780 protein-coding genes, 14 tRNA genes, 2 other RNA genes, 70 pseudogenes and 5 riboswitches (2 of these 871 running past the window's edge) are annotated in these 922746 nt (G+C 71.6%); of the genes and pseudogenes, 438 read left to right on the top strand and 428 right to left on the bottom strand.

All coding sequences use genetic code 11. From position 1 onward, the window contains the following. On the bottom strand, positions 1 to 279 hold the beginning of the coding sequence (locus tag A8W25_RS11820; protein ID WP_067159506.1) for a nicotinate phosphoribosyltransferase. Its footprint begins 1050 nt before the window's first position; the window shows 279 of its 1329 coding nt (coding positions 1-279); it begins with the start codon at positions 277 to 279; the stop codon falls past the left edge of the window. Between the two features lie 173 nt (positions 280 to 452). Between A8W25_RS11820 and clpS the strand changes: the two genes are divergently transcribed. From clpS to rdgB, 10 genes are all read left to right on the top strand, one after another. Then, complete coding sequence (gene clpS / locus A8W25_RS11815; protein ID WP_067159503.1) at positions 453 to 758, top strand: ATP-dependent Clp protease adapter ClpS; 306 nt, start codon at positions 453 to 455, stop codon at positions 756 to 758. Further along, a complete protein-coding gene (locus A8W25_RS11810) occupies positions 758 to 1339 on the top strand; it encodes a DUF2017 domain-containing protein (RefSeq protein ID WP_067159500.1) in 582 nt (193 codons plus the stop codon). Before clpS ends, A8W25_RS11810 begins: the two co-directional genes overlap by 1 nt. A 342-nt stretch (positions 1340 to 1681) precedes the next feature. Next, the gene (locus A8W25_RS11805; protein WP_067159498.1) at positions 1682 to 3136 is read left to right on the top strand and encodes an amino acid permease; all 1455 of its coding nucleotides are present in this window, start codon (positions 1682 to 1684) and stop codon (positions 3134 to 3136) included. A 90-nt stretch (positions 3137 to 3226) separates the two neighbouring features. Next, a complete protein-coding gene (locus A8W25_RS11800; protein ID WP_067159495.1) occupies positions 3227 to 3649 on the top strand; it encodes a Mov34/MPN/PAD-1 family protein in 423 nt (140 codons plus the stop codon). Between the two features lie 123 nt (positions 3650 to 3772). Further along, positions 3773 to 3889: a putative leader peptide gene (locus A8W25_RS35565; RefSeq protein ID WP_324616203.1), complete on the top strand. Its 117-nt coding sequence runs from the start codon at positions 3773 to 3775 to the stop codon at positions 3887 to 3889. A 126-nt stretch (positions 3890 to 4015) separates the two neighbouring features. Next, a complete protein-coding gene (locus tag A8W25_RS11795; protein ID WP_067159492.1) occupies positions 4016 to 4303 on the top strand; it encodes a MoaD/ThiS family protein in 288 nt (95 codons plus the stop codon). A gap of 14 nt (positions 4304 to 4317) precedes the next feature. After that, positions 4318 to 5268 carry a PLP-dependent cysteine synthase family protein gene (locus A8W25_RS11790; RefSeq protein WP_067159489.1) on the top strand — a complete coding sequence of 317 codons (951 nt, stop codon included), beginning with the start codon at positions 4318 to 4320 and terminating at the stop codon, positions 5266 to 5268. 243 nt (positions 5269 to 5511) lie between these two features. Beyond that, a complete protein-coding gene (gene rph, locus A8W25_RS11785; protein WP_067159486.1) occupies positions 5512 to 6249 on the top strand; it encodes a ribonuclease PH in 738 nt (245 codons plus the stop codon). Positions 6250 to 6385: 136 nt separating this feature from the next. Further along, a complete protein-coding gene (locus tag A8W25_RS11780; protein WP_067159483.1) occupies positions 6386 to 6775 on the top strand; it encodes a hypothetical protein in 390 nt (129 codons plus the stop codon). Positions 6776 to 6803: 28 nt separating this feature from the next. Continuing rightward, positions 6804 to 7406 carry an RdgB/HAM1 family non-canonical purine NTP pyrophosphatase gene (gene rdgB, locus A8W25_RS11775; protein ID WP_067159481.1) on the top strand — a complete coding sequence of 201 codons (603 nt, stop codon included), beginning with the start codon at positions 6804 to 6806 and terminating at the stop codon, positions 7404 to 7406. A 53-nt stretch (positions 7407 to 7459) separates the two neighbouring features. Here rdgB and A8W25_RS11770 read toward each other — a convergent pair. The 4 genes from A8W25_RS11770 to bcp form a co-directional block, all read right to left on the bottom strand. After that, positions 7460 to 7534 (bottom strand) — tRNA-Leu (locus tag A8W25_RS11770). A gap of 7 nt (positions 7535 to 7541) precedes the next feature. After that, positions 7542 to 8483: an HNH endonuclease gene (locus tag A8W25_RS11765; RefSeq protein WP_067159478.1), complete on the bottom strand. Its 942-nt coding sequence runs from the start codon at positions 8481 to 8483 to the stop codon at positions 7542 to 7544. Further along, positions 8480 to 8647: an HNH endonuclease gene (locus tag A8W25_RS34840; RefSeq protein ID WP_234386404.1), complete on the bottom strand. Its 168-nt coding sequence runs from the start codon at positions 8645 to 8647 to the stop codon at positions 8480 to 8482. Before A8W25_RS34840 ends, A8W25_RS11765 begins: the two co-directional genes overlap by 4 nt. Before the next feature lie 600 nt (positions 8648 to 9247). After that, positions 9248 to 9715, bottom strand: a complete 468-nt coding sequence (bcp, locus tag A8W25_RS11760; RefSeq protein WP_067159475.1) for a thioredoxin-dependent thiol peroxidase — start codon at positions 9713 to 9715, stop codon at positions 9248 to 9250. Between the two features lie 143 nt (positions 9716 to 9858). Between bcp and A8W25_RS11755 the strand changes: the two genes are divergently transcribed. The 3 genes from A8W25_RS11755 to A8W25_RS11745 all read left to right on the top strand — a co-directional run bounded on the left by A8W25_RS11755 (position 9859) and on the right by A8W25_RS11745 (position 11082). Continuing rightward, positions 9859 to 10182: a DUF3618 domain-containing protein gene (locus A8W25_RS11755; protein ID WP_067159473.1), complete on the top strand. Its 324-nt coding sequence runs from the start codon at positions 9859 to 9861 to the stop codon at positions 10180 to 10182. Positions 10183 to 10253: 71 nt separating this feature from the next. Continuing rightward, positions 10254 to 10586: a GroES family chaperonin gene (locus A8W25_RS11750; protein ID WP_067159470.1), complete on the top strand. Its 333-nt coding sequence runs from the start codon at positions 10254 to 10256 to the stop codon at positions 10584 to 10586. A 61-nt stretch (positions 10587 to 10647) separates the two neighbouring features. Continuing rightward, positions 10648 to 10712, top strand: a riboswitch (guanidine-III (ykkC-III) riboswitch). A 49-nt stretch (positions 10713 to 10761) separates the two neighbouring features. Continuing rightward, entirely contained in the window at positions 10762 to 11082 is a 321-nt protein-coding gene (locus A8W25_RS11745; protein ID WP_067159467.1) for a DMT family transporter, read from the top strand. Between the two features lie 45 nt (positions 11083 to 11127). On the opposite strand, the gene A8W25_RS11740 is transcribed toward A8W25_RS11745, so the two are convergent. After that, positions 11128 to 13383: a transglycosylase domain-containing protein gene (locus A8W25_RS11740; RefSeq protein ID WP_079125973.1), complete on the bottom strand. Its 2256-nt coding sequence runs from the start codon at positions 13381 to 13383 to the stop codon at positions 11128 to 11130. A gap of 193 nt (positions 13384 to 13576) precedes the next feature. Here A8W25_RS11740 and A8W25_RS11735 point away from each other — a divergent pair, with 193 nt between their 5' ends. The 5 genes from A8W25_RS11735 to A8W25_RS11715 all read left to right on the top strand — a co-directional run bounded on the left by A8W25_RS11735 (position 13577) and on the right by A8W25_RS11715 (position 18404). Further along, positions 13577 to 14377, top strand: a complete 801-nt coding sequence (locus A8W25_RS11735; RefSeq protein WP_067161064.1) for an ABC transporter permease — start codon at positions 13577 to 13579, stop codon at positions 14375 to 14377. Beyond that, entirely contained in the window at positions 14370 to 15227 is an 858-nt protein-coding gene (locus A8W25_RS11730; RefSeq protein WP_067159464.1) for an ABC transporter permease, read from the top strand. Before A8W25_RS11735 ends, A8W25_RS11730 begins: the two co-directional genes overlap by 8 nt. A gap of 18 nt (positions 15228 to 15245) precedes the next feature. Continuing rightward, entirely contained in the window at positions 15246 to 16211 is a 966-nt protein-coding gene (locus A8W25_RS11725) for an ABC transporter ATP-binding protein (RefSeq protein WP_067159460.1), read from the top strand. A gap of 54 nt (positions 16212 to 16265) precedes the next feature. Then, the gene (locus A8W25_RS11720; protein ID WP_107470657.1) at positions 16266 to 16898 is read left to right on the top strand and encodes a DUF1707 SHOCT-like domain-containing protein; all 633 of its coding nucleotides are present in this window, start codon (positions 16266 to 16268) and stop codon (positions 16896 to 16898) included. Between the two features lie 111 nt (positions 16899 to 17009). Continuing rightward, entirely contained in the window at positions 17010 to 18404 is a 1395-nt protein-coding gene (locus A8W25_RS11715; protein ID WP_079125972.1) for a DUF445 domain-containing protein, read from the top strand. Positions 18405 to 18489: 85 nt separating this feature from the next. On the opposite strand, the gene A8W25_RS11710 is transcribed toward A8W25_RS11715, so the two are convergent. After that, positions 18490 to 19338, bottom strand: coding sequence for a dienelactone hydrolase family protein (locus A8W25_RS11710; protein ID WP_067159454.1), 849 nt, complete (start codon positions 19336 to 19338; stop codon positions 18490 to 18492). 109 nt (positions 19339 to 19447) lie between these two features. On the opposite strand from A8W25_RS11710, the gene A8W25_RS11705 reads away from it, so the two are divergent. Then, positions 19448 to 20419: a GlxA family transcriptional regulator gene (locus tag A8W25_RS11705; RefSeq protein WP_067159451.1), complete on the top strand. Its 972-nt coding sequence runs from the start codon at positions 19448 to 19450 to the stop codon at positions 20417 to 20419. A 16-nt stretch (positions 20420 to 20435) separates the two neighbouring features. On the opposite strand, the gene A8W25_RS11700 is transcribed toward A8W25_RS11705, so the two are convergent. The 5 genes from A8W25_RS11700 to A8W25_RS11680 form a co-directional block, all read right to left on the bottom strand. After that, positions 20436 to 21701 (bottom strand): MFS transporter, encoded by a 1266-nt coding sequence (locus tag A8W25_RS11700; protein ID WP_067159448.1) that lies wholly within the window; start codon positions 21699 to 21701, stop codon positions 20436 to 20438. A gap of 31 nt (positions 21702 to 21732) precedes the next feature. Beyond that, positions 21733 to 22326, bottom strand: a complete 594-nt coding sequence (locus tag A8W25_RS11695) for an ArsR/SmtB family transcription factor (RefSeq protein WP_067159445.1) — start codon at positions 22324 to 22326, stop codon at positions 21733 to 21735. 362 nt (positions 22327 to 22688) lie between these two features. After that, positions 22689 to 22991, bottom strand: a complete 303-nt coding sequence (locus tag A8W25_RS11690) for a hypothetical protein (protein ID WP_067159442.1) — start codon at positions 22989 to 22991, stop codon at positions 22689 to 22691. A 53-nt stretch (positions 22992 to 23044) separates the two neighbouring features. Further along, a complete protein-coding gene (locus A8W25_RS11685; protein ID WP_067159437.1) occupies positions 23045 to 23260 on the bottom strand; it encodes a DUF397 domain-containing protein in 216 nt (71 codons plus the stop codon). Further along, a complete protein-coding gene (locus tag A8W25_RS11680; protein ID WP_067159433.1) occupies positions 23257 to 24105 on the bottom strand; it encodes a helix-turn-helix domain-containing protein in 849 nt (282 codons plus the stop codon). Before A8W25_RS11680 ends, A8W25_RS11685 begins: the two co-directional genes overlap by 4 nt. Positions 24106 to 24221: 116 nt before the next feature. Between A8W25_RS11680 and A8W25_RS11675 the strand changes: the two genes are divergently transcribed. Continuing rightward, positions 24222 to 24914 carry an ATP-binding protein gene (locus A8W25_RS11675; protein WP_324616202.1) on the top strand — a complete coding sequence of 231 codons (693 nt, stop codon included), beginning with the start codon at positions 24222 to 24224 and terminating at the stop codon, positions 24912 to 24914. Positions 24915 to 24930: 16 nt separating this feature from the next. Here A8W25_RS11675 and A8W25_RS11670 read toward each other — a convergent pair whose 3' ends face one another. Further along, complete coding sequence (locus A8W25_RS11670; RefSeq protein WP_067159427.1) at positions 24931 to 28128, bottom strand: DUF3427 domain-containing protein; 3198 nt, start codon at positions 28126 to 28128, stop codon at positions 24931 to 24933. Positions 28129 to 28211: 83 nt separating this feature from the next. After that, entirely contained in the window at positions 28212 to 29228 is a 1017-nt protein-coding gene (locus A8W25_RS11665; protein ID WP_067159424.1) for an SEC-C domain-containing protein, read from the bottom strand. Positions 29229 to 29324: 96 nt separating this feature from the next. On the opposite strand from A8W25_RS11665, the pseudogene A8W25_RS33370 reads away from it, so the two are divergent. The 11 genes and pseudogenes from A8W25_RS33370 to A8W25_RS11615 all read left to right on the top strand — a co-directional run. Then, positions 29325 to 29447: pseudogene (locus A8W25_RS33370) on the top strand (haloacid dehalogenase); the annotation flags it as partial. After that, positions 29444 to 30496 (top strand): ABC transporter ATP-binding protein, encoded by a 1053-nt coding sequence (locus tag A8W25_RS11660; RefSeq protein ID WP_067159420.1) that lies wholly within the window; start codon positions 29444 to 29446, stop codon positions 30494 to 30496. The pseudogene A8W25_RS33370 and the gene A8W25_RS11660, both read left to right, overlap by 4 nt. A 34-nt stretch (positions 30497 to 30530) precedes the next feature. Continuing rightward, positions 30531 to 31073 (top strand): annotated as a pseudogene (locus A8W25_RS11655) (2-aminoethylphosphonate ABC transporter permease subunit); the annotation flags it as partial. Between the two features lie 47 nt (positions 31074 to 31120). Further along, positions 31121 to 32173: an ABC transporter ATP-binding protein gene (locus tag A8W25_RS11650; protein ID WP_067159420.1), complete on the top strand. Its 1053-nt coding sequence runs from the start codon at positions 31121 to 31123 to the stop codon at positions 32171 to 32173. 34 nt (positions 32174 to 32207) lie between these two features. Next, a complete protein-coding gene (locus A8W25_RS11645; protein ID WP_067161061.1) occupies positions 32208 to 33131 on the top strand; it encodes a 2-aminoethylphosphonate ABC transporter permease subunit in 924 nt (307 codons plus the stop codon). Further along, positions 33118 to 33915, top strand: a complete 798-nt coding sequence (locus A8W25_RS11640; protein ID WP_067159417.1) for an ABC transporter permease — start codon at positions 33118 to 33120, stop codon at positions 33913 to 33915. The genes A8W25_RS11645 and A8W25_RS11640 overlap by 14 nt, the downstream gene beginning before the upstream one ends. Before the next feature lie 17 nt (positions 33916 to 33932). Further along, the gene (locus tag A8W25_RS11635; RefSeq protein ID WP_067159414.1) at positions 33933 to 35003 is read left to right on the top strand and encodes a 2-aminoethylphosphonate ABC transporter substrate-binding protein; all 1071 of its coding nucleotides are present in this window, start codon (positions 33933 to 33935) and stop codon (positions 35001 to 35003) included. Positions 35004 to 35096: 93 nt separating this feature from the next. Further along, positions 35097 to 36611: an alkaline phosphatase family protein gene (locus A8W25_RS11630; protein WP_067159411.1), complete on the top strand. Its 1515-nt coding sequence runs from the start codon at positions 35097 to 35099 to the stop codon at positions 36609 to 36611. A gap of 115 nt (positions 36612 to 36726) precedes the next feature. Continuing rightward, positions 36727 to 37506: an HAD-IIA family hydrolase gene (locus A8W25_RS11625; RefSeq protein ID WP_067159408.1), complete on the top strand. Its 780-nt coding sequence runs from the start codon at positions 36727 to 36729 to the stop codon at positions 37504 to 37506. An 84-nt stretch (positions 37507 to 37590) separates the two neighbouring features. Next, positions 37591 to 38157, top strand: a complete 567-nt coding sequence (locus A8W25_RS11620; RefSeq protein WP_067159405.1) for a hypothetical protein — start codon at positions 37591 to 37593, stop codon at positions 38155 to 38157. Between the two features lie 100 nt (positions 38158 to 38257). Continuing rightward, positions 38258 to 38617: pseudogene (locus A8W25_RS11615) on the top strand (glycoside hydrolase family 6 protein); the annotation flags it as partial. 19 nt (positions 38618 to 38636) lie between these two features. Here the strand turns inward: A8W25_RS11615 and A8W25_RS11610 are convergent. The 4 genes and pseudogenes from A8W25_RS11610 to A8W25_RS11595 form a co-directional block, all read right to left on the bottom strand. Beyond that, positions 38637 to 40577, bottom strand: coding sequence for a kelch motif-containing protein (locus tag A8W25_RS11610; RefSeq protein WP_067159402.1), 1941 nt, complete (start codon positions 40575 to 40577; stop codon positions 38637 to 38639). Then, positions 40574 to 42686 (bottom strand): annotated as a pseudogene (locus A8W25_RS11605) (glycosyltransferase family 2 protein). Before A8W25_RS11605 ends, A8W25_RS11610 begins: the two are co-directional and overlap by 4 nt. A gap of 505 nt (positions 42687 to 43191) precedes the next feature. Continuing rightward, positions 43192 to 43265 (bottom strand) — tRNA-Lys (locus A8W25_RS11600). Between the two features lie 89 nt (positions 43266 to 43354). Continuing rightward, positions 43355 to 44569, bottom strand: a complete 1215-nt coding sequence (locus A8W25_RS11595) for a UDP-N-acetylglucosamine--N-acetylmuramyl-(pentapeptide) pyrophosphoryl-undecaprenol N-acetylglucosamine transferase (protein ID WP_079125970.1) — start codon at positions 44567 to 44569, stop codon at positions 43355 to 43357. 63 nt (positions 44570 to 44632) lie between these two features. Between A8W25_RS11595 and A8W25_RS11590 the strand changes: the two genes are divergently transcribed. Both A8W25_RS11590 and A8W25_RS11585 read left to right on the top strand, forming a co-directional pair. Continuing rightward, positions 44633 to 45340, top strand: coding sequence for a response regulator transcription factor (locus A8W25_RS11590; RefSeq protein WP_067159399.1), 708 nt, complete (start codon positions 44633 to 44635; stop codon positions 45338 to 45340). Then, a complete protein-coding gene (locus A8W25_RS11585; protein WP_067159396.1) occupies positions 45337 to 46713 on the top strand; it encodes a sensor histidine kinase in 1377 nt (458 codons plus the stop codon). Before A8W25_RS11590 ends, A8W25_RS11585 begins: the two co-directional genes overlap by 4 nt. Before the next feature lie 356 nt (positions 46714 to 47069). Here the strand turns inward: A8W25_RS11585 and ehuD are convergent, their stop codons facing one another. Genes ehuD through A8W25_RS11565 form a run of 4 tightly spaced genes read right to left on the bottom strand, consistent with a single transcriptional unit; the run spans position 47070 to position 50682 of the window. Next, positions 47070 to 47747: an ectoine/hydroxyectoine ABC transporter permease subunit EhuD gene (gene ehuD, locus A8W25_RS11580; RefSeq protein ID WP_267890373.1), complete on the bottom strand. Its 678-nt coding sequence runs from the start codon at positions 47745 to 47747 to the stop codon at positions 47070 to 47072. After that, a complete protein-coding gene (gene ehuC, locus A8W25_RS11575; RefSeq protein ID WP_067159393.1) occupies positions 47744 to 48403 on the bottom strand; it encodes an ectoine/hydroxyectoine ABC transporter permease subunit EhuC in 660 nt (219 codons plus the stop codon). The genes ehuD and ehuC overlap by 4 nt, the downstream gene beginning before the upstream one ends. Continuing rightward, positions 48400 to 49254 carry an ectoine/hydroxyectoine ABC transporter substrate-binding protein EhuB gene (ehuB, locus tag A8W25_RS11570; RefSeq protein WP_067161055.1) on the bottom strand — a complete coding sequence of 285 codons (855 nt, stop codon included), beginning with the start codon at positions 49252 to 49254 and terminating at the stop codon, positions 48400 to 48402. Before ehuB ends, ehuC begins: the two co-directional genes overlap by 4 nt. Positions 49255 to 49296: 42 nt before the next feature. After that, entirely contained in the window at positions 49297 to 50682 is a 1386-nt protein-coding gene (locus tag A8W25_RS11565) for an amidase (protein WP_067159389.1), read from the bottom strand. A 131-nt stretch (positions 50683 to 50813) separates the two neighbouring features. Between A8W25_RS11565 and A8W25_RS11560 the strand changes: the two genes are divergently transcribed. The 4 genes and pseudogenes from A8W25_RS11560 to A8W25_RS32210 all read left to right on the top strand — a co-directional run. Beyond that, on the top strand, positions 50814 to 51881 hold the full coding sequence (locus tag A8W25_RS11560; RefSeq protein ID WP_067159386.1) for an LLM class flavin-dependent oxidoreductase: 1068 nt from the start codon (positions 50814 to 50816) through the stop codon (positions 51879 to 51881). A 282-nt stretch (positions 51882 to 52163) separates the two neighbouring features. Next, positions 52164 to 53423, top strand: a pseudogene (locus A8W25_RS11555) (glycoside hydrolase family 18 protein); the annotation flags it as partial. Beyond that, entirely contained in the window at positions 53408 to 54088 is a 681-nt protein-coding gene (locus tag A8W25_RS11550) for a class F sortase (RefSeq protein ID WP_067161052.1), read from the top strand. The pseudogene A8W25_RS11555 and the gene A8W25_RS11550, both read left to right, overlap by 16 nt. Before the next feature lie 331 nt (positions 54089 to 54419). Continuing rightward, positions 54420 to 54980, top strand: a pseudogene (locus A8W25_RS32210) (glycoside hydrolase family 6 protein); the annotation flags it as partial. Between the two features lie 66 nt (positions 54981 to 55046). Here the strand turns inward: A8W25_RS32210 and A8W25_RS11545 are convergent. From A8W25_RS11545 to A8W25_RS11530, 4 genes and pseudogenes are all read right to left on the bottom strand, one after another. After that, positions 55047 to 55881: pseudogene (locus A8W25_RS11545) on the bottom strand (AAA domain-containing protein); the annotation flags it as partial. Beyond that, positions 55878 to 57464 carry a hypothetical protein gene (locus A8W25_RS11540; RefSeq protein WP_067159383.1) on the bottom strand — a complete coding sequence of 529 codons (1587 nt, stop codon included), beginning with the start codon at positions 57462 to 57464 and terminating at the stop codon, positions 55878 to 55880. The gene A8W25_RS11540 and the pseudogene A8W25_RS11545, both read right to left, overlap by 4 nt. Then, a complete protein-coding gene (locus tag A8W25_RS11535) occupies positions 57455 to 58630 on the bottom strand; it encodes a hypothetical protein (RefSeq protein WP_067159380.1) in 1176 nt (391 codons plus the stop codon). The genes A8W25_RS11540 and A8W25_RS11535 overlap by 10 nt, the downstream gene beginning before the upstream one ends. Then, on the bottom strand, positions 58551 to 59432 hold the full coding sequence (locus tag A8W25_RS11530) for a phosphatase PAP2 family protein (RefSeq protein WP_067159377.1): 882 nt from the start codon (positions 59430 to 59432) through the stop codon (positions 58551 to 58553). The genes A8W25_RS11535 and A8W25_RS11530 overlap by 80 nt, the downstream gene beginning before the upstream one ends. Positions 59433 to 59625: 193 nt before the next feature. Between A8W25_RS11530 and A8W25_RS11525 the strand changes: the two genes are divergently transcribed. Further along, on the top strand, positions 59626 to 60231 hold the full coding sequence (locus A8W25_RS11525) for a histidine phosphatase family protein (protein WP_067159374.1): 606 nt from the start codon (positions 59626 to 59628) through the stop codon (positions 60229 to 60231). A 28-nt stretch (positions 60232 to 60259) separates the two neighbouring features. On the opposite strand, the gene A8W25_RS11520 is transcribed toward A8W25_RS11525, so the two are convergent. After that, positions 60260 to 61708, bottom strand: coding sequence for a transcriptional regulator (locus tag A8W25_RS11520; protein WP_067159371.1), 1449 nt, complete (start codon positions 61706 to 61708; stop codon positions 60260 to 60262). Positions 61709 to 61938: 230 nt separating this feature from the next. Here A8W25_RS11520 and A8W25_RS11515 point away from each other — a divergent pair, with 230 nt between their 5' ends. Together A8W25_RS11515 and A8W25_RS11510 are read left to right on the top strand one after the other, a co-directional pair. Further along, positions 61939 to 62391: a hypothetical protein gene (locus A8W25_RS11515; RefSeq protein WP_079125967.1), complete on the top strand. Its 453-nt coding sequence runs from the start codon at positions 61939 to 61941 to the stop codon at positions 62389 to 62391. A 7-nt stretch (positions 62392 to 62398) separates the two neighbouring features. Further along, positions 62399 to 63313 (top strand): spermidine synthase, encoded by a 915-nt coding sequence (locus A8W25_RS11510; protein ID WP_067159369.1) that lies wholly within the window; start codon positions 62399 to 62401, stop codon positions 63311 to 63313. Positions 63314 to 63326: 13 nt separating this feature from the next. On the opposite strand, the gene A8W25_RS35695 is transcribed toward A8W25_RS11510, so the two are convergent. Further along, on the bottom strand, positions 63327 to 63869 hold the full coding sequence (locus A8W25_RS35695; RefSeq protein WP_079126040.1) for a hypothetical protein: 543 nt from the start codon (positions 63867 to 63869) through the stop codon (positions 63327 to 63329). Positions 63870 to 63979: 110 nt separating this feature from the next. Between A8W25_RS35695 and A8W25_RS11500 the strand changes: the two genes are divergently transcribed. Both A8W25_RS11500 and A8W25_RS11495 read left to right on the top strand, forming a co-directional pair. Beyond that, entirely contained in the window at positions 63980 to 64681 is a 702-nt protein-coding gene (locus A8W25_RS11500) for a response regulator transcription factor (RefSeq protein WP_079125966.1), read from the top strand. Continuing rightward, complete coding sequence (locus A8W25_RS11495) at positions 64678 to 66015, top strand: sensor histidine kinase (RefSeq protein WP_079125965.1); 1338 nt, start codon at positions 64678 to 64680, stop codon at positions 66013 to 66015. Before A8W25_RS11500 ends, A8W25_RS11495 begins: the two co-directional genes overlap by 4 nt. On the opposite strand, the pseudogene A8W25_RS34835 reads toward A8W25_RS11495, so the two are convergent. The 4 genes and pseudogenes from A8W25_RS34835 to A8W25_RS11475 all read right to left on the bottom strand — a co-directional run. Beyond that, positions 65948 to 67153: pseudogene (locus A8W25_RS34835) on the bottom strand (glycoside hydrolase family 1 protein); the annotation flags it as partial. The gene A8W25_RS11495 and the pseudogene A8W25_RS34835 overlap by 68 nt on opposite strands. A 59-nt stretch (positions 67154 to 67212) precedes the next feature. Beyond that, positions 67213 to 68115 carry a carbohydrate ABC transporter permease gene (locus A8W25_RS11485; RefSeq protein ID WP_067159359.1) on the bottom strand — a complete coding sequence of 301 codons (903 nt, stop codon included), beginning with the start codon at positions 68113 to 68115 and terminating at the stop codon, positions 67213 to 67215. After that, positions 68112 to 69170, bottom strand: coding sequence for a carbohydrate ABC transporter permease (locus tag A8W25_RS11480; RefSeq protein WP_067159357.1), 1059 nt, complete (start codon positions 69168 to 69170; stop codon positions 68112 to 68114). Before A8W25_RS11480 ends, A8W25_RS11485 begins: the two co-directional genes overlap by 4 nt. Positions 69171 to 69172: 2 nt before the next feature. Continuing rightward, positions 69173 to 70534: an extracellular solute-binding protein gene (locus A8W25_RS11475; RefSeq protein WP_067159354.1), complete on the bottom strand. Its 1362-nt coding sequence runs from the start codon at positions 70532 to 70534 to the stop codon at positions 69173 to 69175. A 236-nt stretch (positions 70535 to 70770) separates the two neighbouring features. Here A8W25_RS11475 and A8W25_RS11470 point away from each other — a divergent pair, with 236 nt between their 5' ends. Then, positions 70771 to 71811 carry a LacI family DNA-binding transcriptional regulator gene (locus A8W25_RS11470; RefSeq protein ID WP_067159351.1) on the top strand — a complete coding sequence of 347 codons (1041 nt, stop codon included), beginning with the start codon at positions 70771 to 70773 and terminating at the stop codon, positions 71809 to 71811. Between the two features lie 58 nt (positions 71812 to 71869). Then, positions 71870 to 71974 (top strand): annotated as a pseudogene (locus A8W25_RS33360) (transcriptional regulator); the annotation flags it as partial. 70 nt (positions 71975 to 72044) lie between these two features. Here A8W25_RS33360 and A8W25_RS11465 read toward each other — a convergent pair. The 4 genes from A8W25_RS11465 to A8W25_RS11450 all read right to left on the bottom strand — a co-directional run bounded on the left by A8W25_RS11465 (position 72045) and on the right by A8W25_RS11450 (position 74707). Beyond that, positions 72045 to 72117 (bottom strand) — tRNA-His (locus A8W25_RS11465). A 146-nt stretch (positions 72118 to 72263) separates the two neighbouring features. Beyond that, positions 72264 to 72866 (bottom strand): oligoribonuclease, encoded by a 603-nt coding sequence (gene orn / locus A8W25_RS11460; protein WP_067159348.1) that lies wholly within the window; start codon positions 72864 to 72866, stop codon positions 72264 to 72266. A 5-nt stretch (positions 72867 to 72871) separates the two neighbouring features. Further along, entirely contained in the window at positions 72872 to 74104 is a 1233-nt protein-coding gene (locus tag A8W25_RS11455) for a helix-turn-helix domain-containing protein (protein WP_067159345.1), read from the bottom strand. Between the two features lie 387 nt (positions 74105 to 74491). Next, entirely contained in the window at positions 74492 to 74707 is a 216-nt protein-coding gene (locus A8W25_RS11450; RefSeq protein WP_067159342.1) for a hypothetical protein, read from the bottom strand. Between the two features lie 496 nt (positions 74708 to 75203). On the opposite strand from A8W25_RS11450, the gene A8W25_RS11445 reads away from it, so the two are divergent. Both A8W25_RS11445 and A8W25_RS11440 read left to right on the top strand, forming a co-directional pair. After that, complete coding sequence (locus tag A8W25_RS11445) at positions 75204 to 75725, top strand: universal stress protein (RefSeq protein ID WP_067159339.1); 522 nt, start codon at positions 75204 to 75206, stop codon at positions 75723 to 75725. A gap of 224 nt (positions 75726 to 75949) precedes the next feature. Beyond that, positions 75950 to 76519 (top strand): GPR1/FUN34/YaaH family transporter, encoded by a 570-nt coding sequence (locus tag A8W25_RS11440; RefSeq protein ID WP_067159336.1) that lies wholly within the window; start codon positions 75950 to 75952, stop codon positions 76517 to 76519. Between the two features lie 139 nt (positions 76520 to 76658). On the opposite strand, the gene glmS is transcribed toward A8W25_RS11440, so the two are convergent. The 3 genes from glmS to A8W25_RS11425 form a co-directional block, all read right to left on the bottom strand. Beyond that, complete coding sequence (glmS, locus tag A8W25_RS11435; RefSeq protein ID WP_067159330.1) at positions 76659 to 78476, bottom strand: glutamine--fructose-6-phosphate transaminase (isomerizing); 1818 nt, start codon at positions 78474 to 78476, stop codon at positions 76659 to 76661. Between the two features lie 52 nt (positions 78477 to 78528). Then, complete coding sequence (locus tag A8W25_RS11430; protein ID WP_067159327.1) at positions 78529 to 78810, bottom strand: hypothetical protein; 282 nt, start codon at positions 78808 to 78810, stop codon at positions 78529 to 78531. A 110-nt stretch (positions 78811 to 78920) separates the two neighbouring features. Next, complete coding sequence (locus tag A8W25_RS11425; RefSeq protein WP_067159324.1) at positions 78921 to 79796, bottom strand: DUF4429 domain-containing protein; 876 nt, start codon at positions 79794 to 79796, stop codon at positions 78921 to 78923. Positions 79797 to 79939: 143 nt separating this feature from the next. Here A8W25_RS11425 and A8W25_RS33930 point away from each other — a divergent pair, with 143 nt between their 5' ends. Then, on the top strand, positions 79940 to 80110 hold the full coding sequence (locus A8W25_RS33930) for a hypothetical protein (RefSeq protein ID WP_158942483.1): 171 nt from the start codon (positions 79940 to 79942) through the stop codon (positions 80108 to 80110). Positions 80111 to 80193: 83 nt separating this feature from the next. On the opposite strand, the gene A8W25_RS11420 is transcribed toward A8W25_RS33930, so the two are convergent. From A8W25_RS11420 to A8W25_RS11405, 4 genes are read right to left on the bottom strand one after another with little or no spacing between them, the layout of a single operon-like run. Beyond that, positions 80194 to 81354, bottom strand: a complete 1161-nt coding sequence (locus A8W25_RS11420) for an acyl-CoA dehydrogenase family protein (protein ID WP_067159321.1) — start codon at positions 81352 to 81354, stop codon at positions 80194 to 80196. Positions 81355 to 81359: 5 nt separating this feature from the next. Next, positions 81360 to 82289, bottom strand: a complete 930-nt coding sequence (locus A8W25_RS11415; RefSeq protein WP_067161047.1) for a hydroxymethylglutaryl-CoA lyase — start codon at positions 82287 to 82289, stop codon at positions 81360 to 81362. A gap of 8 nt (positions 82290 to 82297) precedes the next feature. Then, positions 82298 to 84253 carry an acetyl-CoA carboxylase biotin carboxylase subunit gene (locus A8W25_RS11410; RefSeq protein ID WP_067159319.1) on the bottom strand — a complete coding sequence of 652 codons (1956 nt, stop codon included), beginning with the start codon at positions 84251 to 84253 and terminating at the stop codon, positions 82298 to 82300. Between the two features lie 14 nt (positions 84254 to 84267). After that, a complete protein-coding gene (locus A8W25_RS11405) occupies positions 84268 to 85899 on the bottom strand; it encodes a carboxyl transferase domain-containing protein (protein ID WP_067159316.1) in 1632 nt (543 codons plus the stop codon). Between the two features lie 110 nt (positions 85900 to 86009). Between A8W25_RS11405 and A8W25_RS11400 the strand changes: the two genes are divergently transcribed. Beyond that, on the top strand, positions 86010 to 86603 hold the full coding sequence (locus A8W25_RS11400; protein WP_067159315.1) for a TetR/AcrR family transcriptional regulator: 594 nt from the start codon (positions 86010 to 86012) through the stop codon (positions 86601 to 86603). 89 nt (positions 86604 to 86692) lie between these two features. Beyond that, positions 86693 to 87472 carry a phosphatase gene (locus tag A8W25_RS11395; protein WP_067159313.1) on the top strand — a complete coding sequence of 260 codons (780 nt, stop codon included), beginning with the start codon at positions 86693 to 86695 and terminating at the stop codon, positions 87470 to 87472. A 26-nt stretch (positions 87473 to 87498) separates the two neighbouring features. On the opposite strand, the gene A8W25_RS11390 is transcribed toward A8W25_RS11395, so the two are convergent. The 3 genes from A8W25_RS11390 to A8W25_RS11380 form a co-directional block, all read right to left on the bottom strand. Beyond that, positions 87499 to 88404: an acyl-CoA thioesterase gene (locus tag A8W25_RS11390; protein ID WP_067159310.1), complete on the bottom strand. Its 906-nt coding sequence runs from the start codon at positions 88402 to 88404 to the stop codon at positions 87499 to 87501. Then, positions 88401 to 89558, bottom strand: a complete 1158-nt coding sequence (locus tag A8W25_RS11385) for an acyl-CoA dehydrogenase family protein (RefSeq protein WP_067159307.1) — start codon at positions 89556 to 89558, stop codon at positions 88401 to 88403. Before A8W25_RS11385 ends, A8W25_RS11390 begins: the two co-directional genes overlap by 4 nt. 77 nt (positions 89559 to 89635) lie before the next feature. Further along, positions 89636 to 91105, bottom strand: coding sequence for a PucR family transcriptional regulator (locus tag A8W25_RS11380; protein WP_067159304.1), 1470 nt, complete (start codon positions 91103 to 91105; stop codon positions 89636 to 89638). A 156-nt stretch (positions 91106 to 91261) separates the two neighbouring features. On the opposite strand from A8W25_RS11380, the gene speB reads away from it, so the two are divergent. From speB to A8W25_RS11355, 5 genes are all read left to right on the top strand, one after another. Continuing rightward, positions 91262 to 92251 (top strand): agmatinase, encoded by a 990-nt coding sequence (gene speB / locus A8W25_RS11375; protein ID WP_067159301.1) that lies wholly within the window; start codon positions 91262 to 91264, stop codon positions 92249 to 92251. 73 nt (positions 92252 to 92324) lie between these two features. Further along, complete coding sequence (locus tag A8W25_RS11370; RefSeq protein ID WP_067159298.1) at positions 92325 to 94010, top strand: thiamine pyrophosphate-binding protein; 1686 nt, start codon at positions 92325 to 92327, stop codon at positions 94008 to 94010. Between the two features lie 175 nt (positions 94011 to 94185). Then, a complete protein-coding gene (locus A8W25_RS11365; RefSeq protein ID WP_420708434.1) occupies positions 94186 to 95178 on the top strand; it encodes a serine hydrolase in 993 nt (330 codons plus the stop codon). A gap of 7 nt (positions 95179 to 95185) precedes the next feature. Continuing rightward, entirely contained in the window at positions 95186 to 95578 is a 393-nt protein-coding gene (locus tag A8W25_RS11360; RefSeq protein WP_067159295.1) for a hypothetical protein, read from the top strand. Positions 95579 to 95706: 128 nt separating this feature from the next. After that, positions 95707 to 97149 (top strand): S28 family serine protease, encoded by a 1443-nt coding sequence (locus A8W25_RS11355; RefSeq protein WP_067159292.1) that lies wholly within the window; start codon positions 95707 to 95709, stop codon positions 97147 to 97149. 57 nt (positions 97150 to 97206) lie between these two features. Here A8W25_RS11355 and A8W25_RS11350 read toward each other — a convergent pair whose 3' ends face one another. The 4 genes from A8W25_RS11350 to A8W25_RS11335 all read right to left on the bottom strand — a co-directional run bounded on the left by A8W25_RS11350 (position 97207) and on the right by A8W25_RS11335 (position 102136). Then, positions 97207 to 97794, bottom strand: a complete 588-nt coding sequence (locus A8W25_RS11350) for a hypothetical protein (RefSeq protein ID WP_067159289.1) — start codon at positions 97792 to 97794, stop codon at positions 97207 to 97209. Between the two features lie 60 nt (positions 97795 to 97854). Next, on the bottom strand, positions 97855 to 99675 hold the full coding sequence (locus A8W25_RS11345) for a glycoside hydrolase family 3 protein (RefSeq protein ID WP_067159286.1): 1821 nt from the start codon (positions 99673 to 99675) through the stop codon (positions 97855 to 97857). A gap of 411 nt (positions 99676 to 100086) precedes the next feature. Continuing rightward, positions 100087 to 100893: an SDR family NAD(P)-dependent oxidoreductase gene (locus tag A8W25_RS11340; RefSeq protein WP_067159284.1), complete on the bottom strand. Its 807-nt coding sequence runs from the start codon at positions 100891 to 100893 to the stop codon at positions 100087 to 100089. 175 nt (positions 100894 to 101068) lie between these two features. Beyond that, a complete protein-coding gene (locus tag A8W25_RS11335) occupies positions 101069 to 102136 on the bottom strand; it encodes a LacI family DNA-binding transcriptional regulator (RefSeq protein WP_067159281.1) in 1068 nt (355 codons plus the stop codon). Positions 102137 to 102417: 281 nt separating this feature from the next. Between A8W25_RS11335 and A8W25_RS11330 the strand changes: the two genes are divergently transcribed. The 5 genes and pseudogenes from A8W25_RS11330 (at position 102418) to A8W25_RS11310 (ending at position 106874) form a co-directional block, all read left to right on the top strand. Further along, positions 102418 to 103554, top strand: a complete 1137-nt coding sequence (locus A8W25_RS11330) for a Gfo/Idh/MocA family protein (RefSeq protein WP_067159277.1) — start codon at positions 102418 to 102420, stop codon at positions 103552 to 103554. Further along, positions 103551 to 104705 (top strand): dihydrodipicolinate synthase family protein, encoded by a 1155-nt coding sequence (locus A8W25_RS11325; RefSeq protein ID WP_067159273.1) that lies wholly within the window; start codon positions 103551 to 103553, stop codon positions 104703 to 104705. The genes A8W25_RS11330 and A8W25_RS11325 overlap by 4 nt, the downstream gene beginning before the upstream one ends. Next, a complete protein-coding gene (locus tag A8W25_RS11320; RefSeq protein WP_067159270.1) occupies positions 104702 to 105556 on the top strand; it encodes a sugar phosphate isomerase/epimerase family protein in 855 nt (284 codons plus the stop codon). Before A8W25_RS11325 ends, A8W25_RS11320 begins: the two co-directional genes overlap by 4 nt. Positions 105557 to 105612: 56 nt before the next feature. After that, positions 105613 to 106101, top strand: a pseudogene (locus A8W25_RS11315) (GNAT family N-acetyltransferase); the annotation flags it as partial. A gap of 8 nt (positions 106102 to 106109) precedes the next feature. Continuing rightward, entirely contained in the window at positions 106110 to 106874 is a 765-nt protein-coding gene (locus A8W25_RS11310) for a sugar phosphate isomerase/epimerase family protein (protein ID WP_067161041.1), read from the top strand. A 266-nt stretch (positions 106875 to 107140) separates the two neighbouring features. Here A8W25_RS11310 and A8W25_RS11305 read toward each other — a convergent pair whose 3' ends face one another. Then, the gene (locus A8W25_RS11305) at positions 107141 to 107491 is read right to left on the bottom strand and encodes a hypothetical protein (protein WP_067159267.1); all 351 of its coding nucleotides are present in this window, start codon (positions 107489 to 107491) and stop codon (positions 107141 to 107143) included. Between the two features lie 118 nt (positions 107492 to 107609). Between A8W25_RS11305 and A8W25_RS11300 the strand changes: the two genes are divergently transcribed. After that, the gene (locus tag A8W25_RS11300) at positions 107610 to 109862 is read left to right on the top strand and encodes an ATP-dependent RecD-like DNA helicase (RefSeq protein WP_067159264.1); all 2253 of its coding nucleotides are present in this window, start codon (positions 107610 to 107612) and stop codon (positions 109860 to 109862) included. Positions 109863 to 110041: 179 nt separating this feature from the next. Next, on the top strand, positions 110042 to 111331 hold the full coding sequence (locus A8W25_RS11295; RefSeq protein WP_067159261.1) for a citrate synthase: 1290 nt from the start codon (positions 110042 to 110044) through the stop codon (positions 111329 to 111331). A 410-nt stretch (positions 111332 to 111741) separates the two neighbouring features. On the opposite strand, the gene A8W25_RS11290 is transcribed toward A8W25_RS11295, so the two are convergent. The 5 genes from A8W25_RS11290 to A8W25_RS11270 form a co-directional block, all read right to left on the bottom strand. Next, complete coding sequence (locus A8W25_RS11290; protein ID WP_079126039.1) at positions 111742 to 114000, bottom strand: heavy metal translocating P-type ATPase; 2259 nt, start codon at positions 113998 to 114000, stop codon at positions 111742 to 111744. A gap of 157 nt (positions 114001 to 114157) precedes the next feature. Then, positions 114158 to 114469, bottom strand: a complete 312-nt coding sequence (locus A8W25_RS11285) for a heavy-metal-associated domain-containing protein (protein WP_067159256.1) — start codon at positions 114467 to 114469, stop codon at positions 114158 to 114160. 133 nt (positions 114470 to 114602) lie between these two features. After that, positions 114603 to 114806: a helix-turn-helix transcriptional regulator gene (locus tag A8W25_RS11280; RefSeq protein ID WP_067159252.1), complete on the bottom strand. Its 204-nt coding sequence runs from the start codon at positions 114804 to 114806 to the stop codon at positions 114603 to 114605. Between the two features lie 314 nt (positions 114807 to 115120). Then, a complete protein-coding gene (locus tag A8W25_RS11275; protein ID WP_067159249.1) occupies positions 115121 to 116140 on the bottom strand; it encodes a Gfo/Idh/MocA family protein in 1020 nt (339 codons plus the stop codon). A gap of 4 nt (positions 116141 to 116144) precedes the next feature. Next, complete coding sequence (locus tag A8W25_RS11270) at positions 116145 to 117047, bottom strand: sugar phosphate isomerase/epimerase family protein (RefSeq protein ID WP_067159245.1); 903 nt, start codon at positions 117045 to 117047, stop codon at positions 116145 to 116147. Positions 117048 to 117187: 140 nt separating this feature from the next. On the opposite strand from A8W25_RS11270, the gene iolC reads away from it, so the two are divergent. From iolC to mmsA, 5 genes are read left to right on the top strand one after another with little or no spacing between them, the layout of a single operon-like run. Continuing rightward, the gene (gene iolC, locus A8W25_RS11265) at positions 117188 to 118144 is read left to right on the top strand and encodes a 5-dehydro-2-deoxygluconokinase (RefSeq protein WP_067159242.1); all 957 of its coding nucleotides are present in this window, start codon (positions 117188 to 117190) and stop codon (positions 118142 to 118144) included. 2 nt (positions 118145 to 118146) lie between these two features. Beyond that, positions 118147 to 119040 carry a Cgl0159 family (beta/alpha)8-fold protein gene (locus A8W25_RS11260; protein ID WP_067161038.1) on the top strand — a complete coding sequence of 298 codons (894 nt, stop codon included), beginning with the start codon at positions 118147 to 118149 and terminating at the stop codon, positions 119038 to 119040. Between the two features lie 9 nt (positions 119041 to 119049). Beyond that, positions 119050 to 119868 carry a 5-deoxy-glucuronate isomerase gene (gene iolB, locus A8W25_RS11255; protein ID WP_067159239.1) on the top strand — a complete coding sequence of 273 codons (819 nt, stop codon included), beginning with the start codon at positions 119050 to 119052 and terminating at the stop codon, positions 119866 to 119868. Continuing rightward, on the top strand, positions 119865 to 121745 hold the full coding sequence (iolD, locus tag A8W25_RS11250) for a 3D-(3,5/4)-trihydroxycyclohexane-1,2-dione acylhydrolase (decyclizing) (protein WP_067159235.1): 1881 nt from the start codon (positions 119865 to 119867) through the stop codon (positions 121743 to 121745). Before iolB ends, iolD begins: the two co-directional genes overlap by 4 nt. Before the next feature lie 14 nt (positions 121746 to 121759). After that, positions 121760 to 123262 (top strand): CoA-acylating methylmalonate-semialdehyde dehydrogenase, encoded by a 1503-nt coding sequence (gene mmsA, locus A8W25_RS11245; RefSeq protein WP_067159232.1) that lies wholly within the window; start codon positions 121760 to 121762, stop codon positions 123260 to 123262. Positions 123263 to 123282: 20 nt separating this feature from the next. On the opposite strand, the gene A8W25_RS11240 is transcribed toward mmsA, so the two are convergent. Next, complete coding sequence (locus tag A8W25_RS11240) at positions 123283 to 124008, bottom strand: glutamine amidotransferase-related protein (RefSeq protein ID WP_067159229.1); 726 nt, start codon at positions 124006 to 124008, stop codon at positions 123283 to 123285. 76 nt (positions 124009 to 124084) lie between these two features. Between A8W25_RS11240 and A8W25_RS11235 the strand changes: the two genes are divergently transcribed. The 5 genes from A8W25_RS11235 (at position 124085) to A8W25_RS11215 (ending at position 131220) form a co-directional block, all read left to right on the top strand. After that, positions 124085 to 124972 carry a LysR family transcriptional regulator gene (locus tag A8W25_RS11235; protein ID WP_067161034.1) on the top strand — a complete coding sequence of 296 codons (888 nt, stop codon included), beginning with the start codon at positions 124085 to 124087 and terminating at the stop codon, positions 124970 to 124972. 343 nt (positions 124973 to 125315) lie between these two features. Next, the gene (locus A8W25_RS11230) at positions 125316 to 126713 is read left to right on the top strand and encodes an APC family permease (protein WP_067159226.1); all 1398 of its coding nucleotides are present in this window, start codon (positions 125316 to 125318) and stop codon (positions 126711 to 126713) included. A gap of 82 nt (positions 126714 to 126795) precedes the next feature. Then, positions 126796 to 127590 carry a maleylpyruvate isomerase family mycothiol-dependent enzyme gene (locus A8W25_RS11225; RefSeq protein ID WP_067159223.1) on the top strand — a complete coding sequence of 265 codons (795 nt, stop codon included), beginning with the start codon at positions 126796 to 126798 and terminating at the stop codon, positions 127588 to 127590. Positions 127591 to 127714: 124 nt separating this feature from the next. Further along, entirely contained in the window at positions 127715 to 130336 is a 2622-nt protein-coding gene (locus A8W25_RS11220) for an alpha/beta fold hydrolase (protein ID WP_067159221.1), read from the top strand. Continuing rightward, the gene (locus A8W25_RS11215; RefSeq protein WP_067159218.1) at positions 130333 to 131220 is read left to right on the top strand and encodes an ABC transporter permease; all 888 of its coding nucleotides are present in this window, start codon (positions 130333 to 130335) and stop codon (positions 131218 to 131220) included. The genes A8W25_RS11220 and A8W25_RS11215 overlap by 4 nt, the downstream gene beginning before the upstream one ends. Before the next feature lie 103 nt (positions 131221 to 131323). On the opposite strand, the gene A8W25_RS11210 is transcribed toward A8W25_RS11215, so the two are convergent. The 9 genes from A8W25_RS11210 to A8W25_RS11170 all read right to left on the bottom strand — a co-directional run bounded on the left by A8W25_RS11210 (position 131324) and on the right by A8W25_RS11170 (position 139145). Further along, entirely contained in the window at positions 131324 to 132115 is a 792-nt protein-coding gene (locus A8W25_RS11210; RefSeq protein WP_067159215.1) for an alpha/beta fold hydrolase, read from the bottom strand. Between the two features lie 199 nt (positions 132116 to 132314). Next, positions 132315 to 133181, bottom strand: coding sequence for a class I SAM-dependent methyltransferase (locus A8W25_RS11205; protein ID WP_067159212.1), 867 nt, complete (start codon positions 133179 to 133181; stop codon positions 132315 to 132317). After that, positions 133175 to 133948: an alpha/beta fold hydrolase gene (locus A8W25_RS11200; RefSeq protein WP_067159208.1), complete on the bottom strand. Its 774-nt coding sequence runs from the start codon at positions 133946 to 133948 to the stop codon at positions 133175 to 133177. The genes A8W25_RS11205 and A8W25_RS11200 overlap by 7 nt, the downstream gene beginning before the upstream one ends. Next, positions 133945 to 134574 carry a LysR substrate-binding domain-containing protein gene (locus tag A8W25_RS11195; RefSeq protein ID WP_067159205.1) on the bottom strand — a complete coding sequence of 210 codons (630 nt, stop codon included), beginning with the start codon at positions 134572 to 134574 and terminating at the stop codon, positions 133945 to 133947. Before A8W25_RS11195 ends, A8W25_RS11200 begins: the two co-directional genes overlap by 4 nt. Continuing rightward, positions 134567 to 135328, bottom strand: a complete 762-nt coding sequence (locus A8W25_RS11190) for a DUF6182 family protein (protein ID WP_067159202.1) — start codon at positions 135326 to 135328, stop codon at positions 134567 to 134569. The genes A8W25_RS11195 and A8W25_RS11190 overlap by 8 nt, the downstream gene beginning before the upstream one ends. Then, a complete protein-coding gene (locus A8W25_RS11185; RefSeq protein WP_199831723.1) occupies positions 135325 to 136479 on the bottom strand; it encodes a hypothetical protein in 1155 nt (384 codons plus the stop codon). Before A8W25_RS11185 ends, A8W25_RS11190 begins: the two co-directional genes overlap by 4 nt. Beyond that, the gene (locus tag A8W25_RS11180) at positions 136476 to 137918 is read right to left on the bottom strand and encodes an NAD(P)/FAD-dependent oxidoreductase (protein ID WP_067161028.1); all 1443 of its coding nucleotides are present in this window, start codon (positions 137916 to 137918) and stop codon (positions 136476 to 136478) included. The genes A8W25_RS11185 and A8W25_RS11180 overlap by 4 nt, the downstream gene beginning before the upstream one ends. A 16-nt stretch (positions 137919 to 137934) precedes the next feature. Further along, the gene (locus tag A8W25_RS11175; protein ID WP_067159199.1) at positions 137935 to 138792 is read right to left on the bottom strand and encodes a class I SAM-dependent methyltransferase; all 858 of its coding nucleotides are present in this window, start codon (positions 138790 to 138792) and stop codon (positions 137935 to 137937) included. Positions 138793 to 138830: 38 nt separating this feature from the next. Then, the gene (locus A8W25_RS11170; protein WP_067159196.1) at positions 138831 to 139145 is read right to left on the bottom strand and encodes a hypothetical protein; all 315 of its coding nucleotides are present in this window, start codon (positions 139143 to 139145) and stop codon (positions 138831 to 138833) included. A gap of 67 nt (positions 139146 to 139212) precedes the next feature. Between A8W25_RS11170 and A8W25_RS11165 the strand changes: the two are divergent. Next, a pseudogene (locus tag A8W25_RS11165) lies at positions 139213 to 139539 on the top strand (HD domain-containing protein); the annotation flags it as partial. A gap of 185 nt (positions 139540 to 139724) precedes the next feature. Here A8W25_RS11165 and A8W25_RS11160 read toward each other — a convergent pair. Then, positions 139725 to 139800, bottom strand: a tRNA-Arg gene (locus tag A8W25_RS11160). A 343-nt stretch (positions 139801 to 140143) separates the two neighbouring features. On the opposite strand from A8W25_RS11160, the gene A8W25_RS11155 reads away from it, so the two are divergent. After that, the gene (locus A8W25_RS11155; protein WP_067159193.1) at positions 140144 to 141742 is read left to right on the top strand and encodes a dynamin family protein; all 1599 of its coding nucleotides are present in this window, start codon (positions 140144 to 140146) and stop codon (positions 141740 to 141742) included. Between the two features lie 702 nt (positions 141743 to 142444). Here A8W25_RS11155 and A8W25_RS11150 read toward each other — a convergent pair. From A8W25_RS11150 to A8W25_RS11135, 4 genes are all read right to left on the bottom strand, one after another. Next, positions 142445 to 143902, bottom strand: a complete 1458-nt coding sequence (locus A8W25_RS11150; RefSeq protein WP_067159190.1) for an SCO6880 family protein — start codon at positions 143900 to 143902, stop codon at positions 142445 to 142447. Between the two features lie 86 nt (positions 143903 to 143988). Continuing rightward, a complete protein-coding gene (locus tag A8W25_RS11145) occupies positions 143989 to 145317 on the bottom strand; it encodes an SCO6881 family protein (protein ID WP_067159187.1) in 1329 nt (442 codons plus the stop codon). Between the two features lie 43 nt (positions 145318 to 145360). Next, a complete protein-coding gene (locus A8W25_RS11140; protein WP_067159183.1) occupies positions 145361 to 146044 on the bottom strand; it encodes a hypothetical protein in 684 nt (227 codons plus the stop codon). Further along, positions 146044 to 146325, bottom strand: a complete 282-nt coding sequence (locus tag A8W25_RS11135; protein ID WP_234386403.1) for a DUF6112 family protein — start codon at positions 146323 to 146325, stop codon at positions 146044 to 146046. Before A8W25_RS11135 ends, A8W25_RS11140 begins: the two co-directional genes overlap by 1 nt. A gap of 380 nt (positions 146326 to 146705) precedes the next feature. On the opposite strand from A8W25_RS11135, the gene A8W25_RS11130 reads away from it, so the two are divergent. From A8W25_RS11130 to A8W25_RS11115, 4 genes and pseudogenes are all read left to right on the top strand, one after another. Continuing rightward, positions 146706 to 148142 carry an LAETG motif-containing sortase-dependent surface protein gene (locus A8W25_RS11130; protein ID WP_067159177.1) on the top strand — a complete coding sequence of 479 codons (1437 nt, stop codon included), beginning with the start codon at positions 146706 to 146708 and terminating at the stop codon, positions 148140 to 148142. A gap of 189 nt (positions 148143 to 148331) precedes the next feature. Next, positions 148332 to 149996: an energy-dependent translational throttle protein EttA gene (gene ettA, locus A8W25_RS11125; protein ID WP_079125961.1), complete on the top strand. Its 1665-nt coding sequence runs from the start codon at positions 148332 to 148334 to the stop codon at positions 149994 to 149996. Between the two features lie 5 nt (positions 149997 to 150001). Further along, positions 150002 to 150466 carry an acyl-CoA thioesterase gene (locus tag A8W25_RS11120; RefSeq protein WP_079125960.1) on the top strand — a complete coding sequence of 155 codons (465 nt, stop codon included), beginning with the start codon at positions 150002 to 150004 and terminating at the stop codon, positions 150464 to 150466. Beyond that, positions 150463 to 150747, top strand: a pseudogene (locus A8W25_RS11115) (hypothetical protein); the annotation flags it as partial. The gene A8W25_RS11120 and the pseudogene A8W25_RS11115, both read left to right, overlap by 4 nt. A 20-nt stretch (positions 150748 to 150767) precedes the next feature. Here A8W25_RS11115 and A8W25_RS34830 read toward each other — a convergent pair. Beyond that, positions 150768 to 150950 (bottom strand): annotated as a pseudogene (locus A8W25_RS34830) (hypothetical protein); the annotation flags it as partial. Between the two features lie 177 nt (positions 150951 to 151127). Beyond that, positions 151128 to 151532 carry a globin gene (locus A8W25_RS11110; RefSeq protein WP_067159171.1) on the bottom strand — a complete coding sequence of 135 codons (405 nt, stop codon included), beginning with the start codon at positions 151530 to 151532 and terminating at the stop codon, positions 151128 to 151130. Between the two features lie 85 nt (positions 151533 to 151617). Here A8W25_RS11110 and A8W25_RS11105 point away from each other — a divergent pair, with 85 nt between their 5' ends. After that, complete coding sequence (locus A8W25_RS11105; protein WP_067159168.1) at positions 151618 to 152595, top strand: methyltransferase domain-containing protein; 978 nt, start codon at positions 151618 to 151620, stop codon at positions 152593 to 152595. Here the strand turns inward: A8W25_RS11105 and A8W25_RS11100 are convergent. From A8W25_RS11100 to A8W25_RS11045, 12 genes and pseudogenes are all read right to left on the bottom strand, one after another. Next, positions 152592 to 153092: pseudogene (locus tag A8W25_RS11100) on the bottom strand (FHA domain-containing protein); the annotation flags it as partial. The gene A8W25_RS11105 and the pseudogene A8W25_RS11100 overlap by 4 nt on opposite strands. 240 nt (positions 153093 to 153332) lie before the next feature. Beyond that, complete coding sequence (locus A8W25_RS11095; protein WP_067159165.1) at positions 153333 to 154691, bottom strand: vWA domain-containing protein; 1359 nt, start codon at positions 154689 to 154691, stop codon at positions 153333 to 153335. A gap of 66 nt (positions 154692 to 154757) precedes the next feature. Beyond that, positions 154758 to 156062 carry a protein phosphatase 2C domain-containing protein gene (locus A8W25_RS11090; RefSeq protein WP_067161019.1) on the bottom strand — a complete coding sequence of 435 codons (1305 nt, stop codon included), beginning with the start codon at positions 156060 to 156062 and terminating at the stop codon, positions 154758 to 154760. A 4-nt stretch (positions 156063 to 156066) separates the two neighbouring features. Further along, a complete protein-coding gene (locus A8W25_RS11085) occupies positions 156067 to 158730 on the bottom strand; it encodes a serine/threonine-protein kinase (protein WP_079126038.1) in 2664 nt (887 codons plus the stop codon). Between the two features lie 50 nt (positions 158731 to 158780). Continuing rightward, on the bottom strand, positions 158781 to 160109 hold the full coding sequence (locus A8W25_RS11075; protein WP_067159156.1) for a hypothetical protein: 1329 nt from the start codon (positions 160107 to 160109) through the stop codon (positions 158781 to 158783). Positions 160110 to 160156: 47 nt separating this feature from the next. Beyond that, a pseudogene (locus A8W25_RS11070) lies at positions 160157 to 161077 on the bottom strand (glutamate ABC transporter substrate-binding protein); the annotation flags it as partial. Then, positions 161018 to 161522, bottom strand: a pseudogene (locus A8W25_RS32200) (BadF/BadG/BcrA/BcrD ATPase family protein); the annotation flags it as partial. The pseudogenes A8W25_RS11070 and A8W25_RS32200, both read right to left, overlap by 60 nt. Then, a complete protein-coding gene (locus A8W25_RS11065) occupies positions 161513 to 162778 on the bottom strand; it encodes a 6-phospho-beta-glucosidase (RefSeq protein WP_067159153.1) in 1266 nt (421 codons plus the stop codon). The pseudogene A8W25_RS32200 and the gene A8W25_RS11065, both read right to left, overlap by 10 nt. Before the next feature lie 4 nt (positions 162779 to 162782). Then, positions 162783 to 163664 carry a carbohydrate ABC transporter permease gene (locus A8W25_RS11060; RefSeq protein WP_067161017.1) on the bottom strand — a complete coding sequence of 294 codons (882 nt, stop codon included), beginning with the start codon at positions 163662 to 163664 and terminating at the stop codon, positions 162783 to 162785. A 13-nt stretch (positions 163665 to 163677) separates the two neighbouring features. Then, complete coding sequence (locus tag A8W25_RS11055) at positions 163678 to 164619, bottom strand: carbohydrate ABC transporter permease (RefSeq protein WP_067159150.1); 942 nt, start codon at positions 164617 to 164619, stop codon at positions 163678 to 163680. A 31-nt stretch (positions 164620 to 164650) separates the two neighbouring features. Beyond that, positions 164651 to 165997, bottom strand: a complete 1347-nt coding sequence (locus tag A8W25_RS11050; protein WP_067159147.1) for an ABC transporter substrate-binding protein — start codon at positions 165995 to 165997, stop codon at positions 164651 to 164653. An 89-nt stretch (positions 165998 to 166086) separates the two neighbouring features. Next, positions 166087 to 167115, bottom strand: a complete 1029-nt coding sequence (locus A8W25_RS11045) for an aspartate-semialdehyde dehydrogenase (protein WP_067159145.1) — start codon at positions 167113 to 167115, stop codon at positions 166087 to 166089. A gap of 267 nt (positions 167116 to 167382) precedes the next feature. Between A8W25_RS11045 and A8W25_RS11040 the strand changes: the two genes are divergently transcribed. Continuing rightward, positions 167383 to 168876, top strand: coding sequence for a M28 family metallopeptidase (locus A8W25_RS11040; RefSeq protein ID WP_067159142.1), 1494 nt, complete (start codon positions 167383 to 167385; stop codon positions 168874 to 168876). A gap of 75 nt (positions 168877 to 168951) precedes the next feature. Here A8W25_RS11040 and A8W25_RS11035 read toward each other — a convergent pair whose 3' ends face one another. The 3 genes and pseudogenes from A8W25_RS11035 to pepN form a co-directional block, all read right to left on the bottom strand. After that, complete coding sequence (locus A8W25_RS11035; protein ID WP_199831722.1) at positions 168952 to 172284, bottom strand: S8 family serine peptidase; 3333 nt, start codon at positions 172282 to 172284, stop codon at positions 168952 to 168954. Positions 172285 to 172441: 157 nt separating this feature from the next. Further along, positions 172442 to 172798 (bottom strand): annotated as a pseudogene (locus A8W25_RS11030) (CGNR zinc finger domain-containing protein); the annotation flags it as partial. Between the two features lie 187 nt (positions 172799 to 172985). Next, positions 172986 to 175565 (bottom strand): aminopeptidase N, encoded by a 2580-nt coding sequence (gene pepN, locus A8W25_RS11025; RefSeq protein WP_067159139.1) that lies wholly within the window; start codon positions 175563 to 175565, stop codon positions 172986 to 172988. 136 nt (positions 175566 to 175701) lie between these two features. Between pepN and A8W25_RS11020 the strand changes: the two genes are divergently transcribed. Next, on the top strand, positions 175702 to 176364 hold the full coding sequence (locus A8W25_RS11020; RefSeq protein ID WP_067159134.1) for a DsbA family oxidoreductase: 663 nt from the start codon (positions 175702 to 175704) through the stop codon (positions 176362 to 176364). A gap of 94 nt (positions 176365 to 176458) precedes the next feature. On the opposite strand, the gene A8W25_RS11015 is transcribed toward A8W25_RS11020, so the two are convergent. The 4 genes from A8W25_RS11015 to A8W25_RS11000 form a co-directional block, all read right to left on the bottom strand. Next, positions 176459 to 176995 (bottom strand): DUF4240 domain-containing protein, encoded by a 537-nt coding sequence (locus tag A8W25_RS11015; RefSeq protein ID WP_067159131.1) that lies wholly within the window; start codon positions 176993 to 176995, stop codon positions 176459 to 176461. A gap of 220 nt (positions 176996 to 177215) precedes the next feature. Beyond that, entirely contained in the window at positions 177216 to 177857 is a 642-nt protein-coding gene (locus tag A8W25_RS11010) for a superoxide dismutase (protein WP_067159128.1), read from the bottom strand. Between the two features lie 159 nt (positions 177858 to 178016). Beyond that, a complete protein-coding gene (locus A8W25_RS11005) occupies positions 178017 to 179420 on the bottom strand; it encodes an amino acid permease (RefSeq protein WP_067159125.1) in 1404 nt (467 codons plus the stop codon). Between the two features lie 182 nt (positions 179421 to 179602). Then, positions 179603 to 181042: an amino acid permease gene (locus A8W25_RS11000; RefSeq protein ID WP_067159122.1), complete on the bottom strand. Its 1440-nt coding sequence runs from the start codon at positions 181040 to 181042 to the stop codon at positions 179603 to 179605. A 280-nt stretch (positions 181043 to 181322) separates the two neighbouring features. Between A8W25_RS11000 and A8W25_RS10995 the strand changes: the two genes are divergently transcribed. From A8W25_RS10995 to A8W25_RS10985, 3 genes are all read left to right on the top strand, one after another. Continuing rightward, positions 181323 to 181925, top strand: a complete 603-nt coding sequence (locus tag A8W25_RS10995) for a biotin transporter BioY (protein ID WP_067159119.1) — start codon at positions 181323 to 181325, stop codon at positions 181923 to 181925. A 166-nt stretch (positions 181926 to 182091) separates the two neighbouring features. Continuing rightward, on the top strand, positions 182092 to 182919 hold the full coding sequence (locus A8W25_RS10990; protein ID WP_067159115.1) for a tetratricopeptide repeat protein: 828 nt from the start codon (positions 182092 to 182094) through the stop codon (positions 182917 to 182919). After that, complete coding sequence (locus A8W25_RS10985) at positions 182916 to 184448, top strand: nickel transporter (protein WP_067159112.1); 1533 nt, start codon at positions 182916 to 182918, stop codon at positions 184446 to 184448. Before A8W25_RS10990 ends, A8W25_RS10985 begins: the two co-directional genes overlap by 4 nt. A 75-nt stretch (positions 184449 to 184523) precedes the next feature. On the opposite strand, the gene A8W25_RS10980 is transcribed toward A8W25_RS10985, so the two are convergent. The 10 genes from A8W25_RS10980 to A8W25_RS10935 form a co-directional block, all read right to left on the bottom strand. Next, complete coding sequence (locus tag A8W25_RS10980; protein ID WP_067159109.1) at positions 184524 to 184961, bottom strand: hypothetical protein; 438 nt, start codon at positions 184959 to 184961, stop codon at positions 184524 to 184526. Between the two features lie 45 nt (positions 184962 to 185006). Then, complete coding sequence (locus tag A8W25_RS35430; RefSeq protein WP_079125956.1) at positions 185007 to 189284, bottom strand: polymorphic toxin-type HINT domain-containing protein; 4278 nt, start codon at positions 189282 to 189284, stop codon at positions 185007 to 185009. Positions 189285 to 189531: 247 nt separating this feature from the next. Beyond that, a complete protein-coding gene (locus A8W25_RS10970; protein WP_067159107.1) occupies positions 189532 to 190647 on the bottom strand; it encodes an ALF repeat-containing protein in 1116 nt (371 codons plus the stop codon). An 8-nt stretch (positions 190648 to 190655) separates the two neighbouring features. Then, positions 190656 to 191273 carry an RICIN domain-containing protein gene (locus A8W25_RS10965; RefSeq protein WP_067159104.1) on the bottom strand — a complete coding sequence of 206 codons (618 nt, stop codon included), beginning with the start codon at positions 191271 to 191273 and terminating at the stop codon, positions 190656 to 190658. Between the two features lie 71 nt (positions 191274 to 191344). Further along, a complete protein-coding gene (locus tag A8W25_RS10960; protein WP_067159101.1) occupies positions 191345 to 191902 on the bottom strand; it encodes an RICIN domain-containing protein in 558 nt (185 codons plus the stop codon). A gap of 53 nt (positions 191903 to 191955) precedes the next feature. Then, positions 191956 to 193533 carry an AbfB domain-containing protein gene (locus A8W25_RS10955; RefSeq protein ID WP_067159097.1) on the bottom strand — a complete coding sequence of 526 codons (1578 nt, stop codon included), beginning with the start codon at positions 193531 to 193533 and terminating at the stop codon, positions 191956 to 191958. A gap of 283 nt (positions 193534 to 193816) precedes the next feature. Further along, the gene (locus A8W25_RS10950; RefSeq protein ID WP_067161011.1) at positions 193817 to 194845 is read right to left on the bottom strand and encodes an alpha/beta hydrolase family protein; all 1029 of its coding nucleotides are present in this window, start codon (positions 194843 to 194845) and stop codon (positions 193817 to 193819) included. A gap of 462 nt (positions 194846 to 195307) precedes the next feature. Further along, positions 195308 to 195529: a helix-turn-helix domain-containing protein gene (locus A8W25_RS10945; protein WP_067159094.1), complete on the bottom strand. Its 222-nt coding sequence runs from the start codon at positions 195527 to 195529 to the stop codon at positions 195308 to 195310. Beyond that, on the bottom strand, positions 195529 to 196020 hold the full coding sequence (locus A8W25_RS10940; protein WP_067159091.1) for a DUF2975 domain-containing protein: 492 nt from the start codon (positions 196018 to 196020) through the stop codon (positions 195529 to 195531). Before A8W25_RS10940 ends, A8W25_RS10945 begins: the two co-directional genes overlap by 1 nt. A gap of 279 nt (positions 196021 to 196299) precedes the next feature. Then, a complete protein-coding gene (locus A8W25_RS10935; protein ID WP_079126037.1) occupies positions 196300 to 197511 on the bottom strand; it encodes a PucR family transcriptional regulator in 1212 nt (403 codons plus the stop codon). Between the two features lie 434 nt (positions 197512 to 197945). On the opposite strand from A8W25_RS10935, the gene A8W25_RS10930 reads away from it, so the two are divergent. Then, positions 197946 to 198737: a DUF4394 domain-containing protein gene (locus A8W25_RS10930; RefSeq protein ID WP_234386439.1), complete on the top strand. Its 792-nt coding sequence runs from the start codon at positions 197946 to 197948 to the stop codon at positions 198735 to 198737. Positions 198738 to 198852: 115 nt separating this feature from the next. On the opposite strand, the gene A8W25_RS10925 is transcribed toward A8W25_RS10930, so the two are convergent. Continuing rightward, positions 198853 to 199272, bottom strand: coding sequence for a YybH family protein (locus tag A8W25_RS10925; RefSeq protein ID WP_324616199.1), 420 nt, complete (start codon positions 199270 to 199272; stop codon positions 198853 to 198855). A gap of 120 nt (positions 199273 to 199392) precedes the next feature. Between A8W25_RS10925 and A8W25_RS33355 the strand changes: the two genes are divergently transcribed. Then, complete coding sequence (locus A8W25_RS33355; RefSeq protein WP_234386402.1) at positions 199393 to 199698, top strand: winged helix-turn-helix transcriptional regulator; 306 nt, start codon at positions 199393 to 199395, stop codon at positions 199696 to 199698. A 76-nt stretch (positions 199699 to 199774) separates the two neighbouring features. Here the strand turns inward: A8W25_RS33355 and A8W25_RS10915 are convergent, their stop codons facing one another. From A8W25_RS10915 to A8W25_RS10895, 5 genes are all read right to left on the bottom strand, one after another. Beyond that, a complete protein-coding gene (locus tag A8W25_RS10915) occupies positions 199775 to 200431 on the bottom strand; it encodes an HD domain-containing protein (RefSeq protein ID WP_067159080.1) in 657 nt (218 codons plus the stop codon). A 242-nt stretch (positions 200432 to 200673) separates the two neighbouring features. After that, a complete protein-coding gene (rox, locus tag A8W25_RS10910; protein ID WP_067159076.1) occupies positions 200674 to 202221 on the bottom strand; it encodes a rifampin monooxygenase in 1548 nt (515 codons plus the stop codon). A 276-nt stretch (positions 202222 to 202497) separates the two neighbouring features. Then, a complete protein-coding gene (locus A8W25_RS10905; protein WP_234386401.1) occupies positions 202498 to 202716 on the bottom strand; it encodes a hypothetical protein in 219 nt (72 codons plus the stop codon). A 175-nt stretch (positions 202717 to 202891) separates the two neighbouring features. Continuing rightward, positions 202892 to 203260 (bottom strand): hypothetical protein, encoded by a 369-nt coding sequence (locus A8W25_RS10900; RefSeq protein WP_067159071.1) that lies wholly within the window; start codon positions 203258 to 203260, stop codon positions 202892 to 202894. 191 nt (positions 203261 to 203451) lie between these two features. After that, positions 203452 to 204639, bottom strand: coding sequence for a low temperature requirement protein A (locus A8W25_RS10895; protein ID WP_067159066.1), 1188 nt, complete (start codon positions 204637 to 204639; stop codon positions 203452 to 203454). A gap of 310 nt (positions 204640 to 204949) precedes the next feature. Between A8W25_RS10895 and A8W25_RS10890 the strand changes: the two genes are divergently transcribed. Next, positions 204950 to 205423 carry a carboxymuconolactone decarboxylase family protein gene (locus A8W25_RS10890; RefSeq protein WP_067159063.1) on the top strand — a complete coding sequence of 158 codons (474 nt, stop codon included), beginning with the start codon at positions 204950 to 204952 and terminating at the stop codon, positions 205421 to 205423. Positions 205424 to 205536: 113 nt separating this feature from the next. Here the strand turns inward: A8W25_RS10890 and A8W25_RS35425 are convergent, their stop codons facing one another. Further along, positions 205537 to 205671, bottom strand: a complete 135-nt coding sequence (locus tag A8W25_RS35425) for a hypothetical protein (protein WP_267890371.1) — start codon at positions 205669 to 205671, stop codon at positions 205537 to 205539. Positions 205672 to 205717: 46 nt separating this feature from the next. Further along, positions 205718 to 205999, bottom strand: coding sequence for a hypothetical protein (locus A8W25_RS35690; RefSeq protein WP_420708433.1), 282 nt, complete (start codon positions 205997 to 205999; stop codon positions 205718 to 205720). On the opposite strand from A8W25_RS35690, the gene A8W25_RS10885 reads away from it, so the two are divergent. Beyond that, on the top strand, positions 205989 to 206906 hold the full coding sequence (locus tag A8W25_RS10885; protein ID WP_067159060.1) for an NAD(P)H-binding protein: 918 nt from the start codon (positions 205989 to 205991) through the stop codon (positions 206904 to 206906). The genes A8W25_RS35690 and A8W25_RS10885 overlap by 11 nt on opposite strands. Next, positions 206896 to 207066, top strand: a pseudogene (locus A8W25_RS10880) (darcynin family protein); the annotation flags it as partial. The gene A8W25_RS10885 and the pseudogene A8W25_RS10880, both read left to right, overlap by 11 nt. Positions 207067 to 207202: 136 nt before the next feature. Here A8W25_RS10880 and A8W25_RS10875 read toward each other — a convergent pair. The 3 genes from A8W25_RS10875 to A8W25_RS10865 form a co-directional block, all read right to left on the bottom strand. After that, positions 207203 to 207904 (bottom strand): 2-phosphosulfolactate phosphatase, encoded by a 702-nt coding sequence (locus A8W25_RS10875; protein ID WP_067161005.1) that lies wholly within the window; start codon positions 207902 to 207904, stop codon positions 207203 to 207205. Between the two features lie 340 nt (positions 207905 to 208244). Further along, complete coding sequence (locus tag A8W25_RS10870; RefSeq protein ID WP_067159058.1) at positions 208245 to 209561, bottom strand: phospholipase D-like domain-containing protein; 1317 nt, start codon at positions 209559 to 209561, stop codon at positions 208245 to 208247. Positions 209562 to 209627: 66 nt separating this feature from the next. Further along, entirely contained in the window at positions 209628 to 210575 is a 948-nt protein-coding gene (locus A8W25_RS10865) for a LysR family transcriptional regulator (protein ID WP_067159054.1), read from the bottom strand. 81 nt (positions 210576 to 210656) lie between these two features. Here A8W25_RS10865 and A8W25_RS10860 point away from each other — a divergent pair, with 81 nt between their 5' ends. The 10 genes from A8W25_RS10860 to A8W25_RS10815 all read left to right on the top strand — a co-directional run bounded on the left by A8W25_RS10860 (position 210657) and on the right by A8W25_RS10815 (position 220693). Beyond that, positions 210657 to 211580 (top strand): DMT family transporter, encoded by a 924-nt coding sequence (locus tag A8W25_RS10860; RefSeq protein WP_067159051.1) that lies wholly within the window; start codon positions 210657 to 210659, stop codon positions 211578 to 211580. Further along, positions 211550 to 212047: a YbaK/EbsC family protein gene (locus A8W25_RS10855; RefSeq protein WP_067159048.1), complete on the top strand. Its 498-nt coding sequence runs from the start codon at positions 211550 to 211552 to the stop codon at positions 212045 to 212047. Before A8W25_RS10860 ends, A8W25_RS10855 begins: the two co-directional genes overlap by 31 nt. Before the next feature lie 157 nt (positions 212048 to 212204). After that, positions 212205 to 212789, top strand: a complete 585-nt coding sequence (locus A8W25_RS10850) for a DinB family protein (protein WP_067159045.1) — start codon at positions 212205 to 212207, stop codon at positions 212787 to 212789. 346 nt (positions 212790 to 213135) lie between these two features. Beyond that, on the top strand, positions 213136 to 214707 hold the full coding sequence (locus A8W25_RS10845; RefSeq protein ID WP_420708432.1) for an alpha-L-arabinofuranosidase B: 1572 nt from the start codon (positions 213136 to 213138) through the stop codon (positions 214705 to 214707). Between the two features lie 239 nt (positions 214708 to 214946). Beyond that, entirely contained in the window at positions 214947 to 216032 is a 1086-nt protein-coding gene (locus tag A8W25_RS10840) for a PD40 domain-containing protein (RefSeq protein WP_079125954.1), read from the top strand. 116 nt (positions 216033 to 216148) lie between these two features. After that, entirely contained in the window at positions 216149 to 217510 is a 1362-nt protein-coding gene (locus A8W25_RS10835) for a VWA domain-containing protein (RefSeq protein ID WP_107470651.1), read from the top strand. A gap of 158 nt (positions 217511 to 217668) precedes the next feature. Beyond that, entirely contained in the window at positions 217669 to 218235 is a 567-nt protein-coding gene (locus tag A8W25_RS10830; protein ID WP_067159036.1) for a hypothetical protein, read from the top strand. A gap of 262 nt (positions 218236 to 218497) precedes the next feature. Next, positions 218498 to 219331, top strand: coding sequence for a PIG-L family deacetylase (locus A8W25_RS10825; RefSeq protein WP_067159033.1), 834 nt, complete (start codon positions 218498 to 218500; stop codon positions 219329 to 219331). Positions 219332 to 219476: 145 nt separating this feature from the next. Further along, entirely contained in the window at positions 219477 to 219809 is a 333-nt protein-coding gene (locus A8W25_RS10820; RefSeq protein ID WP_067159030.1) for a hypothetical protein, read from the top strand. 419 nt (positions 219810 to 220228) lie between these two features. Further along, complete coding sequence (locus tag A8W25_RS10815) at positions 220229 to 220693, top strand: hypothetical protein (protein WP_067159028.1); 465 nt, start codon at positions 220229 to 220231, stop codon at positions 220691 to 220693. On the opposite strand, the gene A8W25_RS10810 is transcribed toward A8W25_RS10815, so the two are convergent. Next, positions 220657 to 222156 carry an amino acid permease gene (locus A8W25_RS10810; protein ID WP_067159025.1) on the bottom strand — a complete coding sequence of 500 codons (1500 nt, stop codon included), beginning with the start codon at positions 222154 to 222156 and terminating at the stop codon, positions 220657 to 220659. The genes A8W25_RS10815 and A8W25_RS10810 overlap by 37 nt on opposite strands. A gap of 204 nt (positions 222157 to 222360) precedes the next feature. Between A8W25_RS10810 and A8W25_RS10805 the strand changes: the two genes are divergently transcribed. Continuing rightward, positions 222361 to 222849 carry a ribose-5-phosphate isomerase gene (locus A8W25_RS10805; RefSeq protein ID WP_067159022.1) on the top strand — a complete coding sequence of 163 codons (489 nt, stop codon included), beginning with the start codon at positions 222361 to 222363 and terminating at the stop codon, positions 222847 to 222849. Between the two features lie 9 nt (positions 222850 to 222858). Next, positions 222859 to 223665, top strand: coding sequence for an Fpg/Nei family DNA glycosylase (locus A8W25_RS10800; protein WP_067159020.1), 807 nt, complete (start codon positions 222859 to 222861; stop codon positions 223663 to 223665). 147 nt (positions 223666 to 223812) lie between these two features. Here the strand turns inward: A8W25_RS10800 and A8W25_RS10795 are convergent, their stop codons facing one another. Next, the gene (locus A8W25_RS10795; RefSeq protein WP_067159019.1) at positions 223813 to 225042 is read right to left on the bottom strand and encodes a GNAT family N-acetyltransferase; all 1230 of its coding nucleotides are present in this window, start codon (positions 225040 to 225042) and stop codon (positions 223813 to 223815) included. A gap of 107 nt (positions 225043 to 225149) precedes the next feature. Between A8W25_RS10795 and A8W25_RS10790 the strand changes: the two genes are divergently transcribed. Next, positions 225150 to 226295, top strand: a complete 1146-nt coding sequence (locus tag A8W25_RS10790; RefSeq protein WP_067159017.1) for a PP2C family protein-serine/threonine phosphatase — start codon at positions 225150 to 225152, stop codon at positions 226293 to 226295. On the opposite strand, the gene A8W25_RS10785 is transcribed toward A8W25_RS10790, so the two are convergent. Both A8W25_RS10785 and A8W25_RS10780 read right to left on the bottom strand, forming a co-directional pair. After that, positions 226279 to 226467, bottom strand: coding sequence for a DUF397 domain-containing protein (locus tag A8W25_RS10785; RefSeq protein WP_067159015.1), 189 nt, complete (start codon positions 226465 to 226467; stop codon positions 226279 to 226281). The genes A8W25_RS10790 and A8W25_RS10785 overlap by 17 nt on opposite strands. Next, positions 226439 to 227275 carry a helix-turn-helix domain-containing protein gene (locus A8W25_RS10780; RefSeq protein ID WP_067159013.1) on the bottom strand — a complete coding sequence of 279 codons (837 nt, stop codon included), beginning with the start codon at positions 227273 to 227275 and terminating at the stop codon, positions 226439 to 226441. Before A8W25_RS10780 ends, A8W25_RS10785 begins: the two co-directional genes overlap by 29 nt. A gap of 211 nt (positions 227276 to 227486) precedes the next feature. Between A8W25_RS10780 and A8W25_RS10775 the strand changes: the two genes are divergently transcribed. The 4 genes from A8W25_RS10775 (at position 227487) to A8W25_RS10760 (ending at position 231515) form a co-directional block, all read left to right on the top strand. Next, positions 227487 to 228302 carry an ABC transporter ATP-binding protein gene (locus A8W25_RS10775; RefSeq protein ID WP_067159011.1) on the top strand — a complete coding sequence of 272 codons (816 nt, stop codon included), beginning with the start codon at positions 227487 to 227489 and terminating at the stop codon, positions 228300 to 228302. Continuing rightward, complete coding sequence (locus A8W25_RS10770; RefSeq protein ID WP_067159010.1) at positions 228302 to 230728, top strand: ABC transporter permease; 2427 nt, start codon at positions 228302 to 228304, stop codon at positions 230726 to 230728. Before A8W25_RS10775 ends, A8W25_RS10770 begins: the two co-directional genes overlap by 1 nt. A 5-nt stretch (positions 230729 to 230733) precedes the next feature. Beyond that, positions 230734 to 231192 carry an HD domain-containing protein gene (locus A8W25_RS10765; RefSeq protein WP_067159007.1) on the top strand — a complete coding sequence of 153 codons (459 nt, stop codon included), beginning with the start codon at positions 230734 to 230736 and terminating at the stop codon, positions 231190 to 231192. Positions 231193 to 231320: 128 nt separating this feature from the next. Beyond that, a complete protein-coding gene (locus A8W25_RS10760; RefSeq protein WP_067159004.1) occupies positions 231321 to 231515 on the top strand; it encodes a hypothetical protein in 195 nt (64 codons plus the stop codon). A 262-nt stretch (positions 231516 to 231777) separates the two neighbouring features. Here the strand turns inward: A8W25_RS10760 and A8W25_RS10755 are convergent, their stop codons facing one another. Then, positions 231778 to 232104, bottom strand: a complete 327-nt coding sequence (locus A8W25_RS10755) for a terminase small subunit (protein ID WP_067159001.1) — start codon at positions 232102 to 232104, stop codon at positions 231778 to 231780. A 329-nt stretch (positions 232105 to 232433) separates the two neighbouring features. Between A8W25_RS10755 and A8W25_RS32195 the strand changes: the two genes are divergently transcribed. The 4 genes from A8W25_RS32195 to A8W25_RS10735 all read left to right on the top strand — a co-directional run bounded on the left by A8W25_RS32195 (position 232434) and on the right by A8W25_RS10735 (position 234540). Then, a complete protein-coding gene (locus A8W25_RS32195) occupies positions 232434 to 232640 on the top strand; it encodes a hypothetical protein (protein ID WP_079125952.1) in 207 nt (68 codons plus the stop codon). Continuing rightward, the gene (locus A8W25_RS10750; protein ID WP_067158999.1) at positions 232624 to 233148 is read left to right on the top strand and encodes a DUF6879 family protein; all 525 of its coding nucleotides are present in this window, start codon (positions 232624 to 232626) and stop codon (positions 233146 to 233148) included. The genes A8W25_RS32195 and A8W25_RS10750 overlap by 17 nt, the downstream gene beginning before the upstream one ends. Then, the gene (locus A8W25_RS10745; protein WP_067158996.1) at positions 233132 to 233968 is read left to right on the top strand and encodes a helix-turn-helix domain-containing protein; all 837 of its coding nucleotides are present in this window, start codon (positions 233132 to 233134) and stop codon (positions 233966 to 233968) included. The genes A8W25_RS10750 and A8W25_RS10745 overlap by 17 nt, the downstream gene beginning before the upstream one ends. A gap of 326 nt (positions 233969 to 234294) precedes the next feature. Continuing rightward, entirely contained in the window at positions 234295 to 234540 is a 246-nt protein-coding gene (locus tag A8W25_RS10735) for a hypothetical protein (RefSeq protein ID WP_067158984.1), read from the top strand. A gap of 365 nt (positions 234541 to 234905) precedes the next feature. Here A8W25_RS10735 and A8W25_RS10725 read toward each other — a convergent pair whose 3' ends face one another. The 6 genes from A8W25_RS10725 to A8W25_RS10700 all read right to left on the bottom strand — a co-directional run bounded on the left by A8W25_RS10725 (position 234906) and on the right by A8W25_RS10700 (position 239398). After that, positions 234906 to 235190 (bottom strand): hypothetical protein, encoded by a 285-nt coding sequence (locus A8W25_RS10725; protein WP_067158978.1) that lies wholly within the window; start codon positions 235188 to 235190, stop codon positions 234906 to 234908. Next, positions 235187 to 236233: an HNH endonuclease gene (locus A8W25_RS10720; protein WP_067158975.1), complete on the bottom strand. Its 1047-nt coding sequence runs from the start codon at positions 236231 to 236233 to the stop codon at positions 235187 to 235189. Before A8W25_RS10720 ends, A8W25_RS10725 begins: the two co-directional genes overlap by 4 nt. Then, entirely contained in the window at positions 236214 to 236558 is a 345-nt protein-coding gene (locus A8W25_RS10715) for an excisionase family DNA-binding protein (protein WP_067158972.1), read from the bottom strand. The genes A8W25_RS10720 and A8W25_RS10715 overlap by 20 nt, the downstream gene beginning before the upstream one ends. A gap of 139 nt (positions 236559 to 236697) precedes the next feature. After that, positions 236698 to 237396, bottom strand: a complete 699-nt coding sequence (locus A8W25_RS10710; RefSeq protein WP_067158969.1) for a hypothetical protein — start codon at positions 237394 to 237396, stop codon at positions 236698 to 236700. A 278-nt stretch (positions 237397 to 237674) separates the two neighbouring features. Further along, on the bottom strand, positions 237675 to 239084 hold the full coding sequence (locus A8W25_RS10705) for a tyrosine-type recombinase/integrase (protein WP_158942479.1): 1410 nt from the start codon (positions 239082 to 239084) through the stop codon (positions 237675 to 237677). 243 nt (positions 239085 to 239327) lie between these two features. Next, positions 239328 to 239398, bottom strand: a tRNA-Gly gene (locus tag A8W25_RS10700). Between the two features lie 152 nt (positions 239399 to 239550). Here A8W25_RS10700 and A8W25_RS10695 point away from each other — a divergent pair. The 5 genes from A8W25_RS10695 (at position 239551) to clpX (ending at position 244428) form a co-directional block, all read left to right on the top strand. Beyond that, positions 239551 to 239627 (top strand) — tRNA-Pro (locus tag A8W25_RS10695). A 245-nt stretch (positions 239628 to 239872) separates the two neighbouring features. After that, positions 239873 to 241270: a trigger factor gene (gene tig, locus A8W25_RS10690; protein WP_067158967.1), complete on the top strand. Its 1398-nt coding sequence runs from the start codon at positions 239873 to 239875 to the stop codon at positions 241268 to 241270. A gap of 333 nt (positions 241271 to 241603) precedes the next feature. Further along, the gene (locus tag A8W25_RS10685) at positions 241604 to 242221 is read left to right on the top strand and encodes an ATP-dependent Clp protease proteolytic subunit (protein ID WP_067158965.1); all 618 of its coding nucleotides are present in this window, start codon (positions 241604 to 241606) and stop codon (positions 242219 to 242221) included. Positions 242222 to 242301: 80 nt separating this feature from the next. Further along, a complete protein-coding gene (locus A8W25_RS10680) occupies positions 242302 to 242979 on the top strand; it encodes an ATP-dependent Clp protease proteolytic subunit (protein WP_067158963.1) in 678 nt (225 codons plus the stop codon). 156 nt (positions 242980 to 243135) lie between these two features. Continuing rightward, the gene (gene clpX, locus A8W25_RS10675; protein WP_067158960.1) at positions 243136 to 244428 is read left to right on the top strand and encodes an ATP-dependent Clp protease ATP-binding subunit ClpX; all 1293 of its coding nucleotides are present in this window, start codon (positions 243136 to 243138) and stop codon (positions 244426 to 244428) included. 368 nt (positions 244429 to 244796) lie between these two features. On the opposite strand, the gene A8W25_RS10670 is transcribed toward clpX, so the two are convergent. Then, positions 244797 to 245687, bottom strand: a complete 891-nt coding sequence (locus A8W25_RS10670; RefSeq protein ID WP_067158958.1) for a hypothetical protein — start codon at positions 245685 to 245687, stop codon at positions 244797 to 244799. 139 nt (positions 245688 to 245826) lie between these two features. Between A8W25_RS10670 and A8W25_RS10665 the strand changes: the two genes are divergently transcribed. Continuing rightward, complete coding sequence (locus tag A8W25_RS10665) at positions 245827 to 248451, top strand: valine--tRNA ligase (protein ID WP_067158956.1); 2625 nt, start codon at positions 245827 to 245829, stop codon at positions 248449 to 248451. A 162-nt stretch (positions 248452 to 248613) separates the two neighbouring features. Beyond that, entirely contained in the window at positions 248614 to 249717 is a 1104-nt protein-coding gene (locus A8W25_RS10660; RefSeq protein ID WP_234386400.1) for a sensor histidine kinase, read from the top strand. Positions 249718 to 250062: 345 nt separating this feature from the next. Here A8W25_RS10660 and A8W25_RS10655 read toward each other — a convergent pair whose 3' ends face one another. Then, the gene (locus A8W25_RS10655; protein ID WP_067158952.1) at positions 250063 to 251631 is read right to left on the bottom strand and encodes a CehA/McbA family metallohydrolase; all 1569 of its coding nucleotides are present in this window, start codon (positions 251629 to 251631) and stop codon (positions 250063 to 250065) included. Positions 251632 to 251844: 213 nt separating this feature from the next. Between A8W25_RS10655 and A8W25_RS10650 the strand changes: the two genes are divergently transcribed. Continuing rightward, entirely contained in the window at positions 251845 to 252687 is an 843-nt protein-coding gene (locus tag A8W25_RS10650) for an LLM class F420-dependent oxidoreductase (RefSeq protein WP_067158950.1), read from the top strand. Positions 252688 to 253171: 484 nt separating this feature from the next. Here the strand turns inward: A8W25_RS10650 and A8W25_RS10645 are convergent, their stop codons facing one another. Continuing rightward, positions 253172 to 253405 carry a glucose PTS transporter subunit EIIB gene (locus tag A8W25_RS10645; RefSeq protein WP_018517946.1) on the bottom strand — a complete coding sequence of 78 codons (234 nt, stop codon included), beginning with the start codon at positions 253403 to 253405 and terminating at the stop codon, positions 253172 to 253174. A gap of 267 nt (positions 253406 to 253672) precedes the next feature. On the opposite strand from A8W25_RS10645, the gene A8W25_RS10640 reads away from it, so the two are divergent. Then, positions 253673 to 254968, top strand: a complete 1296-nt coding sequence (locus A8W25_RS10640; RefSeq protein WP_067158948.1) for a PTS transporter subunit EIIC — start codon at positions 253673 to 253675, stop codon at positions 254966 to 254968. A 259-nt stretch (positions 254969 to 255227) separates the two neighbouring features. Beyond that, on the top strand, positions 255228 to 256490 hold the full coding sequence (locus A8W25_RS10635) for a PTS transporter subunit EIIC (protein ID WP_067158946.1): 1263 nt from the start codon (positions 255228 to 255230) through the stop codon (positions 256488 to 256490). A 72-nt stretch (positions 256491 to 256562) separates the two neighbouring features. Here the strand turns inward: A8W25_RS10635 and A8W25_RS10630 are convergent, their stop codons facing one another. After that, entirely contained in the window at positions 256563 to 257315 is a 753-nt protein-coding gene (locus A8W25_RS10630) for an MBL fold metallo-hydrolase (RefSeq protein ID WP_067158945.1), read from the bottom strand. A 452-nt stretch (positions 257316 to 257767) separates the two neighbouring features. On the opposite strand from A8W25_RS10630, the gene ndk reads away from it, so the two are divergent. The 12 genes from ndk (at position 257768) to obgE (ending at position 271578) form a co-directional block, all read left to right on the top strand. Beyond that, on the top strand, positions 257768 to 258181 hold the full coding sequence (gene ndk / locus A8W25_RS10625) for a nucleoside-diphosphate kinase (protein WP_067158938.1): 414 nt from the start codon (positions 257768 to 257770) through the stop codon (positions 258179 to 258181). Between the two features lie 280 nt (positions 258182 to 258461). Beyond that, positions 258462 to 259481: a rod shape-determining protein gene (locus tag A8W25_RS10620; protein ID WP_053727412.1), complete on the top strand. Its 1020-nt coding sequence runs from the start codon at positions 258462 to 258464 to the stop codon at positions 259479 to 259481. A gap of 138 nt (positions 259482 to 259619) precedes the next feature. Continuing rightward, the gene (mreC, locus tag A8W25_RS10615) at positions 259620 to 260702 is read left to right on the top strand and encodes a rod shape-determining protein MreC (protein WP_079125950.1); all 1083 of its coding nucleotides are present in this window, start codon (positions 259620 to 259622) and stop codon (positions 260700 to 260702) included. A 12-nt stretch (positions 260703 to 260714) separates the two neighbouring features. Then, positions 260715 to 261398, top strand: a complete 684-nt coding sequence (gene mreD, locus A8W25_RS10610; protein WP_067158937.1) for a rod shape-determining protein MreD — start codon at positions 260715 to 260717, stop codon at positions 261396 to 261398. Positions 261399 to 261414: 16 nt separating this feature from the next. Next, positions 261415 to 263616: a penicillin-binding protein 2 gene (mrdA, locus tag A8W25_RS10605; protein ID WP_067158936.1), complete on the top strand. Its 2202-nt coding sequence runs from the start codon at positions 261415 to 261417 to the stop codon at positions 263614 to 263616. Further along, entirely contained in the window at positions 263616 to 264806 is a 1191-nt protein-coding gene (gene rodA, locus A8W25_RS10600) for a rod shape-determining protein RodA (protein WP_067158932.1), read from the top strand. The genes mrdA and rodA overlap by 1 nt, the downstream gene beginning before the upstream one ends. Before the next feature lie 92 nt (positions 264807 to 264898). After that, the gene (locus A8W25_RS10595) at positions 264899 to 266215 is read left to right on the top strand and encodes a CYTH and CHAD domain-containing protein (protein ID WP_067158930.1); all 1317 of its coding nucleotides are present in this window, start codon (positions 264899 to 264901) and stop codon (positions 266213 to 266215) included. A gap of 86 nt (positions 266216 to 266301) precedes the next feature. Further along, entirely contained in the window at positions 266302 to 268230 is a 1929-nt protein-coding gene (locus tag A8W25_RS10590; protein WP_067158928.1) for a TIGR03960 family B12-binding radical SAM protein, read from the top strand. A gap of 74 nt (positions 268231 to 268304) precedes the next feature. Further along, positions 268305 to 269252 carry a hypothetical protein gene (locus A8W25_RS10585; protein ID WP_067158924.1) on the top strand — a complete coding sequence of 316 codons (948 nt, stop codon included), beginning with the start codon at positions 268305 to 268307 and terminating at the stop codon, positions 269250 to 269252. Between the two features lie 169 nt (positions 269253 to 269421). Then, positions 269422 to 269742, top strand: coding sequence for a 50S ribosomal protein L21 (rplU, locus tag A8W25_RS10580; protein ID WP_015033583.1), 321 nt, complete (start codon positions 269422 to 269424; stop codon positions 269740 to 269742). A gap of 14 nt (positions 269743 to 269756) precedes the next feature. After that, positions 269757 to 270011: a 50S ribosomal protein L27 gene (gene rpmA / locus A8W25_RS10575; RefSeq protein WP_049715810.1), complete on the top strand. Its 255-nt coding sequence runs from the start codon at positions 269757 to 269759 to the stop codon at positions 270009 to 270011. 127 nt (positions 270012 to 270138) lie between these two features. Beyond that, the gene (obgE, locus tag A8W25_RS10570) at positions 270139 to 271578 is read left to right on the top strand and encodes a GTPase ObgE (protein ID WP_067158923.1); all 1440 of its coding nucleotides are present in this window, start codon (positions 270139 to 270141) and stop codon (positions 271576 to 271578) included. A 145-nt stretch (positions 271579 to 271723) separates the two neighbouring features. Here the strand turns inward: obgE and asnB are convergent, their stop codons facing one another. The 10 genes from asnB to A8W25_RS10520 form a co-directional block, all read right to left on the bottom strand. Further along, the gene (gene asnB, locus A8W25_RS10565; protein WP_067158922.1) at positions 271724 to 273583 is read right to left on the bottom strand and encodes an asparagine synthase (glutamine-hydrolyzing); all 1860 of its coding nucleotides are present in this window, start codon (positions 273581 to 273583) and stop codon (positions 271724 to 271726) included. A gap of 19 nt (positions 273584 to 273602) precedes the next feature. Beyond that, positions 273603 to 274520 carry a tyrosinase family protein gene (locus tag A8W25_RS10560; protein ID WP_067158920.1) on the bottom strand — a complete coding sequence of 306 codons (918 nt, stop codon included), beginning with the start codon at positions 274518 to 274520 and terminating at the stop codon, positions 273603 to 273605. A gap of 25 nt (positions 274521 to 274545) precedes the next feature. Continuing rightward, entirely contained in the window at positions 274546 to 274926 is a 381-nt protein-coding gene (locus tag A8W25_RS10555) for a tyrosinase family oxidase copper chaperone (RefSeq protein WP_067158918.1), read from the bottom strand. Between the two features lie 95 nt (positions 274927 to 275021). After that, positions 275022 to 276128 carry a 3-amino-4-hydroxybenzoic acid synthase gene (gene griH, locus A8W25_RS10550; RefSeq protein WP_067158917.1) on the bottom strand — a complete coding sequence of 369 codons (1107 nt, stop codon included), beginning with the start codon at positions 276126 to 276128 and terminating at the stop codon, positions 275022 to 275024. 14 nt (positions 276129 to 276142) lie between these two features. Next, entirely contained in the window at positions 276143 to 276982 is an 840-nt protein-coding gene (locus A8W25_RS10545) for a 2-amino-3,7-dideoxy-D-threo-hept-6-ulosonate synthase (RefSeq protein ID WP_079125949.1), read from the bottom strand. An 18-nt stretch (positions 276983 to 277000) separates the two neighbouring features. Then, positions 277001 to 278407 (bottom strand): aspartate kinase, encoded by a 1407-nt coding sequence (locus A8W25_RS10540; RefSeq protein WP_079125948.1) that lies wholly within the window; start codon positions 278405 to 278407, stop codon positions 277001 to 277003. A 256-nt stretch (positions 278408 to 278663) separates the two neighbouring features. Then, entirely contained in the window at positions 278664 to 279560 is an 897-nt protein-coding gene (locus tag A8W25_RS10535; RefSeq protein ID WP_067158916.1) for an AfsR/SARP family transcriptional regulator, read from the bottom strand. A gap of 220 nt (positions 279561 to 279780) precedes the next feature. Then, positions 279781 to 280968: an MFS transporter gene (locus A8W25_RS10530; protein ID WP_158942475.1), complete on the bottom strand. Its 1188-nt coding sequence runs from the start codon at positions 280966 to 280968 to the stop codon at positions 279781 to 279783. 55 nt (positions 280969 to 281023) lie between these two features. After that, positions 281024 to 281665: an NADPH-dependent F420 reductase gene (locus tag A8W25_RS10525; protein ID WP_067158915.1), complete on the bottom strand. Its 642-nt coding sequence runs from the start codon at positions 281663 to 281665 to the stop codon at positions 281024 to 281026. Then, the gene (locus A8W25_RS10520) at positions 281662 to 283077 is read right to left on the bottom strand and encodes an FAD-binding oxidoreductase (protein ID WP_234386399.1); all 1416 of its coding nucleotides are present in this window, start codon (positions 283075 to 283077) and stop codon (positions 281662 to 281664) included. Before A8W25_RS10520 ends, A8W25_RS10525 begins: the two co-directional genes overlap by 4 nt. Positions 283078 to 283307: 230 nt before the next feature. On the opposite strand from A8W25_RS10520, the gene A8W25_RS10515 reads away from it, so the two are divergent. From A8W25_RS10515 to A8W25_RS10490, 6 genes are all read left to right on the top strand, one after another. After that, positions 283308 to 284435: a helix-turn-helix domain-containing protein gene (locus tag A8W25_RS10515; RefSeq protein ID WP_067158913.1), complete on the top strand. Its 1128-nt coding sequence runs from the start codon at positions 283308 to 283310 to the stop codon at positions 284433 to 284435. A gap of 84 nt (positions 284436 to 284519) precedes the next feature. After that, entirely contained in the window at positions 284520 to 285647 is a 1128-nt protein-coding gene (proB, locus tag A8W25_RS10510) for a glutamate 5-kinase (protein ID WP_199831720.1), read from the top strand. Positions 285648 to 285804: 157 nt separating this feature from the next. Continuing rightward, on the top strand, positions 285805 to 286290 hold the full coding sequence (locus A8W25_RS10505) for a hypothetical protein (protein WP_079125942.1): 486 nt from the start codon (positions 285805 to 285807) through the stop codon (positions 286288 to 286290). Between the two features lie 169 nt (positions 286291 to 286459). Continuing rightward, entirely contained in the window at positions 286460 to 287743 is a 1284-nt protein-coding gene (locus A8W25_RS10500; protein WP_067158910.1) for a glutamate-5-semialdehyde dehydrogenase, read from the top strand. Positions 287744 to 287851: 108 nt separating this feature from the next. Continuing rightward, positions 287852 to 288436, top strand: coding sequence for a hypothetical protein (locus tag A8W25_RS10495; RefSeq protein ID WP_067158905.1), 585 nt, complete (start codon positions 287852 to 287854; stop codon positions 288434 to 288436). Positions 288437 to 288604: 168 nt separating this feature from the next. Next, the gene (locus tag A8W25_RS10490) at positions 288605 to 289678 is read left to right on the top strand and encodes a hypothetical protein (protein ID WP_067158901.1); all 1074 of its coding nucleotides are present in this window, start codon (positions 288605 to 288607) and stop codon (positions 289676 to 289678) included. A 24-nt stretch (positions 289679 to 289702) separates the two neighbouring features. On the opposite strand, the gene A8W25_RS10485 is transcribed toward A8W25_RS10490, so the two are convergent. Continuing rightward, on the bottom strand, positions 289703 to 290875 hold the full coding sequence (locus tag A8W25_RS10485) for a M48 family metallopeptidase (protein ID WP_067158899.1): 1173 nt from the start codon (positions 290873 to 290875) through the stop codon (positions 289703 to 289705). 108 nt (positions 290876 to 290983) lie between these two features. Here A8W25_RS10485 and A8W25_RS10480 point away from each other — a divergent pair, with 108 nt between their 5' ends. From A8W25_RS10480 to A8W25_RS10455, 7 genes are all read left to right on the top strand, one after another. Next, positions 290984 to 291208, top strand: coding sequence for a hypothetical protein (locus A8W25_RS10480; RefSeq protein ID WP_067158897.1), 225 nt, complete (start codon positions 290984 to 290986; stop codon positions 291206 to 291208). 89 nt (positions 291209 to 291297) lie between these two features. Then, positions 291298 to 291462: a hypothetical protein gene (locus A8W25_RS34340; RefSeq protein ID WP_180357169.1), complete on the top strand. Its 165-nt coding sequence runs from the start codon at positions 291298 to 291300 to the stop codon at positions 291460 to 291462. A gap of 38 nt (positions 291463 to 291500) precedes the next feature. After that, positions 291501 to 292121 carry a nicotinate-nucleotide adenylyltransferase gene (nadD, locus tag A8W25_RS10475; RefSeq protein ID WP_067158895.1) on the top strand — a complete coding sequence of 207 codons (621 nt, stop codon included), beginning with the start codon at positions 291501 to 291503 and terminating at the stop codon, positions 292119 to 292121. A 14-nt stretch (positions 292122 to 292135) separates the two neighbouring features. Further along, a complete protein-coding gene (locus A8W25_RS10470; RefSeq protein WP_067158893.1) occupies positions 292136 to 293869 on the top strand; it encodes an LCP family protein in 1734 nt (577 codons plus the stop codon). 78 nt (positions 293870 to 293947) lie between these two features. Continuing rightward, on the top strand, positions 293948 to 294382 hold the full coding sequence (gene rsfS / locus A8W25_RS10465; protein ID WP_067158886.1) for a ribosome silencing factor: 435 nt from the start codon (positions 293948 to 293950) through the stop codon (positions 294380 to 294382). Then, a complete protein-coding gene (locus A8W25_RS10460; protein WP_067158885.1) occupies positions 294379 to 295038 on the top strand; it encodes a histidine phosphatase family protein in 660 nt (219 codons plus the stop codon). Before rsfS ends, A8W25_RS10460 begins: the two co-directional genes overlap by 4 nt. A gap of 139 nt (positions 295039 to 295177) precedes the next feature. After that, a tRNA-Ala gene (locus A8W25_RS10455) sits at positions 295178 to 295250 on the top strand. Positions 295251 to 295375: 125 nt separating this feature from the next. Here the strand turns inward: A8W25_RS10455 and A8W25_RS10450 are convergent. Then, complete coding sequence (locus tag A8W25_RS10450) at positions 295376 to 296245, bottom strand: helix-turn-helix transcriptional regulator (RefSeq protein ID WP_079125941.1); 870 nt, start codon at positions 296243 to 296245, stop codon at positions 295376 to 295378. 181 nt (positions 296246 to 296426) lie between these two features. Here A8W25_RS10450 and A8W25_RS10445 point away from each other — a divergent pair, with 181 nt between their 5' ends. From A8W25_RS10445 to A8W25_RS10440, 3 genes are all read left to right on the top strand, one after another. Next, entirely contained in the window at positions 296427 to 297788 is a 1362-nt protein-coding gene (locus A8W25_RS10445; protein ID WP_234386436.1) for an MFS transporter, read from the top strand. 72 nt (positions 297789 to 297860) lie between these two features. Next, the gene (locus A8W25_RS34335; RefSeq protein WP_199831718.1) at positions 297861 to 298022 is read left to right on the top strand and encodes a hypothetical protein; all 162 of its coding nucleotides are present in this window, start codon (positions 297861 to 297863) and stop codon (positions 298020 to 298022) included. Position 298023: 1 nt separating this feature from the next. After that, positions 298024 to 298257, top strand: coding sequence for a hypothetical protein (locus A8W25_RS10440; protein WP_067158879.1), 234 nt, complete (start codon positions 298024 to 298026; stop codon positions 298255 to 298257). On the opposite strand, the gene A8W25_RS10435 is transcribed toward A8W25_RS10440, so the two are convergent. Together A8W25_RS10435 and A8W25_RS34820 are read right to left on the bottom strand one after the other, a co-directional pair. Beyond that, entirely contained in the window at positions 298226 to 299212 is a 987-nt protein-coding gene (locus tag A8W25_RS10435; protein WP_079125940.1) for a glycosyltransferase 87 family protein, read from the bottom strand. The two genes, A8W25_RS10440 and A8W25_RS10435, sit on opposite strands and share 32 nt — an antisense overlap. Then, positions 299157 to 299834: pseudogene (locus A8W25_RS34820) on the bottom strand (hypothetical protein); the annotation flags it as partial. The pseudogene A8W25_RS34820 and the gene A8W25_RS10435, both read right to left, overlap by 56 nt. Positions 299835 to 300190: 356 nt before the next feature. On the opposite strand from A8W25_RS34820, the pseudogene leuS reads away from it, so the two are divergent. Together leuS and A8W25_RS10420 are read left to right on the top strand one after the other, a co-directional pair. Continuing rightward, positions 300191 to 303090 (top strand): annotated as a pseudogene (gene leuS, locus A8W25_RS10425) (leucine--tRNA ligase). Between the two features lie 128 nt (positions 303091 to 303218). Continuing rightward, complete coding sequence (locus A8W25_RS10420; RefSeq protein WP_234386398.1) at positions 303219 to 303899, top strand: hypothetical protein; 681 nt, start codon at positions 303219 to 303221, stop codon at positions 303897 to 303899. 88 nt (positions 303900 to 303987) lie between these two features. Here A8W25_RS10420 and rpsT read toward each other — a convergent pair whose 3' ends face one another. Further along, positions 303988 to 304257, bottom strand: a complete 270-nt coding sequence (rpsT, locus tag A8W25_RS10415; RefSeq protein WP_067158876.1) for a 30S ribosomal protein S20 — start codon at positions 304255 to 304257, stop codon at positions 303988 to 303990. A gap of 208 nt (positions 304258 to 304465) precedes the next feature. Here rpsT and lepA point away from each other — a divergent pair, with 208 nt between their 5' ends. Further along, positions 304466 to 306331: a translation elongation factor 4 gene (lepA, locus tag A8W25_RS10410; protein WP_067158875.1), complete on the top strand. Its 1866-nt coding sequence runs from the start codon at positions 304466 to 304468 to the stop codon at positions 306329 to 306331. A 191-nt stretch (positions 306332 to 306522) separates the two neighbouring features. Beyond that, entirely contained in the window at positions 306523 to 308409 is a 1887-nt protein-coding gene (locus tag A8W25_RS10405) for an AMP-dependent synthetase/ligase (protein ID WP_067158873.1), read from the top strand. 24 nt (positions 308410 to 308433) lie between these two features. Here A8W25_RS10405 and A8W25_RS10400 read toward each other — a convergent pair whose 3' ends face one another. Together A8W25_RS10400 and A8W25_RS10395 are read right to left on the bottom strand one after the other, a co-directional pair. After that, positions 308434 to 309015, bottom strand: a complete 582-nt coding sequence (locus A8W25_RS10400; RefSeq protein ID WP_067158872.1) for a response regulator — start codon at positions 309013 to 309015, stop codon at positions 308434 to 308436. Between the two features lie 9 nt (positions 309016 to 309024). After that, positions 309025 to 313098 (bottom strand): HAMP domain-containing protein, encoded by a 4074-nt coding sequence (locus A8W25_RS10395; RefSeq protein WP_067160990.1) that lies wholly within the window; start codon positions 313096 to 313098, stop codon positions 309025 to 309027. 179 nt (positions 313099 to 313277) lie between these two features. On the opposite strand from A8W25_RS10395, the pseudogene A8W25_RS10390 reads away from it, so the two are divergent. Next, a pseudogene (locus A8W25_RS10390) lies at positions 313278 to 314270 on the top strand (ATP-binding protein); the annotation flags it as partial. 5 nt (positions 314271 to 314275) lie between these two features. On the opposite strand, the pseudogene A8W25_RS32180 reads toward A8W25_RS10390, so the two are convergent. Further along, a pseudogene (locus A8W25_RS32180) lies at positions 314276 to 314911 on the bottom strand (DUF3097 family protein); the annotation flags it as partial. A gap of 47 nt (positions 314912 to 314958) precedes the next feature. Then, positions 314959 to 315681 (bottom strand): MBL fold metallo-hydrolase, encoded by a 723-nt coding sequence (locus tag A8W25_RS10380; protein ID WP_067158869.1) that lies wholly within the window; start codon positions 315679 to 315681, stop codon positions 314959 to 314961. Between the two features lie 178 nt (positions 315682 to 315859). Between A8W25_RS10380 and hrcA the strand changes: the two genes are divergently transcribed. The 17 genes and pseudogenes from hrcA (at position 315860) to A8W25_RS10295 (ending at position 333057) form a co-directional block, all read left to right on the top strand. Next, on the top strand, positions 315860 to 316876 hold the full coding sequence (hrcA, locus tag A8W25_RS10375) for a heat-inducible transcriptional repressor HrcA (RefSeq protein WP_067158868.1): 1017 nt from the start codon (positions 315860 to 315862) through the stop codon (positions 316874 to 316876). Next, positions 316877 to 318013, top strand: coding sequence for a molecular chaperone DnaJ (gene dnaJ / locus A8W25_RS10370; RefSeq protein ID WP_067158864.1), 1137 nt, complete (start codon positions 316877 to 316879; stop codon positions 318011 to 318013). A gap of 136 nt (positions 318014 to 318149) precedes the next feature. Next, complete coding sequence (locus A8W25_RS10365; protein WP_067158860.1) at positions 318150 to 319226, top strand: nitronate monooxygenase; 1077 nt, start codon at positions 318150 to 318152, stop codon at positions 319224 to 319226. Positions 319227 to 319236: 10 nt separating this feature from the next. Further along, on the top strand, positions 319237 to 319989 hold the full coding sequence (locus A8W25_RS10360) for a 16S rRNA (uracil(1498)-N(3))-methyltransferase (RefSeq protein WP_067158852.1): 753 nt from the start codon (positions 319237 to 319239) through the stop codon (positions 319987 to 319989). A 71-nt stretch (positions 319990 to 320060) separates the two neighbouring features. After that, on the top strand, positions 320061 to 320594 hold the full coding sequence (locus A8W25_RS10355) for a hypothetical protein (RefSeq protein WP_234386380.1): 534 nt from the start codon (positions 320061 to 320063) through the stop codon (positions 320592 to 320594). A gap of 105 nt (positions 320595 to 320699) precedes the next feature. Continuing rightward, the gene (locus tag A8W25_RS10350) at positions 320700 to 321059 is read left to right on the top strand and encodes a histidine triad nucleotide-binding protein (RefSeq protein WP_067158851.1); all 360 of its coding nucleotides are present in this window, start codon (positions 320700 to 320702) and stop codon (positions 321057 to 321059) included. A 23-nt stretch (positions 321060 to 321082) separates the two neighbouring features. Beyond that, positions 321083 to 321940, top strand: a pseudogene (locus tag A8W25_RS10345) (ribonuclease Z); the annotation flags it as partial. A gap of 96 nt (positions 321941 to 322036) precedes the next feature. Continuing rightward, a pseudogene (locus A8W25_RS10340) lies at positions 322037 to 322782 on the top strand (GntR family transcriptional regulator). Then, a complete protein-coding gene (locus A8W25_RS10335) occupies positions 322779 to 325193 on the top strand; it encodes a dolichyl-phosphate beta-glucosyltransferase (RefSeq protein WP_234386378.1) in 2415 nt (804 codons plus the stop codon). The pseudogene A8W25_RS10340 and the gene A8W25_RS10335 overlap by 4 nt, the downstream one beginning before the upstream one ends. Positions 325194 to 325366: 173 nt before the next feature. Then, on the top strand, positions 325367 to 326017 hold the full coding sequence (locus A8W25_RS10330) for a hypothetical protein (RefSeq protein WP_067158850.1): 651 nt from the start codon (positions 325367 to 325369) through the stop codon (positions 326015 to 326017). A 105-nt stretch (positions 326018 to 326122) separates the two neighbouring features. Further along, positions 326123 to 327088 carry a class I SAM-dependent methyltransferase gene (locus A8W25_RS10325; RefSeq protein ID WP_079125939.1) on the top strand — a complete coding sequence of 322 codons (966 nt, stop codon included), beginning with the start codon at positions 326123 to 326125 and terminating at the stop codon, positions 327086 to 327088. A 33-nt stretch (positions 327089 to 327121) separates the two neighbouring features. Further along, positions 327122 to 328471: a glucarate dehydratase family protein gene (locus A8W25_RS10320; protein ID WP_079125938.1), complete on the top strand. Its 1350-nt coding sequence runs from the start codon at positions 327122 to 327124 to the stop codon at positions 328469 to 328471. A gap of 98 nt (positions 328472 to 328569) precedes the next feature. Next, positions 328570 to 329697 (top strand): carbohydrate kinase family protein, encoded by a 1128-nt coding sequence (locus A8W25_RS10315; protein WP_067158845.1) that lies wholly within the window; start codon positions 328570 to 328572, stop codon positions 329695 to 329697. 197 nt (positions 329698 to 329894) lie between these two features. Then, positions 329895 to 330911: a PhoH family protein gene (locus A8W25_RS10310; RefSeq protein WP_079125937.1), complete on the top strand. Its 1017-nt coding sequence runs from the start codon at positions 329895 to 329897 to the stop codon at positions 330909 to 330911. A 12-nt stretch (positions 330912 to 330923) separates the two neighbouring features. Further along, complete coding sequence (ybeY, locus tag A8W25_RS10305; protein WP_067158830.1) at positions 330924 to 331421, top strand: rRNA maturation RNase YbeY; 498 nt, start codon at positions 330924 to 330926, stop codon at positions 331419 to 331421. Continuing rightward, positions 331418 to 332707: a hemolysin family protein gene (locus A8W25_RS10300; protein WP_067158829.1), complete on the top strand. Its 1290-nt coding sequence runs from the start codon at positions 331418 to 331420 to the stop codon at positions 332705 to 332707. Before ybeY ends, A8W25_RS10300 begins: the two co-directional genes overlap by 4 nt. After that, entirely contained in the window at positions 332704 to 333057 is a 354-nt protein-coding gene (locus tag A8W25_RS10295) for an MmcQ/YjbR family DNA-binding protein (RefSeq protein ID WP_067158828.1), read from the top strand. Before A8W25_RS10300 ends, A8W25_RS10295 begins: the two co-directional genes overlap by 4 nt. A 31-nt stretch (positions 333058 to 333088) precedes the next feature. Here the strand turns inward: A8W25_RS10295 and A8W25_RS10290 are convergent, their stop codons facing one another. From A8W25_RS10290 to A8W25_RS10275, 4 genes are all read right to left on the bottom strand, one after another. Further along, positions 333089 to 334504: an MFS transporter gene (locus tag A8W25_RS10290; protein WP_067160978.1), complete on the bottom strand. Its 1416-nt coding sequence runs from the start codon at positions 334502 to 334504 to the stop codon at positions 333089 to 333091. A gap of 189 nt (positions 334505 to 334693) precedes the next feature. After that, entirely contained in the window at positions 334694 to 335200 is a 507-nt protein-coding gene (locus A8W25_RS10285; RefSeq protein WP_420708431.1) for a hypothetical protein, read from the bottom strand. A 28-nt stretch (positions 335201 to 335228) separates the two neighbouring features. Beyond that, entirely contained in the window at positions 335229 to 335495 is a 267-nt protein-coding gene (locus A8W25_RS10280; protein ID WP_067158827.1) for a protealysin inhibitor emfourin, read from the bottom strand. A gap of 31 nt (positions 335496 to 335526) precedes the next feature. Further along, on the bottom strand, positions 335527 to 336588 hold the full coding sequence (locus A8W25_RS10275; RefSeq protein ID WP_067158825.1) for a M4 family metallopeptidase: 1062 nt from the start codon (positions 336586 to 336588) through the stop codon (positions 335527 to 335529). Between the two features lie 324 nt (positions 336589 to 336912). On the opposite strand from A8W25_RS10275, the gene leuA reads away from it, so the two are divergent. The 4 genes from leuA (at position 336913) to A8W25_RS10255 (ending at position 341213) form a co-directional block, all read left to right on the top strand. Beyond that, the gene (gene leuA / locus A8W25_RS10270) at positions 336913 to 338682 is read left to right on the top strand and encodes a 2-isopropylmalate synthase (protein ID WP_067158823.1); all 1770 of its coding nucleotides are present in this window, start codon (positions 336913 to 336915) and stop codon (positions 338680 to 338682) included. Positions 338683 to 338836: 154 nt separating this feature from the next. Further along, on the top strand, positions 338837 to 339556 hold the full coding sequence (locus A8W25_RS10265; RefSeq protein WP_067158821.1) for a TerB family tellurite resistance protein: 720 nt from the start codon (positions 338837 to 338839) through the stop codon (positions 339554 to 339556). A gap of 48 nt (positions 339557 to 339604) precedes the next feature. Continuing rightward, positions 339605 to 340354 (top strand): DNA repair protein RecO, encoded by a 750-nt coding sequence (gene recO, locus A8W25_RS10260; RefSeq protein ID WP_067158819.1) that lies wholly within the window; start codon positions 339605 to 339607, stop codon positions 340352 to 340354. Between the two features lie 16 nt (positions 340355 to 340370). Continuing rightward, positions 340371 to 341213: an isoprenyl transferase gene (locus A8W25_RS10255; RefSeq protein ID WP_067158817.1), complete on the top strand. Its 843-nt coding sequence runs from the start codon at positions 340371 to 340373 to the stop codon at positions 341211 to 341213. A 25-nt stretch (positions 341214 to 341238) separates the two neighbouring features. Here the strand turns inward: A8W25_RS10255 and A8W25_RS10250 are convergent, their stop codons facing one another. After that, positions 341239 to 341910: a ScbR family autoregulator-binding transcription factor gene (locus tag A8W25_RS10250; protein ID WP_067158815.1), complete on the bottom strand. Its 672-nt coding sequence runs from the start codon at positions 341908 to 341910 to the stop codon at positions 341239 to 341241. Here A8W25_RS10250 and A8W25_RS35550 point away from each other — a divergent pair. Continuing rightward, positions 341807 to 342454: pseudogene (locus A8W25_RS35550) on the top strand (AfsA-related hotdog domain-containing protein); the annotation flags it as partial. The gene A8W25_RS10250 and the pseudogene A8W25_RS35550 sit on opposite strands and share 104 nt — an antisense overlap. Before the next feature lie 78 nt (positions 342455 to 342532). Here A8W25_RS35550 and A8W25_RS35415 read toward each other — a convergent pair. The 5 genes and pseudogenes from A8W25_RS35415 to A8W25_RS10225 form a co-directional block, all read right to left on the bottom strand. Next, positions 342533 to 343084, bottom strand: a pseudogene (locus A8W25_RS35415) (ScbR family autoregulator-binding transcription factor); the annotation flags it as partial. Between the two features lie 415 nt (positions 343085 to 343499). Then, on the bottom strand, positions 343500 to 343919 hold the full coding sequence (locus A8W25_RS10240; RefSeq protein WP_067158811.1) for a Fur family transcriptional regulator: 420 nt from the start codon (positions 343917 to 343919) through the stop codon (positions 343500 to 343502). 59 nt (positions 343920 to 343978) lie between these two features. After that, positions 343979 to 344872, bottom strand: a complete 894-nt coding sequence (locus A8W25_RS10235; protein WP_067158809.1) for a metal ABC transporter permease — start codon at positions 344870 to 344872, stop codon at positions 343979 to 343981. A gap of 2 nt (positions 344873 to 344874) precedes the next feature. Then, on the bottom strand, positions 344875 to 345648 hold the full coding sequence (locus A8W25_RS10230) for a metal ABC transporter ATP-binding protein (protein WP_067158807.1): 774 nt from the start codon (positions 345646 to 345648) through the stop codon (positions 344875 to 344877). A 50-nt stretch (positions 345649 to 345698) separates the two neighbouring features. Next, positions 345699 to 346655: a metal ABC transporter substrate-binding protein gene (locus A8W25_RS10225; protein WP_067158805.1), complete on the bottom strand. Its 957-nt coding sequence runs from the start codon at positions 346653 to 346655 to the stop codon at positions 345699 to 345701. A 168-nt stretch (positions 346656 to 346823) separates the two neighbouring features. On the opposite strand from A8W25_RS10225, the gene A8W25_RS10220 reads away from it, so the two are divergent. Further along, positions 346824 to 348206 carry a glycine--tRNA ligase gene (locus A8W25_RS10220; protein WP_067158802.1) on the top strand — a complete coding sequence of 461 codons (1383 nt, stop codon included), beginning with the start codon at positions 346824 to 346826 and terminating at the stop codon, positions 348204 to 348206. A gap of 168 nt (positions 348207 to 348374) precedes the next feature. Here the strand turns inward: A8W25_RS10220 and A8W25_RS33340 are convergent, their stop codons facing one another. Then, a complete protein-coding gene (locus A8W25_RS33340) occupies positions 348375 to 349676 on the bottom strand; it encodes a serine/threonine-protein kinase (RefSeq protein ID WP_420708430.1) in 1302 nt (433 codons plus the stop codon). Positions 349677 to 349888: 212 nt separating this feature from the next. Then, complete coding sequence (locus A8W25_RS10210) at positions 349889 to 350191, bottom strand: putative quinol monooxygenase (protein WP_067158800.1); 303 nt, start codon at positions 350189 to 350191, stop codon at positions 349889 to 349891. 242 nt (positions 350192 to 350433) lie between these two features. Here A8W25_RS10210 and A8W25_RS10205 point away from each other — a divergent pair, with 242 nt between their 5' ends. Together A8W25_RS10205 and A8W25_RS10200 are read left to right on the top strand one after the other, a co-directional pair. Then, positions 350434 to 352971 (top strand): beta-L-arabinofuranosidase domain-containing protein, encoded by a 2538-nt coding sequence (locus tag A8W25_RS10205; RefSeq protein WP_067158793.1) that lies wholly within the window; start codon positions 350434 to 350436, stop codon positions 352969 to 352971. Between the two features lie 135 nt (positions 352972 to 353106). Beyond that, positions 353107 to 355158: a pectinesterase family protein gene (locus A8W25_RS10200; protein ID WP_067158786.1), complete on the top strand. Its 2052-nt coding sequence runs from the start codon at positions 353107 to 353109 to the stop codon at positions 355156 to 355158. Positions 355159 to 355228: 70 nt separating this feature from the next. On the opposite strand, the gene A8W25_RS10195 is transcribed toward A8W25_RS10200, so the two are convergent. From A8W25_RS10195 to A8W25_RS10185, 3 genes are all read right to left on the bottom strand, one after another. Beyond that, positions 355229 to 355951 carry a hypothetical protein gene (locus A8W25_RS10195; RefSeq protein ID WP_199831716.1) on the bottom strand — a complete coding sequence of 241 codons (723 nt, stop codon included), beginning with the start codon at positions 355949 to 355951 and terminating at the stop codon, positions 355229 to 355231. Beyond that, positions 355951 to 356475, bottom strand: coding sequence for a SigE family RNA polymerase sigma factor (locus A8W25_RS10190; RefSeq protein ID WP_067160975.1), 525 nt, complete (start codon positions 356473 to 356475; stop codon positions 355951 to 355953). The genes A8W25_RS10195 and A8W25_RS10190 overlap by 1 nt, the downstream gene beginning before the upstream one ends. A gap of 164 nt (positions 356476 to 356639) precedes the next feature. After that, positions 356640 to 357980, bottom strand: coding sequence for a pectate lyase family protein (locus A8W25_RS10185; protein ID WP_067158779.1), 1341 nt, complete (start codon positions 357978 to 357980; stop codon positions 356640 to 356642). A 456-nt stretch (positions 357981 to 358436) separates the two neighbouring features. Here A8W25_RS10185 and A8W25_RS10180 point away from each other — a divergent pair, with 456 nt between their 5' ends. Then, positions 358437 to 359426, top strand: coding sequence for a phospholipase (locus A8W25_RS10180; protein WP_234386376.1), 990 nt, complete (start codon positions 358437 to 358439; stop codon positions 359424 to 359426). Positions 359427 to 359492: 66 nt separating this feature from the next. On the opposite strand, the gene A8W25_RS10175 is transcribed toward A8W25_RS10180, so the two are convergent. Beyond that, on the bottom strand, positions 359493 to 361073 hold the full coding sequence (locus tag A8W25_RS10175) for an alpha/beta hydrolase (protein WP_067158776.1): 1581 nt from the start codon (positions 361071 to 361073) through the stop codon (positions 359493 to 359495). Between the two features lie 374 nt (positions 361074 to 361447). Between A8W25_RS10175 and A8W25_RS10170 the strand changes: the two genes are divergently transcribed. Next, positions 361448 to 361822, top strand: a complete 375-nt coding sequence (locus tag A8W25_RS10170; RefSeq protein ID WP_067158775.1) for a PadR family transcriptional regulator — start codon at positions 361448 to 361450, stop codon at positions 361820 to 361822. Further along, positions 361819 to 362907 (top strand): hypothetical protein, encoded by a 1089-nt coding sequence (locus A8W25_RS10165; RefSeq protein WP_067158774.1) that lies wholly within the window; start codon positions 361819 to 361821, stop codon positions 362905 to 362907. Before A8W25_RS10170 ends, A8W25_RS10165 begins: the two co-directional genes overlap by 4 nt. Positions 362908 to 363031: 124 nt before the next feature. Here A8W25_RS10165 and rph (A8W25_RS10160) read toward each other — a convergent pair whose 3' ends face one another. Further along, the gene (gene rph, locus A8W25_RS10160) at positions 363032 to 365629 is read right to left on the bottom strand and encodes a rifamycin-inactivating phosphotransferase (RefSeq protein WP_067158773.1); all 2598 of its coding nucleotides are present in this window, start codon (positions 365627 to 365629) and stop codon (positions 363032 to 363034) included. A 459-nt stretch (positions 365630 to 366088) separates the two neighbouring features. On the opposite strand from rph (A8W25_RS10160), the gene A8W25_RS10155 reads away from it, so the two are divergent. Then, positions 366089 to 366619, top strand: coding sequence for a phospholipase A2 (locus A8W25_RS10155; protein ID WP_079125935.1), 531 nt, complete (start codon positions 366089 to 366091; stop codon positions 366617 to 366619). A gap of 99 nt (positions 366620 to 366718) precedes the next feature. Here A8W25_RS10155 and A8W25_RS10150 read toward each other — a convergent pair whose 3' ends face one another. Continuing rightward, positions 366719 to 367144, bottom strand: a complete 426-nt coding sequence (locus A8W25_RS10150) for a DUF3592 domain-containing protein (protein WP_067158771.1) — start codon at positions 367142 to 367144, stop codon at positions 366719 to 366721. A 203-nt stretch (positions 367145 to 367347) separates the two neighbouring features. On the opposite strand from A8W25_RS10150, the gene A8W25_RS10145 reads away from it, so the two are divergent. Then, positions 367348 to 367989, top strand: coding sequence for a DUF6629 family protein (locus A8W25_RS10145; protein ID WP_067158770.1), 642 nt, complete (start codon positions 367348 to 367350; stop codon positions 367987 to 367989). On the opposite strand, the gene A8W25_RS10140 is transcribed toward A8W25_RS10145, so the two are convergent. Next, positions 367977 to 369176 (bottom strand): FAD-dependent monooxygenase, encoded by a 1200-nt coding sequence (locus tag A8W25_RS10140; protein ID WP_067158769.1) that lies wholly within the window; start codon positions 369174 to 369176, stop codon positions 367977 to 367979. The genes A8W25_RS10145 and A8W25_RS10140 overlap by 13 nt on opposite strands. Before the next feature lie 77 nt (positions 369177 to 369253). Here A8W25_RS10140 and A8W25_RS10135 point away from each other — a divergent pair, with 77 nt between their 5' ends. After that, the gene (locus A8W25_RS10135) at positions 369254 to 369841 is read left to right on the top strand and encodes a TetR/AcrR family transcriptional regulator (protein WP_067158763.1); all 588 of its coding nucleotides are present in this window, start codon (positions 369254 to 369256) and stop codon (positions 369839 to 369841) included. Between the two features lie 47 nt (positions 369842 to 369888). Here A8W25_RS10135 and A8W25_RS10130 read toward each other — a convergent pair whose 3' ends face one another. Then, entirely contained in the window at positions 369889 to 370425 is a 537-nt protein-coding gene (locus tag A8W25_RS10130) for a GNAT family N-acetyltransferase (RefSeq protein WP_067158762.1), read from the bottom strand. Positions 370426 to 370890: 465 nt separating this feature from the next. Here A8W25_RS10130 and A8W25_RS33920 point away from each other — a divergent pair, with 465 nt between their 5' ends. Beyond that, the gene (locus A8W25_RS33920; RefSeq protein WP_067158761.1) at positions 370891 to 371283 is read left to right on the top strand and encodes an RICIN domain-containing protein; all 393 of its coding nucleotides are present in this window, start codon (positions 370891 to 370893) and stop codon (positions 371281 to 371283) included. 86 nt (positions 371284 to 371369) lie between these two features. On the opposite strand, the gene A8W25_RS10120 is transcribed toward A8W25_RS33920, so the two are convergent. Further along, on the bottom strand, positions 371370 to 372989 hold the full coding sequence (locus A8W25_RS10120; RefSeq protein ID WP_420708428.1) for an amidase: 1620 nt from the start codon (positions 372987 to 372989) through the stop codon (positions 371370 to 371372). A 75-nt stretch (positions 372990 to 373064) separates the two neighbouring features. Next, positions 373065 to 374024: an alpha/beta hydrolase family protein gene (locus A8W25_RS10115; protein ID WP_067160972.1), complete on the bottom strand. Its 960-nt coding sequence runs from the start codon at positions 374022 to 374024 to the stop codon at positions 373065 to 373067. A 160-nt stretch (positions 374025 to 374184) separates the two neighbouring features. Here A8W25_RS10115 and A8W25_RS10110 point away from each other — a divergent pair, with 160 nt between their 5' ends. Beyond that, positions 374185 to 374799 (top strand): TetR/AcrR family transcriptional regulator, encoded by a 615-nt coding sequence (locus A8W25_RS10110; RefSeq protein WP_067160955.1) that lies wholly within the window; start codon positions 374185 to 374187, stop codon positions 374797 to 374799. Between the two features lie 3 nt (positions 374800 to 374802). On the opposite strand, the gene A8W25_RS10105 is transcribed toward A8W25_RS10110, so the two are convergent. From A8W25_RS10105 to A8W25_RS09990, 24 genes and pseudogenes are all read right to left on the bottom strand, one after another. Further along, entirely contained in the window at positions 374803 to 377004 is a 2202-nt protein-coding gene (locus A8W25_RS10105) for an MGH1-like glycoside hydrolase domain-containing protein (RefSeq protein WP_067158755.1), read from the bottom strand. A gap of 65 nt (positions 377005 to 377069) precedes the next feature. Continuing rightward, positions 377070 to 377615: a hypothetical protein gene (locus tag A8W25_RS10100; protein WP_067158754.1), complete on the bottom strand. Its 546-nt coding sequence runs from the start codon at positions 377613 to 377615 to the stop codon at positions 377070 to 377072. Between the two features lie 146 nt (positions 377616 to 377761). Further along, positions 377762 to 378532, bottom strand: coding sequence for an alpha/beta fold hydrolase (locus tag A8W25_RS10095; protein ID WP_107470649.1), 771 nt, complete (start codon positions 378530 to 378532; stop codon positions 377762 to 377764). 124 nt (positions 378533 to 378656) lie between these two features. Beyond that, positions 378657 to 379322, bottom strand: coding sequence for a hypothetical protein (locus A8W25_RS10090; protein WP_067158752.1), 666 nt, complete (start codon positions 379320 to 379322; stop codon positions 378657 to 378659). 157 nt (positions 379323 to 379479) lie between these two features. Beyond that, complete coding sequence (locus tag A8W25_RS33915) at positions 379480 to 379854, bottom strand: acyl carrier protein (RefSeq protein WP_067158751.1); 375 nt, start codon at positions 379852 to 379854, stop codon at positions 379480 to 379482. 176 nt (positions 379855 to 380030) lie between these two features. Continuing rightward, the gene (locus tag A8W25_RS10080; RefSeq protein ID WP_067158749.1) at positions 380031 to 383285 is read right to left on the bottom strand and encodes a non-ribosomal peptide synthetase; all 3255 of its coding nucleotides are present in this window, start codon (positions 383283 to 383285) and stop codon (positions 380031 to 380033) included. After that, positions 383282 to 384328 carry an alcohol dehydrogenase family protein gene (locus A8W25_RS10075; RefSeq protein WP_067158747.1) on the bottom strand — a complete coding sequence of 349 codons (1047 nt, stop codon included), beginning with the start codon at positions 384326 to 384328 and terminating at the stop codon, positions 383282 to 383284. The genes A8W25_RS10080 and A8W25_RS10075 overlap by 4 nt, the downstream gene beginning before the upstream one ends. After that, on the bottom strand, positions 384325 to 385677 hold the full coding sequence (locus A8W25_RS10070) for a condensation domain-containing protein (RefSeq protein ID WP_067158745.1): 1353 nt from the start codon (positions 385675 to 385677) through the stop codon (positions 384325 to 384327). Before A8W25_RS10070 ends, A8W25_RS10075 begins: the two co-directional genes overlap by 4 nt. Then, positions 385674 to 386489 (bottom strand): class I SAM-dependent methyltransferase, encoded by an 816-nt coding sequence (locus A8W25_RS10065; protein ID WP_067158743.1) that lies wholly within the window; start codon positions 386487 to 386489, stop codon positions 385674 to 385676. Before A8W25_RS10065 ends, A8W25_RS10070 begins: the two co-directional genes overlap by 4 nt. A 7-nt stretch (positions 386490 to 386496) precedes the next feature. After that, positions 386497 to 387360, bottom strand: coding sequence for an amidohydrolase family protein (locus A8W25_RS10060; protein ID WP_067158741.1), 864 nt, complete (start codon positions 387358 to 387360; stop codon positions 386497 to 386499). Next, positions 387357 to 389300, bottom strand: a complete 1944-nt coding sequence (locus A8W25_RS10055) for a beta-galactosidase trimerization domain-containing protein (RefSeq protein WP_067158740.1) — start codon at positions 389298 to 389300, stop codon at positions 387357 to 387359. Before A8W25_RS10055 ends, A8W25_RS10060 begins: the two co-directional genes overlap by 4 nt. Beyond that, positions 389282 to 390433: a DegT/DnrJ/EryC1/StrS family aminotransferase gene (locus tag A8W25_RS10050; protein WP_067158738.1), complete on the bottom strand. Its 1152-nt coding sequence runs from the start codon at positions 390431 to 390433 to the stop codon at positions 389282 to 389284. The genes A8W25_RS10055 and A8W25_RS10050 overlap by 19 nt, the downstream gene beginning before the upstream one ends. After that, complete coding sequence (locus tag A8W25_RS10045) at positions 390430 to 391194, bottom strand: nucleotidyltransferase family protein (RefSeq protein WP_067158737.1); 765 nt, start codon at positions 391192 to 391194, stop codon at positions 390430 to 390432. Before A8W25_RS10045 ends, A8W25_RS10050 begins: the two co-directional genes overlap by 4 nt. A gap of 14 nt (positions 391195 to 391208) precedes the next feature. Then, positions 391209 to 392264 carry a glycosyltransferase family 4 protein gene (locus tag A8W25_RS10040; RefSeq protein WP_234386433.1) on the bottom strand — a complete coding sequence of 352 codons (1056 nt, stop codon included), beginning with the start codon at positions 392262 to 392264 and terminating at the stop codon, positions 391209 to 391211. A 5-nt stretch (positions 392265 to 392269) separates the two neighbouring features. Continuing rightward, on the bottom strand, positions 392270 to 393262 hold the full coding sequence (locus A8W25_RS10035; RefSeq protein ID WP_067158735.1) for an NAD-dependent epimerase/dehydratase family protein: 993 nt from the start codon (positions 393260 to 393262) through the stop codon (positions 392270 to 392272). Beyond that, positions 393255 to 394568, bottom strand: a complete 1314-nt coding sequence (locus A8W25_RS10030; protein WP_067158734.1) for a nucleotide sugar dehydrogenase — start codon at positions 394566 to 394568, stop codon at positions 393255 to 393257. Before A8W25_RS10030 ends, A8W25_RS10035 begins: the two co-directional genes overlap by 8 nt. Before the next feature lie 47 nt (positions 394569 to 394615). Continuing rightward, positions 394616 to 395749, bottom strand: a complete 1134-nt coding sequence (locus A8W25_RS10025) for a hypothetical protein (protein ID WP_067158732.1) — start codon at positions 395747 to 395749, stop codon at positions 394616 to 394618. Between the two features lie 23 nt (positions 395750 to 395772). Then, positions 395773 to 396564 (bottom strand): creatininase family protein, encoded by a 792-nt coding sequence (locus A8W25_RS10020; protein ID WP_067158730.1) that lies wholly within the window; start codon positions 396562 to 396564, stop codon positions 395773 to 395775. Next, entirely contained in the window at positions 396527 to 397486 is a 960-nt protein-coding gene (locus tag A8W25_RS10015; RefSeq protein WP_067158728.1) for an alpha-hydroxy-acid oxidizing protein, read from the bottom strand. The genes A8W25_RS10020 and A8W25_RS10015 overlap by 38 nt, the downstream gene beginning before the upstream one ends. Then, complete coding sequence (locus A8W25_RS10010) at positions 397483 to 398031, bottom strand: nucleoside 2-deoxyribosyltransferase (RefSeq protein ID WP_067158725.1); 549 nt, start codon at positions 398029 to 398031, stop codon at positions 397483 to 397485. The genes A8W25_RS10015 and A8W25_RS10010 overlap by 4 nt, the downstream gene beginning before the upstream one ends. Next, entirely contained in the window at positions 398028 to 399434 is a 1407-nt protein-coding gene (locus A8W25_RS10005) for an aldehyde dehydrogenase family protein (RefSeq protein ID WP_234386369.1), read from the bottom strand. The genes A8W25_RS10010 and A8W25_RS10005 overlap by 4 nt, the downstream gene beginning before the upstream one ends. Before the next feature lie 132 nt (positions 399435 to 399566). Then, a complete protein-coding gene (locus tag A8W25_RS10000) occupies positions 399567 to 400091 on the bottom strand; it encodes a hypothetical protein (protein WP_067158723.1) in 525 nt (174 codons plus the stop codon). Positions 400092 to 400111: 20 nt separating this feature from the next. Then, a pseudogene (locus A8W25_RS35685) lies at positions 400112 to 400690 on the bottom strand (condensation domain-containing protein); the annotation flags it as partial. Beyond that, entirely contained in the window at positions 400662 to 401048 is a 387-nt protein-coding gene (locus tag A8W25_RS09990; RefSeq protein WP_067158714.1) for a hypothetical protein, read from the bottom strand. The pseudogene A8W25_RS35685 and the gene A8W25_RS09990, both read right to left, overlap by 29 nt. 177 nt (positions 401049 to 401225) lie before the next feature. On the opposite strand from A8W25_RS09990, the gene A8W25_RS09985 reads away from it, so the two are divergent. The 3 genes from A8W25_RS09985 to A8W25_RS09975 are packed head-to-tail and all read left to right on the top strand — an operon-like array spanning position 401226 to position 403953. After that, positions 401226 to 402473 carry a sensor histidine kinase gene (locus tag A8W25_RS09985; protein ID WP_067158711.1) on the top strand — a complete coding sequence of 416 codons (1248 nt, stop codon included), beginning with the start codon at positions 401226 to 401228 and terminating at the stop codon, positions 402471 to 402473. Further along, positions 402461 to 403114 (top strand): response regulator, encoded by a 654-nt coding sequence (locus tag A8W25_RS09980; RefSeq protein ID WP_234386367.1) that lies wholly within the window; start codon positions 402461 to 402463, stop codon positions 403112 to 403114. Before A8W25_RS09985 ends, A8W25_RS09980 begins: the two co-directional genes overlap by 13 nt. Continuing rightward, entirely contained in the window at positions 403111 to 403953 is an 843-nt protein-coding gene (locus tag A8W25_RS09975) for a DUF4097 family beta strand repeat-containing protein (protein ID WP_067158709.1), read from the top strand. Before A8W25_RS09980 ends, A8W25_RS09975 begins: the two co-directional genes overlap by 4 nt. A gap of 43 nt (positions 403954 to 403996) precedes the next feature. Here A8W25_RS09975 and A8W25_RS09970 read toward each other — a convergent pair whose 3' ends face one another. The 3 genes from A8W25_RS09970 to A8W25_RS09960 all read right to left on the bottom strand — a co-directional run bounded on the left by A8W25_RS09970 (position 403997) and on the right by A8W25_RS09960 (position 407182). Further along, positions 403997 to 404593 carry a TetR family transcriptional regulator gene (locus A8W25_RS09970; protein WP_067160949.1) on the bottom strand — a complete coding sequence of 199 codons (597 nt, stop codon included), beginning with the start codon at positions 404591 to 404593 and terminating at the stop codon, positions 403997 to 403999. A 52-nt stretch (positions 404594 to 404645) separates the two neighbouring features. Continuing rightward, positions 404646 to 405662 (bottom strand): aldo/keto reductase, encoded by a 1017-nt coding sequence (locus A8W25_RS09965; RefSeq protein WP_067158707.1) that lies wholly within the window; start codon positions 405660 to 405662, stop codon positions 404646 to 404648. A 122-nt stretch (positions 405663 to 405784) separates the two neighbouring features. Then, positions 405785 to 407182 (bottom strand): MFS transporter, encoded by a 1398-nt coding sequence (locus A8W25_RS09960; protein ID WP_067160946.1) that lies wholly within the window; start codon positions 407180 to 407182, stop codon positions 405785 to 405787. A 161-nt stretch (positions 407183 to 407343) separates the two neighbouring features. On the opposite strand from A8W25_RS09960, the gene A8W25_RS09955 reads away from it, so the two are divergent. Continuing rightward, complete coding sequence (locus tag A8W25_RS09955; RefSeq protein WP_067158705.1) at positions 407344 to 408219, top strand: helix-turn-helix transcriptional regulator; 876 nt, start codon at positions 407344 to 407346, stop codon at positions 408217 to 408219. Between the two features lie 21 nt (positions 408220 to 408240). Here A8W25_RS09955 and A8W25_RS09950 read toward each other — a convergent pair whose 3' ends face one another. Continuing rightward, entirely contained in the window at positions 408241 to 408450 is a 210-nt protein-coding gene (locus tag A8W25_RS09950) for a DUF397 domain-containing protein (RefSeq protein WP_067158703.1), read from the bottom strand. Then, positions 408447 to 409283 carry a helix-turn-helix domain-containing protein gene (locus A8W25_RS09945; protein ID WP_067158701.1) on the bottom strand — a complete coding sequence of 279 codons (837 nt, stop codon included), beginning with the start codon at positions 409281 to 409283 and terminating at the stop codon, positions 408447 to 408449. Before A8W25_RS09945 ends, A8W25_RS09950 begins: the two co-directional genes overlap by 4 nt. Before the next feature lie 104 nt (positions 409284 to 409387). On the opposite strand from A8W25_RS09945, the gene A8W25_RS09940 reads away from it, so the two are divergent. Then, positions 409388 to 409591 carry a hypothetical protein gene (locus A8W25_RS09940; RefSeq protein ID WP_067158699.1) on the top strand — a complete coding sequence of 68 codons (204 nt, stop codon included), beginning with the start codon at positions 409388 to 409390 and terminating at the stop codon, positions 409589 to 409591. Positions 409592 to 409641: 50 nt separating this feature from the next. Then, positions 409642 to 409824 carry a hypothetical protein gene (locus A8W25_RS09935; RefSeq protein ID WP_158942469.1) on the top strand — a complete coding sequence of 61 codons (183 nt, stop codon included), beginning with the start codon at positions 409642 to 409644 and terminating at the stop codon, positions 409822 to 409824. 78 nt (positions 409825 to 409902) lie between these two features. On the opposite strand, the gene A8W25_RS09930 is transcribed toward A8W25_RS09935, so the two are convergent. Next, the gene (locus tag A8W25_RS09930; protein ID WP_199831715.1) at positions 409903 to 411357 is read right to left on the bottom strand and encodes an MFS transporter; all 1455 of its coding nucleotides are present in this window, start codon (positions 411355 to 411357) and stop codon (positions 409903 to 409905) included. Between the two features lie 64 nt (positions 411358 to 411421). Here A8W25_RS09930 and dusB point away from each other — a divergent pair, with 64 nt between their 5' ends. From dusB to A8W25_RS09915, 3 genes are all read left to right on the top strand, one after another. Continuing rightward, on the top strand, positions 411422 to 412567 hold the full coding sequence (dusB, locus tag A8W25_RS09925) for a tRNA dihydrouridine synthase DusB (RefSeq protein WP_107470645.1): 1146 nt from the start codon (positions 411422 to 411424) through the stop codon (positions 412565 to 412567). A gap of 485 nt (positions 412568 to 413052) precedes the next feature. After that, on the top strand, positions 413053 to 415776 hold the full coding sequence (gene ppdK / locus A8W25_RS09920; protein WP_067158694.1) for a pyruvate, phosphate dikinase: 2724 nt from the start codon (positions 413053 to 413055) through the stop codon (positions 415774 to 415776). A 547-nt stretch (positions 415777 to 416323) separates the two neighbouring features. Continuing rightward, positions 416324 to 417334 carry an ArsR/SmtB family transcription factor gene (locus A8W25_RS09915; RefSeq protein WP_079125931.1) on the top strand — a complete coding sequence of 337 codons (1011 nt, stop codon included), beginning with the start codon at positions 416324 to 416326 and terminating at the stop codon, positions 417332 to 417334. 67 nt (positions 417335 to 417401) lie between these two features. Here the strand turns inward: A8W25_RS09915 and A8W25_RS09910 are convergent, their stop codons facing one another. From A8W25_RS09910 to A8W25_RS09885, 6 genes and pseudogenes are all read right to left on the bottom strand, one after another. After that, positions 417402 to 419243, bottom strand: coding sequence for an APC family permease (locus A8W25_RS09910; protein WP_067158693.1), 1842 nt, complete (start codon positions 419241 to 419243; stop codon positions 417402 to 417404). A 28-nt stretch (positions 419244 to 419271) separates the two neighbouring features. Further along, positions 419272 to 420030: pseudogene (locus A8W25_RS32160) on the bottom strand (oxidoreductase); the annotation flags it as partial. Positions 420031 to 420088: 58 nt separating this feature from the next. Then, positions 420089 to 420883 carry an SDR family NAD(P)-dependent oxidoreductase gene (locus A8W25_RS09900; RefSeq protein ID WP_067158689.1) on the bottom strand — a complete coding sequence of 265 codons (795 nt, stop codon included), beginning with the start codon at positions 420881 to 420883 and terminating at the stop codon, positions 420089 to 420091. Positions 420884 to 420970: 87 nt separating this feature from the next. Then, on the bottom strand, positions 420971 to 421555 hold the full coding sequence (locus A8W25_RS09895) for a TetR/AcrR family transcriptional regulator (RefSeq protein ID WP_067158687.1): 585 nt from the start codon (positions 421553 to 421555) through the stop codon (positions 420971 to 420973). Positions 421556 to 421624: 69 nt separating this feature from the next. Then, positions 421625 to 421957, bottom strand: a complete 333-nt coding sequence (gene nirD, locus A8W25_RS09890) for a nitrite reductase small subunit NirD (protein WP_067158685.1) — start codon at positions 421955 to 421957, stop codon at positions 421625 to 421627. Beyond that, positions 421954 to 423276, bottom strand: a pseudogene (locus tag A8W25_RS09885) ((2Fe-2S)-binding protein); the annotation flags it as partial. The pseudogene A8W25_RS09885 and the gene nirD, both read right to left, overlap by 4 nt. On the opposite strand from A8W25_RS09885, the gene A8W25_RS09880 reads away from it, so the two are divergent. The 7 genes from A8W25_RS09880 to A8W25_RS09850 all read left to right on the top strand — a co-directional run bounded on the left by A8W25_RS09880 (position 423273) and on the right by A8W25_RS09850 (position 432147). Next, positions 423273 to 424004, top strand: coding sequence for a sirohydrochlorin chelatase (locus A8W25_RS09880; RefSeq protein ID WP_067158683.1), 732 nt, complete (start codon positions 423273 to 423275; stop codon positions 424002 to 424004). The pseudogene A8W25_RS09885 and the gene A8W25_RS09880 sit on opposite strands and share 4 nt — an antisense overlap. A 47-nt stretch (positions 424005 to 424051) precedes the next feature. Beyond that, on the top strand, positions 424052 to 425353 hold the full coding sequence (locus A8W25_RS09875) for a deoxyguanosinetriphosphate triphosphohydrolase (RefSeq protein WP_067158681.1): 1302 nt from the start codon (positions 424052 to 424054) through the stop codon (positions 425351 to 425353). A gap of 145 nt (positions 425354 to 425498) precedes the next feature. Next, entirely contained in the window at positions 425499 to 426776 is a 1278-nt protein-coding gene (locus tag A8W25_RS09870; RefSeq protein WP_067158679.1) for an NAD(P)/FAD-dependent oxidoreductase, read from the top strand. 75 nt (positions 426777 to 426851) lie between these two features. Then, on the top strand, positions 426852 to 428744 hold the full coding sequence (gene dnaG, locus A8W25_RS09865) for a DNA primase (protein ID WP_067158676.1): 1893 nt from the start codon (positions 426852 to 426854) through the stop codon (positions 428742 to 428744). A gap of 186 nt (positions 428745 to 428930) precedes the next feature. Continuing rightward, entirely contained in the window at positions 428931 to 430163 is a 1233-nt protein-coding gene (locus A8W25_RS09860) for an RNA polymerase sigma factor (protein ID WP_067158674.1), read from the top strand. An 86-nt stretch (positions 430164 to 430249) separates the two neighbouring features. Continuing rightward, complete coding sequence (locus A8W25_RS09855) at positions 430250 to 430564, top strand: MFS transporter (RefSeq protein ID WP_067158672.1); 315 nt, start codon at positions 430250 to 430252, stop codon at positions 430562 to 430564. A gap of 146 nt (positions 430565 to 430710) precedes the next feature. After that, entirely contained in the window at positions 430711 to 432147 is a 1437-nt protein-coding gene (locus A8W25_RS09850; protein ID WP_067158670.1) for a PP2C family protein-serine/threonine phosphatase, read from the top strand. Between the two features lie 90 nt (positions 432148 to 432237). Here A8W25_RS09850 and A8W25_RS09845 read toward each other — a convergent pair. The 6 genes and pseudogenes from A8W25_RS09845 to A8W25_RS09820 all read right to left on the bottom strand — a co-directional run. Further along, positions 432238 to 432747, bottom strand: a pseudogene (locus A8W25_RS09845) (hypothetical protein); the annotation flags it as partial. Between the two features lie 79 nt (positions 432748 to 432826). Continuing rightward, positions 432827 to 433099 (bottom strand): annotated as a pseudogene (locus A8W25_RS09840) (ABC transporter ATP-binding protein); the annotation flags it as partial. An 81-nt stretch (positions 433100 to 433180) separates the two neighbouring features. Further along, positions 433181 to 435106, bottom strand: a complete 1926-nt coding sequence (locus A8W25_RS09835; RefSeq protein ID WP_067158665.1) for an ABC transporter ATP-binding protein — start codon at positions 435104 to 435106, stop codon at positions 433181 to 433183. Next, positions 435103 to 436836, bottom strand: a complete 1734-nt coding sequence (locus tag A8W25_RS09830; RefSeq protein WP_067158662.1) for an ABC transporter ATP-binding protein — start codon at positions 436834 to 436836, stop codon at positions 435103 to 435105. The genes A8W25_RS09835 and A8W25_RS09830 overlap by 4 nt, the downstream gene beginning before the upstream one ends. 121 nt (positions 436837 to 436957) lie before the next feature. Next, positions 436958 to 438386: pseudogene (locus A8W25_RS09825) on the bottom strand (FGGY family carbohydrate kinase). Positions 438387 to 438466: 80 nt separating this feature from the next. Beyond that, positions 438467 to 438778, bottom strand: coding sequence for a hypothetical protein (locus tag A8W25_RS09820; protein WP_067158660.1), 312 nt, complete (start codon positions 438776 to 438778; stop codon positions 438467 to 438469). 193 nt (positions 438779 to 438971) lie between these two features. On the opposite strand from A8W25_RS09820, the gene A8W25_RS09815 reads away from it, so the two are divergent. The 5 genes from A8W25_RS09815 to A8W25_RS09795 all read left to right on the top strand — a co-directional run bounded on the left by A8W25_RS09815 (position 438972) and on the right by A8W25_RS09795 (position 439516). Beyond that, positions 438972 to 439044 (top strand) — tRNA-Asn (locus tag A8W25_RS09815). 5 nt (positions 439045 to 439049) lie between these two features. Beyond that, positions 439050 to 439122, top strand: a tRNA-Asn gene (locus A8W25_RS09810). Positions 439123 to 439127: 5 nt separating this feature from the next. After that, positions 439128 to 439200 (top strand) — tRNA-Asn (locus A8W25_RS09805). A gap of 5 nt (positions 439201 to 439205) precedes the next feature. Further along, positions 439206 to 439278 (top strand) — tRNA-Asn (locus tag A8W25_RS09800). 164 nt (positions 439279 to 439442) lie between these two features. Beyond that, positions 439443 to 439516 (top strand) — tRNA-Ile (locus A8W25_RS09795). Positions 439517 to 440056: 540 nt separating this feature from the next. Here A8W25_RS09795 and A8W25_RS09790 read toward each other — a convergent pair. Further along, positions 440057 to 440479, bottom strand: coding sequence for a MarR family winged helix-turn-helix transcriptional regulator (locus A8W25_RS09790; protein ID WP_067158658.1), 423 nt, complete (start codon positions 440477 to 440479; stop codon positions 440057 to 440059). Between the two features lie 104 nt (positions 440480 to 440583). Between A8W25_RS09790 and A8W25_RS09785 the strand changes: the two genes are divergently transcribed. The 3 genes from A8W25_RS09785 to A8W25_RS09775 all read left to right on the top strand — a co-directional run bounded on the left by A8W25_RS09785 (position 440584) and on the right by A8W25_RS09775 (position 443077). Beyond that, positions 440584 to 441612: an NADP-dependent oxidoreductase gene (locus A8W25_RS09785; RefSeq protein WP_067158656.1), complete on the top strand. Its 1029-nt coding sequence runs from the start codon at positions 440584 to 440586 to the stop codon at positions 441610 to 441612. A gap of 124 nt (positions 441613 to 441736) precedes the next feature. Continuing rightward, positions 441737 to 442162, top strand: coding sequence for an organic hydroperoxide resistance protein (locus A8W25_RS09780; protein ID WP_067158654.1), 426 nt, complete (start codon positions 441737 to 441739; stop codon positions 442160 to 442162). Between the two features lie 114 nt (positions 442163 to 442276). Then, positions 442277 to 443077, top strand: coding sequence for an EI24 domain-containing protein (locus A8W25_RS09775; RefSeq protein WP_067158652.1), 801 nt, complete (start codon positions 442277 to 442279; stop codon positions 443075 to 443077). Here the strand turns inward: A8W25_RS09775 and A8W25_RS09770 are convergent. Further along, entirely contained in the window at positions 443055 to 444452 is a 1398-nt protein-coding gene (locus A8W25_RS09770) for a LysR substrate-binding domain-containing protein (protein ID WP_079125929.1), read from the bottom strand. The genes A8W25_RS09775 and A8W25_RS09770 overlap by 23 nt on opposite strands. A 102-nt stretch (positions 444453 to 444554) precedes the next feature. Beyond that, positions 444555 to 445481 carry an SGNH/GDSL hydrolase family protein gene (locus A8W25_RS09765; protein WP_067158650.1) on the bottom strand — a complete coding sequence of 309 codons (927 nt, stop codon included), beginning with the start codon at positions 445479 to 445481 and terminating at the stop codon, positions 444555 to 444557. A gap of 315 nt (positions 445482 to 445796) precedes the next feature. Between A8W25_RS09765 and A8W25_RS09760 the strand changes: the two are divergent. Then, a pseudogene (locus tag A8W25_RS09760) lies at positions 445797 to 446257 on the top strand (DUF3145 domain-containing protein). Between the two features lie 84 nt (positions 446258 to 446341). On the opposite strand, the gene fabF reads toward A8W25_RS09760, so the two are convergent. From fabF to A8W25_RS09735, 5 genes are all read right to left on the bottom strand, one after another. Next, a complete protein-coding gene (gene fabF / locus A8W25_RS09755) occupies positions 446342 to 447604 on the bottom strand; it encodes a beta-ketoacyl-ACP synthase II (RefSeq protein ID WP_067158648.1) in 1263 nt (420 codons plus the stop codon). Between the two features lie 94 nt (positions 447605 to 447698). After that, entirely contained in the window at positions 447699 to 447947 is a 249-nt protein-coding gene (locus A8W25_RS09750) for an acyl carrier protein (RefSeq protein ID WP_067158646.1), read from the bottom strand. A gap of 56 nt (positions 447948 to 448003) precedes the next feature. Continuing rightward, positions 448004 to 448999: a ketoacyl-ACP synthase III gene (locus A8W25_RS09745; protein ID WP_067158644.1), complete on the bottom strand. Its 996-nt coding sequence runs from the start codon at positions 448997 to 448999 to the stop codon at positions 448004 to 448006. A gap of 14 nt (positions 449000 to 449013) precedes the next feature. Next, positions 449014 to 449931, bottom strand: a complete 918-nt coding sequence (locus tag A8W25_RS09740; RefSeq protein WP_067158643.1) for an ACP S-malonyltransferase — start codon at positions 449929 to 449931, stop codon at positions 449014 to 449016. 89 nt (positions 449932 to 450020) lie between these two features. Beyond that, positions 450021 to 451217, bottom strand: a complete 1197-nt coding sequence (locus tag A8W25_RS09735; RefSeq protein ID WP_067158641.1) for a PucR family transcriptional regulator — start codon at positions 451215 to 451217, stop codon at positions 450021 to 450023. A 92-nt stretch (positions 451218 to 451309) separates the two neighbouring features. On the opposite strand from A8W25_RS09735, the gene A8W25_RS09730 reads away from it, so the two are divergent. Next, positions 451310 to 451969, top strand: a complete 660-nt coding sequence (locus A8W25_RS09730; RefSeq protein WP_199831713.1) for a pirin family protein — start codon at positions 451310 to 451312, stop codon at positions 451967 to 451969. A gap of 253 nt (positions 451970 to 452222) precedes the next feature. Here the strand turns inward: A8W25_RS09730 and A8W25_RS09725 are convergent, their stop codons facing one another. After that, complete coding sequence (locus A8W25_RS09725) at positions 452223 to 453035, bottom strand: serine hydrolase domain-containing protein (protein WP_067158639.1); 813 nt, start codon at positions 453033 to 453035, stop codon at positions 452223 to 452225. 86 nt (positions 453036 to 453121) lie between these two features. Between A8W25_RS09725 and A8W25_RS09720 the strand changes: the two genes are divergently transcribed. Continuing rightward, the gene (locus A8W25_RS09720; protein WP_067158637.1) at positions 453122 to 453604 is read left to right on the top strand and encodes a MerR family transcriptional regulator; all 483 of its coding nucleotides are present in this window, start codon (positions 453122 to 453124) and stop codon (positions 453602 to 453604) included. Positions 453605 to 453609: 5 nt separating this feature from the next. Here the strand turns inward: A8W25_RS09720 and A8W25_RS09715 are convergent. The 6 genes and pseudogenes from A8W25_RS09715 to A8W25_RS09690 form a co-directional block, all read right to left on the bottom strand. Further along, positions 453610 to 453873: pseudogene (locus A8W25_RS09715) on the bottom strand (acyltransferase); the annotation flags it as partial. Positions 453874 to 453881: 8 nt separating this feature from the next. Beyond that, positions 453882 to 454922, bottom strand: a complete 1041-nt coding sequence (locus tag A8W25_RS09710) for an alpha/beta hydrolase (protein ID WP_067158633.1) — start codon at positions 454920 to 454922, stop codon at positions 453882 to 453884. Positions 454923 to 455108: 186 nt separating this feature from the next. Beyond that, positions 455109 to 455786: a response regulator gene (locus tag A8W25_RS09705; RefSeq protein ID WP_067158632.1), complete on the bottom strand. Its 678-nt coding sequence runs from the start codon at positions 455784 to 455786 to the stop codon at positions 455109 to 455111. Further along, positions 455783 to 457057, bottom strand: coding sequence for a sensor histidine kinase (locus A8W25_RS09700; RefSeq protein ID WP_067158630.1), 1275 nt, complete (start codon positions 457055 to 457057; stop codon positions 455783 to 455785). The genes A8W25_RS09705 and A8W25_RS09700 overlap by 4 nt, the downstream gene beginning before the upstream one ends. A 56-nt stretch (positions 457058 to 457113) precedes the next feature. Beyond that, positions 457114 to 457974 (bottom strand): DUF4429 domain-containing protein, encoded by an 861-nt coding sequence (locus A8W25_RS09695; RefSeq protein WP_067158628.1) that lies wholly within the window; start codon positions 457972 to 457974, stop codon positions 457114 to 457116. A gap of 96 nt (positions 457975 to 458070) precedes the next feature. Continuing rightward, the gene (locus A8W25_RS09690; protein WP_067158626.1) at positions 458071 to 459282 is read right to left on the bottom strand and encodes an alpha/beta hydrolase; all 1212 of its coding nucleotides are present in this window, start codon (positions 459280 to 459282) and stop codon (positions 458071 to 458073) included. Positions 459283 to 459800: 518 nt separating this feature from the next. Here A8W25_RS09690 and A8W25_RS09680 point away from each other — a divergent pair. Next, the gene (locus A8W25_RS09680; RefSeq protein WP_079125928.1) at positions 459801 to 460253 is read left to right on the top strand and encodes a peptidase inhibitor family I36 protein; all 453 of its coding nucleotides are present in this window, start codon (positions 459801 to 459803) and stop codon (positions 460251 to 460253) included. A gap of 18 nt (positions 460254 to 460271) precedes the next feature. On the opposite strand, the gene A8W25_RS09675 is transcribed toward A8W25_RS09680, so the two are convergent. Beyond that, positions 460272 to 461042, bottom strand: coding sequence for a potassium channel family protein (locus A8W25_RS09675; RefSeq protein WP_067158622.1), 771 nt, complete (start codon positions 461040 to 461042; stop codon positions 460272 to 460274). A gap of 125 nt (positions 461043 to 461167) precedes the next feature. Further along, entirely contained in the window at positions 461168 to 463915 is a 2748-nt protein-coding gene (gene aceE / locus A8W25_RS09670) for a pyruvate dehydrogenase (acetyl-transferring), homodimeric type (protein ID WP_067158620.1), read from the bottom strand. Positions 463916 to 464306: 391 nt separating this feature from the next. On the opposite strand from aceE, the gene A8W25_RS09665 reads away from it, so the two are divergent. The 6 genes from A8W25_RS09665 (at position 464307) to A8W25_RS09640 (ending at position 468771) form a co-directional block, all read left to right on the top strand. Further along, positions 464307 to 464729, top strand: coding sequence for a DUF3052 domain-containing protein (locus tag A8W25_RS09665; protein ID WP_067158618.1), 423 nt, complete (start codon positions 464307 to 464309; stop codon positions 464727 to 464729). A gap of 120 nt (positions 464730 to 464849) precedes the next feature. Continuing rightward, entirely contained in the window at positions 464850 to 465308 is a 459-nt protein-coding gene (locus A8W25_RS09660) for a peroxiredoxin (RefSeq protein ID WP_067158615.1), read from the top strand. A gap of 122 nt (positions 465309 to 465430) precedes the next feature. Continuing rightward, entirely contained in the window at positions 465431 to 466006 is a 576-nt protein-coding gene (locus A8W25_RS09655) for a TerD family protein (RefSeq protein WP_067158613.1), read from the top strand. A 91-nt stretch (positions 466007 to 466097) separates the two neighbouring features. Then, positions 466098 to 466673 carry a TerD family protein gene (locus A8W25_RS09650; protein ID WP_067158611.1) on the top strand — a complete coding sequence of 192 codons (576 nt, stop codon included), beginning with the start codon at positions 466098 to 466100 and terminating at the stop codon, positions 466671 to 466673. A gap of 88 nt (positions 466674 to 466761) precedes the next feature. Beyond that, positions 466762 to 467907 (top strand): DUF475 domain-containing protein, encoded by a 1146-nt coding sequence (locus tag A8W25_RS09645; RefSeq protein WP_067158609.1) that lies wholly within the window; start codon positions 466762 to 466764, stop codon positions 467905 to 467907. 132 nt (positions 467908 to 468039) lie between these two features. Further along, on the top strand, positions 468040 to 468771 hold the full coding sequence (locus A8W25_RS09640; protein ID WP_067158607.1) for a TerD family protein: 732 nt from the start codon (positions 468040 to 468042) through the stop codon (positions 468769 to 468771). A gap of 52 nt (positions 468772 to 468823) precedes the next feature. Here A8W25_RS09640 and A8W25_RS09635 read toward each other — a convergent pair whose 3' ends face one another. Beyond that, entirely contained in the window at positions 468824 to 469732 is a 909-nt protein-coding gene (locus A8W25_RS09635) for a TerD family protein (RefSeq protein WP_067160932.1), read from the bottom strand. A gap of 240 nt (positions 469733 to 469972) precedes the next feature. Between A8W25_RS09635 and A8W25_RS09630 the strand changes: the two genes are divergently transcribed. The 5 genes and pseudogenes from A8W25_RS09630 (at position 469973) to A8W25_RS09615 (ending at position 474901) form a co-directional block, all read left to right on the top strand. Beyond that, positions 469973 to 471136 carry an HpcH/HpaI aldolase/citrate lyase family protein gene (locus A8W25_RS09630; protein ID WP_067158605.1) on the top strand — a complete coding sequence of 388 codons (1164 nt, stop codon included), beginning with the start codon at positions 469973 to 469975 and terminating at the stop codon, positions 471134 to 471136. A gap of 10 nt (positions 471137 to 471146) precedes the next feature. Beyond that, a pseudogene (locus A8W25_RS34800) lies at positions 471147 to 471749 on the top strand (phosphoribosyltransferase domain-containing protein); the annotation flags it as partial. 154 nt (positions 471750 to 471903) lie between these two features. Continuing rightward, positions 471904 to 473388, top strand: a complete 1485-nt coding sequence (locus A8W25_RS09625) for a cysteine protease StiP domain-containing protein (protein WP_234386365.1) — start codon at positions 471904 to 471906, stop codon at positions 473386 to 473388. Continuing rightward, positions 473385 to 474221, top strand: a complete 837-nt coding sequence (locus tag A8W25_RS09620; RefSeq protein WP_067158603.1) for an HAD family hydrolase — start codon at positions 473385 to 473387, stop codon at positions 474219 to 474221. Before A8W25_RS09625 ends, A8W25_RS09620 begins: the two co-directional genes overlap by 4 nt. 20 nt (positions 474222 to 474241) lie before the next feature. Further along, positions 474242 to 474901, top strand: coding sequence for an O-methyltransferase (locus tag A8W25_RS09615; protein ID WP_067158601.1), 660 nt, complete (start codon positions 474242 to 474244; stop codon positions 474899 to 474901). An 8-nt stretch (positions 474902 to 474909) separates the two neighbouring features. Here the strand turns inward: A8W25_RS09615 and A8W25_RS32155 are convergent, their stop codons facing one another. From A8W25_RS32155 to A8W25_RS09605, 3 genes are all read right to left on the bottom strand, one after another. Further along, positions 474910 to 475125, bottom strand: coding sequence for an FmdB family zinc ribbon protein (locus A8W25_RS32155; protein ID WP_079125927.1), 216 nt, complete (start codon positions 475123 to 475125; stop codon positions 474910 to 474912). 38 nt (positions 475126 to 475163) lie between these two features. Then, positions 475164 to 475721 (bottom strand): DUF4383 domain-containing protein, encoded by a 558-nt coding sequence (locus A8W25_RS09610; RefSeq protein ID WP_067158599.1) that lies wholly within the window; start codon positions 475719 to 475721, stop codon positions 475164 to 475166. A 79-nt stretch (positions 475722 to 475800) separates the two neighbouring features. Beyond that, positions 475801 to 477207 carry a hypothetical protein gene (locus tag A8W25_RS09605; protein ID WP_234386362.1) on the bottom strand — a complete coding sequence of 469 codons (1407 nt, stop codon included), beginning with the start codon at positions 477205 to 477207 and terminating at the stop codon, positions 475801 to 475803. A 178-nt stretch (positions 477208 to 477385) separates the two neighbouring features. Between A8W25_RS09605 and A8W25_RS09600 the strand changes: the two genes are divergently transcribed. Further along, positions 477386 to 477457, top strand: a tRNA-Val gene (locus A8W25_RS09600). A 121-nt stretch (positions 477458 to 477578) separates the two neighbouring features. Here the strand turns inward: A8W25_RS09600 and A8W25_RS09595 are convergent. Together A8W25_RS09595 and A8W25_RS32150 are read right to left on the bottom strand one after the other, a co-directional pair. Further along, positions 477579 to 478142, bottom strand: a complete 564-nt coding sequence (locus A8W25_RS09595) for a histidine phosphatase family protein (protein WP_067158597.1) — start codon at positions 478140 to 478142, stop codon at positions 477579 to 477581. Between the two features lie 68 nt (positions 478143 to 478210). After that, a riboswitch (cobalamin riboswitch) is annotated at positions 478211 to 478368 on the top strand. 39 nt (positions 478369 to 478407) lie between these two features. Next, positions 478408 to 478743, bottom strand: a pseudogene (locus tag A8W25_RS32150) (histidine phosphatase family protein); the annotation flags it as partial. Positions 478744 to 478826: 83 nt separating this feature from the next. After that, positions 478827 to 478984, top strand: a riboswitch (cobalamin riboswitch). A gap of 33 nt (positions 478985 to 479017) precedes the next feature. On the opposite strand from A8W25_RS32150, the gene A8W25_RS09590 reads away from it, so the two are divergent. After that, positions 479018 to 479242, top strand: a complete 225-nt coding sequence (locus A8W25_RS09590; RefSeq protein ID WP_067158594.1) for a CbtB domain-containing protein — start codon at positions 479018 to 479020, stop codon at positions 479240 to 479242. A gap of 17 nt (positions 479243 to 479259) precedes the next feature. After that, a complete protein-coding gene (locus A8W25_RS09585) occupies positions 479260 to 480042 on the top strand; it encodes a CbtA family protein (RefSeq protein ID WP_067158592.1) in 783 nt (260 codons plus the stop codon). A gap of 110 nt (positions 480043 to 480152) precedes the next feature. On the opposite strand, the gene A8W25_RS09580 is transcribed toward A8W25_RS09585, so the two are convergent. Together A8W25_RS09580 and A8W25_RS09575 are read right to left on the bottom strand one after the other, a co-directional pair. After that, positions 480153 to 480437 carry a hypothetical protein gene (locus A8W25_RS09580; RefSeq protein WP_067158590.1) on the bottom strand — a complete coding sequence of 95 codons (285 nt, stop codon included), beginning with the start codon at positions 480435 to 480437 and terminating at the stop codon, positions 480153 to 480155. 118 nt (positions 480438 to 480555) lie between these two features. Beyond that, positions 480556 to 480981 carry an RNA-binding S4 domain-containing protein gene (locus A8W25_RS09575; RefSeq protein WP_067158588.1) on the bottom strand — a complete coding sequence of 142 codons (426 nt, stop codon included), beginning with the start codon at positions 480979 to 480981 and terminating at the stop codon, positions 480556 to 480558. A 51-nt stretch (positions 480982 to 481032) separates the two neighbouring features. On the opposite strand from A8W25_RS09575, the gene A8W25_RS09570 reads away from it, so the two are divergent. Continuing rightward, positions 481033 to 481263: a DUF2277 domain-containing protein gene (locus A8W25_RS09570; protein WP_067158586.1), complete on the top strand. Its 231-nt coding sequence runs from the start codon at positions 481033 to 481035 to the stop codon at positions 481261 to 481263. A gap of 24 nt (positions 481264 to 481287) precedes the next feature. Here the strand turns inward: A8W25_RS09570 and A8W25_RS09565 are convergent, their stop codons facing one another. The 4 genes and pseudogenes from A8W25_RS09565 to A8W25_RS09550 form a co-directional block, all read right to left on the bottom strand. Continuing rightward, positions 481288 to 481929: a DedA family protein gene (locus tag A8W25_RS09565; RefSeq protein WP_067158584.1), complete on the bottom strand. Its 642-nt coding sequence runs from the start codon at positions 481927 to 481929 to the stop codon at positions 481288 to 481290. A gap of 271 nt (positions 481930 to 482200) precedes the next feature. Beyond that, on the bottom strand, positions 482201 to 482680 hold the full coding sequence (locus A8W25_RS09560) for a DoxX family protein (protein WP_067158582.1): 480 nt from the start codon (positions 482678 to 482680) through the stop codon (positions 482201 to 482203). A 247-nt stretch (positions 482681 to 482927) separates the two neighbouring features. After that, a complete protein-coding gene (locus A8W25_RS09555; protein WP_067158580.1) occupies positions 482928 to 484595 on the bottom strand; it encodes an alkaline phosphatase D family protein in 1668 nt (555 codons plus the stop codon). 78 nt (positions 484596 to 484673) lie between these two features. Continuing rightward, a pseudogene (locus A8W25_RS09550) lies at positions 484674 to 485216 on the bottom strand (HNH endonuclease family protein); the annotation flags it as partial. Between the two features lie 33 nt (positions 485217 to 485249). On the opposite strand from A8W25_RS09550, the gene A8W25_RS09545 reads away from it, so the two are divergent. Further along, positions 485250 to 485498: a hypothetical protein gene (locus A8W25_RS09545; RefSeq protein WP_067160927.1), complete on the top strand. Its 249-nt coding sequence runs from the start codon at positions 485250 to 485252 to the stop codon at positions 485496 to 485498. A 220-nt stretch (positions 485499 to 485718) separates the two neighbouring features. Here the strand turns inward: A8W25_RS09545 and A8W25_RS09540 are convergent, their stop codons facing one another. Next, positions 485719 to 486852: a DUF2330 domain-containing protein gene (locus A8W25_RS09540; RefSeq protein ID WP_199831711.1), complete on the bottom strand. Its 1134-nt coding sequence runs from the start codon at positions 486850 to 486852 to the stop codon at positions 485719 to 485721. Between the two features lie 348 nt (positions 486853 to 487200). Here A8W25_RS09540 and A8W25_RS09535 point away from each other — a divergent pair, with 348 nt between their 5' ends. Beyond that, positions 487201 to 489165 (top strand): bifunctional glycosyltransferase 87/phosphatase PAP2 family protein, encoded by a 1965-nt coding sequence (locus A8W25_RS09535; protein ID WP_067160921.1) that lies wholly within the window; start codon positions 487201 to 487203, stop codon positions 489163 to 489165. Here A8W25_RS09535 and A8W25_RS09530 read toward each other — a convergent pair. Next, a complete protein-coding gene (locus tag A8W25_RS09530; RefSeq protein WP_067160918.1) occupies positions 489144 to 489572 on the bottom strand; it encodes an ATP-binding protein in 429 nt (142 codons plus the stop codon). The genes A8W25_RS09535 and A8W25_RS09530 overlap by 22 nt on opposite strands. Positions 489573 to 489689: 117 nt before the next feature. Between A8W25_RS09530 and A8W25_RS09525 the strand changes: the two genes are divergently transcribed. Next, positions 489690 to 490538 (top strand): helix-turn-helix domain-containing protein, encoded by an 849-nt coding sequence (locus tag A8W25_RS09525; RefSeq protein WP_067158578.1) that lies wholly within the window; start codon positions 489690 to 489692, stop codon positions 490536 to 490538. Then, positions 490498 to 490764: a DUF397 domain-containing protein gene (locus tag A8W25_RS32145; protein ID WP_079125925.1), complete on the top strand. Its 267-nt coding sequence runs from the start codon at positions 490498 to 490500 to the stop codon at positions 490762 to 490764. Before A8W25_RS09525 ends, A8W25_RS32145 begins: the two co-directional genes overlap by 41 nt. Here A8W25_RS32145 and A8W25_RS09520 read toward each other — a convergent pair. Continuing rightward, positions 490754 to 491995, bottom strand: a complete 1242-nt coding sequence (locus A8W25_RS09520; RefSeq protein ID WP_067160915.1) for a cytochrome P450 — start codon at positions 491993 to 491995, stop codon at positions 490754 to 490756. The two genes, A8W25_RS32145 and A8W25_RS09520, sit on opposite strands and share 11 nt — an antisense overlap. Before the next feature lie 291 nt (positions 491996 to 492286). On the opposite strand from A8W25_RS09520, the pseudogene A8W25_RS09515 reads away from it, so the two are divergent. Next, a pseudogene (locus A8W25_RS09515) lies at positions 492287 to 493420 on the top strand (steroid 3-ketoacyl-CoA thiolase); the annotation flags it as partial. Positions 493421 to 493930: 510 nt separating this feature from the next. Here the strand turns inward: A8W25_RS09515 and A8W25_RS33320 are convergent. The 4 genes from A8W25_RS33320 to A8W25_RS09500 all read right to left on the bottom strand — a co-directional run bounded on the left by A8W25_RS33320 (position 493931) and on the right by A8W25_RS09500 (position 499055). Continuing rightward, the gene (locus A8W25_RS33320) at positions 493931 to 494068 is read right to left on the bottom strand and encodes a SapB/AmfS family lanthipeptide (RefSeq protein ID WP_107470643.1); all 138 of its coding nucleotides are present in this window, start codon (positions 494066 to 494068) and stop codon (positions 493931 to 493933) included. Between the two features lie 41 nt (positions 494069 to 494109). After that, positions 494110 to 496743 carry a class III lanthionine synthetase LanKC gene (gene lanKC / locus A8W25_RS09510; protein ID WP_067158567.1) on the bottom strand — a complete coding sequence of 878 codons (2634 nt, stop codon included), beginning with the start codon at positions 496741 to 496743 and terminating at the stop codon, positions 494110 to 494112. A gap of 573 nt (positions 496744 to 497316) precedes the next feature. Then, positions 497317 to 497550 (bottom strand): ferredoxin, encoded by a 234-nt coding sequence (locus tag A8W25_RS09505; protein WP_067158569.1) that lies wholly within the window; start codon positions 497548 to 497550, stop codon positions 497317 to 497319. Next, a complete protein-coding gene (locus tag A8W25_RS09500) occupies positions 497550 to 499055 on the bottom strand; it encodes an aldehyde dehydrogenase (protein WP_199831709.1) in 1506 nt (501 codons plus the stop codon). The genes A8W25_RS09505 and A8W25_RS09500 overlap by 1 nt, the downstream gene beginning before the upstream one ends. 182 nt (positions 499056 to 499237) lie before the next feature. Between A8W25_RS09500 and A8W25_RS09495 the strand changes: the two genes are divergently transcribed. After that, the gene (locus A8W25_RS09495) at positions 499238 to 500338 is read left to right on the top strand and encodes an MBL fold metallo-hydrolase (RefSeq protein ID WP_067158571.1); all 1101 of its coding nucleotides are present in this window, start codon (positions 499238 to 499240) and stop codon (positions 500336 to 500338) included. A 115-nt stretch (positions 500339 to 500453) separates the two neighbouring features. On the opposite strand, the gene A8W25_RS09490 is transcribed toward A8W25_RS09495, so the two are convergent. The 4 genes and pseudogenes from A8W25_RS09490 to A8W25_RS09475 form a co-directional block, all read right to left on the bottom strand. Then, positions 500454 to 500879, bottom strand: coding sequence for a transglycosylase SLT domain-containing protein (locus A8W25_RS09490; RefSeq protein ID WP_067158576.1), 426 nt, complete (start codon positions 500877 to 500879; stop codon positions 500454 to 500456). Positions 500880 to 501168: 289 nt separating this feature from the next. Then, the gene (locus A8W25_RS09485; RefSeq protein ID WP_067158574.1) at positions 501169 to 502026 is read right to left on the bottom strand and encodes an ECF transporter S component; all 858 of its coding nucleotides are present in this window, start codon (positions 502024 to 502026) and stop codon (positions 501169 to 501171) included. Beyond that, a pseudogene (locus A8W25_RS35545) lies at positions 502023 to 503139 on the bottom strand (ATP-binding cassette domain-containing protein); the annotation flags it as partial. The gene A8W25_RS09485 and the pseudogene A8W25_RS35545, both read right to left, overlap by 4 nt. Continuing rightward, the gene (locus tag A8W25_RS09475) at positions 503140 to 504240 is read right to left on the bottom strand and encodes an MBL fold metallo-hydrolase (RefSeq protein ID WP_067158571.1); all 1101 of its coding nucleotides are present in this window, start codon (positions 504238 to 504240) and stop codon (positions 503140 to 503142) included. It lies immediately after the preceding pseudogene. 182 nt (positions 504241 to 504422) lie between these two features. On the opposite strand from A8W25_RS09475, the gene A8W25_RS09470 reads away from it, so the two are divergent. From A8W25_RS09470 to A8W25_RS35540, 6 genes are all read left to right on the top strand, one after another. Beyond that, positions 504423 to 505928 carry an aldehyde dehydrogenase gene (locus tag A8W25_RS09470; protein ID WP_199831709.1) on the top strand — a complete coding sequence of 502 codons (1506 nt, stop codon included), beginning with the start codon at positions 504423 to 504425 and terminating at the stop codon, positions 505926 to 505928. Further along, positions 505928 to 506161, top strand: coding sequence for a ferredoxin (locus tag A8W25_RS09465; protein ID WP_067158569.1), 234 nt, complete (start codon positions 505928 to 505930; stop codon positions 506159 to 506161). The genes A8W25_RS09470 and A8W25_RS09465 overlap by 1 nt, the downstream gene beginning before the upstream one ends. A 636-nt stretch (positions 506162 to 506797) precedes the next feature. Then, positions 506798 to 509431 carry a class III lanthionine synthetase LanKC gene (gene lanKC / locus A8W25_RS09460; protein WP_067158567.1) on the top strand — a complete coding sequence of 878 codons (2634 nt, stop codon included), beginning with the start codon at positions 506798 to 506800 and terminating at the stop codon, positions 509429 to 509431. A gap of 41 nt (positions 509432 to 509472) precedes the next feature. Continuing rightward, positions 509473 to 509610: a SapB/AmfS family lanthipeptide gene (locus A8W25_RS33315; protein WP_107470643.1), complete on the top strand. Its 138-nt coding sequence runs from the start codon at positions 509473 to 509475 to the stop codon at positions 509608 to 509610. 127 nt (positions 509611 to 509737) lie between these two features. After that, positions 509738 to 511420: an ATP-binding cassette domain-containing protein gene (locus A8W25_RS09455; RefSeq protein WP_067160909.1), complete on the top strand. Its 1683-nt coding sequence runs from the start codon at positions 509738 to 509740 to the stop codon at positions 511418 to 511420. After that, a complete protein-coding gene (locus A8W25_RS35540) occupies positions 511402 to 513210 on the top strand; it encodes an ABC transporter ATP-binding protein (RefSeq protein WP_324616195.1) in 1809 nt (602 codons plus the stop codon). Before A8W25_RS09455 ends, A8W25_RS35540 begins: the two co-directional genes overlap by 19 nt. Here A8W25_RS35540 and A8W25_RS32140 read toward each other — a convergent pair. After that, positions 513136 to 513624 (bottom strand): annotated as a pseudogene (locus A8W25_RS32140) (LuxR C-terminal-related transcriptional regulator); the annotation flags it as partial. The gene A8W25_RS35540 and the pseudogene A8W25_RS32140 sit on opposite strands and share 75 nt — an antisense overlap. A gap of 224 nt (positions 513625 to 513848) precedes the next feature. Further along, entirely contained in the window at positions 513849 to 514472 is a 624-nt protein-coding gene (locus tag A8W25_RS09445) for a TetR family transcriptional regulator (protein ID WP_067158563.1), read from the bottom strand. 287 nt (positions 514473 to 514759) lie between these two features. Between A8W25_RS09445 and A8W25_RS09440 the strand changes: the two genes are divergently transcribed. The 4 genes from A8W25_RS09440 to A8W25_RS09425 all read left to right on the top strand — a co-directional run bounded on the left by A8W25_RS09440 (position 514760) and on the right by A8W25_RS09425 (position 518704). Beyond that, positions 514760 to 516070, top strand: a complete 1311-nt coding sequence (locus A8W25_RS09440) for a glycosyltransferase family 4 protein (protein ID WP_067158561.1) — start codon at positions 514760 to 514762, stop codon at positions 516068 to 516070. 91 nt (positions 516071 to 516161) lie between these two features. Further along, positions 516162 to 516914 (top strand): class I SAM-dependent methyltransferase, encoded by a 753-nt coding sequence (locus A8W25_RS09435; protein ID WP_067158560.1) that lies wholly within the window; start codon positions 516162 to 516164, stop codon positions 516912 to 516914. Further along, positions 516911 to 517984: a prenyltransferase gene (locus A8W25_RS09430; RefSeq protein ID WP_067158558.1), complete on the top strand. Its 1074-nt coding sequence runs from the start codon at positions 516911 to 516913 to the stop codon at positions 517982 to 517984. The genes A8W25_RS09435 and A8W25_RS09430 overlap by 4 nt, the downstream gene beginning before the upstream one ends. A 153-nt stretch (positions 517985 to 518137) precedes the next feature. Then, positions 518138 to 518704 (top strand): hypothetical protein, encoded by a 567-nt coding sequence (locus A8W25_RS09425; RefSeq protein WP_067158556.1) that lies wholly within the window; start codon positions 518138 to 518140, stop codon positions 518702 to 518704. On the opposite strand, the gene A8W25_RS09420 is transcribed toward A8W25_RS09425, so the two are convergent. The 4 genes from A8W25_RS09420 to A8W25_RS09405 all read right to left on the bottom strand — a co-directional run bounded on the left by A8W25_RS09420 (position 518691) and on the right by A8W25_RS09405 (position 522502). Beyond that, a complete protein-coding gene (locus A8W25_RS09420) occupies positions 518691 to 519713 on the bottom strand; it encodes an LLM class F420-dependent oxidoreductase (RefSeq protein WP_067158554.1) in 1023 nt (340 codons plus the stop codon). The two genes, A8W25_RS09425 and A8W25_RS09420, sit on opposite strands and share 14 nt — an antisense overlap. 96 nt (positions 519714 to 519809) lie before the next feature. After that, positions 519810 to 520634, bottom strand: a complete 825-nt coding sequence (locus A8W25_RS09415) for a DUF5336 domain-containing protein (protein WP_067158552.1) — start codon at positions 520632 to 520634, stop codon at positions 519810 to 519812. Between the two features lie 186 nt (positions 520635 to 520820). After that, on the bottom strand, positions 520821 to 521780 hold the full coding sequence (locus tag A8W25_RS09410; RefSeq protein WP_067158550.1) for an N-acetylmuramoyl-L-alanine amidase: 960 nt from the start codon (positions 521778 to 521780) through the stop codon (positions 520821 to 520823). A 74-nt stretch (positions 521781 to 521854) separates the two neighbouring features. Continuing rightward, positions 521855 to 522502 (bottom strand): class I SAM-dependent methyltransferase, encoded by a 648-nt coding sequence (locus A8W25_RS09405; RefSeq protein WP_067158548.1) that lies wholly within the window; start codon positions 522500 to 522502, stop codon positions 521855 to 521857. Between the two features lie 177 nt (positions 522503 to 522679). On the opposite strand from A8W25_RS09405, the gene A8W25_RS09400 reads away from it, so the two are divergent. Both A8W25_RS09400 and A8W25_RS09395 read left to right on the top strand, forming a co-directional pair. After that, positions 522680 to 524836: an acyl-CoA dehydrogenase gene (locus A8W25_RS09400; RefSeq protein WP_067158546.1), complete on the top strand. Its 2157-nt coding sequence runs from the start codon at positions 522680 to 522682 to the stop codon at positions 524834 to 524836. 49 nt (positions 524837 to 524885) lie between these two features. After that, positions 524886 to 526017: pseudogene (locus tag A8W25_RS09395) on the top strand (thiolase C-terminal domain-containing protein). Between the two features lie 90 nt (positions 526018 to 526107). On the opposite strand, the gene A8W25_RS33910 reads toward A8W25_RS09395, so the two are convergent. The 4 genes from A8W25_RS33910 to A8W25_RS09375 form a co-directional block, all read right to left on the bottom strand. After that, a complete protein-coding gene (locus tag A8W25_RS33910; RefSeq protein ID WP_324616194.1) occupies positions 526108 to 526311 on the bottom strand; it encodes a DUF732 domain-containing protein in 204 nt (67 codons plus the stop codon). 225 nt (positions 526312 to 526536) lie between these two features. Continuing rightward, positions 526537 to 526746 (bottom strand): DUF397 domain-containing protein, encoded by a 210-nt coding sequence (locus tag A8W25_RS09390; protein WP_067160906.1) that lies wholly within the window; start codon positions 526744 to 526746, stop codon positions 526537 to 526539. Between the two features lie 209 nt (positions 526747 to 526955). Beyond that, on the bottom strand, positions 526956 to 527270 hold the full coding sequence (locus A8W25_RS09385) for a hypothetical protein (protein WP_067158544.1): 315 nt from the start codon (positions 527268 to 527270) through the stop codon (positions 526956 to 526958). 196 nt (positions 527271 to 527466) lie between these two features. Further along, positions 527467 to 527685: a hypothetical protein gene (locus A8W25_RS09375; RefSeq protein WP_067158540.1), complete on the bottom strand. Its 219-nt coding sequence runs from the start codon at positions 527683 to 527685 to the stop codon at positions 527467 to 527469. Positions 527686 to 527829: 144 nt separating this feature from the next. On the opposite strand from A8W25_RS09375, the gene A8W25_RS09370 reads away from it, so the two are divergent. Then, entirely contained in the window at positions 527830 to 528945 is a 1116-nt protein-coding gene (locus tag A8W25_RS09370) for a helix-turn-helix domain-containing protein (protein ID WP_079125921.1), read from the top strand. 142 nt (positions 528946 to 529087) lie between these two features. Here A8W25_RS09370 and A8W25_RS34785 read toward each other — a convergent pair whose 3' ends face one another. Beyond that, entirely contained in the window at positions 529088 to 529378 is a 291-nt protein-coding gene (locus A8W25_RS34785) for an HNH endonuclease (protein ID WP_067158538.1), read from the bottom strand. Between the two features lie 240 nt (positions 529379 to 529618). On the opposite strand from A8W25_RS34785, the gene A8W25_RS09360 reads away from it, so the two are divergent. Further along, a complete protein-coding gene (locus A8W25_RS09360) occupies positions 529619 to 531046 on the top strand; it encodes an MFS transporter (RefSeq protein WP_067160899.1) in 1428 nt (475 codons plus the stop codon). Positions 531047 to 531135: 89 nt separating this feature from the next. Here the strand turns inward: A8W25_RS09360 and A8W25_RS09355 are convergent, their stop codons facing one another. Genes A8W25_RS09355 through A8W25_RS09340 form a run of 4 tightly spaced genes read right to left on the bottom strand, consistent with a single transcriptional unit; the run spans position 531136 to position 534718 of the window. Next, positions 531136 to 531741, bottom strand: coding sequence for a response regulator transcription factor (locus A8W25_RS09355; protein WP_067158536.1), 606 nt, complete (start codon positions 531739 to 531741; stop codon positions 531136 to 531138). A 24-nt stretch (positions 531742 to 531765) separates the two neighbouring features. Beyond that, positions 531766 to 533037, bottom strand: a complete 1272-nt coding sequence (locus A8W25_RS09350) for a sensor histidine kinase (RefSeq protein ID WP_234386345.1) — start codon at positions 533035 to 533037, stop codon at positions 531766 to 531768. After that, a complete protein-coding gene (locus A8W25_RS09345; protein WP_067158411.1) occupies positions 533034 to 533759 on the bottom strand; it encodes an ABC transporter permease in 726 nt (241 codons plus the stop codon). The genes A8W25_RS09350 and A8W25_RS09345 overlap by 4 nt, the downstream gene beginning before the upstream one ends. Beyond that, positions 533759 to 534718, bottom strand: a complete 960-nt coding sequence (locus tag A8W25_RS09340) for an ABC transporter ATP-binding protein (protein ID WP_067158409.1) — start codon at positions 534716 to 534718, stop codon at positions 533759 to 533761. The genes A8W25_RS09345 and A8W25_RS09340 overlap by 1 nt, the downstream gene beginning before the upstream one ends. 599 nt (positions 534719 to 535317) lie before the next feature. Between A8W25_RS09340 and A8W25_RS09335 the strand changes: the two genes are divergently transcribed. The 3 genes from A8W25_RS09335 to A8W25_RS09325 all read left to right on the top strand — a co-directional run bounded on the left by A8W25_RS09335 (position 535318) and on the right by A8W25_RS09325 (position 538305). Continuing rightward, on the top strand, positions 535318 to 536172 hold the full coding sequence (locus A8W25_RS09335; protein WP_067158407.1) for a MaoC/PaaZ C-terminal domain-containing protein: 855 nt from the start codon (positions 535318 to 535320) through the stop codon (positions 536170 to 536172). A gap of 38 nt (positions 536173 to 536210) precedes the next feature. Then, the gene (locus tag A8W25_RS09330) at positions 536211 to 537287 is read left to right on the top strand and encodes a Zn-dependent alcohol dehydrogenase (protein WP_067158406.1); all 1077 of its coding nucleotides are present in this window, start codon (positions 536211 to 536213) and stop codon (positions 537285 to 537287) included. Positions 537288 to 537363: 76 nt separating this feature from the next. Continuing rightward, a complete protein-coding gene (locus tag A8W25_RS09325; protein ID WP_067158404.1) occupies positions 537364 to 538305 on the top strand; it encodes a 3-oxoacyl-ACP reductase in 942 nt (313 codons plus the stop codon). 68 nt (positions 538306 to 538373) lie between these two features. Here the strand turns inward: A8W25_RS09325 and A8W25_RS34325 are convergent, their stop codons facing one another. After that, positions 538374 to 538535, bottom strand: a complete 162-nt coding sequence (locus A8W25_RS34325; RefSeq protein WP_199831703.1) for a hypothetical protein — start codon at positions 538533 to 538535, stop codon at positions 538374 to 538376. A 68-nt stretch (positions 538536 to 538603) separates the two neighbouring features. Then, positions 538604 to 538759, bottom strand: coding sequence for a hypothetical protein (locus A8W25_RS33905; RefSeq protein WP_158942465.1), 156 nt, complete (start codon positions 538757 to 538759; stop codon positions 538604 to 538606). A gap of 48 nt (positions 538760 to 538807) precedes the next feature. On the opposite strand from A8W25_RS33905, the gene A8W25_RS09320 reads away from it, so the two are divergent. The 3 genes and pseudogenes from A8W25_RS09320 to A8W25_RS09310 all read left to right on the top strand — a co-directional run bounded on the left by A8W25_RS09320 (position 538808) and on the right by A8W25_RS09310 (position 541647). Beyond that, positions 538808 to 539659 carry a Nif3-like dinuclear metal center hexameric protein gene (locus A8W25_RS09320; protein ID WP_067160894.1) on the top strand — a complete coding sequence of 284 codons (852 nt, stop codon included), beginning with the start codon at positions 538808 to 538810 and terminating at the stop codon, positions 539657 to 539659. After that, on the top strand, positions 539656 to 540399 hold the full coding sequence (locus A8W25_RS34320) for a zinc ribbon domain-containing protein (RefSeq protein ID WP_234386430.1): 744 nt from the start codon (positions 539656 to 539658) through the stop codon (positions 540397 to 540399). Before A8W25_RS09320 ends, A8W25_RS34320 begins: the two co-directional genes overlap by 4 nt. Continuing rightward, positions 540399 to 541647: pseudogene (locus tag A8W25_RS09310) on the top strand (bifunctional RNase H/acid phosphatase). The gene A8W25_RS34320 and the pseudogene A8W25_RS09310 overlap by 1 nt, the downstream one beginning before the upstream one ends. A gap of 63 nt (positions 541648 to 541710) precedes the next feature. Here the strand turns inward: A8W25_RS09310 and eda are convergent. From eda to A8W25_RS09270, 8 genes and pseudogenes are all read right to left on the bottom strand, one after another. Continuing rightward, entirely contained in the window at positions 541711 to 542325 is a 615-nt protein-coding gene (gene eda / locus A8W25_RS09305; protein WP_067158535.1) for a bifunctional 4-hydroxy-2-oxoglutarate aldolase/2-dehydro-3-deoxy-phosphogluconate aldolase, read from the bottom strand. Positions 542326 to 542416: 91 nt separating this feature from the next. Further along, positions 542417 to 543216, bottom strand: a pseudogene (yaaA, locus tag A8W25_RS09300) (peroxide stress protein YaaA). 73 nt (positions 543217 to 543289) lie between these two features. After that, on the bottom strand, positions 543290 to 544795 hold the full coding sequence (locus A8W25_RS09295) for an MFS transporter (RefSeq protein WP_067158533.1): 1506 nt from the start codon (positions 544793 to 544795) through the stop codon (positions 543290 to 543292). Between the two features lie 132 nt (positions 544796 to 544927). Continuing rightward, positions 544928 to 545410 (bottom strand): group II truncated hemoglobin, encoded by a 483-nt coding sequence (locus A8W25_RS09290; protein WP_067158531.1) that lies wholly within the window; start codon positions 545408 to 545410, stop codon positions 544928 to 544930. Beyond that, entirely contained in the window at positions 545407 to 545958 is a 552-nt protein-coding gene (locus tag A8W25_RS09285; protein ID WP_067158529.1) for a hypothetical protein, read from the bottom strand. Before A8W25_RS09285 ends, A8W25_RS09290 begins: the two co-directional genes overlap by 4 nt. Before the next feature lie 115 nt (positions 545959 to 546073). Further along, positions 546074 to 546147 (bottom strand) — tRNA-Lys (locus tag A8W25_RS09280). A gap of 73 nt (positions 546148 to 546220) precedes the next feature. Next, complete coding sequence (locus A8W25_RS09275) at positions 546221 to 546979, bottom strand: IclR family transcriptional regulator (protein ID WP_067158527.1); 759 nt, start codon at positions 546977 to 546979, stop codon at positions 546221 to 546223. A 177-nt stretch (positions 546980 to 547156) separates the two neighbouring features. Then, positions 547157 to 547882 carry an amino acid ABC transporter ATP-binding protein gene (locus A8W25_RS09270; protein ID WP_067158525.1) on the bottom strand — a complete coding sequence of 242 codons (726 nt, stop codon included), beginning with the start codon at positions 547880 to 547882 and terminating at the stop codon, positions 547157 to 547159. Positions 547883 to 547902: 20 nt separating this feature from the next. Between A8W25_RS09270 and A8W25_RS09265 the strand changes: the two are divergent. The 5 genes and pseudogenes from A8W25_RS09265 to A8W25_RS09245 all read left to right on the top strand — a co-directional run. Further along, positions 547903 to 548784 (top strand): annotated as a pseudogene (locus tag A8W25_RS09265) (GNAT family N-acetyltransferase); the annotation flags it as partial. A 160-nt stretch (positions 548785 to 548944) separates the two neighbouring features. Further along, entirely contained in the window at positions 548945 to 550201 is a 1257-nt protein-coding gene (locus A8W25_RS09260) for a glycosyltransferase (RefSeq protein WP_067160891.1), read from the top strand. A 98-nt stretch (positions 550202 to 550299) separates the two neighbouring features. Continuing rightward, positions 550300 to 551055, top strand: coding sequence for a polysaccharide deacetylase family protein (locus A8W25_RS09255; RefSeq protein ID WP_067160888.1), 756 nt, complete (start codon positions 550300 to 550302; stop codon positions 551053 to 551055). 240 nt (positions 551056 to 551295) lie between these two features. Continuing rightward, entirely contained in the window at positions 551296 to 553098 is a 1803-nt protein-coding gene (locus tag A8W25_RS09250) for a hypothetical protein (RefSeq protein WP_234386357.1), read from the top strand. A gap of 41 nt (positions 553099 to 553139) precedes the next feature. After that, a complete protein-coding gene (locus tag A8W25_RS09245; protein ID WP_067158521.1) occupies positions 553140 to 553535 on the top strand; it encodes a hypothetical protein in 396 nt (131 codons plus the stop codon). Between the two features lie 519 nt (positions 553536 to 554054). Here the strand turns inward: A8W25_RS09245 and A8W25_RS09240 are convergent. Both A8W25_RS09240 and A8W25_RS09235 read right to left on the bottom strand, forming a co-directional pair. Further along, entirely contained in the window at positions 554055 to 555044 is a 990-nt protein-coding gene (locus tag A8W25_RS09240; RefSeq protein WP_067158509.1) for a small ribosomal subunit Rsm22 family protein, read from the bottom strand. Positions 555045 to 555085: 41 nt separating this feature from the next. Further along, a complete protein-coding gene (locus tag A8W25_RS09235) occupies positions 555086 to 556378 on the bottom strand; it encodes a multidrug effflux MFS transporter (protein ID WP_067158511.1) in 1293 nt (430 codons plus the stop codon). A gap of 127 nt (positions 556379 to 556505) precedes the next feature. Between A8W25_RS09235 and A8W25_RS09230 the strand changes: the two genes are divergently transcribed. The 4 genes from A8W25_RS09230 (at position 556506) to A8W25_RS09215 (ending at position 560139) form a co-directional block, all read left to right on the top strand. Beyond that, positions 556506 to 557270, top strand: a complete 765-nt coding sequence (locus A8W25_RS09230; protein WP_067158513.1) for an SDR family oxidoreductase — start codon at positions 556506 to 556508, stop codon at positions 557268 to 557270. 510 nt (positions 557271 to 557780) lie between these two features. Beyond that, on the top strand, positions 557781 to 559214 hold the full coding sequence (locus tag A8W25_RS09225; protein WP_067158515.1) for an RNB domain-containing ribonuclease: 1434 nt from the start codon (positions 557781 to 557783) through the stop codon (positions 559212 to 559214). Between the two features lie 68 nt (positions 559215 to 559282). Next, positions 559283 to 559692, top strand: an RNA gene (gene rnpB / locus A8W25_RS09220) — RNase P RNA component class A. Between the two features lie 123 nt (positions 559693 to 559815). Beyond that, a complete protein-coding gene (locus A8W25_RS09215; protein WP_067158517.1) occupies positions 559816 to 560139 on the top strand; it encodes a hypothetical protein in 324 nt (107 codons plus the stop codon). Between the two features lie 7 nt (positions 560140 to 560146). Here A8W25_RS09215 and A8W25_RS09210 read toward each other — a convergent pair whose 3' ends face one another. Further along, on the bottom strand, positions 560147 to 561004 hold the full coding sequence (locus A8W25_RS09210; protein ID WP_067158519.1) for a PhzF family phenazine biosynthesis protein: 858 nt from the start codon (positions 561002 to 561004) through the stop codon (positions 560147 to 560149). A 680-nt stretch (positions 561005 to 561684) separates the two neighbouring features. Here A8W25_RS09210 and A8W25_RS09205 point away from each other — a divergent pair. Next, the gene (locus tag A8W25_RS09205) at positions 561685 to 562542 is read left to right on the top strand and encodes a PhzF family phenazine biosynthesis protein (protein ID WP_067158519.1); all 858 of its coding nucleotides are present in this window, start codon (positions 561685 to 561687) and stop codon (positions 562540 to 562542) included. 7 nt (positions 562543 to 562549) lie between these two features. Here the strand turns inward: A8W25_RS09205 and A8W25_RS09200 are convergent, their stop codons facing one another. The 4 genes from A8W25_RS09200 to A8W25_RS09185 all read right to left on the bottom strand — a co-directional run bounded on the left by A8W25_RS09200 (position 562550) and on the right by A8W25_RS09185 (position 566242). Continuing rightward, the gene (locus A8W25_RS09200; protein WP_067158517.1) at positions 562550 to 562873 is read right to left on the bottom strand and encodes a hypothetical protein; all 324 of its coding nucleotides are present in this window, start codon (positions 562871 to 562873) and stop codon (positions 562550 to 562552) included. A gap of 123 nt (positions 562874 to 562996) precedes the next feature. Next, positions 562997 to 563406: RNase P RNA component class A (gene rnpB / locus A8W25_RS09195), an RNA gene on the bottom strand. 68 nt (positions 563407 to 563474) lie between these two features. Then, positions 563475 to 564908 (bottom strand): RNB domain-containing ribonuclease, encoded by a 1434-nt coding sequence (locus A8W25_RS09190; protein ID WP_067158515.1) that lies wholly within the window; start codon positions 564906 to 564908, stop codon positions 563475 to 563477. 569 nt (positions 564909 to 565477) lie between these two features. After that, on the bottom strand, positions 565478 to 566242 hold the full coding sequence (locus tag A8W25_RS09185) for an SDR family oxidoreductase (RefSeq protein ID WP_067158513.1): 765 nt from the start codon (positions 566240 to 566242) through the stop codon (positions 565478 to 565480). A gap of 127 nt (positions 566243 to 566369) precedes the next feature. Here A8W25_RS09185 and A8W25_RS09180 point away from each other — a divergent pair, with 127 nt between their 5' ends. Beyond that, the gene (locus tag A8W25_RS09180) at positions 566370 to 567662 is read left to right on the top strand and encodes a multidrug effflux MFS transporter (RefSeq protein ID WP_067158511.1); all 1293 of its coding nucleotides are present in this window, start codon (positions 566370 to 566372) and stop codon (positions 567660 to 567662) included. 41 nt (positions 567663 to 567703) lie between these two features. Continuing rightward, positions 567704 to 568693: a small ribosomal subunit Rsm22 family protein gene (locus tag A8W25_RS09175; protein WP_067158509.1), complete on the top strand. Its 990-nt coding sequence runs from the start codon at positions 567704 to 567706 to the stop codon at positions 568691 to 568693. Between the two features lie 563 nt (positions 568694 to 569256). On the opposite strand, the gene ddaH (A8W25_RS09170) is transcribed toward A8W25_RS09175, so the two are convergent. Beyond that, the gene (gene ddaH / locus A8W25_RS09170; RefSeq protein ID WP_420708426.1) at positions 569257 to 570099 is read right to left on the bottom strand and encodes a dimethylargininase; all 843 of its coding nucleotides are present in this window, start codon (positions 570097 to 570099) and stop codon (positions 569257 to 569259) included. Positions 570100 to 570288: 189 nt separating this feature from the next. Between ddaH (A8W25_RS09170) and A8W25_RS09165 the strand changes: the two genes are divergently transcribed. Further along, positions 570289 to 570954 carry a TetR/AcrR family transcriptional regulator gene (locus tag A8W25_RS09165; protein WP_079125917.1) on the top strand — a complete coding sequence of 222 codons (666 nt, stop codon included), beginning with the start codon at positions 570289 to 570291 and terminating at the stop codon, positions 570952 to 570954. Between the two features lie 95 nt (positions 570955 to 571049). Beyond that, positions 571050 to 571784: a bifunctional DNA primase/polymerase gene (locus tag A8W25_RS09160; RefSeq protein ID WP_067158505.1), complete on the top strand. Its 735-nt coding sequence runs from the start codon at positions 571050 to 571052 to the stop codon at positions 571782 to 571784. Between the two features lie 115 nt (positions 571785 to 571899). On the opposite strand, the gene A8W25_RS09155 is transcribed toward A8W25_RS09160, so the two are convergent. From A8W25_RS09155 to ddaH (A8W25_RS09140), 4 genes and pseudogenes are all read right to left on the bottom strand, one after another. Continuing rightward, positions 571900 to 572874 carry a hypothetical protein gene (locus A8W25_RS09155; protein ID WP_107470642.1) on the bottom strand — a complete coding sequence of 325 codons (975 nt, stop codon included), beginning with the start codon at positions 572872 to 572874 and terminating at the stop codon, positions 571900 to 571902. Then, positions 572762 to 573757: an iron uptake transporter permease EfeU gene (gene efeU, locus A8W25_RS09150; protein WP_067158501.1), complete on the bottom strand. Its 996-nt coding sequence runs from the start codon at positions 573755 to 573757 to the stop codon at positions 572762 to 572764. Before efeU (A8W25_RS09150) ends, A8W25_RS09155 begins: the two co-directional genes overlap by 113 nt. Positions 573758 to 573782: 25 nt before the next feature. Beyond that, a pseudogene (efeB, locus tag A8W25_RS09145) lies at positions 573783 to 575000 on the bottom strand (iron uptake transporter deferrochelatase/peroxidase subunit); the annotation flags it as partial. A 289-nt stretch (positions 575001 to 575289) separates the two neighbouring features. Further along, a complete protein-coding gene (ddaH, locus tag A8W25_RS09140; protein ID WP_420708426.1) occupies positions 575290 to 576132 on the bottom strand; it encodes a dimethylargininase in 843 nt (280 codons plus the stop codon). A gap of 189 nt (positions 576133 to 576321) precedes the next feature. On the opposite strand from ddaH (A8W25_RS09140), the gene A8W25_RS09135 reads away from it, so the two are divergent. Continuing rightward, the gene (locus A8W25_RS09135) at positions 576322 to 576987 is read left to right on the top strand and encodes a TetR/AcrR family transcriptional regulator (protein WP_079125917.1); all 666 of its coding nucleotides are present in this window, start codon (positions 576322 to 576324) and stop codon (positions 576985 to 576987) included. A 95-nt stretch (positions 576988 to 577082) separates the two neighbouring features. After that, positions 577083 to 577817: a bifunctional DNA primase/polymerase gene (locus tag A8W25_RS09130; protein WP_067158505.1), complete on the top strand. Its 735-nt coding sequence runs from the start codon at positions 577083 to 577085 to the stop codon at positions 577815 to 577817. Positions 577818 to 577932: 115 nt separating this feature from the next. Here the strand turns inward: A8W25_RS09130 and A8W25_RS09125 are convergent, their stop codons facing one another. From A8W25_RS09125 to A8W25_RS34780, 6 genes and pseudogenes are all read right to left on the bottom strand, one after another. Continuing rightward, positions 577933 to 578907: a hypothetical protein gene (locus A8W25_RS09125; RefSeq protein WP_107470642.1), complete on the bottom strand. Its 975-nt coding sequence runs from the start codon at positions 578905 to 578907 to the stop codon at positions 577933 to 577935. Then, positions 578795 to 579790 carry an iron uptake transporter permease EfeU gene (efeU, locus tag A8W25_RS09120; RefSeq protein ID WP_067158501.1) on the bottom strand — a complete coding sequence of 332 codons (996 nt, stop codon included), beginning with the start codon at positions 579788 to 579790 and terminating at the stop codon, positions 578795 to 578797. Before efeU (A8W25_RS09120) ends, A8W25_RS09125 begins: the two co-directional genes overlap by 113 nt. A gap of 25 nt (positions 579791 to 579815) precedes the next feature. Further along, positions 579816 to 581117 (bottom strand): iron uptake transporter deferrochelatase/peroxidase subunit, encoded by a 1302-nt coding sequence (gene efeB, locus A8W25_RS09115; protein WP_067158499.1) that lies wholly within the window; start codon positions 581115 to 581117, stop codon positions 579816 to 579818. A gap of 34 nt (positions 581118 to 581151) precedes the next feature. Beyond that, complete coding sequence (gene efeO, locus A8W25_RS09110; protein ID WP_067158497.1) at positions 581152 to 582288, bottom strand: iron uptake system protein EfeO; 1137 nt, start codon at positions 582286 to 582288, stop codon at positions 581152 to 581154. Positions 582289 to 582454: 166 nt separating this feature from the next. Beyond that, positions 582455 to 583292 (bottom strand): annotated as a pseudogene (locus A8W25_RS09105) (heme ABC transporter ATP-binding protein); the annotation flags it as partial. After that, positions 583293 to 583514 (bottom strand): annotated as a pseudogene (locus A8W25_RS34780) (iron chelate uptake ABC transporter family permease subunit); the annotation flags it as partial. It abuts the pseudogene before it with no gap. On the opposite strand from A8W25_RS34780, the gene A8W25_RS09100 reads away from it, so the two are divergent. Both A8W25_RS09100 and A8W25_RS09095 read left to right on the top strand, forming a co-directional pair. Further along, positions 583416 to 584099 carry an HtaA domain-containing protein gene (locus A8W25_RS09100; protein WP_067158494.1) on the top strand — a complete coding sequence of 228 codons (684 nt, stop codon included), beginning with the start codon at positions 583416 to 583418 and terminating at the stop codon, positions 584097 to 584099. The pseudogene A8W25_RS34780 and the gene A8W25_RS09100 overlap by 99 nt on opposite strands. Before the next feature lie 8 nt (positions 584100 to 584107). Then, positions 584108 to 584791 (top strand): PhzF family phenazine biosynthesis protein, encoded by a 684-nt coding sequence (locus A8W25_RS09095; RefSeq protein ID WP_067158492.1) that lies wholly within the window; start codon positions 584108 to 584110, stop codon positions 584789 to 584791. Positions 584792 to 584903: 112 nt separating this feature from the next. Here the strand turns inward: A8W25_RS09095 and A8W25_RS09090 are convergent, their stop codons facing one another. Continuing rightward, complete coding sequence (locus tag A8W25_RS09090) at positions 584904 to 585554, bottom strand: heme oxygenase (biliverdin-producing) (protein ID WP_067158491.1); 651 nt, start codon at positions 585552 to 585554, stop codon at positions 584904 to 584906. A gap of 123 nt (positions 585555 to 585677) precedes the next feature. Further along, positions 585678 to 586535, bottom strand: a complete 858-nt coding sequence (gene map, locus A8W25_RS09085; protein ID WP_067158489.1) for a type I methionyl aminopeptidase — start codon at positions 586533 to 586535, stop codon at positions 585678 to 585680. Positions 586536 to 586612: 77 nt separating this feature from the next. Between map and A8W25_RS09080 the strand changes: the two genes are divergently transcribed. Together A8W25_RS09080 and A8W25_RS09075 are read left to right on the top strand one after the other, a co-directional pair. Beyond that, entirely contained in the window at positions 586613 to 586837 is a 225-nt protein-coding gene (locus tag A8W25_RS09080; RefSeq protein ID WP_067158487.1) for a hypothetical protein, read from the top strand. A 232-nt stretch (positions 586838 to 587069) separates the two neighbouring features. Continuing rightward, a pseudogene (locus A8W25_RS09075) lies at positions 587070 to 587858 on the top strand (NADase-type glycan-binding domain-containing protein); the annotation flags it as partial. 129 nt (positions 587859 to 587987) lie between these two features. Here the strand turns inward: A8W25_RS09075 and A8W25_RS09070 are convergent. The 5 genes from A8W25_RS09070 to A8W25_RS09050 all read right to left on the bottom strand — a co-directional run bounded on the left by A8W25_RS09070 (position 587988) and on the right by A8W25_RS09050 (position 591850). Further along, positions 587988 to 589211 carry an epoxide hydrolase family protein gene (locus A8W25_RS09070; RefSeq protein WP_067158483.1) on the bottom strand — a complete coding sequence of 408 codons (1224 nt, stop codon included), beginning with the start codon at positions 589209 to 589211 and terminating at the stop codon, positions 587988 to 587990. 98 nt (positions 589212 to 589309) lie between these two features. Beyond that, positions 589310 to 589888 carry a hypothetical protein gene (locus A8W25_RS09065; protein ID WP_199831707.1) on the bottom strand — a complete coding sequence of 193 codons (579 nt, stop codon included), beginning with the start codon at positions 589886 to 589888 and terminating at the stop codon, positions 589310 to 589312. A 187-nt stretch (positions 589889 to 590075) separates the two neighbouring features. Next, positions 590076 to 590324 (bottom strand): hypothetical protein, encoded by a 249-nt coding sequence (locus A8W25_RS09060; RefSeq protein ID WP_158942463.1) that lies wholly within the window; start codon positions 590322 to 590324, stop codon positions 590076 to 590078. Between the two features lie 8 nt (positions 590325 to 590332). Further along, positions 590333 to 590674, bottom strand: a complete 342-nt coding sequence (locus tag A8W25_RS09055) for a hypothetical protein (protein ID WP_067158479.1) — start codon at positions 590672 to 590674, stop codon at positions 590333 to 590335. Between the two features lie 387 nt (positions 590675 to 591061). Beyond that, positions 591062 to 591850, bottom strand: coding sequence for a VOC family protein (locus tag A8W25_RS09050; RefSeq protein WP_067158476.1), 789 nt, complete (start codon positions 591848 to 591850; stop codon positions 591062 to 591064). A gap of 201 nt (positions 591851 to 592051) precedes the next feature. On the opposite strand from A8W25_RS09050, the gene A8W25_RS09045 reads away from it, so the two are divergent. The 3 genes from A8W25_RS09045 to A8W25_RS09035 all read left to right on the top strand — a co-directional run bounded on the left by A8W25_RS09045 (position 592052) and on the right by A8W25_RS09035 (position 595841). After that, on the top strand, positions 592052 to 593380 hold the full coding sequence (locus tag A8W25_RS09045; RefSeq protein WP_234386352.1) for a serine hydrolase domain-containing protein: 1329 nt from the start codon (positions 592052 to 592054) through the stop codon (positions 593378 to 593380). A 74-nt stretch (positions 593381 to 593454) separates the two neighbouring features. Beyond that, entirely contained in the window at positions 593455 to 594105 is a 651-nt protein-coding gene (locus A8W25_RS09040; protein ID WP_067158473.1) for a CatB-related O-acetyltransferase, read from the top strand. Between the two features lie 443 nt (positions 594106 to 594548). Continuing rightward, on the top strand, positions 594549 to 595841 hold the full coding sequence (locus tag A8W25_RS09035) for a phosphatase PAP2 family protein (protein WP_067158471.1): 1293 nt from the start codon (positions 594549 to 594551) through the stop codon (positions 595839 to 595841). Between the two features lie 48 nt (positions 595842 to 595889). Here the strand turns inward: A8W25_RS09035 and A8W25_RS09030 are convergent, their stop codons facing one another. Together A8W25_RS09030 and A8W25_RS09025 are read right to left on the bottom strand one after the other, a co-directional pair. Continuing rightward, a complete protein-coding gene (locus A8W25_RS09030; protein WP_067158469.1) occupies positions 595890 to 597170 on the bottom strand; it encodes an MFS transporter in 1281 nt (426 codons plus the stop codon). Positions 597171 to 597326: 156 nt separating this feature from the next. Further along, positions 597327 to 598637, bottom strand: a complete 1311-nt coding sequence (locus A8W25_RS09025) for a tannase/feruloyl esterase family alpha/beta hydrolase (RefSeq protein WP_199831706.1) — start codon at positions 598635 to 598637, stop codon at positions 597327 to 597329. A 193-nt stretch (positions 598638 to 598830) separates the two neighbouring features. Here A8W25_RS09025 and A8W25_RS09020 point away from each other — a divergent pair, with 193 nt between their 5' ends. Both A8W25_RS09020 and A8W25_RS09015 read left to right on the top strand, forming a co-directional pair. Beyond that, the gene (locus A8W25_RS09020; protein WP_067158467.1) at positions 598831 to 599919 is read left to right on the top strand and encodes a sensor histidine kinase; all 1089 of its coding nucleotides are present in this window, start codon (positions 598831 to 598833) and stop codon (positions 599917 to 599919) included. Between the two features lie 44 nt (positions 599920 to 599963). Beyond that, the gene (locus A8W25_RS09015) at positions 599964 to 600614 is read left to right on the top strand and encodes a response regulator (protein ID WP_067160874.1); all 651 of its coding nucleotides are present in this window, start codon (positions 599964 to 599966) and stop codon (positions 600612 to 600614) included. Between the two features lie 68 nt (positions 600615 to 600682). Here the strand turns inward: A8W25_RS09015 and A8W25_RS09010 are convergent, their stop codons facing one another. Together A8W25_RS09010 and A8W25_RS32120 are read right to left on the bottom strand one after the other, a co-directional pair. Beyond that, positions 600683 to 601159: an IclR family transcriptional regulator domain-containing protein gene (locus A8W25_RS09010; RefSeq protein ID WP_067158465.1), complete on the bottom strand. Its 477-nt coding sequence runs from the start codon at positions 601157 to 601159 to the stop codon at positions 600683 to 600685. Between the two features lie 131 nt (positions 601160 to 601290). Next, a complete protein-coding gene (locus A8W25_RS32120) occupies positions 601291 to 602031 on the bottom strand; it encodes a helix-turn-helix domain-containing protein (protein WP_079126028.1) in 741 nt (246 codons plus the stop codon). A 6-nt stretch (positions 602032 to 602037) separates the two neighbouring features. Between A8W25_RS32120 and A8W25_RS09000 the strand changes: the two genes are divergently transcribed. Together A8W25_RS09000 and A8W25_RS34775 are read left to right on the top strand one after the other, a co-directional pair. Then, on the top strand, positions 602038 to 602409 hold the full coding sequence (locus tag A8W25_RS09000; RefSeq protein WP_067158463.1) for a hypothetical protein: 372 nt from the start codon (positions 602038 to 602040) through the stop codon (positions 602407 to 602409). 398 nt (positions 602410 to 602807) lie between these two features. Next, the gene (locus tag A8W25_RS34775) at positions 602808 to 603287 is read left to right on the top strand and encodes an FAD-dependent oxidoreductase (protein WP_234386348.1); all 480 of its coding nucleotides are present in this window, start codon (positions 602808 to 602810) and stop codon (positions 603285 to 603287) included. Positions 603288 to 603344: 57 nt separating this feature from the next. Here the strand turns inward: A8W25_RS34775 and A8W25_RS08990 are convergent, their stop codons facing one another. Then, positions 603345 to 605912 carry an ABC transporter permease gene (locus tag A8W25_RS08990; RefSeq protein ID WP_067158459.1) on the bottom strand — a complete coding sequence of 856 codons (2568 nt, stop codon included), beginning with the start codon at positions 605910 to 605912 and terminating at the stop codon, positions 603345 to 603347. 64 nt (positions 605913 to 605976) lie between these two features. Continuing rightward, positions 605977 to 606309: pseudogene (locus tag A8W25_RS08985) on the bottom strand (ATP-binding cassette domain-containing protein); the annotation flags it as partial. A 205-nt stretch (positions 606310 to 606514) separates the two neighbouring features. On the opposite strand from A8W25_RS08985, the gene npdG reads away from it, so the two are divergent. Continuing rightward, positions 606515 to 607228, top strand: a complete 714-nt coding sequence (gene npdG, locus A8W25_RS08980; RefSeq protein WP_067158457.1) for an NADPH-dependent F420 reductase — start codon at positions 606515 to 606517, stop codon at positions 607226 to 607228. A 66-nt stretch (positions 607229 to 607294) separates the two neighbouring features. Next, positions 607295 to 607486: a hypothetical protein gene (locus A8W25_RS08975; protein WP_067158455.1), complete on the top strand. Its 192-nt coding sequence runs from the start codon at positions 607295 to 607297 to the stop codon at positions 607484 to 607486. Here the strand turns inward: A8W25_RS08975 and A8W25_RS08970 are convergent. Continuing rightward, positions 607476 to 608276: a site-2 protease family protein gene (locus tag A8W25_RS08970; RefSeq protein ID WP_067158453.1), complete on the bottom strand. Its 801-nt coding sequence runs from the start codon at positions 608274 to 608276 to the stop codon at positions 607476 to 607478. The genes A8W25_RS08975 and A8W25_RS08970 overlap by 11 nt on opposite strands. Positions 608277 to 608443: 167 nt before the next feature. On the opposite strand from A8W25_RS08970, the gene A8W25_RS08965 reads away from it, so the two are divergent. Next, positions 608444 to 611782 (top strand): BTAD domain-containing putative transcriptional regulator, encoded by a 3339-nt coding sequence (locus A8W25_RS08965; protein WP_067158451.1) that lies wholly within the window; start codon positions 608444 to 608446, stop codon positions 611780 to 611782. Positions 611783 to 611795: 13 nt separating this feature from the next. On the opposite strand, the gene A8W25_RS08960 is transcribed toward A8W25_RS08965, so the two are convergent. The 3 genes from A8W25_RS08960 to panB all read right to left on the bottom strand — a co-directional run bounded on the left by A8W25_RS08960 (position 611796) and on the right by panB (position 614697). Further along, positions 611796 to 612647, bottom strand: coding sequence for an ABC transporter permease (locus A8W25_RS08960; RefSeq protein ID WP_067158449.1), 852 nt, complete (start codon positions 612645 to 612647; stop codon positions 611796 to 611798). Beyond that, entirely contained in the window at positions 612644 to 613669 is a 1026-nt protein-coding gene (locus A8W25_RS08955) for an ATP-binding cassette domain-containing protein (RefSeq protein ID WP_067158448.1), read from the bottom strand. Before A8W25_RS08955 ends, A8W25_RS08960 begins: the two co-directional genes overlap by 4 nt. A gap of 149 nt (positions 613670 to 613818) precedes the next feature. After that, entirely contained in the window at positions 613819 to 614697 is an 879-nt protein-coding gene (panB, locus tag A8W25_RS08950) for a 3-methyl-2-oxobutanoate hydroxymethyltransferase (protein ID WP_067158447.1), read from the bottom strand. A gap of 305 nt (positions 614698 to 615002) precedes the next feature. Between panB and A8W25_RS08945 the strand changes: the two genes are divergently transcribed. Beyond that, positions 615003 to 616025, top strand: coding sequence for an endonuclease/exonuclease/phosphatase family protein (locus tag A8W25_RS08945; protein WP_079125914.1), 1023 nt, complete (start codon positions 615003 to 615005; stop codon positions 616023 to 616025). A gap of 22 nt (positions 616026 to 616047) precedes the next feature. On the opposite strand, the gene A8W25_RS08940 is transcribed toward A8W25_RS08945, so the two are convergent. The 3 genes from A8W25_RS08940 to A8W25_RS08930 all read right to left on the bottom strand — a co-directional run bounded on the left by A8W25_RS08940 (position 616048) and on the right by A8W25_RS08930 (position 619974). Continuing rightward, the gene (locus A8W25_RS08940) at positions 616048 to 617796 is read right to left on the bottom strand and encodes an NAD+ synthase (protein ID WP_067158446.1); all 1749 of its coding nucleotides are present in this window, start codon (positions 617794 to 617796) and stop codon (positions 616048 to 616050) included. Between the two features lie 78 nt (positions 617797 to 617874). Next, positions 617875 to 619473, bottom strand: coding sequence for a multicopper oxidase family protein (locus tag A8W25_RS08935; RefSeq protein WP_067158445.1), 1599 nt, complete (start codon positions 619471 to 619473; stop codon positions 617875 to 617877). A 66-nt stretch (positions 619474 to 619539) separates the two neighbouring features. Further along, positions 619540 to 619974 carry a DUF6153 family protein gene (locus tag A8W25_RS08930; RefSeq protein WP_067158442.1) on the bottom strand — a complete coding sequence of 145 codons (435 nt, stop codon included), beginning with the start codon at positions 619972 to 619974 and terminating at the stop codon, positions 619540 to 619542. Positions 619975 to 620044: 70 nt separating this feature from the next. On the opposite strand from A8W25_RS08930, the gene A8W25_RS08925 reads away from it, so the two are divergent. Beyond that, positions 620045 to 620749 (top strand): DUF998 domain-containing protein, encoded by a 705-nt coding sequence (locus A8W25_RS08925; RefSeq protein ID WP_079125913.1) that lies wholly within the window; start codon positions 620045 to 620047, stop codon positions 620747 to 620749. Continuing rightward, positions 620746 to 621159, top strand: a pseudogene (locus A8W25_RS08920) (alpha/beta fold hydrolase); the annotation flags it as partial. The gene A8W25_RS08925 and the pseudogene A8W25_RS08920, both read left to right, overlap by 4 nt. Positions 621160 to 621204: 45 nt before the next feature. On the opposite strand, the gene A8W25_RS08915 reads toward A8W25_RS08920, so the two are convergent. Genes A8W25_RS08915 through A8W25_RS08905 form a run of 3 tightly spaced genes read right to left on the bottom strand, consistent with a single transcriptional unit; the run spans position 621205 to position 624389 of the window. Beyond that, entirely contained in the window at positions 621205 to 622071 is an 867-nt protein-coding gene (locus A8W25_RS08915; protein ID WP_067158440.1) for a sugar ABC transporter permease, read from the bottom strand. A 2-nt stretch (positions 622072 to 622073) separates the two neighbouring features. After that, a complete protein-coding gene (locus A8W25_RS08910) occupies positions 622074 to 623081 on the bottom strand; it encodes a carbohydrate ABC transporter permease (RefSeq protein ID WP_067158438.1) in 1008 nt (335 codons plus the stop codon). Positions 623082 to 623114: 33 nt separating this feature from the next. Beyond that, positions 623115 to 624389: an extracellular solute-binding protein gene (locus A8W25_RS08905; protein ID WP_067158436.1), complete on the bottom strand. Its 1275-nt coding sequence runs from the start codon at positions 624387 to 624389 to the stop codon at positions 623115 to 623117. 312 nt (positions 624390 to 624701) lie between these two features. Between A8W25_RS08905 and A8W25_RS08900 the strand changes: the two genes are divergently transcribed. The 7 genes from A8W25_RS08900 to A8W25_RS08870 all read left to right on the top strand — a co-directional run bounded on the left by A8W25_RS08900 (position 624702) and on the right by A8W25_RS08870 (position 635002). After that, positions 624702 to 626333: a glycoside hydrolase family 13 protein gene (locus tag A8W25_RS08900; protein ID WP_067158434.1), complete on the top strand. Its 1632-nt coding sequence runs from the start codon at positions 624702 to 624704 to the stop codon at positions 626331 to 626333. A gap of 25 nt (positions 626334 to 626358) precedes the next feature. Beyond that, on the top strand, positions 626359 to 627381 hold the full coding sequence (locus tag A8W25_RS08895; RefSeq protein ID WP_067160863.1) for a LacI family DNA-binding transcriptional regulator: 1023 nt from the start codon (positions 626359 to 626361) through the stop codon (positions 627379 to 627381). A 155-nt stretch (positions 627382 to 627536) separates the two neighbouring features. After that, positions 627537 to 628457, top strand: coding sequence for a phosphatase PAP2 family protein (locus A8W25_RS08890; RefSeq protein ID WP_067158431.1), 921 nt, complete (start codon positions 627537 to 627539; stop codon positions 628455 to 628457). A gap of 99 nt (positions 628458 to 628556) precedes the next feature. Continuing rightward, positions 628557 to 631547: a bifunctional [glutamine synthetase] adenylyltransferase/[glutamine synthetase]-adenylyl-L-tyrosine phosphorylase gene (locus A8W25_RS08885; protein WP_067158429.1), complete on the top strand. Its 2991-nt coding sequence runs from the start codon at positions 628557 to 628559 to the stop codon at positions 631545 to 631547. A gap of 266 nt (positions 631548 to 631813) precedes the next feature. Continuing rightward, positions 631814 to 632704, top strand: coding sequence for an alkaline phosphatase family protein (locus A8W25_RS08880; protein WP_067158427.1), 891 nt, complete (start codon positions 631814 to 631816; stop codon positions 632702 to 632704). 1 nt (position 632705) lies between these two features. Next, the gene (locus A8W25_RS08875) at positions 632706 to 633974 is read left to right on the top strand and encodes an MFS transporter (RefSeq protein ID WP_199831705.1); all 1269 of its coding nucleotides are present in this window, start codon (positions 632706 to 632708) and stop codon (positions 633972 to 633974) included. Between the two features lie 5 nt (positions 633975 to 633979). Further along, entirely contained in the window at positions 633980 to 635002 is a 1023-nt protein-coding gene (locus A8W25_RS08870; RefSeq protein ID WP_067160857.1) for a TolB family protein, read from the top strand. An 11-nt stretch (positions 635003 to 635013) separates the two neighbouring features. Here A8W25_RS08870 and A8W25_RS08865 read toward each other — a convergent pair whose 3' ends face one another. The 3 genes from A8W25_RS08865 to A8W25_RS08855 all read right to left on the bottom strand — a co-directional run bounded on the left by A8W25_RS08865 (position 635014) and on the right by A8W25_RS08855 (position 637306). Beyond that, positions 635014 to 635373, bottom strand: a complete 360-nt coding sequence (locus A8W25_RS08865; RefSeq protein ID WP_067158425.1) for a 5-carboxymethyl-2-hydroxymuconate Delta-isomerase — start codon at positions 635371 to 635373, stop codon at positions 635014 to 635016. Between the two features lie 112 nt (positions 635374 to 635485). Beyond that, entirely contained in the window at positions 635486 to 635830 is a 345-nt protein-coding gene (locus tag A8W25_RS08860) for a VOC family protein (RefSeq protein ID WP_067158423.1), read from the bottom strand. A gap of 114 nt (positions 635831 to 635944) precedes the next feature. Then, complete coding sequence (locus A8W25_RS08855) at positions 635945 to 637306, bottom strand: glutamine synthetase family protein (protein ID WP_067158421.1); 1362 nt, start codon at positions 637304 to 637306, stop codon at positions 635945 to 635947. Between the two features lie 289 nt (positions 637307 to 637595). Here A8W25_RS08855 and A8W25_RS08850 point away from each other — a divergent pair, with 289 nt between their 5' ends. From A8W25_RS08850 to A8W25_RS08830, 4 genes are all read left to right on the top strand, one after another. Further along, positions 637596 to 639569: an amino acid transporter gene (locus A8W25_RS08850; protein ID WP_067160853.1), complete on the top strand. Its 1974-nt coding sequence runs from the start codon at positions 637596 to 637598 to the stop codon at positions 639567 to 639569. Between the two features lie 569 nt (positions 639570 to 640138). Continuing rightward, positions 640139 to 640798, top strand: coding sequence for a DUF3105 domain-containing protein (locus A8W25_RS08840; protein WP_199831704.1), 660 nt, complete (start codon positions 640139 to 640141; stop codon positions 640796 to 640798). Further along, positions 640795 to 641427, top strand: coding sequence for a DUF305 domain-containing protein (locus A8W25_RS08835; RefSeq protein ID WP_067158419.1), 633 nt, complete (start codon positions 640795 to 640797; stop codon positions 641425 to 641427). Before A8W25_RS08840 ends, A8W25_RS08835 begins: the two co-directional genes overlap by 4 nt. Before the next feature lie 254 nt (positions 641428 to 641681). Continuing rightward, positions 641682 to 643592 (top strand): S53 family peptidase, encoded by a 1911-nt coding sequence (locus A8W25_RS08830; protein WP_067158417.1) that lies wholly within the window; start codon positions 641682 to 641684, stop codon positions 643590 to 643592. Positions 643593 to 643767: 175 nt separating this feature from the next. Here the strand turns inward: A8W25_RS08830 and A8W25_RS08825 are convergent, their stop codons facing one another. From A8W25_RS08825 to A8W25_RS08810, 4 genes are read right to left on the bottom strand one after another with little or no spacing between them, the layout of a single operon-like run. Continuing rightward, positions 643768 to 644409 (bottom strand): response regulator transcription factor, encoded by a 642-nt coding sequence (locus A8W25_RS08825; protein ID WP_067158414.1) that lies wholly within the window; start codon positions 644407 to 644409, stop codon positions 643768 to 643770. Positions 644410 to 644433: 24 nt separating this feature from the next. Continuing rightward, positions 644434 to 645705, bottom strand: a complete 1272-nt coding sequence (locus A8W25_RS08820; protein ID WP_234386345.1) for a sensor histidine kinase — start codon at positions 645703 to 645705, stop codon at positions 644434 to 644436. Next, positions 645702 to 646427 carry an ABC transporter permease gene (locus A8W25_RS08815; RefSeq protein ID WP_067158411.1) on the bottom strand — a complete coding sequence of 242 codons (726 nt, stop codon included), beginning with the start codon at positions 646425 to 646427 and terminating at the stop codon, positions 645702 to 645704. The genes A8W25_RS08820 and A8W25_RS08815 overlap by 4 nt, the downstream gene beginning before the upstream one ends. After that, on the bottom strand, positions 646427 to 647386 hold the full coding sequence (locus A8W25_RS08810; RefSeq protein ID WP_067158409.1) for an ABC transporter ATP-binding protein: 960 nt from the start codon (positions 647384 to 647386) through the stop codon (positions 646427 to 646429). Before A8W25_RS08810 ends, A8W25_RS08815 begins: the two co-directional genes overlap by 1 nt. A gap of 725 nt (positions 647387 to 648111) precedes the next feature. Here A8W25_RS08810 and A8W25_RS08805 point away from each other — a divergent pair. The 3 genes from A8W25_RS08805 to A8W25_RS08795 all read left to right on the top strand — a co-directional run bounded on the left by A8W25_RS08805 (position 648112) and on the right by A8W25_RS08795 (position 651099). After that, complete coding sequence (locus A8W25_RS08805; RefSeq protein ID WP_067158407.1) at positions 648112 to 648966, top strand: MaoC/PaaZ C-terminal domain-containing protein; 855 nt, start codon at positions 648112 to 648114, stop codon at positions 648964 to 648966. Positions 648967 to 649004: 38 nt separating this feature from the next. Beyond that, on the top strand, positions 649005 to 650081 hold the full coding sequence (locus A8W25_RS08800; RefSeq protein WP_067158406.1) for a Zn-dependent alcohol dehydrogenase: 1077 nt from the start codon (positions 649005 to 649007) through the stop codon (positions 650079 to 650081). Between the two features lie 76 nt (positions 650082 to 650157). After that, positions 650158 to 651099 carry a 3-oxoacyl-ACP reductase gene (locus A8W25_RS08795; RefSeq protein ID WP_067158404.1) on the top strand — a complete coding sequence of 314 codons (942 nt, stop codon included), beginning with the start codon at positions 650158 to 650160 and terminating at the stop codon, positions 651097 to 651099. Between the two features lie 68 nt (positions 651100 to 651167). Here the strand turns inward: A8W25_RS08795 and A8W25_RS34315 are convergent, their stop codons facing one another. Together A8W25_RS34315 and A8W25_RS34770 are read right to left on the bottom strand one after the other, a co-directional pair. Continuing rightward, entirely contained in the window at positions 651168 to 651329 is a 162-nt protein-coding gene (locus tag A8W25_RS34315; protein ID WP_199831703.1) for a hypothetical protein, read from the bottom strand. Between the two features lie 68 nt (positions 651330 to 651397). Then, the gene (locus A8W25_RS34770) at positions 651398 to 651598 is read right to left on the bottom strand and encodes a hypothetical protein (RefSeq protein ID WP_067158402.1); all 201 of its coding nucleotides are present in this window, start codon (positions 651596 to 651598) and stop codon (positions 651398 to 651400) included. A 1-nt stretch (position 651599) separates the two neighbouring features. On the opposite strand from A8W25_RS34770, the pseudogene A8W25_RS08785 reads away from it, so the two are divergent. From A8W25_RS08785 to A8W25_RS08770, 4 genes and pseudogenes are all read left to right on the top strand, one after another. Continuing rightward, positions 651600 to 653216: pseudogene (locus A8W25_RS08785) on the top strand (glycoside hydrolase family 13 protein); the annotation flags it as partial. Next, complete coding sequence (locus A8W25_RS08780; RefSeq protein WP_067158398.1) at positions 653201 to 654238, top strand: LacI family DNA-binding transcriptional regulator; 1038 nt, start codon at positions 653201 to 653203, stop codon at positions 654236 to 654238. The pseudogene A8W25_RS08785 and the gene A8W25_RS08780, both read left to right, overlap by 16 nt. 138 nt (positions 654239 to 654376) lie before the next feature. Continuing rightward, positions 654377 to 656419: an ATP-binding protein gene (locus A8W25_RS08775; protein WP_067160841.1), complete on the top strand. Its 2043-nt coding sequence runs from the start codon at positions 654377 to 654379 to the stop codon at positions 656417 to 656419. Positions 656420 to 656523: 104 nt separating this feature from the next. Beyond that, on the top strand, positions 656524 to 658119 hold the full coding sequence (locus A8W25_RS08770; protein WP_067158396.1) for a fused response regulator/phosphatase: 1596 nt from the start codon (positions 656524 to 656526) through the stop codon (positions 658117 to 658119). A 21-nt stretch (positions 658120 to 658140) separates the two neighbouring features. Here A8W25_RS08770 and A8W25_RS08765 read toward each other — a convergent pair whose 3' ends face one another. The 3 genes from A8W25_RS08765 to A8W25_RS08755 all read right to left on the bottom strand — a co-directional run bounded on the left by A8W25_RS08765 (position 658141) and on the right by A8W25_RS08755 (position 660467). Further along, complete coding sequence (locus tag A8W25_RS08765) at positions 658141 to 658656, bottom strand: GNAT family N-acetyltransferase (RefSeq protein WP_067160838.1); 516 nt, start codon at positions 658654 to 658656, stop codon at positions 658141 to 658143. A 166-nt stretch (positions 658657 to 658822) separates the two neighbouring features. Next, complete coding sequence (locus tag A8W25_RS08760; protein ID WP_067158394.1) at positions 658823 to 659521, bottom strand: TetR/AcrR family transcriptional regulator; 699 nt, start codon at positions 659519 to 659521, stop codon at positions 658823 to 658825. A 13-nt stretch (positions 659522 to 659534) separates the two neighbouring features. Next, a complete protein-coding gene (locus A8W25_RS08755) occupies positions 659535 to 660467 on the bottom strand; it encodes a PDR/VanB family oxidoreductase (protein ID WP_079125908.1) in 933 nt (310 codons plus the stop codon). A 35-nt stretch (positions 660468 to 660502) separates the two neighbouring features. On the opposite strand from A8W25_RS08755, the gene pulA reads away from it, so the two are divergent. Next, a complete protein-coding gene (gene pulA, locus A8W25_RS08750; protein ID WP_067160835.1) occupies positions 660503 to 665893 on the top strand; it encodes a pullulanase-type alpha-1,6-glucosidase in 5391 nt (1796 codons plus the stop codon). Positions 665894 to 665951: 58 nt separating this feature from the next. After that, entirely contained in the window at positions 665952 to 667829 is a 1878-nt protein-coding gene (locus A8W25_RS08745) for a cellulase family glycosylhydrolase (RefSeq protein ID WP_079126024.1), read from the top strand. On the opposite strand, the gene A8W25_RS08740 is transcribed toward A8W25_RS08745, so the two are convergent. Continuing rightward, positions 667816 to 668121 carry a MazG-like family protein gene (locus A8W25_RS08740; RefSeq protein ID WP_067158390.1) on the bottom strand — a complete coding sequence of 102 codons (306 nt, stop codon included), beginning with the start codon at positions 668119 to 668121 and terminating at the stop codon, positions 667816 to 667818. The genes A8W25_RS08745 and A8W25_RS08740 overlap by 14 nt on opposite strands. A gap of 144 nt (positions 668122 to 668265) precedes the next feature. Here A8W25_RS08740 and A8W25_RS08735 point away from each other — a divergent pair, with 144 nt between their 5' ends. Next, a complete protein-coding gene (locus A8W25_RS08735; protein ID WP_067158388.1) occupies positions 668266 to 669057 on the top strand; it encodes an MgtC/SapB family protein in 792 nt (263 codons plus the stop codon). A gap of 450 nt (positions 669058 to 669507) precedes the next feature. Here A8W25_RS08735 and A8W25_RS08730 read toward each other — a convergent pair. The 4 genes and pseudogenes from A8W25_RS08730 to A8W25_RS08715 form a co-directional block, all read right to left on the bottom strand. Beyond that, a pseudogene (locus A8W25_RS08730) lies at positions 669508 to 669651 on the bottom strand (oxidoreductase); the annotation flags it as partial. Between the two features lies 1 nt (position 669652). Next, positions 669653 to 670540 (bottom strand): metal-dependent hydrolase, encoded by an 888-nt coding sequence (locus A8W25_RS08725; protein ID WP_067158384.1) that lies wholly within the window; start codon positions 670538 to 670540, stop codon positions 669653 to 669655. 88 nt (positions 670541 to 670628) lie between these two features. Continuing rightward, positions 670629 to 672545, bottom strand: coding sequence for a hypothetical protein (locus tag A8W25_RS08720; RefSeq protein ID WP_420708425.1), 1917 nt, complete (start codon positions 672543 to 672545; stop codon positions 670629 to 670631). Positions 672546 to 672831: 286 nt separating this feature from the next. Continuing rightward, on the bottom strand, positions 672832 to 674154 hold the full coding sequence (locus A8W25_RS08715) for a diaminopimelate decarboxylase (RefSeq protein ID WP_067158380.1): 1323 nt from the start codon (positions 674152 to 674154) through the stop codon (positions 672832 to 672834). A gap of 114 nt (positions 674155 to 674268) precedes the next feature. Between A8W25_RS08715 and hutU the strand changes: the two genes are divergently transcribed. After that, a complete protein-coding gene (hutU, locus tag A8W25_RS08710; protein ID WP_067158377.1) occupies positions 674269 to 675930 on the top strand; it encodes a urocanate hydratase in 1662 nt (553 codons plus the stop codon). On the opposite strand, the pseudogene A8W25_RS08705 reads toward hutU, so the two are convergent. Further along, positions 675884 to 678346 (bottom strand): annotated as a pseudogene (locus tag A8W25_RS08705) (alpha-N-acetylglucosaminidase); the annotation flags it as partial. The gene hutU and the pseudogene A8W25_RS08705 sit on opposite strands and share 47 nt — an antisense overlap. Before the next feature lie 142 nt (positions 678347 to 678488). Between A8W25_RS08705 and A8W25_RS08700 the strand changes: the two are divergent. Continuing rightward, positions 678489 to 678884 carry a hypothetical protein gene (locus A8W25_RS08700; RefSeq protein WP_107470640.1) on the top strand — a complete coding sequence of 132 codons (396 nt, stop codon included), beginning with the start codon at positions 678489 to 678491 and terminating at the stop codon, positions 678882 to 678884. An 87-nt stretch (positions 678885 to 678971) separates the two neighbouring features. Here A8W25_RS08700 and A8W25_RS08695 read toward each other — a convergent pair whose 3' ends face one another. From A8W25_RS08695 to glnII, 6 genes and pseudogenes are all read right to left on the bottom strand, one after another. Beyond that, positions 678972 to 680495 carry a DUF1996 domain-containing protein gene (locus tag A8W25_RS08695; protein ID WP_067158375.1) on the bottom strand — a complete coding sequence of 508 codons (1524 nt, stop codon included), beginning with the start codon at positions 680493 to 680495 and terminating at the stop codon, positions 678972 to 678974. A 99-nt stretch (positions 680496 to 680594) separates the two neighbouring features. Next, positions 680595 to 681740, bottom strand: coding sequence for a methyltransferase (locus A8W25_RS08690; RefSeq protein WP_067158373.1), 1146 nt, complete (start codon positions 681738 to 681740; stop codon positions 680595 to 680597). 179 nt (positions 681741 to 681919) lie between these two features. Then, positions 681920 to 682501, bottom strand: a pseudogene (locus A8W25_RS33900) (LuxR C-terminal-related transcriptional regulator); the annotation flags it as partial. A 50-nt stretch (positions 682502 to 682551) separates the two neighbouring features. Then, a pseudogene (locus tag A8W25_RS08680) lies at positions 682552 to 683827 on the bottom strand (sensor histidine kinase). A gap of 217 nt (positions 683828 to 684044) precedes the next feature. Beyond that, positions 684045 to 684629: a winged helix-turn-helix domain-containing protein gene (locus A8W25_RS08675; RefSeq protein ID WP_067158369.1), complete on the bottom strand. Its 585-nt coding sequence runs from the start codon at positions 684627 to 684629 to the stop codon at positions 684045 to 684047. A gap of 361 nt (positions 684630 to 684990) precedes the next feature. Continuing rightward, the gene (glnII, locus tag A8W25_RS08670; RefSeq protein ID WP_067158368.1) at positions 684991 to 686028 is read right to left on the bottom strand and encodes a glutamine synthetase; all 1038 of its coding nucleotides are present in this window, start codon (positions 686026 to 686028) and stop codon (positions 684991 to 684993) included. Between the two features lie 207 nt (positions 686029 to 686235). Here glnII and A8W25_RS08665 point away from each other — a divergent pair, with 207 nt between their 5' ends. Next, positions 686236 to 687165 (top strand): Gfo/Idh/MocA family protein, encoded by a 930-nt coding sequence (locus A8W25_RS08665; RefSeq protein WP_067158366.1) that lies wholly within the window; start codon positions 686236 to 686238, stop codon positions 687163 to 687165. A gap of 9 nt (positions 687166 to 687174) precedes the next feature. On the opposite strand, the gene A8W25_RS08660 is transcribed toward A8W25_RS08665, so the two are convergent. After that, the gene (locus tag A8W25_RS08660) at positions 687175 to 687648 is read right to left on the bottom strand and encodes a hypothetical protein (RefSeq protein WP_067158364.1); all 474 of its coding nucleotides are present in this window, start codon (positions 687646 to 687648) and stop codon (positions 687175 to 687177) included. 203 nt (positions 687649 to 687851) lie between these two features. Between A8W25_RS08660 and A8W25_RS08655 the strand changes: the two genes are divergently transcribed. Beyond that, the gene (locus A8W25_RS08655; protein ID WP_079125906.1) at positions 687852 to 688376 is read left to right on the top strand and encodes a carboxymuconolactone decarboxylase family protein; all 525 of its coding nucleotides are present in this window, start codon (positions 687852 to 687854) and stop codon (positions 688374 to 688376) included. Between the two features lie 13 nt (positions 688377 to 688389). On the opposite strand, the gene A8W25_RS08650 is transcribed toward A8W25_RS08655, so the two are convergent. Further along, positions 688390 to 688749: an arsenate reductase family protein gene (locus tag A8W25_RS08650; RefSeq protein ID WP_067158362.1), complete on the bottom strand. Its 360-nt coding sequence runs from the start codon at positions 688747 to 688749 to the stop codon at positions 688390 to 688392. Positions 688750 to 688876: 127 nt separating this feature from the next. Here A8W25_RS08650 and A8W25_RS08645 point away from each other — a divergent pair, with 127 nt between their 5' ends. Beyond that, the gene (locus tag A8W25_RS08645; RefSeq protein WP_067158360.1) at positions 688877 to 689158 is read left to right on the top strand and encodes a hypothetical protein; all 282 of its coding nucleotides are present in this window, start codon (positions 688877 to 688879) and stop codon (positions 689156 to 689158) included. A 59-nt stretch (positions 689159 to 689217) separates the two neighbouring features. On the opposite strand, the gene A8W25_RS08640 is transcribed toward A8W25_RS08645, so the two are convergent. After that, positions 689218 to 690486, bottom strand: coding sequence for a phospholipase D-like domain-containing protein (locus A8W25_RS08640; RefSeq protein ID WP_067158358.1), 1269 nt, complete (start codon positions 690484 to 690486; stop codon positions 689218 to 689220). Between the two features lie 224 nt (positions 690487 to 690710). Continuing rightward, entirely contained in the window at positions 690711 to 692120 is a 1410-nt protein-coding gene (glnA, locus tag A8W25_RS08635) for a type I glutamate--ammonia ligase (RefSeq protein ID WP_067158356.1), read from the bottom strand. Positions 692121 to 692362: 242 nt separating this feature from the next. Here glnA and A8W25_RS08630 point away from each other — a divergent pair, with 242 nt between their 5' ends. Then, positions 692363 to 692830, top strand: a complete 468-nt coding sequence (locus A8W25_RS08630; RefSeq protein ID WP_079125904.1) for an RDD family protein — start codon at positions 692363 to 692365, stop codon at positions 692828 to 692830. Positions 692831 to 693054: 224 nt separating this feature from the next. Here A8W25_RS08630 and A8W25_RS08625 read toward each other — a convergent pair whose 3' ends face one another. The 4 genes from A8W25_RS08625 to lipB all read right to left on the bottom strand — a co-directional run bounded on the left by A8W25_RS08625 (position 693055) and on the right by lipB (position 696155). Next, positions 693055 to 693753 carry a DUF4191 domain-containing protein gene (locus tag A8W25_RS08625; protein WP_067158352.1) on the bottom strand — a complete coding sequence of 233 codons (699 nt, stop codon included), beginning with the start codon at positions 693751 to 693753 and terminating at the stop codon, positions 693055 to 693057. A gap of 19 nt (positions 693754 to 693772) precedes the next feature. Then, on the bottom strand, positions 693773 to 693976 hold the full coding sequence (locus A8W25_RS08620) for a hypothetical protein (protein ID WP_067158350.1): 204 nt from the start codon (positions 693974 to 693976) through the stop codon (positions 693773 to 693775). Positions 693977 to 694255: 279 nt separating this feature from the next. Next, the gene (gene lipA / locus A8W25_RS08615) at positions 694256 to 695230 is read right to left on the bottom strand and encodes a lipoyl synthase (RefSeq protein ID WP_067158348.1); all 975 of its coding nucleotides are present in this window, start codon (positions 695228 to 695230) and stop codon (positions 694256 to 694258) included. Positions 695231 to 695357: 127 nt separating this feature from the next. Beyond that, complete coding sequence (lipB, locus tag A8W25_RS08610) at positions 695358 to 696155, bottom strand: lipoyl(octanoyl) transferase LipB (protein WP_067158346.1); 798 nt, start codon at positions 696153 to 696155, stop codon at positions 695358 to 695360. 208 nt (positions 696156 to 696363) lie between these two features. Here lipB and A8W25_RS08605 point away from each other — a divergent pair. Further along, positions 696364 to 697830, top strand: a pseudogene (locus A8W25_RS08605) (regulator); the annotation flags it as partial. A gap of 19 nt (positions 697831 to 697849) precedes the next feature. On the opposite strand, the gene A8W25_RS08600 reads toward A8W25_RS08605, so the two are convergent. Next, on the bottom strand, positions 697850 to 698740 hold the full coding sequence (locus tag A8W25_RS08600) for a TIGR01777 family oxidoreductase (protein WP_067158344.1): 891 nt from the start codon (positions 698738 to 698740) through the stop codon (positions 697850 to 697852). Positions 698741 to 698826: 86 nt separating this feature from the next. Here A8W25_RS08600 and A8W25_RS08595 point away from each other — a divergent pair, with 86 nt between their 5' ends. Together A8W25_RS08595 and A8W25_RS08590 are read left to right on the top strand one after the other, a co-directional pair. Next, positions 698827 to 699321 (top strand): GNAT family N-acetyltransferase, encoded by a 495-nt coding sequence (locus tag A8W25_RS08595; RefSeq protein WP_067158342.1) that lies wholly within the window; start codon positions 698827 to 698829, stop codon positions 699319 to 699321. Between the two features lie 59 nt (positions 699322 to 699380). Then, positions 699381 to 700460 (top strand): PP2C family protein-serine/threonine phosphatase, encoded by a 1080-nt coding sequence (locus tag A8W25_RS08590; RefSeq protein WP_067158340.1) that lies wholly within the window; start codon positions 699381 to 699383, stop codon positions 700458 to 700460. A 58-nt stretch (positions 700461 to 700518) separates the two neighbouring features. Here A8W25_RS08590 and A8W25_RS08585 read toward each other — a convergent pair whose 3' ends face one another. The 6 genes and pseudogenes from A8W25_RS08585 to A8W25_RS08560 form a co-directional block, all read right to left on the bottom strand. Further along, positions 700519 to 701043 carry a DUF4240 domain-containing protein gene (locus A8W25_RS08585; protein WP_067158338.1) on the bottom strand — a complete coding sequence of 175 codons (525 nt, stop codon included), beginning with the start codon at positions 701041 to 701043 and terminating at the stop codon, positions 700519 to 700521. A gap of 98 nt (positions 701044 to 701141) precedes the next feature. Next, positions 701142 to 702152 carry a helix-turn-helix transcriptional regulator gene (locus tag A8W25_RS08580; protein WP_199831702.1) on the bottom strand — a complete coding sequence of 337 codons (1011 nt, stop codon included), beginning with the start codon at positions 702150 to 702152 and terminating at the stop codon, positions 701142 to 701144. A 141-nt stretch (positions 702153 to 702293) separates the two neighbouring features. After that, positions 702294 to 703553, bottom strand: a pseudogene (locus A8W25_RS08575) (transketolase-like TK C-terminal-containing protein); the annotation flags it as partial. Continuing rightward, positions 703537 to 703839, bottom strand: a pseudogene (locus A8W25_RS32105) (biotin/lipoyl-containing protein); the annotation flags it as partial. The pseudogenes A8W25_RS08575 and A8W25_RS32105, both read right to left, overlap by 17 nt. Positions 703840 to 703893: 54 nt before the next feature. Continuing rightward, entirely contained in the window at positions 703894 to 705282 is a 1389-nt protein-coding gene (lpdA, locus tag A8W25_RS08565) for a dihydrolipoyl dehydrogenase (RefSeq protein WP_067158334.1), read from the bottom strand. A 299-nt stretch (positions 705283 to 705581) separates the two neighbouring features. Further along, positions 705582 to 707102 (bottom strand): leucyl aminopeptidase, encoded by a 1521-nt coding sequence (locus A8W25_RS08560; protein WP_067158332.1) that lies wholly within the window; start codon positions 707100 to 707102, stop codon positions 705582 to 705584. Between the two features lie 318 nt (positions 707103 to 707420). Here A8W25_RS08560 and A8W25_RS08555 point away from each other — a divergent pair, with 318 nt between their 5' ends. Next, the gene (locus A8W25_RS08555; protein WP_067160821.1) at positions 707421 to 709433 is read left to right on the top strand and encodes a hypothetical protein; all 2013 of its coding nucleotides are present in this window, start codon (positions 707421 to 707423) and stop codon (positions 709431 to 709433) included. A 37-nt stretch (positions 709434 to 709470) separates the two neighbouring features. Then, positions 709471 to 711021, top strand: coding sequence for a GT4 family glycosyltransferase PelF (gene pelF / locus A8W25_RS08550; RefSeq protein ID WP_067158330.1), 1551 nt, complete (start codon positions 709471 to 709473; stop codon positions 711019 to 711021). 786 nt (positions 711022 to 711807) lie between these two features. On the opposite strand, the pseudogene A8W25_RS32095 reads toward pelF, so the two are convergent. Beyond that, positions 711808 to 712342 (bottom strand): annotated as a pseudogene (locus A8W25_RS32095) (adenosylcobinamide-GDP ribazoletransferase); the annotation flags it as partial. A 108-nt stretch (positions 712343 to 712450) separates the two neighbouring features. Between A8W25_RS32095 and A8W25_RS08540 the strand changes: the two are divergent. Beyond that, positions 712451 to 713209: a hypothetical protein gene (locus tag A8W25_RS08540; protein ID WP_067158329.1), complete on the top strand. Its 759-nt coding sequence runs from the start codon at positions 712451 to 712453 to the stop codon at positions 713207 to 713209. Here the strand turns inward: A8W25_RS08540 and A8W25_RS33895 are convergent. The 4 genes from A8W25_RS33895 to A8W25_RS08520 form a co-directional block, all read right to left on the bottom strand. Continuing rightward, positions 713158 to 713901: a hypothetical protein gene (locus A8W25_RS33895; protein WP_158942461.1), complete on the bottom strand. Its 744-nt coding sequence runs from the start codon at positions 713899 to 713901 to the stop codon at positions 713158 to 713160. The genes A8W25_RS08540 and A8W25_RS33895 overlap by 52 nt on opposite strands. Beyond that, the gene (locus A8W25_RS08530; RefSeq protein ID WP_067158328.1) at positions 713898 to 715664 is read right to left on the bottom strand and encodes a phosphatidylglycerol lysyltransferase domain-containing protein; all 1767 of its coding nucleotides are present in this window, start codon (positions 715662 to 715664) and stop codon (positions 713898 to 713900) included. Before A8W25_RS08530 ends, A8W25_RS33895 begins: the two co-directional genes overlap by 4 nt. 83 nt (positions 715665 to 715747) lie before the next feature. Then, positions 715748 to 716821: a nicotinate-nucleotide--dimethylbenzimidazole phosphoribosyltransferase gene (cobT, locus tag A8W25_RS08525; RefSeq protein WP_067158327.1), complete on the bottom strand. Its 1074-nt coding sequence runs from the start codon at positions 716819 to 716821 to the stop codon at positions 715748 to 715750. Positions 716822 to 716885: 64 nt separating this feature from the next. After that, on the bottom strand, positions 716886 to 718073 hold the full coding sequence (locus A8W25_RS08520; RefSeq protein WP_067158325.1) for a bifunctional adenosylcobinamide kinase/adenosylcobinamide-phosphate guanylyltransferase: 1188 nt from the start codon (positions 718071 to 718073) through the stop codon (positions 716886 to 716888). 79 nt (positions 718074 to 718152) lie between these two features. Here A8W25_RS08520 and A8W25_RS08515 point away from each other — a divergent pair, with 79 nt between their 5' ends. After that, on the top strand, positions 718153 to 718362 hold the full coding sequence (locus A8W25_RS08515; RefSeq protein ID WP_067158322.1) for a hypothetical protein: 210 nt from the start codon (positions 718153 to 718155) through the stop codon (positions 718360 to 718362). A 109-nt stretch (positions 718363 to 718471) separates the two neighbouring features. Here A8W25_RS08515 and A8W25_RS08510 read toward each other — a convergent pair whose 3' ends face one another. The 4 genes from A8W25_RS08510 to A8W25_RS08495 all read right to left on the bottom strand — a co-directional run bounded on the left by A8W25_RS08510 (position 718472) and on the right by A8W25_RS08495 (position 722954). After that, a complete protein-coding gene (locus A8W25_RS08510) occupies positions 718472 to 719572 on the bottom strand; it encodes a S1C family serine protease (protein WP_067158320.1) in 1101 nt (366 codons plus the stop codon). A gap of 104 nt (positions 719573 to 719676) precedes the next feature. Next, positions 719677 to 721413, bottom strand: a complete 1737-nt coding sequence (locus A8W25_RS08505; protein WP_067158318.1) for an ABC transporter ATP-binding protein — start codon at positions 721411 to 721413, stop codon at positions 719677 to 719679. Between the two features lie 150 nt (positions 721414 to 721563). Next, the gene (locus A8W25_RS08500) at positions 721564 to 722271 is read right to left on the bottom strand and encodes a class I SAM-dependent methyltransferase (RefSeq protein WP_067158317.1); all 708 of its coding nucleotides are present in this window, start codon (positions 722269 to 722271) and stop codon (positions 721564 to 721566) included. 86 nt (positions 722272 to 722357) lie between these two features. After that, positions 722358 to 722954 carry a DUF3043 domain-containing protein gene (locus A8W25_RS08495; RefSeq protein ID WP_067158314.1) on the bottom strand — a complete coding sequence of 199 codons (597 nt, stop codon included), beginning with the start codon at positions 722952 to 722954 and terminating at the stop codon, positions 722358 to 722360. A gap of 294 nt (positions 722955 to 723248) precedes the next feature. On the opposite strand from A8W25_RS08495, the gene A8W25_RS08490 reads away from it, so the two are divergent. The 4 genes from A8W25_RS08490 to A8W25_RS08475 all read left to right on the top strand — a co-directional run bounded on the left by A8W25_RS08490 (position 723249) and on the right by A8W25_RS08475 (position 726396). Beyond that, positions 723249 to 724040, top strand: a complete 792-nt coding sequence (locus A8W25_RS08490; protein ID WP_079125899.1) for a PspA/IM30 family protein — start codon at positions 723249 to 723251, stop codon at positions 724038 to 724040. 25 nt (positions 724041 to 724065) lie between these two features. Next, positions 724066 to 724344 (top strand): PspA-associated protein PspAA, encoded by a 279-nt coding sequence (pspAA, locus tag A8W25_RS08485; protein ID WP_067158312.1) that lies wholly within the window; start codon positions 724066 to 724068, stop codon positions 724342 to 724344. 82 nt (positions 724345 to 724426) lie between these two features. Further along, entirely contained in the window at positions 724427 to 725710 is a 1284-nt protein-coding gene (locus A8W25_RS08480) for a sensor histidine kinase (RefSeq protein WP_067158310.1), read from the top strand. Next, positions 725707 to 726396, top strand: coding sequence for a response regulator (locus A8W25_RS08475; protein WP_067158308.1), 690 nt, complete (start codon positions 725707 to 725709; stop codon positions 726394 to 726396). The genes A8W25_RS08480 and A8W25_RS08475 overlap by 4 nt, the downstream gene beginning before the upstream one ends. 61 nt (positions 726397 to 726457) lie before the next feature. Here the strand turns inward: A8W25_RS08475 and nadA are convergent, their stop codons facing one another. Continuing rightward, positions 726458 to 727645, bottom strand: coding sequence for a quinolinate synthase NadA (gene nadA / locus A8W25_RS08470; RefSeq protein WP_067158306.1), 1188 nt, complete (start codon positions 727643 to 727645; stop codon positions 726458 to 726460). 287 nt (positions 727646 to 727932) lie between these two features. On the opposite strand from nadA, the gene A8W25_RS08465 reads away from it, so the two are divergent. Further along, complete coding sequence (locus tag A8W25_RS08465; protein ID WP_067158304.1) at positions 727933 to 728289, top strand: HesB/IscA family protein; 357 nt, start codon at positions 727933 to 727935, stop codon at positions 728287 to 728289. Between the two features lie 80 nt (positions 728290 to 728369). Here A8W25_RS08465 and A8W25_RS08460 read toward each other — a convergent pair whose 3' ends face one another. Further along, positions 728370 to 729911 (bottom strand): hypothetical protein, encoded by a 1542-nt coding sequence (locus A8W25_RS08460; RefSeq protein WP_067158302.1) that lies wholly within the window; start codon positions 729909 to 729911, stop codon positions 728370 to 728372. A gap of 113 nt (positions 729912 to 730024) precedes the next feature. Then, on the bottom strand, positions 730025 to 730240 hold the full coding sequence (locus A8W25_RS08455) for a hypothetical protein (protein ID WP_234386342.1): 216 nt from the start codon (positions 730238 to 730240) through the stop codon (positions 730025 to 730027). A 131-nt stretch (positions 730241 to 730371) separates the two neighbouring features. On the opposite strand from A8W25_RS08455, the gene A8W25_RS08450 reads away from it, so the two are divergent. Beyond that, positions 730372 to 731346 carry a carbohydrate kinase family protein gene (locus tag A8W25_RS08450; protein WP_067158300.1) on the top strand — a complete coding sequence of 325 codons (975 nt, stop codon included), beginning with the start codon at positions 730372 to 730374 and terminating at the stop codon, positions 731344 to 731346. A 204-nt stretch (positions 731347 to 731550) separates the two neighbouring features. Here the strand turns inward: A8W25_RS08450 and A8W25_RS08445 are convergent. Next, a pseudogene (locus A8W25_RS08445) lies at positions 731551 to 732159 on the bottom strand (cysteine desulfurase family protein); the annotation flags it as partial. Positions 732160 to 732535: 376 nt separating this feature from the next. Between A8W25_RS08445 and coxB the strand changes: the two are divergent. The 4 genes from coxB to A8W25_RS08425 all read left to right on the top strand — a co-directional run bounded on the left by coxB (position 732536) and on the right by A8W25_RS08425 (position 737051). Then, positions 732536 to 733507 (top strand): cytochrome c oxidase subunit II, encoded by a 972-nt coding sequence (gene coxB, locus A8W25_RS08440; protein WP_067158298.1) that lies wholly within the window; start codon positions 732536 to 732538, stop codon positions 733505 to 733507. Continuing rightward, positions 733504 to 735240: a cytochrome c oxidase subunit I gene (ctaD, locus tag A8W25_RS08435; RefSeq protein ID WP_067158296.1), complete on the top strand. Its 1737-nt coding sequence runs from the start codon at positions 733504 to 733506 to the stop codon at positions 735238 to 735240. The genes coxB and ctaD overlap by 4 nt, the downstream gene beginning before the upstream one ends. Further along, a complete protein-coding gene (locus A8W25_RS08430) occupies positions 735237 to 735635 on the top strand; it encodes a cytochrome c oxidase subunit 4 (protein ID WP_067158294.1) in 399 nt (132 codons plus the stop codon). Before ctaD ends, A8W25_RS08430 begins: the two co-directional genes overlap by 4 nt. 162 nt (positions 735636 to 735797) lie before the next feature. Next, entirely contained in the window at positions 735798 to 737051 is a 1254-nt protein-coding gene (locus A8W25_RS08425) for a L,D-transpeptidase (protein WP_067158291.1), read from the top strand. 21 nt (positions 737052 to 737072) lie between these two features. On the opposite strand, the gene A8W25_RS08420 is transcribed toward A8W25_RS08425, so the two are convergent. Further along, positions 737073 to 737489, bottom strand: a complete 417-nt coding sequence (locus A8W25_RS08420) for a response regulator transcription factor (protein ID WP_067158289.1) — start codon at positions 737487 to 737489, stop codon at positions 737073 to 737075. Positions 737490 to 737667: 178 nt separating this feature from the next. Here A8W25_RS08420 and A8W25_RS08415 point away from each other — a divergent pair, with 178 nt between their 5' ends. The 6 genes from A8W25_RS08415 to A8W25_RS08390 all read left to right on the top strand — a co-directional run bounded on the left by A8W25_RS08415 (position 737668) and on the right by A8W25_RS08390 (position 744913). Further along, the gene (locus A8W25_RS08415; RefSeq protein ID WP_067158287.1) at positions 737668 to 738288 is read left to right on the top strand and encodes a cytochrome c oxidase subunit 3; all 621 of its coding nucleotides are present in this window, start codon (positions 737668 to 737670) and stop codon (positions 738286 to 738288) included. A 63-nt stretch (positions 738289 to 738351) separates the two neighbouring features. Next, positions 738352 to 739161 carry a c-type cytochrome gene (locus tag A8W25_RS08410; protein ID WP_067158285.1) on the top strand — a complete coding sequence of 270 codons (810 nt, stop codon included), beginning with the start codon at positions 738352 to 738354 and terminating at the stop codon, positions 739159 to 739161. Continuing rightward, positions 739158 to 740207 (top strand): ubiquinol-cytochrome c reductase iron-sulfur subunit, encoded by a 1050-nt coding sequence (locus A8W25_RS08405; RefSeq protein WP_067158283.1) that lies wholly within the window; start codon positions 739158 to 739160, stop codon positions 740205 to 740207. The genes A8W25_RS08410 and A8W25_RS08405 overlap by 4 nt, the downstream gene beginning before the upstream one ends. Next, positions 740204 to 741832: a cytochrome b gene (locus A8W25_RS08400; RefSeq protein WP_067158281.1), complete on the top strand. Its 1629-nt coding sequence runs from the start codon at positions 740204 to 740206 to the stop codon at positions 741830 to 741832. Before A8W25_RS08405 ends, A8W25_RS08400 begins: the two co-directional genes overlap by 4 nt. 136 nt (positions 741833 to 741968) lie before the next feature. After that, positions 741969 to 743033, top strand: a complete 1065-nt coding sequence (gene trpD, locus A8W25_RS08395; protein ID WP_067158279.1) for an anthranilate phosphoribosyltransferase — start codon at positions 741969 to 741971, stop codon at positions 743031 to 743033. 93 nt (positions 743034 to 743126) lie between these two features. Beyond that, a riboswitch (SAM riboswitch) is annotated at positions 743127 to 743244 on the top strand. Positions 743245 to 743473: 229 nt separating this feature from the next. Further along, positions 743474 to 744913 (top strand): aminotransferase class V-fold PLP-dependent enzyme, encoded by a 1440-nt coding sequence (locus A8W25_RS08390; protein ID WP_067158277.1) that lies wholly within the window; start codon positions 743474 to 743476, stop codon positions 744911 to 744913. Between the two features lie 297 nt (positions 744914 to 745210). Here the strand turns inward: A8W25_RS08390 and A8W25_RS08385 are convergent, their stop codons facing one another. Next, the gene (locus A8W25_RS08385) at positions 745211 to 745492 is read right to left on the bottom strand and encodes an Lrp/AsnC family transcriptional regulator (protein WP_067158275.1); all 282 of its coding nucleotides are present in this window, start codon (positions 745490 to 745492) and stop codon (positions 745211 to 745213) included. Next, positions 745489 to 746232, bottom strand: a complete 744-nt coding sequence (locus A8W25_RS08380; protein ID WP_067158273.1) for a rhomboid family intramembrane serine protease — start codon at positions 746230 to 746232, stop codon at positions 745489 to 745491. Before A8W25_RS08380 ends, A8W25_RS08385 begins: the two co-directional genes overlap by 4 nt. A 168-nt stretch (positions 746233 to 746400) precedes the next feature. On the opposite strand from A8W25_RS08380, the gene A8W25_RS08375 reads away from it, so the two are divergent. The 5 genes from A8W25_RS08375 (at position 746401) to A8W25_RS08355 (ending at position 751845) form a co-directional block, all read left to right on the top strand. Next, on the top strand, positions 746401 to 746646 hold the full coding sequence (locus tag A8W25_RS08375; protein ID WP_067158271.1) for a hypothetical protein: 246 nt from the start codon (positions 746401 to 746403) through the stop codon (positions 746644 to 746646). Between the two features lie 42 nt (positions 746647 to 746688). After that, positions 746689 to 748050, top strand: coding sequence for an NYN domain-containing protein (locus A8W25_RS08370; protein WP_067158269.1), 1362 nt, complete (start codon positions 746689 to 746691; stop codon positions 748048 to 748050). A 256-nt stretch (positions 748051 to 748306) separates the two neighbouring features. Continuing rightward, positions 748307 to 749332, top strand: coding sequence for a C40 family peptidase (locus tag A8W25_RS08365; RefSeq protein ID WP_067158267.1), 1026 nt, complete (start codon positions 748307 to 748309; stop codon positions 749330 to 749332). Positions 749333 to 749582: 250 nt separating this feature from the next. Continuing rightward, positions 749583 to 750599 (top strand): NlpC/P60 family protein, encoded by a 1017-nt coding sequence (locus tag A8W25_RS08360; protein ID WP_067158265.1) that lies wholly within the window; start codon positions 749583 to 749585, stop codon positions 750597 to 750599. A 16-nt stretch (positions 750600 to 750615) separates the two neighbouring features. Beyond that, positions 750616 to 751845, top strand: coding sequence for a hypothetical protein (locus A8W25_RS08355; protein WP_067158263.1), 1230 nt, complete (start codon positions 750616 to 750618; stop codon positions 751843 to 751845). Positions 751846 to 751878: 33 nt separating this feature from the next. Here A8W25_RS08355 and A8W25_RS08350 read toward each other — a convergent pair whose 3' ends face one another. Beyond that, positions 751879 to 752403 (bottom strand): PadR family transcriptional regulator, encoded by a 525-nt coding sequence (locus A8W25_RS08350; RefSeq protein ID WP_067158261.1) that lies wholly within the window; start codon positions 752401 to 752403, stop codon positions 751879 to 751881. A gap of 81 nt (positions 752404 to 752484) precedes the next feature. Between A8W25_RS08350 and A8W25_RS08345 the strand changes: the two genes are divergently transcribed. Further along, on the top strand, positions 752485 to 753819 hold the full coding sequence (locus A8W25_RS08345) for an MATE family efflux transporter (protein WP_067158259.1): 1335 nt from the start codon (positions 752485 to 752487) through the stop codon (positions 753817 to 753819). Here the strand turns inward: A8W25_RS08345 and A8W25_RS08340 are convergent. Next, positions 753777 to 755012, bottom strand: a complete 1236-nt coding sequence (locus A8W25_RS08340) for a glycosyltransferase 87 family protein (RefSeq protein ID WP_067158257.1) — start codon at positions 755010 to 755012, stop codon at positions 753777 to 753779. The two genes, A8W25_RS08345 and A8W25_RS08340, sit on opposite strands and share 43 nt — an antisense overlap. A 115-nt stretch (positions 755013 to 755127) precedes the next feature. On the opposite strand from A8W25_RS08340, the gene A8W25_RS08335 reads away from it, so the two are divergent. Together A8W25_RS08335 and A8W25_RS08330 are read left to right on the top strand one after the other, a co-directional pair. Continuing rightward, positions 755128 to 756270: a glycosyltransferase family 4 protein gene (locus A8W25_RS08335; protein WP_067158255.1), complete on the top strand. Its 1143-nt coding sequence runs from the start codon at positions 755128 to 755130 to the stop codon at positions 756268 to 756270. 471 nt (positions 756271 to 756741) lie between these two features. Further along, positions 756742 to 758361, top strand: coding sequence for a GMC oxidoreductase (locus A8W25_RS08330; RefSeq protein ID WP_067158253.1), 1620 nt, complete (start codon positions 756742 to 756744; stop codon positions 758359 to 758361). Between the two features lie 14 nt (positions 758362 to 758375). Here A8W25_RS08330 and A8W25_RS08325 read toward each other — a convergent pair whose 3' ends face one another. Further along, a complete protein-coding gene (locus A8W25_RS08325) occupies positions 758376 to 760172 on the bottom strand; it encodes an AMP-dependent synthetase/ligase (protein WP_067158251.1) in 1797 nt (598 codons plus the stop codon). Between the two features lie 270 nt (positions 760173 to 760442). Here A8W25_RS08325 and A8W25_RS08320 point away from each other — a divergent pair, with 270 nt between their 5' ends. From A8W25_RS08320 to A8W25_RS08295, 6 genes are all read left to right on the top strand, one after another. After that, on the top strand, positions 760443 to 761204 hold the full coding sequence (locus tag A8W25_RS08320) for a metallophosphoesterase family protein (RefSeq protein ID WP_079125896.1): 762 nt from the start codon (positions 760443 to 760445) through the stop codon (positions 761202 to 761204). A 93-nt stretch (positions 761205 to 761297) separates the two neighbouring features. Continuing rightward, on the top strand, positions 761298 to 761756 hold the full coding sequence (locus A8W25_RS08315) for an SRPBCC family protein (protein ID WP_067158247.1): 459 nt from the start codon (positions 761298 to 761300) through the stop codon (positions 761754 to 761756). A gap of 1 nt (position 761757) precedes the next feature. Next, a complete protein-coding gene (locus tag A8W25_RS08310; protein WP_067158245.1) occupies positions 761758 to 762942 on the top strand; it encodes an ArsA family ATPase in 1185 nt (394 codons plus the stop codon). A 66-nt stretch (positions 762943 to 763008) separates the two neighbouring features. Next, a complete protein-coding gene (locus A8W25_RS08305; protein WP_067158243.1) occupies positions 763009 to 763485 on the top strand; it encodes a DUF5304 family protein in 477 nt (158 codons plus the stop codon). Positions 763486 to 763551: 66 nt separating this feature from the next. Then, positions 763552 to 764493 (top strand): ROK family glucokinase, encoded by a 942-nt coding sequence (locus A8W25_RS08300; protein WP_067158241.1) that lies wholly within the window; start codon positions 763552 to 763554, stop codon positions 764491 to 764493. 86 nt (positions 764494 to 764579) lie between these two features. Then, positions 764580 to 765329, top strand: a complete 750-nt coding sequence (locus A8W25_RS08295) for an endonuclease/exonuclease/phosphatase family protein (RefSeq protein ID WP_067158239.1) — start codon at positions 764580 to 764582, stop codon at positions 765327 to 765329. A 44-nt stretch (positions 765330 to 765373) separates the two neighbouring features. On the opposite strand, the gene A8W25_RS08290 is transcribed toward A8W25_RS08295, so the two are convergent. Together A8W25_RS08290 and A8W25_RS08285 are read right to left on the bottom strand one after the other, a co-directional pair. Further along, entirely contained in the window at positions 765374 to 765928 is a 555-nt protein-coding gene (locus A8W25_RS08290; protein WP_067158237.1) for a hypothetical protein, read from the bottom strand. Continuing rightward, the gene (locus tag A8W25_RS08285) at positions 765921 to 766700 is read right to left on the bottom strand and encodes an alpha/beta hydrolase (protein ID WP_067158234.1); all 780 of its coding nucleotides are present in this window, start codon (positions 766698 to 766700) and stop codon (positions 765921 to 765923) included. The genes A8W25_RS08290 and A8W25_RS08285 overlap by 8 nt, the downstream gene beginning before the upstream one ends. 169 nt (positions 766701 to 766869) lie before the next feature. On the opposite strand from A8W25_RS08285, the pseudogene A8W25_RS08280 reads away from it, so the two are divergent. The 6 genes and pseudogenes from A8W25_RS08280 to A8W25_RS08255 all read left to right on the top strand — a co-directional run bounded on the left by A8W25_RS08280 (position 766870) and on the right by A8W25_RS08255 (position 772775). After that, a pseudogene (locus A8W25_RS08280) lies at positions 766870 to 767633 on the top strand (1-acyl-sn-glycerol-3-phosphate acyltransferase). Positions 767634 to 767681: 48 nt separating this feature from the next. Continuing rightward, positions 767682 to 768902: a MacS family sensor histidine kinase gene (gene macS / locus A8W25_RS08275; RefSeq protein WP_067158233.1), complete on the top strand. Its 1221-nt coding sequence runs from the start codon at positions 767682 to 767684 to the stop codon at positions 768900 to 768902. After that, positions 768899 to 769570 (top strand): response regulator, encoded by a 672-nt coding sequence (locus tag A8W25_RS08270; protein ID WP_067158232.1) that lies wholly within the window; start codon positions 768899 to 768901, stop codon positions 769568 to 769570. Before macS ends, A8W25_RS08270 begins: the two co-directional genes overlap by 4 nt. Positions 769571 to 769747: 177 nt before the next feature. Then, positions 769748 to 770776 carry a 6-phosphofructokinase gene (locus A8W25_RS08265; protein ID WP_067158227.1) on the top strand — a complete coding sequence of 343 codons (1029 nt, stop codon included), beginning with the start codon at positions 769748 to 769750 and terminating at the stop codon, positions 770774 to 770776. Positions 770777 to 771043: 267 nt separating this feature from the next. Next, on the top strand, positions 771044 to 772381 hold the full coding sequence (locus A8W25_RS08260; protein ID WP_067158224.1) for a class II 3-deoxy-7-phosphoheptulonate synthase: 1338 nt from the start codon (positions 771044 to 771046) through the stop codon (positions 772379 to 772381). 145 nt (positions 772382 to 772526) lie between these two features. Further along, on the top strand, positions 772527 to 772775 hold the full coding sequence (locus A8W25_RS08255) for a (2Fe-2S)-binding protein (RefSeq protein WP_067158222.1): 249 nt from the start codon (positions 772527 to 772529) through the stop codon (positions 772773 to 772775). A 12-nt stretch (positions 772776 to 772787) separates the two neighbouring features. On the opposite strand, the gene bfr (A8W25_RS08250) is transcribed toward A8W25_RS08255, so the two are convergent. Continuing rightward, positions 772788 to 773267: a bacterioferritin gene (bfr, locus tag A8W25_RS08250; RefSeq protein ID WP_067158220.1), complete on the bottom strand. Its 480-nt coding sequence runs from the start codon at positions 773265 to 773267 to the stop codon at positions 772788 to 772790. Between the two features lie 154 nt (positions 773268 to 773421). On the opposite strand from bfr (A8W25_RS08250), the gene A8W25_RS08245 reads away from it, so the two are divergent. Then, entirely contained in the window at positions 773422 to 774054 is a 633-nt protein-coding gene (locus A8W25_RS08245; protein WP_067158218.1) for a sulfite oxidase-like oxidoreductase, read from the top strand. A gap of 48 nt (positions 774055 to 774102) precedes the next feature. Here A8W25_RS08245 and A8W25_RS08240 read toward each other — a convergent pair whose 3' ends face one another. From A8W25_RS08240 to A8W25_RS08230, 3 genes are all read right to left on the bottom strand, one after another. Beyond that, positions 774103 to 774759, bottom strand: a complete 657-nt coding sequence (locus A8W25_RS08240; protein WP_067158216.1) for a DUF4396 domain-containing protein — start codon at positions 774757 to 774759, stop codon at positions 774103 to 774105. Positions 774760 to 774840: 81 nt separating this feature from the next. Next, positions 774841 to 775692, bottom strand: a complete 852-nt coding sequence (locus A8W25_RS08235) for a deoxyribonuclease IV (protein WP_067158214.1) — start codon at positions 775690 to 775692, stop codon at positions 774841 to 774843. A gap of 8 nt (positions 775693 to 775700) precedes the next feature. Continuing rightward, complete coding sequence (locus A8W25_RS08230) at positions 775701 to 776786, bottom strand: PASTA domain-containing protein (RefSeq protein WP_420708424.1); 1086 nt, start codon at positions 776784 to 776786, stop codon at positions 775701 to 775703. Between the two features lie 153 nt (positions 776787 to 776939). On the opposite strand from A8W25_RS08230, the gene A8W25_RS08225 reads away from it, so the two are divergent. Next, complete coding sequence (locus tag A8W25_RS08225; protein ID WP_067158224.1) at positions 776940 to 778277, top strand: class II 3-deoxy-7-phosphoheptulonate synthase; 1338 nt, start codon at positions 776940 to 776942, stop codon at positions 778275 to 778277. 145 nt (positions 778278 to 778422) lie between these two features. Continuing rightward, positions 778423 to 778671 (top strand): (2Fe-2S)-binding protein, encoded by a 249-nt coding sequence (locus tag A8W25_RS08220; protein ID WP_067158222.1) that lies wholly within the window; start codon positions 778423 to 778425, stop codon positions 778669 to 778671. Positions 778672 to 778683: 12 nt separating this feature from the next. Here the strand turns inward: A8W25_RS08220 and bfr (A8W25_RS08215) are convergent, their stop codons facing one another. Beyond that, complete coding sequence (gene bfr / locus A8W25_RS08215; protein ID WP_067158220.1) at positions 778684 to 779163, bottom strand: bacterioferritin; 480 nt, start codon at positions 779161 to 779163, stop codon at positions 778684 to 778686. Between the two features lie 154 nt (positions 779164 to 779317). On the opposite strand from bfr (A8W25_RS08215), the gene A8W25_RS08210 reads away from it, so the two are divergent. Further along, positions 779318 to 779950 carry a sulfite oxidase-like oxidoreductase gene (locus A8W25_RS08210; protein ID WP_067158218.1) on the top strand — a complete coding sequence of 211 codons (633 nt, stop codon included), beginning with the start codon at positions 779318 to 779320 and terminating at the stop codon, positions 779948 to 779950. A gap of 48 nt (positions 779951 to 779998) precedes the next feature. On the opposite strand, the gene A8W25_RS08205 is transcribed toward A8W25_RS08210, so the two are convergent. The 6 genes from A8W25_RS08205 to thiO form a co-directional block, all read right to left on the bottom strand. After that, the gene (locus A8W25_RS08205) at positions 779999 to 780655 is read right to left on the bottom strand and encodes a DUF4396 domain-containing protein (RefSeq protein ID WP_067158216.1); all 657 of its coding nucleotides are present in this window, start codon (positions 780653 to 780655) and stop codon (positions 779999 to 780001) included. Between the two features lie 81 nt (positions 780656 to 780736). Beyond that, entirely contained in the window at positions 780737 to 781588 is an 852-nt protein-coding gene (locus A8W25_RS08200; RefSeq protein WP_067158214.1) for a deoxyribonuclease IV, read from the bottom strand. Between the two features lie 8 nt (positions 781589 to 781596). After that, on the bottom strand, positions 781597 to 783573 hold the full coding sequence (pknB, locus tag A8W25_RS08195; RefSeq protein ID WP_199831701.1) for a Stk1 family PASTA domain-containing Ser/Thr kinase: 1977 nt from the start codon (positions 783571 to 783573) through the stop codon (positions 781597 to 781599). A 312-nt stretch (positions 783574 to 783885) separates the two neighbouring features. Then, on the bottom strand, positions 783886 to 784680 hold the full coding sequence (locus tag A8W25_RS08190) for a thiazole synthase (protein ID WP_067158210.1): 795 nt from the start codon (positions 784678 to 784680) through the stop codon (positions 783886 to 783888). Between the two features lie 3 nt (positions 784681 to 784683). After that, positions 784684 to 784899, bottom strand: a complete 216-nt coding sequence (gene thiS / locus A8W25_RS08185) for a sulfur carrier protein ThiS (RefSeq protein ID WP_067158206.1) — start codon at positions 784897 to 784899, stop codon at positions 784684 to 784686. After that, a complete protein-coding gene (gene thiO / locus A8W25_RS08180; protein WP_067158203.1) occupies positions 784896 to 786092 on the bottom strand; it encodes a glycine oxidase ThiO in 1197 nt (398 codons plus the stop codon). Before thiO ends, thiS begins: the two co-directional genes overlap by 4 nt. Continuing rightward, positions 786090 to 786203: riboswitch (TPP riboswitch) on the bottom strand. It overlaps the preceding gene by 3 nt. 140 nt (positions 786204 to 786343) lie before the next feature. On the opposite strand from thiO, the gene A8W25_RS08175 reads away from it, so the two are divergent. From A8W25_RS08175 to A8W25_RS08155, 5 genes are all read left to right on the top strand, one after another. Continuing rightward, a complete protein-coding gene (locus tag A8W25_RS08175) occupies positions 786344 to 787564 on the top strand; it encodes an NAD(P)/FAD-dependent oxidoreductase (RefSeq protein WP_420708423.1) in 1221 nt (406 codons plus the stop codon). Between the two features lie 43 nt (positions 787565 to 787607). Further along, a complete protein-coding gene (locus tag A8W25_RS08170) occupies positions 787608 to 787973 on the top strand; it encodes an Rv2175c family DNA-binding protein (RefSeq protein WP_067158197.1) in 366 nt (121 codons plus the stop codon). Positions 787974 to 788045: 72 nt separating this feature from the next. Continuing rightward, positions 788046 to 788702, top strand: a complete 657-nt coding sequence (gene thiE / locus A8W25_RS08165) for a thiamine phosphate synthase (RefSeq protein WP_067158194.1) — start codon at positions 788046 to 788048, stop codon at positions 788700 to 788702. Between the two features lie 96 nt (positions 788703 to 788798). Next, positions 788799 to 789716 (top strand): methylenetetrahydrofolate reductase [NAD(P)H], encoded by a 918-nt coding sequence (gene metF, locus A8W25_RS08160; protein WP_079125893.1) that lies wholly within the window; start codon positions 788799 to 788801, stop codon positions 789714 to 789716. 70 nt (positions 789717 to 789786) lie between these two features. After that, positions 789787 to 790662, top strand: coding sequence for a hypothetical protein (locus A8W25_RS08155; RefSeq protein ID WP_067158190.1), 876 nt, complete (start codon positions 789787 to 789789; stop codon positions 790660 to 790662). A 42-nt stretch (positions 790663 to 790704) separates the two neighbouring features. On the opposite strand, the gene A8W25_RS08150 is transcribed toward A8W25_RS08155, so the two are convergent. From A8W25_RS08150 to A8W25_RS08130, 5 genes are all read right to left on the bottom strand, one after another. Beyond that, positions 790705 to 792219 carry a phytoene desaturase family protein gene (locus A8W25_RS08150; protein ID WP_067158188.1) on the bottom strand — a complete coding sequence of 505 codons (1515 nt, stop codon included), beginning with the start codon at positions 792217 to 792219 and terminating at the stop codon, positions 790705 to 790707. A gap of 54 nt (positions 792220 to 792273) precedes the next feature. Further along, positions 792274 to 792891: a DUF4126 domain-containing protein gene (locus tag A8W25_RS08145; protein ID WP_067158185.1), complete on the bottom strand. Its 618-nt coding sequence runs from the start codon at positions 792889 to 792891 to the stop codon at positions 792274 to 792276. 342 nt (positions 792892 to 793233) lie between these two features. Then, a complete protein-coding gene (locus A8W25_RS08140; protein WP_067158182.1) occupies positions 793234 to 793839 on the bottom strand; it encodes a TetR/AcrR family transcriptional regulator in 606 nt (201 codons plus the stop codon). 28 nt (positions 793840 to 793867) lie between these two features. Further along, positions 793868 to 795952, bottom strand: coding sequence for a YhgE/Pip family protein (locus A8W25_RS08135; protein WP_067158179.1), 2085 nt, complete (start codon positions 795950 to 795952; stop codon positions 793868 to 793870). Continuing rightward, entirely contained in the window at positions 795924 to 796682 is a 759-nt protein-coding gene (locus A8W25_RS08130) for an ATP-binding cassette domain-containing protein (RefSeq protein ID WP_067158176.1), read from the bottom strand. The genes A8W25_RS08135 and A8W25_RS08130 overlap by 29 nt, the downstream gene beginning before the upstream one ends. 176 nt (positions 796683 to 796858) lie before the next feature. Here A8W25_RS08130 and A8W25_RS08125 point away from each other — a divergent pair, with 176 nt between their 5' ends. The 3 genes and pseudogenes from A8W25_RS08125 (at position 796859) to A8W25_RS08115 (ending at position 798562) form a co-directional block, all read left to right on the top strand. Next, the gene (locus A8W25_RS08125; protein ID WP_067158173.1) at positions 796859 to 797386 is read left to right on the top strand and encodes an SAV_6107 family HEPN domain-containing protein; all 528 of its coding nucleotides are present in this window, start codon (positions 796859 to 796861) and stop codon (positions 797384 to 797386) included. Between the two features lie 33 nt (positions 797387 to 797419). After that, positions 797420 to 797749 (top strand): annotated as a pseudogene (locus A8W25_RS08120) (SAM-dependent methyltransferase); the annotation flags it as partial. Positions 797750 to 798163: 414 nt separating this feature from the next. Beyond that, complete coding sequence (locus tag A8W25_RS08115) at positions 798164 to 798562, top strand: DUF3040 domain-containing protein (RefSeq protein ID WP_067158170.1); 399 nt, start codon at positions 798164 to 798166, stop codon at positions 798560 to 798562. Positions 798563 to 799096: 534 nt separating this feature from the next. Here A8W25_RS08115 and A8W25_RS08110 read toward each other — a convergent pair. From A8W25_RS08110 to A8W25_RS08095, 4 genes are all read right to left on the bottom strand, one after another. Next, positions 799097 to 801496, bottom strand: coding sequence for a transglutaminase TgpA family protein (locus A8W25_RS08110; protein ID WP_079126021.1), 2400 nt, complete (start codon positions 801494 to 801496; stop codon positions 799097 to 799099). After that, complete coding sequence (locus A8W25_RS08105; protein WP_067158164.1) at positions 801493 to 802902, bottom strand: DUF58 domain-containing protein; 1410 nt, start codon at positions 802900 to 802902, stop codon at positions 801493 to 801495. The genes A8W25_RS08110 and A8W25_RS08105 overlap by 4 nt, the downstream gene beginning before the upstream one ends. After that, positions 802902 to 803912, bottom strand: coding sequence for an AAA family ATPase (locus A8W25_RS08100; protein ID WP_067158161.1), 1011 nt, complete (start codon positions 803910 to 803912; stop codon positions 802902 to 802904). Before A8W25_RS08100 ends, A8W25_RS08105 begins: the two co-directional genes overlap by 1 nt. Before the next feature lie 330 nt (positions 803913 to 804242). Next, entirely contained in the window at positions 804243 to 804806 is a 564-nt protein-coding gene (locus A8W25_RS08095) for a beta-class carbonic anhydrase (RefSeq protein WP_420708455.1), read from the bottom strand. A 46-nt stretch (positions 804807 to 804852) separates the two neighbouring features. Here A8W25_RS08095 and A8W25_RS08090 point away from each other — a divergent pair, with 46 nt between their 5' ends. From A8W25_RS08090 to A8W25_RS08025, 14 genes are all read left to right on the top strand, one after another. Further along, a complete protein-coding gene (locus A8W25_RS08090; protein WP_067158158.1) occupies positions 804853 to 806625 on the top strand; it encodes a peptidoglycan D,D-transpeptidase FtsI family protein in 1773 nt (590 codons plus the stop codon). Positions 806626 to 806639: 14 nt separating this feature from the next. Beyond that, the gene (locus A8W25_RS08085; protein ID WP_067158155.1) at positions 806640 to 808325 is read left to right on the top strand and encodes a UDP-N-acetylmuramoyl-L-alanyl-D-glutamate--2,6-diaminopimelate ligase; all 1686 of its coding nucleotides are present in this window, start codon (positions 806640 to 806642) and stop codon (positions 808323 to 808325) included. Next, on the top strand, positions 808322 to 809728 hold the full coding sequence (locus A8W25_RS08080) for a UDP-N-acetylmuramoyl-tripeptide--D-alanyl-D-alanine ligase (RefSeq protein WP_067158152.1): 1407 nt from the start codon (positions 808322 to 808324) through the stop codon (positions 809726 to 809728). Before A8W25_RS08085 ends, A8W25_RS08080 begins: the two co-directional genes overlap by 4 nt. After that, entirely contained in the window at positions 809725 to 810795 is a 1071-nt protein-coding gene (gene mraY, locus A8W25_RS08075) for a phospho-N-acetylmuramoyl-pentapeptide-transferase (RefSeq protein ID WP_067158149.1), read from the top strand. The genes A8W25_RS08080 and mraY overlap by 4 nt, the downstream gene beginning before the upstream one ends. Further along, positions 810777 to 812207 carry a UDP-N-acetylmuramoyl-L-alanine--D-glutamate ligase gene (murD, locus tag A8W25_RS08070; RefSeq protein WP_067158146.1) on the top strand — a complete coding sequence of 477 codons (1431 nt, stop codon included), beginning with the start codon at positions 810777 to 810779 and terminating at the stop codon, positions 812205 to 812207. Before mraY ends, murD begins: the two co-directional genes overlap by 19 nt. Before the next feature lie 60 nt (positions 812208 to 812267). Continuing rightward, complete coding sequence (gene ftsW / locus A8W25_RS08065; RefSeq protein ID WP_067158143.1) at positions 812268 to 813617, top strand: putative lipid II flippase FtsW; 1350 nt, start codon at positions 812268 to 812270, stop codon at positions 813615 to 813617. Between the two features lie 6 nt (positions 813618 to 813623). Beyond that, entirely contained in the window at positions 813624 to 814709 is a 1086-nt protein-coding gene (murG, locus tag A8W25_RS08060) for an undecaprenyldiphospho-muramoylpentapeptide beta-N-acetylglucosaminyltransferase (RefSeq protein ID WP_067158140.1), read from the top strand. A 24-nt stretch (positions 814710 to 814733) separates the two neighbouring features. Continuing rightward, entirely contained in the window at positions 814734 to 815543 is an 810-nt protein-coding gene (locus A8W25_RS08055) for a cell division protein FtsQ/DivIB (protein WP_067158137.1), read from the top strand. A gap of 276 nt (positions 815544 to 815819) precedes the next feature. Then, entirely contained in the window at positions 815820 to 817013 is a 1194-nt protein-coding gene (ftsZ, locus tag A8W25_RS08050; protein WP_067158134.1) for a cell division protein FtsZ, read from the top strand. 17 nt (positions 817014 to 817030) lie between these two features. Then, positions 817031 to 817783, top strand: coding sequence for a peptidoglycan editing factor PgeF (gene pgeF, locus A8W25_RS08045; RefSeq protein WP_067158131.1), 753 nt, complete (start codon positions 817031 to 817033; stop codon positions 817781 to 817783). After that, positions 817780 to 818520, top strand: coding sequence for a YggS family pyridoxal phosphate-dependent enzyme (locus tag A8W25_RS08040; protein WP_067158128.1), 741 nt, complete (start codon positions 817780 to 817782; stop codon positions 818518 to 818520). Before pgeF ends, A8W25_RS08040 begins: the two co-directional genes overlap by 4 nt. 142 nt (positions 818521 to 818662) lie before the next feature. Then, entirely contained in the window at positions 818663 to 819280 is a 618-nt protein-coding gene (locus tag A8W25_RS08035) for a cell division protein SepF (protein ID WP_067158125.1), read from the top strand. A 71-nt stretch (positions 819281 to 819351) separates the two neighbouring features. Then, the gene (locus A8W25_RS08030; protein ID WP_067158122.1) at positions 819352 to 819642 is read left to right on the top strand and encodes a YggT family protein; all 291 of its coding nucleotides are present in this window, start codon (positions 819352 to 819354) and stop codon (positions 819640 to 819642) included. Positions 819643 to 819697: 55 nt separating this feature from the next. Next, positions 819698 to 821047, top strand: a complete 1350-nt coding sequence (locus A8W25_RS08025) for a DivIVA domain-containing protein (protein WP_067158119.1) — start codon at positions 819698 to 819700, stop codon at positions 821045 to 821047. A gap of 155 nt (positions 821048 to 821202) precedes the next feature. On the opposite strand, the pseudogene ileS reads toward A8W25_RS08025, so the two are convergent. Further along, positions 821203 to 824434, bottom strand: a pseudogene (gene ileS / locus A8W25_RS08020) (isoleucine--tRNA ligase). Between the two features lie 581 nt (positions 824435 to 825015). Between ileS and A8W25_RS08015 the strand changes: the two are divergent. From A8W25_RS08015 to A8W25_RS07995, 5 genes are all read left to right on the top strand, one after another. Continuing rightward, complete coding sequence (locus A8W25_RS08015; RefSeq protein WP_067158117.1) at positions 825016 to 825945, top strand: TraR/DksA family transcriptional regulator; 930 nt, start codon at positions 825016 to 825018, stop codon at positions 825943 to 825945. Positions 825946 to 826009: 64 nt separating this feature from the next. Continuing rightward, positions 826010 to 826576, top strand: coding sequence for a signal peptidase II (gene lspA, locus A8W25_RS08010; RefSeq protein ID WP_067158114.1), 567 nt, complete (start codon positions 826010 to 826012; stop codon positions 826574 to 826576). A gap of 52 nt (positions 826577 to 826628) precedes the next feature. Next, the gene (locus A8W25_RS08005; RefSeq protein WP_067158111.1) at positions 826629 to 827570 is read left to right on the top strand and encodes an RluA family pseudouridine synthase; all 942 of its coding nucleotides are present in this window, start codon (positions 826629 to 826631) and stop codon (positions 827568 to 827570) included. Then, a complete protein-coding gene (locus A8W25_RS08000; RefSeq protein ID WP_067158108.1) occupies positions 827567 to 828031 on the top strand; it encodes a GNAT family N-acetyltransferase in 465 nt (154 codons plus the stop codon). Before A8W25_RS08005 ends, A8W25_RS08000 begins: the two co-directional genes overlap by 4 nt. Before the next feature lie 214 nt (positions 828032 to 828245). After that, positions 828246 to 829832, top strand: a complete 1587-nt coding sequence (locus tag A8W25_RS07995) for a Na+/H+ antiporter (RefSeq protein ID WP_067158104.1) — start codon at positions 828246 to 828248, stop codon at positions 829830 to 829832. Positions 829833 to 830032: 200 nt separating this feature from the next. On the opposite strand, the pseudogene A8W25_RS07990 reads toward A8W25_RS07995, so the two are convergent. Further along, positions 830033 to 831104: pseudogene (locus A8W25_RS07990) on the bottom strand (mechanosensitive ion channel family protein). A gap of 30 nt (positions 831105 to 831134) precedes the next feature. Between A8W25_RS07990 and A8W25_RS07985 the strand changes: the two are divergent. After that, entirely contained in the window at positions 831135 to 831704 is a 570-nt protein-coding gene (locus A8W25_RS07985) for a dienelactone hydrolase family protein (RefSeq protein WP_067158102.1), read from the top strand. Positions 831705 to 831726: 22 nt separating this feature from the next. Here A8W25_RS07985 and A8W25_RS07980 read toward each other — a convergent pair whose 3' ends face one another. The 4 genes and pseudogenes from A8W25_RS07980 to A8W25_RS07965 all read right to left on the bottom strand — a co-directional run bounded on the left by A8W25_RS07980 (position 831727) and on the right by A8W25_RS07965 (position 836240). Next, a complete protein-coding gene (locus A8W25_RS07980; protein ID WP_067158099.1) occupies positions 831727 to 833376 on the bottom strand; it encodes an alkaline phosphatase D family protein in 1650 nt (549 codons plus the stop codon). A 128-nt stretch (positions 833377 to 833504) separates the two neighbouring features. Beyond that, positions 833505 to 834317: a thioredoxin domain-containing protein gene (locus tag A8W25_RS07975; RefSeq protein WP_067158096.1), complete on the bottom strand. Its 813-nt coding sequence runs from the start codon at positions 834315 to 834317 to the stop codon at positions 833505 to 833507. A gap of 119 nt (positions 834318 to 834436) precedes the next feature. Further along, positions 834437 to 834823, bottom strand: a pseudogene (locus A8W25_RS07970) (hypothetical protein); the annotation flags it as partial. A gap of 55 nt (positions 834824 to 834878) precedes the next feature. Continuing rightward, positions 834879 to 836240: a DUF2252 domain-containing protein gene (locus tag A8W25_RS07965; RefSeq protein WP_067158093.1), complete on the bottom strand. Its 1362-nt coding sequence runs from the start codon at positions 836238 to 836240 to the stop codon at positions 834879 to 834881. Between the two features lie 168 nt (positions 836241 to 836408). On the opposite strand from A8W25_RS07965, the gene dnaE reads away from it, so the two are divergent. After that, a complete protein-coding gene (gene dnaE / locus A8W25_RS07960) occupies positions 836409 to 839948 on the top strand; it encodes a DNA polymerase III subunit alpha (protein ID WP_067158090.1) in 3540 nt (1179 codons plus the stop codon). Between the two features lie 89 nt (positions 839949 to 840037). On the opposite strand, the gene A8W25_RS34310 is transcribed toward dnaE, so the two are convergent. Further along, positions 840038 to 840208, bottom strand: a complete 171-nt coding sequence (locus tag A8W25_RS34310) for a hypothetical protein (protein ID WP_199831700.1) — start codon at positions 840206 to 840208, stop codon at positions 840038 to 840040. A gap of 283 nt (positions 840209 to 840491) precedes the next feature. On the opposite strand from A8W25_RS34310, the gene A8W25_RS07955 reads away from it, so the two are divergent. From A8W25_RS07955 to A8W25_RS07940, 4 genes are all read left to right on the top strand, one after another. After that, a complete protein-coding gene (locus tag A8W25_RS07955; RefSeq protein ID WP_067158087.1) occupies positions 840492 to 841754 on the top strand; it encodes an NYN domain-containing protein in 1263 nt (420 codons plus the stop codon). Positions 841755 to 841869: 115 nt separating this feature from the next. Beyond that, positions 841870 to 842877, top strand: a complete 1008-nt coding sequence (locus A8W25_RS07950; RefSeq protein ID WP_079125891.1) for an ABC transporter ATP-binding protein — start codon at positions 841870 to 841872, stop codon at positions 842875 to 842877. A 23-nt stretch (positions 842878 to 842900) separates the two neighbouring features. Next, the gene (locus A8W25_RS07945; RefSeq protein ID WP_067160807.1) at positions 842901 to 843710 is read left to right on the top strand and encodes an ABC transporter permease; all 810 of its coding nucleotides are present in this window, start codon (positions 842901 to 842903) and stop codon (positions 843708 to 843710) included. Positions 843711 to 843744: 34 nt separating this feature from the next. Further along, positions 843745 to 844383, top strand: coding sequence for a hypothetical protein (locus tag A8W25_RS07940; protein WP_067158081.1), 639 nt, complete (start codon positions 843745 to 843747; stop codon positions 844381 to 844383). Between the two features lie 5 nt (positions 844384 to 844388). Here A8W25_RS07940 and ybaK read toward each other — a convergent pair. From ybaK to A8W25_RS07920, 4 genes and pseudogenes are all read right to left on the bottom strand, one after another. Next, positions 844389 to 844808, bottom strand: a pseudogene (ybaK, locus tag A8W25_RS32075) (Cys-tRNA(Pro) deacylase); the annotation flags it as partial. 26 nt (positions 844809 to 844834) lie between these two features. Next, positions 844835 to 845599, bottom strand: coding sequence for an LON peptidase substrate-binding domain-containing protein (locus A8W25_RS07930; RefSeq protein ID WP_067158075.1), 765 nt, complete (start codon positions 845597 to 845599; stop codon positions 844835 to 844837). Positions 845600 to 845604: 5 nt separating this feature from the next. Next, complete coding sequence (locus A8W25_RS07925) at positions 845605 to 846768, bottom strand: hypothetical protein (protein WP_234386327.1); 1164 nt, start codon at positions 846766 to 846768, stop codon at positions 845605 to 845607. A 96-nt stretch (positions 846769 to 846864) separates the two neighbouring features. Then, positions 846865 to 848466, bottom strand: coding sequence for an oxidoreductase (locus A8W25_RS07920; protein WP_067158069.1), 1602 nt, complete (start codon positions 848464 to 848466; stop codon positions 846865 to 846867). 169 nt (positions 848467 to 848635) lie between these two features. On the opposite strand from A8W25_RS07920, the gene hisD reads away from it, so the two are divergent. The 8 genes from hisD to hisF are packed head-to-tail and all read left to right on the top strand — an operon-like array spanning position 848636 to position 854403. Next, on the top strand, positions 848636 to 849967 hold the full coding sequence (gene hisD / locus A8W25_RS07915; RefSeq protein ID WP_067158066.1) for a histidinol dehydrogenase: 1332 nt from the start codon (positions 848636 to 848638) through the stop codon (positions 849965 to 849967). Beyond that, positions 849964 to 851085 carry a histidinol-phosphate transaminase gene (locus tag A8W25_RS07910; RefSeq protein WP_420708422.1) on the top strand — a complete coding sequence of 374 codons (1122 nt, stop codon included), beginning with the start codon at positions 849964 to 849966 and terminating at the stop codon, positions 851083 to 851085. The genes hisD and A8W25_RS07910 overlap by 4 nt, the downstream gene beginning before the upstream one ends. Beyond that, entirely contained in the window at positions 851082 to 851675 is a 594-nt protein-coding gene (hisB, locus tag A8W25_RS07905) for an imidazoleglycerol-phosphate dehydratase HisB (protein WP_067158063.1), read from the top strand. Before A8W25_RS07910 ends, hisB begins: the two co-directional genes overlap by 4 nt. Continuing rightward, the gene (locus tag A8W25_RS34305; protein ID WP_199831698.1) at positions 851672 to 851836 is read left to right on the top strand and encodes a hypothetical protein; all 165 of its coding nucleotides are present in this window, start codon (positions 851672 to 851674) and stop codon (positions 851834 to 851836) included. Before hisB ends, A8W25_RS34305 begins: the two co-directional genes overlap by 4 nt. After that, on the top strand, positions 851827 to 852483 hold the full coding sequence (gene hisH / locus A8W25_RS07900; RefSeq protein WP_067158060.1) for an imidazole glycerol phosphate synthase subunit HisH: 657 nt from the start codon (positions 851827 to 851829) through the stop codon (positions 852481 to 852483). The genes A8W25_RS34305 and hisH overlap by 10 nt, the downstream gene beginning before the upstream one ends. Then, positions 852483 to 853235, top strand: a complete 753-nt coding sequence (priA, locus tag A8W25_RS07895; RefSeq protein ID WP_067158057.1) for a bifunctional 1-(5-phosphoribosyl)-5-((5-phosphoribosylamino)methylideneamino)imidazole-4-carboxamide isomerase/phosphoribosylanthranilate isomerase PriA — start codon at positions 852483 to 852485, stop codon at positions 853233 to 853235. The genes hisH and priA overlap by 1 nt, the downstream gene beginning before the upstream one ends. After that, entirely contained in the window at positions 853232 to 853651 is a 420-nt protein-coding gene (locus A8W25_RS07890) for a RidA family protein (RefSeq protein WP_067158054.1), read from the top strand. Before priA ends, A8W25_RS07890 begins: the two co-directional genes overlap by 4 nt. After that, positions 853648 to 854403 carry an imidazole glycerol phosphate synthase subunit HisF gene (hisF, locus tag A8W25_RS07885; protein ID WP_067158052.1) on the top strand — a complete coding sequence of 252 codons (756 nt, stop codon included), beginning with the start codon at positions 853648 to 853650 and terminating at the stop codon, positions 854401 to 854403. Before A8W25_RS07890 ends, hisF begins: the two co-directional genes overlap by 4 nt. A 153-nt stretch (positions 854404 to 854556) precedes the next feature. Here the strand turns inward: hisF and A8W25_RS07880 are convergent, their stop codons facing one another. Next, entirely contained in the window at positions 854557 to 855159 is a 603-nt protein-coding gene (locus A8W25_RS07880; RefSeq protein WP_067158049.1) for a TetR/AcrR family transcriptional regulator, read from the bottom strand. 626 nt (positions 855160 to 855785) lie between these two features. Here A8W25_RS07880 and A8W25_RS07875 point away from each other — a divergent pair. The 4 genes from A8W25_RS07875 (at position 855786) to A8W25_RS07860 (ending at position 859170) form a co-directional block, all read left to right on the top strand. After that, the gene (locus tag A8W25_RS07875; RefSeq protein ID WP_158942457.1) at positions 855786 to 856175 is read left to right on the top strand and encodes a VOC family protein; all 390 of its coding nucleotides are present in this window, start codon (positions 855786 to 855788) and stop codon (positions 856173 to 856175) included. Positions 856176 to 856183: 8 nt separating this feature from the next. Continuing rightward, positions 856184 to 856564 (top strand): VOC family protein, encoded by a 381-nt coding sequence (locus A8W25_RS07870; protein ID WP_067158043.1) that lies wholly within the window; start codon positions 856184 to 856186, stop codon positions 856562 to 856564. A gap of 54 nt (positions 856565 to 856618) precedes the next feature. Then, positions 856619 to 857332: an NADPH-dependent F420 reductase gene (locus A8W25_RS07865; protein ID WP_067158040.1), complete on the top strand. Its 714-nt coding sequence runs from the start codon at positions 856619 to 856621 to the stop codon at positions 857330 to 857332. A gap of 815 nt (positions 857333 to 858147) precedes the next feature. Next, on the top strand, positions 858148 to 859170 hold the full coding sequence (locus A8W25_RS07860; protein ID WP_067158037.1) for an RICIN domain-containing protein: 1023 nt from the start codon (positions 858148 to 858150) through the stop codon (positions 859168 to 859170). A 1651-nt stretch (positions 859171 to 860821) separates the two neighbouring features. Here A8W25_RS07860 and A8W25_RS32065 read toward each other — a convergent pair. Further along, complete coding sequence (locus A8W25_RS32065; RefSeq protein ID WP_079125887.1) at positions 860822 to 861454, bottom strand: TIGR03085 family metal-binding protein; 633 nt, start codon at positions 861452 to 861454, stop codon at positions 860822 to 860824. 82 nt (positions 861455 to 861536) lie between these two features. On the opposite strand from A8W25_RS32065, the gene hisI reads away from it, so the two are divergent. The 11 genes from hisI to lgt all read left to right on the top strand — a co-directional run bounded on the left by hisI (position 861537) and on the right by lgt (position 870690). Next, positions 861537 to 861893 (top strand): phosphoribosyl-AMP cyclohydrolase, encoded by a 357-nt coding sequence (hisI, locus tag A8W25_RS07850; RefSeq protein WP_067158032.1) that lies wholly within the window; start codon positions 861537 to 861539, stop codon positions 861891 to 861893. A gap of 9 nt (positions 861894 to 861902) precedes the next feature. Then, the gene (locus A8W25_RS07845) at positions 861903 to 863387 is read left to right on the top strand and encodes an anthranilate synthase component I (RefSeq protein WP_067158029.1); all 1485 of its coding nucleotides are present in this window, start codon (positions 861903 to 861905) and stop codon (positions 863385 to 863387) included. Positions 863388 to 863619: 232 nt separating this feature from the next. Beyond that, positions 863620 to 864267 carry a TIGR02234 family membrane protein gene (locus A8W25_RS07840; RefSeq protein WP_067158026.1) on the top strand — a complete coding sequence of 216 codons (648 nt, stop codon included), beginning with the start codon at positions 863620 to 863622 and terminating at the stop codon, positions 864265 to 864267. 131 nt (positions 864268 to 864398) lie between these two features. After that, the gene (locus A8W25_RS07835) at positions 864399 to 864671 is read left to right on the top strand and encodes an HGxxPAAW family protein (protein ID WP_067160798.1); all 273 of its coding nucleotides are present in this window, start codon (positions 864399 to 864401) and stop codon (positions 864669 to 864671) included. Positions 864672 to 864750: 79 nt separating this feature from the next. Beyond that, a complete protein-coding gene (locus A8W25_RS07830) occupies positions 864751 to 865182 on the top strand; it encodes a DUF2752 domain-containing protein (RefSeq protein WP_067160801.1) in 432 nt (143 codons plus the stop codon). A gap of 148 nt (positions 865183 to 865330) precedes the next feature. Then, positions 865331 to 866140: an indole-3-glycerol phosphate synthase TrpC gene (gene trpC, locus A8W25_RS07825; RefSeq protein ID WP_079125885.1), complete on the top strand. Its 810-nt coding sequence runs from the start codon at positions 865331 to 865333 to the stop codon at positions 866138 to 866140. A gap of 7 nt (positions 866141 to 866147) precedes the next feature. Next, positions 866148 to 866294, top strand: a complete 147-nt coding sequence (gene trpM / locus A8W25_RS35680; RefSeq protein ID WP_420708421.1) for a tryptophan biosynthesis modulator TrpM — start codon at positions 866148 to 866150, stop codon at positions 866292 to 866294. Between the two features lie 163 nt (positions 866295 to 866457). Next, positions 866458 to 867711 carry a tryptophan synthase subunit beta gene (gene trpB / locus A8W25_RS07820; protein WP_067158020.1) on the top strand — a complete coding sequence of 418 codons (1254 nt, stop codon included), beginning with the start codon at positions 866458 to 866460 and terminating at the stop codon, positions 867709 to 867711. Further along, on the top strand, positions 867708 to 868523 hold the full coding sequence (trpA, locus tag A8W25_RS07815) for a tryptophan synthase subunit alpha (RefSeq protein ID WP_067158017.1): 816 nt from the start codon (positions 867708 to 867710) through the stop codon (positions 868521 to 868523). Before trpB ends, trpA begins: the two co-directional genes overlap by 4 nt. A 131-nt stretch (positions 868524 to 868654) precedes the next feature. Further along, positions 868655 to 869662 (top strand): DsbA family protein, encoded by a 1008-nt coding sequence (locus tag A8W25_RS07810; RefSeq protein ID WP_079125884.1) that lies wholly within the window; start codon positions 868655 to 868657, stop codon positions 869660 to 869662. A gap of 83 nt (positions 869663 to 869745) precedes the next feature. Beyond that, entirely contained in the window at positions 869746 to 870690 is a 945-nt protein-coding gene (lgt, locus tag A8W25_RS07805; RefSeq protein ID WP_067158014.1) for a prolipoprotein diacylglyceryl transferase, read from the top strand. A gap of 774 nt (positions 870691 to 871464) precedes the next feature. Here the strand turns inward: lgt and A8W25_RS07800 are convergent. After that, the gene (locus tag A8W25_RS07800) at positions 871465 to 872463 is read right to left on the bottom strand and encodes an ADP-ribosylglycohydrolase family protein (RefSeq protein WP_067158011.1); all 999 of its coding nucleotides are present in this window, start codon (positions 872461 to 872463) and stop codon (positions 871465 to 871467) included. Positions 872464 to 872713: 250 nt separating this feature from the next. On the opposite strand from A8W25_RS07800, the gene A8W25_RS07795 reads away from it, so the two are divergent. From A8W25_RS07795 to A8W25_RS07785, 3 genes are all read left to right on the top strand, one after another. Further along, positions 872714 to 873445 (top strand): VIT1/CCC1 transporter family protein, encoded by a 732-nt coding sequence (locus A8W25_RS07795; protein ID WP_067158008.1) that lies wholly within the window; start codon positions 872714 to 872716, stop codon positions 873443 to 873445. A 425-nt stretch (positions 873446 to 873870) separates the two neighbouring features. Next, positions 873871 to 878454: a glutamate synthase large subunit gene (gene gltB, locus A8W25_RS07790; protein WP_067158005.1), complete on the top strand. Its 4584-nt coding sequence runs from the start codon at positions 873871 to 873873 to the stop codon at positions 878452 to 878454. Then, positions 878447 to 879907: a glutamate synthase subunit beta gene (locus A8W25_RS07785; protein WP_067158002.1), complete on the top strand. Its 1461-nt coding sequence runs from the start codon at positions 878447 to 878449 to the stop codon at positions 879905 to 879907. The genes gltB and A8W25_RS07785 overlap by 8 nt, the downstream gene beginning before the upstream one ends. 132 nt (positions 879908 to 880039) lie before the next feature. On the opposite strand, the gene A8W25_RS07780 is transcribed toward A8W25_RS07785, so the two are convergent. The 3 genes from A8W25_RS07780 to A8W25_RS07770 all read right to left on the bottom strand — a co-directional run bounded on the left by A8W25_RS07780 (position 880040) and on the right by A8W25_RS07770 (position 883290). Continuing rightward, complete coding sequence (locus A8W25_RS07780) at positions 880040 to 880756, bottom strand: family 16 glycoside hydrolase (RefSeq protein WP_234386324.1); 717 nt, start codon at positions 880754 to 880756, stop codon at positions 880040 to 880042. After that, on the bottom strand, positions 880753 to 881943 hold the full coding sequence (gene wecB, locus A8W25_RS07775) for a non-hydrolyzing UDP-N-acetylglucosamine 2-epimerase (protein WP_067157999.1): 1191 nt from the start codon (positions 881941 to 881943) through the stop codon (positions 880753 to 880755). Before wecB ends, A8W25_RS07780 begins: the two co-directional genes overlap by 4 nt. A 105-nt stretch (positions 881944 to 882048) precedes the next feature. Continuing rightward, the gene (locus A8W25_RS07770) at positions 882049 to 883290 is read right to left on the bottom strand and encodes a glycosyltransferase family 2 protein (protein WP_067157996.1); all 1242 of its coding nucleotides are present in this window, start codon (positions 883288 to 883290) and stop codon (positions 882049 to 882051) included. A gap of 520 nt (positions 883291 to 883810) precedes the next feature. Here A8W25_RS07770 and A8W25_RS07765 point away from each other — a divergent pair. The 6 genes from A8W25_RS07765 to A8W25_RS07740 all read left to right on the top strand — a co-directional run bounded on the left by A8W25_RS07765 (position 883811) and on the right by A8W25_RS07740 (position 889550). Continuing rightward, entirely contained in the window at positions 883811 to 885622 is a 1812-nt protein-coding gene (locus tag A8W25_RS07765) for a DUF2334 domain-containing protein (protein ID WP_234386321.1), read from the top strand. Beyond that, entirely contained in the window at positions 885619 to 886701 is a 1083-nt protein-coding gene (locus A8W25_RS07760) for a glycoside hydrolase family 113 (RefSeq protein ID WP_199831697.1), read from the top strand. The genes A8W25_RS07765 and A8W25_RS07760 overlap by 4 nt, the downstream gene beginning before the upstream one ends. A 116-nt stretch (positions 886702 to 886817) precedes the next feature. Next, a complete protein-coding gene (locus A8W25_RS07755) occupies positions 886818 to 887036 on the top strand; it encodes a hypothetical protein (protein ID WP_067157989.1) in 219 nt (72 codons plus the stop codon). Continuing rightward, positions 887033 to 888151: a hypothetical protein gene (locus A8W25_RS07750; protein ID WP_234386319.1), complete on the top strand. Its 1119-nt coding sequence runs from the start codon at positions 887033 to 887035 to the stop codon at positions 888149 to 888151. Before A8W25_RS07755 ends, A8W25_RS07750 begins: the two co-directional genes overlap by 4 nt. An 81-nt stretch (positions 888152 to 888232) precedes the next feature. After that, positions 888233 to 888952: a VWA domain-containing protein gene (locus tag A8W25_RS07745; protein WP_067157986.1), complete on the top strand. Its 720-nt coding sequence runs from the start codon at positions 888233 to 888235 to the stop codon at positions 888950 to 888952. Positions 888953 to 889031: 79 nt separating this feature from the next. Then, positions 889032 to 889550, top strand: a complete 519-nt coding sequence (locus tag A8W25_RS07740) for a pyridoxamine 5'-phosphate oxidase family protein (RefSeq protein ID WP_067157983.1) — start codon at positions 889032 to 889034, stop codon at positions 889548 to 889550. Here the strand turns inward: A8W25_RS07740 and A8W25_RS07735 are convergent. Both A8W25_RS07735 and A8W25_RS07730 read right to left on the bottom strand, forming a co-directional pair. After that, a pseudogene (locus A8W25_RS07735) lies at positions 889547 to 890181 on the bottom strand (acyl-CoA dehydrogenase family protein). The gene A8W25_RS07740 and the pseudogene A8W25_RS07735 sit on opposite strands and share 4 nt — an antisense overlap. Further along, positions 890178 to 891326 carry an acyl-CoA dehydrogenase family protein gene (locus tag A8W25_RS07730; RefSeq protein ID WP_067157980.1) on the bottom strand — a complete coding sequence of 383 codons (1149 nt, stop codon included), beginning with the start codon at positions 891324 to 891326 and terminating at the stop codon, positions 890178 to 890180. The pseudogene A8W25_RS07735 and the gene A8W25_RS07730 overlap by 4 nt, the downstream one beginning before the upstream one ends. A gap of 78 nt (positions 891327 to 891404) precedes the next feature. Here A8W25_RS07730 and A8W25_RS07725 point away from each other — a divergent pair, with 78 nt between their 5' ends. From A8W25_RS07725 to A8W25_RS07685, 7 genes and pseudogenes are all read left to right on the top strand, one after another. Continuing rightward, positions 891405 to 892193, top strand: a complete 789-nt coding sequence (locus A8W25_RS07725) for an SDR family oxidoreductase (protein WP_067157977.1) — start codon at positions 891405 to 891407, stop codon at positions 892191 to 892193. A 25-nt stretch (positions 892194 to 892218) separates the two neighbouring features. After that, positions 892219 to 892830, top strand: a complete 612-nt coding sequence (locus A8W25_RS07720) for a TetR/AcrR family transcriptional regulator (protein ID WP_067157974.1) — start codon at positions 892219 to 892221, stop codon at positions 892828 to 892830. Positions 892831 to 892858: 28 nt separating this feature from the next. Next, complete coding sequence (locus A8W25_RS07715; RefSeq protein ID WP_067157971.1) at positions 892859 to 894016, top strand: acetyl-CoA C-acetyltransferase; 1158 nt, start codon at positions 892859 to 892861, stop codon at positions 894014 to 894016. A 188-nt stretch (positions 894017 to 894204) separates the two neighbouring features. After that, positions 894205 to 894408 carry a cold-shock protein gene (locus tag A8W25_RS07710; protein ID WP_053727847.1) on the top strand — a complete coding sequence of 68 codons (204 nt, stop codon included), beginning with the start codon at positions 894205 to 894207 and terminating at the stop codon, positions 894406 to 894408. A 104-nt stretch (positions 894409 to 894512) separates the two neighbouring features. Further along, positions 894513 to 895884 (top strand): annotated as a pseudogene (locus tag A8W25_RS32060) (DEAD/DEAH box helicase); the annotation flags it as partial. A 93-nt stretch (positions 895885 to 895977) separates the two neighbouring features. Then, entirely contained in the window at positions 895978 to 897363 is a 1386-nt protein-coding gene (locus tag A8W25_RS07690; protein ID WP_079125883.1) for an aminotransferase class V-fold PLP-dependent enzyme, read from the top strand. After that, positions 897360 to 898772, top strand: coding sequence for a lysine N(6)-hydroxylase/L-ornithine N(5)-oxygenase family protein (locus tag A8W25_RS07685; protein ID WP_067157958.1), 1413 nt, complete (start codon positions 897360 to 897362; stop codon positions 898770 to 898772). Before A8W25_RS07690 ends, A8W25_RS07685 begins: the two co-directional genes overlap by 4 nt. A gap of 21 nt (positions 898773 to 898793) precedes the next feature. On the opposite strand, the pseudogene A8W25_RS07680 reads toward A8W25_RS07685, so the two are convergent. Next, a pseudogene (locus A8W25_RS07680) lies at positions 898794 to 900673 on the bottom strand (bifunctional metallophosphatase/5'-nucleotidase). A gap of 186 nt (positions 900674 to 900859) precedes the next feature. After that, the gene (locus A8W25_RS07675) at positions 900860 to 902989 is read right to left on the bottom strand and encodes an NPCBM/NEW2 domain-containing protein (RefSeq protein WP_067157955.1); all 2130 of its coding nucleotides are present in this window, start codon (positions 902987 to 902989) and stop codon (positions 900860 to 900862) included. A 239-nt stretch (positions 902990 to 903228) separates the two neighbouring features. Here A8W25_RS07675 and pyk point away from each other — a divergent pair, with 239 nt between their 5' ends. The 3 genes from pyk to A8W25_RS07660 all read left to right on the top strand — a co-directional run bounded on the left by pyk (position 903229) and on the right by A8W25_RS07660 (position 906566). Further along, on the top strand, positions 903229 to 904665 hold the full coding sequence (gene pyk, locus A8W25_RS07670; RefSeq protein WP_067157952.1) for a pyruvate kinase: 1437 nt from the start codon (positions 903229 to 903231) through the stop codon (positions 904663 to 904665). Positions 904666 to 904850: 185 nt separating this feature from the next. Then, the gene (locus tag A8W25_RS07665) at positions 904851 to 905804 is read left to right on the top strand and encodes a DUF4331 family protein (protein WP_067157949.1); all 954 of its coding nucleotides are present in this window, start codon (positions 904851 to 904853) and stop codon (positions 905802 to 905804) included. A gap of 111 nt (positions 905805 to 905915) precedes the next feature. Continuing rightward, positions 905916 to 906566, top strand: a complete 651-nt coding sequence (locus A8W25_RS07660) for an ANTAR domain-containing response regulator (protein ID WP_067157946.1) — start codon at positions 905916 to 905918, stop codon at positions 906564 to 906566. Positions 906567 to 906643: 77 nt separating this feature from the next. Here A8W25_RS07660 and A8W25_RS07655 read toward each other — a convergent pair whose 3' ends face one another. The 8 genes from A8W25_RS07655 to A8W25_RS07620 form a co-directional block, all read right to left on the bottom strand. After that, a complete protein-coding gene (locus A8W25_RS07655; protein ID WP_067157942.1) occupies positions 906644 to 907360 on the bottom strand; it encodes an ABC transporter ATP-binding protein in 717 nt (238 codons plus the stop codon). Beyond that, positions 907357 to 908346, bottom strand: a complete 990-nt coding sequence (locus tag A8W25_RS07650; RefSeq protein ID WP_067157939.1) for an ABC transporter ATP-binding protein — start codon at positions 908344 to 908346, stop codon at positions 907357 to 907359. Before A8W25_RS07650 ends, A8W25_RS07655 begins: the two co-directional genes overlap by 4 nt. Before the next feature lie 5 nt (positions 908347 to 908351). Next, positions 908352 to 910136 (bottom strand): branched-chain amino acid ABC transporter permease, encoded by a 1785-nt coding sequence (locus A8W25_RS07645; RefSeq protein WP_067160782.1) that lies wholly within the window; start codon positions 910134 to 910136, stop codon positions 908352 to 908354. A gap of 5 nt (positions 910137 to 910141) precedes the next feature. Further along, the gene (locus A8W25_RS07640) at positions 910142 to 911074 is read right to left on the bottom strand and encodes a branched-chain amino acid ABC transporter permease (RefSeq protein WP_067157936.1); all 933 of its coding nucleotides are present in this window, start codon (positions 911072 to 911074) and stop codon (positions 910142 to 910144) included. Positions 911075 to 911223: 149 nt separating this feature from the next. Beyond that, positions 911224 to 912453: a branched-chain amino acid ABC transporter substrate-binding protein gene (locus tag A8W25_RS07635; RefSeq protein ID WP_199831696.1), complete on the bottom strand. Its 1230-nt coding sequence runs from the start codon at positions 912451 to 912453 to the stop codon at positions 911224 to 911226. Positions 912454 to 912942: 489 nt separating this feature from the next. Beyond that, on the bottom strand, positions 912943 to 913269 hold the full coding sequence (locus tag A8W25_RS07630) for a hypothetical protein (protein ID WP_067157930.1): 327 nt from the start codon (positions 913267 to 913269) through the stop codon (positions 912943 to 912945). A gap of 1 nt (position 913270) precedes the next feature. Next, complete coding sequence (locus A8W25_RS07625; RefSeq protein ID WP_067157927.1) at positions 913271 to 913738, bottom strand: PaaI family thioesterase; 468 nt, start codon at positions 913736 to 913738, stop codon at positions 913271 to 913273. 93 nt (positions 913739 to 913831) lie between these two features. Continuing rightward, a complete protein-coding gene (locus tag A8W25_RS07620) occupies positions 913832 to 916114 on the bottom strand; it encodes an FdhF/YdeP family oxidoreductase (protein ID WP_067157924.1) in 2283 nt (760 codons plus the stop codon). 132 nt (positions 916115 to 916246) lie between these two features. On the opposite strand from A8W25_RS07620, the gene polA reads away from it, so the two are divergent. Continuing rightward, positions 916247 to 918955 carry a DNA polymerase I gene (gene polA, locus A8W25_RS07615; protein ID WP_067157921.1) on the top strand — a complete coding sequence of 903 codons (2709 nt, stop codon included), beginning with the start codon at positions 916247 to 916249 and terminating at the stop codon, positions 918953 to 918955. A gap of 451 nt (positions 918956 to 919406) precedes the next feature. Here polA and A8W25_RS07610 read toward each other — a convergent pair. Beyond that, positions 919407 to 920975: pseudogene (locus tag A8W25_RS07610) on the bottom strand (helicase-related protein); the annotation flags it as partial. A gap of 97 nt (positions 920976 to 921072) precedes the next feature. Continuing rightward, entirely contained in the window at positions 921073 to 921891 is an 819-nt protein-coding gene (locus tag A8W25_RS07605) for a class I SAM-dependent methyltransferase (RefSeq protein ID WP_067157918.1), read from the bottom strand. Between the two features lie 374 nt (positions 921892 to 922265). Between A8W25_RS07605 and rpsA the strand changes: the two genes are divergently transcribed. Then, a protein-coding gene (gene rpsA, locus A8W25_RS07600; protein WP_067157914.1) for a 30S ribosomal protein S1 crosses the window boundary here: on the top strand, positions 922266 to 922746 show its 5' end (the start). The gene runs 1028 nt beyond the window's last position; 481 of the gene's 1509 nt are visible here — the first part of the coding sequence; the start codon lies at positions 922266 to 922268; the stop codon falls past the right edge of the window.

Raw genomic sequence — 922746 nt, 5'->3', positions numbered from 1 at the left:
CTCAAGGGTCGGCTCGTCGACGATGCCGCGCTCGCGCAGGAAGCCGAGGACGCCCGCGTCGAAGCGGAAGTTCTCCACGGCGTCCAGGACGCGGCCGGTGCCGCCCACCACGCCGTAGCGGCGCCCCTCCGGCAGCCGCCGGGTGAAGACCTCGAAGACCGACCGCCTCTCGGCCGTCCCGGCGCGCAGTGCCGCCTGGAGCATCGTCAGCTCGTACTGGTCCGTGAAGAGCGCGGTCGACGGCACGTCCACCGGCAGCCCAAGGTCCGCAGCGTTCACAACCGGTTACCTCACCTTTCCGTTCCGGCTGTCGACCGGGTCGGCCGGGGGTCCGGGGGGCAATCCCCCGGGAGTAGCAGCCATGGGGCGGATGTTACTCCTCTTTGCGTCAGAGTGACGATTTCGGGCCCCCGTTTGTGCGACTGCGGTCCCCGGGTGGCAGCATGGGGTAAGTGAGTGTGGCTCCTGTAGAGATCGAACGGCCCGAGTCGGCGGAAGAGACCTTCGCCGTCCCCGAACCCGATGTGCCGTGGGTGACGCTCGTCCACAACGACCCGGTCAACCTCATGAGCTACGTCCAGTACGTCTTCCAGAGCTACTTCGGCTACCCCAAGGACAAGGCCCGCAAGCTGATGCTCGACGTGCACCACAAGGGCCGGGCCGTGGTCTCCAGCGGCAGCCGCGAGGAGATGGAGCGCGACGTGCAGGCGATGCACGGGTACGGGCTGTGGGCCACGCTCACCCAGGACCGCGGCTGATGGCCGGCTACTTCGAGGCGCTGCCCGGCGGCGGCGCGGCCGTCGCGCTCGACGAGGTCGAGATCGCCATCCTGCGCTCCCTGTCCGTACAGCTCCTGGAGCTGATCGGCCCCGGCGACGAGCCGATGGAGGGGGAGGACCCGCTGGCCGCGCTCTTCGCCGAGGGCCCCAGCGAGCCGCCCGCCGACCCGGCGCTGGCCCGGCTCTTCCCCGACGCGTACGACAGCGGCGAGAGCGACGAACTGCGCGCCTCGGCCGCCGAGTTCCGCCGCTTCACCGAGAACGACCTGCGCACCCGCAAGCGCGAGGACGCGCTCGCGGTGGTGCGCACCCTCGACGCGCTCACCCCGCGCGGCGACGGCGGGGCGGTCCTCAAGCTGTCCGCCGACGACTCCCGGCGCTGGCTGGGCGCGCTCAACGACCTGCGGCTGACCATCGGGACCCGGCTGGAGGTCACGGACGAGGACGAGAGCGGCGAGCTCTACCGGCTGCCGGACGAGGACCCGCGCAAGCCGATGGTGATGGCCTACCTCTGGCTCGGCGGGCTCCAGGAGACGCTCGTCGAGACGCTGATGGCCTGATCGGTCGCCCAGATGGTGGCCGGAGGCGACTGTTTTCCTCCTGTTCGCTCAGCGGACGCTCAAATCCGCATAACGATCGGATTACCGCAACGGCATAGTTTGCCGATGCTTGCGTGCTTTGTCCGGTTCTCTTTGTGGCCTGCGCCACAGTCACCCCAGTGGATCACTCGTAAAGACGTGATAAATCTTCACGACCACCCGGGGACGCCACCCATGTCTCCCGGGGGCGCTTCGACCGGCTGACCGCCGGTGGCACTCCATCCACATCCGGGGGGATCAGGACCTGATCCGCGGCTTCGACGACCGAAGCGGGCGGGTCAGCATGGAGAAAGGCGCACCACCATGACCTCAGCGCAGGTCGACAAGCAGGACGACCGCTCCGGCAATGAGGCTGTGGGGACCGCCCACGGCGCAGCCGAGGGCGAGGGTTACCAGCGGGGCCTCGGCGCCCGCCAGATCCAGATGATCGCCATCGGCGGAGCCATCGGCACCGGGCTCTTCCTCGGCGCGGGCAAGGCCATCTCGAAGGCCGGCCCCAGCCTCATCCTGGCCTATGCCATCGCGGGCCTGGTCATCTTCTTCATCATGCGGGCGCTGGGCGAGCTGCTCATGTACCGCCCCGTCTCGGGCTCCTTCTCGGAGTACGCCCGTGAGTTCGTCGGCCCGTTCTGGGGCTTCGTGACCGGCTGGACGTACTGGCTCTTCTGGGTCGTCACCGGCATCACCGAGGTCACCGCGGCCGCCCAGTACATGGCCTTCTGGACGCACAACGACGTCCCGCAGTGGCTGTACGCGCTGGTGTTCACGCTCATCCTGTACGCCGTGAACCTCATCTCCGTGAAGCTCTTCGGTGAGCTGGAGTTCTGGTTCTCGATGGTCAAGGTGACGGCCATCGTCGGCATGATCCTGATCTGCGCCGGCATCCTCACCGTCGGCTTCTCGGACGCCGCGGACACCGCGACCGTCGCCAACCTCTGGAACGACGGCGGCTTCTTCCCCAAGGGCATCGGCGGCACGCTGATGACCCTGCAGATCGTGATGTTCGCCTTCCTCGCCGTCGAGCTGGTCGGTGTCACCGCGGGCGAGTCCAAGGACCCCGAGAAGACGCTCCCCAAGGCCATCAACACCGTGCCGTGGCGCATCGCCGTCTTCTACATCGGCGCCCTGATCATGATCCTCTCGGTCGTCCCGTGGCACGAGTTCCAGCCGGGTGTCAGCCCCTTCGTCGCGGCCTTCGAGAAGATGGGCCTCGGCGTCGGCGCCGCGGTCGTCAACTTCGTCGTCCTGACGGCGGCCCTGTCCTCCTGCAACTCGGGCATGTACTCCACCGGCCGTATGCTGCGCGACCTCGCGCTCAACGGCCAGGGCCCGAAGGTCTTCACCAAGCTGACCAAGAGCGGCACCCCGCTGATCGGCACGACGGTCTCGGCCGCGCTGATGCTGGTGGGCGTCTGGATCAACTACAAGGCGCCGGGCAAGGCCTTCGACTACGTCGTCTCCTTCGCCACCATCTCCGGCATGTGGGCCTGGATCATGATCCTGGTCTGCCAGATCCGCTACCGCGCCAAGGCCGACCGGGGCGAGCTGCCCCAGTCCACCTTCAAGGCCCCGGGCGCCCCGTTCACCAGCTGGTTCGCGCTGCTGTTCATCTTCATGGTCATCGTGATGATGGGCGTCGACAAGGACTCGCGGGTCTCCCTGTACTGCGCCCCGCTGTGGGGCCTGATCCTGGGCGTCTCGTACCTGGTCCTCAAGGCGCGCAACCCCGACAACAAGGCGTTCGCCAAGCGCTCGTAGTACGCGCCCCTCACCGGCCGCTTCTCAGCATGCGGGCCGTTCCGTACCACTCCTCGGTACGGGACGGCCCGTCTGCTTATCCTTGCGCTCATGCTGACCCTGACCCAGGCCCTGTACGACCAGATCGTCGCGCACGCCCGCGCCGACCACCCCGACGAGGCGTGCGGCGTGGTCGCCGGCCCGGCCGGCACCGGCCGCCCCGAGCGGTTCGTCCCCATGCTGAACGCGGCCCGCTCGCCCACGTTCTACGAGTTCGACTCGCAGGACCTGCTGAAGCTGTACCGCGAGATGGACGACCGGGACGAGGAGCCGGTGATCGTCTACCACTCGCACACGGCGACCGAGGCCTACCCCTCGCGCACCGACGTGACGTACGCGAACGAGCCCGGCGCCCACTACGTCCTGGTGTCCACGGCGGACACGGACGGCCTCGGGGACTTCCAGTTCCGCTCGTACCGGATCGTGGACGGTGTGATCGAGGAGGAAGAGGTCGAGGTCGTGCAGGCGTACTGAGCCGCCCGCAGGGGGCGCGCGGCGGGGCCCGTCCTCACCCCACCGCCCACATCCTGAGCGGAACCGGTCCGCCATCTGAGATCACACTCCGGGAAGCGGACCGGGAATCGATACGATGACCGCATGGTTCCCCACGACGTGAGCGAAGAGAAGCCCAGCAGCCCGCTGCTCGTGGCGCGCCTGCACGTCGACCTGTGCCGCCTGGCGAGCGCGATGTGTCCGCGCCCCACCGCCGTCTGACCCGCGGCCGCACGCGCACCACCACGTACGCACCTACCTCCGCACTCCCGGCAGCACCCGCGCCGGCGGCGGCCCCCGCCTCCCTCTCCAGACTTCCGACTCCGACTCCCGACAGGAGCCCACGCCATGGCCATCGAGGTCCGCATCCCGACCATCCTCCGCACCTACACCGACGGCGCGAAGGCGGTCGAAGGCAGTGGCGCGACCATCGACGAGCTCTTCAAGGACCTGGAGAGCCGTCACAACGGCATCCGCGAGCGCCTCGTCGACGAGACGGCCGGCGGCGAGCTGCGCCGCTTCGTGAACGTCTACCTCAACGACGAGGACGTCCGCTTCCTGGCGGGCATCTCCACCGAGCTGTCGGACGGCGACAGCGTGACGATCCTGCCGGCCGTGGCCGGCGGCATGGTCTGAGGCCGAACGCCGTCATGCGCTACGACTCCGCCCTTGCCGCGGTCGGCAACACACCGCTGGTCCGGCTGCCCCGGCTCTCGCCCTCGGACGACGTCCGCATCTGGGCGAAGCTGGAGGACCGCAACCCGACCGGCTCGGTCAAGGACCGCCCCGCGCTCCACATGATCGAACAGGCCGAGAAGGCGGGCCGGTTGACGCCCGGCTGCACCATCCTGGAGCCGACCAGCGGCAACACCGGCATCTCGCTGGCGATGGCGGCGAAGCTCAAGGGCTACCGCATCGTCTGCGTGATGCCCGAGAACACCTCCCAGGAGCGCCGCGACCTGCTGAAGATGTGGGGCGCGGAGATCGTCCCGTCCCCGGCGGCGGGCGGCTCCAACACGGCGGTACGGGTGGCCAAGGAGCTGGCGGCCGAGAACCCTTCGTGGGTGATGCTCTACCAGTACGGCAACCCGGACAACGCGGGTGCCCATTACGCGACGACGGGCCCGGAGATCCTGGCGGACCTCCCCTCCATCACCCACTTCGTGGCGGGTCTCGGTACGACGGGCACGCTGATGGGTGTGGGCCGCTACCTCCGCGAGCACGTCCCCGGCGTCCAGATCGTCGCGGCGGAGCCGCGCTACGACGACCTGGTCTACGGCCTGCGCAACCTGGACGAGGGCTTCGTCCCCGAGCTGTACGACGCGTCGGTCCTGACCAGCCGCTTCTCGGTCGGCTCGGCGGACGCGGTGACCCGCACCCGCGAACTCCTCAAGGAGGAGGGCATCTTCGCGGGCGTCTCCACCGGGGCCGCGCTGCACGCGGCGATCGGGGTGGGCAAGAAGGCCCTCAAGGCGGGCACCCCCGCGGACATCGTGTTCGTGGTGGCGGACGGCGGCTGGAAGTACCTGTCGACGGGCGTCTACACGGCGGAAACGACGGAAGAAGCGATCGAGACCCTCCAGGGCCAACTCTGGGCGTAGCCCGCTGTGGGCCGCGGCCCCGCCCGGGCGACCGCTTTCGCCCACGGGGCGCTCCGCTGGGGGGGCGGGTCTTTGCCCGCGGGTCGTCTGTGGCTGGTCGCGCAGTTCCCCGCGCCCCTAGGTGGCTGGGGGCGCGGGGAACTGCGCGAGCAACCCAGCACGGTCCGCGGACGCGCACGGGTTTGAGGGGGGGCCGGGGGGCATGCCCCCAGGAGCGAGACGCCCACGAGCTACGCTCGGGGCATGTCTCGTATCGACGGCCGCACCCCCGACCAGCTCCGCCCCGTCACCATCGAACGCGGATGGAGCAAGCACGCCGAGGGCTCCGTCCTCATCTCCTTCGGTGACACCAAAGTCTTCTGCACCGCCTCCGTCACCGAAGGCGTCCCCCGCTGGCGCAAGGGCAGCGGCGAGGGCTGGGTGACCGCGGAGTACTCGATGCTGCCGCGCTCCACCAACACCCGCGGCGATCGCGAGTCCGTACGCGGCAAGATCGGCGGCCGTACGCACGAGATCTCCCGCCTCATCGGCCGCTCGCTCCGCGCCGTCATCGACTACAAGGCCCTCGGCGAGAACACGATCGTCCTGGACTGCGACGTCCTCCAGGCCGACGGCGGCACCCGCACCGCCGCCATCACCGGCGCGTACGTCGCCCTCGCCGACGCCGTCAGCTGGGCCCAGACCAAGAAGCTGGTCAAGGCCAACCGCCAGCCGCTCACCGGCACCGTCGCCGCCGTCTCCGTGGGCATCGTCGACGGCGCCCCCCTCCTCGACCTCTGCTACGAGGAGGACGTGCGCGCCGAGACCGACATGAACGTCGTCTGCACCGGCGACGGCCGCTTCGTCGAGGTCCAGGGCACCGCCGAGGCCGAGCCGTTCGACCGCAAGGAGCTCAACGCGCTGCTCGACCTCGCCACCGGCGGCTGCGCCGACCTGGCCGCGCTCCAGGTAGAGGCGCTCGGCCGCACACTGGGCGAGTAGCCGAGTAGCCGAGTAGCCGAGTAGCCGAGCGGCAGAGTAAAGAGGCAACCAAGAGGGCCGCTCGCCGCGTCCCTATCGACACGGGCGTACGGGCCGAACCGTACGCCCGTCCGTACACCCCGGGGAGGACCCGTCCATGCGCCGAAGCCGCCGCCGCGCCCTCGCACTCGCCGCCGCCACCGCGGCCCTCGCCCTGCCCGCCGCCGTCGGGTGCAGCGCGGTCAGCAAGGCGCTGGACTGCGTCCAGACGGCCGACGCGATCGCCTCCAGCGTCGACGACCTGGGCCGCGCGGTGTCCAACGCCGCCGACAACCCGACGCAGGCGGACCAGGCCCTCAACGACATCGACAACAACCTGTCGTCCCTGAAGAACAAGACGGATAACGCCGACCTCTCCAAGGCGGTCGACAACCTCAACAGGGCGGTCGACAACGTCCGTTCGGCGATCAAGAACGGCGACAACACGCCGGACATCAGCCCCGTCAAGGACGCGGCGAAGGAAGTCGGCAAGGTCTGCACACCGTGACGCCGGGCGCGCCCCCGATACTGGGGGCATGACCCGCCTGATCCTCGCCACCCGCAACGCCGGCAAAATCACCGAACTCCGCGCGATCCTCGCGGACGCCGGGCTGCCCCACGAACTGGTCGGCGCCGACGCGTATCCGGAGATCCCCGACGTCAAGGAGACCGGCGTCACCTTCGCCGAGAACGCGCTCCTCAAGGCCCACGCCCTGGCCCGGGCCACGGGCCTGCCCGCCGTCGCCGACGACTCGGGCCTGTGCGTGGACGTACTGAACGGCGCCCCCGGCATCTTCTCCGCCCGCTGGTCCGGCACCCACGGCGACGACAAGGCCAACCTGGACCTGCTCCTGGCCCAGCTCGGCGACATCGCGGACGGACACCGCGCGGCCCACTTCGCCTGCGCGGCGGCCCTGGCCCTCCCCGACGGCACGGAACGGGTGGTCGAGGGCCGCCTCCTGGGCACCCTCCGCCACACCCCCGCAGGCACAGGCGGCTTCGGCTACGACCCGATCCTCCAGCCCGACGGCGAGACCCGCACATGCGCGGAGCTCACGGCCGACGAGAAGAACGCGATCAGCCACCGCGGCAAGGCGTTCCGGGCGCTGGTGCCGGTGGTGCGGGAGCTGCTGGGCTGAGGGGCTGTCGTATGCCAAAGGGCGGGACATCGATGTGTCACGCCCTTTGTGCGTGGGCCCGGTGGGACTCGAACCCACGACACACCGGACCTAAACCGGCGCCCTCTAGCCAGCTGGGGTACGGGCCCAACGCGCCTACTCTACTGGGCTGCGTGGAGCGCCCGTGCGGGGAGACCGGTTGGAGAAGGTGCTCGTCTGGCTGTGGCAGGACGGGCACAGGTACCTGAGGTTCTCGCGGCGGTTGTCCAGGCGGTCGCCACTGAGGTGATCGATCTCCAGGACAAGGCGCTGCCCCTGCCAGGTGTCGCCGATGCCGCATGCGGCGCACACGCGAGGAACCCCGAGCTCATCGAGGGCGCGCCTCAGAAGAGCGGTCTTGGTACGGCTGGAACCGGCTTCCCGGCGCACCAGGGTTTCCGCGGCCGAGAGGGCGCGCCTCAGAAGAGCGGTCTTGGTACGGCTGGAACCGGCTTCCCGGCGCACCAGGGTTTCCGCGGCCGACTTCCGGTACGGCGAGACCTCGCCGCGAAAGTGGCCCTGCCCGGTGAAGTGGTCGGTGGAGATGCCGTGCGCGTCCAGACTGTGTCTCAGACGAGCGCGGGCGGCGCCGTTGTCGTCGAGGCCGAGCGCTTTGAGTACGCCCGCCATGCTGGTGGACTCGGCTACGAGCGGCACGAGCGGCACGAGCGGTTCGCGGGGGATGACGCCCGCGCTGTATCTCCGCCCGCTGGTGAAGTGGGTGGTGTCGATGCCGAAACGGTCGAGTCGCTGCCTGATGAGGGAGTACGGACTGTCGCTGGGCGGATATCCCAGGTACTCGCACATCTCGCGGATGCTCTGCGAGTGGGCTGCCGCCTCTTCGAGCAGCTCGCGCGAGTAACTGCGCCGCTTCCTGGTCGGCAGCGGCTCGTCGACGAAGTGGGACACCTCGATCCCGTAGTGCTCCAGTCTGTGACGCAGATAGCGCAGTGGCCCGGCTCCGATCGGTGCGTCGAGTCGGCGCAGCATGTCCACGAGACTGGCCGAGTCGGCCGCGGTCCGGGCGAGGAGGTCGCGGGTGTACTTGGGAGTGTTCATGCCCGTGCCCTCCGCCGACGGCCGCGGTACGTGTCCGTCACGGCATGGCAGTTGGGGCACAGGAGCCGCAGGTTGCCTGGGCGGTTGTCCCACCAGTCCCCGTTGGCGTGGTCGACCTCGAGTCCGAGCGGCTTACCCTTCCACTCCGGCCCGGTCCCACACATCGCACACTGTTCAGCCGTCCCGTTCCTGAGCAACTCGCGGCGGAGCCGCTGTCCAGGAATCCTTCCGTCCTCGGGATCGCGCAGGCGGAGAGTGGCTCGCCGAGAGCCCCCTTCGCACGGCCTCGGCGGACCGGAGTGAAATGGGAGGTGTCGATACCCAGAGCCGCCACCCGGCGGCTGATGTGGGTCTGATTGCCCCCGACCTGGCTGATCCCCAGATGGCGCACGACGTCCTTGAAGCAGGTCGAGACGGCCACAGCGGCCCGTAGCCGCGCTTCGGTATGGCGGACCTGGTTGGTGGCCAGATGGGCGATGTCTATTCCGGCCTCCGCCATCTTCCGGCGGAGATACCGCCTGCTGCCCGGTGTCGCTACGCCCCCGCACCACCGCACCGCATCGTCGATGTGCCGCGTCTGGCGAGCCGCCTCCCCCAGTAGCTCGCGGGTGTACCTGGTCGTCATGAGCCCCCCTCTGCTCCGGCCACATGTTCGCAGCCCCGCACAGACCAACGACCCGCTAATCGGACAGTTACGCACGAAATGCGGAACGGCCCGCACCGCTTACCGCGCGGTGCGGGCCGTCGGGGGGCGTCGAGAGGGGCTAGATCCCCAGGTCCTTGATGATCTTCGCGACATGGCCCGTCGCCTTCACGTTGTACAGGGCGCGCTCGACCTTGCCCTCCTCGTCCACGATCACCGTGGAGCGGATGACGCCGGTCACCGTCTTGCCGTACAGCTTCTTCTCGCCGTACGCCCCGTACGCCTCCAGGACCTCCTTCGACGGGTCGCCTACGAGGGTGACCTTGAGGGACTCCTTGTCGCGGAACTTCGCCAGCTTCTCCGGCTTGTCGGGGGAGACGCCGATCACCTCGTACCCGGCGCCGGCCAGGAGCTCCAGGTTGTCCGTGAAGTCGCAGGCCTGCTTGGTGCAGCCGGGGGTGAGGGCGGCCGGGTAGAAGTACACGATGACCTTGCGGCCCTTGTGGTCCGCGAGCGAGACCTCGTTGCCGTCCGCGTCGGGCAGGGTGAAGGCGGGGGCGGTGTCGCCGGGGACGAGGCGCTCGCTCATGGGATCTTCCTCCGGAAGGGGCGGGGGTGTGGCGTACTCCAGCAGAGCCTAATGGGGGCCTGTGACAGTGCATCGGCGGCAGAGCTGACAGACTGTCGATGACGGATATCCCCATACCCGACCGAACAGACGGAGGCCGCGCAGTGTCGGAAGCCAGGACCCCTGCGCAGATCGAGGCGGACATCAGGAGCCGCCGGGATCAGCTCGCGGTGACGCTCGACGAGATCGGCGTGCGGCTGCACCCGTCGACGATCGTCGGTGACGCCAAGGCGAAGGTCGCCTCGGCCGTGGACCGGACGGCCGGCCGGGCCTTCGTCGCGGTGAACCGGACCGTCTCGGACGTGAAGGCCCAGTTCGTGAACGAGGAGGGCGCGCCCCGCGTCGAGCGCATCGTGCCGGTCGCGCTCCTCGCCGTCGGGCTCGTCGGGCTGCTCGCCATGTCGTCGGCCAGGAAGCGGCGCGACTGACCCTCCCGTGCGCCGCCCCTTTCCGTGGCCCTTCGGCATACGCCGGGGGCCAGGGCAGGTAGGTTCGGTCCGTGAGCGAGAACACCCACGACAAGTTGCCCATCCGGATGCTCCACGACCGCGTGCTGGTCCGGTCCGACACACCCGAGGGCGAACGGCGCTCCGGCGGCGGCATCCTGATCCCGGCGACCGCCGCCGTCGGCAAGCGGCTGGCCTGGGCGGAGGTGGTCGCGGTCGGGCAGAACGTCCGGACCGTCGAGCCGGGCGACCGGGTGCTGTACGACCCCGAGGACCGCGCCGAGGTCGAGGTGCGCGGTATCGCCTACGTACTGATGCGGGAGCGCGATCTGCACGCCGTCGCCTCGGAGCGGGTGTCCGAGGACTCGACCGGGCTGTATCTCTGACCCGGCCCGCAACGGCTGTGGAAAAGGGCTGGTGACGGCAGTCACCAGCCCTTTTCGCTGGCCTTTGCTATCTTTGAAGCACCCCGACGAGACGCGTCGTACCGGGTTACGACAAGACGACGCACCCCGCGCGTACGAGGCGTACGCGCGCGTACGTCTCTCGGAGGTGCCTGTCATGGCCTGGGTTCTGCTGCTCGTCGCCGGTCTGCTCGAAGTCGGCTGGTCGATCGGGATGAAGTACACCGACGGATTCACCCGGCTGGGGCCCAGTCTGCTCACCGGCGCCGGGATCGTCGCCTCGATGCTGCTGCTCTCGCAGGCCGCCAAGACCCTGCCCATCGGTACCGCCTACGGCGTCTGGGTGGGCATCGGCGCGGCCGGTGCGGCGGTGCTCGGCATGGTGGTGCTCGGTGAGCCCGCGACCGCCGCCCGGATCTTCTTCGTCTGTCTGCTGCTGGTGGCCGTGGTCGGGCTGAAGGCCACGTCCGGCCACTGAACGAGTCACCGAACGAGTCGCTGAAGGTGTCAACGCGTCAACGCGTCACTGCGGGCGCGGCTGGCGGCGCGGGCGGTTGGCGCCGCCGGCCGTCGTCCCGGTCGTCGTGCCGCCCGTGGTGGGGCCGCCGTCGGTGGTGTTGGGGTTGGGGGCCCGGGTCTCGACCGGCGGCGGCACGGAGGCGCCCTCCTGGAGCTGGAGGTCGAAGTCCTGCGGCTCGGTGCCCTTGAGCGCGCCCGCCGTGTACTGCGCCCACACCTGCGCGGGCGGCCCGCCGCCGTTCATCCGGGGCAGCCCAAGGGCCCCGTACAGCGGCTTCTGGGCGGCCGTGTCGGGGTCCTGGCCCATCACGGCGACCACGGTGGCCAGATCGGGCGTGTAGCCCGCGAACCAGGCCGCCTTGTCGTCCTCGGCCGTGCCGGTCTTGCCCGCGGCGGTACGGCCCGAGGCCTGCGCGGCCGTACCGGTGCCGCCCTCCACCACGCTCTGCAGGATCGAGGTGGTGGTGTCGGCGGCCTCGCGCGAGACGGTCTGCTTGTCGTCCCGCGCGGGCAGTTCCACCTTCTCGCCGTCCTTGGTGACGGACTCGACCATCGTGTACGTGCCGTGCTTGCCGTGGTTGGCGAGCGTCGCGTACGCCTCGGCCATGTCCAGGACGGAGGCGGTCGCGGTGCCGAGCGCGATGGACGGCCCGTTCGGCATGTCCGGCGTGCCGGCGGGGATGCCGAGGTCGACGGCGGTCTGCCGGACGTCCTTGGGGCCGACGTCCACGGCCATCTGCGCGTACACCGCGTTCACCGAGAGGTCGGTGGCGGACCGGACGGTGAGCGAGCCGTACGACTTGTCGTCCTCGTTCGAGGGGTTGTACGGCGTGCCCGACCAGCCTTGTACGAAGCGCTTGTTGGTGCCGTCGTAGATGGTGTTCGGGGTGATCGTGCGCCCGTCCTGCGTCGTGGAGCCGTTCTCGACGGCCGAGGTGAAGACGAACGGCTTGAAGGTCGAGCCGACCTGGTAGTCGCGCCGGGTCGCGTTGTTGACGTACTGCTTGGTGTAGTCGATGCCCCCGTACATCGCGAGCACCTTGCCGCTGTCCGGGTCGATGGAGGCGCCGCCGACGCGGACGTTGCGGTCCACCTTGCGGTCGGAGCTGACCTGGGACATCACCTTGTCGTCGACGGCGGCGACGAACGCGTCCTGCTTGGCCCGCTGGAGCGTCGTGGTGATCCGGTAGCCGCCCTTGGCCAGGGTGTTCTCGTCGATGATCTCGTTGCTGGTCAGATAGTCCCTGACGGCCTCGACCACATAGCCGCGCTGCCCGGCCATCCCGGACGCGGGCCGCACCTTGCCCGGCACCGGGAAGGTGGCGGCGGCCCGCTCGGCCGGCGTCAGCCACTTCTTCTTGACCATGCCGTCCATGACGTAGTTCCAGCGCGCCACGGCCTTCGCCTTGTTCTCCGGGTGCGCCACCACGTCGTACGCGCTGGGGGCGTTGAGCAGCGAGGCCAGATAGGCGCCCTCGGCGGTGGTGACCTTCTCGATGTCCTTGCCGTAGTAGGCCTGGGCGGCGGCCTGGATGCCGTAGGCGTTGCGGCCGAAGTAGCTGGTGTTGAGATAGCCCTCCAGGATGTCCGACTTGCTGACCTCGCGGTTCAGCTTGATCGCGATGAAGAACTCCTTCACCTTGCGGCTGATCGTCTGCTCCTGGCCCAGGTAGTAGTTCTTCACGTACTGCTGGGTGATCGTGGAGCCGGACTGCTTGCCCTTGCCGGTGAGGGTGTTCCAGGCGGCGCGGACCATCGCCTTGGGGTCGACCGCCCGTTCGGAGTAGAAGTCGCGGTCCTCGGCGGCGAGCACGGTGTGCTGGACGGTGAGGGGGATCTGGGCGAGCCGGACGTTCTCCCGGTTGATCTCGCCGTCCCGGGCGAGCTGGCCGCCGTCCGCGTACAGGAAGACGTTGGACTGGGCGGTGGCGGTGGCGTTGGCGGGCGGGATGTGGACGAGTGTGTAGCCGGCGATGAAGCCGCCGATGAGCAGCAGGGCGATGGCCAGGACGGTCCCGAGCACCCAGCGCCAGCTGGGCACGAACCGCCGCCAGCCGGTCCGCTTGGGCCGCTTCTTCCTGCCCTTGGCCGGGCCCTCGCCGCCGTCGGCCGTCTCGCCCGGGCCCTGCGCGTCGTCGTCCCGCGCGTCGCCGCCGGGCGCGTCGCCGCCGGGCGCGGCGGAGGAGTCCGGGCCGGTGGCGCTGAGGTCCCGAGGGGCCCAGCCCTGAGGGGGCCGGGGTGGCTGCTCGTCGTCGCTCATGTCTCTCTCGCCACTGCGCTGTATCGGGTGATTCGCGTTGTACGCCCATATTGCACGCCCGGCCGCGGAAAAGCCGTCGCGGTGGATCGCCGGGCCGCACTAGGGTCGGGCGCTTCGGTTCCCCGGCGGTGATGCCTCCGCGTGCGGTCGGGCATGGCCCCTTCATACACGGACCGGACGAGGAGGTGGCGTGGTGCGGCTCTACGCGGCGGTTGCCGCGGGTGGGTTCCGGCGCCATACGGCGTACCGGATCGCCACGGCGGCAGGGGTGTTCACCAACACCGTCTTCGGCGTGATCATGGCGTACACCTATATGGCCCTGTGGAACGTCCGCCCTAGTCTGGGTGGCTACGACCAGCCCCAGGCGCTGACCTATGTGTGGCTCGGCCAGGCCCTCATCATGACGGTCTCCATGATGGGCGGCGGCTTCGAGGACGAGCTCGTCGAACGCATCCGTACGGGTGACATCGCGATCGACCTGTACCGCCCCGCCGACCTCCAACTGTGGTGGCTGGCGGGCGACGTGGGACGGGCCGCCTTCCACTTCCTGGGGCGCGGTCTGGTGCCGCTGGCGTTCGGCGCGCTCGCCTTCGACCTGGCGCTGCCCGCCGACCCGCGGACCTGGCTGGCGTTCCTGCTCGCCGTCCTCCTCGGCGTCGTCGTCAGCTTCTCGATCCGCTATCTGGTGGCGCTCTCCGCGTTCTGGCTGCTCGACGGGGCGGGCGTGGCGCAGATGGCCTGGCTCGGGGGGATCTTCTTCTCCGGGATGCTGCTGCCCCTCAACGTCTTCCCCGGAGCGCTCGGCGAGGTGGCGCGCGCCCTGCCCTGGTCGGCGCTGCTCCAGATCCCGGCCGACGTCCTGCTGGGCCGCCACACGGGCTGGGGCCTGGCCCGGGCGTACGCGTTCCAGCTCGGCTGGGCGGCGCTGCTGCTCGCCGCAGGCCGTCTGCTCCAGGCGGCGGCGACACGGCGGGTGGTGGTGCAGGGTGGCTGAGGAAGCGCTCAGCGAGGGCCCGGCGCCCGCCGGGCGGCTGCGCGCCGCCGCCGAGGGCGTCCGCGCCTACCGTCTGATCGCCGGGATGTGGATCCGCTCCACCCTCGCCTACCGGGCGTCCTTCCTGATGACGGCGCTCGGCAACTTTGCGGCGACCGGGCTCGACTTCGTGGCGATCCTGCTGATGTTCTCGCACATCGACGCGCTGGGCGGCTACACCCTGCCCGAAGTGGCGTTCCTGTACGGCGCGTCGGGCGCCGCGTTCGGGCTCGCCGACCTGGTGATGGGGTCCATGGACCGGCTCGGCCGCCGGGTGCGCGACGGCACGCTGGACACGCTCCTGGTGCGCCCGGTGCCGGTGCTCGCCCAGGTCGCGGCGGACCGGTTCGCGCTGCGCCGCCTGGGCCGGATCACCCAGGGCCTGCTGGTCCTCGGCTATGCGCTGCTGAGTCTGGACATCCACTGGACGCCGCTGCGGGCGCTGCTGATCCCGGTGATGATCCTGAGCGGCGCCGCCGTCTTCGCCTCGGTGTTCGTGGCGGGCGGGGCGTTCCAGTTCCTCGCGCAGGACGCCTCCGAGGTGCAGAACTCCTTCACGTACGGCGGGAACCAGCTGCTCCAGTACCCGCCGACGATCTTCGCCAAGGACATGGTGCGCGGGGTGACCTTCGTGGTCCCGCTCGCCTTCGTGAACTGGCTGCCCGCGATGTACGTCCTCGGCCGGCCGTACCCGCTGGACCTGCCGGGATGGCTGGCGTTCACCCCGCCGCTGGTGGCGGTGGGCTGCTGCGCGCCGGCCGGGCTCGCGTGGCGGGCGGGCCTGCGGGCGTACCGGAGCACGGGAAGCTGACGGGAGAGGAGGACGACGATGAGCGAGGTGATCCGGCTCGACGGCGTGGAGAAGGTCTTCGAGGTGCGCCGCAAGAACGGGCGGCGGCTGCGGCGCGAGCGCGGACAGGTCAGGGCGGTCGACGGGATCACCTTCTCGGTGCCGCGCGGCGAGATGGTCGGCTACATCGGCCCGAACGGCGCCGGGAAGTCCACCACCATCAAGATGCTCACCGGCATCCTCACCCCCAGCGGCGGCCGGGTGCGGGTGGCGGGCCTGGACCCCTCGCGCGAGCGCACCCGCCTCGCCCGCCGCATCGGCGTGGTCTTCGGCCAGCGCACCACGCTCTGGTGGGACCTCCCGCTGTACGACTCGTACCGGCTGGCCCACCACATGTACCGCATCCCCGACGACCGCTTCCGCGAGAACCTGGCCCGCTGCGTCGAACTCCTCGATCTGGGCGAGCTGTTGGACGTGCCCGTACGCCAGCTCTCCCTCGGCCAGCGGATGCGCGGCGACATCGCGGCGGCCCTGCTGCACGACCCGGAGGTGCTCTACCTGGACGAGCCGACCATCGGCCTGGACGTGGTGAGCAAGGCGAAAGTCCGCACCTTCCTGCGGGAGTTGAACGCGGAGCGCGGCACCACGGTCCTCCTGACGACCCACGACCTGACCGACATCGAGCAGCTCTGCGAGCGCGTGATGGTGATCGACCACGGCCGTCTGGTGTACGACGGCGCGCTGGCCGGGCTGCACGAGGTCGGCGGCAGCGAGCGCACCCTGGTGGTCGACCTGGAGCGCGAGCTGGCGCCGATCGAGCTCGCGGACGCGCGCGTGGTGAAGGTCGAGGGGCCCCGGCAGTGGCTGGCGTTCCCGGCCTCGGCGTCGGCGGCGCCGCTGGTGGCGGCGATCGCCGCGCGGTATCCGCTGGTGGACCTGTCGGTGCGGGAGCCGGACATCGAGTCGGTGATCGCTCGGATGTACGCCGACCGGGGCCTTCATTAGGCTGGCGGTATGACGAGTGAACCTTCGGGGGCTTCGGGGGCGGGTCTCCCCGAGATGCGGGCATCGGACGCGGAACGCGAGCGAGTGGCGGAGGCGCTGCGCGATGCGGTGGCCGAGGGGCGGCTCGACATGGAGGAGTTCGAGGAGCGCCTGGAGGCGGCGTACAAGGCGCGTACGCACGGCGAGTTGGCCCCGCTGGTACGGGACCTGCCGGCGCCGGGGGTGCGTACACCGGCTCCCGCCGCTCCTGGAGCTTCCGGAGCTGTCGACTGGCCGTCCAGAATCGGCGGCACGGCGACCTCGCGGGGCGCCTTCGCCTTCTGGAGCGGGTTCGGCCGCAAGGGCACGTGGACGGTCGGCCGGAAGTTCACCGCGTTCGCGATGTGGGGCGGCGGCGAGATCGATCTGCGCGAGGCCCGCTTCGAGTCCGCCGAGACGGTGATCCGCTGCTTCACGGTCATGGGCGGTATGGGGGTGACGGTCCCGCCGGAGTTGACGGTGCGGGTCCGCGGCTTCGGCCTGATGGGCGGCTTCGGCGACCGGGCGACGGGGGAGGGCACTCCGGGCTCGCCGAGGGTGACGGTGACGGGATTCGCCCTGATGGGCGGCATCGGGGTGGAGCGCAAGCGGCGCAAGGCGGAGAAGCGGGCGGCGTCCGGGGAGGGCCCCCGGAAGGAACTGCGCTGAAGGCTTCCGCTTGCATACCGGGGCTGCGGGAACTCGACATGCGCCCCGGGAGTCCCTCATGTAGGGACAATTGCGTACGGGGTGGTGCGTGCGCGCGGACGGGCGGAGCCAATGGAACGTACTGAATCGGCCAAGGGGGCGGAGCCCGGGCACGCCGGACCGCCCGCGGCGGGCCCCACTGTGCTGACGTCCGCGTTCTCGTACACGGCGGCGGACGAGGAGAAGCGCCGCGGCGTGCGCCGTATGAAGGCGACGGCGACGGGCCTGCTGCTCCTGGTGGCGCTGGTCTTCGCCCTGGCGACCTGGGCGGACCGCTCCGGCGCGGGCTCCTGGGCGGCCTACGTCGCGGCGGCGGCGGAGGCGGGGATGGTGGGCGCGCTGGCGGACTGGTTCGCGGTGACGGCCCTGTTCCGCCACCCGCTGGGCGTCCCGATCCCGCACACGGCGATCATCCCGAACAAGAAGGACCAGCTGGGCGAGTCGCTGGGCACGTTCGTGGGGGAGAACTTCCTCTCCCCCCAGGTGGTGCGGACCCGGCTGGGCGCCCTGGGCATAGGCGCCCGGATGGGCACGTGGCTGGCGGAGCCGTCCCACGCGGACAGGGTGACGTCAGAACTGGCGACGGCGTTGCGCGGCGCGTTGACGGTCCTGCGGGACTCGGACGTCCAGGCGGTGGTCGGGGAGGCGATCACCCGCCGGGCGGACGCGGCGGAGATCGCGCCGGGCATCGGCAAGACCCTGGAGAAGGTGGTCGCGGACGGCGGTCACCGCCGGGTGGTGGACCTGGTGTGCGCGAGGGCGCACGACTGGCTGGTGCTGCACGGCGACTCGGTGATGGAGGCGGTCCAGGGCGGCGCCCCCGGCTGGACCCCCCGCTTCGTCGACAAGAAGGTCGGCGAGCGCGTCTACAAGGAACTGCTCCGCTTCGTCACCGAGATGCGGGACATGCCCGCGCACCCCGCGCGCGGGGCGCTGGACCGCTTCCTGGCGGACTTCGCGGCGGACCTCCAGTCCGACACGGAGACGCGCGCGAAGGTGGAGCGCCTGAAGTCGGACGTACTGGCCCGCCCCGAGGTCCAGGACGTCATCGCGTCCGCCTGGTCCTCGGTCCGCGCGATGATCATCGCGGCGGCGGAGGACGAACGCAGCGAGCTGCGTCTGCGGGCGAGGGCGTCCCTGCTGTCCCTGGGCGCCCGCCTCTCCACGGACACCCGCCTCCAGTCGAAGGTCGACGGCTGGGTCCAGGACGCGGCGGCGTACGTGGTCTCCACGTACCGCACGGAGATCACGTCCCTGATCACGGACACGGTCCGCTCCTGGGACGCGTCCGACACGTCGAGGAAGATCGAGGCCCACATCGGCCGCGACCTCCAGTTCATCCGGATCAACGGGACGGTGGTGGGGGCGCTGGCGGGGGTCAGCGAACAGCCACCGTCCACCCCCACCGACCCGTCCGGCACGGACCCCCGGGTGGTCAGGCGGGGCGCCGAGCCACCCGGCCGTTGAGCAGGCGGAGGTTCAAAGACAGGCTCCGAAAGCTGCCCGGCCCGGACCCACACCCCCGTGGCGCGTCCGGGCCGGGCGGTATCGGTCAGGGCGCCTGGCGGCTCGCCGTCTGTCCGGGGCGCCTCAGCCGGTCGGTCAGGAACGCGAGGATCTCGTCCCTGGCCGCCAGGGTGGGATGCCCGTCCTCGTCCACCAGGTGGGCGGTGACGACGCTGTGCGGGGAGGCGACCACCTCGTCGAAGAACGGCGGCGGATCGGTGCGGGCACTACTTCCCGCGAGAACACGGCCGTCGAAGGCGTCGCCGAGGAGCTTGCGGTACGCGGCGAACCGCCGGCCCGTGCACCAGCGGTCGTCGTCGAAGCGGTAGGCGAGCACCTTCAGTCCGTCGCGTACGACGCGGTCGCGGACCGCGCGCGCGTCCTCGTCGCCGATCTCCAGTGCGGCGGGATCATCGAGCGGCAGCGAGGGGTGGTTGACCACCGGCGCGATGACGGCCGGTTCGAGGGCCATGGTGAGGGCGAAGTTGCCGGTGAAGCACAGCCCGACCGCGCCGACGCCCGGACCGCCGCATTCCGCGTGGGCCCGGCGCGCGAGTCCGCGCAGCCAGGCGGTGACGGGGCTGGTACCTCCCCCGGCGAACGCACGGAACTCGGCGCTGACGCAGGCGCGGCGGACGACCTCGCGCCCCTCCTCGGCCGTGGGGTAGGCACCGTCGACCCCGAAGAGCGAGGGGACGTAGACGGTGAGGCCCGCCTCCCGTACCCACCGCGCGAACCGGAGGACGTCGGGGCTGATGCCGGGCATCTCCGGCATCAGCACGACGGCCGGCCCGGTGCCCGCGACGTACACCGTCTTCACTGTCCCGTCCACCTCCACGAGCCGGCGGGAGAAATCCGCGATCGCGTCGTCGCGACGTCGGTTGGCAGCGTTCATGGGGGACAGCCTGGTCTCGTACCGCCGCGCCCCATGAGGGGCCCGATCGCCATGTATGACGGTAATCTCGCCAGGGGCCGACGGCGTCGCGGTCGGCGGGGAGGCGAGTATGAGTGCGTTGCGCGTGGGTGTCCTGGCCTATCCGGGCTGTTTCGCGTCCGAGGTGTTCGGCGTCCCCGATCTGCTGACGATGGCCATGCACGTCGCCGGTCCGGACCACGCGGGATACGAGGTGTCGATCGTCTCGCCCCGCCGTCGCGTCGCCGCGTCGGGCGGTACGGCCCTGTCCGTCTCTCCCCTGCGCGAGGTCGACGTCCTCGTCGTGCCCGGCTTCGAGCTCGTGCCGGGCCACGACCTGGACGCCGGACTCGCCCTCCTCGCCCCGGAGATCGCGGCGATCCGCTCCCACACCGCCGCGGGCAACGCCGTGGTGTCGATCTGTGTCGGTGCGTTCCTGCTCGCCGAGGCGGGACTTCTCGACGGGCGCCGGGTGACGACGTCATGGCTCTTCGCGGACGAACTGGCCCGGCGCTGTCCGGACGCCGACGTCCGGTCCCGGCACATGGTCGTGACCGACGAGGGCGTGACGACGACGGCCGCCTTCAGTGCCATGTACGACTTCGCCCTGGAGCTGATCCGCCGGCACAGCGGGGCCGCCGTGGCACGGACGACCGCACGTGTCGCGCTCGTCGACGACGCGCGCTCGTCCCAGAGCCCCTATGTCGACGCGCGGCTGCTGCCCCGGCCCGGCGACGAGTTCTCCCACCGGGTCATGCGACGGCTCGACCAGACCCTCGCCGACCGGTACGACCTCACCGCGTTGTCGCAGACCTTCAACGTCAGCACCCGGACGCTGCTGCGGCGCTTCGGCGACGAGACCGGTCGCACTCCGCTGGAGTACCTGCAGTCGTCCCGCGTCCGGCGCGCCCGCCACCTCCTGGAGACCACCGACCGTACCGTCGCCGGTATCTCCACGGCGGTCGGCTACCAGGACTCCGCGACCTTCGCCGCCCTGTTCGCCAAACACACCGGACAGCGCCCCAGGGACTACCGCGCGTCCTTCCGGCGCGGCGTCGGCTGAACGAGCCGGGGGATCCCTACGCGGCCAGGCCCGCCCGCTGCCGGGGCAGTTCCGCACGCCGTACCGCGTCGGAGGCCAGGGCGATGACGACGCCCAGACCGGCGAAGGCGCCGCAGCCGACGAACACCGGGGCGGCGCCCCAGGCCCCGATGGCGGCACCGGCCAGCGGGTAGCTCAGGGGCGCGATCCCGACCATGGTGACCATGACGACGGAGGTGACCCGGCCGAGGTAGGCGGGGTCCGCCGCGGTCTGTATGAGCGCGTTGTCCAGACCGCCGAAGACACCCGCGCTCAGCCCGATCACCCCGGCCAGCACCACCGCGATCCACAGGCTCGGCACCAGCGCGATGGCTGCCGCACCCACACAGCCCACCAGGAGCGTTCCGGCCAGCATCAGACCGGCCCGGGGCAGCCAGCCGGCGACGGCGAGCAGGACGGCACCGACCGCCGCTCCCGCACCGAAGCCGCTGACGATCCAGCCGTAGCCGGAAGCCCCCCAGCCGCGCTCGGCGTTGAGCAGCACCATGCCGACGTTGAGGGTGGCGGTGAGACCCAGCTCGCACAGGGCGCCGACCGCGACGAGCGGCCCGATGAGGCGGTGGCGGCGGATGTAGCGCAGCCCGTCGAGCAGGTCCTCGCGCGCGGTGGCGACTTCGGCTTCGGCGCGCTCGCCGAGGGGCCGTGTCCGTACCGTCAGCAGGAGCGGCAGCGACAGCGCGAAGAGCAGGCCCGCGACCGTGAAGGCAGCCGCCACACCTCCGAGCCCCATGGCCAGCCCGGCGATCGGCGGACCCGCGATCTGGCTCAGGCGCATCGACAGCGAGCGCAGACCGGTGACCCGGGCCAGCTGCCCGGCGCCGGTGATCCGCGGCGGGAGGGCTCCGATCGCGGGGACGAACAGCGCGTCCACGGCGCCGAAGACGAGGGCCACCGCGACCAGGATCCACAGGGCCGGGGCGGACAGGGCGATACCGGCGGCCACCGCCAGGATGAGCACACAGCGCAGCGCGTCGCTGCCGAGGACGACCCGGCGGGGGTCGAGCCGGTCGGCCACCACACCTCCGCCGAGCATCAGGACCGCCCTCGGCAGCGCCCCGGCGGCCATGACGAGTCCGACCTCCGTGGGGCCCGAGGCGCTCTGCGCCGACCAGCCGAGGGCGACGAAGTACACGCTGTCGCCGATGAGGGAGGCGGTGTACGCGGCGAGCCAGCGCAGCACGTTGCCGTCGCGGTGGGCCGGCGTGGTGGCGCTTTCGGGCAGGGTGAAGTCCGCGGTGGTCAAGGAGGGCTCCGGTGGTCGGGCTGCGGCGGGGTCAGGGACGGAACGGGAAGCCGTAGAGGTGCACGGAGACGTGCTCACGGCCCTCGGTGTCGTCGGCCGTCCGGGATGCTTTGCCCCGGTCCCGCCAGCGCCGGGTCACCGCTTCCAACTCGTCGTTCATCTCGGCGAGTTCGGCCGGTGTCAGATCGAGCAGCCACTCGGAGCTGAAGGCGGCGTCGGTCCACTCCTTGCCCCAGGCGGCCGTCTGGTCGAGATACGTGCGGTACTGGGCGGCGCGGCCGTCGAAGATCCCACGGGTCACCGCGCCGACGGCGGCCGCCCCTTCGGGGGTATCCGTGAAGTCCGAGTCGCGAAAACCCCAGCCCTCCTCGGAGGCCACCTGCCACCACCGCTCCCGGCCGTCGGCGCCGCGGCCGCTCGCCTCGGCCACGAAGCCGTGCTCGGCCAGTTTGCGCAGGTGGTAGCTGACCAGCGAGGGCGCCTGGCCGGCCTGTTCGGCGAGCTGGGAGGCGGTCGCGGTGCCCGCGGCGTACAGCAGCCGGTACAGCTGCATCCGCAGGGGGTTCGTGAACGCCTTCAGCCGGGACAGGTCGGTGATCTGCTCGGGCTCGCGCTTCGGTCGCATGCGCCGAGCCTAGATAGGAAAGATAAATTGCGCAATAATTCTTTCAGATCTTGCGGACCCTCTCCGCCCGGTGCGGCTTGGGCTGCCGGGACGGCGCGGCTGAGCCCGCCGGGCGGGGGTCTCCCGGTGCGGTGCGGGACCCGGTGCGGGGACTGTCCCCTGCTGGGCGCGCGGCCGCAGTCCTGTCCCTGCTCTGCGTGGCCACGCGCCCAGCCGGTCCATCCTGCGGGGAGTCGCAGTGTGCACCATTACGTACGTACGAGTCGTCCGGGGCGTTCATCCGGTTCCCGGATACGCCAGGACATTTTTCCGGGCGGGCGTTGCGCGTGCTCCGGGGCCGGCCACGCCACGCTCCGGGCGGGCTAGCCGGCCTTGCGCGTGACGGCCCAGGAGGCCACAGCGACCCCACCGGCCACGGCGAACACGGACGGCCAGGCGCCGACCTTCTTGGCGAGCGGGTGCGACCCGGCGAACGCGGCGACGTACGCCGTGGTGAGCCCGACGGCCGCCTTGGTCCCGGCGGCCTGCTTCCACTCCCGCGCGGCCACGGCCCCGGCGGCGGCCAGCGCCACCCCACCGAGCGGCCGCTTCTTGGTCCACCGAGCGGTGGCATACCCACCCACGAGCCCACCCGCGGCGATAACTGCTGCCGGAACCTTGGCCATGTTGTGCCTCCTGCGCCTCTGTGGTCTGTCCACTCCGAGGCTAATGGGCGGCTTCAGGCTGCCCGCATCCGGTCCTGGCGGAGGGCGGTGACGAACGTGTCCCAGGCGGGGCCGGTGAAGGTGAGGCGGGGGCCGCGGGGGTGCTTGGAGTCGCGGACGGCAGTGCCGAGGGCGAGGAAGGCCGCCTCGACGCACTCACCGCCGGATCCGTTGCTGTAGCTGCTCTTGAACCATTCGCCCCTGCTGCACGTACGGGCCGTGGTGCTCATTGGGAGTGCTCCTCCATCACGCGCCTGATCAACGCCGTCGACTGCGAGGGGCTCGACGCGAGAGCCCGAAGGTTGTCGAAGGCCTTGGTGTACTGCCCTACATCATGCGGCGTCTCCAGATACGTGGCATCGGTCAGACCATCGCGGTAGACCAGATCGGGATCCTCCTGCTCGGGAAACCCGAGGATGGTGAAGGCGCCGGTCGCGGGGTAGGTGCCAGCAGTAAACGGCAATACTTGCAGTGTCACGTTGCCCAACTCGCTCACGACGAGCATCCGTTCGAGCTGATCTCGCATGAGCTTCCGATCGCCGATGACGTGACGCAGCACGCTCTCGTGCACGATGAACCAAGCGTCCGGTGCCGATGCCTTGGTGAGAAGGCTTTGTCGCTCCGTGCGGACCTTCACCGCTCGTTCGAAATCCGCCGCAGACATCTGGTTCGAGGCGAGATGCAACTCGGCTGTGTACTCCGGAGATTGCATCAGCCCCGGAATGAACTCGCACTGGTACTGGCGCAGGCTCGACGCGGCCTGTTCAAAGCCCACGTATCCGGCGAACCAACGCGGGACTCCGGTGCCGTGCGCCTGCCACCAGCCGCGCAACTTCGAATCTTTGGCAAGCGCCATTAGGAGCTCGCGTAGCTCGTCGCTGGTGCCGTAGTAGCGGCACAGGGCGTCGATGTCGGAGGGCTGAACGCGACCGCTCCCCGTCTCCAGCCGGTTGACCTTGGAGCCACTCCAGCTCAGCGCCTCTCCCACTTGGTTGCAGGTCAGCTGGCTGCCCTCACGCAGCTTCTTGAGCTCGATGGCCAGGCGGCGGCGACGAGCGGTGGGGGAATCTGCCACGTCAACTCCAGGTGCTGTAGCGGACGTTCAGTCTCTGTGGAAGGGGGGTGCGCTGCCAATCGCTCGATCGTGGGAATCCCTTCATGCAAATTGCATGAAGGGATAGGCGTACTGCCATGCTCGCACCATGGCCGATGCGGGATCGAGAGGGTGATGGCGTGGCCGGATGCAGGTTCAAGGTCCGCAGGAAGCCGTGGGATCTGCCGTTCTTAGCGGAGCCCGAGGAGGTGCGCGGGTTGCGGAACGTGATGCGGGTGCATCTCCGTATCTGGGGTCTGGCGCACGTGATCGACGCCGCTCAGCTGTGTGTGACTGAGCTGGTCACGAACGTCATCACGCATGTCGGGTGTGGGACGCCGGCGACCTTGGCGGTCTCCATGAATGGCGGCTCCCTGCGCCTCGAAGTGACCGACCCGGATGCACGAGCCCTGCCGACCCTTCTCTCAGCCACGGAAGGAGAGGAGTCGGGAAGAGGCATGGCACTTGTGGATGCGATGTCGACGCGTTGGGGTGTTGTCCTGCGCGCGGACTCCAAGGTGACGTGGTGCGAGCTCGCCACCGGGCTCCCATCGGCGGACGATCACGTCAGGGAGCCTGGAGTCGACACGGCGGAAGCACTGCTGTCGTTGTACTGCTGCCTGGACGATCACGCGGCCGGAAAAGATGCCAAGCCGTTCAGCGTGGCGGTCGCAGAGGAGGCCGCGACCCAGATCGTCGCGGACCTCCTCGACTGGTTGCGAGCACACGGATGCGACCCCAGCGTCACGCTGGACCAGGCCCTTGTGCGCTGCGAAGCCGAAGCATCGTGACCTCAGGGTTGCCGGGTCAGCTCGCAACAATGTGGGCGTACGTCCAGACGTCGGCTGGCAGCTCGTTGTGGAGGCGCCACGTTATGGCCATCGGCTTGCTTCCCTCATGTCTGACGTACGTTGCCGGACCCAGCAGCATCCACGGCTGGGACTTCCCGATGTCGTTGTCCTTGTAGCGGCGCATGAAGAGCATCACGTGGCTGCCCTGCGCGGCGTGGCGCTGATAGCGCCGACCTGTGGGCGAGTTGGCCGCCGTGGTGCTCTGCGACTCCCAGTGGAACTGCGTGGGGCTCAGGGCGAAGTCCTTGTAACGGATCGACGGAGAGAAGTCCTTCTCGTTCTTCTCCAGCGTGATCAGCAGGGCGTCCGTCTTGAGGGCGTCCACCCACGCGACGCCTTGCGCGAAGGAACCAGGCATCTGGCCGCCGAGTTGGGCGACGCCCAGGGCGGCCAGGATCTCCGAGCGGTTGTAGGCGCTGTGGATCTTCAGGGGGAGCTCGTGGTGGGGCCCTGTCAGGTCGAGCGGGAGGTGATCCGTACGGTCGTGGATGTGGGCCAGCACCTGGCGGAGCTCACTGCGCAGGGCGACCTGCTCGCGCAGCGAGTCGAAACCCTCCTGGTAGCTGGAGAATCCGCCCGCCTTGTCCCACAGGTTGAAGAAGAGCATGCGGGCATAGCCCTGGTGCGTGACGTCCAGATCGGCGTATGCGGGCGCGTCGTCTTCCAGGAGCCGGGTGTACGCCTCGACGCGCTCGCGGTCGTCTGCGTGCAGGAATGCGTGGACACGCTTGAGGAGTTGCTCTTCGCCGGGCGGCGCGTCTTCCGGGATGAGGTTCGCGTAGCGCAGTATCCGTGTCCAGGAGTTCGAGCCCTTGTAGAGCTCCTTGATCTCGCGGCGACTCTCGGTGAGATACGCCGAAAGACCCACCTCGGCGAAATCCTTCACCTCGGAGGCGAGTACCCGGATGCCCGCCTTGAGCTGCGTACGGACGTTGTCCAGGACGATGTCCTTGGCGACACCTTCGAGCATGATCTGGCAGCCGGACGGGAGCTGCGGGAAATCGCGCTCCAGATTGTCGACCAGACGGTTGCGCGACAGGCTCGTCAGGGCGCGGAATTGCTCCTCGAAGCGGAATTCGGCACGGTGCTCACCGATGAAGTCGAGGACGGTCAGGACCGGCTTGTTCGGGGTACGGCGCAGGCCGCGGCCCAGCTGCTGGAGGAAGACCGTCGCACTGTTTGTCGGCCGCAGGAGCAGCAGGGTGTCGACATCCGGGATGTCCAGACCTTCGTTGAAGAGGTCCACCGAGAAGATCACTTGAAGGGGGCCGTTGCGCAGGGAGGCGAGTGCTGAGTCCCGCTCGGAGGGAGGCGAGTCGCTGTCGAGGGATACGGCTTTGATGCCCGCCTTGCGGAAGAAGCTGGCCATGAAGCGAGCGTGCGCCTTGGTTACGCAGAATCCGAGCGCACGCATGGACTCTGGATGGGCGATCTTCTGCTGTATGGCCTTCACGACCAGTCGGGCGCGAGCATCGTTGCCGGTGTAGACGTCACCCAGCTCGGCAACGTCGTACGAGCCCTTCTGCCAGCTGAGAGCCTTGAGGTCGGTGCCGTCCGGGATGCCGAAGTAGTGGAACGGACACAGCAGATCGTTGTCCAGCGCCTCCCACAGGCGCATTTCGGCGGCGATGCGACCGTCGAAGAACTCGTCCTGGACGTTCCGCCCGTCCATACGCTCGGGTGTGGCCGTCAGGCCGAGTAGTTCCGCGGGTGCGAAGTGGTCGATCACCTGGCGGTAGGTGTTCGCCGTCGCATGGTGGAACTCGTCGATGACGATGATGTCGAAATGAGCTGGGTCCAGCAGCGACAGGCGCTGTTCTGTGAGGGACTGGACGCTGGCGAAGACGTGCTTCCATTCGTGCGGCTGCTCCCCGTTGTGAAGCAGCTCCCCGAAGGATGCGTCGTCCAGGACCTCGCGGTAGGTGCGCCGAGACTGCTTGAGGATCTCCTTGCGGTGCGCCACGAAGAGCAGCCGCAGATCCTTGCCTCTGGTGCGGAGGAGATCCCGGTAGTCCAGTGCGGCCATGACGGTCTTGCCGGTGCCGGTCGCGGCCACCAGCAGATTGCGATGGCGGTCGTGGACCTCCCGCTCGATGGTGAGCCGTTCCAGCATGTCCCGCTGATGTGCAAACGGGCGCACTTCGAGCCCGGAGAGGCTGATCCGCGTCTCACCGGAACTGGTGGTGCCGCCGGCCAGACCGAGCGCCTCGTCCAAGCGCTCGGCGTCTGCATCCGGGTCGTACGGCTCGAACGCGCTACTGCTCCAGTACGCGTCGAAGGTGGACTCGAACTTGTTGAGGACGTCACGAGTGGCGACTGAGGACAGCCGTACGTTCCACTCCAGGCCGTCGAGCAGCGCGGCCTTGGAGAGGTTGGAGCTGCCCACGTACGCGGTGTCGAAGCCGGTGTTGCGCCGGAACAGCCACGCCTTGGCGTGCAGCCGGGTGGAGCGGATCTCGTAGTTGATCCGGACCTCGGCGCCGAACTCCCGCACCAGCCGGTCGAGTGCCAGCCGGTCGGTGGCGCCCATGTAGGTCGTCGTGATGACCCGGATGGGCACACCGCGCTCCTTGGCTGCGCGCAGCGAGTCTTCCAGCACACGAAGCCCGTACCACTTCACGAAGGCACAGAGCAGGTCCACACGGTCCGCCGTAGCCAGCTCGGCGCGCAACTCGCTGCCGAGGCTGGGGTCTTCGGGTGCGTTGGTGAGGAGAGCCGTTTCGGAGAGCGGGGTGAGCGGGCGCATCGCGTACACACCCGGCGCCTCCTGCTCGGCGAGGGCCAGCAACTGGCGCGGGCCGTCGACGATGACGTCCTCGGGGTCCGGGCCCGGCTCCGCCGACGCTGCACCCCTGGGAGGGACGGCACTTGGCGGCGACGGAGCTTCGGTATCGGCGGCCAATGAAGAGAACGAGGCCATGATGTGGTTGGCGGCGGCCACCTGCTTGTCCTGCGGAAGCTCCCGCAACTTCCGCTGTACGGCCGCGGCGACGAACCGCGCGAGCACATGAGGCGAGGACTCCTGGCTGACCTCGGAGTCGACGACCTTCCACCCCGTGGCGGTGAGCCCGTCGATCTGCTCCTGCACCTGCTGCGTGATCAGCTTCTCGTACACGCCGGTGATCGGTTGAGTGAAATCCCCCGAGTCCGCCACGGCCTCTCCCTGGGTCGCTGGGTCATTCGATTCCGTTGCGACTCAGCTGTAACAAAGGCCACTGACATCCCCGACGGCGGCTGTCACGTAGCCCCATGGCACTCCGAATAAGCCACCCCCGACCCACACCAACAAGCCTCCCCCCGCCGAGGCGGCCAAGCCACAGCTCGCCCCCGGGCCGCCAGGGTCGTGGCGTACTGGGGGAGGAGGTCCGCGTTGGACGGGGAGGAGGATTCGGAGGCTGCGAAGGCCTCGTAGGACGGGACCGTGCCTGTGACGATGCCCAGGTTCGCCGTGCCCGTCGCCGACAGTTCGCGCAGGGACGCCTCGATGTCCAGGAGGTGGGCGTCGTGGGTGGGGTACTCCGTTGCCAAGGAGGGGTAGGCCGTGAGGAGTTCGTCCAGTTCGGGGGCCGGCCAGTGCAGGACCGCCACCGGGAACGGGCGGGAGAGGGCGGCGCGGTACGTGCCCAACTCCGTGCGCAGGCGCGCCAGTTCCGCCTTCAGTTCCGCCGGGTCGTCCGAGCCCAGGGACCACAGGCGCTTGGGGTCGTGGAGTTCGTCCAGGGTGATCTCGGCGCGGTGCAGGCGGTCCGCCAGCTCGTCCCAGGAGTCGTGGTCCAGGGCGAGCAGACGGCGTACGCGGTGGCGGGCCGTCAGCAGGGACTGGGTGGGGTACGGGATGTCCGCCGTCGGGTCGTCGGCGGGGAGCAGGAGCGTGAGCGCCGTCGTCAGGGTCGCGTGCGCCGCGTCCAGCTCGTCGTGCGTCTCCAGCGTCTCCGCCACGATCTCCCACGGGGCCGGGTCCCGGGGCGCCGAGCCGCGGATGCCCTCGATGATCGCCCGCGCCTCCGCCTCGTGCCCGTACTCCCAGAGGTTCGCCGCCTTGAAGGCCTTGATCAGGGCCGGGTGCTCGGGCTCGGCGGCCAGCAGACGGTCGTAGAGCGCCGTGGCCCGCTCGCGGTCGCCGGCCAGCTCCAGGTGGGCCGCGGCCTGCAGGAGCAGTGGTTCGTGGTCCTCGGGGTACTGCGCTGCGGTGCGCAGCAGACGCTCGGCTTCGGCGGTGTGATCGGTGTGATCGGCAGGCGTGTCGGGGCGCATGAGGGACACCGTACTGCTGTGCGGGGTCCAAGCGGAGGGGTGTTCCGGCCCTGGTGAGTTGACGGGGCAGCCCTTATGGTGCGCGCGTGCGGATACCGGGTCGCGGGGGTGCTGACCGGCGCCCACGGCAAGGACGCGCTGCGCGAGGCGGGCGCCACCGACGTGCTCGGCTCGGTGGCGGAGCTGCCGGACGTGCTGGCGCGGGCGGAAGCGTCGTGACCGGCATCCGCTTCGACGGGGTGAGCGTCGCGTACGGCGGCAACGTCGTCCTCGACTCGCTGGACCTCACGGTCGAGCCCGGCGAGGTCATGGCGCTGCTCGGCCCGTCCGGATCCGGCAAGACCACCGCGCTGCGGGCCGTCGCCGGGTTCGTGACGCCCGCCTCCGGGCGGGTGTTCATCGGCGGCCGGGACGTCACCGCGCTGCCGCCGCACCGGCGCGGGATCGGGATGGTCGTCCAGCAGTACGCCCTCTTCCCGCACCTGCGGGTCGCCGACAACGTCGCCTTCGGGCTGCGCGCCCAGAAGGCGCCCAGGGCCGAGATCCCCGGCCGGGTCGCCGAGGCGCTGGAGATGACCGGGATGGCGGCGTACGCGCGGCGCCATCCGCGCGAGCTCTCCGGCGGCCAGCAGCAGCGCGTCGCGATCGCGCGGGCGCTGGCCATCCGGCCGGGCGTGCTGCTCCTGGACGAGCCGCTCTCCGCGCTCGACGCCCAGCTGCGCTCCGGCATGCTCACCGAACTCGCCCGGCTGCACCGCGAGTTGCCGGAGGTCTCCATCCTCTACGTCACCCACGACCAGGTCGAGGCGCTGACCCTCGCGGACCGGATCGCGGTGATGGACCGGGCCCGGCTGCGGGACTGCGGCACCCCGCGGGACCTCTACCGGCGCCCGCGTACGGAGTTCACCGCGTCCTTCGTGGGCAACGCCAACCTGCTGCCCGTGCAGGTCGGTTCGGGGTACGTGTCCTTCGGCGGCACGAGCCTCGCGGTCGCCACGGACGAGGCCGCGGTGGGCGCGTCGGCCACGCTGTGCGTACGGCCGCACCTCGTCGGCCTCGGCGACGGCCCCAACGCCCTGCGCGGGCGGATCTCCGAGGTCCAGTGGCGCGGCTCGACGCACCGGCTGTACGTGGACGTGGCCGGCCACGCCGTCAAGGCGGACGTCCGCGAACTGCGCACCACCCCGGCCCTGGGCGACGAGGTCACGCTCCACTTCGCGTCCGAGGACGCGGTGCTGCTGGCGGCGGGGGTGACCGGTGGTGGCTGAGCTGCGGACCCCTTCAGGGGCGCGGGGCAGTGACATCAGCGGCTCCGCCGCGCGGGCGCGACCGGCCACCTACGGTCCGCAGCCGAACAGCCACCCGCCGGGCGGAGCACCCGGAGCGGAGACCGGGTCCGGACGGACACTCCCCACGTGGGCCTGGGCCCTTCCCCCGGTCCTCGCCCTCGCCCTGGTCTTCCTCTATCCCCTCGGCCTCGTCGTCAAGCAGTCGCTGACCCCCGACGGCGCCGACGGGATGTCCCTCGCCCCGTACACCGACGTCTTCGCGTCCCACGCGTTCCGCGACGCGCTCTGGACCACGGTGTGGCTGGCCGCCGGGTCGACCGTGGGCTGCCTGGTGCTGGGCTTCGTCCTCGCCCTGGTCATCGCCTTCGTACCGTTCCCCGGCGGGAAGGCCGTCGCCCGGTTCATCGATGTGTTCCTCTCCTTCCCGTCCTTCCTCATCACGCTCGCCCTGCTCTTCATCTACGGCACCGTCGGCATGGCCAACGGGCTGTGGACGGACGTCACCGGGGCGCACACGGGGCCGTTCCAGTTCCTCACCACGCCCACCGACGTGCTCGGCTCGGTGGCGGAGCTGCCGGACGTGCTGGCGCGGGCGGAAGCGTCGTGACCGGCATCCGCTTCGACGGGGTGAGCGTCGCGTACGGCGGCAACGTCGTCCTCGACTCGCTGGACCTCACGGTCGAGCCCGGCGAGGTCATGGCGCTGCTCGGCCCGTCCGGATCCGGCAAGACCACCGCGCTGCGGGCCGTCGCCGGGTTCGTGACGCCCGCCTCCGGGCGGGTGTTCATCGGCGGCCGGGACGTCACCGCGCTGCCGCCGCACCGGCGCGGGATCGGGATGGTCGTCCAGCAGTACGCCCTCTTCCCGCACCTGCGGGTCGCCGACAACGTCGCCTTCGGGCTGCGCGCCCAGAAGGCGCCCAGGGCCGAGATCCCCGGCCGGGTCGCCGAGGCGCTGGAGATGACCGGGATGGCGGCGTACGCGCGGCGCCATCCGCGCGAGCTCTCCGGCGGCCAGCAGCAGCGCGTCGCGATCGCGCGGGCGCTGGCCATCCGGCCGGGCGTGCTGCTCCTGGACGAGCCGCTCTCCGCGCTCGACGCCCAGCTGCGCTCCGGCATGCTCACCGAACTCGCCCGGCTGCACCGCGAGTTGCCGGAGGTCTCCATCCTCTACGTCACCCACGACCAGGTCGAGGCGCTGACCCTCGCGGACCGGATCGCGGTGATGGACCGGGCCCGGCTGCGGGACTGCGGCACCCCGCGGGACCTCTACCGGCGCCCGCGTACGGAGTTCACCGCGTCCTTCGTGGGCAACGCCAACCTGCTGCCCGTGCAGGTCGGTTCGGGGTACGTGTCCTTCGGCGGCACGAGCCTCGCGGTCGCCACGGACGAGGCCGCGGTGGGCGCGTCGGCCACGCTGTGCGTACGGCCGCACCTCGTCGGCCTCGGCGACGGCCCCAACGCCCTGCGCGGGCGGATCTCCGAGGTCCAGTGGCGCGGCTCGACGCACCGGCTGTACGTGGACGTGGCCGGCCACGCCGTCAAGGCGGACGTCCGCGAACTGCGCACCACCCCGGCCCTGGGCGACGAGGTCACGCTCCACTTCGCGTCCGAGGACGCGGTGCTGCTGGCGGCGGGGGTGACCGGTGGTGGCTGAGCTGCGGACCCCTTCAGGGGCGCGGGGCAGTGACATCAGCGGCTCCGCCGCGCGGGCGCGACCGGCCACCTACGGTCCGCAGCCGAACAGCCACCCGCCGGGCGGAGCACCCGGAGCGGAGACCGGGTCCGGACGGACACTCCCCACGTGGGCCTGGGCCCTTCCCCCGGTCCTCGCCCTCGCCCTGGTCTTCCTCTATCCCCTCGGCCTCGTCGTCAAGCAGTCGCTGACCCCCGACGGCGCCGACGGGATGTCCCTCGCCCCGTACACCGACGTCTTCGCGTCCCACGCGTTCCGCGACGCGCTCTGGACCACGGTGTGGCTGGCCGCCGGGTCGACCGTGGGCTGCCTGGTGCTGGGCTTCGTCCTCGCCCTGGTCATCGCCTTCGTACCGTTCCCCGGCGGGAAGGCCGTCGCCCGGTTCATCGATGTGTTCCTCTCCTTCCCGTCCTTCCTCATCACGCTCGCCCTGCTCTTCATCTACGGCACCGTCGGCATGGCCAACGGGCTGTGGACGGACGTCACCGGGGCGCACACGGGGCCGTTCCAGTTCCTCACCACGCCCTGGGGCGTCCTCCTCGCGGAGATCACGTACTTCACGCCCTTCGTGATGCGTCCGCTGCTCGCCGCGTTCTCCCAGCTCGACACCGCGCAGCTGGAGGTCGCCTCCTCGTTGGGCGCCCGGCCCGCCCGGATCGTGCGCCAGGTCGTGCTGCCCGAGGCGCTGCCCGCGCTCGCGGCCGGCGGGTCGCTCGTCCTGGTGATGTGCCTCAACGAATTCGGCATCGTGCTCTTCACCGGCGCGAAAGGGGTCACCACCCTCCCCATGCTCGTCTACAGCAAGGCGATCCTGGAGTCCGACTACCCGGCCGCCTGTGTCGTCGCCGTCGTCAACATCGCGATCTCCGTGGGCCTGTACGGCCTCTACCGGGTGGTGAGCCGACGTGCTGGTGCATAGCCGCGGCGGCCGCTGGGCCACCTGGACCGTCTTCTTCGTCCTCTTCCTGCCCCTGTTCGCCCTTCCGCTCCTCGTCGTGGTCGCCGCCTCCTTCGCGACCAACTGGTCCGGCGCCCTCCCGTCCGGCTTCACCACCGGCCACTACGACGCCGCCACCACCGGAGACTCCCTCCAGGCCCTCACCACCAGCCTGGTCACCGCGCTCACGGCCAGCGTGCTCGCCCTCACCGTGGGGGCCTGGGCCGCGCTCGCCGCCGCCTCGCTGGGCAGACGCGGCAAGCGGGCCATGGACGCGCTGTTCGTGCTGCCCGTCGCCGTCCCCTCGGTGGTCGTCGGACTCGCCGTGCTCGTCGCGTTCTCCAAGCCGCCGTTCCTGCTCAACGGGACGCGCTGGATCGTGATCCTCGCGCACACCGTTCTTGTCACGGCGTTCGCCTACCAGTCGGTTTCCGCCGCCATCCTGCGTCTGGACCCGATGTACGAGCAGGCCGCCGCGAGCCTGGGCGCCCGTCCCTCGTACGTGCTGTGGCGCGTCCGTCTGCCGCTGCTCCTGCCGTCCCTGAACGCGGCCGCCGGGCTCTGCTTCGCCCTGTCCATGGGCGAGTTGAGCGCCACGATGATGCTCTACCCGCCGGACTGGACACCCCTGCCGGTGCAGATCTTCGCCGCCACCGACCGCGGCTCGCTCTTCACCGGCGCGGCCGTCGCCGTGGTCCTCATGGGCACGACCCTGCTCGTGCTGCTCGCCGTCTCCCGTATCCGCACCAAAGCCAGCTTCAGATAACAGGAGTTCGAAACGTCATGCGCAGAAGCCTCCTCACCCCGCTCGCCGCCACCGCGGGCAGCCTCGCCCTCGCCGCCACCCTCTCCGCCTGCGGCGGCTCCTCCTCCGCCGACTCCAAGTCCGACGAGAAGGTCGTCACGGTCTACAGCGCCGACGGCCTGAAGGGCGAGAAGGGCGACGGCTGGTACGACAAGGTCTTCAAGGACTTCGAGGCGAAGACCGGCATCAAGGTCAAGTACGTCGAGGGCGGCTCGGGCGAGATGGTGCAGCGCGCCGTCCGCGAGAAGTCCAACACCCAGGCCGACGTGCTGGTCACGCTGCCGCCGTTCATCCAGCAGGCCGACACCAAGGGCCTGCTCCAGCCCTACACCCCGGCCGGCGCGGACAAGGTGGCGGACGCGCAGAAGAACGCCAAGGGCAAGTGGACGGCCGTCGTCAACAACTACTTCGGCTTCGTCTACAACAAGAAGGAGCTCAAGGCCGCCCCCAAGACGTGGGAGGAGCTCCTGGACGGCACGTACAAGAACAAGCTCCAGTACTCCACCCCGGGCGTCGCCGGAGACGGCACCGCCGTCGTCATCAAGGCGATGCACGACTTCGGCGGCAAGGAGGCCGCCATGGAGTACCTGAAGAAGCTCCAGGCCAACAACGTCGGCCCGTCCGCCTCCACCGGCAAGCTCGCCCCCAAGGTGGACAAGGGCGAACTCCTCGTCGCCAACGGCGATGTGCAGATGAACTACGCCCAGGCCAAGACCATGCCCCACCTCGGCATCTGGTTCCCCGCGACCGGCCCCGGCAAGCCCACCACCTTCGCGCTGCCCTACGCCGCCGGCCTCGTCGACAAGGCCCCGCACACCACCAACGGCAAGAAGCTGCTCGACTTCATGCTGACCGAGCAGGCACAGCAGCAGGTCAGCGCCATCGGCGGCGGCTTCGCGGCCCGTACCGACGTCAAGGCCACCGACCCCAACGCGACCGCCCTCGCCCAGCTGATGCAGGGCGTGGAGGTCTTCGAGCCGAACTGGCTCGACATCAGCACCAACCTGCCGTCGTACGTGGACGCCTGGAAGTCCGCCACCGGCAGCTGACCCGTCACCGCCGCTCGCCGCACCAACCCGACGCCCCTGCACCGCCAGGGGCGTCGGTCTGCCCGCGCCCCCTCTCCGTCCCCGGAGGACCACGTGACCACGTCAGGAATCTCCCGCCGCTCCCTGCTCGCCGGCGCCGCCGCCCTCGCGGCCGCCGCCGGGCCCCTCGCCTCCCTCGCCCGCGCCTCCCTCGCCCGCGCCGCGGCCCGCACCCCCAAGGTGCTGGTGATCGGCCTGGACGGCACCCTGCTCACCCGTGTCAAGGACGCCGACGCGCCCCGCCTCAAGTCCCTGATGGCGGGCGGCCTCACGGCCGCGAGCCCGCTGTACGCCAACCCCTTCGCGCCGACCATGTCCGGCCCCGGCTGGTCGACGATCATCACCGGTGTCTGGCCGGACAAGCACAACGTCAAGGACAACGCGTTCACCGGCCAGCGCTTCGCCCAGTACCCGGACTTCCTCACCCGCGTCGAGACGGCGAAGCCCTCGCTGTCCACGTACGCGGTCTCCTCGTGGGCGCCGATCACCGACACGATCTTCTCCTCGAAGGTCGACACCCGCGTCTCCACGCCGAGCGCCGAGTACGACACGGGCACCACCGACCGGGCCGTGGCGCGGCTGGGCAGCGCCCCCGGTCCCGACGCCGTGTTCGTCCAGCTCGACAACGTCGACCACGCCGGGCACACCTATGGCGCCGCCAGCCGGCAGTACCTCGACGCGATCCACGGTGTGGACACCCAGGTGGGCCGGCTGGTCGACGCGCTCGCCTCCCGGGCCACGTACGCCGACGAGGACTGGCTGGTGCTGGTGACCGCCGACCACGGGCACACCGACGCGGGCGGCCACGGTGGCTCCACCTGGCAGGAGCGCCAGACGTTCCTGATCGCCAACGGCGGTACCACCACACCCGGTTCGGTCCGCCACGACGTCCGGATGCCCGACGTCGCCGCCTCCGCGCTCGCCCACCTCGGCATCGCCGTCGACCCGGCGTGGGGCCTGGACGGCCGCCCGATCCAGCAGCCCTCGCCGGACGACTTCGACTCCCTGCGCCCCCGGCTCCAGACCCCGGTCGACGAGAGCGGCATCGGCGCCGGTGTCATCGGCTTCACCCACACCCCGCCCGCCGGCTGGTCCGTCGACAACTCCAGGATGGGCACCGGCGGGGTCACCGAGTGGCGCGGCTGGACGTTCACCACGGACGAGTTCTGGACCAAGGCCCAGCGCGACCAGCAGCGCGAGTCCAACGTCCGGGCCCGGAACGTCTTCGCGGTGGCCGACGGCGACGAGTGGCAGGACAAGGCCTTCACCGGCACCTTCGACTCCACCCTGGTCAGCCCCGCCTGGCCGGTGAGCGGCGGCGCCCCCGCCACGCTCTCGTACGTGACGCACTACGTCCAGGAGAGCCCGCAGAAGGGCGAGGTGCTCGTCTCCTACGACGGCGCGGCGCCGGTGACGGTGAAGACGTACACCTCGGACACCGTGGCCAAGGCGGAGTCGCTCACCCTGAACGTGCCCGCCGGGGCCACCACCGCCCAGGTGCGCTTCCGCTACACCGGCGGCAACAACTGGTACTGGGTGATCGACCAGGTGAAACTCGCCACTTCCTGACTAGGCTGGGCGGTGTCGGCACGGCACAGCGCGGTGCACCCCGGCACCGCCCAGTCCTCCCCCGGGCTCCCAAGGAGCGGGGGAGCCCATCGCACACCGCAGGAGAGTCCGCCCCATGGCCGAGCGCAAGCCGATCGAATCCTGGCTCACCGACATGGACGGGGTCCTCATCCACGAGGGCACGCCGATCCCGGGTGCGGACGCCTTCCTCACCGGACTCAAGGAGTCGGGCAAGCCCTTCCTGGTCCTCACCAACAACTCCATCTACACCCCCCGCGACCTCCAGGCCCGGCTGTCCCGCATGGGCCTGCACGTGCCGGTCGAGAACATCTGGACCTCCGCGCTCGCCACCGCCAAGTTCCTGGACGACCAGCGGCCCGGCGGCACGGCGTATGTGATCGGGGAGGCGGGGCTCACCACCGCGCTGCACGACATCGGCTACGTCCTGACCGACCACGAGCCGGACTACGTGGTCCTGGGCGAGACCCGGACGTACAGCTTCGAGGCGCTCACCAAGGCGATCCGCCTGATCAACGGCGGGGCGCGGTTCATCTGCACCAACCCGGACGAGACCGGGCCGTCCACCGAGGGCCCGCTGCCCGCGACCGGCGCGGTGGCCGCGCTGATCACCAAGGCGACCGGCAAGAAGCCGTACTTCGCGGGCAAGCCCAACCCGCTGATGATGCGGACCGGGCTGAACGCGATCGGGGCGCACTCGGAGACCAGCGCGATGATCGGCGACCGGATGGACACGGATGTCCTGGCGGGGCTCGAAGCCGGGATGCAGACGTTCCTGGTGCTCACGGGCCTGACCCGGCCGGAGGACGTGGAGAACTTCCCGTTCCGGCCCTCCAAGACCGTCGACTCGATCGCCGACCTGGTCAAGCTGATCTGACCGACCGCGACGCTGAGCCGTTCGGGCGCGTCCGGGATGCGGAACGGCCCGGGGCGCGTGAATCTTCGGTACAGGAGGTTCACGATGCGCTTTCGACAGGTCACGCTCTGTGCGGCCGTGGCGGCCGCCACCGCTCTGATGCCCGTGTCCGCCGCCACGGCGGAGTCCGATCCGCACGGCTCACTGACGGTGACGCCGTCCACGATCGCCCCGGGCGGTGAGGTGGACCTGCGGGTCAGCGTGTGCGGCGGCCGGCAGGCCGTCGGGACCTCGGAGGCCTTCGTCTCGCAGGCGCAGTTCGCGCCGGCGGCGGACGGGGGCCTCTTCGCGCACGCCCGGATCCGCTCGGACGCCCAGGCGCGCGGCTACGACATCTGGGTGAACTGCAAGGACAGCTCGGGCCAGGCCTCCGGCCGCGTCACCGTCGTGCACGGCGGTGACCACCACCCGGACGGCCACCACCCCGAGCACCACGCCACCCCGCACGCCCCCGTCCACGCGGGCGGCGGCGGTACCGCGCGGCTCGCGGACCAGCAGGCCACCGAACAGGGCCCGGGCACCCGGCACGCGGTGATCGGCCTGGCCCTGGCGGCCGTGGCGGCGGTCGCGGTGGCGGGCCGCAGCGCGCGGCGCCGGCGCCGCACCGACTGAGACGACCGGGGCGATGTCCTCCGAGCACACGTCCGGCACCGGGCGGCTGCTGACCGGGGTGGCGTGGGCGGTCCTGCTGCTCGGCCTGTGGCTGTGGGGCCGGGCGGGCGTGGAGGCGGCCGACGGCTTCGCCGTCAACGTCTCCAACTTCCAGACGACGGCGGCCAGCCGCGACTTCGGCCACCAGCTGTCCGCGAAGCTGTCGGGCAAGCACTTCGTCATCGACACGAGCCGCAACGGGAACGGCCCCTACACGGGCGGCGACCCCAAGGAGACCTGGTGCAACCCCCCCGGCCGCGCCCTGGGCGAGCGCCCGACGACGCGGACGGGGGACGCGGCGGTGGACGCGTACGTCTGGGTCAAGCGGCCCGGGGAATCGGACGGGGACTGCAAGGGGGGCCCGAAGGCGGGGGAGTGGTGGGCGGACTACGCGCTCGCCCTGTCGCGCAACACCCGGTAGCCCCCGCCGGAGGTGCCGGTTACGGCACCTCCACCCACACCCCCTTCGACGGCACTCCCTCCCCGTCCGTCACGAACAGCATGTACCACCCCGGCGGCACCAGGTTCCGGTTCTTGGGGACCGTGACCCGGACGCCGTCCGGCGTCTTCGCGACGTCCAGCGCGATCGACCGCTGGTCGATGTCCGTGACGTGCGTCGTCGCGCTCGGCCGGATCAGCCGGGCCGTCTTCACCGCCGCCGCGTCCTTCGACTTGAAGACCCCGCTCCCGCCCCGCGCGAGGGACTTGGGGCCCTCCCCGAGATCGGGCCGCTCGCCCTTGCCCTTGTACAGGTACGGCGGCGTGTAGATCTCGATCCGCTGCTCGAAGACACCCGGCTTCGTGTCGTCCTTGTCGGCGAAGAGCGAGTCCCCGCCGAAGGTCACGACGCGCCCGTCGGGCAGCAGGATCGAGCCCGAGTGGTAGTTGCGGCCGACCTCCGGATCCGCCACCCGCCGCATCGTGCCCGTCTTCGCGTCGTAGATCCGCGCCTGGTGGAGGTTGGAGCCGCCCCGGCCCCGGTAGTCCTTGGAGCCGCCGCTGATCAGCATGGTGTCGTCGGGCAGCACCGAGGTCTGCGGGTAGCGCGTGCCGTCCGAGAGCGAAGGGCCGTCCTTGAAGGACGGGTTGGGGTCCTTGAGGTCCACGATCCGGGTCCTCTTGGACGACTTGGCCGACTCGCCGACCCCGCCACCGCCGATCACCATGTACTTCTCGTCCTGCGCCGGCGGCATCAGCACCGTCCCGGACGTCTCCATCTCCAGCGGGTCGCTCAGCCCGGGGATCTTCGTGAACCTGTTGCTGCGGACGTCCCAGATGCCCGGGTCACGGCCGACGTTGTCCGGCCCGTACCCCGCGTTGGAGCCCGAGTAGAACAGCTTGCCGTTCTGCAGCAGGAACACCGCCGGATAGGTCGGGAACTGCATGACCCCCTTGGTGTACGTCCACTTCTTCGTCTTCGGGTCGTACACCTCGTTCTTGCCCGGCACCAGCTGCCCGATGTCGTCGAGCCCCGAGAGCGCGAGGACCTTGCCGTCGGCCAGCGTCGTCAGCGTCGGGTACCAGCGCGCCTCGTTCATCGGGTCGACGGTGATGTACCGCTCCGCCACCGGGTCGAACTCGTAGGCGTCCCTGATCCCCTGGAAGTCCTTCTTGTCCAGGGCGAGCTTCTGCGCGATGCCGTAGATGTTGCGGGTGTCGGAGCCCTTGAGGCCCTGGATGCGGTAGTTGTCCTCGGTGCCGGTCTCGTGCTCGGTGCCGGACTCCTCGGCCTCCACATAGATCCGCCCGAGCCCGGCCTCCGTGCGCAGGAACTTCCCGGTCTTCTTGTCGAAGACCTTCTTGGCGCGCTGGACGAGGACGGGGTCCTTGGAGACGAACGTCTTGGCGTTGGACTTGCCGGTGAACCGGGTGCCCGCGGGCAGCGTGACCGGCTTGTCCGGGTCCTCGTTGTGGACGATCATCAGGCCGCCGGCCTTGGTGACATCGCCCTGGAGCTTCTCGTACCGCTTGGTGCCGCCCGCGATCAGCAGCTTGCCGTCGGCCAGCTGGGTGTGGCCGGTGCAGAACAGGTCGTTGGGCGTGGGGACCTTCTTGAAGGTGTTCTTCTCCGGGTCCCACAGCACCGTGTCGAACTTCTTGGCGTCGAAGTTCTTGGAGTTGTTGCCGGAGCCCGCGACCAGCAGGACCTTGCCGGTGTGCAGCAGCGCCGCGTGGATCGTGTTGAGCCGGAACTCCTTGGGCATGGCGACCATGTCCCAGTGGCCGTTGTCCGCCTTGTACCCGGGCTGGTTGATCTTGTAGTCGTGGTACTGGTCCGAGGAGAACCGGTACAGCCAGGGCCCGTTGGCGCCCGCGAGCGCGAGGACCACCGCCGTACCGATCGCCCAGCGTCGGGTACGGCGGGTCGGACGGAATCTCATTGCTTACGTCCCCCAAGGGCGATCTGCACGGTCTGGTCGGCGGGCGGGTCGGTGCTCTCACCGGTCTGCGGGGCGCTGCTCTGCGGTGCGCCGCTCTGCGGGGTGCCCGCAGGCTGGGCGCCGCTCTGCTGGACGCCCGGCTGCGGCGCCCCGGGTGTCCACTGGGGGCGCTCCTGCTGGTGCGGGCCGGCCGGGGCGGACGGCGGTCCCGACCGCCTGCGCTTGCCCCGCTTCTTCTTCTCCGCCCGTACGGTCCACCGCCAGCCGATGATCGGCGCGGCCGTGATCAGCATGGCCAGGGTCGCCCAGGTGATCATCGCCGGGTGGCTTTGGCCGTTGAAGAACGAGGAGACGAGCGAGCCGCCGAACAGGGCGATGAAGAAGAGGTGGATGCGGAAGGTGCCGAAGAGGGTGTCCGGGCTGGACGAGTCGCCCTTGGGCGTCACCACGAAGGAGCTCTTGCGGCGCAGTACGGCGTCCATCAGCGAGCGGGCGTAGATGGGCGCGGAGAGCGCCGACATCACCATGCCGGCGATCCCGCCGGAGCCCTCCGGCTCGTGCGGCGAGACGTTGTGGCGCCGGTTCCAGATGTAGAGCCCGATCTGGAGGGCCGAGGCGTTGCCGTACAGCATCATCCAGATGACGGGGTCGATCTGCACACCCGAGGCGCCCAGGCCCAGGAACAGGGCGCAGCTGAGCGCCGCCAGGATCCAGTTGAGGGCCGACATCGGGTAGAAGATGATCATCATCGTGTAGTTGAAGAGCTTGCCGGTCGGCAGGGTGCCGAAGCCCTTCCAGTACTGCTTGAGGATCGTCTCGTACGTGCCTCTGGACCATCATCGTGTAGTTGAAGAGCTTGCCGGTCGGCAGGGTGCCGAAGCCCTTCCAGTACTGCTTGAGGATCGTCTCGTACGTGCCTCTGGACCAGCGCAGCTGCTGGGTGAAGAAGTCGGTCCAGGCGCTCGGGCCCTCGCCGACGGCCAGCACGTCCGGGGTGTAGACCGAGCGCCACTTCTCGCCCGTGGCCGGGTTGGTGGCGCGGTGCATCTCGAAGCCGGTCGCCATGTCCTCGGTGATCGAGTCGTACAGCCCGCCGATCTGCTTCAGCGCGCTGATGCGCACGGCGTTGCTGGTGCCGACGAACATGGGCGCGCCGTACCTGTTGCCGGCCCGCTGGATCAGCGCGTGGAAGAGGAACTGCTGGGACTCGGCGGCCTTGGTGACGAAGGTGTCGTAGTTGCCGTAGACCTGCGGGCCGATGACGAAGCCGACGTCCGGGTCGCGGAAGTAGCCGAGCATCCGCTCCAGGTAGTTGGGCAGCGGCACGTGGTCGGTGTCGACCGAGGCGAAGAAGTCGTAGTCGCCGCCGTGCGCCTCCAGCCAGGCGTTGTAGTTGCCGTGCTTGGTCTTGGCGCGGTGCGGGCCCTTGGCCTGGTTCCAGCGCGCGACGCCCTTGCGGGAGAAGTGGTGCACGCCCAGGCGCGCGCACACCTCCTTGACCGCCGGGTCGTCGCCCTCGTCGAGCAGCCAGACGTGCATCAGTCCGCGGTGGCGGATGCGGACCGCGGCCTCCAGGGTCTTGGTCACCATCTCCAGCGGCTCCTTGCCGGGCACGAAGGAGGTGAGGAAGGCGACCTTGGTGCCGGTCTCGGGCACCACGGGGATCGGGTCGCGGGCGACCAGCGTGGCGTGCGCGTTGGACAGCACGTTCATCGTCCGGAAGAGCTCGATCAGGCCGATCGAGACCAGCATGACGATGTCCAGGACCAGCAGGGACTGCGAGGCGTGGTCGCGCTTGGTCCAGTGCCCGGGCTGCATCAGCCAGGCGAACAGGCCGAGCGAGACCAGCGGGGCCGCGCCGAGCAGCAGGGCCGCGCGTATCCGGTGCGGCTCCTGCGAGAGGAGCGACCGGTAGCGCACGCGGTACGGCTTCGCCGGGTCCGGCTGGGTGAGCGGGCCGGCCAGTCTGCTGTAGTGCTCGTAGTCGTAGCGCGGCAGCGACTTCTTCAGCCGCTGCCGGGCTCCGGGCCGCAGATGCGGCGGGAGCCGGAGCTGAGTGGTCTGGGACGGGTCATCGTGGTGCCGGGCGCCGGTCGGCGTCGACGTCATGAGTCATCCCCCCGCACGCAAGGGTCAGGTTGCGTGTGTGTCGTTGTTCCGTCGTCCGCGTCGGTCCCCCTCGACCCCGCGGACGTACTGATGGTCGGTCAAGGGGCGGGCCGCTCCCCTTGATCCAGACATGGGAGGAGGCCGCTCCGGTTGCATGATGCCTTCATCGGCACCGATTCATGAACGGGGCCCCCACCCCGCCGTCCGGCCAACCGGTACATTCCCCTCCGAACCACCCGCACGACCTCCAACTGATGGAGCCGTACACCCCCTTGGAACCGATGGCCCCCCAGCCAGGTTTCTATGCCCGGCGGCTTGATCGCAAGGGTGAAACAAGCTGTTTACCGGTCATACGCGGGCTTTACGGGGCGCTTGTGCAGGGCGTGCGGATTTCGGGTGGAGCTCCCGTGGCAGTACCACGCGCTGAACGGCGCGGGAGGCGCTGGCGCACGCCCGGGAACGACCACAGCCCCCTCGTCGATGACGAGGGGGCTGTGGCTGTCTGTGCGCCGCCAGGGACTCGAACCCCGGACCCGCTGATTAAGAGTCAGCTGCTCTAACCAACTGAGCTAGCGGCGCCTGCTGACATCGAGAACTCTACCGGACTCGGGCGGGTGGTTCTGACCAGCGCCACGCGGTGAGATGTTCGTTTCATCCGTTTTGATCCGTCACAATGCGATATGGGCGGACGGTTGGAAAGCTGTGGCCCGTGCAGAAGCGCAGAAAAGATCTTCAACGACCACAAGATCGCCGAGAGCGGCAGGTGACGCCCATGACGGTGCCGGTGTTCGAGGAGTACGAGCCGGCGGGCGAGTGCGGCTGCGCCGGGTGCGTGGACCGGCGGCGGACGGCCGCCCTGTCGCCGCGCGCCGGGGGCCACCCGGCTCGATCAGCCCGGCCAGCCGGTCGGCGGTGGTCTCGGCGTCCGGGAGCAGCAGCCCCGCCCCGGCGTCCGTGAGCACCCGCGCGTTGTGCGTCTGGTGGTCGCCGGGCGCGTGCGGATACGGCACGAGGACCGCCGGCACGCCCGTGCTGGCCAGCTCCGCGACCGTCGCCGAACCGGCCCGGCACACCACCAGATCGGCGGCCGCGTACGCGAGGTCCATCCGGTCGAGGTACGGCACGGCCCGCGCGCCCCACAGCCCGGTGAGCCGCCGCCGGGTCTCCTCAAGGGCGGCCGGACCGGTCTTGATCAGCAGATGGACGTCGTCGCGCCCCTGCCAGCGCCGGGCGAGGCCGAGCGCCGCCTCGGTGAGCCGGGCCGCGCCCAGGCTGCCGCCGTTGACGAGCACCAGGCGCGCCCCGGGCGGCACGTCCAGCGCCCGCCGGGCCTCGGCCCGCAGCGAGGGCCGGTCGAGCCGGGCCAGCGCCGAGGCGATCGGCATCCCGGTGGTGAGGGCGTCGGCGCCGCCCGCGAGGTGCGCCCGGCTGCGGTCGAAGGCGACCGCGATGTTCCTGGTGAGCCGGGCCGCGAACTGGTTGGCCCGCCCCGGCACCGCGTTGGACTCGTGGATCAGGCTGGGCAGTCCGGCGAGTCTGGCGCCGACGATGACGGGCGCGCTGGGATAGCCGCCCATCCCGACGGCCACCTGGGCCCCCTGTGCCCGCAGGATCGCCCGGCACTGCGCTCCGGACTTCAGCAGCGCGGCCGGGAGCAGATAGCGGCGGGCGCCGAGCGCCGGGTCGAAGGGGATCATGTCGACGGTGTGCAGCCGGTATCCGGCGGCGGGTATCAGCTCGCCCTCCAGGCCCCGTTCCGTACCGACGAACGAGATCACCGCGTCCGGGACGGCCCGGCGCAGCGCTTCGGCGAGCGCGAGCCCTGGATAGATATGGCCGCCGGTGCCGCCCGCACCGATCACGACAGAGAGTGGTGTGCGCATGCCCCGAAGGTTCGCGGGGTGGCTTAAGAGGCTTCTAAGAGCGGCGTTTGGCACTCTTTGCCCATGAGCAGCAGCGCACACGCCCGGCCCCCGGCCCGCATCCTCGTCGTCGACGACGAGCCGGAGGTGCGGGCCGCCGTGGAGGACGGCCTCACCGTCGAGGGGTACGAGGTACGGGGCGCCGCCGACGGGCTGGCGGCGCTCGCGGACATCGCGACCTGGCAGCCGGACGCGGTGGTCCTGGATGTGATGATGCCGGTCCTGGACGGTCTGGCCGTCTGCCGCCGGCTGCGGGCGCTGGGCGACCGCACCCCCGTCCTGGTCCTGACCGCGCTCGACTCGGTGAGCGAGCGCGTCGACGGCCTGGAGGCGGGCGCCGACGACTATCTCGTCAAGCCGTTCGCGCTGGACGAACTCATCGCGCGCGTACGGGCCTTGCTGCGCCGGGCCGCGCCCGAGGAGCCGGACCCGGAGCGGCTGGTCTTCGCGGACCTGGTCCTCGACCCCGTCACCAGGACCGGCCACCGCGCCGGACGCCCGCTGGAGTTCAGCCGCACCGAGGCCGCCCTGCTCGAACTGCTCATGCGCCACCCCGGCCAGGTCCTGCCGCGCGAGATGATCCTGGAACTCGTCTGGGGCCGCGACTTCGGTCCCGACTCCAACTCGCTCGCGGTGTACGTGGGTTATCTGCGCCGCAAACTGGAGGCGGCCGGCGAGCCCCGGCTCGTCCACACCGTCCACGGCATCGGCTACCGGCTGGACACCCCGTGAGCGCGCGCCGCCGTCTGGGCGCGCGCTGGCGGCGCCACCGCCCGCTGCGCACCCGGCTCGCGCTGGCCGCGTCGGCGGCGGTGGCGCTGGTCGCGCTCGGCGTCTGCACGGCCGCGTTCTTCGTGATCCGCTACGAGCTGTTCCACCAGCTCAACCTGAACCTCACCCAGTCGGCGACGCTCGCCGCCCAGCAGAACCGGGGCGAGGCACCCGGCGTACTCAACGGCGAGTGCCGCTTCCTGTCCGCCCCGGCCTGCGCCCAGATCGTCCCGGCCGACCGGGCGAAGGACCCCGCGCGCCCCTATCTGCTGCCGGTGCCGCCCCAGGCCCGCGAGGTCGCGGCCGGGAAGCGCCGCCCGTACTTCACCAACATCACGCTCTCCGGCCACCCGGCCCGGATGCTCACCACCACGCTGCCGCACGGCGAGGCGCTCCAGGTCGCCCTGCGCGCGGACACGGTGGAGGAGGGCGTACGGCAGGCGGCCCGGCTGCTCGTCGGAGTCGGCGCGGCCGGGGTGCTGCTGGCCGCCGGGCTCGGCTACTGGGTCTCGCGCACCGGCCTCGCCCCGGTCGCCCGGCTCACCGCGACCGCCGAGCACATCGCGGCGACCCGGGACCCCAGCCACCGCATCGAGCTGCCGCCGGGCCCGTCCGGCAAGGAGGACGAGGTGACCCGGCTCGCCGCGTCCTTCAACACGATGCTGGGTGAGCTGGAGCAGTCGGTGACCGCGCAGCGCCGGCTGGTCGCGGACGCCTCCCACGAGCTGCGCACCCCGCTGACCGCGCTGCGCACCAACGCCGAACTGCTGGCCCGCGCCGACCGCCTCACCGAGGCCCAGCGCACCCGCGCGTCCTCGGCGCTCGGCCGTCAGATCCGGGAGGTGACGGTGATGGTGAACGACCTGATCGACCTGGCCAGGGACGAGGAGCCCACCCCGCTCCTGGAGGAGGTGCGGCTGGCGCCCCTGGTCGCCCACACCGTGGACACGGCACGCGCGCACTGGCCCGCGACGCCGTTCCACCTCGATCTGGCGGACGCCTCCGCGACCCTTCCCGGCGTCCCGGCCCGTCTCGCCCGTCTGCTGTCCAACCTCCTGGACAACGCGGCCAAGTTCAGTCCGCCGGGCGCGCCGGTCGAAGTGACCCTGTCCGGGGGCGGGTTGACGGTACGGGACCACGGACCCGGCATCGCGGAGGAGGACCTCCCCTACGTCTTCGACCGCTTCTACCGCGCGGACCGCGCCCGCGCGCTGCCCGGCTCGGGCCTGGGCCTGGCGATGGCCCGCCAGATCGCCCGGGCCCACGGGGCGGACCTGTCGGTCCGGAATGCTCCGGGCGGGGGTGCGGAGTTCGGGGTGACGTGGTCCCCGTAACCCCACGCCCCCTTTTCGGCCCGGACTTTGCCCGCGGGCCGGTGGTGGGTTGCTCGCGCAGTTCCCCGCGCCCCTGAAAACCCTCGTTCGCCTGCGGACCGTGCCGGGTTGCTCGCGCAGTTCCCCGCGCCCCTGAAAGCCTGGGGCTGAGCCGGCTTCTCAGGCCGCCGCCAACCCCCTGAGGGGCGCGGGGAACTGCGCGACCAGCCACCCACCGGCCCGCAGACGAAGACCGGGCCAAACAAGCCCCCACCGGCCCGCAGGTGAAGTCCGGGCACAAAACGCGCGCGCTAGAACCCCGCCGGCTCCGTGTAGATGCCCCACTCGTCGCGCAGCACCCCGGCTTGGGGGAGAGGTCAGCGGGCAAGGCGGCGCTCCAGGGCTCGTACGAGAAGGGAAGCCGGATAGGCGATGAGGATGAAGGCGATGCCGACCACGGTCAGCGGCTCGGTGTACTGGAAGGTCGACGCGCCCTCCAGACGCGACTGCTGGAGGAGTTCGAGGACGCTGATCCCGGCGAGCAGCGGGGTGTCCTTGAGCATCGAGATGACGTAGTTGCCGAGCGCGGGAACGATCCGGCGGACCGCCTGCGGCAGGATCACCGCCAGCCAGGTCCGGTGCACGGGCAGGCTGAGCGCGGTGGCCGCCTCCCACTGCCCCTTGGGCACGGCGTCGATGCCGGCCCGGTAGACCTGTGCGGTGTACGTCGAGTAGTGCAGCCCGATGGCGAGGACGCCGGTGGTCAGGGCGGAGAACTTCACACCCCACTCGGGCAGCACGAAGAACAGGAAGAACAGCTGCACCAGGAGCGGTGTGGTGCGGATGAACTCGGTGACGGCGGTCACCGGCCACCGCACCAGCCGCGACGGCGCGCGCAGCCCGAGCGCCCACACCAGGCCCAGCGAGAACGAGATGAGCGAGCCGAGCGCCAGGACCTGGAGGGTGACGAGCACCCCGTCCCAGAAGCGCGGCATGAAGTCCCAGACGGCGGACCAGTCCCAGGAGGACTGTGCCGCCCCAGCCGAGTACGTCACTTGACCGTCACCCCCAGATTGGCCTTGGTGCGGCGCTCCAGCGCCTTCATGCCCCGGGTGATCCCGAAGGCGAGGACGAAGTAGACGACGAGGGTGACGCTGTAGATCTGGGCGCTGTCCTGGGTGGCGAGCCGGACCAGGTACGCGGCGAACGACACGTCGCCGACCCCGAGCAGCGAGACGAGCGCGGTGCCCTTGAGCAGCTCGACCAGCAGGTTGCAGAACGGCGGGATCATCTCCGGCACCGCCTGCGGCAGCAGCACCAGCCGCATCCGCTGCCACGGTGTGAGGCTGAGCGCTATGCCCGCCTCGCGCTGGGCGGGTGCGACGGCGTTCAGCGCGCCCCGGACGATCTCCGCGCCGTACGCCCCGTAGGAGAGGCCGAGCGCGAGGACGGCCGCCCACATCGGCACCAGCTGCCAGCCCACCAGCGGCGGCAGCACGAAGAACAGCCAGAACATCAGGACGAGCGCGGAGGTGCCCCGGAAGACCTCGGTGTAGAAGCCGGCCAGGAACCGGACGAACCGGGAGCGGTGCGTCCGGGCCATGCCGATGCCGAAGGCGACTGCGGCGGCCAGCGCCGCGCTGTACACGGTCAGCTGGATCGTGATCCAGATTCCCGGCAGCACCCAGTGCTGCCACAGGCCCGCCGTCATCGGCACAGCTCCTTGGCGGTGAGGGTGGTCATCTCGGCCCGGGTGAAGCCGAACGGCCGCAGGATCCGGAAGAGTTCACCGCTGGCGCGCATCTCGCGCAGCTCGGTGTTGAACGCGTCGCGCAGGGTGGTGTCGGTGGGCCGGAAGGCGAAGCCGCCGCCGTCGACCTTCTTCTTGCCGTCGACCACGGCGGCGAACGGCTCGGTGGCCTCGGCGCGGCTGCTCTTGCGGACCACGGCGCGGCTGGTGAGCGCGGTCCCGGCGAACACGTCGACGCGGCCGGACTCCACCGCGTTCAGCCCGGCCACCTGGTCCTGGAGGATGACGATGTCCTTCTCCGGGACCCCGGCGGCCACCGCGTACTGGATCTCCGCGTAGCCGGTCCCGGTGGCGAAGCGGGCGCGGGTGCGCACCACGTCCTCGTAGCTGTGCAGCTTCTTGGGGTTGCCCTTGCGCACGATGAACGCGTCGAGCATCTGGTACTCGGGGTCGGCGAAGAGGACCTGTGCGCAGCGCTCCTTGTTGATGTACATCCCGGCCGAGACGACGTCGAACTGCTGGGAGTTGAGGCCGGGGATGAGGGAGGAGAAGTCGGTGGCCACGGGCTGGACGCGGTCGATGCCAAGCCGCTTGAAGATCACTTTGGCGAGTTCCGGCGCCTCTCCGGTGAACCGGCCGTCCTCGTCGACATAGCCGTACGGGACCTCTCCGGCGATCCCCAGCCGTACCGTGCCCTGCGATCTGAGGCGCCCGAGCGCGTCGCCGGAGGGCACCCGGGAGCAGCCGGCGGCGGCGAGGGCCGCGCCGACGCCTCCGGCCAGAAACGTTCGTCGTGCAGTTGCTCGAACCATGGCGGCGCCGCTACCCGCGATCGACGCCACCATGCATCGGGGTCAGCCCTCCAGCGCGTGCGCCGCTCTGAGCACCAGGTCGTCGCGGTGGCGCGCGGCCACCAGCTGGAGGCCGATCGGCAGCCCCGCGCGGTCCGCGCCGACCGGGACCGTGAGCGCCGGCTGGCAGGTCAGGTTGAAGGGGTACGTGAACGGGGTCCAGCCCGTCCAGCGGCGCAGCCCCGACCGCTCGGGGACCTCCGCGCCCGCCTCGAACGCGGTGATCGGCAGGGTGGGCGTGACCAGCAGGTCGTAGGTGCGGTGGAAGCGGGCCATCCGGTGGCCGAGCTCCGCCCGGACGTCGAGCGCGGCCAGATGGTCGAGCGCCGTGTACCGGGCGCCCTGCTCGGCGATCTCCCGCAGCCCGGGCTCCAGGGCCGCCCGCCGCTCGGACGGGAGGCGGGTCACCACCCGTGCCGCGCCCGTGAACCACAGGGTGTGGAAGGCGGCCACCGGGTCCGCGAAGTCCGGGTCGGCCTCCTCGACGTACGCGCCGAGCCCGGCGAGCCGGGTCACCCCCGCCCGTACCGCCGCCGCGACCTCGGGGCGCACGGCCACCTGGCCGCCGAAGGACGGCGAGTAGGCGATCCGCAGGCCCTTCACGCCTTCGGCGAGGCCGGGCGAGACGGGCTCGGCGCGCTCGTTCGCCGACCAGTCGCGCCAGTCCGCGCCGCTGATCACGTCGAGCAGCAGCGCCGTGTCGGCCGCGTCCCGGGCCAGCGGCCCGATGTGCGCGAGCGAACCGAACGGGCTGGGCGGGAACAGCGGCACCCGCCCGTACGTGGGCTTGAGCCCGACCACCCCGCAGAACGAGGCGGGGATGCGTACCGAGCCGCCGCCGTCGGTCCCGAGGGAGAGCGGCGCCGCCCCGGCCGCGACCGCCGCCGCGCTGCCGCCGCTGGAGCCGCCCGCCGTGCGCGCGGGGTCGTGCGGGTTGCGGGTGATCCCCGAGAGCGCCGAGTCGGTGACCGCCTTCCACCCGAACTCGGGCATCGTGGTCTTCCCCACGAACACCGCCCCGTGCTCGCGCAGCCGGGCCACGGCGGGCGCGTCCACGTCCCAGGGCCCCGGTCCGGCCGGGAGGGTGGAGCCGCGCAGGGTCGGGCCGCCGGCCACCGGGAGCGCGTCCTTGACGGACACCGGCACCCCGTCGAGCAGCCCCAGCGGCTCCCCGGCCCGCCACCGGGCGGTGGACTCCTCGGCCCGGGCCAGCGCCGCCTCGGCGTCGACCCGGACGAACGCGTTGATCCGGGGCTGCACGGCGGCGGTCCGCTCCAGTACGGCCCGGACCGCCTCGACGGGGGAGAAGTCGCCCTTGCCGTATCCGGCCAGGAGTTGATGGGCAGTCAGATCGGCGAGTGAGGTAAGGCCTGTCGTCGGATCGGTCATGCCCGGGTTCGTACCCCCGTTTGCTGATCGACAGCGTCCGGGGCGGGTGACCGACGGCCGGGGAATAAAACGGAGACACCCTCCTGTTAGTTCCGTCCGTACCCGTACGGCACGACTGGAGGAGCGGACCGGTGGACGTGGACGACATTCGAGGGACGGCGTTCGGCAGTGCGCCCGTGCCCCTGTCCGTACTGGACCTGGTGACGGTCGGCAGCGGCTACACCGCGACCAGGGCGCTGCGCACCAGCGTGGAGATCGCCCGGCTCGCCGAGCGGCGCGGCTTCACCCGCCACTGGGTCGCCGAGCACCACTCCATGCCCGGCGTCGCCTCCTCGTCCCCGGCCGTGATCCTCGCCCACCTCGCCGCCCACACCGAGCGCATCCGGCTCGGCTCCGGCGGCGTCATGCTGCCCAACCACGCGCCGCTGGTGATCGCGGAGCAGTTCGGCACCCTGGAGGCGCTGGCCCCGGGGCGCGTCGACCTGGGCCTGGGGCGCGCGCCCGGCACCGACGGCGCCACGGCGGCGGCCCTGCGCCGCACCGACCATCTGAACGAGGGCGCCGACGAATTCCCGCAGCAGCTGGCCGAGTTGACCAGGTTCCTCGACGACGACTTCCCCGACGGGCACCCCTACGCCCGGATCCACGCCGTGCCGGGACCCGTCCAGGGCCCCGCCGCCCGGCCGCCGATCTGGCTGCTCGGCTCCTCCGGCTTCAGCGCCCGCCTCGCCGGGGTCCTGGGCCTGCCGTTCGCCTTCGCGCACCACTTCTCGGCCGCGAACACCGTGCCCGCGCTCGACCTCTACCGCGAGTCGTTCCGGCCGTCGGCGGTGCTGGACGCGCCGTACGCGCTGATCGGCGTCTCGGCGCTGGCCGCCGACAGCGAGGAGGAGGCGCGCCGCCAGACGCTCACCAACGCCCTGTCGATGGTGCGGCTGCGCACCGGGCGCCCGGGTCTGGTGCCGACCCCGGAGGAGGCGGCCGCGTACTCCTTCAGCCCGATGGAGCGGGAGTTCGTCGACGGCTGGCTCGCCAACGTGGTCTCCGGGACCGCCGAGGAGGTGCGCGACGGGCTCGACGCGCTGCAGAAGCGGACCGGCGCGGACGAGCTGATGCTGACCGCGAACGCGCACGGACCGGAGGTGCGGGTGCGCTCCTACGAGCTGATCGCGGACGTGTACGGGGCACCCGCGGGATGATCGATTCCGCATCCACCGGGTGATCACCGGCCGGTAAATCCTGGAATTCGCGGGGCCGGTGGTCCAACCCGTTCACCGCCCCGCCCAAGATCCATAAGGCACCCTTAAACCGCTCGTCACCGATGGTGGCGAGCGGTTCGTTCATTCGGTCCACCTCCCTGACAAGCGGTTTCGCGCTCAAATTGGTCTAGTCCTCAATTTGGTTCAGACCATTGACGCGGCCCCGGCGTGATCGCTATCACTGCTCCAACCGCCGTTCCGCTCACCCCCCGGAGGCCGACCGTGCCCGTCCGCAGACCTCTAGCCGCAGCCCTCACGACCGCGACGCTCGCCGCCGGCGCGCTGGCCGCCTTCGCGGGCCTCGGCCCGGCGGGCGCCGCATCCGCCGCCGACGCCCAGAACGTCGCCGCCTCCACCGGGGGCGTGAAGATCGCGTACTACGACCAGTGGAGCGTGTACGGGAACGCCTTCTACCCCAAGCACCTCGACACCCGGGGCATCGCGGGCAAGCTGGACGTCATCAACTACTCGTTCGGCAACATCCACCCCACCGACCTCACCTGTTTCGAGGCCAACAAGGCGGCGGGCGACGACAACAACGCCGGCGCGGGTGACGGCGCGGGCGACTCCTACGCCGACTACCAGAAGTCCTTCAGCGCGGCGGACAGCGTCAGCGGTGTGGCCGACAAGTGGGACCAGCCGATCGTCGGCGTCTTCAACCAGTTCAAGCAGCTCAAGGCCAAGTACCCCAAGCTGAAGATCAACATCTCGATCGGCGGCTGGAGCTACTCCAAGTACTTCTCGGACGCGGCCAAGACGGACGCCGGCCGCAAGAAGCTGGTGGCGTCCTGCGTCAAGCAGTACATCCAGGGCGACCTGCCGGTCGACGGCGGCTTCGGCGGTGCCGGTTCGGCCGCCGGGATCTTCGACGGCATCGACATCGACTGGGAGTACCCCGGCTCGCCCGACGGCCATCTCGGCAACCACTACGCGGCCGAGGACAAGCAGAACTTCACGCTGCTGCTCGCCGAGTTCCGCAAGCAGCTCGACGAGTACGGGGCCGCGCACGGCGGCAAGAAGTACCTGCTGACGGCGGCGATGCCGGCGGGCCAGGACAAGATCAAGAACATCGAGACCGACAAGGTCGGGCAGTACCTCGACTACGCCAACGTCGGGGCCGCGCACGGCGGCAAGAAGTACCTGCTGACGGCGGCGATGCCGGCGGGCCAGGACAAGATCAAGAACATCGAGACCGACAAGGTCGGGCAGTACCTCGACTACGCCAACGTCATGACGTACGACATGCACGGCGGCTGGGACGGCGACGGGCCGACCTACCACCAGTCGCCGCTGTACTCGGGCGCGAACGACCCGACCGACGTCATCAAGCCCGGCACCCAGAAGTACTCGATCGCCAACGCGGTCGACTCCTGGCTGGACGGGAACGCGGCGTACGGCATCGCGGGCGGCTTCCCGGCGAACAAGCTGACGCTGGGGTACGAGTTCTACTACCGCGGCTGGAAGGGCTGTCCTCCGAGCACACGTCCGGCACCGGGCGGCTGCTGACCGGGGTGGCGTGGGCGGTCCTGCTGCTCGGCCTGTGGCTGTGGGGCCGCGAGGCCACCGACGGCCCGGGCAGCAGCTCGGCGCCCACCACCGGTGACGTGGCGGCCGTGGGGCGCCCGCTGGGCGTACCCCTGCCGCCCGCGCACGCCCCGGTGGCGGCGGCGCCGCCGCAACGTGTCGAGATCCCTTCCATAGGGGTGACCGCTCCCGTCGTGCCGCGCGGCCTCGACACCTCGGGCGCGGTCGATCCGCCGCCGTACGACCGGCCGGGCACGGTCGGCTGGTTCGGCGCCGGGGTCCAGCCCGGCGGGCCCGGCGCGGCGCTGCTCGTCGGCCATGTCGACACCGAGCGCAAGCCCGCCGTCTTCTACGGCCTGAGCGCCACCCGCCCCGGCCAGAAGGTCCGGGTGACCAGGACCGACGGGTCGGTCGCCGAGTTCACCATCGACGACGTGCAGGTCTTCGGGCGGGACCGGTTCGACGCGCACAAGGTGTACGGGGCGCGCCGGACGGGGCGCGCGGAGCTGCGGCTGATCACCTGCGGGGGCACCTACGACCGCAAGGCCCGTACGTATACGGCGAACGTGGTGGTGTCGGCCTATCTGACGGACGTACGCGCGGCGGCGGCACCCAGGTCCTGAGCGCGCACGGCGGCGTTCCTCCGTACCCGGCCCGGCCGACGGCCCGCTCCCCCCGGAGCCGCCGGCCGGGCTGGTCCTCGACCGTGGGCGCACGGGCTGCGGGAGAAGCCCGGCACCTCCACGGGAGGCTCGGTGGGACCGGCGTCCAACTGTGGCCGGGACTGGGGCCGATGCGACCACTGTAGAACCGGTGTGCGCTTTCGGCCTAGGGCCGGATAACGCCAAGTCGCCTTCCGTGCGCGCTCGGTGGGCACGGGCTCGTGGGGGTGCTCGCCGGTGTGCCACGATGGATCGGGGGAAGCGTCCGGGAAAGTACGTTTGAGGGGGTCGGATGTTCCGGAGTGGTGCGCGGACGGGTGCGGTCGGGGTGGCGGCGGCGGTGGGTACGGCGCTGTTGCTGACGTCCTGCTCGTCCTCCTCGGACGGCGACAGGAAGCCCGAGGTGGCGCAGCAGCCGAAGGGGACCGATCCGTTCTGGGTCAATCCGGACGGCAACGCCACGCGCCAGGCGGCGAAGTACCGCAAGAGCGGTGACGACGCGAAGGCGGCGCTGATCGGGAAGATCGCGGAGCAGCCGGTCGGGGAGTGGATCGGCCCCGAGAACCCGGAGTCGGAGGCGAAGGGCTTCACCGAGGCGGCGGCGAAGGCGGACCGTACGGCGCTGCTGGTGCTCTACAACATCCCGCACCGCGACTGCGGCCAGTTCTCCAAGGGCGGCGCGGCGGACGGGGACGCGTACCGGGCGTGGGTGGACCAGGTGGCCAAGGGGATCGGGGACCGGGGCGCCACGGTCGTCCTGGAGCCGGACGCGGTGCTGCACCTGGTCGACGGCTGTACTCCCGCGCAGTTCGCGGAGGAGCGCTACGACCTGCTGAAGAAGGCGGTCGAGCGGCTGAAGCGGCAGCCCGGCGTGAAGGTGTACGTGGACGCGGGCAACGCGGGCTGGCAGCGGCCGGACGCGCGGCCGGCAGCTCAAGCAGGGCCCAGCCCGCCTCGGCCGCCTCGTCCAGCGCCCGGTCCGGCGCCGAGCCGTCGGACGGCACGCCGAAGGAGAGCCGCCGGTCGCCGTGGTCCGTACCGCTGCGGAACGGTGTGTACGGGTAGAACGCGTCGGAGACCAGCGGCGCCGCCGACGCCGGAAGGCGCCAGGAGACGGGCAGCCGGTGCTGCGGCAGCTCGGGGTTGTGGGCCAGCAGCGTCGTCACCGCGCTCGCCGACGGGTCGTAGGAGAGCCCCGCCCACTGCTCGGACTCGGCGATCGCGAACGGGTCCAGCTGGCCCGGGTCGCCCACGAACAGCGCCCGCTCGAACAGCCCGGCCACGGCGAGCAGCGCGTCCGAGCGCATCTGGTACGCCTCGTCGACGATCGCGTGCGCCCACGGCTCGACGTCCTTGACGTGCGCCCACTTCGCGGCCGTCGAAATCACCACGTCCAGGCCCGCCAGATCACCGGCCTTCGACGACTTGCGTACCTGGGCGAGGTCGTCCAGGGCCTTGTCGTACGGGTCGGCGTCGCTGCTGTGCAGCCGGCCCACCGGCAGCTCCGGCTCCTTCTCGGCCAGCCGCAGGACCAGGTCGTCGACCTGGGCGTTGGTCTGCGCCACCACCATCAACGGGCGCCCGGCGGCGGCCAGTTCCAGCGCCGCGCGCACCACGAGCGTCGACTTCCCGGCGCCCGGCGGCGAGTCCACGACGACGCCCCGCGCCTCGGAGTGCAGCGTGTGACGAAGGATCTTCCCGGTGGCCTCGGCGGCCGCCGCGCCCGGGTCGAAGCCGCGCTCGCCAGGGGTCACAGCACGTCCTCCGAGGTGAGCGGGTCGGGATGGTCGGCGGCCGTGCCCGGCGGGCCGCCGTGGGTCCACGGGGTGGCTTCCGGGTCCGGCAGCTTCGGGCCGCCGCGCTGGTCGTGCTCGAAGAGCGTCCAGCACACCCGGTCGCCCTTCTCCGGCACCGAGCCGGGCGCCGGGTCCTTGCCGCGGCCCATCTTGTCGAGCAGCCGCAGCACGAGCGAGCCGTCCGCCTCGTACCCCACGAACTGGGCCGACTGGGGTTTGCCGTCCAGCGAGCGGAACACCTTCGCCCGCTCGGCCAGGTGCGGGGCGTCGTCGGTGCGGACGGTGAGCAGCGGGCGCGGGCTCGGCCGCTTCGACTCCGAGAAGGCCATCACCACATCGACGACCTCGCCCGCGAACGCCTCTCCGGCGAGCCGCCGCCCGGCCATCACCAGCGGGTCGTCCAGCGCCTCCTGTGCCTCCAGCTGCGCCTGCGCGCTCTCGCGGGAGGCGAGCTTGGCCGCCGCCGTCACCGCGTCGTCGCGGCGCGGCTGCGGCGGCTCACCGGCCCGCACCCGGTCGCGGTGGGCCGTGAACGACCAGCGGTCCCGGGTCCAGCGGTCCACCGCGCGCGGCGCCGCGGGCAGCTCCCGCAGCAGGTCGAGGGAGCGCCACACCGCCTCCCAGGTGGGCCGCAGCTGGCCGCCGACCAGCCGGCGGATCTCCTGCTCGGCCCGGGTCAGCTCGGCCAGGCGCGCGTCGGCCGCCTCGCCGTCCTGCGCCGCGTACAGCGACTGGCGGGCGCGGTCGTAGCGGTCGATCGCCGGGGCGAGCAGCTTGTTGTCGAAGGCCGGGTCCGTGGCGGGACCGGCCGGGGGGCACAGCAGCTGTCCGTCCCGGTCCCGGGCGAGCTCGGCCCGCAGGGCCGCCTCGGCGCCCGTGGCGCCCTCGGGCGGGTCGATCCAGGCGAGCAGCGCCCCCAGGTGCTGGTCCTCCAGGCTGGACTGGCCGGTCGCCCAGTGCCTGCCGAGCAGGTCGGTGGCGGCGAGCAGCAGCGCGGAGCCGGGGACGCGGGCACGCTCCCCGTAGTGCGTCAGCCAGCGGCCGAGCAGCGGGACGCGCGGCGGCGCGGGGTGCGGGGTGTCCGGGTCCTGCTCGGCGGTCCGGCGAAAGCGCATGGACCGGCCGAGGAGCCGTACGAACTCGATGGCGGCCCGGCCCGGCACCACGATCTGCGGGGCGTCGGCGCACAGCTCGACCTCGACCTTGACCTTCTTGCCGGACTCCGGGTCGGTCTCGCTGCGCTCGGCCGCCTCCACGTCGTCCGCGTACGCCTCCAGATGCGGCAGTACGGCGTCGGCCAGCTCGGCGAGGAAGGCGAACCGCAGCTCGCGGTCGCGCGGCTGCGGCACGACGAGCAGGCGCGGCGCCTCGCGGTCGGTGCCGACGAGCGCCCCGAGCGGCGCCCCGGCCTCTCCGGAGGTGGTCAGCGGGACGAGGACGAGCGGGCGCTCCGACAGGTGGCGGTGGCGCACGGTGGCCAGCGGCGCGGCGCGCCCGGCCTCGACGGCCTCAAGGCGGGCCAGGGTGGTGATCAGCGACATACGGCGCCTCCCGCGGCCGCGCCTTCCAGCGCCTGCGCCCGCAGGACGGCGGCCCTGCGCAGTGCGGCCACCGCCGGGTCGGCCGCATCGCCGGCGCGCCCGCGCGCGGCGTCGAGGACCGCGCCGACGCTGGTCAGACCGCCCAGCTCGGCCCGCAGGCCCCGGCCGAGCGCTGTCACCGCGTCCATGGAGCGGGCCCGGTCGCGGCAGTGGAAGGCCAGCTCGCAGGCGGCCAGGCACTCCGGTGCGTACGTCGCCGGGACCGACTCGACCGTGTCGGTCAGCTCGGGGGCCGACCGGTCGAGCGCGAAGCTGGCGCCCGGTAGCAGGGCGTCGGCGATCTCCTCGATCCGGGTGAGCCGGGCCAGCTGGCGCCGGGTCACCGACAGCTGCTTGCGCACGTCGACGAGGGAGGCGGTCGGCAGGTTGGAGAAGTCCTTGGGACAGACGAGGAGCACGGAGTGCGCTACGCGGTCGGCGGGGCCGGGGGCGCCGCCCATCAGCCCCGCCACCCGCTCCAGGGCCAGGACGTACACCGCCGCCTGGCGGGCCGCGGCGCCCACCTTCGACGGGTCGGCCGCCGCGTCGATCATCGGGAAGGACTTGATCTCGACGACCGTCCACCGGCCGTCGGGGGCGACCACCACCGCGTCCGGCTCCAGATAGGCGGGGGAGCCCGCCACCTCCAGGGCCAGCATCGGGTGGTCCAGGAGCGTCCAGCCGCCGGACGCCGTGGCCTCCCGCAGGGCGAGCGCGGTGCGGGCGGCGCGGCCTTCGGGACCGGCCGCGGCCAGGTCGGGGACGGCCGCGTCCTCGGGCGCCTCGCCGCCGGTGTGCTCGTGCAGCAGGCGCAGCAGTTCCGTACCGCCGTCGGACTTCACCCGGGCCTCGAAGGTGTTGCCGCGGGCGATGGCGAACTGGGACTGGCCGAACGCCGCCGACGAGGAGCCCAGCGCCTCGGCCAGCGCGCCCTTGTCGACGCCCGCCCCGTCGAGCAGCGCGCGTCGGCGGCAGCCCGGGTTGGCGGCCAGGGCCGCCAGCGCCCGCGCGTCCAGCGGGCGCGGGACGGCCGTGGGTCCGCGCAGCTCAGCGAGCCGCTGACGGATGGCTGCCGTCCGCTCCCGCGGTGGAGTCGTCGGACGTGCGCTGCCCTGGGATTCGCTCACCCGTGGAAGTCTTCCATCCGGCACTGACAATCGGGGCCCGTGCGCCGAACGAGCCGGGTGCGACGCGGGCGCGCACCGCGTTCGCGAGCCGCATCGCGGGCCGCGAGAGCAGCAGGCCCAGGCCCATCACGGCCGCGCCGGCGACCGCGTCGAGGAGATAGTGGTTGGCGGTGCCCATCACCACGAACGTGATGGTCAGCGGGTACAGCACGCCCAGCACACGGGTCAGGCGGCTGCCGCCGAACCGCCACAGCATCACACCGCACCACAGCGCCCAGCCCACGTGCAGGCTCGGCATCGCGGCGTACTGGTTGGTCATTCCGCCCATGCCGCGCGGCGCGCTGGCTTCGCCGCCCCACCAGCCGTACGAGCTGTACTGCGCCATCGTGTCGACGAACCCGTAGGAGGAGTCGAGCAGGCGCGGCGGGCAGGTCGGCAGCAGCGAGAAGCCGATCAGGCCCATCAGGGTGGAGAGCATCAGCCAGGTGCGGGCCGCGCGGTACTGCACCGGGCGGCGGCGGAACAGCCACACCAGGATCGCGGGCGTCACCAGGTAGTGCAGTGACGCGTAGGCGAAGTCGGCGGGTATGCCGAGCGACGGGGTGCGGGTGAAGAGCCGGTTGAGCGGGTGCTCCGCGTTGATGTGCAGGTACTTCTCTATGCGCAGGATCGCCAGGCCGTGATCCACTGCCTGCGACTCGCTGCCGCTCACCAGGAGGCGGCCCGCCGAATAGGCGGCATAGACGATGGCGATGAGCGGCAGCTCGGTCCACCAGCGGGGCCGAGGCGCGGGGTGCTGCATCTCCGGACCCTCTCCATCTTCTCTTCAGGGCCCCGTCGGGCCCCGTTCAGGTGTTCAACCGTACGGTGGTCGTGAGGGCGCTTGTGCACCCACCCCCGAAGGACGCGGGAGAGGGCTTCGAGGGTGCGCGATGATGGAGGTGAACCTCCGCCGAACCCTCGGCATTCTGCACGCGCCCCGGGAGTGACCTGATATGCCAGCCGCCGAACCGCGCATCCTGCTCGCCCGGCACGGGCAGACCGAGTGGTCGCTCGCCGGCAAGCACACCGGCCGTACCGACATCCCGCTCCTCGAAGAGGGCCGCCGGGGGGCGAAGCTGCTCGGCGAGCGGCTGCACCGGGCGCCGTGGGACGGGCTCGCGGACGTCGAGGTCCGCACGAGTCCGCTGCTGCGCGCGCGTGAGACGTGCGACCTGGCGGGGTTCGGCGAGCGGGCGACCGACTGGGACGCGCTGATGGAGTTCGACTACGGGGCGTACGAGGGGCTCACCCCGCCCCAGATCAAGGCGGGCCGGCCCGACTGGTTCATCTGGCGCGACGGGGTCGAGGGCGGCGAGACGCTGGCCCAGGTCTCGGACCGGGCGGACGAGGTCGTCGAGTGGGCGCGCTCGGCCGGGCGGGACGTGCTGGTCTTCGCGCACGGGCACATCCTGCGGTCGATCGCGGCACGCTGGCTCGGCGAGCCGATCGGCTTCGCGGCCCGCATCAAGCTCGACCCGACGTCGCTGTCGGTACTGGGCTGGGCGTACGGGGCGCCGGCGGTCGAGCGGTGGAACGACACGGGCCACCTGGAGGTGTGACCTCCGCTCGCCGGGGCTCCGGCGAGGTCTACACCGTCGCCCTCCGGTCCAAGAACGTCGCCACCTCCGGGCACGTCGCGTGGGGGGCCAGGATGCGGGCCGTGTCGGCCAGCATGGCCTGGATTCGGGTGGACTGGACCTCGGGGAGGAGGTCGAGGACCTGGTGGCCGGCCGCCGCCGACTCCGTGGGGGCGCCCGCTCGGGCCAGGTCGTCGGCCAGTTCCGCGCGGTAGAGGGCCAGGTTGCGGGCGAAGTGCGGGTCCTGGAGGCAGGCCGCGCGGTGGGCGTGGCGGGAGGCGCGGGGCCAGTCGCCGAGAGCCGACCAGCACTGCGCCTCCAGCATCTCCAGCTCGGCCTCGACGAAGAAGGTCATCCACTCCGGGTCCCGCTCGGCCGGGCCGCGCCCGAACAGCGCGTGCGCCCGGGCCAGCGACTGCTCGCACGCCCCCCGGTCCCCGAGCCCGGCCCAGCCGCCCGCCTCCCGCAGGCTGAGCAGGGAGAGGAGCCGCGGGGAGCCGAGGCGGCGGGCAGCGCGGCCGCCCGCCTGTGCGGCGCGCAGCGCCTCGCGCGGCCGCCCCGCGTCCCTGGCCAGGAACGACATATTGCAGAAAGCATGCGCCTCAAGGGCCGGGTCGCCCGCGAGACGGGCCGTCGCGAGCGCCTCCGCGTAGTGCGAGCGGGCCTCCTCGTAGTGGCCCGAGTCATGGGCGAGCCAGCCCACCGAGATGGCGAGCTCACCCGCGCCGGCGTGCAGCCGGTCGGCCGTGGAGCGGCGCGCGATGCCCGCGTCGAGCAGCGCGTACGCGGTGCGCAGCGGCTGGGCGGCCCTGCGGTACAGCCCGTTCGCGCCGTGCCGGTCATCGAGCAGCCGGATCCGCCGCACCGCCTCCTCGACCGCGCCCACCTCGGCCTCGCCGACCCGCCGTACCGGCTGGCGTACGCAGTCGTGGGGCGCGGCCGCCGCGTACTCGGGGAGCAGCCCCAGGGAGACGGCCGCCAGGGTGGCGGAGCCGCCGGTCATGAATGCGCGACGCAGCACGTCGCTCTCCTCGTCGTTACGTTCAATCTCGTGGTCGGTGGTGCTGGTGCCGCGGTGGTGTTCCGGGTGCTCCGGATGCGTCGCGTACGCAGGGGGCGCACCACACCCCGCACGCGCCCCCCGGCCCCGTACAGCCTCACGGGACGAGAACCCCATGTCCGCCAGCGTCAAACCCGGGAACATGTGCCGGAAGACGCGCTCGTACGCGTAGTTGGGGCAGCGGATCTCGCCGGCCTCCACGCGTCCGACGTACCGCGCGTCGCAGGCCACCTGCTCGCCGATCTCGCGCGCCGCCCTGCGGACCGCCGCCGCGAACTCGCCGGGCGAGCGCTGCCCCCGAAGCTCCCGGAACGCGGTGTTGGGGCCCTTGGCGGGACCGCGCTCGGGGGTCCGTGCGGCAAAGTTCGCTCCGGCACTGGGATCCGTTGACGTCGCCATGGCTCAGCAGCTCTCTTTGGCGGGGTGGTGCGGAGGAAGAACGTACCGGCAACATCGGCTCCGACAACCGAAGTTTGGCTACAAAAGGGATATCTCACCCGCGATCTGCTATGAACTGCCATCCTTTGCGGCGGCGTACCGCCGTAGCCGTTGACAGGGACCCGCGTTGAACCATGCGGATACCGCCAACCCGTGAAAACCACGTGGGGGTTGCCTTGTTGGAGGCCGGCATGGACATCAATGGCACCGGGACGACCACGACGACAGCGCGGCACCGGCCCACCCGGGACGTCAGCGGACCGCCGGGCGGCGAAGAGCCCTGCGACCTCGTCACCGTGCCCGCGCGCCAGGGCCTGGAGGCGGTGGACATCCTGCGCCGCGCCGTCGCCCCGGCGGCCGTGGGCCCGGTGCTGCACGACGGCGCCTGCGACACCCTGGGCTTCCTGGTGCCGCCCGGCACCGCCGCCGCCTGGGACGTGCCGGGCAGCGCCTGCACCGAGACCAGCGGGCGCGGCCTGCGCATCCCGGGGCTGCCCGCCGAGCCGCCGGTCTCCGGCGGCGGCTGGCTGCTGCCGCCGGACGCGGTGGCGGTCACCGACCCCGCCGTGCTGCGCGTCGCGCTCGGCGAGGCGGCCCGGCTCATCGAGGCCGCGGACGGCATCACCGAGGCAGGCGGCCGATAATGGTCGGATGGCGGCACGAAGCGGTACGAAGAACACGGCGAAGGGCGGGGCGAAGGCCGCGCCGGGCGGGCGGCGCGGCCGCCCGGCCGCCCCGCAGGCCCTCGTGGAGCCGGTCGACGGCGGTCTCGCCGAGCTGATACCGGACCGGGACCGCCCGCACGGCTGGACCCTGCTGCTCGACGGCGCCCCCCAGTCCCATGTCGACCTGGACGCGCCGGAGCGGCTCACCTTCGAGTACCAGCGCCGCCTCGGCCACGTCATCGACCTCGCCGCCGAGCCGGGCCGCCCCCTCCAGGTGCTGCACCTGGGCGGCGGCGCCCTCACCCTCGCCCGGTACACGGCCGCCACCCGCCCCCGCTCCACCCAGCAGGTCGTCGAGGTCGACGCGGCCCTGGTGAGCCTGGTCCGCCGTGAGCTGCCGCTCGATCCGCAGGCCCGGATACGGGTGCGCGCCCTGGACGCGCGCGAAGGGCTCGCCAAGCTCCCGGACGCCTGGGCCGACCTGGTAGTCGCCGACGTCTTCAGCGGCGCCCGCACCCCCGCCCATCTGACCAGCACCGAGTTCCTGGGCGAGGTGCGCCGGGTGCTGCGGCCGGGCGGGATCTACGCGGCCAACCTCGCCGACGGGCCGCCGCTGGCGCATCTGCGCGGCCAGATAGCCACCGCCGCCGAGCTCTTCCCGGAGCTGGCGCTCGCCGCCGACCCGACCGTGTGGCGCGGCAAGCGGTTCGGCAACGCGGTGCTGCTCGCCTCGGACGTGCCGCTGCCGGTGGCCGAGTTCACCCGCCGCATCGCGGGCGACCCGCACCCCGGGCGCGTCGAACACGGCCGTGCGCTGGCCGACTTCACGGGCGGGGCGGCCCCGGTGACGGACGCGACCGCCAAGCCGTCCCCCGTACCGCCACCTGCGGTGTTCCGGTAGGCGGACCGGCCGGTCAGCCCCGGTCGTCCAGCTCCACGGTGGGCGCGTGGTCGTACCAGGTGCAGAAGACCGACACCTCGCGCGTGCCCTTGCTGAAGGTGACCCGGATCCAGGTCGGCTGCTTCCACACCTGCATCTGCCAGCCGGTGTCCGGCGTCGCCGTCACCAGCTCGGCCGACGCGCTGCCGATGTCGAAGACGACCCGGCCGCCGGCGACGTTGTAGCCCTTCACGTTCCCCGAGGAGCGGGCGGAAGGGGAGGTGGACGGCCCGGTGGGGGAGTGGCTCCCGGACGGCTTCCCGTCCACCGGCTTCGAGGGCGTACGGGACGGGCCTGCCGGTCCGGACGGCGACGGCGAGTCCTTCGGCCGCCGTGTCGAGGAGGCTAGCGGCCGCACCGCGCCCTGGGTGGTGTGCCCGTCGCCGGTGAGCGGCACCGCGCGCGGAGGGTCGTACGCCGTCCCGGCCATCACCGTGTGGACGCCCCACCAGGAGAGCGTGACCGCGGCCCCGGTGGCCAGCGACCAGGCGCAGACGTGAACGATTCCTCGGTGCATCGGGGTCATATCGGGGGCCATACTGCCCCACGCGCCCCACACGTGTCCTCTCCCGCCCGGTCCCGTCCCAGCCGGGACCGGTGTACTCCGGATGGCGTACGGTGCCGCCCATGGCAAGTGTGCTCGTGGTCGAGGACGACCAGTTCGTTCGCTCCGCCCTCATCCGCCACCTCACCGAGGCCTCCCACACGGTACGGAGCGTCGGCACGGCCCTAGAGGCGCTGCGCGAGGTGGCCCATTTCCGCTTCGACGTGGTCGTCCTCGACCTCGGACTGCCCGATCTCGACGGGGCCGAGGCGCTGAAGATGCTGCGCGGCATCACCGACGTACCGGTGATCATCGCTACCGCGCGGGACGACGAGACGGAGATCGTCCGGCTGCTCAACGACGGCGCCGACGACTATCTGGTCAAGCCGTTCTCGGTGGAGCACCTCTCCGCCCGGATGACGGCCGTGCTGCGCCGGGCGCGGGCCGCCGGGGCCGAGCCGCCGCCGACGCTGATCCGGGTCGGCGGGCTCTCCATCGATCCGCTGCGGCGCCAGGCCGAACTCGACGGGCTGCGGCTCGATCTGACCCGCCGCGAGTTCGATCTGCTGGCGTTCCTCGCCGGGCGGCCCGGTGTGGTCGTGCCGCGCAAGGAGCTGCTGGCCGAGGTGTGGCAGCAGTCCTACGGCGACGACCAGACCATCGACGTCCATCTGTCCTGGCTGCGCCGCAAGCTCGGCGAGACGGCCGCGCAGCCGCGCTATCTGCACACCCTGCGCGGAGTGGGCGTGAAGCTGGAGCCGCCGAGGGCGGAGACCGGCCGATGAGATGGGCGCTGGTGAAGGTCGCGGTCGCCGTCACCCTGATGGTGGTGCTCGCCTTCGCCGTACCCCTGGGCCTGGTCATCAAGGAGATGGCGCGCGACCGCGCCTTCTCCAACGCCGAGCGCCAGGCCGCCGCGATCGGCCCGACCCTGTCGATCACCACCGACCGCGACGCCCTGGAGCGGGCCCTCGCCTCCACCCAGGCGGGCGCGGCGGGCCGGATGGCCGTGCACATCCCGGCGGCGCCGGGCGGCACACCCGTCGAGATAGGTCACCGACGGGCCCCGCGGAAGGACCTGGACGCGACGCGGAAGGTGGTCCGCGCGTACATCTCCGGTGTCCCCGGCGGCTCCACGCTCCTCCAGCCGACCGCGCTGAGCTCCGGCGAGATCGCGATCGTCGAGGTGTACGTGCCCGAGGCCGAGGTCACCAACGGCGTGGCCACGGCGTGGCTGGTCCTCGCGGGCGTGGGCATCGCCCTGGTCATCGGCTCGGTGGCGGTCGCGGACCGCCTGGGCGTACGGATGGTCCGCCCCGCCCAGCGGCTGGCCGGGGCGGCGCACGACCTGGGCGAGGGGAAGCTGGGGGCGCGGGTGCCGGAGGAGGGTCCGGCGGAACTGCGCTCGGCGGCGGTGGCGTTCAACTCGATGGCCGACCAGGTGGTCCAGCTCCTGGCGAACGAGCGCGAACTGGCGGCGGACCTCTCCCACCGCCTCCGTACCCCTCTCACCGTGCTGCGCCTCAACGCCGCCTCCCTGGGCGACGGACCGGCCGCCGAGCAGACGCGGGCGGCCGTCGAGCAGCTGGAGCGCGAGGTCGACACGATCATCCGTACGGCGCGGGAGGCCAAGCCGCAGACCCAGCCGGCCGGGGCGGGCGCCGGGTGCGACGCGTCCGAGGTCATCCGGGAGCGGATGGGGTTCTGGTCGGCGCTGGCGGAGGACGAGGGCCGGGAGGTACGGCTCGCGGGCGTCGACCGCCCGGTCCGCATCCCGGTCGCCCGGCCCGAACTGGCCGCCGCGCTCGACGCGATGCTCGGGAACGTCTTCCGGCACACGCCGGAGGGGACGGCGTTCGCGGTGGACGTCCACAACGGGGAGGACGCGGTGATCGTCCTCGTCTCGGACGCGGGGCCCGGGATCGCCGATCCGCGGGCGGCGCTGGCCCGGGGGTCCAGCGGTGGGGGCTCTACGGGGCTCGGGCTGGACCATCCGCCCCGTCCCGCATCGCCCGCCGCACCGCCGCGAGGTGGCCGTGCAGATAGCGGATGCGGTCCGGGTCGTGCACCGAGCCGTCGGGGGCGGGCTTGTCGTCGTACGCCGCCCCGTTCTCCGTGATCATCAGCGGTACGCCGGGCGCCTCCCGGGTGTAGCGCATCAGCAGGTCGTACATGCCGGTCGGGTCGATCGACCAGTCCATCGCGGTCAGCTCGCCCGGCGGCTGGTGGAAGACGACGGAACCGGCGCCGGGCCACGGCGAGTGCGCGCTCTGGCCGTGGCCGTCGGGGCGGGGAACTCGCAGGTCAGGGCCGTCGCCGGGGCGATTGTCAGTGGCGGCGGATACAACTGAGGGTGCGTAGTAGTTGATGCCCAGCAGATCGAGGGGGTGCTTGGTGGTGCTCAGATCGCCGTCGTGGACGAACGACCAGTCGGTGAGCCGCGCGGTGTCCCGCAGCAGGTCGTCGTCGTACGCACCCCTGAACAGCGGCCCCGTGAACACCCGGTTGGCGAGCGCGTCGATCCGCCGCCGCGCGTCCAGGTCGGCGGGCGACTGGCTGTGGGCCCTGACCGCGCTCGGATTGAGACTGATCGCCAGCCTGGCGGCCTTCGGGAGCGTGGCGCGCAGGGTCTGGGCGGCCAGCCCATGGCCCAGGTTGAGGTGGTGCGCGGCCCGCAGCGCGGCCACCGGATCGGTGCGGCCGGGCGCGTGGACGCCCGATCCGTATCCCAGAAAGGCACTGCACCAGGGCTCGTTGAGGGTGGTCCACATATCCACCCGGTCGCCGAGGGCCTCGGCGACGAGCCCCGCGTAGTCCGCGAACCGGTGGGCGGTGTCCCGCTCGGGCCAGCCGCCCGCGGACTCCAACTCCTGTGGCAGATCCCAGTGGTAGAGCGTGAGGGAGGGCCGGATGCCCTGCTCCAGGAGCCCGTCCACCAGCGCCCGGTAGAAGTCGAGCCCGCGCTGTACGGCGGGGCCGCGCCCGGTCGGCTGCACCCGCGACCAGGACACCGAGAAGCGGTACGCGTTGAGGTTCAGGTCCGCCATCAGCCGGACGTCGTCCCGCCAGCGGTGGTAGTGGTCGACGGCGATGTCCCCGCTGTCCCCGCCGGACACCTTCCCCGGCGTACGGCAGAAGGTGTCCCAGATGGACGGCGTACGGCCGCCCTCGGCGACCGCGCCCTCGATCTGGTACGCGGAGGTGGCGGCGCCCCAGAGGAAGTCGGGCGGGAAGGTCTCGGCTGCGGAGTCGGACATGGAGGCGCTCCCATCGTGACGGTACGGAAGGAGGTTGCTGTCGGGCGCGTGATCGCTGGTCACCCCTTCACCGCGCCCTGCATGATCCCGCCCACGATCTGCCGCCCGAACAGCACGAACACCAGCAGCAGGGGGAGGGTGCCGAGCAGGGCGCCGGCCATGATGACCGACTGGTCGGGGATGTACCCGCGGCCGAGTCCGGTGAGCGCCACCTGGACCGTGGGGCTGCCGTTCTGGGTCAGCGCGATGATCGGCCAGAAGAAGTCGTTCCAGGCCATCACGAACGTCAGCATGCCCAGGACGGCCATCGCGGGCCGGGCGGCCGGGAAGACCACGTGCCACACCACCCGCCAGCTGCTGGCGCCGTCGACCCGGGCGGCCTCGATCAGCTCGGTGGGCAGCGCCTCGACGAGGAACTGCCGCATGAAGAACACCCCGAAGGCGCTGACCAGGGTCGGCAGGATGACCGCCTGGAGCTGGTCGGTCCAGGACAGCTCGGCCACCATCATGTAGAGCGGGACGACGCTGAGCTGCGGCGGGATCATCATCGTGCCGATCACGAGCAGCAGCAGCACGTTCTTGAAGCGGAACCGCAGCTTGGCGAAGGCGAACCCGGCGAGCGTGGAGAAGAACACCGTGCCGAGCGCGATCGAGCCCGCCACGATCGTGGTGTTCAGCAGGGCCGTGCCCATGTTGGCGTCGGTCCAGGCGATCTTCAGGTTCTTGAAGAGGTTCCCGCCGAACCAGAAGGGCGGGGGAGTCTGGGCGAGGCGCTCGTTGTTGCGGGAGGCGGCGATCGCCGTCCACACCAGCGGGAAGAGCGAGCCGGCGGTGAAGAGGATCAGGATCGTGTACGTCAGACGTCCGCCGTGCAGTTGGCGCCCGGCGCGGTGGACGGACCGACGGGAGGAGCGGGCGGCGCCGCGCTCCGGGACGGCCGGGGCCGTCGTCTTGGCGTTCATGTCGTCTCCTTGCGCAGGGCGCGTGAGACCAGCCAGTTCACCGCGCCGATCAGCAGCAGGATCAGGAACATCGCCCAGGCGATCGCGGAGGCCCGGCCGAGATGGAGGTTCACCCAGCCCTGTTCGTACAGATACAGCCCGAGCGTCTGGAACTGGTGGTCGGAGCCGCCGGTGGCCCCGGCGCCGCCGTTGAAGAGCAGCGGCTCGCCGAACAGCTGGGTCGCGCCGATCGTCGACACGACACAGGTGAACAGGATCGTCGGCCGCAGCGAGGGCACGGTGACGTGCCGGAACTGCTGCCAGCGCGAGGCCCCGTCGAGCGCGGCGGACTCGTACAGATCGGGTGGGATGGCCTGCATCGCGGCGAGATAGATCAGCGCGTTGTAGCCGGTCCAGCGCCACACCACGATGGTGGAGACGGCGAACTGCGAGGTCCAGGTGCCGTTCTGCCAGTCGACCGGGCCCCAGCCGAGCTGCCCGAGCGCCCAGTTGACCATGCCGTAGTCGCGCCCGAAGAGGAGCACGAAGACCAGGGTCGCGGCGGCCACGCTGGTGGCGTACGGGGTGAGGACCGCGACCCGGAAGAACATCGAGCCGCGCAGCTTGTAGTTGAGCAGATGCGCGATGCCGAGGGCGATCAGGAGCTGGGGGACGGTGGAGATGAGGCCGATGGTGAAGGTGTTGCGCAGCGCGTTCCAGAAGAACTCGTCCGAGAGCAGCCGGGAGAAGTTGCGCAGCCCGACCCAGTGCATCTCGTTCGGCGCGGTCAGCTCGACCTGGTGCAGCGAGGCCCAGCCCGTGTAGAGGAGCGGGAAGAGCCCGAACGCGGCGAAGAAGAGGAAGAAGGGCGCGACGAAGGCGTACGGGCTCCAGCGCACATCACGCCGGTAGCGCCGGCTGCGGCGCTCCCGCCGCCGCGCCTCGGCGGGGTCGACCGGGCCGACGGCGCCGGCAACGCGGTCCCCGCCCGGGGCGGCCGAGCCCGGGGGGGCCGTGGCCACCACGGCCGGGCCGCCGCCCCCGCCCGGCTCCGCCGCCCCCGTATCGCTCGCCATCCTCACTGGTCCAGCGCGTTGTCGATGGCCTTCACCGCGGCTTCCCAGCCCGCCTGCGGGGACCGGCCCTTCTGGTCGACCTGGAGCATGCCGACGTCGGCGAGGTTCTGCGCGATGATCAGGTCCTTGGGCCCGAGGGCCTGCACCGGGGTGCCCTCGGCGGCCTTGGCGAAGATCTGCCCGATGGGAGCGCCGCCGAAGTAGTCGTGGCGGGCGTTCGCGACGGTGGGCAGGGCGTACGCGGCCTTGGCGCTGGGGAAGCTGCCGCGCTTCTCGAAGAGCGTGGCCTGCTGGGCCGGGGCGGTGAGCCAGGCCGCGAGCTCGGCGGCCTGGGCACGGTGCTTGCCCGCCGACGGGACGACCAGGAACGATCCGCCCCAGTTGGACGGCTTGGGCGCGGCCGCCACATCCCACTTGCCCTTGCCCGCTTCGCCCGCCTTGTCCTGGATGTAGCCGAGCATCCAGGCGGGGCAGGAGACGGTGGCGAAGGTGCCGTTGGCGAAGCCCTGGTCCCAGCTGGGCTGGAACTGCTGCAACTTGGCGGTGAGTCCATGGGTGGCGAACGAGGCCGCCGTGTCCCAGGCCTCCTTCACGGCCGGGTTCGACTTGTAGACGACCTTCCCGTCCGCGTCGTAGTAGCGGGTGGTGCCGCTGCCGGTGATGGCGTTCAGGACGCCGGACGCGGAGTCGACGAAGGCCGCTCCCTTGGGGGCCTTGGCCTTGTAGCGGTCACCGGCGGCCAGGTACTTCTGCCAGTCGCCCGCCCACAGTTTGCCCACGGCCTCCCGGTCGGTGGGCAGCCCGGCCGCGGCGAACAGGTCCTTGCGGTAGCAGATGCCCTGCGGCCCGATGTCGGTGCCGAGGCCGACGGTCTTGGCGTCCTTGGTGGTGGCCTGCCCCCACTTCCAGGGCAGGAAGGCGTCCTTGGAGACGCCTTTCGCCTTGCCGAGGTCCTCCAGGTGGGCCGCCTGGGTGGCGGTGACCTCGGCGATGTTGTTGATCTCGACGGCCTGGATGTCGGCGAGCCCGCTGCCGGAGCCGAGGTGGGTGAGCAGCTGCGGGTAGTAGTTCTCGTTCCGCTCGATCGAGGTCTGCTTGATCTCGATGTCCGGGTGGAGCTTCATATACGCGTCGTAGAGCCCGGCCTCCTTCAGGCCGAAGGCGCCGAAGACGCCGACCGTGAGTGTCGTCTTCGCCCCGCCGCCCCCGCTGCCGCCGGAGGAGGAGCCGGAGCCCGGCGAGGAGTCCTTGCTGTCGCCGTCGTCGGCGCAGCCCGCGAGCAGCCCGGCGCCGAGCACGGAGACGACGGCGAGGGCCGCGAGCCGCCGGGGCGCGCGTGTTCGTGTACGCGTTCTTGTACGCATGGTGATCCTCCAACTGGCTTGCCGTGCAGGATGATTGACGGTCAGTCGTGCAGTGGGGGAAGGTGCGGAAGGTGTACGGGTACGTGGGGGTGGGAGCGCTCCCAGTCGTGATGTGTTGAAGGGTGGCGACTGTCCGGGAGGGTGTCAAGGGAGCGGGCAAAGGGAGTCCGCCGACGAGGTCCTGCTGTTAGTTTTCACCCGAGTTCCACGATGTGCGGCGAGACGGGGAGGCAGCCATGAAAGCAGCTCGCACGGTCCGGGGCCGCGGGGCCGGGCGGCCCACCCTTGAAGAGGTGGCGGCGCGGGCCGGGGTCGGCCGGGGCACGGTGTCGCGGGTGATCAACGGCTCGCCCCGGGTCAGCGACCGTACGCGCGCGGCCGTCGAGGCGGCCGTGGCCGAGCTCGGCTACGTCCCCAACCGGGCGGCCCGGGCCCTGGCCGCCAACCGTACGGACGCGATCGCCCTGGTCGTCCCCGAGACGGAGACGCGCTTCTTCGCGGAGCCGTACTTCTCGGAGGTCGTCAGGGGGGTGGGCCAGGCGCTCGCGGAGACGGAGATGCAGCTCCTGCTGACCCTGGTGGGCAGCGACCGGGAGCGCCGCCGGCTCGCCCAGTATCTGACCGGCCACCGGGTCGACGGCGTCCTGCTGGTGGGCGTCCACGCCGACGATCCGCTGCCCGAGCTCCTGGAGCAGCTGGACATGCCGGTGGTGATCAGCGGCCCGCGCTCGGAGGAGGAGCCGCTGGCGTCGGTGGACTCGGACAACTTCGCGGGGGCGCGGGCGGCCGTGGCACACCTGGTGGCGCGCGGCCGCCGCTCGATAGCCACGATCACCGGCCCCCTGGACGTGTACGGCGCCCGCCGCCGCCTGGACGGCTACCGCGCGGCCCTCGCCGAGGCCGGGCTGCCCGCCGCCCCGCACCTGATATCCCCGGCGGACTTCACGGAGGAGGGCGGCCGCCGGGCGATGACGGACCTGCTGGACCGGGCCCCCGAGGTGGACGCGGTCTTCGCGGCCTCGGATGTGATGGCGTCGGGCGCCCGCCAGGTACTGCGCGAACGCGGCCGCCGGGTCCCCGAGGACGTCTCCCTGATCGGCTTCGACGACTCGGCGATCGCCCGCCACATGGACCCCCCACTCACCAGCGTGCGCCAGCCGATCGAGGAGATGGGCCGAGCGATGGCCCAACTCCTCCTGGCCCAGATGGCGGAGCCCGAGCCGTCCCGCCCGCGCCTGGTCCTGCCCACGGAACTGGTGGTGCGGTCGTCGACGTGAGCCACGGGGCTCACTGGCGTACGCATCCGGGCTCACCGGCCGGATGCCGGGCGCGCCAGAGATCGCCCTCTACCTGAAGGCCTTCGAGCACCTGCGCACCATGGCCGTCTACGGCGCGGACGCCCGCGCCCTCGTCCTCGGGGCCGTCGAAGCCCTGGGCTGACCCGGGGAACACGGACCCCGGGAACGAAGAAGGCCCGGTCCGCTTTCGCGGACCGGGCCTTCCCGATCAGGGTGAGTAACGGGACTCGAACCCGCGACATCCTGGACCACAACCAGGTGCTCTACCAGCTGAGCTATACCCACCATGCGTGGCCGGACTGTTGTGGTCTGGGAAAGTCCCTGGGGGCTTTCCTTACCGGCCGAGAAAAAGTGTACAGGGTCCGGGAGGGTGCTCGCGCACATGTTTCGCGGCACCCTCCCGGGGTGGCCCCGAGGTGCCCCCGAAGGGGTTACTCCGCAGGCAGGACGTGCTTCGCCGCGATCGTCTTCGCCGTGTCCGAGTCCGGGCCCGGCTGGGCGACGAAGATCGCCTCGCGGTAGTAGCGGAGCTCCGCGATGGATTCGCGGATGTCCGCCAGCGCGCGGTGGTTGCCGTTCTTGTCGGGGCTGTTGAAGTACGCCCTCGGGTACCAGCGGCGGGCGAGCTCCTTCACCGAGGAGACGTCCACGATCCGGTAGTGGAGGTACTCCTCCAGCGTCGACATGTCACGGAGCAGGAAGCCGCGGTCGGTACCGACCGAGTTTCCGCACAGCGGGGCCTTCCTCGGCTCCTTCACATGCTCGCGGACGTACGCCAGGACCTGCGCCTCGGCGTCGGCCAGCGTGGTGCCGCCGGCCAGCTCGTCGAGGAGCCCGGAGGCGGTGTGCATGTCGCGCACCACCTCCGGCATGGTCTCCAGCGCGGCGTCCGGGGGACGGATCACGATGTCCACCCCTTCACCGAGCACGTTCAGCTCCGAGTCGGTGACCAGTGCGGCCACCTCGATAAGTGCGTCGTCCGCCAGCGAGAGCCCGGTCATCTCGCAGTCGATCCACACCATGCGGTCGTTCATGTGTCTCAGCCTACGGGGCCGCTCCGCTGCCCCGGCAGACTCGGACGCATGTAACCGGTGGCGTACATCTCGGCGACGGACTTCCCCGGATGGTCAGGCGGCGCCGTGTGGGTGATCGCCGCCGGACCGACCAGCGCGCTGGCCGCCGTGCGCCGCGACTGCGGCATGGCCTGCGGCGGCACCGTCTCCAGGGTCGGCGGACCCCCGGACGGCTCCGCCTGCGGCCGGCGCGCCCGGTACGCCGCCCGGTAGGACGCCGGGGACGAGCCGAGCTGGCGGCGGAAGTGCCCGCGCAGCGCGACCGGTGAGCGGAAGCCGCAGCGGCCCGCGACCTCGTCGACCGAGTAGTCCGACGTCTCCAGGAGACGCTGGGCCTGGAGCACCCGCTGGGTGATCAGCCACTGGAGCGGGGCCGATCCGGTCAGCGAGCGGAACCGCCGGTCGAACGTACGGCGTGACATGTACGCGCGAGCGGCGAGGGTCTCCACGTCGAACTGCTCGTGGAGGTGCTCCAGCGCCCAGGACACGACCTCGGCCAGCGGGTCGGACCCGATCTCTTCAGGTAAAGACCTGTCGAGATAGCGCTCCTGACCGCCGCTGCGCCGCGGCGGGACGACGAGCCGGCGCGCGAGGGCTCCGGCGGCGTCGCTGCCGTGGTCGGTCCGCACGATGTGCAGACAGAGATCGATTCCGGCCGCCGTGCCCGCCGACGTGAGGACGTCCCCGTCGTCGACGAACAGCTCCCTCGGGTCCACATGGACCGACGGATAGCGCTTGGCGAGCGTGGGCGCGTACATCCAGTGCGTGGTCGCCGGGCGGCCGTCGAGCAGCCCGGCGGCGGCGAGGACGAACGCCCCGGTGCAGAGGCCCACGATGCGGGCCCCTTCTTCGTGCGCTCGGCGCAGTGCGTCGAGCGCGGCCGCCGGTGGCGGCGAGGTGATGGACCGCCAGGCGGGCACCACCACGGTGCCGGCCCGGTTGATGGCCTCCAGCCCATAGGGCGCGGTCAGTTCGAGCCCGCCTGTGGTCCGCAGGGGGCCTTCCTCTCCGGCACAGACCAGCAGGCGGTAGCGGGGCACGCCCGCGTCCTGCCTGTCGATCCCGAACACGGAGAGCGGAATGGAGCTCTCGAAGATGGGGCCGCCACTGAACAGCAGTACGGCTACGACTTCCCGGCGTCGACGGCCGGCGAGCTTCCTTGTGGCCTCCGGTGATGCGGCAGCGGAGTCCTGGCTCATTTTGCTAAGCCCCCCTCGGTGTTCGCGGCTCCCCGTTCTTGTCGGGCTTGTCGCTCCTGCACTTTTCCCCTTGGTTTTGCACGAGTCCCCCAGCCTTCGATACGCATGATCGAATCTACTGCGTTCTGTGGCGTCGGCGTGACAAGTCCGGTACTCAGCGCTATGTCGACTTGGCAACTTGGCGCGAAGCATTCGATCACGAAGGGTTTCACTCAAGGCGCCCGTAGGGAAGTGGGCGACGCATGCATGGCCCGTACCCGTATGGCCAAAGCCGCCACGCCTGCCCGTTTTCCGCTGGTGGCAAGGGGGTTGGCAGGCCATTTCGGGCAGGGGTGAGGGGGGAGGGGAAGTTGGCTGAAAACATACGGGTCCGTGTGTGCGAACGCGTCAGTCCAACGGCGAACTTTCGCCGTTCGCCCCACCGTCCCGGTGCCGTCCGGACCCCGGGCGCGCGGCCGCCCGCTCGGACTGGCGCAGCAGCAGCCGGCAGACCGCGGTGACGGCCGCGAGCCCGACCGCCGAGCCGGTCGCCCCGGCGAACGAGGAACCGTAGACGACGAGCACCACCGGGACCAGGACGCAGCTGAACGCCGCCCAGCGCACGACGTCGCCCGCACAGTCACCCGTTCCCGCTGCGGGCTTTCGTACGCCGTGCGCGCCCCCCTCCGGGCGCCCCCGGTCACGCGGCGGCCCTGCGGCGGGCGCCGGCGCGCCGGGCCCTCGGGGGGCGGGCACGGGCAGGGGCTCCCTGAGGGGTGTCGAAACAGCGTCGCGGCGGCCGCGGGTCTAACGGGCGGGCACCGGTTCCGGTCACTGCGCGTACACAGCCGGGCCACAGCCGAAGCACAGCCGGGACGTCACCGAAGTGGATCGAACGTGCACAGAATGTTGAAGAACAGACCTCTGTACCGGCCATCAGCCATTGCCATCCGAGGCGGGCTCGTGCATGCTCCGGGGAACGCCGTGCAGCATCGGCGGCTCTGGGCAGGAGAGGAGTGTCGCCGTACCCTTGGGGGTATGGGCTTGGGAAGATGATTCCCGGACACAGCTCCGCCGCCAACTGTCGCCCTCCCATGAGGATCCAAACGCCGAGACACCCATGGCCGGTCAAGAATTCCCCGAACCCGCGGACCGCAAGCAGGTCGCCGACCCGACGTCGGACCTCCAGGCGGCAGAAGAACCACGTCTCTCCTGTGACCCCGCCTTCCGTCATGGAGTGGTGGTCGGCTTCGACGGCTCCACGTCCAGCGAGCGCGCCTTGGCGTACGCCATCGGCATGGCCAGACGGTCCGGTTCCGGTCTGATCATCGTGCATGTCGCCAACCGGCTGCCCACCACCGTGTGGGCGGGCTGCGAGCCGCCGGTCTTCGTGGACGTGCCGGACCACCGTACGGAAGTGCTCGGACTGGAGCTCGCCTGCGCGGACTACCTCGCCGAGGTCTCCTGGATCCTGGTCGAGCGCGGTGGGGACATCTGCCACGAACTGGAAGAAGTCGGGCGGGAGTACGCGGCGGACGCGATCGTCGTCGGCTCCACGCACGGCATCGTCGGCCGGATCTTCGGCTCGGTGGCCGGACGTCTGGCCCGGCGCGCCCAGCGCCCCGTGGTGGTCATCCCGTAAAGCCTCAGGACCCCGTGGAGCCGCCGATCCCGTCAGGGCTCCGGCGCCCTTCCGTAACCCGGCCGTGTCCGTTTGTTGTCCCAGCTGAGACGCTGTCAACTCCCTTTGTTCCAGGGCGAATCTACCCTCCGGTAGGTGGTGGATTGTGCCCTTGTGAAGGGTACATAAGGGTCGCTGGGAAGCAGCACGACCTGCAGCACAACTGCACATGAAGGGAGCCCGTCGTGGACCACGAAGCCCCTGCGGGAAGCGTCACTTCCACTCTCGGCCACCTCGCACTCGGACTCACCCTGCTCGCCTTCGGCCTCGGTACCACCAAGGTCGTCGACGGTGTCACCGTGGCCGACGCCGTGTCGATCGCGACCTATGTCGGCGGCATCGGCCTCTTCGTCCTGGGCATCGTCGCGTTCCGTGACCAGGACGCCTTCACCGGCACCGCGTTCGCGGGCCTGGGCGCCTTCTGGTTCACCTGGGCGAGCGGCGCGGACGACAAGTTCTCCACCAACGCGGCAGGCCTGTTCCTGCTCCTGTTCGGGCTCCTCGCGCTGAGCCTGGCGGCGGGCTCGGCGGGCTACGGACCGATCCGGCAGGGCTCGTACGCGCTGCTGTTCGTCTCTCTGGTGCTCCTCGCGATCGCCGACTTCGCCACCAACGACGGCCTCGCCAAGGCCGGCGGCTGGGTGGCGGCGGTCGCGGGCGCCGTGTCCTGGTACGGGGCGACGGCGGGCCTGGCCAACTGGCCGACGGCGATTCCGCGACGCGCTGCCGGCCGGGGGGTGACGGCCGCCGGCTAGGCAGCCGCACGCCGGTGCAATGGGCGGCACCGGCAGGCAAGGGAGCGGCCCCGCACGCCAGGTGGCGCGTGCGGGGCCGCTTCTGTGTCTACGGCTTCTGCCGTAGGAGCGGTACGGAACCAGCCGTACCGGTCCTGGACTACTCGACCGTGACGGACTTCGCCAGGTTGCGCGGCTTGTCGATGTCGCGGCCCATGGCCAGCGCCGTGTGGTACGCGAAGAGCTGGAGCGGGATGCCCATCAGGATCGGGTCCAGCTCGTTCTCGTTCTTCGGGACGACGATGGTGTGGTCGGCCTTCTCCTGCTCGCGGTGGGCCACGGCGAGGATGCGGCCGCTGCGGGCCTTGATCTCCTCCAGGGCCGCGCGGTTCTTCTCCAGGAGATCGTCGTCGGGGACGATCGCGACCGTCGGCAGCGCGGGCTCGATGAGCGCCAGCGGGCCGTGCTTGAGCTCGGAGGCCGGGTAGGCCTCGGCGTGGATGTAGGAGATCTCCTTGAGCTTCAGGGAGGCCTCCAGGGCGACCGGGTAGCCGCGCACCCGCCCGATGAACATCATCGACTGGGCGCCCGCGTACTCCTTGGCCAGCTTCTCGATCTCCGGCTCCATGGCCAGGATCTCCTCGATCTGGCCGGGCAGCTTCCGCAGGCCCTCGATGATCCGCTTGCCGTCGGCCACCGACAGGTCGCGGATGCGGCCCAGGTGCAGCGCGAGCAGCGCGAAGGCGACCACGGTGTTGGTGAAGCACTTGGTGGAGACGACGCAGACCTCGGGGCCGGCGTGCACATAGGTACCGCCGTCGGCCTCGCGGGCGATCGCCGAGCCGACGACGTTCACCACGCCGAGGACGCGGGCGCCCTTGCGCTTGAGCTCCTGGACGGCGGCGAGCACGTCGTAGGTCTCACCGGACTGCGAGACCGCGATGTACAGCGTGTCGGGGTCCACGACCGGGTTGCGGTAGCGGAACTCGGAGGCCGGCTCGGCGTCCGCGGGGATACGGGCGAGCTCCTCGATGAGACCGGCGCCGATCATGCCGGCGTGGTACGAGGTGCCGCAGCCGAGGATCTTGATCCGGCGCACACCGCGGGCCTCGCGGGCGTCCAGGTTGAGGCCGCCGAGGTGGACGGTGGAGAACCGGTCGTCGATGCGGCCGCGCAGCACGCGGTCCACGGCGTCGGCCTGCTCCGACATCTCCTTGTGCATGTACGTCTCGTGGCCGCCCATGTCGTAGGAGGCGGCCTCCCACTCGACGGTCTCGGGGGTGGCGTTGGTGAGCGTGCCCGAGGTCGTGTACGTACGGAAGTCGTCGGCCTTCAGGGTGGCCATCTCGCCGTCGTTGAGGGTGACGACCTGGCGGGTGTGGGCGATCAGCGCGGCGACGTCGGAGGCGACGAGCATCTCCTTCTCGCCGATGCCGAGGATGACCGGGGAGCCGTTGCGGGCGACCACGATGCGGTCGGCGAAGTCGGCGTGCATCACGGCGATGCCGTAGGTGCCCTCGATGACCTTGAGCGCCTCGCGGACCTTCTCCTCCAGGGAGTCGGCCTGGGAGCGGGCGATCAGGTGGGTGATGACCTCGGTGTCGGTCTCGGAGGCGAAGACGACGCCCTCGGCCTCCAGCTTGACGCGCAGCTCGGCGGCGTTGTCGACGATGCCGTTGTGGACGACGGCGACCTTGTTCTCGGGGTCGAGGTGCGGGTGCGAGTTCACGTCGCTGGGGGCGCCGTGGGTGGCCCAGCGGGTGTGCGCGATGCCGGTGGTGCCGGTGAAGCGCTTGGGGACACGGGCCTCCAGGTCGCGGACGCGGCCCTTGGCCTTGACCATCTTCAGCGCGCCCGACTTGGGGCTGTTGATGACCACACCCGCGGAGTCGTAACCCCGGTACTCCAGCCGCTGCAGACCTTCGAGCAGCAGGGGAGCGACATCACGCTTACCGATATAACCGACGATTCCGCACATAGAGTCTTGACCCCTCCATCGACGTACAGGTTCAACAAGTTCAGGCGTGTGCTCAGCCGTAGACGATGCGGCGCAGCTGCCGGAGCGAGAGCTCCGGTGGCGCCACGGCGCGGTGCGGCAGCTCGGCCGCGATCCGCTCGAAGATCTCCGCGTTCACCAGACCACCGGACTGCAGTTCACGGTGGCGGCGGCGGACGAATTCCTCGTACGTCTCGTCGAAGTACGCCAGCACATCGAGCACCACCCGGGCCGCCTCACCGCGCTGGAGCGCGGTGCTGCGCACCAGATGGTCGATGAGGTCGTCGTGGGACGACGGACTGCGGCGTTCGAGCACCCGTCGATATTGCGGGGAATCCCGCCCTCACGCAAGAATCCTGCCCGATATCGGGCAGGATTCTCATGATCATACGCATCCTGGTACAGACCAGACCGCTGCGGGAGCGCTTACAGCCGCTTCAGTACGGCCTGCTTGGCGAAGGTGAACTCCTCCTCCGTGAGGATGCCGGACTGGTGCAGCTCACCGAGCTCGCGCAGCCGCCGCAGCAGGGCGTCGGGGTCGTCGCCGGCCACGGGTGCCGGGCCGAGCGCCTTGGGCTCCGCCGCGGCCACGGGCTCCGGCGCGTGCGGATGCGGCATCCGCACCACCACGGCCGAGGCGAGCAGCGCCATCAGCGGGTCCTTCTTGAAGCCGTTGAGCTCCACGGCGTGCGGATCGCGCCCGGCGGGCAGCCGGGGCGCGTTCGGCGAGCTCACAAAGCGCAGATGGCCGTCCTCCAGGCCGCGCGCGGGCAGCCACTCCACCGCGTGCAGATCCTCCAGGGCGATACTGGCCGGGCCGCTGCCCGTCTTCACCTCGTCGGTGTGCCAGGTCCACTCCAGGCGGACCACGCGCCCGTCGAAGCTGGCCGTGCCGTCGCCCGCGCCCACGGTCAGCGGCAGCGAGGGCCCCGGCAGCAGATAGCGGTCGACCGGCCCGGTGGGCACCGAGTCGAGCAGCAGGGCGTTGCGGACCTCGTCCACGAAGTACTCGGCTATCGCGGCGGCCTTCGTCTCCACGGTCAGGGTGTACGGGTCGGAGGCGTCGTCCAGCTTGCCGCCGGTGACCTGGAGCAGCGGGTCGGCGCCGTCGCGCAGCCTCAGGCGCAGCCGCCCGGCCTTGCGCCCCGGCTCGTACGCCACCCCGGCCAGTGCCACCAGTGGCACCGCGACCTCGCCGAGGGTGCGGCGCAGCAGGCTGACGCCCTTGTCGCTGCCGGGCACGATGCGTACGCCGTCCCCGTCGAAGGTCCAGGTCCCGTCCTTCTGGATGATTTCCGCCATGAGGGGATTCTTCCATCAGGCCTGCGGGGAGCGGCCGTTGACTACTGGTCTACACCTTGACCGCCGCTGGGGCGGGCGGTTGTGATGGTTCCCGTTCGGTTGCTCGCGTCCCCTCCTCGTGTCCCCCTCGAAGGGAACCGCTTGTGAGACAGCACAGAACGATGGCCGGTCTGCTGGGCGCCCTGCTGCTGATGGCGGCGGGCATCTCCTCGGCCGGGACCCCCACCGCCTCGGCCGCGCCGCACCCCGGAGGAGCCGGACTCCCCAGGGGCGCGGGGAACGGCGCGAGCAACCACCCACCGGCCCGCAGATGAACGCCGGTTCTTCAGGGGTGCGGGGAACTGCGCGGCCGGCCCCCACTCACCCGCGGGCGAACTCCGGGCCAAAAAGGGGGCGGTCAGGCCGGGAGGCCCAGTTCTCGGGCGATCAGCATGCGCTGCACCTCGCTCGTGCCCTCGCCGATCTCCAGGATCTTGGAGTCGCGCCACATACGGGCGACCGGGTACTCGTTCATGAAGCCGTAGCCGCCATGGATCTGCGTGGCGTCACGCGCGTTGTCGACGGCTACCGTCGACGAGTACAGCTTCGCCAGCGCCGCCTCCTTCTTGAAGGACTCGCCCCGCACCAGCCGCGAGGCCGCGTCGCGCCAGCCCACCCGGGCCATGTGCGCCCGCATCTCCATGTCGGCGATCTTGAACTGGATCGCCTGGTTGTCGCCGATGGGGCGGCCGAACGCGTGGCGCTCGTGCGCGTACTTCACCGACTCGTCGACGCAGCCCTGGGCAAGCCCCGTGGCCAGCGCGGAGATGGCGACGCGGCCCTCGTCGAGGATGCGCAGGAACTGGGCGTACCCCCGGCCCTCCTCGCCCAGGAGGTTGGCGACCGGGACGCGGACGTCCTGGAAGGACAGCTCGCGGGTGTCCGACGCGTTCCACCCCACCTTCGAGTACGGCGCGGCCACCGTGAAGCCCGGCGTGCCGGACGGGACGATGATCGAGGAGATCAGCGGGCGGCCGTCGGGCTTGCGGCCGGTCACGGCCGTGACCGTCACCAGGCCCGTGATGTCCGTACCCGAGTTGGTGATGAAGCACTTGGTGCCGTTGATGACCCACTCGTCGCCGTCGCGCACCGCCGTCGTCCGCGTGCCGCCCGCGTCCGAGCCGCAGTCCGGCTCGGTCAGACCGAACGCACCGAGGAGCTCGCCGGAGCAGAGCTTCGGCAGCCACTCCCGCTTCTGCTCCTCCGTACCGAAGCGGAACACCGGCATCGCGCCGAGCGAGACCCCCGCCTCCAGGGTGATGGCGACCGACGAGTCGACCCGCGCCAGCTCCTCCAGGGCGATGCCCAGGGCGAGGTAGTCGCCGCCCATGCCCCCGTACTCCTCGGGGAAGGGCAGCCCGAACAGGCCCATACGGCCCATCTCGCGGACGATCTCGTACGGGAACTCATGGCGCTCGTAGAAGTCGCCGATCTTGGGGGCGACGACGTCGTGCGCGAACTCCTCGACCGTACGGCGGAGTTCTTCGTGCTCGTCTGAGAGCCGGTGGTCAAGGGACATGGGGGTCACTCCTTGTGGGAGTCGGGGGAGAGGGCGCGGACGGTACGGGACGGGCTCGGCCGTCCCAGCTGCTCGGCCATCCACACGCTGGTGGCGGTGAGCTTGCCGAGGTCGACCCCGGTGTCGATACCGAGGCCCTGGAGCATCCACACGAGGTCTTCGGTGGCGAGGTTTCCGGTGGCGGACTTGGCGTACGGACAGCCGCCCAGGCCGCCCGCCGAGGCGTCGACCGTGCGCACGCCGTGCTGGAGCGCGGCGAGGGTGTTGGCGAGCGCCTGGCCGTAGGTGTCGTGGAAGTGCACCCCGATCGTGGAGGTCGGCACGCCCTCCTCGTTCAGGGCCGCGAGCAGGCTCTGGACATGGGCCGGGGTCGCGACCCCGATCGTGTCCCCGAGGCTCAGCTCGTCGCAGCCCAGGTCCCGCAGGGACTTGGCCACCTCGACGACCTGGTGGACGGGGACGGCTCCCTCCCACGGGTCGCCGAAGCACATCGACAGATAGCCCCGGACGTGGGCGTTCTGCTCCTTGGCGCGGGCCACGACCGGTGCGAACATCGCCAGCGACTCGTCCACCGTGCGGTTCAGATTGGCCTTGGCGAACGACTCCGTGGCGCTGGCGAAGACCGCGATCCGGTCGGCGCCGAGCGCGAGCGCCCGGTCCAGACCCCGCTCGTTGGGCACCAGGACCGGCAGCGCCACTCCCCCGACATCGCCCAGCAGGGGGAACAGCTGCTCGGCGTCGGCCAGTTGGGGCACCCACTTGGGGTGCACGAAGCTGGTCGCCTCGATCGTGGTCAGGCCCGCGTCCGCGAGGCGGCGGATGAACTCGGCCTTGACCTCGGTGGGGACGACGGCCTTCTCGTTCTGGAGGCCGTCGCGGGCCCCGACCTCGTGGATCCGCACCGAGGCGGGCAGGTCCGGCGCCGGTACGACCATGGGCAGCGTCACTGGTCCTCCTCCTTCGGGGTCACCACGGCCAGGACCTGGTCCATGGCCACGGTCGAGCCGGGGGAGACGTCCAGCTCGGTGACGGTGCCGGCGTGCGGGGCGGAGATGACGTGCTCCATCTTCATCGCCTCGACCACCAGCAGGCTCTGGCCTGCCTCCACCTCGTCGCCGACGGCCACCTTGACGACGGTGACGGTGCCGGGCATCGGGGCGGCCAGGGTGTCCGCGCCGCCGCGCGCGGCGCCGGTGAGGCTCGCCGCTACGGGGTCGTGGTCGAGCACGTGCCAGCTGTCGCCGTCCCGCCCGAGCCAGGTCCCCTCCGGGGAGGGGGCGGTGGTGAAGGTGTGGGTGAGGCCGTCGAGCTCCACGGAGACCTGGCCGGGGGTGACCCGGCCGGCGGCCGTGCCGCGCACCGTGTGGGTAACGGGTTCGAGTCCCGGGATGCGGAACGGGAAGGCGATGGGCGCCGGTTCGCCGCCCATGCGCCAGCCGCTCGGCACCGCGAACGGGTCCAGCCACGCGCCCGTGGCGGGGGGACGCAGCCCCTCCTGCCGCACCAGCGCCGCCGCCGCGTACACCTCGTCCGGGACCCCGTCCGGCACCAGCGCGTCGGCCTCGCGCTCGACGAGGCCGGTGTCGAGGTCGCCCGCGACCACGGCCGGATGGGCCAGCAGCCGCCGCAGGAACCCGGCGTTGGTGGGCACGCCCAGGGTGACCGTGTCGGCCAGGGCGCCGCGCAGCCGGCGCAGCGCGGTCGCGCGGTCCGGTCCGTACGCGATGACCTTGGAGAGCATCGGGTCGTAGAGGCTGCCGACCTCGGTGCCCTCGCTCAGGCCCGAGTCGGTGCGCACCCCGTCGCCCTGCGGCTCGCGCAGCGCCAGGACCGTACCTCCCGAGGGGAGGAAGCCCCGCGAGGGGTCCTCCGCGCAGATGCGCGCCTCGACCGCGTGGCCGGTGAGGGTGATGTCGTCCTGTCCGTACGGCAGTTCCTCGCCCGCCGCCACCCGCACCTGCCACTCCACCAGGTCCAGGCCGGTGATGAGCTCGGTGACGGGGTGCTCGACCTGGAGGCGGGTGTTCATCTCCATGAAGTAGTACGAGGACGGGTCGTTGCCCGGGACGATGAACTCCACCGTGCCTGCGCCCGCGTAGCCGCAGGAGCGGGCCGCCTGGACCGCCGCCTCGCCCATCGCGGCCCGGGTCCCCTCGTCGAGCAGGACCGAGGGGGCCTCCTCGATGATCTTCTGGTGGCGGCGCTGGAGGGAGCACTCGCGCTCGCCCAGGTGCACCACGTTGCCGTGGCCGTCGGCGAGGACCTGGATCTCGATGTGGCGGGGGCGGTCGATCCACCGCTCCACCAGCAGCGTGTCGTCGCCGAAGGAGGCGCGGGCCTCGCGGCGGGCGGCCGCGATCTCGTCGGCGAGCGCCGCCTCCTCGCGGACCAGCCGCATGCCCTTGCCGCCGCCGCCCGCGCTGGGCTTCAGCAGCACCGGCATCCCGATCTCGCGGGCCGCGTCGGCCAGTTGGCCGTCGGTGAGGCCGCTGCCCGAGGAGCCGGGCACGACCGGGACACCGGCCGCCTTCACGGTCTCCTTGGCGCGGATCTTGTCGCCCATCAGGGAGATCGCGTCCGCCGGGGGCCCGATGAAGACCAGGCCCGCCTCGGCGCACGCGCGCGCGAAGGCCGCGTTCTCGGCGAGGAAGCCGTAGCCCGGGTGGACGGCCTGGGCGCCGCTCCTGGCGGCCGCCTCCAGGAGCCGGTCGATGGAGAGGTAGCTCTCGGACGCCGCCGCCGGACCGATCCGCACGGCCGTGTCGGCCTCGCGCACATGCCGGGCGTCCGCGTCCGCGTCGCTGAACACCGCGACCGAGCGCACTCCGAGGGCGCGCAGGGTACGGATGACGCGGACGGCGATCTCGCCCCGGTTGGCGACGAGGACTGTGTCGAACATCGTCATGGTCCGTCTCACATCCGGAAGACGCCGAAGCCGGGCGCCGAGTAGTCCCGCTGGGGGAGGGGGGCGTTGGCACAGGCCGTCAGGGCGAGCCCGAGGACCTGGCGGGTCTCCATCGGGTCGATCACCCCGTCGTCCCACAGCCGGGCCGACGCGTAGTAGGCGTTGCCCTGCTGTTCGTACTGGGCGCGGATGGGGTCCTTGAAGGACTCCTCGTCCTCGGCGGGCCAGGACTCGCCGCGCCCCTCCAGCTGGTCGCGCTTGACGGTGGCGAGCACCGAGGCGGCCTGCTCGCCGCCCATCACCGAGATCTTGGCGTTGGGCCACATCCACAGGAAGCGCGGCGAGTACGCCCGGCCGCACATCGAGTAGTTTCCCGCCCCGTACGATCCGCCGACCACGACCGTCAGCTTGGGGACGCGGGTGCAGGCCACGGCGGTGACCATCTTGGCGCCGTGCTTGGCGATGCCGCCCGCCTCGTAGTCCCGTCCGACCATGAAGCCCGAGATGTTCTGGAGGAACACCAGCGGGATGCCGCGCTGGTCGCACAGCTCGATGAAGTGGGCGCCCTTCTGGGCGGATTCGGAGAACAGGATGCCGTTGTTGGCGACGATGCCGACCGGGTGGCCGTGGATCCGGGCGAAGCCGGTGACCAGCGTCTGCCCGAACTCGGCCTTGAACTCCTGGAAGCGGGAGCCGTCGACCACGCGCGCGATGACCTCGCGGACGTCGTACGGCGTGCGGGAGTCGACCGGGACCGCCCCGTACAACCCGAACGGGTCGGCCTTGGGCTCCTCCACGGGCTCCACGCTCCACGGGAGCTCGCCGCGCGCGGGGAGGGTGGCCACGATGTTGCGCACGATCCGCAGCGCGTGCGCGTCGTCCTCGGCGAGGTGGTCGGTGACGCCCGAGGTGCGCGAGTGGACCTCGCCGCCGCCGAGCTCCTCGGCGGTGACGACCTCGCCGGTCGCGGCCTTCACCAGCGGGGGACCGCCGAGGAAGATCGTGCCCTGGTTGCGGACGATCACGGCCTCGTCGCTCATCGCGGGGACATACGCCCCGCCGGCCGTGCAGGAGCCGAGGACCGCCGCGATCTGCGGGATCCCGGCGCCCGACATCCGGGCCTGGTTGTAGAAGATCCGCCCGAAGTGGTCGCGGTCGGGGAAGACCTCGTCCTGCATCGGAAGGAAGGCGCCGCCCGAGTCGACCAGGTACAGGCACGGCAGCCGGTTCTCCAGCGCCACCTCCTGGGCGCGCAGGTGCTTCTTCACCGTCATCGGGTAGTACGTGCCGCCCTTGACCGTGGCGTCGTTGGCCACGATCACGCACTCGCGGCCGCTGACCCGCCCGATCCCGGCGATCACCCCGGCGGCGGGGGCCTGGCCCCCGTACATCCCGTCGGCCGCGAGCGGCGCGAGCTCCAGGAAGGGCGAGCCGGGGTCGAGCAGCGTGTCGACCCGGTCGCGCGGCAGCAGCTTGCCGCGCGCGACATGGCGCTCGCGGGCCCGCTCGCCGCCGCCGAGGCGGGCCGCGGCCAGTCTGGCGCGCAGCTCCTCGCCGAGGGCGCGGTGCGCCTCCTCGTTGGCCCGCCACGCCTCGGACGCGGGATCCGCCGCGCTCCCAAGGACCGGTGCCTGCTGCATCGTGTCGAGCCCCCTTGCCCGTACGAAGTCTTCCGGCCGGATGTTAATGACCGTTAACTCATTTCCTCCAGGTTAACGAGCGCTAACCGCGTTGTCTAGAATGAATTCCCATGAGCACCCGGACCGATGCCCCCACCCGACGCGAGCAGATCCTGCGCGAGGCCGCGCGCCTCTTCGCCGAGCGCGGCTTCCACGGAGTGGGCGTCGACGAGATAGGCGCGGCCGTGGGCATCAGCGGCCCCGGCCTCTACCGGCACTTCGCGGGCAAGGACGCGATGCTGGCGGAGCTGCTGGTGGGGATCAGCGGGCGGCTGTACGACGGCGGCCGCAAGCGGGTCGCCGAGGCGGACGGGGGCCCGGAGGCGGTCCTCGGCTCGCTCATCGACGGCCACATCGACTTCGCCCTCGACGACCGGGCGCTCATCACGCTCCACGACCGGGAGCTGGACCGGCTGCGCGACAGCGACCGCAAGCTGGTGCGCCAGCTCCAGCGGCAGTACGTGGAGCTGTGGGTCGCGGTCGTCCGCGAGCTGTACCCGCACGGCTCCGAGGCCGAGGTCCGGGCCGCCGTCCACGCGGTCTTCGGCCTGCTCAACTCGACGCCGCACCTGGGCTCGTACGGGGCGGGGCTGCCGGGGCGCACCGCCACCGAGGCGCTGCTGCGGCGCCTGGCGCACGGCGCGTTCGCGGCGCTCGCGGGCTGAGCGCCCCCGGCCGCCCACGCGCGCGTGGGTGCGCGTCCACTGCGCGGACCACGGCGCCCGCCGCCGCGCACCGGGGCAGAATGGGGCGCATGCCGATACCCAGCCGTGCCGCTCTCGTCGACCACCTCGTCCGCACCCGTATCGCCGGAGACGTCGCCACACCCCGCGACAACAACCTCTCCCACTACCGCAAGCTCGCCAACGGCGACCGCCACTACTGGCTGGGCCTGGAGCTGGGCGACCGCTGGACCGACGAGCAGGACGTGCTCGCCGTGATGGCCGAGCGCTGCGGGGTCGTCGACGACCCCGGGCACCGTTCGGGCCAGGACACCATCGACCCCGAGCTGACCGTCGACGCACTGGAGCGGATGGCGGCGCGGCTGCGGAAGGCCGTCGCGGGGAAGCAGCGGGTGCTGTTCGCGACGGGCCATCCGGGCGCGCTCATCGATGTGCACAGCCGGACCGCCGCGGCGCTGCGGGCCGCCGGGTGCGAGATCGTGCGGATCCCGGACGGGGTGCTGGCCGACGAGGGCTGTGTGGTGCAGTTCGCGGACGTCTCGCTCTACGAGCGCGGCGCGTCCCTGTGGCACACCCACTCGCCCGCGCCGATGGCCGCGATCCTGGACGCGCTGGAGCGGGAGGGGCGGGCGCTGCCGGATCTGGTCGTCGCGGATCACGGCTGGGCCGGGTGTGCGGCCCAGCGCGGGATCGACGCGGTCGGGTACGCCGACTGCAATGACCCCGCGCTGTTCCTCGCGGAGGCGGAGGGGACGCTTCAGGTCGCTGTGCCCCTCGACGACCATGTGGTGGACCCGCGCTACTACGAGCCCATGACCGAGTACCTGCTGGGTGCGGCCGAGTTGGTCTGAGGCCGTCCCTGAATCTGAGGCCGTCCCTAAAGGGGCCGCGGGACCCTGACCACGCCCTCCTGGATCACCGTCACCGCCAGGTGGCCGTCCTGGGTGTAGATGCGGGCCTGGCCGAGGCCCCGGCCCGCGGAGGCCGACGGGGACTCCTGGTCGTACAGGAGCCATTCGTCGGCCCGGAACGGGCGGTGGAACCACATCGCGTGGTCCAGGGACGCGCCCACCACGTCCCCGACCGCCCAGCCGCCCCGGCCGTGCGCGAGCAGCACCGAGTCCAGCAGCGTCATGTCGGAGACATAGGTGGCGAGCACGATGTGCAGCAGCGGGTCGTCCGCGAGCTTGCCGTTCGTACGGAACCAGACCTGCGAGCGCGGCTCGCGCGGGGTGCCGGCGCTGGCCCACGGCGGCGCGTCGGCATAGCGCAGGTCGACGGCCGCGCGGGCCTCGATCAGGCGCTCGGCGACGTCCGCCGGAAGGTGGCGCGGCAGCATCTCGGCCGCCGTCGGCAGCGACTCCGGGTCCGGCGCGGGCGGCATGTCCGCCTGGTGCTCAAGCCCCTCCTCGTACGTCTGGAAGGACGCGGAGAGGTGGAAGATCGGCTGGCCGTGCTGGACCGCGACGACCCTGCGGGTGGTGAAGGAGCGGCCGTCGCGGATGCGGTCGACCATGTAGACGATCGGCGCGCCCGGGTCCCCCGCACGCAGGAAGTACGCGTGCAGGGAGTGTGCCGTTGGGGTCTCCCCTGCTCGAGCGGAGCCGAGAGCTTGGGGAAGGTCCGCGGGGACGGTGCGGCCCGCGGCGACCAGCGCCTGGGCCGCCACCTGTCCGCCGAAGACGCGCGGGACGAGCGCCGAGCGGGAGCGGCCCCGGAAGTAGTCCCGCTCGATCTGCTCCAGGTCGAGCAGATCGAGCAGGGCATCCAGAGCCTCGGTCACAGACCCATGTCCTTGGCGATGATCGTCTTCATGATCTCGCTGGTGCCGCCGTAGATCCGGTTGACGCGGTTGTCGGCGTACAGACGGGCGATCGGGTACTCGTTCATGAAGCCGTAACCACCGTGCAGCTGGAGGCACTTGTCGATGACGCGGTGGGCGACCTCGGTGCAGAACAGCTTGGCGGAGGCGGCCTCGGCCGGGGTCAGCTCGCCCGCGTCCAGGGCCTCCAGGGCGCGGTCGGCGACCGCCTCGGCGGCGTCCACCTCGGCCTGGCAGGCGGCCAGCTCGAACTTGGTGTTCTGGAAGTGCGAGACCGGCTTGCCGAAGACGGTGCGCTCCTGGACGTACTCCTTGGCGAACCGGACGGCGGCCTTGGCCTGCGCGTAGGCGCCGAAGGCGATGCCCCAGCGCTCGGAGGCGAGGTTGTGGCCGAGGTAGTAGAAGCCCTTGTTCTCCTCGCCGAGGAGGTCCTCGACCGGGACCTTCACGTCGACGAACGCCAGCTCGGCGGTGTCGGAGGTCTTCAGGCCGAGCTTGTCGAGCTTGCGGCCGATGGAGTAGCCCTCGGACTTGGTGTCCACGGCGAACAGCGAGATGCCGTGGCGGCGGTCCTCGGCGGTGGGCGCGGCGGTGCGGGCGCAGACGATCACCTTGTCGGCGTGGACGCCGCCGGTGATGAAGGTCTTGGCGCCGTTGAGGACGTAGTGCGTGCCGTCCTCGGAGAGCTTCGCGGTGGTCTTCATGCCCGCGAGGTCGGACCCGGTGCCCGGCTCGGTCATCGCGAGCGCCCACATCTCCTCGCCGGAGACGAACTTCGGCAGGAAGCGCTTCTTCTGCTCGTCGGAGGCGAGCATCTTGATGTACGGCAGGCCGAGCAGCACGTGCACACCGGAGCCGCCGAACTGCACGCCCGCGCGGGCCGTCTCCTCGTACATGACGGCTTCGAACTTGTACGACTCGATGCCGGCGCCGCCGAACTCCTCGTCGACGCGGATGCCGAAGACGCCCAGCTCGGCGAGCTTGTAGTAGAAGTCGCGCGGCGCCTGGCCGGCGGCGAACCACTCGTCGTAGACGGGGACGACCTCGGCCTCGATGAAGGCCCGGATGGTCTCCCGGAACGCCTCGTGGTCCTCGTTGAATACGGTGCGGCGCACGGACGCTCTCCTTCTGACGGTGGCGGCGGCTTGGCTAAGCGCTTGCTCAGAGATTGAAATACGAAGTTACCCGGCGGTCACTCGCACTGTCCAGAGTGAGCCTCAGCACTTCCCGGCGCACTCCGGAGCGCGAGCCACAGCTCGGTGCGGACGTCCATGTCGTCCAGGTCCGCGTCCAGCAGCGCCGCGCAGCGGGCCAGGCGCTGGCGGACGGTGTTGCGGTGCACGCCCAGGGCCACCGCCGTGCGGTCCCAGCTGCCGTGCAGCGAGAGCCAGGTGCGCAGGGTCGTGAGCAGCGGCTCGGCGAGCGGGGCGAGCAGGTCGCGGGCGTACGCGGCGGCCTCCGCCGGGTCCACCAGCGCGGCGTAGCCGCCGGTGCGGTGGCGCACCAGCGGCGAGCGGGTGGCCTCGGCCCGGCGCAGGGCCCGGGCCGCCTGGGCGTCGGCGGCGGCCAGCTCCCCGGCCCCGACGGGCGCGCTCGCCCCCAGCGTCCAGCCGGGGCGCGGGCCCACCTCCTGCCCGCCCGGGACGAGCACGCGCGCGTGGCCGTCGCCCGCCTCTACCAGCGGGCTGCCGAGGTCGGGCGGCGCGCCCTCGCCGCGCGCGTGGACGACGGTCCACGGCGCCTCGCCGAGCAGCGGCGCGACCTCGGCCGGGGCCGCTCCCAGCAGCAGCCGCACCAGGGCGGCCGACCGGGCCGTCTGGCCCGCGCCCGGCCGTTCGGCGGTGAGCAGCGACAGCAGCACGGAGGCGGCCCCGGCGATGGTGTGGTCGCCGCCCTCGCGCCGCTCGGTGACGGTCCCGAGCGCGAGGCCCCGCGCCCCGGCCAGGGCGTACGCGGCGAGCTGCGCGCCGCCCGAGGTGTCGCTCGCGGACGTGGGGGGAGCGGCCGGGGCTCCGGGCCGCGCCGGCTCGGGGCCGGCCCCCGGGGAGACGACCGCCGCCAGATGCCGCAGGGCCGCCCGCGCCCGCTCGGACGGCTCGGGGCCCGCCGAGCGCACCACCGCCCCCTCCGGGTCGAGCAGCGCCGCCCAGCCGCCCAGGCGTGTCGCCAGCTGGTGCAGCACCGCCGGAACGGGGTCGGGGTGGGCGGCGGCCGAGGCGAGGGCCTGTTGGGCCCGGGAGACCCGGCGCAGCTCGTGGTGGCGGGCCTCGGTCAGCAGGCCCCACACCGCGCGGGCGATCGCCGTGAACGTGGTCGGCGGCGGCACCTCCACCAGCGGCAGCCCGTGCCGCTCGCAGGCGGCGACCAGCCCGGCCGGGACGGTGTCGTACACCGGCGCGAGCCCGAAGCCCAGCGCGGCCGCCCCGGCCTCGGCGACCCGTGCCGCGTACCGCCCGGGGTCGGTGAGCTGCACGCCCGCCGTCAGCAGCAGCTCGCCGCCGAGCAGATACGGATACGGGTCGGCCATCTCCGAGGCGTGCACCCCGTGCACGGCGGCCTCCGGCGGCCCGGCGATGTGCCGCAGGCCCAGGTCCGCGCGGGCAAGGAGGGCGGAGAGCGGGACGGGAGTGGTGGGCGGGGCCGCCGCGGGCTCGGCAGGCATGGGCACTCCGTACATCAGAGGGGCCGTAAGTGGAGGAAACGTACACTTCAGTATCGCTGGACGGCCACCTAGGGTGGCGAGCGTGGGCCGCACCGGCCCGGAGGAACCACGGGCCGTCGGGCCCGTACGCAGGCCGATCACGAAGGGCACTCCGACATGAGCAGCAACGAAACGCCGCGCGGTCCGATCGACTCGTCCCGCATCCCGCGGTACGCCGGCCCCGCGACCTTCGCCCGGCTGCCCCGCCTCGACGAGGTCGGCACCGCCGATGTCGCCGTGGTCGGTGTGCCCTTCGACAGCGGTGTCTCCTACCGCCCGGGCGCCCGCTTCGGCGGCAACGCCATCCGCGAGGCCTCCCGGCTGCTGCGCCCGTACAACCCGGCACAGGACGCCTCGCCGTTCGCGCTCGCCCAGGTCGCCGACGCCGGTGACATCGCGGCCAACCCGTTCAACATCAACGAGGCCGTGGACACCATCGAGGCCGCCGCCGACGACCTGCTCGGCACCGGCGCCCGGCTGATGACGCTCGGCGGCGACCACACCATCGCGCTGCCGCTGCTGCGCTCGGTCGCCAAGAAGCACGGCCCGGTCGCGCTGCTCCACTTCGACGCGCACCTGGACACCTGGGACACCTACTTCGGCGCCGAGTACACCCACGGCACCCCGTTCCGCCGCGCGGTCGAGGAGGGCATCCTCGACACCGAGGCGCTCTCCCACGTCGGCACCCGCGGCCCGCTCTACGGCAAGCAGGACCTGACCGACGACGAGAAGATGGGCTTCGGCATCGTCACCTCGGCCGACGTCTACCGCCGCGGCGCCGACGAGGTCGCCGACCAGCTGCGCCAGCGCATCGGCGACCGCCCGCTGTACATCTCGATCGACATCGACTGCCTCGACCCGGCGCACGCCCCCGGCACCGGCACCCCGGAGGCGGGCGGCATGACCTCCCGCGAGCTCCTGGAGATCCTGCGCGGCCTGGCCTCCTGCAACCTGGTCTCGGCCGACGTCGTCGAGGTCGCCCCGGCGTACGATCACGCCGAGATCACCTCGGTCGCGGCCTCGCACACCGCGTACGAGCTGACCACGATCATGAGCCGCCAGATCGCCGCGAGCCGCGCCGAAGGCACGGGGCAGACCGGGAAGTGACCTTCACCTGCCGCCGGGCGGCTGACGTTTCGGCTGCCCGGCGGCAGGCCCGGCTCCGGGGAGAGGACGCGAAGTGACCCACGACCACCACGACTTGGTGCTTCGACCCACGCCACGCCAGACGCAGGCGGCCCTCGATCCGCCGCCCGGCCGCATCGGCGGCGACCTCGTCGTCGAGACCCTCCAGGGACTCGGCGCCACCACCGTCTTCGGGTTGCCCGGCCAGCACGCGCTCGGCGTCTTCGACGCCCTGCGCCGCTCCGACCTGACCTTCGTCGGGCTGCGGATGGAGAACAACGCGGGCTTCGCCGCCGACGCCTACGGGCGGATCACCGGCGAGGCGGCCCCGCTGCTGCTCTCCACCGGGCCCGGCGCGCTCACCTCGCTGGCCGCCCTCCAGGAGGCGGCCGCCGCCTCCGCCCCGGTCGTGGCCATCTCCTCCCAGGTCCCGGTGGCGGGTCTGGGCGGCGGCCGGCAGGGCCATCTGCACGAGCTGCGCGACCAGGCGGCGTCCTTCCGCGACGTCGTGAAGTCGGTGCACCCCGCTCGTACCCAGTCCCAGATCCCGTCGGCGATCGCCGCCGCCTGGGAGTCCGCGCTGACCGTCCCGCACGGCCCGGTCTGGGTGGAGATCCCCGAGGACGTGCTCCGCGCCGAGACCGTGATCCCGCAGGTCACGGGCGTGGACGCGACCCCGCACGAGCTCGCGCCGCGCCCCGAGCTGACCGCCCTCGCGGCCCACTGGCTGGAGAACGCCGCCCGTCCCGTGATCATCGCGGGCGGCGGTGTCGTACGGTCCGACGCCTCCGGCAAGCTCCGGCAGCTCGCCGAGCGCCTGAACGCCCCCGTCGTCACCACCTTCGGCGGCAAGGGCGCCTTCCCCTGGAACCATCCGCTCTCCCTCCAGTCCTGGCTGGAGGACCGGCACATGACCGACTTCCTGGAGGACGCCGACGTCCTCCTCGTCGTCGGGTCGGGCCTGGGTGAGCTGTCCTCGAACTACCACACCTTCTTCCCCGGCGGCCGGGTGATCCAGATCGAGGCCGACCTCGGCAAGCTGGAGTCCAACCACACCGCCCTCGGCATCCACGCCGACGCCCGGCTCGCCCTCCAGGCCCTTCTGGAGACCGTCGGCGAGCGCCAGGACCCGTACGCCCCGGCCCGGGTGCAGATGGTCCTCGCCGAGGTCCAGGCCCGCCTCGCCGGCCAGGACCTGGACCTTGAGCAGTCGCTCCTGGCCTCGATCCGCTCGGCGCTGCCGCCCCGCTCCCCGTCCTTCTGGGACATGACGGTCCTCGGTTACTGGGCCTGGTCGGCCTTCGACGCCGGGCACCCCAACACCATGCACTCCGCCCAGGGCGCCGGCGGCCTCGGCTACGCCTTCCCGGCCGCCCTCGGCGCGGCCGTCGCCGAGCCCGGCACCCCCGTCCTCGCCGTCTCCGGCGACGGCGGCGCCATGTACTCGATCGCCGAACTCGCCACCGCCCGCCAGCACGATCTGGACGTCACCTGGCTGATCGTGGACGACGGCGGCTACGGCATCCTGCGCGAGTACATGACCGACGCCTTCGGCCGCGCCACCGGCACCGAGCTGGCCCGGCCCGACTTCACCGCCCTTGCCGAGTCCTTCGGCGTACCGGCCGCCCGCACCACCCCGGAGAGCCTCGCCGCCGACCTCGCCAAGGCCCTGGCCACCCCCGGCCCCTCGGTGCTGGTGCTGCCGGCCGTGCTGAAGATGTTCGCCCCGACTCATCTGTGATGCCCGTATCTGGCCCGTAACCGTCCGGTATCGGTCGGTAGGTGTCCGCCAGTGACAGAGCTGTGACAGAGTTCAACGATTTCGAGGCACAACTTTCCCGTCCTCGACGAGTCATCTCAGGTGGGCGCGCCACGGTGGTGCGCCCACCTCACGACTTACAGGGGACGGGGACGCTTTGCCCAGACAACTCCGCACAGCCCGGATATCCCGCCGCGCCCGCCGCGGCGCGCTCTCCGTGGCGGTCGCCGCGGGCGTGCTCGCGCCGGTGGCCGCGGGTGCGGCGCCGGCCGCCGCCGCGACGACGGTGAGCTGCACCTCCGCCAAGGCCGGTCTCGCGGCCAAGCTGTCCAAGGACATCACCTCCGCGCTCAGCGGCCGTTCGTCGCTGACGGCCGTGGCGCTGTACGACCGCTCCACCGGCACCAAGTGCGAGCTGCGGGCGACCGACACCTTCGACTCCGCGAGCGTGGTCAAGGCCACCGTGCTCGCGACGCTGCTGTGGGACGCGGGCAAGCAGCACCGCTCGCTCACCTCCAACGAGCGCGCCCTGGCCACCAGGATGATCACCGAGTCGCACAACGAGTCGACGTCGGCGCTGTGGAAGCAGCTCGGCACCTCCAAGGTGTCCGGCTTCCTCAAGGCCGCCGGGATGACCCAGACGACGCCGGGCGCCGACGGCTACTGGGGCCTGACCCGCATCACCGCCCGCGACCAGGCCAAGCTGCTCGCGCTGCTGACCTCCCGCAACTCGGTGCTCAGCGACGACGCCCGCGAGTACGAGCTGGGCCTGATGAACCGCGTCATCGCCAGCCAGCGCTGGGGCACGCCCGCGGGCGTCCAGGGCGGTACGACCGTGCACGTCAAGAACGGCTGGCTGCCGCGCGCCACGCACGGCTGGCGGGTGCACAGCATCGGCGCCTTCACGGACGGCGGCCACGACTACGCCCTGGCCGTCCTCACCGAGGACAACAGCTCGATGGACCAGGGCGTCAACACCATCGAGGCCGTCGCCCGCGCGGTCCACGCGAACCTCGGCCGCCCGGCCGAGGGCGGCAAGCCCTGGCACCCGCCGAAGTGGCAGCGGCCGACGGTGGCCAGCGAGGCCATCCCGCCGGTGCCCGAGGCCCCCGCGGGACGCGACCTCGTCTCGGTGGTCCCGAGCCGCTGACGCGTCCGTGTCCCGCACCGCGAACCCGCCGCAGGTCGGACCGGGTCTGGCCGTCCTTGTGGCGACGGCTGCCCTGGCCGTGCTCGGGCCGGGCGCGGGAAGCGCCGACGCGGCGGCCTCGTGCGGCGGACGGCAGGTCAAGACGGTCCGGTTCGCCACCGGCGAGCTGCGCGTCTACAAGACGCACGGCTACGCGTGCGCGGTCGCGATCGCCAAGTCGCCCGGTGCCCGGCGCCAGATGTCGGTGACCATCCAGGCACGCGGCGGCGGCCCGGTCTCGGACAGCGGCCGGTTCACCCGGCAGGCGGGCCCGGTCTCGGTGCACGCGATCAACCGCTGTGTACGGGCCTCGGGCTCGGTGGCGGGCAGCGGCGGCTCGACGGGCTGGATCCTGTGCTGAGACGGCCCTGAACAAAGGATGACAACGCTGCCATAGTGCCCGGTGATTCAACTGGGTCTGGTCGCACAGGTGTTGCCCCCGCTAGGTTCACGACGATCGCGTCACGTCGTGACCCCAGGGGAGAGTGCATGCGCAAGACGCTCAGATGGCTTCTTTCGCTCGTCGTGCTGATAGGCACGGTGAGCGTGGCGGGAGCCGCGGCAGGGGCGGCCACCGCCGCCGAGCCGGACCTCGCCGTGCCGGACCTCGCTGTGCCGGACATCAAGGACCGCATCCTGGCGATACCCGGGGTGAGTCTCATCGAGGAGAAGCCGTACCCCGGCTACCGGTACTTCGTCCTCAACTTCACCCAGCCCGTGGACCACCACAACCCGGCCGCCGGCACCTTCAAGCAGCGGATCACCCTGCTGCACAAGGACACCGCCCGCCCCACCGTCATGTACACCAGCGGCTACAACGTCTCGACCAACCCGAGCCGCAGTGAGCCGACCCAGATCGTGGACGGCAACCAGGTCTCGGTCGAGTACCGCTACTTCACCCCGTCCCGGCCCGCCCCGGCGGACTGGGGCAAGCTGGACATCTGGCAGGCGGCCAGCGACCAGCACGCCATCTTCGAGGCCCTGAAGCCGGTGTACGGCAAGAACTGGCTGACGACCGGCGGCTCGAAGGGCGGGATGACGGCGACGTACTACAAGCGCTTCTACCCCAAGGACATGGACGGCGTGGTGGCCTATGTCGCCCCCAACGACGTCGTCAACAACGAGGACTCGGCGTACGACCGCTTCTTCAAGAACGTCGGCACCAAGGAGTGCCGCGACAAGCTGGAGGCGGTGCAGCGCGAGGCGCTGGTGCGCCGCAAGCCGCTGGAGCTCAAGTACGCGGAGTACGCGAAGGCCAACGGCTACACCTTCATCACGACCGGCTCGCTCGACAAGGCGTACGAGGCGGTCGTCCTCGACTATGTGTGGGGGTTCTGGCAGTACAGCCTGCTGGCGGACTGCGCCACCATCCCGGCGGACGCGCCGCACGCCACCGACCAGGCGATCTGGGACTCGGTCGACACGATCTCCGGCTTCTCCTTCTACACGGACCAGGGCCTGGAGCCGTACACGCCGTACTACTACCAGGCCGGCACCCAGCTCGGCTCGCCCACCATCGGGCAGCCCTGGCTCGGCGACCTGAGCCGCTACGGCTACCAGCCGCCGCGCCACTTCGTCCCGCGCTCCATCCCGATGCGCTTCCAGCCCATGGCGATGGTGAACGTGGACACCTGGGTGCGCCACCACGCCCAGAACATGCTGTACGTGTACGGCCAGAACGACCCGTGGGGCGCGGAGCGCTTCCGCCTGGGCTCCGGGGCGCGTGACTCGTACGTGTACACGGTCGCGGGCGGCAACCACGGCTCGAAGGTCGCGGGCCTCGCCGCCCAGGAGAAGGCGACGGCGACGTCGGCGATCCTGCGCTGGGCGGGCCTGCCCGCGACGACCGCGTCCAAGGCCAAGCCGCTGGCGGCCTTCGACGCCCGCCTCGACCGCCAGTCCATCGAGCGCGAGCCGACGCTGCGGCCGTAGGAGCGGCCGGATGTTCGTCCGCGGGCCGGTGGGTGGTCGCTCGCGGACGAACACGATTCACAGCCGCCGCGCGCACCCGACCCCCGCCGAACCCCCCGGCAGCTGCACATACAGCGCCGTGGAGGCGGGGCAGTCCAGCCGGTACGGCACCGCGGAAGTGACCCGGTACTCAGGGGGGTTGGGGCCCGACCCGTCGCACGGCGTCTCCTTCACCTGGTCCGCCCCTGCGTGGTACACGCAGTCGCCCACCACCGTGAAGGGGCCGCCGCCCATCCCCGGGTCGCCGGGGTGCGGCGCCTCCAGGTTGCGCATACAGGCGTAGCCGGAGGCGCCCTCGCCCCCGATGTACAGCACGAAGTCCGTGGTCAGCGGGCAGCCCGCCGCCCCGGCCGCCCTGGTCCCCGCCCGGCGCACCGAGACCCGGGCCACCGCCCGCTCACTGGTGCAGGGCACCTCGCTGAACGCCTGGCCGCGCGCCGCGCAGTCCCCGGCCCCGAGGAAGGTGGCGCCGTAGGACGGAGTGGCGGGCGAGGCCGGGGGAGCCTGGGCGGCCGGTGCCCGCTGGCAGCCGGTCAGAAGCAGCGTCCCGGCCCAGAACGCGGCCGAAACGGCCCGAACCAGTCTTGTGGCACCGTACTCGTACATGTCCGACCCCCCGCTCCAGCGTGACCGCTCACGCGGAGAACACGCCAGAGGGCCCGGGGGTTATCTCCGGTACGACAGCCCGTACCCGATCGGATACAGCACCCGGGCCGGATCGTCCTCGCGCATCACCGCCACCGGCAGCCGCCCGGCCGGTTCGGCCCGGCCCGCCAGGACCCGTACCGCCGCCCGCAGTTCGACGTCCGTCCAGGAGTAGGTGGCGAGCGAGGCCGTGTACCCGCCGAGGTGGGCGATGTCGTACGGGTTGCGGATCGCGAGGTGCACCACCGGCACACCGGTCGCGCCGAGCGCCGCCACCAGCCGGGCCTGCGCCCCGCCCGCCCCCGCGTTGTACGTGCCCACGACCACGGCGTCCCTGTCGCGCGCCGCCGCCACCGCCGCGTCGATCTGCGCCTGCGAGGGCAGGGTGCCGGTCGACAGCGCGGTCGCGGTGAAGCCGAGTTCGGTCAGGGCCTTGGCCAGGACGGTCGTCGGGGGCCCGGTCGTCCCGGAGGGCGAGGCCGGGTCCGCGCCCACCACCAGCACCTCGCGATGGCGCCGCCGCGACAGCGGGAGCAGGGAGCCCGTGTTGACGAGCAGCGTCGTCGTCCGCTCGGCCACCGCGTCGGCGGCGGCGAGGTGCGGCCGGGTGCCGACCACCCGGTCCACCTCGGCGTCCGAGACGTACGGATGGCTGAACAGACCCCGTCGCTCCTTGAGTTCGAGCACCCGCAGGATCGACGCGTCGAGCCGGGCCTCGCTGAGCTCGCCGCTGGTGACCGCCGCCATCACCCCGTTCCACGCCACCGCCAGGTCCGGCGGGTTGAGCAACTGGTCGGCCCCGGCCTTCAGGGCGAGCACCGGCACCCGGTCGTCGCCGTACTTGTCCCGGACGCCCTGCATGCCCAGCGAGTCGGTGACGATCACTCCCCGGTAGCCGAGCTCCTCGCGCAGGATCCCGGTGAGGATCGGGTGCGAGAGGGTCGCCGGGTCGTTGCTTGCGTCGAGCGCCGGGAACTGGATGTGCGCGGTCATGACCGAGTCGATTCCGGCGGCGACGGCGGCCCGGAACGGCGGCGCGTCCAGCTCCTCCCACTGCTGCCGGGTGTGGGTGATCACCGGGATGCCGGTGTGGCTGTCGACCGTGGTGTCGCCGTGCCCGGGGAAGTGCTTGGCGGTCGCCGCGACCCCCGCCTCCTGGTAGCCGTGCACCTCGGCCGCCACCAGCCGGGCGACCGCCGTCGGGTCGGCGCCGAAGGAGCGCACCCCGATGACGGGGTTGGCCGGGTTGACGTTCACATCGGCGTCGGGGGAGTAGTTCTGCCGGATCCCCAGTGCGCGCAGCTCGGCCCCGGCGACGCGGCCGAGCGTCCGGGCATCGCGCACCGACGCTCCGGCGCCGATCGCCATGGCGCCGGGGAAGAGGGTGGCGGGGCGGCCGACCCGGCACACGATGCCGTGCTCCTGGTCGGTGGCGATCAGCAGCGGTACGGGAGTGGGCTGGGACAGGCCCGCGCGCTGGATGCCGTTGGAGAGGGCGGCGATCTGGTGCGGGTCGCGGGTGTTGTGCGCCCAGGTGAAGTAGATGATCCCGCCGACGTGGTACTTCGCGATGAGCTCGGCGGCGCTGCGCACACCCATCTCGCTCATGTTGGCGTCGATGTCGGCCTGGTCGGGCGCGGTGGCGGAGTGTCCGTACACCCGCATCACGAAGAGCTGGCCGACCTTCTCGGCCAGGGACATCCGGGAGACGATCCGGCGCAGCCGGCCGTCGGGGGCGCGCGTCGCCTCGGCGTACGCGGGGAGCGCGGGGCCGACGGCGGCCGCGGCGGCCGTCGCGGCGGCGGTGGCGAGGAGGGTGCGTCTGGAGGTGCGGTGCGACACGGGCACTCCATCCCTAGGTCTGGAAGAAACTTCCAAACCGAACGGATAACCGGAAAGTTATTGCCGGTCAAGGGGGCGCGCACCGCCCGGTGCGGAATCCGGGCCGGAACCGGGCAAGGGGCCGCCACCGGCGCAGTCGGAGGGGGGCGCGCCGGTGGCGGCTGTGCTGCCGGCCGCAGGCGGTTGGAGAGGGGTGGTCGGCCGTTCGCAGCCAGCAGCGAGGACCGACACCGCTCTGCGGAGACTCACCGGCAGTACGGCACTTGGACGGAGCCCGTCACCGAGGGGTTCCCGGCCCCGGCCCGTTCCGGGAAACAGGTACGCGACCGGCCGCCGGGGGCGGGTGGTTCGGGTGGGCCGGGGCGGACGGGCCGGCGGCGCCCGGGACCGCGCCCGCCCCGTCCACAGGGGTCACACCGCCTTCAGATACCCCCCGTCCACCACGAAGTCCGCCCCCGTCGTGCTGCCCGACCTCGGGGAGGCCAGCAGGACCACCGCGTCGGCTATCTCCTGCGGGGTCACCAGACGGCCCGTGGAGACGTTCATCATCTGGGGGGCCAGGGTGTCCATCACCGTGTCGCGGTCCGAGCCCGCCATCGCCGCGATGACGTCGGCCGCGCCGCCCTCCTCGGTCCACCACGCCGTCCGCACCGCACCCGGCGAGACCGTGTTGAAGCGGACGCCCTGCGGCGCGTACTCCTCCGACAGGACCTTGGTGAAGTTGCTCAGGGCCGCCTTGGCCGCGCCGTACTCGGCGTTGCCGACCGCGGGCTGACGCGCCAGGCCCGTGGAGACGTTGACGACGGCGCCACCGCCGTCGGCGAGCAGATGCGGCAGGGCCGCACGGACCGCCCGTACCGCCGAGAACAGATTGAACTCGAACATCGAGGACCAGTCCGCGTCCCCCGCGTCCGTGAACGAGGTGCGCGGCAGCGTCACGCCCGGCGGCGGGCCGCCCGCGTTGTTCACCAGGACGTCCAGGCCGCCGAACTCCTCGACGGTACGGGCCACCACGCGCGCGGGGGCCTCGGGATCCATGAGGTCGGCAGGGACGTGGACGAGCTCGGGGCGGGCCAGCTTCTCCAGCTCCGGGCTGGTGCGGCGGGAGACCGCGACCACGCGCGCGCCCTCGTCGAGCAGGGTGCTCACCACCGCCAGACCGATGCCCTTCGAAGCGCCGGTGACGAGCGCGGTACGGCCGGAAAGGTGCAGGTCCATGGGGGTCTTCTCCTCGGGGTGCGGCCCTCGCCCCGGACGGGCGAACCGGAGGCCGTACCCACGATCCTGGTTCGCCGCGCCCCTGCCCGCTGGCGGGAATCCGGCACCGAGTTCCGCCCCTGCCGAAGCCCCCGCCGAAGCCCCACGAACCCCTCCGCGGCCCCTCGGGCATCCGCTACGCGCGCGTGGGTCCCGTCGAGCCCCGGACCATCAACTCCCCGTGCACCGTGGCGATCCCGCCCGGCGGCACCGGCTCCTTGCCCATCGCGAGCCGGCCCGCCCGAGCCCCCGCCTCGTACAGCGGCAGCCGTACCGTCGTCAGGGCGGGGACCGCGTCCGTGCTGAACGGGAGGTCGTCGAAGCCCGCCACCGAGACGTCGCCCGGGATGGACAGACCGCGGTCGCGCAGGGCCGCGCAGGTACCGAGCGCGACGGTGTCGTTGGCGGCCACGACCGCCGTCAACGTCGGGTCGAGGCGCAGGAGTTCGACGGTCGCGTCGTAGCCGGAGCGGCGGTCGTAGGAACCGTGGACGAGCGGTCCGGGCGCCACGCCCGCGTCCGCGAGCGCCGCCAGGTGGCCCTCGACGCGGTGCCGGGTCGTGGTGCGCTCCTCGGGGCCCGCCACATAGCCGATGCGGCGGTGGCCGAGCGCGAGCAGATGCTCCGTCAGCCGGCGGCCGCCGCCCCGGTTGTCGAAGGTGAGCGTGGCCGCGACCGGCCCGGCGGCCCGTGCGTCGGCGCCGGGCCCGGACGTCACCAGCGGCGGCCGCCCGCACAGCACGATCCGCGCCCCCGCCTCCGCGAGCCGCCCCAGCTTGGCCGCGACCGCCGCCGCGTGCTCGGGGTCCTCCAGGGCGCCGCCGGTGAGGATGACGGCCGCCGCGCGCTGGCGCTGGAGCAGGGTGAGGTAGGTGAGTTCGCGCTCCGGCGAGCCGCCCGTGTTGCAGACCACGGCCAGCTTCTCGCGGGCCCCGGGGCCGCCGCCGATCTCGGACTGGGCCGCGCCCGCCATGATCCCGAAGAAGGGGTCGGCGATGTCGTTCACGAGTATGCCGACCAGGTCGGAGGTGGCGGCGGCGAGCGAGCTGGCGGGCCCGTTCAGGACGTAGTCCAGCTCGTCCACGGCCCGCAGGACGCGTTCGCGGGTGGCCGCGGCGACCGGGTAGTTGCCGTTGAGCACCCGCGAGACGGTCGCCGGGGACACCCGGGCGCGCGCCGCCACATCCGCCAGGGTCGCTGTCATCTCTGCCTCCGGGCACGTCTGTTGTGGGCACAGGGGGTGGTCCGCCGCGCGCCTCTTGTCGGCGGCGCTGTGCGCAGGCTAGCGTCCCCCTCGATAGAAAGCGCTTGCTACGCCTGTTACCAGTAGATCACCGCTGGATCACCGCGCTCCGACCGCCATGGCGGAAGGGGCTGATGGGATGGAGGGGACTTCAGATGACACCGACGCCCGCAGGCCGCACGACACCGGCGTCCGCACCACGCACGGCACCGGCGTCCGCACGCCGGACCGTGCGGATCGCCATGAACGGCGTCACCGGCCGCATGGGCTACCGCCAGCACCTCGTACGCTCCCTGCTCGCCCTGCGCGACGAGGGCGGCCTGGACCTCGGCGACGGCACCGTCCTGTGGCCCGAACCCGTCCTGGTGGGCCGCCGGGAGTCCGCGCTGCGGGCCATCGCCGAGCGCCACGGCCTCGCCCACTGGTCCACCGACCTGGACGCCGTGCTCGCCGACGACACCGTGGAGATCTACTTCGACGCCCAGGTCACCTCCGCCCGCCAGGACTCCCTGGCCAGGGCGATCGCCGCGGGCAAGCACGTCTACACCGAGAAGCCCACCTCGACGGGCCTGTCCGGCGCCCTGGAGCTGGCCCGGCTCGCCCGGGACGCCGGGATCAAGCACGGCGTCGTCCAGGACAAGCTCTTTCTGCCGGGCCTGCTGAAGCTGAAGCGGCTGATCGACGGCGGCTTCTTCGGGCGGATCCTGTCGGTGCGGGGCGAGTTCGGCTACTGGGTCTTCGAGGGCGACTGGCAGAGCGCCCAGCGCCCGTCCTGGAACTACCGCGCCCAGGACGGCGGCGGCATCGTCGTCGACATGTTCCCGCACTGGGAGTACGTGCTGCACGAGCTCTTCGGCCGCGTCACCTCCGTACAGGCGCTGGCGGCCACGCACGTTCCGCAGCGCTGGGACGAGAGCGGCAAGCCGTACGACGCGACCGCCGACGACGCCGCGTACGGGATCTTCCAGCTGGAGGGCGGCGCGGTCGCCCAGATCAACTCCTCCTGGGCGGTCCGGGTGCACCGCGACGAGCTGGTCGAGTTCCAGGTGGACGGCACCGAGGGCTCGGCGGTGGCGGGGCTGCGCACCTGCCGCGTCCAGCACCGCGCCGCCACCCCCAAGCCGGTGTGGAACCCGGACCTGCCCGCGACCGAGTCCTTCCGCGAGCAGTGGCAGGAGGTGCCGGACAACACCGGCTCCGACAGGGGCTTCGACAACGGCTTCAAGGCGCAGTGGGAGCTGTTCCTGCGCCATGTGGTCCTCGACGCCCCTTACCGCTGGGACCTGCTCGCGGGCGCGCGCGGGGTGCAGCTGGCCGAGCTGGGGCTGCGCTCCTCGGCCGAGGGCCGCCGCATCGAGGTGCCGGAGATCGCGCTGTGAGCCTGCTGCTGCCGCGCGCGGACGGGGTGCTCGTCCCCTACGAGCCGCGCACCGACCCGGTCGTCGTCGCGCCGGGCGGCCCGCCCCTGACCCGTACGGTCTTCTCGGCGGCGCACGTCGTCGCCGACCCGTACGCCGACACCGCGCCCGAGGGGCCCGCGGCCGTCGACTGGGAGACCACGCTCGCCTTCCGCCGCCATCTGTGGTCGCACGGGCTCGGGGTCGCGGAGGCGATGGACACCGCGCAGCGCGGGATGGGCCTGGACTGGGGCTCGGCCGCCGAGCTGATCCGGCGCTCGGCCGCGGAGGCGCGGGCGGTCGGCGGGCGGATCGCGTGCGGGGCGGGCACCGACCAGCTCCTCCGGGCCGCCTCCCTGCCGGAGGTGACGGCCGCGTACGAGGAACAGCTCGCCGTCGTCGAGGGCGCCGGCGCCCAGGCGATCCTGATGGCCTCGCGGGCGCTGGCGGCGGTGGCGCGCGGCCCGGAGGACTATCTCGCCGTCTACGGGCGGCTGTTGGAGCAGACCGCCCGGCCGGTGATCCTGCACTGGCTGGGCCCGATGTTCGACCCCGCGCTGAGCGGCTACTGGGGCTCGCCGGACCTGGACACGGCCACCGGGGCGTTCCTCTCGATCGTCGCCGCCCACGCCGGGAAGGTCGACGGGGTGAAGGTGTCGCTGCTCGACGCCCGCCGGGAGGTGGAGCTCCGACGGCGGCTGCCGGACGGTGTGAAGTGCTACACGGGCGACGACTTCCACTACCCCGAGCTGATCGAGGGCGACGAACAGGGGTTCAGCCACGCCCTGTTGGGGATCTTCGACCCGCTGGGCCCGGTGGCGGCGGACGCGGTGCGGGCGCTGGACGCGGACGATCCCGCGGGCTTCCGCGAGCGCCTGGACCCGACGGTCGCGCTCGCCCGGCACCTCTTCGGGGCGCCGACCCGCTACTACAAGACCGGGGTCGTCCTGCTCGCCTGGCTGGCGGGCCACCAGGACCACTTCACCATGGTCGGCGGTCTCCAGTCGGCCCGCTCGCTGCCGCATCTGGCGCGGGCGTACGAACTCGCCGACGGTCTGGGCCTGTTCCCGGACCCGGAGGCGGCCGCCTCCCGTATGCGCGCCCTGCTCACGGTCCACGGAGTCACCTCATGAACCGCCCGCACCTCGCCCGCCTCAGCATCAACCAGATGACCGTGAAGCAGCTCACGCTGCCCGAACTGGTCCGCGCCTGCGCCGAGTCGGGCGTGCCGGGCGTCGGGCTGTGGCGCGAGCCCGTGCGGGCGTACGGGGTCGAGGCGGCGGCGCGGCTGGTGCGGGACGCCGGGCTGAACGTCACCACGCTGTGCCGGGGCGGCTTCTTCACGGCGAGCGAGCCCCACGCGCGCGTACGGGCGCTCGACGACAACCGCGAGGCCATCGACGAGGCCGCGGCGCTGGGCACCGACACCCTGGTGCTGGTCTCGGGCGGACTGCCCGGGGGCAGCCGGGACCTGGCCGGGGCGCGGGAGCGGGTCGCGGACGCGCTGGCCGAGCTCGCCCCTTACGCGCGCGTCCGGGGCGTACGCCTCGCGATCGAGCCGCTGCACCCGATGTACGCCTCGGACCGCTGTGTCGTCTCCACCCTCGGCCAGGCCCTGGAGCTCGCCGAGCGGTTCCCGGCGCGGGAGGTGGGAGTCGTCGTCGACACCTACCACCTCTGGTGGGACGACCGGGCCCCGGCGGCGGTCGCCCGCGCCGGGGCGGGCGGCCGTATCCACTCCTTCCAACTGGCGGACTGGATCACGCCGTTGCCCGCCGGGGTCCTGACCGGGCGCGGCCAGCTCGGGGACGGCGTGATCGACCTCGTGGCCTGGTACGAGCGGGTGGCCGCGGCGGGCTACACCGGCCCCGTGGAGGTCGAGCTGTTCAACGAGGAGCTGTGGGGGCGCGACGGCGCGGAGGTGCTGAGGGAGACGGTGGAACGGTTCGCGTCGGTCGTGCCGCCGGAGTCCTCCGTACGGTGACGTCCGCCCGGCATACTGGCCCCGTGGCCGACACTCACTCCGCCTCCGCCCGCCCCGAGCCCGTCCTGCGGGACCCCCGTCCGGGGGACCTGGGCTGGATCGTGGAGCGGCACGGCGCGCTGTACGCCGCCGAGTACGGGTGGAACACCGACTTCGAGGGGCTGGTCGCCGGGATCGTGGCGGCCTTCGCCCAGGACCACGACCCGCATCTGGAGCGCGTCTGGATCGCCGAGCTGGACGGGCGCCGCGCCGGGTCCGTGATGTGCGTGCGCGACGACGCCCCGGCCACCGCGCGGCTGCGGCTGCTCCTGGTGGAGCCGCAGGCCCGGGGCCACGGCCTCGGCGACCGGCTGGTCGCGGAGGTCGTCTCCTTCGCCCGCGAGGCGGGGTACCGCGAGCTGGTGCTGTGGACCAACGACGTGCTCGGCGCCGCCCGCGCGCTCTATCTGCGCCACGGCTTCACCCTCGTCGCCGAGAAGCCGCACCGCTCCTACGGCGCCGACCTGGTCGGCCAGGACTGGCGGCTCGGCCTGGCGGACCGGTGAACGGCGGGGTGCGGTACGCCTTCTCCACCCTCGGGGTGCCGGGCCTGCCCGTCACCGAGGTCGTCCGCCTCGCCGTCGCGCACGGCTACCAGGGCGTGGAGCTGCGCGCCCACCCCGAGGAGCCGGTCCACCCCGGCATCGACGCCCGCCAACGGGCGGCGGTGGCGGCCGAGTTCGCGGCGCACGGCGTCCGTGTGCTCACCGTCGCCGGGTACGCGCGCGTGGCCGACCCCGACGACGCCGAGCGGCTCGACGCGCTGGTGGACCTCGCCCACGACCTCGGCGCCCCGTACGTACGCGTCTTCCCCGGCGGCCGGGGCGGCCCGGAAGACGACGGGGTCGCCGTGCGGCGGCTGCGGTCGGTGGCCGCGCTCGCCGCCGACCGGGGGGTGCGCGTCCTGCTCGAAACACATGACTCCCACCGCACGGGCGCGGCCGTCGCCCGCGTACTGGACCGGGTCGGCGCGCCCTCGGTCGGCGCGCTGTGGGACGTGCTGCACACCTGGCTCGGCGGCGAGAGCCCGGCCGACACCTACGCGGCGCTCGCCCCGCATCTCGGATACGTCCAGGTGAAGGACGTCGCCTCGGCCCAGGACACCACCCCGCTGCCGCTGGGGGCCGGGGTGCTGCCGCTGGCGGAGGCGCTGGCGCCGCTCGGCCCCGACGGCTGGCTGTGCTGGGAGTACGAGAAGCGCTGGTATCCGGACGCGGCGGGGCTGCCCGCGCTGCTGACCGCGGGGCGGGAGCGGCTGGCCGCTCTGCTGCGCCCCTGACCGGACGCCGGCCGGGGAGGGAAAAGGGGAGGGAATCGAGGGGCCCGGTCATACGGACCGGGCCCCCTTGAATTCCCGCCGCCGCACCCCGCGAAGCCCGTCCTTGCGGCCGAAGGCCCGTTCCGCCGGGGAAAGTTATCCACAGGCGTGCCGCGGTGTCCGAGCCCACCGGTAGCGTCGGATCATGTCCAATCTCGCGGTGCTCGAAGGGGTCCTGGAGCGGATCCCACCTCACCAAGCCAAAGTGACCTGGATCACTCAAGGGTTCAGGCGGGGTCGCCGCTGTGCCCGAAGACGAGCGCAGCCTTGACTGTGTCGAGGTGATCGGGGCATGAGAAGTATGCCTTCCGCTTCCGGAACAGCCCCCGTGACGTGGAGATACGGTGTGTTGCCCAGGCTGGACCCACATGAAACGACTCCGTCTCAGGGTCCACGTAGGTGCACCCCTGGATGTCGCACGGAGGCGGGTCGCTCTGGAACGGGTCGATCATGTGCCAGCCCATTCGCAGCACATCGCGTGTGGCGATACCGCTGATCTTCATTTGCTCGGAAGTCATGTACTGGACCTCCTGGGTGACGACTATGCGGCCGTGGATGAGTTCTTGGTCGGCAGGCATGGGCGGACCCTACTCAGAGGGCGTCCCCGTGCGGACCCCATTGGGAGATCAAGCCGCCGCTGTCGGTAGCGGGCGATAGCCTCCGAGGGATCGCAGGTACAGGATGAGCAGGTGAGGCATGCCCAGTAGGGGAGTTGGCTCGAAGCAGGGCAGCCGCGAAGGCGTTTGTGAAGTGACTGGTGTCCTCGAGCGGATCACCTACGCCAACGAGGAGAACGGCTACACGGTCGCCCGGGTCGACACCGGGCGCGGCGGTGGCGATCTCCTCACGGTGGTCGGCTCGCTGCTCGGCGCGCAGCCGGGCGAGTCGCTGCGGATGGAGGGCCGCTGGGGCTCCCACCCGCAGTACGGCAAGCAGTTCACCGTGGAGAACTACACGACGGTCCTGCCCGCCACCATCCAGGGCATCCGGCGCTATCTCGGCTCGGGCCTGATCAAGGGCATCGGCCCCCGTATCGCCGACCGCATCGTGGAGCACTTCGGCACGGACACGCTCGACATCATCGAGCAGCAGCCCAAGCGCCTCGTGGAGGTGCCGGGCCTGGGCCCCAAGCGCACCAAGCTCATCGGGGCCGCCTGGGAGGAGCAGAAGGCCATCAAGGAGGTCATGGTCTTCCTCCAGGGAGTCGGCGTCTCCACCTCCATCGCCGTGCGCATCTACAAGAAGTACGAGGACGCCTCGATCTCCGTGGTGAAGAACCAGCCCTACCGGCTGGCCGCCGACGTCTGGGGCATCGGCTTCCTCACCGCCGACCGCATCGCCCAGGCCGTCGGCATCCCGCACGACAGCCCGGAGCGAGTGAAGGCCGGCTTGCAGTACGCACTGTCCCAGTCCACCGACCAGGGCCACTGCTTCCTGCCCGAGGAGCAGCTCATCTCGGACTCGGTGAAGCTCCTCCAGGTCGACACGGGCCTGGTGATCGACTGCCTGAGTGAGCTGATCACCGAGGAGGGCGTCGTCCGAGAGCCGGTCCCCGGGCCGCCGGGCGGGGCCGAGCGGGTCCACGCCGTCTATCTGGTCCCCTTCCACCGCGCCGAGCTCTCTCTCGCCGCCCAGGTCGTCCGGCTGCTGCGGACCGGCGAGGACCGGATGCCGGGCTTCCAGGACGTGGACTGGGACCGGGCCCTGTCATGGCTGGCCGGGCGCACCGGCGCCGAGCTCGCCCCCGAGCAGCAGGAGGCCGTGCGGCTCGCCCTGACCAGCAAGGTCGCGGTGCTCACCGGCGGCCCCGGCTGCGGCAAGTCCTTCACCGTGCGCTCGATCGTGGAGCTCGCCCGGGCCAAGAAGGCCAAGGTGGTGCTGGCCGCGCCCACCGGCCGCGCCGCCAAGCGGCTCGCCGAGCTCACCGGCGCCGAGGCGTCGACCGTGCACCGCCTCCTTGAGCTGAAGCCGGGCGGCGACGCGGCGTACGACAAGGACCGCCCGCTCGACGCCGACCTGGTGGTGGTCGACGAGGCCTCGATGCTCGATCTGCTGCTTGCCAACAAGCTGGTGAAGGCGGTCGCGCCGGGTGCGCACCTGCTGCTGGTCGGGGACGTGGACCAGCTGCCCTCGGTCGGCGCCGGCGAGGTGCTGCGGGACCTGCTCGCCGAGGGCGGGCCGGTGCCCAGGGTCCGGCTCACCCGGATCTTCCGCCAGGCCCAGCAGTCCGGCGTGGTCACCAACGCCCACCGCATCAACTCCGGTGTCCCGCCGCTCACCCAGGGCCTCAGCGACTTCTTCCACTTCGTGGAGGAGGAGACCGAGGACGCCGGGCGGATCGCGGTGGACGTGGCCGCGCGGCGCATCCCCGCCAAGTTCGGCCTCGACCCCCGGCGGGACGTCCAGGTGCTCGCCCCGATGCACCGCGGTCCCGCGGGCGCCGGAAACCTCAACGGCCTCCTCCAGCAGGCCATCACCCCGGCCCGCCCCGACCTCCCGGAGAAGCGGTTCGGCGGCAGGGTGTTCCGGGTGGGCGACAAGGTCACCCAGATCCGGAACAATTACGAGAAGGGCGAGAACGGTGTCTTCAACGGCACCGTCGGCGTGGTGACCGCGCTCGACTTGGACGAACAGCGTCTGACGGTGCTGACGGACGAGGACGAGGAGGTGCCGTACGACTTCGACGAACTGGACGAGCTGGCCCATGCGTACGCGGTGACGATCCACCGCTCGCAGGGCAGTGAGTATCCGGCGGTGGTGATCCCGGTCACCACCGGCGCGTGGATGATGCTCCAGCGGAACCTGCTCTACACGGCGGTGACCCGCGCCAGAAAACTCGTCGTACTGGTGGGGTCCCGCAAAGCGATCGGCCAGGCAGTGCGTACGGTTTCCGCAGGCAGACGCTTTACCGCACTCGCTCACCGGCTGTCAGGGGGCACCTTGGTGTGAAACATCACCTGGGGCTTCCAGAACCGGGGCGAAGGGGGCAGGATGAGCAGGTTGACGGCACTGAGTGCCGCTAATAAGCCCAATGGGCGACCCCGAGTGCACTCTGCTGAGCCAAATGGGGGATGGTAGAGACAGTCAGGGCACCTCGAAGAAGAGGCACTACGTCGGTGAGGGATGACGTGAGCGACAACTCTGTAGTACTGCGGTTCGGCGATGGCGAGTACACCTACCCGGTGATCGACAGCACCGTCGGCGACAAGGGCTTCGACATCGGGAAGCTCCGGGCCCAGACCGGTCTCGTGACCCTGGACAGCGGATACGGCAATACCGCCGCCTATAAATCCGCCGTCACCTACCTCGACGGCGAGCAGGGCATCCTGCGCTACCGCGGCTACCCGATCGAGCAGCTCGCCGAGCGCTCGACCTTCCTGGAGGTCGCGTACCTGCTCATCAACGGTGAGCTGCCGACGGTCGACCAGCAGTCGACGTTCAAGAGCGAGATCACCCAGCACACGCTGCTGCACGAGGACGTCAAGCGCTTCTTCGACGGCTTCCCGCGCGACGCCCACCCGATGGCGATGCTGTCCTCGGTCGTCTCCGCGCTGTCCACCTTCTATCAGGACAGCCACAACCCGTTCGACGAGAAGCAGCGTCACCTCTCGACGATCCGTCTGCTCGCCAAGCTTCCGACGATCGCGGCGTACGCGTACAAGAAGTCGATCGGCCACCCGTTCGTCTACCCGCGCAACGACCTCGGCTACGTCGAGAACTTCCTGCGGATGACGTTCTCGGTCCCGGCGCAGGAGTACGAGCTGGACCCGGTCGTCGTCTCGGCGCTCGACAAGCTGCTCATCCTGCACGCGGACCACGAGCAGAACTGCTCGACCTCCACCGTGCGTCTGGTCGGCTCCTCGCAGGCGAACATGTTCGCCTCGATCTCCGCCGGCATCAGCGCCCTGTGGGGCCCCCTGCACGGTGGCGCCAACCAGTCGGTCCTGGAGATGCTGGAAGGCATCCAGGCCAACGGCGGCGACGTCGACTCCTTCATCCGCAAGGTGAAGAACAAGGAGGACGGCGTCCGTCTGATGGGCTTCGGCCACCGGGTCTACAAGAGCTTCGACCCGCGCGCCAAGATCATCAAGGCTGCCGCGCACGACGTCCTGTCGGCCCTCGGCAAGTCCGACGAGCTGCTCGACATCGCGCTGAAGCTGGAAGAGCACGCGCTCTCCGACGACTACTTCGTCTCGCGCAACCTGTACCCGAACGTGGACTTCTACACGGGTCTGATCTACCGCGCGATGGGCTTCCCGACCGAGATGTTCACGGTCCTGTTCGCGCTCGGCCGGCTGCCGGGCTGGATCGCCCAGTGGCACGAGATGATCAAGGAGCCCGGCTCCCGCATCGGCCGCCCGCGCCAGATCTACACGGGCGAGGTCCTCCGCGACTTCGTCCCGGTAGAGGCCCGCTAGTCGCTCCGCGAGGAGCAGGTTTTCGGCTGCGGACCGTGCGTGGCTGGTCCCGCGGTTCCCGCGCCCCCAGGGGGCCGGGAGCGTCCGGAGCCGAATCCCCGACGCATATAGAAGCGCCCCGCCCACCAATCCCCCCACGGGTTGGCGGGCGGGGCGCTTCCCCTATACCCGGTGCGGATTCCCCCCACGGGATCCGGCCGGGAGTCCGGCGGTCTGCCGGGGTACGTACGTAACGGGTGGGCCGCTCAAAGCTCCCCGTTGTACGTGCCCCGGCCAACGCGCTGCCTGGAACGTCCCCCAAGACATTCCATGGACGTCCCCCAAGACGTCCTCGGCATCGACCACTTAGACTCCCGAACCGGCCCGATGGTTACCTCATAATCTCTGTGATCTAGCTCTCTTTGTGGAGATCAGGTGAAGGAGCGCAACCGTAGGCTGTTGGTTACCACGAAGACCGACGAGAACGCCATAGCCGCGCCCGCGATCATAGGGTTCAGCAGGCCCGCCGCGGCGAGCGGAACCGCGGCCACGTTGTAGCCGAAGGCCCAGAACAGGTTGCCCTTGATGGTCGACAGGGTCCGCCGGGAGAGCCGGATCGCGTCGGCCGCGACCCGCAGATCCCCCCGAACGAGGGTCAGGTCGGACGCCTCTATCGCCGCGTCCGTGCCGGTGCCCATCGCCAGGCCCAGATCGGCGGTGGCCAGCGCGGCCGCGTCGTTGACGCCGTCGCCCACCATCGCCACCGAACGGCCCTCGGCCTGGAGCCGCTTGACCACGTCGACCTTGTCCTCGGGGAGCACCTCGGCGTGGACGTCCTCGGCGGGGATCCCGACCCGGGCCGCCACCGACTCGGCCACCGCCCGGTTGTCCCCGGTCAGCAGCACCGGCCGCAGCCCGAGGCCGCGCAGCAGCGACACCGCCTCGGCGCTGGTCTCCTTGACCGCGTCGGCGACGGTCAGCACGCCCTTGGCGGCGCCGTCCCAGGCGACCACGACCGCCGTGCGCCCCTCGGCCTCGGCGGCCTCCTTGGCGGTCGCCAGCGCGGCGGGCAGCTCGACGCCCCGGCCCACGAAGACCTCGCGTCCCTCGACCACGCCCTCCACCCCGCGCCCCGGCAGGTTCAGGAACGACTCGGGCACGGGCAGCTCCCCGGCCCGCTCGGCGGCGCCGTCCGCGATCGCGCGGGCGATGGGGTGCTCGGAGGCGTGCTCCAGGGCGCCCGCGTAGCGCAGCACCTCCTTGTCGTCGGTGCCCTCGGCCGCGTACACGTCGTACAGGGTCATCCGGCCCGTGGTGACCGTGCCGGTCTTGTCGAGGACGACGGTGTCGACGCGGCGGGTGGACTCCAGGACCTCGGGGCCCTTGATGAGGATGCCGAGCTGGGCGCCGCGGCCGGTGCCGACCATCAGGGCGGTCGGGGTCGCGAGCCCCAGGGCGCACGGGCAGGCGATGATCAGGACCGCGACGGCGGCCGTGAAGGACGCCGTGACGTCGTCGGTGGCGAGCAGCCAGCCCACCAGCGTGGCCAGCGAGACGAGCAGCACGATCGGGACGAAGATGCCGGAGATGCGGTCGGCCAGGCGCTGGACCTCGGCCTTGCCGTTCTGCGCGTCCTCCACCAGACGGGCCATCCGGGCCAGTTGGGTGTCCGCGCCGACCCGGGTCGCCTCGACGACCAGACGGCCGCCGACATTGACGGTGGCGCCGGTGACGCCGTCGCCCGCGCTCACGTCGACGGGGACGGACTCGCCGGTCAGCATGGAGGTGTCCACGGCGGATGCGCCCTCCACCACCGTCCCGTCGGTCGCGACCGTCTCGCCGGGCCGCACCACGAACCGGTCGCCGGTCCGCAACTCGCCGATGGGAACGCGTACTTCGGTGCCGCCGCGCAGGACGGCCACGTCCTTGGCGCCGAGTTCGAGCAGCGCCCGCAGGGCCGCGCCCGCCTTCCGCTTGGAGCGGGCCTCCAGATAGCGGCCCAGCAGGATGAAGGTGACGACCCCGGCGGCGACTTCCAGGTAGATGGTGGACGCGCCGTCCGCGCGGCTGACGGTGGCGTCGAAGCCGTGGCGCATCGCGGGCATCCCCGCGTCACCGAAGAACAGTGCCCACAGCGACCAGAGGAAGGCGGCGAGGGTGCCCACGGAGACCAGGGTGTCCATGGTGGCCGAGCCGTGGCGCAGATTGGCCCAGGCGGCCCGGTGGAAGGGCAGTCCGCCCCAGACGACGACCGGCGCGGCGAGCGTCAGGCTCAGCCACTGCCAGTTGTCGAACTGGAGCGAGGGGACCATGGCGAGCAGGACGACGGGCGCGGCGAGCAGGGCCGAGACCTGGAGCCGCTGCCGCAGCGCGGCGAGCGCCCGCGCCGCACGGCTCCCGGCGGCGCCCTCGGCCTCCGCCCGCGCGTCGGCGCGGGGTGCGCCGGGCTCCGGCCGGTGCGCCTCCGGGGCGGTCAGGGGCTCGGCCGCCGCGGACGGCGGGGGCTCCGGCGGTGCCAGGGACTCGGCGGTGTACCCCATCTTGACGACGGTCGCGACCAGACCGGCCACCTCGACCCCGTCGCCGAAGGCGACCTTCGCCTTCTCGGTCGCGTAGTTGACGGTCGCCTCGACCCCGTCCAGCCGGTTCAGCTTCTTCTCGATACGGGCCGCGCACGAGGCGCAGGTCATGCCGCCGATGGTCAGCTCGACCGTCTGTGTTTGCACAGTGTGCGTTTCCACCGTGTGCGTTTCCACCGTGTTCGTTTCCACGTGGGCTCCTGAAAAGAGACCGGGCCGTACGGCGCGGATGCGCTCGACGTACGGCCCGGAAGAGGAAGATCGGGCCTCAGGCCCGGCCGACCAGCTCGAAGCCGGCCTCGTCGACGGCCGCGCGGACGGCCTCGTCGTCCAGCGGCGCGGCCGAGACGACGGTCACCTCACCGGTCGCGGCGACGGCCTTCACCGATCCGACCCCCGCGATCTCGCTGATCTCGCCCGACACGGCGCCCTCGCAGTGCCCGCAGGTCATGCCGGACACCCGGTAGACGGTGGTGACGGAGCCGACCTGGACGTCGGCCGGGCCCTCGCTGTGGCAGGAGCCGGCGGGCGAGCAGCAGGAGCCGGTCGTGGCGGTGGCGGCTTCGGTCTCGGCGGTCATGGGGTTCTCCTCTTCGGGGCGGTACGGATCCATGGTGCACCAGAGGGTCACGGGAAGCCCGAGGCCCACTGACAGGATCCACGTTATACCCCTAGGGGGTATTAATCCAGTACCCCCCTCCGCCTCCCCCCAGTCAGTCGTTCGCCCTGCGGCTGCGGTTCCCCGGGCGGCGCGCGACCCAGGAGCGGATGGTGTCGGCGTACCAGAAGGGCTTGCCGTTCTCGACGAGGTCGGGGGCGGGCAGCAGCCCGTGTTTGCGGTACGAGCGGACCGTGTCCGGCTGTACGCGGATGTGTGCGGCGATCTCCTTGTACGACCAGAGCCGTCGGTCGGTCATGGTGGGCACCTCCCTGCGTGCGCCGCAGCGGCGGTCCGGCGGCCGTCGGGGGAGCTGGGCGCGGGCACTTGACGATCACTCAGCCTGTGCCCGTTGAACGACGGAGAGTGAAGGCAGGGGTGCGGCTGTCGACTCTCTGTGACGCAAGACCCGCGTAATGGAGACATGTGTGACGGGAAGGGGACGGTTGTGACAGGGGTGATGAATGGGACGTCCGGGAGGGGCCGGGGCACGCCCCCGGCGCGCGAAACCGCAACGCCGCGCCCCCTGGGAGCGCGGCGCTGCCACTTCGGGTACGAGTCCGCCCCGCCCGGCTACGCGTACAGCCCCGGCCGTTCCAGGGCCGGTTCGACGCTCACCCGCTCGCCCGAGCGCTGGGCCCGTACGCCCGCCTCGCAGACCACGGCCGCCATATAGCCGTCCCAGCTGCTCGGGCCCTCGACGCGGCCCTGCCGGGTGGCGTCGACCCACGCCTGCACCTCGCGGTCGTACGCGTCGGCGAAGCGGGCCGTGAAGTCCTGCGGGAGCTCGCCGCCCCAGCGCCCGCCGGAGCGGACCACCGGGCCGGTCCCGGCGCCGGTCGAGGCGGCCCCGCGCTCGCAGACGGCCTCGCAGCGCACCTCGTAGCCGAAGCCGCAGTTGACGAAGATCTCGACGTCGACGACCGCGCCGCCCGCCGTCTCGAACAGCACGAGCTGGGGGTCCCCCAGGCCCTCCGGGGCGTACGAGGAGGGGCGCGGGCGGAGCACCTGGACGGCGGTGAGCTCCTGGCCGAGCAGCCAGCGGGCCGCGTCGACCTCGTGGACCACGGAGTCGCGGATCAGCATCTCGGTGGTGAAGAAGGAGGGGGAGGAGGCGTTGCGGTGGCGGCAGTGCAGGAACAGCGGCCGCCCCAGCCCGCCCTCGTCGAGCAGCGCCTTGAGGCGGGCGAACTCGGCGTCGTAGCGCCGCATGAACCCCACCTGCACCAGGCGCCGCCCCAGCCGGGTCTCGGCCTCCAGGACCCGCAGGGCCCCGCCCGGGTCCGGGGTGAGCGGCTTCTCGCAGAGCACGGGCAGCCCGCGCCGGAAGGCCTCCAGGAGCGCGGGCTCGTGGGCCGGGCCCGAGGAGGCGATCAGGACCGCGTCGACGCCCGGCGCGGCCATCGCGGCCGCCGGGTCGGTGTGGGCGGTGCAGCCGTCGATCGGGCCGGCGACCTCCTTGGCGCGCTCGGCGTCGATGTCGGCGACGGCGGCGACCCGGGCCCCGCCGGTCACGGTGGTGAGGCGGCGCACATGGTCGGCGCCCATCTTGCCGGTGCCGACGACGGCGATCCCGAGCGGTGCGGTGGTCATCGCCTCACGCCCCGCAGGAGCGCAGGAACGCGCGGGTGCGCGTGGCGATCGGCAGCGGGCGGTCCGGATCGCACGGGTACATGTCCTGCTCCACGATCGCGAACAGGTCGACGTCGAGCGCCTGGGCCGCGGCCAGGACCGGTTCGAGCGCGGGCACCCCGGCGGGCGGCTCGCACATCACCCCGCGGGCCACGGCGGGCCCGAACGGCAGCTCCTCGGCGTGCACCTGGGCCAGGATGTCCGGGTCCACCTGCTTGAGGTGGAGGTAGCCGATCCGCTCCCCGTACGTCTCGATGAGCTTGACGCTGTCGCCGCCGCAGTAGGCGTAGTGCCCGGTGTCCAGGCACAGGCTCACCAGGTCGGGGTCGGTGGCGTCGAGGAAGCGGGCGACGTTCTCCTCGCTGTCGATGTGGGTGTCGGCGTGCGGGTGCACCACGATCCGCAGTCCGTAGCGCTCGCGCACCTCGCGGGCGAGCCGCTCGGTCTGCCCGGCGAGGTCGCGCCATTGCGCGGCGGTGAGCGTGGAGCTCTCCAGGACCTCGCCGGTCTTGTCGTCGCGCCAGAACGCCGGGATGACGACGAGGTGCCCGGCGCCGCTCGCCCGGGTCAGCTCGGCCACGTCCGCCACGTGCTCCCAGGTCGTGTCCCACACCGCGGGGCCGTGGTGCAGCCCGGTGAACACGGTCCCGGCCGAGACGCGCAGGTTCCGGCGCGCGGTCTCGTCGGCGAGGCGCGCCGGGTCGGTGGGGAGATAGCCGTACGGTCCCAGTTCGATCCACCCGTAGCCGGCCCCGGCGACCTCGTCGAGGAAGCGGGACCAGGGGACCTGGCGGGGGTCGTCGGGAAACCAGACGCCCCAGGAGTCGGGGGCCGAGCCGATCCGGATGCGAGTCTTGGCCGTCGTCATGGGAACCAGCCTTCCGGGGGCGCCGGAACGGTGTCAAGGCTACGTCCGAATGTAAGGACAAAAGATTGACAGGGCCGGTCCGGGGCGGCTAGACCTGGGACCGCCGGACAGGCCCAGGGTCGCCGATGAAGGGGGCGTGCATGGAGGCGGTTCCGTACGACGTGATCACCATGGGGCGGATCGGGGTGGACCTCTACCCGCTCCAGACCGGCGTGCCGCTCTCGAAGGTGACGTCGTTCGGCAAGTTCCTCGGCGGCTCGCCCTCGAACGTGGCGGTCGCGGCGGCCCGGCTGGGGCGCCGCACCGCTGTGATCACCGGCACCGGCCAGGACCCCTTCGGGGAGTATCTGCGCACGGAGCTGGGCGAGTTCGGGGTCGACGCGCGCTGGGTGAAGGGCGTGCCGGGCCTCGCGACCCCGATCACCTTCTGCGAGATCTTCCCGCCGGACGACTTCCCGCTCTACTTCTACCGCGCGCCCAAGGCCCCCGACCTGGAGCTGTACGAGGCGGACCTCGACCTGGACGCGATCCGCGCGGCCCGGATCTTCTGGGTCACCGGCACGGGCCTGAGCGTCGAGCCGAGCCGGTCCACCACGCTGGCGGCGCTGGCCGCCAGGGCCCGCACCGGCACCACCGTCCTCGACCTCGACTGGCGGCCCATGTTCTGGAGAGACCCCGACGAGGCGCGGCCGTACTACCGCGAGGCCCTGCGCCACGCGACCGTCGCCGTCGGCAACATCGACGAGTGCGAGGTGGCCACCGGGGAGCGCGAGCCGCATGCCGCCGCCCGGGCGCTGCTCGCGGCCGGGGCCGAGCTCGCCGTGGTGAAGCGGGGGCCCGAGGGGGTGCTCGCCGTCCACCGGGACGGCGGCGCCGCCGAGGTGCCGCCCGTCCCCGTCGAGGTGGTCAACGGGCTCGGCGCCGGGGACGCGTTCGGCGGGGCGCTCTGCCACGGGCTGCTGGCCGGCTGGGACACCGGGCAGCTGATGCGGTACGCCAACGCCGCCGGCGCGATCGTCGCCTCCCGGCTCGCCTGCTCCTCCGCGATGCCCTTCCCGGACGAGGTCGAGCGCGTACTCGCGGGAGGAGAAGCGTGAGCATCCCCATCAGCCCCGGCGAGCTCGCCCGGGTGCGCACCCGCAATCCCGAGGCCGTCGCGGAGGCGGCCGCCCGGCGTCTGCGGCGTCCGCTGGTGCGGGACTCCGGGCGGCTGCTGATCGTCGCGGCCGACCACCCCGCCCGGGGCGCGCTCGGCGTCGGCGGCGACGCGTTCGCCATGGCCGACCGGTCCGTCCTGCTGGAGCGGCTCTGTCTGGCGCTGTCCCGGCCCGGCGTCGACGGGGTGCTGGCCAGCGCGGACATCCTGGAGGACCTGCTGCTCCTGGGGGCCCTGGAGGACAAGGTCGCCATGGGGTCGATGAACCGGGGCGGGCTCGCCGGGTCCGCCTTCGAGCTCGACGACCGCTTCACCGGCCACCGCGCCCAGGACCTCGCCCGGCTCGGCTTCGACGCGGGCAAGCTGCTGCTGCGCCTGGACTACGACGACCCCGGCTCGCTCGACACGCTGCACTCGGCCGCCCGCGCCATCGACGAGATGGCGGAACGTCGACTGCCGGTCTTCGTGGAGCCGTTCATCTGTCACCGGCGCGACGGACGGCTGCGGAACGATCTCGGCGCGGACGCCGTGACGCGCTCGCTCGCCATCGCCTCCGGACTGGCCGGCACCTCGGCGTACACCTGGCTGAAGGTGCCCGTCACCGAGGACCCCGACGACATGGCCCGGGTGATGGCGACCACCACACTGCCCGCCGTGCTGCTCGGCGGGGACATCGGCAGGACGCCGGAGGAACAGGAGGCGGCGTACGAGAAGTGGCGCGGCGCGCTGCGACTGCCCACCGTGCAGGGGCTGGTGGCCGGGCGCACCCTGCTCTATCCGGCCGACGGCGACGTGGCGGGCGCGGTGGACATCGCCGCCGGGCTGCTGAAGGGGTAGGGATCGGGCATGGACGAGCACAAGGACGAGCTGTTCGTACGGGCCCGGAGCGCCTCCCGTGAGGAGTACGCCCTGGACATCGGCCCCGAGCGGGCCGGCTGGGGCTACTCGGGGCTGCGGGTGCTGGAGCTGGCGCCGGGCGGGGAGCACTCCTTCGCCACCGGCGACAGCGAGTGGATCCTGCTGCCCCTCGACGGCGGCTGCACCGTACAGGTGGAAGACCGGACCCTGGAACTGCTGGGCAGGGAGAGCGTGTTCGCCGGAGTCTCCGACTTCGCCTACCTCCCGCGCGACGCCCATGCACAGATCGCCTCCGGCGCGGGAGGCCGTTTCGCCCTGGCAGGAGCGAGGTGCGAGCGCCGACTCCCCGCTCGCCGCGGCCCCGCGCCGGAGGTGCCCGTGGAGCAGCGCGGCTCGGGCGTCAGCGCCCGCGAGGTGCGCAACTTCGCCGCCGCCGACGTCTTCGCCTGCGACCGGCTCATCGCCGTCGAGGTGATCACCCCGGGCGGCAACTGGTCCTCCTACCCGCCCCACAAGCACGACGAGCACGTGCCCGGGCGGGAGTCGGAGCTGGAGGAGATCTACTACTTCGAGTTCGCGACCCCGCGCGGCTTCGGCTACCAGCGCGTCTCGCCCTCGCGGCCGGGCGGCGCCGAGGTGCTCGCCGAGGTCCGCACCGGCGACGCCGTCCTCGTCCCCGACGGCTGGCACGGCCCTTCGATCGCCGCACCCGGGCACCCCATGTACTACCTGAACGTGATGGCGGGCCCCGGCGCACGCGAGTGGCGGATCAGTTTCCACCCCGACCATGCGGAGGGCTACCGATGAGCGGTACGACCAGGCGTCTGACCACCGCGCAGGCGCTGCTCGCCTTCCTCTCCCGGCAGTACACCGCCCGCGCCGGGACCGAGCGGCGACTGATCGCCGCCACCTGGGGGATCTTCGGCCACGGCAACGTCGCCGGGATCGGCCAGGCGCTCCTGGAGCCCGGCAGCGACATGCCGTACCACCAGGGCCGCAACGAACAGGCCATGGTGCACGCGGCCGTCGGCCACGCCCGTCAGTCGGGGCGGCTCTCGGCGCACGCGGTGACCACCTCGATCGGGCCGGGCGCCACCAACCTCGTCACGGGCGCGGCGCTGGCGACCGTCAACCACCTTCCGGTGCTGCTGCTGCCCGGCGACGTGTTCGCCTCCCGCCCGGCCGACCCGGTCCTCCAGCAGCTCGAAGTCCCGTACGCGGGCGATGTGTCGGTCAACGACTGCCTGCGTCCCGTCTCCCGCTACTTCGACCGGATCACCCGGCCCGAGGCGCTGATCCCGGCCGCGCTCGCCGCGATGAGCGTGCTCGCGGACCCGGCCAGGACCGGCGCGGTCACCCTGGCGCTGCCGCAGGACGTACAGGCGCAGGCGTACGACTGGCCGGAGGAGTTCTTCCGGCGGCGGGTGTGGCGGGTGCGGGCCCAGCAGCCGGACCCGGTGGAGCTCGCCGAGGCCGCGGCCCTGCTGCGCTCCGCCCGGCGCCCGCTGGTCGTCGCGGGCGGCGGGGTGCACCACGCCCGCGCCGAGGACGCCCTGCGGCGCTTCGCCGAGCGGACCGGCATCCCGGTCGCCGCCACCCAGGCGGGCAAGGGCTCACTGCCGTACGACCACCCGTGCGACGTCGGCGGCATCGGCCACACCGGGACCGCAACGGCCGACTCGCTGGCCCGCGAGGCCGATGTCGTCCTCGGGGTCGGCACCCGCTGGACCGACTTCACCACCGCCTCCTCCACCCTCTTCCAGAACCCCTCGGTCCGCTTCGTCGGGCTCAACGTCAACGGCGCCGACGCCCACAAGCTGGGCGCGCTCCAGCTCGTCGCGGACGCCCGCGCGGGCCTCGAAGCGCTCACCGAGGCCCTCGGCGAGTACCGCGTCGCCCCCGCCTACGCGACCGGTTACGGCGAGGCGAAGGCCGCCTGGGAGGACCGGGTCACCGCCGCCTACACGCCCGAGGACGAGGACGCCCGCCCCACCCAGGCCCAAGTCCTCGGCGTACTCGACACATTGGTCACCGGCGACGACATCCTGATCAACGCGGCGGGCTCGCTCCCGGGCGATCTGCACAAGCTCTGGCGGACCCGCTCGCGCGACCAGTACCACGTCGAGTACGGCTACTCCTGCATGGGATACGAGATCCCGGCGGCGATCGGGGTGGCCCTGGCGGCGCCCGGCCGCCCGGTGTGGGCGCTGGTCGGCGACGGCACGTATCTGATGAATCCGACCGAGATCGTCACCGCGGTGCAGGAGAACCTGCCGATCAAGGTGGTGATCCTGCAGAACCACGGATACGCCTCGATCGGCGGTCTCTCCGCCTCGGTCGGCGGCGAGCGCTATGGCACCGCGTACCGCTTCAAGGCGCCCGACGGCACCTGTACGGGCGAGCCGCTGCCGGTGGACCTGGCGGCCAACGCGGCCTCCCTGGGGATGGCCGTACTGCGCCCCAAGACCGTTCGTGACCTGCGCGAAGCCCTCGCGGCCGCCCGTGCGGCGGACCGTCCTACATGTGTCTACGTCGAGACCGAAACGGCAGACACTGTGTCGGGCCCGCCCCCGGCGCAGGCGTGGTGGGATGTTCCCGTGGCCGAGACCGCGACCCGCTCGTCGGCGGTCGAGGCGCGCGAGGAGTACGACCGGCAAGTCGCAGCCCGACGCCGCCATCTCTGAAGGAGTTTCCTGTCATGACGAAGACCGTCAACCACTGGATCGGTGGCAAGATCGTCGAGGGCGCGTCCGGTTCGTTCGGCCCGGTCACCGACCCCGCGACCGGCGCCGTCACGACTCAGGTCGCCTTCGCGAACACCGACGAGGTGGACGCGGCGGTCGCCGCCGCCCGCGAGGCGTACGCGACCTGGGGCCAGTCCTCCCTGGCCCAGCGCACCACGGTGCTGTTCAAGTTCCGCGCGCTCCTCGACGCCAACCGCGACGCGATCGCGGAGCTGATCACCGCCGAGCACGGCAAGGTGCACTCGGACGCGCTCGGCGAGGTCGCCCGCGGTCTGGAGATCGTGGATCTGGCCTGCGGGATCAACGTCCAGCTCAAGGGCGAGCTGTCCACGCAGGTCGCCAGCCGGGTGGACGTCGCCTCGCTGCGCCAGCCGCTCGGTGTGGTCGCGGGCATCACGCCGTTCAACTTCCCGGCGATGGTGCCGATGTGGATGTTCCCGCTCGCCATCGCCTGCGGCAACACCTTCGTCCTCAAGCCCTCGGAGAAGGACCCGTCGGCGGCGATGAAGATCGCGGAGCTGCTGGGCGAGGCCGGGCTGCCCGACGGCGTCTTCAACGTCGTGCACGGCGACAAGGTCGCCGTCGACCGCCTCCTTGAGCACCCGGACGTGGCCGCCGTCTCCTTCGTCGGCTCCACCCCGATCGCCCGGTACATCCACACCACGGCCTCCGCGAACGGCAAGCGCGTCCAGGCCCTCGGCGGCGCCAAGAACCACATGCTGGTCCTGCCGGACGCCGACCTGGACGCGGCCGCCGACGCCGCCGTCTCGGCCGCGTACGGCTCGGCGGGCGAGCGCTGCATGGCCATCTCGGCCGTCGTCGCGGTGGGCGCGATCGGCGACGAGCTGGTGGCGAAGATCCGCGAGCGCGCCGAGAAGATCAAGATCGGCCCCGGCGACGACCCGGCCTCCGAGATGGGCCCGCTGATCACCGCCGCCCACCGCGACAAGGTCGCCTCCTACGTCACGGGCGCCGCCGCCCAGGGCAGCGAGGTCGTCCTGGACGGCACCGGTTACACCGTCGAGGGCTACGAGGACGGCCACTGGATCGGCCTGTCGCTGCTCGACAAGGTGCCGACGTCCGCCGACGCCTACCGGGACGAGATCTTCGGCCCGGTGCTGTGCGTGCTGCGCGTGGAGTCGTACGACGAGGGCCTGGCGCTCATCAACGCCTCGCCGTTCGGCAACGGCACCGCGATCTTCACCCGTGACGGCGGCGCGGCCCGCCGCTTCCAGCTGGAGGTCGAGGCCGGCATGGTCGGCGTCAACGTGCCGATCCCGGTGCCGGTGGGCTACCACTCCTTCGGCGGCTGGAAGGACTCCCTCTTCGGCGACCACCACATCTACGGCAACGACGGCACGCACTTCTACACCCGCGGCAAGGTCGTCACCACCCGCTGGCCGGACCCCTCCGACGCCCCCGCGGGCGTCGACCTGGGCTTCCCGCGCAACCACTGAGCACGGGCCCCGGACGCGCGCTACCCGGCGTGCCGTACGGCCGCGGCCGCGAAGCCCCGGACCACGGGGTGCGGCCGTGTGCCGTCCCCGTACAGCTCCGGCTGGAAGAGCGTGGCCAGGAAGAACGGGTGGCCGGGCAGCTCGGCGACGCGGACGGCGCCCTCGCCGTCCGTGCCGCTGAAGCGCAGCCCGTGCGCGCGCAGGGTGTCCAGGTGCCGGGGGTCCGGGCCGAAGGAGCAGTGGTAGCGCTCCACCGTCCGCTCGGCGCCCAGGAGCCGCTCGGCCAGTGAGCCCGGCGCCAGCTCGACGGTGCCCTCGTGGCCGAGCAGCGAGCAGGCCAGCGGAACGATCAGCGCGTCCCCGGGCAGCGCCTGCGGGTCGTTCTCGGCGTGCCGGGCGTCGGTCAGGCCGCAGACATCGCGGGCGTATTCGAGCAGCGCGTGCTGGAAGCCGCCGCAGGTGCCCAGGAAGGGAACGCCCTGCTCCCGGGCCGTGCGCGCGGCGGCCACCGCCCCGGCCTCGCTGCGGTACGGGCTGCCCGGCAGCAGCCAGATCCCGTCGAACCCGGCCAGGCCCTCGGCCGCCTCCTCCGAGGGGATCCAGTACGCGTCCAGATCGAGCCCGTCGCGCTCGCGCAGGGCGTCCAGGAGGAGCGGGATCCGGGTGTGGGAGCGGACGGTGGGGGAGCGGTCGCCGACGAGGGCGAGCCGGGCGGTGCGGGCGGTCTCGTGGTCTTCATCCGTCATGGGCCCATCCTCGAAGCCCCGCCCCCATCGCGTCCAACGATGATCCCTGTACCGGGTATCAGTGATACTGATGCGCATGGATCCGCATCTGCTGCGCACCCTCGTCGCCGTCGTGGAGCACCGCTCCTTCTCGGCCGCAGCCCAGGCGCTCGGCTATACGCAGTCGGCCGTCTCGCAGCACATCGCGGCCCTGGAGGCCGACCTCGGCGCCAAGCTGGTGGAGCGGCGCCCGGTCGGGCCGACCGCGGCGGGGGAGCGGCTGATGGAGCACGCCCGGCCGCTGCTGCTGCGCCTCGACGCGGCCCGCGCGGATCTCGCCCGGCTGCACACCGTGCGCACCACCAGCCTCACCGTCGTCTGCACCCCGGCCGCGCTCACCCCCTCCCTGGCCGCCGCCCTCGCCCGGGTGCGGCGGGCCGCGCCGGGGCTCGCGGCCGGGGTGCGGGTGCTCGGCCCGGGCGAGGTGGTGCGGGCGGTGGTGACCGGGGAGGCCGACCTGGGCCTGGTGGACGGGGCCGCCGCGCCCAACGACCCGCTGCCGCTGCCGGACGCCGGGCCCATGGTGACGGTGACGGTCGCCGAGGAGCCCCTCGCGGTGCTGCTGCCCGCCGGACATCCGCTCGCGGGCCGGGCGGCACTGCGGCTGGCGGACCTGGCCGACGCCCACTGGATCGACGCGCCGGACACCGCCGTCCCGCTCGCCCAGCTCCGCGCCGCCGCCCACGCCGACGGCTTCCGGCCCCGACTGGCGTACGGCGGAAGCGACTTGCGGGGCCTGGCGCGGCTGGTGGCGGCCGGGCACGGGCTCGTCGCGACGGGGCTCACGGCGGCGGCCGGGGAGCCGGGGACGGTCGCGGTCCGGGTCCGCGCGCCGCGTCTGGTCCACCGTACGGAGGCGGTGCACCCGCGCACGCCCGCCGGCCCGGTCCCGGCGCTGGTCGAGGCGCTCGGGCACACCGGCTGACGCGAGGCGGTGACCACGGGTAACCGCAGGCCTGGCACGGGGTGCCAAGGCGGTTCCGACATACGGAATCCCGCAAACTTTTTCGGCGCGGGGGCTGCGATTCCCGTACCGGCCGATCATGCGCTTTTGTTGCGCTCTTAACGCCGGATCAGTGCCGGAAGGGCGTCTGGACGATGAATTCCGTAGGTGAACAGCTATTGACCTGCGGATCGCGTGGAGATTGAAATGGCGGCCCGGGAGCGACCCACCACTCACCACCGGGGCCGGACGGGCCCCGGAGCACCACCCGGAGGTCGATAGCGCTCCCCGCTCACACCCCCACCCGCCGATCGGACGCACATCGATGACCGAAACGCTCAGCCCGCCCCACGTCCTCTCCCCGGCCACGGGCGAGGCCCCCAAGAAGCTCAAGCGTTCCATCGGCGTCGTGGGCGGGACCCTGCTCACGCTCTCCTGCGTGACGCCCGCGTCGACCCTCTTCGTGGTCGTGCCCGACCTCTTCTCCAGCCTCGGCACCTACACCGCGCTGACCATCGCCATCGGCTCGCTGCTCTGTATCGGCGTCGCGTTCTGCTACTCGGAGCTGGGCACCCTCATCCCCAGCGCGGGCGGTGAGTACGCGATGGTCTCCACGCTCGCCGGACGGCTCGCGGGCTGGCTGGTGTTCGTCCTCTCCCTGCTCGTCGTGATGATCGTCCCCCCGGTCATCGCCATGGGCACCGCCGACTACCTGGCCCCGCTCGTCCACATCCCGGCGCCCGTCGCCGGCGGCGGCGTGATGCTGCTCGCCACCCTCGCCGGACTGCTCGACCTGCGGGCCAACGCCTGGATCACCGGCATCTTCCTGGTACTGGAAGTGGTGGCCGCGGCCGTCGTCGCCGTCCTCGGCTTCTCCCACAGCGAGCGCGGCGCCTCCTCCCTCGTCCACGGCACGGTCGCCGCGGACGGCGGTACGCACTCCACGGTCACCGCGATGATGGTCGTCTCGGGCCTGGCCATCGCCCTCTTCATCACCCAGGGCTTCTCGACCGCCGTCTACCTCTCCGAGGAGCTGGAGCACCCGCGCCGCAACGTGGCCCGGACCGTGCTCGCCACCCTCGTCATCTCCACCGCCGTCATCCTCGTCCCCGTCGTCGCCATCACCCTGGGCGCCTCCGATCTCTCGGCGCTCACCTCCGGCGACATCAGCGGCATGGTGACCGCCTGGTCCAACTCGGCCGTCGGCACCTTCGTCAGCCTGTGCGTGGCCCTCGCCATCGTCAACGCGGGCATCGTGATGGTCATCCAGAACTCCCGCGTCCTGTTCGCCTCGGCCCGCGACAAGGCCTGGCCCGAGCCGGTCAACCGCGGTCTGTCCCGGCTCGGCCGGTTCGGCTCCCCGTGGGTGGCCACCCTGCTGGTCGGCGTCCCCGGCGCGGCCCTGTGCTTCGTCAACCTCGACACCCTGTACGGCGTCACCGGCGTTTCGGTCACCGGCATGTACCTGCTGGTCGCGGTCGCCGCCCTGCTCAGCCGCCGCGGCCGGCACCGCGAGACGGCCGCCTGGCGGATGCCGCTGTGGCCCGCGGTCCCGGTGGTCCTGATCGCCGTCCTCGCGTACATCCTCACCCAGCAGGAGACGCGGTACCTGCTGTGGACGGGCGGCATCACGGCCGTCGCCACCCTGTACTGGGCGTTCTACCTGCGCCCGCGCCGCGAGACGCGGTGGCTGGTGAGCATTCCCGAGGACGAGCAGGCCTGAGCCTTGTACCCCGGCGGGGTCTGTCCGGATTCGGCGGTTCATCCGCGGGACGCAACGGGCGGGCCCCGCCTAGGGTTTGGGTATGACTGCCGCGCACTCGCCTCTCGACCACGACTTCTACTGTTCCGAAATCCTGCGACAGACCGACGCGTTGAGGGCCCACCTGACCGGTGCCGAGCTCTCCGTCACCGTACCGACCTGCCCCGACTGGACGCTCAGGGAGCTCGCCGTCCACGTCGGCGGTGCCCACCGCTGGATCGCCGAGATCGTCCGTACGAAGTCCACCGCCGTCGTCCCCCAGGAGCGCGTCCCCGCCTTCGACGGCCCCGAGAAGGACGAACCGGAGGCGCTGGACGCCTGGTTGGCGGAGGGCGCGGCCCTCTGCGCCGACACCCTGCGGACGGCCGGGGCCGACCAGGCCGCCTGGACCTGGGCGGGCGAGGCGACCGCCGGGTTCTGGGCGCGCCGGATGACCCACGAGACGGTCGTCCACCGCGCGGACGCGGCCCTGACCGTGGGCACGGAGTACGTGCTCGCGCCGGAGGTGGCCGCCGACACGATCGACGAGTGGCTGGAGATCGTCACCTACGTCCAGGCCGCCAAGCTGGCCCCCGCCGCCGCCGAACTGCGCGGCCCCGGCCGCAGCATCCACCTCCACGCCACCGACGCGCCCGGCGCCGAGTGGCTGATCGAGCTCGGCGAGGACGGGGTGAGCTGGCGGCGCGGCCACGAGAAGGCCACGGTGGCCCTGCGCGGCCCGCTCACCGACGTCCTCAGCGTCTTCTACCGGCGGCTTCCCGCCGACAGCCCCCGGGTCGAGGTCCTGGGAGACGCCGGGCTCCTGGACTTCTGGCTGGAGCGGGCCTCCTTCGGCTGAGCGGGCGCCCGCCGGGCGTACTCCCGCTGCGGTACGGGAACCGCCGCCCGTACGCCGCGAGTACCGCCGTGACCTCCACCCGGCGGCAGGCTCGGTTGTCCGACCCGGCGCTTACGGTGGAGGCATGAGACTGCGCAGACCTCGTGGGAGGGCGGCGGCCGGGGTGGCCGCCGCCCTCGCGGTGCTCGCCGGTGCCGGCGTCTGGACGGCCACCGGCGCCGGCGGCGCGCCCGCGGTGCACCAGGAGGACCGGGTGATGGAGATGCCCGGCGCGAAGATCGACACCTCGTACTTCACGGCGGGCGACGCCAAGAAGAAGCGCCCCGCCGTCCTCCTGGGCCATGGCTTCGGCGGCAGCAAGGACGACGTCCGCGCCCAGGCGCGCGACCTCGCGCGCGACGGCTTCGCCGTGCTGACCTGGTCCGCGCGCGGCTTCGGCGAATCGACCGGCGAGATCGGTCTCAACGACCCGGCGTTCGAGGTGAAGGACGTCTCGCGGCTGGTCGACTGGCTGGCGAAGCGGCCCGAGGTGAAGCTGGACGCGTCGGGCGACCCGCGCGTCGGCGTCACCGGCGCGTCCTACGGAGGCGCGATCTCGCTCCTCGCCGCCGGGTACGACAAGCGGATCGACGCGATCGCCCCCCAGATCACCTACTGGAACCTGGCGGACGCGCTCTTCCCCGACGGGGTCTTCAAGAAGCTCTGGGCCGGGATCTTCTTCTCCACCGGCGGCGGCTGCAAGACCTTCGAGAAGCAGCTCTGCGACATGTACGAGAGGGTCGCGGTCGGCGGGAAGCCCGACGCGCAGGCGCGCGACCTGCTCGCGGCCCGCTCCCCGTCCGCCGTGGGCGACCGCATCAAGGTGCCCGCGCTGATCGTCCAGGGCCAGAGCGACTCCCTCTTCCCGCTCGGCCAGGCCGACGCCATGGCCCGGCGGATCCGCGCCAACGGCGCCCCGGTGGCGGTCGACTGGATCACCGGCGGCCACGACGGCGGCGACCGCGAGTCCGGGCGGATCGACGCCCGGATCACCTCCTGGTTCGACCGCTATCTGAAGGGCGACGAGGACGCCTCCACCGGCCCCGCCTTCCGGGTCACCAGGACCGGCGGCATCAGTTCCACCGACGGCGCCGCCCAGCTGCGCGGCGCCACCAGCGGCAGCTACCCGGGCCTGGCGGACGGCACGCGCGAGGTGAAGCTCGCCGGCCGCGAGCAGACCTTCGAGAACCCGGCGGGCGCCGCCCCGCCCGCCATCTCCGCCGTGCCCGGCGTCGGCGGGGGCCTGGCGGGCCTGTCCTCGCTCGGCGTGGGCGGCCTGTCCATCGACTTCCCCGGTCAGTACGCGCGCTTCGACTCCGAGCCGCTCAGGCCCGGCCTGCGCGTCACCGGCTCGCCCACGGTCCGGCTCAAGGTCACCTCCAGCGGCGACGACGCGGTGCTCTTCGGCAAGGTGTACGACGTGAGCCCCGACGGCAAGCAGCAGGTGCTCCCCGCCCAGCTGGTCGCGCCCGTCCGGGTGGACGGCGCCAAGGAGGGCAAGGAGGTCGAGGTCACCCTGCCCGCCGTCGACCACAACGTGGAGGCGGGCCACCGGCTGCGCCTGGTGGTCGCCGCGACCGACCTCGGCTACGCCTCCCCGGTCGCCCCCGGCACGTACAAGGTCTCGCTCGTGGACGGCTCGCTGAACGTGCCGACCGCGCCCACGGTGGAGACCCAGCCCGCCGGGGTGCCCTGGTGGGCCTGGGGGATGCCGCTGGCGGGCGCGGTCATCGCGCTCGGCCTGCTGGTCACCCGCCGGGCCACGGCCCCCGCCCCCGACCCGGAGCTGGCCGAGGTCCCGCTCCAGATCACCGGCCTGACCAAGAAGTACGCGAAGTCGACCGACCGTTACGCGGTCCGCGACCTCTCCTACCGCGTCGAGAAGGGCCAGGTCCTGGGCCTGCTCGGGCCCAACGGCGCGGGCAAGACCACCACCCTGCGGATGCTGATGGGCCTCATCCGCCCCGACAGCGGCGAGATCCGCGTCTTCGGCCACGCCATCCGCCCCGGCGCACCCGTCCTCTCCCGGGTCGGCGCCTTCGTCGAGGGCGCGGGCTTCCTGCCGCATCTGTCCGGCCGCGCCAACCTGGAGCTGTACTGGCAGGCCACCGGCCGCCCCGCCGAGGACTCCCACATGGAGGAGGCCCTGGAGATCGCGGGGCTCGGCGACGCGCTCCAGCGCGCGGTGCGGACGTACTCGCAGGGCATGCGCCAGCGCCTCGCCATCGCCCAGGCCATGCTCGGCCTGCCTGACCTGCTGATCCTCGACGAGCCGACCAACGGCCTCGACCCGCCGCAGATCCGCGAGATGCGGGACGTGATGATCCGCTACGCCCGGCGCGGCCGCACGGTCATCGTCTCCAGCCACCTCCTGTCCGAGGTCGAGCAGTCCTGCACGCATCTGGTGGTCATGGACCGGGGCCGGCTCGTCCAGGCCGGCCCGGTCGCCGAGATCACCGGCGAGAGCGACACGCTCCTGGTCACCGTCGACGGCCCGGTCACCGAGGTACTGGCCGACAAGGTGGCCGCCCTGCCCGGCATCGGCGCGGCGACCCGCACCGACGAGGGGATGCTGGTGCGCCTGGACGGCGCCTCGGCCACGGAGCTGATCACCGAACTGGTCCGCCTCGACGTGCCGTTGACGGGCGTGGGCCCGCACCGCCGCCTGGAGGACGCGTTCCTGACCCTGATCGGAGGATCGGCATGAGTGCGCCGACGCACCCCGGCGCCGAGGCCGCGCCGGACCTGAGGGCGACCGCCCCCGGCTACCACCCGCGCCGCACCCTGCCCCTGCGGGTGGAGGCGGCGCGCCAGCTGCGCCGCCGGCGCACCCTGGTGATGGGCGGCATCCTCGTCGCGCTGCCGTTCATCCTGGTCACGGCGTTCGCGATCGGCGGCACACCGTCCGGGCGGGACGGCCGGATCACCCTGATCGACACGGCGACGGCGTCCGGGGCGAACTTCGCGGCGACCGCCCTGTTCGTCTCGGCGGGCTTCCTGCTCGTGGTGCCCGTCGCCCTGTTCTGCGGGGACACGGTCGCCTCGGAGGCCGGCTGGTCGTCCCTGCGCTATCTGCTGGCGGCGCCCGTGCCCCGGGCGCGGCTGCTGTGGAGCAAGCTGGCGGTGGCGCTCGGCCTGAGCGCGGCGGCGATCGTCCTGCTGCCACTGGTGGCGCTGGCGGTGGGCACGGTGGCGTACGGCTGGGGCCCGCTGGAGATCCCCACCGGCGGCTCACTCGGCGCCGGGGAGGCGATACCGCGCCTGGCCATCGCCGTGGCGTTCGTCTTCGTCTCCCAACTGGTCACCGCCGGGCTGGCGTTCTGGCTCTCCACCAAGACGGACGCGCCGCTGGGCGCGGTCGGCGGCGCGGTGGGCCTGACGATCGTGGGCAACGTCCTGGACGCGATCACGGCCCTGGGCGACTGGCGCGACGCGCTGCCCGCGCACTGGCAGTTCGCCTGGGCCGACGCGCTCCAGCCGCATCTGGAGTGGAGCGGTATGGCCCAGGGCGCCGGGGTGTCGGTGGGGTACGCGCTGGTGCTGATGGCGCTGGCGTTCCGGGGCTTCGAGAAGAAGGACATCGTGTCGTAGGGCGGCGGGCCCCGGGGACACGGGAAGGCCCGGACCCCGGGGCCCGGACCTGGGGCCCGGACGGCACTCCGCTCGGCGGAGCTCCGTCCGGGCCGGTTCCTCGTCAGGCGGCGGCCGCGGCCACGTCCTCGTACAGGAACTCCTGGAGCAGGGCGGTCAGTTCGTCGGCCTTCTCGAAGAGCGCGAAGTGACCGGCGTCCAGCTCGGCGTACTGGCTGCCCGCGATGGCCTGGTGCAGCTGCCGCGAGTGCTCGACCGGGACGACACGGTCCTGGGTGGCGCCGATGACCAGCGTCGGGACGGTGATCTTCGGCAGCAGGTCGGTGATGTCGGCCTGGAGGTTGAGGGCGATCTGACGGCCGATGCCCGCCGGGATGCCACCGGCGAGGAGGCCCTCGACGCCCGCGACGCCGAACGCGTTGATCTGGCCGTCCGTCCAGCCGTGCAGCTGGAGGAAGCGGCCGAAGGCGTCGTGGTCGAGCTGGTCGAGACGGGCCCACAGGTCGAAGAAGAGCCGCTGGCGCTCGTCCAGGGCCGACCAGCCGGTGAGCAGGACGAGACGGCGGACCAGCTCCGGGTGCTTGGCGGCCAGCGCGGCCGAGTTCAGCGCGCCGAGCGACCAGCCGACCAGGTCCACCGGGCCGTTGCCCGCGTCGCGGATCGCCGCGGCGACCTGCTCGACGACGGCGTCGACGGTCAGCGGCTCGCCGTTGTCCTTGGTCCCGCCGCTGCCCGAGTAGTTGGGCGTGATGACCGTGCGCTTGTCGCTGAACTTCTCGACGAGGTGGGCGAAGCCCTCAGCGGCGCCGCCGGTGCCGTGCAGCAGAACGAGGCCGGGGCCCTCGCCGGTGACGAAGTACTCCACCTCGGCGCTGGAAGTCTTAACGGTGGGCATGCGGGCTCCTCTGTGAATTCCCTCGCGGGACGGATCTCGAAAACGGGCGCGGCCCCGAAGGACGTCCGGTCGGCCGGGCATGCGGTCGGCCGGACATCCGGGCGGCTGCGCCTGCGGGTAAGTTACATCTCACTACATTGCATGTACAAGCATGGAATTAGCGAGGAATTGCCGCTCGGTTACCGGCGGCCGCCGGCGGTTACCGGTCGGCGCCCGGCACCGTCCCGACGGCGAGGACGTTGCCCTCGCTGATGTAGCCGTCGGGCGCGTCCAGCGGGTGACCGGGCCCGGCCGGGTCGAGGAAGCGGTGCCACTCCTCGTCGAGGCCGAGCTGTCCGGCCTGTTCCGCCAGCCGGGCACAGGAGAGCCCGTAGAACTCGCGCGCCGGCCCTGACAGCGGGGCGTAGTGCTCGATCACCATGGTCTGCTGCCGCACCCCGGCGAGCCCCGCCTCCCGCAGCCAGCGGTACAGCTCACGGCTGCGCAGCAGCTGGGCCGCGTACCCCGGGGCCTGCCCGGCCGCGCGGAAGAAGTCGGAGAAGAGGTACGGGTCGGCCGGGCGGGCGGTGATCAGATGGGCGTCGAGGTCCTTGACGGCCACGATGCCGCCGGGGCGCACCACCCGGACCAGCTCCCGCAGCGCGAGTGCCAGTTGCTCGTCGTCCAGGTACTGCACGGTGTTGGCGCACCACACCGCGTCGAACGAGTCGTCCGCGTAAGGGAGCCGCAGGAGATCGCCCTGGCGGACGTCCACCGGGCACGGGGCCTTCCAGCGGGCGACGCGCTCGGTGGCCAGCGCCGCGTTCTCCTCGGCCAGGTCGATCGCCGACACCCGCCCCTCGGGGCCGACCAGTTCGGCCAGCCACGGCAGGAACTCGCCCGGGCCGCAGCCCGCGTCCAGTACCCGCCAGCCGCGCTGGATCCGGGCCTGCTCCAGGAGCTCCTGGTAGGGGACCGCACAGGCGCGGAAGTGGGCGTCGACGATGGTGTGATGGGTGAAACCGAGGCCGGTGGAGGAGGTGAACCCCCACGCCTCGTGGTCCTCGGCGGGGCCTGCGGTCAGCATGCGGGTGTTCCGATCTCGTCGAGCAGTACCAGGAGTTCCCTGGTCACGCGTTCCGGCGCCTCCAGCGGCTGGAGGTGCCCGGTGCCGGGCAGGGTCACCAGACGGCCCCGGCGCAGCAGCGCGGCGGTGTGCCGGGACTCCTCCGCCGCGACGAGCTCGTCCTCCTCGCCCGCGATCACCACGGCGGGCATCCCGGCGGCGCGGAGCGTCTCCGTGGAGTCCGGCCGGTCCGCGATGGCGCGCTGGGCCCAGGCCAGGGCGGCCGGGTCGGCCTTCGCGGCGTCGGCGAAGAGCCGGTCGAGGACCTCCGGGCGCCGCGCCCGGGTGGTGGCACCGGCCAGCATCGGGGTCGTCCCGGCGATGAGCCCGGCGCGCACCTCCTCGTCGCCGACCAGCTCCGCGAACCGGAGCCGCTGGGCCCGCGCCTCGGAGGAGTCGGCGGTGGCGCGGGCCGAGAGCAGGGCCAGTCCCGCGGTGCGCCCGGGGTGACGGCGCAGAAAGGCCATCGCGGTGTAGGCGCCCATGGACGAACCGGCGAGCAGCACCGGCCCCGCCCCGACGCCGTCGAGCGTACGGGCCAGGTCGTCGGCGACCACGTCGAGCGAGGGCGGCTCGTCGCCGAGCGGTACGGAGCCGAAGCCGCGCTGGTGGGGGGCGAGCACGGGGTGGCCGATGGCCTGGAGCGCACGGCGCTGCGCGTCCCACATCGACGCGTCCAGCGAGAGCGCGTGCAGCAGGACGACGGGCGTCTTCCTGGCCGCGCTCACCGGGAGGCCGCCTCTTCGGCCGCGGTGATGAACTCCCGTACGTGGGCGGGCAGTTCCCCTCCGCGCCGCCAGGCCAGGACGACCGGGGCGGGCGGCAGATCGTGGATCGGGACGATCCGGATGGCGGGCGGGGCGACGTCGGCCAGCGAGGCGAGCGAGATGTGCACCGCCTCGCCCTCGGCCACCAGGGCCATCATGCGGGGGATGTCGGAGACCTGGTGGCGGCGGTCGATCGGGCGCCCGGCCGGGGTGCGCGGCGGGACGACCTCGTCCCAGACGTAGTCGGGGAAGACGCCCGGCCGCTGGAAGGTGCCGTAGTCGGCCAGCTCCTCGATGGAGACGGACGCGCGCCCGGCCAGCGGGTGGCCCGCGCCCACGACGGCGGCGCGGCCGTCGTGGGTGAGGACCCGGCTGGCCGCCAGGTCCGGCTCCCGCAGCGAGAACTTGACGATCATGAGGTCCAGGGCGCCCGTCCGCACCCCGCGGAAGGGGTCGACGACGTCGTACTGGCTGGTGCGCACCTCGGCGTGGCCCGGTCCGGCGAGCCGGACGATCTCGTGGACGACCTCTTCGGAGCCGTGGTAGCCGAGCCGGATGACGGGGGAGGCGGGGGCGGTGTCAGACAAGGAGTGTCTCCTCGGTCAGTCCGGCGGCGGCGCGGAGCCGGCCGGGGAGGGTGGGTTCGGTGTCGACGCGCAGGGCGGCGAAGCGTTCGGTGATGCCGGTGAGACGGGGGAAGTGACGGAGGGTCAGTACGTCGCCAGGCCCGACGAGACCGTCCATGACCGCCTCGGTCAGCAGGTGGTTGAGGTGCACCAGGGCGTCCGAGACCTGGCAGTCGGCCGTGGCGATGTGGAGCTCGCGGTGGACGGGGGCGCGGTCGGTGCCGCCGGCGCGCGACGGGATCTCGATGACCGTGTCCGCCCGTACGGGCAGCGGGAGCGGCCCGGCGAAGAGCTTCAGCAGTCTGCGCAGCCCGGCCGAGTCCGCCGCCGGGCCCGGAGCCGTCCAGGCGGCCGAGCCGTCCTCGGCCAGATGCGCGAAGGAGAAGCGCTCGCGCAGGTTGTCCGGGTTGCCCGCGAGGAAGACCGTCCGGGTGAAGGAGCGCCGCCAGGCAGCCGTCTGCTCCGGGGTGAGGCCGAGGGCGAACTCGCAGGTGGCGCGGGCCCAGGAGGTCAGGTCGAAGCGCCCGAGGACGACGGCCGCCAGGTGTTCCGGCGCCCGCTCCCCGGGCGCGTCCGCCGCGTCGAGCCGGGCCCGGACGGCGAGCAGCCCCTCGGCCGAGGTCAGGTCGTACGCGTCCGCGAGCTCCGGCCGGGCGGTGCGGATCCGGGCCGCCGAGGCCTCGCGCAGCCTCTCCTGAATGGCGGGATCGGTCACAGGAACACCGCCGACAGCAGATCGCGGCCCGGCACCGGGCCGCGCCTGCCGAGCAGGCTCGACGTCAGGCGGTACGGGTCGACGTACACATGGTCCTTCCGGTGGCGGGACAGCCGCTCGGTCAGGCCGTCCGCCGGATCGGTGTCCGCGGCGGCCAGCAGCCGCTCGGCCCGCCTCAGGCACTGGCGTACGAGAGCGGCGTCGAAGGACTGCTGCCGGCCCGGCCCGAGGGTGGCGATGAAGTACAGCCGCATCCCGAGCCGCACCACCGGCCCGTCGTACTCGGCGCGCGCCGAGGCGAGCAGCGCGCCCGCGTGGTTCTTCTCCCAGCCGCCGTGCCGCGCCGAGCGCACCTGGCCGTCGATCGGCACCCGGCCGAGCGGGACCCGGCGGACCCGGGGGCCGAGCAGTGACAGCACCCGCGCCAGCTGCTGGTGGTCCGGGTCGAGCTCGCGGTCGTACAGCAGCACCACCTCGTCGAAGTCCGCGGTGAGCGGCATGAGTTCACGCAGGGCGCAGGCGAGGTAGTTGGGGCGGCCGTCGGCGGTGACGATCTGCCGCAGCGGCAGCCCGTACCGCGTGGTGTCGAGGTGGACGGGGCCGCCGACCTCGCGCTGGTCCACGCACAGCCGCAGCGCCTTGAGCCAGGAGAGCGTCTCGTCGAGCCCGAGGCCGGGCGGCTGGTGGGCGAGCAGGCCCGGGTCGTGGAGGCCGAGCCCGGCGTAGTGCCCGGACCACAGGTCGAGCACCCGGCGGCCCGCCGGGTGGACCCAGCCGTGCTCGACGGCGTCGGCGTACGGCCGCAGGGCCTCGGCGGGCGCCCGGATGCCCTCGGCGCGGAAGGCGACGTACAGCTCGCCGATCTCCTCCTCGGAGCACTGCCCGTACGCGCGGTCGCCGTGGGTGCGGTCGAGGAACTCCCAGAATCCCAGGGTCTGTTCGGTCGGGTGGTACGTGGTCTGGCTGGAGCGGAAGGTGACGTCGGCCAGCTGCCGGGTGGCCCGGTACATCACGTCCGTCCAGAGCAGCCCCTTGAGGTGACTGGGCGTCAGCGGCTTGGACGGGGTCACGGTGATGGGAGCGAGCAGGACACGCTCCCGCCGGGCGGTGGGAGCGTGGACGCGCGGACGCTCCAGGGGAAGCGCGGTCACCCGAGGGCTCCTTCCGCGGCGCCGACGAGCCGTACGAGCGTGTCGCGCGCCGGTGCCTGCGGGCGCGCCGGGGCCGGGGCGGCGCCGCGCACCCGGGCATGCAGCTTCTCGTCGCCCAGGAGTTCCTCGGGGGTGGTCAGGCCCATCAGCATGCGGGTGAGCCCGCGCCAGACCGTGCCGTCCGTGCGGGCGGCCGACGCCAGGGCCGCCGAGGCGGACGGCCGGGCCGCAGGTGCGCTCGCCCCCTGGATCCGGGCACGCCAGCGGGCGATGCGCTCGCGGTCGGCCGCCGCCGACTGCTCGTACCAGGGCAGGAAAAGCGACTCGGCCTCCCGCGCCGCCGCCCGGCTCAGGGCCGCGTCCACCGTCGGGTGCGCGGCCAGCAGGTCCGCGAGGCGGAAGGCGTGGGCCAGGGCGAGTGACATCCCGCGCCCGAAGAGCGGATTGGTGACACAGGCCGCGTCCCCGAGCGGGAACAGCCCGGGGACCGGGCGCTGGCGCGAAGTGGCCGTGCCGCGCAGGGTGTTGGGCGGGCTGGTGATGGCGTGCACGGGCGAGATCGGCTCGCTCGCCCCGTCGGCCAGCCATGCGGCGAGCCCGGGGGTGGCCCGGGCCGCGGCGGTGAAACCGGCCGGGGTGAGCAGTCCGTGCAGGGCCCGGTCGCCCGGCAGGGTCGCCAGGGCGATGGAGAAGGTGTTGTTGTCGCCGGGGTGCAGCACCCCCGCGTAGTGGTCGAAGATGTCGCCGGCCGCGTTGCCCCGGTTGAGCGGGCCGGGCCGCCCCTCACCGGTCAGCCGGTAGAAGCGGGTGAAGCCGCTCAGCCCCGACGGGCCGACCCGGTCCTCGGCCACCGGCACCCCGGCGCCGCGCAGCCAGCTCCGGGCGGCGGCGTGCCGCCCGGTGGCGTCGATCACCACATCGGCCGCGATCCGCTCGCCGCCGTCCGTGCGCACCGCGCGCACCCGCCCGTCGCCCGGATCGAGCTCCAGGGCGCCGACGGCAGGGCCGTGCCGGACCTCCACCCCGGGCAGGGCCACCACGGCCCGGTACAGGACGAGTTCGAGCGCGGTGCGGCGGCAGCCGAGCGCCACCAGCTCCTCGTCGCCCGGCTCCCGGCCGCCCTCGCCCGGCGGGAGCGCCTCGGTGAGGTCGAGGAGCCGTGCCCCGGCGGCCAGCGCCGCGTCGAGGACGTGGGGCGCCCGCTCGCGCAGGACCTTCACCCCGAGCGAGGTGAGCGTGTGGGAGTGGATGCCCTGCGGGACGGCCGGGCGCACCCAGCTTGCGGCGGCCACCTCGACGGGCCCGGCCGGCGGTTCGGCGCCGCGCTCCAGGACCAGGACGCGGTAGCCGATGCCGTGCAGGGCCAGCGCGCCCGCGAGACCCGCGATGCCCGCGCCCGCGACGACCGCGGTCCTGTCGGTCGTTTCTGTCGTCGTCATCTCAGCCGTCGTCATCTCAGCGCCTTCGTCCATTGACGAAGAACACCCGGCGCTGGTCGCGCTTGGCTCGCGGCGGGACCGGGTCGGCCCAGCGGCCGAAGTCGGCGCCGGGCTCGCCGGGCTGCGGGGCCGACACCGTGAACCCGTACCGGTCGAAGAGCGCCTCCGGCTCGTCCGTACCGAACAGCCAGGGGCAGCCCCAGCCCGCGAACACGTCGAGCAGCGCCCGCATGTGCGGCAGCGTGAGCGCCTCGGCGTTGACGATGTCGGCGGCTATCCGGCTGCCCGGCGCCGAGATCGCGGCGACCCGCTCCAGGATGCGGTGGGTGTCCGGCTCGGGGATGTAGTAGAGCAGCCCCTCCAGGAGCCAGGTCGAGGGCAGCGCCGGGTCGTATCCGGCGGCGATCAGGTCCTGCTCCCAGTCGGGCGAGGTGAGGTCGACGGCGACCGAGCGGTGGTCGGTGCGCGGCTCGACGTCGCCGAGCCGCTCCTTCTTGTACGCGAGGACGGCGGGCCGGTCGACCTCGAACCAGCGGATGTGGCCGGGCCAGTCGAGCCGGTACGCGCGCGAGTCCATCCCGGCCGGGGCGAGCACGATCTGGGTCATCTCCGGGTCGCGGGCCGCCTCCTGGAGGTAGTCGTCGAAGAACCGGGTGCGGATCGCGTTGTAGTCGGGGGTGCTCGGCACGCTGCGCCGCTCACCCGGCGGGAACGTGGCGTCGCGCACCTCCGCGAGGAGGGCGGGCCCGATGTCACCGGCGAGGGCTGCGGCGTACGGGTCCTCGTAGAGCCGGTCGTCGCGCCGGGTCTCGGCGGCGCGCAGGGCGGCGGTGAGCAGGGCGGTGCGCTCGACGGCGTCCAGTGCGGTGGTCATGGGTGGTCTGTCTCCTTCGTCGTTGTTCCGGTTCGTCGTCATCGCGGCGTCCGGCCGGTGAGCCGCCGCCACTGCGCCGGGTCCTGGCGGAACAGGCGGTCCTTGACCTGGGTGGGGCGGATGCCGGTGGCCACGGACTCCTGCCAGTCGCGCAGGAACGCGTCGGCGGGCAGCCGCAGCGCCGTGGGCGCGCCGAGCCGCCGGGCGGTACGGGCCCGGCGGTAGCCGGGGGACTCCTGCCCGAGGGCCCCATCCAGGCGGCCCAGGAAGCGCTCGGTCTCGTCGTCGCTCCAGGGGGTGTGGGGCGCCAGGGCGAACTCGTACGCCGGTGCGCCCCCCGTCTCCTCGCGCACCCGGCAGGCGGCGTTGCGCAGTTCGAGGCCGCCTCCGGTTTGGGTGGACGGTTGGCTGTGAGACTCAGGGCGGGGCCCGGCCCCCGTTCAGCCTCCGCCGGACCTCCACCCGGGCGAGGCAGCACTGGGCCGGCCGCCGCGCGTGCACGTACTGCTCCGCAGCTACGAGGCGAAGGAGTCCCCCGAAGCGGTCTGCGCCCGCGACGCCGACAAGCTGGAGTGCATGCTCCAAGGCATCGAGTACCTCGCGCAGGGCCACCAGAACGCCCAGCGCTGGATCGACAACAGCCGCGCCCGTCTCGTCACCGACACGGCGAAGCGCTTGGCCGACGAACTGCTTGAGCAGGACTCCTTGGACTGGTTGCGAACAGCTCTCGACGAGCGGCGCGGCTGAGCCCCTGAAGGCCAAACGAGCCCTCTTCGCCTCCCGCTGCCCCCCGACCGACTGGTCGAGCGCAGCATCGGGGCCGCCGCCAGCGGAGGCTCCGTCGCTTACGCGGCCCCGACGCCCGACTCGCTAGGGTCCCTGCCACAGCAAAAAGGCCCTCCCGGAGGGAGGGCCTGACACCGCGCGGGCAGTGGTGCCCCCGGCAGGACTCGAACCTGCGGCCAAGCGCTTAGAAGGCGCCTGCTCTATCCACTGAGCTACGGGGGCCGGATGGCGGCCGCGGTGGCCTGGAGCCCCCGGGCGGGCAAGGGTGTGGTCCGGAGCGCGGCTCCGGGCCGTGACCTTGCCGGGGACAAGGATAGGGCTCCTCTCGCCTCGCCCCGGTTGCTTCACCTCCGTGGCACGATGTGGAGGTTCCGTGAAGCGAACCGATAATCGCAGGCGAGCGCGGAACATGCAGCGCTTTTGACGCTCGTGGCGCCGGGTGTTGTGCACTCGTTATGCCTGCGTCCCACTCATCCCGTCTGTCCCATGTGTCCGGTCGGCGCGCGAAGGCTTCCATACGCTTCAAAAAGGCGCCAAAATTGGGCATTCTTCGCATGTGGCGACCTTGGACGTACGGCCTCAGCTGATCGACGCACTCTCCGCCCTGCGCGACCGGGTCGCCGCCGTGCGTCTTCCGCTGCCCCTGCCGGGGGCGGCGCGGGCACGGCAGACCCGGGGCGAACTGCTCGCGCAGCTCGACGACTATTTGTTGCCCCGGCTCAAAGACCCCGAAGCGCCGCTGCTCGCCGTCGTCGGCGGGTCCACCGGCGCCGGGAAGTCCACCCTCGTCAACTCCCTTGTGGGTCGGCGGGTCAGCGAGGCCGGCGTGCTGCGGCCGACCACCCGCACCCCCGTACTCGTCTGCCACCCCGACGACCACCACTGGTTCACCGAGATCCGCGTACTGCCCCAGCTCACCCGTGTCTGGCTGCCCCAGCAGAACGAGGAGGCGGAGGTGGAGGAGGGCGTCGGGGGCAACGACGCGGAGAACTCGCTGCGCGTCGAGACCTCGCGGAACCTGCCCGTGGGGCTCGCCCTGCTCGACGCGCCCGACATCGACTCACTCGTCGTCAGCAACCGTCTGCTCGCCGCCCAGCTGATCTGCGCCGCCGACATCTGGGTGATGGTGACGACCGCCTCGCGGTACGCGGACGCCGTGCCGTGGCACCTGCTGCGTACGGCCAAGGAGTACGACGCCATGCTGATCACCGTCCTCGACCGGGTGCCCCACCAGGTCATCGTCGAGGTGTCCCGGCAGTACGCGGCGCTCCTGACCAAGGCCGGGCTCGGTGACGTGCCCCGCTTCACCATCCCCGAGCTGCCCGAATCGGCCGGTGGCGGAAGTGGATTGCTGCCGTCCACGGCGGTCGCCCCGCTCGGCCAGTGGCTCACCCACCGGGCCCAGGACGCGGCCGCCCGGCAGCAGGCCGTCGTCCGTACCGCCGTCGGTGTCATCGACTCGCTCAACGCCCGTATGCCCGAGCTCGCCTCCGCCGTCGCCGCGCAGTACGCCGCCGCCGTACGGATGACGAGTGCGGTCGAGGAGGCGTACGAGCGGGAAGGGGCACGTGTGCGGCGCAGGCTGCAGGCAGGGGGCGTACTCGCCGGGGACGCGCTCACCCGCTGGCGGGCGTACCCCCGGGACGCGACCTCCGTCGAGCTCCTGGACGCGCTCTGCGAGAGCCTCGTCGAGCTGCTCGGCTGCGCCGCGGACGCCGCCGACGAACGGGTCCGCGAGGCCTGGGGCCGCGAGCCCGCGGCGGCCGAGCTGGCCGAGGGCGTACGGGACCGGGAGACCGGTGAGCGCATCGAGGTCGCCGTACGGCGCTGGCGGCGGGTCCTGGAGGAGCTGGCCGAGGAGGAGGTACGGGAGCTGGACCGGGCCGTCGCGCCCTCCGCCGAGGCCGTGGCGGCCCTGCTGGCGGCCGCGCTCCTCGGCGGGCGCAGGGCCCGCCGGGCCGGGGAGCGGCTCGCCGAACGCATCGGCGCCCAGCGTGCGCTGCGCCTGCGCGACCAGGGAGGCGAACTGGTCACGACGTACATCGACCGTGTCCTGAACGCCGAACGCGACCGCCGGCTCGCCCCGCTGGAAGCGCTCCGGGTGACTCCCGAGCCCCAGGCCGGGCTGATCGCCGCGCTGTCCCTACTGCAGAAGGAGAGGTGAGCGGGGTGACCGCTCTGACGGATCGGCCGGGCGCCGACCAGCCCGACTCCGACCAGCCCGCGTCCGGACGGCCGGAACCGGACTCGGAGGAGGTGGAGTCCGGGGCCCAGACCGGATCCGCCGCTTCTCCGGAGGAGGGGGAGCGGCCGCCCGCCGGTGGTTCCGACGCAGGTGGGGGCGCCTCCACGCAAGCGGCGGCCCCGTCTCTGACCGTCGAGGTGCGCGCCGCCGGGCGGCCACCGATCGGCCTGCTGGACACCGTCGGGCCGACCTCCGGCTGGCTCGGCTTCGACCGTCCGTGGGCCGAACGGCCCCCTGCCCGGCGGCCGGAGCAGGATGAGCAGGCGGCTGTACGTAAGGGATCCGCCGGACGCGACGGACCAGCGGCAGCGGCCGCGGTGGCGCAGCCGGAAACCCTCCCGCGCAAGGCCGACACGCCCGACGTAGACACGCCCGGAGCCACCACATCCGGAGGCGAGGCGTCCGAGCCCGACACGCCCGGGACCGAGACAGCGGAAGTCGACATGTCGGCGGCAGCCGGCCCAACCGAGACCCCATCCACCGACGCGCCCCGAACCGACGGACCCAGAAGCGGCGCGCCCTCAAGCGGCGGACCCAGAACCGACGCGTCCCGAACCGACGCGCCCAAAGCCGACGCGCCCAAAGCCGATGCGCCCAAAGCCGATGCGCCGGGCATGGGGCTCACAGGGTGTTGCGGGCGAGAGGGAGGGCGCAGGTGGTGAAGGCGTCGGTCTGCTGGAACACCAGGCGCCGCAGGTCGACTTGGGCGCCGGTGGCGGCGGTTTCGATCTGTGCGCAGGCGGCGTCCAGGGCCTGGTCGGTTTCGGCGGAGACGGTGACCAGGCCGGTCAGGGCGACGTCGGCGTGCCCGGAGATCAGCTGCCGCTCGCGGGATTTGACGTCCGCGTACTCGACGCTGTCGGCTTCGGAGTCGACCTGGCCGCGGCGGGAGCGTTCGCTGGCGTCCGCGATGATCTGGGCCTTCTTGCGCTGGACGTCGCGCAGCGCGGCGTCGATGCCCTGCGGCACGTAGATAAGGGAGAAGGTACGCCGGACCCCGGCGCTGAACATGACCTGGTGCAAGAACCCCGGACTGGTCTCGGTGCGCGGCCAGTTCTCCACCCAGTAGGTGGCGTGCCGCGCGGTATCGGTGATCACCCGGTCGCTCTCCTCGACCTGGGCGACGGGCCCGGCGGCGGCCGGGTCGGCTTCGGCGCGGCCGGTGGTGGACCACTGCTGCAGGCGGGAGGTGGCCGCCGGGTCGTAGGCCGTGCGTACTACCGCGGCGATCTCCCGCGCGGACAGCCAGCCGGTCACACTCAGCCCGGCGGTGCGGGCGGCCTGGGCGATGGAGGCGGTGGTCTGCTCCATCACCGTGAACGCTCCGCCGAGTCCGCCGCCGGCCTGGTGGATGAGGCGTTTGGCGGCCTTGAGGTCGAGGGCGATGGCCAGGTACGTCTCGTGCGGGGCTGCGGCCGGCCCGGCACGGTCGACCAACTGGCTGTAGATCTGTCCGGCGACGGGGGCCTGGGGGTGGCCGTGTGCGGTCCAGTGGCGGGTGAGGCTGTCGCCGGAGTCCGGGACGGTGCGCTCCATCACCTGCACGGTGGCCACGTGCCTGGTGCGGGCGATACCCGCCAACGCCCGTCCCCAGGCGGCGACGTTGGTGTTCTGGGTGGCCGGGTCCAGCAGCGCGAAGGCCCTGCTGGAGACGCGGGCGACGGCGGTCAGCGTCTGGGTGTGGGGGTCGTGGACGGCGGCGGCCCCGGAGGCGGCGGTCGCCACCCGCAGGGAAGCGGTGGTGCCGGGTAGGTGCAGCAGACCCTCGGCCCGCGGCCGGGTGGCCGGGCGGGCCCGCCACACGCTCTGCCCGCTGCGCCGCCGGTAGGCGTAGCGGGCGACGAGCGGCGCCCAGTCGATCAGGGACCGACCCTGACGCCGCACGCCGACCAGCACAGCGGTCGTGATCCACAGCGGTGCCAGGAGGACGGCGCCGATCAGGCCGGTGGTGAACACGGTGACCAGCAGCAGCGCCAGCGTGAGGGAGACGGCGGCGAGTTGGGGCAGGGACAGGCCCAGCATGATGCCGCGCCGGGACCGGTGCGGGAATTTGACGGTGAGCAGGGCTTCGGAGGACACGGTGCGCGGTTCCAGGTCAGGCCCGGGGCAGCACACACGCAGAGGGCGGCGTGCGTGCTGCCCCGGGGCGGGGCGGTCAGAAGGGATTACAGGCCGGCCGGGGAACCGGACTGGGCACCGTCGCCACTGGGGGCACAGTGAGCCGGCGGACCCTCGGGCGGAGCAGCGTGTCCCCAGGAGCTGGGCTGGGCGGGGGAGCTGCTCCAGTTCGGCGGGGCGCCGTCCGGCCCCGCGCCCTCGCCGCCGTTCTGCGGGGGCCGCGAAGGGCCGGTCTGCTTCATCAGGTCCCGCAGTCCCGAACCGCTGCCGGAGTCGTCCTTCTCCGCACCCGTGCCCGGGTTCATGCCGCCGGCGGGGTTGGCAGCGATGTCACCGGGGAAACCCCCGCCGCCGCCCGCGCCTTCGGCACCGCCCGCCGCCCCGGCTGCGGCTGCGCCGGCTCCGGCCGTGGTCGCCGCAGCAGCCACCTTGCGTCCGGTGTTCTCGGCATGCTGGCGGGCGAGGGTGGCACCGGCACCACCAGCGCGGTGCAGGTTCTCGCCGTCGGTGCCCTCGGAGGCCCAGTGCACGAACTTGAACGCGCCGTAAGGGGTGAGCAGGACGAGCAGCATGATGACCATGCCGGCAGCGACGTCGGCGAGCGCTGCCATGCCGTCCTTGGCTTCGGTCTTGCTCAGGGAGGAGATACCGAGGACGAAGATGATCGTCATCAACAGCTTGGAGACGACGAGGGTAGCGGTGGCCTCGATCCAGCCCCGCCGCCAGCGGCGGGCAGCCTCCCAGCCGCCGCCCGCCCCCGCGAACACCGCCAGAGTGACCAAGATCAAAATGCCGACCTTGCGGACCATCATCACGCACCAGAACAGGAACGCGCCGACGGCGGAGGCCAGGGCGGCGAACACGGCGACCAGCCAGCCGAGTCCCGCGATCGACCCGATGGCGGACACCTTGACGATGCGCCGCACCGCCGAGGCGATATCCGTCCCCGCCGCCGCGAACAAGCCGGCCGAGAGAGCGTCGACGACTTCAAGGGCGACGGTGGTGCACGCGATGGCCCCGAACGCGAACAGCACCCCGGACATGGTTCCGGTGACCGCCTGGGTGAGTGCCTGCCCGTCGCGTTTGACGGCGGCGCGCACCAGCTGGGCGCAGAAACTCGCGACCAGCAGGAGCAGCCCGATGGGAAGGATGGTCTCGTAGTTGTCGCGGAACCAGGCCGCGTTCAGATCAACGCGGGTAGTGGTGTCAATGGCCTTGGCGGCCAGGTCCGCGGAGGCGGCGGCCATGTCACCGGCGCTCTGCGCCATCCAGTCGCCGATCGCCTTGGCCGGGTCGGAGGCAAAGTCGATGCCGCCTTTGATGGCGCCCCCGACCTTGCAGACGGTGCCGGCGACGGGCAGGTCACAGAAGGCCACGACGGGCGTCCTGCCTTTCAGTTCGAGGAGAAACGGGACTCGGCTACGGGGCGACGGCGGGGGCGATGGCAACCAACCGGCAGTCGGCTCCGGGGCGGCACTGGACGGCGAGGGTGACCTGTCGCTCCTCCGCCCCGCTCCCGCCACCGGTCCAGGCGAGCTGCTGGGTGCCGGTGACGGTGACCGCGTAGATGTACGCCTCGGTGATCGCCGCAGGGTTATCCGCGAGGGCCTGCTTGAACGCGGAGGGGAAGTGCGCCTCACGAGTGGTGGCGGTGGCGTGCTGGGTGTTGTCCCTCAGCCGCGACCACAGCAGCGGATCGGGCACCTGGGCCTGGATCGAGCCCCAGTCCGCGTACTTGGACTCGGGCGTCATCCAAGTGTGCATGCCGGCCAGCTGCTCGTCGCGGCCGGTGATGCGGGCATCGAAGGTCCACAGCATCACCGCCGCAGCCCGGCCGAAGGCCAGCGGATCGGCAATCGGCGGCGGTTGAGAGACATCACTGGCCACCGTCCCCGGCTTTGGGGTAGGTGCGGCGGTGCCGACGCTGGGATGCGTGGAGGAACTGGCCGGGACACGGGATTCATCCGCGCTGTGGCCGTGGCCGGTGAACCAGGCGACAGCCCCGGCCACCGCCAGCAGCACGGCCAGGACACCGGCGACGACCATCAGGCGGCGGCGGGGTGGCCAGTGGGCGCCCAGGGCGGAGAGGGATCGATTCGCCACTACTGGACCTGCTCGCCCAGCGCGGAGAAGAAGGCGACGATTCCGTTAGCGGCACCGAGCCCGAGGGCCGCGCCCGCGCTGACGACGGCGCCCTTCTTGCCGTTGGCCTCGGCCTGGTGGCCACCGGTGTGATGGCCCCAGGCCCACACACCGAGGCTGACGGCGAGCGCGCCGACCACGGCCACGATCCCGAACAGGTTGATGGAGTTGACGACGCTGCGCAGGACGTCGAGTCCGGGCAGACCGCCGCCCTTCGGGCTGACGCCGGGGTCGTAGGCCAAGACGGTGAGACGGTCGGACAGGGATGGGTGGAGGGAGGAGAGGGCGGGGGGGGGGTGACGGGGCGGCTGGGGCGAGTGCCGGAGAGGTCACCGAAAGCCCTGGTGAGAGGCGTGGGACGGGTCCCGCGAAGCCGTCCGCCGTGGCTGCCGCAGTGCCCTGAACGTCCCGTTCCGTACGGGAGATTTGTCGATAACCCCAGGTGGGAACGGGTACCGGCGATAACGATTCCGATTCGGAATGGTTATCTGACCGCATGACAGGGGATCAGGAGGCACGACCTCCATAGGATTCCCGGTACTCACGGGGCACTTGAGTCAGCAGGCGAGGCACTTCCCCCACGCGCATGTACGCGAAAGCTCCTCGCCCGAAGGGGAATTCTGTGTTTTCAGTCGTTCACGGGTTTTCTGTACCCAAGTCTGTACGCAAGCGCGGCGCCGCACGCCTCGCTGCCGCGGTCGCCGTCTCGGGACTGGTCGCCGGCGGCGCCATAGCCGGGGCGGGCACGGCGGTCGCCGACACGCCCGGCCAGCAGCACCAGGGCGGCGCGGTCGCGACCATCAAGGGCCTGGACCCGGACGCCTCCGGCAAGGCCGTCATCCACCAGCAGGGCGGCGACCGGCCGGTCTCGGCCGGTCTGTTCCAGATGGTCGTCGACGGCGGCGGCACCCTGCGTACGTACTGCATCGACATCCACAACCCGACCCAGCCCGCCGCGAAGTACCAGGAGACCCCCTGGAGCGGCACCTCGCTGAGCGGCAACCCCGACGCGGGCAAGATCCGCTGGATCCTCGAGCACTCGTACCCGCAGGTGAACGACCTGACGGCGCTCGCCAAGTCGGCCGGCCTCAAGGGTCAGCTGACCAATGGCACGGCCGCCGCGGCCACCCAGGTCGCCATCTGGCGCTACTCGGACCACGCCCAGGTCGACGCGGTGGACGCGCAGGCCAAGGACCTGGCGGACTGGCTGACCAAGTCCGCGCAGAACGTGGGCGAGCCCAAGGCGTCCCTGACGCTGGAGAACCCGGCCGTCTCCGGCAAGGCGGGCTCCAAGCTCGGCCCGGTGACCGTCCGCACCAACGCCGACAAGGTCACGGTGACCCCGTCGGAGGAGCTCAAGGCCGCGGGCGTCAAGGTTGTCGACAAGGCGGGCAAGGCCGCCACGACCGCCAAGAACGGCGCGCAGCTCTTCTTCGACGTGCCCGCGGGTGCCCAGCCGGGCTCCGGCTCGCTGACCGTCCAGGCCACCACCCAGGTGCCGGTCGGCCGTGCGTTCGCCAGTGAGTCCAAGAGCCAGACGCAGATCCTCGCCGGGTCCAGCGACTCCACGGTGACCGCCGCGGCCAAGGCGACCTGGGCCAAGCAGGGCGCCATTCCGGCCCTGACGGCCGCGAAGAACTGCGCCAAGGGCGGCGTGGATGTCACGGCGACCAACAAGGGCGACGAGGCGTTCACCTTCAAGCTGGCCGGCTTCTCGTACACGATCGGCGCCGGCAAGTCGAAGACCGTCACCGTGCCGGTCGCCGAGGACCAGGCCTACGACTTCGTGATCACGGGCCCGAACGGCTTCAAGCAGGAGTTCAAGGGCGTCCTGGACTGCAAGACCTCCGGCACCCCCACCACCACGCCGTCGTCGAAGCCCAGCCCCGCCTCCGCGGGCGGCACCTCGTCCGGCTCCACCACTGGTGGTGACCTGGCCGAGACCGGTTCCTCCAGCTCCACGCCGATGATCGCGGGCGTCGCTGTCGCCCTGGTCGTCATAGGCGGCGGCGCGGTGTTCTTCCTCCGCCGCAAGAAGGCCGGGACCGCCGGGCACTGACCCCCGCGGCTCTGAGACACGGCACCGTGGACTCAGAGTGACCACCCTGTGACAGTGGCCCCGGTGAGCGCAGGCGCACCGGGGCCACTGGCGTCCCGTCGCAAGTACCCGTTTCCGCCAGGGGGTGGCGGTACGGCAAGATGGGGTGTATCTGCCCACAGCCCGATTCACACTGCCGGACGGTTTCTCTTGGCTGAGTACATCTACACCATGCGCAAGACGCGCAAGGCGCACGGCGACAAGGTGATCCTTGACGACGTCACGCTGAGCTTCCTGCCCGGCGCGAAGATCGGTGTGGTCGGCCCCAACGGTGCCGGTAAGTCCACCGTTCTCAAGATCATGGCGGGCCTTGAGCAGCCCTCCAACGGAGACGCGTTCCTGTCGCCGGGCTACAGCGTCGGCATCCTCATGCAGGAGCCGCAGCTCGACGAGACCAAGACGGTCCTGGAGAACGTGCAGGACGGCGCCGCCGACATCATGGGCAAGCTCAAGCGCTTCAACGAGGTCGCCGAGCTCATGGCGACGGACTACTCGGACGCGCTCCTCGAGGAGATGGGCAAGCTCCAGGAGGACCTCGACCACGCCAACGCCTGGGACCTCGACGCCCAGCTGGAGCAGGCCATGGACGCGCTGGGCTGCCCGCCCGGCGACTGGCCCGTGGTCAACCTCTCCGGTGGCGAGAAGCGCCGTGTGGCGCTCTGCAAGCTGCTGATCGAGGCGCCCGACCTGCTCCTCCTCGACGAGCCCACCAACCACCTCGACGCCGAGTCGGTGAACTGGCTGGAGCAGCACCTCTCGAAGTACGCGGGCGCCGTCGTCGCGGTCACCCACGACCGGTACTTCCTGAACAACGTCGCCGAGTGGATCCTTGAGCTCGACCGCGGCCGCGCGATCCCCTACGAGGGCAACTACTCCACGTACCTGGACAAGAAGGCGTCCCGCCTCAAGGTCGAGGGCCGCAAGGACGAGAAGCGCGCCAAGCGGCTCAAGGAAGAGCTGGAGTGGGTCCGCTCCAACGCCAAGGGCCGGCAGACCAAGTCCAAGGCGCGCCTCGCCCGTTACGAGGAGATGGCGGCCGAGGCCGACAAGATGCGGAAGCTGGACTTCGAGGAGATCCAGATCCCGCCGGGCCCGCGTCTGGGCTCGATCGTCGTCGAGGTCGAGAACCTCTCCAAGGCCTTCGGCGACAAGGTCCTCATCGACGACCTGTCCTTCACGCTGCCGCGCAACGGCATCGTGGGCGTCATCGGTCCGAACGGCGCGGGCAAGACCACGCTGTTCAAGATGATCCAGGGCCTGGAGACCCCCGACTCGGGCTCCATCCGGGTCGGCGAGACCGTCAAGATCTCGTACGTCGACCAGAGCCGCGCCAACATCGACCCCAAGAAGACCCTCTGGGCGGTCGTGTCGGACGAGCTGGACTACATCAACGTCGGCCAGGTCGAGATGCCCTCGCGCGCGTACGTCAGCGCGTTCGGCTTCAAGGGCCCGGACCAGCAGAAGCCGGCCGGGGTGCTCTCCGGTGGTGAGCGCAACCGCCTCAACCTGGCGCTGACGCTCAAGGAGGGCGGCAACCTGCTGCTCCTCGACGAGCCCACCAACGACCTCGACGTCGAGACGCTCTCCTCGCTGGAGAACGCGCTCCTGGAGTTCCCCGGTGCCGCTGTCGTGATCTCCCACGACCGCTGGTTCCTGGACCGGGTCGCGACGCACATCCTGGCGTACGAGGGCGACTCGAAGTGGTACTGGTTCGAGGGCAACTTCGAGTCGTACGAGAAGAACAAGGTCGAGCGTCTCGGCGCCGACGCGGCGCGTCCGCACCGCGCCACCTACAAGAAGCTCACCCGGGGCTGATCTTCTTGGCTCGCCACATCTACAGCTGCCCGCTCCGCTGGTCGGACATGGACGCCTTCGGGCACGTCAACAACGTGGTCTTCCTCCGCTATCTGGAGGAGGCACGTATCGACTTCATGTTCCGGCTGGCGCCGGGGGACGGCTCGCCGTCGTTCTCGGGCGGGTCCGTCGTGGCCCGGCACGAGATCGACTACGTACGGCCGCTGGTGCACCGCCACGCACCGGTGACCGTCGAGTCGTGGGTCACGAAGATCGGCGCGGCGTCGCTGACGATCGCGTACGAGATCAAGGACCCCGAGCAGGTGTATGTGCGGGCGTCCACGGTCGTGGTGCCGTACGACCTGGCGGCCGGGCGGCCTCGGCGGATCTCCGCGGAGGAGAAGTCGTTCCTCCAGGAGTACGTCGAGGGTCCGGCCGTCGCGGGGCGCGGCGCCGGGAAGCCCTCGGGGTCGGAGCGGGCCGCGGCATGACCGTGAAGCTGGGCTTCGCCGACGCCGGGGAGGTGGCGGATCTCGCCGCCTTCCTGGCCCGGCTGATCCACTACGACCGGTCGGCGGCCGTACGGCTGCAGGCCGGGGGCGGGGCGCTGGCGGTGTTCGGGCGCCCGCCGGCGTTCGAGGTGCTGGCGATTCGTACGGTGCGGCTGGACGCGGTGGTGGAGCTCGATGTCACCGTGTCGGCGGGTGAGCTCCTGGAGGCGCTCGACGAGCCCGCGTCGGCGGTGGTGGTCCCGTCCTCCGTGACCGGCCCACGGTCGGGGACGGTCGCCTTGACGATCAGCGCGGCGGGCGCGGCGGACCGGGTGGCCAGCGTGTGGCGCAGGGCCGCGTCCCCGATGGAGCCGGAGAAGGCGGTCAGGGCGGCCAGGACCGAGGTGGTGAGCACGACCGCGAGCAGCGCGGCGGCGAGCAGCAACCGGTGCGCCCGCACCCGCAGAAAAACGAACCCCGCCACACGGCCCCCAGAACCCTGACCTGCCCCCGAACGTCTGTCCGGATGCTTTCAGAGGGCATGGGCCGGTGGAAACCGCTTGCGGGGTGAGTACGGGCGACCTTGACCGGATCGTGACCGGAATGCGATGACGGATTCCCGCATTCCGGTGCCCGAGTGGGCGGAAGGTTAACTTCCGGTCTACTCCGCCGTGTTGACCATCGAGGCGGCCGCGTACGTCAGATAGTTCCAGAGCGTCTTCTCGTGCTCCTCGGAGAGCCCCAGGTCGTCGACGGCCTCGCGCATATGGGTCAGCCAGGCGTCGTGCGCGGCCCGGTCCACGGTGAACGGCGCGTGGCGCATCCGCAGCCGGGGGTGGCCGCGGTGGTCGCTGTAGGTGCGCGGGCCGCCCCAGTACTGGATCAGGAAGAGGACGAGCCGCTCCTCGGCCGGGCCCAGATCGCCCTCCGGGTACATCGGCCGCAGCAGCGGGTCCTCGGCGACTCCCTGGTAGAAGCGGTGGACCAGGCGCCGGAAGGTCTCCTCGCCGCCGACCTGCTCGTAGAAGGTCTGCTCCTGAAGCGTGCCGTGCGGAATCTCGTTCACGTGTCCATGGTCGCAGATGCGGTGACCGAGGACTTGGGGCCTAGGACCACTCGCCTCCCGGGCCCGGGCGCAGCACAGTGGACATATGGGCGTACACCGGGATCCCGCGGCCGAGGCGCGGGCGGCCCTCGTCGCGGAGATCGTGGCCGGGGGCGCGCTCGACGACCCGGCCTGGCGGGCCGCCTTCGAGGAGGTGCCCCGCGACCTCTTCGTGCCGTACTACTTCGTGGGCCGCCCCGGCGGCCACCAGCGGCTGTGGGGCCAGGACCCGGACCCCGGCATGCGGGCGCGCTGGCTGGACGGGGTCTACACGGACATGCCGCTGGCCACCCGGCTGCGCGACGGGGAGCTGCTCTCCTCCAGCAGCCAGCCCTCGCTGATGGCCCGGATGCTGGAGGTCCTGGACGTCCGGGACGGGCACGCGGTCCTGGAGATCGGTGCCGGGACCGGCTACAACGCGGCGCTGCTCAGCCACCGGCTCGGCGAGGAGCTGGTCACCACGGTCGACCTGGACCCGGAGATCACCGAGTCGGCCCGGACGCATCTGGCGGCCGCGGGCTTCCACCCTGCGGTGGTGACCGGCGACGGGGCGCGCGGCTGTCCGTCCCGGGCGCCCTTCGACCGGATCATCGCGACCTGCACCCTGCCGTCGGTACCGGCCGGGTGGCTGGCGCAGTGCACCCCGGGGGCGCTGATCGAGGCGCCGCTGGCCACCGGCCTGATCCTGCTGAGGGTGCGCGACGCCGGGCACGCCCAGGGGCACTTCCTGCACACCCCGGCCTATTTCGTACCGCTGCGGGGCGTGGCGCCCGCGCCCGGCGCACCGCAGCGCGGCGGGCTGCCCCGCCCGAGCCTGGAGAACGAGCTCTTCCGCTTCCTGCTGGCGCTCACCGAGGACAGCCTGGACCCGTACGAGGCGTACGAGCTGTGGCGGCGCGAGGGGCGGCCCCGGCGCGAGCGGTTCGGGGTGACGGTCACCGGCGAGCGGCAGTGGGCCTGGCTCGACGACCCGCAGGGACCCTATGCATGGCCCCTGCGGGACGTCGTGCCCGGAGGTGTCTAGCCGGACAGGCCCTGGGCCCGGCGGAGGGTCAGCGTGGTCCAGGCGCCCACGTGCACCCGGTCGCCGTCCTGGAGCGCGACCGGCACATACGGCTGGATGGGCTCCTCGCCGCCGTTGATGGTCGTGCCGTTGGTGGAGTTCTGGTCGACCACCGCCCAGGTGCCGTCGGGCTGCTGGACCAGGACCGCGTGCTGGTGCGAGACGCCCGGGTCCTCCGGCGGTACGGCCAGGTCGATGTCGGGCGCCTCGCCGGTGGAGTGGCGGCGGCGGCCGATGGTGAGCTGGTTGCCGGTGAGCTGGCGCTGCTGCTCGGGCGAGTACGCGGGCAGGTTCAGCCCGGCGGCCTCGGGCCCGCTGCGCTGCATCATCGCCATGAAGTAGTCCCGGTCCGGCCCGATGGTGACCGACCAGCGGAGCTGCTGGGGCGGCGGGGCCTGGAACTGCTGCTGGGGCTGCTGGGGCTGCTGCGGGGCCTGGGGCGCCTGGGTGTGCTGCGGCGCCTGGTGCTGCGGCGGCTGCGACTGGGACGGGGAGGCGGCGGCACGGCGCCCATGCGATGGCCGCAGACCTCGCACCAGTCGTCGGAACCCGACTGGTGTCCGTTCGGGCAGGTCGGCATGGAGTCGCTTCCCCCTCTCCTCGTCCGGCCCCTCGGGCCGAGGCACTCAAGTGGTTTCGCTACTGCGTACCGCTGTGTGCGGTGTGCTCCCGGGCCGGTGCCCGGGTCGGTTTCGTCGTCACTTCTTCACGCGTACGGTCTTCGTCGAGCGGGTTTCGAGAGTCATCTCGTCCGCCTCCGCGACCTTCGCCTTCAGTCGCACAGTACCCGTCGCCTCGTCGACGACGTCCACCACCTTCGCGAGCAGCTTCGCCGTATCGGCGTTCCCGGAGGCGGCGGCGAGCTGGACGGCCCGGCCGAGCTTGGCGGTGGCGCCGTCCATATCGCCCGACTTGCGGGCATCGAGACCCTGTTGGATGACTTGCGCCAGTTCGGCCTGACCCGTGTAGTGGGCGACCTGGGGGTTGAGCGCGGTGGAGGCGGCCATGTCCTCGGTCCACACCGCGCGGACCAGCCCCTGCGAGAGCGCCTGCGGGGTGCCGCCCGCCGGGTCGGGCAGGATCAGCGAGACCCGGGCGGCGAGCATCTCCTGGCCGATTCCGGCCTCCGGGACCTGGACGCACACGTGGTAGTCGCGCGACTCGTCGCCCCATGAGCCCGTGGGGTAGTCCCCGGCGCGCGGCCCCGCCTCGGTGCGGCGGTCCGTCAGCTCCTCGACGGTGGGCGCGACCTGCTTCACGAACGTGATCTCCACGCCGACCGGGGTCCACAGCCGCAGCGCGACGTCCGCGACCTCCTTGCCCATCGCGTTCTCCATCATCCGCGTGAAGTCCGCGGCCAGGCCCGAGGGGTCGGCCACGATGTCGGCGGTGCCGAGCAGCGCGGAGGCTATCTGGGTGACCTCCTTGACCTCCCAGTCGGTGCCGACCCCGCGCGCGTCGCAGGTGAAGCGGCCCGCGCAGGCGTCGAGCGCGGCCTTCAGGTCCGCCGGCGACTCGTGCTCGTTGCGGCCGTCGGTGAGCAGGATGCCGTGCCGGATCGGTACGTCGGCCGAGCTCAGCAGCCGGTCGGCGAGTTTCAGCCAGGTACCGATGGCGGTGCCGCCGCCCGCGCTCAGCCTGCGCAGCGCCTCCTTGGCCTGGGCGCGGGTCTGCGCGTCGGCGGTGGCCAGGCGGCCGTTGCCCGGGTAGACCTCCTTGGCCTGGTGGGTGCCCGCGACCACCGCGAACGTCACACCGTCGCGCAGGGTGTCGATCGCGGCCGCCGTGGCGTCGCGCGCGTTGCGCATCTTCGTCGGCGGGTAGTCCATCGACCCCGAGCAGTCGACCATGATCACCACGGCGGCGCTGGGCGCCTGCCCCGGTACGGCCGAGGGCGACAGCGCGGCCCCGGCCGGCGCGGTCCCGCCGCCCGTGCCGCCGCCCGTGGACGTCACGGTGACGATCGCGTTGACCTCACGGCCGCCCTCCGGCAGGTACTCGTTCTGGTAGACCTCGACGGAGAACCGGGGCGCGTGCGGCTTGGAGAAGTTGGCCATCTGTAGGGCTCCTTGAGGCTTCTGGGCCTGAAGAGACAAGATTGCGGGGGAATCAGGTGCCTGGGCCTAGTTGTAGGCGGATCCTGCCCCCGGCTGAGGGACCGCGAACGGCACGACGGCCACTGTTACGTTGTCGTGGCCCCCGCCGTCCAGGGCGTGGCCGACCAGCACCTGGGCACTGCGCAGCGGCCGTTCGGCGGCGTCCGCCGGCACGGCCCCGGCCATCTCCCCGGCGCCCTCCGCGTAGTTCCACAGCCCGTCCGTGCAGACCACGACCACCCCGGAGCGGTCCGGCTTGAACGAGGCGGTGTGCGGGTCCAGTTCGTACGCGTCGGCGCCCAGCCAGCCCGTGATGGCGTGCGCCCGCTCGTCCGCGTACGCGTCGGCCTCGCTCATCAGGCCCGCCGCCACCATCTGCGCGGCCCACGAGTCGTCCTCGGTGAGCCGGGCGGGCGGGGTCGTACGGTCGTCGGGCACCCAGTAGGCCCGGCTGTCGCCGACCCAGCCGACCACGAGGAGGCCGCCGGCGGCGATCGCGCCGACCAGGGTGCAGGCCGGCGCGTTCTGGTGGCGGTCGTGCTCCAGGGCCGCGACGGGCTCGTCGGCGAGGGAGTTGACCGCCTCGGCGGCGGCCACGATCGCCTCGTGCATCGCCTGCTGCGGGTGCGTGCCCTGGGGCAGCGCCTGGAGCAGCGACTCGTTGGCGCGGGCCGCGGCCGCCGCCGACGCCTCGTCGGGGCGGGTCGCGGAGGAGACGCCGTCGCAGACGATCGCCACCACGGCGGGCGAGCCGTCGGGCAGCGCGGTGGTGGACACGGCGAACGCGTCCTCGTTGCGGTGGTGGCGCAGGCCCCGGTCGCTGACCGCCGCCACCGGGCCGAGCTCCTGCTCCATGTGGTCGCGCTCGCGCGGCTGGGCGTGCCCGCAGTTCTCGCAGTACCCGTCCTCGTCGACCCGCCCGGCCCGGCAGGCCACACAGACCTTCACCGGCGTGCTGACATGGGTGGCCTGCTCCCCCAGGGCGGAGGTGTCGGCGGCTCGGGGGTCGGGCGCGGGCAACGGGTACTCGTCGGGCTCGGGTTCGGCCCCGGGACCCTCGTGCCGTACGTGTGTGGGCAGCGCGGAGCCGCCCGAGTCGGTGCCGGGCAGATCGGTGGGCAGATGCGTCGGGCCTGAGCCGTCCGCAGCGCGGGCGGCGGGCCACGCCTCGCCCGCCGCGGGACTGCCCATGACCACCGTCGGGGTGTCCACCGGAGCCGCGGGCACGGCCGACAGGTCGTACCCGCAGGCCCCGCAGTACCGGTCGCCCGACTCCAGCGGCTCCGCGCAGCCGGGGCACGACCCGGTTGCCGACTGGTGCATCTGCGCCATCAATTCACACCCACGTCCGGGGGCGGAAACGGTTTGCCCGCTCCACCAGTTCGATCCGCTCCTCGCCGCTTCCGGCGAGCCGGGCGAGCACCCGGTACGAACGCTCCAGGCCGAACCGCAGGCCCCGTTCGTCCAGCTCGCTGCCCAGCAGTATGGTCTCGCCGGACGTGCCGTCCCGGCTCTGTCCGGCCTTCCCGGGCACGCTCCGGCTTCCGGAGAGTACCCAGTCGAGCGCGGTGCCGAGGACTTCGGCGGCCAGCCGCTCGCGGCGCACCGCGTCCAGGCCCAGCTGCTGGAGCGCGTCCACCTGGCCCGCCGAGGCCCGCAGGTCGGGCAGGAGCGCGTCGCCCGGGGTGCGCCGCCGCAGCCTCGCCCGCACGGCGGCGACCCGGGCCGCCGTGTAGTGGATCGAGGCCTCCGGCACCGACTCCAGGGTCGTCACGGCCGCCGTGCGGTCGCCCGCGGCCAGCTGCACCCGCGCCAGGCCGAACGCGGCGCTGACGTAGCTAGGGTCGGTCGTCCACACCAGCCGGTAGTACTCGGCCGCGTTGTCCAGCTGCCCCAGTACCTCCGCGCACACGCCGAGCGCCAGCTTGGGCGTCGGCTCGCCCGGGAACGCGTCGTAGACGGCGTCGAAGGAGAGCGCGGCGTTCTCGTGGTCGCCGGAGACCAGCGAGGCCACGCCCCGGTACCAGACCACCCGCCAGTCGTCGGGGTGGTCGGCCTCCAGGGACTCCAGGCCCCGCGCAGCCGAGACCAGTTCGCCCAGGTCGAGCCGGGCGCGCAGCTCGCGCAGCCGCTTCTCCACCGAGTTGGCGGGCGCGGTGCGCAGCGCGGTGATGAGCTCGGCGGGCGCGGCGGCCATCAGACCCGCCAGGAACCCGGCGTTGGGGTCGCTCGGGTCCACGTGCGGCACCGGCAGCGCCAGCGCGGTGGCGGGCGCGTCCAGCGGCCGCAGATAGCCGTCGCCGTCCGCTCCCGGGCCGTACGCGTCCGGGGCGCCGCCGACGCGGGGCGCGGGGACGACGGCGGTCGGCGTGGGCGCGGCCGGGGTGCCCGGGACCGCGGCGCCGGTGCCGGGGGAGGAGTGCGGGGCCGCGGTGACGGTCGGCCCGGCCGCGGCGACGGGCACGACGCCCGCGCCCGTGTGCGCCAGCGCGCCGGCCGCGCCCGGCGCCGCGGAGCCGTTGGCCGCCGCGCGGCGGCGTGCCCACCGGCTCTCGGGCACCGCCCGGGCCCCGAGCGCCGACACGTCCCCGGTGAGCTCCGCGAACAACACCGTGTCCGTGAGCCGCAGTTCGGTCCCGAACAGGGTCGACAGGGCCGGGCGCGGGCGGCCGGTCTGGAGCGCCACGACCTCCCGCAGCACCCCGGTCAGCTGCTCGGCCATCTCCTGCGCGGAGGCGAACCGACGGGCCGGGTCGGGGTCGGTGGCCCGCACGAGGAGCCGGTAGAACGACTCGTACGTCCGGAACACCTCGATGTTGTCCGGGTCCGGCAGGCTGTCCGCGAAGACGTTCGTATAGCCCTGGAAGTCGAAGGTGAGCACGGCCAGGGTGCGCGCGACCGTGTACAGGTCGGAGGCGACCGAGGGCCCCGCCTCGGCGACCTCCGGCGCCTGGTAGCCGACCGTGCCGTAGATGGCCGACTCGTCGTCGTCCATCCGGCGCACCGCGCCCATGTCGATCAGCTTCAGCTGGTCCTCGGTCTGGATCGCGTTGTCGACCTTGAAGTCGCAGTAGAGCAGGTTGCGGCTGTGGAGGTGGCCCAGCGCCTCCAGGGCCTCGATGCCGTACGCGCAGGCCTGCTCGACCGGGAGCGGGTCGCGCTTGCCGTCCGGGCCGCGCCGCTCGTTGGCGATCTCCTTGAGCGACTTGCCGCCCACGTACTCCATGACGATGTAGCCGTCCATGGAGCCGGTGCGCTGGTCGAGGTGCTCCACGAAGTTGTAGATGCGCACGATGTTGGAGTGCTCGATCTCGGCCAGGAAGCGGCGTTCGGAGATCGCCGCCGCCATCGCGTCCTGGTCGCCGGTGTCGAGCAGGCCCTTGAGGACCACCCAGCGGTCCGAGACCGCGCGGTCCACGGCGAGGTAGACCCAGCCGAGCCCGCCGTGCGCCAGACAGCCCACCACCTCGTACTGGCCGTGCACGATGTCGCCCTGGTGCAGCTTGGGGACGAACGAGTACGGGTGGCCGCACTTGGTGCAGAAGCCCTCGGTGCGCCCGGTCCGCTCCCCGCGCGAGCGGCCCACCGGCGCCCCGCAGTCCGAACGCGAGCAGAAACGCTTCCGCTCGGGGACCTCGGGGTGCTCCATCACGGCCGTCGCCGGGTTGGGACGCGGCACTCCCGGCACGGTGACCAGACCGGCCCCGAGTCTGCTGCGCCCGGAGGTGCCGGTCGCGGAGCCCGAGCTGCGCACCGAGACCGAGCGCGCGCTGCCCGCCCCCGTCAGCGAGCGCGACAGGCGCCCCGACACCGAGCGCCGAGACGTCGAGGAGCGCGAGGAGCGGGACGACGTCGAGGACCGCGCCGAGCGGGCCGACGAGGAGCCGCTGCCCTTGCGGGCGCCCCCGGTGATCCCGGTGGCGGGCGAGGAGATGGTGCCGTTCACGGACACCACCGGCGCCAGACCGCAGGTGTCGCAGTACAGCTCACCGCCGCCCATGTCCTCGTAGGAGCCCTCGCAGCCGGGGCGCTGGCACTTCTTCTGGTCGCTCACGATTCCCCCCTCTGGTCGACGGGCCCGGGCTGCCGTGGAACCAGCACCTCCGCCGCCGCCCGCTGGTACCGCAGCACCGCCTCCTCGGCGACGCGCAGATCGCAGGGCGCGGACCACAGCATCCGGCGCGCCGCGTCGTACCGTTCGATGAGCAGCGGGTCCTCGGCCATGCCGTGCCGGGCGACCTTCGCCTTGTACGCGTCGAGCCGGCCGCGCAGCTCCGCGCGGACCGCCAGCGGCGCGGTGACCGCCGTCAACGACTCACGCGCGCGCAGCAGTTCGTCCTCGGCCTCCCGCTCAAGGGACTCCAGGAGCGGGGAGAGCCGGTGCCACTGGGCGTGCCTGCGGTACTCGGCGGCGGCCACCAGGCGCTCCTGGAGCGCGGTCGGCGGGCCGCTCACCGCGGGCACCTCGGACGCGGCGATCTTCGCGAGCACCTCGCCGCGCGCCGACCGCGCCTCGGTCAGGGTGCGGTCCGCCCGGGAGAGCACGTCCCTCAGCCGTACGAGCCGCTGCTCGGCGTCCTGGCGGACCGTCAGGACCGCGTCGATCTCCCGGCGCACGTCCTCCAGGGCGCGGGCGGCCCGGTCGTAGCGCTCGGTGTCCGGGCGTCCGCCGCCCGGCGCGGAGCTGCCCGGCGCGGGCAGCCAGAACGCCAGCGGGTCCGACACCACCTGCGCGCGCAGCGACACCAGCTCCTCGGTGATCGACTCCAGGTCGTCGCCCGCCGGGTGCTCCCCGGGGCGCACACCCACCGAGTGGGCCAGGCCCCGGGTGCGGTGCAGCTCGGCCGCGAGGAGGTCTATCCGGGCGGGCAGCGCCGACCACACCGCGTCGGAGGCGACGACCAGGTCGAGCGAGCGCGCGTACAGCTCGTTCATCCGGCTCACCAGCTGCTCCAGGGTGAACCGCTCGGTCAGCCGGGCCGGTCCCGTCAGGGTGGCGGCCTGGGCGGCCGACCCGGCGACCGTCACCGACTCGCCGCGCAGCCGCTCGGTCAGCTCCACCAGGTCCTCGCGGGAGGGCCAGCGGCGCCGCTCGCGCAGCTCACGGGCGCCGTCCAGGGCCGCCTTGTACGCGTCGAAGTACGCCCACAGCAAGGTGATCGACTGATCGGCCGAGGCCCAGCGCTCCTTGGTGACCCCGGTCAGTTCGGCGCCTTCCAGGAGACGCCGGCCCGCGTGGTCCTGGAGTGCGAGCAGAGAGGTCTCGATCGCCTCGTGCTCGGCGTCGAGCCGGGTCAGCGCACGGTCCACCTCGTCCCGGTCGAGCACCGGCCGGACGGGCCTCCCCGAGGAGGAGCCGGGGAAGGATCCCGCGCCCATCGATCACCTCTCTGCTCTGCGTTTCTCTGCGGTCGTACGAACCGGGGTCAAGCCGGGTTCAGTGAACGGTACTTGGGCTCGGGCGGGCCGGATATCCCGGGCAGGTCGGCGGCGAGCCATTGGCGGTAGGCCTTCATCCACGGGCTGTCGTCGCCGCCGCTGCGGTAGTCCACCAGGACCTGGTTGATCCGGCGGACCAGATCGGTGTTCTCCAGGTTGGTGGCGACCCCGTAGTACTCGGGCTCCTGCGGGACGCCCTTGAGCTGGACCGCCGGGTCCTGCGCGGCCTGGCTCGCGGCGAGCGCGCTGTCCGTGACCACCGCGTCGACCTGGCCGAGCTGGAGGCGCACCAGGCAGTCCAGCTGGTTGGGCACGGTCAGGTCGGTGAAGATGGCGTCGTACGACTCCTTCTTCAGGGCGTCGTACGCGGTCGAGCCCGCTGCCACGCAGACCTTCTTGCCCTTCAGCGTGGAGTTGAAGCCGGTGATCGTCGACTCCTTGGGCGCCAGGACCTGCTGCCCGACCGTGAAGTACGCCGAGGAGAAGGCGACCTGGCCGATCCGCTTGCAGTTGATCGTCATCGTCCGCACGACGATGTCGACCTGCTTGTTCTGGAGGGCCGGGATGCGCTGACTGGTGGGGATGGCGCGGTAGATGACCGCGTCCGGGTCGCCCAGGATCTTCTTGGCGATCGCCCGCACCAGGTCGATGTCGAACCCTTCGAGCTTCCCGGTCGCCGGGTTGCGGTACCCCCAGCGGAAGCTGTTCTGGTCGACACCCGCGATCAGCTTGCCGCGCTCCTTGATCTTCGCGATGCTCGGCCCGTCCTCGCCCTCGCCCGACGGCGGCAGGCTGGCCTCGGGGTCCTTGCAGGTGTCGGCCTTGGCCTGGACGCCCCGCGCCACGCCGGACCCACAGGGCCTCCTCGGCGAGTCCGCCGCCCCCGCCCCAGTCCCCGGAGATCTTGCCGAGCGCCGGGAAGCGGGCGGTGCGGCCGTCCGGCGTCATGCCGACGCAGTTGATGCCCGCCCCGCACACCACCGCGACCCCGCGCGGCTCGGCGCCGCCGGGCAGCCCGGCCCGCAGGATCGCGAAGGTGTCGTTGTACACCTTGACCGTGCCGCCCCAGCCCCGGGCCGCCAGCGCCTCGGCCAACTGGCGCTCCTCCACGGGCAGATCGGCGTTGGCCAGACAGGCCGAGACGTGGTCGACCGCCACCGGCCCGGTGTTCCCCGCCGCCGCCCACGCCCGGACCACCGCGTCCGCCAGCGCGTCCACCGCCGGCTCCACGCCCACGGCCGGCGGGCGGAAGCCGCCGCCCCGGGCGGTGCCCAGGACCGTGCCGTCCGGGCCGATCAGGGCGACGTCGGTCTTGCTGTTGCCGGCGTCGATCGCCAGCACGCTCATGCCCACGCGAGGTGCTCCCGGTTGTGCGCGATCAGCCGGTCGGTGAGGCCGTCCGCGTACGCGTACTGGCCGACCAGCGGATGGGCGAGCAGCGCCCGGAACACCCGGTCGCGGCCGCCGCGCAGCGCGGCCTCCAGCGCCAGGTCCTCGTACGCGGTGACGTGCGCGATCAGCCCCGCGTACAGCGGGTCGAGCTCCGGCACCGCCAGCGGCACCGGGCCGTTCGCGTCGACCCGGGCCTGCACCTCGATGACCGCGTCGTCGGCGAGGAAGGGCAGGGTGCCGTTGTTGTACGTGTTGACCACCTGCACCGGGCTGCCGCCGTTGCCGAGCAGGGAGGCGGCCAGGTCCACGGCCGCCTCCGAGTAGAAGGCGCCGCCCCGCTCGGCCAGCAGCTCCGGCTTCTCGTCGAGCGCCGGATCCCCGTACATCTTCAGCAACTTCCGTTCCATCTCGGCGACTTCGGCGGCCCGGGACGGCTTGGTGCCCAGCTCCCGCACGACCTCGTCGTGCGCGTAGTAGTAGCGCAGATAGTACGAAGGGACGACGCCGAGCCGGTCGAGGACCTGCCGGGGCAGGCGCAGATCGTCCGCCACCGCGTCGCCGTGCTCGGCGAGCAGCTTGGGCAGCACGTTCTCGCCGTCGGGGCCGCCCAGGCGCACCCCGAGCTCCCAGCTGAGGTGGTTGAGGCCCACGTGGTCCAGATGCACCCGGCCGGGGGCGACGCCGAGCAGCTTGGCGAACTTGCGCTGGAAGCCGATGGCCACGTTGCAGAGCCCGACCGTCTTGTGGCCGGCCTGGAGCAGCGCGCGCGTGACGATGCCCACCGGGTTGGTGAAGTCGATGATCCAGGCGTCCGGGTTGGTGCGCCGCACCCGCTCCGCGATGTCCAGGACCACCGGGACGGTCCGCAGCGCCTTGGCGAGCCCGCCCGCGCCGGTGGTCTCCTGGCCCACACAGCCGCACTCCAGCGGCCAGGTCTCGTCCTGCTCGCGGGCCGCCTGGCCGCCGACGCGCAGCTGGAGCAGCACCGCGTCGGCGCCCTCGACGCCCGCGTCCAGGTCGGAGGTGGTGGTGATGCGGCCCGGGTGGCCCTGCTTGGCGAAGATGCGCCGGGCGAGCCCGCCGACCAGGTCGAGGCGGTCGGCCGCCGGGTCGACCAGGACGAGCTCCTCGATGGGCAGGGTGTCCCGCAACCGGGCGAATCCGTCGATGAGTTCGGGGGTGTAGGTCGATCCCCCGCCGACCACGGTGAGCTTCATTTCTCTAACCCTTCACTCCGGTGAGCGTGACACCCTCGACGAACGCCTTCTGCGCGAAGAAGAACACGAGGATCACGGGGGCCATGACCAGCACGGTCGCGGCCATGGTCAGGTTCCAGTCGGTGTGGTGCGCGCCCTTGAAGGACTCCAGGCCGTACGACAGCGTCCAGGCGCCCGGGTTCTCCGAGGCGTAGATCTGTGGCCCGAAGTAGTCGTTCCAGGCGTAGAAGAACTGGAAGAGCGCGACCGCGGCGATGCCCGGCTTGGCCATCGGCAGCACGACCCGCAGCAGGGTGCGCAGCTCCCCGCAGCCGTCGACCTTGGCGGCGTCCAGGTACTCGTTCGGGATGGTCATCAGGAACTGCCGCAGCAGGAAGATGGAGAACGCGTCGCCGAACGCCATCGGGATGATCAGCGGCCAGAGCGTCCCGGACAGGTCCAGCTGCTTCGCCCAGAACAGGTACATCGGGATGATGATCACCTGGGGCGGCAGCATCATCATCGAGATGACCAGCATCATCGACAGATTGCGGCCGCGGAAGCGGAACTTGGCGAGCGCGTAGGCCACCGGGACCGAGGACACCACGGTCAAGGCGGTGCCGAGCCCGGCGTAGAGCAGGGTGTTCCGCCACCAGGTGAGGAAGCCCGGGGTGTCGAACACCTTCTTGTAGTTGGACCACTGCCAGTGGTCCGGGATCAGGTCGCGGGTGAGCGTCTGCTGGTTGTCCATCAGCGAGGTGAGCACGATGAACACGAACGGCAGCACGAAGAAGAGCGCCGCCGCCACCCCGAGGGCGTGCACGCCGATCCAGTGCAGGAGCGCCTTGCGGCGGGCCGTCCGGGCCGCCGGGGTCGTCGCCGCCGGGGCGTCCAGTGCGTACGTCATTTCGGCCATCTGCCTAGTCACCTGCCTGGATCAGTCCGCCACGGCGCCGCATCAGCAGTGCGGTGAACGCCATGGAGAGGGCGAAGAGGACCAGGGCGACCACACAGGCGGAGCCGTAGTCGAAGCGCTGGAAACCGAGGTTGTACACCAGCTGGGGGAGGGTCAGCGTCGACTTGTCCGGATAGCCGGGCTCGAACTGCTGCCCGGAGCTGCCGATGACGCCCGAGGCGACCTTTCCGGCCACCAGCGGCTGGGTGTAGTACTGCATGGTCTGGATGATCCCGGTGACCACCGCGAACATCACGATGGGCGAGATGTTCGGCAGCGTCACGAACCGGAACCGCTGCCAGGACGAGGCCCCGTCCAGCTCGGCCGCCTCGTACTGCTCCTTCGGTACGTCGAGCAGCGCGGCCATGAAGATCACCATCAGGTCCCCGACGCCCCACACCGCGAGCATGGTCAGCGCGGGCTTGGACCAGGCGGGGTCGGTGAACCAGTCGGGCGCCGGGATGCCGAGGTCGGACAGGACCGAGTTGACCGGCCCCGTACCGGGGTTGAGCAGGAAGACGAAGGCGAGCGTGGCGGCCACCGGCGGCGCGAGGTAGGGCAGGTAGAAGAGCGTCCGGAAGACCCCGGTGCCCGTCTTGATCTTGGTGATGAGCAGCCCGATGCCGAGCCCGAAGGCGACCCGGCAGGTCACCATCACCACCACCAGCCACAGCGTGTTGCGCAGCGCGGGCCAGAACAGCGGGTAGTCGTTGAAGACGTACGACCAGTTCTTGAGCCCGTTGAAGGTGGGGTCGCTGAAGCCGTCGTAGTGGGTGAAGGAGAAGTAGACGGTGGAGATCAGCGGATAGGCGAAGAAGACGCCGAAGCCGATCAGCCAGGGGGACATGAAGGCGGCCGTCCGCAGCGCCGCCCGGCGGCGCTTGGCGCGCAGTGTGTACGTGGTCATGGAGTGCTCCGCGGCGCTCGTCGGCCCGGGCCTACTTGGCCTGGGCGATCGCCGTGTCGATCTCCTTGGCGGTCTTCTCCAGGCCGGCCTCGACGTCGCCCTGCTTGCCCTTCTCGACGTCGTAGCCGAGGTTCTGGACCGACACCAGGTACTGGCCGCCGTTGACCGAGGCCGGGCTGGTCGTCGAGGCCGGGTTCTGCGCGATGTCCAGGAAGGTCTTGAACCGCGGGTCGTACTTCAGGTTCGGCGACTTGAGCGCCTCCAGCGTGGAGGGCACGTTGTGGATGGCGTTGGCGAAGGCGACCACCGCCTCGGTGTCGGTGGTCATGTACTTCACCAGCTCCCAGGCGGCGTTCTGCTTGGCGGAGGTGGCGGCGATCCCGGCGATGGTCCCGGTGATGTAGCCCTTCCCGTAGCTCGCGGCCTGGTCGTCCGGCACGGGCAGCGGGGCGACCCCGATCCCGAACTTCGGCTTGGCGTCCTCGGCCATCCCCAGACGCCATTCGCCGTCCAGCTGCATCGCGACCTGGCCCAGGTGGAAGGGGTGCTTGGCGCCGAACTCGTCGCCGAAGCCGGACCGGAACTTCTCCAGCTTCTGGAACCCGCCGAGGTCGTCCACCAGCTGCTTCTGGAGGGCGAGCCCCTTGGCGAAGGCCGGGTCCTTGGCGATGTTCGACTTGCCGTCGGCGTCGAAGTAGGTGGGCGACCACTGCGCGATGTAGTGCTCGGTCGTCGACTCGTAGCCGTGGTAGGTCGGCATGAACCCGAGCTGCTCGTACGAGTCGCCCTTCGCCTTGGTCAGCTTCTTGGCGTCGGCGGCGAACTCGCTCCACGTCCTGGGTGGTTCGGTGATCCCGGCGGCCTTGAAGGCGTCCTTGTTGTAGTAGAGCGCGTAGGCGTCGCCGAGCAGCGGGAGCGTGCAGCGCCTGCCCTCGAACTGGGTGTACTCGTTCATCGCCTTCGGGAAGGTCTTCGCCGGGTCGATCCCGTCCTTCTTCAGGAAGGGGGCGAGGTCGACGAAGGCCTTGGACGAGCAGAACTTGCCGACGTTGTTGGTGGTGAAGGAGGAGACCACGTCCGGCGCGTTCGAACCGCCCGCGCGCAGCGCCTGGTTGATCTTGTCGTCGTTGATGTTGCCGACGACCTTCACATGGATGTTGGGGTGCGCCTTCTGGAAGGCGTCCACGTTGGCCTGGATCGCCTTGACCTCCTCGGGGGCGCTCCAGCCGTGCCAGAAGGTGATCGTCGTCTCCTTGGAGGCGTCGTCCTTCGCGGAGGAGCCGCTCTGGCCCGTACAGGCGGAGGCGAACAGGGCGATGGAGGCGGTCACGGCGAGCGCGGCGGCCGACTTCCGGCGGTTCGGGCTGATTCCGGACATGGCGAAGTCTCCCGGGGCAGGGGGTGGGGGCCGCCCCCACCCACCCCCGGAGGGTCTAGGTGAAGGGGCGGGATGGGGCCAAAAACCCGCTAGCCGCGCAGCTCCTCCGCCACCAGCTCCGCGATCTGCACCGCGTTCAACGCCGCCCCCTTACGGAGATTGTCGTTGGACAGGAACAGCGCAAGCCCGTTCTCCACCGTCTCGTCGAGACGAATACGCCCCACGTACGACACGTCCTTGCCCGCGGCCTGCAGCGGCGTCGGAATCTCCGACAGCTCCACACCCGGCGCCGAGGCGAGCAGCTCGTACGCCCGCTCCACCCCGATCGCCCGCTCGAACCGCGCGTTCACCTGGAGCGAGTGGCCGGAGAAGACCGGCACACGGACACACGTGCCGGACACCTTCAGGCCCGGGATGCCCAGGATCTTGCGGGACTCGTTGCGCAGCTTCTGCTCCTCGTCCGTCTCGAACGAGCCGTCGTCCACGATCGACCCCGCCAGCGGCAGCACGTTGAAGGCGATCGGGCGCTTGTAGACGCCGGGCTCGGGGAACTCCACCGACTCGCCGTCGAACGCCAGCTGGTCCGCCGCCTCGGCCACCGCGCACGCCTGCGTGTGCAGCTCCGCCACGCCCGCGACACCCGAGCCGGACACGGCCTGGTAGGTCGTGGCGACCATCGCGGTCAGCCCGGCCTCCTCGTGCAGCGGCCGCAGCACCGGCATCGCGGCCATCGTGGTGCAGTTCGGGTTGGCGATGATCCCCTTGGGGCGGTCCTTGATCGCCTCCGGGTTCACCTCGGACACCACCAGCGGCACCTCGGGGTCGCTCCGCCACGCCGAGGAGTTGTCGATCACGACGGCGCCCTGCCCGGCGACCTTCTCCGCCAGGGCGCGCGACGTCGAGCCGCCCGCCGAGAAGAGCACGATGTCCAGGCCGGTGTAGTCGGCCGTGGACGCGTCCTCGATGGTGATCTCCCGGCCCTCCCACGTGAGGGTGGATCCCGCGGAGCGCGCGGAGGCGAACAGGCGCAGCTCGTCGACCGGGAACTTCCGCTCGGCGAGGATGCTCCGCATGACTCCGCCGACCTGTCCGGTGGCTCCGACGATTCCGACCCTCACGGTGACTCCTTCTGTACGCGCAGGTAGGCGCATGTACGGCACGGGCGCTTCCATCATGCGTCGGCGCCCGGCGGACTTGTCCAATCCATTGTCCGGGGTATGGGACGCCCGGACGGCTAAGCGGGAGATGCCTTCCCACTTGTGACGAGTTCATGGCGGCTCTGTTGCATCCGCCCCGGAATACCCCCACACGGCGCTTTCGCTGGTTACGGTCCTGCCGTCCGGGCCGATAAACGGTCATCCGTACCCGCATTCCGGAGGAACCCCGTGCGCCTGTCCCGCCGCACCCGGGCCATAGCCGCCCTGGCCGCAGCCCCCGTACTCCTGGCCGCCGCCGCCGGCCCCGCCGTCGCCCACTCGCACGACCGCAAGGATCCGCAGAAGCAGGCGGAGCGGCTCGCCAGAAAGCTGGTGGGGCAGGCGTCGGGGGAGAGCGCCTACCGCCACCTGGAGCAGTTCCAGAAGATCGCCGACGCCAACGGCGGCAACCGCGCCGCGGGCACCCCCGGCTACGACGCCTCGGCCGCGTACGTCTACGGCCAGCTCAAGAAGGCCGGGTACGACGTCGCGTACCAGGACTTCGACGTCTTCGAGTCCAAGACGCTGCGCGAGAAGCTCGCCGTGGTGACGCCCGAGCCGCGCGAGCTGAAGACCACCGCGTTCGACTTCAGCAAGGCGAGCCCGGCCGGCGGCCTCACCGCCCAGGTCAAGGCCGCCCGCGTCGACGCCACCCCGGGCTGTGAGCTCGACGACTACAAGTCGGACACCTTCACCGGAAAGATCGCCCTGGTCAAGCGCGGCAACTGCACCTTCCTGCAGAAGGAGGCCGTCGCGGCACAGGCGGGCGCGGCCGGGATCATCCTCTACAACCACTCCGGCGACACCCCCGTCCACGGCACCGTCAGCGACCCCGCCAACGCGCACATCCCGGCCACCGGCATCTCGCTCGCCGACGGCGAGGCGCTGGCCGCGCAGGTCGCCAAGGGCGAGGTCACCGTCACCCTGGACGTCGCCACCGAGTCGGTCGCCCACAAGACCCGCAACGTCATCGCGCAGACCAAGGGCGGCGACCCGTCCAGCGTCGTGGCGCTCGGCAGCCACCTCGACTCGGTGAAGGCCGGGCCCGGCATCAACGACAACGGCTCCGGCTCGGCCGGTCTCCTTGAGGTCGCGCTCAAGCTCGCCAAGGAGACCAAGCAGACCAAGAAGCACCCCAAGCCCCTCGCCAACAAGGTGCGGTTCGCCTGGTGGTCGGGCGAGGAGCTGGGCCTGCTGGGCTCCGAGCACTACGTCAAGTCCCTGACGGAGAAGGAGAAGCAGCGGATCAAGCTGTACCTCAACTTCGACATGATCGGCTCGCCCAACCCGGCCGAGCTCGTCTACGACGGCGACGACTCCGACAAGACCGGCGCGGGCGCGGGCCCGGTCGGCTCCGCCCAGATCGAGCGGCTGATCAACGGCTACCTCGACAGGAAGAGCGTCCCGCACTGGGGCACCGACTTCGACGGCCGCTCCGACTACGGCCCGTTCATCGAGCAGGGCATTCCGGCGGGCGGCACCTTCACCGGCGCCGAGGGCCTCAAGACGGCGGACCAGGCGGCGAAGGCGGGCGGCACGGCGGGTCAGCCGTACGACGCCAACTACCACGCGGCCGGCGACACCCTGAAGAACATCGACCGCAGGTACTTCGACCTCAACATCGACCTGATCGCGCACGCGGTCGGCACCTACGCCCAGGACCTGAGCTCCCTCAAGGGCTGAGGCCGTAGACGGAACAGCGAAAAAAGGGGCCCGGCGTTCTTTGTGAACGCCGGGCCCCCTCGCATGCTCACTCCGTTACGGCGTGACCTTCTCGATCACGACGCTGCCGGTGCCCGCGGCGGTGCCGCGCGCGTTGACCAGCTTGACCTCGCCGAAGAACTGGCGTCCCTCGGGGGCCGCACCGGCCACCACGACCTGCGCGCCGACGGCCGCCGTGGCGCCGTTGGCCAGCTTGACCGCCTTCGACTCGTCGACCTTGACGGTGCCGAGCGACGGCGCGTAGTACACGTCGCGGTAGTTGTACGTGGTCGTCCCGGACGGGATGGCGTAGCCCGCGACCTGGATCGTGTAGGTGCCGGCGGCGGGCTTCACCAGGCTGACGGCCTCCTCGGAGTCGCCGTCCGCGGACGAGCCGACCTGCACGCCGTCCTTGAGGACCGCGAGGTCCAGGTCGGCCGCGGTGTCCGAGACGCCGCCGATGGCGACGTCGAGGCGCTCCACGCCCTCGCCGATGGTCAGCGTGGTCGTCTGGACCTCACCGGCCTTGATGGTCGGCTTGGCGACCTTCGCGGAGCCCAGCGAGCCGCCCTGGAGCTTGCCGTCGATGGCGGCGAAGCCGTTGGTGACCTTCCACTCGACCGGGGTCGAGGTGCCGACCTTGGCCTCCGGCACGGTCTTCACGGCCGGGTCGAAGGCGGCGCCGAGCAGCGCCACGTCCAGCTTGTACGGGTTGTCGAGGTACGGCGACGTACGGCGCGACTCGACCTCGATCTCCCAGACGCCCGGCTGCGGGTCCGCGTAGGAACGCAGGTCCGGGCGGCACTTGTTGGCCGGGTTGTCGTAGTTCGGGTAGCAGTTGGGCGTCCCCGTGTCGTCGACCGGCACACCGTAGGGGTGGATCGCGATGAACCGGGTCTGGCTGCCCGAGCGCAGCGCGCCCATCGAGACCTCGAGGGCCTTGGCGCCCGCCGGGACGGTCACGAAGTACGACTTGGTGCTGTTGCGCTGCACCGAGGACGAGTCCGTGAAGCTGTACGACGGCTTGGCCAGCGGCTTGGAGACGATCACGGTGGCGAGGATCTGCTGGTCCACGCCCTTGGTCCGCTTGTCGTTGACCTCCAGGATGGCGCTGTGGATGCCCGCCGACTTCGGCTGCGCCTGCACTTTGACGGTGACCGGCGTGTTCAGCGACAGCGCGATCTCGTCGGAGCCCAGGACCTTGAAGGTGCCGTCGTCGTTCTTGAACGACAGCTTGTGCTTCACGGCCTTGTCCGGGCCCGTGGTGCGGGTGACGGTGACGTCGTAGGTCTTCTTCTCGCCCGCCTTGAGGCCGCCCTCGCGGTCGTAGATGCCGGTGCCGAAGCCCGGCGTCTTGAGCGCGAAGTCGATCGCCGTCTTCACCGGCGCCTTGACCGAATATTCATGGGCCAAGGCCCCGTGTGCCTTCGCGCCGTCCTCGATCGCGTCCCAGGCGTCGACGATGTCGATCAGGCCCGCGCCCTCGACGTAGGACTGGACGCCCTTGATGTGCTTGGCCGTCGACGTCAGCGCGGTGCGCAGGTCGGCCGGGGCCAGGTCCAGGTGCTTCTGCTTGGCGGCCGAGAGCAGCAGGGCCGCGGCGCCGGTCGCCTGCGGCGAGGCCATCGAGGTGCCCTGGAGCATCGAGTAGCCGGCCGGCAGCGAGTAGCCCGACTCCTTGACCGGGGAGCCCGCCAGCCACGTCTGCGTGGTGTTGATCGCGGCACCCGGCGCCGACAGGGTCGGCGTGAAGCCGCCGTCCTCACGCGGACCGCGCGAGGAGAACGGCATCATGTCGTACTTCTTCGACACGTTGGAGCCGTAGTTGGCGGCCCAGGTCTGCTGCGAGATGGAGGCGCCGACCGAGATGACGTGGTCCGCCAGGCCCGGGTCGCCGATGGTGTTGACGCCGGGGCCCTCGTTGCCGGCCGAGATGACCAGCTGGACGCCGTAGCTGTCGATCAGGCGCTTGTAGAGCTCGGAGCGCGCGTTGTTGCCGTCGTTGAGCGCCGGCAGACCGCCGATCGACATGTTGACGATGTCGACGTGGCGGTTGGTGACCAGGTCGATCATGCCCTCGGTCAGCGCGATGTTGGTGCAGCCGCCGGACCAGTTGCAGGCCCGCGAGGAGACGATCTTGGCGCCGGGGGCGGCGCCGCTCATCTTGCCGCCGAACAGCCCGTTGGCGGCGGTGATGCCCGCCACGTGGGTGCCGTGCTCGGACTCGATGATGCCGATGTTGACGTAGTCGGAGGTGTGTCCGGCCGCGTCGTACTTCACGTTCTTGCGGATCTCGACGGTGAACGGCATCCGCTCGGCGATGTCGGTCGCCGGGTTGTCCGTACCGAAGTAGCCGACCTGGTAGCCGTCCTTGTACGGCTTCATGGCCTCGTCGTCGGTGAAGTCACCGTTGTTGTTGAGGTCCACCCGGACGGTCCCGGCGACCGGGTCGTAGAGCACGCCCCAGGTGTCGGTGGTGTCGCCGTCGCGGTTCACGTCGCCCTTGGCGTCGCCGCCCGCGGTGATCTTCTCCGAGAAGAGGCTCACGTCGTAGCTGCCCGCCGGGGCCTTCCAGGTGCGGCCCTGGTACGTGAACTCCGGCCCGGAGACGGCGGTGTTCATCCGGCGCCAGGTGCCGTCGGCGTCGGCCACCGGGTCGGTCGCGGTGACCCAGTCGACGATCTTGCGCTCGCCGGTGGTGGTCTTCTGGAGCGCCGGGTGGCCCAGGTCCACGCCGGAGTCCAGGACGCCGATGGTGATGCCGCGGCCGTCGGCCTTGGGGTGCTGCTTGACGAAGTCGACCGCGCCCGTCTCGAAGGACGGGTTGTACGGGTTCTTCGCGGGCGTGTCCTTGCCCGGCGCCGCGTACGAGCCCGAGAGCGACCTGCGCGGGGCGGCGGCGCCCTTGGCGCTGTCGGCCGACGGGGTCGGGTCGTCCAGCTGGATCTCCTGCTTGAGGTCGATCCCGTGGACGGAGGGCAGCTTGGCCGCGGCCTTCAGGGCCGACTCGGCGGAGCCGGTCGGCAGGGTGGCTCGCACATACCCGAGCTTGTCGTCGGTCTTGCCGACGGTGGCGCCCGGCACCGAGTCCAGCTGGTGCGAGACGGCGCCGGTGGCGCCGGGGGCGGTCGCCACCATCACGGTGACGGTCTTCTCGCCCTTGGCCTGGGCCTCGGCGAGCCGCTGCTCGTCGGCCGCGCCCAGCTTGGCCGCCGGGTTCTTCGCGGGCGTGGACTTCACCGGAGCGGGGGTGGGATCGGCCGCCTGAGCGGCGAAGACGGGGGCGGCGCCCGCGGTGATGAGCGCGGCCACCAGGCCTGCCGCGGCCGCTATACGGGCCGTGCGTCTAGCGCCGGGTATGGCGCGCGGCGAATCGGAGGTCATCAGCATCCCTAATGGTCAGAAAGGGTCCGGAATACGGTGCCGGATGACCGCTGAGCATTTCGTATGTGACGGTTGTTTGTGGAGAGTTGACCAGGCCCGGAATCGGACATGGCGGAATCCCGCCATGCGCCATCAGGAGCGAGGCGGGGCGAAACGGGCCGAATCAGCTCTCGCGGGTACGGGCGTAGTGACGGGACGCCTTCGCACGGTTGCCGCACCCGGCCATCGAGCACCAGCGGCGGGTGCCGTTCCGTGAGGTGTCGAAGAAGTGCAGGATGCACGCGTCATGGGCGCAGGCGCGGATCCGGTCCGGCGCGGTGCGCAGCAGATCGAGGTAGTCCCGCGCGGCCGTCCAGGCGGGCCCCCAGGCCGGATCGGCGAACTCGGCCCGCTCGCCCGGCCCTTCGGCGGACAGAGTGGCGCGAATGCGGCCGTGCTCCAGGATCGCGTCGAGATCCGCGGCCGCCGCCGGGTCGCCGGGGCCCTCCACGGCCCGCAGCAGCGCCGCCCGGGCCCGCAGCAGGAGCGGGGAGGGGGTCTCGCCGCCGAAGGTCGGGGTGTTGTGGTTCATGCCGGGGGGTGTTCCGCGCCCGGAGTGGCCCCTAACCGCTGTTACAAGCCCGTCGACAATTCCGGACAAGCCCGTCCTAAAGTACGGGCGTTCGAGTGCCGATCAGGGGGCCCGTCGCCGGGCCCCCTGTCAGGCGTCAGCGGGTGGCCGCGGCCGCGTCGCAGGCCTGGCCGCGCAGGGTGCGGGCCAGGTCGTCACGGGCCTCCAGGACCAGCCGGCGCAGCGCCGGGGCCGCGTCCGCGTGGGCGGCCAGCCATTCGTCCGTGGAGTCGAGCGTCGACCGGTTGTCCCGCAGGCTCGGGAAGAGCCCCCGGACGACGTCCATGCCGATCTGGATGGACCGCTCGGCCCACAGGCGCTCGATGACCTCGAAGTACTTCGGCGCGTACGGAGCGATCAGCTCGCGCTGCGAGGCCTGGCCGAAGCCCGAGATGGTGGCCTCCACCAGCGCGTTCGAGAGCGCGTCCGACTCGACGACCTGCGCCCACGCCTGCGCCTTGACCGCCGCCGACGGCCGGGCCGCCAGACAGCGCACCTGGTGGCGCTTGCCGGAGGCGGTGTCGTCGCGGGCGAGCTCGGCGCCGATCACCGACTCGTCGGCGCGGCCGTGCGCGGCCAGCGGCTCCAGGAGCACCCAGCGCAGCTCCTGGTCGACCTCCAGGCCGTCGATCTTCGCCGTTCCCGCGAGGAGCCCTTCCAGGAGCTGGAAGTCGGCGTCGCCCGTCGCCGTGGAGGCGAAGAAGCGGGCCCAGGCCAGCTGGTGCTCACTGCCCGGCGCCGCGATCCGCAGCTCGCGCAGCGCGCCCTCGGCCAGCAGTCGGCCGCCCTCCTCGCGCCACTCGGGCGCCGCGTAGTGCGTCTGCGCCGAGCGGGTCCAGGCGTGCAGCATCTGGAGCACGCCGATGTCGCTCTCGCGCCCGGAGTGGGCGAGGACCAGCTCGACGAAGTCCCGCGCGGGCATCAGGGCGTCCCGCGTCAGGTTCCACAGCGCCGACCAGCACAGGGCGCGGGCCAGCGGGTCCGTGATGTCGCCGAGGTTCGTCCGCAGGGTGGCGAGCGAGCCCTCGTCGAAGCGGATCTTGCAGTACGTGAGGTCGTCGTCGTTGACGAGGACCAGCTCGGGCCGCTCGGCCCCGGCCAGCTCCGCCACCACCGTGCGCGGCCCGTCCACGTCGACCTCGGCGCGTGCGTAGCGCACCAGGGCGCCCGCCTCGGAGCGGTAGAGGCCGACCGCGACGCGGTGCGGGCGCAGCGTCGGGTACGCCTCGACGGCCTCCTGGACCACGGCGAGCTCGGTGATGCGGTCGCCCGCGTCGTAAGTGACCTGCGGGGTGAGCGAGTTGAGCCCGGCCGTCTGGAGCCAGGACCGCGACCAGGACGCCATGTCCCGGCCGGACACCTCCTCCAGGACCGACAGCAGGTCGCCGAGGCGCGTGTTCCCGTAGGCGTGGCGCTTGAAGTAGCGCCGGGCACCCTCCAGGAACGCCTCCCGTCCCACGTACGCCACCAGCTGCTTGAGGACGGAGGCGCCCTTGGCGTAGGTGATGCCGTCGAAGTTGAGCTTGGCGTCCTCCAGGTCACGGATGTCGGCCGTGATCGGGTGGGTGGAGGGCAGCTGGTCGGCGCGGTACGCCCAGGACTTGCGGCCGTTGGCGAAGGTGATCCAGCCGTTGTCGAACCGGGTCGCCTCGACCTGCGAGAAGCTGCCCATGAAGTCGGCGAACGACTCCTTCAGCCACAGGTCGTCCCACCACCGCATGGTGACGAGGTCGCCGAACCACATGTGGGCCATCTCGTGCAGGATGACGTTGGCGCGCCGCTCGTAGGCCGCCTGGGTCACCTTGCCGCGGAAGATGAACTCCTCGCGGAAGGTCACCAGACCCGGGTTCTCCATCGCCCCGAGGTTGTACTCCGGCACGAAGGCCTGGTCGTACTTGCCGAACGGGTACGGGTAGTCGAACTGGTCGTGGAAGAAGTCGAAGCCCTGCTTGGTGACGAGGAACACGTCGTCCGCGTCGAAGTGCCGGGCAAGCCCCTTGCGGCACATCGCGCCGAGCGGGATCTCCAGCGTGGTGCCGTCGTCGAACGTACGGCGGTAGGTGTCCGTCACGTAGTGGTACGGCCCGGCCACCACACAGGTGATGTACGTGGAGATCGGCTCGGTCTCGGCGAACCGCCAGACGCCGTCCTCGCCCCGGGTGCCCTCGCCGTTGGACCACACCGTCCAGCCCTCGGGCGCCGTCGCCTCGAAGCGGTAGGGGGCCTTCAGGTCGGGCTGCTCGAAGTTCGCGAACACCCGCCGGGAGTCGGCCGGCTCGTACTGGGTGTAGAGGTAGACCTCGCCGTCCTCGGGGTCGACGAAGCGGTGCATGCCCTCGCCGGTGCGGCTGTACGCGCAGTTCGCGTCCACCACCAGCACGTTCTCCGCCGCCAGGTCCGCGAGCGCCACCCGGGTGCCGTCGAAGACCGCCGCCGTGTCCAGCGGCTTGCCGTTCAGGGTGACCGCGTTCACCGACGGCGCGACCAGGTCCGCGAAGGAGGCCGCGCCCGGCCGGGCGCAGCGGAACCGGATCGTGGTGACCGAGCGGAACGTACGCGGCCCGTCCGGGGCGTCCCCGACCGCGGACCGCAGATCGAGGGCGATGTCGTACCCGTCGACGGACAGCAGATCTGCCCGCTCACGGGCCTCGTCGCGGGACAGATTCTCACCGGGCACGGGCACTCCTTCGTGTCTCGTTCGAACACCGCTGATCCTGCCATGCCCGCCGGGCCCGGGACACGTGGGAATGCGAGGGGTGGCCGGAGGTGTTCCCTTCCTTGATCCGCCCAGCGTTGCCCCGATGAGGAGAGACATGTCCGAGACCGCGTCCCAGACCGGGAAGACCCCCGTCGACTTCTGGTTCGACCCGCTCTGTCCCTGGGCCTGGATGACGTCCCGCTGGATGCTGGAGGTCGAGAAGGTCCGTGACGTCGAGGTCCGCTGGCATGTGATGAGCCTGGGCGTCCTCAACGAGGACAGGCTCGACGAGCTGCCGGAGTCCTACCGCGACTTCCTGGTGAACCGGTCCTGGGGCCCGGTGCAGGTCGTCATGGCCGCGCAGCAGAAGTACGGCGAGGAGGTCGTGGGCAAGCTGTACACCGCCCTGGGCACCCGCTTCCACAACCAGGACCTCGGCTCCGGCCGCGAGGTGATCGTCGCCGCCCTGGAGGAGGTGGGCCTGCCCGCCGACCTCGCCGACCACGCGGAGGTCCACAACAGCGCCTACGCCTACGACGCGGAGCTGCGCGCCTCCCACAAGGAGGGCATAGACAAGGTCGGCCAGGACGTCGGCACCCCCGTCATCGCCGTGCCCGGCGCGGACGGCGAGCAGATCGCCTTCTTCGGCCCGGTCGTCACCCCGGCCCCCAAGGGCGAGGCCGCGGCCCGTCTGTGGGACGGCACGCTCCTGGTCGCCTCGACCCCGGGCTTCTACGAGATCAAGCGCACCCGCACCCAGGGCCCGATCTTCGACTGATCCGGACCCGTCAGGACAGATCCGGCCCCGGGGGCCGGCCCGGCCCCCGCGAGCCACCGGCCCCCGGGGGCCGGGCGCGTCCCGCCGCCCGTCCCTACTGTCCGTACAGCGCCGCCAGGCGCGGCAGCCGTCGCGCTATCTCCCCCGTGTCGTCGAAGTCGAAGTCCCAGCCCGGGTCCAGCTCCGGGTAGCGGATCGTGAAGCTGTCGCCGGGCAGCTCCTTGCCGGTCGCGGACAGATGCGCGTCCCAGGCGATGCCGAGCGCCTCCTCGCACTCCATCTCCCAGCCCTCGACCGCCGCGTCCCGCACGGCCGTCAGGCCCGCGAGCCCGTCCGGGTCGGCCACCGCGCCGTCGAACACCTCGCGCCCCTGCGCGATCAGCCAGCCCCTGAAGTAGTCGAACCCGTCGTCCGAGCACCCGCCGTTGATCGTGTACGCCGCGGCCCAGAGCGGCTGGCGGTAGGAGGCGGCCATCAGGTCCCAGAAGACCTGCTGGAAAGCCACTATCTCGTCGACCGGCCGGGCCGAGAGGAGGGCCGCGGCCCGCGCCGCGACCGCCTCGGCGTCCGCCGCGTGTGCCACCTGCGCGCGGGCGTCGTCGATGAGCGTCCAGAACTCCTGTGTGTCCATGGCTCCGAGCATGGCACCCGCCACTGACAACGGGCCCGGCGCGAAAGGGTGAAGGACCGGCGCACCACACCGGCGCACGGAAGTGAACGGCCCCGCGGCCGAGGGCCAGGGAGCAGCGGACGGCCCCCGCGAGTCACGTCCTCGCGGGGGCCGTCCGTTTCTTCCGCCCGCAAGTGAAGGTTGAGAAGACGATCACGAGCAGGACGACAGGGGGGGGTCCCTACGGGACCAGCAGCAGGTTGTTCCCGGCGGCCTTGGCGGCGGCGTAACGCTTCGCCACGTCCTGCCAGTTGACGACGCGCCACATCGCCTCGATGAAGTCCACCTTCTGGTTCCTGTACTGCAGGTAGAAGGCGTGCTCCCAGGCGTCGAAGACCAGCACCGGGGTCGAGCCCTGGCCGACGTTGCCCTGGTGGTCGTAGATCTGCTCGACGACGAGACGGCCGCTGACCGGCTCGTACGCGAGGACGCCCCAGCCCGAACCCTGCGTCGTCGCCGACGCCTTGGTCAGCTGGGCCTTGAACTTGGCGAAGGAGCCGAACGACTCGGCGATGGCGTCCGCCAGCTCGCCCACGCCGTCCTTGTCCAGCGGCTCGCCGCCGCCGTCGCCGGTCATGTTGTGCCAGTAGATCGAGTGCAGGATGTGGCCGGAGAGGTGGAACGCGAGGTTCTTCTCCAGGCCGTTGATCGAGCCCCAGGCGTCCTTGTCGCGGGCCTCCGCGAGCTGCTCCAGGGTGTCGTTCGCGCCCTTCACATACGCCGCGTGGTGCTTGTCGTGGTGCAGCTCGATGATCTCCGGGCTGATGACGGGTTCGAGCGCGGCGTAGTCGTACGGAAGTTCAGGAAGCGTGTAAATGGCCATGTCCGAAGCCCCTCCGACTGCTTGTTGCAACTGATGTGCAAGTGCACGCTACCAGCAGGTATGCGGTGTCGCAGCTAAGGGTGACCTCAGCAAAAAGCCCTGCGTCCGGAGGTCTAGGACCTCCGGACGCAGGGCTTCTCAGGGGATGCGGGGCGCGGATCAGACCGACTGACGGGCCGTCATCCGCTGCCGGGCGTATCCGACGACCGCCAGGACGACCGTCAGCACGCCCGTCGCCATCAGCTGGTCACGGGTGTCGGACTGGCGCGCCATCAGGACGAAGATCCCGGCCATCGCGGCCAGCGCCACCCAGGTCAGACCCGGGTACAGCCACATCCGCACGACCAGCTTCTCCGGCGTCTCGCGCTCGGTGCGCCGGCGCAGCAGCAGCTGGGAGACGGCGATGAAGATCCAGACGACCAGGATCACCGCGCCGATCATGTTCAGCAGCCAGGGGAAGACGTCGTCCGGCCGCCAGTAGCTCAGCAGCACGCACCCGAAGCCGAAGACCGAGGAGCACAGCACCCCGATGCGCGGCACACCGCCGGAGATCCGGCCGAGCGCCTTGGGGCCCTGGTCCCGCTCGACCAGCGAGTACGCCATGCGGGACGCGCCGTAGATGTTGGCGTTCATCGCGGAGAGCAGGGCGACCAGGACGACCACGTTCATGATCTGCCCGGCGCCGTCGATGCCGAGGTGGTCGAGGGCGGCCACGTAGGGGCCCTTCTCCACCACGGTCTTGTCGTCCCAGGGCACCAGCGTGACGATGACCGCCATCGAGCCGATGTAGAAGACCGCGATGCGCCACATCGCCGTACGGACCGCGCGGGCGACGCCCTGCACCGGCTTCTCGGACTCGGCGGCCGCGATGGTGACCGTCTCCAGACCGCCGTACGCGAAGACGGAGGCGAGCAGTCCGAGCACCAGGCCCTCGGAGCCGTTGGGCAGGAATCCGCCCTCGCCGGTGAGGTTCGAGGTGCCGGGGGCGGGGGTGTCGGGCAGCACGCCGAGGATGGCGAGCAGACCGAGGACGAGGAAGAGCGTGATCGCGGCGACCTTGAGCGCGGCGAACCAGAACTCGAACTCGCCGAAGTTCTTCACGGCCGCGAGGTTGGTGACGGTGAACACGACCATGAAGAGCGCGACCCAGGCCCACTCGGAGGTGCCGGGCAGCCAGCCGGTGACGATCTTGGCGGCGCCGATGCCCTCCAGGCCGACCGCCACACAGAGCAGCACCCAGAACGCCCAGCCGGCGGTGAAGCCGGCCCAGGGCCCGATGGCCCGCTCGGCGTGCACGGAGAAGGAGCCGGAGGCGGGGTTGGCGGCCGACATCTCGCCCAGCATGCGCATCACCAGCATGACGAGCGCGCCGGATATGCCGTAGGCGAGGACGATCGAGGGCCCGGCGGCGGCGATTCCGGCGCCGGAGCCGACGAAGAGTCCGGCGCCGATGACGCCGCCGAGGGCGATCATCGAGAGATGGCGCTGCTTGAGACCGTGGGTGAGAGGGGAGTCGACCTTCGGCGGCGCGTCGGTCGTCACGGGCGCGTTTGTCCGGGACATGGGCAGGCCCTGTTCAGTAGCTGAGACGGGGGGCGGGAGCCACAGTCTGGAGGTGGCACCGCTCAGAGGGAACACCAGACCGCTATCCGGACACTCGACTCACACAGTGTGAACCTCTGCCCACAAGTTGCACACGGAATGGACACTTCCACCCTCGTGGGTCCCGCCAAACCCGCCCGTAACTACCGACCTGACGGTCGGTCGGTCAGGCGCTCGCCCGAGACCCTCGCCCGCCACTCCCGTACGAGAGCGACCGCCAGCACCGCGCCCGTCGCGCCCGCCGACCACAGCACCTGGGGCCGGGCCCCGTCGTCGAAGAGCATGAGGACGAGCACGGCCGCCATCGCGGCGAGCGCCGCCCACGTCAGCCACGGGAACGCCCACATCCGCAGGGTGAGCCGCTCCGGCGCCTCGCGCTCGATCCGGCGGCGCAGCCGCAGCTGCGAGACGGCGATCAGACCCCAGACGAACAGGAGCACCGCGCCGACCGCGTTGAGCATGTAGAGGAAGACCGAGTCGGGCCACTTCAGATTGAGCAGCACCGAAACGAACCCGAAGGCCACCGACGCCAGGACCGCGCGCCGGGGCACCCCGCCGCCCGACACTTTCAGCAGTCCCTTCGGCGCCTCGCCGCGCTCGGCCAGCGAGAAGACCATCCGGGACGAGCCGTACAGATTGGCGTTCAGCGCGGAGAGCAGCGCCACGAAGACGACGACGTTCATGATCTGCCCGGCGCCGGAGACGCCGATCGAGTCGAGCACGGCGACGTACGGGCTGTGGCCGGGCTCCATCGAGGTCCACGGCAGCAGGGTCACGATGACCAGCATCGAGCCCACATAGAAGAAGAGGATGCGCCACACCGCGCTGCGCACCGCGCGGCCGACCGCGCGCACCGGGTCGTCCGACTCGGCCGCCGCGATGGTGACGACCTCAAGGCCGCCGAAGGCGAAGATCACCGCGAGGACGCCGGAGACCACGCCGTCCCAGCCGTTGGGCAGGAAGCCGCCCTGCCCGGTGAGGTTGGTGAACCCGACGGGCTCGGTGTCCGGCAGTACCCCGAGGACGGCGAGCAGCCCGAGCGCGAGGAACAGGACGATCGCGCCGACCTTGAGGGTGGCGAACCAGAACTCGAACTCGCCGAAGTTCTTCACGGCCGCCAGGTTGGCGACGGTGAACACCACCATGAAGACGAGCACCCAGGCCCACTGCGGCACCCCCGTGACCCACCCGTGGGCGATCTGGGCCGCGCCGGTCGCCTCCACGGCGAGGACGACGACGAGCAGGAACCAGTACAGCCAGCCCACGCTGAACCCGGCCCACCGTCCGAGCGCCCGCTCGGCGTGCACGGAGAACGACCCCGAGGCGGGCATCGCCGACGACATCTCGCCGAGCATCCGCATCACCAGCATCGCGATCGCACCCGCGATGAGATACGAGACGACGATCCCCGGCCCCGCCACCGCGATCCCGGCCCCCGACCCCACGAAGAGGCCGGCGCCGATCACCCCGCCCAGGCCCAGCATGGTCAGATGGCGCTGCTTCAGCCCGTGGGACAGCGGCTCGGCCGGCACCGAAGCGGTGTCGGCGGCGGTGGCCCCTGCCGTGGTCTTGCCGTCGTGCATGGCGCTCGTCACTCTCGGATCAGCAACTGATCGTTTATGGGGAACCTACAGTCTCCCCGAGCCCGCGCCGGATCCGCAAAACCGTCCGTACTCCTCATCGGCGCAGTGACGAGGGTCACGCCAACGGACGGAAGTACTCCGCCCTTTGTGTGATCCCCACCAAGGCTCCAACCCCCGCTTTGTGGGCCGCTGATGGTGATCCAGCGAGAATCCCTCGGCTAACGTCACCGTGTCCCTTGCACGTATCTCGCTGCCCGTCCCCGATCCCGCGGAGCCCACGATGGCCACGACCACTGTCACTGCCCCTGCCGCACCCCGTACCGGAGGTACCGGCAAGGTCCTCGCCGATCTGCTGCCCGGCGCCCGCACCCGGGACGCCGCCCTGGTGCTCGGCGGCGCGGTGCTCACCGGCCTGGCGGCCCAGGTCGCGGTGCCCGTGCCGGGCTCCCCGGTCCCCGTCACCGGGCAGACCTTCGCGGCCCTGCTGGTCGGCACCTCGCTCGGCGCCCGCCGCGGCTTCCTCTCGCTCGGTCTGTACGCGCTGATCGGCATGGCCGGGATGCCCTGGTTCGCGAACGGCACCTCGGGCGCGGGCGGCGCGTCCTTCGGCTACGTCCTGGGCATGCTGCTCGCCTCCACCGTCGTGGGCGCGCTGGCCCGCCGCGGCGGCGACCGCTCGGTGCTGCGTACGGCGGGCACGATGGTCCTGGGCTCGGCGATCATCTACGCGGTCGGCGTCCCGTACCTGGCGGCCTCGGCGGACGTGTCCCTGACGCGCGCGGGGGCGCTGGGCCTCACCCCGTTCCTGCTCGGCGACGCGCTGAAGGCGGCGCTGGCGATGGGGGCGCTGCCGACGGCGTGGAAGTTCGTGGGCCGCAAGTAACTCCGTAGATACGCAAGGGGCCCGGACGGCGCTGGCCGCCGCCCGCCACGACTTCACCGGCTCGCTCACCGCGGCCGACGCCGCACTCGCCGTCAACGGTTACGACGAACTGGCCCTCGCACTGCGCGTCGACGCCCTGGTCGAACTCGGCCGCTACGACGAGGCGTTGACGGCGGCGCGCACCGCAGACGAACGCAGGCCAGGCATCCCCGTCTTCTGCCGGCTCGCCTACGTCCACGAGCTGCGCGGCGACACCGACGCCTCCCACCGGATCCTCACGCAGGCCCTCGACTCGGCCACCGGTCCCGGCGACCGCGCCTACGTAGCCACGGCGCTGGCCCAACTCGCCTTTGGGCACGGCACGTTCACAGAGGCGGGGCAGTGGGTCGGCACAGCGCTGCGGGCCGACCCCGACTACCTGCCCGCCTTGGAGATTCGCGCCCGCCTGCAGTATGCGCGGGGCGACCTGCGGTCGGCGACCAACGGCATGGAGCAGATCGTCGCCCGCTATCCGCTGCCGGGCCAGCTCGTCGCGCTGGGCGAGCTGTACGAGGCGGCCGGGCGGGATGCGGACGCCAGGGCGCAGTACCGCCTGGTATCCGCCTGGACCGCGCTGGCCCGCGCCCACGGCGTCGACACCGACCTGGACACCGCCCTGGCCGAGGCGGATCACGGGGACCCGGCGGCCGCGCTCAGTGCGGCCCGCGCCGAGTGGGCCAAGCGGCAGACCGTCCACACGGCGGATGCCCTCGCCTGGGCACTGCACGTCAACGACCGGGACGCCGAGGCCCTTCCGTACACCGAACGAGCCACCGCACCCGGCTACCGCAACGCCACATTTCTCTACCACCGAGGCATCGTCGAGCGCGCGGTCAACAACACCGCCGCAGCCCGCCGCGACCTCACCGCCGCGCTGGCGCTGAACCCGGCTTTCTCACCCACTGGTGCACAGCCGGCCCGTGAAGCCGTGGCCACGCTGAAGGGAGCGTCATGAACCGGCCCCCGCGCCTACCGCGACCCGGGCTCGGCACGCTCGCGGGCGGTGCGGTCCTCGCCGTCACCGCGCTCGTCGGGCCTTTCCCGGCAGGCACCGCGTCGGCCGCCGCCCCCGCGCACCCCCTGGGCAACTTCACCGTCAACCACTACGAGGGCCTGGTGATCGCCCCCGCCAGGCTCACCGTCGACCACGTCGAGGACCTCGCGGAGATCCCCGCCACCCAGGCACGAGCCGCCGAGATGACACCGGACGACCGGTCCGCCTGGGCGGCCGAGCGGTGCCGGGCAGCCGCCCGGGACAGCACGGTCACCGCCGCCGGACGGCCTGTGGCCCTCACGGTGGAGAGCCACTCCGCACGGGTCCGGCCCGGGCAGGCCGGGCTCGCCACCCTCCGGCTCGAATGCCTCCTCACAGCTCCCCTGCCCGACGCCGCCGAGCTGTCCGTGGACTTCCGCGCGCCCGCCCGGCACGGCCCCGGTTGGCGTGAGATCACCGCAAGGGCCGATCGTATGACCCTCAAGGCGGCCTCGGCCCCCACCCGTTCGGTCTCCGACCGGCTCCAGCGCTATCCGGCCGACCTGCTCTCCTCACCGCCCGACCGGACCTCGGCCGAGCTGCGCGTGGTGCCCGGCGGACCGCCGCTGGCCGCGCACTCCCCCGGCCCCGGCGCCGGCTCGGTCCTGCCGCGCGGCGCCGACCGCTGGACCCGGGCGCTGACCGGCCTGGTGGCGCGGCACGACCTCACCGCGGGCTTCGCGGTGCTCGCCCTCGCCACCGCGATGCTGCTCGGCGCGCTCCACGCGCTCGCGCCCGGGCACGGCAAGACGATGATGGCGGCCGCCGCGGCCGCGGGCGGGCGCGGTTCGCTGCGGGAAATACTGACGCTCGGCGCCTCGGTCACCCTCACCCACACCCTCGGGGTCTTCGCGCTCGGCGGCCTGATCGCCGCGGGCTCGGCAGCGGCACCCTCGGTGGTGTCCTGGCTGGGCGTGACCAGTGGCGCGCTGGTGGCGGGCGCCGGCGCCCTCCTCGTCCGCAGGGCCTGGCACAACCGGCACCACCGCAAACACCCGCACACCCACGGGCACACGTACCAGCGCGGGCACGAGAACAACCCACCGCAGACACCCGGGCATTCACACGCGCACGACGACCACCACCATGACCACCACCACGATCACCACAGGCCCGTCGGCCTGCGCGGCACCATCCTGCTCGGGTTCGCGGGCGGGCTCGTACCCAGCCCCTCGGCCGTCGTGGTGCTCGTCGGAGCGGCGGCGCTCGGGCAGGCGTGGTTCGGAGCGCTGCTCGTCCTCGCGTACGGGGCCGGGCTCGCCCTCACCCTGACGGCCGCCGGATACGCGGCGATCCGCATCGGGGAACGCCTTGTGCGGCTGGGGCGGACACGGGCGCGCGGACAGCTCGCCGCGACCGCCCACCGGTTCGCACCGTTCGGCACCGCGTTCGTGGTGTTCTTCCTGGGGTGCGGACTGGTACTCAAAGGGGCGGCAGCCGCGCTGGGTTGAGCGTCTGCGGAGCGGCATGGCGAGAAGGCCCGCCAGAAAACTGGCGGGCCTTCTCACTCCGTGGTCAATGACGCATCAGGACAGTGGTGTCATCAGGACGGAGAAGCCGTCCCATTCCGCGAACCTCTCGAACGAGAGCACCGGTCCGTCTTCACCTTGGGCGGCCGCACAGATGTACGCGGGATGGACCCTGCCCATGGTCAGATAGTCCAGTTCGTAGAACGCGTCAGCGGCGCTGCAGAGAATCCCGGGCTCGGACGCCGAGTACATGACGAACGCGTGCGTGGACTCCAGGAACCGGTTCGTCCGCGCCCAGTCGACCGCCGACTGACCCGACCATCCGTTCTGCTCGTAATTGAACGAGGAGAACGGAATGCTGCGCCAGTCGAGCCGGGAAGGTCCCCACGCCAGGGTGCACAGATACTCGTCGAACGCGCGGCTCGATGCAACGGCCAGCTGGGTCGCCCGCCCCTCATCCAGCCAGTTCGAGATGTGTTCTGATTCTACGTACATCGCTACCCTTGCGTCCCCTCTGACACATTCACCTGCCCACTCCCTCTAGTTCCAGGGGAAGTGCTTGGCTATCTCCGCGTAATCCTGGTATTCACCCGGGATATGAATGGCGCCACGAGCGGAGTCGGGGCCCATTTCGCTGCGTTTCTTCGACCGGTCGAAATTCTTCCACCAGTTTACATGGAAGCCCTTCTTAGGATCGTCCTTGTCCCAGTCGATACGCCATCCGTTCTTTCCGTCGGGACTCTGCATTCCGACATAGAGGCGGTCCTTCATGGGACCGACCTCACTCATGTACGGAACGGCGTCGTCACCCAACCCCGCCAGCTCGCGTGCCCTCGTACGCGCGTTGCCGAAGTTCGTGGCCTCGCTCCAGATCTCCTCGCAGGGATTCGCGGAGTTGTGGACCAGGAGCGCGGCGGTGCCCGCCAGTACGTAGTACGTGTGCAGGTCGTCGACCGTGAGGTTGTAGACGGTCGTGCGCCCCGGCAGGGGGTGGGCCGCCACGACATCCCGCAACTCGCCCTGCGGGGTGCGCAGACGGTCTCCCGCCTTCAGGTCCATCGCGCTGAGCCAGCGGTTCCGGTTCTCCGCCCAGAAGGGGTGGCCGGACGTCGCCCTGAGGGTTCCCGTCGCGTCGCCGGCGTTGCCATCAGTGTCGACGGTGATCTCGATCAGGTCGTTCTTGTCGCCGACGATGACATCGGTGACCGCACGGGCGCCGGTCCTGCCGGTGTCGGGGTCGGTTGCGAGCACCCGCTCCCCGACGCGGACGTCGCCGATCGCCTCGTGCGAGCCGTCGGCCATGAGCACCGGGGTGTCACGGGTAAAACTGTTGGGCTTGGCCTTCACCTTGCAGATCGGCACGTTCTCCAGGGCGTCCTCGGCCTTCTTGACGAACTTCTTCGCCTTGGCCGATTCATCGAGGAGCTTGCCGATTCCAGCGAGCCGGCTGATCGCCTTGACGATCTCGGGGAACTTCTCGATGGCCCTGAAGGCCTTGCCCCACGGAAGGTTGTTGACCAGGGCCCAGAAGCAGGCCTCGACATTTCCTTCGCTGTAGCACTTCTGGATGTCGTCGAAGTCGAAGTACTCCTTGAGGAGCTCGCCGCCGATCTCGATGACGAAGTCCGCGAAGCTCTTGTTCGCGAGCTGCCGCAGCCTCTCGTACTCGTCCGGGTCGATCCCGGCGGCCCGCAGGGCCTTCTTCTCCTCGTCGTTCAGTTCGGGCAGAGCGCCCTTGGTGCCGGCCTCCTTGGCGGCCTCCTCGCGGGCCTTGCGCTCCCTCTCCGCCTGGTCCGCCTCCGCCTTCTTCGCGACCTCGTCGGCTTCCTTGGCGTACTTGAGGGCGTTGTCGGCCGCTTCCTTCGCCGACTTGGCGTGGCCCTCGGCGGACTCCGCCAGCTTGCCGGCGGCGTCGGCGTCCTCCTTCGCCCGGGTCGCGGCGGTCTGTGCGGTGGCCGCTTCCTTCTCGGCGAGGTCGGCAGCGCCGGCGGCCGCGGCGGCGTGCCGGTCCGCCTCTGCGGCAGCCCCCCGGGCGCGGGCGGCTTCGGCTTCGGCCTGGTTGGCGGCCTGTCGGGCCGCGCTGGCGTCGGCGTAGGCCTGGTTTGCGGCTGCCCGGGCGTCCTTGGCGTCCTGCTGGGCCTGGGCGTCGGCCTGGTTGGCGCGGGCGGCCGCGGCACGTGCCTTGGCGCCGTCGGCGGCGGCCTCGGCCGCGGACTTCATCGCCGCCGCCGTCGAGCGGGCGGCGTTCGCGGAGGAGCGGGCGGCGTCGGCGGCGGCCTTGAAGGCCGGGGCGACCTGGGCATTGGCGCGCTTGGCGGCGGCCTCGGCCGCCTCGGCCGCCTTCACGGCCTCCGCTGCCTTGGCCTCGGCCGAGGTGACCTGCTCCTCACCCATCTCCTGGGCTGCGGCGGCCACCGCCGCGGCGAAGTCCGCGTCGATGTCCTTGCCGGAGAACGGTGCGGTCAGCTCGATCGCGGTGTTGGCCGGGTCGGCGATACCGGCCGCGGTCGCGCGGGCGGCGCCGGCGGCCTGGACGGCGATGCCTGACTGGAGCCTGGCCATCGCGGCCTCGCGGACCGCGCCATCGGCCTCCGCCTTGGTGCGGTTGGCCGCCTGGAGGGCGTTGTTGGCCTCTACGGCGGCCAGTCCGGCCAGCCGTGCGGCCTCGTGGGCCGCGACTCCGGCCCGGGCTTCCTGTGCGGTGGCCTCGGCGGCCTGGGTGTTGGCGCGCAGCGCGGCCGCGTGAGTGGCGGCGGCCTCGGCCTCGGCGCGGTTCGCGGCCGCGTTCGCGGCGGCTGCCGCCGCCTCGGCCTTGTTCGCCGCGGCGTTGGCGCGTGCCGCGTGAGCGGTGGCTTCCGCTGCCGCCGCCCGTGCGCGGGCCGCCGCACCGGCGGCCTGGGTCGCGGCGGTACGCGCCCGGATGGCCGCGCCACTGGCCGTGTCGGCGGCATTCTGTGCCTGGCCGGCGGCCGCGTTCGCGGTGTCGGCGTCGGCCCGGGCGGCGGTCGCCGCGGTCTGGGCCTCGACGGAGTACGCGGTGCCCTTCGCTGCGGCCGCCATCGATGCGGTGGCCTGCGCACGCGACGCCTTGGCGTCGGCGTCCATACGGGCTTCGCGGGACTTGCGCCAGGCCTCGCGGGAGGCGCTCTCCATGCCGCGGGCGTTCTCGTCGGCCTTGGCCGCGATGCCTTCCTGCTTCTCGGCGTCCGCCCGCGACGAGGCCGCGGTGGCGGCGGCTGCCTGGGCGTCCGCGCGTGCGGCGGAGGCGGTGCGCGCCTCGGCCTCGGCGCGGGCGCGGGCAGCGGCCGCGAGGTCGCGTTCCTTCTCGGCGCGTACCCGCGCCGCCGCGGCCAGGTTGCGCTCGCGCTCGGCAATCGCGCGCTGCTCAGCCGCGATCTTCGCCTGGCGCTGGGCCTCGACGCGGGCCTCGCGGGTCTTCTTGGCGTGCTCCCAGGCCTGCTTCTCGGCCTTCTCGGCCTCGACGCGGGCCGTCTTGGCACGGGCTGCCGCATCGGCTGCGATCTTGGCCTGCTTCGCGGCGGCCTCGGCCAGCGTGGCCGCGGCCTTGGCGTGCTGCTCGGCGTTGGCCCGCCACTGCTTGGCCTGCTGCTCGTGGAGCTCGGCCTGGTTCTTGGCGTTGAGGCCCTTGGCGTCGGCCTCGGTGGCGTCGATGGCGTGCTGCGCGGTCTGGCTGGCCTTGACGGCCGCCTCCGCGGCAGCGGCGATTCCCGAGGCGACGTCGGACCACTGCGTGCCGTAGGTCAGGCCGGTCTCGACGAGGACGTCCGCCTGGACCTTGGCCTGCGCGGCCGCGACCCGGGCGGCTTTCGCCGCGCCGTCGGCGATGCCGACCTGGCGGACGGCCTCGGCCTTGACGTTGTCGTACGAGGACAGGGTCTTGCCCGCCCGGTCGGCGGAGAGCATACGGTCCGCCGCTCGCGCCTGTCCGGCCGCGGAAGTCATCGCGTTGGACGCTTCCTTGAGGGCCTTGACCGCGTTGCCGTGGGCGGTGATGAGCTTGGTGCGGGCCTCGGCGGCGCGGGCGGTCTTCTCGGCCAGCTCGCGGAGCTTGTCCGCGGCCTCCTGGGCCTCCTTCAGCGCCTTCTCGTGCGCTGCCCGGTCATCCGCGTCCTTCTGGGCCGCTATCTGGTAGCCCTTTTCCAGGAACTCGGCGATGACCTTGTCGTCGCCTGTGGCCAGCGCGGCCGCGGCGGCCTTCTTGACCTCGGGGCCGCCGGAGGCGACCAGCATCTCGACGCGCTTGCGCAGCTGTGCCGCCCGCTCCTTGGCGCTCTGCTCGTTCGCCTTGTCCCGCGTCCGGGCGATGTCCGCGCCGAACGCCAGGAAGTCGGCACGGGCCTTGGCGTCGGACTTCAGGACCCGCTCGACCTCGGCGTTGAACACCGGGCCGCCGGTGCCCCGCATCGCCTCGATCTGCCGGCGGTTCTTGACGTCGGTGCCGTCACGCTTGTCCTTGGCGCGCTGGCGGGCTTCGGCCTCGCCGTGCTCCAGGAAGTTCTTGACCGCGTTCGGGTCGCTGCTCTCCAGCGCCTTCTTCGCGGCATCGCGGACCTCGTCCTCCTCGTCGAACTCCGCGTAGTCCTCGACAAGTTGGCGGTCCCGCTCGGCACTGATCCTGTCCAGCTCCGACTGCGGGGCGGCGGCCGGCGCGCCGGGTGCCTTCGGCAGGGCCGCGGCGACGCGGTCCAGCGTGGCCAGGGTCTTGGTGTACGAGGCCTGCTCGGCGCGGGCGGTCGTGGCGGCGGTGGCCTCGGCCGTCGAACCGCCCAGGATCGCCAGGACCAAGGTCGCGGACAACGTCCCCGAGGCTGCCGCGGTCGCACGGCCACGTAGCCTTCCGGCCCTCGGCCAGAATCTACCCATCACGGGATGAATCCCCCTCAATTGTGGATACAGAAAACACCCCCTGCCCCAGGCGTCACCGTGATGAGGGGGCAGGGAGGATCGGGAAAAGACAGAGAAGAAAGGGAGCCGCGTGGCGCACGGCGGCTCGGGTGTCCGGCCGGGGGGTCAAGCCGGCCGGACACCAGGACGATCGGTGCGATCAGCCCTTGACGCGGTTCTCCGCGTCCCGGGCCCGCTCGAACATGTCCTTCCAGAAGCCGGCCGACGCGGTCGCGCCCGCCTGCTCCTCGGCCCAGGACGTCTGGTTGGCGTCGGCGGGATCGCCGATGCCCTTCCACAGCTCGTTCGCGGACTCCTTGGCGGCCTTGGCGATGCCGCGCCAGTTCTCCGCCTGCGCGGCCGCGGCCTCCTGCTCCGCCAGCCACGCCTTCTGTGCGCCCCCGGCGTGCTCGGACACCGCCTTCCAGGCGGCTTCCGCCTCGGCGCGGGCCTTCGCGGCGTCGGCGGCGCCCTTGACCGCCTCTTCGGCGGCCGCCGCCTTCGCGATCAGCTGCGAGAGCGCGGCACGCCGGGCCGTCTCGGCGTCGGACACGTGCAGCCGGTACGCCTCCAGGTCCAACGAACCCCCGGTGGCCCAGCCGTACCCGTAGAACTCGGCGATGTCGGCATCGGTGGCGCCCGGTCGCAGTGCCCACTGCGCCGCCACCCGCACCTGCTCGCCCGGGGCGTGCTGGGCGAGCGCGGCGACGAACTCCCGGTCCGCGGCGGAGACTTCCAGGCGGTGCTCGACGTCGGCCGCGCGGCTTTCGCGGTCACGCTTCTGGGCCTGCGCGTAACCGGACTTCACGAAGGCGGCACGGTCGGCGTCCGAGCCCTTCAGCGCCTTCTCGGCTGCCGCGCGCACCGCCGGGGAGAACTGCGCGGTGTGGGTGGCCACGACCCGCTCGCAGAAACTCCGGTTCTGCGTGCGCGAGTCCTTCAGACGCTGCTTGGTGTACGCGTAACCGCCGCCGGGAGCCATCCACTCGGCGATCGCCGCATCCCCCCGCGTGCTGCGCAGGGCGTTCCACGCGGAGACGCGCAGTTCGGCCGGCAGCTTCGAGACGGCGATCGAGTGCACGTAGTCGCGTGCGCTCGCCGCGGCGGCGGCCTTCATCGCCGCCGCCGGGTCGGCCGGCTGCTCCTGCGTGGCGCCCGACGTGGTGGAGGCCGGCGGCGCGCCGGCCCATGCCGGTGCCGCCCCCGCCGCCAGAACGCCCCCGCCGGCCAGCAGGGCGATGGCCGTGGCCCTCGCGGCCCACCACTGACGCCTCACTGCCGGCCTCACTTGGTCTTGACCGGCTTGATCTGCCACAGCTGGGCGTCGGTCTGGTTGCAGTACCAGGACTGGACCTTGACGCCGTTCTCCGTCTTGGCGCTGACGATGTCCAGGCAGCGGTCCTCGGTGTGGGCGGGACGCAGCTGGAACAGCTTCCTCGCCGGGTCGACGAGCACGGCCCGCCAGCGCATCTGCGCCCCGCCGGAGCACGTCCACTGCTGGACGGCCGCGCCGGCCTTGGTGCCGCTGTTCTCGACCTCGAGGCACTTGTTGCCGGTGACGGTCCGCAGCTCGTACGAGGCGCCGGCCGTGGGGACCATGCGCCACTGCTGGGCGGTGGTGTCGGGGTTGCACGTCCACTGCTGGGCCGGCAGGCCGTCGGTGATCGCGCCATTGTTGATTTCCAGGCACTTGCCGCTGGAGGCGGCCTGGAGCTGGACGGTCGCCGAGGGCAGCTTGGCCCGCGAGGCGGCCTCGTCGGCGCTCGCGCGTGCCGTATTGGCCGCTTCCCTGGCGGCATTGGCCGCGTCTTCGGCCGCGTCTGCGTGGACGGCGGTCGCGGTGCCGGCCAGGGCGGCGACACTGGCGGTCAGGGCCAGCGTGGCACGGATGATCCGGGACATGGGGTGTTCGGTTTCCTCTCGAAGGTGGGGGGTGCTCAGGCCCGTGCGGAAGCCGGTGCCGGGGCCGGTGTTCAGACCTTGACCGGCTTGATCTGCCACTGCTGGGCCGCGCTGCCGTTGCAGTAGTACAGCTGGGCGTTCGCGCCCTCGGTGGCGGCACCGCTCTTGACGTCGAGGCAGCGGGCCGCGGTCGTGTGCGCGGGACGCAGCTCGTACAGGTCCTTGGCTACGTCCACGAGGAACGGGCGCCACCGCGTATTGGCGCCGCCGTGGCACCACCACTGCTGGATGTTCGAGCCGCCCGCGGTGCCGCTGTTCTCCACTTCGAGACACTTGCCGCTGTGCTTGGGCCGCAGCTCCAGGGTGCCGTCACCGGTGGGGGCCATCTCGAAGAGCTGGTTGTCGACGCCGTCGGCGCAGGTGCTCTGCACCGCGTCGGCGCCCTTGCGCAGGCTGCCCTTGTCGATGGCCAGGCACTTGCCGCTGTGCGCCGCCTGCAGCTGCACGGTGGCCACCTCGGGGGCGGCGCTGGTCGTGGTGGTGCCGTCCGCGTGGACGGCGGTGGCGGTGCCCGCCAGGGCGGCCAGGCCGGCGGTGGCGGCCAGCGCGACTCGGATGATCCGGGACATCGGGTGTTCCGTTCTGTTCAGGTCTACGAAGGAGTGGGGCCGGTCGGGCCGGATCAGGACGCGAGCGGGTTGGCCAGCTTCCAGCTGGCGTCCTGGGCGAAGTCCTTGCCGCCGTCGAAGCGGTTCTTGCCGTCCTTGCCGGCCGCGTAGACATCGCCCTCGAAGTGCCGCAGCCAGCGGCCGGACTGGCTCGCCGACTCGAAGGACTTGCCCGAACCGGACAGCCCCGGGCGGGCGCACCAGGTGGCGGCCTGGGCCGAGCCGGCGCTGCCGTCGTGCGCGGCCGCGACGACCCGCTGGCCCTTCAGCGTCAGGAAGGAGCCGCGGTCGCGGGCCGACTCGAAGGAGTAGCAGTCGGCCTTCTTGGCGAGGGAGGGCACGACGACCCAGGTGGCGTCCTCGCGGTCGGTCTGCTTGCCCTGGGCGGTAACAGGCGCGACGAAGGCCTCACCGGCGTCCACCTTCGACTGCCGGACGAAGAAGCCGGCCGGCTTGCCGGTGGCGGGCTGCAGCGACTGGCGCATCGCGCGGTACTGGTTCGCCTCCTTGAGGAAGTCGACGACGCCCTCGTCCGTGCCGGTCAGCGCCTTGTTGGCCTTGGCCACGAACCAGGGGTTGACCCCGGTCTTCGCCAGCGCGGCCGCGATCTGCTTCAGACGCAGCTTGTTGGCCTCGGCGATCTGCTTGCGCCGGTTCTCGGCGTCGGTCTTGTACGCCTTCTCCGCCCCGGTGTGGATGAACTCGCGCCAGTCGGCGGCGTTCTGGCTCAGCGCCGCCTTCTGGGCGGCGGCGTACAGCTCGGGGCCGTTGGCGGCGACGGCCTGGCGCAGCAGCTCGCGGATGAAGTTGTCGTCGCTGAGGCCGAGCATGGGCTCGGAGGGCTGGAGGTTGAACAGCGCCGCCGTGGCCTTGCGTGCGGCCAGCTCCTGCTGGCGCCGCGCCTCCTCGCGGTTCTTCTCCTCCAGCTCCTTGAGCTCGGCGGCCACATCGCGCTGATGGGCCTCGCGGGCACCGTTGGTGATGAACTCGCGCCAGGCGGTCGCGTCACCGGCGAGCGCGGCCGCCGCCGCGGCCTTGACCTCCGGGCCGGAGGCGGCGTGCTTCATGACGGCGCGGACGAAGTTGTCGTCGCTCAGCGCCAGCAGGTCGGGGCTGCCCGGGATGCCCACCGCGATCAGCGCCTGCGACTTGGCGAGCCGGTCGGCGCGGGCAGCGGCCTCACGCTCCTGCTCGCGCTTCTTGTCACTCGCGTAGGCCTCGTGGATACCGCTGACGATGAACCGGACGTGGGCCTCCGCGTCGGGGCTGAGCATGGCCTCCTCGGCCGCCATCCGCACCGCTTCGTACTTCTCGCCGCCCTCGCGGGCCTTGCGCCACAGCTCCTGGATGAAGTCCAGGTCGCCGCGCTGGAGCACGTCCCATGTGGCGTCGAGGCCGACGACCGCGGCCGCCTCCACGCGCTGCTTCTCGTCGGTGCCGACGGCGGAGGCCGCGACCACGGCCTCCGCGGGCCTGGCGACGGCGACGCCCGGCGCGGCCACACCGGCCACGGCGGCCAGAGCGGTGGTGGTGACGACGCCGCGGGTGATGACCCTGCGCATACGCGCAGAGGTGATGTCTTGCTTGTCCATGCTGGTTTGACTAGCCCTCTTCATCACGTAATGCCCCTGTAAGTAAAGGGGAGATGAAGGCGAAGTCTTGAAGAGTCCCCCAATAAGAGTCAAACCGGACTAGTGGGATATGATCTCGTCCAGCACACCTAAAAATTGATTTGCTTTTGCAATTTCATGGCGCGTGATTGATCTGCTCTTTACCTGTATCGCGTAAGGGCACACTGTCCGGCGCCATCACGTAGGACGGGATACCCGCCCGTGGTCATGACGGCCACGGGCAGCCCGGTTCAGCCAACCACCGCTAGCGGCCGGCGATGTACTGGATCTCCGGATAGCGCGGCGAAGCCCCCATGAGCAGGTGCCCGGTGTCGGGATGTCCGCGCAGGTGTGCGTCGAAGAAGGTCCGCACGGTCGCGCGCACCGCTGCCACCGCCCGTTCGGCCGGGATCGTCCCCAGGGGCAGGGGCAACGGCACCCCCAACTGCGGTGCGATGGACACCAGGTCGGTGAACGCGAGGTGGTCCGCGTCGGCCAGCCGCAGACACCGATGCCAGCCGCGCAGGTTCTTCCAGAGTGCGGACCAAGTCGGGTCCTGGCGGAGCCCGTCGTGCACCACGGTGTCCATCAGCAGGAACGGCCGGTCCAGGCCCCGCTCCACCACCGGGCCGCGAACGGCGCCGTCGAGGTTGACGCCCGCTCGCACCCGAGGATCCTCATCCATCACGGACGCCGCCGCGGCGCCGCCCTGGGAGTGGCCGAACACCCCGACCCGGGACAGGTCCATGGTCTCGGACAGTCCACGCGGCAGCGGGCGCCGCTGGGCGTCGGGGTTTCCACCCCGGTCGAGGTAGGCCAGCCGGTCCAGTACGAAGCGCAGGTCGGCGGCGCGCACCGCGACCGCCTTCGTGATGGCGTCCTCGTCCTCCTCGGGGCGCGTGAGCACGACACGGCCGTCGGTGAACTCCACCTCGCCGGAGTCGTAGGGGTGGTCGACCGTGACCACGACATACCCCCAGGACACCAGGTCCTCGACGACGAGGGTGTTGAACGTGCGGTCGGAGGCGTAGCCCGGCGAGTACAGGAGCACGGGACGTCGGCCGCGGCGGGCCGGCGCGCGATCCGCGCTGTGCGTCGCCGGCATCACGACTGCGTCCAGGACACCTCCGTAACGGGCCTTCAGCGCACGCTCGGCGCCCGCCGACAGCCACGGCAGTGCCGTACGGCCCCGGGTGTCGGCCGCCGGATAGGTCACCGTCACCATCAGCTCACGCGGCTGCTTCGGATCCGCCCACGGGTCGGTCCTGGAACGGTCGACCAGGTGCAGCTCCACCGCGCCCACCGGGGAGGGCCCGGTCGGTCCGGCAAGCCGCACCGTGACGGGACCGGCCGTCGGCGCCGCGGACCGCGCGGGCGCAGGGGCGGCGAGGGCAGGGTGCAAGGCCGCGGACGAAGCGGCTACGGCAAGGCCACCGGCTATGAGAAGACGGCGAGTCGGGCGAACGGGAGGCACGGCGCTCCTTCCATGGCCGAGCACTCGACGCCGTGAAGAAGGCCCCGATGGCCTGGCCTGATGATCATCAAATCCTCTGCAGCCTAGATCATTCCGACCGGATCACCGGTGCCCCTCCCTCCCCGCCCCATTGGACCGACAGCCGGAGCGGCCATGGCCCTGGGGGCAGTGAACACAGCGGCCAGTGCCCCGAACGGACAGGAAACTCGCCTGACCGGGCGCCTAGCCGAACGAGCCGTCCGCGCGGGGCGTCGAGAAACTCCCCGAACCTGGAAGGGCACGTCATTCGCCCGCGGCGCCCTCGGCCTCCCAGCGCAGCAGGTCGCCCGGCTGGCACTCGAGCACCTCGCAGAGCGCGGCGAGTGTCGCGAAGCGCACCGCCTTGGCGCGGCCGTTCTTGAGTACGGCCAGGTTGGCGGGGGTGATCCCTATACGGTCCGCGAGCTCGCCCACGGACATCTTGCGTTTGGCCAGCATCACGTCGATGTCGACGGCGATCGACATCAGATCACCTCGTCCAGCTCGGCCTGCATCCGCGCCGCTTCGACGTCACGCGCGACGGCTTGGGCGAGCAGCATCCGCAGGACGAGCACGAGGAGCGCGACCCCCAGGATGGCCACGCCGACCCCGCCCATGATGACGGTGACGCCCGGGTCGTCCCGCTGGCCCGGCGCATTGATGCCCGTGACCGCGAACCACACGAGGGCAGCCGCCACGATCGCGCCGATCACACCGTCCACGTACCGGAAGGCGGCGTGGGAGAACACAGTTCCGCGTCGCACCATCGCCACCAGCCGCCATACACACACCACGGCGACCTGGACCGACACCATGCCCAGGGTCGTCATCACGCGCAGCGCGGTCAGCGGGAGCGACCCGTCCTCCGGGTCGCTCCCGCTGACCAAGGTCCACACCATCAATGCCTGCACGAACGCGGTGCCGACGAGCACCACCACAAGCACGGCGCGCAGCGCACGCACGGTCAGCTTCCCCATGACCCACCCTTCCATCGAATAGCGATGCAAATCTATCGAGATTCGATAGATAGGGCAAGGACCGGGACCGAGGGTGGGCGGCGGCTTCGCACGGTGGCGGGACGCCGCCGCCTCCCAGCGAAGCGACGAGTACCTGGTGACCCACGACGAGTACCTGGTGACCCGCTACGGCCCGCGCCGTCAGCAGCATGGAGCTGTTGCCGTACACCGCTCACTGGGCTGGAGCGTAGGCCTCGGTATCACGGACGTTCCACCGACCCCAAGAAACACTCGCCCGGTTCAGCCCCACGCTCCCGACAAGCGTCGTGCGACAACCGAGCTGAGGATCCGCACGCCGTGCGTGGAGCCCGGGTCGATGCCGGTGAGTTCCCGCACCCGGCGCAGGCGGTAGTCCAGGGTACGCGGGTGGACGTGGAGCGCGGCCGCCGCGGCACCGCGACTCATGTCGTAGCCGTAATACGCGTCCAGTGTGACGAGGAGATCCGGGCCCGACGCGAGGTGCTTGGCAACCTCCTGGAGCCAGTCATCGGCGAACGGTACATCCGTGACGGCAAGTTCGACGAAGACGTCCGCGAGGGAGTGCGGCCGCAGCAGTGCGGATGACCGCCTCAGTGGGGCCGCCCGGCTGATCCGCCGGGCGCGGTCGAGGGCGTCGGCGAGCCCGGACGCCGGTGCGGTGGCCGTCCCGGCGGCGCACGGGCGGCCGAGCGCCTCGGCGAAGTCCCGTACGAGAGCGGATACGAGGTCGGGTGCGGCGTCCGGCCGTACGGTCTCGGCGGCGCCGGGAACCAGGGGTATCAGGGCGATCAGCTCACCGTCCCTGCCCCCGCCCTGCGGGCCCCACACAAGCGGCACCTGGTACGTCTTCACCAGCGCCTCGATCTCGCTTTCCACGTCCCGTTCACCGACGGGGCCTTTCGGCACCCTGATCACCGTCACCGCGCAGCGCTCGGGCAGTTCCATGCCCACCACCCGGGCGAGTTCCGCCGCCAACGGGTCTGCGGCCAACAACGACTTGGCGAGCAGGGCGACCTGCTCGACATACGGCAGGCGGCGGCTCAGCACCCTCACGAATCCCTGACAGTAGGCGCCGATGCCGCGCACCCCCTGCGGGGCGAACCAGCTCATCATCTGCATGAGTTCGTCGACACCACCGCGCTGGACATCGGTCGCCTCGTTGATCTCACGCATCATGAGCGCGGTATGCAGGCGCAGAACGTGCTGCCGTGACTCCAACGACATTCCCGCCTCGGCCCGTATCGAGCCCATCGACGCGATGTAGCCGAGGTCATCGTCGGTCAACGCGCCGCCGCTCGGGGCGAGTTCGTTCGTACGACGTCTGAGCCACAGCGCGTACTCCAGCGTCTCGGACCTGTCCCGGGAGGCCGCGTCCAGGAGTTGGAGCTCCGGAATCTCGCGTATATAGGCCTCGACCTCCCGGCGGGCGTTGGCTGACGCCTGCCGGGCCAGCTCCGCGAAGAGACTCCCCATGGACGGGAGCATGTCCTTCGCGCTGAACCCTCGGCAGTCGAAATCCGGACGACGTTCATCACCCCGCGCACATCGATGACGGACGTATCGGCGACGGCTTTGTCACCGTGCGCAAACTTCCCCCAACATGGCGTTCTTGACGTTCTCTCCGCTTGTAGGGCCCGGGGCGGGTGGGCTTAATAGGAGCCACATACCTGCGCGCGGGTAAGCGCCGCGGTGATCGCCCGTGCCGCACTCCGGGCATCAGTCGGCGAATCACTCCTGGAATCACTTCCCCTTTTGCGCACGCATGCGCCATGCACCGACTTGAGTCCCGTTCAGCCCGAAGGGAGACACCAGTGAAGGCAGGAATGAACACAGGAGTCAGCACAGGAGTCAGGAGAATCGCTGCGGCCGTCGCCGTCGTGTCCGTATCCACCACACTCACCCTGGGCATGCCGGGCACCGCTTCGGCCGCCCCCTCCGGCCTGCGGGCGTACGGGATCACCGGCGACGGCACCCTGATGGCCACGTTCACCACCGACCGGCCGAACGTGCTCGACTGGGTCAGGCTCGTCACCGGCCTCACCGGCGACCAGAAACTGATCGGGATCGACTACCGGATCCAGGACGGCCTGATGTACGGCGTCGGCGACCAGGGCGGCATCTACACGATCAAGACCCCGCCGGCCACCTCGGACGTGGTCGTCACCAAGGTCTCCCAGTTCCAGGTCCCGCTGTACGGCACCAACTTCGACATCGACTTCAATCCGGCGGCCGACCGGCTCCGCCTGATCAGCGACAACGGCCAGAACCTGCGGCACAACCTCAATGACCACACCACGGTCGAGGACGCCATCCTGACCACCCCGCCTGCCACCGGGCCGACCAGGGGCGTCACCGCGGCCGCCTACACGAACAACGACCTCAACGCGGCTACGGGGGCAACACTGTTCGACGTTGACACCAGAACGGACCAGGTCGTCCTCCAGGCGCCGGCCAACAACGGCACCCTGTCCCCGACCGGCTCCCTCACCATTGACGCGGGCCCCAACGCGGGCCTCGACATCTTCAGCAACCTGGCCAACGGCAAGACCACCTCGAACACCGCCTTCGCCTCCCTCACCCCGAACGGCTCAAGTACGCCGTCCCTCTACGGCATCAACCTCCTCACCGGCGATGCCAACGCCGTGGGCCAGTTCCCCCTGAACATCACCGACCTGGCCGTCACCCTCACCGGAAGCTGAAACCTTGCGCGACGCACCCCCTCGCCGCGGCCCGGCCGCACCGGCCCGCGGCGAGTCTGACGCATACACCGCGAACACAGCCGAAATGAGACCCGCCCAGGCAGCTACACCACCCTCACCGAAGCGTGCCGAAGGGATTGTCGATCACATACCGCCACAGGCCGTCCGGGCCACGCCGGGCCACGTCCGTGGCGGTGCCCTCGATATGGATGTCCTCGCCGTCCGGCCCCTCGCCGTCGATGACCCAATCGACGATGAGCAGTGCTATGTCGTCGGCGACGTAGGTATGCCGAGGACGGACCGTGATGGGCAGTCCCAGTGACTGGAACTCGGCGTTCGCGGCCCGGAGTTCCGCGCCGGTGACCGGCTCACCGGCGCGGGGGACGAAGACGGCGCCGGGGCCATAGACCGCGGCCAGGGCCCGCGCACTTCCGGAGTTGAACGCAGCCTCGAAGACCGAGGGATGTTGCTCCGCGTCGGGTGTCAGGGTGACAGTGGGGGCATGAGCGTGCGAGAAATCCGTGTTGATGTCCACAACGGCAGTCAAGCCCGGGCCGACGTGGGTCACCAAACGGAAACCGACAGCCGGGGCTGGGACACCGGCTTGGTACCGTCCCCGGCGGGCCGCACCGTGCGCCCGGACACCCGCTGCCCGGTGGAAGTCGCCTTGGCGGCGATATCCGGCCGCTGGACCACCCTGGTGCTGCGCGAGCTGATGCATACCGAGCACTCGTTCGGGGCACTGCGGGAGAAACTTCCGGAGATCAGCCCCAAGGTGCTCACCGAGCGCCTGCACACGCTCAGAGAACGTGGCCTGGTCACCCAGGAGCGCCTCCCCGGGTTCCCGGTCCGCACGTCCTACGCACTCACCGAAGCAGGACGCTCCTTGCGCCCACTCCTCGTCGAGCTCTACCGCACGGGCGAGGCACTCAGGGATGGCCGGCCCGGGGCGGACTCCTGAGAGACCCCCCAGGCGATGGGCGAGCGGGACAACCGCCTGGCCGCTTGGCGTACACAACGGCTTGACGGCGTCCACATCACGCCTCGGGTTCGGCACTCCTCGACCAGCCGCGCCTCTCGCCCTCATCGATCAGGCCTCGCCCGGCCTCCCACAGCGAGGAGGACGCGTCCCCGATCACGGCCTTACGGGCTCGTACGTCATCGGCGGTGACGCCCGGCGTACGCCAGGTGCCTCCGCGAGCCATCCAGTTGAGCAGCAGCGGCTGGAGCCGGTCCATGGCCTTGGCGAATCTGGCCTCAGGAGTGCGGCGTTCCTCGAATTCGTCCCAGAGAGCCCGCATACGCTGGGCTTGGTCTGCCGGAAGCAGCTGGAAGAGTTCCTCGGCCGCGGCGACTTCCCGCTCCTGCTGGTCGACACCCGCGCCAGTGTCGTACAGCGGCGTGTCGCCGGCGTAGATCTCCACCAGATCGTGCAGCAGAACAAGCTGAACGGTATGCCCTACGTCGATGGGCTCATCGGAGTGTTCGGCGAGGATCACGACCATCATCGCCAGATGCCACGAGTGTTCCGCGTCGTTCTCGCGACGGTCGGCTGCGGCCAGTGGCGACTGGCGGAGGATCGTCTTGAGCTGGTCCACCTCAACGAGGAAGGTGAGCTGGGCGCGCAATCTGTCGTCGAGATCGTCGGGAAAGGGCGTCTTCTCCGCGAGCAGTCTCCGGCGTTCATCACTCATGCCTTCATCGTGGCACGCTCGGCCCGACTCCCCGACTCCCCGACTCCCGCGATCTGTGGACGTCGGCGATCGTCACCCGACACGAAGCCGAGGCTCAACAGGACGCCGCGCGGGTACGTCTGCCACGGCTTGGTGACGGCCGCTTCATGGCCCGGCCCGGCAGCCGATCCATGAAGCGCCGTCACCGTGGACGAACGCCCGGCCGCCTGCGCGCCGATCCAGTCCGCGGTGCTCAGACAGAGTCAGTCGGTGGGCTTGCCGAACCAGCGGGAGAGGTGGGCGTCCAGGTCCTGCTGATCGTCGCCGATCCAGGCGACGTGGCCGTCGGGGCGCAGCAGAACGCACGGGACATCCAGTGGCGCGGTGGGATCCGCGAGGTGGTCGACCCGGTCTGACCAGCCGCCGACGGTCAGGCGCCCGGTGCGGTCCAGCAGCAGTCCGCGGCCGCGATGCAGCAGATCGTAGAGGTGGCCCTGTTTCACGTCGATGTCGCGCAGGCGGCGGCCGAGCAGGTCGGGGCCTGCGCCGAAGTCGTAGCGGATATCGATCGCGGTGATCTTCTCGATCAGATAGCGGTTCACCTCGTCGAAGTCCATCAGTTCGGTGAGCAGCCTGCGTACGGCTTGCGGGCCCGGTTCGGTGGACAGAAGTTCCATCTGGGCGCGGGTGTTGTCCAGCACGTCTTCGGCGACCGGATGGCGTTCGGTCTGGTAAGTGTCCAGCAGTGTCTCCGGCGCCCAGCCGCGGATCTGTGCGGCCAGTTTCCAGCCGAGGTTGAATGCGTCCTGAACGCCCAGGTTGAGGCCCTGCCCGCCGGTGGGTGGATGGATGTGCGCGGCATCGCCGGCCAGCAGCACCCGCCCGACCCGATAGCGTTCGGCGAGCCGGGTGGCATCCCCGAAGCGGGACAACCAGCGCGGGGAGTGCACGCCGAAATCGGTTCCGGCGATGCTGCGCAGGTGGTGTCTGAAATCCTCAAAGGTGGGCGGTTCCGCGCGGTCGCCGGCTCCTGCGACCGGCACGACGACGCGATAGATGCCTTCGCCGAAGGGCCTGAGACTGAACGTCCTGTTGGTCTCGCAGATTTCCGTCACCTTGGCGGCGATCTCCTCCTGCGGAACACCCACTTCCATCTCGCCCATCAGCGTCTCGCTCTTCGAGGGCTCACCGGGGAATCCGACGCCGAGCCGTTTGCGTACCGTACTGCGCCCGCCGTCACAGCCGACGAGATAGCGCGAACGCAGCTGTTCGCCGTCGGCCAGCTCGACGGTCACGCCCTCGTCGTCCTGCTCGAAATCGGCCACCGCACAGCCGCGCCGGACCTGCGCACCCAGCTGGATCGCGTGAGCTTCGAGATGGTGGACGATGACCGGCTGCGGGATGCCCAGCAGATAGGCCTGGGCGGAGTCCAGGCCCTTGGGCGCGGGTTTGTTGATGGCGGCGAAGAATCCGCCTGCCGGACGCTGTCTTCCGTGTTCGAGAAGGCGATCCAGCAGCCCGCGCATGGCCATCAGCTCAAGACTGCGAATGTGCAGACCGACGATGCGGACGAACGACGCGGGCTCGGTTTCCTTCTCCAGAACGAGTACCCGCACATCGTGCAGCCTCAGTTCGGCGGCCAGCATCGCGCCAGTCGGCCCGCACCCGGCAATGATCACGTCGAACATGAGGGGCGCGCGATCGGCGCCGGAGGCCAGCGGTCGAAGTCCGGGGACGTCGCCCACGGGGAAGTCGTCGCGCTCGACCGTATCGTTCGAGGACGGCTCGGCGGTGAACTGCTCAGAGTCCATAGGTGTTGCCTTTCGGGAGTGCCTTGTTGGTGAGGCGCTCCCGGCGACACCTACGTCAATCGCCGGCCGTGACGGCAGGGGGGAGCACCCACATCGATACAGCGTTCATGGGTCTCACCTCCTCGGGCGGTGTCACGGTCACCCGCAAGCTACAAGTCCGAGCATCACCCCGTCCACTCCTTTTCCGTCGGTGGGCGGCGTTCCCTCATCCGGATGGTTGTCGCCGACCCCGTCAAACGGCCGGCCCCGGGGAAGCCCCGGGGCCGACCGTTTTGGTCAGTAGCGGACCCAGAGGACGATGACGTCCTGGCGCGTGGAGCTGAGGGGCTCGCAGGAGAAGATCGGGCCCCAGATCCGGTACCCGGCCTGGCCGGTGGCCTGGCAGTCGGCGTACGAGGTGGGGTGGCTGCGTGCGTAGAAACCGGGGCCGGGGGTGGCCTCGGCCGTACCGGCGGTGGCGAGCGCGAGGGCCCCGGCGGAAACCGAGTCACACAATAGGTCTAGGCCAATGCGTCAGGTCGCCTCAGCCCGCGTCTTCGCCGACATGAAACGCCCTGTGGACGAGGGCTCACCCAGTAACCAACCCGCCCGGTGACGCCGACACGGTTGCGGCCCCGCCCCGTCCCGCTTGACGCGGGCGCGGGACGGGGCTGCGATCCGGAAGAGGTGATCAGGCGACGCGCTTGAGGGTCCAGGCGTTGTTGTTGAAGCCGGAGTTCGGGAAGGCCACACACGAGCCGCTGTAGTACGAGCTGGTCTGGACCCAGCCGGAGGGGTAGTACGCGGACCCGCAGGCCTGGACGACGGTGCCGATCGGCAGGCCGGTGAGCTGCTTGATCTGCTTGATGTTCGGGGCGAAGTTCTGGCCGCCGCAGCTGTTGCTGTAACCCCAGTTGACGTCGACGTAGCCCGCCGGGGTGGCGGTGCTCGCACACGTGGTCGTCACATCGCCGGGGGCCGCCTGGGCAGGAGCGGCGGTGAGCGCGAACACCGCGGCAGCACCGGCAAAAGCGATGGTGGTCGTACGCAGACGGGACATGAGGGGCTCCTTGGAGTAGAAAGCGACCAACACGAAATCGACACCCCGTTTTTACGTTCTCCACACAACCTGCAACAGCCGGTTTCCGGACTACAAGATCACGCCATCGTCTCCATCGGCGCGGTTGCCGGTCGGTCGGCTATGAGCTGGTCCTGTCTGGTTCGACCGGGAGAGGACACCCGTCACCACATTCAGGCGCCGCCTGCCTTGTTGTCTTGCAGGCGAGGCGCCCAGCGCGCTTCAGCGAGCAGCATCGCGACCAGTACGAGCACCAGGGCGAACAGCTCGGCCAGGGAAGCGGCATGCGTTCCGAGTGGGATCGTGGCGAGGGCGGCTGCGGCGCCCGCCGCGCGGAAGCGCAGTGGCGGGATGTGCAACACCGCACGGAAGGCGACGTTTCCCGCGAGGAAGAGCGCCACGCCGCCCGCCAACGCGACGGCGGGCGCGGTGGGCAGGTGGTCCGGGAGGTGCCCGATGGACTTCTTCACCCCGGCCGCGAGCACCGCGACGCCGAGCAGCATCGGCACGAAGCTGTAGTAGTACGCGAGCATCGTCACCCGGAACCTGGCCAGCCCCGACACCGCCCGCAACGCCTGTTCGGCGGCCTCCTCGTCGCGGATGAAGTAGGTCCACCACAGTGCGGTGGCCAGGGCGAGGGCGAGGGCCGCGCCGCCGAACAGACCCCAGTCCAGCTTCAGGTCACCGGAGCCGACGCCGATGGCGATCACGGACTCGCCGAACGCGACGATGAGCAGCAGCCCGTGGCGCTCCACGAAGTGCGCCGGGTCGAGTGCACCGACGCGGCCCGTCACCGGGACGCGCTCGCCGTCGACGTCGGTGGTGATGCGGCTGGAGAGGACGGGGGTGATGGCTTGCAGGACCAACGCGGCCAGCCAGAGCGCTTCGGCGGCCCGGCCGCTCACGGTGCCCGCCGCGGTGACGCACAGTGCGGCCAGGATGTTGGTGAGCGCGAAGCTGAGGACGTGCCGCCCGTGCAGGAGGGCGTACAGGGCGCCGTGGACCACGGTGACCAGAAGGTAGCCGAGGCCGAACGCGACGCCGTCCGTGGTGAACACCCGGGGGATGGCCAGGGCGCAGGTGAGGAAGCCGCACATGCCGAGGATCAGCGGTATGCGGCGGGCGTTGGTCTCGGGCGGCACCTGGTTGGTGAGGTAGGCGTAGGCGCCGTACATCCAGAACAGGACGGCGAAGATCAGTAGGACCCGGCCGGCCTGGGCGAAGGACAGGTCGTGGGTGAGCAGCACGGTCAGCTGTGTGATCGTGAAGACGAAGACGAGGTCGAAGAAGAGTTCCAGGGTGGAAACCCGGCGCCCCGCGGCGCTCTCGGTCGCCACGGCGGGGCCGTTGACGGCAGACATACATTCCCCCAGCAGGCATGTCGTTCCAATGTGCGGCCGACACATTAGCCCAGCGGAAGAAGGCCGCCCCGGCCTGTCTCAGCTCCGGGGCGGGCATGCGTACATGGGGGTCTTCACCACCTCCTGGCTGATGGACTGGGGGCGGATGTGATGTCCCGTCCCCTGGCCCGGCCAGGGGCGGAGGCTCCCCTGACCGAACCGTCGACGTGCCAGGGAGCCGCGAGACGCAGGTCACATTCTGGGGTGTCACAGAACGCCGGTCCCGATTGTCGTAGAGGTGTCAGCGAACAACAGCAACAAGGAGTACACGATGGACGCCCGCCTCAACCTCTTCGCCAACCCGGTCGCCGCCAAGGTCGGCAAGCACCTCGTCTCCGCCGGGAAGGTGCTCGCGGACTCGACACTGCCGTCGGCGACGCAGGAGCTGGTGAAGCTCCGCGTCAGCCAGATCAACGGCTGTGGTTTCTGCACTGACATGCACACCAAGGACGCCCTGCACGCCGGGGAGACCCAGACGCGCCTCAACCTGGTCGCCGCCTGGCGCGAGGCCACCGTGTTCACCGACGCCGAGCGCGCCGCCCTGGAGCTCGCGGAAGAGGGCACCCGCGTCGCCGACGCGGCCGGTGGCGTCACGGACGAGGTCTGGGCGAACGCGGCCAAGCACTACGACGAGGACCAGCTCGGCGCCCTGGTGTCCGCCATCGCGCTCATCAACGCCTTCAACCGCATCAACGTCATGGTCCGCATGCCCGCCGGCGACTACCAGCCCGGCCAGTTCGCCTAGTCAGGAGTGGTCGGCCGGTACGGACCAGATGTACGGCCCCGCCCGCCGCAGGTCATCGACGCACACCGGTGATCCGCGGTGGGCGGGATACGGCGCCGAGGCGTCGGCTCAGCTCAGTCCGAGTCCGATGCCGAGTCCGACCCGTACCCGCGAAGCAGCGCCTTGTCGCGCGCATAGGAGTCATGTGTGAGGGCAACAGAGTGGTCGATCCAGTCGAAGACCGCCTTCACCCGGTCCTTGGGAGACACCGTAAGGCTGTCCTTGCATCCCGGGACCGCCCTGTTGGAATCCTCGTCATTCGCGCTCACGCCGCACCAGCTCAGCATCGGAGGTGGCGCCCGCGTCGCGCTGTGCGACGGAGAGCGGTGAAGTGTGCGGACCGGGACCGGTCGGGTCCGTCACCGGCTGTTCCACCTCCTTCGCGACGGCTCGCTGGACGGTGGCCGAGGGTGCCGTCGTCGCACCCGCAGCGAGACGCCCGGCGCCCGGCGTCGGGCCAGCCCGAAGCGCCTCCAACTGGCGCACCACCCCGGCTGCTTCGTCCCGCAGCGCCTCGGCGCGGGGTGTGGGCACCATCGCCTGTCCGGCCCGTACCAGGAGCGGATCGCTGCTGTCGCTGCTGGTCGAGGCCGCGCCCGCACGCGGAGAGGAGGTACGCGTCGTGGTCCGCGACCCTGCACGGCTCCCCGAGGCCGTACGCGGACGGGTCGAGGTGGTCACCGGCTCCCACGGCGACACCGCTACCCTCGATCGCGCCTTCACCGGGGCCGACGCCGTTTTCTGGCTGGTTCCGCCGGACGGCTCGGTCACGCCCGACGAGGCCTACAGCGGCTTTACGCGCCCGGCTGCACGGGCGTTCGCCGCCCACGGCGTCGGCCATGTCGTCGGCGTCTCGGCGCTCGGACGCGGCACCCCGCAGGCCGCCCGGGCCGGGCTGGTCACCGCTTCCCTGGCCATGGACGACCTGATCGCCGACTCCGGCGTCGCCTTCCGCGCACTGGCCAACCCGTCCTTCTTCGAAAACCTGCTGGAGGAGGCCGACTCGATTCGCGAGCACGGCGTCTTCACCGACACCGTCGCCGCGGACCGTCCCGCCCCGTTGGTGGCCGTCGCCGACATCGCCCAGGCGGCGGCCGGGCTGCTGCTGGACCGCTCCTGGACCGGTATCGGCAGTGTTCCCGTGCTCGGCCCGCAGGACCTCTCTCCCGACGACCTGGCCCGCATCATGACCGAGGTCCTGGGCCGGCCGGTCCGCTACCAGCGCCAGCCGCTCGACGAGATGCGCTCCACCCTGCTCGGCTACGGCCTCAACGAGTCATTCGTCGAGGGCATGGTCGACATGAAGCGCGCCAAGGACCAGGGCCTGGACTCGGGCGTCGACCGCGCGCCGCAGGCGGGCCCGGCCACCGGATTCGCCCAGTGGTGCGCCCAGACCCTCAAGCCCGCCGTCCTCGCCGCCCCGGCGGCCGTCGATGCCCACTGACCGAACCGAACCGCCGGTCACCGCGTTCATGCTGGTCAAGACGACGCCCGAGTGGCTGGCGATGACCGTGGCCGAACGCGTCCATGCCTTCACCATCCAAGTCGTCCCGGTGATCGAGACCCGTACCCGCGGAGTCCGCTCCCGCTTCTCCGAGCTGGAGCCGTTGGCCACCCTCGCCACGTGACACTCCCCTGACCGGCCGGTGCCGCCGCCCTACGGAAGCACCGGCCGGCAGGTGGGCTGAGCGGACCCGGTGGACTGGCTCTCGCACAGCGAGAGTCGGACCTCACCTGCGATCAGATCGCACCCTCGTCGGTCAGCGAAGGCACAGCGCACGGGCGGAGGACCATGAGCGAGTCCTCCAGCGTCGCCACCATGGCAAACGGAAATCGGTCGAGCTCAAGACAGAGTGCTATGTCGTCGGGATGGACTCCTTGACGCACACCCTCCGCCAGTTCGGCGGCGGCGCGCGACTCGCCGGCGCGGCGGAGGAACTCAACAGCGTCCGTCCCAGCCTCGGTGACCCTCCGAGCGATGTACTGAGCGCACGCCAGATCTTCGTCGGCCTGCCCGTCTTCGCCAGTGACCACGAACGTGACACTCTGACACCCGCGTGTCCGCAGGAGCCGTGCCGTCGCCTCCGCCACCACGAAGCCGGCGCACAGCACCAGCGACGCCTCCTTCACCGCGAGGGCGCCGACCGTCCCCGCCGTGGTCTTCTGCACAACGGTCCGTCCGCCAAGGTCAACAGACCGCAGCAGGCCCGGCGAGTTCACGGCGTCGAACCCAGGCGCGGGCGGACCGTCCTTGAGCGCCACCCAATCCGGGTGCAGAGCCTTCAGCGCGAGGGCTTCGTCCAGCGACTCGGCAAGCACGATTTTGCCCGCCCCCTGGGCGAAGGCCCAGCCGGCCACCGTAAAAGCACGCATGACGTCGACCACGACCGCCACGGACGGGGTTTCGACCATCTCAGCGATGCCGAGGAATTGAGCGTCCATCCGGCCATGATCGCGCATGACCAACCCGAAGCTCCCGGACAGTGATCCGCACCATGCCGGCGGACTCGCGATGCAGCACTTCCGGCTACCCGGCCGAGGCCCCTCGCCTCCTCCGCACCGGCATCCTGCTGCGATCGTGATCAACTGCCGAGCCATCAGTAGTTGCTGCACCATCCGGGCCCGCGCCGACGGCTCCTCGGGCGCCCCCGCAGTCCCGGCCTCGGATTCCTCGCGATCTGCCACCAACCGATGTTGGCGCACCGAGTGACGGGCGGGCATGAGCAACCCCGCAGGGTCAATCACGCCCGCCCATCGCTGGAGTTCGCAGCTGGGGGATCTTTCAGCCGGTCGATCCGACGCGGGCCATCTGCTGGTCGGCCAGCGCGCGCTGGGCGCGGAAGTTCTCGCGGTAGGCGTCGTGCACCGCCGCGTCGTCGTACTTCAGCAGCGCCTCGTCGTTCGTCGTCAACGCGCTCTTCGTGTACGGGTGGCTGCCGGTAAAGACGATCTTCTGGTCGGCCTTGCCGAGGTATGTCCCGTCGATCAGAAGGTACTTGGAGTGCGTGGCCATGGCGTTGTTCGTCGCCGGGTTGCCGTCGCCGTCGTCCGCGTCATCCAGGCGGTGCAGGGCGATTCCGCCGAACCTGGTCGGCTTGGACAACTGGTCGGCGATCACCGTACCGGCCCCTTGGACGTCGAGGTACCGGTAGACGATGTCGACATAGCAGCCCGCGTCGTCGAGCTCCCACAGCTTCTTGGCGACCTCGGGCCGGGTGATCTGGTGCATCGCGACCCGGACGACGGTGCGGCCGTCCTCGGTGCCGTGGCCCGCGGAGTTCCCGTTGCAGGCGGCCTGCCCGCTCACCGGGTTGTCGACGGTGTTGAGGATGTTGAGGATCGGGTCGGAGGCGGCCCGGGGGAAGAAGTACGCCTTCGCGTTGCCCGCCGGATACTCCGTCGGGTAGTCCGCGACCTGCGCCTTCGTCCCGGCCTGGGCGGAGGCGAGGTCGTTAAAGTAGCCGGTGTAGGCGGCGTACAGCGCGGTGTTGCCCGCCACGGTCAGCGCGTCGTTGAAGGCGTGCTGGCGGTCCCACGGGGTCTGGTTGGCGGACGTCTGTACGACCACGTCGTCGACCGGGACCGTACCCGTGCTGCTGCCGGTGGTGCGGGAGAAGAGCACGAACTTGTTGTGGTTGACACCGTGGAAGGAGTCGCCTGGGTTCGGGTCCTTGGCCAGGCATGCCTGGTTCTCCGCGCAGACCCGCACCCATGAAGTGCCGGACCCCGTCGCGGGCTTGAGGCCCTCGACGAGCTTCGGATACGTGACCTTGCCCGCCCAGTGCAGCAGGCTCTCGTGGTCCAGGACGACCTGGACGTTCACACCGCGCTGATGCGCCGCGGTCAGCCGGGCCGCGAGGTAGTCCGAGCCGAGCACGTACATCGACATCTTGATGTCCGAGCCCTGCTGGGCCCCGTCGACGAGCCGGGCTATGTGACCGAACACCGCGTCCTGGGCGGCCGTGTCCCCCGTCGGGTTGTTGAACACCGCGCCGGTGGTGAGGAGCGGCGCCGGACCGGCAACAGCGGGGGCGGGAGCGGCCGCGAACAGCGGGGATACGCCCAGCGCCAGGACGAGCAGAGATCGGGTCTTCTTCATGGCGCACACTGTATACAGCGACCGGCGCAGCAACTCGAGACCGGATATCAGACGCCACGTCGTCGCTCAGGCTTCGCCGGGGAGCGCCGCTTTCGGACCGGAACCCGCGTTGGCGTCTCGGTTCTGGATCGTTGCGGCTGCCTCGTGGAGTTCGCTGAGCACCGTCCGTACGGCTCGCCGTGCGGAACGTTCGGGACGGTGGAGCACATCGATATGGCGTCGGGTGTGCACGCCGCTGAGCGGTCTGAAAACCAGGGCCGGGTGCGGACGAGTGGTCCAACGTGGCATCAGAGCCAGGCCGCCTCCGGCGGCTACCGCTTCGGCGACCACCGCGAATTCGTTGATGCGATGGACGATGTTGAGCCGCCGGTTCGCGGCGGTCGCGATGGCCTCGATGGTCGCCATCAGGGGGAAGCCGTCGTGAACGGTGATCCATGGTTGATCGGCGACGTCTCGCGCGGTGAGGCGTCGCTTGGCGGCAAGGGGGTGGTCGGCCGGCAGGGCGATGTCGAGGGGTTCGCGCAGCAGTGTGCCGGCGGTGACCGAAGCCGGCCAGGGTGGCGCCTGGTCGAGACGGTGGGCGAGTACGAGATCGTAGTCCCGGGTCAGTCGCGGGAAGTGGTCCTGCGCGACGTCCTCGTCGGCGAGCGAGAGCTGCGGGCGCCCGGGGCCGGTCCGGCCACGCAGGAGCAGTGGGAAGAACGCGGAGGCCGCGCTGTGGAAAGCCGCCACCGACACACCCAAGTCCGGCCGGTCGATGAACTCCTCGATGGTGTGCCGTGCCCTGGCCAGCGCGGTCTCCACCTCGATGGCCGCGCCCGCGAGGGCGTTCCCGGCGTCCGTGAGCACCAGCCGCCGTCCATCGCGTTCGGTGAGCGGGACGGGGATGGAGCGTTGCAGCAGTCGTAGCTGCTGGGAGACCGCCGACGGGGTCATCAACAGCGCCTCGGCGGTCGCGGTGACGCTTCCCAGCTCGCCGAGCTCTCGCAAGATCTGCAACTGTCGTTCATTCACCCCCTCAGTGTAGTGATTCTTCAAGATCCCTTAAGAGCATCACCCTTGGCTTCAGAGTGGAAGCAATGCAGCGTAGGGGGGGTGTTCCACACCCGCCGCACTGACGCAGTGCTTCTGCTTGTCGCCATCGTCTGGGGCTCCAGCTACCTGGCCGCGAAGACAGCCACCTACGCCCTGCCCGTCCTGGTGGTGCTGTTCGCGCGGTATGCGATCTCCGGGATCGCCTGCCTCGCCCTCGTCGCCCTCCGGCAAGAGGGGCGCTACACGCGAGACGAGGTGCGTATCGGGTCCTTCCTGGGGGTCACCCAGGCTGCTGTCCTGGTGCTCGAGACGTACGGCGTCGCGCACACCAGCGCGGCCAACGCCGGCCTGATCATCAGCCTCACCATCGTGCTCACCCCACTGCTGGACCGCACGGCGGGCAACGGCCCACTGCCCCCGCGCTTCTTCGCCGCCACTGGCGTATGCCTGCTGGCCGTCACCCTGCTCATGTCCGGCAGCGGCTTCCACACGCCCCGCATCGGCGACCTGCTGATGCTCGCCGCCGCGGTGGTGCGCGCCGTACATGTCGCGCTCGTGGGGCGCCTGACGAAGGGCCGCGCCGTCCGGCCGTTGCAGCTCACGGCCGTCCAGACGGTTCTCGGCTCGGCGCTGTTCGTCGTGCCGGCTTCCAGCGGCCTGCCGACGCTGACGCAGGTCGATGCCGCGGTCTGGGGCCAGCTCGTCTATCTGGCCCTGTTCTGCAGCGTGTTCGCCTTCCTCGCCCAGACGTGGGCGGTACAGAACAGCTCCGCGAGCCGGGCCAGTCTGCTCCTGGGCACCGAACCGGTCTGGGCCGTCGCGGTCGGCATCAGCCTCGGCGGGGAAAAGGTCACCGCCCTCGCTGCCCTCGGGGCGGCGCTCATGGTCACCGGAACGTACTGGGGACAGAGCATCGAACGCACCCACCGAACCACCGACAAAGAGGAGTCCCCATGCCGGACAACGGCACCTACCAGCGTCTGATCAACCTGCTCGACAGCACGGCAACCGGGTACAAGCTCATCGACCACGAACCGGAGGGCACCACCGAGACGGTCAGCGCACTGCGCGGACACCCGGTGTCGGAAGCAGCGAAGTGCCTCGTCCTGATCGTCAAGATCGACCGGCGAGTCACCCGCTATGTGCTCGCGGTCGTCCCCGGTGACCGGCGGGTGGACCTCAACGCCATCCGCACGCTGTTCGCGGCCCGCTACGTCGGCTTCTGTGACGCAGCCACGGCCGAACGTCTGGCCCACGCCGTACCCGGCACCGTGCTGCCCTTCACCTTCGACCCCGAACTTGAACTCATAGCAGACCCGGACGTCACCGCCCAGCCCTGCCTCTACTTCAACGCAGCCCGCCTTGACCGCTCGCTGGCCATCTCCGGCGCGGACTACGCCGGACTCGCCCAGCCGCGCATCGAACGCATCGCGAGCCCCATGTCGGACTGACAGCGGTCACCTTGGAGGGTGCCTCACGTGGCGGGTTTCGCGAGGTTCTCGTAGCAGGTCAGGGTGGCGGTCATGGCCAACCTTCGGCTTCGCCGGTTGTGGCGGACCACGTAACGGATCTTGAGACCACGAGCAGCCCGTGGCAGGCTCATGCCGCATGATCGAGGAATTCGCGAAAGACAACCTGCACGGGAGACTGCGGCGGGACCGTAAGGCGCTGCTCTGGAAACTCGACGGCTTGTCCGCATACGACGCCCGCCGACCTTTGACCGCTACCGGGACCAACCTCCTCGGCCTGGTCAAGCACGTGGCCACCGTCGAGGCCAGGTACTTCGGCGAGGTCTTCGACCGCCCTTCCCCGGAACCACTGCCCCGGTGGCAGGACTCCAACGGCAGCGATCTGTGGGCGACCGAGGACGAGACCCGCGATCAGATCATCGGGTTCTACCGGCGCACGTGGGAACACTCGGACGCGACGATCAACGAGCTTCCCCTCGACGCCCCCGGGCACGTGCCGTGGTGGCCGGAACCTCATGCCGACACCAACCTGTTCGCCATCATGGTCCACGTCCTCGGCGAGTCCATCCGGCATGCCGGGCACGCCGATATCCTGCGCGAGGGCCTCGACGGCCGGACCGGGTTGCGCGCCGAACACGAGCAGCAGATCGACGAGGAAGCCCGTGCAGCCCACCGCGCGAAGATCGAGCAGGCCGCCAGGTCGGCCGCATCAATCAAGGCGTAGAGGTTGTCTCACGTGACTTGATGTCGGCTGCACCGGGCGGTGCTGGACCAACTCGGGGCCCGGGGCGAGGTGGACTGGACCCCAGCTTCTTCATCGCCGACGACATGTCCACCGCGCCACGACCCACCCTCTGCACACCCTGAACGACGACCGGCGAAGGCCCCCTGAGGACTACGCAGGCGAGGTGTTGACAGCCTTGGGGATTTTCCTATCATCAAGCACGTCCGGCATTGCGATCGCTGTTCGAAACTCCGAACACCCTGATGTCATGAGCATGCCCATTCAGGGCTCGCCCACCGTCGGCGGTGGGGCGCCGTCGTCCTCACTCACCCCCAGGAGACCACTTATGTCCATGAGTTCGGTTCGCTTACGGCCGACCAGGCCGCTCGCTCTGCTGGCGCTCGTGCTGGCCATGGCGGCGGCTCTGCTCGGCGGTCAGGTGTCCGCCGGCAGCAGAGCCGCGGCCGCCGGCACGCTGCCCTGTGACCTGTACGCCGCCGGCGGCACGCCCTGCGTGGCCGCGCACAGCACGACCCGTGCCCTGTACTCGGCGTACAGCGGCCGCCTCTATCAGGTCAAGCGCGCCTCGGACGGTTCCCTGCGGGACATCGGCGCACTCGGCGCGGGCGGCTACGCCGACGCCGCCGCGCAGGACGCGTTCTGCGCGGGGACGAGCTGCCTCATCACCGTCCTCTACGACCAGTCCGGCCGCGGCAACCACCTCACCCAGGCGCCGCCCGGAGGGTTCCAGGGCCCTGCGGCGGGCGGGTACGACAACCTCGCGGAAGCCTCCGCCGCACCCGTCACCGTGGCAGGCCACAAGGCGTACGGCGTCTTCATAGCCCCCGGCACCGGCTACCGCAACAACAACACCAACGGCGTCGCGACCGGGGACCGGCCGGAAGGCATGTACGCGATCCTCGACGGCACCCACTACAACGGCGGCTGCTGCTTCGACTACGGAAACGCCGAGACCAACAGCCGGGACAACGGCAACGGCACGATGGAAACCATCTACTTCGGCAACAGCAAGACCTGGGGCTACGGCACGGGCAACGGCCCCTGGGTCATGGCCGACCTGGAGAACGGCCTGTTCTCCGGAGTCAACCGCGGCTACAACGCGAACAACCCCAGCGTCAGCCACCGGTTCCTGACGGCCGCCGTCAAGGGCGGACCGAACCACTGGGCGATCCGGTCCGGCAACGCCCGGTCGGGCGGCCTGTCCACCTCGTACGACGGACCCCGCCCCAACGCCGCCGGGTACAACCCGATGAAGAAGGAAGGCGCCATCATCCTCGGCATCGGCGGCGACAACAGCAACGGCTCCGCCGGTACCTTCTACGAGGGCGTCATGACGTCCGGCTATCCGACCGACGCCACCGAGAACGCCGTACAGGCCAACATCAACTCCGCCGGGTACGCCACGTCCCCCGTGGCCGGCACCCCCACGGTGGGCTCCAGGGTCTCCCTGCGCGCCACCACCACCTGCTGCACCAGCGACTACCTCCGGCACAACACCGCCGACAGCAACGCCGCCATCGCGGCGACCACCTCGTCCAGCCCGGCCGCCGACAAGGCCGCCGCCACCTGGACCGTGCGCGCGGGCCTGGGCGACGCCTCGTGCGTCTCCTTCGAATCCGCCGACAAGCCCGGGCAGTTCCTACGCCACTACGACTACCGTCTGCGCGTCGACACCGTCGACAACAGCGCGCTGTCCCGGCTGGACGCCACCTTCTGCCCGCAGGCCGGCCACAACGGCCAGGGCATCTCGCTCAGGTCCGCCAACTACCCCAGCGACTTCGTCCGCCACTACAACTACGCCGCCTACATAGCCAGTCACGGCGGCTCGAACACCTGGGACACTGCCACCGCCTGGTCCGACGACACGAGTTGGGCCGTGACCTCCCCCTGGGCCTGACAGCCAGCCCGTCGTACGGCCCACGACCGCACGGTCCCCGACACCAAGTCCCCATGGACCGTTGCGAAGCGGACCGTTCTCATATGACCGAAACACGCCACTCGATACGTCATGTGACGCATTGACCCCCACAGCGCCCTCGCGGTTTCATCCTTTTGGTCCTCCGGCGGGGAAACCGGAGGAGAGACCTGCTTGGGGGGAAAATGAGGGGAAACACGAACCGCGGCATCACCAGACGTATGCGGGCCGCTCTGAGCGCGGCGGTCGCGGCCTGCGCGGTCACGGCGGTGCTGCCCGCAGCCGCCTTGGCCGAGCCCACGGCCATGGCGGGTGTCGCGGGCGGCCGCGACACCGGTGTCGAGAGGATCAGTGTCGCGGCCGACGGCACCCAGGGCGACGACAAATCCGCCGGTGCCTCGATCACGCCCGACGGCCGCCACATCGTCTTCTCGTCGTCGGCGAAGAACCTCACGCCCGATGAAACGACGGGAGGCGACAAGGTGTTCGTCCGCGACCAGCAGACGTCGCTGACCAAGCGGATCGGGTACCTGACCACGCTCCAGCCCCCGGCGATCAGCGGCAACGGGGAATACGCCGCCTATCCGGTGCAGTGGATGAACAACGTGCGGATTCGCCAGTACGAGGTGGGCTCTGGACGGACGGCTTCCGCCGACTGCTCGGCCTACAGCTGCGACCAGCCGTCGCTCAACGCGGACGGCCTGCACATCGCGCTTGCCATCCTCATCAGGCGACCGCCGTCCAGCCAGCGCATCGAGGTGCAGGACTGGAACACCGGGGGCACCAAGCAGACCGTCGCCACCCTCGGCCACACCGAGCCGTCCCGGCCGTCCATCAGCGGCGACGGCCGCTATGTCGCCTACCAGGACGGCAAGACGCAGGACGTCTTCGTGTGGGACCGGACGAGCGGCACCACCACCGGCCCGATCGAGGGCCCCTCCAAGGGGGCGACACTCGTCCAGCTCAGCGACGACGGCGGCAAGGTCGTCTACCTCTCGGGTTCCGACACCTACGTCCACGACCTTGCCTCAGGCACCGCCCGACTGGTGCCGAACGTGCGGGGCGTGGCTATCGATCCCACCGGCCGCTACCTGCTGTACACCCCGAACGACACGACCGGACCGTCACTCACGCTGCGCGACCTACAGACGGACACCGACGAGATCGTCTCGGACCAGCCCGCCTCGGCCGGGACCGACGCGGTCAGCGCCGACGGGCGCGCCGTGGTCTTCCAGTCCACGGCCGACGACATCGTGCCCGGTGACACCAACGGCAAGTCGGACGTCTTCGTCCGCCACTTCTCCTGATCGCCCCGGCTGCTGCGGGAGGCCAGTCAGGGGCCGCCCGCAGTCGTGCAGACAGGAGACGCAGCCAAGTTGATCAAAGCTGGTTCCCTACAGCCGGATCCAGGCACACTGGCTGAATGACGTCTACATTCATGGTCCAGGGCAGCAACATTCCGGTTACCGCCTCCGTCGTTCGCGCCGAACTCACCTGGAAGGCGGCGGATGCCGGCCTGGAGGCCGACGCCTCCGCGCTCCTGCTCACCCAGGACGGACGAGTCCGTGACGACAACGACTTCGTCTTCTACAACCAGCCACACCATGCGTCCGGCGCCGTACGGCACTTGGGCAAGCACGACGACGGGGACTCGGTCACGGACACGGTCGAGGTGGATCTCACGGCGTTGGAGGCGGATGTCGCGCGAGTCTCCCTGTGCGCGTCTGCCGACGGCGGAACGTTCGGTGAGCTCCCGGGGCTGCGGCTGCGGCTGCTGGACGTTCAAAGCGGGGCAGAACTCGCCCTGTTCGAGATGGCGGCGACGACCGAGACGGCGTTCATCGGCGGGGAGCTCTACCGCCGCGGCACGGAATGGAAGTTCCGGGCCGTGGGGCAGGGATACGCATCCGGGCTGGCCGGACTGGCGACGGACTTCGGTATATCGGTGGCCGAGGAGCCGGAGCCCGAGCCTGCGGTGGCGCCCGAACCTGCGTCGGTACCGGCACCTGCGGAACCGCGTGGCGAGGAGGGTCTGCCCGTCGACATGCGCAAGCGTCTGGATCTGCGTAAGAAGCAGATCGCCGTCTGCCTCACCAAGCATGGCGCCAAGGACGTCGCGGCGCGGGTGGTGTTGGTCCTCGACGCCTCAGGGTCGATGTCCAGTCTCTACCGCGAGGGTGTGGTCACCGATGTGGTGGAGCGTATGGCCGCCGTGGCCGCGCAACTGGAGGACGACGGCACGCTGCAGGCCTGGGCGTTCGCCACGGAATCGACCCGCCTGCCCGACCTGCGGATCGGTGAACTCCCCGACTGGCTGGAGACCCACCTTCCCGACGGACAGGGCCCGCGGTTCGAGCGGCCGGTGAAGCGGCGAAGATTCTTCGCCCGCGAGGCCCGCGAGGAGATGCAGGACATCGGGTGGGAGAACGATGAGCCGAAGGCCATCGCTCAGGTCCGCGCATACGTGAAGGAGAACCCGGCAGAGGTACCGACTCTGGTGCTCTTCTTCTCCGACGGCGGCGTCTACAAGGACGCGCAGATCGAACGGGAACTGCGCGATGCCGCCCAGGAGCCGCTCTTCTGGCAGTTCGTGGGGCTGGGCAAATCCGGATTCGGAGTGCTGGAACGATTCGACACGCTGACGGGCCGTCGCGTCGACAACACCGGCTTCTTCGCGGTCGACGACATCACCGAGGTCACCGACGAGGAACTCTACGACCGGCTTCTGTCGCAGTTCCCCTCCTGGCTGACGGCCGCCCGCGCGGCCGGCATCCTGCGTGCCTAGCCAGGACTCCGGGCGTCCCGCCTACCAGCGTGCGTCGGCGGGACGACGATCAGCGCGACGCTGATCACGACTTCACGACTCCTGGACCGGCTCGGGAACCGCTCCCCAAGTATCCTGCGTGACCTTTGGGAACGCAGTCGGCTGGTGAAGGGGATCGGATGAGAACGCGGACGATGGTGAGCGTGGCGGTGTCGGCCTGCGTGGCGCTGATGGCGTGTGCGTGCGGTCCGGAGAAGTCGAAGGGGGACGCGGACGCGAAGCCTTCGCGGCCGTCCGCGTCCACACCGGCGAAAGAGCCGGTGCCCACGCCGTCCGCGTCCGCTCGGACCGAGAAGCCGTCGTCCGCCCCGACCGGTAACCAGCCCGCGCCCAGGACGAAGGAGCGCGCGATCCAGCGGTACGAGCAGTACCTGCACGCCCTCGGCCGTGAGGACATCAACACAGTCTGCGAAGTGGCCGGGCCCGGCGCGAAGAAGGCACAGGACAAGGGATTTGGTCCGTGCACGTCAACGTACGCCATGGTGTTCCAGATGATCTCACCCGCGCAGAAGAAGGCCCTGCAGACCGCGACGGTCGATCCGCAGCGCGTCACCGTGCGTACACCCGACAAGATCAAGATGCCGCTCGACGCGGTCAGGGCCTCCGCCACCTTCTCCGAGAGCGACCTCGGCAGCTACACCCTGGAGTACCTCAAGAACGATTACTACATCACCGACGGAACGTGACGCGTCACCGTACGCGGAGCCGCCTGGCGGTCCCCAGGGGTGTTCCGGCGTGTGGCGGGAACAAGCGGTATCGCCGCCACTGTTGCACCGGTTGAGAGACCGACGTCGCGCGGGCGGGGAGCACAGAGATCAACAGCACGTCCCGACGTGATCCGGGCTTCTCGGGTACGCGGCACGCCCGGTCGTCCGGCATGGAGGGGCGACCTCTCAGGCGTCCGCCGCGGGCTCGGACCGAGACGTTTTTACCCTGGAGGACTGTTTTATGAATAACGAGCCCTTGACGCTCATGGCCGTACACGCCCACCCCGACGACGAGGCCACGGGAACAGGAGGCGTCCTCGCCCGGTACGCGGCGGAAGGCATCCGCACGGTCCTGGTGACGTGTACCGACGGTGGTTGCGGTGACGGGCCGGGGGGTGTCAAGCCGGGCGAGCCGGGACACGATCCGGCGGCCGTCGCCTTGATGCGGCGGCAGGAACTGGAGGCCAGCTGCGAGGTTCTGAAGGTCAGTCATCTGGAGATGCTGGACTACGCCGACTCGGGGATGATGGGCTGGGCGACCAATGACGCCCCCGGCTCGTTCTGGAAGACACCCGTCGAGGAGGGCGCCGCCCGACTCGCGGAACTCTTGCGGCGCTACCAGCCCGATGTGGTCGTCACCTACGACGAGAACGGCTTCTACGGCCACCCCGACCACATTCAGGCCAACCGCATCACCATGGCGGCGCTGGCGATGACCGGACAGACACCGAAGGTGTACTGGACCACGGCGCCCCGCTCGATGATGCAGCGGTTCGGGGAGATCATGCGCGAGTTCGGAGGGGACTGGCAGGAACCGGATCCCGCCGAGGCCGCCGCGCTGGCCGAGATCGGACTCCCCGACGAGGAGATCACCACCTGGGTGGACACCTCGGCGTTCGGCGGCCAGAAGTTCGACGCGCTGGCCGCGCACGCCAGCCAGGGCGAGAACATCTTCTTCCTCAAGATGGGCCAGGAGAGGTTCACCGAGTTGATGGGCGTCGAGACATTCGTACGTGTCCAGGACACCACGGACGCGCCCGTGCCCGAGAACGACCTCTTCGCCGGACTGCGCTGACCCGCTGTCCGACGGTGCACGAGCGACCGCCCGCGCGCGGCCGCCCTCGGGCCGCAGCCCTGACGTATCCGGGTGAATACGGGGTAGGGCTCCGGAGCGAGGCGGCCTTGGCGCGTCGCCGTTTCCCTGCGGGAGGAGAGCCGAGATGACGTACGAACAGCCGTTGCCGAACCCCGAGTCGGCGGTGGAGGGACCCACCGAGGCCGAGCACGCGGGGCGGGCGGCAGTGCGTCGCCAGGCTCAGGGGATGACCCACCATGAGGCGGCCAGGGCGTTCCACCTGCTGGCCTCGCGTGCGGACAGCCCGGCGCCCAAGGACATCGGGGAGCCCTCGGCCGACCCGGACGGCGGATGCCGGGTCGCCGAACTCGCCGAGTGGGAACGCATCGTGGACCAGCTGGCCGTCCACGCGGGCACCTACGACGTCGAGTCGGACCCGTACGTACAGGGCGAACGCGCCGCCTCCGGCGAGTCATAGGAACCGAGTCATAGGGACAGGGCCTGGAACGCGGCGCGGGACACCGTCGCCATGACGGTGCCCCGCGCGTCAGCCTGGACGAGAAGACCGCGATCCGGTACGCGAACTCCGCAAGGGCGCCGCTGGACCGGGCCCGTTCCCGGACAAGGCGCCAGAGGCGGCCCGTTTCGTGAACTCGCGAGCCTCTGGGGACCCGGCCAGGACACGCCGGGAAGGGGCAGTGGGGTGATCTTGAGTATTTCGTTGCGCGAGCACGACGCCGATGAGACGGTCCGGCTCTCACCGTCACCCATTCCGGTTACTCTGCGTGTTGATTCTGTGTGTGTGGGGCATGTCGACCTCGACGTTTCGCCACATCGATCACCTGGAGTCACCATGCGCCGTCGTCATCTGGCCGCGTTCGGCATCGTCGGCGCCCTGTGCGCCACCGCTCTCTGTACCGGGGCGGCCCCGGAACGTCCCGCCCCGCCGGCACCCGGGGCGAGACCGGCTTCGCCTGGGCACCCCCCAAGGGCTGGACGCGGACCGCCAAGAGCCCGTCCAACATCCACTACCACGCCCCCGGCGGAAAACAGGAGATCGCCGCCTCGTACGCACTCGTACGCGGCGGCGATCTCATGACCCAGTGGCGGGAGGCCGAACAGGGCTCCCACGACGTCCCGGGCTACCGGAACATCCGTCTGGAGCGGACCACCTTCAACGGCCGCCCGGCCGTCGTCTGGGACTACTACTTCACGCAGGACGGCGACCCCTGGAAGGCCCGCCAGATGGGCTTCGACGAGGGCGGCAAGTCGTACCAGGTCAACATCTGGTACCTCGCCGCCACCGAGGACGGGGCCCTGCGCACCTACTCCGCGGTGACCTCGTCGTTCACACCGCTCTGAGCGACGGCGGCCTCGACGACCGCACCACGCTGCATGAAGTCCCGCACCAGCGCGATGGCCACGACCACACCGGCCACCAGCAGGGACAGCAGCACCTGCTTGCGCCCGGCGTCGTCCGTCAGCATGTAGACGAGCACGAACGAGATCATCGCGATGGTCGCCCAGGTCAGATACGGGAAGAACCACATCTTGACCGTCAGCTTCTCCGGCGTCTCGCGCAGGATGATCCCGCGCATCCGCAGCTGCGTGAAGCAGATGACCAGCCACACGAACAGCGCGACCGCGCCGGACGAGTTCAGCAGGAAGTCGAAGACGGTGTCCGGCCACTTGTAGTTGAAGAAGACCGCGACGAACCCGAAGAGGACCGAGCAGAGGATGGCCGCCTGCGGCACGCCCCGCGCGTTGGTACGGGCGAAGGCGCGCGGCGCGTCACCGCGCTGGCCGAGCGAGAAGGCCATACGGGACGCGGTGTACAGACCGGAGTTCAGGCAGGACAGCACAGCGGTGAGCACGATCACGTTCATGATCTGCCCGGCGTGCGGAATGCCGATCGAGTTCAGCGCGGCGACGTACGAGCCGTCCTTGACGATCGCCGGGTCGTTCCACTTCAGCAGCGACAGGACCACGAGGATCGAGCCGAGGTAGAAGACGCCGATACGCCAGATCACGCTGTTGGTGGCCTTGGTGACGGCCCGCTGCGGGTCCTCGGACTCACCGGCGGCCAGGGTGACGATCTCGCTGCCCATGAAGGAGAAGACGACCATCAGGACACCGGTCAGGATGGCCCCGGCGCCCTTCGGCATGAATCCACCGGCATCGGTCAGATGCGCGAACCCGTCACCGGGGTTGTCGGAGCCGGGGAGTATCCCGAACACGGCCAGGAACCCGATCGCGACGAAGGCGCCGATGGCGACGACCTTGATCCCGGCGAACCAGAACTCGAACTCTCCGTACGAGGAGACGGAGACGAGGTTGGTGGCCGTCAGCACGACCATGACGATCAGCGCCCAGCCCCACTGCGGGACCGCGCCGACCCAGCCGTGCAGGATCTTCGCTCCGGCGGTCGCCTCGACGGCGAGCACCACGACCCAGAAGAACCAGTAGAGCCAGCCGATGGAGAATCCGGCCCAGCGGCCCAGCGCGCGGTCGGCGTAGGCGGAGAAGGAGCCGGAGGTCGGCCGTGCGGCGGCCATCTCGCCCAGCATGCGCATCACGAAGACGACCATCAGGCCGACGAGCGCGTACGAGAGCAGGATGGCGGGACCGGCGGCGGCGATGCCGGAGCTGGAGCCGACGAAGAGCCCGGCTCCGATGACACCGCCGATGGCGATCATCGACAGATGGCGGTTCTTGAGACCGGCCTGGAGGCCGTTGGAGCCGTGCGGGGCGCCGACGGGGGAGTCAGACGTTCCGGGATCGCCCGGTCGGCCGTCTTCCTTCGCAAGGGAGGGTTGCGAGGTCATGGACGAATCCTTAGGTCTAAGGGTCGCTCGGGTTACGAACCAACGCATTGAAGCCCGGTACTCCCAGGTACGGAAGGCCTGACTCCGAATCGTGATGAGGGGCACAACGGCACAAGTAGGGAGGAACAAGGTCATCAGTTCGCGGGACCTTGGTCCTCACCCCGATGAACCCTGCCCGGCGGATCGCATGCCACACTCGGGGTCATGCGCGTGTACCTCGGTTCAGACCATGCCGGATACGAACTCAAGAACCACCTGGTCGAGTGGCTCACGGCCCATGGCCACGACGCCGTCGACTGCGGTCCCCACATCTACGACGCCCAGGACGACTACCCGCCGTTCTGCCTCCGCGCCGCAGAGCGTACGGCCGCCGACCCGGACTCGCTGGGCATCGTGATCGGCGGCTCCGGCAACGGTGAGCAGATCGCCGCGAACAAGGTGAAGGGCGTACGGGCGGCCCTGGCCTGGAGCGAGCAGACGGCGGCGCTGGGCCGCGAGCACAACGACGCGAACGTGATCTCCATCGGTGGGCGGATGCACACCGAGGAAGAGGCGACCAAGTTCGTCGAGATCTTCCTGAGCACGCCGTACTCGGGTGAGGAGCGCCACACGCGCCGCATCGAGATGCTGGCGCGCTACGAGACGACGGGCGAGCTCCCGGAGATCCCCGCCCACCACCCCCAGCAGGGCTGATCTGCGGATATGCCCGAGGGGCACACGATTCACCGGCTGGCCGCCGACCACGCGGAGTGGTTCGGCGGCCGTGCCGTACGCGCGTCGAGCCCGCAGGGGAAGTTCTCGGACGGCGCGGCGCTGGTGGACGGCCAGGTGCTGTCGTCCGCCGAGGCGCACGGAAAACACCTGTTCCTGGGCTTCGGCGGGGTGGGGTGGATCCACATCCACCTGGGCCTGTTCGGGAAGTACGCGGTGGGCGCCGGGACGGCGCCGCCGCCGACGGAGACGATCCGTCTGCGCCTGGTGGCCGACGGCTACGCGGACCTGCGCGGCCCGACCACCTGCGCGCTGATCACCGACCCCGAGAAGCAGGCGATACACGACCGCCTGGGCCCGGACCCGCTGCGTCCCGTCGACGACGGCGAGAAGGCGTGGGCGCGGGTCTCCCGGAGCCGTACGACGATCGCGGCGCTGCTGATGGACCAGAAGGTCATCGCGGGCGTGGGCAACGTGTACCGGGCGGAGGTCCTGTTCCGGCACGGCGTCGACCCGTACCGCCCCGGCCGTGACGTCTCCCGCCGGGAGTGGGACGCGATGTGGGCGGATCTGGCGGTACTGATGCGGGAGGGGGTACGCCTCAACCGCATCGACACCGTCCGGGACGAGCACACCCCGGAGGCGATGGGGCGCCCGCCCCGGGTGGACGACCACGGCGGCGAGGTCTACGTCTACCGGCGCGCGCACCTGCCGTGCCACGTCTGCGGCGCGGAGATCCGCACGGAGGCCTTGGCGGCCCGCAACTTGTTCTGGTGCCCCGGCTGCCAGCCGGCGTGATTCGGCTGCGGGCCGTGCTGGGTTGCTCGCGCAGTTCCCCGCGCCCCTGGGCACCCAGGGGCGCGGGGAACTGCGCGACCAGCCACCCACGGTCCGCAGCCGACGCACCCCACCCCCGGAGGGTTTCGGGAAGGGGTGGGGTGGGGCCTAGAACCCGTGCGGCAGCCAGGGCGCAACCGGTGTCGTGAACGCCGTCGACGCCTCCGTCAGCGCCCCCTCACGGAGCTCCCGCACGCGCCCCGCCGCCGCAAGGGACGCCAGGGAGACCCCTCCCAGATACGCCGCACCAAGCTCCCGTACAGACAGAGAAACATCCGCCACATCCGCCGTGCGCGAGCACACCGCCCCCTTCGCGTCCCCGCTCAGCCGCCACCGCCCCGCATTCCACCCGCAGAACGCGTCGGACACCTCGAACACCACGTCCACAGGGACGGTGTACGTCCGGGACGACAGCGCGTCCCCGACAGACACCAGCCGCACATACATCCCGTCCCGCACCCGCACCCCACACCGCCGCACATCGGAGACGAGGTGCAGCAGCGGGTCGTCCACCGGCCGGTTCCCCGCCTTGACCGTCGACGTCAGGTCGATGTCGCAGAGGAAACGCCACAGAGCGGCGTACACCGCCGCATCGGACGCGCCGATGTCCCGCAGCGTCACGACCCCCTTCGGCCCCGCCGCGTCCCACACCGGCTTGGTGTGGAACCGCACGTACCCCACGACCTCCCCGCCCCGCGAAGCGAGCACGCACTGCGCGGCCGACCCCCCGTCCCGGAACCCGGCGGGGTCGAGCAGCGGATGCCGCTCCCAGCCCGGCGTACGCAGGAACCGACCCGCGCGCGTCCCCGCCGCGCGCCCGTACAGCGCCTCGCACTCCGACGCGGCCTCGGCGACGGGCGCGTACCGCAGGGTCACGTCGTCCCCGCCCTCCGGCACGGCCACCCGCACCCGCGAGGAGTCGATCTCCAGGCTGATCTGCTGCGTGGCGAGCCCGAACCCGTACCGTCCGTAGATCTCCGGCTCGGACGCCGTCAGCACGGCGAGCGGGACGCCCTCCTCGCGCACCGCGTCCAGCTGCGCGCGCATCATCGACCGGAGGATCCCCCGCCGGCGGTGCGTCGCCGCGACCCCGACCGCGCTGATGGCCCCGGTCGGTACGAACCCGCCCCCCGGCACCTCCACCGGCAGTGCGAAGGTCTGCGTCGTCCCGACGACCGTCGGCCCCTCGTACGCCGCCAGGCACCGCGCCGGATCGATCACCGTGCGCCAGAACTCCTCCAGCTCCGGCTCCTCCGGTACGCCCCCGAACACCCGCTCCACAGCCCCGTACCACTCGTCGAAGTCGGAGGGGTCCAGAGCACGCACTTCCACAGTCATACGCCATGACTACCAGCGCGTATGACATCCGGTCGACCCGATTTCGAACGTACTGCCAGAGGGGTCCCCCTGCGCACGCGCGCGTCCGCTGGATAGGGTCACCGGCAATGGCACGACGCGTGGGAGCGGATTCGTTCAGTGCCCGGTGGCGCAAGTCCGCGCACCGGGCACGTATAGCGCTGCGCAAGTCCGGGGTCGACTACTTCCGGGGCGACGGCTCGGACTGGATCGCCCTCGCGGGCCTCCTCCTCACCGTTCCCGCGATCACGCTCGCCACACTCGCCTCACCGGTCTGGTGCGCCCCCGGCGCACTCGCCCTTCCCATCGTCGCGGGCGGCGTCCTGCTCCGCCCCGCGAGCCTCCTCGGCCTGTACGCGGCCGCCGCGCTCGCCCTGATCGTGGAGTCCGTACAGCTGGGCCCGTACACCGAGGGCCCCGCCAGGGTGACCCCCGGCACGGTCCTGGTCGTCGCCGCGTGCGGCCTCTTCGGCCTCCTCATCGCCCAGTTCCGCGCCCGCGTCGGCGTGCCCTGGCGGCGGGGCGGCACCATGCTCTTCGACCTGCGCGAACGCATCCGCGTGCAGTCGGCGCTGCCCCGGCTGCCGCGCGGCTGGCACCGTGAGATGGCCCTGCGCCCGGCCGGAGGCCAGTCCTTCTCCGGCGACTTCGTCGTGGCCGCCCGTACGAACGGGAACCGCACGCTCGAAGTCGTCCTCACCGATGTCTCCGGCAAGGGCATGGACGCGGGATCGCGCGCCCTCCTCCTGTCCGGCGCGTTCGGCGGCCTCCTCGGCTCGCTCCCGCCGCACGGCTTCCTCCCGGCGGCCAACGGCTATCTGCTCCGCCAGAACTGGGACGAGGGCTTCGCGACCTCGATCCACCTCGTCCTCGACCTGGACTCCGGCGACTACGAGCTGCTCTCCGCCGGCCACCTCCCCGCGCTCCACCTCCAGGCGGGCTCCGGCCGCTGGCGCGAGGTGTCGGGGGAGGGGCCGCTGCTCGGGGTGTACGACGGGGCCGAGTTCCACCCGGTGAAGGGTTCGCTCGGCCCCGGCGACGTACTGATGCTGTTCACGGACGGCCTGGTCGAGACCGCCGAACGCGACATCGCGGAGGGCATCGACCGCCTCACGGGCGAGGCCGACCGCTACGTCACGACCGGCTTCGACGGCGCGGCCTGGCACCTGATCGAAGCGGTCGCGAAGGATGTCAACGACGACCGTGCGCTGCTCTTGATCAGGCGTGATGCGTGAGGTTGTCCACGAAGGCCGTGAACGCGGCCGGGCTGACGGTCAGGGCCGCGCCCTCGGGCCGCTTGGAGTCGCGGACGGCGACGAAGTGGGGGAGGTCTGCGACCTCGACGCATTCGCCGCCGCTGCCCCCGCTGTAGCTCGACTTACGCCACTGCGCGTCCGTCAGGTCCATAGCGTTCCTCCATCACGCGAGCGATCAGTGCGGCCGAGTCCTCAGGGGAGAGGGCCGTAGCTTGCAGGCGAGCGTATCCGACTGAACGCTCCCTGATCACTTGCGGGTTGGCGGTCATGTGCCCGATGTCGTAGCTCTCGGTGTACAGAAGGTCTGGATCTTCCTCGGCTCGAAGCAGAGTGAACGAGCCCAGGGTTGCGGGGTGCGCACCGACGGAGAACGGGAGCACCTGGAGGTAGATCCACGAGCGGGCGCTGATGTTCAGCAGGTGGGCGAGTTGCTTCCGCATGACACCCTTTCCGCCCACCTCCCGGTAGAGCACCGCCTCATCGAGCACCACCCAGAGAACGGGCGGAGCCTCCCGTTCCAGGATCCGTTGCCGTTCCAGTCGAGCGGCGACCAATGTTTCGAGGTCGTCCGGGCTGTGGGCCGCTACGAGGGCCTCCGCGTAGTCCTTCGTCTGCAACAAGCCGTACACCACCTGCGCCTGGAAGGTACTGATGTAGGTGGCCTGCGCCTCCATCTCGGCGAACGGTTGGAACCACGTGGGCAGTTGGCTGCGCAGAACCAAGCCCACCAACCGGGAGAAGCGGCCATCCGTCCCCAGCGCAGCATCAACCCGCTCCGAGAAGTCCCTCGTCGGGACCTTCGTCGCGGTCTCGACCTGGCCGATCAGCGACGCCGCGCAGAAGATGCACGTGCCTAGCCGCTCCTGCGTCATCCCAGCGTGTTCTCGCTCCCGCCGCAGCTCCGAACCGTAATAGTCCAGCGGCGACGCGCTCGGATCCAGCGTGCGGATGTTCACCACGGCGGCCTCCCAAGGGCTCGCGGGTTACTCGGGTCACGTAGCTGAGCGTAACCAGTTGATCTCTCCCCGCGAGGGGAAACGGGTCAACTCCCGCCCGGGGGTGGGGCTTCCCCCACCCCCGATCCGCCGGGAACCGCCATGGTCCGCGACCTGCCCGGATCCGTAACTTCGAGGCATCGGGAAACGTACGTACGGAGAGAGGTCGAAGACGATGGCACTGCGACGGAGCAAGCGGCGGGCCACAGAGGTCGAGGGCGCCGAGGGCGACCCCGGCTGGGCCGTCGAGCTGCGCGGGGTGCGGCGTCAGTACGGGCGGGGCGGCTCGGCCGTACACGCCCTGCGGGGGATCGACATCAGGCTGCCGCGCGGCAGCTTCACGGCGGTGATGGGGCCGTCGGGCTCCGGGAAGTCGACGTTCCTGCAGTGCGCGGCGGGGCTCGACCGGCCCACGGACGGATCCGTGCGGCTCGGCGGGACCGAGATCACGGGGATGAGCGAGAACAAGCTGACGGAGCTGCGCCGGGCACGGCTCGGGTTCGTGTTCCAGGCGTTCAACCTGCTGCCGTCGCTCACGGTCGAGCAGAACGTACTGCTGCCGATGCGGCTGGCCGGGCGGCGCCCGGACCGGCGCAGGGCCGAGGAGCTGCTGGGGCAGGTGGGGCTGGAGGGGAAGGGGCGGCGCCGGCCCGGTGAGCTGTCCGGCGGGCAGCAGCAGCGCGTGGCGATCGCCCGCGCGCTGGTCACGCGCCCGGACGTCGTCTTCGCGGACGAGCCGACGGGTGCCCTGGACACCACGACGGCCGCCGAGGTGCTGGCGCTGCTGCGGACGGCTGTGGACGGCCTGGGGGCGACGGTCGTCATGGTCACCCACGACCCCGGCGCCGCCGCCTACGCCGACCAGGTCCTCTTCCTCGCGGACGGGTCGATCGTCGACGCGCTCACCCGCGCCTCGGCGGCCGACATCGCGTCCCGGATGCGCACCCTGACCGCCCGGCCGACGGCCGCGTACGCGGGGATGGCGGCGTGATGCGCACCAACGGCCTCGCGCGCGCGGCGGTCCGCTTCAAACCGTCCGCGTTCGTCGGCACCTTCGTCGCCCTGTTCATGGCCGCGATGATCGTGTCCGCGTGCGGGATCCTGCTGGAGACGGGCATCCGCGCGTCCGTCCCGGCCGAGCGGTACGCGAACGCCCCCGTCATCGCCGCCGCCGACCAGCAGGCCCACTACACCACCGGCAGCGGCGAGGACCGGGACACCGAGTCCGTGGCGCTGCCCGACAAGGCGCGGCTCGACGCCGCCCTCACGGCCCGCGCGGCCGCGGCGCCCGGCGCCGCCACCGCCATCGCGGACGTCTCCTTTCCTGTACGTACGGGAAATACGCCCGGCACCGCCCACGGCTGGGGCTCGACCGCCTTCACCGGCACCCAGCTCGCCTCCGGCACCGCGCCCCGCAGCGGCCAGGTGGTGACCGGCGACGGCGCCGCCGTCGGGGACCGGGTCAGTGTCGACACCCCTTCCGGCAAGCGGCAGTTCACGGTGTCCGGCACCACCAGGAACCCCGGCACGGTGTGGTTCGACGACACCGAGGCCCTCGCGCTCTCGGGGCACCCCGGCAAGGCCGACGCCATCGCCGTGCTGCCCGAGCCCGGCGTCACCGCCTCCGCCCTCGCCGACCGGGTCGCCGAGCGGCTCGGGGACTCCGTCGAGGTCCACACCGGGGACGACCGCGGCGCCGTGGAGACCCGCGGCCTCGCCTTCGCCAAGGAGATGCTGACCGGGCTCGGCGGCTCCTTCGGCGGCATGGCCACCATGGTCGCCGTCTTCACCGCCGCCGGCACCGTCACGCTCTCGGTCGGCCAGCGCCGCCGCGAGTACGCCCTGCTCCGCGCGATCGGCGCGACCCCGCGACAGCTCCGGCGCACCATCGCCACCGAGACCCTCCTGGTCGCCCCGCTCGCGGGCGCCCTCGGCTGCCTTCCCGGCGTGGCCCTCGCGACCTGGTGGTTCGGCCAGCTCCGCGACAAGGGCGCCGTCCCGGAGGCCGTGGACCTGGCGGTTTCCTGGATCCCGATGGTCGCGGCGGGCGGCGCGGCCGTGCTGACCTCCCTCTTCGCCGGGTACATGGCGGCCCGCCGCCCCTCGCGCGTCAAGCCGGGCGAGGCGCTGCGGGACGCGTCGGTGGAGCGGCTGCGGATCGGCTGGATCCGTACGCCGCTGGGCCTGGCGGCCCTCGGCGGCGGCCTGGCGCTCTCGGGCGTGGCCGCGTCCGAGAAGGGCGAGGACGCCGCCAACGCGGCCCTCGGGGTCGTCATGCTCTTCATGCTGGCCGTCGCCCTCCTCGGCCCGCTGATCGCCCGCGCCTGCGCCGCACTGTTCGGCCTGCCGCTGCGCGCGGCGGGCGCCCCTGCCTCGCTCGCGGCCGCCAACTCCCGTACCAACGCCCGCCGTCTGGCCTCCGCGATCACCCCGATCGTGCTGGCCATGGCGTTCTCCTCCACCCTCGTCTTCATGCACACCAGCGAGGACCGCGTCACCGAGAAGCAGCAGCGCGCGGGCGTCGTCGCCGACCGGGTGGTCACCGGCCCGGACGGCCTGGCCTCGGACGCGGTGGCGCGGGCGAAGGCGACCCCGGGCGTCGGGACGGCGGTGGGCCTGACCCGGACGTCGGTCCTGGTCCACGCCGGCGGCGGCCTCGACTCGGTCTCCACCCAGGGCTTCACCGGCACCGGCGCCGACCTGGCCCGCGTCCAGGACCTGGGCGTACGCAAGGGCTCCCTGGACGCCCTGGTGCCCGGCACGGTCGCCCTCGACAAGATGCTGGCGAACGACCTCAAGGCCCAGGTGGGCGGCCGCCTCGACCTCGTCCTGCCCGACGGTGTGAAGGCGTCCCCGAAGGTCGTGGCCACCTACGACCGGGGCCTCGGCCTGGCCCAGATCACCCTCCCGCAGCGCGACCTGGCCTCCCACACGACCACCGTCGGCGCCCCCACGGAACTCCTCCTCAAGGGGAACGTCCAGGCCTCCGCCCTGGCGCCGCTCGGCACCGTCACGGACGCGGCGGGCTACGCCACCGCCAAGAGTGTCGACCGTGAGCTGAACGCCTGGGCCAACACCACCATGGCGGCCGTCCTCGGCGGCTTCGCGGCCGTCGCCGCGGCGAACACGCTGGTCATGACCGTCCTGGACCGCCGCCGCGAGCTCGGCACGCTGCGCCTGATCGGCACCACCCGCCGCCAGGTCATGGGCATGGTCCGCTGGGAGGCCCTGCTGGTGACCTCGGCCGGACTGGTCCTGGGCACGGCGATCGCGCTGGCCACCCTCATCCCGATGATGAACGGCCTGACCGGCGAGAACCCGTACATCCCGCCCTTCCTGTACGCCTCGTTCGCCGCGGGCATCCTGGGCCTGGGCCTCGCCTCCACGGCGCTCCCCGCCCGCGCGGCCCTACGCTGAGCCGCATGCTCACACTCCCCGAGGTCGAGGCGATCGCGCGGGCGGCCCACGCCGGCCAGAAGGACAAGGCGGGCCGCCCCTACACCGAACACCTGGCGGCCGTGGCCGAAGGCGTACGCGCGCGTGGCGGCAGCCCGGCGCAGATCGCGGCGGCGTGGCTGCACGACTCGGTGGAGGACGGGGCGCTCTCTCCCCAGTGGCTGGCGGCGGCGGAACTCGCCCCCGGGGTGCGGGAGATGGTGCTCGCGCTCTCCAAGGAGCCCGGCGAGGACCTGGAGTCCTACACGGCCAGGATCCTCGCCGTCCCGGGTGCGCTGCTGGTCAAGGAGGCGGATCTGGCCCACAACGCGGACCCGGCCCGCCTCGCCGTCCTGGACGCGCCGACCCGTACCCGCCTGGCCCGGAAGTACGCCACCGCGCGCGCCCTGCTCGGACTCCCGGACCCACAGGGGCCCTTGGCGTGATCCATACCTTGGCTATGCGTCAGGCGGCAGTACCTGAAGGGGTATTGGTGGCACGATGGAGCCTGCGGGGTGTGCTCGGCGGCACACTTCGGGCCGGCAAGGCGGACCGACCAAGGGTGTGATCAGTTGTGGCCATTTCACTGTCTGTGGTGCTGCTGTTGGCGATCGTCCTCGTGGTGATGATCCGCGGTGGTTCCATCAAGACCGGCCCGGCCATAGTCGCCGCGCTCTTCGGGTTCTTCATGGCGTCGACCGGTATGGCGCCGTCGATACAGCGCTTTCTGAACTCGCTGGCGGACACGATCAACCAGATCAAGTTCTGAGCCGGCTCACGTTCCGAGAAGGCGCCGGGTCCGGAAAACACCTCGGGCCCGGTGAGACGAGTCACCGGGCCCGAGGCCGTGGAGCGGGCGACGGGAATCGAACCCGCGTAGCTAGTTTGGAAGGCTGACCACTCAGGGTTTGGCCGGGTGTCGGCGCGCCCGAGTTTCAGGCTGCTGACCTGCAACAACGTACCAGCGTGGAGTGTTGTACGCGACCGCTGCTGACCGCCACGGACCGCCGAGAACCGCTCTTTATCCCGCGTTATCCTGCGCGATCCTGCGCCGGATGGGGGACCCCGCTCCTGGGGGCGTCCCAGGACCCGTCCGTGTACACAGGGGTGGTCATGTGACGGATCCACTCGTCGAGCACGGTCCTGTCGCCGCCGGGGGTCGGGGCACTCGCCGGGGTCAGTCGCAGCTCTCGCAGGACGTCCATGAGGGGCCTGGAGAGGCGGGCGACGTTCAGAGCGTCAGCGGCTTCGGTCGCACCATCGATGCCACGCGCCAACGTCAGCGCCAGAGCCTCCAGTGCCCCGTACCGGGCGTCGGCCTTCTCCCCGTGCCGGGCGGCCCGCAGCGCTTCACCCATCCGACGCTCCACCCGACCGCTCACGCGGCGGGCATCCTGCCCACCCGTACCTCGTGTGCGCTTAGTAGTCGCCATAGGTCGAGTTTCCCCAGGTGAATGCAGGTATAGGCGCTTTTGGACTGAAAAACTCTGTTTTGGCCGGGGAGAGAGAACAGGGGGGCGCGGGGTGTCCACGTCGTCTCGGCTCCCAAAAAACCAAGCGGCGAGTGCGGCGCCACGTTTCTATGCAACAACGCGCATAGTCGCGTTCACGCATAGACCGACGCGAGCCATCCTCGTACCGTCGTGCCAACGGCCCGAGGCGGGCTGCCGACCAGGGGAGTTCAGCTATGGCGCGCGAGGAACTGACCCGACTCACAGGCAATGGGAACGGCAACTGCAACAACGACGACTGCCCCAACGTCTACCGAACGGCCACTGGGTCCTTTGTCGTCCAAGGCGACCTGTCGACCGCCTTCACGACACCAGCCGGTGAGGGCCTGGTGGAGATCCCCGAAGACGTACTGAAGGAGGCCGTGCGTGCTCTTGGATGGTGAGGCGTGGACGGCCAAGGTCCAGGGCTTCAAGCGCGAGGCGTGGAGGCTGGAAACGCTGCCCGCCTACAAGGTGCCCTCGGAGGACGGCGACATCAGGGATTTCCTCGCCGGGCAGCGCATCGACCCGCAGACCTACTCATCGGCCTACACCGAGGGCCTGAGAGCGATCAGGGCCGATGGCCGGTCAAAGGGACGCGTGCACGTCGTCACGCGTCCTCTGACGGACTACCTGCGCTTTGAGTTCATGTACTACGAGGCGCACGCCTTGGCGGGCGACGAGGTCCGGATCCTGGACGTGACCGACCGCCCGAACCCTCTCGAAGGCGTATCGGACTTCTGGCTCTTCGACAGGTCGGAGGTCGTACTCATGCACTACGCGAAGGACGGGATGCAGATCAGCCGGGAACTGTACGAGGGAGACCCGGCCCCGTACGTCGAGTACCAGCGCATCGCGCTGGCTGAGTCGGTGCCGTTCCAGGAGTACGCGCAGGGTGACATACGAGCCTGAGCAGCTTGACCAGTCGGGGCGCCAGCTCGCGGCCATGCTCAAGCAGCTACGCAAGCAAGCCGGACTCTCAGGGGTCCGGCTTGCCGCGCGTTGCAACATGTCCCAGTCCAAGATCAGCCGCATCGAGGGCAACAAGGCGCGCCCTTCGCTCCTCGACGTGGAGCAACTGTTGCGCGGGCTCCAGGCTCCGCCCGACGTCGTGGCCGAGGTCATGGCCTTGGCGCGCATCGCTCAGACGGAGTGGCAGGACGGCCGGACTCTCCGCCGCAAGGGGCTGGACAAGAAACAGATCCAACTCGCGGGACTGGAAGCGTCGTCGACCACCTTCCGGTACTTCCTGCTGTCCATGATCACGGGGCTCCTCGCGACGCCGGAGTACGTGCGGGCGAGTCTGACCGACGCACCAGCCGAGCAGCAGGCCAAGGCCGTCGGCATGAAGCTGGAGCGGCAACAGATCCTCTTCGACCGGTCCAAGCGCTTCACGTTTCTCCTGACAGAGCAGGCGGTCAGGTACCCCCTGGTGCCGCCGGACCAGATGGCCATGCAGATCGACCGTCTCCGTTCCCTCACACATCAGGAGAACATCAGGCTCGGGGTGATCCCCTTGGGCGTGCGTTTCGCCAGTGGAGCCCTGAACACCTTCACGGTCTACGACGACACACTGGCGACGGCCGAACTGGATCTAGGTGCCATGGTGTTCCGAGATCCCCGCGACATCCGCGACATGATCGCCCGCTTCGCTCGGTACGAGGACCACGCGCTCTTCGGGGACGCGGCACGCGAACAACTCGCCAGGTGGGCCGCGTCCTGCCGCAGATGATCTTTAGTCCACAACGCGCATACCCGTTGGAGGGTGTCGTCTGCCGGACGACTCTTGTCCCCAGGCTTCCGAGGGCAGCGAGGGGACATGATCGATTCAGTCAGGTACTCACAGGCGCCGATCGAACGGCCGTTGGACGACGGTTGGCTGTACGGCTACGTCAAGCCGCACGGGTGCGGTGTGTGCGATGCACTCGACGGACAGGCGCGGGCAGCCATTCAGCTCGGCCAGCACAGAACCGCATATGAGGCGGCCGAAGAGATCCGGGCCCACAGCGATGGGCACGATCGCACGCCGACTCCGGCGGCGGGGACGGTGACGAGCTGATGGAGATGCGACAGTGGCGGAGCGGATGGGACAAGGCCGCCGATGCCACCGAGGAGGTTCGGCAGGCTCTCAACGAACTCGGAGCGTCGGAGGGCGCCACAGCCCGGCTGCGCCCTGTCGTGAGCGGCAAGGGCACGCCCTGGGTCGACGTGGGGATGATCCCCGCTTCGCTGGCGCAGGCGCTGGCGGAAGCCGTGCGCGCCGGAGTCCTCGAACGCTCGGGCCGGTCTCCGAGCCACCCGTAGTCGGTGAGGACATGTCCAAGCTGCCGGAGATCACCGCACACGAGTGCGTGAACTGCGGGGAGCGTGTGAGAGGGATCTTCGGGCGGTGGGCGTGCCCGCACTGCAAGACGAACAGCCCGTACACGGAACCGCCGCAGGAGTACGCGGCCCAGCTCACGAACGAGCCCCTGAGGCTTTCCGGGGACCAGCGGCCGCACCACACATGCGGCGAGGTCCACTGCGTGTGTCCAAGGCTGATGACGCCGAGGAGTAAGTAGTCGTTCCAGATAGCCCCACCGGACAGTTGTTGCCGGTGGGGCTACCCCGTAGCTGGCCGCCTTGTCGCCCCCGGCTTCCGCCTCTGGACGCGACGGCCCGAGTGCCGATCATCGGCGAACGCCGGGCCCGGAGCCCCGGCCTCGGGCTGGACGGGCCGTCTCAGCGCGCCCAGGGGCGGGGGCATCTTCGCTGATCCCGGCGATCATCCTGTCCCGCAGCGGGCTGGAGGCGGCGGTGAAGGCGATCGTGTCGAGGACGCCCAGCACCTCGTGAAGGGCTCCGAGCGTGCGGGCGAGGTGGTACGCGAGGTCGAGTTCGTTGCCCTTGGTGCCCTGCTCGACTTCGGCAATGACCGTTCGGGCGTTGGTGATGGGGTGGTAGTAGGCGGTCATGACCGGGCTCCTTCGGGTTGCGGTTGGACAGCGTGGGGGATCTGGGTTGCGGGCCGGTGGGGAGTGGAGCCGATATCCCGGGCTTCGGGTGGGTTGGATTCGGAACGAATCACCGGGGGCCCGACCCGACCCGACCCAGACAGCGGTGCGATCACGTCGCAGGGGTGATCTGGGGTGTGACCAGGGCATTCGGGACGTGCCAAGCTCGGGACAGGTCCGGGACCGGCGTCCAGATCGCCGTGAGGATCGATGGTCGGATCGATGTATGGATCGATGACCGGATCGGTGATTTCGCGTTGATTGAGGGGGTGATCGGGAGTCTCGTTCGGCCGCCCCAGCAGCGTGTACTTGCCCCGGAAGTTGACCGGGAGCGCCGCTGCTTCCTCGGCCGTGGGCGCGGGCAGCACCGGCATCCCTGCTACCTCGGGGGTGCAGGGCCCCTTGGCCTGGTTGCAGCGCTGGCAGGCGATGACCAGGTTGGCGCCGTCCGGACCGGCAGGGGCCTCGGGGTCGACGTGGTCGTACGTCAGGCGCAGCTGTGCGGCTTCCGGGAACTTGGCCGCGCCGAGCTTGTTGTTCAACGGCCCCGACCAGCAGTAGCGGCAGTACGAACCGTCGCGGTGCAGGACCAGGGCCCTGAGTCCCGGGTCCGCCAGGTCCCGGCGTTTGCCGTCCCGCAGCGTCTTCTGCCTCTTGGACGGATTGTGTTTCAGGAACTCGTGGATGTAGAAGTCCCAGCCCTCGTCCCAGCCGCGCGGGATGCATGCGCATTCGTCGCCCCGGCGGTGGAGCTTGACCGGGCGCCCGAGCACGGGCTCGGACAGCAGGGCGGGCAGGCGACGCTGGTCGGCCGCCGTGTGGTCACGCAGGGCGGTCGTGGCCATGGCCAGCGTCAGATAGCCGTCGGTCAGTTGCTCGGCGGAGGCGGTCATCAGGCACACGTACGCGTCCCGGATGATGACCACGCGGGCGGCTTTGCCGTCTGCCAGGTGCGACCACACCGGGTCCGATTTGTGTCGGTCGTCAACGAGCACGTACGGCACGGGCGATCCCCTTCGTGTCGCGCGCGGTGCCGGGGGCAGAGAGGTGTCCCGCCGTGCGGGCCGGGATCGTCTGGGCGGCCAGGTAGGCCAGGAGGTCCGATTCCCAGAACCGGACGTGACGACCGACCTTGACCACGGGGACGCGTCGCTCGACAACGAGACGGCGGGGCATCCGAGTTGATGTGCCCAGCAGTTCGGCGGCCTCGGGGATGCTCAGCAACCGGTCCCCGCACGCGGTGGCGCCCTGGGGCTGCGAGCACTGCGCGCAGTGGGCGGGCGCTTCAGAGGCGGACGTGTTGGCGTTGGGGGTGCTGTGCTTGGACACGGCTTCACCTGTCCGGGCACGTCTTCGGAAGGGCGTCCGCCGGGCATGTGGGGTCGGGCGGAAGCGGACCGGGGAGGGCTGTGCGGCGCGGGGCGCGTCGAAGACGTACCCGCGATCGGCCGCCTCGGGTGAGGCGGCCTTATGCAGCGCGTGCCGCGCCGAGCCCAGTCGAGGTCGGCGCGGTCGACGGGCAGCAGCGCACACGCATCCTCGGGATGCGGCACTGCGGCGGGGGGCCCGTGCTGCTCGGATGGCGGGGCGGCACAGCACGCCGGGGCAGCGCGTCGGGGGTGGATGTGGCGCGCAGCAGCCGGGTGACCAGTACGGCAAGGGCGGTCAGCCATGCGCCGAGCAGACGCACGCCGTGGACAAGAGCGAGTAGCACGCGACCCAGTTCGACCAGTTCAGAGGCCCGTCGCTGGTGACTCGCTGCGGGAGTGAGGGTGGCGCTGTGCACCGCCGAACGAGCCATGGACTCCATGCGGGCGGTGCTACCGGCCAGCACGGCAGAAAGGAAGCCGATGGGCAGGCTGCGGCGATCGACGCTGAGTGAACGCATCGCGAAGTCCAGGCGCAGCCGGATACGTGCCGTCCCGGGACTCTTGTCCCGGCGTTGCCCGCCCCCTCCCCACAGCTCGAATACCGGCCGCGTGCCCTCCAGGCTCTTGGTCATGGTCTGGGCGATCTGGGCGGCCTTGAGTGCGCCGGACAGGTCGAGGGGGGCCCGGTTCAGGGAACGGGCGAACTCTGAGATCGACCATATGCCGGTTGCCCACGAGGCGGCCGACTCGGGGACGCTCTCGACCGCTGCCACGCCGAGCCGCTGCGAGCGCAGCACGCTGGCGGGCGCCTCGGCGAACTGCCTGGCCCCCTGGGGGTCGCCTCGGCGACCTGCCTGCCCCCCGCCGCTGGAGACACAGTCGCGGGCGACTCGTGCTCGGCCGACTTGCAGGGTGCGGCCATGAACACGTCCGCCGGAGCCGCGCCCCTGGCGGGCGCGGCTCCGGCGGAGTGGTGCTGATGACACACAGCCATGTGATCTTGTGTACGACAGACCGTGACGGACCGCAACTGGAACGTGGCGAACGGGGCGGCCCCTCTGTGCCCGCTGGTTGCTCAGGCCGTGCGGTTCTTGGACGCGGGTCGCTCGTGCAGCGGGATCACCTTCCCTGACCCGGCGCCGTCGTCCGGCCCCGGTGCCTTCGTGGCAGGAGTGAGCCCGAAGGTGGCTCCGAATCCGTCCATCAGGCTCCGGCGCCGCTCCTCGCTGGTCCGTTCGTACCGTGCAGCGGCGGCGTCCGTCTTGTGGTTGAGATGTCGCTTCACGTCAGTACGCGTCGCGCCCTGCTCGTACATGAACATCGCCGACGCCGAGCGCAGGTCGTACCAGCGAAGGTCGGGCCGATTGATCTTGCGGCGGGCGCGGTCGAAGAACGTCGAACGGTGCGAACTGGCAAGGATGTTGCCGTGGGTTGTGGTGAAGAGCAGCGACTCAGGGCCGTGGCCGGTGTGCTCCTTCATGTGGCGCGCCAGAATGACGGCCAGTTCCTCGGGGATGCGCTTCCAACGGTCGGTGCCGGTGGTCTTCGGGGTGTCGAAGTGGAGTCCCTTGCGGCCGTGCACCTTGCCGACTGCCCGCGCGACGTGGACGAGCCGCTTGTCCAGGTTCACGTCCTTGCGGCGCAGGGCGAAGACCTGACCGGGCCGGAGGGCGGTGAACACGGCGAACCAGACAGCCGCCCGGTAGCGCTCCGGGTAATTCTGCGCGAGGGCGGTCACTTCCTCGGCGGAGACCGGGGCGCGGTCGACCTGGGGAGCCTGACCGGCGCCCGTGATCTTGCACGGGTTGTCCTTGATCAGCTCATCTGTCACGGCGGCGGCCAAGAGCGCATGCAGCGTGCGGTAGACCCGCGCGGTCACTTCGGCACCTGCGTTCGGCTTCGCCTCGGGCGCTGGCGGCTTGGGGCTGCCTGCCTCGGCCCAGGCATTCAGGATCTGGGGGCTGAGCCGTCCCGAGGACTTCACCGGCCGTCCGGTCTCCCTGGCCCACCAGCGTGCCGGGTGCTCGCGCGGCTTGACGGCCTCCGCCCTGGCGACCGCACTCGCGCGCACGGCCTTGCGCATGGCGTCGTACCACTTGCGCACGGTGGCCGGGTCGATCTGGCGGAGCGTCATGGCTCCGAGTTCCACGCTTCCGCCGGGGCCTGCCGGGTCTCCCAGTTCGCGAAGGATCCAGCGGCCCGCTTCGTCGCGGTTCAGTTCGCGCGTGCTGTCCTTCGTGATCCTCGGGTTCGTATCCAGCCAGAGCGTCAGATAGTCGCTCAGCAACACGTCCCCTTGGCTGTGATCGAACCAGTCGCCTCTGTCGATAGCGGCGAGATGCTGGCGATTCCAGGCTTGCGCCTCAGCTTTGGTGGCGAAGGTGTGCGGGGCGTAATGCCGCTCCGCAGTCGCGGGGTGCAGGTAGCTGGCGCGGTACCGACCGGACCGAAGGCGCTCGGCGGACCCGGCGCCGGAGGAGCGCACTCGCTTGCGCGGTCGGCCGGTCCTCTTTGGTGTGGACGCGTCGGGAGAGGCAGGGGAGTTGGGTGAGGTGGACAAGGTGCGCGAGCCTTCCGGGATCGACGGATCATGATCCCCAGCCATCCCCGGTTGGTGACTTCCTCGCGCGCATATCCTGCGTTATCCCGCGCACGGCTCTGCAGGAACGGAAAGAGCCGGTGTCCGCGCACTGCGGAGACCGGCTCTCACCTGGATGTTCCTACCAAGAGCGGGCGACGGGAATCGAACCCGCGTAGCTAGTTTGGAAGACTAGGGCTCTACCATTGAGCTACGCCCGCGTGCGTCGTGTCGCAGGTCAGGAATGACCGCGGCACGAAGAGCATCGTAGCGGGTCACACCCCGCGCGTGCACACCGCGTCCGGCCTCGTGGCCCGCTGTGCAAAGCGGCCGACGTATTCCCTGCGGGCATGTACCCTACGTGTCGCACCGACGGGGTGTGGCGCAGCTTGGTAGCGCGTCCGCTTTGGGAGCGGAAGGCCGTGGGTTCAAATCCCGCCACCCCGACCAGCGCGCCTTGTACGACCGACCAGCGCGCCTTTACACGATCTCCCGCGCGCCTCGCGCGACCTCCGCGCACAAGATCACCGCGACCTCCGCGCACAAGATCACATTGTGGGTGGCATCCCGCTTGCGGTTACTATGCAAGCTGCGTGCCCGTGTGTCTGACCAATCCGATGAACCGGGCCCCATCCGCCCGCGGCCGTCGGCCACCGGGTAGAACCCCCAGAAGTCAGCCACAAGGAGACCGAACCGTGAAGAGCGCCGTGGAGACCCTGAACCCGACCCGGGTTCGGCTCACTGTCGAGGTGCCCTTCGAGGAGCTCAAGGACAGCCTCGACGCGGCGTACAAGAAGATCAACCAGCAGGTCACGGTCAAGGGCTTCCGCAAGGGCAAGATCCCGGCCCGCGTCATCGACCAGCGGTTCGGCCGTGGTGCTGTGCTGGAGGAGGCCGTCAACGACGCCCTCCCGAAGTTCTACACCGAGGCGGTCAACGAGGCCGAGCTGAACCCGCTCGGCCAGCCCGAGGTCGACATCACGGAGCTGAAGGACGGCGAGACGCTGAACTTCACCGCCGAGGTCGACATCCGCCCGACCATCGAGATCCCGGACTACTCCGGCATCGAGGTCACCGTGGACGCCGTCGAGGTCTCGGACGAGGACGTCGAGAAGGCCGTCACCGAGCTGCGTGAGCGCTTCGCCTCGACCTCCCCGGTCGAGCGCGCCGCCACCGACGGCGACGTCGTGACGATCGACCTGGAGGCCAAGGTCGACGGCGAGGTCCTGGAGGACGGCGTCGCCGAGGGTGTCTCGTACACCATCGGCTCCGGCGAGCTCCTCGAAGGCATCGACGAGGCCGTCAAGGGCCTGGAGGCCGGTGGCGAGGCCACCTTCACCTCGCAGCTCAAGGGCGGCTCGGCCGAGGGCAAGGACGCCGAGGTCAGCGTCAAGGTCACCCAGGTCGCCGCGCGCGAACTGCCGGAGCTGGACGACGACTTCGCGCAGCTCGCCTCCGAGTTCGACACCCTCGACGAGCTCAAGGCCGACAGCCGCAAGCGCCTCGAGAACATGAAGCAGTTCGACCAGGCCACCCAGGCCCAGGAGCGCGTGCTCGACGAGCTGCTGAAGATCACTGAGGTCCCGATCCCCGAGAAGCTCCTCGCGGACGAGATCCAGACCCGTACGCACAACCTTGAGCACCACCAGCTCGGCCAGATGGGCCTCGACCTCGACAAGTACCTGGAGATCCAGGGCAAGACGCGGGAAGAGTTCGACGCCGAGACCGAGGAAGCGGCCGTCAAGGGCATCAAGACGCAGTTCATCCTCGACGAGCTCGTCAACAAGGAGAAGCTGAACGTCAACCAGGAGGAGCTCACCGAGCACCTGGTGCGCCGTGCCGCCTCCTCCGGCATGTCCCCCGACCAGTTCGCCCAGGCCGTCGTCGAGGGTGGCCAGGTGCCGATGCTCGTCGGCGAGGTCGCCCGCGGCAAGGCGCTGGCCGTGGTCGTCGAGGCCGCCAAGGTCGTCGACACCAACGGCGAGGCCGTTGACCTGGAGGACGACGAGGACGACGCCGCCGAGGTCGAGGCCGCCGCCGAGACCGTCGCGGCCGTCGTCGACGGTGACGACGAGGAGAAGACCGAGGCCTGAGCCTCGGCCGGACCTCGTACGGCAGGCACCGCCTGACCACGTGCGACGTACGTAAGGAGGGGCCCGCGACGCAGCAGCGTCCGGGCCCTTCCGCGTACCCGGACCGGGCGCCCGCCCGGGCGGCCCGTGGCCGGTTCCGTACGGCCCCGCGCTTCAACCACCTTGCGCTCCGAGCGAACAGTTCGGGAACCGGGATGGCGTTGTCCTACCTGCGCGTTAGGGTCCATGAATACGGGGGTGGAGTCAGCCGGTGACGAGTCGGCCCCAAAGGCCCCGCCCTCTGAACGAAGACGCTGAGACGGCCGAAGCCGTCAGAGACGAGCAGGTGGATACGTGACGAATCTGATGCCTTACGCCGCCGGCGAGCCGTCCCTCGGTGGTGGCCTCGGCGACCATGTCTACAACCGGCTGCTCAACGAGCGCATCATCTTCCTCGGCCAGCAGGTCGACGACGACATCGCCAACAAGATCACCGCACAGCTCCTCCTCCTGGCCGCCGAGCCGGAGAAGGACATCTACCTCTACATCAACAGCCCCGGCGGCTCGGTGACGGCCGGCATGGCGATCTACGACACCATGCAGTACATCCCGAACGACGTGGTCACGATCGGTATGGGCATGGCGGCCTCGATGGGCCAGTTCCTGCTCACCGGCGGCGCCGCCGGCAAGCGCTTCGCGCTGCCGAACACCGACATCCTGATGCACCAGGGCTCGGCCGGCATCGGCGGCACCGCCTCGGACATCAAGATCCAGGCCGAGTACCTGCTGCGTACGAAGACGCGCATGGCGGAGATCACCGCCCGCCACTCGGGCCAGACGGTCGAGACGATCATCCGCGACGGCGACCGCGACCGCTGGTACACGGCGGAGGAGGCCAAGGAGTACGGCCTCATCGACGAGATCATGGCCCACGCGGCCGGTGTTCCGGGCGGCGGCGGCACCGGGGCCTGAGCCCCTCCCCCCGGCTCCCGGTGAGCCGGGGGACCCCAGCCCCGGCCCCGAAGCCCCAGAGCCCACCGAACGCCACCAGGATGGTGAACCCCGACATGCAGAACAACCTCTCCGCAAGCGGCCTCTACACCGGCCCGCAGGTGGACAACCGCTACATCGTGCCGCGCTTCGTCGAGCGCACCTCGCAGGGCGTGCGCGAGTACGACCCGTACGCGAAGCTGTTCGAGGAGCGCGTGATCTTCCTCGGTGTGCAGATCGACGACGCCTCCGCCAACGACGTCATGGCGCAGCTGCTGTGCCTGGAGTCGATGGACCCGGACCGCGACATCTCGATCTACATCAACAGCCCCGGCGGCTCCTTCACCGCGCTGACGGCCATCTACGACACGATGCAGTTCGTGAAGCCCGACATCCAGACGGTCTGCATGGGCCAGGCGGCCTCCGCCGCCGCCGTGCTGCTCGCCGCGGGCACCCCCGGCAAGCGCATGGCCCTGCCGAACGCGCGCGTGCTGATCCACCAGCCGTCCTCGCAGACCGGCCGTGAGCAGCTCTCCGACCTGGAGATCGCGGCCAACGAGATCCTGCGCATGCGCACCCAGCTGGAGGAGATGCTGGCCAAGCACTCCACCACGCCCATCGAGAAGATCCGGGACGACATCGAGCGGGACAAGATCCTCACCGCCGACGACGCCCTGGCGTACGGCCTGGTCGACCAGATCGTGTCGACCCGCAAGACGACGTCGGCCGCGGCCGCCTGACGCAGCCGGAGCCCCTGGCGCGGTCCACCCGACGGTCCCCGTCGAAGTGAACCGCGCCAAGGGGGGCCCGAACGGGGGGCCAGGCAAGGTACCGTCGGATATGAGGCACCAGGAGCCGCTGAACGTGGCGTCTCCCAGGCGAAGGGGAAGCACCTCGTGGCACGCATCGGTGATGGCGGCGACCTGCTCAAGTGCTCGTTCTGCGGGAAGAGCCAGAAGCAGGTGAAGAAGCTCATCGCAGGCCCCGGTGTGTACATCTGCGACGAGTGCATCGATCTCTGCAACGAGATCATCGAGGAGGAGCTCGCCGAGTCCTCCGAGGTGCGGTGGGAGGAACTGCCCAAGCCGCGCGAGATCTACGAGTTCCTGGAGAGCTACGTGGTGGGCCAGGAGCCCGCCAAGAAGGCGCTCTCCGTAGCGGTCTACAACCACTACAAGCGCGTCCAGGCCGGCGAGAACGGCGGCGCGCAGGGCCGCGACGACGCGATCGAACTCGCCAAGTCCAACATCCTGCTGCTGGGCCCCACGGGCTCCGGCAAGACGCTGCTCGCCCAGACCCTCGCCCGGATGCTCAACGTCCCGTTCGCCATCGCGGACGCGACGGCGCTGACCGAGGCGGGCTATGTCGGCGAGGACGTCGAGAACATCCTCCTGAAGCTCATCCAGGCCGCTGACTACGACGTCAAGAAGGCCGAGACGGGCATCATCTACATCGACGAGATCGACAAGGTCGCCCGGAAGAGCGAAAACCCGTCGATCACGCGCGACGTGAGCGGCGAGGGCGTGCAGCAGGCCCTCCTGAAGATCCTGGAGGGCACCACGGCCTCGGTCCCGCCCCAGGGCGGCCGCAAGCACCCCCACCAGGAGTTCATCCAGATCGACACGACGAACGTGCTGTTCATCGTGGGCGGCGCCTTCGCGGGCCTGGAGAAGATCATCGAGTCCCGGGCCGGCGCCAAGGGCATCGGCTTCGGCGCGACGATCCGCTCCAAGCGGGAGATCGAGGCCAGCGACCAGTTCCAGGAGGTCATGCCGGAGGACCTGGTGAAGTTCGGGATGATCCCCGAGTTCATCGGCCGCCTGCCCGTGCTGACCTCCGTCCACAACCTGGACCGCGAGGCGCTCCTCCAGATCCTGGTCGAGCCGCGCAACGCGCTGGTCAAGCAGTACCAGCGCCTCTTCGAACTCGACGGCGTGGAGCTGGACTTCGACCGCCCGGCCCTGGAGGCCATCGCCGACCAGGCGATCCTGCGCGGCACCGGGGCGCGCGGTCTGCGCGCGATCATGGAAGAGGTCCTGATGTCGGTGATGTACGAGGTCCCGTCCCGCAAGGACGTGGCCCGTGTGGTCATCACCTCCGACGTCGTCCACAACAACGTCAACCCGACGCTGGTGCCGCGCGAGCCGCGCATCGTGAAGAACGACGGCCGCCACGAGAAGTCCGCGTAGCGGTCCGGGGCACACACAAGGGCGCCCGGCCGGTTGGATCTCCAACCGGCCGGGCGCCCTTGCGTAACGTGCTCAAGTCAGCCGCAGGCGAGCCGACCGCTCGGCTGCTGTGTCACTTCACGCAACCCTGCAGGCGTCAACTGCTGTGTCATAGGGCACTCGCAGCTTTTGGAGACCGGAGATGCAGTAAGGATTGGGGACGGAGGCCCAGCCATGACCAGCTGCGTGATTCCGACAGGCGGCCTGCGTCTTCGGATTGGCTCGATCGTGCCGCTCGTGCCATGGCGGTCGTGCCATGGCGGTCGGGGCGAAACGAAGGGCGCCCGACGGGTTTCCGTCGGGCGCCCTTGGCGTTCTTGCGTCGGGAACTACTTCACAGGAACACGCGCGTCCTTACGGACCTTCGCCGTCGTGTCCGCGTTCTCGTCGAGCGAGACGCCCTTCGTGCCCGCGAGGAGCGCTGCCGGGTCGATCAGGGTGACCATGCCCAGGGTGCTGTGGTCGGCCCAGACGCACACCGGGAACTCCAGGTCCTTGCCGCCCGTGCTCTTGCTGCCGGTGAGCTTCGCGGACTGGCACTTCATGACGGCGCCGTCGAGGCCCGCCGGGGACTTCTTCTCCGGGCTGCCGACGAAGGTGCCCTTGCCGTCCTTGTCGCTCTCCGCGTTGTTCTTGATCTGCGCGAAGACGGCATCGATCGACTTCTCCGGGTCCGCGATCTGGCCGTAGACGCCGTTGAAGCTCATCTGCTTGGCCGGCGTGCCGCCCGACGCCTTGTAGCTCGCCTTGACCGTCGTCGGGTTCTTGATACCCGCCGTCTCGAAGTCCTTCTTGTCCTTCTCGGTGGTCTTGTCGGACGGGTCCGACTTGTTGATGCTGTACGCGCCCGCGACCACGGTGTCCGGGGTGATCAGCTTGTGCGCGCCGTCATCGGCGACATCGCTGCCCCCGCCCTTCGTCACGAAGTACACCCCGCCGCCGACCGCCGCGATCGCGACCACGACGGCCGTGACGATCAGGCCGGTCTTCTTCTTGACCGGGGCGGGCGGCATCGGCGCGCCGTACGGCGGCTGCTGGCCGTACTGGGGCTGCTGGGCCGGGTAGCCGTAGCCCTGCTGGGGCGGGACGCCCTGTGGGGGCTGCTGCGGGTAGCCGTAGCCGGGCTGGGGCTGCCCGTACGGCTGCTGCGGCGGCTGCTGACCGTACGGACCGGGCTGCTGGGGCTGGCCGCCGTACGGGCCCGGCTGGTTGTAGCTCATTGCTGGGATTCCCCCTAGGGATGCTTATCCGATCCCGACATCCTCGCGGACGGCCGGGCCGCACGGCGCATCGGGGGGCCGACCGTTACCAAAGATTCCCGTTTCAGTACCGGCCCGTGACACCCCTAAACTGGGCCCCGTGACCGAGAACACTCAGCAGCAGAACCCAGCGCCCACCACCGAACTGCCGACCCAGTACGCGCCGGCCCAGGTAGAGGGGGAGCTGTATGAGCGCTGGGTGGAGCGCGGTTACTTCGAGGCGGACGCCAAGAGCGACAAGCCTCCGTACACCATCGTCATCCCGCCGCCCAACGTCACCGGCAGCCTGCACCTGGGCCACGCCTTCGAGCACACGCTGATCGACGCCCTGACCCGCCGCAAGCGCATGCAGGGCTACGAGACGCTGTGGCAGCCCGGCATGGACCACGCCGGTATCGCCACCCAGAACGTCGTGGAGCGCGAGCTCGCCAAGGAGGGCAAGTCCCGCCACGACCTGGGGCGCGAGGCGTTCATCGAGCGCGTCTGGCAGTGGAAGGGCGAGTCCGGCGGCCAGATCTCCGGCCAGATGCGCCGCCTCGGCGACGGCGTCGACTGGTCGCGTGAGCGGTTCACCATGGACGAGGGCCTGTCCGAGGCCGTCCAGACCATCTTCAAGAAGCTCTACGACGACGAGCTGATCTACCGCGCCGAGCGCATCATCAACTGGTGCCCGCGCTGTCTGACCGCGATCTCCGACATCGAGGTCGAGTACCAGGACGACGACGGCGAGCTCGTCTCGATCCGGTACGGCGAGGGAGAGGAGTCCCTCGTCGTCGCGACCACCCGCGCCGAGACGATGCTCGGTGACACCGCCGTGGCCGTCCACCCGGACGACGAGCGGTACAAGCACCTGGTCGGCAGGCAGATCAAGCTGCCGCTGACCGACCGCAGCATCCCGGTCGTCGCCGACACACACGTCGACCCCGAGTTCGGCACCGGCGCCGTCAAGGTGACCCCGGCGCACGACCCCAACGACTTCGAGATCGGCCAGCGCCACGGCCTGCCGAACCTCGCCGTCATGGACGAGCACGCGGTCATCACCGTCCACGGCCCCTTCCAGGGCCTGGACCGCCTGGAGGCCCGCTCCGCCATCGTCGCCGCCCTGCGCGCCGAGGGCCGCATCGTCGCCGAGAAGCGCCCGTACACCCACTCGGTGGGCCACTGCTCGCGCTGCAAGACCACCATCGAGCCGCGTCTGTCGATGCAGTGGTGGGTCAAGGTCGGCCCGCTCGCCAAGGCCGCCGGTGACGCGGTCCGCGACGGCAAGGTCAAGATCCACCCGCAGGAGATGGAGAAGCGGTACTTCGACTGGGTCGACAACCTCCACGACTGGTGCATCTCGCGCCAGCTCTGGTGGGGCCACCGCATCCCCGTCTGGTACGGCCCGAACGGCGAGATCGTCTGCGTCGGACCGGACGAGGAGGCGCCGAGCGGCGAGGGCTGGCGCCAGGACACCGACGTCCTGGACACCTGGTTCTCCTCGGGTCTGTGGCCCTTCTCCACCCTCGGCTGGCCGCAGCAGACCGAGAGCCTCGCGAAGTTCTATCCGAACTCCGTCCTGGTCACCGGCTACGACATCCTCTTCTTCTGGGTCGCCCGGATGATGATGTTCGGTCTGTACGCGATGGACGGCACCCCGCCGTTCCACACGATCGCCCTGCACGGCATGGTCCGCGACCAGTTCGGCAAGAAGATGTCGAAGTCCTTCGGCAACGCGGTCAACCCGCTGGACTGGATGGACACGTACGGCTCCGACGCCGTCCGCTTCACCCTGGCCCGCGGCGCCAACCCGGGCGTGGACGTCCCGATCGGCGAGGACTGGGTCCAGGCGTCGCGCAACTTCGCCAACAAGATCTGGAACGCCACGCGCTTCGCGCTGATGAACGGCGCCACGGTCGAGGGCGAACTGCCGCCCGTCGAGCAGCTGTCGGCGGTCGACCGCTGGATCCTGTCGCGGCTCAACAAGACCGTGGCCGAGGTCGACGGCCTCTACGAGGACTACCAGTTCTCGAAGCTGTCCGAGGCCCTGTACCACTTCGCGTGGGACGAGGTCTTCGACTGGTACGTCGAGCTCTCCAAGACCACGTTCTTCGAGGGTGGCGAGCCGGCGCGGGTCTCCGGCCGGGTCCTCGGCGAGGTCCTGGACGTCACCCTGCGTCTGCTCCACCCGGTCGTCCCCTTCGTCACCGACACCCTGTGGACGACGCTGACCGGCGGCGAGTCCCTCGTCATCGCCGACTGGCCGAGTGACAGCGGCTTCCGCGACGAGGCGGCCGAGCGGGAGATCGAGCTGGTCCAGCAGGTCGTCACCGAGGTCCGCCGGTTCCGCTCCGACCAGGGTCTGCAGCCCGGCCAGAAGGTCCCGGCCGAGCTGACCCTGGACGGTACGGCGCTGGCCCCGCACGAGGCGGCCATCCGTCAGCTGCTCCGCCTCCAGCCGGCGGGCGAGGGCTTCCACGCCACCGCCTCGCTGCCGGTCGCGGGCGCCACGGTCGCGCTCGACCTCTCCGGCACCATCGACGTCGAGGCCGAGCGCAAGCGTCTGGCCAAGGACCTCGCGGCGGCCGAGAAGGAGAAGGCGCAGGCCAACGGCAAGCTCGGCAACGAGGCGTTCCTGGCGAAGGCCCCGGACAACGTGGTCGACAAGATCCGTACGCGACTGGCCAAGGCCGAGGCGGACATCGACCGGATCACGACGCAGCTGGCGAACCTGCCGCAGGCGTAACGAAGGCCGTGCAGGGGCCCCGGACCGCTACGGTCCGGGGCCCCTGCTGTTGCATCCGTTCTCGTGCCTGGGCGCTCGACGTGGGTCAAATCACGCGATTAGCCCCCAACAAGGGTCGAAAGTCAGCCATAAAAGGTCCAAAGACCTTGCATGATGGAAGGCATGTCCGCTCCGTCCCCCGCCTCCGCGCTGCGGCGCGCGCTGGGTGACGACCGGGCCCTGGACGTACTGATCGCACTGGCCGCGTTCGCGCTGATGATCATCGATGTGCCGGGTCTGGCGGCGGCGGACAACTCCCTGACCGGGGCCACGGTGCCGCCGGTGCTCGCGGCGGGCTCGGCCACGCTGCTGCTGCGCCGCAGATGGCCGTGGATCCCGTATCTGGCCGCCCTGCTCTTCCTCGGCTGGCTGCACCAGCTCACTCTGCTCCAGTTCGCGCTGTACTCGCTGGGCCGCTTCCGGGGCCGCCGTACGGCGGTGGTGGCGACGGTGCTGTACGTGGCGGTGGCGAGCGCGCTGTACTACGTACCCGACTGGCTGGGGCACCGCTCGGAGACGCTCAGCTCGTACCTGAGCATCGTGGTGCCGATCGGGGTGCTGTCGGCGGCGGTGGGCGTGGCGACGTACCGCCAGGATCTCGTACGCGAGGTGGAGGCGCTCCAGGCGGTGCAGGCCGAGCGGGCGTCGGTGGCGCGGGACGTCCACGACATGGTGGGGCGCGAGCTGACGATGCTGGCGGTGACGGCGGAGGTCCGCGCCCGGCGGGCCCTGGGCGGCCCGCACGAGCAGGACTTCGACTCCCTGGCGGAGACGGCGCGGCGTGCGCACCTGATGCTGAACGAGATCCTTGTGGCACGGGCGGACGAACGGACGGCGACACCGGGGCTCGATGGCCTCCCGTCCCTGGCGGCGGAGACCCGCCGGGCCGGGACGCCGGTGACCCTCGATGTGGCCGAGCGCGCGTATGGGGTGTCCCCCCTGCGCCAGGCCGCCGTCTACCGGGTGGTCCAGGAATGCCTCACCAACGCGGTGAAGCACGCGCGGGGCGAGGGGGTCGCGGTGACGATCGACGTCCGGGGCGGCGAACTCGTCGTCCACGTCCGCAACGGCCTGCCGTCCGCGGTGCCGCCGACGGCGCCGGTGTCGTCGGGGACGGGGACGTTCTCGATGCGGGAGCGGGTGGAGAGCATGGGGGGTGCGCTGCGCACTCGCCGTACGGCGAGCACGTACGAGGTGGAGGCGACGTTGCCGTCCGGCACGGCCTGACCCCCCGGGGCGGCACCCCGAACCCCCTGTCCGCCTGCGGCCCGGTGGCGGGTTGCTCGCGCAGTTCCCCGCGCCCCTGAACCCTCTGGATCCGCAGACCGTGGGTGGCTGGTCGCGCAGTTCCCCGCGCCCCTCAGCCCGTGGTCAGCTGCGGGTCGTACTCGGTTGCTCGCGCAGTTCCCCGCGCCCCTGAAGGCCTGTGGCTGAGCTGGGTTCTCTGGCTGCCGCCAACCCCCTGAGGGGCGCGGGGAACTGCGCGGCCGGCCCCCACCGGCCCGCAGGCGAACCCCGGGCCCAAAGCACCGCGGGGAACTGCGCGAGCAAGCCACCACGGCCCGCAGGTGACTACGTGTCCAGGAATACCGGGTTCGTGAACGCGGTCAGGGGACCCGGTAGGCCCGGTACCAGGGGGGCGTGGCGGACCTCGGCGCGTACGTACGTCGCGTACGACCCCGTCGTACGCCACTCCGCGCTCCCCGCCCCCACCCCCGGCAGCACCGTGGTGAACAACGTCCCCTGGTCCGTCACGAACGCGGCCGTGCAGCCCGGCGCGCCCGTGACATCCAGCCGTACCGTCACCGGCTCGTCGCGAGCCACCCGCAGCCGCTCCCCGATGCCCGCGTGGCCGCCCCGGCCGCCCGAGACGGTGAAGGCGAGGGACACGGCCGAGGACTCCGCCACGTAGGACCGGCCCGCCTTCAGGCCCGCCTGGATGGCGTCGCGGGAGAGTTCGTCGGCCAGCACCACGGTCTGGGGGCCACCGATCCGGTCCGGGTCGCGGTGCGCGTCGCTGTTGCCCATCGCGGGAGTCCAGCGGCCACCCGAACGCCCCGCCGCCGCCAGCGTGTTGTCCCACTCCTGGAGCGAGACCTCGTCGTCGGGCGTGTACGGCCCGTTCCACACCTCCACCGCGTCCGCCTCGCCGAACCCGAACTTCCAGTTGCACCCGACGCAGGTGGCGTGCGGATGTGCCGGGACGACCAGGCCCCCGGCGCGGCGGATCTCCCGGGCGAAGTGGCCGAAGCGGTTGTCGCGGGCGCGGTAGCGCCAGTCGACGAAGGTGCCCGGGTCGGTGCCGAGGGCCAGCACGTGCCCGTTGCGGGTGGTGATCTCCTCGCCGGTGAGGATCAGCAGGTCGTCGCCCCACAGCCCCTCCCACGCGGAGTGCGAGGAGTGGGTGTTGTGCTCGGACGTGTTGATGAAGTCCAGGCCCGCCGCCCGCGCCAGCGCCGCGATCTCGGCGGGGGTGCGCTTGCCGTCCGAGTACCAGGAGTGCAGGTGGCAGTCGCCCCGGTACCAGGCCCGGCCGCGCCCCTTGGCCCGGGTCGGCGGGTAGACGGGTGCGGGCGTGCTGCCCCGCTCTCCGTACTTCAGGGTGATCGTCACCGTGTACGGCAGTCCCTGCGGCGCGACCGTGTACGGGCCGAGCGCGATGTGCCAGGTCCCGGCGCGCACCGGCCCGGGGATGTAGCCGGGCGTCGCCGCGTCCGCCCGGATGAAGAACTCGGTGCGGGCGCCGCCCGACCAGCCCCGGAAGCCCCGGCCGCCCAGCTCCGTGCCGCGCTCGTCGAAGACGCCGATGTCCAGGGCGTTGTTCTGGGTGCCCGCCGGGACCGTCGCCTTCTCGTACGCGTACGACACGGCCAGCTCGCGCACCCCGCGCGGGACCTCCACCGGCAGATAGACGAAGTCGGGCGCGCCGGGCGGCAGCGTGCCGGAGACGACCCGGGTCGTCTCACCGGGGCCGCCGCCGCCGCCGCTGCCGCTGCCGCCGGGGGCCGCGTTCGCGAAGCTCACGGTTCCCAACGTAAGCGCGGTGGCCGCTCCCGTCACGAACAGCCCGCGCCGGCCGATGGTCCTGTCGTGCGCGCCGCCCTGGGGCGCGTCCTGGGCTCTGTCCTCGGATCCGGTCATGGCGTCTGCTCCCGGCGGGATGGAAGGGGTGCCTGTCGGTTCGTGTCCGTCGCTGCCCACAGTCGTACGCGCGTGTGAACTCCGGGGCAAGGGGCGGCGGTTGGGCGGTGTCCGGTCCGTGGCCGGTCCGTGGCCGGTCCATGGCTGGTCCGTGGCGGTGGTGGCCGGGCGGGATCCCTTGCACCTGTGGGGGCGGGGGGATAGGAAGTGGGCATGCGTATCGCCACCACGATCTTCCTCACCGACGAGACGATCACTCCCGTCCGGCTCGCCCGCGAGCTGGAGCAGCGCGGATTCAGCGGCCTGTATCTGCCGGAGCACACGCACATCCCCGTCGAGCGGCTCTCGCCGTACCCGCCGGGTGGCGAGCTGCCGCGCCAGTACGGCCGCACCCTGGACCCCTTCGTCGCGCTCGGGCAGGTGGCCGCCGTCACCGGGTCGCTGGAGCTGGGCACCGGCATCACGCTGGTCGCCCAGCACGACCCGATCGACCTGGCCAAGCAGGCCGCCACCCTGGACCACCTCTCGGGCGGCCGCTTCACACTCGGCGTCGGCTACGGCTGGAACCGCGAGGAGGCCGCCGACCACGGGGTGGAGTGGTCCACGCGCCGCGAGCTGGTGCGCGACCGTATCGCGCTGATGAAGGCGCTGTGGGCGGAGAAGCCGACGGCGTACGAGGGGCCGCACGGCTCGGTACGGGCCAGTGAGGCGCACCCCAAGCCGGTGCGCGGTGGGGCGCCCCGGCTGCTGGTCGGCGGCGCGGCCGGGCCGAAGCTGTTCGCGCACATCGCGGAGTTCGCGGACGGGTGGATGCCGATCGGGGGGCGGGGGCTCACGGAGTCCCTGCCGGTGCTGCGGGCGGCGTGGTCGGCGGCGGGGCGTACCCCGGGCGACCTCCGGGTCGTCCCGTACGCGGTTCTGCCCGATCCGGGCAAGCTGGCGCACTACGCGGGCCTGGGCATCGAGGAGGTCGTCCTCCAGCTCCCGTCGGCCGACGAGTCGACGGTCCGGAAAACCCTGGACGACTTCACCCCGCTCCTGGCGACAGCGGCCTGACGGTTCTGGGCCCGGACTTCACCTGCGGGCCGGTGGGTGGCTGGTCGCGCAGTTCCCCGCGCCCCTTTTGTGCCCGGACTTCACCTGCGGGCCGGTGGGTGGTTGCTCGCGCAGTTCCCCGCGCCCCTGAACCCTCTGGATCCGCAGACCGTGGGTGGCTGGTCGCGCAGTTCCCCGCGCCCCTCAGCCCGTGGTCGGCCGCAGCCGGGGAACGCGAGCTCAGCCACCGGCCTTTAGGGGCGCGGGGAACTGCGCGAGCAACCCACCACCGGCCCGCAGGCGAATCCCGGGGCCGAGAGGCGCACGGGCCGCAGGCGAATCCCGGGGTCGAGAGGTGCACGGCCGCAGGCGAATCCCGGGGTCGAGAGGTGCACGGGCCGCACGTCGGAAGGGACCCCACCGGGCCCTTCAGGGCGCGCGCGGGGCAGACGTGAAGAGGGGCCCTCCCGTCGCGGGAAGGCCCCTCTTCAGCGTGACGCGTCGGTCACATCATGTCTTCGATGTCCGCCGCGATCGGGTCCGCGTCCGTGCCGATGACGACCTGGATCGCGGTGCCCATCTTGACGACGCCATGCGCGCCGGCGGCCTTCAGCGCGGCCTCGTCGACCTTGCTCGGGTCAATGACCTCGGTGCGGAGGCGGGTGATGCAGCCCTCGACCTCTTCGATGTTCTCGATACCGCCGAGCCCGGCGACGATCTTCTCAGCCTTGCTGGCCATGTCTGTCTCCCTGTTCTTTCAAAGAACGCTGTGGCGGCGCACCGCAGGTCCGGCCGGTCCTGCCGACCGCGGTTCCGCTTTGTCACCGTAACGCACGTTTGGCCCAGTTACGCGAGCGAGCCTCCGCGCGCTGGCCAAGGATGGCGATCACCGGTACCGCGCCCGTGCGGCCAGGCTCCGGACGATACCGCAACTGGTCTACACCAGTGTGCAACGCACCCCGGAACTGGCTTGTTCCGACGGGACGGACGGGACGGAGGGTCGCCGATGAGCGCGGACAGCGCGGCAGTGGACCGGCCGAAGTGGTGGAACGGCGCGTTCCAGAACCTCCAGAAGATGGGCCGCAGCCTCCAGCTGCCGATCGCCGTGCTGCCCGCGGCCGGCATCCTCAACCGGCTCGGCCAGCCCGACGTCTTCGGCAAGGACGGGCTCGGCTGGACCGACGTCGCCAAGGTCATGGCCGGTGCGGGCGGCGCGCTGCTGGACGCCAACATCGGCCTGCCGCTGCTGTTCTGCATCGGCGTCGCCATCGGCATGGCCAAGAAGTCGGACGGCTCCACCGCGCTCGCCGCCGTGGCCGGATTCCTCGTCTACTACAACGTGCTGCACCAGTTCCCCAAGGACTGCGCCGCCGGCGCGAAGGTGATCTCGGCGGGGTGCCAGGCCAACGACGGAACGGTCGCGGCCTTCACGTACCAGAACCCCGGCGTCTTCGGCGGCATCGTCATGGGCCTGCTCGCCGCCTGGTTCTGGCAGCGCTACCACCGGGTCAAGCTGGTCGACTGGCTCGGCTTCTTCAACGGGCGCCGGCTCGTCCCCATCATCATGTCGTTCGTCGCCATCGCCTTCGCCGCGATCTGCCTGTGGGTCTGGCCGCCGATCGGCGACGCCCTGGAGAGCTTCAGCGACTGGCTGGTGGGACTCGACGCCTGGGGCGCGGGCATCTTCGGCGTCGCCAACCGCGCGCTGCTCGTCATCGGTCTGCACCAGTTCCTCAACGTGCCCATCTGGTTCCAGTTCGGCAGCTTCACCAAGCCGGACGGGACCGTGGTCCACGGCGACATCAGCATGTTCCTGGCGGGCGACAAGGACGCGGGCCAGTTCACCACCGGCTTCTTCCCCATCATGATGTTCGCGCTGCCCGCGGCCGCCCTGGCGATCACCCACTGCGCCAAGCCGCACCGCCGCAAGCAGGTGGGCGGTCTGATGCTGTCGGTCGGCCTGACCTCGTTCGTCACCGGTATCACCGAGCCGATCGAGTACTCGTTCCTCTTCATCGCGCCGCTGCTGTACGCGATCCACGCGGTGCTCACCGGTGTCTCGATGGCGGTGAGCTGGGCGCTGGGCGTCAAGGACGGCTTCAGCTTCTCGGCCGGTCTGATCGACTACGTCATCAACTGGAACCTGGCGACGAAGCCCTGGCTGATCATTCCGATCGGCCTGGTCTTCGCGGTCGTCTATTACGCGATCTTCCGTTTCGCGATCACCAAGTTCGACCTCCCCACCCCCGGCCGCGAGCCGGAGGAACTGGAAGAGGAGATCGAGCGGGAGAACACGAAGTAATAACGGCGGCATAACCAAGCGGTGGCACGGCAGAGGCCTCGGACCCCAGGGTCCGGGGCCTTTGTCCGTCATGCCGGAGTGTATGGCTCAGCACACGAAAATTGCAGGTTCCTTATCTAACCCTCACCGTGCTACAACTGGTCTACACCAGTCAGTGGTGTAGACCACGCGGGCTTCACCGCGTTCCCCCCTTGAGACGCCGCCGTCCCCCGTACTTTTCCATGTCCCCGGGCGGCGCCTTGCCAACTGGAGGAAGTTGATGAGTACGGATACCGCTACGGCGGCGCCCGCGAAGAAGCGGGGTGCCGGCCTGTTCCAGGGTCTGCAGAAGGTCGGCCGCAGCCTTCAGCTGCCGATCGCCGTACTGCCCGCCGCGGGCATTCTGCTCCGCCTCGGTCAGCCCGATGTGTTCGGCAAGGACGGCCTCGGCTGGGGGAAGGTCGCCACGGTCTTCTCGACCGCCGGTGACGCGGTCTTCGCCAATCTGCCGCTGCTGTTCTGCGTCGGCATCGCGATCGGTTTCGCCAAGAAGGCCGACGGCTCGACCGCGCTCGCCGCGCTGGTCGGCTTCCTGGTCTACAAGAACGTGCTCACCGCGTTCCCGGTGTCCGACGCCGTGGTCAACACCACCGCCAACAAGGGTGTCGACGTCGCCGCGACGTACAACGACCCCAAGGTCTTCGGCGGCATAGTGATGGGCCTGCTGGCCGCCGTCATCTGGCAGAAGTACCACCGCACCAAGCTGGTCGACTGGCTCGGCTTCTTCAACGGCCGTCGGCTCGTCCCGATCATCATGGCCTTCGTCGGCACCGCCATGGGCGTGCTCTTCGGCCTGGTCTGGGAGCCGATCGGTGATGTCATCACCAACTTCGGCGAGTGGATGACCGGTCTCGGCGCCGTCGGCGCGGGCATCTTCGGTGTCGTCAACCGCGCCCTGCTGCCGATCGGCATGCACCAGTTCGTGAACACGGTCGCCTGGCAGGAGATCGGCGACTTCAAGGACTCCACCGGCACGATGTGGCACGGCGACCTGCCGCGCTTCTTCCACGGTGACCCGACCGCCGGCCAGTTCATGTCCGGCTTCTTCCCGATCATGATGTTCGCGCTGCCGGCCGCCGCCCTGGCGATCACGCACTGCGCCCGCCCCGAGCGCCGCAAGGCCGTCGGCGGCATGATGATCTCGCTCGCGCTGACCTCGTTCGTCACCGGTATCACCGAGCCGATCGAGTTCGCGTTCATGTTCATCGCGCCGGTCCTGTACGTGATCCACGCCGTCCTGACCGCTGTCTCGATGGCCGTCACCTGGGCGCTGGGCGTGCACCACGGCTTCAGCTTCTCCGCCGGTGCGATCGACTACATCCTGAACTGGAACCACGCGACCAAGCCATGGATGATCATCCCGATCGGCCTGGTCTTCGCGGCGATCTACTACGTGGTCTTCCGCTTCGCGATCACCAAGTTCAACCTCACCACCCCGGGCCGTGAGCCCGAGGAGGAGATCGAGGACCTGACGAAGGCGTAAGCCGCACGGGTTACGCGAGAAGGGCCCCCGGAACCGAACGGTTCCGGGGGCCCTTCCCTGTGCCCAGGGTGCTCAGACCTCGTACACCGCTCCCGGCGCCGCCAGCTCCACCGGCCCGTCGTACGCCCCGCGGGCGTCCGCGAGGTTGACCTCGCCGTCGGTCCACGGCGGGATGTGGGTCAGGACCAGCCGGCCGGCCCCGGCGCGGGCGGCGTGCTCGCCGGCCTCGCGGCCGTTGAGGTGGAGGGCCGGGATGTCCTCCTTGCCGTGTGTGAAGGACGCCTCGCACAGGAACAGGTCGGCGCCCTCGGCCAGCTCGTGCAGCGCCTCGCAGACACCGGTGTCGCCCGAGTACGTCAGGGCCGCGCCGCCGTGCTCGATGCGGATGGCGTACGCCTCGACGGGGTGGCAGACCCGCTCCGTACGGACCGCGAAGGGGCCGATGTCGAACGAGCCGGACTTCAGGGTGTGGAAGTCGAACACCTCGCTCATGGAGGAGCTGGACGGCGTGTCCGCGTACGCGGTGGTGAGGCGCTGCTCGGCGCCCTCCGGCGCGTACACCGGCATGGGTGAGCAGCGGCCGCCCTCGTGGCGGTAGTAGCGGGCCACGAAGTAGCCGCACATGTCGATGCAGTGATCGGCGTGGAGGTGGCTGAGGAAGATCGCGTCGAGGTCGTAGAGACCGATGTGGCGCTGCAGCTCGCCCAGGGCGCCGTTGCCCATGTCGAGGAGCAGCCGGAAGCCGTCGGCCTCGACGAGGTAGCTCGAACAGGCCGATTCCGCGGACGGGAACGACCCGGAGCAGCCGACGACGGTGAGCTTCATGGAGCGTGAACCTCCGGGAGCGGCAAGGGAACGGGGAGGGCGGCGGGAGGTCGTGCGGTCCGTCGAGCGTAAGGCGCCACACTGCCGGTCGCTCCTCAGTGGCAGGCCGTTGTGGGGGAACTCACCTGCGCTGTCACCGGTTCGGGCGGAGTGCGGGCGGAGCGCGCGCGGGGGGTGGGCCGCCGGGTAACGTCTGCGGTATGGACACGTCCTGGTGGCTCGCGGTGATCGCCGTGGTGGTGGTCGCGCTGGGGGCCGCGGTGATCGACGGGCGGGGGCGCTCGCGGCGCCCCCCTGCCCGGCCCGGGGGGCGCGTTCGGCCGCCCGGGCGACCTGCCGGTCCTCGGCGGGCGCCCCAGGGGCCCGCGGGGCCGGATCCGGGTGCCGGCGCGCCCGGCGCCCCCTGTAGCCTCGGCCCCACCGCACACGTATGCCGCAAGGAGCCGTACACCATGACCCAGCGCACTCTCGTCATCCTCAAGCCCGACGCCGTCCGTCGCGGCCTGATCGGCGAGATCCTCGGCCGTATCGAGCGCAAGGCCGGCTGGACCATCCCGGCGATGGAGCTGCGCACCCTGGACCAGGAGACCCTGGAGCAGCACTACGGCGAGCACAAGGGCAAGCCCTTCTACGAGCCGCTGATGGGCTTCATGGCCTCCGGCCCGGTCGTCGTCCTGGTCGTCGAGGGCGAGCGGGTCATCGAGGGCGTCCGCGGTCTCGCGGGTCCCACCGACCCGATCGCGGCCACGCCCGGCTCCATCCGGGGCGACTTCGGCACCATCGTCCGCGAGAACCTCATCCACGCCTCGGACTCCGAGGAGTCGGCCGAACGGGAACTGAAGATCTTCTTCCCGGGTCGCGTCTGAGTCCCGTCCGGTTCATTTCCTGACCGGGCGTCAGCCATATAGCGCTCATGACCTGGGGCGACCGAAGGAATTTCGGTCGCCCTTCGGCATATGCGGGGCGAAGTCGGGAACGCATCGCTCCGACACGTCGTCACCATTACTAGAGGTGGACCAACGCGCCGTGTCCGTGCAGGCGGCACTACGATGGAGCCTCACGCCCACAGCACCCACCTCGCCGACCTAAAAAGCCGTCAACGCTCGATTAGGGAAGGCCGGACGCATCCTCATGGGGAGCAACAACATGTCGTTCATCGGCCGTGACATGGCTGTCGACCTCGGGACCGCCAACACGCTGGTGTACGTCAGGGGCCGCGGAATCGTCCTGAACGAGCCGTCCGTCGTCGCCATCAACACCAACACCGGCGGCATCCTGGCGGTCGGCGCCGAGGCGAAGAAGATGATCGGCCGTACGCCGGGCAACATCGTGGCCGTACGACCGCTGAAGGACGGCGTCATCGCCGACTTCGAGATCACGGAGCGGATGCTCCGCTACTTCATCCTGAAGATCCACAAGCGGCGTTACCTGGCCCGCCCGCGCGTCGTCGTCTGTGTGCCCTCCGGCATCACCGGAGTCGAGCGCCGCGCCGTCATCGAGGCCTCCACCCAGGCCGGCGCCCGCCAGGTGCACATCATCGAGGAGCCCATGGCCGCGGCCATCGGCTCGGGCCTGCCCGTCCACGAGGCGACCGGCAACATGGTCGTCGACATCGGCGGCGGCACCACCGAGGTCGCGGTGATCTCGCTCGGCGGAATCGTCACGGCGCAGTCCATCCGCGTCGCCGGCGACGAGCTGGACAACGCGATCATCCAGCACATCAAGAAGGAGTACAGCCTCCTCCTCGGTGAGCGCACCGCCGAGCAGATCAAGATCACCATCGGCTCGGCGTACGACCTCGACAAGGACGAGCACACCGAGATCCGCGGCCGCGACCTGGTCTCCGGGCTGCCCAAGACCGTGGTCATCTCGGCCGCCGAGGTCCGCAAGGCCATCGAGGAGCCGGTCAACGCGATCGTCGACGCCGTGAAGACGACGCTCGACAAGTGCCCGCCGGAGCTCTCCGGCGACATCATGGACCGCGGCATCGTCCTCACCGGCGGCGGCGCCCTGCTGCGCGGCCTCGACGAGCGGCTGCGCCGCGAGACCGGTATGCCGATCCACATCGCCGAGGACCCGCTGGATTCGGTCGCGCTGGGATCCGGCAAGTGCGTGGAGGAGTTCGAGGCCCTGCAGCAGGTCCTCGACGCCCAGCCGCGCCGATAACCGGCACGCGGGCCACGGTCCCCCCAGGTCACCGAGTGGCCCGGGGGGACCGCCCGTACGGGCCACTGCCAACCCGTACGGCGGATCGTTGATATACAGATCGAACAGATTCCGACGAGGAAGGCACGGCCGCCGCACGTGAGGGACACACGAGAGAGCCGGCTGCTCCTGGTGCTGCTGATCGCCGTAGCGTTCGCGCTGATCACGGTCGACATCCGGGGTGGGGAGAATTCACCGGTGGACGGGGCCCGGCAGGCCGCCGCCACCGTCTTCGGGCCGGTGGAGAACGGCATGGCGGCAGCCGTCGATCCGGTGGGCAACGCCATCGGCGCGGTGCGCGACTCGGGGGAGCGGCACAACAAGATCGCCGACCTCCAGCGCGAGAACGAGGCGCTGAAGCAGAAGCTGGGCAGCGACGCCCGCAACCGCTCGCGCCTGAACCAGCTCGACGCGATGCTCAAGACCGCCGGCGAGGGCCAGTACGGCATCAAGGCCGCGCAGGTCATCGGCATAGGAGCGGCCCAGGGCTTCTCCTGGACCGTCACCATCGACGCCGGCTCGCGCGACGGCCTCAAGCGCGACATGACCGTACTGAACGGGGAGGGGCTGGTCGGCCGGGTCACCACCGTCGGCCCGTCCACCGCCACCGTCCTGCTCGCCAACGACCCGGACTTCACGGTCGGCACCCGGATGGAGAACAGCGACGAGCTGGGCTTCGCCACCGGCCAGGGCGACCGGCCGCTGTCGGTGCAATTGCTCAACGGCAAGGCCAAGGTCAAGGCGGGCGACCGGCTGGTGACCTTCGGCTCGCAGTCCGACAAGCCGTTCGTGCCGGGCGTCCCGGTCGGCGAGGTCGTCAAGGTCGACCCCTCGGGCGGCGACCTGACCCGGACCGTCTATGTGCGTCCGTACGTCGGGTTCACCAAGCTCGACATCGTCGGCGTCGTCGTCCAGGCCCCGCGCACCGACCCGCGCGACCAGGTCCTGCCCGCCAAGCCCAAGCCGACCCCGACGCCGACGGTGACCGTCACGGTCACCCCGCCCCCGGCGGGCAACGCGGTCAACCCCAACCAGGCCGACCCGAACGTCCCCATCCCGAACGGCGACCCCAACGGGAACCCGAACGCGGACCCCAACGCTGATCCCAACCGGAGACCCGGCGCCGTCCCCAACGGTGATCCGAACAACGCGAACAACGCCGCCGCCGACGGCGACCAGTAGGAGCTGATCCAGATGCGCATCAACAGGGTCATCCTCTCCTCCACCCTGATCGTCGTCGCCCTCGTCGTCCAGGTGAGCGTCCTCGCCCGGCTCCAGCTCCCGGGCGCCGTCCCGGACCTGGTGCTGCTGACCGTCCTCGGCCTCGCCCTGGTCTACGGACACCTCGGCGGCGCCTTCGTCGGCTTCGGCGCCGGACTGCTCTGCGACCTCGCCCCGCCCGCCGACCACGCCGCCGGGCGCTACGCCCTGGTGCTCTGCCTGGTCGGCTACGCGGCCGGGCTCGCCAAGCCCGACCACGGCCGGCTCCGCTCGGCCACCGGGCCCATGGTCGTGGTGGTCTGCGCGGCCATCGGCTCCACGCTGCTCTACGCGGGCGTGGGCGCCCTCGTCGGCGACACCGCGGCCCGCCACGTCGGCCTGGTGAACCTGCTGTTCACAGCCGCCGTCTACGACCTGCTGCTCGCCCCGTTCACGGTGCCGCTGATCATGGCGGTGGCCAGACGGGCCGAGAACGACCCGCTGGCGGAGACATCGGGGGGCGGCGGCTCGGCCAAGAACGGCACGAGCATCGCCTCGGGCTGGCTCTCCGGCGGCACCGGGCTGCGGATCGGCAACCAGAAGGGCGGCCTGCGCGTGAAGGCCGCCCGCAACCGCGCGGCCCGGGCCGGCCGCATCAAGGGCGTCAAGCGACTGTGAACGAGGGGGCCACGGCGTGAGCAACATCCCCGAGACGGGACGCACCCCCCGGGTGCAGATCCGGCTCATCATCATCCAGGTCCTCGTCTTCTCCCTGCTCCTCACCCTCGGCGGGCGCCTCTGGTACCTCCAGATCCGCAACGGGCAGGAGTACGAGGACGAGGCCAAGAACAACCATGTGCAGCAGGTCGTCCAGCCCGCCGTGCGCGGGGCGCTCCTGGACGCGCGCGGGGTGCCGCTCGCGGACAACGAGACCCGTCTGGTGGTCTCCGCCTCCCGTACGGACCTGACGAAGATGCCCGACAAGGGCAAGGCGGTGCTGACCCGGCTGGCCGCCGTCCTCGGCATGAAGCCGCAGGACGTCATGGACAAGGTCCGCCTCTGCGACGCCAAGACGCCCAAGCCCTGCTGGAACGGCTCGCCGTACCAGCCGATCCCGGTGACCGACAAGGCCACCACCCAGCAGGCCCTGCAGATCCGCGAGCGCTCCGAGGACTTCCCCGGCATCACCGCCGACCCCACCGCGGTGCGCCGCTACACCGCGCCGGGCAAGGCCAACACCGCCCAGGTGCTCGGCTACCTCTCGCCGGTCACCGACGAGGAGATCGACAAGGCGAAGAACACCGACTCGCCGTATCTGCGCTCGGACATGGTGGGCCGCTCGGGCCTGGAGCGCACCTACGACAAGCAGCTGCGCGGCAAGGCGGGCGTGACCCGCTACGAGGTGGACAACCTCGGCCGCGTCATCGGGCAGGCGCAGAGCGACAAGGCCGAGCCCGGCTCCAACATCGTCACGTCGATAGACGCACGCGTACAGGCCGTCGCCGAGTACGAGCTGAACTTCGCGATGGAAGAGGCCCGCAAGGGGTTCGACAAGAACACCAACGAGAACTACAAGGCCGACGCGGGCGCGGTCGTCGTCATGGAGGCCAAGACCGGCCGGGTCGTCGCCATGGCCTCGCTGCCCAACTACGACCCGAACGCCTGGGTCGGCGGCATCTCCGCCAAGGACTACCAGGCGCTCACCGGCAAGGACTCCAACTACCCGCTCCTGAACCGCGCGATCCAGGGCCAGGCCGCCCCCGGCTCGATCTTCAAGGTGGTCTCCTCGGCGGCCGCGGTCCGCGCCGGATACCCGTTCGACGGCAGCTACCCCTGCCCCAGCTCGTATTCGGTGGGCGGCCAGGTCTTCAAGAACTTCGAGTCCCAGGGCCACGGCAACATCTCCATCGGCCAGGCCCTGGAGGTCTCCTGCGACACCGTGTACTACGGCCTCGCACACGACCAGTGGCTCAAGGACGGCGGGATGAAGCCCAAGAAGGACGCCGCCGACTGGTTCTACAAGACCGCCCACGACTTCGGGCTCGGCGCCAGGACCGGCATCGACCTGCCCAGCGAGGTCCCCGGCCGGGTCCCCGACCGCCAGTGGAAGCAGCGGTTCTGGACGGCCAACAAGGACGCCTGGTGCAAGCACGGCAAGAAGGACGGCGACTACGTCGAGAAGATCGAGTACGAGAACTGCCTCGAAGGCAACCTCATGCGCGCCGGTGACTCGGTCAACTACTCCATCGGCCAGGGCGACACCCTCGTCACCCCCATCCAGATGGCGACGATCTACTCGGCGATCTCCAACGGCGGCACCCTCTACGACCCGACCGTCGGCAAGGCCGTGATCAGCGCCGACGGCAAGTCGGTCAAGGAGATCAAGCCCAAGTCGCACGGCAAGCTGCCGATGTCCCAGGCCACCCGCGACGACATAGACGAAGCCCTCGCGGGAGTCGCCACCCGCGGTACGGCCGCCTGGCGGTTCGGCGGCTGGCCGCAGAAGCAGATCCCGATGCACGCGAAGACCGGCACCGCCGAGGTCTACGGCAAGCAGACGACCTCGTGGTTCGCCACGTACACCAAGGACTACTCGATCGTCATGACGATCTCGCAGGGTGGTACGGGTTCCGGCGCCTCCGGCCCCGCCGTGCGCAACATCTACGACGCGCTCTACGGGCTCGACGACGCCGGCACCCAGGACCTCAAGCGCGCCCTGCTGCCCGAGCCGCAGCAGGCACTGCCGAAGATCCAGGGCGACGGTTCCATCGACGCCCCGAAGATCGAGCCGTACGACCCGGACTCGCAGAAGGTCCCCGAGAAGAAGACCGGCGACCAGCAGCTCGCCGCGGCCAACACCGACAACCGCAACGGCGGACGCGGGCGGAGGGACTGATGGCCGGTTTCTCCGTCCAGCGCTACGCGCCGGAGCGCTCCGCCTTCGCCAAGCTCACCGCGCGCGACTCGGTGCTGCGCCGGCTCGACTGGTGGCTGCTGCTCGCCGCGCTCGCGCTGTCGTTCATCGGCTCGCTGCTCGTGTGGTCCGCGACCCGCAACCGCACCCAGCTCAACAACGGCGACCCGTACTACTTCCTGATCCGGCACGCCATGAACACCGGCATCGGCTTCGGCCTGATGATCGGCACCATCTGGCTGGGCCACCGCACCCTGCGGGGCGCGGTGCCGGTGCTGTACGGGCTGTCCGTGGTGCTGATCCTGGCCGTACTGACCCCGCTGGGCGCGACCGTCAACGGCGCGCACGCCTGGATCATCATCGGCGGCGGCTTCTCGCTCCAGCCGTCCGAGTTCACCAAGATCACCATCATTCTGGGGATGGCGATGATACTGGCGTCGCGCGTCGACGCCGGGGACACCGCCCACCCCGACCACCGCACGGTGCTCAAGTCCCTGGGCATCGCCGCGCTCCCGATCCTGATCATCATGATGATGCCGGACCTCGGGTCGGTCATGGTCATCGTGATCATAATTCTGGGCGTGCTGCTCGCCTCCGGGGCCTCCAACCGCTGGGTGCTCGGCCTGATAGGGGCGGGCGTGGCGGGCGCGGTCGCGGTCGCGGCGCTCGGGCTGCTCGACGAGTACCAGATCAACCGCTTCGCGGCCTTCGCCAACCCCAACCTCGACCCGGCGGGCGTCGGCTACAACACCAACCAGGCCCGGATCGCCATCGGCTCCGGCGGACTCACCGGCACCGGCCTGTTCAAGGGCAGCCAGACCACCGGCCAGTTCGTCCCCGAGCAGCAGACGGACTTCGTCTTCACCGTCGCCGGCGAGGAGCTCGGCTTCGTCGGCGCGGGCCTCATCCTCGTCCTGCTCGGCGTGGTCCTGTGGCGCGCCTGCCGCATCGCCCGCGAGACGACCGAGCTGTACGGCACGGTCGTGGCGGCCGGGATCATCGCCTGGTTCGGCTTCCAGTCCTTCGAGAACATCGGGATGACGCTCGGCATCATGCCGGTGGCGGGCCTCCCCCTGCCCTTCGTGTCCTACGGAGGGTCGTCCATGTTCGCGGTCTGGGTGGCGATCGGACTACTCCAGTCGATCAGAGTGCAGCGGCCGATAACGGCCTGACACCGCCCGAGAGCGACACAGGATGCCGGACCGGCCGCGATGGCCGGTCCGGCGCTCTGTCTAGGGCCCCGTTTCGCGTCTAGATTCAATTCATGGCGGAGACGAAGCGCGAGATCGAGCGGAAGTACGAAGCCACCGGTGACGACGTCCGGCTCCCCGACCTCACCAAGGTCACGGGGGTCGCGAGCGTCGCCGACAAGGGCGTGGCCGAACTGGACGCCGTCTACTACGACACCCGGGACCTGCGCCTGGCCGCGGACTCCCTCACCCTGCGCCGCAGGACCGGCGGCGACGACGCGGGCTGGCACCTGAAGTTCCCGGTCGCCACCGGCATCCGCGACGAGATCCGCGCCCCCCTCTCCCCGGCCGCCGCCGTCCTCGACCTCGTCGAGAAGCGGCTGCGCAAGGCGGGCCTGCGCCCCTCGCGCAGCGCCTCGAAGCTGGCCCGGGCCATGGCCGAGACGGCCCCGGCCGTACCCGACCTCCCGGAGCCGAAGCCCGCCGCCGTGCGCGCCGAGGGAAAGGCCACCGCGGGCGACCACGTCCTCGACTACCTCCGCGCCCAGCGCGACGCCCTGGTCGACCTCGACCCCGCCGTCCGGCGCGACCTGCCCGACTCCGTCCACCAGATGCGCGTCGCCACCCGCCGGCTGCGCAGCGCCTTCAAGTCGTACGGCAAGGTCCTCGACCGGACCGTCACCGACCCCGTCGGCGAGGAGCTCAAATGGCTCGCGGGCGAACTCGGCGTCGACCGCGACCAGGAGGTGCTCACCGAACGCCTCCAGAGCCGCATCGCCGCCCTGCCCCGCCCCCTGGTGCTCGGACCGGTCCGCGGACGGCTGCGGATCTGGAGCGTCGCCCGCCGCTCCGGCTCGCGCCGCAAGACCATCGCCGTCCTCGACAGCAAGCGCTACCTCGTCCTGCTCGACACCCTGGACGCGCTCCTTGAGGGCCCGCCGCTGCGCCCGGCGGCCCGGCGCCCGGTCACCGAGGTGGTGCCCAAGGCGGTGCTCAAGGACTACGACCGGCTGGCGGGCCGGATAGCGCACGCCCTGGAGCTCGACCCCGGCGAGCCGCGCGACCTGGCCATGCACGAGGCCCGCAAGGCCGCCAAGCGCGCCCGGTACGCCGCCGAGGCCGCCAGGCCCGCGCTCGGCGCCCCCGCCAAGAGGTTCGCCCAGAGGATGAAGGCGGTGCAGACGGTCCTGGGCGACCACCAGGACAGCGTGGTGGCCCGCGAGGCCCTGCGCGGTCTGGCGGTCCAGGCCCATCTGGCCGGCGAGTCCGCGTTCACCTGGGGACTTCTGTACGGGCGGGAGGTGGCGGCGGCGGCCGACCGCGAGCGCGAGCTGCCCGAAGTCTGGCGAAAGGCCTCCCGGCCGAAGCTGCGCGAGCGGCTGCGGGCCTGAGCCGGGGGACCGGAGCGGCCGGGGGCACCTCGTGAGCGGGTTACGCTAGAGAGTCGCCCCCTGCCAGCTCACGAAAGTTCGTCGAGATGACTGCCGCCGAGTCCGTCTTCCCACAGCTCGAAGCCCTGCTCCCGCATGTGCAGAAGCCGATCCAGTACGTCGGCGGTGAGCTGAACTCCACGGTCAAGCCGTGGGAAAGCTGCGATGTGCGCTGGGCGCTCATGTACCCGGACGCGTACGAGGTCGGGCTGCCCAACCAGGGCGTCATGATCCTCTACGAGGTGCTGAACGAGCGCGAGGGCGTCCTCGCCGAGCGCACGTACAGCGTGTGGCCGGACATGGAGGAGCTGATGCGCGAGCACCGCGTGCCCCAGTTCACCGTGGACAGCCACCGCCCCGTCGGCGCCTTCGACGTGTTCGGCCTCAGCTTCTCCACCGAGCTGGGCTACACCAACATGCTCACGGCCCTGGACCTGGCGGGCATCCCGCTGGAGTCCAAGGACCGCACGATCGACGACCCGATCGTCCTCGCGGGCGGCCACGCGGCCTTCAACCCCGAACCGATCGCGGACTTCATCGACTGCGCGGTCATCGGCGACGGCGAGCAGGCCGTCCTCGACATGACCGAGATCATCCGGGGCTGGAAGGCCGAGGGCCGCCCCGGCGGCCGCGAGGAAGTCCTGTTCCGCCTCGCCAGGACCGGCAATGTGTATGTGCCGGGCTTCTACGACGTGGAGTACCTGCCGGACGGCCGCATCGGCCGTGTCGTCCCGAAGAAGTCGGGCGTGCCGTGGCGGGTCAGCAAGCACACCGTGATGGACCTCGACGAGTGGCCCTACCCGAAGCAGCCGCTCGTGCCGCTCGCGGAGACCGTCCACGAGCGCATGTCCGTCGAGATCTTCCGCGGCTGCACCCGCGGCTGCCGTTTCTGCCAGGCCGGCATGATCACGCGCCCCGTGCGGGAGCGAAGCATCACCGGCATCGGCGAGATGGTGGAGAAAGGCCTGAAGGCCACCGGCTTCGAGGAGGTCGGCCTGCTGTCCCTGTCCAGCGCCGACCACACCGAGATCGGTGAGATCGCCAAGGGCCTCGCGGACCGGTACACCGAGGACAAGATCGGCCTCTCGCTGCCCTCCACCCGCGTGGACGCCTTCAACGTCGACCTCGCCAACGAGCTGACCAGGAACGGCCGTCGCTCCGGTCTGACCTTCGCCCCCGAGGGCGGCTCCGAGCGCATGCGCAAGGTCATCAACAAGATGGTCTCGGAAGAGGACCTGATCCGTACGGTCTCGACCGCGTACGGCAACGGCTGGCGCCAGGTGAAGCTGTACTTCATGTGCGGCCTGCCCACCGAGACCGACGAGGACGTCCTCCAGATCGGCGACATGGCGGTCAACGTGATCGCCAAGGGCCGCGAGGTCTCCGGCCAGAACGACATCCGCTGCACGGTGTCCATCGGCGGGTTCGTGCCCAAGCCGCACACCCCGTTCCAGTGGGCCCCGCAGCTCTCCGCCGAGCAGACCGACGCGCGTCTTGAGAAGCTCCGCGACAAGATCCGCGGCGACAAGAAGTACGGCCGCTCCATCGGCTTTCGCTACCACGACGGCAAGCCGGGCATCGTCGAGGGCCTCCTCTCGCGCGGCGACCGCCGCGTCGGCGCGGTCATCCGCGCCGTCTACGAGGACGGCGGCCGCTTCGACGGCTGGCGCGAGCACTTCAGCTACGACCGCTGGATGGCCTGCGCCGAGAAGACCCTGCCGGCGTACGGCGTGGACGTCGACTGGTACACCACGCGCGAGCGCACGTACGAGGAGGTCCTGCCCTGGGACCACCTGGACTCCGGTCTCGACAAGGACTGGCTCTGGGAGGACTGGCAGGACTCGCTCGACGAGACCGAGGTCGAGGACTGCCGCTGGACGCCGTGCTTCGACTGCGGTGTCTGCCCGCAGATGGACACCCAGATCCAGATCGGCCCGACCGGCAAGAAGCTGCTGCCGCTGACGGTCGTGAAGTAACCACTCGATCACCGGTTGATCACGGCGGGCCCCGCATCGCAACGATGCGGGGCCTTTGCCGCGTCTTGACGTACATGGAACTCCAGCAGCCGCCGAGACAGCCCGAGGGCTGTCTGACCGTCGCGATCCGCATCCCGGTACGGATCGTGGTCCTGGTGCTGGTGGTCCCGATCCGGCTGGTCTGGGACGCGGTCACGGCGACGGCCCGCGCCGTCCACCGCACGGCGCTGCGCCCGCTGGGACGCGCACTGGCCTGGCTGGGCCGCACGCTGATCGTGGTCCCGCTCACGTATCTGGGCCGCGGCCTGGCCTGGGTCGGGCGGGTGCTCGTGGTCACCCCGCTGGCCTGGCTGTGGCGGTACGGGGTGGCCGTCCCGGCGGCATGGCTCTACCGCCGTCTGCTGACCCCACTGGGGCACGGGATCGCCTGGGTGGCGCGCGGAGTCCGGCGGGTCGTCGCCGCCGTGGGGTCGGCCGTCGGGTGGGTCGTCTCCGGTGTGTGGGCCGGGATCGCCTGGCTCGGCTCCGGGATGGGGATCGGGCTCGGCTGGGCCGGCGCCCGGGTGTGGGCGGGCCTGCGCTGGATCGGGCGGGGGATCGGTGTGGTCCTCTCCGTGATCGGGACCGCCCTCGTTCGAGTGGGTTTGATCTTGTTTGTGGTACCCGTCGGGTGGTTCTACCGATGGGTGCTGACGCCGATCGGGCACGCCGTCGCCGTCGTCGCCCGCGAGGTCGCCGCCGCGTTCGGGCACGCCTGGCGGATCGCCGGGCATGTTTCGCGGGCCGTCGGACGCCGCCTGAAGTGGCTCGGCCGGCAACTCGTCGGCAGGCCCGTGCGCTGGGTGTGGCGGACCCTGTGCGCGCCGGTGCTGCACTGGGTGCGGGACACCCTGTGGGCCCCGGCGGCCCGGGCGGCGGCCGTGGCGGGCCGGGCCCCGCTGTCCCGGGCCCCGGGCCCGGGACAGCGGGGGCGGGGCGCCGGGGGAGATCCCTGGTTTGACCCGTGGGAAAGCGGCCCGTAACCTTGACCGTCGGCGTGTTTCCATGCGCGCCCGCCTCTGAGCACCTCCCTCCCGGCGACCGTTCGCGGTCGTGGGGAGAGGCCGCTCGTCCATTCCGGATCATCACGGGCCCGCCCGTGTGACGCGGCTGGCTTCAGGGGTTTCCGTTCCGAGCGAGAGAGAGATCCGCGTGTACGCCATCGTGCGCAGCGGTGGTCGCCAGCACAAGGTAGCTGTCGGCGACATCGTTGAGGTTGACAAGATTTCCACTGCCAAGGTTGGCGACACGGTCGAGCTCTCGACCCTGCTCGTTGTCGACGGCGACGCTGTCACCAGCGACCCGTGGGTGCTGGCCGGCATCAAGGTCACGGCCGAGGTCGTGGACCACCACAAGGGTGCCAAGATCGACATCCTTCGGTACAAGAACAAGACCGGTTACCGCCGTCGCCAGGGCCACCGCCAGCAGTACACGGCGATCAAGGTCACCGGCATCCCCGCGGCTGCGAAGTAAGGGACTGAGGAGACATGGCACACAAGAAGGGCGCATCGTCCACCCGGAACGGTCGCGACTCCAATGCTCAGCGGCTCGGTGTGAAGCGCTTCGGCGGTCAGACCGTCAACGCCGGTGAGATCCTGGTCCGCCAGCGTGGCACCCACTTCCACCCGGGCGCCGGTGTCGGCCGCGGTGGCGACGACACGCTGTTCGCCCTGCAGGCCGGCGCGGTGCAGTTCGGCACCCACCGTGGCCGCAAGGTCGTGAACATCGTTCCGGTCGCCTGACCGGTTCTCTCGTGAGGCGGACCTCACTTCCCGTACGGACCCCGTACGGGAAGCAGGTCCGCCTTTCGCGTGTTTCTAATGAAACACGGCACTACACAGACATTCCGTACGTACTGGAGGCAAGCCCATGACCACCTTCGTGGACCGCGTCGAGCTGCACGTCGCCGCGGGTAACGGAGGCCACGGCTGCGCCTCCGTGCACCGGGAGAAGTTCAAGCCGCTCGGCGGCCCCGACGGCGGCAACGGCGGCCGCGGCGGCGACGTCATCCTGGTCGTCGACCAGTCGGTGACCACGCTCCTCGACTACCACCACAGCCCGCACCGCAAGGCCACCAACGGTGCGCCCGGCGCCGGCGACAACCGCTCCGGCAAGGACGGCCAGGACCTGGTCCTGCCGGTCCCGGACGGCACCGTCGTCCTCGACAAGGACGGCAACGTGCTCGCCGACCTGGTCGGCCAGGGCACCACCTTCATCGCCGGCCAGGGCGGTCGCGGCGGCCTCGGCAACGCGGCGCTCGCCTCCGCCCGGCGCAAGGCCCCCGGCTTCGCGCTGCTCGGCGAGCCCGGCGAGGCCCGTGACGTGGTCATGGAGCTCAAGACCGTCGCGGACGTGGCCCTCGTCGGCTACCCGAGCGCCGGCAAGTCCTCGCTGATCTCGGTGCTCTCCGCCGCCAAGCCGAAGATCGCGGACTACCCGTTCACCACCCTGGTCCCCAACCTCGGCGTGGTCACCGCGGGCTCCACCGTCTACACCATCGCGGACGTCCCCGGCCTCATCCCCGGCGCCAGCCAGGGCAAGGGCCTGGGCCTGGAGTTCCTGCGGCACGTCGAGCGCTGCTCGGTGCTGGTGCACGTCCTGGACACCGCCACCCTGGAGTCCGACCGCGACCCGGTCTCCGACCTCGACATCATCGAGGCCGAGCTCAAGCAGTACGGCGGGCTCGACGACCGGCCCCGTATCGTCGTCCTCAACAAGATCGACATCCCGGACGGCCAGGACCTCGCGGACATGATCCGCGGCGATCTGGAGGAGCGCGGCTACCAGGTCTTCGAGGTCTCCGCGGTCGCCCGCACCGGTCTGAAGGAGCTCTCCTTCGGGCTGGCGAAGATCGTGGCCGAGGCGCGTGCCGCCAAGCCCGTCGAGGAGGCCACCCGGATCGTGATCCGCCCCAAGGCGGTCGACGACGCGGGCTTCACGGTCATCTACGACGAGGCGGCCGAGGTCTACCGGGTGCGCGGCGAGAAGCCGGAGCGCTGGATCCGCCAGACCGACTTCAACAACGACGAGGCCGTCGGCTACCTCGCCGACCGCCTCAGCCGTCTCGGCGTCGAGGACCAGCTGATGAAGGCGGGCGCCCGCGCGGGCGACGCCGTGGCCATCGGCCCCGAGGAGAACGCGGTCGTCTTCGACTGGGAGCCGACGATGATGGCGGGCGCGGAGATGCTCGGCCGCCGTGGCGAGGACCACCGCCTGGAGGCCCCCCGTCCCGCCGCGCAGCGCCGTCGCGACCGCGACGCGGAGCGCGACGAGGCGCAGCAGGAGTACGACGACTTCAAGCCGTTCTAGCCGGTCGGCTCGGTCCGGCTGCGGGTGGGGTGCCCAGGGGCGCGGGGAACTGCGCGAGCAACCCAGGGCCGGCGCCGCGCCCGCCACGGCGGCCGCCGCCGAGGCCGCGAGCACCGCCCGGCGGCCTATCGCGGGTCCGGACACCTCAGCCCGCCTCGGGCACGAAGCGGATGCCGTAGTCGCGGATCCACGCGTCCAGGTCGATCAGCCGCTCCATGACCGCGCGCCCGCTGTAGGGCCCGCCGATGGAGTACGAGCCCACCGGCCGGTCCAGGAGGCGCCGCAGCCCCTTCGGGTCGACCAGTTCCAGGACCGCGGAGTCGCCCGAGGCCAGGGCCGCGATCCGGTCGCGCAGGGAGATCTCGTACTGGACGTCCTGGGTGGAGGGGTACGGGCTCTTCTTGCGCTCCACGATCGAGCGCGGCAGCACGTCCTGGGTCGCGGCGCGCAGCAGGCTCTTCTCGCGGCCGTCGAAGGTCTTCATCGCCCAGGGGGTGTTGAAGACGTACTCGACGAGCCGGTGGTCGCAGAACGGGACGCGGACCTCCAGGCCCACCGCCATGCTGATGCGGTCCTTGCGGTCGAGCAGGAAGTTGACGAAGCGGGTGAGGTGCAGATGGCTGATCTCGCGCATCCGTGCTTCCTGCGGGCTCTCACCGGGCAGGGCCGGGACGTCCGCGATCGACTCCTTGTAGCGCTGGTCGATATAGGCGCCGAGGTCGAGGCGGTCCCACAGGCCCGTGGTGCGCAGGGCGTCCTGGCCGCCCGCCCGGCGGTACGGCAGATGCCAGGGGAAGGTGGCCGAGGAGACCGCCTCGGGGTCGTGGAAGTGGCTGTAGCCGCCGAAGAGTTCATCGGCGGACTCGCCGGACAGGGCGACCGTGGAGCGGGCCCGTACCGCCTGGAAGAGCAGATACAGCGAGTACTCCATGTCACCGGTGACCGTGGGCAGGTCGAGCGCCCGCAGGACCGCGCCGCGCACCTCGGGCGTGAGCAGCTGCGCGTTGTCGAGGACGATGTCCTCGTGATCGGTGCCGATGTGGGCTACGGCCTCCTTCACGAACGGCGCGTCCGGCGCCTCCCACACCGCGTTGGCCTCGAACCGCTCGGCGTGGCCGGTGAAGTCGACGGAGAAGGTGCGGATGCGTCCGCCGTCCTCCTCGGCGAGGGCCCGGGCGGCGAGCGCGGTGACCGCGCTGGAGTCGAGGCCGCCGGAGAGCAGCGAGCACAGCGGTACGTCGGAGACGAGCTGGCGGCGCACGGTGTCGTCGAGGATCTCGCGGACCGTGCCGACGGTGGTGTCCAGGTCGTCGGTGTGCGGGCGCGACTCCAGCTGCCAGTACCGCGTCTTGCGCAGTCCGCGCCGCGAGAGCCGGACCATGCTGCCGGGCCGCACCTCGTACATCCCCCGGTACACGGCGTGTTCGGGCGTCATGGTCAGACCGAACACCTCGCGCAGGCCCTCGGCGTCGACGACCGCCTCGGCCAGCGGATGGGCGAGGATGGCCTTGGGCTCGGAGCCGAAGAGCACCCCGTCGTCGGTGGGGTAGTACAGGAGCGGTTTGACGCCCATCCGGTCGCGCACCAGGACCAGTTCCTCGGTGCGGGTGTCCCACAGGGCGAAGGCGAACATGCCGTTGAGCCGCTCGACGAAGGCGTCACCCCACTCCAGATACGCCTGGAGCACCACCTCGGTGTCGCTGTTGGTGCGGAAACGGTGGCCCCGGGCGCTCAACTCGGCGCGCAGCTCCCGGTAGTTGTAGACCTCGCCGCTGTAGGTGACGACCGCCTCGGGGGCGACGCCGAACCCGGCGGCCATCGGCTGCCTGCCGCCCTCGATGTCGATGACGGCCAGCCGCCGGTGGCCGAGGGCGACGTGCCGTCCGGTCCACACCCCGCCCGCGTCGGGTCCTCGGCAGACCATGGTGGCGGTCATGGCCCGGGCGCTGTCCTCGTGCCGGGTGACGTCGTGGCCGTAACCGACCCAGCCCGCTATACCGCACATGTCTTTGGCCCCCCTCTCGTCAGGCGTAGGTGTAGTACCGGCGGTGGTCGACGACCTCGGCGACGGTCTTGGTGTGCCACGGGAACAGCGGGGTGCTCGGGTCCGCGACCTCGGGCGTCGGCTCCTGCGGCAGGTAGTGCGGCACGTCCGGGTGGAGCGTCTGCCAGTCGGCCCAGATCTTGTCGATGAAGCAGTGGTGCAGGAAGAAGACCGGGTCGTTGGGGGAGGAGATGTACATCATGTGGCCGCCCACCCACTGGTGGCCGGCGCCGTGCAGCTTCCCCGCCGGGGGCTCCCAGGCGAAGTTGGTGTAGCCCTCCAGGTGGTTGCGGAAGCTGTTGTACGGCGGCTGGCTGCCGGAGGTGTAGTTCCACGGCGGGCAGTCGTAGACCGGCAGGTCCATCGTCTGCCGCAACTGCTCCGGCGAGGGCAGCGAGGGCATCTTCTGGGCGATGCGGCGGATCAGGAACTTGCGGTCGTCCACGGTGTAGTGGCCGTTGAGCGCGGGGTTCTCGTCGCCCTCGGGCTGCACGTTGACCTTGAGCAGCCAGCCGTTGGGGTAGGCGAACGGCCCGGTCATCACCATGCCGTCGGAGGGCCGCCCGTCGCCGCCCATGAAGTCGTCGGCCCACAGCGGCGAGTGCGGCGACTGGTCCTTGGTCCAGTCCCAGTACGGCAGGGTCACCGTCGGGTCGACCCGGCGCAGCTCCTTCTCGAACTCCATCAGGTACTGCCGGTGCCAGGGGAAGAACCCCGGGTTGATGTGGCCGACCCGCTTGCCGGTGTCCTTGTCCAGGTAGTCCTGGGAGTTGACGTCGACGTGGAGCCTGACGAACCGGTCGTAGATCCCGCGTCGCTTGATCTCCACGACGGCCTTGATGAACCGCCGCCGTTCGCCGCGCGACATGTCCAGGTGGTTCCTGCGGACGTGCGTCATGGTCCTGTTCCTCAATCTCGCGGAATCACATGGAGTGGTGGGAGGCGTCGCCGAGCGGTACGAGGTTGGCGCCGTGCAGCTCGTCGACGGCGGCGCGGGCGGCGTGCAGCGGCGTCCTGGCGACCTCGTAGTGGCACAGGGCGCTCAGATAGGCGCCCTCGCCGAGCTTCATCAGGTGCAGCGGCTTGCCGTCGATCGAGACGGCGTGGCCCGCGCCGGCCTGGGTGACCTTGATGACGCGGCCCTTGTAGGTCTCGGTGTGGTCGTCGCCGGGGGCGGCGGCGACGGCGGGGCCGTCCGAGCCGCCCTGGGCGCCGTACACGGCGACCCCCGCGGCTCCCGAGAGCCCGGTGGCGACGGTGGCGACGACGGCGCCCCGCTTGATGACATCACGGCGGTTGAGCATGGGGGACCTCTCTGTGGGTGGTGGGGGAGGGCGCGGCACCCGCGGTGCCGCGCCCGTTTTGCCTGACCGGCTGCGAACGACGACCGAGCGGCCGCCTACTTCTCCAGGCAGAACTCGTCGATCGGGTAACCCACGTGCCGGTCCTCGCTCGGCAGGAACCCCAGAACCTTGTCGCCCGGCTTCAGCTCGGTGCTGTTCAACACCACACCCCCGGGTCCGAGCACCCGCACGTGCCAGTCGTCCTGAAGGATCAGATTCACCTGCTGCCCGTTCGGCGCCACCGCGTCGATCGAGATCAGCGGCCGCGACTCGATCTTGACCCGCCCGACCGTGACCAGCCGCGTCTGGCCCTTGATGTCGACCGCCAGGACCTTGCTGCCCGCCTTGAGCTCACTGAGGTAGTTGGTGCGCTCGTCCTTGGAGAGGGTGTACGAGTGGATCGCACCGGCGTTGACCCGGAACGGACGGGTCGGCATGTACGGCAGCGGGTGCGTCTCGCTGACGCACAGGATCATGCCCTTGGAGTGCGAGCCGACCAGGATGCCCTCGTCCTCGCGGAAGTACGTGCAGGTGTCGACGCAGGCGCGCTCGCCCATGCCGATGTGCTCGGTGTGGCGCACCTCCAGCTCGACCAGGTTGAGGTTGGGCACCTCGGCGGTGGCCGCGGCCTTGAGGTGGGCCGCGTCGCCGACGGCCTTGGGGGCCATCATCACGCCGTCCGAGCCGTGCTCCAGGACACCGAAGATGATCTCGGCCTCCTCCACGTCCTGGGCAATCGTGATCATGCTGCCGGTGGCCCGCGCGGCCGCCGCGATCACGATCTCCAGCGGGATCTTGGTGGGGTCGCGGAAGAGCAGCACGCTCCACTTCTCGGTGCGCGCGGACTCGCAGGCGTCCTCAAGGGTCGGCGCGTCGACGATCTCCACGAAGCGCCCGAACTCCACCTCCGGGTGCTTGATGGCCAGTTCGGCGGGGGTGATGCCGTGCGCGGCCGGGTCCACGATGACCACGGACGCGTCCCCGAACTCGCCCGGGAGCGGCTTGCCCTGCGGGAAGAGGACCTTGGTGACGGTAGGCGGCAGGTCCGCGAAGTCGGCGGGGTCGTCGGCGACGATTCCTTCGAGGCGGTAGTGCAGGGCCTCCTGGAGGATGGCCTCCTTGGCCTCGCCGAGCGAACGGGCGTCGAGCCAGCTGAGCTTCATGGGGAGAACTCCTCTTAAGAGACGGTGGTCAGCGGTACGGCGAGAGCGTCGGGGACCGCGCTGGGCGCGGCCACCTCGTGCGGTACGGGGTGGATCAGCCGGGCGACCTTGGCGGCCATGGCCCCGGGGTCCGGTGCGAGGAAGACGTTGCGGCCCATGGCCACGCCGCTGGCGCCGCCGCGCAGCGCCTCGTCCACGTAGGCGAGCACCCGGGTCTCGTCGGGCTCCCGGGGGCCGCCGACGACGATCAGGGGGACCGGGGACGCGGAGGTGATGTCGCGCATCTCGGCGATCGACTCGGCGCAGACGGTCTTGACGATGTCGGCGCCCAGATCGGCGGCGAGCGAGGCCGCGTGGGCGATCAGTGCGGGGTCGCGCGGGTTGGTGATCTTCGGGCCGCGCGGGTACATCATGGCGAGCAGCGGTACGTTCCACCGGTCGCAGGCGTCCGCCACGGCGGCCATGTCCGCGATCTGCTGCCGCTCCTGGGTGGAGCCGAGGTTGACGTGCACGCTGACCGCGTCCGCGCCGAGCCGCAGGCACTCCTCGACGCTGGCGACCAGGTACTTGTCGTTGGGGTCGGGGGCGTGCACGGTGCTGGCGCTCAGGTGCACGATCAGCGAGGTGCGGGAGAAGCGGGCGGAGTCGACGTACCGCAGACTGCCCTTGTGCAGGACCACCGCGTCCACGCCGTTGTCCGCCAGCTGGCCGACCAGGTGGTCCAGACGGTTCCCGCCGGTCAGCGGGCCGTCGGTGACCGAGTGGTCCAGCGGGACGATCAGCAGCCGGTCGCCGCCGTGGCGGTGGATCCGCCGCAGCCGCAACTGCCGTGCGAAGGAATGGTGCAACATCATCGAACCTCCTCTGTCGGATCAGGCGGGCACGGGCGCGGTGAAACCCGTCCCGGCGTTGAGTGCGGCGAGCCCGAACTCGTCGTGCAGGACCCGGGCGGCCCGTACCGCGTCGTCGTCCGGGACGGTCACCGAGATCCGCATCTGCGAGGTGGAGACCGAACTGGGCGCGATGGCCGCCGACTTGAGGCAGCGCAGCAGCCGCGCGGTGCTGTCGGGCCGGCTGAGCAGCCCCGTACCGACCACGGAGAGCTTGGTGATCCCCTCGTCGGACTCCATGCCCCGGCCCGGCGGCCCGGGGCGCCGGGAGAGGTAGTCCCGCAGCGGCTCCACGTCGTCGGTGTGCAGGGTGATGCCGATGTTCACGCCCGTGCTCTCGTCGGAGAGCGCCGCCATGTCGACGGAGAGGGACTCGCGGGCGAGGAAGGCGAAGACATCGGTGGCCGCGTCCGCGTCGCCCGCGTCGAAGCGCAGGGTCACCCGGGCCACGTCCGTGTCGAGGACCACTCCGGTCACGGTCGTCGGTGATTCGAGCATGTCGGCTTTCGTCTCTTCCCTGGCGGCGATCACGGTCCCGGGACCGGGCCGTGCGGAGTGCTTGACGTGGATGTCGACCTTCCGCAGCGCCGCCAGCTCCACGGCCCGTGCGTGCATGACCTTGGCGCCGGCGAACGACATCTCGGCCATCACGTCCACGTCGACGGCGGGCAGCACCGAGGCGGCGGGCAGCACCCGGGGGTCGGCGGTGAACACGCCGTCGACGTCGGTGTAGATCTCGCAGTGGGCGGCGCCGAGTTCGGCGGCCAGGGCCACCGCGGTGGTGTCCGACCCGCCGCGCCCCAGGGTGATCACATCGCGCCGCGCGGTCAGCCCCTGGAACCCGGCGACCACCGCGACCGCGCCCTGGGCGAGCACCCCGTCGATGGCCTCGGTGTCCACGGCGACGATCACGCCCCGGCCGTGTGCGCCGGTCGCCAGGATGCCGGTCTGGGCGCCGACGAGGGACACCGCCCGCACCCCGGTCCGGTGCAGCGCCATGGCGAGCAGCGCGGCGGACGCGCTCTCGCCGGTCGCGAGCAGCTGGTCGGTCTCCCGGCCCGCCGGGGGCGCCCCGACCGCCTCCGTCAGCCGGAGCAGCCGGTCGGTGGCGTTCCCCCGGGCCGAGACCACGACGACCACGTCGCGGCCGGTGCGACGGGCGGCCGCGACCCGCTGCGCCACGGCGCGGACCTGCTTGAGCGTGGCGAGCGAGCTCCCGCCGTACTTGTGCACCACGGGCCCGCGCCGGTCGAGGCGTTCGGGTCCGTCGCGTCCGTCGCGTCCGTCGCGTCCGTCGGGATCTTCGGGACGGAGGCGTTCGGGGCCGGTCCGGCCGAGCCCGGTGCGGTCAGGGCCGGGGCTTGCCGGGTCGTGCGGCGAGGGCGCCATGCGAGGGGTCACCTCCGCCGTTCGAGAGAGCCATGAAGCAGTCCTTTCCTGCGGCTTCGGCGAGGCCTTTCTCCCGGATCCCCGTGCCTTTCCCGTCCGGCCCCACCGGCGGTGACGCTCCCCGAGACGCGTATCGGCCAGGTTTCACGCGGATATCGCGGCAGGGCGCGCGGCGATACCGGATGCGAAATGCCCCGTGCCAAGGGCACGGGGCATCGGGGAAATCGCTGGTGGGGACTGTGCCCACCGGATTTCGTCAGAGTTTCAACGTTGCCTGGAGACGGAGATTGGCCTGCTGCAAACTGGTCAGCCGGGTGCGCATGGCCAGGGTGTGGTCGGTCCAGGACGTCTTCACGGCCCGGTGTGCGGGCTGCCGGATCAGGGAGGCGACCGGGGCCGTGCGGCCCGGCTCCGCCGGGGCCGGACGGCTGGGCGCCTCCAGCGACCGGTCCTCGGCCAGGATGGCCCGCTCCAGGGTGCGCAGCGACTCACCGGGGTCGATGCCCAGCTCCGCCGAGAGGAGCGTCCGGGTCTCACGGAACTGCCGCAGCGCGTCCGCCTGCCGCCCCGAGCGGTACAGGGCGAGCATCAGCTGGGCGCACATCTGCTCGCGGTACGGGTTCTCGGCGACCTGCCGGTACAGCTCCCCGACCACCTTGCGGTGCCGCCCCATCTGGAGCTCCAGGTCGACGCACTCCTCCAGTACGGACAGCTGCTCCTCGCGCAGCATGGTCGCGGCCTGGCGCAGCACCCTGCTCTCCAGGCCCGCCGCCACCGGGCCCTTCCACTGCGCCAGCGCCGAGCGGAACAGGTCCACCGCCTGCTCGGGCTGCTTGTCGCGGGCGGCCGAGCGCCCGAGCGCCGCCAGGTGTGCGAAGCGGGCCAGGTCGAGCGCGGTGTTCGGCAGCCGGATGCGGTACCCGGCGGGGTGCGTCTCGATGAGGTCGCCCACGCCCGCGCCGACGAACTGGCGGCGGATCGCGGACACACAGATCCGCACCTGCCCCTTGGCCGAGGCGGGCGGGGTGTCCTCCCAGATCGCCTCCAGGAGCCGCTCGATGGGTACGACGTGTTCGGCTTCCAGTAAGAGCGTGGCGAGCAGGGCCTGTTGCCTGAATCCGCCCAGACGGACCTTCCGGCCCGCGCATTCCACCTCAAGTGGGCCGAGTATTCGGAAAGTGAATGCTTGGTTTCCCGCTGACTGCATTGGCTGAGCCCTCCCCAAGTCGGCGTTCTAGCATTGCTTTTCCGCCTCTGGCGGCTCTTTTCGGCCGCCGCCAGACGCGATTCCGGCCCGGCCGATGCGGCGGCCGGGCGGAACGTCTTCGGCAAGGATTTCAGATGGCCCGTGGAGTACGCGTGGAGGCGGCCGTCTAGCGGGCCGGGGCCGCGGCGGGAGCGGGCGTCGCGGGGGCGGCGGCCGGCCGGTTGATCCGCAGGGAGAGCGCGAGCATGCCCAGCGCCACCACCCCGACGGCCAGCGCGGCGTAGCCGACGCCCGAGGCGCCGTCGGCGGAGTAGCCGGCGGCCCCGGCCACCCCTCCGGTGCTGATGCCGATGTAGATCGTGCTCTGGTGCAGGCCGAGCAGGAGCGGCGCGGACTGCGGGGCGGTGGCCACCAGGCGCATCTGCTGCGGCACGTTGATCATCCAGTGGCACACGCCCCAGGCGACGGCCATCGCGATGCCCGCGGCCAGTGACTTGGACAGCAGCGGGGTGAGGGTGGCCGCGGTGACCAGGAGCGGGGCGGCGACCGTGATGGTCCGCACCGGCCCGATCCGGTCGGTGAGGCGCCCGGTGAGCAGATTGCCCGAGACCGCCCCGATGCCGAAGCAGAGCAGGATCAGCGAGGTGCGGCCCGCGTCGCCGCCGGTCGCCTCGTCCATCACCTCGTCGATGTAGTTGTAGACGGTCCAACTGGTGCTCAGGCAGAGCCAGGTGGCGATCAGGGTGACCAGGACGCGCGGCTGCCCGAGCGGCGCGAGCCGGGCCCGCAGGGTCGTCGCGGCCTGGCCCTTGAGCTGCGGCACGGTCGCCGCGATCCCGACGGTGGCCACCGCGGTGAGCCCCACCACCAGCCACAGGGCGGCGCGCCAGCCCGCCTCGTCGCCCAGCCAGGCGCCCAGCGGCAGACCGAGCACGATGGCCGCGGTCAGCCCGCCGACCACCAGCGCCGCCGCCCGTCCGGCCCGCTCGGGCGGCACCATCGCCCGTGCCACGGCGAGGGAGTTGGCGGTGTACATGGAGGCACCGGCACCGGCCACCACCCGCCCCGCCATGGCCCAGGAGTAGTCCCCGGCGACGGCGGTGAGCGCGTTGCCGACCGCGAAGACGCCCAGGGCGCCGAGCAGCAGCTGGCGGGGCGGCCGGTGCCCGGTGGCCGCCGCGAGCAGCGGCCCGCCGATCGCGTACGCCAGCGCGAACGCGGTGATCAGCCAGCCCGCGGTGGTGCGGGAGACGCCGAAGTCGTCGGCCATGGGGTCGAGGATCGGCGCGATGATGAACGTGTCGACGCCCATCGCGAAGTTGCCCAACGCGAGGACGAGTAGTCGCAGACGCACGGTGACTCCTTGGAGTGTGCGGGGAAGGGGCGGGGACGGCCTGGTCGGGGAGGGGTCACCCGTCGGGAAGGAGCTTGATCCCGGCGCCCAGGCCCAGGCCGAGCCGCTCGATGAGTTCCATGCACAGCAGCGCCATCTGCTCCAGGACCTGTGCGTTGCGCAGATCGCCCGCGTCGAGGCCGCGAAGCCCCGCCCGGTCGATGAGCTCGATGACCGGGATCTTGGCGCTGTAGTCGTCGCCCGCCACGAACACGTCGAGATGGGCGCCGTCGACCCGGCCGGCGAACAGGGTCGCCGCACAGGCCGTGTTGAAGGCCTTGACCACCGAGGACTGCGGGGCGGCCCGGGCGATCAGCTCGGTCATGCTGGGTCCTGCCCGGCCCAGCGCCGCCGCCCCGGCCTCCTCCACCGGGTTGGTGGTGTCGATGAGGATCTTCCCGGCGAGCGCGGCGCTGTGCTCGGTGACGAAGGCGAGGGTGTCGTCGGTGCCCATGGCGAGCGTGATCAGCTCGGCCTCCAGGACGCCGTCGACGTCATGGGCCTCGACGCGGCCCCGGGTCCCCGCGCTGGCGGCGGCCGCCGCCCGTACCGCGAGCTCCGGGGAGCGGTCCGCGAGCCGTACGGTCTCGCCCGCGAGCGCGAACTGCCGCGCGGCGGCCCGGCCCATGGGCCCCGCGCCGATCACCCCGACCCTCACGCCGGCACCCCGCTCGGGAGCGCCGCGGGGGCGATGTTGTGGTTGACGCGGAACACGTTGGCGGGGTCGTACCGCGCCTTGAGCGCGGCCAGCCGTGTGTAGGCCTCGGGGGTGAAGGCCGCCCGGACGTGGTCGTCGCCGGCCGAGGAGTCGAGGAAGTTGAGGTACTTGCCGCCGGTCGCCCAGGGCGCGAGCCGGTCCAGGAGCAGGTCGTCCGGGCCCTGTCCGGCCGGGCGCGGGCCGGGGGCGACGGTGAGCAGGCAGTAGCGCGCGTCCCGGTTGCCCACCGCGTTGTCGTGCCGCACCGGACGCCGCAGCGCCCCGCCGAGGTGGCGCAGCTCGACCAGGCCGAGCGGGCAGCCGGAGTCCGGCCCGGCCACCGCGAGCAGCCGCCCGGCGGCCGCCCGGTCCAGCTCGCCGAGCATCATGGTGCGCTCGTGGTAGGTGTACGGCTCGGTCGGATCGCCGTGGATCGAGGCGACGTCCGCGTACGGCATCTCCCGTACGGTGTCGAGCACCCGCTCTCCCAACTCCCGCAGCGGCGCGACCAGTCGGGCGCCCTCGGCCGCCGCGCCCGTGAACGCGATCCGCACCTGGACGACGAAGCGGCCGCGGACCTCGGCGGGCAGCGCCGGGTCGTCGGGGAAGCGGACCAGCGCCAGCGAGGAGGTCATCTCGCCGGGCACCAGCGCCGTCCACTCCAGCCAGCCGCGCAGCACGGCCGGGGCCGCCGCCCCGTCGAAGGTGAGCGCCCCGCCGTACAGCCTCCGCACCGGCATCAGGCCGATCTCCATCGAGGTGACGACCCCGAAGTTGCCCTTGCCGCCGCACAGCCCCCAGAACAGCTCCGGCTCGCGCTCCTCGTCGACCTGGCGCAGCACGCCGTCGGCGGTCACCACGTCGATGCCGCGGATGTGGTCGGCCGCGTAACCGAAGGTGCGGGCCATGACCGCGAGGCCGCCGCCGAGCGCGTACGAGACGGCGCCGACCAGCGGCGACGAGCCGTTGAGCGGAGCCAGGCCATGGGCCGCGCCCTCGTGGATCACCTGCTCCCAGAGCACCCCGGCGGCGATGCGCGCGGTGCCCCGGTCCGGGGCGATCCGCAGCCCGGTCATCCGGCGGGTGGAGACGAGCACCGCGCCGTCGGCGGCCCGGGCCGCGCCGTGGCCGGTCGCCTGCACCGCGACCGGCAGCCCGTGCGCCGCGGCGAACCGGACCGCCGCCGCCACGTCCGCCGCCCCGGTGGCGCCCACCACCAGCGCGGGGCGGTGCTCCAGCAGGGTGTTGAAGCCCGCGCCCTCCTCGGCGTGGCCGTCCTGCCCGGGAAGCAGGACGGGCCCGCGCACGGCGGCGGTGAGTGCGGCGACCTGGTCGGCGTGGAAGTGCGGGGGATGCTGCACGGCGGATCGCACGGTGGGTGCCTCCTCAATAGGCGCGGGGTGGGGGGCGGTTGGCGTGCCGTGCTCCATCGTCGGCCGGGCGGCGGCCCGGGCGACATCCCGAGATCAAGGTGTTGCCGCGGCACCGCCCCCCTCAACTGAGGGGGGTGTGCGGGGGCGTCGGGTGCGGGACCATGGAGGGGCAGACGCACCCGACGAGGCCCGCCCTCACGCGAGGGCCGGCGAACGAGGAGTACCGGCCCGTGACCGTGCCCAGGAACGCGAGCACCACCCACGCCATCGACACGCTCCTGACGGCCATCGGCGCGGCCCCCGACGCCCTCGCCCTGTTCGCCACCGCCTCCGAGCAGCTGCGCCGCCTCATCCCGTACGACGCCTCGGTGTGGCGGGCCACCGACCCGGTGACCGGCATGATGACCTCGCCGATCCGGGTGGAGAACCTCACCGAGGAGGGCTGCTCGGTCTACTGGGAGTCGGAGCTGCTGACGGAGAACGTCAACCTGTTCCGCGATCTGGCCCGCGCCCCGCTGCCGGTGGCCGGGCTGCGCGAGGCCACCGGCGGACTGCCCGGCCGCAGCACGCTCTACCGCGACTTCCTGGCGCCGCGCGGCCTCGACGACGAACTGCGCGCCGTGCTGCGGGTGGGCGGCCATCCGTGGGGCCAGGTCAGCCTGTTCCGCGCGCAGGGGGCACCGGCGTTCGGCGGGGACGACGCGCTGGTGGTGAAGGAGCTCTCGGCGGCGATGGCCCGGCGCCTGCGCTCGTTCACCGAGCCGTCCGCTGAGCCGACCCCGAGCCATGGCCCCGGGCCCGGACTGCTGCTCTTCGACGCCTCGGGTCGTCTCCTTTCGGTCAACGACGAGGCCCGCGAACTCCTGGACGACCTGGTGCCCGGCCCCTCGACACCGACCCCGCTGGGGGTGTCCGTCCCGGCCTGGATGCACAGTACGGCGAGCAAGGCCCGGGCGATCGCGGCCGGTTGGGACAAGGGCGTCGCCCGGGTGCGCGTGCGCAGCAAGGGCGGCCGCTGGCTGGCCTGCCACGCCTCCTGTCTGCGCGGCGCGGACGGCGAGCTGGGCGCCTCGGCGGTGGTGATCGAGCGCGCGTCGATCTCCGAGGTCGCCCCGCTGATGGTGAAGGCGTACGAACTGACCGACCGCGAACTGGAGATCACCCAGCACATCGCGCGCGGCCTGGGAACCGCCGAGATGGCCGGGAAACTGTTCCTCTCGCCGCACACGGTCCGGGACCATGTGAAGGCGATCTTCGAGAAGGTCCGGGTGTCCAGCCGCGGCGAACTGGTGGCGAAGCTGTTCACCGAGCACTACGCGCCGCTGGGGGAGGAGTCGGAGCAGCGGGTGTGGGGGTGAGGGGGCCGCCCCACCCGGCGGGGGCCCGTCCAACGCTCGAAACGGCCGTGCGCCCACCCCCCGGCCTGGCATAGATTCCCCGGTGTGACAGTGGCAAGGCAGTACGTGACCCAGGCCCGCAGAATCGTCGTCAAGGTGGGCTCGTCCTCCCTCACCACCGCCTCCGGCGGCCTCGACGCCGACCGCGTCGACGCCCTCGTCGACGTCCTCGCCAAAGCCCGCAGCGGCGGCGAGAAGGAGATAGTGCTGGTCTCCTCCGGCGCCATCGCCGCCGGACTCGCCCCCCTGGGCCTGCGCCGCCGCCCCACCGACCTCGCCCGCCAGCAGGCCGCCGCCAGCGTCGGCCAGGGCCTCCTCGTCGCCCGCTACACCGCCTCCTTCGCCCGCTACGGCGTACGCGTCGGACAGGTCCTGCTCACCAGCGACGACACCAGCCGCCGCGCCCACTACCGCAACGCCTACCGCACCCTCGACCAGCTCCTCGCCATGGGCGCCCTGCCCGTCGTCAACGAGAACGACACCGTCGCCACCGACGAGATCCGCTTCGGCGACAACGACCGGCTCGCCGCCCTCGTCGCCCACCTCGTCCGCGCCGACCTCCTCGTCCTGCTCTCCGACGTCGACGGCCTCTACGACGGCGACCCCAGCAAACCCGGCACCACCCGCATCGGCGAAGTACACGGCCCCGAGGACATCGCCCACGTACAGATCGGCAGCGCCGGCAAAGCAGGCGTCGGCACCGGCGGCATGGTCACCAAGGTCGAGGCCGCCCGTATCGCCGCGGCCGCCGGCGTCCCCGTCGTCCTCACCTCCGCCAGCCACGCCGCCGACGCCCTCGCCGGACGCGACACCGGCACCTACTTCCACCGCACCGGCCGCCGCTCCGCCGACCGCCTCCTCTGGCTCGCCCACGCCTCCACCCCCCAGGGCCACCTCGTCCTCGACGACGGAGCCGTACGCGCCGTCGTCGAACGCCACTCCTCGCTGCTGCCCGCCGGAATCGCCTCCGTCGAGGGCGAGTTCAGTGCCGGAGACCCCGTCGAACTGCGCGACACGACAGGCCGCGCCGTCGCCCGGGGACTCGTCAACTTCGACGCCAAGGAGATCCCGCAGCTCCTCGGCCGCTCCACCCGCGAACTCGCACGCGAACTCGGACCCGCATACGAGCGAGAAGTCGTACACAGGGACGATCTGGTCGTTCTGCACCCCTGAAACGGCTGAAAGTCCAGCCTTCGGGCCGACACCTTCACGAAAACCGCCCCGCGACCCGGCCCGGACTGGTCAACTTTGTTGCGGGGTACTCGCGGGGGTGACTTCGCGGGGGGCACTACGTCGCATGACAGCATCACAGCATCACAGGAGGCCGCCGGTGAGACGAGCGCGCCCGGGGGCGGCGCCCCGAGTCGGGGGAACCCACGCCCGCAGGGCCGTGGGGGAGGACGGGCCGACCCTGACCAGCGTGGGCACAGGGGCCGACATAGCGCAGACCGAGGAGCGGGAGCAGCCCGGGGACACCCCCAGGCTCTGGCACATCACCCTCAGCGTCTCCGGCGCCGAGGCCCCGCTCAAAGAGGTCCGGCGCGGCCTCGAACAACTCGCCCACGACCACCCCTTCTTACTGACCAGCAGATACGCGGGCGACCACGCCGAGATCCGCTACTGGGAAGAGGCCCGCGACCTGCACGACGCGGCCGCCGTCGCCCTCCGGCTCTGGGGCGAGCACCGCTCCACCGCCAAACTCCCGCCCTGGGAGATCGTCGGCCTGGAGGTCATCGACCGCGAGACCTACCACCTGCGCCTCGCCGAGGGCTACGGACCACCACCGGCCGCACCCGTCGGCGTCCACCCCTTTTGACGCTCCGGTCCTCGACCCGTCGGCCCACGACGCCCCGGCACCGCATGCGCCGACTCCGCGCGCCCCGGCTCCGCACCCCCCGGCCGCCCGGCGACCGAGCCGTGAGAACACCGTCTCGGAGAGTGGAATCCGTGCGGAACGCCCCCGCCCGGAGCACTACCCTGCGGACATGAGCGCGTCTACCCCGCACGAGAACATGTCCCCGGTCACCCAGGCCGCCCACCGGGCCCGCACGGCCGCCGCCGAAATCGCGCCATTGCCGCGCTCGGCCAAGGACGACGCGCTCCTCGCGATCGCCGACGCGCTCGAAGTGCGGACCAAGGAGATCGTCGAGGCCAACGCCCTCGACATCGCCAAGGCCCGCGAGGCCGGGACCAGCGAGACCGTCGTCGACCGCCTCACCCTCACCCCCGAACGGGTCCGCGCCATCGCCTCCGACGTCCGCGACGTCGCCGCCCTGCCCGACCCCGTCGGCGAAGTCGTCCGCGGCAACACCCTCCCCAACGGCATCGACCTGCGCCAGGTCAGAGTGCCCCTCGGCGTCGTCGGCATCATCTACGAAGCCCGGCCGAATGTGACCGTCGACGCCGCCGCCCTCTGCCTCAAGTCCGGGAACGCCGTCCTGCTGCGCGGCTCCTCCTCCGCCTACGAGTCCAACACCGCGCTCGTACGGGTACTGCGCGACGCCGTCGGCGGCGCCGGACTGCCCGCCGACGCCATCCAGCTCGTCCCCGGCGAATCCCGCGACTCCGTACGCGAGTTGATGCGCGCCCGCGGCCTCGTCGACGTCCTCATCCCGCGCGGCGGAGCCTCCCTCATCCGCACCGTCGTCGAGGAGTCCACCGTCCCCGTCATCGAGACCGGCACCGGCAACTGCCACGTCTACGTGGACGCCCAGGCCGACCTCGACATGGCCGTCGACATCCTCATCAACTCCAAGGCCTCGCGCCCCTCGGTCTGCAACGCCGCCGAGACCCTCCTCGTCCACCAGGACATCGCGGACGCCTTCCTGCCCCGCGCCCTCGACGCCCTCGCCGAGGCCGGCGTCACCGTCCACGCCGACGAACGCGTCCAGGGCTACGCCGCCGCCACCAAGGCGACCGTCGTGGCGGCCACCGCCGAGGACTGGGAGACCGAATACCTCTCCTACGACATCGCCGCCGCCGTCGTCGACTCCCTCGACGCGGCCGTCGCCCACATCCGGCGGTGGACCTCCGGCCACACCGAGGCGATCGTCACCACCTCCCAGGCCGCCGCCCGCCGCTTCACCCAACTGGTCGACTCCACCACCGTCGCCGTGAACGCCTCCACCCGCTTCACCGACGGTGGCCAGTTCGGCTTCGGCGCCGAGATCGGCATCTCCACCCAGAAGCTCCACGCCCGCGGCCCCATGGGCCTGCCGGAGCTCACCTCCACCAAGTACATCGTCACCGGCGACGGTCACGTGCGGTAGCCGCAACCGGCCGAAGACCTCCCCCGAAGGCACGCCCGAGGTGGCGCCCTAGGGGGAGATTCGGCCACTCCCTGCCCAAAACGACCGCGCCGGGGCTACGCTGAACCCGTGCCGGACGACGTGGGGGGCAGGCCGTTCCCGGACGGCTGGGAGCCCGACGACGACCGCGGGGGCGCGGACGACGCATTCGCCTCCGTGGTCTTCGACGAGGACTTCGTACGGGCCGCCGAGATCCATGAACCGAGCGCCGTGGAACGGCTGTTGGCCGCCGCCCAGGCCCGCGCCGAGGCCGAAGCGGCCAGAGCCCGCGCCGGCGCCGGACCCGACGACGACTTCGGCTACCCCGCCCGCGACCACGACGCCTACGGCTCCGCCTTCCCCGGCGGGGCCGAAACCGGCCCCTACGGGCCCCACGGCGGCGCACTGCGCCCCTACCGCGGCCGGGCCCGCTGGCACCGCCCCGTCGCCTGGCTGCTCGCCCTGATCATGGGCATCGGCATGGTCGCCCTGGCCTTCGCGGCCGTCTACCGGGGCGCCTCCGGCAGCCGCGGCGAACCCGCCATCCCCCCGGCCACCAGCAACGTGGACAAGAACGTGGACAAGTCCGGGCTACCCATTCCAGCCACGGTCGGCCCTACCGCGTCGGCGGACTACTCGGCACCGGCTGTGCCGGCAGTGCCTCGGAGGCCTTGAGGGGGAGGGGGCCTCCCCCCCACCCCCACCCCTGACCAGCACTTTCCCCCGTCCTGACGCTGCTCTGACCCTGCTCTGACCCCGCCCTGCACAACCGCGTGGGAACTCGTCAGAACTTGTCGCGTAGCAGCGCGTTTACCGGCCCCTCCCGCGACCTACCCTGAAGGTATGGCAGGGCGTGGAGAGCCACCCGAGGGGACACCGGAGGGCCTCCCCGGCGGAGGTGAGGACGAGTACCGATCCGTCGTCTTCGACGAATCGTTCGTTCGCGCTGCCCGCCTTCAGGAGTTCTCCGCCCAGGAGCGGATGCGCGAGCACGCGCGCGCGGTCCGCAGCCGTTCCAGCTGGTCCTTCAAGCCCTTCACCAAACAGATCGTCGCGCTGGTCGTCCTCCTCTTCATCGCCTTCGGCACCGCTGTGTACATGGGCCTGCGCCACCCCTACCAGCCCGGTGGCGGCAGCGTCGCCGCCGAGCCCCTGCGGATGACCGTGATACCGCTGGCCCCGCAGACCGTCGTCCCCGGCATCGACGTCACCCGCCTGTTCGACCACAGCCCGGCCGCCCAGTTCCGCACCGGCGCCGACGGCATCAACCTCCCCGCCGTCCGCAGGACCAGCCACTTCTCCGAGAGCCAGATCATCGCCGGTGTGACCACCGCCAAGGAGTATCTGGTCCAGTCGTCCCTCGACCCCCAGGTGCTGACCGGCAAGTCCGTGCACCAGGTCCGCGCACTGCTCGATCCGGAGCTGATCGCCCAGTTCGACCAGAGCATCGACAACCCGGCCGACGACGGCCGCCACTCCGCCACCGGCTGGCTGGTGCGCTTCGATCCGGCCAAAGTGGCGCTGGCCGACCCCCAGGTGCGGGTGCAGGGCACCTTCCACTACGCCGAGTCCGGCCGGGACACCCTGGATGTGACCTCCGACCACACCTTCACGTACGCCCTGCGCCCGGCCGCGTCCGGCCAGGACAAGGCGGCCTCGCTCTTCACCGTCCGCCGTGAGCTGCACTTCCGCTTCGACCGCGACGACCTGCGGCTGCACCGGGTCGAGCTGCAGTTCAGCTATATGGAGGCCGGGCCGCAGGCCTGCTCGGCCGATGTCTCCGCGCAGCTGCGGCCGCTGCTCGCGGGCGAGCGGACCAGCGCGACCGGCCCGGCGGGCACCGATCCGTACGCGACCGGCCCCGCCACCGCGGCCCTCTGCGGCACCCTGGCCACCAGCGCCCAGCCGACGCCGTAGACCGCCCGGGCACCGCGGACCCTCCTAGGCGTCCTGTCCCGGCCCTTCCTGCGGTCCGTCGCCGTCCGCCGCCGGACCGGACGGCCCGTCCTGCGGTCCGCCCTTCGCACCGTTTGAAGGGGCGCCGTCCGAGGGGCCGCCGTCCGCCGGCCGGTCCGAGGCGCGCGAGGCGGAGCCCGCGCCGGTGAACTTGCCGTACAGCTTGCCGCCGAGGTCCGCCGTGCCGCCGGCTATGTCGCCGACCAGCTTCATCAGCGGGTCCTTGCTCGTCCGGACCGTCTCCGCGTACGAGGCGGCGGACTCGCGGAACGAGTCGGAGACCGAGGTGTCCTTGTCCTCCTCACGACGGGGGTAGTGGCCGTCCATCAGACGCTGGTAGTCACGGCTCGCGGCCCACTTCTTCAGCTCGGCCGCGCGCACGGTGGTGAACGGGTGCGAACGGGGCAGCACGTTGAGGATCTTCAGGACCGAGTCGCGCAGGTCGCCGCCCGCCTCGTACTCCTCGGCCTGCTCCAGGAACGCGTCCACGTTCATCTCGTGGAGGTGGTTGCCGCCGGCTATCTTCATCAGGCCCCGCATCGAGGCCTGGAGGTCCTGGCCGACGAGCAGTCCGGCCCGGTCGGCGGACAGCTCCGACTTGCGGAACCACTCCCGCAGCGCCGTCACTATCGCCATCACCGCCACGTTGCCCAGCGGGATCCAGGCGATCTTCAGCGCCAGGTTGGTGAGGAAGAGCAGGATCGTGCGGTAGACCGAGTGGCCGGACAGGGCGTGGCCCACCTCGTGGCCGACGACCGCGCGCATCTCCTCCTCGTCGAGCAGCTCCACGAGGCCCGTGGTGACGACGATGATCGGCTCGTCCAGGCCGATGCACATCGCGTTCGGCCGGGGGTCCTGCGTCACGTACATCGGGGGGACCTTCTCCAGGTCCAGGATGTAACAGGCGTCCCGCAGCATGGCGTTGAGGTGCGCGAACTGGGCGTCGCTCACGCGCACGGAGTCGGAGAGGAACAGCAGGCGCAGGCTGCGCTCGGGCAGCAGCCCGCTGAGCGCCTTGAAGACCGTGTCGAAGCCGCTGAGCTTGCGCAGCGCCACCAGCGCCGACCGGTCCGCGGGGTGTTCATAGGCCCGGGAGGAGATCCCGGGGAAGCGTCGGCGCTGCCTGCTCGGCACGCTGTCCTGGATGTCATCGGTCATGGTGTCCCCCTGTCTGAGAGTCTCGGCTCGTCCCCCTGACGACATCCACCCTAGGCGGTGGGGCTACCGTGGGGCGGGGGCCTGTGGATAACCAAGGAGACACCTGCCATGACGGATGCCGTCACGCTTCTCGCCGCCGCCTCGGACCAGCAGGGACCCGGCAATGTGCTGCGGATCCTGCTGCTGGTGTCGATCTTCGGTGCGGGCGGCCTGGCCTGGCTGCTGCTGCGCGGCTACCGCTCCAACGGCGGTGGCGACGCGGTCGCCGCCGGGTCGGACGGCGAGCCGAGCCGGGGTGCGAGCCCCGACGCGGAGGGCGTCGTCAAGGACTGAACGGCTGAGTCGGCGTGAGAGTGCCCGGGCGGCCCGCATACGATGTGCCCGAAGTCTCCGCTCCGACTCCCGGATAGGTCCTGCTGACGATGAGCCTCACCAGCACCGCCGCCACGCATCTGGTCACCCTCGCCGAGGGCACCGAGCACGGCGGCAACCACGAAAGCCTCAGCCCGTACGTCACCGGTGGCGGCGCCCTGTTCGCGCTGCTGCTCCTGCTGTGGATCACCACGCGCTTCAACCGCGACCGCTGAGTCGGGGCGTTTCCACCGGGCCAGTAGGCTCTGCACGCATGGGAGAGCAGGAAGTGCCTACCGGTCCGGTCAAGCGGCGCATCGGCGTGATGGGCGGAACGTTCGACCCGATCCACCACGGACACCTGGTGGCCGCCAGCGAGGTGGCCTCTCAGTTCCATCTGGACGAGGTCGTGTTCGTGCCGACGGGGCAGCCGTGGCAGAAGAGCCACAAAAACGTCTCCGCGCCCGAGGACCGGTATCTGATGACGGTCATCGCGACCGCGTCCAACCCGCAGTTCTCGGTGAGCCGGATCGACATCGACCGCGGCGGTGCGACGTACACCGTGGACACGCTGCGGGACCTGCGCGCCCTCAACAACGACGCGGACCTGTTCTTCATCACCGGCGCCGACGCGCTCTCGCAGATCCTCACCACCTGGCGTGACGTGGACGAGCTGTTCTCGCTCGCCCACTTCATCGGGGTGACCCGGCCCGGCCACATACTGACGGACGACGGTCTGCCCGAGGGCGGGGTGTCGCTGGTGGAGGTGCCCGCCCTGGCCATCTCGTCGACGGACTGCCGGGCGAGGGTCGCGCAGGGCGACCCGGTCTGGTATCTGGTTCCGGACGGCGTGGTGCGCTACATCGACAAGCGCCAGCTCTACCGCGGCGAGTGAGAGAAGGGCACCCGGTGAACGACCGACAGGACCCGTACGACCCCTATGCGCCGCAGGTGCAACTTGTCGGTTATGACGAGTACGGCCAGCCGGTGTACCAGCAGGTGCCCCAGCAGGGTTCGTACGACCCGTACGCCCAGGCCCAGCCGCAGCAGACCCACCAGTCCCACCAGTCCCAGCAGGCTCAGCCGTCCCAGCGAGACCACCAGGGCCAGCAGCAGGGCGGTTACGGGTACGACCCGTACGCCCAGCAGCAGCCCTCGTACGACTACGGCTACGACGCGTACGGCCAGTCCGCGCAGCCGTCCGTGCCCCAGCAGAACCAGGGGTACGGCTACGACCCCGCGCAGCAGTGGGGCGGCGAGCAGCCCCCCGCCCAGCAGGCAGCGCAGACGCAGGCCCCCGTGCGGGAGGCCCAGCCCGAGCCGGAGCCGGAGCCGGTGGCCGAGCAGATCCCGGTGCTGCCGCAGCAGCGCAAGGACGAACGCGACTACCGCACCGAGCAGTTCTCGTTCATCGAGGAGCCCGACGAGGACTCCGAAGACGTCATCGACTGGCTGAAGTTCACCGAGAGCCGCACCGAGCGGCGCGAGGAGGCAAGGCGCCGCGGCCGCAACCGGGTGGTCGCGCTCGTCGTGGTCCTCGCCCTCGCGGCGGTCGGCGGCGTCGGCTACCTCTGGTCGGCCGGCAAGCTGCCCGGCGTCTCGTCGTCCTCGGACTCCAAGAAGCCGGCGGCCGCCGTGGGCGCGCAGAAGCGGGACGTGATCGTCCTGCATCTGCACAACACCCAGAAGGGCGGCACCTCCACGGCGCTGCTCGTCAACAACGCGACGACCAAGCAGGGCACCACCGTCCTGCTGCCCAACACCCTCGCCGTCTCCAACGACGACGGCACCCGCACCACGCTCGCCAAGTCCGTCGACGGCGACGGTTCGCAGGGTACCCGCGAGGCGCTCGGCACCCTGCTCGGCACCAAGATCACCGGGACCTGGCGGCTGGACACGCCCTTCCTGGAGAACCTGGTCGACCTGGTCGGCAACATCGACATCAGTACGGATGCCGATGTGCCGAGCGCCAAGGCGGGCGCGGCCCCCGTGGTGAAGAAGGGCGAGGACCAGACGCTCACCGGGCAGATGGCTGTGGCGTACGCCACGTACAAGGGGCCCGGCGAGGCGGAGGCCAAGCAGCTGCAGCGGTTCGGGCAGGTGATGTACGGGGTGCTGCGCAAGATCTCGGACGACCCCAAGGCCGCCACGATCACCGTGCAGACGCTGGCGCAGATCCTCGACCCCTCGCTGCCCGAGGGCGACCTCGGTGCCGCGCTGGCCAAGCTCGCCGAGCACGCCAAGGTCGGCGCCTACAAGACGGCGCTGCTGCCGGTCCAGCAGGACGGCACGCTCAGCGCGCAGGCCGGTGACAGCGTGGTCAAGGACATCCTGGGCGGCTCGGTCACGGCTCCCGACAAGGGCGCGGCGATCCGCGTCGGCGTCAGCAACGGCAGCGGCAACCCGAAGGCGGCCGACAAGGCCCGGGTCGACCTGGTCAACGGCGGCTACGCCTTCATCGACGCGGGCGGCGCGAGCACGGCGGCGACCTCCTCGGTCACGTACGGTGACGCGGCCCAGAAGGCGAAGGCCGAAGAGGTGGCCAAGACGCTGGGTCTGCCGGCCGGTGCGGTCAAGCAGGGCAAGGCCGCGGCGAACGCGGACGTCACCGTGGTGCTCGGCAAGGATTACAAGGTCAAGTAATCCTTTCGGGGCTGTCGGCGGTCCGTGAGATCCTGGAGAACGATCTGAATCGATCTGACCGCCGACGAAAGCCAGCTTGTGACCGCCACGGACCGTTCCATCGAGCTCATCACCGCCGCCGCTCAGGCGGCCGCCGACCGGCTCGCGCACGACATCATCGCGTACGACGTCAGCGATGTGCTGTCGATCACCGACGCCTTCCTGCTCGCCTCCGCCCCCAACGACCGCCAGGTCAAGTCCATCGCGGAGGAGGTCGAGGAGCGCCTGAACAAGGAGCTCGGCGCCAAGCCGGTGCGCCGCGAGGGCGACCGCGACGCCCGCTGGATCCTGCTGGACTACGTCGACATCGTCGTGCACGTCCAGCACAGCGAGGAGCGCGTCTTCTACGCCCTGGAGCGCCTCTGGAAGGACTGCCCCGAGCTGCCGCTTCCCGAGGACGCGGTGAAGACCCGCGGCAAGGCCGCCGAGCACGCCCAGCTGCACGGTGGGACGGAGGACGGTGAGCTGAGCTGAACACCAGCGACGCGAAGCCGGGCCGGGGCCGCCGGGTCGTCCTGTGGCGGCACGGCCAGACCGCGTGGAACCTGGAGCGCCGCTTCCAGGGCTCCACGGACATCGAGCTGACCGAGGCCGGTCTCGGCCAGGCGCGCCGCGCGGCGCGCCTGCTGGCGGCCCTGAAGCCGGACGCGATCGTCGCCTCCGACCTCAAGCGCGCCGCGGCGACCGCCGGCGAGCTGGCCGCGGTCTCCGGGCTGCCGGTCACCCACGACGCCGCCCTTCGGGAGACGTACGCGGGCGCCTGGCAGGGCCTGACCCACCAGGAGATCGTGGGCCTCTACGGCGAGCAGTACGCGGCGTGGAAGCGCGGCGAGCCGGTGCGCCGGGGCGGCGGCGAGCTGGAGACCGAGGTGGCCGACCGGGCCGCCCCGGTGGTGCTCGCCCACGCCGACAAGCTGCCGGACGAGGGCACCCTGGTCGTGGTCAGCCACGGCGGGACGATCCGCACCACCATCGGCCGCCTCCTCGGCCTGGAGGCGCACCACTGGGAAGGCCTGGGCGGGCTCTCCAACTGCTGCTGGTCCGTCCTCGGCGAGGGCGCGCGCGGCTGGCGCCTGCTGGAGCACAACGCCGGGACGCTCCCCGAGCCGGTCCTCGGCGACGACGACTGAGGCGGCCGCGGGGCCGCCGCCGGGGCGCGCCGGGCGCCCGCCCGGGCGGTGCGACCACCGGATTTCACTTTCCGGCAGGTCACAGGCTAAAGTTCTTCTTGTTCGCGGCGCAGGAGCGCAGGAAACAAAAGCGAACAGCGGGGCTATAGCTCAGTTGGTAGAGCGCCTGCATGGCATGCAGGAGGTCAGGAGTTCAATTCTCCTTAGCTCCACAGGTACGGGATCCCGTCCGGTCGGTTCGACCGGGCGGGATTTCGCGTTTCCGGGGCCCCGCCCGGCCGGGCCGGGTGGCGGCGGGTGTGAGACGGCCGCCCAGCCCCGTGCCCGCGCGGCCGCCTCACGCCCAGATCTTCTCCCGCATCTCCCGCAGCGTTGCCGTACGCGCGCCGCTCTCCTCGTCGTTCGGTGTGTACGTCACGATCCGGCACTCCGGCATCCCGTTGATGGACAGCGACACCGAGGTCATCCGTATCTCGCCGACCGCCGGGTGGCGGAACGTCTTCACCCGGGGGCCCGGCGGCACCACGTCGCCGGTCCTCCACAGCCGCGCGAAGTAGGGGCTCGCCTCGGAGAGCTTCTCGATGAACGACTCCCAGGCGGGCTCGCCGACATGGCGGCCGTACTCCGAGCGCAGGGTCGCCACCATCACCGGCAGCTCCTTCTCCCGGAACAGGACCGGACAGTCGGGCTCCGGCACGGTGAACAGCGTCCACAGCACGTTGCTCACGCCCGTCGACCGGACCTCCGGGATGTCGAACAGGTCCCGGTAGGCGGGGTTGGTCGCCAGGATGTCGTAGCGCCCGTTGTAGACCACCGCGGGATGCGGGTCCAGGGCGTCGATGATGCCCTGGATCTCCGGGCCGACCTCCGCCGCCGCGGCCTCCCGGTCCGGCTCGCAGGGCACGTCCGCCAGGTGGTAGAGGTGCTCGCGCTCGGGCTCGTCCAGGCGGAGGGTGCGCGCCACCGCGTCGAGGACCTGCGGCGAGGCGTTGATCGGGCGGCCCTGCTCCAGCCAGGTGTACCAGGTCACGCCGACTCCGGAGAGCTGGGCGACCTCTTCCCGGCGCAGCCCGGGCGTGCGCCGCCGCAGGCCCGGCGGCATGCCGACGTCGGCAGGCGTCACCCGCGCGCGTCTGCCGCGCAGGAACGCGGCGAGTTCGGGCCTGCGGCGTCCGTTCGGTGCTGCCACTGTCGTCACGTCCCCCATCGTGGATCCCGTCGCCCAACGCTGCCAGGTGCTGTCAGTACCAGCATCAGCGGGCTCTCGTTACCCGTATCGGAGTGCGGCCAGGCTGGCTGCCATGACCACCGCACTCTCCACGGGCCCAAGTCCCTTACTCAGTAAAGACCGTGCCACTGACAACCGGCCCTCGCTGCTGCTCGCGATCGTGCTCGCGGCGCAGTTCATGGCGCTCCTGGACGTCTTCATCGTCAATGTGGCCGCCCCCACCGTCCGCACCGAACTGCACGCGTCCGGCGCCGCGTTGCAGCTGGTCGTCGCCGGTTACACCATCGCGTACGCCGTGCTGCTGATCACCGGGGCGCGCCTGGGCGACCTGCTCGGGCACCGCCGGCTCTACCTGGCCGGCCTGGCCGTGTTCACGGCCGCCTCCCTCGCCTGCGGTCTGGCCGGGACGGCCGGGCAGCTGATCGCCTTCCGGCTGGTGCAGGGCGCCGGATCGGCGCTGATGATCCCGCAGGTGCTCAGCCTCATCCAGCGCAACTTCACCGGAGAGGCACGCGTGCGTGCCGTCGGCGTCTACTCCGCCGTGCTCGCCACCGGCGCCGCCGCCGGGCAGGTGCTGGGCGGCATCCTGGTCAGCGCCGACCTCTTCGGCACCAGCTGGCGACCGGTGTTCCTGGTCAACGTGCCCATCGGACTCGTCCTGCTGGCCCTCGGCGCGCGCCATCTGCCCAAGGAGCGGTACGAGCACCGCGGCGCGGCCCGCTGGGCACGCGACCTCGACCTGCCGGGCCTGGTGCTGCTCGGCGGCTCCGTCTCGCTGCTCACGGTGCCCCTGGTGCTCGGCCAGGAGGAGGACTGGCCGCTGTGGGCCTGGCTGTCGCTGGCGTCGAGCGTGCTGCTCTTCGCCGCGTTCTGGGCGTACGAGTCGCGGCTGACCCGGCGCGGCGGTGCCCCGCTGATCGCGCCCAGGGTGCTGCGCCTGCCCGGCATGGGCCTCGCGGTCGTCCGGATCGCCGTGGCGATGGCCATCAACGCGGGCTTCCTGTTCACCCTCACCCTGCACGTCCAGGGCGGCCTCGGCTACAGCGCGCTGCGCGCGGGACTGACCTTCGCGCCGACCGCCGCGGTCTTCGGGGCGGTCGGGCTGACCTGGCGGCGCTGGCCCGCGCGCTGGCAACGGGCGCTGGTGCCGGTCGGGTTCGCACTGACCGCGGTCTCCACCCTGGCCACCGGTCTGCTGCAGCGCGACGGCGGCACGGGCGGACTCGTCATCTACGTGGCGTACGCGGGCGTCGGCGCCGGCCTGGCGCTGGCCTTCAGCCCCACCTTCGCGGGCGCGCTCGCGGGCGTGCGGCCCGAGGACGCCTCGGACGCCAGCGGGCTGCTCGCCACCGTGAACCAGCTGGGCCAGCTGATCGGCGTCGCCGCCTTCGGCACGCTCTTCCTGAACCGGCTCACGGCGGGGGCGCACACCTCCGGCGGCGCGCTGTGGGCGTGCTCTCTGGCGCTGTCCGCGGCGGCCCTCGTGGGAGTGCTGGCCGGTCTCGTATCACGACGTCGCTGACCCTCTTGCGCGACCATGGCAGAATCGTGACGGCCGGAGGGGGACGACGGACCGAACGGGAGGGAGACCGCGATGCCTGCGAGCCGCGACGACGTCCCGGACCTGCCCGGTGCGCCGCGGACAGCGACCCGGATCAGCTGCCCTTCCTGCGGTTCCTCCCGTGTCGCCCAGATGCTCGGCGACGGCGGGGACGTCTCCTACGTGTGCACGGCCTGCGGCCACAGCTGGAGCTGAGATGGGTGCACACAGGCGGAAGTGCGACTGGTGCGGCAGCGGTACGCCGATCGTCCGGGACATGGAACCGGTCAACGCCGACTACCAGTACTGGTGCGAGGAGTGCGCGCGGGCGCTGATCATAAAAGGCGACCCCATCGAGACGTACCGGGAGCTCGAGGGGGAGCCGATCTACGGCCGCCTCCTGGAGGCGCACTGCACCCTCAAGAGGTTCTACTCGTTCGCCACGGCCTGAGCCGCACCCCGCGCCGCGGCCCCAGCGCCACCGCCGCCACGAAGACGGCCCCGGCCAGCGGATAGAGCGCCGAGAGTGCCATCTGCGGCCCGCTCTGGGCCAGTTCGGGGCGGCTCGCCCCGTGCGGCACCCACCACAGGGCGTACGAACCGAAGACCAGCGCGGCGACGGCCCCGCCGGTCCGGTGGGCCCCCAGCAGCACGAGGGCCGGCACGCACCACACCCAGTGGTGCGACCAGGAGACCGGGCTCACCAGGAGCGCCGTGGCCGCGCAGCACAGCACCGCCCCGGCCCGCTCCCCGCGCAGCTCGGCCCGTACCGCCGCACAGAGCCCCAGCGCCGCCGTGAGGACGGCGGCGGCCGCCCACCAGGCCCCCGGGTCGGCGGTGTGCAGCAGCCGGGCCAGCACCCCGCGCAGGGACTGGTTGGCGGTGTCCTCGGCGTGGCCGACCCGGCCCGTCTCGAACACCGTCGACGTCCAGAAGCGGCGCGAGTCGGCGGGCAGCGCGAGGGCCGCCGCCAGCGTCGCCCCCGCGAACACCGCCACCGCCGTCGCCGCCTGCCGCAGCCATGGGTTCCAGCCCGCTCCACGCGCGCGTACGAGACCGGTGAGCAGCAGGAACAGCGCGAACAGGGCGGGGGTGAGCTTCACCGCGGCCGCGAGGCCGATGCCCGCGCCCGCCCCCCGGTGGCCGGTACGCCGGGTCAGGTCCCACAGGACGGCGACCGCGAGCAGCAGATTGATCTGGCCGTAGCGCAACGTCGTCCACACCGGCTCGCACCACACCGCGAGCGCCGCCACCCACAGCGCGGCCCCCGGCCGCCTGGGGGGTGGAGGCGTCCGGGGCGATGGCCTGGGCGCTCTCCACGCGCGCGAGGATCGGCGCCAGCCACCGGGTGATGCGGCGGCGCACCGGGCGCGGCAGCGAGCGGAGGACCAGGGCGCCGGCCACACCGGCCAGCGAGAGGCTGTACAGCGTGACGACCCAGCCGGCCGCCTGACGGCCCGCGTACAGGCCGTGGACCAGCGCGAAGGACCAGGCCGGGTAGGCCAGCATGTGCACCGAGCGCCAGTGGCCCGCGACCCGGTCGGGGTTGGCGAACGCGCTGCGCAGGGCGCCGGTGGCGGCCGTGACGACCATGAGGACGGCGGCGAGCGAGCCGAGGCCGATCAGGCCGTCCGAGCCGGTGACGCCGAGTCCGAAGGGGATGAGGGCGCCGAGCAGGCCCACATGGCCGACCGCGATCTTGACGGTGATGTGCACCAGCAGGAAGCCGATCGAGGACACGGCGGTCGCGCGGTGCACGGCCTGGGCGACGAGCCGGTGGCGCGTCGTCATCAGCAGCCGGTCGGTGGCGAGCAGGCCCCAGGCGACCGAGGCGGTCAGACAGACCAGCGAGAGGACACCGGTGGTGAAGTCCAGCGCGGCACGGAAGCCGCCGCCGGTCGTGGCGGCCAGCACCGGTATGAGCACCGCCGAGGCGACGAGCAGCGCGCCGGACGTTCCTCCTTTCACCCGTCCCTTGAGGGACGGGATCTTCAGTGTCGGGATGGAGCGGGGACTGTGAGGGTTCATGGGGCAACTCCGAAACGTTCAGCAAAGTGGTCCCGTGGCCGCATGCTAGGTCGCCTCATACCAAGCAGTACGGCGTTTGCTTGGTTGCCCCAGAAGAGGTCGGTACGCGGAGTAACCTCTTTCGGCCGGGCTCGTTGGGGCGCCTCGTGAACGCTCAGTGCGGGCCGTGTGGGGCCTGCGGTACCCTGACGCCATGCGTGCCGTACGCCTTCTGCTTAGCGAGCCGCGCTGATCAGTCCCGACCGTTGAAAAGAGCCGGTCGGAATCGGCGCGGCGTCCCCTCCTGTGCGAGGGGCTTTTTCGTTTGGTGAATGTCGCAGCCGCTGGCAGAGACGATCGATGGAGCTTCAAGAATCATGAGCGAGACGAACCCCGCTGCCGCAGAGCCGGTAGCGCCGCACCGCTACACGGCCGCCATGGCCGCCGACATCGAGGCACGCTGGCAGGACTTCTGGGACGCCGACGGCACCTACGCGGCGCCGAACCCCACCGGTGACCTGGCCGGGGATCCGGCGGTCGTCGCCCGGCCCAAGAAGTTCATCATGGACATGTTCCCGTACCCCTCGGGCGCGGGCCTGCACGTCGGCCACCCGCTGGGCTACATCGCCACCGACGTCTTCGCCCGCCACCAGCGCATGACCGGCCACAACGTGCTGCACACGCTGGGCTTCGACGCCTTCGGCCTGCCCGCCGAGCAGTACGCGGTGCAGACCGGCACGCACCCGCGCGTGTCCACCGAGGCCAACATGGAGAACATGAAGGCGCAGCTGCGCCGTCTGGGCCTGGGCCACGACCGGCGCCGCTCCTTCGCGACGATCGACCCGGACTACTACAAGTGGACCCAGTGGATCTTCGTCCAGATCTTCAACTCCTGGTACGACGACGCCGCCAACAAGGCCCGCCCGATCTCCGAGCTGGTCGCCCAGTTCGAGAGCGGTGAGCGACAGGCCCCCGGCACGCGCGCGTGGAGCGAGCTCAACGCGGCCGAGCGCTCCGACGTCCTGGGCGGCTACCGCCTGGCGTACGCCTCGGACGCGCCGGTCAACTGGTGCCCGGGCCTGGGCACCGTGCTGGCCAACGAGGAGGTCACCGGCGACGGCCGCTCCGAGCGCGGCAACTTCCCCGTCTTCAAGGCCAAGCTGCGCCAGTGGAACATGCGCATCACCGCCTACGCGGACCGCCTGCTGGACGACCTGGACGCGCTGGACTGGCCCGAGGCCATCAAGCTGCAGCAGCGCAACTGGATCGGCCGCTCCGAGGGCGCGCGCGTGGACTTCGCGGTCGACACCGTCACCGGCGGCGCCGACGCCATCACCGTCTTCACCACCCGCCAGGACACCCTGTTCGGCGCCACCTACATGGTGCTGGCCCCCGAGCACGAGCTGGTCGACGCGATCGTCCCGGCCGCCTGGCCCGAGGGCACCCACGAGGTGTGGACCGGCGGGCACGCCACCCCCCCCCCGGCCCCGCCGAGGCCGTCGCCAAGTACCGCGCGTTCGCCGCGTCCAAGTCCGACGTGGAGCGCCAGGCCGACGCCAAGGAGAAGACCGGCGTCTTCACCGGCGCGTACGCGGTCAACCCGGTCAGCGGCGACAAGGTCCCCGTCTTCGTCGCGGACTACGTCCTGATGGGCTACGGCACCGGCGCGATCATGGCCGTTCCGGCGCACGACACCCGTGACTTCGCCTTCGCGCGCGCCTTCGAGCTGCCGATGCGCTGTGTCGTCGAGCCGTCCGACGACCGCGGCACCGACACCACCGCCTGGGACGACGCCTTCGCCTCGTACGAGGCGAAGCTGGTCAACTCCGCCAACGCGGCGATCTCCCTGGACGGCCTGGGCGTCACCGACGCCAAGGCGAAGATCACCGACTGGCTGTCCGAGCGCGGCATCGGCGAGGGCACCGTCAACTTCCGGCTGCGCGACTGGCTGTTCAGCCGCCAGCGCTACTGGGGCGAGCCCTTCCCGATCGTCTACGACGAGGACGGCGTCGCGCACTCGCTGCCCGAGTCGATGCTGCCGCTGGAGCTGCCCGAGGTCGAGGACTACTCGCCGCGCACCTTCGACCCGGACGACGCGGACACCTCGCCGGAGACCCCGCTGTCGCGCAACGAGGACTGGGTGAACGTCACCCTGGACCTGGGCGACGGCCGCGGCCCCCGCCCGTACCGCCGCGAGACCAACACCATGCCCAACTGGGCCGGTTCCTGCTGGTACGAGCTGCGCTACCTGGACCCGCACAACAGCGAGAAGCTGGTCGACCCGGAGATCGAGCAGTACTGGATGGGCCCGCGCGAGGGCCAGCCGCACGGCGGTGTCGACCTGTACGTGGGCGGCGCCGAGCACGCCGTGCTGCACCTGCTGTACGCGCGCTTCTGGTCCAAGATCCTGTTCGACCTGGGGCACGTCTCCTCGGCCGAGCCGTTCCACAAGCTGTACAACCAGGGCATGATCCAGGCGTACGTCTACCGGGACGCCCGCGGCTTCCCGGTGCCGGCCACCGAGGTCGAGGAGCGCGACGGCGCGTTCTTCTTCGAGGGCGAGCCGGTCAAGCGCGAGCTGGGCAAGATGGGCAAGTCCCTGAAGAACGCGGTCACTCCGGACGAGATCTGCGCCGAGTACGGCGCGGACACCCTGCGCCTGTACGAGATGGCGATGGGCCCGCTGGACGTGTCGCGGCCGTGGGACACGCGCGCGGTGGTCGGCCAGTACCGCCTGCTGCAGCGGCTGTGGCGCAACATCGTCGACGAGACGACCGGCGAGGCCACCGTCACCGACGCCGAGCCGGACGAGGCGACCCTGCGCGCCCTGCACAAGGCCATCGACGGCGCCGGCGGCGACCTGGCGGAGATGCGCTTCAACACCGCCATCGCCAAGATCACCGAGCTGAACAACCACCTGACCAAGGCGGGCGGCGCGCTGCCGCGCGAGGTCGCCCGGTCGCTGGTGCTGCTGGTGGCGCCGCTGGCCCCGCACATCGCCGAGGAGCTGTGGCGCAAGCTGGGCCACCAGGACTCGGTCGTCCACCAGGACTTCCCGGTCGCCGACCCGGCGTACGTCGTCGACGAGACCGTGACCTGCGTCGTGCAGATCAAGGGCAAGGTCAAGGCGCGCCTGGAGATCCCGCCGAGCATCTCCGACGAGGAGCTGGAGAAGCTGGCCCTGGCCGACGAGGCGGTCGTCGCGGCGCTGGGCGGCGCCGGGATCCGCAAGGTCATCGTGCGGGCGCCGAAGCTGGTGAACATCGTTCCCGCGTGACCGGCTGAGCAGGGCGGAGCCGTACTGGGGGGTTTCCCCTACGGGCAGGTTGGGGGTTCCCCGGGAACCACCGGCCTGCCCGCTCCGTTTACGGTGGAGGGAAGCCGACCGACAACGAGGGGACGTTCATGGAAGCCGCGATCGCGATCCTGGCGCTGTTCCTCGTCGCCTTCGTCGTGCTGGGCGTGTACCTGGCGGTGAAGGCGGTCGGCGCCGCCAAGCGAGGAGTGGAACGTACGGTCACCCAGGCCCGCAAGGCCGTCGAGGACACGACGCTCCGGGCCAAGAGCATGGGGCAGGTCGGTGTCGGCGGCGAGCTCGCACAGTTGCGGCTCTCGCTGCGCACCTCGATGCGCGCCACCCAGGACGCGCTGCACGCACGCGTGGAGCAGGACGAGTCCCTGAAGGAGTCGCTGAGCCTCTTCGAGCGCCTCAGCGGCCATGGACACGAGCTGGACGAGGAGCTCAGGCGCCTGGAGCGTGAGCCCGACAAGCGGCGCATAGCCGAGCGGATGCCGGAGCTGCGCGAGCGCACCGAGCGGATCACGCACGCCGCGGACTCGCTGCGCTGGGCGGCCCGCGACCGGGCCCAGCAGTTCGCCGACGACGATCTGGCCGCGTTGAGCGCCGAGATCGAGGTCGAGTCGGGGGCGCTGCGGGACTGGGCGACGAAGGGGCCCCCCAACACAAAACCCCGTCCCCGCCCAGCCGGGCGGAAACGGGGTCTTGTTCAAGCTGTTCGCCGCACCCGCGTGGCGAACGCAGGCCGCGTGCGGCGGTGGTGCTGGTACCGGGGAGGGAGCGGATGAGAGGGCCCGCTGGGTCCCTTCCGGTGGTCTATCAAGTGGTCAGCCTCGGAGACTGGCCAGGCGAGCGGCCCGGGGGCCGGTCACTTGGTCAGGCAGCCTTGAGGGCGGCAACCTTGGTGGCCAGCGCCGACTTCTTGTTGGCGGCGGCGTTCTTGTGGATGACACCCTTGCTGACGGCCTTGTCGAGCTTCTTGGAGGCGGCGCGGACAGCCGTGTCGGCCGCCTCGAGCTCGCCGGCCAGGACAGCCTCGCGGGCCTTGCGGATCGCGGTCTTGACCTCGGACTTGACGGCCTTGTTACGCAGGCGCGCCTTCTCGTTGGTCTTGTTCCGCTTGATCTGGGACTTGATGTTCGCCACGAAAGAGCCTTTTCAGGTTCGATGTATCAGATGGTTGTGGCACTCGCCGCTGAGAGGGCAGACGAGGCACAGCTGCCCAGGTTACCAGCCGTCCAGCTGGCGGCCCAAACCGAGCGCAGTCCCGTTCCCATGGGACGATAGGGGCTACGTATCGATCCGACATCGCCCGAGACGAGACGCCCCGGCGTCTCAAGAATCAGGACCCTGCGTGCCCGCGACTCCTACCAACGTGCCCGAGCCGAGCCGTACCGACCCGGCTCTGATCCGCAATTTCTGCATCATCGCGCACATCGACCACGGCAAGTCGACCCTTGCCGACCGGATGCTCCAGCTGACCGGTGTGGTCGACCAGCGGCAGATGCGTGCTCAGTACCTCGACCGGATGGACATCGAGCGCGAGCGCGGCATCACGATCAAGAGTCAGGCCGTGCGACTGCCCTGGGCCCCCACGGAGGGGACCGGCCAGGGCAGCACCCACATCCTGAACATGATCGACACCCCGGGGCACGTGGACTTCACGTACGAGGTGTCGCGGTCGCTCGCCGCCTGTGAGGGGACCGTCCTGCTCGTCGACGCCGCTCAGGGCATCGAGGCGCAGACCCTGGCGAACCTCTACCTCGCCATGGAGAACGACCTCACCATCGTTCCCGTCCTCAACAAGATCGACCTTCCGGCCGCGCAGCCCGAGAAGTTCGCCGAGGAGCTGGCCAACCTCATCGGCTGCCAGCCCGAGGACGTGCTGAAGGTCTCCGCCAAGACCGGTGTCGGCGTGGACGCGCTGCTCAACCGCGTGGTGCGCGATGTGCCCGCGCCCGTCGGCGTGGCCGACGCGCCCGCCCGCGCGATGATCTTCGACTCGGTCTACGACTCGTACCGGGGCGTCGTCACGTACGTCCGAGTCGTCGACGGTCAGCTCAACAAGCGTGAGCGGATCCGGATGATGTCGACCGGCGCGACGCACGAGCTCCTGGAGATCGGGACGAACTCGCCCGAGATGCTGCCGGCCGACGGGCTGGGTGTCGGTGAGGTCGGTTACCTGATCACCGGTGTGAAGGACGTCCGTCAGTCCAAGGTCGGTGACACCATCACCTCCCTGCACCAGGGCGCCACCGAGGCGCTCGGCGGCTACAAGGACCCGAAGCCGATGGTCTTCTCGGGTCTGTATCCGCTGGACGGGTCGGACTACCCGGACCTGCGCGAGGCCCTCGACAAGCTCCAGCTCAACGACGCCGCGCTGGTGTACGAGCCGGAGACCTCGGCCGCGCTCGGCTTCGGCTTCCGCGTCGGCTTCCTGGGCCTGCTCCACCTCGATGTGATCCGTGAGCGGCTTGAGCGCGAGTTCGGGCTCGACCTCATCGCCACCGCGCCGAACGTGGTCTACCGGGTCGTCCTGGAGGACGGCAAGGAAGTCACCGTCACCAATCCGAGTGAGTTCCCGGAGGGGAAGATCTCGGACGTGTACGAGCCGGTCGTGCGTGCCACGATCCTCGCGCCCAGCGAGTTCATCGGCTCGATCATGGAGCTCTGCCAGACCCGGCGCGGCACCCTGATCGGCATGGACTACCTCTCCGAGGACCGCGTGGAGATCCGCTACACGCTGCCGCTCGCGGAGATCGTCTTCGACTTCTTCGACCAGCTCAAGTCGAAGACGCGCGGCTACGCCTCGCTCGACTACGAGCCCACCGGCGAGCAGTCCGCCAGCCTCGTCAAGGTCGACATCCTGCTGCACGGCGACAAGGTCGACGCCTTCTCGGCCGTCACCCACAAGGACGCGGCGTACGCGTACGGTGTGCGGCTCGTCGCCAAGCTGCGCGAGCTCATCCCCCGGCAGGCCTTCGAGGTGCCCATCCAGGCCGCGATCGGCTCCCGGGTGATCGCCCGCGAGACCATCCGCGCCATCCGCAAGGACGTCCTCGCCAAGTGCTACGGCGGTGACATCTCCCGTAAGCGGAAGCTGCTGGAGAAGCAGAAGGAAGGCAAGAAGCGGATGAAGATGGTCGGTTCCGTGGAGGTTCCGCAGGAGGCCTTCATCGCGGTGCTGTCCAGCGACGAGTCTGCGAGCAAGAAGAAGTGACCGGCGAGTAGCCCCCTGTGCCGCGACGGACCCCCGCTCTTCGGAGTGGGGGTCCGTTCGTTATGAAACCACCTTCCGCTGCCCCTTACGCGCCGGGCGGTGGCGCTCTACTCTGATCACGGCCCGATGGTTACTCGCCAGTTAAACAAGAAGCAGCCGCAGCCCTGCCGCAGGCCAGCCCGGAGGACGTCGTGAGCGACACACAGACCTTGATCGAGAACCGGCCACCGTCCGTGGCGGCCCTCTTCGTCCAGCGCGTGGAGGCCACCCCGGACCTGGAGGCCTATCGCCATCCGGTCCCGGCCGGCGACGGCCAGGGCCGGGACGAATGGAAGTCGCTCAGCTGGGGCCAGGCCGCCGAGCGGGTCTATGCGATCGCGGCCGGGCTCGCCGACCTCGGGGTGACCTCCGAGCAGCGCGTGGCGCTCTCCTCCTCCACCCGGATCGAGTGGATCCTCGCGGACCTCGGGACGATGTGCGCGGGTGGCGCGACCACCACCATCTACCCGCAGACCAACGCCGAGGAGTCGGCGTTCATCCTGAGCGACTCCGAGAGCCGGGTGCTCTTCGCGGAGAACGCGGCCCAGCTCGCCAAGGCGCGCGAGCGCCGCACCGAGCTGCCCGACCTCCAGCACGTCGTGGTCTTCGACGCGCGGGGCGTCGAGCCCGCCGAGGACGACCCCGAGGGCTGGGTGCTCACCCTCGCCGAGCTGGAGGCGCGCGGCGCCGCGTATCTGGAGAAGCACCCGGACGCGGTCAAGGAGCGGATCGCGGCGATCACCTCCGACCAGCTGGCCACGCTGATCTACACCTCCGGTACGACCGGCCGCCCCAAGGGCGTGCGGCTGCCGCAGGACAACTGGTCGTACATGGCGAAGGCCATCGCGGCGACCGGGCTGATCAGCGGGGAGGACGTCCAGTACCTCTGGCTGCCGCTGGCGCACGTCTTCGGCAAGGTGCTGACCTCCGGGCAGATCGAGGTCGGCCATGTGACGGCCGTCGACGGCCGGGTCGACAAGATCATCGAGAATCTGCCGATCGTCCAGCCCACCTATATGGCGTCGGTGCCCCGGATCTTCGAGAAGGTCTACAACGGGGTCGCAGCCAAGGCACGTGAGGCCGGCGGGGCCAAGTACAAGATCTTCCAGTGGGCGGCCGAGGTGGCCCGCGAGTACGCCAAGACCACACAGGACAACTTCCGGCGCACCGGCCGGGCGACCGCCCCCTTCGGCCTGGCCGCCAAGCACAAGGTCGCGGACGCGCTGGTGTACTCGAAGATCCGCGAGGCGTTCGGCGGACGGCTGCGCGCCTGTGTCTCGGGCTCGGCCGCGCTCGCCCCCGAGATCGGCTTCTTCTTCGCCGGCGCCGGGATCCACATCCTGGAGGGCTACGGCCTCACCGAGACCAGCGCCGCCTCCTTCGTGAACCCGGGCGAGGCCTACCGCACCGGCACGGTCGGCAAGCCGCTGCCCGGTCTTGAGGTGCGCATCGCCGACGACGGCGAGATCCTGCTGCGCGGCCCCGGCATCATGGAGGGCTACCACAAGCTGCCCGAGAAGACCGCCGAGGTGCTGGAGTCGGACGGCTGGTTCCACACCGGCGACATCGGCGAGCTCTCGCCCGACGGCTATCTGCGGATCACCGACCGCAAGAAGGACCTGATCAAGACGTCCGGCGGCAAGTACATCGCGCCGGCCGAGGTCGAGGGCCAGTTCAAGGCGGTCTGCCCGTTCGTCTCCAACATCCTGGTGCTCGGCGCCGACCGGAACTTCTGCACCGCGCTGGTCGCCCTGGACGAGCCCGCGATCCTGGGCTGGGCCAGGGACCACGGGGTCAGCGGCTCGTACGCCGAGGTCGTCGCCAACCAGGAGACGGTGGCCCTGATCGAGGGCTATGTGAAGCGCCTCAACGAGGGTCTGCAGCGCTGGCAGACCATCAAGCAGTTCCGGCTGCTGCCGCGCGACCTCGACGTGGAGCACGGCGAGCTGACCCCCAGCCTCAAGCTGAAGCGGCCGGTCGTCGAGCGCCAGTACAAGGACCTGATCGAGGACATGTACTCGGGCTCGCGCGAGGCGTAGCCGGTACGGGAGGCGGGGGCGCGGTCAGCAGCGCCCCCGTCGCATGTCCCGGATGATCTCCTCCAGGGACGCCAGCCGCCCGCGCAGTTCGCCCGCCTCGTCGGGGCGCCCCCGCGCCAGCTCGTCCTCGATCGCCGTCACCAGCTGCGCTATCTCGCCGAGCTGCTTCTGCTCGCGTTCCAGCAGCCGCTCCAGCTGGCGGTTCTTGCGGTGCAGCTCCAGGAAGACATTGACCTTGGCCCGCAGCACCCAGGGGTCGAACGGCTTGGTGAGGAAGTCCGCCGCGCCCGTGGCGTACCCCCGGAAGGCATAGCCGCTGTCGCCCTCCGTGCCGGTCAGGAAGATGATCGGCACGTCCTTCGTCTGGTCGAGCCGTTTGATGTTGGTCGCGGTCTCGAAGCCGTCCATGCCCGGCATCCGTACGTCGAGCAGCACCACCGCGAACGTCTGCCGCAGCAGTGCCTTCATCGCCTCCTCGCCCGAACGCGCCCGTACCAGCGGCTCGTTGAGCGACCCCAGGACCGCCTCCAGCGCGATCAGGTTGTCCTCCATGTCGTCGACCAGGAGGATGCTCGCCCGGTCGCCGGGCGGTGCCGCTGTGCTCATCGTGTCGCCTTACGTGGTCGGCGGAAGGGCGGCGGGCTCCCCGCTGCCGCCCGACTGCTCCGGTACGGACGCGTCCCCCGGGCCCGGCGGCCCCGCGCCCTCGCCCTGCGGGTCGAGCAGGGCGCAGACCACGGTGAGCAGCCGGTCCACGTCGACGGGCTTGGGCACGTACTCGTTGGCGCCCTGGGCGATGGACTTCTCGCGGTCGCCGGGCATCGCCTTCGCGGTGAGGGCGACGATGGGCAGCTCGGCCCACAGGGGGCTGCGGCGGATGGCCTCGATCGTCTCGTACCCGTCCATCTCGGGCATCATGATGTCCATCAGGACCAGCTCGACGTCCGGGTTGCGCTCCAGGGTCTCGATGCCCTCGCGGCCGTTCTCCGCGTACAGCACCGGCATGCCGACCCGGCCGAGCACATGGGTGAGCGCGAAGACGTTGCGGATGTCGTCGTCGACGATCAGCACCCGCCGCCCCGGCAGCACCTGGCCCGCCCGGCCCTTCTTCCACTCCTCCAGCCTGGTGGTGGTCGGCCAGGCGTCGTCCTGGTCGGGCAGCAGCACATGCTCGGCGGCGAACGGCTGGGCCGGGTCGGCGCCGAGCTCCGGGGGCTGGTCGGGCTCGCCCACCACATGGCCGGGGTAGCGCACCGGCACGTACAGGGTGAAGGTGGAGCCGTTGCCGGGCTCGCTCTCGGCGACGATCCGGCCGCCGAGCAGACCGGCGATCTCGCGGCTGATGGAGAGGCCGAGGCCGGTGCCGCCGTACTTGCGGTTGGTCGTCCCGTCGGCCTGCTGGAACGCCTCGAAGATCACCGGGAGCTTCTCGGGCGCGATGCCGATGCCCGTGTCGGTGACCGCGAAGGCGATCAGGTCGTCCGCGCCCGGCACCGCGTCGTCCGGCTCCTTGATCCGGCTGACGCGCAGCTCGACCCGGCCCGACGAGGTGAACTTGATCGCGTTGGAGAGCAGATTGCGCAGGATCTGCTGGAGCCGCTGCTCGTCCGAGTACATCTCGCGCGGCACGTCCTCGCCCACCGCGACCTCGAAGGCGAGGCCCCGGTCGAGGGTGATCGGGCGGAAGGTGGCGTGGACGTAGTCGAGCACCTTGATGAGCGGCAGCTTCTTGGGCCGTACGTCCATCCGGCCGGCCTCGATCTTCGACAGGTCCAGGATGTCGTTGATCAGCTGGAGCAGGTCGGAGCCGGAGCGGTGGATCGTGGTGGCGAACTGGACCTCCTGGTCGGAGAGGTGCTCGTCCGGGTTGTCGGAGAGCAGCCGGGCCAGGATGAGCAGCGAGTTGAGCGGGGTGCGCAGCTCGTGCGACATGTTCGCCAGGAATTCCGACTTGTACTGGGAGCTGGTCGCGAGGAGCGCGGCCTTCTCCTCCAGTTCGGCATTGGAGCGCTGCAACTCGGCCTGCTGGCGCTGGAGTTCGTCCGAGCGCTCCTGGAGCTGGATGGCGAGCCGCTGGGACTCGCTGAGCAGCGACTCCGTACGGGAGTTGGCGATGATGGTGTTGATCGCGACGCCGATGGTGTTGACGAACTGGTCGAAGAAGGCCAGGTGGACGTCGGAGAAGCGGGAGAAGGAGGCCAGTTCGATCACGCCGAGGAGCTTGTCCTCGAAGAGGATCGGGATGATCACGACGCTGGCCGGGGACGCCTCGCCCAGACCTGAGTTGATCTTGATGTAGTCCGGCGGCGCCTCTTCGAGCAGGATCCGCTTCTTCTCCAGGGCCGCCTGGCGCACCAGGCCGTGGCCCGGCATCCCGGTGGTGTCCACGGTCGCGCCCTGGGCCGAGCCGTACCCCGCGATGAAGGCGAGGCCCTTGGTCGTCGACGTCGTACGGGACGGTGTGCCCTCGTTGCCCGGGTCGGCCAGGAAGAACGCGCCGTACTGGGCGTTCACCAGCGGGGTCAGCTCGCGCAGGATCAGGTCGGCGACCTCCATCAGGTCGCGGTGGCCCTGCATCAGGCCCGCCAGACGCGCCAGGTTCGACTCCAGCCAGTCCTTGGCGCGGGTCGTCTCGCGCAGATTGGACACCATCAGGTTGATGTTGTCCTTGAGGTCGGTGACCTCGCCCCGGGTCTCCACGGTGATCGAGCGGGACATGTCGCCCTGGGCCACCGCCGAGGCCACCTCCGCGATCGCGCGGACCTGGGTGGTGAGGTTGAGGGCGAGCTCGTTGACGTTGGTGGTCAGACGCTTCCAGGTGCCGTACACGCCCTCGACCCGGGCCTGGCCGCCCAGCTGGCCCTCCGAGCCGACCTCGCGGGCGACCCGGGTGACCTCGGAGGAGAACGAGGAGAGCGTGTCCACCATGGTGTTGATGGTGGTCTTCAGCTCCAGGATCTCGCCGCGCGCGTCCACGTCGATCTTCTTGGAGAGGTCGCCCTGGGCCACCGCGGTCGCCACCTGGGCGATATTGCGGACCTGTGAAGTCAGGTTGTCCGCCATGTAGTTGACGTTGTCGGTGAGGTCCTTCCAGACGCCGGAGACGCCGAGGACCTGGGCGCGGCCGCCGAGCCGGCCGTCCGTGCCGACCTCGCGGGCGACCCGGGTCACCTCGTCGGCGAACGCCCGCAGTTGCTCCACCATCGTGTTGACGGTGTCCTTGAGCTCCATGATCTCGCCGCGCGCGTCGACGGTGATCTTCTTGGAGAGGTCGCCGTTGGCGACGGCGGTGGTCACCTGGGCGATGTTGCGGACCTGGGAGGTGAGGTTCGACGCCATGAAGTTGACGTTGTCCGTGAGGTCCTTCCAGACCCCGGACACCCCGCGCACCTGCGCCTGGCCGCCTAGGTTGCCCTCGGTGCCGACCTCGCGGGCGACGCGGGTGACCTCGTCGGCGAAGGCGGAGAGCTGGTCGACCATGGTGTTGATGGTCGACTTGAGTTCCAGGATCTCGCCCTTCGCCTCGACCGTGATCTTCTTGCCGAGGTCGCCCTGGGCCACCGCCGTCGAGACGAGCGCGATATTGCGGACCTGCGAAGTCAGGTTGTCCGCCATGAAGTTGACGTTCTCGGTGAGGTCCTTCCAGACCCCGGACACCCCGCGGACCTGGGCGCGCCCGCCGAGGTTTCCTTCGGTGCCGACCTCGCGGGCGACGCGGGTGACCTCGTCGGCGAAGGCGGACAGCTGGTCCACCATGGTGTTGATGGTCGACTTGAGCTCCAGGATCTCGCCCTGGGCGTCCACGGTGATCTTCTGCGAGAGGTCGCCGTTGGCGACGGCGGTGGTCACCTGGGCGATGTTGCGGACCTGGGAGGTGAGGTTCGACGCCATGAAGTTGACGTTGTCCGTGAGGTCCTTCCAGACCCCCGAGACTCCGCGGACCTGGGCGCGCCCGCCCAGCTGACCCTCGGTGCCGACCTCGCGGGCCACCCTGGTGACCTCGTCCGCGAAGGCCGAGAGCTGGTCGACCATCGTGTTCACGGTGAGCTTCAGTTCGAGCAGCTCACCGGTCGCCTCGACCGTCACCGTACGGGTCAGATCGCCCCGCGCCACCGCCGTCGTCACCGCGGCGATGTCGCGGACCTGCGCGGTCAGCCGGGAGGCCATGGTGTTGACGGCCTCGGTCACGTCCCGCCAACTGCCGCTCAGGCGCTGCACCTTGGCGCGCCCGCCCAGCCGCCCCTCGGTGCCGACCTCGCGGGCGACCCGGGTCACCTCGCCGGTGAAGAGGGACAGCTGGTCCACCATCTTGTTGACGGCCCGGCCGAGCCGGCGCAGATCACCGCGCAACTGGCGGTTCCCGTCGTGGAGATCGACCCGCTGGGTCAGATCGCCGCCCGCCACCGCGTCCAGGACGCGTGTGGCGTTCGCCGCCGGTACGACCAGGGCGTCGATCAGGGTGTTCGCGCTGGCCACCCCGGCCGTCCAGGCGCCCTGCCCGGGGCTCGCGGTGAGCCGCTCGTCCAGGCGGCCGTGGCGGACGACCTCGCGGCGCACCCGCACCAGCTCGTCCGTGAAGTGCTGGTTGCGCACGGCCACTTGGTTGAAGATCGCGGCGAGCTCGGCGGGTATCCCCTCATGGGTCTCCTGGAGCCGCACGCCGAAGTCGCCGTCGCGCAGCGCCGTCATCGCGGCCAGCAGCGGGCGTAACTCCAGTGCGCGGATCCACTCTCCGCCCTCGGGCGGCACGGCACTGTCTCTGTTCATCTCGGCCCACTTCGGTGACTCGGCGCTTATGGGCACGCTCAGTCTGTCACTCTGTCGGTGTCATGAGGTGCGCAATGTGAGAACCGATCAGGAGCCGCACCGTGGGGTCCATTCCAACGCAGCGGGAGAGCGTGAACCGCCCACTCCGCCCGGCGCCCTCCCCCGACGTGGCGGAGCGGCAGACCGGGTCCGCCGCCCGCACCAGTCTGCCCGGCAACCCGCTCGCGCCGTCCGCCGCCCGCCGCTTCGTACGGGCCGCGCTCGCCGACTGGACCGCCCAGGGGGCGCCCGGCGCCGAGCGGCTCGACGAACGGGCCGCCGACGACACGGCGATACTCGTCAACGAGCTGGTCACCAACGCCGTGGTGCACGCCGGCACCACCGTCGAGCTGGTCTGCCGCCTGGAGCCGCCCGCCGGGGACGAGCCGGGCGCCGTGGTCGTCGAGGTCTCCGACCACCACCCCTCCAGGGCCGTACGCAACGAGCCGCGCGGGGCGCGCGAGCCGGGCGCGCCCGAGTACGGGCGGGGGCTGCACCTGGTGGCCGCGCTCGCGGAGTGCTGGGGGATCACCTACCGCACCGGCCTGAAGACGGTGTGGGCGCGGCTGGTCCTCGACCCGGACGACGTCTCCCGCCCGGACGCCGACCCCGGCTCCGAGGAGCGGCTCCAACGCGGGCTGCGCGCCGCCGGGATCCTGGCCACCCCGCCGCGCGGAGCCCCCTGCGGACAGGACCGCGACTGGGTCAACCGGGGCGCCCTCTCCTTCCTGGCGGAGGCGTCCGACCTGCTGGCCGGCCAGTTCGACGAGGACATGATCGCGGCGCTCGCCGGACAGCTCCTGGTGCCCCGGCTCTGCGACTGGTGCGCGATCTGGCTCGACCCGGAGGCCGGCGGCCCGGTCGGCGAGCCCCGGCTCGCCCGGGTGTGGCACGCCCGTGAGTCCGGGATCGAGGAGCTGCGGGCGGTACTGGAGAAGGAGCCGCCCCGGCTGCCGGAGTCGGCGCGCGGCGGTCCGGTCCCGATGCCGTGGCCGGGCCCGCGCGAGGGCGAGGACGGGGCGGCGCTCGCGTACCGGATGGTGGCGGGCGGCCGGGCCCCCACGACCGGCCACGCCCCGATCCCCACCGACGCCGGCTTCACCGCCTCCCACACGTCGATGTAGGGGTGCCCGGCCACCAGCACGTGCTCGCCCGTGACCGCCGCCGCGATCCGGGACTCCTTGGAGCCGGGGACCAGGTGGTCGACCAGGACGCCCAGGCGCGCGTCGGGGCCGGGCGCGAACTCCGCGACGATCGCCGGGAGGTCGTCGATGCCGGACAGGTACTCGACCACGACCCCCTCGATCCGCAGGTCGTCGCCCCACACCTTCTCCACCAGCTCCGCGTCGTGGCGCCCCTCCACATAGATGCGCCCGGCGCGCGCCACCCGCGCCCGCGCACCCGGCACCGCCACCGAGCCCGAGGCCGTACGCGCCGGGCGCGACGGCGCGGGCGCCGGCGGGCGTACCAGCGTGACGACCTTCCCCTCAAGGAGGAAGCCCCGGGCCGCCAGCGGGAACACCCGCTGTTTGCCGAAGCGGTCCTCCAGCGTCACCGTCCCCGCCTCACAGCGGAGCACCGCCCCGCAGACCCCCGTCGTCACCTCCTCGACGACCAGGTCGAGCTCGGCGGGCACCTCGGGTGCCGGGGTCCCCTTCTTCCAGGGCGGGGTCAGGTCCGGGCTGTAGCTGCGCATTCGGATGAGAATACGGGCGGTTGATGTGGCCATATGGGTGTACGGCGCTACGACACGCCGAATTTGGCCGCGAGTTGGGCCCGCTGCGCCCGGACGAACGCCGCGTCCACCACCGCCCCGTGCCCCGGCACGTACACCGCGTCCTCCCCGCCCAGGTCGAGGAGCCGGTCCAGCGCGGCGGGCCAGCGGGTGCGGACCGCGTCCGGGCCCGCCTGCGGCTCACCGGACTCCTCGACGAGGTCACCGCAGAAGACGACCTCGGGCGAGCCGGGGGAGGCGGGGACCAGTACGGCCAGGTCGTGGCCCGAGTGGCCCGGACCCACGTTCGCGAGCAGCACCTGCCGCCCGCCGAGCTCCAGCGTCCACTCGCCGGTCACGAAGTGGTGCGGGCGCACCAGCAGGTCCGCCGCCTCGGCGGCCTGCGCGTGCGGCACCCCCTGCTTGACCGCGTCGTCCCGCAGCGCGTCGCCGTCCAGGACCCGGTCCAGGCCGACCGCCCCGTACACCTCGGCCCCCGAGAACGCGGCCGTGCCGAGCACGTGGTCGAAGTGCGGATGGCTGAGCGCGATGTGCGTCACCCGGCGCCCGAGCAGCGCCTGTGCCTGGGCGCGCAGCTCGGCGCCCTCGCGCAGCGTCGACCCCGTGTCGTACAGCAGGACCGCGTCGTCGCCGACGACCAGACCGGCCGTCGCGTCCCACCCCGGCAGCCTGCGCCGGCCCACGCCGTCGCCGAGCCGCTCCCAGCCGAACTCTTCCCATCTGACGTCCATGACGTGACGCTATCCCGGGCGGTCGCGGGACGGCGTTCGAGCGCGCCGCGAGCGTCACGGGCGGCCGCCCTTGCTAGGGGTGTACCGGTCGGCCGTACACTGGCCGGGGGATTGCTGGCACTCGAACGCACAGAGTGCCAGGCAGAGCGCCTAGGGACGACAGCTGGAGGTGTGCGCGGTGCTCAGTGAACGCAGACTTGAGGTCCTGCGCGCCATCGTCCAGGACTATGTCGGGACCGAGGAGCCGGTGGGTTCGAAGGCCCTGACCGAGCGGCACGCGCTGGGTGTCTCCCCGGCGACCGTCCGCAACGACATGGCCGTGCTGGAGGAGGAGGGCTTCATCGCCCAGCCCCACACCAGCGCCGGCCGCATCCCCACGGACAAGGGCTACCGGCTGTTCGTCGACCGGCTCGCGGGCGTCAAGCCGATGTCGTCGCCGGAGCGGCGGGCCATCCAGAACTTCCTGGACGGCGCCGTCGACCTCGACGACGTGGTGGCGCGCACGGTCCGGCTGCTCGCCCAGCTCACCCGGCAGGTCGCCGTGGTGCAGTACCCGTCGCTGACGCGGTCCACCGTGCGGCACGTGGAGCTGCTCTCGCTGGCCCCGGCCCGGCTGATGCTGGTGCTGATCACGGACACCGGCCGGGTCGAGCAGCGGCTGGTGGACTGCCCGGCGCCGTTCGGCGAGACCTCGCTGGCGGATCTGCGGGCCCGGCTCAACAGCCGGGTGGTGGGGCGCCGCTTCGCGGACGTCCCGCAGCTGGTGCAGGACCTGCCGGAGTCCTTCGAGCCGGAGGACCGAGGAACCGTTTCGACGGTGCTCTCCACCCTGCTCGAAACCCTGGTCGAGGAGACCGAGGAGCGGCTGATGATCGGCGGTACCGCCAATCTCACCCGCTTCGGGCACGACTTCCCCCTGACCATCAGGCCGGTGCTGGAGGCGCTGGAGGAGCAAGTGGTGCTCCTCAAGTTGCTCGGCGAGGCCAAGGAATCGGGCATGACCGTACGAATCGGGCATGAGAACGCCCATGAGGGGCTGAACTCCACGTCCGTCGTCTCGGTCGGCTACGGTTCGGGCGGCGAGGCCGTCGCCAAACTCGGCGTGGTCGGACCGACCCGCATGGATTACCCCGGAACGATGGGAGCGGTACGCGCAGTGGCACGTTACGTCGGACAGATCCTGGCGGAGTCGTAAGTGGCCACGGACTACTACGCCGTACTGGGCGTACGCCGCGACGCATCGCAGGACGAGATCAAGAAGGCGTTCCGGCGCCTGGCGCGTGAACTCCACCCGGATGTGAATCCGGACCCGAAGACGCAGGAGCGCTTCAAGGAGATCAACGCCGCCTACGAGGTCCTCTCGGACCCGCAGAAGAAGCAGGTCTACGACCTCGGTGGCGACCCCCTGTCGTCCTCCGGCGGCGGTGGCGCGGGCGGCTTCGGCGCGGGCGGCTTCGGGAACTTCTCGGACATCATGGACGCGTTCTTCGGCAACGCGGCGCAGCGCGGACCGCGCTCGCGCACCCGCCGGGGCCAGGACGCCATGATCCGCCTGGAGATCGACCTCAACGAGGCGGCCTTCGGTACGACCAAGGAGATCCAGGTCGACACGGCGGTCGTCTGTACGACCTGCTCGGGCGAGGGCGCCGCACCCGGCACCTCGGCCCAGACGTGTGACATGTGCCGCGGCCGCGGCGAGGTCTCCCAGGTGACCCGCTCCTTCCTCGGCCAGGTCATGACCTCCCGCCCCTGCCCCCAGTGCCAGGGCTTCGGGACCGTCGTGCCCACCCCGTGCCCGGAGTGCGCCGGCGACGGCCGCATCCGCTCGCGCCGCACGCTCACGGTCAAGATCCCGGCCGGTGTCGACAACGGCACCCGGATCCAGCTCGCGGGCGAGGGCGAGGTCGGCCCCGGCGGCGGCCCCGCCGGTGATCTGTACGTCGAGATCCACGAGCTCAACCACGACGTCTTCCAGCGCCGTGGCGACGATCTGCACTGCACGGTGACGATCCCGATGACGGCGGCGTCGCTCGGCACCAAGGTGCCGCTGCAGACGCTGGACGGCATGGAGGAGGTGGACATCCGCCCGGGCACGCAGTCGGGCCAGTCCATCCCGCTCCACGGGCGCGGAGTGACACATCTGCGCGGCGGCGGCCGGGGCGATCTGATCGTCCACGTCGAGGTCACCACCCCGACCAAGCTGGACCCGCAGCAGGAGGACCTGCTGCGCCAGCTGGCCAAGCTGCGCGGCGAGGAACGCCCCCTGGGGCAGTTCCAGCCGGGCCAGCAGGGCCTGTTCTCCCGCCTGAAGGACGCGTTCAACGGCCGCTGACCGTCTGGACCGGATGTTCGTCTGCGGCTGTGCCGTGGGTTGCTCGCGCAGTTCCCCGCGCCCCTGACTACCCAGGCGCGGCCCGCGGTGGGGTGGGCGATTCGGTGCCACGCCGCACCCGTGGCACGATGCGGGCATGGCTTTGACCGATCTCTGCCGGTATCCGATCGTGCAGGCTCCGATGGCCGGTGGCGTCTCCGCCCCCGGTCTGGCCGCCGCGGTCTGCGAGGCCGGCGGGCTCGGGTTCCTGGCCGCCGGATACAAGACGGCCGACGGCATGTACCAGGAGATCAAGCAGCTGCGCGGGCTCACCGGGCGGCCGTTCGGGGTCAACCTGTTCATGCCGCAGCCGCCGCACACCGACCCGGCCGAGATCGAGGTCTACCGCAACCAGCTCGCGGGCGAGGCCACCTGGTACGAGACGCCGCTGGGTGACGCCGACTCCGGCGGCGACGACGGCTACGAGGCCAAGCTGGCGATCCTGCGTGAGGACCCGGTCGCGGCCGTCTCGTTCACCTTCGGCTGCCCCGAACCCGAGGTGCTCGCCGCGTTCACCGCCCTCGGCACGTACACCGTCGTCACCGTGACCACCCCCGACGAGGCGCTGGCCGCGCAGGTCGCCGGGGCCGACGCCGTCTGCGTCCAGGGCATAGAGGCCGGCGGCCACCAGTCGACCCACCGCGACGACCCGCAGGCCGACGGCTCCGGGATCGGGCTGCTCTCGCTGATCACCCAGGTCCGCGAGAGCGTACGGCTGCCGCTCATCGCGACCGGCGGGCTGATGCGCGGCGCCCAGATCGCGGCCGTGCTCGCGGCGGGCGCGGACGCGGCGCAGCTCGGCACGGCGTTCCTGGCCTGCCCCGAGTCCGGCGCGCACGCGCTGCACAAGCAGGCGCTCCTCAACCCCCTCTTCGTCCGTACGGAGTTGACCCGGGCGTTCTCCGGACGCCCGGCCCGCGGCCTGGTCAACCGGTTCATGCGCGAGCACGGGCCGTACGCCCCGCCCGCCTACCCCCAGGTCCACCAGCTCACCGCCGGGCTGCGGCGGGCGGCCGCGGCGGCGGGCGACGCCCAGGGCATGGCGCTCTGGGCCGGGCAGGGACACCGGCTGGCGCGGCAGCTGCCGGCCGGGCAGCTGGTGGAGGTCCTGGCGGCCGAACTGGACGCGGCGCTGGCCGCGTTGGCCGCCGCATCGAGAAACCGAAACACATGAGGAGTACGTCATGACCGCCCCGGTCTTCGTCGTCGAGCGGTTCCACGAGTCCGGGCCGGGCGGCCGGTACGTCCTGGACGGGCCCGAGGGGCGGCACGCCGTCTCCGTGAAGCGGCTCAAGCCCGGTGAGGACGTCGTCCTCACCGACGGGCTCGGCACCTGGGCGGACTGCGTGGTCCTGGACACCGAAGGCAAGGACCGGCTGATCGTCCAGCTCGACTCGCTGATGGACGAGCCGGAGCCGCAGCCGCGCATCACCGTCGTCCAGGCGCTGCCCAAGGGCGACCGGGGCGAGGTCGCGGTGGAGACGATGACCGAGGTGGGCGTCGACGCCGTGGTGCCGTGGCAGGCCTCGCGCTGCATCACCCAGTGGAAGGGCGACCGGGGCGCCAAGTCGCTGGCCAAGTGGCGCGCCACGGCCCGTGAGTCGGGCAAGCAGTCGCGCCGGGTGCGGTTCCCGGAGGTACGGGACGCGATGACGACCAAGCAGGTTGTCGCGTTTTTGGCCACGGCTGATTTCGCCGCCGTGCTGCACGAGGGCAGCGACATCCCGAGCGAGCCGCTGGCCACGGCCGAACTGCCCGCACAGGGGGAGATCGTCCTGGTGGTGGGCCCCGAAGGGGGCGTGTCGCCCGAGGAGTTGGCCGCCTTCGCCGAGGCGGGCGCCAGGCCGTATCTGCTCGGCCCGAGCGTGCTGCGCACCTCCACGGCGGGCACGGCGGCGGCCGCGCTGCTGATGGGGCGCACCGGCCGCTGGTCGTGACGCCACAGAACCGCTCGTGACGTCGTAAAGCCATCTACCGCCGCCCGCGCGGTGGTGGGACGCTGGCGCGTATGGGGGCAAGGAGATATGTCACGTGGCCGCTGCGCCACCGGCGCGCGCTCGCCGCGCTCGGTCTGGTCGCCGGGGCGGCCGCCGGGGCCGCGGCCTGCGACCCGGTCGGCGGAATGAGCTCGGTCACCGTCTCGGTGACCACCGACAAGGTCGCGACCAGCAAGCTGGAGCACGACGGCGTCAAGGTGCGGTATCTGACGTGTACGGCGAAGATCGACGGCGGGGGCGGCTCCACCCGTACCCCGTCGGCCGGTTCGACGCGTACGGTCGCCACGGTCGACTGCCGGGGCCGCACCGACGACAACAGGAAGATCAGCGTCACCGGCAAGGTCACGGAGGAGCGCGAGGACCGCTGTGTACGCGGCGACCTCACGGCGAAGGTCGCGGACCGCACGGTCTTCCACGCCAGTGTGCTGGGCGACTGCAACGCGCCGCCCCCCACCAAGAGCACCCCCAAGCCCCCGGGGAAGCCGGGCAGTCGCCCGACGGTGACGGTCACGGTGACCGTGACGGAGTCGTTCCGGGGCAAGTGACGAACCGGGGCGAGTGGGGATCGGCGGGCAAACGTCAGTAGCATGCTCCTGACTGATCCACTGACCGATCCAGCTGTTCCCACCGTGACCGAGGAGCCCAGGACCGTGGCCGGAGAGCCGCAGGCGGACTGCCTGTTCTGCAAGATCGTCTCGGGGGACGTCCCGGCGACCGTCGTCCGGGATACCCCGACCGTCGTGGCGTTCCGCGACATCAACCCCCAGGCGCCGACGCACATCCTCGTCATCCCGCGCGTCCACCACCCCGACGCGGCCTCGCTGGCCGCCGCCGAGCCGGTGATCGCCGCCGATCTGCTGCGCGTGGCCGGGGAGATCGCCGCCGACGAGAAGATCGACGGCAGCGGCTACCGGATCGTCTTCAACACCGGCAGCGGCGCGGGCCAGACCGTCTTCCACGCACACGCCCACCTGCTCGGCGGGCGCGGCCTGCAGTGGCCGCCGGGATAGTCGGACAGGACCGGTAACCGCACGTGTCCGTACGCGAATTGGTGGTGCTCGGCACCGCCAGCCAGGTCCCGACCCGGCACCGCAACCACAACGGCTATCTGCTGCGCTGGGACGGCGAGGGCATCCTCTTCGACCCCGGTGAGGGCACCCAGCGGCAGATGCTGCGGGCCGGGGTGGCCGCGCACGACATCGACCGGATCTGCGTCACGCACTTCCACGGCGACCACTCGCTGGGGCTCGCCGGGGTGATCCAGCGGATCAACCTCGACCGGGTGCCGCACCCGGTCACCGCGCACTATCCGGCGAGCGGGCAGCACTTCTTCGACCGGCTGCGGTACGCGACGGCCTACCGCGAGACGGTCGAGCTGGCGCAGGCGCCGGTCGACGGCGAGGCGGCGGTACTGGCCGTGACCGACGCGTACACGCTCGAAGCGCGGCGGCTCTCGCACCCGGTCGAGTCCTACGGCTACCGGATCACCGAGCCGGACCGGCGCCGGATGCTGCCCGCGCTGCTCGCCGAGCACGGCATCGCGGGTCCCGACGTGGGCCGGCTCCAGCGCGAGGGCGCGCTCGGCGGGGTGACGCTCGACGACGTCAGTGAGACGCGGCGCGGGCAGCGGTTCGCGTTCGTCATGGACACCCGTCTCTGCGAGGGCGTGCCCGCGCTGGCCGAGGGCTGCGACATGCTGGTCGTGGAGTCCACGTTCCTGGACGAGGACGTACGGCTGGCGGAGGACCACGGGCATCTGACGGCGGGTCAGGCGGCCGGGGTGGCCCGCGATGCCGGGGTACGCCATCTCGTCCTCACCCACTTCTCGCAGCGGTACGCGGACCCGGCCGAGTTCGAGCGGCAGGCGCGGGGGGCGGGGTTCGCGGGGGAGCCCCACCCCCGGAGGGTTCAGGGAAGGGGCGGGGTGGGGGAATACCGCCCAGGCCTGGCCTATCGTGTGCGGGATACCGACGAGGGGAGGGCCACCGTGCCCGCGAGTGGAGGCGTGACGCGCAGCACGCTGCGGCAGCAGATCGCCGACGCACTGCGTGACGAGATACTGGCGGGGCGCCTGCAGCCCGGCGAGGAGTTCACCGTCAAGCAGATCGCCGAGCAGTACGGGGTGAGCGCCACCCCCGTGCGCGAGGCACTCGTCGACCTCACCGCGCAGGGACTGCTCGACTCCGACCAGCACCGCGGCTTCCGCGTCCACGAGTTCTCCGTCGACGACTACAAGGGCATGGTCGAGGCCCGCTCCCTCGTGGTGAACGGAATCTTCCGGAAGATCACGGAGCTGGGCGCCGCCCACGGCCCCGCGCTCGTCTCCGTGCGGCGCCCCTCGTGGTGAACGGAATCTTCCGGAAGATCACGGAGCTGGGCGCCGCCCACGGCCCCGCGCTCGTCTCCGTGCGGCGCCGCGCCGAGGAGTGCGCCCGCGCAGCCCGCAGCGGCGACCTGAACATCCTCATCGGTTACGACCTCCGGTTCTGGCGCGAGCTCGGCGCGCTCGCCGGGAATCCGTATATCTCGGACTTCCTGCATCGGCTGCGGATGCAGTGCTGGGTCTTCGCCGTGCCGTATCTGCGCGGGCGCTCCGACCTCAGCGACTGGCTCTGGAACGGGCACGGCGACCTCGTCGACGCCGTGGTCAAGGGCGACGGCGACGCCGCGTACGCGGTGATCAGCGCGTACAACGACCACTCGCTCACCTGGGCGGAGCGGCTGAAGCGGTGACGGACGGCGGCCCCCTCGACCTCTCGGTCGTCGTCCCCGCGTACAACGAGGAACGGCGTCTGGGCCCGACCCTGGACGCGATCCGGGACCACCTCCACGACGCGCCCCTGTCCTGGGAGCTGATCGTCGTCGACGACGGGTCCCAGGACGGCACGGCGGACGTCGCCCGGGACGCCGCCGACGCCGACCCCCGGATCCACCTCGTCGCCGCCGACCGCAACCGCGGCAAGGGCCACGCCCTGCGGCTGGGCGTCGCGGCCTCCCGGGGTGCCCGTGTGCTGCTCACCGACGCCGACCTGGCCACCCCCGTCGCCGAGCTCGACCGGCTCGCCAAGGAGCTCGACGGCGCCGAGGCGGCCGCCGCGATCGGCTCCCGCGCCCACCCCGAGGCCGACATAGCGGTCCACCAGAGCCGGGTGCGCGAGTGGCTGGGGCGGATGGGCAACCGGCTGATACGCGCCGTCGCGGTCCCCGGCATCCACGACACCCAGTGCGGCTTCAAGCTCTTCGACGGCGACAAGGCGCGCGCGGCCTTCGCGGACGCCCGCCTCGACGGCTGGGGCATCGACGTCGAGATACTCCAGTACTTCCGCCGCCACGGCTGGGCCGTGGCCGAGGTCCCGGTCCGCTGGTCCCACCAGGAGGGCTCCAAGGTCGGCCCCGCCGACTACGGCCGGGTGCTCCTCGAACTCGTCCGCCTCAAGGCCCGCTCCGCGAGCCGCGCCGGCCTCGCCCTGTTCGCCCTCTTCCTGCTCTCCTCGGTCCTGCTCTACAAGGACCTCTGGACCGACCTCGGCCGCGGCTACCTCGCGGACTCCGGCCAGGACCAGAACCAGTGGGAGTGGTTCTTCTCGGTCACCGCCGACAACGTCCGGCATCTGCGCGACCCCCTCTTCACCACCCTCCAGGGCTTCCCGGACGGGGTGAACCTCATGGGCAACACGCCCATGCTGGGCCTGTCCGTGCCGCTCACCCCCGTCACCCTGGCGCTCGGCCCGACCGTCACCTGGGCACTGGTCCTCACGCTCGGCCTCACCGCGACGGCGTACGCCTGGTACCGGCTGTTCGCGCGGTGGGTGACCGACAACCCGTGGGCCGCGGGCCTCGGCGGCGCGCTCGCCGGCTTCGCGCCGCCGATGATCTCGCACGCCAACGCCCACCCGAACTTCTGCGTCCTGTTCATGATCCCGGTGATCGTCGACCGGGCCCTGCGGCTGTGCTCACCGGCCGCGAACGTCCGCCGCGACGGCGTGCTGCTCGGGCTGTTCGCCACGTATCAGATCTTCCTCGGCGAAGAAGTCCTGCTGCTCGCCTCGGTCGGCATGCTGCTCTTCGCGCTCTCCTACGCGCTGGCCCGCCGCGAGGTCATCAGGGAGGCGGGCCCCACGCTCGCCAAGGGCATGGGGGTCGCCGCCCTGGTCTGCCTGCCACTGATCGCCTATCCGCTGACCTGGCAGTTCTTCGGCACCCAGAGCTACCACTCGGTGCTGCACGGCGACGCCGCGGGCAACAGCCCGCTGTCCTTCCTGAAGTTCTCCGGGCGTGCGCTGCTCGGCGACGAGGCGACCGCGGACAAGCTGGCCCTCAACCGGACCGAGCAGAACGCGTTCTACGGCTGGCCGCTGATCGCGCTGGCCCTCGCGATCACGGTACGGCTGTGGCGCCACGCCCTGGTGAAGGCGCTCGCGCTCACGGCGGTCGCGGCGGCGGTCCTCTCGCTCGGCCAGAAGATCAGCGTCCCGTACACGGACGTGGAGCTGCCGGGCCCCTGGCGGGCTCTCGCCCACCGCCCGCTCTTCGAGTCGGTCATCGAGGGCCGGGTCGGAATGGTGTGCGCACCGGCGCTCGGCGCGCTGGTCGCGCTGGCGGCGGGGCGACTGGCCAAGGCGGGCCGGGTGAACCGGCTCACCGGCCTCGCGGCGGTCGCGGCGGCGCTGCTGCCGATCGTCCCGACCCCCTTCACGGTGACCGAGCGGGCGCCGGTGCCGTCGTTCTTCGCGGACGGGCTGTGGCGTACGTATGTGAAGCCCGGCGAGTCCGTGGTGACGGTGCCGCTGCCCGACCCGGCGGCCGCCGACGCCCTGCACTGGCAGGTCCGCGCGGACCTCGGCTTCCCGCTCCCCGGCGGCTACTTCAACGGCCCCTGGGGCCCGGACCGCATCGGCATCTACGGCGCCTCCCCGCGCTGGACCTCCAACCTGCTGCGCGATGTGCGCTACGGCGGCGCGATCCCCGACATCGGCGACTCCTGGCGCGCCCAGGCGCGGGCGGACCTGGAGTACTGGAAGGCCGGGCTGGTCGTGCTGCCCCCGCAGGACAACGAGGAGGCGCTGTACACCACGGTGTCGCGGCTGCTCGGCAGGCAGGGCCACCGGGTGGACGGGGTATGGATCTGGGACGTGGGGCGCTGAGGGCTGAGGGTCGACGGTGGTGGGTATGCGTCTTCTGAGACGTGTGTGACTCCTGAGCCGATGGCTTCGCGGCGCGTTGACGCGTGCTCCGCACGGGAGTTGACGGGCGAGCTTCGCGGAGCGTGCTCGGCGGACTACGCTGTCCCGACCATCGCGACCTCGTAAGGAGCCCCGTGGCCTGTGACTTGTGGCTGGTCCCCCTCGTCGACGTGCTGTGCCACAGCCCTGACAACCCGTTCGCCGAGGAGATCGCCTCGTACGACAAGGCACTCGGTGAGGCAGGGCTGCCGCCCGTGCCCGTCTTCGCGTACATGCCCGGCCTCTCGGGCGATGTCGCCCCGGTCGCGGGCTTCGACTACGACGCGCTCCACTTCCTGCGCCGCGCCTATCTCCTCCAGCTGTGCCGCCTCGCCGTGACACCGGTGGACGAGCTCGGCGGCGACTACGAACAGCTGCTGGAGATGTTCGAGTCGACGGCCCAGCAGTCCCATCTGGTCTGGCACTACGACCACGCCGGCGCGTACGTACCGGTGGACTTCCACACCCCCCTCGCCAACGAGGAGCTGCTGGCCGGGGGCGGGCCGCTCGGCTCCACCCACGGGCTGCTGCGGGAGCTGGAGTTCGTGGCCCCGGCGATCGGGATAGACCCGGTCAACCCGCCGATGGCCCCGGCTCCGCCGGACCGCCCCACCTCGCTGGAGGAGCCGGCGGGCCCGATCCCGTACGACGAGAGCCCCTTCGCACGGGAGCGGCATGTGTGGCTGGGGCTGCACGCGGCGGCGACGAGGTCGCTGGCGCAGGGCTCTATGATCATCTTCAGCTGAGGTTCCGGCCGGTTCCGGCCCGCGGGGAGGGATGTAGCCGGGGCACCATCAGCCCCACCCCTGACCGTAAACTCCGCGCCATCTGGCGGGAGTAGGACCGGGTCCATGGCACAAACGACGAGCGCTCAGAGCGCCGCCCCGGCCCGCTTCTCCGACGTCAAGGGGTGGTTCTGGCCCGCCGACCAACTGCTCTTCGACTGGTTCCTGGCGCGCCAGGAGCGCCAGGAACTCCGTGGTGACCTGCTGGAACTCGGCGCGTACCTGGGCAAGAGCGCGATCTTCATGGGGTCGTACCTGCGGGCGGGCGAGACGTTCACGGTCTGCGACCTGTTCGACTCGCCCGCGCCGGACGACCCCAACAGCGAGGAGATGGACCGCTCGTACGCGACGCTGACGCGGCGGGCCTTCGAGGCGAACTACCTGTCCTTCCACGACGCCCTGCCGGTGGTGGTCCAGGCCCCCACGTCGGTGATCACGTCCCGGGTCTCCCCCTCGACCTGCCGCTTCATCCACGTGGACGCCTCTCACCTGTACGAGCACGTCCACGGGGACATCGAGGCGGCCCGGACCCTGGTGGCCCCCGACGGGATCGTGGCGTTCGACGACTTCCGGGCGGAGCACTGCCCGGGGGTCGCGGCGGCGGTGTGGGGCGCGGTGGCGACGACCGGCCTGCGGCCGATCTGCATCACGGGTACGAAGTTCTACGGCACGTGGTCGGATCCGGAGCCGGTGCGCTCCGAGCTGCTGTCCTGGCTGGGGTCTCGTCCCGACATGTGGCACGGGGTGGAGGAGGTGGCGGGCGCGCCGCTGATCCGGATCTCCGGCAAGAAGGCGATCGCGCCGGAGCACCCGCGATCCCGGCACGCGGCGGTGACCCCGCCGCGTGCCGGGCCTCCTGTACCCCCAGCGGGGCTGCACCCCTGCACCCCCTTGCGGGACCTGAGGCCCCCGCACCCAGCCGATGGGGCGGACACCCCGGGCCCCATCCCCCTAGGGGTGCGGGGAACTGCGCGACCAGCCCCCACCGAACCCGCAGACGAACTCCGGGCTCAAACAGGGCCCCTCTCTTGACCCCCTCTGTTCATATATCTAGTCTCCATTCTCATGGATGTACATTCGCAGCAGAGCCATCCGCAGCAGAACACAGCCCACTCCCCCCGCGCGCACGCGATCGTCGACATCCGACTGACCCCCGTTCTCGTCTCCGACCCCCCGCTCCTCAACGTGCAGGGCGTGCATCAGCCGTACACCCCCCGCCTCGTCGTCGAAGTCGTCACCGCCAGTGGGGTGACCGGTGTGGGGGAGACCTACGGGGACGGCAAGTACCTGGAGCTGGCGCGGCCGTATGCCGCGGCCCTGGTCGCCGCCGGGCAGGGGGTTTCCGATCTCCAGGGGCTGTTCACTCTTATGAACGACCTGCCCGTGGACGGGGCCCGTGTCGACCACTCCGTCGACGTCGGCGGGCTGCGCGGGGTGCAGAGCGCCGACAAGCTGCGGCTCTCCGTCGTGTCCGCCTTCGAGGTCGCCTGTCTCGACGCGCTCGGCAAGACCCTCGGCGTGCCCGTGCACACCCTCCTCGGCGGCAAGGTCCGCGACAGCGTGGAGTACAGCGCCTATCTCTTCTACCGGTGGGCCGAACACCCGGGCGGCGCGGGCGAGAAGGACGACTGGGGGGCGGCCGTCGACCCCGCCGGGATCGTGGCGCAGGCCCGCAGGTTCGCGCGCGAGTACGGGTTCGGCTCCTTCAAGCTGAAGGGCGGCGTCTTCCCGCCCGAGCAGGAGGTCGCCGCGGTCCGGGCGCTCGCCGAGGCCTTCCCGGGGCAGCCGCTGCGGCTCGACCCGAACGGCGGCTGGAGCACGGCCACTTCGCTGCGCGTCGCCGCCGAGCTCGCGGACGTACTGGAGTACCTGGAGGACCCGGCGTCCGGCACGCGCGCGATGGCGGAGGTCTCCGCGGGCACCTCCGTCCCGCTCGCCACCAACATGTGCGTGACCACGTTCCCCGAGATCCGCGAGGCGTTCCTGACCGACGCCGTCCAGGTCGTCCTCAGCGACCACCACTACTGGGGCGGGCTGCGCAACACCCGGGAGCTGGCCGCGATCTGCCGCACCTTCGGAGTGGGGCTCTCCATGCACTCCAACACCCACCTGGGGATCAGTCTCGCCGCGATGACCCACGTCGCCGCGACCGTCCCCAACCTCGACTACGCGTGCGACAGCCACTACCCCTGGCAGAGCGAGGACGTCGTCGAGCGCCACGTCTTCCGGGACGGACGGCTCACCGTCTCCGACGCCCCCGGGCTCGGCGTCACCCTCGACCGGGACGCGCTGGAGCGCCTCCACCGGCGCTGGCTCGACGACGACGGCACCCTGCGCGACCGCGACGACGCCGCCGCGATGCGCCGGGCCCCGGGGTACGAGCAGTGGCGCACCCCCGCCCTGCCGCGCTGGTAGACGCGGTCACTCGCCCCTCACCGGGGCTCCGGCGACCGCTCCCGCGCACGGCGGATCGGGCACACTGGCCCCATCCGTACGCGAACGGGGAGTCCGCCGTGACCACATCCAGCAGAGGGCAGCAGGACCGCGCCGACCAGTGGGGCCACACCGCGGGCGTCGACCCGCTGGGCAAGGTGCGCCGGCCCCGCGACCCGGAGTGCGACGTCTTCCTGACCGGCACGGTCTTCCTCGACATCATCTTCACCGGCCTCGACTCCGCCCCGGTGCGCGGGACGGAGTCGTGGGCGCGCGGCATGGGCTCCAGCCCCGGCGGCGTCGCCAACATGGCCATCGCGCTCGCCCGCCTCGGGCTGCGCACCTCGCTGGCGGCGGCGTTCGGCGACGACCACTACGGCGAGTACTGCTGGGACGCCCTGGAACAGGGCGAGGGCATCGACCTCTCGCTGTCGCGGACCGTCCCCGGCTGGCACTCGCCGGTCACCGTCTCCATGGCGTACGAGGGCGAGCGGACCATGGTCTCGCACGGCCATGAGGCGCCCCCGGAGGAGTCCGCGCCCGCCGTGCCGCCACGCGCGCGTGCCGCCGTCGCCTCGCTGGTGCCCGGCCGGCGGGAGGAGTGGATCGAGGACGCCGCCCGGCACGGCTCGCGGATCTTCGCCGACGTCGGCTGGGACGACACCGGGCACTGGGACCTGGCGGGCCTGACCGGCCTGGAGCACTGTGAGGCGTTCCTGCCCAACGCGGGCGAGGCGATGCGCTACACCCGCACCGACTGCCCGCGCGCGGCCGCCCGCGCCCTGGCCGAGAAGGTGCCGGTCGCGGTGGTCACCCTGGGCGCGGAGGGCGCGTACGCGGTGGACGGCTCGACCGGGGAGACCGCCGAGGTGCCCGCGATCGCCGTGGAGGCGCTGGATCCGACCGGGGCGGGCGACGTGTTCGTGGCCGGGTTCGTCACCGGCACGCTGGCCGGGTGGCCGCTGGCGGACCGGCTCGCCTTCGCCGGGCTCACGGCCGCGCTGTCGGTGCAGGAGTTCGGCGGTTCGCTGTCGGCGCCGGGCTGGGCGGAGATCGCGGCCTGGTGGCAGCGGGTGCGCACGTTCGCGGACCAGGACCCGGCCGCGCTGCGGCGGTACGCCTTCCTGGAGGGCCTGCTGCCGGGTGCGGCCCGGGCGTGGCCGCTGCGCCGGGCCGTCCCGACGATCGGGTTCCGGCGCCCCGCGTGATGCCCCAGGGGCGCGGGGCCGCGACCCTCGGCGGCTCCGCCGCGCGGGCGCGGCCGGCCCACGGCGATCCGCGACCGAACACCTGGTCCGAAAACCCCTCGGCCCTGTCAGTGCCAGGTCGTACGCTGGGTATCCAGAGGTTGTCGAGCGGCGAGAACCCTGCAACGGGAGGTATGTGCAGGCCACAGAGCCGGCCCATGACTCAGACACCCACACAGCCGCAGACGAGTGCCCAGATCAAGGTCCCTGCCAAGCACCCGATGGTGATGCTGCTCGGATCCGGCGACTCGCTGCTGCGCGTGATCGAGAAGGCCTTCCCGGCGGCCGACATCCACGTCCGGGGCAATGAGATCAGTGCCACGGGGGCCCCGGCGGAAGTCGCGCTCATCCAACGCCTGTTCGACCAGATGATGCTGGTGCTCCGCACCGGTCAGCCGATGACGGAGGACGCAGTGGAACGCTCGATCGCCATGCTCAGGGCGAGCGAGAACGGCAAGGCGGAGGACGGCCACGAGACCCCGGCCGATGTGCTGACCCAGAACATCCTCTCCAGCCGTGGTCGCACGATCCGGCCCAAGACCCTCAACCAGAAGCGGTACGTCGACGCGATCGACAAGCACACGATCGTCTTCGGCATCGGCCCCGCCGGTACCGGAAAGACCTATCTCGCCATGGCCAAGGCGGTCCAGGCCCTGCAGTCCAAGCAGGTCACCCGGATCATCCTGACCCGCCCCGCCGTCGAGGCGGGCGAGCGCCTCGGCTTCCTGCCGGGCACGCTGTACGAGAAGATCGACCCGTATCTGCGCCCGCTCTACGACGCGCTGCACGACATGCTCGACCCCGAGTCGATCCCCCGCCTGATGGCGGCCGGAACGATCGAGGTCGCCCCTCTGGCGTATATGCGCGGACGCACGCTGAACGACGCGTTCATCATCCTGGACGAGGCGCAGAACACCAGCGCCGAGCAGATGAAGATGTTCCTCACCCGCCTCGGCTTCGACTCGAAGATCGTCATCACGGGTGACATCACCCAGGTCGACCTGCCGAACGGCACGAAGAGCGGTCTGCGCCAGGTCCAGGACATCCTGGAGGGTGTCGAGGACGTCCACTTCTCCCGGCTGTCGTCCCAGGACGTCGTCCGGCACAAGCTCGTCGGCCGTATCGTCGACGCGTACGAGAAGTACGACAGCCAGCAGGGCCACAACGGGAAGTAGTCAGAGCGCACCATGTCGATCGACGTCAACAACGAGTCCGGAACCGAGGTCGACGAGCAGGCGATCCTCGACATCGCCCGCTACGCGCTCACGCGGATGCGGATCCACCCGCTCTCCGAGCTCTCGGTGATCGTCGTGGACGACGAGGCCATGGAGCAGCTGCACATCCAGTGGATGGACCTGCCCGGTCCGACCGATGTCATGTCCTTCCCGATGGACGAGCTGCGTCCGCCGATGAAGGACGACGAGGAGCCCCCGCAGGGGCTCCTCGGTGACATCGTGCTCTGCCCCGAGGTCGCCAAGAAGCAGGGCGAGGACGCACCGACGCAGCACTCGATGGACGAGGAGCTCCAGCTCCTGACCGTCCACGGAGTGCTGCACCTGCTGGGGTACGACCACGAGGAGCCGGACGAGAAGGCCGAGATGTTCGGCCTCCAGGCGGCCATCGTGGACGGCTGGCGGGCGGAGAAGGGCCACACCGGCCCCTCCCCGGCGCCGACCGTGTCATGACCGGGCAGCTGCTCTTCGGCGCCGTCGCCCTGGTCGTGGTGGCCTGGCTGGCCGCCTGCGCGGAGGCCGGCATCGCCCGTACGTCCTCGTTCCGCGCGGCCGAGGCCGTACGGTCCGGGCGGCGCGGGGCGGCGAAGCTCGCCCAGGTGGCCGCCGACCCGACCCGCTATCTCAATGTGGCCCTGCTGGTCAGGGTCGCCTGCGAGATGGCGGCCGGGGTCCTGGTCACCTATGTCTGCCTGGAGGACTTCGGGGAGACCTGGACGGCGCTGGTCGTCGCCATCGCGGTGATGGTGCTCGTCAGCTACGTAGCCGTCGGCGTCTCGCCGCGCACCATCGGCCGCCAGCACCCGCTGAACACGGCGACGGCCGCCGCGTACGTCCTGCTGCCGCTGGCCAGGATCATGGGCCCGGTGCCGCAGCTCCTGATCCTCCTCGGCAACGCGCTCACCCCGGGAAAGGGCTTCCGCAAGGGTCCGTTCGCCTCCGAGGCCGAGCTGCGGGCGATGGTCGACCTCGCCGAGCAGGAGTCGCTGATCGAGGACGACGAGCGCCGGATGGTGCACTCGGTCTTCGAGCTCGGCGACACACTGGTGCGCGAGGTGATGGTGCCGCGCACCGACCTCGTCTGCATCGAGCGCTACAAGACCATCCGCCAGGCGCTCACCCTCGCGCTGCGCTCGGGCTTCTCCAGGATCCCGGTGACCGGCGAGAACGAGGACGACATCGTCGGGATCGTCTATCTGAAGGACCTGGTCCGCAAGACGCACATCAACCGGGACTCCGAGGCCGATCTGGTCTCCACCGCGATGCGCCCCGCCGCGTTCGTCCCCGACACCAAGAACGCGGGCGACCTGCTGCGCGAGATGCAGCAGGACCGCAGCCATGTCGCCGTCGTCATCGACGAGTACGGCGGCACGGCCGGGATCGTCACCATCGAGGACATCCTGGAGGAGATCGTCGGGGAGATCACCGACGAGTACGACCGGGAGCTGCCGCCGGTCGAGGAGCTCGCGGACGGCTGCTTCCGGGTCACCGCGCGGCTCGACATCGGCGATCTGGGCGAGCTGTTCGGGCTCGACGAGTTCGACGACGAGGACGTGGAGACGGTCGGCGGACTGCTCGCCAAGGCGCTCGGACGGGTGCCGATCGCGGGCGCCACGGCGGCCGTGGACCTGCCGGACGGGCGGGCGCTGCGGCTGACGGCCGAGTCCCCGGCGGGCCGCCGGAACAAGATCGTGACCGTGCTCGTGGAGCCGGTGCCGGTCAAGGAGGAGCAGGCGTGACCCCTCAGGAGCTCAGAGCGTTCTGTCTGGCGTTCAACGCCGCGACGGAGGAGTTCCCGTTCGACTCGGGGACCTCGGTCTTCAAGGTCCTCGGGAAGATGTTCGCGCTGAGCAACCTGGGCGGCACCCCGCTCACCGCCAACCTCAAGTGCGACCCGGACGACGCGGTGCGGCTGCGCGCCGAGTACCCGGCGATCGTGCCGGGCTGGCACATGAACAAGCGCCACTGGAACACGGTGGACGTGGATCAGCTCCCGGACCGGCTGGTCCGGGAGCTGATCGAGGATTCGTACGACCTGGTGGTGGCCGGGCTGCCGCGGGCGGAGCGGCTGCGGCTCGACCGGCCCTGAGCGAGAGCCGTCCGGGCCTTTGCCGGTCCGGCTAGGCGGTGCGGCGGCCAAGGCCGACCGCCAGCAGGGCCGCCGCCGCGACCACGATCACCGCGTCGATGAGCAGGACGCCGCGCACCCCGTCGAACAGGTCGCCCTGGGTGGTGGCGAGCACGCCGAGCAGCGGGATGCCGATGGTGATGCCGACCTGCTGGGTGGTGGTGACCAGCCCCGTCGCCAGGCCCTGCTCCTCGTCGGGGACACCGCTGGTGGCGGTCAGCCCGTACGAGATGATCGCGCCCAGGTGGCACATGCTGGCCAGGGAGACGGCGACGGTGGCGAGCAGCGCACCCGACTCGCGGCCGATGGCCAGCAGCAGGGCGATGAACAGGCCCTGGCCGAGCAGCGAGGCGACCAGCGTGCGGCGGGCGCCGAAGCGGCCGATGACCTTGGCGGCGTAGCTGCCGGCGACCGCCGACATGACGCCCTGGACGCCGAAGACCAGACCCGTCCGGAAGGACGAGAGGCCCAGTTCCTCCTGGAGGTAGAGGGTCAGCACGAAGATGACCGTCGACATCATCGAGAAGGTGACCAGACCGCCCAGGTTGCCCCACGCCACCGTGCGGCGCCTCAGCATCGGCAGCGAGACCAGCGGGGCCTGCGCCTTCGACTCGACCACCACGAAGGCCGCGAGCAGCACCAGGCCGACGACCAGGGTGCCCCACACGTCCGCGCCGCCGAAGCCGCGCTGGGCCGCCGTCGACAGGGAGTAGATCAGGGCGAGCAGACCACCGGTGACGGTGACCGCGCCGGGCACGTCGAGGCGCGGCCGGTCCGGGGTGCGGGACTCGGGCAGCAGGCCCGGCGCCAGGGCGAGGACGATCACCGCGGCGACCGTGAGCAGACCCATCGTCGAGCGCCAGCCCAGGGTGTCCGTCATGACGCCGCCGAGCACCATGCCGACGGTGAAGCCGAGCGAGAGCAGGGTGCCGCTGATGCCGAGCGCCCGGTCGCGCTGCGGGCCCTCGGGGAAGGTGGTGGTCAGCAGCGACATCCCGGTCGGCACGATCACCGCGGCGCCCAGGCCCTGCAGGGCGCGGCCGGTCAGGAACGACGCCGGGTCCCAGGCGAGGGTGGCGAGCAGGGAGGCGGCGCCGAAGAGGGCGAGCCCGGTCAGGAACAGCTTCTTGCGCCCGTACAGGTCGGCGATCCGGCCGAACAGGAGCAGGAAGCCGCCGGACGGCAGGGCGAACGCGGTGACCGCCCACTGGAGCGCCGACTGGCTCAGGCCCAGGTCGTCGCCGAGGACGGGCAGCGCCACGTTCAGTACGGAGAAGTCGAGCGCCACCATGAACTGGGCGGCGCAGAGCACGAACAGGACCAGCTTGGCCCGGCCCGTGAGACGGCCGTCCTGCGGGTCCGCTGCGGCGGCCGGCGCGGCCGGTGCGGTGTGGGTGTCGATTGCCATGGCCACAGCCTGGCTGTCCGGGAATGGCCGTGGAGAGTGGGAACTTATCCTGTTGGCGGCACCACCAGGCAGCGGCCGGGGGCGCCGGACGGTAGTCGACGAGGGGGAGTACGTACGTGGCCACGCCGATCGACAAGGCGCTGCGGCGCACCGAACTGCGCGAGTTCCTGATGAACCGGCGGGGCCGGATCAGCCCCACCCCGTGATCTCGGCCGCCAGCTCGGCCGGCCCCGCCGCCCCCACCGCCGTACCGGGCGCCGCGAACGCCAGATGGGGGAGGACGAGCGCCGCGTGGAGGAGCGGGTCGTCCGCGCCGAGGACGCGGACCAGCGGGTGCGGCGCGGGCGCGGGCGCGTCCGGGGCCAGCACCATCAGCGGATGGGCGTGGACCGCGAGGCCCGAGGCCTCGACGGCCGCCCGCAGCCCGGGCGTCACCTCGGCCACCCACTCGAACGCCTCCGGTATCCCCAGCTCCCGCTGGCGCGCCCGCACCTTGTCGACGTCCGCCGCCGACACCGGCCCCGCGTGGCCGAGCGCGGGCCGCCCGTAGAACGGCCAGCCCGCACCCTCCCGTACGAAGAGGGTCAGCGGACCGAAGTCCTCCGCCCGGGCCGAGGAGCGCGGCACCGAGTCGTAGTAGCGCTCCAGGAGTTGGAGGTCGCAGGCGTGCGGGAGGCCGGATGAGCTAGGTGTCATGCCTCGCATCAAAGCAAGACGGCCCGCGTTACGCACCCTCTTTCAGCACCCGCGACACCAGCGTCCGCTGGGCCGCCGACAGCCCCGGGTCCGCGCAGTGGACCGTGCGGCCGTCGACGGTGATCTCGTAGTGGAAGCCGTCGGGTACGCCGGGGGACGGCTCGGCCCGGCCGTCGGCGAGGGCCGCCTCGGCCAGGGCCTGCCACTGAGCCGCGTCGGGCCGGCCCGAGGTGTCGACCTCGGCCCGGCGCTCGATGCCGGCGAATCCTCCTGTGCGGGTCACCTGGATGCGCATGCTCCCTGTGTAGCAGCGCACCGGCCCCGCGTCAGCCGCTCTGCACGCCGACCTGGGACCAGGCCTTCAGAACCGCCTGGTGCTCCTCGCCGTCGCCGAAGCGGGTGTGCGCCGCGGCCACCGTCAGCCGGGCGAAGTCGGCGAACAGGGCCTGCTTGCCCAGCTCGCCGCCGGTCAGCACGTCGTACCAGATCTGCCCGGCCCGCTCCCACGCCTTGCCGCCGAGCGCCTCGGCGAGGAGGTAGAAGGCGTGGTTGGGGATGCCCGAGTTGAGGTGGACGCCGCCGTTGTCGCGGCCGGTGGTGATGTAGTGGTCCATCGTCGCGGGCTGCGGGTCCTTGCCGAGCACGTCGTCGTCGTACGCCGTGCCGGGCGCCTTCATCGAGCGCAGCGCCGTGCCGGTCACCTCGGGGGCGAGCAGGCCCTGGCCGATCAGCCAGTCGGCCTGGTGGGCGTCCTGGTCGAGCGTGTACTGCTTGATCAGCGAGCCGAAGACGTCGGACATCGACTCGTTGAGCGCGCCCGGCTGGCCGTAGTACGTCAGGTTCGCCGTGTGCTGGGTGACGCCGTGGGTCAGCTCGTGCCCGATCACGTCGACCGGGATCGTGAAGTCCAGGAAGATCCGGCCGTCGCCGTCCCCGAACACCATCTGCTCGCCGTTCCAGAAGGCGTTGTTGTAGTCGGCGTCGAAGTGGACGGACGCGTCCAGCGGCATTCCGGAGCCGTCGATGGAGTTGCGCCCGTACGCCTTGAGGTAGAGCTCGAAGGTGGCGCCGAGCCCGGCGTACGCGCGGTTGACGGTGGCGTCCTTGACCGGCTTGTCGCCCTCGCCGCGGACCTTGCGGCCGGGCAGCGCGGTGCCGTGCCGGCAGTCGTGGATTGTGCGGTGGGGCTGTCCCTCGACGGCCTCGGCGGGCGGGGCGACCGCGGGTGCGCCGAGCACCGTGGTGAGGCGGCGGGCGGTGCGCTGGGCCGAGTCCGCGATGAGCGTCCTGCGTGCGATGTCGGAGAGCGCGGGGTCCTCGGCGCTGGCCAGTTTGTCGAGGACGTGGGGTGGCACGATGGTGCAGAAGACGGGTGTATGCGCGTTCATGTCGCGACAATGTGGCACTGGGTCATGGGCCTGTCACTACTCGCCACCATGATTGGTTCCGAGCCATCCCGGCCGGTACGCGTTCACCGGGTCCGGGACTTTGGTCCCTGGTCCCTTCTGCGGCGTCCCGCATACTGAAACGGGACCGGCGCTTTCGGCGCCCCTCGGCTAGGCTGCGGCACATCATGCGTTTCGGGCTGCTTCTCCTTAGCTGCCGCGGCGAGGGCCTGTAAGTCGTAGGCCGACCCCCTCCCCGCGGGATCTGGTGCTGCTTCGACTCAGTCGGCCGTCCTACCTTGAAGGACCCCGAGGAGCCCTACGCAAATGTCTGAGAACCCCGTGTCTGTCGGTCGCCCGACGCCCGTCACCAACGCGACCCACACCCAGCAGCCCTCCGGGATGCCGATCCACAAGTACGGCCGGTACGAGGCCGTGGCCATCCCCGACCGCACCTGGCCCGAGCAGCGGATCACCAGGGCGCCGCGCTGGCTGTCCACCGATCTGCGCGACGGCAACCAGGCGCTGATCGACCCGATGAGCCCCGCCCGCAAGCGCGAGATGTTCGACCTGCTGGTGCGCATGGGCTACAAGGAGATCGAGGTCGGCTTCCCGTCGTCCGGCGACACCGACTTCAACTTCGTACGCTCGATCATCGAAGAGGGCGCGATCCCCGAGGACGTGACGATCTCCGTCCTGACCCAGGCCCGCGAGGACCTGATCGAGCGGACCGTGGAGTCCCTGCGCGGCGCGCGCCGCGCCACCGTGCACCTGTACAACGCCACCGCCCCGACCTTCCGCCGGGTGGTCTTCCGCGGCTCCAAGGACGACATCAAGCAGATCGCGGTGGACGGCACCCGGCTGGTGATGGAGTACGCGGAGAAGATCCTGGGTCCCGAGACGACCTTCGGCTACCAGTACAGCCCGGAGATCTTCACCGACACCGAGCTGGACTTCGCCCTGGAGGTCTGCGAGGCGGTCTGCGACGTCTGGCAGCCCGAGGAGGGCCGCGAGATCATCCTCAACCTGCCCGCCACGGTGGAGCGTTCGACGCCCTCCACGCACGCGGACCGGTTCGAGTGGATGAGCCGCAACCTGACCCGCCGCGAGTTCGTCTGCCTGTCCGTGCACCCGCACAACGACCGCGGTACGGCGGTGGCGGCGGCCGAGCTGGCGATCATGGCCGGGGCCGACCGCATCGAGGGCTGTCTGTTCGGCCAGGGCGAGCGCACCGGCAACGTCGACCTGGTCACCCTGGGCATGAACCTGTTCAGCCAGGGCGTCGACCCGCAGATCGACTTCTCGCAGATCGACGAGATCCGCCGCACCAGCGAGTACTGCAACCAGATGGAGGTCCACCCGCGCCACCCCTACGCGGGCGACCTGGTCTACACCGCCTTCTCCGGCTCCCACCAGGACGCCATCAAGAAGGGCTTCGACGCGATGGAGGCCGACGCGGCCGCCAGGGGCGTCACCGTCGACGACATCGAGTGGGCCGTCCCGTATCTGCCGATCGACCCGAAGGACGTCGGACGCTCCTACGAGGCCGTCATCCGGGTCAACTCGCAGTCGGGCAAGGGCGGTATCGCGTACGTCCTGAAGAACGACCACAAGCTGGACCTGCCGCGCCGGATGCAGATCGAGTTCTCCCGGATCATCCAGGCCAAGACCGACGCCGAGGGCGGCGAGGTCACGCCCGGCCAGATCTGGTCGGTCTTCCAGGACGAGTACCTGCCGAATCCGGCCAACCAGTGGGGCCGCATCCAGCTGCGTTCCGGCCAGACCACGACCGACACGGACGGCCGGGACACGCTGACCGTCGAGGCGGTCGTGGACGGCGCGGACACGGTCCTGACCGGCACCGGAAACGGTCCGATCTCGGCCTTCTTCGAGGCGCTGGCCGCCGTCGGGGTGGACGCGCGGCTGCTGGACTACCAGGAGCACACGATGAGCGAGGGCGCGTCCGCGCAGGCCGCCTCGTACATCGAGTGCGCCATCGACGGGCAGGTCCTGTGGGGGATCGGCATCGACGCCAACACGACCCGCGCCTCGCTGAAGGCGGTCATCTCCGCCGTCAACCGCTCGGCCCGCCAGTAGCCCCCGGCTCCTGACCCCGCCCCACCGGCCCTGGACGGCCGGTGGGGCGCCGTCTTTGCGCCACTCCCTCCAACGGGGTGCTGACGGCACCTCGTCGATGTGGCTAACATCACGTCAACGCGGCAATGTTGCCGGTCCGTTACGGAGGTGCGCGGTGGTGCTAGGCCGGGGACACAACGCTACGAACCCTCGCGCCGCGGGCATCCTCGAACGAGTCTGGACGGTCCGGACTTCCTGGACCACCGTGGGCGACGGCGAGTTCTTCTGCCCGGAGTGCGGGGGCGACCGCAACTTCCGCCGCCGCACCGGCCGTCGGCGTCTGGCCGTCCTGGGCGTCCCGCTTCTCTCGCGCGGGGCCGCCGGGCCCGTGGTGGAGTGCGCGGCCTGCGAGACCCACTTCGGTACGGACGCCCTGGACCACCCCACCACCACCCGCTTCTCGGCGATGCTGCGTGACGCCGTGCACACCGTCGCCCTCGCCGTCCTCGCCGCGGGCGGCACCTCCTCGCGCACGGTCACCTCGACCGCGGTCGCCACCGTCCGCGCCGCCGGGTACGACGACTGCACCGAGGAGCAGCTGATCACCCTGATCGAGGCGCTGGCGGCCGACACCGGGCGCTTCCTGACCGACACCGAGGCCGACCCGTGCGGCGCGGCCCTCGCCATCGAGCTCCACGAGTCCCTGGAGCCGCTGGCCCCGCACCTCGCCCCGGCCGGCCGTGAGTCGATCCTGCTCCAGGGCGCCCGTATCGCGCTCGCCGACGGCCCGTACCGCCCGGCCGAGCGCGAGGTCCTCACCACGGTGGGCGGCGCGCTCCAGCTGTGCGCGGACGATGTGGCCCGGCTGCTGGCGGCGGCCCGCACCCCGTCCTGACCGACCCGTCCTGGCGGGGCCCGTCCCGTGCGGTGAAACAATGGGTCCATGAGTCTGTTCCGGGACGACGGCATCGTGCTGCGGACCCAGAAGCTCGGTGAGGCCGACCGGATCATCACGCTTCTGACCCGCGGGCACGGGCGGGTGCGCGCCGTCGCCCGCGGGGTGCGCCGCACCAAGTCCAAGTTCGGGGCGCGCCTGGAGCCGTTCTCCCACGTGGACGTGCAGTTCTTCGCGCGCGGCAGCGAACTGGTCGGGCGCGGTCTGCCGCTGTGCACCCAGAGCGAGACGATCGCTCCGTACGGTGGCGCCATCGTCACGGACTACGCCCGGTACACCGCCGGCACCGCGATGCTGGAGACGGCGGAACGGTTCACCGACCACGAGGGTGAGCCCGCCGTGCAGCAGTACCTGCTGCTGGTGGGCGCGCTGCGCACCCTCGCGCGCGGCGAGCACGCCCCCAATCTGATCCTCGACGCCTTCCTGCTGCGCTCGCTCGCCGTCAACGGCTACGCCCCCAGCTTCGAGGACTGCGCGAAGTGCGGCATCCACGGCCCCAACCGGTTCTTCTCGATCGCGGGCGGCGGAGTGGTCTGCGCCGACTGCCGGGTCCCCGGCAGCGTCGTACCCTCTGCGGAGGCGGTCGGACTGCTGAGCGCGCTCCTCACGGGGGACTGGGCGACGGCCGACGCGAGCGAGCCCCGGCATGTGCGCGAGGGCAGCGGCCTCGTGTCGGCCTATCTGCACTGGCATCTGGAGCGCGGCCTGCGCTCACTGCGGTACGTAGAGAAGAACTGAGGGAGAAGAACCCCACATGGCACGACGCGGAATCCTGGGCGGCCGGTCCCGGCGCGAGTACACGACCCCCGAGCCGCACCCCTCGGGTGCGCGCCCGCCGAAGATCCCCGGTGAGCTCGTCCCCAAGCACGTGGCGGTCGTCATGGACGGCAACGGGCGCTGGGCGAAGGAGCGCGGGCTGCCGCGCACCGAGGGCCACAAGGTCGGCGCCGAGCGCGTCCTCGACGTTCTGCAGGGCGCGATCGAGATGGGGGTCGGCTCCATCTCGCTGTACGCCTTCTCCACCGAGAACTGGAAGCGCTCGCCCGACGAGGTGCGCTTCCTGATGAACTTCAACCGCGACTTCATCCGCAAGACCCGCGACCAGCTCGACGAACTGGGTATCCGGGTGCGCTGGGTGGGCCGTATGCCCAAGCTGTGGCGCTCGGTGGCCAAGGAGCTCCAGATCGCCCAGGAGCAGACCAAGGACAACAACAAGCTCACGCTGTACTTCTGCATGAACTACGGCGGCCGGGCGGAGATCGCCGACGCGGCGCAGGCGCTGGCGGAGGATGTGAAGGCGGGCCGGCTGGACCCGTCGAAGGTCAGCGAGAAGACCTTCGCGAAGTACCTGTACTACCCCGACATGCCGGACGTGGACCTGTTCCTGCGCCCCAGCGGGGAGCAGCGCACCTCCAACTACCTTCTCTGGCAGAGCGCTTACGCCGAGATGGTGTTCCAGGACGTGCTGTGGCCGGACTTCGACCGCCGGGACCTGTGGCGGGCCTGTCTGGAGTACGCGCAGCGCGACCGCCGCTTCGGCGGGGCGCTGCCCAACCTCGACATCCCCCGACAGGACGGTGCCGCGGGGAGCGAGTGACCCCGTGCCGGGGCGGCCGGGTCGGTCAGACCGCGGCCGCCGCGCACTCGGCGTCGGCCGCCGCCAGCTCCATCTCGGCGGCGAGCCGCGCGCCGCGGTCCTCGGAGAAGTCCAGGGCCGCGAGCACCGAGGGAACCGCGATGCTGGACATCACATGGCGCTGGAGGACCAAGTGGCGGTGCGAGAGGTCCTGGTAGTCGCTGAGCGTCTGGGACATCATCTGCAGCCCGGCGAAGGCACCCACGTACAGCTCGGCGGTGTCGGAGATGACCACGTTGGGCATCAGCTCGCCGCGCTGCTGCGCCAGGGTCAGCACCTCGACGTTCACCTCGCTCCAGTGCCGGAACGGGCCGCTGCGGTCGAGCCCGGTGGCCTGCTGGTCGAGGGTCAGCCGAATACTGGCGCGAATCAGATGGTCGGTGCGCAGCCGGTGCGCGAGCACCGAGCCGGAGTCGATCAGTTCCTGGAGTTTGACGGGCTGCGGCGGCAGCGCGGGCCCGGAGCCCTGCTCGTTCAGAACCCCGTGCGCGAGCGCTTCCTTCGACTGGAAGTGGAAGTAGAGCGCGCCCTTGGTGACTCCGGCCATCTTGAGGATGTCCGTGATCGTGGCGGCCTGGAACCCCTGCTTCTCAAAGACGATGGCCGCGGCCTCCAGGATCGCCCTCCTGGTGCGGATCGCACGGTCCTGCTTCGCCACGCTGCCTCCTTCTGTTGCGCCGCGATGTCGACGCCGTGAACTTCGGGACCGCCCCAGCCCCGCTATTGAAAAAAACCGTCTGGTTTGTATCTTAACAGGGGGACGCAGGACTATGTTCTTCGTACATGCCTCGGGGGGAGCCATGTCCAAAACACAAGCAGTATTGACCAGCGCCATACCCATAACCGGTGCCGGGCCCACCAACATGACGCAATCGCACCCCGTCTCACCGGAACTGGTCCACCGGGCCAGGCCGTCCGACGCCTTCCCGCGCGGCTGGCGCCGACGTGACGAAAACACCTTTTCGGTCACCGCGCACTGGCCGCACGACCACGTCTTCTTCGAACCCGTGGCGGGCGACCGGCACGACCCGATGCTCGTCGTGGAGACGATGCGGCAGTCGGCGATGCTGATAGTGCACGCGGGCTACGGGGTGCCGCTCGACTGGCACTTCATGCTGACCGACCTCGAATACACCGGCAACGAGGGCCAGCTGGACGTCGGCGGCCAGCCGGCGCTCATCGACGTGGAGCTGGAGTTCTCCCGCCTCGAATGGCGCGGCGGCAAGCTGTCGCGGCTCAAGGTCCACTGGGTGCTGCGCCGCCTGGGGCCGGGGCAGCAGCAGCCCCCAGAACTTGCCGAACATCTGCCGCGAGAACCAGCGCGGCTGGCTGCGCCCCATCGCCTCGAAGCCGACGGTGGTCGCCGCGATCACCGCCTTGGCGTCCTCCACCGCGACCCCGTCGGCGAGCGCGCCCTCGGCGGCCGCCCCGGTCAGCACATCGCCGACCCAGTCGACCCAGTACTGGCGCAGATCCGTCGAGCCCTTCCAGGTCGCGTCGGAGCTGAGCCCGAACCCGGCCCGCAGTATGACGTCGTCGCCGAGCCGGAACGCCAGCGTGTGGGTGGTGTCCACGAGGACCTGGAGCGCCCGTCCCTGCCCGGCCTCGCGCGGGCGCGCGATCTGTCTCAGGGACGCCATGGCGTGGTCCCCGACGGCCTCGGCGAGGGCGTTCTTGCTGACGAAGTGGAAGTGCAGCGCGCCGTTGCTGACGCCTGCCCGGGTGCTGATCGCGGTCAGTGAGGACGGGGCGAAGCCGTCCGTGTCGAACACCTCGGCCGCCGCCAGGATCAGCGTCTGCCGCGTCCGCTCAGCCCGTTGCTGCTTGCTCATGGGGTAACTCCGTTGTCGCGCAGGAAGGAGGGGGCTTCTGGAGGACAGGAGCCAAGGGGAAGATTGTATAGAAACCAACCCGACGGTTTCTTTAGTCCTGGTTGAGTCTGGCCCAAAGCGTTCCCCGGGTAGTCGGAGTGCCGCTGCGCTCCGCCGCGCTGACCTGCACTTCATGCGCGATAAGGCGATATCGACGTACGTTCTGACGACGGGAATCAGCCGGGCCTCACGGCTGGATCCGCACCCCTGCCTGCTACGAACGGGACATCCGGTCTGCAACCGTCCGCTTCCCGGTCTGCGAGTGTCCGCTTCCTGGGTACGCGAAGGGGCCGGGGCAGTCGGTGGATCCACCGACTGCCCCGGCCCCTTCGCGTATGTCTTCTTCCGTCCCGCTCGGGTGGTGTCCCGCGCGGGCCTACTTCTCCGCGCCCGCCGCGCACTCCGCGCAGGTGCCGAAGATCTCCACGGTGTGCGCCACGTTGACGAAGCCGTGCTGCTCGGCGATCGCCTCGGCCCACTTCTCCACCGCCGGACCCTCGACCTCCACGGCCTTGCCGCACATCCGGCAGACCAGATGGTGGTGGTGGTCGCCCGAGGAGCAGCGGCGGTAGACCGACTCGCCCTCACTGGTGCGCAGTACGTCGACCTCGCCGGCGTCGGCGAGCGACTGCAGGGTGCGGTAGACCGTGGTCAGCCCCACCGAGTCGCCCCGGTGCTTGAGCATGTCGTGCAGCTCCTGCGCGCTGCGGAACTCGTCCACCTGGTCGAGCGCCGCCGCCACGGCGGCCCGCTGCTTCGTCGACCGGCCGCGTACGGGTGGTCCAGCCGTCGCCACAGGTGCCTCCCTCTAACCGTCGCCCGCTCACGTCGTCGGGCCATTCTGCCAGGTCGGGGTCAGACCGTGGCCTCGTCGGCCGCGCTGCGCGAACCCGGCACCTCCAGGGTGCACTCCCGTGAAGCGGTTTCGGCCACCCGCGCACGCCTGCGCGCCAAGGGTGCGGCGAGCGCGGTCAGGGCGATGAAGGCGCCGATGGCGAGCAGCACGATCGTCGCTCCGGGCGGCACGTCCTGGTAGTACGAGGTGACCGTGCCGGCCAGGGTGACCGTGGTGCCGATGACCACCGCGAGGACGAACGTCACCGCGAAGGAGCGGGAGATCTGCTGGGCCGCCGCCACCGGGACCACCATCAGCGCGCTGACGAGCAGCAGGCCCACGGCCCGCATGGCCACCGTGACGGTGATCGCGGCGGTCACCGCGATCAGCAGGTTGAGCGCCCGCACCGGAAGCCCGGTGACCCGCGCGAACTCCTCGTCCTGGCTCACCGCGAAGAGCTGGCGCCGCAGCCCGACCGTGACGAGCACCACGAACGCGGCGAGCAGACAGATCGAGGTGACGTCCGAGTCCGAGACGGTGGAGAGCGAGCCGAAGAGGTACGAGGAGAGGTTGGCGTTGGAGCCGGTGTCCGACAGGTTGACCAGAAGCACACCGCCCGCCATACCGCCGTAGAAGAGCATGGCGAGCGCGATGTCGCCGCGCGTCTTGCCGTACGCGCGGATCAGCTCCATCGTCACGGCGCCGACGACGGAGATCAGCGTCGCCATCCACACCGGGCTGGTGTTGAGCAGGAAGCCGAGGCCGACGCCGGTCATGGCGACATGGCCGATTCCGTCGCCCATCAGGGCCTGGCGGCGCTGCACCAGGTAGATGCCGACGGCGGGTGCGGTGATGCCGACCAGGACGGCCGCGATGAGCGCCCGCTGCATGAAGGCGGTCTGGAGGATTTCCATGATCAGGTCAGCAGTCCTGTGCGGATCGGCTCGGTGGCCGAGTGGGGGTGGACGTGGTCGTGACCCGGCAGCGCGTGCTGGCCGGTGGCCTTGGGCGGCGGGCCGTCGTGGGTGACGCAGCCGTCGCGCAGCACCACCGCGCGGTCGATCAGCGGCTCCAGCGGGCCGAGCTCATGGAGCACGAGCAGGACGGTCGCGCCGCCCGCGACCTGCTCGCGCAGGGTCGCGGCGAGGATCTCCTGGCTGGCCAGGTCGACGCCCGCCATCGGCTCGTCCATGATCAGCAGCTCGGGCTCGGAGGCGAGCGCGCGGGCGATCAGAACGCGCTGGTGCTGGCCTCCGGAGAGGGCGTTCACCGAGTCCTTGGCGCGGTCGGCGAGGCCCACGAGCTCGATGGCCCGGCGCACGGCCGCCCGGTCCGCCTTGGAGAGCAGCCCCAGCTTCGTACGGGAGAGCCGCCCGGAGGCCACGACCTCGCGGACGGTCGCGGGCACCCCGCTCGCGGCGGTGGTGCGCTGGGGCACATAGCCGACGCGCGCCCAGTCCCGGAAGCGCTTCAGCTCCGTACCGAACAGCTCGACGCGGCCCCCGGTGAGCGGCACCTGGCCGATCGCCGAGCGCACGGCGGTGGACTTGCCGGAGCCGTTGGCGCCGAGCAGGGCGACGACCTCACCGCGCCGGACGGTGAGGTCGATGCCGCGCAGCACCGGGCGCGAGCCGAGGGTCGCCGTGGCTCCGCGCAGGGATATGACGGGTTCCCTCACTGGTTCCCTCACGGGTGCCTCCCATGGGCCTGGTACGGACTGGGTCGTCGCTTCGCGGGTCGTCACTTCGCGCCGAGCGCCTTCTGGAGCGCGGCCAGGTTGGACTCCATGACCTTGAGGTAGTCCTCGCCCCTGGACTTCTTGGTGATGCCCTCAAGCGGGTCCAGGACGTCGGTCTTGAGCCCGGTGTCCCCGGCGAGGGTCTTGGCGGTCTTGTCGCTGGCCAGTGTCTCGAAGAAGACCGTGCCGACGTGGTCCTTCTTCGCGATGGACTGGAGCTCCTTGACCCGGGCGGGGCTCGGCTCGGCCTCGGGGTCGATGCCCGCGATGCCCTCCTGGGTCAGCCCGTACCGCTCGGCGAGGTAGCCGAAGGCGGAGTGGGTGGTGATGAACGTCCTGGTGGCGGTGGTCTTCAGGCCCGCCGCGAACTTCTGGTTCAGCGCCCCGAGGTCCTTGACCACGGCGTCGGTGTTCTTCTTGTAGTCCGCCGCGTGGTCCGGGTCGGCCTTCTCCAGGGCCTTGCCGACGCCCTGGGCGACCTCGGCGTACTTGACCGGGTCCAGCCATACGTGGGGGTCGGCGCCGGCCTCGCTCTCGCCGTGGTGCTCCTCGCCCTCGTGGCCGTGGCCGACCTCGGTGCCGTGGTCCTCCAGCTTGGTGAGGCCGGCGGCGTCGACGGTGTGCCGGGCACCGGACTGCGCGATGGCCTTGTCCACGGCGGGCTGGATGCCCTTGAGGTAGACGACCAGACCGGCCTTGCCGAGGGAGGCGGTCTGCCGGGGGCTGAGCTCCAGGTCGTGCGGCTCGACACCCGGCTTGGTCAGATTGCGTACGGAGACGTGGTCGCCGCCTATTCGCTCGGCCAGGTACTGCATCGGGTAGAACGACGCCACCACGTCCAGCTTGCCGTCCTTGCGGCCCGAGCCCGCGTCGGAGTCCGAGCAGGCGGTCAGGGCACCGAGGCCGAGCACCACGGCGGTGGAGAGGGCGGCGGCGGGTATGAGGCGTCGTACGTTCATGACAGTCATTTTCAACAAAAGTGGAAACGATTGTCAACAACGCTGGTCGCGGGCACCGCTCCGGGCGGTGCGGGGATACCGAGCGGGATACCGATTTGATCCAGGGGTGGAGGCCGCCGCTAATCTGGGGCATTCGCCGTTCGTCGTCGTCGTAATGAAGAGAGCACCGTGGCCGCCGACAAGATCGACACCATCGTCAACCTGAGCAAGCGCCGTGGCTTCGTCTACCCCTGCAGTGAGATCTACGGTGGTCAGCGCGCCGCCTGGGACTACGGGCCGCTGGGTGTCGAGCTGAAGGAGAACCTCAAGCGCCAGTGGTGGCGATACATGGTCACCTCGCGCGAGGACGTCGTCGGCATCGACTCGTCGGTGATCCTGGCCACCGAGGTCTGGGAGGCCTCCGGCCACGTCGCCACCTTCACCGACCCGCTCACCGAGTGCACCTCCTGCCACAAGCGGTTCCGCGCGGACCACCTGATCGAGGCGTACGAGGAGAAGCACGGCAAGGAGCCCGCGAACGGCCTCGCCGAGCTCAACTGCCCCAACTGCGGCAACAAGGGCACCTTCACCGAGCCCAAGAACTTCTCGGGTCTGCTCTCCACCCACCTCGGCCCGACCCAGGACAGCGGCTCGGTCGCCTATCTGCGCCCCGAGACCGCGCAGGGCATCTTCACCAACTTCGGCCAGGTCCAGCAGACCTCGCGCAAGAAGCCGCCCTTCGGCATCGCGCAGATGGGCAAGTCCTTCCGCAACGAGATCACGCCCGGCAACTTCATCTTCCGCACCCGCGAGTTCGAGCAGATGGAGATGGAGTTCTTCGTCAAGCCGGGCGAGGACGAGCAGTGGCAGGAGTACTGGATGCAGGAGCGCTGGAACTGGTACACCGGCCTCGGCATGCGCGAGGAGAACATGCGCTGGTTCGAGCACCCGAAGGAGAAGCTCTCCCACTACTCCAAGCGCACCGCCGACATCGAGTACCGCTTCCAGTTCGGCGGCAGCGAGTGGGGCGAGCTGGAGGGTGTCGCCAACCGCACCGACTACGACCTCTCGGCGCACGCCAAGGCGTCCGGCAGCGACCTGTCGTACTTCGACCAGGAGGCCGGTGAGCGCTGGACCCCGTACGTCATCGAGCCCGCCGCCGGTGTCGGCCGCTCCATGCTCGCCTTCCTCCTCGACGCCTACAACGAGGACGAGGCGCCCAACGCCAAGGGCGTCATGGAGAAGCGCGCCGTGATGCGCCTCGACCCGCGCCTGGCGCCGGTCAAGGTCGCGGTGCTGCCGCTCTCGCGCAACCCGCAGCTCTCGCCGAAGGCGAAGGGCCTGGCGGCGGACCTGCGGCAGAACTGGAACATCGAGTTCGACGACGCGGGCGCGATCGGTCGTCGCTACCGTCGCCAGGACGAGATCGGTACGCCGTTCTGTGTCACCGTCGACTTCGACACGCTCGACGACAACGCGGTGACCGTGCGGGAGCGGGACACGATGTCCCAGGAGCGCGTGTCCCTGGACCAGATCCAGTCGTACCTGGGTGCGCGGCTTCTGGGCTGCTAGGCGCTCCGCGGGGGCGGTGTATTCGACTGCGGGCCGTCGGTGGCTGGTCGCGCAGTTCCCCGCGCCCCTAGGAATCACGTGGCTGAGCCCCGTGCTGCCGAACAGGCAGTACGGGGCTCAGCCTTTGTATGCGCCGCGCGTAACGGTTCCGGGCCAGGCCTTTTGCCTTTAAGGGCGCGGGGAACTGCGCGACCAGCCCCCACCCGGCCGCAGACGAATCGGGGACCGGGAAGGCCCCCCGAAGCCCTTCCCCTCGGGGAGGTGGTAGCCCGCCGGCACGGCGGGTGCGGACCTGGGCGTCCCGGAGGGCGTTACGCCGGGGGCTGCCTCGCCTGTGGGGCCCCTCTCGTGCAGCGCCATGTACGTACCGCCGAGCGCCGCGGCGGCAAGGACGGCGGCGAGGGCCACCCAGACGGCGGTCCGGCGCCGCGCGCGGCGAGGGGCGGGCAGAGTGCCCGCGCCCTCGGGGGCCAGGACGGCAGTCGCGCCGGTACTACGCCGGTCCCGGGGCTCGGCGGCGCCCCCCGGCCGCCCCTCCGCGCCATGACGGCGGGTCGCCCGGTCGGCCTGCCCCCGTCGCTGCTCGGCGCGGCGACCGCTGTCGACAGGGTCCACAGTGGCTGAGGGCGCGGTCGGCGCGAGCTCCTGCTCCCGCAGCCGCGATTCCACCGCCTCCGCCGTGGGCCGGTCCTCCGGCTCCTTGGCCAGCAGCTCCTCGATCAGCGGGGCCAGCGGCCCGCCCCGGTGTGTCGGTTCGAGCGGGTCGACGGCGATCGCGTACGCCGTCTCGATGGGGGTGGCCCGGCGGAACGGCGGGCGCCCCTCCACCGCCTGGTAGAGCGTGGCGCCCAGCGCCCACAGGTCGCAGGCGGGACCCGGATCCCCGCCCTTGACCCGCTCGGGGGCGCAGTAGTCGATCGAGCCGACCAGCTCGCCGGTGCGGGTGAGCGTGGACGTGCCGGACGCGACGGCGATGCCGAAGTCCGTCAGGACCACCCGGCCGCTCTCCCCCAGCAGCACGTTGCCGGGCTTGACGTCACGGTGCAGGACCCCGGCGGCGTGCGCGGCCCGCAGCGCGGCGATCATGCTCCGGCCGATCCTGGCGGCTTCGCCGGGATCCAGCGGACCGTCCTTCTTCAGTACGTCAGCGAGCGTCCGGGACGGCACGTACTCCATGACGATGCACGGCAGCCCCTCGTCCTCCACCACGTCGTGCACGACCACGACGTTCGGGTGCGTGATCCGGGCGGCGCTGCGCGCCTCGCGCCGGGTGCGCTCGTGGAGCGTGGCGCGCTCGTCGTCGCCCAGATGCGGCGCGAGGTGCAGCTTCTTGAGCGCGACGTGGCGACCGAGCAGCTCGTCCTCGGCCCTCCACACCGTGCCCATACCGCCGCGGCCGATCTGCTCGACGAGCCGATAGCGCCCCGCGATCAGCCGCCCGGCCTGGTCGGGTCGCGCCCCGTCCCACACTTCGTACTCCTCACTCCGTCCCCCGTGCTCCGCGTCTTCTCGCCCCACACGCACCTGTGGCCCCCGCCGCACCTCTCGTCACCCTAGCGACGGAATGTCACGATCTCGCCATGGGGGGGTGCGACGCGACGGCTCATGGTCCGCCGAGCGTCCGGCGCCACCATGGCCCGCCGGTCGTGCGTCAGCAGCCGCGAGGGCGAGCCGCTCGGCGGTCAGGCTATGGGTTCCGCGACGAGGCGGAAGACCTCGGCCGGCTTCGCACGGAAGGCGGTGTTCGCCGCGTCGGCGGCGATCATGTGCGGGCTGACGTCATGGGCGGCGAGGGCTTCGGGCGAGGCCCACCGTTCGATCAGGACGAAGCGGTCGGGGTCGTCCGCGACCTGGTGGAGGTCGTACTGGAGGCATCCCTCCTCCGCCCGCACCAGGGGCGCGAGGTGCTCGAAGGCCGTGGCCTGCTCGCCGCCCCGGCCGGGCAGGGTGGCGATGTGGATGATGAGCTGGATCGGCTGCGACATGCGGGGGACCCTACGCGGCGCGTCGTCCGCGGGGCGGGGGCGTCTCACCAGGAGGACGGGCCGGGCCGGGCCTGATCCCGGGATGCGGTCAACTCCCGGCTGGAACAGCCCCATTGACACCATCGGCCAGACCTCTACCGTAGAGCAGTGCACGAGATGTCGCACCACGTTCGATATATCGAACGATCCGGTGAGACAGAGAACGGGATCCCGCCTCACACCCTCGGCATGCGGAGGATTTCATGGCCTCATCCCTTGGCAGACGACCGTTCCTGGCCGCGGCCGGTGCGGCCACGGCGGCCGCCCTGGCCGCCATCGACGGCCCGACGGCCCACGCGGCGCCGCTCCCCGGGGCGGCGCAGGCGGCCACGCCCGTCCAGCCCTTCCCCTTGGCGGCGGTGACCCTGCTGGCCGGCCCCTTCCGGGACAACCAGCAGCGGAACACCTCCTATCTGCGCTTCGTCGACATCGACCGGCTGCTGCACACCTTCCGCCGCAACGTCGGTCTGGCCGGCAGTGCCCAGCCCTGCGGCGGGTGGGAGGGGCCGGACAGCGAACTGCGTGGTCATTCCACCGGGCACCTTCTCTCCGCTCTCGCCCTGGCCCATGCGAGCACGGGCGACACGGCCCTGCGCGACAAAGGGCGCCGGTTGGTCGCCGCACTCGCCGACTGCCAGGCCGCGTCCGTGCCGGCCGGATTCGGACAGGGCTATCTGTCCGCGTTCCCCGAGAGCTTCTTCGACCGCCTGGAGGCCGGTACGGGGGTGTGGGCGCCGTACTACACCCTGCACAAGGTCATGGCCGGGCTGATCGACCAGTACCGGCTGGCGGGCAACCGTCAGGCCCTCGACCTGGTGGTCCGCAAGGGCGACTGGGTGGACCGGCGGACGGCGAAGCTGTCGCACGAGCAGATGCAGCGGGTTCTGGACACGGAGTTCGGCGGTATGAACGAGGTGTTCGCCGATCTGCACGCGCTCACCGGCGACGCGAAGTGGCTCGCCGTCGCCGAGCGCTTCACGCACACCCGCGTCTTCGACCCGCTGGCCAGGAACGAGGACCGGCTCGCCGGACTGCACGCCAACACGCAGATCCCCAAGATGATCGGCGCGATGCGACTGTGGGAGGAGGGGCTCGCCGACCGCTACCGCGCGATCGGAGAGAACTTCTGGCGGATCGTCACCGGCCACCACACCTACGTCATCGGCGGCAACAGCAACGGCGAGGCGTTCCACGAACCGGACGTGATCGCGGGCCAGTTGTCCGACGTGACCTGCGAGAACTGCAACAGCTACAACATGCTCAAGCTCACCCGGCTGCTGCACTTCCACGCGCCGGACCGCACCGACCTGCTCGACTACTACGAACGCACCCTGCTCAACCAGATGCTCGGCGAGCAGGACCCCGACTCCGCCCACGGCTTCAACATCTACTACACCGGTCTCGCCCCCGGCTCCTTCAAACAACAGCCGTCCTTCATGGGCCCGGACCCGAACGCGTACTCCACCGACTACGACAATTTCTCCTGCGACCACGGCACCGGAATGGAGACGCACGCCAAGCTCGCCGACACCGTCTACACACACGACGACCAGCGACTGCTGGTCAACCTGTTCATCGCGTCCGAGGTCATCTGGAAGGAGAAGGGCATCACTTGGCGGCAGACGACCCGCCTGCCCGACCAGTCCGCGACGCTGCTCACGGTCACCGCCGGAAGTGCCCGGCATCAACTCCTCGTCCGCATCCCCACCTGGTGCACGGGTGCCCGCGTCAAGCTCAACGGCCGTACGCTGCCCGACCGCCCAGAGGCCGGCAGCCGCCTGGTGCTCGACCGCGCGTGGCGTACGAACGACCGGGTCGAAGTCACCCTGCCCATGCGGACCACCGTCGAGGCGACCCCCGACGACCCCGACGTCAAGGCCATCCTGCACGGGCCGGTCGTGCTGGCCGGGGCGTACGGGAACCGGGCCGAGCCATGGCTGCCCCGCCTGGACACCGCCTCGGTCCGGCAGACGGCAACCGATCCGCTGACCTTCACAGCGAGCGCCGACGGCGAACCGGTCACCCTGCTCCCCGTCGCCCGTGTCCACCACCAGCACTACAGCGTCTACTGGCTGACCGGCCAACCGCCTTCCCCGCCCCCGCAGTTCGCCGCCTGGCACCGCTTCGACGAGACATCCGGCACGACGGGCGCCGACGCGACCGGCAACGGCAAGAACGCCCGGCTGGCCGGAGGGGCCACGTGGTCGCCGCAGGGACGCGACGGCGGCGCCGTGGCCCTGAACGGCACCGACGCTCACGTCGTCCTCGCCGACGACCTGCTGGCGGGCGCCTCCGCCTACTCGGTGGCCACCTGGGTCAACCTGGCCGGTCAGCCTGCCGTCTGGAGCCGGATCTTCGACATCGGCACCGGCGTGACCGCCAACATGTTCCTGACCCCGCGCAGTGACACCGGTACCCTCCGGTACGCCATCACCGCGGGCGGGGGCGGAGCGGAGCAGCGCATCGACGCTGCCGCGCTGCCCACGGACCGCTGGGTCCACGTGGCCGTGACCTACGGCAGGGGCACCGCCACGCTGTACGTGGACGGCCGGGAGGCGGGGCGCAACACGGGCATCACCGTGGAACCGCGCTACTTCGGCAACCGCATCCGCTCCGCGTACCTCGGCAGGTCCCAGTACCCCGATCCGTACCTGCGCGGGGCGCTGGACGACTTCCGGGTCTACGGCAGGACGCTGACCGCGGCCGAGGTCGCGGGGCTGGCCCGGCCCGCGGGCATCTAGCCGGCCGGGAGAGCCGCCGCACGCGCCGCTGACAACCGTTTCTCGTTTCTCGCCGAGCACGGCAACCCTTTCGAGCCCCGGCGGCAACCTGACACCGAATCGTCCCTTCTTCTCTTCATGGAACGGAAACTCCCTATGAGTGCGAACCGCCGCACGGCCCGTCATCGCAGACCGCACACGGCCCTGGCCATCGGCGTGCCGCTGGCGCTGGCCGCTTCCGGAGTCCTGGCGTACGGGTCCGTGTTCGGACTGGGGCCGGGCGAAGAGGAGAAGGCCGCGGCGGCGGAGGCTCCGACCTGGGCGACCGCCGCCGCCGACGGGTTCGCCTCGGTCGACGCTCTCGGGCAGAACGGTACCTACGGCGGCCGGGGTGGCAGGACCGTCACCGTCAGCACGCTCGCCGACCTTGAGAAATACGCCGGCGCCCCGGAGCCGTACGTCATCGTCGTCGCGGGCCCGATCACCATGGTCCCCGTCGGCAAGGAGATCAAGGTCGCTTCGGACAAGACGATCATCGGCTCCGGGACCCTGGGGCGCATCGTCGGCGGGGGCTTCTTCCTCGGCCAGGGCGTTCACAACGTGATCATCCGAAACCTGACGATCGGGGACTCGTACCAGGGCGTGTGGAACGACAAGGAGCACGACTTCGACGCCATCCAGATGGACGGGGCCCACCATGTGTGGATCGACCACAACGACCTGCGGCACACCGCCGACGGACTGATCGACGTCCGCAAGGACAGCACGTACGTGACGGTGTCCTGGAACAGGCTCAGCAACGCCAACAAGGCCTTCGGTATCGGGTGGACACCGAATGTCGTCACCGACATCACGATCCACCACAACTGGATCCGCGAGACCGAGCAGCGCAACCCGTCCACGGACAACGCCGCCCACGCGCACCTCTACAACAACTTCCTGGAAGACGCCCCGGGCACCTCCATCAAGTCCTCCTACGGCAACTACGCACGCGGCAGCACGCGGATGCTGCTGGAGAACTCCTACTTCCAGGGCATGAACAACCCCGTGATCAGGGACGCCACCGCCGCTCTCACCCAGCGCGGCAACCTCTTCTCCGGCACGAGCGGACGCAACGAGAGCGGCGGCGGTACGGCCTTCGACCCGAAGAAGTACTACGGCTACACCCCGGACGCCGCCGGCGACGTGCCCGCGCTGGTGAAGTCCGGAGCGGGCCCGAGGAGTTCCCTGGGCAAGGCGGCCGCGACCAACGCCGCCGCCAGGACCCTCACCGTCGCCAAGGACGGCACCGGCCAGTTCAGGACGGTCCAGGCCGCGGTGGACGCCGTGCCCGTCGGGAACCCCTCCCGCGTGGTCATCTCGGTCAAGCCGGGTACGTACCGCGAGACGGTCGACGTTCCGGCGAGCAAGCCGCACCTCACCATCCAGGGCTCCGGCGCGAGCCGCAAGGACACGACGATCGTGTACGGCAATGCGGCCGGGACGCAGAAGCCGGACGGTTCGGGCCCGTACGGAACTCCGGGCAGCGCCACGGTCGCCATCCGTTCGGACGACTCCCAGCTGCGCAACCTCACCGTCTCCAACGACTTCGACGAGGCCGCGCACCAGTCCATGAACGACCACCAGGCAGTCGCCCTGCTCACGACCGCGGACAGGATCGTGCTGGACGGCCTCATCGTCACCGGCGACCAGGACACCCTGGAACTGGAAACCGCGGCGAAGGACAAGCCGGGCCGCGTATACGTCACCCACTCCTACGTAGTCGGCAACGTCGACTTCATCTTCGGCCGTGCCACCGCTGTCATCGACCAGTCGGTCATCACCCTCAAGAAGCGCTGGAACGGCACCTCGGCCGGTTACGTCACCGCCCCGAGCACCCAGGCGGGCCGCCACGGCATCCTCATCAACCGCTCCACGGTCAACGGTGACGTGAGCGCCTCCTCCTTCAGCCTCGGCCGGAACTGGCATCCGGGCGGTGACAAGACCGCCGATCCCCAGACCACCGTCCGCGACTCCACCCTCAGCGCCGCGATCAAGCGCACTCCCTGGAGCGACATGGGCGGCTTCTCCTGGAAGGACGACCGCTTCGCCGAGTACAGGAACACCGGTCCGGGCGCCGGTCCGAAGAGCACCGACCGGCCCCATCTGACCGACCCCCAGGCCGCATCCCAGACGGTCTCGGCCTGGCTGGGCGACTGGACGCCGTAGACCGGCAGGAGCGACGGTGCCCTCGGGGCTGGGGCCCCCGGGGGCCCGTCCGGCGTGGCCCGTGCCCGCCTCAGCCCCCCGCGCCCGGCGCCGCGCGGAACGTTCCGGTGACGGTGTACCGCTGCCCCTTCGTCGCGGTGGCCGTCACGGCGTAGGCATCGGCGGTCGCGGCCCGTGAGCCGGGGGCGTGGTTGTACTGCACGGCGAACACGTGCCGTCCCGGGGCGACGGTCCGGCCCGGCTTGAGGGTCCACCGGTAGATGAGGGCACCACCCTCGTCAGTGGTGGCCAGGGTGAAGTCGCCCGCGGGCAGGGTCCGCCAGGCGCCGGTGGAGGCCACACCGCCCGTCTGGGCGATGCGGACCTCCAGCGTGAGCGTGTCCAGTGGCACCGCGGCGTGGAGGGTGATGTTGCTCTGGGCCCAGTAGGCGTTGGCGTGGGGGTCGACGGAGCCTTCGGACCGGAGCGGCCCGTCCTGTACGTGGGGAGGGGTCGAAGGGGTGCGCGCACCGTCCGCCGTGGACGGGGGTGACGGCGCTGCCGGGGCCGTGGCGACCTCCCGTCCGGGACCGCCCGTCTGGACGGTGATGGCGATCGCGTATCCGCCCACCGCGAGCGCTGCCGTCGAGGCGAGGGTGGCGAAGGTGACGCGGGGCCAGGAGAGGGGCCCTGCCGTATGGCGGCGGGGGCGGGGGCTGTCGGACATGCCGTGCCGGACGCGCGCCAGCATGCCGTCCCGGTCGGGCTCGTGAGCCGCCGCCGCGTCCCGGAGCAGACGCTTCAGGTCCTCCATCAGTTCCTCGTTCCGGTCAGTTCCTCAGCGGCCTGCGCCCCGAGGAGGCGCTGGAGCTCGGCCATGCCCTTGGAGGTCTGGCTCTTCACCGTACCCACGGATGTGCCGAGGGCGAGGGCGGTGTCCTTCTCCGACAGGTCCAGTGCGTGGCGAAGCACGACGCACGCACGTTTACGGAACGGCAGTCGCGCCAGCGCGCGGCGCACGTCCATGACGGCATCCACGTCGGGGTGCTGCGCACGGCCCGGCAACGCCGCCCAGAAGAGGTGGATGCGCCGCCGTTCGCGGGTGAGAGCGCGGATGCGGGCCCGGGCCATGTTGGTGACCACGCCGCGGGCGTAGGCCACCGGGTGGTCGGCGCCCCGGACCCGGTCCCACCGGTGCCAGAGCGCGACGAAGGCGTCGGCGGCCAGGTCGTCGGCGGTGTCCGCCTCACCGGTCAACAGGCGGGCGAGGCGTGCCAGTTCGGCGTGGTGGCGCTCGAAGAAGTCGTGGAACTCCGCGGACGCGTCGTCAGGGGCCATACCGCGGTCTCCGTGGGGTGTGCCCGTGCTCGGCCCGAGCCGGCGCCGGTGTTCGTGCCCGCCGTCGGGGACGGGGCCGGTGAGCATACCAAGCATTCGGTCAGCTCTCTCCATGTCGTACGGGCGGTCGCTTCGTCTCCGGTGGCCTGCCCCGGGGCCGCGGATCACCTCAGGACGCCCGAGCCCGCGCGGCGGGCGAGGGACGCGGGCAGGCCGGCCGCGGAGGACTCAAGTCCCCCGGCGAGGACGGGCTTCCACCCCGTGCCAGGCTTGATCTTCTTGCTGTTCGCGGCGTTGTGGGCGGCGACGAGGTCGGTGACCGAGCCGTTGACCATGTTCCCGCTGCCGGCGAACGCGCCCGTACCGTCGCCCGACAGAAGCTGGGACACCTTCCGGTCGGCGGAGAGCGTCCAGTAGTTGTTCTGCGCCACGATCTGCACGCCGGCACGCGCGTTCACGCTGTAGCTGTGGGTGTAACCGTCGCGCGCGGTGGTGTCGAAGTGGTTGTTGTAGAGGTGAACCTGTCCGACCCGGGCCAGCGGCGCGCGCTGGACGATGCCCTGGAAGACGTTGTGGTGCAGCGTGACACGGAGTTTGGTGTCCTTGTCACTGCTGCCGATGAGCATGGTCTTGTCGTGGTCGGTGAAGCGGTTGTGCGACACGGTGACCAGGTCGGAGGCCTTGGTGATGTCGAGGGCTCCGTCGTGGACCTGGTACTCGCGGCCGAAGTAGCGCGGGTTCGAGGCGTCGAGGTGCGGGCTGTCGGTGAACGTGTTGTGGTCGGCCCACACATGTGTCGCCCCTCGCAGGGTGACGGCGTCGTACGCGGAGTTCCAATTGCCCTTGGAACCGTCCTTGGGGTCCCACTGGGGGAAGCAGTCACGGGTGTCGGCGAAGGTCAGGTTGCGGATGATGACGTTGTCCGCCTTCTGGACCAGCAGACTGCCCCCGTTGATGCCCGCGTCGGTGCCGGGCACGCCGATCACTGTGGTGTTCGACGGCACGGTGATACCCACCCGCGCGGCCTGTCTCGCCTGCGCCGCGGCGCGCGCGGACTCCTGAGCGCCGGACGGCGCCTTGGACCGTCCCCATACCGACGGGTCGTACGCCTTGAGGTAGGCGGCGAGCGCGTAGCCCGTGCCCTTGGCGTAGTCGGCGCAGGTCAACGGGCGGCCCTGGTCGTCGGTGTTGGCGTCGATGCGGCCTTTCACCCGGATGATCCTCGGGGTGCCGGAGGGGCCCGCGCGGAGCGCCTTGACCAGTTCGGCCCGCGTGGTGACGGTGACGTCGTGCGCCGCGTCCGCGGCCTGTCCGCCGGTGGTGCCGGAGCCGCTCGACGCCCAGCCGTCCTGGGCGGCCAGGACGGCGTGTGCGAGATCGACGGCACCCGCGTCGGCGCGCATGGCGAACGGCAGGGCGCCCAGCCCCGCCGCGGTGACAAGCCCCGTGGTGAGCAGGGCGATACGACGGCGGGCGGGGAGGCGGCGGTGCGAGGAAGCAGGCATCGGATGGCGTTCCTTGTGCGGAGGTGGAGCGGAGTACTTCTCTGTCGGCCCTCAGTTGCCGCCGCACGCGGCGGAGTTGCCGACGAAGGAAAGAACGCCGTGCGATCTGCGTCACACCGCATCGACGGCGTCGGCCGTCGGGGCACAACCGGCTGCCCGAACACACCTTCTTCCGTGTTCCAACGTCTCTAGGTGCCGGGTTTCCCTGGCGGCCGGGGCGCGGCACCCGGCAGGCTCGGAGGGTCCAGGCTCCGCACCCGCCGGCATCGACCGAACCGGCGGACGGGCCGAAGTCTGCGGTGGGCCCGTGGCGGCCCACCCGGATCAGGGGGGCATGCGCCGTCGGCCGACGCTTGGCGACGAGGACCTGCTCACGGCACCTTCCGTCCCGACATGGACAAGCGGCTCCAACTGCCGCTGCTCGCTGCACGACACCCACACAAGGGGGAACCTTTCTTGACCACTCACCTTCGACACGGCACCCGCCTACGGATGGTGCTCGCCATGGTGGCGACGCTGTGCGGGCTCATCGGCGCCGGCACGCTCGGTACCACCCGGGCTGCGGCGGCCGACCAGCGTCAGGCGATCTACGCCATCGCGCACCGGGTCGACACCCTGGACGGCGTGGACGCCGCGCTCAAGCACGGCGCCAACGGCATCGAGATCGACGTCTGCGCCTGGTGGAACCCGAACGAATGGCGTGCCTATCACGACTGTTCGTCAGCCGGTGACAACCGGCGGGGCCCCAGCTTCGACAGCATGATCGACCGCATCGTCTCCCACGCCAACGCGGGGCGCCGACTGTCGCTGGTCTGGCTGGACATCAAGGACCCCAACTACTGCGGCGAAGCCCAGAACCGCGGGTGCAGCGTGGCCGGCCTGCGCGACAAGGCGCAGAGGCTGACGGCTGCCGGCATCCAGGTGCTCTACGGTTTCTACGAGTACCACGGCGGCAGCACACCGGACGTCGGCGGCCGGGGCTGGAAGAGCCTGGAAGGCAGGCTCGGCGGCCTGGAGGGCATCACGACGACCGGGACCCGGGACCAGGTCACAGGAGCGTTCAACCGGTCCGGCTCGGGTTTTCCTGCCGGTCGGCGGGCCATGGACTACGGCGACAGCGACATCACCAAGGGCTTCGGCAACTGCACGGAACCCACCTACAACACGTGCGCCGAGCTCAAGAAGGGCGCCCAGGACCGTGCCGCCGGCCGGCTCGCTGCCACGCTGTCCTGGACGACCACGTACAACGACCCGTGGTATGTCGACAAGCTCCTGGGCGATGCGCGCGTGGATGGCATCATCGCGGGCTACGGCGCCTTCACGGGAGTGCGCGAGTACGACGACAGCTGGCAGTGTGCCAACTCCATCAACCTCATCCGCGACTGGGTGAACCGCCACGGCTCCACCCACCGCATGGCCACCAGCGGTGACCGCCTCTTCCACTGAGAGAGGCCCCCGGGCCGGGTCCGTCATGGCCCGGCCCTCGCCCGGCCGCGTGGCGGACCACCCACCTCAGGTGCAGGTCAGGCCATCGCGCGGCCGGGTGCCCTGGATGAGATAGGAATCGACCGCGCCGGTGATGCAGGCGTTTCCCGTGTGGTACGCGCCGTGGCCCTCGCCGCGCACGGTGAGGTGGACGCCCACCTTGTCGCCCAGTCGCCGTGCCATCGCCGCCGCTCCCGACGCAGGGGTGTCCGGGTCACCGGTGTTGCCGAGTACCACGATGGGCGCCGCGCCCTTGGCGTCCACATCGGTGGTGACGGCCTTGCCCGGCACCGGCCAGTTGCCGCACTGGGACAGCGACCAGGCCAGGGGTTCACCGAAGGCGGGGGACGCCTGGCGGAGCCGCGGCAGCGCCCGCCGCACGTCGGTGGCGTTGTAGCGGCGCTTGTCGTCGGCGCAGGTGATGGCTCTCCGGGCGGCACCGGCGTTGCTGTAGCGGCCGCGCTCATCGCGGTCACCCCTGCCGTCGGCCAGTGAACTCAGCACCGCGCCCCGCCCGTGGTGCATCGCCTCGTCGAGCCCCGCCGCCAGCTGCTTCCAGGTCGCCTTGTCGTACAGGGCCGCGGCCATCCCCTCGGTCGCCCGGTAGCGGGAGAGGGTGCGGCCGTGCTGGGCGGGCAGGGGCTTGCCGTCGAGTTTCCGCAGCAGCTCCATGACCTTGCGGTTGCCCTCGGCCACGCCCGTACCCGTCGGGCAGCGCACACCCCTGGTCGAGGCGCAGTCCTGCATGAAGTGCTCAAGGGCCAGCTGGAAGCCCTCGGCCCTGCTCACAGACGCCTGGAGGGCGTCCTGCCCCGGGTCGGGTGCCGCGTCCAGCACCATGCGGCCCACGTTCTTGGGGAAGAGGTGCGCGTACACGCCGCCGACCTTGCTTCCGTAGGACGTGCCGAAGTAGGTCAGTTTCTTTTGCCCCAGCACCTGGCGGATGAGGTCCAGGTCGCGGGCGGCGCTCTCGGTGTCCATATGGGCCAGGAGCTTGCCCGAGCGCGCCCGGCAGGCCGCCGCGAACTGCTTGTTGCCACCGGCGTCCGGCCCGGGCCCGTCAACGGCGTCGATCGCCGCCTGGTCGTCGAGATCCGCGTCGCTCAGACAGCGCACCCCCGAGCTCTCCCCCACGCCGCGCGCGTCGAAGCCGACCAGGTCGTAGCGGGCGTGCAGTCGGCTGTACTCGGAGGCGAGCCGCGGCAGCGCGGCCACCCCGGAGGTTCCCGGGGCGCCGGTATTGAACAGGAGTGCCGCGCTCCCACCGCGCTGTTCGGCCTTGTTGCGGATCAGCGCCAGGTTGAGCGTCTCGCCCTGCGGCGCTGCGTAGTCCAGCGGCGCCTTGACCGTGGCGCACTCCCACCGTCTGCCCGGCGCGCTGCCTCCGCCCTGTGCCGCGGTCGGCGCCGCACACGGCCGCCACGCCACCTTCTGACCGCTCAACGCGGCGGGCAGCGCCTGGCCGGAGGTGGTGCGGGGCGGGTGTCCGGACTCCACGGCGGACTTGGCCATGTCGACCTTGTGGCACCCCGTGAGGGAGAGCGCGACACCCGTGGCGGCGACGACCAGGACGCCGGATCGGATCACGGTGGATACTGCTGAGGGCATGGCGGGTTACCGATCTTCGTGCGAGGCAGGTGCCCCGGACGCCGTGGCGGCAGCGGTACACGGGGAAACGACCGGGCCAACCGTCCGCTCGTCCCGCGACGATCACAGCGACCGTGACCGTGATGCCTGATGCCACCCCACCGGGGACTCCCTACTCTGGCACCCAGCCGCCTCGCGCCCATCCGCCCGAAGGGCCAATCCGCGTCCTCCCCAAGACGGACCTGCACGGGCGAACCCGCTCCTTGAGCATGACAACCAGCCGATCGGCGCTTCTCTCCCCGCATCCCCTCCCCATCCCCTCCCCCCCTGGACAACTCCTCCATTTCTTCGACTATTCTCATAATCGAACTAGTCGGGGTTGCGGGGGAGGGATCATGCCGGACATCCAAGCCGCGTGGCTGCGCGCGTCGTTGCCGTTGTGTCTGCTCGGCGTGCTGGCCACCGAGGGCGAGAGCTACGGCTACGCGCTCATCCAGCGGCTCGGCGAAGCCGGGCTCGGAGGCCTGAAGGCGGCCACCCTCTACCCGGCCCTCGGCAGGCTGGAGGAAGAGGGCGCCGTCGAAGTGCGGTGGAGCGCCGGAGACGGCGGGCCGGGGCGGAAGTACTACCGCCTCACCCCCACCGGCCACACCCGGCTCGTAGCGGAATACCGGTCCTGGCGAGCCCTGGACGACGTGGTGAGCGCGCTGGCCGGGGGCCGCTCTCCCGCACGGACGACACCCGAGGACGAAGGGGGCGAGGATCGATGACGCGGGGCACCGAACAGCGGCCGGTCTGGACGCACAAGGACGACGAGCGGTGGGCCGCGGAGTTCGAACTCACGCTGGCCTACCACCACAACCCGCCGACCGGGCTCGCCGACGAGATACTGGCCGAGGTCCACGAGATCGCGACGGAGGCCGGGCGGCCCATCCGTGAGGTGGTCGGCGAGCCGGACGCCTACGCCGGTACGGTCGCGGCGGAGCGCATCAGCGAGACGCGGCGCAGCGCCGCCGACCTGGACGGGTTCGCACCTGGCGGCCGGTTCACCACAGGGCTGGTGATGGCGGGCTTTCAGGCAGTGCTGTTCGGCATCGTGCTCTGGGTGAGCGACGGATTCTGGCTGACGGCCGGATGGCCCGAGCTGACGGGCGGGGCGCTGCTGGCCGCACTCTCCGTGACGGTGTCCGGGGTGCTGCCCGAACTACGGGCCGCCGCGCACCTGCGGGCCTGGCGCGTCACGCTGGCGGCCGTCTGCGCCCTCGTACTGACAACCGCCGCCCTGTTCACCGCGGTCCCCTCCGGATCGTTGGTCGAGGTGCCCGCACCCGCGCTGTTCGGCGTCGGGGCGCTGCTGGCCGTCGCGGGGTTCCGGCTGTCCGACGAGCGGGCCGCGCGCTGGTTCCTCGGGCGGCGTGCCGCGGCGGAGCCGGTCGGTGACGACGCCTGGCTGGCGCGTCTGGAAAAGCTGCTCAGAGGGCGGCACGGCTACCCGGCCGCGGCGGCGGCCCGCTGCCGGGAGGAGGCCCGGGACCATCTGCGGGCGTCCGGCGGCGGCGCGGCCGAGGAGTTCGGTCCTGTCGAGGTGTACGCGCTGCGCTTGGCCGACAACCCTGGACGCGCGAGCCGCTCGGCGCGCATCCAGCTGGTCCCGGCCGCGGCCATGTGCGCGCTCAGCTTCTGGTGGGGGTACGACCTGCTCGCCCACCCCGAGCCCGGATCGGTGTGGTTCTGGGTCAAGGCCGTGGTGCTGCCACCGGCGATCTGGGCGTGGGTCTCGACCCTCCTCGACATCCGCTCGACGCTGCGCCGCGCCGCCCGGAAGGACACCGCTGAGCGCGACCGCTCCGAGTAGGTCCGGGGCCGGCGCGGTGGCCTCGAAACCCACCGGGCGACGAAGCCGGGAGCGACCACCGGCGCACCGGGGACGCATCGCCTCAGCGCGCGGTGAGGCGATGCGTCCCGGGTGCGGTGGTCCCTCACGGCAGGATCTCGACGTACCCCTCGCTTCCGTGCACGCGGATCCGTTGCCCGTCCCGGATCAGGCGGGTGGCCCCTTCCACCCCCACGACGGCGGGCAGGCCGTACTCCCGGGCGATCACCGCCCCATGGGTCATCAAGCCGCCCACCTCCGTCACCAGACCCGCGATTCCCACGAACAGCGGCGACCAGCTGGGGTCCGTGAAGGGCGTGACCAGGATGTCGCCCGCTTCGAGGTCGGCCTCCGCCATGTCGAGGATGACGCGGGCCCGGCCCTCGATGGTCCCGGTGGAGACCGGTAGGCCGACCAGGGCGCCCACCGGCACGTCGTCACGTCGGTACGCCCCGGTGAGGGCCTCGCCATCCGAGGTGAGCACCCGGGGCGGTGTGAGCGCCCGGTACGACCGGAACGCGTCCTTGCGCTGCTGGATGAGCCGGCCGTCCACCTGGTGCGAGCGTGCGACGTCGTGGAACTCCTGGAAGGTGAGGTAGAAGACGTCCTCCCTCTCGGCGAGCACATGGGCCCGCACGAGGCGCTCGGCCTCCGCCAGCAGGGCCTGCTTGTAGACGAAGTAGCGGCTGATGATGCCGTACTTGGGATACTCCCGGTACCCGATGAAGGTGCGGACCCGGTCGATCATCCGCTTGGCCTCGGCGGCTTTCCGGTCCCCGTCCGGCAGGGCCCGCAGGCGTGTCAGCACGTCCTGTTCCTTCTTCCGCGCCTTCTGCCGGCCTTCTTCGAAGCGCCGCTCGGCGGCGCCCGGCTCGAAGTTCCTGACGTTGTCGAGGATCACGGGCACGAGCGTGGTGGGGCGCTCGCGCCACCGTGGCCTCGTGATGTCGATCTCGCCGACGCAGCGCATGCCGTACCGGTCGAGGTAGGCCTGGATGGCGTCACGCGCTTCGGTCCCGCCCGCGAGCTTCGCCAACTCGTCCAGGAAGCCCTCGTCCTCGACGTTCCGCAGGAACGCCACCACCTCCGGCTGCGGGCGGATCACGTCCGCGACGTCGAGCAGTGCGAGCCCCATCTCCGACGTGACGTTGTCGGGAGCGGACAGGGTGAGCGTGTCAGCCGCGTTCTTCTCGCCCAGCCACTCCCCCAGCTTGTCGTTGAGCCACCACGTGGCCTCCATCCCCGCCATGATCACCTGGATGCTCAGCGGGTCGCTCAGGACCCGCTTGTGCTCCTCGAAGGCCTCCAGGAGGAAGTCGAACAGCGCCGGTCCCCTCTTCGTGCGGATGTCGCGCTCCAGAGCGGCGACGGACGTCCGGCTGCGCTCGATCAGCTTGGTGACGATGGCCGGATCGGTCTCGACCGGGGTGGACGCACCACCGGCCGGCGGTCCGCCCGGACCCGTGTCCGGAATCGAGGGGACGAAGTCGTCGCGGTCGAGAACGGTCTCCAGCGCGTCCCTGACCAGCGGATCGCCTCTCCCCATGAGGTCCAGGAGCGCGGCGCGGCTCGCGGGCGAGGCCAGGCGCCGGGTCACGTCGACGAACAGCCTCCCGCCCGCCTCGTGCATCGGCGCCATGGCCGTCAGCTGCCACATGGAGAACCCGAGGGGCTTCATGGGGTCGGTCATCATCTGCTGATGACCGACGGACACGTAGACGTGATTCTCCTCGTCGCGGGCCTCGGGCACGGGGAACAACGTCGTGATCGGTCGGCTCTGAACGATCTGGAAGCCGTCATCGACCAGGCACCACTCGATGTCCTGCGGGCGGCCGAAGTGCGCCTCGATCCGCCGCCCGAGCCGCACGAGCCGCACGACCTGCGCATCCGTCAGCGCCGGCTGCTCCTGCCGCCGCGCGTCGACCGCCACTTCCTGCGTACCGCCGCCCGGCAGGGCGTGAACGGCACGCTGTTTGGCGGCGATCCCCTTGGCCACGATCTCGCCGTCTCGCACCTTGAAGACATCCGGGTTCACCAGGCCGGAGACCAGGGCCTCGCCCAGGCCGAAGCCGGCGTCCACGGTGGCGACCTTCCGGTTGCCCGTGACGGGGTCGGCCGTGAACAGGATGCCGGCCGCCTGCGGGAAGGCCATCCGCTGGACGACCACGGCCATCCGGACCGTACGGTCGTCGATGCCGTTCCGCCGACGGTAGATCACGGCCCGCTCGGTGAACAGCGAGGCCCAGCACCGGCTGATGTGCTGGAGGATCGCCGTCGGCCCCATGACGTTCAGGTACGTGTCCTGCTGGCCGGCGAAGGAGGCCGTCGGCAGGTCCTCCGCCGTCGCGCTGGATCGTACGGCGTACGCGGCCTGCTCGCCGAGACGCGCGAGCGCGCGGGTGATCGCCGTCGCGACATCACCCGGGATGGCGATCCCCTCGATGGCCCCGCGGATCTGCGCGCTGAGCCTGCGGATCTCCTCCCGGTCGTCCGGGTTCACGCGCGACAGTCGGTCGAGCCGGTCCTCGATCGACGGCGCTTCCGTCATGATCCGCCGGAAGGCGTCCGTCGTCACACAGAAGCCGTCCGGTACGCGGATGCCTTCGATCCCCGACAGACCGCCCAACTGCGCGCCCTTGCCGCCGACGACGGCGACCTGCGTCTCGTCGACCTCTTGGAGATCCAAGACGTACTGCTCCGTCATCGCGATACCTCCTGGGCAGCCGTGCTCCATTGCACCGCGGTGGTCGATCGCCTCACCGGCACCGCCGGACCTGCCTCATACGTCGACAACAACACACGCACGTCGTGCTCCCATTTCCGCAGGTTGTGGCCTCGGCCGACGATTCTGCGCCACGACCGGGGCCTTGCCGCAAGCCCCCCACCGCGCTATAACTTGAGAGTGGCAAGGAGAGTGCTCTCCTTGCCTTTTCTTTTGCCGTCGCAGGCGATGAGCGAGCGCGTGACGGTCGGTCAGCCGGGTGTTCCATCCGGTCCCGTGCAGCTTCCGGCAGAGGGGTCTGGGCTGACCGGGGCCTCTGTCGGCCGACACACCACCTGACACGGACGCACGAGCGTCGACCACAGTTACCCATGGCTACTCTTCGGATACGCGGGGTAGCCACTTGTCATTCCCGCACCCGTATCTCCAGATGGGAACGGCATGAGACTCCCCACCCGACGGCGCACCGCGTCACGGTTCCTCACCGGGCTCGCCCTGTGCGGATCGTGCCTGCTCGGCACGTTGCCGGACGCTGCACCCGCCGCAGCGTCCACCGTCACACCGAGGGCCGCATCCTCGGCGACGCGGTCCGGCCGCGCCGATCAGGTGCGTGAACGGGCCGACTTCCTCATGGCGAGGACCTACCGCGAGTTCCCCGCCTATGCGCGGCAGCGCGAGGAACCCTTCGACTGGGACACCGACGGCTGCTCACCCCCCACCCCCCGCTCGTGGGCGCGCGCGTTCCAAGACGCTTGCGTCATCCACGACTTCGGCTACCGCAACTACGGCGGACAGCGCCTGCGCCTGGACCCCACCGAAGCCCGGCGCAAGAGCATCGACGACCGCCTCCTTGAGGAAATGCTCCGGATCTGCACCGACCGGCCGGGGACGCTCCCGAACTGCCCTGGCACCGCACGGACGATGTACCAGGTCGTACGGCTGTACGGAGGCTCCGCCTTCAACGGCGCTTAGGCATCCCACGGGGCTCCGGCCGATGCACGCTCAACGATTGCGCCCCATGTCCGCCCCGCCCCCCACCGGCGTTGGGCCGCGGCGCATGGCCGACCGCGGTCACAGAGTGAGGAGCCGCACTGCCAGCACGGTCACCGTGCCGCCGGTGAACACCGCCCCCAGCGCGGTGAACAGCAGGTCGACACCTCGCGTGTCCCAGCCCTCGATGACGAACCGGTGGGGGGCTTGCGGGTCGTAACGGACCATGACGTGCGCCCCCACCCTGAAGCCGCTCCCCACGCTGGAGCGGCCGAACCTGGACGAGTCCTCGCATGTGTGCCCGTCCCGGGTCGTCCAGGCCGCGACCGGGTGGTAGAACTTGGCGCCTTCGTCGCTCCGCACGACGTCGTGGCGGACGATCCGGGCCCTGGCGGTGACACCGCTCCGACGCAGCGCCTTGGCGCGGCGGAGTCCGTACACGCCGAAGCTGAGGAAGGCCGTGCCGATCGTCAGCGGGATGAGACAGAAGAGCCATTCACGTTCCATGTGTTGCGTGACGTCCGAGCCGGGATGTCGGTTGCAGACGAGCGCAGTGACAATCCTCGTACAGGGCTTGTCGGGGCTTGCCTTGATGACCACATCCGACGCCTCGTGAACGCCGTGCCCCGCGGCGGGGCGATCCTGGCGCGGACGCTCTCCCGGGAGCGGTCGGCGCGCCCTCGTCCCCGGGTGGCCGTAGTGTTGCGGCCATGTGCTGGAGCGCGAGCGCCGACCTCGTCGCGGGTACGGGCATCGCGGCCGTGGGGGTCGTCTCGGTAACCCTGGCCGCCCGACGCCCCCGTGACCTGCCACTGGCCGCGCTGCCGCTCCTCCTGGGCGTCCACCAGATCATCGAGGCCGCGGTCTGGCACCACGACGGCGGCACCGGGCCCGCCACGGTCGCCTGGGCCGTCATCGCGCTCCCGCTGCTCGCGTTGTGGGTACCGGCGGCCGTGCTGTGCGCCGCACCGCCCAACGCACGCCGTCGCCTGCTCATCCCCCTGGCAGCGGGGGCCGCGACGGCGGCGGCGCTCGCCCACGCCCTGGCCACGCGCACCGTGACCGCGGAAATCCGTGGCCACACCGTCGGGTACTCCCTGGGGCTGCCACAGCCACAGCTGATCGTCGCCGGCTACCTCCTCGCCACCATCGGCTCGCTGCTTCTGTCCGGCGACCGGGGCCTGGTCCTGTTCGGCGTCCTGGTCGGCATCGGCGCCGCGGTGACCGCCGCGCTGTGGCGACAGGAATACATCTCCACCTGGTGCGCCTTCGCCGCGGTGTGCTCCGTAGTCCTGGCCCTCTGGATCAAAGGGCGCCGTCCACCGGCTCCCCGCCGGTCTCAGCCGGCCTGATCCGCGAGGGGATCGTCGCGGCCGGGCGGTTGCCAGTCGAGGATCGGGGCCAGCGAGTTGAGGAGCGCCGAGCCGGGAGTGAGGCGGACCATCAGGTCGCGCAAGGCGGTGGCGGGTGCCGACTGCCATTGAGCGGCGACGCCGATCCGGTCGGAGCGACGGCCGATCAGCTGGGTTCGGGGGCGTCGGTGGTGGTCGTACGAGGCCAGCGCCGACTCCACGTCGGAATGTGCGTCCAGGAGCGCGGCGAGCGTGACCGCGTCCTCCAGCGCCTGGTTTGCCCCCTGGCCCAGGTTCGGGGTCATGGCGTGCGCGGCGTCGCCGAGCAGTACGGCCCGCCCGGTGACGAAACTGGCCAACGGCGGCAACGTGTAGATGTCGTGGCGCAGCACCGCTTCCTCGTCGGCGGCCGCCAGCAGTTGGGGAATGGGGGCGTGCCAGCGTCCGAAGCGTCGGCGTATCTCGGCCAGTTCGTTGCCGGGGTTGCGCTGCCCTTCGGGGGCGTTGGCGACGCAGAAGAGGTAGGCACGGTCATCGGCCAGCGGGGCGATCCCCACGCGCTCGCCGCGTCCCCAGCTCTCGCCTCCCACCGACAGCCGCTGCTGCGTGTCGACGACGAGACGCCATGTGGTGTACCCGGCGTAGCGCGGTTTCGGCGCTTGCGGCCACAGCGCGGACCGAACGCTGGAGCCAATGCCGTCGGCGGCCACCAGCAGATCGGCCCGTGAGACCTCTTCGCCGTGCTCGACCTCGACGTGTTGACCGTCGAGGCCGACCCTGGTGACCTTGGCGTCCGCGCACAACGTCCCCGCCGGAAGGGCCGTACGCAGGATGTCGAACAGCCGGGCACGGTGGATCATCACCACAGGGCCGAACCGCCTGTCCAGCTCTTGAGTGTCGGTCCGCGACAGCCAGCGGCCGGACATGTCCCTGATGCCCGCCTGGGTCTCGACCAGGGCCTGCCGGCGAACCTGGTCTCCCACGCCCAGCGCGTCCAGTGCGCGCAGGCCGTTGGGCCACAGCGACAGCCCCGCTCCCACCTCGCCGAAGGTGGCGGCGCGCTCCAGCACCTTCACCCGCCAGCCGCTCCGGGTCAGCGCGATACCGGCGGCCAGGCCGCCGATCCCGCCTCCGACCACCATCGCGGAACGTTCTCCGGCACCGTCGGTGTGTCCTGCCTCGCCCATCAGAACTCCCTCTACATCTGTAGTGGACGCTTACTACTCTACACTTGTAGAGGCAAAGGTCGAGAGAGAGGAAGCCAGTGACTCAGACCACGCTCCGGCGGCAACGGCTGGCCGACGCGGCGATCCACACCCTCGCTCGTTCCGGCATGCGCGGACTGACCCACCGCGCGGTCGACCAGACCGCCGAAGTCCCGGTGGGCTCATGCTCGTACTACTTCCGTACGCGCCAAGAGCTCCTGCGAGCCGCTGTCGAGCGCCTGGCCGAACTGGACATCGCCGAGATCGACGAGCGCCCCGCCCTCACCGGGCCCGCGAGCGCCGTCCAGATCGCCGAGGCCGTCGCGGGCCTCATCGAGCACTGGACCACCGATGGGCGCGAACGGATGCTCGCCCGCTACGAGCTGGCCCTGGAAGCGCCCCGCCGCCCCGAGCTACGGGCCGCCCTGCACACCGCGGGAAGTCGCCATCGGGCCGTGGCCGAGAACATGCTCGCCACCGCGGGCGCCCCCGACCCCGCGGCACACGCGAACGCGTTCGTGGCTCTCCTGGACGGCCTGCTCTTCACCCAGCTGACCGCGGCAGCCCCGCATCGGCTGACCCCCGAACAGCTGCGCCGCACCCTCCTCGCCCTGATCCACACCTACACCGCGCCGCAGCATCCCTGAGCGGGGAGGGAGGGCCGGCGGCGGTGTGACGCCGCCGGCCCGACGGATCACCGCCGCGCTTGGCCGGAGGAGGTGGTCAGCCCGAAGCGGACCACACCGTCGCCGGGCTCGACGCCGGAGAGGGCGTACCGCTCGAAGCCGGCCTTCTCCAGGACGCGGACGGAGGCGGGGTTGGACCGTTCCACTCCGGCGACCACGGCGTGGACGCCCGGTGCGGTGAGGGCGAACGTGGCGAGCGCCCGGGTGGCTTCGGTGGCGTAGCCCCGGCCGCACCGGGAGGCGACGACGCCGTAGCCGATCTCGACGGCTCCCTCGGCGGGCGGCCAGAACAGGCCGATCGAGCCGACGACGAGGCCGCTGTCCCGTTCGATGATCAGCCGGTGGCCATGGAGGCCGAGCCAGGCCGGGTTGTCGTCGAAGAGGGCCGCGATGACGCGGTCGCCGTCGGCGGGGAAGTCCTCGGCCCAGTCGGCCGGACGGACGGTGTCGGTGAGGACGGCCGCGGCCTCGGCCGTCGTCCAGCTACGGAGCACGAGCCGCTCGGTGGTCAGCTCGCTGGGGCCCTGAGAAGTGGCGGAATGCACGGGTGTCTCCTGGTCATGGTGAACGACCCGGACCGCGTCGCGTCAGCGAGCGGACCGGAAAAGGGCATGCTGAGAAAGGCCGTTGGCAGCCATATTCATCAACCTCCCTGGTCCGTGTCCGTGTTCGCGCATCACCCGCGCCGAAGGGACGGTAACAGATGCCCGCCGGGGACCACTCGCTCTTTTCCTGTGGGCATCGGGGGTTTCTGGCCGCACCCCCAATTGTGGGGATGTACGGCACCGGGCGCGACCGCCAGAGTGGGGCGTTGTCCCGGAGATACCCGTGAGGAAGGACTCTGTATGAACGTTCGTCCGACCCGTCGCCTCGGAGTCGCGATTGCGGCGGCGGCGAGCGCCGCGCTCGCTCTGACCGGTACGACGGCCACGGCAGCACCGTCAGCAGGGGCACAGGCTCCCAGTGTCTTCAGCTTACGAAACGCGGCCGGCGGGGATGGGAACAAGTGCGTGGGACTGGCCAACAACGGCAGCACCGCCAACGGCACCCAGCTCGTCCTGTGGGACTGCCACCTCCACCCCGATCAGTGGTGGTACAAGGGCGACGACGGTGTTTCCCTGCGCAGCTACGCGTCCGGCTATCCGAACGGCAAGTGCGTCGGGCTGGCCAACAACGGCAGCACAGCCAACGGAACGCGCCTGGTGCTCTGGGACTGCCACCTCCACCCCGATCAGTGGTGGAGAATGCAGGACCTGGGGGACGGCACCTTCGCCCTCGCCTCGGGAGCGGGCCAGAACAAGTGCGTCGGGCTGGCCAACAACGGAAGTACCGCCAACGGGACCCCGCTCGTCCTGTGGGACTGCCACTACCACCCGGACCAGCGATGGTTCACACGCTCATAGCGCAGCCGTACTGACACACCCATAGCGCCTCCGCACTGATACGGCCGGGGCCGGCGCCCAGCGACAGCGGCCCGGCCCCGGTCCGTTCAGTGAGCGGCGGTGCCCACCGAGGGCAGATAACGCGGTGTGCGCCAGGCCTGCAGCCGCCGCTCCACGGCGGCGCCCAGCGACAGCAGCCCGGCGTCCTCGTGGTCGCCGGCCATCAGCAGCAGACCGACCGGGAGTTCGCCCACGGATCCAGCGGGCACCGACAGCGAGGGGTAGCCCGCGACGGCCGCGGGGGTGGAGGACGGGATCACGTCGTTGTCGCCGCGCGCACAGTCGGTCGTCCAGGCCGGCGGGTTCGTCGGGGCGGCGATGGCGTCGAGGCGGTGGGCGGCCATCGTCTCGTCGATCGAGCGCCGGGACAGGTCCGTCAGCTCCGCCCGCATGGCGCGGTACGCCGGGTCGGTGGTGGGCGGCGCGGCGAGGGCCTGCTCGAACAGCTCCTGCCCGGCGAAGCAGGTCTGCTCCTGCGGGTGCGTGCGGTTGAACGCGATCAGTGCGGCCAGGTCGCGGGGCCCTTGCCGCGTGCCGAGGTAGGCGTCGATGTCCCGGTGGAACTCGCTGAGCAGCGCGGGGAATTCGAGCTCGGCCAGTCGGTCCTGGTACGGGGGTGTCACCTCGACGACCTCGGCACCGGCGCCGCGCAGTTTCGCCGCGGTGCGGGTCATCAGGGCGTCGACGTCGGGGCCGAGCGAGGGCAGTCGCCACAACCCGATGCGCTTGCCGCGCAGACTGTCCTGATGACCCGTCACCCCTGCCTGGCGGGCACGCTGTTCTTCCAGCGCGCCGGGTGCCGAACGGCCGGTGAGGTCCGTGGAGCGATCCCCCGTGAGCACGGAGAGCGTGAGCGCGGTGTCGATGACGTTGCGCGCCATGGGCCCGGCGGTGTCCTGCTCCGCGGAGATCGGCACCACTCCCCTCTGGCTCACCACGCCCAGGCTCGGCTTGAGGCCGACCACTCCGTTCATCCCGGCCGGACAGACGATGGAGCCGTCGGTCTCGGTACCGATCGCCACCTGGGCCAGCGACGCGGCGAGCGCGGCGCCCGAGCCGGCGGAGGATCCGCACGGATTGCGGTCGAGGACGTACGGGTTGCGGGTCTGCCCACCCACGGCCGACCACCCCGATGTCGGTTTCGCCGCCCGGAAGTTCGCCCACTCCGACAAATTGGTCTTGCCCAGGATCACCGCCCCCGCCTGCCGCAGCCGGGTCACCACCACGGCGTCCTCACCGGGCGGTTTGCCCGCCAGCGCCAGCGACCCGGCCGTGGTCGGCAGGTCACGGGTGCCGACGTTGTCCTTCAGCAGCACGGGGATGCCGTCGAGCGGGCCGCGCAACCGACCGCTGCGCTGCCGGGCGTCGCTGGCCGCGGCCTGCCGCAGGGCCGACGGATCGGTGTACAGCACCGCGTTGATCTTCGGGTCGACGGCCTCGATCCGCCGCAGATAGGCACGGGTCAGCGCCGACGACGTCAGAGTCCCCTTGTCCCTGCGTGCCTGTAACTCCGGGATCGTCACCGTGTCCAAGTCGACCCCGCCGAGGGACGACGCTCCGGGCGAGCGTGTGTCCGCGGCGCCGACGCCCTGCGCGTTCACCCCCGGCGCGCCCGCCAGCAGCGACCCGGCGGCCAAGGCGACGACCAGTGCACCAACTCTGCTCATTCTCATGGGAATCAGCGCACTACACGCCTCCCGCCCGGCGCAAGAGGCCGTCCCGGCCGGAAACGCTGTCTTCGCCTACTTGGACGTGACCTGTCCGACCGGGTCGGTGTCGGTCGCCAGCGCGTCCCGCGCCGTCTGCCACGCGGGGTCGCCGGGGTAGAGCTCGCTGCGCAGGTAGGCACAGGTGAGCCGGGCGACCGCGGCGACTCGCTCGGGGTTCTCGTCCGTGGTCTCGGCGACGTCGTATCCGGAGACCCCGCCGAGCCCGTGCTCCGCGCCGAAGAGGGTGAGCAGCGACTTCGGGCCCGGGGCGAGGAGGTAGGGGTCGGTGTGCCAGTCCGGGCCCCGGACCGTCAGGAAGGCCGAGTCGTCCTTGTCTCCGGCGACCACGAGAGCGGGCGTCGTCATCCTGGAGAAGTCCGTGGTCAGGAAGAAGGAGTAGTTCTCGACGGTGAACGCGGTGAGGGCGTCGCCACCCCGGCCGGGCGCGGCGAGCAGCACGCCCGCCTTGATCCGGGGCTCGGCCAGGTCCACTTCCGTTCCGTCGTGGGGATCGGCGAGCCGGGCGCCGAGGAGCAGGCTCGCGGTGTGCCCGCCCATCGAGTGCCCGGCGACAGCGACCCGACTGGCGTCGAGGCGGCCGGCGAGCTGCGGAACAGCGGCCTCGATCGCGTCGAACCGGTCGAGGATGCGCGTCATGTCCTCGGCCCGGGTGCGCCAGTGCGCCGCGGCCACGGGGACCTGGGGGCTGGCGCTCAGCGTCCTGGAGTCCAGGTGGGTGGGCTGGATGACGACGAAGCCGTGTGCCGCCCAGTAGTTCGCGAGCGGGGCGTAGCCGTTCAGCGAGGACAGGTTGTTCGACGGGCCGAGACCGTGCGAGAGGAGGATGACCGGAAGGTCGCTCCCGGTCACCGGGGCGGAGATGCGCACCCGCAGGTCCACGGCGCGGCCGGGAGACGGCAGCACCACCGGACTGACGGAGAGGACCGGAGCGGGGGTACTGAAGGTGTCGGCTGCGTAAGCAGATGCACTCATGACGAGCATGCCCTTCGATGGCCTCGGCCGTCGGCCGCGCGCGGCAGACGGCAGGTATGACGGAGTGCCCGCATCAGCTACGCTGAAAGCGGATCCTTGTTCCACTTACAATACGGATCAGCGATCCGCTTAGTCAACGGCCGGCCCGAAGGAGAACGTGGTGCCCACTGCAGGCCAGTCCGAAGGGGCGTCCGCCCGGAGCAAGCGAGCCGACGCGGTGCGCAACCAGCAGACGCTGCTCGATGCCGCCGCGGAGGTGTTCGTGACCTCGGGGATCGACGCGCCGATCCGGGAGATCGCGGCCCGGGCGGGCGTCGGTCTTGGGACGCTCTACCGCCACTTCCCGACCCGGGCGGACCTGGTCACCGCCGTCTACCGCCACCAGATCGAGGCGTGCGCCGAGGCCGGTCCGAAGCTGCTGTCCGACGCCGCCTCGCCGTTCGAGGCGCTGCGCCAGTGGATCGACCTCTTCGTCGACTTCCTGGTCACCAAGCACGGCCTCGCCGACGCCCTGCAGTCCGACAGCGACCGCTTCGCTGCGCTGCACACCCACTTCCTCGACCGTCTGATGCCCGTCTGTGCCGAACTGCTCGACGCCGCGGTCGAAACCGGCGACATCAGGCCCGGCGTGCAGCCCTACGAGCTCATGCGCGGCATCGGCAACCTCTGCATCGGACAGGACAGCGATCCCCGCTACGACCCCCGCCGGTTGATCGAACTGCTCCTCAAGGGACTGCGGCAACCGCACACACCTGACGGTGACGACACCCGATAGCCCTCAGCGCTCCGCGAGAAGGGGCAGCAGCAGCGCCGAGGACCAGCTGAAGTTCGGTGCGTTGAGTCCCGCCCCGGTCAGCGGGTCGTAGTTCTCTCTGATCGGCCCGTTACCGGTCAGACCCGCGGCGCCGTCGGTCAGCCGGGCGGTCAGCGCGTCCGCGTCGTGGCCGAAGCCGTAGCGGCGCAGCCCGGCGATCGCGAAGTAGGCCTGGTCGAGCCAGACGGGGCCGCGCCAGTACTGCCGCGCCGAGAAGTACGGCGAGCTCCTGGCAACGGTCGGCAGGGGCAACGGGGTGGCGAACTCACCCGGGTCCAGGAGCCGCCCGCGTACGGCGGCGGCCTGGCCGGGGCTTGCGACGCCGGTCCACAGCGGGACGGCACCTTCGATCCCCCGGCCCCGCTCCGTCAGCCGGGTGCCCGTGCCGAGCGCGCTGTCGTAGAACCAGCCGGTCGCCGGGTCGTACATGCGCTCCCGTACGGTCCGGGCGGTGGCGGCCGCCTTGGTCTTCCAGTCGTGGGCGGCCGTCCGCAGCCCCAGCTCCGCCGCGATCATGCTCAAGTGGTTCTGGTCGGCGGCGAGGTAGGCGTTGAGGTCCACGGACTCCTGGGTCAGGGAGTAGCCGGTCACCCGCCCTGAGCCGTCCCGGTCGGGCACGACCGAGGTGCCCAGTGCGGCGTCGAAGCGCGGGGCGTCGTCCATGCCGCTCTCCCACGCCGCGGCCAGCCGCTGCTGCGCGGGCGAGCCGTTGGCGGGGTCGGCGGTCGCCCCGTACTCCGCGAGCCCGTTGTGGTCGTGGTCCCGGTTGCGGTACCACCACCGCTCGTACGCGGCCAGCTTCGGATACACCTCCCGCAGGAAGTCCCGGTCGCCGCCGCGCCGGTAGACCTGCCACACCGACCAGGCGCCCAGCGGCGGCTTGGTGTTGCGCTCGTTCCAGTTGGTGCCGCCGCGCTGCGGGCCGTTGTAGAAGACGACGTCCGGGATCATCCCCGCGTCCTGTGGCCGGGTCGTCGAGTCGGGCCGTATCTGGTGGTCGAGCACCGAGCGGATCTGTGCCTGGGCGAGGCCGGGGTCGAAGCGTGCCGTGCCGACCGCCTGCTTCCACGTGTCCCAGGCCCAGAAGCCGCCCGCGAACCACTTGTACGACAGGGAAGGGGTGATCCCGTCGTGTGCGAGGTCGCCCGCCGCGCTGCGCCAGTTGGTGACCAGCGTCTGCAGCGCCTTGACGGCGAGCCGGCGCCGGTCGGCGGGCACCCCGGTCGTCACGCCGTCGACGTAGCGCCGCCAGCGGGTGTCGACGGACCGCACGGTCCGTTCCGGTGCGGCGAGCACCTGCCGACTCGCGCGTGTTTCCGTGGCGCGCTCGGCCTGCGTGAAGGTGTAACTCTCGGTCCAGTCCAGAGAGCGTTGCGCGCCGGGCGCGAGCGTGAACGCCCTGGCCAGTTCCGTACGGTACGTGTCCCCCGCCACGGTGGTACGCACCGCCTCCGCGTGCCGGACCTCGAACCGTTCGGTGCCGTCGGTGAGGAAATCGTCCGCCGCGCGCACCTTGGCGAAGTCGACGGCGACGCCCTCGGGCACGGCCACCAGCGCGGGTGCCTGCCGCATGGGGGCTTCGGCGGACCGCAGGAGGCTGCCGGTCCAGTCGGCGCCGATGGTGCGCGGGGTGCGGCCGGTGTTGCGCACCGCGGCGCGTACCAGCGCGGTGCGGTGGGTGGCGTACCGGAGTTCAAGCGTGAGCCCGAGGCCGCCGCCGATGTCGTACGCCTGGACCAGGGACCCGGGGCGTGCGGTGAAGCGGGGCTTGCCGCCGCCGGCCAGGTCGAGCACGCGGCCGTGCTCGCTGAGCCGGATGCGGCTGAAGGAGGTGCTCAGCCACCACGGGTATTCCTGCGCGATGTAGAGGGGCCCGGTGAATCCGCCGTAGCCGCCCGGGGCGTCCGCGACCGGCAGCGCGTAGGCGTGCCAAGCCCCTTGGTCGGCGAAGACGTTGACCGGGTTGCTGTCCTTCGCGTCCCCGGGAAGCGCCACCGTGGGGGCGCCCCGCAGATCGAGCACGTCGTCGTAGCGGGAGTCGACGGCCGGCTCGTGGGCGGCCGGTGCCGTGGTACGGGACTGGGCGGCCACCGGGGACTGGAGGCAGGCGACGGCCACGGCCAGGACGAGAGCGAGCACGAGCAGGGCGCGCGGGTGCGGCCGCATCGGCGGGTTCCGATCTTCCTGGGTCCCAGGGGCGTGCCCGGCGGTGTGGCCGGAACGCGGTTGTTTCACAGCCAGCTGACTCGCATGCTGGTGGTTTCCGGGGGCGTGTCGCCCGTCGGGCGGGCGAGTTCGCCGGACCACACGCGCTCCAGGAGCCGTCGGACGGTGTCCGTGATCTCGGGTGCCGCCGCGCTGAGCGCCTCCGCGTCGGCCGCCGGGATGTCGTCCGGCGCGATGCCGGTCGCCTTCAACAGCTCGGCAGGATGGGCGAGTTTGCCGCTCAGCCACGCCAGCGGGTCGCGGGTCAGCTCGTCGACGAAGACCCGGGGGCTGGGGTTCCAGTCGTCGAAGTCCGGGTGGTGGTGCGTACGGTCGAAGGTACGGGGGGCGGCGTTGGCGTCCTGGAGGAGGTCCACCCGCCACAAGGGGCGGCCGATGGTGATGGGCCGTGCGGCGTAGATGGACCCGGTCAGCTCGCCGCGCTCAAGGATCCGCAGTTCCAGCCGCACCCCGCGCTCGGGGGAATCCTGCCCGGGCGACGGGTCGGGATCGATGAAGTAGAGGTCGCCCACCACGATACCGACCCGCTCGAAGCCGAATGCGTACAGCATGTCAACCCACCCCCAGGAGTGCTCACTTGACATATCGCGTCCATGCGCCGCCGAGCCTAGGCGGCTCTGACGTCGCCAACAACACCAGAGCCAGCCGCGTTATGGGAACCGGACCGCGCCGGCCCTCAGCGTGCGGCCCCTGCCCTTCACCTCTCGGGCAGTTGGGACAGGAAGGTGCGCACAGCGGCGGCGAACTCGTCGGGAGCGTCGCAGTGCACGACGTGTCCGGCCGGAAGTTCGACCAGCTCGGCCTGACCTGCCCGGCGGGCTATCATCTCCCGGGCGTGGTCCGACGCCAGGACGACGCTGTCCCTTCCCCGGATCAGCAGGGTCGGGCAGGGCACCGCCTCCCAGTCGCCCCAGTAGTCCCCGGTGAGGGCTTCGTGGGACAGCACCGTGTCCTTGATGTCGAAGGAGAATCCCCAGCCGTCACCGAACTGACGGAAGGTGCATTCGAGATAGGGCGCCAGCGGGCCGAGAGCCGAGGCCAGTGCCCGACGGGAGGGTGCTCTGCGAGGCAGTTGCGTGGTGAGCGACCAGTCGGCATCCACCACGGCGCCGACGTCCTCGACGATCAGGGCTGTCACCCGGTCCGCGTGCCGGACGGCGTACTGATAGGCGTTCACGCCGCCCAGGGAATGCCCGAGTACCGCCACCGGACCGAGTCCCAGATGGCGGTGGAAGGCGGCGATGTCAGCGCCGTACTCGGACCGCTGGTAGCTCGGGGCGCGGTCGGATTCCCCATGCCCACGCTGGTCCAGGGCAATCACCCGCCACTGCGGCGCCAGCGCTTCAGCCAGCGGGGCGAACACCGATGCCTCGTTGTAATGCCCGTGAAACGCCAGCAACGGGAGCCCCGGGCCGCCGAAGTCCACGAACGACAACCGCCGCTGATCAACGGTGAAGAACGCACGCATACCGGGCATGCTAGCGCCGACATAACATCAACATCAACATGCGGAATTGACCGCTACGAGCGGCCTCTACTCGCCGACGACTCCGTCGATCGCCACCACCCCGGTCCGGAGAGTGGACCCTGGGTCACTGGGTGGTCCACTTCCACGATGCGGCCTTCATGTAGTCCGTGTCGGTTTCTATGTCCGTACCCCAGGCCAGTCGGGCAGGGGGATGCGCCTCGTCCCCGGCGAAGACCGTGCAGAGGGTGTGGGTCTCGCCGATGTCCCAGCCCATGTATACGGGTGGGACTTCGCAACCGCCGTCGACGAATCCCGAGTGGACGACCGGCCGCTCCGCGACTTTCACGCCCTTCATGTCGAGGGCGGCGGCATGCGCCCCGAGGTCAGGGTTGGCGACCTGCGGCTTGCCTTCCTTGAGCGTGTACGTGAAGTACACGAAGTACGGCGTACTGCCCTTGAGTTCGCCCGGGGCGAGCGTGTCCCAGTTCAGGTCCTTTGCCTGCTGGGGAGTTCCCTTGACGATCTTCTTGGCGGTTACCTGGAACTTCCCGCCGCTGGTGTTCAGGGGTTCGTACAGCTTCGGGGCCGGCTGGCCCATCGCCAGCGCGGGGCCCCACTCCGGCTTCTCGGACGGGCTCGCGGACGGGGTTTCCTGGCCGGTCTCGCCCTTCGCCGCCCCGCCCTCGGAAACACCGGACTTCCCGCCTCCTCCGTCACCGCCGCAGGCGGTCAGCGTGAGTCCGAGGACGGTGACGAAAACCCCGTACAGGGCCTTGGAGCGGTGGTGCATGCACTGTTCCTTACTGGCAGAAATTCCGGGCCGGGGAAACGGGGACGAACAGGAGCCCGAGCACATCGGATTTCCCCCGGCCGAGCCATGAGTGTGTCGTGGACATGCTATGCGACCGGCGGGTCCGGGGCGGGGGCCCGGCCGTCGCCGGTAGCCGTCACGCGCGCGGTGCCCCGCCGGCGGCCAGCGCGGACTGCAGGCACTCCGCCTGGGCCAACGGTGTGGGCTCCTCGAAGAGGCGGTTGAGCAACGCGCCCTCCAGCTCCGCCGCCTCGAACTCGTCGAAGCCCCGCTCCTCCAGCAGCCTGCCGATGGCCTGGAGCGCGAGCAGTGAATAGCCACCGAGCTCGAAGAAGTCGCTGTGGCGGACGTCGATCGCTTCGACGTCGATCTGCAGGAGTTCGGCCCAGATCCGGCGAACCGATTCGGCCACCCGGACCGACGCGGCCTCGGGCGTCGGGGGTGCGTCGGCGTTCGTCGGGGCGGCGGCGGCCGGGGATTCGGTGGTGCGGGCGGTCGATTCTGTGGACACGTCTCCCCCAGGGGGTCGGATGGCGTCTGCACGGGTCGGCGCCGCCGCCGTTTCGGGGGCGGCTGTGCCGTGGGAGGGCCGCACCGGTGGGGGCGGCGGCCGTCGAGAGAACTCTGCGGGCGGACGAGGGTGTGTCAGCGCTAGGGGGCGCGCGCCCTCGCCGTGGGTGTCGTCATTCACACCCCTGCTTCCGGTCGGTCCGCGGCGGCTTCCAGCAGGGACCGGAACGCCGCGGTGTGGCGGTGAGCGGTCGTCTCGTCGTAGAGCGCGAGGTCGTAGGCGAGGTCGATGGCGTATCCGCCGTGCCGGTCCTCGTCGACCATGACGGTGACGTCGAACTTGGCGAAGGGCACGGCGACCTCCACGGGGGTCACGCTCAGGCCGCGCAGCTGCGGGGCGCGGGCGGACGCGGCGCCGTGGCAGAACACCATCTGGAACACCGGGTTGTGCCGGGGATCCCGTGGCGGTCCCAGGTGCGCCACGATGTCCTCGAACGGCACCTCCTGATGGGCCACCGCGCCCAGAACCGTCTCACGTACCCGCCGCACCAGCTGACGGACCGTCGTCCCCTCGGGCACCTGTGTGCGCAGCGGAACGGTGTGGGTGAACAGACCGATCAGGTCGGCGGTGTCCGGGTCGTCGCGGCCTGCCAGCAGCGTGCCCACCACGATGTCGCGGGCGCCGGAGCTCTGGTGGGCGACTGCCGTGAAGACGGCGAGGATCACCATGAACGGGGTGGCGCCTTCCTCCGCCGCCAGCTCGCGCAGCCGCGCCGCGGTGGCCGCCGGGACGGTGAACGGGCAGTGCACCGTGCCCTGCCGGGACGTGGGTCGGCCGGTCGGCAGCCGTGTGACGGGCGGTGCCCCCGCCAGCTGCTTTTTCCAGTACGCGCGCTGTTCCTGGGCGCGGCGCTCGGCGCCCGGGTCGTCCGCGGGCAGCGGAGGGCGCGCGGGCGGCGAGGAGGGCAGGGGCGCCGGCGCGGCGGCGACTCCGGTCGCGGCCTCGTCGTGGAAGGCCGCCAGATCCCGGAAGAGCACGTCCATCGACCATCCGTCGAAGACGATGTGGTGCAGGACCAGCACGAGGACGTGCTCGTCGGCCGCGACCCGCAGCAGGTGCGCGCGGATCAGGGGGCCACGCCGCAGGTCGAACGGCGCCACGGCCAACTCCTCGACCACTCGGTCAAGTTCACCCTCCGCGTGGCCGCTCAGGTCCAAGCGGGCCAGGGGGAACGCCTCGGCGGTGGCGGGCGGCGCGACCCGCTGGAGCGGCTGCCCCGCCGCCGTGGCGAGGGTGGTGCGCAGAGCCGCATGCCGCCCCACCGTCCGCCGCAGTGCCCGTACGAGGTGGTCGGGGTCGAGCGGGCCCCGTAGCCGCAGGGCCACGGGTTCGTGATACGCGGCGCTCGTCGGGGATCTGCGGTGGTGCAGCCACATGCGCCACTGCGCCGACGTCAGTGGGGCGTCCTCGTACGCGTCCGGCGCCGTCACGGGCTCGTCGGCGCGAGCGCGGCGGCGCTGTCGCGAGATCACCTCGGCCATGGCCCGTACGGTCGGCGCGTCGAACACGGTCCGCTGCCGTACGTCCGCCATCAGGACGTCGCGCAGTCGGGCCGCGAGCCGGGTGGCGGTCAGGGAGTCGCCGCCCCGGTCGAAGAGGCTGTCGTCGAGGCCGATCCGGGACACGTCGAGGGTCCAGGCCCAGAGCGCGGCGAGGGCGGCCTCCAGCGCGGTGCGCGGCGCCTCGCCCCGTGAATCGACGGGGTCGGGTTCCCAGCGCAGGGCCCGCAGGGCCTGGCGGTCCACCTTGCCATGGGGGGTCAGCGGCAGGTCGGGCAGGGCCAGCAGGCGGGCGGGGACGAGCGCGGGCGGGAGCGCGGCGCGCAGGTGGGCGCGCAGCCCGGCCTCGTCGCGCTCCTTCTCCCACACCACGCACGCGCACAGCTGATCGTCGCCCCGTGCGGTGGTGCGGGCCAGCACGGCGCTCTCGGTGACGCCGGGGTACCGGCCGATCGCCGACTCGACCTCGCCCGGCTCGATACGCAGGCCGCGCAGCGTGATCTGGTGGTCGACGCGACCCAGGAACTCGATGGTGCCGTCCGCACGCTGTCGTGCGAGGTCGCCCGTGCGGTACATGCGCGCGCCGGGCCGATCGGCGAACGGGTCGGGCAGGAAGCGCTCGGCCGTGAGCTCGGGCTGCCCCAGGTAGCCGCGCGCCAGGGTGTCTCCGGCGAGGTGGAGCTCGCCGGGCTCGCCCGGGGGGACCGGTCGGCGCCGCGCGTCGAGGATGTGGACGCGGACACCCGGCAACGGCGTACCGACGGGCAGACGCGGCCAGGTCCTCAACTCGGCCGGTGACACGTCGGGTTCGTACAGCAGCTGGGAGACCGTGCCCTCGGTGGCACCGTACTCGTGCACCAGGCGCACCCCGGTGGCCAGCCAGTCGGCCGCCCGGTCGGGTGCGGCCTGCTCGCTGCCCACCACGAGCAGCCGCAGCGAGGCGGGCGGGCGCAGAGTGCCGTCCCGGCTCAGCTCGCGCAGCCACTCGTACCACAGGGACGGGGTGAGCTGGAGGACGGTGACGGCGTACTTGTCCACGGCGGTGAGCAGCCCCGCGCTGTCGGCGAGGGTGTCGTCGGGATCGATGACGAGACAGGCTCCGGCGGCCCAGGTCGAGAACATCTCCTCGGCCGCGACGGAGAAGCCGATGGAGGCGAACTGCAGCACGCGGTCGTCGGGGCCCAGGTCCAGACGGCGGCCGATCTGCACGGCGAGGTTGGCGAGCGGCCCGTGTTCGAGGCCGACGGGCTTGGGTCGGCCGGTGGATCCCGAGGTGTACGCGACCCAGGCGAGGCGGCGTGCAAGAGGCGGGGCGGGGGGTGCCCCCGCGTCGCCCGGCCGCTCCTCCGCTCGCCGGTCCTCGGCTGCCGGGGCACCCGGTGACGGCGATCCTGCCGCCGGGCCGGGCGCCGGACGCTCGTGGGCTGACGAGTCGTCAGCCTCCGAGTCCGTGTAGAGGACGGCTGCCGTGTGCGGGCCCAGGCCCGCCGCCAGGGCGCGCCGGCTCAGGACCAGCGGGGCACCGGCGTCGCGCAGGGCGTCGGCCAGACGGCCGGGCGGATGGGCGGGGTCCAGCGGGAGGCAGGCCCCGCCCGCCTTGAGCACCGCCAGACAGGCCACCGCCAGTTCGGGCGAGCGCGTCAGATGTACACCCACCGGGACTTCGGGGCCCACTCCGTGGCGGCGCAGGCGGCGTGCGAGACGCTCGGCCCGCAGGTCCAACTGCGCATAGCTGAGGCGTTCGGTCCCGCACAGCACGGCGTCGGCGTCCGGTGTGCGCGCGGCCCGCTCCTCGACGAGACGGTGAACGGCGCCGTCGAGCGGATCCGGGGCGGGCGGGCGCGCCGGTGACGCGGGGAGCCGGGTGGTCACGGGACGAGCACCACCTTGATGGCCTCGCCGGCGTCGAACAGCCGGAAGGCTTCGGGGGCTTCGGCGAGCGGCAGGCGGTGGGTGATGACGAAGGAGGGGTCGACGCGGTCCTGGCGGACGAGCTCCATCAGCGGCTCACGCGTGGCGATGGGGTCGCCCACGGCGAACCGCAGGGTCACCTCCTTCGCGAAGGCCTGGATGGTCGGCAGCGGCATCGCCGTGGAGGCGTGGGCGCCGACCGCGCACACCGCGCCGCGCGGCCGTACGATCTCCAGCGCGCTCAGCAGGGCGGCGTCCGTGCCGACCGCCTCAAGGACGGCGTCGGCGCCGCGTCCCCGTGTCAGCTCGCGCACCCGCTCCGAGAGGTCGTCCCCGGGGGCCAGGGCCGTCGCACCGCGCTCGGCGGCCGCTTTGCGGCGGGCCTCGACGGGGTCGACGGCCAGGATCCGGGCGGCTCCCAGCAGCCGGGCGGCCTCGGCCGCCAGCAGACCCACCGCGCCGCACCCGATCACCGCGACGGTGTCGCCGGGGCGCACCTCGCCGCCCAGGGCGCAGGCGTACCCGGTGGCCAGCGCGTCCCCGATGAGCAGCGCCCGCTCGTCGCCGACGTCGTCGGGGATCGGGAAGAGGACCACATCGGCGAACGGGACACGGACCAGCTCGGCATGGCCGCCCGCGAACGGGCGCGCGCCCACGACCGTGTCGTAGCCGAACAGTCCCACCTGCTCGCACTGGTAGTGCCCGCCGTGCCGGCACCACCAGCAGCGGCCACAGGCGATGATGTCCGAGGCCACGACCCGCTGTCCCGGCCGCAGGCCGCGCACCCCGGAGCCGACGGACTCGACGACCCCGGTGAACTCGTGGCCGGTGACGGTGCCCGGAGTGAAGGAGGCTATCTCGCCCCGGTAGGGGTGCAGGTCGGTGCCGCAGATCGCGCTTCTGACCACCCGTACGACCGCGTCGTCCGGTGTCTCGACGCGCGGCGGCGGGGCGTCGTCGGTCAGGGCCACCCGGTGGGCGCCGTGCCACTGCAAAGCCCTCATACGGTGGTCTCCTTCTCGTCGTCGGCGCGGACGGGCCCGGGTGCGCGGGTGGCGTCCCACAGCTCCCGGTGCAGCGCGTCGAGCAGGTGCCGCACCGCGTCGCGGGTGTACCGGGCCGGGTTGTAGATCATCAGGGCGCGCAGCCCGCCGTCCTCGGTGTAGAAGCCGAGATCGAGGTCGAACGGCGAGTAGGGGTCGTGGTTGAGCAAGGTGACGTCCAGGCCCGGGAGTCGCGGCATGACCTCGGGGGTGGTCTGGAAGGAGACGCACACGTTGATCACCGGCCGGGGTCCGGTCCGGCGCAGGCCCAGCTCGGCCACGAGGCGTTCGAAGGGCAGGTCCCGGTTCAGATACGTGCCCAGGAGGGTGTCGCGCACCCGCGGCAGCAGCTCGCGGAACCCGGTGCCCTCGGTGACACGTGTGCGGATGGGCAGCATGTTGACGAACAGGCCGACGGTCTTCTCGAACTCGGGCCGGCTGCGGAACCCGCCCCGGGTGCCGACCAGGATGTCGTCCACCGGCACATGGCGGCGCAGCACCCGCGTGAAGGCGGTGAGCAGCAGCATGTACAGGGTGACGTGTTCGCGGCGGCCGAGGGCACGCAGCCGGTCGTGCAGCGGCTGCGGGAAGGCCGTCCACTCGGTCGCGGAGGAGGTGTACGGCACCGGCGCGGTCGTACGGGCCAGGGTGAGCTCGGGCAGTGGGGCGACACCGGCGAGGGCCTGGCGCCAGTGGGCGACCTGCCGGGTGTGCGCGGGGCTCTGAAGCCACCGTCCCTGCCAGTCGACGAAGTCCGCGTAGTGGGTGCGGACGGGCTCCAGGGGCGCGTGCCCGCCGCGGACCCGGCGGGTGTAGCCCTCCTCCAGCTCGCGCAGGACGACCATCCACCACGACCAGGCGTCGCAGACGAGATGGTGCAGGGTGAGGCGGAAGACGTGTTCGTGCGGGGCGAGCCGGATCAGGGTGGCCCGCGCCAGCGGTCCCTGGGCGAGGTCGATGGGCCGGCCGAGCTCGGCGCGCAGGAGCCGCTCGGCGCGCTGGTGGCGCCGGGCGGGGGGCAGATACGCCAGGTCGATCCGGGCCATCGGTACCGTCGCGTCGGGGACGACGTGCTGGCGGGGAGCTCCGTCGACCACGGTGAAACGGGTGCGCAGCGCGTCGTGGCGGCGCACGACCTCCTCGACCGCGGCGTGCAGGGCGCGCACGTTCACCTCGCCGACCAGGCGGAAGGTCATCGGTTCCGCGTACAAGGTGGTTCCCGCGCGCCGCTCCAGGAACCACATGCCCAGCTGGGCGTGGGACAGCGGCCCGGTGGCGGTGCCCACCGCGGGCCGCGTCGCCGCGATCACCCCTGCCTCGTGCCGTGGACGAACAGCCAGCGCCGGGGCACGCTGCTGAGCCCCAGCTCGCGGAAGACGGTGTGCAGGGCGGCCGTCAGCGCGCGGGAGCCGAGGTCCACATCCGTCAGTCCGGTGGCGCCCTCGACGAAGACCGAGTATCCGCACAGGGCCTGCCAGTCCTCCAGGGTCCACGGGTAGACGTCCTCCTCGGACCGTACGGAGGCGAAGCCCGCCTCGGCCATGAGGGCTTCGTGGTCGGCCGGGGTCAGGGTCTCAAGGGCGATGGGGGCCTCCCGCTCCAGCACCAGGTCGCCGCCCCGGCTGCGCAGCCACGTCCGGGTGGCGTGCAGCCACGCGGCGTAGAAGCGGCGGCTCTCGGGCAGCACGGCGCCCTCGTAGAACAGCGTGTTCAGAGCGAGCCGGCCGCCGGGTCCGAGCAGATCGTGGCAGCCGCGCAGCACTGCCGGGCGCTCGGCCCTGGGGATCTGGTGCATGACGTTGCTGAGCACCACGGCGTCCACCGGCCCGACGATCGCGCCCACGTCCTGGGCCCGGCCGGTGACCAGGCGGGCCCGGGGGTGGTGCCGCAGCCGCTCCTTGGCCAGGGCCAGTTCGTGGTCGGAGGGGTCGATGCCCACCACGGAGCCGAGCTGCGGGAACCGTTCCAGCAGCAGCTCGGTGGCCAGGCCCGATCCGCAGCCGACGTCCGCGACGACGCTGCCGGGGGCGCACGCGCACAGGTCGACGAGCCGCTGGGTCACGTCCCCGTACAGGGGGCGGCGCGACATGGCGTCGAATTCGTATCCCTGGATGAAGGCCACCGTGTCCTCATTTCTGGGTCAGTAGTGCGGCGGTGCCGCCCATGACCGCCCGGTGTTCGTCGGGTGTCAGCGGGGCGCTGTCCGACGGCCACGGCGCGGCGTCGGTGGTGAGACGGGTCATCCGGGCCACGGCGGCGGACATGGTGGCGAAGGGGAAGTCGGTGCCCCACAGGAGGCGGTCCAGCACTCCCCGTTCGCGGGCGTGGGCGAGCGCCGCGGCCACCGTGGGGGGCGACTGGTAGGAGCCGAAGATCGACAGGTCCGCGTACAGATGGGGATGGCGGGCGAGCAGATCGATGCACTGGGCCGTCCACGGGGTGCCCAAGTGCGCCAGGATCAGCCGCAGTTCCGGGAACCGCTTCGCTACCGGCTCCAGCAGCAAGGGGGAGAAGAAGCGGGCGTCGGCGTTCTTGGCGGGGGTGTAGCCGGTGTGGACGAGGACCGGGATGCCCAGGTCCTGGGCGGTCCGGTACACCTCGAACCAGCGGGGGTCGGCCGGGGACATCCGCAGGTAGCAGGGGGCCGTCTTCAGCCCGCGCAGGCCCAGTTCGGTCACGGAGTGGCGTAGTTCCTCGGCGGCGCCGGGCCGGCCCGCGTCCACCGAGGCGAAGCCGGTGAACCGCTGGGGATGGCGGGCGCACAGCTCGGCGACGAAGGTGTTCGGCACCGAGAACCCCTCGACGCGCCGCACCTCGAAGGCGAGCAGGAAGGCGTGGTCCACCCCGGCGGCGTCCATCTCCGCCAGGAGCTTGTCCTCCGGCGCGGACAGCGCCTCGGGGGGCAGACCGGTGGTGGCCATCATCTGGTCGGCGAAGCGGGCGGTGAAGTGGCGGTAGTACTCACCGGCGTGGACATGGGCGTCGATGATCATTGCTCGCCGTCCTGCCCGGCTGTGGAGCCCGTGGCGGCGGGGTGTGGGGGCGGTCCGTCGTGCCAGCGCACGAGCGCGACGCCCTTGGGCTCCAGGCTCAGGTGCCGCACCGCCCGTGGATCTCCGGCGGCGGACGTGCGGTACACCGTCGTCGTCACGGGCGCGGTGGCGTGGTTGACGACCACACCGCGGCGTTCGTCGCCGCGCGCCAGGACGGTGGTCTCCACCAGCGGCTCGTCGGCGAACAGCTCCGGCCGTATGCCTTCCTTCTCACCGATCGCGGCGTACAGCCGGTGCCAGGGCGCCTCCTGGAGCCGGTAGGGCGCGTTCAGCAGGGCTTCCAGCGGTGCGTTGAGGAAGTAGGCGACGCCGCCGCCCCGCTGCCGGCGGGCCAGCGCGGGCGCGCCGTTGGGGTAGCGGGCGAGCGTCTCGGCGAGCGTGCTGTCGACCACGGGGATACGTCCGGCGGGCCAGTGCACCGGGAAAGGGGTGTCGGCCCAGGTGAAGCGGTCCTGCTCGGCCGTGTTCAGGGTGAAGTCCCGGATCCGCACACCGAAGAGCTCCTCCAGGCCCGCCGAGCCCAGCGGATCGCCGGTGGAGTACAGCAGCACCCCGCCCGCGACCGTGTACTCGCCGAGCCGTCGCTGCGCGGCCAGGGGCAGGGGCCGTACGGAGGGGCAGATCACCATCGCGTACCGCTCCAGGTCCTCGGTCCCCGTGAACTCGTAGGGCAGATGGGCCTGTTGGAGCAGACAGTGCGCGTAGAAGGCGGCGGCGTCCGTGTCGGCCCCGGACGCCAGGTACCCGCCGTCGTGGTCGCGGGCCCGCTCCGGCAGGAACACGCCCACCCGGGCCGGCAGCGGGCGGAAACCGGCGAGTTCCCCGGTCACCCGGCGCGCGAAGCCGCGGAAGGCGTCCATGGCGGGCTTCTCGCGGCCGTCCATGTCCAGCAGCCCCACGAAGCGTTCGCCGGGCCGCAGTGCGTACGGCTTGCTCTCGGAGGTGAAGTCCTGCCAGCACCACACGCAGATACCGACGGCGCCCGCGGCGAAGGCACTGTGGGCCGCGGCGCGCAGATAGCGGGCCGCGGTGGCCTCGTCGCAGCCGTAGCTGCCCATCTCGTCGACGAGCACCGGGGCGTGGGCCCGCCCGCGCCGCACCAGGTAGGGCAGATAGGCGGTGGCCTTCTCGGCGGCGGCCGATTCGATGTGGAAGGGGGTCCACAGCGGGAAGCCGTGCAGCGCGACCAGGTCCAGCGGCCGGGCGTGCTCGGGCCGGAAGGCGTGGTCGCCGAAGACCGCCGAGCCTTCGTTGGCCTGGAGGACCAAAGCCCCCGGGTCCGCCGTCCGGATCGCTTCGGCGAGGTCGGCCCACCATGCCCGTACCTCGTGCGCGCCGAGCGAGTGGGACGCGGCCGGGTCGACGTGCGGGATCTCGTCGCCGATGTCGTAGGCGAGGATGTTGGGCGCGTGGCGCAGCGTGCCCGCGATGTGCCCGACGAAGGCGCGCTGCCGCTCGGCCATGACCGGATCGCGCCACAGGTCCCGGCCCGCCCGCCACGGCGGGCCCGCCCGCCACGGCGGGTCGAAGAGCTGCCCGTTCATCCATATGGTCAGCAGCGAGGGCAGAACCAGCAGGTGGTGTCGTTCCGCCAGGACCGCCAGTTCACGCAGCCTGGCGGTCATACGCGGGTCGTAGCTGCCCTCGGTGGGCTCGAAGTCGGCCCAGAACACGAAGATCCGCACGGTGTTGAAGCCGAGCGCGGCCATACGGGCAAAGTCCGCGTCGAGGACGGCCGGGTCCCAGTCCCGCCAGTAGTCGCAGCCCGCCCGCGAGGGGAAGTAGTTGACGCCGACGCAGAACAGGGGACGTCCGTCGCGGTGCAGCACCCCCTCGACGAGACGGGTGCCACAGGCGGGGCTCACCGCTGCGGCGGCCATGTCCGGCTCACCGCCTCGGCCACATGGGCGACGTCCTGGAGCCCGGTCCCGGCGTGCAGCGGCAGCGACAGTTGCCGGGCGGCGACGCTCTCGGTGACCGGGAGGCTGCCGGGGCGGGTGCCGAAACGTTCGCGGTAGGCGGTGAACAGATGGGTGGGCGGGTAGTGCACACCGCTCTGCACACCGGCCGCCCGCAGCTGCGCCTGGAGGTCTTCGCGGTCGAGGCCGTCGGGCAGCACGAGCGGGAACAGATGGTGCGCGCCCTCCTCCACCGGGCGCTCCGCGAAGGGCACTTCCAGGCCGGGCAGCCCCGAGAGCAGCGTGCGATAGGCCCGCACCGCCTCCTGGCGCAGGATGCGGCGCTCCGCCAGCGCTTCCAACTGGACGCGACCGAGGGCGCAGGCGATCTCGGTGGGGCGGTAGTTGAGGCCGAACCCGTCCACGTCGTACGCCGAGGGCCCGCCGCGGTGGCGTTGCTCGGCGCCCACGGTCAGCGCGTGCGAGCGCAGCCGCCTGATCCGGGCGCGCACCGCGGGATCGCGGGCGACGACGGCGCCGCCCTCCCCCATGGCCAGGTTCTTGGTGGCGAAGAAGCTGTAGCAGCCGATGTCGCCGACCGTGCCCAGGACGCCGTGCGCGGTCTTGGTGACCGGAGCGTGCGCGGCGTCCTCGATGAGGGCCAGACCGTGCCGCCGGGCCAGTTCGGTCAGGGCGGGCAGGTCGGCCGTATGGCCGCCGTAGTGCACCGCCACGACGGCACGGGTGCGCGACGTGATCCGGGCGGCCACGTCCGCCGGGTCCACACACAGGTCATGGGCGCCGCTCACCTCGGCGAACACCGGTGTGGCCCCGCACAGGGCGACCACGGCGGCCGCCGAGACGAAGCTCAGTGACGGCAGGACGACCTCGTCGCCGGGGCCGATCCCCAGAGCGAGGACGGCCAGGTGCAGCGCCGCGGTCCCGCTGCTGACCGCGATCGCGTCCTCGACGTCCAGCGCGGCCGCGTAGCGCTCCTCGAAGTCCTGGGTCACCCGGCCCACGGACAGCCAGTTGGCGCGCAGGACCTCGGCGACGGCGCGGGCCTCCGCCGCACCGGTGCTCGGCCCGTACAGGGGGATCTTCCAGTCGCTCATCCGCGCACCGCCTCCTCCGTGGAGTCCGTTTCGGCACCGGGGCCGTGCCGCTCCAGGGCGCCCAGATAGCGCGCCCGGTCGGCACGGAGCGCGGCGTCGGCCGCCGCGAGCTGTTCGGGGGTGCCGATGTCGTGCCAGGCGGCGTCGAGGACATGGCCCTCGACGCGCTCGCCCCGGGCGGAGGCGTCCTTGAGCAGCGCCGGCATGTCGTAACGCGCCCGCCGGGGCAGCAGACGCAGGACCGAGGGTTCCAGGACGTAGATGCCGCTGCTGGCCAGGAAGCTCATACGCGGTTTCTCCCGGAAGCCGGCCACCCGGTTCTCGCCGTCGAGCTCCACCACACCGTGGGCGAGGTCGACATGGCGCGGAACGAGGGCGATCGTCGCCGCCGCCTCGGACTTCTTGTGCCGCCTGAACAGATCGGCGAAGTCGATGTCGGTGAGCAGGTCCGCGTTCATCACCAGGGTGGAGTCCTCCAGCGGCGCGAGCAGACCCAGCGGCCCGGCGGTCCCCAGCGGCTCGTGCTCCAGGGAGAAGCGCAGGTCGAGCCCCGCCCAGCGGGGGCCGTCGAAGCTGGCCTCGATCAGCTGGGCGCGATAGCCCAGCGAGAGCGTGACCTGGGTGAATCCGGCGCTTCTGAGCTGTCGCAGGATGATGTGCAGGATCGGGGTGCCGTCGACCTCGATGAGGGGCTTGGGGACGGTGAAGGTGGCGGGCCTCAGGCGCCGCCCCTCGCCGCCGGCCAGTACGACTGCTTTCACGGGACTCCCTCCGCTCAACTCCGGGCCGGGACCAGTTCGGTGTAGACGCGGTGCACCTGTGCGGCGACCGCGTCCCAGGTGAGCTCGCGGCGCGCCCTGTCATGGCCCTCGCGCCCCATCCGCGCCCGTTCGGCCGGGTCGGCGAGGAGGCGGCTGACCGCGTCCGCCACCGGCCGGGCGGCGGGCGGGACGATCAGCCCGTCCCGCCCGTCCGCGATCACTTCCGCGCTGCCCATGAACGCGGAGCCGATCACGGGCTTGCCGCACATCCACGCCTCGACGAACACCAGGGGGAAGACGTCGACCGTCGAGGGCAGGCAGAGCAGGTCGCAGGCCGCCAGGGCACTGAGTTTGGTGTCCTCGTCCACCCGGTCCAGTTCGGTGATCCGGGGGTCGGCGTGGGCGGCGAACCACTGCGCCCAGTCCTCGTCCCAGCGCGGGCCGAGGAAGACGAAGTGCGCCTCGGGGTGGCGGGCCCAGACGTGCCGCGTCGCCTCCAGCAGCACCCGGTACCCCTTGGAGCGCATCTTGCGGCCGAGGAAGAGCACCACGGGCCCGCTGATGCCGTGCGCGGCACGGAACCCCTCCGGGTCGGCGGTGCCCGGCAGGTGCGCTCCCTGGCCGATCCGGTGCAGGACGGAGTCCGCCACGCCTTCGGCGCGCAGCATGTCGCGCTCCGCGTCGGTCAGGACGAACACGGCGTCCGCGCGGCGGCAGCCCTCCAGTACGGCGGCGCGGTGCGGCCACACGTCCGGCGCGGAGGCCGGTGTCACGGCGAACGGCACGCCCCAGGCCCGGGCCAGACGCAGGCCGGTCCTGATGTTCTCGGGCTGGAAGGCGTCGACGGCGTGCACCAGGTCCGCCGCACGCTCCTCGCCGTCCCGGACCGGCAGCGGTTCGACGCCGATCCCCGCGGCCTTCATCAGCCGCTCGTCCTCCGGGTCCCCCTCGCCGCCGTACAGGCCCACGCGCAGCCCGCGGCGGCTCATGGCCACGGCGAGGGACCGGGTCATCAGCTCGGCGCCCGCTCGCGCGGGGAAGTACCCCTGGTGCACGTACCGCACCCGCATGCCGCTCACCGCCCCGCTCCACGGGAGGCGAGGTCGTGCGCGTACCACGCGTAGGTGCGGCGCAGCCCCTCGCGCAGATCGACCGAGGGGCGGTATCCGGTGAGTTCGCGCAGCAGGGTCAGGTCGGGCAGGCGGCGCACCGGGGACAGGGGCGGTGCCGGGTGCGCGGCGATGCGCGGCCGGCGCCCGGCGGTCTCGAAGACCATCCGGGCGAGGTCGTCCATGCGGACTTCCTCCTGGTCGTTGCCGATGTTGACGAGCAGGGTCTCCTTGGTGGGCAGCGCGGCCAGCGCCATCAGGGCGGCCACGGCGTCGTCGACGTGGCAGAAGGCCCGGGTCTGGTCGCCGCCGTAGACGGCGAAGGGGTCGGCGCCGCCGAGGACGCGCTCGATGAACTGCGGGATGACGTGTTCGTAGCCCATGCGCGGTCCGTAGACGTTGTGGAAGCGCACCATGCGCAGGGCGAAGCCGTGGACTTGGGCGTAGGTGCGGCAGAGCAGCTCTCCGGCGATCTTGCTGAAGCCGTACGAGGAGCGGGGTACCTCGGGGTCGGGGACCAGCAGCGGGACGTCCTCGCCGGTGGGCAGCGCGGCGAGACCGGCCGCGACGCTTCCCGCGTACGCCTCGCTGGAGGAGGCGAAGCAGAAGGTGGCGCCGGACATGCCCGGCCGCCCGGTGAACCAGTCCAGGACGTGCACGGTGGACAGAAGGTTGGTCCGCAGCACCCGCTGCGGTTCCTCGTTGGAGTGGACTACGCCGACGACGGCCGCCAGATGGTGAACGGTGTCGAAGTCGTCGGGCAGAAGGGTGTCGGGAATCGGGGTGGTCAGGTCGTGCTCGACGAGCGTGACACGGTCGAGCAGGGAGTCGAGCAACGCGTCGCGCCGGCCCCTGCTGAAGTCGTCGAGGAGGGTGACGTCGTGGTGGGAGGCGAGTTCCGCGGCCAGATGCAGCCCGATGAACCCCGCTCCCCCGGTGACCAGGATCTTCTCAGGCACTGCCGAGCCTCATTGTCTTCGTCGTCTGCGGAAGCACCCGCCAGGCGTCGTACACCAGCGCCGGCGGGCTCATCCGGGCGATGAGCTCGTCGGCCGGCAGCTCGCCGTACCGGGCGTGGTCGTTGAGCAGGATGGCGGCGTGGGCGCCGGTGAACCCCTCGGTGAGGGTGACGGGGTGTACGCCCAGTGACGCGATGCGTTCGGGCGGGATCACGAAGTCGTGCCCGACCACCCGGGCGACCTTGCCGCGCAGGAACTCCAGCAGCGGCACACAGGGGGCGCCGCGCAGGTCGTCCGTCTCGGGCCGGCCCTTGTAGGCGAATCCGGAGACGAGGACGGTGGACCGCTGCGGGTCCTGGCCGTCCCGGCGCAGCGCGTCGAGCACGCGCTCGCCGACCCTGCGGGGCATGGACTCGTTGAGGGTGCGGGCCGCCATGACCATCTGCGGGGTGTGGTCGTGGCGGGCGAGGGAGTAGGCGAGGAGGTGGGGGTCCTTGGTGAGGCAGCTGCCGCCGACGAAGCCGGGCCTGCTCAGATCGGGGCGCGGATAGTCCGTGTTGGCGGAGGTGATGACCTCCATGGCGTCCAGGCCGAGCTTCTCGGCGATGAGGGCCACTTCGTTGCCGAAGCCGTAGATGAGGTCGGTGTGACAGTTGTTGACCAGTTTGACCAGCTCGGCGGCCTCCAGTGTGGATACGGGGACGACGCGCCCGCTGACGGTGGTGAAGAACCCCGCGGCCAGCTTCGTTGCCTCTTCGGTCAGACCGCCGACGATCTGCGGCAGGGACAGCAGTTCCGCCAGTGCCTTGCCCTGGATGGTGCGCTCGGGGCAGAAGGCGAGCAGCGGCTGGGGAACGCGGCGGGCCAGGGCCGGCAGGACCAGTTCGCGGGTGGTGCCCACGGGGACGGTGCTGCGCACGATCACCAGGGTGTTCTCGTCCGCTCCCGCGGCGACCGCCTCGGCGGCGGCCGACAGATGGCCGAGTTCGGGCGTCGTGCCGCCCGGCGCGATGGGTGTGCCGACGCAGATGACGACGACGGGTGGCAGACGGTGCCCGCAGATGTCGGCCGTGACCGCGAGCGTGCCGTCGGCGGCTCCCCGCTCGATGAGCTCGGCGACGCCGGGTTCCGCCAGCCTCAGGCGGCCTTGTGCCAGGTCGCCCGCGACGGCCGGGTCGCTCTCGTAGCCCAGCACCCGCTTGCCGGTGGACAGGAGGGCGGCGGCGAGGGTGACGCCGACGTATCCCATCCCCACGACGCAGACGTCGAACGGTGTGAAGTCCTGGTGCGCGGTGCGCGATTGCATAGACGTACCCCCTGGGCGCGACTTGGGAAGGTCCGGGTCGGGGCCGGTCAGCCCACGACCCAGTGGGTCTTTTCGGGCCGTCCGCCCAACTGTCGTTTCTGGTCGTCGAGGCCTTTGACCTCGGATCCGCCCGCGTCGACCTCACGGATGCCGCGGTCCCACAGTTTCTTGAACACGGTCAGCCAGATGTACTGCGGAATCGCGGTGAATCCCGTGGCGTCCTTGAACAGGCCGCTCATACGGTCCGCGAAGCGCATCGACATCGTGCAGTACAGCGATGCCCTGTGCGGCGCGGTGCGCTCGCCCGCGAAGAACATCACGGGCACCTCCTCGCCGCCCTGCTGGGCCAGGACGCCGAGGTAGGCGAAGTAGTCGTGTTCGTTGCGGCCTCCGGGCCGCTGGGTGACGATCGCCGTGTAGTCCTCGGGGGTGGAGCCGACGACCTCGCCCTGTGCCCGGCGGGCTTCGAAGTAGCCCTCGACCACGCCCCTGGCCATCTTCGCCTCGTCGGGGCCGTATCCGTAGGGACGGATGCGGAGCTCCAGGTGGTCGTTGCGGGCGAGGAAGTTCTCAAAACGCCGGTAGGCGAGCCGGTTCTTGTTCTTGTGACGCCGGTTGCCGTCCCCTGCCAGGTTCTTCACCACCAGGCGGCCGTCGGCGTCCACCGCCAGCAGATCGTCCAGGCGGTAGACGCGGTTGGGGTAGGTCTCGTCCTCTTCCGGCGCCTCGGGGTGCCAGGGGTCCGCCGCCACCGGCTCGAAGCCGGCCGCCAGGAACAGCGCGTGGTCGTCCGGCGAGAGGTGGCGTACGTAGACGGAGGTGTGTGCCAGGCCCGCCTCGCGGGTCGCGGAGATGAACGACCTGACCGCGGCGACCCGGTCCTTGCCCTTGGGAGCGACGATGTGCAGGTGCTTGCGCTCGTCCTGTTCCTTGCTGAAGTAGCCTACGCCGAAGAGGTTCTGCCCGTCGTGGAAGACCATTCCGTTCGGATGACGGGTGCTGGTGCCCCGCAGGTTGTATCCGTTGGTGTAGAGCATGAGGCCGAGCTGCCCCACCGCGAAGGAACCGTCCTTGAAGTGCTGGATGGCCTCGAAACTCTCCTCCACGGGGCGGAGTTTGTCGCCGAAGAGGCTTTGCAGCCGGGCTTCGAAGTCGTCGCGTTCGGTCGTCGGCGGGCGCATGGATCCCCCTCTGCTGGAAGTCGTCACTCGCTTGCGCGCTTCTCGGTGCGCGGGGACGGGCTGTCCGCGAGGGTCCGTGCCACGCCGTCCATCACGTGCCAGAACAGCTCCTCCCCCAGCTCGCCGCTGGCACCGGAGGTCGTGGTGAGGACCCCCTGGGTGGACATGCGGGCCGCGTCGACGGGGTGGCGGTACACACCGGCGGCGGGCGGAGTGGGGTGGTCCACCCGCACCGGGCGGACCACCTCGGGACGCAGGTACATCATGAGACTGGTCTCGGTCACCCCGGCGTGCTCGGCGTGCCAGCCCGGGAATTCGGGCAGCCGCTTGCGCAGCCAGTCCTCCTCCACCAGGCTCCACCAGCTGAAGGCGACGATCTCGGTGGCGGGGAAGGTGCGCGCCGGGTCGAGTCCGTCGATCGCCTCGAACAGCAGGGCCTCGTTCTCGTAGTGCCCGTTGACGACCACCAGCCGGGCGGGAGCGAGCCTGCCCAGTGCCCGCAGGCACTGGGCGACGTAGTCGATGAAGGTTCCCCCGTCGATGTGGACGGTGCCGGGAAAGCGCAGTCCGCCGCCGCTGTGCGGCAGTGACCTGGCGGACAGCGGCTGGCCCGGGAAGAGCACGCCGTCGACGTCCGCCACCAGCTGCCGGGCGAGCGCGTCGGGAATGTCGTAGTCCACCGACAGGGGCAGGTGCGGGCCGTGCTGCTCAAGGCCGCCCACCGGCCAGACCAGAGTGGCGCCGCTCAGCGCCGCGGGTGTCTCGGGACTGGTCAGATCACCGTAAGCCGTGACGTTCGTGGTCCGCTGCCGCACGCACCTCACCCCTTCCACCGTCAAGTGCCCGCCCCACCACGTCGGCGACGGATCCGCCGCGTGCGCCGAGCCAGGTGTCGAAACCCCCGCGGATCTCCGCCAGGGTCTGGTGCATGTGCGTGTGGAGTGCGGTGTAGACCTGGACGGCGTCGGCGCCCACGGTGAGGTACTCCGCCACGTCGGTGCCGCTCCGCACCCCGCCGCTGCCCATCACGGGTACGGAGAGGCCGCCGCGCCGCAGCTCGTAGATCGCGGCGAGCACCAGCGGTTTGATCCCGGCCCCCGAGTAGCCGAAGGGCCGGCCGAGGAGGACTTCCCCGGTGTCGGGGGACACCGCGAGACCGGCGATGGTGTCGCTGAGGGTGATCGCGTCCGCGCCCGCCTCCACGGCGGCGGAGACGCGTTCGCCCACCTGCTCCCCCACCGCCAGTTTCACGCTGAACGGCAGCGGGGTGGCCCGGCGCACCGCGCCGGTGTAGTCGGCGACCCGCCGTGCGCTGTCGGCCAGACCGCCGTCCTCGTTCAGGCATGAGATGCCGAGCTCCAGAGCGCGGCAGCCGGTGTCGGCGACCCGCGCGGCCAGGTCGGCCAGCGCGGCGGGCGAGTCGGCGTGCACGGACGCGATGACCGGCAGGTCGTCGTCGGCGAACCGGCTCAGCGTCGCGCACCAGGAGTCCACGCCGCGCCGGGAGTAGGTCGTACTGTTGATCATGCCGGTGGGCAGGTGCAGCAGCCGCTCGTCGCCCGCCGGGAGCGGCCCGGGGTGAATGGTCTTGGTGACCACGGCGCCCGCGCCCCCGGTGAGCAGGCGGCGGATGTTGCGCTCCTGGTCGGTGAGCAGACCCGAGCCGACGACGAGGGGGCTGACGAGCCGCAGCCCGAGAACCTCGGTGGCCGAGGCGGCGTGCGAGACGGTCGTCATGGTGTCACCACCGCGTCGCGGCCGACCTTGCCCAGCCGCAGCAGCAGTTCACCGGGGCCGTCGCGGCGCAGCTCGGCCAGGTCGACGCCGCCGACGTCCGCCACGGACGGCAGCCCGCGCAGCAGATGGCTGGCCCCGGCCGGGACCGGCAGGGGGGTCACCATGACGATGGGACGGCCCAGCGCCGACGCCCAGCCCATCTCGATGTGCGTGCCGTCGGTGCGCATCACTCCGCCACCGTCGTCCGCCGGCAGGACGGGCACGAACACGTCGCACCGGCGCATCCAGTCCAGGTCCCGTGCGCTGACGTCCTCCGGCGAGAAGTGCGGTGTGTCCCGGCCGAACCTCTCGACGACATGGGCGGAGAAGACGGTGGCCCCCGCCTCGGTCACCGCCGTGACGATGGCCTGGATCGTGTCGCGCAGCGGTGGGTGGAAGCTGTCGTGCCCGAGGGCGTACTGGATGGGGCCGCCGACGAACACGCGCAGCCCCGACAGATCGACCAGGCTCGTGCCGGGGGCGCCGCCGGAGGTGGTTTCGCTCATGCCTTCCCCTCATCTCCCCCGCGCAGCGCGAGGTGGTGGATGGTGATCTGGGTGTATTCCAGGAGGCCCCACGCTCCGTACTCGACGCCCGTGCCCGAGTGCCGGTGGCCGCCGAACGGCACGTCGTGTCTGAGGTCGCCGTGGGTGTTGATCCACACCGTTCCGCAGTCCAGCCGCCGGGCCGCCGCGGCGGCCTGTTCCGGATCGCCCCACAGGGAGCAACCCAGCCCGTAGGGGGACGCGTTGACGCGGGCCGTCACGGCGTCGAGATCGTCGTACGCGATCACGGGGATCACGGGGCCGAACTGTTCCTCCTCCTCAAGCCGCGTCCCCTGCGGCAAGTCCGTGACGACGGTGGGGGGATAGAAGTGGCCGGGCCGCTCCAGGGCGCGGCCCCCGGTGACGAGCCGGGCGCCCCGCCGCACCGCGTCGCCCACCAGCGCGGTCACATGGGCGAGCTGCTCACGGCTGACCAGCGGGCCGAGTTCGGTCGCGGCGTCGAGGCCGTCACCGACCACGGTGGCCTCGGCCGGCGCGGCCAGGGCCGCGGTGAGCTTGGCGTGCTGGGCTCGCGGCACGTAGACGCGCTTGACCGCGGCGCAGAACTGGCCGCTGTTGACCATCGCCCGGTCGAACAGCGGACGCGCCAGGGCCTGTGCGTCGGCGCCGGGCAGCACGATGGCCGGGTCGTTGCCGCCCAGCTCCAGGACGGTCCGTTTGAAGTCCGCGGCGGCGGACCGGGCGATGGCGCGGCCGGCGGCGATCGAGCCGGTGAAGGAGATCAGCCGCACTGCCGGGTGTGCGGTGAGCCGGGCCCCCAGCGCGGCGTCGCCGCTGATCACCCGCAGGACGTCGGGCGGCAGGACCCGTCCCAGCACCTCGCCCATGAGCAGGCTGGACAGCGGGGTGGCGGGCGAGGGCTTGAGGACGACCGTGTTGCCCGCCAGGAGCGCCGGGGCGATCTTGCACACGGCCAGCAGGACGGGGTAGTTGGAGGGGGCGATCGCCGCGACGACACCGTGCGGCACCCGCTCCAGGGTGACGCGGGCCGTCGGCTCGTCCACGATCCGGTCGGCGTGCAGGGCGAGTTCGGCGGTGTGCGCGAACCAGTCGGCGGCCAGCCGCACTTCGTGGTGCGCGTGCCGCAGCGGCTTGCCCTGTTCCCGGGTCAGCAGGTCCGCGACGTCGTCCTCGGCGTCGCGCAGCGCGTCCCGGCAGGCGAGCAGGTACGGACGCCGGCTCTCCAGCGGCAGTGCCGCCCACCCGGGGAACGCCCGGGCCGAGGCGGCGAGGACCGCGTCGAGTTCGGCGGCGGTGCAGCGGGGAGCCTGCGCGAACACCGTGCCGTGCGCGGGGTTCTCCACGTCCATGGCAGCCTCACGTGCCAATGCTTCCGTGAACACAGTCGACTCCCCCGTCACCCGGTGCTGCGGCATCCCGCACCCTGCTCGGACAGGTTCCAGTCTCACCACGTGCAAGTGCCTGGGGCATCCTCCGCTTTGGGGTATGCCCATTCGGCTACGGCCAGGATCCGGTCATCCCCGGGCAGCCGTCCGCGGTGGCTGGGCGGCCTGCGGGCCCCGGCCCTGATCGAGTCGTGGCCAGGAACGTTCGGGCTGCTCGGCGCAGTCCACGAGGAGCCGTTCGAGGTCGCGGAGGAAGATGTGCACCTCCTCGGGCGACAGGGCGGCCGTCTCGGCGCACAGCACGAACCTGAGCCACCCGGGGTCGGTGTCGACGACGACCAGGAAGAAGGTCTCCGCTTCCTCGAAGTCGCTGGAGGCGACGACGGTACGGGCCAGGGCGGCGCGGATCTGCTCGGCGGACGCCGTCCCGCCCGGACTCCGCGGATCGTGGTCGGTGCGGATGTCGTTGAAGCAGCAGGACAGTTGGAGCGGCTCGCCCCTCCTGCGCCCTTCGGCCCGGATCAGCTCGTTCGCCCCGTCGGGGTCGAACAGGCCGTTGGCGTACGCGAGGGTCCCCGCGGCGAAGGCGCGGCGGGCGACGGCCCGCACGTTCTCCCCGCGCAGGTCGAAGCTGGTGAGGACCTCCTGGTGCACAGGTTGGCCACGCTTCGCTGGAGTGCGGGGTGCGTGCGGTTGGCGGCCAACAGCCTCAGGGCGCAGGTCTGTTGCCCGGAGCGGGCGCCGAGCAGCAGTGCGACCGCTGTGAGGAGCACCGCGGAGGTGCTCACCCGCCACCGGACGGCCAGGGCACGGATGGCAAGGAAGGCGGCCGCGGAGTCCATGGCCGCGCTGTAGCGGTCCGGTCGGCCGGGCCCCTGCGGGGCGGGACGGCCGGGGAACATCGTGGTGGGGGCGCTCGCCAGCTGCTGCCGCCAGTGTGTGTGGGCCCGGGCCAGCAGGGCGCGCCCCTGTGGGGAGTGCTCGAAGTCGGCCTGTTCGACCGGCTGGCGCGTCACGGCGGGCGGCGGGGCGGGGGTACGGGCGATCCGCGCGGCCAGCAGGGGCAGGACTTCACCGGCCAGCGTGCGCATCGACATGAGGTCCGCGGCCAGGTGCGAGACACAGAAGGCCGCCATGACGGGCGCGTGCCCGGTGACGACGACCAGCGCCCGCAGCGGCGGGCCGTTCCGCCGACCAGCCCCCCACCGGGCCGCAGTCGAAGTCCTACGCGCGCCGCCCCGCGACCACCCCACACGCCACCGCCAGCGGCACCTCCGCACACACGGCCAGTGCGACGGCCATCACGCGCTCGGGGCCCGCCGACGTCGTCACGTCGAACCACGCGTCCATCAGCAGCAGCGCCCCCGTCGCCGCCGCGACAGGCGACACCCGAGGGTCCCCGCGCCGCAGCAGTACCCCCGTCCCCGCGAGCCCCACGGCGAGCCCCGCGTCCAGGCCGATCCAGGCGAGCGGCCAGTTGGAGACCTCCACCGTCTGCGGCAGGGTCTTCGCCAGTACGGCCATCCACGGCACCAGGGCGATCCCGGCCCCCGTCAGCAGCGTCGCGAGGCGCGGCCGGCGGATGCGGATCTGCGGGGCGACGAGCGTCATGGCGGTGGATCTCCTTCCGGCCGGGCGGTCTCTCCGCCGGGCACGGCAACAAGCCTCGCCCGCCGGGCCGTTGAGATCAGTAGCGCGACTGTCCGACCTTGGGGTGGTGCCAGCTATACCCCCGGGCGGGCAGTAGCGTGATGGCACCGCTCCGAACTGGGCGTTTACGGTATGCGCATGGCAACTCCCGGCCCGCTGCGGCGCGCGTTCGACTGGGCCGCCGCGCACGCCCCGTGGTCGGCGTGGGCCTGGCGCAACACCACCTTCGCCGTGGCGGGCATACCGCTCGCACTGCCCGCCGCCGGCTCGATCACCTACCTGGTCATGGCGCCCGGACACACCCCCGGCGCCCTGCTGTTCGTACTCGTCCTCAGCCCGCTCCTCACCGCGCTCCAGCGCAGCCGCTTCTGGTCGCTGCTCGGCCTCGACGTGCCGGGCATCGTCCGGCGCAGCCGCCGCTTCAGCTGGCGCGGGCTCGTCGAGCGGCTGCGCTCGGAGTCGACCTGGCGGCAGTACGGCTACCACCTGCTCGTCGCCCCGCTCGCCGCGACGGCCGGTGTCCTGGTCGTCGGCGGCTGGGTGGTGGGCTTCGTCTGCGCCTTCGTCCTGTCCTGGCTGTGGGCGCTGCCGCTGGACGCCCGGCTCCCGAACTGGACCGACGCGTACGTCCTGTTCTCCGTCGGCGGGGTGCTGCTCCTGCTCGCCACCCCCTGGTTCGCCGCTGCCGCCGCCCGGCTCGACGGCCACGCGGCCGCCGCCCTGCTCGGCCCCAACCGGGCCAAGGAACTGGAGCGGCGCGTGGAGACCCTGGCCGAGAGCCGCGCCGGGGTCCTGGACGCCGCCGACGCCGAGCGCCGCCGGATCGAGCGCGATCTGCACGACGGCGCCCAGCAGCGGCTGGTCTCCCTCGCCATGAACCTGGGGCTGGCCCGCGCCACCCTCACCGATCTGCCGCCCGAGGCCCGGGCCGTCATCGACGAGGCGCACCGCGAGGCCAAGGAGGCCATCGAGGAGCTCAACAACCTGGTGCGCGGGCTGCACCCGGCCGTCCTGGACGACCGGGGCCTGGACGCCGCGCTCTCCGGCATCGCCGCGCGCGCCCCGCTGCCCGTCGAGCTCACCGTCGACATCGCCCGCCGCCCGTCGCCCACCGTCGAGGCCGTCGCCTACTTCGTCGTCTCCGAGGCGCTGGCGAACGTCGCCAAGCACGCCCGGGCGACGCGCTGTTCCGTACGGGTGCGCCGCCGTGCCGACCTGCTCACCCTCACCGTCTCCGACAACGGGGCCGGAGGAGCCGACGCCGGCGGCGGCACCGGACTGCGGGGACTCGCCAAACGCGTAGGGTCCGTGGACGGGACCATCCGGATCAACAGCCCCCTCGGGGGCCCGACCGTCATCACTGTGGAGCTGCCGTGCGGGCTGTGATCGCCGAGGACTCGGTGCTGCTGCGGATAGGACTCGTCAAGGTCCTGGAGATGGCGGGGTTCGAGGTCGCCGCCGAGGCGGACGACGCCGACGGGCTGCTCGCCGCCGTCGAGGAGCACCGGCCGAAGCTGGCGCTGGTCGACGTGCGGATGCCGCCCGGCTTCACCGACGAGGGCGTCCGCGCCGCTCTGATGATCCGTCAGCAGTGGCCGGACACCGCCGTGCTGCTCCTCTCCCAGTATGTCGAGGAGCGGTACGCGGCCGATCTGCTCACCGCCCGGACCGGCGGCATCGGCTACCTCCTCAAGCAACGGGTCGCCGACGTCGAGGAGTTCATCGACGCGCTCCGGCGGGTGGCCGGCGGCGGCACCGCGCTCGACCCGCAGGTCGTCGCCCAGCTGCTGCTGCGCCGGGGCGGCGGCACCGACCCGCTGGAACGCCTCACCCCGCGCGAACGCGAAGTCCTCGCCCTGATGGCCGAGGGCCGCTCCAACGCGGGCATCGCCGAGCAGCTGGTCGTCGGCGAGAGCGCCGTCGCCAAGCACATCAACAACATCTTCGCCAAGCTCGACCTGCCGGTCGCCGACGGCGACCACCGCCGTGTCCTCGCCGTGCTGCGCTTCCTGGACGGCGGCTCATGAGTACCGGCGTCCGGCCCGGCGCCGCACGTGCGGCCGCCACGGACCCGGACCGCCCGCGGCACCGGGGGCGATGGAGCCTGGTCGCCCTCCTCAGCGCGCTGTTCGTGGTGGCGCCGCTGGGCATCGAGGTGTACGCGCAGTACGCGCGCCAGACCACCAGCCACACCAGCGTCGAGACCAGGGACCATCGCCCGGTCAAGGCCGTCGAGGTCGAGGCGGGCAGCGCCGAGCTGACCGTGGCCCCCGGCGGCGAGGGCGAGGTCCGCATCCAGGAGCGGTTCTCCTGGTCGCTGCGCAAGCCCAGAGTCCGCAAGGAGTGGGACGGCGACACCCTCAAACTGCGGCCCGAGTGCGACGGCCGGTTCGCCGTCACCAGCCTGGGCTGCTCGGTCCAGCTGGATCTGACCGTCCCGGCCGGGGTCGATCTGCGGGTGCGCAGCGGCTCCGGCACCGTCCGGGTCAGCGGCCTCACCGGCCCGCTCGACATCGACGGCGGCTCCGGCAGTGTCAAGCTCTACGGGGTGAGCGGACCGCTGAAGGCCCGCGTCGGCTCCGGCTCGTTCAGCGCCGCCGCGATCGGCTCCGCCGAGGCCGAGGTGCGCTCCGGGGCCGGCCACGCCGAGGTGGAGTTCCTCAAACCGCCCCGCCGGGTCACCGCCTCCGCGGGCTCGGGCAGCCTCGAACTCTTCGTCCCCACGGGCTCCCGCTACCGGATCCAGGGCACCAAGGGGTCGGGCGCCCGGCACATCGAGGAGTCCCTGCGCGACCCGGCCGCACCGCGCACCCTCGACGTCTCGGCCGGCTCGGGCACGGCGACGGTGGACTACACCCGCTGGTAGGCGATGTGCGAACGGCCTTTGTCCGCAGGCCGTTCGCGCCCCCTCACGCCTCCCGGGCCCGCAGCCCGTGCAGCACCAGGTCCACCAGCGCCGTGAAGTCGGCCTCGATCTCCGGCCGCAGCCACTGCGGTGCGTACGCCGGGTCGTGGAAGCGGTTGGTGGCGTCGAACACCGCGCGCGCCAGCTGCCCGTCGGACGCGAAGCCGGTGAACTGGCCGCGCTCCACGCCCCGGTGGACGATCTGTTCGAGCTGCCCGACCAGTTCGGTGATGTGCTCCTCGACCACCGCGCTGTTCTCCGCGAGCAGCACCTCGTACGTCGCGAACAGCTGGGGGTCGTCGCCCGCCTTGCGGCGCTTGGCCTCGAAGAGCACAGCCAGCCACGCGCGCAGCGTCGCCTCCGCCTCCTTGGGCTCGTCGGCCACGAGGGAGCTCAGCTCGCGCGTCGTGCGGTCCAGCCAGCGCTTGGTGACGGCCTCCCGCAGCGCCGACTTCGTACGGAAGTGGCGGTAGACGCTGCCGTGGCTGACGCCGAGCTGGCGGGCGACATCGACGACCGTGGCCTTCGCCGGGCCGTGTCGGCGCAGCACCTCCTCGGTCGCTTCGAGGATGCGCTCGGCGGTCAGTGGTTCCGTACTCATGACCTTGACGTTACCCGCCGTGTCCGACACCGGGCCCGGCCCTGTGGACAACTCAGTGCTCGCTGTCCAGATGTGCCATCTGCGCGGCCGGGTAGCGCTCGCCCGAGGCCGCCCCGGCCGGGACCGCCGCCTCGATGGCGGCCAGGTCGCGGGCGTCGAAGGTGACGTCCAGGGCGCCCAGCGCCTCGGCGAGGCGGTCCCGGCGGCGGGCGCCGACCAGCGGCACGACGTCCGCGCCGAAGCGCTCGCCCTGCGCGATCACCCAGGCGATCGCGATCTGCGCGACCGAGACACCCTGGTGCTCGGCGACCTCGCGCAGCGCCTCGACGAGGTCCAGGTTGCGGTCGAGGTTCTCGCCCTGGAAGCGCGGGCTCATCCCGCGGAAGTCATTGGCCGCCAGCTGCCGGTCGCGGGTGAAGTGGCCACTGATCAGACCGCGCGAGAGCACGCCGTACGCGGTGATCCCGATGCCCAGCTCCTTGGCGGTCGGCAGGATCTCGTCCTCGATGCCGCGCGAGATGAGCGAGTACTCGATCTGGAGGTCGCTGATCGGGGCGACGGCGGCGGCCCGGCGCAGGGTGTCCGCGCCGACCTCGGACATCCCGATGTGGCGGACGTGGCCGGCCTGGACCAGCTCGGCGATGGCGCCGACGGTCTCCTCCACCGGGACGTCCTCGTCGAGCCGGGCGATGCGGTAGACGTCGATGTGGTCGACGCCGAGGCGCTGGAGCGAGTACGCCGCGAAGTTCTTCACCGCCGCCGGGCGGCCGTCGTAGCCCGCCCAGCCGCCGTCCGGGTCGCGCAGGGCGCCGAACTTGACGCTGGTGAGGGCCTTTTCGCGGGCGGCGGCGGGGGCGCTGCGCAGCGCCTCGCCGATCAGCAGCTCGTTGTGGCCCATGCCGTAGAAGTCACCGGTGTCGAGCAGGGTCACGCCCGCGTCGAGGGCGGCGTGGATCGTGGCGATCGACTCGGCCCGGTCGGCCTCGCCGTACAGCGCGGACATGCCCATGCAGCCGAGGCCGAGGGCGGAGACCTGGGGGCCGGTGGTGCCGAGGGTGCGGGTGCGCATGGTGGTCACTCCTTGAGGGGGGCGGGAGGTGGTGCCCCTCCACCCTCGCATGACAGATGACAGATTTCAATATCTGTCATCTGTTAATTGTCATCTGTCATGCGTGCCCGCCCCGCCCTTCCTCACCCCACCGTCTTCGGCAGCCGCAGGCTCAGCAGCACCGTGAGGACCACTCCCGCCAGCTGGACCAGCAGCGTCACGACCAGCGCGTCGCGGGTGCCCATCGACGGCGCCAGCGAGAGGAAGAGGCTGCCGAGGGTGGCGACACCGAGGGCGAGGGCCGACTGCTGGGTGGTGACCAGGACGCCGCTGCCCACACCCGCGCGGTCGGTCGGCACGTCGGAGAGCACGATCCGGAACAGCACCGGCAGCTGGAGGCCCTGGCCGAGCCCGGCGAGCGCGACCCCGGGTGCCAGCTCGGCCGTCCCGAGGTCCGGCCAGCCCTGCCGGACGGTGAGCACCAGGATCGTGATGCCGACGCCCTGGATCAGGCCGCCCGTGGTGACGACCCGGCTGCCGTACCGGCCGATCAGGCGCGGCCCGGCGAGCGAGGCGGCGAAGAACGCCACCGCCATCGGTACGAGGGCGAGCCCGGCGGAGACCGGACCCATCCGCAGGCCCTGCTGCAGCACGACCGCGATCACGAACATGAAGCCGCTGAAGCCGACCGAGAACGGCACGATCAGGGCCAGGCCCCGGCGCAGCGAGGGCAGTCGCAGCAGGCTCGGCGGGACCAGCGGCGTACCGCCGCGGGCGTCGGCCCGCTGCTCGGTGCGGAAGAACGCGAAGGCGGCGAACGGGAAGACCGCGAGCGAGACCCAGGTCCACAGCGGCCAGCCGGCCGAGCGCCCCTCGGTGAGCGGCAGCAGCAGGCTGATCAGCGAGAGCGCGAGCAGCAGCGTGCCGGGCACGTCCACGGTGGCGGGCCGGTCCGAGCGGGTCTCCGGCACACTGCGGACCGCGAGCAGCAGCCCCACGATCACCACGGGGACGTTGACCAGGAAGACCGCGCGCCAGCCGCTGCCCGCGATGTCGGCGGCGACCAGTACGCCGCCGAGGATCTGCCCGGCGACCATGGAGAGACCCGCGGTCGCCCCGTACAGGCTCATCGCGCGCGCCCGGCGCGGTCCCGCCGTGGTGGCCTGGATGGTGGCGAGGACCTGCGGCAGCATCAGCGCGGACGCGGCGCCCTGCGCGACCCGCGCCGCCACCAGCGTCCACGCGGTCGGCGCCAGACCGCAGGCCAGCGAGGTCACGCCGAAGGCGGCCATGCCGACGAGGAAGAGCCGGCGGCGCCCGGCGGTGTCGCCGAGCCGGCCGCCGAGGACGAGCAGGACGGCGTACGCGACGCCGTAGCCCGCGACCACCAGCTCCAGCGTGGCCGGGCCCGCGGACAGGTCCTTCTCCATGGCGGGCAGGGCGACGTTGACGATGAAGAAGTCGATCAGGGGCAGGGCCCCGCCGAGCAGTACGGTGAACAGCCCCAGCGAGCCGATCGCCGCGCCGCCGTGGCGGATCACCGGGACGGCGGGCGCCTCGGCGGTGGACAGGGATCCGGAAGTACTCACGTCATTGCTCACGCAGAAGACGATCGTCCTTCTCTCAGCCTGGTACCAGAGTGTCTTTATCCTGGTACATCCACTACCTGGCAATGGGGTGGGCGGTGCGGCACCCTGGTTCCATGACCACTGTGGCCCCGGAGTCCGACGTCCGCAGGCACGAGCTGGCGGAGTTCCTGCGCAGCCGCCGCGAGCGCATCACGCCCGAGCAGGTCGGCCTGCCGCACGGCCGCCGCCGGCGCACCCCCGGGCTGCGCCGCGAGGAGGTCGCCCATCTCTCCGCCGTCGGCGTCACCTGGTACACCTGGCTGGAGCAGGCCCGGGAGATCCAGGTCTCCGCGCAGGTCCTGGACGCGCTGGCGCGCGCCCTGCTGATGGACCGCAGCGAGCGCACCCACCTCTTCGCCCTCGCGGACGCCGTCGACCCCAACCCCGACGCGCCCTGCCCGACGGTGACGCCGTCGATGCGCGCGATGCTCGACCAGCTGGAGCCGCTGCCCGCCTGCATCCAGAACAGCCGCTACGACATCCTGGCGTACAACCGCACGTACGCCAGGCTGCTCTGCGACCTGGACGCGCTGGCGCCCGAGGACCGCAACTGCATGTGGCTGGCCTTCACCGACGACGACTGGCGCGCGGCCGTCGCCGACCTGCCGGACGTCAACCGGATGATGGCCGCCAAGTTCCGCGCCTCCATGGCCGGGCACCTGGCCGAGCCCGCCTGGAAGACCCTGCTGAACCGGCTGGAGAACGGCTCGCCCGAGTTCCGCGAGATCTGGGCCCGGCACGAGGTGGTCGACCAGAGCGGCCGCGAGAAGTACATCCGCAACGCCCATGTGGGCCTGCTGCACCTGGAGCACACCAACCTGTGGCTGGGCCCGTCCTCGGGCCCCCGCCTGGTGACGTACGTACCGCTGGACGCCGCCTCGCGCGCGGGGCTTGAGCGGTTGCTGGAGATGTCGGTCCGGGAAGCGGCGCCGGTCGGGGCCGCGCGGTGATCCCGACCGGCACACGTTCCGTCAGATGGCGCCGAGCTCTCCGGCCTTGAGACTTGCCACGAAGGAAGAGAACGCATCCGCGGGAACGTTCAGGGCCGGGCCGTTCGGGGTCTTGGAGTCACGGACGGGGACCACGCCGTGCGTGGCGGCAAGGTTCGTGGCGACCTGCACGCACTGGCCGCCGTTTCCGCTGTACGAACTCGTGAACCAGCGGGGGGATATGGTCGTCACTTGGACCCCTTTCGGAGCTGGTCGATCAGGGCCACAGACGCCGTTTGGGGCAACGCCTCGGCCTGCAACTGATGGTATGACTTAAGTATGGCCACGACAGCGGCGACATCCCGCTCCAGATGTCCTCGCTGTGCCGACTCGGCGTAGGACATGATCGAGCGGTCCGGCATGGTCAACACGGTTACCGGCAGGCTGAATGGTCTCCTCGCCCCCATGCTGAAGGGGGCGATCTGGAGCAAGGTGTTCGGCATCGCGGCGAACTCCAGCAGGCGATCGAACTGGGCAACCATGACCGAAGGGTCGCCCATCGGCCGCCGAATACAGCTTTCGTCGAGCACAGCATGGATCAAGGGGGATGGGGTCCGGGCGAGTGTGGACTGCCTCCGGGCCACCAACCCCACGCGTTCTTCCGCCTGTTCGGGCGTGCTGGCCTCCCGCCGTACCGCGTCGGCTTCCAGCGTTGCCGCGTACTCCCTGGTCTGAAGCAAGCCCGGGATGACGCCCACTTCGTACAACCGGACCTCTACCGCGCGCCCTTCGTACTTGACGTACTCCGGGAACCCTTCCAGCAGACCGCCCTGTCGAAGCTCACGGTACCCACGCTCGAACGTATCCGCCGTGCCCTCAAGGCCGAACGCCCGGTCCGCACTGCGCGAGAACCGGAGAGTCGGAGGCTTCCGGCCAGTTTCGACCGCCGAGATATGCACACTGGAGTACTCCGTGCGTTCGCCGAGCTCGTCCTGCGTCCAGCCGCGCGCCTCCCGCAGGCTGCGCAGGCGCGCCCCGTAAGCCGCCTGCGGCGAGGCGTCCGGGCTCAACTCCTTGCGGTTCAAGGGCTGTTCACCGACCTTTCGTTCGCTTTCAACACGTTGAATGGTTCCCAGGTGTGAGCCACGCTGAACACCCGGTAGTGAGAGCGCTACGGAGAGGAGCGGCCATGGCGAGCCCGGAATATGTGGCCGACACCGCGAACGGCGACAGGATCGGCATAGTGCGGCAACGCTACGAAGGGAGCGTCTACCTGTGTCCCCCCGGCGGCGGGACCGAGTGGGCCACGGCGCCCGAAGCCCTGCGGCACCTTTCCCCCGAGGAGCTGGTGCGGGTCCGCGTGTTCGAGACTCCCGTGGGCCGGTGGCGCTGATGTGGGCATTTCCGGTGGGGCTGCCGACAGGGCCGGTACCTGTCAGCGAGGTGGACCCGGCTTACGGTCGGGAGCCGGTCGGCGCCCCGGGGTGCGACGTCTGTGACGCCTGGCACGCCGAACGTGAGGCGGCCAGGAAGACGCGAGAGCGCGAGCGGGTCCAGCGGGCGAACGCGGAGATCACGCGCCACCCCGACCACTCGGCGGGGCCGGGGGAGGAGGCGTTCGCGTGACCGCGCGTGGGCCGAGGCCCCCGGGGGCTGCGGGAGGCCGGGGGTACGCGCGCGTGGACGGGGCGACGGGGGCCGGGGTCACGCCACCCCCGCCCCCACCTTCTCCGTCTCCTCCAGCCGCTCCGCCGTCCGCCGCGCCGACTCCCGGGCCCGGCGGCCGCTGGTGGCCGCTCCCATCAGCAGGACCGCGAGCCCGCAGCCGGTGATGATCCACCAGGCCGGGCGGGCGGCGTCCGGGAACGAGGCGGCGTAGGTGCCCGAGGCCGCGCCGGACAGGCCGCCCGCCAGCACCGCGCCGATCACGGCGACCCCCAGCGTCTGGCCGGTCTGGCGGCTGGTGGAGGCCACCGCCGCCGCGACGCCCGCCTGGGCGCGGGGCATGCCGGAGACGGCCGTGTTGGTGATGGGGGAGTTGACCATGCCGAAGCCGAGGCCGAACAGGACGTACCCGGTGAAGAGCAGGGCGTTCGACGACTCGCCGTCGAAGGCCGCGAACAGCAGCCCGCTCGCGGCCATCGTGACGCCCGCGATCAGCAGCGAGGGGCGCGGGCCCCGGCTCGCGACCAGCCGGCCGGACAGCGGTGCGACCACCATGGTGACGGCCGCCATCGGCACCATGTAGAGCCCGGCGTGCAGGGCGTCGAGGCCGCGTACGTTCTGCAGATAGAGCGTGTTGACGAACAGGAAGCCGCCCAGCGCGGCGAACGCCGAGACGGCGATCACCGTGGCCCCGCTGAACGGAGCGCTGCGGAAGAAGCGCAGGTCGATCAGTGGTTCGCGGCGCCTGGGCTCGTGGACGAGCAGGGCGGTGAGCGCGGTGAGCGCGAGTGCGCAGAAGAACAGGATCCGTACCGACGTCCAGCCCGCGCTCGGCGCCTCGATGATCGCGTACGTCAGGGAGCCGAGCAGGGTCACGACCAGTGCCTGGCCCACGGGGTCGGGGCGGCGCGGCTTCGGGGCGCGCGACTCCGGCACGTAACGCCAGGTCAGCAGGAGCGCGGCGAGTCCCACCGGCAGGTTGATCCAGAAGATCGAGCGCCAGCCGACCGAGTCGACCAGAAGGCCGCCGACGATCGGGCCCGCCGCCATGGAGATCCCGACGACGCCGCTCCACACACCGATGGCGCGGGCGCGTTCGCGCGGCTCGGTGAAGGTGTTGGTGATGATCGACATCGCCACCGGGTTGAGCATCGAGCCGCCGACCGCCTGGATCGTGCGGAAGGCGACCAGGGAGCCCAGGTTCGGGGCGAGCGAGCAGAGCAGCGAGCCGAGGGTGAAGACGACCAGGCCCGCCATGAAGACCCGGCGCCGTCCGATCCGGTCGGCGGTCGAGCCCGCGAGCATCAGCAGGGAGGCGAGGACGAGGGTGTAGGCGTCGATCGTCCACTGCATCCCGGAGACCGTGGTGTGCAGTTCGCGCTGCATGGTGGGCAGTGCCACGTTCAGGATCGTGTTGTCGAGGCCGACGATCAGCAGGCTCATGCAGCAGATCGCCAGCACGAGTATGCGGCGGCGGGGGCTGAGATCGGGCATCCCTAGATAGTACGCCTAACTAACGACCCGGTCCATGTAGTACGGCTAACTAATTACCGCGGGGATGCGCGACAATGGCGTAATGACCACGCTCAACATCGGCCCGCACGCCGTGCAGCCGCCCGTGGTGCTGGCACCCATGGCCGGCATCACCAATGCCCCGTTCCGTACCCTGTGCCGCGAGTTCAGCGGCGGCAAGGGGCTGTTCGTGAGCGAGATGATCACGACGCGGGCGCTGGTCGAGCGCAACGAGAAGACCATGCAGCTGATCCACTTCGACGAGACGGAGACGCCTCGCTCGATCCAGCTGTACGGCGTGGACCCGGTCACCGTCGGCAAGGCGGTCCGGATGATCGTCGACGAGGACCTGGCCGACCACATCGACCTGAACTTCGGCTGCCCGGTGCCCAAGGTGACGCGCAAGGGCGGGGGATCGGCCCTGCCCTACAAGCGGCCGCTGCTGCGCGCCATCCTCAACGAGGCGGTCTCCAACGCGGGCGACCTGCCGGTCACCATGAAGATGCGCAAGGGCATCGACGACGACCACATCACGTTCCTGGACGCCGGGCGGATCGCCGTCGAGGAGGGCGTGACCGCGATAGCGCTGCACGGCCGCACGGCCGCCCAGCACTACGGGGGCACCGCCGACTGGGACGCCATCGCGCGTCTCAAGGAGCACGTCCCGGAGATCCCGGTGCTCGGCAACGGCGACATCTGGTCCGCCGAGGACGCGCTGCGGATGATGAAGGAGACCGGCTGCGACGGCGTCGTCGTGGGCCGCGGCTGCCTCGGCCGCCCCTGGCTCTTCGGCGACCTGGTGGCCGCGTTCGAGGGCACGGACTCCTACGCGCGCCCCACCCTGCGCACGGTCGCGGAGGTGATGGTGCGGCACGCCACGCTGCTCGGTGAGTGGATCGGCGACGAGACGCGCGGCGTGATCGACTTCCGCAAGCACGTGGCCTGGTACCTCAAGGGCTTCGCGGTCGGCTCGGAGATGCGGGGGCGTCTGGCGATCACCTCCTCCCTGGACGAGCTGAGCGCTCAGTTGAGCGAGCTCGACCTGGACCAGGCGTGGCCGGACGGCGCGGACGGGCCGCGCGGGCGCACCTCGGGCAACAACCGGGTGGTCCTGCCGGACGGCTGGCTGAAGGACCCGTACGACTGCTCGGGCATCAGTGCGGACGCCGAGCTGGACACCTCCGGCGGCTGAACCGGGATCAACTGCATCGAAACGGCGGAACCGGCTCCCGGTTCCGCCGTTTCGCTCTGGCGTCATCGACGACGTGATCGATGGCGTGATCGATGGTCCGGATCGTGGAATTCCGGCCCGCCCGGCAGCGTGATTCTCGCCACCCCTGATAGGGGTTGCGCTCAGATGAGCAGTTTTTGAGCGGCTGCACCTCTAGAAGGGGTGGCACTGAGTGCCACCCCTTCTGTCTTCAAGAAGTGAACTCACTTGTCGATGTGCCCGCTCGAACGAGCGGAAATCACGCTCTACGGGCAAGTGATCCTTCAGGGAGTGAAGGCATCATGATCGCTCCGGTTACATGGCGGTTACTTTCGATCTGCTGGCGGACGAGTGGTTAAGGCCCCATGACGCGCAAGTGGACGTACCCAGACACCTTCGATCTGGGTATGTTCCTCGCCGTCAGGGCAGCCGCCACGCTTTTTCGGAGAGCCGAGGAGTCGAGACCCGTGTCGGAAGACAAAGACCTCCAGCACAGCCAGAAGTTCGTCTACGACTTCACCGAAGGGAACAGGGACCTCAAGGACCTGCTCGGTGGAAAGGGCGCGAACCTCGCCGAGATGACCAACCTCGGTCTGCCGGTCCCTCCCGGCTTCACCATCACCACCGAGGCGTGCAAGGTCTACCTCGACAGCGGCGAGGAGCCGGCCGCGCTGCGCGACGAGGTCAGTGCGCACCTCGACGCCCTTGAGCAGAAGATGGGCAAGAAGCTCGGCCAGGCCGACGACCCGCTGCTCGTCTCCGTACGCTCGGGCGCCAAGTTCTCCATGCCCGGCATGATGGACACGGTCCTCAACATCGGCCTCTCGGACGCCTCGGTGACCGGGCTCGCCAAGCAGTCGGGCGACGAGCGCTTCGCCTGGGACTCCTACCGCCGCCTCATTCAGATGTTCGGCAAGACCGTGCTCGGCGTGGACGGCGAGCTCTTCGAGGAGGCCCTCGACGAGGCCAAGGCCGCCAAGAAGGTCACCGTCGACACCGACCTCGACGCCGCCGACCTGAAGAAGCTGGTCAAGCACTTCAAGAAGGTTGTCAAGACCGAGGCGGGACGCGACTTCCCGCAGGACCCGCGCGAGCAGATGGACCTCGCCGTCAAGGCGGTCTTCGACTCGTGGAACACCGACCGCGCCAAGCTCTACCGCCGCCAGGAGCGCATCCCGGGCGACCTGGGCACCGCCGTCAACATCTGCTCCATGGTGTTCGGCAACCTCGGCCCCGACTCGGGCACCGGCGTCGCCTTCACCCGCGACCCGGCCTCCGGCCACCAGGGCGTCTACGGCGACTACCTGCAGAACGCCCAGGGCGAGGACGTGGTCGCGGGCATCCGCAACACCGTGCCGCTGGCCGAGCTGGAGGCGATCGACAAGAAGTCGTACGACCAGCTCATGCAGATCATGGAGACCCTTGAGACCCACTACAAGGACCTCTGCGACATCGAGTTCACCATCGAGCGCGGCCAGCTCTGGATGCTCCAGACCCGGGTCGGCAAGCGCACCGCCGGTGCCGCCTTCCGGATCGCGACCCAGCTCGTGGACCAGGGCCTGATCGACGAGGCCGAGGCGCTCCAGCGCGTCAACGGCGCCCAGCTCGCCCAGCTGATGTTCCCGCGCTTCGACGAGTCCGCCAAGACCGAGCTGATCGGCCGGGGCATCGCGGCCTCGCCCGGTGCGGCCGTCGGCAAGGCGGTCTTCGACTCGTACACCGCCGTCAAGTGGTCGCGCTCGGGCGAGAAGGTCATCCTGATCCGCCGCGAGACCAACCCCGACGACCTCGACGGCATGATCGCCTCCGAGGGCATCCTGACCTCGCGCGGCGGCAAGACCTCGCACGCGGCGGTCGTGGCGCGCGGCATGGGCAAGACCTGTGTCTGCGGCGCCGAGGAGCTTGAGGTCGACACCAAGCGCCGCCGGATGACGACGCAGTCCGGCGCCGTCATCGAAGAGGGCGACCTGGTCTCCGTCGACGGCTCCACCGGCAAGGTGTACCTCGGTGAGGTCCCGGTCGTCCCGTCGCCGGTCGTCGAGTACTTCGAGGGCCGGATGCACGCGGGCGCCGACGACGCCGACGAGCTGGTCGCGGCCGTGCACCGGATCATGGCGTACGCGGACCGGGTACGCCGGCTCCGAGTACGGGCCAACGCCGACAACGCCGAGGACGCCCTGCGGGCGCGGCGGTTCGGCGCCCAGGGCATCGGCCTGTGCCGCACCGAGCACATGTTCCTCGGTGAGCGGCGCGAGATGGTCGAGCGGCTGATCCTGGCCGACACCGACGAGGAGCGCGAGCTGGCACTCAGTGCCCTGCTGCCGCTCCAGAAGAAGGACTTCGTCGAGCTCTTCGAGGCGATGGACGGCCTGCCCGTCACCGTCCGTCTGCTGGACCCGCCGCTGCACGAGTTCCTGCCCGACATCACCGAGCTGTCGGTCCGCGTCGCGCTCGCCGAGTCCCGCAAGGACGCCAACGAGAACGACCTGCGCCTGCTCCAGGCCGTGCACAAGCTGCACGAGCAGAACCCGATGCTGGGTCTGCGCGGTGTCCGCCTGGGCCTCGTCATCCCCGGTCTGTTCGCCATGCAGGTACGGGCGATCGCCGAGGCGGCCGCCGAGCGCCGCAACGCCAAGGGCGACCCGCGTGCGGAGGTCATGATTCCGCTGGTCGGCACCGTCCAGGAGCTGGAGATCGTCCGCGAGGAGGCCGACCGGGTCATCGCCGAGGTCGAGGCGGCCACCGGCACCGACCTCAAGCTGACCATCGGCACGATGATCGAGCTGCCGCGCGCCGCCCTGACGGCGGGTCAGATCGCCGAGGCGGCCCAGTTCTTCAGCTTCGGCACCAACGACCTGACCCAGACGGTCTGGGGCTTCTCGCGGGACGACGTGGAGGCGAGCTTCTTCACCGCGTACCTGGAGAAGGGCATCTTCGGGGTCTCGCCGTTCGAGACCATCGACAAGGACGGCGTCGGCTCGCTGGTGCGCTCCGCCGTACAGGCCGGCCGGGCCACCCGCCCCGACCTGAAGCTCGGTGTCTGCGGCGAGCACGGCGGCGACCCGGAGTCGGTGCACTTCTTCCACGAGGTGGGCCTGGACTACGTCTCCTGCTCCCCGTTCCGCATCCCCGTGGCGCGCCTTGAGGCGGGTCGCGCGGCCGCTGAGTCGAAGGGCAGCGACTCGCGCTAGAGCTCCGGAGCCGCCGTCGGGTCCCCGACCCTCAACACCGATCCGACGGCGGTTCCGGTTCACATAGAAGGGGCGGCACCCTGTGCGGGGGTGCTGCCCCTTCCGCATGCACGCGTGCCCTTCCGCTTGTTCTTCCGGGCCTGTTCCGCGGCCGAGCGCGGATGTTATCTGGGTGTGCGTCCGCTTAATTCCTGTTGAAGTGCGGACATTTAACGGACCCGTGGCCCTAAATGCAGAGTGCGGTTCACGGATCCCCATCCGCGAACCGCACTCTGTCATCCCCGCCGGGCACGGAGCCGCCACCATGCCGACCGCCGCCAGACGAAGCAAAGCCCCCCACGGTCCTCACAACGTCTTTCCGGTTGGCCCGGTGTCGTGCCCGACGTCGTACAGCTTTTCGGTACACACGGGCTGCTCGCGATGCCTTTCAAGTGTGGCTGAAAGGCCGGTGGTCACGGGGTGTGACGGTAGGCATACTCAGGGGCGGGACGATTGCGGATGCAACACGATGCAACATGTTGCAACATTCGAGACAGGTGGAGATTCGGTGCTGCGTATTCATTTCACTGGCGTGGACCTGGCCCGGGTGCGCATGGCGCCTGGTCCGGACGCGCTGTGGGAAACGATTCTCAGCTTTCATCGATTAAGAGACCGTCGGGGCGCCCTAGTCTTCGGTGAATGGCGAACGGAAACGCGTACCCGGTTGAACGGTGAAACACGTCTGCTCTCCGCAGTGGTGCCGGGCCGCGGCTATTTTCCCGACTTTCTCACGCCCGCCGAAGGGCCGCACACCATCGGGTCAGGGCTGGAGGTCGTACGCGAGACGGGACAGGACCGGCTGCACGACGAGCTCTCCCGGGTCGCGGGGCCGCGAGGGCTGCCCCGATGGCTGCGGGTGCTCGCCGACGGCGGCAGCGAGCCGCTGGATCGTCTCATGGGCGTGCTCCACAGCTACCACCGGGCCGCCATCTCGCCGTACTGGACGCACATCCAGGCCCGGGTCGACGCCGACAGGGCGGCCCGCGGCCGTGCGCTCCTGGACGGCGGGGCGGACGAACTCCTCGCCTCGCTCCCGCCGATGATGCGCTGGCGGGCTCCCGCCCCGGAGGCGGACTACCCGGTGGACCGGGACCTGTACCTGGAGGGCCGCGGGCTGCTGCTGCAGCCGTCCTTCTTCTGCCGCCGCACCCCGGTGGCGCTCCAGGACCCGCTGCTGCCGCCGGTGCTGGTGTATCCGGTGACCCACACCCACACGCCGTACGAGAGGCAGAGCGCGGGCACCGCGCCCGGCCCCTCGCTCGGCCGGCTCGTCGGCCACACCCGCTCGGCGGTGCTCCAGTCGATAGGGCACGGCTGTACGACGAGCGAACTCGCCCGCCGCGCGGGGGTGTCGCTCGCCTCGGCCAGCCAGCACGCCGGTGTCCTGCGGGAGGCCGGCCTGCTGGTGACCCTGCGGCACGGGAGCGCCGTCCTGCACACGCTGACCCCGCTGGGGACGGCGCTGCTGCGGGGCGGCCAGCCGGTGATGGCGGAACGTTCCGCCCCGGTGTCGTTGTAGGGCGTACGGCGACGGTCCCCGGGGGTGGCTGGAAATAGCCGCTCCCGGGGCGGTCGCCGGTGCGCCCTCAGAGCCGGAAGCGCAGCCGGCAGATGACCGCGTCCGTGTCGCGCCGCACCGCGTGCGCGAGGACCGCGCCGCGCTGGTTCTGGAGCAGCCGCTGCCAGACGTGGGCGGGCTCGACCTCCGGGATGAGCACGGTGACCCGGGTGTGCGGGTGGTAGCGGTGCACCCGGTCCACGTACGCGGCGACCGGGCGGCCCACCGTGCGGTGCGGCGAGTGCAGTTCGACCAGCTCCACGCCCGGGTTCCACAGCTGCCAGTCGCGGCGCAGCGCCTCGGTGGCCCGGCGGTCCTCCTCGTCGGCGTGGGTGACGGTGACCGCCCGTACCTCGTCGCCCAGGGACACGGCCGCGTTCAGCGCGTCGGCGGTGAGCCGGGACAGGTGCGAGACGGGCACGATGACCAGGGAGCGGTCGCGGTGCGGCGGTTCGGGGACGCGGCCGAGCCCGATGCGCTCGCTGATCCTGTCGTACGCGCGGTGCACCGCCTCGAAGGCGAGCACGAGCAGCGGCAGCGCGATCGCGACGAGCCAGGCGCCGTCGGTGAACTTGGTCGCGGTGACGACGACCGCGCTCACCCCGGTCAGCAGGGCGCCGAAGCCGTTGAGGGCGGCCTTGGCGCGCCAGTGCGCGGACGCCTCGCGCTTCCAGTGCAGCACCATGCCGGTCTGGCAGAGGGTGAACCCGACGAAGACACCGATCGCGAACAGCGGTACCAGGGTGTTGGTGTCGCCGCCGGAGAAGACCAGGAGCGCGCCCGAGACGGTGGCGAGCGCGAGGACGCCGTGGCGGTGCACCTGGCGGTCGGCCTTGAGACCGAAGACGTGCGGCAGGTAGTTGTCTCGGGCGAGCAGCGACATGAGGACGGGCAGTCCGCCGAAGGAGGTGTTGGCGGCGAGCGCGAGCAGCACGACGGTGGCGAACTGGACCACGTAGAAAGCCCAGTTGTGGCCGAGGGAGGCGTCCGCGAGCTGGGCGAGGACGGTGACGCCCTCGACCGGCTGGAGGTGGAAACGGCCGATGAGCACGGCCAGCCCGATCAGCATCATGCCGAGCAGGGCGCCCAGGGCGACCTCGGTGCGCTGGGCGCGCCGGGCGGCCGGGGCGCGGAAGGACGGTACGGCGTTGGCGACGGCCTCGACGCCGGTCAGCGCGGAGCAGCCGGCCGCGAACGCCTTGAGCAGGAGCAGCGCGCCCACGCTGGTGGCGTTGCCGGTCAGGACGGAGGCGTGCCCGTCGGCCGCCTGAGTCGAGACCGGCCCGGCGCGGAACAGCCCGGCGACGACGATCGCCAGGATCGCCCCGACGAAGACGACCGTGGGCACGAGGAAGGCCTTGGCGGACTCGACGATGCCGCGCAGGTTCACGGCGGTGACGAGGGCGAGGACGCCGAGGCAGAGGGCGAGGCGGTCGCCGTAGAGGCCCGGGAAGGCGGAGGTCAGCGCGGCGACGCCGGCGGTGACGGAGACGGCGACGTTCAGTACGTAGTCGAGGATGAGCGAGGCTGCGGCGACCAGGCCGGTGCGCGGGCCGAGGTGGGCGCGGGCCACCGCGTACGAGCCGCCGCCGTTCGGGAACGCGGCGATGACCTGGCGGTACGAGGCGACGAGCACGGCGAGCAGGGCGGCGATGGCGAGGGTGACGGGCAGGGTGAACCCGAGCCCGTACGACCCGGCCGCGGCCAGCACCAGCACGATGGCCTCGGGGCCGTAGGCGACGGAGGCCATGGCGTCCAGGGAGAGTGCGGCGAGGGCCTGGGGGGCGGTGAGGCGGTGGCGGTCGGTTGCCTCTATGGGGGGTGCGTCGGCCGCAGGAGCGGCGGCCTGGGGCAGCGGCTTGATGAGCATGCCCCTGATGGTCCGCCGGAGGGTTTAGGGAAGCCGCGTACAGCGTGGGGAGGGCGCCCGTTTCGGCGGGCTGGGCCAGGAGGCGGTTGCCCAGTTGGGCCAGGCGTTCGGCGGCGCGGCGGCCCTCCATGCGGGCGCCCGCCGTCTGGAGGTTGGTCGAGGCGTAGCCGGGGTGCGCGGCGGCGGCCACCACCGTCGAGCCCGCCGAGCGCAGTTGGCGGGCCAGTTCGTGGATGAAGAGGAGGTTGGCCGTCTTCGAGCGGGCGTAGGCGATCCAACGGCGGTAGCGGCGCTCGCTGTTGAGGTCGGCGAGGTCGACGTCGGAGAGCGCGTGCAGTCCGCTGGAGACCGACACCACCCGCGCCGCCGGAGCCGCCCGCAGCCGGGACAGGAGCAGGCCCGTCAGTGCGAAGTGGCCCAGGTGGTTCACCCCGAACTGCCGCTCGAAGCCGTCCGTCGTCCTGCCGTACGGCAGCGCCATCACCCCCGCGTTGTTGACCAGGAGGTCCAGCGTGTCGTGGCGATACGTTTCTGCGAAGGCGCGGACCGAGGACAGGTCCGCCAGGTCCAGCGGGGCGAACGCCACGTTCGCGCCGTACACCTGGCGGTGGATCAGGGCCTCGGCCTCCTTGCCCCTGGCCTCGCTGCGGCAGGCCAGGATCACATGGGCGCCCTTGCGGGCGAGCTCGCGTGCCGTGACGAGTCCGATGCCGCTGTTCGCCCCGGTGACGACCGCCGTACGGCCGCTCTGGTCGGGGATGTCCCTCGCGCTCCAGCCCTGAGTCATGCGGCCCACCGTACCGTCCGGTAGGTCCGGACAGCAGGGGGCCGCGGGACCGGGCGGCTCAGGCGGCCGAGCCGCCGTCGATCACCAGGTCCGTGCCCACCGCGGAGGCCGCGTCGTCCGAGGCCAGATAGAGGACCGCCGCCGCGATCTCGGCGGTGGTCGAGACCCGGCCCAGCGGCGAGTCCTCCTTCATCCGCACCACGCGCTCGGCCTCCGTCTCGCCCGCGCGCAGCGACATCGTGGTGGCGGAGGCGCCGGGGCTGACCGCGTTGATACGGATGCCGTCCTGGATGTGGTCCAGGGCGGCGGCCCGGGTCAGCGCCGAGACCGCGGCCTTGGTGGTGAGGTAGCCGGCGGCGCCCGGGATCCGCTTGTGGGCGCCGAGGTTGGAGCCGATGTTCACGATCGCGCCGCCGTGCTCCTGGGTGCGCATCTGGGCGACCTCGGCCCCCAGGGCGAGGAAGACGCCGGTGAGGTTGGTGTCGAGCATGGCCTGCCAGTCTTCGAGCTCCATGTCGGCGAGCGCCGCGCCGCCCCGGCCGCGCAGCACCCCGGCGTTGTTGACGGCGACGTCGAGCGAGCCGAACCGGGCGACGGTGGAGGCGACCAGGGCGCGTACGTCCTCGGCCCGGGACACATCGGCCGTGAACGCGGCCGCCACCCCGCCCGCCTCCCCGATCAGCGCCACGGTCTCGTCGAGCGGGGCGGCGGTACGTCCGGCGACGGCCACCCGGGCCCCCTCGGCGGCGAAGGCCAGCGCGATCGCCCGGCCTATGCCGGACCCGGCGCCGGTGACGAGAACGGTCCGGTCGGTGAAGCGGGCGGCCGGGCGGGCGGACGGACGAGCAGACATTTTTGACCAACCGTTCTATTATTGAGGGAAGAGAAAGGGGCGCCGACGTGGTGCGGCGCCCGGTGGGGCGGAATCAGGGGGACTCGCTCAGTCCAGCAGGGCCAGTGCGGCCTCGGCCGCCTCCCGTACCCTCGCCGGGTCGTCGGACGCCTTGCCCATCACCCGCATGCCCTGCATGAGTACCAGGAACATCCGGGCCAGCGAGCGCGGATCGCGCTCGGGCGGCAGTTCGCCCTGGGCCACGGCCCGGACGAGCGCGGAGTGCAGCAGTGTCTCCAGCTGCTCCCAGGACTGCTCGACCCGACGGGCCGCGGCGGCGTCGTGCGCGGCCACCTCGGCGGCGGTGTTGGTGGTGAAACAGCCGATCAGCCGCGTTTTGGCGGCCGTCGACTCGGCGGCGAAGCGGCGGACGAGCGCGCGCACCGCGGACAGGGCGGGGCCGGGCCCCGACAGCTCGCGGAACAGGATCGCGCTGTACGTCTCGCCGTACCGGTCGAGCGCCTTCAGATACAGCTCGTGCTTGTTGCCGAAGGTCGCGTAGATGCTGGCGCGGCCGATGCCGAGGCGGTCGACGAGGTCCGCCATCGACGTCGCCTCGTAGCCGCGCTGCCAGAACAGCTCTAGGGCCGACTGGAGCGCGGCGTCCGGATCGAATTCCTTGGTCCTGGCCACGAGGATGACAGTACGGCTATATAGAACGATCGGTCAAGATGGGGGAGAGGTGCGGGAGGTGCCGGGCTTTCAGGGCGCCTCGGTCACATACGTCTGGACCGAGACCTCCTCGTCGTCCAGGCACCGGCCCGTCTCCAGGTCGAAGCGCTGCTTCAGCAGCGGGGAGGCGACGAAGGCCCGGCCCTGCGCCGAGCCGAGCAGCCCGCGCGACATGACGTACGCGCCGGTGAACGGGTCGCGGTTGTCGATCGCGTACGCGCGTCCGGTGCGGTCGGTGAAGACCGCCGCCTGGCGCCCGTCGGGCAGCAGCGCGGCGACCCCCCGGCCCGGGATGAGCCGCTCGCGCTCGCACACCTCGAACCAGCCGTCTTCCAGTCGGAGTCGGATGCTGTTCTCGTTCATCGCGCGGCCACCTCCAGGGCCAGGACGGGCAGTTCGGGCTTGATCTGGCCGCGCTCGGGCACGAACCGCACCGTGGGGTCGGGCGTGCCGGGCGCGTTGACGAAGGAGACGAACCGGGCGAGGCGCTCGGGGTCCTCGACCGTCTCGGCCCACTCGTCGCGGTAGGCGGAGACATGGGTGGCCATCAGCGCCTCCAGCTCGTCGCAGATGCCGAGCGAGTCGTTCACCACCACGTCCTTGACGTGCTTCAGGCCGCCCTCGATCCGCTCCAGCCACACCGAGGTGCGCTCCAGGCGGTCGGCGGTGCGGATGTAGAACATCAGGAACCGGTCGATGAGGCGGACGAGTTCGTTGTCGGTGAGGTCCTGGGCCAGCAGGTCCGCGTGGCGCGGGGTGGCCCCGCCGTTGCCGCCCACGTACAGGTTCCAGCCGTTGGCCGTGGCGATCACGCCGAAGTCCTTGGACTGGGCCTCCGCGCACTCGCGGGCGCACCCCGAGACCGCCGACTTCAGCTTGTGCGGGGAGCGCAGGCCCCGGTAGCGCAGCTCCAGCTCGATCGCCATCTTCACCGAGTCCTGCACCCCGTAGCGGCACCAGGTCTGCCCCACACAGGACTTCACCGTGCGCAGCGACTTGCCGTACGCGTGGCCGGACTCGAACCCGGCGGCCACCAGCCGCGCCCAGATCACCGGGAGCTGGTCGACCCGGGCGCCGAAGAGGTCGATGCGCTGGCCGCCGGTGATCTTCGTGTAGAGGCCGTAGTCGCGGGCCACCTCGCCGATGACGATCAGCTTGTCGGGGGTGATCTCGCCGCCGGGGATGCGCGGCACGATCGAGTACGAGCCGTTGCGCTGGATGTTGGCGAGGAAGTGGTCGTTGGTGTCCTGGAGCGCGGCCTGCTCGCCGTCGAGGATGTGGCCGTGGCCGAGGCTCGCCAGGATGGAGGCGACGGCGGGCTTGCAGATCTCGCAGCCCTCGCCGCCGCGCGCCTGCGGGCGCCCGTGCTCGTCCAGGAGCCGGCGGTACGAGCCGACGCGCAGCGCGAGCGCGATCTCGTACAGCTCCTGGCGGGTGTGGGCGAAGCAGTCGCACAGACCGCCGTCGCCGGTCTTCGGCAGCAGCTTCTCCAGCGTCTTGACGCAACTGCCGCAGCCCGTGCCGGCCCTGGTGCACTTCTTCACCTCGGGCAGCGAGGAGAGCGGGGTGACCTCGCCCTTGGTGACGTTGTGGCAGGAGCAGATCACCGCGTCGTCGGGCAGCGCCTCCGGGCCGAGCGCCACGGGGGCGCCGAGTCCGGCGGGCAGCACGGCCCACCCTGGTCGCCGTCGCCCACGGCAGCCGCGACCCCCGCGCCCTGCGCACCGTCACCGCCCTGCTCGACCTCGTCCGCGAGCTGCGCCCCGGGCTCGACGTGCGGCTCGGCCACATCGAGATCGACGAGCCCGCGCTGCCCGCCACGCTCGCGGAGCTCGGCGCGGGCCGCGCCGTCCTCGTACCGCTGCTGCTGAGCCGCGGCTACCACGTCAAGCAGGACATCCCGGCGGCCGTCGCCGACACCCCGCGCCTGCGCACCCGCGTCGCCCGGCCGCTCGGCCCGCACCCGCTGCTCGTCGAGGCGCTGTACGAGCGGCTCGTCGAGGCCGGGTGGGACGACGACCCACGCGCGCGTGGCACCAGAGGCGTCGTGCTCGCCGGGGCCGGGTCGCGCGACCCGGAGTCGGCCGCCGACACCCGCCGCACCGCCGCGATGCTCGGCGAACGCCTCGGCGGCGTACCGGTGATACCCGCCTACGCCTCCGCCGCCGCCCCCACCGTCCCCGAGGCGCTGCGGGCACTCGCCGCGCGGGGCCGCCACCGGGTCGCGATCGCCTCGTACTTCACCGCGCCCGGCCGGTTCGCCACCCAGAGCGCCGCCCACGCGCGCGGGGTCGCCGCCGCCCCGCTCGGCGCGCACCCGGCCGTCGCCCGCCTCGTCCTCCACCGCTACGACCAGGCGCTCGCCGCGGCCCCGTTCGCCGCCCCGCACCGCGAACTCGCCACGGCCTGATCACGGGTCCCGCCCCGGTTGTCAGTGGTTCCGTTTACTGTCGGTGCATGGAAGGCATCGCAGCACACCACCCCGGGTACGAGGCGTCCGACGTCGAGCGGTGGGCCGCCGAACCGGACAAACGGCCCGGCCGCACCGCTTTCCAGCGCGACCGCGCGCGTGTGCTGCACTCCGGAGCGCTGCGCCGTCTCTCGGGCAAGACGCAGGTCGTGACACCCGGTGTCACCGGCCAGCTGTGGGACGCGAGCCCGCGCACCCGGCTCACCCACTCCCTGGAGTGCGCCCAGGTCGGCCGCGAGCTCGGCGCCGCCCTCGGCTGCGACCCCGACCTGGTCGAGGCCGCCTGCCTCTCCCACGACATGGGCCACCCGCCCTTCGGGCACAACGGCGAGCAGGCGCTCAACGACTTCGCCAAGGACTGCGGCGGCTTCGAGGGCAACGCCCAGTCGCTGCGCCTGCTGACCCGTCTGGAGCCCAAGCGCTTCGTGCGCGACGAGCGGACCGGCGAGCCCGTCAGCGTCGGCCTCAACCTCACCAGGGCCGCCCTGGACGCGGCCACCAAGTACCCGTGGGCGCGCGGCGGCCACCCCACCGACCCGCAGTCCGTGAAGTTCGGGGTCTACGAGGACGACCTGCCGGTCTTCGACTGGGTGCGCGAGGGCGCCGAGCCGCACCGCAAGTGCTTCGAGGCCCAGGTCATGGACTGGTCGGACGACGTGGCGTACTCGGTCCACGACTTCGAGGACGGACTGCACGCCGGCCACATCGACCCCAACCTGCTCTTCTCCGAGCCCGAGCGCGAGGACATCTGGCGTGTGGCCATCGGGCGGTACGTGCCGTCGGACACCGCCCCGCAGGAGCTCGCGGACGCGCTGGACCGGCTGATCGACGAGGAGTGGTGGCCGCACGGGTACGACGGCTCGGCGGTCGCCCAGGCCCGCCTCAAGGACGCCACCAGCCAGCTCATCGGCCGGTTCTGCCTGGCCGCCGAGGGGGCGACCCGGGAGCGGCACGGCTCGGGTCGTCTGAGCAGGTACGGGGCGGAGCTGGTCGTCCCGCGCGCGACGCGCAACGAGTGCGCGGTGCTCAAGGCGGTGGCCGACCGCTATGTGATGCAGCGCGACGAGCAGGAGCGGCTCCGCGCCGACCAGCGCATCATTCTGGCCGAACTGGCCGAAGCGCTCACCGCGCGCGCCCCCGCGGAGGGGCTCGACCCGCAGTTCCGCGCGCTCTTCGCCACCGCCCGCGACGACCGCGCCCGCAAACGGGTCATCGTCGACCAGATCGCGTCGCTCACCGACGCGGCCGCCCTGTCCCTGCACGCCAGACTCACCGCCCGGCACCGATGAGGCACGGTGGAGGGCGCGTTCACGCACCGATGACGCACCGATGAAGCCCGGCCACTCGGCGCCCCCAACGGAGCAAGCCCTCTTCCCCCATCACGCTCCGTGCGGGACGCTCGCAGATGGCGGTTGAGCAACGAGGAGGCATCAAGTGGTCGACGCAGACCGGACATTTGTCATTGTCGGTGGAGGACTGGCCGGGGCCAAGGCCGCCGAGACCCTGCGCGCCGAGGGGTTCAACGGCCGGGTGATCCTCATCGGCGACGAGCGGGAGCACCCCTACGAACGGCCTCCCCTGTCCAAGGGCTTCCTCTCCGGCAAGGAGGAGCGCGACAGCGTCTTCGTCCACGAGCCCGGCTGGTACGCGCAGAACGACGTGGAGCTCCACCTCGGCCAGACCGTCACCGCCATCGACCGCGAGGCCAGGACCGTCCGCCTGGGCGACGGCACCCTCATCGGCTACGACAAGCTGCTGCTCGCCACCGGCTCCGAGCCCCGCCGCCTCGACATCCCCGGCACCGGACTGGCGGGCGTCCACCATCTGCGCCGCCTCGCCCACTCCGAGCGGCTGCGCAACATGCTCAAGGCCCTCGGCCGCGACAACGGCCACCTGGTGATCGCCGGGGCCGGCTGGATCGGCCTGGAGGTCGCCGCCGCCGCGCGCGGGTACGGGGCGGAGGTCACCGTCGTCGAGCCCGAGCAGACCCCGTTGCACCAGGTCATCGGCCCCGAGCTCGGCCAGATCTTCACCGAGCTGCACGCCGAGCACGGCGTCCGCTTCCACTTCGGCGCCCGGCTCACCGAGATCACCGGCCAGGACGGCATGGTCCTCGCCGCCCGCACCGACGACGGCGAGGAGCACCCGGCGCACGACGTGCTCGCCGCGATCGGGGCCGCGCCGCGCACCGCGCTCGCCGAGGCCGCCGGGCTCGCCCTGGTCGACCGCCGGCACGGCGGCGGGGTCGCGGTCGACGCCTCGCTGCGCACCTCCGACCCGGACATCTTCGCCGCGGGCGACGTGGCCGCGGCCCACCACCCGCTGCTCGACACCCGGCTGCGGGTGGAGCACTGGGCCAACGCCCTCAACGGCGGCCCGGCCGCCGCGCGCGCGATGCTGGGCCAGGAGGTCGCGTACGACCGCGTGCCGTACTTCTTCTCCGACCAGTACGACCTGGGCCTGGAGTACTCGGGCTGGGCGCCCCCCGGCAGCTACGACCAGGTGGTGCTCAGGGGCGACGCGGGCAAGCGCGAGTTCATCGCCTTCTGGCTGAAGGAGCGGCGGGTGCTGGCGGGGATGAACGTGAACGTGTGGGACGTCACAGAGGCGATCCAGGGCCTGATCAGGGCCGGAACCAAGGGCGTCGAGATCGACCCCGACCGCCTGGCGGACCCGTCGGTCCCCCTGGGGGACCTGATGACGACGCCCTGAGTGTCACAGGCCTGGGGGCTCCTGGGGCGCCGGCGGCGCCCCAGGAGTGTCCGTCCCGCACCGTAGACTTGCCGCGTGGCAGGCAGGATCAACGATGACGACGTGAAGGCGGTCCGGGACGCGGTCCCGATCGACGCCGTCGTGTCCGAGTACCTCCAGCTGCGCAACGCGGGCGGCGGCAACCTCAAGGGCCTCTGCCCCTTCCACGACGAGAAGTCCCCGTCCTTCCAGGTCAGCCCCAGCAAGGGCCTCTTCCACTGCTTCGGCTGCCAGGAAGGCGGCGACACGATCGCCTTCGTCCGGAAGATCGACCACCTGTCGTTCTCCGAGGCCGTCGAGCGCCTGGCCGCCACCGCGGGCATCACCCTGCGGTATGAGGAGGGCGGCTACAACCCCTCCCACCAGCGCGGCGAGCGCATCCGCCTGGTCGAGGCGCACAAGGTCGCCGCCCAGTTCTACATCGAGCAGCTGGGCACCAGCCCCGAGGCCGAGATCGGCCGCAAGTTCCTCGCCGAGCGCGGCTTCGACCAGGCCGCCGCCGCCCACTTCGGCGTCGGCTACAGCCCGGCGGGCTGGGACCACCTCACCCGCTTCCTGCGCGGCAAGGGCTTCAGCGACAAGGAGCTGACCCTCTCCGGGCTCTCCCAGGAGGGCCGCCGCGGCCCCATCGACCGCTTCCGCGGCCGGCTGATGTGGCCGATCCGCGATGTCTCCGGCGAAGTGGTCGGCTTCGGCGCCCGCAAGCTCCGCGACGACGACAACGGCCCCAAGTACCTCAACACCCCCGAGACCGCGATCTACAAGAAGTCGCAGGTCCTGTACGGGATCGACCTGGCCAAGAAGGACATCGCCAAGTCCAGCCGCGCGGTGGTCGTCGAGGGCTACACCGATGTGATGGCCTGTCACCTCGCCGGGGTCACCACCGCCATCGCCACCTGCGGCACCGCCTTCGGCGGCGACCACATCAAGATCCTGCGCCGCCTCCTGATGGACAACGGCAGCGCGCGCGTGATCTTCACCTTCGACGGCGACTCGGCGGGCCAGAAGGCCGCCCTGCGCGCCTTCGAGGACGACCAGAAGTTCGCCGCCGAGACCTACATCGCCATCGCCCCCGACGGGATGGACCCCTGCGACCTGCGCCTCGCCAAGGGCAACGAGGCGGTCACCGAGCTGGTCCAGCCCCGCACCCCGCTCTTCGAGTTCGCGATCCGCCAGATCGTCCAGCGGTACGACCTGGAGACCCCGGCGGGCCGCGCGGCCGCGCTCGACGAGGCCGCCCCGATCGTCGCCCGCATCAAGAACATCGCCTCCCAGCACGAGGTGGCGGTCCAGCTGGCCGGCATCCTCGGCATCCTGGACACCCAGTTCGTGGTCAAGCGCGTGGCCCAGCTGGCCCGTTGGGCCCGCGACCGGGGAGGCAAGGGCCCGGCCCCCGAGCGCCGCCGTGAGTACGGGGAGGCGCAGGCCCCGGCCGCGGCCCCCTCCGGCCCGGCCCTGAACCTGCGCAGCCCCGCCCACCGCACCGAGCGCGAGCTCCTCAAGCTCGCCCTCCAGTACCCGCACCTGGTCTCCCCGGCCTTCGACGCGTACGGCGTGGACGAGTTCACGGCCCCGCCGTACGCCGCGGTGCGCCAGTGCGTCATGGACGCGGGCGGCGCCACGGACGCGCCCTCCGACTACCTCCCGGCGGTCATGGACTCGGCGCCCAACGACACCGTCCGCGCGCTCGTCACCGAGCTCGCCGTGGAGGCCATCCACGCGCGCGTGGTCGACGAGGCGTACGCGGGCGAGCAACTGGTCGCCGTCCGCCGCCGCGCCGTCGACCGCCGCCTCCTCGACATCCAGGGCACCCTGGCCCGCCTCGGGCAGAACGGCGACCCGGAGCGACTGGCCGCCGTGCAGAACGAGTTGTGGGTCCTCCAGCAGTACGGCCAGGCGCTGCGCAACCGGGGCGCGGAAGCCCTCTGAAGCCCGGCCGGGGCCCGATTCCGGGCACCCGGCCCGCCTATCCGGCCCCTCCCGGGGTACCCGGGCCCCGTAACAGCGTGGCGCGAGCCGCTGCCGCTCGGGTAACCGCCCGGTCACGGACCGGCTTCAAAAAGTCACCGCACGCCCCTCGTGGCGGAGATGTGTCTTACCCCACACTGGGGTGCGGTGCCTGAGTCCTCGGAGCGCGGCCGGCCCACCGAAGGTGGGTACCTCACCCCCGCGGATCCGCTCATCGTGTACGGGACGGACAGCGGCCCGGCCGCCCCCGTCCCGCTGCCGCACGCCCCCGATCCGGCAGCGATCACCCTGGAGGTCGCCCCCGTGCAGACCCGGACCCTGACCGACAACGACGTCGTGGCCACCGTGCCCCCGCAGACCCGGGCCGTGCTCCACCCCGAGGCCGAAGTGCCCCCCGTCGAGACCGCCGACGACGTGGTGGACGTCCCGGAGCCACCCGAGAGGGTGCCGGGGCGGGTGGACACCGGCGGCCCGTCCTCCGATCTCTTCCGGCAGTATCTGCGGGAGATCGGACGTATCCCGCTGCTCACCGCCGCCGAGGAGGTCGAGCTCGCCCGCCGGGTGGAAGCCGGCCTGTTCGCCGAGGAGAAGCTCGGCAGCACCCCCGACCTCGACTCCCAACTCGCCGTGGACCTCGACAAGTTGGTCGTCATGGGGCGGATGGCCAAACGCCGCCTGATCGAGGCGAACCTGCGCCTGGTCGTCTCCGTCGCCAAACGCTATGTGGGGCGCGGGCTCACCATGCTCGACCTGGTCCAGGAGGGAAACCTCGGGCTGATCCGCGCGGTCGAGAAGTTCGACTACGCGCGCGGCTACAAGTTCTCCACGTACGCGACGTGGTGGATCCGCCAGGCCATGTCCCGCGCGCTGGCCGACCAGGCCCGGACGATCCGCGTCCCCGTCCATGTGGTGGAGCTGATCAACCGGGTCGTCCGGGTGCAGCGCCGGATGCTCCAGGAGCGCGGCTACGAGCCGACGCCGGACGAGGTGGCCGCCCATCTCGACCTGGCGCCCGAGCGGGTGAGCGAGGTGCTGCGGCTCGCCCAGGAGCCGGTCTCGCTGCACGCGCCCGTGGGCGAGGAGGACGACGTCGCGCTCGGCGACCTGATCGAGGACGGCGACGCGGCGTCCCCCGTGGAGTCGGCGGCGTTCCTGCTGCTGCGCGAGCACCTGGAGGCGGTGCTGTCCACGCTGGGCGAGCGCGAGCGCAAGGTGGTCCAGCTGCGCTACGGGCTCGCGGACGGCCGCCCGCGCACGCTGGAGGAGATCGGCCGCATCTTCGGCGTGACGCGCGAACGCATCCGCCAGATCGAGTCGAAGACGCTGAACAAACTCCGCGACCACGCCTTCGCGGACCAGCTGAGGGGTTACCTGGACTGAGAGCCTGTCTTTGAACCCCCGCCTGCGCCCCGACGCCCGGCACGCACGCTCGCCGCACGGTGTCCCAGGACAGGTGGCTCCGCCACATGACCTGGGACACGCCCGCCGTACTGCTGGTCGCGGTCGCGCTGTGGGGCGCGGCGTTCGGCGGAGCGCCGACACGGATCCAGACCGCTCTGGTCGACGTCTCGGGACCGGAGCACGCGGACGTGGCGACCTCGCTCCAGGCGACCGTCTACAACGCCGGGATCGCCGCCGGATCGCTGGCCGGAGGGGTCGTGCTGGAGAACGCGGGCGCCGGTGCGCTCCCTTGGGCGTCCCTGCCGCTCGTCATCGGTGCTGTACTGGTGGTTTGGACCGCGCGTACCCGTGGTTTCCCTGTTCGGCGGGGGGTGCGCTGATCGCCCACGGAAGGCCTCAGGCATATGCCAGAAGCACCACCGTATCGAGTGTTGCCAAATCCCTTACGGGGCATCGCTCCCTGTGCAACAGTCGTTACCGGTCCATCCTTCCGACATGCAGTGCCGCGCCTGTATCGGAGTACGTCATGCCGTCCCATCTGTTCGCGGACCGTCCCAGCCCGCAACCGCCGGAGCGGGAGACGGTCGACGCGCTGATCACGCAGACCCGTCGGCTGCGCGGTGGAGTGGACGCCGTCCGGCGCGACGCGCTGGTGGAGGACGACGACGCGCACGGCCGCTGGCAGCGCGCCCTGTGCGACCTGGCGGTCCATCACCTCGACGACCTCGGCACGCACTTGGACCAGCTGAAGGAGGGCCTGCCCGAGCCCGTCCCGGAGGAGGCCGAAGAGGAGGAGCCGCCGCCCGCCCTCGCGCTCGACCCGATGCCCGGGTCCCTGCTCAGCCGGGTCGGCAGCGCCGAGTGGAACCTGCTCACGGACGCGGTGGACTGGTCGGATGAGCTCTTCCAGATATTCGGACGGGCGCCCGAGAGCGGAGCGATGTCGCTCGACGAACTGCCGTCGATGGTGTTCGCCGAGGACCAGGCGCTGCTCACGGCCATGGTGACGGACTGTCTGGTCGACGGGAAGCCGATCGACGGGGAGTTCCGTATCGTCCGCACCGACGGACGGGTGCGGACGCTGCACATGATGGGCGAGCCCGTGCTCGACGCCGACGGCTGCACCGCGTCGATGTGGGCCGTGCTGCGTGACGTCAGCGAGCTGCGCCGCAGCCAGCGCGCCGTACGGGAGTCACGCGACTCGCTGCGGCGCGAGCGGCACATCGCCCAGACCGAGCACCGGCTCGCGGTCGAGCTCCAGGAGGCCGTGCTGCCGCCGTGGCGCGGCTCCCTGCGACTGCCCCAGGGCAACCCGGCGGCGCTCGACATCGCGGCGCACTATCTGCCGTCGGCCACCAGCGCGCTCATCGGCGGCGACTGGTACGACGCGCTCGAACTGCCCGACGGCAGGTCCTTACTGACCGTCGGAGACCTGACCGGCCACGGTGTCACCGCCACCGGCGCCATGGCCATGCTGCTCGGCGCGCTGCGCGGCATGGCGGTCGCCGGCATCCGCCCCGGCGACCTGATGGGCCACCTCAACCAGCTGCTCGACCACTCGGTCCAGCCCGCGCTCGGCAGCGCGGTCTGCTGCCAGTACGACCCGGCCACCCGTCTCCTCTCCTGGGCACAGGCAGGACACCCCGCCCCGCTGCTGTTCCGCGGCGGGACGGGGTGCGCCCTGACGCCGCCGGACGGGGTGCTGCTCGGAGCGACGTCAGGAGCCGGGTACGGACAGGCCGAGGTGCAGCTGAGGCCCGGCGATCTGCTGGTCCTGCACACCGACGGGCTGACCCGGCGGGGCACCTCGGACGAGCCGGGGTGCCGCAGGCTGCTGGCGCTCGCCCCCCGCCTCGAAACGGTCCGTACGGCGCAGGACGGCGTGCGGACGGTGGTCGAGGAGTTCGGCGAGACGGACCGCGAGGACGACGCGTGCGTGCTGGTGGCACGCATCGGGTCCTGAACTCCCCGGCGGCGTCGTTCGGTTGACGGCGGTACGGATCGGTGGACGGATAGGCGGTTCTGGGCGGGTCCGGTCGGCCGGGCCCGCCTTCTACAGGTCCATGCTCCTGCCCCGGCGCGTCGGCGCCTTCGGCAGGGCCAGCTGGATCTCCTCGCGCAGGTCCTGGATCTTCTGGAACCCGGAGTACTGCCCGGTCAGCCGGTACATCTCGCGCAGCCGGTCCCAGGTGCGGTGGGAGGAGGTCTCCCCCATCGACACCAGCGCCAGCCGGGCGTAGCGGTCCGCCTGTTCGGGGTCGTCGGCGATGAAGCAGGCCGAGGCGAGCGAGATGTAGTCGAAGATCTTCGAGCGCTGGCGCCCGTTGACCCGTAGTTCGAGCGCCTGTTTCGCATGGCGGGCCGCGACGTTCGCGGCACTCGGGTCGTGCTCGGCGAGCGTACGGAACGCCAGGGCCTGCATGCCGTGGAGGTCCGCCTCGTCGAACATCTGCATCCAGCTCGGCGGGGGCACGTCGCCCCGGTCCGAGACGAAGAGATCCTCGGCCTCGCCGAGGGTGCGCCGCATGGCCTGGCCGTGCCCCATCGACGCCTGCGCCCAGCTGAGGCAGCCCACCCCCGCGCCCTCCGCCCCCCGCTGTGGGCACGGGTGCCCACAGCGGACCGCCCGGCCCCGTACGCGCTCAGTCGACCTCCGCCACCGCCTGCGCGAACTGCGCCGCGTACAGGCGCGCGTACGCGCCCTCGGCCGCCAGCAGCTCGTCGTGCGTGCCCTGCTCCACGATCGCGCCGCTCTCCATCACGAGGATGACGTCGGCGTCGCGGATCGTGGAGAGCCGGTGGGCGATCACAAAGCTCGTCCGGCCGTGGGCCAGCCGCGCCATCGCCTTCTGGATCAGCACCTCCGTGCGCGTGTCCACCGAACTCGTCGCCTCGTCGAGCACCAGGATCACCGGGTCGGACAGGAAGGCCCGAGCGATGGTGCCCCCCGCTGTGGGCACGGGTGCCCACAGCGGACCGCCCGGCCCCGTACGCGCTCAGTCGACCTCCGCCACCGCCTGCGCGAACTGCGCCGCGTACAGGCGCGCGTACGCGCCCTCGGCCGCCAGCAGCTCGTCGTGCGTGCCCTGCTCCACGATCGCGCCGCTCTCCATCACGAGGATGACGTCGGCGTCGCGGATCGTGGAGAGCCGGTGGGCGATCACAAAGCTCGTCCGGCCGTGGGCCAGCCGCGCCATCGCCTTCTGGATCAGCACCTCCGTGCGCGTGTCCACCGAACTCGTCGCCTCGTCGAGCACCAGGATCACCGGGTCGGACAGGAAGGCCCGAGCGATGGTGATCAGCTGCTTCTCGCCCGCGCTCACCCCCGTGCCCTCGTCGTCGATCACCGTGTCGTACCCGTCCGGCAGCGTCCGGATGAACCGGTCCGCGTGCGCCGCCCGGGCCGCCTCCTCGATCTCCTCGCGGGTGACCGGCCGGTCCGCCCCGTACGCGATGTTGTCCGCGATGGTGCCGCCGAACAGCCAGGTGTCCTGGAGCACCATGCCGATGCCCGAGCGCAGCTCCTGGCGCGACATCCGGGCCGCGTCCACCCCGTCCAGGGTGATCCGCCCGTCCGTCACCTCGTAGAACCGCATCAGCAGGTTGACCAGCGTGGTCTTGCCCGCGCCCGTGGGGCCGACGATCGCGACCGTCTGGCCGGGCTCGACCTTCAGCGACAGATCGTCGATGAGCGGCTTCTCCGGGTCGTACCGGAACGCCACCTTCTCCAGGGTCACCGCGCCGCGCCGCTCCACCGGCCGCTCGGCCGATTCCGCGTCCGGCTCCTGCTCGTCCGCGTCGAGCAGCTCGAAGATCCGCTCGGCGGAGGCGACGCCCGACTGCACCAGGTTCGCCATCGAGGCGACCTGGGTGAGCGGCATCGAGAACTGCCGCGAGTACTGGATGAACGCCTGCACATCGCCGATCGACAGCGCGCCGGAGGCGACCCGCAGCCCGCCGACGACCGCGACCAGCACATAGTTCAGGTTCGAGATGAACATCATCAGCGGCTGCATCACCCCGCTGTTGAACTGCGCCCTGAACCCGGCCTCGTACAGCGCCTCGTTCTGCTCGTCGAACTGCCGAGCCGACTCCTCCTGGCGCCCGAAGACCTTCACCAGGGTGTGCCCGGTGTACATCTCCTCCACGTGCGCGTTGAGCCGCCCCGTGGTCTTCCACTGCTGCACGAACTGCGGCTGCGACCGCTTGCCTATCTTCGTCGCGATGAACACCGACAGCGGTACGGTCGCGAGCGCCACCAGGGCGAGCAGCGGCGAGATCCAGAACATCATCGTGAGCACGCCGACGATGGTGAGAGCTGAGTTGATGAGCTGGCCCATCGTCTGCTGCATCGTCTGCGAGATGTTGTCGATGTCGTTGGTCGCGCGGCTGAGCACCTCGCCGCGCTTGGCGCGGTCGAAGTACGACAGCGGCAGCCGCGACAGCTTCGCCTGCACCTGCTCGCGCATCCGGAACACCGTGCGGTTGATCGCCCGGTTGGAGAGCCGGGTCGCCACCAGCATCAGCAGCCCCGCGCCCACGTACACCGCGAGCGCGTAGAGCAGCACACCGCCCACCGAGCCGAAGTCGATGCCGTGGCCCGGGGTGAAGTCCACCCCGGAGAGCATGTCGGCGAGGCCGCCGTCGCCCTTGGCGCGCAGCCGCTCCAGCGCCTGTTCCTTGGTCGTCCCGTCCGTCGCCTGCCGGCCGACGACGCCCGCGAAGACCAGGTCGGTCGCCTTGCCGAGGATCTTCGGCCCGACCACCGAGAGGGCCACGCTGAGCACCGCGGCCACGACCATCACATAGAGCGTGCCCTTCTCCGGCGCGAGCTGCCTGAGCAGCCGCTTCGAGGAGCCCTTGAAGTCCATCGAGCGCTTGCCGTCGCCCTGGCCCATCATCCGGGCCATGTTTCCGCTCATGCCGCCTCGGCCTCCGTCAGCTGGGAGAGCACGATCTCCCGGTACGTCTCGTTCCCGGCCATCAGCTCGTGGTGGCGGCCGGTGCCGACGACCCGTCCCTCGTCCAGGACGACGATCCGGTCGGCGTCGCGGATCGTGGAGACCCGCTGCGCCACGATGACGACGGTCGCCTCGCGCGTCTCGCGCAGCAGCGCCGCCCGCAGGGCCGCGTCCGTGGCGTAGTCGAGCGCCGAGAAGGAGTCGTCGAAGAGGTAGATCTCCGGCCGCTGCACCAGGGTCCGCGCGATCGCGAGCCGCTGGCGCTGGCCGCCGGAGACATTGGTGCCGCCCTGCGCGATGGGCGCGTTGAGGCCGCCCTCCAGCCTGGTGACGAACTCCTTGGCCTGGGCGACCTCCAGCGCGTGCCAGAGCTCGTCGTCGGTGGCGTCGGGATTGCCGTACCGCAGATTGGTCGCGACGGTCCCGGAGAACAGATACGGCTTCTGCGGCACCATCGAGACGGTCTTGGCGAGCAGTACGGGATCGATTGCGCGCACGTCCTCGCCGTCCACCAGGACCGTGCCGTCCGTCACGTCGAACAGCCTCGGTACCAGCCCGAGCAGCGTGGACTTGCCGCTGCCCGTGGACCCGATGACCGCGGTGGTCTCGCCGGGGCGGGCCACCAGGTCCACCCCCTTCAGGACCGACTCCTCGGCGCCCGGGTAGGTGAAGTCGGCGCCCCTGACCTCCAGATGGCCGCTGCGGCGCAGCTCGCGCACGGGGGCCTTCGGCGGCACCACGCTGGTGTCGGTGCCCAGGACCTCCTCGATGCGCTCGGCGCAGACCTCGGCGCGCGGCACCATCATGAACATGAAGGTGGCCATCATCACGGCCATCACGATCTGCATCAGATACGTGAGGAACGCGGTGAGCTGACCGATCATCAGGTGCCCGTCGTCGATCCGGTGGGCGCCGAACCACACCACCGCCACCGAGGAGACGTTCACGACGGTCATCACCGTCGGGAACATCAGCGCCATCAGCCGGCCGGTGCCGAGCGAGACGTCGGTCAGCTCGGTGTTGGCGCCCCGGAAGCGGCCCTTCTCGTAGTCGTCCTTCACGAACGCCCTGATCACACGGTTGCCGGTGATCTGCTCGCGCAGTACGCGGTTCACCGTGTCCAGACGCGTCTGCATGGTGCGGTACAGCGGTCGCATCCTGCGCACGATCAGCGAGACGGAGAGGCCGAGCACCGGCACCACGGCGAGCAGCACCGCCGAGAGCGGCACGTCCTGGCCGAGCGCCATGATGATGCCGCCGAAGCACATGATCGGCGCGGACACCATCAGCGTGAACGCCATCAGCGTCAGCATCTGGACCTGCTGCACGTCGTTGGTGGTCCGGGTGATCAGGGACGGCGCCCCGAAGTGGCCCACCTCGCGCGAGGAGAACGACTGGACGCGGGCGAAGACGGCCGCGCGGACGTCCCGGCCGAAGGCCGCGGCCGTGCGCGCGCCGAAGTAGACGGCGCCGACGTTGCAGACCACCTGGACGAGGCTGACGGCGATCATGATGCCGCCGAACTCCAGGATGTAGCCGGTGTCCCCGTTGACCACACCGTTGTCGATGATGTCGGCGTTCAGGGTCGGCAGATAGAGGGTCGCGCAGGTCTGGAGCAGCTGCAGCAGCACCAGGAGCGCGATCGGTTTCTTGTACGGAACCAGATGGGTCCGCAGGAGTCGTATGAGCACGTGAAGGCTCTCCGGGTCGGCAAGATCGAGGGGTTCGGCCTCCCATCTTGCGGCACCCCACCCCCGCAACCCCAAGCGATTAAGCCCAGGGCGATGCAAAAGGATCGGTCAAGAACGGACCTCAGACGCCCGGGTCGAACGCGCCCGGGTGGATCTCGTCGCGCGTAGCGATGTACTGCTGGCGCACCGCCTGCCCCACGGCCAGCTCCTCGCCCGGCTCGAAGACCTGCGCGGCCGCGCCCTGCCAGGCCGGCGGGGTGTGCGCGGCGAGGCTGCCCTGCGGCGGCCTGGCGGGCCGCGCCGAGCGCCGCGTACTCGGCGGGCTGCGGCACGACCACCTGGGTGCCCAGGATCGCGGGCGCCGCCGCCTGCACGGCGGGCAGTTCGGCCGCCGCCCCGAGCAGGAAGACCCGCCGCACCTCGACCCCGCGCAGCCGCAGCACGTCGAGCGCGTCCGCCAGCGAGCAGAGCATGCCCTCGAAGGCGGCCCGCGCCAGGTGCTCGGGCTTCATCGACTCGCGCCGCAGCCCGGCCAGCGTGCCGGCCGCGTGCGGCAGCCGGGGCGTGCGCTCACCCTCCAGATACGGCAGCAGGACGAGCCCGCTGGCGCCCGGAGTCGACTTCAGCGCCAGCGCGGAGAGCTCCTCCAGGCTCTCGGTGCCGAGCATCTCCGCCGTGCCGCGCAGCGCCCGTACCGCGTTGCTCGTATGCACGACGGGCAGATGGCGGCCGGTGGCGTCGGCGAACGACGTAATCATCCCGGCCGGGTCGGCCAGCGCCTCGTGGTGCACGGCCATGACGGAACCGGATGCCCCGAGCGAGACGACCGCGTCGCCGGGCCCGACGCCGAGCCCGAACGCGGCGGCCATCGTCTCGCCGGTGCCGGCCGAGATCAGCAGCCCTTCGGGGGTGGTGCCGGCCGCGTCGGAGGGCCCGAGCACCTCGGGGAGCGCCACGTGGTGGCCGAGCGCGAGCTCGACCAGGTCGGGGCGGTAGAAGCCGGTCGCGGCCGACCAGTAGCCGGTGCCGGACGCGGCGCCGCGGTCGGTGGTGCGACGGGCCGGGCGGCCGAGCAGCTGCCACACCAGCCAGTCGTGCGCCTGGACGATCGCGGCGGTGCGCTGGGCGGTCTCCGGTTCGTTACGGGCCAGCCAGCGCAGCTTCGCCACGGCCTGGGCGGCCTGCGGCACACAGCCGACGGCCTTGGCCCACGCCTCCCGCCCGCCGAGCGCGTCGGTCAGATCCGCCGCGGCGACCTGGGCGCGCTTGTCGTTGCCGGTCAGCGCGGCCCGGATGAGCGCGCCCTGGCCGTCGAGCGCGATCAGCGCGTGCTGCTGGGCGGCGACCCCGATGGCCTGCACACCTTCGAGCAGGCCGCCCGCCGCGGCCTCGCCGAGCGAGAGCAGCCAGGCCTGCGGATCGACCTCGGTGGCCTTCGGGTCGACGGGATGCGGGGCATACCCCTGCCGCAGGACGGCACCGGTGTCGGTGTCGCAGACGACGATGCGTGTGAAGGCGGAAGAGCTGTCCAGCCCGGCGACTATCCCCATGCGCACGATTCTGCATCACGCGGGGGGCCACCGGGCCCCCCGCGTCCGCCGGGTCTTGCCGGTGCGGCCTGCACCGGGGGTCAGGTGTTGCTGGTGCCCCAGTCGTCCTCGGTGTCCTGGCCGCGCTCGCGCAGCGACCGCACCCGGTCGGCGATCGACTTCGGCGCCTTGTCCCCGACCTTCTCGGAGACCTTCTCGCTCACCGCGTGGAAGGCCTTGCCCGCGTACGCGCGGCCGTTCTGGGCGGCCGACTCGGCGGTGTTGCGGACGGCCGGGTTCTGCGCGACCTGCCGGGCGGACTTCTTCAGCTGCTCGTACCGCTCGCGTCCGGCCCGGGTCCCGAGCACGTACCCGACGACGAGTCCGACGGCGAACGTGAGCCGGTAGCGCATGGCGGTCACCCTTCTGTGGCGTCTGTCTGACGTCGCTGTGGCGTCTGTGCTGCGCCTACCCGTGCAGCCCTGTGATCACCCGGGGCGGAACCGATTGGCGGAGCACCCCCCTGCTTGCGCTAATGTATGTGTCGCAGCGAGCGCACGCCGCCCGGGGACACCCGGGGTAGGTACGTTCGATGCAACGAGACATTCCCCTGTAGCTCAATTGGCAGAGCAGCCGGCTGTTAACCGGCAGGTTACTGGTTCGAGTCCAGTCGGGGGAGCTCGGTCTCCTGTAGCTCAATTGGCAGAGCAGCCGGCTGTTAACCGGCAGGTTACTGGTTCGAGTCCAGTCGGGGGAGCTCGGTCTCCTGTAGCTCAATTGGCAGAGCAGCCGGCTGTTAACCGGCAGGTTACTGGTTCGAGTCCAGTCGGGGGAGCTCGGTCTCCTGTAGCTCAATTGGCAGAGCAGCCGGCTGTTAACCGGCAGGTTACTGGTTCGAGTCCAGTCGGGAGAGCAGTGAAAAGGGCCCCTTGAGGGTCCTTTTTCATGCCCGGGGGAACCGCGCGGGGCGTGACGGGGTCCTCATGGGCGTGCGTTGCCGACCATCCGAGGCAGGAGATCGTATGAGCGGCTATGCTGCGGCAGACGGCGCGCACAAATGTGCGCGACGCGCCGTTAGGGGCGGTAGCTCAGCCGGTTAGAGCAGCGGACTCATAATCCGTCGGCCGTGGGTTCGAGTCCCACCCGCCCCACTCTGCGTTCCCTGCGCAGAAACGTTTCAACCTGTGGAGTTCGCCTGCGCGGGGGAGAGCCTCGACCAACTTGTGGTCGGGGCTCTTTGCGTGCGGGGCCGCCGGGCGGTGAGGCGCCGTCCACGTCTCCGCAGCCGTCCACGTCCGACTCGCCCCCGGCCCCGCCGCAGCCGCCCCCTACACCGACGCCGACCAAGACGTGCAGCCGCTTCCTGTGGTGGTGCCTGTAGCTCCGCGCGACCTGCGCGTGCTTTGTGCCCGGGGTTCATCTGCGGGCCGGTGGGGGCTGGCCGCGCAGTTCCCCCCGCCCCTGAAGGGGCCGGTGTTTCTCCGCGGGCCGGTGGGGGCTGATCGCGCAGTTCCCCGCGCCCCTAGGCACCTTGGCCCGAGCCACATTCCCAGGGCCCGGCGGACCGACTGAGGGGCGCGGGGGAACCGCGCGACCGGCCACCCACGGTCCGCAGGTGAGCACCGGACGAACAGGGGCGCGGGGAACCGCGCGACCGGCCACTCACCGGCCCGCGGATGAACCCCGGGCCGTCACTGCCCCAGCATCCGCCGCAGCAGATCCCGCAGCACCGTCCGCTCGTCGGACGACAGCTGCGCCAGCGGTTCGCGGGCGAAGTCCAGGGAGTCGCGCAGGCGGGCCGCCGTGCGCAGGCCCTCCTCCGTGGGGGCGGCCAGCTTCACCCGGCGGTCGGCCGGGTCGGGGCGGCGCTCGACGAGGCCGCGCGCCTCCAGGCGGTCGATGATCCCCGTGACGTTCGACGGCTCGCACTTCAGCTTGCGCGCGATCTGCCGCATCGGCACCGGTTCCAGTGAGAGCAGCCCGAGCACCCGCGCCTGCGCGCCGGTGAGCGCGTGCTCGGCGGCGGCCCGCTCGTACTCCTCGTGGTAGCGCGCCACCACGGAGCCGATGAGCTCGACGACTTCGACGGTGAGGGGATCCATACGCGTGGCCATGGAACCAGCGTACCGAGTTACTTGACAATCTCAAATATCCAGGAGCATGGTTGTTTCAGTACATGAAGTAACCGGAAGTAATTTGTCGCAGGAGGACGCACCCCATGTCCGCACCGTCCGCACTCCCCGCCACCGGCCGTGAATGGCACCTCGTCGCCCGCCCGCACGGCTGGCCGGTCCCGACCGACTTCGCGCTCCGTGAGGTCCCGGTCGCCGCGCCCGCCGAGGGCCGGATCCTGGTCCGCAACCTCTTCATGTCCGTCGACCCGTACATGCGCGGTCGTATGAACGACGTGAAGTCGTACATTCCGCCGTTCCAGCTCGACAAGCCGATGGACGGCGGCGCGGTGGGCGAGGTCGTCGCCTCCAACGACGAGCGTTTCGCCGTCGGCGACCACGTGCTGCACGGGCTGGGCTGGCGCGAGTACGCCGATGTGGACGCCCGGCACGCCACCAAGGTCGACGCGAAGCTGGCCCCGCTCTCCGCGTACCTCGGCGTGCTCGGCATGACGGGTCTGACCGCCTACGCGGGCCTGTTCGACGTCGCCTCCTTCAAGGAGGGCGACGCGGTCTTCGTCTCCGGTGCGGCCGGTGCGGTCGGCAGCCAGGTCGGCCAGCTGGCCCGCCTCAAGGGCGCCTCGCGGGTGATCGGCTCGGCCGGCTCCGACGAGAAGGTGAAGTGGCTGGTGGAGGAGCTGGGCTTCGACGCCGCCTTCAACTACAAGAACGGCCCGGTCCGCGACCAGCTGCGCGCGGCCGCCCCGGACGGCATCGACGTCTACTTCGACAACGTCGGCGGCGAGCACCTGGAAGCGGCGATCTCCTCGCTGAACGTGCACGGCCGCGCCACCATCTGCGGCATGATCGCCGGCTACAACGACACCGAGCCGACGCCGGGCCCCCGCAACATGGCCATGATCATCGGCAAGCGGCTGCGCCTCCAGGGCGTCCTGGTCGGCGACCACGCGGCGCTCCAGCCGCAGTTCGTCCAGGAGGTGGCCGGCTGGATCGCCTCCGGCGAGCTCAAGTACGGCGAGACGGTCGTCGCGGGCATCGACAACGCCGCGGACGCCTTCCTCGGCATGCTCCGGGGAGAGAACACCGGAAAGATGGTCGTCTCGCTGGGCGAGTGACCTCTGCCACGCCCGTGGAACCGTGAAGACCTTATCGGATGACTTCCGCCATCCGATAAGGTCTTTCCACATCCCGGCTGTCGTGGGCGCGAGCGGCCGGGGACGAGCAGGAGGAGCACCCAGCATGTCCATCCAGCAGTCCGACGTTCTGTACACCGCCGTCGCCACCGCCGAGAACGGCCGGGACGGCCGGGTCGCCACCGACGACGGCACGCTCGACGTGGTCGTGAACCCGCCGAAGGCGATGGGTGGCAGCGGCGCGGGCACCAACCCGGAGCAGCTGTTCGCGGCCGGTTTCAGCGCCTGCTTCCAGGGCGCCCTCGGTGTGGTCGCACGCCAGGAGAACGCCGACATATCCGGCTCGACGGTCACCGCCGAGGTCGGCATCGGCAAGAACGACGACGGCTTCGGCATCATCGTGAAGATCTCCGCGGCCATCCCGAACGTGGACGCGGCCACCGCGCGCGAGCTCGTCGAGAAGGCGCACCAGGTGTGCCCGTACTCGAAGGCCACCCGCGGCAACATCACGGTGGACCTCGCGGTCGCCTGAGGGTCCGCGCGGCTGTGGGAAGGGCCGCACCCGGCGGGGTGCGGCCCTTCGCCGTGCTCCGGGGCGGGGAACTCCCGTACGGGAGGGGCGGTTACCGGCCGATAGAGTTCGGCCATGCGTGATCTCGGGGCGGGCTTCGGTTATCTGGTCAAAGGGCAGCGATGGGTCACCGGGCACGGCCGGTCCCTCGGGGTCGGGCTGCTGCCCGGGCTCGTCACCCTGGTCCTGTACGCGGCGGCGCTGACCGGCCTCGCCTACGGCGCGGACGACTTCGTCGGCTGGGCGACGCCGTTCGCCGACGACTGGTCCTCGCCGTGGCTGAGCCTGTTCCGGGGCTTCCTGACGGCGCTGGTCTTCGTGTTCGGCCTGTTCCTGGCGGTCATCACCTTCACCGCGGTGACCCTCCTGGTCGGCCAGCCCTTCTACGAGAAGCTGTCCGAGGACGTCGACCGCGCGGAGAGCGGCGGCGAGGCACCGGAGTCCGGCCTGCCGCTCTGGCGCGAGCTGTGGATCTCCGCCCGTGACTCCGTACGCGTCCTGACCCGCGTCGTCCTGTACGGGATCGTCCTCTTCGCCCTCGGCTTCCTGCCGGTGGTCGGCCAGACGGTGGTGCCCGCGATCGGCTTCTGCGTCTCCGGGTTCTTCCTCACCGAGGAGCTCACGGCGGTCGCGCTCCAGCGCCGGGGAGTGGAACTGGCGGACCGCCTCGCCCTGCTGCGTACGCGCCGCATGCTGGTCCTGGGCTTCGGCGTCCCGCTGACGCTGGCGTTCCTGGTGCCGTTCGTGGCGGTGTTCCTGATGCCCGGGGCGGTGGCGGGGGCGACGCTGATGGTGCGGGACCTGCTGGAGGAGACGGCGCCGGAGCCGGAGCCGCAGCCGTGGCCCGAGCCGGCTACGGGCGGCCCGACCGGCTGAGCTGCCCCGCGACCGCCCGGAGTTCGGTGAGGAAGGCGGCCACCGCCGGGGAGTCGGCGCGGCCGTGCGGAGTCGCCGCGTAGACCGCCCGGTGCGGCACGTCGTCCGGGTGGACCGGTACGAGCACGATGTCGGAGCGGACCGAGTCGGCGGCCAGGGCCGGCAGCAGGGTCACGCCCAGACCGGCCGCGACGAAGCCCTGCTTGGCGATCCAGTCCCGTACGACGAGCGTCGTACGCGGCCGGAACCCGGCCTCCAGGACCGGCCGCATCAGCGTGTCCTCGGGGCGGGTGCTGCCCGCCACCCACTCCTCGTCGGCGAGCTCGGCCAGCCGCAGCCGCCCACCCACGGACCCCTCCGTCGGCCCGGAGTCCCGGACCACCGGCCCCGTCCCACCCGCCGGAATCTCCGTCACCGACGTGTGGTCGTACACCGGGAACGGCCCCGTACGAGCCGCCACGATCGCCTCGTACGGCAGCGTCGTCGCCGTCCACTGCGGCTGGCTCGCCGGGTCGGAGACCGGCACGGTCTCCGTGCGCGACACGTTCTCGTTGTCCGGGAACCCGCCCCGCCACGCCCCGGTGAACCGCTCGACGTCGATCCGCCCGACCCGCCCCTGGCTCACCGTGGTGAACAGGTCGACCCGGGGCAGCACCGGCCGCAGCGTCCGCTCGACCGTGCCCGCCGCGAAGTCGCCCCAGCGGACGGGGAACATGGCCGTCTCGATCCGGGCGGGCCCGGCGGCCGTACGGATCCACGTGCCGTCCAGCGCCAGCGCCGTCGCCCCCGACGGATTGCCGATCCGGATGTCACGGTCGAGCGTGAACGGGTCGAACCCGGTGACCAGGATCCTCTTGTAGCTCGTGCCCGTGCCGTACGCGATCGAGTCCTGGCCCCGCGAACCCCGTTCGAGGAGATCGAGGAGCGCCGTCCGCCGGGAAGCGGAGAGCCCGAACCCCGGCTCCCAGCCCCGCAGTTCCCGCGTCATCCCCAGCCGCGCCCAGTACAGCGGCCGGTCGTCGCCGCGGCTCAGGTCGCCGCCCGCGTCGCCGCGCCCCTGGGCCCGGTCCACCGCCCGCCGCCACAGCGCCGCGCCCTCGCGGGTGACCAGCCGCTCGGCCTGCCGGTAGGACCGTACGCCGTCCAGCTCGCGCGCGAACCGCGCGGCCACGTCGTCGAACCCGGAGCGCCGGAGTATCTCCTGCGGCACGGCCAGGTCCAGGCGCCGCTCCTCCACCGTCGGCGGTGCCCCCGTCGCGGCCGGGGCCTGCGCCTGCGCCGGGACCGGCGCGAGCACGGCGCCGACCGTCAGAGAAGCGACCAACAGGGCGAGCCGCGCCACTCCCGTACCCCGTACACGCCGTCCACGTACCACTGGGCATCCTTCCGTCGAGGCCTGGGCGGCCAGTATCGAGAAGGAACTCCCGTGTGAACAGGGGGACTCGAAGCAACGCGAGGGATTCAGCCGTGGCCGCCCCTACGCCGGCGGCCGCGCCGCCGTCACATTGCGGTACGCGATCTCCGCCAGCCGGCCCTGACCGTCCTTGCTGGGGTGGAACCAGTCCCAGTGGCTCAGCTGGTCGTCGGTGAAGCGGTAGTCGAAGACCGCGCCGCCGTCGTAGCGGCAGTAACGGTCCTTCGCGCACACGTCCTTCAGCGCCTTGTTGTACGCCACCACCCGCCGGTACACCGCGTCGCGCCGCTCGACCGCCGCCGCCCCCAGGTCGTCCGCGTCGCTCAGCATCGACTGGCAGATGCCGAGCTTCCAGATCTGCCTGCCCAGCGCGTTGCCCCGGCCCTCGGACCACAGGCGCTTGAGGTCCGGCACGCTCGACACGTACACCTGCGTCTTGGGCAGGGTGCTGCGCAGCTGGCGCAGGGACGTCTCGAAGCCCGTCCGGAACGCGGCCACCGACGTCATGCCGTCCACCGAGTCCCGGCAGGCGTCGTTGCCGCCGACCATCACCGTGACCAGCTCGGGGCGGTGGGTCGCGGCCCGGGTCAGCTGGGCCGGGATGTCGGACATCCGGGCGCCGGTCTTCGCGTAGTTCCAGCTGCGGGCGGCCGCGGACGCGGGGCCGAGCAGCCGGGTCGCCAGCGAGCGCACCCCCGAGTCGTTGCCGGTCGCCCAGGACGCCTCGGGGCAGTCGGAGAGGACCATGCAGGCGTCGAAGCCCCGGGTGATGGAGTCGCCCACGGCCGCGATCGAGGCCGGGCGCGGGTTCCAGTGCGGGGTGGGTGTCGGTGAGGGCTTAGGTGCGGCCCCGGCGCGGTGCTCGGCCGGCGATTCCGAGCTGGTGCACCCCGCCGTGACGGCGAGCGCGAGCGCCGTCAGAGCGGCGGCCGCCGCGGTGCGGCCCCGCGCGGGGCGGCTTCGGCGCGTCGGCAACGTCCCCTGGTCCATCCCCTGGTCCCCTCCCTCGGGTGCCCCTGGCGTCCTGGCGGGTGAAAGCTTCGTGTTTCCCGGGCCCAGGACCGACCGTACGACACCTTTCTGTCTGCTCCGCGCGGTAGCTTTGGCCCGTCCAGCCAGAGGAACCACGCCAGACGGCTCCGGTAAATTACATCACGTCACATACTGTCCCCATTCAGGAGATTAACTCCCGATGCTGTTTACTGTTGAACCCCGGGGCAGAATGTCAGGTGCTGTCCTGACCGAGACCGGTAGGGGCGCGAGGCCGCTGGGGAAGGCGAACCTCGAACCGCACTGGAGGTCCCGGTGACGACACGTGGAGTTCTGTACATCCACTCCGCCCCCCGCGCGCTGTGCCCGCACGTCGAGTGGGCCGTGGCGGGGGGGCTCGGTGTGCGCGTCCAGCTCGACTGGATCCGCCATCCTGGCAGGCCGAACCCGGCACCGCCTCCAAACTCGCGTCCGCCCTGCGCGGATGGCAGATGCTGCGGTTCGAGGTCACGGCGGAGCCGTGCGCCAAGGCCGAGGGCGAGCGCTACAGCGCCACGCCCGACCTGGGCATCTTCCACGCGGTCACCGGCATCCACGGCGACATCCTGATCCCCGAGGACCGGCTGCGGGCCGCGCTGGCCCGCTCGGTGCGCGGCGAGACCGATCTGGAGGCGGAGATCGCCCGTCTCCTCGGCAAGCCCTGGGACGACGAGCTGGAGCCGTTCCGGTACGCGGGCGAGGGCGCGCCCGTCCGCTGGCTGCACCAGGTCGTCTGACCCACCCCGTCCGACACGCCGCCAGACGTAGCGGAAAGGGCCCCCACCGCTCGGTGGGGGCCCTTCCGGTTACGTATACGCGTCTCAGACGGAGCGGAACGCCAGCACGACGTTGTGGCCGCCGAACCCGAACGAGTTGTTGATCGCGGCGATCGACCCGGACGGCAGCGCGCGCGGCTCGCCGCGCACGATGTCGGCCTCGACCTCGTCGTCGAGCTCGTCGACGTTGATGGTCGGGGGCGCGACCCGGTGGTGCAGCGCCAGGACCGTCGCGACGGTCTCGATGCCGCCGGCGCCGCCGAGCAGATGCCCGGTCATGGACTTGGTCGCGGAGACCGCGATGTGGTCCATGTCGTCGCCGAGGACCTTGCGCAGCGCCTTGATCTCGGCGACGTCGCCCTGCGGGGTGGACGTCGCGTGCGCGTTGAGGTGGACGACCTCGGACGGCTTGAGGTCCGTGGAGTCCAGCAGGTTCTGCAGGGCCGCCGCGACACCCCGGCCGGTCGGCTCGGGCTGCGCGATGTGGTGGCTGTCGGCCGACAGGCCCTGGCCGAGCACCTCGCAGTAGACCCGGGCGCCGCGCTTGGCGGCGTGCTCGGCCGACTCCAGGACGACGACACCGGCGCCCTCGCCGAGGACGAAGCCGTCCCGGGCCTTGTCGTACGGGCGCGAGGCCTGCTGGGGGTTCTCGTTGTTCTTGGACATCGCCATCATGTTGGCGAACGCCGCCACCGGCAGCGGGTGGATGGCCGCCTCGGTACCGCCGGCGACGACGACGTCGGCGCGGCCGGTGCGGATCATCTCCACGGCGTAGCCGATCGCCTCGGCGCCCGACGCACAGGCGGAGACGGGGGTGTGGACGCCCGCGCGGGCGTTCACCTCAAGACCGACGTTGGCCGAGGGGGAGTTCGGCATCAGCATCGGGACGGTGTGCGGGGAGACGCGGCGTACGCCCTTCTCCTTCAGCACGTCGTACTGGTCGAGCAGGGTGGTCACACCGCCGATGCCGGAGGCGATGACCGTGCCGAGCCGCTCGGGGGCGATCGGCTGGTCCTCACCGGCGGGGGCGGTGTAGCCCGCGTCGGCCCACGCCTCCCTGGCCGCGATCAGCGCGAACTGCGCCGAGCGGTCCAGCTTGCGGGCGAGCGGGCGGGGCAGTACCTCGCCCGGGTCGACGGCGGCGGTGGCGGCGATGCGGACCGGGAGGTCGGCGAAGCGCTCGTCCTCCAGGGGCCGGACGCCGGAACGGCCCGCCAGCAGACCTTCCCAGGTCGAGGCGGAGTCGCCACCCAGCGGTGTGGTTGCGCCGATACCGGTGACGACCACGGTGCGATTGGTCGAGCTCACAGGAAATTTCTCCACGGTGTAAGGGGGGATCAGCGGCGCCACCGCCGGGTGGCGGCAGTCACGCGGAACTGAGTCCGGGACCGAGTCGGACGACTCAGTCCTGGTGCTTCAGGATGTAGCTCGCGGCGTCGCCGACGGTCTTCAGGTTCTTGACGTCGTCGTCCGGGATCTTGACGTCGAAGCGCTCTTCGGCGGCGACGACGACCTCGACCATGGACAGCGAGTCGACGTCCAGGTCGTCCGTGAAGGACTTGTCCAGCTGGACGTCCTCGACGGGGATGCCGGCGATCTCGTTGACGATCTCGGCGAGACCGTCGACGATCTCCTTCTCAGTGGCGGCCATGTGGCGCTCCTTCGGTGTTTTTACGGGTTTATGGGCATCCGGAAGATCCGGTGTGCCTAGGGGAGGGTAACGACCGTCGCGGCGTAGACGAGACCCGCCCCGAAGCCGATGACGAGCGCGGTGTCACCGCTCTTCGCCTGTCCGGTCGCCAGGAGCCGCTCCATCGCGAGCGGGATCGAGGCGGCCGAGGTGTTGCCGGTGGTCTCCACGTCACGGGCGACCGTGACGTGCTCCGGCAGCTTGAGAGTCTTCACCATCGAGTCGATGATCCGCATGTTGGCCTGGTGCGGAATGAAGACGTCCAGGTCGTCCGCGCTGATTCCGGCCGCGTCCAGCGCCTGCTGGGCGACCTTCGCCATCTCGAACACGGCCCAGCGGAACACCGCCTGGCCCTCCTGCGTGATCGCAGGGAACTTGCCCGCGGAGTCGTACTCGGTCCACGGCACGGTCTGCTTGATGGTCTCGGACTTGTCGCCCTCGGAGCCCCAGACGGTACGGGCGATGCCCGGCTCGTCCGCGGGGCCGACCACGACCGCGCCCGCGCCGTCACCGAACAGGAAGGCCGTCGCGCGGTCCTCCAGGTCGGTCAGGTCGCTGAGCCGCTCGACACCGATGACCAGCACGTACTCCGCCGAACCATCGACGATCATGCCCTTGGCGAGGGTCAGGCCGTAGCCGAAGCCCGCACAGCCCGCGGAGATGTCGAACGCGGCCGGCTTGACCGCGCCGATCTTGTCCGCGATCTCGGTGGCGACGGCCGGGGTCTGCTTGAAGTGCGAGACCGTGGAGACGATCACACCGCCGATCTGCTCGGGGGTGAGACCGGCGTCCGCGATGGCCTTGCCCGCGGCCTCCACCGACATCGCCGTCACGGTCTCCTCGTCGGAGGCCCAGTGCCGGGTGGAGATGCCGGAGCGGGAGCGGATCCACTCGTCGGACGAGTCGATCTTCTCCAGGATGACCTCGTTGGGGACCACCCGGGTCGGCCGGTAGCCGCCGACGCCCATGATCCGGGCGAACTGCGCGCCCTTGCTGGGCTTGATCTTCGACATGCTGCTACGGCTCCTTATCCGGCAGTGTGCTCGGCGACGAGCGCGCGGGCCGCTTCGAGGTCGTCCGGGGACTTCAGGGCGACGGTCTTCACGCCGGGCAGCGCACGCTTGGCCAGGCCGGTCAGGGTGCCGCCGGGGCACACCTCGATCAGCGCGGTGGCGCCCAGTTCCTGGAACCTCTCCATGCAGAGGTCCCAGCGGACGGGGTTCGAAACCTGGTTGACCAGGCGGGCGACGATCTCGGCGCCGGTGGCGACGGTGGCACCGTCCGCGTTCGAGACGTACGTGATCTTCGGGTCGGAGATGTCGAGCGAGCCCGCGGCCTCGCGCAGCTCCTCGACCGCGGGGGCCATGTGGTGCGTGTGGAACGCGCCGGCCACCTTCAGCGGGACGACCCGGCGCACGCCCTCGGGCTTGTCCGCCTCCAGGGCTGCCAGCTGCTCCAGGGTGCCGGCGGCCACGACCTGGCCCGCGCCGTTCACATTGGCCGGGGTGATGCCGAGCTTCTCCAGGTGCGGGAAGACGACCTCGGGCTCGCCGCCGAGCAGTGCGGACATACCGGTCTCGGTGATGGCCGCGGCCCGGGCCATGCCCAGGCCCCGCTTGCGGACGAAGCCGAGCGCGGCCTCCTCGGAGAGCACACCCGCGTACGCGGTGGCCGTGATCTCGCCGACACTGTGGCCCGCCACCGCGCCGGGGGTGATGTCACCCAGTGCCGCGGCGGAGAGCAGACCCGCGGCGACCAGCAGGGGCTGGGCCACCGAGGTGTCGCGGATGGCGTCCGCGTCGGCCTGCGTGCCGTAGTGGACGAGGTCGAGCCCGATGGCGTCGGACCACACGGCGAGCCGGTCGGCGGCGCCGGGGAGGTCGAGCCAGGGAGTCAGGAAGCCGGGCGTCTGAGCGCCTTGGCCGGGAGCGACGAGTACGAGCACTCTCACACTCTCTCTTGTGGACGGCCCTGCTCGCCCGTGGGGACAGGGACGAAGAACCGTCGGGGGAATTGTGGGTGTCCGACAAAAGTCTAGGACTGTGGATCTCCGTCGGCCAGACGCCCCAGGATCAGGGCGATCCTGAGCGTGAAGGCGGAACGTACATCGGAGGGCGACCAGCCGGTGACGTCGGTCACACGTCGTAGCCGGTAGCGCACGGTGTTGGGGTGGACGAAGAGCATCCGGGCCGCGCCCTCCAGGCTGCTCGCCTGTTCCAGATAGACGCTCAGGGTCTCCAGGAGCGCCGAGCCCGCCTCCTCCAGCGGTCTGTAGATCTCCTCCACCAGCTGGTCGCGCGCGGCCGGATCGGAGGCGATCGCGCGCTCCGGCAGGAGATCGTCCGCCAGAACGGGCCGGGGGGCGTCCTGCCAGGCCGAGCACGCCTTGAGTCCGGCGGCGGCGGCCTGCGCGGAGCGGGTGGCCGCCAGCAGGTCGGGGACGACCGGGCCGGCCACCACGGGACCGGCCGCGTACGGCCCGATCAGGGCCTTCGCGACGTGGAGCGGGTTGTCGCTGCCGCCCGCGATGACGACCAGGCGGTCGCCGAGCACACCGGTGAGGACCTGGAGCTTGGCGTGCCGGGCGGCCCGCCGGATGGCTTCCACGGTGAGCTCGCTGTCGCCGTCGGGGGCGGTGCCGAGCACCACGCAGACGTGCTCGGGAGAGTTCCAGCCGAGCGCGGCGGCGCGCGAGACGGCGCCTTCGTCGGCCTCCCCGGACAGGACCGCGTTCACGACGAGCGACTCAAGCCGGGCGTCCCAGGCACCGCGTGCCTCGGCGGCCTGGGCGTACACCTGGGCGGTGGCGAAGGCGATCTCGCGCGCGTAGACGAGCAGGGCCTCGCGCAGGATCGACTCGTCGCCGGGCGCGGCCACCTCCTCGATCGCCACCTCCATGACCTCGATGGTGGTGCGCACCATCTCGACGGTCTGGCGCAGGGTGATCGCCCGGGTCAGCTCGCGCGGAGCGGTCCCGAAGACGTCCGTGGAGATCGCCTGCGGGGTGTCCGGGTGCCGGAACCACTCGGTGAAGGCCGCGATACCGGCCTGGGCGACCAGACCGATCCAGGACCGGTTCTCCGGCGGCATCGCCCGGTACCACGGCAGCGTCTCGTCCATGCGGGCGATGGCGTTCGCGGCGAGCCGGCCGGAGGACTGCTCAAGGCGCTTGAGGGTCGCGGCGTGCGGATGGGCGGCGTTCGGCGGCGGCGGCGATTCGGGTTCGGACACGGGGACAAGACTGCCTTATCAGGACGGGTACGTGCCCTGCCGGGGGTTCGGGGGGCGTTCGAGCGCCGCCCGGCGGGGCTACCGTGGATCCCGTGATTTCCGTGAGGCGCGCCGACGAGCGCTACCGGGGCGGCGACGCGGCGGCCGGCATCGAGTCCCTGCACGCGTTGTCCTTCGGCCGTTTCTACGACCCGGACAACCTGCGCTTCGGCCCGGTACTGGCCTGCAACGAGGAGCGTCTCGCCCCCGGCGCGGGCTTCGACGAGCACCCGCACAGCCACACCGAGATCGTGACCTGGGTGGTGGAGGGCGAGCTCACCCACCGCGACTCGACGGGCCACGCCACGGTCGTACGGGCGGGGGACGTCCAGCACCTCAGTTCGGCCGGCGGGGTGCGGCACGAGGAGCGCAACGACGGCACGGCCCCGCTGGTCTTCGTCCAGATGTGGCTGGCCCCCAAGGAGCCCGGCGGCACCCCGTCGTACGAGATCGTCCGGGGCATAGCCGACTCGACGCCGTACGCGGTGCTGGCGGCGGGGGCGATGCTGTACGTACGCCGACTCGCGCCGGGCGAGCGGACGGCGGTACCGGACGCGCCGGGGGTGTACGTGCACGTGGTGCGGGGCGAGGTCGACCTGGGCGCCGCGTGGCTGGGCCCCGGCGACTCGGCCCGGGCCACGGACGAACTCGACCTGGACGTGATCGCCCGCACCGGGGCGGAGCTGCTGTTCTGGGAGCTGAACGAGGTGTAGCGGCATTGCGCCTGCGGCCCGTGGGTGGCTGGCCGCGCCCTTTTCGGCCCGGTCTTTGTCTGCGGGCCGGTGGGTGGTTGCTCGCGCAGTTCCCCGCGCCCCTGAAGGCCTGTGGCTGAGCTGGGTTCTCCGGCTGCGACGGACCCCCTGAGGGGCGCGGGGAACTGCGCGACCAGCCCCCACCGGCCCGCAGGTGAAGTCCGGGCGCGACCAGCCCCCACCGGCCCGCAGGTGAAGTCCGGGCAAAGGCCTGCTACCCCAGTTCCGCCCGCACCGCGTCCGTGAACGCGGGCCACGCCTCGACCGCCCACGGCCCGAACGCCCGGTCCGTCAGGGCCACGCACGCGGCCGAGGCGTCCGGGTCGATCCACAGGAACGTCCCGGACTGCCCGAAGTGGCCGAAGGTCCGGGGCGAGGACGAAGCCCCCGTCCAGTGGGGGGACTTCGAGGACCGGATCTCGAACCCCAGCCCCCAGTCGTTGGGGTTCTGGTGCCCGTACCCCGGCAGCACCCCCTTCGTCCCCGGGAACTGCACCGTCATCGCCTCCGCGACCGTCATCGGATGCAGCAGCTGCGGCGCCTGCACCTCCGCCGCGAACCGCACCAGGTCCTCGACGGTCGAGACACCGTCCTTCGCGGGCGAGCCGTCCAGCGACGTCGACGTCATCCCCAGCGGTTCGAGCACGGCCTGGCGCAGATACTCCGCGAACGGGATGTCCGTCGCCTTGGCGATGTGGTCGCCCAGGACCTCGAACCCGGCGTTGGAGTACAGCCGCCGCTCGCCCGGCGCCCCCATCACCCGGTGCTCGTCGAACGCGAGCCCCGAGGTGTGCGCGAGCAGATGGCGTACGGTCGAGCCCTGCGGCCCGGCGGGCTCGTCCAGCTCGACGGCGCCCTCCTCGTGCGCGACGAGCGCGGCGTACGCGGCGAGCGGCTTGGTGACGGAGGCGAGCGGGAAGCGCTGCCCGGTCGGGCCGTGCGTCCCGACGACGGTGCCGTCCGCACGGACGGCGGCGGCCGCCGCGTGCGGCACGGGCCAGTTCTCGATCAGCGCCAGGCTCTTCATGCGTACGAGCCTAAACGGTCCTCCAGGGACGGCCGCACGGAAATCCGCTTGCTTGGAGTGCACTCCAACCTTCTAGGTTGGTGGCCATGACGGTGATCGAGAGCATCCCTGTGAAGATCGAGAGCGCCGGTGTGGAGTCGGCGGTCGTGAACCTTTGCAAGGTCCGCCCGCCCCACCCGCGCCCCGAGGGCCAGGACCGCTACACGATCAGCGAGGTCTCCGCCCTGAGCGGGCTCACCGCGCACACCCTGCGCTGGTACGAGCGGATCGGTCTGATGCCGCACGTGGACCGCTCGCACACCGGGCAGCGGCGCTTCACCAACAAGGACCTCGACTGGCTGGCCTTCGTCGGCAAGCTCCGGCTGACCGGGATGCCGGTCGCGGACATGGTCCGCTACGCCGAGCTGGTCCGTGAGGGCGCGCACACCTTCGACGCGCGGCAGGAGCTCCTGGAGCAGACCCGGCGCGACGTCCTGACGCGCATGGCGGAGCTCCAGGACACGCTCGCCGTCCTCGACCACAAGATCAACTTCTATGCGGACGCCCGGCGGGTGCCGGAGACCGCCTGACCGGCTCACGCGAGCCCCAGCGCGAACGCCTCGAAGCGGCGGGCGAAGCGCGCGATCAGTACCAGCAGTCCCGCGAACACCGGCATCCAGGCGAGCCGTTCGGCGATCCGGACGAGAGTGTCGGGCGAGGTGGTCAGGCCCGGCACCCGTCCCAGGAGCGCGCCCGGTACGGCCGCACCCGACTGCGCCGCCGCGAGCGCGAGGACGAGCAGCGGCGGCGGATGCGAGTCGGTACGGGCCTCGGCGGCCGTCGCGAGGCGGGCGAGCGGCCCGGGCATCACACCTCACCCGTCGCGATCGCGGCGAACTGGCGCAGGGAGGCGGTGCCGGGGGCGAAGTAGCCGGTGTGTCCCCGCGCGTCGGAGGCGTCCACGTGCCGCGCCCCGAAGCCGTCACCGGCCGGGTCCTCCCCGTGCCCAAGGCCAAGGAACCGCACGTGGGGTACGTACGAGATCCAGTCCGAGGGGTCCTTGGCGGCCCACACCCGGGCGTGGGTGCCCAGGTCGGCGGCGGTGTCGGCGTGCATGCCGGGGGAGCCGAGCACGACGATGTCGGAGGCGACGACTCGGGGGGCGGCGAGGCCGCACACGACCGAGCCGTAGCTGTGGCAGAACAGCGCCGGGTCCGGCAGGCCCGCGGCCGCCAGGCCCTCGGTGAACCGGGCGAGCCGGGGCGCGCCCGCCTTGGCCAGGTCCTCGGTGGCCGCGTCGACGCCGAGGCCGACGGGGGTGGTGTAGCCGGTCCAGGCGACCACGGCGCTGCGGCCCCCGGTCGCGGCCCGCAGCGAGGAGGCCATCCCGGCCGGGGTGCCGTAAGGATCGTTGCCGCGGTCGAAGTTGCCCGCGTCGATGTCCGACCCCGGTACCACCACGGACACGTGATCGGCCCGCTCCAGGTCCCCGTACACCTCGGCCACCTGCCCGCGTCCGCGCGGGTCGAAGGCGAGCACCTGGTGTCCGGGCCCGGCGAGCCGGTCGTAGCGGGGGTCGTGCGCGGCGGCGAGGGCGAGCCGGTTGGCCCGGTAGCGCAGGGCGACCGGGGCGCCGTCCAGGTTGCCCACGGTCAACGGGTGGCGCCGCACCAGGTCCTGGCACTGCCGCGGGCTCAACCCGGCGAAGAACAGCGCCACTTCGCGCGGCGAGGCGGCGGCCGGGTCGGGCAGCGGCCGCCCGAGCGCGGTGTCGGCCACCCAGGCGGCCGCTCCCGGCGGCGGCCCCACCACGGCCTGCTGACTGCCCGCCGAGGCCCATCCGGCGGTCCCCGCGACGACCGTCACGGTCAGCGCGGCGGCGACCAGGGTCCTCCTGAAGCGGCGCATGACGTGGCCCTGCCTTTCCTCGCTGTGGTGTGGCGTTGCGAGGAGGAAGGTAGGAAGACGGTGGGCCCGAGGGCGTCACACCGGGGTGCCAAGTCCGGGGTAGTACTGGGGTAGGGGGTGTACGAGAGGCCTGTGAGGCACCGAAAGGGCCCCGGGCCGAAGCCGGCCGGATCCGCCGGGCAGGCCCTACCCGTTCCCGGGAGCCACCAGCCCCGACTCGTACGCGAAGATCACCGCCTGGGCCCGGTCGCGCAGCTCCAGCTTGGCCAGGACCTTGCCGATGTGGGTCTTCACGGTCTGCTCCGCGAGGACGAGCCGGGCCGCGATCTCCTGGTTGGACAGGCCCCGGGCGATGAGTTCGAGCACCTCCGTCTCGCGCGGGGTGAGCCCGTTCAGGCGCAGGGTCGGACCCTTGCGGACCGCCGGGCGCTGCTTGGCGAAGTCCGCGATCAGACGGCGCGTCACCGAGGGCGCGAGCAGCGCCTCGCCGGCCGCCACCACCCGTACCGCCGCGATCAGATCCGCCGGCGGCGCGTCCTTCAGCAGGAACCCGGACGCCCCGGCCCGCAGCGCCTCGTACACGTAGTCGTCGACGTCGAAGGTCGTGAGCATCAGGACCTTCGGGCGGTGGACCACGCCCGGCGGCGGGTCGAGCAGCTCCCGCGCCGCCGCGAGCCCGTCCATCTCCGGCATCCGCACATCCATCAGCACCACGTCGGGATGCGCGCCGCGGGAGACCTCGATGCCCTGCCTGCCGTCGGGCGCCTCGCCCACCACGTCGATGTCCGGCTGCGCGGAGAGCAGCGCGGCGAACCCCGCCCGCACCATGGCCTGGTCGTCGACGATGATCACGCGAATGGTCAACGGGTGTCCTCGGAGCTGTCGGAGAGGGGGGCGGCGGAGTCCGGCGGGTCCAGCGGGAGCCGGGCCGCGACCCGGAAGCCGCCGTCCGGCAGCGGACCGGTGTCCAGCGTTCCGCCGGTCAACCGTACGCGCTCGCGCATCCCGACGAGCCCGTGCCCCGTCCCGGTCGTCTCCAGGGCCGAACGGGGCTCGGCGGCGGGCCCGTTGACGACCACCACCAGCAGATGCGTACCGTCCGAGGTGACCGAGACGCGCGTCGGCGCGCCCGGCGCGTGCCGGACCACGTTCGCCAGCGCCTCCTGCACGATCCGGTACGCCGAGAGGTCCACGGCGGGCGGCAGCGCGGGCAGTTCCGCCGACAGCGCCGACTCGGCGGGCACCCCGGCCCGTACCGTCGCCTCGACCAGCTGCTGCACCCGGTCGACGCCCGGCTGCGGGGCCCGCTCGCCCTCGCTGCCGTCGCTGCGCAGCACCGAGAGCAGCCGCCGCATCTCGCTCAGCGACTCGCGCGCGCTCGCCGCGATCGTGGAGAACTCCTCCCGCGCCTCGGCGGGCAGCCCCTGGATGCGGTAGGGCGCGGAGTCGGCCTGCACGGTGATCACCGACATATGGTGGGCGACCACGTCGTGCAGCTCGCGGGCGATCCGGGCGCGCTCCTCCAGCAGGGTCCGCTGGGCGTGCTCCGCCTCGCTGATCGCCTCCTGCTCGGCGAGCAGCCGCTCGGCCTCGCCCCGGCCGCGCAGCGCGCCGGTGAGCAGCAGGGTCACCCCGCTGAGCACGAACATCAGGACGTGGATGTTGGTCGCGGAGGTCGCGTACAGCGGTTTCATCGCCGTCAGCGCCACCCCGGCGGCGCCGGTCACCAGCCAGACCGTGAGGAGCGTACGGGGCTTGGCGCGCAGCCCCAGGCACGCCATCAGCACCACATAGCCGACGATCACCATCGGCGGCCACGGCCAGGGCCGCCCCTGCATGCCGTGGGTGCCCGACAGCACCACCGCACCCACCACGTCGGCGGTGAACACGATCCACCAGGCCTGGACGGGCCGGGCGACGGCGAGCAGCAGCGGCGCGGTCTGCGCCACCGCGAGCGCCCCAGCCCAGCCGCCGGGTGCCTTGTAGTCGTGCATCAGCACGGTGACGGTGATCGGGAGCAGCGTCACGACGAAGCAGAGGACGACGGCGTACGGCGCCGTCCGCTGCCACCGTCTGGGCGCGCGGCCGAACAGCGGCTCGGCGGGTCCGCCGAGGGAGCGGAGACTGGTACTCATGGAGTGATCAGCCTAGGGCCTGTCGTCGAGGGGGCTCCGGTGGGAGCCCCCTCGGCTCACAGCTCCGCCAGCAGCTCCGCTTTCTTCGCGCTGAATTCCGCGTCCGTCACCAGCCCGGCCCGGTGGAGTTCACCCAGGTGCCGGATCCTTTCGGCGATGTCCGCGGGGTCGCGCCGCCCGGGGGCCGCGTGACCCACCGGGACCGGGGCGCCGACCGTGCCCCGGATCGCCTGGAGGACCGCCGCCGCGAACGGCAGCGACTCGTGGACCGGCCCGTACCCGAGGCCGAAGACGACTGCCGCCGGGTCCTGGTCGGCCTGTGGCGCGGTGGCCTCGGCGTCCCGTCTGAGCAGCCGCAGATGGCCGTCGAAGACCTCCGGCGAACGCCACTCGACCCCGCACAGCGACGCCAGCGCGAAGGTCTGGTCGCCCGCCTTCCACTTCGCCGAGGAGGCGCCCGTCCAGAACCAGCGGAACGACACCTGGCGGCCGTCGAAGGAGGCCTTCCCGTCGTACGCCTTGAAGCTCTGCGGCAGCTCCGGCGCGGCCACCACATAGCGCTCCGAGGGCTCGGCCGCGTCCGGGCCGAGCAGCGCGCGCAGCTCGTCCGCGTAGTACTCGGCGAGCGTCTCGCGCTCCGCGGGCAGCACCAGGCGGTACGGGTCGCACCCGTCCTTCAGCTGTCCCGCCGCAGCCTCCATCAGTGGATCGGCGCCGGGTCTCGGCACCGCGTGCAGCACCACAGTGCCGCGCTTGCCCGGGGTCAGCGTCACCGACTCCAACGCTTCGTGGGGGATGCGCCGTTCGCGCAGCGCCGTGAACAGCTTCGGCGTGCGGATCCCCCGTTCGAAGCGGATGAGTACGGAGTCGGGCTCGAACTCCCAGGTGGCATGAATTCCGGCCAGCACATCACCCATGCGCCTCATCGTAGGCGGCGCACGCCCGCGCGTCCCCCCTCGGCGCCCGCCGCAATGTCATACGTGTGCAGGCGAAGGCGCCGATTTCTACGCGCGTCAGGCCGCGTCCGCGCCGGAAATACCGCGCTGGCAGGCCGAATTGTCTTTGAGACAGCTGACCGACTCGTACGAACCGACGCCTATCGCGGCGAAGTTGGCCAGACTCTGGGTGCCCGGCTCGAAATAGCCCGCGTGGCCCACGGCGCCGGCCGCCGAGAGCACCCGCGCGCCGAAACCGGAGGACACCGGGTCCGCGCCGTGGCCAAGCCCCGCGACAGCCAGGTGCGGTACGTCCTCGATCCAGTCGTCGCGGTCCCGCATCGCCCACACCCGGGCGGAGGTGCCCAGGTGGGAGGCGCTCTGGGTACGCATGCCGGGGCTGCCCGCGACCGCTATGTCGACCACCCGGGGCGGCAGCCGGTGCGCGGCGACGCCGCACAGCACCGAGCCGTAGCTGTGGCAGAACAGGGAGACCGGCGCGTTCCCCGGCAGGGCGCGGACGAGGTGGTCGAGCCGGACCGCCCCCTCCTCGGCGAGGCGGCCGATCGCGGAGTCGATGCCGAGCCCGGACGGGGTGGTGTAGTCGGCCCAGGCAATCACCGCGGTGCGGGTGCGGGGACCTGCCGCGCGCTCCGCCGCGTACAGCGACTGCGCCATGCCCACCGGGGCCGAGTACTTGCGTGAGGTTCTCTCGAACGTCATGACGTTGGTGTCGACGCCCGGGACGATCATCGAGACGCGCTCGGCGTGTTCGAGGTCGCCGAAGACCTCGGCGACATGGCCGCTGTCCCACGGGTCGAAGGCGAGGATCTGCCGGTCGCCGTCGAGCAGCGACTCGTACCGGTGCATCCGGCGGCCCGCGGTCTGGCGGCCGTCGGGGGTGAGCCGGCTGTCGTGCATCCGGGCGCGCTCGGTGTCGCGCGCCTCGACGAGGGCGAGGCGGTTCGCCTCGTAGCGCAGCGGGACCGGGGCGCCGTTCAGGTTGCCGACGACCAGCGGGTAGCGGCGGACCAGATCGGTGCGCTCGGTGGCCGTCAGGGAGGCGAAGAAGCGGGCGAGCCGGCGCGGCGAGGCGTCCGGGGCCGGGAGCTTCTCGCCGTCGAGGGTGCCCCGCGCCCAGGCGGCGAGGGCGACGGCGCGCGGCTCGCTCGACCCCTGGTGGCCGCGGACCGCGGTCCAGCCCGAGGTCGCGAGCATCACGAACACGACGGCGAGCGCGAGCAGCGCGCGCCAGACGTTGAGTGTGGGGGAGGAGTCGAAGGAAGTCACTGCGGTACAGAGTAGGAGGCCCGGAAGGCCCACTGGGGTGACAGTGACTCAGATCACGTTTGAACAGGTCGTGGAGGGTGGGGAGGTATCACCGACCGCGCGCGCGGGCGCACGCTCCGTGCGGCGCGCGCTCCTGATGATCACGTACGCCGGTTACTTGATCGCATGCGCCGATTGCCTGCTGGCGCCGGGTCCGGAGGGTCGGGAGAGGCCTCGGCCGGACGGCGCGGAGTGTCCACGCCCGATGCCCTCGCCGCGTCCCTGCGGCCCGTCCGCGACTCTCGTCACACCGGTGAGGACGGCCACCGCGACACGCGGACGCGGATCGCTGTCCGCGACCTGCCCCTCGCGCTCGGCGATCAGCCGGGCGGCCGCGTGGCCGCGCGGCCACGGAGCGCGAGGGGCTTTCACCTGTCCGGGTGAACCCGGGCCGGACGGAAACCCGGCGTGATCGTGGGGCGTTCTGTGATCAACGAGGCCGAGACGACCGAGGCCGACGACACGGGGGTCCACCGACGATGCGTACGACAACGACAACGACAACGACAACGACAACGGCAACGACGACGGCAACGACGACGGCAACGACGACGAGCGCGAGCGTTTCCGCGCGTGTCACGACCGCCGCGGCGTTCCTCGCCGCCACCGCCTTCCTGCTGCCCGCTCCGGCCCACGCGGCCCCGCCGCGCCTCGGTGCCTGCGCACCCGGCGAGCTGTGCCTCTGGAAGCAGCCGGACTTCAAGGGCACCCGGCAGGCGTACGACCTGCGGACCGTCGAGATCGAGAGCTGTACGGCGTTACCGCCCGGCACGGACGCCGTGTCCCTAGCCAACCGGACGGGCCGCCCGGTGACGGCGTACCAGTCCGAGGAGTGCGCGGAGACGGCCGAGTTCGCCACCTATCCGGGCGGCGGGGCCTGGGTGCCCCAAAGCCCTTACCGGGTGCGGGCGTTCAAGGTCTGGGAGAGCTGAGGGGCGGTGAGCGCCCTCTCAGGCCAGGGGCGCGCCCCGGGTGCGCTGCCCGCAGGCGCACTCCGCCGCGTCCCCGAGGGCCGCCACCTGCCCGCGCAGCGACCGCACCTCCTGGGTGAGCGCCTCCAGGAGCGCGGTCTGGCGCCGCTCCTCCTCGCCGTCGCGCTCGAAGCGGGAGATGAACCAGGCCGCGATGTTCGCCGTCACCACACCGAGCAGGGCGATGCCGGACAGCATCAGGCCCACCGCGATCAGCCGCCCGAGCCCGGTGGTCGGCGCGTGGTCGCCGTAGCCGACGGTGGTCATCGTGGTGAACGACCACCACACCGCGTCGCCCAGCGTCTTGATGTTCCCGGCCGGGGCGCCCCGCTCCACCTCCAGGACGGCCAGCGAGCCGAACATCAGCAGCCCGACGACCGCCCCGCCGACGTAGACGGTCAGCTGTATCTGGGGGGCCATCCGCGCCCGCCGCCCCACCAGGGCGAGCGTGGAGACGACCCGCAGCAGCCGCAGCGGCTGGATCAGCGGGAGGACGACCGCGAGCAGGTCGAGCCAGTGGGTGCGGACGAACAGCAGCCGCTTGCCGGACAGGGCGAGCCGCACCAGGTAGTCACAGGCGAACGCACCCCACACCACCCACTCCACGCCGACACACACATCCTGCACCCCGGTCCCCGCCCCGGGATGGACGACGGGCACGGTGTACGCGAGGGCGAAGGCGATGGCCAGCGCGAGCAGCGGCCACTGGGTCCGCCGCTCCCACCGGGTCTGCGCGGGAAGTTGCTTCATGTGCGCATAGTAAAAGCGGGCCGGTCGTGGCCCGGCGCGCTACCGAGCGCCCCCGAAGGGGCGCGGGGATCTGCGCGACCAGCCCACGACGGCCCGCACGTGCCTACCGCACGGCCGGCGCAGCGTTACGCGTCGCCGCCCGCGGCGCCCGGGTCCGCCGCCGTGACGTCCAGCAGCTGGTACCGGTCGACGGCCTGCTTCAGGACCGAGCGGTCCACCTTGCCGTCCCGGGCGAGCTCGGTGAGCACCGCCAGGACGATCGACTGGGCGTCGATGTGGAAGTGGCGCCGCGCCGCGCCCCGGGTGTCGGCGAAGCCGAACCCGTCGGCGCCCAGCGAGGTGTAGCGGCCGGGCACCCAGCGAGAGATCTGGTCCGGCACGGCGCGCATCCAGTCCGAGACCGCGACGAACGGGCCCTCGGCGCCGGACAGCTTGCGCGTGACGTACGGGACGCGCTGCTCCTCCTCCGGGTGGAGCAGATTGTGCTCCTCGACCTCGACGGCGTCGCGCCGCAGCTCGTTCCAGGAGGTCGCGGACCAGACGTCGGCCCGGACGTTCCACTCATCGGCGAGGATCCGCTGGGCCTCCAGGGCCCACGGGACGGCCACGCCGGACGCCATGATCTGCGCCGGAATGGTGCCCGCACTGCCCCGGGCGTAGCGGTGGATGCCCTTGAGGATGCCCTCGACGTCGGCGTCCGCCGGCTCGGCCGGGTGCTGGATCGGCTCGTTGTAGACGGTCAGGTAGTAGAAGACGTCCTCGCCCGGCTGCCCGTCGGCGGTCTCGCCGTACATCCGGCGCAGACCGTCCTGGACGATGTGCGCGATCTCGTACCCGAACGCCGGGTCGTAGGCGACACAGCCCGGGTTGGTCGAGGCGAGCAGATGCGAGTGGCCGTCGGCGTGCTGGAGACCCTCACCGGTCAGCGTGGTGCGCCCGGCGGTCGCGCCCAGGACGAAACCGCGCGAGAGCTGGTCGGCCATCTGCCAGAACTGGTCGCCGGTGCGCTGGAAACCGAACATCGAGTAGAAGACGTAGACCGGGATCAGCGGCTCGCCGTGCGTGGCGTACGCCGAGCCCGCGGCGATCAGCGAGGCCGTGCAGCCCGCCTCGGAGATGCCGTCGTGCAGCATCTGACCGGTCGGGGACTCCTTGTAGGCGAGCAGCAGATCGCGGTCGACCGCCTCGTACTGCTGGCCGAGCGGGTTGTAGATCTTCGCACTCGGGAAGAACGCGTCCATGCCGAAGGTGCGGTACTCGTCCGGGGCGATCAGCACGAACCGCTTGCCGATCTCCTTGTCCCGCATGAGGTCCTTCAGGATGCGGACGAACGCCATGGTGGTGGCGATCGACTGCGCTCCCGAGCCCTTCTTCGCGGCCGCGTACGTCTTGTCCTCGGGCAGCGGCAGCGGCTTCGCGCGCACCACACGGGTCGGCACATAGCCGCCGAGACCCTTGCGGCGGTCGTGCATGTACTGGATCTCTTCGGAGTTGCGGCCCGGGTGGTAGTACGGCGGGGCGCCGGCCTCCAGCTGGGCGTCCGTGATCGGGATGTGCAGCCGGTCGCGGAAGCGCTTGAGGTCCTCGACCGTCAGCTTCTTCATCTGGTGGGTCGCGTTGCGGCCCTCGAAGTTCGGGCCGAGCGTCCAGCCCTTGACGGTCTGCGCCAGGATCACGGTCGGCTGGCCCTTGTGCGCCTTGGCCGCCGCGTAGGCCGCGTACACCTTCTTGTGGTCGTGACCGCCGCGGCCCAGGTGCTGGATCTGCTGGTCGGTCATGTTCTCGACCATGGCGCGCAGCCGGTGGTCGCCGCCGAAGAAGTGGTCGCGGATGTAGCCGCCGGTCTCCGTGGCGTACGTCTGGAACTGGCCGTCCGGCGTGGTGTTCAGCTTGTTGACCAGGATGCCGTCGCGGTCCTGGGCGAGCAGCGGGTCCCAGGAGCGGTCCCAGACCAGCTTGATGACGTTCCAGCCGGCGCCGCGGAACTGCGACTCCAGCTCCTGGATGACCTTGCCGTTGCCGCGCACCGGGCCGTCGAGGCGCTGGAGGTTGCAGTTGACGACGAAGGTCAGGTTGTCCAGGTTCTCGCGGGCGGCGATGGACAGCTGGCCGAGCGACTCCGGCTCGTCCATCTCGCCGTCGCCGAGGTAGGCCCACACATGCGAGTCGGAGGTGTCGGCGATGCCGCGCGCCTCCATGTAGCGGTTCATCCGGGCCTGGTAGATCGCGCCGAGCGGGCCGAGGCCCATCGAGACGGTCGGGAACTCCCAGAAGTCCGGCATCAGCCGCGGGTGCGGGTACGAGGACAGTCCGTACGGCGCCTTGGACTTCTCCTGGCGGAAGGCGTCGAGCTGCTGCTCGCTGAGCCGGTCCAGGAGGTAGGCGCGGGCGTAGATACCGGGGGAGGCGTGCCCCTGGAAGAAGATCTGGTCGCCGCCCTTGCCGTCGTCCTTGCCCCGGAAGAAGTGGTTGAAGCCCACGTCGTAGAGGGAGGCGGAGGAGGCGAAGGTGGCGATGTGGCCGCCGACCCCGATGCCCGGGCGCTGGGCGCGCGAGACCATGACCGCGGCGTTCCAGCGGGTCGCGTTGAGGACCTTGCGCTCGATCTCCTCGTTGCCGGGGAAGAACGGTTCGTCCTTGGTGGCGATCGTGTTGACGTAGTCCGTGCTGCGCATCTCGGGCACGGCCACGCGCTTCTCGCGGGCGCGCTCGATGAGGCGGAGCATCAGATAGCGGGCGCGCTCACGCCCCCGCTCGTCCACCGCCGCGTCCAGGGAGGCGAGCCACTCCTCGGTCTCCTCCGGATCGAAGTCCGGGACCTGGCTGGGAAGGCCGCCAATGATGATCGGGTTGCGATCGGATCCGGAAGCCACGCTGTTCCTTCACTGTCGGGGGCGTGCGGGGTTGTGCGCCGCATCCCATCGTGGCCCGCGAGGAGGCAAACGTCATCTCTACCGAGGGGTAACGGGGTCTGCGGCCGCCCAAATCGCAACCTTACGCCCAAGCCGTGCGCGTGTTCCCCAAAGGGGCGCGTCACCCCGATTGGCGTACGCACGGAGCAGAAGCGTGCAAACTATCTGCAAGGGTGTGGGATGAATCACCACCGGGCCCGGGTTCGCCCCTGACTGGGGGCACACTGCACCCCAAAGGGCGGGTTCGGGGGCCTGGTACTTGCGCGATTCGTCCCGCCCGTGTGGACTACGCCCAAGCCTCGCGCGTGCGTGGGGCCGTATTACTTACCGAATCAAGATCAGGAGGCAAGCCGTGAGCGCGACCGCGGACCACGCGGAGGAGCGGACCAACCCGGCTGCAAGGCTGGGGTTCGAGCCCGGACAGGTGGTCCAGGAGATCGGCTACGACGACGACGTCGACCAGGATCTCCGTGAAGGCATCGAGTCCATCATTGGCCAGGAACTCGTGGACGAGGACTACGACGACGTCGCCGACGTCGTGCTGCTGTGGTTCCGCGACGAGGACGGCGACCTCACGGACGCCCTGGTCGATGCCATCGGCCTCCTGGAGGACGGCGGCGTCATCTGGCTGCTGGCTCCCAAGACCGGCCGGGACGGATACATCGAGCCCAGCGACATGAGCGACGCCGCGCAGACCGCCGGTCTCTCGCAGACCAAGAGCATCAGCGTCGGAAAGGACTGGACGGGCAGCCGTCTCGTCGCGCCCAAGCGCTGATCCTCCGCTTCTCTGGGCCCCCGCCGGCGTACGCCGGCGGGGGCCCTTGCGTAGGGTGGGGCCCACCAGGACGGTCCACGGCGGCTTTCCGCCCGGGCCCACAGAAGGGATGGCGTTTCCATGGCGATCGAGGTCGGCACCAAGGCCCCGGACTTCGAGCTCAAGGACAACCACGGCCGGACCGTGAAGCTCTCGGACTTCCGCGGCGAGAAGAACGTGGTGCTGCTCTTCTACCCGTTCGCCTTCACCGGCGTCTGCACGGGCGAGCTGTGCGCGCTGCGCGACAACCTGCCGCAGTTCACCGACCGCGACACCCAGCTGCTCGCCGTCTCCAACGACTCCATCCACACCCTGCGCGTCTTCGCCGAGCAGGAGGGCCTGGAGTACCCGCTGCTCTCGGACTTCTGGCCGCACGGCGAGGTCTCGCGCGCGTACGGGGTCTTCGACGAGGAGAAGGGCTGCGCGGTGCGCGGCACCTTCGTCATCGACAAGGACGGCGTGGTCCGCTGGACCGTCGAGAACGGTCTGCCGGACGCCCGGGACCTGAATGACTATGTCAAGGCGCTCGACACCCTGTGATCCATCGGTCGAATCGCCTGTTTGAGGCGGGAACCGGTCACTAGGATCCAGACGTTGATCCGATGCCAACGCACGACGGGGACGCTGACCTAAGCCGGCCCCTCACACCATTGGGAGGACTCGTGGGAGTCAGCCTCAGCAAGGGCGGCAACGTCTCGCTGACCAAGGCCGCCCCCAACCTGACCGCGGTCATCGTCGGTCTGGGATGGGACGCTCGCACCACCACCGGGGGTGACTTCGACCTGGACGCCAGCGCACTGCTGACCAACGACCAGGGCAAGGTCGCCAACGACTCGAACTTCGTCTTCTTCAACAACCTCAAGAGCCCCGACGGCTCCGTCGAGCACCAGGGTGACAACCTCACCGGTGAGGGCGAGGGCGACGACGAGGTCATCAAGGTGAACCTGGCCGGTGTCCCGGCCGACGTTCACAAGATCGTGTTCCCGGTCTCGATCTACGAGGCCGAGAGCCGCCAGCAGTCGTTCGGCCAGGTCCGCAACGCGTACATCCGCGTGGTGAACCAGGCCGACAACACCGAGCTCGCCCGGTACGACCTGAGCGAGGACGCCTCGACGGAGACCGCCATGGTCTTCGGCGAGCTGTACCGCAACGGGGCGGAGTGGAAGTTCCGCGCCATCGGCCAGGGGTACGCGTCGGGCCTGCGCGGCATCGCGCAGGACTTCGGCGTCAACGTCTGAGCCGTCGCTCTCCCTCGTCCGGCGCCGCACATCCGTGCGGCGCCGGACGCGCTCAACCCTTCGTTCGCCATTCAGGGGAGGACTCACGATCATGGGCGTCACGCTCGCCAAGGGGGGCAATGTCTCCCTCTCCAAGGCCGCACCGAACCTCACCCAGGTGCTGGTCGGCCTCGGCTGGGACGCGCGTTCCACCACCGGAGCCGACTTCGACCTCGACGCCAGCGCACTGCTGTGCCAGTCGGGCCGCGTCCTCGGCGACGAGTGGTTCGTGTTCTACAACAACCTCACGAGCCCGGACGGCTCGGTCGAGCACACCGGTGACAACCTGACCGGTGAGGGCGAGGGCGACGACGAGTCGATCATCGTGGACCTGGTCAAGGTGCCGGCGCACTGCGACAAGATCGTCTTCCCTGTCTCGATCCATGAGGCGGACAACCGCGGCCAGACGTTCGGTCAGGTCAGCAACGCCTTCATCCGGGTGGTCAACCAGGCCGACGGCCAGGAGCTCGCGCGCTACGACCTGAGCGAGGACGCCTCCACGGAGACCGCGATGATCTTCGGCGAGCTCTACCGCTACAGCGGCGAGTGGAAGTTCCGTGCAGTCGGTCAGGGGTACGCGTCAGGACTGCGCGGGATCGCTCTAGACTTCGGGGTCAACGTTTCGTAAAGCCGTGTCCAAGTCGGGTGCGGCGCGGGGGGAGACCCTCCCCCAGACTCCGTCTGGGGGGACCCCGCCTAGCTAGATGGGGAAGTCAGTGATTCTGAAAACCTTCGGCTGGTCATTCGTGATCACTGCGGTCGGTCTGGCCCTGGCAGTGCTCTACGACGGCTGGACCGCCTTCGGGATCGTGGCGATCCTGTCCATCCTCGAAATCTCGCTGTCGTTCGACAACGCGGTGGTCAACGCCGGAATCCTGAAGAAGATGAATGCCTTCTGGCAGAAGATCTTCCTCACGGTCGGCGTGCTCATCGCCGTCTTCGGCATGCGGCTGGTCTTCCCCGTAGTCATCGTCGCCATCAGCGCCAAGATGGGCCCCATCGAGGCCGTCAACCTCGCGCTGAACGAGAAGGAGCACTACAAGGAGCTGGTCACCGACGCGCACGCGTCGATCGCCGCCTTCGGTGGCATGTTCCTGCTCATGATCTTCCTGGACTTCGTCTTCGAGGAGCGGGACGTCCAGTGGCTGCGCTGGATCGAGCGGCCGCTGGCCAAGCTCGGCAAGGTCGACATGCTCTCGGTCGCCATCGCGCTCGGTGTCCTGCTCGTCTCCTCGATGACCGTCGCGACCCACGCCCATCTGCACGGCGGGGCGCACGCGGACAAGGGTGAGACCGTCCTCATCTCCGGCATCGCCGGTCTGATCACGTACATGATCGTCGGCGGCCTCTCCGGCTACTTCGAGGACAAGCTGGAGGAAGAGGAGGAAGCCGAGCTGGAGGCCGAGGAAGAGGCCAAGAAGAGCGGCAGGGGCGGCGCCTCGGCGGTGCTGCTGGCCGGCAAGGCCGCGTTCTTCATGTTCCTCTACCTGGAGGTCCTGGACGCCTCGTTCTCCTTCGACGGCGTCATCGGCGCCTTCGCCATCACCAACGACATCGTCCTGATGGCGCTCGGCCTCGGCATCGGCGCCATGTACGTGCGGTCCCTCACGGTCTACCTGGTCCGCCAGGGCACCCTCGACGACTACGTCTACCTGGAGCACGGCGCGCACTACGCGATCGGCGCCCTCGCCGTGATCCTCCTGGTCACCATCCAGTACGAGATCAACGAGGTCATCACCGGTCTCATCGGCGTCGTCCTGATCGCCTGGTCCTTCTGGTCCTCGGTCCGCCGCAACAAGCGGCTCGCCGCGGAGGGCGGCGGGGATTTCAGTGAGAAGGCGGAAGTCTCCACGGGGGTCTGAATCCGTGGTGTGACCCGCCGACGATTGCGGAACGCTCTGAGCGGGGCGGCAGGGAGGTTCGTGCCTCCCGGCCGCCCCGCCGTTCGTCCGGTGCGGGGCCGTTGACGTGGTTCGTATAGGGGTGGGGAAGAGATGGCCTTCTGGGACAGCCTGCGCGGCAGGCCCTCGGCGCAGTTCGACACGGGCAGCGCCGCGAGCAACGCCATCGAGCTGACCAAACGGCACCCGGTGGTCTCGCTCGGCAAGCAGGGCGCCGACTCCGGGTCGCTGCGCGTCAACCTGTCGTGGCGGATGCGCACCTCCGACTTCGGCGGCCGGTCCGGGCCCAGCGTGCTGCGGCACCCGTTCAAGCTGTTCAAGCCCGATGTGGTCCAGGCGCACACCCAGGGCGTCGTCAACGTCGACCTCGACCTCGGCTGCCTCTACGAGCTCACCGACGGATCCAAGGGCGTGGTGCAGCCCCTGGGCGGCTTCTTCGGCGCCACCAACGCGGCGCCCTATGTCCAGCTCAGCGGCGACGACCGGTTCGGCTCGCCGTCCGGAGAGACGATCTACGTCAACCTCGACCACCGCGAGTCCATCAAGCGGCTGCTGGTCTTCGTCTACATCTACGACCAGACGCCCGCCTTCGACCGTACGCACGCCAAGGTCACGCTCTACCCGAGCAACGGCCCCCGCATAGAGATCGACCTGGACGAGCACGCCCCACAGGCCCGCTCCTGCGCGGTCGTCACCATCGAGAACGTCAAGGGGGACATGGTCGTGCGACGCGAGGTGAAGTTCGTGTACGGCTTCCAGGCCGAGCTGGACCGGCTCTACGGATGGGGGCTCCAGTGGGGGCGCGGCTACAAGACGAAGGCCTGAGAGTGCGCCCGTGAGCGGGCCCGGCGGGTGTCGGCCCGCCCGGCCGCTTCCGTCACTGCCGGATGAACTGCGGCCCCATCGGCGGCAGCACGAAGTCCGGATCCACCGTGTGCGCGGCCGCCGCCGGCTGCGGATAGCCGTAGCCGTGGCCGGGCTGTGCCGAGGCGGGCTGCGGATAGCCGTACGAGGGCTGCCGCACGGGCGCGTGCTGCGGCGGCGCGGGGTGCGGATAGCCGTACGAGGGCGGCGAGGCGGCCGGCAGCGGCGGCACATACGGCTGGGTCTGCGGCTGGGGCCCGCCCGGGAGGACGTCCGGCGGCAGCGGCTGCGACACGGACGCGGAGTGCGCCGGGGCCGCGGCCTGGCCGTGGGTGGCGCCGGAGGAGCCGCTGTCCGCGCTCTCCCCGGCCCCCTCGCCGTCCTCGTCCACGGAGATCCCGTACTCCGTCGCCAGGCCCACCAGGCCGGTCGGATAGCCCTGGCCCACCGCGCGGAACTTCCACGCCTCGCCGCGCCGGTAGAGCTCGCCGCAGATGATCGCGGTCTCCTCGCCGGTCTCCGCCTTCACATCGAAGACGGCCAGCGGTTCGGCGCCGCCCGGCCCCGCGTCGTACAGCAGGACCCGCAGGTCGCGTACGGAACCGAAGGTCGCGCCGTCCGAGGAGGCGGTGACCAGGACGCGGTCCACGGACGCGTCGAGCGCGGCCAGATCCGCCTCGACGGTGTCGGTCAGGGAGTCCCCGACCCGCTTCTTGGGCAGCCGCCGCACCAGGCCCGAGGGGTGGCGCGGCTGGTTGTAGAAGACGAAGTCCTCGTCGGAACGCACCCGGCCGTCGGCGGCCAGCAGCAGCGCCGAGGCGTCCACGTCCGGGACGTCGGAGCCCGGCGTCCAGCGGAGCACGGCCCTCACGGCCGTGGCGTCCAGCGGGACGTTGGATCCCTTCAGCATCGCGTGCGTCATGGTCGCCATCCTGCCTTCCCGCCGCCCGCCCGGACAACGCGGGGGCCCGAGGGGGGCCTTGTCCCGCAGATGAGCGGTACGTACCTTACGTACCGCGTCCGCGCGCGGCACCGGAAGAGCGCGGGCGAGTTACCTGGATTTCATGCCTGCGGGGAACTCGCGACATGTGTTCTTACGTACTATTACCGGCCACCCACCGTCACTCAGTCCGGGCCATCGTTGCAGTACAGGGGAATCCATATGCGTCACTTCGGGCACGTTCCGCCTGCTGCTCGTAAGGACCTGTTCCACCGGGAGCCCGCCGAGTTCAGCTCGGACTCTCCCGCGCGGGTGCTGTCCGCCGCCCTCGGGGCGACGCTCTACAGCCCCGCGACCCGCCTCACGCTCGCCGACGACGTCCTCAAGCAGGCCCGTCGGGGTGTCGTGTCCATGGTGCTCTGCCTGGAGGACTCGATCGACGACGCCGAGGTGGCGGGGGCGGAGGCCAATCTGGTCCGCCAGTTCGCCGACCTCGACGCGCGCGGCGGACAGACGCCGCTGCTGTTCATCCGGGTCCGCGAGCCCGACCAGATCCCCGATCTGGTGCGGCGGCTCGGCTCCTCGGTGCGCTTGCTGTCCGGATTCGTGCTGCCGAAGTTCACCGAGGAGCGCGGGGTGCCGTTCCTGGAGGCGCTGGGCGCGGCCGAGGCGGCCTGCGGGCGGCGGCTCTTCGCCATGCCGGTCCTGGAGTCGCCCGAGCTGCTCCATCTGGAGACCCGCTGCGAGACGCTGACCGGCATCGCCCGGACCGTCGACAAGTACCGCGACCGGGTGCTGGCGCTGCGGCTCGGCGTCACCGACTTCTGCTCGGCGTACGGGCTGCGCCGCTCGCCGGACATGACGGCGTACGACGTGCAGATCGTGGCCGGGGTGATCGCGGACGTGGTCAACGTCCTGGGCCGCGCCGACGGCACGGGCTTCACGATCACCGGCCCGGTGTGGGAGTACTTCAGGCTCCAGGAGCGCATGTTCAAGCCCCAGCTGCGCCGCAGCCCCTTCCTCGAGGGGCGCGCGGAGGAGCTGCGCGACACCCTGATCGAGCACGACATCGACGGCCTGCTGCGCGAGATCGAGCTCGACCGCGCCAACGGGCTGCTCGGCAAGACCTGTATCCACCCCTCGCACGTGGTGCCGGTGCACGCGCTGTCCGTGGTCAGCCACGAGGAGTACAGCGACGCCCAGGACATCCTGCGGCCCGAGCGGGGCGGGGGCGGAGTGCTGCGCTCCGCGTATACGAACAAGATGAACGAAGTGAAGCCGCACCGCGCCTGGGCCGAGCGGACCCTGCTGCGCGCCGAGGTCTTCGGCGTCGCGCACGAGAACACCGGCTTCGTGGAGCTGCTGACCGCCGGCCTGGCGGGTTGAGCGGGACGGGATGATCGAGACGGAGAGAAACGACAACGTGGTGGTCTGGTCGGGAACGTGGGTCGCCGAGCGGCTCGGAGTCGAACTCCAGGGTGACGAGCGGTTGCCCGAGCTGCTGGGCCTCGCCCTGCGCCGCAACCCCAAGCGCGCGCATCTGCTGGTCTCCAACGTGCTGGGCAAGCACGTGCCGCAGCGGCCCTCGCGGGTGTACGGGGCGGGGTACGGGCTGGGTGAGGAGGTCCGGGAGCTGCTCGGCCCGGAGGCGGCCGGGGCGGTCGTCCTGGGCTACGCGGAGACCGCGACGGGCCTCGGGCACGCGGTGGCCGACGGGCTGGGCGTGGCGCCCTACCTCCACTCCACCCGGCGCCCCGTCGCCGGGGTCGAGCGGGCGGGGGGCTTCGAGGAGTCCCACTCCCACGCGACCTCGCACCTGCTGCTGCCGGAGGATCCGGCGCTGCTCGCGGGGGAGGGGGCGCTGGTGCTGGTCGACGACGAGTTCTCGACCGGCAACACGGTCCTGAACACGATTCGTGCGCTGCACGAGCGCTATCCGCGGCGGCGGTACGTGATAGTCGCCCTGGTCGACATGCGCTCCCCGGCGGACCACACCCGCTTCGCGTCGTTCGCGACGGAGATCGGGGCGGAGGTGTTGCTGGTCACCCTGGCAGCAGGAACGGTTCTCCTCCCGGAGGGGGTACTGGAACGGGGCATGGAGCTGGTGGCGGAACACGAGTCCTCCCCGGCCCCGGGGGCCGAATCGAACGAGGGTGCCCCGGACGTGGCGGGGGCGCAGGGAACGTCGCCCGGCGACGGGGTCCCGCTGTGCCCACCCGTCCCGCCCCGCGGGACGACTGCCCACAGCCCTCGCCTTCCCCGCCCACGACACCCCCTCCGACGGCCCCGGCGAGCGCTACGCGTACAACGTGGCGGGCGCCGGCTTCGACACCGTCGTGGCCGTCGTCGACTCCGTCGCGGACACCCCCGAACTGCACGCCCCCGACGGCCTGCTGGCCGGGCTCGCCGCGCACATCCCGCACGTCGTCCTGGCCGTCGTCCCCTCGTACGTACCCAAAGGTGCCCCCATGCCCGAGCCCCTGCCCGAGCCCCTCCGGGGGCCCGCCTTCTCCTCGTACGCGCCCGACGAGGTGGGCTGGCTGCTCAAGGACCTGTCGGGGGTCGAGCTGGAGGCGCCGACCGAGGAGCGCGAGGAGGCGATCCAGAGCGGCGGCGCCCACTACGCGGAGTCGCTGCCGGTCGAGTACCAGCCCTCGCCCCAGTACCAGGAGCTGTTCCGCGCCGCCCTCGACGCCTCGGCCGAGCGCATCGCCCGCGCCGTGGGCGTCGTGACCGAGACGGTCCTGGCCGAGCGGTCGCCCCGTCCGGTGCTGGTCTCGCTGGCCCGCGCCGGCACCCCCGTCGGCGTCCTGATGCGCCGCTGGGCCCAGCGGCGGCACGGGATCGACCTGCCGCACTACGCCGTCTCCATCGTGCGAGGCCGCGGCATCGACCCCAACGCGCTGCGCTGGCTCGCCGCCCACCACGACCCCGCCGACGTCGTCTTCGTCGACGGCTGGACCGGCAAGGGCGCCATCACCCGCGAACTGGCCGCGGCGATCCGCGAGTTCGAAGAATCCTCGGGGGTCGACCGCTTCGACCCGGAGATCGCCGTCCTCGCCGACCCGGGCTCCTGCGTGCGCACCTACGGCACCCGCGAGGACTTCCTGATCCCGTCCGCATGCCTCAACTCGACCGTGTCGGGGCTGATATCGCGGACCGTGCTGCGCGCGGACCTGATCGGGCCCGGCGACTTCCACGGCGCCAAGTTCTACCGCGAACTGGCAGGCTCCGACGTCTCGGTGGACTTCCTGGACGCCGTCGCCGCCCGCTTCGACGAGGTCGCCGCCGACGTCGACCGCGAGGCCAAGGCGCTGCAGGCCACCGACCGCAGCCCCACCTGGGAGGGCTGGGCCGCCGTCGAGCGGATCAGCGAGGAGTACGGCATCCACGACGTCAACCTCGTCAAGCCCGGCGTCGGCGAGACCACTCGCGTCCTGCTTCGCCGCGTCCCCTGGAAGATCCTGGCCCACCGGGGCGCCGGGGCCGACCTCGACCACGTACGCCTCCTTGCGGAGCAGCGCGGAGTGCCGGTGGAATGGGTCGACGACCTGCCGTACAGCTGTGTCGGACTGATCCACCCCCAGTACACGCGCGGGGCGACCGGCGCCGACGGCAAGGCGGTGGCCTCCCGATGAGCACCCTGATCGCCAGCGATCTGGACCGTACGCTGATCTACTCGGCGGCGGCCCTCGACCTGACCATGCCCGACCCCCGGGCGCCGCGGCTGCTCTGCGTCGAGATCCACGAGCACAAGCCGCTCTCGTACATGACCGAGAACGCCGCCACCCTGCTCGCCGCACTCAAGGCGGACCCGGACACGCTCTTCGTGCCCACCACGACCCGCACCCGCAAGCAGTACCAGCGCATCCAGCTGCCCGGTCTGCCCGCGAAGTTCGCGATCTGCGCCAACGGCGGGCAGCTGCTCGTCGACGGGGTGCCCGACCGCGACTGGCGCCGGCTCGTGGACGCCCGGATCGCCGCCGAGTGCGCCACGCTCGACGAGGTGCGCGCGCACATCTCGGCCACCGCCGACCCGCTCTGGCTGCGCAAGGAGCGGGTCGCCGAGGACCTGTTCGCCTACCTCGTGGTCGAGCGCGCGCTGCTGCCCGAGGACTGGGTCAAGGGGCTGGGCGCCTGGGCCGAGGAGCGCGGCTGGACCGTCTCGCTCCAGGGCCGCAAGATCTACGCGGTGCCGAGGCCCCTGACCAAGAGCGCGGCCGTCCACGAGGTGGCCCGGCGCACCGGCGCCGAACTCACCCTGGCCGCCGGGGACTCGCTCCTGGACGCGGACCTGCTGCTCGCCGCCGACGAGGGCTGGCGCCCGGGCCACGGCGAGCTCGCGGACTCCGGCTGGACCGCGCCGCACGTCGACGTCCTGGAGGAGCGGGGCGTACTGGCCGGCGAGGAGATCGTGCGCCGTTTCGCCGCCCGCGCCACGGCCGCCCGGGTTGCGCCCGTGCGGCCCTGACCGGTCCCATACTCGCCCCCATGGCCAAGGGAAACAGCACCAGGATCACCGACGAGCTGTACGCGTACATGCTGGCGCACAACCCGCCCCTGGACGCGGTGCAGCGCGAGCTCGTGGAGACGACGTACGCCCGGCTGCCCGACTACGCGGGCATGCAGTCGGCCGAGGAGCAGGCCCCGCTGCTGGCCTTCCTCGTCCGGCTGGTGGGCGCCCGGCACGTGGTGGAGGTCGGCACCTTCACCGGGTTCTCGGCGCTCGCCATGGCGCAGGCGCTGCCCGAGGACGGACGGCTGATCGCGTGCGACATCTCGCGGGAGTGGACCGCGTACGGACGCGAGGCCTGGACGAAGGCGGGCGTGGCGCACAAAGTGGACCTGCGGATCGCCCCGGCGCTCGACACGCTGCGGGCGATGCCCGCCGAGCCGCACATCGACTTCGCCTTTCTCGACGCGGACAAGGACAACTACATCGCGTACTGGGAGGAGTTGGTGCCCAGGATGCGGCAGAACGGCCTCATCGCCGTGGACAACACGCTCTTCCACGGTGAGGTCCTGGACCCGGCGGCGACCGGTCCCGCCGCCGGGATCCAGCGGTTCAACGAGCATGTGACGCGGGACGAGCGGATGGACGCCGTCATGCTGATCGTGGCGGACGGCCTGACGCTGTCCAGGAAGCGGTAGCGGCGCGCCTAGCCGCAGCAGCCTCCGCCGCAGCAGCCACCACCACCCCCGCCGGACGGCGCGGGCGCACCCTTGGCCATCCCGCCCACGGCCACGGTGGACAGCAGCTTCACCGTGTCCTCGTGCCCCTCGGGGCACACCGCGGGAGCGGCGGACTCGGCCATCGGACGGCTGAGCTCGAACGTGTCGCCGCACGAGCGGCAGCGGTAGTCATAGCGAGGCATGGCCCCAGGCTAACGGGCGTGCCGCCGCCGTGTGCCGCTCAGCGCAGCGGCCGTTCCCGCACGCCCGGCTCCGCCTGCGCCTCCGCCTCGCGCCGCGCCCTCCAGTACGGGTTGTCGTGCGGCAGATGGCTGCTCACCCGCCCGTACATCCCGAAGACCATCAGTGCCAGGCCGACCAGGAAGCTGAAGATCACGTTCTGCATCTTGAAGGCGAGGAAGTTCGCCGAGCCCCGGTCGAGCAGGGCCAGGTTCACGAACCCGCTGATCAGGAACAGCACCCCGAGCGACATGTTCATCCAGGACGCCAGGTTGCCGCCCTTGACCATGCCGTACAGGAGCAGCGCCCCGACGACGATCGAGATCACGCTGAGCGTGCCGTTGGTGCTCAGCCCGGCGACCTCTTTCCCGCCGGTGTCGAAGAACCCGATGTTGTGGGTGAGCCCCAGGATGCCGAAGACGAGCAGGAAGAGCCCCATGATTCCGGCGCCGAAGCGGTACACCTGGCTCAGCCGGTGGTCGACGGGCAGATGCTCGTCGAGGGACACATGGGGGGTGCGCAGGGGGTGGCGCACGGGATGAAGCGGCTGGGTGGCCATGGGCGGCCTCCTCGTGTCGTCCGTACCTCCCAGGATCCGCCCGCGGCGCGGCGGCGACAACTCGTCCCCGTGACGCCCGTCAGGCGCCGTGCCCCCGCTCCTCGCGGATCTGGGCCACCACGCGCGCGACGGCCTGCCGGACCTCCTCGGTCTCGGTGAGGAAGTGCCAGTAGTCGGGGTGGCGGCCCTCCAGCGTGGCGATCGCGCGCTCCAGGCGCGCCACGGCGTCGTCGAGCGGACGGGCGTGGCGCGGGTCCGGGGTGTTGCGGCCGGACATCGCCAGTCGCTGGGCGTCCCGGATCGCGAACCGCGTCCGCTGGATCTCCTGCTGCGGGTCCTTCGCCACGGCGTTGAGCCGTTGCAGCCGGTCCCCGGCGGCCGAGACCGCCTCGTCGGTGGAGTTGAGCAGCGCCCTGACCGTGCTCAGCCGGGAGGTCGCGTCGGCCCAGCGCTGCTCGTCGCGCGCGGCGCCCGCCTCCTTGAGCTTGTCCTCGGCCTGCCGTACGTTCGCCAGCGCCTGGTCGGGGACCTGCTGGAGGTCCTGCCAGCAGGCGGCCGCGAACCGGCGCCGCAGCTCGCTCAGGACCGGGTCGACGGTCCCGGCCCGGGTGGTCAGCGCCTGCGCGCGCGTACGCAGCGAGACCAGTCGGCGGTCGATCTCGGCGGCCCGCTCGGGCAGCCGCTCGGCCTCGGCGCGCACGCCCTCGGCCTCCCTCAGCACCCGGTCGGCCCGCTCCAGGGTCTCGGGCACGCCGTGCGCTCCGGCGCCCTGGTTGAGCCGGGTCAGCTCGGGGCCGAGCGCGGCGAGCCGGGCGGCGAGATCGTCCGCTCTCATTCCGGACGCCCGCACCGAATCGAGAGCGGTGCTCGCGGCGAGGAGCGCCTGTCGCGCCCGCTCCACGGCGGGGGCGAGCCGGGCCAGCTGGGTCTCGGCGGTGGAGAGCAGCGGCCCCAGGCTCTGCTCGAACCGGTCCAGCTCGCCCTTGACCCGTACGAGGTCGTCCTTGGCCTTCGTCAGCTCGCCCCGGGCCCGGGAGGCCACCGAGGCGTCCAGGTCGTCGCGGTCCAGGTCGTGCGCGTCGACCGCGGTGATGTAGTCGTTGCTGACCTCGTCGATCCGCCGGCCGAGCGCCGCGAAGTCGTCCACGGCCTTGCGGGCGCGCGGCGAGCTGTCCACGGCGGTGATCGTCTCGATGGAGATCCGCAGATCGCGCTGGGCGGTGTCCAGCTCGTAGAAGGCCGCGGCCGCCGCGTCCTTGGCCGCCTGCGCGTCCGCCCGGACGCTCTCGCCGCGCCCGCCGAACCACCGGCGCGTCCCGCCTCCGGCGAACGCCGCGGGCAGCAGCGCGGCCCCGAGCACCAGCGGCAGCGCGACGAGCGCGAGCGCGTCCCCGAGGGCCCGCCGGGCCGCGACACCGACACCGACTCCGACTCCGGGGACGATGGCACCCGCTCTGCTGTACCGCCGCGCGTGTGTCGCCGTCACATCCCTCTCCCGTGCCGTGTCCGCCTGCCGGTTCATTCTCCCACCAGTAAGGACGAACACACCGGCCGATTAGTTCGCACCGCCTCGCCGACCGCCCCGCCGCCCGGCCCGCCGCGAACGGGTTTGCGGCCCTGCCCCGGAGGCCATGTACGCTGTTCCCTCATCCACGGATGTGCCCGGGCGTGTAGCTCAGGGGTAGAGCGCTGCTCTTACAAAGCAGATGTCGGCGGTTCGAAACCGTCCATGCCCACCCGGTACCGAAGGCCCCCGCTGATCACGGCGGGGGCCTTCGGCGCACCAGGCCCCGGCCACTGGCTCGCACCACCAGGCCCCGGCCACTGGCTCGCACCCGCCTCCCGCCCGGCCCTCGCTCAGCCCTCCGCGGGCCGCCCGCACCGCAGGTTCCAGCGGCCCGAGCGGCCCGAGAGCTCCGTCAGGGACAGCGGGGCCACGTCGAGCCGCCAGAAGGAGGCGGGCGGCAGCGCCAGGGCGTGGGTCACGGCCGCGCGGACCACCGCGGGGGAGGCGACCGCGAGGACGCGGCCGCCCGCCTCCGGGAGCGTGTCCAGCCACACGCCCACGCGCGCGACCAGCGCCAGCAGGCTCTCCCCGCCGTGCGGCGCCGCCCCGGGATCGGTGAGCCACGCCCGTACGCCCGTGGGGTCCACGGTGCTCAGCTCGTCCAGCCGCCGCCCCCGCCAGCCGCCCAGATCCCAGTCGGCCAGGGCCGGTTCGTCGCCCGTGGGCAGGCCGTCCGCCAACTCGTAGAGGGAGGACGGCGGTTTCAGCCGACGGGCCGGCACCGGCAGCGCCGCCGCCGCGTCCTTGACCCGGCGCAGGGCGCCCTCGTCCGGGGCGGCCGCGTCGTCGCCGACTCTCGCCTCGCGCGCGTAGCGGTCGGCCGGGGGTGAGATCAACATCACGCGTACGGTCATGGGTCAAGCAGAGCACGGCCGTTCACGCACTTCGCGCGGGGGTTGTGCACCCGCGCGCCGTAGCGGCGCGGTCCCTCACGCGGTACGGTCTCGTCGACATAAAGACGGTGTGAAGGAAGCCCGGTGAGATTCCGGCACGGTCGCGCCACTGTGAACCCGGCGAGCTCCCTCAACAGGGGGCGAAGACGGGGAAGTCAGACCCACCACCGTCGACAAAGGCACCAATGACCGGGACGCGTGTTCCCCAGGAGGTTCTGCCCACGCGCGCGACCAGCGCCAGCAGGCTCTCCCCGCCGTGCGGCGCCGCCCCGGGATCGGTGAGCCACGCCCGTACGCCCGTGGGGTCCACGGTGCTCAGCTCGTCCAGCCGCCGCCCCCGCCAGCCGCCCAGATCCCAGTCGGCCAGGGCCGGTTCGTCGCCCGTGGGCAGGCCGTCCGCCAACTCGTAGAGGGAGGACGGCGGTTTCAGCCGACGGGCCGGCACCGGCAGCGCCGCCGCCGCGTCCTTGACCCGGCGCAGGGCGCCCTCGTCCGGGGCGGCCGCGTCGTCGCCGACTCTCGCCTCGCGCGCGTAGCGGTCGGCCGGGGGTGAGATCAACATCACGCGTACGGTCATGGGTCAAGCAGAGCACGGCCGTTCACGCACTTCGCGCGGGGGTTGTGCACCCGCGCGCCGTAGCGGCGCGGTCCCTCACGCGGTACGGTCTCGTCGACATAAAGACGGTGTGAAGGAAGCCCGGTGAGATTCCGGCACGGTCGCGCCACTGTGAACCCGGCGAGCTCCCTCAACAGGGGGCGAAGACGGGGAAGTCAGACCCACCACCGTCGACAAAGGCACCAATGACCGGGACGCGTGTTCCCCAGGAGGTTCTGCCGTGGCACTCTCCGCCGCCCCTGCGCCGAGCGCAGAAGCAACGCCGGCCATCACCCCCATATCGCTCAAGGCGATCGCTCCCTGGGCGCTCTTCTTCGGCATCCTCATGCTCGTGCTGCTCTACTTCGTGGGCTCCGAGCAGGGCGCCACCAGCGTCTTCTCCGGTGAGAACGTCCATGAGTGGCTGCACGACGGGCGCCACCTGCTCGGCTTCCCCTGCCACTGAGACCAGGGGAACGACTCGTGAACTCCCTGTCCGTCAGAGCCCTGCTGGTGCGGGGCATGATCGCCGGTCTCGCGGCGGGCGCCCTCGCGCTCCTCGTGGCGTACGTCCTGGGCGAGCCCCGGGTGGACGCGGCCATCGACTTCGAAGAGGCGCACGCGCACGAGCACGGTGAAGAGGTGTTCAGCCGCACCCTGCAGGCCACCGGCGGTCTCGCCACCGGTGTGCTCGTGTTCGGCGTGGCCATCGGCGGTATCGCCGCGCTCGCCTTCTGCGTCGCGCTCGGCCGCATCGGCCGGTTCGGGCCGCGCGCCACGGCGGCGTTCGTCTCGCTCGGCGCGCTCCTGACCGTCTACGTCGTCCCGTTCCTGAAGTACCCGGCGAACCCGCCGTCGGTCGGTGACCCCGACACGATCGGCAAACGCACCGCCCTGTACTTCCTGATGATCGCGCTGAGCGTGCTGCTCGCCGTCTCCGCCGTGATCCTCGGCAAGCGGCTCGCGCCCCGCCTCGGCAACTGGAACGCCACCGTCGCCGCCTCGGCCGCCTTCCTGGTCGCCATCGGGCTCGCGTACGCGTTCCTGCCCGCCGTCAACGAGGTGCCCAAGGAATTCCCGGCGATGCTGCTGTGGAAGTTCCGCCTGGCGGCCCTCGCCATCCAGCTCACCCTGTGGGCCGGCTTCGGGCTGGTCTTCGGCCACCTCGCCGAACGGCTCCTGGTGACCGGGCCCGCCACGGCCGAGTCCCGGCGCCCGGGCAAGTCCGTCAACAGCGGCGACAGCAAGGCCGCGGCCGCCCACTGACCGCGCGCCTCGCGTACGGGGGCCCCGGACCGTCATGGTCCGGGGCCCTCGCGCGCGTGGTTCGTGCCCGGTGTGCTGTCGTTCGGTGGCGCTCGATCAGTGGCGCTCGTTCAGTTGGGGCGGCGCAGGGAGAACAGACGGCTCTGCCGCTCCCTGCGGTAGCGCCGCTCCCACCGGTCCATACGGTCCCGGCGGGCGCGGTAGGCCCGGTAGTCCGTGTCCGTGCCACGGCCGGCTCCACCGGCTCCGGACGAGCCGCCGGTCGGAGCCGTGGAGCGGCCACGGCGTGGGGCGCTGAAGAGTACGGCCACCACGGCGACGCAGAACACTATGCCGCCGAGACTGAAGCCGAAGCCGTACAGGACCAGCGCCAGGACGAGTAGCAACAGGATCATGGCGTGTTCCTCTAGGGACGGATCGGGGGCTCCCCTCGCCCCCGGGCGCCCTCCAAGTTACTCCGCCCCGCCGGGAGTTGGCCTCCAAGTTACGCAGAGGCCAACGTCTCGCGAGCCCCTACAGCCCGCGCAGCCGCTCCATCTCACGGCGGTCACGCTTGGTCGGCCGGCCCAGGCCCCGGTCGCGCACCCCGGCGGCCAGCACGTCCGAGCGGGCGGGCGGCGGCGGGCTGTTGTCGACGTAGGCCTCGGCCGCGATCGCCGCGCCCACCCGCTTGCGGATGATTTTCGCGACGACGACGATCCGCTCCCGCCCCTCAAGGCGCAGCCGTACCTCGTCGCCCACCTTTACGGTGTGCGCGGGCTTCACGCGCTCGCCGTTGAGCTGGACATGGCCCGCCCGGCACGCCGTCGCCGCCATGGAACGCGTCTTGGTGAGCCGTACCGACCAGATCCAGCTGTCGATGCGTACGGGCTCCGAGGGGCCCGCCTGCGCCGCCGGCCCCTTGGGCCCCTGTGCCTTCGCCTCGTCTGCTGCCGCCATGCCTCCGACTCTACCGAGGCCGTTGTCAGTGGTACCCGTCACACTGGAGGCATGTGCAGAAGCATCAAGACACTCAGGCCGCCGGCCCTCCCCGAGGAGGCCACCGACGACGAGATCCGCGCGGCGGCGCTCCAGTACGTGCGCAAGGTGTCCGGCTTCCGGGCGCCGGCCGCGCACAACCGGGAGGTCTTCGACCGGGCGGTGGACGAGATAGCGCGGGCCACGGCGGAGCTGCTCGAAGGCCTGGAGATACGGGGAGTGCCGGTCAGGACGCCGGCTTAGACCCACCCCTTCGGGTCCGGCAGGTCAGGCCGCCGGGCTGGTGGCCGCGGCCGTGTTCGGGCGGCGCATCACATAGGCGGCCAGTGAGCCCGCCGCGAACAGCGCGAGGACGGAGATGCCCGTGCCGAGCCAGGTCGCGCCGAGCCAGCGCCCGCCGAAGTAGCCGAGGCTGACGCTGTATCCGGCCCAGACCACCCCCGCGAGGGCGGACCACGGCAGGAACTCCTTGGGGGTGCGGTGCGCCGCGCCCGCGCCGAGCGAGACGACGGACCGGCCCGCCGGGGCGAACCGGGCGATGACGACGAGCGCGCCGCCGCCCCGGCTCAGTGCGGCGCCGAGACGTTCCTGTGCGCGGGTCAGCCGGCGGGAGCGGGCGATGGCCCGGTCGAGCCGCGCCCCGCCACGCCAGGCGAGGCGGTACGCGACGAGGTCGCCGAGCACCGAGGCCGCGGCGGCGCAGGCGGCGAGGAGAAGCAGGTCGGGCACGTCGCGTATGGCGTGCGGGGCGCCCGCGGCGGTGGTCGACCCGGCCGCCGCGGAGGTCGCGGCGGTGATCACCAGGACCCCGCTGGGCAGGACCGGAAGGAACACGTCCAGGAGAACGGAGACGGTCACCACGGCGTAAATCCATGGGCTGCCGGTCAGCGACCCCACACTCTCCAGCACTACGACCCCCGAACGGAATGCTGGGCAGGACCGGAAGGAACACGTCCAGGAGAACGGAGACGGTCACCACGGCGTAAATCCATGGGCTGCCGGTCAGCGACCCCACACTCTCCAGCACTACGACCCCCGAACGGAATGCGCCCCGCTGCCGCTGGTCTGCGGCCGGGTCGCTGTACAGCCGTACAGCGTACGCCTGGGGCGCATGGGGTTTCCGTTCGGGGGTGGGGTGTCACCGGCGAGCCGGTGACGGTCGTGCGTGTGTGTCGGTGCGTCAGCGGGCCGTGCCCGCCGGGGCGGCGGCGGTGGCCTCCGGCACGGCGGCGGTGGCGCGGGCGCCGAGCAGCTGGTCGAGGGCGAGGGCGCCGGGACCGGTGAAGACGAGCAGCAGGAAGACCCAGCTGAACATCGCGGCGTTCTCGCCGCCGTTCTGCAGGGGAAGCAGCGCGCCGGACTGGTGCACGTCGAAGTAGGCGTACGCCATGGAGCCCGAGGAGAGGAAGGCGGCGGAGCGGGTGAAGAGCCCGGACATGATCAGCAGACCGCCGACGAGCTGGATGGCCGCCGCGTACCAGTTGGGCCAGGCGCCGGTCTCCAGGGTGCCGCCGGTTCCGGCCGCGCCGCCGAACCAGCCGAAGAGCGAGGCGGCGCCGTGGCAGGCGAAGAGGAAGCCGGTGACGATGCGGAAGAGGCCGAGGGCGTAGGGCTTGGCGCGCTCGGTGTTCAGAGCGGAGGAAAGGGTGGGGGAAGCCATGGGGACGGGCTCCTTCGGTGTGGGGGACGGGGCCGGTGGAGCCTCAAGGTTAGGTAGACCTGATTAGTGCTTGCAAGTTCAAGTTTAAGTAGATGGCCAAATTCCGGTTAGGTTTGGCTGGAATTCATCTTTACGGGGGGCATACATGGACGTAACGCCAACGCGCCGGGACACAGGGTTACGGAGCCCGGGGTCACGAAGCGGGGCCGTCCGGGCCGTCAGGGGCTTACGAGGTGTCGGCCGCGGCCTACGGGGCGAGGTCCTCGTCCAGGACCGTGACCAGGCGGGGGCCGCCGCGCCCCGCTCGCGCCTGGTCGAGGCGGAGCCGGGCCGCGCGCCCGGTCAGGGTCAGCGTCATCAGCTGGTTCCCGAACCAGGGGCCGCCCGTGCGGCGCCAGCGCACCGGGGGCCGGCCGGTGCGGCCGTGCCGGGCCAGCGCCCGTCCGAGCCGCCGCCCCCACCGGCTCCACCCGAAGCGGAACGCGGCCCGCAGTGTTCTGGGGACGGTGTTGTGGACCGGCGAGCAGGTCAGCTGGAGCACGCGCGCGTCCGGGCCGCCGGAGGGCCAGACCGGCTCCGCGAGGTAGGCGTGGTGCACATCGCCGGAGAGCACGCAGACCGTGGCGGGGGCGCCGGGTCCGGTGCCCGCGCGGGCGATCAGCTCCGCGAGCCCGTCGAAGGAGGAGGGGAAGGCCGCCCAGTGTTCCAGGTCGGCCCGGCGGCGCACCCTCTCGCCGAACCGCGCCCAGCGCGGGCCGCGTTCGCCCCGGCACAGGGCCGCGTTCCAGGCCTCCGCGTCATGGACGAGCGGCGGCAGCAGCCACGGCAGCGAGGTCCCGATCAGCAGGTGGTCGTACGGGCCGGACCCGTCGAGCGCCTGCTCCCGCACCCAGTCGGCCTCCGCCTCGTCGAGCATCGCGCGCTTCTGCTCGTCCAGGACCCGGGCCGCCCGGCTGTCCACCATCAGCAGCCGCACGCGTCCGAAGTCGCGGCGGTAGCTCCAGCGCACGGCGGCCGGGTCGGTGCCCGCCTCCGCCGCGAACCGGCGCAGCGCCTCCGTCCCGTCCGGGCCGCCGCACACCGCCGCGTACAGCGGATCGGCGGCGAGCAGGCCGGGCGGGAGGTTGCCGAGGTGCTGGTAGACCCAGTACGACATCAGCCCGCCGGTCAGCCGCTCCGACCACCACGGGGTGGCGCGCATCTCGGCCAGCCAGGCGGCGCTGGTGTTCCAGTCGTCGATCACGTCGTGGTCGTCGAAGACCATGCAGCTCGGCACGGTGGAGAGCAGCCAGCGCACCTCGGGGTCGCCCCACGACTCGTCATAGAGCCGGGTGTACTCGTCGTAGTCCCCGACCTGCGCCCCCGGTGGATCGGCCAGATCGCGCCGGGCGGCGAGCCAGCGGCGGGTCGCCCGCGAGACGTTGTCGGCGTACACCTGGTCGCCGAGGAGCAGCAGGACGTCGGGGAGCCCGGAGGCGTCGGCGTCCGTGGTGGCGGTCAGGCGCGCGGCGAGGCTCGTGGCGAGCGTGTCCAGGGCGTCGGGCCCGGCGGGGTCGCGCTCGCCCCGGGGCGGGGCGGCCCAGCGGCAGGACCCGAAGGCGACCCGCAGCCGGGAGGCGCCCGGCGCGGGTGTGCGGATCACGGACGGCGGAAAGGGGGAGCGCTCGGGCGGCCACACCCGCCGCCCGTCGAGCAGCACTTCGTACGGGGTGGCCGAGCCCGGGGCGAGGCCGGTGACCGGGATCAGCGCGTAGTGGTGCCCGGCGATCTGGAACGTACGGGAGAAGCCCGAGGCGCTGTCCGGGCAGCGCACCCGGGCCGTGCACGGCCGGTCCGCCTCCACCCAGACCGTGGCCGACGTCCCGGACTCGCCGTCGACGTACCGCAGCAGTGGTCCCAGGCGCAGTCCGGCCATGTCGTCCCCTCCGTCGCTCCGTACGGTACGGAACGGCGGAGGGGGGAGACAGCCCCCGTCGGCCCTTCGGCCGGACCGTCAGCAGCCGTTGAGCACGGACTGCAGCGCGGACTTCTCGGCGGTGTCCACGGTGAGGTTGTAGTAGTGCTTCACGTCCACCCACATCCGGGCGTACGTGCAGCGGTAGGAGGTGAGCGAGGGCAGCCACTCGGCCGGGTCCTTGTCGCCCTTGGCCTGGTTGACGTTGTCGGTGACGGCGATCAGCTGGGGCCGGGTCAGGTCGTTGGCGAAGCCCTGGCGCTGCGCGGTCGTCCAGGAACTGGCGCCCGAGCGCCAGGCCTCGGCGAGCGGGACGACGTGGTCGATGTCGAGGTCGGCGGCGGCCGTCCAGGTGGCGCCGTCGTACGCGGAGTACCAACTGCCGCTGACCGCCGCACAGCTGGAGTCCGTGGTGACGTTGGTGCCGTCGCGCTTGAGGACGACCTCGCGGGTGTTGCAGGTGCCGGACTGGGTGATCCAGTGCGGGAACTTGGAGCGGCTGTAGCCGTCCGAGGAGCCCTCCGGGGTGGCGGTCATGGCGGCGAGATAGCTGCGGGCGGTGGCGGCGCTGACCGGGGTGGGGGGCCGCCGCCCCCGCCGGCCGACCTCTCGGCCGTGGCCCTGCTCCCCACCGAGGAGCGCGACAGGTGGGCGCTGCGGCTGCACCGGGCGGTGACCGGGTTCGTCGACGAGCCCCGCAAGGCCGTCGAGGAGGCCGACGCCGTACTGGGCGAGACGGCCGCGCGGGTCGCGGAACTGGTCAAGGAGCGCCGCGGGGGCCTCCCGGCGAAGAACGACACGGAGGAGTTGCGGCTGGCGTTGCGCGACTGCCGGGAGCTCACGGAGCGCATGCTGCAGCTTTGAACGGGCGGGTTGTGCCCGGTCTGTGTCTGCGGGCCGGTGGTGGGTTGCTCGCGCAGTTCCCCGCGCCCCTAAGGGGGTTGGGCTTTCCCGGGGTGCGGCGAGCGGGGGAACAGGGGCCGTAGGCCCCGTTCCCTCAGGGGCGCGGGGAACTGCGCGGCCGGCCCCCGCCGGGCCGCAGGTCACCCCGGGCCGGCCGGCCCCCGCCGGGCCGTACGTGATGTCAGGTCAGCGGTGGTGGCACCACCACCGGTGGCGGTGGAGCGACCGGGCGGCGTCGCAGGCTGCGGCGTATGAGCAGAAGGGCCGCCGTCGCCACGGCGACCAGCGCACCCCCAACAGTCACCAGCCACGCCGGCACCCCCCAGACCCGCATCAGCCGATCCGTATAGATCACCCGCTGGAACGGCGAGTCATCCGCGGCCCGGACCAGCTCATGGTCACCCGTGATCCACGACGGCTGCCAGAACGACTGGCTCAGCGCGGTGAGATACGGGGTATCGCCCTCGCCCGCGAACCGCGTCAGCGGGCCCGCGTCACGCGGCACCCGCCCCGCGTACAGGACAGACGGCGCCGAACCCCCGATGTTCGACTCCGGCTCCATCCGATGCCCCGACACCACGTACAGCCGCAGCGACTGCGCCGTCTTCGCCAGGCGCGACAGCCGCATCGGGTACACCAGGCGCTCGCTCGCGAAGGTCAGTTTCAGGGGGTCGAGCGTGCCCGTCAGAGGGCCGTCGCCCGCCGCCGGGGCGAGCCGGACCGCCACGTACTCCCACTTCTGCGCGACATAGGGCCGCAGCTCGGCGGAGAGCGCGGGCGGGAGCTGGAAGCCGTTCGCCGCCAGCCAGTCGCGCAGCGCGTCCGGGTCCGTGGCCGTGAGGCGGGCCACGTCGAAGGGGCCGAGGCGCTCGCGGCCGACCACACCGACCGACGGCGCGGCCGCGCTCGGGGCGCCCGCGCCGTCCCCCACCGCGCGCTTGTGGTGGGTGAAGGGCCAGTCGCCGTCCTGCGGCCAGAAGTGGTCGCGGTTCCGGTGGACCGGCGCCGTGGCCCGCTCCAGGTCGGAGAAGAGCGCGCGGTCGCCGAGCGTCACCGTCGCCCGGTGCGGCACCGGCATGATCCACGCCGCCTTCGGGGCGTTCCCGTCGACCGTGAGGCTCATCACGATCTGCTCGCTGCGCCCGTCCCACCGAACGGCCGAAGTCTCCTGCCGCACAGCCAGTCGCGTACCCGTTCCATGGACCATCGCGCCGCACCCGCACGCGTACGCGGGAGACACCAGGGAACCGAGCTGGGTGGCCAGCAACACCCCCATGACCAGCCACATCCGCCGTCCGACGCCTCTGCCGCGCATGCCCCCGCCTTCCGTACACCGCCCGCCGACGGGTTCGTCGACGGGTTCGTCGATGGGTTACGACGGCGTCGCGGCGGGTCCGGTTCCGGTGCGCCGCGGACTCCGGTCGAGGTGATTCCGGTCAAAACACGGGTGACAGTCAGGCGAAGTGGGGGTTGCCTGAGTCTCTCAACAGGGGTGGTGCGAGGCTCTGAGTGCGGGCCGCCCCACGGCCGAGGGCCGTGCGGCGGGCGAACAGCGGGCCAACGATGGCGGTGGGAGGTTCGGCGGGGCGTGGCGAATGCGGAGCACGGCACACGCGGCAGCACGGTGGACGTGGACTCAGGCGCGGCGGACACCCGGGCGGGTATGGCCCGTGTGGTCCTGTGGCTCGTCGCCGCCGTCCTCGCGTTACGGCAGATGGCCCATACCCTGCGCCTGCCACCAGGTGAACGGCTCACCGACCTGGAGACCTGGACGGGCACCAACGGAGTGCTGCACGTGCGGGGCGACCTGTACGACAGGGAGCACTTCACCGGCACCCCCTTCGCCGGGCTCGTCCTCAAGCCGCTGACCCACTCCGCCGAGCAGGCGCTCGGTGTGGCCTGGACGTTCTCCACCCTGCTGTTCGTCGCGGTGCTCGGCGTCGTGGCCGCCCGCGCGCTGCCGGGACCGCTCTCGCGCCGCAGCTCGCTGGTGGCCGCGCCGGTCGCCATCAGCCTCCTGATGGTCTCGCTGCCGGTCCGCAACGCCCTGACCACCGGCCAGACCAGCATCATCCCGGTCCTCCTCGTCCTGCTCGGCTGCTTCGCCGTACGCGGGGAGCGCGGCTCCGGGTTGCTCATCGGCATCGGTGCGGCCCTCCAGCCCACCGTGCTGCTCTTCGTCCCGCTGCTCTGGCTCACCGGACGCAGACGCGCGGCCCTCTCCACCACCGCGACCTTCGCCGCCGCGACCGCCCTGGCCTGGGTGTTCATGCCGCACGACTCCTGGACGTACTGGGTGCACCATGTGGCGGGCGCCGGGCTCGGCGCGCGCCCCGACAGCCTCGCCAACCAGTCCCTGCACGGCGCCCTGCTCCGCGTCGGCCTCCAAGGCCCGCTGGAGATCGCGCTGTTCCTGCTGCTCGCCGCAGCCGTGATCGTCCTCGGCCTGAGCCGGGCCGTCCGCTACGCGCGCGACGGCCAACTGCTGCTCGCCGTCGCCCTCACCGGCTGCGTCGCGGTCGCGATCTCGCCGACGGCCTGGCAGCACCAGCTCCTGTGGGTGCTGCTCGCGATGGTCGGCCGGGCCGGGACCCGGGCCCGCGACCGCCTCGCGTGGCCCGCCGTCGTCATCCTGGTGATGACCCTCCCGGGCGATGTGCTGCTGCCCAACATGGCGCTCCTCGACCCGCTCCGTGACAACGTTCCCCTGCTGACCGCGCTCATGGCGGCCTGCCTCATCCCGTTCCTGCCGCGTACCTCCGAGCACTTCCGGGCGCCGCTCCCCACCGCGTACGCGGAGTCCGTCCCGGCGCGCTGGGCCCGGATCCCGCTGGCGCCGTTCTGGCGCCGGGTGCTCAGCCGCCCCAACCTGCTCCTGGAACTCCTCGTCATCCGCGTCGGCTACTCCGCCTACTCCCACATACGGCTTGAGGCCACCGCCGGGCGGGAGACGGCACAGGCGCACGGCCGCACCGTGGTGTCCATCGAGCGCGCCCTGCACATCGACATCGAGCACTGGGCCAACCACTCGATCCAGCACGCCCAGTGGCTGCTTGAGTTCTTCAACTTCTACTACGAGACGTTCCACTTCATCGTGCCGCTGACGATCCTGGGCGTGCTGTACGTACGCCGCCCGGTCGACTACCGCTGGGCGCGTTCGGCGCTCGGCTTCGCCACGCTGCTCGGCCTGGTCGGCTTCTGGTTCTTCCCGCTGGCACCGCCGCGCCTGATGCCCGGCATGGACTTCATCGACACCGTCCACGGCCCGCAGGATCTGGCCAACCCGGACTACGGGGCGATGACGCAGGTCACCAACCAGTACGCGGCGATGCCCTCGCTGCACTTCGGCTGGTCGCTGTGGTGCGGCATCGTGATCGCGGTGGTGGCCCCGAAGCTCTGGATGAAGGCCCTGGGCCTGCTCCACCCGCTCTTCACGGTCTGCGCGATCATCGCCACCGCCAACCACTGGGTGCTGGACGCGGTGGGCGGCGCGGCGGTCGTCGGCGCGGGCTTCGCCCTGGTGTACGTACTGGCGGGCCCGCGCGGCGTCCAGCTGCCGCCGGCTCGGTGGCGCGCGCACTCGACTCGGGACTCGCGGGCGCCGGCTCACGAGTGGCGCGGCGGGTAATCCGCGACCACCCGGGCCGAGCCGTCGGCGGGGGCCGGGGCGTTGGCGCTGTCGCACTCGAACCACACCGTCTTACCGGCCGTGATCAGCCCCGGCGAGACCCCCCACTTGTCGACGACCGCGTCCAGGAGGACGAGTCCGCGCCCGGACTCGTCCTCCTCCGACGCGTTCAGGGGGAGCGGGAGCTGCGGGAAGCGGTCCGACACCTCGACGCGGATGCCGTGCGGCCGCCGGTGCAGGCTCAACTCGCAGTAGCGGTCCGGTACATGCCGCACCACATTCGCGAGCAGCTCGGTCACGGCGAGCTCGGCCGCGTCCACGAGGTCGGACATGGCCCAGAAGTCGAGGTGCGTACGGACGATCCTGCGGACATGGCGGGCGGAGTGCACGCCGACCGTGAAGCGCATGCCGTACTGGGAATTGTCGTTCACGGTACGAGCGTGCCGCGAGATGGCTACTCTCGGCTACGAATGAATACAACCCGTTGAGAAGTAAGCGGAGTTGAGCCCGAGGGAGTACCCGCCGTGGTCCACATCAACGTCCTCGATCCGAGCGCGTCGCCGCTCGACTACTACGGATACGAGCTGCGCCGCTACCGCGAGGCGGGCGGGCTCACCCAGAAGCAACTGGGCGCGGTCATCTCGTACACCGGCTCGCTGATCGGCCAGATCGAGACGGCCCGCAAACTCCCGACGGCGGACTTCAGCGACCGCGCGGATGCCGCGCTGGGCACGGGCGGGTTGCTGTCCCGGCTCCTGCCGCTGGTGCTGCGGAGCCAGCTTCCGGCGTGGTTCCAGCAGGTGGCCGAGCTGGAGTCGCGGGCGACGGAGATCTATACGTTTCACACGAACCTGGTCCATGGGCTCCTACAGACCGGCGAGTACGCCCGCGCCGTCCTCGGCACGCTGGACCAATCCAACTTGGATGACCGTGTTGCGGTCCGACTGGCTCGCCAGCGCATTTTCGGAAAGGCGCAGCCGCCAGTGATGTGGGCGATCATTGGTGAGGCCGCACTGCACCAGGGGATCGGTGGGGACGAGGTCATGCGGGGTCAACTGGCCCGCTTGTTGTCATTCCAAAACAACCCGAATGTGAACATCCAGGTCCTACCGTTCGGCGTAGGAGCGCATGCCGGCTTGCAGGGCTCGTTTGACCTCTTTCGCTTCACCGGTGATCCCGCCATCGTCTACACCGAGGGTTACGGAGTGGGTCATCCAACCGCCAACCCGGACACGGTCAGGGACTGCTCGCTCCGTTACGATCACCTCCAAGCCGCCGCCCTGTCCATCCCGGACTCGGCGAAGCTGATCCGGCACGTGATGGAGGAGCGCTATGGGGAGCAACCTGGATCTGAGCCGCGCTCGTTGGCGTAAATCCAGCTACAGCGGCGATCAGGGCGGCTCCTGCGTCGAATGCGCCACCCTCCACGGCGCAGCCTGGCGCAAGTCCAGCCACAGCAGTGACCAGGGCGGCGACTGCATAGAGGTCGCAGACCTCCCCCACGCCGTAGCCGTCCGGGACTCCAAGAATCCGGACGGCCCGGCCATCACGCTCTCTCCCGCCGCCTTCGGCGCGTTCGTCAGATCCGTTACGGCGTGACCTGAAGTTCCTTGATGCCGTTCAGCCACGCTGAACGGAGGCGGCGCGGGTCGCCCGCCAGCGTGAGGTTCGGCAGGGCGTCCGCGATGGCGTTGAAGATCAGGTTGATTTCCAGCACCGCCAGCGACTTGCCGAGGCAGAAGTGCGGGCCTCCGCCGCCGAAGCCGAGGTGCGGGTTCGGGTCGCGGAGGATGTCGAACCGCTCGGGCTCGTCGAAGAGTTCGGGATCGTTGTTGGCCGACGAATAGAACAGGCCGACCCGGTCGCCCGCCTTGATCTTCTGGCCGCCCAGCTCGGTGTCCTGCGTCGCCGTACGCTGGAAGGACACGACCGGCGTGGCCCAGCGGACGATCTCCTCGGCTGCCGTGTCGGGGCGTTCGCGTTTGTAGAGTTCCCACTGGTCGGGGTGGGTGAGGAACGCGTGCATCCCGTGGCTGATCGCGTTGCGCGTGGTCTCGTTGCCCGCGACCGCGAGCAGGATGACGAAGAAGCCGAACTCATCGGCGAGCAGGTTGCCTTCGCCCTCCGCCGCGACCAGCGTCGATACGATGTCCTTCGCGGGGCACTCCTTGCGGGCGGCCGCGAGGTTCATCGCGTAACTGACGATCTCCATGGCGGCCTCGGCGCCGATCTCCTCGGTGATGGCGTACTCGGGGTCGTCGTACGCCGCCATCTTGTTGGACCAGTCGAAGATCTTCGCGCGGTCCTGCTGCGGTACGCCGATGAGCTCCGCGATCGCCTGGAGCGGCAGTTCGACGGCGATGTTGGTGACGAAGTCGAAGGAGTCGCTGCCTTTGGACGCGGCGAGGGCCGTGTCGACGATGCGGCGGGCGCGGTCGCGCAGGGTGGCCTCCAGCGAGCGGACCGCGCGGGGCGTGAAGCCGCGCTGGACGATCTGGCGGACCCGGGTGTGCTCCGGCGGGTCCATGTTCAGCATGATCAGCCGCTGGACCTCGATCTGCTCACGGGTGATGTTCTGGTTGAAGCGGATGACGGCGGTGTTGGTGGTGGAGGAGAACAGCTCCGGGTGGGTGGAGACGTACTTGACGTCGGCGTGCCGCGTCACCACCCAGTAGCCGTCGTCGCCGAAGCCGGCGAGGCCGTGCGGCTGCGGGCACCAGAAGACCGGGGCGGTCTGCCGCGCCTCGGCGAACTCCGGGTACGGGACGCGGTCCTGGAGCAGGTCGGGGTCGGTGAAGTCGAACCCCTCGGGAAGGTGGGGGCAGCGCATCGGCAACTCCATCTGGAACTCCGTCTGGACGGCACTTGTCTGACGACCCATCAGAATTTGACTGAAAGGTAGTAACGGGTTCTACAAGTCGCAAGGGTGCGGGAGCTGTTCGTTGCCCGCGCGGGAGTGCGCGGGTGCGTGCACAACCCTTGCGTACCGGGGGTAGCCCTCACCAGACTGCAAGCAGAACTAGAACGCGTACTAGTTCGGTCGCGGCGGCTCCGGGAGGCCCCGCGACCGGGCCTTCCCAGTCGTCGTCGTGCAGGAGCTGTGCGAGGAGAGGACGAGCTCATGGCCGCGGAACCCGTCATCGTCGAAGCCGTACGCACACCGATCGGCAAGCGCGGAGGCGCGCTCGCCAATCTCCACCCCGCCTATCTGCTGGGCGAGACCTACCGCGAGCTGCTGGGGAGAACCGGGATCCACGCGGACTGCGTCGAGCAGATCGTCGGCGGGACGGTCACCCACGCGGGCGAGCAGTCGATGAACCCGGCGCGCAACGCGTGGCTGGCGATGGGGCTGCCGTACGAGACCGCGGCGACCACCGTGGACTGCCAGTGCGGCTCCTCCCAGCAGGCCAGCCACATGGTCGCGAACATGATCGCGGCGGGGGTGGTGGACGTCGGGATCAGCTGCGGGGTGGAGGCGATGTCGCGGGTGCCGCTGGGGTCGGGGTCCAAGCACGGGCCGGGGAAGCCGTTCCCGGACGAGTGGAACGTGGATCTGCCGAACCAGTTCGAGGCGGCGGAGCGGATCGCCCGGCACCGGGGGCTGACGCGGGAGCGGGTCGACTCGCTGGGGCTGCTCTCGCAGGAGCGGGCGGGAGTGGCGTGGGCGGAGGAGCGGTTCAAGCGGGAGACGTTCGCGGTGCAGGTGCCGACGACGGACGAGGAGCAGGCGGCCGGGCAGGGGATGTGGCGGCTGGTGGACCGGGACGAGGGGTTGCGGGACACGTCCATGGAGGCGCTGTCCGGGCTGAAGCCGGTGATGCCGACGGCCGTGCACACGGCCGGGAACTCCTCCCAGATCTCGGACGGCGCGGCGGCGATCATGTGGGCGTCCAAGCGGATGGCGCGGGCGTTGAAGCTGCGGCCCCGGGCCCGGATCGTGGCCCAGGCGCTGGTCGGGGCCGACCCGCACTTCCACCTCGACGGGCCGATCGATGCGACGCGGGCGGTGCTGGGGAAGGCGGGGATGTCGCTGCGGGACATCGACGTCGTCGAGATCAACGAGGCGTTCGCGTCCGTGGTGCTGTCCTGGGCGCAGGTCTTCGACCAGGACCTGGACAGGGTGAACGTGAACGGGGGTGCGATCGCCCTCGGGCATCCGGTGGGGGCGACGGGGGCGCGTCTTCTCGCGACGGCGCTGCATGAGCTGGAGCGGCGGGATCGGGAGTTCGCGCTGGTTTCGATGTGTGCGGGGGGGGCGGGGACGGGGCCGGCCTGGGCGGCGTTGCCGACGAGCCGGGCCACCAGGTCGCCCTCGGGGAGCCCGGCGCGCGGTCCGGCCGCGAGCACCCGGCCCAGTACGCGCCCGCGGATCCACGCGGTGGTGCGGGCGTTGGCGGTCGCGGTGACCAGGCCGTCGAGGGCGCCGAGCAGGACGGTGGCGCCGGTGAGCGCCGCGCACAGCGCGAGCCAGGGTCCGGCGGCCGCCCGGTCGTCGCCGAGCAGCAGGTCCAGGGTGCGGCCGAGCGCCCAGGGAAGGGCCAGGCCCGCCCCGGCGAGGGCCGTGGTCAGCAGCAGGACGAGGACGGCGGGTGCCGCGCCGTACCGGACGGTCTCGCGGAGAAAGGGGCGCTGAGCCAAGGGGCCCTCCGGGGCGCGCGTGCCCCGGGCGGAGAGCAGATCCGCCCGGGGCCGCGTCACACAGTTGATCAGTTTCGATCAAGGTTGATCAGGTGTAACAGGGATTGATCAGGGTGGTTCGTGTGTGTCAGAGGCAGAGCAGGTTGCTGTGGGAGCTGTGCTTGTCGCACAGGAGCAGGCTGAGGCTGCTCTCGTCGCCGCCACCGCCACCGCCGCCACCGGTGGTCTCGGGAACGTCCATCTTCTGCAGGTCGAGAAGTGTCATGGCCATCTCCTTCTGTAGGGACTTTCTTCGTGGGGACGGGTTCACCGTCCGGCCCCTCGCGGGGCCGTCTTGGGGGCCACCGGAAGCGGTGGCAGGAAGGGCAGCCCCGCGGGGCGCCTTCGGGTGGACGCGGCGGCGGGCAGGGAGCCCAGGGCGAGCAGACAGCCCGCCGTGCCGGTCGCGAGGTCCATGGAGAGCCGCATCATCTGGTTGCCGGGGAAGGCCAGATGGCCCTCGTACGGCACGGCGTACCAGGCGAGCGCCGCGCTCTGCGCGTCCAGGTCGTCCCGGGCGGCGCGGGTGCGGGCGAGGTGCAGCACCATGCCCGCGCGGCCGTTGAACAGGCCCGGCTGGGCGTAGTACCGCAGCCGCGCGGTGGGCAGGATCGCGGCCCTGGCGTCGGCGAACTCCTCGTCGTACCGGTGCGCCAGATAGTCGTCGAGCACCATCGCGATGCCGACGCCGCCCGAGCCGAGGTAGGGCATGGTCCGTACGCCCTCGTCGACCTGGAGGGCGCCGGAGCGGTCGGTGACGCAGCGCGCGAGGTCGCGGCGGAGGAACTCGGCGGCGTGGTCGAGGAGCGCGGGCTCGCCGGTGTGCTCGTAGAGCCGCAGGAAGAGCAGGGCGGGGCCGCTGGCGCCGTGCAGCAGCCCGGCGCGCCGGCGCCCGCCGCCCTCCTCGGGCTCCTGCTCCCCGGCGATGATCCAGGCCGCCTCCAGGGCCCGGTCGCGCAGATCGGCCTCGCCGGTGGTGCGGCCGAGCGAGTCCAGGGCGAGCCCGAGTCCGGCCAGGCCCCCGTGCAGCCCGGGCGCGAGCCGCTGCCACTTCTCGTCGAGCACCCGGTCGACCAGGTCCAGGGCGCGCTCGGTGTGGCCCAGCCGGTCGAGCACGTACGCGACGCCGCTCAGCCCGTCGTAGAAGCCCAGCGGGCAGCCGGAGGGCGGCTGTTCGGTGCGGCGCAGCAGCCACTCCTCGCCGTCCCGGTACCGCGCGGCGCCGGTGACGTCCAGGGCGTAGAGCACCCCGGCCGCGCCGTACGCGACACCGAGGCCGCCGCCGTCCGCGAACTGCGAGATGTCACCGGGGAAGAGCCGGTCCTCGCGCTCGGGCGTGGCGGAGGCGAGGATCGCGCGGACCATCGACTCGCGCCCGGCGGGCCACTCCTCGGGCCGCACCGGCAGATAGGGCCGCCGCAGGGGCGCGTCCGCACCCCTGATGACCCGTACCGCCTCCTCGAAGAAACCTTCCGGCACAGCGGGGAACTGGCTCGCCGCGACCGTCGCCAGATGCGCCGCCTTGTCCCGGTCGACCACGAGCAGCGTCGTCATCGGCACGAACAGGGCGAGCCGCAGACAGGCCAGCGCGTACCGGTCGACCTCGAAGCCGGTGCGGTCGCGCGGGGCCACGAACCCGGGGTGCGCCATCGTCTGCCCCTGGTGCTCGTCCACCGGCACCGCGCCCTCGAAGTCGAGGAGCCGCACCGAGACCTCACGGCCGTCGTCCGCCTCGCCCTCCTCCGGGCCGACCATCACGTTGAACATATGCAGGTCGTTGCAGACCAGACCGCGCGAGTGCACCGCCTCCACCGCCCGCTCCACGGCCCGGTGCACCGCGAGTGCCCAGGTCGTGTACGAGGCCACCGCGTCCGGGTCGGGGTCGACGGCGAGCAGCGGGTGGCGCTCGGCGAAGAACGCGTTCAGCGTGCGCCCCTCCAGGAAGTCCATGACGAGGAAGCGGTGGTCGCCCAGCTCGAACCAGTCGCGCGCCTCCGGCGCCACCCCGAGCCCGGAGAGCCGCTCCAGGGCCGCCTTCTCCCGCTCCAGCCGGGTGACCGCGTCACAGCCGTCGGCGGCGAGCCCCGCGTACGGCCGGGCCTCCTTCAGGACGACCTTGCTGCCGTCGCGGGTGTCCGTCCCGGCGTACACACCGCCGCCGTTGGAGAAGTGCAGCGCCCGCTCGATGCGGTACGGCAGGTCGCCCACGGTCGTCGCGTTGCGCGCCTCCAGCTGGGGCCGCAGGAACGGGGGCAGCGCCACCCACTCGGGCACCTGGAACGCCGGGTCCCTGCGGTCGGGGACCAGCTCGCCCCGGGCGTTCTCGATCGCGGGCACCAGCGCCCCGCCCTCGCCGACGCAGTGCCGCTCGACGAAGCCTCCGTAACGTACGTACAGGGGACCGGAGTTCCAGCGCAGATCGGTGAGGATGTACGGGCCCGGCTCGCCCTCCAGCAGCTCGCCGAGCTCGTTCAGTATTCGCTCCAGCTCGTCCACACCGGACGGGTAGATCGTGGCGAACTTCCCGCTCGAACCGCGCCCGGCGTACTTGGAGTTGCGCAGGTGCAGTGGCTGGCGGCCCGGCACGAACTTGAAGGGAATGGCTCTGGGGACGCAGTACTCCCACACCTGCGCCGCCGCCTTCTCGGCGTTGTCCAGACACGCCGAGACATGGATCTTCCACCCCTGGCGGGGGCGGCCCGGGCGCGGCTCGCCGGCCTCGTCGACCGGGCTGAAGTGGAGCCAGTCCCCGGAGAGGGAGGAGTGCCACCCCTCGGGGACCGGGCGCTGGGCCGCCTCGAACAGCGGGACGGACTCCCCGGTCCTGGCCGAGGACAAGCGGTCCGGAGTCTCGTAGAAATGCCTGTCGGCCAGGCAGAAGACCTCGTACCGCTTGTCCATCGCTTCCCCCCTCGGTGGCGTGGCAACGAAGGTGCCACGCCGGCCGGGGGCCGGACAGTCGCATGTGTCATGCGGCCACTGTGCGGTACGCATGCGTCAACCTGTGTTCGAACGGGGGTGGACGCCCGCGCCCCGCTTTGGCCCGGGGTTCACCTGCGGGCCGGTGGGTGGCCGCTTGCGCAGTTCCCCGCGCCCCATTTCTTGCCCGGGGTTCGCCTGCGGGCCGGTGGGGGGCCGCTCGCGCAGTTCCCCGCGCCCCTGAAGCCCTGGTTCGCCTGCGGGCCAGTGGGGGCTGAGCGCGCAGTTCCCCGCGCCCCTTAAAAGGGCCGTCGTTCGCCTGCAGGTTGTACTCGGTTGCTCGCGCAGTTCCCCGCGCCCCTAAAGGCCCGTGGCTGAGCTGGGTTCTCAGGCTGCCGCCAACCCCCTAAGGGGCGCGGGGAACTGCGCGAGCGGCCACCCACCGGCCCGCAGGCGAAGTCCGGGCACGACAGCCCCCACCGGCCCGCAGGCGAAGTCCGGGCACGACAAGCCCCCACCGGCCCGCAGCCGAAGTCCGGGCACAAAAACCGCGCGTCACTCCTCGGGGGGAAACACGGGCTCGCCCGAGTCGCGCAGGGTGATGCTGATCGCCTCGACCGGGCACCCCTCGGCCGCGGCGAGCACATCCTCACTCGCGGACGTCTCCGCGCCCCGCGGCCGCGACTGCCGCGCCGTGTCCAGCGCGAAGGACCCCGGCGCGGTGTTCACGCACATGCCCGACCCGATGCAGACACTCCGGTCGACCTCGACGTGCCAGCGGTCCCCCATCACTCCTCGCCCCCGGGCCCGGCGTAGCCGGCCGGCAGGTGGATCATCTTGTGCTCCAGGTACTCGCTCAGCCCCTCGGGCCCGAACTCCCGCCCGAGGCCGGAGTTCTTGTAGCCGCCGAACGGGCCGAACATGTCCAGGCTGAAGGTGTTCACGTTGAAGGTGCCGGTGCGCACCCGGCGGGCGAAGTCGACGCCGTGCCCCACGTCACCGGTCCACACGCTCCCGCTGAGCCCGTACTCGGAGTCGTTGGCGATCCGCAGCGCCTCGGCCTCGTCCTCGTACGGCAGCAGGCAGATCACCGGCCCGAAGATCTCCTCGCGGGCGATCCGCATGGAGTTGTCGACGCCGCCGAAGAGCGTCGGCTCGACGTACCAGCCCCGGTCCCGCCCGGCCGGACGCCCGCCGCCCGCGAGGATCTTGGCGCCTTCCTCCTGGCCGATCCGGATGTAGTCGAGCGAACGCTGCTGCTGGCGTTTGGCGACCAGCGGGCCGACCTGGGTCGCCGGGTCGAGCGGGTCGCCGACGACCAGCTGCCCGGCGGCCGCCGCGAACGCCTCCGCGAACTCGTCGTAGCGGCTCGCGGGCGCCAGGATCCGGGTCTGGGCGACGCACGCCTGCCCGTTGTTCATCCACGCCGCCGGGACCACTCCGGCCACCGTCGACGCCAGATCGGCGTCCGGCAGGACGACGGCGGCGGACTTGCCGCCCAGTTCCAGCGTGACCCGGGTGAGGTTGCGCGCGGCGACCTCCATCACCCGCCGGCCCGCCGCGACCGACCCGGTGAAGGAGACCTTGTCGATCCCGGGGTGCCCGACCAGGTACTCGCTGACCTCGCGGTCGGCGGGCAGGATCGAGAGCACGCCCTCCGGCAGCCCGGCCTCGCGCGCGATCTCGCCGAGTATGTACGAGTCGAGGGGCGTCTCCGGCGACGGCTTGAGCACCACCGGACACCCGGCGAGCAGCGCGGGCGCGAGCTTGGCGGCGGCCACGAACTGCGGGACGTTCCACGGGACCACGGCCGCCACGACCCCGACCGGCTCGCGCCGGACCAGGATCGGCCCGAGGACCCCGTCGCGCCGCTCCTCGTACGGGAAGTCACGGGCCACGGTGATCGCCGCGTCCCAGACCATCATCGCGCCGAGCGCCTGCGCGAGGACGCTCCAGGAGTACGGGGAGCCGTTCTGCGCGCTGATCGAGCGGGCGATCTCCTCGTGGCGCAGGGCGATCGCGTCCTTGATGCGGGAGACGACCTCGATGCGCTCGGCGAGCGGCAGCCGGGGCCAGGGCCCCTCGTCGAACGCCCGGCGGGCGGTGGCGACGGCGTGGTCGACGTCGGCCCGGGAGGCGTGCGGCACCCGGCCGATGACCTGCTCGGTGTGGGGGGAGACCACCTCGATGACGTCGGTTCCCCGGGGGTCGGTCAACTCCCCGCCGATATAGAGCTGTACGTGCACGACGGGCTCGACGGGCTCGTTCTCCAGATCGTTCATGGCATCGGTCATGGCGTGGCGCCTCCCGCTCCGGTCCGCTCCGGACCGCTTCTGACGGCATCTCCGACAGCTTCACTGACAGCTTTTCTGACGGCATTTCAGATCTGCCTGAACTGATACCAGTTCCCCTATCAGGAGTCCACGGCCCGGCAGGCCCCTTGAGGCCGGACTGAAACACGTTCTACTGTGGCGGCATGACGCAGGTGACACGGGGGCGGGCGCGGGTGGCCGATCACGGCGGGGGCGTCCGGTCCATCGAGGTACCCATCCCGGACAACCCCCTGGGCCACACGCTGGTGTACGTGGTCGACACCGACCGGGGCCCGGTCCTGGTCGACACCGGCTGGGACGACCCGGCGTCCTGGGACACGCTGGCCGACGGGCTGCGCCGGATCGGCACGGACGTCGCGGACGTGCACGGCGTGGTGCTCACCCACCACCACCCCGACCACCACGGGCTCTCGGGCCGGGTCCGGGAGGCGTCCGGGGCGTGGCTCGCCATGCACGCGGCGGACACGGCGGTCGTCCGGCGCACACGGGAGGCCGAACCCGGGGCGTGGCTGGACTACTTGGCGGCGAAGCTGGCGGCGGTGGGGGCGCCGGAGTCGCATCTGGGGCCGCTGCGGGAGGCTCGGGCGCGCCGGTCGGGGCGGGTGCTGCCGGGTCTGCGGGCGGCGCTCCCGGACCGGGAGATCGTCCCCGGCGACCTCCTCCCCCTCCCGGGGCGGCGGCTGCGGGCGATCTGGACGCCGGGGCATACGCCGGGCCATGTCTGTCTGCACCTGGAGGAGCGGCATCCGTCCGGCCGGCCGGGCCACGGCCGCCTGTTCTCGGGCGATCACCTGCTGCCCGGGATCACTCCGCACATCGGGCTGTACGAGGACCCCGACGCGGCGACGGAGACGGACCCTCCCCCAAGCTCTCGACTTCGCTCGAACAGGGGGGACCCCCTCGGCGACTACGTGTCCTCCCTGGAGCGGGTGGGCCGCCTCGGGGTGGCGGAGGTCCTGCCCGCCCACCAGCACGCGTTCCCGGACGCGGCGTCACGGGTCCGTGAGCTCCTGGCCCACCACGAGTCCCGCCTGCGGGACCTGCTGACCCTGCTGTCCTCGGAACCGCTCACCCCCTGGGACCTGGCGGTCCGCATGGAGTGGAACCGTCCCTGGGCGGACATCCCCTACGGTTCCCGCAACATCGCGGTGTCGGAGGCGGAGGCGCATGTACGGCGGCTGGTGAAACAGGGGCGGGCGGAGGCGATACCGGGGACACACCCCCTGACATACCGGGCGGTGTAGCCCCACCCCGCCCCGCACCCCACGGCCTCAAAGGCGAATGTACGACAAAGCCCCCCGGGTAGGCGTTCCTACCGGGGAGCTCTGCGTACCTCAGCTGGTCGAGCGGTGGTGCGGCTCAGTACCAGCTGTTCTGCTGCCAGAAGTTCCAGGCGCCGCACGGGCTGCCGTAGCGGGAGTTCATGTAGTCCAGGCCCCAGGCGATCTGCGTCTTGGGGTTGGTCTGCCAGTCGGAGCCCTTGGTGGCCATCTTGGAGCCGGGCAGCGCCTGGACCAGGCCGTACGCGCCGCTGGACGGGTTGGAGGCGTGGATGTCCCAGCCGGACTCGTGGTTGACGATGTTGCTGAAGCACTGGAACTGCGCGGCGCTCGGGATCATCTGCTTCGCCACGTCCTGGGCGCCCATGGGGGCGGCCTGGGCGGGAACGGCGGCCACCGCGACACCGGCGGCGGCGAGCAGCGTGGCAGCACCGGCGGCGATAGAGGTCTTGCGGGCGGCGAGACGGGCGGCGAGCGACACAGAGGAACCTAACGTCGGGGACATGGGCGTCGCGGGCAGGTCGCGGCTCCGGAGAGCGTGCGGATGCTCCTCGGGAGAAGCGGGGGTTCGTCCTGCCTGGGGTTCCGCGGCCCGGTGAAGGGCCAGGCGGTGCCCGGCGACTGGACCAGTTTTAGCCACCCCGAGAGGCCTCCGCAACGACCCCTGTTACTAGTGGTCCTCGCATCGGAGGTGTCACGGCCCGGGGCGCAGCTGAGGAAAGAATGCCTGGTCGGGTGGGTTGTTTGTGGGGTTGTACAGGGCCTGTAAAGCCACTATTCCGGGTCGTAGGGGACTAAGGTCCTGTGGGGGGCCTCACCCCGGGGGACCCCTCGAATGTGACCTGGGCCTCGAAGGCCGCGCGCCGGGTGGCTCTGCGCAGTGCCTTCAGTACGGTCGAGCCCAGCGCGAACGTCAGGACCGTCGTCAGCACCGCCCGCCCCAGGTCCCAGCCGAGCGACGTCGTCGCGCAGTACGCGGCGAAGCGCAGCAGGTTCTCGCCCACCGGGTCACCCGGGTGGAAGGAGATCCCGGACGACATCCCGCCGATGTACGTCCAGCCCTGGAGGTTCATCACCGTGCCGTACGCGAAGGACGCGACGAAGCCGTAGAGCGCCAGGAGGGTCAGTTCCCCCCGGCCCCGGAGGCGGTGTCGGCCGGGGAGCAGGCCCGCGCCCATCGTGAACCAGCCCATCGACAGCATCTGGAACGGCATCCAGGGGCCCACACCCCCCGTGAGCAGCGCGGACGCGAACATCGTGACCGCGCCGAGCACGAAGCCGAAGCCCGGGCCGAGGACGCGGCCGCTCAGGACCATCAGGAAGAACATCGGCTCCAGGCCCGCCGTGCCCGCGCCCAGCGGGCGCAGGGCGGCGCCGACCGCCGCGAGTACGCCGAGCATCGCGACGGCCTTGGCGTCCATGCCGTCGTCCTCGTCCGCGATCGTGGCGACCACCACGCCCACGAGGAGGGGCAGGAGCGCGGCGAAGAGCCAGGGGGCGTCCTGGGAGTGGGCGAGCCCGGAGTTCTCGTCGGCGAGCAGCGGCCAGCCGAAGGCGGCGACGCCGACGAGGGTGATCAGGGTGAGGGCGATCACCCCGCGCGGGCCCAGGCGTACCGCCTTCGCCTGGCGGGTGTGGGGGTGCGCCGTCATGCGAGGGCCTCGCGTACCTGCGTGACCGTGAGCCACGGGTCCGGGGCCAGGATCTTGGAGACCTGGGGGGCGAAGGAGGGCGAGGAGACGACCACGTCGGCCGTCGGGCCGTCCGCGACGGCCTCGCCGTCCGCCAGGATCACCACCCGGTGGGCGATCTCGGCGGCCAGCTCCACGTCGTGGGTGGCCAGGACGATCGCGTGGCCCTCGGCGGCGAGGTCGCGCAGGACGTCGGCGAGGCGGGCCTTCGCCGCGTAGTCCAGGCCCCGGGTCGGTTCGTCGAGGAGGAGGAGCGGGGGCCTGCCCGTCAGGACGATCGCCAGCGCCAGGGCCAGGCGCTGGCCCTCGGAGAGGTCGCGGGGGTGGGTGTCGTCGGGGACGCCGGGCAGGAGGACCGAGACGAGGTCGCGGCAGGTGCCGGGCCGCGTCCCGGCGTCCGCGTCGGCCGCCGCGCACTCGGCCGCCACCGTGTCCGCGTACAGCAGGTCGCGGGGCCCCCGCGACGAGGCCGACCTCGCGGATCAGGTCGCCCGGGGGTGTGCGGTGGGGGGTGCGGCCGTTGACCGTCACCGTGCCGGTGGTGGGTTCGATCATGCCGACGAGGGTGTTCAGGAGGGTGGACTTGCCGGCGCCGTTCCGTCCCATGAGGGCGACGGTCTCGCCGGGGCTGACGGTGAGGTCCATGTGGCGCAGGGCCTCGATACGGGCTCGGCGTACGCCGAGGTCTTTGACGGTGGCGGTGGGCGTGCCGCCCGGTGCCTGCCGGGTGCCGCGGCCCCGGAGGCGGGCGAGCGCGGCTCGGAGGCCGGTCCCTTCGGGTGCGGGGCGGTGGGGGTGCACCCGGCCTGCGGCCGGGCTGTCGCAACCACCCGCTCCACCGGTTTCCGCGGGAGCGGAAGCGCGGGCCCCCTCGTGGGGCGCGTTCGCCGTCGGCGGCTGCGGGAGGTGCGTGGAGAGGGTCGCCCGCAGGTCGTGTGCCCTGCGGCGGGCGTCTCGTACCGACAAGGGGAGCGGGGTCCAGCCCGCCAGGCGGCCCAGGGCCACCACCGGGGGGTGGACCGGGGACGTCGCCATGATCTCGGCCGGGGTGCCCAGGAGTGGGGGCGGGTGGGGCTACACCGCCCGGTATGTCAGGGGGTGTGTCCCCGGTATCGCCTCCGCCCGCCCCTGTTTCACCAGCCGCCGTACATGCGCCTCCGCCTCCGACACCGCGATGTTGCGGGAACCGTAGGGGATGTCCGCCCAGGGACGGTTCCACTCCATGCGGACCGCCAGGTCCCAGGGGGTGAGCGGTTCCGAGGACAGCAGGGTCAGCAGGTCCCGCAGGCGGGACTCGTGGTGGGCCAGGAGCTCACGGACCCGTGACGCCGCGTCCGGGAACGCGTGCTGGTGGGCGGGCAGGACCTCCGCCACCCCGAGGCGGCCCACCCGCTCCAGGGAGGACACGTAGTCGCCGAGGGGGTCCCCCCTGTTCGAGCGAAGTCGAGAGCTTGGGGGAGGGTCCGTCTCCGTCGCCGCGTCGGGGTCCTCGTACAGCCCGATGTGCGGAGTGATCCCGGGCAGCAGGTGATCGCCCGAGAACAGGCGGCCGTGGCCCGGCCGGCCGGACGGATGCCGCTCCTCCAGGTGCAGACAGACATGGCCCGGCGTATGCCCCGGCGTCCAGATCGCCCGCAGCCGCCGCCCCGGGAGGGGGAGGAGGTCGCCGGGGACGATCTCCCGGTCCGGGAGCGCCGCCCGCAGACCCGGCAGCACCCGCCCCGACCGGCGCGCCCGAGCCTCCCGCAGCGGCCCCAGATGCGACTCCGGCGCCCCCACCGCCGCCAGCTTCGCCGCCAAGTAGTCCAGCCACGCCCCGGGTTCGGCCTCCCGTGTGCGCCGGACGACCGCCGTGTCCGCCGCGTGCATGGCGAGCCACGCCCCGGACGCCTCCCGGACCCGGCCCGAGAGCCCGTGGTGGTCGGGGTGGTGGTGGGTGAGCACCACGCCGTGCACGTCCGCGACGTCCGTGCCGATCCGGCGCAGCCCGTCGGCCAGCGTGTCCCAGGACGCCGGGTCGTCCCAGCCGGTGTCGACCAGGACCGGGCCCCGGTCGGTGTCGACCACGTACACCAGCGTGTGGCCCAGGGGGTTGTCCGGGATGGGTACCTCGATGGACCGGACGCCCCCGCCGTGATCGGCCACCCGCGCCCGCCCCCGTGTCACCTGCGTCATGCCGCCACAGTAGAACGTGTTTCAGTCCGGCCTCAAGGGGCCTGCCGGGCCGTGGACTCCTGATAGGGGAACTGGTATCAGTTCAGGCAGATCTGAAATGCCGTCAGAAAAGCTGTCAGTGAAGCTGTCGGAGATGCCGTCAGAAGCGGTCCGGAGCGGACCGGAGCGGGAGGCGCCACGCCATGACCGATGCCATGAACGATCTGGAGAACGAGCCCGTCGAGCCCGTCGTGCACGTACAGCTCTATATCGGCGGGGAGTTGACCGACCCCCGGGGAACCGACGTCATCGAGGTGGTCTCCCCCCACACCGAGCAGGTCATCGGCCGGGTGCCGCACGCCTCCCGGGCCGACGTCGACCACGCCGTCGCCACCGCCCGCCGGGCGTTCGACGAGGGGCCCTGGCCCCGGCTGCCGCTCGCCGAGCGCATCGAGGTCGTCTCCCGCATCAAGGACGCGATCGCCCTGCGCCACGAGGAGATCGCCCGCTCGATCAGCGCGCAGAACGGCTCCCCGTACTCCTGGAGCGTCCTCGCGCAGGCGCTCGGCGCGATGATGGTCTGGGACGCGGCGATCACCGTGGCCCGTGACTTCCCGTACGAGGAGCGGCGCGACGGGGTCCTCGGGCCGATCCTGGTCCGGCGCGAGCCGGTCGGGGTCGTGGCGGCCGTGGTCCCGTGGAACGTCCCGCAGTTCGTGGCCGCCGCCAAGCTCGCGCCCGCGCTGCTCGCCGGGTGTCCGGTGGTGCTCAAGCCGTCGCCGGAGACGCCCCTCGACTCGTACATACTCGGCGAGATCGCGCGCGAGGCCGGGCTGCCGGAGGGCGTGCTCTCGATCCTGCCCGCCGACCGCGAGGTCAGCGAGTACCTGGTCGGGCACCCCGGGATCGACAAGGTCTCCTTCACCGGGTCGGTCGCGGCGGGCCGGCGGGTGATGGAGGTCGCCGCGCGCAACCTCACCCGGGTCACGCTGGAACTGGGCGGCAAGTCCGCCGCCGTCGTCCTGCCGGACGCCGATCTGGCGTCGACGGTGGCCGGAGTGGTCCCGGCGGCGTGGATGAACAACGGGCAGGCGTGCGTCGCCCAGACCCGGATCCTGGCGCCCGCGAGCCGCTACGACGAGTTCGCGGAGGCGTTCGCGGCGGCCGCCGGGCAGCTGGTCGTCGGCGACCCGCTCGACCCGGCGACCCAGGTCGGCCCGCTGGTCGCCAAACGCCAGCAGCAGCGTTCGCTCGACTACATCCGGATCGGCCAGGAGGAAGGCGCCAAGATCCTCGCGGGCGGCGGGCGTCCGGCCGGGCGGGACCGGGGCTGGTACGTCGAGCCGACGCTCTTCGGCGGCGTCGACAACTCCATGCGGATCGCCCGCGAGGAGATCTTCGGGCCGGTGATCTGCCTGCTGCCGTACGAGGACGAGGCCGAGGCGCTGCGGATCGCCAACGACTCCGAGTACGGGCTCAGCGGGAGCGTGTGGACCGGTGACGTGGGGCACGGCGTCGACTTCGCCCGCCGGGTGCGCACCGGCACCTTCAACGTGAACACCTTCAGCCTGGACATGTTCGGCCCGTTCGGCGGCTACAAGAACTCCGGCCTCGGGCGGGAGTTCGGGCCCGAGGGGCTGAGCGAGTACCTGGAGCACAAGATGATCCACCTGCCGGCCGGCTACGCCGGGCCCGGGGGCGAGGAGTGATGGGGGACCGCTGGCACGTCGAGGTCGACCGGAGTGTCTGCATCGGGTCGGGCATGTGCGTGAACACCGCGCCGGGGTCCTTCGCGCTGGACACGGCGCGGCAGTCGCGGCCGCGGGGCGCGGAGACGTCCGCGAGTGAGGATGTGCTCGCCGCGGCCGAGGGGTGCCCGGTCGAGGCGATCAGCATCACCCTGCGCGACTCGGGCGAGCCCGTGTTTCCCCCCGAGGAGTGACGCGCGGTTTTTGTGCCCGGACTTCGGCTGCGGGCCGGTGGGGGCTTGTCGTGCCCGGACTTCGCCTGCGGGCCGGTGGGGGCTGTCGTGCCCGGACTTCGCCTGCGGGCCGGTGGGTGGCCGCTCGCGCAGTTCCCCGCGCCCCTTAGGGGGTTGGCGGCAGCCTGAGAACCCAGCTCAGCCACGGGCCTTTAGGGGCGCGGGGAACTGCGCGAGCAACCGAGTACAACCTGCAGGCGAACGACGGCCCTTTTAAGGGGCGCGGGGAACTGCGCGCTCAGCCCCCACTGGCCCGCAGGCGAACCAGGGCTTCAGGGGCGCGGGGAACTGCGCGAGCGGCCCCCCACCGGCCCGCAGGCGAACCCCGGGCAAGAAATGGGGCGCGGGGAACTGCGCGAGCGGCCCCCCACCGGCCCGCAGGCGAACCCCGGGCAAGAAATGGGGCGCGGGGAACTGCGCAAGCGGCCACCCACCGGCCCGCAGGTGAACCCCGGGCCAAAGCGGGGCGCGGGCGTCCACCCCCGTTCGAACACAGGTTGACGCATGCGTACCGCACAGTGGCCGCATGACACATGCGACTGTCCGGCCCCCGGCCGGCGTGGCACCTTCGTTGCCACGCCACCGAGGGGGGAAGCGATGGACAAGCGGTACGAGGTCTTCTGCCTGGCCGACAGGCATTTCTACGAGACTCCGGACCGCTTGTCCTCGGCCAGGACCGGGGAGTCCGTCCCGCTGTTCGAGGCGGCCCAGCGCCCGGTCCCCGAGGGGTGGCACTCCTCCCTCTCCGGGGACTGGCTCCACTTCAGCCCGGTCGACGAGGCCGGCGAGCCGCGCCCGGGCCGCCCCCGCCAGGGGTGGAAGATCCATGTCTCGGCGTGTCTGGACAACGCCGAGAAGGCGGCGGCGCAGGTGTGGGAGTACTGCGTCCCCAGAGCCATTCCCTTCAAGTTCGTGCCGGGCCGCCAGCCACTGCACCTGCGCAACTCCAAGTACGCCGGGCGCGGTTCGAGCGGGAAGTTCGCCACGATCTACCCGTCCGGTGTGGACGAGCTGGAGCGAATACTGAACGAGCTCGGCGAGCTGCTGGAGGGCGAGCCGGGCCCGTACATCCTCACCGATCTGCGCTGGAACTCCGGTCCCCTGTACGTACGTTACGGAGGCTTCGTCGAGCGGCACTGCGTCGGCGAGGGCGGGGCGCTGGTGCCCGCGATCGAGAACGCCCGGGGCGAGCTGGTCCCCGACCGCAGGGACCCGGCGTTCCAGGTGCCCGAGTGGGTGGCGCTGCCCCCGTTCCTGCGGCCCCAGCTGGAGGCGCGCAACGCGACGACCGTGGGCGACCTGCCGTACCGCATCGAGCGGGCGCTGCACTTCTCCAACGGCGGCGGTGTGTACGCCGGGACGGACACCCGCGACGGCAGCAAGGTCGTCCTGAAGGAGGCCCGGCCGTACGCGGGGCTCGCCGCCGACGGCTGTGACGCGGTCACCCGGCTGGAGCGGGAGAAGGCGGCCCTGGAGCGGCTCTCCGGGCTCGGGGTGGCGCCGGAGGCGCGCGACTGGTTCGAGCTGGGCGACCACCGCTTCCTCGTCATGGACTTCCTGGAGGGGCGCACGCTGAACGCGTTCTTCGCCGAGCGCCACCCGCTGCTCGCCGTCGACCCCGACCCGGACGCGGTGGCCTCGTACACGACCTGGGCACTCGCGGTGCACCGGGCCGTGGAGCGGGCGGTGGAGGCGGTGCACTCGCGCGGTCTGGTCTGCAACGACCTGCATATGTTCAACGTGATGGTCGGCCCGGAGGAGGGCGAGGCGGACGACGGCCGTGAGGTCTCGGTGCGGCTCCTCGACTTCGAGGGCGCGGTGCCGGTGGACGAGCACCAGGGGCAGACGATGGCGCACCCCGGGTTCGTGGCCCCGCGCGACCGCACCGGCTTCGAGGTCGACCGGTACGCGCTGGCCTGTCTGCGGCTCGCCCTGTTCGTGCCGATGACGACGCTGCTCGTGGTCGACCGGGACAAGGCGGCGCATCTGGCGACGGTCGCGGCGAGCCAGTTCCCCGCTGTGCCGGAAGGTTTCTTCGAGGAGGCGGTACGGGTCATCAGGGGTGCGGACGCGCCCCTGCGGCGGCCCTATCTGCCGGTGCGGCCCGAGGAGTGGCCCGCCGGGCGCGAGTCGATGGTCCGCGCGATCCTCGCCTCCGCCACGCCCGAGCGCGAGGACCGGCTCTTCCCCGGTGACATCTCGCAGTTCGCGGACGGCGGCGGCCTCGGTGTCGCGTACGGCGCGGCCGGGGTGCTCTACGCCCTGGACGTCACCGGCGCCGCGCGGTACCGGGACGGCGAGGAGTGGCTGCTGCGCCGCACCGAACAGCCGCCCTCCGGCTGCCCGCTGGGCTTCTACGACGGGCTGAGCGGCGTCGCGTACGTGCTCGACCGGCTGGGCCACACCGAGCGCGCCCTGGACCTGGTCGACCGGGTGCTCGACGAGAAGTGGCAGCGGCTCGCGCCCGGGCTGCACGGGGGCCTGGCCGGACTCGGGCTCGCCCTGGACTCGCTCGGCCGCACCACCGGCGAGGCCGATCTGCGCGACCGGGCCCTGGAGGCGGCCTGGATCATCGCCGGGGAGCAGGAGCCCGAGGAGGGCGGCGGGCGCCGGCGCGCCGGGCTGCTGCACGGCGCCAGCGGCCCCGCCCTGCTCTTCCTGCGGCTCTACGAGCACACCGGCGAGCCCGCGCTCCTCGACCACGCCGCCGAGTTCCTCCGCCGCGACCTCGCGCGCTGCGTCACCGACCGCTCCGGCGCCCTCCAGGTCGACGAGGGCGTACGGACCATGCCCTACCTCGGCTCGGGCGGCGTCGGCATCGCGATGGTGCTCGACGACTATCTGGCGCACCGGTACGACGAGGAGTTCGCCGACGCCAGGGCCGCGATCCTGCCCACCGCGCGGCTGCGGTACTACGCCCAGCCGGGCCTGTTCAACGGCCGCGCGGGCATGGTGCTGCACCTCGCCCGCACCCGCGCCGCCCGGGACGACCTGGACGCGCAGAGCGCGGCGCTCGCCTGGTACGCCGTGCCGTACGAGGGCCATCTGGCCTTCCCCGGCAACCAGATGATGCGGCTCTCCATGGACCTCGCGACCGGCACGGCGGGCTGTCTGCTCGCCCTGGGCTCCCTGCCCGCCGCCGCGTCCACCCGAAGGCGCCCCGCGGGGCTGCCCTTCCTGCCACCGCTTCCGGTGGCCCCCAAGACGGCCCCGCGAGGGGCCGGACGGTGAACCCGTCCCCACGAAGAAAGTCCCTACAGAAGGAGATGGCCATGACACTTCTCGACCTGCAGAAGATGGACGTTCCCGAGACCACCGGTGGCGGCGGTGGCGGTGGCGGCGACGAGAGCAGCCTCAGCCTGCTCCTGTGCGACAAGCACAGCTCCCACAGCAACCTGCTCTGCCTCTGACACACACGAACCACCCTGATCAATCCCTGTTACACCTGATCAACCTTGATCGAAACTGATCAACTGTGTGACGCGGCCCCGGGCGGATCTGCTCTCCGCCCGGGGCACGCGCGCCCCGGAGGGCCCCTTGGCTCAGCGCCCCTTTCTCCGCGAGACCGTCCGGTACGGCGCGGCACCCGCCGTCCTCGTCCTGCTGCTGACCACGGCCCTCGCCGGGGCGGGCCTGGCCCTTCCCTGGGCGCTCGGCCGCACCCTGGACCTGCTGCTCGGCGACGACCGGGCGGCCGCCGGACCCTGGCTCGCGCTGTGCGCGGCGCTCACCGGCGCCACCGTCCTGCTCGGCGCCCTCGACGGCCTGGTCACCGCGACCGCCAACGCCCGCACCACCGCGTGGATCCGCGGGCGCGTACTGGGCCGGGTGCTCGCGGCCGGACCGCGCGCCGGGCTCCCCGAGGGCGACCTGGTGGCCCGGCTCGTCGGCAACGCCGCCCAGGCCGGCCCCGTCCCCGCCACCCTCGCCGCCACCCTCGCCGCCGTGCTCACCCCGGTCGGCGGACTGGTCGCGCTCGCCCTCACCGACGGGTGGACGGCCCTCGCGCTGCTCGCCGGGATGCCCGTACTCGCCCTGCTGCTCAAGGTGTTCGTCCGCAGGTCCGGCGATGTGGGCGCCGCCTATCTGCGCGCCCAGGGCGAGATCGCCGGGCGGCTCACCGAGGCGGTGGACGGCGCCCGCACCATCGCGGCGGCCCGGAACGCCGACCGTGACGCGGCCCGTATCCTCGCCCCGCTGCCCGAACTCTCCCGCCAGGGCTACCGGATGTGGCGGGTCACCGGCCGCTCCACCGCCCAGGCCGCCGCCCTGCTCCCGCTGCTCCAGCTCACCGTGCTCGCGGTCGCCGGGCTGCGGCTCGCGGACGGCGCGCTGAGCGTGGGCGGGATGCTCGCCGCCTGGCGGTACGCGGTCCTCGCCACCGGCACCGGCGTGCTGGTCGGCCAGCTCAACGGCCTGGTGCGCGGCCGCAACGCCGCCGACCGCCTGGCCGAGGCCCTCGACCCGCCCGCCATGACGTACGGAACACGCCAACTGCCCGAAGGATCAGGCGCGCTGGAGTTCCGCGGCGTCCGCACCGGGCCCCTGAACGACGTCGACCTCTATGTCCCCGGCGGGGCGGTGGCCGCCGTGGTGGGGCGCTCCGGCAGCGGCAAGACCGCCCTGGCGGCGGTCGCGGGCCGGCTCACGGACCCCGACCGGGGCACGGTCCTGGTCGACGGCGTGCCCCTGCCCGAGCTCTCCCGGCAGGCGCTGCGCCGCGAGGTCGGCCACGCCTTCGCCCGCCCGGCGCTCCTCGGCGCGACCATCGGCGCCACCATCGCGTTCGGCGTCGACGAACCCGGTCCCCGGGAGGTGCGGGCGGCCGCGCGGGCGGCGTGCGCCGACGAGTTCGTCCGCAGACTGCCGCTCGGCTACGACACCCCCTGCGACCGGGCCCCGATGTCCGGCGGAGAAGCCCAACGCCTCGGCCTGGCCAGGGCGTTCGCGCACTGCGGGCGGCTGCTGATCCTGGACGACGCCACCTCCAGCCTGGACTCCGCGACCGAGCGCAAGGTCTCCCGCGCCCTGCTCGACGAGCTCACCCCGGGCACCCGGCTCATCGTCGCCCACCGGGTGACCACGGCCGCCCGCGCCGATCTGGTGGTGTGGCTGGACGGCGGCTCGGTGCGCGCGCTCGCCCCGCACGCGGAGCTGTGGCGGCTGCCCGAATACCGCGCGGTGTTCGCGGAGGAGCCGGAGTGGGAGGAAGCCGGGTGAAGGGGCGGCGGCTGCTGGAACTCGCGCGCCCCCGATGGCGGGCGCTGCTCCGGCTCGCCCTCTGGTCGGCGCTGGAGGCGGGGGAGACGTTCCTGCTCGGCTATGCGCTGGCGCGGGCGCTCGACCGGGGCTTCCTCGCGGGCCACACCGGGACCGGCCTCGCTTGGCTGGGGCTCGCGGCGCTCGGTGTGGTCGCCGGATCCTTCGGCACCGGCCGGGTGCATCTGGCGGTGGCCGCGCTCGTCGAGCCCGTACGCGACGACCTCGTACGCCGGGTGGTGCGCCGGGCGCTGCGGGCGCCGGACGGGGCGGCGGTCTCCCGGCTCACCCACCAGGTGGAGATCGCCCGCGACACGCTCGCCGGACTGGTGATGGTGTCGCGCACCTTCGTCGTCACGGCGGTCGGCGCACTGATCGGGCTGTGCACGCTGGCGCCGGTGCTGCTGCCGGTGGTGGCGCTGCCGCTGGCCGCCTCCCTCGCCCTGTTCCTCGCCACCCTGCGCCCGCTCGCCCGCCGCCAGGAGGTGTTCCTCGCCGCCGACGAGGCACTGTCCGCCGAACTCGGCCTGGCGGTGGGCGGGTTGCGCGACATCACGGCGGCCGGGGCGCAGGACCGGGTGGCGGCGGACGTACAGGAGCGGATCGACGCCGAGTTCCGGGCCTCGCGGGCACTGGCCCGCTGGGGGGTGCTGCGCACCCTGGCGGCCGGGATCGGCGGCCGGCTGACCGTGGTGCTGCTGCTCGTGGCGGCGCCCTGGCTGCTCGACCACGGCGTCACCCCGGGCGCGTTCGTGGGCGCCCTCGCCTATCTCACCCAGTCCCTGATCCCGGCCCTGCAGTCCCTGATGCAGGGCCTGGGCACCTCGGGGGCGCGGCTGTTCGTGGTGCTGCGGCGGCTGACGGCGCAGGGGGCGCACACCCAGGAGCCCGCGCACCCGGCCGGTGAGCCCGGGCCGGACGAGGCGGTACGGCTGAGGGGCGTCACCTTCGCGTACGGGCCGGGCGCCGCGCCCGTCGTCGACGGCCTGGACCTGACCGTGCCCCACGGCGGGCACCTCGCGGTCGTCGGCCCCAGCGGAATCGGCAAGTCCACCCTGGCCGAGCTCATGGCGGGGGTACGGGCCCCGGACAGCGGCGAGGTTTTACGCGGATGCGCGCGGGTCCTGGTGCCCCAGCAGGCGTACGTCTTCACCGACACCGTCCGCGCCAACCTCAGCTATCTGTGCCCGGACGGCCCCGAGGACTCACCCGGCGACGACGGCCTGATCGCCGCCTGTACGGCCGTGGGCGCGCGCGAGCTCGTCGACCGGATCGGGGGGCTCGACGCGACCGTGGCGCCGTCGGAACTCTCGGCGGGGGAGCGGCAGTTGATCGCGCTCGCGCGTGCGTACGCGGCCCCCGCGCCCCTGGTCCTGCTCGACGAGGCGACCTGCCATCTCGACCCGGCGGCCGAGGCGAGGGCCGAGCGGGCGTTCGCCCGGCGGCCCGGGACGGCCCTGGTGGTGGTGGCGCACCGGACCGGTTCCGCGCGGCGGGCCCGGCAGGTTCTGGTGCTCGACGGCGCCGGCGCGGAGCACGGGACGCACGACGGTCTGCTCCACCAGTCCGCGTTCTACCGGGAGTTGACCGGATTACACCCATCCCTCGCCCTGGGAGATACGGATGGCGTCCACGCGGTTGCGGGCCCCGGTCTTGCGGGTGATCGCCGCCATGTAGTTCCGCACGGTCCCGTTGGACAGATGGAGACTGTGCGCGATGTCCGCGATCGAGGCGCCCTCGGCGGCGAGTGAGAGCACGCTCAGCTCCCGTCTGGTCAGCGGCATCTCGGCCGCGCGCAGGAAGCCGTAGCCCAGCGAGTCGTCGACGAACCGCTGACCTGCGGCGGCCCGTCTTATGGCCACGACGAGACGCTCCGGAGTGGCGTCCTTGTCGACATAGCCCAGGGCGTTCGCCTCCGCGGCCTGGCGCAGCGGCCCGGGCCGGTTGGCGCTGGCCAGCACGACGAGCCGGGAGCCCCGCGACCCGTTGTGCCGGCTCTGTAAGTCCCCCAGCGGTGCGATCCCGTACGAGTCGGAACAGTCGAGGTCCACGGCGCACACATCCGGCCGCAGGACCCGCGCGCGGGCGGGTGCGCTGCGCCAGGGCGCGTGATGGACCTCCAGGCCGGGTTCCCGGCCCAGGCGGTCGGCCAGCGCCGACCGCATCAAACAGGCATCGTGCACGAGAAGTACCCGGATCACGTTTCAGCCCCCTCCAGCTCCCCGCCTACCGGTTGCCTTCCTTCGGCACGCGAAACATTTCTATCCGCGGCCCGGGGCAGGGGAAGCCGGATTATCAGCCACGGGGTGGCACGGGGGCGCGCACGGCGCACGGCGTAGGCGCGGGGCGGTAGTGCCGACGGTACGCGCGCGCCGGGCGCAAAGCCGGATCAGGTCGACACGTCGTCCTGGGCCGTGAGGTCGATCAGCCGGCACACCGTCTCGATGTCGATCTTCACCTGGGCGATCGAGGCCCGCCCCGACAGCCAGGTGATCAGGGCCGAGTGCCAGGTGTGCTCGATCACGCGGACCGCCGAGAGCTGCTGCGGCGTCGGGTGGTCCAGGCCCATCGCGTCCAGGATGATCGCGGTGGTCTGCCGGGAGACCGTGTCCACCTCGGGGCTGACCGAGCGGTCGGCGAAGGTGAGGGCGCGCACCATCGCGTCGGCGAGGTGCGGCTCGCGCTGGAGCGCGCGGAACGCCCGCATCAGCGTCTCGGCGACCCGCTGCGCGGAGGAGTCGCCGGAGGGCGGGTGCTTGCGGAGCGTGGAGTGCAGATGCTGGAGCTGGTCCTGCATGGTGGCGACCAGCAGATGGATCTTGGAAGGGAAGTAGCGGTAGAGCGTGCCGAGCGCGACCCCCGCGGCCTCGGCGACCTCACGCATCTGGACCGCGTCGAAGCCGCCCCGGCTGGCCAGCTGGGCGCTGGCGTGCAGGATGCGGCGGCGGCGCGCCTCCTGGCGCTCGGTCAGGGCGGGCGACGCAGAGATGGCTGCCTTGGTTTCCGCTGTCATCTGTCCCGTTCCGTCATCCGATGCCGACTGTTCCCCGTGCGGGCCCCGCGCGAGTCCCGTGCGGTTCCCGCGCCCCTGGCGGCCCGTTTCCGGGCGCACAGCATGGCAGGGGCCCCAGTGGTGGCGCGAATCACCTGATCCGGCCCTCACACGCGCGCTACCTGCCGGTAGATTCGAAGCTTCCTGAGGCTCCCCCGGGAGATCAAGAAGGATCAAGTCTGGAACTTGTTCTAGATTAGCGCGAGCGGTTACGCTCCGGCGAAAACGCAGCGATGAAGGGGCCGCGAGTGACCGCAGAGGCCGTAGAGGCAAGCCCCCGCGCAGGGGAGCCGGCCCGTGCGGGCGACCGCCCGCTGCGGATCGCCCTCCTGACGTACAAGGGCAATCCGTTCTGCGGCGGCCAGGGCGTCTACGTACGCCACCTCTCCCGCGAACTCGCCCGCCTGGGGCACAGCGTGGAGGTCATCGGCGCCCAGCCGTACCCCGTCCTGGACGAGGGCGTGCCGCTCACCGAGCTCGCCAGCATGGACCTGTACCGCTCGCCGGACCCGTTCCGCACGCCCAAGAAGGACGAGTACCGGGACTGGATCGACGGCCTTGAGGTCGCCACCATGTGGACCGGCGGCTTCCCGGAGCCGCTGACGTTCTCGCTGCGGGCCCGGCGCCACCTCGCCGCCCGCAAGGGCGAGTTCGACGTCATCCACGACAACCAGACGCTCGGCTACGGCCTGCTCGCGGACCTCGGCGCCCCCCTCGTCACCACGATCCACCACCCCATCACCGTCGACCGGCAGCTGGAGCTGGACGCCGCAGGGGACTGGAAGCGGCGCTCCTCCGTACGCCGCTGGTACGGGTTCACCCGGATGCAGAAGCGGGTCGCGCGGCGGCTGCCGTCCGTGCTCACCGTCTCCGGCTCCTCGCAGCGCGAGATCGTCGAGCACCTCGGGGTGCGCGAGGACCGCATCTGCGTGGTGCACATCGGCGCCGACACCGACCTGTGGTCGCCCGACCCGTCGGTGGCCGAGGTGCCCGGCCGGATCGTCACCACCTCCAGCGCGGACGTGCCGCTCAAGGGGCTCGTCTTCCTCGTCGAGGCGCTCGCCAAGGTGCGCGCCGAGCACCCCGAGGCGCATCTGGTGGTCGTCGGCAAGCGTGCCGAGGACGGGCCGGTCGCCCAGGCCATCGAGAAGTACGGGCTCGGCGACGCGGTCCGGTTCGTCAAGGGCATCACCGACGCCGAGCTCGTCGACCTCGTACGGTCCGCGCAGGTCAGCTGTGTGCCTTCGCTGTACGAGGGGTTCTCGCTGCCGGCCGCCGAGGCGATGGCGACGGGGACGCCGCTGGTGGCCACCACCGGCGGCGCGATCCCCGAGGTGGCCGGGCCCGACGGCGAGACGTGCCTGGCGGTCCCGCCGGGCGACCCGCAGGCGCTGGCCGCCGGTCTCGTACGCCTCCTCGGCGACCCGGAGCTGCGCGCGCGGCTCGGCGCGGCCGGGCGGCAGCGGGTGCTGGAGCGGTTCACCTGGGCCCGGGCGGCCGAGGGCACCGCCGAGCTGTATCGCTCCGCGATCGCGGGCAGAACGGCACGGGCCGGGTGACCCGGCCCCCCAGAGCACCAGGGCGCTCCGCGCCCGGGAACCCCGGCCGCTCCGCGGCCGCAGCTGATCTCCATCCGAAAGGGCAGACCCCGTGCTGACCGTCGACTTCTCCCGCTTCCCGCTCGCCCCGGGCGACCGCGTGCTCGACCTGGGCTGCGGCGCGGGACGGCACGCCTTCGAGTGCTACCGGCGCGGTGCGCAGGTCGTGGCGCTCGACCAGAACGGCGAGGAGATCCGCGAGGTCGCCAAGTGGTTCGCGGCGATGAAGGAGGCCGGGGAGGCGCCCGAGGGGGCGACCGCCACGGCCATGGAGGGCGACGCGCTCAACCTGCCCTTCCCCGACGAGTCCTTCGACGTCGTGATCATCTCCGAGGTCATGGAGCACATCCCGGACGACAAGGGCGTGCTCGCCGAGATGGTCCGCGTCCTCAAGCCGGGCGGCCGGATAGCGGTCACCGTGCCCCGCTACGGGCCGGAGAAGGTCTGCTGGGCGCTCTCCGACGCGTACCACGAGGTCGAGGGCGGCCACATCCGCATCTACAAGGCGGACGAGCTGCTCGCCAAGATGCGCGAGGCGGGCCTCAAGCCGTACGGCCGGCACCACGCGCACGCGCTGCACTCGCCGTACTGGTGGCTCAAGTGCGCCTTCGGCGTTGACAACGACAAGGCGCTGCCGGTGCGGGCGTACCACAAGCTGCTGGTCTGGGACATCATGAAGAAGCCCCTGGTCACCCGGCTCGCGGAGCAGGCGCTCAACCCGATCGTGGGCAAGAGCTTCGTGGCGTACGCGACCAAGCCGCACCTGGTCTCCGCCGCCGTGACCGACGGGGTCGACGCCAAGTGACCTCACCGGAGCGGACCGAGCACCTCGTCCTGCCGGGGGTGCTCACCGCCGGGCAGGCCGCCGCCACGGTGGCCGGCATCCTGGCCGTGCAGCGCGAGGACGGCGCCATACCGTGGTTCCGCGGGCACCATCTGGACCCGTGGGACCACACCGAGGCCGCGATGGCGCTGGACGCGGCGGGCGAGCACGAGGCCGCGGCGCGCGCCTACGAGTGGCTGGCGCGGCACCAGAACGACGACGGGTCCTGGTACGCGGCGTACCACGACGGCGACTTCGCGCAGATCACCGACCGGGGGCGGGAGACCAACTTCGTCGCGTACGTGGCGGTGGGGGTCTGGCACCACTACCTCGCCACCGGCGACGACACCTTCCTCGACCGGATGTGGCCGGTCGTGTTCGCGGCGGTCGAGTTCGTGCTGCGGCTTCAGCAGCCGGGCGGGCAGATCGGGTGGAAGCGCGAGGAGGACGGCACGCCCGTCACCGACGCGCTGCTGACCGGCAGCTCCTCGATCCACCAGGCGCTGCGGTGCGCGCTGGCCATCGCCGAGCAGCGCGAGGAGCCGCAGCCGGACTGGGAGCTGGCGACGGGCGCGCTCGCGCACGCCGTGGCCCGCCATCCCGAGCGCTTCCTCGACAAGTCCCGCTACTCGATGGACTGGTACTACCCGGTCCTCGGCGGCGCGGTGAGCGGCGTGGAGGCGAAGGCGCGCATCGAGTCGCGCTGGGAGGCGTTCGTGGTGCCCGGGCTCGGGGTGCGCTGCGTTCTGCCCAACCCGTGGGTGACGGGCGGCGAGAGCTGCGAACTCGCGCTCGCGCTGTGGGTGATGGGCGAGTCCGACCGCGCGCTGGAGATCCTCCAGTCCATCCAGCACCTGCGGGCCGGGGACGGCCTGTACTGGACGGGTTACGTGTTCGAGGGCAACCGGGCGGTGTGGCCGGAGGAGCTCACGACGTGGACGGCGGGGTCGTTGCTGCTGGCGGTGGCGGCGCTGGGCGGGGACGAGGCGACGGCGGCGGTGTTCGCGGGGGACCGGCTGCCGCGGGGCCTGGCACCGGACTGCTGCGCCTAGCCCCCCGGGCTTTGGGGCCCCACCCGGGTTCGGGGTTTGGGGGCGTAGCCCCCGAGAAAACGCCTTCGCGCCCCATACGGACCCGCCCCGGTGGCCGCGCGACGCCGCCCGCGTGACGCTGCCGGGGAGGCAGAAACGTCCCCGGAGGTCACCGTGCCCAGTACGCTCCCGCTCCGCCGCATACTCGCGGCGGTCGTCCTCTCCACCGCCATCCTGGTGTCGACGACCGCCTGCGGAGGCGAAACCAAGAGCGCCCGCAACAGCCTGACCGCGGCGGAGGCCAGCGTCTCGCCGTCCAGTTCGTTCGAGAAGCAGAAGCTCGCCAAGACGCGGTTCGTCGCCAACGCGGGACTCGCGGCGGGGGCCGCCTACCAGTGGATCGTGAAGCCCTTCAAGGCGGGCAAGTTCAAGAAGGGCACCAAGGGCCGGACGTTCGCCCTGGTCAAGGCGGGGCTCGCCGGTGCCTTCACGTACAACCGGCTGAAGGCGGCCGTGAACAACGCCAAGGGCGACCCGCTCCTCTCCAAGGCCGTCGCCCCCCTCAGCTCCGGCATCGACTCGCTCAAGAACCTCGGCAGCAAGCTCCGCAAGGGCGACGCCACCGACGCGGACGTCGGGATGTTCGAGAACGTCATCAACGGCGTGAAGGACGCGGGCAAGGGCGCGGGCGCCGAGGTCAAGGACCAGGTGCCGTCGGCCTCGCAGCTCAGCGGCGGCTGACCCCCACCAGCTCCGCCATCACCCGTAGCGTCGTCGGGTCCGGTGAGGTGACCAGGAGGTCCGTCACCGGGCCCTCGCGCCACAACTCCAGCCGCTCCGCGATCCGTTCGCGCGGACCGACCAGCGAGATCTCGTCGGCGAAGGCGTCCGGAACCGCCCGTACCGCCTCCTCGCGGCGGCCCTCGGCGAACAGCGCCTGGATCCGGCGGGCTTCGGCCTCGTACCCCATCCGCGCCATGAGATCCGCGTGGAAGTTGCGGGCCGCGTGCCCCATCCCGCCGATGTAGAAGCCGAGCATCGCCTTGACCGGGAGCAGTCCCTCGGCCACGTCCTCGCACACGTGCGCCCGGACCATGGGCGCGACCGTGAAGCCCTCGGGCGCCCGGGCCAGCGACTCCTTGTACGCGTCGAGGCGGGTCGGCGACCAGTACAGCGGCAGCCAGCCGTCCGCGATCCGGGTCGTCTGGGCGATGTTCTTGGGGCCCTCGGCGCCGAGCAGCAGAGGCAGGTCCGCCCGCAGCGGATGGGTGATCGCCTTGAGGGGTTTGCCGAGGCCGGTGCCGTCCGCGCCCCGGTAGGGGTGTGCGTGGAAGCGGCCGTCCAGCTCCACCGGCGCCCCGCGCCGCAGCACCTGCCGGATCACCTCCACGTACTCCCGCGTCGCCGTCAGCGGGCTGGACGGGAACGGCCGTCCGTACCACCCCTCCACCACCTGCGGCCCCGAAAGACCGAGGCCGAGCATCATCCGGCCGCCCGAGAGGTGGTCCAGGGTCAGTGCGTGCATGGCGGTCGCGGTGGGGGTGCGGGCCGCCATCTGCGCCACCGCCGTGCCCAGGCGGATACGGGAGGTGTGCGCGGCGATCCAGGTCAGCGGGGTGAAGGCGTCGGAGCCCCAGGCCTCCGCCGTCCACACGGAGTCGTAGCCGAGGCGTTCCGCCTCCCGGGCGAGTTCCGGATGCCCGGGGTTCGGGCCGCGCCCCCAGTAGCCCAGTGCCAGTCCCAGCCGCATGCCGACGCCCCTCACCGAGGTAACTGACGGATCGTCAGGGGAGCGTACGGCAAAGGCCCCCCGCCCGAAAGGGCGAGGGGCCTGGGGTGCGAGGCGTCAGCCCCGCTGGATGCCCGTGGTGTCCTGGAGGACGCCGCGGCGGCCGTCCTGCGTCTGCGCGACCAGGGCCGCACCGCGCTGCTCCACCGCCAGGTACCAGGTGCCGGGCGCGAGCTCGGCGATCGGCGTGGGGGAGCCGTCCTCCGCGTACAGCGGACGGGCCACCGGAACGGCGAACCAGAACGGGGCGAAGTCACCGGCCTGGGCACCGGCCGCGGGCTGCGGCTGGGACGGGGCGGCGGGCGCCGGGGTCTGGCCGCCCTGGCTCGGGTCGGTGCCCTGCGCACCGAACGGCTGCGGCTGGGCGGCACCCGGGTAGCCGTAGCCACCCGCCGGGGGCTGGGCGCCGTAGGGCTGGGCGCCGTACGGGGCCACGGCCGGGGTCGCGCTGCCCATGAGCGGGGCCTTGAGCGCGGCGACCATCGGACCGGCCACGGCACCGGCGGCGAGCACCAGCGCGGCGATCAGGCCGAGGATCATGCCGGCGCCGGCCTTGTCCATGTCGATGATGGTCCAGAACGCGGTCCACGCCGAGAAGATCGTGAACGCGGTGCCGAACTGGCCCAGGTCGATGCCGGCGATCTTCTTCGGCTGCGGCAGCGAACGCGCCACCACGATGAGGACCGCGCCGATGATGCCGGCCAGGAACATGCTCATCAGCAGGCCCAGCGAGTCCCAGGCGTTCGGCAGGTCGAGCTTCGGGCAGAACGTACCGGAGCACGAATTGCCGACCGAGTAGAGATCGAGGAACGAGGCGATGAACAGCACCACCGCTGCTCCGATCACCACGCCGTCGCCTCGCGTGAGGGAGCGGATGTTCACGTAAATAGTCCTTTTGGGTCGTCTCGTCGGGGCGGTCATCGCTGCCGCCGGTGTACGTGCACACGGCGCGAAGCACGGGAGTGGTTCCCCACCCGGAGGAGAATCTATCGTCTGACCGGGTGGGAAGTCCCCTCGGTGCTCAGACCGTGACCGACCCGCAGCCGACCGCTCCCGTCGGCGAACCCCTCATTTCTGCAGGAAGCTGCCGATCCCGTCCGCGATGCCCTGGGCCGCCTTCTGTCGCCAGTCCGCGCTCCTCAGCAGGGCGGCATCGCCGGAATCCCGCATGTTGCCGCACTCGATGAACACCTTCGGCACGGTCGACAGATTGAGCCCGCCGAGGTCCTTGCGGACGTCCAACCCGGTGCCGTCGCCCACGTAGTTGGAGGGCGGCATGCCGGTGGCGTGCACGAACTTCCCCGCGATCCTCACACCCAGCTCACGCGAGGGGGCCACGATCGGGGCGGTGTTCGCCTTCCCCGCGTTCACCAGGGCGGGCAGGATCACATGGAAGCCGTGCTGCCCCTCGGCCGCGCCGTCGGCGTGCACCGAGACGACCGCGTCGGCCTTCGCCCGGTTGCCGATCGCGGCCCGCTCGTCCACGCACGGGCCGAACGGCCGGTCGTTGTCCTGGGTGTACGTGACGGTCGCGCCCTGCTTCTCCAGGAGCGCCCGCAGACGGTGCGAGACGTCCAGGGTGAACGCGGCCTCGGTGTAGCCGCCTTCGGTGTCGGTGCCGGTGGTGTCGCACTCCTTCTTGTTCGTCCCGATGTCGACCTGGCGGTTGATCTCGGTGGCGTGCTTGAAGTTGCTCGGGTTGTGCCCCGGGTCGATCACCACGACCCGTCCGGCGAGCGGCCCGCTGGGCCGGGCGGACTGGGTGGAGGCCGAGGCGGAGGGCTTCGGGGTCGCCGTCACGGTCACGGTCGGCGGCTGGGCGTTCCCGTTCCCCGACGGCCGCACGGCGGGCGCGCTGGGCAGCGGCAGCACCTTCGGCGGCTTGTCGTCCTGGCCGCCGGAGCCGCCCATGGCCTGCCACACCAGCCACCCGGCCAGGGCGGTCGGGACCAGCGCGGCGGTCACGATGACGAGATTGCCGCGCAGCCGGCGCCGGGCAGGGGTGGGGGACTCGCTGTCGTACGACACGCTGCGATGCTAGCCGGGCGGGGTGGCGGGGGCGCGGTGCGTGCGGCCGAAGGGGTGCGCCGTGGTGTGCGCCGTCACACCCCGGCGCGCGTGCGGCGCAGGACGCGCAGTGAGTCGGTGGCCGAGACCTCGGTGAACGCGCCGGAGGCGAGGGCCCGCAGATAGACGCGGTACGGGGCCTGGCCGGTGAACTCGTCGACCGGTTCGGGGAAGACGTCGTGGATCACCAGCAGCCCGCCCTCGGCGAGGTGCGGGGCCCAGCCCTCGTAGTCCCCGTTGGCGTGCTCGTCGGTGTGCCCGCCGTCGATGAAGACGAGCCCGACCGGGCCGCCCCAGGCCCGCGCCGCCTGCGGCGAGCGCCCCACGACCGCGATCACGTGGTCCTCCAGGCCCGCCTTGTGCAGGGTGCGGCGGAAGGTGGGCAGGGTGTCCATCAGACCGACCTCGGGGTCGACCACGGACGGGTCGTGGTACTCCCAGCCCGGCTGCTGCTCCTCGCTGCCCCGGTGGTGGTCGACGGTGACGGCGACGGTCCCGGCGGCGCGGGCGGCGTCCGCGAGCAGCAGCGTGGAGCGGCCGCAGTAGGTGCCGACCTCCAGGAGCGGCAGTCCGAGCGCGCCCGCCTCGACGGCCGCCGCGTAGAGCGCGAGCCCCTCGCCCAGGGGCATGAAGCCCTTGGCGGCCTCGAAGGCGGCGAGTATCTCCGGCTTGGGTGTCGCCATGGCGGGGCTCCCGGGGGTCGTGCGCGCGGTGGCGGTGCGCGGTGGTCCTTCGATGTGAAGGGGGCGCCACATCGTAATCCCCGGCCGATCCCGCCCTCGATCTGACCTTCCGTCAGATTGAAACGTGTTCTAGTCTGTCGCCGTTCCAGTGGCGGCCACGGCGGCGGGGGAGTGCGGATGGGCATCGGAATCACCCGGGAGCAGCGCGAGCTGGCCGAGGCGGTACGGGGCTGGCTGGCGCGGGCCGTGCCGCCCGAGGAAGTGCGCAAACTGCTCGACGCGGCCGACGCGACCGCCTCCCGGCCGCCGTACTGGGACGCGCTGGCCGAGCAGGGCCTGCTCGGCGTCCATCTGGCCGAGCACGGAGGCGGGGGCCTGGTGGAGCTCGCGGTGGTGCTGGAGGAGGCGGGCAGGGGCGCACTGCCCGGCCCGTATCTGCCCAGCGTGCTGGCGGCGGCGGTGCTGGAGCGGGCGGGGCACCCGGCGACGGTGGACGCCCTCGCGACCGGGGCCGGGACCGCGGCCGTGGCGCTCGGCCCCGGGACCCTCACCGCCGTACCGGATCCGGCGGGCTGGACGCTCGACGGGGCCGCGCCGCCCGTCCTCGCCGGAGCCCAGGCCGATCTGCTGGTGCTTGCCGCGCGGGCGGGCGGGGAGACGGTGTGGCTGGTGGTGGACGCGGCGGACCTGGACGTACGGGCGCACACGGGCGCCGACCCGACCCGCCCCACCGCCGAGGTCACCGCGCACGGCCTCACCGTCCCCGGCGACCGGGTCCTCGCCGTGGACCCCGGACTCGTACCGGACCTGGCAGCCGTCCTCTTCGCCGCCGAGGCGTGCGGGACCGCCGCCTGGGCGCTGGAGACGGCGGTCGCCCACGCCAAGGTGCGCGAGCAGTTCGGGCGGCCCATCGGGCGGTTCCAGGCGGTCAAGCACCTGTGCGCCGACATGCTGGTCCGGGTCGAGCAGGCGCGGGCGCTGGTGTGGGACGCGGCGCGGGCGGCGCCGTCGGAACCGGCCGGGGTGCGGGGACTCACCGCCTCGCTGGCGGCGGCCACCGCGCTCGACGCCGCCCTCACCTGCGCCCAGGACTGCGTCCAGATTCTCGGCGGCATCGGCTTCACCTGGGAGCACGACGCCCACCTCCATCTGCGCCGCGCCCTGGTGGCCCGCCAGCTCCTGGGCGGGGGCGACACCCACCGGCAGCGGGCCGTCCGGCTCGCCGGGGCCGGGGCGCGCCGGGAGCTGCGCCTGGAACTGCCCGAGGAGGCGGAGGCGTTCCGGGGCCCGGCGCGGGAGGCGGCCGAGTCCGTACGCGGCCTCGACCCGGCGGCCGCCCGGCGCGCCCTGGCCCCCACCGGCTACGCCGCGCCCCATCTGCCGCCGCCGTACGGCCTGGGCGCCGGCCCCGTACAACAGCTCGTCGTCCAGGAGGAGTTGAGGGCGGCCGGGGTGCAGGTCGCCGAGCTGGGGATCGGCACCTGGGTGGTGCCGTCGCTGCTCGCGTACGGGACGCCGGAGCAGCAGGAGCGCTTCCTGCTGCCGACCCTGCGCGGGGACCTGCTGTGGTGCCAGCTGTTCTCGGAGCCGGAGGCGGGCTCGGACCTGGCGAGCCTGCGGACCCGGGCCGAGCGCACCGACGACGGCTGGCGGATCACCGGCCAGAAGGTGTGGACGAGCGCGGCCCAGTGGGCGGACCACGGGATCCTGCTCGCCCGGACCGACCCGACGGCCCCCAAGCACGAGGGCCTGACGTACTTCCTGGTCGACATGAAGAACACCCCCGGCATCGACATCCGCCCCCTCCGGGAGATCACCGGCGACGCCCTCTTCAACGAGGTGTACTTCGACGGGGCGCGGCTGGCGCCCGACGCGGTCGTCGCAGAGCCGGGCGGCGGCTGGCGGGTCGCCCGCAACACCCTGGGCAACGAACGCGTCCACATGGCCGACCAGTTGACATTCGACACCGGTCTGGAGGCGCTCCTCGCCCGCGCCGACGGGCTCGACGGCTCCTGCCGCGCCCGGATCGGCGCGCTGGCCGCCGAGGCGCACGCGCTCGCCTGCGTCGGGCTGCGCACCACCCTGCTCCAGGTCTCGGGCCTGGAGCCCGGGGCGGGGGCCAGTGTGCGCAAGCTCGTCCAGACCGCCCACCAGCAGAAGGTGGCCGAGCTCGCCCTCGAACTGCTCGGCCCGGCGGGGGCGAGCGCCGAGGGCCCGGCGGAGCGGGCCGTCCACGGCTATCTGATGTCCCGCTGTCTGACCATCGCGGGCGGCACCACCCAGGTCCAGCTCAATGTCGTGGCCGAGCGGATCCTCGGCCTGCCGCGAGACTGAACGAGCCCGAAGGAGTACGGACGTGAAGAGCTTTGTGGCCGGTGCCGGCATGACGAGGTTCGAGAAGCCCGAGTCGCGGGAGTGGCAGTACTGGGACATGGCGCGGGAGGCCGGGACGGCGGCGCTCGCGGACGCCGGGATCGCGTACGGCCAGGTGGAACAGGTCCTGGCGGGCTACTGCTTCCAGCCGTCCACGGCGGGCCAGCGGGCCGCGTACGAACTGGGCCTCACCGGCGTCCCCGTCCACAACGTCAACAACAACTGCGCCACCGGGTCCAGTGCGCTGATGCTGGCGCGGCAGCTGGTGGAGGGCGGAGTGAGCGAGTGCGTGCTGGCGCTCGGCTTCGAGAAGATGAAGCGGGGCGCGCTCGGGGGCGGGGCGGACGGCGGCGACTTCGCCACGTCCCCGGTCGCCCGCCACTACGGCGTGATGGCCGCCGCCCACGGCTTCGAGATGAGCCCGCCGACGGCGCAGATCTTCGGCAACGCGGCGCGCGAGCACATGGAGCTGTACGGGACGACCGAGGCGCAGCTGGCGGCGGTCGGCGCGAAGAACCACCGGCACTCGGTGCACAATCCGCACGCGCAGTTCCAGGTGGAGTACTCGGTGGCGGAGGTGCTCGCCTCCAGGACCGTGCACCGTCCGCTGACCAAGCTCCAGTGCTCGCCGACGTCGGACGGCGCGGCGGCGGCCGTCGTCGTCTCCGAGCGGTTCGCGGCGGCGCACGGCATCGAGGAGCGGGCGGTGGAGATCGTCGCCCAGGCGATGACGACGGACACGGCGGCGTCGTTCGACTCCGGCCGGTGCATCGACGTGGTCGGGGCCGGCATGTCGCGGGCGGCGGCGCGGTCCGTGTACGAGCGCTCCGGCCTCGGCATCGAGGACGTCGACGTCATCGAGCTCCACGACTGCTTCTCCATCAACGAGCTGCTGACGTACGAGGCGCTCGGCATGTGCGGCGAGGGGGAGTCCGGAAAGCTGGTGGAGTCCGGGGCGACGACGTACGGCGGCCGGTGGGTGGTGAACCCTTCCGGCGGCCTGATCTCCAAGGGCCACCCGCTGGGGGCGACGGGGCTGGCGCAGGTGGGGGAGCTGGTGACGCACAACGGGACGGGGCGGGGCGGCGGTAGTGACGCTCCTGAGGTCCCCCACCCCGCCCCTTTCCGATGCTCGGAAGTAGGTGTTCTGGAGGGTAGGGCCTGGTCAGGGCACAAGGAAGCCCCGTCCGGCACTGTGGCCGAACGGGGCTTGCTCCCCGTCTGGGACTGATCTACGAGCAGAACGAGGCCTTCACGGCGGTCACGATGTTCGCGGCCTGGTCGTCCGTGAGGCTCGGCACCGTGCCGCCCTCGTAGCGGCTCTTCGCGTTCTTCCGGACCGTGACGTCATCCTTGCCGCCCTTGATGTCAGAGCAGACGTTCAGGGCCCGGTCCACGGCCCGGTCTTCCTTGGCGACCAACCCTGGCCAGCACATTGGGGCACGTGCCGACCGGGGCTGTTGCGCGACTCAGCGGTTCAGGTCCCGGTACTCCTCCAGCATGCGCAGCCCCGGGGTCAGAAGGTTTCGCGTCCCGGCGCAGGGCCGCTCATCGGGAAGCACCCATGTGTGCCAGCACGACAGGCAGCACACCACCCGGGCGTGCTCCGGATCGGTCTCCGCGCTGCCGCCGCATCGCGGGCACGGCTGCATGGGGTCTCCCTATGCCGACAAGTCGAACTCGCCCAGCTTGGCACCGCCCAGGAAGTCGGTCCACTCAACCGCCGTGAACTCGACCGTCTGGCCCGTCTCGGAGTTGCGGACGGCCACCTTGCCGGGGACGTTGGTCGCCACCTCGACACAGCGTCGGTCGTTCGGGTCGTACTTGCACATGCTGGACGTGTGGAACTCGAACTCAGGTCGCTCAGCCATCGTGCGTTTCCTCCCGTCGAAGAGCGGGGAGTCGGTCCCCGCGCCGTCGTGCACTTGCGACCCGCCCGGCCGTCACGTCTCACGGGAATGAGAGGGCGCAACAGCCGGACGGGGGCTTGCCCCGACCCCCGGCCGGAACGGGACCACTGCCACTCGCGCCACGCCATCGGCAGCAGGGGCGAGTACGGGCCTCACCGGGGGCGGGAGTCTCAGGGGTGACCAGCCCTCGCGTGCTCCTCCGCGGCCGCGAGTTCCAGCCGGTTGACCGCTACGCGGCGGGCTTGCTCCTGGGGGTTGTCGAGCACTACGCACGCCATGTCTTCCAGCGTGCGGGCGAAGATCGCGTGCCCCGTGGCGGCGGTGTGCTCGATCACGGCGACGCTTCCGGCCTTGAGGTCCGCCGTCGCGCCCAGGGTCCACTGACATCCGCTGCCGTGCATGCACCGGGCGGTCATGGTCAGTTCGCTGGACGGGTGGCGCAGCACCTTGTAGACCACAGCGCGCAGCGTGCTTCTGACGCTCACCGCTGCCCCTCCGGCTCGTTCGCCGGGCGGAACGCGCCGGTCTCCCAGGGCTCCCCGTTACCGTCCGGCGGTACCAGCGTGACTGTGCGCGTGTCGCCGTCCCACGCGACGGCTGTCCCGAGCTGACCGCGCGCCGTGTCTTTGACGAGCACGCCCGGAGCGGGCACCCACCTGGGCGCCGGTGCCGCAGCCCACATCAGCGCCGACCCCCCACCGGGCGCGTCCACACCTGCGCCTTCCGCACCTCGGCGTCGTTCGGGGACCGCAAGTCGGCCGGGTTCACGGCCCACTCGGCCCCACCGCCCGGCGGAACAAGGTACGCCGACCCCTCGAACAGCTTGCGTACCTCACCGATCCGGCCGCTCGTCGTGTCCACCGCGTACGTTCCCGTGGTGGGGACCCAGTGGTCAGCCATGGTCTCTCGCCATCCCCTCGCGTGGTCGTGCCAGGATCGTCCCGCCCCGCAGCGGGACCACGTAGGGGCATCCCTAGGGGCAAGTTGCCACCGCATCCCCGTTCACCACCGGTCTAGAGGCATCTGTAGGGGCAAGATGGGCCCATGGCCATCGGGGAACTGATCGCAGACCTTCGGAAGGCTCGCGGATGGAGCCAGGGGCGGCTAGCGTCGGCGATCAACGACACCTTCGGAACGAACCTCGATCGGGAGTATGTGAGCCGTTGGGAGCGTTCCAAGGTCACGCCTGGCCCGTTCTACCTGCGGTGCCTGTCCGCAGTCCTCGACGTGCCCCTAGCAGTGCTTGAGGGTGAAGTGAAGCGCCGTACGTTCCTGACCGATGCAGCCGGAGCCGCCATAGCCCCTGTGGTGGCCTCAGACCTGCTGTCCGCAGGGTTCGCCGCCCGCCTGTCCGGCGGTCCCACAGCGGATGCCTGGGAGGCCAAGCTGGCCACGTACGGCACCGAGTACATGAGCCTGGGCGCTGCCGACATTCAGCGGCGTATCAGCGCGGAACTGGTCACCGTGCAACAACAGCTCGACGCCCCCCAACTGTGGTCTGTGGCCTCCCGGTTGATGACCCTGTACGCCAAAACTTTTCCGGGGTCGGATGGCTCCAAGGCCGTCCACTGGTACCGCATGGCGGCCAAGGCAGCCGACCAGTCCGGAGACGAGGCGGCGCGCGTGTGGGTCCGGGGCCGCGCGGCTATCGCCCTGGGGTACGAGGGCGCATCCCTCGGCGTTGCCGACATGCTGGCCGACCAGGCAATGGCGATCAGCAACAAGCCCTCGCTCGGGCTACTGAACGCCATCTTCGGCAAGGCCCACGCAGCAGCGATCCGAGGAGACCACGCCACAGCGCGGAAGCTCATCGAGCAAGGCCGACGAGTCTTCGACAAGACCGGTTCGTACGAGCAGACCAGCGACTACGCCGTGCCCTGGTGGCGAGTCAATGTCTTCATCTCACTGCTTGCCGCCCGGCTCGGGGACGAGAAGACGGCCGTAGGAGCGCAGGAAGCGGCACGGGCAGAACTGCCCCCCGCACTGCCCCGATTCGCCACGCACCTTGAAATGCACCGGGGGCTGATGATCACCCGGTCCGGGGACAGCGCGGGAGGGGTGGCCTACTCGCGGGCCGCCCTGGAAGCCCTGCCCCCCGAAAAGCACTCCCTGACCCTCCGGCTCCTCATGGCAGAGGTAGAGGGTCGACCGGTCTACTGAGTGCGCGGTCGCTGGGCACCGTCATCCGAACGTCTCCGGCATCATGTGGACACGCGAAAGCCAGCGTTTCCGGACACGACGAAAGCCCCCGCCCCCGCCACCCCGATGGGTGACGAGCGCGGGGGCTCTGTGGTGCTGCGGGTCAGCCGGCGAGGACGTTGGTCAGCCGTGCGGCGGCCTTACCGCCGAAGAGGGCGAGGCCGCAGTAGAAGTCGATGCGGGTGCGGTAGACGGGCTTGTCAGGGGACTCGCCCAGGTAGGTGGTCTGCACGCCGCCGTCGGTCAGACCGGAGACCCCGGCGTCGGCCTCAGTCTTGAGCTGGTGGCACCCGTGGCACAGCACTTGCACGTTGCTTTCTCTGTCCTCGCCACCGAGGGACAGCGGGCGCATGTGGTCCACGTCGTCCACCTCATCCGAGGGGAAGGTGTCCAAGCACCAGTCGCACCAGGCCGTACCTCATTCCTGCACTCGTCGGCGGCCCCGTGCACGGCGTGTGCGGACACCGGCCCGATCCTCGCAGTCAGGGGCGCGGGGAACTGCGCGACCAGCCGCCCACGGTCCGCAGGAGACAAGGGGCCCGGGGCGGGCCCCGGCCCCCAACCCGGCCGCCCGCCAAGGGCTTTAGGGAAGGGGCGGGGTGGGGAAACACACCCCCGTGCGACCATGGCCCGCATGGTCCAAGCGCCCCCAGACACCGCCGCCATACCCACCCGGACACAGCCCACCCGCACCTGGCTCGTCCTGCTCGCCGCCTGTGCCGGGCAGTTCCTCGTCGTCCTCGACGTCTCCGTCGTCAACGTGGCCCTGCCCTCCATGCGCACCGGGCTCGGGATGACCCCGACCGGGCTGCAGTGGGTCGTCAACGCCTACTCCATCGCGTACGCCGGGTTCATGCTCCTCGGCGGCCGCGCCGGAGACCTCTTCGGGCGCAAGCGCATGTTCCTCGTCGGGCTCGGGCTCTTCACCGCCGCCAGCCTCGCCGGCGGACTCGCCCAGGAGGGCTGGCAGTTGCTGGCCGCCCGTGGCGTACAGGGACTCGGCGCCGCCGTGCTCGCGCCGTCCACCCTCACCATCCTCACCGCCGCCGTCCCGGAGGGGGCCGCCCGTACCAGGGCCATAGGCACCTGGGCCGCGGTCGGCGCGGGCGGCGGCGCGGCGGGCGGGCTGGTCGGCGGGGTGCTCACCGACACCCTGTCGTGGCGCTGGGTGCTGCTCATCAACGTGCCCGTCGGCGCCCTCGTCCTCACCGGCGCCACCCTGTGGATCACGGAGAGCCGCGCCGCCACCCGCAACCGCCTGGACCTGCCCGGCGCGGTCGCCGTCACCGGCGGGCTCGCGGTCCTCGCATACGGCATCGTGCAGACCGAGCGGGCCGGCTGGACCGCTCCGCAGACGCTCGCCCCGCTGCTGGGCGGGCTCGCGCTGCTCGGCGCGTTCCTCGCCGTCGAGGCACGGGCGGCGGCGCCGCTGATGCCGCTGCGGCTGCTGCGCCTGCGGTCCGTCTCGTCCGCCAACGTCGTGATGTTCGCCTGCGGCTCGGCCACCTTCTGCACCTGGTACTTCATGACCCTGTACGCCCAGAACGTGCTCGGCTACACCCCGCTGGGCGCCGGACTCGCCCTCGTCCCCAGCTCGTTGAGCATCGTCTTCGGCGCCAAGATCGCCCCCCGGCTGATGCCGGTGACCGGGACCCGCAACCTCACGGTCCTCGGCGTACTGATCGCCGCCGCCGGGTTCGGCTGGCAGTCCACGATGCACGCGCACGACCCGTACTGGATGGCGATCCTGGTGCCCGGCGTGCTGATGATGACCGGCGCGGGCCTGGCCACGACGCCGCTCGCCTCGCTCGCCACCTCCGGCGCCGCACCGGGCGAGGCCGGGCTCGTCTCGGGGCTCGTCAACACCTCCCGCACGATGGGCGGCGCGCTCGGCCTCGCCATCCTGTCGACCGTCGCCACCGCCCGTAGCGGCGACTCGCCGACCCCCGAGGCGCTCACCGAGGGCTACGCGCTCGCGTTCCGCACCGGCGGCTTCGTCCTGCTCGCCAGCACGGTCGTCGCGCTGGTGTGGCTGCCCAGGGCCACCGCGGCGAAGAAGTGACTCAGAGCCTGTCTTTGAACCCCCGCCTGCGCAGCGGCGGCCGGTGCGCCCGCCCTCCGGGCGGACGACGGGGGTTCAAAGACAGGCTCTCAGAGCCAGCCCTGCTGCCGCGCCGCCCGCACCGCCTCCATGCGGTTGCGGGTGCCCGTCTTGCCGATCGCCGACGAGAGGTAGTTGCGTACCGTCGACTCCGACAGGTGCAGCCTGCCCGCGATGTCGGCCACCGTCGCGCCGTCCACCGAGGCGTTCAGGACGTCCCGCTCCCGCGCGGTCAGCGGGTTGGCGCCCGCGCTCAGCGCGGCCGCGGCCAGCGCCGGGTCGATCACCGTCTCGCCGCGCAGCACCCGCCGGATCGCCTCGGCCAGATCCTCCACCGGCCCGTCCTTCACCAGGAACCCGGCCGCGCCCGCCTCCATCGCGCGCCGCAGATACCCCGGCCGCCCGAAGGTGGTGAGGATCAGCACCCGGCAGTCGGGGCACTCCTCGCGCAGCTCGGCCGCCGCGTCGAGCCCGCTGCGGCCGGGCAGTTCGATGTCCAGGAGGGCGACGTCGGGCCGGGCGACGAGCGCCTCGGACACGATCTTGTCGCCCGCCGACACCTGGGCGACCACCTCGATGTCCTCCTCAAGCCCGAGCAGCAGGGCCAGCGCGCCCCGCATCATGCCCTGGTCCTCGGCGAGCAGGACTCTGATCATGCCGTTCTCCCCATCGTGCCGGTCTCATCCCCGTGCGACCCCGCGTTCGGTCTCCAGCTCCGCTTCGAGCTCGGCGTCGAGCGGGTCGACCGGGAGCTCGGCGTTCACCTGGAAGCCGCCGCGCGGCCCGGGGCCCGCTTCGAGTGAGCCGCCGGCCGCCGCGAGGCGTTCGGTGAGACCCTTCAGGCCCGTGCCGCCGATGCGTGGACCGGGGGCGACGGGCTGTTCGGATGGTACGCCGCGCCCGTCGTCGGTGATCTTCAGCCGTACCCGCTCGGGCGCGCCGTCGACCACGATCTCGCAGTGGGCCGCCCCGCTGTGCCGTACGACGTTGGTGACCGCCTCCCGTACCACCCAGCCAAGCAGCGCCTCCACCTGTGAGGGCAGCGGCGGGCCCGACAGGCGTACCACCGGCTCCACTTCGGCCGCCAGCAGTGCCGAGCGGGCCCGGTCCAGCTCGGTGCCGAGGCTGCCCTCGCGGTAGCCGGTGACGGCCTCGCGGATCTCGGTGAGCGCCTGGCGGCCGACCGACTCGATGTCGGCGACCTGGCCGAGCGCGGCGTCCAGGTCGCGCGGGGCGAGGCGGCGGGCCGCCTCCGACTTCACCACGATCACCGAGAGCGTGTGGCCGAGCAGGTCGTGCAGGTCCCGGGAGAAGCGGAGACGTTCCTTCTCCACGGCGGTACGGGCCAGCTCCTGGCGGGTGTCGCGCAGTTCGCGCACGGTCTGGGAGAGCGAGAGGACCGCCGCCGTCACCATGCCGGAGAGGAACGTGCCGTACGCGATGGTCACGTTGTCCCAGACCTCGCCCGCCTCCATGCCGGAGATGGCGCCCGCCGAGCTCGCCAGGACCATGATCACCAGGCCCAGCCTGCGGTCCCGCAGCACCGCGCCGCAGGCCAGCGAGAGCAGCGGGAAGAAGAACAGCCAGGTGCCGCCGTAAAGGAGGGTCAGCGCGTAGGTGATCGCGGCCATCGCGGCCAGGGCCGCGAGCGTGGCGCGGCTCTCGCGCTTCTCCTTGTCGAAGGCGCGGAAGGCGACCGTGACGTAGAGCGAGTTGAAGGCCAGCAGCCCGGCGCCCCCGATCCACGGGTTCGGGGTCCTGCCCTCGACGAGGTTGGAGAACGCGCCCAGGCCCATCAGGAGCCAGGGCAGCAGGGCGTAGCCGTTCGCCGGGGGACCGGCGAGGTCGGCGTCCCGCTCGCTCCTCCTCGGCAGCTCCGGCAGTTTCGGTAGCTCCGGCAGTTTCGGCAGGCTGGGCGCCACTGTCTCGTTCTCCCCGTTCATCGTGCTCACACGGCCCTCGCGGACCGTCGGTAGGAGACCACGGCGTACGAGCCGAACGCCAGCAGCCAGCCGCCGAGCACCGCGACCGTCCCGAGTCCGGGGGCCGAGCCGTGCGAGACCGCCCAGCCGAGGTCCCCGAACCGGTGGGCCGGGCTGTACGCGGCGATCGAGGCGAGCCAGTGGGGGAAGGAGGAGAGCGGGAACCACAGTCCGCCGAGCACCGCGAGCCCCATCAGACACGCCACATTGACCACGCCCATGGCCTGCGGGCTCAGCCGGTAGCCGTTGCCGAGGCCCAGCAGGGTGAAGGGGAGCGCCCCGGCCCACAGCAGCAGCGCGAGCGCCGCCCACTGCCAGGCTTCCAGGCGTACGCCGTTGACGAGCGCGCCCGCCGCGAGCACCGCGAGGACGGCCGGCAGCACGGTCGCCGAGCCGCTGACCGCGCGGCCCGCCACCACCCGGGACGGCGCCAGCGGGGTGATCCGCAGCTGCCTCAGCCAGCCCGCGCTCCTGTCGGAGGCCACTTGGCCACCGGCGTTCAGCGACGCGCCGAGCGCCCCGTACGCGGCCATGCCGACCATCGATGCGGCCTTCCAGTCGGCCGAGTCGCCGCCCCCCGAGCCGATGTTGGTGAAGAGGAGGTACATGAGCACCGGCATCCCGATACCGAAGATCACGAAGGACGCGTCGCGGAGGGTGCGCCGGATTTCGAGCGTGATGTAGCCGAGCATCAGACGGTCTCGCTTTCGCGTACGGAGCCGACGGTGGCGGTGGCGGTGGCGGTCGGGGAGACGGTGGAGGTGAGGGAGAGGAAGGCGTCCTCCAGGCTGGCCGGGGCGACTTCGAGGCGCCGGACCGCGCCGCGCCGGGCGAGCTCCACGACCGTGGCGTCCGAGTCGTCCGTACGCAGCCGGGCGCGGTCGCCGCGCACCTCGACCGAGACCACGCCCGGCAGCGCGGCCAGGCCCGCGCTGGGGCCGCCCGCCAGGTCGAAGGAGACCAGGCTGCCGCCGGCCGCGCGCTTGATCCGCTCGCCGGGGCCGTCGGCCACGACACGGCCCTGGTCGACGACCACGATCCGGTCGGCGTTGTCGTCCGCCTCCTCCAGGTAGTGGGTGGAGAACAGCACGGTGTTGCCCCGGGCCGCGTAGCTGCGCATCGCGTCCCAGAACGCTCGGCGCGCCGCCACGTCGAGTGCGGCGGTCGGCTCGTCCAGGACCAGCAGCGCGGGCGCCCCGGCGATCGCCACCGCGAACCTCACGCGCTGGGCCTGGCCGCCGGAGAGCCTGTCGACCCGGCGGTCCGCGAAGCCGGTGAGCCCGGCGAGCGCCAGCGCCTCGTCGACCGGCATCGGCTCGGGGTAGGTCGAGCCGACGAACGCGATGAGCTCCCGTACGGTGACGCGGGGGATCGGCTGCCCCTCCTGGAGCATCGCCCCGGTGAGCCCGGCCCGTACCGCCCGCTCCGGCGTGCGGCCGAAGAGCCGCACCTCGCCCGCGTCCGGCTCGTCGAGGCCGAGCAGGAGGCCGATGGTGGTGGACTTGCCGGCGCCGTTGCGGCCGAGCAGGGCGACGGTTTCGCCCCGGCGGATGTCGAGGTCGATACGGTCGACTGCCCGTACGGAGCCGTAGGCCTTGACCACGTGGGTGAGGCTTACGGCGGCCGGGGCGCTCGGTGCTGTCTGCGTCATGTCCTTGACGCTACGGATCGGGCCCCGGTGCCCGGCAGATGTTCTTGTACGGGGTTGGGCGGGACAAATGTCCTGGCGGGTCGGTTGTCTGCGGCCGGGGGTCATCCGCAGGTTGAGTGTGGTTGCTCGCGCAGTTCCCCGCGCCCCTACGGGGTTGGGGTTGCCCAGCGCCGATGCGCCCTCCAGGGGCGCGGGGAACGGCGCGACCAGCCCAACTCAACCCGCGGATGCCCCCGGGCGATTGAGGGGCGCGGGGAACGGCGCGAGCAACCCTCCACCGGCCCGCAGGTGAACTCCGGGCACAGGAAGGGGCGCGGGGAACGGCGCGAGCAACCCTCCACCGGCCCGCAGATCAACCCCGGGCACAGGAAGGGGCGCGGGCACCCCCACCGGCCCGCAGATGAACCCCGGGCGTCAGCGCTAGCTGACGGCGCGTCAGAAGTGTTCCCAATCGGGGGCCGCTGCGTTATACATAGGGCCCATCGAGCCTAGAACGCGTTCTAAAACCGGCTCTCCGAGCCGGCCGCGCACGGCCTCGGTGCGGCCGACGGTGCGGACGGCCGCGCCGAGGTCTTCCACCTCCAAGGAGCAGCCCCCGTATGCCCATCGACGTCGCGAAGGCGCTCGCCGCCGAGCCCCGGTCCACCGAGATCGTCTGGGACCACAAGGACATCCAGCTCTACCACCTGGGACTGGGCGCGGGCGTCCCGGCGACCGACCCGGACGAGCTGCGCTACACCCTGGAGTCGAGGCTGCACGTGCTGCCCTCGTTCGCCACCGTCGCGGGCGCCGGCATGGGCGTGGTCGGCGGACTCGGCGCGCCCGGCATCGAGGTCGACCTCGCGGCCGTGCTCCACGGCGGCCAGGGCATCGTCCTGCACCGCCCGATCCCGGTGCGCGGCAAGGCCGTCTCCACCTCCAGGGTGGCCGCCGTCTACGACAAGGGCAAGGCCGCCGTCCTGGTGCTGCGCACCGAGGCCGCCGACGACGAGGGCCCGCTGTGGACCAGCGACGCCCAGATCTTCGTACGCGGCGAGGGCGGCTTCGGCGGTGAGCGCGGCCCCTCCGCCCGTACCGAGCAGCCCGACCGGACCCCCGACCACACCGTCGAGCGGGAGGTGCGCGAGGAGCAGGCGCTGCTCTACCGGCTCTCCGGCGACTGGAACCCGCTCCACGCCGACCCCGAGTTCGCCGCGCTCGCCGGCTTCGACCGGCCGATCCTGCACGGGCTCTGCACGTACGGAATGACGCTGAAGGCCGTCGTCGACACGCTGCTCGGCGGCGAGGTGGCCCGCGTCCGCTCGTACACCACCCGCTTCACCGGGGTCGTCTTCCCGGGCGAGACCCTGCGCATCCGGATGTGGGCCGCACCGGGCCGCGTCCAGGTGTCGGTGACGGCCGTCGAGCGGGACGACGCGCCGGTGCTCTCCGACACGCTCGTCGAACACGTCTGAACCGCCTCATCGGAGTCCCATCAGAGGGGAGCCGCACCATGCGCGCAGCCGTACTGCACGAGATCGGCCAGGACAAGCTCGATGTGCTCGACGACGTCGAGGCGGTGGGCTTCGGGCCCGGGAAGGTGCGGATCCGGATCCGCGCGACCGGGCTCTGCCACTCCGACATCTCCGCGATGACCGGGGTGCTTCCGCAGCCCGCCCCCTTCGTCCCCGGCCACGAGGGCGCGGGCGAGATCCTCGACGTCGGCGACGGCGTCACCTCGCTCGCCCCGGGCGACCGCGTCCTGGTGTGCTGGCTGCCCGCGTGCGGCGTCTGCCCCTCCTGCAAGCGCGGCCAGACCCATCTGTGCCTGGCCGGGTTCATGAACGCGGGCACCCCCAACTTCAAGCGCCCCGGCGCCGAGGTGTTCGGCTTCGCGGGCACCGGCACCTTCGCGGAGGAGGTCGTGGTCGCCGCCGGATGCGCGGTCCCGATCCCCGACGACGTGCCGTACGAGATCGCCGCGCTCATCGGGTGCGGGGTGACCACCGGGCTCGGCGCGGCCATCAACACCGCCAAGGTGGAGGCCGGTTCGTCGGTCGCCGTCATCGGCTGCGGCGGGGTCGGCATCTCCGCGATCCAGGGCGCCAGGGCGCAGGGCGCGGCGCAGATCGTCGCCGTCGACCCGGTGGCCTCCCGGCGCGAGGCCGCGCTCACCTTCGGTGCGACCGAGGCCGTCTCGCCCAGCGAGCTCGACGACGCCAAGCAGCGGATCACCGGCGGCGAGGGCTTCGACTACGTCTTCGAGGTCGTCGGCAAGTCCGCCACCGCCCGCACCGCCTACGGGGCGACCCGGCGCGGCGGCACCCTGTGCGTGGTCGGCGCGGGCGCCATGGACGACTTCTTCCAGCTCAACATGTTCGAGCTGTTCTTCGACGAGAAGCGGATCCTGCCCTCGCTGTACGGCGGCGGCGACGTACTGCGCTCCTACGAGCGGGCCGTCGCGCTGTGGCGGGCGGGCCGGATCGACCTGGAGGGCCTGATCACCCACCGGGTGCCGCTCGCCGGGATCAACGACGCCCTCGACCAGATGCGCACGGGCGAGGCCCTGCGCACCTGCATCACCCTCTGAACCCTCCCAACCCTCCGAACCTTCCGAACCCTCTGAACCTTCCGAACCCTCTGAACCGAAGGGACGCGGTCGACCGATGGCACTGCCACTTGAAGGGCTCAGCGCGATCGTCACCGGCGCCGGACGGGGCCTGGGCCGGGCCGAGGCCCTCGAACTCGCCCGGCTCGGCGCGTCCGTGGTCGTCAACGACTTCGGGCAGCCGGGCCGGGACGGCTCCGGCGAGGCCTCGGCCGCTCCCGCCGAGGAGGTCGCCGCCGAGATCCGCGCGGCGGGCGGCACGGCTCTCGCCCACACCGGCGACGTGGCCGACCACCAACAGGCCCGGGAACTCGTCCGGTCGGCGGTCGAGGAGTTCGGCAAACTGGACATCCTGGTCAACAACGCGGGCATCCTGCGGGACCGGATGATCTTCTCGATGACCGAGGCCGAGTGGGACGCGGTGATCCACGTCCACCTCAAGGGCCACTTCAACACCACCCACTTCGCCGCCGCGCACTGGCGCGGGCGCTCCAAGGCGGCGGGCGGCGCGGTCTACGGCCGGATCGTCAACACCTCCTCGGAGGCGTTCCTCGCGGGCTCGGCGGGCCAGCCCAACTACGCGGCAGCCAAGGGCGGGATCGTGGGCCTGACCACCTCCACGGCCCTGGCGCTCGCCAAGTACGGGGTCACCGCCAACGCCATCTGCCCCCGCGCCCGCACCCGGATGACGGAGGACGTCTTCGCGGGCTTCGAGGAGCCCGGCGAGGGGCAGCTCGACCCGCTGGCGCCCGAGCACGTGGCGCCGCTCGTCGGCTATCTGGCGTCCCCCGCGGCCGCCCGGGTCAACGGCCAGCTGATGGTGGTGCACGGCGGGATGGTCGCGATCGTGGAGCGCCCGAAGGTGGCCGCCAAGTTCGACGCGGCCAAGGAGGCCTTCACGTACGGGGAACTGGACGAGCTGCTCTCGCCGTACTACGCCGAGCGCCCCGCGAACGAGACCTTCGCGGCGGCGGAGGTGCTCGGCCTCAAGCGCGGCTGAGCGTCCGGACGGACGGGAAAGGGCCCGGGATCTGTGGATCCCGGGCCCTTCGCGCTTCTTCGCCGACGTCAGCCGTGGTGGTGGCCGCCGTCGCCGTCGTTCCGCCGGTGGCGGCCGTGGGCCTCGTTGGTCGGCTCCTCGGTCGCCGCGGCGCCGCCCCGGTGCCGGCCGTGGTGGCCGTCGGGGTCCGTCGTGGCTTCGGCGGACGCGGCGGTCAGTGTCTCGGACATGTGGTGCAGTCACCCCGTTGTGTTTCGTCCGTTGCGTTCGCCGTGGATCTTAGCCAGAGCTCCACGGCCTACTGACGGCCGGTCAGCGGTGCCTGCGCCAGCGGTACGGGCCTGGGGGCCTGCGGCTTCAGCGGTACGGGGGCAGGGCGCGGCAGGTCCGCCGGGGCCGGGACCGCCGCCACCGAGCAGGGCGCCGCGGCCGTCGCGCACGGCAGCCGCAGCACCCCGTCCCGGGTCCACAGGCCGGCCCGGAGCGCGGGTAACCTGTGTCCGTGCCCCGTCTGTCTGAAGTCATCGCCGCGCTCGACGCCCTCTGGCCGCCCGAGCGGGCCGAGGGATGGGACGCGGTCGGCACCGTCTGCGGCGAGCCCGACGCGGAGGTCCGGCGCGTGCTGTTCGCCGTCGACCCCGTCCAGGAGATCGCGGACGAGGCCGTGCGGCTCGGCGCCGATCTGATCGTCACCCACCACCCGCTCTATCTGCGCGGCACGACGACGGTCGCGGCCGGCCACTTCAAGGGCCGCGTCGTGCACACCCTGATCAAGCACGACATCGCGCTGCACGTCGCCCACACCAACGCCGACTCCGCCGACCCCGGTGTCTCCGACGCCCTCGCGGGCGCCCTGGACCTCCGGGTGGTCGGCCCGCTCGTGCCCGACGCCACGGACCCCTCGGGGCGCCGGGGACTGGGCCGGATCTGCGAGCTGGACCACCCCGAGACGCTGGGCGGGTTCGCCGCCCGCGCCGCCGCCCGGCTGCCCGCCACCGCGCAGGGGATCCGGGTCGCGGGCGACACCGAGGCCCTGGTGAAGACCGTCGCCGTCAGCGGCGGCTCGGGCGACGGCCTCTTCGACGCCGTACGGGCGTCGGGAGCCGATGCCTTCCTCACCGCCGACCTGCGCCACCACCCGGTGTCGGAGGCCACCCAGCACGCGTCTCCTTCGTCCGGCCCGCTGGGCCTGGTCGACGCCGCGCACTGGGCCACCGAGTGGCCCTGGTGCGAGCAGGCCGCCGCACAGCTCGACGAGATTTCCGACCGCCACGGCTGGGACCTGCGGGTCCACGTCTCGAAGACGGTCACCGACCCCTGGTCATCCCACCACTCTTCTGGAGCCCCCAACTGAACGCCGCGCCCGCCGACCAGATCCGCCTCCTCGACGTACAGGCCCTCGACGTACGCCTGTCGCAGCTCGCCCACAAGCGGAAGTCGCTGCCCGAGCACGCCGAGATCGACTCGCTGAACAAGGACCTCATCCAGCTCCGCGACCTGCTGGTCGCCGCGCAGACCGAGGAGAGCGACACCGCCCGCGAGCAGACCAAGGCCGAGCAGGACGTCGACCAGGTCCGCCAGCGCGCCGCCCGCGACCAGCAGCGCCTGGACTCGGGCGCCGTCTCGTCCCCCAAGGACCTGGAGTCCCTCCAGCGCGAGATCGCCTCGCTGGCCAAGCGCCAGGGCGACCTGGAGGACGTGGTCCTGGAGGTCATGGAGCGCCGTGAGTCCGCCCAGGAGCGGGCCGCCGAGCTGACCGAGCGGGTCTCCTCCGTCCAGTCGAGGACCGACGAGGCGACCGCCCGCCGCGACGCCGCGACCCAGCAGCTCGACGCCGAGGCCGCCGACGTGGCCAAGGAGCGCGAGGTCGTCGCGGGCGTGATCCCCGCCGACCTGCTGAAGCTCTACGACAAGCTGCGCGAGAAGCAGGGCGGCGTCGGCGCGGCCCGGCTCTACCAGCGCAAGTGCGAGGGCTGCCGGCTGGAGCTCAACATCACCGAGGTCACCGCGGTCAGGGCGGCGTCCCCGGACACCGTGCTGCGGTGCGAGAACTGCAGCCGCATCCTGGTCCGTACGTCGGAGTCGGGTCTGTAGTGCGGCAGTTCGTTGTCGAGGCCGACGGCGGCTCCCGGGGCAACCCGGGTCCGGCCGGTTACGGCGCGGTGGTCCTCGACCCGGCGACGGGCGAGACGCTGGCCGAGGCGGCGGAGTACATCGGTGTCGCGACCAACAACGTCGCCGAGTACAAGGGCCTGATCGCCGGGCTCAAGGCGGCCAAGGCCCTGGACCCGGCCGCGAAGGTCCGGGTCCGGATGGACTCCAAGCTGGTCGTCGAGCAGATGTCGGGCCGCTGGAAGATCAAGCACCCCGACATGAAGCCGCTCGCGGCCGAGGCCGGGCGCGTACTGCCGCCCGCGCAGGTCACGTACGAGTGGATCCCGCGCGAGAAGAACAAGCACGCGGACCGGCTCGCCAACGAGGCGATGGACGCGGGCAAGCGCGGCAAGCAGTGGGAGCCGTCGGCGTCCACGGCGGCGCTCTCCTCGGGCCCCCGCCGACACGGACGCGGCGCGGGTCGTCGGGGACGCGTCGGCAGGTGCGGCGCGGGCCCGGGCGGCGCTGGCGTCGGCCGCCCCGGCCGCTCCGGTCGCCACCGTCCCGGCCCCCGCCCGCAGTTCGGGCGCGGCCCCGGCCGCCGGGTGGAGCGCGCCGGACCTGGGCACGCCCACCACCTTCGTCCTGCTGCGGCACGGCGAGACGGCGCTGACCCCCGAGAAGCGGTTCTCCGGCAGCGGCGGCACCGACCCGGAGCTCTCGGCGGCGGGCCGGCGCCAGGCCGACCAGGTCGCCGCGGCGCTCGCGGCCCGGGGCACGATCCAGGCGGTCGTCTCGTCCCCGCTGCGGCGCTGCCGCGAGACGGCGGCGGCGGTCGCGGCACGCCTCGGTCTGGACGTCGCGGTCGAGGAAGGCCTGCGCGAGACGGACTTCGGGGCGTGGGAGGGGCTGACCTTCGCCGAGGTGCGCGAGCGCTACGGCGCCGACCTCGACGCCTGGCTCGCCTCGCCCAAGGCCGCGCCGACCGGCGGCGGCGAGAGCTTCGCGACGGTGTCGCGGCGCGTCTCGGCGGCCCGCGACCGGCTGCTCACGGCGTACGCGGGCCGTACGGTCCTGCTGGTCACGCATGTGACCCCGGTCAAGACCCTGGTCCGCCTCGCCCTGGGCGCCCCGCCGGAGTCGCTGTTCCGGATGGAGCTGTCGGCGGCGTCGCTGTCGGCGGTGGCGTACTACGGCGACGGCAACGCGTCCGTGAGGCTGCTGAACGACACGGGTCACTTGCGCTGAGGGCGGTGTCGGCCGCGGGCCGTGGGTGGCTGACCAGCCGCCGACGGCCCGCGGCCGAAAGACTCAGCGCAACCCCGCTGCCTCGCGCGCCAGTGCCTCCACCCGCCCCCAGTCCCGCGCGGCCAGGGCGTCCGGGGGCAGCATCCACGTCCCCCCGACGCACCCCACGTTCGGCAGGGCCAGATAGTCCGGCGCCGAGGCGAGCGAGATGCCGCCGGTGGGGCAGAAGCGGGCGCCGGGGAGCGGCCCGGCCAGCGACTTGAGGTAGGCCGTGCCGCCCGCCGCCTCGGCGGGGAAGAACTTCATCTCGCGGACCCCGCGCTCCAGGAGCGCCACCACCTCTGAGGCGGTCGCGACCCCGGGCAGGAACGGGAGCCCGGACGCGGTCATCGCGTCGAGGAGGCCGCCGGTCCAGCCCGGGCTGACCAGGAAGCGCGCCCCGGCCGCCACGGCGTCCTCGACCCCGGCGGCCGACACCACGGTCCCGGCCCCCACCACCGCCTCCGGTACGCCGTCCGCGATCGCCCGGATCGCGTCGAGCGCGGCGGGCGTCCGCAGGGTCACCTCGATCGCCGGCAGCCCGCCCGCCACCAGGGCCCGCGCGAGTGGTACGGCGTCGGCGGGGTCGTCCAGGACGACCACGGGGACGACGGGGGCGAGGTCCAGGACGGAGGTCATACGGGCATCCTGCCGGGCGCTATCGCGGGGCGCAACGAGCGTTGCACCCTGCGCAATAGGCTGTTGTCCTCAGTGGATCCTCAGCGGAACCTCAGTGGATCTGCTCCACGACCACGTCCAGCGCCCACGGCTTGCCCGCCTTGGCGGGCGGGGCGCACTCCACCGCGTACCCGAGGTCGCGCAGGGCCTCCACGAGCCGCGCCGGGTCGGGGGGGCGGCCCCCGCCAGCAGCAGGTCGCGTACGAGCCGCCCCTTCGTGGCCTTGTTGAAGTGGCTGACCACCGAGCGCTTCTCGACGCCGTCGATGATCTGGGAGTGCAGTACGCGTACGGTCGCGGTCCGCCCGGCGACCTCGCCCTTGGGCTTCCAGGCGGCGGCGTACGCGGACGAGCGCAGGTCGAGGACGAGGCCGGTGCCGGCGGCCTCGGTCATGACCGGGTCCATGACGCCGCGCCAGTACGCCCCCAACGCGCCGAGTCCCGGCAGCTTCACGCCCATCGAGCAGCGGTACGAGGGGATGCGGTCGGTGGTGCGGACGGCGCCCCACAGGCCGGAGAAGACGAGCAGCGACTTGGCGGCGCGGCGCTTGGCGGCGGGGTCCAGGGTGGCGAGGCCGAGGGCGTCGTAGAGGACGCCGGTGTAGATCTCGCCGGCGGGGCGGGTGGCGGCGGTGCGCAGTTCGGCGTTCTTGGCGACTTCGCCGCGCAGGCCCTCGCTGAGGCCGAGCACCTCTCGGGCCTTCTCCTCGTCCCCGAGGCACAGCTCGACGAGCTCGTCGAGGACGGCGGTACGGGCGGGGCGCAGCCCCGGCAGCGACAGCGCCTCCTCCTTGAGGGGGGTTCCGCGCCCCCCGTCGGCCTTTCCTTCGGAGGGGGGCAGCAGCACGAGCACGGGGTCTCCTTGGGGATGAACTGCGCGACCAGCCCCCACCGGCCCGCAGGTGGAGTCCGGGCCCGAAAAGGGGTTACGCCACAAGCTCGCTCTCCGGCGCCTCCGGCGCCACCCGCGCCCGCCGCAGCATGGCCACCGCCACCCCCGCCGTGACCAGGAGCAGCGCCGTCCCGCCGATCGCCGCGTACTGCATGCCGTGGACGAAGGCCTCGCGGGCGGTCGTCTCCAGGGCGTCGTCGGTGCTCGCGACGGCCGCGCCCAGGGTCTCGCGGGCGGCGGGCGGGGCCGAGTCGGGCATGTCGGAGCGGTAGACCGCGGTGCCGACCGAGCCGAGGACCGCCATGCCGAGCGCGCCGCCGAACTCCTGGCCGGTCTCCAGGAGCGAGGCCGCCGAGCTCGCCTTCTCGGCCGGGGCCGAGGCCAGCGCCATGTCCGAGACGAGCGCCATCACCATGACGATCCCGCTGGCGGTCACCGCCGCGCCGGTCAGCAGGAGCCAGAGGGAGTCGGTGCCGGTGAGGGCGAGGACGCCGTAGCCGGCCGAGCCGATCACGAAGCCGGCCGTGATGACCGGGGCCTTGCCCGCCTTGGCCGCCACGGCCGTGGCCGTCGGGGCCGCGATGCCCACCGCGAGCGAGGGAGCCATCGACCACAGCGCCGCCTCCATGGTGCCCATGCCGAGCACCGACTGGAGGTACTGCGTGGTGAAGTACGCCGAGCCCAGCATCGCGAAGGCGGCGACGGCGTTGAGCGCGATCCCGGCGCCGAAGACCCGGTCGCGGAAGAGCTCACGGCTGATCATCGCGTCCCGCTTGGTGCGCTGGCGGCGGACGAAGACCCAGCCGATCGCGAGGCCCGCGGCCACCGACGCCAGCCGCGCCGCGCTGAAGCCCTCGGCGGCGAACTCCTTGAGCCCGTAGACCACCGGCAGCACCGCGCCCATCGACAGCGGCACGCTCAGCAGGTCGAACCTGCCGGGCGCCGGGTCCTTGAACTCGGGGACCAGGACCGGGACGAGGACCAGCAGGAGCAGCATCGCGGGCACGTTGATCAGGAAGACCGAGCCCCACCAGAAGTGCTCCAGCATCACTCCGCTCATCACCGAGCCGAGGGCGATGCCGCCCGCCATGGCGCCGGACCAGATGCCGATCGCCTGGCCGCGCTGCCTGTCGTCGCGGAACATGCTGCGGACCAGGCCCATGGTGGAGGGCATCAGGGTCGCGCCGCCGACACCGAGCAGGGCGCGGGCGGCGATCAGCATCTCGGCGCTGGTCGCGTACGCCGCCGTCACCGAGGCGAGGCCGAAGGCCGCCGCCCCGATCAGGAGCAGCTTGCGGCGGCCGATCCGGTCGCCGAGCGAGCCCATCGTGATCAGCAGCCCGGCGAGCGCGAAGGCGTAGATGTCGAAGATCCACAGCTGCTGCGTGGCGCTCGGGTCCAGCTCGCGGGTGATGGAGGGGATCGCGAAGTAGAGGACGGAGACGTCCATGGAGACCAGGAGGAGCGGCAGCAGGAGGACGACGAAGGCGGTCCATTCCTTGCGGCCCGCGCGGAGGTTCGTGCTCGGCGAGTGCGTCATGACAGGAACTGTACGGTTGTTTAATACGACTGTCTAGAACGAATGTATAAGACATGCGTACGGCCCCTCCGGAAGTCCGGAGGGGCCGTAGTGACGGTCCGTCAGAGAGGTTGCATGCGAGCGGGCCGGAGGCTAGCCCTTCGGTACCCACGGCGGGGTCTGGTTCCAGCCCCACTTCGGTACCGTCGCCCCCGTCCCCTCCACCGGCGGCGGGTTGGGGCCGGAGTAGACCAGCGCCATCCGCGTGCCCCACTCGATGTAGTACGCGAACACCGCCCGGAACTCCGGGTCGTCCGGCAGTCCCACCTCGTCCGCCGTGTCCATCAGCAGGGCGATCCAGCGCCGCCGCTGCGCCTCGGTGATGCCGCGGCCCAGATGGCGCCCGGCCATGTGGTCGTGGCCGCCGTGGGCCGCGGTGTAGTCGGCGGGGCCGCCGAAGACCTCGGCCAGCCAGACCGCCACGTGGTGGGCGTGCTCGGGCGGGGCGGTCGCGAACACGGGCGCCAGGACCGGGTCCTTGTGCACATGCCCGTAGAAGACCTCGGTCAGGCGGTCCAGTGCCTCCTGGCCGCCCATCCACTCGTAGACGCTGGGGATCCCCGGAGCGTCGCTCATGCGTTTTCCTCCTCGGCGGGCCCCGACGCGCGGTCGGGCCCCTGGGCGCGGACTTCCCGTACCCGCTCCAGGGAGTCGCGCAGCTCCCCGAGCCAGTCGTCGGTGTGACTCTGTACGAGCCGTACGCACCAGGCAAGGGCCTCGCTGCGGCTGCGGGCCACCCCGCCGGCCACCAGGGTGTCCAGGACCTGGCGTTCGGGCTGGCGGAGCCGGGTCATCACGGGGGCCGAGACCTGGGTGAACATCGCCCGCCGGCCGCCGCACTCGGCGCCCCATGACACCTTTCGCCCATAGCGGTGCTCGGCCTCGCGGGCCACGGCGATCCGCTCGTCACGGGTGCGCTCGCGGAACTCCTCGATACGGCCGTCGAGGGCGGCGGTGCGCTCGGCGGGGGAGGCGTCGTCCGCGAGCTTCGGCTCGGGGATGCGCCCGACGACGGTGATCTCCTCGCGGTCGACGGCGACCTCGACCAGACGCTCGAAGAGTCCGTCCGGGATGCGGCCGGAGAACCAGCCGCGAAGCTGCTCGTGCTGTTCGGCTGTAATCATGTAATCAGCATTACTCGCCCATGGCGGTCCGCCAAGCGTGTTCGCCGTGGGCCGGAAACATGTAGGGGACAACGCAAGAAGCCCTCCGCTTTCGCGAAGGGCTTCTTGCTGTCTGTGCGCCGCCAGGGACTCGAACCCCGGACCCGCTGATTAAGAGTCAGCTGCTCTAACCAACTGAGCTAGCGGCGCCTGCTGACAGAGAAAATACTACCTGGTCCGCCGGGGTGCTCCTGCCACCCGGCGGATTACGGAAACGACACGCCTAGATCGCCAGCGAGAGCACCACCGGGGCCGCCCGCCGGTTCAGGGTGTCCGCCGCCGAGCGCAGCCGGTGGGCGTGCTCGATCGGCAGGGAGAGTGCCAGGCAGCCGACCGCCGAGCCCGCCGTGAGCGGAACGGCCGCGCAGACCGTGCCCACCGCGTACTCCTGGAGGTCGAGGACCGGGACCGTCGCGGGCTGGCTGTCCAGCTTGCTGAAGAGCACGCGCTCGTTGGTGATGGTCCGCGAGGTGAGCCGGGCGATCTTGTGGCGCGAGAGGTGGTCGCGCCGCCCGTTCTGGTCGAGCTGGGTGAGCAGGCACTTGCCGACGGCGCTGGCGTGGGCCGCCGAGCGGAAGTCCACCCACTCGTTCACCTTCGGTGCGCGGGGGCCGTCCGCGTACTGCGTGATCTTCACTTCGCCGTCGATGTACCGGCTGATGTAGACCGCCGCGCCGACCGAGTCGCGCAGTTCGGTCAGCGTGCTCTGGAGCTGGGCCTCCAGGGCCTGCTGGCGCACCACGCCGGAGCCCAGCAGGACGGTGGAGTCGCCGATCACATACGCGCCGTCGGCGACCTGTTCCACATAGCCCTCGCAGCGGAGCATGAGGAGAAGGGAGGCGAGGTGCGCGGTCGGCAGACCGGTCTCTCGTGCGATCTGGACGTCCGTCACTCCGCCTGCGTGCTTGGAGATCGTCTCCAGGACGCGGAAGGCGTACTGCACCGAGTGGAACGGCGCGGTCGGCTCGGGCTTCAGCGCCACGGTTTCCCCCTAGCAGGTCGAGGCTGCGAAGGTGGACAGCTTCACCGTTCCACGATAACCGCCAAGACCCGTTTCCGGTGGGGGTGTTGACGAGATTGATGATGCGCCCCGGCCCATAAGCTGGGGCGCATCCGCGTGACATATGCCAGAGGCAGGGTCTCTGGCCGGAAGCTGAGGTCAGAGCACCGCGCCCAGGAACTCGCGCGTGCGTTCGTGCTCTGCCCCCGAGAAGATTTTTTCCGGCGGACCCGACTCGATGACCTTCCCGGAATCGAACATCATGACCTCGTCCGAGATATCGCGCGCGAAGTTCATCTCGTGGGTGACGCACAGCATGGTGATGTCCGTCGTGGTCGCGATGTCCCGCAGTACGTCGAGGACTCCGGCCACCAGCTCCGGGTCGAGCGCGGAGGTCACCTCGTCGAGAAGCAGCACCTGGGGCCGCATCGCGAGGGCCCGCGCGATCGCCACCCGCTGCTGCTGACCGCCGGAGAGCTGGGAGGGCCTGGCGTCGGTGCGGTCGGCGAGCCCCACCAGGTCCAGCAGGTCCCTCGCCCGCTGCTCGGCCTCGTCGGGCGAGAGGCCGAGCACCCGGACCGGCGCCTCGGTGAGGTTCCTGAGCACGGTCATGTTGGGGAAGAGGTTGAACTGCTGGAAGACCATCCCGATCTTCTTGCGGGCCTCGCGGCGCTCTCTCTCGGCGGCCGGAAACAGCCGGTCCCCATTGACCTGGATCGTCCCGGAGTCGGGTGTCTCCAGGGTCATCAGCAGCCGCAGGATCGTGGTCTTGCCGGAGCCGGAGGGGCCGATCAGCGTGACGTGCCGGCCCGGCCGCACCGAGAAGCACAGGTCGTCGAGGACCGTGGTGGAGCCGAAGCGCTTGGTGACGTTGTCGAAGGTGATGAGGGGGGAGTCCGGGGACCTTCGAGAAGGGCCGGTTCGGGCGGGGGCGGGCCATCGGGTTCGGCGTCTCCGACTGCCAGGGGATCGTCGCCGGGCCGGAAGCCGGGCCGGACGCCCGGGAGCTGCTGCGCGCCTGCGCCCTCTCCGCCTGGGAGTTCGACAACCTGGAGGCCGGGCAGACGCTGTTCACCCCGGGCGCGGCCGCCTCGTACCCCTCCTTCGTCGTCGACGTCGGCGCGGGGTACGAGGCGTACGAGAGCGGGCTGCGCGAGCGCTCGCCCAAGTTCTTCCGCACCACCGCCGCCAAGGAGCGCAGGCTCGGGCGGCAGGCGGGCGAGGTGCGGTTCGTCTTCGACGAGCGCGATCCGGCGGCGCTGCGGCAGCTGATGGAGTGGAAGTCCGCGCAGTACCGCCGCACCGGCCGCCGCGACCGGTTCGCCCAGGAGTGGATCAGCACCCTGGTGCGCTACCTCGCGCACACGGATGCGCCCGGCTGCTCCGGCGTCCTGTCCGTGCTCTATGCGGCGGACCGCCCGGTCGCCGCCCACTTCGGGCTGCGCTCGCGCACGCTGCTCTCGTGCTGGTTCCCCTCCTACGACCCGGAGTTCGCCAAGTACTCGCCCGGCCTCGTCCTGCATCTGCGGATGGCGCGCGCGGCGGCCGCGGCCGGGATCGGGGTCCTCGACCTGGGGCGGGGCGCCGCCGAGTACAAGGACGCCCTGAAGACCGGGGAGATCCCGGTGTACGAGGGCGCCGCGGTGCGGCCGGGGGCCGGGGCCGCACTGCACTGGCTGGGCCGCGAGCCGTCCCGCCGCGCGCACGGGTTCGTACGGGAGCGGCCCGCGCTCGCCGCGTTCGGCCGGCGCGCCCTGAAGCAGGCGGGCCGCCTGCGCGGGCGCTAGGCCCGCACCGCCAGAACCACCCGAACCACCCGGAGGATCACGGGGGAGTCCCATGTCACGTCGTACGGCACACGCGCACAGAGCACACGCGCACAGAGCGCGCGAGTCCCTCCGGCCGGAGGCCGAGGGGCTGGTCCGGGAGCAGGGCGTCCACGGGGGCATCGGCGTCGGGGAGCTGGACCTCGACGGGCTCGACGGCGGGGTGCTCTCGCTGACCCCCGCGCCCGGCGGGCCGCCCTTGGGGGAGGGCGAGGTGTACGTCCTGGTCCGGCTCGGGGGCCGCCCGGTCGGCACGGTGATCGGCCGGGTCGGACCCGGTGAGGACGCCGCCGAGGTGCTGGCCGCGGCGGCCCGCAAGCAGCTCGCCGGCCATCTGCCGCCGGACGGGCGGCCCGCGCCGCCGCTGCCGCCGGCGCGCGCCACCGTCGTCGTCGCCACCCGTGAGCGGGCCGGGCAGCTCGCCCGGGCGCTGGACTCGCTGCTCCGCCAGGACCACCCCGACTACGAGATCGTGGTCGTCGACAACAACCCGGTGACCGCCCAGACCCGCGAGCTGGTCGAGGGGAGCTACGCGGCGCACGGCGTGCGCTATGTCCGCGAGCCCGTGCCGGGGCTCGCCGCCGCGCACAACCGGGGCGTCGCCGTGGCCGAGGGAACGATTCTGGCGTTCACCGACGACGACGTGGTCGCCGACCCGCGCTGGCTGAGCGCGCTCACCGCGCCCTTCGCCGCCGACCCGGGGCTCGGCTGTACCACCGGGCTGATCCTGCCCGCCCGGCTGAACACGCCCGCGCAGATCCTCCTGGAGAGCCACGGCGGCTTCACCAAGGGCTTCGCGCCGCGCTGCTTCGACCCGGCCCGGCCGCCGGCCGACGAGCCGCTGTTCCCGTTCACCGCGGGCCGCTTCGGCTCCGGCGCCAACATGGCCTTCCGGGCCGCCGCCCTGCGCGCTGTCGGCGGCTTCGACCCGGCGACCGGCACCGGCACCCCGGCCCGGGGCGGCGACGACCTGTACGCGTTCGCGCGCACGGTCGTCGCCGGGCACCGGCTCGGCTACACGCCCGAGGCGCTGGTCTGGCACCACCACCGCGAGACCTGGCAGGACCTGGAGAACCAGGCGTACGGGTACGGCGCCGGGCTCACCGCCTATCTCACCGCGCTCCTGGTGCGCCGCCCCGCCCTGCTGCCCGCGCTCCTCGCCCGGCTGCCGCGCGGCCTGGCCCACGCCCGCGCCATCAGCGCCCACCGCGCCGCGGGCGAGCAGTCGGTGCCGGGCGGGCACGGCGCCCAGGACTACCCGTGGCCGCGGGGCCTGTCCCGCCTGGAGCGCCGGGGCATGCTGTACGGCCCGCTCGGCTATCTGCGGGCCCGGCGCCGGGTGCGCGGGCTGCGGCGGCCGTGGGAGGCGGCGCGATGACGGGGGAGCGGGCGACGGGCCCGGCGGACCGGGGCCCGGCCGGCCGCCCCGGCCGTGTCCCGCGCGCGCCCGTCCCGGTCCTGCTCTACCACGCCGTCATGGACGACCCGCCCGCCTGGATCGCCGAATTCACCGTCTCGCCGCGGCAGTTCGCCGCGCACCTCGACGTGATCGCGGCCAGTGGGCGCACCCCGGTCACCATCGGCGCCCTCGCCGACCACTTCGCCGGGCGGGCGCCGCTGCCCGAGCGGCCCGTCGTGCTCACCTTCGACGACGGGTTCGCGGATCTGCCCGGCCCCACCGCCGACGCGCTCGCCGCACGCGGGCTGCCCGCGACCGCGTACCTCACCACCGGCGCGCTCGCCCCGGGCGGCCGGTCCCTGCTGCCGCCCGCGCCGATGATGACCCTGGACCAGGCGAGGCTCCTGGAGCGGTGCGGGATGGAGATCGGCGGCCACACGGTCTCGCACCCCCAGCTCGACACACTCACCGCCGGGGCCCTGCGGCGCGAACTGGCCGACTCCAAGGCCGCCCTGGAGGACACGCTCGGCCACGAGGTGGCCCATCTCGCCTATCCGCACGGCTACAACAGCGGCGCCGTGCGCCGGGCCGCCCGCGCCGCCGGGTACCGGACGGCCGTCGCGGTGCGGCACGCGCTGAGCTCGGACACCGACGACGCGTACCGCATCGCCCGCCTCATCGTGCGGCGCGGCCACACCGTCGCCGACGTCGAGGCCTGGACGGTAGGCGAAGGAGCCCGTGTCGCGCCCTACCGGGACTCGGCGGCGACCGTGGGCTGGCGGCTCTACCGCAGGGCGAGGGCGGCCGTGCGCGGGCCCGTCTTCGCAGGGTGAGCCGCCCGGGACGGGCCCGTACGACAGCGTCACAAAGGCGGAGCGGGTTCCTATACTTCGCTGAAGGGACAGCCAGGGGACGGCGGCGTGACGGCCGCACACCACATCCGTGGGGGGAGTCGCACTGTGCAGCAACACGTGCCCGCGCCGGCGACCGGAAGCAGCGGGCTGCCACCGGGAAGCGGCGCGAACGAGGAGGGGAAACCCCCGCGCGCCCCTGGACGCGGCCCAGCGGACCTGATGGAGCCTCAGCTCCTGTTCACCTGGCTGCCGTTGGCCCTGGCGAGCGCCCTGTGGCTGTACGCGCTGCCGCGCATCGACTACCGGCACATGGGCGACTGGGGCCTGCTCGACCAGTTGCCCGCCGCCTTCTTCCTCTCCCTCGTCGTCCTCACCGCCGGGTTCGTCGTCAGTCTGCGCCGGGCCGGCACCGCGCCCTGGTGGCCCGGCCTCTACAGCGTCGCCCTGCTCTTCGCCCTCAAGGCGCCCACCGCGATCCTCTACGACTCGGTGCGCTACCCCTGGGCCTCCAAGCACGACGCCGTCGTCACCCACCTCCTGGTCAACCAGGAGCTGCGTCCCCACACCCCGCTGTCGGGCAACATGGCCGCCTACGACCAGTGGCCCGGCTTCTTCACCCTCAACTCGGCCCTGGTGCGCGCCTTCGGCGTGGAGACCACCCAGTCGTACCTGAACTGGGCGGCCCTCTTCTACGGCGTGGTCCTCATCCCGGTCCTGGTGCTGGTCTACCGCACCTTCGCCGAGGACTGGCGGCTGGTGTGGACGGGTGTGTGGATCTTCGAGGTCGCCAACTGGGTGGGCCAGGACTACTTCTCGCCGCAGGGCCTCGCGCTGATCCTGCATTTGTCCGTACTCGCCGTGGTGCTGCGCCACTTCGTGCGCCCGGGCTCGGCCGGGAAGCTGCGCTCGCGCGCCCACCTCGACCCGGCCGCCGCCAGCGTGCCGCCCCCGACCACCGCCCGCCAGCGCGCGGTCTGCGTGGTGATCCTCGCCCCGCTGATCGCCGCCATCAACTTCACCCACCAGCTCACGCCGGTGATGCTCTGCGTCTCCCTGTTCGCGCTCAACCTCACCCGTCGCTACCGCAACCCCGGCCTGCTCGTCGTCACGGGCCTGATCATGCTGGTCTGGGACCTCACGATGGGCCGCACGCTGTTCGTGGAGACCCTCGACTCGCTCAAGGAGTCCGCGGGCAACCTCCTCAACAACTCGCGGGCCGGGTACGCGGGCGAGCTCACCGGACCCGGGCCGGTGCTCCAGGGCCGGGCCGACATCGTGATGGTCCTGGTGGTGGCCGCGCTCGCCGCCTTCGCCGTACTGACCCGCCGCAAACTGCTCAGGAGCGCCCTGCCGCTGCTGCTCGTCTCGATCGCTCCCGTACCGATGTTCGCGATCAACGACTACGGCGGCGAAATGCTCTTCCGGGTCTATCTGTTCGGGCTGCCGGGCGCCGCGTTCTTCGCCGCGGCCGCGCTGGTGCCCGCGCCCGGCGCCGCCCGGGAGCCGGGGTACTTCGGCGTCGCCCCCGCGGTGCGGCGGCGGATCTCGGCGGTGGCGCTGCCCGCCGTGCTGCTCGCCCTGGTCGCCGGGTTCCTGCCCGCGTACTACGGCAAGGAGCGGATGTACTACACCCCGCCCGCCGAGACCGCCCTGGTGACCCGGGTGATCGACCGGGCTCCGCGCGACTCGCTGATCCTCGCCGCCACCGGCTCCTTCCCGATGGCGCTGCACCGCTACGACCAGCTGGAGCACTGGTTCTTCGTGGAGCAGGCGCTGCCGGACAACATCCGGATGCTGAAGGACCCGGCCGGCTTTCTGGCGCCGGGCCTGCCCAAGGACGGCAGACCGGCGTTCGTGCTGCTCACCCGCACCCAGGACGTCTACACCGCGGGCGAGGGGCTGCTGCCCGCCGGAGGGTTCGAGGAGCTGACGGCCAAGCTCTCGGCGTCGCCGCTGTTCCGGGTGGTCGACCGCAACCCGTACGGAACCGTTCTGCAGTACCGGCCTCCCCCGCGCTCCTGAGGAGCAGGGGACCTTTTCGCGCCGACCGGAGGCAAGCCGCCGTGACCCTCGCCCTCGCCCTCGCCCAGAACCGCATCCGTGTCGCCCTGGCGCTCTCCGGCTGGGTGGCCCTGGCCGCGACCCGGCTGCCGGACGCCACGCCGGCGCGCTGGATCCCGGTGCTCCTGTTCGTCTCCTTCGGCCCCGGCTTCGCGCTGCTCTACCCGCAGCCCGACATGCTGCGCCCCGGCGCCCGCCTGGAGGCCCTGGCGCTCGCGGCGCCGCTCAGCCTCTCGCTGGGGGCGCTGGTGTCGACCTGCCTGTTCCTGGTGGAGGGGTTCTCGGCGACCGCGTTCCTGGCGGCCCTGGCCGCGTTCGCGACGCTGGCGTCCGCGTTCCCGGGCCTGCCGCTGCCGGCGGCGACGCGGGGGGCCGTGGAACGGCCCAGACGCCGGTGACACGTTTGGGGCTGCCCGGACTTCACCTGCGGGCCGGTGGGGGCTTGTCGCGCAGTTCCCCGCGCCCCTTTTGTGCCCGGACTTCACCTGCGGGCCGGTGGGTGGCTGGCCGCGCAGTTCCCCGCGCCCCTGAAAGCCTGTGGCCGTGGCTGATCAAGCCCGCGAGCCGAAGCCCCCCAGAACTTCGGCCAACGGCCACCCCGCGTCCCCGGGTCCGCCCAGGGGCGCGGGGAACTGCGCGAGCAAGCGACCACGACCCGCAGACGAGAACCGGCCGTTCAAGGGCCGCGGGGAACGGCGCGACAAGCCCCCACCGACCCGCAGACAAAGTCCGGGCCGAAAAGGGGCGCGGGGAACTGCGCGAGCAACCCACCACCGGCCCGCAGACAAAGTCCGGGCCAAAAGGGGCGCGGGGAACGGCGCGAGCAACCCACCACCGGGCCGCAGGTGAAGACCGGGCCAAAAGGGGCGCGGGGAACTGCGCGGCCAGCCCCCACCGGCCCGCGGGCCAGGACCGGGCTACCCGGCCGGAGGCCACGCGTCGCCCCATTCCGCGTCCCGGGCCGCCCGGTACAGCACCCCGTGCCGCTTCGTGACCGTCTCGCGGCGCAGCACCTCCTCCGCCGTGCACAGGTCGAGCAGCACCTGACCCTTGCGGATCTGCGGCCGCCGCGTGACCCGGTTCACGGCGGGCTCGGCCGCCCCCCGTACAGCCGCCACATAGCTGAACTTCTCGTCCTCGTACGCCAGTGACCCGCCCTTGACCTGCCGGTGCAGGGACGAGCGGCTGACCCGGGCGGAGAAGTGGCACCAGTCCGTGCCCGGCTCGATGGGGCACGCGGCGCTGTGCGGGCAGGGCGCGGCGACGGTGAACCCGGCCGCGATCAGCCGGTCGCGGGCCTCGATGATCCGCGCGTAGCCGTCGGGGGTGCCCGGCTCGACGATGACCACGGCGCCGGTCGCGGCGCGCGCGGCGGCGTCCACGAGCGCCCGGCGGTCCTCGACGGTCAGCTCGTTCAGTACGTACGAGACGGTGACGAGGTCGTTCTCCGGCAGGGTCAGCGCCGTGCCGATCCGGGCCCGCTCCCAGCGGATCGCGGCGAGGCCGTCGATGCCGGAGGCCTCGGCGAGTTCACGGCCGATCGCGAGTGCGGGCTCGGCCCAGTCCAGGACCGTGGTGGCGGTGTCCCACGCCTCCGCGACCGCCCAGCTCGCCGCGCCGGTGCCGCCGCCGACGTCGGTGTGGGTGGCCGGGGCCCAGTCCGGGACGGCGTCCTGGAGGGCGGCGAGGGCGGACCGTACCGCCTCGAACGTCGCGGGCATCCGGTACGCGGCGTACGCCGCCACGTCGGAGCGGTCGCGCAGCACCGGGGCGTGGGTCTGGGTGGCGCCCCGGTAGTTGGCGATCAGCCGGTCGACGGCCCGCGCGGCCTGCGACGGCGGCAGCCCGTCGAGCAGCCCGGCGAGGGCGGAGCGCAGGGTCTGCGGGACGGGGACGTTCTCGTTCACCCGGGGATTCTACGGTCGCGGCGCGGTCTGGGCGGCGCGGCTCAGGCCACCGTCTCCTGCCGCTGCCAGGGCCGGCACAGCAGCAGGAAGCAGAGCAGCGCGGCCACGCCGGAGGCGAGCTGCACCACCGCCATGGGGACGGCCGTCCCCTCCCCCGCGATGCCCACCAGCGGGGAGGCGACCGCCCCGATCAGGAACGACGACGTGCCGAGCAGCGCGGACGCGGAGCCCGCCGCGTGCGGGGTGCGCATCAGGGCCTGGGCCGTGGTGTTGGGCGTGGCCATGCCCATCGCGGACATCAGCACGAACAGCCCGGCCGCGACCGGCGCGAGGCCCGGGTCGCCGAAGACGCCGGACGTCATGACAAGGAGCGCCACCGCCGCGAGCACCACCGTGCTCAGCGAGCACACCAGCACCTTGTCGAGGCTGACCCGGCCCACCAGCAGCTTCCCGTTGATCTGCCCGGCGGCGACCAGACCGACCGAGTTGAGCCCGAACAGGAGCGAGAAGGTCTGCGGCGAGGCCCCGTAGATCTCCTGGATCACGAACGGGGAGGCCGAGATGTACGAGAAGAGCGCGGCGAAGGCGAGTCCACCGGCCAGGACATAGCCGGTGAAGACGCGGTCCCGGAGCAGCGAGCCCATGGTGCGCAGGGCCTCGCCGACCCCGCCCTCGTGTCGTCGCCCGGGCGGCAGCGTCTCGCCCAGGCAGCGCCACACGAACAGGGTGAGCAGCAGTCCGACGGCGGTGAGCACCACGAACACCCCGCGCCAGTCGGTCAGCCGCAGCACCTGGCCGCCGATCAGCGGCGCGACGACCGGGGCGGCGCCGGAGATCAGCATCAGGGTGGAGAAGAACCGGGCCATCTCCACGCCGTCGTACAGATCGCGCACCACCGCGCGGGCGATCACTATGCCCGCCGCGCCCGCCAGGCCCTGGAGCAGGCGGAAGGCGATGAGCAGTCCGGCGTCGGGCGCGAAGGCGCAGACGGCGGTGGCGACCACGTACACGACCATGCCGACCAGGAGCGGCCTGCGGCGTCCCCACTTGTCGCTCATCGGCCCGACGACGAGCTGGCCGAGCGCCATGCCCGCCAGACACGCGGTGAGCGTGAGCTGGACGGTGGCGGCGGGCGCGTGGAGCGCGCCGGTGACCTCGGGCAGCGCGGGCAGGTACATGTCCATGGAGAGCGGCGGGAGCGCGGTGAGCCCGCCGAGGACCAGCGTGACCAGCAGTCCGGCGCGGCGGGCGGCGACGGGGGCCGCGGCCGGTATCGGGGCCGGTGCGGTCCGGCTGCTCTCCGCCATGGGTGCTTCTCCCGCTTCCGGCCGCATGGACCGTTGTAGTTTCAAGCATCCATGCTCTCAGCCCTTCGGGGGTGCTCAGGACCGGGGTGCGGCCCGGGCCCACATCCCGGACGGCTCCGGTCGGGCCCCGGGCGGCTCCCGTACGCTCCGGGCCATGAACGCATCCGCAGCGCGCAAGACCGCCGTCGTCACCGGCGCCGGCTCCGGCATCGGCCGCTCCGTGGCGCTCACCCTGGCCGCGGCGGGCTGGTCGGTCGCCCTGGCGGGCCGCCGCCCGGAACCTCTGGAGGAGACCGCGGCCCTGGCGGGCCCGGACGCCGACGTCCTCCCCGTCCGTACGGACGTGACGTCGCCGGACGAGGTGGCGGCCCTCTTCGCGGCGGTACGGGACCGGTACGGGCGGCTCGACCTGCTCTTCAACAACGCGGGCACGTTCGGCCCCGGCGGGGTCGCGGTGGAGGACCTGGCGTACGAGGCGTGGCGCCATGTCGTGGACACCAACCTCAACGGGGCGTTCCTGTGCGCCCAGGCGGCGTTCCGGCAGATGAAGGAGCAGGACCCGCAGGGCGGCCGGATCATCAACAACGGCTCGATCTCGGCGCATGTGCCGCGGCCGAACTCGGTGGCGTACACGGCGACCAAGCACGCGATGACGGGCCTGACCAAGGCGCTCTCCCTGGACGGCCGCCCGTACCGGATCGCCGTCGGCCAGATCGACATCGGCAACGCGGCGACCGAGATGACGGCCCGGATGACCACGGGCGTGCCGCAGGCGAACGGCGAGCTGGCGGTGGAGCCGGTGATGGACGCGGCGGATGTGGCCCGGACGGTGCTGCACATGGCGGAGCTGCCACTGGAGGCGAACGTGCAGTTCGCGACGGTGATGGCTACGGCGATGCCGTACATCGGGCGGGGCTGAGCCCCCCGGGGCCGGCCGCGCCCCGACCGTGTTCTGCCCGCGGGCCGGTGGGACCGGCTGCGCCGCTGGCCGTATTGCTCTGCGGGCCGGTGGGGGCTGGTCGCGCAGTTCCCCGCGCCCCTGGGTAGTCCGCCGCAGCCGGAGAACCCAGCTCAGCCACAGCCCTTCAGGGGCGCGGGGAACGGCGCGAGCAACCCTCCACCGGCCCGCGGATGGCCGAGGCCTTCAGGGGCGCGGGGAACGGCGCGACCAGCCCCCACCGACCCGCAGCCGTACATCAGGGCCCGGGGCGCAGCCGGACGGCTGAACTGCACGGGCCGGCCGCACCCCGTCCTCCTAGGGGCGCGGGGAACGGCGCGACCAGCCCCCACTCAGCCGCAGCCGAACTCCGGGCCAAATAAGGGCGCGGGGAACGGCGCGACCAGCCGCAGTCGGCCCGCGGGCAGGCAGGGGGCCGCCGCGCAGCCGCGAAAAGGGGCCGAGGCCGGCGCCCCGGCCTACGCTCGGGGCATGCCCCGCCGTCACCTCCGTATGACCGGCGCAGCCGACCCGCTGAGGGCCGCCCTGCGCGACCTCCGCACCACCCTCGACGTCCCCGAGGGCTTCCCCCCGGACGTCCTCGCCGAGGCGGACCGGGCCGCGGGCAACCCCCGGCTGCCCGTCCGCGACGCCACCGACCTGCCCTTCTTCACCATCGACCCGCCCACCTCCATGGACCTGGACCAGGCCATGCACCTGGCCCGCCGCGACGGCGGGTACCGCGTGCACTACGCCATCGCCGACGTCGCCGCCTTCGTCGTCCCCGGCGGCCCCGTCGACACCGAGGCCCACCGCCGGGTGAACACGCTCTACTTCCCCGACGAGCGCGTCCCGCTCCACCCGCCCGTACTCTCCGAGGATGCCGCCAGCCTCCTGCCCGGCCGCGTACGCCCCGCCGTCCTGTGGACCATCGACCTGGACGCCGACGGCGCCACCACCGCCACCCACATCGAGCGCGCCCTCGTCCGCAGCCGCGCCAAGCTCGACTACGACGGGGTGCAGCGGCAGATCGACGCCGGTACGGCCGAGCCCTCCCTCGCCCTCCTCCAGGACATCGGGCGCCTGCGCGAACAGCAAGAGGTGGCCCGGGGCGGCATCTCCCTCAACGTCCCCGAGCAGGAGATCGTCGAGCGCGACGGCCGGTACGGGCTCGAATACCGCGCCCCCCTCCCCGCCGACGGCTGGAACGCCCAGATCTCCCTGCTCACCGGCATCGCCGCCGCCGACCTGATGCTGGCGTACGGCACCGGCATCCTGCGCACCCTCCCCAGCGCACCGGACGGCGCCGTCGCCCGGCTGCGCCGCTCCGCCCAGGCACTGGGCGTCGACTGGCCGCACCACGTCCCGTACGCCCAGGTCATCCGCTCCCTCGACCCGCGCGACCCGCACCACGCCGCGTTCCTCCAGGAGTGCACGACGCTGCTGCGCGGGGCCGGGTACACCGTGTTCACCGGCGGCGACATCCCCCACCCGGCGGTCCACGCCGCGGTCGCCGACGAGTACACCCACTGCACGGCCCCCCTGCGCCGCCTCGTCGACCGCTACGCCGCCGAGCTCTGCCTCGCGGCGGTGGCGGCCGCCGACATCCCCGACTGGGTGCTGGCCGCGCTCGACGCCCTCCCGAAGGAGATGGCCGAGGGCACCCGCAGGGCCAACACGGTCGAGCGCGAGTGCGTCGACCTCGTGGAGGCGGCCCTCCTCAAGGACCGCGTCGGCGACGTCTTCGACGCGACGGTCGTCGACCTCAAGGACGACGAACCGGCCGAAGGCACGGTCCACTTGACCGACCCGGCCGTGGTGGCCCCCGTCAAGGGCACCGCCCCCCTCCCCCTGGGCGAGCGCCTACGAGTCCGCCTCACCCAGGCCGATCCGGGCACGGCGAAGGTCGAGTTCGCCCCGGCCTGAGGCAGGCGCGCACCGCCGAGTTCGTCGGAGCCGCCCCGCCCGCCAGGTAGCATGGTCAGCACGGCAGACGAGCCGGGCGGGCGGCCGCGTGGGGATCCTCGGATCCTCCCGAGGAACGTCCGGGCTCCACAGGGCAGGGTGGTGGGTAACGCCCACCCGGGGTGACCCGCGGGACAGTGCCACAGAGAACAGACCGCCGGGGACCTCGGTCCTCGGTAAGGGTGAAACGGTGGTGTAAGAGACCACCAGCGCCTGGGGTGACTCAGGCGGCTAGGTAAACCCCACCCGGAGCAAGGTCAAGAGGGAGCGGCTCTCGTAAGAGAACGGCTCCTGCGCGGACGTTCGAGGGCTGCCCGCCCGAGTCCGCGGGTAGACCGCACGAGGCCGGTGGCAACACCGGTCCTAGATGGATGGCCGTCTCCCCGGCCGCCGCGAGGCGACCGGGTGACAGAACCCGGCGTACAGCCCGACTCGTCTGCCCCTCCCCCCTACGCCCCGACCGGTGGCGGGAGCGCTGGGGATGGGGTGAGCTGAGGGAAGACGGGCCTGCCCGCGTGGCCGGGGCCCGGCATCCCCTCCCCTCCCCGTGAAGGAGCCCTCCATGGCCGTACCCGTCGAGCAGCTCAGCGACCCGACCGTCCGCGCCTTCGTCACCGCACTCAACGCCGGCGACCGCTCCGCCTTCCAGGCGGCGCTCGCCCCCGGCGCGACCATGTCCGACGACGGGTCCGACCGGGACGTCGCCGACTGGACCGAGCGGGAGATCTTCTCCAGCGGCGGTCATATGGACGTCGAGTCGGAGGGGGACGGCGGGCGCTCGCTCGTCGCCGACTACCGCAACGACACCTGGGGCGCGATGCGCACCGCCTGGCGCTTCAGCATCGAGGACGGGAAGGTCAGCCGGTTCGAGACCGGTCAGGCCTGACCAGCGGCTATTCCGGGATACGCGTTCCCGCGCCCCCGACCCGCACCCTCGGGTCGCCCGCCCGCAGCGTCACCGTCAGCACGCCCGGGCGGCCCATGTCCTCGCCCTGGTGGAGCGTGAGGACCGACTCCTCGGGGACCAGGCCGAGTTCACGTACGTACGCGCCGAAGGCCGCCCCGGCCGCGCCCGTCGCCGGGTCCTCGACGACCCCGCCGACCGGGAACGGGTCGCGGACGTGGAAGACCGTGTCGGACTCGCGCCAGGCCAGCTGAACCGTTGTCAGGTCGAGTCGCCGCATCAGCGCCGCGAGCCGGTCGAAGTCGTAGTCCAGGTCCGCCAGGCGCTCGCGGGTGGCGGCGCCGAGGACCAGGTGGCGGGCGCCCGCGTACGCGATGCGCGGCGGCACGGCCGGGTCCAGGTCGGCGGCGGGCCAGCCGAGCGCGGCCAGCGCCTCGGCGAGGTCCTCGGGCGCGATCTCCTCGCTGTGCGGCTCGACGCTGGTGAGCGTGGCCCGCAGCACGCCGTCCTCCTCCGCCACGGTCACCGGGACCGTGCCGACGGATGTCGCGAAGGCCAGGTCGCCCGGGCCGATCCGATCGGCCAGCGCCACGGCCGTCGCCACGGTGGCGTGGCCGCAGAACGGCACCTCGGCCTGGGGGCTGAAGTACCGGATCGTGAACGCGCGCCCCTTCTCGCCGAGGCCCTCGGGGGGCTCGGTCAGGAACGCGGTCTCGCTGTAGCCCAGCTCGGCGGCGATCGCGAGCATGGCGTCGTGATCGAGCCCGGCCGCGTCGAGGACGACCCCCGCGGGGTTGCCTCCGGAGGGGTCGGTGGAGAACGCGGTGTAGCGAAGTACGTTGGTCATGTCGCTGACAACTCCGCTCGGCGGTGCGGCATTCCGCTTGGCGGGGGCGTGTTCTGTCCGCGGGCCGGTGGGTGGCCGGTCGCGCAGTTCCCCGCGCCCCTTCTTGGCCCGGAGTTCGGCTGCGGGTGAGTGGGGGCTGGGCGCGCAGTTCCCCGCGCCCCTTCTTGGCCCGGAGTTCGTCTGTGGGTAAGTGGGGGCCGGTCGCGCAGTTCCCCGCGCCCCTTGGGCGGCTGCGGCCCCTCGGGAACGGATGTTCAGCCCTTCCGGGGGCGCTGCGCATTCAGCCTCTCCGGCGTTTGAGGAGCGGGGCCCGGGGCGGAGGGCGGGGCCTGCGGCCCCTGCACCCCGCTTCGGGGCTCCTCCGCCCCGGGCCCCGCTCCTCAAACGCCGGAGAGGCTGAATGCGCAGCGCCCCCGGAAGGGCTGAACATCCGTTCCCGAGGGGCCGCAGCCGCCCAAGGGGCGCGGGGAACTGCGCGACCGGCCCCCACTTACCCACAGACGAACTCCGGGCCAAGAAGGGGCGCGGGGAACTGCGCGCCCAGCCCCCACTCACCCGCAGCCGAACTCCGGGCCAAGAAGGGGCGCGGGGAACTGCGCGACCGGCCACCCACCGGCCCGCGGACAGAACACGCCCCCGCCAAGCGGAATGCCGCACCGCCGAGCGGAGTTGTCAGCGACATGACCAACGTACTTCGCTACACCGCGTTCTCCACCGACCCCTCCGGAGGCAACCCCGCGGGGGTCGTCCTCGACGCGGCCGGGCTCGATCACGACGCCATGCTCGCGATCGCCGCCGAGCTGGGCTACAGCGAGACCGCGTTCCTGACCGAGCCCCCCGAGGGCCTCGGCGAGAAGGGGCGCGCGTTCACGATCCGGTACTTCAGCCCCCAGGCCGAGGTGCCGTTCTGCGGCCACGCCACCGTGGCGACGGCCGTGGCGCTGGCCGATCGGATCGGCCCGGGCGACCTGGCCTTCGCGACATCCGTCGGCACGGTCCCGGTGACCGTGGCGGAGGAGGACGGCGTGCTGCGGGCCACGCTCACCAGCGTCGAGCCGCACAGCGAGGAGATCGCGCCCGAGGACCTCGCCGAGGCGCTGGCCGCGCTCGGCTGGCCCGCCGCCGACCTGGACCCGGCCGTGCCGCCGCGCATCGCGTACGCGGGCGCCCGCCACCTGGTCCTCGGCGCCGCCACCCGCGAGCGCCTGGCGGACCTGGACTACGACTTCGACCGGCTCGCGGCGCTGATGCGGCGACTCGACCTGACAACGGTTCAGCTGGCCTGGCGCGAGTCCGACACGGTCTTCCACGTCCGCGACCCGTTCCCGGTCGGCGGGGTCGTCGAGGACCCGGCGACGGGCGCGGCCGGGGCGGCCTTCGGCGCGTACGTACGTGAACTCGGCCTGGTCCCCGAGGAGTCGGTCCTCACGCTCCACCAGGGCGAGGACATGGGCCGCCCGGGCGTGCTGACGGTGACGCTGCGGGCGGGCGACCCGAGGGTGCGGGTCGGGGGCGCGGGAACGCGTATCCCGGAATAGCCGCTGGTCAGGCCTGACCGGTCTCGAACCGGCTGACCTTCCCGTCCTCGATGCTGAAGCGCCAGGCGGTGCGCATCGCGCCCCAGGTGTCGTTGCGGTAGTCGGCGACGAGCGAGCGCCCGCCGTCCCCCTCCGACTCGACGTCCATATGACCGCCGCTGGAGAAGATCTCCCGCTCGGTCCAGTCGGCGACGTCCCGGTCGGACCCGTCGTCGGACATGGTCGCGCCGGGGGCGAGCGCCGCCTGGAAGGCGGAGCGGTCGCCGGCGTTGAGTGCGGTGACGAAGGCGCGGACGGTCGGGTCGCTGAGCTGCTCGACGGGTACGGCCATGGAGGGCTCCTTCACGGGGAGGGGAGGGGATGCCGGGCCCCGGCCACGCGGGCAGGCCCGTCTTCCCTCAGCTCACCCCATCCCCAGCGCTCCCGCCACCGGTCGGGGCGTAGGGGGGAGGGGCAGACGAGTCGGGCTGTACGCCGGGTTCTGTCACCCGGTCGCCTCGCGGCGGCCGGGGAGACGGCCATCCATCTAGGACCGGTGTTGCCACCGGCCTCGTGCGGTCTACCCGCGGACTCGGGCGGGCAGCCCTCGAACGTCCGCGCAGGAGCCGTTCTCTTACGAGAGCCGCTCCCTCTTGACCTTGCTCCGGGTGGGGTTTACCTAGCCGCCTGAGTCACCCCAGGCGCTGGTGGTCTCTTACACCACCGTTTCACCCTTACCGAGGACCGAGGTCCCCGGCGGTCTGTTCTCTGTGGCACTGTCCCGCGGGTCACCCCGGGTGGGCGTTACCCACCACCCTGCCCTGTGGAGCCCGGACGTTCCTCGGGAGGATCCGAGGATCCCCACGCGGCCGCCCGCCCGGCTCGTCTGCCGTGCTGACCATGCTACCTGGCGGGCGGGGCGGCTCCGACGAACTCGGCGGTGCGCGCCTGCCTCAGGCCGGGGCGAACTCGACCTTCGCCGTGCCCGGATCGGCCTGGGTGAGGCGGACTCGTAGGCGCTCGCCCAGGGGGAGGGGGGCGGTGCCCTTGACGGGGGCCACCACGGCCGGGTCGGTCAAGTGGACCGTGCCTTCGGCCGGTTCGTCGTCCTTGAGGTCGACGACCGTCGCGTCGAAGACGTCGCCGACGCGGTCCTTGAGGAGGGCCGCCTCCACGAGGTCGACGCACTCGCGCTCGACCGTGTTGGCCCTGCGGGTGCCCTCGGCCATCTCCTTCGGGAGGGCGTCGAGCGCGGCCAGCACCCAGTCGGGGATGTCGGCGGCCGCCACCGCCGCGAGGCAGAGCTCGGCGGCGTAGCGGTCGACGAGGCGGCGCAGGGGGGCCGTGCAGTGGGTGTACTCGTCGGCGACCGCGGCGTGGACCGCCGGGTGGGGGATGTCGCCGCCGGTGAACACGGTGTACCCGGCCCCGCGCAGCAGCGTCGTGCACTCCTGGAGGAACGCGGCGTGGTGCGGGTCGCGCGGGTCGAGGGAGCGGATGACCTGGGCGTACGGGACGTGGTGCGGCCAGTCGACGCCCAGTGCCTGGGCGGAGCGGCGCAGCCGGGCGACGGCGCCGTCCGGTGCGCTGGGGAGGGTGCGCAGGATGCCGGTGCCGTACGCCAGCATCAGGTCGGCGGCGGCGATGCCGGTGAGCAGGGAGATCTGGGCGTTCCAGCCGTCGGCGGGGAGGGGGGCGCGGTATTCGAGCCCGTACCGGCCGTCGCGCTCGACGATCTCCTGCTCGGGGACGTTGAGGGAGATGCCGCCCCGGGCCACCTCTTGCTGTTCGCGCAGGCGCCCGATGTCCTGGAGGAGGGCGAGGGAGGGCTCGGCCGTACCGGCGTCGATCTGCCGCTGCACCCCGTCGTAGTCGAGCTTGGCGCGGCTGCGGACGAGGGCGCGCTCGATGTGGGTGGCGGTGGTGGCGCCGTCGGCGTCCAGGTCGATGGTCCACAGGACGGCGGGGCGTACGCGGCCGGGCAGGAGGCTGGCGGCATCCTCGGAGAGTACGGGCGGGTGGAGCGGGACGCGCTCGTCGGGGAAGTAGAGCGTGTTCACCCGGCGGTGGGCCTCGGTGTCGACGGGGCCGCCGGGGACGACGAAGGCGGCGACGTCGGCGATGGCGTAGTGCACGCGGTACCCGCCGTCGCGGCGGGCCAGGTGCATGGCCTGGTCCAGGTCCATGGAGGTGGGCGGGTCGATGGTGAAGAAGGGCAGGTCGGTGGCGTCGCGGACGGGCAGCCGGGGGTTGCCCGCGGCCCGGTCCGCCTCGGCGAGGACGTCCGGGGGGAAGCCCTCGGGGACGTCGAGGGTGGTGCGGAGGTCGCGCAGGGCGGCCCTCAGCGGGTCGGCTGCGCCGGTCATACGGAGGTGACGGCGGGGCATGCCCCGAGCGTAGGCCGGGGCGCCGGCCTCGGCCCCTTTTCGCGGCTGCGCGGCGGCCCCCTGCCTGCCCGCGGGCCGACTGCGGCTGGTCGCGCCGTTCCCCGCGCCCTTATTTGGCCCGGAGTTCGGCTGCGGCTGAGTGGGGGCTGGTCGCGCCGTTCCCCGCGCCCCTAGGAGGACGGGGTGCGGCCGGCCCGTGCAGTTCAGCCGTCCGGCTGCGCCCCGGGCCCTGATGTACGGCTGCGGGTCGGTGGGGGCTGGTCGCGCCGTTCCCCGCGCCCCTGAAGGCCTCGGCCATCCGCGGGCCGGTGGAGGGTTGCTCGCGCCGTTCCCCGCGCCCCTGAAGGCCTCGGCCATCCGCGGGCCGGTGGAGGGTTGCTCGCGCCGTTCCCCGCGCCCCTGAAGGGCTGTGGCTGAGCTGGGTTCTCCGGCTGCGGCGGACTACCCAGGGGCGCGGGGAACTGCGCGACCAGCCCCCACCGGCCCGCAGAGCAATACGGCCAGCGGCGCAGCCGGTCCCACCGGCCCGCGGGCAGAACACGGTCGGGGCGCGGCCGGCCCCGGGGGGCTCAGCCCCGCCCGATGTACGGCATCGCCGTAGCCATCACCGTCGCGAACTGCACGTTCGCCTCCAGTGGCAGCTCCGCCATGTGCAGCACCGTCCGGGCCACATCCGCCGCGTCCATCACCGGCTCCACCGCCAGCTCGCCGTTCGCCTGCGGCACGCCCGTGGTCATCCGGGCCGTCATCTCGGTCGCCGCGTTGCCGATGTCGATCTGGCCGACGGCGATCCGGTACGGGCGGCCGTCCAGGGAGAGCGCCTTGGTCAGGCCCGTCATCGCGTGCTTGGTCGCCGTGTACGCCACCGAGTTCGGCCGCGGCACATGCGCCGAGATCGAGCCGTTGTTGATGATCCGGCCGCCCTGCGGGTCCTGCTCCTTCATCTGCCGGAACGCCGCCTGGGCGCACAGGAACGCCCCGTTGAGGTTGGTGTCCACGACATGGCGCCACGCCTCGTACGCCAGGTCCTCCACCGCGACCCCGCCGGGGCCGAACGTGCCCGCGTTGTTGAAGAGCAGGTCGAGCCGCCCGTACCGGTCCCGTACCGCCGCGAAGAGGGCCGCCACCTCGTCCGGCGACGTCACGTCCGTACGGACGGGGAGGACGTCGGCGTCCGGGCCCGCCAGGGCCGCGGTCTCCTCCAGAGGTTCCGGGCGGCGGCCCGCCAGGGCGACCGACCAGCCCGCCGCGGCCAGGGTGAGCGCCACGGAGCGGCCGATGCCGGAGCCGGCGCCGGTGACGACGGCGGTCTTGCGCGCTGCGGATGCGTTCATGGCCCGGAGCGTACGGGAGCCGCCCGGGGCCCGACCGGAGCCGTCCGGGATGTGGGCCCGGGCCGCACCCCGGTCCTGAGCACCCCCGAAGGGCTGAGAGCATGGATGCTTGAAACTACAACGGTCCATGCGGCCGGAAGCGGGAGAAGCACCCATGGCGGAGAGCAGCCGGACCGCACCGGCCCCGATACCGGCCGCGGCCCCCGTCGCCGCCCGCCGCGCCGGACTGCTGGTCACGCTGGTCCTCGGCGGGCTCACCGCGCTCCCGCCGCTCTCCATGGACATGTACCTGCCCGCGCTGCCCGAGGTCACCGGCGCGCTCCACGCGCCCGCCGCCACCGTCCAGCTCACGCTCACCGCGTGTCTGGCGGGCATGGCGCTCGGCCAGCTCGTCGTCGGGCCGATGAGCGACAAGTGGGGACGCCGCAGGCCGCTCCTGGTCGGCATGGTCGTGTACGTGGTCGCCACCGCCGTCTGCGCCTTCGCGCCCGACGCCGGACTGCTCATCGCCTTCCGCCTGCTCCAGGGCCTGGCGGGCGCGGCGGGCATAGTGATCGCCCGCGCGGTGGTGCGCGATCTGTACGACGGCGTGGAGATGGCCCGGTTCTTCTCCACCCTGATGCTGATCTCCGGCGCCGCCCCGGTCGTCGCGCCGCTGATCGGCGGCCAGGTGCTGCGGCTGACCGACTGGCGCGGGGTGTTCGTGGTGCTCACCGCCGTCGGACTGCTGCTCACCCTGTTCGTGTGGCGCTGCCTGGGCGAGACGCTGCCGCCCGGGCGACGACACGAGGGCGGGGTCGGCGAGGCCCTGCGCACCATGGGCTCGCTGCTCCGGGACCGCGTCTTCACCGGCTATGTCCTGGCCGGTGGACTCGCCTTCGCCGCGCTCTTCTCGTACATCTCGGCCTCCCCGTTCGTGATCCAGGAGATCTACGGGGCCTCGCCGCAGACCTTCTCGCTCCTGTTCGGGCTCAACTCGGTCGGTCTGGTCGCCGCCGGGCAGATCAACGGGAAGCTGCTGGTGGGCCGGGTCAGCCTCGACAAGGTGCTGGTGTGCTCGCTGAGCACGGTGGTGCTCGCGGCGGTGGCGCTCCTTGTCATGACGTCCGGCGTCTTCGGCGACCCGGGCCTCGCGCCGGTCGCGGCCGGGCTGTTCGTGCTGATGTCCGCGATGGGCATGGCCACGCCCAACACCACGGCCCAGGCCCTGATGCGCACCCCGCACGCGGCGGGCTCCGCGTCCGCGCTGCTCGGCACGTCGTCGTTCCTGATCGGGGCGGTCGCCTCCCCGCTGGTGGGCATCGCGGGGGAGGGGACGGCCGTCCCCATGGCGGTGGTGCAGCTCGCCTCCGGCGTGGCCGCGCTGCTCTGCTTCCTGCTGCTGTGCCGGCCCTGGCAGCGGCAGGAGACGGTGGCCTGAGCCGCGCCGCCCAGACCGCGCCGCGACCGTAGAATCCCCGGGTGAACGAGAACGTCCCCGTCCCGCAGACCCTGCGCTCCGCCCTCGCCGGGCTGCTCGACGGGCTGCCGCCGTCGCAGGCCGCGCGGGCCGTCGACCGGCTGATCGCCAACTACCGGGGCGCCACCCAGACCCACGCCCCGGTGCTGCGCGACCGCTCCGACGTGGCGGCGTACGCCGCGTACCGGATGCCCGCGACGTTCGAGGCGGTACGGTCCGCCCTCGCCGCCCTCCAGGACGCCGTCCCGGACTGGGCCCCGGCCACCCACACCGACGTCGGCGGCGGCACCGGCGCGGCGAGCTGGGCGGTCGCGGAGGCGTGGGACACCGCCACCACGGTCCTGGACTGGGCCGAGCCCGCACTCGCGATCGGCCGTGAACTCGCCGAGGCCTCCGGCATCGACGGCCTCGCCGCGATCCGCTGGGAGCGGGCCCGGATCGGCACGGCGCTGACCCTGCCGGAGAACGACCTCGTCACCGTCTCGTACGTACTGAACGAGCTGACCGTCGAGGACCGCCGGGCGCTCGTGGACGCCGCCGCGCGCGCCGCGACCGGCGCCGTGGTCATCGTCGAGCCGGGCACCCCCGACGGCTACGCGCGGATCATCGAGGCCCGCGACCGGCTGATCGCGGCCGGGTTCACCGTCGCCGCGCCCTGCCCGCACAGCGCCGCGTGCCCCATCGAGCCGGGCACGGACTGGTGCCACTTCTCCGCCCGGGTCAGCCGCTCGTCCCTGCACCGGCAGGTCAAGGGCGGGTCACTGGCGTACGAGGACGAGAAGTTCAGCTATGTGGCGGCTGTACGGGGGGCGGCCGAGCCCGCCGTGAACCGGGTCACGCGGCGGCCGCAGATCCGCAAGGGTCAGGTGCTGCTCGACCTGTGCACGGCGGAGGAGGTGCTGCGCCGCGAGACGGTCACGAAGCGGCACGGGGTGCTGTACCGGGCGGCCCGGGACGCGGAATGGGGCGACGCGTGGCCTCCGGCCGGGTAGCCCGGTCCTGGCCCGCGGGCCGGTGGGGGCTGGCCGCGCAGTTCCCCGCGCCCCTTTTGGCCCGGTCTTCACCTGCGGCCCGGTGGTGGGTTGCTCGCGCCGTTCCCCGCGCCCCTTTTGGCCCGGACTTTGTCTGCGGGCCGGTGGTGGGTTGCTCGCGCAGTTCCCCGCGCCCCTTTTCGGCCCGGACTTTGTCTGCGGGTCGGTGGGGGCTTGTCGCGCCGTTCCCCGCGGCCCTTGAACGGCCGGTTCTCGTCTGCGGGTCGTGGTCGCTTGCTCGCGCAGTTCCCCGCGCCCCTGGGCGGACCCGGGGACGCGGGGTGGCCGTTGGCCGAAGTTCTGGGGGGCTTCGGCTCGCGGGCTTGATCAGCCACGGCCCCGCGCCTTCAGGGGCGCGGGGAACTGCGCGGCCAGCCCCCACCGGCCCGCAGGTGGAAGGGACCGCGAGCAGCCCGCACGGGCCGCGCCTTCACGAGGCGCGCGGCACTGCGCGAGCAGCCCGTACGGGCCGCGGCCTCGCGGGGCGCGGGCAACCCGAGACGGGCCGCGGGCGAAAGCGGACCTCAGGTCCGTAGCTCCTGGGTGCAGCACTTCACGCTGCCGCCGCCCTTGAGCAGCTCACCCAGGTCCATGCCGACCGGCTCGTACCCCCGCTCCCGCAGGGACGAGAACAGGCCCACCGCCCCCTGCGGCAGCAGCACATGGAGGCCGTCGCTCACCGCGTTCAGCCCCAGCGCCGCCGCGTCCGACTCGGAGGCGATCACCGCGTCCGGGAAGAGCCGGGCGAGGACGGCCCGGCTGCCGGGGGAGAAGGCGCCGGGGTAGTACATGATCTCGTCGGCCGAGTCGTCGAGGACGCACAGGGCCGTGTCCAGGTGGTAGTAGCGCGGGTCGACGAGGTCGAGCCCGATCACCGGGCGCCCGAAGAACTCCTGGGCCTCGTCGTGCGAGAGCGGGCTGGACCGGAAGCCGCGCCCGGCCAGCAGGTAGGACGCGGTGACGGCGAAGTCGCCCTCGCCCTCGTTGATGTGGGACGGATCGTGGATCTCCGTGAAGCCGTGCGCGCGGAACCACTCCAGATGGGCCGAGGCCTCCGCCTCCCGTTCCGGGTGGGCGAAGCGGGCGCCCAGCACCCGGCCGTCGATGACGGTGGCCCCGTTCGCGGCGAAGACCATGTCGGGCAGATCGGGGCGGGGTTCGAGCAGCTCGACGGTGTGGCCGAGCGCCCGGTAGCGGTCGCGCAGGTCCTCCCACTGGGCGAGGGCGAGCGGCAGGTCGACGGGCTTGGCGGGGTCCATCCAGGGGTTGATGGAGTACGTGACCTTGAAGTGTGCCGGTGGGCACATCAGATAGCGCCGGGGTCTGGCGACTCGGGGTGCACTGAGGTCACGGGTCTCACTGAGCAATGAGGGCTCCTCACGGACGACTTCGGCTGCACGCGCCGCATCTGCGGTCGTGGTCAGCCCATGGTGCGGCCTGCCCGCCGTTCGCGCAGTGATCCGTCCGGGTGTTTTTCGCCGCTTCACACGCTGTTGCCCCGCGCGCGCCCTTGACAGAGACGATACGTTTCGCCTCGGTGACGCTAGGATCCCGGCATGGCGAACAAGGGGCATGCGCCCGACACGGCACCCGACTCCGCGGGAGAGAAGGCACCCGGCTCCCCCCGCGAGAAGGCACCCGACTCCACCCGCCGCAGCGAGCGCTCGCGGCGCGCGATCTACGACGCGGCGCTCTCCCTCGTCGGCGAGGCGGGTTACGCCAAGACGACCATCGAGGGCATCGCCGCCCGCGCCGGGGTCGGCAAGCAGACCATCTACCGCTGGTGGCCCTCGAAGGCCGCGGTCCTGCTCGAAGCGTTCGTCGACCTCAGCCACCAGGCGATCCAGGGCGAGGTGTCGCTGCCCGACACCGGTGACCTGGAGGCCGACCTCAAGCTGGTGCTGCGCGCCACCGTCGACGAGCTCAACGACACCGCGACCGAGGCCCCGTACCGGGCGCTCGCGGCGGAGGGCATCATCGACCCGGAGCTCGCCGCCGCCTTCGTGCAGAGCCTCCTGGAGCCGCAGCTGCGGCTGTACGTGGACCGGCTGCGCTCCGCGCAGGACGCGGGCGAGGTACGGGCCGACGTCGACCCGCGCACCGCCCTGGAACTGCTGGTGGGCCCGCTCTCGCACCGCTGGCTGCTGCGCACCCTGCCGCTCACCCACGCCTACGCGGACACCGTCGTCGAATACGCCCTGCGCGGACTCGCCCCCCGCTGAGAGCCCCGGGTTGGGGGGTACGGCCTCGGGGGGCGCAGGATGGTGGGAGCATGGGGAGAAGGTTCTCGCGGGGCAACGGTGAGGTGAGGGGATAGATGGGCGCGGAGTACGGGCGTTCCGGCAGCTCGGAGAGCAAGCTGTCCCGCTGGCTGCGCAGGCGTCCCAAGGACGCCCCCGGCGCCGACGCGGACCGCCTCGCCCAGCTGCTCGCCACCGCCGCCGCGAAGCTGCCGCTCGCCCCGGCCGCGTATCCCGTCGGCTACCGGTGCTCCTGTGACCGCGTGGGCTGTCCGACCCCGGCGCGCCACCCGGTCTCGTTCGCCTGGCAGACGCAGTCGACCACCGACCGCGCCCAGATCGAACGGTGGGCGCAGGGGCAGCCCGAGGCGAACTTCATCACGGCGACCGGCATGGTCCACGACGTGCTGGACGTGCCCCTCGAAGCGGGGCGCGAGGCGCTGGAGCGGCTGCTCGCGGAGGGCGTCGACGTCGGTCCGGTGGCCGAGTCCGGCGGGGTCGGCGACCAGGCCCGGATGCTGTTCTTCACGGCGACGCGGGGGACGCCGGAGGACGAGGACGAGTGGTGGCCGTGCGAGCTGGACTGCCACCCCGAGACGATGGACGAGCATCCGGGGCTGCGGTGGCACTGCCGGGGCAGCTACGTCCTGGTCCCGCCGGCCCGGCTGCCGGGCGACCACGTCGTGGCGTGGGTCCGAGGGCCCGAGCACGATCTGCCCGATCCGCTGACCCTGCTTGAGTCCCTCACGGACGCGTGCGCCCGGCACGGCGCCGGCGACGCCCACGCGGTGGCCTGGCCCCTGGGCCGCTAGTTCTGGGCCCGGACTTCACCACCGGCCCGCGCTTTCACGCGGCGCGAGCCACTGCGCGCTTTCACTCGGCGCGAGCCACCGCGCAAGGTCACGCGGCGCGAGCCACTCGCGCCTGCTACTCGCCCTTCGCCGCCACCAACCCCTGCAAACGGTTGATCACCGTCACCGGGCCGCCCCGGCCCTTCGGGATGCGGGCCGCGTCGTCCGAGACGCGTTCCTTCGTCACCGTCGACTTCGGCTCGCCCGTCATCAGGGCCCGTACGTCCGCGTTGATGTTCAGGCGTACGCCCTTCGCCGCCGTCTGGCGTTCGAAGTGGCGGGTGGCGAAGAAGGCGAGTGCGCCGCCGTCGCGGGTGCGCAGGGCCAGCGGGGCGAAGTCGCCGCCGTCCAGCGGCTGGTCCACGTACTGCGTGGACATGCCCGGCAGGACCGCGTTCTTCTTGCGCTGGGCGCGCCACTCGGTGGTGTGCGGGCCGGAAGCGAAGGTCTCGGGGCGGCCGGTGCGCAGATATGCGACGTACTGCTCGCTCAGGTCCTTCGGGGCCACCGCGAGGCCCGTGTCGTCCGGCCGTACGGGCTCGGCGAAACCGTCCTTGTCCAGGGCGAAGGCCGGGACGTCCTTGGGGGCCAGGACCGAGAGGTGGGCGACCTTCCAGACGTCGTCCACACCGCCGCGTACGAACACCAGCAGCCAGCGCGTGTCGTCCGCGCCGCTGTCCTTGTCGCGGTTGGAGTCGGTGTCGGCGACGAACCAGCGCGGCCAGCCCGCCTTCCTGGGTATCGCGAACCGCGCGTCCGTCAGCTCCAGCGGTACGTGCTGCGGGTTGCCGCCCGGGTCGGTGACCTGGCGGGCCCTGAGCCCGGCCTGGTTGACCGCCCCGAGCGGACCGGTGACCCGGCCCGCGTCGAGGGCCGGGTCGAAGGCCTTGTCGGCCTTGTTGTACGCGTCCGTGAAGTCCCTGAGCGCCTGTGCGGCCTCAGCCCTGGTCGCCGACGGTACTACTTCCCGCTCGCCGTGCACCGTCACGCAGCCGCTCGCCGTCACCGTCAGTACGGTCACCGTCGCGAGCGCCGCCGTCAGCCGACTCACCCTGCTCATGGACTGCCTTCTGCCCCTCGTCCTTCTTGGCCGCCGCCGCGGGAGCGGAGCTCCTCACGGACTTCGCGAACCCTACCGGGGCGAAGAACAGCGCGAGCGTGGGGATGAGGTACAGCGCCCACACCGTGACCTGGAGGACGGTCGGGTCGGGCTGGAAGTTGAGGACGCCCTTGAGGACCGTGCCGTACCAGCTGTCCGGCGGGATCGTGGAGCTGATGTCGAACGCCAGGTTCCTGATGCCCGGGACGAAGTCGGCTTCCTGCAGGTCGTGCACGCCGTACGCGAGGACGCCCGCCGCCACCACGACCAGCATCGCGCCGGTCCAGGTGAAGAACTTCGCCAGGTTGATCTTCAGCGCGCCCCGGTAGAAGAGCCAGCCCAGGAACACCGCCGTGGCGAGTCCGAGGAGCGCGCCGATCAGCGGGTCGGTGTTGCCGCTGTCGGAGCCGGCCGCGTGCACCGAGGTCCAGACGAACAGCGAGGTCTCCAGGCCCTCCCGGCCGACCGCCAGGAAGGCGGTCGCGACCAGCGCGCCGGTGCCGAGCCGCAGGGCCGCGTCCAGCTTGCCCTGGAGCTCGGACTTCAGGAACCGCGCGGTGCGCCGCATCCAGAAGACCATCCAGGTCACCAGGCAGACGGCGACGACCGACAGCGAGCCGCCGAGCGCCTCCTGCGCCTTGAAGGTCATCTCCTGCGAGCCGAACTCCAGGCCCGCGCCGAAGCCCAGCGCCACCAGGACGGCGACGGAGATGCCGATCCAGATGGGCCGCAGCGCCTCGCGGTGGCCGGTCTTGACCAGGTACGCGACGAGGATGCAGACGACCAGACTGGCTTCCAGGCCCTCGCGCAGGCCGATCAGGTAATTGCCGAACATTCGTTTCTCCTCAGCCCTCGGCCGATCAGCTGAACAGTGCCCGGCCCCACCAGTCATCCTTGTCGCGGATGCCCGGCGGGACGGCGAAAATCGCCGAACTCACGTGCTGGATGTACTCGTTGAGCGCGTCGTGGCCCGCGAGGCTGCGCTGCACCGGCAGGAAGCCCTTGCGGACGTCCCGCTGGTAGGCGAGGAAGAACAGGCCCGCTTCCAGACGGCCGAGGCCGTCCGTGCCGTCCGTGAAGGAGTAGCCGCGGCGCAGGATCGTCGCCCCGCTGTTGGAGTCGGGGTGCGCCAGGCGCACGTGCGCGTCCGGCTTCATCGCCTTCAGGAACGGCTCGTCGCGCTCCTTGGCCTTGCCGACCGGGGCGCCCTCGCCCTTGTCGCGGCCGAAGATGTCCTCCTGCTCCGACAGCGAGGTGCGGTCCCAGGTCTCGATGTGCATCCGGATGCGGCGGGCCACCAGATAGGAGCCGCCGGCCATCCAGGGCGAGCCGTCCTTGTCGCCGACCCAGACGTGCTTGTCCAGGGCGGCCGCGTCGGTGCCCGAGACGTTCCGGGTGCCGTCCTTGAAGCCCATCATATTGCGCGGGGTCTGGGCGTCCGGCGTCGTCGAGGACGTCTTGCCGAAGCCCAGCTGCGACCAGCGGATGGCGGTCTTGCCCATGCCGATCCGGGCCAGGTTGCGGATCGCGTGCACCGCGACCTGCGGGTCGTCCGCGCACGCCTGGACGCACAGGTCGCCGTCGCTGCGCGCGGGGTCGAGGTTGTCGCCGGGGAACTTCGGTATGTCGACCAGCGCCTCCGGCCGCTTGCCCTCCAGGCCGAAGCGGCCCTTGGCGAAGAGCGAGGGGCCGAAGCCGATCGTCAGGGTGAGCCGGGACGGCTTGAGGCCGAGCGCCTCGCCGGTGTCGTCCGGCGGCGCCTCCCCGAGCCCGCCGTAGGCGCCCTCGCCGACCGTCTGGCCCGCGGTCATCCGCGCGGCCGCGGCCGTCCAGTCCTTGAGGAGCTGGATCAGCTCGGCCCGGTCCTTGGTGGTCACGTCGAACGCGGCGAAGTGCAGCCGGTCCTGGACGGCGGTGGCGATACCGGCCTGGTGGGCGCCGTAGAACGGCACGGCCGCGCCGGAGTCGGCGGCGGGTACCGCGTCGCTGCCGTCACCGCGCACCGCGGCGACGGCACCGCCGGCCGCGGCGGCGCCGAGCGCCAGGCCCGCACCGCCCCAGCCTGCTCGCGTCGTTCTCCGCGCCCCTTAAGACCCTCGTTCGTCTGCGGACCGTGCTCGCTTCTCGCGCAGTTCCCCGCGCCCCTCAAAGCCTGTGGCCGAGCTGGATTCTCCGGCTGCGGCCGACCCCTCAGGGGCGCGGGGAACTGCGCGGCCAGCCCCCACCGGCCCGCAGGTGGAAGGGACCGCGAGCAGCCCGCACGGGCCGCGCCTTCACGAGGCGCGCGGCACTGCGCGAGCAGCCCGTACGGGCCGCGGCCTCGCGGGGCGCGGGCAACCCGAGACGGGCCGCGGGCGAAAGCGGACCTCAGGTCCGTAGCTCCTGGGTGCAGCACTTCACGCTGCCGCCGCCCTTGAGCAGCTCACCCAGGTCCATGCCGACCGGCTCGTACCCCCGCTCCCGCAGGGACGAGAACAGGCCCACCGCCCCCTGCGGCAGCAGCACATGGAGGCCGTCGCTCACCGCGTTCAGCCCCAGCGCCGCCGCGTCCGACTCGGAGGCGATCACCGCGTCCGGGAAGAGCCGGGCGAGGACGGCCCGGCTGCCGGGGGAGAAGGCGCCGGGGTAGTACATGATCTCGTCGGCCGAGTCGTCGAGGACGCACAGGGCCGTGTCCAGGTGGTAGTAGCGCGGGTCGACGAGGTCGAGCCCGATCACCGGGCGCCCGAAGAACTCCTGGGCCTCGTCGTGCGAGAGCGGGCTGGACCGGAAGCCGCGCCCGGCCAGCAGGTAGGACGCGGTGACGGCGAAGTCGCCCTCGCCCTCGTTGATGTGGGACGGATCGTGGATCTCCGTGAAGCCGTGCGCGCGGAACCACTCCAGATGGGCCGAGGCCTCCGCCTCCCGTTCCGGGTGGGCGAAGCGGGCGCCCAGCACCCGGCCGTCGATGACGGTGGCCCCGTTCGCGGCGAAGACCATGTCGGGCAGATCGGGGCGGGGTTCGAGCAGCTCGACGGTGTGGCCGAGCGCCCGGTAGCGGTCGCGCAGGTCCTCCCACTGGGCGAGGGCGAGCGGCAGGTCGACGGGCTTGGCGGGGTCCATCCAGGGGTTGATGGAGTACGTGACCTTGAAGTGTGCCGGTGGGCACATCAGATAGCGCCGGGGTCTGGCGACTCGGGGTGCACTGAGGTCACGGGTCTCACTGAGCAATGAGGGCTCCTCACGGACGACTTCGGCTGCACGCGCCGCATCTGCGGTCGTGGTCAGCCCATGGTGCGGCCTGCCCGCCGTTCGCGCAGTGATCCGTCCGGGTGTTTTTCGCCGCTTCACACGCTGTTGCCCCGCGCGCGCCCTTGACAGAGACGATACGTTTCGCCTCGGTGACGCTAGGATCCCGGCATGGCGAACAAGGGGCATGCGCCCGACACGGCACCCGACTCCGCGGGAGAGAAGGCACCCGGCTCCCCCCGCGAGAAGGCACCCGACTCCACCCGCCGCAGCGAGCGCTCGCGGCGCGCGATCTACGACGCGGCGCTCTCCCTCGTCGGCGAGGCGGGTTACGCCAAGACGACCATCGAGGGCATCGCCGCCCGCGCCGGGGTCGGCAAGCAGACCATCTACCGCTGGTGGCCCTCGAAGGCCGCGGTCCTGCTCGAAGCGTTCGTCGACCTCAGCCACCAGGCGATCCAGGGCGAGGTGTCGCTGCCCGACACCGGTGACCTGGAGGCCGACCTCAAGCTGGTGCTGCGCGCCACCGTCGACGAGCTCAACGACACCGCGACCGAGGCCCCGTACCGGGCGCTCGCGGCGGAGGGCATCATCGACCCGGAGCTCGCCGCCGCCTTCGTGCAGAGCCTCCTGGAGCCGCAGCTGCGGCTGTACGTGGACCGGCTGCGCTCCGCGCAGGACGCGGGCGAGGTACGGGCCGACGTCGACCCGCGCACCGCCCTGGAACTGCTGGTGGGCCCGCTCTCGCACCGCTGGCTGCTGCGCACCCTGCCGCTCACCCACGCCTACGCGGACACCGTCGTCGAATACGCCCTGCGCGGACTCGCCCCCCGCTGAGAGCCCCGGGTTGGGGGGTACGGCCTCGGGGGGCGCAGGATGGTGGGAGCATGGGGAGAAGGTTCTCGCGGGGCAACGGTGAGGTGAGGGGATAGATGGGCGCGGAGTACGGGCGTTCCGGCAGCTCGGAGAGCAAGCTGTCCCGCTGGCTGCGCAGGCGTCCCAAGGACGCCCCCGGCGCCGACGCGGACCGCCTCGCCCAGCTGCTCGCCACCGCCGCCGCGAAGCTGCCGCTCGCCCCGGCCGCGTATCCCGTCGGCTACCGGTGCTCCTGTGACCGCGTGGGCTGTCCGACCCCGGCGCGCCACCCGGTCTCGTTCGCCTGGCAGACGCAGTCGACCACCGACCGCGCCCAGATCGAACGGTGGGCGCAGGGGCAGCCCGAGGCGAACTTCATCACGGCGACCGGCATGGTCCACGACGTGCTGGACGTGCCCCTCGAAGCGGGGCGCGAGGCGCTGGAGCGGCTGCTCGCGGAGGGCGTCGACGTCGGTCCGGTGGCCGAGTCCGGCGGGGTCGGCGACCAGGCCCGGATGCTGTTCTTCACGGCGACGCGGGGGACGCCGGAGGACGAGGACGAGTGGTGGCCGTGCGAGCTGGACTGCCACCCCGAGACGATGGACGAGCATCCGGGGCTGCGGTGGCACTGCCGGGGCAGCTACGTCCTGGTCCCGCCGGCCCGGCTGCCGGGCGACCACGTCGTGGCGTGGGTCCGAGGGCCCGAGCACGATCTGCCCGATCCGCTGACCCTGCTTGAGTCCCTCACGGACGCGTGCGCCCGGCACGGCGCCGGCGACGCCCACGCGGTGGCCTGGCCCCTGGGCCGCTAGTTCTGGGCCCGGACTTCACCACCGGCCCGCGCTTTCACGCGGCGCGAGCCACTGCGCGCTTTCACTCGGCGCGAGCCACCGCGCAAGGTCACGCGGCGCGAGCCACTCGCGCCTGCTACTCGCCCTTCGCCGCCACCAACCCCTGCAAACGGTTGATCACCGTCACCGGGCCGCCCCGGCCCTTCGGGATGCGGGCCGCGTCGTCCGAGACGCGTTCCTTCGTCACCGTCGACTTCGGCTCGCCCGTCATCAGGGCCCGTACGTCCGCGTTGATGTTCAGGCGTACGCCCTTCGCCGCCGTCTGGCGTTCGAAGTGGCGGGTGGCGAAGAAGGCGAGTGCGCCGCCGTCGCGGGTGCGCAGGGCCAGCGGGGCGAAGTCGCCGCCGTCCAGCGGCTGGTCCACGTACTGCGTGGACATGCCCGGCAGGACCGCGTTCTTCTTGCGCTGGGCGCGCCACTCGGTGGTGTGCGGGCCGGAAGCGAAGGTCTCGGGGCGGCCGGTGCGCAGATATGCGACGTACTGCTCGCTCAGGTCCTTCGGGGCCACCGCGAGGCCCGTGTCGTCCGGCCGTACGGGCTCGGCGAAACCGTCCTTGTCCAGGGCGAAGGCCGGGACGTCCTTGGGGGCCAGGACCGAGAGGTGGGCGACCTTCCAGACGTCGTCCACACCGCCGCGTACGAACACCAGCAGCCAGCGCGTGTCGTCCGCGCCGCTGTCCTTGTCGCGGTTGGAGTCGGTGTCGGCGACGAACCAGCGCGGCCAGCCCGCCTTCCTGGGTATCGCGAACCGCGCGTCCGTCAGCTCCAGCGGTACGTGCTGCGGGTTGCCGCCCGGGTCGGTGACCTGGCGGGCCCTGAGCCCGGCCTGGTTGACCGCCCCGAGCGGACCGGTGACCCGGCCCGCGTCGAGGGCCGGGTCGAAGGCCTTGTCGGCCTTGTTGTACGCGTCCGTGAAGTCCCTGAGCGCCTGTGCGGCCTCAGCCCTGGTCGCCGACGGTACTACTTCCCGCTCGCCGTGCACCGTCACGCAGCCGCTCGCCGTCACCGTCAGTACGGTCACCGTCGCGAGCGCCGCCGTCAGCCGACTCACCCTGCTCATGGACTGCCTTCTGCCCCTCGTCCTTCTTGGCCGCCGCCGCGGGAGCGGAGCTCCTCACGGACTTCGCGAACCCTACCGGGGCGAAGAACAGCGCGAGCGTGGGGATGAGGTACAGCGCCCACACCGTGACCTGGAGGACGGTCGGGTCGGGCTGGAAGTTGAGGACGCCCTTGAGGACCGTGCCGTACCAGCTGTCCGGCGGGATCGTGGAGCTGATGTCGAACGCCAGGTTCCTGATGCCCGGGACGAAGTCGGCTTCCTGCAGGTCGTGCACGCCGTACGCGAGGACGCCCGCCGCCACCACGACCAGCATCGCGCCGGTCCAGGTGAAGAACTTCGCCAGGTTGATCTTCAGCGCGCCCCGGTAGAAGAGCCAGCCCAGGAACACCGCCGTGGCGAGTCCGAGGAGCGCGCCGATCAGCGGGTCGGTGTTGCCGCTGTCGGAGCCGGCCGCGTGCACCGAGGTCCAGACGAACAGCGAGGTCTCCAGGCCCTCCCGGCCGACCGCCAGGAAGGCGGTCGCGACCAGCGCGCCGGTGCCGAGCCGCAGGGCCGCGTCCAGCTTGCCCTGGAGCTCGGACTTCAGGAACCGCGCGGTGCGCCGCATCCAGAAGACCATCCAGGTCACCAGGCAGACGGCGACGACCGACAGCGAGCCGCCGAGCGCCTCCTGCGCCTTGAAGGTCATCTCCTGCGAGCCGAACTCCAGGCCCGCGCCGAAGCCCAGCGCCACCAGGACGGCGACGGAGATGCCGATCCAGATGGGCCGCAGCGCCTCGCGGTGGCCGGTCTTGACCAGGTACGCGACGAGGATGCAGACGACCAGACTGGCTTCCAGGCCCTCGCGCAGGCCGATCAGGTAATTGCCGAACATTCGTTTCTCCTCAGCCCTCGGCCGATCAGCTGAACAGTGCCCGGCCCCACCAGTCATCCTTGTCGCGGATGCCCGGCGGGACGGCGAAAATCGCCGAACTCACGTGCTGGATGTACTCGTTGAGCGCGTCGTGGCCCGCGAGGCTGCGCTGCACCGGCAGGAAGCCCTTGCGGACGTCCCGCTGGTAGGCGAGGAAGAACAGGCCCGCTTCCAGACGGCCGAGGCCGTCCGTGCCGTCCGTGAAGGAGTAGCCGCGGCGCAGGATCGTCGCCCCGCTGTTGGAGTCGGGGTGCGCCAGGCGCACGTGCGCGTCCGGCTTCATCGCCTTCAGGAACGGCTCGTCGCGCTCCTTGGCCTTGCCGACCGGGGCGCCCTCGCCCTTGTCGCGGCCGAAGATGTCCTCCTGCTCCGACAGCGAGGTGCGGTCCCAGGTCTCGATGTGCATCCGGATGCGGCGGGCCACCAGATAGGAGCCGCCGGCCATCCAGGGCGAGCCGTCCTTGTCGCCGACCCAGACGTGCTTGTCCAGGGCGGCCGCGTCGGTGCCCGAGACGTTCCGGGTGCCGTCCTTGAAGCCCATCATATTGCGCGGGGTCTGGGCGTCCGGCGTCGTCGAGGACGTCTTGCCGAAGCCCAGCTGCGACCAGCGGATGGCGGTCTTGCCCATGCCGATCCGGGCCAGGTTGCGGATCGCGTGCACCGCGACCTGCGGGTCGTCCGCGCACGCCTGGACGCACAGGTCGCCGTCGCTGCGCGCGGGGTCGAGGTTGTCGCCGGGGAACTTCGGTATGTCGACCAGCGCCTCCGGCCGCTTGCCCTCCAGGCCGAAGCGGCCCTTGGCGAAGAGCGAGGGGCCGAAGCCGATCGTCAGGGTGAGCCGGGACGGCTTGAGGCCGAGCGCCTCGCCGGTGTCGTCCGGCGGCGCCTCCCCGAGCCCGCCGTAGGCGCCCTCGCCGACCGTCTGGCCCGCGGTCATCCGCGCGGCCGCGGCCGTCCAGTCCTTGAGGAGCTGGATCAGCTCGGCCCGGTCCTTGGTGGTCACGTCGAACGCGGCGAAGTGCAGCCGGTCCTGGACGGCGGTGGCGATACCGGCCTGGTGGGCGCCGTAGAACGGCACGGCCGCGCCGGAGTCGGCGGCGGGTACCGCGTCGCTGCCGTCACCGCGCACCGCGGCGACGGCACCGCCGGCCGCGGCGGCGCCGAGCGCCAGGCCCGCACCGCCCCAGCCGAGCAGGGAACGGCGGGACGGGGCCGAGGACGTGGTGCCCCCGGCGGCGGCGTCGTCGGTGGTGGTGGTGCCGGTGCCGGCGTCGGTCGTGTCGCTCATGGCGGACTCCCTCCTGTTCTGACTGCGTGCGGTGCTACTTGGCGACGGCCGCGGCGAGCTTGGACAGCGGCTCGCTGAGCGCGTTCACGCCGTCGGACAGCTGCTTGCGGTCGCTCGGGCTGACCTTGTCGTACGAGGTGAAGTCGTACGAGTTCTTGTCGGCGCGGTACTTGTCGAGCTGGGCCCCGATCGCCGCGAACTGCTTGTCGAGCTCGGCGGTGAGCTTCGGGTCGTTCTTCGACGCGACCGGCTTGAGCAGCTCGTACGCCTTCTGGGCGCCCTCGACGTTGGCCTTGAAGTCGACCAGGTCGGTGTGGCTGTAGCGCTCTTCCTCACCGGTGACCTTGCCGGTGGCGACCTCGTCCAGGAGCTCCTTGGCGCCGTTGGCCATGGAGGTCGGGGTGATCTCGGCGGTGCCGACGCGCTTCTGCCAGTCCGCGATGTCCTTGGAGAGCTGGACGCCCAGCTTCTTCTCCTCGTCGCCGATCTTGCCGTCGGCCCACAGCGCCTTCTCCAGGCGGTGCCAGCCGGTCCACGTCTGGCCCTTCTCCAGGCCGTCCTCGCGCACGTCGGTCTTCGGGTCGATGTCACCGAAGGACTCGGCGACCGGCTCGGTGCGCTCCCAGCCGATGCGCGAGGGGGCGTACGCCTTCTTCGCGCCCTCGACGTCGCCGGCCGCGATCGCGTCCGTGAAGGTCTTCAGCTTGGGCAGGGTCTCGTCGGCCTGCTGCTGCACATAGGTGCGGTAGGCGGCGACGGCCGCGTCCAGCTTCGGGTCGCGCTTGGCGGTCTGGCCGCCGGTGACGGTGACCTTCTGGCGGATGCCGCTGCCCTTCATACCGGGCTTGCAGGCGATCTCGTACGAGCCGGCCTTCACCTCGGCGGTGAGGTTCTGCTTGAGGCCGGGACCGATGTTCTCGCGCTCGGCGACGATCCGGTCGTCCGGGAAGAGCAGATAGACCTCGGTGACCTTGGAGCCCTTGTTCTCGATGGCGAACTGCACATGTCCGGCTGCGAACTCGGTCTTGGACACCTTGCAGGCGTCGTCCGATGCGGTGACCTGGATGGCGCCGTCGCTCTTGGAGTCGCTCTTGGCGGAGCAGCCCGTGACGGCGGCCAGCGCCGCCGCGGCCGTGGCGGCGGTGACAACGGAGAGACGGACGGCTCGCATGTGGGCTCCACACTGGGTTCGGTCAGGGGGTGAGGCGGACCTAACTTAACCGAGGCTTACCTGACCGATACCCATCGGGTCAGTGATTCAGCTCTCACCTCCTGCCGGTCGACAGCCGTCGATAACAGGCCAATCACAGGAAAGCCATGGTCGGGTCAAGGAACGGTCAAGCGACGCTGTGCGGACCATGATCCACCGGTTTCGCCCCGAGCTCACACGCCTGCGCATGGCTGATTTCTTGCGCCCCCGCGCGCTTCTTTGCGCCCCCATGACTCCGTACGCACTCCCGTTTGGGCAGCACGAGCGGAACCCCGGTCTCCGGGTGCCGGAAGACCTCCACCGGCTGCCGGTAGACCCGGCTCAGCAGCTCCTCGCCGAACACCTCGGCGGGCGCCCCCTCGGCCGCGACCGCCCCGGCGTGCAGCACCGCGACCCGGTCCGCGTACGCCGCCGCGAGCCCCAGGTCGTGCAGGACGACCACCACGGCGTCCCCGGCCCCGGCCCGCTCCCGGCACAGCCGCAGCACCAGCTCCTGGTGGCGCAGGTCGAGCGCGGCGGTCGGCTCGTCGAGCAGCAGCACCGGAGCGCGCTGGGCCAGCACCCGGGCCAGCGCCACCCGGGCGCGCTCGCCGCCGGAGAGCGCGGCGTAGGGGCGGGCGGCGAACGGGGCGACCTCGGTGGCCGTCATGGCTGCCGCGACCACCTCGTCGTCGTCCTCCCCGCCGTCCGTACACACACCGGCCCAGGGCGCCCGGCCCATCCGGATCACCTCCTCGACCGGGAAGGAGAGCGCGGCGGACTGGGGGAGCACCGCGCGGCGCAGCGCCAGCTCGCCCGGGGACCAAGCGGCCGGCGGCCGCCCGTCGATCAGCACCTCGCCCGCCGAGGCCCCGAGGTCCCCGGCGAGCGCCCCCAGCAGGGTCGACTTGCCCGCCCCGTTCGGTCCCACGCACCTCCCCGGCGCGGGCCCGCACCGACACCCCGTCGAGCACGGTCCGCCCGCCGCCGATGAGTGCGGTGAGCACGCCGAGGGGGAGTTCGGCGGGCGCGGCGGCGGTCCTGGCCGCGAGGTCGCCCGCGACCAGCACGACCGCGCCGCCGAGCGCGCTCGCGGGCACCAGGAACCGGTGCCCGGGCCCGGCCGCCATCCGCAGCAGACGCGGCACGAGCAGCCCCACGAAGGTGATGACCCCGGTCACCGCGACCGCGGCCGCCGTCAGCAGCGCGCCGGCGGCGGCCGTACCGAGGTCTCCGAGGGGTCGTCCGCTGCCGAGGACGGCTTCGGATTCCCTCTCGCCAAGGCCGAGTTGAAGCCCGGCGCCCGCAAGGTGAACGCTTCCTTCCGTGGCAAGGTCCGGTTCACCTACGCGGCCCACGGCGGCCTGGACATCGCGTTCGGTGCGGTACGGGTCGAGGCGTCCGGCGCCAAGGGTGCCCTGTACGTCGACGTCGCCACGCCCCAAGGGGTCAAGCGGAACGTCGAGTTCGCCTCGCTGGACCTCTCCCGGGCCGACTTCACGCCTCGCAAGGACGTGGTGCGGCTGACGGCCGTACCGGCGTCCTTCACCGCCGCCGGGGGCGGGCGGGAACGTCGGCGGCTCGACGACCGGCGGCTCCCTCGCCGCCACCGGCTCCTCCGCCCCGACGGGACCGCTGCTCGGCGCCGCGGGCGCGCTAGCGGTGACCGGGGCGGCGGCGGTGTACGCGGCCCGCCGCCGGACCGCCCTCGGCCGCGCCTGACCCCGACCCGTACCGCAGGGCCGCACCCTTCCGGGAGGGTGCGGCCCTGCGGCCGTCGCCGGTGTTGTTGAATGCCGGGGTGACGGAAAACGGCGTACCAGGCGTACTCATCGACGTACTGCGGGTCTTCTGCGGGCCCGACGGCCGCCACGGCAACGCCCTCGGTGTGGTGCGCGAGGGCTCCGCGCTGCCCGACGAGGCGGCCCGGCAGGCGCTGGCCAAGGAACTCGGCTTCAGCGAGACGGTGTTCGTGGACGACCCCGAGCGGGGCGCGGTCGACATCTACACGCCCGGCCTGCGGCTGCCCTTCGCGGGTCACCCGCTGGTGGGGGCGGCGTGGCTGCTCGACATAGACGTACTGGAACTGGCCGTCGGGGACGTGTTCGCGCGCCAGGACGGCGAGTTCACCTGGATCACCGCCCGCTCGGAGTGGGCCCCGCCGCGCACCCTGAGGCAGTACGCCTCGGCCACCGAGGTGGACGCGCTGGAGGTGCCGGAGCCGGGGGAGTGGGTGTACGCCTGGGCCTGGGAGGACGAGGCCGCGGGGCGTATCCGGGCCAGGGCGTTCCCGGGCCGGGGCGACGGCATCGACGAGGACGAGGCAACGGGAGCGGCGGCCCTGCTCCTGACGACCCACCTGGCCCGAGCCTTGAACATCACCCAGGGCAAGGGCTCCCAACTCCTCACGGCCCCCGGCCCGGACGACACGATAGAACTGGGCGGCAGGGTAAGGCTGACACACAGGGCGACCCCAACCCCCTAGGGGCGCGAAGCGCACCGCGACCAGCCACGACGGCGCCGCAGACGAAAACCGGGCCTCGCGAAGCGCACCGCGACCAGCCACGACGGCGCCGCAGACAAACTCCGGGCCCCCGCTACGCGCTGCGCGGGAACTCGTCCCCCAGCTCACGGAACACCGCCGTGTTCAGCGAGAACGCCCGCCGGCACTCGTCCACGATCCGCTGCTTCTCCAGATCGTCGACGTTCACCGCGTCCAGCAGCTCCCGATACCCCCGCTTGAACGCCGCCGGGTTCGGGATCGACTCGAAGACGTAGAACCGCACCCCGTCGCCCTTCCGGGCGAACCCCCACGTCTTCTCCGCCTTGTCGCGGATGATCTGCCCTCCGGAGAGATCCCCGAGGTACCGCGTGTAGTGGTGCGCCACATATCCGGCGGGCCACGTCACCGCACACTCGCGCACCCGGGCCGCGTAGGCCCGGGTCGAGGGGAGCGGCGCAGCGCCCCGCTCCCACCCCGCGCCGAGCAGATGGTTCAGATCCCGCTCCAGCGCAGCCGTACGCATCAGCTCGGGCCGTATGAACGGCCCCGCCACCGGGTCGTCGCGCAGCGCCCCCGCGCCTTCCTCAAGCGCCTGGTACACGAACCACAGCTGCTCGGTGTACCGGGCGTACGCCTCGACGCCGAGCCGTCCGCCGAGCAGGGCGCTCATGAAGCCGGAGGTCTCCGCCTCGGTGTGCTGTTCGTGCGACGCCGTGCGGATGAGGGTGGAGAAGGGCGTGTCCAAGGCGTGCCTCCGGAGACCGAGGGGTACGGGAACCAGCACCGATCCTGCTACTTAGGCTTACCTAAGTCAACTGGTTCCCGACGACCTGTCGGTAAATACGTACCCCGGGAGGCGGGGCCCCGATCAGGGCAGCGTGAGGATTTCCGCGCCGGTCTCGGTCACCACCAGGGTGTGCTCGAACTGGGCCGTCCGCTTGCGGTCGCGGGTGACGACCGTCCAGCCGTCCTCCCACATGTCGTACTCGTGCGTCCCCAGCGTCAGCATCGGCTCGATGGTGAAGGTCATCCCCGGCTTGATCACGGTGGTGGCGTGCGGCGCGTCGTAGTGCGGCACGATCAGGCCGGAGTGGAAGGCGGTGCTGATGCCGTGCCCGGTGAAGTCGCGCACGACGCCGTAGCCGAACCGCTTGGCGTACGACTCGATGACGCGCCCGATGATGTTGATCTGGCGGCCCGGCCTGACCGCCTTGATGGCGCGGTTGAGGGACTCCCGGGTCCGCTCGACCAGCAGCTTCGACTCCTCGTCGACATCGCCGCAGAAGTAGGTGGCGTTGTTGTCGCCGTGCACGCCGCCGATGTACGCGGTGACGTCGAGGTTCACGATGTCGCCGTCGTTCAGGACGGTGGAGTCCGGGATGCCGTGGCAGATGACCTCGTTGACCGAGCTGCACAGGGACTTGGGGAAGCCCCGGTAGCCCAGCGTCGAGGGGTACGCGCCGTGGTCGCACATGTACTCGTGCGCGACGCGGTCGAGCTCGTCGGTGGTCACGCCGGGCGCGATGAGCTTGGCGGCCTCCTCCATCGCGCGGGCGGCGATACGGCCCGCGATCCGCATGAGCTCAATCGTTTCGGCGGTCTGCACCTCGGGGCCGGTGTACGGCGTGGGCATGGGCTTCCCGACGTACTCGGGGCGGCGGATGTTCCCCGGGACGGAGCGGGTGGGAGAGAGCTCCCCTGGTACGAGCAGCGACTGGGCGGACATGCCGGCGAGTCTATCGAGCCGCGTTGGGGCAGCATGGTCGAGAAGGCCCGAGGACGGGCCGAGGAAGGAGCCTCCGTATGGCCCTGTTCAAGAAGCGCACGGCCGGCAAACCGGGCGAGTGGTACTACTGCCTGGTCCACGCCAAGGTCGAGGAGGGCCCGGAGTGCCCCGCGAAGGACCGCTTCGGCCCCTACGCGAGCCGTGAGGAGGCGGAGCACGCGATGCAGACCGCCCAGGAGCGCAACCTGGAGTGGGAGACGGACCCGAAGTGGCACGACAAGGCCTCCGGCCCGGAGGACTGAGCGCGCCCCTCTCGCACCCGTGGCTCGCCCGCGTCCCGGCGCCCCTTTCTGGCCCGGAGTTCGTGTGCGGGCCGGTGGTGGGTTGCTCGCGCAGTTCCCCGCGCCCCTGAGGGGGTTGGCGGCAGCCGGAGAACCCAGCTCAGCCACAGGCTTTTAGGGGCGCGGGGAACTGCGCGACCAGCCCACCACCGGCCCGCAGACAAACACCGGGCCCAGAAGGGGCCCCACCGGCCCGCAGGTGAAGGCCGGGCGCAAATCAGAACCTTTCGGTCGCGGTGGCCCGCCGTGCCGCTGGTGTTCCACCCCCAACCGCCCCGACCGCCACTTCTGCGGCCGCTGTGCGATGCCCCTCGCCGACGAGGCCGCACAGCCTCCCGCCCACCTTCCCTGGTGGCGTCGGCTCTTCGGACGGCGGAGCGAGACTCCCTGGGCCGGGGAACGGCCGCCGCTGCGCCGCGTGTTCGACCGCATCGGCACCTGGGTCGGTGCGGCGCTCGCCGTGACCCTCGTCATCCTCGGCGTCGTCTACATCCCCGACGGCGTCCATTCCGTACGCGACCACTTCGCCAAGCGTGCCCCCGTCGCGCCGGACGGCGTCCGGGCCTCCCACTCCTACGGTGGTCACCAGCCGCAGCTCGCCATCGACAAGCGCAGCAACACCTGGTGGGGTCCGGGTGTCTCGGACTCGGGCCGGGGGGAGTGGATCGAGTTCAACTTCACCGAGCCCACCCGGCTGCTGGACGTGATCATCACCCCCGGTGTCTCCGCGCGCGCGGACAAGCTGGGCGGCTCGGCGCTGCCGCACCGCATCAAGGCGACGGTGCTGACGAAGGACGGGAAGACCACGACCCGCGAGATCACCCTGGACCAGGGCGCGGGCGGCCAGCGCCGCCCCTTCCGCGTCGGCGACGCCGTCCGGGTCCGCCTCACGGTCGAGTCGGCCTACGCGGCCTCCGGCGACAAGCAGGTCGCCATCGCGGAGGTCGAGTTCTTCGGCCGGTCCAGCTCAAACGGCCTCTGACCCGAGCACACCGGCACCGGGAAGAGGACTGGTTCCGGCGGTCCGCAGCGGCCTCTGGAACCAGGCCACGTCCCAGTACCTGCCGAACTTCCGCCCGACTTCCCGGTACACCCCGACGGGCAGCGCACGTTACGCGGTTGCTTCCCCCGTCCCCGAGGGGGTGGAGCCGCGCAAGTCCCGGAAGAAGGCGCGGATGTCGCCGATGAGCAGGTCGGGTTGTTCCATCGCGGCGAAGTGGCCGCCTCGGTCGAACTCCGTCCAGCGGACGATGTTGTTGGTGCGTTCGGCGATGTGGCGCAGGACGATGAAGTTCTCCTGCGGGAACGCGGCGTACGCGGTGGGGGTCGCGGACGGCTCGGGCGGCAGGCCCCAGTGGTCCGCGTGGGCACGCTCGTAGTAGATGCGCCCGGAGGAGCCCGCGGTGCCGGTGAGCCAGTAGAGCATCACGTTCGTCAGGAGGTGGTCGCGGTCTACGGCGTCCTCCGGCCGGTCGCCGGAGTCCGTCCACTCCTTGAACTTCTCGGCTATCCAGGCGAGCTGGCCGACGGGGGAGTCGGTGAGGGCGTAGGCGAGGGTCTGCGGACGGGTCGACTGGAGGTCGGCGTAGCCCTGCTTCTCGCGGCTCCAGGCCCGCATCCGCTCCCAGGAGGCGAGGGTGCGTTCCCGCTCCGCGGGGGTCAGGGCGGCGAGTTCCGCCGCGGTCGGCTCGGCCGTCGCTCCGGCGCCGGGGATGATGTTGAGGTGGACGCCGATGACCTGGCCGGGGCGGATGCGGCCGAGTTCACGCGAGATGGCCGCGCCCCAGTCACCGCCCTGGGTGCCGTAACGCTCGTAGCCCAGCCGGTGCATCAGCTCGGCGAAGGCGGCGCCGACGCGGTGGTACTCCCAGCCCGTCTCGCGGGTGGGGCCGGAGAACCCGAAGCCGGGAATGCTCGGCAGGACCAGGTGGAAGGCGTCGGCGGGGTCGCCGCCGTGTGCGCGGGGGTCGGTGAGCGGGCCCACGATCCGCTCGAACTCGACGAAGGAGCCCGGCCAGCCGTGCGTGATGATCAGAGGCGTGGCGTCCGGTTCCGGGGAGCGGATGTGCGCGAAGTGGACATCGGCGCCGTCGATCGTGGTCGTGAACTGCGGCCATTGGTTCAGCCGCGCCTCCGCCGCCCGCCAGTCGTACGCGTACCGCCAGTGGTGCACCAGCTCCCGCAGATAGTCGCGCGGAACACCGTAGGCCCAGCCGACGCCCGGCAGCTCGTCGGGCCAGCGGGTGCGGTCGAGGCGGTGGTGCAGGTCGTCCAGCTCGCTGTCCGGAATCGCAATACGGAACGGTCGGATGCCCTCGTCCGGGGATGTCGTCATGGGGGCGCAGCCTAGATGGACGGCCCGATGGGTGATCAAGGGATTTAACGGGAGGCCCGGGCGTCAGCGCCTGTCGTCCACGCTGCCCGGTGGGGCTATCAGTGCCGGCTGTTCAGGAAGCCGATCACGACGGCGCCCCACCAGGCGCCCTGCGAGACAGCGGCGGTCACGGCGCTGCGGATCAGCAGTGAGGGGCCGACCGGGCCACCGTCGACGGCGGCGAGCCGGCGGTGCAGGGCGGACGCCTGGACACCGTTGAGCGAGAGCACAAGAACGAGGACGAGCTTGAGGCACGTCAGCGGTGAACCGAGATCGGGATGCAGGAAGGCGCCGCTGAAGAGCAGCCCGCCGAGGCCGAGCCACACGGGGACGTGCAAGGGGCCCGTGAAGTCGAGCACCTCGCGGAGGGTCTTGCGGCCCCTGAGCCACAGGGCGCCGTAGTAGTCGACCGCGAGCACGGCGCCGAAGCCCAGGATCAGGGAGGCGAGGTGCACGAACAGCGCCGCGGTGTGCAGCGTGGCGTCGGCCTTCAGATGCAGGGCGATCCATATCGTGGCCGCCCAGCCGGCGCATACCGCGAGGGACACCGCCACGGACCCGCACCACCGGGGCAGCTGGAGCAGCTCCGTGTCGTGCCCCGGTCTGTGGGGGCTCGCGGTGACGTCGGCGGCGGACATGGTTGCTCCAGGGATCTTCTGCGGGGCGTGCCCACCCCGGTGCGCGGTGAGCGAAGGTAAGGCTGGCCTAAGCGTCGACGGTCGTCAAGGTGACCGTCCGCACACTGAGCACCGCGCTCCGCTGCCGCGGCGGCGCACCCGGGAGCGCGGGGGCGCCGCCGCGCCCGGTCTCGACGCGCCTGCCGGGTCAGGCGCGCGAGGGGCCGTCCGGCAGGGTGACGGGGTGGCGGTAGCCAGGTTCGACCTCTTCGGCCGTGGCGTTGCGGCCTTGCTCGCCGAGGAGGCGGAGCGCCCGGTCCTCGCCGCGTTCCTCGCTGGGCGGGGTGTGGGCGAAGGTGAGCTCTTCGTGGACGTGGATGATGTCGCCGGTCTCGGCCGAGCGGACCACGAAGGTGCGCACGGTCGTCTGGATGCCGTCGGTCGACTGTGGCTGCATGGTGGTCATCATCCCCAGGAGAAGAGGGTCAGTGTGCCCTCGATGGCCGCGTCGTAGGTGCGGGCGATGACGGTGAGCCCGAGCAGCCGTGGCACGAACAGCCGCGCCAGGTACGTGCCGAAGCGGTCGTCCCCGTAGTTCACCGCCTGGAACTGCCCGTTGTCGTCGATGAGGTTGACCTGGGAGATCCCGAAGTCGGACTGCCCGTTCCCGGCGACGTACTTGGTCGTGCACTGGATCCACACCGCGCTCGGTGTGGCGAACGGGTTGCTGACGCCCTGCGAGGCCGAGTGGAAGCCGGACCCGCCGGTGGTGAGTGTCCCTGGTGAGTAGATGCTGAGCACGGTCATCGGTGTACCCCTCCGAACGCCCTGCGGTCGCGCCTGAAGGCCCTTGCAGTCTGTGACTGTCTCATTCCGCACACCACACCTCAAGTACGCACCGCACATATCCGGACACGTTGTGTAGCGATTCCTTGTCTCCGGTCGAGGCGGTGGCAGGCGGATCGGGATCGACCTCGCTGAGCCGGACCGAAGTGCCCGCGCTCGGCGGCACGTTGGGGCTCGTTGAGCTTCCGTTGATCTCCCTTGGATCCGAGGGTCCAGCTCTGTCCATGCGGCATCTGTGGGACCGGGGCGGCGGCTACTTCGTCATAGGGGCATCGACCACGACGGAGGAGGGAGAACGGACCCCGGTCCCCTCCTCCGTCGCGGTCGTCTCCCAGGGGGATTCCCGGGTCAGCCGGCTTCGGCGCGGAACGGGGTGATGACGGCGAACTTGCCGCCCTGCGGGTCCTGTACGACGGCCATCCGGCCGGTGCTCATGTCGAACGGCGGCTTCAGGACCCTGCCACCGGTACGGGTCGCGGCCTCGGCGGTGGCGTCGGCGTCGTCGACGGCGAAGTACGTCAGCCAGTGCGACGGCGTGCCCTCGGGGAGCTTGTCGAGCCCCTGCATCCCGGCGACGACCCGCCCCTCCACCGCGAGGGCGGAGTACCCCTCCTCGCCCTCCATCGGCGCGCTCGTGATGCCCAGGGCACTGGTGTAGAAGCGTGCCGCGGCATCGGGGTCGCTGGTGTTGAGCTCGCTCCAGATGAACGCGCCGGGTTCGTTGACGACCTGCGCGCCGATGAAGTCCCGGGCCTGCCACTGGCCGAACGCCGCGCCCGTGGGGTCGGTGGCGAGCGACATACGGCCGAGCGTGCGCACGTCCATGCCGGGGGTGATCACGGTGCCCCCGTTGTCGGCGATCACCTTCTCGCTCGCGTCGACGTCCGAGACGGCGAAGTAGGTGGTCCACACGGTCCGTGGGGCGGACCCGCCGTCGGACGATATCGCGGTGGTGATCCCGGCCACGGGTTTCCCGTTCAGTGTGCAGACGGCGTACCCACCGGTCTCCGGCGCCCCGGCCTCGCCCTGCCAGCCGAAGAGGCCGCAGTAGAAGTCGAGTGCCGCTTGCTGGTCGGGTGCCACGAGGTCGACCCAGCAGGGAGTGCCGGGCCGGTAAGGGCTGTTGACATCGGACATGAGGGTCTCCATGGGCTGAGGGAACGGTACGAGAAGCGGCGGCGTCGCAGCTGTGAGCATCCAGTGACTTCTCCACCGTCACGGCTCCCAAACCAGAAACCGAGGCGGTGGGACAGAGTGGGTGTTGGGGGACAACCTCACCCTCAAGTCGGGGGTATACCTCACTGACAGAGCGATGGCCGGTGCACCAGGCTGGTCGGTATGACCACAGGCTTACAGCCCGACAGCTCGCCCCAGGCATCCCGGCCCCTGTCCCGGCCCGCTGTCCACCGACGCCGTCGGCGCCTCACGGCGGCGGCGTCCCTCCTGGCGGTGACCGGTCTCCTCATGACCCTCGATCAGCCAGGACGGGCGGCCGCCCGAACGGCCGTGGCCACGACCACGTCGTACGCCACCGGGACCGGCGGCACCGAGGCGCGGCAGCACGCCCGACTGGAGCGGCTGGCAAGGGAATTGGTCAGCGCAGGGGCGCCTGGTGTGATCGTACGGGTGGACGACGGCCGAGGCCGGCCGTTGGAGATCACCGAGCAGGCTTCCTGGACCCGGTCGGATCACCGCCTCGGGGTGGGGGACGAGTTCCGGATGGGCTCCAACACCAAGACCATGATGGCCACCCTCGTGCTGCAGCTCGTCGCTCAGAGCAGGCTTTCCCTCACCGACCCGGTCGACAAGTGGCTTCCTGGCCAGGTTCCCCACGGTCGTGCGATCACGATACGTATGCTGCTGAACCACACCAGTGGCCTGTCCGACTACACCGAGGATGCCGCGCTCCTGCCCGCGATATTGGGCAAGGACCAGAGGCGATGGACGTCGGAGGAGCTGCTCGCGATCGGGGTGGGGCACGATCCGGTCTTCGCGCCGGGCAGCGCATGGGCGTACAGCAACACCAACTACGCGGCGATCGGTGCCGTGTTGGAGAAGGTCACGGGAGTGAGCCTGGCCGATCTGGTACGTGACCGAATCGCCCGGCCGCTCGGCCTCCGGCACACCTCCTACGCGACGGACTCCGCCTGGCACGGCCCGCACGCCCACGGGTACGAACCCGATGCGGCCCACATGCCGCCGAAGGTGCCGGCCGAGTACCGGGACTACGCCGGGGCTCACCGCGACGGTCATGTGGACGTCTCCGACAACAACCCCTCGTGGGGCGGGGCGGCCGGGGCCGTGGTGTCCACCGCGCACGACTGGGCCCGGTTCTCCACCGCGTTGATGTCCGGCAAGCTGCTGCCCGCCGCCCAGCTGGCCCAGATGCGCACCACCGTGCCGATGTTCCCGGACCGGCCGGACGGGCCCGGCTACGGGCTGGGCATCGAGACCGCCGTGACCCCGTGCGGCACGGTGTGGGCGCACGACGGCGGCATCCCCGGCTACCTCAGCACCCACGTCACCGACCCCACCGGCACCCGCACGGCCACCGTCCTGGTCTCGACGGAGGCCTTCGCCGAGCACCCGGACGCCTTCCCCGAGCTCGCCGAGGCCGCCAGGTCGCTCCAGACGGCCGCGATGTGCGCCATGTTCGACAAGGCGTAAACCGGTTTCCTGGCAGGTGGCAGGAGCGCGATCATGGAGTCGACAGTGAACGCAGCCTGGAAGGACCGCTCACCATGCCGGTGCCTGCCGACCCGACCGTCCTCCATCCGATGCCCGGACAGCCGCGCGTGGTGCTGCTGAGGCCGCTGGTGAAGTCCCCGCTGATCGAGGTCGGGGAGTACTCGTACTACGACGACCCGGACGACGCGACCGCGTTCGAGACGCGGAACGTGCTCTATCACTACGGGCCGGAGAAGCTGATCATCGGCAGGTTCTGCGCGCTGGGCACGGGCGTGCGGTTCCTCATGAACGGTGCCAACCACCGCATGGACGGCCCCTCGACCTTCCCCTTCCCCACCATGGGCGGCTCGTGGTCCGAGCACTTCGACCTGCTCACCGGCCTGCCGAACCGAGGAGACACGGTCGTCGGCAACGACGTCTGGTTCGGCTACGACACGAGGGTGATGCCCGGCGTACGGATCGGGCACGGCGCGATCATCGCCTCCGGCGCCGTGGTCACCACCGACGTACCCGACTACGGCGTCGTCGGCGGCAACCCGGCGCGCCTCATCCGCACCCGCTACAGCGAGCAGGACATCACCCGGCTCCTGGCCGTGGCCTGGTGGGACTGGCCTGCGGAGCACATCACCGAGCAGGTACGAACGATCATGGCGGGCACCATCGCCGACCTCGAAGCGGCTGCCCCAAAGGCTCCTGGGGTGTAGGAGGGTGCGGCCGAGGACAGGCGTCACCCTGCTGGGTCGGTCACCTTCCATTCGGTGAACTCATGGGCCCTCGGTCTGACGAACCGCTTCGTTGCGCGAGGACGGGGTGGCCCTGTTTTACCGGGCCATGCCCTCCCGGCGTCGGCATTTTCATGGTCATCCCCGAGCCGGTCGATCACTGCGCGGAATCGAGTACCACGCCACTGCCCGCCGCGCCACCCATGACCCGTGAAACCCACCTGCACAGCTCGGATAGCATGATCGAACGGCGGTCGCCCTCAACGCCCGTGCTCCACCGGGAAAACCATGCTCTCCGGCACCAGGGGTGACCCATTAACTAAAAATCTAACAAATCGGCCAATTAATTGAAATCGATAATATCTCGGGCGCTTTCGCGAATAAACTTCAAAATTGAGTTCACCACGTTGCGTCAACCGCGAGTGATGCTATGGGCCGCCGCCACTGTGGTGACCCTCGGGTTCTTCGTCGCGCTGGAGATCGTCGCGCGTCATTACGGTATGTCGGGGCCGATTACGGGCCAGGTGCCGGAGTTGGTATTCGCCCCCAAGTCGGGGCCGCTTCTGTATGCCGGTATGGCACTGATGATGGTGGTGCTCACCTGGCGGCAACGGTTCGTCGCGGCCGGTGTCGCGGTCGGTATCGACGCCGTCTTCATGTCCGTGCGCTGGGCTGTCGACGCCAAAATGGCCTTCGGTAACGGCCCGTTGTGGGTCATGGCGGCCTGCGTGGTCATCGCCCTCGTGCGCCGCACCGGCAAGGAACGCGTCCTGCTGCTCAAGGGCGTCGGCCTGGGCATGCTGCTGGTGGTCGGCCACAAGACGGGCGACACCTGGCTGCTCATCACCTCCAAGACCCGCTCGAACGTGCTCGACCAGTACGTGGTGACCGCCGATCACGCGCTGGGCAACCCGTCGTGGGTGGCGGGCCAGATCGTCGAGGCCTCCGGCCCGGTCGGCTCGCACGTCCTCGACTTCGTCTACGGCCAGCTTCCGCTGGCAGCGGCCCTCTTCGCGCTGTACCAGCTGCGCAACGTGGCGGCCGAGCGCCGCTTCCCGGGCCACCACCTGGTGCGCACCTTCCTGGCGATCGGCCTGCTCGGGCCGGCCATTTACATGATCTTCCCGGTGGTCGGACCGGTCTTCACCTACGGCGACGGCGCCTTCGGCACCGGCGGCGGGCACTGGGCGCTGGCCCAGATGTGGCCCGACACGGTGCCCTCGATCGGTGCCCCGCGCCCGTTCCCGTACGACGAGATCACCCCGCGCAACTGCATGCCCAGCCTGCACACGGCATGGGCCACCACGATCTTCATTCACTCGCGCAATGCCCCGCGGCTCGGGCGGATCGCAGGTACGTTCTGGCTTGTCGCCACGCTCAGCGCGACGCTGGGATTCGGCTATCACTACGGCGCGGACCTTCTCGCCGGTGTGGTGTTCGCCGTCACGGTCGAGGCCGCGATGCGCTCGTTCGACCACGGCTGGGACCGCTCGGGAATTCAGTTCATCATTTACGGTGCGACGGTATTCTCCGCGCTCTTGCTGTCCTACCGCTATCTGCCCGTGGAAATGGCCAGGCATCCCTGGGCATTCGGGCCCCTTCTCCTTCTGGCGATGTCCTCGGTGGTCTACGGCTATGTACGGACCACCAAGCGGTGGGAGCCGGAGTCCGCGCGAGCGGAGCGGACGGAACGGGAACCGCAGCCCGAATTGGCGTGACGCCCACCAGAGGAACGGGGTCCGGCGAGGACGGCGGCGTGGCCTGCGTCAGTCGGTGCGCTCGGTGAGCCGCACCACCGGGGCCCCCTCCCGCTGAGCCTTACGGCGGAGCGCCTCCTCGTCGGTGGCCGCGTCGTAGGTGAGCAGCTTCGGCAGGGCCGCCGACAGCAGCGCCACGGAGGCCAGACAGGCCAGGCCGCCGGACCAGAAGGCGGGCCGGGTGCCGGTCCACCCGGCCATCCCGCCCGCCCGCACCTGTCCCAGCTGCGGTCCGACGCTGTACGAGAGCACCTCTATGCCCGCGAGCCGTCCCCGCAGCTGCTCCGGGATCGTCTGGTTCCAGATGGTGGAGCGGCCCAGGCCGCTCAGCATGTCGCCGGCGCCCGCCGCGCCCAGGCAGAGCAGCACCAGCCAGATGTGGGAGAACCACCCCGCCGCCGCGATCGCCAGCCCCCATCCGGCCGCGCCGAAGACCACGAGCAGCCCGTGCCGCCGTACCCGCGAGGTCCAACCACTGGTGAGGCTCACCAGCACGGACCCGGCCGACCCGGCCGCGTACATCAGGCCGAGCGCCCACGGCGCGTCCAGCTCGTCCGCGAGGAACGGGAAGATGGTGTTGGGGAACGCGAAGAACATCGCCGCCAGGTCGACGGCGTACGTGCCCAGCAGCACCGGCCGCGACCAGGCGTAGCGCGCGCCCTCGGCGATGCCGCGCAGCGACGGCTTGTCCGCGCCGTGCGCGGGCGGTGCGGGGGAGAGGCGCAGACACAGCAGCGCGGAGCACAGGAAGCCCGCCGCTGTGAGGGCGTACGCCGTGCCGTGACCCGCGTACGCCACCACGAGCCCGGCGGCGGCCGGGCCCGCGATCATGCCGATCTGCCAGCGCACCGCGTTCAGCGCGGCGGCGGCCGTCTGCTGCTCGTGCGGCACGATCCGGGCCATCAGCGAGTCCAGTGCGGGCCGCTGGAGCCCGGCCAGGGCCGAGACGCAGGCGGCGACCACGTACAGCGGCCACAGCCGCGGTGTGGCCAGGACCGCGTTCCCCAGGAGCAGCACCGCGAGCACGGCCAGCCCGGCTTCCGTCGCCAGGATCACCTTGCGGCGGTCCACGGCGTCGGCCAGCGCCCCGCCGTACAAGCCGAACACCACCAGTGGGACCAGCTCGACCAGCCCCATCGCACCCACCGCGAGCGGTGAGTCGGTGAGCTCCTTGATCTGGAGCGGCAGCGCGACCATGGCCGTCGAACTGGCGAGGATCGCGACGATGCCCTGCACCCAGAGCAGCCGGAAGTCGGCGGAGGACCGCCAGGGGGACAGGTCCGGGAGCATGCCGGAGAGACGTGAGCGTCTGGGGGTGGGGGAGGTCTTACTGGTCACGAGTGACGATGTTGTGGGGCCGTGCCGATCCAGGGCAATCGAATTTTCAGCGGCAGGCGCGACGGGGTCCCGGGTCCGCACTCGGACCCTGGACCCCGTCGGTACCGGCTAGGAGCGGGAGGTGGGGCGTGTCCAGGTCTCCAGTTCGTTGAACGCGGCGACGAAGGACGGCAGCATCGGCTTGAGTGTCTTGTCGTCGATCGCCACCAGCCCGTCGGTGTGCGGGCCGTCGGGGACGTGGACGTAGCGGTGCAGCGGGGCGAGCCCCGCGTCGGTGACCATCCGGTCGTACACATCACCGAAGGTGGCCGGCGGGGTCAGCGCGTCGAGGGTGCCCTGGATGCTGATCAGCGGGCGCCGGATCCTCCCCGTGAGCGAGATCCGGTCGACCGCATGGTGCACCGACTCCGGGCGCGAGGCGAAGTCGTAGTCCGTGTCGCAGCCGCGCGTCGTGGCCGCGGGGCAGAACGGGGTGCCCGCCTGGTTCGGGCCGTCGTAGTCGGGGTCGACCTCCTCGCGGATCACACGCTGCAGCAGGTCCCACTGCTTCTTGTAGTGGTAGCCCCACTGCGACTTGGAGTTCTCGGGGTACCCGGCGGCCACGATCTCGGCCGGGGCGCTCGGATCGCCCTTGAGGAGGCGGGCGTAGGCGCGCAGCGCGGGCGGGAGCGTGGTGAGCAGGCTGCCCTTCTTGGTGAAGGTGAGGGCGTTCCAGTCGATGCCGCCGGTGTACAGCTGCGGGTAGTGCTCCAGCTGCCAGCGGACCAGATATCCGCCCGCGGAGAGCCCGGCGGCGTATGTGGCGCGCGGGGTGCGCCCGTAGTACTGGTCGGTGACCCTCTTCGCCGCCACGGTGAGTTGTGCCATGCGGCGGTGCCACTCCATGATCGCGTCGCCGGGCCGGTCGCCGTCCTTGTAGAGCTCGTCGCCGGTGTTGCCCTTGTCGGTGGCGGCGTAGGCGTACCCCTTGGCGAGCACCTGGTCGCTGATGATCGGGTCGTTGGCGTACTGCTCGCGCGTTCCGGGCGGGCCCGCGACGACGAGGCCGCCGTTCCACTTCTTGGGCAGCCGGATGACGAACTGGCTGTCGTGGTTCCAGCCGTGGTTGGTGTTGGTGGTGGAGGTGTCGGGGAAGTAGCCGTCGATCTGGACTCCCGGGACGCCGGACGGGGTGGCGGTGCCCGGCACGATCAGACCCAGCCAGTCCTTGTCGTCGGTGTGCCCGCTCAACCGGGTTCCGGTGGTGGTGAGATCGGACAGGCAACTGGAGAGCGCGTACTCGGCCCCCGGAACCCGCACGGAGTGGCAGCCGGCCGCCTGGGCGGCGGCCGGCGGAACGGTCAGGGCGCCCACGAGCAGCAAGGGGGCGACGGCGAGGCGGCGCAGCACGGTGGTCCTCTTCTCGTTGCGGTCGGTCACGCCTCGAAATCTAGAAAGCCCAGGTCACCGTGGGTAAGTGTGAGACGGCCCGGTGGGCTTTGGCCAGCGGGCACATGACCTCTGGCCACACTCTGGGCCGGTGTGTCGACCGGATGGGGGATCAGGGTGGCGGCCGCGTACTCTGCACGCGAAGAGAGCCTTCGAGCCTTCAAGAGCCCCCTGAGGAGGCCCGATGCCGCGGCCCGTTCTGTGGATACCCGCCGTCCTGTACGGCTCCGTGCTGCTCGGGGGTGTCTACTACGCCGTGATCGGTCCGGGCCTCGGCGCGCGCACCGCCGGATACACGGCCCTGCTCGGCGCCCTGATCGCGCTGGACCGGCGCGAGTGGCCGAGGATGCCACCGGGCGCGGTGTCGGTGCTCAGGGTGGTGCTGCTGTGCGCGGTCGCGGTGCTCGACGAGTCCGGTCTGTCGCGCGTGCTGTTCGTCCTCGTACCGTTCCTGGCCTTCTTCGCCTACGGCTCGACCGTCGCCATCGGGCTCGGCATCGGCTGTGTGACGGCCCTGGCGGGTGTGTTCACCCTGCGGGTGCCGCACTGGCAGACGCGGGCCGAGTACATCGGCGATCTGCTGATGTTCGGCCTGGGTGTCGTCCTGGCGCTCGCCATGGCCGCGGTCGCCGTCCGCGAGCAGCAGGCCCGCGCCCGTCTGGAGGGCACGCTCGCCCAGGTCGCGGAGCTGTCCGCGGCCCGCGAACGCAACCGGCTCGCCCGCGAGATCCACGACAGCCTCGGCCACCATCTGACCGCGATCGGCATCCAGTTGGAGAAGGCCGAGGCGTTCGCCTCACTCGATCCACCGGGTTCGGCGCAGGCGGTCTCCCATGCCCGTTGGTCGGCGAACCGGGCGCTGGAAGAGGTACGGGCCTCGGTGCGCACCCTCGGTCCCGAGTCCGAGGCGGAACCGGCCGGTCTCTCCCGGGCGCTGGCCGACCTCGTCCACCACCTGGACGGCGGGAGCCGCCGCGTCACCCTCAAGATGACGGGCGTCGAACGCCGGCCCCTGCTGGTGCTCTACCGGGCGGCGCAGGAAGGACTGACCAATGCCTGCCGTCACTCCGGGGCCAGCGAGATCGGGGTGAGTGTCGTGTACGACGAACATGGCGCACACCTCCAAGTCGTCGACAACGGCACCGGATTCGACGCGGCCGACGAAGGGTTCGGGCTCTCGGGGCTGCGCGAGCGGGTCCGCCTGGCCGAGGGAACCGTGGCCATCGACAGCTCGCCCGACGGCACCGCGCTCACGGTAGGAGTTCCCTGGTGACGGAGAACACTGGCAGGACCGACAGCACTGGCAGGACCGACAGCATCGGCAGGACCGGCGGCGCCGAAAGCACAGCAGGCACACCTGTACGGGTCTTCGTCGTCGACGACCAGGATCTGGTGAGGGAGGGCATCACCGCTCTCCTCGGCATCCAGCCGGGCATCGAGGTCGCGGGCAGCGCCCGCGACGGCGCCGAGGCCGCCGAACTGGCCCCCGCCTGCCGCCCCGACGTCGTGCTGATGGACGTCCGGATGCCCGGCATCGACGGTGTGGCGGCCACGGCCCTGCTCCGCCGCAGCCTGCCCGCCTGCAAGGTGGTGATGCTGACGACGTTCGACGACGACGAGTACGTCGCTCGGGCGCTCAAGGCCGGCGCCGTCGGCTACCTCCTGAAGAACCTGCCCGCCGCCGAGCTGGCCCGGGCGGTGCGCCTGGCCCATGCGGGCATCGCCCAGTTCGACCAGACGGTCATCGCCGGCCTGGCGGCCGGTCTCCCGGCCCCCGACCTGCTCACTCCCCGCGAGACGGAAGTGCTCCGCCTGATCTCGGCCGGATCCACGAACAAGGAGATAGCCTCCCGCCTCTATCTCAGCGAAGGCACCGTCAAGAACCACATCTCCCGCGTACTGAGCCGCCTCGGCCTGCGCGACCGTACACAGGCCGCGCTGTACGCGAGGGAGAACGGTCTCATCTGACGTGCGGGGTGGCCCACCCAAGGGCGCGCGGCCCGTGCCGCGCGCCCGCGGAGTAGGGCGCGTCCTTTTCAGCGCAGCCCGGCCCTGGGCAGCCGGTGGAGGTTCGAGCTGACCATGCGGGCGGCGCGCTGCACGGCCTCGGCGGTGGTGGACAGGTGCCGGCTGTCGACGAGGGCCACTCCGACCGCGGCGACGACCTTGCCCGAAGGTGCGTGCACCGGTGCGGCGAGACAGGAGCGCTCACCCTCCCATTCGTACGCGTGGAGGTCCGCTCCGTACTCGCGTGCCCGGCGCAGCCGGCGGGCCCACTGGTTCGCGGAGTGGCCCGGGGGCGGGTCCGCGCCTGGTCCGGACGCGGCGAAGACGACATCGGCGGCGCTGTCGGGCGGCAGGGTCTGTCCGGGCAGATGGGGAAAGAACTCATGGGCCGCGCCGGGGATCCCGGTCACTACGGTCGTGGCGCCGACGGACGGGAGGAACGCGCCCTCCAGGACGCCCCCGTCCGGCAGGGATGCCGGACCCGCCGTCCTGAGGGCTTCTTCCACGCGCCATCGTTTCCCGTTCCCCTCGCCGTCCCCCTGGGCTGCCCGGCCCGCCGGACATGTTCGCCGTGCGCTTCACCCTGGCACGGTGAGGACGCCGGATCACGACGGTCCCGCGCCAACCTTGGCGGGTCTCACATGTGGCGCAGGGACGCCGGTGTACGGCCGATGAGGGTGCGGGCGGTGCGGCTGAGATGGGCCTGGTCGGCGAAGCCCGCGCCTGCGGCGGCCATGGCCGCGGTCGCACGGGGGAGGTCGGTGATCGCGGTACGGAGCCGTCCCCATTGGCGCAGGCGGGCGAGCGGGATGCCCACGGACTGCCCGACCAGGGCACGCAACCTCGGGGCGGACAGACCGACTTCGGTGGCGACGGATGTGAGGGGCGTGTCCGGATCGGGTTGCACGCACAGGTGGAGAGCGTGGGCCACTCTCGGGTCGAGCGGGGACGGGGCGCCCGAGCGAGCACGCAACTCGGCGTAGGCGGCGGCTGTATCGGCGTCGGCGTCGGGGCCGTCACGGTCGCCGGATCCGAGCGCGGCGAGCAGGCGGCGGACCTCGGCGGCGTCGAGGCGGATCGGCTCCGGGGCCGGGGGAAGCAGCCAGGAGTCGATGAACAGCGCGGCGTAGGGCGAGGTCGACGCACAGGAGTGGGCCAGCTGGGGCGGCACGATCAACCCGTCCGCAGCCATGGGCCGCCCCTGCCGGCCGAGTTCGGTGTGACCGCCGATCGGCAGGACGACCTTCCAGGCGGGCAGCCGATGCCGGGCCACGGCGAACGGGCGTGACTCGGCGAACAGCGTCGCCTCGGGGCCGGTGGCGAGGACCAGGCGGCGATCGTTTTGTTCAAGCGTCCGGGCGCGGGGTGAGGAGACCATCGTGGCATGCACGCTATCGCTGCCGCCGGGTTGGCGGGCTTCCTGGTCGTCACGGGGATCGCACACTTCCTGCTCCCGGGATACTTCCGCAGGCTGGTGCCCGTATGGCTGGGCCGTGGGGATCTGCTGGTGTATGCCGGCGGGGCGGCGGAGATCGCGGTGGGTGCGCTGGTGCTCGTACCGTCCGCCAGGGCGGCCGGGGGCTGGGCCGCCGCAGGACTCATCACCGGCTATCTGGTGTCCCATGCGGACGCGTTGCGGCGTGCGCGAGCGGACCGCCCTCGGCTGCTGGAACGGCCGGTTCCGGCGTTGGCACGGCTGGTCGTGAACGTCCTGTACATCGGCTGGGCGGTGTCTGTGGCCCGGTTCGCGGCGTGACGCCCGTCCGGTGGGCGCGCTCTCGGTGGCCGGGAGCGCGGTCCGACGGCGCCGGGCCCGCTCCGGAGTCACTTGTCGTCACAGAGGGAGTCATGTCATGAGTCATCGCATCGTCGTCGTGGGCGCCGGCTATGCCGGTCTGCTCGCGGCCAAGCGCGCCGCCAGGAACCTGCGCCGCACCGATGCCACCGTCACGCTGGTCAATGCCGTCGACCGGTTCGTGGAACGCGTCCGCCTTCACCAACTCGCCGCCGGGCAGCGGCTGGAGGAGACCTCGTTGAGCGATCACCTCCGTGGCACACCGGTCGAGTTGGTCGTCGCGCGGGTGACCGCCGTCGACGCGTCCGCCCGGTTGGTGAGGACCGACCGGGAGCCCCACCATCGGTTACGACACGTTGGTGTACGCCCTGGGGAGCCGCGCGGAGACGACCGCCGTCCCGGGAGCGGCCGAGTACGCCCACACGATCGCCGACTTCGAGCAGGCGGTACGGCTGCGGCACCGGGTCGCCGAGATCGCCTCCGGCGGCACCCTGGCGGTGGTCGGCGGCGGGCTGACGGGGGTGGAGGCCGCCGCCGAGCTGGCGGAGAGCCACCCTGGGCTGCGGGTACGGCTGTTCACGGGTGCCGAGGACGTCGGCGCCGGGCTCTCGCCGAGAGCCCGGCGCCATCTGCGGCACGCACTCGACCGGTTGGGGATCGGCGTCCACCCGAACACCGCCGTGACAGCGGTGCGCCCGGACGGCCTGGCCACCCGCGACGGCGCCTCCTTCGCGGCCGACGCCGTGGTCTGGACCGCCGGGTTCCGGGTTCCGGGGCCGGCCACGACGGCGTCGTCCAGTTCACCCGCGCCGACGACCGCCCGCGTCCCGTCGTGCTGACCGGACGTACCGCCGCCGCCTTCAAGGAGGCCGTCGTGCGCGGCACCTTGCGCTCCCTCAGGAGTCGTTGACGGCTTGCAGGGGGCTCAGTGCGGCGGCCCGGCGTGCGGGGAGGGCGGCCGCGGCGGCGCCGACGGCGAGGGAGAGGACGACGACCAGGGCGAGGGTGCCCCAGGGGAGGCTGAAGGTGTACTGGGGGATCGCTCCACTGGCCAGTCCGCTGACCTTCCACGCCCCGAACAGGCCGCCGACGAGGCCCAGCAGCGTGCCGTAGGCGGCGACCGTGAGGGATTCGACGCGGATCATGCGGCGGATGCCGGTGCGGTCCATGCCGATGGCGCGCAGCACGCCGATCTCCCGGGTGCGTTCGGCGACCGACATGGCGAGTGTGTTGACCATGCCGAGCGCGGAGATGATCACGCCGATGGCGAGCAGTCCGAAGACCATGGTGATCAGGTCGCCGGCGACACCGGCCTGTTCCTGGACGAGCCGGCTGCGGGTCTGGACCTTCAGCAGGGGGCTGTTGTCGACGGCGCCGCGCAACCGCTTCTCCATACCCGGGGAGGAGGTGTGGTGGTCGGTGGCCACCAGGATGCGCTGGACGGAGTTCCGCAGATAGCCGTGCTGTTGGACGTCGCCTCGGTAGGCGAGAGCGTCCTGCGCGGTGGGGTTGTCCTGGTAGATCCCGACGACGGTGTACGGCTTTTCGCGGTCGCCCTCGCCGGGGCCGATGCTCGCCTTGAGCTGTCGGCCGGTGCTGATCCGGTTCTCCTGGGCGAAGCCGCTGGAGACGGCGATCCGGCCCGGTCCGATGTCGGTGGCGGAACCGCTCGTGAAGTGCAGCTTCATGACGCTGCCCACGGTCTTCGGGTCGACGCCGGAGACCTGCCGGGCGAAGGAGCCGGTGGAGATGGTGGAGTCCGCGACGGCCGAAGCGGTCCGCACACCGGGCAGGTCGGCGACGCGTCGGACGGCGGCCGTGTCGATGGCGGTGGTGGTGTTGCGGGTGCTGATGACGTAGTCGGCGCTCAGACCGGCGGCCGCCTGGCTGTCGAGGGCCCGGCTGGAGGAGTGGTCGATGACGGCGAGTCCGGAGACCAGCGCGGTGCTGATCATCAGGGCGGCGGCGGTGGCCGCGGTACGGCGGGGATCGCGCAGGGCGTTGTCCTTGGCGAGGTCGCCGACGACGCCGAGCCGGGCGGTGAGCCGGCCGAACAGACGGATCACCGGGCTCGCGAGCAGCGGCGCCAGCACGATCACACCGGTCACCAGGATGCCGCAGCCGAGCATCGCGGTCTGCAGGTTCGCGTCCTTGGCGTCCATGGCGTCGTTGAGGGAGAAGAGCAGGCCCGCGCCGAGGAGGAGCACGGCCGCGCCCACGGCGCCCCGGAGGCGGAACAGGGCCGTGGAGGCGGGCTGCTCGGCGGTGCGCATCGCCTCGACGGGGGCGATCCTGGCCGCGCGCCGGGTGGGCAGCCACGCGGCCAGGACCGTGACGCCGACGCCGACGGCGAGGGAGGCGAGCACCGGGGCGGCTCCGACCACCAGCGGGCCCCGGGGCAGCAGATCCTCATCGGTACCGAGCAGGCCGGGCAGGACGGTGGCGACGCCGAGCCCGAGGACGAACCCCGTCGCGGAGGCGACGAGCCCGACCAGGGCCGCCTCGGCGAGCACGGAGCGGACCACTTGGCGGCGGGTGGCACCGATCGCGCGGAGCAGCGCGATCTCCCGGGAGCGCCGCGTGATGAGCATGGTGAAGGTGTTGATGATGAGGAACGAGCCGATGAACAGCGACACCACGGCGAAGATCATGGGCAGCCGTGCGTAGCTACGCGTCTTGGTGTCGATGAACATCGACTGCTGGTTGGCCTTCGCGGTCGCGGTGGTGGCCTCGGCGCGGTCGGCCGGCAGCAGTGCGCCGATGCGCTGGGCGAGCGCGAACTGGTCGGTGCCGGGCGCGGCGGACACGTCGATGCCGGTGTAGCGGCCCGGCGTGGCGAAGAGCTGCTGCGCGGTGGTCCGGTCGAACACCGCGAGGGTGCCGCCGGAGGTGACCCGGGTGTCGTCGGTGGAGACGGTGCCGACCAGCCGCATCCGCAGCACGGGGCCGTCCGCGGCGAGCGTGACGGTGTCACCCAGCGCGTACTTGCCCGCCTTCGCGGTGCCTTGGTCCAGGACCACTTCGCCGCCGGTGTGCGGTGCGCGCCCGGCCGTCAGCCGGTAGCGGCTGTCCGTGCCGTCGGCGCCGGGGAGATAGGCGGCGGCCAGCTTGCCCATGGCGTTGTCGGCGCGCATCGGGGAGCCGTCCTTGGCGGCCAGGGTGACGGACCCGTCGACCGTCGGGCGGACCGCGCTGACACCGGGCACGGCGGCCAGCTCGCGTACGAGCGCGTCGTCGAGGACGGTCGCGCGGGCGTCCGCGGGGGTGCCCGGGGGGTATTTCGGGTCCACGGTGACCGCGATGCCGGAGTAGTTCTTCGCCATGGACGCGCGGTAGGCGGAGGTGGTGGAGTCGGCGAAGACGAGCGAGCCGGAGATGAACGCGACCCCGAGACCGACCGCGAGGACGGTCATGATCAGACGGGCCTTGTGCGCGAGGACGTTGCGCAGGGCTGTTCGCAGCATGGTGGGCTTTCGGAGAGCTTCTACGGGGACGAGAGGGGACGAGGGGGGACTGGGCGGGGCGCGGTCAGCGGGCCCGGTCGTGGGCTTCGAACGCGAGCATCCGGTCCAGCACGGCCCCCGAGGTCGGCTGGTGCAGTTCGTCCACCAGGCGGCCGTCGGCGAGGAACACCACACGGTCGGCGTGGGCCGCGGCCACGGGGTCGTGGGTGACCATCACCACGCTCTGGCCGAGCTCCCGTACCGAGTCGCGCAGGAAGCCGAGTACTTCGGCGCCGGAGCGGGAGTCGAGGTTGCCGGTCGGCTCGTCGGCGAAGACGATCTCCGGGCGGGAGACCAGGGCGCGGGCCACGGCGACGCGCTGCTGCTGACCGCCGGAGAGCTCGGCGGGGCGGGGCGCGTCCCGCGCAGCCACTCCGTCCCCGCGAGGACTTCCCGCAACAGTGCGACGCGTACGGCATCCATGGCCCGGCATCCTGCCGCACCGCACGCCCCGGCGGGCCGCAACCGCCCCTCCTCACCCGAACGGGAGCCGCCGCCACCCGGGTCGCTTCCGGCCGCACCTGGCGCATACCGCCGGGTAACGCCCGGCGTAAGGTCGGCCCATGACTTCCACTGACAGTGCTGAGAACCCCCCGAAGCCCGCCGCCAAGGACCCCTGGGACCTGCCCGACGTCTCCGGCCTGGTGGTCGGCGTACTCGGTGGCACCGGTGACCAGGGCCGCGGTCTCGCCTACCGGCTGGCCCGGGCCGGCCAGAAGGTGATCATCGGCTCGCGGGCCGCCGAGCGGGCGCGGTCGGCCGCCGACGAGCTCGGCCTCGGGATCGAGGGCGCGGACAACGCCGAGTGCGCGCGCCGCAGCGACATCGTGATCGTCGCCGTGCCGTGGGACGGCCACGCCAAGACGCTGGAGGCGCTGCGCGAGGAGTTGGCCGGCAAGCTCGTCGTCGACTGCGTCAACCCGCTCGGCTTCGACAAGAAGGGCGCGTACGCCCTGAAGCCCGAGGAGGGCAGCGCCGCCGAGCAGGCCGCCGCCCTGCTGCCGGACTCGCGGGTCACCGCCGCCTTCCACCACCTCTCGGCCGTGCTCCTCCAGGACGCCTCGGTCGAGGAGATCGACACCGATGTGATGGTGCTCGGCGAGAGCCGCGCCGACACCGACCTGGTGCAGGCCCTGGCCGCCCGGATCCCCGGTATGCGGGGTGTCTTCTCGGGGCGGCTGCGCAATGCCCACCAGGTGGAGTCGCTGGTCGCCAACCTGATCTCCGTCAACCGCCGCTACAAGGCGCACGCCGGGCTGCGGGTGACCGACGTGTAGGTCCGCCCGGGGCATGGGGGACACTGGACGGGCATCAGCGCCGCACCCGGACAGGAGCCGACCCCCATGCCCCGCCTCGCTCTGTACGCCCTCGCCGTCTGCGTCCTCGCGGTCGCCGCGGCCGTGGTCTCCTTCGTCCAGGGCAACTGGACCGGCGTCGTCTGGATCCTGCTCGCCGGGCTCTCCTCCAACATGGCCTGGTACTACCTGCGCAAGGCGAAGGCCGACGCCCAGCGGTCGGCGGCCGTCAGCCGGTGAGCGAGGGGATGTCCGGCGTGCCCTGCCAGAAGCGGTAGAGGCGCTGGCCCCAGTAGGTGTCCCACTCGGTGACGCCGAGCCCGCGCAGGATCGAGTGGATGGCGTCGAAGAACACCTCGTTCACCGACGGCAGCCACAGGAACGCGAAGACCGCGAGCAGCCCGAAGGGCGCGAACGGCTCGATCTGGCGGCGCACCCCGTGCGACAGCCAGGGCTCTATCACCCCGTACCCGTCCAGGCCCGGGACCGGCAGGAAGTTCAGGATCGCCGCCGTCACCTGGAGCAGCGCCAGGAACGCCAGCGCGTAGCGGAACCCGGCGGGGACGCCGTCCAGTGCGTGCAGCCAGAACGGCGCGGTGCAGATCACGGCGAAGAGCACGTTGGTGAGCGGGCCCGCCGCCGCGATCAGGCTGTGCTTCCAGCGGCCCCGGATCCGGCTGTGCTCGATGAACACGGCGCCGCCGGGCAGACCGATGCCACCCATGATCACGAAGATGACCGGCAGCACGATCGACAGCATCGCGTGGGTGTACTTCAGCGGGTTGAGCGTCAGATAGCCCTTGGCGCCCACCGTGATGTCCCCGCCGTGCAGCGCGGTGCGGGCGTGCGCGTACTCGTGCAGGCACAGGGAGACGATCCAGGCGCCCGTCACGAAGAGGAAGACGGCGAAGCCCGGCGCGGTCGAGAAGCCCGTCCACACCGCCCATCCGCCGACCGCCGTGACGGCGACGATCCCCAGGAAGACCGGGCTGATCCTCCGGTCGCTGCGACGCGAGGTGGCGGTGGCCATGTGCGGGGCTCCTGGGGTGGAGGTGCGGTCGGACGGCCCCGACCGTACAGGTGATACCCCCTGAACGTCCGGCGATCCCATGCGAGTTCCACCCCTGGCCACCGTCGCTTGGCCCGGAGTTGGCGGGCGGGGGCACGGGGCCTTCGCGCGTCGCGGAGAATGGGGCCGTGCGCTACCGGATTATCGGCACCACCCAACTGCTCAACCCCGAGGGCACGGCGGTCTCCGTCGGCGGGGCGCGGCTGCGCGCCCTGCTGACGGTGCTCGCGCTGCGCCCCGGCCGTACGGTCCCGGTGGGCCTGCTCGTCGACGAGGTGTGGAACGGCGAGCCGCCCGCCGACGCGGCCGGTGCGCTCCAGGCTCTGGTGGGCCGGCTGCGGCGGGCCGTCGGGCACACCGCGGTCGCCTCGGTCGAGGGCGGCGGCTACCGCCTCGACGCCGAGCCGGACGACATCGACCTGTACCGGTTCGAGCGGCTCGCCGGGGACGGGACCCGCGCCCTGGACCAGGGCGACCCGGCGAAGGCCCTGTCCCGGCTCGACGACGCGCTGGCGCTGTGGAGCGGGCCGGTCCTCGCCGATCTGCCCGACCGGACGGCCGAGGCGGCCCGCTGGGAGGCCCGCCGCCTGGACGCCCGCCGCGCCCGGCCGGCCGCCGCGCTCGCCCTGGGCCGGGCCGACGAGGTGCTGCCCGAGCTGGCCGCGCTCTGCGCCGCCCACCCGCTCGACGAGCCGCTGCACGCCCTGCGCATCCGCGCCCTGCGCGCGGCGGGCCGCACCGCCGAGGCCCTCGCGGCGTACGACGACGTCCGCCGCACCCTCGCCGACCGCCTGGGCGCCGACCCGGGCCCCGAACTGCGCGCGCTGCACGGCGAGTTGCTGCACACCCCGGACGCGGCCCCGGCCCGGACGGACGCGCCGGGCCCGGAGTCCGCGCCCGCAGCCCGTCCCGCCGCCCCCGGCAATCTGCGCGCCCGGCTCACCTCCTTCGTGGGGCGCGAGACCGATATCGAGGCGATCCGGGGGGACCTGGGCGCCGCGCGCCTGGTGACGCTGCTCGGGCCCGGCGGCGCCGGCAAGACCCGGCTCTCCCAGGAGGCCGCCGAGGCCGTCGGCGCGGCCGGGGACGGCTGGCCCGACGGGGTGTGGCTGGCCGAACTCGCCCCGGTGGCCGACCCGGCGGCCGTGCCCGCCGCCGTCCTCACCTCGGTCGGCGCCCGCGAGACCGTGCTGCACGGCGCCGGAGCCGAGGAGCTGCGGGCCGCCGACCGCACCGCAGGCGATCCGCTCGTCCACCTCGCCGCGCACTGCGAGCGCCGCCGGATGCTGCTGCTCCTGGACAACTGCGAGCATGTGATCGACGCGGCCGCCGGGCTCGCGGAGTATCTGCTGGCCCGCTGCCCGGGGCTGACCATCCTCGCCACCAGCCGGGAGCCGCTGGGCGTGCCGGGCGAGCTGGTGCGGCCGGTGGAGCCGCTGCCGGGTCCGGTGGCGCTGCGGCTCCTCGCGGACCGGGGCGCGGCGGCGCGGCCGGGCTTCCGGGTGGAGGAGGACCCCGGGGCGGCCGCCGAGATCTGCCGCCGCCTCGACGGTCTGCCGCTCGCGGTGGAGCTCGCCGCCGCCCGGCTGCGTATGTTGACGCCTCGTCAGATCGCGGACCGGCTCGACGACCGGTTCCGTCTGCTGACCAGCGGCAGCCGGACCGTACTGCCGCGTCAGCAGACCCTGCGCGCGGTCGTCGACTGGTCCTGGGACCTGCTGGAGGCCCCCGAGCGCACGGTTCTGCGCCGCCTCTCCGTCTTCGCGGGCGGCTGCGTCCTCGCGGCGGCGGAGGAGGTGTGCGCGGACGGCGAGGGCGTCGACGCCTTCGACGTCGCCCCGCTCCTCGGCTCCCTCGTCGACAAGTCGCTGGTGGTGGCCGCGCCCGGGGACGGCGGCGAGATGCGCTACCGGCTCCTGGAGACCGTCGGCGAGTACGCGGGCGAGCGCCTCGACGCCGCCGGGGACCGGGCCGCCACCGAGCGCCGCCACCTGGTGCACTACCGCGAGCTGGCCCGCACCACCGACCCCGAGCTGCGCGGCCGGGGGCAGCGCGCCGCGGTCGAGCTCCTGGAGCGGGAGTACGAGAACCTGCGCACCGCGCTGCGCCGGGCGGTGGACCTCGCCGACGAGCAGGAGGCGCTCTGCCTGGTGCACGCGCTGGCCACGTACTGGCACATGCGCGATCTGCGCGGCGAGTCCCGCCGCTGGTGCGGGGAGACCGCGGAGCTCGGCCCCGACCCGTTCGCGCCGCCCGCCGAGCCCGCGCCCCCGGTCTTCGCGCGCTGCACCGACAGCCCGCCGCCCATGGAGCCCGAGGTGCTCCAGGAGGCCCGGCGCGGGGTCCGGCTGTTCCTGCTCGCCTCCATGGACCACACCGGCGACGACTGGACGACGCCCGAGGCGCAGGAGCGGCTGCGCACCATCGTGGGCGTCTACCGGCCGGGGCTGCCGCAGACCTGCCGGATGCCCGGCGCGCTCTGGTTCTTCCCGGTGATCATGATCAGCGACTCGGACGCGCTCAAGGAGCTGCTGGACGCGACGGTCCGGGCCTGCGAGGAGTTCGGTTACGAGTGGGAGCTCGGCAACGCCCTCCAGATGCGGGCCAACGTCCTCGCCAACCGCAGCGACTGGGCCGGTGAGGCGACCCGGGACGCCGAGGCGGGGCTCGACATCTTCCGGCGCCTCGGCGACGACTGGGGCGCCGCCGAGGCGCTCTCCGCGCGCGGCGAGGCACGCGAGCGGCGCGGCGAGTACGCGCTGGCCGGCGAGGACTACAGCGAGGCCGTGCGGTACGCGGAACGGCTGGGCGCCCAGGGGCAGGTGTCGCTCCTGAAGGCGCGGCTCGCGTCGGTGCTGCTTGAGACCGGCGAGGGCGAGCGCGGCGAGGCGATGCTGCGCGAGATCGTCTCCGCGGGCCGCCAGGCGGGGTACGAGGCGCAGCCCGCCGCCCGGATGTTCCTGGCCATGTGGCTGGGGCGCACCGGGCGGATCCCGGAGGCCCGGGAGCAGATCGCGCTGATGCTGGAGGAGTTCAGGTCGAGCAACCTCTCGCTCTTCGAGGGCTTCGTGATCGGCATCCGGGCCTGGCTGGAGAACGAGGAGGGCGTCTACGACAAGGCGCTGGCCGACTCCCGCGCCGCGCTGACCCGGTCCGTGGAGCCGATGGCCCGGATGGTGGCGCCCCAGATGGTCCCGGTGCACCTGCTCTCCGTGGCCTGGGCGTGGGCCGGTCTGGTGGCGCCCGGCAGCGCGACCGCCGCCGACGCGGCGCGGCTGATCGGCGCGCACGACGCCCTGCTGCCGGCGGTCCACTTCGCCTCGCCCATGGAGGTGCAGCTGCGGCAGAAGGTGGAGGCGCTGGTCCGCCCGCTGCTCGACGACACCGTCTACGAGGCCGCGTACGCCGAGGGCGGCGGCCTCTCCCTGGAGGAGGCCGCCGCCCTGGCACAACGCGAACGCGATTGACGCACCGTCAGGGTCAGGTCCGCTTGCGGAACTTGGCGACGGCCAGCGGAGCCGTCACCGCGGTGATCGCCACCGCCCAGCCCAGCGTCATCAGTGCCGAGTGGGCGACCGGGCCGCCGTTGACCAGGTTGCGGGCCGCGTCGGCGAGGTTGGAGAGCGGGTTGTAGTCCGTGAAGGTCTGCAGCCAGCCCGGCATCGTGGTCGGCTTGGCGAAGATCGACGAGCCGAACTGCAGCGGCATCAGCACCAGCATCGCCACTCCCTGGACGGCCTGCGCCGTCTTCATGGTGAGACCGAGCAGGATGAAGATCCACATCAGCGAGGCGCCGAACACCAGCGACAGACCCACCGCCGCGAGCAGTTCGAAGACCGAGGTGTGGATGGACAGACCGAGGATGAAGCCCATGGTGAGCAGGATCGTGGTGGCGACGACCATACGGCCGATCTCGACCACGATCTTGGCGATCAGGACCGACGAGCGGGCGATGGGCATGGTCCGGAACCGGTCCATGACGCCCTTCTTGAAGTCGTCGTTGATGCCGGTGCCCACCGCCATCGCGATGTTCAGGCCCTGCATCGCCATCAGGCCCGGGATCAGGTAGTTGACGTACGCGTCCTGATTGCCCTTGCCGGAGACGGCGCCGCCGAACACGTACACGAACAGCAGGGTGAAGATGATCGGCATGAGCACGGCGTCGAACATCGACTCCGGGTCCTGCTTGATCTGGAGCGCGTTGCGGCGCACCAGGGCGCCTATGTGCCGCAGATTGGCGCGCGGGCTGATCCGGGCGTCGGCGGACGTGACGGGCGGGCGGATACCGGTCGGCGCCTTCGCGGGGGCCTTGGCGGTGGTGGCGGTGCTCATGCCGCGACCTCCTCGGTCGTGTCGTCGCTCTCGGACTCCTGGAGGGTGGGCTTCTGGCCGGTGATGGCCAGGAACACCTCGTCCAGGCTGGGCAGATGGGTGCCGATGTGGGCGATACCGAAGCCGCGGGCGCCCAGCAGGCCGACCACCGCGGTCAGCTGCTCGTCGCTGAGGATCGGCACGTTCAGCAGGCCCTCGTCGGGGACCGCCTGGGTGCCGGAGACCCCGTCCAGACCGGCCTCGGTGATGGCGCGGGCCATGGCGCCCAGCTGGGCCGGGTCGGTGGGCCGGATCTGCAGGGTGCGGCCGCCGACCTTCGCCTTCAGCTCGTTGATCCCGCCGTTGGCGATGACCTTGCCGCGGTCGATGACCGTCAGCTCGTTCGCCAGCTGCTCGGCCTCTTCCATGTACTGGGTGGTGAGCAGCACGGTGGCGCCCTCGGCCACCATCCGCTGGACCTCGTCCCACACCTCGTTGCGGGTGCGCGGGTCGAGACCGGTGGTCGGCTCGTCGAGATAGAGCACGGCCGGGTTGCCGATCATCGAGGCCGCGAGGTCCAGGCGGCGGCGCATGCCACCGGAGTAGTTCATCGCGGGCCGCTTCGCCGCCTCGGTCAGCGAGAAGCGCTCCAGGAGCTCGTCGGCGCGGGCCCTGGAGTCCTTGCGGGACAGATCGAGCAGCCGCCCGATCATGTACAGGTTCTCCCAGCCGGACAGCTTCTCGTCCACCGAGGCGTACTGCCCGGTGAGGCCTATGGTGCGGCGCAGCTGGCGGGGCTGGCGCACCACGTCGTACCCGGCGACGGTGGCGGTGCCGGCGTCCGGCACGATCAGGGTGGACAGGCAGCGGACGAGGGTGGTCTTGCCGGCGCCGTTGGGCCCCAGGACTCCGAGGACCGTGCCCTCGCGTACGTCCAGGTCCACGCCGTCCAGTGCCTTGGTGTCGCCGAAGTGCTTCACCAGCCCCCGCACCGTGACGGCGTTGGCCGCGCCGCCTTCGGGGTTGTCGTCGATTCGCGTCATGCCCCTAAGGTGCCAGCCGCCACCGACAATCCACCGACAGCCCGCCTACAGACGCCGACAGCCCGCCGACACGCAGATGCCGGCGGGCTGCCTGAGCGCCCCGAAGGGGCGCGTCACGTCACGCACGGTCCGCGGTGGACCGGTCACGCCTAGTGGAACGTGTGCTCCTCCGCCGGGAACCGCGACCCGATCACCTCGTCGGCGAACGCCTTCGCCGCGTCACCGAGCACGCCACGCACGTTCGCGTACTGCTTGGTGAACCGCGGCACCTTGCCGCCGGTCAGCCCGACCATGTCGGTGTACACCAGCACCTGCGCGTCGCAGTTCACACCCGCCCCGATGCCGACGGTCGGGATGTGCAGCGAGCGCGTGATCTCGGCGGCCACCTCGGCCGGTACGAGTTCGAGCACCACCGCGAACGCGCCCGCGTCCTGCGCGGCCTTCGCGTCGTGCAGCAGCTGGTGCGCGGCCTCGTCGGAGCGGCCCTGCACCCGGTAGCCCATGGCGTTCACGGACTGCGGGGTCAGGCCCAGGTGGGACATGACCGGGATGCCGGACTGCACGAGCAGCTCGGTCTGGGCCAGCGAGCGCTCGCCGCCCTCCAGCTTGACGGCCCCGACGCCGGCCTCCTTGATCAGGCGGGTGGCGCTGCGCAGGGCCTGCACCGGGCCCTCCTGGTAGGTGCCGAACGGCAGGTCCGCGACGACCAGGGCGCGCTTGGTGCCCCGGACGACGGCGGCGGACAGCATGGCGATCTCGTCGAGCGTGACCGGGACGGTCGTCTCGTAGCCCAGGTGGCAGTTGCCCATCGAGTCGCCCACGAGGAGCACCGGGATCCCGGCCTCGTCGAAGACGGACGCGGTCATCGCGTCGTACGCGGTGAGCATGGGCCACTTCTCGCCGCGGGCCTTGGCGGAGGCGATGTCGTGGATCGTGACGCGGCGCGTGGACTTGCCCCCGTACAGCGCCTTGCTGCTGTCGGAACGTTCTCCGGGCGGATTCTGCGCAGCCTTAAGTTGTTGCGTCATCGCAACGGCTCCTGTTCGTCATCTCGAAGCGCCCTGACGGCGTCTCCGGACCACTTCCATGGTGGCATCCCACCCCCTCCGACGGGAAGTGGGTGCCTCGGTCACGTAAATACGTGAGTTTTAAACCATCTTGGCCCGCAAATATGCGCGTTTTGTCACAGCTGCCCCCACGGCCGTGACCCGCTGGAACCCGGCACGGCGCCCCGTCGTCATCGAGGCCGTACGACGACAGGGAAAGCCGCCCTCCATCGCCTAGGGTCACAGGGGCGACGGTGTGCGAACGGCAAGGCAGTGAGGACAGCGGTATGACGCGGGCGTACTTGACGGAGACGGGGAACGGCAGCGCGGAGGGCGAGCGCTCCGGATCCCGGGTCCGGCGCCTGCTGGACGGCTGGAGAAACGATCCCGGCATCTGGCGCCGCGGTCTGGTCCTGGCCGGGCTCGCGGTGCTGATCGCCCTGGTCATGCTGGTCCACGCGCAGATCCCCAACCGGATCGGCAACCTGGGCAGCCTCACGGAAACCTTCCTGCCGTGGCTCGGGATCTTCGTCCCGGTGCTCCTGGGCCTGGCCCTGTGGCGCCGCTCGGCGACCGCGCTGATCGCCCTGGTCCTGCCGGCGGTCGTCTGGCTCAATCTCTTCGGCGGGCTGCTCACCGACAAGGAGAGCAAGGGCGGCAACCTGGTCGTCGCCACCCACAACGTGAACGCCGACAACCCCGACCCGGCCGGTACCGCCCGCAAGCTCATCGCCTCCGGCGCCGACGTCCTGGCCCTGGAGGAGCTGCCCGGCCGCAGCGTCGACGCCTACGAGCAGGCGCTGGCCGGGACCTACCCGCACCACTCGGTGCAGGGCACGGTCGGCCTGTGGTCCAGGTTCCCGCTGAGCGACGCCGAGCCGGTCGACATCAAGATGGGCTGGACCCGCGCCATGCGGGCCACCGTGAGCACCCCCGCCGGCCAGGTGAAGGTGTACGTGGCGCACATGCCCTCGGTACGGGTGAAGCTGAGCGCCGGGTTCACCGCGCGCCAGCGGGACGCCAGCGCGGACGCCCTGGGCGACGCCATCGCGGGCGAGTCGCTGAAGAAGGTGGTCCTGCTCGGTGACCTCAACGGCACCATGAACGACCGCGCCCTGAACAACATCACCTCGCAGATGCGCTCCACCCAGGGCGCGGCGGGCAACGGCTTCGGCTTCAGCTGGCCCGCGTCGTTCCCGATGGCCCGGATCGACCAGATCATGGTCAAGGGCGTCGAGCCGAAGTCGTCGTGGACGCTGGGCCGGACCCCGAGCGACCACCTGCCGATCGCGGCCCGGCTCAAGATCTGAGCCGAGGGCCGCCGCGACCGCCTCAGACCGACTCGCGCCACCGGTTGGTGATCGGCAGCCGCCGGTCCTTGCCGAAGCCCTTCGCGGAGATCTTGGTGCCCGGCGGGTACTGGCGCCGCTTGTACTCGGCGGTGTCGACCATCCGCAGCGTCCGCGCCACCAGCTCCGCGTCGAACCCCGCCGCCACGATCGCCTCACGGCCCTGGTCGCGGTCGACGTACATGGCCAGGATCGCGTCCAGCACCGCGTAGTCCGGCAGCGAGTCCGTGTCGACCTGGTCCGGGCGGAGCTCGGCGCTGGGCGGCTTGGTGATCGAGTTCTCCGGGACGGGCGCCACCTCGCCCCGCTCGGCCGCGGCCTCGTTGCGCCAGTTGGCGAGCCGGAAGACGGTGGTCTTGTAGACGTCCTTGATCGGGCCGTACGCGCCGACCGAGTCGCCGTACAGGGTCGAGTACCCCACCGCCAGCTCGGACTTGTTGCCCGGCGCGAGCACCAGGTGGCCCTCCTGGTTGGAGATCGCCATCAGCAGGGTGCCGCGCAGCCGCGACTGGAGGTTCTCCTCGGCGAGCCCGGTGAGGCCCAGCGAGACCATGTACGCGCTGAACATCGGCTCGATGCTCACCGTGCGCAGGTTCAGCCCGGTGCGCCGGGCCAGCTCGGCCGCGTCGCCCTTGGAGTGCTCGGAGGAGTACTTGGACGGCATCGACACGCCGTACACGTTCTCCGCGCCGAGCGCGTCGCAGGCGATCGCGGCGACCAGCGCCGAGTCGATGCCCCCGGACAGACCGATCAGGACGGACCGGAAGCCGTTCTTGACGACATACGCGCGCAGCCCGGTGACCAGCGCCGAGTACACCTCCTCGTCGTCGTCGAGACGGGCCGCCTGCCCTCCGGTCAGCTCCGGTTCGTACGCCGGGACGGGCTCCTCGGAGAGGATCACGTGCTCGATCCGCAGCCCGTCGTCGACGGTCCCGGACGGCACCGGGCCCGCGGCCGGCAGCTCCAGGTCGAGCAGGACGCAGCCCTCGGTGAACTGCGGGGCGCGGGCGACGACTTCGCCGTCCCGGTCGACGACGATCGAGTCGCCGTCGAAGACCAGCTCGTCCTGGCCGCCGGTCATCGCCAGATAGGCGGTGGTGCACCCGGCCTCCTGGGCGCGCTTGCGGACCAGTTCGAGGCGGGTGTCGTCCTTGTCCTGCTCGTACGGCGAGGCGTTGATCGAGAGCAGGAGCCCGGCCCCGGCGGAGCGGGTGGCCGGGACGCGGCCGCCGTCCTGCCAGAGGTCCTCGCAGATGGCGAGGGCCACATCGACGCCGTGGACCCGGACCACGGGCATGGTGTCGCCCGGCACGAAGTACCGGAACTCGTCGAAGACGCCGTAGTTGGGCAGATGGTGCTTGGCGTATCTGAGGACGACCTCGCCGCGGTGCAGCACGGCGCCCGCGTTGCGCGGGGCGCCCGCGGGCTGGCCGTAGCGGGGGCGGTCGGCCGACCGGTCGAGATAGCCGACGACGACCGGGATCTCGCCCAGGCCGTCGGCGGCCAGCCGCGCCGCGAGGCCGGTCAGCGCCTGCCGGGACGCCTCGACGAACGAGGACCGCAGCGCCAGGTCCTCGACGGGGTAGCCGGTCAGCATCATCTCGGGGAAGGCGACGAGGTGCGCCCCCTGCTCGGCGGAGTGCCGGGTCCAGTGCGTGATCGCCTCGGCGTTCGCGGCGATGTCGCCGACGGTCGAGTCGATCTGATTCAGAGCGAGACGTAGTTGAGGCACCCCGCCAGTGTAATCGTCAAAGCGACGCGATGGGGGGTGGAGCGAGGCAGCCGTGCCCCGCTCCACCCCCTCACCGGCCTACTTCCGGTAGCCCAGGACCGTCATCATCCCGGCCTCCGAGTGGTAGACGTTGTGGCAGTGGACCATCCAGAGCCCGGGGTTGTCCGCGTCGAAGTCCACGGTCAGCGTCTTCCCCGGCAGTACCAGCGCCGTGTCCTTGCGGGCCCCGCCCGCGCCGCCCGCCAGCGCGAACGTGTGGCCGTGCAGATGCACCGGGTGCCACATCGACGTCGTGTTGGCGAAGACCATCCGCACCCGCTCACCCGCGCCGACCGGGTGCCGCGCGTCCGGCCGGTACGGCTTCCCGTCGAAGGCCCAGTCGTACTTCGCCATCCCGCCGGTCAGCGTCAGCTTCACGGTCCGGTCGGGCGCCTTCGAGGACAGTGCCACGGAGGCGTCGGGCACGAGCTTGTCGGCCGTGAGCAGCCGCCCGGTCAGCTCCTTGGGGCGTACGGAGGCGGTGGGCGCGGCCCCGCCGCCGGTGCGCAGCACCGCGAGCGCCGCCGCGCCCTTCCCCTCGGCCTGCGCCACCAGCGGGAACACTCCGTCGCCCGCCGTCACCAGCACGTCGTACCGCTCGCCCATGCCCAGCAGCAGCGCGTCCGTCGTGGTGTGCCGGACCGGGAAGCCGTCCGTGTGGGTCACGGTCAGCTCGTGGCCGCCGAGCGCCACCCGGAACGCGGTGTCCCCGCCCGCGTTGACGATCCGCAGCCGGATGCGCTCGCCCGGCTTGGCCGTGAAGGAGGAAGGAGCCTGCGGCGTACGGCCGTTGACCAGGTAGTACGGGTAGGCGACGTCGCCCGCGTCGCCGCCGAGCAGCGGGCTGTCGGCGCCCATGAGCATGCGGGAGGGGCCGCCGGGACCGGCCGGGGTCGGCGAGGCCATGCCGGGCATGTCGTGGCCGGAGTGGTCCATGGAGCCGTCGCCCGTGCCCCCCATCCCCTTCCGCAGCTCCGCGAGGACCGCGTCCGGGGTCGAGCCGTCCACCCCGTCGACCCAGTCGTCCAGGACCACGACCCACTCCCGGTCGTAGGCCAGCGGCTCCTTCGGGTCCTCCACGATCAGCGGGGCGTACAGGCCGCGGTCCTGCTGGACGCCGGAGTGCGGGTGGAACCAGTAGGTGCCGGGGTGGGTGACGGCGAACCGGTAGGCGAAGGACGCGCCCGGCGCGACGGGCCGCTGGGTCAGACCGGGCACGCCGTCCATGTCGTTGCGCAGGGCGAGGCCGTGCCAGTGCAGCGAGGTCGGCTCGGGAAGGTGGTTGGCGAGGGTGAGCGCGAGCGTGTCGCCCGCGGTGACCCGCACCTCCTGCCCGGGCAGCCGGTCGCCGTACGCCCAGGACCGGACGGTACGGCCGCCCAGGTCGAGCGGGGTCGCGGTGGCGGTGAGCCGGACGTCGCGGACGGGCCCGGAGCCGCGCCGGGCCTCGGCGGCGGCGACCTCGGGACCGCCCGGGTCGACGAAGCCGTTCGGTGTCGACGACGGCGTGGAGCCGTGGCCCGCGCCGTGGTCCATACCGTCCATGGAGCCGGAGTCCGAGCAGGCGGCGAGCAGGGCGCCGCCCGCGACGGCGGTGGTGGCGCCGAGCACGGCGCGTCGGGTGGGGTGTGCGGACATGACTGGGTGCACCTCGTGGTGTGGGCATGCGAAAACGTAGGGGCGCGTCTGCTGCTTCGCGCGCTCCTACTGGCGCAGCACCGACAAGGCGGCGACGGAACTCCCGTAGGGAGGGGGAGGGTTGGGCCACGGCGGCCGCAGGGTCCGGCCGCGTGCGGCGCTCGCGTCCGGGGTGCGGCCGCGCGCCGACAGCAGCCGTATGGCGAGCAGGGCGAGCCTCCACACGCCGAGCACCGCGAGACACACGGACCCGGGGTCCATCCCGAGCGGGGGTTCGTGGCGGGGCGCGGCGGCCTGGTGGTGACCGGCGGTCACGGAGGCGGGCGCCGCCATGGTCATGGCTGCCGGGGCGTGCTCCCCGGCGGCCATCGGGGCGTGTTCCCCGGCCCCGGCCGAGTGCTCCGCCGGATGCCCGACCGTGTGCATCGTAAAGATGCCGAAGAGCAGCGCGGCGCAGAGCAGCAGCTGCCCGTACGCCGTCGTCCTCCCCGCGCTCACCATGGACCGCACCCTACCCCCACCCGGTATCGCTCGACGTGCGGGGCCGGGGCGCCCCGGCGAGCATGACCCCATGACGACCACGGACGCGGCGGCCGAAGAGGACGAACCCATCTCGCGCGTCCGGCCCGCGGTGGTCCTGCTGGCGCTCGGCGCGCTCGCGTACACCGCGTGGGTGCTCGAAGTGGTCCTGCACACCGGCCTCGACCCCGTGCGGACGTACGTGAGCGAGCTCGCCGCCGCCGACCAGCCGCTCGGCGGGCTCTTCCGGGCGACGGACCTGACGGCCGGGGCGCTGGTGCTCGCCGGGTCGTCGTGGGCGCTGTACCGGTGCGAGCGGCGGGCCTGGTCGGTGGCCGGGTGGGCGGGGCTCGTGCTGTTCGGCGCGGCGACCGTGGCCGACTCCCGGCTCCCGCTGAGCTGCGCGCCGACCGCCGACCCCGAGTGCGCGGCCCGCGAGACGGCCGGTCTGGTCCCGGCCACGCACACCGCGCACGCGGTGAGCAGCAGCCTCGCGATGACCGGCGCGCTGGTGGCGGTGGTGGCGCTCACCGTCGCGGCCCGCCGCTACGGCCGCTGGGCCCCGCTGGCCCGGTACGGCCCGGTGCTCGCCGTCCTCGAACTGGCCGTCACCGTCTGGACGCTGGCCGCGATCGCCGCGTTCCAGGCCGGGCGCGGCACCTGGTCGCTGGGGGCCGGGCAGCGGGCACAGGTGCTGATCGTGGCGGTGTGGCTGGGGGTGCTCGCGTACGCGGTCGCGCGCGACAATCGAGTATGACCTTCGTACGGATCGACGGGGTGCCGCACCATGTGGTGGTGGCGGGCAGCGGTCCGCCCGTGCTGCTCAGCGCGGGCCTGGGCATGGCCTGGTTCGACTGGGACGAGGTGGCGGACCTCCTCGCCCCGCACCGCACGGTCGTCCGCTTCGACCGCCCCGGCCACGGCCTCTCCGGCCCGGCACCGGCGCCGCCGACGGCCTCGGGGGAGGCCCACCGGATCGCGGCCGTCCTGGACGCGGTGGGGGTGGCCGGGCCGGTGACGGTGGTGGGGCACTCCATCGCGGGCTTCCACGCGGAGGCGTACGCCCGGCTGCACCCGGACCGCACGGCCGCGCTCGTCCTGGTGGACTCCAGCGTGGAGCCGGACGTACGGGTGCCGGTGGCGGCGGGGGCGCGGGTGGTGTCGGCGCCCCCGGAGGGTTGAGGGAACGGGCGGGGAGGGGCCATAAACACGTCACCCCTTCGTCGCCCCCGCCGTCATCCCCGCAACCAGATGCTTCTGCGCGAACAGGAAGAACGCCGCCGCCGGCACCGCGATCAGCACGGACGCCGCCGTCATCGGACCCCAGTTCGCCGTGTACTGGGTGACGAACGTCTGGAGCCCGCCCGCCAGCGTCAGGTTCTCGTCCCCGACCATGAACGCCGACGAGTACGCGACCTCGCCCCACGCCGTGATGAAGGAGTAGAACGCCGTCACCGCGAGACCCGGCTTCGCCAGCGGCAGGATCAGGCGCCAGAACGTGCCGAACGGGTTCAGCCCGTCCACCCGCCCCGACTCGTCGATCTCCACCGGGATCCCGTCGAAGAAGCCCTTCATCATCCAGGCGCAGAACGGGACGGCGATCGTCAGATACGTGATGATCAGGCCCACCGGCTGGTTCAGCAGCCCCAGCTGGCCCATCAGGTTGTAGAGCGGGACGATCAGGATCGCCATGGGGAACATCTGGGTGATCAGCAGCGTCCACATCAGCGGCCGCATCCCGGGGAACTTGAAGCGGCTCACCGCGTAGCCCGTCGTCGCGGAGATGAACACGCCGAGCAGCGTGGTCACCCCGGCGATCAGCGCCGAGTTCCCGAACCAGGTGAAGAAGCTCGTCTTGTCCACCAGATAGCGGTAGTTGTCGAGCGTCGTGTCCTTGAAGAAGTCCGTGGTGATCGCGTACTTCGCCGGCTTCAGCGAGGTCAGCAGCACCCACAGGACGGGGAAGACGGCGATGACCGACGCCACGATCAGCGTGGCGTGCAGACCGACCGAGGCGAGCGGCGACCGCTTGCCCCGCACCGGACCACGCGTATCCGCGGGCTCCCGTACCGACGACATCGTCACCACACCTCTCCCTGCTTGCGAAGCGACCGCCGGTACACGAACGCGAAGATCATCAGCACCGCCAGGATCAGCACGCCCCACGTCGCCGACCCGGCGAAGTCGCGCGGGCTCTCCACGAAGGCCTGCCGGAACGCCTGCGTCACCAGGATCTCCGTGGAGTCACCGGGACCGCCCCGGGTGAGCAGGAAGATCACCGGGAACATGTTGAACGTCCAGATGGTGGAGAGCAGGATCACCGTGGAGGAGACCGCGCGCAGGCCGGGGACGGTGATGTAGAGGAAGCGCTTCCACGGCCCCGCCCCGTCCATCTCCGCGGCCTCGTACAGCTCGCCCGGGATCGACTGGAGCCCGCCGAGCAGCGCCACCATCATGAACGGCACGCCCAGCCAGACGTTGACCGCGATGACCGAGAACTTCGCCCAGGTCGGGTCGTCCAGCCACGGCACCGCGGAGATGCCGCCGCCGTCCAGGACCTTGTTGAGCAGGCCGTTGTCGCGGTTGAAGAGGAAGCGCCAGGCGAACACCGAGACGAAGCCCGGCACCGCCCACGGCAGGATCAGCATCATCCGGTAGGCCGCCCGGCCCCGGAACTCCCGGTTGAGCATGTTCGCCAGGACCAGGCCGAGCAGGAACGTGGCGGAGACACAGCACACCGTCCACACCACGGTCCACACCAGACGCTGCACGAAGATGGGGTCGCTCAGCGCGTCCACATAGTTGTCGAGGCCGACGAACTCGTACGTGGCGTCGATGTGGTTGGCGCCGATCGTGCGGCCGACGTTGCGCTCGTTGGCGTCGGTCAGCGACAGATAGACGCCGCGGCCGAGCGGCCATCCGATGATCACGCCGAGGACGATCACCACGGGGGCGACCATCGTCCAGGCGTACCAGTGCGTCGAGAGCGCCCGCCGGAGCCGGCCGGGGCGCTCGCCGGTCGCACGGCCCCGGCCGCGGGCGTCCTCGCCCGCGGCCTTCGCCGTCGACTGGCCGGTGTGGACAGTCATGTCAGTCAGTACCCGTCTCCCGCTGCCCGTCCGCTACTTCCAGTCCTTGAGGATCTTGTGGAAGGCGGTGGCGGAGGCCTTGGCCGCGTCCTCGGGCGAGGAGGCGCCGGTCACGGCCTTGGTGAACTGGAGCTTCAGCGGCTCGAAGAGGGCGCCGTTCTCCGGGATCCAGGCGCGCTCGACGGCCTTGTCGACGGCCGGCTTGAAGAACTGGACCATCTCGTTGGACTTGACGTCCGGCTGGTCGTACGCGGCGGTCCGGGTCGGCAGCAGGCTGAGCGCCTTGGTGGTCTGCACCTGGACGGTCTGCGAGGTCAGGTAGTCCACGAAGGCGTGCGAGGCGTCGCGGTTCTTGGAGCCCGCGTAGACCGCGAGGTCGTGGCCGCCCTGCGGGGCGCCCTGGGCGGCGGAGCCGGCCGGGACCGCGGCGATGCCGAGGTTCGCCTTGTCCTTGAACTCGTCGCCGGCGTAGGCGTCGGCCACGGCCCAGGGGCCGTTGACCATCATGGCGACCTTGCCCGACTTGAAGGCGGTCTCCATGTTGTTCCAGCCGTCGGTCGCGTTGGTGATCGCGGCGCCGGAGGTGACCAGCTCACGGGCGGCCTTGAAGGCCTTGACCCCGGCCGGCCCGTCGACGGTGACCTTCTTGTTCTTGGCGTCGACGAGGTCGCCGCCCTCGCCGTAGATGAACGGCAGGAACCAGTACGAGTCGTCGCCGCGCAGGTACATGCCGGTCTTGCCGGTCTTGGACTTGATGGCGGCGGCGGCCGTCTTCATCTCTTCGAGGGACTTCGGCGGCTCGACGCCCGCGTCCTTGAGCATCTTCTTGTTGTAGAAGAGGCCGAGGGTGTCGATCACCTGCGGGACGGCGTACATCTGGCCGTCGTACTTGCCGCTGGCCGCGGCCTGCTTGAGGAAGGCGGAGTCCACTTCCTTGGCCTTGGCGTCCGGGACCTTGTCCAGGTAGCCGAGCGAGGCGAAGTCGGCGACCCAGCCGACGTCGGCGCGGATCACGTCCGGGGCGTCGGAGCCGCTGCTGAACGCGTTCTTGATCTTGTTCTGCGCGTCGCCGTACGGCACGTTGACGTACTTGACGGTGACCTTGGGGTGCTGCGCGTGGAAGTCCTCGGCGATCTTCTTGAAGGTCGCCTTCTCGGTGTCGTTCGAGGTGTCCCACCACGTGACGGTGCCGGAGAGCTCACCCGAGCTCTTCTTGTCACCGCTGTCACTGCTGTCACTGTCGCCGCAGGCCGTCGCCGCGAGCGCCAGGGTCGCGACCAGCGCGGTGGCCGCTATGCCACGTCGCATGTGAACTCCTTCAACGGGTGCCGCGCCATCACGGCGCCGGATCGCCAGGAACGTAACAAGGATGAAAGAAGACCGAAAGACCTTGCGAAGAATTTCTGCAAGGCCGGTCGATCGTTACATCCGCGTGTCCACACGGTTGCCGATGCGCGCCTTGTCAGGAGGGCCTTCCGTACCCCATGGGCACGCCCGGGACCTGTCCGCCGCCTTTGCAAGGCTTCCGCAAGACCTTGCAGCACTGTTACCTTCGAGGTGCAGCGGCGTTGATCCCGTAGTCGCAAGACCTCGTGCAGGCCGTCGGAGAGGGACCCGTTCATGACGCAGGAGCTGACCACGACCACCGCCGTCGCGGGCCGCAGGGGCCGGGCCCCGGGGAGCGGCGCCGACTGGTGGCGCGACGCCGTCATCTACCAGGTGTACGTCCGCTCCTTCGCGGACGGCGACGGCGACGGCATCGGCGACCTGCCCGGCATCCGGGCCCGGCTGCCGCACCTCGCGGCGCTCGGCGCGGACGCCGTCTGGCTCACCCCGTTCTACGCCTCCCCGCAGGCCGACGGCGGCTACGACGTGGCCGACTACCGGGCCGTCGACCCGCTCTTCGGCGACCTCCAGGACGCCGACGACCTGGTCCGCGAGGCCCATCGGCTCGGTCTGCGGGTGATCGTCGACATCGTCCCCAACCACACCTCCGACCAGCACGGCTGGTTCCGGGCGGCGCTGGCCGGCGGCCCCGAGCGCGAGCGCTACCACTTCCACCCCGGCAAGCGGCCCGCCGTGCCCGCCCAGGGCGGCGCCGCTCCCCCCAACGACTGGGAGTCGGTCTTCGGTGGCCCGGCCTGGACCCGCACCGAGGACGGCGACTGGTATCTGCACCTGTTCGCCCCCGAGCAGCCCGACCTCAACTGGGAACACCCCGAGGTGCGGGCCGAGTTCGAGTCGGTGCTGCGCTTCTGGCTGGACCTCGGCGTCGACGGCTTCCGCATCGACGTGGCCCACGGCATGGTCAAGGCCGCCGGGCTGCCCGACATCGGCGCCCGTGAGCAGGCCAAGCTGATCGGCGCCCAGGAGCTGCCGTTCTTCGACCAGGACGGCGTCCACGAGATCCACCGCTCCTGGCGCCGGCTGCTCGACTCCTACGAGGGGGAGCGCATCGCGGTCGCCGAGGCCTGGGCGCCCTCGCCCGAGCGGCTCGCCCTGTACGTACGCCCGGACGAACTGCACCAGGCCTTCAACTTCCAGTTCCTGAACTGCCCCTGGGACGCGGCGGAGATGCGCGCGGTCGTCGACGCCTCGCTCGCCGCGACCCGCTCGGTCGGCGCTCCCACCACCTGGGTGCTCTCCAACCACGACGTGGTACGCCACCCGACCCGCTACGGCGGCGGCGCCCAGGGCCTGCGCCGGGCCCGCGCGGCGGCCCTGCTGATGCTGGCGCTGCCGGGGTCGGCCTATGTCTACCAGGGCGAGGAGCTGGGCCTGCCCGAGGTCACCGACCTGCCCGACGAGGTCCGCCAGGACCCGTCCTTCTTCCGCGCCGAGGGCCAGGACGGCTTCCGCGACGGCTGCCGGGTGCCGATCCCGTGGACCGCCGAGGGGCCCTCGTACGGCTTCGGCGAGAGCGGCAGCTGGCTCCCGCAGCCCGACTCCTGGCGCGGCCTCTGCGTCGAGGCGCAGACCGGCGACCCGCGCTCGACCCTGGAGCTCTACCGCTCGGCGCTCACCCTGCGCCGCGAACTGCCGGGGCTCGGGGACGGGGAGATGGAGTGGCTGGAGGCCCCCGACGGTGTGCTGGCCTTCGCCCGGCCGGGCTTCGTCTGTACGGTCAACACGGGCGCCGAAACGGCCCAACTGACCGTCCCCGGACGGCCGCTCCTGTCGACCTCGGCGCTGGAGTTCACGGGCGGTAACGTCACGATCCCCGCCGAATCCGCAGTCTGGTGGGCAATCTGACGTGCGACCGGTACAGTCCAATCCCGTGACCGCACGGCTTGCCGACATCGCAGCCCAGGCGGGGGTCAGCGAAGCCACAGTCAGCCGCGTGCTCAACGGCAAGCCCGGTGTGGCCGCGGGCACCCGTGAATCCGTGCTTGCCGCCCTCGACGTCCTCGGCTACGAGCGCCCGGTGCGGCTGCGCAGACGCAGCGCCGGTCTGGTCGGTCTGATAACGCCGGAGCTGGAGAACCCGATCTTCCCGGCGCTCGCCCAGGTCATCGGCCAGTCCCTGACCCGCCAGGGGTACACCCCGGTCCTCGCCACCCAGACCCCCGGCGGCTCCACCGAGGACGAACTCACCGAGATGCTGGTGGACCGGGGCGTCTCGGGCATCATCTTCGTCTCCGGACTGCACGCCGACACCACGGCCGACATGGACCGCTACGAGCAGCTGCGCGCCCAGGGCGTGCCGTACGTGCTGGTGGACGGCTTCTCGCCGAAGGTGCAGGCGCCGTTCATCTCCCCCGACGACCGGGCCGCGATGCGGCTCGCGGTCACCCACCTCGCCGCGCTCGGCCACACCCGTATCGGGCTGGCCGTGGGCCCCAAGCGGTTCGTCCCCGTACTGCGCAAGATCGAGGGCTTCACGGCCGCGATGGAGGACTCGCTGGGGCTGACCCCGGCCGAGGCCGAGGCGCTGGTCCAGCACTCGCTGTACACGCTGGAGGGCGGCCAGGCCGCGACCACCGCGCTGATCGCGGCGGGGTGCACGGCGGTGGTGTGCGCCAGCGACATGATGGCGCTCGGCGCGATCCGGGCGGCCCGCCAGGCCGGGCTCGACGTGCCGAAGGACATCTCGGTGGTCGGTTTCGACGACTCCCCGCTCATAGCCTTCACCGATCCCCCGCTGACCACGATCCGCAAGCCGGTGACGGCCATGGGGCAGGCGGCGGTCCGCGCGCTCCTTGAGGAGATCGGGGGCACTCCGGCCCCGCACAGCGAGTTCGTCTTCATGCCCGAACTGGTGGTTCGCGGTTCAACCGCTTCTGGACCGGCTCCCAAGTAGCCCTCCAGTGGGAGGGCTGCCCGATTCGGCATAAAATCGAGGCAAGAGTCGCCCTCTCCTCCGTGAGGAGTCCTCCACTGGGAGTAGGAATCCGGACCGAACCCGACCGGAGGACGATCTGCGGGGCCCAGGTCCATCTGGCAGACTCTCTCGCTATGGGTGAAATGACCGTGAAGACTCTGGAAGGTACGGCGGACACCCCGTCGGCCGCCTCGTCGGCTGCGCCCACACCCGTCAGTGAAGAACACGTCACCGAAGCGCCGACGCCGCCGGTCCCGGCACCGCCCGACACTCTCCTCCAGCGGCTGCGCACCCCGCGCCGCCCCCGGATCTGGTTCGAAGTCCTCCTGATCGCGGTGAGTTACTGGACGTACTCACTGATCCGCAACGCCGTCCCCGAACAGAAGTCGCAGGCGCTCGACAACGCCGACTGGATCTGGTCGGTCGAGCAGCACCTGGGCATCGCGGTGGAGCGCTCCGTCAACCACGGCGTCAACTCGGTGACATGGCTGATCACCGGCATGAACTACTACTACGCCACGCTCCACTTCGTGGTGACGATCGGCGTCCTGGTGTGGCTCTTCCGCAGCCAGCCCGGCCGTTACGCCGCGTCCCGGCTGATCCTCTTCGCCACCACCGGCGTGGCCCTGGTGGGCTACTTCTTCTACCCGCTGGCACCGCCCCGGCTGATGAACAACGGGGGCTTCGTCGACACCGTCCTGGTCCACCAGACATGGGGCTCGATGGCCTCGGGCGACCTGAAGAACATGTCGAACCAGTACGCGGCGATGCCGTCGATGCACATCGGCTGGTCGCTGTGGTGCGGTCTGACGGTCTTCGCGCTCGCCAAGGCGCCATGGGCCCGGATCCTCGGCCTGCTCTACCCGGCGGCGACCCTGGTCGTCATCGTCTCGACGGCCAACCACTTCTGGCTGGACGCGGTGGGCGGCATCCTCTGCCTGGCCTTCGGCTTCCTGGTCTCGTACGTCTGGTACGGCAAGCTGCCGCACCGGCTGTCCAGGCGGATCGAGAACGCGCCACGCGGCCGCGTGGTGACCGGTGCCGCACGGGTGTAGCCACTCCTCGCCTGCCCCTGCCCGGCCCGCTGCGGATAGGCTCGGATCCGACCTTGATCCGGCGCGGAGCCGGGTGCGGTGGCAGTGGGAGGCGGCGGTATGACGGCGGTGCCGGGGCGCAGGAGCAGCACCTTCACACGGCTGCTGCGGTTCGGCTTCACCGATCCGTCGGCGGCCGAGCGCCTGCTCGACACCCCGGAGCTGGCCCCCGTACGGAGCGATCCGGTGCTCCTGGACGCGCTGGGCGCGACCGCCGACCCCGATCTGGCGCTCGCCGGTCTGGTGCGGATCGCGGAGGCGCAGGACCCGGCCGAGCGGCAGGCGCTGCTCGACACCCTGATCACCGCCAAGCCGCTGCGGGACCGTCTGCTGGGGGTCCTGGGGGCCTCCGAGGCGCTCGGCGACCATCTGGCCCGGCATCCGCGCGACTGGCACGCGCTCGTCACCTACGAGGCCGTGGACCTGCACCCGGGGGTCGCGGAGTTCGAGCGGGGCCTCGCGCGGGCCCAGGACCCGGTGTCGCTGCGGATCGCCTACCGCAGATGCCTGCTGACCATAGCGGCCCGTGATGTGTGCGGGACGACCGATGTGGCCGAGGCGGCCGCCGAGCTCGCGGACCTGGCCACCGCCACGCTGCGGGCGGCGCTCGCCATCGCCCGGACCGCGGCCCCCGAGGACGCCGCGATATGCCGGCTCGCGGTGATCGCGATGGGCAAGTGCGGCGGGCACGAGCTGAACTACGTCTCCGACGTCGACGTGATCTTCGTGGCGGAGCCCGCGGACGGCGCCGACGAGCGCAAGGCGCTCCAGGCCGCCACCCGCCTCGCCTCGCATCTGATGCGGATCTGCTCGGAGACCACCGTCGAGGGCACCATCTGGCCCGTCGACGCCAATCTGCGCCCCGAGGGCCGCAACGGCCCGCTGGTGCGCACGCTCTCCTCGCACCTCGCCTACTACCAGCGCTGGGCCAAGACCTGGGAGTTCCAGGCACTGCTCAAGGCGCGGGCGGTGGCCGGTGACCCGGAGCTGGGGGCCGCGTACATCGAGGCGGTGTCGCCCCTGGTGTGGCAGGCGGCCGAGCGCGACAACTTCGTCGCGGACGTACAGAAGATGCGCCGCCGGGTCGTCGACAACATCCCGGCCGCCCAGGTGGAGCGCGAGCTGAAGCTGGGGCCCGGCGGGCTGCGGGACGTCGAGTTCGCCGTACAGCTGCTCCAGCTGGTGCACGGGCGCGGCGACGCGACCCTGCACAGCGGCACCACCCTGGACGCGCTCGGCGCGCTCGCGGCGGGCGGCTATGTGGGGCGCGCGGACGCCGCCCAGCTCGACGAGGCGTACCGCTTCCTGCGCGCGATGGAGCACCGCATCCAGCTCTACCGGCTGCGCCGCACCCATCTCGTCCCCGAGGACGAGGCCGCTCTGCGGCGCCTTGGCCGCTCGCTCGGTCTGCGCACCGAGCCGGTCAGCAGCCTCAACCGGGAGTGGAAGAAGCACGCCTCCGTGGTGCGGCGGCTGCACGAGAAGCTCTTCTACCGGCCACTGCTGGACGCCGTCGCCCAGCTCTCCCCCGGCGAGACCCGGCTCAGCCCGCGCGCGGCCGGACAGCGTCTGGAGGCCCTGGGGTACGCGGACCCGGCCGCGGCCCTGAGACATCTGGAGGCGCTCTCCTCGGGCGTGACCCGCAAGGCCGCCATCCAGCGCACCCTGCTGCCGGTGCTGCTCGGCTGGTTCGCCGACTCCGCCGACCCGGACGCGGGCCTGCTGGGCTTCCGCAAGGTCTCCGACGCCCTCGGCAAGACGCCCTGGTACCTGCGGCTGCTGCGGGACGAGGGCGCGGCCGCGGAGAACCTGGCCCGGGTGCTCTCCGCCGGGCGCCTCGCCCCCGACCTGCTGCTCCGCGCCCCGGAGGCGGTGGCGATCCTGGGCGACCCGGAGGGCCTGGGGCCGCGGGTCCGCGAGCCGCTGGAGCAGGAGGTGCTGGCCGCGGTGGGCCGCTCCGAGAGCGCCGAGGGCGCGGTCGCGGCGGCCCGCGGGGTACGGCGCCGGGAGCTGTTCCGCACCGCCGCGGCCGATCTGATCGGCAGTTACGGTACGGAGGACAGCCCCGCCGAGGAGGACCCGGGGGCGCTGGTCGACCGGGTCGGGAACGCGGTGACGGACCTGAACGCGGCGACGCTCGCGGGCGCGCTGCGGGCGGCCGTGCGGGCGGAGTGGGGCGAGACCCTGCCCACCCGGTTCGCGGTCATCGGCATGGGCCGCTTCGGCGGGCACGAGCTGAGCTACGGCTCGGACGCGGACGTCCTGTTCGTCCACGAGCCGCGCGAGTTCGTCGACGAGCAGGAGGCGACCCGGACCGCCAACCGGGTCGTCGCCGAGATGCGCCGGCTGCTCCAGCTCCCCACGGCGGACCCGCCGTTGCTGATCGACGCGGATCTGCGCCCGGAGGGCAAGAGCGGCCCGATGGTCCGCACCCTGGCGTCCTACGCCGCGTACTACCGCCGCTGGTCCCTGGTGTGGGAGAGCCAGGCGCTGCTGCGCGCCGAGCCGATGGCCGGCGACGAGGACCTGGGGCGGCGGTTCATCGAACTCATCGACCCGCTGCGCTACCCGGCCGAAGGGCTCGGGGACGACGCGGAGCGGGAGATCAGACGCCTCAAGGCCCGGATGGAGTCGGAGCGGATGCCGCGCGGCGCCGATCCCACGCTCCACACCAAGCTGGGGCGCGGCGGCCTCTCGGACGTCGAGTGGACGGTCCAGCTCCTCCAGATGCGGCACGGCTGGGCCGAGCCGGGCCTGCGCACCACCCGCACCCGGGACGCGCTCTCCGCCGCCCACGCGGCGGGCCTGATCGCCACCGAGGACGCGGTGATACTGGACGACGCGTGGGTGCTGGCGACGCGGGTGCGGAACGGGGTGATGCTGGTGCGGGGGCGCGCGGGTGACACGTTCCCGTCCGACGGGCGCGAGCTGGCGGCCGTCGGCCGGTATCTGGGGTACGAGCCGGGCCATGTCGGGGACATGCTCGACGACTACCGCCGGGTTACGCGGCGGGCCCGGGCCGTGGTGGAGCGCCTGTTCTACGGGGCGTAGCGCTTTGGGGGCGGCTGCGGGCCGGTGGTGGGCTGGGCGCGCAGTTCCCCGCGCCCCTCAGGGCGTTGGTCGCAGCCGGAGAATCCAGCTCAGCCATAGGCCTTTACCGCGGGGAACTGCGCGACCGGTTGGGGACGGCCCGCGGACAGCGAACAACCCCATTCGTTCCCACTACCTTCACCCGCAAGGATCTTCCCGTCTTCAACAGCCCGCCCTAACCTCTCGGTGCACCGCCCCCCACAATCCCCCTCACCGGAGGTACCGCCGTGTCCGGCTGGTCCATACCCCGCCGCCGTACCCGCACCGCCCTCTTCACCGCCCTCGGTCTCGCCGCCGCGTCCGCCGGCCTGTGGGCCGGGCTCGGGGGCACGTCCGCCGCGTCGACGACGGCGGTCCTGCCCACCCCCGACCACACCGTGGTGGTGGTCTTCGAGAACCACGCGTACAACCAGGTCATCGGCAGCTCAAGCGCCCCGTACATCAACTCGCTGAAGAGCGGCGGCGCCAACCTCACGCAGTCGTTCGGCGTCACGCACCCGAGCCAGCCCAACTACCTCCAGCTCTTCTCGGGCAGCAACCAGGGCGTCACGGACGACAGCTGCTACACCCCCGGCTTCAGCTCCGCGGCCAACCTGGGCTCCGAGCTGATCGCCGCGGGCAAGACCTGGGGCAGCTACAACGAGACCCTGCCCAGCCAGGGCTCCACCACGTGCAGCAGCGGCAAGTACGCCCGCAAGCACAACCCCTGGTTCGCCTTCAGCAACGTGCCGACCTCCACGGCCAAGACGATGACCCAGTTCCCCACCGACTTCACCACGCTGCCGCAGGTCTCCTTCGTCGTGCCGAACCTGTGCAGCGACATGCACGACTGCTCGGTCTCGACCGGTGACACCTGGCTGAAGAACAAGCTGAAGGCGTACGCGGACTGGGCCAAGACCCACAACAGCCTGCTCGTCGTCACCTTCGACGAGGACAACCGGCTCGCGGGCAACAAGATCCCGACCGTCCTCTACGGCCAGCAGGTCATCCCGGGCTCGACCTCCTCGACCACGTACAACCACTACAACGTGCTCCGCACGATCGAGGACATGTACGGCACCACGCACGCCGGCCAGGCCGCCAACGCCTCGGACATCACGGGCATCTGGGCCTCCTGACGTGTACGTAGCAGACAGCCGCAGCACTCCCGCGGCCCCCGCCGCCCGGCTCACCACCGGGCGGCGGTCCGCCGTGGCCCCGACCGTGCTGGCCCTGGGCGCGGTCAGCCTGATCACCGACGTCTCCTCGGAGATGGTCACCGCCGTCCTGCCGCTCTACCTGGTCACGGGCCTGGGCCTGTCACCGCTCGGGTTCGGCCTGCTCGACGGTGTCTACAACGGCTTCAGTGCGCTGGTGCGCCTGGTCGGCGGGCATCTGGCCGACCGGGGCGGGCGCCACAAGTCCGTCGCGGTCCTCGGTTACGGACTGTCGGCGGTGTGCAAACCCCTGCTCCTGGTGGCCGGTTCGCTGCCGGTGATCGGCGCGGTGCTCGCGGCCGACCGTACGGGCAAGGGGCTGCGCACGGCGCCGCGCGACGCGATGATCTCGCTGGCCTCGGCACCCGAGGCACGCGGGCGGGCGTTCGGTGTGCACCGCGCGATGGACACGGCGGGCGCGCTGCTCGGCCCGCTGGTCGCGTTCCTGATTCTGCGTCAGGCGGTGGACGGATACGACGCGGTGTTCACCGTGAGCTTCTGCGTGGCGGCGGTCGGCGTCCTCGTCCTGGTGCTGTTCGTACCCGGGCGCACCGCCCCCGAGCGGGCCCCGGGCGCGCCGCGCGCCTCGCTGAAGGCGGCGCTCGCCCTGCTCGGTGAGCGCGAGGTGCGCCGACTGGCGCTCTGCGCCCTCCTGTTGGGGCTCGCCACGGTCAGCGACTCCTTCGTCTACCTCCTGCTCCAGCGGCGCCTGGACGTGCCCGACCGCTGGTTCGCGCTGCTGCCGCTCGGGACGGCGGCCGCGTTCCTGCTGCTGGCCGTCCCGCTGGGCCGCCTCGCCGACCGGGTGGGCCGCTGGCAGGTCTTCCTCGGCGGCCACGCGGCCCTGCTGTGCGCGTACGCCCTGCTGCTGCCGGGCTGGCGCGGCGACGCGCTGCCGTATGTCGTCCTCGCCCTGCACGGCCTCTTCTACGCGGCGACCGACGGCGTCCTGATGGCCGCGGCGGCGGGCGGCGTCCCGGCCGAACTGCGCTCCAGCGGGCTCGCGTTGATCCAGACCGGTCAGGCGTCGGCCCGCTTCGTCTGCTCGATCGCGTTCGGCGCGGCATGGACGGCGTGGGGCGACCGGACGGCGCTGGGCACGGCGGCCGTGGCGCTGGCGGTGTGCGCGGCGGGGGCGGTGCTCCTGCGCCCGGCGGACGCGGCCGAAACCGACGGAGGTAGGCCCGCATGACCCGGCTGACCCTGCGCGACAAGCTGATCGTCCTGGTGACGGCCCTGGTCGTGCTCGCGGGCGTGGCCACCGCGTCCGTGCTGCACGCGGTGGGCCGCGAGGACCGCAAGAACCAGGTCCAGGCGGGCGGCCCGCCGGTGCGGGGCGGCGAGGTCTCGCTCGCCCCGGGCTCCGGCCGCCGGATCGTCTTCCGCAACATGGCCTGGGGCCCGCACCGCGACGAGCTCGCCACGGTCCCGGCCGCCGACCCGTCGGGGCCGCGCACCGCCTCCGGCGTGACCTGCCTGCGCTTCTACGCCGCCGCCGGGACCGGGGTGTGCCTGCAGGCCGAGCGGGGCGCGGTGCGGGACGGCTACCGTGCGGTGATCCTGGACGCGCGGCTCAAGGAGCGCGCCCACTACAGCCTGCCGGGCATCCCGACCCGGGCGCGGGTCTCCCCGTCCGGCCATCTGGCCGCCTGGACGGTCTTCGTGGGCGGCGACTCGTACGCGGGCACCGACTTCTCCACCCGCACCGCGATCCTGGACACCCGCACCGGCAAGCTGACCAAGACGCTGGAGGACTTCGCGATCGAGCGCGACGGGCACCCGTACCGCGCCTCGGACGTGAACTTCTGGGGAGTCACCTTCGCCGACGACGAGCACTTCTACGCGACGATGGCGACGGCCAAGAAGACGTATCTGGTCCACGGCGACCTCACCTCGCGCAAGGTCACCACGCTCCGCACCAACCTGGAGTGCCCCTCCCTCTCCCCCGACGGCACCCGCCTCGCCTTCAAGAAGCGCGTCCGGGGCCTCCCGACGGACGCGCCCTGGCGCCTGTACGTCCTGGACCTCGCCACGATGCGCGAGACCCCGCTGGCCGAGCCGCGCAGCGTGGACGACCAGCTGGTGTGGCAGGACGACAGCACGGTGGCGTACTCCCTGCCGGGCGACTACGGAGCCGACCTCTACACCCTCCCGGCCAACGGCACGGGCAAGCCCCGCCGTCTGCTGACGGCGGGGCTGGCGCCGGCGTACCTCGACTGAGAGCGGGGCGGCTAGTCCTTGTGGAAGCGGTAGGACTCCCGCTCCATCTCGCGGACCTCGACCATGAGGTGCAGTCGGCGGCCCTCGGGGGCCGTCGCGTGCTTGAGGGCGATGTCGCGGACCGTCTCGGCGAGCTTCTCGCGGGCCTCCGGGGTACGGCCGGTGAGGATCGAGAGCTGGACGAAGACGGCGTCGATGCCGTCGTCGCCCTCGCCGAAGTACGACTCCTCTATCCGGCGGAAGCGGCTCTTGAAGGCCACGCCCGGGGCGTCGACGATGGCCGGCGCGGCGGCGTGCACCTCGCGCGCGAAGGCCTGGCGGTCGAAGGTCTCGGTGAGACGTTCCGAGTACTCGACATGGACGAACGGCATGGTCAATCCTCTGGTCGCACGGCAGAACCGGCTGGCTCTCAGCAGCCGCAACCGGCCGCCGCCGGACGGTATTCCCGCCCGGCGGCGGGGGCGGCCCCGCCGCACGCGCCCGTCAGGACGGCTGGACCAGCCCGATGACGTTGCCGTCGGCGTCCTTCACCGACGCCGTCCGCCGCCCGCCGCCGACGTCCTGGACGTCCTGGAGCGACTCCGCGCCCGCGTCGAGCAGGGCCTTCACGGTCTTCTCGATGTCGTCGACGTGCCAGTAGGGGACCGGCCCCGTCATCCCCTTGCCGTGCCCGTTGGGGTCGAGGCCGACTTCCTGGCCGCCCGCGTTGAACTGCACGTAGTACGGCTCGTCCATCACGGGCTCGGCGCCCAGCAGCCCGCCGAACAGGGCCTTCGCCCGGGCGATGTCCTTGACGGGGTAGATGATCGTCTTCAGGCCTTGGGTCATGGGGGTGCTCCTCGCAGTGCATGGCGCGGGCGGCTTCCGGCCGCCCCTGCCATGACACACCCCACCGCCCGGACCCGCCCGCCGGGACCACCCGAATGCCGGACCCGAATGCCCCTACAGCACCGGCAGGTTCTTCCGCAGCTCGAACGCGGTCACCTCGGAGCGGTACTCCTCCCACTCCTGCTTCTTGTTGCGCAGGAAGAAGTCGAAGACGTGCTCGCCGAGCGTCTCGGCGACCAGTTCGCTGCGCTCCATCAGCGAGATCGCCTCGCCCAGGTTCTGCGGCAGCGGCTCGATGCCCATCGCGCGGCGCTCGGAGTCGGTGAGCGCCCAGACGTCGTCGTCGGCGCCCGCCGGGAGCTCGTAGCCCTCCTCGATGCCCTTGAGGCCGGACGCGAGGAGCAGCGAGTACGCCAGGTAGGGGTTGCAGCCGGAGTCCAGGGAGCGGACCTCGACGCGGGCGGAGCCGGTCTTGCCGGGCTTGTACATCGGCACCCGGATCAGCGCGGAGCGGTTGTTGTGGCCCCAGCAGATGTACGAGGGGGCCTCGCCGCCCGCGCCCGCCGTGCGCTCCGAGCCGCCCCAGATGCGCTTGTAGGAGTTGACCCACTGGTTGGTGACGGCCGAGATCTCGGCGGCGTGCTTGAGCAGGCCCGCGATGAAGGAGCGGCCGACCTTGGAGAGCTGGTACTCGGCGCCCGACTCGTAGAACGCGTTGCGGTCGCCCTCGAAGAGGGAGAGGTGGGTGTGCATACCGGAGCCGGGGAACTCCGAGAACGGCTTCGGCATGAAGGTCGCCTGGACCCCCTGCTCAAGCGCCACCTGCTTCATGACCAGGCGGAACGTCATGATGTTGTCGGCCGTGGAGAGGGCGTCCGCATAGCGCAGGTCGATCTCCTGCTGGCCCGGCGCGCCCTCGTGGTGGCTGAACTCTACCGAGATGCCCATCGACTCCAGCATGGTGATCGCCTGGCGGCGGAAGTCCATGCCAACGTTCTGCGGGGTGTGGTCGAAGTAGCCGGAGTTGTCGGCGGGCACCGGGCGGGTGCCGTCCAGCGGCTTGTCCTTCAGCAGGAAGAACTCGATCTCGGGGTGGGTGTAGAAGGTGAAGCCCAGGTCCGAGGTCTTGTTGAGGATGCGCTTGAGGACGAAGCGCGGGTCCGCGAAGGACGGGGAGCCGTCGGGCATCAGGATGTCGCAGAACATCCGCGCGGTGCCCGGGGCCTCGGCGCGCCACGGCAGGATCTGGAACGTGCTCGGGTCCGGCTTGGCGATCATGTCGGACTCGTACACCCGGGCGAAGCCCTCGATGGCCGATCCGTCGAAGCCGATGCCCTCGTCGAACGCCTGCTCCAGTTCGGCAGGAGCCACCGCGACCGACTTCAGGAAGCCGAGCACATCGGTGAACCACAAACGCACAAACCGGATGTCACGCTCTTCGAGGGTGCGGAGCACGAACTCCTGCTGCTTGTCCATAGCCACATCCTTGCAGTTCAGACGGTCTGTGCACCACCGCCCGGGCATGAGGGGGAACCATCAGTATCAGGGCCCGGGATTACCGACACATTACGCACCCCATATGAGCTGTTGCACGTTGCCTCCCCACACTCGCACCGGGTGCCGCGCGGGGCGAGGCCGTGGGGGATACTCGCTGCTCGTCGCAAGCAGAAACGTCCCCGCAACGGTCGATTACGGCCACCGGGCACGGACCCGAGTACTGCCAACGAGTACGGCTATGGAGAACCGCAGGATGACCGGCACCAAGATGGAGCCCCCGGATACCGTCGCCGCCCCGCCCGCACGCGAGGCAGCCGTCCGCCGCTGGCGGGCCTGGCTCCTGGACGGCCTCTCCGAGCACTCCGCCCGCCACCCCGGACCGCACGGCACCCCGCCGCAGGAGCACCGGGGCCACTCGTGGTGGCGGGTGATGTGCCTGACGGGTGTCGACTACTTCTCCACCCTCGGCTACCAGCCGGGCATCGCGGCCCTCGCGGCCGGGCTGCTCTCCCCGATGGCCACCCTCGTACTGATCGCGCTGACCCTGCTCGGCGCGCTGCCGGTCTACCGGCGGGTGGCCAAGGAGTCCCCCAACGGCGAGGGCTCCATCGCCATGCTGGAGCGGCTGCTGCCCTGGTGGGCGGGGAAGATCTTCGTCCTGGTGCTGCTGGGCTTCGCGGCCACCGACTTCATGATCACGATCACCCTGTCGGCGGCCGACGCCTCGGCCCACGTGGTGGAGAACCCCTTCGCCCCGAACTGGCTGCACGGCTCCAACCTCTGGATCACGCTGGCCCTGGTCGCGGCCCTCGGCGCGGTCTTCCTCAAGGGGTTCAAGGAGGCCATGGGCGTCGCCGTGGTGCTCGTGGCCGTGTATCTGACGCTCAACCTGGTGGTGCTGGCCACCGCCGTCGGCAAGATAGCCACCGAGCCCGTCGTCGTCGACGACTGGTGGCACGCCGCGAGCGCCGAGCACTCCTCACCGCTGGCGATGGTCGGCGTGGCGCTGCTCGTCTTCCCCAAACTCGCGCTCGGCATGTCCGGCTTCGAGACGGGCGTGGCGGTGATGCCGCAGATCACCGGGGACGCCTCCGACACGTACGCCAAGCCCCTCGGCCGCATCCGCGACACCCGCAAGCTGCTCACCACCGCGGCCCTGGTGATGAGCGGCTTCCTGCTGGTCTCCAGTCTCGCCACGACGATCCTCATCCCGGAGGCCGAGTTCAAGGCGGGCGGCGACGCCAACGGCCGCGCGCTCGCCTATCTGGCCCACCAGCACCTGGGCGAGGCCTTCGGCACGGTGTACGACATCTCGACCATCGCGATCCTCTGGTTCGCCGGGGCGTCGGCGACGGCCGGGCTGCTCAACCTCGTCCCGCGCTATCTGCCGCGCTACGGCATGGCCCCGGAGTGGACCCGCGCGGTGCGCCCCCTGGTGCTGCTCTTCGTGGCCATCGCCTTCTTCATCACCTGGTGGTTCGACGCCGACGTGGACGCGCAGAGCGGCGCGTACGCCACCGGGGTGCTCGTGCTGATGCTCTCGGCGGCGTTCGCCTCGACCGTCGCCGTACTGCACCGGGGCGGGAAGGGAGCCGCCGTCGGGTTCGGCGTCATCACCGCCGTCTTCGCGTACACCCTGGTCACCAATGTCATCGAGCGGCCCGACGGTCTCAAGATCGCGCTGCTGTTCATCCTGGCGATCCTGCTGTCCTCGTTCGCGTCCCGGGTGCACCGGGCGTTCGAGCTGCGGGCCACCGAGGTGACCTTCGACGAGGCGGCGAGCCGGTTCATCGACGAGGCGGCGGCGAGCGGGCCGCTGCGGCTGATCGCCAACGAGCCGCAGGAGCACAGCACCCGGGAGTACCGCGCCAAGGAGTACAGCCAGCGCGAGGAGACCCATATCCCGGACGGGCGGCCGGTGCTGTTCCTGGAGGTGTTCGTCCAGAACTCCTCGGACTTCACCACCGAGCTGACCGTGCACGGCGACGAGAAGCACGGGGTGCGCAGGCTGCGGGTGGAGGGCGCGGTGGTGCCCAACACCATCGCGGCGGTGATGATGAAGCTGCGCGAGCGCACCGGCGAGGTGCCGCACGCCTACTTCAACTGGACCGAGGGCCATCCGCTCAGCCATCTGCTGCGCTTCCTGGTCTTCGGCGACGGCGAGGTCGCCCCGGTCACCCGCGAGGTGCTGCGGCGCGCCGAGCCGGACCTGAAGCGGCGTCCTCGCGTCCACGTGGGCTGACCTCGTGGGCTGAGCTCCGGGTCCGCCGCGGGCCGCCACCCGGCCCGCGGCGGCCGGTTCCGGCCGGGTGGCCGGATCTTGGCCGACCCCACCCTGCCGCGCGGCGCGCTCCCTCGCCTAGCATCTGCGGCTATGGGGGGAGTGAGACGCCTTCGCATCACACGTCCCGTGGCGCTGGTGAGCGCCATGGCGACGCTCCTCGCCGCGCTCTTCCTCTGTCTCACCGCGGGCGGCGAGGCGAGCGCGGACCCCGCCGCTCCCCGGGTCCATCACGCCGTGGCGGTGAGCGGGGCGGCGCAGTACAGCTGTCCGTACGACCGGGACGACTGCGGGCTCTTTCCGCACGCGGATCCGGCCGTGCTGACGGCTCCGCCGCTCGATCCGCCGGCGCCGGGGGCCGCGCATACGGTGCGGGTCGCCGCGGTTGTGCCCTCGGGGGCGCCCGTTCGGTCCGGGGCTCGGCCCCGCGCCCCCGACCTTCACGTCCTTCAGGTCCTTCGGACATAGCCGCGCCGGTTGTGCTGAGAACCTCCCCCGACTTCCCCTTTACCAGAAGGACTTGAGCCCCCATGGCCACCAAGGAATCCAAGAACTCGCGACAGGCGCGGATAGCCGAGATGCGGCGTGCCGAGCAGGCCCGCGAGCGGCGCAACAAGCTCATCGCCATCACCGCGTCCGTGGTGATCGTCGCCGGACTCGTCGGCACCGGCGCGTACCTGCTGAACAAGGAGTCCGACGACAAGGACAAGCAGCAGGCCCAGAAGGCCGCCGACGCCAAGGCGACGATCGCGGGCGAGAAGGACTGGGACCCGAAGAAGCTCGGCCGCAACCACGTCGACAAGACGGTCTCGTACCCGATGAAGCCCCCGGTCGGCGGCGACCACAGCCAGGTGTGGATGAACTGCGGTGGCGTGGCCTACAAGAAGCCGATCCCCGACATGAACGCGGTGCACTCCCTGGAGCACGGCTCGGTGTGGGTCACATACACCGACAAGGCGCCCGCCGCCGATGTCCAGAAGCTCTCCGACAAGGTGTCCAAGACTCCGTACTCGCTGATGAGCCCGTACCAGGAGCAGACCGGGGCGATCATGCTCAGTGCCTGGGGCAAGCAGGTCACCGTGACCAGCGCGGACGACCCGCGGGTCAACCAGTTCTTCGCCAAGTACGTGCAGGGCGCGCAGACGCCGGAGCCGGGCGCGGCGTGCACGGGCGGGCTGGACCAGAAGTGAACCGCACCTACTGGGCGTCCCTGGCGGCGGTGGTGGCGGCCCTGGTGTTCGCGACGGTGGCCACGGTCGCCAGCGCCACCGGCGGCGACTCGAAGCCCGCCGCGCACACCCCCGTGGCGGCCTCGGCGGACGCCGGGTTCGCCCGTGACATGGCCGTCCACCACCAGCAGGCGGTGGAGATGTCGTTCATCGTGCGCGACCGCACGAAGGACGAGGAGGCCCGCCGGCTGGCGTACGACATCGCCAACACCCAGGCCAACCAGCGGGGCATGCTGCTCGGCTGGCTCGATCTGTGGGGGCTGCCCAAGTCGGAGCCGGAGCGGCTGCCGATGGCCTGGATGGGCATGGGCAGCGAGCCCGGTGCGGACGGCGCGCTGATGCCCGGGATGGCGACCAACACCGAGCTCGACCGGCTGCGCGCGGCCGACGGCAAGCAGGCGGAGATCCTCTACCTCCAGCTGATGACCGAGCACCACAAGGGCGGTATCCACATGGCCCAGGGGTGCGCCCAGCGGTGTACGACCGAGGTGGAGCGCAATCTGGCGCAGGGCATGGTCGACTCCCAGCAGTCGGAGATCGACCTGATGGCCGGGATGCTGAAGGCGCGGGGAGCCACACCGCGTACGTAACGCGATGGGCACCCCCGGGCCGGGCGGCGTACGCAATCCGCCCGAGTCGGCATTTGCGCCACCAAAGGAACCCAAGTCCCGCCACCCTGGCGGGACTTGGGTTTCTCTTGGTATGCGCATGTCCCCCGCATGAACCGTTCCTCACCAGAGTGACGCTGTGCATGCGCAGCTCAACGTGCGCATGCCTCCCAGGTGAAGAGCCTTATGCAGGGGGTCACATGAGAACAAGCCGCACCAGGCGGCGTGCCGTGAGCATGGCAGCGACACTGCCTCTGCTCGCCGGCGCGCTCGCTCTCGGCATACCGTCCGCCCACGCGGCGGACCCCGTGCCGTCCGGGCGGGCCGCCCTCACGGGCACCAAGCCCACGTGGGCCACCGGCTCCGCCGACCAGGGCGCCACGGCGAACGGCAACAAGGTCGACGCGCGGGTCTATCTCGCGGGCCGCGACGCCAAGGGCCTCGCCGCGTACGCCGCGGCGGTGTCGGACCCGAGCTCGGCGTCGTACGGGAAGTTCCTGAGCGCGGAGCGGACGCAGCAGCGCTTCGGGGCGACCGAGGAGCAGGTCGCGGCGGTCACCAGCTGGCTGAAGTCGGCCGGGCTGACCGTCACGGGCGACAACCAGCACTACATCTCGGTCTCCGGCGACGTCGCCGCGGCCGAGAAGGCGTTCGCCACCGAGCTGCACGACTACCGCAAGGGCGGCCGCACCTACCGCGCCCCGGTGAAGACCGCCTCCGCGCCGGGCGCGCTGGCCGACGCGGTGCTCACCGTGACCGGTCTGGACAACGCCCCGCACAAGGCGACGCACCACGAGACGCTGCCGGGGCCGGGCCCCGCCTTCAAGAACTCCGGGCCGTTCTCGACGTACTACGGCTCGAACATCGCCACCACCCTGCCGGACGCGTACGGCACCAAGGTCCCGTACGCGGTCAAGGGGTACACCGGCAAGCAGCTGCGGGCGGCGTACGGCGCGGGCGGCTACACCGGCAAGGGCGTGACCGTCGCGATCACCGACGCGTACGCCTCGCCGACGATGGCGAAGGACGCCCAGCGGTACGCGCTGCGCAACGGCGACAAGGCGTACAAGCACGGCCAGTACAGCGAGGTGAAGCCCGCCGACTACAACAGCGTGGAGGCGTGCGACGCGGCCGGCTGGTACGGCGAGGAGTCGCTGGACGTCGAGGCCGTGCACGCGGTCGCGCCGGACGCGGACATCGTGTACGTGGCGGGCGCGTCCTGCAACGACGCGGATCTGCTCGACGCGCTGAACAAGGTCGTCGACGATCACCTGGCCGACATCGTCTCCAACTCGTGGGGCGACATCGAGGCCAACGAGACGCCGGACGTCGCGGCCGCCTACGACCAGACGTTCAAGCTGGGCGCGGTCGAGGGCATCGGCTTCTACTTCTCCTCCGGCGACGACGGCGACGAGGTCGCCAACACCGGCAAGAAGCAGGTCGACACCCCGGCCAACTCGGCGTGGGTGACGGCGGTCGGCGGCACGTCGCTGGCGGTCGGCAAGGGCGACACGTACAAGTTCGAGACGGGCTGGGGCACGCTGAAGGCCCCGCTGGCGGCGGACGGCAAGAGCTGGACGGGCTTCCCCGGCGCGTACACCTCGGGCGCGGGCGGCGGCACCAGCTCCACGGTGAAGCAGCCGTTCTACCAGCGGGGTGTCGTCCCCGACTCGCTCGCCAAGGCGAACGGCCCGGCCCGTATGCGTACGATCCCGGACATCGCGGCGGTCGCGGACCCCAACACGGGCTTCCTGGTCGGCCAGACGCAGACGTTCCCGGACGGTGCGGTGAAGTACGACGAGTACCGCATCGGCGGGACGTCGCTGGCGGCGCCGGTGATCGCGGGTGTGCAGGCGCTGGCGCAGCAGGCGCGGCACTTCCCGATCGGTTTCGCGAACCCGTCGATCTACGCGCGCTACGGGTCGCCGCTGTACCACGACGTCACGGACCACCCGCTGGGTGCGCGTGGCCTCGCGGTGGCCCGCGTGGACTTCGTGAACGCGGTCGACGCGTCGGGTGGCCTGACCACGTCCGTGCGCACGCTGGGCGCGGACAGCTCACTGCACGCGGTGCGCGGCTACGACGACGTGACGGGCGTGGGCACGCCGTCACGCGGTTACGTGGCGTCGTACGGCCGGCGCCACTAGTTTTTAGCCCGGCCTTTGCCCGCGGGCCGTCTGTGGCTGGTCGCGCGGTTCCCCGCGCCCCTTAGGGGGATGGTCTGACCCGGGGACGCTCGCGCCCCGTAGGTAGTGCGTCTGCCCCGGGACCAAATGGTCCCGGGGCGGACGTCTTTGGGAGCCGGGGCGCAGCCCCAGGCTCTCAAGGGGCGCGGGGAACTGCGCGACCAGCCCCCACCGGCCCGCAGCCCTGCTGCCGCGCCGCCCGCACCGCCTCCATGCGGTTGCGGGTGCCCGTCTTGCCGATCGCCGACGAGAGGTAGTTGCGTACCGTCGACTCCGACAGGTGCAGCCTGCCCGCGATGTCGGCCACCGTCGCGCCGTCCACCGAGGCGTTCAGGACGTCCCGCTCCCGCGCGGTCAGCGGGTTGGCGCCCGCGCTCAGCGCGGCCGCGGCCAGCGCCGGGTCGATCACCGTCTCGCCGCGCAGCACCCGCCGGATCGCCTCGGCCAGATCCTCCACCGGCCCGTCCTTCACCAGGAACCCGGCCGCGCCCGCCTCCATCGCGCGCCGCAGATACCCCGGCCGCCCGAAGGTGGTGAGGATCAGCACCCGGCAGTCGGGGCACTCCTCGCGCAGCTCGGCCGCCGCGTCGAGCCCGCTGCGGCCGGGCAGTTCGATGTCCAGGAGGGCGACGTCGGGCCGGGCGACGAGCGCCTCGGACACGATCTTGTCGCCCGCCGACACCTGGGCGACCACCTCGATGTCCTCCTCAAGCCCGAGCAGCAGGGCCAGCGCGCCCCGCATCATGCCCTGGTCCTCGGCGAGCAGGACTCTGATCATGCCGTTCTCCCCATCGTGCCGGTCTCATCCCCGTGCGACCCCGCGTTCGGTCTCCAGCTCCGCTTCGAGCTCGGCGTCGAGCGGGTCGACCGGGAGCTCGGCGTTCACCTGGAAGCCGCCGCGCGGCCCGGGGCCCGCTTCGAGTGAGCCGCCGGCCGCCGCGAGGCGTTCGGTGAGACCCTTCAGGCCCGTGCCGCCGATGCGTGGACCGGGGGCGACGGGCTGTTCGGATGGTACGCCGCGCCCGTCGTCGGTGATCTTCAGCCGTACCCGCTCGGGCGCGCCGTCGACCACGATCTCGCAGTGGGCCGCCCCGCTGTGCCGTACGACGTTGGTGACCGCCTCCCGTACCACCCAGCCAAGCAGCGCCTCCACCTGTGAGGGCAGCGGCGGGCCCGACAGGCGTACCACCGGCTCCACTTCGGCCGCCAGCAGTGCCGAGCGGGCCCGGTCCAGCTCGGTGCCGAGGCTGCCCTCGCGGTAGCCGGTGACGGCCTCGCGGATCTCGGTGAGCGCCTGGCGGCCGACCGACTCGATGTCGGCGACCTGGCCGAGCGCGGCGTCCAGGTCGCGCGGGGCGAGGCGGCGGGCCGCCTCCGACTTCACCACGATCACCGAGAGCGTGTGGCCGAGCAGGTCGTGCAGGTCCCGGGAGAAGCGGAGACGTTCCTTCTCCACGGCGGTACGGGCCAGCTCCTGGCGGGTGTCGCGCAGTTCGCGCACGGTCTGGGAGAGCGAGAGGACCGCCGCCGTCACCATGCCGGAGAGGAACGTGCCGTACGCGATGGTCACGTTGTCCCAGACCTCGCCCGCCTCCATGCCGGAGATGGCGCCCGCCGAGCTCGCCAGGACCATGATCACCAGGCCCAGCCTGCGGTCCCGCAGCACCGCGCCGCAGGCCAGCGAGAGCAGCGGGAAGAAGAACAGCCAGGTGCCGCCGTAAAGGAGGGTCAGCGCGTAGGTGATCGCGGCCATCGCGGCCAGGGCCGCGAGCGTGGCGCGGCTCTCGCGCTTCTCCTTGTCGAAGGCGCGGAAGGCGACCGTGACGTAGAGCGAGTTGAAGGCCAGCAGCCCGGCGCCCCCGATCCACGGGTTCGGGGTCCTGCCCTCGACGAGGTTGGAGAACGCGCCCAGGCCCATCAGGAGCCAGGGCAGCAGGGCGTAGCCGTTCGCCGGGGGACCGGCGAGGTCGGCGTCCCGCTCGCTCCTCCTCGGCAGCTCCGGCAGTTTCGGTAGCTCCGGCAGTTTCGGCAGGCTGGGCGCCACTGTCTCGTTCTCCCCGTTCATCGTGCTCACACGGCCCTCGCGGACCGTCGGTAGGAGACCACGGCGTACGAGCCGAACGCCAGCAGCCAGCCGCCGAGCACCGCGACCGTCCCGAGTCCGGGGGCCGAGCCGTGCGAGACCGCCCAGCCGAGGTCCCCGAACCGGTGGGCCGGGCTGTACGCGGCGATCGAGGCGAGCCAGTGGGGGAAGGAGGAGAGCGGGAACCACAGTCCGCCGAGCACCGCGAGCCCCATCAGACACGCCACATTGACCACGCCCATGGCCTGCGGGCTCAGCCGGTAGCCGTTGCCGAGGCCCAGCAGGGTGAAGGGGAGCGCCCCGGCCCACAGCAGCAGCGCGAGCGCCGCCCACTGCCAGGCTTCCAGGCGTACGCCGTTGACGAGCGCGCCCGCCGCGAGCACCGCGAGGACGGCCGGCAGCACGGTCGCCGAGCCGCTGACCGCGCGGCCCGCCACCACCCGGGACGGCGCCAGCGGGGTGATCCGCAGCTGCCTCAGCCAGCCCGCGCTCCTGTCGGAGGCCACTTGGCCACCGGCGTTCAGCGACGCGCCGAGCGCCCCGTACGCGGCCATGCCGACCATCGATGCGGCCTTCCAGTCGGCCGAGTCGCCGCCCCCCGAGCCGATGTTGGTGAAGAGGAGGTACATGAGCACCGGCATCCCGATACCGAAGATCACGAAGGACGCGTCGCGGAGGGTGCGCCGGATTTCGAGCGTGATGTAGCCGAGCATCAGACGGTCTCGCTTTCGCGTACGGAGCCGACGGTGGCGGTGGCGGTGGCGGTCGGGGAGACGGTGGAGGTGAGGGAGAGGAAGGCGTCCTCCAGGCTGGCCGGGGCGACTTCGAGGCGCCGGACCGCGCCGCGCCGGGCGAGCTCCACGACCGTGGCGTCCGAGTCGTCCGTACGCAGCCGGGCGCGGTCGCCGCGCACCTCGACCGAGACCACGCCCGGCAGCGCGGCCAGGCCCGCGCTGGGGCCGCCCGCCAGGTCGAAGGAGACCAGGCTGCCGCCGGCCGCGCGCTTGATCCGCTCGCCGGGGCCGTCGGCCACGACACGGCCCTGGTCGACGACCACGATCCGGTCGGCGTTGTCGTCCGCCTCCTCCAGGTAGTGGGTGGAGAACAGCACGGTGTTGCCCCGGGCCGCGTAGCTGCGCATCGCGTCCCAGAACGCTCGGCGCGCCGCCACGTCGAGTGCGGCGGTCGGCTCGTCCAGGACCAGCAGCGCGGGCGCCCCGGCGATCGCCACCGCGAACCTCACGCGCTGGGCCTGGCCGCCGGAGAGCCTGTCGACCCGGCGGTCCGCGAAGCCGGTGAGCCCGGCGAGCGCCAGCGCCTCGTCGACCGGCATCGGCTCGGGGTAGGTCGAGCCGACGAACGCGATGAGCTCCCGTACGGTGACGCGGGGGATCGGCTGCCCCTCCTGGAGCATCGCCCCGGTGAGCCCGGCCCGTACCGCCCGCTCCGGCGTGCGGCCGAAGAGCCGCACCTCGCCCGCGTCCGGCTCGTCGAGGCCGAGCAGGAGGCCGATGGTGGTGGACTTGCCGGCGCCGTTGCGGCCGAGCAGGGCGACGGTTTCGCCCCGGCGGATGTCGAGGTCGATACGGTCGACTGCCCGTACGGAGCCGTAGGCCTTGACCACGTGGGTGAGGCTTACGGCGGCCGGGGCGCTCGGTGCTGTCTGCGTCATGTCCTTGACGCTACGGATCGGGCCCCGGTGCCCGGCAGATGTTCTTGTACGGGGTTGGGCGGGACAAATGTCCTGGCGGGTCGGTTGTCTGCGGCCGGGGGTCATCCGCAGGTTGAGTGTGGTTGCTCGCGCAGTTCCCCGCGCCCCTACGGGGTTGGGGTTGCCCAGCGCCGATGCGCCCTCCAGGGGCGCGGGGAACGGCGCGACCAGCCCAACTCAACCCGCGGATGCCCCCGGGCGATTGAGGGGCGCGGGGAACGGCGCGAGCAACCCTCCACCGGCCCGCAGGTGAACTCCGGGCACAGGAAGGGGCGCGGGGAACTGCGCGAGCAACCCTCCACCGGCCCGCAGGTGAACTCCGGGCACAGGAAGGGGCGCGGGGAACGGCGCGAGCAACCCTCCACCGGCCCGCAGATCAACCCCGGGCACAGGAAGGGGCGCGGGGAACGGCGCGAGCAACCCTCCACCGGCCCGCAGATCAACCCCGGGCACAGGAAGGGGCGCGGGCACCCCCACCGGCCCGCAGATGAACCCCGGGCGTCAGCGCTAGCTGACGGCGCGTCAGAAGTGTTCCCAATCGGGGGCCGCTGCGTTATACATAGGGCCCATCGAGCCTAGAACGCGTTCTAAAACCGGCTCTCCGAGCCGGCCGCGCACGGCCTCGGTGCGGCCGACGGTGCGGACGGCCGCGCCGAGGTCTTCCACCTCCAAGGAGCAGCCCCCGTATGCCCATCGACGTCGCGAAGGCGCTCGCCGCCGAGCCCCGGTCCACCGAGATCGTCTGGGACCACAAGGACATCCAGCTCTACCACCTGGGACTGGGCGCGGGCGTCCCGGCGACCGACCCGGACGAGCTGCGCTACACCCTGGAGTCGAGGCTGCACGTGCTGCCCTCGTTCGCCACCGTCGCGGGCGCCGGCATGGGCGTGGTCGGCGGACTCGGCGCGCCCGGCATCGAGGTCGACCTCGCGGCCGTGCTCCACGGCGGCCAGGGCATCGTCCTGCACCGCCCGATCCCGGTGCGCGGCAAGGCCGTCTCCACCTCCAGGGTGGCCGCCGTCTACGACAAGGGCAAGGCCGCCGTCCTGGTGCTGCGCACCGAGGCCGCCGACGACGAGGGCCCGCTGTGGACCAGCGACGCCCAGATCTTCGTACGCGGCGAGGGCGGCTTCGGCGGTGAGCGCGGCCCCTCCGCCCGTACCGAGCAGCCCGACCGGACCCCCGACCACACCGTCGAGCGGGAGGTGCGCGAGGAGCAGGCGCTGCTCTACCGGCTCTCCGGCGACTGGAACCCGCTCCACGCCGACCCCGAGTTCGCCGCGCTCGCCGGCTTCGACCGGCCGATCCTGCACGGGCTCTGCACGTACGGAATGACGCTGAAGGCCGTCGTCGACACGCTGCTCGGCGGCGAGGTGGCCCGCGTCCGCTCGTACACCACCCGCTTCACCGGGGTCGTCTTCCCGGGCGAGACCCTGCGCATCCGGATGTGGGCCGCACCGGGCCGCGTCCAGGTGTCGGTGACGGCCGTCGAGCGGGACGACGCGCCGGTGCTCTCCGACACGCTCGTCGAACACGTCTGAACCGCCTCATCGGAGTCCCATCAGAGGGGAGCCGCACCATGCGCGCAGCCGTACTGCACGAGATCGGCCAGGACAAGCTCGATGTGCTCGACGACGTCGAGGCGGTGGGCTTCGGGCCCGGGAAGGTGCGGATCCGGATCCGCGCGACCGGGCTCTGCCACTCCGACATCTCCGCGATGACCGGGGTGCTTCCGCAGCCCGCCCCCTTCGTCCCCGGCCACGAGGGCGCGGGCGAGATCCTCGACGTCGGCGACGGCGTCACCTCGCTCGCCCCGGGCGACCGCGTCCTGGTGTGCTGGCTGCCCGCGTGCGGCGTCTGCCCCTCCTGCAAGCGCGGCCAGACCCATCTGTGCCTGGCCGGGTTCATGAACGCGGGCACCCCCAACTTCAAGCGCCCCGGCGCCGAGGTGTTCGGCTTCGCGGGCACCGGCACCTTCGCGGAGGAGGTCGTGGTCGCCGCCGGATGCGCGGTCCCGATCCCCGACGACGTGCCGTACGAGATCGCCGCGCTCATCGGGTGCGGGGTGACCACCGGGCTCGGCGCGGCCATCAACACCGCCAAGGTGGAGGCCGGTTCGTCGGTCGCCGTCATCGGCTGCGGCGGGGTCGGCATCTCCGCGATCCAGGGCGCCAGGGCGCAGGGCGCGGCGCAGATCGTCGCCGTCGACCCGGTGGCCTCCCGGCGCGAGGCCGCGCTCACCTTCGGTGCGACCGAGGCCGTCTCGCCCAGCGAGCTCGACGACGCCAAGCAGCGGATCACCGGCGGCGAGGGCTTCGACTACGTCTTCGAGGTCGTCGGCAAGTCCGCCACCGCCCGCACCGCCTACGGGGCGACCCGGCGCGGCGGCACCCTGTGCGTGGTCGGCGCGGGCGCCATGGACGACTTCTTCCAGCTCAACATGTTCGAGCTGTTCTTCGACGAGAAGCGGATCCTGCCCTCGCTGTACGGCGGCGGCGACGTACTGCGCTCCTACGAGCGGGCCGTCGCGCTGTGGCGGGCGGGCCGGATCGACCTGGAGGGCCTGATCACCCACCGGGTGCCGCTCGCCGGGATCAACGACGCCCTCGACCAGATGCGCACGGGCGAGGCCCTGCGCACCTGCATCACCCTCTGAACCCTCCCAACCCTCCGAACCTTCCGAACCCTCTGAACCTTCCGAACCCTCTGAACCGAAGGGACGCGGTCGACCGATGGCACTGCCACTTGAAGGGCTCAGCGCGATCGTCACCGGCGCCGGACGGGGCCTGGGCCGGGCCGAGGCCCTCGAACTCGCCCGGCTCGGCGCGTCCGTGGTCGTCAACGACTTCGGGCAGCCGGGCCGGGACGGCTCCGGCGAGGCCTCGGCCGCTCCCGCCGAGGAGGTCGCCGCCGAGATCCGCGCGGCGGGCGGCACGGCTCTCGCCCACACCGGCGACGTGGCCGACCACCAACAGGCCCGGGAACTCGTCCGGTCGGCGGTCGAGGAGTTCGGCAAACTGGACATCCTGGTCAACAACGCGGGCATCCTGCGGGACCGGATGATCTTCTCGATGACCGAGGCCGAGTGGGACGCGGTGATCCACGTCCACCTCAAGGGCCACTTCAACACCACCCACTTCGCCGCCGCGCACTGGCGCGGGCGCTCCAAGGCGGCGGGCGGCGCGGTCTACGGCCGGATCGTCAACACCTCCTCGGAGGCGTTCCTCGCGGGCTCGGCGGGCCAGCCCAACTACGCGGCAGCCAAGGGCGGGATCGTGGGCCTGACCACCTCCACGGCCCTGGCGCTCGCCAAGTACGGGGTCACCGCCAACGCCATCTGCCCCCGCGCCCGCACCCGGATGACGGAGGACGTCTTCGCGGGCTTCGAGGAGCCCGGCGAGGGGCAGCTCGACCCGCTGGCGCCCGAGCACGTGGCGCCGCTCGTCGGCTATCTGGCGTCCCCCGCGGCCGCCCGGGTCAACGGCCAGCTGATGGTGGTGCACGGCGGGATGGTCGCGATCGTGGAGCGCCCGAAGGTGGCCGCCAAGTTCGACGCGGCCAAGGAGGCCTTCACGTACGGGGAACTGGACGAGCTGCTCTCGCCGTACTACGCCGAGCGCCCCGCGAACGAGACCTTCGCGGCGGCGGAGGTGCTCGGCCTCAAGCGCGGCTGAGCGTCCGGACGGACGGGAAAGGGCCCGGGATCTGTGGATCCCGGGCCCTTCGCGCTTCTTCGCCGACGTCAGCCGTGGTGGTGGCCGCCGTCGCCGTCGTTCCGCCGGTGGCGGCCGTGGGCCTCGTTGGTCGGCTCCTCGGTCGCCGCGGCGCCGCCCCGGTGCCGGCCGTGGTGGCCGTCGGGGTCCGTCGTGGCTTCGGCGGACGCGGCGGTCAGTGTCTCGGACATGTGGTGCAGTCACCCCGTTGTGTTTCGTCCGTTGCGTTCGCCGTGGATCTTAGCCAGAGCTCCACGGCCTACTGACGGCCGGTCAGCGGTGCCTGCGCCAGCGGTACGGGCCTGGGGGCCTGCGGCTTCAGCGGTACGGGGGCAGGGCGCGGCAGGTCCGCCGGGGCCGGGACCGCCGCCACCGAGCAGGGCGCCGCGGCCGTCGCGCACGGCAGCCGCAGCACCCCGTCCCGGGTCCACAGGCCCACCCCCGCCGCCACCACACCCACCCGCACCGGCTGGTGGCAGGACGCCGTGATCTACCAGGTCTATCCGCGCAGCTTCGCCGATGCCAACGGCGACGGGATGGGGGACCTCGACGGCGTACGCCAGAAGCTCCCGTACCTCCGCGACCTCGGCGTCGACGCCGTCTGGCTCTCCCCCTTCTACGCCTCCCCGCAGGCCGACGCCGGCTACGACGTCGCCGACTACCGCGCCATCGACCCGATGTTCGGCACCCTGCACGACGCCGACGCCCTGATCCGGGACGCCCACGACCTCGGGCTGCGCATCATCGTCGACCTCGTCCCCAACCACTCGTCGGACCAGCACGAGTGGTTCAAGCGGGCGTTGAGGGAGGGGCCGGGGTCGGCACTGCGGGCCCGGTACCACTTCCGGCCCGGGCGCGGCCAGGACGGCGAACTGCCGCCCAACGACTGGGAGTCCATCTTCGGCGGACCCGCCTGGACCCGTACCCCGGACGGCGAGTGGTACCTCCACCTCTTCGCCCCGGAGCAGCCCGACTTCAACTGGGAGCACCCCGCCGTCGCCGACGAGTTCCGCTCGATCCTGCGGTTCTGGCTCGACATGGGCGTCGACGGCTTCCGCGTCGACGTCGCCCACGGTCTTGTCAAGGCCGCCGGGCTGCCCGACATCGGCGGCAGCGACCAGCTCAAGCTGCTGGGCAACGATGTCATGCCGTTCTTCGACCAGGACGGCGTCCATGAGATCTACCGCTCCTGGCGCCTCATCCTCGACGAGTACCCCGGCGAGCGCATCGCCGTCGCCGAGGCGTGGACGCCGACCGTGGAGCGCACGGCCCACTACGTACGCCCCGACGAGCTCCACCAGGCCTTCAACTTCCAGTATCTGGGCGCCCCTTGGGACGCCGCCGCGCTGCGCGAGGTCATCGACGTGTCGCTCGCCGCGATGCGCCCGGTCGGTGCGCCCGCGACCTGGGTGCTCTCCAACCACGACGTGACCCGGCACGCCACCCGGTTCGCCAACCCGCCCGGCCTCGGCACCCAGCTGCGCACCCCGGGCGACCGCGGGCTCGGGCTGCGCCGGGCGCGCGCCGCGACCCTGCTGATGCTGGCGCTGCCCGGCTCCGCCTACCTCTACCAGGGCGAGGAGCTGGGCCTCCCGGACGTCACCGACCTGCCCGACGAGGTCCGCCAGGACCCGTCCTTCTTCCGCGCCGAGGGCCAGGACGGCTTCCGCGACGGTTGCCGGGTGCCGATCCCGTGGACCGAGGACGGGTCCTCGTACGGGTTCGGCAGCGGCGGCAGTTGGCTGCCGCAGCCCGCCGAGTGGGGCGCGCTCTCCGTCGAGGCGCAGACCGGCGACCCGGGCTCCACCCTGGAGCTCTACCGCGCCGCGCTCGCCGCCCGCCGCGAGCAGCCCGGCCTCGGCTCGGGCGAGGAGGTCCTCTGGCTGGACGCCCCCGAGGGTGTCCTCTCCTTCGCCCGCGAGGGGTTCGTCTGCACCGTCAACCTCACCGGCGAGCCGGTGCGGCTGCCCGCGCCCGCCGCCGGGAAGGTCCTGCTCTCCAGCGGAAACGGTGAAGTCGCCGTGGCGGACGAGGAGTTCGTGCTCGACGCCGACACCACCGTGTGGTGGGCGGTGTGACCGAGTCCGGGCCGCGCCTCGCCGACATCGCCGCCCAGGCGGCCGTCAGCGAGGCCACCGTCAGCCGGGTGCTCAACGGGCGTCCGGGCGTCGCCGACGCGACCCGGCAGCGGGTGCTCGCGGCCCTGGACGTCCTCGGCTGGGAGCGGCCCGCCCAGCTGCGCCACCGCAGCGCCGGACTCGTCGGTCTGGTCACCCCGGAGCTGACCAACCCCATCTTCCCGGCCTTCGCCCAGGCCGTGGAGCAGGTGCTCGCCGGGCACGGGTACACCCCGGTGCTCTGCACCCAGCTGCCCGGCGGGGCGACCGAGGACGAGCTGGTCGAGCAGCTGGAGGAGCGCGGGGTCAACGGCATCGTGTTCCTGTCGGGACTGCACGCCGACACCGCCGCCGACCCCGCCCGGTATCTCGCGCTCACCGAGCGCGGGGTGCCGTTCGTGCTGGTCAACGGGTACAACGAACGTATCCGCGCCCCCTTCGTCTCGCCCGACGACCACGCGGCGATGGCGATGGCGGTGGGCCATCTCGCCGACCTCGGCCACACCCGTATCGGCCTGGCGGCCGGGCCGCTGCGGTATGTGCCCTCGCGGCGCAAGGCCGAGGGCTTCGCGGCCGCGCTGGGGGAGCGGTTCGGGCTGCGCGCCGAGGAGGCCGCCGCGTACATCGGGCACACCCTCTTCAGCGTCGAGGGCGGCCAGGTGGCCGCGGGCACGCTGCTCGACCAGGGCTGTACGGGGGTGGTGTGCGCCAGCGACATGATGGCGCTCGGGGCGGTCCGCGCGGCGCGCGAGCGCGGGCTCGCGGTGCCCGCCCAGGTGTCGGTGGTGGGCTTCGACGACTCGCGGCTGATCGCGTTCACCGACCCGCCGCTGACCACCGTCCGCCAGCCCGTGCGGGCGATGGCGACGGCCGCGGTGGGCGCGCTGCTCGAAGAGATCCGGGGGAACCCGGTGCAGCGCACGGAGTTCGTGTTCCAGCCGGAGCTGGTGGTACGGGGGTCCACCGCGCGCGTACGGGTGTGACGGGCCGACGTCCATCGGTGTTCCCCGTACGACCGATAATGACGCTGTTCTGATCGCTCCTGGCCTCATTGTGACTGTTTCCGGTTGAACCGTGCGATCGCGTCTGGACCAGGTCATTCTCTGGTCCAGACTGTGCCCGTGTTGGGGAATCTTCCAGCGGAGACCACGAGCTTCGTGGGCCGGTCGGTGGAACTGGCCACCCTGGACGGCCTGTTGCGGGGCCACCGGCTCGTCACGGTCACCGGCCCGGGCGGCGTGGGCAAGTCCCGGCTCGCCCTGCGCGGCGCCCGCGAGCGCCACGCCTTCTGTCCCGACGGGGTGTGGTGGGTCGAGCTGTCCCCGCTGTGCGACGCCGACCTGCTCGCCGCCACCGTCGCCGACCACCTGGGCGTCACCGACCAGACCACCCGCACCGCCGCCGAGGCGCTGTGCGGCTGGCTCGGCGACAAACGGCTGCTCCTGGTCCTGGACACCTGCGAACACCTGGTCTCCGCCTGCGGCCACCTCATCGGGGAACTGCTCCAGACCTCGCCGGGGCTCACCGTCCTGGCCACCAGCCGGCAGTCCCTGGGCCGCCCGGAGGAACGTGTCTTCTCGCTCGGCCCGCTGCCACCCGAGGGTGCCGCGCTCACCCTCTTCAAACAGCGCGCCGTCGACGCCGTACCGCACCTGTCGCTGAAGTCCTTCGACACCCCGGCCCGCGCCGAGGCCGCCGCCGCCGTCTGCCGCAGACTCGACGGCATCCCGCTCGCCATCGAACTCGCCGGCGCCCGGCTGCGGCTGTGGAGCGTCGAGCAGCTCGCCGAACGGCTCGACTCCCGCTTCGAGGTCCTCGCCGACCCCCGGGCCGCCCGGCTGCCCCGCCACCAGACCATGCGCACCACCATCGGCTGGAGCCACGAGCTGTGCGCCCCGCTGGAACGGCTGCTGTGGGCCCGGCTCTCGGTGTTCGCCGGCGGCTTCGACCTCGAAGCCGCCCAGGACGTCGCCGCGGGCGGCCCGCTCGCCCCCGAGGCCGTCGGGCCCGCGCTCACGGGCCTGACCGCCAAGTCCGTCGTCCGGGCCAGGACGCACTGCGGCCGGCCCGGCTACCGGATGCTCGACACCATCCGCGAGTACGGCCGCCAGTGGCTCGGCGAGCTCGGCGAGGAGGAGGCCGTGGCCCGGCGCCACGCCGAGCGCTTCCGCCGTCTGGCCCGCGCCGCCGAGGCCGACTGGATGGGCCCGGACCAGGTCGAGTGGTACGAGCGGCTGGACGCCGAACAGGGCGATCTGCGCACCGCCCTGGAGCATCTGCTCGCCCACGACCTCGACGCGGCCCTCGACATGGCCTCCTCGCTCTGGTTCTTCTGGTTCTGCTGCGGGCATCTGCGCGAGGGCCGCGCCTATCTGGAGCGCGCCCTCGCCCTCGACCCCGAGCCGGGCCCCCGCCGCGACCGCGCCGAGTGGACGCTGGGCATGACCGCCTTCCTCCAGGGCGACATGGAGACCGCGCTGCGCCAGGGCCGGCGGTGCGTCGCGCGCGCCGCGGACCCCGAGTCCCGGCTGCGCGCCGCCTATCTGCTCGGCGGCGCCATCCTGATGCCCGGCGACGCCGAGGGCGCCCTCGACGTGTGCACCCCCGCCATCGACGCGGCCGAGGACGACTTCTCGCCCGGCCTCGCCCTGTGCGCGCTCGCCCGGATCTACGCCCTCACCAACCTCGGCCGCTACCGCGAGGCCGCCGCCGAGGCGACCTGGCTGCGCGACCAGTGCGCGAGCCGGGGCGAGCGCTGGATGCGGGCGTACGCCGACTACATGCTCGCCGTCGCCGCGCTGGCGCTCGGCCGGGCCACCGAGGCTGCCGAGCACGTACGCGCCATGCTCACCGGCAAGCGGCTGCTGCACGACAGCTTCGGCATCGCCATCGGCCTCGACCTGCTCGCCTGCGCGCTCGCCGCCCGGGGTGACGGAGCGGAGGGCGCCCTGGTCCTCGGCATCGGGCAGGAGTACTGGCGTACCGTCGGCAAGGCCCAGATGGGCGCCCCCCGGCTCACCGCCGTCCGTGAGGAGTGCGAGCGCCGGGCCAGGGCCTCCGTCGGCGACCAGGCGTACGAAGGAGCCTTCCGCCGGGGGGCGCGCGCCGGGCTCGACCAGGGGCTCAGCTACGCCCTCAAGGGTGATTTCGCACAGGGCAGTTGACCTGGGACCCGTGCGGACGGCCCGCGCGCTACGGTGAGGACGTACCCGCCGCCCAGTCCGCACCACGCCCTTACCGGGGCCGACGGCCTCACGAGGGATTCGCCGTGAACCCGTCCCACGACACCACCGTGCTGGTCGTCGACGACATCGACGCCAACCGCTACGCCATGGGCGCGGTGCTGCGGCGCGCGGGCCACCGGGTGGTGCCGCTGGCCACCGCGTCCGCGGCCCTGGTCGAGCTCGACTCCCGGGTCAGGAACGGCCTGCTGCCCGACGCGGCCCTGGTCGACGTGGGCCTGCCTGACATGGACGGGTTCGAGCTTTGCCGCCGCATCAAGGCGCACCCCGAGATCGCCCCCATGCCCGTGGTGCACTTCTCGGCCGCGGCCACCACCCCGCGCGACCGCACCCGGGGCCTGGACGCGGGCGCCGAGGCCTACCTCGCCGTCCCCGTCGAGCCCGAGGAGATCCAGGCCGTCGTCCGGGCCGCCCTGCGCGGCGCCCGCTTCCGCCACGACGCCGACGCCCGCGCGGGCCGGCTGGCCCGCCTCGCCACCGCCACCACCGCGCTGTACGGGGCGAGTTGCCCCCAGGGGCTCGCCGACACGGCCGCCGCCGCGACCACCGCCCTGATCCGCTGCCGGGCCGCCGCCTATGTCTTCGGCGCCGACGGCACGCTGTACGCGGGCGGCCCGCCGCGCCACGAACCCGCCGGCACCACCGCGGCGGTGGCCCCGCTGCTCCAGCGGGCCATGGCGGGCTGCACCGGCGTACGGTCGCGGATCGCGCCCGCGCCGCTGTGGCCCTCCGGGGTGCTGCCGACCGGCGACGAGGACGGCGACGCCCGGCTGATGCTGGCCCGCAGCCGCGCCGACCAGCCGCCGGTCTGCCTGGTCACCCCCGTCCACGCGGCCCAGGGCCAGGACGCCCGCGCGCTGCTCGTCCATCTCGCCGAGGCCACCGCGCTGGCCGCCGAGTCACTGCGCAGCACCGCCGAGGAGCGGCACATCGCGCTCACCCTCCAGCGCAGCTTCCTGCCCCAGCACCAGCCCCGGCTGCCCGGCGCCGACGTCGCCGTGCGCTATGTGCCCGCCTCCACCCGCGCCGAGATCGGCGGCGACTTCTACACCGCGCTGCCCACCCCCGACGGCCTCCTGGTCGGGGTCGGCGACGTCGTCGGCCACTCGCTCGACGCGGCCACCGTCATGGTCGAACTGCGCCACGCGCTGAGGGCGTACGCGACCGACGAGCGCGACCCGTCCGTGCTGGTCCGCCGCCTCGACCGGATGCTCCAGCTCTACCACCCGGAAGCCACCGCCACCCTCTGCCTCGCCCTCATCGACCCGCTCCTCGGCCGCGCCAGGATCGCCAACGCGGGCCACATACCGCCGCTGGTGATCCCGCGCCGGGGCGAGACCGACTACCTCGACGTGCACGGCCCGCTGCTCGGGCTCGGCCTCGACCACCCGGACCCGTACACCTGCCGACTCGCCTCCGGAGACGTCCTGTTGATGGTGACGGACGGTCTCATCGAGACCCGTGGCACCGACCTCGCGCTGTCCATGGAGCGGCTGCGCCAGATCGCGGCCGCGAGCGCCGCACGCGGCACGGGCGCCCTGTGCGACACGCTGCTCGGCGCGTTCGGCAGCCGCGAGGACGACGTGGCCCTGCTGGCCCTGCGGCTCACCGGCCTCGTCTGAGGCGGTCCTCCCCCTCGCGGCTCAGCCGAGCTTCTTCTCCATCAGCACGACCGCGTAGTTGCTGCCGCTCCCGCCCTCCTTGAAGGGCTGCTCCCCGGCCACCGCGTACCCGGCCCGCTCGTAGTAGGAGCGCAGGCCGGGGCTGGAGGCCTTGAAGTCGAGGCGGGAGAGCGGGCGCCCGGCGGCCGCGATGCGCTGCTCGGCGTGGGCGAGCAGGGCCCGGCCGGTTCCGGCGGGCGCCAGTGCGCGGTCGGTCATCAGCCGGTGCACATAGCCCGCCTCCGGCGGCCGCACACCCCAGGCGGGCTCGTCCCGCCACCACAGCTCGTACGCCCCGGCCGCGCGGCCGTCCTCAGTGAGCGCGAGCCAGACCTCGCCCTCCTCCATCCGCAGCCGGAAGTGCGCCGGGTCCTTCTCGCCGGGCTGCCACTGGTCGATGCCGGTGGATTGCATCCAGCGGGCGGCGCGGTCGTAGAGGGCCACCAGGGTGGGGACGTCCTCTTGCGAGGCCCGGCGGAAGGTGAGGGATGTCGTCATGGTGATCACGGTACGGGTGGGTGGGGCGCTCAATCGTCCGCGGGTCGTCTGCGGCCGGCCGCGCGGTTCCCCGCGCCCCTTAGAGCCTGTTTCCGAACCCCCGCCTGCGCCCCGACGCCCGGTGCGCCCGCCCTCCGGGCGGACGACGGGGGTTCGGAAACAGGCTCTAAGCGCCCAGGGTCGTCAGCCGGGCGAGCAGGTCCCCGAACGGCCCGTCCTCCGGCTCGTCCGCGACGATCCGCAGCACCACCGCCGCCATCTCCGCGTCGTACGCCGCGCTCACCGCCGCCAGCGCGGCGAAGTCGTGGACCAGCTGCAACTCCAGCTCGGCGCGCGGGATCCGGCGCCCGTCCAGCCAGATCAGGGCCGTCGACTCGGCGAGCGAGACCCAGGAGCGCACCACCAACTCCAGCCGTGCGGGCGGGTCCTGGACCCCGAGGTGGGCGAGGATCTGGAGGTACGCCGCGTGCCGCACCTCGTCGATCATCGCGTTGGCGTTGGTCGAGCCGACCGCCGAGGCGGCGGGCCCGCCCCGCATCAGCGCGGCGAAGCCCGGCCCGTGGCCCTCGACGAAGTCGAAGAAGCGGCCCATCACCCGCAGCAGCCGGGCCCCCAGCGGCCCTTCGCGCGGCTCCACGAACCGGCCCGCCAGCTCGTCCGCGGCCATCCGCAGCGCCGCCTCGTACAGGCTCTGCTTGCCGGGGAAGTAGTGGTAGACGAGCGGCCGCGATATGCCGGCCGCCGCCGCTATCTCGTCGATGGAGACGTCGTCGGGGGAGCGGTGGCTGAACAGCTCCAGCGCGACCCCGATCAGCTGCCGCCTGCGCTCCTCGACGCCCATCCGGCGCCGCACCCCGGTCGTCATGCGAACAGGGTACCTACAGGTCGAGCACGAGTTTCCGTCCGAGGCAGCGCGATACGCAGATCAGCATCGAGTCCTGCCGCTCCGCGTCCGTGAGCAGCTCGTCCTGGTGGTCGACCGCCCCTTCCAGGACCTGCTGTTGGCAGGTTCCGCAGAAGCCCTGCTCGCACGAGTACGAGAGGTTCGGCAGCTCCTCGCGGACCGTGGCGAGCACGGAGCGGCCCGCCGGGACCGTGAGCGTGCGCCCCGTGCGGCGCAGTTCGACCTCGAAGGTGCCGAGCTGTGCGGTGCTCGCGCCGGGAGTGAACCGCTCCAGGTGCAGGGTGCGGCCCTCGGGCAGGGCCGCCGCCACCGCGTCCATCAGCGGCTCGGGCCCGCAGCAGTAGACCGCCGCGCCCTCGTCCGTACCGGCCAGGAAGGCGGCCACGTCCGGCAGTCCGGCCTCGTCCTCGGGCACCGCGGTGACCCGCGAGCCCCGGGCCCCCAGCTTCTCGATCTCGTCCAGGAACGGCATGGTGGCGCGCGAGCGCCCGCCGTACAGCAGCCGCCACTCGGCGCCCGCCGCCTCCACCGCCCTCAGCATGGGCAGGACCGGGGTGATGCCGATGCCGCCGACGACGAACGCGTACGACGGCGCCTCGGTCAGCGGGAAGCGGTTGCGCGGGCCGCGCACGACCAGTTCGGCGCCCTCCCGCAGCTGCTCGTGCACTTCGCGCGAGCCGCCCCGCCCGTCCTCGATCAGCCGGGTGGCGACGGTGTAGGTGGCGCGGTCGGCGGGGTCGCCGCAGAGCGAGTACTGGCGGATCAGCCCGGACGGCAGCACCAGGTCGAGATGGGCGCCCGGCCGCCACTCGGGCAGCGGTGTGCCCTGCGGCGATTCGAGCCGCAGCAGCGCCACGCCCTCGGCGGGGACGGCCCGTTCGGCGACGACGCTCTCCGTGCCCCGCACCCCGTAGTCCCCCCGTAGAAGGAGTACGTCCCGTGATCGGCTCTCCGCGCCGAACCGCCGTCACCGCCGCCGTGGCCCTCGCGCTGCTGGCGTCGGCCGCGCCCGCGGCGCAACCGGCGCCCACAGTGCCCCCGGCCCCGCCGTCCGACGCCCGGCTCGCCGCCGAGCCGGCCCGGCACGAACTCACCCGGGAGCAGCCCTACTTCGTCCTGCCGGACCGGTTCGCGGACGGTGACAGCGCCAACAACCGGGGCGGTCTGACCGGCGGCCGCTCGGTGACCGGCTACGACCCGGCCGACAAGGGCTTCTACCAGGGCGGCGACCTCAAGGGCCTGACGCGGAAGCTGGACTACATCAAGGGGCTCGGCAGCACCGCGATCTGGCTGGCGCCGATCTTCAAGAACAAGCCGGTCCAGGGCACCGGCGTAAACCAGAGCGCCGGGTACCACGGCTACTGGATCACCGACTTCACCCAGGTCGACCCGCACTTCGGCACCAACGCCGACCTGGCACGGCTGATCGACAAGGCCCACGCCAAGGGCATGAAGGTCTTCTTCGACGTCATCACCAACCACACCGCCGACGTCATCGGCCACAAGGAGCAGAGCGCCCAGTACCTCTCCAAGGGCGCCTTCCCGTATCTGACGAAGGACGGCGTGCCGTTCGACGACAGCGCCTACGCGGCCGGCGGCAAGGGCTTCCCCGCCGTCGGCCCCGGCTCCTTCCCGTACACGCCGACCGTGCCCGTCGCCGAGAAGGACGCCAAGGTCCCGGCGTGGCTCAACGACCCCACGCTGTACCACAACCGGGGCGACTCGACCTTCGCCGGGGAGAGCGCGGAGTACGGGGACTTCTCGGGGCTCGACGACCTGTGGACCGAGCGGCCCGAGGTCGTCCGGGGCATGGAGAAGATCTACGAGAAGTGGGTCGAGGACTTCGACGTGGACGGCTTCCGCGTCGACACCGTCAAGCACGTCGACATGGACTTCTGGACGCAGTGGGCGACGGCCCTGGACGCCTACGCGGCCAGGCACGGGCGCAAGGACTTCTTCATCTACGGCGAGGTGTACTCCGCCGACCCGTCGGTGACCTCCCCGTACGTCACCCGGGGCAGGCTGGACGCGACCCTGGACTTCCCCTACCAGCAGGCGATGCGCGGCTATGTGTCGCAGGGCGGTTCGGCGGGCGACCTGGCCGGGGCACTCGGCCAGGACTACCGCTACACCACCGACAAGGCCAACGCCTATGAGCAGGTGACCTTCCTCGGCAACCACGACATGGGCCGGATCGGCGGCTTCCTGGTCCAGGACAACCCGAAGGCCGACGCGGCCGAGCTGCTGCGGCGCGACAGACTCGCCCACGAGCTGATGTTCCTCAGCCGGGGCAACCCCGTCGTCTACTACGGCGACGAGCAGGGCTTCACCGGCTCGGGAGGCGACAAGGACGCCCGGCAGACGATGTTCCCGTCCAAGGTCGCCGACTATCTCGACGACCCGCAGATCGGTACGACCCGTACGCACGAGAGCAGTGCTTTCGATCCGGAGCACCCTCTCTACAAGGCGATCGCCGCTCTCTCCAAGCTCCGCAGGCAGAACCCGGCGCTCGCCGACGGGGTGCAGACCGAGCGGTACGCGGCGCAGGGCAAGGGCGTCTACGCCTTCTCCCGCACCGACGCCAGGGCCGGGACCGAGTACGTCGTCGCGGTCAACAACGCGACCGAGGAGAAGAGCGCCGAGTTCGCGACCGGCTCCGCGAGCGCCGCCTACACCGGGATCTACGGCGCCTCCGGCACGCTCACCAGCACCGCCGACCGCCGAGTCTCGGTGCGGGTGCCCGCCCTCTCCGCCGTCGTCTACAAGGCGGCGAAGCCCCTGGGCGCCCCCGCCGCGCGGCCCTCGCTCACCCTCAAGGCCCCGGCGGCCGGTGCCACCGGTGACGTCGAGATCGCGGCCGACGTGGCCGGCGGCCAATTGAACCGGGTGGTCTTCGCCGCCCAGACCGGCACCGACAAGTGGCGGGTCCTCGGCTCCTCCGACCACGCCCCGTACAAGGTCGTCCAGCATCTGCCCGCGACCCTCGCGTCCGGAACGCCCGTGCGCTACAAGGCCGTTGTGGTGGACTCGGCCGGGCGCACCGCGAGCGCGAGTGCCGGGACCACCAGTGGCGCTCCCGCCCCCGACCCGGTGCCCACCGCAACCCGGCGCGACTACGCCGTGGTCCACTACAAGCGCCCGGCGGGCGACTACACCGACTGGAGGCTCTACGCCTGGGGCGACCTCGCCGACGGCGAGTCCACCACCTGGCCCGCGGGCCACGCCTTCACCGGCCGCGACGCCTACGGCGCCTTCGCCCACGTGAAGCTGAAGCCGGGCGCCTCCAGCGTCGGGTTCCTGGTCATCGACAAGGACGGCAACAAGGACGTCTCGGGCGACCGCACCATCGACGTCGGCCGGACCGGGGAGATCTGGGTCGAGCAGGGCAAGGACGCGGTCCTCACCGCGCCGCCCGCCGGCACCTACCCGCCGCAGGACACCGGCAAGGCCGTCATCCACTACCAGCGCGCCGACGGCGACCACAGCGGCTGGGGCATCCACACCTGGACGGGCGCCGCGAGCCCCACCGACTGGTCGAGCCCGCTTCCGCCGGTGCGGACCGACGCCTTCGGCGCGGTCTTCGAGGTGCCGCTGAAGGAGGGTGCGTCCAGCCTGAGCTACATCCTCCACAAGGGCGACACCAAGGAGTACGGCTCCGACCGCTCGCTCGACTTCTCGGTGTACTCGCACGAGGTGTGGCTGCTCGGCGGGGTCGAGAAGTACCTTCTGCCCATGACGTCCGGCTCCGCCGCCGACCTCGACCTGTCGAAGTCGCGGGCGCAGTGGATCGACCGCGACACCGTCGCCTGGGACACGGGCGGCACGGCCGCGAGCCATCAGCTGGTGTACGCGCCGGGCGGCGGACTCGCCGTCAAGGACGGCGCCCTCACCGGCGAGGGCCACTGGCTGCGGCTCACCCCGGTGCCGGGCGGTCTCACCGACGCGCAGAAGGCCAGGTTCCCGCACCTCGGGAAGTACGCGGCGTTCACCGTCGACCCGCGCGACCGCGCCCGCGTCGGCCAGGCCCTCACCGGGCAGCTCGTCGCCACCCAGCGCCTCGCCAACGGCGCCCTGCTCGCCGCCACCGGCGTCCAGACCCAGGGCGTCCTCGACGACCTGTACGGAGCACGGGCCACCAAGGCGGCGCTCGGCCCGGTCTTCACCGGCGGGCGCCCGACCCTCTCGCTCTGGGCCCCGACCGCCCGGCGCGTCGCCCTCGAACTCGACGGCCGCAGCATCGCGATGCGCCGCGACGACGCGACCGGTGTCTGGTCGGTGACGGGGCCCGGGAGCTGGTCGGGCAAGCCGTACCGGTTCGCCGTGACGGTGTGGGCGCCCAGCGTCCAGAAGGTCGTCACCAACCTGGTCACCGACCCGTACTCCACCGCCCTGACCACCGACTCGGCCCGCAGCCTCGTCGTCGACCTCGCCGACCCGAAGCTCGCCCCCAGGGGCTGGGCGGACCTGCGCAAGCCCGCCGCCGTGCCGCTGAGCGCCGCGCAGATCCAGGAGCTGCACATCCGCGACTTCTCGGTCGCGGACCGCACGTCCCGCCACCCGGGCCAGTACCTGGCGTTCACGGACACCGGCTCGGCCGGTATGAAGCACCTCAGGGAGCTGGCCCGCTCCGGGACCTCCTACGTCCACCTCCTCCCGGCGTTCGACATCGGCACGATCCCCGAGAAGAAGTCCGACCAGGCCGTCCCGGCCTGTGACCTCAAGGTGTACGCGCCCGACTCGCCCGAGCAGCAGGCGTGCGTGGCGAAGAGCGCCGCCAAGGACGCCTACAACTGGGGGTACGACCCGCTGCACTACACCGTGCCCGAGGGCTCCTACGCGAGCGACCCCGAGGGGACCCGGCGCACGGTCGAGTTCCGGCAGATGGTCCAGGGCCTCAACGGCGCCGGGCTGCGCACGGTGATGGACGTCGTCTACAACCACACCGTGGCGAGCGGCCAGGCCGACAAGTCGGTCCTCGACAAGATCGTGCCCGGCTACTACCAGCGCCTCCTCGGCGACGGCACGGTGGCCACCTCCACCTGCTGCGCCAACACCGCGCCGGAGAACGCCATGATGGGCAAGCTCGTCGTGGACTCGGTGGTGACCTGGGCCAGGCAGTACAAGGTCGACGGCTTCCGCTTCGACCTGATGGGCCACCACCCCAGGGCCAACATCCTCGCGGTCCGCAAGGCGCTCGACGCGCTGACGCCCGCCAGGGACGGCGTCGACGGCAAGAAGATCGTCCTGTACGGGGAGGGCTGGAACTTCGGCGAGGTCGCCGACGACGCCCGGTTCGTCCAGGCGACCCAGAAGAACATGTCGGGCACCGGGATCGCGACCTTCTCGGACCGGGCCCGTGACGCGGTGCGCGGCGGCGGCCCCTTCGACGAGGACCCCGGCGTCCAGGGCTTCGCCTCCGGCCTCTACACCGACCCCAACTCCTCGGCCGCCAACGGCACCCCGGGCGAGCAGCGGGCCCGGCTGCTGCACTACCAGGACCTGATCAAGGTCGGCCTCTCCGGCAACCTGGCCGGGTACACCTTCACCGACACCTCCGGCCGTACGGTCAAGGGCGCGGACGTCGACTACAACGGCGCCCCGGCCGGGTACGCGGCGGCTCCGGGCGACGCGCTCGCGTACACCGACGCGCACGACAACGAGTCGCTGTACGACGCGCTCGCCTTCAAGCTGCCGCGCTCCACCCCGGCGGCCGAGCGGGCCCGGATGCAGGTACTGGCGCTGGCGACCGCCACGCTGTCGCAGGGCCCGGCGCTCTCCCAGGCCGGTACGGATCTGCTGCGCTCCAAGTCGCTGGACCGCAACTCCTTCGACAGCGGCGACTGGTTCAACGCGATCCACTGGGACTGCCAGGACGGCAACGGCTTCGGGCGGGGGCTGCCGCCGGCGGCCGACAACGAGTCCAAGTGGTCGTACACGAAGCCCCTGTTGACTGCCCCCTCGCTCACCGTCGGTTGTCCCGAGATCACCGCGGCCTCGGCCGCCTACCGGGACCTGCTGAAGATCCGTACGAGCGACCCGGCGTTCCGTCTGGCCACCTCGGCCGAGGTGCAGTCCGCGCTCTCCTTCCCGCTCTCCGGAAAGGGCGAGACGCCGGGTGTGATCACCATGCGGCTCGGTGCTCTGGTCGTCGTCTTCAACGCGACCCCGGACCGGCAGACCCAGCGGGTCGCCGACCTGGCGGGCCACGGGTACGCCCTGCACCCGGTCCAGGCGGCGGGCGGTGACGCCACGGTGAAGTCGGCCTCGTACGAGGCGGGTTCGGGCACGTTCACCGTCCCGGGGCGGACGGTCGCCGTGTTCACCGGCCGCTAGCGGGCGGCGGCGGGCCGGAGTGTTGACTGTGCTCCGGCCCGCCGCGATGGTAATGGGCATGCCAAAGTCGTGGGCGCGTCCGCTCGGTGTCCTCGTCCTGTTCGCCGCGCTCCTCGGGGCGGGCGGCACCCCGCCCTCGGCCGCCGAGGGGCTCCCCGGCGCCCAGTGGTTCGACGGCGCCGCCGCGTCCGCGCTCACCGTCGAGGACGGGCGCCTCGTCGACGGGCTCGGCCGCGAGGCGGTGCTGCGCGGCTACAACGTCTCCGGCGAGACCAAGCTGGCCGAGCACGGCGGGCTGCCGTTCGCCTCGGTCGCCGACGCCCGCGCCTCCGCGACCGCCGTACGCACCCTCGGCGGCGCCAACACCGTGCGGTTCCTGCTCTCCTGGGCGGCCGCCGAACCCGTACGCGGCCAGGTGGACACCGGCTATCTCGCGGCCGTCACCGAGCAGATGCGGGCGTTCCTGGACGCCGGGATCCGGGTGCTGCCCGACTTCCACCAGGATCTCTTCTCCCGGTACCTCTTCGACAGCGGCAGCTGGTACACCGGCGACGGCGCCCCCGCCTGGGCCGTCGCGGGCGGCGGCTATCCGCGCGAGTCCTGCGGGATCTGTCTGTTCTGGGGCCAGAACATCACCCAGAACGAGGCGGTGAAGCGCGCGGCGTACGACTTCTGGCACAACGCGCGCGGCATCCAGGACGCCTTCCTCACCACGGCCGGAACGACCCTGGCCTACCTCGCCGAACACCTCACCGCCGAGGAGTTCGCGGCCGTCGCCGGATTCGACCCGTACAACGAACCGCACGCGGGCACCTTCGAGCCCGGGCAGACCAGCCGCGCCTGGGAGCGGGACGTGCTCTGGCCGTTCTACACACGCTTCCGGGCCCGGATGGACGCGGCGGGCTGGCAGGCCAAGCCCGCCCATGTCGAGCCCAACCTCTTCTGGAACGCCAACCTCGACTTCCAGCGGCAGGAGGGCGGACTGCTCGACGCGGGCGCCCTCGGGCCGCGCTATGTCCTCAACACCCACTTCTACGACCAGAAGGCGATCTCCGGCGTCTTCATGTGGGGCAAGGCGGGCGACGGCCAGTACGCACGCGACCTCGGCGCCGTGCGCGACCGGGCCGCCGCCGCGAGCACCGCGTCGGTCGTCAGCGAGTTCGGCCATCCGCTCGGCGGAACCGTCTCCGACAAGGCACCGAGTGTCCTCAAGGCGATGTACCAGGGGCTGGACTCCCGTCTTCCGGGAGCCACTTGGTGGTCCGGCCCGCTCGCGTCCGGACCCGTCCTGTCGGGCACCCAGTGGCAGTGGGACCTGTACAGCGGCCGTCACCACGAGCTCATGAACGGCAACCCCGGCAAGGTCCTGACCTCCGGTGACGCCTGGAACGACGAGGACCTCTCGGCGGTGCGCCAGGACGACTCCGGCGCCCCGGCGCTGCGCCAGGACGCCCGGCTGCTCGACCGCCTCTACCCCGGCGCCACGGCGGGCCGCGTCCTCGCCTTCACCTACGAGGACCGCTCCCGCGACGGCTCCACCACCCTGACCTGGAACCCCGTCCCGGCCGCGCTCCCGCAGGTGGCCCAGCTCGTCGGCGGCGGCCGCTACGGCCTGCTCCTGTGGCGCTCGAACGGCGTGGCCGCGCCCACCGAGCTGCATCTGCCCGCCTCGTTCGCCACCACCACCGTCGTCTCCGACCTCGGCGCCGTCGCACGCCCGCCCGACTACACCGCGCACACCCCGGTCGCCGTCGCGCCCGAGCCCGGCGGCACCGGGAGCCGTCGTCTGCTGCTCACCGCACCCGACCCGGGCGCCGTCCACTTCGCGCTGGTCACCGATGGGGCCACCGACCCGTCCGACGGGCTGCTGGGCGCCGCCCGCGCCGAACTCGCGGCCTGGGCGGCGGCCCACACGCGAGGGCTCAGCCCTCGGTGACCCGGACCAGGACGCCGCGCTCGTCGCGTACGTAGGCGCGGCGGCGGTTCTTCGCCAGTTTGCGGGCGACCTCGTCGTCGAGGTCCACACCGTTCATCTCGGCCAGCGCCGCCAGATAGAGGAAGACGTCGGCCAGCTCCTCGCCGAAGTCCGGGAGCCGCTTGCGCCAGGCCGTGAACGCCTCGCCCACCTCGGCGGTGAGCAGACCGAACTCCAGGGGCACGTCGGTGACGTTGAACCCCTTCTCAAGCTTGTTCGCCCAGGCCTGCTCCTGTGCGGTCCGGATCTCCAAGACTCCTCCGTGCGGTGCGGTGCGGTGCGGCGGCGTCCGTCCAGCCTAGCGAGGGCCGAACGGGGCCCGTCCGCGGATCCGGTTCAACACCGGGGAGCCGGTGGCCGATAGGAGGGGGGACGCAGACGGCGAGGAGTACGGAACATGCTCAACGAGTGGCACACGGCCGCCAACATCGGGGCGGGCCTGGGCTATGGCGGGATCATCGGCCTGGAGCGCCAGTGGCGGGCCCGGATGGCCGGGCTGCGGACCAACGCGCTGGTGGCCGCCGGGTCCGCGCTCTTCGTACTGCTCTCGACCTACGGCTTCGTGGACGCCACCAGCACCAGCGGCTACGACGGCTCCCGGGTGGCCGCACAGATCGTCTCCGGCATCGGCTTCCTGGGCGCCGGTGTCATCATGCGGGACGGCCTGAGCGTGCGTGGCCTGAACACGGCCGCCACCCTGTGGTGTTCGGCGGCGGTCGGCGCGCTCTCCGGGGCGGGGCTCTACGGCGTGGCCGCGCTCGGCACCGCCGGGGTGGTCGGCGCCAATCTGCTGCTGCGGCCGCTGGGGCGGCGCATGGACCGCGAGCCGCACGGCGGGGTCGAGGTCGGCACCGACTACCTGTTCGAGGTGGTGTGCACCGAGCCCGAGGAGGCACATGTGCGCATCCTCTCCGTCCAGGCCCTGACCCGGCCGGGTTTCCGGCTGCGCTCGGTGCACAGCCAGGATGCGGACGCCCCGGGCAAGGTGACGGTGACCGCCGAGCTGACCACCGAGCGCCGTGACGACAGCCTCCTCGAATCGGCGGTGAGCAGGCTGTCGTTGGAACCGGCGGTCTCGGCGGTGAGCTGGACGGTGCTGCACCACCCGGACGACAACGACGACGAGGAGTACGGCGGCCAGGGGCGCCGACGGCGCTACTGGGTCCGCAACTTCTTCAACAATCCCTAGCGCCCCGCCCCTGTCGACACGCTGACGTTTCGTAAAGAATCGGACTCCCGCGTTCAGGTTCGAAAGGATCTTCGTGTAAAACAGTGCGGGACCGGTCAATGACAGTGTGTACTGGCCACGTTCGCCTTCCGGGGCGGTCGTCCACATGCCCTTCTCCCGATCTCCCCCGAAGGCCCATCAGATGATTGAGATACCGGACCTGGCCGCCGGAGGCCTGGCGGCCGGGACCCTGTCCGCGTTCGTGCTCGGGGGCGGGCTGCTGAGCTCCCGGCGCCGGGCGGCCCGGCAGCGGGAGGAGATCGCCGAGCTGCGCTCCCAGGGGGACGGCGCCCGCGCCGAAGTGGGCCGGCTGTCCCGGGCGTACGCCGCCGAGGTGGCTCATCTCGCCCAGCGCCGCGTCCCGGCCGAGGCGACCCGGGCCGCGCACCCCCATGTGCAGGTGCCGGAGGGCGCCCGCCGCCCGCCCTGCCCCGAAATGGGCGTCTCCAGTGCGGGCATCGGCCACAGCGGGGACGCGGCGATCCGGCGCCGTACCGCCCGCCGCACCAGCAGCGCGGCCCCCGCGGCCAGGACCAGGGACCTCGTACGCGGCATGTCAGCGGCCTCCGTTGGCGCCGGGCGAGCCGGCCAGATAGGCCACGGCCTGCGCGGTCGAGCCCTCCTGCGAGGGGTGGTACGTACGGCTGAGATAGCGCGGGATCGAGCGCGCCATCGCGCCGGTGGTGGGCAGCGTGCCCTGGCGTCCGGCGCGCAGGAAGTCGCGGATGGTCGCCTTGCCGTCGAGGAGCGAGGGGTCGTTCTCCATGAAGAACCGGGCGCCGCGCTGCCAGAGGAAGAGCAGCGCGGTGAAGGCGGTCGCCCAGGTCCTGGCCCGGCGCCGGTAGCTGCCGTCCACGTGCATGAACAGGTCGAAGGCGACCGACCGGTGCTCGACCTCCTCGGCGCCGTGCCAGCGCAGCAGGTCCAGCATCACCGCGTCCGCGCCGCGCTTGTCCAGGGAGTCGGCGTTGAGGATCCAGTCGCCCAGGAACGCCGTGTAGTGCTCGATGGCCGCGATCGTGGCCACCCGCTCCATCAGCCACCACTCGCGCGCCCGCCCGGGCGGCAGCGTCCGGTCGCCGAGGAGCTTCTCGAAGAGCCAGTCGACCTGCGCGGTGTACGGGGTGGGGTCGAGGCCGAGCGCCTTGAGGTGGGGGAGCACGTCGTCGTGGGCCGCCGAGTGGGTGGCCTCCTGGCCGATGAACCCGATGACGTCCTCGCGCAGCCGCTCGTCGTGGATGTACGGCAGCACCTGCTTGTACACATGCACGAACCAGCGCTCGCCCGCCGGGAGCAGCAGGTGCAGCACGTTGATGGTGTGCCCGGTGAACGGGTCGCCCGGGATCCAGTGGAGTGGGGTCTTCTCCCACGCGAACGAGACGTTCCGGGCCTTGAGCTCTATGTGCTCCGAGACCACCGGAGCGGGCTGCGGCGTATTAGACATGGCGTCAATGTACTGACGGGTAAGCGCCTGGCAACAGGGTTGTGCGAGGAGTTGTTCGTACGGATCCGGTCACCCGGGCCCCTCGGGCTCAGCGCAGGGCGGCGACCTGGGTGCCGTCCGCGAGGCGGCCGACCAGCTGTGCGTGGGCCCCCTCCTGGGTGCGCACGGCGAGCAGATGGCCGTGCTCGGACGCGTCCACACCGCCGGAGACGGCCACCCTGGCCAGGTTCTCGCTGCCGGCCGCCAGCACGTACCAGTGCCCGCCCCGGGACTTCCACAGCACCCCGGCGAGCACGCGCGGCTCGTGCGTGCCGCAGGCGGCGCTGTTCTCGGCGCGCGCGGCCACCGCGCCCGCCGTGGCCTTCCCGGCGCCCGGGGCCTGGAACTGGGCCAGGACCCGGCTGTCCGTGCCGGACCAGGTGTCGGCCCGGGTGCAGAGCCAGGCGGCCGTGCCGTTGCCCTCGGGCAGCTGCTGCCTGGCGTACTGCCAGGCGTTCACCGCCCGGACGCCGTGCGAGCGGACCGTGGGGAGCAGGCACGCGGTACGGGCCCAGGCCTCGCGGGCGGCGGTGCCGGTGACATCCCTGGGGGCGTCCGGCGGCCCCCAGGTGAGCCGCGCCGGCGCGAGCTCCCCGAGGTCGGTGAGCAGCCGCCCGGCTGTGTTGTCGCGGTCCTCGCGCAGCTGGAGGACGTCCCAGGAGGTGCAGTCGCGGGCCTGCGCGGGCGAGACCAGCGGGGCGGTCACACCGTCCCGGTCGCGGGTCAGCGGGCGGGGCGCGGCGGCCGGGTCGAGCAGGTCCCGTACGGCCGCCTCGCGGACCCAGGGGGCGGTCAGATAGCGGACGTTGCCGTCGGTGCGGCCGACGACGAGCGCCCCGGCGGACGCGGCGTCCGCGCCGTCCACGCGCGCGAAGTCGAGCGCCGCGCCGGAGGTGCCGTCCAGCGGCTCCGCGTACCGGGCGACCCGCAGCCCGTCGTAGAAGAGCACCACCGAGGCGCGGTCGACCTTGCCCGCGTACAGCAGTTGGGGCGCGCCCATCGGCGGGCCCGAGGGCGTCCCCGGCGTCGCCGAGACCTGTACGGAGCGGCCCGGCCGCGCCCAGACGGCGAGCGCGCGCCGCAGCAGCGCGCTGTCCCCGGTCAGGGAGCCGCGGGCGGGCCAGACGGAGTAGTCGGTACGGGCCGAGGTCCGCCAGACGGCGGCGTCCACCCGGACGACCCGCGCCGGGTCGAGGGCGGCCTCGGCGGCGGGGTTGCGGGCGTACGGCGGCGCGGCCGCCCCGTCGGGGCCCCAGCCGTCGCCCGGGAGCCCGAGGAGCGTGCCGCAGACCGCGAGCGCGGCGGCGGCGACGAGGGCCGCGCGCAGGTGCTGGCGGCGGCGCATCAGGTCGGTGGGCCGGGCCTGGAGGGAGCAGGGGTCGAACTCGGCGGCCTCCAGGAGCGCGGCGGCGGCGCCGGGGTCCCCCGCCTCCTCGACGGCGGCGCCGGGGTCCTCGACCCCCACGGCGTCGAGCTCCTTGCGCACCTCGGCGTCGCTCAGCCGGTCCAGGCCGCGCAGCACGAAGGCGGCCCTCGCGGGTCCGCCGAGGGCGGAGAGCCGCTGGTCCAGGGCGAGTTCATCGGCTCCGCCGGAGCGGGGGAACACCCGCAGCCCCCACACCTGCGGCAGTACCGGCGGCAGCTGCGCCCGCTTGGGCCAGGCCCGCCGCCTCAGCGGCAGCCCGGCCTCCAGCGCCTGCCGCACGACCTGCCGCCGTACGAACCCGTACCCCGGGTCCCCGCGCCGGGGCGCCGGGATCGCCGCCTGTGCGCCCCCGCGTCCCCGGGGCAGCGACCGCTGCACCAGCGCGTGCGCGGTCAGCACCCGCCGGTTGCGCCCGAGCGAGGGCGGCAGCACGAGATAGGCGAGCCGGGTCAGCCGGGGATAGTGCTCCACGAGAGCGGCTTCGGCCTGCTCGATGCCGATGGGGGTGGGGCGGCTGAGGATGTCCTGGGGCGGGGCCACGTTCAGCAAAACGAGCGAATGGTGCGATGGTCACCGCGGCCGTCTGTGCCCGGTCTTCGTCTGCGGGCCGGTGGGTGGTTGCTCGCGCAGTTCCCCGCGCCCCTTTTGTGCCCGGACTTCGCCTGCGGGCCGGTGGGGGCTGGTCGCGCAGTTCCCCGCGCCCCTGAAGGCCTGTGGCTGAGCTGCGTTTCCGGCTGCGGCGGACTACCTAAGGGGCGCGGGGAACTGCGCGGCCAGCCAGCCACCGGCCCGCAGGTGAAGTCCGGGCGTGAAGTCCGGGCGTGGGCTAGAGCAGGGCGTCCGGGGTCGGGCCGCCGGATTCTGCCACTATGGCCGCCACCGACTGCGGCTCCCGGACCACCGCGAAGCGGACGCCCGACGGGGACGCCGTGAAGCCGTAGACGCCCGGTCTGGCGAGGCTGTTGTACGCGTAGTGGTGGGCGAAGTAGTACGCCCCGGTGTCCAGCACCGCCGCGTAGTCCCCCTGCTCCAGACGCGGCAGCAACCGGGCCTCGGCCAGCAGGTCCCCCGCGAAGCAGGCCGGGCCGGCCACGTCCTGGACGACGGGCGGACCGGACTTGGGGCGGCCCTTCGGGCCGTACGCGGCGATCCGCAGCGGCCAGGACGCGGGCGCGTACACCGTACGGGCCGCGATCTGGACGCCCGCGTGGGTGACCGCGATGGCCCGCCCCCCGGACGTCTTCGCGTACTCCACCCGCGCCAGCACCGTCCCGTGCCTGGCGAGCAGCGAGCGGCCGAACTCGGTCACCAGCGCGTACGAGCCGTCGAAGAGCCCGGGGACCTCGGTGCGCAGCAGCCGCGCGTACTCCGCGTACGTGGGTCGGTCCTCGTCCGAGGCGAAGTTCACCGGCAGCCCGCCGCCGAGGTCGACCGTGTCGATCTGCCGGCGGCCCACGCGCGCGTTGACCTCCTCGGCCAGCTCGTACGCGGCCCGCACCCCCTCGGCCATCAGCCCCAGCGGCACCCCCTGGGAGCCCGTGTGGGTGTGCAGCCGGGTGAGCCAGGGGCGGTCCGCGTACGCCCGCACGACCCACTCCCGCGCCCCCTCGTCCCGCAGCGCCACCCCGAACTTCGAGGTCGCCGTCGCCGTCGAGAGCGCGCCGATGGACCCCGCGCCCAGCTGCGGGTTGACCCGCAGGCCGAGCGGCGACGCGGTCGCGGCGGAGGCGACGAGCGCGTCGAGACGGGCCAGCTCCTGGGGGTTGTCGGCGTTGACGGCGATGCCGAGCGCGAGCGCCTCGCGCAGCTCGGCGGGGGTCTTGGCGGGGGAGTCCAGGACCGTGCGGCCGGGGCCGATCCCGGCGGCGCGGGCCAGCGCCAGCTCGCCGGGGCTGGCGACCTCCGCGCCCAGCCCCTCGGACGCGAGCAGGCGCAGCACGGGCACCAGCGGGCACGCCTTGACGGCGAAGGCGTGCAGCACGGGCGCCTCGGTCACGGCCGCGAAGGCCGAGGTCAGCGCGGCTGCGGCGGCCCGGATGCCGGTGACGTCGAGGAGCGCGGCGAGCGGGGTGTCCGGGCCGACGAGCCCCTGCTCCACGGCCGCCCGCACCGCCTGGTCGCGGCGCGCCGCCGCCTCCGTGTCGGTCATGGAATCCAGCCAAGCACCAGGTGCGCCGACGCGCAGACGTACCAAGGTATTGACTAGTTCTATTCAGAAAGACAGGATGTGAATATCTGAGTCACGTCGTGAGGAGGCCTCGCCATGTCAGGACCCCGCCCCGTACGGGCACCGCGCGGTACGGAACTGACCACCCTGGGATGGCAGCAGGAAGCCGCCCTTCGGATGCTCCAGAACAACCTCGACCCCGAGGTCGCCGAGCACCCCGACAAGCTCGTGGTCTACGGCGGCACCGGCAAGGCCGCGCGCGACTGGCGCTCCTTCGACGCGATGGTGCGCACGCTGCGCACGCTCAAGCAGGACGAGACGATGCTCGTCCAGTCCGGCCGCCCGGTCGGTGTGATGCAGACCCATGAGTGGGCCCCGCGCGTCCTGATCGCCAACTCCAACCTGGTGGGCGACTGGGCGAACTGGGAGGAGTTCCGCCGCCTGGAGCAGCTGGGTCTGACCATGTACGGCCAGATGACCGCGGGCTCCTGGATCTACATCGGCACCCAGGGCATCCTCCAGGGCACCTACGAGACCTTCTCGGCCGTGGCGGCGAAGAAGTTCAACGGGACGCTGGCCGGGACGATCACGCTCACCGCCGGGCTCGGCGGCATGGGCGGCGCGCAGCCGCTCGCCGTGACGATGAACGACGGCGTCGCGATCTGTATCGACGTCGACCCGCGCGCCATCGAGCGCCGCATCGAGCACCGCTACCTCGACGTGAAGGCCGACAACCTGCGGCACGCCCTTGAGCTGGCGGTCGAGGCGCGCGACGCCCGCCGGCCGCTCTCCATCGGCCTGCTCGGCAACGCGGCGGAGCTGCTGCCGCAGATGCTGGCCGAGGGTGCGCCGGTCGACATCGTGACCGACCAGACGTCGGCGCACGACCCGCTGGCGTACCTGCCGGTCGGCGTCGACTTCGACGACATGGCCGCGTACGCGGCGAAGGACCCGGCGGGCTTCACCACCCGCGCCCGGGAGTCCATGGCCCGGCACGTCGAGGCGATGGTCGGCTTCATGGACGCGGGCGCCGAGGTCTTCGACTACGGCAACTCGATCCGCGGCGAGGCCCAGCTGGCCGGGTACGACCGGGCGTTCGCGTTCCCCGGCTTCGTCCCCGCGTACATCCGCCCGCTCTTCTGCGAGGGCAAGGGCCCGTTCCGCTGGGCGGCGCTGTCGGGCGAGGCGTCCGACATCCACAAGACCGACAAGGCGATCCTGGACCTGTTCCCGGAGAACGAGTCGCTGCACCGCTGGATCAAGATGGCGGGCGAGCGCGTCCACTTCCAGGGCCTGCCCGCGCGTATCTGCTGGCTCGGCTACGGCGAGCGGGACAAGGCGGGCGAGCGCTTCAACGACATGGTGGCGTCCGGCGAGCTGGCGGCCCCGCTGGCCATCGGCCGCGACCACCTCGACTGCGGCTCGGTGGCCTCCCCGTACCGCGAGACCGAGGCGATGCTGGACGGCTCCGACGCGATCGCGGACTGGCCGCTCCTGAACGCCATGGTGAACGTCGCCTCCGGCGCGTCCTGGGTCTCCCTGCACCACGGCGGCGGCGTCGGCATGGGCCGCTCCATCCACGCGGGCCAGGTCACGGTGGCCGACGGCACGGCGCTGGCGGGCGAGAAGATCCGCCGCGTACTGACGAACGACCCCGGGATGGGCGTCATCCGGCACGTCGACGCCGGATACGACATCGCGGAGTCGGTCGCGGACGAGCGGGGCGTGCGGGTGCCGATGCGGGAGGGTGAAGCGTGACGGGGGGCACCCGCCAGCGCACCGAGCCCTCGCCCGCCGCCGGGATGTGCCGCAGACGCGTGGCGCCCTCCGGCTCGGCGTCGAGCCCGCTGAGCGCGAAGTCGACGCGGCCGGTCGCCCGCAGCCCGTTGAGATTGCGCAGCACCGCCGTCACCGTGCCGGTGGAGCCGGGCGTGAAGCTCACGGGGTCGGCGGTGACGGTCACGGCCCCCTGGTAGGGGGCGCTCGCGAGGGCGTCGTGGACGCGCAGGGCCGTCCGGTACGGGTCGCCGGTCGCCCGTACCGGATACGCGCCCGACTCCCGCGTCCACGCCTCCTCGCCCACGTACCAGTCGAAGGCCCTGGGCGCCCGCCCGGCCGCCAGGGCGTCGGCCAGCTCGTCCAAGTAGGCTCGCCACTGCGGGAAGTGAAGGTCCGTCAGCAGGCCCTGCCAGTCGCGGTCCGCGTAGTTGCTGAGGTTGTTCGCCGCCGGACGGTCCGCCCAGGTGGTGATCAGAGTCCGTGCCGTCCACTCCAGCCGGAGCGCCTCCTGCGGGCTCGTCGCGAACCGCTTGGCGTCCTCCAGCCAGGGCCCGAGCAGGAACGCCCGGTGGCAGCCCGCCATCTCGTCCGCCAGCCGCATCAGCTTCAGCCACAGCGCGCTGAGCACCCCGAAGGCGGCCCGGTCCTTGCCCTGGTAGGCGGTCCGCAGCTGCGGCAGCAGCAGCCGCGAGCGGTCGGCGAGCGCCTGGCGGGCGATATCGGTGAGGTCGTACGCGTAGGCGTCCGAGCCGCGCAGCGAGGGCCGTACGGCCAGCAGTTCGGCGAAGGCCCGGTCGAAGCGGGCCGACTCGAAGGCGGTGGTGACGGAGGCGGTGACCGAGGGCCGCCGGGTGAAGAGCGAGTCGACGGGCCGCCCGTCGGCGGTGGTCAGCCGGTAGGCGGTGGCGGCGAGCGCGGCGAACGCCTCGCGCGCGTGGCCGTCCTCGCGCCCGTAGCGCACGTCCGCGTACGTACGGAACCAGTCCTCGCGGTCCACCGGCTCGGCCCGCCAGGCGAGCTCGCTGAACAGCTCGAAGGCGGCGGGGTCGCGCTCGGCGGACTCCGGCATGTACGCGGTGCCGGCCAGGGTGCTGCCCGGCCGGTCGCGCCACTCGGTGAACTTCCCCGTCCAGCGGTGGGTGTTGGCGCCGAGCGTGGTGCGGCCGCCGAAGTTGGGGATGGTGCCGAAGGCGTACGGCGCGCCGCCCCAGTCCTTCTCGCGGTCGGTGACCGTGGCGAGGTCGGAGAGGCCGTCGACGATCAGGATCCGGGACTTGTCGACGGCGGCCAGGACGTCCGGGCGGGGGTTGTTCTGCCAGCCGAGTATCACCCAGGTGGCTCCGGGCCGGGCGGTGTGCAGGGCCTTCTCGACGGCCCGGGCGGCGTCGGCGACCGGCACGTCGCCCGGGGTGCCGCCCTCGTGCAGCAGATCCATCTTGACGTACCGCGCCTCGCCGAACAGCTCCTCCTGGTGGCGGTAGAAGGCGGCCGCGACCTGCGGGAACACCTCCGTGCGCGGGTCGAGCCAGTCCGGGCGCCGCAGCCCGTTCCAGCCGCCCTGCGGCACCACCCGGGCGCCCGGATTCCGGTCGGGGAAGCCGTCCGGGACCGTCCCGAAGTAGCCCGGCAGCACCGGCCGCATCCCCAGCTCGCGCAGCCGGGCGGTGACCCGCGCGCCCAGCTCGGCGCGCCGCTCGACCAGGGCGGGGGAGAGCGGGCCGCCGTATCCGCTCATGTTCTGCAGCAGCCACCACGGCTGGTGCGAGGGGGCGGGCAGCCAGGCGCGGGCCTCCTCGTCGGTGTACCCGAAATCGAGCAACAGCCGGTGGTAGACGGCTTCCTGACCGGGCGTCACCAGTACCTCGTTGCAGCCGTGCAGCGCCAGCACGTCGATCAGCCGCTCCCAGCGCGGCCAGTCGGCGTACGGGCCGGTGTAGCCGTCGTGGGTGTCGTTGAGGGCGAACCGGTGCGGGACGGTGGCGGCGCGCTCCACCGGCCGCTCGGGCGCGGGCAGCCGACCCGGCAGGTCCAGTTGGCTCCCCGCCCAGGTCAGATGGGCTTTGCAGGTGTACTTGAGGTACCAGTGCAGCCCGGTCAGGGCGGTGGCCGGGCCGGTGGCGGCGATCTCGACGCGCCCGCCCGAACCGGTCACCCGGAAGCGGTCGGGGCCGCCGTCGGGCAGCGCGGTCAGCCGCACCTGGTCGGCGTGCCCGGGCAGCAGCCGCACGAGCGCGTCCCGGGCGGGCCCGGTGTCAAGCGGGGGTGCAACCGCGGAGGGTGCCGGGGCCGCGTGCGCGGGAGTCACCACCCCGACGGCGGCCCCGGCGCCGACGGCTCCCGCGGTGCTCAGCACCGTACGTCTGGAAGGGTTCGAAGGGCTCGACTGCTCGGCCATGGGCTCGACGCTCCTCGTGTCGCTGGGGTGACAACAGGCGCGTGCGGAGCGCACGTTAACGGCGGGGCGGGTATCGGGCAACGGGGCCACTGAAATGGCCAAATGCCCACGGGAAGGGGGTGGTTGAAGGCACGATGGAGGTATGCGCACCCTTGTACGAACGGCCCTGGCGGCCGCGGTCGTGACCCTAGCCGCGGGCTGCGGCGGGGGCGGCCACGACGCGCCGAAGACAGCCGGCGGAACCCTCGAACAGATCGCGGCCCAGGCCGCCTGCAAGCCGAAGATCTCCACCAACGCGGCCGAGCTGCGGCAGGCCAACTGCGACACCGCGGACGGCCGCTACGTCCTGGCGACCTTCGCCACGGACCGCGGCCAGCGGGAGTGGATCAACGGCGCCAAGGACTACGGCGGCGCCTATCTGGTGGGCCGCAAGTGGGTCGCCGTCGGCGACGAGAACGTGGTCAACGCGCTGCGCGGCCGGCTCGGTGGGAGTGTCGAGACCGGGACCAACCATTCCGGACACCACCACATGAGCTGACCGCGCAGGGGATGCTCCCCCGGGTGGGGTGACCCGGGGGAGCCAATCAGGGGGAGCGGGTTTCCAGGCGCGTGCGCGCCCTGGCTGTCAGGCGCAGCTGCGCCCCGTGTTGATGCAGGTCACCGCCTTCCTCATCAGCGAGTCGCTGAAGACGTTGATGAAGTCACCGTGATCGGTGACGGGCTTGTGGAGCTGCTCGGGGAACGAGTCGACGGCGAATCCGGGGCCCGGCGGCACGGCGTACACGATCCGCTGCTGCAACTGCGGGATCGCCTTGAAGCCGCGCGGGCACGCACCGTTCCTGCCGGTGAAGGCGACGTGCGTCCGGTGGTTCGCGCTGTCCGTGTTCTTTCCGTCCCAGCAGCTCTGGAAATTGAAGGTGCGGACGACTTTGCTGCCCTGGGGACAGATCGGGTATTTGTCCTTGAGCTGGCGGTTCTCGAATCCGGTGCAGCTCCAGGACGCGTTGGCATTCGCGTTGCCGTTGGTGAAGGCCTTGGCGTCACCGGTGATGATCCGCAGAAAACGCGGCATCGCGGTGACCTTGCTGACCGGATTTCCGGCGAACTTGATGGTGACCTGGACGGGCGTCTGGATCTTTCCGACGTTCTTGTCCTTGCCGCCGCCGTCCGCGTTGGCGTCGTTCTCGTTCTGGCCGTTCTGCAGACGCACCACGGGCCAGTAATACGTGGACTTGTCGCCCTGATTGCGGCAGCTCGTACCGCCATTGGCCAGATCGGCGTCGCTGGCGAAGGCGTCGTTCGCCTGGTTTCCGACATAGTCGTGCATATGGTGGGCGCCATTGCTCACACCGGGCGCGACGATGACGTTGTCGGGGTTCCGTTTGGCGTTCTGGTTCACGCCGCAGCTGCTGGTGAAGAGCCCCGTCGAGCCGTTGCGCTGGGTGCGGGGGGCTTGAACGTTCGGCCGTACGGACCGGATGTCGACGAAGTCCCTCTTCGAGGGGCCGTTGCCGACGTTCTGGCCCTGGCCCTGGTTCTGTCCCTGGCCCTGACTTTGGTTCTGGCCCTGGTTCTGGCCTTGGTTCTGGTCCTGACCAGGCCATTGCCCCTGGCCCTGCTGCTGGTTCTGACCCTGAATCTGCCCGGCCGCCTGGCCGGTTCCCTGGCCGCCCGTGCCGTTGTCATCCGCGCGCAGGGTGCAGGGTGCGAGCCCCTGCATGGCCTGCGGCCGCTGCCCGCCACTGCGGCCGACGGCCACCGTGATCCGGTCGAGCGACGCCGTCCGCTTGTCCTTCAGCGGATCCAGTACAGCCTGTTGGGCATAGCCGGGATCCCGGTCGACACGGTCTTTGTTCGAGGCGAACTTCTCGTATGCGTCGGTGATCTGCGTATCAATGGCGGCCAGCTCCCGGTCCACCTCGGGGCGGGCCGAATCCGGCACGTCCGGGAGACTGTTGGACACATCCGGGCAGTCGATCGTCGACACATTCGACACCGGGGCGGCCCGGGTCTGGGCCTTCCCCGGGTCGTCACTGGCCGAGGCGTACACATTCACCGCGACAAGGCCGCCCCCACCGATGAAGAGTGCCGCGGCGGCCATCGTCATCCGCCGGGGGAAGGTCGGCCGTTTTCGTATTGAGCGTCCCATGGAACTCCTTCGCTTGAAGCAGCGCGTCGTTCCATACGCATGGGGCGCGTGGGGCGTTCAACGCCCCGACTAATTCGTAGGTATCTCCAGGAACACAGGTCAGCGCTTGACCGCGCGCAGCACGACGAACTTCGGGTCGCTGGCGATGAGTTCGCTGTTGCCGAAGAGCCGCTCCAGCTTGAGGTGGTAGCCCAGGTGCCGGTTGCCGACCACCCACAACTCGCCGCCCGGGCGCAGCGCTTCGCGCGCGTCCGTGAACATCCGCGTGGAGGTGCGGTCCGTGGTGGCCTGATGGGTGTGGAACGGCGGGTTGTTGAGCACCAGGTCGGCCGTGCCCGGCGGGAACCCGCTCAGCCCGTCACCCAGGCGGAACTCGGCGTCGGCCTCGCGGGCCGCGCCCGCGCAGAGCCGGAAGGTGGCCCGCGCCGAGGCGATCGCCTGGTGCGACTCGTCGGTGAACACCACGTTCGCCGCGGGGTTGGCGAGCGCCGCCGCCGTCCCCACGATGCCGTTGCCGCAGCCGAGGTCGATGACCCGGTCCGGGCCCGTACGCGTGGGCATGTGCTGGAGCAGGAAGCGGGTGCCGATGTCGAGGCGGTCGGCGCAGAACACGCCCGCGTAGTTGGTGACGGCGAGCCCGGAGGCCGGGCCGATGCCCATCTCCAGGGAGTACGTCAGCGGCCACGGGTTCACCGGCCGGGCCCGCTGCGGGTCCGGCTCGCAGAAGATCAGCCGGGCCTTCTTCTCGGCCAGCGAGGTCTTCGTCGGGCCGAGGAGCCGCTCGAAGAGGTTGAGCGTGGAGGTGTGGATGTCCTTCACCATGCCGGTGCCGACGACCACGGTGCCCGCGTGCACGGCGGGCGCGAGCCGGTGCAGCTGGTCCTCCAGGAGGGCCAGGCTCTTCGGTACGCGCACCAGCAGCACGTCCACCCGGGCGGGCGGCTCGTCGTGGGTGGAGAGCAGTGTGACGGCGTCCTCCGCCACCCCCGCCCGCGCCAGGTTCGCCCGGGTCGCCTCCTGGCCGAGGAAGGACTCGCTGATCTGGGTGAGCGAGCCCGCGCCCCGGGCCGCGAGGGCGGTGGTCAGGGCGCCCCACCGGTCACCGAGGGCGACCACGGCCCCCGAGAGGTCCGTGTTCTCCAGGTGCCGCAGCAGATACTCGTCGGCGGCGTCCCAGGCCCGCAGCTGGTCGCGCGGGTCCTCGGGAAAACGGGTCAGCTCGTACTCGCCCCAGGGCGTGGTCACAGGGTTCATGGTCCGGCCAGGCTAACCCGCCGGGGGGCGCGTCCCGCGCCATCCACGCGTGGACGACGGGGCTGGGGGCCGTCCGTGGAGCCCCTCGCGCCCCGGGCTGCCCCTCAGAACCTGTCTTTGAACCCCCGCCTGCGCCCCGACGCCCGGCACGCACCGCACCCGCGAAGCGTTCAGCCCCGCTCCAGATAAGCCAGCACCGCCAGCACCCGCCGGTTGTCGTCGTCGGAGACCGGCAGCCCCAGCTTCGCGAAGATGTTGGACGTGTGCTTGGCGATCGCCCGCTCCGTCACCACCAGCTGCTGGGCGATCGCCGCGTTGGACCGCCCCTGGGCCATCAGCTCCATGACCTCCAGTTCACGCGGAGTGAGCCCGGCCACCGGCGACTCCCGCACCTTGCGGGACAGCAGCTGCGAGATCACCTGCGGATCCATCGCCGTGCCGCCCCCCGCCACCCGCCGCACCGCGTCCACGAACTGCTCCGCGTCGAAGACGCGGTCCTTCAGCAGATAGCCGATCCCGCCGTTCCCGTCGGCCAGCAGCTCGCGCGCGTACAACTGCTCCACGTGCTGCGACAGGACCAGGACCGGCAGCCCCGGCCGGGCCCGCCGCGCGGCCAGCGCGCACTGCAGGCCCTCGTCGGTGTGCGTGGGCGGCAGCCGTACGTCGACGACCGCCACGTCCGGGGCCGACTCGGCCAGCGCCCTGGTCAGTTCGGGCCCGCTCTCGACCGCCGCGACTATCTCGAAGTCGTACGCCTCCAGAAGCCGTACGAGCCCGTCGCGGAGCAGGAAGAGATCTTCGGCTAGGACAACGCGCAAGGAATCTCCATGGTCACCATGGTGGGGCCGCCCACGGGACTGCTGACGGCCAGGACGCCGTCGAATGTACCCAGTCGCCGCTCCAGGCCGCTCAGCCCGGACCCGCCGCCCACCCGTGCCCCGTGCCCCGCCCCGCCCGTCGTCCGTGACCGAGATGCGCAGCGCCCGGTTCTCGTAGCTGAGGTCGACCCAGATCCGGTCGGCCCCGGCGTGCTTGACCGCGTTGGTGAGGAGCTCGCTGACCGCGAAGTACGCGGCCGACTCGACCGGCGCCTCGGCACGCCCGGCGGGCAGCGCCACGTCCACCTCGACCGGCAGCGGCAGCCGCAGCGCGAGGGCGCGCACCGCGTCCCCCAGGCCCCGCTCGGCGAGGACCGGCGGGTGGATGCCCCGGACCAGGTCGCGCAGTTCGGTCAGCGCCTCGGCCGAGGACTCGCGCGCCTTGGCGAGCAGCGCCTTGGCCTGCGCGGGGTCCTTCTCGATCAGCGCCTCGACCGTGCCCAGGCTCATCCCCACGGCGACGAGCCGCGCCTGCGCCCCGTCGTGCAGATCGCGCTCGATGCGGCGCAGCTCGGCGGCCGAGCTGTCCACGGCGTCGTGCCGCGTCTCGGTCAGACGCTCCACCCGCAGGGCGAGCGCCTGCTCGCGGGTGGGGGAGAGCAGCGACCTGGCGATGGCGAAGTCGGCCCGGATCAGGGCCGGGTTCACGAACAGGCCGATGAAGGCGTACACGAAACCGAGGACGGCCGCCAGATTGGCCGTGGACTGCGAGGTGATGTGGACGAAGGTGAACCACAGGCCGCCGCCCGCGTTGTCGATCGGCTCCCAGACGCCCGCCGCCAGCACCGTGCCCCAGACGCTGTAGAGGAGCAGCGCGGGCGCCAGCACGGCGATGAGGGCGCCCGCCGTCATGTCGGCGAACAGCCACTCCAGGTCGCGCCAGGTCGCCGGGTCCTTCAGGAGCAGCCCGCACCGCTCGACCGCGCCGGGCAGCCCGGCCCGCTGCTCGCGGGGGAGCGAGCGGTACGGCACGGCGATCTCCATCCCCAGCCACTCCTGGGCGAGGGAGCGGCGCCGGTTGGCGTACGCCCGTACCGCGTCGAGCGCGGCCGGGGTGGTGATGACACCGACGCCGATCGGGATCAAGGAGATCGAGACGACGGTCAGGGTGAACAGGAGGATCCCGACGGCCATCGAGCTCGTCGCCAGGCCGAACCCCCGGCCACCGGCGAGCAGTCCCGCCCTGATGCGTGTCACCATCGTCGTCGTCCCCCTTCAAGGGCCCCGCGTGCTTGCGGACCCCAGTCTCGCCGCCCCGCGAGGGTGCGGTCACGGGGCCGGTCCCCCCAGCGGGGGTGTACCTGGCAACACCCCCTGACCTCGTATCCTGCCTTCCGCCGCGAGCCCGGCCGTACACGAGGGCGCCCCCGGCACGGACGAAGCGTGCCGGGGGCGCCGGATGCGGTGCGCGAGCGGGTCAGGGTGCGTACTTGTACCCGACCCGGCGGACCGTCCGGATCGCGTCGCGGTGGCGGGTGCCCAGCTTGCGGCGCAGCCGGGCGACGTGGACGTCCACGGTGCGGCCGTCGCCGACGTGGCCGTACCCCCACACCGTGGTCACCAACTGGTCGCGGGTGTGCACCCGCTGAGGGTGCGCCACCAGATGGGCGAGCAGCTCGAATTCGAGGTACGTGAGGTCGAGCACCCGCCCGTCGACCTCGGCGGTCCGGCGGACCGTGTCGATGCGCACGAGTTCGTCGCCGACGGTCTCCGCCTCCGGCTCCTCGGCCACCACCGGGTGGGACGCGGCGGCGAGCAGCGGCTGCTGGTCGGCCGGGACGAGCACCAGATAGCCGACCATCGGCGGCCGGCCGGGCAGCGCGGGCAGGGTGTGCTGGGGCGCGGGCAGCCAAGTGGCGCCCGGCGGAAGGAAGTCGACGACCGTGCCGGTGGCGGCCACCTCGTCGCGGTCGACGGCACGGAGTCGATGCCGTCCCAAGGGTACGGGAGCGGGGCGGGCAGCGGTCGCAGCGGAGGCGGAGAAGGTAGGGGCGTTCGCCATGAGAGGTCAGCTCTTTCGCGCGGAGTCGTCGGCAGGGACGTACGTCGTTGCGCGCGGGCCGAAGGCCTTCGATGAGGGGAGGCTTTAGAGGGCCGGCGCGTTCATCGCGCGGCAACACACCCGGTCGAAGTCATGATCCTGACGAGACGGCCAGAACGGCTCCAGGTCGCTGCGACCTGTCGCGGGGTTCGGAAGGCTGGCCATGTGCTTATTGAACCAGATGCTCCCGGCGCCGAGCAGTGCCCTCCCACCCACTGATACGGAACCTTGGCGCAGGGTGACCGGAACTCGCCCTGCCGCAAAGCCCGGAGGGCGTCCACCGCGTGTGCGGTGGACGCCCTCCGGGACGGGTGCGGCCGGCTCAGACCTGGCCGGCCTTCTCCAGACCGGTGCAGCAGGTCTCGACGATCAGCCGGGTCACGACGTACGGGTCGACGTTCGCGTTGGGGCGGCGGTCCTCGATGTAGCCCTTCTTGTCCACCTCGACCTGCCACGGGATGCGCACCGAGGCGCCGCGGTCGGAGACGCCGTACTTGTACTGGTCCCACGGGGCGGTCTCGTGCAGACCGGTGAGGCGGTCGTCGATGCCGGCGCCGTAGTTCTTGACGTGGTCCAGCGGCTTGGAGCCCTCGCCGAGCGCCTCGCACGCGGTGATGATCGAGGCCCAGCCCTGACGCTCTTCGCGCATCGCCTTGGTGGAGAAGTTGGTGTGCGCGCCCGCGCCGTTCCAGTCGCCCTTCACCGGCTTCGGGTCCAGCGTCGCGGAGACGTTGAACTCCTCGGCGGTGCGGTAGAGCAGCCAGCGCGCGATCCACAGCTGGTCCGAGACCTCCAGCGGGCCGACCGGGCCGACCTGGAACTCCCACTGGCCCGGCATGACCTCGGCGTTGATGCCGGAGATGCTCAGACCGGCCGCCAGGCAGTGGTCGAGGTGCTTCTCGACGATCTCGCGGCCGAAGATCTCGTCGGCGCCGACACCGCAGTAGTAGCCGCCCTGGGCGGCCGGGAAGCCGCCGACCGGGAAGCCCAGCGGACGGGCGCCGTCGAAGAAGGTGTACTCCTGCTCGATGCCGAAGATCGGCTCCTGCGCGGCGAAGCGCTCGGCGAGCGGGCGCAGCAGCGCGCGCGTGTTGGACGCGTGCGGCGTGCCGTCGATGTCCAGGACCTCGCACAGGACGAGGAGGTTGTCGCCGCCGCGGATCGGGTCGGGGCAGGAGAAGACCGGCTTCAGCACCCGGTCGGAGGCGTGGCCCTCGGCCTGGTTGGTGGAGGAGCCGTCGAAGCCCCACACCGGCAGCTCGGTACCGTCCGGCACACCCGCGATGATCTTGGTCTTCGAGCGGAGCTTGGCGGTCGGCTCGGTGCCGTCGATCCAGATGTACTCAGCCTTGAACGTCACGGAAGCCATCCTTTGCGGGAGCTGCTGGTGGTGCGGGAGCCGCGGTGCGGCGGGGCCGTCGGTGCCGTGCGGGGCGTCCGAGGCTGTTGCGGGCAGCCTCACATCCCGGGATTTCCCGTCCGTTGCCCGTTTGTGAACCACGTGTTACTCAGGTTTCGTTCGTAACCCCCGGTACACCGGCCGGTACGGCCGAGCACACTGGCCGGTATGACCGACGCATCCGGTACCGCAGCCCGCCCCGCCCCCCTTCGCATCGGACTCCTCGGCACCGGCCCGTGGGCCGTCGCCGCCCATGCGCCCGCGCTCGCCGCGCACCCGGACGTCGAGTTCGCCGGTGTCTGGGGGCGCCGCCCCGAGGCGGCCGCCGCGCTCGCCGCCGAGCACGCCGTCCCCGTGTACGACGACGTGGACGCGCTGTTCGCGGCGTGCGACGCGGTCGCCTTCGCGCTGCCCCCGGACGTACAGGCGCCGCTGGCGGTACGGGCGGCGCGGGCCGGGTGCCATCTGCTGCTCGACAAGCCGGTCGCCACGGACCCCGGCCACGCGCGCGAGGTCGCGGACGCGGCAGGGCGGGCAGGGGTCGCCTCGGTGGTCTTCTTCACCCTGCGCTTCGCCCCCGGCCCGGCCGGGTGGATCGCGGACCAGGCCGGTCTTGAGGGCTGGTTCACCGGTCGCGCGCACTGGCTCGGCACGCTCTTCACCCCGGGCGCCGCGCCCAGCCCGTACGCCGCCTCGCCCTGGCGCCGGGAGAAGGGCGCGCTCTGGGACGTCGGCCCGCACGCCCTGTCGGTCCTGGTGCCGGTGCTCGGCGAGGTGACCCGGGTGACGGCCGCGCCCGGCCCCGGCGACACGGTCCACCTCGTCCTGCGCCACGCCTCGGGCGCCTCCGCCACGGCGACCCTCGGCTTCACGGCGCCCCCGGCCGCGGCGGGCGTGGGCGTGGAGTTCCTGGGCGAGCCGGGCGTGGTGGCGATGCCGGAGTCGGGCGGGGTGGAGGAGGCGCTCGCGGCGGCGCTCGACGCGCTGCTGCACGCGGTACGCGACGGGGTGCCGCATCCGTGCGACGCGGCGTTCGGGGCGCGCGTGACGGAGGTGCTGGCGGAGGCGGAGCGGCAGCTGGGCAAGGACGACCGCTGACCGCCCCGGTCACTTGATGACGGCGTTGGCCCCCGCGATGATCAGCCCGATCGCCGCGTCCGCGCCGCCGATGAGCGCGGCGGACCGCTTGCGGTAGCCCTCCCGCAGCGCGGCGAACGTGCCCCAGCCGAACAGCAGCGCCGTGTTGAGCAGCAGCCCGGCGCCGGTGACATCGCGCTCCGCCCACCCCGCGAACCCGGAGACGACGAGCAGCAGCACGGTGGGCATACAGGCGATGATCACCGGCCACTCGTCGGCGAGGGTGACACCGAGCCGCCGCCAGCGCCGGGCGCCCCCGTTCTGCCGGTGGGACGACATGTGGTGGGCGTAGGCGTGGGCGAGCGCGGCGGTGCCTGCGGTCACCAGGATCCAGGCGGCGTCGTAGAACGGGGTGTACGGCGTGCCCTCGCTGTGCAGCGCCGCGAGCAGCGCGCTGCTCAGCACCGTCCCGTACACGCCGCCGAACAACCAGTTCTGCTGCATGGGGGCTCCAGCGGTCGGGGGGGAAGCCTCCAAGGTAGGCGAGGTTTTCGGGCGAATCCTCCCCGTCAAGTACGAAACAAACCGACCAGAAGTATGACAACGAAACGGGGCGGACCGGCCTCGGGACCCGGCGGAATTGACCCATCTTTCTACCGGGGAAATGCACCTGTGGGCCGGTCGCCCGCCCCCGTAGATTAATGATCATGACGACGACGCAGATCGCCCCGAAGACCACCGGCATCAACGAGAACATCGCCCTGGCGGCCACCCGCAACCCCGTACGGATCGACTTCGCCAAGGCGAACCCGAAGGCCTTCAAGGCGATCATCGCCCTCAACATCGCGGCCACCGAGCACCTCGACCCCGCCCTGGTGGAGCTGGTGCAGATACGCGCCTCGCAGATCAACAACTGCGCGTACTGCCTCCACATGCACGTCAGCGACGCGCACAAGGCGGGCGAGAACCCGGAGCGCCTGCACATGGTGGGCGTGTGGCGCGAGGCCCCGCACTTCTTCACGCCGCAGGAGCGCGCGGCGCTCGCCCTCACCGAGTCGGTCACGCTGATCGCGGACGGCGAGGTGAGCGACGAGGTGTTCGAGGAGGCGGCCGAGGAGTTCAGCGAGCAGGAGCTCGGCGGGCTGCTGGCGCTGATCTTCACGATCAACACCTGGAACCGGCTGAACGTCACCGCGCGCAAGGTGGCGGGGACGGACGAGCGGGTGCGCTAGCCCCCGGCGGGCCTTACCGGGAGAGCGCGTCCCGTACCGCCTCCTCGGTGCGGCCCACCACCGCCGTACCGTCGTCCGCCGTGATGATCGGGCGCTGGATCAGCTTGGGGTGCGCGGCGAGCGCCGCGATCCAGCGCCCGCGCGAGCCGGCCTCGCGCGGCCACTCCTTGAGCCCGAGCTCCTTGGCGTCGGCCTCCTGGGTGCGCGTGATGTCCCACGGTTCGAGGCCGAGCCGCTCCAGCACGGCCCGGATCTCGTCCTCGGACGGCACGTCCTCCAGATAGCGCCGGACGGTGTACGAGGCGCCCTCCGCGTCCAGCAGGTCGACGGCGCCGCGGCACTTGGAACAGGCGGGGTTGATCCAGATCTCCATGGGGGACACGGTACCGCCGAGACGTCTGTGACCTGCTCAAAGACCCTTCCGCCAGCGGCGATTGTCAGTGCCGGGCAGTAAAATTGAGGCAGTTCGAGAGGGTTCCCGACCGCCCAGGAGGATGCCCATGGCCGCTGCCGTACTGACTTCGCGCGCTCCGCAACAGCTGTCCCTGCTGACCCTCAGAAAGGTGCCGCTCCCCGCCGGTCGCCCGCGGGTGTGGTACGAGACGCACAACAGGCGCCTCAAGGCGATGCGCCTGGCCATCGCGCTGCTCGACACGGGGGTGTACCAGCCGGAGCACGCGCCCGACCGCAAGATCCGGAGCACGGCGGAGCTGATCGGCATACACCCGCCGTCGGACACGACGTGCCGGATGGTCCGCGCGCTGATCCGCTCGGGCCGCTGACGGCACGGGTGCCGCGCCCCCGGGAAACCGGGGCGCGGCACCCTCTCCCCCCGGCCGGCTCAGCAGGTGGCGGCGGCCCCGTTGGCGGGCTGATGCGTGGTCGCGGCCCGCAGCTGGTTGAAGTTGGCGACGTACGCGTCGAAGACGCCGCCGTCCTCCAGCTGGAGCATGGTCTCGTCGCTCTGCCGCAGTGAGTTCCCGCTCCAGTTGTGACTGCCGGTCCACAGGACCTTGCGGTCCGGGGTGTTGTAGTAGTTCCCCTCCACGAGCAGGTACTTGTCGTGGATCCAGGTGGAGTCGGCCTGGCAGTAGTACCGGGCGATGACCCCGCCGTACACACTGGACGTCTTCTTCAGCAGCGTCTGGAGCGACTGCGTCTCCAGCGCGCTGTCCGGGTTGTACGTCTCGGACACCTCGACGTAGCACCCCTGCGCGTCGAGCTCGGCGAGCCGGTCGGCGAGGTAGGGGCGGCTGAAGATGGTCATGCTGACCCGGATCCGGGTGCGGTGGTTGTCGGTCGTGCCGTACTTGGCGTTGCCGAAGCACTTCACGTTGTCGAGCACGGTGGCGACGGTGTCCTCGGACGGGTCGTCGTAGGGGGAGCCGTTGCTCTCGGCGCGCGGATAGAAGTGCGCCTTGGCGTTGCCGGAGGCGACGGGGGGCCGCCCGGTGCGGTAGTAGTCGTTGTTGGCCCGCCGCGCTCTGAGATCGTCGAAGTACCCGTTGTAGGCGGCGTAAACGCCCTCGTTCCCCACCAGAACCAGGGCGTTGTTCCAGCCCTTGGTGCCGTCGCGGCCGAGGTGCAGATTGGCGGAGGACTGGACGACGACGTCCGGGGTGGAGCCGGTCCGCGAGAGCAGCAGGAACTTGTTGTGGTTGATGGCGTCGACGGTCCCGAGCGCCCGCGTACCGACGCATCCGCGCGCGGCCCCGCAGCTCATCACCCACGACCCCTTGGCCGTGTCCCCACCGAGCTCCGCCAGCAGGCTCTTGTACGGGGCCATGCCCACGGCCTTCTCGTCGAAGACCGCCTGCACCTCGACACCCCGCCGATGGGCGGCGACGAGCGCGTCCGGCAGGGCCGGGTCGTCGGCGTAGAACATGGCCAGCCGGATCCGCGCCCCCGCGGGCGCCCCGGCTATGAGCTCCACCTGCCGCGCCACGACGGCCTGCTGCTCGGCGGCGGTCCCGACGGGATTGTTGAAGACGGCCTCGGTCCTGAGCGGCACGGGGTCGTCGGCCGCGGCCGTACCGGCCTGGGCGGTGAGCCCCGACGCGAAGACGACGGCGGCCAGGGCGGCACTGCGGAGCGCGGGGCGCGAACGCAAGGGGGTTCCTCTCGAACGTGACCGGACCCGATCGGCCCCGACCGGACCTAATCGGACCCCATCGGGTCGCCACCTGATCGGCGGCTGCCCGATCTTGCCAAGAGGGGGCCGGGGAGGTCGAGTTCGGGTCCGTATCGCGTCCGGGTACGCCCACATGCCAGAGGCCCTGCCGCCCCCCGGAAGGGAGCGGCAGGGCCTCTCAAGCGTGTGGCACCCGGTCGGGCTTAGAGGTCGAAGTACAGCTCGAACTCGTGCGGGTGCGGGCGCAGCTGGATCGGGGCGATCTCGTTGGTGCGCTTGTAGTCGATCCACGTCTCGATCAGGTCGGACGTGAAGACGCCACCGGCCTGGAGGTACTCGTTGTCGGCCTCCAGGGCCTCCAGCACCGCCGGGAGGGAGGTCGGGACCTGGGCGACGCCCGCGTGCTCCTCGGGGGCGAGCTCGTAGAGGTCCTTGTCGATCGGCTCGGCCGGCTCGATCTTGTTCTTGATGCCGTCGAGGCCCGCGAGGAGCAGCGCCGAGAAGGCGAGGTACGGGTTGGACGACGGGTCCGGGGCGCGGAACTCGACGCGCTTCGCCTTCGGGTTCGAGCCCGTGATCGGGATACGCATCGCGGCGGAGCGGTTGCGCTGCGAGTAGACCAGGTTGACCGGGGCCTCGAAGCCGGGGACCAGACGGTGGTACGAGTTCACCGTCGGGTTGGTGAAGGCCAGCAGCGACGGCGCGTGCTTGAGGATGCCGCCGATGTAGTAGCGGGCGGTGTCCGACAGGCCCGCGTAGCCCTGCTCGTCGTAGAAGAGCGGCTCGCCGCCGGTCCACAGGGACTGGTGGACGTGCATGCCCGAGCCGTTGTCGCCGAAGATCGGCTTCGGCATGAAGGTCGCGGTCTTGCCGTTGCGCCACGCGACGTTCTTCACGATGTACTTGAAGAGCATCAGGTCGTCGGCCGCGGCCAGCAGCGTGTTGAACTTGTAGTTGATCTCCGCCTGGCCGGCCGTGCCCACCTCGTGGTGCTGGCGCTCGACCTGGAGGCCGGACTTCTCCAGCTCCAGAGAGATCTCGGCACGCAGGTCGGCGAAGTGGTCGACCGGCGGGGCCGGGAAGTAGCCGCCCTTGTAGCGGACCTTGTAGCCGCGGTTGTTCTCGACCGCACCGGTGTTCCAGGCGCCGGCCTCGGAGTCGATGTGGTAGAAGCTCTCGTTCGCCGCGGTGGCGAAGCGCACGCTGTCGAAGACGTAGAACTCGGCCTCGGGGCCGAAGTACGCCGTGTCGGCGATGCCGGTCGAGGCGAGGTAGGCCTCGGCCTTCTTCGCGATGTTGCGCGGGTCGCGGCTGTACTGCTCACCCGTGATCGGGTCGTGGATGAAGAAGTTGATGTTCAGCGTCTTGTCGCGGCGGAACGGGTCCAGGCGCGCGGTCGACAGGTCGGCGCGCAGCGCCATGTCGGACTCGTGGATGGCCTGGAAGCCGCGGATCGACGAGCCGTCGAACGCCAGCTCCTCGGCCGGGTCGAACGCCGTCGCCGGAATCGTGAAGTGCTGCATCACGCCGGGAAGGTCGCAGAACCGTACGTCGACCATCTTGACGTCGTTGTCCGCGATGTACTTCTTGGCGTCGTCGGCGTTCTGGAACATCCAACTCCTCCTACTCCCGTCCGGGGGAGACGGGGTTGTAGCTCGTGGTGCGGCCAGTGCGGTGGCACACGCTGGACCCGACCATAGGCAGACGGGATTTCTCAAGCGTGACCCGTTTGTTTCGCCCAAGTTAACCGGGGCCCCGGTAGGTGCCGCATCAAGACCCGTATAAATGGGATAAATCTGGGCCTCTGTCCCATCCCGGGGGCCGGGCTCCGTACACCGGCCGGTACCGTGGACGTGTGGACAACAGGCAAGCAATCGGATCGTGGCTCTCCGGGCCCAAGGCGGCGGCCGAGGAGATGGGCGTCGACTTCGGTTACCGCGGCGAGCAGCTCGGTCTGCCGGAGGAGGGGCCGGGCGCCATCGCCCCCCTGGGTCGGCGCTTCGGCGCCATCTTCATCGACTGGTCGGTGAGCGCCCTGATCGCATACGGGCTGCTCGCGCACCGCCAGCTCCACCTCACCAACAACTGGGCGCTCGTCGTCTTCCTGGTGATGAGCATCCTGACCGTCGGAACGGTCGGCTCCACCCCCGGCAAGCGCCTTCTGGGCCTGCGTCTGATCGCCGAGGGCGGCGGCCGCCTGAGCTTCCTCCGCTCCCTGCTGCGCAGCGTGCTGCTGTGCCTGGCGATCCCGGCCCTGGTCTGGGACCGGGACGGCCGAGGCCTCCACGACCGCCTGGCGCGAGCGATCCAGGTCCGGATCTAGGCAACCCGGACACGCACGGGAAGCACCGGGCACCAGGCACGCACGGGAACACCGCACACGCACGGGAAACAAAGGAAGGGGCCCGGCGGAACCTCTCGGTTCCGCCGCACGGGAAACAAAGGGAGGGGGCCCGGCGGACCCTCTCGGTTCCGCCGGGCCCCTTCCCGTCCGCCATCGGCCTCTCGGTTCCGCCGGGCCCCTTCCCGTCCGCCATCGGCGGAGCGTCAGCGCGCCTTTCCGCCGCGCGGCATCCGCATCCCCTTGGGCATCGGCCCCTTGGGAAGCGGCATATTGCTCATCAGGTCGCCCATCGCCCGCAGCCGGTCGTTGGCCGCGGTGACCTGCGGTCCCGCCAGCACACGGGGGAGCTTCAGCAGCGTGGTGCGGAGCTTCTTCAAGGGCACCTGGCCCTCTCCGTCGCCGACCAGAACGTCGTGGACGGGGACGTCCACCACGATCCGCGCCATCTTCTTCTTCTCGGCCGCCAGCAGCGACTTCACGCGGTTCGGGTTGCCCTCGGCCACCAGCACGATGCCGGCCTTGCCGACCGCCCGGTGCACGACGTCCTGGCTGCGGTTCATCGCCACCGCCGGGGTCGTCGTCCAGCCGCGGCCGATGTTCTGGAGCACCGCGGCCGCGGCCCCCGGCTGTCCTTCCATCTGCCCGAAGGCAGCGCGCTCGGCACGGCGTCCGAAGACGATCGCCATGGCGAGGAAGGCCAGCAGGAAGCCGAGAATGCCCAGGTAGAAGGGGTGGTCGATCCAGAACCCGAGCGCGAGGAAGACACCGAAGGTGACGATTCCCACTGCCGCGACGACGAGACCGACCTTCGAGTCGGCCTTGCGGGTCATCTTGTACGTCAGGGCGATCTGCTTCAGTCGCCCGGGGTTCGCAGTAGTGTCTGCGTTTTCCTTCCTCGCCATAAACCGAAGTTTACGTGGCCTAGGACCGACGGCTAGCCACGGCCTCCAGTACGTCCTGGGCCTCGGTCCTGTCCTTGGCCCTGCGGCGGTCTTCGAGGACCGCCGTCCAGGCGTTGCGGCGGGCCGTGCGCTGGCCCGCGGCCATCAGGAAGGACTCCATGGCACGCAGTGCGTCGGTGACGGACGGGAGCGCGGTGGCGCGTACGGTCGTCGCGGACTGCATCGTGAGGTCCTCCCTAGGACGGGAACAGCGCGGGGGCGTGCACGCGGGCGCACGCCGGGGGAGCGTGCGCGGTGCGTGAAGACAGCGTCACTGACTGGTGTTACCAGGGCGTGTCCGAACGGTCAAACGCCAATGAAACCTTGACGCGACCCGGTAAAACGCTGACGCGGCCCTCACGCACCCCCTACCTGCGAGGGATGTAAGGACCGCGTCGAATCGGCCATTACCGGCCGGTAGTACCTTGTGCGCGAATTCACACGTGCTGCCCGGTACGGAGGGTCACACGCCGACCGCGTCCTCCGTCGCCGCCTTCGCGCCCCGGCGCTCCATCGCCTGCTGGAAGAGCCGGCCCGCGCGGTACGAGGAGCGGACCAGCGGGCCCGACATCACACCGGAGAAGCCGATCTCGTCGGCCTCCTCCTTGAGCTCCACGAACTCCTGCGGCTTCACCCAGCGCTCCACGGGGTGGTGGCGCACCGACGGCCGCAGGTACTGCGTGATGGTGATCAGCTCGCAGCCCGCGTCGTGCAGGTGCTGGAGCGCCTCGCTGACCTCCTCGCGGGTCTCGCCCATGCCGAGGATCAGGTTCGACTTGGTCACCAGGCCGTAGTCGCGCGCCTGGGTGATGACGTCGAGCGAGCGCTCGTAGCGGAAGCCGGGGCGGATCCGCTTGAAGATCCGCGGCACGGTCTCGACGTTGTGCGCGAAGACCTCGGGGCGGGACGAGAAGACCTCGGCCAGCTGCTCGGGCACCGCGTTGAAGTCGGGCGCGAGCAGCTCGACCTTGGTGCGGCCCTCTGCGCGGTCCGCCGTCTGCGCGTGGATCTGGCGCACGGTCTCCGCGTACAGCCAGGCGCCGCCGTCCGCCAGGTCGTCGCGGGCGACGCCGGTGATCGTGGCGTAGTTCAGGTCCATGGTGACCACGGACTCGCCCACGCGGCGGGGCTCGTCGCGGTCCAGCGCCTCGGGCTTGCCCGTGTCGATCTGGCAGAAGTCGCAGCGCCGGGTGCACTGGTCGCCACCGATGAGGAAGGTCGCCTCGCGGTCCTCCCAGCACTCGAAGATGTTGGGACAGCCCGCCTCCTGGCAGACCGTGTGCAGCCCCTCGCCCTTCACCAGGGCCTGCATCTTGGTGTACTCGGGGCCCATCTTCGCCCGGGTCTTGATCCACTCGGGCTTGCGCTCGATGGGGGTCTGGCTGTTCCGGACCTCCAGGCGCAGCATCTTGCGTCCGTCGGGTGCGACTGCGGACACGACGTGCTCCCTATGACTTCGATTCTTCGGCGGACACCAGGGTACGCCCGTTATTTGTGTGGCATTACGTCTGGCCAACCCATGGCCAGAGGGGCGCATTCCCGATCCCGGGTGCGCCGGGGGCGTACTAGGCGGTAACCCGCTCGATCTCCCTGGGCGCCAGTTCCGCGTGCTCCAGGATGTCCTTGAGGTGCTTCTCGACGACCGGCAGGACATCGGCGATCGTGATCTCGCGGCCCAGTTCGTACGAGAGCGACGTCACGCCCGCGTCCCGGATGCCGCACGGCACGATCCGGTCGAACCAGGTGTTGTCCGGGTTCACGTTCAGCGCGAAGCCGTGCATGGTCACGCCCTTGGCGACGCGGATCCCGATCGCGGCGAGCTTGCGGTCCTCGCGGCGCTGGCCCGCGTTGGAGGGAGCGTACTCCGGGCCGTTCAGACGCGGGTCGAACTCGTCGTCGGTGAGCCGGGGGTCGAAGTCGAGGGCGAGGCCGCCGAACCCGGGGCGCTGCTCGACCGGGTCGCCGAGCACCCACACACCGCTGCGGCCCTCGACCCGGGTGGTCTCCAGGCCGAAGTCGGCGGCCGTACGGATCAGGGCCTCCTCCAGCCGGCGCACGTGCGCGACCACGTCCACCGGGCGCGGCAGCTTCTGGATCGGGTAGCCGACGAGCTGGCCCGGGCCGTGCCAGGTGATCTTGCCGCCCCGGTCCACGTCCACCACCGGAGTGCCGTCCAGGGGGCGCTCGCTGGGGTCCGTGCGCCGGCCCGCCGTGTAGACCGGCGGGTGCTCCAGGAGCAGACAGGTGTCCGGGATCTCGTCGGTGAACCGGGCCGTGTGCACCCGCCGCTGCTCGTCCCAGGCCTCCTGGTACTCGACCGCGTCGTCGCCGAAACCCAGTCGGACAAATCGCAGCTCGTTCACGCCCGGCTCCTCACCCAGTGCAGACATGCGCCCCAGCCACTGTACGACCGCGTTCGACGGCAGCGTGCGGCGGGCAGAAACGGCACCTCCTCACACGATCGGATGAATGCGGGGTGAAGGCGGCGGTCAGGGCGGTATTGACCGCTAAATTCCCCCCGTTCCATGAGGGCTGCCCGCTTGGCCCGGAAGGCAGGAGATCGCACAGCTGATGACGGAACGACCCGCGCAGCGCACACCCAACCGCCAGCTCGCCGCGCTCATCGCGGAAGCCGGGTTCTCCAACGCGGGCCTAGCGCGCCGCGTGGACCAGCTCGGCCTAGAACACGGCCTGGACCTGCGGTACGACAAGACGTCGGTGACAAGGTGGCTGCGCGGGCAGCAGCCACGCGGCACCACGCCCGCGCTGATCGCCGAGGTGTTCACCCGGCGCCTGGGGCGCAGACTCTCGGCACAGGACCTGGGGCTCGACGCCTGTGCGCCGGTGTACGCCGGGCTGGAGTTCGCGGCGACCCCGGAGGAGGCCGTCGACATCGTCAGCGGTCTGTGGCGCAAGGACTCCGGCAGCCATATCGAGCTGCGCAAGATCGCGTTCACCCCGGCCGGTCTCGTGGTGCCCAGCCGGGACTGGCTGATCGGGCGGGCCGACGAACGCGTCGGCCACGGCGACCCCTCCCCGCGCTTCGCGGGCGAGGCGGCGGCCGCCGCCCCGGGGCCGCGCATCCCCAGCCAGGGCCGCCCCAGCGTGCCCCGGCAGCGCAGCTCCGACCGGGGCCCAGGACAGCGCGTGACCAGCGGCGACATCGCCGCCCTGCGCTCGGTCGGGGAGCTCTTTCGCACCCTGGACCACGCCTACGGCGGCGGCCACGCGCGCCAGGCCCTGGTGCGCTATCTGGAGCACGAGGCCGAGCCGATGCTGCGCGGCAGCTACGGCGAGAACATCGGCCGCAGGCTCTTCGCGGCCGCCGCCGACCTCACCCGCCTCGCGGGCTGGACCTCGTACGACATCGCCGCGCACGGTCTGGCGCAGCGGTACTTCGTCCAGGCCCTGAGGCTGGCGCAGGCGGCGGGCGACCGGGCGTACGGGTCGTACGTCCTGGTCACCATGAGCCGGCAGGCCGTCTACCTCGGCCACGGCCGGGAGGCGGTCCAGCTGGCGCGGGTCGCCCAGCAGGGCGTCGGCTCCTCGGCACCGCCGGTGGTGCAGGCACTGCTGCACTCCGTGGAGGCGCGCGGGCACGGCGTGCTCGGCGAGATCCGGGCGTGCACAGCCTCGCTGGTGCGGGCGGAACGGGCGATGGAGGCGGCCCGGCCGGGCGACGAGGTGCCGCACTGGGCGCGGTTCTTCGACGACGCGCAGCTGGCGGACGAGTTCGGGCACTGCCACCGGGATCTCCAGCAGTACCGGGCGGCCGCGCAGCACGCCGAGCGCTCCTTGCAGCTGCGCGCCCCGGCGTACGCCCGCTCCCGGCTCTTCTGCCGGGTGGTGCTCGCCTGTGCCCGGCTCGGGCTGGGGGAGCTCGACCAGGCCTGTGCGCTGGCCGCGGAGGCGGCGCAGCAGGCGAGCGAGATGCGGTCGGTGCGGGCGATCGAGTACGTGCGGGACTTCGAGCGGCGGCTGGAGCCGTACCGCGACGCGGCGGCGGTACGGACGTACCGCGACCGGGTCGCCGCGCTCCCCGGTAGCCGTCCCGCCCCTACCGCGTCGCCGCCCGGATCGCCCCGTCGATCCCCGGGAACGCGAACCTGAACCCCGAGTCCAGCAGGCGGTGGGGGAGGACGCGCTGGCTGCCCAGGACGTCCTCGGCGAACTCGCCCAGGACCAGACGGATCGCCGGGGCCGGGACCGGGAAGAGCGCCGGGCGGCGCAGGACGCGGGACATCGCCGCCGTCACCTCGCGGTTGGTGACCGGCTCCGGGGCCGTCAGGTTCACCGGGCCGGACAGTTCCGGGGTGTCGAGCAGGTGCCGCAGCGCGGCGGTGTGGTCGTGCTGGGAGATGAACGACCAGTACTGCCGCCCGCTGCCCAACCGCCCGCCCAGCCCCGCCCTGAAGATCGGGAAGAGCCTGCCCCAGGCGCCCCCGCCGGGCGCCACCACCAGGCCGGTGCGCGCGAACACCGTACGGATGCCCGCCTCCTGGGCCGGGGCCGCCGCCTCCTCCCACTCCACGCACACCCCCGCGAGGAAGCCCTCGCCGGGCGGCGCCTCCTCGTCCACCGCGCGCGTGCCCGTATCGCCGTAGTAGCCGATCGCCGAGCCGCACAGCAGCACCTTCGGCGGTACGTCGAGCGAGGCCAGGGCCTCGGCGAGGGCGGCCGTGCCGAGCACCCGGCTGTCGCGGATCTCCTTCTTGTACGCGTCGGTCCACCGGTGGTCCCCGACCCCCGCCCCGGCCAGGTGGACCACCGCCTCGCACCCGGCGAGGCCCGCCGTGTCCACGTACTGCCGCTGCGGGTCCCACTCGACCTCGTCACCGGCCCGCGCCGGGCGCCGCACCAGCCGGACCAGGTCGTGCCCGTCGGCCCGCAGCGACTGCCCCAGCGCCGTACCGATGAGCCCGGTCGAGCCCGTGATCGCGATCCGCATGACGCCTTCTCCCGGTGGTGGAGGGTGCCCCGCTCCGGAGCGGAAACCATGCTTCCCCATCGCTGTCCCGATGGCACAGTGGGCCCATGGACGAGCCGCACATACGCCCCTCCCGCCTCAGTGACGAAGCCGCCCTCGCCGCGCTCGACCGGGAGGTCTGGTCGCCGCTGCACTCCGTCCAGCCCCGGCCCGAGCCGCCGTTCGCGCCGTTCTTCGACCCCGCCAACCCGCCCGCGTACTACCTGGTGGCCGAGGTCGAGGGCCGCGTGGCCGGATATCTGCGCCTGGTCCGGCCCACCCGGCTCGACTGCAACGGCCACGTCCGCCAGATCCAGGGCCTCGCCGTCGCCGGCCGCGCCCGGGGCCGGGGGGTGGCCCGGGCCCTGCTGCGCGCCGCCGCCGAGGAGTCCCGGCGCCAGGGCGCACGGCGGCTGACCCTGCGCGTCCTGGGCCACAACACCCCTGCCCGTGAGCTCTACGCGTCGGAGGGGTTCGCCGTCGAGGGCGTGCTGCCCGGGGAGTTCCTGCTGGACGGCACGTACGTGGACGACGTGCTGATGGGGCGCTCGCTCACCGAGTGACGTAGAACAGGAGATAGCAGGAGACAGCAGCGGAGAACCGGCGGCCGAGGAGTCTCGCCATGGTGGACGAGGGCGCGTCCGGGCTGCTGCCGGTGGCCCGCCGGCCGCTGTGGCAGCGGGCGCTGCCGGTGGTGGTCCTCGCCGGGATCACGGCTGCCCAGCTCACCACCCCCAACGGGGTCGAGCTCGGCTACTTCCTGGCCGCCGTGCCGCCGCTCGCCGCCTTCGCCTACGGCCCGGTCGGCACCGTCGTCCTGGCCACGGTGACCTTCACGGGCATCCTGCTGCCGCACACCCGCGACTGGTACCCGGAATCCGGCGACATCGTCACCCTCGCGGTCGTCGTGGTCTTCAGCATCGTGGTGGCCTGGGTGCGCCAGCGCCGCGACCACCAGCTGGTGACCGTCCGTACCGTCGCGGAGGCCGCCCAGCTCGCGGTGCTGCCGCCGCTGCCGGACGCGGTGGGGCCGGTGCGCTGCGCCGGGCTCTACCAGGCCGCCCAGCGCGGCACCCTGGTCGGCGGCGACTTCTACGACGTGCGCGAGGGCCCGCACGGCGTACGGGCGGTGATCGCGGACGTCCAGGGCCACGGTCTGGCGGCGGTCGGCACGGTGGCCGCGCTGCTCGGCGCCTTCCGCGAGGCGGTCCTGGACGAGCCCACGCTGCCGGGGGTCGCCGCCCGCCTCGACCGCCGCCTGGTGGTCGACGCCGGATCCGACGGCCACGGCGAGCTGTTCGCGACCGCGCTCCTCCTGGAGTTCCCGCCGCACGAGCGGGTCGTACGGGTGGTGAGCTGCGGCCACCCCCGGCCGTTCCTGCTGCGCGGCCGCACCGCCGCCGAACTGGCCGTCGCGCCCGCGCCGCCGCTGGGCCTGGGCCTGGCGGGCCTCGCGCCACCCGGGGAGCTGCGGGTGGAGCTCGCCGAGGGGGACAGGATCCTCGCGTACACGGACGGGGTCACCGAGGCGCGCGACGGGGCCGGGGACTTCTACCCGCTGGCGGAGCGACTGCCCGCGCTGGCCACCCACGACGGCGGCATGACCAGGCTCACGGAGGCGGTACGCGACGACCTGCTCCGGTACGCGGGCAGAGCCAAGGACGACGTGGCGCTGTTGGTGCTGGCCCGGGGGACCGGCTAGGCGGCTCGGTGGAGGTGCGCCCCACCGGCCCGCGAAACGGGCCCTGCCCCTTCCCGGTTCAGGCCCCGGTGCCGAACCGCTCCCACAGCCGGGGGAACCGTTCCGCCAGGGCGCGGTCGTCCTCGAAGTCGATGGGGGTGCCCAGTGGTTCGGCCGGCTGGGGCGAGATGCCCAGATCGGGTGCGACGGCCCCGGTGAGCTGCTCGTACGCCTCGTCCGCCGCGTAGCCGAGGTCCTCGCCGTCCCCGTCGATCTCCTCGTCGAAGTCGTCCAGGAGCTCGGCGAGGTGGTCCGGGTCGTGCAGCGCGCCCTCGAACACCTCACGGCCCTGGCCGATGAGCCAGCAGCGGAAGTAGTCGAACGCGTCGTCGCTGGCGCCGCCGAGCAGCACGGCCGCCGCGCCCCACAGATCCCAGGCGTAGGCGCGGTTGTAGCGGGCCTCGAAGTGCCTGGCGAAGTCCAGGACGGAATCCGGGTCGAGCTGCAGCAAGCGCTCCACCAGCAGCTCCGCATGGTCCTCGGGGTCGCCCTCGGCGTCCTCGCGGGTGCTGTCGATCAGCTCCCAGAATTCCGTCTCGTCCATCACGGGATCCAGCATCGTGGCTGGCGGGTGGGCGCGCACGCGGAGCCGCGCAAATCAGCCCTTCGGGCGGCCGGATCGACTCGCCCGGCCGTCCCGGTTCACCGGGCCACGCCGTCCCGGCCGCCCGGTGAACCGCCGTAGAGTCCGCCCATCGCGCGGGCGGCGGCGGTGAACCGTTCCCGCAGTGCGGTGGGTTCGAGCACCTCCACCTCCGGCCCGAGCGGCATCAGCTGTTCGTACGCCACGTCGTACGACTCCACGGCCAGCGCCACGGTCACCCGGCCCCGCCCGTCCGCCTCGGCCGCCTCCAGGGCCGCCAGGACCGACTCCCGGTCGCCCGTGACGTACGGCAGCCGGGCGGCCCCGGCCGTCGACACCCGTACCAGGACCGTCTCGCGGAGCATCGCCCGGGCGAAGGAGGCCGCCCGCTCGGCCCAGAACCCGGCCAGGTCGAAGGACTCGTCCCGGACGAACGCCTCCCCGCTCCGCGCCACCTCGTCGAACCGGTCGAGCCGGTACACCCGGAAGCCCGGGCGCTCGCCCCCGGCGCGGGCGCACACGTACCAGACCCCGGCCTTCAGAACGAGCCCGTACGGCTCCAGGAGGCGCTCCACCGACTCCCCGTCGCGGCGCCGGTAGACCACCCGCAGTGCCAGGTCCGCCCATACGGCGCGGGCCACGGCGGGCAGGTGCTCGGGTGTCCCCGGCTCCTGCCACCAGGCGGGCGCGTCCAGATGGAAGCGCCGCCCGGCGCTCGCGGGCGCGTCCCGCAGCGAGGGGAGCAGGGCCGCCGACACCTTGAGGCGGGCGGCCGAGGCCGCGTCCTCCAGGCCCATCTCGCGCAGCGCGCCCGGCACCCCGGACAGGAACAGCGCGGCGGCCTCGTCCCGGTCGAGCCCGGTGAGCCGGGTGCGGTAGCCGCCGATCAGCCGGTAGCCCCCGGCCCGGCCCCGGTCCGCGTACACCGGCACCCCCGCCTCGCCGAGGGCCTGCGCGTCCCGGGTGACCGTGCGCTCGGAGACCTCCAGCTCGCGCGCCAGCTCGGCGGCGGTCATCGACGGCCGTGACTGGAGGAGCAGGACCATCTTGATGAGTCGGGCGGCACGCATGGGGCAATGATGCCCGCGCCGCGTAGGGCGTTTCTGTTCGGCTGCGGACCGTGCCGGGTCGCTCGCGCAGTTCGCACACAAACGCCCCCGGGGGCGCGGCACAGAGCCGCGCCCCCGGGGGCGTACACGCTTCCTGTGGCCTTACAGGCCGTACCGCTCGCGGGCTTCCTTCACGGACGAGGCCTTGACCTCGCCGCGCCGGGCCAGCTGGGCCAGGGCCGCGACCACGATCGACTGGGCGTCGACGCCGAAGTGGCGGCGGGCCGCGTCACGGGTGTCGGAGAGGCCGAACCCGTCGGCGCCGAGCGAGGAGTAGTCCTGCTCGACCCACTGCGCGATCTGGTCCGGGACCTGGCGCATGTAGTCGCTGACCGCGAGGACCGGGCCCTCGGCACCGGCCAGCGCCTGCCGTACGTACGGCACCCGCTCCTCGCCGCGAAGGAGCGCGGCGTCCGCCTCCAGGGCGTCGCGGCGCAGCTCGGTCCAGGAGGTCGCGGACCACACGTCGGCGGCCACGCCCCACTCCTCGGCGAGCAGCTTCTGGGCCTGGAGGGTCCAGTGGATCGCGGTGCCGGAGCCGAGCAGCTGGATGCGCGCGGGGTTGGCGGTCGCCACGTCCAGCCCGGCCGACTCGGCCGTGTTGAAGCGGTAGAGGCCCTTGATGATGCCCTCGTCGATCCCGGCCGGCTTGGCGGGCTGCGGCATGGGCTCGTTGTACACGGTGAGGTAGTAGAAGACGTTCTGGTCCTCGCCCGGGGCCGCCTCGCCGTACATCCGGCGCAGACCGTCCTTGACGATGGTGCCGATCTCGTACGCGAACGCCGGGTCGTAGGTGAGCGCCGCCGGGTTGGTCGCGGCGATCACCGGCGAGTGGCCGTCGGCGTGCTGGAGGCCCTCACCGGTCAGCGTCGTACGACCGGCGGTGGCGCCCACCAGGAAGCCGCGGCCCAGCTGGTCGCCGAGCTGCCACATCTGGTCGGCGGTGCGCTGCCAGCCGAACATCGAGTAGAAGATGTAGAACGGGATCATCGCTTCGCCGTGCGTGGAGTACGCGGACGACGCGGCGATGAAGTCGGCCATCGAACCGGCCTCGGTGATCCCCTCGTTGAGGATCTGGCCGTCCTTCGCCTCGCGGTAGTACATCAGCTGGTCGCGGTCGACCGGCTCGTACGTCTGGCCCTTCGGCGAGTAGATGCCGAGCGAGGGGAACAGCGACTCCATACCGAAGGTACGGGCCTCGTCCGGGACGATCGGGACCCAGCGCTTGCCGGTCTCCTTGTCGCGGATGAGGTCCTTGACCAGCCGGACGAAGGCCATGGTGGTGGCCATGGACTGGCTGCCGGAGCCCTTGTCGAAGGCGGCGAACGCCTTGTCGGCCGGGGCGGGCAGCGGGAGCGGCGGCGGGGGCCTCGGCCTGGGCCGGAGCCGGGGCGGCGGCGGGCGCGCCCGTGCCGTCGTCGATGATCGCCAGCTCGGCGCCGACCTCGACGGTCTCGTCCTCGGCCACCTTGATGGAGGCCAGGATGCCGGAGGCCGGGGCCGGGATCTCGGTGTCGACCTTGTCGGTCGAGACCTCGAGCAACGGCTCGTCGGCCTCGACGCGCTCGCCCTCGGCCTTCAGCCAGCGGGTGACGGTGCCCTCGGTGACGCTCTCGCCGAGCGCCGGAAGGGTTACGGAAACCGACATGGTTTCAGTTTCTCCTTACAGAATTGCGGAAGTGGTCGTCGCGCCCGAGGGCAATTAGTCGTGGGAGTGCAGCGGCTTGCCGGCCAGCGCCAGGTGCGCCTCGCCGAGAGCCTCGTTCTGCGTCGGGTGCGCGTGGATGAGCTGCGCGACCTCGGCCGGCAGAGCCTCCCAGTTGTAGATCAGCTGGGCTTCGCCGACCTGCTCGCCCATACGGTCACCGACCATGTGGACGCCGACCACGGCACCGTCCTTGACCTGGACGAGCTTGATCTCGCCCGCGGTCTTGAGGATCTTGCTCTTGCCGTTGCCCGCGAGGTTGTACTTCAGAGCGACGACCTTGTCCGCACCGTAGATCTCCTTGGCCTTGGCCTCGGAGATGCCGACGGAGGCGACCTCGGGGTGGCAGTACGTCACGCGCGGCACACCGTCGTAGTCGATCGGGACGGTCTTGAGACCGGCCAGACGCTCCGCCACCAGGATGCCCTCGGCGAAGCCGACGTGCGCGAGCTGGAGGGTCGGGACGAGGTCACCGACGGCCGAGATGGTCGGCACGTTGGTGCGCATGTACTCGTCGACGAGGACGTAGCCGCGGTCCATCGCGACGCCCTGCTCCTCGTAACCGAGGCCCTGCGAGACCGGGCCGCGGCCGATGGCGACGAGGAGGACCTCGGCCTCGAACTCCTTGCCGTCGGCCAGCGTGACCTTGACGCCGCTCTGGGTGTACTCGGCCTTCTGGAAGAAGGTGCCCAGGTTGAACTTGATGCCGCGCTTGCGGAACGCGCGCTCAAGAAGCTTCGAGGAGTTCTCGTCCTCGGCCGGGACGAGGTGCTTGAGGCCCTCGACGACGGTGACGTCGGTGCCGAAGGACTTCCACGCCGAGGCGAACTCGACGCCGATGACGCCGCCGCCCAGGATGATCGCGGACTGCGGGACGCGGTCCAGGGTCAGCGCGTGGTCCGAGGAGATGACGCGGTTGCCGTCGATCTCCAGGCCCGGCAGCGACTTCGGCACGGAGCCGGTCGCCAGGAGGACGTGGCGGCCCTGGACGCGCTGCCCGTTGACGTCGACCGAGGTGGGCGACGAGAGGCGGCCCTCACCCTCGATGTACGTCACCTTGCGGGAGGCGACCAGGCCCTGGAGGCCCTTGTACAGGCCCGAGATCACGTCGTCCTTGTACTTGTGGACGGCCGCGATGTCGATGCCCTCGAAGGTGGCCTTGACACCGAACTGTTCGGCCTCGCGCGCCTGGTCGGCGATCTCGCCGGCGTGCAGCAGGGCCTTGGTGGGGATGCAGCCGTTGTGCAGGCAGGTGCCGCCGAGCTTGTTCTTCTCGATCAGTGCGACGTCCAGGCCCAGCTGCGCTCCGCGCAGGGCCGCGGCGTAGCCGCCACTGCCACCGCCGAGGATCACTAGGTCGAAAACGGTGCTGGCGTCGTTCGCCACGTCACGTCCTCCATGCATGTGCGCCGGGCGCCGGTCCCGTGACCGGGCGGCGGCTGGTGTTCGGCCGCTGTCTTCGTCGGCCCTGTGGTGGGGGCCCTGTCCTGCCGAGAACCCATCTTCGCACTTGTTGCCGGAAGGCGGGACGCCGGGCCGGGCTCCGGGACGGCCGATCGCCCCGCGGGAGGGCGATCGACGTGTACGTACCTCCGGATTTCGTCCAGAGCGCAATCCGGACGTGTACGGGGACGGAACACGAACGGCCTCGGGCATATGCCCGAGGCCATCGGTGTCACATGGGGTCAGCCCAGCTCGCCGTCGGCGGTGCGCTCGGCCAGCCGGACCAGGGTGCGGACCGCGGAGCCGGTGCCGCCCTTGGGGGTGTAGCCGAAGGGGGCGCCCTCGTTGTAGGCCGGGCCCGCGATGTCCAGGTGGGCCCAGGTGATGCCCTCGCCCACGAACTCCTTCAGGAACAGACCGGCCACCAGGCCGCCGCCCATCCGCTCGCCCATGTTGGCGATGTCGGCGGTCGGGGAGTCCATGCCCTTGCGCAGGTCGGCGGGGAGCGGCATCGGCCAGGACTGCTCGCCGGCCTCCTCCGCCGTCTCGTGGACGGCGGTGCGGAAGGCGTCGTCGTTGGCCATCACGCCGAAGGTGCGGCTGCCGAGCGCCATCATCATGGCGCCGGTCAGGGTCGCCACGTCGACGATCGCGTCCGGGTTCTCCTCGGAGGCCTTGGCCAGGGCGTCGGCCAGCACGAGCCGGCCCTCGGCGTCGGTGTTGAGGACCTCGACGGTCTTGCCGCTGTACATGCGCAGGACGTCGCCCGGGCGGGTGGCGGTGCCCGACGGCATGTTCTCGGCGAGCGCCAGCCAGCCGGTGACGTTCACCTTCAGGCCGAGGCGGGCGGCCGTGACGACGGCGGCGAAGACGGCGGCGGCGCCGGCCATGTCGCACTTCATCGTCTCGTTGTGGCCGGCCGGCTTCAGCGAGATGCCGCCCGAGTCGTAGGTGATGCCCTTGCCGACGTAGGCGAGCGACTTGGCCGCGGCCGGGTGGGTGTAGGCGATCTTCACCAGGCGGGGCGCGTTGGCGGAGCCGGTGCCGACGCCGAGGATGCCGCCGTAGCCGCCCTTGGTGAGCGCCTTCTCGTCGAGCACCTGCACCTTGACGCCGTGCTCCTTGCCGGCCGCGGTGGCGACTGCGGCGAAGGATTCGGGGTAGAGGTCGTTCGGCGGGGTGTTCACCAGGTCGCGGGCGCGGTTCAGCTCCTCGGCCAGCGTGATGGCGCGCTCGGCGGCGGCCTTGTGAGCCTTGTCACGCGGCTTGGCGCCGATCAAGGCGATTTCGGCCAGTGGCGCCTTCGCGCCCTTGCCGCCGTCCTGGTACGCGGTGAAGGCGTACGCACCGAGCAGCGCGCCCTCCGCGATGGCCGCCACGTCCTCGGCCGCCTCCACGGGCAGCGCGAACGCGGCCTTCTTGGTGCCGTTGAGCGCGCGGGCCGCGGCGCCGGCGGCGGAGCGGAGCACCTCGGCGGCGAACGCCTCGTCCTTCCCCGGGGCCGTGCCGAGTCCGACGGCCAGCACGACCGGCGCCTTCAGGCCGGACGGCGACGGCAGCTTGGTCGCCTCGCCCTCGGCACCGGAGGCACCCAGGGTCTCCAGGACGCCGGCGAGCTTGCCGCCGAACGCCTTGTCCACGGCCTCGGCGCCCGGCGCGACGACCAGACCCCCCTTGGGCCCAGTGCCCTTGGCGATGCCGACGACGACGGCGTCGGCGCGCAGCGTCGCGGCACCAGCAGTGCTGAGAGTCAGAGCAGTCACGGTGGTGAAGTCTCTCTTCCGTTGAGTTTCCGAGCCGAGGGATGGGTCGGCTGTGCCCCGGCGCATCGTAATTCGGCCGAGTTGGGCGCGGATACGAGCGTACGCGCGCAGGTGCGCTTCGATCACGGCGGCGGCAATTCACTCATCCGTGGTGTCTCTTCAACGTTCCCCCGCCAGACTGTGAGAGCTCAGTCACACTCGGCCCGTTCGGGCAAGGGCGCAGGTGGCTCCTTTGCATCATCTTCACAGGTCCTGCCATGTGCGCACGCATGCGGAAGGGCCCCCATGAGGGGGGAAACATTGAAGAAGGCGAACCGCATGAACACGGGCAGAACCACGGTGGCTCTGCTCACCGCCGGGCTCCTGGCGGCGGGCATACCCGCGGCCGGTGCCGAGACGGCGACGACACCTCCGCGCATCGATCTCAAGGTGCTCGTCCTGGACGACGGGGGCAGCGCGGTGGACGCGCTGGTGGCCCAGCTCAGGAGCATCGGGCTGCCGTACCAGACGGTGAAGCTGGGCGACGCCGGGCGCCCGAGGGTCGACGCGGCATTCCTCAGCGACACGGTGGGCGGGCGGCCCCGCGCCAAGTTCCAGGGCGTCGTCGCGCCCAACGAGATCCCGTTCGGCTCGGCCGACGCCCCCGAGCAGACCGCGCTCGCGGCGTACGAGAAGACCTTCGGCATCCGCCAGATCGACGCCTACACCTGGGCCCACCCCGAGGTCGGGCTCGACTACACGGACCAGAACGGCGGCTGGGCCGGGGTGCTCGACGGCGCCAGGACCCAGGTCAGCCCGGCGGGCCTGACGGGGCCCTTCAACTACCTCGACGGAACGGTCCTCTTCGAGGACAACTCCGCGTCGGTGGCGGAGAGCTACGGGTACGCGGGCCATCCCCGGGAGGGCTACACCAGCTATCTCACCGCGCCCACCGGCGGCTCCCTGGTCGGGTCCTACACCCACGACGGGCGCAGCGAACTGGTCGTCACCTTCGCCTACAACCAGTACCAGGAGCAGTTCAAGGTGCTGGCCCGCGGCATGGTGGAATGGCTGACTCAAGGCGTACACCTCGGGCAGAGCCGCAACTATTTTGCCGTGCATGTCGACGATGTCTTCGCGCCGGACGCCCGCTGGGACAGCACGCTCAACTGCACACCCGGCGACTTCGACTGCGCCGGCGGAGGGGGCGAGACGGCCGACATCCGTATGACGGCGGCCGACGCGCAGTACGCCGCACAGTGGGAGCAGAGCAGCGGTTTCACCCTTGACCTGCTGTACAACGCGGGTTCCGGCGAGGAGTGGAAGACCGAGCACGGCGGCACCGACGCGCTCACCGCCCAGCTCCTCGCCGACAAGGCCAAGTTCCGCTGGGAGAACCACACGTACACGCACGCGTTCCTCGGCTGCGTCCAGGACACCACCACCGTGCCCTGGACGTGTGCGAAGAACGCCGACGGCAGCACCAAGTGGGTGAGCCGGAGCGATATTTCCGGCCAGATCAACAACAACTACCAGTGGGGCGTGCAGAAGGGCCTTCCGGTCGACCGCACCGAACTGGTCACCGGTGAGCACTCCGGCCTGAAGACCCTGCCGCAGCAGCCCCAGGACAACCCCAACCTGGCCGCCGGGCTCCTCGACGCCGGGGTCAAGTGGATCGGGAGCGACAACTCGCGCGAGCCGCAGCAGCGCCCGGTCGGCAAGGCCCTCACGGTGCCGCGCTACCCGATGAACGTGTACTACAACGTCGGCAGCGCGGCCGAGATGACCGACGAGTACAACTGGATCTACACCTCGAAGGCGGACGGCGGCAGCGGGATCTGCGAGAACAACCCGACGTCCACCTGTCTGTCCGCGCCGCTGGACACCGCCACCGGCTACCAGTCCCACATCGTTCCCCAGGAGGCCGGCACCGCACTGCGCCATGTGCTCGGCAACGACCCGCGGCCGCACTACGTCCACCAGTCCAACCTGGCCGAGGAGCGGCTCCTCTACCCGGTCCTCGACAAGGTGCTCGGCGACTATCGTGGTCTGTTCGCGGACAGCGCGCCCGTCGTCAACCTGCGCCAGCGCGACATCGGCACCGAACTCGGCCGCCAGGCCGCGTGGGCCAAGGCGGTCGAGGACGGCAAGGTCACCGCGTACCGCGTCGGTACCACCGTGACCGTCCAGGCGCCGTCGGGCGTGGTGGCACCCGTCACCGCACCCGAGGGCACCCGCCAGCAACAGCTCCTCGGTACCACCGTGTTCGGCACGCCGTACGCGGGTCAGCGCTCCGCCTGGTCCTCACCGGGACCGCTCCAGGCGGCGATCACGCTGAAGCTTCCGGCCTGACCAGCCGACTGACATTCGCTGTCCAGGGGGGACACCAATGCCGAGCAGTGGCCGTCATGTCACCATGCTCACGGAAGGCACCTATCCGCACATTCACGGAGGCGTGAGCACCTGGTGCGACCAGCTCGTCCGCGGTATGCCGGAGGTCGACTTCAATGTCCTGGCCCTCACCGGCAGCGGCCGCGAGCCGGTCACCTGGGAGCTGCCGCCGAACGTGTACCGGCACACGGCGTTCCCCCTGTGGGGGCCGGCGCCGGGGCGGCGGCCACTCCTCGGCAAGGAGCGGCGCCGTTTCATAGACATCTATGAGCGGTTCCTGCTCTCGATGCTCGACCCGGAGTCCGGCTGCGACTTCACCCAGGGGCTGTACGCCCTGGCGCGGCTGGCCCGGGACGGGCGGCTCTCGGCGGCGCTGCGCTCGGAGGCCGCGCTGCGGTCGCTGATGTGGATCTGGACCATGCCGCACCTTCAGATAGCCGCCGCACGGCCCACCGTGCACGACGCCCTGACCGCCACCGACCTCCTCGAACACGCGCTGCGCCCACTGGCCGCCCGGCTCCCGGAGGACTGTGTGGCGCACGCGGTCAGCAGTGGCCTCGCCACCCTGCCCGCGCTCGCCGCCCAGTACTTCGACGGCGTGCCCTTCCTCCTCACCGAACACGGCATCTATCTGCGCGAGCGCTACCTCGGCTACCGCACGGGCGAGCAGACCTGGCCGGTGAAGTCGGTGATCCTCAGCTTCTACCGCGAGCTCAACTCGATGGGGTACCGCCAGGCCGACCTCATCACCCCGTGCAACCAGTACAACCGACGCTGGGAGGAGCGCGGCGGGGCGCCGGTGGACCGCATCAGGACGGTCTACAACGGCGTCGACCCCAACCTCTTCCCGCACGCGGGCCCCGACCCCGCGGTGCCCACCCTCAGCTGGTGCGGGCGCATCGACCCCATCAAGGACCTGGAGACCCTGATCCGGGCGTACGCCATGGTCAGGGCGGAGCTGCCGGAGGTGCGGCTGCGGCTGTTCGGCCCCGTCCCGGCGGGCAACGCGGACTACCGCACCAAGCTGGAGAAGCTCGCCGCCGAACTCGGCGTGACCGACGGCATCAGCTACGAGGGCCGCGTCAGCGATGTCGCGGGCGCCTACGCGGCGGGGAGCCTGGTGATGCTCTCCAGCATCAGTGAGGGGTTCCCTTTCTCGCTGATAGAGGCGATGTCCTGCGGCCGCGCCACGGTGTCCACGGACGTGGGCGGGGTGCGCGAGGCCGTCGGCGACGCCGGTCTGGTGGTGCCGCCGCGCGAACCCGCGCTGATGGCCGAGGCCACGCTCTCGCTGCTGCGCGACCACGAACGGCGCGCCGAGCTGGGCGCGCTGGCCCGCAGCCGGGTCGTCGACCAGTTCACGCTGCACCGGTCCGTGGACGGCTTCCGCCGGATCTACCTCGAACTCGCCGGGGCCACGGAGCCCGTACCGGCGTACGCGGCCGCCGCCGAGCAGCGCGTCGAGATGCCCCGGGAGTCGGACGACTGGACGCTCGAACTCACCGACCCCTGGTACCGGGAGCTGGCCTCGGACGGGTCCGTCTGGTGAGCGGCTCGCTCTGGCTGGGCAAGGAGGGGCAGGACACCCTGCCCTTCATCCCGCGCCAGCGCCCGCACGGCGCCGCCGCGGACCCCATCGACGAACTGGCCCTGCGCCTGGAGGAGTTGATCGCCGCCGCCGTCCACCCGGACGAGGTCGCGGCCATCCTGGAATCCGACGGCATGACCGACGCCCACATCCGGACGACCTACGGCCGCCAGGACTCCTTCGAGCTGGCCGAGGACCTCTACGCGCGCGTGGAGCGCCGCTACCCGGCCGCCGCGGGCCCGGCCGCCGACCCCTGGCACACCGCCCTGTCCGCCTGTCTGCTGCGCGGCCTGGTCTTCGCCCTGCCCGGCCTCGCGTACGTCCTGGGAGCGCCGCTGCTCGCCGGCTCCCCGGACGGCTTCGGCCTGCCCGCCGGTACGGTCCCGCTGCTCGCCGGGGCCGTCACCGGCTGGGTGTGGAACCAGGGGCTCTCGCACCGGGCGTACTCGTGGCTGGGCCTGGGCGACCGGCTCGCCGCGGCCGCCGCCCTGCGCACCGGGGCGCCGCTGGGGGCCGTGCTCAGCGCCCTGGTGGCGCTGGCGGCGAGCGGTCCCGGCGAGCTGCCCGCGGCCGGCTTCGCCGCCGGGCAGGCCGTCTATCTGGCGGCGGCGACCGTGCTGCTCGCCCTGGGGCGCGAGCGGGACCTGCTGTGCGCGCTGCTGCCGATGGCGGCGGGCGCGGCGGCGACCGTCGCCCTCGACCTGCCCGACGCGCTGCGCACCGGGCTGCTGCTGCTCTCGCTCGCCGCCGCCCAGGGCACCGCTCCCGCCACCGCCGCCCCCAGGCCGTCCGGGCGGGCCGCAGGGACGCCCGGGCGGCAGGCCAGGGTGAGGGCCAGACGGGCCGTGGCGGCGGCGACCACCGCCGCCACCGCGCCCCGGGCCCAGCTCTGCGCGTACAGCTCGGCGAGGGCGGCCACCTGGCCCAGGAGTACGAAGACCAGGGTGAGCACCCCGAACGGGCCGATGTCCGACTGCTTCATGATCCGCAGTGCGTCCTCGGCGGGCTTGGCGCTGCCCAGGCCGTCCGCCACGTCCGCCAGGCCGTCCAGGTGCAGGCCCCGGGTGAGCGCGGCCGGGACCGCCGCCGTGGCCACGGCGGCGAGCAGCGGGCCCGAGTCGAGGAGCAGGAAGGCGCCCCCGACGGCCGCCGCGCAGACGCCGACGACCAGGCCCGCCAGCGGGGCCCAGAGCATCCCGGACCGGGCCGCCCCGCGGTCCCAGCGGGTGACCCGTACCGGGAGCGCGGTGAGCGTGCCGAAGGCGAACCGTATGCCGTCCATGGGATTCATCGGCCGCAGGGTATCCCGGGCGCCGCCCCCGGCCCCCCGGGGGTAAATTACGCGTATTGCGCGTATTGCGTGCGCTGCGGCATTTCAGAGCGGATGCGGATGGGGATGAGCTGGTTCAACCGGAACTTCGTCGAGCCGGGCAAGCTTCCGATGCTGCTCGCCCTGGCGTCGTTCGTGCTGACCTTCCTCGTCACCCGTACGATCACCCGGCTCATCCGGGCCGGGCGCGGCCCGTTCCGCAACATCAGGCCGGGCGGGCTGCACATCCACCATGTGGTGCCCGGGGTCGTCCTCACCGTGGTCGGCGGGTTCGGGGCGGTCGGCAGCGGGCGGCACGGCATCGGCGCCTGCGTCTTCGCGGTGGTCTTCGGGGTCGGCGCGGGCCTGGTCCTCGACGAGTTCGCGCTGATCCTGCACCTGGACGACGTCTACTGGACCGAGCAGGGCCGCAAGAGCGTCGAGGTGGTGGTGCTGACCGCCGCCCTGGTGCTGCTCGCCCTCGGCGGGTTCTCGCCGTTCGGTGTCAACGACATGACGTCGCAGGAGCAGCACGACCGGGCGTCGTTCATCCTCACCCTCGGGATCAACTTCTGCTTCGTGCTGATCGCGCTCTTCAAGGGCAAGTTCCGGCTCGCCATCGTGGGCACGCTCATCCCGTTCGTGGCGCTCGTCGCCGCGATCCGGCTGGCCCGGCCCGGCTCGCCGTGGGCCCGCCGGTTCTACCGGAAGCGGCCCCGGTCCCGGGCCCGGTCGGCCATGCGGGTCTACCGGCACGACCGGCGCTGGACGCGGCTGCGGCGCCGGGCTCAGGACTTCATCGGCGGGGCCCCGGACAGGCTGCCGGTGCGCCGGCCCTGACCCGCGCGGTCGCGGCGGCGCTTCTGGCGCACCGAGGTGATCCAGCACAGCACGCCCACCGCGACGATCGCCGCGATGTGCTCCTTGCCCGCCAGGTTGTCCTTGAGCAGCACCTCGCCGACCATCGAGGCGGTCACCACCCCGGCGGTCCAGTACGCCCGGTAGCGCCAGCACACGTACACCGCGAGCCCCACCACCGCCGCCGAGGGGCCGGTGTCGACCATCTTGGCGTCCGAGGCGGGCAGCCCCAGGACGCTGTCGGGGCCGAGCGCGATGCCCACGCGCGCGTACATCGTCCCGGCCAGGGTCGCCGTGTAGGCGATGAGCAGGGTGTGGCGGCGGCCGATGCAGATCTCGGCGATCCCGAAGACCAGCAGCAACTGGGCGAGCGCGCCCCAGACCGGCAGGTCCAGGGCCGGGACGAAGAGGGAGAGCGGGGTGCGCAGCAGGGAGATCCACAGCGCGTCCTCGGCCTTCACCGAGCCGATGACCTGGACCGGGCGGAAGCCCCAGGGCTGGTTCTGCACCAGCTGGAACAACGATGTCAGCGCGACCGCGCCGAGGGTCATGGGGACCGCCCGCCAGCGCTGGGTGCTGAGCGCGTAGCGGACGGCCAGGTGGAGCGGACCCCACTCCCGACGGGCGAACCGGCGTACTGGTCCGTTGCCCGGCAGGGAGTGGGGAGCTTTCACCTCTGGGACTCCAGGTGCTTGCGGTGCAGCCACTTGGGCAGTCCGGGCGCCTCCAGGAAGCCTTCGGCGCGCGCCGCCGCGATACCGATGCGCGGCAGGTCGGCGGACTTCTCGAAGAGCATGAAGCGGGGCTCCCAGATCGGGCGGTACTTGGCGTTGGCGCGGTACAGCGACTCGATCTGCCACCAGCGGGAGAAGAAGCTGAGCAGCGAGCGCCACAGCCTCAGCACCGGACCCGCGCCGAGCTTCGAGCCACGTTCGAAGACGGAGCGGAACATCGCGAAGTTCAGCGAGACCTGGGTGATCCCGATCTCCTTGGAGCGCTGGAGCAGCTCGATGACCATGAACTCCATCAGACCGTTCTCGGAGTCCCGGTCACGGCGCATCAGGTCGAGCGAGAGTCCGACCGGGCCCCACGGCACGAAGCTCAGGACGGCCCGCAGGTCGCCGTTGCCGTCGGTGCACTCCAGCATCACGCACTGGCCGTCCGCCGGGTCGCCCAGACGGCCCAGGGCCATGGAGAAGCCGCGCTCGGTGGCGCCGTCGCGCCAGTCGTCGGCCTTGCGCAGCAGTTCACTCATCTCATCCGCAGGAATGTCCGCGTGACGGCGGATCCTCACCTCGTACCCGGCACGCTTCACCCGGTTGTACGCCTGGCGCACGGTCCGCATGGCGCGGCCGTCCAGGGTGAAGTCGGCGGTCTCCACCAGCGCCTCGTCGCCGAGCTCCAGCGCGTCCAGGCCGTGCCGGGCGTAGATGGTGCCCGCCTCCTCACTGGCGCCCATCACCGCCGGGGTCCAGCCGTGCTCACGCGCCTCGGCCAGCCACGGCTCGATCGCGCCGGGCCACGCCTCGGGGTCGCCGATCGGGTCGCCGGAGGCCAGCGAGACGCCGCCCACCACCCGGTAGGCCACGGCGGCCTTGCCGGTGGGGGACCAGATGACGCTCTTCTCGCGGCGCAGCGCGAAGTAGCCGAGCGAGTCGCGCTCGCCCTGCTTGTCCAGGAGCGCGCGCAGCTTCTCCTCGTCCTCCACGGAGAGCGGGTCGACGGCCTTGCGGTTGCGGAAGGCCGCGTAGATCACGGCGATGAGCAGCAGCGTGGACAGGACGTTGATGGCCACGTTGACCCAGCCCGGGGTGTCGATCCCGGTGATGTCGTGGTCGTCGGGCACCAGCGAGACGAGCCGCATCACGCCGTACCGCCAGCGGCCGAGGAACGTGGAGTGCTGGCTGCCCTCGTACGTGTTGGTCACCGTGACCAGGAGCGTGGCCAGCAGCGAGGTGAGCAGCAGCCCGCCGGCCGCGACGACCGCCGCGAGCCGGGGGTTGGCGCGGTCGCCCTTGGCGTAGAACTCGCGGCGACCGAGCAGCAGCGCGAGGACGAAGGCGGCGGTCAGGACCAGGGACACCCAGTTCTGCGCGTGCTGACGCAGCTCCGGGAAGACCATGACGAACGCGAACAGCAGCAGGACGAGGCCGCTGAGCACCATGTTGAGGATCCAGGCGGCACGCTTGCGGCGGCGCATGGTGACCGCGAGGAACAGCGTGAACACGCCCGAGGCGAACCCCGCGTCGAGCAGGTACGGCGTGAAATAGTTGTCCGTGTTGTGACGCCGAAGGTCCTGGCCCAGTGAAACCCATACGGCGCTCAGGAAGTTGATGAACGTCACGGCGCGCAGATACCAGACGGCGAATGCCGCACTGCGTCGCGACCGGACGGTACTCCGGTTCAAGCCTTCGGTGGTCAAGCGGACTTCTCCCATGAAACGCGATGATATGGGGCATCGGACATCGCGCCTCATGCGGTCGCGGTCGCGGCCGGGCGGTGCCCGGCCGCGCCGCGGCTTCAGTCGTCGGCGCGATCCCTCTCGGTCTCCACGCGCTCGGGAAGCTCCGCTGCCAGGGCGGCGGCGGCCTGCACGAGAGGGAGAGCGAGCAGGGCCCCGGTTCCTTCACCGACAGTGACGCCGTGATCGAGCAGAGGGTTGAGTGCCATCCGGTCCAGTGCCTTGGACTGGGCGGGCTCACCGCTCAGCTGACCGGCCAGCCACCAGTCCGGAGCCCGGAAGGCGGCTCGCTGAGCAACCAGCGCGCAGGCCGACGAGACCACCCCGTCCAGGATGACCGGCATTCGGCGCACCGCGCACTGAAGCAGAAAACCGGTGGTCGCGGCAAGGTCGGCGCCGCCGACGGCCGCCAGCAGCTCCAGCTGGTCGCCCAGAACCGGCCGCGCGCGGCGCAGCGCGTCCCGGATCGCCGCGCACTTGCGCATCCACGCCAGATCGTCGATCGCGGCCCCGCCTCGCCCGGTGACGACCGAGGCGTCGGTGCCGCAGAGCGCCGCGATCAGGGTGGCGGCGGCGGTGGTGCCGCCGACGCTGAGGTCGCCCAGCACGGCCAGGTCGGTGCCCGAGTCGGCCTCCTCGTCGGCGATCCGCATCCCCAGGCGTACGGCCGCCTCGGCCTCCTCGACGGTCAGCGCGTCCTCGACGTCGATGCGCCCGCTGCCGCGCCGCACCCGGTGCCGTACGACCTCCTCGGGCAGCAGCTCCGGGTCGCAGTCCAGACCCGCGTCGACGACCCGTACCGAGGCGCCGAGGCGGCGGGCGAGTACGGAGACGGGGCCCGCGCCGTCGAGCACGGACCGCACCAGGGTGTGCGCGGAGCCCGCCGGACGGGCCGAGACGCCCAGCTCGGCGACGCCGTGGTCACCGGCGAAGAGGATCACGCGCGGGTGCTCGATGGGGGTGACCGGAACCGTGCCCTGCGCGGCGGACAGCCACTCGCCCAGCTCGTCGAGCCGGCCGAGCGCGCCGGACGGCACGGTCAGCCGCTCCCGGCGTTCCTCGGCGTCACGCCGCACACCGCTGTCGGGGCGTTCGATCAGATCGGAGAAGTCGTCGAGATTCAGCCTGCTCATTCGCCGAACAGTACCGGCAGTGCCCACCCGCCCCACGGGTGGTGCGGCAAGATCAGGCCCCGGCTCAGCCGCGCAGCACGAGAGCCTGCCCGGCGACCACCAGGAGCACGTGCTCGCACTCCGCGGCCACCGCCGCGTTGAGCCTGCCGAGCTCGTCCCGGAACATCCGTCCGGCGCGGGTCGCGGGCACCACCCCGGAGCCCACCTCGTTGCTCACGAACACCACGGTCCTCGAAGTCGCCCGGACCGCCGCGACCAGCTCGGCCACCCGCTCCCGCACCTCCTCCGGCAGCTTCTCCTCCTCCCACGCCCCGGCCCGGTCCATCGCGTCGGTCAGCCACAGCGACAGACAGTCGACGAGCAGCGCGGGCCCCTCGGCGGCGAGCAGCGGCACCAGGTCGCAGGTCTCCTCCGTACGCCAGGCGCCGGGCCGCCGGTCGCGGTGCAGCCCGACCCGCGCCGCCCACTCCGGATCGCCGTCCCGGGTGCCGCCCGTCGCCACGTACACGACCTCCGGGAAGGCCTCCAGACGGCGCTCGGCCTCCACCGACTTGCCCGAGCGCGCCCCGCCGAGCACCAGGGTGCGGCGCGGCAGATCGGGCACCGCGTGGTACTCCCCGACGGTCAGCGTCGTCCCGTCCGGCACCGCCCGCGCCCCGGCCGCCGCGAGCCGGCGGACCAGCTCGCGCCCGGGCGGCACCTCGTGGTCGATGTGCGCGGCCACCACGTCGGTGGCGGGCCCCACCGCGCCCGCCGCCCGCAGCCGCGCCAGCGCGTCCGGGCGCCCCAGGACGTCGCAGACCACCATGTCGTACGGGTGCGCCACCCCGGCCATCCCCGACGGCGCCCCGCCGGGCGGCAGATACAGCAGCCGCTCGCCCTCCGGCGAGGTCACCTCGTACCCGGTGCCCGGCGAGTCCATCGGCACGGCCCGCACCCGGTGTCCGCTGATCAGCGTCAGCACCCGGCCGTCCGGCACCCGCCCGGCCGACGGCAGGCCGGGGGGCAGCTCCACCGCGGGCCCGTCGTGCGGATGGGTGAGCAGGACCTGCCGTACGCCCGTGAGCGAGTGCCCGGCCCGGGCGGCGGCCAGTGCGGCCCCCGGGGTCAGATCGAGCAGCAGCGCGCCGTCGACGAGCAGGGCGGTCGCGGCGCGCGCCTGGTCGCCGCGGGCCGAGGCGCACACGGCGCAGGGGCAGTCGGGGCGCGGCAGCCCGTCGGGGGCTCCGGTGCCCAGGAGAGTCAGTTCCACGAAGACGATCCTCCCGCGTCACCGCACCCGGTGCGCGCCCGGCTACGCTGCGGGCAGCAACGTGACCCGGGAGGCGCACATGGCGTGGACGTGGCGATTCGAGAAGTCCGACGGGACGGAGGTCGAGCCGGCGGTGGCGCCGGAGGAGTTCACGACCCAGGGCGACGCGGAGTCCTGGATCGGTGAGGTCTGGAAGGACCTGATGGAGGGCGGGGCCGACCAGGTGCACCTCTTCGACGACGGCAGGAAGATCTACGGCCCGATGAGCCTGCACGCCGACGCGTCCTGACGCGCGGACGCACGGAGGCATCCGACGGCGCCCGCGGACCCCTGCGGTCCGCGGGCGCCGCCGTGCGCCGGGCGGGTGGCGCCGGGGCGCCGGTCCGGATCCGGCCGCCTCAGATCTCGCCGAGGGTGACCAGGGAGGTCTTGGGCGAGCCGCCGCGGGTGTAGGTCACCTGGATGGTCTGGCCGGGCTTGTCGGCGGCCAGCGCCTCCGCCAGCGAGGTGATCGAGCTGATGTCGGCGTCCCCGAGCCGGGTGAGGACGTCCCCGGCCTTCAGCCCGGCCTTGTCGGCCGCCCCGCCCGCCTTCACCTCGACGATGGCGACGCCGGCGGGCCGGTAGTCCGAGTCGACCACCGTACGCCCGGTCACGCCCAGGGCCGCCCGGCCCGAGTCGGTCACCTTGCCGCTCCGGATGATCTGGTCCGCGACCGTCTTCACCATCGAGACCGGGATGGCGAAGCCGATGCCCGGGGCCGTGCCGCCGCCCATGTCCGGGTCGGTCGCCGCGAGTGTGGGGATGCCGATGACCTCGCTGTCCAGGTTGACCAGCGCGCCGCCGCTGTTGCCGGGGTTGATCGCCGCCGACGTCTGCACCATGTTGCCGATGGTGGCCCCGGTGCCGCCGCCCGCGCTGCTCTCGGTCACCGTCCGGCCGGTCGCCGAGACGATGCCCTGGGTGACGCTGCTGGACAGGCCGAGCGGTGACCCCATGGCCAGCACGATCTGGCCCATCGCGACCTTCGAGGAGTCGCCGAGCCGGGCGGGCTTCAGCCCCTTCGGCACCGAGTCCAGCTTGATCACCGCGAGGTCCTGCTCGGGATAGGCCGCCACCAGCTTCGCGACGATCGCGCCCCCGCCGGTGGCGGTGGACACCTTGAAGGTGTTCTCGCCGCCCACCACATGGGCGTTGGTGACGATGTGCCCCTGGGCGTCGTAGACGATGCCGGAGCCCAGGCTGTTGGCCGCGTCGATCTGGACGACCGACGGCAGCACGTCCTTGATCACCCGCTCGTAGTCGGCCTGCAGCCCGCTGCCGTCCGCCCTGCGGGGTGCCTCGGCCTTCTTCGGCGCGGCCACGTCGGCCCGCGCCGGGGAGGTGTGCGACGCGTCGGAGCCGGAGCCGGAGCAGCCGGCCAGGAGGGCGGCGCCCGCGAAGGCCGCCGTCAGGGGGAGCAGCCGGCGAACCCGGCCACGGGTCACGGATCCATCCATGTTCCGCAGTATTGCCCCGGCCCCGGACGGCGGCCTCCCGCAGCGGTCCGATCAGGTCGGGCCCGCCCCCATGGCCTCCTCAGAGCCTGCCCAGGGCCGTCGGCTCACGCCGTCGCCAGGAACTGCGTCGCCGCCAGCTCCCCGTAGAGCGGGTCCCCGGCCACCAGCTCGGCGTGGGTGCCCACCGCCCGTACCTTCCCCGCCTCCATGACCACGATCCGGTCCGCCAGCGTCACCGTGGACAGCCGGTGCGCCACCACCAGGACCGTCGTCTCCCGGGCCGCCTCGGCCACCACGTCCCGCAGCGCCAGCTCGTTGACCGCGTCCAGCTGCGAGGTCGCCTCGTCCAGGAGCAGCAGCCGGGGCCTGCGCAGCAGCGCCCGCGCGATCGCCACCCGCTGCCGCTCGCCGCCCGACAGCTTGGAACCCCGGTGCCCGACCACGGTGTCCAGACCGTCCGGCAGCCGCTCCACCAGCGCGTCCAGCTTCGCCCGTACGAGAACGTCGGCGATGTCCGCGTCCGTGGCGTCCGGGGCGCCGAAGACGAGGTTCTCGCGGACGGTCCCGGCCAGCACGGGGGAGTCCTGCTCGACGTAGCCGATGGCGGCGCGCAGCTCGGCCAGCGGCCAGTCGCGCACATCGCGGCCGTCGATCAGGATCCGCCCGCCGGTCGCCTCGTAGAACCGCTCGACCAGGCCGAAGACGGTCGTCTTGCCGGCGCCCGAGGGCCCGACGAACGCGGTCATCCCGGCGCCGGGCACCTCGAAGGAGACCCCGTGGTGGACGTACGGAAGGTCGTCGCGGTAGCGGAAGGTCACGTCCTCGAAGACCACCGAGGCGGGCCGCGGCCCCGGCCCCGGCGCGGCGGCAGAGGTCGCCGAGGGCTCCTCGGTCTCCAGCCGCTCGGCCTCCGCGATCCGGGCGATCGCGGCCGAGCCCACCTGGTACTGCGTGGCCGCCTGCACCAGCTTGGAGACCGGGTCGATCAGATAGAACAGGAACAGCAGGAACGCGACGAGCGTCGAGACCGAGATCGCCCCCGAGGCGACCCGCGCCCCACCGATGCCGAGCACCGCCAGGAACGACACCTGCACCGCGAGGCCGACCGAAGTCCCGGCCACCGACTGCCACTTGGCCGAACGCACCCCGTGCCGCCAGGCCTCCTCGGCCGCCGCGTCCACCACCGCCGTCTCGCGCTCCTCGGCGCCGGAGGCCTTGACCGTACGGAAGGCGCCGAACGCCCGCTCCAGGACGGTGGATATCTCGGCCACCGACTCCTGCGCCCGCGCGGTCGCCCTGGAGATCTGCGGCATCACCATCGCCACCGCGGAGCCGATCAGGACGATCACGCCGAGCGTCACGCCGAGGAGCACGGCGTCCATGTACGCCATCATCGCGATCGTCGCGAGGAAGGTGAGCCCGCCGGTGGCGGCGGAGACCACGGACTGGGTGGTGACCGCCCGCAGCAGGGTGGTGTCGGAGGTCACCCGGGACATGAGGTCGCCCGGGGGAAGCCGCTCGACCTCGGGCAGCTTCAGCCGCAGCAGCCGGCCGATGAGGGTGCGCCGGGCGGCGAGGACCACGGACTCGGCGGTGCGCTCCAGGACGTACGCCCCGAACGACTCGACCACCGTGCCCACCACCACGAGCGCGGTGAGCAGGACGAGCACCCCCGCGATCGGCCCGTCCCCGCCGAGCCGGTCCACCAGCGCCTTGGCGGCGAGCGGCTGAGCGAGCCCGGTGGCCGCCCCGACCAGCGTCAGCAGCGCCCCGAGGGCAACGGCGCCGCGATGCGGCCGAAAGTGCCGATAGAGAGCCCGCCAGGTGTCCCGGGCGGGCATTTTGGCTGGGGAGTCGTCAGGGTTCACCTAGGGAGGACGTGAAAGTACCCCGTCCACCTGACACCCGATGCCGACGATTCGGCCCGACACCCGCCGCTGGGGGCGCGGGGAACTGCGCGACCGGTCCAGGACGGCCCGCAGTCGACCCGACTACCCCCGCACGCCACACAGATGCAGCAGAGCCGCGACCCGCCGGTACGGATCGGTCCGCCCCGCCTTGTCCTCGGCGGCCAGCAGCCGGTCGAGCTCGTCGGCGGCAGGCAACTGCACGTCGTTCGGCACGTTGTCGGTGAAGACCCGCACCCCGTACCACGCGTGCAGCGGCGCGGCGATCCCGTCCAGCGTCCGCGTCAACGTGTCGAGCCGATCGGCCCGAACGGACAGCCCGAGCCGATTGGTGTACGCGTCGGTGTCGAAGGAGGACAGGGCCCCGGTCCAGTCACCCGCGAGCCCCGGCCGCATGGCCAGCGCGTCCGCGTTCCGGACGAGCAGCGACAGCAGCCCGCCGGGGGCCAGCATCCGGGCCAGCCCCGCCAGCATCGCGTCGGGCTCCTGGACGTACATCAGCACACCGTGGCAGAGCACCACGTCGAACGAGCCGGGCAGGAAGTGCACGCCGGTCTCGTTGCCGTCGCCCTCGATCAGGCGGACCCGCTCACGGATGCCCTCCGGCTCGGTGGACAGCGACTCGCGCGCCACCCGGAGCATCTCGGGGTCGGACTCCAGGCCGGTCACCGTGTGCCCGGCCCGGGCCAGGCGCAGGGCCTGGGTGCCCTGGCCCGTACCGACGTCGAGGACGCGCAGCCGCTGGCCGACCGGGAACCGGGCGGCTATCTGCTCGTCGAGCTGACGGGCCACGAGCTCCTGGCGCACGGTGTTGCGCAGCCCGCCCAGACCCTTCAGCCAGTTGCCGGAGGCGCCGCTGAAGGCGGCGACTTCCGTGCTCAGGGTCGCTCCCCGCGCTTGACCTGCGGCTTCGGCAGACGAAGCCGGCGCATCTGGAGCGTACGCATCAGGCCGTACGCCACCGCGCCCTTGGTCGGCTCGTCCTGGAAGCGCTCCTTGAGCTGCCTCTTGAGACGGAACGCCAGACCGATGGAGTCGAGCACGATCAGCACGATCACGGCGAGCCACAGCAGCAGCGCGATGTTCTGCAGGCTGCCGATCCGGACCATCGAGAGGACCAGGATGATCACGGCGAGCGGCAGGAAGAACTCGGCGATGCAGAACCGCGAGTCGACGTAGTCGCGCACGAACTTGCGCACGGCGCCCTTGTCGCGGGCCGGCAGATAGCGCTGGTCGCCGTTGGCGAGCGCCTCGCGCTGCTTGGCGAGCTCGATCCGGCGGACCTCGCGCGAACGCTTGGCGGCCTCCTTGCGGTCGGTCGGCACGGTCGACGCCCGACGGCGCTGGGTCTGGGCCTCACTGCGCTTCGGAGTGGGCCGGCCCTTGGGGGCCTCGGGGTCGCGGGGCTGCTTGGAGAGGTCCGCCGTCACCTTGTCGGTGGGGGCCTTCTCTTCGTTGGAACGGCTACGGAACACAAAGCCCAAGGGTACGGGGTCGCGGGCATGGACCACAGGCCGGTGGGGAACGATCCCGCAACGCCTTGCGTCCCCAGGGGTGTGCGCGGGTGCCGGAGCGGGAAGTGGCGGGAAGTGAGTGTCCGGTCCCTGACCGTCACCTACTCCCTGCGCCGGAGCGGGCGGGGACGCAGTCGTCCTTGGGGATGACCGCATCCGCGCCCGAACAGTGCGGTAATGGATGCAGGGCCCGTACTGTGGGTTCTGTTGCAGCAGCTGGAGCTGGAGTCCGTCAGAAGGGGGCGCGCGAAGCCCATGAGCGGTGTCATGAAGCGTATGGGGATGATCTTCCGCGCGAAGGCGAACAAGGCCCTTGACCGGGCCGAGGACCCGCGCGAGACCCTCGATTACTCGTACCAGAAGCAGCTGGAGCTGCTCCAGAAGGTGCGCCGCGGCGTCGCCGACGTGGCGACCTCGCGCAAGCGGCTCGAACTGCAGCTGAACCAGCTCCAGAGCCAGTCCAGCAAGCTGGAGGACCAGGGCCGCAAGGCGCTGGCGCTCGGCCGCGAGGACCTGGCGCGCGAGGCGCTGTCCCGCCGCGCCGCGCTCACCCAGCAGGTCACCGACCTGGAGACGCAGCACCAGACCCTGCAGGGCGAGGAGGAGAAGCTCACCCTTGCGGCCCAGCGCCTCCAGGCCAAGGTCGACGCCTTCCGCACCAAGAAGGAGACGATCAAGGCGACGTACACGGCGGCCCAGGCGCAGACCCGGATCGCCGAGTCCTTCTCGGGCATCTCCGAGGAGATGAGCGACGTCGGCATGGCCATCCAGCGGGCCGAGGACAAGACCGCGCAGCTCCAGGCGCGGGCCGGTGCGATCGACGAGCTGCTGGCCTCCGGCGCCCTCGACGACCAGTCCGGCCTCCAGAAGGACGACCTCCAGGCCGAGCTCGACCGCATCTCCGGTGGTACGGATGTAGAGCTGGAACTGCAGCGGATGAAGGCCGAGCTCACCGGCGGCACCTCGGGCCAGCAGGCCATCGAGGGCGGCACCGGGACCCCGCAGGACCGTCCGCAGCAGCAGACCCCCCGCTTCGACAAGCAGTAGGGCCGAGGGCCAAGGAGGAGTCGCCATGATCGTACGGATCATGGGGGAGGGCCAGGTGAAGCTGGCGGACAGCCACTTCACCGAGCTCAACAAGCTGGACGACGAGTTGCTCGAAGAGATGGAAGCGGGCGACGAGGAGGGCTTCCGCCGCACCCTGGGGGCCCTGCTCGACGCGGTCCGCCGCCTGGGCGAGCCGCTCCCGGACGACGCCCTGGAGCCGTCGGAGCTCATCCTCCCGGCGCCGGACGCCACCCTGGACGAGGTCAGGGACATGCTCAGCGACGACGGGCTGATCCCGGGCTAGCCGACGCCGGACCGCCCCCCCGCCCGACCGGGCACGCGAGGGCGCCCCCGCGCACGGGGCGCGCCCCGTACCGTAGGGAGGCGTGACGTTCGCCCGCATCCACGGATGGCTCCGCGCCCACCCCCTCGCCGGGGACGCCGCCCTCGCCGGGGTCGTCCTCGTCTGTATGGTCGTCGGCTCCTTCGCCGACCCCCACGGCTCCAACGGCCCCGTCTTCGGGACCAGGACCCCCAGCGCGACCGCCCTCGTCCTCGCGGTGCTCGGCGCCGTCTCGCTGGTGCTGCGCCGCCGCAACCCGCTCGGGGTCCTCGGTCTGACCGGCGGCATCACCGTCGCCGATCTGCTCGCGGGGAACTCGCCCGCCCCGATCGCGATCGCCCCGGTCGTCGCGCTGTACACGGTCGCCGCGCACACCGACCGCGCCACCACCTACCGCGTCGGCATCACCACCATGGCCGTCCTCACCGCGACCGCGATGTTCTTCGGGGACGCGCCCTGGTACGCGCAGGAGAACGTCGCCGTGCTCGCCTGGACGGGCCTGGCCGCGACCGCGGGCGACGCCGTCCGCAGCCGCCGGGCCATCGTCGAGTCCATCCGCGAGCGGGCCGAGCGGGCCGAGCGCACCCGTGAGGAGGAGGCGCGGCGCCGGGTCGCGGAGGAGCGGCTGCGCATCGCCCGCGATCTGCACGACGTCGTCGCCCACCACATCGCGCTGGTCAACGTCCAGGCCGGAGTCGCCGCGCACGTCATGGACAAGCGCCCCGACCAGGCCAAGGAGGCCCTCGCGCATGTCCGCGAGGCCAGCCGCTCGGCGCTGAACGAACTCCGGGCCACGGTCGGCCTGCTGCGCCAGTCCGGCGACCCCGAGGCCCCCACCGAGCCGGCTCCCGGCCTCGCGCTCCTGGACGACCTGCTGGGGGGCTTCCGCCGCGCGGGCCTCCCGGTCGAGCTCGCCCCCCTCGACCCGGCCGTACGCGCCGGGCTCCCGGCGGCCGTGGACCTCGCCGCGTACCGGGTGATCCAAGAAGCGCTCACGAACGTCCGCAAGCACGCGGGCCCGGACGCGAAGGCCGAGGTCAGCGTGGTGCGGGTGGGGCCGAACACCGAGGTCACGGTCATCGACAACGGCACCGGCAAGGGCGACGGCGGCGCCGGGGGCGGCGGCGGGGGCCACGGTCTGCTCGGGATGCGCGAGCGGGTCAGCGCGCTGGGCGGCACCTGCACGGCGGGACCCCGCTACGGCGGCGGCTTCCGGGTGCAGGCGATACTGCCGGTCAAGACGGCCGACACGGCCCGTACGGCACGGACCCGCAAGGAGGCCGACGCCGTCCGGGCGGCCGAGGGACCGGGGGAAGGCAGCGCATGACGATCAGGGTGGTACTCGCGGACGACCAGGCGCTGCTGCGCTCCGCGTTCCGCGTCCTCGTCGACTCCGAGCCGGGCATGCACGTGGTGGGCGAGGCGTCGGACGGGGCCGAGGCGGTCGCCGTGGCCCGTGCGACCCGGGCCGACGTCGTCCTGATGGACATCCGGATGCCCGGCACGGACGGGCTCGCCGCGACCCGCATGATCAGCGCGGACCCGGATCTCGCGGATGTCCATGTGGTCATGCTCACGACCTTCGAGGTCGACGAGTACGTGGTGCAGTCCCTGCGGGCGGGTGCCTCCGGCTTCCTGGGCAAGGGCGCCGAACCGGACGAGCTCCTGAACGCCATCCGGATCGCGGCGGCCGGTGAGGCGCTGCTCTCGCCCGTCGCGACCAAGGGCCTGATCGCCAGCTTCCTCGCCCAGGGCGGCAGTTGGGACGGCTCGGGCGAGCCGCCCGGCGCCCACGCCGAACGCCTGGCGGCCCTGACCGGCCGTGAGCGCGAGGTCCTCGTCCAGGTCGCGGGCGGCCTCTCCAACGACGAGATCGCCGAACGCCTGGTGGTCAGCCCCCTCACGGTGAAGACCCACGTCAACCGCGCGATGGCCAAGCTGGGCGCCCGGGACCGCGCCCAGCTGGTCGTGATCGCGTACGAGTCGGGACTGGTGCGGCCGAGGGTGGAGTAGCGCTGTACGCGTGAGGGCCGCTCCCCACCGGGAGCGGCCCTCACGCGTAGGTACGTGCTGTTTACGGAAGCGCCAGCATCCGCTCCAGCGCCAGCTTGGCGAAGCTCTCCGTCTCCGCGTCCACCTGGATCTGGTTGACGAGCTTGCCGTCCGCGAGGGACTCCAGCGTCCACACCAGGTGCGGCAGGTCGATCCGGTTCATCGTCGAGCAGAAGCAGACCGTCTTGTCGAGGAAGACGATCTCCTTGTCCTCCGCGGCGAATCGATTCGCCAGGCGGCGCACCAGGTTCAGCTCCGTGCCGATGGCCCACTTCGACCCGCGCGGCGCGGCCTCCAGGGCCTTGATGATGTACTCCGTCGAGCCCACGTAGTCCGCCGCGGCCACGACCTCGTGCCGGCACTCGGGGTGCACCAGCACGTTCACGCCCGGGATCCGCTCGCGTACGTCGTTGACCGAGTCCAGCGAGAAGCGGCCGTGCACCGAGCAGTGGCCGCGCCACAGGATCATCTTGGCGTTCCGCAGCTCCTCGGCGGTGAGCCCGCCGTTGGGCTTGTGCGGGTTGTAGAGCACGCAGTCCTCCAGCGACATCCCCATGTCGCGGACGGCGGTGTTGCGGCCCAGGTGCTGGTCCGGCAGGAAGAGCACCTTCTCGCCCTGCTCGAACGCCCACTCAAGCGCCTTCTTGGCGTTGGAGGAGGTGCAGATGGTGCCGCCGTGCTTGCCGGTGAAGGCCTTGATGTCGGCGGAGGAGTTCATGTACGAGACGGGCACGACCTGCTCGGCGACGCCCGCCTCGGTCAGCACGTCCCAGCACTCGGCGACCTGCTCGGCGGTGGCCATGTCGGCCATCGAGCAGCCGGCGGCCAGGTCGGGCAGCACGACCTTCTGGTCGTCCGAGGTCAGGATGTCCGCGGACTCGGCCATGAAGTGCACACCGCAGAAGACGATGTACTCGGCCTCCGGCTTGGCAGCCGCGTCCTTGGCGAGCTTGAAGGAGTCGCCGGTGACGTCGGCGAACTCGATGACCTCGTCACGCTGGTAGTGGTGGCCGAGGATGAAGACCTTGTCGCCGAGCTTCTCCTTGGCCGCGCGGGCGCGCGCCACCAGGTCCGGGTCGGACGGGGACGGCAGGTCGCCGGGGCACTCCACACCGCGCTCGCTCTTCGGGTCGGCCTCGCGGCCGAGCAGCAGCAGGGCGAGCGGCGTCGGCTGGACATCCAGGGGCTGGGCGGTGGTCACGTCACGCACCCTTTCTCTTTCGCAGACGAGTTTTCGTCTAAATGACGCTATCTATCATAACTGCTTCACGTCAGTTTGACGATGGCCATAGCGTCGATGTGACACATCCCCTTCGCTCCCCTCCGTACCCCTCGCACGGGGTTTTCCCCAGGGCTTTTCCGGCCCGCGCCGGGGTGTGCGAGCATGAAGGTGAGCCAAGGCACGGCCAAGGCCCACGCACGGCCCGGAATGAATCCGGGGCCCCGCCGGTTAGAACCGTCGGCAAGCAGTCTCCGTACAACCCGGGAGAGAAGCAGATGTCCGTATCGGACGAGACCACCACTGTGAGCGACGGCATCCTCCTGTCCGACGCCGCCGCGGCCAAGGTCAAGGCCCTCCTTGACCAGGAAGGCCGGGAGGACCTGGCGCTGCGCGTCGCCGTCCAGCCCGGCGGCTGCTCCGGCCTGCGCTACCAGCTCTTCTTCGACGAGCGCTCGCTCGACGGCGACGTCGTCAAGGACTTCGACGGTGTGAAGGTCGTCACCGACCGCATGAGCGCTCCGTACCTGGGCGGCGCCTCGATCGACTTCGTGGACACGATCGAGAAGCAGGGCTTCACGATCGACAACCCGAACGCGACGGGCTCCTGCGCCTGCGGCGACTCCTTCAACTGAGTCGCGCGCCTGAGCGCGACGACGAAGGCGGGCACCCCCATCGAGGGGTGCCCGCCTTCGTCGTGTCCGGACGAACCGGCTCAGCCCTTCGGCAGCGCCTCACCGGTTGTGGCGTCCACCACCTGGCGCGCCCCCAGCGTCTGGTGGAGCGTCACCGAGACCGTCTCCTTCTTGGCGATCATGGCGCAGATCTTCTTGGGGTCGTGGTGCGCGACGCCCACCGCGACCCGGACCTGGGAGCCGCTCTCGTCCGCGGTCGCCGCGTAGGTGTCGCAGATACCGCCCCAGAAGGTCACGGTCAGCGTCCGGCCGTCCTGGCCGATCGCGTACGAGACCAGTGCCTGGTGGCCGACGGGCGCCGACCCGGTCGGCGACGGCAGGGGAGTGCCGGGCCCGGACGGCGGCGCCGCCGGCTTCGCCAGGTACTGCGGGGCCAGCGCCGGGGCGGTGATGGTCACCGGCTGGGCGGCACCGGTCGGCTTCGCCTCGAAGAGCCACGACGGTACGAGCACCTGCCGCCCGTCCACGTACTGCGCGGAGAGCCCGAACACCGCCTTGTCGACGGTCACCGTCGAGGGCGTGCCCTGCTTGCACGGCTGGTGCTGGATGTTGCCCTGCGGGTCACTGGGCAGCTTGCGCTGCGGGTCGCTCGGCAGCTTGCCCTGGGTGGGCTCGCCCTGCGGCTGCTCGTCCAGCGGCACCGGGCCGGTGCAGTCCTTGCTCGCCGGGCGCCCGCCGCCCGACCCGTTCAGCTGCTTCAGCGTCTCCTCGGCGCTCAGTACGGGGTATGTGTCGCCCTTCTCCGGGGTCTTCAACTGGCCGCTGCCGCCGACCACTTGGCCGTCGGGGCCGACCTGGACGCCGGTCGTCCAGCCGTAGGTGGGCAGCCCGCCGATCACTGGGTCCGCGTTCACCACCCGGACCGCGCCCATCAGCTGGGACGCGTTCAGCTTGGCGTCGTCCAGGCCCAGCGCCTTCAGTACCGGGGCGGCCGCGGCCTTCGCGGCCTGCTCGCTGGGCGCCGAACCACCGCCCGTGGGGTCGTGTTCGCCCGGGGCCACGCCTTCCCCGGTGGTGTGCATGGGGCACTTGCTGCCCTTGGGGCAGTTGTCCGTACCGCCGGTGCCGTACCGGGCGAACGTCCAGCTGCCCGGCGCCTTCTGGTTGACCGTCAGCACCGGCCCGCCGCCGTCCTTGGTGATCCCGGCCTTCCAGACGGGCCCCTCAAGGCGCGGGGGACCGTCGATCCCCAGGGCCTTCGCCAGCTTCGCCACCTCGGCCTCGCCGACCGTGCCGCCCGGCCGGTACACCGCCGCCTTCGCCGGGCCGTCGGGCAGCTTCCCCTCGGCGCGGTAGACCACACCGTTCGGGTCCGGCTCGCCGGGGGCGATGCCCTCCCTGCCGCTGTCCAGGCCCAGCGGCGGCGGAGTGGTGCCGCCGCCCGCCCCGGCCTTGCCGTCCACGGCGCCCTCGGCGGCGGGCGAGCCGCCCGAGGCGGTGGAGGCCCAGTACGCCCCGCCGCCGCCCGCGACCAGCACCGCGGCCGCGACCGAGGCGAGGACGAACGGGGATCGTCGCGTCCGCCGCTGTGGCGACTCTTCCTGCGTGTGCTCGCTGCTCACCGCATCGCTCCTGTCCAGTCGTATCCCGCATCCCCTTTACGGGGGACACGCCTTGGACGGAGCGGGGGAGCGCACGGTTCCCTCCGCGCGCTACCCCATCGGGCCCCGTCGGCTCAGTCGCCGTACTCGGACATCGTGGCGATCAGCCGGACCGAGTCGGGCGGCACGGACACCCCGTGGATCCGGGACGGTGGGACGGGCGCCGGCCCGGGCTCCGACGGCACCACCCAGTGAGGTGCCATCCGCGCACAGTCGACGCGCAGCTGTGCGAGACCCGGTTCGGACGCCATGGCATTCCCGATCTGCTCCATCTGCTCCATGGGTTCCATATTCCGCACCGTACGCATCAGGAACCATGCAGAAAATAGCCTACTATCGGGTAGTTTCAGCCCTTCAGGTGAGCTCCCGGGACCCGGTAGCGTTAACTGTCAACAGTCCTCCACGCAGGAGTGTCCTAGCCGTGCGTATCGCAGTCACCGGCTCCATCGCCACCGACCACCTCATGACCTTCCCCGGCCGATTCGCCGACCAGCTGGTCGCCGATCAGCTGCACACGGTCTCCCTCTCCTTCCTCGTCGACAACCTCGACGTGCGCCGGGGCGGTGTGGGCGCGAACATCTGCTTCGGGATGGGGCAGCTCGGCACCGGCCCGATCCTCGTCGGGGCCGCCGGCTCCGACTTCGACGAGTACCGGGCCTGGCTGGACCGGCACGGAGTGGACACGAACTCGGTCCGCATCTCCGAGGTCCTGCACACCGCCCGCTTCGTGTGCACCACCGACGCCGACCACAACCAGATCGGCTCCTTCTACACGGGCGCGATGAGCGAGGCCCGCCAGATCGAGCTCCAGTCGGTGGCCGAGCGCGTGGGCGGCCTCGACCTGGTCCTGATCGGCGCCGACGACCCCGAGGCGATGCTCCGCCACACCGAGGAGTGCAAGACGCGCGGGATCCCGTTCGCCGCGGACTTCTCGCAGCAGATCGCCCGGATGTCCGGCGACGACATCCGTACCTTGCTCGAAGGCGCGAAGTACCTCTTCTCCAACGAGTACGAGAAGGGGCTCATCGAGTCCAAGACCGGCTGGAGCGACGCCGAGATCCTGGGGAAGGTCGACTACCGGGTCACCACCCTCGGCTCGCGCGGCGTGCGCATCGAGCGGGTCGGCGAGGACCCGATCGAGGTCGGCTGCCCGGAGGAGGACGCCAAGGTCGACCCGACCGGCGTGGGCGACGCGTTCCGCGCGGGCTTCCTGTCGGGCCTGTCCTGGGGCGTCGGCCACGAGCGGGCGGCGCAGGTCGGCTGCATGCTGGCGACGCTGGTGATCGAGACGCTCGGCACCCAGGAGTACCAGCTGAAGCGTGCGCACTTCATGGACCGGTTCACGAAGGCGTACGGGGTCGACGCGGCGGACGAGGTGCGCGCCTACCTCGGCTGACGCGTTCCTGTCTGTTCACCCACCCGTGCCGCCGCTGTGGGCATGCGTGCCGCCAGGGGCGGCACGGGTGGGCACAGCGGCACCCCGTTCCCGCCGGGCCGCGCACACCCGCCGGGCCTGCACCCCGGCACCGGCCGCTCAGCTCACCCGCCGCACCACGTACGCCGACCCCCGCTCCCGGGTCTCTTCCCCCACGTACTCCTGCCCGGCGGGCCCGCCCCACTTGTGCGCGCTCGCGGCGAGCAGGGACCAGCCGTCCTCGACCGGCCCCCACGCCAGCGACTGGGCCGCGTCCACGAGCAGCGGCACCCCCGCCTCCCGGCACGCCCGGGCCACCTCGCCCACCGGCTGTACCGTGCCCACCTCGTGGTTGGCGGACTGGAGGCAGGCCAGCGCCGTGTCGGGCCGCAGCGCGGCGGCGTACTCGGCGGGGGAGACCGCCCCGGTCCGGTCGACCGGTACCTGCGTCACCGCGCCGCCGTCCGCCTCCAGGGCCCCGCCCGTGTGCAGTACGGAGGAGTGCTCCACCGCCGACACCACGAGATGGCGGCCGACACGCCGACGCCCGGCGAGGGAGCCGTAAATTCCGGAGTGCACCGCGGCCGTCCCCGAAGAGGTGAACACGAGCTCGTCCGGCCGGCAGCCGACCGCCTCGGCCGCGGCCTCCCGGGCCGCGTCGAGCAGCAGCCGGGCCCGCCGGCCCTCGCGGTAGAGCCGGGCCGGGTCGGCCCACCCCTCGTCGAGCGAGGCCATCAGGGCCTGGCGGGCCACGGGGTGCAGGGGAGCGGAGGAGGCGGCGTCGAAGTAGGGCACGGCGCCACGCTAACGCGGTGGGAGGCCTGGCCGGGCCGTCGGTCGACGACGGGCCGTCGTCGGCTGGTCGCGCCCGCGCGGCGGAGCCGTGTGCGTCACAGCCCCGCGCGCCTTCAGGGGGGTGCCCGTGCCGTACCGCGTTCCGTGGACCCGTACAGAAAAACCCGTCAGATGCCCCACCGGAGGCCCGGATTCCACCCCTTCGGGGGCCCCGGCGGCGCGTTGGGCACCCTCCCCGCGCGACCCCAAATAGCGTCCAGTAGGGTTTGGTCCGCATAAACATCCAAACCCCTGCCCGCGGCCAGGGCGGCGACCGACCAGCGAGACGGACGGCCGGAGCCGGCCGGCGCGGGCGAGACTCTCGGGAAGGCGCTACGTGAGTCCCAACGGCTCCGACCGCTCGTCGCGGCGCCCGATGCGGCGGAAGCTGCTGCAGGTGCTGACCGCGGGCCTGGTCCTGGCTACCGCCTCCGGTTGCTCGTACAACTGGAAAGACTTCCCTCGCCTCGGTATGCCCACCCCGGTGACGGAAGAGGCTCCGCGGATCCTCTCCCTCTGGCAGGGTTCGTGGGCGGCCGCGCTCGCCACGGGCGTGCTGGTCTGGGGCCTGATCCTGTGGAGCGTCATCTTCCACCGGCGCAGCCGCACCAAGGTCGAGGTACCTCCGCAGACCCGGTACAACATGCCCATCGAGGCGCTGTACACGGTCGTCCCCCTCATCATCGTCTCGGTGCTCTTCTACTTCACCGCGCGTGATGAGTCGAAGCTTCTTGAGCTCTCCCCGAAGCCGGCCCACACCGTCAACGTGGTCGGCTACCAGTGGAGCTGGGGCTTCAACTACGTCGAGAACGTGGACGGCAACCCGGCCACGGGCGACGCCGTGAAGTCCAAGGAGCTGTCCGCCATTCCGGACCGCTTCACCAAGGACTTCCCGGCCGGCGCCGACGGCGTCTACGACGTCGGCATCCCCGGCACGCGGAACCCGCAGACCGGAAACCCCGGGCCCACGCTGTGGCTGCCCAAGGGCGAGAAGGTCCGCTTCGTGCTGACGTCCCGTGACGTCATCCACTCCTTCTGGGTGGTCCCCTTCCTGATGAAGCAGGACGTCATTCCGGGGCACACCAACTCCTTCGAGGTGACCCCGACCAGGGAGGGCACCTTCCTCGGCAAGTGCGCCGAGCTGTGCGGTGTCGACCACTCCCGGATGCTCTTCAACGTGAAGGTCGTCTCCCCGGAGCGCTACCAGCAGCACCTCAAGGAGCTGGCGGCGAAGGGCCAGACCGGCTACGTGCCGGCGGGCATCGCTCAGACCGACCCCGCCAAGAACGCGGAGACGAACAAACTGTGAGCATCCTCAACGAATCTCAGGGTGCCGCGGCAGCAGACGACTCGTACGAGAACGAGCTGCCGGTCCGGCGCAAGCAGCCGGGGAACGTCGTCGTGAAGTGGTTGACCACCACTGACCACAAGACGATCGGCACGATGTATCTGGTCACGTCGTTCGCGTTCTTCTGCATCGGCGGCCTGATGGCGCTCTTCATGCGCGCCGAGCTGGCCCGTCCCGGCACGCAGATCATGTCGAACGAGCAGTTCAACCAGGCGTTCACGATGCACGGCACGATCATGCTGCTGATGTTCGCGACGCCGCTGTTCGCCGGATTCGCGAACTGGATCATGCCGCTGCAGATCGGCGCGCCCGATGTGGCGTTCCCGCGGCTGAACATGTTCGCCTACTGGCTCTACCTGTTCGGCTCGCTCATCGCGGTCGGTGGCTTCCTCACCCCGCAGGGCGCGGCCGACTTCGGCTGGTTCGCCTACTCCCCGCTGTCGGACGCGGTCCGTTCGCCGGGCGTCGGCGCCGACATGTGGATCATGGGTCTGGCCTTCTCCGGCTTCGGCACGATCCTCGGCTCGGTCAACTTCATCACCACGATCATCTGCATGCGCGCGCCCGGCATGACGATGTTCCGGATGCCGATCTTCGTGTGGAACGTCCTGCTGACCGGTGTGCTGGTCCTGCTGGCGTTCCCGGTCCTGGCCGCCGCGCTGTTCGCCCTGGAGGCGGACCGCAAGTTCGGTGCCCATGTCTTCGACGCCCAAAACGGCGGCGCACTACTGTGGCAACACCTCTTCTGGTTCTTCGGCCATCCAGAGGTGTACATCATCGCTTTGCCATTCTTCGGAATCATTTCCGAAGTCATCCCAGTGTTCTCAAGAAAGCCGATGTTCGGCTACATGGGCCTGGTCGGCGCGACGATCGCCATCGCCGGTCTGTCCGTGACCGTGTGGGCCCACCACATGTACGTCACCGGCGGCGTGCTACTGCCGTTCTTCTCGTTCATGACATTCCTCATCGCGGTGCCAACCGGTGTGAAGTTCTTCAACTGGATCGGCACGATGTGGAAGGGCTCACTGTCCTTCGAGACACCGATGCTCTGGGCCGTCGGCTTCCTGATCACCTTCACCTTCGGTGGTCTGACCGGCGTCATCCTGGCCTCGCCGCCGATGGACTTCCACGTCTCCGACTCGTACTTCGTCGTCGCGCACTTCCACTACGTCATCTTCGGCACCGTGGTCTTCGCGATGTTCTCCGGCTTCCACTTCTGGTGGCCGAAGTTCACGGGCAAGATGCTGGACGAGCGGCTGGGCAAGATCACCTTCTGGACGCTGTTCGTGGGCTTCCACGGCACGTTCCTGGTGCAGCACTGGCTCGGTGCCGAGGGCATGCCGCGTCGTTACGCGGACTACCTCGCGGCCGACGGCTTCACCGCGCTGAACACGATCTCGACCATCAGCTCGTTCCTGCTCGGTCTGTCGATACTGCCGTTCATGTACAACGTCTGGAAGACGGCGAAGTACGGCAAGAAGATCGAGGTCGACGACCCGTGGGGCTACGGCCGTTCGCTCGAGTGGGCGACGTCCTGCCCGCCGCCGCGGCACAACTTCCTCACCCTGCCGCGTATTCGCTCCGAATCCCCGGCGTTCGACCTGCACCACCCGGAGATCGCGGCTCTCGACCAGCTTGAGAACCACGGTCACGGTGACAAGGCCCTCGCCGGCGGCAAGGAGGCTGGCAAGTGAAGGTCCAGGGCAAGATGTTCCTGTGGCTCTCCGTCTTCATCCTGATCATGGCCGTCGTGTACGGCGTGTGGTCGAAGGAGCCGGCCGGTGCCACCGCTCTCGTGATGGCCTTCGGCCTGAGCGTGATGATCGGCTTCTACCTGGCCTTCACGGCCCGGCGGGTCGACGCGGGTGCGCAGGACGACAAGGAGGCCGATGTCGCGGACGACGCCGGTGAACTGGGGTTCTTCGCCCCGCACAGCTGGCAGCCGCTCTCGCTGGCGGTCGGTGGCGCGCTCGCGTTCCTGGCCATCGCGATGGGCTGGTGGCTGCTGTACTTCTCGGCGCCGCTGATCCTGATCGGGATCTACGGCTGGGTGTTCGAGTACTACCGCGGCGAGAACCAGAACCAGTAGGTCCTCGTACGCACCTGTGAAAGGGCCCCGCGGCTCATCCGAGCCGCGGGGCCCTTTCGCGTGCCCGGGGCCGCTGCGGGGCCCCCTGGGCCGTTGGGGGAGTGCCGCCCGTTTGCAGTCCTCCCGCGCGCCGAACACGCCCGGGCTTCATAACGTGTGGTCATGAGTCACGCACCGCGTACCCGTACCGTCCTGAGCTGCACCCTGCTGGTCATTGCCCTCGGGGCGGGCGCCGGCGCGTGCGGCCGCTCCGACAGCAACCCGCTCTCGGCGAAGCCGTACGACGCGGCGGGCCAGATCGCGTACAACGGTCCGGCGGGCAGTGCGAAGGCGGATCCGGACAAGCCCCTGGAGATCACCGCCAAGGGTGGCCGCGGGCGCATCACGGACGTGACGGCCGCGGACTCGGCGGGGCGCCATCTCGCGGGCGAGCTCGACGGCGACGGGAACCGCTGGCACTCCACGGCTCCGCTCGTCGCGGGCACCCACTACACGGTGGTGGTCTCCACAGAGGACTCGGACGGCTCTCCAGGGCGCCGTACGCTGACGTTCGACACCGCCGCGCCCAAAGACGTCGTGAAGGTCGAATTCGGCCCGGACGCGGGCAAGTACGGCGTCGGACAGCCCATCACGGCGGAGCTCAGCAAGCCGGTGAAGGACAAGGCGGCCCGGGCGATCGTGGAACGCGCCCTGAAGGTCGAGTCCACGCCCTCGGTGGAGGGCGCCTGGTACTGGGTCGACGACAAGAACCTCCACTACCGGCCCAAGGAGTACTGGCCCAACGACGCGACCATCAGGGCCACCTCGCGGCTGGAGGGCGTGAAGATCGCCGACAAGCTGTACGGCGGCCCCGGGAACCCCCTGAAGATCACCACGGGTGACCGCATCGAGGCCATCACGGACGCGTCCTCGCACTACATGACGGTCAAACGCAACGGAGAAGTGATCAATACCATTCCGGTGACCACCGGAAAGCCGGGCTTTTCCACCCGAAACGGCGTCAAGGTGGTGCTGGGCAAGCAGTACTTCGTACGGATGCGCGGGGAGACGGTCGGTATCTCGTCGAGCAGCGCCGACGCGTACGACCTGCCGGTCTACTACGCGACCCGGGTCACCTGGAGCGGCGAGTACGTGCACGCCGCGCCCTGGTCGGTGGGCTCGCAGGGCGCCGAGAACGTCAGCCACGGCTGTACGGGCATGTCCACCGGGAACGCGGCCTGGTTCTACGAGACCGTGACCGAGGGCGACATCGTCAAGGTCGTCAACAGCATCGGCGAGGACATGACGCCCTTCGACAACGGCTTCGGCGACTGGAACGTCGGCTGGGACAAGTGGCGCAAGGGCAGCGTGCTCCAGGCCGACCTGAAGGCCGGGCAGAGCAGACTGAACTCCGCCCGGCTGCGGCCCCAGGTCTGAGACCCCGTGGGGGGCTCGGGATCAGGCCTTGGCGGCCAGGGCGCCGTCGGAGCGGCGGGAACGGATCAGGGCGGCCAGTGCGGCCGCGAACTCGACCGGCTCGACGGGGAGGGTCACCGCGGCGTCCGCACGGCTCCAGGTGGCCAGCCAGGCGTCCTGGGGGCGCCCGATGAGCAGCAGCACCGGCGGGCACTGGAAGATCTCGTCCTTGATCTGCCGGCAGATGCCCATGCCGCCGGCCGGGACGGCCTCGCCGTCCAGGACGCACACGTCGATGCCGCCGCGGTCCAGCTCCTTGAGGACGGCGTGCGGCGTGGCGCACTCCAGGAAGGTCACCGGGGGAACGTCGGAGGCGGGCCTGCGCCCGGCGGCGAGCCGCACCTGCTCACGGGTGTTCGCGTCGTCGCTGTAGACAAGTACGGTGGCGCTCGACTGCATTGTTCCTCCGATTCGACGGCGGTACGGGCTCGGGAGCCGATGCGCGGATGCTACTCCGTCCGACACCGTGTCAACACCGGTTCGACGAGCGCCCGGATGGGCCGTTCGGGCAGGACACGGGGTGCGGACACACCGAACGGCACCCCCCGGAGTGAGCGCGAGATAAGCGACCGACATAATGTCGGTCGTGGCGACAGCAACGACAGTAGAAACCGGGCACGCGCACCCGTCGGTCAATCGGCCGAACCTCACCAGCGTCGGAACCATCATCTGGCTGAGTTCCGAGCTGATGTTCTTCGCGGCCCTCTTCGCGATGTACTTCACCCTGCGATCGGTGACGGGTGCCGAGCACTGGAAGGAAATGGCGTCCTCGCTGAACCTTCCGTTCTCGGCGACGAACACCACGATCCTGGTGCTCTCCTCCCTCACGTGCCAGCTCGGCGTCTTCGCCGCCGAGCGGGGCGACGTGAAGAAGCTGCGCACCTGGTTCACGATCACGTTCGTGATGGGTGCGATCTTCATCGGAGGCCAGGTCTTCGAGTACACCGAGCTGGTGAAGAAGGACGGCCTCTCGCTGTCCTCCGACCCGTACGGCTCGGTGTTCTACCTGACCACCGGCTTCCACGGTCTGCATGTGACGGGCGGTCTGATCGCCTTCCTGCTGGTCCTCGGCAGGACCTACGCGGCCAGAAGGTTCACCCACGAGCAGGCGACCGCCGCCATCGTCGTGTCCTACTACTGGCACTTCGTCGATGTCGTCTGGATCGGCCTCTTCGCCACGATCTACCTGATCAAGTAATCGGGCACGCAGACCCGACACCATCCCGCATCGACGCAGAAGATCCTGACACCGGGGTAATCCGTGAAAAAGCTCTCCGCACGACGACGCCATCCGCTGGCGGCGCTCGTCGTCCTACTCCTCGCGCTGGCGGCCACCGGGGGGCTGTACGCCGCGTTCGCGCCCGCGGACAAGGCGAAGGCCGACGAAACCGCCCAGTCCCTCGCCATCGACGAGGGCAAGAAGCTCTACTCCGTCGGCTGCGCCAGCTGCCACGGAACCGGCGGTCAGGGAACCTCTGACGGCCCGTCCCTGGTCGGCGTAGGCTCCGCCGCCGTGGACTTCCAGGTCGGCACCGGCCGGATGCCGGCGCAGCAGCCCGGCGCCCAGGTGCCGAAGAAGAAGGTCATCTACTCGCAGGCCGAGATCGACCAGCTCGCCGCGTACGTCGCCTCCCTCGGCGCCGGCCCGATCAAGCCGACCCAGAAGCAGTACAGCCCGGACGGCGCGGACATCGCCAAGGGTGGCGAGCTGTTCCGCACCAACTGCGCCCAGTGCCACAACTTCTCCGGCAAGGGCGGTGCGCTGACGCACGGCAAGTACGCCCCGACCCTTGAGGGCGTGGACCCGAAGCACATCTACGAGGCCATGCAGACCGGCCCGCAGAACATGCCGTCCTTCCCCGACACGACGATGCCGCAGAAGCAGAAGCAGGACATCATCGCGTACCTGGACGCCGTGAACAGTGAGAAGACGGCGAGCCCCGGTGGCCTGTCGCTGGGGGGCCTCGGTCCCGTCAGTGAGGGTCTGTTCGCGTGGATCTTCGGCCTCGGTGCCCTCATCGCAGTCGCCATCTGGATCGCGGCCCACTCCGCTAAGGCCAAGAAGTCATGAGTAGCCAAGACAATTCCGAGAACCTGCCCAGCGAGCAGGACCCCGAGCACGGCTCGGTAGAGCGTGCCCGCGACCCGTTCGCGGACCCGGGGCTGCCGCCCCACCACCCGCGCGTCCAGGACATCGACGAGGCGGCCGCCAGGCGCTCCGAGCGCGTGGTCGCCGGTCTCTTCATGCTCTCGATGGTCGCGACGGTCGCCTTCATCGCGTCCTTCGTGATCTTCCCGATCGACAAGATCGTCTACATCTTCCCGTTCGGGCACGTCAGCGCGCTGAACTTCTCCCTGGGTCTGACCCTGGGCGTCGCGCTGTTCTGCATCGGCGCCGGCGCGGTCCACTGGGCCCGCACGCTGATGTCCGACGAGGAGATGTCGGACGAGCGTCACGAGATCGCCGCTCCGCCGGAGGTCCGCGAGAAGGTCATGCAGGACTGGGCGGACGGCGTCCGCGAGTCCGGCTTCGGCCGCCGCAAGCTCATCCGCAACACCATGTACGGCGCGCTGGCCATGGTGCCGCTCGCCGGTGTGGTGCTCCTGCGCGACCTGGGCACCCTGCCCGAGGACAAGCTGCGCAAGACGATGTGGGCCAAGGGCAAGGCCCTCATCAACATGAACACCAACGAGCCGCTGCGTCCCGAGGACGTCGCGGTCGGCTCGCTGACCTTCGCCAAGCCCGAGGGCCTGGAGGAGGACCAGCACGACTTCCAGACCCAGATCGCCAAGGCGGCCCTGATGATCGTCCGGCTGCAGCCGGAGAACATCAAGGACAAGCGCGAGCTGGAGTGGTCGCACCAGGGCATCGTGGCGTTCTCGAAGATCTGCACCCACGTCGGTTGCCCGATCAGCCTGTACGAGCAGCAGACCCACCACGTGCTCTGCCCGTGCCACCAGTCCACCTTCGACCTCTCCGACGGGGCCCGCGTCATCTTCGGCCCGGCCGGTCACGCTCTGCCGCAGCTGCGCATCGGCGTGAACAGCGAGGGTTACCTCGAAGCGCTCGGCGACTTCGAAGAGCCCGTCGGTCCTGCCTTCTGGGAGCGCGGATGAGCACCACCACGACTGACGAACGCCGCGAGGCCGGGAACGGCGAGAAGTTCGCCGACTGGGCCGACGGTCGGCTGGGGATCTACACCCTGGCCAAGACCAACATGCGCAAGATCTTCCCGGACCACTGGTCCTTCATGCTCGGCGAGATCTGCATGTACAGCTTCATCATCATCATCCTCACGGGTGTGTATCTGACGCTGTTCTTCCACCCGAGCATGAACGAGGTCGTCTACGACGGCTCCTACGTTCCGCTCCAGGGCGTGCAGATGTCCGAGGCGTTCAACTCGACCATGCACATCAGCTTCGATGTGCGCGGTGGTCTGCTGATCCGGCAGATCCACCACTGGGCGGCGCTGATCTTCCTCGCCGGCATGTTCGTGCACATGATGCGCGTCTTCTTCACGGGCGCGTTCCGCAAGCCGCGCGAGGTCAACTGGCTCTTCGGCTTCCTGCTGTTCTTCTGCGGCATGTTCACCGGCTTCACCGGCTACTCGCTCCCGGACGACCTGCTCTCGGGCACCGGCGTCCGGTTCATGGAGGGCGCCATCCTGGGCGTGCCGGTCATCGGCACGTACCTGTCGTTCTTCATCTACGGCGGCGAGTTCCCCGGCGGCGACTTCGTGGCCCGGTTCTACTCGGTCCACATCCTGCTGCTGCCCGGCATCATGCTCGGCCTGATGATCACTCACCTGATCCTGGTCTTCTACCACAAGCACACCCAGTTCGCGGGCCCCGGCCGCACCAACAAGAACGTCGTGGGCGCGCCGCTGCTGCCCGTCTACACGGCCAAGGCCGGTGGCTTCTTCTTCCTGGTGTTCGGTGTCATCGCGATCATCGCGGCGATCGCCTCGATCAACCCGATCTGGGAGATCGGCCCGTACCGCCCGGACCAGGTGTCGACCGGCGCCCAGCCCGACTGGTACATGGGCTTTGCCGAAGGCCTGATCCGAGTGATGCCGGGCTGGGAGATCAACGCCTGGGGCCACACGCTGGTCCTCGGTGTGTTCATCCCGCTGGTGATCTTCCCGCTGGTGCTCTTCGCGATCGCGGCCTACCCGTTCATCGAGGCCTGGATCACCAAGGACACCCGCGAGCACCACATCGCCGACCGTCCGCGCAACGCTCCCGTCCGCACCGGTATCGGTGTGGCGTGGGTGACCGCGTACATGGTGATGCTCATCGGTGGTGGCAACGACCTGTGGGCGACCAACTTCCACCTGTCGCTGAACGCCATCACCTGGTTCGTCCGGATCGCGTTCTTCGCCGGCCCGGTCCTCGCGTTCATCGTCACCAAGCGGATCTGCCTGGGCCTCCAGCGCCGGGACGCCGAGAAGGTGCTGCACGGTCGCGAGACCGGCATCATCAAGCGGCTGCCGCACGGTGAGTTCATCGAGGTCCACGAGCCGCTCGACGCCGGTCAGCTGTACAAGCTCACCGCGCACGAGCAGACCCGCCCGGCCGAGCTGCCGGCGGCCGTCGACGAGAACGGTGTGAAGCGCAAGGTCTCCGCCATGGAGAAGCTGCGCGTCAAGCTCCACAAGGGTTACTTCGGCGAGCAGAGCCAGATCGCCAAGCCGACCGCCGAGGAGTTCGAGGAGATCACCAGCGGCCACGGCCACCACTGATCCCCTCTTAGCGTCAACGCTGTACGCCACACAGCACAGGGCCCCGTCCACGCGATGGACGGGGCCCTTCGCTGTCCCCCGGGCTGGATAGGGTGTTCCCATTCCCCATATCCGTCGATGGACCCAGGAGCGGACCATGAACGTTGTGACCCCGGTTGGCGGCGACAGCGTGGCGGCCTACTCCTGGCCGGGCGTACTGGACGCACTGCTGAACGGCACCGACCAGAGCGCCGAGGCGACCGCCTGGGCGATGGACTCGATCATGCGCGGCGAGGCGACCGACGCGCAGATCGCCGGGTTCGCGGTGGCCCTGCGGGCCAAGGGCGAGACCGTCACCGAGATCACCGGCATGGTCCGTGCGATGTACGAGCACGCCAATCTGATCGAGGTGCCCGGCCGGACCGTCGACATCGTCGGCACCGGTGGCGACGGCGCCAAGACCGTCAACATCTCCACCATGTCCTCGATCGTGGTGGCGGGCACCGGCGCCAAGGTCGTCAAGCACGGCAACCGGGCCGCGTCCTCGGCCAGCGGCGCCTCCGACGTCCTGGAGAAGCTCGGCGTCAACCTGGACCTCACGCCCCGGCAGGTGGTCCAGGTCGCCGAGGAGGCGGGCATCACCTTCTGCTTCGCGGTGAAGTTCCACCCCGCCCTGCGGTACGTGGCCGCCGCCCGCCGCGAGCTCGGCATCCGCACCACCTTCAACTTCCTCGGCCCGCTCACCAACCCGGCCCGGGTCAAGGCCCAGGCCACCGGTGTCGCGGACGCGCGGATGGCGCCGATCGTCGCCGGAGTGCTCGCCGAGCGCGGCTCCTCCGCGCTGGTGTTCCGCGGCGACGACGGCATGGACGAGCTGACCACGACCGCTACCTCCCGGGTCTGGGTGGTACGGGACGGGGCCGTGCGCGAGGAGGCGTTCGACCCCAGGGACGTGGGCATCGACCTGGTGCCCGTCGAGGCGCTGCGCGGCGCGGACGCCTCGTACAACGCGGACGTCGCCCGGCGGCTGCTGGCCGGCGAGACCGGGCCGGTGCGGGACGCGGTGCTGCTCAACGCGGCGGCGGCGCTCGTCGCGCTGGAGCGGGGCGAGGGGAGCCTGGTGGATCAGATCCGGGCCGCGATCGCCCGGGCGGCCGAGTCGGTGGACTCCGGGTCGGCGAGACGGGCCCTGGAGCGCTGGGTGGCCGCCAGCAACGCCTAGCGGCCGCTCACGGCCACGATGTGACGCAAGGCGCAGTCCGGCATCCGGACTGCGCCTTGCGCGTACGCGGACGTATGGCAGGATGCTTTCCAAGGTCATGAGTGACAGCGACTACGGCCCCGGCCCGCTGTCCGGCAACCCTCCGTCCGTGGCGGGGTGCCCCGGGTGAAGACCAGGCCGCAGACAACAAGGTCTGCGGCAAGCGCGGACCCCTGCGCACTCTTTCTGTGAGTGGCGCGTCCCTGGGGTCCTGGTCCTCAAGGGAGCAGTCTCGTGAGCAAGCGAATGCGATAGGGCCTTCGGCCCCTCTTTCTGTACACCTCCACGGGCCCGTCCGCCCGTGTTCGAGGTCAACCCCCGTGTATCCGGCGCCGGTTGCTCCGTCGCCGTCTCGTGGGGCTCCACAGTCATTTCGCCTTGTCCTGCCGGGAGATACCGCCATGTCCGCATACGCGTCCACGTCCACCTCCACTGCCGCCTCCGCCTCCGCTTCCGCCTCCGAGGAGCCCTGCTGTGCGGCGCCGCTGCCGGTGCTCGGCAGGGACGTCACCGTGCCGCTGGTCACCGGCGGCGAGGTGACGTACGCGGCCCTCGACTACGCCGCCAGCGCCCCGGCCCTCCAGCGGGTGTGGGACGACGTGGCCGCGTACGCCCCCTACTACGGCAGCGTGCACCGGGGCGCGGGCTACCTCTCGCAGCTGTCCACGGACCTGTTCGAGAACAGCAGGGCGGCGGTGGCGGAGTTCCTGGACTGCCGCCCCGGTGACCAGATCGTGTTCACCCGCTCGACGACGGACTCGCTGAACCTCCTGGCCCAGGTGATCCCGTCCGACTGCCAGGTCTTCGTCTTCGAGACCGAGCACCACGCCTCGCTGCTGCCGTGGCGGGACGCGCGGGTGACCTACCTCGACGCGCCGCGTACGCCGCAGCAGGCGGTGGCGACGCTGGAGCGCGCGCTCGCCGACCGCGCCCCTTCCCCGAGCTCTCGACTTCGTTCGAGCGGGGGATACCCCAACGGCCCCGCCCTCGTCTGCGTGACCGGTGCCTCCAACGTCACGGGCGAGCTGTGGCCGGTGAAGGAGCTGGCGGCGGCGGCGCACGCGCACGGGGCGCGGATCGTGCTCGACGCGGCGCAGCTGGCGCCCCACCACCCCGTCTCCGTACGGGAGTTGGACGTCGACTGGATCGCCTTCTCCGGGCACAAGCTGTACGCGCCGTTCGGCTCGGGCGTGCTCGCGGGACGTGCGGACTGGCTCCAGGAGTCCGAGCCGTACCTCGCGGGCGGCGGCGCCTCCCGCAAGGTCGCCCGGCGCGTGGACGGCGGGGTGGACGTCGAGTGGCACACCACGGCCGCCCGGCACGAGGCCGGCTCCCCGAACGTGATCGGGGTGTACGCCATCGCGTCCGCCTGCAAGGCGTTGACGGAGGCGGGCTTCGAGGGGCTGGTGGAGCGGGAGAGGCACCTGATCGCGAAGGTACGGGAGGGGCTGGCGGAGGTTCCGGAGGTCCGCGTCCTCTCCCTGTTCGGCGATGACGCGCCCCGGGTCGGCGTCATCTCGTTCGTGGTGGACGGCTGGAACAGCTCGCACTTCGCGGCGGCGCTGTCGGCGGAGTACGGGATCGGGGTGCGGGACGGGCTGTTCTGCGCGCACCCGCTGGTGCGCACCCTGCTCGGCGGCTCGCCGCAGGAGCAGGGGGAGTGCGGGGCTCCGGAGGCGGCGCCGGGTGAGCGGTCCCTGAACGCGATCCGGGTCAGCTTCGGGGCGGGGACGCCGGACGAGCATGTGGAGCGGTTTGTGGGGGCGGTGCGGGAGCTGGTGCGGGACGGGGCGAAGTGGTCGTACCGGACGGAGGAGGGCCGCTGCGTCCCGGCGGTGTGAGTCAGCCCCTCCCCGCCCCTTCCCTAAACCCTCCGGGGGTGGGTGGGGGGCCCCCTGCACCCCGCTTCGGGGCTCCGCCCCGGGCCCCCGTCTGGCTGCGGGACGTGGTGGGTTGCTCGCGCAGTTCCCCGCGCCCCTAGGTGGTTAGGGGCGCGGGGAACTGCGCGAGCAACCCCCACCGGGCCGCAGATGGAAGCGCGCCCCCAAATACCCGGGGTGCGGGGAACTGCGCGAGCAGCCGCAGACGGGCTGCGGACCACGGCGCGCCCAGGACCGGATTCGCCGCCCGCCCAAGGGCTACGCGTCGAGGCCGATCGCGAACGCTGCCTCCAGGTCGTGCTGGGAGTACGTGCGGAACGCCACGTGCGTGTCCGTTACCTCCACCCCGGGGATCTTGCTGATCCGGCCGGGGATGATGTCCGCCAGGTCGTCGTGGCGGGCCACCCGGACCAGGGCGATCAAGTCGTAGGTGCCGGTCACCGAGTACACCTCGCTGACGTTCTCCAGCGAGGCGATCGACTCCGCGATCTCGGGGATCCGGTCCACGCTGGTCTTGATGAGCACGATCGCGGTGATCACGGCTGGTTCTCTCCCTCGGTGGCGGCCGGCGCGGATGGCTTCGGCCGTTTCGGTCGTTTCACTCTAGCCGTCCCCCCGTAGCGGACCCAGGCGTAGAGAAAGCCCAGGCCGAAGCCGACCAGATGAGCCAGGTACGCCACCCCGGGCCCGGCCGGAGCCGCCCGTACGGCCAGCCACTGGAGCACGAACCAGAACACCAGCACCAGCGACGCCGGGAAGCGCAGGGGCAGGAAGAAGAGGAAGGGGAAGAGGCTGGTCACCCTCGCGCGGGGGAAGAGATAGAGAAAGGCGCCCAGGACAGCCGAGATCGCCCCCGACGCGCCCACCAGCGTCTGGTCGGACGACGCGTGCGCCACCGCGTACGCGAGCAGGGCGAGGTAGCCCGCGCCGAGGTAGAACAGCGCGAACCCGAACCTGCCCATGCGCTCCTCGGCCATCACGCCGAAGACGTAGAGGAAGAGCATGTTCCCCAGCAGGTGCAGCCAGTTGCCGTGCACGAAGAGCGCCGTGAGGGGGGTGACGAGCGCACCGGGGTCACCGGCCGTGAGTTCGTTCGGGATGACACCCCACCGGGCGAAATACCCGCTCTGGGCCGCGAGCAGCGCGTCCCCCGTCCCGTACGAGGGATTCAGACCGGACACCGGGCTGACGAGGAAGACCAGGCAGCAGAGCGCCAGCACGGTGTAGGTGACCGTCGGGCCCCGCACCACCGCCGTCCGTACGACGCTCGGCTTGATCATGAACAGAGCATGGCGTAACCGGACCGAACGGTACAGACCGCCTCGCCGTGCCGGGGGGTACCCGGTAGGCCGTAGGGTTACGGGCAGTACATCCGCAGTTCGATGGCGCACCGCGAGATCCTGGAACCACACCTTCGACACGGAACCGTGGAAAGAGGACAGCACCACATGACGAGCGTCCCCCTGCCCACCGCCACCACCCGGTGGCGTTGCACCCTCTGCGGCAATCTGACCCGCTTCGACGTCACCCGCTCGTCGAAGGTCGTCGAGTACGTCCATCTGGACCTCGCCGGAGAGCCGAAGGTCGAGGAACGCGAGGTGGTCAGTGAGACCATCGAGTCGGTGCGCTGCCGCTGGTGCAACGCGGTGGACCAGATCGAGCTGGTGGACAGGCCGGGCGCCGGCTCCGAGTGAGCGGGCCCGGTGAGTGACGGACGACAGTTGAGGTGACGGATCGTGGAGCATGCAAGCGGTGCCGAACCGGCCGGTGCGGCCGGTGACGGCCCCGCCGAGGTGCTCGACCGACCGCTGCCCGAAGGGGTGCGGCGCAGGGTCGTCGCCCTGGTCTCGGACGCCTTCGGCGGGCTGACCGTCGCCGAACTGCCCGCGCAGTTGCGGCAGTACGCCCGTTTCACCCCGACTCGTCGTGCCAAGTTCGCGGGCAACGCCATGGCCGCGGCCCTGGAGGCCGACCCCGTTTTCCGTCAGCGGATCGGGGAGCGGCTCAAGGAGGCGCAGCCGGAGCTGGCGGGCGCGCTGGAGTCCGGCGCGCCGCCCGCGGCCGCCGATCCCGTGGACGTGGCGGCCGCCGCGTATGTGCTGCGGCCCACCGGCTGGGTCAAGTTGGTCGCCGCCGCCGGTGAGGAGGCCCAGCGCGCGGACGCCGAGCGCGCCGACGAGGAGGGCCGGCGCGAGCTGGACCGGCTGCGCGGGGAGCTCGCCGAGGCGCACGAGCGGCTGCGCACCGAGCAGGAGGAGCTGCGTACCGACCTGGCCGCGGCCCGCAGGGAAGCCGAATCGCTCCAGCGCAAGCTGCGCAGCGCGCTCAGCGACGTCAAGCGCGGCGAGGCCGCCCTGCGCAAGGTCACCGGTGAGATCGACGGGATCAGAGCGGAGGCGGCGGCCCAGGTGGCCGCCGCCGAGAGCGAGTCGCGGCGGATCAGGACCCGGCTCGGCGAGGCCGAGGCGTCCGTCGAGGCGAGCCGCCGCGCGGTGCGCGAGGGACGCTCGATCGAGGACATGCGGCTGCGGCTGCTGCTCGACACGGTCCTGGACGCGGCGTCCGGGCTGCGGCGCGAACTCGCCCTGCCCCCGGCCTCGGTGCGGCCCGCCGACACCGTGGAAGCGGTCGAACCGGGGCAGATGACCCCGAAGGACATCGCGGCCCGGGCGCTCTCGGAGACCGATCCGGCGCTCCTGGACCAGCTGCTGGCACTGCCCCAGGTGCATCTGGTGGTGGACGGCTACAACGTCACCAAGACCGGCTATCCGACCATGCCGCTGGAGAAGCAGCGGCTGCGGCTGCTCGGCGGTCTCTCGGTGCTGGCCGCGCAGACGGGCGCCGAGGTCACCTGCGTCTTCGACGGGGCCGAGCTGGCCGCCCCGGTGCTGCTCGCGCCGCCGAGAGGCGTACGGGTGCTCTTCTCGAAGCCGGGCGTGACCGCCGACGAGCTGATCCGCCAGCTGGTGCGGGCGGAGCCGTCGGGGCGGCCGGTGGTGGTCGTCTCGACCGACCGCGAGGTGGCGGACGGGGTGGCCAAGGCCGGCGCCCGGCCCGTTGCGTCCGTCATGCTCCTGAAGCGGCTTTCGCGCGTCTAGCAACTCCTGCGTTCAATGCCCGAATTCGGGTGGTCGGTCCCCAGCACTCTGTCAAGTGCTCATTACTACGCGTGGGATGACTGTAAAGAATCCTCCTTGCGACCGAGTTTTTTCCGATCAGGATTTGAACTGATCACAAGGGGGTCACTAGGGTCGGGGCTCGAACCTTCACGCGGTTGATCACTCGTCCGGGTGGCCGTGAAGGTCCCGCCGAGTCTGCGCTGTTCGGCGGCTGAGGAAGAAGGAGCTCGCCTTCGTGGCGTCCCACCGTCGACCCAAGCCTGCGAGCCGTACCCGCGTGACCGTGCTCACCGCGACCGCCGCCGCAGCCGTCGCTCTCACTTCGCAGGCCGCGCACGCGGACCCGAAGCCTTCGAAGAGCGAAGTGAAGTCCAAGGTCGACAAGCTCTACGACGAGGCCGAGCAGGCGACCGAGAAGTACAACGGCGCCAAGGAGAAGCAGGACCAGCTGGAGAAGCAGGTCGGCGCGCTCCAGGACAAGGTGGCCCGCGGCCAGGACGAGCTGAACAAGCTCCGCGACGGCCTCGGTTCGATGGCCTCGGCGCAGTACCGCTCGGGCGGCATCGACCCCTCGGTCCAGCTCTTCCTCTCGGCCAACCCGGACGACTTCCTGGACAAGGCGTCCTCCCTGGACCAGCTGAGCGCCAAGCAGACCGAGGCGCTCCAGAAGATCCAGGCGAAGCAGCGCAGCCTGGCGCAGCAGCGCAAGGAAGCCCAGGACAAGCTCAAGGACCTCGCGGACACCCGCAAGGAGCTCGGCACGAAGAAGGCCGAGACCCAGTCCAAGCTCGCCGCCGCGCAGAAGCTCCTCAACTCGCTGACGGCCGCCGAGAAGGCGTCCCTGGCCGCCGACGACGCGCGCGCCAACCGCGCCAACGAGCGCGCCGACCTCGGCCACGAGGCCCCCGCCTCGGGCCGCGGCGCCGCGGCCCTGTCGGCCGCCCAGAGCCAGATCGGCAAGCCGTACGTGTACGGCGCCACCGGCACCGCCTCGTTCGACTGCTCCGGGCTCACCTCCTGGGCGTACCGCCAGGCGGGCGTCTCCATACCCCGCACCTCGCAGGCCCAGGCCGGCGCCGGCACCCAGATAGGCCGCAGCCAGCTCAAGCCCGGCGACCTGGTCCTCTTCTACGGCGACCTGCACCACGTCGGCCTCTACGCGGGCAACGGCCAGGTGCTGCACGCCCCGAAGCCGGGCGCCTCGGTGCGCTACGAGGCGATGGACAACATGCCGTTCCAGTTCGGGGTCCGCGTCAGCTGACCTCGCGCGTATAACAACTCGATTGCCGCCGCCGTCCGAACGGGCGAATTCCGGTAACTCGCGCTGACGCCACGCCCCGCCGGTGACCTGTGTTCTCCGGCGGGGCGTCACTTTGCGTACACGCCGGGGTCTTTGGACCCCGTGTGGTCGTCCGACTACTGTCCGGCGTGCGGTGCCCCCGTGACTCTTCCAACTCGTCCGCCCATCCCGGGCGGCAGGGGCCGCACCGGCGGAAGGAGTGCGGCTTCTCGTGGCGTCCCATCGCCGTCCCACGCAGTCCGGCCTCTCCCAGAGCACCCGGGTCACCGTCCTGTCCGCCGCGGCGGCCACCGCGGCCGCGGCCTTCGCGGCGCCCGCGAGCGCCGACCCGGCCGCCACCGGCAAGGACCGGGTCGACCGGCTCTTCGCCCAGGCGGAGGAGGCCACCGAGCAGTACAACAAGGCGGACGAGCACGCCGACCGGCTGCGCGAGCAGGTCAGGCACACACAGGACAGCGTCGCCCGCGGCCAGGAGCGCATCAACCGGATGCGGGGCGCGCTCGGCGCCATCGCGGGTGCCCAGTACCGCGCGGGCGGCCTGGACCCGTCGCTGGCGCTGCTGCTCTCCGAGGACCCCGACACCTATCTCGACAAGGCCGCGGCCCTCGACCGGATCGGCGAGCGACAGAGCGCCGATCTGCGCGAACTCCAGCAGGAGCAGCGGCGGATCGGCCAGCAGCGCACCGAGGCCACCCGCAAGCTCGCCGAGCTGGAGCGCAGCCGCGTCGAGGTGGCCCGGCACAAGCGGACCGTCGAGTCCAAGCTCGCCCAGGCCCGCCGGGTGCTGCTCTCGCTGCCGACCGAGGAGCGCGCCGCGTTCGACCGGGTCTCGCGCACCGGGCGCGGCGAACTGCCCGACCTGAGCGGGGCGGTGCCCGCCTCCGGGCGTGCGGCGGCCGCGGTGGCGGCGGCCCGCCAGGCGGTGGGCAGGCCCTACGTCTGGGGCGCCAGCGGGCCCTCCGGCTTCGACTGCTCGGGCCTGATGCAGTGGTCCTACTCCCACGCGGGCGTGGGGCTGCCCCGCACCTCGCAGGCGCAGCGCTACGCGGGGCGCCGGGTGTCGCTCTCCGAGGCGCAGCCCGGCGACCTGGTCGCCTACCGCTCGGACGCCAGCCACATCGCGATGTACGTGGGCAACGGCCAGGTCATCCACGCCCCCTACCCGGGCGCGCCGGTGCGCTACGACCCGGTGGGCATGATGCCGATCTCCTCGGTCACCCGCGTGTGAACGTACGATCGGGTGGATGGCGTACGGCTGGCTGAGCGGCAGAGGGCGACGGCGCACGGCGGGATTCGGTCTCGCCGCGCTGCTGTGCGCCTCGGCCTGCTCGGCCCCGGCCGCCGCCCCCGACCCCGTCACCGGCCAGGTCCAGCGCACCCTGGACGGGCGGGCGGCCGCCGTCCTCGGGCACGACGAGCGCGGCTATCTGGCGGCCCTCGACCCGGGCGCGGGGACGCTGCGGGACGCCCAGCGCGCCGAGTTCGCCAATCTGCGCCAGGTGCCGCTGAGCGCCTGGGCCTACCGGGTGACCGACGTCAGCCGCAAGGGCGAGCGGGCCACCGCCCGGGTCGAGCTGCGCTACCGGCTCGCCGGGTACGACAGCGCGCCGGTGACCTCGGCCAGGGTCGTGGACCTCGACGAGCGGGCCGGGCGCTGGTACGTGACCGGCGACCGGCCGGGCGAGGGTGCCGCCGAGCCGCTGTGGCAGCAGGGCCCCGTCTCGGTGGTGCGCGGCACGCACAGTCTGGTGCTCGGCGTCGGCCAGGACCGCGGGCTGCTCCAGCAGATCGCGCACACCGCCGACCGCGCGGTGCCCGCCGTCTCGGCCGCCTGGCCCGGCCGCTGGGCGAACCGGGTGGTGGTGCTGGTGCCCGCCTCGCTCGACGCGATGGCGGCGCTGCTCGCCGCGCCCCCGGCCTCGTACCGGGGGATCGCGGCGGTGACCACCGGCGAGGCGGGCGGGGCGGGGACGGCGCCCGCGGACCGGGTGATCGTCAACCCCGAGGCGTACGGCGTGCTCGGCGGCCTCGGCCAACGGGTCGTCCTCACCCACGAGACCACCCATGTCGCCACCCGCTCCCGCACCTCGGCGGCGACCCCGATGTGGCTCTCGGAGGGCTACGCGGACTGGGTCGGCTACCGGGGCACCGGGCGCACCGCCGCCGAGGCCGCGCCGGAGCTCCAGCAGGCGGTGCGGCGCGGTGAGGTGCCGAACGACCTGCCCGCCGACCCCGACTTCGGCTTCGAGGGCGGCGCGGACCGGCTGGCGCGCGCCTACGAGGGCGGCTGGCTGGCCTGCCGCATGATCGCCCAGCGCTGGGGCGAGGCGAAGCTCGCCGCCCTTTATTCCAAGGTGGGCGGGCAGAAGCACCGCGAGGGCGCGCTGGAGAAGGCGATGAACGAGGAACTGGCCACCACGCCGAAGGAGTTCACGGCCCTGTGGCGCGCCTACGTGCGCGACCAGCTGGGCTGACCGCCGCGCGGGCGGGAGTTCAAGGACAGGCTCTCAGCCCTCCAGCTCCTCGATCGCCTCGGCCAGCCACTTCTTCTCGGCCGTGCCGGTGGCGCGGGCGATCCTGAGCATCCCCTGCCGGAAGAGGTCGGGGCTCTCCTCGGCCCGTACGGGTTCGCCGTCGCGGTAGAAGAAGCTCGCCGGGGTGTCGAGGAAGGCCTGGCGGCGGCGGAGCACGGCCGCCTGCTCGGCCCGGTCGGGCAGCCGCCCGAGGAAGGCGAGCACGGTGAAGAACCGCTGCCCGTCGGTGATGTCGACGTCCTTGGGGTGCCGCAGCCGTTCCAGCAGCTCGGCGCGGCCCGCCCCGGTGAGGGAGAGGATCCTGCGTGGCGCGGCGCCGCTGCCGGGCCCGCTGCGCTGCTCCAGCTTCCCGGCCTTCACCAGCCGGGTGATCGCCGGATAGAGGGCGCCGTCGCTCACCGGCCGGACATGGCCGCTCAGCCCTCGGATGCGCTCCTTGAGCTCATAGCCGTGCAGCGGTTCCTCGTCGAGGAACCCCAGGATCGTCAGCTCCAGCACCTACTTCTCCTTTCGGCCCGGCCATGGTATCTCTTTTCGCTGTACCTCGATTCGAGTTACAGCGAAAAGAGGGGGGGTTCCGTGTCACACCGCCGTCGGCTGATCTCGCTCGCGTACCCGGTCTACTTCGAGCTCCTGGCGGGGGTCACGGCCGGGGTGATCAACATGGTCTGGGTGGCCCGGCTCGGCGGGGACCGTGTCGCCGCGGTCGCCGTCGCCACGAACGTGGAGAACCTGCTGCTCGGCCTGATCCTGATGGCCGGCACCGGGACCACCGTGCTGGTCGCCCGGGCCAGGGGCGCCGACGACCCGGGCGGGATACGGGCCGCCGTGCGCGGCGGCTGGGCGCTGTGGGCGCTGATCACACCGGTGGTAGCCGTCGGCGGATACCTCTGCCGGGAGCCGCTGGCCCGTCTGGTGCTCGGCGGCGCGGACGAGCGCGTACTCGCCCTGGCGTCCGGCTACTTCGCGATCGCGCTGCCCGGCACGGCGGTCTTCTTCGCCACCAACGTCGTCGACGGCATCCTCAAGGGCGCGGGCGACACCCGTACCCCGATGCGGCTCGCCTTCCTCGCCAACGCGCTGATCCTCGTCCTCGACCCGCTGCTGATCCTCGGCTGCGGCCTGGGCGTGCGCGGCGCGGCCCTCGCCACCGTCACCGGCCGGGCCGTCGCGCTCGCCGTCGGCCTGCGGGCGCTGCGGCGTAATCCCGGACTGCGCGCCGCCCGGCGGGCCGCGCCGCGCGAGCCGGGGGCCGCCGCCCTGCGCCGGACCTTCGCGACCGGCCTGCCCATGTCGCTCGACTTCGTCGTCCGGATGGCCGGGGCGCTCGCCCTGGTCGCGATGGTCGCCCGGATCGGCGTCGGCGAGGTCGCCGCGTACGGCATCGCCACCAAGGCGATGTACGCGGCCACCATGGCGTTCTACGCGGTACGCCAGGCCGCCGCCATCCGCACCGCCCAACTGCTCGGCGCCGGGCGTGACGAGCGGGCCGCGGTCGGGCGCCAGGCCGCGCTCCTCTCGGGGGCGCTGGGGCTCATGGCCGCGCTGCTGCTGCTCGCGACCGCGCCCTGGATCATGGCCGCGTTCGGCGCCGGCGGAGAGGTCGCGGCGGCCGGCACGCTCTGTCTGCGCTGCCTGGGCCCCTACCTCGTCCTGCTCTCCGGCTTCATCGCGCTCGGCGGGGTCTTCGAGGGCAGTGGCGGCAGCCCGGCGCTCGCCGGGGTCACCGCGTGCGGCGTCGCCCTCCAACTGCCGCTCGCGCTCGGCCTGTCCGGGCTCGGTCTGCCGGGGATCTGCCTGGCCATGGCGCTGTCCATGGGGCTCCAGTGCGCCGCCGTCGCGGGGATGCACCGGCGGCTGGGTACGGCGGGTCAGCGGACCAGGACCGAGAAGACCCCGGTGCGGACCCGCTGAACGGGCAGCGGGCGGACGGGCACGGTGCTGCGCCACAGCCGCCGGCACGCGCTCACCGACGCCACGGCGAGGAGCCCGTTGCGTACGAACAGGAGCAGCACCCCGAGCCAGTCGCTCGCGACCACGTGCGAGAACCAGATCGGGAACTCCAGCAGGGTCACGCCCGCGGCGGCGAGCACCAGATACGCGGGCCGGGCCATCGGGGAACGGGGGAGGACCAGGCACACCGCCGCGAGCCCGACCAGCCAGATCAGATACTGCGGGCTGATCACCCGGCTGGTGGTGGTGAAGAGCAGCACGGCGGTGAAGGCGGCGTCGGCGAGGGTGCCCGGCCCGGTGCGGCGGGCCCGCAGCCGCCAGAGGAGCAGCCAGCCGAACGCCAGCGCCGTCAGCCCCATCGCCAGCGTGGAGACCAGCGGGACGTACGGGCCGAGGAACTCCACCGACCCGTAGTTGAGCTGCACCCGGCCCTCCCAGCCGAAGTGGCGGGCCACATGGAAGACGAGGGCGCCGAGCGACTCGACCTCGGTGCCGCGGTCGCGCTGGAAGGTGAGGAACGCGAAGGCGCCGGGCGCGACCGCGTGGCAGACCAGCAGGAACACGCCCGCGGTGACGGCCGCCGCGGCCCACGCCCGGCGGGGCGCCCGGGCCAGCAGCAGCACGGGCCAGACCTTCAGCAGCGCGCCGAACGCGGCGAGCGCGCCCAGGGTCCGGGGGTGGCGGACCCCGGCCAGCAGCGCGGCCACCGCGACCGCCGTCACCATCAGGTCGTAGCGCGCGTACGAGGTGGGCCCGAGCAGGGCCACGCCCCAGACCCAGATCCGGGCGCCCGCGCGGGACCTGCCGGGGCGCCGGGCCGCGTACAGCAGCAGCCCGAGGACCAGCGCGTCGGCGAGGAGCGCGAGGACGAAGAAGCCCGAGGCGTAGTCGAGGAAGGGGACGGCACTGGGGGAGAGGATCGCGAGCGCGGCGGCCGGCGGGTACTGCCAGGTGACGTCGTCCAGCGGATACGTGCCGGTCTTCAGGACCTCGTACCAGCCCTGGTAGATGACCGAGACGTCACTGGTGACGTCCGGGCCCGGGACGACCAGGACCCGCAGGACGCAGAGCAGCAGCAGACACCGGGTGAGGGCGAACACCGCGATGAGACTCCGCGCGCTCCTCGCGCGCCCCGTACCGCTTCCTGCCGACATGCACACCCCATCCCGGTATTTCGCGTATCCGGCCTTTGTGGCCCGAAGCAGTCATGATGCCGGGCGGGGCCGTGCGCGAGCGACGAGGCGGGGCCGTTCGGTACTGTCGGCGGCGATGCACAAGACGTTGATCGTGACCAATGACTTCCCGCCGCGCCCCGGCGGGATCCAGGCGTTCCTGCACAACATGGCGCTGCGGCTCGACCCCGGGCAACTCGTCGTCTACGCCTCCACCTGGAAGCGGAGCCGGGAGGGCGTCGAGGCGACCGCCGCCTTCGACGCCGAGCAGCCCTTCACCGTGGTGCGCGACCGCACCACCATGCTGCTGCCCACGCCCCGGGTGACCCGGCGTGCGGTGGGACTGCTGAAGGAGCACGGCTGCTCCTCGGTGTGGTTCGGGGCGGCGGCGCCGCTCGGCCTGATGGGACCCGCGCTGCGCCGGGCGGGCGCGGAACGCCTGGTCGCCACCACGCACGGCCACGAGGCGGGCTGGGCCCAGCTGCCGGGCTCGCGGCAGTTGCTGCGGCGGATCGGCGAGGGCACGGACACGATCACCTATCTGGGCGAGTACACCCGCTCCCGGATCGCCGCCGCGCTGACCGAGCGGGCGGCCGACCGGATGGTCCAACTGCCGCCGGGCGTCGACGAGAAGACCTTCCATCCGGGTTCGGGCGGCGCCGAGGTACGCGCCCGCCTCGGCCTGTCCGACCGCCCGGTCGTGGTCTGCGTCTCCCGTCTCGTCCCCCGCAAGGGCCAGGACACCCTGATCCTCGCGATGCCCGCGATCCTCGCGCGCGTGCCGGACGCGGTGCTGCTGATCGTGGGCGGCGGCCCGTACGACAAGGAGCTCCGCGAACTGGCCGAGGAGACCGGGGTCGCGGCCTCGGTCCGCTTCACCGGCGCCGTCCCGTGGGCCGAACTGCCCGCGCACTACGGCGCCGGCGACGTCTTCGCCATGCCCTGCCGTACGCGCCGGGGCGGCCTCGACGTCGAGGGCCTGGGCATCGTCTACCTGGAGGCCTCGGCCACGGGCCTGCCGGTGGTGGCGGGCGACTCGGGCGGCGCGCCCGACGCGGTCCTGGACGGCGAGACGGGCTGGGTCGTCCGTGGCGGCTCCGCCGAGGAGTCGGCGGACCGCATCATCACCCTCCTCCAGGACCCGGACCTGCGCCGCCGCATGGGGGAGCGGGGCAGGGCGTGGGTGGAGGAGAAATGGCGCTGGGACTTGCTGGCGGAGAAGTTGAAACTGCTGCTGTGAGGGCCGGCCCGGGCCTTCGCCTGCGGCCGGGCCCGGACTGTGCCCGCGGGCCGGTGGGGGCTGGTCGCGCCCCTGAGACGGCCGGTTGTCCCGTGCGGGCGGTGGGTGGCCGGTCGCGCAGTTCCCCGCGCCCCTGAGACGGCCGGTTGTCCCGTGCGGACCGTGGGTGGCCGGTCGCGCAGTTCCCCGCGCCCCTAAACCCTCTGGATCTGCGGACCGTGCTCGCTTCTCGCGCAGTTCCCCGCGCCCCTAAAGGCCTGTGGCTGAGCTGGATTCTCCGGCTGCGGCGGACCACCTAAGGGGCGCGGGGAACTGCGCGACCAGCCACCCACCGGCCCGCAGGTGAAGTCCGGGCACCCACCGGCCCGCGGTCAAAGCCCGAGCCCAGCACACTCCCACCTCTGACGGTCACTCAGATTTAAGACAACGTGAACGCTGGGCGGAAGCCCGAATTCCGCCCATGCTGCGCGCATGACACAAAACCTGACGCGCCGTCACCTACTGGGTCTCGGCGCACTCCAGACGGCCGCCCTGCTCGGCCTCCCCAGAATCACCCTCGACCCCGCCCGCGCCGCGCAGGCGCGGGCCGTCACCTACACCCCCGCCCTGGTCATAGGCTCCGGCTACGGAGCCGCCGTAGCCGCCCTCCGCCTGGGACAGGCCGGCGTCCAGACCCTCGTCCTGGAGATGGGCGGGCTCTGGGACACCCCCGCCCAGGACGGCAAGGTCTTCTGCTCGACCTCCGCCCCGGACCAGCGCTCCATGTGGTTCCGCACCCGCACCGAGGCACCTCTCGCCACGTTCCTCTGGCTCGATGTCGTCAACAAGAACATCAGCCCCTACCCCGGAGTCCTCGACCGGGTGAACTACGGCGACATGTCCGTGTACGTGGGCCGCGGCGTCGGCGGCGGCTCGCTCGTCAACGGCGGCATGGCCGTCACCCCCCGCCGCGACTACTTCGCGGAGGTCCTGCCGCAGGTCGACGCCGCCGAGATGTACGCCACGTACTTCCCGCGCGCCAACGCCATGCTGGGCGTCAACTCCGTCGACCCGGCCTGGTTCGAGTCCACCGAGTGGTACAAGTTCGCCCGCACCTCCCGCAAGGCCGCCCAGAACGCCGGTCTGAAGACCGTCTTCGTGCCCAACGTCTACGACTTCGGGTACATGCAGCGCGAAGCCGCCGGCACCGCCACCAAGTCCGCGCTCGCGGGCGAGGTGATCTACGGCAACAACCACGGCAAGAGATCCGTCGACAAGACGTACCTCGCCGCGGCCCTCGGCACCGCCAGGGTCACCATCGAGACCCTGCACCGCGCCCGCGCGATCCGCAGACAGCCGGACGGCACGTACGTGGTCACCGCCGACCGCACCGACGTCACCGGCAGGGTCGTGGAGACCCGCGAGATCGGCTGCGGGAAGCTCTTCCTCGGCGCCGGCAGCCTCGGCACCACCGAACTGCTGCTGCGCGCCCGCGAGACCGGCGCCCTGCCCGCCCTCGACCCGGCCGTCGGCACCGGCTGGGGCACCAACGGCAACATCATGACCGCCCGCGCCAACCACCTGTGGGACACGGTCGGCGCCAACGAGGCCACCATGCCCGCCCTCGGCATCGACGACTGGGACAACGCCGCCAACCCGGTCTTCGCCGAGATCGCCCCGCTGCCGATGGGCTTCGAGCACTGGGTGAGCCTGTATCTGGCGATCACCAAGAACCCGCAGCGCGGCACCTTCTCGTACGACCCGGCGACCGACTCCGCGAAGCTCAACTGGACGAAGGCGCAGAACAAGCCCTCGGTCGACGCCACCAGGAAGCTCTTCGACCGGATCAACCTCAAGAACGCGACGATCTACCGGTACGACCTGTTCGGCAACGACACGCCGTTCGCGGACGACTTCTGCTACCACCCGCTCGGCGGCTGCCCGTTGGGGCGGGCGACCGACGGCTACGGGCGGGTGAAGGGGTATCCGGGCCTCTACGTCACCGATGGAGCCCTGATCCCCGGCTCCATCGGCGTCAACCCGTTCGTCACGATCACCGCGCTCGCCGAGCGCAACCTCCAGCGCGTCCTCGCGGAGGACGCACCGCACTGATCACGGCGTAGCCCTCAGTGGGCGTAGATCGCCTCGATCTCGTCCGCGAAGTCCTTCGCCACGACGTTGCGCTTCAGCTTCAGCGACGGGGTGATGTGCCCCGCCTCCTCCGTGAACTGGGAGGTGAGAATGCGGAATTTCCGCACCGATTCCGCCTTGGAGACCGCGGCGTTGCCGTCGTCCACCGCCCGCTGCACCTCCGCGAGCAGCTCCGCGTCCTCGCGCAGCGAGGCCGCCGTCGAACCGGCCGGCTTGCCGTTGTCCGCGGCCCAGTGGGCCAGGAACTCCTCGTCCAGCGTGACCAGCGCGCCCACGAACGGGCGCCCGTCGCCGACCACCATGCACTCCGCGACCAGCGCGTGCGCGCGGATGCGGTCCTCGATCACCGCCGGGGCGACGTTCTTGCCGCCCGCCGTGACGATGATCTCCTTCTTGCGGCCGGTGATCGCGAGGTAGCCGTCCTCGTCGAGGGTGCCGATGTCACCGGTGTGGAACCAGCCGTCGGCCAGCGCCTCGGCGCTCGCCGCCTCGTTGTTCCAGTACCCCGTGAACAGGTGCTCGCCGTGCAGCAGCACCTCGCCGTCGTCCGCGATGCGCACCACGGAACCCGGCAGCGGCTGCCCGACCGTACCGATCTTCTGCCGGTCCCACGGGTTGAACGCGGTCGCGGCGCACGACTCGGTGAGGCCGTAGCCCTCCAGGACCGTGAAGCCGATGCCCCGGTAGAAGTGGCCGAGCCGCTCGCCCAGCGGGGCGCCGCCGGAGATCGCGTACTCGCCCTTGCCGCCCAGCACCGCGCGCAGCTTGCTGAAGACGAGCTTGTCGAAGACCTTGTGCTTGAGCTTGAGACCGAGCGAGGGGCCCTGCGGCGTGCTGAGCGCGCGGCTGTAGGCGATCGCGGTGTGCGCGGCCTTGTCGAAGATCGCGCCCTTGCCGTCCGCCTGCGCCTTGGCCCGCGCCGCGTTGTAGACCTTCTCGAAGACCCGCGGTACACCGAGGATCAGCGTCGGCCGGAACGAGGCCAGCTCGTCGGTGAGGTTCTTGATGTCCGGTACGCAGCCGAGCTTGATCGGCGCCATCACGGACGCCACCTCGACGAGCCGCCCGAAGACGTGCGCGGCGGGCAGGAAGAGCAGGACCGAGCACTCGCCGGTGCGGAAGAGCGGCTTGAGGCGCTCGACCACGTTGCCGCACTCCGCGAAGAAGGCGCGGTGGGTCAGCACACAGCCCTTGGGGCGGCCGGTGGTGCCGGAGGTGTAGACGATGGTCGCCGGGTCGTCCGCGTGCGCCGAGGACATCCGCTGGTCGAGCAGCTCGTCCGAGATGTCCGAGCCGGTCGCGGTGAGCTGGGCCACCGCGTCCGCGTCCAGCTGCCAGACGCCCTTGAGGGCGGGCAGCGCGGACTGCACGGAGGTGACGGAGGCCTGGTGCGCCTCGGACTCCACGACGCACAGGGTGGCGCCGGAGTCGCCGAGGATCCACTGGATCTGCTCGGGCGAGCTGGTCTCGTACACGGGGACGGTGACCGCGCCCGCGCTCCAGATGGCGAAGTCGAGCAGCACCCACTCGTAGCGGGTGCGGGAGAGCAGGGCCACCCGGTCGCCCGGCTCGACACCGGCCGCGATGAGGCCCTTGGCCACGCCGCGGACCTCGGCGAGGAACTGGGTGGCGGAAACGTCGGTCCAGCGTCCCGCGACCTTGCGGCCCATGACCGCGACATCGGGATGCTGAGCGGCATTGCGGCGGATCAGATCCGTCAGGTTGCCGTCCGTGGGGACCTCGTACAGGGCCGGAAGGCTGAACTCGCGCAAGACTGCTGCTCCTCATCGGGCGCCGGTGCCACGGCTCTGTGACGCACCGGCTGCGGTCCAAGATCGGGCAGGTGCCCGGAGAACCCGTGGGGGCGGCACTCCGAGCACGACTGGACTGCCCGGACGTTACCCACCGGTAGTGGGTTCCCGATAGGGGGTCCTGGCCAGATGTTCGCTGCGTCACATGGATTTCGCGCCGCTTCACGCACAGTAGTCCACTCCTTTCGCGACTCGGAAGTAACCGCAGGTCCGGCGCCCTAGGGTGGCTGCATGCGAGTACATGTGATCAGCGATGTGCACGGGAACGCCGAGGGCCTGGCAAAGGCCGGCGACGGCGCGGACGCCCTCGTCTGCCTGGGTGACCTCGTCCTTTTCCTCGACTATGCCGATCACTCGCGCGGGATCTTCCCCGACCTCTTCGGTGTCGAGAACGCGGACCGGATCGTCGCCCTGCGCACCGCCCGCCGCTTCGAGGAGGCCCGTGAGCTGGGACGCTCGCTCTGGGCCGGACTCGACCGCGAGGCCGCCATCGAGTCGGCCGTCCGCCGGCAGTACGCCGAGATGTTCGCGGCCTTCCCCACCCCTACGTACGCGACCTACGGCAATGTCGACATACCGGCCCTCTGGCCGCAGTACGCCGGCCCCGGCACCACCGTCCTGGACGGACAGCGGGTCGAGATCGGCGGCCGTGTCTTCGGCTTCGTGGGCGGCGGGCTGCGCACGCCCATGCGTACGCCCTACGAGATCTCCGACGAGGAGTACGCCGCCAAGGTGGAGGCGCTCGGCGAGGTCGACGTGCTCTGCTCGCACATCCCGCCGGAGATCCCCGAGCTGCTCTACGACACGGTCGCCCGCCGCTTCGAACGCGGCTCGCGCGCCCTGCTGGAAGCCATCCGCAGGACCAGGCCCCGCTACTCCCTGTTCGGCCACGTCCACCAGCCGCTCGCCCGCCGGGTCCGGGTCGGCCGCACCGAGTGCGTGAACGTCGGCCACTTCGCCGCCACCTCCCGGCCCTTCGCCCTCGAATGGTGACCCGGGCTCCGGCGAGTGGCCCCGGCCGCACGCGATAGCCTGCACGTCTACCTACCCCCACACACCGGCCCGCGCACTGGAGGAGCCACGACGATGGCGGAACACACCAGCTCGTCTATCACCATCGAGGCGGCACCGGCCGAGGTGATGGGGGTGATCGCCGACTTCACCCGGTACCCGGAGTGGACCGGCGAGGTGAAGGAGGCCGAGGTGCTGTCCAAGGACGCCGAGGGCCGCGCCGAGCAGGTCCGGCTGGTGCTCGACGCGGGCGCCATCAAGGACGACCACACCCTCAAGTACACCTGGGACGGCGCCCACAAGGTGAGCTGGAGCCTGGTGAAGTCGCAGATGCTGCGCTCCCTCGACGGCTCCTACAGCCTCGCCGGCGCCCCCGGCGGCCACACCGAGGTCACCTACCAGCTGACCGTGGACGTCAAGATCCCCATGCTCGGCATGATCAAGCGCAAGGCCGAGAAGGTCATCATCGACCGCGCGCTCGCGGGTCTGAAGAAGCGCGTCGAGAGCGGCGCGGCCGGGGCCGAGAAGGCCTGACATGCGTACGGTCCTCGTCACCGGTCCCGGCGGCGCGGGCCGCACCACCCTCGCCACCGCGACCGCGCTCGCGGCCGCCCGGCGCGGTGAGCGCGCCCTGCTCCTGTGCGCCGACCGTGAGGACCCGCTGGACCGGCTGCTCGGCGGCGAGGAGGTCGCGGGCCTCGACGTCGTACGCGTCGACTCCGGCGCCCACTTCCGTACCGAACTGCTCGCCCTCCAGGACCGGGCCGGGGCCGTCCTGGAGCTCCTGGGCGCCGGCCGCCTCGACGGCGAGGAGCTGACCGAGCTGCCCGGCGCCGAACAGCTCGCCCTGCTCAAGGCCCTGCGCGAGGCGGCGGCGGGCGCGTACGACCTGGTCGTCGTCGACATGCCGCCGGTCCACCAGAGCATCGCCGCCCTCGCCCTGCCCGGGCAGCTGCGCCGCTATCTGCGCAGGCTGCTGCCGCCCGAGCGCCAGGCCGCGCGCTCGCTGCGCCCGGTCCTCGCCCAGCTCGCCGGGGTCCCGATGCCCGCGCAGTGGCTGTACGAGACGGCCGCCCGCTGGGACGCCGAACTCGCCGCCGTCGAGGCCGTGGTGGAGGACCCGTCGACGACGGTACGGCTGGTCGCCGAGCCGGGCGGGGCCGCCGTCGCCGCCCTGCGCACCGCCCGCCTCGGCCTCGCCCTGCACGAGCTGCCCCTGGACGCGGTGATCGTCAACCGGGTGCTGCCCACCGCGTCGGCGGACCGTTTCCTCTCCGCGCTCTCCGGGCACCAGCAGTGCGCGCTCAAGGAGCTGGCCGAGGAGTTCGAGGGCGTACCGCTGCACGAGGTCCCGCACCTGGGCCGCGACCCGCGGGGCATCGACGAGCTCGACGAGCTGATCGACGGGCCGACCGGCGAGATCGGCCTGTGGTCCGAGTCCGAGGACGGCGCTGCCGCCCGTCCCGCCTGGCACGTCGAGGACCGGCTGGCCGACGACGGCGTCCTGGTGTGGCACCTGCCGCTGCCCGGCGCCCGCAAGGACGAGCTCGGCCTGGTGCGCCGGGGCGACGAACTCCTGCTCACCGTCGGCCCGTTCCGCCGGATCGCCGGCCTGCCCTCGGCGCTGCGGCGCTGCACGGTCTCCGGCGCCGGGCTCACCGACGGCGTGCTGAGGATCCGGTTCACCCCCGACCCGGATCTGTGGCCCCGGACGCGCTGAACGCCGTACCCCCATTCGGGTAACGTCGAGAGAACAGAACCCTCTCCTCAGCAGCTGGAGTCCGCCATGAGCGAAGCCACCGAGCAGCCCGCCCCCGACGCGGATGCCTGGGCCGACGCGTGCGCCGAGGACCTCGCCGCGGAGAAGGCGCGCCGCCGCGCCGCCTACGGCCCGCCGCCCGGCTCGGCCGCCGAGGAGCTGCGCAAGCTGGTCGACGCCGTCGCCGACAAGGTCGCCTCGCTCCAGTCCTCGCTGCCCGGCATGGCCGCGCAGAGCGCCGTTCAGCAGTTGATCGGCCAGGCCAAGGCCGTGGTCGAGCCGGTCATCGAGCGCAACCCGGACGTCTTCGACCACCTCGCCGCCGCCGGCGGCGAGCTGCTCGCCGCCTACCGCTCGGCGGTCGAGGGCGCCGAGCGCCGCTGGACGGCGGGCGAGTCCTCCGGCACGGGCGCGGGCACGGCCCCGGGCGGCTCCTCGGGCGGGCCCAAGAAGGACGACGGCGGGGCGGGCGCGGGCCCGACCGAGCACATCGACCTGGACTGACTGACGGGTGCCCGCCCTCGGGTACGGTTGGCCTTAGCGGGGCTCGACCGAAAACTGAGGGACTTAATGGGACTCACCATCGGCGTCGACATCGGCGGCACCAAGATCGCGGCGGGAGTGGTCGACGAGGAGGGCCACATCCTCGAGACGCACACCGTGCCCACGCCGCCGACCGCTGACGCCATCGTGGACGCGATCTGCGCCGCGGTCGAAGGGGCCGGCAAGGGGACCGACATCGACGCCGTCGGCATCGGCGCGGCCGGATACGTCGACGACAAGCGCGCCACCGTGCTCTTCGCACCCAACATCCACTGGCGCCACGAGCCGCTGAAGGACAAGGTCGAGCAGCGGGTCGGGCTGCCCGTGGTCGTCGAGAACGACGCCAACGCGGCGGCCTGGGGCGAGTACCGGTTCGGCGCGGGCCAGGGCCACGAGGACGTCATCTGCATCACCCTCGGCACGGGCCTGGGCGGCGGCATCATCATCGGCAACAAGCTGCGCCGCGGACGCTTCGGCGTGGCCGCCGAGTTCGGCCACATCCGCGTGGTGCCCGACGGGCTGCTGTGCGGCTGCGGCAGCCAGGGCTGCTGGGAGCAGTACGCCTCGGGGCGCGCGCTCGTGCGGTACGCCCGCCAGCGCGCCAACGCGACCCCCGAGAACGCGGAGATCCTCCTCGGCCTCGGCGACGGCACCATCGAGGGCATCGAGGGCAAGCACATCAGTGCGGCCGCCCGCCAGGGCGACCTGGTCGCGGTGGACTCCTTCCGCGAGCTGGCCCGCTGGGCGGGCGCGGGCCTGGCCGACCTGGCCTCGCTCTTCGACCCCTCGGCGTTCATCGTCGGCGGCGGCGTCTCGGACGAGGGCGAGCTGGTCCTCGACCCCATCCGCAAGTCGTTCCGGCGCTGGCTGATCGGCGGCCAGTGGCGGCCGCACGCGCAGGTGCTCGCCGCCCAGCTCGGCAACAAGGCCGGTCTCGTCGGCGCGGCGGACCTGGCCCGCCAGGGCTGAGCCCCGGGTTCCGCACGGCCGCACGGCAGTTGAGCGCCCGCCGCGTCCCTCACGGACGCGGCGGGCGCTGCTCTATGTTGTGCCCCATGCCGCTCACCGATCTTCCCGAGTCCCGTACGGAGAACGGCTCGGCCGTGATCCGCGTCCTCAGCTACAACATCCGCTCGATGCGCGACGACAACGCGGCGCTGGCCCGGGTCATCCGCGCCTGCGACCCCGACCTCGTGCTGATCCAGGAGGCGCCGCGCTTCTTCCGCTGGCGCAAGGCCGCGGCACGGCTCGCGGCGGCGAGCGACCTCGTGGTCCTCAGCGGCGGCGCCACGGCCGCGGGGCCGCTGCTGCTGTGCTCGCTGCGGGCGACGGTCGAGCGCACCGAGGACGTCCTGCTCCCGCTCACGCCCGGTCTGCACCGGCGCGGCTTCGCGTCGGCGGTGGTACGGGTCGGGGGCGCCCGGCTGGGCGTCCTGAGCTGCCATCTGAGCCTCCAGGCGGACGAGCGCCACACTCAGGCGGGGCTGCTGCTCGACCACCTCGCGGCGCTGGACGTGTCCCACGCGATCGCGGGCGGCGACCTCAACGACCGCCCCGACGGCCGCGCGTTCCGCCGCCTGGCGGACGGCCTCCAGGACTGCTGGGCGGTACGCCCCTGGGGCACCGAGCACACCTCGACCCCGGCCGACCCGCATCAGCGCATCGACGCGATCTTCGCGACCGAGGGGGTGGAGGTGCTGGGGTGCGGGGTCCCCACAGCGGGGCTGGCCGGGGTGAGCGGGGCCGACCTCAGGGCGGCCACGGACCATCTGCCGGTCCTGGCGGCCCTGCGGGTCCCGGTCTAGGGCTCCTCGTCACCTTTCCGGCCGCCCCGGGACCGGGCCCGCGGTCAGACGACCGCGCCCCGCCCCGGGTCGTCCTCGTCCTCGTCGTCCGGCTTCATCCGGGCGACCAGGGTGGCGAAGCCCCCGATGAAGCCGCCCACGCCCAGCGTGGTGAGCCACCAGGTGAACTCCCACTGGAGCACCGCCGCGAGCAGCATCAGCAGCGGGCCGCCGATCACCGCGAGCCAGGCGAACTTCGCCGTGACGTCCGACTCCGGCAGCGGCGGCGGCTCCGGCGGGACGAAGTGGCCCTCGTCGGTGTCGTCCAGGTCGTCGTCGGACGGCTCCGCCACCTTGAAGTCGCGCGGCCCGCCCACACCGGGCGCGAAGACCACCGAGCTGCCCAGCGGCTTGGGCTCGGGCTCGGGCGGCTCCGGGGCCGCCGGCGCCTCGGGCGCGCCGTTGCGCTCGCCCTCAAGCAGCGCCAGGTCCTCCACCGACTTGAACGGCTTGCTGCCCGGCGGGTCGGACGGCTCGTCGCCGTACCCCGCCACGATCGCCGCCCACGCAGCCTCCTCGTCGATCGGCTGCGGCTCGCGGTCCGCGTCGTGCTCAGCCACCGGTCGTGCTCCCCTTCTTCCCGACGCTCGGAGCGAGGCGGCCGATGAACGCGTAACTCTCCTCGAAGATCCGCTCCGCATCGTGGTCCAACGTCGCCACGTGGTAGCTCTGTTCCAGGAGGATCTCGGTGACGTCCGTGGACGAGACCCGGCTGAGGATCCGTGCCGAGTCGGCCGGCGGCACCACATGGTCCTGCGGGCTGTGCAGCAGCAGCATCGGCTGGGTGACCTGCGGCAGCTCGCGGTCGACGAGCCGGAAGAGGTTGCGCAGGGCGTGCGCCGAGTGCAGCGGCACCCTGTCGTACCCCACCTCCACCGAGCCCTCCTTGGCGATGTCGCTGGCGATCCCCTTGGTGGAGCGCACGAAGTGCCGTACGACCGGCAGCGCGTGCGCCGCGAGGCCGTGCACCTTGTTGCCCGGGTTGACCACCACGACGCCGCTGACCGCGTCCCCGTGCCTGGCCGCGAGGCGCAGCGCCAGCGCGCCGCCCATGGAGAGCCCGAAGACGAAGACCTGGCCGCACCGCTCCCGCAGGTCGCGCAGCGCACGGTCCACTTCCGCGTACCAGTCCTGCCAGCCGGTGAGCTGCATGTCCTGCCAGCGGGTGCCGTGTCCGGGCAGCAGCGGCAGCTCGACGGTGAGGCCGCGCTCGGCCAGGAAGTCGGCCCAGGGGCGCAGCGACTGCGGGGAACCGGTGAAGCCGTGACAGAGGAGGACGCCGACCTCTCCGCCCTCGTGGCGGAACGGCTCGGCTCCAGGGAGGACGGGCACCGGGATCTCCTGTTCATGAGCAGGGGCGGGGGAGTCGTACTTCACGGTACGCGACCGGACTGACACCGACCAGAGCCGTCACCGGCCCGCGCGCGGGAGGCCGGGTCCCACACGGGTTAAGGTCTGTTCGACAGACATAGGGAAGGCATCCGAGTTGATCTACGGCGCTATGAAGTTCTCCATCGGCGGGTCGCTGAAGCTTGCCTTCAGGCCCTGGGTGGAGGCCTCGAAAACATTCCCGCCGAGGGGCCGGCGATCCTCGCCAGCAACCACCTCTCCTTCTCGGACTCGTTCTTCCTGCCGGCGGTCCTCGACCGCAAGGTGACGTTCATCGCCAAGGCGGAGTACTTCACCTCGCCCGGTGTGAAGGGCAAGCTCACCGCCGCCTTCTTCAAGGGCGTCGGCCAGCTCCCGGTGGACCGCTCGGGCGCGCGCGGCGCGGGCGAGGCGGCCATCAAGAGCGGCATCGAGGTCCTGGAGCGCGGGGAGCTGTTCGGGATCTACCCGGAGGGCACCCGCTCGCCCGACGGCCGCCTCTACCGGGGCAAGCCCGGCGGCCTCGCGCGCGTGGCGCTCGCCACCGGTGCGCCGGTGATCCCCGTCGCGATGATCGACACCGAGAAGATCCAGCCGCCCGGCAAGGTGATGCCCAAGCTGATGCGCCCGGGCATCCGCATCGGCAAGCCGCTCGACTTCAGCCGCTACCACGGCATGGAGGGCGACCGCTTCATCCTGCGCTCGGTGACCGACGAGGTCATGTACGAGATCATGAAGCTCTCCGGCCAGGAGTACGTGGACATCTACGCGACCGCGGCCAAGCGCCAGATCGCGGACGAGGCCAAGCGCAGGGCCGACGAGGAGAAGGCGGCCGACCGGGCCGAGCGGGCCCGCGAGGCCGAGCAGGCCAAGCGGGCGGAGCAGCCCGGCGACTAGGGTCTTCCGGTAGGTCTGGCCGCTTCGTTCGTTCAGGGGTTGGGGAGCATGGCGAAGCGCGAGCGCGTCATCAGGATGTCCGTCGAGCTGCCGCTGTGGCGCGCGCTCACCGCGTACCGCGTCCTCACGATGCTCTACGCGGTACTGATCTTCGTGTCGGAGTACCGCCACTTCGAGCGCGCCTGGGTGGGCGTCGTCTTCCTGTCGCTGCTCGCGGTGTGGACGCTGGCGACGCTGCCCCGGGTGGCGAACGCGGCGAGCTGCACCAAGCGGTTCCTCGGCGTGGACCTGACGATCGCCCTCACCGGCATCCTGCTCACCCCGCTGGCGGACGCCGACGCGCAGTCGGTGGACGGCCCGACCCTGCCGACCATATGGGCGGCGGGCTCGGTGCTCGCGTTCGCGATCAAGGGCGGCTGGCGCTGGGCCGCCTTCGCCTCCTCGCTGGTCGCCGCCGCCAACCTGGTCGAGCGCGGCAACCCCACCCGGGACACCCTCCACAACGTCCTGCTCGTCTGGGTCGCCTCCATCGCCATCGGTTACGTGGTGGAGGTCGCCCGCGCGAGCGAGGCGACCCTCGCCCGCGCGCTGGAGATCGAGGCGGCGACCCGGGAGCGGGAGCGGCTGGCCCGGGACATCCACGACAGCGTGCTCCAGGTCCTCGCCATGGTGCAGCGGCGCGGCACCGCGCTCGGCGGCGAGGCGGCCGAGCTCGGCAGGATGGCCGGGGAGCAGGAGGTCGCGCTGCGCACCCTGGTCTCCAGCGGTCTGGTGCCCACCACCCGCGCGTCCGAGGACCCGGCGCTCGGCGCCCTGGTCCGGACGGTCGAATACGACGCCGACGACGGGCGGCCGGAGGCCGAAGGGGCCGAGGTCGATCTGCGCACCCTGCTCGCCCCGCACGCCGGATCACGGGTCTCGCTCGCGGAACCGGGCGCTCCGGTGATGCTCGCGCCCCCGGCCGCACGCGAGCTCGCGGCCGCTGTCAGTGCCGCGCTGGACAATGTCCGCAGACACGCGGGGGACTCCGCCCAGGCCTGGATCCTGGTGGAGGACTGGGGGGACGAAGTGATCGTGACGGTACGGGACGACGGTCCCGGCATCCCGGAGGGCCGGCTCGCACAGGCCGAGGGGGAGGGGCGCATGGGCGTCGCCCTCTCGATCCGCGGCCGGCTGCGGGACCTGGGCGGCACCGCCGAGCTGATCTCGGTGCCGGGCCAGGGGACAGAAGTAGAACTGAAGGTTCCACGGGGGAAGGCGAAGGCATGAGTGAGCAGCAGACGGTGAAGGTCATGGTGGTCGACGACCACCCGATGTGGCGCGACGCGGTGGCGCGCGACCTGGCGGCCGCCGGGTTCGACGTGGTGGCCACCGCGGGCGACGGCCCGCAGGCGGTCCGCCGCGCCCAGGCGGTCACCCCCGACGTGCTGGTCCTGGACCTCAATCTGCCCGGGATGCCGGGCGTCCAGGTGTGCAAGGAACTGGTCGGTGCCAACCCGGCGCTCAGGGTCCTGGTGCTGTCCGCCTCCGGCGAGCACGCGGACGTCCTGGAGGCGGTGAAGTCCGGGGCCACCGGCTATCTGCTGAAGTCGGCGAGCACCGAGGAGCTCACCGACGCGGTGCGGCGCACGGCGGCCGGCGACCCGGTGTTCACCCCGGGTCTGGCCGGCCTCGTCCTCGGTGAGTACCGCCGGCTGGCCTCGGACCCCGCGCCCGCCGCCGCCGACGAGCCGAAGGCCCCGCAGCTCACCGAGCGCGAGACCGAGGTGCTGCGCCTGGTCGCCAAGGGCCTGTCGTACAAGCAGATCGCCGAGCGTCTGGTGATCTCGCACCGGACCGTCCAGAACCACGTCCAGAACACCCTGGGCAAGCTCCAGCTCCACAACCGCGTGGAGCTGGTGAGGTACGCGATAGAGCAGGGCCTCGACGAGGTGTGAGCCCCCCGCGCATGGCCGTGCTCCGCTCGTACGAGTGAATGACCACCCGTCAACAGCCCCTTGAATTCAAGGAATTGACCTTTCGCCCCATCCCGGGGTGACCTGCGTCACCCTTAGCGTGACCCGTGGAGGCCTTCGAGGGCTTCGATGTGTCCGTCACGGCGAAGGGACAATTCCATGCGGGTCGGAGTACTGACCGGAGGCGGTGACTGCCCCGGGCTCAACGCCGTCATCCGGGGCGTCGTCCGCAAGGGCGTGCAGGAGTACGGCTTTGACTTCACCGGGTTCAAGGACGGCTGGCGCGGCCCGCTGGAGGGGGACACCGTCAAGCTGGACATCCCCACCGTGCGCGGCATCCTGCCCCGCGGCGGCACCATCCTCGGCTCCTCGCGCACCAACCCGCTCAAGGCCGAGGACGGGGTGCGCCGCATCAAGGAGAACCTCGCCAAGCACGAGGTCGACGCGATGATCGCGATCGGCGGCGAGGACACCCTGGGGGTCGCGGCCCGGCTCAGCGACGAGTACGGCGTGAAGTGCGTCGGCGTGCCGAAGACCATCGACAACGACCTCTCCGCCACGGACTACACCTTCGGCTTCGACACGGCCGTCGGTATCGCGACGGAGGCCATCGACCGCCTCCACACCACGGCCGAGTCGCACATGCGGGTCCTGGTCGTCGAGGTGATGGGCCGCCACGCGGGCTGGATCGCGCTCCACTCGGGTCTGGCGGGCGGCGCCAACGTCATCCTCATCCCCGAGCAGCGCTTCGACGTCGACCAGGTCTGCGGCTGGATCACCTCCCGCTTCAAGGCGTCGTACGCACCGATCGTGGTGGTCGCCGAGGGCGCCATGCCGAAGGACGGCGACATGGTCCTGAAGGACCAGACGCTCGACTCCTTCGGCCATGTGCGGCTGTCGGGCGTGGGGGAGTGGCTGGCCAAGGAGATCGAGAAGCGCACGGGCAAGGAGGCCAGGACCACGGTCCTGGGCCACGTCCAGCGCGGTGGCACCCCCAGCGCCTTCGACCGCTGGCTGGCCACGCGCTTCGGTCTGCACGCGATCGAGGCGGTACGGGACGGCGACTTCGGCAAGATGGTGGCGCTGCGGGGCACGGACATCGTCCGGGTGCCGATCGCGGAGGCGACGGCGCGGCTGAAGACGGTGGACCCGGAGCTGTACGCGGAGGTGGGGGTGTTCTTCGGCTGAGGGACGGGGCGAGGCCACCGCCAGGCCGGTGATCGCCGCACCGGCGACGACCGCCGTGCTCACTCCGTAAGCGATCAGCTTCTTCTTGCGGTCTCTGCGGTGACTCCGCTTCAACGCCCACCCCTGCATCGCTCTGTTGATTTCTGAAGCACTTCCGAAACGGGCAGAGGTTAACAGGCAGCCGATCGGCTCCGGTCACCGGGCGGTCGTCCGCGTGTCTCATAAGGTGGTCATGCGAGTGGACGGCTTGGCGGACCCCGTAAGGTTGTGGGGGTGACCGTGAACGTAAACACCTGGCGTGACCTTCCCGCGGCGCAGCAGCCCGAGTACCCCGATGCCGAGGCTCTGCGCGATGTGATCGCGGACCTCGAGTCGTATCCGCCGCTCGTCTTCGCGGGCGAGTGCGACCAGCTGCGCGCCCGGATGGGGGCCGTCGCCAAGGGCGAGGCGTTCCTGCTCCAGGGCGGCGACTGCGCCGAGGCGTTCGACGCCGTGTCGGCAGATCACATCCGGGCCAAGCTCAAGACCCTGCTCCAGATGAGCGCCGTGCTGACGTACGCGGCGTCCGTGCCCGTCGTCAAGGTCGGCCGGATCGCCGGGCAGTACTCGAAGCCGCGCTCCAAGGGCACCGAGACCCGCGACGGCGTGACCCTGCCGACCTACCGCGGCGACTCCGTCAACGGCTTCGACTTCACCGAGGCCGCCCGGATCCCGGACCCCGAGCGCCTGAAGCGGATGTACAACGCCTCCGCCTCCACGCTCAACCTGGTCCGCGCCTTCACCACCGGCGGCTACGCCGATCTGCGCCAGGTGCACGCCTGGAACCAGGACTTCGTGAAGACGTCCCCGTCCGGCCAGCGCTACGAGCAGCTGGCCCGCGAGATCGACAACGCGCTGAACTTCATGAAGGCGTGCGGCACCGACCCGGCCGAGTTCAAGGCCGTCGAGTTCTACGCCTCGCACGAGGCGCTGCTGCTCGACTACGAGTCGGCGCTGACCCGTACCGACTCGCGCACCGGCAGGCTCTACGACACCTCCGGCCACATGGTCTGGGTCGGCGAGCGCACCCGGCAGCTCGACCACGCGCACATCGAGTTCGCCGCCCGGATCAGCAACCCGATCGGGATCAAGCTCGGCCCCACGACCACGGTCGACGAGGCGCTCAGCTACGTGGACCGGCTCGACCCGGACCGCGAGCCGGGCCGGCTGACCTTCATCGTCCGGATGGGCGCCGACAAGGTCCGCGACAAGCTGCCCGAGCTCGTCGAGAAGGTCACCGCCTCCGGCGCGGTCGTCGCCTGGGTCACCGACCCGATGCACGGCAACACCTTCGAGGCGGCCTCCGGCCACAAGACGCGCCGCTTCGACGACGTGCTCGACGAGGTCAAGGGCTTCTTCGAGGTCCACAAGGGCCTGGGCACCCACCCGGGCGGCATCCACGTCGAGCTCACCGGTGACGACGTCACCGAGTGCGTGGGCGGCGGCGACGAGATCTTCGTCGACGATCTGCACCAGCGCTACGAGACAGCCTGCGACCCCCGCCTCAACCGCAGCCAGTCCCTGGACCTGGCCTTCCTGGTGGCGGAGATGTACCGCGACCAGTAAGTAGCTTCCTACGAGACGTGGGGCGCGGATCTGTGATCCGCGCCCCACGTGCGTATCCAGGGCTTTTCGTGCACCCCGACATTGGGTACGGTTAGGTAAGCCTCACCGAATAGGGGATGGCTGTCGGACCGTTCCTGTCAGGGAGGTGAACCGCGTGTACGTCTGCTCTTGCTTCGGCATCACCGACAAGCAGGTCGAGCAGCACGCGGCCGCCGGTGCCTGCACCCCGCGTCAGATCGCCTCGGCCACCAAGGCGGGCACGGACTGCGGCTCCTGTGTGCGCACCATCCAGGGGCTGCTCGGACGCGGCGCCTGCCCCCGCCGGGAACTGCTGGAGAAGGGCGAGGTCAGCGCGGTGCTGGCCACCGACCAGGAGCTGGCGGAAGCCGCCTAGCCGCCTAGCGGTCTAGCCCTCCGGCTGCTCGATGAGCTGCGCGATGTAGAGCGCCTCGCCGAGCTTCTCGACCAGTTCGAGCTGGGTGTCGAGGTAGTCGATGTGGTGCTCCTCGTCGGCCAGGATCGACTCGAAGATGTTCGCCGAGGTGATGTCGCCCTTGGCCCGCATGACCTCGATGCCGCGCTTGAGGCGGTCGATCGCCTCGACCTCCACCTGCCGGTCCGCCTCGAACATCTCCTTGACCGTCTGCCCGATCCGGACGTGGAAGAGCCGCTGGTAGTTGGGCAGCCCGTCCAGGAACAGGATCCGGTCGGTCAGCACCTCCGCGTGCTTCATCTCGTCGAACGACTCGTGACGCGTGTACTTGGCGAGCTTCGTCCAGCCGAAGTTCTCCTGCATCTTCGCGTGCAGGAAGTACTGGTTGATCGCGGTCAGCTCGGCGGTCAGCTGCTCGTTCAGGAACTCGATGACCTCGGGGTCGCCCTGCATCGCAGAGGCTCCTTCCACACGGGTGAGGGGCAGATTCGCGCGCATCCTCGCACCGCGTGCGAGGAGCGTCCAGTAAGTGCACGCTTAGTAGGAGTTGCCCGAATCGGGGCGCTGCTGGTCATGACCACCCCTCGCCGTCTGTCACCATGGAGGCATGGGTCAGCCGGAACGCCCGGAGCAACGGGAAGCAGCGCAGTCGGAGCTTCCCCCGGGGCAGCGGCTCCAGCGCGGCTGGCCGGTCACCCACTACGGCCCCGTGCCCAGGTTCAAGCCGGAGCGGTGGGAGTTCCGGGTGTTCGGGGCGACCGCCGACGGCGACAAGCACTGCTGGAACCACGAGGAGTTCACGGCCCTGCCCTTCGCCACCGTCGTCGCGGATCTTCACTGTGTCACGAAGTTCTCGATGCTGGGGGCCGAATGGGGCGGAGTCCTCGCACGTACGGTCGCCGAACTCGCGCCCCCCGCCCCCGATGCCACGCATGTGATGGTCTGGGCCGAGTACGGCTTCAGCTCCAACCTGCGGCTGGAGGACTTCCTCTCCGACCGCACGGTCTTCGCCACCCACAAGGGCGGTGAGCTCCTCACCGCCGAGCACGGCTTCCCGGTACGGCTCGTGGTCCCGCATCTGTACGCCTGGAAGGGCCCGAAGTGGGTCCGCGGCATCGAGTACATGACGGCGGACCGGCGGGGATTCTGGGAGGAGCGGGGCTACCACAACGTCGGCGACCCCTGGCGGGAGCAGCGCTACTCGTACCAGGAAGAGCCCGGGGACGGCCCCGAGCTCTGAGAGCCTGTCTTTGAGTCCTGGTGCGTGCGGGTGCCCGCCGTGCTGTGGTCAGTGGTGGTACTGGTGCACCACCGCGTGGCCCTTGCCGCGCCCGATCATCCACTTGTTGACGGGTGTGGTGATCACGAAGGCGAGAGCCAGCGAGGCCGCCAGCGAGCCCCAGAACAGCACGTCCGAGAGCGTCGCGTCCATGGCGGCCGGCCAGAGCACGATCACCCCGTTGTCGATCAGCTCCATGACCGCGATCGAGAGGGTGTCGGCGGCGAGGGCGACCTTGAAGGCGGTGCGGAAGTCGACACCGGCCCGGGTGATGCCGCGCAGGGTGAGCGAGTAGCCGAAGAAGAAGGCCAGGACGATGGCCAGCACCATCGTCGGCATGTTGCCCCAGCCGAGCGCGGTGCCCACGATCATCCCGAGGACCTCGCCGATGGCGCACCCGGTGAGGCAGTGGAGGGTGGCCTGGGCGGCCATCGACCAGCTGACCTTGCCGCCGCCGTGGCCGTGGTGCGCGTGGTGGGCGTGAGCGTCGCCGTGGGCCTGGTGGCTCTGGTGGTCAGCGTGGCCGGTCTGGCTGCTGTGGTCGGCATGCCCCTCGTGGCCGGTGTGGCTGCCGTGCCCCGCGTGCTCGCCGTGGCCTGCGTGACCCTCGTGCGCGCCGTGCTCGTGGTGGCCGTGCTCGGTGTGCGTGTGCGCCTCGTGCTGCATGACTTCCCCCAACGCCGGATGACCGTTCCTGTCGATGACAAGAACGGTATACCCCCCGGGGGTATTCCTCAAGAGGGAAGATCAGGGCCGCAGGGACTTCAGCAGCGCGACGTCCGCCGCCTGCCCCTCCTTTCCGCCGGGCGTCTCGATGATCACCGCTACGCCCTCGGTCGCCGGGTGCGCCAGCAGCTCGCGGAACGGCTCCGCACCTATGTGACCGGCGCCGATGTTCACGTGCCGGTCCAGGTGCGAGCCCACTCCCTCCTTGGAGTCATTGGCGTGGATCAGCTTGAGGCGCCCCTCACCGACGGTCTCCACCAGCAGATCCAGGGTCTGCGCCGCACCGCCGGGCCCGGCCAGGTCGTGCCCGGCCGCGTGGATGTGGCAGGTGTCCAGACAGACGCCGAGCTTGGGGTGGGCGTCGAGGGCCTCGAAGTACGGGCCGAAGTCCCAGGTCCGCGAGCACAGCGAGAACCCCTGCCCGGCCGTCGACTCCAGGAGCAGGAACGGGTCGTCGTCGTGCGTCAGCTCGTCGAGGAGCGGCAGCAGCCGCTCCCGTACCTGCGCCAGCGCCTCGGCGCGCGGTCTGCCGCCGGTCGCCGAGCCGGTGTGCACGACCACCCCGAGCGCGCCGATCTCGCGGCCCCGGCGCAGCGAGTGCCGCAGCGACTCCACGGACTTCTCGACGGTCGCCTCGGTGTGCGAGCCGAAGTTGATCAGATACGGGGCGTGGACGTACGCGGAGATGCCCTCGGCGGCGCACTCCGCACGGAACTTCTCGTCCTGGGCCGGGTTGCCGACGGGCGTGGCCCAGCCGCGCGGGTTGGCGACGAAGACCTGGACGGTCTCGGCGCCGAGGTCGCGCGCGTAGGTGAGACCGGTCGTGGCGAGGCCGCCGGCCACGGGAACGTGGCCGCCGATGGGGTTGCGCATGGGGTGGTTCAGAGTCCCTTGGTCTTGATGGTGATGGTGGAGCCTTCCGGCGCCTGGGAGCCGGCCTCGACGGACTGGCTGGCGATCTCGTCACTGAGGAACGGGAAGCCGTGGTCGACCTTCACCTTGAAGCCGGCCTTCTCCAGGTCCTTCCTGGCGTCGTCGGTCTTCTCGCCGGTCACCTTGGGCACGGTGACCATCCGCGGGCCCTTGGAGACGGTGAGGGTGACCGTGTCGCCCTTGGCGAGGCTGGAGCTCTCGGCCGCGGACTGGGCGGCGATGCTGCCCGCCTCCTGCGGCGAGTTGACCTGCTCGGGCGCGATCCGGACCTCCAGGCCCGCGTCCTTCAGGGCCGAGGTGGCGTCCTCCACCGAGTCCCCGACGACTCCGGGGACCTCGACCGGGGCGCCCTTGCTGACGACGAGGGCGACCGCGGTGTCCGCGCGGCGCGGGGCGCCGGCGGCCGGGGCGGTGCTGATGACCGAGCCCTGGTCGGTGTCCTCGTTGAACTCCTCGGTGACCGCGCCCGGTGTGAGCCCGGCGGCGGCCAGCGCCTTCTTGGCGTCGTCCAGCGACTTGCCGCCGACGTCGGGGACCTTGACCATCTCGGGGCCGCGCGAGACCACGACGGTCACCGAGGCGTTGCCGCGCACGCGCGCGCCCGTCTCCGGGTCCGTCTGGATCACCGTGCCGCGCTTGACGGTGTCGCTGTAGCGGCGGTCGACCTTCTTGACCGACAGACCCGCGTCCTCAAGCCGCTTCTTGGCGGCGCTCTCGCTCTGCCCGATGACGGCGGGGACGTGCGTGAACTGGCCGGAGTTGATGTACCAGACCCCGGCGCCGACGCCCAGGACCAGCAGGACGGCGACGACGGCGGCGATCAGGCCGCGCCGCCCGTTCAGGACGAAGCGCGCGCGCCGCGCCGGCACCCCCGCCTGCAGCGCGCTGCCCGGACCGGCCGGCTTGGTGTTCGCCGTGGCGGGGCCGGGTGAGGCCACCGCCAGGCCGGTGATCGCCGCACCGGCGACGACCGCCGTGCTCACTCCGTAAGCGATCAGCTTCTTCTTGCGGTCTCTGCGGTGACTCCGCTTCAACGCCCACCCCTGCATCGCTCTGTTGATTTCTGAAGCACTTCCGAAACGGGCAGAGGTTAACAGGCAGCCGATCGGCTCCGGTCACCGGGCGGTCGTCCGCGTGTCTCATAAGGTGGTCATGCGAGTGGACGGCTTGGCGGACCCCGTAAGGTTGTGGGGGTGACCGTGAACGTAAACACCTGGCGTGACCTTCCCGCGGCGCAGCAGCCCGAGTACCCCGATGCCGAGGCTCTGCGCGATGTGATCGCGGACCTCGAGTCGTATCCGCCGCTCGTCTTCGCGGGCGAGTGCGACCAGCTGCGCGCCCGGATGGGGGCCGTCGCCAAGGGCGAGGCGTTCCTGCTCCAGGGCGGCGACTGCGCCGAGGCGTTCGACGCCGTGTCGGCAGATCACATCCGGGCCAAGCTCAAGACCCTGCTCCAGATGAGCGCCGTGCTGACGTACGCGGCGTCCGTGCCCGTCGTCAAGGTCGGCCGGATCGCCGGGCAGTACTCGAAGCCGCGCTCCAAGGGCACCGAGACCCGCGACGGCGTGACCCTGCCGACCTACCGCGGCGACTCCGTCAACGGCTTCGACTTCACCGAGGCCGCCCGGATCCCGGACCCCGAGCGCCTGAAGCGGATGTACAACGCCTCCGCCTCCACGCTCAACCTGGTCCGCGCCTTCACCACCGGCGGCTACGCCGATCTGCGCCAGGTGCACGCCTGGAACCAGGACTTCGTGAAGACGTCCCCGTCCGGCCAGCGCTACGAGCAGCTGGCCCGCGAGATCGACAACGCGCTGAACTTCATGAAGGCGTGCGGCACCGACCCGGCCGAGTTCAAGGCCGTCGAGTTCTACGCCTCGCACGAGGCGCTGCTGCTCGACTACGAGTCGGCGCTGACCCGTACCGACTCGCGCACCGGCAGGCTCTACGACACCTCCGGCCACATGGTCTGGGTCGGCGAGCGCACCCGGCAGCTCGACCACGCGCACATCGAGTTCGCCGCCCGGATCAGCAACCCGATCGGGATCAAGCTCGGCCCCACGACCACGGTCGACGAGGCGCTCAGCTACGTGGACCGGCTCGACCCGGACCGCGAGCCGGGCCGGCTGACCTTCATCGTCCGGATGGGCGCCGACAAGGTCCGCGACAAGCTGCCCGAGCTCGTCGAGAAGGTCACCGCCTCCGGCGCGGTCGTCGCCTGGGTCACCGACCCGATGCACGGCAACACCTTCGAGGCGGCCTCCGGCCACAAGACGCGCCGCTTCGACGACGTGCTCGACGAGGTCAAGGGCTTCTTCGAGGTCCACAAGGGCCTGGGCACCCACCCGGGCGGCATCCACGTCGAGCTCACCGGTGACGACGTCACCGAGTGCGTGGGCGGCGGCGACGAGATCTTCGTCGACGATCTGCACCAGCGCTACGAGACAGCCTGCGACCCCCGCCTCAACCGCAGCCAGTCCCTGGACCTGGCCTTCCTGGTGGCGGAGATGTACCGCGACCAGTAAGTAGCTTCCTACGAGACGTGGGGCGCGGATCTGTGATCCGCGCCCCACGTGCGTATCCAGGGCTTTTCGTGCACCCCGACATTGGGTACGGTTAGGTAAGCCTCACCGAATAGGGGATGGCTGTCGGACCGTTCCTGTCAGGGAGGTGAACCGCGTGTACGTCTGCTCTTGCTTCGGCATCACCGACAAGCAGGTCGAGCAGCACGCGGCCGCCGGTGCCTGCACCCCGCGTCAGATCGCCTCGGCCACCAAGGCGGGCACGGACTGCGGCTCCTGTGTGCGCACCATCCAGGGGCTGCTCGGACGCGGCGCCTGCCCCCGCCGGGAACTGCTGGAGAAGGGCGAGGTCAGCGCGGTGCTGGCCACCGACCAGGAGCTGGCGGAAGCCGCCTAGCCGCCTAGCGGTCTAGCCCTCCGGCTGCTCGATGAGCTGCGCGATGTAGAGCGCCTCGCCGAGCTTCTCGACCAGTTCGAGCTGGGTGTCGAGGTAGTCGATGTGGTGCTCCTCGTCGGCCAGGATCGACTCGAAGATGTTCGCCGAGGTGATGTCGCCCTTGGCCCGCATGACCTCGATGCCGCGCTTGAGGCGGTCGATCGCCTCGACCTCCACCTGCCGGTCCGCCTCGAACATCTCCTTGACCGTCTGCCCGATCCGGACGTGGAAGAGCCGCTGGTAGTTGGGCAGCCCGTCCAGGAACAGGATCCGGTCGGTCAGCACCTCCGCGTGCTTCATCTCGTCGAACGACTCGTGACGCGTGTACTTGGCGAGCTTCGTCCAGCCGAAGTTCTCCTGCATCTTCGCGTGCAGGAAGTACTGGTTGATCGCGGTCAGCTCGGCGGTCAGCTGCTCGTTCAGGAACTCGATGACCTCGGGGTCGCCCTGCATCGCAGAGGCTCCTTCCACACGGGTGAGGGGCAGATTCGCGCGCATCCTCGCACCGCGTGCGAGGAGCGTCCAGTAAGTGCACGCTTAGTAGGAGTTGCCCGAATCGGGGCGCTGCTGGTCATGACCACCCCTCGCCGTCTGTCACCATGGAGGCATGGGTCAGCCGGAACGCCCGGAGCAACGGGAAGCAGCGCAGTCGGAGCTTCCCCCGGGGCAGCGGCTCCAGCGCGGCTGGCCGGTCACCCACTACGGCCCCGTGCCCAGGTTCAAGCCGGAGCGGTGGGAGTTCCGGGTGTTCGGGGCGACCGCCGACGGCGACAAGCACTGCTGGAACCACGAGGAGTTCACGGCCCTGCCCTTCGCCACCGTCGTCGCGGATCTTCACTGTGTCACGAAGTTCTCGATGCTGGGGGCCGAATGGGGCGGAGTCCTCGCACGTACGGTCGCCGAACTCGCGCCCCCCGCCCCCGATGCCACGCATGTGATGGTCTGGGCCGAGTACGGCTTCAGCTCCAACCTGCGGCTGGAGGACTTCCTCTCCGACCGCACGGTCTTCGCCACCCACAAGGGCGGTGAGCTCCTCACCGCCGAGCACGGCTTCCCGGTACGGCTCGTGGTCCCGCATCTGTACGCCTGGAAGGGCCCGAAGTGGGTCCGCGGCATCGAGTACATGACGGCGGACCGGCGGGGATTCTGGGAGGAGCGGGGCTACCACAACGTCGGCGACCCCTGGCGGGAGCAGCGCTACTCGTACCAGGAAGAGCCCGGGGACGGCCCCGAGCTCTGAGAGCCTGTCTTTGAGTCCTGGTGCGTGCGGGTGCCCGCCGTGCTGTGGTCAGTGGTGGTACTGGTGCACCACCGCGTGGCCCTTGCCGCGCCCGATCATCCACTTGTTGACGGGTGTGGTGATCACGAAGGCGAGAGCCAGCGAGGCCGCCAGCGAGCCCCAGAACAGCACGTCCGAGAGCGTCGCGTCCATGGCGGCCGGCCAGAGCACGATCACCCCGTTGTCGATCAGCTCCATGACCGCGATCGAGAGGGTGTCGGCGGCGAGGGCGACCTTGAAGGCGGTGCGGAAGTCGACACCGGCCCGGGTGATGCCGCGCAGGGTGAGCGAGTAGCCGAAGAAGAAGGCCAGGACGATGGCCAGCACCATCGTCGGCATGTTGCCCCAGCCGAGCGCGGTGCCCACGATCATCCCGAGGACCTCGCCGATGGCGCACCCGGTGAGGCAGTGGAGGGTGGCCTGGGCGGCCATCGACCAGCTGACCTTGCCGCCGCCGTGGCCGTGGTGCGCGTGGTGGGCGTGAGCGTCGCCGTGGGCCTGGTGGCTCTGGTGGTCAGCGTGGCCGGTCTGGCTGCTGTGGTCGGCATGCCCCTCGTGGCCGGTGTGGCTGCCGTGCCCCGCGTGCTCGCCGTGGCCTGCGTGACCCTCGTGCGCGCCGTGCTCGTGGTGGCCGTGCTCGGTGTGCGTGTGCGCCTCGTGCTGCATGACTTCCCCCAACGCCGGATGACCGTTCCTGTCGATGACAAGAACGGTATACCCCCCGGGGGTATTCCTCAAGAGGGAAGATCAGGGCCGCAGGGACTTCAGCAGCGCGACGTCCGCCGCCTGCCCCTCCTTTCCGCCGGGCGTCTCGATGATCACCGCTACGCCCTCGGTCGCCGGGTGCGCCAGCAGCTCGCGGAACGGCTCCGCACCTATGTGACCGGCGCCGATGTTCACGTGCCGGTCCAGGTGCGAGCCCACTCCCTCCTTGGAGTCATTGGCGTGGATCAGCTTGAGGCGCCCCTCACCGACGGTCTCCACCAGCAGATCCAGGGTCTGCGCCGCACCGCCGGGCCCGGCCAGGTCGTGCCCGGCCGCGTGGATGTGGCAGGTGTCCAGACAGACGCCGAGCTTGGGGTGGGCGTCGAGGGCCTCGAAGTACGGGCCGAAGTCCCAGGTCCGCGAGCACAGCGAGAACCCCTGCCCGGCCGTCGACTCCAGGAGCAGGAACGGGTCGTCGTCGTGCGTCAGCTCGTCGAGGAGCGGCAGCAGCCGCTCCCGTACCTGCGCCAGCGCCTCGGCGCGCGGTCTGCCGCCGGTCGCCGAGCCGGTGTGCACGACCACCCCGAGCGCGCCGATCTCGCGGCCCCGGCGCAGCGAGTGCCGCAGCGACTCCACGGACTTCTCGACGGTCGCCTCGGTGTGCGAGCCGAAGTTGATCAGATACGGGGCGTGGACGTACGCGGAGATGCCCTCGGCGGCGCACTCCGCACGGAACTTCTCGTCCTGGGCCGGGTTGCCGACGGGCGTGGCCCAGCCGCGCGGGTTGGCGACGAAGACCTGGACGGTCTCGGCGCCGAGGTCGCGCGCGTAGGTGAGACCGGTCGTGGCGAGGCCGCCGGCCACGGGAACGTGGCCGCCGATGGGGTTGCGCATGGGGTGGTTCAGAGTCCCTTGGTCTTGATGGTGATGGTGGAGCCTTCCGGCGCCTGGGAGCCGGCCTCGACGGACTGGCTGGCGATCTCGTCACTGAGGAACGGGAAGCCGTGGTCGACCTTCACCTTGAAGCCGGCCTTCTCCAGGTCCTTCCTGGCGTCGTCGGTCTTCTCGCCGGTCACCTTGGGCACGGTGACCATCCGCGGGCCCTTGGAGACGGTGAGGGTGACCGTGTCGCCCTTGGCGAGGCTGGAGCTCTCGGCCGCGGACTGGGCGGCGATGCTGCCCGCCTCCTGCGGCGAGTTGACCTGCTCGGGCGCGATCCGGACCTCCAGGCCCGCGTCCTTCAGGGCCGAGGTGGCGTCCTCCACCGAGTCCCCGACGACTCCGGGGACCTCGACCGGGGCGCCCTTGCTGACGACGAGGGCGACCGCGGTGTCCGCGCGGCGCGGGGCGCCGGCGGCCGGGGCGGTGCTGATGACCGAGCCCTGGTCGGTGTCCTCGTTGAACTCCTCGGTGACCGCGCCCGGTGTGAGCCCGGCGGCGGCCAGCGCCTTCTTGGCGTCGTCCAGCGACTTGCCGCCGACGTCGGGGACCTTGACCATCTCGGGGCCGCGCGAGACCACGACGGTCACCGAGGCGTTGCCGCGCACGCGCGCGCCCGTCTCCGGGTCCGTCTGGATCACCGTGCCGCGCTTGACGGTGTCGCTGTAGCGGCGGTCGACCTTCTTGACCGACAGACCCGCGTCCTCAAGCCGCTTCTTGGCGGCGCTCTCGCTCTGCCCGATGACGGCGGGGACGTGCGTGAACTGGCCGGAGTTGATGTACCAGACCCCGGCGCCGACGCCCAGGACCAGCAGGACGGCGACGACGGCGGCGATCAGGCCGCGCCGCCCGTTCAGGACGAAGCGGGGCCGCCCGCCACGCGCGCGTGCGGGCGCCGGGCCGGGCGGCGGCATGGTCAGCCGGCTGGTGCGGTGGAACGTCTCCTGCTCGGCCGGGAGCGGGGCGGCGCCCGCCGTGGGCGCGGTGCCCCGGGCCGGGGTCGCCACCGCGCGCGGTATGACGCTCGTACGGTCCTCGGAGCCGGAGGTGCCGGCCGCGGGCACCGCCTGCGGGGGCATCGCGTCCAGCTGCTCGTCGCCGAGCGCGGCACGGGCCTCGCGGGCCTGGGCGAGCAGGCCCACCGCGTCGTACGGCCGCGCGTCGGGGGTGCGGGCGGTGGCCGACGCCACCAGCTCGTCCAGCTCGACGGCGAGGCCGGGCACGGCGGCGGAGGGCGCGGGGACGCCCTCGTGGAGGTGGGCGTAGAGGATCTGGGCGGCGTTCTCTCCGGAGTGCGGCTTGGCGCCGGTGAGCATCTCGTAGAGCACGACGCCGCACGCGTAGACGTCCGCCCGGGTGTCGGCGGTGCCCTGCTCGATCTGCTCGGGGGCGAGGTAGGAGACGGTGCCGAGGACGCTGCCGGTGGTGCTGGTGACCGCGTCCACCGCCCGGACCAGGCCGAAGTCGGCGACCTTGACCCGGCCGTCGTCCCCTATCAGCACGTTCTCCGGCTTCATGTCCCGGTGGACGAAACCGGCGCGGTGGGCGGCACCGAGGGCGGCCAGGACCGGCTCCAGGATGTCGAGCGCGGCCCGGGGCTGCAGGGCGCCGCGCTCGCGCAGCACGTCGCGCAGGGTGCAGCCCGCCACGTACTCCATCGCCAGATAGACGTACGCGCCGTCGGTGCCCTGGTCGAACATGCCGACCACATTGGGGTGGGCGAGCCGGGCGACGGACTTGGCCTCGCGGATGAACCGCTCCACGAAGGAGCCGTCGGCGGCGAGCGCCGGGTGCATCACCTTGAGGGCGAGTACCCGGTCGAGCCGGGTGTCGACGGCCCGGTAGACCGTGGCCATACCGCCGACGGCGATGCGCGCCTCGACGCGGTAGCGGCCGTCGAGCACCTGCCCGACGAGGGGGTCCTGAAGGGTCGTATCCACGCAGCAGAGTCTACGAGCGGCCACGGACAGGGCCGGCGCCCCGGGGGATCCGGGGGCGGTACTGAAGCCGAGCTGTGACGCGACGCGGTGGCGGTGGGCCGGTTCTGCGCTGTTTTCGGGTGCGGACCGTGCCCGCTTCTCGCGCGGTTCCCCGCGCCCCTAGGCACTTAGGGGCGCGGGGAACCGCGCGAGCAGCCCGGCACGGTCCGCAGACCAAGGCGCACGCCCGGCTTCCAGGGGCGCGGGGAACTGCGCGACCAGCCCCCACCGGCCCGCAGGTGACCCACCTCCCGGCGGAGCCCCCCGCGCCGATCAGAACGCCGGGCGTTCCGGGTCCAGCGCGGCGCGCCCCTCCACCGGCGACGACGCCTCGGCGAAGTGGCGGCGGGGGATCCGCCCGGCCCGGTACGCGAGGCGCCCGGCCTCCACCGCGTACCGCATCGCCTCCGCCATCAGCACCGGCTCCTGCGCCCGCGTGACGGCGGACGCGAGCATCACCGCCGAGCACCCCAGCTCCATCGCGAGCGCCGCGTCGGAGGCGGTGCCCGCGCCCGCGTCCAGGACGACCGGGACGGTGGCGCGGTCCACGATCAGCTCGAAGTTGTGCGGGTTGCGGATGCCGAGCCCGGAGCCGATGGGGGAGCCGAGCGGCATGATCGCCGCGCATCCCACGTCCTCCAGCTTCCGGGCGAGCACCGGGTCGTCGTTGGTGTACGGCAGCACCGTGAAACCGTCGTCGACCAGCACTTCTGCCGCGTCCAGCAGCTCGATCGGATCGGGCAGCAGGGTCCGCTCGTCGGCGACCACCTCCAGCTTGACCCAGTCCGTGCCGAGCGCCTCGCGCGCGAGGCGGGCGGTCAGCACCGCCTCCCCGGCGGTGAAGCAGCCCGCCGTGTTCGGCAGCACGCTGATGTTGAGCTTCTCCAGGACGGACAGGACCGAGCCCTGCACCGTCGGGTCGAGGCGGCGCATCGCGACGGTGGTGAGCTCCGTGCCGGAGGCGGCGAGCGAGCGCTCAAGGACGTCGAGGCTCGGCGCCCCGCCGGTGCCCATGATCAGCCGCGAGGTGAAGGTCGTACCGCCGAGGGTGAACAGGTCGTCGGCCATGGCTCAGCCTCCCTGGACGGCGGTCAGGACCTCGACGCGGTCGCCGTCGCCGAGCGTGGTCGCGGCCCACTCGCCGCGCGGCACCACCGTCTCGTTGACGGCGGCGGCGACCCCGGCGGGCGCGGGCGTCAGGGTGGCGACGAGGACGTCGAGGGTGGTGCCCGCGGCGAGGTCGCGCGCCTCGCCGTTGACGGAGACGGTCGTCAAGGAGACGGTCATACGGTCAGCTCCTGCGGTACGGACTCCGCCGGGGCGGAGGTGAAACGGCGGGGGGTGAAGGGGCGCGCCTCGGCAGGCAGTTCGCCGGTGGCCAGCGCGTGCGCCAGCGCGTCGCCCGTGACGGGGGTGAGCAGCACCCCGTTGCGGTAGTGGCCGGTGGCCAGGTGCAGGCCGGGCAGGGCGGTGGGGCCGAGCAGCGGCGCGTTGTCGGGGGAGCCGGGGCGCAGCCCGGCGCGGGTCTCGGTGAGCGGCAGTTCGGTGATGCCGGGCACCAGCTCGTGCGCGTCGCGCAGCAGCTCGTAGACGCCGCCCGCGGTGACCGTGGTGTCCCAGCCCAGCTCCTCGCTGGTGGCGCCGACGACGAGCTCGCCGTCCGCGCGCGGCACCAGGTAGACATGGCTGCCGCGGACCACCGCGCGGACCGTGCGGGACAGGAACGGCGCGTACGCGGGCGGCACGGTCAGCCGCAGCACCTGGCCCTTGACCGGGCGCACCGGCGGCCGCAGCTCCTCCGGGACCCCGGCGAGCCGGCCGCTGAGGCTGCCGCCCGCGAGGACGACCTGGTCGGCGGCGAGCTCGGTGCCGTCGGCCAGGACGGCGCCCGCGGCCCGCTCGCGTACCACCAGGAGCCTGTCGGCCCAGCCGTGGTGGAACACCACCCCGGCCCGCTCGCAGGCCGCCAGCAGGGCCTTGGCGAGGCGGCGCGGGTCGATCTGGTGGTCACCGTCGACCCGCAGACCGCCGCGCACGCCGGGCGCCAGCATCGGTTCGAGGCGGCGGCACTCGCGCCCGGTCAGCCACTGCGAGTCCAGCCCCGAGCGCTGCTGGAGCGCGTGCAGCTCGCGCAGATGGGCGCGGTCGTCGGCGTCCAGGGCCACCGCCAGGGTGCCGCACGCGCGGTAGCCGGTGCCGAGACCGCTCGCCTCCTCCAGCTCGGCCACGAAGTCCGGGTAGCGGTGGGCGGAGGCGAGGTTGAGGCCGAGCAGGGTCTCCTCGCCGTAGTGGAGCTCGGTGACGGCGGCGAGCATCCCCGCCGCGACCTGGGCGGCGCCGCCGCCGGGCGCGGGGTCGGCGAGCGCGGTGCGCAGGCCCCGCTGCGCCGCCCGCCAGGCCGTGACGAGGCCGATGATGCCGCCGCCGATCACCAGCACGTCCGACCCGTGGGGAACTGCCCCTTTTCGGGATGAATGCATGGGCGTCCAGCCCCTCCCTTCGCCGGCATGACCCGGATCAGGTTCGTACGGTCGGAGGCCGCCGCAGCCTCCCTCTCAGCCCGGTGCGTCCGGGCTCCCGCGAGATGGTTGTCGTCCCGCCGCGCGTCCCGGGGCCGGGGCTCCGGGGGTACGGGCGGTACGTCGGCCAGACTAACCCCAGCGGCCCATCGGCAGTAGGGAGCGTCCGGGCCGGGCTACCTGACGAATCGTCAGATGCTTATGGTGATCGGGTGAGCGAACAGCAGACGCATGCGGAACAGCGGCACGTGGTGGTCGTCGGCGCGGGCATGGCCGGGGTCCAGACCGCGGTGGCCCTGCGCGAACAGGGCTTCCCGGGCCGGATCACCCTCATCGGAGCCGAGCCCCACCAGCCGTACGACCGGCCCCCGCTCTCCAAGGCGGTGCTGCTCGGCAAGGCCGAGGGCTCGGCCTTCGAGGTGGACTTCGAGGGGCTCGGCGTCGAGCTGCGCCTGGGGGAGAGGGTCACGGACGTACGCGCGCGTGAGCACGAGATCGACACCGCGTCCGGGCCCGTCCGGTACGACGCGCTGGTGATCGCCTCCGGCGCGGAGCCGATCACCCTGCCCGGCATCGAGGACCTGCCGGACGTCCACTTGCTGCGCACCCTCGACGACGCCGGGCGGCTGCGCGCGGTCCTGGGCGCCCAGCGCCGCGTCGTGGTCGTCGGCGCGGGCTGGATCGGGGCCGAGTTCGCCACGGCCGCGCGCGAGGCGGGCTGCGCGGTCACCGTCGTCGAAGCCGCCGAACGCCCGCTCGCGGGCGCGCTGCCCGCCGAGGTCACCGAGCCGATGGCCGGCTGGTACGCGGAGAGCGGCGCCGAACTGCTCACCCACGCGCGCGTGGCGGCCGTCGAGCCCGGCGCCGTCGTCCTGGCGGACGGCCGCCGCCTCCCGGCCGACGCGGTCGTCGTCGGCATCGGTGCCCGGCCCACCACCGACTGGCTGGCGAACACCGGCATCGAGCGCGGGGCGGAGGGCGCGGTCACGGCCGACGACCGGCTGCGCACCTCGCTGCCCGACGTCTACGCCGTCGGCGACTGCGCCTCCTTCCCCTCGGGCCGGTACGGCGAGCGGCTGCTCATCCACCACTGGGACAACGCGCTCCAGGGGCCGCGCACGGTGGCCGCGGACATCGTCGGCGAGGCGGTGCGGCCGTACGACCCGGTGCCGTACTTCTGGTCCGAGCAGTTCGGCAGGTTCGTGCAGTACGTCGGCCACCACGGCGGCGCCGACCGGCTGCTGTGGCGGGGCGACCCGTCGGGCGCCGCGTGGACGGTCTGCTGGCTGCGCGAAGGGGTGCTCGTCGCCCTCCTGGCCGTCGGCCGACCGCGCGATCTGGCGCAGGGCCGCAAGCTCATCGAGGCAGGTGCGACGCTGGATCCGGCCCGCGCCGCCGACCCCTCCGTCCCTCTCAAGGCCGCAGTCGGCTGAGCTCCGGCTACCGAGTGTCAGTCCGGGATGGCACGCTTGTGCCGTGACCGAGATTGACGCAAAGACCGATGCACTCGTCCCCGCCTGGCTCCACCTTCCCGACATCGCGGAGATGCTCGATGTGGAGGTGACGCGTGTGCGACAGCTGGTCAAGGAGGGCCAGCTCATCGCCGTGCGCCGCGGTGAGAGGCGGACGCTGCAGGTGCCCGCCGCCTTCATCGACGGCGACAAGGTAGTGAAGGGCCTCGCCGGCACCCTCACGCTCCTGCGGGACGACGGCTACTCCGACGAAGAGATGCTGGAGTGGCTCTTCACCCCCGACGCGACCCTGCCCGGCACCCCCGCGCAGGCCCTGAGCGAGAATCGCGGAACGGAGGTGAAGCGCCGCGCCCAGGCGCTCGCCGTCTGACCGAACGCCTACAGGTGGGGCGCGGGCCGGGAGACCGGTCCGCGCCCGCACCACACACAACGGGGGATTTTCATGCCCACGGCCCGTGAGCGGCTCGCCGACGCCCGGCTCTACCTCTGCACGGACGCGCGCAGGCGCCAGGGCGACCTGCCCGCGTTCCTGGACGCGGTGCTGTCCTCGGGCGTGGACATCGTCCAGCTGCGGGACAAGGGCATGGAGGCCGCCGAGGAGCTGGAGCACCTGGCCGTCTTCGCCGACGCCTGCCGCCGGCACGGCAAGCTGCTCTCGGTCAACGACCGGGCCGATGTGGCGCACGCCATCGGCGCCGACGTGCTGCACCTGGGCCAGGGCGATCTGCCGGTCCCGGCCGCCCGCGCGATCCTCGGCGACGAGGTCCTGACCGGCCGTTCCACGCACGTCGACGCGGAGGCCTTCGCGGCCGCCGTCGAGCCCGGCGTGGACTACTTCTGCACGGGCCCCTGCTGGCCCACCCCCACCAAGCCGGGCCGCCACGCCCCGGGCCTCGACCTGGTGCGCTACACGGCCTCGCTCGCCACCGAGCGCCCCTGGTTCGCCATCGGCGGCATCGACGCGGCCAACCTCGACGAGGTGCTGGACGCGGGCGCCGAGCGGATCGTGGTGGTCCGCGCGATCACCGAGGCGGACGACCCCGCGGAGGCGACGGCGAACCTGGCCAAGCGGGTACGTGAACGCCTGGTGGCCCACTAGAGGCCGTTTGTCCGAGGGGTGGACAAGAGTCCGACAATGCGGACAAATTCCCCCTGCCTTGTTGGGGGACCGCCAAGCCCTGGCTAACCTGCGAGTATGGCCCTTGGCACAGCTTCCACCAGAACGGACCACGCGCGCACCGTGCGCGAGATGCTCGCGACCGGTGAGACGACGTATTCGTTCGAGTTCTGGGCGCCCAAGACCGAGAAGGGCGAGCGGAACCTCTGGAACGCGCTGCGCCGGGTGGAGGCGGTGGCCCCGAGCTTCGTCTCCGTGACCTACGGCGCGGGCGGCTCCACCCGCTCCGGCACGGTCAAGGCCACCGAGCAGATCGCCGCCGACTCCACGCTGACCCCGGTCGCCCACCTCACTGCCGTCGGCCACTCGGTGGCCGAGCTGCGCAACATGATCGGCCAGTACGCGGACGCCGGGATCCGCAACATCCTCGCGGTCCGCGGCGACCCGCCGGGCGACCCGATGGGCGAGTGGGTCAAGCACCCCGAGGGCGTCACCTACGCCGCCGACCTGGTGCGGCTCATCAAGGAGTCCGGCGACTTCTGCGTGGGTGTCGCGGCCTTCCCGGAAATGCACCCGCGCTCCAGCGAATGGGACACCGACGTCCGGCACTTCGTCGACAAGTGCCGGGCCGGCGCGGACTACGCCATCACGCAGATGTTCTTCAGACCCGAGAGCTATCTGCGGCTGCGCGACAAGGTCGCCGAGGCCGGCTGCACGACCCCGGTCATCCCCGAGGTCATGCCGGTGACCAGCGTGAAAATGCTGGAGCGGCTTCCCCAGCTCAGCAATGCCGAGTTCCCGCCCGAGCTGAAAGAGCGGATCCTCGCCGTCAAGGACGATCCGGCCGCTGTACGCTCCATTGGCATCGAGTTCGCCACGGAGTTCTGCGCGCGGCTGCTCGCCGATGGCGTACCCGGGTTGCACTTCATTACCCTCAACAACTCCACGGCGACACTCGAGATCTACGAGAATCTGGGTCTGCACCAGCAGCCCTGATCAGTCGCATCTGGCGTACTGGCCGGCCGTCCCGCCAAGGGGGGCGGCGGCCTTTGGGAGAGGGGCGTACATGGGCTGGGCGGTCCTCTACATCGCGTTCGGCGTCGTCGCGCTCTGGCTGCTCGGCGAGGTGCTCCTGCAGTACAAGGCGCGGCTGCGCTGGCGGCTGCTGGCCTTCACCGGTTTCATGGGCGTGGTCCTCGGTGTCCTCCTCCCGTCGGTGTTCGTGATCATCCTGGGTGCGGGGGCCTTCGCGGTCGGCCAGACCTATGTCACGCTCTCCTTCCGCCGGGGCTTCTCGACGGGCTGGGCGGTCGGCGGCAGGCCCGGCGCCAGCCGCCGTCGCCGCTCGGGCGGCGCGGCCCCGCTCCAGGACCCGGTGCTCCAGGTCTCCGACTTCCAGTACGAGGGCGACGGCGAGGCCGACACCCCGCAGGGCGCCCCGGCGGACGGGACCGCCGACGCCGCGAGCGCCGCGCGGGAGTCCGTCTACGAGCCGCAGCCGCTGCCCGACGACACCGGCCAGTACGGCGTCTACAGCGAGAACGCCTACGCCGGGGCCCAGCAGCAGTACGGCGGATACGACGCCGCACAGCAGCAGTACTCCGACCCGTACGCGGGCCAGTACGGCTACGGCACGGACACCGGGCAGCAGCAGTACGCCGCGTACTCCGACCCGTACATCGGCAGTGGCACCACCCAGGGCTACGGCAGCTACGACAGCTATGCCGCGCCCCAGCAGGCCTACGCCGACCCCTACGCCCAGCAGTACGGCACGGACACCCCGCCCGGCGGGGTCTGGGTGCCGCAGCAGCGCGACACCGAGCCTCAGCCCTACGGCGAGGAGCAGCCCGCGCCGTACCCGCAGAGCGGTGAGTACGGCAACGGGACGGGCGGCGGCACCGGATCCGGTTACCTCAACGAGCAGCAGCCGTACCGCTATTGAGTGGTCGCCGGGTCTGCCCGGCGACCCCGCTCGGCCACCGGCTCACTGTGAGCCGCGGAAGTCGTCGCCCTCCACGATCAGACCGCTGACCAGCGACCCGGACATCCCGGCGTGGGCGAGCCCGCCGCCGGGGTGGGCCCAGCCGCCCGCCAGATACAGCCCCGCCAGACGCGTCCGGTTGCCCGGGTGCAGCCGGGTGGCGCCCGCCCCGGCCAGCGAGGGCGCCGGCACCGAGCCGCCCTCCGCGCCGGTCTCGGCCTCCGTGTCGGCGGGGGTGCGCGCCACGCGCCACAGGATCCGCTCGCGCAGCCCCGGCACCGCCGCCTCGGCGACCCCGATCAGTGTGTCCGCGTACCGCTCGCGCACCTGCTCGTCGGTCCAGTCGACCGGGCCCTGCGGGGGCGCCGTCGCGGTCAGGGTGAGGGCCTCGTGGGCGTCGTCCGGGCGGGTCGCCGGGTCGTCGGGGCGCAGCACCGTGACCGTCGGCCGTATCGCCGGGTGGCGGGTGGTGAACACCGCCTCCGCCTCGGCCGCCGGGTCGGGGGAGTGGACCACCGTGCGGTGCACCGCGTCGGCCGGGCGCCCGCCGCGCAGGGCGAGCAGCACCGTGAACCGCCCGGGGGCCTGCGCCTCGACCGGCCGCACATCGCCCTCCCGCCACGGCTCGCGCCCGCTCAGCGGGCCGGAGCCGGGGCGCGGCTGGGTGGCGAGGACCACCTGGTCGGCCTCCGCCACCTCGCCGGAGGCGAGCTCCACGCCCGCCGCGCGGCCGTCCTTCTCGACGATCCCGGTGACCTCGGCGTCGAAGACGAAGACGACCCGCCGCTTCAGGCACCGCTCGTACACCGCGCGCGCCAGCTCGCGCATTCCCCCGCGCACATACCAACTGCCGAAGCTCTGCTCCAGATAGGGCAGCAGGGCGGCGCTCGCCGGGGCCGTGCGCGCGTCCAGGCCCTCAGCCAGCGCATAGCTCGTCAGGAGCGCGGCGAGCCGGGGATCGCCCAGCTCCCAGGCGCCGACCTCCGCGAGCGTGGACGCCTGGCGGGGCGAGCGCAGCAGCCGGCGCTGTCTGGCCGCCGGATACGGGTCGCGGGCCAGCACCTGCCAGTCGGGCCAGAGCGGCTCCTCCAGGAGCGGGCGCCGCGAGCGGTCCCAGGCGTCCCGCGCACGGCCCAGGAAGTCGCCCCACTTCTCGCCCGCGCCCGCGCCGAGCGCCGCGTCCAGCGCGGAGACGACGCCCGCGCGCGAGGCGTTGGGCAGCGAGACGGCCGTGCCGTCGGCGAAGAGGTGGCGCGAGGCGGGATCGGTCGGCGTGAGCGTGACCTGGTCCTCCAGCGGCTCCTTGCCGGTCTTGAGGAACAGGTCCCGGTAGACCGCGGGCAGGCGCAGCAGACCCGGGCCGGTGTCGAACGCGAACCCGTCCCGCTCGAACCTGCCCAGCGCCCCGCCGTACGTCGACGCGCGCTCGTACACCGTCACCCGGTGGCCTGCCACGGCCAGCCGGGCGGCAGCCGCCATGGCGCCCATCCCGGCGCCGATCACCGCAATCCGTGCCATGCCCGCGACTTTATCGGCCGCCACTGACAACGCCGTGGTCCGGGCGGCGCGGGCTCACTCGGGCGGGCCCGGCTCACGGGCCGCGGCCAGCCGCTTCTCCTCACGGCGCTGGGCCCGGCGGCGCCGGAAGCGGCGGATCCGGCTCCAGAGGAAGACCAGTATCACCACGCCGAGCACCAGCAGCGTGCCCGCGATCACGGCCGCGGCGACCGGATGGAAGATCGCGAAACTTATGATTCCGGCGACGCCGAGGTCCTCGGCCGTGCTGAGCGCGATGTTGCTGAACGGTTCGGGCGAGGTGTTCACCGCCATCCGCGTCCCGGCCTTCACCAGATGGCTGGTCAGCGCCGTCGAACCGCCGATCGCGCCCGCCGCCAGATCCGGCAGCGACCCGCTCTGCCCGGCGAGCAGCGCCCCCACCACGGCGCCCGAGACCGGCCGGATCACCGTATGCACGGCGTCCCAGACCGAGTCGACGTACGGGATCTTGTCGGCCACGGCCTCGCAGAGGAAGAGCACCCCCGCGACGATCAGGACGTCGGGGCGCTGGAGCGCGTCGGGCACCTCGTCGGTGACGCCGGTCGCGCCGAAGACGCCGAGCAGCAGGACCACGGCGTACGCGTTGACCCCGCTGGCCCAGCCGCTGGTGAACACCAGGGGGAGTACGGACACGGACGTGATCGTAACCAGTTCCGACTTCCTGGAGCTGGGGTTGAGCACGGACGCCTGAGTATCCGTACTCAGAACATGAGATGAGTAATTGCGCGGATGGGCTCCCACCTGCGTGGACGGAAGAGTGGAGGGCACGGAGGGGGCAGGCGCGTCCGTACCGCCGACACGGGGCGGCGGAACGGCGCGGCTCCCCTGCCGAGCGGGGCGCGAGAGGTACGGGGGTACTTGAGTGCCCAGAGCGACGTACGGGGGACGTGTTCCGAGGAAATACGCCGGTGCGGCGAGGCCCAGGGGGGATCGGGGCCTCGCCGCACCGGTGTGTCCACGCGCGCGTGGACGGCGTCAGCGTCCGCTGACCCGCCCGTGCAGCAGCCTGGAGAGGGCCGCGTGCACCTCGTCGAGGGAGCGCTCGCTCTGGAAGGCCTGCCAGTCGAGCGCGGCCACCAGGACCATCCCGACCAGCGCGGCCGCCGTGAGCGGGATGTCGATCTCCTCGCTCAGCTCGCCCTCCGCGACGGCCTCGCGCAGCACCGTCTCCACGACGGCGACCGCCTCCTGGCGCACCACCATCAGGGTGGACTGCCAGGCCCGGTTGGTCCGCCACAGCTCCGCCACGTAGAGCTGGGTGAAGGCCGGATAGCGGTGGATGAACTCCAGGCCCGCCCGGATCATCGCGTCCAGCGCCTCGACCCTGCTGCCACCGCGCGCGTGGGTGACGTCGGCGGCCTCCTGGAGCGAGGCGGTGAGCAGCCCCACGCCGTGCCGCAGCAGCTCCTCGAACAGCTCGGTCTTGCTCTTGAAGTTGTAGTAGACGGTGCCCTTGGCGACACCGGCCCGCTCCGCGATCTCGTCGACGGTGGTCGCCGAGAACCCCTGCTCGGCGATGAGCGTCACCGCCGCCTCGTAGAGCTTCTGCCGGGTCGCCTGCCGTCTGGTGCTGCTGTCCATGCGGTCGATTCTCACAGGTCCGGCGCTCCTAGAGGCTCAGCTCGGGGTGGAGCCGGTCCAGCGTCCAGACCTGCTTCTTCCTGGCCGACAGGGCGGTGAGCGCCAGCGTGCCCACCGTGAACGCCACCAGCACCGCGCACCCCTGCCACACCGGCCCGAGACCGCCGCCCGTGATCAGCCTCCGCAGGCCGTCGACCACGTAACTCATCGGCAGATACGGGTGGAGCGCGTTGAAGAACGCCGGGCTCGTCTGGACCGGGTAGGTGCCGCCCGCCGAGGTCAGCTGGAGCATCAGGAAGGCGAGCACCAGGATCCGTCCGGCCGCCCCGAAGCGGGCGTTGAGCCACTGCACGATCGCCGCGAAGCAGCACGAGACGAGCATGAGGAAGCCGATGGTCCCGGCGGCGTGCTCCATCTGGAGGCCGAGCGCGAAGTGCAGCACGCTCATCAGCGCGCCCACCTGGAGCACCCCGACCGCCGCCACCGGCAGCCAGCCCGCCAGCGCGATCCGCCAGGCCGAGGCGCCCGCCGCGAGCGCCCGCCGGTTGAGCGGCTGGATCAGCATGTACGCCACCATCGCGCCCACCCAGAGGGAGAGCGGGATGAAGTACGGGGCGAAGCCGGTGCCGTAGTTGGGCGCCTTGTGCAGCGCCTGGGAGGCGAGCTTGACCGGGTCGGCCATCACGTCGGTGCGCCTGTCGCGGTCCTGCTTGTCGTAGTCGGGGATCTTCCCGACGCCGTCGTGCAGCCCGCCCGCGAGTTCGGCGGAGCCGCCGGAGAGCTTGAGCAGCCCGCCGTCGAGCGTGCCCGCGCCCTTCTTGAGCTTGCCGACACCCGTGTCGAGGTTCCCGGCGCCCGTCTTGGCCGAGGTCAGCCCGGTGTGCAGGGTGCCGGCGCCCTTGGCGACCTCCTTGGCGCCCTTGTTGAGGGCGTTGACGTCACCGACGGCCTTGTCGAGGTCCTTGGCGAGCGTCGGCGCGTTCTTGGCGAGCCGGCGGGCCTGCTTCTGGAGCTCGGCCAGGTTCTTGTCGAGCGTCTTGAAGTCGCTGTTCTGGTCCTGGACCACCGTGTTGAGGTCCTCGGCGAGGGTGGCCGCGGTGGCCGCCGCCTTCTTGGCGCGCTTCAGCTCCGGGCAGGCGGGCCCGGGCGTCGCGGAGGACCGGCACAGCGAGGCGTACGCCTGGTCGAGGTCGTCGGACGCCTTGCGGGCACCGGTCGCGGCGGCGGGCGCCGCCTTGATGACGGTGGCCAGGTGGTCGCGCACCGGTCCCACCGAGTCGTCGACCAGCTTGGCCGCGTCCCCGATGGCCTTGGCGTTCTCCTTGAGGAACGGGCGTGCCTCGTCCGCCGCCGTGTTGACCTTGTTGGCCAGGGTCTGGGTGCCCGCGGCGACCTTGCGGGCGCCGTCCTCCAGGTCGGCGGAGCCGGTGTTGAGCTTCTTGATGCCGCCCGCCAGCTTGCCGCTGCCCGACTTGGCGTCGCTCAGCCCGTCCGCGAGGTCCTTGGAGCCCTGCTTCGCCTTGCCGAGGCCCCCCTTGAGGTCGGCGGCGCCCTTGGCGGCCTTCTCGGTGGCGTCGTGCAGGTCGGAGAACGAGATGAAGATCTTGTCCAGGAAGGAGCGGGAGGCCTTGGCGGAGGCCGCCGAGCGCACCTCGGAGAAGACCGTGCGGGAGATGGACCCCACGATGTAGTTGTTGGCGTCATTGGTGCGCACCTGGAGGGCGCCCGTCTCGGGGGAGTCCCCGGAGCTCGACGCGATCCGCTCGCTGAAGTCCGCGGGCATCGTCAGGGAGAGGTAGTACGTGCCGTCCTCGACGCCCTTGCGGGCCTCCTCGTCGCTCACCTCGTGCCAGTCGAACGTCTTGCTCTCGCGCAGCCGCTCGGCGATGCCGTCGCCGGCCGCGATCTTCTGGCCGCCGGCGGTGGCGCCCTTGTCCGCGTTGACCAGCGCGACCGGCACCCGGTCGAGCCGCCCGTACGGGTCCCAGAACGACCACAGGTAGAGCGCGCCGTACAGCAGCGGCAGCAGCAGGAGCGCGACCAGCGCCGCACGCGGCAGCTTCCCCCTGCCGAACCGCTTCAGCTCAAGCGCGGCCAGTCGTGGCGAACGCATCCCCCGCCCCCTTCTCCTGCTCGTCGTGCTCGTTGTCGGTGTTGCGTACGGTGACGTCGGCGTCCCCGGGCGCCTGGCTGCAGACGGCGATCACCGTCGTACCGGTGTCCGCGATCGACCGCAGCAGCGCCCAGGCCTCGGCGCGCTCGGCGTCGGAGAGCTTCAGGTCGGTGTCGTCGACGCCGAGCAGCCGGGGCCGGCCCATCAGCCCCAGCGCCACGGACAGCCGTAGGGCCTCAAGGCGCTCCAGATCGCGTACGGAGGTGCGCTCGCCCTTGGGCAGGGTGTCGAGGTCGAGGCCCGCGGCCTTCAGCGCCTGGTCGATCGCCGCCCTGGCCGTGGTGCGGCGCTCGGCGGGGGTGCGCAGCAGAGTGCGTACGGACCCGTCGAAGCGGCGCTGGAGCAGCGCCCGTTCGCGCAGGTGCTCGGCGACGGTCAGGGCGGGGTCGAGGTCGCTCACCCCCGGGACCGGGCCGAGCGCGCTGAACCGGCGGACGGCGGCCATCCGGCGCGGCAGCTTCTCGCCGCCCACCTCGGCGTGCCCCTCGGTGGGCTTCATCCGGCCGGTGAGCGCGAGCAGCAGACAGGTGCGCCCGGAGCCGGAGGGGCCCTCGACGGCGACGAGCGAGCCGGGCGCCGCGTCGAGCCGCACTCCCCGGAAGACCCACCCCCGTGGCCCCCTGAGCCCGAAGTCCTCGGCGGTGACGGCTGCCCCGTGCGGGCTGTCCACGTTCCCCCCATTCTTTGAACTGACTGGTCAGTACAAAAGATAGCCCGAACCTGCGTACGGGACAAAGGGGCAGGCCACGGGCTGGAGAGGGGCGGCCGACGGCCGATTGTCAGTGGTGGCCCTCACGATGGACACATACGGCCACAGCGCCGTCACACGACGACAGGAGGTTCGTCATGGCCAGCCATCGCGCGGCAGCCGCCCACCGGCGCCGCCCCACCGGCCCTGCCCCCTCACTGAACGGTCCCGCGAGCGACATCCACCCGGTGCTGCGCAGGGGCGGCGCCCCACCGGCCGCCCTCGACCTGCTCGCCCAGGCCCGCAGCGGTCTGGACGAGGCCGCCGTGCTCGACACCCCCAACGAGCGGTACGCGACGGCACATCTGGCCGCGCTGCGCACCGCGGCCGCCGTCCTCGCCGCCCGGGGCCGCCCCGAGACCGGCCCGCCTCGGCGCCGGCGGATCCGGAGCGCCTGGGAGGTGCTGCCGGAGATAGCACCCGAACTGACCGAGTGGAGCGCGCTGTTCGCCTCCGGCGCCACCCGCCGGGCGCGTGCCGAGGCAGGTATCCAGGGGGCGGCAACCGGTCGCGACGCCGACGACCTGATCCGCGACGCCGCGATGTTCCTGCGTCTGGTCGAGCGCCTCCTCGTCCTGCAGCCCGCGCTCCCCCAGCCCAGGACCCGGGAGCCGGACGCGGGGTGAGGCACGGCCCTGCCGGGGGCGGGGGTGCGGTGAGGTGCGGCCGTGGTCGCCCGCGCGCTCGCCGGGCACTTCACCGAGGCCCGCCGTGCCCTGGACGACCCGGCCGGGCGCTGGGGCGACGGTGACCCGGTGCCCCGCCGGTTCACGGCCGAGCAGCTCACCGCGCTGGTCGCCGCGACCGGTGTGGAGGTGGGCGCGGTGCACGGCGTACGGGTCTTCGCGGATCTGGTCCCCGGGGTCCTCGTGGACACCGAGCCGGGCGCCCTGGACGCGCTGCTCAAGCTGGAGGCGGCGGCGGCCGAGCTGCCCGCGTTCCACTCCGTGGCGACGCAGTTGCACGTCCTGGGCGAGAAGCGCGCCTGACCCGGCGCCCTGTCCCGCGCCTGATCCCGCGCGCGACCCTCCGTCCGGCCCCGCGTCCGATCCCGCGCGCGACCCCCGTGGGGCCGCGCGGGCGGCTCCGGTGCGGCCGGTGCGCGCGTGCCCGGTCCCACGCCCGGCCGTCCCCGCGCTGATCAGCGAAGCTGTCCCGGACGGCGTAGCGGCATGGAGTACGCCACAGGCCCCCCGATCGGCGGCTTCGCCCCGTATGATCGGGGTACAGGGTCCGGCATGGCGGGTCGCTCGATGGGGAATCCACTCCCCACCGGGCGAGCCGCCGTGGCGGCTCGGATTGGCGAATTGGCGTAGAGGGCGGGTTTCACGGGGGCGATTCCCTGCCTATCCTGAAGGGGCCGCATCCGGTCGCCCCCCGCGACCGACGAGTAGGAGGACTCCGTGCCGCTCTCGGAGCACGAGCAGCGCATGCTCGAGCAGATGGAGCGAGCGCTGTACGCCGAAGATCCCAAGTTCGCGACAGCGCTTGAGGGAAGCGGGCTGCGTACGTACACCCGACGACGGGTCTACCAGGCAGTCGCTGGCTTCCTGGTGGGTATCGCGCTCCTCATGATTGGTATCGGGCAGGGGATCTGGATCAGCGTGGTCGGGTTCCTCATCATGCTCGGCTGTGCCGTGCTCGCGGTCACCGGTTGGCGCAAGGCGCCCCGGCGCGGTGAGCAGCCGGCGGGCGGTGGTGCGGCGGCGCGACCTGCCGCGCGCACCCGTGCACCGAAGCGGTCGATGATGGACCGCATCGAGCAGCGCTGGCAGCGGCGCCGCGACGAAGGCGGTCGCTAGGCCCGGCGGGCCTGCGCTCGGACGTGACTGAGGGGCGATCACCTATGCGGTGATCGCCCCTCAGCCGTGCTCGCTCGGTCTGCGGCCCTGCTCGTCCTCATGCGCCGGACGGGCTGATGGATCGCGCTCCCGGTCGGCGGTCGCGGCCGTCCCGCCGTGCGGGCCATCGCCTCGGCCTGCGGCCTCACTCGTCCTCAATCGCCGGACGGGCTGATTGATCGCCCCCTCGGCCACGGGGGGCCAGCGCGCCGGACGGGCTGGTTGTCGCCCTCTCGGCCGTTGAGGGCCCAGCGCGCCGGACGGGCCGGATGTTCGCCCGCCCGGCGCTCGAAGGGAGATTGGCCCGCCGCCCGGCAGATCTCGCTCGAAGGGAGATCTGCCCGACACCCGGCGGAGCTGACCGTCCGCCTCGGACCCTCGCCCGGCAGAGCCGTTCGTCCGCCTCGGACCCTCGCCCGGCAGAGCCGTTCGTCCGCCTCGGACCCCCGCCCGGCAGAGCCGATCACCCTCCTCGGACCTCCGCCCGTCAAGGCGTCACGCGGAACCCCTCGTAGGCCTCCGTACCAGCGTCTTCAGTCGGGTCGCCGCGCGGGACGTCAGCGCGTCCCATCGCGCCGTCGCCGTCCACACCACCCGCACGGCCGAGCGCGGGGCCAGGTTCGCGCGGAGGCGGGGCCAGGTGGGGAGGGACGCGCGCAGGCCCGTGCGGATGTGGGTCGCGGCCTCCGTGAGGCCCGTGGGGCGATGGGGGCTCGGGGCGTACAGCACCTGCTCCACCGCGCTCGCCGCCCGGTGCACCGACTCCGCCGCCTCGCCGTCCAGCCGGCCGAGCCGCACCATACGGGCCGCCGCCTTGCGCGGGGTCAGCGAGTCGTCGGGGGCGATGCCGTGGTCCCAGGCCGTGTCGATGACCTCCCGCCACACCGTCAGCGTGGCGGTGACCGGATCGGCGTCCGGGTGCCCGGCCCGGGCGAGCCGCCGGGACCGTATCCGCACCCGCCACAGCCAGGGCAGCAGCGGAAGCGCCAGCAGCGCGAGCACGCCGAGGGCCACCGCGGCCACCGTGCCCAGCGGGGTCCCGCCGTCGTCGCCGCCCAGGGGGGCCGCCGGGGCCACCTCGCCGCACTCGTTCTGCTTGCGCAGCTGCGCCGGGCAGGAGGACGAGGGGGACGGCGCCGGGGAGGGCCGCGTCGAGGGGCCCTCGGACGGCTTCACCGGGTTGCTGGGGGAGCCCGACGGGCTTTCCTGCCGGGTGTACTGCGGGGCGGAACCGCGCGAGGGAGTCGGCTCGAACCGGGTCCAGCCCACCCCCTCGAAGTACAGCTCGGGCCACGCGTGCGCGTCCCGCAGCCCCACCGACATCGTCCCGTCCGAGCGCGGCTCGCCGGGCGTGAAGCCCACCGCCACCCGGGCGGGTATGCCCAGGGTCCGGGCCATCGCGGCCATCGAGAAGGAGAAGTGGACGCAGAAGCCCTGCTTGTCCTTGAGGAAGCGGGCGATCGCCTCCGTACCGCTGCCGGACTCCACCTGGGTGTCGTACGTGAACCCGCCCTTGACCGCGAACCAGTCCTGGAGCATGACGGCCCGCTGGTAGTCGGTGGTCGCGCCCTTGGTGATCCTGCGGGCGGTCGTGTTCACGATGCGCGGCAGGGTCTCCGGGACCTTCGTGTACTCCCGCACCAGCGCCGGGGGAGCGGGCTGCGCGGCGGCCAACTGGTCCCCGGTCGGCCGCACCTGGAGGCTGCTGACCTGGTACTGCACGCCCTGGGTGGTCTGTCCCCGGTCGCCGACGAGGGTCCGGCCGACCGGCTCGAAGCGCCAGTGCCCGCCGATGTCGACCTTGGTCGCCGGGTAGGGCATGGGCAGCCAGTTCTGGGTGTACCAGCCAGCGGCCGAGACGCTCGTCCTGATCTCGGCGGTGCCGATCGACGGGCTCAGCCCGTCGGGCTGCGGCAGCACGTCCGGCACGTCCTTGATCTTGCGCTCGGACGACTTCCAGGAGGCCCCGTCGAACTGGTCGAGGGCCACGATCCGCAGATACAGGTCCTGGGTGTCCTGTGCGTTGGTGCGGTAGCGCAGGACCTCGCGGTCCTCGGGCTGGTTGAGGCTGTTCTGGAGCGAGACCAGCGGGTTGACCGCGGAGATGGTGCCGCCTGAGCCGCCCTCCCCGCTGCCGCCGCCCGCGTCACCGAGCAGCCCGGTGCCCATGGCGGGCAGCGCGGCCGGGATCACCAGGGCGATGCCGAGGGCGAGCGCCCCGATCCGGCGGCCGGTGCGGACCGGCGCGAGCGGGCCGCTGTCCGCCTCGAACGGGGTCTGCGGCCGGTCGGACCGGGCCGCCCCGCCGAACATCCGCCCCCACTGCGAGAGCCGGTCGCGGCCCTCGGCGAGCAGGAGCAGCAGATAGCCGGCGGCCGCCAGCAGGAACCACAGCCAGCTCGCCCCGCCGTTCGAGAGCCCCGCGGCCACCGAGTACAGCGCGAGCAGCGGCAGTCCGGCCGGGGCGGCGCTGCGGAAGGTCACGGCCAGCGCGTCCACCGCGAGCCCGATCGCCAGCGTGCCGCCGACGACCATCAGCCGGATGCCGTCGGTGGCGGGTGCCGGGATCGTGTACCGGCTGACGTCGTCGGCTCCCTGCTGGAGCAGCTGGGAGAGATGCTCGAAGGCCTCGGGCCCCGGCAGCAGGCCGATCAGCGCCTGCTCCCGGGCGAACACCAGGGTCAGCAGCACCAGCGTCACCGCCGCCTGCACCAGCACCGTCAGCGGGCGTGCCAGCGGCACCCGGCGGGCGAGAGCGCCCACCCCGGCCTGGAGGGCGAGCAGGAACGCGGCCTGCACGATCCAGGTCGCCCGGTCGACGAGCGGCAGCAGGGAGCACGACGCCATCACCGTGGCGGCGAAGGCGCACAGCGCCAGCCGTCCGCGCCCGCTCATGACCACGCCCCTGACATTCCCGGTATCCCCGATGTTCCCGACGTCCACGAGGCGCCGCCCGAAGCGGCCCCCGTGCCCGTCCGTTCCTGACCCGCCTGCCGCCACAGATCCGCGAGCGGGGCGCCCGGCGGTACGGCGAGCGCCGTCCATCCGGCCTCGCGCAGCAGCCGCAGCGACCGCTCGGTCGCCGCGCTGTGGCCCCCGGGCGGCGGTGAGCCGTGTGTCCACAGATCGCTGTCCAGGACGAAGGCGACGGCCGCGCCGCTGCGCTGCCGCATCTTCGCCGCGACCGCGGCCTGCTCCTCGTCGAGGTCCCCGAAGAACCCGACGAGCAGTCCTTCGTTCCCGCCGCGCAGCACGTCGTACGCGCGCGAGAGCCCGCCGCCGTCGGAGTGGTCCACGACCGCGAGGGTGTCCATCATCAGCCCCGCCGAGTCCGAGGAGTCCTGGCTGGAACCGGCGAACCCGCCCGCCCCCTCGCCCGGCACCGAGCTCCCGGTGTCGGTCAGCAGCCGCACCGAGTAGCCGCGCTCCAGCATGTGCACCAGCACCGACGCCGCGGCCGAGACGGCCCACTCGAAGGCCGAGTCGGGGCCCGCGCTCGCGTACGCGAGGTCACGGGTGTCGAGGAGCACCGTGCAGCGGGCCCGCTGCGGCTGCTCCTCGCGGCGCACCATCAGCTCGCCGTAGCGCGCGGTGGAGCGCCAGTGCACCCGGCGCAGGTCGTCGCCGTGCCGGTACAGGCGCGGGATCACGTCGTCCTCACCGGCCAGCGCCAGTGAGCGCTGGCGGCCGTCGCCGTACCCGGCGGCCTCGCCCGAGAGCCGCACCGGCGGCAGGGGCTCGGTGCGCGGTATCACCGTGAGGGTGTCGTAGGCGCTGAACGCGCGCGTGAGCTCGCACATCCCGAACGGGTCGGTCAGGCGCAGCTGGAGCGGGCCGAGCGGATAGCGCCCGCGCAGGTCGGAACGGACCCGGTAGGACACCTCGCGCTTGCCGCCCGCCTCCACCCGGTCCAGGACGAAACGGGGCCGCGGGCCCAGTACGTACGGCACCCGGTCCTGGAGCATGAGCAGGCCGGTGGGCAGCCGGGAGACGTTGTCGACGCGCAGGTGCACCCGGGCCTCGGAGCCCGCGGGCACGCGCGCGGGGGCGAGGCGCCGGCTGCCCGCGACCCGGTAGCGCGTGCGGTACAGGACGGTCGTGCAGACCAGGGGCAGCACGGCGAGCAGCAGCCCGACCCGCAGCAGATCCTCCTGGCCCAGGACATACGCGCAGATCGCGGCGGCGATCCCGGCGGCCAGGAACGACCGGCCGCGGGTGGTCAGCCCGGACAGGGCCGCCCGGACACCACCCTTCTCGGCGCTCTCCGGATCCGCCCCCGCCGGGGGACCCGCGGCCGCCATCACAGCCGCCGGGTGCCGGGCTGCTGCTGGCCGTAGAGCGGGCCGCCGGCCTGCGGCACGGGGGTGTGCTGGAGGATCTCCAGGACGACCTGCTCGGCGGTGCGGCGGTTCAACTGTGCCTGGGCGGTGGGCAGCAGCCGGTGCGCGAGGACCGCGACGGCGAGCGCCTGGACGTCGTCCGGCAGTGCGTACTCCCGGCCGCTCAGGGCCGCGGAGGCCTTCGCCGCGCGCAGCAGATGGAGCGTGGCGCGCGGCGAGGCGCCGAGTCTGAGATCGGGGTGGTTGCGGGTGGCACCGACCAGTTGCACCGCGTACCGCCGGACGGCGTCGGCGACGTGCACCTTGCGGACCGCGTCGACGAGTTTCACGATGTCGTGCGCGTGCGCCACCGGCTGGAGGTCGTCGAGCGGGGAGACCGCGCCGTGTATGTCGAGCATCTGGAGCTCGGCCTCGGCCGACGGGTAGCCGATCGAGACGCGGGCCATGAAGCGGTCGCGCTGGGCCTCGGGCAGCGGGTAGGTGCCCTCCATCTCGACCGGGTTCTGGGTGGCCACCACCATGAAGGGGCTGGGCAGTTCGTAGGTCTGCCCGTCGATGGTGACCTGGCGCTCCTCCATCGACTCCAGGAGCGCGGACTGGGTCTTGGGCGAGGCGCGGTTGATCTCGTCGCCGATCACGATCTGCGCGAAGATCGCGCCGGGCTTGAACTCGAAGTCCCGCCGCTGCTGGTCGTAGATCGACACACCGGTGATGTCCGACGGCAGCAGGTCGGGTGTGAACTGGATGCGCCGCACCGAGCAGTCGATGGACTTGGCCAGCGCCTTGGCCAGCATGGTCTTGCCCACTCCGGGGACGTCCTCGATCAGGAGGTGCCCCTCCGCGAGCAGTACGGTCAGCGAGAGCCGTACGACCTCGGGCTTGCCCTCGATCACACCCTCCACCGACCTGCGGACACGCTCCGCAGTGGCGGTCAGATCTGTGAGGCTCGCTCGCTCGTCATAGGTCGTCACCCGGCCCTCCTCGGCCCTTCCCCCCGCTCAGGGAGCGGGGGGTTACCCCAGTTGCCTGCGGGCCGGCGCACTGGAAACGGCACGGCCCACCTCGAAATACGGACACCGCGCCCGAGGCGTTCGGACGGATGCCACACCCGCATTCTTGTTGCCGTCGCCGCGTCGTGTCACTCGCCTGTGGATAACTGGAGGGGATATGTCGGGGGTTGCCGTGTTTTTGTCCCTGAAGAGACCCCGAAGAGTCGCCGAAGAGTCTCCGAAGCGAAGCGGAATCGAGTCCGAACCCCGGCGAGTTCGCACCACGCCGGGTCCGGACGGCCTCGGCTCGGACTACTCCGCCGGGTCGATCTCGCGCAGCAGACCGGTGGTGACGTCGAAGACGAATCCGCGCACGTCGTCGCTGTGCAGGAGGAACGGCGAGGTGCGGACCCGCTGCATGGACTGGCGTACGTCCTGGTCGACGTCGCGGAAGGACTCCACCGCCCAGGCGGGGCGCTGGCCGACCTCGTCCTCCAGCTCGTGGCGGAAGTCCTCGGTGAGGGACTCCAGGCCGCAGCCGGTGTGGTGGACGAGCATGACGCTGCGGGTGCCGAGCGCCCGCTGGCTTATGGTCAGCGACCGTATGACGTCGTCGGTGACCACACCGCCGGCGTTGCGGATGGTGTGGCAGTCGCCGAGTTCGAGGCCGAGGGCCGCGTGGAGGTCGAGACGGGCGTCCATGCAGGCCACCACGGCGACGCGCAGGACCGGCCGGGCATCCATGCCCGGGTCGCCGAACGCGTCGGCGTACCGGCGGTTCGCTTCGACCAGCCGGTCCGTGACGGTTCCCCCGTCACGGACCGCGAGGTGGGGGCGGACGGGGGGCTCTGCGGGGCCCCGTATAAGGCTCGGCAGCCCCCGGCCCCGGCTGCGGCTGGTCAGCCTGGGGCTCACCCTCATCATGATCGCGTTCGTGGTCCGGCTGCTCCAGGTGCAGGCGGTCGACGCCAGCGCGTACTCCGCCAAGGCGGAGAAGAACCGGTACGCCAGCTATGCGCTGCCCGCCGAGCGCGGCGAGATCACCGACCGGGACGGCATCGCCCTCGCCGCCAGCGTCGACGCGTACGACATCACCGCCGACCCGTCGATGTTCACGCCGGCCGTCAGCAAGGCCGACGACGCCCCCGAGCAGGCCGCGGCTCTGCTGTCCCCGCTGATCGGCAAGGACCAGGAGGAGATCGCCAAGAAGCTCAAGACGCCCAGGAGCCGCTATGTGGTCCTCGCCCGCCGCCAGACGCCGCAGGTGTGGAACCAGATCAAGGACCTGAAGAAGGTCTTCGCCGAGAAGGCCCGCGCCGACCTGGCCAAGCGCGGCCCCGGCGCCAATGTGCTCGGCGGCGTCTTCAACGAGTCCAGCAGCAAGCGGGTCTACCCCAACGGCGACCTCGCCGCCGGGATACTGGGATACGTCAACGCCGAGGGCCGCGGCGGCGGGGGCCTGGAGTCCCAGCTCGACAAGGTGCTGGCCGGGCAGGACGGCAAGATCACCTATGCCCAGTCCGGCGGCCGCCGGGTGCCCACCGCGGGCACCCACGAGACCCCGGCCGTCCCCGGCTCGGGCGTCGAGCTGACCCTCGACCGCGACATCCAGTGGATGGCCCAGAAGGCCATCACCGACCAGGTCCGCAAGTCCCAGGCCGACCGGGGCTATGTGGTGGTCCAGCGCACCGACACCGGCGAGGTCCTGGCCATGGCCAACGCCCCCGGCTTCGACCCCAACGACCTCACGCACGCCAAGGCGTCGGCGCTGGGCAACGCGGCCGTCCAGGACGTGTACGAGCCGGGCTCCACCGCCAAGGTCATGTCCATGGCCGCGGTCCTGGAGGAGAACGCGGCGACCCCGCTGACCCATGTCACCGTGCCCAACCGGCTGCACCGGGGCGACCGGCTCTTCAAGGACGACATCGACCACCCGACCTGGAACCTGACGCTCAACGGCGTGCTCGCCAAGTCCAGCAACATCGGCACGATCCTCGCCGTGGAGCAGCTCGGCAAGACCGACGCCGAGGCCGACCGGGTCCTCTACTCGTATCTGCGCAAGTTCGGTCTGGGCTCCCCGACCGGCCTCGGCTACCCCGGCGAGACCCCCGGCATCCTGGCGCCGCCGCAGAAGTGGTCCACCTCGCAGCAGTACACGGTCCGCTTCGGCCAGGGCCTCTCGCTCAGCGCCATGCAGGCGGCCTCGGTGTACTCGACGATCGCCAACGGCGGGGTGCGGATCGAACCGACCCTCGTACGGGGCACCAAGGGCCCCGACGGCCGCTTCACCCCGGCCCCGGCGCCCAAGCAGTCCCGGGTGGTCAGCGAGAAGACCGCCAGGACCGTGGCCCAGATGCTGGAGTCCGTCGTCGGGGACGAGGAGGGAACCGGAGTCAAGGCCCGCATCCCCGGGTACCGGGTCGCGGGCAAGACCGGAACCGCCAACCGGGTCGACCCCAAGACCGGCCGCTACCACGGCTACACCGCGTCCTTCGCCGGCTTCGCCCCCGCCGACAAGCCGGCGATCACCGTCTACTGCGCCGTCCAGAACCCCACCAGGGGCAGCTACTTCGGCGGCCAGATCTGCGGACCGATCTACAAGCAGGTGATGGAGTTCGCGCTCAAGACCCTCCAGATCCCGCCGACCGGCGCCAAGCCGCCCCATCTGCCCGTCTCCTTCGGCGGCAACGACTGAATCCGGAACCATCAGTGACAACCATCACCCCGGACCCCGGGAACCAGGGCCGCGACCACCACGCCCCGCCCCCCTCTTTTGGCGACCCGGCGGGTACGCCCGGTACGCTCACCGCCGTGCCACACGCTGATCAGTACCGAACCACCCCGCAGGACGCGCCCGCGCACCAGCCGGGAGCGCCCCGCCCGGACCGCGGCCGCCCGACATCCCTGGGCGAGCTGGCCGACCGGCTGGGAGCCGAGATCCCGGGGTCGGGAGAGGTCACCGGCATCACCCACGACTCCCGCGCGGTCCGTCCCGGCGACCTCTACGCGGCCCTGCCGGGCGCCCGCTTCCACGGCGCGGACTTCGCCGCGCAGGCCGCCGGCCTGGGCGCCGCCGCGGTCCTCACCGACCCGGCGGGCGCCGACCGCGCCGCCGCGACCGGCCTGCCGGTCCTGGTCACCGAGGACCCGCGCGGCGTCATGGGCGGGCTCGCCGCCGAGATCTACGGACACCCCGGCCGCGATCTGCTCCAGCTGGGCATCACCGGAACCTCCGGGAAGACCACCACCGCGTACCTCGTCGAGGGCGGGCTGCGCGGGGCCGGGCACCGCACCGGCCTGATCGGCACGGTCGAGATGCGCATCGGCGACGAGCGCATCAAGTCCGAGCGCACCACCCCCGAAGCCACCGATCTGCAGGCCCTGTTCGCGGTGATGCGCGAGCGCGGGGTCGAGTCGGTCGCCATGGAGGTCTCCAGCCACGCCCTGGTGCTCGGCCGGGTCGACGGCTGCGTCTTCGACGTCGCCGTCTTCAACAACCTCAGCCCGGAGCACATGGAGTTCCACTCCGACATGGAGGACTACTTCCGGGCCAAGGCGCAGCTGTTCACGCCGGAGCGCGCGCGGCTCGGGGTGGTCAACCTCGACGACGAGTACGGCCGCAGGCTGGTGACCGAGTCGGGGATCCCCGTGACGACCTTCTCGGCCGAGGGCCACCCGGACGCCGACTGGCGTGCCGAGGACGTGGACGTACGCCAGGACAGCTCGACCTTCACGGCCGTCGGCCCCAAGGGCGAGCGGATCGTGGCCACCGCCCCGCTGCCCGGCCCCTTCAACGTGGCCAACACCCTCGCCGCGATCGTCACGCTGGCCGTCGCGGGCATCGACCCGCAGACCGCCGCCGACGGCGTGGCCGCCGTGCCCGGTGTGCCCGGCCGCCTGGAGCGGGTGGACGCGGGCCAGCCGTTCCTCGCGGTGGTCGACTACGCGCACAAGACGGACGCCGTCGAATCGGTTTTGCGCTCGCTGCGCAAGGTCACCCGCGGCAAGGTGCACATCGTCCTCGGCTGCGGCGGGGACCGCGACCGGACCAAGCGCGCGCCGATGGGCGCCGCCGCGGCCCGGCTCGCCGACACCGCCGTACTGACCTCGGACAACCCGCGTTCCGAGGATCCGCTCGGGATTCTCGCCGCGATGCTCGCGGGCGCCGCCGAGGTGCCCGCGCACGAGCGCGGCGACGTCCTGGTCGACGCCGACCGCGCGGCCGCCATCGCGGCGGCCGTGGCCCGCGCCGAGCCGGGGGACACCGTCCTGGTCGCGGGCAAGGGCCATGAGCAGGGCCAGGACACCCACGGGGTGATCCGCCCCTTCGACGACCGTGTGGTCCTGCGGGCCGCGATCGAACACCGCCAAGCACAGTCAGGGATGAAGCAGTGATCGCCCTCTCCCTCGCCGAGATCGCCGCAATCGTCGGCGGGCAGTCGCATGACATACCGGATCCGTCCGCCCAGGTCACCGGATCCGTCGTCATCGACTCCCGCCGAGTGGCGCCCGGTTCCCTCTTCGCCGCCTTCGCGGGCGAGCACGTCGACGGCCACGACTACGCGCGCGTGGCGTACGAGGCGGGCGCGGTGGCCGTGCTGGCCGCCCGGCCCGTGGGCGTGCCCGCCATCGTCGTCGACGACGTCCAGGGCGCCCTCGGCGCGCTGGCCCGCGAGGTCGTACGCCGCCTGGGCACCGATGTGGTGGCGCTCACCGGCTCGTCCGGCAAGACCTCCACCAAGGACCTGATCGCGCAGGTGCTCCAGCGGCACGCGCCCACGGTCTACACACCGGGCTCGCTCAACAACGAGATCGGCCTGCCGCTCACCGCGCTCACCGCCACCTCCGAGACCCGCCACCTGGTCCTGGAGATGGGCGCGCGCGGCATCGGCCACATCCGCTATCTCACCGGGCTGACCCCGCCGCGCATCGGGCTCGTCCTCAACGTCGGGACCGCCCACATCGGCGAGTTCGGCGGCCGCGAGCAGATCGCCGAGGCCAAGGGCGAGCTGGTCGAGGTGCTGCCGGCCGACGGCTGCGCCGTGCTGAACGCGGACGACCCGCTGGTACGGGCCATGGCGCCGCGCACCAAGGCGCGCGTCCTGCTCTTCGGCGAGGCCGAGGACGCGGACGTACGTGCCGAGAATGTCCGGCTCACAGAAGCCGGACAGCCTTCCTTCAGGCTTCACACACCCTCCGGGTGCAGCGACGTGACCCTGCGCCTGTACGGTGAGCACCACGTGTCGAACGCGCTCGCCGCGGCCGCCGTCGCCCATGAGCTGGGTATGCCTGTGGACGAGATCGCCCTCGCGCTCTCCGAGGCGGGCACCCTCTCCCGCTGGCGTATGGAGGTCACCGAGCGTCCGGACGGAGTGACAGTCGTCAACGACGCCTACAACGCGAACCCCGAGTCCATGCGAGCCGCCCTGCGCGCGCTCGCGGCCATGGGCAAGGGACGCAGGACGTGGGCGGTGCTCGGTCCCATGGCCGAGCTCGGCGACGAATCGCTCGCCGAGCACGACGCTGTCGGACGGCTCGCCGTCCGGCTCAACGTCAGCAAGCTCGTGGCAGTCGGGGACCGGGAAGCGTCCTGGCTGCAACTGGGCGCATATAACGAGGGTTCGTGGGGTGAGGAGTCGGTGCACGTGTCCGACGCACAGGCGGCCGTCGACCTGCTGCGCAGTGAACTGCGTCCGGGAGACGTCGTGCTGGTGAAGGCATCGCGGTCGATCGGCCTGGAACGGGTGGCACTCGCGCTGCTCGACGGTGGCGTCGAGGGCGAGGTCGCCGCCCGATGAGGCAGATCCTCTTCGCGGGAGCCATCGGTCTCTTCCTGACCCTGGTCGGCACCCCGTTGCTCATCAAGCTGCTCGCCCGCAAGGGCTACGGCCAGTTCATCCGCGACGACGGCCCGCGCGGCCACGCCGGCAAGAAGGGCACGCCCACCATGGGCGGCATCGCCTTCATCCTGGCGACGCTCATCGCGTACGCCGCGACGAAGGTGATCACCAGCGAGGACCCGACCTTCTCGGGTCTGCTGGTGCTCTTCCTGACCGCGGGCATGGGCGTGGTCGGCTTCCTGGACGACTACATCAAGATCGTCAAGCAGCGCTCGCTCGGTCTGCGCGCCAAGGCCAAGATGGCCGGCCAGCTGATCGTCGGCATCGCCTTCGCGGTGCTGGCCCTGCAGTTCGAGGACAAGCGGCACCAGACCCCCGCTTCCACCAAGCTCTCCTTCATCACGGACTTCGGCTGGTCCATCGGACCCGTGCTGTTCGTGATCTGGGCGCTGTTCATGATTCTCGCCATGTCCAACGGCGTGAACCTGACGGACGGTCTGGACGGCCTGGCCACCGGTGCGTCGGTGATGGTCTTCGGTGCCTACACCTTCATCGGGCTGTGGCAGTTCCAGGAGTCCTGCGCCAACGCGCAGACCCTGACCAACCCCAACGCCTGCTTCGAGGTACGCGATCCGCTGGACCTCGCGGTGGTCGCCTCGGCCCTGATGGGCTCCTGCTTCGGCTTCCTGTGGTGGAACACCTCGCCCGCCAAGATCTTCATGGGCGACACCGGTTCGCTCGCGCTCGGCGGCGCGCTCGCGGGTCTGGCGATCTGCTCGCGCACCGAGTTCCTGATCGCGCTGCTCGGCGGCCTCTTCGTGATGATCACCATGTCGGTGGTCATCCAGGTCGGCTCGTTCAAGATGACCGGGAAGCGGGTCTTCCGGATGGCCCCGCTCCAGCACCACTTCGAACTCAAGGGGTGGTCCGAAGTCCTTGTGGTGGTGCGGTTCTGGATCATCCAGGGCATGTGCGTCATCGTGGGTCTGGGTCTCTTCTACGCGGGATGGGCAGCCGACAAGTGAGTCAGAGCTGGCAGGGCATGCGGATCACCGTCGCCGGTCTCGGGGTGAGCGGCATCAGCGCCGCCCGCGCCCTGGCCGGTCTCGGCGCCGTGGTGACGGTCGTGGACGGCGGTGACTCCGGTACGCACCGGGAGCGCGCGGCCGAACTGGCGGAGGAAGGTATCTCCGTCCGCCTCGGGGACGCGTCCACGCTCCCCGAGGGGACCGGCCTTGTCGTCACCTCGCCCGGCTGGAAGCCCGACTCCCCGCTGTTCGCGGCCGCCGCCGAGGCGGGCGTGGACGTGATCGGGGACGTGGAGGTCGCCTGGCGGCTGAGGGGCCCGGACGCGGCCCCCTGGCTGGCGATCACCGGCACCAACGGCAAGACCACCACCACCCAGATGCTGGCGTCGATCCTGCGGGCGGCGGGCCTGCGCACCGCCGCCGTGGGCAACATCGGCACGCCGATCGTCGACGTGGTGCTCGGCGAGGAGACCTACGACGTCCTCGCCGTGGAGCTCTCCAGCTACCAGCTGCACTGGGCGCCCTCGCTGCGCGCCCACTCGGCCGCCGTGCTCAACCTGGCCCCGGACCACCTCGACTGGCACGGCTCCATGGAGGCGTACGCGGCCGACAAGGGCCGGATCTACGAGGGCAACACGGTCGCCTGCGTCTACAACGTGGCGGATCCGGCCACCGAGGACCTGGTGCGCGAGGCGGACGTCGAGGAGGGCTGCCGGGCGATCGGCTTCACCCTCGGCAGCCCCGGCCCCTCCCAGCTCGGCGTCGTGGACGGCATCCTGGTCGACCGCGCCTTCGTCGCCAACCGGCAGAAGAACGCCCAGGAGCTGGCCGAGGTCGGGGACATCGACCCGCCGGCTCCGCACAACATCGCCAACGCCCTCGCGGCGGCGGCCCTGGCCCGCGCCTTCGGCGTGGAGCCCAAGGCCGTACGGGACGGACTGCGGGCGTTCACCCCCGACGCCCACCGGATCGCGCACGTCGCGGACGTGGACGCGGTCGCATACGTCGACGACTCCAAGGCGACCAACACGCACGCCGCCGAGGCCTCGCTGGCCGCGTACGAGCCGATCGTGTGGATCGCCGGCGGGCTCGCCAAGGGCGCGTCCTTCGACGCGCTGGTGCGCAGGTCGGCGAAGCGTCTGCGCGGGGTCGTCCTGATCGGCGCCGAGCGCCACCTGATCGCCGAAGCGCTGGCGCGACACGCCCCCGAGGTACCGGTGGTCGACGTCGGGCGGACCGACACTGGGGCGATGTCCGAGGCGGTCCGCGAGGCGGCCGGGCTCGCGAAGCCCGGGGACACGGTCCTGCTGGCCCCGGCCTGCGCCTCGATGGACATGTTCACCAACTACAACAAGCGCGGCGAGGCCTTCGCGGAAGCGGTCCGTGAACTCGCCGCCGAGCGCGCCTAGCCGGCCGGGACCCGTCCCGCGGACCGGCGGCGCCGGGCACGACTGGAGGGGACAGCACACATGCCGGCCGAAGCGACCCCGCCCGGGCTCGTCCTGCGCAGCCGTGCCGCGGGGTCCGTACGCCGCCCCGCGGCCGTGCGCGGCGGCGGGAGCGGTACCCCCTCACGTCCCCGTGGCGGCGGCCCGCGGCGACTCCTGGAGCGGGCCCGGCGGGCCTGGGACCGGCCGCTCACCGCGTACTACCTGATCCTCGGCAGCGCGCTGCTGATCACCGTGCTCGGTCTGGTGATGGTCTACTCGGCCTCGATGATCAAGGCCCTGGAGCTGTCGCTGCCGGCCTCGTACTTCTTCCGCAAGCAGTTCCTCGCCGCCCTGATCGGCGGGGCCCTGATGTTCGCGGCCGCCCGGATGCCCGCCAAGCTGCACCGGGCGCTCTCGTACCCGATGCTGGTGGTCACCGTCTTCCTGATGGTCCTGGTGCAGATCCCCGGGATAGGGATGTCGGTCAACGGCAACCAGAACTGGATCTACCTCGGCGGCCCGTTCCAGCTCCAGCCCAGCGAGTTCGGCAAGCTGGCGCTGATCCTGTGGGGCGCGGACCTGCTCGCCCGCAAGCAGGACAAACGGTTGCTCACCCAGTGGAAGCACATGCTGGTGCCGCTGGTCCCGGTGGCGTTCCTGCTGCTCGGACTGATCATGCTCGGCGGCGACATGGGCACCGCGATCATCCTCTCCGCGATCCTCTTCGGCCTGCTCTGGCTCGCCGGGGCCCCCACCCGGCTCTTCGGGGGCGTCCTCGCGGTGGCCGGAACCCTCGCGGTGCTCCTCATCAAGACCAGCCCCAACCGGATGGGCCGGCTCGCCTGCATCGGGGCCACCGACCCCGGCCCGCAGGACCAGTGCTGGCAGGCGGTGCACGGGATCTACGCCCTCGCCTCGGGTGGATGGTTCGGTTCCGGTCTGGGCGCGAGTGTGGAAAAATGGGGTCAACTCCCCGAACCGCACACCGACTTCATCTTCGCCATCACCGGTGAGGAACTGGGCCTGGCGGGCACTCTGTCGGTGCTCGCCCTGTTCGCGGCTCTAGGCTATGCGGGTATCCGCGTGGCCGGACGCACGGAGGACCCCTTCGTGAGGTACGCCGCGGGAGGTGTGACCACCTGGATCGTGGCCCAGGCCGTGATCAACATCGGTGCGGTGCTCGGCCTGCTGCCGATCGCCGGTGTCCCGCTCCCGCTGTTCTCCTACGGTGGGTCCGCGTTGCTGCCGACCATGTTCGCCGTGGGGCTGCTGATCGCGTTCGCGCGGGACGACCCCGCGGCGCGGGCGGCGCTGGCCATGCGGCAGCCTCGGGTGAGTTGGAAGTCGATGAGACGGCGCGTCAAGAAGCGTCCGTCCGGAGAGCGGTGAATTTCGGTGCATGTCGTACTCGCCGGTGGGGGGACCGCCGGCCACATCGAGCCCGCGCTCGCCCTCGCGGACGCCCTGCGCAGGCAGGACCCGACCGTGGGGATCACGGCCCTCGGCACGGAGAAGGGCCTGGAGACGCGGCTCGTCCCCGAGCGGGGCTATGAACTCGCGCTCATCCCGGCCGTCCCGCTGCCCCGCAGGCCCACCCCCGAACTGATCACGGTCCCGGGGCGGCTGCGCGGCACCATCAAGGCCGCCGAGCAGATCCTGGAGCGCACCAAGGCCGACTGCGTCGTCGGCTTCGGCGGCTATGTGGCGCTGCCCGGCTATCTGGCCGCCAAGCGCCTCGGGGTGCCGATCGTGGTCCACGAGGCCAACGCCCGCCCCGGCCTGGCCAACAAGATCGGCTCGCGGTACGCGGCCGGGGTCGCCGTCGCCACGCCCGACAGCAAGCTGCGCCACTCCCGCTACATCGGCATCCCGCTGCGGCACTCCATCGCCACCCTCGACCGCGCCCGGGTCCGCCCCGAGGCGCGCGCCGCGTTCGGTCTGGACCCCAACCTGCCCACCCTGCTGGTCTCCGGCGGCTCGCAGGGCGCCCGCCGCCTCAACGAGGTGATCCAGCAGGTCGCTCCGGTGCTCCAGCGCTCCGGCATCCAGATCCTGCACGCGGTCGGCCCGAAGAACGAACTGCCGCGCGTCGACAACATGCCCGGAATGCCGCCGTACATCCCGGTACCGTACGTGGACCGGATGGATCTCGCGTACGCCGCGGCCGACATGATGCTCTGCCGCGCGGGCGCGATGACCGTCGCCGAGCTCTCCGCCGTCGGGCTGCCCGCCGCCTACGTCCCGCTGCCCATCGGCAACGGCGAACAGCGGCTCAACGCCCAGCCGGTGGTGAAGGCGGGCGGCGGTCTGCTGGTCGACGACGCCGAACTCACCCCCGGGTGGGTGCAGGACCAGGTCCTGCCCGTGCTCGCCGACCCGCACCGGCTGTACGAGATGTCCCGCGCCGCCTCCGAGTTCGGCCGCCGGGACGCCGACGACCTGCTCGTCGGCATGGTGTACGAGGCGATCGCCGCGCGCTGACGGAGCGGCAGAAGGCAGGGGACCGTGGCCGGACAGGCGACCGCTCGACGCGGAGCGGGGCAGGCGAAGAAGTCCGGCCCGTCCGGCCCCCGCCGCCCCGCCAGGCGGCTGCGGCTGCGGCTGCCCGCCCGGCGTCGGATGCTGCTGGTTCTGGCCACGGCCGTCGTCGTCGGCGCGGCCGTCGCCTGGGTGCTGTACGGCTCCACCTGGCTGCGGGTCGAGCGGGTGGAGACCACCGGCACCGAGGTGCTCACCCCCGCCGAAGTCGAGGCGGTGGCGGCCGTTCCGGTCGGATCGCCGCTGGTCTCGGTCGACACCGGGGCGATCGAGGCGCGGCTGCTGCGCAAGCTGCCGCGGCTGGACTCGGTGGAGGTCAGCCGCTCCTGGCCGCACGGCATCGCGCTGGACGTCACCGAGCGCAAGCCCGTCCTGCTGATGAAAAAAGGCGTGAACTTCACCGAAGTGGACGCCAAGGGTGTGCGGTTCGCCACGGTCGCCAAGGCGCCCGCGCACGTACCGCTGCTCGAACTGAACCCGGACAGCTCCGGCAATTCGTCCTCTCTGCGCCGTTTTCCGGTCGACGCACTGGTGCGCGAGGCGGTCCGGGTGGCGGGCGAACTCCCGTCCGCAGTAGCCAAGGACACCCGACTCGTCCGGGTCACCTCCTACGACGCGGTCTCCCTGGAGTTGAGCCGCGGGCGTACCGTCCTGTGGGGCAGTGAAGAGGAGGGGGAACTCAAGGCCCGTACGCTGGTCGCCCTCATGAAAGCGGCGCCCAGGGCGCGGTACTTCGATGTGAGCGCCCCCACCGCCCCTGCGGCATCGGGGAGTTGACGCACATATGCGCTGGCCAGCACCCTGGTTGGTCATCGCTACGGGTGATCACATAGGGTGAAAAGAAAAACGGGAGGTTCGGCGTGTTCGTTGAACGTGCGCCACTTGTCGACTTAGTGTCCTGTTCGGAAGAGTCCAGGGAACAGACACATTGGTAACCCTAAACTTCAACGTTAGGGTTCGGGTCGGCGTTCGGACCGTCCCACATCGGCATTCGTCGTCGCCGTGCGACACCCGCACGTGACGACCCGTAACTCGAGGCGAGAGGCCTTCGACGTGGCAGCACCGCAGAACTACCTCGCAGTCATCAAGGTCATCGGTGTCGGCGGCGGTGGTGTCAATGCCATCAACCGAATGATCGAGGTCGGTCTCAAGGGCGTCGAGTTCATCGCGATCAACACCGACGCACAAGCTCTGTTGATGAGCGACGCCGACGTCAAGCTCGACGTCGGCCGTGAACTCACCCGCGGCCTCGGGGCCGGAGCCAACCCGGCAGTCGGGCGCAAGGCGGCAGAGGACCACCGCGAGGAGATCGAGGAGGTCCTCAAGGGGGCCGACATGGTCTTCGTCACCGCGGGCGAGGGCGGCGGCACCGGCACCGGCGGCGCACCCGTCGTCGCCAACATCGCGCGCTCGCTCGGCGCCCTCACGATCGGTGTGGTCACCCGGCCGTTCACCTTCGAGGGCCGCCGTCGCGCCAACCAGGCGGAGGACGGCATCGCCGAGCTCCGCGAAGAGGTCGACACCCTCATCGTCATCCCCAACGACCGGCTGCTGTCCATCTCGGACCGCCAGGTCTCGGTGCTCGACGCGTTCAAGTCGGCCGACCAGGTGCTGCTCTCCGGCGTCCAGGGCATCACCGACCTGATCACCACCCCGGGCCTGATCAACCTCGACTTCGCCGACGTCAAGTCGGTCATGTCCGAGGCCGGTTCGGCGCTCATGGGCATCGGCTCGGCGCGCGGCGACGACCGCGCGGTGGCCGCCGCCGAGATGGCGATCTCCTCGCCGCTCCTGGAGGCGTCCATCGACGGCGCCCGCGGTGTGCTGCTCTCCATCTCCGGCGGCTCGGACCTCGGTCTCTTCGAGATCAACGAGGCCGCGCAGCTGGTCAGCGAGGCCGCCCACCCCGAGGCCAACATCATCTTCGGCGCGGTCATCGACGACGCGCTGGGCGACGAGGTACGGGTCACGGTCATCGCGGCCGGGTTCGACGGCGGCCAGCCGCCCGCCCGCCGCGACACCGTGCTGGGCTCCACCGCCGCCAAGCGCGAGGAGCCCGCGCCGGTCCGCGCGGCCGAGCGCCCCCTCGGTGGGCTCGGCACCGTGAGCCCGCGCGAGGACACCCCGGCCCCGGCGCCGGTCGAGACGGCCCCGGCCGGCGAGACCAACCCGCCGCAGGTGCCGACGGCCCGCCCGTACCAGGACAGCCAGGCCGAAGAGCTGGATGTCCCGGACTTCTTGAAGTGATAGGGCAGCACTCCCTCGTGAGCGGCGCGCACTTCGCCTTCACCGACCGGTGGGGCGGAGTGAGCGCCGCTCCGTACGAGGAGCTCAACCTCGGCGGCGCGGTCGGCGACGACCCCGCCGCGGTCCGGAACAACCGCGGCCTCACCGCCAGGGCCCTGGGGCTCGACGCGGACCTGGTGGTCTGGATGAACCAGGTGCACGGGCGGGACGTGGCCGTGGTGGACGGGCCGTGGGGCGCCGGCGCCGAGGTCCCGGCGGTGGACGCGGTGGTGACCGCCCGTCGCGGGCTGGCCCTCGCGGTACTGACCGCCGACTGCACGCCCGTTCTCCTCGCCGACCCGGTCGCCGGGGTGGCGGCCGCCGCGCACGCGGGGCGGCCCGGGATGGTCGCGGGCGTGGTGCCGGCGACGGTCGAGGCGATGGTCTCGCTCGGGGCCGAGCCGTCCCGGATCACCGCGCGGACCGGGCCCGCCGTCTGCGGCGAGTGCTACGAGGTCCCGGAGGCGATGCGGGACGAGGTCGCCGCGGCCGAGCCGGCCGCCTGGTCGAAGACCAGCTGGGGGACTCCCGCGGTCGACGTGACCGCCGGAGTGCACGCGCAGCTGGCGGCGCTCGGGGTGACGGACCGGCAGGCGTCGGGGGTGTGCACGCTCGAATCGCACGACCACTTCTCGTACCGCCGCGACCGCACCACCGGGCGGCTCGCCGGATACGTCTGGCTCGACACGGCGGGAGCCGGAGGGGCCGAGGGAGAGGGGAGCGGGGCATGACGGACCTGACCGGCCCGACGGGCCGCAAGGCGGAACTCGCCGCGAACCTGGCACAGGTGGAGGAACGTATCTCCGCGGCCTGTGCGGCCGCCGGACGCAAGCGGGACGACGTGACGCTCATCGTGGTCACCAAGACCTACCCCGCGAGCGACGTCCGGCTCCTGTACGAGCTGGGGGTGCGTCAGGTCGCCGAGAACCGGGACCAGGATGCCGCACCCAAGGCGGCCGACTGCGCGGACCTCGCGGATCTGCGCTGGCACTTCGTGGGCCAGCTCCAGACGAACAAGGTCCGTTCCGTGGTGACTTACTCGGATCTGGTGCAGTCCGTCGACCGGGACAGGCTGGTCGGCGCGCTCTCCGCGGCCGCCGTGAAGGCGGAGCGGGAGGTGGGCTGTCTCATCCAGGTCGCGCTCGACGCGGAGTCGGGTGCGCGGGGAGAGCGGGGCGGTGTCGCTCCCGACGGAATCGAGCAGTTGGCCGGACTTGTGGCGGACGCGCCCGGTCTGCGGCTGGACGGTCTGATGACCGTGGCGCCGCTGGCGGGCGAGTACGCGGGCCGCGAACGGGCCGCATTCGAGCGGCTGATGGATTTGTCGACTGACCTGCGCCGCGCTCATCCGGCTGCGAACATGGTGTCAGCAGGGATGAGTGCGGACCTCGAAGAGGCTGTTGCGGCCGGAGCGACACATGTACGCGTCGGTACGGCGGTACTCGGAGTCCGACCCCGGCTCGGGTAACGTCGCGAAGCAAGTCGGACCACAGCAGAAAATATGGTCATTCCCACTCTTCGGTGGGCAGACCTAGTGGATCGTGGGCACTTGGTGACACTGCGACATTTGGCGACAAGGGCGATCCACCACAGAGCGGAGGAATCGGAGCATGGCCGGCGCGATGCGCAAGATGGCGGTCTACCTCGGTCTCGTGGAGGACGATGGGTACGACGGCCCGGGGTTCGACCCCGATGACGAGTTCGAACCCGAGCCGGAGCCCGAGCGGGACCGTCGGCGGCACCAGCCTCCGCATCAGGTCGAACGGGACGAACCGGTACGAGCCGTACAGCCGCCGGCCCCCCGTGAACCGGTCTCCCACGCAGCCGTGATGCCTGCGGAATCGGGGCGTCCGGCGCGAATCGCCCCCGTGGCATCCATCACACCTGAACGTCCGAGCCTGGAGAAGAACGCACCGGTGATCATGCCCAAGGTCGTGTCCGAGCGGGAGCCCTACCGCATCACCACGCTGCACCCGCGGACCTACAACGAGGCCCGTACCATCGGGGAACACTTCCGCGAGGGCACGCCGGTGATCATGAACCTCACCGAGATGGACGACACGGATGCGAAGCGACTTGTCGACTTTGCCGCCGGACTTGTGTTTGGTTTGCACGGCAGCATTGAACGGGTGACGCAGAAGGTGTTCCTGCTGTCTCCTGCTAACGTCGATGTCACGGCGGAGGACAAGGCCCGTATCGCAGAGGGCGGTTTCTTCAACCAGAGCTGAGAACACGACACCGGGAACGATCCGGCCAAGGGGCCGGGGGCACAGAGGGCAAGGGGAGAGGGAAGCGCGAGATGGGCGTCGCATTGGATGTGGTCTACATCGCGCTGATGTGCTTCCTCATCGTGCTGATCTTCCGGCTCGTCATGGACTACGTCTTGCAGTTCGCACGTTCATGGGAACCCGGCAAGGCGATGGTGGTCGTTCTTGAGGCCACCTACACTGTCACCGATCCACCGCTCAAGCTTCTGCGGCGGTTCATTCCGCCGCTGCGTCTCGGGGGCGTGGCACTCGACCTGTCCTTCTTCGTTCTGATGATCATCGTGTACATCCTGATCTCCATCGTCACCAGCGTGGGGAGATAGATGTGAGCGACACGGTCCTGCCGACTGCCGACGACTACGTAGAGGTGAAGAAGAGATGCCGCTGACCCCTGAGGACGTGCGGAACAAGCAGTTCACGACCGTCCGGCTCCGCGAAGGCTACGACGAGGACGAGGTCGATGCCTTCCTGGACGAGGTCGAAGCCGAACTGACCCGCCTGCTTCGCGAGAACGAGGACCTGCGCGCCAAGCTGGCCGCCGCGACGCGTGCCGCCGCGCAGAACCAGCAGCAGCAGGGTATGCGCAAGCCGGAGCCGCAGGACCAGCGTGGTCCGGGCGCGCCCGTGCCCGCCGCCATATCCGGACCTCCGCAGGTGCAGCAGCAGCCGCAGATGGGCCCGCCCCAGCTGCCGAGCGGCGCTCCGCAGCTGCCCGCCGGTCCCGGTGGCCACGGCCCGCAGGGCCAGCACGGCCAGGGCCCCATGGGCCAGAACCAGCTGGGTCAGGGCCCCATGGGCCAGGGTCCGATGGGCCAGAACCAGCTCGCGCAGAACCAGCTCGGCCAGGGCCCCATGGGCCAGAACGCGCAGAACCAGCTCGGCCAGGGCCCCATGGGCCAGAACCAGCTGGGTCAGGGCCCCATGGGCCAGGGTCCGATGGGCCAGAACCAGCTCGCGCAGAACCAGCTCGGCCAGGGCCCCATGGGCCAGAACCAGCTGGGTCAGGGCCCCATGGGCCAGGGTCCGATGGGCCAGAACCAGCTTGCCCAGAACCAGCTCGGCCAGGGCCCCATGGGCCAGCCGATGGGCGGCCCCATGGGCGGCCACGGCCCGCAGCCCGGCCAGGGCCCCGGCGGCGACAGCGCCGCGCGTGTCCTCTCGCTGGCCCAGCAGACCGCCGACCAGGCGATCGCCGAGGCCCGCTCCGAGGCCAACAAGATCGTCGGCGAGGCCCGGTCGCGCGCCGAGGGCCTGGAGCGGGACGCCCGCGCCAAGGCCGACGCGCTGGAGCGGGACGCCCAGGAGAAGCACCGCGTCGCGATGGGCTCCCTGGAGTCCGCCCGCGCCACCCTTGAGCGCAAGGTCGAGGACCTGCGCGGCTTCGAGCGCGAGTACCGTACGCGACTGAAGTCCTACCTGGAGTCGCAGCTGCGTCAGCTGGAGACCCAGGCCGACGACTCGCTGGCTCCGCCGCGCACCCCGGCGACCGCGTCGCTGCCGCCGGCCCCGCAGATGAGCGGGTCGATGGCGTCGGCCGGTGCGGGTTCGATGGGCCACACGATGGGTGGCCAGCCGTCGATGGGCGGCGCGCCGTCGTACGGCGGGCAGCAGCAGATGTCGCCCGCGATGACGCAGCCGATGGCGCCGGTGCGGCCGCAGGGGCCGTCGCCGATGCAGCAGGCTCCCTCTCCGATGCGGGGCTTCCTGATCGACGAGGACGACAACTGACGGGCTGCGGTACGCGCGTACGCCGCGCACAGCCGTCGGCAGGCTGAAGGGCCGGGCCCCCGGATTTCCGGGGGCCCGGCCCTTTTTTGCGCCTACGGCGGCGGTTCCCCACCCCCCGGCGAGGGGGAGGCGGGCCGCTGCGGACCGTGTGCCGGCTACGCCTTGCGCAGGCGGAACGTCAGGGCCAGGGGCTCGTCCGTGAACGGGTCGCCGTAGGACGCGTCCGCCTCGCCGGACGCGTAGTCCGTCGCCAGGACCTCCTCCGCGATCAGCTCCGCGTGGGCGGAGAGCGCCGAGACGACCTCCGCGTCCGACGACTCCCAGCGCACCGCGATCCGGTCCGCCACATCCAGCCCGCTGTTCTTGCGCGCCTCCTGGATCAGCCGGATCGCGTCACGGGCCAGGCCCGCGAGGCGCAGCTCCGGGGTGATCTCCAGGTCGAGGGCCACCGTCGCACCGGAGTCCGAGGCCACGGACCACCCCTCGCGCGGGGTCTCCGTGATGATCACCTCGTCGGGGGCCAGCACGATCTGCTCGCCACCCACCTCGACCGACGCCGCCCCCGTGTCCCGCAGGGACGCCGAGAGCGCCGCCGCGTCCGCCGCCGCGACCGCCTTGGCCACGTCCTGGACGCCCTTGCCGAAGCGCTTGCCCAGGGCACGGAAGTTCGCCTTGGCCGTGGTGTCGACCAGCGAGCCGCCCATCTCGGAGAGCGACGCCAGCGACGAGACGTTCAGCTCCTCCGTGATCTGCGCGTGCAGCTCCGGCGAGAGGGACTCGAAGCCCGCCACGGCCACCAGCGCGCGCGACAGCGGCTGGCGCGTCTTGACGCCCGACTCCGCGCGCGTGGCGCGGCCCAGCTCCACCAGACGCCGCACGAGCAGCATCTGCTGCGACAGCGTCGGGTCGATCGCCGAGGTGTCCGCCTTCGGCCAGGAGGAGAGGTGCACGGACTCCGGGGCGTCCGGCGTCACCGGCACCACCATGTCCTGCCACACCCGCTCGGTGATGAACGGGGTCAGCGGGGCCAGCAGCCGCGTGACCGTCTCCACCACGTCGTGCAGCGTGCGCAGCGCCGCCTTGTCGCCCTGCCAGAACCGGCGCCGCGAACGGCGCACGTACCAGTTGGACAGGGTCGTGCAGCGTGCGCAGCGCCGCCTTGTCGCCCTGCCAGAACCGGCGCCGCGAACGGCGCACGTACCAGTTGGACAGGTCGTCCACGAAGGTGGACAGGAGCTTGCCGGCACGCTGCGTGTCGTACGCCTCCAGCGCCTGTGTCACCTGGTCGACCAGCGCGTTCAGCTCGCTCAGCAGCCAGCGGTCCAGGACCGTGCGGTCGGCCGGGGCCGGGTCGGCCGCGCTGGGCGCCCAGTCGGACGTGCGGGCGTACAGCGCCTGGAAGGCCACCGTGTTCCAGTACGTGAGGAGCGTCTTGCGGACGACCTCCTGGATGGTGCCGTGGCCCACCCGGCGGGCCGCCCACGGGGAGCCGCCGGCCGCCATGAACCAGCGCACCGCGTCCGCGCCGTGCTGGTCCATGAGCTGGATCGGCTCCAGGGTGTTGCCCAGGTGCTTGGACATCTTGCGGCCGTCCTCGGCGAGGATGTGGCCCAGGCAGACCACGTTCTCGTACGCGGACTTGTCGAAGACGAGCGTGCCGACCGCCATCAGCGTGTAGAACCAGCCGCGGGTCTGGTCGATCGCCTCGGAGATGAACTGCGCCGGGTAGCGGCTCTCGAACAGTTCCTTGTTCTTGTGCGGGTAGCCCCACTGCGCGAACGGCATCGAGCCCGAGTCGTACCAGGCGTCGATCACCTCGGGGACGCGGACCGCCGTGTGCGAGCAGCCCTCGGCCGTGCAGGTGAAGGTGACGTCGTCGATGTACGGGCGGTGCGGGTCGAGGTCCGTCTGGTCGGTGCCCGACAGCTCGGTCAGCTCGGCGCGCGAGCCGACGCAGGTCAGGTGGTCGTCCTCGCAGCGCCAGATCGGCAGCGGGGTACCCCAGTAGCGGTTGCGGGAGAGCGCCCAGTCGATGTTGTTGTTCAGCCAGTCTCCGAAGCGGCCCTGCTTGACCGAGTCCGGGAACCAGTTGGTCTTCTCGTTCTCCCGCAGCATCGCGTCCTTGACGGCGGTGGTGCGGATGTACCAGGACGGCTGCGCGTAGTAGAGCAGCGCGGTGTGGCAGCGCCAGCAGTGCGGGTAGCTGTGCTCGTACGGGACGTGGCGGAAGAGCAGACCGCGCTCGGCCAGGTCCTGGGTCAGCTTCTCGTCGGCCTTCTTGAAGAAGACGCCGCCGACCAGCGGCACGTCCTCCTCGAAGGTGCCGTCGGGGCGGACCGGGTTCACCACCGGCAGGCCGTACGCCTTGCAGACCAGGAGGTCGTCGGCGCCGAAGGCGGGGGACTGGTGGACCAGACCCGTACCGTCCTCGGTCGTCACGTACTCGGCGTTCACCACGTAGTGCGCGGGCTCGGGGAACTCGACGAGCTCGAAGGGGCGCTGGTAGGTCCAGCGCTCCATCTCGGCGCCCGTGAAGGTCTGCCCGGTGGCCTCCCAGCCCTCGCCGAGGGCCTTCTCCAGGAGCGGCTGGGCGACGACCAGCTTCTCCGTGTCCTCGCCGCCGGTGCGGCGGGCCACCACGTAGGTGACCTCGGGGTGGGCCGCCACGGCGGTGTTGGAGACCAGCGTCCAGGGCGTGGTCGTCCACACCAGGAGCGCCGCCTCGCCCGCGAGGGGGCCGCCGGTCAGCGGGAAGCGGACGAAGACCGAGGGGTCGACGACCGTCTCGTACCCCTGCGCCAGCTCGTGGTCGGAGAGGCCCGTGCCGCAGCGCGGGCACCAGGGGGCGACGCGGTGGTCCTGGGTGAGCAGGCCCTTGTTGAAGATCTCCTTCAGGGACCACCAGACGGACTCCACGTACTCGGGGTCCATCGTGCGGTAGGCGTCGTCGAGGTCGACCCAGTAGCCCATCCGGGTCGTGAGCTCGGCGAAGGCGTCGGTGTGGCGGGTCACGGACTCGCGGCACTTGGCGTTGAACTCGGCGATGCCGTACGCCTCGATGTCCTTCTTGCCGTTGAAGCCGAGCTCCTTCTCCACGGCGAGCTCGACCGGCAGGCCGTGGCAGTCCCAGCCGGCCTTGCGGGCCACGTGGTAGCCCTGCATGGTCCGGAAGCGGGGGAAGACGTCCTTGAAGACGCGGGCCTCGATGTGGTGGGCACCGGGCATGCCGTTGGCGGTCGGCGGGCCCTCGTAGAACACCCACTCGGGGCGGCCCTCGGACTGGTCGAGGCTCTGGGCGAAGACCTTGGACTCGCGCCAGAAGTCGAGCACGGCGTGCTCCAGCGCGGGCAGGTCGACCTGGGCGGGCACCTGGCGGTACTGCGACATCCGTTCATCCTCCGGCGGATCGTCGTACGTTTCCGTCGGAGGGACGAGAGCCCCGGCCGTCCTACGGCCCCGCGCTCCCGCGGTACCACCCTCCTTGGCGGTGTGCGGAACACCGCCCCCTCATTGGGGTCGCGAAGCCGGTTCTACTCGCACCCGGTGTTTCGGGTGCTTTCTTCCGGCGGCTCCGGGGTGATCTTCACATCGCGCTCGCCTCCGGGCTCCCACCGTCCCCGGATCGCTCTTGGCTGCGTACGACGCTACTCGTCCCTTTCACGCCTCTCGCTGCGCCCAGTGTACGGGCCCGCACCGACAGCGGCCGACCGGATTTCGGCGCGGCCGGGCGGAGGGCCCACGCGCGCGCCTGGATGACCCGAATGGGCATACGTGGCCGGGCGGAGTCCGGTGCCGCCCGTGTGGCGGATTACGGGCCACGGAGCTGGGCACAACGGATGCAGGTTCGTCTCCGGGCAGGTCCGACGGGGCCGGACCGGCGGCGTGCCCCGTTGCCGCGGGCCTGGGGTCGATTTATCGTCCCAGCACGATTCGCGAGCAAGATCACAATATGTGAAGGGGCCGCGGCCATGGTGGCGAAGAAGACCGCGTTGGCGTCCGAGGACGCCGTGGAGGCCGCGGCCACGGAGAGCCCGTCCGGGAAGAAGACCGCGGCCAAGAAGGAGGCGGCCCCGAAGAAGGCCGCGGCCAGGAAGACCCCGGCCAAGAAGGCTGTGACCAAGAAGGCCGCGACCAAGGAAGCGGCTGCCGAGACGGCACCGGCCGCCAAGAAGACCGCGACCAGGAAGACCGCTGCCAAGAAGGCTTCGGCCAAGAAAGTCGTGGCCGAGAAGGCCGTCGCCGGGGAGGCTGCCGTCGACAAGGCGGCTCCGGCCAAGAAGGCTGCCGCCAAGAAGACGGCGGCTGCCGGGAAAGCGGTACCGGGCAAGGCTGCCGGTGGGGCAGCGAAGAAGGCCGCCACGGCGGCCCAGGGGGCGGCCGAGGCCGCGGAGCAGAGGGGAGCCAAGAAGGTGGTTGCCAAGAACACGGCGGACGGGGCGCGGGCCAGGAAGACGGCCGCGTCGACCGTGCCCAAGGCGCGGGCGGTCGACATGGCTGTGCCCGGCGTGCTGCCGGTGCGGCCCGGAGAGGACCCCTGGACCCCGGGGGAGGTCGCCGAGGCGCGGAACGAGCTGTCGAGCGAGGTGCTGCGGCTGCGCAGCGAGATCGAGTCCTCCGAGCAGGCCCTGAGCGGGCTGATGCGGGACTCCGGGGACGGCGCCGGCGACGACGACGCCGACACCGGGACCAAGAACATCACCCGCGAGCACGAGATGGCGCTGGCCGCCATCGCGCGCGAGATGCTGGAGCAGACGGAGCGGGCGCTGGAACGGCTCGACGCCGGTACGTACGGCTACTGCGAGGTCTGCGGCAATCCCATCGGCAAGGCGCGGATGCAGGCCTTCCCGCGCGCGACCCTCTGCGTGGAGGACAAGCAGAAGCAGGAACGCCGGGGCTGACTCCGTACGCCTGTGTCGTACCCTCGTCCTCAGTCAGGTACCTAGGGTTGGTTGAGGGACTCACGTGGCAGAGGCGGAGCGCATCATCGGTACGCCGGACGTAGAAGGGCCCGACGAGGCCGCTGCTCCCGACGAGCGGCCCAGGGGCGGGCGCAGGATCGCCGTCCTGTTCGCGGTGGCGCTCTTCGCGTATCTGCTCGACCTCGGCAGCAAGATGCTCGTGGTGGCCAAGCTGGAGCACCACGAGCCGATCGACCTCGTGGGCGACCTGCTGAAGCTGGAGGCGATCCGCAACCCGGGTGCCGCCTTCGGCATGGGCGAGGCCTTCACCGTGATCTTCACGATGATCGCGGCGACGGTGATCGTGGTGATCTTCCGGCTGGCCCGCAAGCTCTACAGCCTGCCGTGGGCGATCGCGCTCGGCCTGCTCCTCGGCGGCGCGCTCGGCAACCTGACCGACCGGATCTTCCGCTCCCCGGGCGTCTTCGAGGGCGCGGTGGTCGACTTCATCGCACCGGCCCACTTCGCGGTCTTCAACCTGGCGGACTCCGCGATCGTCTGCGGCGGCTTCCTGATCGTGATCCTCTCGTTCCGGGGCCTGGACCCGGACGGAACGGTGCACAAGGACTGATCCCGGTCCTCACCGGAACGGGGATGTCGGTGCGACAAGGCATACTCGACGGGTGAGTACGTTTCCCGAGATCCGCACCTTGCCCGTTCCCGACGGTCTGGAGGGCGAGCGCGTCGACGCCGCCATCTCCCGCATGTTCGGGTTCTCCCGTACGAAGGCCGCTGAACTCGCCGCGGCGGGGAAGGTCCAGGTCGACGGCTCGGTGGTGGGCAAGTCCGAGCGGGTCCGCGGGGGTGCGTGGCTGGAGGTCGAGATGCCCCAGGCGCCCGCGCCGGTGCAGATCGTGGCCGAGCCGGTCGAGGGCATGGAGATCGTGCACGACGACGACGACATCGTCGTGATCGTCAAGCCGGTCGGCGTCGCCGCCCACCCGAGCCCGGGCTGGACGGGGACCACGGTCATCGGCGGCCTCGCGGCGGCCGGGTACCGGATCTCCACCTCCGGCGCGGCCGAGCGCCAGGGCATCGTGCACCGCCTCGACGTCGGCACCTCGGGTCTGATGGTCGTCGCCAAGTCCGAGCGGGCGTACACGTATCTGAAGCAGCAGTTCCGCGAGCGTGTCGTGGACAAGCGCTACCACGCCCTGGTGCAGGGCCACCCGGACCCGATGAGCGGCACGATCGACGCCCCCATCGGCAGGCACCCCAACCACGACTACAAGTGGGCGGTCACGGCCGAGGGCAAGCCCTCGGTGACGCACTACGACCTGATCGAGGCGTTCCGGGCGGCCTCGCTGCTCGACATCAAGCTGGAGACGGGCCGTACCCACCAGATCCGGGTGCACATGTCCGCCCACCGCCACCCGTGCGTGGGCGACCTGACGTACGGCGCGGACCCCACGATCGCCAAGCGCCTCGGTCTGACGCGGCAGTGGCTGCACGCGGTGCGGCTCGGCTTCGAGCACCCGTCGGACGGCGGCTGGGTCGAGTACGAGAGCACCTACCCGGACGACCTCCAGCACGCGCTGGACGTGATCCGCGCGGAGAGCGAGTGACGGCGTTCGCCGTCCGGGTCGTCGACGGCCCCGGTGACCTCCAGGCGTGCTTCGCGGTGCGCCGGGAGGTCTTCGTCGTCGAGCAGGGCGTGGCGGAGGAGATCGAGTACGACGCGTTCGACGCGGGTGCCGTGCATGTCCTGGCGGTGGCCGGGGGCGGGGCGTCCCTGGGTACGGGCCGTCTGATCCACGGCCCGGCCGCGATGGGGCGGACCGGCTCCGACGCGTCGGTGGGCTCGCTCGGGCGCCTGGCCGTCACGGCCGCGGCGCGGGGCCTCGGTGTGGGTGTCGCGCTGGTGCGGGCGATCGAGGGCGAGGCGCGGCGGATCGGCCTCGGTGCGGTGGATCTGCATGCGCAGACCCGGGCCACGGGGTTCTACGAGCGCTTGGGGTACGTGGCGTACGGGGCGGAGTTCGCGGATGCGGGGATGCCGCATGTGGCGATGAGGAAGCCGCTTTAGCGCTGCGCGCTGTTGGTGGGGATCCATCCGCGGGCCGGCGGGGGCCGGCCGCGCAGTTCCCCGCGCCCTCAAAGACGCCCCTTCATGGCGATCGCCGACGGACTGCGCCCCTGAAGGGCGCCCGCTCTGAGGGGTTTACCCCGTTCTGGGCGGATTCCGGTGAGGCGCGTGGCACGCTGGGGGTCTTGATCGGCTCGTCGCCCGGAGGGCATCCGTGGATCAGTTGGCCCTGCTGTTCGTGCTCCTGCTCGGAGCGGTGGTCACGGTTCCGGTCGGGGACCGGCTGGGGCTGCCCGCGCCGGTGCTGATGACGCTCCTCGGCGGGGTCCTCGCCCTGCTGCCGTTCGTCCCGAATGTCGCCGTGCCGCCGGACTTCATCCTTCCGCTCGTGCTGCCGCCGCTGCTCTACGCCTCCGTGCAGCGCACCTCCTGGCGGCAGTTCGCCGCCAACGTCCGGCCGATCCTGCTGCTCGCGGTGGCCCTGGTGTTCGTCACCACGGCGGCCGTGGCGGCCGTCGCCCACGCCATCGTGCCGGGGCTGCCGATCGCCGCCGCCGTCGCCCTCGGCGCCCTCGTGGCACCTCCCGACCCGGTCGCCGCCACCGCCGTCGCGGGCTCGCTCGGGCTGCCCCGCCGGCTGGTGTCGATCCTGGAGGGCGAGGGGCTGTTCAACGACGTCACCGCGATCGTGCTCTACCACGTGGCGATCGCCGCGGCGGTCAGCGGTGACTTCTCCTGGCCGGACGCGGTGGGCGAGCTGGTGCTCTCCGCCGTGGTGGCGGTCGTGGTCGGCCTCGTACTCGGCTGGACGGCCAACAAGCTGATGGGCCTGCTCGACGACTCCACGCTCCAGATCGGCCTCACGCTCCTCGTGCCGTTCGTCGGCTATGTGCTGGCCGAGGAGTTCGGCGGGTCCGGGGTGCTCGCCGTGCTCACCCTCGCGCTGTTCCTGGCCGAGCACGCGGTGGACGCCGACGACGTCCAGGGGCGGCTCGCCGGAGCCACGTTCTGGCAGATCGTCGACACCCTGGTGACCGGCATCGCGTTCGGGCTCATCGGCCTCGAACTGCACAACGTCTTCGGCACCGCCACCGGCCGGGCCGGCGAGATGGTGGGCTGGGGCGCGGTGGTGGTCGGGGTCGTGGTCGGCGTACGGCTGGTGTGGCTGCTGCCGGCGACCTGGCTCGCCAAACGGCTGCACACGCGCCGGGACTACGACGAGGAGATCCCCACCACCTGGCGGGAGACGATCGTCATGTGGTGGGCGGGGATGCGCGGGGTCGCCTCGGTCGCGCTCGCCCTGGCGATCCCGTTCAGGACGGACGACGGCTCGCCCTTCCCCGCGCGCGACGAGATCGTCTTCGTCGCCTTCTGCGTGATCATGGCGACGCTGGTGCTCCAGGGCCTCACCCTGCCGTCCCTGGTGCGCCGCCTGGGCGTACAGGCCGACACCGACGCCGAGCGGGCGCTGGAGCGCAAGCTCGCGATCCGTGCGGCGAAGGCGGCCAAGCGGCGGCTGCGGGAGATCGAGGACGTGGAGGAGCTGCCCGAGGAGGTCATGGAGCAACTCCTGCGGCGGGCCTACGACGTGGGGGCGCGCATCAGCCCGGACATGGTCGACGAGGAGCGGCGGGAGGCGTACGCGAAGCGGGTGGAGCGGCTGCGGACGGTCCAGCGCATCCAGCGGGAGATGATGTCGGCGGCCCGGCACGAGGTGCTGTCCGCGCGCAGCGAGCCGGGCGCCGACCCCGAGATCGTCGACCGCGTGCTGCGCCAGCTGGACGTGCGCAGCCTGCGGTGACGCCTCCCGGGGCCGACTCCGCCCTAGGGCCTGTGTCGGAAGTCCCGCCTGCCCCGCGGCGTCCGGCACGCGCGCTCGCCGCGTTGTCGGGATCACCCCGATACACCCAGTATCGGGGCGACCCTCCGCCTTGCGATCGCACGCACCGGACGCCGCGGGGCCCGCCCTTCGGGCGGACGACGGGACTTCCGACACAGGCCCTAGTGGCCCGGGTGCCCGTTCCGCGAGGGCGGCTCGCTCTCGTCGCGCTCCATGTTGATGCGGGGCAGGGCGTACGGGTGGTGGTCGTGGAGCCAGGCCACCATCTCCTCGCGGACCGTGCAGCGGACCGTCCAGATGTCGCCCGCGTCCTTCGCGGTGACGGTCGCGCGCACCACGATCGTCGACGGGGTGGTGTCGGTGACGGCGAGAGCGCTCTCGCGGCCGTCCCACGCGGGGCACTCCCGCAGGACGTCGGCGAGCTTCTCGCGCATCAGCGCCACCGGGGCCGAGTGGTCCAGGTGGAAGAAGACCGTGCCGGTCATCTGGACGCCGCCGCGCGACCAGTTCTCGAACGGCTTGCTGGTGAAGTACGAGACCGGCATGGTCAGCCGCCGCTCGTCCCAGGTGCGCACGGCCAGGAAGGTCAGTGTGATCTCCTCGACCGTGCCCCACTCGCCGTCCACCACGACCGTGTCGCCGATGCGCACCATGTCGCCGAACGCGATCTGCAGCCCGGCGAAGAGGTTGCCGAGCGTGGACTGGGCGGCCACACCGGCCACGATGCCGATGATGCCCGCAGAGGCGAGGAGCGAGGTCCCCGCCGTCCGCATCGCCGGGAAGGTCAGCAGCATCGCCGCGACCGCGACGACGCCCACGACCGCCGTCACCACGCGCTGGATCAGCGTCACCTGTGTACGCACCCTGCGCACCCGTGCCGCGTCGTGCGCGGAGGCCGCGTAGCGCGCGTACGACGCCTCGACGACCGCCGTCGCGATCCTGACCACCAGCCAGGCGCTCGCCCCGATGAGGACGAGGGAGAGGGTCCGGCCGAGGCCCGCCTCGTGGTCCTGGACCGGGCCCCACTTGATCTGGAGGTAGGTGCCTCTCAGCAGTGCGGTGAGGACGACGACCTGCAACGGGAGCCGGCAGCGGCGCAGCAGGCCCCACAGCGGGGTCTCGCTGTGCCGGGCGTCGGTCTGGCGGAGCAGTCGGTCGGCCAGCCACACGAGGGGCCAGCGTGAGCACGACCGAGCCACCGATGACGATCAACGGGCGCAGTACGTTCTCCATGCCCCCGACCGTAACTGGCACCATGGCCTCATGAACATCATGCTTTTCCATTCGGCGTACGGCCTGCGGCCCGCCGTGCGGCAGGCGGCCGAGCGGCTGCGCGCCGCCGGACACGTCGTGCACGTGCCCGACCTCTACGACGGCCGCACCGCCGACAGCCTTGAGGAGGGCATGACGATCCGGGACGGGATCGGCAACGACGAGCTGCTCAAGCGCGCGATCCTGGCCGCCGCCCCGCACTCCGAGGAGGGCCTGGTCTACGCCGGCTTCTCGCTCGGCGGCTCACTCGCCCAGACCCTGGCGCTCGGCGACGAGAAGGCCCGCGGTCTGCTGCTCTTCCACGGCACCGCCGACATCGCCGGGGACGCGTCGGTGGACGAGCTGCCCGTACAGCTGCACGTGGCCGACCCGGACCCGTTCGAGACGCACGACTGGCTGAACACCTGGTACCTGCGCATGGGCCGGATCGGCGCCGACGCGGAGGTGTACAGGTACCCGGGCGCCGGGCACCTGTACACCGATCCGGAGCTGCCCGACTACGACGAGGCGGCCGCCGAGCGCAGCTGGACCACCGCGCTCGGCTTCCTCGACTCGCTCTAGGGGACTTGCTCCAGGGCGCGGATCAGACCACCGGCGAGTAGACCCGCTCGGCCTTCTGGCTGCCGTTGAGCGTCCGGTACGAGCGGGTCCACGAGGACGTGGCGTCCTGCTTCCGCTTGTCGGACACCACGTAGTAGTCCATCTGGGAGCGCTTGGCGTCGACGTCCAGGACGCCGTAGCCGTGCGAGTCCATGTCGACCCACTTCACATGGCGGTTGGCGGCCTTGATGGCGGCCGCCGCGACCAGGGACACGGTGTGCGGGGCGACGTGGAGCATCTCGTCCAGGTTGTCGGAGGTCACTGAGGTCACCACGAACTCGGTGCCCGCCGACTTCGACAGCGGGTAGGTGGCCGCCTTCACCGGTACGTCGTTGGCCCACGCCATGTGGATGTCGCCGGTGAGGAAGACCGTGTTCTTGATGCCGTTGTCCACCAGGTGGCCCAGCAGCTCGCGGCGGTCGTCCGTGTAGCCGTCCCACTGGTCGACGTTGATGGCGATGCCCTCCTTGGGCAGGCCCAGCAACTCCGCCAGCGGCGCGGTCAGTTCGGCCGGCAGTGCGCCGAAGGCGACCGGCGAGATCATCACCGAGGTGCCGACCAGCTGCCAGGCGGCGCCGGAGGCGGAGAGCCCCGACTTGAGCCAGTCCAGCTGGGCGCGGCCGGTGAGGGTGCGCTCCGGGTCGTCCACCTTGCCGCTGCCCACGCTCGCCTGCTGGGAGCGGAAGGAGCGCAGGTCGAGCAGGTGCAGATCGGCCAGCTTGCCGTAGCGGATCCGCCGGTAGGTCGTGCCCGCGATGGAGGGGCGGACCGGCATCCACTCGAAGTACGCCTGCTTGGCGGCCGACACGCGCGCCGCCCAGTCGCCCTCGGTGCCGGGCGTGTGGTTCTCGGCACCGCCCGACCAGGCGTCGTTGGCGAACTCGTGGTCGTCCCAGATCGCGATCACCGGGTGCGCGTGGTGCATCGCCTGGAGGTCGGTGTCCGTCTTGTACTTGCCGTGCCGGGTGCGGTAGTCGGCCAGGTTCAGGATCTCGTGGGCCGGCTCGTGCTGCCGTACGACGTACTTCGCCTCCGGGTAGGCACCCGAGGCGTACTCGTAGATGTAGTCACCCAGGTGCAGCACCGCGTCCAGGTCGGACCGTGCGGCGAGATGACGGTAGGCGGAGAAGTAGCCCGACTCCCAGTTGGAGCAGGAGACCACGCCGAAGCGGACGTTGGCGGCCGCCGCGTCCGTGGCGGGGGCGGTAAGCGTCCTGGCGGCGGGGGAGAGCACGCCGCCCGCGGCGAACCGGTACCAGTACGCGGTCGCCGGGCGCAGGCCGCGCACATCGGCCTTGACGGTGTGGTCGGAGGAGGCCGTCGCGGTGGTCCTGCCCTGGGCCACGATCCGCGAGAAGCCCTTGTCCTCGGCTATCTCCCAGGTGACTTCGGTGTCCGGGCCCTTGCCGGAGCCGGGCACCGCGTCGGGAGCGGGGGTGACCCGGGTCCACAGCAGGATGCCGTCGGGCAGCGGGTCGCCGGAGGCGACGCCGTGCAGGAAGGCGGGGGCCGGCGCGGACTCCGCGGCGGCGGCGGTCGCACCGGCCAGCAGGGGCGCGGCGACGACGGCGGTGGCGGCAGCGGCCTTGACGACCGTGCGGCGGGTGGGGGTTGAGGTGAATCGACTGGTCACAGCCGCACACCTTACTGATGAGTAGAGCGAACGGGCAGACTCGCGGCAGATGTTTGTCCGCCCGTTCGCTCGCGGCCACCTGAGCGCGCGTCAGCGTTCGGGGCCGTGGGAGGGTCTCCGGACCCCCGTCAGCCCTTCAGGGCCTTGTCGATGGCCGCGGTGAACGCCGCCGGGTCCTGCGGGGCGTTCTCGCTGTTCGCGCCGGTGATCTTCTTGCCGTCCATCTTCAGGGTCGGCGTGGCCGTCACACCGCTGTCGTCGAACTTCTTCGACATGGTGAGCGCCCACTTGTCGAACGTGCCGTCCTGCACGTCCTTCTGGAACTTGGCGTTGCCCTTGAGCGCCGGGACCGAGTCGGCGACCTGGAGCAGGTAGTCGTCCTTGGCGAACTTGTCGCTGGTCTCGGCCGGGTGCCACTTGGCGGAGTAGAGCTGCGCCTTGTACTCCATGAACGCCTCGGGGCTCACGTTGAGCGCGGCGCCCAGCGCGCTGAGCGCGTTCTTGGAGCCGGTGCCCGGGCTGCCGTTGTCGATGAAGGTGGCGCCGATGAACTGGACCTTGTACTTGCCGGCGTCGACGTCCTTCTTGACCGTGGAGCCGACCTGCTGCTCGAAGACCGAGCAGACGGGGCAGCGCGCGTCCTCGTACATCTCCAGGGTCTTCTTGGCCGTCGGCTTGCCGATGACGACCGTGGTGCCGTCTTCGCCCGTGGTGTTGGCGGGCTTGACCAGCGCCTTGTCCTTGGCCGCGTCCCATGCGCCGGGCTTGTTGGCCTGCATGACCGCGTAGCCCACGCCGCCGGCTATCGCGAGGACGCCGACGATCGAGGCGGCGACGACCACCTGGCGGCGCACCTTGTCCTTCTTGGCCTGGCGCTCGCGCTCCAGTCGCAGCCGGTCACGGGCGGCTGCCTTGTTGGCCTGGCTGTTGCGCTTACTCATGATCGTTTTCTCCGTGTGGCAGGTAGGGCAGGTGAGAAAGTGCCGGGGGCCCGTGCGACCGGGCCACTGTGCTCGGCGGGGCCGTCGCTCAGACGGCGGTGAGCAGTGCGGGGCGGGGCGGCCCCCGCCGTCCCACGGAGTGCACGAGCGACGCCGGGCAGCTCGGTGCCCACGCTCCCGCCGCACAGCACGTCCACGCCCACCGCCCGCAGCGCGCCCGCCACCGGGCCGCCGGAGGGCCCGTAGCAGACGTGCTGGCCGGTCGAGAGGACGGTGTCGGCGGCCAGCTCCAGCGGGACGAGCAGTCCGGCGATCGACCAGAAGCCGCGCTCCCGGCCCGCCAGCGCGTACGCGATCAGGAACACGGCGCCGGCCGCCCCGGCGACCAGCGGCACCGGCAGCGGGACGCGGGAGAGCAGGACGTGGGACGCGCTGGAGAGCGCCACGACGAGCGCCGTGAAAAGCGCCGCGCGTGCCGCTCTGAGCCGGGTCCCTGATACGTCCATCGCTGCTGAAGTCTGCCACGGCCCGCTGTCGGCGCGGCCTAAGAATTCCGTGAGACTAGAGACCCGGAATCCGACCGTTACGGAACAGGTCCACGAAGATCTGGTGGTCCGCCCGGGCCTGTGCGCCGTAGCTGTGGGCGAAGTCCACGAGGAGGTCCGCGAAGCCCTCCTCGTCGGCCGCGATCGCCGCGTCTATGGCCCGCTCGGTGGAGAACGGCACCAGCGCGGCGTGTTCGGCGGGGCCGGTGTCGCCATCCGCCGCCGCGTGCATGGTCGCGGTGGCGCGGCCCAGGTCCGCGACGACCGCCGCGATCTGCTCCGGGTCGTCGATGTCCGACCAGTCCAGGTCCACCGCGTACGGCGACACCTCGGCGACCAGCTGGCCCGCCCCGTCCAGCTCGGTCCAGCCCAGCCACGGGTCGGCGGCGTCCTGGAGGGCGCGCTGCGAGATCACCGTGCGGTGGCCCTCGTGCTGGAAGTAGCCGCGCACCGCCGGGTCGGTGACATGGCGGGAGACCGCCGGGGTCTGCGCCTGCTTCATGTAGATCACGACGTCGTTCTCCAGCGCGTCGCTGTGGCCCTCCAGAAGGATGTTGTACGACGGCAGACCGGCCGATCCGATCCCGATGCCGCGCCGCCCGACGACGTCCTTGACCCGGTAGGAGTCGGGCCGCAGCAGGCTGGAGTCCGGCAGGGTCTCCAGATAGCCGTCGAAGGCGGCCAGGACCTTGTAGCGGGTGGCCGCGTCCAGCTCGATCGAGCCGTCGCCCTCGGTGAAGCGGCGCTCGTACTCGCGGATCTCGGTCATCGAGTCGAGCAGCGAGAAGCGCGTACGCGCGCGTGCCGAGCGCAGCGCTCCGAGCAGCGGCCCGTCGGCCGTGTCCAGGGTGAAGGAGGGCACCTCGTCCTCCTTGGCGCCCGCGGCCAGCGCGTGGATCCGCTCGCGGTAGGCGGCGGCGTAGGTCCGCACCAGCTCGGTGATCTGCTCGTCGCTGAGCGCCTTGGCATGGCCGATCAGGGCCAGCGAGGCGGCGAAGCGCTTGAGGTCCCAGGTGAAGGGGCCCACGTACGCCTCGTCGAAGTCGTTCACGTTGAAGATCAGCCGGCCGTTGGCGTCCATGTACGTGCCGAAGTTCTCGGCGTGCAGATCGCCGTGGATCCAGACCCGGCCGGTCTGCTCGTCCAGGTAGGGACCGCCGGCTATGTTCCCGTCACCGCGCCCGGCGTCCCCCTGGTCCAGGTCCGCGTAGAACAGGCAGGCCGTGCCCCGGTAGAAGGCGAACGCGGAGGCCGCCATCTTGCGGAACTTGACCCGGAACGCGGCCGGGTCGGCGGCCAGGAGCTCGCCGAAGGCGGTGCCGAAGACGGAGAGGATCTGCTCGCCGCGCTCATCGGCGGTGTGCTGCGGGACCGACATCGCCGGGTGCCTCCTGGTGCGTACGTGCGGGTGGTGATGCACAACAAATGGGACGGGTGATTCCGCCCCTTCCAACGCGTGACCGTACCCCGGAGTGCCCGGCGACTGTCAGTCCGGCGTCGTAGACTTCCCGGTTGTCCCCCTCTCCCCGCCCTGGAGGCCCACGCCGTGTCCAAGCCGCCGTTCACGCACCTTCACGTACACACCCAGTACTCGCTGCTGGACGGTGCCGCGCGGCTCAAGGACATGTTCGACGCGTGCAACGAGATGGGCATGACGCACATCGCGATGTCCGACCACGGCAACCTGCACGGGGCCTACGACTTCTTCCACACGGCGAAGAAGGCGGGCGTCACGCCGATCATCGGCATCGAGGCGTACGTGGCCCCCGAGTCCCGCCGCAACAAGCGCAAGATCCAGTGGGGCCAGCCGCACCAGAAGCGCGACGACGTGTCCGGTTCGGGTGGTTATACGCACAAGACGATCTGGGCGGCGAACGCGACGGGCCTGCACAACCTCTTCCGCCTCTCCTCCGACGCGTACGCGGAGGGCTGGCTGACGAAGTGGCCCCGGATGGACAAGGAGACCATCTCCAAGTGGTCGGAGGGCCTGATCGCCTCCACCGGCTGCCCCTCCGGAGAGCTCCAGACCCGGCTGCGCCTGGGGCAGTACGAGGAGGCCCGCCAGGCCGCCTCCGACTACCAGGACATCTTCGGCAAGGACCGGTACTTCCTGGAGCTGATGGACCACGGCATCGACATCGAGCGCCGGGTCCGCGACGACCTCCTGAAGATCGGCAAGGAGCTGGGCATCCCGCCCCTGGTCACCAACGACTCGCACTACACGTACGCGCACGAGGCGACCGCGCACGACGCCCTGCTGTGCATCCAGACCGGCAAGAACCTCTCGGACCCCGACCGCTTCAGGTTCGACGGCACCGGCTACTACCTGAAGTCGACCGACGAGATGTACGCGATCGACGCCTCGGACGCCTGGCAGCAGGGCTGCGCCAACACCGCCCTGGTCGCCGAGCAGATCGACGTCAGCGGCATGTTCGAGGCCAAGAACCTCATGCCGAAGTTCGACATCCCCGAGGGGTACACCGAGGTCACCTGGTTCCGCGAGGAGACCCTGCGCGGCATGCACCGCCGCTTCCCGGGAGGCATCCCGGACGACCGCATGAAGCAGGCCGAGTACGAGATGGACACCATCATCTCGATGGGCTTCCCCGGCTACTTCCTCGTGGTCGCCGACTTCATCATGTGGGCCAAGAAGCAGGGCATCGCGGTCGGCCCCGGCCGCGGCTCCGCGGCCGGCTCGATCGTGGCGTACGCGATGGGCATCACCGACCTCGACCCGATCCCGCACGGGCTGATCTTCGAGCGGTTCCTCAACCCCGAGCGCGTCTCGATGCCCGATGTCGACATCGACTTCGACGAGCGCCGGCGCGTCGAGGTGATCAGGTATGTGACGGAGAAGTACGGCGCCGACAAGGTCGCCATGATCGGCACCTACGGCAAGATCAAGGCCAAGAACGCGATCAAGGACTCCGCGCGCGTCCTCGGCTACCCGTACGCGATGGGCGACCGGCTCACCAAGGCGATGCCCGCCGATGTCCTCGGCAAGGGCATCGACCTCAACGGCATCACCGACCCCAAGCACCCGCGCTACAGCGAGGCGGGCGAGATCCGGGGGATGTACGAGAACGAGCCGGACGTCAAGAAGGTCATCGACACCGCCAAGGGCGTCGAGGGCCTGGTCCGGCAGATGGGTGTGCACGCCGCCGGCGTGATCATGTCCAGCGAGACCATTACCGAGCATGTGCCGGTGTGGGTGCGCCACACCGACGGGGTGACCATCACCCAGTGGGACTACCCGAGCTGTGAGTCGCTCGGCCTGCTGAAGATGGACTTCCTCGGGCTGCGCAACCTGACGATCATGGACGACGCCGTCAAGATGGTGAAGTCCAACAAGGGCATCGACATCGACCTGCTCGGGCTGCCGCTCGACGACCCGATGACCTTCGAGCTGCTCCAGCGCGGCGACACCCTCGGTGTCTTCCAGTTCGACGGCGGGCCCATGCGGTCCCTGCTGCGGCTGATGAAGCCCGACAACTTCGAAGACATCTCCGCCGTGTCCGCGCTCTACCGCCCGGGCCCGATGGGCATGAACTCGCACACGAACTACGCGCTGCGCAAGAACAAGCAGCAGGAGATCACCCCGATCCACCCCGAGCTGGAGAAGCCGCTCGAAGAGGTCCTGGCGGTCACCTACGGCCTGATCGTCTACCAGGAGCAGGTCCAGAAGGCCGCCCAGATCATCGCCGGGTACTCGCTGGGCGAGGCCGACATCCTCCGCCGCGTCATGGGCAAGAAGAAGCCCGACGAGCTGGCGAAGAACTTCACCATCTTCCAGTCCGGCGCCCGCAAGAACGGCTACAGCGACGAGGCCATCCAGAAGCTGTGGGACGTGCTGGTCCCGTTCGCCGGCTACGCCTTCAACAAGGCCCACTCCGCCGCGTACGGCCTCGTCTCGTACTGGACCGCCTACCTCAAGGCCAACCACCCCGCCGAGTACATGGCGGCCCTGCTGACCTCGGTCAAGGACGACAAGGACAAGTCGGCGGTCTATCTCAACGAGTGCCGCCGCATGGGCATCAAGGTGCTGCCGCCCAACGTCAACGAGTCCGAGTCCAACTTCTCGGCGCAGGGTGACGACGTGATCCTGTTCGGCCTGACCGCCGTGCGCAACGTCGGTCAGAACGTGGTGGACTCGATCATCAAGTGCCGCAAGGCGAAGGGGAAGTACACCTCGTTCCCCGACTTCCTCGACAAGGTCGAGGCGGTCGTCTGCAACAAGCGGACCGTCGAGTCGCTGATCAAGGCCGGCGCCTTCGACGAGATGAAGCACACCCGCAAGGGCCTCACCGCACAGTTCGAGCCGATGATCGACAACGTGGTGCAGGTCAAGCGCAAGGAGGCCGAGGGGCAGTTCGACCTCTTCGGCGGGATGGGCGAGGCCGACTCCGACGAGCCGGGCTTCGGCCTGGACGTCGAGTTCTCCGACGTCGAGTGGGAGAAGGCCTATCTGCTCGCCCAGGAGCGGGAGATGCTCGGTCTGTATGTGTCGGACCACCCGCTCTTCGGTCTGGAGCACGTGCTCTCCGACAAGAGCGACTCCTCGATCCAGCAGCTCACCGGAGGTGAGCACGGGGACGGCGCGGTCGTGACGATCGGCGGCATCATCTCGGGCCTCCAGCGCAAGATGACCAAGCAGGGCAACGCCTGGGCGATCGCCACCGTCGAGGACCTGGCCGGCTCCATCGAGTGCATGTTCTTCCCCGCGACCTACCAGCTGGTCTCCACCCAGCTCGTCGAGGACACGGTGGTGTTCGTCAAGGGCCGGCTCGACAAGCGCGAGGACATCCCGCGCCTGGTCGCGATGGAGCTGATGGTCCCGGACCTGTCGTCGGCGGGGACCAACGCACCCGTGGTGCTCACCATCCCGACGGTGAAGGTGACCCCGCCGATGGTCAGCCGGCTGGGCGAGATTCTCGGCCACCACAAGGGCAACACCGAGGTGCGCATCAAGCTCCAGGGGCCGCGTACGACCACGGTGCTGCGGCTCGACCGGCACCGGGTCCAGCCGGACCCGGCCCTCTTCGGTGATCTGAAGGTGCTGCTCGGCCCGTCCTGTCTGGCGGGCTGACCCGGAGTAGGGCTTTTATTTTATACGGAGGGGGCGCGTCCAATAAGGGCGCGCCCCGTCCGTATTTGTGCCTGGTGCGTATGCGGTTATCAGTTGTGGCCGAAGCGGCGCTGGTGCTTACGGGCAACATCCGCGGGGCTGCCCTGTGCCTGGGCCTGCGGCTGGGCCTGCGCCTCCATCGCGGAGCTCTGCGCCTGCTGCTGACCGCGCTCCGCCTGGGAAGCCTGCTTCTCCTTGCGGTTCTGCTTGTTCTTGGCCATGGGGGATGCCTCCTGGGGGGACTAGGGGCCAGGGCCGCTGTCAGCCTCACATGTCCCGGTAAAAGGCGCATTTCGGATCATTACCATGCGTAGTCATCCGTAAGGGAAGCGCGAGGTACGGCTTCGCCACGCCGATGATCGAGTTCCGGCCGTTAACCCTCGCAGGGTCGGGCAGACTCGAAGGAAACCCGAAGTACGTTCCCTGATCTCTCGATCTCCTGCACTCTTATCTCTCTGATCTCCTTTGCCTCTGATCTTTTGATTTTCAAGGTTCTGAAAGAGGGTGGAACGCGTGGACCGCTGCGTCGTCCTTGTGGATGCGGGTTACTTGTTGGGCGCGGCCGCGAGCCTTCTGGCCGGAGAGCCTGCCCGTTCACGGATCACCGTCGACCATGCCGCCCTGATCCAGGCGCTGCGCGAGCGGGCGGAGGCCGACACCGAGCAGCCGCTGCTGCGGATCTACTGGTTCGACGGCGCCCCCGACCGGGTGCCCCAGCCGGAACACCGCAGGTTGCGGGTGATGTCACGGGTGACGGTCCGGCTGGGCGCACTGACCCGGAGCGACGGGCGGTGGGCCCAGAAGGGCGTCGACGCGGCGATGCACGCCGAGCTCACCGAGTTGGCCAGAAATCGCGCCTGCTCCGATGTCGTCCTGGTGACCGGGGACGGCGATCTGCTGCCCGGACTGATGTCGGCCAAGGAGCACGGGGTCGCCGTGCACCTGTGGGCCGTCCAGGCCGCCGACGGCGACTACAACCAGTCCGAGGACCTGGTGGCCGAGGCCGACGAGCGGCGGGTGCTCGACCGGGCCTGGATCACCAAGGCGGTCCGGGTCAAGGAACTCAGCACCATCTACGCCCCGGCCGCCGCCCCCCGCCCGGAGATCGCCGCCATCCTCTCCGCCCCGCTGCCCGAGTCGGCGCTGGCCGCCTCCGCCGAGCGGGCCGCCGAGGCCCAGGCCGCGGCCGTACGGAACGGGACGGCGCAGCCCGCGGCGGCCGTCGGCAACGGCACGGCGGTCGCCCCCGGGCCCGGCACCACGGTCAAGGGCGTGCCCACCCCCAAGGACCTGGCGGGCCTGCGCGCGCCCGGCACCCAGGCCCCCTCGCCGCACGCCCCGCACGCGACCCTGCGCTGGTCCTCCGACAAAGGCTGGGTCGAGCGCCCCGGCTCCACCCTCGGTGAGTCCCCGGAGACCGCATCGCTGCCCACCCTCGCCCAGCTGACCAGCGCGGAGCAGCGCTGGGCGGACCGCGAGGAGGACATCACCACGGTCGGCGGCGACCCGTACGAGGTGGGGCAGGTCTTCGCGCGCCGCTGGATGGAGCGGCTGCCGGAGACCGCCCACGTAACGAAGCTGTCCACCATGTACCCGCGCATCCCGCACCGCATCGACGGCGAACTGCTGCGGTACGCGGCGCGGTTCGGGCTGCTCGCCCACAAGGACGACCAGATCGACGAGCACGACCGGTACGCGATCCGGGCGGGGTTCTGGCGGGAGATCGATGTCAGGGCGGCGGCGGAGCGGGCCCCTGTCGGGGACTGAGGGGGGTCCGGGGCGCCTCTGCCGGCGGTGTGCGGTCGCGGTGGTCGTTCGGCGAACGGAACAAACCGGGGTCCGGGGACGGAGCGGCGCCACCGACCCCGTAGGCTCGTTGTCCGTGAGTACCGGCACAGCAGGGGCGCGGGCCGGCACCGTTTGCGCGGTGCGGGGCCTCACCAAGACGTACCCCGCCGCACGCGGACGGCGCGGCTCGGCCGGTACGCCCGAGATCAGGGCCACCGACGGGATCGACCTCGACGTGGGCCGCGGTGAGATCTTCGGCCTGCTCGGGCCCAACGGCGCGGGCAAGTCGACCCTGGTGCGCCAGCTCACCGGGCTGATGCGGCCGGACTCCGGCAGCGTCGACGTGCTCGGCCACGATCTGGTGCGCCACCCCGAGCGGGCCGCCCGGCTGATCGGCTACCTCGGGCAGGAGTCCACCGCCCTGGACGAGCTGACCGTCTCGCTCGCCGCCGAGACCACCGGCCGGCTGCGCGGGCTCACCGCCCGCGACGCACGGGCCGAGCGCGACGCCGTGCTGGAGGAGCTCGGGCTGACCGGGCTCGCCGGGCGGCCGCTCAAGAAGCTCTCCGGCGGACAGCGGCGGCTCGCCTGCTTCGCCGCGGCCCTCGTCGGCGACCGGCCCGTGCTGGTCCTCGACGAGCCGACCACCGGTATGGACCCGGTGGCCCGGCGGGCCGTCTGGGCCGCCGTGGACCGCCGCCGGGCCGAGCGCGGCGCGACCGTGCTGCTGGTCACCCACAACGTCATCGAGGCCGAGACCGTGCTCGACCGGGTCGCCGTCCTCGACCGCGGCAAGGTCATCGCCTGCGACACCCCGGCGGGCCTGAAGGAACGGGTCGCCTCCGAGGTCCGGGTCGAGCTGGTGTGGCGCGAGCGGGCGCCCGTCGAGCTGCCCGAGGTCGCGGCGCTGCGCGCGGACGCGCAGGAGTCCGGGCGGCGCTGGGTGCTGCGGCTCGGCCCCGACGCCGCGCGCGCCGCCGTCGCGGCGGTCACCGGCGGGCCCGCTTTCGCCGCCCTCGACGACTTCACCCTGGCCACGCCGAGCCTGGAAGACGTCTACCTCGCCCTCGGCGGCCGCATGGAAGGTCTGGTGAAGGCGTGAGCGCGATTCCCCTGGAGGTCTCCGTGGAGGCGCCCCCGGAGACGGTCGCCGCCCCGGCGGGACCGGCGGGGGCAGCCGCGCCGCTCGCGCCCCGGGCACGGCTGCTGCCCGCCCTCTCGGCCGTCTACCGGGCCCAGCTCTCCCGGGCCAAGGTGGCCCGTATCCCGCTGCTGTTCGTGGCGACCTTCCAGTCGATCGGGATCATGGTCCTGATGCGGGGGGTGGTGGACGGCGGCAGCGAGGCGCGGGCCGTGGTCGCCGGGTCGAGCGTCCTGGTGGTCGCCTTCGTCGCGCTCAACCTGCTCGCGCAGTACTTCGGGCAGCTGCGGGCGGGCGGCGGTCTCGACCACTACGCGACGCTGCCCGTGCCGCCCGCGTCCGTGGTGCTCGGCGCGGCGGCGGCGTACGCCTCCTTCACGGTGCCGGGCACGCTGGTCACGGCGGTCACCGGCTGCGTCCTCTTCGGGCTCCCGCTGGCGCACCTGTGGGTGCTCGCCGCGGTCATCCCGCTGGCGGGCGCCGCGCTCGCCGGGCTCGGCGCGGCCCTCGGGCTGCTGGCCCCGCGCCAGGAACTGGCCACCCTGCTCGGCCAGTTGGGCATGTCGGCGGCGCTGCTGCTCGGCGTCCTGCCGGCCGACCGGCTGCCCGGACCGATCGCGTACGCACGTGATCTGCTGCCTTCCACGTACGGGGTGGAGGCCTTCGCGCGCAGCTTCGGCGGGCACCCCGACTGGGCCGTCATCGGGCTCGACCTCGCGGTCTGCGCGGCCGTCGGGGTCGTCTCGCTGCTCGCGGCGACGTGGGCGTACCGGCGGGCGGCGGTCTCCCGGTGAGGCGCCGCACAGAAGCGCCTGGCACGATGGCGGGGTGACCGCACCTCTGACGCCGCCTCACCAGCCCGCACCGGACGACGACGCCTGGCAGGACTCCGAGCACCCCCGTTCCGGGCCGGGTGCCGAGGGCCCCTACGCCCTGGCGAGCGAGGAGGGGACCGCGATGAGGGCGGAGCTGCGGGACGCCGTGGTCGCTGCGGTCGCGGTGGCGGTGACGGGCGTGCTGCTCGGGCTGCTGTGGGTGTGGCTGGCGCCGCGGGTGCCGCTCATCTCCGACGACAAGGCCGTCTTCCTGAAGGACACGGAGGGCGAGGAGGCGATCGGGGCGGACGGAACGTTCATCCTGCTCGCGCTGGGGTTCGGCGTGGTGTGCGCGGCCGTCGTCTTCCTGCTGCGCAAGCGGGGCGGCATCCCGCTGGTGGTCGGGCTCGCGGCGGGCGCGCTGCTCGGTTCCTGGCTGGCGATGGAGCTGGGGGAGTGGCTGGGGCCGACGGACGACGTGGTCGCGGCGGCGCGGGCGGCGGGCAAGGGGGTCGTCTTCGACGCGCCGCTGAAGCTGAACGCGCAGGGGGCGTTGTTGGCGTGGCCGCTGGCGGCGATGGGTACGCACCTGGGGTTGACGGCGCTGTTCGCTCCGCGAGACCCGGAGCCGTGGCCGCCCACGGACCTTTGAGCCCCCAGGCCCCGCCTCCCCGCCGAGACACAGATCGTGGCGTGCGAGGACGCCGACTCGTCCAGCACCGTGCGCAGCCGGCGGCGCTGGCCCAGGGGCGAGATGCCGCCCCGGACGTAGCCCGTGGTCCGCTCCGCCGCCGCCGGGTCCGCCATCGCCGCCCGCTTGCCCCCGACCGCCGCCGCCAGCGCCTTCAGGTCGAGCGAGCCGGCGACCGGGACCACCGCCACGGTCAGCTCGCCGTCGACGTCCGCCACCAGCGTCTTGAAGACCCGGTCGGGGGAGACGCCCAGGGCCTGGGCCGCCTCCTCCCCGTACGACGCGGAGGACGGGTCGTGCTCGTACGCGTGCACCGTGAACCGGGCCCCCGCCGCCGTCAGCGCCACCGTCGCCGGGGTGCCCCCGGCCGCCTTCTTCTTCGCCAACGAACCGTTTCCTTAGCTGAGTCGCGTCAGTTGGGGCTGGTGGGGGAGCGGGTGAGGTCCACCGCCGGGAGGGACGGGAGGTGGCGGATCACCGCCGTCTCCGCGCGCAGCAGCTTCAGCTCCTCCCGCAGCCGCGTCGCCGTGTCCGGCGCCTGGAGCAGCCGCTGCTTCGCCGGGACGTCGAGCACCGCTGCCGCCGCCACCAGGTAGGAGACCACCGAGGGCTCGTCAGGCAGCTCGGCCGAACCGGTCACCGACCGCTCCCGGGCCCCCGCCAGCCGCTTCTGGTACGCCCGGAACGCCCGCAGCACGCCCTCCGCCAGCGCCCCGGCCTCCTCGCCCGGCTCCTCGGGCAGCTCCTCCAGCTCGGCCGTCAGATAGGGGCCGCTCGCGTCGACCGAGAGCAGCTTCACCCGGGTCGTGCCGGTCGCCAGGACCTCGAAGCTGCCGTCCGCGCGCTCCCGGATCGTCGCCGCGTCCGCGATACACCCCACCTGGTGGAACGCCTGGATCGGGTCGGGGCCGAACCCGGCCGCCGGGCCCTTCTCCGGGATCGCGGTCTGGTCGGGCATCCCGGGGCCGGTCGGCGCGACCTCCCGGCCGTCGCGGATCGCGACCACGGCGAACCGGCGCGGCTCGTCGTCGTCGGAGTCGGCACCGGAGTCCGGGCCGGACTTCAGCAGATCGCGCATCATGGCGCGATAGCGCTCCTCGAACACGTTCAGCGGCAGGACGAGGCCGGGGAACAGGACCGAGTTGAGCGGAAAGAGGGGGAGGCGAGCGGTGGTCACAACGCTCAAGCGTAATGGTCGCCGGACCTGCTGCGTCCGGGCTTCCCGAGGGCGCTCGCGCCGGGGAGCCCGGCGGCCCTGCCGGGGGCCTTCGCGGGCGGCCGTCCCGGGCCGTCCGGGGGCCCGGCGGGGATGTCCGCAGGACCCCGTTCGCGCCCGGGCGAGACGCGCGCGGCCGCCTGTCGGCGCACCTCGTCGCGCAGCTCGGTGAACCGGCCCAGCGGGTCGTCGTCGAGCCGCGCCCAGGGGAAGGCCGTGGCGTAGGGCCCGATCCGGCGGAACTGCTCCAGGGCCTCCTCCCACCGCTCCCGTACGACCAGGACGTACGCCAGCAGATTGCGCACCTCGGCGGGCCACGGGTCGCCCGGCTCGTACGCGGCGGAGAGCGCGATGGCGAGGTCCGCCGCCGCGTCGATCCGGTCGCGGAACAGCTCCTGCGGGCTCTGCCGGCCGGTCGGCGCTCCGGCGGTGCCCGCGGCCAGGCAGGCGAACGCGGCCCGTACCGGCAGCGCCTGCACCAGCGAGCCGGGCAGGGCGTCCGCCGCGGCCTCCTCGGCGAAGCCGAAGCACTCCCGGTGCGAGCCGTACCACTGCGCCGAGAGGTACTGCAGCGCGGCCACATGGCAGCCGTAGTGGTGCGAGGAGCGGCCGACCGCCTCCGCCCACAGCGACTCGAAGAGGGTGTGCGGCGCATGGGTGCCGCGCGCGTGGTCGAGCGCGATGCGCCACGGCACCGGGTCCGCGGGCTCGGCCGAGGCCGCCGCGTCGATCAGCGGCGCGATCTCGCGCAGCAGCTCCGCGCGGGCGGGCGAGCCCCACGCCCGTACGATCGCCAGCTCCGCCTTGACGAGCAGCGCGTCCGGGTCCCGGGGCGCGGCGGCCAGCCAGTCGGCGAGCCAGTCCGGTCGGCTGACCGCGAAGGCCGCGAGCCGCATGGTGTAGCGGTCGCGGTTCTCCCACTCGGCCGACTCCCGGGTGGTGGCGAGGAGTTCGGCCGCGCCCGCGTACTCGCCCCGGGCGGCGGACACGAGCGCGGGGCCGAGCCGCCCGTCGGGCGCGTCGAGGAGCAGATCCTCGTCCGCCGGGAGGTCGGCGGCGGGGTGCGGGGTGTGCCTGACCGCGCGGACGGCACGGAGCAGGGCGCGTACGAATGACATGGTGCGAACCATTCAAAACCGCAGGTGGGAGCTCCGCCAGTGGTGTGCGGTGAAGAGTCTGTGGCGGCCGTGACGGTTGTACGGGCGCAGGTCAAGGACCGGCAAATTTCAGCCACGCCGCAGCAGTCGTGAGGCGCCCGCGGCCACGGTCGTGGCCAGGATCCAGCCGAGCACGATCAGCACCGCCGAGACCCACTGCCAGCTGCCGTGCAGCTTCCAGTAGCCGTCCTGGCCCAGATTGATCACCGGGACGAGCAGATCGAGGGCGTAGAGCGAGGCGTTCCAGTCCGGGTGCTCGTCCGCCTTGATCGGCTGCGGGTCGTAGTGCGAGAACGCCAGCGCGCCCATCGCCCACAGCACCGCCATCCACAGCGCCGCCCGGCCCGGCCGGTAGCCGTAGGCCACCGTGACGTCCTGGAGCACGCCCCACAGCTTCCCCGCCGGCGGCAGGGTCTCGCGGCGCCGGCGCTGCTTGGCGAGCAGCACCTCGCGCGCGTCCGCGTCCTCGCCGCTGTTGCGCAGGACGCCGGCGAGCCGCTCGTACGGCTCCGGCGCGTACTCCGGAGTCGCCGCCGCCACCCACTCCAGCCGTCTGGTCAGCGGGAACAGACCGCGCGGGATCAGGTTGTCGTAGCTGAAGCCGCCCATCGCGAGCCCGCCGGGCCCCGGCCAGCTGGTCGACATGTCGACCAGGTTCACCACCCGGGCGCCGGAGAGCACCACCCGGCCCCGCTCCGGCCGCTCCCCGAGGAAGCGCAGCTCCGGGGTCTGCACCCGGCGCAGCGACACCTCCTGGTAGTCCCGCATCACGAAGCGCGCGCTCTGGAAGTCGACGGCGTCCCCGAACCGGCCGTCGTCCAGGCGCAGCCCGCCCTCGCAGACGAACGGCTGGACGCGGGTGCCCCGGGCCGGAGTGCCCGTGTAGTTCGTCCCGTACGGCGGGGTGGTGGTCTCGGTGGCGCCGGGCGAGACGGCCGCCGCCGTCATATAGAGCGTGCGCTCCACGGTCAGCTGCGGCGCGTTCAGCGCGCGCCGCCCCTCCGGGTTCACCAGCCGGCTGCCGCGCAGGCTCAGCGTCACCCCGACGTTCGCCGCGCGCAGGCTCACCTCCCCGTACGACTCGATCAGCTCGGCCTGGAGGTCCTGGGCGACCGAGAGGCCGTCGGCGGCGATCGAGCGGCCCTTGCGGTCGGCCCGGATCACGGCCTCGTTGAGCAGCAGATCGGTGCCGATATGGGCGTCGGTGAGCCGGATGCCGCGGGCGATCCGGCAGCGCGGCAGATGCAGATCGCCCTCGGTCTGCAGCCGGGCCGCCTCGATCCGGGGGATCGCGCAGTTCACCATCCGCACGGTGGTGACCCGGCACTCCGGCATCAGCACCTCGCCCTCGAAGCGGCAGTTGTTCAGCTCCACGTACGGCGTGACCGTGCCGCCCGACAGATTGAGCGTCCCGGTGATCTGCACCCCGTTCAGCTTCAGCGCCGCGACCCGGCCCGGCAGCGCGGGCGGCCCGCTGAGCAGCAGCAGTGCCACCGCCCGGGCCTTCACATAGCGCTCCGGCCCCCAAACGCGCCCGGAGAACGGGTCGTCCCGCACCCGGTTGCGGGTGCGCAGGTCGTAGGTGCTGCCGTTGCGGAAGGCCTCCCACATCCCCAGCTCCACCGGACTGAACCAGTCCGGCGCCACAGCGACATCCGGCGCCTCGGTCACGGCCGTCCCCCTGTCCCCTGCTCGCTCCGCGCACGCGTGTGCGGACGTACATGCGTGTGTAACGGAGTGAACGCTAGTGGTCACGGCCCGGGTGCGGGACGGGCGGGATACGTATCAGCCAGTGATACGGGCGTCCGGTGGCGCGATGTGGTCTGAGAGAATTGGTTCCGTGATCTCTCGAATCGATCTGCGCGGCAACGCCCTCCCCGAGGGGGGCGCCCTGCGCGACCTGCTGCCCCGTGCCGAGTTCGACGTGGAAGCCGCCCTGGAGAAGGTGCGGCCCATCTGCGAGGACGTGCATCATCGTGGCACGGCGGCGCTGATCGACTACGCGGAGAAGTTCGACGGAGTGACCCTGGAGCGGATCCGGGTGCCCGCCGAGGCGCTCACCGAGGCCCTGGAGAAGCTCGACCCGCAGGTCAGGGCGGCCCTTGAGGAGTCCATCCGGCGCGCCAGGATCGTCCACCGCGCCCAGCGCCGCAGCGAGCACACCACCCAGGTGGTCCCCGGCGGTACGGTCACCGAGAAGTGGGTGCCGGTCGAGCGCGTGGGCCTCTACGCGCCGGGCGGCCGGTCGGTGTACCCGTCGTCCGTGGTCATGAACGTGGTCCCGGCGCAGGAGGCGGGCGTCGAGTCCATCGCGCTGGCGTCTCCGCCGCAGCGGGAGTTCGGCGGTCTGCCGCACCCGACGATCCTCGCCGCGTGCGCGCTGCTCGGCGTCGACGAGGTGTACGCGGTGGGCGGCGCCCAGGCCGTCGCGATGTTCGCGTACGGCACCTCCGGGCCCGACGCGTGTGCGCCCGCGAACATGGTGACCGGCCCCGGCAACATCTGGGTCGCCGCCGCCAAGCGCTACTTCACGGGCCGCATCGGCATCGACACCGAGGCCGGTCCGACCGAGATCGCCGTGCTCGCCGACGAGACCGCCGACCCGGCGCACATCGCCGCCGACCTGATCAGCCAGGCCGAGCACGACCCGATGGCGGCCGCCGTCCTGGTCACCGACTGCGCGGCGCTGGCCGACGCGGTCGAGCGCGAGCTGGAGCCGCAGGTCGCGGCCACCAAGCACGTCGAGGACCGGATCAAGCCCGCGCTGGCCGGCAGGCAGTCCGCGATCGTGCTGGTCGACGGCCTGGAGCAGGGCCTCAAGGTGGTCGACGCGTACGGCGCCGAGCACCTGGAGATCCAGACCGCCGACGCCGCCGCCGTGGCCGGCCGGGTCCGCAACGCGGGCGCGATCTTCGTCGGCCCGTGGTCGCCGGTCTCCCTCGGCGACTACTGCGCGGGCTCCAACCACGTGCTGCCCACCGGCGGCTGCGCCTGCCACTCCTCGGGCCTGTCGGTCCAGTCCTTCCTCAAGGGCATCCACATCGTCGACTACAGCCGGGACGCCCTGGCCGAGGTCGCCCACCACGTGGTCACCCTCGCGGAGGCCGAGGACCTGCCCGCGCACGGCGCCGCGCTCAAGGCGAGGTTCGGATGGAAGGTGCCGGGCCAGTGACCGACGGCAAGGGTCTGACCCTGGACGACCTGCCCGTACGCGACGAGCTGCGCGGCAAGTCCCCCTACGGCGCGCCCCAGCTGGACGTGCCGGTCCAGCTCAACACCAACGAGAACCCGTACCCGCTGCCCGAGCCGCTGGTGGCGCGGATCGCCGAGCGGGTCGCCGAGGCCGCGCGCGGCCTCAACCGCTACCCCGACCGGGACGCGGTGGAGCTGCGCACCGAGCTCGCCCGCTACCTCTCCCGGACCGGCGGGCACCCGGTCGCCACCGAGAACGTCTGGGCGGCCAACGGCTCCAACGAGGTCATCCAGCAGCTGCTGCAGACCTTCGGCGGCCCGGGCCGCACCGCGATCGGCTTCGAGCCCTCGTACTCGATGCACGGCCTCATCGCGCGCGGCACCGGCACCGGCTGGATCTCCGGGCCGCGCAACGAGGACTTCACCATCGACGTGGCGGCCGCCGAGAAGGCGATCGCCGAGAACCGTCCCGACGTCGTCTTCATCACCTCGCCCAACAACCCCACCGGCACGGCGGTCGAGGCCGAAACGGTCCTCGCGCTCTACGAGGCCGCCCAGGCCGCCAAGCCGTCCCTGGTGGTCGTCGACGAGGCGTACGTCGAGTTCAGCCACCGCGACTCGCTGCTGCCGCTCATCGAGGGCCGCCCCCACCTGGTCGTGTCGCGGACCATGTCCAAGGCCTTCGGCGCGGCCGGGCTGCGCCTCGGCTACCTCGCCGCCCACCCGGCGGTGGTCGACGCGGTCCAGCTCGTACGGCTGCCGTACCACCTCTCCGCGGTCACCCAGGCGACCGCGCTCGCCGCCCTGGAGCACACCGACACGCTGCTCGGCTATGTCGAGCAGCTCAAGCGGGAGCGGGACCGGCTGGTCACCGAGCTGCGGACGGCCGGGTACGAGGTGACCGAGTCGGACGCCAACTTCGTCCAGTTCGGCCGCTTCGAGGACTCCCACACCGCCTGGCAGCGGATCCTCGACCGGGGCGTCCTGGTCCGTGACAACGGGGTGCCCGGGTGGCTGCGCGTCACCGCCGGCACCCCCACCGAGAACGACGCGTTCCTGGACGCGGTCCGTCAACTCAAGAAGGAGCAGAGAGCATGAGCCGCGTCGGCCGTGTCGAACGCACCACCAAGGAGACGTCCGTCCTCGTCGAGATCGACCTCGACGGGACCGGAAAGGTCGATGTGTCGACGGGAGTCGGCTTCTACGACCACATGCTCGACCAGCTCGGCCGCCACGGCCTCTTCGACCTCACGGTCAAGACCGACGGCGACCTGCACATCGACTCGCACCACACCATCGAGGACACCGCCCTCGCGCTCGGCGCCGCCTTCAAGCAGGCGCTCGGCGACAAGGTCGGCATCTACCGCTTCGGCAACTGCACGGTCCCCCTCGACGAGTCCCTCGCCCAGGTGACCGTGGACCTCTCCGGCCGCCCGTACCTCGTGCACACCGAGCCCGAGAACATGGCGCCGATGATCGGCGAGTACGACACCACGATGACCCGGCACATCCTGGAGTCCTTCGTGGCGCAGGCGCAGATCGCCCTGCACGTCCACGTCCCGTACGGGCGCAACGCGCACCACATCGTGGAGTGCCAGTTCAAGGCGCTGGCGCGGGCACTGCGTTACGCCTCCGAGCACGACCCGCGTGCCGCGGGCATCCTTCCTTCGACCAAGGGCGCGCTGTGAACGGCCTCAACTCCATCCTGATCGTCCTCGGCCTCTTCCTCGCGGGCGGCGTCTACTCCTTCATCAAGCAGGACATGTCCAAGAGCCTGGTCACGCTGCTCGCGATCAGCTCGGCGCTGTGCCTGGCCGCGGGCATCCTCCGCCTGGAGGTGTGGAATTGAGCACGACCACTCCTCGTAAGAAGGTCGTGGTCTTCGACTACGGCTTCGGCAACGTGCGCTCCGCCGAGCGCGCCCTCGCCCACGTCGGCGCGGACGTCGAGATCACCCGCGACTTCGACAAGGCCATGAACGCCGACGGGCTGCTCGTGCCCGGCGTCGGGGCCTTCTCGGCCTGTATGCAGGGGCTGCGCGAGGCGCGCGGCGACTGGCTGGTGGGCCGGCGGCTCTCGGGCGGCCGCCCGGTGATGGGCATCTGCGTCGGCATGCAGATCCTCTTCGAGCGGGGCATCGAGCACGGCGTGGAGACCGAGGGCCTGGACGAGTGGCCCGGCACGGTCGAGCCGCTGAAGGCGCCGATCGTGCCGCACATGGGCTGGAACACGGTCAAGGCCCCCGAGGACAGCGAGCTGTTCGCGGGCCTGGACGCCGACGCCCGCTTCTACTTCGTGCACTCGTACGCGGTGCACGACTGGAGCCTGGACGTCACCAACCCCAGGATCCGCGCGCCCCGGGTCACCTGGGCCACCCACGGCGAGCCGTTCGTCGCCGCGGTGGAGAACGGCGCGCTGTGGGCGACCCAGTTCCACCCCGAGAAGTCCGGCGACGCCGGCGCCCAGCTGCTGACCAACTGGATCGGAACCCTGTGATGTCCGCGAAGTCCTCCGCCGAGCCGGCCCCGAAGCTCGAACTCCTGCCCGCCGTCGACGTCCGCGACGGCCAGGCCGTCCGCCTCGTCCACGGCGAGTCCGGCTCGGAGACCTCCTACGGCTCCCCGCTCCAGGCGGCCCTCGCCTGGCAGGCCTCCGGCGCCGAGTGGCTGCACCTGGTGGACCTGGACGCGGCCTTCGGCACCGGCGACAACCGCGCGCTGATCGCCGAGGTCGCGGGCGCGATGGACATCAAGGTCGAGCTGTCCGGCGGCATCCGCGACGACGCCTCCCTGGAGGCCGCGCTCGCCACCGGCTGCCGCCGCGTCAACCTGGGCACCGCGGCCCTGGAGACCCCCGAGTGGGTCGCCAAGGTCATCGCGCGGTACGGCGACAAGATCGCGGTCGGTCTGGACGTACGGGGTACGACCCTGCGCGGCCGCGGCTGGACCCGCGACGGCGGCGACCTCTACGAGACGCTGGCGCGCCTGGACTCCGAGGGCTGCGCGCGGTACGTGGTGACCGACATCGCCAAGGACGGCACGCTGACCGGCCCCAACCTGGAGCTGCTGCGCAGTGTCTGCGCGGCCACCGACAAGCCGGTGGTGGCCTCGGGCGGCGTCTCCTCGCTCGACGACCTGCGGGCGATCGCGGAGCTCGTGGGGCAGGGTGTGGAGGGCGCCATCGTGGGCAAGGCCCTGTACGCGAAGGCGTTCACCCTCGAAGAAGCCCTGGAGGCTGTGTCCCGATGAGCGACGTACGGCGTGTGCAGAGTGACAGTCCCTGGGAGGACACGATCGGCTTCGCGCGCGCCGTCGCCGCGGGCGACCATGTGCACGTCGCCGGCACCACGCCGTTCCGGGGCAAGGTGCTGTACGGCGAGGGCGATCCGTACGAGCAGGCCAAGGTGGCCTTCTCGAACGCCCTCGCCGCGCTCGCGGAGTTCGGGCTCGGGGTCGAGTCCGTGGTCCGCACCCGTATGTACCTCACCCATGCGCGGGACATCGACGAGGCGGGCAGGGCCCACAAGGAGCTCTTCGACGCCGTCCGTCCGGCGGCCACGCTGGTCATCGTGTCCGGTCTGGTCGACCCGCGGATACTGGTCGAGGTGGAAGTAGACGCTTACCGGGGCGCCCAGGGCGGCGCCCCCGAAGGAGCCACCGAATGACCCTCGCGGTCCGAGTCATCCCCTGCCTGGACGTCGACAACGGCCGGGTGGTGAAGGGGATCAACTTCCAGAACCTGCGCGACGCCGGCGACCCGGTGGAGATGGCCAAGCTGTACGACGCCGAGGGCGCGGACGAGCTGACGTTCCTGGACATCACGGCGTCCTCGGGCAACCGTGAGACGACGTACGACGTGGTGCGGCGCACCGCCGAGCAGGTCTTCATCCCGCTGACGGTGGGCGGCGGCGTCCGCTCGGCGGAGGACGTCGACAAGCTGCTGCGGGCCGGGGCGGACAAGGTGGGCGTCAACACGGCGGCGATCGAGCGCCCGGAGCTCATCCGCGAGATCGCGGAGCGCTTCGGGCGTCAGGTGCTCGTCCTGTCGGTCGACGCGCGCCGGACCGCGTCCGGCTCCTTCGAGGTCACGACCCACGGCGGGCGCCGGGGGACCGGCATCGACGCGGTGGAGTGGGCGCACCGGGCGGCGGAGCTGGGGGCGGGGGAGATCCTGCTGAACTCGATGGACGCGGACGGGACGAAGGACGGGTACGACGTCGAGATGATCGCGGCGGTCCGCCGCCACGTCACCGTCCCGGTGATCGCTTCGGGCGGCGCGGGCCGCCTGGCCGACTTCGCTCCGGCGGTGGCGGCGGGGGCGGACGCGGTGCTGGCGGCGTCGGTGTTCCACTTCGGCGATCTGCGGATCGCCGACGTGAAGGGGGCCCTGCGCGAAGCGGGCCACCCGGTGCGCTGACCCCACGCCACCAGACCCTCCGGGGGGTGGGGGGGAAGGTGGTTTCCCGGGGGCTGCACTCCCCGGACCCCGGTCGCGGGGGCTCCGCCCCCTGCACCCCGCTTCTTTTCGTCTGCGGACCGTGGGTGGCTGGTCGCGCAGTTCCCCGCGCCCCTAAGTGCCCAGGGGCGCGGGGAACGGCAGGTTCGGGTTGGGGGTGAGGATGCGGCGCAGGATGTCCTCGACCTCGCCGCGGGAGGGCGGTGTGGTGCCGGCCAGTCCTTGCAGGGTCAGGCCGTTGGTGGCCACGGCCGCGGTGCGGGCGGTGACCTCGTCGACGTACGGCCGCAGGGCATCCACGCTCAGCTCGATGAACCGGTCGGCGATCGGCCGAAGAGCAGGGCGCCGCAGCGCGGCCAGGTAGAGCTCGAACTCCATGACCTGCTGGTCACGCTGGGGCCCGAAACAGCCCATCAGGACATCGGTGAGCAGCACGGCCAGCTGGCCGGGGGAAAGGTCGGGGCGCTGGGCGACCCAGTCGGTGAGGTAGGCGGCGTAGCGGTCGACGGCGCGCTGGAGGGCGGCGGTGATGAGGTCGTCCTTGGTCGCGAAGTGGTAGGTCGTCGCCCCCAGCGGGACACCGGCCCGCTCGGCCACCGCGCGGTGGGTCAGCCCTTCGATACCTCGCTCGGCGATCACCTGCTCGGTGGCAGCGGTGATCTCCTCGACCCGCCGCTTGGGGTCATACCGCCGCTTCCCGGCGCCCTGCCCAGCCATGCCGTCTTCCTCCCAGGATCTCGCGCACTGCCGCAGAGATGTTGACTTCTGTACGAAGGTATCAGAATTGCCCCGAGTGGGCTGCCGGTGCGCATCCATCACGGGATTCGCTGATGTGAGCTCGTATTTTCTCCGTCACTCCATGCCATTCAGGCTGGTCACCCCCTGGTGGATTAGAGGCGTTTCTCCCTACTTGCCGGTACGGCTCGACAGGAGACCTGCACGAATGTACTAATTGAGGGGCGGGGTGCAGCAGCGCCCCGGGGCGGCTTGAGAAGCATCGAGACCGCCCGGCGCCCGTGGGCTTGCCGTACGCCTCGGCCCAGCGCCCAGGCCATCACGGGCTGGGCGGTACGGCCTCCTGGGCACTGCACACAGGCCGTGAGCGGCGGACCGCCGTGCGACCCCACCCCCGCAGCCCCTGTCCGTAACCAATCACGTACCCCACTTACCCCGGAGACGACCATGGCTTTCGCAGCGTGCGTCGGCGTCCGTGGCCCCGGCGCCGGCCTCGTCCTCTGCGGTCGGCCCGGCTTCGGCACCGCCCACCCGGGCGGAGTAACCATGATCGTCCACAGCCCGTCGGAGGGAAGCTCTTCATGATGAACATCGCCCCTTGTCTCGCCGTGAGTGACCCCCTGGCCACCGCGGACTTCTACAAGAAGCTCGGCTTCGGCGTGCTGGACACCGGCCCCCTCGACCCCGAACACCCGCTGCTGATCATCACCCACGACGGCAGGCCCGCCCTGATGGTCCAGGGCCAGGAGAGTCTGCGGCAGCTGCTGCCCTCCATGCCGCCGGGAATCGGCTGCTCGGGGATCCACTACTTCACCGTCGCCGACTTCGACGCCACCGTGGAGCGCATCCGCCCCCTCGTCGACGTCGTCACCGACACCGTTGCCAACCACGACCGCACCGGGCGGGAGTTCTTCTTCCGCGACCCCGACGGCTACATCCTCGGCATCTTCGGCCCCGACGACATCGACGCCTTCAAACAGCAGACCGAAAGCACCTGAGAACCGCCATGCACACACCCACCGTCTCCGCCTGCCTCGGCGTCAAAGACCTCGACGCCACCATCGGCTACTACGAGAAGCTCGGCTTCACTGCCCAGCCCGCCCCCACCGGCGCCTACATCCGCGTCCTGACCTACGGCGGCGAGTTCGCCTTCATGCTCCAGCAGGCCGACCTGCTCGGCATCTGGCTGCCGCCCCTGAAGGACACCCCCACCGGCTGCTGCGGCATGCACTACCTCGCCGTCGACAACTTCGACACCTGGACCGAGGAACACGCCGCCCACATCGACGTGGTCAAGGGCCCCGTCGACGCCGGCGGACACCAGGCCCTCTACTTCCGCGACCTCAACGGCTACCTCATCGGCGTCACCCCAAAGACCCAGCACTGACCACCGGGACACCCCGGACGACCCACCACCCCTCACACAGTAAGGAGCCACACCATGAAGATCGCAGTTCTCGGCACCGGAGGCGGCGGCCGCGCCCATGCCGCCAAGCTCGCCGCGCTCGGCCACCAGGTCTACGTCGGCACCCGCGACGTCGAAGCCACCCTCGCCCGCACCGAACCCGACATGATGGGCAACGTCCCCTACAAGCAGTGGCTCGCCGACCACCCCGGCATCACCCTGCGCACCTTCGGCGACGCCGCGGCCGCCTCCGACGAGATCGTCATCAACGGGATCGACGGCCACAACGCGCTCAGCGCCCTGACCGGGATCGCCGACTCCTTGAGCGGCAAGGTCCTGATCGACTACGCCGTCCCCTACATCTACGGCGCCGAGATGGAACACCCCTGGCCCACACCGTGGGGCACCATGCCGAAGATGGACCCGTGCGACACCGACAGTCTCGGCGAGCAGATCCAGCGCGCCCTGCCCGACGTGAAGGTCGTCAAGTCCTTCGTCACACAGGAGCAGGAGACCGTCGTCAACCCCAAGGCGATCGCCGGCGGCGACCACACCATGTTCGTCGCCGGCGAAAACACCGACGCCAAGCAGACCGCCACCGACCTCCTCACGGCCTACGGCTGGACCGACATCCTCGACCTCGGCGGCATCGTCTCTGCCCGCGGCATGGAAATGTACGCCCACATGCACAGCGCCATCGGCCTCACCCTCGGCCTCGGCAACCACTTCGGCATGAAGGTCATCCGCTGACCGAGCTCCAGACGTGAGTGAGCCCGCGCCAATCGGGCACCATCCATCGCCAGTCTCACGAGCTTGGCATCCCAGCTCCGTGAGGAAATGCCACGTTCGTGAGACAGGGCGGCCGTGCCATCGGCACGAGACTGTGCAAGAACCGCAGGTCAGCCACCATGCGCTGTGTCATGGATGGCGAGAACCTACAACAGCCAGCCCAGCCCGGTCGAAAGGCCCTGACCTGCGACGACTGGATTGATTGTCAAAGGCCCGCAGCTCCGAAGTGCGGCAGGCCCACCCCGCTGAACTGCTGGTGAAGTTGGCCGGGGGCGCGGTTCCGGTCTTTCGACCGGCCCGTTTCCCCGGAGCCGCTTCCCGAACTGCCTGTCTGCTGCCGATGAAGCCAGTCCAGCGAAGGAGGCTGACCTGCGCGGATCAGTCGGACGCGAGACTGATCAGCTTCTTGGCCGCTGGCGGGGATTTCGCGCCGGCGCATTGGGACGGCACGCGCCCATGGTGTGCTCCATAGAGCCCCCCTTGTCACTCACTTGACGTAGCGCCCTCGTTACTTCGGTGGCACCCTCGGGTGGTTGAAGGGAGGGCGATGAACGGCAATGACAGCGTCTCCGTCGGCCTGCTCCTCCCGTGACCGCGCACCGCCGCCACCCGTCGTCTCGACCAGCCCCGGCAGCGACGCCTACACGCAACCACAATCTTTCCAAGGGGGTCCCATGCCCGCAGGTCGCATACCGCTGCCGCCCTGGATTTCGGCCGAGGCCAACCCCACCAGAACAGTGCTCCGGCATATATTGCACCGACGACTGGCTTTCCTCATGGTCATCGTCGCCGCCTTGCTCAGTCTGGGTATTGCGCCCGCCCACGCCATTGACCGCCCCTGGCCCGGCAACCCGGTCGGGATCCTCACCAATCCTTTCTACGGCATGGTCATGGACCTACGCGACGAAGGCGGCGCCGACAGTGACCGCACCGCCATCCAGGGCTGGCCCTTCCTAGGGGCCGACAACCAACGCTGGTCCCTGAAGCCGACCGACGGCAACTACGGAAGCATCCAGTCCGCGCGCAGCGGCAAGTGTGTCGACGTGCAGTGGGGAAGTACCGCCGACGGCGCCCCGATATGGCAGTGGCCCTGCACCCGCGACCCGGCGCAGCTGTGGGAACACAGCACGATCTTCCACACCCGGGCAGACGGGGTCAGAACCGTCCTGTTCCGTAACAAGCGCAGCGGCAAGTGCCTCACCGCCAGTCGGCAGCATGAGCAACTGATCCAACTCCCCTGCTCTACCGGCGACCTGCGCCAGGAGTGGGCCCTTACGACCTCTCCCGAAGTCTTCCGCTGCTCGCAGAACACACCCGCTGCGGTCATCGACGATTTCTTCGCCGCAGGCAACCGCAACACTCTCCACTCAAGTCCGGCCGGAAATCCGTCGTGGCCCAGCCCGGGCGGTTTTCTGCGCGGTGACCTGGTGCGGTTTACTGCGTCCGGCCGCATACAGATCGCCACGTGGGGGGCGGACTACGGACCCGATGGAAAGAACGAGTCCGCGCCGGACAACGGCCGCTGGCCGCTTCCCGGGGCGCCCAAGTACAGCCTGCTGATGCGGGTGCGAAGCGGTAGTGCCCTGTGGGTCGATCCTGCGCACCCGAAGTTCCGTACGGCCATGACGCCGGGGCAGTGGCACTTCATCGGTGGGGACTCCGGCTGTCTGGTCGTCGATGGCCTACCGGAGGCGGTTGAGTTCCTGATCAACGATGACAACATCGGCGATAACAACAACGAGCTGAACGTTCGGCTCCGCCAGTGGCGCCCAGCGCCGAACGACTACTACGGGGGCTGACGTGCCTGTGACGCGCGTGGCTGGCGCCGTCATCGGCCTGTTCCGTGCGCCCGCCGAGTCGCGACACCGTGTAAGACCCTGAGCCCCGCACTGGCCATAAGCGGCCTCGCGGAGCCTTGCCCACCGCAGTCGTACGACCTCAGACTCACCCACAGGGGAGTCGAATGTTCGGAGGGGACGATTGGCCGAGGAAGCGCAGGGTGCGTCGGCCGGGAAGGAACCCGCAGCCGGGACCGACCAGACCCTGAAGGTAGACGGCGGCGTCATCGGCTCGCAGGTGGCTGTCGGCACCAAGGTCATACAGATCCGGGCGGACGGCCTCTCCACGATCCTGTTCGTGGACAGCACCGAGGCACCGGTCACCCGCAGAACGCTCAGCGCGGTCATTCCGGCCCGCAGGAATCTCGTCGCGCTCGGCCGGGAACGGGAACTCGTGCGCCTGGCCGACGCGGTGGCCCGCCGAGAGATCGTCCAGGTCTACGGCGAGTCCGGCAGCGGCAAGACCACTTTGCTGCTGCACGCGGCTGGCCGGGGCACCCTCGGTGCCGACACCGTGCCGCGCTGCGAGGGCGCGGTGCTGCTGTCGGCACGCGGGCTGCCGATGGAGGAACTCCTCCAGGAAATCTTCCTCGCCACCTACGAGGCCGAGCGCATGCGGCTGCCCGCCCAGGGCGAGCGACGCCGACTGCTCGCGGCACTCCGCATCCTGCTCGTCGTCGACGACCTGGAGTGCTCCGAGCAGGAGCTGAACGAGGTGATCGACTCCCTGCCGCACTCCACGCTCGTCCTCGCGTGCTCTCGGCTGACCCTCGCCGGACGCGGCTGCACGGTCGGGCTGAACGGGCTGCCGCTCGCCTCTGCACAGACCCTGTTCCGGGATGCGCTGGACCGTGAGCTGACGCCCGAGGAGGCCGCGCAGGCCAAGCGAGTCTGGCAGGAGACGGGGGGCCTTCCGAGCCGACTCGGGCTCATCGCCGCGTTTCTCCAGGAGGCTGCCGAGCATGGCATTCCGCCGGAGGTCCCGCCTGCCGCCGGTCTGGGCCTGTTGATCCCGAAGTTGCTGAAGTGGCTGAGCGACGAGGCGGTGGAGCTGCTGCGGGCGCTGCTGAGCGCCGGCAGCGCCCAGTGGGGCGAGGATCTCGCCGCGTGCCTGCGTCCGGACGGCGCGCAGAGCATCCACGCCCTCGTGCGGTCCCGGCTCCTGGTCCGTGACGGCTCCCGGCTGCGGTCGGCCGACGGGGTGGCTGAGGCGTTGGACGCGCCGGACCGGAACATGGTGGCCGCCACCGCCGAGAGCGTGGCCGCCTGGCTGCGCGCAGCGACACCTGCGGACGTCGCCGCCGAGACCGAGGCCGTCATCGCGCTCACCGCCTCGGCGATCGAGGCCCGGCTGCACCGCGAGGCGGTCCGGCTCGCCAGGGCGGCCGCGCCCCGCCTGATGCTCGGACTGCGCTGGCGCGCCTGGGGACGGGTCCTGGAACTGGGCCTGGAATCGGCGCGCGCCTCGAAGTCCCGTAAGGACGAGGCATATTTCACCCACGAGTCTGCGGTCCACGCCTACTGTGTGGGTGACTTCGTGAAAGCTGCGGCTCTGCTGAGCGCGGCGGTGGGTCTGGGGGTGCGCGGGGCGGAGGGGGGATCAGGACCGGGGTCACACCCCCAGCTTCGCCTCCAGCGCCCGCGTCGCCGCCGACTTCTCCCCCTCGATCTCGACCGCCGCCGCCTCCTGGCGACCCGACGCGAACAGGGACAGTTCGCCCGGTTCGCCGGTGACCGTCACCACCGGCGTACCGCGGCGCGCCACCGCCGTCTGGCCGTCGGGGCGGCGCAGGACCAGACCCACGGGGGAGCGGCGGCCCATCAGACGCGCCATCTTCTCCAGACGGGACCAGAGGACGTCCGCGAAGACCGGGTCCACCGGCCGCGGCGTCCAGTCGGGCTGGGCCCGGCGGACATCCTCGCCGTGGACGTAGAACTCGATCGCGTTCGCCCCCTCGTCGACCTGCTTGAGGTTGTACGGTGAGTACTTCGGCGGCCCCGTACGGAAGAGCCGCACCAGCTCCTCGTACGGCTTCGCGGCGAACTCCGCCTGCACCCGGTCGAGACGGGACTTCAGCGCGCCGAGGATTATCCCGCCGGCCGCGTCGAGGCGGCGCTCGCGGACCACCAGATGGGCGGCGAGGTCACGCGTGGTCCAGCCCTCGCAGAGGGTCGGGGCCTCCGGGCCCGCCGCCTCCAACAGGTCGGCGAGCAGCAGCCGTTCACGCTTGGCATGGGTCGACATGGGGGCCAGCGTACGACCCGGGCCCACGTCCGCCCAGTGGACGCACCGCCGTACCGCCCCCGAGCCACGGCACAATGGGCCCATGACCAGCACTCTCGACCCCGCCGTCGCCGCCCGCCTGAAGCGGACCGCCGATGGACTGGTCCCGGCCATCGCCCAGCAGTACGACACCGGCGAGGTGCTCATGCTCGGCTGGATGGACGACGAGGCCCTGCACCGCACCCTGACCACCGGCCGTTGCACCTATTGGTCGCGCAGCCGGAACGAGTACTGGGTGAAGGGGGACACTTCCGGTCATTTCCAGCACGTCAAATCCGTCGCGCTGGACTGCGACGGGGACACGCTGCTGGTCAAGGTCGACCAGATCGGTGCCGCCTGCCACACCGGTGATCGGACATGCTTCGACGCGGACGTCCTGCTGCCCGCCCCCGCTCAGTAGGGTCGCGCCATGGATCTCGAAACCTTCCGCAAGCTCGCGGTGGACCGCCGCGTCATCCCGGTCAGCCGCCGCCTCCTCGCGGACGGCGACACCCCCGTCGGGCTCTACCGCAAGCTCGCCGCCGAGCGGCCCGGCACCTTCCTCCTGGAGTCCGCCGAGAACGGCCGCTCCTGGTCGCGCTACTCGTTCGTGGGCGTGCGCTCCGCCGCGACGCTCACCACCCGCGACGGCGAGGCCCACTGGCAGGGCACCCCGCCCGTCGGCGTCCCCACCTCGGGCGATCCGCTGGAGGCCCTGCGGGCCACCGTCGAGGCGCTGCACACCCCGCGCGACCTGGCCGACCGGCTGCCGCCGTTCACCGGCGGCATGGTCGGCTACCTCGGCTACGACATCGTGCGCAGGCTGGAGAAGATCGGCGAGCACGGGCGCGACGACCTCCGGCTGCCCGAGCTGACCATGCTGCTCACCTCCGACCTCGCCGTACTCGACCACTGGGCCGGCTCGGTGCTCCTGATCGCCAACGCGATCAACCACAACGACCTGGACACCGGCGTCGACGAGGCGTACGCGGACGCCGTGGCCCGGCTCGACGCCATGGAGGCGGATCTGGCGAAGCCGGTGGAGTACGCGCCCGCCGCCCTCCCGCCGTCCGAGCTGCCCGAGTACACCGCGCTGTGGGGCGGCACGGCCTACCAGGACGCCGTCGAGGACATCAAGGAGCGCATCCGCGCGGGCGAGGCCTTCCAGGTGGTGCCCTCGCAGCGGTTCGAGACGCCGTGCACCGCGAGCGCGCTCGACGTCTACCGGGTGCTGCGGGCCACCAACCCGTCGCCGTACATGTACCTCTTCCGCTTCGACGGCTTCGACGTCGTGGGATCGAGCCCCGAGGCCCTCGTCAAGGTCGAGGACGGGCGGGCCATGGTCCACCCGATCGCCGGGACCCGGCACCGCGGCGCCACCCCGCAGGAGGACAACGACCTGGCCGAGGAGCTGCTCGCCGACCCCAAGGAGCGGGCCGAGCACCTGATGCTGGTCGACCTCGGCCGCAACGACCTGGGGCGGGTCTGCGAGCCCGGCAGCGTCGAGGTCGTCGACTTCATGTCGATCGAGCGGTACTCGCACGTCATGCACATCGTGTCGACCGTGACCGGCCGGGTCGCCCCGGGCCGTACCGCCTTCGACGTGCTCACCGCGTGCTTCCCGGCCGGGACGCTCTCCGGGGCGCCCAAGCCGCGCGCGATGCAGATCATCGAGGAGCTGGAGCCCAGCCGCCGCGGGCTGTACGGCGGCTGCGTCGGCTATCTCGACTTCGCCGGCGACTCCGACACCGCCATCGCCATCCGCACCGCGCTGCTGCGCGACGGCACGGCGTACGTCCAGGCCGGAGCGGGCGTGGTGGCCGACTCCGACCCGGTGGGGGAGGACAACGAGTGCCGCAACAAGGCGGCGGCGGTGCTGCGCGCCGTCCATACGGCGAATCGACTCGGTGGCTAGCGCTCCGCGGGAAGTGCGTCATCTGCGGACCGTGCTGGGTTGCTCGCGCCGTTCCCCGCGCCCCAGGTATTGAGGGGCGCGGGGCGGTGACACGTGCGGGTGCGCCGCGTGGGCGCGACCGGCCACGCACGGTCCGCACGTGAACGACCGGGGCCCGTCCGACCGGCCCCGCGCCGCGAATTCGCGCCATAACACACCCCCGGCTGACAAGATCACCCCCACGCAGGCGATAGTGGGGTACGTGAGTGCCGTACCCGTACCCCAGTCGCGTGCCGAATCCGCGTCGTCCGCCGGCGGCGGCCGCCGCACCCTCGCCGCCGCCCTGCTCTTCGGCGCCGTCGGAGCCGCCGTGGTCCTGCTCGCCTCCGGGCAGACCTGGGCCGAGGGCCACGCCGCGGTCGGCGGCGGCTCCGTGCCGCTGCGTGCCACCGGGCAGAACGTCACGGGTGTGCCCGCCGCCCTCGCGATCGTCGGACTCGCCGCGCTCGTGGCGGTGTTCGCGGTCCGCCGGGCCGGCCGGCTGCTGGTCTCCGGACTGCTCGCGGTGAGCGGCGCCGGGGCCGCGCTCGCCGCCTTCCTCGGCGCCGACGACAGCGCCGCGCTCGACGAGAAGGCCGCCAGGACCAGCGGCGACGCCGCCGAGACCATCGCCGGCCTCACCCACACCGCCTGGCCCTACGTCACCTTCGCCGGTGGTCTGCTGCTCCTGGTCGCCGGGCTGCTCGCGCTGCGGTTCGGCGCCGGCTGGCCCGCGATGGGCGGGCGCTACGAGCGCGACGGCAGCCCCCGGCCCCGCAAGGCCCGCCCGGTCAAGGACCCGGACCGGCCGGAGGAGCTGTGGAAGGCCCTGGACCGGGGCGAGGACCCGACCGGAGTGTGAGCTCCCCCACGGCGGCCACCCCAGGCTCGGGGCACCCGGACGGGTGCGCGACAATGGTCGGTGAGCGGTCGCCGTCCCCGGATGTGGCGGCCGACTCCGCGACCCAGAGATTCACCAACGAGGAGCAACTCATGGCGGGCAGCAGCGGCGGCCACGGACACACCCCGGCCGCCTGGACCGGTGTCATCATCTCCTTCATCGGCTTCTGTGCGGCCTCGGTCTTCATCGTCGCCGCCAACCCGATCGGTTTCTGGGCCGGCACGGCCCTCACCCTGCTCGGCGCGGTGGTCGGCGGGGTCATGAAGATGGCCGGCATGGGCACTCCCAAGGAGACCGCCGAGATGACCGCGGCCCGCGAGGACGCCGGCGCCAAGGCCCGCGCCCGCCTCGCCGAGGCCCGCTGAGCCACCCGGCACGCTGTACACGCAAGAGGCGCGGCCCCCTGGGGCTGCGCCTCTTCGCGTGAACGGGGACAATCACCGCGTGGACGCCACCCCGACCCCCGCCCCCACGGCCCCTGCCGCCGCGCGCCGGCTGCTCGTGCCGCTGGGCACCCTCGCCGGGGTCGCCGCCGCCTTCGCGTACGTGGGCGCGGTCGACCCGAACGAGCCCGGCCACTACCCCGTCTGCCCGCTGCTGCGGCTCACCGGGATCTACTGCCCCGGCTGCGGCGGTCTGCGCAGCGCCCATGACGTCGTCACCGGCGACTTCGGCGCGGCGCTCGGCGCCAACGCGCTCGCGGTGGCCGGTTATGCGCTCTTCGCGGTCCTCTGGGTGCTCTGGGCCGTGCGCGCCGCGCGCGGGCTGCCGTTCCGTATCGACCTCAAGGACGCCCACTGGTGGGGTGTCGGTGCGGTCCTGCTGATCTTCTCGGTTGTCCGGAATCTACCGTTCGGGTCTGTGCTGGCGCCGTGACATTCCGTATATCTCCCCACGTCCCGGCTGTCCGGGGAGTGGGACGGACGTCAACCGGATGCGGGCCCTTCGCTCCGGTGCGGATACCATCGTCATGGCTGATCCTGGCCGATCGTCAACGTCACCGTCCTGGAAGGGGGCCGCTCACGTGAGTGTGCTCGACGAGATCATCGAGGGCGTCCGCGCCGATCTGGCGGAGCGGCAGGCGCGGGTCGGCCTCGACGAGCTCAAGGAGCGCGCCGCCAAGGCGCCCCAGGCTCGGGACGGCGTCGCGGCTCTGCGCGGCGAGGGCGTCAAGGTCATCTGCGAGGTCAAGCGCTCCAGCCCGTCCAAGGGCGCGCTGGCGGCCATCGCGGACCCCGCGGGCCTCGCCGCCGACTACGAGGCGGGCGGCGCCGCCGTCATCTCCGTGCTCACCGAGGAGCGCCGCTTCGGCGGCTCGCTCGCCGACCTGGAGGCCGTTCGGGCCAAGGTCGACATCCCGGTGCTGCGCAAGGACTTCATCGTCACCGCGTACCAGCTGTGGGAGGCCCGGGCGTACGGGGCCGACCTGGCGCTCCTGATCGTGGCCGCCCTGGAGCAGCCCGCCCTGGTCTCCCTCATCGAGCGGGCCGAGTCCATCGGGCTCACCCCGCTGGTCGAGGTGCACGACGAGGACGAGGTCGAGCGGGCGGTCGACGCGGGCGCCAAGATCATCGGCGTCAACGCGCGCGACCTGAAGACCCTCAAGGTGGACCGCACCGTCTTCGAGCGCGTCGCCCCGGAGATCCCCTCGCACATCGTCAAGATCGCCGAGTCGGGTGTGCGCGGCCCGCACGACCTGATCGCGTACGCCAACGCCGGCGCGGACGCCGTCCTGGTCGGCGAGTCCCTGGTCACCGGCAAGGACCCCCGGGCGGCCGTCGCCGACCTGGTGGCCGCCGGCGCCCACCCGGCCCTGCGGCACGGACGGAACTGACCCCGCCATGCCGATCTCCGCACGCCTCGCCCCCGGCTGCCGCCCCCGCGGCTGCCGCGCACCCGCACGCCGGGTGCACGGGCGACGCGTGCGCTATGTGATCGGCTCGGAGCCGGGCCAGGTCAACGGGATGCGATGGCGCGGCTTGCCTTGAGCGCCGCCCGAGCTTGAGCGCCCCACAGGGGCGCGGGGAACCGCGCGACCAGCCCACCACGGCCTGCTGTCGCGCACCCGGATCATGTTCTGCGGCGCCTGGGCGAACCCGTGACCACACGTAACCCAGGACCGGGGCCATGACGCCCCGGGGAGGTATCCCCATGTCCCAAGAGCACGAGTTCTTCATCCCGGACCCGGAGGGTCAAGTCCCCACACAAGAGGGCTACTTCGGCGCGTTCGGCGGCAAGTTCATCCCCGAGGCGCTGGTCGCCGCCGTGGACGAGGTCGCCGTCGAGTACGAGAAGGCGAAGGCGGACCCCGCCTTCGCCGCCGAGCTCAACGACCTGATGGTCAACTACACCGGCCGCCCCAGCGCCCTGACCGAGGTGCCCCGGTTCGCCGAGCACGCGGGCGGTGCCCGGGTCTTCCTCAAGCGCGAGGACCTGAACCACACCGGCTCGCACAAGATCAACAACGTGCTCGGCCAGGCCCTGCTCACCAGGCGCATGGGCAAGACGCGCGTCATCGCCGAGACCGGAGCCGGTCAGCACGGCGTCGCCACCGCGACCGCCTGCGCCCTGTTCGGCCTGGAGTGCACCATCTACATGGGCGAGGTCGACACCCAGCGCCAGGCGCTGAACGTCGCCCGGATGCGGATGCTCGGCGCCGAGGTCGTCCCCGTGAAGTCCGGCAGCCGCACCCTGAAGGACGCCATCAACGAGGCGTTCCGCGACTGGGTCGCCAACGTGGACCGCACGCACTACCTCTTCGGCACGGTCGCGGGCCCGCACCCGTTCCCGGCCATGGTCCGCGACTTCCACCGGGTCATCGGCGTCGAGGCCCGCCGCCAGATCCTGGAGCGCGCCGGACGCCTCCCGGACGCGGCCGTGGCCTGCGTCGGCGGCGGCTCCAACGCCATCGGGCTCTTCCACGCCTTCATCCCGGACGCGGACGTCCGCCTGATCGGCTGCGAGCCCGCCGGGCACGGCATCGAGAGCGGCGAGCACGCGGCGACCCTCACCGCGGGCGAGCCGGGCATCCTGCACGGCTCCCGCAGCTACGTGCTCCAGGACGACGAGGGCCAGATCACCGAGCCGTACTCGATCTCGGCCGGTCTGGACTACCCGGGCATCGGGCCCGAGCACTCCTACCTCAAGGACATCGGCCGCGGCGAGTACCGCGCGGTGACCGACGACGCGGCGATGCAGGCCCTGCGGCTGCTCTCGCGCACCGAGGGCATCATCCCGGCGATCGAGTCCGCGCACGCCCTCGCGGGCGCCCTCGAAGTCGGCCGTGAGCTCGGCAAGGACGGGCTGCTCCTGGTCAACCTGTCCGGGCGCGGCGACAAGGACATGGACACGGCGGCCCGCTACTTCGGGCTGTACGACAACGGGGCCGAGGGGGACGCGAAGTGAGCGGGAACGTGACTCTGCTGAGCGAGACCCTCGCCAAGGCGAAGGCCGAGGACCGGGCCGCGCTCATCGCCTACCTTCCGGCCGGGTTCCCGACCGTCGACGGCGGCATCGAGGCGATCAAGGCCGTCTTCGACGGCGGCGCGGACGTGGTCGAGGTCGGGCTGCCGCACAGCGACCCGGTCCTGGACGGGCCGGTCATCCAGACCGCCGACGACATCGCCCTCAAGGGCGGGGTGAAGATCGCCGACGTGCTGCGCACGGTCCGCGAGGCCCACGCCGCCACCGGCAAGCCGGTGCTGGTGATGACGTACTGGAACCCCATCGACCGGTACGGCGTGGAGCGCTTCACCGCCGAGCTGGCCGAGGCGGGCGGCGCCGGGTGCATCCTGCCCGACCTGCCGGTCCAGGAGTCCGCGCTGTGGCGCGAGCACGCCGACAAGCACGGCCTCGGCACGGTCTTCGTGGTCGCGCCGAGCAGCAAGGACGAGCGGCTCGCGCAGATCACGGCCGCCGGCTCCGGCTTCGTGTACGCGGCGTCCCTGATGGGTGTCACCGGCACGCGCGCGTCGGTCGGCGCGCAGGCCGAGGACCTGGTGCGGCGCACCCGGGCCACGACCAGCCTGCCGGTTTGCGTCGGCCTCGGCGTGTCCAACGCCGAGCAGGCCAAGGAGGTCGCCGCCTTCTCCGACGGCGTGATCGTCGGCTCGGCGTTCGTCCAGCGGATGCTGGATGCGCCGGACCACGCGAGCGGGCTCGCCGCCGTGCGCGCCCTCGCGGGTGAACTCGCGCAGGGCGTACGCCGTACGCCATAAGGGTGCAGTCCGTACGCCGCAACGCTCCGTAACCCCGCCCGGTTCGGGCGGACCCGGAACGCGTTAGCTCGTACGGGTGGATCTGGGACCGGGGAGGCACGTGGGTGCCTCCCCGGTTCGTTGCTGCGGGTGTGAGCGAGAAGAACCAAGAAGGCAAGAGAACGGCCCGCGAGCGGCTGGCCCAGGAGCGCGAGCGGCAGCGGTCCCAGGACCGCCGCAGACGCACGATGATCGTCGGCGCGGCAGTGGTGTGCGTCCTCGGGCTGGCGGCGGTGATCGGCGTGATCGCGGCCAACACCAAGAGCGACGGAAAGAAGACCCCGGCGGGCCCGCTGCTCGCGCCCGCCGGAGCGGAGGGCAAGGACAAGCTGGCCATCCCGGTGGGTGCCGCCGACGCGCCGTCCACGCTCACGGTCTGGGAGGACTTCCGCTGCCCGGCGTGCGCCGCGTTCGAGAACAGCTTCCGGTCCACGGTGCACGAGCTGGAGGGCAGCGGCCAGATCCGCGTCCAGTACCACCTCGCCACCCTGATCGACCGCAACCTCGGCGGCAGCGGCTCGCTGCGCGCGGCGAACGCGGCGGGCTGCGCACAGGACGCCGGGAAGTTCTCGGCGTACCACGACGTGCTCTACACCAACCAGCCCCAGGAGACCGACGACGCGTTCGCGAAGAACAGCAAGCTGATCGAGCTGGCCCAGAAGGTCCCCGGCCTCGACACGGCAGGATTCCGCTCCTGTGTGGAGGAGGGCAAGCACAACAGCTGGGTGGCCAAGTCCAACGACGCCTTCCAGAACGGCGGCTTCAGCGGCACGCCGACGGTCCAGCTGAACGGGGAGTCGGTCTTCCCGCAGAAGGGCAGCGAGCAGATCAGCCCGGCGAACCTGAAGAAGTGGGTCACCGAGGCCAACAAGGGCAAACAGCCGGGCTCGGCCACGCCGTCGGTGGCGACCGGGGCCGCGAGCCCGCCGGCGGGCGCGTCCGCCGCGTCCGGGGCCCCCGGGCCGAAGCCGGCGCACGGGCCCTCGCACGTGCCGGGGGCGGCCCCGAAGAAGGCCCCGGCGGCGGTCCCGGTGCATCCCGGGGTCCCGGCGGCCCATGCGGGCGCGGGGACCGGTCCGGCTGCTCCCGTGGAGCCCTAGGCCTCTGGCGTACCGCTCGTTACTCATAAGTTGCCGGGTGGGTGGTCTCACCACCCGCCCGGCAGGGTAGCGTCGACCCTGCCATGAACCTCGCCTTCATTCCCAGCCCGTCGACCGGCGTGATCCATCTCGGACCCATCCCGCTGCGCGGCTATGCCTTCTGCATCATCATCGGTGTCTTCGTCGCCGTCTGGTACGGCAACAAGCGCTGGGTCGCCCGGGGCGGCAGAGCCGGCACCGTGGCCGACATCGCCGTCTGGGCGGTGCCCTTCGGCCTCGTCGGCGGGCGGCTCTACCACGTCATCACCGACTACCAGCTGTATTTCAGCGACGGTGAGGACTGGGTCGACGCCTTCAAGATCTGGCAGGGCGGGCTCGGCATCTGGGGCGCGATCGCGTTCGGCGCGGTGGGCGCGTGGATCGGCTGCCGCCGTCGGGGCATCCCGCTGCCGGCCTGGGCCGACGCGCTGGCCCCCGGCATCGCCTTCGCCCAGGCCGTGGGCCGCTGGGGCAACTGGTTCAACCAGGAGCTGTACGGCAAGCCCACCGATGTGCCGTGGGCGCTGAAGATCGACGAGGGCACGAACCGGGTCGCGGGCACCTACCACCCGACCTTCCTGTACGAGTCGCTGTGGTGCCTCGGCGTCGGCGTCCTCGTCATCTGGGCGGACCGCCGCTTCAAGCTGGGCCACGGGCGGGCGTTCGCGCTGTACGTCGCGGCGTACTGCGTGGGGCGCGGCTGGATCGAGTACATGCGGGTCGACGAGGCCCACCATGTGCTGGGCCTGCGCCTCAACGACTGGACCGCGATCACGGTCTTCGTGCTCGCCGTGACGTACATCGTGATCTCTTCGCGGGTGCGGCCGGGGCGGGAGGAAGTGGTCGAGCCGGGCCCGGCGTCCGCGGAGCCGGAGCCCGGGGACGCACCCTCCGAGGACGCACCCTCCGAGGACGCGCCCACGGACGAGGCTGCCGCCGCCCCCGAGAACCCGGTGCCGTCCGAGAACGGCACACCGAGCAAGAGCTGACGCCTGGACCCGGTCTTCGCCTGCGGGCGAGCGGGGCTGCGGGCGCCCCTTTCGGCCCGGAGTTCGCCTGCGGACCGTGGGTGCCTGGTCGCGCAGTTCCCCGCGCCCCTTTTCGGCCCGGGGTTCGTCTGCGGGTCGGTGGGTGGTTGCTCGCGCAGTTCCCCGCGCCCCTAGGGGGTCGGCGGCAGTCGGGGAACCCAGCTCAGCCACAGGCTTTTAGGGGCGCGGGGAACTGCGCGAGCAACCACCCACCGACCCGCAGACGAACCCCGGGCCGAAAAGGGGCGCGGGGAACTGCGCGAGCAACCACCCGCGGTCCGCAGATAAACGACGGCCCCTTCAGGGGCGCGGGGAACTGCGCGACCAGCCCCCACCGGCCCGCGGTCAACGAACCACCCAGGGGCGCGGGGAACTGCGCGAGCAACCACCCGCGGTCCGCAGATAAACGACGGCCCCTTCAGGGGCGCGGGGAACTGCGCGAGCAACCACCCGCGGTCCGCAGATAAACGACGGCCCCTTCAGGGGCGCGGGGAACTGCGCGAGCAACCACCCGCGGTCCGCAGATAAACGACGGCCCCTTCAGGGGCGCGGGGAACTGCGCGACCAGCCCCCACCGGCCCGCAGGTTTACGCGAAAGCGGGGTGCGGGGGCCGCAGGCCCAGCACAGGGGGTGAGGCCCCGCACAGGGGTCCGGGGGCGTAGCCCGTGCCGTGGAAGCCTGGCCGGGCTGCGCCCCCGCCCCGCCCGAGCCCTCCTCGTCCCGGTACATCTCCATCACGCGCTCTCCTCGTCCGGGTCCGGTGTCAGCAGGTCCGCGATGTCCAGGACGTGGTAGCCGCGCATCTCGGGGAGGCAGCTTCCGCGGACCGGGCCGATGGTGGCGGCCCAGGCCGCGGGGATCGACGCGGCGCCGCCGTACGCTCCGGCCAGGGCGCCCGCCACCGCCGCCGTGGTGTCCGCGTCGCGGCCCATGTTCACGGCCGTCAGGACCGATGCCGTGAAGTCGCCCCGGGCCGTGGCGAAGGCGCCGAAGGCCAGGGCGACCGCTTCGGGGGCCAGGTCCGTCCAGGGGTAGCCGCCGATCACCACCGCCGAGCGGACCGCGCGTTCGCCCTGGTCGGCGACGGCCACCGCACGGCGCAGGGAGCGCGCGGTCCAGGAGTCCATCGGGATCACCGAGAGGGCCGCGGCGATCACGGACGTGAGGCCCGCGCCCGCCATCGCCGCCGCGACGCCCGCCGCCACCGCCTGGCCGCCGAAGATCCCCTCGCCCTCGTGGCTGACGCAGCCGTCGATCGCCACCAGTCGCGCCGCCTCCTTCGGCGCGCCCGCGGCGAAGACGCCGAAGGGGGCCGCGCGCATGGCCAGACCGTCGCTCCAGGCGTGGCGGTGCTGGGCCGAGATGGGGGCGGCGAGCCCCCGGCGCAGGTTCTCCAGGGTGCCCCGCTCGCTGAAGCCCGCGCCCCGGAACGGGCCCTCGTCGCGGTCCGCGATCCAGTGGTGCCAGGCGTGTTCGACATGGGTGACGGTGAGCGCGGAGCCGTGCCGGGCGAGCAGCAGGCCCGAGAAGATGGCGTACTCGGTGTCGTCCGTACCCGCCGGGTCGTCGGAGACGAACCCCTCGATCCGGCCCCAGCGGCGCCGGATCTCCGAGGGTTTGAGGTTCTCGGCGGGGGCGCCGAGCGCGTCCCCCACCGCGAGTCCCAGCAGCGCGCCCCTGGCTCGCTCGCGGATGGCCTCGGCTGTTCCCGGGCCGCTGGCGATCAACTCCATGGGAGGGCCTTTCGCGTCGCCTGATCCTTCGCTTGATCTCTGCCACGCCGAACGAGCCGGGAGTCCATTTGTCACCCACCCGCCACATGTGTGCACGAGCGGCCACGAATGAGCAGAGCAGCCCCCTGACCTGGGTAAGTACGGCCTGCCTTGCTAGCGCGGGGCTTACATCGAGCGTAATTTCGACACCGAAGAGAGCGACGAGGGGGAGCGGGCGCGAGGTCCGCCGCTGAAACGCAAGGGGAGAGCTGTGTCCGTCATCGACACCCGGGCCACGCTGCACGAGGCGCACCGGGACAACCACACCCACCGGGACGTCAACGGCGGCTGGTTGCGGCCGGCCGTCTTCGGGGCCATGGACGGGCTGGTCTCCAACCTGGCGCTGATGACCGGTGTCGCGGGCGGCGCCGTCTCGCAGCACACCATCATCGTCACCGGCCTCGCCGGACTGGCCGCCGGCGCCTTCTCCATGGCCGCCGGCGAGTACACCTCGGTCGCCTCGCAGCGCGAGCTCGTCGAGGCCGAACTGGACGTCGAGCGCCAGCAGTTGCGCAAGCACCCGGTGGACGAGATGGAGGAGCTGGCCGAGCTGTACGTGTCGCGCGGCGTCGAGCCCGCGCTCGCCCGCGAGGTCGCCATGCAGCTCTCCCGTGACCCCGAGCAGGCGCTGGAGATCCACGCCCGCGAGGAGCTCGGCATAGACCCGGACGACCTGCCGTCGCCCGCCGTCGCCGCCGTCTCGTCCTTCGGCTCGTTCGCGCTGGGCGCGATCCTGCCCGTACTGCCGTATCTGCTCGGCGCCAGTGCCCTGTGGCCCGCCGTGCTGCTCGCGCTGGTCGGTCTCTTCGCCTGCGGCGCCGTGGTCGCCAAGGTCACCGCGCGCTCGTGGTGGTTCAGCGGAGTGCGCCAGCTGGCCCTGGGCGGGGCGGCCGCGGCCCTCACCTTCGGCCTCGGCTCGCTCTTCGGCACCGCCGTCGGCTGACCGGGGCCCCGGCCCCGACAGGCCCCCTCGGCCCCTCTCGATCCGCAAGGCCCGCCAGGACGTACACCCGTCCGGGCGGGCCTTCGCCGTGCGGGCGGACGAGTCCCGGGTCACCATGTGACCTACGTCCTGCGCGGGAACGTCCCGCCACCCGTAGGATGCGGGAGTATGCAGGACCCCACATAACTAGTCGTTACTCGGCGGTTTCGCATCTTTGAACACCGGGCATAGGCCGTACACACTCCGTCGACGCAGGCAATGAAGCCTGCCCCGGAAGGCGCGGTGACCGTGCCCGAGTGTCCGCATGCTGGAATGGTCTATCCGGTTCCCGAGATCCGACCCATCATGTAACCTGCACGAAATTTCGCAGAGGGCCAACGTCGTCCCTCGGCACTGAACATGCCACGACGACGACGGGAGAGCCGATGCGTTCCGACGCCTGGTCGCCCATGGACGGTCGACCTGCTCCGCAGGGGATGTACGACCCCCGTAACGAACACGACGCCTGCGGTGTCGGGTTCGTGGCCACCCTGACCGGTGAGGCCAGCCATGAGCTGGTCGAGCAGGCGCTGACCGTACTGCGCAATCTCGAACACCGGGGTGCCACCGGATCCGAGCCGGACTCCGGTGACGGCGCCGGCGTCCTGCTCCAGGTGCCGGACGCGTTCCTGCGCGAGGTCACCTCCTTCGAGCTGCCCGAGGCCGGTGCGTACGCCGTCGGCATCGCCTTCCTGCCCGTCGAGGACAGCGCCGCGGCCGTGGCGAAGATCGAGGCCATCGCCGCCGAGGAGGGCCTGACCGTCCTCGGCTGGCGCGAGGTGCCGGTCACGCCCGAGCTGCTCGGCAACGGCGCCCGCACCACCATGCCCGCCTTCCGGCAGCTCTTCGTCGCCGACGGGACCAGCACCGGCATCGCGCTCGACCGCAAGGCCTTCGTCCTGCGCAAGCGCGCCGAGCGCGAGGCCGGGGTGTACTTCCCCTCGCTCTCCGCCCGGACGATCGTCTACAAGGGCATGCTCACCACCGGGCAGCTGGAGCCGTTCTTCCCGGACCTCTCCGACCGCCGGTTCGCCACCGCCGTCGCGCTGGTCCACTCGCGCTTCTCGACGAACACCTTCCCCTCCTGGCCGCTCGCCCACCCGTACCGCTTCGTCGCGCACAACGGCGAGATCAACACGGTCAAGGGCAACCGCAACTGGATGGTGGCCCGCGAGTCGCAGCTGGTCAGCGAGCTGTTCGGGGCCGGGCGGGACGCCAAGGACCTGGAGCGGATCTTCCCGGTCTGCACGCCGGACGCCTCCGACTCCGCCTCCTTCGACGAGGTGCTCGAACTCCTCCACCTGGGCGGGCGCTCGCTGCCGCACTCCGTCCTGATGATGGTTCCCGAGGCGTGGGAGAACCACGACTCGATGGACCCGGACCGGCGCGCCTTCTACCAGTACCACTCCACGATGATGGAGCCCTGGGACGGCCCGGCCTGTGTCACCTTCACCGACGGCGTCCAGGTCGGCGCGGTCCTCGACCGCAACGGTCTGCGCCCCGGCCGCTACTGGGTCACCGACGACGGCCTCGTCGTGCTCTCCTCCGAGGTCGGCGTCCTCGACATCGACCCCGCCAAGGTCGTCCGCAAGGGCCGCCTCCAGCCCGGCAAGATGTTCCTCGTCGACACCGCCGAGCACCGCATCATCGAGGACGACGAGATCAAGGCGGCGCTGGCCGCCGAGAAGCCGTACAAGGAGTGGCTGGAGACCGGCGAGATCGAGCTGGAGGACCTGCCCGAGCGTGAGCACATCGTGCACACGCACGCCTCGGTCACCCGCCGCCAGCAGACCTTCGGCTACACCGAGGAAGAGCTGCGCGTCATCCTCGCGCCGATGGCCCGCACCGGCGGCGAGCCGCTCGGCTCGATGGGCACGGACTCGCCGATCGCGGCCCTCTCCGAGCGCCCCCGGCTGCTCTTCGACTACTTCACCCAGCTGTTCGCGCAGGTCACCAACCCGCCGCTGGACGCCATCCGCGAGGAGCTCGTCACCTCGCTGCGCTCCTCGCTGGGCCCGCAGGGCAATCTGCTCGACCCGACCGCCGCGTCCTGCCGCAGCGTCACGCTGCCGTTCCCGGTGATCGACAACGACGAGCTGGCCAAGCTGATACACGTCAACGCCGACGGCGACATGCCGGGCTTCAAGGCCGCGACGCTCTCCGGCCTCTACCGGGTCTCCGGCGGCGGCGACGCGCTCGCCGAGCGCATCGAGGCCATCCGCGCCGAGGCCGACGCCGCCATCGAGGGCGGCGCCCGCCTGATCGTCCTCTCCGACCGGCACTCCGACGCCGAGCACGCGCCGATCCCGTCGCTGCTGCTCACCGCCGCCGTCCACCACCACCTCATCCGTACGAAGCAGCGCACCCAGGTGGGTCTGCTCGTCGAGGCCGGCGATGTGCGCGAGGTGCACCACGTCGCCCTGCTGATCGGCTACGGCGCCGCGGCCGTCAACCCGTACCTGGCGATGGAGTCCGTCGAGGACCTGGTCCGCGCGGGCACCTTCATCGAGGGCCTGGAGCCCGAGCAGGCCATCCGCAACCTGATCTACGCGCTCGGCAAGGGCGTCCTCAAGGTGATGTCCAAGATGGGCATCTCGACCGTCGCCTCCTACCGGGGCGCCCAGGTCTTCGAGGCCGTCGGCCTGGACGAGCAGTTCGTCGGCACGTACTTCAGCGGCACCGCCACCAAGATCGGCGGCGCCGGGATCGACGTCGTCGCCAAGGAGGTCGCCGCCCGGCACGCCAAGGCGTACCCCGCCTCCGGCATCGCGGCCACCCACCGCGCGCTGGAGATCGGCGGCGAGTACCAGTGGCGCCGCGAGGGCGAGCCGCACCTGTTCGACCCGGAGACGGTCTTCCGCCTCCAGCACGCCACCCGCGGCCGCCGGTACGACATCTTCAAGAAGTACACGGAGCGGGTGAACGAGCAGTCCGAGCGTCTGATGACGCTCCGCGGGCTCTTCGGCTTCAAGGGCGCCGAGGACGGGGGCAGCCCCTCGATCTCCATCGACGAGGTCGAGCCGGTCTCCGAGATCGTCAAGCGCTTCTCCACCGGCGCCATGTCGTACGGCTCCATCTCGCGCGAGGCGCACGAGACGCTGGCCATCGCCATGAACCAGCTCGGCGGCAAGTCCAACACCGGTGAGGGCGGTGAGGACCCGGAGCGCCTGTACGACCCGGCGCGCCGCTCCTCCATCAAGCAGGTCGCCTCCGGCCGCTTCGGTGTGACCAGCGAGTACCTGGTCAACGCGGACGACATCCAGATCAAGATGGCCCAGGGCGCCAAGCCCGGCGAGGGCGGCCAGCTGCCCGGCCACAAGGTCTACCCGTGGGTCGCCAAGACCCGTCACTCGACCCCGGGTGTCGGTCTGATCTCCCCGCCGCCGCACCACGACATCTACTCCATCGAGGATCTGGCCCAGCTGATCCACGACCTCAAGAACGCCAACCCGGCCGCGCGCATCCATGTGAAGCTCGTGTCCGAGGTCGGCGTCGGCACGGTCGCCGCCGGTGTCTCCAAGGCGCACGCGGACGTGGTCCTGATCTCGGGCCACGACGGTGGTACGGGTGCCTCCCCGCTCACCTCGCTGAAGCACGCGGGCGGCCCCTGGGAGCTCGGCCTCGCCGAGACCCAGCAGACGCTGCTGCTCAACGGTCTGCGCGACCGGATCGTGGTGCAGACCGACGGCCAGCTCAAGACCGGCCGCGATGTCGTCATCGCGGCGCTGCTCGGCGCCGAGGAGTTCGGTTTCGCGACCGCGCCGCTCGTCGTCTCCGGCTGCGTCATGATGCGCGTCTGCCACCTGGACACCTGCCCGGTCGGCATCGCCACCCAGAACCCGGTGCTGCGCGACCGGTTCTCCGGCAAGGCCGAGTACATCGTCAACTTCTTCCAGTTCATCGCCGAGGAGGTCCGCGAGATCCTCGCCGAGCTGGGCTTCCGGACGATCGAGGAGGCCGTCGGCCACGCCGAGCTCCTCGACACCAGCCGCGCGGTGCGCCACTGGAAGGCGCAGGGCCTCGACCTGGACGCGCTCTTCCACGTGCCCGAGCTGCCCGAGGGCGCGGTGCGCCACGCGGTGATCGCCCAGGACCACGGTCTGGAGAAGGCGCTCGACAACGACCTCATCGAGCTCGCCGCCGACGCACTGGGCGCGGCCACCGCCGAGGACGCCCGGCCGGTGCGCGCCCAGGTCGCGATCCGCAACATCAACCGGACCGTCGGCACCATGCTCGGCCACGAGGTGACCAGGAAGTTCGGCGGCGCGGGTCTGCCCGACGACACCATCGACGTCACCTTCACGGGCTCGGCCGGCCAGTCCTTCGGCGCCTTCCTGCCGCGCGGTGTGACGCTGCGCCTGGAGGGCGACGCCAACGACTACGTCGGCAAGGGCCTCTCCGGCGGCCGCGTCATCGTCCGCCCGGACCGGGGCGCCGACCACCTCGCCGAGTACTCGACCATCGCGGGCAACACCATCGCGTACGGCGCGACCGGCGGCGAGCTGTTCCTGCGCGGCCGCACCGGCGAGCGGTTCTGCGTCCGCAACTCCGGCGCCCTGGTGGTCTCGGAGGGCGTGGGCGACCACGGCTGCGAGTACATGACCGGCGGCCACGCGGTGGTCCTGGGCGAGACCGGACGCAACTTCGCGGCCGGTATGTCCGGCGGCATCGCGTATGTGATCGACCTGGACCCGAACCACGTCAACGCCGGCAACCTGGCGGCGGTCGAGGCCCCCTCGGAGGCCGACAAGCAGTGGCTGCACGACGTCGTGCGCCGCCACCAGGAGGAGACCGGCTCCACGGTCGCCGAGAAGCTGCTCGCCGACTGGCCCGCCGCGGCGGAGCGCTTCAGCAAGATCATCCCGTCCACGTACAAGGCAGTGCTCGCCGCCAAGGAAGCCGCTGAGCTCGCCGGTCTCTCCGAGCAGGAGACCACCGAGAAGATGATGGAGGCGGCGACCAATGGCTGACCCCAAGGGCTTTCTCACCACCGGTCGCGAGGTCGCGCGGACCCGCCCCGTGGCCGAGCGCGTCAAGGACTGGAACGAGGTCTACGTTCCCGGCTCGCTGCTGCCGATCATCAGCAAGCAGGCCGGGCGCTGTATGGACTGCGGCATCCCGTTCTGCCACAACGGCTGCCCGCTCGGGAACCTGATCCCGGAGTGGAACGACTACGCCTACCGCGAGGACTGGTCGGCGGCCTCCGAGCGACTGCACGCCACCAACAACTTCCCGGAGTTCACCGGGCGGCTGTGCCCGGCTCCGTGTGAGTCGGCGTGCGTCCTCGGCATCAACCAGCCCGCCGTCACCATCAAGAACGTCGAAGTCTCGATCATCGACAAGGCGTGGGACAGCGGCGACGTCACCCCGCAGCCGCCGGAGCGCCTCTCCGGCAAGACCGTCGCGGTCATCGGCTCGGGCCCGGCCGGTCTGGCCGCCGCCCAGCAGCTGACCCGGGCCGGCCACACGGTGGTGGTGTACGAGCGCGCCGACCGCATCGGCGGTCTGCTGCGCTACGGCATCCCCGAGTTCAAGATGGAGAAGGTGCACATCAACCGCCGCATCGAGCAGATGCGCGCGGAGGGCACCAAGTTCCGCACCGAGGTCGAGATCGGCCGTGACATCGACGCGGCGAAGCTGCGCAGGCGCTACGACGCGGTCGTCATCGCGGCGGGCGCCACGGTCTCCCGCGACCTGCCGGTCCCCGGCCGGGAGCTCAACGGCATCCACTTCGCCATGGAGTACCTGCCGCTGGCGAACAAGGTGCAGGAGGGCGACTTCGTGGCGCCCCCGCTGACCGCCGAGGGCAAGCACGTCGTGGTGATCGGCGGCGGCGACACCGGCGCGGACTGCGTGGGCACCGCCCACCGCCAGGGCGCGGCCTCGGTCACCCAGCTGGAGATCATGCCCCAGCCGTCGGAGGACCGCCCCGGGAACCAGCCCTGGCCGACCTTCCCGATGCTCTACAAGGTCACCTCGGCCCACGAGGAGGGCGGCGAGCGGGTCTACTCCGTCTCCACCACCCACTTCGAGGGCGACGAGGACGGGAACGTCCAGTTCCTGCACCTGGTCGAGGTCGAGTTCATCGACGGCAAGCTGACCCAGAAGCCGGGCACCGAGCGGAAGATCCCCGCGCAGCTGGTCACCCTCGCCATGGGCTTCACCGGCACCGACCAGTCCAACGGTCTGGTCCAGCAGTTCGGCCTGGAACTCGACGAGCGCGGCAACGTCGCCCGCGACGCGGACTTCGCGACCAACGTCGACGGAGTGTACGTGGCCGGTGACGCGGGCCGCGGCCAGTCGTTGATCGTCTGGGCGATCGCGGAGGGCCGTTCGGCAGCACGTGGTCTGGACCGGTACCTTACGGGGAGGAGCGAACTGCCCGCCCCGATCCGTCCGACGGACCGGTCGCTGACGGTCTGAGTCCGCTCCACCCAAATCGTTCCGTACAACGGTGTACGGGCTGCGCAGGATCGGGGGAGACCCCCGGACCCCCGCAGCGCGGCGCCTGCCCCACTGTCCCCGACCGGACGACCGGGCGGGCGCCGCGGCGCGTCACCCCTTCCTGCCCTCGGCCCGCAGCTCCCGGAACTCCACCCGCGCGTCCTCCGTGTACGCCCCCAGGGCGCCCTGGAGGTAAGGGCGTTCGGTGTCCGTGAAGTCGGCGAGGCCCGCCGTGTCCACGGCCACCCGCAGATGGCCGCCCTGCTGCTGGACCCGGACCGTGTACCACTTGCCGACCGGGAAGCCCCGCTCGCCGGTCGCCAGGAAGCGCTGGCCGCCGGGGTAGGCGGGATCGCGCTTGCCCAGCTCCCAGCCGTTGGGCTTGAGGGTCATGTAGTAGAAGTGCTCCGGGTCGGTGTACGCCCACACCAGCCAGGCCACCTCCCAGGTGTTCGGCGCGGGGGTGCGCAGCTGCTCGACCGTGCGCATCCTGGCCTCGTAGGTCACCTCCCCGTACACGGTCCGGCTCACCACCAGGCCGGCGTGGGTCGTGCCGGGGTCGGTGGCCGGCCGTGGAGCCAGCTCCAGGGCGTTGTCGTCCCCGGTGTTGACGCCATGGCCGTTGAACACCGACTGCCAGCGGCCGTGCGCGGTGCCGTCGGCCCACGGCTCGCGCGGCGCCGGGCCCCCGCCGTCCGCGCACCTGCTCAGCCCGAAGGCCCCGGCCGCCAGCAGGATGGCGGCCAGGACCAGGGCGGTCGCTCTGCGTCTGCGGCCTCCGGGCCCGGTCGGCGGGACCGGGCGCCGCAGACGCGGGGCTGTCGTCATGCCGTCGAGTATGGACCCGGTCCGCCGCCCGTGGGGCGCGCAGGGAGAAGGGGCGCGGGGGCGCACGGGACTTCGGCCGCGAAGTCCTCGGCGAGCTGGGTGACGATCCGCGCGGTGGCGCCGCCGTCCCCGTACGGATTGCCCGCCGTCGCCATCCGCCGGTACGCGGCGGGGTCGTCGAGGAGCGCCGCCGCCGCGCTCACGATGGCCTCCGGATCCGTGCCGATGAGCCGGGCCGCACCCGCCTCCACCGCCTCCGGCCGCTCGGTGGTGGTCCGCAGCACCAGGGCGGGCTTGCCGAGGCTCGGGGCCTCCTCCTGGATGCCGCCGGAGTCGGTCAGCACGAGGTCGCAGCCCGCGAGCGTGGCCGTGAAGTCCGGGTAGTCCAGCGGCTCGACCAGGGTGATGCCGGCCCGGCCGGTCAGCGGCAGCAGTGCCTCGCGCACCGCCGGGCTCTTGTGCAGCGGGATCACGATCTCCACATCGCCCCGCTCGGCGAGCCGGCCGAGCGCCCGGGCCATCGCGCGCATCCGGGCGCCCTGGTTCTCGCGGCGGTGCAGGGTCACCAGGATCCGCCGCCGGGCGGTGCGGAACGCGGACTGCCCGAGCCCCTCGTCGAGTGCCCAGTGGAGGTTGTCGATGACGGTGTTGCCGGTGGTGAAGATCTGGCCCTCGGGGATGCCCTCGGCCCGCAGATGCCGCGCGGCGCGCTCGGTGGGGGCGAAGTGCCAGCGGGCGATACGCCCGATGAGGCAGCGGTTGAGCTCCTCGGGAAAGGGGTTGTCCAGGACCCCGGTGCGCAGCCCCGCCTCGACGTGGGCCACGGGGATGCGCTCGTAGAACGCGGCCAGCGCGCCGGTCAGCGCGGTCGTGGTGTCGCCCTGGACGACGACGAGGTCGGGCCGCTCCCTGCGCAGCAGCTGCCCCAGCCCCTCCACCAGACGGGACGTCAGATCGGAGAGCTGCTGCCGGTCGCGCATGACGTCCAGGGCGAAGCGGACGTCGACCCCGAGCAGCCCCAGCATCTGGTGGAGCATCTCGCGGTGCTGGCCGGTGGTCACGACGACCGGCTCGAACTCGGTACCGCCGGCCAGGGCCCGGGCGAGCGGCGCCAGCTTGATCGCCTCGGGCCGGGTGCCGAGCACCAGCATGGCGCGCACGGGCACGCCGGATGAGAACGCGGACATAGGTCCCCCCTATGACAAGGACGAGCGATGAGAGAGAAGAGAGAGTGGGACGAGAGCTGCGCGTACGGGGCCGGACTCGGCCGGGCCCCGCCGCGGGGTGCCGCCTCAGGTACGGGCGGTCTTCAGCCAGGTGGTCTTGCCGGTCGCCATCCGCCACAGCCCCCACCAGCCGGCGGCGAACCAGATGTAGCCGTAGAACACGAAGACGTGGGCGACCAGCACCGACCGCACCAGACCGAGGTCCCGCTCCCGCTTGGCGTACACGAAGCCGTACGCGTACGCGGCGGTGAAGGAGAGCACATACGGGCCGAGCAGCCACATCGGTGACACCAGCGCCCGGCCCGCCTCGACGGAGGCGAGCGCGGTGCCGCCGAGGGCGACCAGGAAGGACAGCGGCAGCAGCGAGGTGAGCAGGATCAGCACCGGGCTGGAGAGGTGGTAGAGCAGGTCGAGCGCCGGGCGGGTCGGGACCTCCCGCAGGATGAGCGGGACGAGTCCGGCCGACTGGAGGTGGCCCTGGAACCAGCGGGATCGCTGCCGTACCAGGCGCCGAAGGGAGAGGACGGCCTGCTGGGACACCGAGGCCGTGGTGCAGTGCTGGGTGGCCCAGCCCTTGGCGATCAGCCGTACGCCGAGGTCGAGGTCCTCGGTGAGACTGTCGCTCCAGGGTCCGCCGGGCCCCAGGGTGTGGAGCGCGGAGAGCCGCATGAACTGGCCGTTGCCGCCCATGCCGACGCTGCCGATGAAGCGGCGCGCGCTCTGGAAGACATCGCCGTAGACCACGAACTCCATGTCCTGGAGGCGGGCGAGCAGTTTGCTGCGCCGGTTGTACATCCGCACGCAGATCTGGGTGGCTCCGGTGCGGGGGTCGTCGAAGAACGGGTCGACGGACTGGACGACATGGCCGTCGAGGCGCCCGTCCGCGTCGACCACACAGACGATGACGTCGTCCGGATCGTGCCCTTCGAGCACTCCGGACTCGGTCAGGAACCGTACGCCGTCGTTGAGCGCGGCGCCCTTGCCGCGCCGGGCGTCCGGCAGTTCACGCCGGTGCAGCAGGACTTGGTCGCCGGCCGCCCGGGCGATCTCGGAGGTGCGGTCGTCGGAGGCGTCGTCGATGACGAGCGCCAGGAAATTCCCGGCCGGCAGCCCCGTGATCCGCGCAAGACTTTCGGCCAGCACCTGCTCTTCGTTGAGACAGGCGAGGAGAAAGACATAGAGCCGTTCTTTGCGCGGCCCTTTCCGGCGGGGAGTACGGCGCCTGGAGAGAATAAAGAGACCGGTGTTGTAGCAGCCTGCCATCAGGATGATGGAAATGCTGGACCAGAGCAGCAGATCGACGATCATTTCTGCCCCAGGTGCTCGTGAGGCGGTTCTTCACAGGTTACTTTCGAATCCGTCCGCCACCTCATTCGAATTTTGATCGATATGAGGACGAAGGCGATGAGGCAGTAGAGCGCGAAGCCCGCACCCGCTGTGGCCTGCAGAGCTTTGGCCAAAGGTAGGCCCGGTATCGCCTCGGGTGCTGCCGCCATCCCGGCCAAGGGCAGCACTGTTCCCCAGGCTGGCTTTCCATACATGGGTCCCCCCCATTTGTTCACGCAGCCAGGTCACGGGTCTCTGCGTGAGATGGCGAACGTAGCAGATCCGGCCAGCGTCGCGAGGGCTCAAGTTAAAAGTTCATGGATCGGGTTTTCGAGGGCCGGACGGTCTCGTTCCGGGGGCCTGTGGCCTATTGACAGGCTTTGCGGTCCGCCAGAAGAATCGTGGGCCTAATTCGGCCAAGATTCACCGGTCCGGGGTGATCCCGTGCCGGTGCGCGGCCGTTCCTCTGGGGAGTAGAGGGGGGAAGCGGATCATGAAATCCGTGAGAAAGAGGCCCGTCCGGCGCCGCCGTCGGCTGTCGGTCGTCCTGCTGTTGATCGCCGCCCTGCTGGGCACGGCCGTGGTGGCCAACGCCGCAGCGCCGGACAGGAAACCGCCGCGCTCCGAGCGCATCGGCCCGGCCGCGAGCCTGAGCAAGGTCGCTCTCGCCGACTGGGCCAGGACCCAGCTCGCCGCCGACGCGAAACGCCGCGCGGCACCGCGCCCGCTGCTGCCCTCGGTGCTCGGGACGGTGACCGACACCGTACGGAAGCTGCTCGCGGCGGCCGCGCCCGACGCCACGTCGACGCTGGTGCTCTACGACGACGCGGGCCCCTACGGCTACCTCGGTGAGCTGTACGCCATGGCGGCGGCGAACCTCGGCGGCCACTTCGGCACCGTCACGGCCAAGCCCGTCGAGCAGTACACCGCGGGCATGCTCGGCCAGTACACGGCGACCGTCTACCTGGGCTCCACCTACTACGGCGGCGGCATCCCCGACGCCGTGCCGGCCGCCTTCTACCAGGACGTACAGGCCGGTACGAAGCCGGTGACCTGGGTCGGCGACAACATCTGGAACATGGGGAACGCGGTGGGGGTGCCGCAGTTCACCCAGAAGTACGGCTGGGACCCGACGACGTCCTACTTCACGGACGCGAACGGCTCGGTCGGCAACGTCACCCAGGTGACCTACGGCGGCCAGGTGCTGACCCGGAAGATCCCGGCCGGTCAGGACGGCGGTGTGCTGCGTCCGAACATCCTCACCGGGGCCGGGTATCCGGTGGTCACCAGGGTCGCCGAGGCGCTGGACTCGGCGAGCGGGACGACCTTCCCGTGGGCCGTGCGGTCGGCGAACCTCACATACATCGGTGAGATCCCGTTCAGCTATGTTTCCGAAAGCGACCGTGTGATCGCCTACGAGGACATGCTGTTCGACACCCTCGCCCCCGGCACCGCGGCCCGGCACCGGGCGATGTTCCGTCTGGAGGACATCAGCCCCGACTCCGACCCCGCCGATCTGCGGGCCATGGCGGACTACCTCTACAGCCAGCGCATCCCGTACGGCATCAACGTCATCCCGGTCTACAAGGACCCCAGGGGCGTCTACAACAACGGGACCCCGCAGACCGTGACGCTGGCGCAGCGGCCGCAGGTCGTCTCGGCGCTGAAGTACATGCTGGCGCGCGGCGCCGTGCTGATGGAGCACGGCTACACGCACCAGTACAGCACCGTCGACAACCCGTACACCGGGGTGACGGGCGACGACTTCGAGTTCTACCGGGCGCATGTGGACGCGGCGGACAACGTCGTCTACGACGGGCCGGTCGCCGAGGACTCGACCGCCTGGGCGCAGTCCCGGGTGACCTCGGGCCTCGCCGCGTTCACCGCGGCCGGGCTGGCGCGCCCGCAGCTGTGGACGACTCCGCACTACGCCGGGTCCGCCACCGACTACCGCGTCTTCAGCCAGAACTACGCGGCGCGCCTCGAACGATCGCTGTACTTCGCCGGGACGCTCACCGGTGGTACTGCGGACCCGAACCGGTTCATCGGCCAGTTCTTCCCGTACGTCGTCAACGATGTGTACGGAACGAAGGTGCTTCCCGAGAACATCGGGAACTATGAACCCGTGGCACAGAACAACCACCCGCCGCGGCTGCCCGCGGACCTCGTCGCCTCGGCCAGGGCCAACCTGGCGGTCCGGGACGGCTTCGCGAGCTTCTTCTACCACCCCTACTACCCGGTCCAGCCGCTGAAGGACACGATCGACGGCATCAAGGCCCTCGGCTACACCTTCGTCAGCCCCGCGGCGCTGTGAGCAGTATCGGAAAGAAGGCGGTCGCGGCTCTCGCCGCGGCCGCCGCGCTCGCGCTCGCGGGCTGTTCGGGGGAGCCGGGCGGGTCCGGGCCGGAGCCGAGCGGGTCCGGGTCGCGGCCGGGCCCGGCGGACGACGGGCGGGTGCGCGGGATGACCCTGCCGTCCTGGTCGGCGGACGACTACGACAGCCCGCGCGCCGAGGCGTACCTGCGCGACATCGCGCACACCGGCGCGCGCTGGGTCGTCTTCACGCCCACCTGGTACCAGCGGAGCACCCGGGACACCGAGCAGCACCCGACCGGGGAGACCGCGAGCGACGCGAGCCTGCGGCGGATCACCCTGATGGCGCACCGGGCCGGGCTCAAGGTCATGCTGAAGCCGCATGTGGACCTGGTGGACGGCACCGACCGGGCGGAGATCCGCCCCGCCGACCGGGCGGCCTGGTTCGCCTCGTACGAGAAGTTCATCACGCACTACGCGGCGCTCGCGCAGGACACGGGGGCCGAGCGGTTCGTGGTCGGCACCGAACTCGCGGGCGTCTCCGGTGACCTGGAGCCCTGGCGCCGGGTGATCGCGGCAGTCCGCGCCCGCTACCGGGAGCCGCTGACCTACGCGGCCAACTACGACGAGTACGCCGAGGTCCCCTTCTGGCCGGAGCTCGACGTCATCGGCATCGACGCGTACTGGCCGCTGGGCTCGGCTCCCACGGCGGACGCGGCGACGCTGGGCCGGGCCTGGCGGCCGGTCCTGGACGAGCTGGCGGCCTTCTCCGGACGGCAGCACCGCAAGATCCTGTTCACCGAGGCCGGGTACACGAGCCAGCGCGGCTCGACCACGGCGCCGTACTCGTGGACGGTCAGCAAGCGCGAGGACGCCGGTGAACAGGCCGCCGGGTACCGGGCGCTGCTGGACGCCTTCGCCGGGCGGGACTGGTGGGCCGGGGTGTGCTGGTGGATGTGGGACGACTGGCCGGACAGCGGGGAGACCCCGGCGAGGCTCGCGTACACGCCGCACGGGAAGCCGGCGGAGCAGGTGCTGAGGTCGCGCTGGACGCCCTCGGACGGCGCCGCTCCCGGCTAGCCCGCGCGCTATTGACTAAAAGTCAAAACCGCACCACTCTCGGGACCGGGCGCTACCGCCGCTGCCGCGGTGTCAGCCGCCGTGTCTGCCGCCGTCTCCGTCGCCGGGAGGTTTCCGTGAGCACCGAAGCGCTGTCACGACTGGGTACGGAGCTGGGGTCGCCGCCACCGGAGAGCCTGGCGGGCCTGACGGGAGGCCAACTGGGGCTGCTGGCCGCGGCGTTGCGGGAGGAACGCGCTTCGCGGGCCGCCGGTCTCGGTGAGGCCGCCGAGGAGGCGCTCAAGCTCGTCCCGGCGCTCGCCCGGGGTCCCGTCCGCCGCATCCTCTTCAAGTGAGCCGGGTGACCGCCATGGACAAGCTGCTCGGCCGCGCCGAGACGGAGAAGATCGCCCGCCTGCTCGGCCGCGACCCCGGTGAACTCGCCTTCCTGGGTCCGCTCCCCGCCGACGACCTGCGGCGGCTGCGCGAGCAGACCGTGGCCGCGCTGTTCGACGGCACGCCGGAGATGCTCGACCGGATCGCCCGCGCCACCAAACTGGTGCCCGCCGGGGTCGCCGCCGCGATCTCCCAGAAGGCGCTCGGGCCGCGGCTCGCGGCCGCCGTCGCGGGCAAGCTGGAGCCGGCCAGGGCCGCCGACATCATCGAGAAGCTGCCGGTCGCCTTCACCGCCGAGTCCTGCGCGCACCTCGACCCGCGCCGCATCCCCGGCATCGTGGACCGCCTCGACGAGAACCTCCTCGTGCGCGTCTCCGTCGCCCTCGCCGAACGCGGCGACCACCTCACCATGGGCCGCTTCGTGGGCCATCTGCGCGACTCGGCGCTGGAGCGGATCCTGCCGCAGGTGGAGGACGCGGTGGTGCTGAGGACCGGAAGCGTGATCGACGAGCCCCAACAGCTGGGCCGCATCCTGGATTTGATGGGCGAGGAGCGCCTCGCGCGGGTCGTGGCGTCGGCGGCGGACGGTCTGTGGCCCGAGGCACTGGCGGTCGCGGCCCTGGTGACGGGCGACCGGCGCACCCGCATCGCCACCCTCGCGGCCCGCCGGCCCCCGGAACAGCTCGACGCACTCGTACGGACGGTGGCCGCCCAGGACCTGTGGGAGTCCCTGCTCCCCCTGGTGGCCCTCCTCTCCGAGGACGACCGCCGCTCGGTCGCGCTCCTCCCGTCCCTGCGCGACCCCGAGATCCTGACGGGAATCGTCCCGGCAGTGGTGACGACGGGCCTGTGGGCCGACTTCCTCCCCCTGGTCGAACTCCTCCCCACCGAGTCCCGCCGGACGATCGCGACCTCCGCGGCCACCCTCACCGACGACGACCTGGACGCCCTCGCCCGCGAGGTCGACAAACGCGACCTGTGGGAACTGGTACTGCCCCTGGTCGAGTTGATGGACGACGCGTCGAAGGAACGCATCTTCACCCTGCCGTCCTTCCAGGACCAGACGTCCGCGTAGCGGGGTCGCTGCCGTGCACCCTGGCGTACGCTCTGCTCTTCCGCCGTACGCCCAGGGGTTCCGTGAACGGAGACGAGCAGCATGGCAGCGATGTCCCTGCGGAAGGTCGAGCAGACGGCGCCCACGCTCGTCTCCCTCTACAAGGCCGCCGCCGTCTCGCTGGAACACCACGGCCTGGTGGACGAGGAGGCCGCGGTCTATCTGGTCGTCGACTACTCGGGCTCGATGCGCCGCTACTTCAAGGACGGCAGCGTGCAGGCGCTCGCCGACCGGGTACTGGGCCTCTCCGCGCACCTCGACGACGACGGCCGCGTCCCCGTCTTCTTCTTCTCCACGGACATCGACGCCCAGGCCGAGATCGGCATCGAGAACCACCACGGCCGGATCGAGCGCATCGTCGCCAACCTGGGCCATATGGGGAGGACCAACTACCACCTGGCGATGGACGCGGTGATCGACCACTACCTGGAGAGCGGCGCCACCGCCCCCGCGCTCGTCGTCTTCCAGACCGACGGCGGCCCGAGCAGCAAGTTCGCCGCCGAGCGCTATGTCTGCAAGGCCGCCGGGCTGCCGATGTTCTGGCAGTTCATCGGCTTCGGCGATCCCGGCAGCCGCCAGTTCGACTTCCTGCGCCGGCTCGACGAGCTGGCCGTCCCGGAGTTCCGCCCCGTCGACAACGCCGGCTTCTTCCACGCCGGCGCCGACCCGCGCCGGGTGACGGACGCGGAGCTCTACGACCGCCTCCTCGGGGAGTTCCCGCACTGGCTGCGGGCGGCGCGGGGGCGGGGGATCGTGCGGTGAGCGCCATGTGGCTGGTTCGCTCGCACAGGCTGCGGTAATCCAGACAGAAGATGTCGGGTATTCGCGTTTTGATGGGCGCATGGCACCGCAGAGATTTCGCTGGGAAGAGTTCGAGGCCGTTGAGCCGGCGTTCGCGGGGATCGTGCGCGAGCGTTTCCTTCTGTACAAGCATCACGTTCTCGCGACCCTTCGTGCGGACGGCGGCCCCCGGGTCACCGGGCTTGAGGTTCAGATCCAGGGCGGGGAGTTGTGGCTCGGGATGATGCCCGGCTCCCGTAAGGCGTACGACCTGCGGCGCGACCCGCGCTTCTCGCTCCAGGCCAATCCCGGGCCCGACGCGGAGATGGCCGACGGGGATGTCCGGATCAGCGGGTGGGCGGTGGAGGTGGTCGACCCGGGGGAGCTCGCCCGGTACGCGGGTGAGGTGCATCCGCCCGAGCCGTTCCTGCTCTTCCGGGCGGAGCTCACCGAGGTGGTCCACACGGGCATCGACAAGGAACGGGAGGAGATGGTCATGCGCGCCTGGCGTCCCGGTGCCGCCCTGCGCACCATCCGGCGGGGCGGCGGGACCGAGCCGCCGAGGGAGGACAGGCCCTAGGGGTACGCGGCCAGGACCTCCGCCCGGCACGCCGCCGGGGTGCCCCAGGCGTCGCGCAGCGGGCGCGCCTTGCGCAGCCAGAGCGAGAGGTCCAGCTCCTCGGTGTAGCCGATCGCCCCGTGCAGCTGGAGCGCGGCACGGGCCGCCGTGTACGCCGCCTCGCCCGCCGCCGCCTTCGCCGCCGCGAGGTCGCCGGGGGCGAGGGTGAGCGCCGCCCCGTACACCAGCGGCCGCGCGAACTCCACCGCGAGCAGCGTGTCCGCGAGCCGGTGCTTGACCGCCTGGAACGAGCCGATCGGCACCCCGAACTGGGTGCGCTGCTTCACGTACGCGACGGTCCCGCGCAACAGTTCCTCGGCCACCCCGACCGCCTGCGCCGCCGCCGCGAGCCGGGCCCAGCGGACGGCGCACCCGACCGCCTCGGTGAGGAGGGGACCGGCCCCCCGCCGTGCTCCTCCGGCGCCGCGAGCGCGAACACCCCGGCCCCGGCGAGCCGCGCCCACAGCGCCCGGCCGGGCCCGTGGTCCCCGGCCGCCCAGGACCGTACCGCCGAGGGGGTGTCCGAGGCGGTCAGGAGCGCGTCCAGGGAACGGGCGAAGTCGCGCTGCTCGGCGGTCGGCAGAAACCTCATCGGGGTCGGCCCTTCGGGAGGCCGAGCAGACGCTCGGCGGCGATGTCGCGCTGGATCTCGTTCGTACCGGCGTACACGGGCCCGGCGAGCGCGAAGACATAGCCCTCGGCCCAGCCGCCGCCGGTGTCCGGCAACTCGCCCTCCGCGCCCAGTACTTCCAGCGCCGTCTCGTGCAGCGCGATGTCGTACTCCGACCAGAACAGCTTGTTCAGGCTCGACTCCGCCCCCATCGCCTCGCCCGCCGCGAAGCGGGACGCGCCCGCGCAGGTGAACAGCTGATAGGCCCGCGCCCCGATCACCGCGTCCGCCACCCGGTCGCGGAGCCCCCGGTCCTCGCCGTGCTCGCGCCACAGCCGCACCAGCCGGTCGGCGGCGGCCAGGAAGCGGCCGGGGGAGCGCAGGGTGAGCCCGCGCTCGTTGCCGGTCGTGGACATCGCGATGCGCCAGCCCTGCCCCGGCTCCCCGATGACGTCCTCGTCGGGGACGAACACCTCGTCCAGGAACAGCTCCGCGAACGCAGGTTTCCCGTCGAGCCGGCCGATCGGGCGGACGGTCACCCCGGGAGCCCGCAGGTCGAACATCAGATACGTCAGGCCCTGGTGCGGCCGGGCCGCCGCCGGGTCCGTACGGAAGATGCCGAAGGCGCGGTCGGCGAACGCGGCCCGCGAGGACCATGTCTTCTGGCCCGACAGCAGCCAGCCCCCGTCCGTGCGCACGGCCCGCGACCGCAGCGACGCCAGGTCGGACCCGGCCTCCGGCTCCGACCAGGCCTGCGCCCACACCACCGCGCCGCTCGCCATGTCCGGCAGCACCCGGGTCCGCTGCTCCTCGCTGCCGTGGTCGAAGAGCGTCGGCGCGAGCAGGCTGATGCCGTTCTGGGAGACCCGGCCGGGCGCGCCCGCCGCCCAGTACTCCTCCTCGAAGGCCAGCCACCGGAAGATGTCGGCGCCCCGCCCCCCGAACCGCTCGGGCCAGGAGACGGCCGACCACCGCCCCGCGTACAGCTCGGCCTCCCACTCCCGGTGCGCGGCGAAGCCCTCCGCCGTCTCCAGGGAGGGCAGTGGCGCCGCCGGCACACGCGCCGCGAGCCAGTCGCGCGCCTCGGCGCGGAAGGCGTCCTCCTCGGCCGTGTGGTCCAAGTCCATTGCGGGGCCCGCCCCTTCGCGACCGACCGTCCTGCGCGATCGTTCCCTAACAAGTGTTTGGTAGGTTAGCCTGCGGACGTGACCGACAACAAGGTTCCGTATGTGCCCGGGCACGGCCTCCTCGACGGCCGCACCGCCGTCGTCACCGCCGCCGCCGGGGCCGGGATCGGCGGCGCGACCGCCCGCCGGTTCCTGGAGGAGGGCGCGCGGGTGCTGATCAGCGACGCGCACACGCGCAGGCTCAAGGAGACCGAGGAGGCCCTCACGGCCGAGTTCGGCACCGGCGCCGTGGCCGCGCGGTCCTGCGACGTCACCGACGACTCCCAGGTGCGCGCGCTCTTCGCCGAGGCGGTACGGCTCCACGGCCGCCTCGACGTCGTCGTCAACAACGCGGGCCTCGGCGGCACCGCCGAACTGGCCGACATGAGCGACGAGCAGTGGGACCGCGTCCTCGACGTCACCCTGGGCGGCACCTTCCGCTGCACCCGGGCCGCCCTGCGCGCCTACCGGTCGGACGGCCGCGGCGGAGTGATCGTCAACAACGCGTCCGTCGTCGGCTGGCGCGCCCAGGCCGGGCAGGCCCACTACGCCGCCGCCAAGGCGGGCGTCATGGCGCTCACCCGCTGCGCGGCGATCGAGGCGGCCGCCCACGGCGTACGGGTCAACGCGGTCTCCCCGTCCCTCGCCCTGCACCCCCACCTCGCCAAGGTCACCACCGCCGAGCTGCTCGACGAACTCGCCGCACGGGAGGCCTTCGGGCGCTGTGCCGAGCCCTGGGAGGTGGCCAACGTCATCGTCTTCCTGGCCAGCGACTACTCCTCGTACATGACCGGGGAAACCGTCGCCGTCAGCAGCCAGCACCCCTAGCGCCGGGCAGGACGACAATGGCCCCGTGCCGAAGAACAAGAAGCAGCAGGTGACCGCCGTGCCCGAGCGGCGCGGAGAACTCCTCGCCACCGCGGCCGAGGTGTTCGCCGCCCAGGGCTACAACGCCACCACCGTCCGCAGGATCGCCGACGAGGCGGGCATGCTCGCGGGGAGCCTCTACTACCACTTCGATTCCAAGGAATCGATGCTCGACGAGATCCTCTCCACCTTCCTGACCGAGCTGTGGGAGGGGTACGACGCCGTGCTCGCGGCCGGGCTCGGGCCGCGCGCGACCATCGAGGCCCTGGTCACCGAGTCCTTCCGGGAGATCGACCGGCACCGGGCCGCCGTCGCGATCTACCAGAAGGAGTCCCGGCACCTCACCGAGCTGCCGCGCTTCGGCTACCTCGCCGACTCGCAGCGCAGGTTCGAGCAGGCGTGGCTGGGGACCCTGGAGCGCGGGGTGGAGGCCAAGGCGTTCCGGGCGGACCTGGACGTCCGGCTCACCTACCGGTTCGTCCGCGACACGGTGTGGGTGGCCGCGTCCTGGTACCGGCCCGGCGGACAGCACAGCCCCGAGGAGATCGCCCGCCAGTACCTGTCGATGGTCCTGGACGGAATCGCCGTACGAGAGTGATCCGCTGACGCGCGAAGGAGCGTGGGGAATGGCCGAGGCATACGTGGTCGAAGCGGTGCGCACCCCGGTGGGGCGGCGCGGAGGCGGGCTCGCCGGGGTCCATCCGGCGGACCTGGGCGCGCATGTGCTCACCGCGCTCGTCGAGCGCTCGGGGATCGACCCGGCCGCCGTAGAGGACGTCGTCTTCGGCTGTCTGGACGCGGTCGGGCCGCAGGCCGGGGACATCGCGCGCACCGCCTGGCTGGCGGCCGGGCTGCCGCAGGAGGTGCCGGGCGTCACCGTCGACCGCCAGTGCGGCTCCTCCCAGCAGGCCGTGCACTTCGCCGCGCAGGGCGTGCTCTCCGGCACCCAGGACCTGGTGGTCGCGGGCGGCACCCAGAACATGTCGATGATCCCGATCGCCTTCGCCTCCCGGCAGGCGGCCGAGCCGCTCGGTCTGACCGGGGGCCCGTTCGCCGGCTCGGCCGGCTGGCGGGCGCGGTACGGGGACCAGCCGGTCAACCAGTTCCACGGCGCCGAGCTCATCGCCCGCAAGTGGGGGATCGGCCGCGAGGACCAGGAGGAGTTCGCGCTCCGCTCGCACCGCCGCGCGATCCGGGCCCTCGACGAGGGCCGTTTCGTACGCGAGACCGTGCCGTACGGAGAGGTGCGCGCCGACGAGGGGCCGCGCCGCGACACGAGCGCCGAGAAGATGGCCGCCCTGCGGCCGGTCGTCGAGGGCGGCACGATCACCGCCGCGTGCTCCTCCCAGGTCTCCGACGGCGCCGCCGCGATGCTCCTCGCGAGCGAGCGGGCCGTCCGGGAGCACGGACTCACCCCGCGCGCCCGGATCCACCACCTCTCGGTACGCGGCGAGGACCCCATACGGATGCTCTCGGCGCCGATCCCGGCGACGGCGTACGCGCTCAAGAGGACCGGCCTGACGATCGACGCGATCGACCTGGTCGAGATCAACGAGGCCTTCGCGCCGGTGGTGCTCGCCTGGCTGAAGGAGACCGGCGCGGACCCGGCGAGGGTCAACGTCAACGGGGGCGCCATCGCCCTCGGCCACCCGCTGGGGGCCACCGGTGTACGGCTGATGACGACGCTGCTGCACGAGCTGGAGCGCACGGGCGGCCGCTACGGCCTCCAGACGATGTGCGAGGGCGGCGGCCAGGCGAACGTGACCGTGATCGAAAGGCTCTGAGCAGGCGCGGGGGAGTGGCGCGGCCCACACGGCCGCCCCGGACCCGGGCGGGCTGACGTGGTACAGTTTCCCCGTTGCAGTTTTGGTACCCATAGACTTTATGTGCGCCTGACGGGAATGTTCCTCAGGCGCATGATTGTTTTTCCGGCTTTCTCCGGATGGGGCCCCTACCTATTCAGGAGAATGACATGGCTACTGGCACCGTGAAGTGGTTCAACTCGGAAAAGGGCTTCGGCTTCATCGAGCAGGACGGCGGCGGCCCGGACGTCTTCGCCCACTACTCGAACATCGCCTCCTCCGGCTTCCGTGAGCTCCTCGAGGGCCAGAAGGTCTCCTTCGAGGTCACCCAGGGCCAGAAGGGCCTGCAGGCGGAGAACATCCTCCCCGCCTGATCTTCGGCGAATCCCGAGCCGGGGCCCGCACCGCGCAGGTGCGGGTCCCGGCTTGCGTGCTGTCCGTCCACCGGGCCCAGGAAGGCAATTTCCGTATGACGCGTATGAACCCCCGCAAGCGCTCCACCTCCAGCTCCGCCAAGCCTGCCGCGAATTCCGCGCGCGGCCGGACCGTGCAGCCGCAGGGCGAATTCACGTTGCCGGAGACGGTCACGCCCGCACTGCCCGCGGTGGCGGCGTTCGCCGACCTCGACATGCCCGCGGCGCTCCTCAAGACGCTGGCCGCGCAGGGGGTGACCGAGCCGTTCCCGATCCAGGCCGCGACGCTGCCGAACTCGCTCGCGGGGCGCGACATCCTCGGCCGGGGCCGCACGGGCTCGGGCAAGACCCTCGCCTTCGGCCTCGCGCTCCTCGCCCGTACGGCAGGCCTCCGCGCCGAGCCGAAGGCGCCGCTCGCCATGGTGCTCGTACCGACGCGCGAGCTGGCCCAGCAGGTCACCGACGCGCTCACCCCGTACGCCACTGCCGTCAACTTGCGGCTGACCACGGTCGTGGGCGGGCTCTCGCTCACCAAGCAGGCGAACGCGCTGCGGCGCGGCGCCGAGGTGCTCGTGGCGACGCCCGGCCGCCTCAAGGACCTCATAGAGCGCGGCGACTGCGTGCTCGGCCAGGTGCGTACGACGGTGCTCGACGAGGCCGACCAGATGGCCGACATGGGCTTCATGCCGCAGGTCACGGCGCTGCTGAAGCAGGTCGAGCCGGGCGGCCAGCGCATGCTGTTCTCCGCCACCCTGGACAAGAACATCGACCGTCTGGTCCGGATGTTCCTCACCGACCCGGTCGTCCACTCCGTGGACCCGTCGGCGGGCGCGGTGACGACGATGGAGCACCACGTCCTCTACATCCAGGACGAGACCGACAAGAAGGCCGTCACCGCGCGGATCGCCGCCCGCGACGGCCGGGTGATCATGTTCCTGGACACCAAGCGCTCGGTGGACCGGCTGGTCAAGCGGCTGCTCGCGAGCGGTGTCCGGGCGGCGGGCCTGCACGGCGGCCGCTCCCAGCCGCAGCGCAACCGCACCCTGGAGCAGTTCAAGAACGGCCAGGTCACCGCGCTCGTCGCGACGAACGTGGCGGCGCGCGGCATCCACGTCGACGACCTCGACCTGGTCGTCAACGTCGACCCGCCGACCGACCACAAGGACTACCTCCACCGCGGTGGCCGTACGGCCCGTGCGGGTGAGTCGGGCAGCGTCGTCACGCTGGTCCTGCCGGAGCAGAAGCGCGAGATGACCCGTCTGATGACCTTCGCGGGGATCCGTCCGCGGACGGCCGCGGTGAAGTCGAGCGACGAGGAGCTGGTACGGGTCACGGGGGCGCGCGAGCCGTCGGGCGTCCCGGTCGTGATCGAGGTTCCCGCGCCGGCGCAGCCGTCGGGCGGCAGCCGTCCCCGTAGCCGGGGTTCGCGCTCCGGCGCCGGCCGCACGTCGTCGGGCCGCGCGGCCCAGCCGCAGGGTGCCCGCACGGGTCAGTCCCAGGGTGCCCGCTCCGGTCAGTCCCAGGGCGGCCGTGCCGGCCAGCCCGCGGGCACCCGGGGTGGTCAGTCCCAGGGCGCCCGCCACCGGCCCCTCCGCCCTGCACCCCCTCCTCGGCGTCGTCCTGGACGCGCTGCGCGACGGTGCGGTGGCCCGGGGCGGCCCCCTGCCGCACGGCGGCCCCGAGGCGGTGGCCGTCCGGGTCGGGGCCGCGGTCGGGGAGGCGTTCCCGTTACGGGGAACCGGCGCCGAGGAGGCGCTGACCACCCTCGTCCGAACCCTGGCGGAGGGTGCGGCCGACCCCGCCGACCCGCGCTGCGCCGCCCATCTGCACACCCCGCCGCTGGCCCTCGCCGCGGCCGCCGACCTCGCCGCCTGCGCCCTCAACCCCTCGCTCGACTCCTGGGACCAGGCCCCCGCCGCGGCCGAGCTCGAAGCCCTCGTCACCCGGGCGCTGGCCGCCGAGTTCTGGCCCGGCGGCGACGCGCTCGTCACCAGCGGCGGCACCGAGTCCAATCAGCTCGCCCTTCTGCTGGCCCGTGAACGGCACGGCTCCGTCCAGCTCGCCCAGGGCGCCAACGCCCACCACTCGCTCTCCCGCGCCGCCTGGCTCCTGGGCCTGCCCGAGCCGGTCACCGTCCCCGCCCCCTCCGGCACCCTCGACCTCGCCGCCCTCGACGAAGCCCTCACCGATCTGCACCGCCCCGTCCTGGTCGCCGCCACCGCGGGCACCACCGACTCGGGCGCCGTCGACCCGCTCCCCGAGATCGCCGCCCTGTGCGCCCGGCACGGCGCCGAGCTGCACGTCGACGCCGCGTACGGCGGACCGCTGATCTTCAGCGACACCCACCGCGCCAAGCTGCGCGGCCTGGAACACGCCCAGTCCGTCACGCTCGACCTGCACAAACTCGGCTGGCAGCCGGTCGCCGCCGGGCTGCTCGCGGTCCCCGACCCGGCCCGCCTCGCCCCGCTCGCGCACACCGCCGACTACCTCAACGCCGACGACGACACCGAAGCGGGCCTGCCCGACCTCCTCGGGCGCTCCCTGCGGACCACCCGCAGACCGGACGTACTGAAGATCGCCGTCACGCTCCGCGCCCTCGGCCGCACCGGCCTCGCCGCCCTCGTCGACCGCACGGTCGCCCTCGCGCGGACCTTCGCGGACCTCGTCGAGGAACACCCGCACCTCGACCTGTACGAGCGCCCCGCGATCTCCACCGTCCTGTTCCGCCCGACGGGCGCCACCGACGACGAGGTCGCCGGGATCCGTCGCGCCCTGCTCACCGAGGGCCGGGCGGTCCTCGGCAGGGCCCGCGCCGACGGGCGCCTCTGGCTCAAGGCCACCCTGCTCAACCCCCACACCACCACCGGCGACCTGGCACAGCTCCTCAAGACCGTGGAAGGCAGCACCCCGCGATGACCGCACCGGCACCCGCCCAAGACATCGACCGCCCGCACGACCTGGTGGGCATCGGCGTGGGCCCGTTCAACCTCTCGCTCGCCGCCCTCGCCCACGGTGTGCCCGGCGGGCTCTCCACCGCCTTCTACGAACAGCGCCGCGCCTTCCACTGGCACCCGGGCCTGCTCATCGAGGGCGCCACCCTCCAAGTCCCGTTCCTGGCCGACCTCGTGACCCTCGCCGACCCCGCCAGCCCCTGGTCGTTCCTCAACTATCTGCGCCACCGCGAGCGGCTCTTCCCGTTCTACTTCGCCGAGCGCTTCCACATCCAGCGCACCGAGTACGACGCGTACTGCCGCTGGGTCAGCGAGAACCTCCCCGGAATGCACTTCGGGCACCAGGTGGACGCGGTGCGCTGGAACGCCGAACGGGAGCTGTTCGAGGTCGACTTCACCCAGCTCGACATCCACGGCCAGGCCGAGGCGCTGGGCCGCGCCTTCGCCCGCAACCTGGTCCTGGGCGTGGGCACCGAGCCCTACGTTCCCGAGCCGCTCAAGCCGCTCGCGGACGCGCCCGCCGTCCCGGTGATCCACTCGGCCGACTACCTCGACCACCGCGAGCGCTTCCTCGCCGCCGACCACATCACCGTCGTCGGCTCGGGACAGTCCGGCGCCGAGGTCTTCCTCGACCTGCTGCGCAACCGCCCGGCGGGCCGCGAGCGGATCACCTGGCTGGCCCGCACCGAGACCTTCGCGCCGATGGAGTACTCGAAACTGGGCCTTGAGCACTTCACCCCCGACTACACCCGCTACTTCCACGCCCTGGCCGAGCCGGTCCGCGACGAGCTGGTGCCCCGCCAGTGGCAGCTCCACAAGGGCATCGACGCGGACACCATCGCCGCCATCCACGAAGAGCTCTACCGCCGCACCCAGCAGGGCGGCTGGCCCGACGCGACCCTCACCCCCGGGGTCAGCGTCCGTACGGCGGGCCGGGTCGCCACCACCAAGGTCGAGCTGCACCTGGAACACGCCCAGCAGGGCGTGCGCTCCCGGCTGACCACCGACGCGGTGATCCTCGCCACCGGCTACCGGGAGCGCCCGCTGGCCCGCATGCTGTCCGGCCTCGACCCCTATATGCGCCTGGACTCCTCCGAACGCCCGCGCGTCGACGCGGACTTCCGCCTCGTCCTGGACAGCTCGGTCACCGGCGCGGTGTACGTCCAGAACGCCGAGAAGCACACCCACGGGGTGGGCGCCCCCGACCTGGGCCTGGCGGCCTGGCGCAGCGCGGCGATCCTGAACTCCCTGACGGACAAGGAGCCCTACCCCCTCCCCACCCGCACGGCCTTCACGACCTTCGGCCTGACCAAGCAGGACCAGCCCCGCCCGGCACCGAAGGCACCGGGCGGCCTGATCCCCCTGGAGGGCTGAGAGCCTGTCCTTGAGACAGGCCTAGAAGACGGCGACCCCGTCCCGGACCAGCTTCCAGTCCACGGAGGCGAACGCGGCGGGGTCGACGACCCCCTTCGCCTTCACCCAGCCGATGATCGTGTTCCGGATCTCCTCGGAGTTCGACCACAGCGCCTTCGCCCCGGCGACGTGCGGGAAGTTCCCGCCACCGTTGGCGCGGTAGTTGTTGACGGCGAGCACGAACTGCGCCGCCGGGTCCAGCGGCTTGCCCTGGAACGTGAGGTTCGCGATCCGGGAACCGGCCGGCTTCGCGATGTCGATGTCGTACACCAGCCCCGACACCGCGTCGTAGTTGTAGTCCGGCGTGCTGTCCGCGTTCGTCAGCTTCGCCGGGTCGACCGGCGCCCCGGCCGGCGTCTGGACGTAGTACCGCGCCGAGAACTCCAGATAGTCCTTGAGCTGGGCGCCCGTCAGCAGCCGTGCCTCCAGCGTGTTCTCGAACGGGTAGAGCCCGGCCGCGTCCTTGATGGTGACCTGGCCGGCCGGGATGACGGCCGTGCGCGAGAAGCAGGACGCCTGCGAGAGGACCGGCAGGGCCGCGTAGGCGCCGCCCGCGAGCGCCGCCTTCACGGTGTCCACCTGGACGGCGTCTGCGAGAGGACCGGCAGGGCCGCGTAGGCGCCGCCCGCGAGCGCCGCCTTCACGGTGTCCACCTGGACGGCGTTGATCAGGTCGATGATCGGCTCGTCCTTCCAGGCCGCCTCGGCGGTGCTCATCGCCGCCTTCGACGTGCCGATGACCTGGTTGACGTACGCCACGACCTTCCGGTGCTCGTCGGAGAGCAGCCGGACGATCTTCGGGTCCTCGGCGGCGGTGTTGGAGTTGAGGACCTTGGCGCCCGCCTTCTCGACCGTCCAGCGGCCCTTCTCCCACACCAGGTCGAAGTCGAACACGGTCAGCCGCTGGCCCCACTTCAGGGGCTCGGAGAGCACGACCTCCTTGCCGGTCTGCTTGTTCGCCACGCGGTACTCGGGAATCTCCGTGTGCGCGTGCCCGACCAGGATCGCGTCGATCCCCGGCACCTGCTGGGCCACGAGCGCGGCCGCGTTCTCGATGTAGGGCAGCTGGTCGCCGTACGACGAGGTGCCCGAGGAGCCCGAGTGGGCGGCCACGACGACCACGTCCGCGCCCATCGAGCGCAGCTTGGGCACGAACTTCGCGGCCTGCTCCTCAAGGCCCGGGAAGACCATCTTGCCGCTGACGTTGGCCTTGTCCCAGATGGCGATGCCGGGGTTGGTGAGACCGAGGATCGCGACGCGCACGTCCCGCCCGTGCGGGGTGCGCAGCCGCTTGATGACGTACGGCGGGAAGGCCGGCTTCAGCGTCTTGGCGTCCAGCGCGTTGGCGCCGAGCAGCGGGAAGCGGCACTGCTCCTCGAACTTGCGCAGCACCGGGATGCCGTAGTTGAACTCGTGGTTGCCGAGGGCGGCGGCGTGGTAGCCGATGGCGTTCATGGCCTGCGCCATCGGGTGCACCGGGCCGTGCTTGGCCGTGATCGGGTCGACCTTGGCGTAGTAGTACGACAGCTGGGTGCCCTGGATGGTGTCACCCGCGTCGATCATCAGGGTGTTGGGGCGGCCCTTCTCCTTGCGGACCTGCTCGACGAGCGTGGAGATCTTGGCGAGGCCGACGTCGTTGTGCGCCTTGTCGTCGAACTCCTTGTCCGTGAAGTAGTCCCAGTTGAAGACGTTGCCGTGCAGGTCGGTGGTGCCCATGACGCTGAACGAGTACCGCTTGGGCGCACGCCCGTGGCCGTGCCCGTGCTCGTGGGCCTCGGCGGGGGCCGCGACACCCCCGGCTATGGCCGCGCCGGCTCCGGCGGCGGCCGTGGTGCCCAGGAACGTCCTACGGTTCAGCGGCATGTGATGCACTCCCTGACGGTGTGTTACGCGCGTAGACGTCGATACGCGACGCGCGTAGAAGGTCCAGAGGATTTTGGCGCAGAACCGGCCATCCGCAACACCCCTGGCAGGTTTCGATCGGATGACCACGAGAAAACACGCGGTCCCGGACGGCCTCGCCGCCCGGGACCGCTCTGCCGTGCTCGCCTACGCGCAGGTCAGCCGGGGCCCCGCCCAGTCCCCGTGGTCGTAGTCGATGCCGTCGCCCGCGTCCGTCACGACGAGCCGTACCTCCATCGCCCCCGTGACGTCCGCGCTGAGCGAGCGCGCCGCGTCCGCCGACGTCATCCTGCCGCTCTCGGCGGCCAGCGTCCCGTCGCGCCAGATCTGGAAGACGACCGACCCCTTGGTGGTGACCTCGTCGTCCACCCCCACCGCCGTGGTCAGCGCGGAGCAGCTGCCGCCCAGGTAGTACGAGACGGAGCTCGGGGCGTGGGTGCCGAGGCCCTTCGCGTACACCGTCCCGTTGACGGTGAGCGGTGTGCCGTCGCCCGCCGACTGCTCGGCGTTGCTGCGGTCCTTCTCCACCGGCCCCCACCCGTTGGTGGCCGACGCCCAGGTCAGGTCGCTGAGCGCGTGCGCACCGGCCGAGGGGCCGCTGCCGCAGGCCAGTTCGGCGTCGGCCCAGTCGGCGTGGTCGTAGGTGATGCCGTTCCCGCCGTCGGTGACGACGAGGCGCAGCTTGGCCCCGCCCTTGAGGTCGGCGCTCAGGTGCTTGGGCGGATCGGCGGCGGTGCGCACCCCGCTGTCGGCGGCCAGCGTCCCGTCGCGCCAGATCTGGAACCGTACGGATCCGGTGGTCGCCGCCTCGTCGTCGACGCCCACGTCGACCCCGAGCGAGGAGCAGCCGCCGCCCAGGTAGTACGAGATGTCGCTGGGGGCGTGCGTGCCGAGGCCCTTGGCGTAGGTCGTGCCGCCGATGGTCAGGGTGCGGCCGTCGCCCGCCGACTGCTCGCCGTTGCTGCGGTCGCGCTCCACCGGGCCCCAGCCGCCGACCGCCGAGGTCCACGGCAGATCGCTGAGCTGGCTCAGACCGGTCGGCGGCGGCACCGGGCTGCCGGGCGTCACCCGGAGCATGACCGTGCCGTGCGCGGGCACCGACGCGCTGATGGCGCTGGTGGTCGTACCGGTGGCCTTCGACCAGAGGTCCTTGAGGGCGTACGAGGACGCCCCGCCGATCCCGATGTCCTTCACGGTCGTGGAGACCGTCCTGGCCGAGGTGTTCTCGTTGGTCAGCGTGACCGAACGGCCGCCGTCGGCCAGCGGCTTGGACATCACGACCAGACCGCCGGACTGGGAGACGACCGTGCCCTGCTTGCCCAGCGGGTCCTGGTCGACCGCGATCACGTCGGTGTTCTTGAGGATGGCGAGCGTGGAGGCGCTCGCGGTGCGCAGATCGCTGCCGATCAGCAGCGGCGCGGCCATCTGCGACCAGAGGCTGAAGTGGGTGCGGTACTCGGTGTCGGTCATCCCGCCGTTGCCGACCTCCAGCATGTCGGGGTCGTTCCAGGCACCCGGCCCGGCGTACGGCGCCAGCGACTGGTTCTGGTGCGCGATGGAGATCATGCTCGACCAGTTGTCGCTGATGTCGCCGGTGGTCCGCCAGGAGTTGCCGACCGCCGGGGCCCAGGTCCAGGGCTGGTTGGAGCCCCACTCGCAGATGCTGTAGAGGATCGGCCGGCCGGTGGAGCGGGTGGCCGCCGTCAACGCGTCGCCCATGGCCTTGTAGCGCTGTCTGGCGTCGACGCCGCTGTTGTTGCAGTTGTCGTACTTGAGGTAGTCGACGCCCCAGGAGGCCCACAGGTCGGCGTCCTGCTGCTCGTGGCCGAGCCCGCCGGGGAAGCCCTGGACGTCGCAGGTCTTGGTGCCCGCGCTGGAGTAGAGGCCGAACTTCAGGCCCTTGGAGTGCACATAGTCGGCGACGGACTTGATGCCGTGGGGGAAGCGCACCGGGTCGGGGACGAGATCGCCGCCCGCGTCCCGGTTCGGCAGCGCCCAGCAGTCGTCGAGGTTGACGTAGGTGTACCCGGCGTCCTTGAGGCCCTGGGAGACGAAGGTGTCGGCGATCCCCTTGACCATCGTCTCGTTGAACTCGGCCCGGCAGTGCGTGGAGTTCCAGTTGTTGAACCCCATCTGCGGGGTCCGGGCCAGGCCGTTGTCGACGGCCGCGGCGGGTGGCGCGGCCGTGGCGGCGAGGGCGACCAGGCCGCCGGCCAGCAGCGGGAGCGTGGCGAGTGCGGTACCGGCCCGTTTTCTGAACTTCCTGAACGATGACATGTGCGGCTCCGTCGGTGTAGTGGCGCCGAATTCAACGAGGTCGAACGAAAACGAACATATTCCAGCGTTGAGGCCTGAACATGTCAAGGGTTTGCGCCGGGCCCGGGACAGAGCGCCGTCCGCTCATCGGAGCACCCCGGCGCACAATTCAACAGTTGTCAATAACCCTTCATGCAAAGGTTGTTGAGTAGTCATGCCGGACCAATTCTCTACCGGCCGGTAAGGCCTAGGCTCGAAGCATGCGTCGAGCAAAGATCGTCTGTACCCTGGGGCCCGCCACCGACACGTACGACCAGATCAAGGCACTGGTCGAGGCCGGAATGGACATCGCCCGCTTCAACCTCAGCCACGGCACGTACGCCGACCACGAGGAGCGCTATCAGCGCGTGCGCAAGGCGTCCGACGAAACGGGCCGCAGTGTCGGAGTGCTCGCCGACCTTCAAGGCCCGAAGATCCGCCTGGGGCGTTTCCGTGAAGGTCCCGTACTGCTTGAACGCGGCGATGAGTTCACCATCACCGTGGAGAAGGTCGAGGGCGACCGCCACACCTGCGGCACCACCTACTCCGGCCTGGCCGGCGACGTCACCGTCGGGGAGCGCATCCTCGTCGACGACGGCAAGGTGGCCCTGGAGGTCGTCGGCGTCGACGGCCCGCGCGTACGTACCCGGGTCGTCGAGGGCGGCATGGTCTCCGACCACAAGGGCCTCAACCTCCCCGGCGTCGCCGTCTCCGTACCCGCGCTCTCCGAGAAGGACGTCGAGGACCTGCGCTGGGCCCTGCGCACCGGCGCCGACATCGTCGCGCTCTCCTTCGTCCGCAGCGGCCGCGACATCGAGGACGTCCACCGCGTCATGGACGAGGAGGGCCGCCGCGTCCCGGTGATCGCCAAGATCGAGAAGCCGCAGGCCGTCGACAGCATCGACGACATCGTGGCGGCCTTCGACGGAATCATGGTGGCGCGCGGCGACCTGGGCGTCGAAATGCCCCTCGAACAGGTCCCGATCGTCCAGAAGCGGGCCATCAAGCTCGCCAAGCGGAACGCCAAGCCGGTCATCGTGGCCACCCAGATGCTCGACTCGATGATCGACAACTCCCGCCCCACCAGGGCCGAGGCGAGCGACGTGGCCAACGCGGTCATCGACGGCACGGACGCGGTGATGCTCTCCGGCGAGACCAGCGTGGGCAAGTACCCGGTGGAGACCGTCCGGACGATGAGCCGGATCGTCGAGGCGGCCGAGGAGGACGTGCTGGCCAAGGGCCTGCCGCCGCTCACCGAACGCAGCAAGCCCCGCACCCAGGGCGGCGCGGTGGCCCGCGCGGCGGCCGAGATGGGCGACTTCCTGAACGCCAAGTACCTCGTCGCCTTCACCCAGTCCGGCGACACCGTCAAGCGGCTCTCCCGCTACCGCTCGCCGATCCCGCTGCTCGCCTTCACCCCCGACCCGGCCACCCGCTCCCAGCTCAACCTCACCTGGGGCGTGGAGACCTTCCTCGGGCCGCACGTGGAGTCGACGGACGCGATGGTCGCCCAGGTCGACGAACAACTCCTGAAGATCGGCCGCTGCCGGCGGGGCGACATCGTGGTCATCACGGCGGGCTCCCCGCCCGGGGTCCCCGGCTCGACCAACCTCGTCCGCGTCCACCACATCGGCGAGGACGACAGCCCCACGGGCTGAGAGCCTGTCTTCGAACCCCCGCCTGCGCCCCGACGCCCGGTGCGTGCGCCCTCCGGGCGGACAACGGGGGGTCGAAGACAGGCTCTGAGTACGTCGCCCGCACCGGCGACCCGGCCGGGCCGAAGGGATGACCCGACGGCCCGGCCTCGGGGCCCCGGGCCGGGGTCCGCCGTCACGCTGACGCCATGTCACATCACCTCAGCGGGCCGAACCTCCGCTCGCCCATGGACGACGCGCGCCTCGACCTGACGGACGTGTTCGCCTTCACGGTCCCCGGCGGCCGCACCGTCCTGATCATGAACGTCAACCCGATCGCCCCCACCGGCGGCCGGGCCTTCCACCCGGACGCCGTCTACCGCCTCAACATCGACACCGACGGCGACCACCGGGCCGACATCGCCTACAGCTTCACCTTCTCCGACCCGGCCGACGACGGGGAGCAGACCCTCACCGTCCACCGGGCCACCGGCGCCGAGGCCCGTGCGCACGAGGCCGCCGGCACCCCGCTGTTCACCGACGCGCCCGTCAGCTTCGGCCCCCATCCGCTGGTCACCGAGGCGGGCCAGTACCTGGTCTCGGCCGGGCTGCGCAGCGACCCCTTCTTCGCGGACCTCGACGGCATCGTCAAGGACTTCCAGTGGACCGGCACCGACTGGGGCGCCGACAAGAACGTCTTCGGCATCGTCCTGGAGGTGCCCGACGCCGAACTCGGCGCCGACCCCGTGATCGGCGTCTGGGCCCGTGTCAGCGTCCACCAGCGGGGCAGCCTGACGTCGGTGGACCGGGGCGCCCACCCCTCGCTCACGGCCTACTTCAACGCGGAGGAGGTCAAGGACGCCTACAACGCGGGCGAACCGGCCGACGACTGGGACACCTACCGCGCCCCCTGGACAGCGGTCCTCGGGCACACCGGCGGCTACTCGCAGGAGTCGGCCGAAGCGGCCCTGCGCACGGTGCTGCCCGACGTCCTGCGCTACGACCGGAGCAGGCCGGCCGCGTACCCCAACGGGCGCACGCTCACGGACGACGTGACCTCGGCGAGGCTGGCCATGGTCTCGGGCGGGAAGGTCCCCACGGACCACATCGGCCCGCACACGGACCTGCTGCCGGAGTTCCCCTACCTCGGCACACCGCACTGAGGCCCAGGGCCCCTGCCGTACGAGGTAGGCGGCTACCCGCCGTGACCACACCTTACCGCAGCTGGGTACGCTCTTGGGAAGCAGTACTTTGCCCCGCAACAAGGAGCCCCCGTGACCGCCCCCGAGTCGCCCCAGCCCGTCGCCGACGACGACCAGTCGCACGTCCCGCCGCTGACGACCCGTGTCGTCATCGCCGAGGACGAGGCCCTCATCCGCCTCGACCTCAAAGAGATGCTCGAAGAAGAGGGCTACGCGGTCGTCGGTGAGGCCGGGGACGGGCAGACGGCCGTCGACCTCGCCCGGGAGCACCGCCCCGACCTGGTCATCCTCGATGTGAAGATGCCGGTCCTGGACGGCATCTCGGCCGCCGAGCAGATCGCCAAGGACTCCATCGCGCCCGTCCTGATGCTCACCGCGTTCTCGCAGCGCGACCTGGTGGAGCGGGCCCGGGACGCCGGGGCGATGGCGTACCTGGTGAAGCCGTTCTCCAAGAGCGACGTGGTGCCCGCGATCGAGATGGCGGTGTCGCGGTTCACCGAGCTGAAGGCGCTGGAGCAGGAGGTCGCGGACCTCTCCCAGCGCCTGGAGACGCGCAAGCTGGTCGACCGCGCCAAGTCGATCCTCCAGACCCAGTACGGGCTGACCGAGCCGGCCGCGTTCCGCTGGATCCAGAAGACGTCGATGGACCGCCGGCTGTCGATGCAGCAGGTCGCGGAGGCGGTCATCGAGGACGCCGAGGAGAAGAAGGCGGCGAAGGGCTAGTTCCGGCCCGAGCCGGACGCGGTACGGCCCGCACCACTGATCAGTGGTGCGGGCCGTATCCGTACAGCGTGGGGACGCTAGTCCTCGCCGAGGTACGTCTTGCGGACGTTCTCGTCGTGGAGGAGGTCCTGGCCGGAGCCGGAGAGCTTGATCTCGCCGACCTCCATCACATGGGCGTGGTCCGCCAGGGACAGCGCGGCCTGGGCGTTCTGCTCGACGAGCAGGATCGTGGTGCCCTGGGCCTTGAGCTCGACGATGGTCTCCATGATCTTCTGCATCATGATCGGGGAGAGGCCCATCGACGGCTCGTCCAGCATCAGCAGCTTGGGCTGGGACATCAGCGCCCGGCCCATCGCGAGCATCTGCTGCTCACCGCCGGACAGTGTGCCGGCCGCCTGCTTGCGCCGTTCGCCCAGGATGGGGAACAGCTCGTAGGCGCGCTGGATGTCCTTCTCGATGCCGTCCTTGTCGCTCCGCAGAAACGCTCCGAGCTGGAGGTTCTCGGCGATGGACAGCCGCGGGAAGATATGCCGGCCCTCGGGGGAGTGGGCGAGTCCCAGCGCGACGATCTTGTGCGCGGGGATGTTCGACAGGGGCTTCCCGTCGAAGGTGATCCGCCCGCCGGAGGGCTTGAGGAGCCCGGACAGGGTCCGCAGGGTGGTGGTCTTGCCGGCGCCGTTGGTGCCGATGAGCGTGACGACCTGGCCCGCCTCGACGCTGAAGGAGATCCCCTTGACGGCCTCGATCTTGCCGTAGGCGACGCGGAGGTCCTCGACTTCCAGAAGAGCGGTCACTGGGAGTCTCCTTCGGTACGGGTCTTTCCTGGAGCGTCGGTCTCGGCCTCGGCGGCATCGGTCCCGGCCTCGGCCGAAGAGGCATCCGCCTCGGCCGGCGCGGCCTCCGGGGAGGCGGGAGCCTCGGCGGAATCCGCCTCGGCGGCCTCGGCCGCTGCCGCTGCCGCCGCCTCGACCTCCGCGACCTCCTCGTCCCCGGGCGCCCCCTCGAAGGGGGTGCCGAGGTACGCCGCGACGACGCGCTCGTCGCCCTGCACCACGTCGGACGTGCCCTCGACGAGCTTCTCGCCCTGGAGCAGCACCGTCACGCGGTCGCACAGGTTGAAGATGAAGCGCATGTCGTGCTCGATGACGAGAACGGCGATGCCCATGTCCCGGATGGCGAAGACCAGTTCCTCGGTGGTCCGGGTCTCCTGCGGGTTCATACCGGCGGTCGGCTCGTCCAGGAGCAGCAGCCCCGGCTCGCTCGCCAGCGCCCGGGCGATCTCCAGCTTGCGCTGCTCGCCGTAGGGCAGGTTGCGGGCGAGGTGGTCCGCCTTGTGCTCCAGGCCGATGAACTCCAGGAGTTCCATGGCCCGTTCACGGGACTTCGCCTCGGCCTTCTTGAAGCCGGGGCCGCGCAGCAGGGCGGACCAGAGGCCCTCCTTGGTGCGGGTGTGCCGCCCGACGAGCACGTTCTCCAGAACGGTCATATTGGCGAAGAGCCGGATGTTCTGGAAGGTGCGCGCTATGCCGGCCTGGGTGACCAGGTGCGGCTTGGGCGGGAGCACGGTCCCCTTGTACGAGACCTTGCCCTCGGTGGGGACGTAGAGCCCCGTGAGGCAGTTGAAGAAGGTGGTCTTGCCGGCGCCGTTGGGGCCGATGAGACCGACGATCTCGCCGGTGTTGACGGTGAGGTCGACGTTGCGTACGGCGGTCAGACCGCCGAACCGCATGGTGACGCCGGACGCTTCGAGCACCGGGCTGGGGGCGATGGTGGTGGTCATGATGGTTACGCCTCCGCCTTGGTGACGCCGACGGTGGTGTCCGGAAGTCCCTGTTCGGGCACGTCCAGTTGGCCGGTCTCGTGGAATTCGAGCTGGCGGCGCCGGTTGGCGACGATGCCCTCGGGCCGGAACCGCATCAGCAGGATGAGGGCGACGCCGAAGCCGAAGAGCTCGTACTCCTTGAGGAAGCCCAGCTTCTCGGGGATGAGGTAGAGCAGCGAGGCGCCCAGGAGCGGACCGCTCACCGTTCCCATACCGCCGAGGACGACGGCCGCGAGCAGGAAGGCCGAGTTGGGCGGGGCCGCACCGGCGAACTGGAAGGGGCTCGGCACCACGCTGTAGTTGACGTGGGCGAAGACCGTACCCGCGAGACCGGCGAGGGAGGCGCCCAGGGCGAAGGCGATGAGCTTGACCCGGAAGCCGTTGATGCCCATGGCGGTGGCGGCGGTCTCGTCCTCGCGGATCGCGATCCAGGAGCGGCCGATACGGGAGTTCGCGGCGCGGTTGAAGACGAGCACGATGAGCGCCGTGATCAGCAGCATCAGGAACAGGTAGTTGCCGAAGCGGCCGATGGTGCGTCCGGCGATGTCGTGCGCGGCACCGAGGTTGAAGCCGAAGATCTCCAGGTCGGGGATCTGGGAGATGCCGTTGGGGCCGTTGGTGAGGTTGGGGCCCGAGGCGCCGTCGAGGTTGTTGACGGTGATCCGGAAGATCTCTCCGAAGCCCAGGGTGACGATCGCCAGATAGTCGCCGCGGAGCCTCAGCGTCGGTGCGCCGATGATCACGCCGAAGACGAGTGACGCTCCCATACCGATCAGCGCGGCGGCCCAGAACGGGACCTGCACACCGGAGAAGCGGGAGAACTCGGAGCCGGAGACCAGCGCGGCCGCGTAGGCGCCGACGCCGAGGAAGGCCACGTAACCGAGGTCGAGCAGTCCGGTGAGGCCGACGACGATGTTGAGGCCGAGGGCGACGGTGCCGAAGATGAGGATGTTGGCGCCGAGGTTGGCGTTGTGGTCCTCGCTCTGGGTGAAGGGGAAGATCACGGCCGCGAGGAACACGGCGGTGGTGGCGAACCCCTTGTGCTGGACGTTGAGCTCGGTGAACCGCTCGAAGAGCCCGGCGGCGAACAGCGCCATCGAGCCGAACAGGACCAGGAGCAGCAGACCGATGAAGGTCTCGCTCTCCTCGTTGTCGACACCGATGCCGTACGTGAAGACGACCAGGCCGAGCGCGGTCGCCAGCGAGATGATCAGACGCTGGGCCCAGCTGGGCAGCGGCGCGGCCGCCGGGATGCCGTCCGGCTTGGCGATGTGGTCGCGCAGCGAGCGGCCCGGGTGGGGCAGCGCGAGCGCGCCGACGACCGGCAGGATCGAGGCGACGGCGGCGACGAACGCGCCCGGCTCCAGGTTGGCGAGGCCGCCCAGGTCGTAGGCGATGGCGATCACGGTGTACCAGACGACCGCGAACGCGGAGAACGCGGCGAGGAGCACCGGGTTGTTGGTGCCGCCCGGGTTGAGCCAGCCCAGACCCCGGACCTTGTAGCCCGCGAGGGCGTACAGCAGGGTGAGCGCTCCGGCGACCAGGGTGAGGGTCTGGAGCCCGGCGGGGTAGCCGGTCACGGTGAGGTCGCCCGGGAACTCGGAGGTCCAGGTCCAGGCGAGGAAGGTGGAGGCGATGGTGGCGACGGCGCCGATCGCGATCAGCAACTGGGCCACGGGCGCGGGCAGCGGGACGATGCCGCGCGGCTCGGCCGGGGTGGCGACGTTCTTGACGGTGCTGGTGGTCATGTCGATCACGCCCTGTCCGCGACGCGTTCGCCCACCAGGCCTTGTGGCCTGAAGAGCAGGACGAGGATGAGGAGGACGAACGCCCAGACGTTCGCCCAGCCCGAGCCGCCGAGCTGCTGCATCCCGGGAACGTCGGCGATGTACGCGCTGGCCATGGTCTCGGCGAGGCCGAGGACCACACCGCCGATCATGGCGCCGTAGATGTTGCCGATACCGCCGAGGACGGCGGCGGTGAACGCCTTGAGACCGGCCTGGAAGCCCATCTCGTACTTGATGGAGCCGTACTTGAGGCCCCAGGCGATACCCGCGACAGCGGCGAAGATGCCGCCGATGGCGAAGGCGATCATGATGATGCGGTTGGTGTCGATGCCCATGAGCTGGGCGGTGTCCGGGTCCTGCGCGGTGGCCTGCATGGCGCGGCCGGTGCGCGAGGAGCGGACGAACAGGGCGAGCGCCGCCATACAGAGCGGGGCTGCCGTGATCAGGAAGATGTCACCGGAGCCGAAGGTGACCGAGCCGACGTGGAACGGTCCGCCCGGGAGCTGCGGGAACCGCTCGTCGTTCTTGGCGTCCGGGTACCAGTTGAAGACCGCCTGCTGGAGCGCGAGCGAGAGTCCGATCGCGGTGATCAGCGGTGCGAGCCGTGGCGCGCTGCGCAGTGGTCGGTAGGCGAAGCGTTCCGCTCCCAGTGCGATGAGCACGGAGACGAGTGCGCCGCCGATGAGCATCAGGGGGAGGGCTATCCACATGGATATGCCGTCGGGCAGCACGTAGAGGTAGACCGTGAGTCCGCCGAAGGCGCCGGTCATGAAGATCTCGCCGTGGGCGAAGTTGATGAGCTGGACGATGCCGTACACCATCGTGTAGCCGATGGCGATCAGCCCGTACATCGAGCCGAGGAGCAGCCCGTTGGCCAGCTGTTGCGGCAGAGTGTGCACCGCATGGCCTCCATGTGGATGGGGAGTGAGTGCAAGGGGAGTAGACGTCGGGCCGCGCGGTAGACGGTTGTCGTGGCCGCGCGGCCCTGTTGTCGTGCGGTGGAGCGGTGGTGCTGTGGTGCTGTGGAACAGGTCGTACGGGGGCTGGATCAGCCGGCGTCGTACGTGCCGCTCTTGACGGCCTTCCACTTACCGTTGGTGACCTGGTAGACGGTCAGCCGCTTGTTGGTGGTGTCACCGAACTCGTCGAACGAGACCTTGCCGGCGATACCGTCGAACTGGCTCTTCTGGACCTCGGCGACGATCTGCTGACGGGCGTCGGCCGGGACCTTGCCGTCCTTCACCACGTTGCCGACGGCCTTGATGATCGCGGTGGCCGCGTCGTACGAGTAGCCGCCGTAGGTGCCGTAGTCGCCCGGGTACTTCTTGTCCTTGTACTTCTGGATGAAGTCCTTGGCGGCGGGCAGACCGTCGACGGGCTCGCCGACCGAGGTGGCGAGGTCGCCCTCACCGGCCTTGCCGGCGGTGGTGATGAAGGTGTCGCTGTAGATGCCGTCGCCGCCGAAGAGCGGGATCTTGGCGCCCGAGTCCTTGAGCTGCTTGGTGACGATCTGCGCCTCGTCGTACTGACCGCCGTAGTAGACGAGGTCGGCACCCGAGGTCTTGATCTTGGTGACGAGGGAGGCGAAGTCCTTGTCGCCCACGTTGACGTGGTCCTCGCCGGCGACCTTGCCGCCCGCCTTGGTGAAGCCCTGCTTGAAGAGCCCGGCCAGGCCGGCGCCGTAGGTCTGCTTGTCGTCGACGACGAAGACGCTCTTCTTCTTCAGGGTGTTGACCGCGTAGTCCGCCGCGAAGCCGCCCTGGATGGCGTCGGTGGTGGCGGTGCGGAAGTAGGTCTTGAACGGGCGGGTCTTGTTCCCGGCCGCCCAGTTCTTGCCCTGGGTCAGGGTGGGGTTGGTGTTCGAGGGGGAGATCTCGACGAGGTTGGCGGTCGCGAAGACCTGCTGCATCGTCTGGGCGACGCCGGAGTTCAGCGGGCCGACCACACCGAGGACGTCCTTGTTGGCGACGAGCGCGGTGGCGTTCTGCTGGCCGGTCGGCGGCAGCGCCTTGTCGTCCAGCGCCTTGACCGCGAATTTGACGCCGGGGACCAGGTTCTTGGCGTTGGCGTCGTCGACGGCGATCTGCACGCCGTACTGGATGCCGAGGCCGGTGGCGGAGTTCTGGCCGGTCAGGGGTGCGTCGACACCGATGACCACGGTCGTCGTCTTGCCGCCGCCGCCGTTGTCGTCCTTCTTGTCGCGCGATCCGCACGCGGTGAGGGTGAGCGCCCCCGTGGTGAGCACGGTGGTGAGTATGAGCAAGGAACGGTGTCGCACGATATGTCCTCTCCCTGGCGCGACGCCTCCGCTGAGACGCCGTGTGACTCGCCGGGCCGTACTGGGTTGGTACAGGGGCCGTGCAGCAGACGCGCCCGGCGGCGCGGTGACTGGCCGTGACTCTAGGCGCAGGTGCTGAGTCGGGGACCAGGGAAGGTCAGGATGTGACTTTCTTGTTATGACGAGCGGACACGCCGAGGGGAGCTCTGTGGACAGATGGGGGCATTGCTGAGCCCGAAGAGCGCCCACATACTGAGAATTCCCAGTTCCGCTAAGGGGCTTGAGCGGATCTTGCTACTGACACCGGCCCCGGCGGGGCTACGGGCCCCACCTGCGGCGATACGCCGGGGCGGGGATTTCCGTAATGATCTTGTGAATGTCGACCGGAGCCCCGGATCCCGTTTATCCATTTCGCCCGAGTTACGGAGCGTTACGATCGGGAGTGGCCGGAAGATTGGTATGGACCCGGTAACGGTCTCGACGTCACCCCTAGTGCGCACCACCCCCCATCGCACCGCGCAGAGCAGTGCACTCCTCTCGCGCCCGGCGATCTATCAGCCGCAGCGCGGCCTCGGTGCCGTGCGCGCGCTGCTCGCTCCGGGCGGCGGCGACGATCCGCTCGTGGATCGCGTGCTGGTCGATCGAGAACCCCTTCTGCTCCCAGTCGAGCCCCGACCAGCGGTTGCCCTGGATCATGGCCCGCGCCCAGTAGTCGACCAGCAGCCGGCAGTCCTCCTCCGGAGTGCTGGTCGAGGGCGCCGGAACGGCAGTGACGGACGACGCGGCCCGCCCCCCGCCGGAACACGGAGGGGCCAACTCACCCCTTGGACGGCTCCGCATCCCGCAACAGACAAGTCAACCGAGCCGAACACACCCGCTTGCCGTCCTCATCCGTGATCACGACCTCGTACGTCGCCGTGGACCGCCCCCGATGCACCGGCGTAGCCACCCCCGTCACCAGCCCACTCCGCACCCCCCGGTGATGCGTGCAGTTCAGATCGACCCCCACCGCGATCTTGGAGATCCCGCCGTGCAGCATCGCCCCCACCGACCCGAGCGTCTCGGCCAGCACCGCCGAGGCCCCGCCGTGCAGCAGCCCGTACGGCTGGGTGTTGCCCTCGACCGGCATCGTGCCGACGACCCGCTCCGCCGAGGCCTCCAGGACCTGCACGCCCATCCGGGTGCCGAGGTGCCCCGCGGAGAACAGCGCGGGCAGGTCGATGCCCAGCGCCGCGTACTCGTCGATGATCTCCTGCGGGAACTTCACCTTGCTCTGCTCACCCATGGGCGGGACTCCGATCGTGGTCCGGTTCCGTCAGGCCGTCTGGCCGTCCGGCCGGCCGATCCCAAGGATCCGCCGGCCTGTCTGAGCGAACGCTTAGACGGTCGCCGATTGTTCCAGACGTACGATCACGGACTTGCTGGCAGGGGTGTTACTGGTGTCCGCCGTGGAATCCAGCGGCACCAGCACGTTGGTCTCCGGGTAGTACGCCGCCGCGCAGCCCCGCGTCGTCGGGTAGTACACGACACGGAAGCCCGGCGCCCGCCGCTCCACGCCGTCCTTCCACTCGCTCACCAGGTCCGTGTACGAACCGTCCGCGAAGCCCAGCTCCCGCCCGTCCTCGGGGTTCAGGAGGACCACCCGGCGCCCGCCCTTGATGCCCCGGTAACGGTCGTCCAGGCCGTAGATGGTGGTGTTGTACTGGTCGTGCGAGCGCAGGGTCTGCAGCAGCAGCCGCCCCTGGGGCACCGTCGGATACTCCACCGGCGCCGCGGTGAAGTTGGCCTTCCCGGTCGCCGTGGGGAAGCGGCGCTCGTCGCGCGGCGCGTGCGGCAGCCGGAAGCCGCCGGGCTTCGCCACGCGCGCGTTGAAGTCCTCGAAGCCGGGGACCACGCGCGCGATGCGGTCGCGGATCGTCGCGTAGTCCTTCTCGAACTCCTCCCAGTCCACCGAGGACCCCGCGCCGAGCGTGGCGCGCGCGAGGCGGGCGACGATGGCGGGCTCGGAGAGCAGGTGCGGGCTCGCGGGCCTGAGGTTGCCGCGCGAGGAGTGCACCAGCCCCATCGAGTCCTCGACGGTGACGAACTGCTTGCCGCTCTTCTGCACGTCCTTGTCGGTGCGCCCGAGCGTCGGCAGGATCAGCGCGCGGCGGCCGGTCACCGCGTGGGACCGGTTGAGCTTGGTCGACACATGGACGGTGAGCGAGGCGCGGCGCATCGCCGCCTCGGTGACCTCGGTGTCGGGCGTGGCCCCCACGAAGTTGCCGCCCATCGCGAAGAAGACCTTGGCCTTCCCGTCCCGCAGCGCCTCGATGGAGCGCACCACGTCATAGCCGTGGTGGCGCGGCGGTGCGAAGCCGAACTCCTTCTCCAGGGCGTCGAGGAACGCGGGCGCGGGCCGCTCGAAGATGCCCATGGTGCGGTCGCCCTGGACGTTCGAATGGCCGCGCACCGGGCAGACCCCGGCACCGGTGCGGCCGATGTTGCCGCGCAGCAGAAGGAAGTTGACTACTTCCCGGATGGTCGCCACCGCGTGCTTGTGCTGGGTCAGGCCCATCGCCCAGCAGACGATGGTGCGCCTGGAGGCGAGCGCCATGGACAGCGCCTGCTCGATCTCCGCGCGCGTGAGCCCCGTCGCGGCCAGCGTCTCGTCCCAGTCGGCCGCCCGGGCCGCCGCGGCGAACTCCTGGTACCCATGGGTGTGTTCGCGGACGAACAGCTCGTCCACGGCTCCCTCGGTCTCCACGATCAGCTTGTTGAGCAGGCGGAACAGGGCCTGGTCGCCGCCGATGCGGATCTGGAGGAAGAGGTCGTTGAGCTTCTGGCCGCCCAGCGCGAGGCCCTTGGCCGTCTGCGGGTTCTTGAACCGCTCCATGCCCGCCTCGGGCAGCGGGTTCACCGAGATGATCTTCGCGCCCGCCGCCTTGGCCTGCTCCAGGGCCGAGAGCATCCGGGGATGGTTGGTGCCCGGGTTCTGCCCGGCGACGATGATCAGGTCGGCCTGGTGCATGTCCTCCAGGGAGACGCTGCCCTTGCCGATGCCGATGGTCTCGGTGAGCGCCGAGCCCGATGACTCGTGGCACATGTTGGAGCAGTCCGGCAGATTGTTGGTGCCGAACTCGCGCGCGAAGAGCTGGAGCAGGAACGCGGCCTCGTTGCTGGTGCGGCCCGAGGTGTAGAAGAGCGCCTCGTCCGGCGAGTCCAGCGCCTGCAGCTCATCGGCGATGATCTCGAACGCCCGCTCCCAGGTCACCGCCTCGTACCGGTCGGCGCCCTCCGGCAGGTACATCGGCTGGGTGATCCGGCCCTGCTGGCCCAGCCAGTACCCACTGCGGCCCGCGAGGTCGGCGAGCGGGTGCGCGGCGAAGAAGTCCGGGGTGACGCGGCGCAGCGTCGCCTCCTCGGCGACCGCCTTCGCCCCGTTCTCGCAGAACTCCGCCACGTGCCGCTTGTCGCCCTCCGGCCAGGCGCACCCCGGACAGTCGAAGCCGTCCTTCTGGTTGACCTTCAGCAGTGTCCGCGTCGCCCGGGCGACGCCCATCTGCTGCTGGGCCACCAGCGCCGTGTACCCGATGGCGGTGAGCCCGGCGGCGGCGTGCTTGGGCGGCGCGACCTGCGGCGCGTCCTGGACCGGGTCCCCTGCGGGCGGCTTGGTGGCCATGGCGCTCCCCTTCGAGCGACGTGTGCGATACGTACGGTTCCGATCCTGTCACGGGCCACTGACAACCGTCCCGGCACGGTCCCCGCTCCGCACTGGCGGGGATTGTCAGTGGGGCGTGGCAGGATCGGGGTCGTGGCTGAGACAGCATCGAAGAAGACCCCAGACAACCGACCGCGCCTGCTCCTCATGGACGGGCACTCCCTGGCGTACCGGGCGTTCTTCGCGCTGCCCGCGGAGAACTTCACGACCGGCGCAGGTCAGCCGACCAACGCCGTGTACGGCTTCATGTCGATGCTGGCGAACACGCTGCGTGACGAGACGCCGACGCACTTCGCGGTGGCGTTCGACGTGTCGCGCAAGACCTGGCGCTCCGAGGAGTTCCCGGAGTACAAGGCGAACCGCTCGAAGACCCCCGACGAGTTCAAGGGCCAGGTCGAGCTGATCGGCGAGGTCCTGGACGCGATGAACGCCCCGCGCTTCGCGACCGAGGGCTTCGAGGCCGACGACATCATCGCGACGCTCGCCACCCAGGCCGAGGCCGAGGGCTTCGAGGTCCTCATCGTCACCGGCGACCGCGACTCCTTCCAGCTGGTCTCCGAGAGCGTCACGGTGCTCTACCCCACCAAGGGCGTCTCCGAGCTGACCCGCTTCACCCCGGAGAAGGTCGAGGAGAAGTACGGCCTGACCCCGCAGCAGTACCCGGACTTCGCGGCGCTGCGCGGCGACCCGTCCGACAACCTGCCGGGCATCCCCGGCGTGGGCGAGAAGACCGCCGCGAAGTGGATCAACCAGTTCGGCTCCTTCGAGCAGCTGGTCGCGCGCGCCGACGAGGTCAAGGGCAAGGCCGGGCAGAACTTCAGGGACCACCTGGAGGCCGTCAGCCTCAACCGCCGCCTCACCGAGATGGTGCGGGACGTGGAGCTGCCCAAGACCCCGGCCGACCTGGAGCGCGCGCCGTACGACCGGACGGCGCTGATCGGCGTCCTGGACGTGCTGGAGATCCGCAACGCGTCGCTGCGCGAGCGGCTGCTCGCGGTCGACCCGGGCGCGGGCGAGGAGGAGGCCCCGGCCCCCGCCGCCGGAGTGGAGCTCGACGGCGCGGTCCTGGGCGCGGGCGAGCTCGCCCCCTGGCTCGCCGAGCACGGCGCCGGGCCGCTGGGCCTGGCCACCGTCGACGCCTGGGCGCTCGGTACGGGCAGCGTGAGCGAGATCGCGCTGGCCGCCGCCGACGGCCCCGCGGCGTGGTTCGACCCGTCCGAGCTCGACGAGGCCGACGAGCGCGCCTTCGCCGCCTGGATCGCGGACACCGCCAAGCCGAAGGTCCTGCACAACGCGAAGGCCGCGATGCGGGTCTTCCCCGAGCACGGCTGGAGCGTCGCGGGCGTCACCATGGACACGGCGCTTGCCGCGTACCTGGTCAAGCCCGGCCGCCGCTCCTTCGCCCTGGACGCGCTGTCGGTCGAGTACCTGGGCCGCGAGCTCGCCCCGGCGGCCGCCGACGGCCAGCTCGCCTTCGGCGCCGACGACCAGGCCGAGGCCGAGGCCCTGATGACCCAGGCGCGCGCGGTCCTGGACCTGGGCGACGCCTTCAGCGAGCGGCTCAAGGAGGTCGGCGCGGCCGACCTGCTCCACGACGTGGAGCTGCCCACCTCGGCCCTCCTCGCCAAGATGGAGCGGTACGGCATCGCCGCCGACCGCGCCCATCTGGAGGCGATGGAGCAGCAGTTCGCGAGCGCGGTGCAGCAGGCCGTGAAGGAGGCGCACGCCTCGGTGGGCCGCGAGTTCAACCTCGGCTCGCCCAAGCAGCTCCAGGAAGTCCTCTTCGGCGAGCTCGCCCTGCCCAGGACCAAGAAGACGAAGACGGGCTACACGACGGACGCGGACGCGCTGGCGTGGCTGGCCTCCCAGACCGAGCACGAGCTGCCGGTCATCATGCTGCGCCACCGCGAGCAGGCGAAGCTGCGGGTCACCGTCGAGGGTCTGATCAAGACCGTCGCGGCGGACGGCCGCATCCACACCACCTTCAACCAGACCGTCGCGGCGACCGGCCGCCTCTCGTCGACCGACCCCAACCTCCAGAACATCCCGGTGCGTACGGACGAGGGCCGCGCCATCCGCCGGGGCTTCGTGGTCGGCGAGGGCTTCGAGTCGCTGCTCACCGCCGACTACAGCCAGATCGAGCTCCGGGTGATGGCCCACCTCTCGGAGGACGAGGGCCTCATCGAGGCCTTCGCCTCGGGCGAGGACCTGCACACGACGGTCGCGTCCCAGGTCTTCGGCGTCGACAAGACCCAGGTCGACCCGGAGATGCGCCGCAAGATCAAGGCGATGTCGTACGGCCTGGCCTACGGCCTCTCCGCGTTCGGCCTCTCCCAGCAGCTGAACATCGAGGCCGCCGAGGCGCGCGGTCTGATGGACACCTTCTTCGAGCGTTTCGGTGGCGTACGGGACTACCTCCAGCGCGTGGTGGAGGAGGCCAGGGCGACCGGTTACACGGAGACGATGCTCGGCCGCCGCCGCTATCTGCCGGACCTCAACAGCGACAACCGCCAGCGCCGCGAGATGGCCGAGCGGATGGCGCTCAACGCCCCGATCCAGGGCACGGCGGCGGACATCGTCAAGGTCGCCATGCTCAAGGTGGACCACGCCCTGACCGAGGCGGGCCTCACTACCCGTCTGCTGCTCCAGGTCCACGACGAAATCGTCCTGGAGATCGCGCCGGGGGAGCGGGAGAAGGTCGAGGCCCTGGTCCGCCGGGAGATGGCCTCGGCGGTGTCCCTGCGCGCCCCGCTGGACGTGTCGGTGGGCGCCGGCGCGGACTGGGAGTCCGCCGCGCACTGAGCACCGGCCCGGACCACCGGGCCCCGAGGACCTGCCAGCCCGGTGCCGCACCCGGCGGGCAGGTCCTTGTGCGGTGGAGCGGTAGAGGGGAACCGATTCTCCGCCATATCCGGGCAGCCGCCGGGTGACTAAGCGGTGAAAAGGTGAATAAGGGTCAAGGGGCGGTGTCGCGGCACCCAATGGGTCCGTTAGGGTCTCCTGAGGCCTGCGCTGGGGAGCGCGAACTGCTGACCACGGGGAGGGGCTGGACGTATGGCACCGCAGATCGGGCGACGGCTGCGCAAGGGAGCGACCACGACCGCTGTGGCGGCGGCGGCGGTGGCGGCGCTCTCCGCCTCCCAGGGGCCCGGTGCCCTCGTCAACGGCCCGGCGGGTGAACACGCGGCGTCCGGCACTCCGACGCCTCCCCCCGGAGCCCCGGCCAGCGGCAACTCGCCGTACTACACGGACCTCCCGCCCCCGGACCGGGGCCTGCGGGAGAGGCGGACGCGGGACCCGCTGCCGTCACTGCCGAGGTCAGCCGCCGCACCTCCTGACGCCAGCGCGCCGCGTACCCGTCGCCGCCCCGGCGGGCCGTGCGCCATGCCGCCGCCAGGTCGTCCCCGTACTCCCTCGGCGGCTCCTCGCTCAGCAGCGCCACCACCTCGGCCGCCCGGCGTGCGCCCACCTCGGCCGCGCCGTCCAGGAGCGCCCGGGCCAGCCGGGGGTGTACCCCGAGCCTGGCCATCCGCACGCCCCGGTCGGTGGCCCGGCCGTCCTCGTCCACCGCGCCGATCGCGGTGAGAACGGAGCGGGCCGCCGCCATCGCCCCGGCGGGCGGGGCGTCGAGCAGGGCCAGGCCCCGCGCGGTCGGGTCTCCCCAGCACGCGGCCCGCAGGGCGAAGGACGCCAGGTCCGCGATTCTGATCTCGGGGGACGGGAAGCGCGGGCGCCGGGCGTCATCGGCCGGCGCCCAGCACCGGTACACCGTGCCGAACGCCTCCCGGCCCGCGCGTCCCAGCCGCTGGGTCGCCCCGGCGTCCGACACCGACACGGTCGCCAGCGAGCCGAGTCCTCGTGCGTGGTCGACGCGCGGCTCGCGGGCCAGCCCCGAGTCGACCACGATCCGCACGCCCGGCACGGTCAGGCTCGACTCGGCCACGGAGGTCGCCAGAACCACCCGCCGACGCCCCTCGCCGCCCCGCAGCACCGCGTCCTGGACCGTCGCCGGAGCCCGCCCGTGCAGCTGGAGGACCTCGGCGTCCACCCCGTCCAGCATCCCGGCCGTCCGGGCGATCTCCCCGGTGCCCGGCAGGAAGCAGAGCACATCCCCTTCATGCGCCTCCAGGGCCAGCCGGACCGTCGCCGCGACGTGGCGCAGCAGCTGCGGGTCCACCCAGGTGCCGTGCGCCGGGCGGATCCCGGCGGGCGGCGGAGCGTAGTGGATCACCGCCCCGTGGCCCTGTCCCGTACTCCGCACGACCGGGGCTGGGCCCGAGCCGTCGGCCACCGTCAGGAGCTGTGACCAGGCCTCGGCGTCGCTGGTGGCGGACGCCGCGATCAGCTGGAGCTCCGGGCGCAGGGCGGCCCGGACGTCCACGAGGAAGGCGATCGCGGTGTCCGCGTCGAGATGGCGCTCGTGGCACTCGTCTAGCAGCACCACGTCCACCCCCGCGAGCTCGGGGTCGCGCTGCAGCCGTTGCAGCAGGACGCCGGTGGTCACCACTTCGACGACCGTGCCGGGGCCGGTGCGGCGCTCCCCGCGCACGGAGAAACCGACCGCGTCCCCGACCTCCTGGCCGAGCAGCCAGGCCATCCGGCGGGCGGCGGCCCGGACCGCCATCCGCCGGGGCTCGGCCACCAGCACCCGCCGCCGCGGCCCGGCCCCGGTCAGCCCGGCCAGTGCCAGCGGCACCAGCGTGGTCTTGCCGGTGCCCGGGGGCGCGGACAGGACCGCCGTGCCGCGCCCGTCGAGTGCGCTGAGCAGCTCGGGCACGGCATGGCGTACGGGAAGACGCTCGATCGCGTCGGTTCGGATCACGACCACAGTTTCGTACGTCCCGGCCCGGCGCTGTTTCCAGCCGTCCACAGACCAGCTGGTTTGTGGGTTCGTATTACTAACCCGCTTACCAACCCGCCTAATCCCGCTCGCACACGAAGATCGCCGTGCCCGGAAGCAGATTGCCCCGCAGCGGGGACCAGCCGCCCCACTCCTGTGTGTTCCACGCCGGCCACTCCGGCTCGACCAGGTCGATCAGACGGAAGCCGCCGGCCACCACGTCGCGGACGCGGTCGCCCAGCGTCCGGTGGTGCTCGACGTACACCGCCTGCCCGGCCTCGTCCTGCTCCACATACGGGGTGCGGTCGAAGTAGGACGCGGCCACGCTCAGCCCCTCCGGGCCCGGCTCGTCCGGGAACGCCCAGCGGATGGGGTGCGTGACGCTGAAGACCCAGCGCCCGCCGGGACGCAGCACCCGGCGCACCTCGCGGAAGACCCGCACCGGGTCGGCCACGAACGGGACCGCCCCGTACGCGGAGCACGCGAGGTCGAAGGAGCCGTCCGCGAAGGGGAGCGCCCCCGCGTCCGCCTCCACCAGCGGAACCTCCCCGCCGTCGATGCGCAGCGCGTGCTGGAGCTGGCGGTGCGAGAGGTCCAGGGCGACCGGCCGGGCGCCCTGGGCAGCCAGCCAGCGCGAGCACTGGGCCGCACCGGCGCCGATCTCCAGGACGTCCAGTCCGTTCAGTGACTCCACGGGGCCCAGGAGCGCCGCGTCCGCCTCGTCCAGCCCCTCGGGGCCCCAGACGAAACGGTCGTCCCCCAGGAACGCTCCGTGGTCGGTCTGGTACTCGTCGGCGTTCCGGTCCCACCAGCCGCGGCTGGCCCGGCTGCTCTCCGCGTCGCCCGCGTCACGCCGCGTCGCGGCGGGCTCGAATTCGGCCTCGTGCTCTTGGATCATCGTGCCCGTCGTTGTAGTTTGCGCACAGCGTGAACGCGGATGGTCCATCGCGTTCTGCATGAGTCGGCTTGGGCCTACGTGGCCTCGGAGAACCTCAGTTGTGCCGGAAATGCGGGCATCCGCCCCGGGTGTGCGCCTTCGCGCATTGACCGTGTCCGGCTGCCCCCGTATGCTACAAGTTGCGCTGCGAGCCTGCGCACCTCAGACGTAGCAGGCGCGCTTCCATCTGTTGTATGTCCCCTCGGTTCTCGAGGCGTCATCCGGACCGACCCGGATTGACGCTTCCCAGGCTGTCCGGCTTCTGCAGAGGCGATACGGGCTCTCGGCGTGGCAGTACCTACGACTTTCTGTCCGTAACCGGAGCCCTTTCCCACATGACGAGCAGCACCGAGACCACCTCTACCACTCCGCAGGTAGCGGTCAACGACATCGGTAACGAGGAAGCCTTCCTCGCCGCGATCGACGAGACGATCAAGTACTTCAACGACGGCGACATCGTCGACGGCGTCATCGTGAAGGTCGACCGGGACGAGGTCCTGCTCGACATCGGTTACAAGACCGAAGGCGTGATCCCGAGCCGTGAGCTCTCGATCAAGCACGACGTCGACCCGAACGAGGTCGTCAAGGTCGGCGACGAGATCGAGGCCCTGGTTCTCCAGAAGGAGGACAAGGAAGGCCGTCTCATCCTGTCCAAGAAGCGCGCTCAGTACGAGCGTGCCTGGGGCACGATCGAGAAGATCAAGGAAGAAGACGGCATCGTCACCGGTACCGTCATCGAGGTCGTCAAGGGTGGTCTCATCCTCGACATCGGCCTCCGTGGCTTCCTGCCGGCCTCCCTCGTCGAGATGCGCCGCG

It is taken from the genome of Streptomyces sp. ERV7, from assembly GCF_001653515.1.
Lineage (GTDB): Bacteria > Actinomycetota > Actinomycetes > Streptomycetales > Streptomycetaceae > Streptomyces.
Note: the sequence above shows the minus strand (reverse complement) of the source record. Positions and strands in the feature narration are given on the sequence as shown.

Coding starts and splice junctions, on each gene's coding strand:
- A8W25_RS11810 (WP_067159500.1), top strand. CDS start 758: ATGGCCGGCTACTTCGAGGCGCTGCCCGGCGGCGGCGCGGCCGTCGCG.
- A8W25_RS11805 (WP_067159498.1), top strand. CDS start 1,682: ATGACCTCAGCGCAGGTCGACAAGCAGGACGACCGCTCCGGCAATGAG.
- A8W25_RS11800 (WP_067159495.1), top strand. CDS start 3,227: ATGCTGACCCTGACCCAGGCCCTGTACGACCAGATCGTCGCGCACGCC.
- A8W25_RS35565 (WP_324616203.1), top strand. CDS start 3,773: ATGGTTCCCCACGACGTGAGCGAAGAGAAGCCCAGCAGCCCGCTGCTC.
- A8W25_RS11795 (WP_067159492.1), top strand. CDS start 4,016: ATGGCCATCGAGGTCCGCATCCCGACCATCCTCCGCACCTACACCGAC.
- A8W25_RS11790 (WP_067159489.1), top strand. CDS start 4,318: ATGCGCTACGACTCCGCCCTTGCCGCGGTCGGCAACACACCGCTGGTC.
- rph (WP_067159486.1), top strand. CDS start 5,512: ATGTCTCGTATCGACGGCCGCACCCCCGACCAGCTCCGCCCCGTCACC.
- A8W25_RS11780 (WP_067159483.1), top strand. CDS start 6,386: ATGCGCCGAAGCCGCCGCCGCGCCCTCGCACTCGCCGCCGCCACCGCG.
- rdgB (WP_067159481.1), top strand. CDS start 6,804: ATGACCCGCCTGATCCTCGCCACCCGCAACGCCGGCAAAATCACCGAA.
- A8W25_RS11765 (WP_067159478.1), bottom strand. CDS start 8,483: ATGAACACTCCCAAGTACACCCGCGACCTCCTCGCCCGGACCGCGGCC.
- A8W25_RS34840 (WP_234386404.1), bottom strand. CDS start 8,647: ATGTGTGGGACCGGGCCGGAGTGGAAGGGTAAGCCGCTCGGACTCGAG.
- bcp (WP_067159475.1), bottom strand. CDS start 9,715: ATGAGCGAGCGCCTCGTCCCCGGCGACACCGCCCCCGCCTTCACCCTG.
- A8W25_RS11745 (WP_067159467.1), top strand. CDS start 10,762: ATGGCCTGGGTTCTGCTGCTCGTCGCCGGTCTGCTCGAAGTCGGCTGG.
- A8W25_RS11740 (WP_079125973.1), bottom strand. CDS start 13,383: ATGAGCGACGACGAGCAGCCACCCCGGCCCCCTCAGGGCTGGGCCCCT.
- A8W25_RS11725 (WP_067159460.1), top strand. CDS start 15,246: ATGAGCGAGGTGATCCGGCTCGACGGCGTGGAGAAGGTCTTCGAGGTG.
- A8W25_RS11720 (WP_107470657.1), top strand. CDS start 16,266: ATGCGGGCATCGGACGCGGAACGCGAGCGAGTGGCGGAGGCGCTGCGC.
- A8W25_RS11715 (WP_079125972.1), top strand. CDS start 17,010: ATGGAACGTACTGAATCGGCCAAGGGGGCGGAGCCCGGGCACGCCGGA.
- A8W25_RS11710 (WP_067159454.1), bottom strand. CDS start 19,338: ATGAACGCTGCCAACCGACGTCGCGACGACGCGATCGCGGATTTCTCC.
- A8W25_RS11705 (WP_067159451.1), top strand. CDS start 19,448: ATGAGTGCGTTGCGCGTGGGTGTCCTGGCCTATCCGGGCTGTTTCGCG.
- A8W25_RS11695 (WP_067159445.1), bottom strand. CDS start 22,326: ATGCGACCGAAGCGCGAGCCCGAGCAGATCACCGACCTGTCCCGGCTG.
- A8W25_RS11690 (WP_067159442.1), bottom strand. CDS start 22,991: ATGGCCAAGGTTCCGGCAGCAGTTATCGCCGCGGGTGGGCTCGTGGGT.
- A8W25_RS11685 (WP_067159437.1), bottom strand. CDS start 23,260: ATGAGCACCACGGCCCGTACGTGCAGCAGGGGCGAATGGTTCAAGAGC.
- A8W25_RS11675 (WP_324616202.1), top strand. CDS start 24,222: ATGCTCGCACCATGGCCGATGCGGGATCGAGAGGGTGATGGCGTGGCC.
- A8W25_RS11665 (WP_067159424.1), bottom strand. CDS start 29,228: ATGCGCCCCGACACGCCTGCCGATCACACCGATCACACCGCCGAAGCC.
- A8W25_RS11635 (WP_067159414.1), top strand. CDS start 33,933: ATGCGCAGAAGCCTCCTCACCCCGCTCGCCGCCACCGCGGGCAGCCTC.
- A8W25_RS11625 (WP_067159408.1), top strand. CDS start 36,727: ATGGCCGAGCGCAAGCCGATCGAATCCTGGCTCACCGACATGGACGGG.
- A8W25_RS11620 (WP_067159405.1), top strand. CDS start 37,591: ATGCGCTTTCGACAGGTCACGCTCTGTGCGGCCGTGGCGGCCGCCACC.
- A8W25_RS11610 (WP_067159402.1), bottom strand. CDS start 40,577: ATGAGATTCCGTCCGACCCGCCGTACCCGACGCTGGGCGATCGGTACG.
- A8W25_RS11595 (WP_079125970.1), bottom strand. CDS start 44,569: ATGCGCACACCACTCTCTGTCGTGATCGGTGCGGGCGGCACCGGCGGC.
- A8W25_RS11590 (WP_067159399.1), top strand. CDS start 44,633: ATGAGCAGCAGCGCACACGCCCGGCCCCCGGCCCGCATCCTCGTCGTC.
- ehuC (WP_067159393.1), bottom strand. CDS start 48,403: ATGACGGCGGGCCTGTGGCAGCACTGGGTGCTGCCGGGAATCTGGATC.
- ehuB (WP_067161055.1), bottom strand. CDS start 49,254: ATGGTTCGAGCAACTGCACGACGAACGTTTCTGGCCGGAGGCGTCGGC.
- A8W25_RS11565 (WP_067159389.1), bottom strand. CDS start 50,682: ATGACCGATCCGACGACAGGCCTTACCTCACTCGCCGATCTGACTGCC.
- A8W25_RS11540 (WP_067159383.1), bottom strand. CDS start 57,464: ATGTCGCTGATCACCACCCTGGCCCGCCTTGAGGCCGTCGAGGCCGGG.
- A8W25_RS11530 (WP_067159377.1), bottom strand. CDS start 59,432: ATGCAGCACCCCGCGCCTCGGCCCCGCTGGTGGACCGAGCTGCCGCTC.
- A8W25_RS11525 (WP_067159374.1), top strand. CDS start 59,626: ATGCCAGCCGCCGAACCGCGCATCCTGCTCGCCCGGCACGGGCAGACC.
- A8W25_RS11520 (WP_067159371.1), bottom strand. CDS start 61,708: ATGGCGACGTCAACGGATCCCAGTGCCGGAGCGAACTTTGCCGCACGG.
- A8W25_RS11515 (WP_079125967.1), top strand. CDS start 61,939: ATGGACATCAATGGCACCGGGACGACCACGACGACAGCGCGGCACCGG.
- A8W25_RS11510 (WP_067159369.1), top strand. CDS start 62,399: ATGGCGGCACGAAGCGGTACGAAGAACACGGCGAAGGGCGGGGCGAAG.
- A8W25_RS35695 (WP_079126040.1), bottom strand. CDS start 63,869: ATGCACCGAGGAATCGTTCACGTCTGCGCCTGGTCGCTGGCCACCGGG.
- A8W25_RS11500 (WP_079125966.1), top strand. CDS start 63,980: ATGGCAAGTGTGCTCGTGGTCGAGGACGACCAGTTCGTTCGCTCCGCC.
- A8W25_RS11495 (WP_079125965.1), top strand. CDS start 64,678: ATGAGATGGGCGCTGGTGAAGGTCGCGGTCGCCGTCACCCTGATGGTG.
- A8W25_RS11485 (WP_067159359.1), bottom strand. CDS start 68,115: ATGAACGCCAAGACGACGGCCCCGGCCGTCCCGGAGCGCGGCGCCGCC.
- A8W25_RS11480 (WP_067159357.1), bottom strand. CDS start 69,170: ATGGCGAGCGATACGGGGGCGGCGGAGCCGGGCGGGGGCGGCGGCCCG.
- A8W25_RS11475 (WP_067159354.1), bottom strand. CDS start 70,534: ATGCGTACAAGAACGCGTACACGAACACGCGCGCCCCGGCGGCTCGCG.
- A8W25_RS11470 (WP_067159351.1), top strand. CDS start 70,771: ATGAAAGCAGCTCGCACGGTCCGGGGCCGCGGGGCCGGGCGGCCCACC.
- orn (WP_067159348.1), bottom strand. CDS start 72,866: ATGAACGACCGCATGGTGTGGATCGACTGCGAGATGACCGGGCTCTCG.
- A8W25_RS11455 (WP_067159345.1), bottom strand. CDS start 74,104: ATGAGCCAGGACTCCGCTGCCGCATCACCGGAGGCCACAAGGAAGCTC.
- A8W25_RS11445 (WP_067159339.1), top strand. CDS start 75,204: ATGGCCGGTCAAGAATTCCCCGAACCCGCGGACCGCAAGCAGGTCGCC.
- glmS (WP_067159330.1), bottom strand. CDS start 78,476: ATGTGCGGAATCGTCGGTTATATCGGTAAGCGTGATGTCGCTCCCCTG.
- A8W25_RS11425 (WP_067159324.1), bottom strand. CDS start 79,796: ATGGCGGAAATCATCCAGAAGGACGGGACCTGGACCTTCGACGGGGAC.
- A8W25_RS11420 (WP_067159321.1), bottom strand. CDS start 81,354: ATGTCCCTTGACCACCGGCTCTCAGACGAGCACGAAGAACTCCGCCGT.
- A8W25_RS11415 (WP_067161047.1), bottom strand. CDS start 82,289: ATGGTCGTACCGGCGCCGGACCTGCCCGCCTCGGTGCGGATCCACGAG.
- A8W25_RS11410 (WP_067159319.1), bottom strand. CDS start 84,253: ATGTTCGACACAGTCCTCGTCGCCAACCGGGGCGAGATCGCCGTCCGC.
- A8W25_RS11405 (WP_067159316.1), bottom strand. CDS start 85,899: ATGCAGCAGGCACCGGTCCTTGGGAGCGCGGCGGATCCCGCGTCCGAG.
- A8W25_RS11400 (WP_067159315.1), top strand. CDS start 86,010: ATGAGCACCCGGACCGATGCCCCCACCCGACGCGAGCAGATCCTGCGC.
- A8W25_RS11395 (WP_067159313.1), top strand. CDS start 86,693: ATGCCGATACCCAGCCGTGCCGCTCTCGTCGACCACCTCGTCCGCACC.
- A8W25_RS11380 (WP_067159304.1), bottom strand. CDS start 91,105: ATGCCTGCCGAGCCCGCGGCGGCCCCGCCCACCACTCCCGTCCCGCTC.
- speB (WP_067159301.1), top strand. CDS start 91,262: ATGAGCAGCAACGAAACGCCGCGCGGTCCGATCGACTCGTCCCGCATC.
- A8W25_RS11355 (WP_067159292.1), top strand. CDS start 95,707: ATGCGCAAGACGCTCAGATGGCTTCTTTCGCTCGTCGTGCTGATAGGC.
- A8W25_RS11350 (WP_067159289.1), bottom strand. CDS start 97,794: ATGTACGAGTACGGTGCCACAAGACTGGTTCGGGCCGTTTCGGCCGCG.
- A8W25_RS11340 (WP_067159284.1), bottom strand. CDS start 100,893: ATGGACCTGCACCTTTCCGGCCGTACCGCGCTCGTCACCGGCGCTTCG.
- A8W25_RS11335 (WP_067159281.1), bottom strand. CDS start 102,136: ATGACAGCGACCCTGGCGGATGTGGCGGCGCGCGCCCGGGTGTCCCCG.
- A8W25_RS11330 (WP_067159277.1), top strand. CDS start 102,418: ATGAACGGCGTCACCGGCCGCATGGGCTACCGCCAGCACCTCGTACGC.
- A8W25_RS11320 (WP_067159270.1), top strand. CDS start 104,702: ATGAACCGCCCGCACCTCGCCCGCCTCAGCATCAACCAGATGACCGTG.
- A8W25_RS11305 (WP_067159267.1), bottom strand. CDS start 107,491: ATGCCTGCCGACCAAGAACTCATCCACGGCCGCATAGTCGTCACCCAG.
- A8W25_RS11300 (WP_067159264.1), top strand. CDS start 107,610: ATGCCCAGTAGGGGAGTTGGCTCGAAGCAGGGCAGCCGCGAAGGCGTT.
- A8W25_RS11290 (WP_079126039.1), bottom strand. CDS start 114,000: ATGACCTGCGCCTCGTGCGCGGCCCGTATCGAGAAGAAGCTGAACCGG.
- A8W25_RS11285 (WP_067159256.1), bottom strand. CDS start 114,469: ATGACCGCCGAGACCGAAGCCGCCACCGCCACGACCGGCTCCTGCTGC.
- A8W25_RS11280 (WP_067159252.1), bottom strand. CDS start 114,806: ATGACCGACCGACGGCTCTGGTCGTACAAGGAGATCGCCGCACACATC.
- A8W25_RS11275 (WP_067159249.1), bottom strand. CDS start 116,140: ATGACCACCGCACCGCTCGGGATCGCCGTCGTCGGCACCGGCAAGATG.
- A8W25_RS11270 (WP_067159245.1), bottom strand. CDS start 117,047: ATGACGACGGCCAAGACTCGCATCCGGATCGGCTCGGCCCCCGACTCC.
- iolC (WP_067159242.1), top strand. CDS start 117,188: ATGGAGGCGGTTCCGTACGACGTGATCACCATGGGGCGGATCGGGGTG.
- iolB (WP_067159239.1), top strand. CDS start 119,050: ATGGACGAGCACAAGGACGAGCTGTTCGTACGGGCCCGGAGCGCCTCC.
- iolD (WP_067159235.1), top strand. CDS start 119,865: ATGAGCGGTACGACCAGGCGTCTGACCACCGCGCAGGCGCTGCTCGCC.
- mmsA (WP_067159232.1), top strand. CDS start 121,760: ATGACGAAGACCGTCAACCACTGGATCGGTGGCAAGATCGTCGAGGGC.
- A8W25_RS11240 (WP_067159229.1), bottom strand. CDS start 124,008: ATGACGGATGAAGACCACGAGACCGCCCGCACCGCCCGGCTCGCCCTC.
- A8W25_RS11235 (WP_067161034.1), top strand. CDS start 124,085: ATGGATCCGCATCTGCTGCGCACCCTCGTCGCCGTCGTGGAGCACCGC.
- A8W25_RS11230 (WP_067159226.1), top strand. CDS start 125,316: ATGACCGAAACGCTCAGCCCGCCCCACGTCCTCTCCCCGGCCACGGGC.
- A8W25_RS11225 (WP_067159223.1), top strand. CDS start 126,796: ATGACTGCCGCGCACTCGCCTCTCGACCACGACTTCTACTGTTCCGAA.
- A8W25_RS11220 (WP_067159221.1), top strand. CDS start 127,715: ATGAGACTGCGCAGACCTCGTGGGAGGGCGGCGGCCGGGGTGGCCGCC.
- A8W25_RS11215 (WP_067159218.1), top strand. CDS start 130,333: ATGAGTGCGCCGACGCACCCCGGCGCCGAGGCCGCGCCGGACCTGAGG.
- A8W25_RS11210 (WP_067159215.1), bottom strand. CDS start 132,115: ATGCCCACCGTTAAGACTTCCAGCGCCGAGGTGGAGTACTTCGTCACC.
- A8W25_RS11205 (WP_067159212.1), bottom strand. CDS start 133,181: ATGCTGACCGCAGGCCCCGCCGAGGACCACGAGGCGTGGGGGTTCACC.
- A8W25_RS11180 (WP_067161028.1), bottom strand. CDS start 137,918: ATGACGACGACAGAAACGACCGACAGGACCGCGGTCGTCGCGGGCGCG.
- A8W25_RS11175 (WP_067159199.1), bottom strand. CDS start 138,792: ATGACCACCGCACTGGACGCCGTCGAGCGCACCGCCCTGCTCACCGCC.
- A8W25_RS11105 (WP_067159168.1), top strand. CDS start 151,618: ATGGGCGTACACCGGGATCCCGCGGCCGAGGCGCGGGCGGCCCTCGTC.
- A8W25_RS11095 (WP_067159165.1), bottom strand. CDS start 154,691: ATGGCCAACTTCTCCAAGCCGCACGCGCCCCGGTTCTCCGTCGAGGTC.
- A8W25_RS11090 (WP_067161019.1), bottom strand. CDS start 156,062: ATGGCGCAGATGCACCAGTCGGCAACCGGGTCGTGCCCCGGCTGCGCG.
- A8W25_RS11085 (WP_079126038.1), bottom strand. CDS start 158,730: ATGGGCGGCGGTGAGCTGTACTGCGACACCTGCGGTCTGGCGCCGGTG.
- A8W25_RS11075 (WP_067159156.1), bottom strand. CDS start 160,109: ATGGGCGCGGGATCCTTCCCCGGCTCCTCCTCGGGGAGGCCCGTCCGG.
- A8W25_RS11065 (WP_067159153.1), bottom strand. CDS start 162,778: ATGAAGCTCACCGTGGTCGGCGGGGGATCGACCTACACCCCCGAACTC.
- A8W25_RS11060 (WP_067161017.1), bottom strand. CDS start 163,664: ATGACGTACGCACTGGACGCCCCGGCGGCGACGACCCCGGCGGCCCGG.
- A8W25_RS11055 (WP_067159150.1), bottom strand. CDS start 164,619: ATGACCACGTACACACTGCGCGCCAAGCGCCGCCGGGCGGCGCTGCGG.
- A8W25_RS11050 (WP_067159147.1), bottom strand. CDS start 165,997: ATGTCCGGAATCAGCCCGAACCGCCGGAAGTCGGCCGCCGCGCTCGCC.
- A8W25_RS11035 (WP_199831722.1), bottom strand. CDS start 172,284: ATGCTGATGACCTCCGATTCGCCGCGCGCCATACCCGGCGCTAGACGC.
- A8W25_RS11020 (WP_067159134.1), top strand. CDS start 175,702: ATGTCCGAGACCGCGTCCCAGACCGGGAAGACCCCCGTCGACTTCTGG.
- A8W25_RS11015 (WP_067159131.1), bottom strand. CDS start 176,995: ATGGACACACAGGAGTTCTGGACGCTCATCGACGACGCCCGCGCGCAG.
- A8W25_RS11010 (WP_067159128.1), bottom strand. CDS start 177,857: ATGGCCATTTACACGCTTCCTGAACTTCCGTACGACTACGCCGCGCTC.
- A8W25_RS11005 (WP_067159125.1), bottom strand. CDS start 179,420: ATGTCCCGGACAAACGCGCCCGTGACGACCGACGCGCCGCCGAAGGTC.
- A8W25_RS11000 (WP_067159122.1), bottom strand. CDS start 181,042: ATGCACGACGGCAAGACCACGGCAGGGGCCACCGCCGCCGACACCGCT.
- A8W25_RS10995 (WP_067159119.1), top strand. CDS start 181,323: ATGGCCACGACCACTGTCACTGCCCCTGCCGCACCCCGTACCGGAGGT.
- A8W25_RS10985 (WP_067159112.1), top strand. CDS start 182,916: ATGAACCGGCCCCCGCGCCTACCGCGACCCGGGCTCGGCACGCTCGCG.
- A8W25_RS10980 (WP_067159109.1), bottom strand. CDS start 184,961: ATGTACGTAGAATCAGAACACATCTCGAACTGGCTGGATGAGGGGCGG.
- A8W25_RS10965 (WP_067159104.1), bottom strand. CDS start 191,273: ATGTCCCGGATCATCCGTGCCACGCTGGCCCTGACCGCCAGTGTCGCC.
- A8W25_RS10960 (WP_067159101.1), bottom strand. CDS start 191,902: ATGTCCCGGATCATCCGAGTCGCGCTGGCCGCCACCGCCGGCCTGGCC.
- A8W25_RS10955 (WP_067159097.1), bottom strand. CDS start 193,533: ATGGACAAGCAAGACATCACCTCTGCGCGTATGCGCAGGGTCATCACC.
- A8W25_RS10945 (WP_067159094.1), bottom strand. CDS start 195,529: ATGTCGATCGCCGTCGACATCGACGTGATGCTGGCCAAACGCAAGATG.
- A8W25_RS10940 (WP_067159091.1), bottom strand. CDS start 196,020: ATGGGGAAGCTGACCGTGCGTGCGCTGCGCGCCGTGCTTGTGGTGGTG.
- A8W25_RS10935 (WP_079126037.1), bottom strand. CDS start 197,511: ATGGGGAGTCTCTTCGCGGAGCTGGCCCGGCAGGCGTCAGCCAACGCC.
- A8W25_RS10930 (WP_234386439.1), top strand. CDS start 197,946: ATGCCGGGCACCGCTTCGGCCGCCCCCTCCGGCCTGCGGGCGTACGGG.
- A8W25_RS10915 (WP_067159080.1), bottom strand. CDS start 200,431: ATGAGTGATGAACGCCGGAGACTGCTCGCGGAGAAGACGCCCTTTCCC.
- rox (WP_067159076.1), bottom strand. CDS start 202,221: ATGGACTCTGAGCAGTTCACCGCCGAGCCGTCCTCGAACGATACGGTC.
- A8W25_RS10900 (WP_067159071.1), bottom strand. CDS start 203,260: ATGTCCCGTCTGCGTACGACCACCATCGCTTTTGCCGGTGCTGCCGCG.
- A8W25_RS10895 (WP_067159066.1), bottom strand. CDS start 204,639: ATGTCTGCCGTCAACGGCCCCGCCGTGGCGACCGAGAGCGCCGCGGGG.
- A8W25_RS10890 (WP_067159063.1), top strand. CDS start 204,950: ATGGACGCCCGCCTCAACCTCTTCGCCAACCCGGTCGCCGCCAAGGTC.
- A8W25_RS35690 (WP_420708433.1), bottom strand. CDS start 205,999: ATGGTGCCCACACCCCGCGCCGAGGCGCTGCGGGACGAAGCAGCCGGG.
- A8W25_RS10875 (WP_067161005.1), bottom strand. CDS start 207,904: ATGGACGCTCAATTCCTCGGCATCGCTGAGATGGTCGAAACCCCGTCC.
- A8W25_RS10870 (WP_067159058.1), bottom strand. CDS start 209,561: ATGAAGAAGACCCGATCTCTGCTCGTCCTGGCGCTGGGCGTATCCCCG.
- A8W25_RS10855 (WP_067159048.1), top strand. CDS start 211,550: ATGCCGGACAACGGCACCTACCAGCGTCTGATCAACCTGCTCGACAGC.
- A8W25_RS10850 (WP_067159045.1), top strand. CDS start 212,205: ATGATCGAGGAATTCGCGAAAGACAACCTGCACGGGAGACTGCGGCGG.
- A8W25_RS10845 (WP_420708432.1), top strand. CDS start 213,136: ATGTCCATGAGTTCGGTTCGCTTACGGCCGACCAGGCCGCTCGCTCTG.
- A8W25_RS10840 (WP_079125954.1), top strand. CDS start 214,947: ATGCGGGCCGCTCTGAGCGCGGCGGTCGCGGCCTGCGCGGTCACGGCG.
- A8W25_RS10835 (WP_107470651.1), top strand. CDS start 216,149: ATGACGTCTACATTCATGGTCCAGGGCAGCAACATTCCGGTTACCGCC.
- A8W25_RS10830 (WP_067159036.1), top strand. CDS start 217,669: ATGAGAACGCGGACGATGGTGAGCGTGGCGGTGTCGGCCTGCGTGGCG.
- A8W25_RS10825 (WP_067159033.1), top strand. CDS start 218,498: ATGAATAACGAGCCCTTGACGCTCATGGCCGTACACGCCCACCCCGAC.
- A8W25_RS10820 (WP_067159030.1), top strand. CDS start 219,477: ATGACGTACGAACAGCCGTTGCCGAACCCCGAGTCGGCGGTGGAGGGA.
- A8W25_RS10810 (WP_067159025.1), bottom strand. CDS start 222,156: ATGACCTCGCAACCCTCCCTTGCGAAGGAAGACGGCCGACCGGGCGAT.
- A8W25_RS10805 (WP_067159022.1), top strand. CDS start 222,361: ATGCGCGTGTACCTCGGTTCAGACCATGCCGGATACGAACTCAAGAAC.
- A8W25_RS10800 (WP_067159020.1), top strand. CDS start 222,859: ATGCCCGAGGGGCACACGATTCACCGGCTGGCCGCCGACCACGCGGAG.
- A8W25_RS10795 (WP_067159019.1), bottom strand. CDS start 225,042: ATGACTGTGGAAGTGCGTGCTCTGGACCCCTCCGACTTCGACGAGTGG.
- A8W25_RS10790 (WP_067159017.1), top strand. CDS start 225,150: ATGGCACGACGCGTGGGAGCGGATTCGTTCAGTGCCCGGTGGCGCAAG.
- A8W25_RS10785 (WP_067159015.1), bottom strand. CDS start 226,467: ATGGACCTGACGGACGCGCAGTGGCGTAAGTCGAGCTACAGCGGGGGC.
- A8W25_RS10775 (WP_067159011.1), top strand. CDS start 227,487: ATGGCACTGCGACGGAGCAAGCGGCGGGCCACAGAGGTCGAGGGCGCC.
- A8W25_RS10770 (WP_067159010.1), top strand. CDS start 228,302: ATGCGCACCAACGGCCTCGCGCGCGCGGCGGTCCGCTTCAAACCGTCC.
- A8W25_RS10765 (WP_067159007.1), top strand. CDS start 230,734: ATGCTCACACTCCCCGAGGTCGAGGCGATCGCGCGGGCGGCCCACGCC.
- A8W25_RS10755 (WP_067159001.1), bottom strand. CDS start 232,104: ATGGGTGAAGCGCTGCGGGCCGCCCGGCACGGGGAGAAGGCCGACGCC.
- A8W25_RS32195 (WP_079125952.1), top strand. CDS start 232,434: ATGGCGCGCGAGGAACTGACCCGACTCACAGGCAATGGGAACGGCAAC.
- A8W25_RS10735 (WP_067158984.1), top strand. CDS start 234,295: ATGGAGATGCGACAGTGGCGGAGCGGATGGGACAAGGCCGCCGATGCC.
- A8W25_RS10725 (WP_067158978.1), bottom strand. CDS start 235,190: ATGACCGCCTACTACCACCCCATCACCAACGCCCGAACGGTCATTGCC.
- A8W25_RS10680 (WP_067158963.1), top strand. CDS start 242,302: ATGGTGAACCCCGACATGCAGAACAACCTCTCCGCAAGCGGCCTCTAC.
- A8W25_RS10670 (WP_067158958.1), bottom strand. CDS start 245,687: ATGAGCTACAACCAGCCGGGCCCGTACGGCGGCCAGCCCCAGCAGCCC.
- A8W25_RS10660 (WP_234386400.1), top strand. CDS start 248,614: ATGTCCGCTCCGTCCCCCGCCTCCGCGCTGCGGCGCGCGCTGGGTGAC.
- A8W25_RS10655 (WP_067158952.1), bottom strand. CDS start 251,631: ATGACCGGATCCGAGGACAGAGCCCAGGACGCGCCCCAGGGCGGCGCG.
- A8W25_RS10650 (WP_067158950.1), top strand. CDS start 251,845: ATGCGTATCGCCACCACGATCTTCCTCACCGACGAGACGATCACTCCC.
- A8W25_RS10645 (WP_018517946.1), bottom strand. CDS start 253,405: ATGGCCAGCAAGGCTGAGAAGATCGTCGCCGGGCTCGGCGGTATCGAG.
- A8W25_RS10640 (WP_067158948.1), top strand. CDS start 253,673: ATGAGCGCGGACAGCGCGGCAGTGGACCGGCCGAAGTGGTGGAACGGC.
- A8W25_RS10635 (WP_067158946.1), top strand. CDS start 255,228: ATGAGTACGGATACCGCTACGGCGGCGCCCGCGAAGAAGCGGGGTGCC.
- A8W25_RS10630 (WP_067158945.1), bottom strand. CDS start 257,315: ATGAAGCTCACCGTCGTCGGCTGCTCCGGGTCGTTCCCGTCCGCGGAA.
- ndk (WP_067158938.1), top strand. CDS start 257,768: ATGACCCAGCGCACTCTCGTCATCCTCAAGCCCGACGCCGTCCGTCGC.
- A8W25_RS10620 (WP_053727412.1), top strand. CDS start 258,462: ATGTCGTTCATCGGCCGTGACATGGCTGTCGACCTCGGGACCGCCAAC.
- mreD (WP_067158937.1), top strand. CDS start 260,715: ATGCGCATCAACAGGGTCATCCTCTCCTCCACCCTGATCGTCGTCGCC.
- rodA (WP_067158932.1), top strand. CDS start 263,616: ATGGCCGGTTTCTCCGTCCAGCGCTACGCGCCGGAGCGCTCCGCCTTC.
- A8W25_RS10595 (WP_067158930.1), top strand. CDS start 264,899: ATGGCGGAGACGAAGCGCGAGATCGAGCGGAAGTACGAAGCCACCGGT.
- A8W25_RS10590 (WP_067158928.1), top strand. CDS start 266,302: ATGACTGCCGCCGAGTCCGTCTTCCCACAGCTCGAAGCCCTGCTCCCG.
- A8W25_RS10585 (WP_067158924.1), top strand. CDS start 268,305: ATGGAACTCCAGCAGCCGCCGAGACAGCCCGAGGGCTGTCTGACCGTC.
- rpmA (WP_049715810.1), top strand. CDS start 269,757: ATGGCACACAAGAAGGGCGCATCGTCCACCCGGAACGGTCGCGACTCC.
- obgE (WP_067158923.1), top strand. CDS start 270,139: ATGACCACCTTCGTGGACCGCGTCGAGCTGCACGTCGCCGCGGGTAAC.
- asnB (WP_067158922.1), bottom strand. CDS start 273,583: ATGTGCGGTATAGCGGGCTGGGTCGGTTACGGCCACGACGTCACCCGG.
- A8W25_RS10560 (WP_067158920.1), bottom strand. CDS start 274,520: ATGACGCACGTCCGCAGGAACCACCTGGACATGTCGCGCGGCGAACGG.
- A8W25_RS10555 (WP_067158918.1), bottom strand. CDS start 274,926: ATGCTCAACCGCCGTGATGTCATCAAGCGGGGCGCCGTCGTCGCCACC.
- griH (WP_067158917.1), bottom strand. CDS start 276,128: ATGAAGCTCAGCTGGCTCGACGCCCGTTCGCTCGGCGAGGCCAAGGAG.
- A8W25_RS10545 (WP_079125949.1), bottom strand. CDS start 276,982: ATGATGTTGCACCATTCCTTCGCACGGCAGTTGCGGCTGCGGCGGATC.
- A8W25_RS10540 (WP_079125948.1), bottom strand. CDS start 278,407: ATGGCGCCCTCGCCGCACGACCCGGCAAGCCCCGGCCCTGACCGCACC.
- A8W25_RS10500 (WP_067158910.1), top strand. CDS start 286,460: ATGAGCGCGTCTACCCCGCACGAGAACATGTCCCCGGTCACCCAGGCC.
- A8W25_RS10490 (WP_067158901.1), top strand. CDS start 288,605: ATGGCAGGGCGTGGAGAGCCACCCGAGGGGACACCGGAGGGCCTCCCC.
- A8W25_RS10485 (WP_067158899.1), bottom strand. CDS start 290,875: ATGACCGATGACATCCAGGACAGCGTGCCGAGCAGGCAGCGCCGACGC.
- A8W25_RS10480 (WP_067158897.1), top strand. CDS start 290,984: ATGACGGATGCCGTCACGCTTCTCGCCGCCGCCTCGGACCAGCAGGGA.
- A8W25_RS34340 (WP_180357169.1), top strand. CDS start 291,298: ATGAGCCTCACCAGCACCGCCGCCACGCATCTGGTCACCCTCGCCGAG.
- nadD (WP_067158895.1), top strand. CDS start 291,501: ATGGGAGAGCAGGAAGTGCCTACCGGTCCGGTCAAGCGGCGCATCGGC.
- A8W25_RS10450 (WP_079125941.1), bottom strand. CDS start 296,245: ATGGGGGACGTGACGACAGTGGCAGCACCGAACGGACGCCGCAGGCCC.
- A8W25_RS34335 (WP_199831718.1), top strand. CDS start 297,861: ATGCCTGCGAGCCGCGACGACGTCCCGGACCTGCCCGGTGCGCCGCGG.
- A8W25_RS10440 (WP_067158879.1), top strand. CDS start 298,024: ATGGGTGCACACAGGCGGAAGTGCGACTGGTGCGGCAGCGGTACGCCG.
- A8W25_RS10420 (WP_234386398.1), top strand. CDS start 303,219: ATGGAAGCCGCGATCGCGATCCTGGCGCTGTTCCTCGTCGCCTTCGTC.
- A8W25_RS10400 (WP_067158872.1), bottom strand. CDS start 309,015: ATGAGCACAGCGGCACCGCCCGGCGACCGGGCGAGCATCCTCCTGGTC.
- A8W25_RS10395 (WP_067160990.1), bottom strand. CDS start 313,098: ATGACGGCGCTGCGCGACGGCGACTTCGGCGTGCGGCTCCAGGAGACC.
- A8W25_RS10380 (WP_067158869.1), bottom strand. CDS start 315,681: ATGGACGTCAGATGGGAAGAGTTCGGCTGGGAGCGGCTCGGCGACGGC.
- A8W25_RS10365 (WP_067158860.1), top strand. CDS start 318,150: ATGGCTTTGACCGATCTCTGCCGGTATCCGATCGTGCAGGCTCCGATG.
- A8W25_RS10360 (WP_067158852.1), top strand. CDS start 319,237: ATGACCGCCCCGGTCTTCGTCGTCGAGCGGTTCCACGAGTCCGGGCCG.
- A8W25_RS10355 (WP_234386380.1), top strand. CDS start 320,061: ATGGGGGCAAGGAGATATGTCACGTGGCCGCTGCGCCACCGGCGCGCG.
- A8W25_RS10325 (WP_079125939.1), top strand. CDS start 326,123: ATGGCACAAACGACGAGCGCTCAGAGCGCCGCCCCGGCCCGCTTCTCC.
- A8W25_RS10320 (WP_079125938.1), top strand. CDS start 327,122: ATGGATGTACATTCGCAGCAGAGCCATCCGCAGCAGAACACAGCCCAC.
- A8W25_RS10310 (WP_079125937.1), top strand. CDS start 329,895: ATGACTCAGACACCCACACAGCCGCAGACGAGTGCCCAGATCAAGGTC.
- ybeY (WP_067158830.1), top strand. CDS start 330,924: ATGTCGATCGACGTCAACAACGAGTCCGGAACCGAGGTCGACGAGCAG.
- A8W25_RS10300 (WP_067158829.1), top strand. CDS start 331,418: ATGACCGGGCAGCTGCTCTTCGGCGCCGTCGCCCTGGTCGTGGTGGCC.
- A8W25_RS10290 (WP_067160978.1), bottom strand. CDS start 334,504: ATGGCAATCGACACCCACACCGCACCGGCCGCGCCGGCCGCCGCAGCG.
- A8W25_RS10285 (WP_420708431.1), bottom strand. CDS start 335,200: ATGACACCTAGCTCATCCGGCCTCCCGCACGCCTGCGACCTCCAACTC.
- A8W25_RS10280 (WP_067158827.1), bottom strand. CDS start 335,495: ATGCGCATCCAGGTGACCCGCACAGGAGGATTCGCCGGCATCGAGCGC.
- A8W25_RS10275 (WP_067158825.1), bottom strand. CDS start 336,588: ATGAACGCGCATACACCCGTCTTCTGCACCATCGTGCCACCCCACGTC.
- leuA (WP_067158823.1), top strand. CDS start 336,913: ATGTCTGAGAACCCCGTGTCTGTCGGTCGCCCGACGCCCGTCACCAAC.
- recO (WP_067158819.1), top strand. CDS start 339,605: ATGAGTCTGTTCCGGGACGACGGCATCGTGCTGCGGACCCAGAAGCTC.
- A8W25_RS10255 (WP_067158817.1), top strand. CDS start 340,371: ATGGCACGACGCGGAATCCTGGGCGGCCGGTCCCGGCGCGAGTACACG.
- A8W25_RS10235 (WP_067158809.1), bottom strand. CDS start 344,872: ATGGAAATCCTCCAGACCGCCTTCATGCAGCGGGCGCTCATCGCGGCC.
- A8W25_RS10225 (WP_067158805.1), bottom strand. CDS start 346,655: ATGAACGTACGACGCCTCATACCCGCCGCCGCCCTCTCCACCGCCGTG.
- A8W25_RS10210 (WP_067158800.1), bottom strand. CDS start 350,191: ATGTCGCAGCCGATCCAGCTCATCATCCACATCGCCACCCTGCCCGGC.
- A8W25_RS10205 (WP_067158793.1), top strand. CDS start 350,434: ATGGCCTCATCCCTTGGCAGACGACCGTTCCTGGCCGCGGCCGGTGCG.
- A8W25_RS10200 (WP_067158786.1), top strand. CDS start 353,107: ATGAGTGCGAACCGCCGCACGGCCCGTCATCGCAGACCGCACACGGCC.
- A8W25_RS10195 (WP_199831716.1), bottom strand. CDS start 355,951: ATGGAGGACCTGAAGCGTCTGCTCCGGGACGCGGCGGCGGCTCACGAG.
- A8W25_RS10190 (WP_067160975.1), bottom strand. CDS start 356,475: ATGGCCCCTGACGACGCGTCCGCGGAGTTCCACGACTTCTTCGAGCGC.
- A8W25_RS10185 (WP_067158779.1), bottom strand. CDS start 357,980: ATGCCTGCTTCCTCGCACCGCCGCCTCCCCGCCCGCCGTCGTATCGCC.
- A8W25_RS10175 (WP_067158776.1), bottom strand. CDS start 361,073: ATGCCCTCAGCAGTATCCACCGTGATCCGATCCGGCGTCCTGGTCGTC.
- A8W25_RS10170 (WP_067158775.1), top strand. CDS start 361,448: ATGCCGGACATCCAAGCCGCGTGGCTGCGCGCGTCGTTGCCGTTGTGT.
- A8W25_RS10165 (WP_067158774.1), top strand. CDS start 361,819: ATGACGCGGGGCACCGAACAGCGGCCGGTCTGGACGCACAAGGACGAC.
- rph (WP_067158773.1), bottom strand. CDS start 365,629: ATGACGGAGCAGTACGTCTTGGATCTCCAAGAGGTCGACGAGACGCAG.
- A8W25_RS10155 (WP_079125935.1), top strand. CDS start 366,089: ATGAGACTCCCCACCCGACGGCGCACCGCGTCACGGTTCCTCACCGGG.
- A8W25_RS10150 (WP_067158771.1), bottom strand. CDS start 367,144: ATGGAACGTGAATGGCTCTTCTGTCTCATCCCGCTGACGATCGGCACG.
- A8W25_RS10145 (WP_067158770.1), top strand. CDS start 367,348: ATGTGCTGGAGCGCGAGCGCCGACCTCGTCGCGGGTACGGGCATCGCG.
- A8W25_RS10140 (WP_067158769.1), bottom strand. CDS start 369,176: ATGGGCGAGGCAGGACACACCGACGGTGCCGGAGAACGTTCCGCGATG.
- A8W25_RS10120 (WP_420708428.1), bottom strand. CDS start 372,989: ATGAGCAGAGTTGGTGCACTGGTCGTCGCCTTGGCCGCCGGGTCGCTG.
- A8W25_RS10115 (WP_067160972.1), bottom strand. CDS start 374,024: ATGAGTGCATCTGCTTACGCAGCCGACACCTTCAGTACCCCCGCTCCG.
- A8W25_RS10105 (WP_067158755.1), bottom strand. CDS start 377,004: ATGCGGCCGCACCCGCGCGCCCTGCTCGTGCTCGCTCTCGTCCTGGCC.
- A8W25_RS10100 (WP_067158754.1), bottom strand. CDS start 377,615: ATGCTGTACGCATTCGGCTTCGAGCGGGTCGGTATCGTGGTGGGCGAC.
- A8W25_RS10095 (WP_107470649.1), bottom strand. CDS start 378,532: ATGCGTGCGTTCTTCACCGTTGATCAGCGGCGGTTGTCGTTCGTGGAC.
- A8W25_RS10090 (WP_067158752.1), bottom strand. CDS start 379,322: ATGCACCACCGCTCCAAGGCCCTGTACGGGGTTTTCGTCACCGTCCTC.
- A8W25_RS10075 (WP_067158747.1), bottom strand. CDS start 384,328: ATGAGGGCTTTGCAGTGGCACGGCGCCCACCGGGTGGCCCTGACCGAC.
- A8W25_RS10060 (WP_067158741.1), bottom strand. CDS start 387,360: ATGATCATCGACGCCCATGTCCACGCCGGTGAGTACTACCGCCACTTC.
- A8W25_RS10055 (WP_067158740.1), bottom strand. CDS start 389,300: ATGGCCGCCGCAGCGGTGAGCCCCGCCTGTGGCACCCGTCTCGTCGAG.
- A8W25_RS10050 (WP_067158738.1), bottom strand. CDS start 390,433: ATGAGCGACTGGAAGATCCCCCTGTACGGGCCGAGCACCGGTGCGGCG.
- A8W25_RS10040 (WP_234386433.1), bottom strand. CDS start 392,264: ATGCGGGTGCGGTACGTGCACCAGGGGTACTTCCCCGCGCGAGCGGGC.
- A8W25_RS10030 (WP_067158734.1), bottom strand. CDS start 394,568: ATGCAATCGCGCACCGCGCACCAGGACTTCACACCGTTCGACGTCTGC.
- A8W25_RS10025 (WP_067158732.1), bottom strand. CDS start 395,749: ATGCGCCCGCCGACGACCGAACGCGACGACTTCGAAGCCCGGCTGCAA.
- A8W25_RS10015 (WP_067158728.1), bottom strand. CDS start 397,486: ATGACGACCGTCTCGCACGCCGCCTCGGCCACCGAGGTTCTCGGGCTG.
- A8W25_RS10010 (WP_067158725.1), bottom strand. CDS start 398,031: ATGAGCGAAACCACCTCCGGCGGCGCCCCCGGCACGAGCCTGGTCGAT.
- A8W25_RS09990 (WP_067158714.1), bottom strand. CDS start 401,048: ATGACGCTCGTCGCCCCGCAGATCCGCATCCGCCGGCCGCGCCTCGCG.
- A8W25_RS09985 (WP_067158711.1), top strand. CDS start 401,226: ATGGCAACTCCCGGCCCGCTGCGGCGCGCGTTCGACTGGGCCGCCGCG.
- A8W25_RS09975 (WP_067158709.1), top strand. CDS start 403,111: ATGAGTACCGGCGTCCGGCCCGGCGCCGCACGTGCGGCCGCCACGGAC.
- A8W25_RS09970 (WP_067160949.1), bottom strand. CDS start 404,593: ATGAGTACGGAACCACTGACCGCCGAGCGCATCCTCGAAGCGACCGAG.
- A8W25_RS09965 (WP_067158707.1), bottom strand. CDS start 405,662: ATGCGCACCCGCACCCTCGGCACCACCGGCCCCCAGGTCTCCGCCCTC.
- A8W25_RS09955 (WP_067158705.1), top strand. CDS start 407,344: ATGACCACTGTGGCCCCGGAGTCCGACGTCCGCAGGCACGAGCTGGCG.
- A8W25_RS09940 (WP_067158699.1), top strand. CDS start 409,388: ATGGCGAGCCCGGAATATGTGGCCGACACCGCGAACGGCGACAGGATC.
- A8W25_RS09930 (WP_199831715.1), bottom strand. CDS start 411,357: ATGCCCGATCTCAGCCCCCGCCGCCGCATACTCGTGCTGGCGATCTGC.
- dusB (WP_107470645.1), top strand. CDS start 411,422: ATGCGCGACAATGGCGTAATGACCACGCTCAACATCGGCCCGCACGCC.
- A8W25_RS09910 (WP_067158693.1), bottom strand. CDS start 419,243: ATGCTCATCAAGCCGCTGCCCCAGGCCGCCGCTCCTGCGGCCGACGCA.
- A8W25_RS09900 (WP_067158689.1), bottom strand. CDS start 420,883: ATGTCTGCTCGTCCGTCCGCCCGCCCGGCCGCCCGCTTCACCGACCGG.
- nirD (WP_067158685.1), bottom strand. CDS start 421,957: ATGAACGAGAACAGCATCCGACTCCGACTGGAAGACGGCTGGTTCGAG.
- A8W25_RS09875 (WP_067158681.1), top strand. CDS start 424,052: ATGGAAGGCATCGCAGCACACCACCCCGGGTACGAGGCGTCCGACGTC.
- A8W25_RS09855 (WP_067158672.1), top strand. CDS start 430,250: ATGACCTGGGACACGCCCGCCGTACTGCTGGTCGCGGTCGCGCTGTGG.
- A8W25_RS09850 (WP_067158670.1), top strand. CDS start 430,711: ATGCCGTCCCATCTGTTCGCGGACCGTCCCAGCCCGCAACCGCCGGAG.
- A8W25_RS09835 (WP_067158665.1), bottom strand. CDS start 435,106: ATGAGCGGAAACATGGCCCGGATGATGGGCCAGGGCGACGGCAAGCGC.
- A8W25_RS09820 (WP_067158660.1), bottom strand. CDS start 438,778: ATGCGCTACCGGCTCACGTTCGCCGTCGGACTCGTCGTCGGGTACGTG.
- A8W25_RS09790 (WP_067158658.1), bottom strand. CDS start 440,479: ATGGCCACGCGTATGGATCCCCTCACCGTCGAAGTCGTCGAGCTCATC.
- A8W25_RS09785 (WP_067158656.1), top strand. CDS start 440,584: ATGTCCGCACCGTCCGCACTCCCCGCCACCGGCCGTGAATGGCACCTC.
- A8W25_RS09780 (WP_067158654.1), top strand. CDS start 441,737: ATGTCCATCCAGCAGTCCGACGTTCTGTACACCGCCGTCGCCACCGCC.
- A8W25_RS09775 (WP_067158652.1), top strand. CDS start 442,277: ATGCGTGATCTCGGGGCGGGCTTCGGTTATCTGGTCAAAGGGCAGCGA.
- A8W25_RS09765 (WP_067158650.1), bottom strand. CDS start 445,481: ATGGACCAGGGGACGTTGCCGACGCGCCGAAGCCGCCCCGCGCGGGGC.
- A8W25_RS09750 (WP_067158646.1), bottom strand. CDS start 447,947: ATGGCCGCCACTGAGAAGGAGATCGTCGACGGTCTCGCCGAGATCGTC.
- A8W25_RS09745 (WP_067158644.1), bottom strand. CDS start 448,999: ATGTCGAAGATCAAGCCCAGCAAGGGCGCGCAGTTCGCCCGGATCATG.
- A8W25_RS09725 (WP_067158639.1), bottom strand. CDS start 453,035: ATGAAGAGCCTGGCGCTGATCGAGAACTGGCCCGTGCCGCACGCGGCG.
- A8W25_RS09720 (WP_067158637.1), top strand. CDS start 453,122: ATGACGGTGATCGAGAGCATCCCTGTGAAGATCGAGAGCGCCGGTGTG.
- A8W25_RS09710 (WP_067158633.1), bottom strand. CDS start 454,922: ATGCGCCGCTTCAGGAGGACCCTGGTCGCCGCCGCGCTGACCGTGACG.
- A8W25_RS09700 (WP_067158630.1), bottom strand. CDS start 457,057: ATGAGTACCAGTCTCCGCTCCCTCGGCGGACCCGCCGAGCCGCTGTTC.
- A8W25_RS09695 (WP_067158628.1), bottom strand. CDS start 457,974: ATGGGTGATGTGCTGGCCGGAATTCATGCCACCTGGGAGTTCGAGCCC.
- A8W25_RS09680 (WP_079125928.1), top strand. CDS start 459,801: ATGCGTACGACAACGACAACGACAACGACAACGACAACGGCAACGACG.
- A8W25_RS09675 (WP_067158622.1), bottom strand. CDS start 461,042: ATGAAGCAACTTCCCGCGCAGACCCGGTGGGAGCGGCGGACCCAGTGG.
- A8W25_RS09660 (WP_067158615.1), top strand. CDS start 464,850: ATGGCGATCGAGGTCGGCACCAAGGCCCCGGACTTCGAGCTCAAGGAC.
- A8W25_RS09650 (WP_067158611.1), top strand. CDS start 466,098: ATGGGCGTCACGCTCGCCAAGGGGGGCAATGTCTCCCTCTCCAAGGCC.
- A8W25_RS09640 (WP_067158607.1), top strand. CDS start 468,040: ATGGCCTTCTGGGACAGCCTGCGCGGCAGGCCCTCGGCGCAGTTCGAC.
- A8W25_RS09635 (WP_067160932.1), bottom strand. CDS start 469,732: ATGACGCACGCGATGCTGAAGGGATCCAACGTCCCGCTGGACGCCACG.
- A8W25_RS09630 (WP_067158605.1), top strand. CDS start 469,973: ATGCGTCACTTCGGGCACGTTCCGCCTGCTGCTCGTAAGGACCTGTTC.
- A8W25_RS09620 (WP_067158603.1), top strand. CDS start 473,385: ATGAGCACCCTGATCGCCAGCGATCTGGACCGTACGCTGATCTACTCG.
- A8W25_RS09615 (WP_067158601.1), top strand. CDS start 474,242: ATGGCCAAGGGAAACAGCACCAGGATCACCGACGAGCTGTACGCGTAC.
- A8W25_RS32155 (WP_079125927.1), bottom strand. CDS start 475,125: ATGCCTCGCTATGACTACCGCTGCCGCTCGTGCGGCGACACGTTCGAG.
- A8W25_RS09610 (WP_067158599.1), bottom strand. CDS start 475,721: ATGGCCACCCAGCCGCTTCATCCCGTGCGCCACCCCCTGCGCACCCCC.
- A8W25_RS09595 (WP_067158597.1), bottom strand. CDS start 478,142: ATGACCGTACGCGTGATGTTGATCTCACCCCCGGCCGACCGCTACGCG.
- A8W25_RS09580 (WP_067158590.1), bottom strand. CDS start 480,437: ATGATCCTGTTGCTACTCGTCCTGGCGCTGGTCCTGTACGGCTTCGGC.
- A8W25_RS09575 (WP_067158588.1), bottom strand. CDS start 480,981: ATGGCGGCAGCAGACGAGGCGAAGGCACAGGGGCCCAAGGGGCCGGCG.
- A8W25_RS09570 (WP_067158586.1), top strand. CDS start 481,033: ATGTGCAGAAGCATCAAGACACTCAGGCCGCCGGCCCTCCCCGAGGAG.
- A8W25_RS09560 (WP_067158582.1), bottom strand. CDS start 482,680: ATGGCTTCCCCCACCCTTTCCTCCGCTCTGAACACCGAGCGCGCCAAG.
- A8W25_RS09555 (WP_067158580.1), bottom strand. CDS start 484,595: ATGGCCGGACTGCGCCTGGGACCACTGCTGCGGTACGTCGACGGCGAG.
- A8W25_RS09540 (WP_199831711.1), bottom strand. CDS start 486,852: ATGCGCGGCAGAGGCGTCGGACGGCGGATGTGGCTGGTCATGGGGGTG.
- A8W25_RS09535 (WP_067160921.1), top strand. CDS start 487,201: ATGGCCCGTGTGGTCCTGTGGCTCGTCGCCGCCGTCCTCGCGTTACGG.
- A8W25_RS09530 (WP_067160918.1), bottom strand. CDS start 489,572: ATGCGCTTCACGGTCGGCGTGCACTCCGCCCGCCATGTCCGCAGGATC.
- A8W25_RS32145 (WP_079125925.1), top strand. CDS start 490,498: ATGGGGAGCAACCTGGATCTGAGCCGCGCTCGTTGGCGTAAATCCAGC.
- A8W25_RS09520 (WP_067160915.1), bottom strand. CDS start 491,995: ATGCGCTGCCCCCACCTTCCCGAGGGGTTCGACTTCACCGACCCCGAC.
- A8W25_RS33320 (WP_107470643.1), bottom strand. CDS start 494,068: ATGACACTTCTCGACCTGCAGAAGATGGACGTTCCCGAGACCACCGGT.
- lanKC (WP_067158567.1), bottom strand. CDS start 496,743: ATGGACAAGCGGTACGAGGTCTTCTGCCTGGCCGACAGGCATTTCTAC.
- A8W25_RS09505 (WP_067158569.1), bottom strand. CDS start 497,550: ATGGGGGACCGCTGGCACGTCGAGGTCGACCGGAGTGTCTGCATCGGG.
- A8W25_RS09500 (WP_199831709.1), bottom strand. CDS start 499,055: ATGACCGATGCCATGAACGATCTGGAGAACGAGCCCGTCGAGCCCGTC.
- A8W25_RS09495 (WP_067158571.1), top strand. CDS start 499,238: ATGACGCAGGTGACACGGGGGCGGGCGCGGGTGGCCGATCACGGCGGG.
- A8W25_RS09490 (WP_067158576.1), bottom strand. CDS start 500,879: ATGTCCCCGACGTTAGGTTCCTCTGTGTCGCTCGCCGCCCGTCTCGCC.
- A8W25_RS09485 (WP_067158574.1), bottom strand. CDS start 502,026: ATGACGGCGCACCCCCACACCCGCCAGGCGAAGGCGGTACGCCTGGGC.
- A8W25_RS09475 (WP_067158571.1), bottom strand. CDS start 504,240: ATGACGCAGGTGACACGGGGGCGGGCGCGGGTGGCCGATCACGGCGGG.
- A8W25_RS09470 (WP_199831709.1), top strand. CDS start 504,423: ATGACCGATGCCATGAACGATCTGGAGAACGAGCCCGTCGAGCCCGTC.
- A8W25_RS09465 (WP_067158569.1), top strand. CDS start 505,928: ATGGGGGACCGCTGGCACGTCGAGGTCGACCGGAGTGTCTGCATCGGG.
- lanKC (WP_067158567.1), top strand. CDS start 506,798: ATGGACAAGCGGTACGAGGTCTTCTGCCTGGCCGACAGGCATTTCTAC.
- A8W25_RS33315 (WP_107470643.1), top strand. CDS start 509,473: ATGACACTTCTCGACCTGCAGAAGATGGACGTTCCCGAGACCACCGGT.
- A8W25_RS09445 (WP_067158563.1), bottom strand. CDS start 514,472: ATGACAGCGGAAACCAAGGCAGCCATCTCTGCGTCGCCCGCCCTGACC.
- A8W25_RS09420 (WP_067158554.1), bottom strand. CDS start 519,713: ATGCGGCTGGGACTGGCACTGGGCTACTGGGGGCGCGGCCCGAACCCC.
- A8W25_RS09405 (WP_067158548.1), bottom strand. CDS start 522,502: ATGGCGACACCCAAGCCGGAGATACTCGCCGCCTTCGAGGCCGCCAAG.
- A8W25_RS09400 (WP_067158546.1), top strand. CDS start 522,680: ATGGGCATCGGAATCACCCGGGAGCAGCGCGAGCTGGCCGAGGCGGTA.
- A8W25_RS33910 (WP_324616194.1), bottom strand. CDS start 526,311: ATGTGCTGGCCAGGGTTGGTCGCCAAGGAAGACCGGGCCGTGGACCGG.
- A8W25_RS09390 (WP_067160906.1), bottom strand. CDS start 526,746: ATGGCTGAGCGACCTGAGTTCGAGTTCCACACGTCCAGCATGTGCAAG.
- A8W25_RS09375 (WP_067158540.1), bottom strand. CDS start 527,685: ATGGCTGACCACTGGGTCCCCACCACGGGAACGTACGCGGTGGACACG.
- A8W25_RS09370 (WP_079125921.1), top strand. CDS start 527,830: ATGGCCATCGGGGAACTGATCGCAGACCTTCGGAAGGCTCGCGGATGG.
- A8W25_RS09360 (WP_067160899.1), top strand. CDS start 529,619: ATGGTCCAAGCGCCCCCAGACACCGCCGCCATACCCACCCGGACACAG.
- A8W25_RS09355 (WP_067158536.1), bottom strand. CDS start 531,741: ATGATCAGAGTCCTGCTCGCCGAGGACCAGGGCATGATGCGGGGCGCG.
- A8W25_RS09345 (WP_067158411.1), bottom strand. CDS start 533,759: ATGCTCGGCTACATCACGCTCGAAATCCGGCGCACCCTCCGCGACGCG.
- A8W25_RS09340 (WP_067158409.1), bottom strand. CDS start 534,718: ATGACGCAGACAGCACCGAGCGCCCCGGCCGCCGTAAGCCTCACCCAC.
- A8W25_RS09335 (WP_067158407.1), top strand. CDS start 535,318: ATGCCCATCGACGTCGCGAAGGCGCTCGCCGCCGAGCCCCGGTCCACC.
- A8W25_RS09330 (WP_067158406.1), top strand. CDS start 536,211: ATGCGCGCAGCCGTACTGCACGAGATCGGCCAGGACAAGCTCGATGTG.
- A8W25_RS09325 (WP_067158404.1), top strand. CDS start 537,364: ATGGCACTGCCACTTGAAGGGCTCAGCGCGATCGTCACCGGCGCCGGA.
- A8W25_RS34325 (WP_199831703.1), bottom strand. CDS start 538,535: ATGTCCGAGACACTGACCGCCGCGTCCGCCGAAGCCACGACGGACCCC.
- eda (WP_067158535.1), bottom strand. CDS start 542,325: ATGACCTCCGTCCTGGACCTCGCCCCCGTCGTCCCCGTGGTCGTCCTG.
- A8W25_RS09295 (WP_067158533.1), bottom strand. CDS start 544,795: ATGACGCACTCGCCGAGCACGAACCTCCGCGCGGGCCGCAAGGAATGG.
- A8W25_RS09290 (WP_067158531.1), bottom strand. CDS start 545,410: ATGAGCGACGCTCCGGGGATCCCCAGCGTCTACGAGTGGATGGGCGGC.
- A8W25_RS09285 (WP_067158529.1), bottom strand. CDS start 545,958: ATGATTACAGCCGAACAGCACGAGCAGCTTCGCGGCTGGTTCTCCGGC.
- A8W25_RS09255 (WP_067160888.1), top strand. CDS start 550,300: ATGGACGACCCGCCCGCCTGGATCGCCGAATTCACCGTCTCGCCGCGG.
- A8W25_RS09250 (WP_234386357.1), top strand. CDS start 551,296: ATGGAGCCTCAGCTCCTGTTCACCTGGCTGCCGTTGGCCCTGGCGAGC.
- A8W25_RS09235 (WP_067158511.1), bottom strand. CDS start 556,378: ATGCGGCCGGAAGCGGGAGAAGCACCCATGGCGGAGAGCAGCCGGACC.
- A8W25_RS09230 (WP_067158513.1), top strand. CDS start 556,506: ATGAACGCATCCGCAGCGCGCAAGACCGCCGTCGTCACCGGCGCCGGC.
- A8W25_RS09225 (WP_067158515.1), top strand. CDS start 557,781: ATGCCCCGCCGTCACCTCCGTATGACCGGCGCAGCCGACCCGCTGAGG.
- A8W25_RS09215 (WP_067158517.1), top strand. CDS start 559,816: ATGGCCGTACCCGTCGAGCAGCTCAGCGACCCGACCGTCCGCGCCTTC.
- A8W25_RS09210 (WP_067158519.1), bottom strand. CDS start 561,004: ATGACCAACGTACTTCGCTACACCGCGTTCTCCACCGACCCCTCCGGA.
- A8W25_RS09205 (WP_067158519.1), top strand. CDS start 561,685: ATGACCAACGTACTTCGCTACACCGCGTTCTCCACCGACCCCTCCGGA.
- A8W25_RS09200 (WP_067158517.1), bottom strand. CDS start 562,873: ATGGCCGTACCCGTCGAGCAGCTCAGCGACCCGACCGTCCGCGCCTTC.
- A8W25_RS09190 (WP_067158515.1), bottom strand. CDS start 564,908: ATGCCCCGCCGTCACCTCCGTATGACCGGCGCAGCCGACCCGCTGAGG.
- A8W25_RS09185 (WP_067158513.1), bottom strand. CDS start 566,242: ATGAACGCATCCGCAGCGCGCAAGACCGCCGTCGTCACCGGCGCCGGC.
- A8W25_RS09180 (WP_067158511.1), top strand. CDS start 566,370: ATGCGGCCGGAAGCGGGAGAAGCACCCATGGCGGAGAGCAGCCGGACC.
- A8W25_RS09165 (WP_079125917.1), top strand. CDS start 570,289: ATGGCGAACAAGGGGCATGCGCCCGACACGGCACCCGACTCCGCGGGA.
- A8W25_RS09160 (WP_067158505.1), top strand. CDS start 571,050: ATGGGCGCGGAGTACGGGCGTTCCGGCAGCTCGGAGAGCAAGCTGTCC.
- efeU (WP_067158501.1), bottom strand. CDS start 573,757: ATGTTCGGCAATTACCTGATCGGCCTGCGCGAGGGCCTGGAAGCCAGT.
- A8W25_RS09135 (WP_079125917.1), top strand. CDS start 576,322: ATGGCGAACAAGGGGCATGCGCCCGACACGGCACCCGACTCCGCGGGA.
- A8W25_RS09130 (WP_067158505.1), top strand. CDS start 577,083: ATGGGCGCGGAGTACGGGCGTTCCGGCAGCTCGGAGAGCAAGCTGTCC.
- efeU (WP_067158501.1), bottom strand. CDS start 579,790: ATGTTCGGCAATTACCTGATCGGCCTGCGCGAGGGCCTGGAAGCCAGT.
- efeB (WP_067158499.1), bottom strand. CDS start 581,117: ATGAGCGACACGACCGACGCCGGCACCGGCACCACCACCACCGACGAC.
- efeO (WP_067158497.1), bottom strand. CDS start 582,288: ATGCGAGCCGTCCGTCTCTCCGTTGTCACCGCCGCCACGGCCGCGGCG.
- map (WP_067158489.1), bottom strand. CDS start 586,535: ATGTCCGCCCAGTCGCTGCTCGTACCAGGGGAGCTCTCTCCCACCCGC.
- A8W25_RS09080 (WP_067158487.1), top strand. CDS start 586,613: ATGGCCCTGTTCAAGAAGCGCACGGCCGGCAAACCGGGCGAGTGGTAC.
- A8W25_RS09070 (WP_067158483.1), bottom strand. CDS start 589,211: ATGACGACATCCCCGGACGAGGGCATCCGACCGTTCCGTATTGCGATT.
- A8W25_RS09065 (WP_199831707.1), bottom strand. CDS start 589,888: ATGTCCGCCGCCGACGTCACCGCGAGCCCCCACAGACCGGGGCACGAC.
- A8W25_RS09060 (WP_158942463.1), bottom strand. CDS start 590,324: ATGCAGCCACAGTCGACCGACGGCATCCAGACGACCGTGCGCACCTTC.
- A8W25_RS09055 (WP_067158479.1), bottom strand. CDS start 590,674: ATGACCGTGCTCAGCATCTACTCACCAGGGACACTCACCACCGGCGGG.
- A8W25_RS09050 (WP_067158476.1), bottom strand. CDS start 591,850: ATGTCCGATGTCAACAGCCCTTACCGGCCCGGCACTCCCTGCTGGGTC.
- A8W25_RS09045 (WP_234386352.1), top strand. CDS start 592,052: ATGACCACAGGCTTACAGCCCGACAGCTCGCCCCAGGCATCCCGGCCC.
- A8W25_RS09040 (WP_067158473.1), top strand. CDS start 593,455: ATGCCGGTGCCTGCCGACCCGACCGTCCTCCATCCGATGCCCGGACAG.
- A8W25_RS09035 (WP_067158471.1), top strand. CDS start 594,549: ATGCTATGGGCCGCCGCCACTGTGGTGACCCTCGGGTTCTTCGTCGCG.
- A8W25_RS09030 (WP_067158469.1), bottom strand. CDS start 597,170: ATGCTCCCGGACCTGTCCCCCTGGCGGTCCTCCGCCGACTTCCGGCTG.
- A8W25_RS09020 (WP_067158467.1), top strand. CDS start 598,831: ATGCCGCGGCCCGTTCTGTGGATACCCGCCGTCCTGTACGGCTCCGTG.
- A8W25_RS32120 (WP_079126028.1), bottom strand. CDS start 602,031: ATGGTCTCCTCACCCCGCGCCCGGACGCTTGAACAAAACGATCGCCGC.
- A8W25_RS09000 (WP_067158463.1), top strand. CDS start 602,038: ATGCACGCTATCGCTGCCGCCGGGTTGGCGGGCTTCCTGGTCGTCACG.
- A8W25_RS08990 (WP_067158459.1), bottom strand. CDS start 605,912: ATGCTGCGAACAGCCCTGCGCAACGTCCTCGCGCACAAGGCCCGTCTG.
- npdG (WP_067158457.1), top strand. CDS start 606,515: ATGACTTCCACTGACAGTGCTGAGAACCCCCCGAAGCCCGCCGCCAAG.
- A8W25_RS08975 (WP_067158455.1), top strand. CDS start 607,295: ATGCCCCGCCTCGCTCTGTACGCCCTCGCCGTCTGCGTCCTCGCGGTC.
- A8W25_RS08970 (WP_067158453.1), bottom strand. CDS start 608,276: ATGGCCACCGCCACCTCGCGTCGCAGCGACCGGAGGATCAGCCCGGTC.
- A8W25_RS08960 (WP_067158449.1), bottom strand. CDS start 612,647: ATGAGCACCGCCACCACCGCCAAGGCCCCCGCGAAGGCGCCGACCGGT.
- A8W25_RS08955 (WP_067158448.1), bottom strand. CDS start 613,669: ATGACGCGAATCGACGACAACCCCGAAGGCGGCGCGGCCAACGCCGTC.
- panB (WP_067158447.1), bottom strand. CDS start 614,697: ATGACGCAACAACTTAAGGCTGCGCAGAATCCGCCCGGAGAACGTTCC.
- A8W25_RS08945 (WP_079125914.1), top strand. CDS start 615,003: ATGACGCGGGCGTACTTGACGGAGACGGGGAACGGCAGCGCGGAGGGC.
- A8W25_RS08935 (WP_067158445.1), bottom strand. CDS start 619,473: ATGTCCGCACACCCCACCCGACGCGCCGTGCTCGGCGCCACCACCGCC.
- A8W25_RS08930 (WP_067158442.1), bottom strand. CDS start 619,974: ATGGTGAGCGCGGGGAGGACGACGGCGTACGGGCAGCTGCTGCTCTGC.
- A8W25_RS08925 (WP_079125913.1), top strand. CDS start 620,045: ATGACGACCACGGACGCGGCGGCCGAAGAGGACGAACCCATCTCGCGC.
- A8W25_RS08915 (WP_067158440.1), bottom strand. CDS start 622,071: ATGTCGTCGGTACGGGAGCCCGCGGATACGCGTGGTCCGGTGCGGGGC.
- A8W25_RS08910 (WP_067158438.1), bottom strand. CDS start 623,081: ATGACTGTCCACACCGGCCAGTCGACGGCGAAGGCCGCGGGCGAGGAC.
- A8W25_RS08905 (WP_067158436.1), bottom strand. CDS start 624,389: ATGCGACGTGGCATAGCGGCCACCGCGCTGGTCGCGACCCTGGCGCTC.
- A8W25_RS08900 (WP_067158434.1), top strand. CDS start 624,702: ATGACGCAGGAGCTGACCACGACCACCGCCGTCGCGGGCCGCAGGGGC.
- A8W25_RS08890 (WP_067158431.1), top strand. CDS start 627,537: ATGGGTGAAATGACCGTGAAGACTCTGGAAGGTACGGCGGACACCCCG.
- A8W25_RS08885 (WP_067158429.1), top strand. CDS start 628,557: ATGACGGCGGTGCCGGGGCGCAGGAGCAGCACCTTCACACGGCTGCTG.
- A8W25_RS08865 (WP_067158425.1), bottom strand. CDS start 635,373: ATGCCGTTCGTCCATGTCGAGTACTCGGAACGTCTCACCGAGACCTTC.
- A8W25_RS08860 (WP_067158423.1), bottom strand. CDS start 635,830: ATGACCCAAGGCCTGAAGACGATCATCTACCCCGTCAAGGACATCGCC.
- A8W25_RS08855 (WP_067158421.1), bottom strand. CDS start 637,306: ATGGACAAGCAGCAGGAGTTCGTGCTCCGCACCCTCGAAGAGCGTGAC.
- A8W25_RS08850 (WP_067160853.1), top strand. CDS start 637,596: ATGGAGCCCCCGGATACCGTCGCCGCCCCGCCCGCACGCGAGGCAGCC.
- A8W25_RS08840 (WP_199831704.1), top strand. CDS start 640,139: ATGGCCACCAAGGAATCCAAGAACTCGCGACAGGCGCGGATAGCCGAG.
- A8W25_RS08830 (WP_067158417.1), top strand. CDS start 641,682: ATGGCAGCGACACTGCCTCTGCTCGCCGGCGCGCTCGCTCTCGGCATA.
- A8W25_RS08825 (WP_067158414.1), bottom strand. CDS start 644,409: ATGATCAGAGTCCTGCTCGCCGAGGACCAGGGCATGATGCGGGGCGCG.
- A8W25_RS08815 (WP_067158411.1), bottom strand. CDS start 646,427: ATGCTCGGCTACATCACGCTCGAAATCCGGCGCACCCTCCGCGACGCG.
- A8W25_RS08810 (WP_067158409.1), bottom strand. CDS start 647,386: ATGACGCAGACAGCACCGAGCGCCCCGGCCGCCGTAAGCCTCACCCAC.
- A8W25_RS08805 (WP_067158407.1), top strand. CDS start 648,112: ATGCCCATCGACGTCGCGAAGGCGCTCGCCGCCGAGCCCCGGTCCACC.
- A8W25_RS08800 (WP_067158406.1), top strand. CDS start 649,005: ATGCGCGCAGCCGTACTGCACGAGATCGGCCAGGACAAGCTCGATGTG.
- A8W25_RS08795 (WP_067158404.1), top strand. CDS start 650,158: ATGGCACTGCCACTTGAAGGGCTCAGCGCGATCGTCACCGGCGCCGGA.
- A8W25_RS34315 (WP_199831703.1), bottom strand. CDS start 651,329: ATGTCCGAGACACTGACCGCCGCGTCCGCCGAAGCCACGACGGACCCC.
- A8W25_RS08765 (WP_067160838.1), bottom strand. CDS start 658,656: ATGACGACATCCCTCACCTTCCGCCGGGCCTCGCAAGAGGACGTCCCC.
- A8W25_RS08760 (WP_067158394.1), bottom strand. CDS start 659,521: ATGACGACCGGGGTGCGGCGCCGGATGGGCGTCGAGGAGCGCAGGCGG.
- A8W25_RS08745 (WP_079126024.1), top strand. CDS start 665,952: ATGCCAAAGTCGTGGGCGCGTCCGCTCGGTGTCCTCGTCCTGTTCGCC.
- A8W25_RS08735 (WP_067158388.1), top strand. CDS start 668,266: ATGCTCAACGAGTGGCACACGGCCGCCAACATCGGGGCGGGCCTGGGC.
- A8W25_RS08725 (WP_067158384.1), bottom strand. CDS start 670,540: ATGTCTAATACGCCGCAGCCCGCTCCGGTGGTCTCGGAGCACATAGAG.
- A8W25_RS08715 (WP_067158380.1), bottom strand. CDS start 674,154: ATGACCGACACGGAGGCGGCGGCGCGCCGCGACCAGGCGGTGCGGGCG.
- hutU (WP_067158377.1), top strand. CDS start 674,269: ATGTCAGGACCCCGCCCCGTACGGGCACCGCGCGGTACGGAACTGACC.
- A8W25_RS08700 (WP_107470640.1), top strand. CDS start 678,489: ATGCGCACCCTTGTACGAACGGCCCTGGCGGCCGCGGTCGTGACCCTA.
- A8W25_RS08695 (WP_067158375.1), bottom strand. CDS start 680,495: ATGGGACGCTCAATACGAAAACGGCCGACCTTCCCCCGGCGGATGACG.
- A8W25_RS08675 (WP_067158369.1), bottom strand. CDS start 684,629: ATGGCGAACGCCCCTACCTTCTCCGCCTCCGCTGCGACCGCTGCCCGC.
- A8W25_RS08665 (WP_067158366.1), top strand. CDS start 686,236: ATGACCGACGCATCCGGTACCGCAGCCCGCCCCGCCCCCCTTCGCATC.
- A8W25_RS08660 (WP_067158364.1), bottom strand. CDS start 687,648: ATGCAGCAGAACTGGTTGTTCGGCGGCGTGTACGGGACGGTGCTGAGC.
- A8W25_RS08655 (WP_079125906.1), top strand. CDS start 687,852: ATGACGACGACGCAGATCGCCCCGAAGACCACCGGCATCAACGAGAAC.
- A8W25_RS08650 (WP_067158362.1), bottom strand. CDS start 688,749: ATGGAGATCTGGATCAACCCCGCCTGTTCCAAGTGCCGCGGCGCCGTC.
- A8W25_RS08645 (WP_067158360.1), top strand. CDS start 688,877: ATGGCCGCTGCCGTACTGACTTCGCGCGCTCCGCAACAGCTGTCCCTG.
- glnA (WP_067158356.1), bottom strand. CDS start 692,120: ATGTTCCAGAACGCCGACGACGCCAAGAAGTACATCGCGGACAACGAC.
- A8W25_RS08625 (WP_067158352.1), bottom strand. CDS start 693,753: ATGGCGAGGAAGGAAAACGCAGACACTACTGCGAACCCCGGGCGACTG.
- A8W25_RS08620 (WP_067158350.1), bottom strand. CDS start 693,976: ATGCAGTCCGCGACGACCGTACGCGCCACCGCGCTCCCGTCCGTCACC.
- A8W25_RS08600 (WP_067158344.1), bottom strand. CDS start 698,740: ATGCGGATCGCGATCACGGGCTCGACCGGGCTCATCGGTACGGCGCTG.
- A8W25_RS08595 (WP_067158342.1), top strand. CDS start 698,827: ATGGACGAGCCGCACATACGCCCCTCCCGCCTCAGTGACGAAGCCGCC.
- A8W25_RS08590 (WP_067158340.1), top strand. CDS start 699,381: ATGGTGGACGAGGGCGCGTCCGGGCTGCTGCCGGTGGCCCGCCGGCCG.
- A8W25_RS08585 (WP_067158338.1), bottom strand. CDS start 701,043: ATGGACGAGACGGAATTCTGGGAGCTGATCGACAGCACCCGCGAGGAC.
- A8W25_RS08580 (WP_199831702.1), bottom strand. CDS start 702,152: ATGCGTGCCGCCCGACTCATCAAGATGGTCCTGCTCCTCCAGTCACGG.
- A8W25_RS08555 (WP_067160821.1), top strand. CDS start 707,421: ATGAACACGGGCAGAACCACGGTGGCTCTGCTCACCGCCGGGCTCCTG.
- pelF (WP_067158330.1), top strand. CDS start 709,471: ATGCCGAGCAGTGGCCGTCATGTCACCATGCTCACGGAAGGCACCTAT.
- A8W25_RS08540 (WP_067158329.1), top strand. CDS start 712,451: ATGGGGATGAGCTGGTTCAACCGGAACTTCGTCGAGCCGGGCAAGCTT.
- A8W25_RS08530 (WP_067158328.1), bottom strand. CDS start 715,664: ATGGGAGAAGTCCGCTTGACCACCGAAGGCTTGAACCGGAGTACCGTC.
- cobT (WP_067158327.1), bottom strand. CDS start 716,821: ATGAGCAGGCTGAATCTCGACGACTTCTCCGATCTGATCGAACGCCCC.
- A8W25_RS08515 (WP_067158322.1), top strand. CDS start 718,153: ATGGCGTGGACGTGGCGATTCGAGAAGTCCGACGGGACGGAGGTCGAG.
- A8W25_RS08510 (WP_067158320.1), bottom strand. CDS start 719,572: ATGGATGGATCCGTGACCCGTGGCCGGGTTCGCCGGCTGCTCCCCCTG.
- A8W25_RS08505 (WP_067158318.1), bottom strand. CDS start 721,413: ATGCCCGCCCGGGACACCTGGCGGGCTCTCTATCGGCACTTTCGGCCG.
- A8W25_RS08490 (WP_079125899.1), top strand. CDS start 723,249: ATGAGCGGTGTCATGAAGCGTATGGGGATGATCTTCCGCGCGAAGGCG.
- pspAA (WP_067158312.1), top strand. CDS start 724,066: ATGATCGTACGGATCATGGGGGAGGGCCAGGTGAAGCTGGCGGACAGC.
- A8W25_RS08475 (WP_067158308.1), top strand. CDS start 725,707: ATGACGATCAGGGTGGTACTCGCGGACGACCAGGCGCTGCTGCGCTCC.
- A8W25_RS08465 (WP_067158304.1), top strand. CDS start 727,933: ATGTCCGTATCGGACGAGACCACCACTGTGAGCGACGGCATCCTCCTG.
- A8W25_RS08455 (WP_234386342.1), bottom strand. CDS start 730,240: ATGGAACCCATGGAGCAGATGGAGCAGATCGGGAATGCCATGGCGTCC.
- A8W25_RS08425 (WP_067158291.1), top strand. CDS start 735,798: ATGAGTCACGCACCGCGTACCCGTACCGTCCTGAGCTGCACCCTGCTG.
- A8W25_RS08420 (WP_067158289.1), bottom strand. CDS start 737,489: ATGCAGTCGAGCGCCACCGTACTTGTCTACAGCGACGACGCGAACACC.
- A8W25_RS08415 (WP_067158287.1), top strand. CDS start 737,668: ATGTCGGTCGTGGCGACAGCAACGACAGTAGAAACCGGGCACGCGCAC.
- A8W25_RS08405 (WP_067158283.1), top strand. CDS start 739,158: ATGAGTAGCCAAGACAATTCCGAGAACCTGCCCAGCGAGCAGGACCCC.
- A8W25_RS08400 (WP_067158281.1), top strand. CDS start 740,204: ATGAGCACCACCACGACTGACGAACGCCGCGAGGCCGGGAACGGCGAG.
- trpD (WP_067158279.1), top strand. CDS start 741,969: ATGAACGTTGTGACCCCGGTTGGCGGCGACAGCGTGGCGGCCTACTCC.
- A8W25_RS08390 (WP_067158277.1), top strand. CDS start 743,474: ATGTCCGCATACGCGTCCACGTCCACCTCCACTGCCGCCTCCGCCTCC.
- A8W25_RS08380 (WP_067158273.1), bottom strand. CDS start 746,232: ATGATCAAGCCGAGCGTCGTACGGACGGCGGTGGTGCGGGGCCCGACG.
- A8W25_RS08375 (WP_067158271.1), top strand. CDS start 746,401: ATGACGAGCGTCCCCCTGCCCACCGCCACCACCCGGTGGCGTTGCACC.
- A8W25_RS08355 (WP_067158263.1), top strand. CDS start 750,616: ATGGCGTACGGCTGGCTGAGCGGCAGAGGGCGACGGCGCACGGCGGGA.
- A8W25_RS08340 (WP_067158257.1), bottom strand. CDS start 755,012: ATGTCGGCAGGAAGCGGTACGGGGCGCGCGAGGAGCGCGCGGAGTCTC.
- A8W25_RS08335 (WP_067158255.1), top strand. CDS start 755,128: ATGCACAAGACGTTGATCGTGACCAATGACTTCCCGCCGCGCCCCGGC.
- A8W25_RS08330 (WP_067158253.1), top strand. CDS start 756,742: ATGACACAAAACCTGACGCGCCGTCACCTACTGGGTCTCGGCGCACTC.
- A8W25_RS08320 (WP_079125896.1), top strand. CDS start 760,443: ATGCGAGTACATGTGATCAGCGATGTGCACGGGAACGCCGAGGGCCTG.
- A8W25_RS08315 (WP_067158247.1), top strand. CDS start 761,298: ATGGCGGAACACACCAGCTCGTCTATCACCATCGAGGCGGCACCGGCC.
- A8W25_RS08310 (WP_067158245.1), top strand. CDS start 761,758: ATGCGTACGGTCCTCGTCACCGGTCCCGGCGGCGCGGGCCGCACCACC.
- A8W25_RS08305 (WP_067158243.1), top strand. CDS start 763,009: ATGAGCGAAGCCACCGAGCAGCCCGCCCCCGACGCGGATGCCTGGGCC.
- A8W25_RS08300 (WP_067158241.1), top strand. CDS start 763,552: ATGGGACTCACCATCGGCGTCGACATCGGCGGCACCAAGATCGCGGCG.
- A8W25_RS08295 (WP_067158239.1), top strand. CDS start 764,580: ATGCCGCTCACCGATCTTCCCGAGTCCCGTACGGAGAACGGCTCGGCC.
- macS (WP_067158233.1), top strand. CDS start 767,682: ATGGCGAAGCGCGAGCGCGTCATCAGGATGTCCGTCGAGCTGCCGCTG.
- A8W25_RS08270 (WP_067158232.1), top strand. CDS start 768,899: ATGAGTGAGCAGCAGACGGTGAAGGTCATGGTGGTCGACGACCACCCG.
- A8W25_RS08265 (WP_067158227.1), top strand. CDS start 769,748: ATGCGGGTCGGAGTACTGACCGGAGGCGGTGACTGCCCCGGGCTCAAC.
- bfr (WP_067158220.1), bottom strand. CDS start 773,267: ATGCAGGGCGACCCCGAGGTCATCGAGTTCCTGAACGAGCAGCTGACC.
- A8W25_RS08245 (WP_067158218.1), top strand. CDS start 773,422: ATGGGTCAGCCGGAACGCCCGGAGCAACGGGAAGCAGCGCAGTCGGAG.
- A8W25_RS08240 (WP_067158216.1), bottom strand. CDS start 774,759: ATGCAGCACGAGGCGCACACGCACACCGAGCACGGCCACCACGAGCAC.
- A8W25_RS08235 (WP_067158214.1), bottom strand. CDS start 775,692: ATGCGCAACCCCATCGGCGGCCACGTTCCCGTGGCCGGCGGCCTCGCC.
- bfr (WP_067158220.1), bottom strand. CDS start 779,163: ATGCAGGGCGACCCCGAGGTCATCGAGTTCCTGAACGAGCAGCTGACC.
- A8W25_RS08210 (WP_067158218.1), top strand. CDS start 779,318: ATGGGTCAGCCGGAACGCCCGGAGCAACGGGAAGCAGCGCAGTCGGAG.
- A8W25_RS08205 (WP_067158216.1), bottom strand. CDS start 780,655: ATGCAGCACGAGGCGCACACGCACACCGAGCACGGCCACCACGAGCAC.
- A8W25_RS08200 (WP_067158214.1), bottom strand. CDS start 781,588: ATGCGCAACCCCATCGGCGGCCACGTTCCCGTGGCCGGCGGCCTCGCC.
- A8W25_RS08190 (WP_067158210.1), bottom strand. CDS start 784,680: ATGGCCGACGACCTGTTCACCCTCGGCGGTACGACCTTCACCTCGCGG.
- thiS (WP_067158206.1), bottom strand. CDS start 784,899: ATGACCGTCTCCTTGACGACCGTCTCCGTCAACGGCGAGGCGCGCGAC.
- thiO (WP_067158203.1), bottom strand. CDS start 786,092: ATGCATTCATCCCGAAAAGGGGCAGTTCCCCACGGGTCGGACGTGCTG.
- thiE (WP_067158194.1), top strand. CDS start 788,046: ATGCCCACGGCCCGTGAGCGGCTCGCCGACGCCCGGCTCTACCTCTGC.
- metF (WP_079125893.1), top strand. CDS start 788,799: ATGGCCCTTGGCACAGCTTCCACCAGAACGGACCACGCGCGCACCGTG.
- A8W25_RS08155 (WP_067158190.1), top strand. CDS start 789,787: ATGGGCTGGGCGGTCCTCTACATCGCGTTCGGCGTCGTCGCGCTCTGG.
- A8W25_RS08150 (WP_067158188.1), bottom strand. CDS start 792,219: ATGGCACGGATTGCGGTGATCGGCGCCGGGATGGGCGCCATGGCGGCT.
- A8W25_RS08140 (WP_067158182.1), bottom strand. CDS start 793,839: ATGGACAGCAGCACCAGACGGCAGGCGACCCGGCAGAAGCTCTACGAG.
- A8W25_RS08135 (WP_067158179.1), bottom strand. CDS start 795,952: ATGCGTTCGCCACGACTGGCCGCGCTTGAGCTGAAGCGGTTCGGCAGG.
- A8W25_RS08125 (WP_067158173.1), top strand. CDS start 796,859: ATGGCCAGCCATCGCGCGGCAGCCGCCCACCGGCGCCGCCCCACCGGC.
- A8W25_RS08110 (WP_079126021.1), bottom strand. CDS start 801,496: ATGAGCGGGCGCGGACGGCTGGCGCTGTGCGCCTTCGCCGCCACGGTG.
- A8W25_RS08105 (WP_067158164.1), bottom strand. CDS start 802,902: ATGGCGGCCGCGGGTCCCCCGGCGGGGGCGGATCCGGAGAGCGCCGAG.
- A8W25_RS08090 (WP_067158158.1), top strand. CDS start 804,853: ATGATCGCGTTCGTGGTCCGGCTGCTCCAGGTGCAGGCGGTCGACGCC.
- mraY (WP_067158149.1), top strand. CDS start 809,725: ATGAGGCAGATCCTCTTCGCGGGAGCCATCGGTCTCTTCCTGACCCTG.
- murD (WP_067158146.1), top strand. CDS start 810,777: ATGGGCAGCCGACAAGTGAGTCAGAGCTGGCAGGGCATGCGGATCACC.
- ftsW (WP_067158143.1), top strand. CDS start 812,268: ATGCCGGCCGAAGCGACCCCGCCCGGGCTCGTCCTGCGCAGCCGTGCC.
- A8W25_RS08040 (WP_067158128.1), top strand. CDS start 817,780: ATGACGGACCTGACCGGCCCGACGGGCCGCAAGGCGGAACTCGCCGCG.
- A8W25_RS08035 (WP_067158125.1), top strand. CDS start 818,663: ATGGCCGGCGCGATGCGCAAGATGGCGGTCTACCTCGGTCTCGTGGAG.
- A8W25_RS08030 (WP_067158122.1), top strand. CDS start 819,352: ATGGGCGTCGCATTGGATGTGGTCTACATCGCGCTGATGTGCTTCCTC.
- A8W25_RS08025 (WP_067158119.1), top strand. CDS start 819,698: ATGCCGCTGACCCCTGAGGACGTGCGGAACAAGCAGTTCACGACCGTC.
- A8W25_RS08015 (WP_067158117.1), top strand. CDS start 825,016: ATGGTGGCGAAGAAGACCGCGTTGGCGTCCGAGGACGCCGTGGAGGCC.
- A8W25_RS07985 (WP_067158102.1), top strand. CDS start 831,135: ATGAACATCATGCTTTTCCATTCGGCGTACGGCCTGCGGCCCGCCGTG.
- A8W25_RS07975 (WP_067158096.1), bottom strand. CDS start 834,317: ATGAGTAAGCGCAACAGCCAGGCCAACAAGGCAGCCGCCCGTGACCGG.
- A8W25_RS07965 (WP_067158093.1), bottom strand. CDS start 836,240: ATGTCGGTCCCGCAGCACACCGCCGATGAGCGCGGCGAGCAGATCCTC.
- A8W25_RS34310 (WP_199831700.1), bottom strand. CDS start 840,208: ATGGCCAAGAACAAGCAGAACCGCAAGGAGAAGCAGGCTTCCCAGGCG.
- A8W25_RS07925 (WP_234386327.1), bottom strand. CDS start 846,768: ATGGTTCGCACCATGTCATTCGTACGCGCCCTGCTCCGTGCCGTCCGC.
- hisB (WP_067158063.1), top strand. CDS start 851,082: ATGAGCCGCGTCGGCCGTGTCGAACGCACCACCAAGGAGACGTCCGTC.
- priA (WP_067158057.1), top strand. CDS start 852,483: ATGTCCGCGAAGTCCTCCGCCGAGCCGGCCCCGAAGCTCGAACTCCTG.
- A8W25_RS07890 (WP_067158054.1), top strand. CDS start 853,232: ATGAGCGACGTACGGCGTGTGCAGAGTGACAGTCCCTGGGAGGACACG.
- hisF (WP_067158052.1), top strand. CDS start 853,648: ATGACCCTCGCGGTCCGAGTCATCCCCTGCCTGGACGTCGACAACGGC.
- A8W25_RS07880 (WP_067158049.1), bottom strand. CDS start 855,159: ATGGCTGGGCAGGGCGCCGGGAAGCGGCGGTATGACCCCAAGCGGCGG.
- A8W25_RS07870 (WP_067158043.1), top strand. CDS start 856,184: ATGCACACACCCACCGTCTCCGCCTGCCTCGGCGTCAAAGACCTCGAC.
- A8W25_RS07865 (WP_067158040.1), top strand. CDS start 856,619: ATGAAGATCGCAGTTCTCGGCACCGGAGGCGGCGGCCGCGCCCATGCC.
- A8W25_RS07860 (WP_067158037.1), top strand. CDS start 858,148: ATGGTCATCGTCGCCGCCTTGCTCAGTCTGGGTATTGCGCCCGCCCAC.
- A8W25_RS32065 (WP_079125887.1), bottom strand. CDS start 861,454: ATGTCGACCCATGCCAAGCGTGAACGGCTGCTGCTCGCCGACCTGTTG.
- hisI (WP_067158032.1), top strand. CDS start 861,537: ATGACCAGCACTCTCGACCCCGCCGTCGCCGCCCGCCTGAAGCGGACC.
- A8W25_RS07845 (WP_067158029.1), top strand. CDS start 861,903: ATGGATCTCGAAACCTTCCGCAAGCTCGCGGTGGACCGCCGCGTCATC.
- A8W25_RS07835 (WP_067160798.1), top strand. CDS start 864,399: ATGGCGGGCAGCAGCGGCGGCCACGGACACACCCCGGCCGCCTGGACC.
- trpM (WP_420708421.1), top strand. CDS start 866,148: ATGCCGATCTCCGCACGCCTCGCCCCCGGCTGCCGCCCCCGCGGCTGC.
- trpB (WP_067158020.1), top strand. CDS start 866,458: ATGTCCCAAGAGCACGAGTTCTTCATCCCGGACCCGGAGGGTCAAGTC.
- lgt (WP_067158014.1), top strand. CDS start 869,746: ATGAACCTCGCCTTCATTCCCAGCCCGTCGACCGGCGTGATCCATCTC.
- A8W25_RS07800 (WP_067158011.1), bottom strand. CDS start 872,463: ATGGAGTTGATCGCCAGCGGCCCGGGAACAGCCGAGGCCATCCGCGAG.
- gltB (WP_067158005.1), top strand. CDS start 873,871: ATGCGTTCCGACGCCTGGTCGCCCATGGACGGTCGACCTGCTCCGCAG.
- A8W25_RS07785 (WP_067158002.1), top strand. CDS start 878,447: ATGGCTGACCCCAAGGGCTTTCTCACCACCGGTCGCGAGGTCGCGCGG.
- A8W25_RS07780 (WP_234386324.1), bottom strand. CDS start 880,756: ATGACGACAGCCCCGCGTCTGCGGCGCCCGGTCCCGCCGACCGGGCCC.
- wecB (WP_067157999.1), bottom strand. CDS start 881,943: ATGTCCGCGTTCTCATCCGGCGTGCCCGTGCGCGCCATGCTGGTGCTC.
- A8W25_RS07770 (WP_067157996.1), bottom strand. CDS start 883,290: ATGATCGTCGATCTGCTGCTCTGGTCCAGCATTTCCATCATCCTGATG.
- A8W25_RS07745 (WP_067157986.1), top strand. CDS start 888,233: ATGGCAGCGATGTCCCTGCGGAAGGTCGAGCAGACGGCGCCCACGCTC.
- A8W25_RS07740 (WP_067157983.1), top strand. CDS start 889,032: ATGGCACCGCAGAGATTTCGCTGGGAAGAGTTCGAGGCCGTTGAGCCG.
- A8W25_RS07730 (WP_067157980.1), bottom strand. CDS start 891,326: ATGGACTTGGACCACACGGCCGAGGAGGACGCCTTCCGCGCCGAGGCG.
- A8W25_RS07715 (WP_067157971.1), top strand. CDS start 892,859: ATGGCCGAGGCATACGTGGTCGAAGCGGTGCGCACCCCGGTGGGGCGG.
- A8W25_RS07710 (WP_053727847.1), top strand. CDS start 894,205: ATGGCTACTGGCACCGTGAAGTGGTTCAACTCGGAAAAGGGCTTCGGC.
- A8W25_RS07685 (WP_067157958.1), top strand. CDS start 897,360: ATGACCGCACCGGCACCCGCCCAAGACATCGACCGCCCGCACGACCTG.
- A8W25_RS07675 (WP_067157955.1), bottom strand. CDS start 902,989: ATGTCATCGTTCAGGAAGTTCAGAAAACGGGCCGGTACCGCACTCGCC.
- pyk (WP_067157952.1), top strand. CDS start 903,229: ATGCGTCGAGCAAAGATCGTCTGTACCCTGGGGCCCGCCACCGACACG.
- A8W25_RS07665 (WP_067157949.1), top strand. CDS start 904,851: ATGTCACATCACCTCAGCGGGCCGAACCTCCGCTCGCCCATGGACGAC.
- A8W25_RS07650 (WP_067157939.1), bottom strand. CDS start 908,346: ATGACCACCACCATCGCCCCCAGCCCGGTGCTCGAAGCGTCCGGCGTC.
- A8W25_RS07645 (WP_067160782.1), bottom strand. CDS start 910,136: ATGACCACCAGCACCGTCAAGAACGTCGCCACCCCGGCCGAGCCGCGC.
- A8W25_RS07625 (WP_067157927.1), bottom strand. CDS start 913,738: ATGGGTGAGCAGAGCAAGGTGAAGTTCCCGCAGGAGATCATCGACGAG.
- A8W25_RS07620 (WP_067157924.1), bottom strand. CDS start 916,114: ATGGCCACCAAGCCGCCCGCAGGGGACCCGGTCCAGGACGCGCCGCAG.
- A8W25_RS07605 (WP_067157918.1), bottom strand. CDS start 921,891: ATGATCCAAGAGCACGAGGCCGAATTCGAGCCCGCCGCGACGCGGCGT.